This is a genomic window from Adhaeretor mobilis (assembly GCF_007741515.1).
In the GTDB taxonomy this organism is placed as follows: Bacteria; Planctomycetota; Planctomycetia; order Pirellulales; family Lacipirellulaceae; genus Adhaeretor; species Adhaeretor mobilis.
Map to the genome: position 1 here is coordinate 2,681,884 of NZ_CP036263.1, position 922,746 is coordinate 3,604,629.

General features: G+C 54.0%; 702 protein-coding genes, 37 tRNA genes, 18 pseudogenes and 1 riboswitch (2 of these 758 cut by a window edge). Of the genes and pseudogenes, 411 read left to right on the forward strand and 346 right to left on the reverse strand.

From position 1 onward, the window contains the following. Window positions 1-1,748 carry the 3' portion of an ATP-binding protein gene (locus tag HG15A2_RS10575; RefSeq protein ID WP_145060213.1) on the forward strand. 1,735 nt of this gene lie to the left of the window's left edge, so only the last 1,748 of its 3,483 coding nucleotides appear in the window; the start codon falls outside the window, past its left edge; the stop codon is at window positions 1,746-1,748. 59 nt (window positions 1,749-1,807) lie between these two features. Here the strand turns inward: HG15A2_RS10575 and HG15A2_RS10580 are convergent, their stop codons facing one another. Beyond that, a complete protein-coding gene (locus HG15A2_RS10580; protein WP_218932480.1) occupies window positions 1,808-3,085 on the reverse strand; it encodes an AI-2E family transporter in 1,278 nt (425 codons plus the stop codon). A gap of 199 nt (window positions 3,086-3,284) precedes the next feature. Here HG15A2_RS10580 and HG15A2_RS10585 point away from each other — a divergent pair, with 199 nt between their 5' ends. Together HG15A2_RS10585 and HG15A2_RS10590 are read left to right on the forward strand one after the other, a co-directional pair. Beyond that, window positions 3,285-4,367 (forward strand): glycosyltransferase family 2 protein, encoded by a 1,083-nt coding sequence (locus HG15A2_RS10585; protein ID WP_246117935.1) that lies wholly within the window; start codon window positions 3,285-3,287, stop codon window positions 4,365-4,367. After that, the gene (locus HG15A2_RS10590) at window positions 4,364-5,896 is read left to right on the forward strand and encodes a hypothetical protein (RefSeq protein WP_145060217.1); all 1,533 of its coding nucleotides are present in this window, start codon (window positions 4,364-4,366) and stop codon (window positions 5,894-5,896) included. The genes HG15A2_RS10585 and HG15A2_RS10590 overlap by 4 nt, the downstream gene beginning before the upstream one ends. Window positions 5,897-5,904: 8 nt before the next feature. On the opposite strand, the gene HG15A2_RS10595 is transcribed toward HG15A2_RS10590, so the two are convergent. The 4 genes from HG15A2_RS10595 to HG15A2_RS10610 form a co-directional block, all read right to left on the reverse strand. Beyond that, a complete protein-coding gene (locus HG15A2_RS10595; protein ID WP_145060218.1) occupies window positions 5,905-6,630 on the reverse strand; it encodes an RluA family pseudouridine synthase in 726 nt (241 codons plus the stop codon). Next, window positions 6,627-7,469, reverse strand: a complete 843-nt coding sequence (locus HG15A2_RS10600; protein WP_145060220.1) for an SDR family oxidoreductase — start codon at window positions 7,467-7,469, stop codon at window positions 6,627-6,629. Before HG15A2_RS10600 ends, HG15A2_RS10595 begins: the two co-directional genes overlap by 4 nt. 9 nt (window positions 7,470-7,478) lie before the next feature. Continuing rightward, window positions 7,479-8,852, reverse strand: coding sequence for a GTPase HflX (gene hflX, locus HG15A2_RS10605; RefSeq protein WP_145060222.1), 1,374 nt, complete (start codon window positions 8,850-8,852; stop codon window positions 7,479-7,481). A 288-nt stretch (window positions 8,853-9,140) separates the two neighbouring features. Beyond that, entirely contained in the window at window positions 9,141-10,412 is a 1,272-nt protein-coding gene (locus tag HG15A2_RS10610; RefSeq protein WP_145060224.1) for a BBP7 family outer membrane beta-barrel protein, read from the reverse strand. Window positions 10,413-11,170: 758 nt separating this feature from the next. On the opposite strand from HG15A2_RS10610, the gene HG15A2_RS10615 reads away from it, so the two are divergent. Continuing rightward, window positions 11,171-15,919: a S8 family serine peptidase gene (locus HG15A2_RS10615; protein ID WP_145060225.1), complete on the forward strand. Its 4,749-nt coding sequence runs from the start codon at window positions 11,171-11,173 to the stop codon at window positions 15,917-15,919. Between the two features lie 281 nt (window positions 15,920-16,200). Next, window positions 16,201-17,580 (forward strand): dihydropyrimidinase, encoded by a 1,380-nt coding sequence (gene hydA / locus HG15A2_RS10620; RefSeq protein WP_145060226.1) that lies wholly within the window; start codon window positions 16,201-16,203, stop codon window positions 17,578-17,580. 96 nt (window positions 17,581-17,676) lie between these two features. On the opposite strand, the gene HG15A2_RS10625 is transcribed toward hydA, so the two are convergent. Both HG15A2_RS10625 and HG15A2_RS10630 read right to left on the reverse strand, forming a co-directional pair. Continuing rightward, window positions 17,677-19,215: an MFS transporter gene (locus HG15A2_RS10625; RefSeq protein ID WP_246117936.1), complete on the reverse strand. Its 1,539-nt coding sequence runs from the start codon at window positions 19,213-19,215 to the stop codon at window positions 17,677-17,679. A gap of 281 nt (window positions 19,216-19,496) precedes the next feature. Next, window positions 19,497-21,125, reverse strand: a complete 1,629-nt coding sequence (locus tag HG15A2_RS10630; protein ID WP_218932481.1) for an HD-GYP domain-containing protein — start codon at window positions 21,123-21,125, stop codon at window positions 19,497-19,499. A gap of 381 nt (window positions 21,126-21,506) precedes the next feature. Here HG15A2_RS10630 and HG15A2_RS24960 point away from each other — a divergent pair, with 381 nt between their 5' ends. The 12 genes from HG15A2_RS24960 (at window position 21,507) to HG15A2_RS23935 (ending at window position 32,439) form a co-directional block, all read left to right on the forward strand. Further along, the gene (locus HG15A2_RS24960; protein ID WP_218932482.1) at window positions 21,507-21,947 is read left to right on the forward strand and encodes a competence type IV pilus major pilin ComGC; all 441 of its coding nucleotides are present in this window, start codon (window positions 21,507-21,509) and stop codon (window positions 21,945-21,947) included. Window positions 21,948-21,982: 35 nt separating this feature from the next. Next, a complete protein-coding gene (locus HG15A2_RS10640; protein ID WP_145060230.1) occupies window positions 21,983-22,390 on the forward strand; it encodes a response regulator in 408 nt (135 codons plus the stop codon). Between the two features lie 56 nt (window positions 22,391-22,446). Then, a complete protein-coding gene (locus tag HG15A2_RS10645) occupies window positions 22,447-24,306 on the forward strand; it encodes a sensor histidine kinase (RefSeq protein WP_145060232.1) in 1,860 nt (619 codons plus the stop codon). Next, entirely contained in the window at window positions 24,293-24,628 is a 336-nt protein-coding gene (locus tag HG15A2_RS10650) for an STAS domain-containing protein (RefSeq protein ID WP_145060234.1), read from the forward strand. Before HG15A2_RS10645 ends, HG15A2_RS10650 begins: the two co-directional genes overlap by 14 nt. Further along, entirely contained in the window at window positions 24,625-26,394 is a 1,770-nt protein-coding gene (locus tag HG15A2_RS10655; RefSeq protein WP_145060236.1) for a GspE/PulE family protein, read from the forward strand. The genes HG15A2_RS10650 and HG15A2_RS10655 overlap by 4 nt, the downstream gene beginning before the upstream one ends. A gap of 26 nt (window positions 26,395-26,420) precedes the next feature. Continuing rightward, window positions 26,421-27,560, forward strand: a complete 1,140-nt coding sequence (locus tag HG15A2_RS10660; protein WP_145060238.1) for a type II secretion system F family protein — start codon at window positions 26,421-26,423, stop codon at window positions 27,558-27,560. 14 nt (window positions 27,561-27,574) lie between these two features. Beyond that, a complete protein-coding gene (locus tag HG15A2_RS10665; protein ID WP_145060240.1) occupies window positions 27,575-28,648 on the forward strand; it encodes a type IV pilus biogenesis protein PilM in 1,074 nt (357 codons plus the stop codon). Continuing rightward, a complete protein-coding gene (locus HG15A2_RS10670; RefSeq protein ID WP_145060241.1) occupies window positions 28,645-29,217 on the forward strand; it encodes a PilN domain-containing protein in 573 nt (190 codons plus the stop codon). Before HG15A2_RS10665 ends, HG15A2_RS10670 begins: the two co-directional genes overlap by 4 nt. Before the next feature lie 22 nt (window positions 29,218-29,239). Beyond that, complete coding sequence (gene pilO, locus HG15A2_RS10675; protein ID WP_145060242.1) at window positions 29,240-29,818, forward strand: type 4a pilus biogenesis protein PilO; 579 nt, start codon at window positions 29,240-29,242, stop codon at window positions 29,816-29,818. Beyond that, on the forward strand, window positions 29,815-30,342 hold the full coding sequence (locus HG15A2_RS10680; RefSeq protein ID WP_145060243.1) for a hypothetical protein: 528 nt from the start codon (window positions 29,815-29,817) through the stop codon (window positions 30,340-30,342). The genes pilO and HG15A2_RS10680 overlap by 4 nt, the downstream gene beginning before the upstream one ends. Before the next feature lie 61 nt (window positions 30,343-30,403). Beyond that, the gene (locus HG15A2_RS10685; RefSeq protein ID WP_218932483.1) at window positions 30,404-32,257 is read left to right on the forward strand and encodes a type II secretion system protein GspD; all 1,854 of its coding nucleotides are present in this window, start codon (window positions 30,404-30,406) and stop codon (window positions 32,255-32,257) included. Between the two features lie 32 nt (window positions 32,258-32,289). Then, the gene (locus HG15A2_RS23935; RefSeq protein ID WP_218932484.1) at window positions 32,290-32,439 is read left to right on the forward strand and encodes a hypothetical protein; all 150 of its coding nucleotides are present in this window, start codon (window positions 32,290-32,292) and stop codon (window positions 32,437-32,439) included. A gap of 40 nt (window positions 32,440-32,479) precedes the next feature. Here the strand turns inward: HG15A2_RS23935 and HG15A2_RS10690 are convergent, their stop codons facing one another. Next, complete coding sequence (locus tag HG15A2_RS10690) at window positions 32,480-33,406, reverse strand: hypothetical protein (protein ID WP_145060245.1); 927 nt, start codon at window positions 33,404-33,406, stop codon at window positions 32,480-32,482. Between the two features lie 349 nt (window positions 33,407-33,755). Here HG15A2_RS10690 and HG15A2_RS10695 point away from each other — a divergent pair, with 349 nt between their 5' ends. From HG15A2_RS10695 to HG15A2_RS10705, 3 genes are all read left to right on the forward strand, one after another. Beyond that, complete coding sequence (locus HG15A2_RS10695) at window positions 33,756-34,154, forward strand: GxxExxY protein (protein WP_218932485.1); 399 nt, start codon at window positions 33,756-33,758, stop codon at window positions 34,152-34,154. A 137-nt stretch (window positions 34,155-34,291) separates the two neighbouring features. Beyond that, complete coding sequence (locus HG15A2_RS10700) at window positions 34,292-35,830, forward strand: YifB family Mg chelatase-like AAA ATPase (protein WP_145060246.1); 1,539 nt, start codon at window positions 34,292-34,294, stop codon at window positions 35,828-35,830. 59 nt (window positions 35,831-35,889) lie between these two features. Next, entirely contained in the window at window positions 35,890-36,261 is a 372-nt protein-coding gene (locus tag HG15A2_RS10705) for a GxxExxY protein (protein WP_218932486.1), read from the forward strand. Between the two features lie 43 nt (window positions 36,262-36,304). Here HG15A2_RS10705 and HG15A2_RS10710 read toward each other — a convergent pair whose 3' ends face one another. After that, entirely contained in the window at window positions 36,305-38,329 is a 2,025-nt protein-coding gene (locus HG15A2_RS10710; RefSeq protein WP_218932487.1) for an ATP-dependent helicase, read from the reverse strand. A 311-nt stretch (window positions 38,330-38,640) separates the two neighbouring features. Between HG15A2_RS10710 and HG15A2_RS10715 the strand changes: the two genes are divergently transcribed. The 3 genes from HG15A2_RS10715 (at window position 38,641) to mscL (ending at window position 41,154) form a co-directional block, all read left to right on the forward strand. After that, window positions 38,641-39,588, forward strand: coding sequence for a hypothetical protein (locus tag HG15A2_RS10715; protein ID WP_145060249.1), 948 nt, complete (start codon window positions 38,641-38,643; stop codon window positions 39,586-39,588). Beyond that, a complete protein-coding gene (locus HG15A2_RS10720) occupies window positions 39,585-40,637 on the forward strand; it encodes an RluA family pseudouridine synthase (protein ID WP_145060250.1) in 1,053 nt (350 codons plus the stop codon). Before HG15A2_RS10715 ends, HG15A2_RS10720 begins: the two co-directional genes overlap by 4 nt. Window positions 40,638-40,755: 118 nt before the next feature. Next, window positions 40,756-41,154 carry a large conductance mechanosensitive channel protein MscL gene (gene mscL, locus HG15A2_RS10725; protein WP_145060251.1) on the forward strand — a complete coding sequence of 133 codons (399 nt, stop codon included), beginning with the start codon at window positions 40,756-40,758 and terminating at the stop codon, window positions 41,152-41,154. An 82-nt stretch (window positions 41,155-41,236) separates the two neighbouring features. Here mscL and HG15A2_RS10730 read toward each other — a convergent pair whose 3' ends face one another. The 4 genes from HG15A2_RS10730 to HG15A2_RS10745 form a co-directional block, all read right to left on the reverse strand. Next, complete coding sequence (locus tag HG15A2_RS10730; protein WP_145060252.1) at window positions 41,237-42,004, reverse strand: PIG-L family deacetylase; 768 nt, start codon at window positions 42,002-42,004, stop codon at window positions 41,237-41,239. Between the two features lie 4 nt (window positions 42,005-42,008). Further along, window positions 42,009-42,650, reverse strand: coding sequence for a phosphoribosylglycinamide formyltransferase (purN, locus tag HG15A2_RS10735; RefSeq protein ID WP_145060253.1), 642 nt, complete (start codon window positions 42,648-42,650; stop codon window positions 42,009-42,011). 72 nt (window positions 42,651-42,722) lie between these two features. Further along, on the reverse strand, window positions 42,723-46,157 hold the full coding sequence (ileS, locus tag HG15A2_RS10740; RefSeq protein ID WP_145060254.1) for an isoleucine--tRNA ligase: 3,435 nt from the start codon (window positions 46,155-46,157) through the stop codon (window positions 42,723-42,725). 179 nt (window positions 46,158-46,336) lie between these two features. Continuing rightward, complete coding sequence (locus tag HG15A2_RS10745) at window positions 46,337-47,407, reverse strand: lysylphosphatidylglycerol synthase transmembrane domain-containing protein (RefSeq protein WP_145060255.1); 1,071 nt, start codon at window positions 47,405-47,407, stop codon at window positions 46,337-46,339. A 164-nt stretch (window positions 47,408-47,571) separates the two neighbouring features. On the opposite strand from HG15A2_RS10745, the gene HG15A2_RS10750 reads away from it, so the two are divergent. The 3 genes from HG15A2_RS10750 (at window position 47,572) to HG15A2_RS10760 (ending at window position 50,340) form a co-directional block, all read left to right on the forward strand. Beyond that, window positions 47,572-47,644, forward strand: a tRNA-Ala gene (locus HG15A2_RS10750). A gap of 217 nt (window positions 47,645-47,861) precedes the next feature. Next, window positions 47,862-49,205, forward strand: coding sequence for an MFS transporter (locus tag HG15A2_RS10755; protein WP_145060256.1), 1,344 nt, complete (start codon window positions 47,862-47,864; stop codon window positions 49,203-49,205). A gap of 379 nt (window positions 49,206-49,584) precedes the next feature. Further along, window positions 49,585-50,340 (forward strand): PEP-CTERM sorting domain-containing protein, encoded by a 756-nt coding sequence (locus HG15A2_RS10760; RefSeq protein ID WP_218932488.1) that lies wholly within the window; start codon window positions 49,585-49,587, stop codon window positions 50,338-50,340. Window positions 50,341-50,452: 112 nt separating this feature from the next. Here the strand turns inward: HG15A2_RS10760 and HG15A2_RS10765 are convergent, their stop codons facing one another. Next, complete coding sequence (locus tag HG15A2_RS10765) at window positions 50,453-51,469, reverse strand: DUF362 domain-containing protein (RefSeq protein ID WP_145060258.1); 1,017 nt, start codon at window positions 51,467-51,469, stop codon at window positions 50,453-50,455. Beyond that, window positions 51,466-52,374, reverse strand: coding sequence for a hypothetical protein (locus HG15A2_RS10770; protein WP_145060259.1), 909 nt, complete (start codon window positions 52,372-52,374; stop codon window positions 51,466-51,468). Before HG15A2_RS10770 ends, HG15A2_RS10765 begins: the two co-directional genes overlap by 4 nt. Window positions 52,375-52,776: 402 nt before the next feature. Next, window positions 52,777-52,890, forward strand: a riboswitch (cyclic di-GMP riboswitch). Between the two features lie 226 nt (window positions 52,891-53,116). Between HG15A2_RS10770 and HG15A2_RS10775 the strand changes: the two genes are divergently transcribed. The 5 genes from HG15A2_RS10775 (at window position 53,117) to HG15A2_RS10795 (ending at window position 59,198) form a co-directional block, all read left to right on the forward strand. Then, complete coding sequence (locus HG15A2_RS10775) at window positions 53,117-53,305, forward strand: Flp family type IVb pilin (RefSeq protein ID WP_145060260.1); 189 nt, start codon at window positions 53,117-53,119, stop codon at window positions 53,303-53,305. A 475-nt stretch (window positions 53,306-53,780) separates the two neighbouring features. Continuing rightward, entirely contained in the window at window positions 53,781-54,356 is a 576-nt protein-coding gene (locus HG15A2_RS10780) for an A24 family peptidase (protein ID WP_145060261.1), read from the forward strand. Between the two features lie 320 nt (window positions 54,357-54,676). Beyond that, window positions 54,677-55,675, forward strand: a complete 999-nt coding sequence (cpaB, locus tag HG15A2_RS10785) for a Flp pilus assembly protein CpaB (RefSeq protein ID WP_145060262.1) — start codon at window positions 54,677-54,679, stop codon at window positions 55,673-55,675. Between the two features lie 125 nt (window positions 55,676-55,800). Continuing rightward, window positions 55,801-57,816 (forward strand): pilus assembly protein N-terminal domain-containing protein, encoded by a 2,016-nt coding sequence (locus HG15A2_RS10790; protein ID WP_145060263.1) that lies wholly within the window; start codon window positions 55,801-55,803, stop codon window positions 57,814-57,816. Window positions 57,817-57,995: 179 nt separating this feature from the next. Further along, a complete protein-coding gene (locus tag HG15A2_RS10795; protein ID WP_145060264.1) occupies window positions 57,996-59,198 on the forward strand; it encodes an AAA family ATPase in 1,203 nt (400 codons plus the stop codon). 23 nt (window positions 59,199-59,221) lie between these two features. On the opposite strand, the gene HG15A2_RS23940 is transcribed toward HG15A2_RS10795, so the two are convergent. Further along, on the reverse strand, window positions 59,222-59,377 hold the full coding sequence (locus HG15A2_RS23940) for a hypothetical protein (RefSeq protein WP_218932489.1): 156 nt from the start codon (window positions 59,375-59,377) through the stop codon (window positions 59,222-59,224). A 522-nt stretch (window positions 59,378-59,899) separates the two neighbouring features. Here HG15A2_RS23940 and HG15A2_RS10800 point away from each other — a divergent pair. The 5 genes from HG15A2_RS10800 to HG15A2_RS10820 all read left to right on the forward strand — a co-directional run bounded on the left by HG15A2_RS10800 (window position 59,900) and on the right by HG15A2_RS10820 (window position 65,498). Continuing rightward, on the forward strand, window positions 59,900-61,222 hold the full coding sequence (locus HG15A2_RS10800; protein WP_145060265.1) for a CpaF family protein: 1,323 nt from the start codon (window positions 59,900-59,902) through the stop codon (window positions 61,220-61,222). Between the two features lie 202 nt (window positions 61,223-61,424). Further along, window positions 61,425-62,396, forward strand: a complete 972-nt coding sequence (locus tag HG15A2_RS10805; RefSeq protein WP_246117937.1) for a type II secretion system F family protein — start codon at window positions 61,425-61,427, stop codon at window positions 62,394-62,396. Between the two features lies 1 nt (window position 62,397). Then, window positions 62,398-63,375 carry a type II secretion system F family protein gene (locus HG15A2_RS10810; RefSeq protein WP_145060266.1) on the forward strand — a complete coding sequence of 326 codons (978 nt, stop codon included), beginning with the start codon at window positions 62,398-62,400 and terminating at the stop codon, window positions 63,373-63,375. A 455-nt stretch (window positions 63,376-63,830) separates the two neighbouring features. Next, the gene (locus HG15A2_RS10815) at window positions 63,831-64,268 is read left to right on the forward strand and encodes a hypothetical protein (RefSeq protein WP_218932490.1); all 438 of its coding nucleotides are present in this window, start codon (window positions 63,831-63,833) and stop codon (window positions 64,266-64,268) included. A gap of 132 nt (window positions 64,269-64,400) precedes the next feature. Then, the gene (locus HG15A2_RS10820) at window positions 64,401-65,498 is read left to right on the forward strand and encodes a tetratricopeptide repeat protein (protein ID WP_218932491.1); all 1,098 of its coding nucleotides are present in this window, start codon (window positions 64,401-64,403) and stop codon (window positions 65,496-65,498) included. A gap of 55 nt (window positions 65,499-65,553) precedes the next feature. Here the strand turns inward: HG15A2_RS10820 and HG15A2_RS10825 are convergent, their stop codons facing one another. From HG15A2_RS10825 to HG15A2_RS10835, 3 genes are all read right to left on the reverse strand, one after another. Continuing rightward, window positions 65,554-65,868 (reverse strand): hypothetical protein, encoded by a 315-nt coding sequence (locus tag HG15A2_RS10825; RefSeq protein ID WP_145060269.1) that lies wholly within the window; start codon window positions 65,866-65,868, stop codon window positions 65,554-65,556. Window positions 65,869-65,879: 11 nt separating this feature from the next. Continuing rightward, window positions 65,880-66,761, reverse strand: a complete 882-nt coding sequence (gene rsmH, locus HG15A2_RS10830) for a 16S rRNA (cytosine(1402)-N(4))-methyltransferase RsmH (RefSeq protein WP_218932492.1) — start codon at window positions 66,759-66,761, stop codon at window positions 65,880-65,882. Between the two features lie 272 nt (window positions 66,762-67,033). Then, on the reverse strand, window positions 67,034-67,582 hold the full coding sequence (locus HG15A2_RS10835; RefSeq protein WP_145060271.1) for a division/cell wall cluster transcriptional repressor MraZ: 549 nt from the start codon (window positions 67,580-67,582) through the stop codon (window positions 67,034-67,036). A 228-nt stretch (window positions 67,583-67,810) separates the two neighbouring features. Here HG15A2_RS10835 and queA point away from each other — a divergent pair, with 228 nt between their 5' ends. Continuing rightward, the gene (gene queA / locus HG15A2_RS10840) at window positions 67,811-68,872 is read left to right on the forward strand and encodes a tRNA preQ1(34) S-adenosylmethionine ribosyltransferase-isomerase QueA (protein ID WP_145060272.1); all 1,062 of its coding nucleotides are present in this window, start codon (window positions 67,811-67,813) and stop codon (window positions 68,870-68,872) included. A gap of 48 nt (window positions 68,873-68,920) precedes the next feature. Here queA and HG15A2_RS10845 read toward each other — a convergent pair whose 3' ends face one another. The 5 genes from HG15A2_RS10845 to HG15A2_RS10865 all read right to left on the reverse strand — a co-directional run bounded on the left by HG15A2_RS10845 (window position 68,921) and on the right by HG15A2_RS10865 (window position 78,154). Next, window positions 68,921-69,100, reverse strand: a complete 180-nt coding sequence (locus HG15A2_RS10845) for a Flp family type IVb pilin (protein WP_145060273.1) — start codon at window positions 69,098-69,100, stop codon at window positions 68,921-68,923. A 282-nt stretch (window positions 69,101-69,382) separates the two neighbouring features. Further along, window positions 69,383-69,721, reverse strand: coding sequence for a HesB/IscA family protein (locus tag HG15A2_RS10850; protein ID WP_145060274.1), 339 nt, complete (start codon window positions 69,719-69,721; stop codon window positions 69,383-69,385). Window positions 69,722-69,860: 139 nt separating this feature from the next. Then, window positions 69,861-71,075: a cysteine desulfurase family protein gene (locus HG15A2_RS10855; protein ID WP_145060275.1), complete on the reverse strand. Its 1,215-nt coding sequence runs from the start codon at window positions 71,073-71,075 to the stop codon at window positions 69,861-69,863. Between the two features lie 80 nt (window positions 71,076-71,155). Continuing rightward, entirely contained in the window at window positions 71,156-71,776 is a 621-nt protein-coding gene (locus tag HG15A2_RS10860) for a phosphoesterase (RefSeq protein WP_145060276.1), read from the reverse strand. Between the two features lie 132 nt (window positions 71,777-71,908). Next, on the reverse strand, window positions 71,909-78,154 hold the full coding sequence (locus HG15A2_RS10865) for an alpha-2-macroglobulin family protein (protein ID WP_145060277.1): 6,246 nt from the start codon (window positions 78,152-78,154) through the stop codon (window positions 71,909-71,911). Window positions 78,155-78,577: 423 nt separating this feature from the next. Between HG15A2_RS10865 and HG15A2_RS10870 the strand changes: the two genes are divergently transcribed. Continuing rightward, window positions 78,578-79,990 (forward strand): undecaprenyl-phosphate glucose phosphotransferase, encoded by a 1,413-nt coding sequence (locus HG15A2_RS10870; protein WP_246117938.1) that lies wholly within the window; start codon window positions 78,578-78,580, stop codon window positions 79,988-79,990. A 28-nt stretch (window positions 79,991-80,018) separates the two neighbouring features. Continuing rightward, window positions 80,019-80,177: a hypothetical protein gene (locus tag HG15A2_RS23945; protein WP_218932494.1), complete on the forward strand. Its 159-nt coding sequence runs from the start codon at window positions 80,019-80,021 to the stop codon at window positions 80,175-80,177. Window positions 80,178-80,199: 22 nt separating this feature from the next. On the opposite strand, the gene HG15A2_RS10875 is transcribed toward HG15A2_RS23945, so the two are convergent. Continuing rightward, a complete protein-coding gene (locus HG15A2_RS10875) occupies window positions 80,200-81,114 on the reverse strand; it encodes a GGDEF domain-containing protein (RefSeq protein WP_145060279.1) in 915 nt (304 codons plus the stop codon). Window positions 81,115-81,765: 651 nt separating this feature from the next. Here HG15A2_RS10875 and HG15A2_RS10880 point away from each other — a divergent pair. The 18 genes from HG15A2_RS10880 (at window position 81,766) to HG15A2_RS10965 (ending at window position 103,257) form a co-directional block, all read left to right on the forward strand. Then, complete coding sequence (locus tag HG15A2_RS10880) at window positions 81,766-82,857, forward strand: sugar transferase (RefSeq protein ID WP_145060280.1); 1,092 nt, start codon at window positions 81,766-81,768, stop codon at window positions 82,855-82,857. A gap of 69 nt (window positions 82,858-82,926) precedes the next feature. Continuing rightward, a complete protein-coding gene (locus HG15A2_RS10885; RefSeq protein WP_145060281.1) occupies window positions 82,927-84,303 on the forward strand; it encodes a glycosyltransferase family 4 protein in 1,377 nt (458 codons plus the stop codon). A gap of 95 nt (window positions 84,304-84,398) precedes the next feature. Then, window positions 84,399-85,982 (forward strand): GumC family protein, encoded by a 1,584-nt coding sequence (locus HG15A2_RS10890; protein WP_145060282.1) that lies wholly within the window; start codon window positions 84,399-84,401, stop codon window positions 85,980-85,982. Window positions 85,983-86,047: 65 nt separating this feature from the next. Beyond that, entirely contained in the window at window positions 86,048-86,788 is a 741-nt protein-coding gene (locus HG15A2_RS10895; RefSeq protein ID WP_145060283.1) for a P-loop NTPase family protein, read from the forward strand. A gap of 93 nt (window positions 86,789-86,881) precedes the next feature. Next, complete coding sequence (locus HG15A2_RS10900; protein WP_145060284.1) at window positions 86,882-88,330, forward strand: lipopolysaccharide biosynthesis protein; 1,449 nt, start codon at window positions 86,882-86,884, stop codon at window positions 88,328-88,330. Then, the gene (locus HG15A2_RS10905) at window positions 88,327-89,745 is read left to right on the forward strand and encodes an O-antigen ligase family protein (protein ID WP_145060285.1); all 1,419 of its coding nucleotides are present in this window, start codon (window positions 88,327-88,329) and stop codon (window positions 89,743-89,745) included. The genes HG15A2_RS10900 and HG15A2_RS10905 overlap by 4 nt, the downstream gene beginning before the upstream one ends. A 73-nt stretch (window positions 89,746-89,818) precedes the next feature. After that, window positions 89,819-90,877 carry a glycosyltransferase family 2 protein gene (locus HG15A2_RS10910; protein WP_145060286.1) on the forward strand — a complete coding sequence of 353 codons (1,059 nt, stop codon included), beginning with the start codon at window positions 89,819-89,821 and terminating at the stop codon, window positions 90,875-90,877. Beyond that, window positions 90,874-92,160: a glycosyltransferase family 4 protein gene (locus HG15A2_RS10915; protein ID WP_145060287.1), complete on the forward strand. Its 1,287-nt coding sequence runs from the start codon at window positions 90,874-90,876 to the stop codon at window positions 92,158-92,160. The genes HG15A2_RS10910 and HG15A2_RS10915 overlap by 4 nt, the downstream gene beginning before the upstream one ends. A 139-nt stretch (window positions 92,161-92,299) precedes the next feature. Continuing rightward, a complete protein-coding gene (locus HG15A2_RS10920) occupies window positions 92,300-93,379 on the forward strand; it encodes an NAD-dependent epimerase/dehydratase family protein (RefSeq protein ID WP_145060288.1) in 1,080 nt (359 codons plus the stop codon). Continuing rightward, a complete protein-coding gene (locus HG15A2_RS10925) occupies window positions 93,376-94,182 on the forward strand; it encodes a WecB/TagA/CpsF family glycosyltransferase (protein WP_145060289.1) in 807 nt (268 codons plus the stop codon). The genes HG15A2_RS10920 and HG15A2_RS10925 overlap by 4 nt, the downstream gene beginning before the upstream one ends. A gap of 45 nt (window positions 94,183-94,227) precedes the next feature. Beyond that, entirely contained in the window at window positions 94,228-95,016 is a 789-nt protein-coding gene (locus HG15A2_RS10930; RefSeq protein ID WP_145060290.1) for a glycosyltransferase, read from the forward strand. A 92-nt stretch (window positions 95,017-95,108) separates the two neighbouring features. After that, complete coding sequence (locus HG15A2_RS10935) at window positions 95,109-96,341, forward strand: DegT/DnrJ/EryC1/StrS family aminotransferase (RefSeq protein ID WP_246117939.1); 1,233 nt, start codon at window positions 95,109-95,111, stop codon at window positions 96,339-96,341. A 43-nt stretch (window positions 96,342-96,384) separates the two neighbouring features. Next, window positions 96,385-97,407 carry a Gfo/Idh/MocA family protein gene (locus HG15A2_RS10940; RefSeq protein ID WP_145060291.1) on the forward strand — a complete coding sequence of 341 codons (1,023 nt, stop codon included), beginning with the start codon at window positions 96,385-96,387 and terminating at the stop codon, window positions 97,405-97,407. Between the two features lie 17 nt (window positions 97,408-97,424). Continuing rightward, window positions 97,425-98,087 carry an acyltransferase gene (locus HG15A2_RS10945; protein ID WP_145060292.1) on the forward strand — a complete coding sequence of 221 codons (663 nt, stop codon included), beginning with the start codon at window positions 97,425-97,427 and terminating at the stop codon, window positions 98,085-98,087. Beyond that, on the forward strand, window positions 98,087-99,520 hold the full coding sequence (locus HG15A2_RS10950; RefSeq protein WP_145060293.1) for an NAD(P)/FAD-dependent oxidoreductase: 1,434 nt from the start codon (window positions 98,087-98,089) through the stop codon (window positions 99,518-99,520). The genes HG15A2_RS10945 and HG15A2_RS10950 overlap by 1 nt, the downstream gene beginning before the upstream one ends. A 43-nt stretch (window positions 99,521-99,563) precedes the next feature. Next, the gene (locus HG15A2_RS10955) at window positions 99,564-100,559 is read left to right on the forward strand and encodes a polysaccharide deacetylase family protein (RefSeq protein WP_145060294.1); all 996 of its coding nucleotides are present in this window, start codon (window positions 99,564-99,566) and stop codon (window positions 100,557-100,559) included. Next, complete coding sequence (locus HG15A2_RS10960) at window positions 100,556-101,695, forward strand: sulfotransferase (RefSeq protein ID WP_145060295.1); 1,140 nt, start codon at window positions 100,556-100,558, stop codon at window positions 101,693-101,695. Before HG15A2_RS10955 ends, HG15A2_RS10960 begins: the two co-directional genes overlap by 4 nt. Then, complete coding sequence (locus tag HG15A2_RS10965; protein WP_145060296.1) at window positions 101,692-103,257, forward strand: glycosyltransferase family 39 protein; 1,566 nt, start codon at window positions 101,692-101,694, stop codon at window positions 103,255-103,257. Before HG15A2_RS10960 ends, HG15A2_RS10965 begins: the two co-directional genes overlap by 4 nt. 5 nt (window positions 103,258-103,262) lie before the next feature. On the opposite strand, the gene nqrM is transcribed toward HG15A2_RS10965, so the two are convergent. The 8 genes from nqrM to HG15A2_RS11005 form a co-directional block, all read right to left on the reverse strand. Further along, entirely contained in the window at window positions 103,263-103,478 is a 216-nt protein-coding gene (nqrM, locus tag HG15A2_RS10970; RefSeq protein ID WP_145060297.1) for a (Na+)-NQR maturation NqrM, read from the reverse strand. Between the two features lie 7 nt (window positions 103,479-103,485). Continuing rightward, window positions 103,486-104,451 (reverse strand): FAD:protein FMN transferase, encoded by a 966-nt coding sequence (locus tag HG15A2_RS10975; protein ID WP_145060298.1) that lies wholly within the window; start codon window positions 104,449-104,451, stop codon window positions 103,486-103,488. A 135-nt stretch (window positions 104,452-104,586) separates the two neighbouring features. Continuing rightward, window positions 104,587-105,810 (reverse strand): NADH:ubiquinone reductase (Na(+)-transporting) subunit F, encoded by a 1,224-nt coding sequence (gene nqrF, locus HG15A2_RS10980; RefSeq protein ID WP_145060299.1) that lies wholly within the window; start codon window positions 105,808-105,810, stop codon window positions 104,587-104,589. An 85-nt stretch (window positions 105,811-105,895) separates the two neighbouring features. Next, a complete protein-coding gene (nqrE, locus tag HG15A2_RS10985; RefSeq protein ID WP_145060300.1) occupies window positions 105,896-106,504 on the reverse strand; it encodes an NADH:ubiquinone reductase (Na(+)-transporting) subunit E in 609 nt (202 codons plus the stop codon). 65 nt (window positions 106,505-106,569) lie between these two features. After that, window positions 106,570-107,199 (reverse strand): NADH:ubiquinone reductase (Na(+)-transporting) subunit D, encoded by a 630-nt coding sequence (locus HG15A2_RS10990; protein WP_145060301.1) that lies wholly within the window; start codon window positions 107,197-107,199, stop codon window positions 106,570-106,572. Next, the gene (locus HG15A2_RS10995) at window positions 107,192-108,100 is read right to left on the reverse strand and encodes a Na(+)-translocating NADH-quinone reductase subunit C (RefSeq protein ID WP_145060302.1); all 909 of its coding nucleotides are present in this window, start codon (window positions 108,098-108,100) and stop codon (window positions 107,192-107,194) included. Before HG15A2_RS10995 ends, HG15A2_RS10990 begins: the two co-directional genes overlap by 8 nt. After that, a complete protein-coding gene (locus HG15A2_RS11000; protein WP_145060303.1) occupies window positions 108,090-109,373 on the reverse strand; it encodes an NADH:ubiquinone reductase (Na(+)-transporting) subunit B in 1,284 nt (427 codons plus the stop codon). Before HG15A2_RS11000 ends, HG15A2_RS10995 begins: the two co-directional genes overlap by 11 nt. Further along, window positions 109,374-110,756 carry a Na(+)-translocating NADH-quinone reductase subunit A gene (locus HG15A2_RS11005; RefSeq protein WP_145060304.1) on the reverse strand — a complete coding sequence of 461 codons (1,383 nt, stop codon included), beginning with the start codon at window positions 110,754-110,756 and terminating at the stop codon, window positions 109,374-109,376. Window positions 110,757-111,241: 485 nt separating this feature from the next. On the opposite strand from HG15A2_RS11005, the gene sucC reads away from it, so the two are divergent. Beyond that, entirely contained in the window at window positions 111,242-112,432 is a 1,191-nt protein-coding gene (gene sucC, locus HG15A2_RS11010) for an ADP-forming succinate--CoA ligase subunit beta (protein WP_145060305.1), read from the forward strand. A 134-nt stretch (window positions 112,433-112,566) separates the two neighbouring features. After that, the gene (gene sucD / locus HG15A2_RS11015; protein WP_145060306.1) at window positions 112,567-113,451 is read left to right on the forward strand and encodes a succinate--CoA ligase subunit alpha; all 885 of its coding nucleotides are present in this window, start codon (window positions 112,567-112,569) and stop codon (window positions 113,449-113,451) included. A 181-nt stretch (window positions 113,452-113,632) separates the two neighbouring features. Here the strand turns inward: sucD and HG15A2_RS11020 are convergent, their stop codons facing one another. The 8 genes from HG15A2_RS11020 to HG15A2_RS11050 form a co-directional block, all read right to left on the reverse strand. Then, a complete protein-coding gene (locus HG15A2_RS11020) occupies window positions 113,633-114,019 on the reverse strand; it encodes a hypothetical protein (RefSeq protein ID WP_145060307.1) in 387 nt (128 codons plus the stop codon). Window positions 114,020-114,154: 135 nt separating this feature from the next. Then, window positions 114,155-115,432 carry a DUF6268 family outer membrane beta-barrel protein gene (locus HG15A2_RS11025; RefSeq protein WP_145060308.1) on the reverse strand — a complete coding sequence of 426 codons (1,278 nt, stop codon included), beginning with the start codon at window positions 115,430-115,432 and terminating at the stop codon, window positions 114,155-114,157. A gap of 56 nt (window positions 115,433-115,488) precedes the next feature. Then, window positions 115,489-116,670 (reverse strand): hypothetical protein, encoded by a 1,182-nt coding sequence (locus HG15A2_RS11030; RefSeq protein ID WP_145060309.1) that lies wholly within the window; start codon window positions 116,668-116,670, stop codon window positions 115,489-115,491. 473 nt (window positions 116,671-117,143) lie between these two features. Continuing rightward, entirely contained in the window at window positions 117,144-117,638 is a 495-nt protein-coding gene (locus HG15A2_RS11035; RefSeq protein WP_145060310.1) for a DUF420 domain-containing protein, read from the reverse strand. A 429-nt stretch (window positions 117,639-118,067) separates the two neighbouring features. Continuing rightward, window positions 118,068-118,421: a hypothetical protein gene (locus HG15A2_RS11040; protein WP_145060311.1), complete on the reverse strand. Its 354-nt coding sequence runs from the start codon at window positions 118,419-118,421 to the stop codon at window positions 118,068-118,070. A gap of 62 nt (window positions 118,422-118,483) precedes the next feature. Further along, window positions 118,484-118,660, reverse strand: coding sequence for a hypothetical protein (locus tag HG15A2_RS23950; RefSeq protein ID WP_218932495.1), 177 nt, complete (start codon window positions 118,658-118,660; stop codon window positions 118,484-118,486). 155 nt (window positions 118,661-118,815) lie between these two features. After that, entirely contained in the window at window positions 118,816-120,003 is a 1,188-nt protein-coding gene (locus tag HG15A2_RS11045) for an SAM-dependent methyltransferase (protein WP_145060312.1), read from the reverse strand. Between the two features lie 203 nt (window positions 120,004-120,206). Continuing rightward, window positions 120,207-122,522 (reverse strand): ATP-dependent helicase, encoded by a 2,316-nt coding sequence (locus HG15A2_RS11050; RefSeq protein ID WP_145060313.1) that lies wholly within the window; start codon window positions 122,520-122,522, stop codon window positions 120,207-120,209. A 273-nt stretch (window positions 122,523-122,795) separates the two neighbouring features. Here HG15A2_RS11050 and HG15A2_RS11055 point away from each other — a divergent pair, with 273 nt between their 5' ends. From HG15A2_RS11055 to polX, 3 genes are all read left to right on the forward strand, one after another. Beyond that, complete coding sequence (locus tag HG15A2_RS11055) at window positions 122,796-123,068, forward strand: DNA-directed RNA polymerase subunit alpha C-terminal domain-containing protein (RefSeq protein ID WP_145060314.1); 273 nt, start codon at window positions 122,796-122,798, stop codon at window positions 123,066-123,068. 679 nt (window positions 123,069-123,747) lie between these two features. Next, window positions 123,748-124,869 (forward strand): hypothetical protein, encoded by a 1,122-nt coding sequence (locus tag HG15A2_RS11060; protein WP_145060315.1) that lies wholly within the window; start codon window positions 123,748-123,750, stop codon window positions 124,867-124,869. Between the two features lie 106 nt (window positions 124,870-124,975). Continuing rightward, on the forward strand, window positions 124,976-126,700 hold the full coding sequence (polX, locus tag HG15A2_RS11065) for a DNA polymerase/3'-5' exonuclease PolX (protein WP_145060316.1): 1,725 nt from the start codon (window positions 124,976-124,978) through the stop codon (window positions 126,698-126,700). A 54-nt stretch (window positions 126,701-126,754) separates the two neighbouring features. Here polX and HG15A2_RS11070 read toward each other — a convergent pair whose 3' ends face one another. From HG15A2_RS11070 to HG15A2_RS11085, 4 genes are all read right to left on the reverse strand, one after another. Then, a complete protein-coding gene (locus HG15A2_RS11070; protein ID WP_218932496.1) occupies window positions 126,755-130,003 on the reverse strand; it encodes an efflux RND transporter permease subunit in 3,249 nt (1,082 codons plus the stop codon). A 54-nt stretch (window positions 130,004-130,057) separates the two neighbouring features. Next, window positions 130,058-131,362 (reverse strand): efflux RND transporter periplasmic adaptor subunit, encoded by a 1,305-nt coding sequence (locus tag HG15A2_RS11075; protein WP_145060318.1) that lies wholly within the window; start codon window positions 131,360-131,362, stop codon window positions 130,058-130,060. 136 nt (window positions 131,363-131,498) lie between these two features. Further along, a complete protein-coding gene (locus HG15A2_RS11080; RefSeq protein ID WP_145060319.1) occupies window positions 131,499-132,200 on the reverse strand; it encodes a YggS family pyridoxal phosphate-dependent enzyme in 702 nt (233 codons plus the stop codon). A gap of 35 nt (window positions 132,201-132,235) precedes the next feature. Beyond that, the gene (locus HG15A2_RS11085; protein WP_145060320.1) at window positions 132,236-134,131 is read right to left on the reverse strand and encodes a hypothetical protein; all 1,896 of its coding nucleotides are present in this window, start codon (window positions 134,129-134,131) and stop codon (window positions 132,236-132,238) included. A gap of 219 nt (window positions 134,132-134,350) precedes the next feature. Between HG15A2_RS11085 and HG15A2_RS11090 the strand changes: the two genes are divergently transcribed. Then, on the forward strand, window positions 134,351-135,232 hold the full coding sequence (locus tag HG15A2_RS11090; protein ID WP_145060321.1) for a YdjY domain-containing protein: 882 nt from the start codon (window positions 134,351-134,353) through the stop codon (window positions 135,230-135,232). Between the two features lie 69 nt (window positions 135,233-135,301). Here HG15A2_RS11090 and HG15A2_RS11095 read toward each other — a convergent pair whose 3' ends face one another. The 3 genes from HG15A2_RS11095 to HG15A2_RS11105 form a co-directional block, all read right to left on the reverse strand. Next, on the reverse strand, window positions 135,302-136,576 hold the full coding sequence (locus tag HG15A2_RS11095; protein ID WP_145060322.1) for a PQQ-binding-like beta-propeller repeat protein: 1,275 nt from the start codon (window positions 136,574-136,576) through the stop codon (window positions 135,302-135,304). Between the two features lie 128 nt (window positions 136,577-136,704). After that, window positions 136,705-137,589 (reverse strand): hypothetical protein, encoded by an 885-nt coding sequence (locus HG15A2_RS11100; RefSeq protein WP_145060323.1) that lies wholly within the window; start codon window positions 137,587-137,589, stop codon window positions 136,705-136,707. A gap of 5 nt (window positions 137,590-137,594) precedes the next feature. Then, entirely contained in the window at window positions 137,595-138,329 is a 735-nt protein-coding gene (locus HG15A2_RS11105; protein WP_145060324.1) for an RNA polymerase sigma factor, read from the reverse strand. Window positions 138,330-139,495: 1,166 nt separating this feature from the next. On the opposite strand from HG15A2_RS11105, the gene HG15A2_RS11110 reads away from it, so the two are divergent. The 6 genes from HG15A2_RS11110 (at window position 139,496) to HG15A2_RS11135 (ending at window position 144,453) form a co-directional block, all read left to right on the forward strand. Next, window positions 139,496-140,002 carry a hypothetical protein gene (locus tag HG15A2_RS11110; RefSeq protein WP_145060325.1) on the forward strand — a complete coding sequence of 169 codons (507 nt, stop codon included), beginning with the start codon at window positions 139,496-139,498 and terminating at the stop codon, window positions 140,000-140,002. Between the two features lie 135 nt (window positions 140,003-140,137). Further along, window positions 140,138-140,446, forward strand: coding sequence for a restriction system modified-DNA reader domain-containing protein (locus HG15A2_RS11115; protein ID WP_218932556.1), 309 nt, complete (start codon window positions 140,138-140,140; stop codon window positions 140,444-140,446). A 519-nt stretch (window positions 140,447-140,965) separates the two neighbouring features. Next, entirely contained in the window at window positions 140,966-141,193 is a 228-nt protein-coding gene (locus HG15A2_RS11120) for a FeoA family protein (RefSeq protein ID WP_218932497.1), read from the forward strand. Between the two features lie 94 nt (window positions 141,194-141,287). Next, complete coding sequence (gene feoB / locus HG15A2_RS11125; protein ID WP_246117941.1) at window positions 141,288-143,348, forward strand: ferrous iron transporter B; 2,061 nt, start codon at window positions 141,288-141,290, stop codon at window positions 143,346-143,348. 126 nt (window positions 143,349-143,474) lie between these two features. Then, entirely contained in the window at window positions 143,475-144,143 is a 669-nt protein-coding gene (locus HG15A2_RS11130) for a YMGG-like glycine zipper-containing protein (protein ID WP_218932498.1), read from the forward strand. A 236-nt stretch (window positions 144,144-144,379) separates the two neighbouring features. Further along, window positions 144,380-144,453 (forward strand) — tRNA-Arg (locus HG15A2_RS11135). On the opposite strand, the gene HG15A2_RS25105 is transcribed toward HG15A2_RS11135, so the two are convergent. Next, on the reverse strand, window positions 144,412-144,879 hold the full coding sequence (locus tag HG15A2_RS25105; protein ID WP_145064022.1) for a tyrosine-type recombinase/integrase: 468 nt from the start codon (window positions 144,877-144,879) through the stop codon (window positions 144,412-144,414). The two genes, HG15A2_RS11135 and HG15A2_RS25105, sit on opposite strands and share 42 nt — an antisense overlap. On the opposite strand from HG15A2_RS25105, the gene HG15A2_RS11145 reads away from it, so the two are divergent. Both HG15A2_RS11145 and HG15A2_RS11150 read left to right on the forward strand, forming a co-directional pair. Beyond that, window positions 144,870-145,250 carry a COG3415 family protein gene (locus HG15A2_RS11145; protein WP_145060329.1) on the forward strand — a complete coding sequence of 127 codons (381 nt, stop codon included), beginning with the start codon at window positions 144,870-144,872 and terminating at the stop codon, window positions 145,248-145,250. The genes HG15A2_RS25105 and HG15A2_RS11145 overlap by 10 nt on opposite strands. Then, entirely contained in the window at window positions 145,196-145,807 is a 612-nt protein-coding gene (locus tag HG15A2_RS11150; protein WP_246117958.1) for an IS630 family transposase, read from the forward strand. The genes HG15A2_RS11145 and HG15A2_RS11150 overlap by 55 nt, the downstream gene beginning before the upstream one ends. Here the strand turns inward: HG15A2_RS11150 and HG15A2_RS11155 are convergent. From HG15A2_RS11155 to HG15A2_RS25115, 8 genes and pseudogenes are all read right to left on the reverse strand, one after another. After that, entirely contained in the window at window positions 145,800-146,699 is a 900-nt protein-coding gene (locus tag HG15A2_RS11155) for a hypothetical protein (protein WP_145060331.1), read from the reverse strand. The genes HG15A2_RS11150 and HG15A2_RS11155 overlap by 8 nt on opposite strands. Window positions 146,700-146,868: 169 nt before the next feature. Then, window positions 146,869-147,075: a hypothetical protein gene (locus tag HG15A2_RS11160; RefSeq protein WP_145060332.1), complete on the reverse strand. Its 207-nt coding sequence runs from the start codon at window positions 147,073-147,075 to the stop codon at window positions 146,869-146,871. Window positions 147,076-147,268: 193 nt separating this feature from the next. After that, window positions 147,269-147,598: pseudogene (locus HG15A2_RS25110) on the reverse strand (hypothetical protein); the annotation flags it as partial. Next, entirely contained in the window at window positions 147,553-150,069 is a 2,517-nt protein-coding gene (locus HG15A2_RS11170; protein ID WP_145060334.1) for a DUF5906 domain-containing protein, read from the reverse strand. The gene HG15A2_RS11170 and the pseudogene HG15A2_RS25110, both read right to left, overlap by 46 nt. Before the next feature lie 919 nt (window positions 150,070-150,988). After that, on the reverse strand, window positions 150,989-151,669 hold the full coding sequence (locus tag HG15A2_RS11175; protein ID WP_145060335.1) for an HNH endonuclease signature motif containing protein: 681 nt from the start codon (window positions 151,667-151,669) through the stop codon (window positions 150,989-150,991). A gap of 41 nt (window positions 151,670-151,710) precedes the next feature. Further along, window positions 151,711-153,945 carry an AAA family ATPase gene (locus HG15A2_RS11180; protein WP_315851226.1) on the reverse strand — a complete coding sequence of 745 codons (2,235 nt, stop codon included), beginning with the start codon at window positions 153,943-153,945 and terminating at the stop codon, window positions 151,711-151,713. A gap of 543 nt (window positions 153,946-154,488) precedes the next feature. Continuing rightward, the gene (locus HG15A2_RS11185) at window positions 154,489-155,517 is read right to left on the reverse strand and encodes a thermonuclease family protein (protein ID WP_246117959.1); all 1,029 of its coding nucleotides are present in this window, start codon (window positions 155,515-155,517) and stop codon (window positions 154,489-154,491) included. A 40-nt stretch (window positions 155,518-155,557) separates the two neighbouring features. Further along, a complete protein-coding gene (locus HG15A2_RS25115) occupies window positions 155,558-155,707 on the reverse strand; it encodes a DUF4236 domain-containing protein (RefSeq protein WP_218932501.1) in 150 nt (49 codons plus the stop codon). Window positions 155,708-156,015: 308 nt separating this feature from the next. Between HG15A2_RS25115 and HG15A2_RS11195 the strand changes: the two genes are divergently transcribed. The 4 genes from HG15A2_RS11195 to HG15A2_RS11210 are packed head-to-tail and all read left to right on the forward strand — an operon-like array spanning window position 156,016 to window position 159,881. Further along, window positions 156,016-156,435 (forward strand): hypothetical protein, encoded by a 420-nt coding sequence (locus HG15A2_RS11195; RefSeq protein ID WP_145060338.1) that lies wholly within the window; start codon window positions 156,016-156,018, stop codon window positions 156,433-156,435. A 20-nt stretch (window positions 156,436-156,455) separates the two neighbouring features. Further along, complete coding sequence (locus tag HG15A2_RS11200; RefSeq protein WP_218932502.1) at window positions 156,456-157,166, forward strand: vWA domain-containing protein; 711 nt, start codon at window positions 156,456-156,458, stop codon at window positions 157,164-157,166. Next, window positions 157,163-157,942 (forward strand): PP2C family serine/threonine-protein phosphatase, encoded by a 780-nt coding sequence (locus tag HG15A2_RS11205; RefSeq protein ID WP_246117960.1) that lies wholly within the window; start codon window positions 157,163-157,165, stop codon window positions 157,940-157,942. Before HG15A2_RS11200 ends, HG15A2_RS11205 begins: the two co-directional genes overlap by 4 nt. Further along, window positions 157,923-159,881: a helix-hairpin-helix domain-containing protein gene (locus HG15A2_RS11210; protein WP_145060340.1), complete on the forward strand. Its 1,959-nt coding sequence runs from the start codon at window positions 157,923-157,925 to the stop codon at window positions 159,879-159,881. The genes HG15A2_RS11205 and HG15A2_RS11210 overlap by 20 nt, the downstream gene beginning before the upstream one ends. 296 nt (window positions 159,882-160,177) lie before the next feature. Here the strand turns inward: HG15A2_RS11210 and HG15A2_RS11215 are convergent, their stop codons facing one another. Further along, the gene (locus HG15A2_RS11215; protein WP_145060341.1) at window positions 160,178-161,077 is read right to left on the reverse strand and encodes a zf-TFIIB domain-containing protein; all 900 of its coding nucleotides are present in this window, start codon (window positions 161,075-161,077) and stop codon (window positions 160,178-160,180) included. A gap of 197 nt (window positions 161,078-161,274) precedes the next feature. Here HG15A2_RS11215 and HG15A2_RS24805 point away from each other — a divergent pair, with 197 nt between their 5' ends. Both HG15A2_RS24805 and HG15A2_RS11220 read left to right on the forward strand, forming a co-directional pair. Then, window positions 161,275-161,406 carry a hypothetical protein gene (locus HG15A2_RS24805; RefSeq protein WP_261342162.1) on the forward strand — a complete coding sequence of 44 codons (132 nt, stop codon included), beginning with the start codon at window positions 161,275-161,277 and terminating at the stop codon, window positions 161,404-161,406. A 68-nt stretch (window positions 161,407-161,474) separates the two neighbouring features. Further along, on the forward strand, window positions 161,475-161,729 hold the full coding sequence (locus HG15A2_RS11220) for a hypothetical protein (protein ID WP_145060342.1): 255 nt from the start codon (window positions 161,475-161,477) through the stop codon (window positions 161,727-161,729). A 275-nt stretch (window positions 161,730-162,004) separates the two neighbouring features. Here the strand turns inward: HG15A2_RS11220 and HG15A2_RS11225 are convergent, their stop codons facing one another. The 4 genes from HG15A2_RS11225 to HG15A2_RS11240 all read right to left on the reverse strand — a co-directional run bounded on the left by HG15A2_RS11225 (window position 162,005) and on the right by HG15A2_RS11240 (window position 165,993). Continuing rightward, entirely contained in the window at window positions 162,005-162,532 is a 528-nt protein-coding gene (locus HG15A2_RS11225) for a hypothetical protein (RefSeq protein WP_218932504.1), read from the reverse strand. Window positions 162,533-162,956: 424 nt separating this feature from the next. Further along, window positions 162,957-164,021, reverse strand: coding sequence for an ISAs1 family transposase (locus HG15A2_RS11230; RefSeq protein ID WP_145060344.1), 1,065 nt, complete (start codon window positions 164,019-164,021; stop codon window positions 162,957-162,959). A 275-nt stretch (window positions 164,022-164,296) separates the two neighbouring features. Then, window positions 164,297-165,223 carry an N-acetylglucosamine-6-phosphate deacetylase gene (locus tag HG15A2_RS11235; RefSeq protein ID WP_145060345.1) on the reverse strand — a complete coding sequence of 309 codons (927 nt, stop codon included), beginning with the start codon at window positions 165,221-165,223 and terminating at the stop codon, window positions 164,297-164,299. A 14-nt stretch (window positions 165,224-165,237) separates the two neighbouring features. Next, window positions 165,238-165,993: a glucosamine-6-phosphate deaminase gene (locus tag HG15A2_RS11240; protein WP_145060346.1), complete on the reverse strand. Its 756-nt coding sequence runs from the start codon at window positions 165,991-165,993 to the stop codon at window positions 165,238-165,240. 535 nt (window positions 165,994-166,528) lie between these two features. Between HG15A2_RS11240 and HG15A2_RS23955 the strand changes: the two genes are divergently transcribed. Continuing rightward, on the forward strand, window positions 166,529-166,699 hold the full coding sequence (locus HG15A2_RS23955) for a hypothetical protein (RefSeq protein ID WP_218932505.1): 171 nt from the start codon (window positions 166,529-166,531) through the stop codon (window positions 166,697-166,699). A 123-nt stretch (window positions 166,700-166,822) separates the two neighbouring features. Beyond that, window positions 166,823-166,977, forward strand: a pseudogene (locus HG15A2_RS25120) (IS5/IS1182 family transposase); the annotation flags it as partial. 178 nt (window positions 166,978-167,155) lie between these two features. Here HG15A2_RS25120 and HG15A2_RS11245 read toward each other — a convergent pair. After that, entirely contained in the window at window positions 167,156-167,887 is a 732-nt protein-coding gene (locus HG15A2_RS11245) for a GntR family transcriptional regulator (protein ID WP_218932506.1), read from the reverse strand. A gap of 299 nt (window positions 167,888-168,186) precedes the next feature. On the opposite strand from HG15A2_RS11245, the gene HG15A2_RS11250 reads away from it, so the two are divergent. From HG15A2_RS11250 to HG15A2_RS11270, 5 genes are all read left to right on the forward strand, one after another. Beyond that, the gene (locus HG15A2_RS11250) at window positions 168,187-169,815 is read left to right on the forward strand and encodes an FAD-dependent oxidoreductase (RefSeq protein ID WP_145060348.1); all 1,629 of its coding nucleotides are present in this window, start codon (window positions 168,187-168,189) and stop codon (window positions 169,813-169,815) included. Window positions 169,816-170,140: 325 nt separating this feature from the next. Beyond that, on the forward strand, window positions 170,141-172,393 hold the full coding sequence (locus tag HG15A2_RS11255) for a sodium:solute symporter (protein WP_218932507.1): 2,253 nt from the start codon (window positions 170,141-170,143) through the stop codon (window positions 172,391-172,393). A gap of 46 nt (window positions 172,394-172,439) precedes the next feature. Further along, a complete protein-coding gene (locus tag HG15A2_RS11260) occupies window positions 172,440-173,681 on the forward strand; it encodes an AGE family epimerase/isomerase (RefSeq protein WP_315851222.1) in 1,242 nt (413 codons plus the stop codon). Window positions 173,682-173,824: 143 nt separating this feature from the next. Next, window positions 173,825-175,183 carry a carbon-nitrogen hydrolase family protein gene (locus tag HG15A2_RS11265; RefSeq protein WP_145060350.1) on the forward strand — a complete coding sequence of 453 codons (1,359 nt, stop codon included), beginning with the start codon at window positions 173,825-173,827 and terminating at the stop codon, window positions 175,181-175,183. Window positions 175,184-175,201: 18 nt separating this feature from the next. Then, the gene (locus tag HG15A2_RS11270) at window positions 175,202-176,743 is read left to right on the forward strand and encodes a sialate O-acetylesterase (protein WP_145060351.1); all 1,542 of its coding nucleotides are present in this window, start codon (window positions 175,202-175,204) and stop codon (window positions 176,741-176,743) included. Window positions 176,744-176,848: 105 nt separating this feature from the next. Here the strand turns inward: HG15A2_RS11270 and HG15A2_RS11275 are convergent, their stop codons facing one another. The 5 genes from HG15A2_RS11275 to HG15A2_RS11295 form a co-directional block, all read right to left on the reverse strand. Further along, window positions 176,849-179,188 (reverse strand): CRTAC1 family protein, encoded by a 2,340-nt coding sequence (locus HG15A2_RS11275; protein WP_218932508.1) that lies wholly within the window; start codon window positions 179,186-179,188, stop codon window positions 176,849-176,851. A gap of 771 nt (window positions 179,189-179,959) precedes the next feature. Further along, window positions 179,960-180,952, reverse strand: coding sequence for a DUF1559 domain-containing protein (locus HG15A2_RS11280; RefSeq protein ID WP_218932557.1), 993 nt, complete (start codon window positions 180,950-180,952; stop codon window positions 179,960-179,962). Window positions 180,953-181,058: 106 nt separating this feature from the next. Beyond that, window positions 181,059-182,075, reverse strand: a complete 1,017-nt coding sequence (locus HG15A2_RS11285; protein ID WP_145060354.1) for a hypothetical protein — start codon at window positions 182,073-182,075, stop codon at window positions 181,059-181,061. Next, entirely contained in the window at window positions 182,062-184,323 is a 2,262-nt protein-coding gene (locus tag HG15A2_RS11290; protein WP_145064028.1) for a LamG domain-containing protein, read from the reverse strand. The genes HG15A2_RS11285 and HG15A2_RS11290 overlap by 14 nt, the downstream gene beginning before the upstream one ends. A gap of 38 nt (window positions 184,324-184,361) precedes the next feature. Next, window positions 184,362-185,384, reverse strand: a complete 1,023-nt coding sequence (locus HG15A2_RS11295; RefSeq protein WP_218932509.1) for a dihydrodipicolinate synthase family protein — start codon at window positions 185,382-185,384, stop codon at window positions 184,362-184,364. A gap of 292 nt (window positions 185,385-185,676) precedes the next feature. Here HG15A2_RS11295 and HG15A2_RS11300 point away from each other — a divergent pair, with 292 nt between their 5' ends. The 6 genes from HG15A2_RS11300 to HG15A2_RS11325 all read left to right on the forward strand — a co-directional run bounded on the left by HG15A2_RS11300 (window position 185,677) and on the right by HG15A2_RS11325 (window position 197,928). Beyond that, window positions 185,677-186,510 carry a hypothetical protein gene (locus HG15A2_RS11300; protein WP_145060356.1) on the forward strand — a complete coding sequence of 278 codons (834 nt, stop codon included), beginning with the start codon at window positions 185,677-185,679 and terminating at the stop codon, window positions 186,508-186,510. A gap of 200 nt (window positions 186,511-186,710) precedes the next feature. Beyond that, a complete protein-coding gene (locus HG15A2_RS11305; protein WP_218932510.1) occupies window positions 186,711-187,781 on the forward strand; it encodes a GntR family transcriptional regulator in 1,071 nt (356 codons plus the stop codon). Window positions 187,782-188,050: 269 nt separating this feature from the next. Beyond that, the gene (locus tag HG15A2_RS11310; protein WP_145060358.1) at window positions 188,051-189,049 is read left to right on the forward strand and encodes a sialidase family protein; all 999 of its coding nucleotides are present in this window, start codon (window positions 188,051-188,053) and stop codon (window positions 189,047-189,049) included. A 107-nt stretch (window positions 189,050-189,156) separates the two neighbouring features. Beyond that, the gene (locus HG15A2_RS11315) at window positions 189,157-190,398 is read left to right on the forward strand and encodes a sialidase family protein (protein WP_145060359.1); all 1,242 of its coding nucleotides are present in this window, start codon (window positions 189,157-189,159) and stop codon (window positions 190,396-190,398) included. A 24-nt stretch (window positions 190,399-190,422) separates the two neighbouring features. Further along, complete coding sequence (locus HG15A2_RS11320) at window positions 190,423-195,624, forward strand: PVC-type heme-binding CxxCH protein (protein WP_145060360.1); 5,202 nt, start codon at window positions 190,423-190,425, stop codon at window positions 195,622-195,624. Between the two features lie 159 nt (window positions 195,625-195,783). Next, a complete protein-coding gene (locus tag HG15A2_RS11325) occupies window positions 195,784-197,928 on the forward strand; it encodes a DUF4838 domain-containing protein (protein WP_145060361.1) in 2,145 nt (714 codons plus the stop codon). A 205-nt stretch (window positions 197,929-198,133) separates the two neighbouring features. On the opposite strand, the gene HG15A2_RS11330 is transcribed toward HG15A2_RS11325, so the two are convergent. Beyond that, window positions 198,134-198,406, reverse strand: a complete 273-nt coding sequence (locus HG15A2_RS11330) for an integrase core domain-containing protein (RefSeq protein WP_145060362.1) — start codon at window positions 198,404-198,406, stop codon at window positions 198,134-198,136. A 32-nt stretch (window positions 198,407-198,438) separates the two neighbouring features. Here HG15A2_RS11330 and HG15A2_RS11335 point away from each other — a divergent pair, with 32 nt between their 5' ends. Next, entirely contained in the window at window positions 198,439-198,666 is a 228-nt protein-coding gene (locus tag HG15A2_RS11335; RefSeq protein WP_218932511.1) for a DUF5372 family protein, read from the forward strand. A 306-nt stretch (window positions 198,667-198,972) separates the two neighbouring features. Here HG15A2_RS11335 and HG15A2_RS11340 read toward each other — a convergent pair whose 3' ends face one another. The 10 genes and pseudogenes from HG15A2_RS11340 to HG15A2_RS11390 form a co-directional block, all read right to left on the reverse strand. Continuing rightward, window positions 198,973-199,821 carry an IS3 family transposase gene (locus tag HG15A2_RS11340; protein WP_246117942.1) on the reverse strand — a complete coding sequence of 283 codons (849 nt, stop codon included), beginning with the start codon at window positions 199,819-199,821 and terminating at the stop codon, window positions 198,973-198,975. 14 nt (window positions 199,822-199,835) lie between these two features. Next, window positions 199,836-200,135: a transposase gene (locus tag HG15A2_RS11345; RefSeq protein WP_145060365.1), complete on the reverse strand. Its 300-nt coding sequence runs from the start codon at window positions 200,133-200,135 to the stop codon at window positions 199,836-199,838. 198 nt (window positions 200,136-200,333) lie between these two features. Further along, a complete protein-coding gene (locus tag HG15A2_RS11350) occupies window positions 200,334-201,293 on the reverse strand; it encodes a hypothetical protein (RefSeq protein WP_145060366.1) in 960 nt (319 codons plus the stop codon). Between the two features lie 277 nt (window positions 201,294-201,570). Further along, window positions 201,571-202,265 (reverse strand): annotated as a pseudogene (locus HG15A2_RS25265) (IS256 family transposase); the annotation flags it as partial. A 186-nt stretch (window positions 202,266-202,451) separates the two neighbouring features. Then, entirely contained in the window at window positions 202,452-202,712 is a 261-nt protein-coding gene (locus HG15A2_RS25125; protein ID WP_145060369.1) for a transposase, read from the reverse strand. Window positions 202,713-202,778: 66 nt separating this feature from the next. Then, entirely contained in the window at window positions 202,779-203,684 is a 906-nt protein-coding gene (locus HG15A2_RS11370; protein WP_145060370.1) for a 2-keto-4-pentenoate hydratase, read from the reverse strand. A gap of 574 nt (window positions 203,685-204,258) precedes the next feature. After that, window positions 204,259-205,038, reverse strand: a complete 780-nt coding sequence (locus HG15A2_RS11375) for an SGNH/GDSL hydrolase family protein (protein WP_145060371.1) — start codon at window positions 205,036-205,038, stop codon at window positions 204,259-204,261. Between the two features lie 910 nt (window positions 205,039-205,948). Further along, complete coding sequence (locus HG15A2_RS11380) at window positions 205,949-207,190, reverse strand: sialidase family protein (protein ID WP_145060372.1); 1,242 nt, start codon at window positions 207,188-207,190, stop codon at window positions 205,949-205,951. Between the two features lie 833 nt (window positions 207,191-208,023). Continuing rightward, window positions 208,024-209,094, reverse strand: a complete 1,071-nt coding sequence (locus HG15A2_RS11385; RefSeq protein ID WP_145060373.1) for a GntR family transcriptional regulator — start codon at window positions 209,092-209,094, stop codon at window positions 208,024-208,026. Between the two features lie 296 nt (window positions 209,095-209,390). Then, window positions 209,391-210,221 carry a hypothetical protein gene (locus HG15A2_RS11390; protein ID WP_145060374.1) on the reverse strand — a complete coding sequence of 277 codons (831 nt, stop codon included), beginning with the start codon at window positions 210,219-210,221 and terminating at the stop codon, window positions 209,391-209,393. A 260-nt stretch (window positions 210,222-210,481) separates the two neighbouring features. Here HG15A2_RS11390 and HG15A2_RS11395 point away from each other — a divergent pair, with 260 nt between their 5' ends. The 14 genes and pseudogenes from HG15A2_RS11395 to HG15A2_RS24555 all read left to right on the forward strand — a co-directional run bounded on the left by HG15A2_RS11395 (window position 210,482) and on the right by HG15A2_RS24555 (window position 229,316). Continuing rightward, on the forward strand, window positions 210,482-211,546 hold the full coding sequence (locus tag HG15A2_RS11395) for a dihydrodipicolinate synthase family protein (RefSeq protein WP_218932514.1): 1,065 nt from the start codon (window positions 210,482-210,484) through the stop codon (window positions 211,544-211,546). Beyond that, the gene (locus HG15A2_RS11400) at window positions 211,543-213,789 is read left to right on the forward strand and encodes a LamG domain-containing protein (RefSeq protein WP_145060376.1); all 2,247 of its coding nucleotides are present in this window, start codon (window positions 211,543-211,545) and stop codon (window positions 213,787-213,789) included. The genes HG15A2_RS11395 and HG15A2_RS11400 overlap by 4 nt, the downstream gene beginning before the upstream one ends. Before the next feature lie 26 nt (window positions 213,790-213,815). Next, window positions 213,816-214,877: a DUF1559 domain-containing protein gene (locus HG15A2_RS11405; RefSeq protein WP_145060377.1), complete on the forward strand. Its 1,062-nt coding sequence runs from the start codon at window positions 213,816-213,818 to the stop codon at window positions 214,875-214,877. 78 nt (window positions 214,878-214,955) lie between these two features. Continuing rightward, complete coding sequence (locus tag HG15A2_RS11410) at window positions 214,956-215,393, forward strand: hypothetical protein (RefSeq protein ID WP_145060378.1); 438 nt, start codon at window positions 214,956-214,958, stop codon at window positions 215,391-215,393. A gap of 102 nt (window positions 215,394-215,495) precedes the next feature. Continuing rightward, complete coding sequence (locus tag HG15A2_RS11415) at window positions 215,496-218,081, forward strand: sodium:solute symporter (protein WP_145060379.1); 2,586 nt, start codon at window positions 215,496-215,498, stop codon at window positions 218,079-218,081. Window positions 218,082-218,969: 888 nt separating this feature from the next. Continuing rightward, window positions 218,970-220,358 (forward strand): Gfo/Idh/MocA family protein, encoded by a 1,389-nt coding sequence (locus HG15A2_RS11425; RefSeq protein WP_145060380.1) that lies wholly within the window; start codon window positions 218,970-218,972, stop codon window positions 220,356-220,358. Between the two features lie 156 nt (window positions 220,359-220,514). Then, window positions 220,515-221,975, forward strand: coding sequence for an enolase C-terminal domain-like protein (locus HG15A2_RS11430; RefSeq protein WP_145060381.1), 1,461 nt, complete (start codon window positions 220,515-220,517; stop codon window positions 221,973-221,975). Between the two features lie 68 nt (window positions 221,976-222,043). Further along, window positions 222,044-223,060, forward strand: coding sequence for a Gfo/Idh/MocA family protein (locus HG15A2_RS11435; RefSeq protein WP_246117943.1), 1,017 nt, complete (start codon window positions 222,044-222,046; stop codon window positions 223,058-223,060). After that, complete coding sequence (locus HG15A2_RS11440) at window positions 223,057-224,385, forward strand: Nramp family divalent metal transporter (RefSeq protein WP_145060383.1); 1,329 nt, start codon at window positions 223,057-223,059, stop codon at window positions 224,383-224,385. Before HG15A2_RS11435 ends, HG15A2_RS11440 begins: the two co-directional genes overlap by 4 nt. Window positions 224,386-224,592: 207 nt before the next feature. Continuing rightward, window positions 224,593-225,804, forward strand: coding sequence for a Gfo/Idh/MocA family protein (locus HG15A2_RS11445; RefSeq protein WP_246117961.1), 1,212 nt, complete (start codon window positions 224,593-224,595; stop codon window positions 225,802-225,804). Window positions 225,805-226,543: 739 nt separating this feature from the next. Then, window positions 226,544-226,861: a hypothetical protein gene (locus HG15A2_RS11450; RefSeq protein WP_145060385.1), complete on the forward strand. Its 318-nt coding sequence runs from the start codon at window positions 226,544-226,546 to the stop codon at window positions 226,859-226,861. 279 nt (window positions 226,862-227,140) lie between these two features. Beyond that, window positions 227,141-228,355, forward strand: coding sequence for an IS256 family transposase (locus tag HG15A2_RS11455; RefSeq protein WP_145060386.1), 1,215 nt, complete (start codon window positions 227,141-227,143; stop codon window positions 228,353-228,355). Window positions 228,356-228,473: 118 nt separating this feature from the next. Then, window positions 228,474-228,956: pseudogene (locus HG15A2_RS11460) on the forward strand (reverse transcriptase domain-containing protein); the annotation flags it as partial. A 69-nt stretch (window positions 228,957-229,025) separates the two neighbouring features. Beyond that, complete coding sequence (locus tag HG15A2_RS24555; protein WP_246117962.1) at window positions 229,026-229,316, forward strand: group II intron maturase-specific domain-containing protein; 291 nt, start codon at window positions 229,026-229,028, stop codon at window positions 229,314-229,316. An 87-nt stretch (window positions 229,317-229,403) separates the two neighbouring features. Here HG15A2_RS24555 and HG15A2_RS23960 read toward each other — a convergent pair whose 3' ends face one another. The 7 genes and pseudogenes from HG15A2_RS23960 to HG15A2_RS11500 form a co-directional block, all read right to left on the reverse strand. Beyond that, on the reverse strand, window positions 229,404-229,844 hold the full coding sequence (locus tag HG15A2_RS23960) for an integrase core domain-containing protein (protein WP_218932516.1): 441 nt from the start codon (window positions 229,842-229,844) through the stop codon (window positions 229,404-229,406). Window positions 229,845-230,618: 774 nt separating this feature from the next. Then, window positions 230,619-231,712: pseudogene (locus tag HG15A2_RS11475) on the reverse strand (IS3 family transposase); the annotation flags it as partial. 594 nt (window positions 231,713-232,306) lie between these two features. Then, window positions 232,307-235,045 (reverse strand): sulfatase-like hydrolase/transferase, encoded by a 2,739-nt coding sequence (locus HG15A2_RS11480; protein WP_145060389.1) that lies wholly within the window; start codon window positions 235,043-235,045, stop codon window positions 232,307-232,309. Between the two features lie 175 nt (window positions 235,046-235,220). Continuing rightward, window positions 235,221-236,666 (reverse strand): Gfo/Idh/MocA family protein, encoded by a 1,446-nt coding sequence (locus HG15A2_RS11485; RefSeq protein WP_145060390.1) that lies wholly within the window; start codon window positions 236,664-236,666, stop codon window positions 235,221-235,223. A 326-nt stretch (window positions 236,667-236,992) separates the two neighbouring features. Next, window positions 236,993-237,979 carry a S8 family serine peptidase gene (locus tag HG15A2_RS11490; RefSeq protein WP_145060391.1) on the reverse strand — a complete coding sequence of 329 codons (987 nt, stop codon included), beginning with the start codon at window positions 237,977-237,979 and terminating at the stop codon, window positions 236,993-236,995. Then, complete coding sequence (locus HG15A2_RS11495) at window positions 237,976-238,773, reverse strand: beta/alpha barrel domain-containing protein (RefSeq protein ID WP_145060392.1); 798 nt, start codon at window positions 238,771-238,773, stop codon at window positions 237,976-237,978. The genes HG15A2_RS11490 and HG15A2_RS11495 overlap by 4 nt, the downstream gene beginning before the upstream one ends. Beyond that, window positions 238,691-239,764: a 2-hydroxyacid dehydrogenase gene (locus HG15A2_RS11500; RefSeq protein ID WP_145060393.1), complete on the reverse strand. Its 1,074-nt coding sequence runs from the start codon at window positions 239,762-239,764 to the stop codon at window positions 238,691-238,693. The genes HG15A2_RS11495 and HG15A2_RS11500 overlap by 83 nt, the downstream gene beginning before the upstream one ends. Window positions 239,765-240,181: 417 nt before the next feature. Here HG15A2_RS11500 and HG15A2_RS11505 point away from each other — a divergent pair, with 417 nt between their 5' ends. From HG15A2_RS11505 to HG15A2_RS11600, 20 genes are all read left to right on the forward strand, one after another. Continuing rightward, the gene (locus HG15A2_RS11505) at window positions 240,182-241,255 is read left to right on the forward strand and encodes a LamG domain-containing protein (protein ID WP_145060394.1); all 1,074 of its coding nucleotides are present in this window, start codon (window positions 240,182-240,184) and stop codon (window positions 241,253-241,255) included. A 184-nt stretch (window positions 241,256-241,439) separates the two neighbouring features. After that, on the forward strand, window positions 241,440-242,414 hold the full coding sequence (locus HG15A2_RS11510) for a DUF1559 family PulG-like putative transporter (protein WP_145064029.1): 975 nt from the start codon (window positions 241,440-241,442) through the stop codon (window positions 242,412-242,414). 43 nt (window positions 242,415-242,457) lie between these two features. Beyond that, window positions 242,458-242,850: a hypothetical protein gene (locus tag HG15A2_RS11515; protein WP_145060395.1), complete on the forward strand. Its 393-nt coding sequence runs from the start codon at window positions 242,458-242,460 to the stop codon at window positions 242,848-242,850. Window positions 242,851-242,912: 62 nt separating this feature from the next. Continuing rightward, window positions 242,913-243,899: a sialidase family protein gene (locus HG15A2_RS11520; protein WP_145060396.1), complete on the forward strand. Its 987-nt coding sequence runs from the start codon at window positions 242,913-242,915 to the stop codon at window positions 243,897-243,899. Window positions 243,900-243,957: 58 nt separating this feature from the next. Beyond that, window positions 243,958-244,938, forward strand: coding sequence for a sialidase family protein (locus HG15A2_RS11525; RefSeq protein WP_145060397.1), 981 nt, complete (start codon window positions 243,958-243,960; stop codon window positions 244,936-244,938). Window positions 244,939-244,952: 14 nt separating this feature from the next. Continuing rightward, complete coding sequence (locus HG15A2_RS11530; RefSeq protein ID WP_218932517.1) at window positions 244,953-246,479, forward strand: sodium:solute symporter family transporter; 1,527 nt, start codon at window positions 244,953-244,955, stop codon at window positions 246,477-246,479. Between the two features lie 30 nt (window positions 246,480-246,509). Continuing rightward, window positions 246,510-247,721, forward strand: a complete 1,212-nt coding sequence (locus HG15A2_RS11535) for an AGE family epimerase/isomerase (protein ID WP_145060399.1) — start codon at window positions 246,510-246,512, stop codon at window positions 247,719-247,721. 241 nt (window positions 247,722-247,962) lie between these two features. Further along, a complete protein-coding gene (locus tag HG15A2_RS11540) occupies window positions 247,963-249,045 on the forward strand; it encodes a LacI family DNA-binding transcriptional regulator (protein WP_218932518.1) in 1,083 nt (360 codons plus the stop codon). 135 nt (window positions 249,046-249,180) lie between these two features. Next, window positions 249,181-250,086 carry a LamG-like jellyroll fold domain-containing protein gene (locus tag HG15A2_RS11545; RefSeq protein ID WP_145060401.1) on the forward strand — a complete coding sequence of 302 codons (906 nt, stop codon included), beginning with the start codon at window positions 249,181-249,183 and terminating at the stop codon, window positions 250,084-250,086. Window positions 250,087-250,249: 163 nt separating this feature from the next. Continuing rightward, on the forward strand, window positions 250,250-252,004 hold the full coding sequence (locus HG15A2_RS11550) for a LamG-like jellyroll fold domain-containing protein (protein WP_145060402.1): 1,755 nt from the start codon (window positions 250,250-250,252) through the stop codon (window positions 252,002-252,004). A 99-nt stretch (window positions 252,005-252,103) separates the two neighbouring features. Beyond that, entirely contained in the window at window positions 252,104-252,796 is a 693-nt protein-coding gene (locus HG15A2_RS11555) for a 3-keto-disaccharide hydrolase (RefSeq protein WP_145060403.1), read from the forward strand. A 394-nt stretch (window positions 252,797-253,190) separates the two neighbouring features. After that, window positions 253,191-255,410 (forward strand): DNRLRE domain-containing protein, encoded by a 2,220-nt coding sequence (locus HG15A2_RS11560; RefSeq protein ID WP_218932519.1) that lies wholly within the window; start codon window positions 253,191-253,193, stop codon window positions 255,408-255,410. Window positions 255,411-255,638: 228 nt separating this feature from the next. Next, window positions 255,639-257,003, forward strand: coding sequence for an Nramp family divalent metal transporter (locus tag HG15A2_RS11565; RefSeq protein ID WP_145060405.1), 1,365 nt, complete (start codon window positions 255,639-255,641; stop codon window positions 257,001-257,003). 291 nt (window positions 257,004-257,294) lie between these two features. Then, window positions 257,295-258,050 carry a glucosamine-6-phosphate deaminase gene (locus HG15A2_RS11570; protein ID WP_145060346.1) on the forward strand — a complete coding sequence of 252 codons (756 nt, stop codon included), beginning with the start codon at window positions 257,295-257,297 and terminating at the stop codon, window positions 258,048-258,050. Between the two features lie 14 nt (window positions 258,051-258,064). Next, window positions 258,065-258,991, forward strand: a complete 927-nt coding sequence (locus HG15A2_RS11575) for an N-acetylglucosamine-6-phosphate deacetylase (protein ID WP_145060345.1) — start codon at window positions 258,065-258,067, stop codon at window positions 258,989-258,991. Between the two features lie 113 nt (window positions 258,992-259,104). Then, complete coding sequence (locus HG15A2_RS11580) at window positions 259,105-259,893, forward strand: PIG-L deacetylase family protein (RefSeq protein WP_145060406.1); 789 nt, start codon at window positions 259,105-259,107, stop codon at window positions 259,891-259,893. Beyond that, entirely contained in the window at window positions 259,878-260,804 is a 927-nt protein-coding gene (locus HG15A2_RS11585) for a sugar phosphate isomerase family (RefSeq protein ID WP_145060407.1), read from the forward strand. Before HG15A2_RS11580 ends, HG15A2_RS11585 begins: the two co-directional genes overlap by 16 nt. 77 nt (window positions 260,805-260,881) lie before the next feature. Beyond that, window positions 260,882-263,173: a carbohydrate kinase family protein gene (locus tag HG15A2_RS23965; protein ID WP_218932520.1), complete on the forward strand. Its 2,292-nt coding sequence runs from the start codon at window positions 260,882-260,884 to the stop codon at window positions 263,171-263,173. Window positions 263,174-263,289: 116 nt separating this feature from the next. Further along, window positions 263,290-264,591 (forward strand): hypothetical protein, encoded by a 1,302-nt coding sequence (locus HG15A2_RS11595; protein WP_145060408.1) that lies wholly within the window; start codon window positions 263,290-263,292, stop codon window positions 264,589-264,591. Window positions 264,592-265,318: 727 nt separating this feature from the next. Then, window positions 265,319-268,369, forward strand: coding sequence for a PVC-type heme-binding CxxCH protein (locus tag HG15A2_RS11600; protein ID WP_261342163.1), 3,051 nt, complete (start codon window positions 265,319-265,321; stop codon window positions 268,367-268,369). A gap of 58 nt (window positions 268,370-268,427) precedes the next feature. On the opposite strand, the gene HG15A2_RS11605 is transcribed toward HG15A2_RS11600, so the two are convergent. After that, window positions 268,428-269,557, reverse strand: a protein-coding gene (locus tag HG15A2_RS11605; RefSeq protein WP_145060410.1) for an IS3 family transposase whose coding sequence is annotated in 2 segments (ribosomal slippage) — window positions 268,428-269,284 and window positions 269,284-269,557 — 1,131 coding nt in all. Because the reading frame shifts where the segments join, the coding sequence is not laid out codon by codon here. 1,371 nt (window positions 269,558-270,928) lie between these two features. On the opposite strand from HG15A2_RS11605, the gene HG15A2_RS11615 reads away from it, so the two are divergent. From HG15A2_RS11615 to HG15A2_RS11625, 3 genes are read left to right on the forward strand one after another with little or no spacing between them, the layout of a single operon-like run. Beyond that, entirely contained in the window at window positions 270,929-271,360 is a 432-nt protein-coding gene (locus tag HG15A2_RS11615; protein WP_145060411.1) for a MarR family winged helix-turn-helix transcriptional regulator, read from the forward strand. After that, entirely contained in the window at window positions 271,344-272,654 is a 1,311-nt protein-coding gene (locus HG15A2_RS11620; protein ID WP_218932522.1) for an efflux RND transporter periplasmic adaptor subunit, read from the forward strand. Before HG15A2_RS11615 ends, HG15A2_RS11620 begins: the two co-directional genes overlap by 17 nt. A gap of 18 nt (window positions 272,655-272,672) precedes the next feature. Continuing rightward, window positions 272,673-276,278 carry an efflux RND transporter permease subunit gene (locus tag HG15A2_RS11625; RefSeq protein ID WP_145060412.1) on the forward strand — a complete coding sequence of 1,202 codons (3,606 nt, stop codon included), beginning with the start codon at window positions 272,673-272,675 and terminating at the stop codon, window positions 276,276-276,278. Between the two features lie 64 nt (window positions 276,279-276,342). Here HG15A2_RS11625 and HG15A2_RS11630 read toward each other — a convergent pair whose 3' ends face one another. Continuing rightward, on the reverse strand, window positions 276,343-277,431 hold the full coding sequence (locus tag HG15A2_RS11630; RefSeq protein WP_145060413.1) for a sugar kinase: 1,089 nt from the start codon (window positions 277,429-277,431) through the stop codon (window positions 276,343-276,345). 798 nt (window positions 277,432-278,229) lie between these two features. Here HG15A2_RS11630 and HG15A2_RS11635 point away from each other — a divergent pair. The 3 genes from HG15A2_RS11635 to HG15A2_RS11645 all read left to right on the forward strand — a co-directional run bounded on the left by HG15A2_RS11635 (window position 278,230) and on the right by HG15A2_RS11645 (window position 280,861). After that, window positions 278,230-278,913: an anthranilate synthase component II gene (locus HG15A2_RS11635; protein ID WP_145060414.1), complete on the forward strand. Its 684-nt coding sequence runs from the start codon at window positions 278,230-278,232 to the stop codon at window positions 278,911-278,913. A 56-nt stretch (window positions 278,914-278,969) separates the two neighbouring features. Beyond that, on the forward strand, window positions 278,970-279,605 hold the full coding sequence (locus HG15A2_RS11640; RefSeq protein WP_145060415.1) for a DUF447 domain-containing protein: 636 nt from the start codon (window positions 278,970-278,972) through the stop codon (window positions 279,603-279,605). Window positions 279,606-279,916: 311 nt separating this feature from the next. Beyond that, the gene (locus tag HG15A2_RS11645; protein ID WP_218932523.1) at window positions 279,917-280,861 is read left to right on the forward strand and encodes a GHMP family kinase ATP-binding protein; all 945 of its coding nucleotides are present in this window, start codon (window positions 279,917-279,919) and stop codon (window positions 280,859-280,861) included. A gap of 14 nt (window positions 280,862-280,875) precedes the next feature. Here HG15A2_RS11645 and dapA read toward each other — a convergent pair whose 3' ends face one another. Beyond that, complete coding sequence (gene dapA / locus HG15A2_RS11650; protein WP_145060417.1) at window positions 280,876-281,763, reverse strand: 4-hydroxy-tetrahydrodipicolinate synthase; 888 nt, start codon at window positions 281,761-281,763, stop codon at window positions 280,876-280,878. Window positions 281,764-281,873: 110 nt separating this feature from the next. Beyond that, a complete protein-coding gene (locus HG15A2_RS11655; protein ID WP_145060418.1) occupies window positions 281,874-282,587 on the reverse strand; it encodes a pyridoxine 5'-phosphate synthase in 714 nt (237 codons plus the stop codon). A gap of 408 nt (window positions 282,588-282,995) precedes the next feature. Between HG15A2_RS11655 and HG15A2_RS11660 the strand changes: the two genes are divergently transcribed. Beyond that, entirely contained in the window at window positions 282,996-283,331 is a 336-nt protein-coding gene (locus HG15A2_RS11660; RefSeq protein ID WP_218932524.1) for a hypothetical protein, read from the forward strand. A gap of 16 nt (window positions 283,332-283,347) precedes the next feature. Here HG15A2_RS11660 and mgtE read toward each other — a convergent pair whose 3' ends face one another. Continuing rightward, on the reverse strand, window positions 283,348-284,730 hold the full coding sequence (gene mgtE, locus HG15A2_RS11665) for a magnesium transporter (RefSeq protein WP_145060419.1): 1,383 nt from the start codon (window positions 284,728-284,730) through the stop codon (window positions 283,348-283,350). Window positions 284,731-285,031: 301 nt separating this feature from the next. Between mgtE and rnc the strand changes: the two genes are divergently transcribed. The 3 genes from rnc (at window position 285,032) to HG15A2_RS11680 (ending at window position 287,897) form a co-directional block, all read left to right on the forward strand. After that, entirely contained in the window at window positions 285,032-285,820 is a 789-nt protein-coding gene (gene rnc, locus HG15A2_RS11670; protein WP_145060420.1) for a ribonuclease III, read from the forward strand. A 104-nt stretch (window positions 285,821-285,924) separates the two neighbouring features. Continuing rightward, on the forward strand, window positions 285,925-286,173 hold the full coding sequence (locus HG15A2_RS11675) for a DUF485 domain-containing protein (protein WP_145060421.1): 249 nt from the start codon (window positions 285,925-285,927) through the stop codon (window positions 286,171-286,173). Continuing rightward, the gene (locus tag HG15A2_RS11680) at window positions 286,170-287,897 is read left to right on the forward strand and encodes a sodium/solute symporter (RefSeq protein ID WP_145060422.1); all 1,728 of its coding nucleotides are present in this window, start codon (window positions 286,170-286,172) and stop codon (window positions 287,895-287,897) included. Before HG15A2_RS11675 ends, HG15A2_RS11680 begins: the two co-directional genes overlap by 4 nt. Before the next feature lie 190 nt (window positions 287,898-288,087). Here HG15A2_RS11680 and HG15A2_RS11685 read toward each other — a convergent pair whose 3' ends face one another. Further along, on the reverse strand, window positions 288,088-290,079 hold the full coding sequence (locus HG15A2_RS11685) for a SpoIIE family protein phosphatase (RefSeq protein WP_145060423.1): 1,992 nt from the start codon (window positions 290,077-290,079) through the stop codon (window positions 288,088-288,090). Window positions 290,080-290,415: 336 nt separating this feature from the next. On the opposite strand from HG15A2_RS11685, the gene HG15A2_RS11690 reads away from it, so the two are divergent. Further along, on the forward strand, window positions 290,416-291,750 hold the full coding sequence (locus HG15A2_RS11690; RefSeq protein WP_145060424.1) for a hypothetical protein: 1,335 nt from the start codon (window positions 290,416-290,418) through the stop codon (window positions 291,748-291,750). A gap of 155 nt (window positions 291,751-291,905) precedes the next feature. Here HG15A2_RS11690 and HG15A2_RS11695 read toward each other — a convergent pair whose 3' ends face one another. Continuing rightward, complete coding sequence (locus HG15A2_RS11695) at window positions 291,906-292,787, reverse strand: transporter (RefSeq protein ID WP_145060425.1); 882 nt, start codon at window positions 292,785-292,787, stop codon at window positions 291,906-291,908. A 47-nt stretch (window positions 292,788-292,834) separates the two neighbouring features. Between HG15A2_RS11695 and HG15A2_RS11700 the strand changes: the two genes are divergently transcribed. Then, window positions 292,835-293,074 carry a hypothetical protein gene (locus tag HG15A2_RS11700; RefSeq protein ID WP_145060426.1) on the forward strand — a complete coding sequence of 80 codons (240 nt, stop codon included), beginning with the start codon at window positions 292,835-292,837 and terminating at the stop codon, window positions 293,072-293,074. Between the two features lie 79 nt (window positions 293,075-293,153). Here HG15A2_RS11700 and HG15A2_RS11705 read toward each other — a convergent pair whose 3' ends face one another. Further along, window positions 293,154-293,669: a transposase family protein gene (locus tag HG15A2_RS11705; protein WP_218932525.1), complete on the reverse strand. Its 516-nt coding sequence runs from the start codon at window positions 293,667-293,669 to the stop codon at window positions 293,154-293,156. Between the two features lie 194 nt (window positions 293,670-293,863). Here HG15A2_RS11705 and HG15A2_RS11710 point away from each other — a divergent pair, with 194 nt between their 5' ends. Next, entirely contained in the window at window positions 293,864-294,460 is a 597-nt protein-coding gene (locus HG15A2_RS11710) for an HdeD family acid-resistance protein (protein ID WP_145060428.1), read from the forward strand. On the opposite strand, the pseudogene HG15A2_RS24560 reads toward HG15A2_RS11710, so the two are convergent. Next, window positions 294,444-294,773, reverse strand: a pseudogene (locus HG15A2_RS24560) (integrase core domain-containing protein); the annotation flags it as partial. The gene HG15A2_RS11710 and the pseudogene HG15A2_RS24560 sit on opposite strands and share 17 nt — an antisense overlap. Window positions 294,774-295,107: 334 nt before the next feature. Here HG15A2_RS24560 and HG15A2_RS11725 point away from each other — a divergent pair. The 4 genes from HG15A2_RS11725 (at window position 295,108) to tnpA (HG15A2_RS11740) (ending at window position 300,021) form a co-directional block, all read left to right on the forward strand. Further along, the gene (locus HG15A2_RS11725) at window positions 295,108-296,268 is read left to right on the forward strand and encodes a formylglycine-generating enzyme family protein (RefSeq protein WP_145060430.1); all 1,161 of its coding nucleotides are present in this window, start codon (window positions 295,108-295,110) and stop codon (window positions 296,266-296,268) included. Between the two features lie 206 nt (window positions 296,269-296,474). Next, window positions 296,475-297,551 carry a 3-keto-disaccharide hydrolase gene (locus tag HG15A2_RS11730; protein WP_145060431.1) on the forward strand — a complete coding sequence of 359 codons (1,077 nt, stop codon included), beginning with the start codon at window positions 296,475-296,477 and terminating at the stop codon, window positions 297,549-297,551. Between the two features lie 225 nt (window positions 297,552-297,776). After that, window positions 297,777-299,246: a sulfatase gene (locus HG15A2_RS11735; protein WP_145060432.1), complete on the forward strand. Its 1,470-nt coding sequence runs from the start codon at window positions 297,777-297,779 to the stop codon at window positions 299,244-299,246. 340 nt (window positions 299,247-299,586) lie between these two features. Continuing rightward, window positions 299,587-300,021: an IS200/IS605 family transposase gene (tnpA, locus tag HG15A2_RS11740; RefSeq protein ID WP_145060433.1), complete on the forward strand. Its 435-nt coding sequence runs from the start codon at window positions 299,587-299,589 to the stop codon at window positions 300,019-300,021. A 40-nt stretch (window positions 300,022-300,061) separates the two neighbouring features. Here the strand turns inward: tnpA (HG15A2_RS11740) and HG15A2_RS23970 are convergent, their stop codons facing one another. The 6 genes from HG15A2_RS23970 to HG15A2_RS11765 all read right to left on the reverse strand — a co-directional run bounded on the left by HG15A2_RS23970 (window position 300,062) and on the right by HG15A2_RS11765 (window position 305,670). Then, window positions 300,062-300,202, reverse strand: coding sequence for a hypothetical protein (locus HG15A2_RS23970; RefSeq protein ID WP_218932527.1), 141 nt, complete (start codon window positions 300,200-300,202; stop codon window positions 300,062-300,064). Window positions 300,203-300,211: 9 nt separating this feature from the next. Continuing rightward, window positions 300,212-300,430, reverse strand: coding sequence for a hypothetical protein (locus HG15A2_RS11745; protein ID WP_145060434.1), 219 nt, complete (start codon window positions 300,428-300,430; stop codon window positions 300,212-300,214). 19 nt (window positions 300,431-300,449) lie between these two features. Next, window positions 300,450-300,710 (reverse strand): helix-turn-helix domain-containing protein, encoded by a 261-nt coding sequence (locus HG15A2_RS11750; RefSeq protein ID WP_145060435.1) that lies wholly within the window; start codon window positions 300,708-300,710, stop codon window positions 300,450-300,452. Window positions 300,711-301,044: 334 nt separating this feature from the next. Next, window positions 301,045-302,550 (reverse strand): DUF1254 domain-containing protein, encoded by a 1,506-nt coding sequence (locus tag HG15A2_RS11755; RefSeq protein WP_145060436.1) that lies wholly within the window; start codon window positions 302,548-302,550, stop codon window positions 301,045-301,047. Between the two features lie 39 nt (window positions 302,551-302,589). After that, entirely contained in the window at window positions 302,590-304,122 is a 1,533-nt protein-coding gene (locus HG15A2_RS11760; RefSeq protein WP_145060437.1) for a DUF1254 domain-containing protein, read from the reverse strand. Window positions 304,123-304,227: 105 nt separating this feature from the next. After that, window positions 304,228-305,670 (reverse strand): DUF1254 domain-containing protein, encoded by a 1,443-nt coding sequence (locus HG15A2_RS11765; protein WP_145060438.1) that lies wholly within the window; start codon window positions 305,668-305,670, stop codon window positions 304,228-304,230. Between the two features lie 983 nt (window positions 305,671-306,653). Here HG15A2_RS11765 and HG15A2_RS11770 point away from each other — a divergent pair. The 3 genes from HG15A2_RS11770 to HG15A2_RS11780 all read left to right on the forward strand — a co-directional run bounded on the left by HG15A2_RS11770 (window position 306,654) and on the right by HG15A2_RS11780 (window position 309,428). Next, window positions 306,654-307,940, forward strand: a complete 1,287-nt coding sequence (locus tag HG15A2_RS11770; RefSeq protein ID WP_145060439.1) for a PEP-CTERM sorting domain-containing protein — start codon at window positions 306,654-306,656, stop codon at window positions 307,938-307,940. A gap of 507 nt (window positions 307,941-308,447) precedes the next feature. Next, the gene (locus HG15A2_RS11775) at window positions 308,448-308,915 is read left to right on the forward strand and encodes a hypothetical protein (RefSeq protein WP_145060440.1); all 468 of its coding nucleotides are present in this window, start codon (window positions 308,448-308,450) and stop codon (window positions 308,913-308,915) included. An 18-nt stretch (window positions 308,916-308,933) separates the two neighbouring features. After that, a complete protein-coding gene (locus tag HG15A2_RS11780) occupies window positions 308,934-309,428 on the forward strand; it encodes an integrase core domain-containing protein (protein ID WP_145060441.1) in 495 nt (164 codons plus the stop codon). A 298-nt stretch (window positions 309,429-309,726) separates the two neighbouring features. Here the strand turns inward: HG15A2_RS11780 and HG15A2_RS11785 are convergent, their stop codons facing one another. From HG15A2_RS11785 to HG15A2_RS11795, 3 genes are all read right to left on the reverse strand, one after another. Then, entirely contained in the window at window positions 309,727-312,714 is a 2,988-nt protein-coding gene (locus HG15A2_RS11785; protein ID WP_145060442.1) for a cellulase family glycosylhydrolase, read from the reverse strand. A gap of 31 nt (window positions 312,715-312,745) precedes the next feature. Continuing rightward, window positions 312,746-314,602, reverse strand: coding sequence for a sodium:solute symporter family protein (locus HG15A2_RS11790; protein ID WP_145060443.1), 1,857 nt, complete (start codon window positions 314,600-314,602; stop codon window positions 312,746-312,748). Between the two features lie 128 nt (window positions 314,603-314,730). Beyond that, window positions 314,731-315,825 carry a glycoside hydrolase family 130 protein gene (locus HG15A2_RS11795; protein WP_145060444.1) on the reverse strand — a complete coding sequence of 365 codons (1,095 nt, stop codon included), beginning with the start codon at window positions 315,823-315,825 and terminating at the stop codon, window positions 314,731-314,733. A 322-nt stretch (window positions 315,826-316,147) separates the two neighbouring features. On the opposite strand from HG15A2_RS11795, the gene HG15A2_RS11800 reads away from it, so the two are divergent. Further along, the gene (locus HG15A2_RS11800) at window positions 316,148-317,206 is read left to right on the forward strand and encodes a LacI family DNA-binding transcriptional regulator (RefSeq protein ID WP_218932528.1); all 1,059 of its coding nucleotides are present in this window, start codon (window positions 316,148-316,150) and stop codon (window positions 317,204-317,206) included. A gap of 30 nt (window positions 317,207-317,236) precedes the next feature. Here the strand turns inward: HG15A2_RS11800 and HG15A2_RS11805 are convergent, their stop codons facing one another. Next, entirely contained in the window at window positions 317,237-318,673 is a 1,437-nt protein-coding gene (locus HG15A2_RS11805; RefSeq protein ID WP_218931904.1) for a PEP-CTERM sorting domain-containing protein, read from the reverse strand. 557 nt (window positions 318,674-319,230) lie between these two features. On the opposite strand from HG15A2_RS11805, the gene HG15A2_RS11810 reads away from it, so the two are divergent. The 5 genes from HG15A2_RS11810 to HG15A2_RS11830 all read left to right on the forward strand — a co-directional run bounded on the left by HG15A2_RS11810 (window position 319,231) and on the right by HG15A2_RS11830 (window position 324,707). Beyond that, window positions 319,231-319,914, forward strand: a complete 684-nt coding sequence (locus tag HG15A2_RS11810) for a PEP-CTERM sorting domain-containing protein (RefSeq protein ID WP_145060447.1) — start codon at window positions 319,231-319,233, stop codon at window positions 319,912-319,914. 200 nt (window positions 319,915-320,114) lie between these two features. After that, window positions 320,115-321,242 carry a DUF1559 domain-containing protein gene (locus tag HG15A2_RS11815; protein ID WP_145060448.1) on the forward strand — a complete coding sequence of 376 codons (1,128 nt, stop codon included), beginning with the start codon at window positions 320,115-320,117 and terminating at the stop codon, window positions 321,240-321,242. A 40-nt stretch (window positions 321,243-321,282) separates the two neighbouring features. Further along, entirely contained in the window at window positions 321,283-321,702 is a 420-nt protein-coding gene (locus tag HG15A2_RS11820) for a hypothetical protein (RefSeq protein WP_145060449.1), read from the forward strand. 21 nt (window positions 321,703-321,723) lie between these two features. After that, window positions 321,724-323,697: a glycoside hydrolase family 113 gene (locus tag HG15A2_RS11825; RefSeq protein WP_145060450.1), complete on the forward strand. Its 1,974-nt coding sequence runs from the start codon at window positions 321,724-321,726 to the stop codon at window positions 323,695-323,697. A 98-nt stretch (window positions 323,698-323,795) separates the two neighbouring features. Then, window positions 323,796-324,707: a sugar phosphate isomerase/epimerase family protein gene (locus HG15A2_RS11830; RefSeq protein WP_145060451.1), complete on the forward strand. Its 912-nt coding sequence runs from the start codon at window positions 323,796-323,798 to the stop codon at window positions 324,705-324,707. Window positions 324,708-324,723: 16 nt separating this feature from the next. On the opposite strand, the gene HG15A2_RS11835 is transcribed toward HG15A2_RS11830, so the two are convergent. The 7 genes from HG15A2_RS11835 to HG15A2_RS11865 form a co-directional block, all read right to left on the reverse strand. Continuing rightward, on the reverse strand, window positions 324,724-326,016 hold the full coding sequence (locus tag HG15A2_RS11835; RefSeq protein ID WP_218931905.1) for an ADP-ribosylglycohydrolase family protein: 1,293 nt from the start codon (window positions 326,014-326,016) through the stop codon (window positions 324,724-324,726). 1,414 nt (window positions 326,017-327,430) lie between these two features. After that, window positions 327,431-328,570, reverse strand: a complete 1,140-nt coding sequence (locus HG15A2_RS11840; protein ID WP_145060453.1) for an alkaline phosphatase family protein — start codon at window positions 328,568-328,570, stop codon at window positions 327,431-327,433. Between the two features lie 246 nt (window positions 328,571-328,816). Continuing rightward, window positions 328,817-329,230 (reverse strand): sulfatase-like hydrolase/transferase, encoded by a 414-nt coding sequence (locus tag HG15A2_RS11845; protein ID WP_246117713.1) that lies wholly within the window; start codon window positions 329,228-329,230, stop codon window positions 328,817-328,819. Between the two features lie 282 nt (window positions 329,231-329,512). Then, on the reverse strand, window positions 329,513-330,211 hold the full coding sequence (locus HG15A2_RS11850) for a PEP-CTERM sorting domain-containing protein (protein WP_145060454.1): 699 nt from the start codon (window positions 330,209-330,211) through the stop codon (window positions 329,513-329,515). 374 nt (window positions 330,212-330,585) lie between these two features. Beyond that, window positions 330,586-331,077: a hypothetical protein gene (locus HG15A2_RS11855; protein ID WP_145060455.1), complete on the reverse strand. Its 492-nt coding sequence runs from the start codon at window positions 331,075-331,077 to the stop codon at window positions 330,586-330,588. A gap of 52 nt (window positions 331,078-331,129) precedes the next feature. Further along, a complete protein-coding gene (locus HG15A2_RS11860; protein WP_145060456.1) occupies window positions 331,130-332,137 on the reverse strand; it encodes a DUF1559 domain-containing protein in 1,008 nt (335 codons plus the stop codon). Window positions 332,138-332,271: 134 nt separating this feature from the next. Beyond that, the gene (locus HG15A2_RS11865) at window positions 332,272-334,746 is read right to left on the reverse strand and encodes a hypothetical protein (RefSeq protein ID WP_145060457.1); all 2,475 of its coding nucleotides are present in this window, start codon (window positions 334,744-334,746) and stop codon (window positions 332,272-332,274) included. Window positions 334,747-335,331: 585 nt separating this feature from the next. Here HG15A2_RS11865 and HG15A2_RS11870 point away from each other — a divergent pair. The 3 genes from HG15A2_RS11870 (at window position 335,332) to HG15A2_RS11880 (ending at window position 338,635) form a co-directional block, all read left to right on the forward strand. Then, a complete protein-coding gene (locus tag HG15A2_RS11870) occupies window positions 335,332-335,907 on the forward strand; it encodes a sigma-70 family RNA polymerase sigma factor (protein ID WP_145060458.1) in 576 nt (191 codons plus the stop codon). Next, window positions 335,904-337,415, forward strand: a complete 1,512-nt coding sequence (locus HG15A2_RS11875; protein WP_145060459.1) for a FecR domain-containing protein — start codon at window positions 335,904-335,906, stop codon at window positions 337,413-337,415. The genes HG15A2_RS11870 and HG15A2_RS11875 overlap by 4 nt, the downstream gene beginning before the upstream one ends. 110 nt (window positions 337,416-337,525) lie before the next feature. Further along, the gene (locus HG15A2_RS11880; RefSeq protein WP_145060460.1) at window positions 337,526-338,635 is read left to right on the forward strand and encodes an NHL repeat-containing protein; all 1,110 of its coding nucleotides are present in this window, start codon (window positions 337,526-337,528) and stop codon (window positions 338,633-338,635) included. A gap of 231 nt (window positions 338,636-338,866) precedes the next feature. Here HG15A2_RS11880 and HG15A2_RS11885 read toward each other — a convergent pair whose 3' ends face one another. Further along, entirely contained in the window at window positions 338,867-341,182 is a 2,316-nt protein-coding gene (locus HG15A2_RS11885; RefSeq protein WP_145060461.1) for a hypothetical protein, read from the reverse strand. Window positions 341,183-342,221: 1,039 nt separating this feature from the next. Between HG15A2_RS11885 and HG15A2_RS11890 the strand changes: the two genes are divergently transcribed. From HG15A2_RS11890 to HG15A2_RS11910, 5 genes and pseudogenes are all read left to right on the forward strand, one after another. After that, window positions 342,222-343,307, forward strand: coding sequence for a peptidylprolyl isomerase (locus HG15A2_RS11890; protein ID WP_145060462.1), 1,086 nt, complete (start codon window positions 342,222-342,224; stop codon window positions 343,305-343,307). Between the two features lie 99 nt (window positions 343,308-343,406). Further along, complete coding sequence (locus HG15A2_RS11895; RefSeq protein WP_145060463.1) at window positions 343,407-344,951, forward strand: right-handed parallel beta-helix repeat-containing protein; 1,545 nt, start codon at window positions 343,407-343,409, stop codon at window positions 344,949-344,951. 780 nt (window positions 344,952-345,731) lie between these two features. After that, window positions 345,732-345,962 (forward strand): annotated as a pseudogene (locus HG15A2_RS11900) (transposase); the annotation flags it as partial. A 352-nt stretch (window positions 345,963-346,314) separates the two neighbouring features. Continuing rightward, window positions 346,315-346,899 (forward strand): hypothetical protein, encoded by a 585-nt coding sequence (locus HG15A2_RS11905; RefSeq protein ID WP_145060465.1) that lies wholly within the window; start codon window positions 346,315-346,317, stop codon window positions 346,897-346,899. A 51-nt stretch (window positions 346,900-346,950) separates the two neighbouring features. Continuing rightward, window positions 346,951-347,379 carry an integrase core domain-containing protein gene (locus HG15A2_RS11910; protein ID WP_145060466.1) on the forward strand — a complete coding sequence of 143 codons (429 nt, stop codon included), beginning with the start codon at window positions 346,951-346,953 and terminating at the stop codon, window positions 347,377-347,379. 122 nt (window positions 347,380-347,501) lie between these two features. Here HG15A2_RS11910 and HG15A2_RS11915 read toward each other — a convergent pair whose 3' ends face one another. The 7 genes from HG15A2_RS11915 to HG15A2_RS11945 form a co-directional block, all read right to left on the reverse strand. Continuing rightward, entirely contained in the window at window positions 347,502-348,701 is a 1,200-nt protein-coding gene (locus HG15A2_RS11915; protein WP_145060467.1) for a VWA domain-containing protein, read from the reverse strand. 38 nt (window positions 348,702-348,739) lie between these two features. After that, a complete protein-coding gene (locus HG15A2_RS11920; protein WP_246117714.1) occupies window positions 348,740-351,121 on the reverse strand; it encodes a DUF5682 family protein in 2,382 nt (793 codons plus the stop codon). Further along, entirely contained in the window at window positions 351,114-352,235 is a 1,122-nt protein-coding gene (locus tag HG15A2_RS11925; protein WP_246117715.1) for an ATP-binding protein, read from the reverse strand. The genes HG15A2_RS11920 and HG15A2_RS11925 overlap by 8 nt, the downstream gene beginning before the upstream one ends. Before the next feature lie 7 nt (window positions 352,236-352,242). After that, complete coding sequence (locus HG15A2_RS11930; protein WP_145060468.1) at window positions 352,243-354,054, reverse strand: hypothetical protein; 1,812 nt, start codon at window positions 354,052-354,054, stop codon at window positions 352,243-352,245. 57 nt (window positions 354,055-354,111) lie between these two features. Next, the gene (locus tag HG15A2_RS11935) at window positions 354,112-355,566 is read right to left on the reverse strand and encodes an SWIM zinc finger family protein (RefSeq protein WP_246117716.1); all 1,455 of its coding nucleotides are present in this window, start codon (window positions 355,564-355,566) and stop codon (window positions 354,112-354,114) included. A gap of 230 nt (window positions 355,567-355,796) precedes the next feature. After that, a complete protein-coding gene (locus HG15A2_RS11940; protein ID WP_145060469.1) occupies window positions 355,797-356,930 on the reverse strand; it encodes an RtcB family protein in 1,134 nt (377 codons plus the stop codon). Next, complete coding sequence (locus HG15A2_RS11945; protein WP_145060470.1) at window positions 356,927-357,376, reverse strand: ribosome-binding factor A; 450 nt, start codon at window positions 357,374-357,376, stop codon at window positions 356,927-356,929. Before HG15A2_RS11945 ends, HG15A2_RS11940 begins: the two co-directional genes overlap by 4 nt. A 394-nt stretch (window positions 357,377-357,770) precedes the next feature. On the opposite strand from HG15A2_RS11945, the gene HG15A2_RS11950 reads away from it, so the two are divergent. From HG15A2_RS11950 to HG15A2_RS12005, 12 genes are all read left to right on the forward strand, one after another. Next, window positions 357,771-359,249: a nicotinate phosphoribosyltransferase gene (locus tag HG15A2_RS11950; protein ID WP_145060471.1), complete on the forward strand. Its 1,479-nt coding sequence runs from the start codon at window positions 357,771-357,773 to the stop codon at window positions 359,247-359,249. Next, window positions 359,246-361,222, forward strand: coding sequence for an NAD(+) synthase (gene nadE / locus HG15A2_RS11955; RefSeq protein ID WP_145060472.1), 1,977 nt, complete (start codon window positions 359,246-359,248; stop codon window positions 361,220-361,222). The genes HG15A2_RS11950 and nadE overlap by 4 nt, the downstream gene beginning before the upstream one ends. Before the next feature lie 127 nt (window positions 361,223-361,349). Beyond that, window positions 361,350-362,039: an NUDIX hydrolase gene (locus tag HG15A2_RS11960; RefSeq protein WP_145060473.1), complete on the forward strand. Its 690-nt coding sequence runs from the start codon at window positions 361,350-361,352 to the stop codon at window positions 362,037-362,039. A 15-nt stretch (window positions 362,040-362,054) separates the two neighbouring features. Then, window positions 362,055-363,107: an ADP-ribosylglycohydrolase family protein gene (locus HG15A2_RS11965; RefSeq protein ID WP_145060474.1), complete on the forward strand. Its 1,053-nt coding sequence runs from the start codon at window positions 362,055-362,057 to the stop codon at window positions 363,105-363,107. A gap of 10 nt (window positions 363,108-363,117) precedes the next feature. Continuing rightward, window positions 363,118-363,579: a nucleoside 2-deoxyribosyltransferase domain-containing protein gene (locus HG15A2_RS11970; RefSeq protein WP_145060475.1), complete on the forward strand. Its 462-nt coding sequence runs from the start codon at window positions 363,118-363,120 to the stop codon at window positions 363,577-363,579. Beyond that, complete coding sequence (gene pncA / locus HG15A2_RS11975) at window positions 363,576-364,172, forward strand: bifunctional nicotinamidase/pyrazinamidase (RefSeq protein WP_145060476.1); 597 nt, start codon at window positions 363,576-363,578, stop codon at window positions 364,170-364,172. Before HG15A2_RS11970 ends, pncA begins: the two co-directional genes overlap by 4 nt. Before the next feature lie 12 nt (window positions 364,173-364,184). After that, on the forward strand, window positions 364,185-365,036 hold the full coding sequence (locus HG15A2_RS11980) for a TIGR02452 family protein (protein WP_145060477.1): 852 nt from the start codon (window positions 364,185-364,187) through the stop codon (window positions 365,034-365,036). Next, on the forward strand, window positions 365,033-366,010 hold the full coding sequence (locus HG15A2_RS11985) for an ADP-ribosylglycohydrolase family protein (RefSeq protein ID WP_145060478.1): 978 nt from the start codon (window positions 365,033-365,035) through the stop codon (window positions 366,008-366,010). The genes HG15A2_RS11980 and HG15A2_RS11985 overlap by 4 nt, the downstream gene beginning before the upstream one ends. After that, window positions 366,007-367,479: a hypothetical protein gene (locus tag HG15A2_RS11990; RefSeq protein WP_145060479.1), complete on the forward strand. Its 1,473-nt coding sequence runs from the start codon at window positions 366,007-366,009 to the stop codon at window positions 367,477-367,479. Before HG15A2_RS11985 ends, HG15A2_RS11990 begins: the two co-directional genes overlap by 4 nt. Window positions 367,480-367,491: 12 nt before the next feature. Continuing rightward, window positions 367,492-368,037 (forward strand): NUDIX hydrolase, encoded by a 546-nt coding sequence (locus tag HG15A2_RS11995; RefSeq protein WP_145060480.1) that lies wholly within the window; start codon window positions 367,492-367,494, stop codon window positions 368,035-368,037. Beyond that, window positions 368,038-368,661, forward strand: coding sequence for a macro domain-containing protein (locus HG15A2_RS12000; protein WP_145060481.1), 624 nt, complete (start codon window positions 368,038-368,040; stop codon window positions 368,659-368,661). A gap of 8 nt (window positions 368,662-368,669) precedes the next feature. Continuing rightward, on the forward strand, window positions 368,670-369,218 hold the full coding sequence (locus HG15A2_RS12005) for an RNA 2'-phosphotransferase (protein WP_145060482.1): 549 nt from the start codon (window positions 368,670-368,672) through the stop codon (window positions 369,216-369,218). A 25-nt stretch (window positions 369,219-369,243) separates the two neighbouring features. Here the strand turns inward: HG15A2_RS12005 and HG15A2_RS12010 are convergent, their stop codons facing one another. The 16 genes from HG15A2_RS12010 to HG15A2_RS24005 all read right to left on the reverse strand — a co-directional run bounded on the left by HG15A2_RS12010 (window position 369,244) and on the right by HG15A2_RS24005 (window position 375,699). Beyond that, the gene (locus tag HG15A2_RS12010) at window positions 369,244-370,065 is read right to left on the reverse strand and encodes a hypothetical protein (protein WP_145060483.1); all 822 of its coding nucleotides are present in this window, start codon (window positions 370,063-370,065) and stop codon (window positions 369,244-369,246) included. A gap of 98 nt (window positions 370,066-370,163) precedes the next feature. Next, a complete protein-coding gene (locus tag HG15A2_RS12015; RefSeq protein WP_145060484.1) occupies window positions 370,164-370,928 on the reverse strand; it encodes a nucleotidyltransferase domain-containing protein in 765 nt (254 codons plus the stop codon). Continuing rightward, complete coding sequence (locus HG15A2_RS12020) at window positions 370,925-371,707, reverse strand: DUF1559 family PulG-like putative transporter (RefSeq protein WP_145060485.1); 783 nt, start codon at window positions 371,705-371,707, stop codon at window positions 370,925-370,927. Before HG15A2_RS12020 ends, HG15A2_RS12015 begins: the two co-directional genes overlap by 4 nt. Further along, window positions 371,704-372,654, reverse strand: a complete 951-nt coding sequence (locus tag HG15A2_RS12025) for a nucleotidyltransferase domain-containing protein (protein ID WP_145060486.1) — start codon at window positions 372,652-372,654, stop codon at window positions 371,704-371,706. Before HG15A2_RS12025 ends, HG15A2_RS12020 begins: the two co-directional genes overlap by 4 nt. An 88-nt stretch (window positions 372,655-372,742) precedes the next feature. Then, window positions 372,743-373,846, reverse strand: coding sequence for a slipin family protein (locus HG15A2_RS12030; RefSeq protein WP_145060487.1), 1,104 nt, complete (start codon window positions 373,844-373,846; stop codon window positions 372,743-372,745). Between the two features lie 680 nt (window positions 373,847-374,526). Next, window positions 374,527-374,597: transfer RNA gene (locus HG15A2_RS23975), tRNA-Cys, on the reverse strand. Window positions 374,598-374,683: 86 nt separating this feature from the next. Beyond that, window positions 374,684-374,755: transfer RNA gene (locus HG15A2_RS23980), tRNA-Arg, on the reverse strand. Window positions 374,756-374,836: 81 nt separating this feature from the next. Next, a tRNA-Ser gene (locus HG15A2_RS23985) sits at window positions 374,837-374,927 on the reverse strand. Between the two features lie 4 nt (window positions 374,928-374,931). Further along, window positions 374,932-375,001, reverse strand: a tRNA-Trp gene (locus HG15A2_RS23990). Window positions 375,002-375,007: 6 nt separating this feature from the next. Beyond that, window positions 375,008-375,080 (reverse strand) — tRNA-His (locus HG15A2_RS12040). 10 nt (window positions 375,081-375,090) lie between these two features. Next, window positions 375,091-375,162 (reverse strand) — tRNA-Arg (locus tag HG15A2_RS12045). A gap of 22 nt (window positions 375,163-375,184) precedes the next feature. Then, a tRNA-Ser gene (locus tag HG15A2_RS23995) sits at window positions 375,185-375,273 on the reverse strand. A gap of 11 nt (window positions 375,274-375,284) precedes the next feature. Then, window positions 375,285-375,371: transfer RNA gene (locus HG15A2_RS24000), tRNA-Ala, on the reverse strand. 5 nt (window positions 375,372-375,376) lie between these two features. Then, window positions 375,377-375,447, reverse strand: a tRNA-Ala gene (locus tag HG15A2_RS12050). A gap of 97 nt (window positions 375,448-375,544) precedes the next feature. Then, a tRNA-Val gene (locus tag HG15A2_RS12055) sits at window positions 375,545-375,617 on the reverse strand. 6 nt (window positions 375,618-375,623) lie between these two features. After that, window positions 375,624-375,699, reverse strand: a tRNA-Leu gene (locus HG15A2_RS24005). Between the two features lie 23 nt (window positions 375,700-375,722). Here HG15A2_RS24005 and HG15A2_RS24010 point away from each other — a divergent pair. Next, entirely contained in the window at window positions 375,723-376,220 is a 498-nt protein-coding gene (locus HG15A2_RS24010) for a hypothetical protein (RefSeq protein WP_218931907.1), read from the forward strand. 108 nt (window positions 376,221-376,328) lie between these two features. Here HG15A2_RS24010 and HG15A2_RS12060 read toward each other — a convergent pair. The 24 genes from HG15A2_RS12060 to HG15A2_RS12140 all read right to left on the reverse strand — a co-directional run bounded on the left by HG15A2_RS12060 (window position 376,329) and on the right by HG15A2_RS12140 (window position 384,568). Continuing rightward, window positions 376,329-376,399: transfer RNA gene (locus HG15A2_RS12060), tRNA-Glu, on the reverse strand. Window positions 376,400-376,412: 13 nt separating this feature from the next. Next, window positions 376,413-376,494 (reverse strand) — tRNA-Tyr (locus HG15A2_RS24015). A 15-nt stretch (window positions 376,495-376,509) separates the two neighbouring features. Next, window positions 376,510-376,587: transfer RNA gene (locus HG15A2_RS12065), tRNA-Leu, on the reverse strand. 8 nt (window positions 376,588-376,595) lie between these two features. Continuing rightward, a tRNA-Asp gene (locus HG15A2_RS12070) sits at window positions 376,596-376,670 on the reverse strand. Window positions 376,671-376,686: 16 nt separating this feature from the next. Then, window positions 376,687-376,760: transfer RNA gene (locus HG15A2_RS12075), tRNA-Leu, on the reverse strand. 16 nt (window positions 376,761-376,776) lie between these two features. Further along, a tRNA-Val gene (locus HG15A2_RS12080) sits at window positions 376,777-376,849 on the reverse strand. Between the two features lie 6 nt (window positions 376,850-376,855). After that, window positions 376,856-376,940 (reverse strand) — tRNA-Ser (locus HG15A2_RS24020). Window positions 376,941-376,945: 5 nt separating this feature from the next. Then, window positions 376,946-377,016: transfer RNA gene (locus tag HG15A2_RS12085), tRNA-Gln, on the reverse strand. A gap of 16 nt (window positions 377,017-377,032) precedes the next feature. Further along, a tRNA-Gln gene (locus HG15A2_RS12090) sits at window positions 377,033-377,107 on the reverse strand. 22 nt (window positions 377,108-377,129) lie between these two features. Next, window positions 377,130-377,201, reverse strand: a tRNA-Gly gene (locus HG15A2_RS12095). Window positions 377,202-377,207: 6 nt separating this feature from the next. Continuing rightward, window positions 377,208-377,282: transfer RNA gene (locus tag HG15A2_RS24025), tRNA-Asn, on the reverse strand. Window positions 377,283-377,290: 8 nt separating this feature from the next. Then, a tRNA-OTHER gene (locus HG15A2_RS24030) sits at window positions 377,291-377,383 on the reverse strand. 5 nt (window positions 377,384-377,388) lie between these two features. Continuing rightward, window positions 377,389-377,459, reverse strand: a tRNA-Gly gene (locus HG15A2_RS12100). 52 nt (window positions 377,460-377,511) lie between these two features. After that, window positions 377,512-377,584 (reverse strand) — tRNA-Thr (locus tag HG15A2_RS24035). 283 nt (window positions 377,585-377,867) lie between these two features. Further along, window positions 377,868-377,956 (reverse strand) — tRNA-OTHER (locus tag HG15A2_RS24040). A 17-nt stretch (window positions 377,957-377,973) separates the two neighbouring features. After that, a tRNA-Ile gene (locus HG15A2_RS12105) sits at window positions 377,974-378,046 on the reverse strand. A gap of 4 nt (window positions 378,047-378,050) precedes the next feature. Next, window positions 378,051-378,122, reverse strand: a tRNA-Lys gene (locus HG15A2_RS12110). A gap of 174 nt (window positions 378,123-378,296) precedes the next feature. Continuing rightward, window positions 378,297-378,370, reverse strand: a tRNA-Pro gene (locus HG15A2_RS12115). 7 nt (window positions 378,371-378,377) lie between these two features. Beyond that, a tRNA-Glu gene (locus HG15A2_RS12120) sits at window positions 378,378-378,449 on the reverse strand. 85 nt (window positions 378,450-378,534) lie between these two features. After that, window positions 378,535-378,624, reverse strand: a tRNA-Phe gene (locus HG15A2_RS24045). 455 nt (window positions 378,625-379,079) lie between these two features. Continuing rightward, window positions 379,080-380,126, reverse strand: coding sequence for an RNA 3'-terminal phosphate cyclase (gene rtcA / locus HG15A2_RS12125; RefSeq protein ID WP_246117717.1), 1,047 nt, complete (start codon window positions 380,124-380,126; stop codon window positions 379,080-379,082). Between the two features lie 19 nt (window positions 380,127-380,145). Then, complete coding sequence (locus HG15A2_RS12130; RefSeq protein ID WP_145060488.1) at window positions 380,146-380,844, reverse strand: hypothetical protein; 699 nt, start codon at window positions 380,842-380,844, stop codon at window positions 380,146-380,148. Next, window positions 380,837-382,339, reverse strand: a complete 1,503-nt coding sequence (locus HG15A2_RS12135; protein ID WP_145060489.1) for an RtcB family protein — start codon at window positions 382,337-382,339, stop codon at window positions 380,837-380,839. The genes HG15A2_RS12130 and HG15A2_RS12135 overlap by 8 nt, the downstream gene beginning before the upstream one ends. Window positions 382,340-382,990: 651 nt before the next feature. Continuing rightward, window positions 382,991-384,568 (reverse strand): TROVE domain-containing protein, encoded by a 1,578-nt coding sequence (locus HG15A2_RS12140; RefSeq protein ID WP_145060490.1) that lies wholly within the window; start codon window positions 384,566-384,568, stop codon window positions 382,991-382,993. Between the two features lie 251 nt (window positions 384,569-384,819). On the opposite strand from HG15A2_RS12140, the gene rtcR reads away from it, so the two are divergent. Continuing rightward, window positions 384,820-386,403 (forward strand): RNA repair transcriptional activator RtcR, encoded by a 1,584-nt coding sequence (gene rtcR, locus HG15A2_RS12145; protein ID WP_218931908.1) that lies wholly within the window; start codon window positions 384,820-384,822, stop codon window positions 386,401-386,403. Between the two features lie 53 nt (window positions 386,404-386,456). On the opposite strand, the gene HG15A2_RS24050 is transcribed toward rtcR, so the two are convergent. Together HG15A2_RS24050 and HG15A2_RS12150 are read right to left on the reverse strand one after the other, a co-directional pair. Next, entirely contained in the window at window positions 386,457-386,627 is a 171-nt protein-coding gene (locus HG15A2_RS24050) for a hypothetical protein (RefSeq protein WP_218931909.1), read from the reverse strand. Window positions 386,628-387,385: 758 nt separating this feature from the next. After that, the gene (locus HG15A2_RS12150; protein WP_145060492.1) at window positions 387,386-387,631 is read right to left on the reverse strand and encodes a hypothetical protein; all 246 of its coding nucleotides are present in this window, start codon (window positions 387,629-387,631) and stop codon (window positions 387,386-387,388) included. Here HG15A2_RS12150 and HG15A2_RS12155 point away from each other — a divergent pair. The 3 genes from HG15A2_RS12155 (at window position 387,608) to HG15A2_RS12165 (ending at window position 388,885) form a co-directional block, all read left to right on the forward strand. Further along, the gene (locus HG15A2_RS12155) at window positions 387,608-388,144 is read left to right on the forward strand and encodes a hypothetical protein (protein WP_145060493.1); all 537 of its coding nucleotides are present in this window, start codon (window positions 387,608-387,610) and stop codon (window positions 388,142-388,144) included. The genes HG15A2_RS12150 and HG15A2_RS12155 overlap by 24 nt on opposite strands. Window positions 388,145-388,146: 2 nt before the next feature. Continuing rightward, on the forward strand, window positions 388,147-388,548 hold the full coding sequence (locus HG15A2_RS12160; RefSeq protein WP_145060494.1) for a hypothetical protein: 402 nt from the start codon (window positions 388,147-388,149) through the stop codon (window positions 388,546-388,548). 61 nt (window positions 388,549-388,609) lie between these two features. Continuing rightward, window positions 388,610-388,885 carry a DUF1580 domain-containing protein gene (locus HG15A2_RS12165; RefSeq protein ID WP_145060495.1) on the forward strand — a complete coding sequence of 92 codons (276 nt, stop codon included), beginning with the start codon at window positions 388,610-388,612 and terminating at the stop codon, window positions 388,883-388,885. Window positions 388,886-388,975: 90 nt separating this feature from the next. Here the strand turns inward: HG15A2_RS12165 and HG15A2_RS12170 are convergent, their stop codons facing one another. Continuing rightward, window positions 388,976-389,248 (reverse strand): hypothetical protein, encoded by a 273-nt coding sequence (locus tag HG15A2_RS12170; protein WP_145060496.1) that lies wholly within the window; start codon window positions 389,246-389,248, stop codon window positions 388,976-388,978. A 1,431-nt stretch (window positions 389,249-390,679) separates the two neighbouring features. Between HG15A2_RS12170 and HG15A2_RS12175 the strand changes: the two genes are divergently transcribed. The 5 genes from HG15A2_RS12175 to HG15A2_RS12195 all read left to right on the forward strand — a co-directional run bounded on the left by HG15A2_RS12175 (window position 390,680) and on the right by HG15A2_RS12195 (window position 397,056). After that, the gene (locus tag HG15A2_RS12175; protein WP_145060497.1) at window positions 390,680-393,028 is read left to right on the forward strand and encodes a heavy metal translocating P-type ATPase; all 2,349 of its coding nucleotides are present in this window, start codon (window positions 390,680-390,682) and stop codon (window positions 393,026-393,028) included. A gap of 169 nt (window positions 393,029-393,197) precedes the next feature. Beyond that, complete coding sequence (locus HG15A2_RS12180) at window positions 393,198-394,628, forward strand: TolC family protein (RefSeq protein WP_218931910.1); 1,431 nt, start codon at window positions 393,198-393,200, stop codon at window positions 394,626-394,628. A gap of 56 nt (window positions 394,629-394,684) precedes the next feature. After that, window positions 394,685-396,241 carry a multicopper oxidase domain-containing protein gene (locus HG15A2_RS12185; RefSeq protein ID WP_145060498.1) on the forward strand — a complete coding sequence of 519 codons (1,557 nt, stop codon included), beginning with the start codon at window positions 394,685-394,687 and terminating at the stop codon, window positions 396,239-396,241. A gap of 251 nt (window positions 396,242-396,492) precedes the next feature. After that, on the forward strand, window positions 396,493-396,654 hold the full coding sequence (locus HG15A2_RS25130; RefSeq protein WP_391483924.1) for a four-helix bundle copper-binding protein: 162 nt from the start codon (window positions 396,493-396,495) through the stop codon (window positions 396,652-396,654). Window positions 396,655-396,771: 117 nt separating this feature from the next. Then, window positions 396,772-397,056: a metal-sensitive transcriptional regulator gene (locus tag HG15A2_RS12195; protein WP_145060500.1), complete on the forward strand. Its 285-nt coding sequence runs from the start codon at window positions 396,772-396,774 to the stop codon at window positions 397,054-397,056. A 47-nt stretch (window positions 397,057-397,103) separates the two neighbouring features. Here HG15A2_RS12195 and HG15A2_RS12200 read toward each other — a convergent pair whose 3' ends face one another. From HG15A2_RS12200 to HG15A2_RS12220, 5 genes and pseudogenes are all read right to left on the reverse strand, one after another. After that, window positions 397,104-398,174, reverse strand: coding sequence for a sulfotransferase family protein (locus HG15A2_RS12200; protein WP_145060501.1), 1,071 nt, complete (start codon window positions 398,172-398,174; stop codon window positions 397,104-397,106). A 131-nt stretch (window positions 398,175-398,305) separates the two neighbouring features. Beyond that, window positions 398,306-398,938, reverse strand: a complete 633-nt coding sequence (locus HG15A2_RS25135) for a GNAT family N-acetyltransferase (protein WP_145060502.1) — start codon at window positions 398,936-398,938, stop codon at window positions 398,306-398,308. A 100-nt stretch (window positions 398,939-399,038) separates the two neighbouring features. Continuing rightward, window positions 399,039-400,220 carry a hypothetical protein gene (locus HG15A2_RS24565; RefSeq protein ID WP_246117718.1) on the reverse strand — a complete coding sequence of 394 codons (1,182 nt, stop codon included), beginning with the start codon at window positions 400,218-400,220 and terminating at the stop codon, window positions 399,039-399,041. A gap of 50 nt (window positions 400,221-400,270) precedes the next feature. Then, window positions 400,271-403,786, reverse strand: coding sequence for an efflux RND transporter permease subunit (locus tag HG15A2_RS12215; protein ID WP_145060503.1), 3,516 nt, complete (start codon window positions 403,784-403,786; stop codon window positions 400,271-400,273). Window positions 403,787-403,817: 31 nt separating this feature from the next. After that, window positions 403,818-405,221: pseudogene (locus HG15A2_RS12220) on the reverse strand (efflux RND transporter periplasmic adaptor subunit); the annotation flags it as partial. A gap of 1,128 nt (window positions 405,222-406,349) precedes the next feature. On the opposite strand from HG15A2_RS12220, the gene HG15A2_RS12225 reads away from it, so the two are divergent. From HG15A2_RS12225 to HG15A2_RS12270, 11 genes are all read left to right on the forward strand, one after another. Then, on the forward strand, window positions 406,350-407,879 hold the full coding sequence (locus HG15A2_RS12225) for a TolC family protein (protein WP_218931912.1): 1,530 nt from the start codon (window positions 406,350-406,352) through the stop codon (window positions 407,877-407,879). Window positions 407,880-408,083: 204 nt separating this feature from the next. Continuing rightward, window positions 408,084-409,610, forward strand: a complete 1,527-nt coding sequence (locus tag HG15A2_RS12230) for a TolC family protein (protein ID WP_145060506.1) — start codon at window positions 408,084-408,086, stop codon at window positions 409,608-409,610. Window positions 409,611-409,833: 223 nt separating this feature from the next. Beyond that, window positions 409,834-409,977: a hypothetical protein gene (locus HG15A2_RS24055; RefSeq protein WP_218931913.1), complete on the forward strand. Its 144-nt coding sequence runs from the start codon at window positions 409,834-409,836 to the stop codon at window positions 409,975-409,977. Between the two features lie 381 nt (window positions 409,978-410,358). Further along, complete coding sequence (locus HG15A2_RS12235; protein ID WP_145060507.1) at window positions 410,359-411,771, forward strand: efflux RND transporter periplasmic adaptor subunit; 1,413 nt, start codon at window positions 410,359-410,361, stop codon at window positions 411,769-411,771. A gap of 10 nt (window positions 411,772-411,781) precedes the next feature. Further along, a complete protein-coding gene (locus HG15A2_RS12240; protein WP_145060508.1) occupies window positions 411,782-415,234 on the forward strand; it encodes an efflux RND transporter permease subunit in 3,453 nt (1,150 codons plus the stop codon). A gap of 59 nt (window positions 415,235-415,293) precedes the next feature. After that, entirely contained in the window at window positions 415,294-415,800 is a 507-nt protein-coding gene (locus tag HG15A2_RS12245) for a hypothetical protein (RefSeq protein ID WP_145060509.1), read from the forward strand. A gap of 311 nt (window positions 415,801-416,111) precedes the next feature. Then, entirely contained in the window at window positions 416,112-416,555 is a 444-nt protein-coding gene (locus HG15A2_RS12250; protein WP_218931914.1) for a thioredoxin family protein, read from the forward strand. A gap of 343 nt (window positions 416,556-416,898) precedes the next feature. Then, complete coding sequence (locus HG15A2_RS12255) at window positions 416,899-417,123, forward strand: hypothetical protein (RefSeq protein WP_145060511.1); 225 nt, start codon at window positions 416,899-416,901, stop codon at window positions 417,121-417,123. Between the two features lie 8 nt (window positions 417,124-417,131). After that, window positions 417,132-417,758, forward strand: coding sequence for a cation diffusion facilitator family transporter (locus HG15A2_RS12260; RefSeq protein ID WP_145060512.1), 627 nt, complete (start codon window positions 417,132-417,134; stop codon window positions 417,756-417,758). Continuing rightward, window positions 417,739-420,213 carry a heavy metal translocating P-type ATPase gene (locus HG15A2_RS12265; protein WP_391483897.1) on the forward strand — a complete coding sequence of 825 codons (2,475 nt, stop codon included), beginning with the start codon at window positions 417,739-417,741 and terminating at the stop codon, window positions 420,211-420,213. The genes HG15A2_RS12260 and HG15A2_RS12265 overlap by 20 nt, the downstream gene beginning before the upstream one ends. A 67-nt stretch (window positions 420,214-420,280) precedes the next feature. After that, entirely contained in the window at window positions 420,281-420,844 is a 564-nt protein-coding gene (locus HG15A2_RS12270; RefSeq protein WP_246117719.1) for a methyltransferase family protein, read from the forward strand. A 678-nt stretch (window positions 420,845-421,522) separates the two neighbouring features. On the opposite strand, the gene HG15A2_RS12275 is transcribed toward HG15A2_RS12270, so the two are convergent. Continuing rightward, window positions 421,523-422,761, reverse strand: a complete 1,239-nt coding sequence (locus tag HG15A2_RS12275) for a tyrosine-type recombinase/integrase (protein ID WP_145060514.1) — start codon at window positions 422,759-422,761, stop codon at window positions 421,523-421,525. Window positions 422,762-423,217: 456 nt separating this feature from the next. Here HG15A2_RS12275 and HG15A2_RS24570 point away from each other — a divergent pair. Then, window positions 423,218-423,400, forward strand: a pseudogene (locus tag HG15A2_RS24570) (integrase core domain-containing protein); the annotation flags it as partial. 93 nt (window positions 423,401-423,493) lie between these two features. Here HG15A2_RS24570 and HG15A2_RS12285 read toward each other — a convergent pair. The 3 genes from HG15A2_RS12285 to HG15A2_RS12295 form a co-directional block, all read right to left on the reverse strand. Further along, entirely contained in the window at window positions 423,494-424,771 is a 1,278-nt protein-coding gene (locus HG15A2_RS12285) for a TlpA family protein disulfide reductase (protein ID WP_145060515.1), read from the reverse strand. Between the two features lie 142 nt (window positions 424,772-424,913). Further along, window positions 424,914-427,310, reverse strand: a complete 2,397-nt coding sequence (locus tag HG15A2_RS12290; protein ID WP_145060516.1) for an aminotransferase class V-fold PLP-dependent enzyme — start codon at window positions 427,308-427,310, stop codon at window positions 424,914-424,916. 25 nt (window positions 427,311-427,335) lie between these two features. Further along, on the reverse strand, window positions 427,336-428,157 hold the full coding sequence (locus tag HG15A2_RS12295; protein ID WP_145060517.1) for a sulfite exporter TauE/SafE family protein: 822 nt from the start codon (window positions 428,155-428,157) through the stop codon (window positions 427,336-427,338). Window positions 428,158-428,392: 235 nt separating this feature from the next. Between HG15A2_RS12295 and HG15A2_RS25140 the strand changes: the two are divergent. Both HG15A2_RS25140 and HG15A2_RS12300 read left to right on the forward strand, forming a co-directional pair. Then, window positions 428,393-428,527 (forward strand): annotated as a pseudogene (locus tag HG15A2_RS25140) (Lrp/AsnC family transcriptional regulator); the annotation flags it as partial. 6 nt (window positions 428,528-428,533) lie between these two features. Continuing rightward, entirely contained in the window at window positions 428,534-428,899 is a 366-nt protein-coding gene (locus HG15A2_RS12300; protein WP_246117720.1) for an Lrp/AsnC family transcriptional regulator, read from the forward strand. 325 nt (window positions 428,900-429,224) lie between these two features. Here the strand turns inward: HG15A2_RS12300 and HG15A2_RS12305 are convergent, their stop codons facing one another. Next, window positions 429,225-430,391 carry a redoxin domain-containing protein gene (locus HG15A2_RS12305; protein ID WP_218931915.1) on the reverse strand — a complete coding sequence of 389 codons (1,167 nt, stop codon included), beginning with the start codon at window positions 430,389-430,391 and terminating at the stop codon, window positions 429,225-429,227. A 404-nt stretch (window positions 430,392-430,795) separates the two neighbouring features. Then, entirely contained in the window at window positions 430,796-431,485 is a 690-nt protein-coding gene (locus HG15A2_RS12310) for a 3-deoxy-7-phosphoheptulonate synthase (RefSeq protein ID WP_218931916.1), read from the reverse strand. Window positions 431,486-431,952: 467 nt separating this feature from the next. Between HG15A2_RS12310 and HG15A2_RS12315 the strand changes: the two genes are divergently transcribed. Next, window positions 431,953-432,915: a S1 family peptidase gene (locus HG15A2_RS12315; protein ID WP_145060520.1), complete on the forward strand. Its 963-nt coding sequence runs from the start codon at window positions 431,953-431,955 to the stop codon at window positions 432,913-432,915. Between the two features lie 569 nt (window positions 432,916-433,484). On the opposite strand, the gene HG15A2_RS12320 is transcribed toward HG15A2_RS12315, so the two are convergent. From HG15A2_RS12320 to HG15A2_RS12335, 4 genes are all read right to left on the reverse strand, one after another. Continuing rightward, window positions 433,485-434,486: a DUF1559 domain-containing protein gene (locus tag HG15A2_RS12320; protein ID WP_218931917.1), complete on the reverse strand. Its 1,002-nt coding sequence runs from the start codon at window positions 434,484-434,486 to the stop codon at window positions 433,485-433,487. A gap of 175 nt (window positions 434,487-434,661) precedes the next feature. Further along, the gene (locus HG15A2_RS12325; protein WP_218931918.1) at window positions 434,662-435,582 is read right to left on the reverse strand and encodes a PEP-CTERM sorting domain-containing protein; all 921 of its coding nucleotides are present in this window, start codon (window positions 435,580-435,582) and stop codon (window positions 434,662-434,664) included. Window positions 435,583-435,943: 361 nt separating this feature from the next. Continuing rightward, the gene (locus HG15A2_RS12330) at window positions 435,944-437,212 is read right to left on the reverse strand and encodes a PEP-CTERM sorting domain-containing protein (RefSeq protein WP_218931919.1); all 1,269 of its coding nucleotides are present in this window, start codon (window positions 437,210-437,212) and stop codon (window positions 435,944-435,946) included. A 299-nt stretch (window positions 437,213-437,511) separates the two neighbouring features. After that, the gene (locus HG15A2_RS12335; protein WP_145060524.1) at window positions 437,512-438,144 is read right to left on the reverse strand and encodes a PEP-CTERM sorting domain-containing protein; all 633 of its coding nucleotides are present in this window, start codon (window positions 438,142-438,144) and stop codon (window positions 437,512-437,514) included. 805 nt (window positions 438,145-438,949) lie between these two features. Here HG15A2_RS12335 and HG15A2_RS12340 point away from each other — a divergent pair. Both HG15A2_RS12340 and HG15A2_RS12345 read left to right on the forward strand, forming a co-directional pair. Further along, entirely contained in the window at window positions 438,950-440,074 is a 1,125-nt protein-coding gene (locus HG15A2_RS12340) for an ISAs1 family transposase (RefSeq protein ID WP_145057260.1), read from the forward strand. A 452-nt stretch (window positions 440,075-440,526) separates the two neighbouring features. Beyond that, complete coding sequence (locus tag HG15A2_RS12345; RefSeq protein ID WP_145060525.1) at window positions 440,527-440,811, forward strand: DUF1580 domain-containing protein; 285 nt, start codon at window positions 440,527-440,529, stop codon at window positions 440,809-440,811. On the opposite strand, the gene HG15A2_RS12350 is transcribed toward HG15A2_RS12345, so the two are convergent. Next, the gene (locus HG15A2_RS12350; protein ID WP_145060526.1) at window positions 440,808-442,079 is read right to left on the reverse strand and encodes a tyrosine-type recombinase/integrase; all 1,272 of its coding nucleotides are present in this window, start codon (window positions 442,077-442,079) and stop codon (window positions 440,808-440,810) included. The genes HG15A2_RS12345 and HG15A2_RS12350 overlap by 4 nt on opposite strands. 426 nt (window positions 442,080-442,505) lie before the next feature. Between HG15A2_RS12350 and HG15A2_RS12355 the strand changes: the two genes are divergently transcribed. Further along, a complete protein-coding gene (locus tag HG15A2_RS12355) occupies window positions 442,506-443,573 on the forward strand; it encodes an integrase core domain-containing protein (RefSeq protein ID WP_145060527.1) in 1,068 nt (355 codons plus the stop codon). A gap of 47 nt (window positions 443,574-443,620) precedes the next feature. Here HG15A2_RS12355 and HG15A2_RS12360 read toward each other — a convergent pair whose 3' ends face one another. From HG15A2_RS12360 to HG15A2_RS12380, 5 genes are all read right to left on the reverse strand, one after another. Next, window positions 443,621-444,160, reverse strand: a complete 540-nt coding sequence (locus tag HG15A2_RS12360) for a hypothetical protein (RefSeq protein ID WP_145060528.1) — start codon at window positions 444,158-444,160, stop codon at window positions 443,621-443,623. 650 nt (window positions 444,161-444,810) lie between these two features. Further along, a complete protein-coding gene (locus HG15A2_RS12365) occupies window positions 444,811-445,032 on the reverse strand; it encodes a hypothetical protein (RefSeq protein WP_145060529.1) in 222 nt (73 codons plus the stop codon). Between the two features lie 70 nt (window positions 445,033-445,102). Further along, on the reverse strand, window positions 445,103-445,492 hold the full coding sequence (locus HG15A2_RS12370) for a hypothetical protein (protein ID WP_218932592.1): 390 nt from the start codon (window positions 445,490-445,492) through the stop codon (window positions 445,103-445,105). Continuing rightward, entirely contained in the window at window positions 445,425-445,616 is a 192-nt protein-coding gene (locus tag HG15A2_RS25145) for a hypothetical protein (protein WP_391483898.1), read from the reverse strand. Before HG15A2_RS25145 ends, HG15A2_RS12370 begins: the two co-directional genes overlap by 68 nt. A gap of 505 nt (window positions 445,617-446,121) precedes the next feature. Beyond that, the gene (locus HG15A2_RS12380) at window positions 446,122-446,877 is read right to left on the reverse strand and encodes a PEP-CTERM sorting domain-containing protein (protein WP_145060532.1); all 756 of its coding nucleotides are present in this window, start codon (window positions 446,875-446,877) and stop codon (window positions 446,122-446,124) included. Window positions 446,878-447,130: 253 nt separating this feature from the next. On the opposite strand from HG15A2_RS12380, the gene HG15A2_RS12385 reads away from it, so the two are divergent. The 11 genes from HG15A2_RS12385 (at window position 447,131) to HG15A2_RS12435 (ending at window position 466,329) form a co-directional block, all read left to right on the forward strand. Continuing rightward, complete coding sequence (locus tag HG15A2_RS12385; protein ID WP_145060533.1) at window positions 447,131-448,327, forward strand: AraC family transcriptional regulator; 1,197 nt, start codon at window positions 447,131-447,133, stop codon at window positions 448,325-448,327. 335 nt (window positions 448,328-448,662) lie between these two features. Further along, window positions 448,663-450,912, forward strand: a complete 2,250-nt coding sequence (locus tag HG15A2_RS12390; protein WP_218931920.1) for a hypothetical protein — start codon at window positions 448,663-448,665, stop codon at window positions 450,910-450,912. Window positions 450,913-451,019: 107 nt separating this feature from the next. Beyond that, window positions 451,020-451,451 (forward strand): hypothetical protein, encoded by a 432-nt coding sequence (locus HG15A2_RS12395; protein WP_145060535.1) that lies wholly within the window; start codon window positions 451,020-451,022, stop codon window positions 451,449-451,451. Between the two features lie 5 nt (window positions 451,452-451,456). Then, window positions 451,457-452,479 carry a hypothetical protein gene (locus tag HG15A2_RS12400; protein WP_145060536.1) on the forward strand — a complete coding sequence of 341 codons (1,023 nt, stop codon included), beginning with the start codon at window positions 451,457-451,459 and terminating at the stop codon, window positions 452,477-452,479. Next, complete coding sequence (locus HG15A2_RS12405) at window positions 452,476-454,665, forward strand: chitobiase/beta-hexosaminidase C-terminal domain-containing protein (RefSeq protein ID WP_145060537.1); 2,190 nt, start codon at window positions 452,476-452,478, stop codon at window positions 454,663-454,665. Before HG15A2_RS12400 ends, HG15A2_RS12405 begins: the two co-directional genes overlap by 4 nt. An 80-nt stretch (window positions 454,666-454,745) precedes the next feature. Next, window positions 454,746-456,278, forward strand: a complete 1,533-nt coding sequence (locus tag HG15A2_RS12410) for a sodium:solute symporter family transporter (RefSeq protein ID WP_145060538.1) — start codon at window positions 454,746-454,748, stop codon at window positions 456,276-456,278. Between the two features lie 495 nt (window positions 456,279-456,773). After that, window positions 456,774-460,121, forward strand: a complete 3,348-nt coding sequence (locus HG15A2_RS12415; RefSeq protein ID WP_145060539.1) for a PEP-CTERM sorting domain-containing protein — start codon at window positions 456,774-456,776, stop codon at window positions 460,119-460,121. 107 nt (window positions 460,122-460,228) lie between these two features. Then, complete coding sequence (locus tag HG15A2_RS12420) at window positions 460,229-461,185, forward strand: DUF1559 domain-containing protein (RefSeq protein ID WP_449187085.1); 957 nt, start codon at window positions 460,229-460,231, stop codon at window positions 461,183-461,185. Between the two features lie 75 nt (window positions 461,186-461,260). Beyond that, a complete protein-coding gene (locus tag HG15A2_RS12425) occupies window positions 461,261-464,245 on the forward strand; it encodes a dockerin type I domain-containing protein (protein WP_145060541.1) in 2,985 nt (994 codons plus the stop codon). 102 nt (window positions 464,246-464,347) lie between these two features. Beyond that, window positions 464,348-465,418 carry a sialidase family protein gene (locus tag HG15A2_RS12430; protein WP_145060542.1) on the forward strand — a complete coding sequence of 357 codons (1,071 nt, stop codon included), beginning with the start codon at window positions 464,348-464,350 and terminating at the stop codon, window positions 465,416-465,418. An 8-nt stretch (window positions 465,419-465,426) separates the two neighbouring features. After that, window positions 465,427-466,329: a dihydrodipicolinate synthase family protein gene (locus HG15A2_RS12435; protein ID WP_145060543.1), complete on the forward strand. Its 903-nt coding sequence runs from the start codon at window positions 465,427-465,429 to the stop codon at window positions 466,327-466,329. Between the two features lie 187 nt (window positions 466,330-466,516). Here HG15A2_RS12435 and HG15A2_RS12440 read toward each other — a convergent pair whose 3' ends face one another. Then, on the reverse strand, window positions 466,517-466,711 hold the full coding sequence (locus HG15A2_RS12440; RefSeq protein WP_145064044.1) for an ATP-binding protein: 195 nt from the start codon (window positions 466,709-466,711) through the stop codon (window positions 466,517-466,519). A gap of 217 nt (window positions 466,712-466,928) precedes the next feature. Between HG15A2_RS12440 and HG15A2_RS12445 the strand changes: the two genes are divergently transcribed. The 12 genes from HG15A2_RS12445 to HG15A2_RS12500 all read left to right on the forward strand — a co-directional run bounded on the left by HG15A2_RS12445 (window position 466,929) and on the right by HG15A2_RS12500 (window position 482,022). Further along, window positions 466,929-468,143, forward strand: coding sequence for an IS256 family transposase (locus tag HG15A2_RS12445; protein ID WP_145060386.1), 1,215 nt, complete (start codon window positions 466,929-466,931; stop codon window positions 468,141-468,143). A gap of 241 nt (window positions 468,144-468,384) precedes the next feature. After that, window positions 468,385-469,326, forward strand: a complete 942-nt coding sequence (locus tag HG15A2_RS12450; RefSeq protein ID WP_145060544.1) for an integrase core domain-containing protein — start codon at window positions 468,385-468,387, stop codon at window positions 469,324-469,326. Window positions 469,327-469,488: 162 nt separating this feature from the next. Next, window positions 469,489-469,926, forward strand: coding sequence for an HD domain-containing protein (locus tag HG15A2_RS12455; protein ID WP_145060545.1), 438 nt, complete (start codon window positions 469,489-469,491; stop codon window positions 469,924-469,926). A 434-nt stretch (window positions 469,927-470,360) separates the two neighbouring features. Continuing rightward, the gene (locus HG15A2_RS12460; protein ID WP_261342130.1) at window positions 470,361-471,317 is read left to right on the forward strand and encodes an ArdC family protein; all 957 of its coding nucleotides are present in this window, start codon (window positions 470,361-470,363) and stop codon (window positions 471,315-471,317) included. Window positions 471,318-471,467: 150 nt separating this feature from the next. Continuing rightward, on the forward strand, window positions 471,468-473,486 hold the full coding sequence (locus HG15A2_RS12465) for a type I restriction-modification system subunit M (protein WP_145060546.1): 2,019 nt from the start codon (window positions 471,468-471,470) through the stop codon (window positions 473,484-473,486). Further along, on the forward strand, window positions 473,483-474,841 hold the full coding sequence (locus HG15A2_RS12470; RefSeq protein WP_145060547.1) for a restriction endonuclease subunit S: 1,359 nt from the start codon (window positions 473,483-473,485) through the stop codon (window positions 474,839-474,841). The genes HG15A2_RS12465 and HG15A2_RS12470 overlap by 4 nt, the downstream gene beginning before the upstream one ends. After that, a complete protein-coding gene (locus tag HG15A2_RS12475; RefSeq protein ID WP_145060548.1) occupies window positions 474,838-476,100 on the forward strand; it encodes an AAA family ATPase in 1,263 nt (420 codons plus the stop codon). The genes HG15A2_RS12470 and HG15A2_RS12475 overlap by 4 nt, the downstream gene beginning before the upstream one ends. Continuing rightward, a complete protein-coding gene (locus HG15A2_RS12480) occupies window positions 476,097-476,738 on the forward strand; it encodes a retron system putative HNH endonuclease (RefSeq protein ID WP_145060549.1) in 642 nt (213 codons plus the stop codon). The genes HG15A2_RS12475 and HG15A2_RS12480 overlap by 4 nt, the downstream gene beginning before the upstream one ends. Then, a complete protein-coding gene (locus HG15A2_RS12485; RefSeq protein WP_145060550.1) occupies window positions 476,735-479,776 on the forward strand; it encodes a type I restriction endonuclease subunit R in 3,042 nt (1,013 codons plus the stop codon). Before HG15A2_RS12480 ends, HG15A2_RS12485 begins: the two co-directional genes overlap by 4 nt. A gap of 113 nt (window positions 479,777-479,889) precedes the next feature. Further along, window positions 479,890-480,666 carry an N-6 DNA methylase gene (locus HG15A2_RS12490; RefSeq protein WP_145060551.1) on the forward strand — a complete coding sequence of 259 codons (777 nt, stop codon included), beginning with the start codon at window positions 479,890-479,892 and terminating at the stop codon, window positions 480,664-480,666. 368 nt (window positions 480,667-481,034) lie between these two features. Beyond that, complete coding sequence (locus tag HG15A2_RS12495; RefSeq protein WP_145060552.1) at window positions 481,035-481,400, forward strand: hypothetical protein; 366 nt, start codon at window positions 481,035-481,037, stop codon at window positions 481,398-481,400. A gap of 355 nt (window positions 481,401-481,755) precedes the next feature. Continuing rightward, window positions 481,756-482,022: a hypothetical protein gene (locus HG15A2_RS12500; RefSeq protein ID WP_145060553.1), complete on the forward strand. Its 267-nt coding sequence runs from the start codon at window positions 481,756-481,758 to the stop codon at window positions 482,020-482,022. A 259-nt stretch (window positions 482,023-482,281) separates the two neighbouring features. Here the strand turns inward: HG15A2_RS12500 and HG15A2_RS12505 are convergent, their stop codons facing one another. Both HG15A2_RS12505 and HG15A2_RS12510 read right to left on the reverse strand, forming a co-directional pair. Further along, complete coding sequence (locus HG15A2_RS12505) at window positions 482,282-483,301, reverse strand: toprim domain-containing protein (RefSeq protein ID WP_218931923.1); 1,020 nt, start codon at window positions 483,299-483,301, stop codon at window positions 482,282-482,284. Window positions 483,302-483,314: 13 nt separating this feature from the next. Beyond that, window positions 483,315-483,920: a coiled-coil domain-containing protein gene (locus tag HG15A2_RS12510; RefSeq protein ID WP_145060555.1), complete on the reverse strand. Its 606-nt coding sequence runs from the start codon at window positions 483,918-483,920 to the stop codon at window positions 483,315-483,317. Window positions 483,921-484,481: 561 nt separating this feature from the next. Here HG15A2_RS12510 and repC point away from each other — a divergent pair. Then, window positions 484,482-485,717, forward strand: coding sequence for a plasmid replication protein RepC (gene repC / locus HG15A2_RS12515; protein ID WP_145060556.1), 1,236 nt, complete (start codon window positions 484,482-484,484; stop codon window positions 485,715-485,717). On the opposite strand, the gene HG15A2_RS12520 is transcribed toward repC, so the two are convergent. Continuing rightward, the gene (locus tag HG15A2_RS12520) at window positions 485,705-488,605 is read right to left on the reverse strand and encodes a serine/threonine-protein kinase (RefSeq protein WP_145060557.1); all 2,901 of its coding nucleotides are present in this window, start codon (window positions 488,603-488,605) and stop codon (window positions 485,705-485,707) included. The genes repC and HG15A2_RS12520 overlap by 13 nt on opposite strands. Continuing rightward, window positions 488,602-489,216, reverse strand: a complete 615-nt coding sequence (locus tag HG15A2_RS12525; RefSeq protein WP_145060558.1) for an ECF-type sigma factor — start codon at window positions 489,214-489,216, stop codon at window positions 488,602-488,604. The genes HG15A2_RS12520 and HG15A2_RS12525 overlap by 4 nt, the downstream gene beginning before the upstream one ends. A gap of 193 nt (window positions 489,217-489,409) precedes the next feature. Here HG15A2_RS12525 and HG15A2_RS12530 point away from each other — a divergent pair, with 193 nt between their 5' ends. The 8 genes from HG15A2_RS12530 (at window position 489,410) to HG15A2_RS12565 (ending at window position 497,588) form a co-directional block, all read left to right on the forward strand. Next, window positions 489,410-490,018, forward strand: coding sequence for a hypothetical protein (locus tag HG15A2_RS12530; RefSeq protein ID WP_218931924.1), 609 nt, complete (start codon window positions 489,410-489,412; stop codon window positions 490,016-490,018). Window positions 490,019-490,390: 372 nt separating this feature from the next. Next, window positions 490,391-492,286, forward strand: a complete 1,896-nt coding sequence (locus tag HG15A2_RS12535; protein ID WP_145060560.1) for a type IV secretory system conjugative DNA transfer family protein — start codon at window positions 490,391-490,393, stop codon at window positions 492,284-492,286. A 36-nt stretch (window positions 492,287-492,322) separates the two neighbouring features. Then, window positions 492,323-492,790 carry a hypothetical protein gene (locus HG15A2_RS12540; protein WP_145060561.1) on the forward strand — a complete coding sequence of 156 codons (468 nt, stop codon included), beginning with the start codon at window positions 492,323-492,325 and terminating at the stop codon, window positions 492,788-492,790. Window positions 492,791-492,835: 45 nt separating this feature from the next. Continuing rightward, window positions 492,836-493,186, forward strand: coding sequence for a hypothetical protein (locus tag HG15A2_RS12545; RefSeq protein ID WP_145060562.1), 351 nt, complete (start codon window positions 492,836-492,838; stop codon window positions 493,184-493,186). 50 nt (window positions 493,187-493,236) lie between these two features. After that, window positions 493,237-493,734, forward strand: coding sequence for a hypothetical protein (locus HG15A2_RS12550; protein WP_145060563.1), 498 nt, complete (start codon window positions 493,237-493,239; stop codon window positions 493,732-493,734). Window positions 493,735-493,954: 220 nt separating this feature from the next. After that, window positions 493,955-496,849: a MobF family relaxase gene (mobF, locus tag HG15A2_RS12555; RefSeq protein ID WP_145060564.1), complete on the forward strand. Its 2,895-nt coding sequence runs from the start codon at window positions 493,955-493,957 to the stop codon at window positions 496,847-496,849. Between the two features lie 3 nt (window positions 496,850-496,852). Beyond that, window positions 496,853-497,251: a hypothetical protein gene (locus tag HG15A2_RS12560; RefSeq protein ID WP_145060565.1), complete on the forward strand. Its 399-nt coding sequence runs from the start codon at window positions 496,853-496,855 to the stop codon at window positions 497,249-497,251. Between the two features lie 61 nt (window positions 497,252-497,312). After that, window positions 497,313-497,588 carry a DUF1580 domain-containing protein gene (locus tag HG15A2_RS12565; RefSeq protein WP_145060566.1) on the forward strand — a complete coding sequence of 92 codons (276 nt, stop codon included), beginning with the start codon at window positions 497,313-497,315 and terminating at the stop codon, window positions 497,586-497,588. 92 nt (window positions 497,589-497,680) lie between these two features. Here HG15A2_RS12565 and HG15A2_RS12570 read toward each other — a convergent pair whose 3' ends face one another. The 4 genes from HG15A2_RS12570 to HG15A2_RS12585 all read right to left on the reverse strand — a co-directional run bounded on the left by HG15A2_RS12570 (window position 497,681) and on the right by HG15A2_RS12585 (window position 502,254). Continuing rightward, entirely contained in the window at window positions 497,681-497,953 is a 273-nt protein-coding gene (locus HG15A2_RS12570) for a hypothetical protein (RefSeq protein ID WP_145060567.1), read from the reverse strand. A 931-nt stretch (window positions 497,954-498,884) separates the two neighbouring features. Beyond that, window positions 498,885-500,609: a DUF7453 family protein gene (locus HG15A2_RS12575; RefSeq protein WP_145060568.1), complete on the reverse strand. Its 1,725-nt coding sequence runs from the start codon at window positions 500,607-500,609 to the stop codon at window positions 498,885-498,887. 204 nt (window positions 500,610-500,813) lie between these two features. Further along, a complete protein-coding gene (locus HG15A2_RS12580) occupies window positions 500,814-502,037 on the reverse strand; it encodes a tyrosine-type recombinase/integrase (RefSeq protein WP_145060569.1) in 1,224 nt (407 codons plus the stop codon). A gap of 143 nt (window positions 502,038-502,180) precedes the next feature. Then, a tRNA-Met gene (locus HG15A2_RS12585) sits at window positions 502,181-502,254 on the reverse strand. 354 nt (window positions 502,255-502,608) lie between these two features. Between HG15A2_RS12585 and HG15A2_RS12590 the strand changes: the two genes are divergently transcribed. Beyond that, on the forward strand, window positions 502,609-504,204 hold the full coding sequence (locus HG15A2_RS12590) for a prenyltransferase/squalene oxidase repeat-containing protein (RefSeq protein WP_145060570.1): 1,596 nt from the start codon (window positions 502,609-502,611) through the stop codon (window positions 504,202-504,204). A gap of 9 nt (window positions 504,205-504,213) precedes the next feature. Here HG15A2_RS12590 and HG15A2_RS12595 read toward each other — a convergent pair whose 3' ends face one another. The 3 genes from HG15A2_RS12595 to HG15A2_RS12605 all read right to left on the reverse strand — a co-directional run bounded on the left by HG15A2_RS12595 (window position 504,214) and on the right by HG15A2_RS12605 (window position 508,039). Then, a complete protein-coding gene (locus HG15A2_RS12595) occupies window positions 504,214-505,662 on the reverse strand; it encodes an anthranilate synthase component I family protein (RefSeq protein ID WP_246117721.1) in 1,449 nt (482 codons plus the stop codon). Further along, window positions 505,659-507,092 carry a DUF6513 domain-containing protein gene (locus HG15A2_RS12600; RefSeq protein ID WP_246117722.1) on the reverse strand — a complete coding sequence of 478 codons (1,434 nt, stop codon included), beginning with the start codon at window positions 507,090-507,092 and terminating at the stop codon, window positions 505,659-505,661. Before HG15A2_RS12600 ends, HG15A2_RS12595 begins: the two co-directional genes overlap by 4 nt. A 158-nt stretch (window positions 507,093-507,250) precedes the next feature. After that, entirely contained in the window at window positions 507,251-508,039 is a 789-nt protein-coding gene (locus HG15A2_RS12605; protein WP_145060572.1) for an SDR family NAD(P)-dependent oxidoreductase, read from the reverse strand. A 208-nt stretch (window positions 508,040-508,247) separates the two neighbouring features. Between HG15A2_RS12605 and HG15A2_RS12610 the strand changes: the two genes are divergently transcribed. Further along, entirely contained in the window at window positions 508,248-509,900 is a 1,653-nt protein-coding gene (locus tag HG15A2_RS12610; RefSeq protein ID WP_145060573.1) for a PQQ-binding-like beta-propeller repeat protein, read from the forward strand. Here HG15A2_RS12610 and HG15A2_RS12615 read toward each other — a convergent pair. Beyond that, window positions 509,895-511,049 (reverse strand): ACP S-malonyltransferase, encoded by a 1,155-nt coding sequence (locus tag HG15A2_RS12615; protein WP_145060574.1) that lies wholly within the window; start codon window positions 511,047-511,049, stop codon window positions 509,895-509,897. The two genes, HG15A2_RS12610 and HG15A2_RS12615, sit on opposite strands and share 6 nt — an antisense overlap. A gap of 308 nt (window positions 511,050-511,357) precedes the next feature. Between HG15A2_RS12615 and HG15A2_RS12620 the strand changes: the two genes are divergently transcribed. From HG15A2_RS12620 to HG15A2_RS12635, 4 genes are read left to right on the forward strand one after another with little or no spacing between them, the layout of a single operon-like run. Beyond that, complete coding sequence (locus tag HG15A2_RS12620; protein ID WP_218931925.1) at window positions 511,358-511,753, forward strand: CBS domain-containing protein; 396 nt, start codon at window positions 511,358-511,360, stop codon at window positions 511,751-511,753. Window positions 511,754-511,792: 39 nt separating this feature from the next. Next, window positions 511,793-513,289, forward strand: coding sequence for a diguanylate cyclase (locus HG15A2_RS12625; protein WP_145060576.1), 1,497 nt, complete (start codon window positions 511,793-511,795; stop codon window positions 513,287-513,289). A 6-nt stretch (window positions 513,290-513,295) separates the two neighbouring features. Further along, window positions 513,296-517,915: a LamG-like jellyroll fold domain-containing protein gene (locus HG15A2_RS12630; protein ID WP_145060577.1), complete on the forward strand. Its 4,620-nt coding sequence runs from the start codon at window positions 513,296-513,298 to the stop codon at window positions 517,913-517,915. A gap of 4 nt (window positions 517,916-517,919) precedes the next feature. Next, window positions 517,920-522,716 (forward strand): LamG-like jellyroll fold domain-containing protein, encoded by a 4,797-nt coding sequence (locus HG15A2_RS12635; RefSeq protein ID WP_218931926.1) that lies wholly within the window; start codon window positions 517,920-517,922, stop codon window positions 522,714-522,716. Between the two features lie 6 nt (window positions 522,717-522,722). Here HG15A2_RS12635 and HG15A2_RS12640 read toward each other — a convergent pair whose 3' ends face one another. Continuing rightward, a complete protein-coding gene (locus HG15A2_RS12640) occupies window positions 522,723-525,071 on the reverse strand; it encodes a DUF3987 domain-containing protein (RefSeq protein WP_145060579.1) in 2,349 nt (782 codons plus the stop codon). Between the two features lie 419 nt (window positions 525,072-525,490). Between HG15A2_RS12640 and HG15A2_RS12645 the strand changes: the two genes are divergently transcribed. Next, a complete protein-coding gene (locus HG15A2_RS12645) occupies window positions 525,491-526,912 on the forward strand; it encodes an IS4 family transposase (RefSeq protein WP_145060580.1) in 1,422 nt (473 codons plus the stop codon). 174 nt (window positions 526,913-527,086) lie between these two features. On the opposite strand, the gene HG15A2_RS12650 is transcribed toward HG15A2_RS12645, so the two are convergent. Further along, window positions 527,087-527,635 carry a hypothetical protein gene (locus HG15A2_RS12650; protein WP_145060581.1) on the reverse strand — a complete coding sequence of 183 codons (549 nt, stop codon included), beginning with the start codon at window positions 527,633-527,635 and terminating at the stop codon, window positions 527,087-527,089. 209 nt (window positions 527,636-527,844) lie between these two features. On the opposite strand from HG15A2_RS12650, the gene HG15A2_RS24820 reads away from it, so the two are divergent. Both HG15A2_RS24820 and HG15A2_RS24825 read left to right on the forward strand, forming a co-directional pair. Further along, a complete protein-coding gene (locus tag HG15A2_RS24820) occupies window positions 527,845-528,516 on the forward strand; it encodes an ISAs1 family transposase (protein ID WP_218931927.1) in 672 nt (223 codons plus the stop codon). Next, window positions 528,476-528,988: an ISAs1 family transposase gene (locus tag HG15A2_RS24825; RefSeq protein ID WP_145057890.1), complete on the forward strand. Its 513-nt coding sequence runs from the start codon at window positions 528,476-528,478 to the stop codon at window positions 528,986-528,988. The genes HG15A2_RS24820 and HG15A2_RS24825 overlap by 41 nt, the downstream gene beginning before the upstream one ends. A gap of 344 nt (window positions 528,989-529,332) precedes the next feature. Here HG15A2_RS24825 and HG15A2_RS12665 read toward each other — a convergent pair whose 3' ends face one another. Further along, window positions 529,333-529,674 carry a competence type IV pilus major pilin ComGC gene (locus tag HG15A2_RS12665; RefSeq protein WP_218931928.1) on the reverse strand — a complete coding sequence of 114 codons (342 nt, stop codon included), beginning with the start codon at window positions 529,672-529,674 and terminating at the stop codon, window positions 529,333-529,335. 49 nt (window positions 529,675-529,723) lie between these two features. Here HG15A2_RS12665 and HG15A2_RS24060 point away from each other — a divergent pair, with 49 nt between their 5' ends. The 14 genes from HG15A2_RS24060 to HG15A2_RS12725 all read left to right on the forward strand — a co-directional run bounded on the left by HG15A2_RS24060 (window position 529,724) and on the right by HG15A2_RS12725 (window position 541,513). Next, window positions 529,724-529,873 (forward strand): hypothetical protein, encoded by a 150-nt coding sequence (locus tag HG15A2_RS24060; RefSeq protein ID WP_218931929.1) that lies wholly within the window; start codon window positions 529,724-529,726, stop codon window positions 529,871-529,873. A gap of 160 nt (window positions 529,874-530,033) precedes the next feature. Further along, window positions 530,034-530,429 carry a response regulator gene (locus HG15A2_RS12670; protein WP_145060584.1) on the forward strand — a complete coding sequence of 132 codons (396 nt, stop codon included), beginning with the start codon at window positions 530,034-530,036 and terminating at the stop codon, window positions 530,427-530,429. Between the two features lie 50 nt (window positions 530,430-530,479). Next, window positions 530,480-532,165 (forward strand): GspE/PulE family protein, encoded by a 1,686-nt coding sequence (locus tag HG15A2_RS12675; protein ID WP_145060585.1) that lies wholly within the window; start codon window positions 530,480-530,482, stop codon window positions 532,163-532,165. 53 nt (window positions 532,166-532,218) lie between these two features. Further along, window positions 532,219-533,388 carry a type II secretion system F family protein gene (locus HG15A2_RS12680; protein WP_145060586.1) on the forward strand — a complete coding sequence of 390 codons (1,170 nt, stop codon included), beginning with the start codon at window positions 532,219-532,221 and terminating at the stop codon, window positions 533,386-533,388. A 42-nt stretch (window positions 533,389-533,430) separates the two neighbouring features. Next, window positions 533,431-533,760 (forward strand): competence type IV pilus major pilin ComGC, encoded by a 330-nt coding sequence (locus HG15A2_RS12685; RefSeq protein ID WP_145060587.1) that lies wholly within the window; start codon window positions 533,431-533,433, stop codon window positions 533,758-533,760. 228 nt (window positions 533,761-533,988) lie between these two features. Continuing rightward, window positions 533,989-534,309 carry a type II secretion system protein gene (locus HG15A2_RS12690; RefSeq protein WP_145060588.1) on the forward strand — a complete coding sequence of 107 codons (321 nt, stop codon included), beginning with the start codon at window positions 533,989-533,991 and terminating at the stop codon, window positions 534,307-534,309. A 37-nt stretch (window positions 534,310-534,346) separates the two neighbouring features. Then, window positions 534,347-534,844 carry a pilus assembly FimT family protein gene (locus tag HG15A2_RS12695; RefSeq protein ID WP_145060589.1) on the forward strand — a complete coding sequence of 166 codons (498 nt, stop codon included), beginning with the start codon at window positions 534,347-534,349 and terminating at the stop codon, window positions 534,842-534,844. Between the two features lie 184 nt (window positions 534,845-535,028). Continuing rightward, window positions 535,029-535,487, forward strand: a complete 459-nt coding sequence (locus HG15A2_RS24065; protein WP_218931930.1) for a type IV pilus modification PilV family protein — start codon at window positions 535,029-535,031, stop codon at window positions 535,485-535,487. Continuing rightward, on the forward strand, window positions 535,474-535,998 hold the full coding sequence (locus HG15A2_RS12700) for a PulJ/GspJ family protein (RefSeq protein ID WP_218931931.1): 525 nt from the start codon (window positions 535,474-535,476) through the stop codon (window positions 535,996-535,998). Before HG15A2_RS24065 ends, HG15A2_RS12700 begins: the two co-directional genes overlap by 14 nt. A 35-nt stretch (window positions 535,999-536,033) precedes the next feature. Further along, on the forward strand, window positions 536,034-536,438 hold the full coding sequence (locus HG15A2_RS12705; RefSeq protein ID WP_145060591.1) for a hypothetical protein: 405 nt from the start codon (window positions 536,034-536,036) through the stop codon (window positions 536,436-536,438). A gap of 64 nt (window positions 536,439-536,502) precedes the next feature. Further along, window positions 536,503-538,083 (forward strand): PilN domain-containing protein, encoded by a 1,581-nt coding sequence (locus HG15A2_RS12710; protein WP_145060592.1) that lies wholly within the window; start codon window positions 536,503-536,505, stop codon window positions 538,081-538,083. Next, a complete protein-coding gene (locus tag HG15A2_RS12715; RefSeq protein ID WP_145060593.1) occupies window positions 538,076-538,699 on the forward strand; it encodes a hypothetical protein in 624 nt (207 codons plus the stop codon). The genes HG15A2_RS12710 and HG15A2_RS12715 overlap by 8 nt, the downstream gene beginning before the upstream one ends. A gap of 127 nt (window positions 538,700-538,826) precedes the next feature. After that, window positions 538,827-540,863, forward strand: coding sequence for a type II secretion system protein GspD (locus HG15A2_RS12720; RefSeq protein WP_145060594.1), 2,037 nt, complete (start codon window positions 538,827-538,829; stop codon window positions 540,861-540,863). 173 nt (window positions 540,864-541,036) lie between these two features. Then, entirely contained in the window at window positions 541,037-541,513 is a 477-nt protein-coding gene (locus HG15A2_RS12725) for a hypothetical protein (RefSeq protein WP_145060595.1), read from the forward strand. A gap of 19 nt (window positions 541,514-541,532) precedes the next feature. On the opposite strand, the gene sthA is transcribed toward HG15A2_RS12725, so the two are convergent. Continuing rightward, a complete protein-coding gene (gene sthA / locus HG15A2_RS12730; RefSeq protein WP_145060596.1) occupies window positions 541,533-542,945 on the reverse strand; it encodes a Si-specific NAD(P)(+) transhydrogenase in 1,413 nt (470 codons plus the stop codon). Window positions 542,946-543,159: 214 nt separating this feature from the next. Between sthA and HG15A2_RS12735 the strand changes: the two genes are divergently transcribed. The 3 genes from HG15A2_RS12735 (at window position 543,160) to HG15A2_RS12745 (ending at window position 546,112) form a co-directional block, all read left to right on the forward strand. Then, window positions 543,160-544,494, forward strand: a complete 1,335-nt coding sequence (locus tag HG15A2_RS12735; RefSeq protein ID WP_145060597.1) for a replication-associated recombination protein A — start codon at window positions 543,160-543,162, stop codon at window positions 544,492-544,494. A gap of 6 nt (window positions 544,495-544,500) precedes the next feature. Then, entirely contained in the window at window positions 544,501-544,971 is a 471-nt protein-coding gene (locus tag HG15A2_RS12740) for a CbiX/SirB N-terminal domain-containing protein (RefSeq protein WP_145060598.1), read from the forward strand. Window positions 544,972-545,083: 112 nt separating this feature from the next. Continuing rightward, complete coding sequence (locus HG15A2_RS12745) at window positions 545,084-546,112, forward strand: hypothetical protein (protein WP_145060599.1); 1,029 nt, start codon at window positions 545,084-545,086, stop codon at window positions 546,110-546,112. Between the two features lie 39 nt (window positions 546,113-546,151). Here HG15A2_RS12745 and HG15A2_RS12750 read toward each other — a convergent pair whose 3' ends face one another. Next, window positions 546,152-546,625: a hypothetical protein gene (locus HG15A2_RS12750; protein WP_145060600.1), complete on the reverse strand. Its 474-nt coding sequence runs from the start codon at window positions 546,623-546,625 to the stop codon at window positions 546,152-546,154. 101 nt (window positions 546,626-546,726) lie between these two features. After that, entirely contained in the window at window positions 546,727-547,950 is a 1,224-nt protein-coding gene (locus HG15A2_RS12755; RefSeq protein ID WP_145060601.1) for a DNA polymerase Y family protein, read from the reverse strand. 88 nt (window positions 547,951-548,038) lie between these two features. Between HG15A2_RS12755 and HG15A2_RS12760 the strand changes: the two genes are divergently transcribed. The 3 genes from HG15A2_RS12760 to lipA all read left to right on the forward strand — a co-directional run bounded on the left by HG15A2_RS12760 (window position 548,039) and on the right by lipA (window position 554,118). Continuing rightward, complete coding sequence (locus HG15A2_RS12760) at window positions 548,039-551,920, forward strand: hydantoinase B/oxoprolinase family protein (protein ID WP_145060602.1); 3,882 nt, start codon at window positions 548,039-548,041, stop codon at window positions 551,918-551,920. A 133-nt stretch (window positions 551,921-552,053) separates the two neighbouring features. Beyond that, complete coding sequence (gene cysK, locus HG15A2_RS12765; protein WP_145060603.1) at window positions 552,054-552,995, forward strand: cysteine synthase A; 942 nt, start codon at window positions 552,054-552,056, stop codon at window positions 552,993-552,995. A 181-nt stretch (window positions 552,996-553,176) separates the two neighbouring features. Further along, window positions 553,177-554,118: a lipoyl synthase gene (gene lipA / locus HG15A2_RS12770; RefSeq protein WP_218931932.1), complete on the forward strand. Its 942-nt coding sequence runs from the start codon at window positions 553,177-553,179 to the stop codon at window positions 554,116-554,118. On the opposite strand, the gene HG15A2_RS12775 is transcribed toward lipA, so the two are convergent. From HG15A2_RS12775 to HG15A2_RS24070, 3 genes are read right to left on the reverse strand one after another with little or no spacing between them, the layout of a single operon-like run. Next, the gene (locus HG15A2_RS12775) at window positions 554,111-554,923 is read right to left on the reverse strand and encodes a hypothetical protein (protein WP_145060605.1); all 813 of its coding nucleotides are present in this window, start codon (window positions 554,921-554,923) and stop codon (window positions 554,111-554,113) included. The two genes, lipA and HG15A2_RS12775, sit on opposite strands and share 8 nt — an antisense overlap. A gap of 12 nt (window positions 554,924-554,935) precedes the next feature. Continuing rightward, window positions 554,936-555,490: a DUF309 domain-containing protein gene (locus tag HG15A2_RS12780; protein WP_218931933.1), complete on the reverse strand. Its 555-nt coding sequence runs from the start codon at window positions 555,488-555,490 to the stop codon at window positions 554,936-554,938. A gap of 2 nt (window positions 555,491-555,492) precedes the next feature. Then, window positions 555,493-558,282, reverse strand: coding sequence for a hypothetical protein (locus tag HG15A2_RS24070; RefSeq protein ID WP_218931934.1), 2,790 nt, complete (start codon window positions 558,280-558,282; stop codon window positions 555,493-555,495). Between the two features lie 271 nt (window positions 558,283-558,553). On the opposite strand from HG15A2_RS24070, the gene HG15A2_RS12790 reads away from it, so the two are divergent. The 5 genes from HG15A2_RS12790 to HG15A2_RS12810 all read left to right on the forward strand — a co-directional run bounded on the left by HG15A2_RS12790 (window position 558,554) and on the right by HG15A2_RS12810 (window position 564,224). After that, window positions 558,554-558,877, forward strand: coding sequence for a hypothetical protein (locus tag HG15A2_RS12790; protein ID WP_145060606.1), 324 nt, complete (start codon window positions 558,554-558,556; stop codon window positions 558,875-558,877). 155 nt (window positions 558,878-559,032) lie between these two features. Continuing rightward, on the forward strand, window positions 559,033-561,180 hold the full coding sequence (locus HG15A2_RS12795; RefSeq protein WP_145060607.1) for a hypothetical protein: 2,148 nt from the start codon (window positions 559,033-559,035) through the stop codon (window positions 561,178-561,180). Window positions 561,181-561,260: 80 nt separating this feature from the next. Next, entirely contained in the window at window positions 561,261-562,130 is an 870-nt protein-coding gene (locus HG15A2_RS12800) for an ABC transporter ATP-binding protein (RefSeq protein WP_145064050.1), read from the forward strand. Further along, entirely contained in the window at window positions 562,127-563,800 is a 1,674-nt protein-coding gene (locus HG15A2_RS12805; RefSeq protein ID WP_145060608.1) for an ABC transporter permease, read from the forward strand. Before HG15A2_RS12800 ends, HG15A2_RS12805 begins: the two co-directional genes overlap by 4 nt. Before the next feature lie 4 nt (window positions 563,801-563,804). Next, on the forward strand, window positions 563,805-564,224 hold the full coding sequence (locus HG15A2_RS12810) for a gamma-glutamylcyclotransferase family protein (RefSeq protein WP_218931935.1): 420 nt from the start codon (window positions 563,805-563,807) through the stop codon (window positions 564,222-564,224). Window positions 564,225-564,239: 15 nt separating this feature from the next. On the opposite strand, the gene HG15A2_RS12815 is transcribed toward HG15A2_RS12810, so the two are convergent. The 6 genes from HG15A2_RS12815 to HG15A2_RS12840 all read right to left on the reverse strand — a co-directional run bounded on the left by HG15A2_RS12815 (window position 564,240) and on the right by HG15A2_RS12840 (window position 571,134). Further along, window positions 564,240-565,457 (reverse strand): response regulator, encoded by a 1,218-nt coding sequence (locus HG15A2_RS12815; RefSeq protein ID WP_218931936.1) that lies wholly within the window; start codon window positions 565,455-565,457, stop codon window positions 564,240-564,242. Between the two features lie 329 nt (window positions 565,458-565,786). Beyond that, window positions 565,787-567,022, reverse strand: coding sequence for a M16 family metallopeptidase (locus HG15A2_RS12820; protein ID WP_145060611.1), 1,236 nt, complete (start codon window positions 567,020-567,022; stop codon window positions 565,787-565,789). A 154-nt stretch (window positions 567,023-567,176) separates the two neighbouring features. Further along, window positions 567,177-568,442 carry a M16 family metallopeptidase gene (locus tag HG15A2_RS12825; RefSeq protein ID WP_145060612.1) on the reverse strand — a complete coding sequence of 422 codons (1,266 nt, stop codon included), beginning with the start codon at window positions 568,440-568,442 and terminating at the stop codon, window positions 567,177-567,179. A gap of 73 nt (window positions 568,443-568,515) precedes the next feature. After that, window positions 568,516-569,094 (reverse strand): GNAT family N-acetyltransferase, encoded by a 579-nt coding sequence (locus tag HG15A2_RS12830; RefSeq protein WP_145060613.1) that lies wholly within the window; start codon window positions 569,092-569,094, stop codon window positions 568,516-568,518. Between the two features lie 187 nt (window positions 569,095-569,281). Continuing rightward, complete coding sequence (locus tag HG15A2_RS12835; protein ID WP_145060614.1) at window positions 569,282-569,668, reverse strand: DUF4345 family protein; 387 nt, start codon at window positions 569,666-569,668, stop codon at window positions 569,282-569,284. Window positions 569,669-569,724: 56 nt separating this feature from the next. Further along, window positions 569,725-571,134 (reverse strand): DUF2254 domain-containing protein, encoded by a 1,410-nt coding sequence (locus HG15A2_RS12840; protein ID WP_145060615.1) that lies wholly within the window; start codon window positions 571,132-571,134, stop codon window positions 569,725-569,727. A 160-nt stretch (window positions 571,135-571,294) separates the two neighbouring features. Here HG15A2_RS12840 and HG15A2_RS12845 point away from each other — a divergent pair, with 160 nt between their 5' ends. The 4 genes from HG15A2_RS12845 (at window position 571,295) to HG15A2_RS12860 (ending at window position 575,764) form a co-directional block, all read left to right on the forward strand. Continuing rightward, a complete protein-coding gene (locus tag HG15A2_RS12845) occupies window positions 571,295-572,317 on the forward strand; it encodes a metal ABC transporter solute-binding protein, Zn/Mn family (protein WP_218931937.1) in 1,023 nt (340 codons plus the stop codon). A 74-nt stretch (window positions 572,318-572,391) separates the two neighbouring features. Beyond that, window positions 572,392-573,159, forward strand: coding sequence for a metal ABC transporter ATP-binding protein (locus HG15A2_RS12850; protein ID WP_145060617.1), 768 nt, complete (start codon window positions 572,392-572,394; stop codon window positions 573,157-573,159). After that, window positions 573,156-574,469: a metal ABC transporter permease gene (locus HG15A2_RS12855; protein WP_145060618.1), complete on the forward strand. Its 1,314-nt coding sequence runs from the start codon at window positions 573,156-573,158 to the stop codon at window positions 574,467-574,469. The genes HG15A2_RS12850 and HG15A2_RS12855 overlap by 4 nt, the downstream gene beginning before the upstream one ends. Then, window positions 574,466-575,764, forward strand: a complete 1,299-nt coding sequence (locus HG15A2_RS12860; RefSeq protein ID WP_145060619.1) for a metal ABC transporter permease — start codon at window positions 574,466-574,468, stop codon at window positions 575,762-575,764. The genes HG15A2_RS12855 and HG15A2_RS12860 overlap by 4 nt, the downstream gene beginning before the upstream one ends. Before the next feature lie 418 nt (window positions 575,765-576,182). Here HG15A2_RS12860 and HG15A2_RS12865 read toward each other — a convergent pair whose 3' ends face one another. Further along, window positions 576,183-576,632 carry an SRPBCC family protein gene (locus HG15A2_RS12865; RefSeq protein WP_145060620.1) on the reverse strand — a complete coding sequence of 150 codons (450 nt, stop codon included), beginning with the start codon at window positions 576,630-576,632 and terminating at the stop codon, window positions 576,183-576,185. A 123-nt stretch (window positions 576,633-576,755) separates the two neighbouring features. Continuing rightward, the gene (locus HG15A2_RS12870; RefSeq protein ID WP_145060621.1) at window positions 576,756-577,613 is read right to left on the reverse strand and encodes a deoxyribonuclease IV; all 858 of its coding nucleotides are present in this window, start codon (window positions 577,611-577,613) and stop codon (window positions 576,756-576,758) included. Between the two features lie 180 nt (window positions 577,614-577,793). Between HG15A2_RS12870 and ndk the strand changes: the two genes are divergently transcribed. Further along, window positions 577,794-578,252, forward strand: a complete 459-nt coding sequence (gene ndk / locus HG15A2_RS12875) for a nucleoside-diphosphate kinase (protein WP_145060622.1) — start codon at window positions 577,794-577,796, stop codon at window positions 578,250-578,252. 138 nt (window positions 578,253-578,390) lie between these two features. Here the strand turns inward: ndk and HG15A2_RS12880 are convergent, their stop codons facing one another. Continuing rightward, window positions 578,391-580,430 carry a sigma 54-interacting transcriptional regulator gene (locus HG15A2_RS12880; RefSeq protein WP_145060623.1) on the reverse strand — a complete coding sequence of 680 codons (2,040 nt, stop codon included), beginning with the start codon at window positions 580,428-580,430 and terminating at the stop codon, window positions 578,391-578,393. 476 nt (window positions 580,431-580,906) lie between these two features. Between HG15A2_RS12880 and HG15A2_RS12885 the strand changes: the two genes are divergently transcribed. Beyond that, complete coding sequence (locus HG15A2_RS12885) at window positions 580,907-582,247, forward strand: DUF1598 domain-containing protein (protein ID WP_145060624.1); 1,341 nt, start codon at window positions 580,907-580,909, stop codon at window positions 582,245-582,247. Window positions 582,248-582,411: 164 nt separating this feature from the next. Next, a complete protein-coding gene (locus tag HG15A2_RS12890) occupies window positions 582,412-582,609 on the forward strand; it encodes a cold-shock protein (RefSeq protein ID WP_145060625.1) in 198 nt (65 codons plus the stop codon). 98 nt (window positions 582,610-582,707) lie between these two features. Here the strand turns inward: HG15A2_RS12890 and HG15A2_RS12895 are convergent, their stop codons facing one another. Continuing rightward, a complete protein-coding gene (locus HG15A2_RS12895; protein WP_145060626.1) occupies window positions 582,708-583,727 on the reverse strand; it encodes an acyl-CoA desaturase in 1,020 nt (339 codons plus the stop codon). Between the two features lie 218 nt (window positions 583,728-583,945). Between HG15A2_RS12895 and HG15A2_RS12900 the strand changes: the two genes are divergently transcribed. The 3 genes from HG15A2_RS12900 (at window position 583,946) to HG15A2_RS12910 (ending at window position 589,198) form a co-directional block, all read left to right on the forward strand. Continuing rightward, the gene (locus HG15A2_RS12900) at window positions 583,946-586,375 is read left to right on the forward strand and encodes an efflux RND transporter permease subunit (protein WP_218931938.1); all 2,430 of its coding nucleotides are present in this window, start codon (window positions 583,946-583,948) and stop codon (window positions 586,373-586,375) included. Continuing rightward, window positions 586,372-587,604, forward strand: a complete 1,233-nt coding sequence (locus HG15A2_RS12905) for an NTP/NDP exchange transporter (protein ID WP_145060628.1) — start codon at window positions 586,372-586,374, stop codon at window positions 587,602-587,604. Before HG15A2_RS12900 ends, HG15A2_RS12905 begins: the two co-directional genes overlap by 4 nt. 370 nt (window positions 587,605-587,974) lie before the next feature. Then, complete coding sequence (locus HG15A2_RS12910) at window positions 587,975-589,198, forward strand: leucine-rich repeat domain-containing protein (protein ID WP_218931939.1); 1,224 nt, start codon at window positions 587,975-587,977, stop codon at window positions 589,196-589,198. 38 nt (window positions 589,199-589,236) lie between these two features. On the opposite strand, the gene HG15A2_RS12915 is transcribed toward HG15A2_RS12910, so the two are convergent. From HG15A2_RS12915 to HG15A2_RS12960, 9 genes are all read right to left on the reverse strand, one after another. After that, entirely contained in the window at window positions 589,237-590,244 is a 1,008-nt protein-coding gene (locus tag HG15A2_RS12915; protein ID WP_145060630.1) for a hydantoinase/oxoprolinase family protein, read from the reverse strand. Window positions 590,245-590,355: 111 nt separating this feature from the next. Further along, window positions 590,356-591,372 carry an ATP-grasp domain-containing protein gene (locus HG15A2_RS12920; protein WP_145060631.1) on the reverse strand — a complete coding sequence of 339 codons (1,017 nt, stop codon included), beginning with the start codon at window positions 591,370-591,372 and terminating at the stop codon, window positions 590,356-590,358. Window positions 591,373-591,427: 55 nt separating this feature from the next. Continuing rightward, on the reverse strand, window positions 591,428-591,745 hold the full coding sequence (locus HG15A2_RS12925; RefSeq protein ID WP_145060632.1) for a metal-sulfur cluster assembly factor: 318 nt from the start codon (window positions 591,743-591,745) through the stop codon (window positions 591,428-591,430). A gap of 62 nt (window positions 591,746-591,807) precedes the next feature. Continuing rightward, the gene (locus HG15A2_RS12930) at window positions 591,808-592,131 is read right to left on the reverse strand and encodes a Rieske (2Fe-2S) protein (RefSeq protein ID WP_145060633.1); all 324 of its coding nucleotides are present in this window, start codon (window positions 592,129-592,131) and stop codon (window positions 591,808-591,810) included. Window positions 592,132-592,259: 128 nt separating this feature from the next. After that, window positions 592,260-593,570 carry a Fe-S cluster assembly protein SufD gene (sufD, locus tag HG15A2_RS12935; RefSeq protein WP_145060634.1) on the reverse strand — a complete coding sequence of 437 codons (1,311 nt, stop codon included), beginning with the start codon at window positions 593,568-593,570 and terminating at the stop codon, window positions 592,260-592,262. Window positions 593,571-593,733: 163 nt separating this feature from the next. After that, entirely contained in the window at window positions 593,734-595,140 is a 1,407-nt protein-coding gene (gene sufB, locus HG15A2_RS12945; protein WP_145060635.1) for a Fe-S cluster assembly protein SufB, read from the reverse strand. An 88-nt stretch (window positions 595,141-595,228) separates the two neighbouring features. After that, window positions 595,229-596,059, reverse strand: a complete 831-nt coding sequence (gene sufC / locus HG15A2_RS12950; RefSeq protein WP_145060636.1) for a Fe-S cluster assembly ATPase SufC — start codon at window positions 596,057-596,059, stop codon at window positions 595,229-595,231. A gap of 75 nt (window positions 596,060-596,134) precedes the next feature. Then, window positions 596,135-596,755 (reverse strand): NADH-quinone oxidoreductase subunit B, encoded by a 621-nt coding sequence (locus HG15A2_RS12955; protein ID WP_145060637.1) that lies wholly within the window; start codon window positions 596,753-596,755, stop codon window positions 596,135-596,137. Between the two features lie 214 nt (window positions 596,756-596,969). Then, complete coding sequence (locus tag HG15A2_RS12960; protein WP_145060638.1) at window positions 596,970-597,614, reverse strand: helix-turn-helix transcriptional regulator; 645 nt, start codon at window positions 597,612-597,614, stop codon at window positions 596,970-596,972. A gap of 293 nt (window positions 597,615-597,907) precedes the next feature. On the opposite strand from HG15A2_RS12960, the gene HG15A2_RS12965 reads away from it, so the two are divergent. Then, window positions 597,908-599,635: an alanine/glycine:cation symporter family protein gene (locus tag HG15A2_RS12965; RefSeq protein WP_145060639.1), complete on the forward strand. Its 1,728-nt coding sequence runs from the start codon at window positions 597,908-597,910 to the stop codon at window positions 599,633-599,635. A gap of 144 nt (window positions 599,636-599,779) precedes the next feature. After that, complete coding sequence (locus HG15A2_RS12970) at window positions 599,780-601,036, forward strand: MFS transporter (RefSeq protein ID WP_145060640.1); 1,257 nt, start codon at window positions 599,780-599,782, stop codon at window positions 601,034-601,036. 175 nt (window positions 601,037-601,211) lie between these two features. Here the strand turns inward: HG15A2_RS12970 and HG15A2_RS12975 are convergent, their stop codons facing one another. The 6 genes from HG15A2_RS12975 to HG15A2_RS13000 all read right to left on the reverse strand — a co-directional run bounded on the left by HG15A2_RS12975 (window position 601,212) and on the right by HG15A2_RS13000 (window position 607,684). Then, window positions 601,212-601,862 carry a hypothetical protein gene (locus tag HG15A2_RS12975; RefSeq protein WP_145060641.1) on the reverse strand — a complete coding sequence of 217 codons (651 nt, stop codon included), beginning with the start codon at window positions 601,860-601,862 and terminating at the stop codon, window positions 601,212-601,214. 273 nt (window positions 601,863-602,135) lie between these two features. Further along, the gene (locus HG15A2_RS12980) at window positions 602,136-603,080 is read right to left on the reverse strand and encodes a tRNA dihydrouridine synthase (RefSeq protein ID WP_246117964.1); all 945 of its coding nucleotides are present in this window, start codon (window positions 603,078-603,080) and stop codon (window positions 602,136-602,138) included. 110 nt (window positions 603,081-603,190) lie between these two features. Then, complete coding sequence (locus tag HG15A2_RS12985) at window positions 603,191-604,612, reverse strand: hypothetical protein (protein WP_145060643.1); 1,422 nt, start codon at window positions 604,610-604,612, stop codon at window positions 603,191-603,193. A gap of 73 nt (window positions 604,613-604,685) precedes the next feature. Beyond that, the gene (locus tag HG15A2_RS12990; protein ID WP_145060644.1) at window positions 604,686-605,384 is read right to left on the reverse strand and encodes a phytanoyl-CoA dioxygenase family protein; all 699 of its coding nucleotides are present in this window, start codon (window positions 605,382-605,384) and stop codon (window positions 604,686-604,688) included. Between the two features lie 23 nt (window positions 605,385-605,407). Further along, window positions 605,408-606,514 carry a serine/threonine-protein kinase gene (locus HG15A2_RS12995; protein ID WP_145060645.1) on the reverse strand — a complete coding sequence of 369 codons (1,107 nt, stop codon included), beginning with the start codon at window positions 606,512-606,514 and terminating at the stop codon, window positions 605,408-605,410. Between the two features lie 180 nt (window positions 606,515-606,694). Beyond that, window positions 606,695-607,684, reverse strand: coding sequence for a D-2-hydroxyacid dehydrogenase (locus HG15A2_RS13000; protein WP_145060646.1), 990 nt, complete (start codon window positions 607,682-607,684; stop codon window positions 606,695-606,697). Window positions 607,685-607,971: 287 nt separating this feature from the next. Between HG15A2_RS13000 and HG15A2_RS13005 the strand changes: the two genes are divergently transcribed. Both HG15A2_RS13005 and HG15A2_RS13010 read left to right on the forward strand, forming a co-directional pair. Beyond that, a complete protein-coding gene (locus tag HG15A2_RS13005) occupies window positions 607,972-609,084 on the forward strand; it encodes a DoxX family protein (RefSeq protein ID WP_218931940.1) in 1,113 nt (370 codons plus the stop codon). 67 nt (window positions 609,085-609,151) lie between these two features. Next, a complete protein-coding gene (locus tag HG15A2_RS13010; RefSeq protein WP_145060648.1) occupies window positions 609,152-610,978 on the forward strand; it encodes a Gfo/Idh/MocA family protein in 1,827 nt (608 codons plus the stop codon). Between the two features lie 13 nt (window positions 610,979-610,991). On the opposite strand, the gene HG15A2_RS13015 is transcribed toward HG15A2_RS13010, so the two are convergent. The 13 genes from HG15A2_RS13015 to HG15A2_RS13075 all read right to left on the reverse strand — a co-directional run bounded on the left by HG15A2_RS13015 (window position 610,992) and on the right by HG15A2_RS13075 (window position 634,951). Further along, on the reverse strand, window positions 610,992-613,001 hold the full coding sequence (locus tag HG15A2_RS13015; RefSeq protein ID WP_145060649.1) for a PDZ domain-containing protein: 2,010 nt from the start codon (window positions 612,999-613,001) through the stop codon (window positions 610,992-610,994). Window positions 613,002-613,139: 138 nt separating this feature from the next. Then, complete coding sequence (locus HG15A2_RS13020; protein ID WP_145060650.1) at window positions 613,140-614,255, reverse strand: S1C family serine protease; 1,116 nt, start codon at window positions 614,253-614,255, stop codon at window positions 613,140-613,142. Between the two features lie 2 nt (window positions 614,256-614,257). Continuing rightward, window positions 614,258-616,051 carry a S1C family serine protease gene (locus HG15A2_RS13025; protein ID WP_145060651.1) on the reverse strand — a complete coding sequence of 598 codons (1,794 nt, stop codon included), beginning with the start codon at window positions 616,049-616,051 and terminating at the stop codon, window positions 614,258-614,260. Beyond that, window positions 616,048-617,328 carry an NPCBM/NEW2 domain-containing protein gene (locus tag HG15A2_RS13030; protein WP_145060652.1) on the reverse strand — a complete coding sequence of 427 codons (1,281 nt, stop codon included), beginning with the start codon at window positions 617,326-617,328 and terminating at the stop codon, window positions 616,048-616,050. Before HG15A2_RS13030 ends, HG15A2_RS13025 begins: the two co-directional genes overlap by 4 nt. Window positions 617,329-617,364: 36 nt before the next feature. Continuing rightward, a complete protein-coding gene (locus tag HG15A2_RS13035; RefSeq protein ID WP_145060653.1) occupies window positions 617,365-618,438 on the reverse strand; it encodes a hypothetical protein in 1,074 nt (357 codons plus the stop codon). Next, window positions 618,435-620,237, reverse strand: coding sequence for a hypothetical protein (locus tag HG15A2_RS13040; RefSeq protein WP_145060654.1), 1,803 nt, complete (start codon window positions 620,235-620,237; stop codon window positions 618,435-618,437). Before HG15A2_RS13040 ends, HG15A2_RS13035 begins: the two co-directional genes overlap by 4 nt. Window positions 620,238-620,255: 18 nt before the next feature. After that, a complete protein-coding gene (locus HG15A2_RS13045; protein WP_145060655.1) occupies window positions 620,256-622,523 on the reverse strand; it encodes a hypothetical protein in 2,268 nt (755 codons plus the stop codon). Between the two features lie 7 nt (window positions 622,524-622,530). Continuing rightward, window positions 622,531-625,005, reverse strand: a complete 2,475-nt coding sequence (locus tag HG15A2_RS13050) for a hypothetical protein (protein ID WP_145060656.1) — start codon at window positions 625,003-625,005, stop codon at window positions 622,531-622,533. Beyond that, window positions 625,002-627,236, reverse strand: coding sequence for a BatA domain-containing protein (locus HG15A2_RS13055; RefSeq protein WP_145060657.1), 2,235 nt, complete (start codon window positions 627,234-627,236; stop codon window positions 625,002-625,004). The genes HG15A2_RS13050 and HG15A2_RS13055 overlap by 4 nt, the downstream gene beginning before the upstream one ends. Then, the gene (locus HG15A2_RS13060; RefSeq protein WP_145060658.1) at window positions 627,233-628,138 is read right to left on the reverse strand and encodes a DUF58 domain-containing protein; all 906 of its coding nucleotides are present in this window, start codon (window positions 628,136-628,138) and stop codon (window positions 627,233-627,235) included. Before HG15A2_RS13060 ends, HG15A2_RS13055 begins: the two co-directional genes overlap by 4 nt. After that, window positions 628,104-629,159 (reverse strand): AAA family ATPase, encoded by a 1,056-nt coding sequence (locus tag HG15A2_RS13065; protein ID WP_145060659.1) that lies wholly within the window; start codon window positions 629,157-629,159, stop codon window positions 628,104-628,106. The genes HG15A2_RS13060 and HG15A2_RS13065 overlap by 35 nt, the downstream gene beginning before the upstream one ends. Window positions 629,160-629,223: 64 nt before the next feature. Beyond that, window positions 629,224-630,264, reverse strand: a complete 1,041-nt coding sequence (locus tag HG15A2_RS13070) for a prenyltransferase/squalene oxidase repeat-containing protein (RefSeq protein ID WP_145060660.1) — start codon at window positions 630,262-630,264, stop codon at window positions 629,224-629,226. Between the two features lie 52 nt (window positions 630,265-630,316). Beyond that, on the reverse strand, window positions 630,317-634,951 hold the full coding sequence (locus tag HG15A2_RS13075) for an outer membrane protein assembly factor BamB family protein (protein WP_145060661.1): 4,635 nt from the start codon (window positions 634,949-634,951) through the stop codon (window positions 630,317-630,319). A gap of 446 nt (window positions 634,952-635,397) precedes the next feature. On the opposite strand from HG15A2_RS13075, the gene HG15A2_RS13080 reads away from it, so the two are divergent. Next, window positions 635,398-635,718, forward strand: a complete 321-nt coding sequence (locus HG15A2_RS13080; RefSeq protein WP_145060662.1) for an HU family DNA-binding protein — start codon at window positions 635,398-635,400, stop codon at window positions 635,716-635,718. Window positions 635,719-636,007: 289 nt separating this feature from the next. Here HG15A2_RS13080 and HG15A2_RS13085 read toward each other — a convergent pair whose 3' ends face one another. Further along, window positions 636,008-636,883: a lamin tail domain-containing protein gene (locus tag HG15A2_RS13085; RefSeq protein ID WP_145060663.1), complete on the reverse strand. Its 876-nt coding sequence runs from the start codon at window positions 636,881-636,883 to the stop codon at window positions 636,008-636,010. Window positions 636,884-637,173: 290 nt separating this feature from the next. On the opposite strand from HG15A2_RS13085, the gene HG15A2_RS13090 reads away from it, so the two are divergent. Continuing rightward, window positions 637,174-639,387: a serine/threonine-protein kinase gene (locus HG15A2_RS13090; RefSeq protein ID WP_145060664.1), complete on the forward strand. Its 2,214-nt coding sequence runs from the start codon at window positions 637,174-637,176 to the stop codon at window positions 639,385-639,387. A gap of 33 nt (window positions 639,388-639,420) precedes the next feature. On the opposite strand, the gene HG15A2_RS13095 is transcribed toward HG15A2_RS13090, so the two are convergent. Beyond that, the gene (locus HG15A2_RS13095) at window positions 639,421-642,465 is read right to left on the reverse strand and encodes a DUF1559 domain-containing protein (RefSeq protein WP_218931941.1); all 3,045 of its coding nucleotides are present in this window, start codon (window positions 642,463-642,465) and stop codon (window positions 639,421-639,423) included. A gap of 199 nt (window positions 642,466-642,664) precedes the next feature. After that, window positions 642,665-643,297: an ECF-type sigma factor gene (locus tag HG15A2_RS13100; protein ID WP_145060666.1), complete on the reverse strand. Its 633-nt coding sequence runs from the start codon at window positions 643,295-643,297 to the stop codon at window positions 642,665-642,667. A 91-nt stretch (window positions 643,298-643,388) separates the two neighbouring features. Here HG15A2_RS13100 and HG15A2_RS13105 point away from each other — a divergent pair, with 91 nt between their 5' ends. The 7 genes from HG15A2_RS13105 (at window position 643,389) to HG15A2_RS13135 (ending at window position 650,476) form a co-directional block, all read left to right on the forward strand. Further along, window positions 643,389-644,390: a hypothetical protein gene (locus tag HG15A2_RS13105; RefSeq protein WP_145060667.1), complete on the forward strand. Its 1,002-nt coding sequence runs from the start codon at window positions 643,389-643,391 to the stop codon at window positions 644,388-644,390. Between the two features lie 562 nt (window positions 644,391-644,952). Next, window positions 644,953-645,201, forward strand: a complete 249-nt coding sequence (locus tag HG15A2_RS13110) for a hypothetical protein (protein ID WP_145060668.1) — start codon at window positions 644,953-644,955, stop codon at window positions 645,199-645,201. An 8-nt stretch (window positions 645,202-645,209) separates the two neighbouring features. Further along, window positions 645,210-645,797: a YrhB domain-containing protein gene (locus tag HG15A2_RS13115; RefSeq protein WP_145060669.1), complete on the forward strand. Its 588-nt coding sequence runs from the start codon at window positions 645,210-645,212 to the stop codon at window positions 645,795-645,797. Window positions 645,798-645,827: 30 nt separating this feature from the next. Next, complete coding sequence (locus tag HG15A2_RS13120) at window positions 645,828-646,076, forward strand: hypothetical protein (protein ID WP_145060670.1); 249 nt, start codon at window positions 645,828-645,830, stop codon at window positions 646,074-646,076. Window positions 646,077-646,547: 471 nt separating this feature from the next. Further along, window positions 646,548-648,125, forward strand: coding sequence for a PEP-CTERM sorting domain-containing protein (locus tag HG15A2_RS13125; protein WP_145060671.1), 1,578 nt, complete (start codon window positions 646,548-646,550; stop codon window positions 648,123-648,125). Between the two features lie 604 nt (window positions 648,126-648,729). Continuing rightward, window positions 648,730-650,109, forward strand: a complete 1,380-nt coding sequence (locus HG15A2_RS13130) for an outer membrane protein assembly factor BamB family protein (RefSeq protein ID WP_145060672.1) — start codon at window positions 648,730-648,732, stop codon at window positions 650,107-650,109. 28 nt (window positions 650,110-650,137) lie between these two features. Beyond that, on the forward strand, window positions 650,138-650,476 hold the full coding sequence (locus HG15A2_RS13135) for a glycoside hydrolase N-terminal domain-containing protein (protein WP_246117723.1): 339 nt from the start codon (window positions 650,138-650,140) through the stop codon (window positions 650,474-650,476). 15 nt (window positions 650,477-650,491) lie between these two features. Here the strand turns inward: HG15A2_RS13135 and HG15A2_RS13140 are convergent, their stop codons facing one another. After that, a complete protein-coding gene (locus HG15A2_RS13140) occupies window positions 650,492-650,713 on the reverse strand; it encodes an integrase core domain-containing protein (protein WP_391483899.1) in 222 nt (73 codons plus the stop codon). Window positions 650,714-650,780: 67 nt separating this feature from the next. On the opposite strand from HG15A2_RS13140, the gene HG15A2_RS13145 reads away from it, so the two are divergent. The 6 genes from HG15A2_RS13145 to HG15A2_RS13175 all read left to right on the forward strand — a co-directional run bounded on the left by HG15A2_RS13145 (window position 650,781) and on the right by HG15A2_RS13175 (window position 658,011). Then, on the forward strand, window positions 650,781-651,380 hold the full coding sequence (locus HG15A2_RS13145) for a glycoside hydrolase family 95-like protein (RefSeq protein ID WP_145060673.1): 600 nt from the start codon (window positions 650,781-650,783) through the stop codon (window positions 651,378-651,380). 105 nt (window positions 651,381-651,485) lie between these two features. Next, window positions 651,486-652,286 carry a DUF2817 domain-containing protein gene (locus HG15A2_RS13150; RefSeq protein WP_145060674.1) on the forward strand — a complete coding sequence of 267 codons (801 nt, stop codon included), beginning with the start codon at window positions 651,486-651,488 and terminating at the stop codon, window positions 652,284-652,286. A gap of 284 nt (window positions 652,287-652,570) precedes the next feature. After that, a complete protein-coding gene (locus HG15A2_RS13155; RefSeq protein WP_145060675.1) occupies window positions 652,571-653,992 on the forward strand; it encodes an IS4 family transposase in 1,422 nt (473 codons plus the stop codon). A 182-nt stretch (window positions 653,993-654,174) separates the two neighbouring features. Next, complete coding sequence (locus HG15A2_RS13160) at window positions 654,175-655,596, forward strand: IS4 family transposase (protein WP_145060580.1); 1,422 nt, start codon at window positions 654,175-654,177, stop codon at window positions 655,594-655,596. Window positions 655,597-656,652: 1,056 nt separating this feature from the next. Next, complete coding sequence (locus tag HG15A2_RS13170; RefSeq protein ID WP_218931942.1) at window positions 656,653-657,081, forward strand: IS110 family transposase; 429 nt, start codon at window positions 656,653-656,655, stop codon at window positions 657,079-657,081. 186 nt (window positions 657,082-657,267) lie between these two features. Next, window positions 657,268-658,011: a hypothetical protein gene (locus HG15A2_RS13175; protein ID WP_145060678.1), complete on the forward strand. Its 744-nt coding sequence runs from the start codon at window positions 657,268-657,270 to the stop codon at window positions 658,009-658,011. Window positions 658,012-658,086: 75 nt separating this feature from the next. Here HG15A2_RS13175 and HG15A2_RS13180 read toward each other — a convergent pair whose 3' ends face one another. The 6 genes from HG15A2_RS13180 to sbnA all read right to left on the reverse strand — a co-directional run bounded on the left by HG15A2_RS13180 (window position 658,087) and on the right by sbnA (window position 665,037). Continuing rightward, window positions 658,087-659,502 (reverse strand): IS4 family transposase, encoded by a 1,416-nt coding sequence (locus tag HG15A2_RS13180; RefSeq protein ID WP_145060679.1) that lies wholly within the window; start codon window positions 659,500-659,502, stop codon window positions 658,087-658,089. An 88-nt stretch (window positions 659,503-659,590) separates the two neighbouring features. Further along, window positions 659,591-660,127, reverse strand: coding sequence for a DUF421 domain-containing protein (locus HG15A2_RS13185; protein ID WP_145060680.1), 537 nt, complete (start codon window positions 660,125-660,127; stop codon window positions 659,591-659,593). Window positions 660,128-660,189: 62 nt separating this feature from the next. Continuing rightward, complete coding sequence (locus tag HG15A2_RS24580; RefSeq protein ID WP_261342169.1) at window positions 660,190-660,768, reverse strand: SDR family oxidoreductase; 579 nt, start codon at window positions 660,766-660,768, stop codon at window positions 660,190-660,192. Window positions 660,769-660,800: 32 nt separating this feature from the next. Further along, window positions 660,801-662,312 (reverse strand): type III PLP-dependent enzyme domain-containing protein, encoded by a 1,512-nt coding sequence (locus HG15A2_RS13195; RefSeq protein ID WP_246117726.1) that lies wholly within the window; start codon window positions 662,310-662,312, stop codon window positions 660,801-660,803. After that, complete coding sequence (locus HG15A2_RS13200) at window positions 662,309-664,006, reverse strand: FAD/NAD(P)-binding protein (RefSeq protein ID WP_145060681.1); 1,698 nt, start codon at window positions 664,004-664,006, stop codon at window positions 662,309-662,311. Before HG15A2_RS13200 ends, HG15A2_RS13195 begins: the two co-directional genes overlap by 4 nt. Further along, the gene (sbnA, locus tag HG15A2_RS13205; protein ID WP_246117727.1) at window positions 663,997-665,037 is read right to left on the reverse strand and encodes a 2,3-diaminopropionate biosynthesis protein SbnA; all 1,041 of its coding nucleotides are present in this window, start codon (window positions 665,035-665,037) and stop codon (window positions 663,997-663,999) included. The genes HG15A2_RS13200 and sbnA overlap by 10 nt, the downstream gene beginning before the upstream one ends. Before the next feature lie 481 nt (window positions 665,038-665,518). Between sbnA and HG15A2_RS24075 the strand changes: the two genes are divergently transcribed. Beyond that, window positions 665,519-665,695 (forward strand): hypothetical protein, encoded by a 177-nt coding sequence (locus tag HG15A2_RS24075; RefSeq protein ID WP_218931943.1) that lies wholly within the window; start codon window positions 665,519-665,521, stop codon window positions 665,693-665,695. A gap of 522 nt (window positions 665,696-666,217) precedes the next feature. Further along, window positions 666,218-667,699, forward strand: a complete 1,482-nt coding sequence (locus HG15A2_RS13215; protein WP_145060683.1) for a sigma-54-dependent transcriptional regulator — start codon at window positions 666,218-666,220, stop codon at window positions 667,697-667,699. Window positions 667,700-667,727: 28 nt separating this feature from the next. Here the strand turns inward: HG15A2_RS13215 and HG15A2_RS13220 are convergent, their stop codons facing one another. Both HG15A2_RS13220 and HG15A2_RS13225 read right to left on the reverse strand, forming a co-directional pair. Next, window positions 667,728-668,105 carry an Hpt domain-containing protein gene (locus HG15A2_RS13220; RefSeq protein ID WP_145060684.1) on the reverse strand — a complete coding sequence of 126 codons (378 nt, stop codon included), beginning with the start codon at window positions 668,103-668,105 and terminating at the stop codon, window positions 667,728-667,730. 356 nt (window positions 668,106-668,461) lie between these two features. Next, window positions 668,462-668,869, reverse strand: a complete 408-nt coding sequence (locus HG15A2_RS13225) for an AI-2E family transporter (protein WP_261342131.1) — start codon at window positions 668,867-668,869, stop codon at window positions 668,462-668,464. A 673-nt stretch (window positions 668,870-669,542) separates the two neighbouring features. On the opposite strand from HG15A2_RS13225, the gene HG15A2_RS13230 reads away from it, so the two are divergent. The 5 genes from HG15A2_RS13230 (at window position 669,543) to HG15A2_RS13245 (ending at window position 671,786) form a co-directional block, all read left to right on the forward strand. Then, a complete protein-coding gene (locus HG15A2_RS13230) occupies window positions 669,543-669,962 on the forward strand; it encodes a CsbD family protein (RefSeq protein ID WP_246117728.1) in 420 nt (139 codons plus the stop codon). A 69-nt stretch (window positions 669,963-670,031) separates the two neighbouring features. Further along, the gene (locus tag HG15A2_RS13235) at window positions 670,032-670,346 is read left to right on the forward strand and encodes a hypothetical protein (protein ID WP_145060687.1); all 315 of its coding nucleotides are present in this window, start codon (window positions 670,032-670,034) and stop codon (window positions 670,344-670,346) included. 52 nt (window positions 670,347-670,398) lie between these two features. Further along, entirely contained in the window at window positions 670,399-670,554 is a 156-nt protein-coding gene (locus HG15A2_RS24080; protein ID WP_218931944.1) for a hypothetical protein, read from the forward strand. 500 nt (window positions 670,555-671,054) lie between these two features. Further along, window positions 671,055-671,549, forward strand: coding sequence for a phage holin family protein (locus HG15A2_RS13240; protein ID WP_145060688.1), 495 nt, complete (start codon window positions 671,055-671,057; stop codon window positions 671,547-671,549). Window positions 671,550-671,579: 30 nt separating this feature from the next. Further along, window positions 671,580-671,786 (forward strand): hypothetical protein, encoded by a 207-nt coding sequence (locus HG15A2_RS13245; protein WP_145060689.1) that lies wholly within the window; start codon window positions 671,580-671,582, stop codon window positions 671,784-671,786. 547 nt (window positions 671,787-672,333) lie between these two features. On the opposite strand, the gene HG15A2_RS24085 is transcribed toward HG15A2_RS13245, so the two are convergent. Further along, the gene (locus HG15A2_RS24085) at window positions 672,334-672,507 is read right to left on the reverse strand and encodes a hypothetical protein (RefSeq protein WP_218931945.1); all 174 of its coding nucleotides are present in this window, start codon (window positions 672,505-672,507) and stop codon (window positions 672,334-672,336) included. A gap of 23 nt (window positions 672,508-672,530) precedes the next feature. Then, window positions 672,531-672,911, reverse strand: a complete 381-nt coding sequence (locus HG15A2_RS13250) for an N-formylglutamate amidohydrolase (RefSeq protein ID WP_246117729.1) — start codon at window positions 672,909-672,911, stop codon at window positions 672,531-672,533. 337 nt (window positions 672,912-673,248) lie between these two features. Between HG15A2_RS13250 and HG15A2_RS13255 the strand changes: the two genes are divergently transcribed. The 18 genes from HG15A2_RS13255 to HG15A2_RS13340 all read left to right on the forward strand — a co-directional run bounded on the left by HG15A2_RS13255 (window position 673,249) and on the right by HG15A2_RS13340 (window position 690,006). Further along, window positions 673,249-673,404 (forward strand): DUF3309 family protein, encoded by a 156-nt coding sequence (locus HG15A2_RS13255; RefSeq protein WP_145060690.1) that lies wholly within the window; start codon window positions 673,249-673,251, stop codon window positions 673,402-673,404. A gap of 56 nt (window positions 673,405-673,460) precedes the next feature. Continuing rightward, the gene (locus tag HG15A2_RS13260) at window positions 673,461-673,745 is read left to right on the forward strand and encodes a hypothetical protein (protein WP_145060691.1); all 285 of its coding nucleotides are present in this window, start codon (window positions 673,461-673,463) and stop codon (window positions 673,743-673,745) included. Between the two features lie 250 nt (window positions 673,746-673,995). Further along, window positions 673,996-674,490, forward strand: coding sequence for a YciE/YciF ferroxidase family protein (locus tag HG15A2_RS13265; protein ID WP_145060692.1), 495 nt, complete (start codon window positions 673,996-673,998; stop codon window positions 674,488-674,490). A 107-nt stretch (window positions 674,491-674,597) separates the two neighbouring features. After that, window positions 674,598-674,801 (forward strand): CsbD family protein, encoded by a 204-nt coding sequence (locus tag HG15A2_RS13270; protein WP_145060693.1) that lies wholly within the window; start codon window positions 674,598-674,600, stop codon window positions 674,799-674,801. An 80-nt stretch (window positions 674,802-674,881) separates the two neighbouring features. Beyond that, the gene (locus HG15A2_RS13275; protein WP_218931946.1) at window positions 674,882-675,508 is read left to right on the forward strand and encodes a PRC-barrel domain-containing protein; all 627 of its coding nucleotides are present in this window, start codon (window positions 674,882-674,884) and stop codon (window positions 675,506-675,508) included. Window positions 675,509-675,599: 91 nt separating this feature from the next. Beyond that, window positions 675,600-676,733, forward strand: coding sequence for an AI-2E family transporter (locus HG15A2_RS13280; protein ID WP_145060694.1), 1,134 nt, complete (start codon window positions 675,600-675,602; stop codon window positions 676,731-676,733). Window positions 676,734-677,382: 649 nt separating this feature from the next. Further along, entirely contained in the window at window positions 677,383-677,703 is a 321-nt protein-coding gene (locus tag HG15A2_RS13285) for a hypothetical protein (protein ID WP_145060695.1), read from the forward strand. Window positions 677,704-678,160: 457 nt separating this feature from the next. Next, a complete protein-coding gene (locus HG15A2_RS13290) occupies window positions 678,161-678,340 on the forward strand; it encodes a hypothetical protein (protein WP_145060696.1) in 180 nt (59 codons plus the stop codon). Window positions 678,341-678,447: 107 nt separating this feature from the next. Continuing rightward, window positions 678,448-679,017: a type 1 glutamine amidotransferase domain-containing protein gene (locus HG15A2_RS13295; RefSeq protein ID WP_145060697.1), complete on the forward strand. Its 570-nt coding sequence runs from the start codon at window positions 678,448-678,450 to the stop codon at window positions 679,015-679,017. A gap of 8 nt (window positions 679,018-679,025) precedes the next feature. Continuing rightward, on the forward strand, window positions 679,026-679,499 hold the full coding sequence (locus HG15A2_RS13300; RefSeq protein ID WP_145060698.1) for an MgtC/SapB family protein: 474 nt from the start codon (window positions 679,026-679,028) through the stop codon (window positions 679,497-679,499). A 284-nt stretch (window positions 679,500-679,783) separates the two neighbouring features. Continuing rightward, complete coding sequence (locus tag HG15A2_RS13305) at window positions 679,784-679,972, forward strand: YqaE/Pmp3 family membrane protein (protein WP_145060699.1); 189 nt, start codon at window positions 679,784-679,786, stop codon at window positions 679,970-679,972. 56 nt (window positions 679,973-680,028) lie between these two features. Continuing rightward, a complete protein-coding gene (locus HG15A2_RS13310; protein ID WP_145060700.1) occupies window positions 680,029-681,441 on the forward strand; it encodes an MBL fold metallo-hydrolase in 1,413 nt (470 codons plus the stop codon). Beyond that, window positions 681,438-681,998 (forward strand): YeeE/YedE thiosulfate transporter family protein, encoded by a 561-nt coding sequence (locus HG15A2_RS13315; RefSeq protein WP_145060701.1) that lies wholly within the window; start codon window positions 681,438-681,440, stop codon window positions 681,996-681,998. Before HG15A2_RS13310 ends, HG15A2_RS13315 begins: the two co-directional genes overlap by 4 nt. Before the next feature lie 28 nt (window positions 681,999-682,026). After that, window positions 682,027-682,629, forward strand: a complete 603-nt coding sequence (locus HG15A2_RS13320; RefSeq protein ID WP_246117730.1) for a YeeE/YedE family protein — start codon at window positions 682,027-682,029, stop codon at window positions 682,627-682,629. 11 nt (window positions 682,630-682,640) lie between these two features. After that, on the forward strand, window positions 682,641-683,081 hold the full coding sequence (locus HG15A2_RS13325; RefSeq protein ID WP_218931947.1) for a DUF4112 domain-containing protein: 441 nt from the start codon (window positions 682,641-682,643) through the stop codon (window positions 683,079-683,081). After that, window positions 683,069-689,227, forward strand: a complete 6,159-nt coding sequence (locus HG15A2_RS13330; protein ID WP_145060703.1) for a PAS domain S-box protein — start codon at window positions 683,069-683,071, stop codon at window positions 689,225-689,227. Before HG15A2_RS13325 ends, HG15A2_RS13330 begins: the two co-directional genes overlap by 13 nt. 291 nt (window positions 689,228-689,518) lie before the next feature. Next, window positions 689,519-689,770 (forward strand): hypothetical protein, encoded by a 252-nt coding sequence (locus HG15A2_RS13335; protein WP_145060704.1) that lies wholly within the window; start codon window positions 689,519-689,521, stop codon window positions 689,768-689,770. Further along, window positions 689,767-690,006 carry a hypothetical protein gene (locus HG15A2_RS13340; RefSeq protein ID WP_145060705.1) on the forward strand — a complete coding sequence of 80 codons (240 nt, stop codon included), beginning with the start codon at window positions 689,767-689,769 and terminating at the stop codon, window positions 690,004-690,006. Before HG15A2_RS13335 ends, HG15A2_RS13340 begins: the two co-directional genes overlap by 4 nt. A gap of 57 nt (window positions 690,007-690,063) precedes the next feature. Here HG15A2_RS13340 and HG15A2_RS13345 read toward each other — a convergent pair whose 3' ends face one another. The 4 genes and pseudogenes from HG15A2_RS13345 to HG15A2_RS13360 form a co-directional block, all read right to left on the reverse strand. Then, window positions 690,064-690,381, reverse strand: coding sequence for a transposase domain-containing protein (locus HG15A2_RS13345; RefSeq protein WP_145060706.1), 318 nt, complete (start codon window positions 690,379-690,381; stop codon window positions 690,064-690,066). Further along, window positions 690,312-690,491: pseudogene (locus HG15A2_RS25150) on the reverse strand (IS66 family transposase); the annotation flags it as partial. The pseudogene HG15A2_RS25150 and the gene HG15A2_RS13345, both read right to left, overlap by 70 nt. A gap of 160 nt (window positions 690,492-690,651) precedes the next feature. Then, window positions 690,652-691,119 (reverse strand): IS66 family transposase, encoded by a 468-nt coding sequence (locus HG15A2_RS24830; RefSeq protein WP_145060707.1) that lies wholly within the window; start codon window positions 691,117-691,119, stop codon window positions 690,652-690,654. A gap of 335 nt (window positions 691,120-691,454) precedes the next feature. Further along, window positions 691,455-691,527, reverse strand: a tRNA-Phe gene (locus tag HG15A2_RS13360). Window positions 691,528-691,939: 412 nt separating this feature from the next. Between HG15A2_RS13360 and HG15A2_RS13365 the strand changes: the two genes are divergently transcribed. The 8 genes from HG15A2_RS13365 to HG15A2_RS13400 all read left to right on the forward strand — a co-directional run bounded on the left by HG15A2_RS13365 (window position 691,940) and on the right by HG15A2_RS13400 (window position 703,898). Beyond that, on the forward strand, window positions 691,940-693,607 hold the full coding sequence (locus HG15A2_RS13365; RefSeq protein WP_145060708.1) for a hypothetical protein: 1,668 nt from the start codon (window positions 691,940-691,942) through the stop codon (window positions 693,605-693,607). Between the two features lie 100 nt (window positions 693,608-693,707). Continuing rightward, entirely contained in the window at window positions 693,708-694,583 is an 876-nt protein-coding gene (locus tag HG15A2_RS13370; RefSeq protein WP_145060709.1) for a hypothetical protein, read from the forward strand. A 157-nt stretch (window positions 694,584-694,740) separates the two neighbouring features. Then, entirely contained in the window at window positions 694,741-695,373 is a 633-nt protein-coding gene (locus HG15A2_RS13375; protein ID WP_145060710.1) for a MotA/TolQ/ExbB proton channel family protein, read from the forward strand. A 67-nt stretch (window positions 695,374-695,440) separates the two neighbouring features. Beyond that, the gene (locus HG15A2_RS13380) at window positions 695,441-695,926 is read left to right on the forward strand and encodes an ExbD/TolR family protein (protein ID WP_145060711.1); all 486 of its coding nucleotides are present in this window, start codon (window positions 695,441-695,443) and stop codon (window positions 695,924-695,926) included. Further along, window positions 695,927-696,421, forward strand: a complete 495-nt coding sequence (locus HG15A2_RS13385; protein WP_145060712.1) for an ExbD/TolR family protein — start codon at window positions 695,927-695,929, stop codon at window positions 696,419-696,421. It begins immediately after the preceding gene. A 122-nt stretch (window positions 696,422-696,543) separates the two neighbouring features. Beyond that, window positions 696,544-699,960, forward strand: a complete 3,417-nt coding sequence (locus HG15A2_RS13390; protein WP_145060713.1) for an outer membrane protein assembly factor BamB family protein — start codon at window positions 696,544-696,546, stop codon at window positions 699,958-699,960. Between the two features lie 51 nt (window positions 699,961-700,011). Beyond that, window positions 700,012-702,420, forward strand: coding sequence for an ABC transporter substrate-binding protein (locus tag HG15A2_RS13395; RefSeq protein WP_145060714.1), 2,409 nt, complete (start codon window positions 700,012-700,014; stop codon window positions 702,418-702,420). 92 nt (window positions 702,421-702,512) lie between these two features. After that, the gene (locus HG15A2_RS13400) at window positions 702,513-703,898 is read left to right on the forward strand and encodes a hypothetical protein (protein WP_145060715.1); all 1,386 of its coding nucleotides are present in this window, start codon (window positions 702,513-702,515) and stop codon (window positions 703,896-703,898) included. 28 nt (window positions 703,899-703,926) lie between these two features. On the opposite strand, the gene HG15A2_RS13405 is transcribed toward HG15A2_RS13400, so the two are convergent. The 3 genes from HG15A2_RS13405 to HG15A2_RS13415 form a co-directional block, all read right to left on the reverse strand. Next, window positions 703,927-705,330, reverse strand: a complete 1,404-nt coding sequence (locus tag HG15A2_RS13405; protein ID WP_145060716.1) for a serine/threonine-protein kinase — start codon at window positions 705,328-705,330, stop codon at window positions 703,927-703,929. 173 nt (window positions 705,331-705,503) lie between these two features. After that, on the reverse strand, window positions 705,504-706,748 hold the full coding sequence (locus tag HG15A2_RS13410) for an FAD-dependent oxidoreductase (RefSeq protein ID WP_145060717.1): 1,245 nt from the start codon (window positions 706,746-706,748) through the stop codon (window positions 705,504-705,506). A 147-nt stretch (window positions 706,749-706,895) separates the two neighbouring features. Continuing rightward, entirely contained in the window at window positions 706,896-707,618 is a 723-nt protein-coding gene (locus HG15A2_RS13415) for an RluA family pseudouridine synthase (protein WP_145060718.1), read from the reverse strand. Window positions 707,619-707,801: 183 nt separating this feature from the next. Here HG15A2_RS13415 and HG15A2_RS13420 point away from each other — a divergent pair, with 183 nt between their 5' ends. The 5 genes from HG15A2_RS13420 (at window position 707,802) to HG15A2_RS13440 (ending at window position 714,607) form a co-directional block, all read left to right on the forward strand. Continuing rightward, window positions 707,802-708,413: a Maf family protein gene (locus HG15A2_RS13420; protein WP_145060719.1), complete on the forward strand. Its 612-nt coding sequence runs from the start codon at window positions 707,802-707,804 to the stop codon at window positions 708,411-708,413. An 89-nt stretch (window positions 708,414-708,502) separates the two neighbouring features. Next, complete coding sequence (locus tag HG15A2_RS13425; protein WP_145060720.1) at window positions 708,503-709,519, forward strand: Gfo/Idh/MocA family protein; 1,017 nt, start codon at window positions 708,503-708,505, stop codon at window positions 709,517-709,519. Between the two features lie 395 nt (window positions 709,520-709,914). Continuing rightward, window positions 709,915-711,972, forward strand: a complete 2,058-nt coding sequence (gene tkt, locus HG15A2_RS13430; protein ID WP_145060721.1) for a transketolase — start codon at window positions 709,915-709,917, stop codon at window positions 711,970-711,972. Window positions 711,973-712,066: 94 nt separating this feature from the next. Further along, window positions 712,067-712,738, forward strand: a complete 672-nt coding sequence (trhA, locus tag HG15A2_RS13435; protein ID WP_145060722.1) for a PAQR family membrane homeostasis protein TrhA — start codon at window positions 712,067-712,069, stop codon at window positions 712,736-712,738. A gap of 108 nt (window positions 712,739-712,846) precedes the next feature. Then, a complete protein-coding gene (locus tag HG15A2_RS13440) occupies window positions 712,847-714,607 on the forward strand; it encodes a hypothetical protein (protein ID WP_145060723.1) in 1,761 nt (586 codons plus the stop codon). On the opposite strand, the gene HG15A2_RS13445 is transcribed toward HG15A2_RS13440, so the two are convergent. From HG15A2_RS13445 to HG15A2_RS13485, 9 genes are all read right to left on the reverse strand, one after another. Next, window positions 714,600-715,835 (reverse strand): amidohydrolase family protein, encoded by a 1,236-nt coding sequence (locus HG15A2_RS13445; RefSeq protein ID WP_145060724.1) that lies wholly within the window; start codon window positions 715,833-715,835, stop codon window positions 714,600-714,602. The two genes, HG15A2_RS13440 and HG15A2_RS13445, sit on opposite strands and share 8 nt — an antisense overlap. A gap of 49 nt (window positions 715,836-715,884) precedes the next feature. Further along, the gene (locus tag HG15A2_RS13450) at window positions 715,885-718,185 is read right to left on the reverse strand and encodes an ABC transporter permease subunit/CPBP intramembrane protease (RefSeq protein ID WP_145060725.1); all 2,301 of its coding nucleotides are present in this window, start codon (window positions 718,183-718,185) and stop codon (window positions 715,885-715,887) included. A 56-nt stretch (window positions 718,186-718,241) separates the two neighbouring features. Continuing rightward, window positions 718,242-718,994: an ABC transporter ATP-binding protein gene (locus HG15A2_RS13455; protein WP_145060726.1), complete on the reverse strand. Its 753-nt coding sequence runs from the start codon at window positions 718,992-718,994 to the stop codon at window positions 718,242-718,244. Window positions 718,995-719,164: 170 nt separating this feature from the next. Next, a complete protein-coding gene (gene mqnC / locus HG15A2_RS13460) occupies window positions 719,165-720,304 on the reverse strand; it encodes a cyclic dehypoxanthinyl futalosine synthase (protein WP_145060727.1) in 1,140 nt (379 codons plus the stop codon). Beyond that, complete coding sequence (locus HG15A2_RS13465; protein ID WP_246117731.1) at window positions 720,301-721,191, reverse strand: menaquinone biosynthetic enzyme MqnA/MqnD family protein; 891 nt, start codon at window positions 721,189-721,191, stop codon at window positions 720,301-720,303. The genes mqnC and HG15A2_RS13465 overlap by 4 nt, the downstream gene beginning before the upstream one ends. A gap of 83 nt (window positions 721,192-721,274) precedes the next feature. Beyond that, window positions 721,275-723,092: a putative ABC transporter permease subunit gene (locus HG15A2_RS13470; RefSeq protein WP_218931948.1), complete on the reverse strand. Its 1,818-nt coding sequence runs from the start codon at window positions 723,090-723,092 to the stop codon at window positions 721,275-721,277. A gap of 2 nt (window positions 723,093-723,094) precedes the next feature. Beyond that, window positions 723,095-723,940: an ABC transporter ATP-binding protein gene (locus HG15A2_RS13475; protein WP_218931949.1), complete on the reverse strand. Its 846-nt coding sequence runs from the start codon at window positions 723,938-723,940 to the stop codon at window positions 723,095-723,097. 61 nt (window positions 723,941-724,001) lie between these two features. Further along, a complete protein-coding gene (locus tag HG15A2_RS13480) occupies window positions 724,002-724,931 on the reverse strand; it encodes a hypothetical protein (protein ID WP_145060729.1) in 930 nt (309 codons plus the stop codon). Window positions 724,932-725,222: 291 nt separating this feature from the next. Continuing rightward, window positions 725,223-725,759 (reverse strand): hypothetical protein, encoded by a 537-nt coding sequence (locus tag HG15A2_RS13485; RefSeq protein ID WP_145060730.1) that lies wholly within the window; start codon window positions 725,757-725,759, stop codon window positions 725,223-725,225. 309 nt (window positions 725,760-726,068) lie between these two features. On the opposite strand from HG15A2_RS13485, the gene HG15A2_RS13490 reads away from it, so the two are divergent. Next, window positions 726,069-726,314, forward strand: a complete 246-nt coding sequence (locus HG15A2_RS13490; protein ID WP_145060731.1) for a response regulator — start codon at window positions 726,069-726,071, stop codon at window positions 726,312-726,314. Window positions 726,315-726,382: 68 nt separating this feature from the next. Here the strand turns inward: HG15A2_RS13490 and aroA are convergent, their stop codons facing one another. Genes aroA through HG15A2_RS13505 form a run of 3 tightly spaced genes read right to left on the reverse strand, consistent with a single transcriptional unit; the run spans window position 726,383 to window position 730,158 of the window. Further along, window positions 726,383-727,663 carry a 3-phosphoshikimate 1-carboxyvinyltransferase gene (gene aroA, locus HG15A2_RS13495; protein ID WP_218931950.1) on the reverse strand — a complete coding sequence of 427 codons (1,281 nt, stop codon included), beginning with the start codon at window positions 727,661-727,663 and terminating at the stop codon, window positions 726,383-726,385. A gap of 7 nt (window positions 727,664-727,670) precedes the next feature. Next, on the reverse strand, window positions 727,671-728,957 hold the full coding sequence (locus tag HG15A2_RS13500) for an outer membrane protein assembly factor BamB family protein (RefSeq protein ID WP_145060732.1): 1,287 nt from the start codon (window positions 728,955-728,957) through the stop codon (window positions 727,671-727,673). 52 nt (window positions 728,958-729,009) lie between these two features. After that, window positions 729,010-730,158 carry a hypothetical protein gene (locus tag HG15A2_RS13505; RefSeq protein WP_145060733.1) on the reverse strand — a complete coding sequence of 383 codons (1,149 nt, stop codon included), beginning with the start codon at window positions 730,156-730,158 and terminating at the stop codon, window positions 729,010-729,012. 196 nt (window positions 730,159-730,354) lie between these two features. Between HG15A2_RS13505 and HG15A2_RS13510 the strand changes: the two genes are divergently transcribed. Then, window positions 730,355-732,559 carry an FdhF/YdeP family oxidoreductase gene (locus HG15A2_RS13510; RefSeq protein WP_145060734.1) on the forward strand — a complete coding sequence of 735 codons (2,205 nt, stop codon included), beginning with the start codon at window positions 730,355-730,357 and terminating at the stop codon, window positions 732,557-732,559. Between the two features lie 27 nt (window positions 732,560-732,586). Here the strand turns inward: HG15A2_RS13510 and HG15A2_RS13515 are convergent, their stop codons facing one another. The 3 genes from HG15A2_RS13515 to HG15A2_RS13525 all read right to left on the reverse strand — a co-directional run bounded on the left by HG15A2_RS13515 (window position 732,587) and on the right by HG15A2_RS13525 (window position 736,487). Beyond that, entirely contained in the window at window positions 732,587-734,527 is a 1,941-nt protein-coding gene (locus HG15A2_RS13515; protein WP_246117732.1) for a preprotein translocase subunit SecA, read from the reverse strand. Between the two features lie 125 nt (window positions 734,528-734,652). After that, window positions 734,653-735,795, reverse strand: a complete 1,143-nt coding sequence (locus HG15A2_RS13520) for a hypothetical protein (RefSeq protein WP_145060736.1) — start codon at window positions 735,793-735,795, stop codon at window positions 734,653-734,655. Window positions 735,796-736,025: 230 nt separating this feature from the next. Then, entirely contained in the window at window positions 736,026-736,487 is a 462-nt protein-coding gene (locus HG15A2_RS13525; protein ID WP_145060737.1) for a hypothetical protein, read from the reverse strand. Between the two features lie 171 nt (window positions 736,488-736,658). Here HG15A2_RS13525 and queG point away from each other — a divergent pair, with 171 nt between their 5' ends. Beyond that, entirely contained in the window at window positions 736,659-737,774 is a 1,116-nt protein-coding gene (queG, locus tag HG15A2_RS13530; protein ID WP_145060738.1) for a tRNA epoxyqueuosine(34) reductase QueG, read from the forward strand. Window positions 737,775-737,835: 61 nt separating this feature from the next. Continuing rightward, entirely contained in the window at window positions 737,836-738,903 is a 1,068-nt protein-coding gene (locus tag HG15A2_RS13535; RefSeq protein WP_145060739.1) for a tRNA dihydrouridine synthase, read from the forward strand. A gap of 10 nt (window positions 738,904-738,913) precedes the next feature. On the opposite strand, the gene HG15A2_RS13540 is transcribed toward HG15A2_RS13535, so the two are convergent. The 4 genes from HG15A2_RS13540 to HG15A2_RS13555 all read right to left on the reverse strand — a co-directional run bounded on the left by HG15A2_RS13540 (window position 738,914) and on the right by HG15A2_RS13555 (window position 748,621). Beyond that, entirely contained in the window at window positions 738,914-742,738 is a 3,825-nt protein-coding gene (locus tag HG15A2_RS13540; protein WP_218931951.1) for a hypothetical protein, read from the reverse strand. A 329-nt stretch (window positions 742,739-743,067) separates the two neighbouring features. Then, complete coding sequence (locus HG15A2_RS13545) at window positions 743,068-744,330, reverse strand: sulfatase-like hydrolase/transferase (protein ID WP_145060741.1); 1,263 nt, start codon at window positions 744,328-744,330, stop codon at window positions 743,068-743,070. Between the two features lie 82 nt (window positions 744,331-744,412). Further along, window positions 744,413-746,671, reverse strand: coding sequence for a WecB/TagA/CpsF family glycosyltransferase (locus HG15A2_RS13550; RefSeq protein ID WP_145060742.1), 2,259 nt, complete (start codon window positions 746,669-746,671; stop codon window positions 744,413-744,415). A gap of 39 nt (window positions 746,672-746,710) precedes the next feature. After that, window positions 746,711-748,621 (reverse strand): GumC domain-containing protein, encoded by a 1,911-nt coding sequence (locus HG15A2_RS13555; protein WP_145060743.1) that lies wholly within the window; start codon window positions 748,619-748,621, stop codon window positions 746,711-746,713. Between the two features lie 304 nt (window positions 748,622-748,925). On the opposite strand from HG15A2_RS13555, the gene HG15A2_RS13560 reads away from it, so the two are divergent. The 6 genes from HG15A2_RS13560 to HG15A2_RS13585 all read left to right on the forward strand — a co-directional run bounded on the left by HG15A2_RS13560 (window position 748,926) and on the right by HG15A2_RS13585 (window position 755,436). After that, entirely contained in the window at window positions 748,926-750,053 is a 1,128-nt protein-coding gene (locus HG15A2_RS13560; protein ID WP_145060744.1) for a GNAT family N-acetyltransferase, read from the forward strand. Between the two features lie 44 nt (window positions 750,054-750,097). Next, a complete protein-coding gene (locus HG15A2_RS13565; protein ID WP_145060745.1) occupies window positions 750,098-750,952 on the forward strand; it encodes a polysaccharide deacetylase family protein in 855 nt (284 codons plus the stop codon). A gap of 71 nt (window positions 750,953-751,023) precedes the next feature. Then, window positions 751,024-752,565, forward strand: coding sequence for a lipopolysaccharide biosynthesis protein (locus HG15A2_RS13570; protein ID WP_145060746.1), 1,542 nt, complete (start codon window positions 751,024-751,026; stop codon window positions 752,563-752,565). 10 nt (window positions 752,566-752,575) lie between these two features. Beyond that, window positions 752,576-753,766 (forward strand): glycosyltransferase, encoded by a 1,191-nt coding sequence (locus tag HG15A2_RS13575; RefSeq protein ID WP_145060747.1) that lies wholly within the window; start codon window positions 752,576-752,578, stop codon window positions 753,764-753,766. A gap of 82 nt (window positions 753,767-753,848) precedes the next feature. After that, complete coding sequence (locus tag HG15A2_RS13580; protein WP_145060748.1) at window positions 753,849-754,451, forward strand: lysophospholipid acyltransferase family protein; 603 nt, start codon at window positions 753,849-753,851, stop codon at window positions 754,449-754,451. Between the two features lie 25 nt (window positions 754,452-754,476). Continuing rightward, the gene (locus HG15A2_RS13585) at window positions 754,477-755,436 is read left to right on the forward strand and encodes a phosphatidate cytidylyltransferase (RefSeq protein ID WP_145060749.1); all 960 of its coding nucleotides are present in this window, start codon (window positions 754,477-754,479) and stop codon (window positions 755,434-755,436) included. A 53-nt stretch (window positions 755,437-755,489) separates the two neighbouring features. Here the strand turns inward: HG15A2_RS13585 and HG15A2_RS13590 are convergent, their stop codons facing one another. Then, window positions 755,490-756,545: a hypothetical protein gene (locus HG15A2_RS13590; protein ID WP_145060750.1), complete on the reverse strand. Its 1,056-nt coding sequence runs from the start codon at window positions 756,543-756,545 to the stop codon at window positions 755,490-755,492. A gap of 347 nt (window positions 756,546-756,892) precedes the next feature. Between HG15A2_RS13590 and HG15A2_RS13595 the strand changes: the two genes are divergently transcribed. Then, window positions 756,893-757,600, forward strand: coding sequence for a spermidine synthase (locus HG15A2_RS13595; protein WP_145060751.1), 708 nt, complete (start codon window positions 756,893-756,895; stop codon window positions 757,598-757,600). Between the two features lie 23 nt (window positions 757,601-757,623). Here HG15A2_RS13595 and HG15A2_RS13600 read toward each other — a convergent pair whose 3' ends face one another. Then, on the reverse strand, window positions 757,624-758,451 hold the full coding sequence (locus HG15A2_RS13600; RefSeq protein WP_145060752.1) for an enoyl-ACP reductase FabI: 828 nt from the start codon (window positions 758,449-758,451) through the stop codon (window positions 757,624-757,626). Between the two features lie 301 nt (window positions 758,452-758,752). On the opposite strand from HG15A2_RS13600, the gene HG15A2_RS13605 reads away from it, so the two are divergent. From HG15A2_RS13605 to HG15A2_RS13615, 3 genes are all read left to right on the forward strand, one after another. Continuing rightward, a complete protein-coding gene (locus HG15A2_RS13605; protein ID WP_145060753.1) occupies window positions 758,753-760,633 on the forward strand; it encodes a sigma-54-dependent Fis family transcriptional regulator in 1,881 nt (626 codons plus the stop codon). A gap of 289 nt (window positions 760,634-760,922) precedes the next feature. Then, entirely contained in the window at window positions 760,923-762,569 is a 1,647-nt protein-coding gene (locus HG15A2_RS13610) for a cation:proton antiporter (RefSeq protein WP_145060754.1), read from the forward strand. A gap of 192 nt (window positions 762,570-762,761) precedes the next feature. Next, window positions 762,762-762,965, forward strand: a complete 204-nt coding sequence (locus HG15A2_RS13615) for a hypothetical protein (RefSeq protein WP_145060755.1) — start codon at window positions 762,762-762,764, stop codon at window positions 762,963-762,965. A 79-nt stretch (window positions 762,966-763,044) separates the two neighbouring features. On the opposite strand, the gene HG15A2_RS13620 is transcribed toward HG15A2_RS13615, so the two are convergent. From HG15A2_RS13620 to HG15A2_RS13635, 5 genes are all read right to left on the reverse strand, one after another. Further along, a complete protein-coding gene (locus HG15A2_RS13620) occupies window positions 763,045-763,581 on the reverse strand; it encodes a DUF2179 domain-containing protein (RefSeq protein ID WP_145060756.1) in 537 nt (178 codons plus the stop codon). Between the two features lie 233 nt (window positions 763,582-763,814). Further along, entirely contained in the window at window positions 763,815-763,961 is a 147-nt protein-coding gene (locus HG15A2_RS24090) for a hypothetical protein (RefSeq protein ID WP_218931952.1), read from the reverse strand. A 643-nt stretch (window positions 763,962-764,604) separates the two neighbouring features. Continuing rightward, window positions 764,605-764,976, reverse strand: a complete 372-nt coding sequence (locus HG15A2_RS13625; RefSeq protein ID WP_145060757.1) for an HPF/RaiA family ribosome-associated protein — start codon at window positions 764,974-764,976, stop codon at window positions 764,605-764,607. A 90-nt stretch (window positions 764,977-765,066) separates the two neighbouring features. Beyond that, a complete protein-coding gene (gene rnk, locus HG15A2_RS13630; protein WP_145060758.1) occupies window positions 765,067-765,483 on the reverse strand; it encodes a nucleoside diphosphate kinase regulator in 417 nt (138 codons plus the stop codon). Window positions 765,484-765,854: 371 nt separating this feature from the next. Next, the gene (locus HG15A2_RS13635) at window positions 765,855-766,394 is read right to left on the reverse strand and encodes a universal stress protein (protein WP_145060759.1); all 540 of its coding nucleotides are present in this window, start codon (window positions 766,392-766,394) and stop codon (window positions 765,855-765,857) included. A 416-nt stretch (window positions 766,395-766,810) separates the two neighbouring features. On the opposite strand from HG15A2_RS13635, the gene HG15A2_RS13640 reads away from it, so the two are divergent. From HG15A2_RS13640 to HG15A2_RS13655, 4 genes are read left to right on the forward strand one after another with little or no spacing between them, the layout of a single operon-like run. Beyond that, window positions 766,811-767,026 carry a hypothetical protein gene (locus HG15A2_RS13640; RefSeq protein ID WP_145060760.1) on the forward strand — a complete coding sequence of 72 codons (216 nt, stop codon included), beginning with the start codon at window positions 766,811-766,813 and terminating at the stop codon, window positions 767,024-767,026. A gap of 54 nt (window positions 767,027-767,080) precedes the next feature. Then, window positions 767,081-767,494 carry a GreA/GreB family elongation factor gene (locus HG15A2_RS13645; RefSeq protein WP_145060761.1) on the forward strand — a complete coding sequence of 138 codons (414 nt, stop codon included), beginning with the start codon at window positions 767,081-767,083 and terminating at the stop codon, window positions 767,492-767,494. Between the two features lie 48 nt (window positions 767,495-767,542). Beyond that, window positions 767,543-768,775 (forward strand): sensor histidine kinase, encoded by a 1,233-nt coding sequence (locus HG15A2_RS13650; RefSeq protein ID WP_246117733.1) that lies wholly within the window; start codon window positions 767,543-767,545, stop codon window positions 768,773-768,775. Continuing rightward, the gene (locus HG15A2_RS13655; protein ID WP_145060762.1) at window positions 768,768-770,165 is read left to right on the forward strand and encodes a sigma-54-dependent transcriptional regulator; all 1,398 of its coding nucleotides are present in this window, start codon (window positions 768,768-768,770) and stop codon (window positions 770,163-770,165) included. The genes HG15A2_RS13650 and HG15A2_RS13655 overlap by 8 nt, the downstream gene beginning before the upstream one ends. Before the next feature lie 31 nt (window positions 770,166-770,196). Here HG15A2_RS13655 and tnpA (HG15A2_RS13660) read toward each other — a convergent pair. The 4 genes and pseudogenes from tnpA (HG15A2_RS13660) to HG15A2_RS13675 form a co-directional block, all read right to left on the reverse strand. Continuing rightward, window positions 770,197-770,672: pseudogene (tnpA, locus tag HG15A2_RS13660) on the reverse strand (IS200/IS605 family transposase). A gap of 136 nt (window positions 770,673-770,808) precedes the next feature. Next, on the reverse strand, window positions 770,809-772,080 hold the full coding sequence (glcF, locus tag HG15A2_RS13665) for a glycolate oxidase subunit GlcF (protein WP_145060763.1): 1,272 nt from the start codon (window positions 772,078-772,080) through the stop codon (window positions 770,809-770,811). A gap of 12 nt (window positions 772,081-772,092) precedes the next feature. Further along, window positions 772,093-773,163, reverse strand: coding sequence for an FAD-binding protein (locus HG15A2_RS13670; RefSeq protein WP_145060764.1), 1,071 nt, complete (start codon window positions 773,161-773,163; stop codon window positions 772,093-772,095). A 20-nt stretch (window positions 773,164-773,183) separates the two neighbouring features. Further along, window positions 773,184-774,575 (reverse strand): FAD-binding oxidoreductase, encoded by a 1,392-nt coding sequence (locus HG15A2_RS13675; RefSeq protein ID WP_218931953.1) that lies wholly within the window; start codon window positions 774,573-774,575, stop codon window positions 773,184-773,186. A 369-nt stretch (window positions 774,576-774,944) separates the two neighbouring features. On the opposite strand from HG15A2_RS13675, the gene HG15A2_RS13680 reads away from it, so the two are divergent. The 4 genes and pseudogenes from HG15A2_RS13680 to HG15A2_RS24600 all read left to right on the forward strand — a co-directional run. After that, a complete protein-coding gene (locus HG15A2_RS13680; protein ID WP_145060765.1) occupies window positions 774,945-775,337 on the forward strand; it encodes a hypothetical protein in 393 nt (130 codons plus the stop codon). A 241-nt stretch (window positions 775,338-775,578) separates the two neighbouring features. Further along, the gene (locus tag HG15A2_RS24590) at window positions 775,579-775,722 is read left to right on the forward strand and encodes a hypothetical protein (protein WP_246117998.1); all 144 of its coding nucleotides are present in this window, start codon (window positions 775,579-775,581) and stop codon (window positions 775,720-775,722) included. Continuing rightward, window positions 775,694-775,822: pseudogene (locus tag HG15A2_RS25270) on the forward strand (transposase); the annotation flags it as partial. The gene HG15A2_RS24590 and the pseudogene HG15A2_RS25270, both read left to right, overlap by 29 nt. After that, window positions 775,806-776,270: pseudogene (locus tag HG15A2_RS24600) on the forward strand (integrase core domain-containing protein); the annotation flags it as partial. The pseudogenes HG15A2_RS25270 and HG15A2_RS24600, both read left to right, overlap by 17 nt. 88 nt (window positions 776,271-776,358) lie before the next feature. Here the strand turns inward: HG15A2_RS24600 and ltrA are convergent. The 15 genes and pseudogenes from ltrA to HG15A2_RS13760 all read right to left on the reverse strand — a co-directional run bounded on the left by ltrA (window position 776,359) and on the right by HG15A2_RS13760 (window position 797,263). Then, the gene (gene ltrA / locus HG15A2_RS13690) at window positions 776,359-777,837 is read right to left on the reverse strand and encodes a group II intron reverse transcriptase/maturase (RefSeq protein ID WP_145060766.1); all 1,479 of its coding nucleotides are present in this window, start codon (window positions 777,835-777,837) and stop codon (window positions 776,359-776,361) included. Window positions 777,838-778,390: 553 nt separating this feature from the next. Then, window positions 778,391-779,035: a TlpA family protein disulfide reductase gene (locus HG15A2_RS13695; protein ID WP_218931954.1), complete on the reverse strand. Its 645-nt coding sequence runs from the start codon at window positions 779,033-779,035 to the stop codon at window positions 778,391-778,393. After that, entirely contained in the window at window positions 779,028-779,918 is an 891-nt protein-coding gene (locus HG15A2_RS13700; RefSeq protein WP_145060768.1) for a thioredoxin family protein, read from the reverse strand. The genes HG15A2_RS13695 and HG15A2_RS13700 overlap by 8 nt, the downstream gene beginning before the upstream one ends. Window positions 779,919-780,238: 320 nt before the next feature. Next, window positions 780,239-780,826: an integrase core domain-containing protein gene (locus HG15A2_RS13705; protein ID WP_145060769.1), complete on the reverse strand. Its 588-nt coding sequence runs from the start codon at window positions 780,824-780,826 to the stop codon at window positions 780,239-780,241. A 238-nt stretch (window positions 780,827-781,064) separates the two neighbouring features. Continuing rightward, on the reverse strand, window positions 781,065-781,379 hold the full coding sequence (locus HG15A2_RS13710) for a hypothetical protein (protein WP_145060770.1): 315 nt from the start codon (window positions 781,377-781,379) through the stop codon (window positions 781,065-781,067). 490 nt (window positions 781,380-781,869) lie between these two features. Next, a pseudogene (locus tag HG15A2_RS24605) lies at window positions 781,870-782,028 on the reverse strand (IS5/IS1182 family transposase); the annotation flags it as partial. 29 nt (window positions 782,029-782,057) lie between these two features. Further along, window positions 782,058-783,116 (reverse strand): PEP-CTERM sorting domain-containing protein, encoded by a 1,059-nt coding sequence (locus tag HG15A2_RS13720; protein WP_145060772.1) that lies wholly within the window; start codon window positions 783,114-783,116, stop codon window positions 782,058-782,060. Between the two features lie 43 nt (window positions 783,117-783,159). Beyond that, on the reverse strand, window positions 783,160-785,667 hold the full coding sequence (locus HG15A2_RS13725) for a PQQ-dependent sugar dehydrogenase (protein ID WP_218931956.1): 2,508 nt from the start codon (window positions 785,665-785,667) through the stop codon (window positions 783,160-783,162). A gap of 68 nt (window positions 785,668-785,735) precedes the next feature. Then, entirely contained in the window at window positions 785,736-788,228 is a 2,493-nt protein-coding gene (locus HG15A2_RS13730) for a PQQ-dependent sugar dehydrogenase (RefSeq protein WP_218931957.1), read from the reverse strand. 92 nt (window positions 788,229-788,320) lie between these two features. Further along, window positions 788,321-791,644 carry a beta strand repeat-containing protein gene (locus tag HG15A2_RS13735; RefSeq protein ID WP_218931958.1) on the reverse strand — a complete coding sequence of 1,108 codons (3,324 nt, stop codon included), beginning with the start codon at window positions 791,642-791,644 and terminating at the stop codon, window positions 788,321-788,323. Window positions 791,645-791,891: 247 nt separating this feature from the next. After that, entirely contained in the window at window positions 791,892-792,641 is a 750-nt protein-coding gene (locus HG15A2_RS13740) for a PEP-CTERM sorting domain-containing protein (protein ID WP_145060775.1), read from the reverse strand. Window positions 792,642-792,807: 166 nt separating this feature from the next. Beyond that, entirely contained in the window at window positions 792,808-794,577 is a 1,770-nt protein-coding gene (locus HG15A2_RS13745; protein ID WP_145060776.1) for a PEP-CTERM sorting domain-containing protein, read from the reverse strand. 115 nt (window positions 794,578-794,692) lie between these two features. Further along, the gene (locus HG15A2_RS13750) at window positions 794,693-795,631 is read right to left on the reverse strand and encodes a hypothetical protein (protein ID WP_145060777.1); all 939 of its coding nucleotides are present in this window, start codon (window positions 795,629-795,631) and stop codon (window positions 794,693-794,695) included. Window positions 795,632-795,706: 75 nt separating this feature from the next. After that, on the reverse strand, window positions 795,707-796,699 hold the full coding sequence (locus HG15A2_RS13755) for a DUF1559 domain-containing protein (RefSeq protein ID WP_218931959.1): 993 nt from the start codon (window positions 796,697-796,699) through the stop codon (window positions 795,707-795,709). Between the two features lie 30 nt (window positions 796,700-796,729). Next, entirely contained in the window at window positions 796,730-797,263 is a 534-nt protein-coding gene (locus HG15A2_RS13760) for a carboxypeptidase-like regulatory domain-containing protein (protein WP_145060779.1), read from the reverse strand. Window positions 797,264-797,948: 685 nt separating this feature from the next. Here HG15A2_RS13760 and HG15A2_RS13765 point away from each other — a divergent pair. Next, a pseudogene (locus HG15A2_RS13765) lies at window positions 797,949-798,200 on the forward strand (sulfatase-like hydrolase/transferase); the annotation flags it as partial. 237 nt (window positions 798,201-798,437) lie between these two features. Here HG15A2_RS13765 and HG15A2_RS13770 read toward each other — a convergent pair. Then, complete coding sequence (locus HG15A2_RS13770) at window positions 798,438-799,475, reverse strand: substrate-binding domain-containing protein (protein WP_145060781.1); 1,038 nt, start codon at window positions 799,473-799,475, stop codon at window positions 798,438-798,440. Window positions 799,476-800,166: 691 nt separating this feature from the next. Between HG15A2_RS13770 and HG15A2_RS13775 the strand changes: the two genes are divergently transcribed. Then, a complete protein-coding gene (locus tag HG15A2_RS13775) occupies window positions 800,167-801,291 on the forward strand; it encodes an ISAs1 family transposase (protein ID WP_145060782.1) in 1,125 nt (374 codons plus the stop codon). Here HG15A2_RS13775 and HG15A2_RS24100 read toward each other — a convergent pair whose 3' ends face one another. Both HG15A2_RS24100 and HG15A2_RS13780 read right to left on the reverse strand, forming a co-directional pair. Beyond that, complete coding sequence (locus tag HG15A2_RS24100) at window positions 801,292-801,438, reverse strand: hypothetical protein (protein ID WP_218931960.1); 147 nt, start codon at window positions 801,436-801,438, stop codon at window positions 801,292-801,294. A 163-nt stretch (window positions 801,439-801,601) separates the two neighbouring features. Further along, a tRNA-Arg gene (locus tag HG15A2_RS13780) sits at window positions 801,602-801,675 on the reverse strand. Between the two features lie 1,221 nt (window positions 801,676-802,896). Between HG15A2_RS13780 and HG15A2_RS13785 the strand changes: the two genes are divergently transcribed. Continuing rightward, window positions 802,897-803,412, forward strand: coding sequence for a hypothetical protein (locus tag HG15A2_RS13785; RefSeq protein WP_145060783.1), 516 nt, complete (start codon window positions 802,897-802,899; stop codon window positions 803,410-803,412). A 28-nt stretch (window positions 803,413-803,440) separates the two neighbouring features. Here HG15A2_RS13785 and HG15A2_RS13790 read toward each other — a convergent pair whose 3' ends face one another. Next, entirely contained in the window at window positions 803,441-803,827 is a 387-nt protein-coding gene (locus HG15A2_RS13790) for a hypothetical protein (RefSeq protein WP_145060784.1), read from the reverse strand. Between HG15A2_RS13790 and HG15A2_RS13795 the strand changes: the two genes are divergently transcribed. From HG15A2_RS13795 to HG15A2_RS13825, 7 genes are all read left to right on the forward strand, one after another. Further along, window positions 803,811-803,996 carry a carbon storage regulator gene (locus HG15A2_RS13795; RefSeq protein WP_315851200.1) on the forward strand — a complete coding sequence of 62 codons (186 nt, stop codon included), beginning with the start codon at window positions 803,811-803,813 and terminating at the stop codon, window positions 803,994-803,996. The two genes, HG15A2_RS13790 and HG15A2_RS13795, sit on opposite strands and share 17 nt — an antisense overlap. Then, window positions 803,987-804,394: a hypothetical protein gene (locus HG15A2_RS13800; RefSeq protein ID WP_145060785.1), complete on the forward strand. Its 408-nt coding sequence runs from the start codon at window positions 803,987-803,989 to the stop codon at window positions 804,392-804,394. The genes HG15A2_RS13795 and HG15A2_RS13800 overlap by 10 nt, the downstream gene beginning before the upstream one ends. A 65-nt stretch (window positions 804,395-804,459) precedes the next feature. Further along, entirely contained in the window at window positions 804,460-804,669 is a 210-nt protein-coding gene (locus tag HG15A2_RS13805) for a CsbD family protein (RefSeq protein ID WP_218931961.1), read from the forward strand. Window positions 804,670-804,801: 132 nt separating this feature from the next. Beyond that, window positions 804,802-806,556 (forward strand): phosphoenolpyruvate--protein phosphotransferase, encoded by a 1,755-nt coding sequence (gene ptsP, locus HG15A2_RS13810; RefSeq protein WP_145060786.1) that lies wholly within the window; start codon window positions 804,802-804,804, stop codon window positions 806,554-806,556. 288 nt (window positions 806,557-806,844) lie between these two features. Continuing rightward, window positions 806,845-809,178 carry a glycosyltransferase family 4 protein gene (locus tag HG15A2_RS13815; RefSeq protein WP_145060787.1) on the forward strand — a complete coding sequence of 778 codons (2,334 nt, stop codon included), beginning with the start codon at window positions 806,845-806,847 and terminating at the stop codon, window positions 809,176-809,178. Between the two features lie 7 nt (window positions 809,179-809,185). Next, entirely contained in the window at window positions 809,186-810,655 is a 1,470-nt protein-coding gene (locus tag HG15A2_RS13820) for a glycoside hydrolase family 130 protein (RefSeq protein WP_246117735.1), read from the forward strand. 17 nt (window positions 810,656-810,672) lie between these two features. Beyond that, entirely contained in the window at window positions 810,673-811,713 is a 1,041-nt protein-coding gene (locus HG15A2_RS13825) for a glycosyltransferase family 4 protein (protein ID WP_145060788.1), read from the forward strand. Between the two features lie 241 nt (window positions 811,714-811,954). Here the strand turns inward: HG15A2_RS13825 and HG15A2_RS13830 are convergent, their stop codons facing one another. Then, complete coding sequence (locus HG15A2_RS13830; protein ID WP_145060789.1) at window positions 811,955-812,242, reverse strand: hypothetical protein; 288 nt, start codon at window positions 812,240-812,242, stop codon at window positions 811,955-811,957. After that, on the reverse strand, window positions 812,230-813,060 hold the full coding sequence (locus HG15A2_RS13835) for an IS5 family transposase (protein ID WP_145060790.1): 831 nt from the start codon (window positions 813,058-813,060) through the stop codon (window positions 812,230-812,232). The genes HG15A2_RS13830 and HG15A2_RS13835 overlap by 13 nt, the downstream gene beginning before the upstream one ends. Window positions 813,061-813,247: 187 nt before the next feature. On the opposite strand from HG15A2_RS13835, the gene HG15A2_RS24105 reads away from it, so the two are divergent. Further along, window positions 813,248-813,772 (forward strand): RNA polymerase sigma factor, encoded by a 525-nt coding sequence (locus tag HG15A2_RS24105; RefSeq protein WP_218931962.1) that lies wholly within the window; start codon window positions 813,248-813,250, stop codon window positions 813,770-813,772. Between the two features lie 2 nt (window positions 813,773-813,774). Beyond that, a complete protein-coding gene (locus tag HG15A2_RS13840) occupies window positions 813,775-815,553 on the forward strand; it encodes a hypothetical protein (protein ID WP_218931963.1) in 1,779 nt (592 codons plus the stop codon). 10 nt (window positions 815,554-815,563) lie between these two features. On the opposite strand, the gene HG15A2_RS13845 is transcribed toward HG15A2_RS13840, so the two are convergent. Then, complete coding sequence (locus tag HG15A2_RS13845; protein ID WP_145060791.1) at window positions 815,564-816,136, reverse strand: IS66 family transposase; 573 nt, start codon at window positions 816,134-816,136, stop codon at window positions 815,564-815,566. Window positions 816,137-816,565: 429 nt separating this feature from the next. Here HG15A2_RS13845 and HG15A2_RS13850 point away from each other — a divergent pair, with 429 nt between their 5' ends. The 5 genes from HG15A2_RS13850 to HG15A2_RS13870 all read left to right on the forward strand — a co-directional run bounded on the left by HG15A2_RS13850 (window position 816,566) and on the right by HG15A2_RS13870 (window position 821,290). Beyond that, complete coding sequence (locus tag HG15A2_RS13850; RefSeq protein ID WP_145060792.1) at window positions 816,566-817,690, forward strand: ISAs1 family transposase; 1,125 nt, start codon at window positions 816,566-816,568, stop codon at window positions 817,688-817,690. A gap of 673 nt (window positions 817,691-818,363) precedes the next feature. Then, the gene (locus tag HG15A2_RS13855; protein ID WP_145060793.1) at window positions 818,364-818,945 is read left to right on the forward strand and encodes a TetR/AcrR family transcriptional regulator; all 582 of its coding nucleotides are present in this window, start codon (window positions 818,364-818,366) and stop codon (window positions 818,943-818,945) included. 141 nt (window positions 818,946-819,086) lie between these two features. After that, a complete protein-coding gene (locus HG15A2_RS13860) occupies window positions 819,087-819,524 on the forward strand; it encodes a hypothetical protein (protein WP_145060794.1) in 438 nt (145 codons plus the stop codon). Between the two features lie 120 nt (window positions 819,525-819,644). Next, on the forward strand, window positions 819,645-820,421 hold the full coding sequence (locus tag HG15A2_RS13865; protein WP_145060795.1) for a peroxiredoxin-like family protein: 777 nt from the start codon (window positions 819,645-819,647) through the stop codon (window positions 820,419-820,421). Window positions 820,422-820,555: 134 nt separating this feature from the next. Next, complete coding sequence (locus HG15A2_RS13870; protein WP_145060796.1) at window positions 820,556-821,290, forward strand: SDR family oxidoreductase; 735 nt, start codon at window positions 820,556-820,558, stop codon at window positions 821,288-821,290. A 796-nt stretch (window positions 821,291-822,086) separates the two neighbouring features. Here the strand turns inward: HG15A2_RS13870 and HG15A2_RS24110 are convergent. Together HG15A2_RS24110 and tnpA (HG15A2_RS13885) are read right to left on the reverse strand one after the other, a co-directional pair. Next, window positions 822,087-824,957: a DUF1254 domain-containing protein gene (locus HG15A2_RS24110; RefSeq protein WP_218931964.1), complete on the reverse strand. Its 2,871-nt coding sequence runs from the start codon at window positions 824,955-824,957 to the stop codon at window positions 822,087-822,089. A gap of 115 nt (window positions 824,958-825,072) precedes the next feature. After that, window positions 825,073-825,506 (reverse strand): annotated as a pseudogene (gene tnpA, locus HG15A2_RS13885) (IS200/IS605 family transposase). Window positions 825,507-826,156: 650 nt separating this feature from the next. Between tnpA (HG15A2_RS13885) and HG15A2_RS13890 the strand changes: the two are divergent. The 3 genes from HG15A2_RS13890 (at window position 826,157) to HG15A2_RS13900 (ending at window position 832,242) form a co-directional block, all read left to right on the forward strand. Further along, window positions 826,157-827,503: an ATP-binding protein gene (locus HG15A2_RS13890; RefSeq protein ID WP_145060798.1), complete on the forward strand. Its 1,347-nt coding sequence runs from the start codon at window positions 826,157-826,159 to the stop codon at window positions 827,501-827,503. Window positions 827,504-827,545: 42 nt separating this feature from the next. After that, complete coding sequence (locus HG15A2_RS13895; protein WP_145060799.1) at window positions 827,546-831,073, forward strand: tubulin-like doman-containing protein; 3,528 nt, start codon at window positions 827,546-827,548, stop codon at window positions 831,071-831,073. Between the two features lie 68 nt (window positions 831,074-831,141). After that, complete coding sequence (locus tag HG15A2_RS13900; protein WP_145060800.1) at window positions 831,142-832,242, forward strand: EAL domain-containing protein; 1,101 nt, start codon at window positions 831,142-831,144, stop codon at window positions 832,240-832,242. Here HG15A2_RS13900 and HG15A2_RS13905 read toward each other — a convergent pair. Genes HG15A2_RS13905 through HG15A2_RS13915 form a run of 3 tightly spaced genes read right to left on the reverse strand, consistent with a single transcriptional unit; the run spans window position 832,239 to window position 836,982 of the window. After that, a complete protein-coding gene (locus HG15A2_RS13905; RefSeq protein WP_145060801.1) occupies window positions 832,239-833,405 on the reverse strand; it encodes a hypothetical protein in 1,167 nt (388 codons plus the stop codon). The two genes, HG15A2_RS13900 and HG15A2_RS13905, sit on opposite strands and share 4 nt — an antisense overlap. Then, window positions 833,402-836,338 (reverse strand): protein kinase domain-containing protein, encoded by a 2,937-nt coding sequence (locus tag HG15A2_RS13910; RefSeq protein WP_145060802.1) that lies wholly within the window; start codon window positions 836,336-836,338, stop codon window positions 833,402-833,404. Before HG15A2_RS13910 ends, HG15A2_RS13905 begins: the two co-directional genes overlap by 4 nt. Then, complete coding sequence (locus HG15A2_RS13915; protein ID WP_145060803.1) at window positions 836,335-836,982, reverse strand: sigma-70 family RNA polymerase sigma factor; 648 nt, start codon at window positions 836,980-836,982, stop codon at window positions 836,335-836,337. The genes HG15A2_RS13910 and HG15A2_RS13915 overlap by 4 nt, the downstream gene beginning before the upstream one ends. A gap of 276 nt (window positions 836,983-837,258) precedes the next feature. On the opposite strand from HG15A2_RS13915, the gene HG15A2_RS13920 reads away from it, so the two are divergent. From HG15A2_RS13920 to HG15A2_RS13965, 10 genes are all read left to right on the forward strand, one after another. Further along, window positions 837,259-839,529, forward strand: coding sequence for a bifunctional SulP family inorganic anion transporter/carbonic anhydrase (locus HG15A2_RS13920; protein WP_145060804.1), 2,271 nt, complete (start codon window positions 837,259-837,261; stop codon window positions 839,527-839,529). Between the two features lie 336 nt (window positions 839,530-839,865). Continuing rightward, entirely contained in the window at window positions 839,866-840,930 is a 1,065-nt protein-coding gene (locus HG15A2_RS13925; protein ID WP_145060805.1) for an AAA family ATPase, read from the forward strand. 407 nt (window positions 840,931-841,337) lie between these two features. Then, a complete protein-coding gene (locus HG15A2_RS13930; protein ID WP_145060806.1) occupies window positions 841,338-842,261 on the forward strand; it encodes a DUF58 domain-containing protein in 924 nt (307 codons plus the stop codon). Beyond that, window positions 842,258-844,363: a BatA domain-containing protein gene (locus HG15A2_RS13935; protein WP_145060807.1), complete on the forward strand. Its 2,106-nt coding sequence runs from the start codon at window positions 842,258-842,260 to the stop codon at window positions 844,361-844,363. Before HG15A2_RS13930 ends, HG15A2_RS13935 begins: the two co-directional genes overlap by 4 nt. Beyond that, the gene (locus HG15A2_RS13940; protein ID WP_145060808.1) at window positions 844,360-846,630 is read left to right on the forward strand and encodes a hypothetical protein; all 2,271 of its coding nucleotides are present in this window, start codon (window positions 844,360-844,362) and stop codon (window positions 846,628-846,630) included. The genes HG15A2_RS13935 and HG15A2_RS13940 overlap by 4 nt, the downstream gene beginning before the upstream one ends. A gap of 128 nt (window positions 846,631-846,758) precedes the next feature. Continuing rightward, entirely contained in the window at window positions 846,759-850,025 is a 3,267-nt protein-coding gene (locus tag HG15A2_RS13945; RefSeq protein WP_145060809.1) for a hypothetical protein, read from the forward strand. Beyond that, window positions 850,025-851,029 (forward strand): hypothetical protein, encoded by a 1,005-nt coding sequence (locus tag HG15A2_RS13950; protein ID WP_218931965.1) that lies wholly within the window; start codon window positions 850,025-850,027, stop codon window positions 851,027-851,029. The genes HG15A2_RS13945 and HG15A2_RS13950 overlap by 1 nt, the downstream gene beginning before the upstream one ends. Next, window positions 851,029-852,006 carry a hypothetical protein gene (locus tag HG15A2_RS13955; protein WP_145060811.1) on the forward strand — a complete coding sequence of 326 codons (978 nt, stop codon included), beginning with the start codon at window positions 851,029-851,031 and terminating at the stop codon, window positions 852,004-852,006. Before HG15A2_RS13950 ends, HG15A2_RS13955 begins: the two co-directional genes overlap by 1 nt. 47 nt (window positions 852,007-852,053) lie before the next feature. Further along, the gene (locus HG15A2_RS13960) at window positions 852,054-853,118 is read left to right on the forward strand and encodes a prenyltransferase/squalene oxidase repeat-containing protein (RefSeq protein WP_246117736.1); all 1,065 of its coding nucleotides are present in this window, start codon (window positions 852,054-852,056) and stop codon (window positions 853,116-853,118) included. Between the two features lie 5 nt (window positions 853,119-853,123). Next, window positions 853,124-856,006, forward strand: coding sequence for a TlpA family protein disulfide reductase (locus tag HG15A2_RS13965; RefSeq protein ID WP_145060812.1), 2,883 nt, complete (start codon window positions 853,124-853,126; stop codon window positions 856,004-856,006). A 143-nt stretch (window positions 856,007-856,149) separates the two neighbouring features. Here the strand turns inward: HG15A2_RS13965 and HG15A2_RS13970 are convergent, their stop codons facing one another. Together HG15A2_RS13970 and HG15A2_RS13975 are read right to left on the reverse strand one after the other, a co-directional pair. Next, window positions 856,150-856,488 carry a histidine triad nucleotide-binding protein gene (locus HG15A2_RS13970; protein WP_145060813.1) on the reverse strand — a complete coding sequence of 113 codons (339 nt, stop codon included), beginning with the start codon at window positions 856,486-856,488 and terminating at the stop codon, window positions 856,150-856,152. A gap of 53 nt (window positions 856,489-856,541) precedes the next feature. After that, window positions 856,542-856,799, reverse strand: coding sequence for a Trm112 family protein (locus tag HG15A2_RS13975; RefSeq protein ID WP_145060814.1), 258 nt, complete (start codon window positions 856,797-856,799; stop codon window positions 856,542-856,544). 425 nt (window positions 856,800-857,224) lie between these two features. Here HG15A2_RS13975 and HG15A2_RS13980 point away from each other — a divergent pair, with 425 nt between their 5' ends. Further along, entirely contained in the window at window positions 857,225-857,893 is a 669-nt protein-coding gene (locus HG15A2_RS13980; RefSeq protein ID WP_145060815.1) for a hypothetical protein, read from the forward strand. Between the two features lie 135 nt (window positions 857,894-858,028). On the opposite strand, the gene HG15A2_RS13985 is transcribed toward HG15A2_RS13980, so the two are convergent. Continuing rightward, window positions 858,029-858,343 carry a hypothetical protein gene (locus HG15A2_RS13985; RefSeq protein WP_145060816.1) on the reverse strand — a complete coding sequence of 105 codons (315 nt, stop codon included), beginning with the start codon at window positions 858,341-858,343 and terminating at the stop codon, window positions 858,029-858,031. A 361-nt stretch (window positions 858,344-858,704) separates the two neighbouring features. Between HG15A2_RS13985 and HG15A2_RS13990 the strand changes: the two genes are divergently transcribed. Further along, window positions 858,705-858,786: transfer RNA gene (locus tag HG15A2_RS13990), tRNA-Ser, on the forward strand. 488 nt (window positions 858,787-859,274) lie between these two features. Here the strand turns inward: HG15A2_RS13990 and HG15A2_RS13995 are convergent. From HG15A2_RS13995 to HG15A2_RS14025, 6 genes are all read right to left on the reverse strand, one after another. Further along, the gene (locus HG15A2_RS13995; protein ID WP_145060817.1) at window positions 859,275-860,231 is read right to left on the reverse strand and encodes an IS5 family transposase; all 957 of its coding nucleotides are present in this window, start codon (window positions 860,229-860,231) and stop codon (window positions 859,275-859,277) included. Between the two features lie 767 nt (window positions 860,232-860,998). Then, entirely contained in the window at window positions 860,999-861,940 is a 942-nt protein-coding gene (locus tag HG15A2_RS14005) for a trypsin-like serine protease (RefSeq protein WP_145064071.1), read from the reverse strand. 698 nt (window positions 861,941-862,638) lie between these two features. Further along, window positions 862,639-863,673, reverse strand: coding sequence for a matrixin family metalloprotease (locus HG15A2_RS14010; RefSeq protein ID WP_145060819.1), 1,035 nt, complete (start codon window positions 863,671-863,673; stop codon window positions 862,639-862,641). A gap of 226 nt (window positions 863,674-863,899) precedes the next feature. Continuing rightward, window positions 863,900-866,074, reverse strand: a complete 2,175-nt coding sequence (locus HG15A2_RS14015; RefSeq protein ID WP_246117737.1) for a peroxidase family protein — start codon at window positions 866,072-866,074, stop codon at window positions 863,900-863,902. 2,962 nt (window positions 866,075-869,036) lie between these two features. Beyond that, window positions 869,037-871,208 carry a ChaN family lipoprotein gene (locus HG15A2_RS14020; protein WP_145060821.1) on the reverse strand — a complete coding sequence of 724 codons (2,172 nt, stop codon included), beginning with the start codon at window positions 871,206-871,208 and terminating at the stop codon, window positions 869,037-869,039. Window positions 871,209-871,236: 28 nt separating this feature from the next. Continuing rightward, window positions 871,237-871,704, reverse strand: coding sequence for a DUF1559 family PulG-like putative transporter (locus HG15A2_RS14025; RefSeq protein WP_145060822.1), 468 nt, complete (start codon window positions 871,702-871,704; stop codon window positions 871,237-871,239). Between the two features lie 531 nt (window positions 871,705-872,235). Here HG15A2_RS14025 and HG15A2_RS14030 point away from each other — a divergent pair. Continuing rightward, a complete protein-coding gene (locus tag HG15A2_RS14030; RefSeq protein WP_246117738.1) occupies window positions 872,236-873,663 on the forward strand; it encodes a sulfatase family protein in 1,428 nt (475 codons plus the stop codon). Window positions 873,664-874,812: 1,149 nt separating this feature from the next. Next, the gene (locus HG15A2_RS14035; protein WP_145060823.1) at window positions 874,813-875,361 is read left to right on the forward strand and encodes a gamma carbonic anhydrase family protein; all 549 of its coding nucleotides are present in this window, start codon (window positions 874,813-874,815) and stop codon (window positions 875,359-875,361) included. An 11-nt stretch (window positions 875,362-875,372) separates the two neighbouring features. Here the strand turns inward: HG15A2_RS14035 and HG15A2_RS14040 are convergent, their stop codons facing one another. The 3 genes and pseudogenes from HG15A2_RS14040 to HG15A2_RS24615 form a co-directional block, all read right to left on the reverse strand. Continuing rightward, entirely contained in the window at window positions 875,373-876,500 is a 1,128-nt protein-coding gene (locus HG15A2_RS14040) for an aminotransferase class V-fold PLP-dependent enzyme (protein WP_145060824.1), read from the reverse strand. A gap of 156 nt (window positions 876,501-876,656) precedes the next feature. Further along, on the reverse strand, window positions 876,657-877,742 hold the full coding sequence (locus tag HG15A2_RS24835) for a polymorphic toxin-type HINT domain-containing protein (RefSeq protein ID WP_261342170.1): 1,086 nt from the start codon (window positions 877,740-877,742) through the stop codon (window positions 876,657-876,659). A gap of 9 nt (window positions 877,743-877,751) precedes the next feature. Then, window positions 877,752-878,864: pseudogene (locus HG15A2_RS24615) on the reverse strand (serpin family protein); the annotation flags it as partial. A gap of 206 nt (window positions 878,865-879,070) precedes the next feature. Here HG15A2_RS24615 and HG15A2_RS14055 point away from each other — a divergent pair. Then, on the forward strand, window positions 879,071-880,273 hold the full coding sequence (locus HG15A2_RS14055) for a peroxidase family protein (protein ID WP_145060827.1): 1,203 nt from the start codon (window positions 879,071-879,073) through the stop codon (window positions 880,271-880,273). A 336-nt stretch (window positions 880,274-880,609) separates the two neighbouring features. Here HG15A2_RS14055 and HG15A2_RS14060 read toward each other — a convergent pair whose 3' ends face one another. Continuing rightward, a complete protein-coding gene (locus HG15A2_RS14060) occupies window positions 880,610-881,395 on the reverse strand; it encodes a carboxylesterase family protein (protein ID WP_145060828.1) in 786 nt (261 codons plus the stop codon). 545 nt (window positions 881,396-881,940) lie between these two features. On the opposite strand from HG15A2_RS14060, the gene HG15A2_RS14065 reads away from it, so the two are divergent. Then, window positions 881,941-883,329, forward strand: coding sequence for a M48 family metallopeptidase (locus HG15A2_RS14065; RefSeq protein ID WP_218931966.1), 1,389 nt, complete (start codon window positions 881,941-881,943; stop codon window positions 883,327-883,329). Window positions 883,330-883,331: 2 nt separating this feature from the next. Here HG15A2_RS14065 and HG15A2_RS14070 read toward each other — a convergent pair whose 3' ends face one another. The 3 genes from HG15A2_RS14070 to HG15A2_RS14080 form a co-directional block, all read right to left on the reverse strand. Further along, window positions 883,332-884,747, reverse strand: coding sequence for a DnaA ATPase domain-containing protein (locus HG15A2_RS14070; protein WP_218931967.1), 1,416 nt, complete (start codon window positions 884,745-884,747; stop codon window positions 883,332-883,334). A 491-nt stretch (window positions 884,748-885,238) separates the two neighbouring features. Next, window positions 885,239-886,207: a GNAT family N-acetyltransferase gene (locus HG15A2_RS14075; protein ID WP_145060831.1), complete on the reverse strand. Its 969-nt coding sequence runs from the start codon at window positions 886,205-886,207 to the stop codon at window positions 885,239-885,241. A gap of 55 nt (window positions 886,208-886,262) precedes the next feature. Next, on the reverse strand, window positions 886,263-887,168 hold the full coding sequence (locus HG15A2_RS14080) for a DUF6690 family protein (RefSeq protein ID WP_218931968.1): 906 nt from the start codon (window positions 887,166-887,168) through the stop codon (window positions 886,263-886,265). A gap of 233 nt (window positions 887,169-887,401) precedes the next feature. Here HG15A2_RS14080 and HG15A2_RS14085 point away from each other — a divergent pair, with 233 nt between their 5' ends. From HG15A2_RS14085 to HG15A2_RS14105, 5 genes are all read left to right on the forward strand, one after another. Next, a complete protein-coding gene (locus HG15A2_RS14085) occupies window positions 887,402-888,610 on the forward strand; it encodes a THUMP-like domain-containing protein (RefSeq protein WP_145060833.1) in 1,209 nt (402 codons plus the stop codon). A 95-nt stretch (window positions 888,611-888,705) separates the two neighbouring features. After that, window positions 888,706-889,590, forward strand: coding sequence for a sugar phosphate isomerase/epimerase family protein (locus HG15A2_RS14090; RefSeq protein WP_145060834.1), 885 nt, complete (start codon window positions 888,706-888,708; stop codon window positions 889,588-889,590). Further along, a complete protein-coding gene (locus HG15A2_RS14095) occupies window positions 889,587-890,501 on the forward strand; it encodes a UbiA family prenyltransferase (protein ID WP_145060835.1) in 915 nt (304 codons plus the stop codon). The genes HG15A2_RS14090 and HG15A2_RS14095 overlap by 4 nt, the downstream gene beginning before the upstream one ends. A gap of 20 nt (window positions 890,502-890,521) precedes the next feature. Further along, window positions 890,522-891,364, forward strand: a complete 843-nt coding sequence (locus HG15A2_RS14100; protein WP_145060836.1) for a sugar phosphate isomerase/epimerase family protein — start codon at window positions 890,522-890,524, stop codon at window positions 891,362-891,364. Between the two features lie 38 nt (window positions 891,365-891,402). Further along, window positions 891,403-892,737, forward strand: coding sequence for an alkaline phosphatase family protein (locus HG15A2_RS14105; protein WP_145060837.1), 1,335 nt, complete (start codon window positions 891,403-891,405; stop codon window positions 892,735-892,737). A gap of 17 nt (window positions 892,738-892,754) precedes the next feature. Here HG15A2_RS14105 and HG15A2_RS14110 read toward each other — a convergent pair whose 3' ends face one another. The 3 genes from HG15A2_RS14110 to HG15A2_RS14120 form a co-directional block, all read right to left on the reverse strand. Then, window positions 892,755-893,351, reverse strand: a complete 597-nt coding sequence (locus HG15A2_RS14110; RefSeq protein WP_145060838.1) for a hypothetical protein — start codon at window positions 893,349-893,351, stop codon at window positions 892,755-892,757. Window positions 893,352-893,453: 102 nt separating this feature from the next. Further along, on the reverse strand, window positions 893,454-894,266 hold the full coding sequence (locus HG15A2_RS14115) for a TatD family hydrolase (protein WP_145060839.1): 813 nt from the start codon (window positions 894,264-894,266) through the stop codon (window positions 893,454-893,456). Between the two features lie 50 nt (window positions 894,267-894,316). Further along, the gene (locus HG15A2_RS14120; RefSeq protein WP_145060840.1) at window positions 894,317-894,559 is read right to left on the reverse strand and encodes a hypothetical protein; all 243 of its coding nucleotides are present in this window, start codon (window positions 894,557-894,559) and stop codon (window positions 894,317-894,319) included. A gap of 290 nt (window positions 894,560-894,849) precedes the next feature. On the opposite strand from HG15A2_RS14120, the gene HG15A2_RS14125 reads away from it, so the two are divergent. Further along, window positions 894,850-896,454: a HEAT repeat domain-containing protein gene (locus HG15A2_RS14125; RefSeq protein WP_145060841.1), complete on the forward strand. Its 1,605-nt coding sequence runs from the start codon at window positions 894,850-894,852 to the stop codon at window positions 896,452-896,454. Continuing rightward, complete coding sequence (locus HG15A2_RS14130) at window positions 896,451-896,858, forward strand: hypothetical protein (RefSeq protein WP_145060842.1); 408 nt, start codon at window positions 896,451-896,453, stop codon at window positions 896,856-896,858. Before HG15A2_RS14125 ends, HG15A2_RS14130 begins: the two co-directional genes overlap by 4 nt. A 4-nt stretch (window positions 896,859-896,862) precedes the next feature. On the opposite strand, the gene ccsA is transcribed toward HG15A2_RS14130, so the two are convergent. From ccsA to HG15A2_RS14150, 4 genes are all read right to left on the reverse strand, one after another. Further along, the gene (gene ccsA / locus HG15A2_RS14135; RefSeq protein WP_145060843.1) at window positions 896,863-900,567 is read right to left on the reverse strand and encodes a cytochrome c biogenesis protein; all 3,705 of its coding nucleotides are present in this window, start codon (window positions 900,565-900,567) and stop codon (window positions 896,863-896,865) included. Between the two features lie 94 nt (window positions 900,568-900,661). Further along, on the reverse strand, window positions 900,662-901,909 hold the full coding sequence (locus HG15A2_RS14140; RefSeq protein WP_145060844.1) for a hypothetical protein: 1,248 nt from the start codon (window positions 901,907-901,909) through the stop codon (window positions 900,662-900,664). Between the two features lie 219 nt (window positions 901,910-902,128). Continuing rightward, the gene (locus HG15A2_RS14145; RefSeq protein WP_145060845.1) at window positions 902,129-903,841 is read right to left on the reverse strand and encodes a helix-turn-helix domain-containing protein; all 1,713 of its coding nucleotides are present in this window, start codon (window positions 903,839-903,841) and stop codon (window positions 902,129-902,131) included. Between the two features lie 137 nt (window positions 903,842-903,978). Next, window positions 903,979-904,329 (reverse strand): hypothetical protein, encoded by a 351-nt coding sequence (locus tag HG15A2_RS14150; RefSeq protein WP_145060846.1) that lies wholly within the window; start codon window positions 904,327-904,329, stop codon window positions 903,979-903,981. 153 nt (window positions 904,330-904,482) lie between these two features. On the opposite strand from HG15A2_RS14150, the gene hisN reads away from it, so the two are divergent. The 7 genes from hisN to bioA all read left to right on the forward strand — a co-directional run bounded on the left by hisN (window position 904,483) and on the right by bioA (window position 911,483). Further along, window positions 904,483-905,427: a histidinol-phosphatase gene (gene hisN / locus HG15A2_RS14155; protein WP_246117739.1), complete on the forward strand. Its 945-nt coding sequence runs from the start codon at window positions 904,483-904,485 to the stop codon at window positions 905,425-905,427. 311 nt (window positions 905,428-905,738) lie between these two features. Continuing rightward, complete coding sequence (gene rpmB / locus HG15A2_RS14160) at window positions 905,739-906,014, forward strand: 50S ribosomal protein L28 (protein WP_145060847.1); 276 nt, start codon at window positions 905,739-905,741, stop codon at window positions 906,012-906,014. Window positions 906,015-906,172: 158 nt separating this feature from the next. Beyond that, entirely contained in the window at window positions 906,173-906,463 is a 291-nt protein-coding gene (gene gatC, locus HG15A2_RS14165; RefSeq protein ID WP_145060848.1) for an Asp-tRNA(Asn)/Glu-tRNA(Gln) amidotransferase subunit GatC, read from the forward strand. Window positions 906,464-906,525: 62 nt separating this feature from the next. Further along, complete coding sequence (gene gatA / locus HG15A2_RS14170; protein WP_145060849.1) at window positions 906,526-908,067, forward strand: Asp-tRNA(Asn)/Glu-tRNA(Gln) amidotransferase subunit GatA; 1,542 nt, start codon at window positions 906,526-906,528, stop codon at window positions 908,065-908,067. Between the two features lie 195 nt (window positions 908,068-908,262). Next, window positions 908,263-909,735, forward strand: a complete 1,473-nt coding sequence (gatB, locus tag HG15A2_RS14175) for an Asp-tRNA(Asn)/Glu-tRNA(Gln) amidotransferase subunit GatB (RefSeq protein WP_145060850.1) — start codon at window positions 908,263-908,265, stop codon at window positions 909,733-909,735. An 80-nt stretch (window positions 909,736-909,815) separates the two neighbouring features. Further along, window positions 909,816-910,118, forward strand: a complete 303-nt coding sequence (locus HG15A2_RS14180; protein WP_246117740.1) for an SAM hydroxide adenosyltransferase — start codon at window positions 909,816-909,818, stop codon at window positions 910,116-910,118. A gap of 3 nt (window positions 910,119-910,121) precedes the next feature. Then, a complete protein-coding gene (bioA, locus tag HG15A2_RS14185; RefSeq protein WP_145060851.1) occupies window positions 910,122-911,483 on the forward strand; it encodes an adenosylmethionine--8-amino-7-oxononanoate transaminase in 1,362 nt (453 codons plus the stop codon). Window positions 911,484-911,563: 80 nt separating this feature from the next. Here bioA and HG15A2_RS14190 read toward each other — a convergent pair whose 3' ends face one another. Next, window positions 911,564-912,991 carry a hypothetical protein gene (locus HG15A2_RS14190; protein ID WP_145060852.1) on the reverse strand — a complete coding sequence of 476 codons (1,428 nt, stop codon included), beginning with the start codon at window positions 912,989-912,991 and terminating at the stop codon, window positions 911,564-911,566. A 443-nt stretch (window positions 912,992-913,434) separates the two neighbouring features. Here HG15A2_RS14190 and polA point away from each other — a divergent pair, with 443 nt between their 5' ends. The 7 genes from polA to HG15A2_RS14225 all read left to right on the forward strand — a co-directional run. Next, complete coding sequence (polA, locus tag HG15A2_RS14195) at window positions 913,435-916,341, forward strand: DNA polymerase I (protein ID WP_246117741.1); 2,907 nt, start codon at window positions 913,435-913,437, stop codon at window positions 916,339-916,341. A gap of 114 nt (window positions 916,342-916,455) precedes the next feature. Beyond that, window positions 916,456-917,061 (forward strand): dephospho-CoA kinase, encoded by a 606-nt coding sequence (gene coaE, locus HG15A2_RS14200; protein ID WP_218931969.1) that lies wholly within the window; start codon window positions 916,456-916,458, stop codon window positions 917,059-917,061. A gap of 434 nt (window positions 917,062-917,495) precedes the next feature. Then, window positions 917,496-918,974 carry a transcription termination factor Rho gene (gene rho / locus HG15A2_RS14205; RefSeq protein ID WP_145060854.1) on the forward strand — a complete coding sequence of 493 codons (1,479 nt, stop codon included), beginning with the start codon at window positions 917,496-917,498 and terminating at the stop codon, window positions 918,972-918,974. A gap of 60 nt (window positions 918,975-919,034) precedes the next feature. Beyond that, window positions 919,035-919,508 (forward strand): 6,7-dimethyl-8-ribityllumazine synthase, encoded by a 474-nt coding sequence (gene ribH, locus HG15A2_RS14210; protein WP_246117742.1) that lies wholly within the window; start codon window positions 919,035-919,037, stop codon window positions 919,506-919,508. Between the two features lie 82 nt (window positions 919,509-919,590). Beyond that, window positions 919,591-920,001, forward strand: a complete 411-nt coding sequence (gene nusB, locus HG15A2_RS14215) for a transcription antitermination factor NusB (RefSeq protein WP_145060856.1) — start codon at window positions 919,591-919,593, stop codon at window positions 919,999-920,001. Between the two features lie 111 nt (window positions 920,002-920,112). Next, complete coding sequence (ftsY, locus tag HG15A2_RS14220; protein ID WP_145060857.1) at window positions 920,113-921,051, forward strand: signal recognition particle-docking protein FtsY; 939 nt, start codon at window positions 920,113-920,115, stop codon at window positions 921,049-921,051. 494 nt (window positions 921,052-921,545) lie between these two features. Continuing rightward, window positions 921,546-922,746, forward strand: the 5' portion of a protein-coding gene (locus HG15A2_RS14225; RefSeq protein WP_246117743.1) for an ammonium transporter. It continues 212 nt past the right edge of the window; 1,201 of the gene's 1,413 nt are visible here — the first part of the coding sequence; the start codon lies at window positions 921,546-921,548; the stop codon falls past the right edge of the window.

A 922,746-nucleotide genomic window follows, 5' to 3' on the forward strand; every position in this document is an offset into this window, starting at 1 on the left:
TGCGTATGCAAGCCGCCGAACGCCACTTGGAAGAACTCGAAAGCGTGTTGCCCGTGGAGGCTCAACGCAAAGTTGCCGGCAACGAAGCGGCCGAAGCGGAAACGCGAGTTCGCCAAACCAAACGCGAGCTCGACGGCGTGCTTGCTAACTGGAAAAGTACGGTCACTGCGATGGGCTTGCCAGAGTCGCTCGATCCGCAGCAATTGATGAAAGTGACTGATCGCTACAGCCAGCTCAGCGAGCTGGAATCGCGAGCCAGATACCGTCGCGAGGACGCAGCCGCACGCGCTCGGGAACATGCATCGCTGTTGCGACGTATCGACGAAATTTCTGAAGAGGTTGGCCTCGAAGTCCTTTCCGAGGATGTCGATTCGCTCAGTCGGCTTGATTCGCTGATGGGTGCCCGTCGCAAACAGTTGGCTGCTGTTGAGCAACGCGAACAACTGCGTGAGCGTGCCAAAGAACTCAAGGCAGAGGAGGGCAAGCATCGTCGCACAATTGTTGGCTTGAAGCGACGCAAGACAGCACTCTTCCAAAGTGCTGACTGTGCTGACGAACAAGAGTTTCGTCGTCTGGCCGCAGAGCAGGAAAAAGCGGCCGAGTTGAAGCGAAAGAGAGATGCCATCTCCCGCGAGATCACTGCCGCCATCGGACGGCACGATACGGAAGACAGCTTCGCCACGATGCTAGCTCCGGACTCGATCGGACGGTTGGATCAATCATGGGAAGAAATGACTGCCGAGTTAGACACCTTGCAGGAAGAGCTTACGGAACTATCCGAGCAGCGAGGTGCCCTCAAACGCGAGCAAGACGAATTGGCAAAGGACCAATCACTGGCCGAGTGCCAGCTCGATCTCAGCCTTGTGGAACACAAGCTTGCAGCTGCCCGCCAAAGCTGGCGTGAGCATGCCGCCGTGAACCGCATCCTCGAACGCATCCGCGCCCAATACGAAACGGAGCACCAGCCGGAAACCCTCGCCGAAGCGAGCAAGTACATGAGCGAGCTCACCGGCGGGCAGTACAATCGGATTTGGACGCCACTGGCGAACGATATCTTGCTCGTAGAAACCAATGAGGGGGAATCGCTGCCCGTGGATGTTCTGAGCCGTGGCACGCGAGAGCAATTGTTCCTAAGCGTTCGAATGGCACTTGTGGCCAACTTTGCTCGGCGAGGTGTGAATTTGCCTATGGTGCTTGACGATGTACTGGTGAATTTCGACGCCATTCGCGCCAAACGAGCCGCGGAAGTGCTTTGCGAGTTCGCCGCGGGCGGTCACCAGCTGCTGATTTTTACGTGCCACGAGCACATGTGGGAAATGTTCAAGAGCCTCGACGCCGATTGTCGTCGTTTGCCAACGCGTCGTGGGCAACCGGAAGTGATTGCACCTGTCATTGAAGAGGTTGAGGTCATTGAAGCACCTAAGCCAAAACGCAAAAAACGTCGCAAGCCAAAGACTGAACCTGTTGTCGAAGAAGTAGTAGTCGAAGTTGAGGAACCGGTCTATGAAGAGGCCGAAGCTGAAGAGCCCGACAACCTCTACGAGTATCCCTTTGTTGAACGCTTGGTCGAAGAACGTGTAGAGGTTACCCGTGAGGACTATGAAACCGAAGTGCTTCCCAGAACTTCAGAATTCCATGAGTACACCTTCGATATCGAGCCTGTTGAGGAGCCTCGCGAGCAAGACAACGCGCTGGCATATATAATCAACGATGAACGAAGTAGTGATCGGCGATACCGGCAGGCGTAGTAGTTCAGGCCTCCTGGCCTAAGTTGATTAACAACGCTACCCAGGCCAGGAGGCCTGAGCTACTTCTTGCCCCGTCGCTTCTTCTTCCCCTTGGGAACCTGCTTTGCAGGTGGCTGCTGAGTTCCCGTTGCTTGATCCGGCTCTTTCTTCGTTTCGTGTTTATTCCTACCGAGCGAACCGAGCAGGGCATCGGCCTCAAAAGCGGCAGCCTCGGCTTGGACGGCCACGGCAGGGTTAGCCGCGAGATATTCAGACTCTTGCTTGTTCGGTTCGTTGCTCATGAGCCGCAGCTCTTTGTTGAGCATGTTTAAGAGTGCTTGGATGAAGGCGACTAGCATGGGACCGACGAGGATGCCGATCGGCCCTAGGACTTGCACGCCGCCCAGCACGCTCAACAGGGCCAGCAGCGGGTGGAGATTCGACTGTCCGTGCAGCACGTAAGGCTTCACGAGGTTGTCGGCACTGGAGACAATTGCCGCCCCATAAATGCCCAAACCGACGGCTGCGCCAAGGCGTTCGTCTATGAAGTAGAGCCATAGACAAGTCGGCAGCCATACGGCGGCGGCACCCACAAAAGGAACGATTGCCAACGCCATCGTGGCAGCCGTAAGCAAAAATACGGGGGCGTCTGTGTCGAGTACAAAGTAGTAGCCGATACCGGCTAGAATGCCTTGAGCGACTGCCGACAGTAGGGAAGCCAAAACAACGGCACGACTTACATTGGCGAACTTATCGAGCAGTTCTCGCTCGTAGTCGTCGTCCAATGGAGAGAGACGCATTAGCGTTTCGATCATGGCGTCGCCATCCACGAGGAAGTAGTAGAGGGCGAGAACCATGATCGCCACTCCGAATAGCAAGCTGATCACCAGATGGAGGCCACTAGTGATGGTTCCCAAACCCCAGAAACTCACCTGCGGGAGTAGTTTCTTCGTGTCGAGTGGTTGCCCAAGGGTTTCTTTGTACCAGTCTAAGAGGTGCCCGCCACGTTCTTCGAGCATAGCAATCAGTTCATTGCGCTGCTTTGTCGCCTCAGGAGCCTCATGATCACGTTCGATCAAGAAGCCCCACTGGTCGTTGAATTCCCGATAGCTGTTCATTCCCAGCCAGGTTGCCGGGCCGAGCACCGAAACGAGGATCACTGCAGTTGTTGCGAGCGCAGCAACCTTGGGTTTGCCCGGAAGACGCTTCTGAATCCATTCATGGAGCGGCTTAAACACCACCACTAAAACGGAAGCTAAGAACAACGGCACTACGAATTGCAGCATGACACGAAAGAACATCGAGCCGATTAAGAGCAGGATGGCGACCAACACAATGAAAGACACGACTCTGGGCACGGCAATAGTCCTGGTGGGGGAATCTGGCGTTGTTTGAACGGGATGCGACGGGTTTGCGGGCATTGTAAGCGGCTGGGAAGCTCCTCCGAAGTCGTATTTCTGGTTTCGGCGCTAACCTCTGCCAACTTCGTTCTGATATAATGGGATCAGACGCCCCACCAATAGCTCCTATTATTCTCCCCACCTTGGAGCCGGTCACTTGAATCAACCAGACAAGCCTATGTCCCCAGTGCTGCCGCCCCCAGTTTCGCCACTGCTTAGTATCGTGATCCCGGTGCTCAATGAAGCACCGACTCTCAAGCAATTGCATCAAGAAATCGATGCCGTAGCTGGGCAGAACGGCTACTTGCTGCAAGTCATTTACATCGACGACGGCTCGACCGATAGTTCCTGGAAAGAAATCGAGGAAATCGCCACACAGGATCGTCGCGTGTTGGGTATTCGGTTTCGACGCAACTTCGGCAAAGCGGCTGCACTGAGTGCAGGCTTCGATGCGGCTGAGGGCGAAATCATCGTCATGATGGATGCCGACCTACAGGACAAACCAGCCGAAATTCCGCGGCTGCTCGCCAAGCTCGATGGTGAAGAAGCTTTCGACGTGATCAGCGGCTGGAAGGCCGAGCGGCACGATCCTTGGCACAAGCGTTGGCCTTCGCGGGTGTTTAACTCACTGGTGGGCTGGCTTACGGGCGTAAAGTTGCACGACCACAATTGTGGCTTCAAGGCCTTCCGGCGCGATTTGATCCACGAGATCCGCTTGTACGGTGAGCTGCACCGCTTCATTCCTGTGCTGGCCGCTGCCCGCGGTTTCAAAGTGGGAGAGACGCCCGTGGAACATCGCCCGCGCACTCATGGCGTTTCTAAGTACGGTATCGAGCGCATTCCCAAAGGCCTGCTCGACTTGATGACCGTACAATTCATTACCCGATTTGGCCAACGTCCCCAGCACTGGCTTGGTTCACTGGGGCTGCTGGCCCTGATGATTGGTGGATTGGGTATGACTTACTTAGCGATTGCTTGGTGTGTGTCGCGACTGCCCGGATACGAGCCGATTCATTTGCACGAGACAGCAGCATTGTACTATTCGCTGGTGGGAGTCTTGCTTGGTACGCAACTACTGGCGATTGGCTTCGTGGCGGAAATGATCGCGTCGCTCGTTTCACGCGAGCGCGACGCTTTCTCGATCTCGCAGCACACGGCCCCGCAGCGCAATATTCGTGCACGGCCGGCGCCGGAAGTAGTTGGCGACGAAGGAACTCCTAGTGAAGGCAGCAACGAATGAGTGGCAGCCAACTTGCCGTGGGCGACGATCCCACGCAAAAGCTCCGCTGGGGAGTGTACTTCATTCTCATTGCGTTGGCCGTTGGCAGCATGACAGGCCGGCTGTTAGCGGTTAATTCCGAAAACCGTGCAGATAGCGAGCACAAGTTCATCCAGCTTCGCATGCGATCACTCGAAGAACGACTCCGTGCGCAAGGCCTTGTCGAAGATGCTGTGCAAGAACGCCTGAGCGCTGAGCGTCCCCAGATCGAGGCAGAAGAGGCTAGGCAGTTTCCTTTCTTGAGCAGCAACGATCGAAGCCGTTGGCTAGCGATCCGTGCGTTGGTAGACCACGGCACGTACGAGATCGACGAGATTGTCGACCGCAAGCGTTGGAACTCGATCGACATGGTCCAGCACCGCGGTAGCGACGGTGAACTGCATCTCTATTCGAGCAAACCGCCGCTGCTCTACACGATAATTGCAGGCGAATACTGGTTATTGCAAAAGCTCACTGGCTGGACGCTCGAAGAGAAACCTTACCACGTGGGTCGGGCTATTCTCCTCACAGTGAATATTCTACCTTTCGCACTGATGATGTATCTGCTGGCCAAACTCGTCGATCGATTCGGCCAAACTGATTGGGGTCGCATCTTCGTTATGGCGTGCGCGTGTCTTGGCACGATGCTCACGACGTTTGCTGTTGTGATGAATAACCACACGATCGGGGCCGTTAGCACAGCGATAGCTTTGTATGCCTTTGTTCAAATCTGGTTCGCCGAGAATGAGAATGAGGGCAATCATCGCATCCGTTGGTATGCCCTATGCGGACTAGCAGCGGCATTCACTGCTACCAATGAATTGCCCGCCCTCTCGTTCTTCGCGCTCGCAGGCTTGGCGTTGTTCTTCAAAGATCGACTGGCCTGGTTCAAAGGTTTCCTGCCAGCCGCAGTCGTAGTGGTCGTTGCCTTCTTCGCAACGAATTACGTCGCGCACAATAGCTTGCGACCTCCCTACATGCATCGCAGCGACACCGACCCGGAAGACAACTGGTACGCTTACACGTACACGGTCGAGGGGAAGCAAATAGAAAGCTATTGGCAGAACCCTAAGGGCGTCGATATCGGCGAACCGTCTAAAGCCACTTATGCTTTTCACGCGCTCGTGGGGCATCACGGCATCTTTTCGCTTACGCCAGTTTGGCTGATGACGCTTACTGGCCTAGCGATTTGGCTCACTGGGGGCACTCTTCAGCAAAAGCAAATGGCCGCCGGCATTGCAGCACTCTCGCTCATCTGTCTGGTGTTCTACTTGGGCTTGCGCCCGCAAGAAGATCGCAATTATGGTGGCATGACTAGTGGTTTCCGCTGGATGTTTTGGTTTGCCCCGCTGTGGTTGGTGGCGATGGTACCCGCGGCCGACCGTCTATCGGTTTCACGATGGGGCAGGGCACTGGCATGCCTACTGCTGGCTCTCTCGGTACTCTCGGCCAGCTACCCGACGTGGAACCCCTGGTCGCGGCCTTGGATCGAAGTCTGGCTCAACTCGTGATATCCGCGTCACTTGTGGCTAATGTTTTGATCGAACTCCGAGAATTGAAACTGCCCCCAAGTCACCGGCAGCGGGGCCGTAAAGTGCAGCGGATCGTCATTCATCGGATGCGTGAACCCAAGCTCCCGTGCGTGTAGAGCTATCGGGCGATCTCGCATTTCTAGCTCAGGCGGTCCAAAGGGTTGCTCGCTGCCGTATTGAGAATCCCCCACCACTGCGTGACCACGCGAAGCGGCTTGAATGCGGATCTGGTGGGTGCGGCCTGTTTCGAGTTCGATCTCTAGCCATGTCCAGTCCGTACCGCGATGCCTCACGCGATAGTGCAGCACGGCATGCTTAGCCGCGGGGTGATCTTCAGTGACGACTTCCGCCTGGGCCATACCGTGCCGTTTGTGAAGGTAATCGGTCCAGGTACCTTCGTCGTCAGCGACTGTTCCGGCGACGCAGGCCCAGTAGGTTTTGCTGACGGTGCGCTCTTGAAACTGCTTGGCCAACTTCCGAGCGGCTCGGACGTGGCGTGTGAATGCGATAGCGCCAGACACGGGGCGATCGAGCCGGTGTACAAGTCCTACATAGATTTTCTCTTCTGCTGTTTTTTTATCACGCCGACGATAGTGGTCGGCAATCAGCAGTTCCAGGCTATCGATTCCACGGGGCGCTTGAGTCAGCAAGCCGCTGGGCTTGTTCACAATCAAACAGGGGCCATCTTCGTAGAGTATTTCTAGAGTGCTCACCGGGCCGTGTCCTCGGTGCCCGCTTCTATGGCATTAGATCCTGCGGCTGCACGACCGTATTTCTTCATGATTCGATCCACAAGCCCCGGTGCCAGACGATTGGCCGTAACGAGTAGTCGCCCTCGCCAGTTTGGGAATATCTCACGCCTGCGCCTTCGCAACGCAGTTACGATTTGCGCTGCAACCGCCTCAGGCGGTATTCCCTTCGAACTACCCCAGGGTAGTTTGGCTTGTTTCTCAAGCAGATGGTCAAAAAATGGCGTATCGGTTGTACCTGGACTCACGAGCATCACGTCGATTCCATCGCTGGCGAGTTCTGCCCGCAGTGCTTCGCTCCAGCCGCGGAGGGCGAATTTACTAGCGGAGTACTCGCTGTTGAGCGGCGCCCCGCGATGCCCGAGGATCGAACTGACATTAACGATCGCAGGAGTGCGCCCTATGCGTAGTAGCGGCACGGCCAATCGAGTGAGTTCTGCCGCGGCGAACAGATTGACCTCCATGATCTGGCGGAAAGTCTCGCTGGCATTATCTTCAAACTTACCGTGGGCGCTTACGCCTGCGTTGTTGATCAACAGATCGAGGCCACCCCAGCGTGCTTGGGCGGTAGCAATGGCTCGCTCTCGGAGCTTGGGGTCGGTCACATCGCCGACCACTAAATCAATGCTAGTCGTTGAATCGGCTTCACATTCCTCGGCTAGCTGTTCTAGCCGGTCGTGGCGGCGAGCAACCAGAATCAGGCGGGCTCGCTCTTTGGCAAGTGCGCGGGCGAGCGCGGCGCCTATTCCGCTAGACGCGCCCGTGAGAATAACCCGGCTATCAGCAATCAATCGCTGCAGCATAGCGGCCGGCTAGGCGACCTCCCCAATGGCGTCACCACCGGCCGCTTGCGGCTTAGCAGCCGTACCAGCAACGTCCGAGTTCTCCTTACCCACGCACTCATTACGCTGGCGAATCTCAATGCCCGGTGTATCCTCAAGCTGGCCCAGGTACTTCCGATCAAGGCGGCAATGTACCGTGGTGTTTTCTTCGGAATACGTTTGGCTTTTCACATCGCCAAACTTGGCGAGAAACGCCGTTGTACGGCCATCACTAACCGGTAGTACGATCTCTAGATCCAGGAAGTCGGAACTAATAGCTTCACTGACTGCTTGAGCCATCTCGGTGAGCCCCGTGCCGCCGCGCGCGCTGATTGCGACCGCATTGGGGTAGCGATTGCGAATCGCTTCCAGTGCCATTGGGCTGGCTACTTGATCGACCTTGTTGAGAACCAGTAGTGTGTCTTTCTCTTCGATCTGCAGTTCTTTCAGCACACCGTAGACGGCTGAAATTTGCTCGCTCACGGCTGGGTTGCTGGCATCGGCTACATGTATTAGCAGATCCGCCTGACGTGCCTCTTCGAGCGTGGCCTTAAAGCTGGCGATCAACCTATGAGGAAGGTTCTTGATGAACCCAACCGTGTCGCTCAGGAGCACGGGTCCCCAGCCAGGTAGTCGCCACCGACGGGTGCGCGTGTCGAGCGTGGCAAAGAGCTTGTCTTCAGCCAGCACGGTGCTGTCCGTCAGGGCGTTCATCAAGGTGCTCTTGCCGGCGTTCGTGTAACCAACCAGCGAGACGGTCATGCGGTCTTTACGAGCGCCGACTTCACGTTCTTTACGTTTGAGAATTTGGTCGAGATCGCGTTTGAGATCGCTGATGCGTTTTTCGACCAAGCGGCGGTCTGTTTCTAATTGTTTTTCACCAGGACCACGCATGCCTACGCCCATTTTCATGCGCGATAGGTGAGTCCACATGCGCTTCAAGCGTGGCAGCGAGTATTCCAATTGGGCTAGCTCGACAGCGAGGCGGGCTTCGTGCGTCTGCGCGCGGCTGGAAAAGATATCGAGGATCACCTCGGTGCGATCCAGTACCTTCACTCCAAGAGCTTCTTCCAAGTTGCGCACTTGGGCTGGCGACAGGTCGTTGTCGAATATCACCACATCGGCGTCGGTCGCCTTGACGATCAGCCCGAGGTCCTCGACCTTGCCACTCCCGAGATAAGTGGTCTTGTCAGGCGCCTGGCGATTCTGTGTGAGCCGCCCGACGATTTCCGCCCCGGCGGTTTCCACAAGCCCGCCTAGCTCCTCAAGAGGATCTTCAGTAGGCGGGTGCTCGGGCAGAAGGACGCCCACGAGAATGGCCGATTCACTTTCGACGCTTTGGTTGCGATCAATCGTAGTAGACACGAGGGTTGAGTTGCTCTCCTATCGCGAATGAAACGAACCGCCGGCAGTGTGCCGGGGCAGGTCGTTGGCAAAAGCCCTATTATAGACATACCCAGGCCGTAGAACCTAGCGGTTTGACGGATTCGGCACAGGATGCCCATGAGAGGCGCCGCAAGAGCCTGGGGTGCTAGGCTCTTATTACGCGTCACTAGGTAGGCTTCCCAACAGGACAGACAGTTCCTGTGTAGGGTTCGCGATCCTCCCTTTTGGGGTCTAGCTTCTTGGGCCTTCGCGTTCGCTATTCGGAGCTCACCAAACGTATTCGATTCCAGCGTTGAAGCCGTGGTACAGCGCGTCGCCTTGCGTATTGACGCTGTTGGTGATCAAGTCCACCGAGTCGATGTTATTCGCCACGTTCACCAGGCTGCTCATATACAGCACTTGGTAACCGGTCTTTAGCGAAACGCTTGGCCAAATATCAGCTACTAGTTGGGCACTCAGGTCGCCCACGAAGGCAACTTGGTTTCCTTCAGAGGTAGTCGAACCACCTCCAAAGTTAGTCGCGTTATTAAACTTGTAGCGGTTATTATAGATGCCTGCTTTGGAGTCGATTCCAAATCTTAGTCCCTGGCGAAGTCCAATCCACATATCTCCACCGGCTTGGGCTCCAACGAGGTCATTCTCGCTTTCCCAAGTGACTTGCCCACCGGCCGTGGTGCCAGAAGCAGTGAAAGCCAGATCTTCAGTCGTGCGAACGTAGCGGAAACCAAGCAAGTAGGTGCCGCTGAATCGTGGACGGTACCCGACCCAGTAGCGACGATAACTTAGCTCGGTGCTATGGAGTTCCGACTGGTAGTCGACCGTATGCACTTCTGCCGCGTCGAGTTCTGGAATCAGAACGGCGCTGGCGTCTGCCGAAGCGGGCGTGAACAAGAAGTCTGGGGTGGATACTCCCAGCAAAGCTAGGGTGATATCGGTGGAGACCAGCCGGTTACTTACTGCGATATCTTCCAACCCCATGTAAGTCGCTTCGAAGACCGACAGAGGGCCGAGGTCCAGTCGTCCGGCCACACGGAATCCGGGCTCGTAGTCGGTGGACATCTGGTTGAGGCTATTTAACCGAGGTGAAGCAGGTCCAATGCCCACTGCTGTGAGAGCCGGTGCATTGTTGAATCTTTCTTCGGGAAGAAGGAAAATCGCATCAACGCTGAAGTCGAAGTAGTGAGGCCCGATTTGGTCTTCACCGTATCCGCCGAAGTCGGCGTACACACCGTCTCCCATTCCTGGGCCGCAAGGCGCGCCATCTCCATAGCCACCCCCTCCGCCGTAACAGTCACCGCCCTGGCAATAGTTGGTTTGGAGAATGATCGGCTTGCCATGGGCGTCTACGAACTGGCTGCCCACTGCGGCATTCGGTCCACCCGCCAGTGGCGAGGCGGCCATCATCGGGACCTGCGGTCCCTGGCCTGGGCCGTAGCCCATGGTGCTCGGCTGTCCCGGACGTTGCCCGTGAGCCACGGTCGTGGTAGAGAAAACCAATAATGCTGCTCCAGTGAGCAGCAGCGTGCTTCGCTTCATCATCGAACCGTCCCCCGGCACTAGATTGTTGCAACGTAGGGCTCAAATAGAGCCGTACGAGGATTACTAAGTCGTTTCTTTAGCTCCCGCCTCAGCGGAGTGCCCGCTGAAGGGCAACTCTCACCACCTAGCGACTTCCTGGACCAGGGGTTCCTAGTACAGGGCAATTGCCGCCGGGAGGCAAAAAGATTGAGCTTCGGTGGATTTATCGGACCGAACCAGGGCAGAGAACCAGTATTTCCGTCATAACAATCAGTTTTCGCCGAATCCGCACCCCTTAACAGGAGTCACAAGTCAACACGCGTGACAAGTCGGCTACTGTCCGGCCCAGCGCCATGTAGGATCCCATGTAGGATCTCCGGCGACTGGGATCGGTTAGCGAATTGACACAATATTTGACGGATTTGCTACTCGTGACTAATATCGATGGTGATAATGGGCTCTTGTGCAAGCGTTGGGGCAATGAGTTATTAGATTGAGCAGCACAAGGCTCCTTTTGACAAAAATCCACAACGAAAATGCTGCCTTTCCGACTGTGGCTTCGGTTCACGAAGTTCACCCAGAGGAGCCGCAGCGTTCTCAGAATGGGCATCGTGGTGGAATGATGCTAGTTGAGGGGTGAGGTAGGTGGAGGGGAGCTCAGGCAGATAAGCCTATGTATCCTCATCCGCCGCTTTTGATTTCCCCAGAGCTTTGCTAGGCCGAAGTTCTGGTTGGGGAATCCTACTACGGAACATATTCATTTTCTTTAAGAGGTAAGTGTGTACGGTCACAATCCAAATTCGCATCGTGGGCAGTCCCCTTCCCGTCGCAACGGCAAGCGACGCCCCACCGGCGTGAGTCGCAAGCAAAAGCAGCGCCGCCTGGGCTTCGAGACACTCGAAGAACGCCGAGTCCTCTCAGCTGCTTCGGCGGTTGATGTGCAAGATCAGCTTGCCGCTGATGTGATTTCGAAGATCAACGCTGAGGTGGCCAGTTCTTTCCAAGCAGCAGCTGATCTGGATCAATACGCACAGGGTCAACTGAGCGAGGCAGAGAACTGGGTAGTACTTGCAATTGCAGGAACCACCGCTGGGCAGTTGGAAGCGGAGACAGGACTGACGGTCGTCACCGATGCGGTTGGCGTTGATGGTGGTTTCCTTGTAACGCGTGGCGATGCGGATGCATCGGGCGTGGTTGATACCCTGAGTGATTCCTCATCGGTCCGCTACTTCTATCCCGATATTGCTAAAGGCGGTCAGCAGCGAGCGCTGCCGAACGATCCCTATCTTGAGAAGCAATGGCACTTGATAAATTTTGGTCAACAGATCGGCAATCCCGACTTCCAATTTATCTACGCCACTCCCGACATAGATATCAATATCGAGGAAGCTTGGGAGTCAGGTATCACTGGTGATGGTGTCGTCATTGGAATTGTGGACGACGGGCTTCAAATCTTGCACCCCGATCTCGCTGCCAATATCGCCCCCGGACTAAGCTTCGACTTCGTTCAAAACGATACCAACCCCTCGCCCGCGCTCGTGCCGAATGGCGATGGACACGGGACCGCCGTGGGAGGTCTTGCTGCGGGGGTCGGCGACAATGGTATTGGTATCACCGGCGTGGCCTACGAAGCGAGTTTGGCCGGTTTGCGTCTCTTGGGCGGCAATCAATCGGACTTTACACAGGGGCAAGCATTATATCACTTGCCACAAGAAATCGATATTTACAACAACAGTTGGGGCCCAAGCGATGCGACTCGCCTGACGGAAGGTCCAGGACCACTGGCAACTGCGGCGTTGCGGAATTCGGTCTTCTTTGGTCGAGGCGGACTCGGCACAATTCACGTGTGGGCGTCTGGCAACGGTGGCCCTAGTAGGGACTCTTCCAACTACGACGGGTACGCCAACTCGCGGTATACGATTAGCGTGGGCGGTATTGACCACGATGGCACCGAGGCCAATCTCGACGGCACATCAACAAACTACCCGGAAATAGGACCTTCGGTTCTCGTAGTGGCACCCACAGGTTCCAACCCGCAAAACATTTTGCGCGATCGGGACGACGGCGTTGGTGGCCTGTTGGGTGCTGGCCTTACGACAACGGACCTGACTGGAGAAGCGGGTTACAACACAGTACCGGGCGCGATCATCGACGACCTGGAGACCGATAACGATTTCTTCGAGGATCTGGATTACACGACTGGTTTTAACGGCACATCAGCCTCTGCCCCAATCGTTTCGGGCGTCATTGCTCTTATGTTGGAAGCAAATCCTAATCTTTCTTACCGTGACGTGCAGCACATTCTCATCAGAAGTGCCTCGGAAGTAAATCGGACGGACGGCAGTTGGAAAGTGAACGAAATTGAAGTGTTTCGTGACCCCGAAGACACCGATGATTTTCCACTTCAGGTCACGTCGACTCCTAAGCCAGATAATCTGTTTGCGACAGGTGCCGGTTACACCGTAAGTCACGATCGAAATGCATTCGCTGAGAGTGGTTATGCCCACGGTCTGGTCAATGCATCTTTGGCAGTTGAACTGGCAAGTAATTGGCGAACTGTTGGTAACCAAGTTAGCGAACGAACTTACACAGGGGGAGGTTCCTTCCCGGTACAAGCAGGCGTAACCCTCGGCAACGATACCGGCAATATCTTCATTCCCGGTGGAGCAAACAGCCAAGAAATTGTTCCCGAGTGGTATTTAGGAACCTTTCAGCTCGGAACCGATCCGCCGGACCCCGGTGCCGACGACTTCCCCGCATCGTCACAGCGGGGCCCTTCAGCGAACCCAATCTTTGTGCCCGACACCAACTTGATGTCCGTGGAATGGGTGGAGGTATCGGTCACCTCAAGCATCGACCCCAATCTGCTACGCATCGCTTTGGTTTCACCTGATGGTACGCATTCTGAATTGAATGATTTCAGTACGCTAGGGGGGAGCAGGTCGCATCCCAATGATATGGGTACTACCCCGTTGATCCCTCCTGGTACCTCACCTGGCAATTTCAATAGCTGGACTCTCAGCACTAATCGTCACTGGGGCGAACGTTCTGATCAGATCATAGACCCGGACACCGGTGATGCTAAGTCTTGGCAGTTAGTTGTCGAGAATTACAGCGAAGCTGCGGGCGATTTTAGTTATAGCTACGCGTTTCACGGTTCGTCGATTTTAGAATCAGGCCGGATATCGGGTGCCGTTGGATTGGATGAGAATCGCGATGGCACGTTCGATAATTTCGACCGTCGGATTGAGGCTACGGACCCGTTCACCGACGAAATGATATTTGCCACCAATCCCGATCAAGAACTCTTCGCTGAAGGAGTGATCGTTTACGCAGAATTGGTCGGTGGTCTTGGCGACAACGACATTCGTGACATCTACGAACCGTTTTTCCAGACGGGTTACGACGGCAACTTCTACTTCGACCTCGCACCAGGCGAATACGAGCTGAGGATCGATACCAGTTCGCTTGATGCTGGTGTCACGATCATGGATTCGCCGCTGGGCACCTTCACTATTGACGCTGTCGGCGATCGATTAGGAGAAGGATACTTTACGCTTGATCCGGGCGTCGATTTGCCAGCTCCCGGTTTTTCGGTAAGCGGTAACGTGTTCCTAGATTCCGATGCGAATGGAACAAAAGACGGCGCCGATGTAGGTCTGGCCGACCAAATCGTCTACTTCGATGCAAATCAAAATGACGTGTATGACGCAGGACTTGATCCGGTCGATTTCACCGATGCGAATGGCGATTATTCGTTCATGCTTTCTGACTTGGTTGATGGCTTCTACGATGTTGGATTGATCATCGATGGACCTTGGGAGCATTTTGCACCGGTCAGCGGCGAGCAGTCTCTTTTCCTCACGCAATCAGATGTTGAAATCGGAGTGAACTTTGCCGTCGTAACACCGGGTACACCTGGCGGTGGCGGTGGCGGTGGTGATGGTGGCGGTGATGGTGGTGGTGATGGTGGCGGTGATGGTGGCGGTGGTGACCCCGACCCCAATGCTCCTGGTGCGATCTCTGGCATCGTGTTTGAAGACTTTAACGGCAACGGCGTTCAAGACACCACCGAAGGTGGTGTTGCGTCAGTCGTCGTTTACGTTGATGCTGATAATAGCAATACGCTTACTGCGGGAGACTCTCAGGTGACGACGGGCCTTGGCGGCGGGTTCCTTTTCCCAAGCTTGGAACCCGGCACTCACGCGATTCGTCTTGTGACTCCAGGTGGCTTTGATATTACCACGCCAACGTCCGACGAACATCTCGTGACGCTTACCGCAGGCACTGTTGACGCCGGCAATAAGTTTGGCGTTCGCAACCAGGCGTACCTTGATTGGGGCGATTTGCCTAGCGAGTTTTACCCGACCTTGAGTTCTCAGGATGGCCCGCGACACGTACTCAGCTCTACGTTTTATCTAGGTGCCCAGCGCGATGGCGAACTCGACGGCAACCCAACACTTGGAGCCGACGGGGACGATCTCACCACAACCGACGACGAGGACGGAATTGTCTTCGGCACCATCATCGCAGGCCAGACTTCGACCGTAACTGCCACAGCCAGCTTCAATGGTGGCTACTTGCAGGGCTGGATCGACTTCAATGGCGATCGCGACTTCGACGACATCGTCGATGGTGTTAGCGAGCGTGTATTTACGAACCGTCCGTTAGTTGCCGGTGCCAATATTCTGGGTGTCGAAATCCCAGATAGCGCAGTGGAACTGCTCTATGCACGATTCCGCTATGGCGAATTTGGCATCAACAGCGTGACCGGTTTTGCCGCGACAGGCGAGGTTGAGGACTACGCTCTGATGCGTGCTCCTGCGGCATTGCCACTGTCGACCGAAATGAGTTCCGACTTTGAAGAAGACGGCGATGTCGATGGGTTCGACTTCCTCATGTGGCAAGTTGGCAACACGGCAACTCCAGCACAGCATACCGATGGCGATGCTGATGGCGATGCCGATGTCGATCAAATCGATTTGGCGCTGTGGCACCAGGACTACGGGCAATCGAACCAAGGTTCCGCGTCCGTGGCAGCAGCAACGGCTCCGCTGAGTAGCGGGCCATTCCAGCCACTCGAAACATCCGTCTCAAGTAGCAGCGTGGGTGGAGGCAGCCAGTCCGTCGGCGCTCAGGGATTGGGTGCCCGCAGTATGGGTGCGAGCAGCCCTGCTGAGCAGGCACCAGCCGCGGAAGATTCTCTTGACGAGGTAACGCCCCAGCAATCTCAGGGCCGCAACTTCACATCGCTTGCTAGACGTGTTGCCGCAGAGGGTGGCCGATTCGCTCGAAAGCTGTCTGAGGAGATTCGCTCGCACGCTTCGGTTGACACGACCGTGAGCCACTCGATCGACATTGATGACCTCGGTTCAGAGCGTCGTGATGCGATCTTCGAGCGACTTGAACGCCGCACCCGTCGCCTGGCTGATCGCGAATTGATGGAAGTCGATGGGCGTGAAGAGGAATCGACACGTGAATCGCTTTTTGCCGCCCTGGCTGATGGGTTTAATTGGCGTCAGATATAGTCTAGCTGAAGAGAATGCCCTCAGTGGTATTCCGATTCTTGGTTCTAAAAACCGGGCCGCGTGACGCATCAAATCGTCACGCGGTCTTTTTTTTTGTGGACTGGATCATTCTCACGAGCGCGCCGAAGTGATTTAATTGCTTTAAGGCGTTCTGAGCCTGCTGTAGCGATCCTTTGCTGAAATAGCCCGCGAGCTACGGCTCGCCCGGTTTGTCGAGCTGCTACCGCGAGTTGGGATTTGTTCTAGCCTCAGCCATCCGTCTATAAACCTTAGGGCACGCAATGAACTATTTGATCACTGGCGGTCGTATCATCACTGCGACAGACGATTTTTTTGGCGATGTCTTAGTCGAGGGCGAAACGATCACCGCAGTCGGTCCCGCACTAGAGGCTCCTGATGGGGTCGAGCGCATTGACGCAACGGGCAAGTATGTGTTCCCAGGATTCATCGACCCGCATGTGCATGTGTACTTGCCATTCATGGGCACGCAGGCAGCCGATACGCACGAAACGGCTAGTCGCGCGGCGCTAGTGGGCGGCACGACGACATTCATAGAAATGTGCTGCCCAGCCAACAACGAGCAGCCGCTGGAAGCCTTCGAGCTGTGGCTGGAGAAAGCCCAGACGTCGTCCTGTGACTACACCTTTCACATGGGGGTGTCGCGCTTCGACCAGGAAACTCGCAAGCAGTTCGAAGAGATCGTCAAGCGGGGCGTCGCGTCGCTGAAAGTTTTTCTAGCTTATAAGGGGGCCTTCTCGCTCTCGGAAGAAGAACTGTACGAAACGCTCACGTTCGCCAAGCAGTACGGCCTAATCGTGACTGCCCACTGCGAGAATGCAGAACTGATAGCCAAGCGTCAAGCGGAACTCATCGGCCAGGGGAAAACGGGCCCCGAGTGGCATGAACCCTCGCGGCCCACTTACATCGAAGCGGAAGGCGTCGGCCGACTGATGACGTATGCCGAGACTACCGGTGCCCACGTGTATTGCGTTCACACTTCTTGCAGCGACGCACTCGAAGCCGTGCAGACCGCGCAGCTTCGCGATGTAAACGTGTGGGTGGAAGTGGTTCTACCGCATTTGGTATTCGACAGAAGTTACGCGGAACTCCCAGGCTTTGAAGGTGCGAAGTTCGTAATGTCTCCACCACTGCGCGAGGCTCGCCACCAAGAGGCGATGTGGAATGCGCTGCGTTCGCGACTCGTAAGCACCGTAGGAACCGATCACGCGCCGTTCAACTTCCAAGGCCAAAAGGAGATGGGCCGCGACGACTTCACGAAGATCCCCAACGGAATTCCTTCGATCGAGAACCGCGTTGAGGTGTTGTACTCCGAGGGAGTTGGCAAAGGGCGAATTGATCTCAATACGTTCGTCGATTCCGCCAGCACCCAGGCTGCCAAGCTATTTGGGCTCTATCCGCGTAAGGGGACAATCGCGGTGGGCAGCGATGCGGACGTTGTGATCTTTGATCCCAACGCACAGCGAGAGATCTCTCAGGCGACTCACCAAATGGCGGTCGATTACAGCGCCTTCGAAGGTTGGCAGCAGCAGGGGGGTGTGGAGCACGTGCTACTCCGCGGCACGGTAAAAGTGCGGGACGGAAAATTTGTCGGCGAGCCAGGAACCGGCGAGTTCCTGACTCGTGAGCCGACTCACTTCTAGGTTTATCGGAAAGTTCAGCTGGGCTACTGGGGGCATCGGAACAGAAACCTGTAGGGAATGTCCTCCGTGACATTCCGATGTTCTATGTTCGATGCCCTACTGAGGTGTCGCTTCCGGCTCGCCCTCTTCCGCGTGACGATAACCGCCCTTGGCCCTAAAGCCGAGGATCATCAGCAGATAACACACGGCCATAGTCGCGGGAATGAGTGCCGTGAGGCGGATGGCCATGCGACTACCATGGAGGCCAGCGGTATCAACATGTTCCGCATCTTCAGCGGCAAATTGCTGATTTGCCTGCCACCAGTCGTCTAGCTCTCGCTTTTGCTTGAAGGTGTCGGTCTCCCAAACCTCGGCTTGCTGGGCGATTTCTTTATCACGGGCTAGAGCGACTCCGCGCTGGCCCGCTTCGCTCTTGTCGAGTACTACCCCCACCTTCTGCCCATCAAGGCCTCGAATTGGCTTGAAAATCAGGAAACCATTTTCTTCGTCGGCTTGGTACCTCTGGAAAGTAGGTTCCGAAATCTCTTGTAGCTTCTCGGAGGCATAGCGATCTTGCTTATAGCCGATGCCAGGTCCGCCGAGGGCACCGGCGGAAGTCATCCCAGCAAAACCTAGCAATGCCATCGCGACAGTTGCACTTCGAGGGTACTGCTCGCCAACAACACCAAGCATCGTGGGCCACAGGAAAGTCTTACCAAGTGCATAGACGGTGACGGCCAGGAGCATGTAGCCCAAGCCTTGTGCATTGCTGATCAAGTAAAGGCCCAGAGCGCCTAAACAGGCACTTAGAAGCAGCAAACCGAGGGATGAAATTCGGTGTACGATGGGGCCAGCAAAAAATCTCAATACGAACATTAGCATGGAAGTGTAGATGAACAACATGCCCCCATACTTGGCATTGGCCAAAATGCTGCCGGTAATTTTCGAGATCCAGCTATCGGTGCCCAACTCCACGTAGCCGACCATGGCTTGTACGAGTAGCAAGAAGATAAAGAAGGGAGTGACGCAATTGACGAACATATCGCCGTAAGAGATCGTTCCCTTTTGAGCTTCCGTTTCTGGGAACTGCTCTGTTAGTGTGATGTAGCCATAGAGCAACGAAGGAATCAAGAACGTCGCCATAAGTAGTTCCCACTGGATGCTTCCCGCTAGTAAAGCGACAAGCCCACCAAGCACTAGCCCGCCGGGCCAGCCTGCGTGCAAGATGTTCAAGTAGTGCGTCTTTTCTTTGGGGTAAAGCGTCGCGACGAGTGGGTTGATGACCGCTTCGCAAATGCCGTTGCCCACTGCGAAGATGAACATCGAGCAGTACAGAATGTAGTAGGTTGCATCGCGACCAGCTGAATTGAAAATCGGTGTTGCGAAGAACAGCATCACCGCAGAAACCACGTGGCAGAACAGGGCGATGATCAGTAGCTTTTTATAGCCCAGCGCATCAATCAGAAATCCGGCGATAAGAATGATTAAACCGAAACCGAGGAGTCCGCCGCCGGTGATTGCCCCGAGTTCGGTGAAAGTAAACCCGTAGGTTTTCGACCAAACCGCGAGCAGACCGGTCCGCACGCCAAACCCAAGTCCTGCTGCGATGAGTGTAAGAAACCCAGCAATTAGTAATTTCTTGCGATTTTCGATCATGTTGTCTCCAGAAGAGGCATCGGTAGAGAATGTAGCCGACAGGGTTCTCCCACCTCAAAGCCTATGATGAGAGGCTTCAAGCACCGTGGCAGAGTTGCACCAGCGAAATGAGCAATGCTAGCTAAGCACAGTTATAACCAGTGAGCTAGACAAGCGAAACACTTAGCTAGGCCTCAAGCGATCGCTTGAGGCTTTAGAAACACTCACCCAACCTGCTTCCTGTGGCGAGCAGTGCCGATTGCATGGTCTTTGAGGGGAAAACCTCGTTTTCCCTGAGCGACCTAATCCTGGTAAACAATCGCGCTGCCGGTCCGCACACGCCGTTGATGTGGTTGGTATTGCTGACGGATTTTCACGAAATCGTTGACGATCTCCAAGAAAGAAGACACGATCTCCGGATCCCACTGGGTTCCAGCACCATCGGTAAGGATTCCTACTGCCTTTTCGTGAGGCATGCCGGCGCGATACGCGCGATCGCTGGTCATGGCGTCATAGGCATCTGCGACAGCCATGATGCGAGCGTCCAACGGAATGTCGTGGCCGCTGAGTCCGTCGGGGTAGCCAGCGCCGTCGAACCGCTCATGGTGATGCAACACTCCCGGCAACACGTAAGCCAACTGGCGAAGTTCGCACAGGATTGACCAACCATAATCGGGGTGCTCTTGGATTTCTCCAAATTCTTCGCGTGTTAGGGAACCTGCCTTGTTAAGCGTAGCATCGCTAACGCCGATTTTGCCGACATCGTGGAGCAGACCGGTGAGGTATATGCGCTCGGTGGATTCCTCATCATAACTGAGGTGCTGAGCAAGTCGCTTGGTGTAGAGAGCGACCCGTTCACTATGGCCGCAAGTGTAAGCGTCTTTGGCTTCGACCGCGGAGACTAGCGAGCGAACCACACTGACCAACAGTTGCCCTTTCTCTCGCAAGTGTTCGAGATTGGAAGCGTGTGAGGCAATCACCGAGGCAGCAGTGCTCAGCAGCGAGGCTTCCCACGTGCCAAATTCGTGCAGGCTGGCGCACAATAAGGGGGCTTTGCCATGCTGCGTGAAACCAGGGCCGCGGTTGATTGCCATGAACCAGCCAAATTGTCTGACGCTAGTTTGCACAGGGACGATCAGCAATTGTTGGGAAGTGCCCTGGGCTTCTTCTTCAGTCTGGTGGATGAGATCGTTCCGTACGAGAGGTCCGGAAGTGACCTGTGAACAGAATCTTTGCGCAAGCACATCACAAGCGTCTTGGCTGACTTGAGCATGCTCGGTATCGTCTGTCTGGCGGATGCTTGATTTGGGTTGACCGGCCTCGTCCAATTCTACAAAGCACAGGATCTCAGCACCGAGAATGCCATGCAACATTTCGAAGGACCGCGTGACCACCTCTTTAATCCCTAATGAGGTGTCACCCACAGCTAGACTATCGGCCATCGTGCGTAGAAAAGTCATTTCTTCAAAATCGTCGCCTACTTGTTGGGCGAACTGAGCGTTCTCTGATTCTAATTGCTCGGCTCTCAGTTTCTCGCGTTGGTAGTTGAGCGATAACGAGGCTAACTTGGTTATCGATTCTCTTTGGTCGCCCGAAACAGTTGTTATGGCAACCGAATGTAAATTACCGTAGGGACCTAGCAACGGCGACACGACCCACCATTGGTTAGGGTCCGACTGTTCACTCTGGATAGACTGTTCTCCAAAAGCTTTCTCAAACAGGTCGAAGCATGTCGGATGAAAAGCCATCCGAGCCGAGTGGGCTTCGTCCAGTTCACAATCGTCGGAGCTATTTGATTCAACCCATTTGCTAGCAGCAATGCGAGTCCACAGATTCCATGCGACTCCGGTAGCTGATTGCAGCTCGTGGAGCGCAACAATCGCTGGGCTGTCTTTAGAGTTAGTGGTTTCTGGCGGGGATGACAAATTCATGGGGAAATCTCTGTTCAGGAGTCGGTGTGCTAGCGTCAACTCTCCTGTGGAGTTGATCACCCAGTTAAAAGTTAGCTCGAAAAACAGCGTCAGGAACTCATGCAAGGGCAACCTGAACTTTCGACGAGGGGGTAGCCAGAGCGGCCCCTTGTGCAGGTTATAGCGATCCTTTGTCTTGTGATGAGCAACCCCTTCGATCTGATTGGGCAATAGAAGCATTTTTCGGCAAATGGTAGGCGCTTGGGGCCTTCGCTCCGCATTGTTTGAGCTACAGTTTCATGAACAGTCTCGGCTAGTCCCGAGGTAGAAATTCATTTACCCGTGGGGGATGCCTTCGCAGGCTGCTCCCAGAGTCGCGTATTAAGAACATTGGAGACAGTTGTGAACAATCGACGCGGATTTACGCTAATTGAACTCGTAGTGGTTATCCTTATCCTTGGCATTCTGGCAGGCGTAGCAGCTCCCAAGATGTTTAGCGCTTCAGCCGAAGCCACGGACAACGGATTGAGACATACCCTGAGCGTCGTTCGCGACGCCATTGAGCTCTACAGTGCCAAGAACGGCGGGGCCTCACCTCGTTTCGACACAGTCCCCAATTTCAAGGAAGACCTCAAACCTTATTTGCGTGGCAACTTCCCAACTTGCCCGGTCGGTCCTACAGCAGCTCAAGATGCGGACGTCGCATTCGCCACCGGCACGACCACTACGGGCGATGCAGCACCTACCGTCGGCTGGAAGTACAACTCCGACACGCGTGAATTTATCTGCAACAACAGCAACGCCACCGCCAGCGTCTCTACCGTTACCTACGATCAGCTGTAGAACACTGCACGAATGGAAAAAAGGACACCGTTGAGATGAGCACGGAAGAGAGCACCTTCGATACCTCCAGACGACGCTTGCTGATTGTTGACGACAACGTAGCGCTGGTTCGGGTAACTCAGTTTGCCTTCGATAGGGCTGGCTTTGCTACGCAAACCGCGGTTAACGGTGCGGATGCATTGGAGTTGGCACGTCAGGAAGTTTTCGATCTCGTCATTACCGATCAGCAGATGCCGGTCATGTCGGGAACGGAACTTTGCGCGAATCTTCGCTTGCTCGACAACTATCGCGACACGCCGATCGTCATGCTAACGGCAAAAGGATTGGAAATGGAAATTGAACGGCTGAGGGAAGAGTTCGCTGTCCAAGCGCTCTTCCCAAAGCCATTCAGTCCTTCCGCAGTTGTCAGTGCGGTCGAGAAAATGCTTGCCGTTGCTGTCTAGCCGAGGCGTTTTCTGCCTATTCATTATCCATTTTGCTTGCCAACCGAGGGAGTGCTGTGATCAGTCAACGACAACATCTCGGTCTACCCCGGCAAGTGGTGGCCTGGTACCTGTTCTTCTGCCTTGCGGCAGTTTGTTGGTTGGCGACCGGACTGCTTGATGCAGCGCACGGCGTCGTTACCAAACGCAACGCTACGGTAGCCATTGCACGATTGCATCGTTCCGTCGCTGCTATCGAAACAGCGCATCGCGCGAACGAACAGCAGCCAGACCCCTGGTCGGGTATGCAAGGCTACTTAGCTCAGTTGCGTGGCGAAGGAAGATTCGTCTATTGCTCGTTGCTAGATCTCGAAGGCAAATCGATTGCTGATACCCGCGAAGATCGTATTGGGCAGTTTGCAGTCGAGCTCGCAGGCACCCCGGTTGAAGAGGCAGGCGTTTGGGGCGTGCATGCGTTGCAGCCGTCTGGCGTCGATTTGACCGAATATCGGATTCCGCTGAATCACGGTGGCGAGCAATTCGCAACGCTTTCGGCAGCTGTTCAGTCAGACAGCTCGTTGGCATCCATAGTAGAAACCATCAGTGCGGCCCCTAGCGCGGTTGTGCTGCCTTTGCTTCTGATCGTCGTCGGGGGTGTCCTGTTGGGTCGCCTCACTCGATCCGCTGCGACAGTCGAGACTCAACTTAGCGAGATTGCCCAACTTCCGGCTGGGGAGCCTCCGGAAATGTTCACCGTACCACCGGGGGACCTTGCTGCCCTCGGTTGGAATCGCGTGGTCGGGCACTTAGACAGCGTTCTGCAACAGCGAAAGACCGGTACTCTCGATGAGCGGATTGCTGCCTTGGCATCCGGCAATTCGAACGACCAACTGGCAGAAGCACTCGGTTCACTAAGTGAAGGAATCGCGTTGACCGATATGGAGGGTCGACTGAGATTTGCTAATGCAGCCCTTGCGGCACTGCTCGACACCGATGAAAAGGCCGCGAAAGACATTGAATTTGAAAAACACTTGCTGAACTGTGTTGATCAGCTATCCGACACAGAAGTTTTCTCTGAGGAGAATGACCGTCGTCTCGTCACTACGGAAGCGACACGCGAGGTGAACGGCAAAACGCATATCCTGCGTGTGGTTCGTCAGCCTAATAGAAGCGGGCAGGAGAGCGGGCATGTGTGGACACTTCGTGATATCACCCAACAGAAGCTTGCAGAGCAGACGCGAGACCGTTTTCTCGACGCTGCCACTCATGAGCTTCGCACTCCGCTGTCCAACATCAAAGCGTACGCAGAGACTCTCGCTAGTGAAGATGAGCTAGAAGTTGAGAAACAAAAGGAGTTTTGCAACGTCATCAACAGCGAAGTCACACGGCTTTCCCGCTTCGTTGACGACTTGCTAAGCATCAGCAGCATGGAAGTCGGTTCGTTGAGTGTTGATTTACGACCCACGGAAATGGAACGCTTGTTTGAAGAAGTGTTAGACAAGGTGCGCCCGTTACTCGGTCAGAAAGGGCACACGCTTAATGTGCAACTGCCTGAGAAGCTGGGGGAAATGAAAATAGATAAAGACAAAGTGGTGGCCGTGCTTGTAAACCTACTCGGCAATGCCGCCAAGTACACGCCCCGTGGCGGACACATCGGGTTCAAGGTCAAGCGGGAAGAAGATGGGCTTCGCATCGCCGTGGAGGATACCGGTGTGGGGATTTCGGAGGCAGAAGCCAGTCAAGTGTTTGACAAATTCTTCCGCAGCGATGACCCGCGCGTCCAGGCTGAAACTGGTTCGGGCCTAGGTCTTTCACTGGCCCAAGAAGTCGCCCACATGCACGGTGGCGAGGTTACCTGTGAAAGCGTGTTGAACGAAGGAACTACCTTTACACTGCACTTGCCGGAGGGAAAGGAGGCCGCAAATGCTCGCCGTTGAGGTCCAAGGTGCCATCGATGTTATTGGTGTCGATGTTCCATTTGACAGCCATCTTGCAGAAGAATTCTCTGCGACGGTCGCTGATTGTTGCGCTGCTGGACAACCTTCGATCGTACTCGATCTACAAAAAACTCCCCTCATCGACAGTGCAGGGCTTGAAGCTTTAATCGATGCGAAGAGAAAGGCCACTGCCCGCGGTGGCGTACTGAAGTTGAGCGGCCCCAACTCACTGTGTGCAGATATTCTTCATGTTAGTGGTGTAGGCGAGCAGTTCGAGATCTTTGAAACAGTAAAGAGTTCCGTCGGGAGTTTTGCCGGATGAGCATTGCACTCCCCCCAGAGCCAGTCTCCCGCGATCTCGAAGACCTTGTGGTCTTGAGCCGGCAGGACCAAGAGCCCGTCGTGCGCGGTCCGTTAGGACAGCGCCTTATTTTGGCAAATTTGCTCGGGCACGACGAACTCGAAACCGCACTCAGTCACCAAGCCGAAAGCGGCAAGAAACTCGGCGAGACCCTGCTGGAGCTAGGGTTTGTCTCTGACGAAGAACTACTCCCATTCATCGAAGCTCAACTCGGAGTTCCCGCCGTGCGGCTTCGTGACGGCTTGCTCGATCCGGTGGCGGTACACATTCTGCCACGTTACTTGGCAGAACAGCTCAATGCGCTGGCATTGTTTCGTGTCCACGATGAGTTGATCCTGGCCACAGACGATCCACAGGATCTACACGCAATCGATCAAGTGGAAGAGGCGACCGGGCTCACGGTTCGTCCCGTGTTTGCCTTTGGTCCTTCGATTACACGCTTCATCGGCCGTGCATATGAGGAAGACTTTCAGGTTGATGCAGTCACGGCCGACCTGGACGATGCTGCGCTAGAACTGCGCAGCGACGCTTCGGACGTCGACATCGCCTCAGTGAACGAGTTGGTCGATGGCAGCCCAATCATCAACCTCGTGAACTACTTGATGCTGCAGGCCGTTCGCAAAGGGGCCAGCGATATTCACATCGAACCGGGCAGTAAGTCTGCGACAGTTCGTTTTCGCATCGATGGCCAACTGGTGGAGATGCTGCGTCCTCGCCGTGATATCTATCCGGCGATCGTTTCGCGTATCAAAGTAATGGCTAGGCTGGACATTGCCGAGCATCGCCAACCGCAAGATGGCCGGTGTCAGGTAGTGGCCGAAGGAAAAGAAGTCGATCTGCGTATTTCAACGCTGCCAACGGTCATGGGTGAAAAGGTTGTGATGCGTGTGCTCGACAAAGGGCGCCTCACCTTCGATCTCGACAAACTGGGCATCGGCTCAGGTTCGCTTAAAACTCTCAAAGGCTTGCTGAAAAAACCACATGGTCTGATGCTCGTCACGGGCCCTACTGGCAGCGGTAAAACCACAACGCTCTACTCCGCACTGGAACTAATTAAGTCAGTTCACATCAACGCAGTCACGGTAGAAGATCCGGTTGAGTACCAAGTTGAGCAAGTCAATCAAGTGCAAGTCGATACAGCCCGGGGAGTAAGTTTCGCAGCTGCCCTGCGGTCGATCCTTCGCCAAGACCCAGATGTGATCATGGTCGGCGAAATCCGCGATGCCGAGACAGCGCAGGTTGCCGTACAAGCCGCTCTCACGGGGCATTTGGTTCTCAGCACTCTGCACACGAATGATAGCGCCGGTGCGATCACACGCATGCTTGATATGGGTGTAGAGAGTTACAAGCTTGCCGCCTCGCTGGTTGGTGTAATGGCCCAGCGTCTCGTGCGTACCATTTGTCCGCAATGTCGAAGTTCGCACTACGCATCAGCAGAGTACCTAGCGTCACTGAACTACACAGGCGACACGCGTCGGAGCTTTGCCAAAGGTGAAGGTTGCCGCGAATGCTTTGATACCGGCTACCAAGGTCGAACGGGAATCTACGAAGTGCTGCCCGTCACGAGCGAATTCCGCCGCATGGTTGCCAACGATGAGAGTGTGGATGTGATTCGCAAATGGCGTGACGACCAAGGATTCGACTCCCTGTTAGACGGTGGTCTCCGTTTGGCAGGCCTTGAACAAACCAGTCTCGAAGAAGTCGCTCGTGTGGCGTTCTTTGATTAAATCAAACCTCTTGAACTACCAATACTATGTCCTCAACTGCCGCAAGCACGCCGGATTGGATGACGAGCGAGTTCGCTCGCCCGACGCAGGCTGCGCGTAGCAAATCTACGCGCTGGGGTAAGCCTCGCGTAGCGAAGGCCGATTTAGCGGATTTTCTCGACCAATTGTCAATCATGTCTCGCTCGGGCATCGACCTCGCAACGGCCTTGGAGTCACTCACGAGTCAGTGTCAGAAACCGCAATTGGCTGAAGTGCTGGAGCGTGTCAGCCAAGCAATAGTTAGCGGCACCACTCTTTCGGATGCCTTAAAACAACACCCTAGTATATTTGACAGTGCATTCGTTGCCACGGTATCTGCCGGTGAAGCCAGCGGTCGGATGTCGGAAGTGCTTACTCACCTAGCGGTCGTCTATCGCAGTGAAGTCCGTTTGCTGCGAACTATGAAATCGCTCATGACTTACCCGGTGCTGCTGTCAGCAGTTTCTTGTGGGGTCGTGGTTGCACTGGTGTTGTTCGTCTTGCCGCGTTTCGCCGGCATCTTCGAGCAGTACGACATGGTTTTGCCCGTGTTGACGCAAATGCTCATCAGCCTCGCTGACGGCCTACGAAGTCAATGGTGGCTATGGTTGCCGTTACTGGCACTGTCCGTCGGCGGAGTATATGCATGGCTATCTACCGAGGTCGGCGCCCACTGGTGGAATCGTGTTTGCGTGAAGGTTCCCATCCTCTCAGGAATTACCCAGCCGTTTTGTACCGGTCGCATCTGTCAGATGATCTCGCTGATGCTCACCAGCGGTGTGCCACTGGTTGAAGGTTTGCGGCTTACGGAGCAATCGATCAACAATCGAGAATACAAAGGCGTCTTGCGAGACATGACCGACGCGGTTGTAAATGGTCGCTCGTTGTCGAGCGTGCTCTCTGAGGCAGATATCTTCCCGCAATCGGCGCGTGATATGATTACTACCGCAGAAGGTTCTGGCAAGCTGGAGGAAGTCGCTTCGCTCTTGGGCTCTTACTACGAAGAAGAAGCAGAAGCCAAGATGCGCCAAGCGCTGCGTATTTTCGAACCGGCAATCACTGTCGTCATGGGAGCTGTCATAGCCTGCATTGTGCTGGCTGTGATGCTGCCCGTGTTTGATCTCTCCAGCATCCGAAATCACCACTAATCAGAAGAACCCCCATGTGGCTTCGACAAAAAACAGGATGGATTGGCGTTGATCTAGGCGGATCGAGTGTCAAGCTTGCGCAGCTGGTGTGGCGCGAGGGACGGCTAGTTATTGGCAGTTCAGCTATGGCCTCGCGCACCAAAGCATGGCTGCCCGAAGGAGGAGCTCGCCAAGTAAGCTTGGCCCCTGCTTCTTCCCATGCAGAATTACAAGAAGCAGCTCTACTTGGGCAGTCGTGGCAGGGCAAGTCTGCCGCCGCAGCCGTGTCGATGGCGGTCTGCGATAGCTATCAATCTCCCTTTCCTACAGAGGTTACCGATCACACCTTGCCCGATCAGGAATTTCAGAAATCGGCACTCTATCCTTTGCAACTCCGTCAAGTTGGTTGGTGGCCGGTCTCCGTACACACCAAAATGCCGCCTCATGCTTTGGTCGTGACGCTACCGAAATCATGGTCGGAGCGAATTAGTACCGACCTGGGACAGCAGCGGTGGAGTTGTCGTGCCATCGATGTTCTACCATGGTGTTTCTCACGAGCCGTGGGCCTCATGCAAGCCGATGGAAAGCCAGCCCTAGCCCCACAAGGCTTACAGGCCGTTATCGATTGGGGTTATTGCAAGGCAACCTGTGTGCTGCTCCGAGACGGAATCCCGATTATGGTCCGTACGCTCAAAGATGCGGGGTATTCTAACCTGTTCGATGCAGTGAGTTCTGAACTTGGGACAACGCCGTTAGAAACCCGACAGCTTCTGCACTCCTCCACTGTGGCTAGCGGAAACTCAACGAACTCGCCTGCAGAACAGGTTGTTAGGAGAATAGTCGATCCGCTCTTGAAGCGATTCGACAGAGAATTACTGCGAACCTTCGAGTATTGGAGTTCGCAAACACGTGGAGAAGTCATAGAACGCACCACCCTGTTCGGCGGTGGTTGCGCATTAGGTGGAATTGCTGGAAGAATCGCCCAACTCACAAACGTACCGGCCGAGGAATGGACTTTCCCACGAGCTAAGGATAACGGCGCTGGTATTCCGGCGTTCATGTTCGGGGCAGCCCTAGGCATGTCGGCGCTTGCCTGGGAGCAGTCATGAACAGATCTGTGAATCTCATGACCGATGCAGCGCTTCGCGACGTAACCATCCGCCGACACCGGCGGGTCTGGTTAGTTGTTCTGCCACTGCTCGTGGCAATCGTCGCAGTGCCTGTGGGGATGCGATGGAAAGAAGTCCGCCCCTTAGCCAATCAACGAGTAGCGCTTGAGCAACAGTATGAGCCAGCTCGACAAACGATTGTGGAGAACAAAAAGCTGAGTTCTCAGGTCAATCACTTGCTTACTGACGAGCGACTATCGATCTTGCTCTCAGAACAACGCCCCATATCCGCTCTATTAGGAGTCGTAAGCCATGCCGCGAGTGGCGAAGGAATGCAGGTGCGAGTTGAGCAATTTGATCTGCAAGAGCGCACCCCAGACGATACACTGCAAACCGGCCGCCGTGGCACCCTCCAACTACGTGGCTTGGCGGCTAGGGGTGAGGATGTGAGCCGCTTTGTCCAAGCCTTGCGTCAACCGCCATTTCAGTCGATACAGCTCGAAACCACCGAGAAAGTAAAGCTGCCTTCGTTCGATCTCGAATCCTTTTCCATTCGCTGTGAATACTAGAACGGTCACCTCGGATCAACTTATGCGACGTCAACTAAGATCACTCATCTGGACGGTTCACCTGATCGGTAGCCTCATTGCTGCCGTGACTTTGGTAGGGGTTTGGTATGGCGTGTATCAGCCTCTGAACGACCAAGCAGCGAGCGACGAAGTTCGCATCGCACAGCTCGAATCGCTGCTTGCACAGCCCAAAACATGGCAAGGCGAGAATAGTGAGCTACGACGGCAACATGTCAAATTGACCGGTGCCGTGGAACTTGCCAGTGAAAAGAGTGCGGGAGGAGCCCAAGACGATCTTTTCATCCGTGAAGCAGGCCAGCTAGCAGAGTCCCATCACCTAGAAGTACTCGACTGGAAACTTGGTGCAGATCGCCAAGTGGAACGGTTCACCGAAAGTTCCGTGCAGGGACACTTCCGCGGTAGCTTTGATAGCGTGTGCCGGTTCCTTGCCGCGATCAACCAAATGCCCCGAATTGCCAAAATGACCAAGCTCGCCCTGCACTCAGACGGTAAATCTGGCGACTATCCGGTTTACGCAACATTTGCGTTGTACTCGTCCACCCAACGCAACGATACAAGAGAGAAGGGAGGCGCTCTGTGAGGCATGCTCACCGCAAGAAATCCAATCCAAGTAAAATCGGTGCCACCCCAGGCAAGCTAGCAGTCGTTGGTTTGCTGAGTATTGTGCTAATTTTTGTCGTATTCCGAGGGGCAGGCAAGAATTCCGCCGTTCGACCCAGAGCAGCCTTGGCAGCTTCAAGCCTGAGCGAAGTGGTCGTGAATCCTCAAGGATCGAAGCCTAGTGAAGAGAGGAAAGCGGACGTCGCACTATTTAAGGGAGACTGGCCTCAGATTGCGATCGACAACGTTGTTGCGTTCGATCCATTGGGAACCGTGCTTCCTGGAGACGACGAGCGTGCTGCACTGGCAGGTGGCCAGCAGGAAGACACCGAAGGAGATGCTACGTTAGCGGGAATCAAGGAATCAGGCAGTGCAATTGTACTTCTTTCTGGCGGTGAAAAAATCGCCCGCTATGGAACGCTAGAATTGCGAATCGGAGACAAAGTTGGTGATTATCGCGTTCGCGATATTTCATCCGAGGGAGTTGTTCTGTCAGAGCACTAAGCAGCCGTGGTGGCTGTGGACTGACTTTGGCAGTTTGGATTCGACTGAACAAGGATGGTTCATGGGACGCAACGTGTCACATGCTTTGCTGCAACAATCGCACTATCGAGGACGGCGATCCGTGATTGCCACCACGGTTCTATGCTGCTTGCTGGCGTTGCAGATCGTCGTGGCGAATCCTCTGGCCGCACAGGAATCCCTTGAGAAGCCCCTCTCGCTGCAAGAACTACAGCACCAAGCAGCTGATTCGCTTCGGCACATTCAAAGCGAAGCCCTCAGAGACAGCACTGCTCCAACCCGTAGGTCTCTTCCGCCACAGTCCGCCAGCGCTAGGCAGAGTATCGGCCAGGGTTCCCTTCCGCAGAGGGCCAATCCACTGAAAGCCAATCCACTTACCACTGAACCGCTACCCCAAGCTGTCGTTGTTCCGCTGCAGCCCGCACCGGCTGCTGACAAGATCGCTATCCACGAAGCCGAGGGCAACATCTCGCTCATGGTGCGCGACGGATCTCTGCGTCAAGTCGTCTCGATGATTGCCGAGACCCAGCGATTGAATCTCGTGTTCGCTGGCTCGGTAGATGTGCAAATCACGGCCACGTTTGATCGCGTTCCTTGGCAGCAGGTTATGGATGCCATTCTGAATGCTTCGGGGCACACCAGCACATTTGCGAACAACGTGATCTTTGTTTCTTCAGTCGATTCGGCTGATTTTATTCCTCCAGGAGCTGGCGGGCGCGTTGTGCATGTATTCGAACTCGACTTTGCAGCCGCTGTGGACATCGACCAAGGCGTAGCAGGGCTGCTTTCTCAGGCCGGCAAGTCGTGGGTGTTAGAGAGCAGCTCGGTCGATAACCGCCGGACACGCGAAGCCGTGGTCGTCGTTGACTACCCGGCCTACCTGGAACGCATCCAGGATTTCATTTGCCAAAGCGATCAGCCGCCACGTCAGGTCATGATCGAAACGCACATTTTGCAGGTCGAGCTTTCCGACACATGCCGCAATGGTGTGAATTTCGAAGACCTCATTGGCTTGGGCTCAGGTAACCTGTCACTTCGCTCTACGGGTTTTGCCAATGCAGCCGCTTCGCCCTCGTTTTTTATCGAGTCCACAGGCAAAGCGCTCACCGGTTTAGTCGAGCTTTTGAAAACAACGACTGATGCTAAAACTCTCGCGTCGCCACGCATTAATGCGATCAACGGGCAAGAATCTCGCATCCAAATCGGCGAGCAATTGGGCTTCAAGGTTACGACCACTACACAAACCAGCACTCTGGAAAGCATCCAGTTCCTCGACGTAGGTGTCGTGTTGAGAGTAACGCCGCGAATCACCCGCGACGGCCGTGTACTCATGCGGATCAAGCCGGAAGTCTCCACCGGCAATGTCGACCCTGTCTCGGGCCTACCGTCGGAAGAAACCACCGAGGTCGAAACGGATGTGATGCTAGCCGACGGGCAAGGCCTTGTCATTGGCGGCCTGATTCAGGAGAAGGACTCGAACATTCAGAACAAGGTTCCACTGCTGGGCGATATTCCTTATCTAGGCGTGCTCTTTCAACGACGTGTAGTCGAGCGCTCTCGCTCTGAGATCATTGTGACGTTGGTGCCAAGAATCTTGCCATACGATGCGATTCGCCAAGAACGCAACGACTTCGACTTGCAGCGCACCCTCGATCCGCTCACCCAAGGAGCAATCTACTCGGCCCCGCGACCTTACGAACCAAAGATGGGCGACCCGCTCAGCAACCCGTATCGGCCCTTTCTCGCAAGGCGTTGCAGTGCTGAACAATGTGTCACGCATGGTACAGAGGAATTGCAGCCTCTTCCTGCTGTAGAAAGGGCCTATGAGACGCTGCCTCCAGAGATTGAGCTCGCCTATCCCACAGACCACATTCCGCTAAATTTACCTCAAGAGTAACTTCGTTGAGTTCGCGAAAGATTGGAGAGACGATGCCTAACCGAATCGAAGTCCCGGACGAACTGCAATCTCTTATTGAAAAGCGAGAGGGAGATGAGCGTCGCAACGAGACTGAACAAACCTCCAACGCACCGAAAGAAGATCGCCGCGAGGGCAAAGATCGCCGCAGTGAGAGTGAATAATCTCATGCCGAGAATTCTGCACGCTAGGAAATGCGGTATCCTATGGCCAAGCCTGCCACAGGCCATCGGTGCGTGACGTATTCTTCCTGCCAATAACTCCGGGTAGTTCCCTGGGCAGGTAGCGATCGCCGACGGCATGCTGCCTATGATCGCGATATCGGTCGTACGGCCGCACGCAAACGGGCGTGCTCATGGCAAAGTTGCCTGCGCCAAATGCAGTTAGTCGTATCGTCAGTTCGGCATCCGGTAGTAGGTCGAATTCTTCCTGCGGTTCCAAATGACGAAACTTCAGCTGCACCGTCATTACGCCGTCGACAAACTCATGAGGCCGTACGGCCTGAGTCCAGGTCTCGTCACGCCGAAACCGCTCACGCTCCGTCAGGCGTGCTTCATTCCACGGCCGATGCTCTGTCCAAAGCTGGGCATACAAGCTCCCACGTACTGCTACTGGTTGCCCATACTGATCCAGCAGGGCGAGACTCAGTAGGAATCCATCCGGGGCCGCGTCGCGATCTAGATTCGCCAATTGCACATCGATTATCTGTAGTGATGTTGCCCTAGCGCGTCCTGAATTTTCACCTAGTAGCCGCGAGCCAACGGCTCGCCGGTACCTCTGAGAAATCGCGTCGGCACCCACTGAATCGACGCTCGCTGAACTGACGCCAGGAGAAAAGTCGAACTTTGCTGCCGTCACGTACGCATCATGTTGTTCGCGTAGGGTTACAAGATCAACAGCCTGTCCTTCGCTTTCGACCGTAACAACTGCATCCCAAGAGACCGCCGAAGTCAATGCGATCCCCGCAGCTTCGCTGCGCACCCAAGCCGTCTGGTCATCGGTACGTTCGTCAAGTTGGCCGACCAATTCTCGCCCATCAAGAGTCGAGAGGATCAGCTCTGCCGCGCTGCAGTCAGCGTGGGCAAACAGAAGATGGGCACAGCACAGTAGAGTTAGTAATCCAATACGCATAATTGCCAATTTGGAGAAGTCGAGAAGTTCCGCGGCTATAACTATCCGCTCTCTCCATCCTGATTGGCTAAGTGATACATTTCTAGCAATTGGGCCCGCTGGCGGCAGGTTAGTGCAACTAGAGACCGCACATCTGCTATAAGCCGACTCCCAGTGGGTCATCTTGCGGCCGCCACTTGGTCGGGAGCCGAATATCCCGCGGACTCACGCCTTGCACTCGCGCTAATTTGCGTAAGTCAGGCCAGCGAAGCCACTTAGGTCCCACCAATTGCAATCTTCCTCGCGGCCTGCATAATGGTGTACAGGCGTATCGTAACGGCAGGCCGTTTTGTGAGATTTGAGGTATTCGATGTCAAACACCAAAGCTGCAATGCTTGCCATCCTCTTCAAGCAGGAAAGCTACCAACTCATCGGAGCCTGCTTCGAGGTCTACAACCAAATGGGCCACGGCTTCCTAGAGCCCGTCTATCAAGAATGTCTGGAGTTGGAGTTCGGACTGCAAAAGGTTTCATTTGCTGCGCAACCAAAATTGAAACTTGAATACAAAGACAACGAACTAGAGGCAATCTGCAAGCCAGACTTTGTCTGCTACGAAAAGATCATCATTGAGATTAAGGCGATAAGCGAATTTCATGATGTGCATCGAGCTCAGGTTCACAATTACCTCAAAGCAACCGGCTATCGGCTTGGGTTGTTGGTGAATTTTGGCTCCGCGTCGAAACTGAAATATGAACGCATAGTCAAATAAATATTACATTCCACGAATCCAACGAATATCACGAATATAAAGCGAGAGGTTTAAACCAGTAGCGATGCAACAAACATTCGTGAGATTCGTACAATTCGTGGTTCAAAATAAGACCCTTTAAGCAGGTCGAATTTCCCATGTTAGCCAAACTACAAACCTACTCGCTCCTTGGCATCGACGCATTGCCCGTGGAGGCAGAAGTCGATGTATCGCCTGCTGCCATACCGAAGACGGTACTTGTCGGATTGCCTGAGGCGGCCGTGCGGGAGAGTGTGCATCGTATTGAACGGGCACTGGTGAACAGTGGTTTCGTGCGACCTGATAACCGCGTGGTTATTAACCTTGCCCCGGCAGAACTTCCCAAGCAGGCCGCTTCGTTTGATTTACCTGTGGCGTTGGGCATGCTTGCGGCCAGCGGTCAGTTCGAATCGGATTTATTGAGCCGCTATGCCGTGGTGGGGGAACTTGCACTCGATGGTAGCACACGAACGGTTAAAGGGGCGCTCTCGATGGCAATGGCGGCAGTGAAACAGGAAGGGATCGAGACGCTAATCGTCCCTCACGAGAATGCCGCTGAAGCAGCTGTGGTCGAGGGTCTACAGGTGATTGCCGTAGAAAGTCTCACCCAGGCAGCTACTTTCCTCTCTGGAAGGCTAGCGATTGAGCCCACGCCTTCGCGCGTCGAGAAGATGTTTGAGGAACTCGACTGGTACGAAGAAAACTTCGCCGACGTGCGAGGACAAGAGCTTGCTAAACGCGCCGTCATGCTGGCCGCGGCCGGTTCGCACAATTTACTGATGGTAGGACCGCCCGGCGCGGGCAAGACGATGCTTGCCAAACGCGTGCCTACGATTATGCCGCGACTCACGGCAGAGGAATCGATCGAAACCACGCGAATCTACAGCGCCATGGGCAAGTTGCCAGCCAGTCGACCGCTAATGGTGCGACGACCGTATCGCGCACCACATCACACGATTAGCAATGCGGGACTAGTGGGTGGCGGATCGATTCCTTCGCCCGGGGAAATTAGCCTCGCCCACAACGGTGTGCTGTTTCTCGATGAACTGCCGGAGTTCAATCGGCAAACGCTGGAAGTCCTGCGGCAACCGCTCGAAGACGGGCAAGTATCGATCAGTCGAGCGTTACGCTCTACCGACTTTCCTGCGGACTTCATGCTGCTTGCTTCGCTTAATCCGTGCCCTTGCGGCTATCGCAATGATCCGCGCCGTGATTGCCATTGCAGCGGTCCGCAAGTCGAACGTTACATGAGCAAGATCAGCGGTCCGTTGCTCGATCGCATCGACTTGCACCTGGAAGTAGCCGCCGTACCCTTCAGCGAGCTTGCTAACGGCCGGCCCGGCACAACGAGCGAGCAAATGCGCGAGCAAGTGGAGGCGGCCCGAGAAACACAAGCTACCAGATTCAACGGCACAAACATCCGCAGCAACGGTCAGATCAGCAGCCGACAATTACGCGAACTGTGTCCACTCGACCAACCAGGCAAGCAACTCTTAGAAACAAGCGTAAACGAGATGGGCCTATCTGCTCGAGCTCACGACAAAGTGCTGAGAGTCGCCAGAACGATCGCCGACGTCGAAGCAAGCCAGGACATCAAGGCCGAGCACATCGCTGAGGCAGTAAACTACCGAATGCTCGACCGGCAGTTTTGGACGTGAATGGCGAAAGCTGCGAAACAATTTGGCCACGGATGGCACGGATAACACGGAAATTGACCGTGGGAAAGCTACTGTTCGAAGAAATCACCGGAGCGATCATTGGTTCTGCATTTGAAGTACATAAGCACTTGGGATATGGATTCCTCGAGAGTGTGTACAAGAGAGCGATGCAAGTCGAGCTACTTGAGCGAAGACACAAGTGTGTCACCGAACACCAAATGATCGTGAGGTTTAAGAACACAGTGGTTGGTAACTTCTCTGCGGACCTGCTTGTCGATGAGCTGGTCCTCGTTGAGTTGAAAGTTGCAAAACAACTGAACCCACTGGAGGAGCCTCAATTGCTCAACGAGCTGGTGGCAACAGGCAAGAAAGTTGGCTTGCCTATCAACTTTGGAAAAGAGCGGGTCGAATTCAAACGCATGGTCAACTAAGCCGAAAATCGATCCGTGCTATCAGTGACATCCGTGGCTAAGCCTAAGGTTTGGCCCGCTTTCCAGTTTTTCGCTGCTTGCTCGTAGATTTGCTTGATTTCTTCGCATTCTCCGCCTGGCCGGTCATTTCGTACAGGAACCGGCTAGGCGTAGTTTCGCGTGGCTTTCCCCACTTGCGTCGGGTGAGGGCGAAACTAAGTGTCAGCTTTTCCTGTGCGCGGGTAACGCCCACGTAACACAGTCGGCGTTCCTCATCGATGGCTGAGGCTTCTACCGCTTCGAGTGATCGACGATGCGGAAGAATGCCTTCCTCCATACCAACCATATAGACGTAAGGGTACTCAAGCCCCTTCGCAGAGTGCATGGTGAGCAGCGCAACCGCGTTGCGAGCCAGTTCCTTTTCCTTGTCATCCCCCAGGTCGTCGCCTCCCACAGCCACGTCGTCGAGGAATTCTCGGAGTGTCGCTTCGTCGTTGCCGTCGGAATAGTTGGTGGCTGCGTTGATCAGCTCTTCCACCGAGGCGCGGCGTGCTTCGCGATCATTGGGATCGGGATAGATGCGATCGAGCTCTCGGTGATAGTTGGAACGATCAACCACTGCGTCCGCCAGCTTGCCAGGAGGCAAACGCTCCGCAAGCTCTTGCAGATCTTGGATGAGCTTCTGGAACTTCTGTACGGAGCCAGCTGCTGCGGCGGGGAGCCCGCCTGTGGAGAGCACCTCAGGAATCGCTTCCCAGAGTGGCTTGCCGCGTTCAACCGCCGCGGCCATGAGTGACTTGACGGTCGAGGCGCCGATTCCTCGGGGGGGCGTATTGATGATCCTCAGCATCGAAGATTCATCAGTCGGATTGCTGACGACTTTGAGATAAGCAACCAAATCCCGGACCTCCTTGCGATCGAAGAAGCTCATGCCGCCCAGCAACACGTAGGGCAGTTTCGCCTTGCGAAGCTCGGTTTCAAAGATGCGTGGCTGCTCATTGGTGCGACATAGGATGGCAAAGTCACCCGCTTTGATGCCAGGTTGTTGCAAGGCAAGCTGAATGCCAGTAATCACGGTCTCCGCTTCCTGAGTCTCGTCCTGAAGCTGAAGAATCTGAGGCCGCTGGCCGGCACCGCGCGCGGGGCGGAGAATCTTGTCGTGGCGTTGACTGTTGAAAGCGATGAGCGTGTTGGCATAGTCGAGAATCGCGCCGGTCGAACGGTAATTCTCCTCTAGCCGCACGACCTTGGCCTCTGGCCAATCCTTAGTGAACCGAAGGATGTGTTGTACCTCCGCACCGCGCCAGCCGTAGATTGATTGATCGTCGTCCCCCACGACACACAAATTACGATGTCCCATCGCCAGCGCCTTCACAATGCGATACTGGCTGCCGTTGGTGTCTTGATATTCGTCCACAAGAATCTGGTCGAACAGTCCCGCTTCTTCACGGCGAATCGCCGGATGCTTGGTCATAAGCTGTTCGGTGAGCAGCAAGAGATCGTCGAAATCGGTCGTCCCGCGAAGCTTGAGCTTGCTCTGGTAGCGTCGGTAGGCAGCAGCAGCCAAGTGTTCGCGATCACTTTCCGCTACTGAGGCCGCTTCCTTTGGCTCGATCGACTGGTTCTTCCAATTGCTGATGATTGCTAAAAGATCGCCCGGACGGAGTGTTTCATCGGGGACGCGGATTTCACGAAGCGCGGTGCGGGCGATGGATTCCTGGTCGCCACGGTCGCAGATCGTAAATTTCTCTGGATAGCCTAGCTGATGAATATGCCGACGCAGGATTTTCACGCACAGACTGTGGAACGTAGAAATTAGCGGGCGAGGTTCCTTCTTCTTGCCACGCTTCCTTGAGGCGCCCTTTTTACCTCGCGAGAGCAGCACCGCGGCTCGCTCTTGCATTTCGCCTGCTGCTTTTCGCGTAAAAGTCACCGCAAGAATGCGCTCCGCAGGAGTGCCACGGCGGATCAGCTCGGCAATTCGGGTCGTCACCACACGCGTCTTGCCGGTTCCAGCCCCCGCCAGTACCAACATGGGGCCCGTAAGGGTCTGCACGGCATCTCGTTGTGCGGGATTCAGGCCGGCCATGCTGAGATAAGGGATTCGCGTTGACTAGGTTTCGGGGGAGCAGCGCTACTGAGAGTAGTGCTGCCATGCGGTGTTGTCGTTCGGTGCTGCCATGAAAGGGGCAATCGGGGTGATTGGCAGTGTAACCAGGATTGTTGGCTTCACGTAAGGCGTCCCAGTACAGGAATCGCTACGAGCTCCCGCAGATCGTCTCCGCTTGACGCAAGTCCTTGCCTAGCCTTACACTTCGGTCTTAACTGGTGCTCTTTTGCCATGAGTTTGGTCCGCACCGACAACTTCAATACCTTATGGCCCGCACAGGGCGATTCACTATGAAGACTGAACATCGTCACGAACTGGAAACCAACGATCTGGCCAAGCGAATGGCTGTCTGGATCGAGGCCGTAAAGCCCTACAGCAAGTGGATCCTAGCCAGTTTGGGACTGCTGCTGGGCATGTATCTTGCCACGAGCTACTGGGGTGCTCAGCGAGCTCAAGAAGAACGCGATTTCTGGGAAGCGTACCAGCCTGCCGTCTTCGAGGGGACCACTTCGCTAGATTATGATGCGGTGCGCCTCGTTGCTGAGAGTGAGGACTTTTCCGTAAACGGGCAGGAATGGGCCTATTTGACTTGGGCAGATCGTCAGCTATTTCTCGCTTCCAGGGCCTACCTGATGAATCGTGATGTAGCCTTAGAAGAAGTGAACTCGATCTTGGGGATCTACGAACAACTTTCCACATCGGCCAGCAGTGCCGATGCACGTAATCGTGCTCAGTTCGGGCTCGCCCGCTGTCTAGAACTACAAAACAAACCCGATCAAGCGGCCGATGCGTACTCGAAAGTTCGCGGAGCATTCCAAGCCGTTGCGCAAAAGCGGCTGCAAGCTTTGGATTCCAAAGACCGACAGGCGGCCATCGAATGGCTTGCTACTGCGGAATTGCCATCGGCGAATTCGCTGGGTGGCGGAATGCCGGGCGTTCGTCCCGGCTTTGCTGCTGACTTACCTCAGGCCGACCCTGCCGAAGAGGATCGCGTATCCTCAGGTTCCATCGAGGAGTTATTGGGGAAAATCGAAGGAGATGAAGAGGGCGACGTGAAGGATCGTTATGAAGAGGATCCCAAGGAAGAGGCGGCAGTAGGAACTGAGGCCGAGAAGACTAAGGCCGAGAAAACTGAGCCCGTCGCCACAGAAGAAGTGCCGAGCAATGAGGGGTCTGATGAAGTTGAGACTGAGACTGAGGAAGAGGACGAGCCCGCGGCTGCGACCGAAGAGAAATGACCGCCGCCAGTCGATCTGACGATGGCGAATATTCCAGTGGCCAGCCTGCCGGCGAGGGGCACTCGATCAAAGTGCCTACGGAGTGTGCTGGGCAGCGACTGGATGCGTTTCTGGCCTCCGAACTCTCTCACTTAAGCCGCGTGCAGATTCGTCGCGGAATCGACGCAGGCGAGTGCTTAGTAGACGGACGAGTACGCAAACCGTCTTTCAAGCTCTCTGGCGAAGAGTCCCTTGATCTGCAATTGTCTGCACCTGCTCCAACCGGGCCGGAGCCGGAGCCGATCGACTTGGACATCCTCTACGAGGATGATCATCTTGCTGTGGTTAACAAGCCGGCTGGGATGGTCGTGCATCCTGCAAAGGGCCACTGGGCCGGTACCTTGGCCAGCGCGTTAGCGTTTCGCTTTCAGAATCTCAGCAGTGTTGGTGGCGAGACTCGCCCGGGGATTGTGCATCGGCTTGATCGCGACACTTCGGGCGTGATCGTAGTGGCAAAAACGGATGTCGCGCATCGTCATTTGGCGAAGCAATTTCAAGATCGCACAGTGAAGAAGGAATATCTGGCGATTGTCTCCGGCCGCCCTGATCGCGATCGCGACCAGGTAGACTTCCCGATTGGCCCCCACCCATCGAAGCGGGAGAAGATGGCGCTCAATGCCGATCACCCCGATAGCCGACAGGCTCAGACGTTCTATGAAGTCTTGGAACGCTACCCTGGTTTCTCGACGGTTCGCGCTGAGCCCAAGACGGGCCGAACGCATCAAATCCGCCTGCACATGCTGCACGCGGGGCACGCAATCTTGTGCGACAAGCTGTACGGTGGACGATCGCAATTGACGATGGGCGATCTCCGATCGATCGTTCGCGTGAAGCATTTGCAAGACAAGACGGCTGACGAAGTAGTTCTTCTCGACCGGCAAGCCCTGCATGCTCATCGCATTACTATCACCCATCCAGATTCGGGGGAAATCCAGACCTTCGAAGCTCCCATTGCCCCTGATATCGCAGCAATGCAATCCCTGTTGCGAGAAATCGCCAAAGCGCGGTAAAACGCTCGCCATTGCTGGCACCTATCGGGGGAACAGCGATTCATGAGGCAAGAGGCTCACCGGTGCTGCGCCATCTCGGCGGCGTTACCGATTTACTCAATTTGGAGAGGGCATTGCGATGGGAATGATCAAGGAATTCAAAGAGTTTGCTATGAAGGGCAACGTCGTTGACATGGCTGTTGGCATTGTGATTGGTGGTGCCTTCGGTGGCATCATCAAAGCACTCGTGGATAAAATCATGATGCCGATCACTGGCGCTTTGACCGGTGGAGTTGATTTTTCTGATCGAGCATACACGCTTAGTGTGCCCGGCTTGGCAGAAGGCACTGCCGCCCCTGAGATTGGTTGGGGAGCGTTCCTGCAGGCGTTGATTAACTTTTTGATAATCGCCTTTTGCTTGTTTATGGTAATTAAGGGAATGAACTCTTTGAAGAAGACAGAAGAAGCTGCTCCAGCTGAGCCACCTGAAGAGATCAAGCTCCTTCGCGAGATTCGCGATAGCTTAGTAAAAGCCTAGGAACGATAAGAATCGCATGGTAGTTGGCTGTGCCCCTGCCGTGGGATTTTTCGTGCGCTGCTGATTGGCTACTACAAATCGGTTAGAGCGTCGTGTCCGAGGGTGGCGAGACAACTACGTCACCAAACACCGCCCCCATGAGATCACGCGTGCCGAGCGTGCGCGGGCTCACGAACATTTCCCCAGCTTCGAAGCCAGCAGTTTGGCCGAGCATCTTCGCCCAAGATTCTACACGGGGGAAGATACTCTGCTTCTCGGGGGGGAACTGGGTTGCGTAGCAGCGAACAGCATCAAGTTTTGTGTTTAGAGTGTCGCTAATATCACACACGATCTGTCCAGGCCCGTCCATGGGTGTTGCGCTGTAAAAGGCGAGCGTGTAGTAGAGTTGTGCATCGATTTTGTGAGTTGGCAAACCGTCAAAGTGCTCGTCCCATTTAGTGAGTCGCGAATAAAAGATTGCCGCGTCGGTGATCTGCATCGCCTGCCAGTGGTCGGGCGAAGCGAGCGGCGTTTTCTCGCCGAATCCGAGGACCAATCGTGGGCGATACTTGCGGAATTCAATAGCCAGTTGAACGCGGGCCTCAAATGAATCAAACAGCCGACGATTTGGCAAATCGAGTGTGATTCGCTCGTGAACGCCTAGCATTTCAGCGGCTCGTCGCGCTTCCTCAAGCCGCACTTCAGGCCCAGGAGAACCGGGGGTAGGCTCGCCGTCAGTGAGATCCACAATGCCAACCCGGTAACCTTGCCCAACGAGTCTGGCTAAGGTACCCCCGCAGGCGATTTCCACATCGTCAGGGTGCGCTCCGACGGCCATCACATCCAGCGGTTGGAAGTCGTCGATGTTCATCGCGTTACCGTTTCCCCTTGGTTATCGTAACTCGGCGATCTTGTAGTTTTACTTTGCCCGCGGCCAATAACTTTAATACATGAGGGTAGGCATCCTTTTCGGTTTCGAAAACTCGAGCCGCCAAAGTCTCGGCGGTGTCGTCTTCAAACACGGGAACAGGCTGCTGCCAGATGATCGGTCCGTGATCGTATTGGTTATCGACAAAGTGTACCGTGACGCCTGTTACCTTTGCCCCGTAATCGATGACTGCCTGATGCACACGCTGGCCATACATGCCTTGGCCGCAGAAGGCCGGGATGAGCGAGGGGTGAATGTTTACCACACGGCCAGCAAAATCATCCGGCACAGGAGCGAGCTTGAGGAACCCGGCCATTGCCACGTAATGGACTTCCGCCTGCCGGCAAGCGTCGAAAACTGCCTGGCCATAGTCCTGATCGCTCGAATAGCTTTTCCTGTCGATTACCGCGGTCGGTATTCCCGCCTGTTCTGCAATTTTCAGCCCACCAGCCTTTGGATTGCTAGAAACAACTAGCTTAACCTCCACCGGGAGGTTTCCCTCTGCAGCCAGTTGGAGCATGTTCTCCAAAGACCGACCCCCACCGGAAATCAATACAGCAAGGCTAATTTGTGACGGAAGTGATGACATAGTAGTTGGCTGCAGAACGAGTGGTGCCTAAGTGCGACCCGGGAAAACTCTAATCTCTCCGTTTCCTCCGGATCAATGAGAATGGCGACTGACTACCTTCACGAATAGCTTGGTGGCATGTTCTCCAATCTTGATGTCGGTCGCTTCTACATCAGGCAAGGCCGTTGTTAGGATTGAATTGCTCAAGGTCTCGCCAGCTAGGTAGTCTTGAAATTCACTCAGAGCCTGTTGCAGCGGCTTCGATTCTGTGACGGCGCCTACTTCGATGCGATCAGTAAACTCGCAACCCAATTCTTTGCGTCGATCTTGAATGACACGCACCAGGTCGCGGGCTAGTCCCTCAGCAACAAGTTCGTCGGTAAGCTCCGTCGCGAGCACGACGACCACTCCGCGATCGTTGGCGGCTGCCCAGCCTTCCTTGGCGGAGAGGCGCACCTCGATCTCATCGTCGGTAAGCTCGACCGATTCGCCTTCGACTTCCAGCGTGACTTTGCCATCGCTCTTCATCAAGGTAAGTAACTCCGCTCCATCGGATTTCCCCAGGGCCTGCTTCACCTTCGGCATGAGCTTGCCGAGCTTCTTACCGAGCAGTTTGAAGTTGGGCAACACTTGATAGTCGACATACTTCTCCGGCTGGTCGCTGAATTCGACTGCTTTCACGTTCAGCTCTTCCGCAATGACATTGGCGTGCTCCGCCAGCCATGCTTGGTGTGTGGGATCCGCAAGAATGACTTCAACTTTGGCGAGCGGCTGGCGCACTTTGAGCTCAGCACTCGTGCGAGCGTTGCGACCGAGTGAAGAGATCAGCCGTACTAAGTCCATACGCTCTGAGAGCTGAGCATCGACTACCGTTGTGTCGCTCTCAGGATACTCGCAAAGGTGGACACTTTCCGGAACAGCTGAGCCGGCAAGTGGCTGTGCGGAAAGTTGTTGCCAAAGATTCTCGGCCAGGAATGGCGTAAAAGGCGCGATCATCTTCGTGGTAGTGATCAAGCACTCGTACAGCGTCCAGTAGGCATCGAGCTTGCCGCGATCTTGTTTGTCCTTCGCCCAGAACCGATCGCGACTTCGCCGCACGTACCAGTTGGAGAGCGCATCAACAAAAGCGATGATCCCCTGACAGGCGTTGTAGTTGTCGTACTCATCCATCCGCTCGACAACAATCGCTAACGTACGATGCAACTCGCTAAGGATCCAGCGATCCAGCTCGCCACGTTCCGCAGCCGGTCGAAATGTTTCGTCGCTTGGAGTCTTCACTCCAAAGCTGGCCGACTGGGGCTCAAATCCATCGATATTCGCATAGATCGTAAAGAAACTATAGACATTCCACAGCCGCAAGAGGAACTCCGGCACGCTGTCCTTGATGGCCTGCTCGCTGTATCGGATGGAAGTCCACGGCGGTTGGTTCGCGAAGAAGTACCAGCGTAGGGCATCCGCGCCGTAGAGATCGAAGATCTCACTCGGCGCACGGTAGTTCCGCTTGCTCTTGCTCATCTTCTGCCCGTCTTCACCCAGCATCAGTCCGAGCACGATACAATTCTTGAAAGGATGGGGTGCCGGCTGATTGTCTCCAAACAGCATGGTTGAAATAGCAACCTGCGAGTAGAACCAACCTCGCGTTTGATCGAGGGCTTCGCTGATAAAGTCAGCGGGAAACTGGCTCTCGAAGCGTTCTCGTTCGGGGCCGTCCTCTTGGCCACGGTAGCCCCATTGGGCGAAGGGCATCGCGCCGCTGTCGTACCAGCAATCGATCACCTCAGTGACGCGCTGCATGGTGGCGCCACATTCGCAGCTAAAAGTAACCGCGTCGATGTAAGGTTTGTGAACACGCAGGTCGTCCGGCAATTCGGGATTCTTTGCCTTGGCCTCGTCCCAAACCTCGAACCCCGCCGCTTGCGGCTTAGCCAAAATCTCCTCAAAATCCCCCACCGCTTCCTTCCGCCCACAGGCCTCGCAAACCCATACGGGTAACGGCGTGCCCCAAAATCGTTCGCGACTGAGCGCCCAATCGACGTTCGACTCCAGGAATTTTCCGAATCGCCCGCCTTTGATGTGCTCGGGCAGCCAATTGATCTCCGCATTGTTGGCGAGCATCGCGTCCTTGAACTCAGTGGTTTTGATAAACCAACTCTCGCGCGGGTACTGGATGAGCGGATCTTCTTCGGCACGCCAGCAGAACGGATAATCATGCAAATACTGCTCTTGATGGAACATCAACCCGCGCTCTTTCAAGTCGCGATTGATGTCCTTATCGCAATCCTTTACCCAGCGCCCACGAACAAATTCTGGCGCCTCGTCTGTGAATTTGCCGTCGGGGGCAACGCAGTTAACGAGTGTTGGACCTTCACCCGTGGCAAATCGAGCTTGCTCAGCAACAAGCACATCGTAATCGACTTCACCGAAAGCGGGGGCCTGATGCACAATACCAGAACCACTCTCAGTAGTCACAAAATCCGCAGCCACAACGCGCCAAGCGAGCCAATCTTCCGTTTCGCTGGCCTCAGGGTTGTCGGCAAGTTTGCCGCGCTGGGCGCCACCCAGTTTGTAAGGAACATCTCCTGCTTGATCACGTAAAGATTGCCGATGCTGAGCACCCGCCAAAGTGTAGTAGGTGTCGAAGGGTGGCACGTAACGTCGACCAATCAACTCTTTGCCAAGGCACGTTGAAACGACTTTGAGATCGCGCTTGATCTTGGTGGCCAGCGTCTCGACGAGATCGCTTGCGAGCACGAGCCCCTCGCCGGTTTCCGCGTCCTCAACCGTAGAGTACTCGATCTCTGGATGAACGGCTGCAAACTGATTTGAGGGCAACGTCCAAGGAGTTGTCGTCCACACGACGAGCGAGGTCTTCGTGACTTGCCCATCTTCCAGGAGCGGGAACTTTACAAACACGCTCGGGTCGGCCACTTCGCGATAGCCTTGACCCACTTCGCCGGCAGAGAGCGCCGTGCCGCCTTGGGCCCACCACCACACGATCTTGTGGCCTTGGTAAAGCAGCCCGCGATCGAACAATTGTTTGAGGCTCCACCACACGCTCTCCACGTAGCTTTGATGGTAGGTGACGTAGGCCTCTTCGAGATTGACCCAGAAGCCGAGACGTTCGGTCAGGCGTTCCCATTCCTGCATGTAACGCCAGACGCTTTTCTGGCAGAGCTGGATGAATGGCTCGATGCCGTAGTTCTCGATGTCCTCTTTGCTATGGATGCCTAGTTCTTTACAGACTTCCACTTCAACCGGCAAGCCGTGCGTGTCCCAGCCGGCTTTGCGTTCGCAGCGGTAGCCGCGCATCGTCTTGTAGCGAGGGAATAAGTCTTTGATCGAGCGTGTGAGGCAATGCCCTGGGTGCGGCATGCCATTAGCCGTGGGCGGGCCTTCGTAGAACACAAACGGCGGAGCTTCCGCGCGCGCGGCGAGGGTTTTCTCGTAAATGCCGTTCTCTTTCCAGAAATCGAGAATGGCCTCTTCACGCTGAGGAAACGACTTTTCTTTATCGACAGGGGGGAACATAGCTAACTGGGAAAGTGGAAAGGGTGTAGGCAACAACCGCTTGTGGCTAAGTGGCAGTAACGAATCTGATAGCTTACCGAGAAACGAGACCATTCCCCAGGGGCATCGGTTCACGAGACTCGGTATACGCCTAAAGTTGCCGGCTAAGCCGCAAGCGGCGTGGTTTAGAATGGCGTGGCCTAGAGCAACTCTCCGCTCACCACATCCGTGGCATCGAGCTTGCCGCTCTCTGCACCAAGGCCTTCTTCCACGTCGTGCAAGGTTTGATCGATGCTGCGCCTGGCGCTGAGGTAATAGATCGCTCCGATGGACGCCACGACGTAGGTCATCGCCCGATAGGTCAGGGCCACGAGCGTGCCATCGCCTTTGGCGCAGCCCACCGTTTTATAGAGGATTTCCATCGTGGCCTCGAACGTGCCCAGGCCGCTGGGGGTCAAGGGCAGGGCACCGGCGAACAGGCTGAGTGGGCCGATCAGTAGCATGCTGGCGAAGCTGGGAGCCTCTAGCGGCAGCCCAGAACCGATCGCCCACAGCCCAGTCGCAAGGAGCAGGTGGGTGCCAATGCCGAGCAGGATCGTTGTGAGTACGACGCCGCGTTGGTCGCGGTACTCACGCGCAGCATCTACTAATTGGGCCAACGTCGACCCGATTCCCGGCACAACGGAAGCTTGGTTTCTGATCGCATCGCTGGTCATTGCAGGGATAAACAGGGCAATCAGCGCTCCGGTGCCAATCACCGCCGCCGCCGCGACAATCTGGGCCATCGTGCGTAGGCCCTCGGAGGATTCGCTCAGCCCGCCGGCGATCAACAAGCCAATGCTTGCCACCAAGATCATGGCGTAGAGGCCCACAATACGATCGATCACGACCGTGGCCACCGCGTGAGTTTGGTGCTCTGGCTGCTCGCGGGCAATGACGAGCGCCTTGAATAAGTCGCCGCCAATGCTGCCAAGCGATACTTGGCTGAGTAAAAATCCCAGTGATCCAAGTCGGAACGCGTCTTTCAATGAAAAGCTGATTCCCAGTGCCTTCACGAGCAGATACCAGCGGATGCAGCTAAGCGAGAAGGCTGACAGTATTGCTACTTGAGCTAGCAGCAGACGAGACCACTCTTTAGGCTCGCTGATGAGGCGCGTGAATACATCATCCCCACGTAGTCTGTAAAGCAAGAAGCCGAGAATACCTACTGCCAGCAGCACCTTGGCAGTGGCGATGAGTCGATGTCGGCGTTTTGCGGCAGAGTCTGGCATGCGATAGGGACTATGGGATTTGGGGGCTAAGTGAGCCCTTTGCGTTGACAATCCTCAGTCTCAGTGATAGTTTCACTTTTCGACTCAACGGTGTCTGCCCCGCGAGCCGAATTATCCCAAGTGCTACGTTTTTAGGAATGCCTAGGCAAAGCACGAGGTCCTACGGGGGATTAGCTCAGTTGGGAGAGCGTTTGGCTGGCAGCCAAAAGGTCACCGGTTCGAGCCCGGTATCCTCCACTTTGATCGCGTCACAGGCAACCGTGCTGTTGCTGACGGCGCTGTCGTTAGGCAGACTAGCGGGCCTGAGTCGGCGACTACCCAACTGCCAATCCCGAATTGGCGTTGTCGTCCGCAGAAGCCTGTCTTTCCACATCTAGCTGGCTGCGAGATCAACAGGCAACCCTGTGGACTTGTCCACTAGGCTACTTCCTAAGGCCAGAATTGACTCTCAGTTATGGCCTCATCAGTGTTAGAAGGGGTCGAGCCCGCTGGGGGGGCAGCCCAGCCCAACCCGCCCGGTTCTAGCTGGTTTAGCCTTCGCCGCAAGTTGGCTGTGGGAATGTTTCTCCAGCACTACAGCTTGGGCCTGTGGTTCGTTACGCTTGGCAGCTTCATCGCGGCCAATACTGGTGATCTCGGGCTGGGGATCTTTACCGCTGGTTTTGCAGGCTTTGCAGTCGGGGCAGCCTCGATTGGCGCGATCGCTTCGCCGTTTCTAACCGGCTTGCTAGCTGATCGCTACATCCCCGCAGATAGGTTGCTCTTAGTGCTGCACCTATTGGCGGCAAGCATGCTAACGGTAGCGGTGAATGCAGCCTCTCAAGCAACATTTCACACGGCGCTCGTTGGGTTCTTTATCTGCTACATTCCCACAAATTCGCTGACAAACGCTCTCGTATTCCATCATTTGCCCGATAACACCCGAGAATTTCCCATCGTACGAGCTTGGGGAACCATCGGCTGGGTTTTGGCGGGCGTGACGGTCGGCTGGTTGTGGCCGAGTTTCACCGGGCATTCGATCGAGAGGGCGATTACCCCGATGAAACTGGGTATTGCGGCGGAAATCCTCTCCGCCGTGTATTGCCTTTGCCTGCCCCACACGCCACCTGCGAAATTAGGCCAAATCCGACGTAAATCGACTTTAGCGCGTCGGCTATTGAGTGGGGAAACGCTTGAATTATTGAGTGCACCGACCATGGCGCTTTCGCTAGTAGTGGCATTCCTGGCGGCCCTGCCAACGCAATTTTACTACGGCTACGGCAATCTGTACTTCAACCACCTAGAACTCGGCCATGCCGCTGCCAAGATGACTCTCGGGCAGATCGTCGAAGTGGGCTGTATGCTCCTGCTACCCCTTCTCTTAGTTCGCGTTGGCTTGAAAGCGGTGCTGCTTGCCGGCGTAGGATGTTGGGCTCTGCGGTACGGTTTCTTGGCGATTGTTGCCGGGAGTTCGACCGAGACTGTAAGGGTGGTCCTCATGTACGCTGCAATTCTATTGCATGGGGCAGCCTATACCTTCGTGAGCATTACTCTGCAGGTACACGTGAATCAGGTGTCCGGCAGTCGGTTTCGCGCGACCGCTCAAGGCTTGTTAGTAATTTGCTCTTCGGGATTGGGGCACTTAACGAGTTCTGTTCTAGCTGGGATATCTGAACGAACGCTGCTCACCAGCACAGTTGGAGCCGTCGATCCAGAACGCTGGCTCCAATTCTGGCTCGTTCCCGCCGCGATCTCAGCAAGCTGTTGGATTCTGATCGCAGTGGGATTCACTCCCGGCAAAAGAAGGCAGATTTCATGAGCAAACACTTCAGAAGTTCGCGTAGCAACTACAGAAATCTGACTGATTCCGGCTGCCAGGTGAAAGTAACGCTGCAGAATAGTTGTTCTGAACCCTCCCGTGGCGGGGTGAATTCCAATTGCTCTGAGCCGTATCTATGTTGTCAGCGATGTTAAAAACTGCCGATATTACCCAATCTTCGTTTTTTTGTGTGCCGATTAGTTGCATTTCATCGTTTGCTTGCTTAAAATGCTTGGGAGTGGGAGGTCTTTATAGGTTCGTCTGGGCAGACGGTTCCTCCCTCTATGCTTGTGAAGCCTTGGGTTTTCCATGCTTCCCGAGTGGGCCAGTTTTTTTCACAAAGACTTATCTCAACTTACAACTGGAACTGGGTAGCCTAATGACTTCGAATAGATTGTTCTCCAAGGCCTTTGCGGCCTGCGGTCTTGCGATCGCTGTGATCTGCGCGCACAGTGCGGATGCGGCATCTATCTCTTACCCGGACGTTTCTGTCCCTTCAGCTGGAGTCAAGTTCACTGATATCAGTGAAGACTCAGCTACCGATCCAACGCCTCTTTACGGTGCTCCCGATGGTTTCATAGTCGGTCTGGATTTCGACCCATCAGGATTTGCCGCCTTCAGCGCGGGCGGTGGTGGCGACATTACTGACGGCCAACTCAACTTCAACGTAGAGACTCTTCCGGAAGTCGGTCTAACCTCCATTACCGTAAAAGAGAATGGACTAACCGTCCTCACTGGCACCGGCACAGCTGCCACAAATGTATCGGCCGTGGCCTACATTGAAGTGAGTATTACGGCTCTCGATGGAATTGACCTAGGTGCACCAATCAACCTACCTGCCGAGATTGTGAGCTACTCAGCGGACTTGCTAACTGATCCAGGCGGGTCGGCCTGGGATCTAGACGCTACTGTCGGATTGACGGGCCACGGAGGTTTGGTTACGAAGGTTGAAGTCGTAATCAACAACAATCTGACTGCAATCAGTGAAGCCGCGTCGAGTGCCTTCATTGAAAAGAAAGAATTTCAAATCGTCATCATTCCTGAGAATGATCGGAACGAAGTCCCTGAACCAGCCTCGATTGCATTGCTTGGACTGGCCCTTTGTGGTGCCGGCCTCGCTGGTCGCAGACGCTAGACTTCACCCTGGGGCGGCAACGCCCGAGCGAGGAGCTTTCGACTAAGAGAGAGAGAGCCCTGCCGACTTCGGTGGGGCTCTTTTTCGTAGCGGACTCTTTTTTTTAATACGCCTACGTGAATTCAGAACCGACAGGGCGAAGCTGACGCAAATGGGGCTCGTCAAGTATCGCAAAGCGACTGCTCACGGTCTCGATCCGCTCGCCTTGCTGGCGGATCATGCTTTCTTCGGTTGGGCCGAGACGGTTGGGGGCGATACGTAGATAACTCACAGCTTGGGGATCGAGTTGCATGATTCGAGCTGCAGTGGCATCGACCGAAGGTAACGACTGCCCAACTAATACCAGACCCATATGTTTCACGCTGCCCATAATGGGGCCGTCTCCCTCCATGCAGTCGATGCCGTCTACGATCGCCAGTGTGTCGGGCAGCGTACAATTGATATCGATCACGGTTTGAGGAATGCCATTGTGATGGAGCACATTCTTGGGCCAGCCGTACTTGATTCCCGGCAAGACGCCGTAGAAGTTCTTCATGGCACATGTGAGTCCGACCCAATGATGGGTTTTCATCTTGGGCATGGATACGACTAGGTCGGCTGTTAGAACGCTCTGCGGGAAGTAGATTTCTCGCAAAGGACTCAGCCCACCTTTGTTTCGCTTTGCCTTTGCCGCCTCGTAGTTCAAGTCGGCAAAATCGAGGCCCCCATCGCGAAGTGCTTCTCCTACGCCCGATTCGACTAGTGCCATTTCCGTGTCTCGCACATGGCCCGGGGCTTCTCCCACGGTTACAGTCGCACCCCAACGACGAAAGACTTCCGCTGCTGCGACCACCATAGAAGGGTGAGTCGTCATGTGAGGAATTTCCCTCGACGGTTCCACGAGATTGGGTTTTAGTAAGATGCGTTTGCCGCGATAGCGCTTACCGTCAAATCCGCAAGCAGCGAGTCCGTCCTCAATGGTCTTCACAAGCCCGCCGTCATACGACTGGCCGCGCGCTATGAACACGTCTGCTGTGCGAGAGGGCAGGGCAGGCAAAAACTTTGCTGCTGCTACGCTGGCAACGCTTGCTGCGCCTACCGAGAGTACGGTTCGTCGGCTTGGTCTCCATTTGGGGAATTCATCGTTCATCCGGCACTCACGGTCTGTTCGTCTAGGTTTGCAGCCACATTCCTCTTCGGAACAAACGGCTGTTCGTGGGCGGCCAGCAGCAATAGCGACAAGGGATAGGTTGCTTTCGACCCAATCTCATCGAGATGTTTGAGCTTCCGCAGCACGAGCTCATTCGCCTTGCTGGGACGCTGGTCATGGGCAGTGAGCCCTAAGAGGGCAAAGGAAAGCGAAGCGGCTGAGGAATCCGCTTCGATCTTTCTCAGGAGATAATCCAAGGAAGCAGTCACTCGAGGGTCGTCGGTTGGATGATCGGCCAATGCCCACATGGCAATGCCTGTGGGCTGAACATGGGGGAGCAATTCCTGACCCAGTACAAATGTGTTGCCGTAGTTGCATCCGCCGGCAGGTAGCAAGCGATCGACGATCATGCGAACGCCAGTCTGGACGCGTGGGTGTTTTGCTAAGCCCAACTGTGTCAGAGCTTTTACGAAGAAGCAGGTCGGCTCCATCCAGGAGTGTGTGTCAGCTGCCCACGACCAACCAGCCAGTGTTGTATCGTGACCAGCCTGGCGACTTACCGGGCCGGCGCGTCCGTGGTCCTGGAGAGTCCATTCGGTAGCTTTCTTCAGGGGCAACTCGAAATTGTCGGCTTCGTTCCATTGATCGGCAAAGTACCATGCGAGCATCGCCAGGCTGGTCGGCCAGCGTGGTGTTTGTAGTTTCCGGCTGACTCCAACTGCACCGTTAGCTTGTTGCTGTTCGGCCAGCCAGCGAGCGGGTCGTAAAGCTGCTAGACGGTCTCCATGGCTACCTAGCGCCAAACTTGCCCAGGCAGCCGGCTCGGTAGCCGGTTCGAGCGTATTTCCCTGGTAGCACCAGATGGTTGCCTCATGCAGTCGTCGGAGGTGTCGGGAAAGTTCCATGAACTCAAACCATGAAATCAAACTTGGTTGTTGGGGATGACGCCCATCTCGTAGCAGTTACTACGGGACGACTTCTCCTTAAACTTAGGTTGCAAAAACGCAACACAGGGGCCAGTTCACGTTGCATCAGCAGAACAAAATGTGTTCAAGGGGCAAGGGTTTCCGTTTGTAAGGACTGGGCACCTGGAGAATCCCGCAGGATTCTCCAGTCTTGCTTTGACACCTGTGGTAGCTGACATAGGTTTCAAGTGGAGTCGACGACCTTCACTGGCGTCAGCTTCGGTGGTGAACGCTGCAGGCGTTTACCTGCGAGTTTGTTCTTCTCCTGGTCTCGTCCGCGATTCTCTCACGGAAGTTAAAAGCGAAGAGCATTGCTCGCAAATGAGCCTGCTGTGTACTCATCCTCGACAAAGGCAACCTGACCGAAAGGCTGGGACGCAAAGCTAGAGACGGAGTCTTCATGACAGGATCCTCAGGGATCCTATTCGTGAAGAATACGAAAGCTCGGCTGCCGAAAGGATGCTTCGTTACGGCGACGCAGCACTGCGGCGAGAGTGGATGAAACGCATTAATTTGAATTTACCTGGCCCTGTCGCTCGAGGAGTGCAGGCTCGCGATGCCCGGAGTCTTTAAAAGCTTGGGGAATCGTCGCGGGTGATGGAGTCGAAAACCGAGAGCATTCCTCTCGACAACCATGTAGGGTGTCCAGTCTTGTGCTGGTCATCGAAAACCGGAGATTATCATGAAGAAATTTGCTCAGAAGGTACAGAATTTTTTGGCGTCGGAAGACGGTCCAACCGCTGTTGAGTACGCTGTGATGCTCGCTCTGATCATCATCGTTTGCTTGACCGCTATCCGTTCAATTGGTACTAACGCCAGCGCTACTTTCAACGCTGTCGCGACTCAATTGAGCACCACGACTGGTAGCTGATCTGTGAACGACGCCCTACATGGATTGATCTAGGGATTTACGATTACGACCCCCGGAGATGCAATAGGCGTCTCCGGGGGTTTTTTCTGCTAAGAGTGCGGGAAAGATCGAATTGTCGCGGTGAGGCAATAGTCACCAACACCTGCCGATAAGGTTTTCCCGAAAAACAGACCATTCTGTCTGCGTAATTTATGCCGGAACCGAAATCGTAGGCTATTTTTGCTTGGCCGCTTTGTTGAATGAGATTTATGGAGCAGCCATTAACAAGTGATGAAACCCCGTAATTCCTGGAGTGCCGACCATGATTAGTCTCATGCCGGAAGAGCTCATCAAGATTGCATGCCATCTGGTTTGCTACGGATTTGCCTCTGTATCAGCCGTGTTTGCCGTCCTGTTCATGCCTCGTTGGTAGGCCAGCGCTACAGCGAAAACGACCAAAACTACTATCCCCAAACGCTTTTTTGGAAGCTCCCTCATGTTCGATTTCCAAGCATTCTTTGCCGGTCTCGGCGAATCCTGGCCCGTGTGGGTCGTCACGATCACCTTGGTGGTTGCCGCCGTGATAGACGGTATCAAGCTGAAAGTTCCCAACGCGATCACCTTTCCGATGATTATCAGCGGTTGGGTTTACAGCGCCACGCTGACCGGATATCCCCCCATTGAGGGACTTTGGTGGAGCATAGTTGGGACGGCAATAGGCCTTGGCCTGTTGTTGCCTCTGTACGCCATTGGTGGAATGGGTGCTGGCGACGTGAAATTGTTGGCTGGAGTGGGTGCTTGGATGTGGAGCGAAACCACTTTTTACGCCTTCGCTTGGACTGCCATCGTGGGCGGTGTCATTGCCTTCGGCATGATCCTCTACAAGCGTTCCTGGAACAAACACAAAGACCAGTTCTGGGGAATCCTGAACGAGATCGCCACGGTCAAAGACCCGGAAAAGTTGGCTGAGATTGCTGCCGAACGTAAGCAACGCATGTTCCTGCTCCCCTACGGAATCCCCATGGCAATCGGCACGATTGGCTACTTTGCCTGGGAGGGCATGCTTGTCTGAGTGATTGCACTTGAGTAAGAGGGCATTTCTGGTCCTTTTGATTGGACCGGTTATGCCGGGCGTGCCGAAGATAGCGACTAGGCCCCGAAGCCCGTAACCAACCGGGCTGCCAAAGGCCCAACAAGCGAAGCAAGCAGAATCAAAACTAAGTTACCAGATCGCCGCTGGCAAGATGGCCCGCACCTTCGAGTGCAGGCGGCACGAGAGGCCAACCTTTTGGCCCTTCACCAACCATAAGACAAGTTGAGAGAAACTAGCCAAGCCGGTTCAAGAAGAACCGACCCAAACTGAGAGCTCTCGCTTTACCCCGGGGGGGTGTGATGCGTCCCAAATCACTCGTACTACTAGCTCTTGCGCTCGGCTGCGGCCTGGTCGCTTCGATTGGCATTAGCCAAGTTCTCGATAGCAATGGCAAGCCAGCTCAGGTTGAAACTGTGCCGATCTACGTCGCAGTTCAAACCGTGAATCTAGGCGACCCGATTGACGAGACACTCGTCACGCTCGAAGAATGGCCCAAAGAGAAGGTGCCCGTCGGAGCAATCGCAGCCTGGGAAGACTTAGAAGATCGTCGCCCTCGTGCCACGATTTTGCAAGGTGCACCGATTCTCGATAGTCATCTGCTCGCCAAGGGGCAGCACATCGATACCCTCGGTGCCATTCCGGCTGACATGCGTATCAAGACCATCTCGGTCGATGCCCGTCGCAGTGCCGCCGGCTTGATCCTGCCTGGCAACCGAGTTGATCTTCAAATTTTTATCTCGCGCAACGAACGAGAAGGAATCTTCACACCTCGCACGAAAGTGTTCCTGCAAAACATTCGAGTTTTTGCAGTCGACCAAAAGGTCGAGCGTTCGGCTGATGGCGAAGAGTCACGCACGATAGCGAAAACCGTTTCGCTCGTTGTAACTCCTAAACAAGCCAACACGATTACCCTTGCTGAGAACCTTGGCGACGTGAGCCTCATCCCGCGTAACGCCGACGATGAGGCAATCATCAGCGATAACGAAGTGGACATCGACTCGCTCCTAGGTCGCAGCACTAGTAACAATCGCGAAATGGAACGTAGTACTGTTGAAGCGATTGTTCCTAGCATTGAGGACATGCAGAGCAGTATGGCCCCAGTGAAGCCACCGTTCTCCATGACGATCATTTACCCAGACGAAGTCTCGAAGATAGAGTTCACCGCGGCAGGTGATCCGATCCTATCGGGTAACAACTCTGCTTTGTTGCCCCCACCCATCGGGGCACCGATTGAAGATTCAGAGCCGATTGAGAACGATGCCGATGCCGATTTTCCGATTGATCTTCGGATCAAGTAGACGCTAGCAAGACCAGTAACCTTTTCAATTTCCCGCAATGGTGGTCAGGCAAGGATGCCCTGGCTTGTTTTCGGCTGGCTGAACCCGCTCAGTCGTCGGACTTGACCCAACAAGGAAGTACACGGATGTACCACTCTAAATCGCTTTTCGCCAGGCTTCTACAACGTACGCTCTCGCTAGGCGTTGTCGGGCTTCTCACTTCCATTGCCGTGGTTACGCAGGCACAAGAAGTCTCCTCTGTCATACGTGAGATTTCTCAGGCAAACGATCGCCTGGAAATGACGGTCAATACGAGTCGCATTCTCACTCTTGAAACGCGTATTCCGCGTTTAGTGGTAACCAATCCGGAACTCGTTACGGCTACGCCGATCAGCGAGAACCAGGTGCAAATAGCAGCTCGCAAACCAGGCGTCACTCAAATCAACTTGTGGGATGAGAACGGCAAGGTTTACACCGTGGATCTCATGATCTTTGGAGACGTCCGCGAACTCGACCTAACGCTCAAACGCATGTTCCCCGAATCGACTCTCAAAGTAGTTAAGCTCTCACAGAGTTTGGTACTCGAAGGTCAAGTAGATCGTCCAGAAATTGTCAGCACGATCCGTACATTGGCAGAAGATTACGCACCCAAAGTAATCAATAACATCAGCGTTGGTGGCGTTCAGCAGGTGTTGCTGAAAGTGAAGGTCATGGAAGTCTCGCGGACAAAGCTACGCTCACTCGGCTTCGACTTCGCTCAGTTCAGTGGTGCCAACGGCATTGCCTCGGGTGCCGCTGGGCTCATTCAAGCAGGTTCAGCTGTGGTCGACGGGACCACCACGCTCACCGGGGGTGAAACTCTTGCCTTCAGTGTTATCAATGGGAACGATTCCTTCTTCGGATTCTTGGAGGCACTCCAGGAGAACGAGCTCGCGAAGACATTGGCAGAGCCGACGGTTGTTGCTGTGAGCGGTCGTCCTGCAAAGTTCCATGTAGGTGGTGAGGTGTTCTTCGCCCTGAGCAATGGCGTCGCTGGTAACTCCGTCGAGTCTGAAGAGTTCGGTACCACGGTTGACTTTGTACCCATCGTCTTAGGGAACGGACGCATTCGGTTGGAAGTACGGCCTGAGATCAGTGAAATCGATTTGAGCGGCCAGGTACCTGGCTCGCTATTCACCACCAAGACCAGTCTCGTTGACACCGGCGTAGAAATGAACGCTGGTCAAACGCTTGCTCTTGCCGGTTTGATCCAAACCCGCGTCATTGCTCGCCAACGCGGCTTGCCGTTCTTGGCCGACCTGCCGTACGTCGGGGCCGCCTTCCGCAGAGTTGAAGAGCGCGTTGAAGAGATCGAATTGCTAATTATGGTCACTCCAGAGTTCGCTGATGGACTTGATCCTCACGAAGTTCCTCAATGTGGTCCAGGCATGGAAACGGTTTCACCTTCGTGCTGCGAACTCTATGGCAAGGGCTACTTGGAAGTCCCTGCCTGTAACGGGTGCGGGGCAATGGGGGCCGGTTGCTCAAGCGATTGCGGTGTCGGTGGTTGCAATGCAGGCGGCTGTGTTGCTCCTAGTGGTACCAGCAGCGGTTGTGCAACAGGTGACTGTGCAGTTGGGGAACAACCTCCTGTAGGCTACGAAGCGACCGATGGTTACGCCGGAGCACCTGCTCCGGGAGATGGACCTTTCTACGGATACGTCCAAGAAGGCGATCAACCGATGGAAACTCCGCAGCAGCCACAAATGACCCCACAAATGAACGTGGAGCCCTCCTACGAACCGGCTCCCGTGGAACCAACCAGCAGTACCGAACCTGCCCAGGAGAGTTACCCGCAACAGCAGTATTCGAATGAGCTGCAGCTGAACGACCAGCCGGCCAATCAAGATCAGGGGCAAGAGCAGTTGCCTGATCCTTCCGTGCAACGGTTCCGTTCACAATGGGCTCAGCCCCAGGCTTCAGCTGCCGGGCCTCAGCAACCTGGCCCTGAACAGGCCGCCACCCAACAACAAGGCGGTCAGGTGGAGAGCAGTCAGGAGAGTACGGTACAGTCGGGTATTCGGAATAATCCTTACTATCGTACCGCTCGCCAGCCAAAGCCGCAGCGCAGCACGAGTACACCCGGATTGATTGGACCGATTGGTTACGACGTTCAGAAGTAAGTAGCTTCTTCGTGAGCTACGCTTGCACACCGGGCCTATTCTCATAGGCTTGGCCCAACCTGCCGCCTAGGCCAAGGTTGGGAGCCCAATCAAAATTAAGCATGAGTCTCGGCACGATTCGCGCGACCTAGCGTGCAACCCGGTTGTTACCCAGTTTCGCGACCTGATACGAACATCACATGGCCAACGCACTACGCATCGCTGTTGTCGATCCCAACGACTCTTCACGGGAAGCTATTAAGAACACACTTCTTGAGCTAGATACTATCTGGCTAGAAGCAGAGTGCTCTCGATACGACTTCTTCGTAGATGTTGTCGAGCAAACTTCGCCAGACATCGCACTTGTCGCTATGGATAGCGATCCAGAGCGAGCCACCGAACTTATCGGTGAAGTAATCGCCAAGTCGCCCGATTGCTCGGTCCTTGTGGCGAGCAGTTCTGCCGATGGTCAACTCATTCTCAAGTCGATGCGTGCTGGTGCAAAAGAATTTCTCACGCAGCCATTGGGTTCAGAGGAACTCACTAGCGCACTAATGCGCGTCAAAAACCATATTGGGGGACAAGCCCCTGGCACCAAGGGCGAGGGTTGCAAGATTTTCACCATCGCTGGTTCGACCGGAGGTGTTGGATCGACCAGCATTGCCGTGAACCTAGCTTGCACTCTTGCTGCGGAACCTGAGAATCTTGTGGTACTACTAGATCTCGATCTGGCCCTCGGCGATGCGGATGTGTTCTTGGACGCCATCCCTGAGTACACCCTGGCCGATGTGGCCATGAACGTCGCCCGCTTGGACCTTACTCTACTGAAGAAGTCGCTTACCAAGCACTCTTCGGGCGTTCACTTGCTGCCGCGGCCGATTCAGTTAGAAGATGTGCGCTCGATCACTCCCGACGACCTGTCGCGAGTCATCGGACTCTTGAAAACCACTTTCACGCACATCGTCATTGATACCTCCAAGGGCTATGGCGATCTCGACATGCTCGCCCTACGACAAGCGGACGAGGTCCTGATGCTCACGCAGCTTGACTTGCCCTGCTTGCGTAACGTCGTGCGATTGATGATGTCTTTCGATGCCGAGGGCGATCTGCGCGACAAAGTACGCATCGTGGTAAATCGTGTCGGACAAGAGAGCGGTCAGATTAGCTTGAAGAAGGCCCAGGAAACCCTCGGGCGTGACATCTTCTGGCAGATACCGAACGACTATCGCATCATGGTCGAGGTGCGTAACAACGGCGTACCACTCATCGAGCACGCCCCCAAGGCTAGCATCACCCGCGCCATCGGCGACCTGGGCGATGCCCTCTGTGGAAAAGAGCACGTAGAAGACGAAGCCGGCGAAAGCCGCGGCCGCGGCTGGTTGAACTTCTTGCCGAAGCGGTAGCAGTTCGACGCTATTTGTCCTTTCTATCCCACGGCGTAGCCGCGGGTGAAATCAAGATTGGGACCACCGCCGCTATTGGCTTGGAAGATGAAGAAATCAGTGCCAACCACGAAGCCGCCCTCCGTTGCCAACAGCGCCCGTTCCGGTGGCCAGATCCTACGTGCCAAGATGACGGGCAAGGTATTCTAGACCGATGACGTACCTCCTGGCGCTGAACCTGGGTGAACTAGCGATATGAACGCCGGCTCGGCTGAGAATGTCCGTGCCGCTGGTTCTAGCCTGATTGGGATTGGTTCGCCAGCACTTAGTCGCTCGAAGTGTCAGTGCAGGGGAGAGTGCCCACGCCCCATGGCTCAGCCAGGTTGGCCGAGCTACTAGGATGCGCCACTGGCTTTTACTCCAGCGGTTGGCTCCCTTCTTGCCGGTGCATTCCGCACATTCGGCACTTCTTATCGGTCAGGTGGCTCCTCCCTAGGGAAGCTCCGTGAACGTTGCGAAATGTGAGCTATGTTTGCATGACGCAACATACCGCGATTACGGTCGCAATGCTGTTTGCGTCTGAAATATGACGTAGAACTGTAGCCGATTCAAGGCCTGGCGAGGCGTATCTTGTCGGCTAGCGAGTCGATGCTACAGCGACCATTAAGATAAGTAACGCGTAAAGCAAGCAAAGAGCCACTTCCCCGCAGCGAGCCCCATCCATGTCCTCTGTATCTACCCAGTTGCCCAAGCCGGGCGAAGACCGTGCCGCTGAATTCGACAAGCTCAAGCAACGAATCCACTCGAAGCTGGTGGACAAGCTTGATATGTCTCACGTGAATGATCTCGAGGGCGACGTGCTGCGTCGAGAGATTCGCCTTGTGGTTGAGCATCTTTGCGATAGCGAAGACACGTTCCTGAATCGCAACGAACGCGACAAGCTCATCGACGAAGTCCTGGACGAGACTTTCGGCCTTGGCCCACTGGAAATGCTGTTGAAAGAGCCCTCGATCAGCGAAATCATGATCAACGGCCCGAAGAACGTGTTCGTGGAAAATGGCGGCCGCCTAGAGAAGGCGGATTGTAAGTTTCGCGACAATAAACACCTCATGCAAATTATCGACCGCATTGTGTCGAAGGTCGGACGTCGCGTTGATGAAGTCTGTCCGATGGTGGATGCCCGCCTGCCGGATGGTTCGCGTGTGAATGCGATCATCCCGCCGCTTGCCCTCGACGGCCCGAGCGTGACGATTCGTCGCTTTGGTTCGAACCCGCTCAAGCTCGAAGACCTACTCAACTACAAGAGTTTGACGCCCGAGATGGTCATGCTTCTCGAAGGTGCCATGAAGAGCAAGCTGAACGTTATCATCTCTGGTGGTACAGGTTCTGGTAAGACGACACTTCTCAACACACTTTCAAGCTTCATCTCGAACGACGACCGTATCGTCACGATCGAGGATGCTGCTGAATTGCAGCTTCAACAAGACCACATCGTCCGTCTGGAAACTCGCCCGCCGAATATTGAAGGCAAGGGGAAAATTTCAGCGACGGATCTCGTACGAAACTCGCTGCGTATGCGTCCTGATCGGATCATCATCGGCGAATGCCGTGGTCCAGAAACGCTCGATATGTTGCAAGCGATGAACACGGGGCACGATGGCTCGCTCACTACTTGCCATGCGAATACACCTCGCGATGCGATTGCTCGCTTGGAAACCATGATTATGATGGCCGGCTTTGAAATGCCTCTACGTGCCATGCGAGCTCAGATTTCCAGTGCCGTAGACATGATCGTGCAGGTAAACCGCCTTTCCGGCGGACCGCGCAAGGTAACTGCGATCACTGAAGTGATGGGCATGGAACAAGACACCATCGTCATGCAGGATATTTTTAAATACATCCAGGAGGGTGTGGATGAGAACGGCCGATCGGTTGGGGACTTTATTTCCACCGGAATCCGCCCGTCGTTTATCCCACGGATGGAAGCCAACGGTGTTCGCCTACCATCGAGTGCTTTCCGCGAACGCGTCATGCTTCGCGACTAGACGACAGACAAAGAGACCTATTTCCATTCAATAGAAGTGGCCTGTCGGGGAATCTGGAGGGGGAACCCCGGCAGGTGCTTTTACTACGAGAGAAGTTTATTGCGATCCAGCAGTGTTACAAATTAATCAGTACGGATGGGATTGAAACGAAGCAAAGTTCGTTCACCGATCCGCTAGCGAAATCCTGACCCTTGAGTCAATCATGCTACCCACTTATCTCATCATCGCCCTTGTGTTTGCGTTTGTTACGCTAATCTTCGTTGCCGTTGCAATGATGATGCGTGACCACAGTGTTTCGCAAATGGAAGACCGCCTGAATTCGCTTACGAGTGCTAGTGGCAAGGGCGATCCCGGTAGTTTATCGGAAGTTGCCAAGATCATTGCGGAGCAACGTGGTCAGGGAAAAGGCTTCGTTGAAGAAGTGTTCTCTCGCACGTTCAACTTGCCACGCCTATTCGAACAAGCCGACGTGACGATGAGCGTTACGGCGTTCCTAGGTGTGTCGGCTGCCGTGGGTATTGGTGCTGCTCTCTTGGTCGGCTTTGCTGGCTTAAATCTGGGTCTCGCCCCGATCGTTGGAGTGTGCTTCGCGGCCTTGCCGTTATTTTGGCTCACGTTCCGCCGCAAACGCCGCCTCAGGAAGTTTGCTGCCCAATTGCCAGACGCCTTGGAACTCGTTGCCCGCGCCCTGCGTGCCGGCCATAGCCTCGCGGCTGGTTTCCGACTCGTATCGTCCGAAGGTTCCGATCCGATTGCCGCCGAATTTGGTCGCGTGTTCGAAGAGCAAAACCTGGGTATTCCATTCGAGGAAGCCTTGAATAGCCTGTGCGAACGCGTCCCCAACCTCGACCTGAAATTCTTTGTTACTGCTGTTGTACTGCAACGCCAGACCGGTGGTGACTTGGCCGAGATCCTCGACAAGATTGGCCACCTAATTCGCGAACGCTTCAAAATCTGGGGCCAAGTCCAAGCTCTCACGGGCGAAGGTCGCCTCTCTGGCATCGTCCTATTAGCGTTGCCACCGATGCTTTTTGTGGCTGTATACCGTTTGAATCCTGAATACCTCATGGTGCTATTCACTGACGAATTGGGCAAGAAAATGCTCATTGGTGGTGTGTTGATGCAGCTCTTTGGGGCTCTCGTAATTCGTAAGATTGTTAACATCCGAGTTTGACATGACTATTCTCCTTGCGGGAATCCTAAGTTCCAAAACCGTCACCTTCTTTGCGATCTTCGGCTCAGCTGCCGCCGGCGCTTGGTGCCTGCTAGATTTCTTCGCTGCTAAAAAGCCTAGAGCGGAAGAGCGTCTGGACGAATATCGCGAGCCCAACGGTCGCCGCGGCGATCCGCTCAAGGGCGCAAAGTCTAAAAGTGGCGCTATGAGCCGCGCCATCGACAGCGTTGCGCCCGCGCTAGCCAAGCCTTTGCAACCCAAGACGGAAGAAGAAGTTAGCAAGGCTCGTGAGAAACTAAACACAGCCGGATTCCGTAGCGAGAACGCCCCGCAGGTGTTCTGGTCGCTCAAGATATGTGGCTTGATGGCCGGCTTTGTGATCGGCGGGGGGGCGGTTGGATTTTCCAAGGGTTTCACTATCGATACGCTTACTTATGCGGGTATGATCTCCGGCGTCTGTTTCTATTTGCCAGAGATGATACTGTTCTTCGTTCGCAAGAGTCGGCAAGACAATATATTCTACGGCCTGCCCGACGCGCTCGACCTGTTGGTCGTGTGCGTGGAAGCTGGCCTAGGTCTCGATCAGGCAATGCGAAAAGTCTCTGAGGAGATGGCGAACAGTTATAAAGTGATCTCCGACGAGTTCTCCCTAAGCAACTTTCAACTGCAAATGGGACGCGCTCGCAACGACGTACTTCACGAACTAGGTTCGCGCACTGGCGTTGAGGATCTGAAGTCGCTCGCAGCCATTCTCATCCAGGCAGACAAGTTTGGCTCCAGCGTTGCTCAGGCACTGCGTGTGCAGAGCGACTCGATGCGAACGAAGCGTAGCCAAATGGCGGAAGAAAAAGCCGCCAAGACGGCGGTGAAACTAATCTTCCCGCTGGTGATCTTCATTTTCCCAGCGATCTTCGTGGTCCTTGTAGGCCCTGCAGCGATCACCATGGTCAATGAGCTGTTCCCGTCGATGAATCCTTAAGCTTCTCGGATTCAGTTCTATCTGAGCAAGGATTCTGCCAGCGTTCATCTCGCCACGGTTCTTACGCTGAGGCCGTTATTCGCTCTCCCAATGGGCGATGGAAGATAGCCTAGCACTTCCCCTTAGCGGCTTAGCGGAACGCTTACACGAACTGCTAGCTTAAAATGGGGTGTCTAGGCGGGATGTTCCGGTACTTTAAAAAGTAGCGCAGCGGCCCGCGCGGTCGTGTCGATGCTAACGAAGGTAGGGCCAAGTACACAGCTGCGGCAATTGTTTCCGCTTCCGACTTTGGCCTCCCGCAGTTCCTGAAGATCCGCCGCAAGCCTCGTTAGGACGTTGTTGCTATGAAGACGCCAGCCATTGCTGCTATTACTTTGTTCGCATCTCTGATGGCCTCTGCAGCTAGTGCTCAGTGCCAAGATGCCACGGCGGGTTACACTTACAAACAGTCATACATGGCTAATTCTATGTGGCCGTCGCAGTATATCCCTGCAGCCCGCTCAGGGATTAACAGTGCGTTCTGCGGCATGGTCAACAACGGTTGGCGTCGTCAGAATTTGATGGGGGATTACCACTTCAAGAACGATTCGCAAGAACTCACTGAGTCGGGCCGCCTGAAGGCCGAATGGGTGCTTTCGCAGGCTCCAATGCAGCGTCGCAACTTGTTCGTGCAACGAACCGGCGAAGAAGAGCAAACCGCACAACGCGTCCAATCGGTGCAAGAGTTTGCTGCAAATATCACGACCGACGGCAACCCAGCTGTGATTAACGAGACCGAGGTTCGCGAAGTCGGAAGTCCCGCGGCCTTGGTGGACAAGACTTTCGTCGGATTCAGCGAAAATCGTCCTCTGCCCGTGCTACCAGCACACACCGGCGGACTTAGCGGCAATTAGAGTTCAATTCGCGACTGAGACTAGATAACAAGTGAGATAGAGGTTTGGGCAATGCTCCGTTGTGAGCATCGCCAAAGACAGCGTCGCCGGGAGGGGCGACGCTGTAGCTTTTCTTCTGAGGGGGAGACTCAAGTGCGTAAGATTTCATACACCATGCTCGCATTGGCGGGTATGTCGGTCGGTTGTACGGCTACAGGACCTAAAACTGCCGAGCTAGCTCCCACGAGCGGCTTCGGGCTTAACAAGCAAGAGCCGACGGCCCTTGCCAAAGCACTAGGCCCTGATCATGCCGGGGCAGTTCAGCAGGTGAGCTTTACGGAGAAGGTCACTACCGCGCTAACGACCAATCCTTTCGCGTCGAAGTCCCAAGCACCGGAGGCTACCGAGCCTCTCGTGCAAGCCGCCTTTAAAGACCCTGTGGAGCCTACGCCCGAGTTGTTCGTCTCGATGGCCGAAATGGCAGACCGTGGCGGCAGCCCTGAGCAAGGACGTCAGCTCTATGGTCGTGCTCTGGCGATCCAGAGAAACCATCTAGGAGCTCTGCTGGGACTCGCACATCTTGAGGACCGCGAGGGGAATCTCGACGAGGCACTGCGGATCTACCACCAAGCTGCCGGCGCTCACCCAAATAGTCCCACTGCGTTGAACGACCTTGGCCTGTGCTTTGCACGTCGGGGCGATCTGCAAACTTCGCTGCGGGTGCTCGACCAATGCGTACGGCTTGAACCCGGAAAAGCCCTGTATCGCAACAATGTTGCGAAGGTGCTGATCGAAATGAACATGATCGAGCCGGCGATTGCTCACATGGCTGCCGTCAACCCACCTGCAGTTGCTCAGTACAACGTTGGAGTGCTGCTGAAAGAACGTGGCCGCACTGCTGAAGCAATCCAACACCTGTCGATCGCAGCCAACATGGACCCACAACTGCAGCAGGCTCGTCACTTGCTCGCGGAAATTCAAGGTCGCCCGCAAACGGCGGCCCCTGCAAACGGGCCAGCGCAGCAGGTCGCTCAGCGTGGCGCCGTCCCACAGGTGGCCCGCTTCACACCGCGAGCCCAAGCTCAGCCAACATACCAACAGCCTGGCTACATTCAACAGAGCCCTGCCCAGCAGAGTTACCCAGCGATGGCGAATCCGACGGCACCGTACCCGCACCAGCAGCAACGCCCAGCGGTTGCCGTACCAGGTCAGCAAAGCCCAACACCTATGGGACAGACGACCGTTCGCTAGAGCAAATTTCGGGGCGCCGCGGTCGTGGAGAACCGGGCGAGGCGTCGCCCTCTGACTACTGTTGAGTGCTGTCTAAGAAGTTTGCCGGAGCCACTTCGCTGTCCTGCTGGAAGAGTGTTTCTACATCGACTTTGCCAGCGGGATTAACCGAAGAATGTTCACCCGAGGTTGCTAGCGATTCTTCGCTCACCTCGGGCGATAGCACCACGGTTGGAGTCGGCAAAGTTTGCGGTCCCGTTGAAGGACCAGCCAAGCGATAGACTAGGCTGCCGCATAGAGTCACGGCTAGCAAGCCTAGCACACTCAGTCCGATCGCAGCATCGCTGCGTGGGATGGGGCGGTCGTCAGGAAGTTTCAACGGCTCAGTCATTCTGCTCTAGTTTACTCTGTGCGTTCCGCTATGCGAAGTTTGGCGCTTCTTGCCCGCGGATTGGCGGCTAGTTCTTGGTCAGTGGCTTCGAGGGGGCGGCGCGTGATAACGTGCAGTCGCTCGTCGTCTCGAAAGGCCCACTTAACCATACGATCTTCCAGGGAGTGAAAGCTAATAATTACCATCCGTCCGCCCTTATTTAGGCAATCCGGCAGGTCGCGGAGGGCGATTCTCAAGGCTTCGAGCTCCTGATTGACTGCGATCCGCAACGCCTGAAACGTACGGGTGGCCGGATCGATTCGACTTTTCACTTTCCCCGGGATGCACCGACGTACTAGGTCCGCTAGCTCTCCTGTGGTGCGAATTGGGCTCTCTTCGCGACGCTGGACAATTTGCTTCGCGATTCGACGGCTGAAACGTTCCTCGCCGTACTCATAAATGAGATTGGCGAGCGGTTCCTCCTTCAGTCTGGCTAGCAACTTCCACGCAGGCTCACCCTCTTCGGTGTTGAACCTGAGGTCGAGCGGTCCGTCGCTTTGAAAACTAAAGCCGCGCTGGCTGTCGGCCAGCTGGTCACCTGAAAGTCCGAGGTCGAGGAGAATGCCGTCGACGCCGGTGATCTGCTTTTGGTGCAGGTAATCGGGCAGGTCGCAGTAATTGCCAACGGCAAAGTCGACAGGGAGCGAAGCGAGCTCTTCCGGCTTACGCGTGAAGACCTCGGGGTCGCGATCGAGTGCAATGATCCGACCGCCGGGCATCACCGCTTTGGCTAACAACAGCGTATGTCCACCACCGCCGAAGGTGCCGTCGATGAAAAACTTGCCAGGCTCGGGGGCAAGTCCTTCGAGAACTTCTTGAGTAAGAACAGGGATGTGGCATGTCTCGTTGGTCATCCACTTCAGCATAGTCGCTGAGGTGGGTCTCCCGCGAGAGGCCCACGCCCCAAACCAGAGAAGTCAATCCATGACTTCCTGGCGATGGGGTCGGCTGGCCTGCGGACGTTGCCGGAGCAAAGTCGCACAAGAGCAAGGGCAACTCTCTGAATATCCATAAGCGAGTTGCCCCGTTGGGTTCTACTCAACGCGGCGCCAACCTGTGGCCGTGCTGGCGCTGGTAGAGCAGAACGCGGGCTTCGATGAGACTTCTCAAACTCCTTCAGGCAGGTTTACTTCGGCTGCGGCTTTAAGGGTGCTTCCAGCGTTGCCGCCGTATCGGCTGCTATTTTTGTTGGATCAATGGCAGGTTGGGGAGCAAATGCCGTTACGGCCAAGTCTTCGTACTGCTGATCTCGGCTGGCTACAAATTCCTCCCACCGCTCTCCCGACCAGATCTCAAGGTGGTCGCGAACGCCCACGACGACGGCTTCAACGGAAACATCTGCCCAGTCTAGTAGGGATTGCGGAATACGAATTCGACTTTGTCGATCAATCTCCACACACGAGGCTTGTGAGTAGAAAAGACGGCTGTATTCACGAACTTCCTTTGCTGCCGGAGATCCGATTGCCAACCTTTCAGCCAGTGCGGCAAAGGCCTGTTCAGGGTACACTGCTATGCACCCATCAAGTCCAGGTGTTACATACATCGGTTCAGATTCTAACACCTTGCTGCGTAAGGGTTTAGGCAGTGCTAAACGCTGTTTGTCATCCAGCGATCGTCGGTAAAGCCCAGTAAGAACCATTTTTCTCCAAAACTCCCCATTTCCTCCCACAGGCATGTAACATAGTCGTGACTACCGATCGGTCAACATGACGTTTTAGGCCGATACCGACCGTCGAAGTTTTATGTTTCTGGCCCATAACGACTTCGAGCGATTAGCAACTTTCAAAAATTTTTTTGGCTTCAGATTTGCTGAGGCCAGATCTTGCCCGAACCCATCGCGTAATTTAGCTCGGCAAGAACCCTCACCAGTGTGAAAAAGTGAAGAGGACGACTTCGAATTCCAATGGAAAAAGCATGGATTGATTACGAGCTACCTCAGGAGCTAATCGCTCAGGAGCCGGCACAAAAACGCGTTGACGCTCGTCTCATGGTCATAGATCGCCAGCGGGAAAGCATCGAGCATTTCTACGTGCGCGATCTACCGGAATTGCTTAGTACAGGCGATCGACTGGTGTTCAATGACACTAAGGTCATTCCAGCGCAGCTGCGTGGTATAAGAGTAGGCACAGGAGGACGCTGGCAGGGGCTGTTTCTGGGGGAAACCGCAGAGGGCGATTGGCGACTTGTTTGCAAGACGCGAGGGCGACTTAACGAACCTGAACCGGTCATGCTGTTGGATCGCGATGGACGCGAGACGGCCAAGCTCTGGCTAGTCGAGAGAACCGGGAACGGCCAGTGGCTAGCCCGACCGGATGAGAAAGTGCCCACTGAGGAGTTGCTCGCTAAGGTCGGGCAAGTTCCGTTGCCGCCGTACATTCGTGGTGGCAGGATGGTGGACGACGATGTGCTCCGCTACCAGACGGTCTTTGCAAGGCATCCTGGGGCCGTTGCGGCACCGACCGCGGGACTCCATTTCACAACGGACCTACTGAAAGCCCTCGCCCAAACGGGCGTCCGTACCTCAGCCGTGACACTGCACGTCGGTATGGGCACGTTTCGTCCGATAGCTGTGGACGACCCCGCGGAGCATGACATGCATTCGGAATGGGGCGACTTGAGTCAGCCAGCTGCTGAAGAGCTTAACATTACGCGAGCAGAAGGGGGCCGCATTATTTCCGTGGGCACCACCAGCACACGTGTCTTAGAGAGTGCCGCGATCGCTCAAGACATCACTGCAGGTCAGTCGATCGAGTCCTGGCAGGGCGAAACGAGCCTCTATATCCGTCCGCCTTACGAGTATCGCTTAGTAGATGCCTTGTTGACAAACTTCCATTTCCCAAGGACCACACTCCTCCTGCTAGTTCAAGCCTTTGGTGGAACCGGGCTGATTCGCGAAGCGTACGAACGGGCAATCGTCGAGGAGTATCGCTTCTATAGCTATGGCGACGCAATGCTCATCGTGTGAGCCACAATTGCCGATTTGGCAGGTCAGAGTTGGCTTTAAGCGACAGCCCTAGGAACCAAAAACTCCGGTTAGTTGGGCAGCAGATTCGTCGTAGCTGTCGGCCGTGCTCTGTGCGAGTGTTTTCACTGCACCAATGCACGCGATCACGATAAGTGCGAGAAGGACAGCGTATTCGACGGCCGTAGGGCCATCTTCATCGAGCAAGAGTCGGCGAATGAAGGTCGGCATGGTGATGGACAATTCAGGTGTAAGAGACTGGTGGCTGGTCAGGAAGCTGGGGCGGGCAATTAACAAATGGGCTATTGAAAATTTAGGCCTGAATCGCCTAGCTGAACGGCGCTATTTCCGTTGCTAGACACAATGCGATTGAAGTTGCAGCAAGCTGAATGCATTAATTAGGTCGTGCCGGTTATTCCGGGTACTACAAAAAGCAACACGAGCCGCTCCACCTAAAGTAGACCGACTCGTGCTTTGACTTGTTTGAGCTTTCCTAGTGTTAACTCGACTCAACTAGGCTTGGAACGAGCTGCCGCAGCCGCAGCTCTTCACGGCATTGGGGTTCTCGAATGTGAAGCCGCGTTTGTCGATGCCTTCGTAGAAATCGACTGTGGTGCCATCGAGGTACAGGGCGCTCTTCTTGTCGACCACCACAGGCACGCCGTGGAATTCGTGTTTAGCGTCCGCTTGGGCGTCGTAGTTTTCGCCCTTGTCAAAGCCCAGGGCGTAGCTGAACCCGCTGCAGCCGCCACCGGTGACGCCGACACGCAGGAAGGCACCTTCGCCGAGCTTCTGGTCTTCCATAATTCGCTTCACTTCCGAAGCTGCTTTTTCAGTGATGAGAACGCTCATTTCGGGTACCTCTTCAGTCAAGAATCGTTGGTAACTTATGGCCTAGTTGAGACCCAACAGTGGATCAATTTGGTCGATTGGGCTGCATTGCAGCTACCACTAAGGATATACCATCGGGCCGTCTAGGGAAAGTCGGAAATCAGCTTCCAGTGCTGCTCTGTAGCTGTTTGAGCCTCGCTACAGCGGCCGCAACCTGCTCAGCAGCAAAGTCGATTTCCTCCTCTGAATTGAATCTTCCTATTCCAAAACGCAGCGTGCTGCGGGCCGCATCTTCCTTCATACCGAGGGCCATCAGTACGTGGCTAGGCGAGGCATCTGCCGATGAACAGGCCGCTCCGGAACTAAGTGCTAGATTGGGCATTTCCAGTAGCAGGGCTTCGCCATCGATTCCAGGGAAGGCGAGGTTGAGGTTACCAGGCAGGCGTTGTTTTAGCTCGTTTTTCGTCCGATATTCCGGCCCGCAGAGCATGACGCCTTCAGTCCCGAGGCGTTCGACAAGATTTTCATGAAGCCGCAGACGCAGTTGAGTCAGCCGTGTAGATTCCTCCTCCATTTGTTCAATAGACAGCTCCAATGCACGAGCAAAGCCCACAATCCCAGGCACATTGAGCGTGCCACTTCGGCGGCCCGACTGTTGACCACCGCCAACAATTTGTGGGCTCATTCGCAGGGCAGGGCGTTTGCGGCGCACGTAGAGGGCACCGATCCCTTTGGGCCCGTACATTTTGTGCGCAGTGAAACTCATCAGGTCGATGCCCAGTTCATTCACATCAACGGGGATCTTCCCGACCGCTTGCGTTGCGTCGCAATGCAACGGGATGCCCCGTTTGCCACATAGCTCGGCAATTTCGGCCAGCGGCTGGATTACGCCGATCTCGTTATTCGCCAGCATGATACTCACGAGCGTAGTATCGTCTCGCAGCGATGACTCCAAATCGGCTAAGTCGATGCGGCCCGCTTCTGAGGTGCCGTGCTGAGCGACGCCCAGCAGCGAGACTTCAAACCCCTTTCCTTGCAACTTCTCTAGCGGCTGGAGCACTGCGGAGTGCTCCGTACGCACACTCACAAGGGGGTCGCCGCGCCGGCGCGGGTGCTCGGCGATACCGCGGATTGCAAGGTTGTTACTCTCGGTCGCACCGCTCGTGAACACGATTTCCTCAGGCATTGCCCCGATGCTCGCGGCTATCGCCTCGCGTGCCACATCGACAGCCTGAGCTGCTTCCTGCCCAAAAGCATGTCTGCTATTGGCATTTCCATATTGCTGCGTGAAATACGGCAGCATGGACTCGATAACCCTCGGATCAACACGAGTCGTGGCGTGGTTGTCGAGGTAGATAGGCAGATCTACGGGCATAGCTGCATTATACGAAGAAGTTTGCCCGACGGCTTCGATAACTAGAGGAATCGTGTCGCTTGCGGCTTAGCAGCGTAACCCTAACCGTACATCGCTCGTAGTACGATCTGTGACCAGCTCTCGAAACCGTCGATGTCAGCGAGAAGTTCTTCGACCGGTTTGAACCCTGCGTCAGTGATGTCGTCCTCGCGTTGGGCAACACCCGGCGACTCGACTACACAAAGGTGGACGACCCCTAAATGTACTTTACCCACCTCGGTTTCATCGTCATTAAGGAGTCCTACGCAGTGTTCTTGGTAGGGGGTGTTGATGGCGATCTCTTCTTCGATCTCCCGTCGCATGCCTTCGCGATACACGTCGTCGGCAGTGCCCGCGCCGGCGTCGTCCGAGGAAATATGCCCCCCTACGCCGACGCTGCGCTTCGCATGGAGACGTTTCTCTCCCCCGCCACCGCCGCGAGCGTACTGAAATACGTGTTTCACGTCCGTCGAATCTGTGAATTGGAACAACACATAAGGAATGAGTTGCTTGAAGCTGGGATCTTCTTCCATCTCCCCACGTGGCCGATACGCCAGATCGTCTCCTTCGAGCAGCGCCGGCAGGTAGCGATCCACCTCGCTCGAGAACCCCTGGAAGTGTCCCAGCTTGTGGAACTTTGAGGTGGGTACAACAAGAACCTGTTCTTCGGCAACTACTGGCATGGCGTGAATCCTTTCAAGGGTCGAGGCTCTAGCGATTCCCCGCAATATAATCCCTCTAGCTGCGACTTAACAAGTCGCTGGAGATTTGTCGCACGGCACCGGTAACTCGTGGGACGCGGCTAGTGAGATAATTCAGTCCTTAATCCGCAGCTTAAACTCATCGCTATTGGCCTTCAATTCCGGAGCGTACATAGCGGACACCTCGGTCGGCAGTGCGCTGAATTTTCCGGGGATCTCCGCCCGCAGTCGGTAGCTCACGCTGTGCTTGCCGCGGGCCAGTCGCCGGACGAACAGGTTGACGCGCTCGTCGCGGTACTCCACGTAGGCCCCCAATGCGTTGCCGTTGTATCCGCTGCGGACTTCCACCGCCTCGCAACCAGCCGGTTTGCGATCTTCGAGCAGGATGTACTCGTAATCGTTCTTGCTATCGACAATCAGCTCGACCTCCACAAGATCGCCACTGGTGAGCTCCTGGAGGTTCACGATTGGCTCGCGCTCGTACTTCTCAACCCGCTGGCTGACGGCTTGCCCGCGATTGCCAGCCACGTCGATTTCCTTTTCTACGGGTACAAGCTTGAAGTAGTTACGCTGGACCTTCACTTCGAGTCCAGCCGCTGCAATCGGGTCTTCCAGGGTGAAGTTGGTAAGGTAGCCGTTGAAGTAAATCGGCCCCTCGCCCTGCTTGCGAAGCTCGACGGTATGCTTGCCCGTTTCGAGTTCTGCACCTTCAAGGACCAGCTTGTTGTCAAACGTGAACAGATTGTCCGAGTTGATCGTGACGGTTTTCTTCTGCTCGCCATCGAACCAGACCTCTAGCTCAATCTCGCTGCGGCCCTCACCTGTTGCCGCCAAATAATCGGCAAACGCTTCGACAACCAGCGCTGTGTCGCGCGTGCTATTCCAGTAGGTCGCGTGTTTGCGATTATTGAGCAGGTACTTTACGAGGCGCGGAGTAACCTCACTCTTAGGATTCTCAGCGACCAGTAGCTTCAAGTAGTACGCCTGGGCCTCGTACTCGCTGCCGTACCAGTACCACCAGTAGCCGCCGGAAATGTCTAGCCAAGCGGTTTGGTTCTCATCATCCTGCTTCACGTACTGGCTCAGGTTTCGCATCACCATGGCGAGCTTTTCGTCTTCGTCTTGCATCTCCAGGGCCAAGCCGTAGGTAGCCAGCGAATAGACGGCCAGATCAGTGCGGTCGGTGTAGAGATAGTCCCGCATCTTGTTGCTCTTGGTGGCCTTTTCATTGCGATCCGCTTCGGCGAGCACCAGATACACCAGCGCATCCAAGTTATCGGCACGTCGCTTCGCTGCCTTACTCTTGTCACGCTTGGCATCCTTCTCGCGATCCCAATTGTCGAGCTGTTCAAGCTCGTTTTTCTGATAACGCAAGAGCCAATCGACGCCGCGGTCGATCACGCCGGGTACGATTGCTACGTCGTTCTTCTGAGCAACCAGTAACCCGCGCACGACCGTAGCCGTTGTATGGGGGCTGCTGTGTTCGCCCCACCCGCTGAACCAGCCCCAGCCGCCGTCGGAAAGCTGCATCGCGGTGAGCTTGTTCACGCCCGCCTTGACCATCTTGGTTAGCTCTGCATCGTCGAAAACCGGATTGCGATCAAGGTGCTTCCAATCCTGCGCACGTTCCACGTCATCGCCAATCTCTTGGGCGTTGAGATTCGTGCGCTTCTTCTCGATATCTGCCAGATCGACACCCATGCGAATGAGTGTTTGCTGCGTGAGTACCGTCGGTAGGAAGCGATTGAGCGTTTGCTCCGTGCAGCCGTGCGGGTAATCAGCCAAGTAGGGTAGGGCGTCAATCATCGCACCGGCGAGCGTGGGCGTGTAACGCAGCTCGAAGCGGGTTTGCTCGGGACGGCGCTCCGCGGGCACGGTGAACGTGAACTGGCCCTTGTTCTCGTTCGGCTTGATCACATTGGTGAAGGCTACCATCTTCAGCATCCCGTGCACATAGGCCGGGAAGCTCATTTGCATGGCGTCGGATTCCTCATCCGTGAGCGCACTCATGCGCACGACGGCGGTGCCTTCGCCGGTGACTTTCACACGCCAATCGACGCGCTGCTCGCCATCGGCGGGCACTTCAATCGTGGTTTCCAGTTGCTCGGGACCTTCTAGCACGTTGCCTTCCAGTTCCAACTTCACGCGAACCTGCTTCGACGTTTTCAGATAGTTATGCACGTTGGCAGACAATACGACTTCGTCCTTCTCGACGAAGAATCGCGGGGCTTGCAAACGGATAATGAGATTCTTCCGCGTCACGACATCGGTAGAAGCTTGCCCAACACGTGTGCCATGCCCCATACCCCACACCGCGATCTTCCAAGCGGTGAGGTTTTCCGGCATATCGAATTCGACTTCCGCAAGACCGTCGGAGTTGGTCTCCAATGCGCCGCTCCAGAAGGCTGTGTCGGCGAAGTTTTCTCGTACGGTTGGCTCAACGTACTCGGGCGCTCCTGATCCCGAATCATCACGCTTATCCCCGAATTGACCAGGGCTAGATTCTTCCTGCGCCCCTTCCATCATGGGCATGGCAGCAGACATGGGCATGGCATTATCGGCGATGCCAGAAGACCTCGAGCGAGACGACATGCTTTTGCTGAGCCTTCTAGGTCCGTACTCCCCGCCCCCGAAGCCACCACCACCCCGACCCTCACCTTGAGCGGTCGAAGTGACGAGGTCTATAACACTCTCGCCAAACACGCCCAAATTGTTCATGTGGATTTCGTTGTGTTTCACCAGCGGCGCTTCATGACGGGCGAGATTGGTCTCGCTACGTGGGTTGTGATTGCGCCGCCACTTCCAGAAGAATTCCTTTATCTCTGGCACGTTGCTACCGCCGGAGATGTACTCCAGCGACTTGTCGTACACCGTCAGCACCGTGCTACCGATGAAGGCATTTCCATCAGTGTCAGTAAGCTTCAGCTGCACGGTCGCTTTTTGTCCAGGAAGATAGCTAGTAGCCGAGGGGACGACCTCGACCTTGAGTATACGGTCTGCCGGCGGCACGTAGATTTCGCGCACTGTTTCGTGCATGCGTCCGTGATGAACCGTGACTGCCTCGACAAAGAAGTTGGGCATGTCCTTGGCAGATACTGGGAAGGTTACGACCGTGCTCTTGCCTTTCAGTTTCACGAGCTTCGGTGGCAGGTAAACGCCATTCGAGGGGCGTAAGAAGAGTAGCACGGCAGCACCGCTCTGGTTGGTGCTGATCTGCAACTCGACCTTGTCGCCAGGGGCGTACTTCTTCTGGTTTGCGACGATTTCGATATCGTTGAACTGGAAGTCACCGCCGTCGAAATTGTCGCCGCGAATGGTGAGCACCTGCGCGCCCTCGATCGAACTGCCTTCGGCATCGGTGAGCTGGTAAGCCAATCGATACTGCCCGGGCTCGGCCGCTGTGATTTGTAGATTGGCAAGGCCCTGCTCGTTGGCAGCCAAGTCCCAGGTGGCGACTTCGTTTTCAACCGGTTTGCCATCTTCGTAGGCGATTTTCAGCAAGCGCAGCTTCCCCTCGCCGGGAACTGGCTTACCGTCGAGCGTGCGGGCGGCGGCGCTCACTTCGATAGTATCACCACTACGATAGAACCCACGATGGGCCCACAGGAATACCTGGAACGGTTTGCGGGCAACCAGCACTTTTCCTGTGGCGACGACCGTGCGGCGGGATTGGTCGACCACCTCTGCGGTGATCTCGTAGCGGTGGTCCGTGTCGGAGTGGAACTCCTTGGCGAGTGCCGTATCGATCTCCACTTCGATGGTGCCGTCTTCGCCGATCTCGGCTTCACGCTCTAGCACCACTTCCGGCGGTGTTGGCTGTCGCCAAACCCACCAGGGCCAAGGTCGGCCACAACCCCAACGCGACCACCCAGGATACCAGTGGTAATCGGGAGTGAACCACCAGTAGCCGCTGCCGTAGAGCCAATCCCAGGGAGATGGTGGGTACCACTGCTGGTTGTAATCGCTACGCGTGACCTTCAGCTTGACGTTCGCTTCCGTGACGGGCGAGCCGAAGTAGTACTTTGCACTGACAGTCGCAGTGACTTTGTCTCCCAGAGAGATCGGCTCATCTGGCGCGTCGATTGTGACTTGGTACTCAGGCTTCTTGTACTCCTCAACACGGAAGTTTCCTCCGCCATGGTGAACGACCATCAGGTTGTATCGGCCGAGCGTGGCGTCGTCGGGCAGGGTCCACTCACCTGTGAGGCCTCCGTAGGCATCAGCGGTGACCGTGGTGGTGTGAACTTTCTCACCCTTGGGATTGCGAATCTCAATCTGAAAGCTTTGGTTCGCGAAGCGCGAGGGTTCTGCGACACCATTTGCTTTACCACCTTCACTCTGTTTATCAAAATTGGCCTTATCGTACTGAGCATTTCGCACCCAGAACTTGTACTGCACCTTGTGGCCAGGACGGTACACTGGGCGATCAGTGACTGATAAAACTTTGACCTGCTTGTACTGCTGGTCATGGTAATTGGCCGACCAAACTCCGCTATAGCCCAAGAAAGCAAACCTCCCTGCTTGGTCTGTGGCTGTCGCGATCCACTGATATTGGTTGCTTTCCTCTTGTACAGGTAGCTCAACAAAGCCATTATCGTCGGTGAATTCGGCAAATTGTTTCGTAAGCACTTCATGGCGATTGTTCTCGATGTGCTTGTTCCAGTAGCCAAAGAACTCGACGTTGCACTTGGGTAACGGTTTGCCGGTGACTGAATCCGCAACGTAGTATAGTGCCTTGCCCTCAAGTGGCTTCTTCACAATCGCCGTGTCTGTGAGCCACACGATTACGCGGTGCTCGTTGCCGTCTTTCAACTTAGCGGTAATGAAGTACGCGCCGGCTTTCTGCAGCGGCGTGGAGATTTTTTCTAGACGATCGAAATGGTTGTCGCGCGGCTCAAGATCTACCGACCAACGGGCCACTTCCTCGCCGAGATACTTCTCTTGGCCTTTCTCAACAATGCGGTAGCCAAGATTGGCAATCTGAACTTGCTGCCAGTCGAGTTTGTTCGGATTGCTCTTGAGGTGCGCTTTGACATCGGCGAGCAGTTCTTGCACCTTGACCTTCCGCGCAGTGAATTCCACCTGTTCCCCATTGCGAAAGCGGTACTGCAAAGTCGCGCCACGCCCAGCCGGCTGGGTGACGGTGTAACCAAGCCGGCCCCATGGTTTGACGATTTGCTCGTATTGTTGACGGTAATGATTGTTAGGCTGCGGCTTGGCTTGGTCAGCGAGCACTTTGAGAAATTCGGCAGCTGTCGGGAACTGGCGACGGTTGGAAAAGACGCTAGCGAGCTGAGCTGCAGCAGACTGATAGTTACCCGCACGGTGCTCTTCGTCAAGCTTCATAACTTGGCGAAACAGGACGATGTGGTTGTGCTCGTCGGGCAACTCAAATCGTTTCACTCCGGTTGCGAGTTGAGCAATCGTCTCGTTCTCTTTGAGTGTGTGCAGTGCGTAGGTTCCTTTCATAGCGTCGGCATCTTGCTGGCGGCCGAACCACGAGTAACTCGCCATCGTTTGCACGCCGAACTGCGATTGCAGGAATCGCGCTCGCTCCAACAGCACACTGGGTGCCGTGCTAGGCATCCAGCGGACGCGCTCAGCGAGGAGCCACCGCCAGCGCTCACCGTCGTTAGCGGATGCGTCCCAGTTGGCAGGCTCTTGGTAGTAGATGGGGTTGCCATTGGCAACAACTGGGGCGCCAGAATTGTTGCCATGGCTGGAGTTGCTCTTGTCGTAATCCGGCAACTCACTGAGATCGGTCAGCAGTTGCATCCGCCAGCCTCTTCCTTGCTGCATAGCGTTGGCGTAGTGCTGTAGGAAATTTGCTACGTCTTGCAGGCTTTCTTTGTCTTCAGGTTTGTCGCCGGAGCGGAGCAAGTTCAGCGTTTCGCCATAGAGTTGCAGTTGCCTCACCCGATCGCGTTCGGTCGCGTTGCTCCATTGCCCGCCCCCGCGATGGTGGCCACGTCGGAACTCGCCGGCGATCAGGTAGCCGTAGTGCTCGACGTTGCGGTAGCTCTCGGCCACCGCGGCAAGCACTCGCCAATCTTCATCGTGCTGTTTGGCTACCGCCTCTCGGTAGCTATCAATTTTGTGAACTTCGTTGAGCTGGTGATAGCACTGGACGGCGCCGCTGAAGGCTTCGATCAGCTGTTTGGAATCAGTGCCTTCATTGAGCGTACTCGCGCGGAACGCGGCGAGCGCTTCCTTGTAATTTCCATCCTGCATCAGCTTCTTCGCCTCCGGCACGCTCTTTTGATCTTCAGCCACAAGGTGCGAAATCGTAGCGGTAGTGATGGCGAGTACTGCCACAGCACAGGTCAGCTTCTTAGAAACTGCGGTTCGTATAATTCTCATTCCAAGACGCCTTTTCTCTCTAACTGGGTCGTGAGCCTGCGTGTCTGTTCTACGCGGTAGGGCTAGCAACGGTCTAGGCGAGCCTCAAAATCGCCTAAAATAGTAGACGCAAGCGCATGCAAATTGGTTCCAGAGCTTTCCAAAAAGCTGTGCGGCAATCTGTTTGTAATTCCGCCTCTAGACGGCCTGAACGCTCGTTCAAGTCGCTGATGGTTCAAGGCGGAACTACGAACCTAGGTCAGTAGGTCTATCCCACTGGTCCCGCCAATTGGTCCGACTGTGTGGATTGTAGCTTCTCTAGCGGAGCAGAAAGGGCAGTCTCTGGTGCTAACGGAAAGCCGTGCTAGAAGGAGAATCCTAGACTTTTCAGGTGGATACTCCCCACGAAAACAAAAACCGTTCTGAATCGGAATCCCCTCGGCCGTGTTTAGCTCCAGCCAATTTCAAGTTCGCCAGCATCGCTCGCTCGTTGATGTCACGTATCGCCTGCTCGATGCGGCAGCGATTCTCGCCTCGACTATTGCTGCGACACGATATTCTGAACTGGCTCATGTCGAGGCGCTCATCGTAGTGGGGGCCACGACATGGCTGCTGCACATGGTGGCGGTGGAAATCAGTGGGCTCTACCGAAGTTGGCGCGGGGCACGCCTCTCCAACGAGCTGTGGTGCGTGCTCGTCAACTGGCTCTATTTGGCACCTGCCGTATTGGGCGTGGGTTTGCTGACACGCTACAACGTCGATTTCAGCTATCAAACCAAAGTCGTTTGGCTAACCCTCACTCCAATCGCCATGGCCAGTGGCCGTGTGCTACTGCGGTTTGTACTCCGGAGTCTGCGTCGGCGAGGACTAAATACCCGTCAGTTTGCCATCTGTGGCGTAAACAAACTGGGCGTGCAACTTGCCCGCAATGTGAGCAACTCGCCCGAACTCGGTTTGGGTTTCGCCGGATACTACGACGACCGACCCGAGGCGCGCACTGCCGAGCAACTCGACGAAGCTCGCGAGCATCGCGGTGACCTAGCCGAATTGGTCCACGCAGCGCGAGAGGGAAAAATCGATATCATTTTTATTACTTTCCCGATGCGGGCTGAAGACCGAATCCGTGACTACCTCAACAAGCTGGGCGATACTACAGCCAGCGTGTACATCGTGCCCGACTTTTTCGTCTTCCAGATGCTGCACGCCCGTTGGAGTCAAATCGACGGGCTGCCGGTAGTTAGCGTCTTTGAAACTCCCATCAGCGGAATCGATGGGGTGATCAAGCGGGGATTCGATCTCGTGGCAGCGAGCGCCCTATTGGTGCTCTTAACGCTTCCAATGCTCGCGGTCGCGGCGATGGTGAAGTTCACTTCACCAGGACCTATCTTCTTCCGGCAAAAGCGTTACGGGCTTAGTGGCGAGGAGATCCACGTCTGGAAATTCCGCAGCATGCGCGTCCATGAAGAGAGCAATACGGTTCGACAGGCAACCAAAGGGGACGACCGCATCACGTCGGTCGGAGAAGTGATTCGTCAGACTTCGCTCGATGAGTTGCCCCAATTATTTAACGTACTCGAAGGTAGTATGTCGTTGGTTGGACCTCGGCCGCATGCCACGGCTCACAACGAGCAATACCGCACGCTCATCAATGGCTATATGCTTCGCCACAAAGTGAAGCCCGGCATCACTGGGCTTGCTCAGGTAAACGGCTGGCGGGGCGAGACGGAAACGCTAGAGAAGATGCAAATGCGTGTGGAATTTGACCACCGTTATATCCGCGAGTGGTCGCTGTGGATGGACCTGAAGATCCTCTTTAAGACTGTCCTGGTTGTTCTCAAACAGGAGAACGCCTACTAGGCTCGTGCCAGTTAGGCTCCCTCTTCTCATGCTAGAATCCAGCGAACTAGCTTCGGCCGAATCGTCCTGCGAGGGAGAAATACCCCTGCGCTGGCAGGCGTTCCTGGTTGTCGCCTGCTTCTGCCACGCCGCATCGACTCTACTGGCGAGCGATCTGATTCACCAGTCGGGCGGAAACTGGTGGTAGCGTCTAGCCGCAGCGACGTGAGCTAGCGAGAGCTCGCATTGAGAGTACCCGGCTTATTGGCGTACATGGCGCGGTCTGCCTTGTGGACCAGTTCGGCCATTGAGGAACTCTCGCCGTTTCCAATCGCGACGCCAATCGCGACGCCGACAGAGAGTTTCAGATCGCCCACTCTGATGGGCTCGTTAAGGGCGCGCTGAAGTCTCTCTACGATGGGTAGCGTAGCGGTCAAGCTTTCGAGTCGTGGCAGCACGAACACGAACTCGTCGCCTCCATAACGCACGAGCAAGTCGTCGTCGCGTATAGCTTCCTGCCAACGGCGGGCAATCTCCTGCAACACCACGTCTCCGGCTGCATGACCGTGCTGATCGTTCACTAATTTGAAGTCATTGAGATCGGCGAAAAGCACAGCGTATGGTTGTGCTTCTTTGAGTACTTGTGCAGAATCCAAGGCCGTCCTGTCGAGCAGGCCCGTAAGTGCATCGCGGTGAGTTGATTTTTCGACAGGACCTTTAATCTTGATCGTAGCCAGGACGAACTTTCGATCCGGTTCGATCTGCAAGTGGCCCTGCGAGAGCCCCTGACCCAGCGGTGCTCCCACCGCAGGGAGTCCCCTGAGTTGTACAAAGTCGATTTGTAAAATTGGAACTAAGTCACCCATGTTTAAGTGAGTACTGAGTTCAAGAGGGCAAGGATTAGACCTAGTGCCGGGGCTCAAAAGTGCGTTCGCATAAGCATTTTGAACCTCCTCAGCAGGGAGCAGGCCGTCGAGTGTAGCCCCGGCTAAATTGTAATCAGGCGTCCCCAGCCACGCTGCCGCCAGCTCATCGATTGCTACTAGTTGTCCGTTTTTGGCGTCAAATAAGCAGTGGGCCTCGCTCGCCGACGTGGCAGCTGGGGGTGTCGCTTCCATTACTTGGTCTGACTTGCTAGGAGTCATAAAGGTCGGTTCTGTAGTCAGTTAGGTCAGATTACTGGAGTTCGATAGACGGGGGCAGCCAGTCCAGTCTTGGGGTCTGCCCCTTCTAGGATATCCACGGGAACGGGCGGTAGCGAACTAGCTCCCATAAGTCATTGATACAACCCGCAATTCCGATATTTCTGGTAAAAACACCTCGATTGTGATAGTACGCAGATTATAATCGCTCCGTGCCCAAGTGCGGACGAATACCCTATCAGTATCATACGACTCCCCCCGAAGTGCCCCGTCTCCATGCGAAGCGATGGCGCAGCTGCAGCGCGAAATGAATGGACTCATCCGGCTTTGTCGTCTGGATAGAGAAGGCGTCTCACCTATTGTGCAGTCCCTCTAGTTTACCCATTGTTCGTTTTAGTTCACGCTTTCCTACGATCCGCAGTCGCTACCGACGGTGTAGCTTTCCTTAGGCGCTCGCTACCCTCGGCGCGCTTTTTCTAGAGGAAGCTCACTCGTTGCGTCTTGTCCGGTCCTCGTTAAGCAGGCAGCACGATCACCACACACTTTGTCCATGATCGTTTTTCAGTTTCGTTGTAGATGTAGCGGGCCCCGACAAGATGTTGTTGCCCTTTGATCAGACAGAAAGACTCTCCCTCCCTTGAACATTACATCATCATGAAGACGCCAGGTCAGGCACAGAAGTTCCATACACGTATCCTACGAAGACGCAAACGTAAGTCAGATAATTTCCTGCTCAACGAAACCGACTTTCGCTTCGCCGCTGACTGCGAGCGCATGCGTGTCGATCGTAATCGGTCGGTTCTTTCGCTGCTATTGATTCGACTTCCAGAGACGCACTCCGCTGAAAAGGATGTTGCATTTTTGTCTCGAGTACTGGAGGGTCGCCTCCGTATCACGGACACACCTGGTTTGTACGAGAAGGATTGCGTTGGCGTACTATTGCCCGACACCCCTGCCGAGGGTGCTTGGAAGGTGGCCGAGGATGTGAGCGAAGTCTACCCTCCAGGGCCAGATCGTCCACAATGTCAGGTACTCATCTACCCGGACCAGCACTTACCTCGAAAGCACGAAGAAGAAGGCGCCACGGTGGGAGCACGAGATTCCAGCGAAGTCGATAAAGACTCGAGTGACTGGTTTTTCTCCGCGCCCGTTCCCGCTTGGAAACGGCTCGTAGACCTAGGTGGGGCTTCGGTGGGACTACTACTCGCTTCGCCACTAATTCTTGCAGCTGCCGCGGCGATTAAGGCGAGTTCCCCCGGTCCCGTGTTCTTTTTCCAGGAGCGAGAGGGTCGGGGCGGCAGGCGATTCAAGATTGTCAAAATGCGCACCATGCGTACCGACGCGGAGAAACGAAAAGCTGACCTGAGACCCCTAAGTCATCAGGACGGCCCCGCTTTCAAATTGCCTCGCGACCCCCGCACGACCACGATCGGTCGCTTCCTCCGTTGGACGAGCATGGACGAGCTCCCCCAGTTTTGGAACGTCCTTCGCGGCGAGATGTCCCTTGTGGGACCTCGACCTTTGCCCGTTGATGAATCCCAGGCCTGCCTAGGCTGGCAGCGCCGTCGCCTAGCGGTCACGCCGGGAATGACTTGTACTTGGCAGGTCAGCGCTCGTGGCAATGTGTTGTTTGACGATTGGGTTCGCATGGATCTTGCCTATGCAGACCAACAATCGCCCGTACAGGACGCCAAGCTAATCGCCATCACCCTTCCTTCACTTCTGCTCAACAGGGGCATGCGGTAATCAGCTTTGCCAGGCGTTAAGCTGCAATTGCGTAGATAATTTTAGAATGCACCAATTTACCTGAAATCCATGACTCAACGGACGCCATCATCGAAACGCACGCGACCGCGCGTCTTGCTACTCACGTATCACTACGATCGTGCAGCATCGATGGAATCGCGCCTGAGCTGGCGACGTGCACAGCATGCGGCTGAAGATTACGACACCACGGTCATCTGTGCTGAAGGCGAGCAGAGCGACCGCCTTGATAGTATCCAAATCTCAGGCGAGCCTCCCATTGAGGTGATACCCATCCCGCTCAACAAACTCGAACGTTTTGTCATGCGGCTTCCATGGGGGTTTTATTTGGCCTACCGACTGTGGCATCGACGGGTGCTCAAGCGAATCAGTCGTGTGCACAGCCAGCAGCCCTTCTCCTTGGTCCATCATGTGAGCTTCTGCGGCTATCGCGAACCGAGCGATGGCTGGCGCCTCGGTGTACCATTTATTTGGGGACCGATCGGAGGGACGCACAATTTTCCAGGTCGTTTCCTCAGCCAAGTTCACTTCATGGGCGGAGCGCGAGAAATAGCTCGCAACGCACTGAATTCCTGGCAATTACGCCATAGCCGTTTGGTCAAGAAGGCATTGAACTCGGCAGACATGGTTGCCGTAGCCAGTGAAAGTGCCAGAACAGCACTCTCCGGCTTGGCCGACCACACGCCTCAAGTATTGCTGGAAACCGGCGTTGATCCAGTTTCCGTACGGCGGACTCCTCGCGACACGGCGAAGCCACTGAAAATCCTTTGGTCTGGTCGGCTGCAATGCTGGAAGGCTTTGCCATTGCTGTTACGCGCCATGGCAGAATTGCCACTGGACTGCTGCGTGCAAGTCCGTGTGATGGGAGAGGGCCCCCGATTAGCGGCGTGGCAGAAGCTTGCCGAGCAACTCACAGTTGCCGACCGAATTCAATGGATCGGCTGGCCCAACTATCAGTGGCAATTGCCCCAGTACCAGTGGGCAGATGTGTTTGCATTCACGAGTCTCCGCGACACCTCAGGAACGGGGCTTCTCGAAGCGCTCGCTGCTGGAACGCCCATTATTGGGCTCGATCACCAGGGCGCTGCAGACATCATGAACTTAGAGTGTGCTGTTCCTGTACCAGTCACAAATCCCAAACGAACAATCACAGCAATCCGCGACGCCATCGTTGATCTCTCGACCGATCCCAGCAAACTGGCAGAGCTTAGTCGCGGGGCGGTTGTGCGAGCAAAGAAATACACATGGGAAGGCCAACGAGTAGCCATGAAGGCAATCTATGCGACAGCATTGCAAGCCGCAGGGAGTACGGGACAGGCCCCGGCAGAAGATGAGCAAGAGGCTCAAGAACTCAGCTCCCGCGAGGTTCCTTCGGTAAACGAATCACACGAAGGAAAGCCCGCTCGCGGGGTGCTGGTCGGTCGTTAAGTACCGGTGGGTCAAGAGGAAGTTGTTAACAGGGATGACGGATTAGGAAGGTAGTAGGAAACTTATTTTCACAGGAATGTCACTTCGAGGTTGTTATGGGTATTTCAAGGGGAGCCGGCGGTATCCGGCAGGTCATCGAGGCGCTTTTTCGTCACAAGAAGAAGGCGATCACGCTAGCCATGGTTGCGTTGGCCGTAGGTACGCTCGCGGTGTTCTTTTATCCGCGGAAATATCGCTCTGAAGCGAAGATGTTTCTGCAGGTAGGGCGGCAAACCGTAGGCATAGATCCTACGGCAACAACGGACCAGACCATTTCGCTCATGCACAACGGTCGCGAAGAAGAAGTGAACAACGCAAAAGACCTGATTCGTAGTCGCGGGCTTGCTAAAAAAGTCGTTGAACGCGTCAGTTCGGATGTCATCATGGGGAGAGCCCCGTTGGGTGATATCGAAGAAAAATCGAATCCCATGTCAGACTGGTTCCGAGGAATCCTTGGCTCTGCCTTAGCCGCTGCTCAATCGATCGACCCGGTGGAGGATGAGGAGCGGGCGGTTATTCAGTTCGAGGGAAATCTCGACGTGGACGCTCAGCGAAACTCGACAGTACTCGTGCTGACCTACGACGCGAAATCACCTGAAGTCGCTCAAGCAGTTCTCGCCGCAGTCGTTGAAGTCTACCAGTCAGAACATCTACGTATCCACCGCAATCAAAAGTCGAGCGACTTCTTCGGTGGTCAAAACGATATCCTTCGTATCCGGCTGAAAGCAGCAGAAGAGAAGCTTCGCGATGCTAAAAGCGAGCTCGGCCTCGCTTCAGTGGAAGTCCGGGCCGCAACGCTGGAGGGCCATTTGCGTAGCATCGACGATGATCGTAACTCGACTGAGCAAGAGCTAGCAACCTCACGGGCTCGCATGACCGAGCTTCTCGAGCAGCTGTCTGACACGCCCGCTCGCCTGATATCTTCCCAAACGAGTGTGCCCAACCAGGGTGCCGACTTGCTCCGCGACCAGCTCTACGAGTTACAAGTTAAGAAGATAGACCTTGAAGCACGGTACAGCGAGTCGCACCCCCTGGTGAAATCTATCAATGACCAAGTGAACCAGGCGGAAGCGATTGTCAACAAACAGAAGTCAAATCGTCAAGAAACTACTGACGACGTGAATCCGGTTCACCGGCAGCTTTCGCTAGACTTCAAGACGCAACAAGCCACGGTTGCCGGTTACGAGGCGCGGCTCAAGAAACTGGTCTCACAGCGTGAGCAGGTACGCAAACAACTCGTGAAACTCAATAGCGACGAAATCCGCCTGGCAGAGCTAAGCCGCGATGTAACTCTCGCCAGCAACAAGGTGTTTCAATACGAAGAGAAATTTGAGCAAGCTCGCTTCGACCAGGAATTGGAGAGTGAAGAGGTTTCCAACGTCAGCATCATCCAAGATGCCACGCTCGCGCGTAAGCCTGTCAGCCCTTCAAAAGTATTCATTGGTTTGTCCACAATTCTCTTTTGTACCGCTGCTCCACTAGCCTTGGCGTTAGGACTGGAACGATCCGATGATCGCCTTCGACGCGAGTCTGATGTCGAAGAAGTACTCGACTTGCCCGTACTTGCCTCGGTACCAGAGTCTTCGTTGCATAGTCGACTACTACCAACAACGGGAATCGTAAGCGGCACTGATTACTAGCGATCCTTCCCATTGTAGACAGGCAAACTGATAGTCACTAAACCACGTTTCGAACGATTTCAATTATGGCAGAACAAGTCTACGGTACCCAGCAAGCTTTAGAAAACGCCAACCCCTTCATGGCCAACGGCGATTCGGCGTTACGCTCACAGCTTTCGGCAGATGTACCGCATCGCCGCGGCTCGGAAGTCTATGACGCCGCGCTGATGCGTCTGCGCGTACGCATGGATTCTACGCACGGCATGGGCTACACAGTCGGTATCACGAGCTGCGAACGCGGCTCCGGCGTGAGCACGTTAGCCGCCAACATGGCGATTCGGGCCGCTGATTTGCAGTTTGGGCCTGTACTGCTGGTCGACGCCCACCCAGGCAAGAGCAGCGTAGCTACCGCTTTTGGTGTGGAAGCCGGGCCAGGCTTGGGGGAAGTCCTCTCGGGTCGAGTTCCACTGGAGGACGGTATTCAGCAAGCGGCCGTCAACGGCCTCGACCTGATGACGCTAGGTGGTAATGGTTTGTTGGAACGTGCGAGCGTCGAGACGGAGCGAATCGAGAATCTCCTCAAGCAGCTCCGTGCCGAGTACCCAATCGTGTTTTTCGATTTTCCCGATGCAGAACACATGATGCACACGTTGGCACTTGGACAACTTATGGATGGCGTCCTATTGGTTGTACGCTCCGAAAGAGTACGCAGTCGTCGAGCAGCCGAATCGCTCCGCCAGCTTCGTTCGGATGGCATGAATGTAGTTGGCTCCGTGATGACTCGTCGTCGTAACTATTTACCAGCTTGGGTTGATCGGAAACTGTAAGAAGTCGGCAAGATGGACGTTTGGGACCGTAAGCGTACGGCATAGTAGGGTACTTTTTAAACTGCGTAGTTGAAGTTTTGGTAAGGCAACCAAGTGTCGTTAACGGTAAAATCACAGCCGACTGTTTATCCCACTTCAGGGAGTGCTGCGCCCCCTGCGTTGGACACCACGGCATCCGAAGACTTAACAACCAGTAAAGCTGAGAAGTCTCCTGAGCAAGTATCAAGCGAGAATTCTCGTCTGTGGCGACGCCTTGCGATTGGAGCCTCGGCACTACCGGTGCTCGCGATATTCGACCAGGGTATAGTGAGCGGGGGGAACTTCCTCACGACTGTCATTCTTGGCAATTTCTGCACTGAGGCCGATCTCGGCGTGTATGGGAAGGGCATGACCATCGTTGTTATGCTCGTGAGCCTGCCGATGGCTCTCATCTGGACGCCGTATAACGTGTACAGCTCCGACATGTCTGCTCGACGGCATTCGGCATACAAGGCGAACTCACTGCTTCATTTGCTAGTGATTATCGCGGTCGCAGCCGTTTCACTTAGCATGGCTGCATTATTCTCAGCCTCCCAAATCGTCGGATTGTTGTTTGCACTGTCTGCGGCAGCTGGCTTTCTCTTAATTAGAGAACACGCAAGACGGCTCAGCTTTGCTCGGATGGATATGGCCTCAGCCATCAAGCTCGATGTGCTTGTCACAGGGCTGCATCTCACTCTGCTTGGGACGGCTGCATGGCTAGGCTGGCTCTCGGGGGCCCGTGCATTCCTGATCCTCGGGTTGGCATGTCTGTTAGGTATCGCTTTGATGACACATCAATGGGTGCCCAAGACATTTCCACGTCGTCGCGGAGTGAAGCTCGATTTCTTTCGCAACTGGAAAATGTCGAAGTATGTCTTCGCCGGGACGATTCTTTTCACGTGCAGCAATGGAGCCTACCCGTGGTTGTTGGGGTATTTTTACGGAGATGCCGCTGTGGGGAGGCTCACGGCAGCAGGAGGAGCAATCTTTCTGGCAAATCCGTTGCTTATCGCCGCGACCAACTACTTCGGACCCGCAATGGTGCGAAACAATCGCGAGTCTGGGGCCGCGGGGGTCTACCGGACGGCGGTCGCTTGCGTCTTAGGCATCGCTGCGTTGATGCTGCTCTTCTGCGGCGTGATGTACTTCTTCGGCGGGTGGTTCGTCGAAACCGTGTTTAGCAACAGCTACGCGGGCCTCGACGCTCTAGTGATGTCTCTTGCATTCGCACAGTTAGTCAATGCAATGCTGATACCGTTGCGCTCGGGACTGTTCGCTCTCGATCAAGGTCGGCTGATGATTCATGGCGGCGTGGTTCGAATGATTTGCTTAGCGACAATCGGTATCTACGCCGTGAGAGTCTGGGGCCCGGTAGGCGTGGGGATCGGTATGCTTAGCGGCGATCTTGCTGCGGTGATGATTAAGACTTACTACCTGCGAAAATTAGCTTTGCAGTCCGGCCATGCACAATCAAGCGAGCTCTCCCCTGAGCGAGTGAACGCGGGAGGCTCGGATAGATGACACAACAGCGCTACTACAGCATACCCCCAAGTGAAGAAGATGTTGCCCCTGCGAGGCGGCCTTGGGCGCTCATGGCGTTGCTGGCGGTGCTGTTTTTTATCTCAACTCCGCATAGGCTGGATGAGAGTTTGCGATTCAATGAGGCCGCCCGAGCAGGCGACGGTAGCGAGGAGGAACTCGCAGCCAGCGTCAATGCCGAAGCGGTCTCCTCGGGGAGTCAAGCACGACGATATTGCCTGTTCTTGCTTGGCATGGCGGGGGCGGCAACCCTCGTGAATTTCCGTGGGCCAGAGTTGCGTTTGAACGGTTGGCTAGGAGCCTTGAGTGTCGCCTTCTTGCTCATGATGTTTGTCAGCATTGCTTGGTCGGGGCAAAGTTCACTCGCCTTGCGGCGCGTTGTGGCAGTTGGTTTGCTACTCTTCGGAGCCGTTACCATGGCGCGACGATTTAGCATGCAGGATTTGCTGCTGTTCGTGGTTCTCACTACAGCGGCCTACTTATTCATTGGCGTGCTAGCGGAAATTCGCTTCGGCAACTTCAGGCCCTGGGCTGGAGGATATCGTTTCTCAGGAACGTTACACCCCAACCAGCAAGGTATGAATTGCACGCTCCTACTGCTCTCAGCGTTTGCCCTTGCCGCATATGCCAAGCGAGGTCGAGCTCTTTTGTGGTCGATTGCCGGTGCAGCACTACTTTTCCTGATTTTAACCGGTTCTAGAACTTCGCTGGCTAGTGCCCTCTTCGGCTTGGGGGTTTTCGGCGTCCTGCGTTTTCCTATTGCTGAATCGTTACGATACGGTGCGCTACTCATTACCGGCGTAGCAATGTTGCTTGCGATCGGGGCGATGGTCACAGGGGAACGCCTTGATGAACAGATGCAATCAGCCCTGCAACTAGGGCGTGAAACTGAAGCAACTGAATTAGGTTCGCTCAACGGACGCGTTCCTTTGTGGCGCGAGTTGAGCGGCTACATGTCAGAACGCCCCTGGCTGGGTTATGGCTACAAGAGTTTCTGGACGCCGCGACGGATCGTCAAAATCTCTCACAACCAGGGCTGGTGGATGATGCAAGCGCACAATGGCTACCTGGAAATGGCGCTCAGTCTTGGTTTGATTGGTGCTAGCCTGTTTATCGGGATCCTGAGTTTGTCGATTAAACGGGCGCTAGAAATTTTCACCGAAACCAAGGCAGCCAGTGCTGCATTCGCCGTCGCACTGCTGAGCTGGGTGGCGGTCAACACCCTATTAGAAGCTTGGATTGATGAGCCGGTGCTCCCTTCCTTCATCGCACTAACGATCATCGCTTCCTTAGCGGCCTTAGAGACGCCACTCTGGCAGCGCACTCAACCCGAGCCAGAGATAGCACAATCTGTACAGCCACTCCGGCGATATCCGGCGACGGCGTTGGTAACGTGAGACTAAAGAGCTGATATAGAACTACGAGAACTTGAACACTTAGAACAGATCCCCAGCAACTGATTACCAAACTATGTCTTTACCCCTCATCAGCATCCTGATTCCTACATACAACCGCGCCGATTGGTTGGCCACAGCGTTGCAGTCGGCAGTTGAGCAAGAGACAGCGGGGCGATTTACGTTGGAAGTGATCGTAAGCGATAACGATTCGTCCGATCACACGCGCGAGACGGTCCACGAATTTGCTGCGACGACAGAAGTGCCGGTTAAATATGTGCACGCCACTCGCTCCGGTGATGCTCAAGCACGCAACGCAGGCTTACCGCATTGCGAAGGAGATTGGATCGCATTCATGGACGACGATGAATTGGCGAAAGCCGATTGGCTGCAGAAGTTGCTTGAAGTTGCTTTGCAGGATCACGCGCAGCTGGTTGGTGGCGCCGTGCATCTCGATTTGCCACCGGAAGAGGTCAACCAATTGTCCCTCGATGTCAGGCGCTCTTTGCGCGAGCGCAGCCCAGATACTTGCCAGGGTGGCACCCGCCCGTTTACCGAGCGAGAGGTCCCCGGCATGGGCAATCTGCTCATTGCTCGTGAGGTGCTCAATCACTTGGTGGAGTTCGATGAAACAGTTGTTAGCTCCGACTACGATTTCTTTGTGCGGGCGAGGCGAGCCGGTTTTGCCAGTTGGTTTGCACCGGAAGCAATTATTTATCACCGTACACCAGAAACGCGACTTTCTCAGGAATTTATCGATTGGGATTCTTACCGTTCCGGCGCAATGTTGGCGATCTTTGATGAAAAGTATGGCGGCAGACGGAAGTTGTTGAAGTGGATGCTACTGAGGGCAGGGCAGGGGGCGCTGGTTACGTTTCCGAAATGGTTGCGTGCGAAAATTACCGGAAATACCCAACTTGCTGTCGATGTGCGGATTCGCGGGCAACGGTTGGCTGGCTATACTCGTGGTTTTTTTACGCTCATTGCTCCTCGCTGGTTTTCCCAACACTCGCTTGACGAGCGAATTGACTTTCTCAAAGGCCGGCTGATTGGGAAGAATACGCCTGCACCACCTGAAGCGGTCGCTAAAGCATTTCAAGAGCCTGCGGTCCAGGCTCAAGAGGTGGGCGTATGAAAGTTCTACAACTCTATAACCAGTATCGCAGCCTGCACGGCGGTGAAGAGACCGTTGTTCTGATGACCGACGCGCTGCTCAAGAGGCGCGGCCACGAGACGCAGCTACTCATGCGTTCCAGTCGTGGGCTAGATGCTTCGCTCCTCGGCAAGATGAAGGCCTTCAAGAGCGCGTTCTACAATCGCGATGCCTACGCAGAAGTCGCGGCGTCCTTGCAGGCAGATCGGCCCGATGTTGTCCACGTACATAATCTCTACCCGCTGTTCTCACCCTCGGTGCTCGATGCCTGCACGCATGCCGGAGTGCCCGTGGTGATGACCAACCACAACTACTTACTCACTTGCCCCACCACGCATCACCTGCGCAATGGCAAGGTGTGCGAGAAGTGCATCGGTGGGAAGGAAATCCATTGTGCACTCAACAACTGCCGGGGCAGTTGGGCGGAGAGTGTCGCGTATGCAGCCCGCAGTGCGTACGCACGTCGCAAACGTTCGTTTTCGAAGAACGTATCGCAGTTCATTGTGCTCACGGATTTTGCAAAGCGCCAGCTACTCCGCGGCGATTACGACCCTCACGACATTAATGAGCAAAACGTCCACGTCCTCCCGAACATGGTGGAACTTGATGACACGGCAGTCGATCCGTCGCAAAACAATTACTTCGCTTACTCGGGCCGTATGAGCTACGAGAAGGGTGTCGACGTGCTCTTGGAGGCAATGCGAAGCTTACCGGACGTAACGCTCAAGCTCGCCGGTCAGGGCCCGCTGCTTGACGAACTTCGGGAATCTGCGTCTGAGAACTGCGAATTCCTTGGGCAGCTTAACTCGGAAGAGATGCGAGAACACTATCGCGGCGCCCGCGGAGTCATCATCCCAAGTCGCAACTTCGAGGGCTGCCCACTGGTGGTATCGGAAGCGATGAACCACGGCATACCACTGGTCGTTTCGGAAATCGGTGGGCTGCCAGACCTCGTCGGTAGCAAGTTGCCTGAGGGACAGCAATGCGGCCGGTCGTTCCCTACGGACGATTCAGCAAAGCTTGCCGCCGAGTTGCGTGACCTCTGGGACCATCCGGAGAAGAGTCGCCAACTAGGCGAGTCGGGCCGCAAGCGAGCGTTGTGCCACTTCAGCGAAGGCGCGTATTATCAAGGTCTCATGAAAGTGTATGCAGCAGCAACTGGTCGCTCGGTGAATGCCCTTTCGCCTCCCAACGCCACGAAAAATGTAGGTCACATTGCCGCTGAGTCACTGAAAGTGCAGGAGCTAGCTGTTGGTAATCTATAGATCCATCAACGAATAAAACGCCTCACTCCCCATTAAGAATCATTTATCAACACCAACCCATTTGATAGAGAGCGATAGGAGCTCAAGCATTTGCAAGACGCAGCATCATTGGAATTATCATCAATAGAGAAAGCACAATATGAGTGTAGCCATAGTCACCGGCTCGGCCGGTTTGATTGGCTCGGAAGCCTCGAGATACTTTGCAGATAAGGGTATGGACATCGTCGGAATCGATAATGACATGCGTCGGCGCTTCTTTGGAGACGAAGCTTCGACCTGTTGGAATCGCGATCGTTTGACGGGTGATCTGGGAGATCGCTACACGCACGAGTCGATAGACATTCGTGACGATTCGGCAGTCGAATCCCTGTTCGCTAGGTACGGTTCCGATATTGACCTAGTCATCCACGCTGCGGCACAACCCTCACACGATTGGGCCGCCCGCGAGCCTAAGACGGATTTCACGGTCAATGCCACCGGCACCTTGAATATGCTTGAAGCCACGCGCCAGTTTGCTCCAGAGGCGGTGTTCATCTTCACCTCGACAAACAAAGTCTACGGGGATACGCCCAACAAGCTGCCTCTTTTCGAGCAGAAGACTCGCTGGGAAATCGACCCCGACCACCAATACGCTGGTGGTATCCCGGAGACAATGTCGATCGATCACACGATGCATAGCCTGTTTGGCGCTTCCAAAGTTGCTGCCGACGTACTCGTACAAGAGTATGGCCGTTACTTTGATATGCGAACGGCCTGCTTCCGCGGGGGGTGCCTCACCGGTCCCAGCCATTCTGGAACGAAGCTGCATGGCTTCCTGGCGTACCTGATGAAATGTGCCGTCACAGGAGATGCCTACACGGTGTTTGGATACAAGGGCAAGCAAGTCCGTGACAACATCCACAGTCACGACCTCATTCGCGCGTTTGATGCGTTCTACAAGAAGCCCAGTTCTGCAGCTGTTTATAACCTAGGTGGCGGACGTCACAGCAACTGCTCGATGCTCGAAGCAATCGGCCTTTGCGAACACATTGCGGGTCGCGATATGGCGTGGACCTACGCAGAGGAAAACCGCGCTGGTGACCACATGTGGTGGGTCAGCGATCTCACCCGCTTCCAAACGGACTACCCAGATTTCGAGCTCGAATTCGACGTGCCCGAAATTCTACAACAGATCTACGATGCGAATGTCGAGCGCTGGATGGAGATTGCAGTCGCATGATCGATCAAGGAAAACACAACATACTGGGGGTCGATGTCAGCGTCGTGGATTACGCGGGCGCCGTGAATCGCATTGTCGAAGCCGCCTACAAGCGTCAACCGTTGGCCGTGTCGGCACTGGCGGTGCATGGCGTTATGACGGGCGTGGCCGATCCAGAGCATCGTTATCGCCTCAATCAATTCGACCTAGTCTGCCCCGATGGCCAACCAGTGCGCTGGGCCTTGAAGGGTTTGCATGGCGTTGGACTAGCCGATCGCGTCTACGGACCGCAGCTTATGCTCGAAACTTGCGAGGCCGCAGCCGAGAAGGGCTTGCCGATCTTTCTATTCGGCGGAAGCGACAAGTTGCTCGATAAGTTGCAGTCGAATCTGTTGACCAAGTTCCCCGAGCTAAGAATCGCCGGGCGGCGTGCCTCAAAATTCCGAAAGCTCAACTCCCAGGAGTGGGACGAGTTAGTTGACGAAGTTCGGGAGAGCGAAGCCACAATACTTTTCGTTGGTCTTGGCTGTCCTCGCCAAGAAGTGTTCACCTACGAAATCCGCGATGCCGTTTCCATTCCCACGCTTGCCGTAGGAGCTGCGTTCAACTTCCACGCCGGAGATCTACCGCAGGCTCCGCCGAAGATGCAAAGGCTAGGTCTGGAATGGCTCTACCGTTTGATTCAAGAGCCGAAGCGCCTCTGGCGTCGCTACTTACTGTTGAATCCTGCTTACGTTTCACTGCTAGCGTTGCAGAAGCTACGGCTTTACCGAGTACGTCGCGACGACCTTCAACCTCCTGAGAGCCAGATCCTGTACGGATAGTCGCTGTTACAAATCACAAGAAGAACTCCCTCCTACTGCGTACCTATGCCTTCAACTTTTACCACTGCCGACGAGCCTCTCGATGTTGGGATCGACGATGTGCCTCGCTGCGCGAAGTATGCAGTGAGTGTCGTCGTGCCGATGTTCAACGAGCGGGAATGCCTCGACAGCATGCTCGAATTGCTCATCGATTTATCATCGCAACTCGACGGCGAGTACGAACTAGACTTCTTACTCGTTGACGACGGGAGTAGCGATGGCACCGGTGAGATGCTTAGAGAACGCGTTGAGCAGCGTCCCGATTTTCGCGTGATCCACCACGAAGAGAACCGTGGTATTGCCGCGGCAATCCAAACAGGCATCCAGAATGCCACACATGAGATTGTCGCTTCGATTGACGCCGACGGCTCGTACGATCCGGCCCTCATCGCGGAGATGACGCCGTTGTTGGTAGAAGGAGTCGATGTGGTTACCGCTTCTCCCTATCACCCCAAAGGAGCCGTAGAAGGCGTCGCCGCTTGGCGAATTATACTTTCCAAGGCTGCTTCTAAGCTCTATCGCGTGGCAACCGGCAATAAGTTGTTTTGTGCCACGAGCTGCTTCCGTATTTACCGTCGTGATGCCGTTCTCGAAAACACCCCAGAGAACCTGGGGTATGTCGGTGTTGCCGAGTTGCTCTGGAACGTTCGAAACGCAGGGGGTGTGATTATTGAACATCCGGCTACTTTGCGCGTACGCACAGCAGGACAATCAAAAATGAAAATCGCTAGCGCCGCTCGCGACCACTTGCGTTTGATGAGCCGCATCGTAGCTCAACGCGTTCTGAAGCGATGAAGATCTATTCCACTTATTGATGCCAACCAGCGAATAACCTTTATTTAGAAACACTATTAACTCATTCAGGTACTGAAAGAAAAGGCAATCCTATGGCAACTGATTTAAAGAAACCTGTCAAGAAGATGGAACTCCCTTCGGACCAAGATTCCACGGGCCGTGATATGGGTGATGATGAGATGCTTCTACTGGGGGAAGCTATCGCCAGTGGTACGCTCACCAGTACGAAGGGAAAGTTCGTCAAACAACTTGAAGAACAATTCGCACAGTATCTCGGCGTTGATCACTCGCATGCGGTTAATTCCGGGACAGGTGCTCTGCACACAGCGGTCGCCGCGATTGATCCTGAGCCGGGCGACGAGATCATTACCACCTCAATCACCGACATGGGTGCCCTCACACCCATTATCTACCAGTCGGCAATCCCCGTATTCGCCGACGTGTGCCCTAGCACCTACAACGTGACGCCTGAGTCCATCGAAGCGGTGATCAGCGAGAAGACCAAAGCAATCATGGTCACCCACTTGTTCGGCAATCCCTGTCGCATGAATGAGATCATGGAAATCGCCCGTGCTCGGAGCATCCCGGTGATCGAAGACTGCGCCCAATCCTTCGGGGCAACGATTGATGGGCGGTATGTCGGCACCTTTGGCGACATTGGTTGCTTCAGCCTGCAACAGGGCAAGCACATTACCACGGGCGAAGGTGGCCTTGTAACATCCAGCGACGAGGCGCTCGCCCGCCGTATGTACTTGTTCATCAACAAGGCATGGGGCTACGGCGATGCTAAGCCAGATCACTACTTTTTGGCTTTGAACTATCGAATGAATGAACTCACTGGTGCAGTCGCTGTTGCTCAGTTGGCGAAACTGGCGGAGTTTGTTTCCCGTCGCACAGAAATCGCTGCCGCTATGACCGCGGGCCTCTCCGACTTACCGGGAATTCACACTCCCGCTATCGCCGAGGGCATGAAGCACACTTTTTGGAAGTATTGTCTCCGCGTCGAAAGCGACAAGCTGAAAGGCGGGCTTGATGAACTAGCAAAGCGATTGAAAGAACGCGGCATTTTTTGCGGACCTCGTTACATTCAAAAGCCTGCTTTTGAGTGTGAAGTGATCCGCGATCAACGCACGTTTGGTGATAGCCGTTTCCCCTTCAATTTGGCCCGTCCTGAAGCTGTCGACTACAGCCGCGATAAATTCCCCGGCACATACGAAGCCTTGGCTAGCGTGCTTGTGCTACCACTCAACGAAAAGTACGAGTCGCAACACGTCGATTACGTCGTGCAAAATATCCGCGAAGTTGCCCACAAATTGGCCAAATAGTCTTCACGAAACCATCAACCTCTTCCCGGTAAGGAATTTAACTGTGAGTGAAACACTAACTCCCGTCCGCTTCGGCCTCGTCGGAGCCGGAGCCATCGCGCAGGCGTACGCGCAAGCCTTTGCCAGTTCCGAACAAGTTCAACTTGCCGCTGTAGCCGATTGTCGTATCGAAGCCGCCGAAGCTCTCGCTGAAACTGCGAGTGCAGCTTCGTTTAGTAGTGTCGAATCGATGGTCGAGGAAATGGATCTCGAGGCCGTGATCGTCTGTACGCCACCCGTCACGCATGACGAAGTGTGCGATGTGCTATTCGCCCGCGGCATCAACGTTCTCTGCGAGAAACCACTAGCAGTTGACTCAGAAACGGCCGCCCGCATGGCCGCGTCTGCGAAAGAGGCTGACGTCATCTTCACGATGGCCTCGAAGTTCCGTTACGTAGCCGATGTGGCGCAGGCCAAGTCGATTATCGCTTCCGGCGTGCTTGGCGAAGTGGTTCTGTTCGAGAACATTTTCACTGGCCGCGTCGACATGACACAACGCTGGAACTCCGACCCTTCCGTCTCTGGCGGCGGAGTTCTGATCGACAACGGCACGCACTCGGTGGACATCACCCGCTACTTCCTAGGCGAGCTTGTCGATATACAAGCGATGGAAGGGCACCGCATCCAGGAGCTTCCGGTCGAAGATACCGCCAAGATGTTTGTACGTAGCCGTAGCGGCGTCTTGGCGAGCATTGACCTCTCTTGGAGTGTGAGCAAAGAATTGCCGTACTTTATCGCTGTGTACGGTAGCGCTGGGACATTACTGGTAGGTTGGCAAGAGTCGAAGTACCGTCGCAGCGGTGATAGCGATTGGACCGTGTTCGGTAGCGGCTACCAAAAAGTAGCTGCTTTTCAGCGACAACTGGAGAACTTCGCCGGTGCCGTACGCGGTACGGAATCGTTGCTCGTTGAACCGGCCGATGCGTTGGCGTCTGTGAGCGTGATCGAAGCAGCCTATCGATCTTTGGCCAAGGGAGATTGGGAACCCATTGTCGAGGTTTCCGCCAAGAAGGCTTCAGCCATCTAATGACGTTGGAATCATCAATGAGCGAGTGCTCGACACAGCTGATCCATGAAACGGCCCGCGTTCACGAAACGGCGATGGTCGAGGGAGGGGTGCAACTCGGGCGTGACACTTCCGTGTGGGATAACGCACACATTCGCAAAGATTCAGTTCTCGGCGACGAGTGCATCGTGGGAGGGAAGTCTTACATCGCCTACGAGGTACAAATCGGTCACCGCGTGAAGATCAACGCGATGGTCTACATCTGTTACGGCGTCACGATCGAAGACGGCGTCATGATCTCTGCCGGCACCATTTTTACCAACGATGTATTCCCGCGTTCCACGACGCCCGACTTATTGGAATTGCGTTCGTCCGATCCCGATGAGGAGACGCGGCGTACGGTCGTTGCGGAGGGAGCAACGATCGGCGCGGGATGCATCATTGGTAGTGACTTGAAGATCGGTCGATTTGCTATGGTCGGCATGGGTAGTGTGGTTACACGGGACGTGAGTGACTTTCACTTGGTGGTGGGCAATCCGGCCAAGTCCGTCGGCTGTGTTTGCCGTTGCGGCAAGCCTCTTTTAAAGTGGCCAGAAGGCGCCCCCTCAGGTAGCAGGGTGGTCGGCTGTCAGAACTGCCAGCGCAGCTACAAGATCACAGATGGCCAAGTCAGCGAGCAACTCGCAAGCGAGGGCAGCTGATGTCTTCCGACTCATTGCAAGCTGGAAACGACCTATCGCAAAAGCATTGGGCTATCATTGGTGGTGGCATGCTGGGGCTCACGCTCGCGCACAATCTGGCGAAGGCCGGCCAGCAAGTCACCCTCTACGAAGCAGCGTCGGAGATTGGCGGTCTTGCCGGATCTTGGCACGTAGGGGAAATTCAATGGGACAAGCACTATCACGTTACGCTTCTGTCCGACCTGCGGAATCGAGCCTTGCTCACTGAGCTAGGGTTGGAAAAAGACATGCGTTGGGTAGAAACCAAAACAGGGTTCTTCACCGAGGGCAAGCTCTACTCGATGTCGAGTACGCCGGAGTTTCTGCGATTCCCACCGCTACGAATGATCGACAAAATACGATTGGGCGGTACGATCTTTATGGCGTCGAAACGACGCGACTGGCAAGCACTTGAGCGAATCCCAGTGGCCGACTGGCTCAGTAAATGGTCAGGTCGACGCACGTTCGAGAAAATCTGGTTGCCACTGCTTAAAGCCAAATTAGGCGACACCTACAAGCGTTGTTCCGCAACTTTCATCTGGGCAACCATTGCTCGCATGTATAAAGCTCGGCAGAGCGGCTTAAAGAAGGAAATGTTCGGCTACGTCCCAGGAGGCTACGCCAAGATTCTAGAGCATTTCGCTGCTTCGCTTGCGACGCGAGGTGTCGAGATTTGCACTGGAGAACCCATCAAGCAGATCGTATCTGACCAAGAAGGCCTCGTGTCAGTTCAGACCGACCAGGGCGCACAGCATTTCGATCGCGTGGTGATGACTACACCGTCGTCCCTACTGACGAACTTTTGCCCGCAACTCTCAGACCACCAACGCCAACAGCACGAACAAGTCGAGTATCTGGGTATTCTGTGTGCCTCAGTCGTGCTGAAGAAGCCTCTGGCCAACTACTACGTGACGAACATAACTGACTCCGGAGTACCTTTCACGGCTGTCATCGAGATGACCACTCTAGTTGACCCCAAAGAACTTGGTGGCAACACGCTAGTGTACTTGCCGCGTTATGCGGCTCATGATGACAAGGCTTGGGAGTGGTCGGACGCGCAAATCGAAGAGCTCTTCATTGGTGCGCTCGTTGATATGTATCCAGATTTTTCACGAGATGACGTACTCGCCTTCAAGGTTTCGCGAGCCCGCCACGTAATGGCGCTACCGACGCTAGAGTATTCAACGAAACTGCCACCGATGGAAACCAATATTCCCAACGTGTTCGCCGTGAATTCGGCTCACATCGTCAAGGGGACGCTCAATGTGAACGAAGTGGTCGAGCTGGCGGAAACTGCGCTCAGTGAAACCCTTTTACCCAGTTTGCAGAATGCATACCAATCGAGTTCCGCCTTGCCCGAATTACCCACGACAGACTCCCTCTTAGAACCAACCACTCAGCCGGTAAGTGCTTAACGCACTCCAATGAACCAAGAATAAGCAACGAATAGCCGTATCCATGCCCAAAGCACTCGCCAGCCTGTCACTCGACCTCGATAACAAGTGGTCTTACATGAAGACTCATGGCGACGAGGGCTGGGAGGCCTTCCCCAGTTATTTGGACACCGTGGTGCCGCGTGTTCTTGACTTCTTGAAGCGTCGCGATTTGACGATCACATTCTTCGTCGTCGGGCAAGATGCCGTTTTGCCAGAGAACGGTGCAGCCTTAAAATCGCTTGCAGACGCGGGTCACGAGATCGGCAATCATTCGTTTCACCACGAGCCCTGGCTGCATCTCTACAAACCCGAGCAAATCGAGGTAGAGCTCGCCCGCGCCGAAGAGGCAATTCTCTCCGCAACCGGCAAACGTCCCACCGGATTTCGCGGACCGGGGTTTAGTTTCTCGCCGCAGCTATTGAAAACGCTCGCCGCGCGCGGATATGAGTACGACGCATCGACCTTCCCGACATTTCTTGGTCCGTTGGCACGGCTCTACTACTTTTTCACGAGTGACCTCACACCGGAAGAGAAGGCGGACCGCAAGCAGCTGTTCGGAAAACTGAGCGAAGGCTTCCGTCCGCTGCGGCCTTACGTTTGGCCGGATGTGGAGCCGCCTCTACTGGAAATTCCTGTCACGACAATGCCACTCTTCAAAGTGCCGATTCATGTGAGCTACCTGCTTTACCTGGGGCAGTTTTCGCAACTTCTAGCGATGACTTATTTTCGGATGGCGTTGCGCTTGTGCCAGTTAATGAGGGTAGAGCCATCGTTGCTACTGCACCCCTTGGACTTTATGGGCGGCGACGACGATGCCGACTTGGCGTTCTTCCCCGCAATGGGACAGACGGCTGAGAAGAAGATCGATTTGGTTGGCAAGGCAGTTGACCTGATGGCCTCTCGGTACGACGTAGTGCCCATGCACAAGCATGCGGCTAAGTTCATTGGTGAACTTCCGGCAGGAAGCAGTCGAGAGTCAACATCGAAAGTTCAGCAGCGCGAGGCGGCTTCCGTATGAGTCGTGAACCGGAATCCATCGGATCTAAAACATCGAGGCGTATAAGTTACGGCAATTTTGCAGATCCGTTTGGGCTAATATGGCGAATGCTAAGTGAGGGAGGGCGCATCGGCCTTTCGACACTCACGATCGAGGCGATCTCCAAGATCGTGAAACCTCTCGATTGGGCGCTGCAAGGCCGGGAACAAAGATTGCGTGAGAGTGCTCCCAAATCTGAGCAGCCGATTGTGCTCATCGTGGGACCGCCCCGCAGTGGCACCACGCTAATCTACCAGGTGCTCGCGAAACATTGGGATGTTAGCTATTTCACCAACCGCAACGCGATGTTCCCCCGCAGTCCGGTCTCCGCCGCCAAGTTGTTCGAAAAGAGCTTCGTACCTCCCGACGGCAACTACAATAGCTTGTATGGCAACACGTCGGGACTCGCTGGCCCGAATGACGGGTTTCATATTTGGAACGAGTTTTTCGGAGAAGATCGCTACGAAATCCCCGACCAATTGCCGGAGTCACTACAGATTTCCATGCAACAACTCTTCAACGCTTGGGCGAAGATCACGCAAAAGCCGATGCTCAACAAGAACAACAGAAATACAGTCTGCATGGCCGCCCTGGCTGATTGTTTGCCCATGGCGAAGTTTATCATCATCGAGCGCCACCCTTGGTTTGTAGCGCAATCGCTCATCCAGGCTCGCAAGTGGGTACAAGGAAGTAAGAAGCTTGGCTGGGGCTTAGGCGCCGAAACCGTGCAGGGGAAAGTCGATTCGTTAGACTACGTTGATTCCGTTTGTCACCAAGTCTCCAAGTATCACTTGCAGTTGCAAAATCAAATAGCACGCATTGATCCTCAGCGAGTATTTCAAACTTCTTACGAGGCTTTCTGCGAGCGACCAGCACAGTTTGTCCAAGAGGCCAGTGCTTGGTTGCCAGCGATACCCAAGCGTGATGGGGAATCCTCGGAGTCTCTCCGGCCATTCCGCGTTTCTGATAGCTGGAAGCTCGCTGAGGAGATTGTCGAGAGGATCCAGCTTCGTTTGCCAGAGCCCAGTGTGTCGAACACGGCGTCCTCGAGTCCCTTGAGTGGACCGAATTTTGGGCGATCGTCCCACGCGGATAGTCAGAAGCGAGCTTCACTGTGAGTGAAATCTCCCACATTGAGGATTCTTCACGATCGGGGCGTATCGGAACGCTGCTCACGCTTGGGGCTGTGATCGTCACTGCTCTCGTGCTTCGCGGCTATCACCTAAACGCGCAGAGCTACAGCATGGATGAGGTGATCGAGTTGTCGATCACGTGTTCGAGCGCGTCAGAGATCATCCTCGAGCCGGATGGTTTTCCGCCCCTCTATCACTTAATACTTAAGGCATGGAATGCCTGTACGGGTGACATTCTCTATAGCCGTTGGCTATCGGTCCTTGCTGGGCTAGCTGCTGTTCTGTTTACAGGAATGCTGGGTAAAGCCGTTGGTGGAACTCGGGTTGGGCTTGCCGCAGCCGGCTTGCTTGCCGTGTCCCCGCTGCACATCTTCTTCTCGCAAGAAACTCGTGCCTACTCGCTTTACGTCGCTCTTGTTACTTTAGCCTTGTGGCTCTTCTTTGAGGCTTGGAAGACTGACGCCAAACGCTATTGGGCAGGATTTGCCGTGGCCATCGTTGCGGCCTGCTTCACACACTATTACTCAGGACTGCTTGCAGCCTTTCTGGGAGTGTTCTTTCTGGCGTGCAGAGGCAGTTGGAGTGAGAAGCGGCGCGGCCTCATCGCATTTCTGGTGGCAGCGATTGCCTGCTTCCCTGCAGTTTGGCTCTTACGCATCGATCATTCGTTTCAGTCCATCGGCTGTATGTACACGCCCTTCGATTGGCGTGCATGGGGTTATTCGGTGTATGCATCGCTCGCAGGGTTTTCGCTGGGGGCGTCTCTTAGCGAAATGCATGCCTTGGCACCCATCGAGATAATGCGGCAAGCCATTCCGTGGATTGTTTCAATTGCATGCTCAGCTGGCTGGCTGGGGTACGCTGGCTGGAAGGAACTTGCCGGCGCGCGATCTCGGTTGGCGATCTTGCTACTTGCGCTGGCCGCAATCCCGGTGATTGGTTTCCTAGGCGAACTTGCGAGTGTCGGTTACAAGGTACGCTACGTCAGCTGGACCATCGTACCCCTTTGTGTGCTCCTCGGGGCAGGCATTGCTTCAGAAAAAAAGGCTGCAAGAACTTTGACCGTTGTGGCAACCTTGGTTCTAGTTAGCTTGCAATTGCTCTCGACGTATCAGCGTGCCCACAATCCGCGCTACGCGAATGAAGAGATCTCCGCGGTGGCCGACCACATGAACTTACAAGGTTCACAACGAAATAACGTTTTTGTGCTGTCCGACTACATGTACGGACCAGTGAAATTCTACCTGAATAACAAGCTTATTCGTGATCCTCAAGAGGCAAGCGATTGGCCAATCTACGAGCTGCCGCAATCGAGTGAAGGCCGCGCCTCCCTCGACAAGAGAGAGCCAATCGACAAGGCAATTGCGGACATGAAACAGATCGCTTCGGCAGGGCCTTTCTGGCTGGTCTACACAAGAAGCTTCCATGGCGATCCCCAGGGCAAGTTCCTTGCGGCACTACAGGCAGAAGTTGAGCTCGAGGAAACGCAGTTCACCGGTGCCGTGCTGTACCAGGGTAGATTCGCTCCTTCGAGTGAGCAGCAATAAGCTTTCTACGACCCCTCCGCTTCACTCTCCAGAGGTTCGCCAGCGCATTCGGGGCTAGGGTCTGTGCAAGCGTCGCAAATGGTACGTCCTTCGGAGTCCTTCATGTTGGCAAGCCCGCCACAGCTTCCTTGTATGCGACGATTGCTCACGATGACGCCGACCGCCATAGCTGCAACGGCAACGACGAACACGATCACAGTGATTAGAAGGGTCCAGAGCATCTAGTTGTCATTCTAACCTAGCAGGTTTGCCTGTGGGCGCGAGCTTGTCAAATGCTGATGTCGCATACGCCTTCGATGGACCGTCACTAGTGCGGTGTTGGAAGAGTGCAGCCACGCCATGTTCCTCACACCAGGGGGCCCCCTTTTCTTGCCCCATGACCACCAGGGCTGTGGCTAAGGCATCGGCCTCCAAGCATGTTTTAGCAAGCACCGTCACAGAGACTCCACGATACGCCAGTGGTCGCCCAGTTCTTGGGTCGAGAATGTGTGTGTAAGCAGCAGGGCCTTTGCCTCGGAAGTTACGGTAATCGCCAGAAGTAGCCATCGCGTAGTTTGCCAACGGAATGACTCTCGTTAAGTCACGCTGCCCAACTTGCGGGCTCTCTACGCCAATCCGCCAGGCTTTTCCATCTTCTCGGACTCCACTGGCACGCACTTCGCCACCAATTTCAACCATGAAATTCACAATGCCCAAACCGTTAAGCACTTCGCACACACGATCTACCCCGAAACCTTTGGCGATGGCCGAGAGGTCGATTTCGAGCCTGGGGTTGCTCTTACTCAACATGGGAGGGCTCGTTTGGACCGCCAACTTGTCGATTCCGGTGCGCTCACGCGCTTGTTCAATCTGGTCGTCCGTAGGTTCGATCGGTGATGATTTCGGATCGTTGAGCTTCCAAAGTTTTACGAGAGGACCGACCGTGACGTCGAATGCTCCGTCGGTCTGCTGGTGGATCTCAACTGCTTCCCCAACAACGTAAGCCGTGGCGGGCGAAACACTTTGGCCGTTGGTCGAGTCGCTGGAATTGAACTGCGAAAGCTCTGACTCTGGCAAATATGTGGACATCTGCTGATTGACTTCGGAGAGCGCTGCGTCGATTTGCTCGTGCACCTTCTCACTAGAGATGACGCCATCCCCGTGGTACTTAACGCTGTAAGTGGTGCCCATCGTGCGGCCACTGAGCTTACCCATCGAGGATGCGACTGGGGGGGGAGCGCAGGATGAAGCTGTGACCAGTAAGCTAATACACAGATACGAACAGAACCGTTGCACAGATTTATCAGCGGCCTGTTGGGCCGCGGCTAGGGGAAGTGCGTCGCTCGTTGCTTAACCACCAAAGTCATCGTAGGCGATGCTCTCTTTTTCCACGCCCAGGTCATCGAGCATCTTGAACACTGCCGCATTCATCATCGGCGGGCCGCAAATGTAGTACTCGATGTCCTCAGGTGCCGGGTGGTTCTTGAGATACTCGTCGTGCAGCACTTGATGGATAAAGCCGGTGTAGCCGTCCCAGTTGTCTTCGGGCTGTGGCTCGGAAAGGGCGATGTTAAACTTGAAGTTCGGGAAGTCCTTCTCGATCTGCCGGAATTCATCCACGTAGAACAGTTCCCGCAAACTTCGACCGCCATACCAAAAGGAGACTTTTCGCTTGGTCTTGCGTTCCTTGAATAGCTCAAAAATGTGGCTGCGAAGCGGGGCCATGCCGGCTCCACCGCCGATGTACACCATTTCGGCGTCGGTGTCCTTGATGAAGAACTCGCCGTAGGGACCGGAGATCGTGACCTCGTCGCCCGGCTTCAAGCTAAAGATGTAGGAAGACATCTTTCCAGGTGGCGTTCCTTCAGGGGCGCGTGGCGGCGGGCTCGCTACGCGAATGTTCAACATGATGATGCCTTCCTCGCCCGGGTAATTGGCCATGGAGTAGGCGCGAATGACTTCCGCATCGACCTTTGATACGTACTGCCAAATGTTGTACTTGTCCCAGTCCGGGTGATACTCCTCCTCAATCTCAAAATCTTTGTAAGCGACTTCGTGGGGAGGAGCTTCAATCTGGATATAACCACCTGGCTTGAAGTTAACTGCCTCGCCAGCGGGTAGTTCGAGAACGAATTCCTTGATAAACGTCGCCACGTTGCGGTTGGACTTGACCTTGCACTTCCACTTTTTGGTCTCAAATGCTTCGGGCGGAACCTCGACCTTCATGTCTTGTTTCACGGCTACCTGACAGGAAAGCCGGCAACCCTCGCGGGCTTCTTTGTTATTAATGTGTGCTTTCTCGGTAGGCAGAATATCGCCGCCACCTTCGGTGACTTTCACCTCACATTGGGCACATGTACCGCCACCACCGCAGGCAGAGGAAACGAAGATTCCCGCATCAGATAATGCCCCCAGTAGCTTCCCGCCAGCGGGTACTTGAATTGTCTTCTGTCCATTGATTTCGATTGAAACATCGCCACTGGCCACCAACTGTGACTTAGCCGCCAAGATAACGCCCACCAAAGCGAGCACCACCAGGGTGAACATTCCTACGCCTAGGAGAACTTCAATCATTTTTAGCTCTTAGCTGAATTCGAAATATTGAACAGGAGGGAACGGAGGGAATAAAGATTCGTATCTGATGTACCTTGCCGTCAATCTACATTCCGCCGAATGACATGAAGGCTAATGACATCAGCCCCACGGTCATGAAAGTGATTCCAAGTCCCCTCAGGCCATCGGGCACGTCACTGTATTTTAATTTCTCACGGATTCCTGCCAGGGCCACGATGGCCAGCGCCCAGCCGAAACCGCTACCAAAACCAAACACGCAGCTTTCGGCAAAGTCGTAATCACGTTCCTTCATGAACAACGATCCACCCAAGATTGCACAGTTTACGGTAATCAATGGCAGGAAAATGCCCAGCTCGTTGTAAAGCGCTGGAGAAAACCGATCGAGCGCCATTTCGAGGATCTGCACCATTGCGGCAATGGTTCCGATAAAGCTAATGAGCGATAGGAACTCAAGATCGACCGTGGCAAAGCTTGAGTTGACCCAAGTGAGCGCACCTTTCTTCAGGAGGTGCTGGTAGATCAAGTTATTCAAGGGAATGGTGACGAACATCACCAGTACCACTGCATAGCCGAGGCCCAACGCTGTCTTTACTGATTTTGAGACAGCCAGAAACGTACACATGCCAAGAAAGTACGCGAGGGCCATGTTCTCTACGAACACAGACTTCAGGAAGATGTCGAGGTAATGATCCATGGCGGAAAAAGTGGACAGTGGGCAGTGGGCAGGTTTTTGCTTATGCGACTCTTGGTGTGGAACCGTTAGTGGGCCTCTTCGACCTGATCGGGTTTAAAGGTGCGGAGCACCCAAATGAACGTACCAATGATAAAGAACGCACTCGGCGGCAGGAGCATCAAGCCGTTAGGAACATACCAACCACCTTCGGCAACTGGCTCGAGTACGGTAAAGCCCCAGAGTGTTCCTGAGCCAAGCAACTCACGGAAGAAGCCGACGACAACAAGGATCAAACTGTAGCCTAGCGCGTTACCAATTCCATCGAGAGCAGAAATCCACGGCTCGTTCTTCATCGCAAACGCCTCTGCACGTCCCATGACAATACAGTTGGTGATAATGAGCCCCACGAATAGCGAGATCTCTTTCGCTATGTCGAAGGCGTAAGCCTTGAGGAACGTGTCAACAACAATCACCAGCGATGCGATGATCGTCATCTGTACGATGATGCGGATGCTGCTGGGGATGTAAGCCCTGATGAGACTCACCGCGGCGTTCGAAAAACCAAGTACAACCGTTACCGAAAGCGCCATCGCGACCGAAGTAGACAACTTATTGGTCACTGCCAGTGCAGAGCAAATCCCCAGAACTTGTAACGCAATGGGGTTGTTATTGAAAATTGGGTCGAACAACGCATCTCTAGGGCTCTTATCAGCCATTTGTTCCTCCGGATGCCGGAACTCTTAATACCGCAGCCTTCTGTGAGTCACTATTAGAGCTATTCAAATTGGAGCGGAGTGTATCAAGGTAAGGTCCAAAAGCATTGGGTCCCAGCCAATAGTGAATCATGTTGGTAACGCCGTTCGAGGTGATCGTCGCCCCAGAGAGGCCATCAACTTGGTAAGCCGCTTGATCGCTGGTCGAATCGACGGCGCCCTTGATGACAGAGAGTTCGACCTGGCCATCATCATAGACAGACTTGTCAACCCATTTCGCCTGCCAATCGGGATTCTGGATCTCTGCACCAAGACCGGGTGTTTCGCCATGGTCGTAATAGGTAATGCCGTCGACTGTGTTGATGTTTTTTTCGAGTGCGATGAACCCGTACAACGTCGACCATAGCCCCTTGCCGTAGATGGGGATGACAATTTGATTCAGCTCGCCGGATTTTCCGACCACTTTGTAAACGTAGGCGTATTTTTCGCGGCGTTTGATGCCCGCATCATCTGCATCTGCAGGAATCTTCACACTGAACTTGGGGTTCTTGGCAGCTTCGCGAGGGTCGTAGGTATTCAGATCGATCTTAACTTCATCGAGGTCGACTGGCTTGCCTGTCTCCAGGTCAATGAGCTCCTTGCGGATCGTTCCACCTTCGGCAAACAGTTCGTTCACCCTCTTGGCAGTCAGTTCATCTTTCTTCAGCAGGCCCGCCGCCATCACTACGTTCTTCTGGCGATCAAGGGTTTTGTTTGCTTCAATTGTACTCTTCAATCCCACCGCGGCGCCAGCAACTACTAGCGAGCAGGTCACGCACAATACGGTGGCCACGAGGATGGTACCGGGTACGGTGTTGACCTTTTCGCGGAGCGATTTCTCACTAGTCTTGTTGTCAGGCGGCATAGCGAGCCATCCTTCGTTTGATGTTCGCTTGGATCACGAAATAATCGATCAGCGGTGCCATGACGTTTCCGAATAGAATGGCCAGCATGACGCCTTCGGCAAAGGCTGGGTTGATCGAGCGAATCAAAATGGTCATGACACCGACAAGCCCACCGTACCACCAGCGGCCGGTTTCGGTCATCGAAGCGGAGACTGGGTCAGTCGCCATAAATACTGTGCCAAAGGCAAAGCTACCAATCACCCAGTGCCAGTGCGGCCCGAGGTTGGTGATCGCATATTCAGGGTTGCTGGAGAACATCACAAGGAGTGAAGACATCGCCGTGGCACCCAGAAAACAGCCAGCCATGATTTTCCAAGAGCCGATCCCCATGCCAATGAGTATGGCAGCCCCGATCAAGCAAGCAATCACTGATGTTTCACCCATCGAACCGGGTATGTATCCCACAAAGCAGTCCCACCAGGAGAAATCGGTGAGCGTTTGGACCGAAGGCAGAAACCCTTCGGTCGCGTCTTGAACTTTGAAAGTGCCCATCGCTCCCAGCGGTGTTGCGCCAGAAACTCCGTCAGCGGCCGTCCACACACCAACGCCTAGCTCCTCCGTGCCCGGTGTGGGAACGCGCTTCACGCCTGACATGTACGTGGGAAATGCGAAGTACAGAAACGCCCGCCCCGTGAGTGCCGGGTTGAGGAAATTCTTTCCTGTTCCGCCGAAGATTTCTTTACCGATCACGACGCCAAACGCAATTCCCAAGCCGGCTTGCCATAGGGGCGTGCTAGGTGGGAGCGTGAGCGGGAACAATGCACTTGTAACCAGGAAACCTTCATTGATCTCATGCCCGCGGACGATGCTGAAGATCGCCTCCAGTGTGCCACCTACTGCTAACGTCACCAAGTAGATCGGCATCCAAAACAGGAATCCGTAGAGGAAGTTGCTGAGGAAGCTCTCAGGGTCGTGTTCCAATCCTAGCGACGACATGACCGGCTCACGCCACGTTTCAATCGGCTGAGCATCGGCGGCAATGGCTAGGTTGGCTTGATAGCCCGTATTGTGACATGCCATGAAGAAGCAGGGGAGCAGTGCGATCACTACGATCGACATCATTCGCTTCAGGTCCATCCCGTCGCGCACATGAGCAGCCGTATTGGTGACGTCACTGGGCGTGTAGAGGAACGTATCGATCGCCTCATACGCAGGATAGAGCCGTTCGAGCTTGCCGCCCTCGCTGAACGTTGGATGCAGTCGGTCGAGTAATTTGCGAAGCACGGTGAGCATTTATCCTTCGTGTTCAATCCGAGTGAGGTTTTCACGCAGGATCGGGCCATACTCGTATTTGCCCGGGCAAACGAAAGTGCAGAGTCCAAGGTCTTCTTCCGCCAACTCGAGGGCACCAAGCTGTTGAGCATTTTCGGTGTCCTCAACAATGAGCGACTTTAACAGTGGCGTTGCGATCAGATCGAGCGGCATAACTTGTTCGTACATGCCGATGGGCACTATCGCCCGTTGGCTGCCGCCGGTGTTCGTCGTAAAGCGGAAGCGTTTTCCTTCACCGCCAGTCCAAGCAGAGGAAAATATCCGGCGGATGGAAAACTTTTCTTCGCCCGGCAACATCCATCCGACGAACTCGCGCTGGTTGCCTTCGGCTAACAACGCTACCTGGTTCGCAAAGCGACCGAGATAGTTGGCTGGCGACGTGGCCGTCCGACCTGAAAGCACGGAACCGGAGATCACCCGAACTTGCTGATCCCCAGGCAACTCGACTTCGCCTGCGGTGAGTTCTGCGAGTGAGGCCCCCAGACGCGTTCGTACTAGGCGTGGGTTCTTCGCTACAGGGCCGGCGATTGCGATTGTTCGTTCCGTGAAAATCTTGCCGTGCAGGAACAAATGTCCGGCGGCCACCACGTCTTGATAGCCGATATGCCACACGACTTTGTTGCGATCTACCGGATCGAGCAGATGGATGTGAGTTCCTGCGAGGCCCGCGGGGTGGGGGCCGTCGAAGGCGTGGAATTCCGCGGCAACTTTGCTTTCGCCGGGGATTTCGGAACCCGCACGTCGGCACACGTAAGTCTTGCCATCGGTCAAAGCACTCAACGCTTCGATGCCTGCGATGAACTCAGCCGGGTACTTGGCGAGCATCACCGCCGGGTCAGCAGCCAGCGGGTTAGTGTCCATGGCTGTGATAAACAGCGAGTGGGGAATGCCATCGATGGCCGGCGTCTTGTTGTAGGGACGCGTTCGCAGGGCGGTCCACAACCCGGCTGCGACCAGCTGATCGCGGACCTTGTCTCGCTCCAGGCGAGCAAGATTATGATCGGGAAAGGTCGGGAAAGTGACTTGGCTCGTTTCAGAGGCCCCGTCTCCGTCGACCTCAATCACCAGGGACTCGAATTTGCGTTTTGCCCCTCGATTGATTGCCACCACCTTGCCCGCGGCAGGAGCGGTGAACTTCACGCCGGGCTGCTTCTTGTCCTCAAAAACGATCTGACCTAGTTTGACGCGATCGCCCTCAGCCACAGCCATGGTGGGTTTCATGCCCACATAGTCGTCGCCAAGCAGAGCCACCTGCGTGATGGTGGGCCCATCGGAAATCGTCTGCTCAGGCTCGCCAGCAATGGGCAGATCGAGGCCTTTTTCAATACGCGTGACGGTCGTCATGACGAGGGCGGGGGGAAAGAACGGCTAGTGTTATGGGGTTTTGGCGGTTAAATAGCCGCCAAATGCCCTAGTTTTCGACTGCGGGCTGACCTTGTGAATTTTTTCACAATCCGTCACGCAAGTCAATAACCTTTTGCCAAGTAAGGATTTCGGGAGAGTGCTTAGGGCTGGCTGGTCTAGAGCTGGGGTAGAGAACCGCTCAGGACACGAAAAGGACAAAGTTGTGTTTCCAATACGCTAGCCAAATGCAATCCGGCAAAGGACCGAAGAAACTCACACCTTGGTTTTGTCGAGTTTGGATTTGCCGAACGGTTGGCCTTGGCCGAGCCGCTATCTGCAATGGATAAATCCACATGGGATGCGTTTCATTCCGACTTCTTTATTTCTTAGCGTTCTTTGCGCACTTAGCGGTTCAAAAAACAGTGCGACTGGCGCTATACTCCACCAAATCACCAGCCGGTTTGTTTATCACGAGTGCAAACACGATGAAGATTCATGAATATCAGGCCAAAGAGCTTTTCCGTAATGCAGGCATAGCCGTTCCGGAAGGCCACGTGGCGACAACTCCCGAAGAGGCAGCCGCTGCCTACAAGCAGCTCGGTGGCGAAATCGCTGTCGTGAAGGCACAGATTCATGCCGGAGGTCGCGGCAAGGGTACGATCAAAACTAATCGCGACCAGCGCGGCGTACAGCTAGTGCGTAGTGCAGAAGAGGCCTCTTCTGTAGCCGAAGCCTTGCTCGGCAAAGAGCTGGAGACCATTCAAACCGGTCCGGCCGGCAAAAAAGTCAAGCAAGTATTCGTGGAAGCGGGTTGCGATATTGATCGCGAACTGTATCTCGGCATCGTCGTCGATCGCGCATCTGGCTTGCCTGTTCTCATGACTTCAGAAGAAGGCGGCGTGAACATTGAGGAAGTCGCCGAAAAAACGCCCGAGCTGATCTTCAAGGAGGCGTTCCATCCGGACCAAGGTTTACAGAAGGAGCAAGTTGAAAGCCTCTGCAAGAAGCTGAACATCACTGGCGACAGTGTTGCCAGTGCGAATGACCTGATGACAAAGCTCTGCAAGCTGTTCGTGGAACTCGATTGCAGCATCGCGGAGATCAACCCGCTAGTCGTGACGAAATCGGGCCAAGTGATGGCGCTCGACGCGAAGGTCAACTTCGACGACAACGCCTTGTTCCGTCACAAGGAACTGCTCGAGTTGCGAGACCTCGACGAGGAAGACCCCGCCGAAGTACGCGCTGGCAAGGCGGGACTCAGCTACGTGCAGCTGGAGGGCAACATCGGCTGCCTCGTCAACGGAGCGGGCCTTGCCATGAGCACGATGGACCTTATCAAGCTGCATGGTGGCGAGCCGGCCAACTTCTTGGATGTAGGTGGCGGAGCGCAGACCGAGCAAGTCACCGAAGCGTTTCGTATCTTGTTGGGCGACAAGAATGTGAAAGCCGTGCTAGTGAACATTTTCGGCGGTATTATGCAATGCACCACGATCGCCAATGCCGTGCTGGAAGCGTACAAGCAAGTTGGTTTCAACGTGCCGTTAGTAGTCCGATTGGAAGGCACGGAAGTCGAAGAAGGTCGCAAGATCCTTGCCGAAAGCGATGTAGATATCATCACCGCTGAAGGCCTGACTGACGCCGCTGAGAAAGTCGTCGCTGCCGCGAATGCTGCCTAGCGCGTTGGCGAAGACAAGAATAGTAACTCAAAAAACCACGGAGGCACGGAGGACACCGAGATCGTATTCGGTTGGGAGTCAAACCCTCCGTGCTCTCCGTGCCTCCGTGGTTCAAAAATAACAAGAGCGAGCAAATGTCGATTTTAATCAATAAAGATACCAAACTAATTTGCCAAGGCATCACCGGCCGTGCGGGCGAGTTTCACTCCAAGAACTGCCTCGAATACGGCACCAAGCTTGTCGGCGGTGTCACACCGGGTAAGGGCGGCCAAGAAGTGCTCGGCCTGCCGGTTTACGACACCGTGAAAGAAGCCGTCGAGAAGGACGGCGCTGATGCGAGCATGATCTTCGTGCCGCCTGCTTTCACGGCCAATGCGATACTGGAAGCTGTCGACGCGGGCATCAAAGTGATTGCCGCAATTACCGAGGGCGTTCCGGTGCTCGACATGGTGCGCGTCTACGACAATATTAAGGATCGCGACGACGTCCACCTCATCGGCCCCAACTGCCCCGGCGTTATCACTGCCGACGAGTGCAAAATGGGCATCATGCCGGGCTACATTCACAAGAAGGGTATCGTGGGCGTGATGAGTCGCAGCGGTACGCTCACTTACGAAGCCGTTTGGCAACTCACGAACCTGGGCCTCGGTCAAACCACCTGCGTTGGGCTCGGTGGCGACCCAATTGTCGGCACGTCGTTTATCGATCTGCTGAAGATGTTCCAAGAAGATGACGAGACTGAAGCGATCATGATGATGGGCGAAATCGGCGGCACTGCAGAAGAAGAAGCCGCCGCATTCGTGAAAGAACACATCACCAAGCCAGTCGCCGCCTTCATAGCGGGCCGCACGGCACCCCCCGGCAAACGCATGGGCCACGCCGGCGCAATCATCTCCGGCGGCAAAGGCACCGCAGAGGAAAAAATTGCCGCGTTAGAAGACGCCGGTATCGAAGTCGCCCAAAGCCCTGCCGACATGGGCACGGCGACAGAGCGGGCGATCAAACGGTCGAAGGGTTGATCGCAGGCAGGATCGGCTGTTGGTAGGCGGCACGTATCTACTCTGAAAGGTACCGTTTGCCGGGCCTTCCCGAGGGAAAACACACCATCGCTGTGGTGCTTCATGGGAACGTGCATGAAATGCTGACAGTCGATGGCAAATCAATCGAGCCGGTGACCGAGGTCACGCAGAATCAAATCGCTTACTTCCTTTGCTTCATCAATTGTTGGATCAGCTCTTTCACGTCCGGCTGGACTAGTTTCACGCCGCCGCTGATGGTCGCCTTCGCGATCGAGCCGGCAATCAAGTACAAGAAGCACAGGCAACCGTAAGCGCCTACGCGAAACAGGTGGGGAGACATCTCTGCTCTGTTGCCGTCGATTTCCACTTCAAACGGCTCTCCGTCTGCAGGGGCAATTCTCTCGATAAGGGCTGGTGCCTCTTCGGCAGAGATGACGCCGGCAATGGAGATCAGCACCCACAGGGCCACGCAAACTCCAACGAACAACAGCGTCATGCTGGCGAGCAGGCGGAAGAGAGTCACCGCGTTGAGGTCGCTCGAAGTCGAATTGTGCTCGTTCTCTCGCATCGATCTCAATGCCTCGCTGTTGGTGTTTTCTATAGTCCCTTTCAATTATAGCACGAGAATGAGTGCTCTTAGGAACAGCGAAGGCGGGCCATTCGTGCGGAGATTGCACGGTTTTTTTGTAGGGCGAGAGTCTAATCAGTACGATATGCCTGCACGCACAAACACCGTGTCGTCGAGCTGGGTTTCAATCGCTGGCCGTTCGAATTCGAGCTTGCGGTAGAACACGTACCCGAATTCCAGGTGGTGGGACAAGCCACCGATGACCTTGCGCTCGATTCCCGTGATCAACCGTAAGTCACTGTAGTTAGCCGTGTCGAGCATACCGGTCGAAGGCCGCGTAATCGACCAGACGCCGCCACCGAATTCCCCGCCAACGTAGAACCATCGCTGGTCATTGGGCTGGCTGCCGGCAAGTTGCCAGGCGGCACGCGGACGGGGGAAAATCAGCTCGTACTTGGTGGCATCGTCGGGCGTGTAGATCAAACCGGCAGCCGGTAGCAGGTTTGTGCCGGCCCGATTGAGGTACACAGCACCAAAAATCCACTTGGCAGCCGGTGACGACTCGTAAACGCCGAGCAATCGTCCGTTTACGCGAATGGCATCGCCGGAGTCCTGATCGAAGTCGCTGTAGTAGCCCACGGAAACGGCCGCATCCATCGCCCAAGGGCCAGCGCCAAAGCGTCGCAAGTGTCGGAACTCGGTAGACACATCATAGACGCGGCTTGGAAGGTCGTTGCTCGCTGCGTTATCAAAAAAGTGAATGCCGAATCGTGGCGTCACCAGCAATGGAGTATCGATTCTCAGAAACGGAAATCCCAGCACGACACTCGTGTCGAGGTCCGTTACGCCGAGGGCGTCTGGATCGTCTGTCAATGTCGGTGCCCAGGTGCCCGACATTCGAATCTTCTGGAACACCCCATTGCGAGTGCCTGGTGGCAACTGTGAGCCCGGAGTTTGGGTCGCTTGCGGATCGACTAGCTCAGTACCGTTAGGAATCGTCTGCGTATTGAGTGAAGCCGTTCGAATGGGCGTAGTGTCTAGGGGAACCAACTCATCGAGCATGATGATCTCGCTCGTCGAGGTCACCCCAGTTGGTGCGGTGCGAGTCGGCAGTACGGATTGTCCAACCGATTTGTAGCCCGATGCGCTCGTAGCACGAACGGCCGAAGTCCCCACCACCGGATTGCTTTGCAAGAGCGTGCCATGCGTAGCGCCCGGAATGACCTTGGGCAGGTAGCTCCCATCCCAACTCACGTTGGAGTCGTCCTCTTGAGCAATGCAGCTTCCCGCTAAGCCATTTGCAGTGGCTAGCGCAATCCACAAGACGAATCGTAGGAGGCGTAGGTGAGACTGTTTGGTAGGCAAGTCGATATCACAAAGTAGGGTACTGCCGAGCGGAGCGAGGCATACCATGAACGAAGGGCGTGGTATGCCTCGCGGAGCTCGGCAATACCCGACAAACACTTATCTTAAAAATCGACCCCTGCACGGACCATGATCGTATCGTCCAAACCATAACGGGCAGGCGCCATCGTTTGTGCGTAGAGAATCTCGCGATCAAACACATAGCCTACTTCTATGTGTCCGCGGGCTTGCGTCTGGGTTTCCCATTCGAAGCCGAAGATCACGCGGATGTCGTTGATGTCGATGTCGTCCGGCGAACCGTCGGCTCGTTGGATTGTCCAACGTCCTCCGCCGTACTGGCCGGCGAAGTAATACCACCACTGGCTGGAGCCAACGTTCACGAACCGCTTGCGAATCTTCGGGTTGGGAAACACGAGGTACGCGTCCCACTCAGAATTGGGCCGCCAGTGGACACCACCGGCAGGCAAGAGCTTGATGTCGTTCCGATCGATGTACCAAACGCCGGCCAGCAGCTCGAACTGCGGTGAGAACGAGAGAACGCCCAGGCCGCGACCCAGGTAGCGAACTGACTCGCTATTCACCTCTTCAAAATCAGTCCACACGCCGGTACGAAAACCCAGATCGAGCGACAGCCAGTCGGTCAAGCGGGGAAGCCAGGCGGTATCGAGGTAAGCATCATAAATCCGCGGAGGCAAGTCGGCAGAAGGGGTGTTCGCGTCGACGGGCCCTTCCAACCAATTGAAGGCAAAGCCGGGAGTCACCAGCAGTGGCGTGTCAGGATTGTAGAAAATGGGAATGCCGAAAGTCGCGGAAAGCTCCGTGCGATTGATTTCGAGTTCCTGCGCTGCGTGCTCGCCGACGAGCCAAGTGTGTTCGAAGCTAATCTGCTGCAAGAATCGCTGCAAGCGTGCAACACTACCGTCGGAATTTTGATACTCGTAAGATCCCGATTGCCAAGCCACTGGCGGGTTGTTGCCGAAGGCCGAGCCTGTAGCCTGGGGCTGTCCGTAAGGGGTCGGTTGCCCGTAGGGTGCGGATGGTTGCCCATAGGGAGCCGCGTTGCCGTAGCTGTAAGGAACATCAGCAGGAGGCGGACCTAGTGAGGAATTATTGTACGGATCGAAGCCCTGCAACGCAGGCTGAGGCGTAGGCGGATTGTAGGTACCTACCGACGAGGGGAACTGTACGCGCTGCGCAACCGACAACCCAGCCAGTGGCATCATCACAAAGATGGCCGTAAGCAGCGCGATCAATAGCAGCGGTATTCTTCTCTGAAACCGACTCACAGATTGCCTCATGCAGCGAAGTCTGACAACAGGGCCCGACGAAAACATTCCCACCGCAGGCACGCGCTTCCGCCTGCCTGCGGAGCAAGTGAGTACCAAACGGGCGAGCTGCCGGTCAAGGTTAATCCGGTTTTTTCGAGACTAGGAGAACGCTGGGGATAGTAGGACGAGGAGGTGCTAGCTACTGCATCTGGGGTTTGGATAGTCAAGCTTTCGCGGAGTGCAAGCTCATACGATCAGCGAATCTGGAATCCTCCTGATGTCATACTGCTTTAGGCTTGGCTTATTTGTCAAGTTTGACAGCAATGTCTAAATCGAAGTTTCTTCCTCGGTCATGCGGCTTGGTAGCAAACCTGCGGGGTAGTTCGAGATAGGCTTGTATCAAAGATTGCGAGGTTACCCATTAAACTCGGTGATAGCCCAGAGCTACAAAAGGGTTAACGGCGTAGGGTGGCACCTGGCGAAAGCAGGTATCACAGGAATGCCAAGAGATAAAATACCCAGCCGGTGACTGCTGTGAGGAGCATGTCTATAGCAGCAAGCCTTGCCCAGAAAACATGGCTTCGGCTATGGGTGCTAGGTGCTGGTTTATCGGGAAATCGTCGCAATGCGCGGTAGGTCACAACCGGCCACAAACATGCGCTGGAAATCGCGAATATCAAGTGCGCGTAAAGCGCTTTCCACACTGTCGGGGTGGCTGATCCGCCAATACTTCCGGCTGAACGGTCTTCCCAGCCATAAAGTCGAATATCAATTTCAAAAGCAGTCACCGTAATAAGCAAGATAGCTGCCAAAGTAAGTTGTATCCGCTTGTGGAGCGTGTAGCGTTTACGGTACCGAACCTCGTAGATGCTCCAGCACAGCGCTGCAACAACGAAGAGCATCGCCACGACAACCACATCGAGCATGAAGGAAGCTCGCGAGCCAAGAAAGCCATCGTAGCCTGGGAAGTCCATTGGGTGCTGCATCAAAGGTTTATTATTGGAGGCATCGTAGTGGCTTCCAGCATTCTAGCATCAGCGTAGAGCTCTTGAGTATGCCTCGCTCCAGATTCGCCAAAGCAGATAACTGAATTTGGCGTTGCCAACTTCGGCAGGCACCGCCGAATTGATTTTCCGAACTGCCGTTTGTGAGCAAGATCATGGACACCGCAGGCACGAACGGAGGTGCACTGAGCGACCTAAGTGGGTCATTCCTGGGTTAGATAGATTGGTGCCCAATCTGACGACGGTTTGGACAACCTCTGTCACTTGGCGGGTGATTTCTAATGTCGCCAAACTGCCTCGGCGTTTCACGCCGAACGCAGTTTCGAGCCCCAGGACGACGCCACCTGTGCAGGTTAGTGGTACGCGTTAGCGAATTCGCTAACGCGACTTTTTCGGTGGCATTTTGCCGCACTACGACTTCTCAAGGGATTCTCCAGTAGGGCTAGTTTTCTCAATGCGAATCGTGCCATCGCCCAGATTCAAGTGGCTGACTTCTCTTTCGGTATAGATCTTCAACCTTTTCTCAGTCTTGTCGCCCCACTTGGCAAGAACTGTAATCAGTTCGTCGCGATGCAAATCCGGCATCTCTGTTTCGTAGAGCCATACACCGACGAACGGACCTTTTATGGGTAAATCCTCGCAATGTAGCTCATAGGTCTTCTTGCCTTTGCTGGCTACCAGACGATGGCAGTACATATGGATGTTGGCCCAGAACTGAATGGACCATTTGCCAATCGAGTATTCCTGATTTCGAGGTTTGCTCATCTGATAGCCTGTCCAATGAGTTCCACGGCCAAGCGTCAGATTCGACGCTCGCAGCGGGTCTCTCAGCATACCGCCAACTGCGAAAGGTGTGACCCTCCTGAGCGTCGAAAAGCATCTTCCCAGCCAGCGTCAGCTTCATCGGCCGACGCGTCGAAACTGGCTGCGATTTGGGCAGATTTACTCCCGGCGGTGTCGATGACCTCTGTCTCGAATGGCATCACAAAATCGGCCAAATTCATCACGCAAGGTCCAAATCTGGCCACTCGCTAAACGACACATGTGGCATCGACATGTGCTAGAAACCGTAAATTTTTAGGTGGTTGAAGTGAGAATGACCTCGGGCTCGAGCATCAAGATACCCAAATGCTATTTGGCGTTGGATGCCAAGCTTAGCTCAAGACTCCTGCCCATGCGGCCCGGGTACAGAAGAGTGCGGCGCATCCACGCGGTGGCGTTTACTAGTTGCACGCCCCCGGCGTTGCAACCTGCGTTGAGAACGGTTGCGCAGCGCTACGAGGCAGATCTCCTTGCCATTAAACGCGAGCTGCCGCAGGCGAACATCTTGGTAGCCCCACGACTTCACGCGCTCGGTGAGGGCTGGCAACTCCTCGGCGAGGTCCCAGTTGGTGAGCTTGAGCGTGAGGATCATGCCTCGTATCGTGCTGCTGGAATGGGTGACGATGTCTTCGACGGCATCGAGCGTGTAGGTCGGAGTGGCATTCACATCGGCGAACAACCAGTGGGAGTCGCTGAAGGTCTTCCGGCGCACGTCGCCAGCCCGTTTGCGAATGTGTGTAAAGGAAGGATGCGCTAGGACGCTATCGTCCATTGCTGCTGGGTCGACGCCGAGCACTTCCAGGCCAGCTTCGAGCAAGCGTTGCGATGCGCCGCCCGGAGAGCTACCGATCTCCACGCAGCGGTCGTCACGCGCGATTGGTAGTGCCGACCACTGGAGCGCTTCGGACAATTTCATGTAGGCACGGCTCACGGGGTCCTCGGGGGATTGCAGGTCCGGCACGCCCCCCGGCCAGCACGCGGTGCGGTGTTCCGTGCGATGGCAGCCGATCCACCACTCGCCCGGTTCAACTAGTACGACATCCAGCACCCATTGGTTGCGTGGTGCAGGACCGACGGGCTCAGCAGTGCGCTGGGTTATCGCTTCACAAGTCGATGCTTTGCCAAGTTGCTCTCGCACTTCCGTGGCCAGCGCCGTCGTGCCGGGCTCGAAACCTCGCTTACCCGGCGTGGCGGCATCGCGTTGCCAAACATGCAAGTCGACTGGCGAATTGGTCTCCAAGAAGGCGACCACCTCGGGCAGTTGCCACACAGCAGCCGCCATTTCCGTCGCCTGTGCGCCTTGGACTTTGCCAAGTGAAAAGCCGGAAGCTCTCGTGAATGGCGAGCGGGGCAGGGCGGTTTGCCACTCAGTCGACTCCTCCGGCAGTTTGAAGGTGATGAACCCAGGCCGGGAAAACGCCAGGCGCAGCTCCGGCTGACGACGCGCCATCTCGCTTTTTACCACGACTTCAGCGCCATATTGGCAGGAAGCAAAGACAAATTTTGGGCGCCAAGAGTTTTCCATGGTCCCACTATAGCAGAAGCGGGAGTTGGTGCTTGGGGTCGAGAACCCCTCCCCGGCCGTGCAACGTCCGACCCTCCCAAGGGGAGGGTAATAGACGACCTAAAAGTTATCGCGAGAAATCACCCTCCCCTTGGGAGGGTCGGCCTCTCAGGGCCGGGGAGCGATGCTCAAGCTCAGTGCAGAGGTTTTCTCTGCTTGGCGTGCTACTTCCCAGCCACACGCAACGGCGTGTAGGCCAGCACGTAGCGTTTTTCACCGGCGGTAGCGAAGCGAATCGTCGCGCGGCGATTGTCCCCGACCCCACTAAGCGCCACGATTTTGCCCGGCCCGTGCTCGGGATGCACCACGGTCATACCTTGCCGGAATGAATCGGGGTCAATGGTCGGAGCGACTTGCTCCTTTTTACCCGAGAGCTTGGATGCGGTAGTGATTTGCGCCGCAGCGACCCTCAAGCTCGGACGCGACTCATCTAATTCCACCGTAGCTTCCACAGGCGTTGCGGTTTGATCGTACTCATCGAAACTGTTCGACTCGTCCCTCTCAGAGCCGCCTTCGCCAAAGTTATCCCAGTCCATCGGGTAGCCGAGGGAGTCGTTGTTTGGCTCAATCAGTTCCATTTCTTCACGCGGCAATTCGAGCAGGAAGGGACTTGGCACCGTGCGCCGGCGCTGGCCGCGAAAGTCGCGGTGGACGGCATAGCTGAGTTGCAGTTCTTGCTCGGCCCGCGTGATGCCCACGAACGCTAGGCGACGTTCTTCTTCCATTTGATCTTCGTCGTTGATGCTACGTTCGTGCGGCAAGAGACCTTGCTCGACGGCAACGAGGTAGACGACCGGGAACTCTAGCCCCTTGGCGGCGTGCAGCGTCATCATCGTGACTTTGTCGGTATCGTCCTGCCAGTCGTCGGTTTCGTTCACCAGCCAGGCGTTCTCAAGATAAGTCTCCAAATGGCCACCGCCAGGGTTTTTCTCATCAAACTGCCGGGCGTCGGTCAGCAATTCTTCGATGTTTGCCAGTCGATTGAGGTCTTCCTCAGATTCGCTCTCGGCGAGTGTCTTGCGATAGCCGGTTTCTTCGAGGATCGTGCCGAGGATTTCTTCCATCTCTCCAGCCGCCAGTTTACTGAGCTTGTCGACAAGCTGAACGTAGCCGAGCGCCTTTTTTGCCGAGCGCGCCGCCAAGCCCTGTACTTGAACCGCTTCACGCGCTGCGTCTAGTAGCGGCAAGCCGTGGATGTAGGCGTATTCCGAAATGAGATCGACTGTCTTGCGACCAATCCCACGGGTGGGCGTGTTGATCGTGCGGAGTACGGCTTGATCGTCGCGTGGGTTGTTGATGAGCTGGCAATAGCCGAGTACGTCTTTGATTTCCTTACGCTGATAGAACTCCTGCCCACGAATCATCTGGTATGGCACGCCGGCCTCGCGCAGACCGCGTTCCAAGGATCGAGAGAGCGCGTTCACACGATAGAAGATCGCAAAGTCGCTGGCGGTACGCTTGCCAGAGGCAATTTGCTGAGCGATCGACAGGCCAATCTGTTTCGCTTCGTCGTCTTGGTTGGTGTATTGAGCGAGTCGCACAGCAGCGCCTTCGGCTTGCTCGGTGAAGAGCGATTTTTTCTTGCGGCGCAGGTTGCATCGAATCAGTTGGTCTGCCACACGCAGCACATTGGGCGTGCTACGATAGTTTTGTTCCAAACGCACGACATTTACTGTGGGGAAGTCGCTTTCGAATTGCAAGATGTTGTTGATGTCTGCCCCGCGCCACCCGTAGATACTTTGGTCGGGATCACCGGTGGCAGCGAGATTGGGATAGTCGACCGACAATGCCCGCAGCATGACGTACTGAGCATGATTGGTGTCTTGATACTCATCGACCATGACGTAGCGATAGCGTGAGTCGAGAGTCGCGCGTACTTCGGCGTTCGTGTAGAGCAAATTCGCCACGTGCAGCAGGAGGTCGTCAAAATCGACCGCTGAGCTCGCCAATAGTCGTTTCTGATAAGCTGGATAGACTTCGGCAACGATGTGGCTCAGCGGGCTGCCGGTACGGGGTTCGTAGCGATCAGCCGTTACAAGCTTGTTCTTCGCGCTGGAGATTGCCGCACCGATGCGTTCTGGCGAGTAATGCATCGTGCGGAATTTGCCTGCTTCGATCACACGTTTGAGCGTTTGCTTTGCATCGCTGGAATCGTAAATCGTGAAGTTAGGTGTGAGCCCCACGTACTCTGCATGTTCGCGTAGGAGTCGTGCACCAAAGCGGTGAAACGTGCTCACCCAGGTACGACCGCCAGGGGTGAGCTCTTCCACTCGCTTCTTCATTTCCTCTGCGGCTTTGTTGGTAAAGGTGAGCGCGAGAATATGGGAGGCAGGCACGCCTTCGCGGATGAGGTGCGCGATGCGGTGCGTGACCACACGCGTTTTACCGCTACCCGGGCCTGCCAGCACGAGCATCGGCCCTTCGACATGCTGGACCGCATCTCGTTGTGCCTGATTGAGGTGTTCCAGCAATCGATCCACAGTATGCCCTTCTTTGACTATCTAGCTTGCTTGCCTAGCTTGCGTGGTTTCCAAGGGAACTTGGAGTATTTTCTCCAAGCTTGTCTCTCTTGCCCCCATCGTAGGCTCTCGATCAATAGTTCGGCAATGCTAGCAGTGGTGGAGTGGGCTGAGAAAATCACACTCTGCTTTCACTTTTTGTAGGCAGTACCAACATTCTTTTTGTTATACTTCCGGAAACGGGCGAACTATTCGCCTGCCGACTAACTGTCTTATCTGAGGAAAGGAATCCCCATGACACGCATCCCTCTTAATCAGGCTGAACTCGCCAACCAAGGAATGAAAGACCGGTTGGAGATGAGCACCGCCGAAATCGGCCTAGCCGTTCGCACGACCAATTGCCTGGAAGAAAAGGGCATCTTCACGGTTAGCGATCTTCTGCAAACCAGGCGTGAAGAACTGCTCAGCATATCGAACTTTGGCGAGAAGACTCTCGACGAGGTTTACAAATCGCTTGAGCGAATCGGCTTTCAACGCCCACAGCCCGCGAAGCGTTATCCTCGCTAGTTGCGAGTATCGAGTCGCTGTTAGCTTGTAGCCCTGAACACCGGGCAAGGTGTAGCTCTCCGGCTACTTATCAGCGGAGAATCTCGCTACCAAAATCGATAAGACTTTAGCCCACGCGCACAACGTTTCTGTTAGTTGGCTCGTCCACTTTTTGAACCAAGTGTCGCGCTGCGCGCAGACATTCTTTCTCAGTGGAGTGAACGATCTGCGCGTTCAGATCGTAATGAATCCGCCAGCAATACTGCGCGGCTTGCTGTCAAACGGCAACACGCAGTCAGTGGCGTGTTTCGTTTTGGCAACATGTGTGGTTGCACTTCTCGAAACTCTAGAAAAACAGGCAGTCCGCCCATTTTCGCAGGCTACACTGGTAAGAAGCTTCCACTGACACAAAGTCGAAAACGGCCCGTTCGGTCGAGCTGAGTAGATGGTGTGATAGCTTCGCTTGTCCCTTAACTTTTCCTAAACGTCAGAGACTCTCTAAGCTGTATTTGCCAACTTTCGACCTCTTCACAGAAGAAAATGATTGCCAAGAGGGGGCCCGGGAGAGTAAACCTGAAGATAGGTGGGCGCGGTGCGCTTGCTACCCGTTGGGGGTCATAAGCCGTCGGGGCCAGAAGTAAAGCACGGCGACCAGAAGAGACCTACGTTTTTCGAGTTCAACTCTTAAGCGAGAAATTAGATGATTAAACAACTCAAGATTAGCCAAGGTCGAATTACACTTTGTAGTTTGGCACTGTGCTTAGCCGCCTGCGGCCAAGCACAGCTGGCTGTTGCCCAGTGTGATACTTGCGCGACGCCGACGGTTGCCTACCAGCCAGTTCAACCCGTTGCAGTTGTTGCAACGCAGCAGCGCACAGGTTGGTATCCTGGCCGCTTGCTCGACCGGCTGCGCATGCGAACCTGGGGAGCCCAACCTGTTGCAGCTCCAACGTACGCTGCCCCAACTTACACAGCGGCCTACGCTCCAACGACTTACTCTGCCGGGTACAGTCCTTACACCGCCGGCTACGCACCTTACACGGCAAGTTCTACGCCCTATGTAACCGCCTACGCACCGCTGCAGCGCACCACAGTGCTGTATCGCTCGGTTGCTTTGCGTCCAGTCATTGCCGATGCAGGCTGTTCTACTTGTAACTACACACCGGCGACGCCTTGCAGTGATTGTGGCGTATCGCAAGCGGCTTACAGCGCACCCACTGGCGGCTGCTCGAATTGCGAAGCTTCCAGCGGCACACCCAGTTACGCCTACGAGGATGGCGGCAGCTGGCGTAGCAGCGAAGACTACGGCAGTGGGGCATCACCCGATCCAGCAACACCACAACCGGCTCTTGAGCCGGAGCCAGCATCCGAGCGTTCGTACTACCGTGGAGAGTCGCTCGCCAGTGCCAGAGAATTGGCTGCCCTTCGTGATCGCATCGATCAACTCGAACGCGAGCGTGAGGCGTACACTTCCCGCTACCGTGAGGAGAGCCCGCAACGTGAGCCTGAGGAATCGATCCTTCGCAAAGCACCAGCCGAAGAGGATGACTTCGACAGCGGCTTCCCAGGGAAGTTCGATCCCGACCAGTACAATCCCGATTCGGACGAAGGCGACTCCGACGCCAGCTACAACACGCCGAGCTGGAAGCTTCCAGAGAGTAACCAAACCGCTCGTGGCCCAAGCGTCAATGTGTGGAACGCGGTCTATAAGCGTTCGGCCCCTCACTCGCAACAGGTGAGCACTCGCCGCAGCGTGAGTAAGCCTCTTACTCAGGCTGAGATCGACGCCCAAGGTTGGAGTGCGGTTCATCGTAACCGATAGACTGAAATAGATTCAGGAGTTGTAGCAATAGTGAGACCCAGACGCCCGGTTGTGCCTAGCACGCGGGGCGTTTTCTTTTGGTGCAGTCGGTTCTAAACTAGCGCTTATGACGAACCGTGACATTGCAGCCATATTTGATCGTATCGCCGATCTCTTGGAGTTCCAAAGCGCCAATCCATTTCGCGTGCGTGCCTATCGCAATGGCGCTCGCAAGATTGGCGATTTAAACGAACCACTCAGCGCTACGGCCGAGTCAGACGGCGGGCTCACCTCGATTGATGGCATCGGAAAGGACCTCGCCGAGAAGATCGCCACGCTACTGAAAACCGGCAGTCTGCCGATGCTCGACGATCTATTAGCTGACATTCCCGCCACCGTTCTCGCTATTCTGCGTGTGCCTGGACTTGGGCCGAAACGCGCGGCGATCATCCACAATGAACTGGGGGTGAATTCGTTGGAAGAGCTTCGCAAGGCGTGCGAGTCCCAGCAAGTGCGAGACCTAAAGGGCTTCGGTACAAAGACTGAACAGACAATCCTCAAGGGCATCGACATCGCCGCACAAGCCGATGTGCGAACCAAATGGGCGAAGGCGGATGTCGTCGCTCAGGAATTACTTAAGCACATGCAAGGCATCGCAGGCGTGCGACGCATGCAGATGGCCGGCAGCTACCGGCGCGGGAGAGAGACTGTCGGCGATCTTGATCTCTTGATTGACGCTGACGATGGAGGAGCGGCTATGACTCGCTTTGGCGAGTTCCCTAGCGTGAAGGAAGTAATCGTGCGCGGCGGAACAAAAATGTCTGTGCGCTTGGATAGCGGTCTCCAAGTCGATTTGCGTGTCGTGCCGGAACGTTCTTTCGGCGCGGCATTGCAGTACTTCACGGGATCCAAAGATCACAACGTTGAGATCCGTAGTCGAGCGAAGCAGCGCGGCATGAAGGTGAACGAGTGGGGTGTGTTCAAGGTTGAAGGCGAAGAGGAAACGTACTTGGCTGGCGCCACCGAGGAAGAGATATACGCCACATTGGATCTTCCTTGGTTCCCGCCAGAGATTCGTGAAGCACGACGAGAGTTCGAACTCGCCGAAGCGGGACCCTTGCCGAAGTTGATCAAACTGGAAGACATTCGTGGCGATCTCCACATGCACACCAATGCGTCCGACGGTAAAGCCACGCTCGAAGAAATGGCCGAGGCGGCCATTGATCGCGGGTTGGAGTACATCGCCATTACCGATCACTCCCAGCGAGTCAGCATGGCTAACGGTTTGGACGGCAAGCGATTGCTCAATCAATGGAAAGCGGTCGATAAACTGAACGACCAGCTCGCAGAGATAACTTTGCTGAAAGGCATCGAGTGCGATATTCTCGAAGCGGGTGGCATGGATCTGCCTGATGAGGTGCTTGCCCAAGCCGACTGGGTGATTGCGAGCGTCCATTACGGTCAAAACCAACCACGGGAGAAAATTACGGAACGCATCCTCGGCGCGCTGGAGAATCCGTACGTTGACATTGTTGCCCATCCCACAGGGCGGCTCATTAATCGTCGCGAACGTTACGAAGTGGATATCGAAGCCGTTTTTGCCGCTGCTGCCAAGCACAAGAAGATGCTTGAGCTGAACGCCAACCCGGCACGCTTGGACCTAGACGATGTTCATTGCGCCGCTGCCAAGCGGCACGGCGTGCCTATCGTCATCAGCACCGATGCGCATCACACAGGCGGCCTCGATGTAATGCGCTACGGCATTCTCCAAGCTCGCCGCGCAGGGCTCACGGCCAACGATGTCGCGAACACACGAACGTTTGCAAAGTTTAAGAAGCTGCTCGGCGAGTGAACCGCAAAGAGATCGTAGGTCGTAACCAGTAACTCGCACCTACGACCGGCATCGCTACTTGACTTTAGAGGCAACCTGTCGCCGATGCAGTAGTTGTCCAGCTTTGTCACGGGCGGCCGCCAACTCGTCGAAGAAGGTATACGCGACGCTGTAGCACACGGGAATCACTAGTAGCGTGAGCACGGACGCAAACGCCAGGCCGAACACTACCGCCGCCGTCAGGGGCTGCCAGAATTCTGCTCCGCCGGAGATATTCAATAACAGAGGCAGCAGTCCGCCAATTGTCGTGACCGTGGTCAGTAGCACGGGCCGCAGGCGGTTTACTCCAGCTTCGATCAGAGAATCGTACACGTTCAAACCGCGTGCGCGGGCTTGGTTGGTGAAGTCGACCATCACGATGGCATCGTTCACAACGATGCCGGTGAGGCTCACTAACCCGATGAAGGACGCCAGACTAAAGGGAAAGCCGCAAGCCCACATGCCGAGCACCACGCCGATGAAGCTCAAAGGCACGGTAATCATAACGATCACGCCCTGCCGGAAGCTATTGAACTGCCACACGAGAATTCCGTAAATCAAGACCACGCCAATAATCATGCTGTAAAGCAAGTAGCGGAAGTTCTTGTCGCGTTCCTCATTCTCTCCAGTGAACTTGGCTTTCACGCCTTCTGAGGGAGTGGTCGGGGTACCGAGGAACACGACCGAGTCTTTGCTGCTCGTCTCAAAGCCCAACTCGGGCAGAACTTCTTCGCGAAGAATCTTAAAGACGTCATCTGGCGTCGTGGAGTCAATCACGTCGCACTTTGCCACGACCGCTCGATCACGTTCGTAGCGATTGATGCTGAATAGGCTCGTGCCGTGCTTTACTTCGGCAAGACTAGCGAGCGAGGTCATCTGGCCCGAAGGCGTGGAGATCATCACCCGTTCGAGCGTGTTCGAGTACTGCTGGAATTCGGGGGCCAACTGTACGCGTAGCGTAATGTCCTCGTCATCGAGCGTGAGCTGAATCTGCTGATCGCCCGCAATAGCCAATTGCACGGCCCGGGCGATCATTGCATCGGTGAGACCTTCATACAAACCGACCACGCCCGGTTTTGGTTCAATCAGCAATTCCGGATTGTCGGGTCGATAGTCCGTGCTGGCATCGACCGTGCCTCGAACTTTGGCTAGTCGCTGAGAAATTAGCTGCCCAAGTTCTCCTAACCGCTCTAGGTTTTTCCCCGTCAATCGTACCGCGACATCGGCGCCACCGGGTGGGCCGTCTTCGACTTCCTGGATGGAAATCTTCATGCCTGGTAACGGGCGAATATTGCGGCGCAAGTCAGCAATCACTTCTTGCTCGTGGACGTCGCGGTCTAACGGAGAGAGCATCTCGACCATGATCTCTGCGAATTCCGGACCACTGGCCGCATCGTCGTCCACACGTACTGCCATGCCGCCGGAGGAGCCTACTGCCGATACGTAATGCTTGACGACGCCACGTTCCTGCCACTTACGTAGCGGCCTGATGACTACTTCCGACGCGGCCAGAGTCTCTTCAATGCTATAGCCCAGGGGCAGTTCGTATTTGATGGTGAACATCCCGCGGTCGCTGGTCGGGAAGAAGATAAATCCCAACGAGCCAATCAGCTTGCCGGCACCAGCAATTGCTAGGAAACAGCACAGCAAGACTGCCGCGCGGTTGGCCAATGACATTCGCAGCAATCTTAGGTAGATGCGGGTGCCTGGACCCAACTTGGGGCGGATCTTCAGCTTGTCGGTGGCCAAGTCGCCCCTCTTCTCGGCAACTTTGGGGTCTGTAGCTATCGGCTCGGGAGCTTCGGGCTCGTGCTTGCGATACCAGCGGGCGGCCAGCGTGGGGATGATGAAGTGATCCACCATCACTGAACCCAGCAATGCAACACTAACCACTTTCGGCATGACGCCCATGAAGTCGCCCATGATGCCGGGCACTAATAACATGGGGCCGAACGCCGCTATTGTCGTGAGATCCGCCGCTATGACCGGCAGGCCTACTTCTTCAATGCCCACCTTCGCGGCGTCGATCGGCTGCTCGCCACGCTCGATGTGGCGATGAATATTCTCCGCCACGATAATTGCGCCATCGACTACCATTCCCAGTACGAGAATGAAGCTGAAGACCACCATGCCTGAGACCGGGATGCCGCTGGCGTAGAGAAACACCAGAGCCACAGCCGTGCTGAAGGGAATGGCCAACAATACGAGAATCGAAATCCGCAGGCCCATCGACCACGCAAGAATCACCAGCACGAGCATGGCACCAAAGATAGCGCTAGAGCCCAACACACGGAACATCACCCAAATCTCTTTGGATGAGTCGCGGCTGGTGGCGAAATCGATATCAGGGTACTGTTTGCGCAAATCGTCGACGACCGAGTTAATCCCGCGAGCTGCCCCAAGCGTGTTGATGTCCGATTCTTTGTAGATGATGATTGTGGCACATTCACGCCCATCGATTTGTGAGAAGCTCTTGATACGCCGATTTGTGTCGATCACCTCGGCCACATCATCGACCTTAATGGCACGCCCGCCAACGTTGCTAACGATTGCTTCACGAATATCCTTCACACCACGAAACTTCGCTTCGACGCGGACCGTACGGTCGAACTGTGCCGAATCAAGAGCACCGGCAGGAATCTTTGCATTAAAAGCCCGCAGCGATTGCCAGAGCTGCTCGAGACTCAAACCGTATTCGGCCAGCAGGTCGGGGTTTGCGTTCACGTGAATCTCACGCTCTCTGCCGCCGAATATCTGCGTATTAGCAATCCCTTCGACGTCTGCCTTAAATCGCTCTTCGACATCCTCAGCAATTTGCTTGAGAGCCCGATCGTCGAACCCCTCAGGTCCGGTGAGCGTCACAAGCATCAGCGGTATGTTTTCGAAGTCGATCTTGCTCACGACCGGTTGAACTTCGCGCCCTAGAGGCAATTCGTTACGAATGCGATCGACGAGGTCCTTCACCTCGCGACGCGCATCGTCAGGGTCCACACCATCGAGAAAAATGACCTGCGTGATGCATGCCCCGCGCATGCTGGTCGAAGCGATGAAGTCGACGCTTTGCAACTCGCCAAGCACATCTTCCACCTTGCGGGCGATCTCGTTCTCCGATTCGCTGGGCAGGGCGTCGGGGTAGGGGATTGCGACAAGTACGACTGCCTTAGTAATCGCCGGATTATTCTGGACGGGTGTGAAAGTCGCAGAGTAGAACGCCAGCAGCATGGTGAGCAGTGTCAGGACGAGCACGACTCGTGGATGATCGATGGCTTGTGAGCTGAGCTTCACGTTGTATCCAGTTCTCAGAATGCCACAGTGGACATTCCCTACAGTTGGTCGAGGTTACGGCTGAGCAGTCGCATGGGCAGTCGATACACCAGAATTCGTCTGGGGTATTGTGAGACCACCAGTGATACGCACGAGCTGTCCCGTCGAGAGGCGATGCTGGCCACGCGTAATGACTGCCGAAAGCGGGCGATCGATCGCTTCAGCGGGGACGACCACGTACTCGCCTTGATCGACCCAGCTGGGGATATTTACTTTCAAAGCGCGATAAGCATCTACCTCACCCATCGACCAATAAAGCATTTCCAGCTCGGTCGGTTCTTGCTGAACGGTAAACAAGTAAGCACGATCCTGACGAAAGATGACCGCCGCGGCCGGAATGCGATAGCCCTCTACACGATCCACCACGAGCTTTGCCGTAGCAACCATGCCGGGGCGGAGAAGTCCTTCTGGATTGGGAATACGCACCTCCACATCGAATAGGCTCGTGCGTGGGTCGGCAACTTCGGCAATGTGGTACACTTCGCCATCGACTCTCGGCCAGGGGTGGCCAAACGTGTCGCTCCCCTCCAATTCCACATGGACGCGGAATGTGCGATCTTCTTCGCTGGCAGATTCGCTTGCGCTACGACTTTCGATTGCCCTTTGCCGAGCTTCCAACTCGCGGATACGCGACTCGGGAACACTCAGCACTAGCAGCACATCGTCGTTCTCAACCAACTCGAAGGCCATCTGCTGCATCGTTACCGTTTCGCCCGCATTCACCATGCGTTTGGAAATGGTGGCATCGACCGGCGATTTGAGTGTCGCGTCTTCGAGTGCCTTACTTGCGACTTCTAGTTGCGAGCGAGCCATCGCTTGATCCGTCACTAGACGCTGCAGTTGAGATTCTGTCATCGCCATGGGGCTAGAATTGCGGATCCGCTGAGCACGCTTCAAATCGGAAGCTGCCTGTTCCACGCGCGCCACTGCCTCGCCACGCTGAGCGCGAAATACGCGATCGTCGAGCACCGCCAGCACTTGGCCCGCGGAGACACGATCACCTTCGTCCAACGATTCACCGGTCGTGTTCTCACCCAAACTGATCACCCGACCGGGCGACTCGAAGCCGATGGAATAGGTTTCCCACGGGCGAATTTTACCAGCGTAGGTCGCGGTGACCTCGCAGAGTTCGTTCTCAATGGTCTGGATCGAAACGGGGGCCTTTGGCGCGTTGGCCGTGGGCAACGCCCTGACTTGTGGCGGCTTCTCTTGCGGACCAAAGCTGCCGCGGCTGCTCATCCGCACCATGACCCATCCCGCGCAGATCGTGAGGACAATCAGCACCGCGTAATGCAGAAGTTTTTCAGTGAGGCGTTTCATAACAGGCGGAGTTGAAGATTGGCGGGGCTGTTTGGCGGGGCTAATCGCGGTCCGGTCAGAGTGGGCGTGCGGGAGGCGATTAATCAATCATAAATGGCGGCACCCGCATCGACAATGCAAATAGCAAACCCATCGTTCAAAGCTCTAGCCCCTCAAACAAAGCTGAGCCAATTCGCACCAATGTTGCTCCCTCAGCAATGCCCGCCTCAAAGTCACCCGTCATTCCCATGGAAAGTTCACTCAAAGGCAGTTCTTCACTGGCTAGGGAGTCACGCAATTCCCGTAGGACAGCAAAGTTCTTGCGTGCCTGGGATTGACCCCCAGAGCGAGAAGCCATGGTCATCAAGCCTCGGACCTCAGCCTGAGGGTAGTCGTTTAGTTGATCCAACAAGCTACTCAGCGCATCCGGAGTGAGCCCGTGCTTCTCCGCCTCGCCAGACGTGTTCACTTCGAGCAGCACGTGGCAGTTTTTTCCAGTTTGCTCCGCGGCACTGTTGATAGCTTTGAGTAATCGCGGACTGTCCACGCTATGGATCAACTCCGCACATTCGACCGTTCGAGCGACTTTGTTACGCTGCAAATGGCCAATCAAGTGCCAGCGAGCATCTGTTAGCTGCTCTGCCTCGCACTTTTCCCATAACTGCTGAGGACGACTCTCGCCAAGTAGCGTTGCACCTGCGGCAAGCAGTGCAGCAGATTCAGGCACACCGACATACTTCGTAACGGCAACGATGGAGACCTCGTTGGGATCTCGCCCAGCACTCTGAACGGCGGCGGCTACGCGTTCGACGATTCGTCGCCAGTTATCAGCAATCAGTTGCCCTGTGGCTTCTTCCATAGTATTGCCAGCGGCCTATCATTCGCGGCCTGCCCTTAGCGTCCTTCAATTTCAATGAGCTCTTCGGTTTCACCTTCAGGCGAGAGGAACCGTGCCACGAAGAATTCCGAAGAAACATTTTGGCCCAGGAACGTGCGGTTTGCCGGATTAGTGAGCGAGCGGTATGCAACCCATTGGTCCTTGCCGCATTGAACTCGAAAGGCGGCCGCGGTGTCGTGATTGACAATCTCTAGTGACTGGGCAACGGTAAGTTGTCGCCATGTGCATGGTTTCTTCACGCGGCGAGGACTCAGGTCGATGAACATCGGCACACAGACGGCGTTGCCCAGTTGTTGGTGGCGTAGTGTGAGCCGGTTGTCTTGATCGCCTTCTCCCTCGACCGTGAGCGTGCCGACTCGCGGATCAACGCGCCATTCTGGCAACGATGCGGGTATGATCCTCGCCAATAGCTTCTTCTCATCGACGAGGAGTCCTTCACGCGTTTCGTTCTCGGCGCGGAATGCTATGCCTTTCGCCAGCGGTAAGCTCCAGGTGTGCGTGAGTTGCTCCGCACGCGGCCGAATCAAATTATCCGTCAACAGGAGGAAGCCATCGTTGCGAGCCAGCAGGATTTGCCGTTCGAGCGTACCCCCGCCGGCAAGCTCGCAGGAGAGCTCCAGGTAATCGCACTCATCGTCGCTGAACCAGCAGGCTTCTTCCCAGGAACCTTCGATCCGTAGGGCGGTACCGTCCGCTTCCGCGGCAAGATCCCAGTTGCCTGAGAACAACTGGCGACCGCCTGCATTGACCTCCAAGCGGATCGCGTCGGAAGAGAAATCGACGCCCACGCGGGCCGACTTGCGAGACCAATCGCATCGCAAGATCGCCAGTCCGGCCCATTCACAGTGGTCTGCCGACTCAGGTTGTGCGGGGTTGGCAACGCTTTTCTTTCGCGAGTAGAGTTTATTGCTTAGCGATTCGGCAGCCGCAGCACGATCGGCCGCGTCACCAGCAAGATCGAGCATCGCCGCTACGAAATCGCTATCCCAAGCAGCATCGCCCGGTCCGCCGAACACTTGGGTACCGTCAGCTCTCGTCCAACGGAGAGCCTGTGTGACACCCCACGCATATTGAGCAGCCGCTTCAGCAGACCAAGCACTTTTCTTGAACTTCTCACCCATGATCGCGCAGCGAGTCCAGCTTGCAAGCAGCGGTCGCCACACGCTGAGCACGGTACCGTGGCACTGTCCCTCGCCGTTGAGCAAGTCATCGAGGCAGGCCGTCAGTCGCGTTCTTGCTTCGTTGCGTAACGCGTGCAGCGGCTTCATTTCAGGGAACAGCAAGGCCAAGGTCAACGGCAGTTCGCCGGAGATTAGTTGTTGAGCGAGTGTCGTCTCCGGAGGCAGGTCGAGATCAATCTGCCAATTGGCTGCGGCCTGGGCTGTTTCGTACAGAGCGTCGAGCGCTCGCCACCACATGATTCCATCAAGCATCGAAGCGAGATGTGGTAGCAGCTGAGCAACCGCCAAAACCGACAGTGCCGAATCGCGATTTTGCGGAAGCTCATGAAAACCAGCGAGCCATTTTTCAACGAGTCCTGCGACACTTCGCAGCCTCTTCTCTTTCGAATTGCCTTTACCAACAGCTAACACGTGATCGGCAGCAGCGAGCAACTCTTGGCAAGGTTTGCTCAGTTGTGTCCGCTTGATGCCCCAGCCGAGTGCGCTCTGAGTTAACGGGACCCGCGCCAGCTTATGAGCGCTGACGGCCTTTCGAGACGCCAAGTATTTCAGCCAGGTCGAGCCCGCAGCCTCTAGCGATTTGTTCGCCGACTTGGGTGCGCTGGATCGCCAAAAATTGGCTTTGCCGGCACTGGCTAACAGCCCTGGCCTGTCTTGGGGCTCTGAGGCATCAAACATCGAGTTGTTGGGTGGTAGGAGGGTTTGCGACATGTGTTTCTGGTCGAAGCTTAGGAATCAATAAGGTGGCGTCGTTAAGGAAACGGGCAGTCCCTCACTATCTGGGCCAGTAGTCTAGGGCCCAGAATTCTAGAATGAAACGGGACCCAATTCTACAGGGGCAAAACTGGCAAGACTTCCGCTATAATAACCTTCCGCAATAGGCCACTGGAAGCCATTGCTTGAGCTGAAAAACTTTGAGCAGGTAACCTCATGATACCAAAACGGATTCTAGAAGTACTTACAGTTATTGGAGTTTCTGCTCAGGCGATTAGTTTCAGCCCTCCCGCTCTGCTGCTGGCAGCAGAGCAGGAGGGCCCCTTTGGAGTCCAGTTCGACGAGCGTGGTCCCAAGGACCCTCTGCTGGATGCGCTCGACAACATGCCTGCGGAGCGACCTCATTTGCCGCCCCCCGAAGGTGCCATCCGTTTAACGCCACCGACTGCCGCAGATCGAATTTGGATCGACAAGGCAAAGCAGCAGCTGATCGTGGATGGCTATGTCACGCTCCAGGAGGGCTATCTGGAGATGTTCGCCTGTCCTGTTGGCACCAAGGAGCACGAATCAGTCGTGGCAGTCGAGTCGCGGGCGTTCATCATTCACACGGGCCTGTTAGCCTTGGGGGCAAAGCCCGGCAACACGGCTATCTTCATGCCGCAACTGCGGCCCGTGTTGGCTTACGATTTCTTTTTCTCAGACCTCGTAACTCGATTTACCACACCGGACTTCTTTCCACCAACAGGAACGGAAATCGAGGTCAGCGTCCAATGGCGAGATCAGCAAGGTCAATGGCAGCACGCTCGGGCACAAGATTGGGTCCTCGACGGCACTACCGAGAAACCCATGACACAGCCCTGGGTATTTGCAGGTAGCGGCTTCTGGCTCGATGAAAGAACCGGTAAGGAGCATTACCTGGCTGAATCGGGTGATCTGATTTGCGTTAGCAACTTCAGCACAGCCATGCTGGACATTCCCATCGAAAGCAGCAACACCAACGACGGGCTTATCTTCCAGGCTAATAAGGCTTTGATCCCACCAATCGGTACGCCGGTTCAGGTTGTTCTCAGGCCGTTAGTGAAAAAGGCAGCCGAGTAGAACGAGGACTAGGTATTCTATTGGGCGCCTAGGAGGAAGGAGATCCAGACGAACAGTGTTGAGTTCGCTCTAATTTCGGACTAAATCTGCACCCTGTGTGGATACGTCGAACGAATAGAGCAGATCTTGATCGCGTAGGTACATCCGTCCGTTGCTCACGACCGGTTGAGTCCAGATGCGGCCCTTTTTCTTGCGAAGCTCGCTCAAGGGAGCGAGCGTGAATCGACCGTGCTCTTTCCAACCTTCTGGTGAAGGTTCAACGAGCGCGGCAATTCCCTCGTCCTTGGTAATGCAGTAAAGTCTGCCATCCGCGTAAGTGACGGAGCCCTTGCCGAGTGCCTCGCGTTCCCTCCAGGCGGCCTTACCGCTGGAGAACTCTTGGCAAACCCAGCCTACCTTGTCTGAATGACCGTAGAGGTGATCCCTGACGAGCACCACGCTGCCGTGATGGTTTTTCATGACCTTGTTGTCGTAGACAACTTCTACGTTGTACTGGTCGTCGATCGAAACGAGCTTGCTACCCACTCCGTAGCCGCTGCTGAAGTACACATAGTCGTCTTTGATAATGGGCGTCGGAATCACGGCTACGCGCCCGGGCCAGGGCGTTTTCCACAGTAATTGACCGGTTGCTGCATCCACTCCAACGCCCTTGTCGACGAGCAACTGAACGAGTTCCGACTTGCCATTGCGCTCGGTAGCCATTACTGAAGCGTAGTGCGCGCCACTGGTTAGCTCTTTACTCTGCCAAACTAGATCGCCGTTGGTGCGGTTGATCGCCACAATCGCACCTTGCTTGCCCCCCGGAGTTACGATTACGTGGTCGCCGTGAATCAGTGGCGATTCGCTGTAACCCCAAGTCGGCGTCTTGCCGCCAAGCTCCTGCATTGATTTCCGCCAGGCGATCTTACCCGTCTTAGCATCCGCGCAAATCAAAGTCCCTTGGCCGCCCATCGCATAGACTTGCCCCTCGTGAACTGTGGGCGTGCCGCGCGGACCGTTGCCCCAATCATTCTCGTACTCGTCGCCGATATCGGCAAACCAGCGTTCCTCACCAGTCTTCGCGTCCAGTGCTAGTAGCTTCTCCGTCCCCTCGCGAGAGCCCAAGAGGTAAATCCAGTCGCCCACGACGGCAGGCCCGGAGTAACCGATACCGCAGTTCTTTGAGACCCATACCTGAGGTGGACCGTCAGCGGGCCATTCTTGTAGAAGCCCCGTCTCCCGAGACAGCCCATCGCGACTAGGCCCGCGCCATTGCGGCCAATCCTCTGCTTGAAGATTTGCCGCCGAAACCAACAAGTAAACAACGCAAGGCACCAAGGCCTTGCCTAAATGGGATAACGACATGGATACCCGACTCCTGTGATCCGATGTTTTCTCCTCAGCCGTGAAGAGATTTCACGCACTCGGAGAGATCACAGATTAGCACGATTCCATCACTGGCCGCAACGCTAGCAGCCTGTAGGTAGTCTAGATTACTCTTCGTCCTGAACTGTCGCGTCCTCAGGAACTCCCAGGAAGTAGATCGTTTGCGGCCCCGTTTGCGGGTAGGAGAATTTTACGGAGCGACTCGCTTTGTCGGAAGCAATCTCACAGGACAAAGGTAAATGGTTTGACGGATTGAGTAGCAGCTTGATTTGGCAAGTGTCGTGAGGTGGGCTGAGTTGCTGGATCTTCACATTCAATTCCAGGCGACGCCTGCCTTGCCTGTCTTTGAGTTCTCTTGAGGTTTCGGAAATGACGACGACGTCGCCCGACAGCGATTCAGCAGGAAGGATCGCCGAGAGCAGCTGGGCCTGGATATTCCAGTCCTTCACAGTAGAAAGCTTATTGATCGTGACTTTCTTACTTCGTGGAGAGTAATTGCTCAAGCGGCCTAAGGAGAATTCGCGATAGAGCGTTCCCCGCACGCTTTGCTCAGCAGAAATGCGTTGCTGGTTGGATATCCAAAATCGCGATGCGCCTTTTTCGTTTGACTGCGCTTCGACCCACTGCTGGTCCTCAACCGCTTCTAGCATCGCCATCCACTGCTGCGGCTCTTTGTTCTTCGGGAGGAAGATGAACGCCGCCACCAAAATGGAAGCAGCGAGTCCTGCTACTAGGGAGAGTCCTTTCCGCAGTGAGGTTCTCGGACCCGTTGAAGTCCTCGCTCTTGGGGTTTTCGCAGCAGTAACAGAACTAAGGGAGCGCGATTCCCTGAGGGTACGGTCTTCGAAAGCGCGGCCGAGTCTCGTGCCGAGCGAATTCACAAACTCTTCACGCAAGGGCGGCGCGTCATGTACCTCTTGCAAGTCACGCTGCAAGGCCATCTCTTGAAAGCCGTTCAGATCGTCTGTGCCAGTGGAGTGTTTGTTGGTCATGATTCTCAACCGGCGGGCCGGTCTCGCAGTTCTGCGCTGGCGGCGATCGTGGTGAATCCTTCGGTAATCCTTCCGCCAATATCGGGGGCACTGATGTCGGAGTCGTAGCTATCTGTGCGGGGAGCTTTCACACTGTTCTCCAGACCGGCGCTTTTCAGCTCCGATTGCTTCTCAATGCTGTCGAACAAACGGCGGAACTCACGCCGCGCTCGATATAACGTTGCTTCAACCGCCTTCTCAGTTTCTTCTAGTCGCGTGGCGATTTCCTTAACACTCATGTTTTCTACATATTTCAATTCCAACGCCACGCGCTGCCGATCGGGAAGCTCTTCAAGAATCGCCACCACGGCTGCTTGCCGCTCGGCTGTTTCCAAGGGGACGCTAGGTCCATCGGCTGGGGGCGACTGCTTCGCGCGAAGTTCCACCTGATGATACGCGTTGCGTTTACGTTTCGCCTTACGGAAGTAGTCCGCCGACTTATTTCGCACCACGGCCCGCAGCCAAGCAGCAATGGGCGTTTGCTTCAGGTCGACTGCGTTGCCGCTGTTTTCATCTAGGGCGCGTAGCAGGGCGAACATGGTCTCAGCGACCACATCCTCAGCCTCGTGAGCATTGTGCAGCAGCGCATACGCGTAGCGCCAGGCCGTAGGCACATGCCGCGCATACAGCATCTGCCACGCGTCAGCGCAATGCTGCCGTGCCCGTCGCACTAATTCGGCGTCGCTCAGTTCGCATTCCAAGAGTTGTTATTGTCCAAGTCGTGCCCCAGCCGCTCGCGGCTTAGCAGCACCGCCATTGGCCGTTCCAATTGGGGCAATTTCTCCGCTATCTGCCATGCCAACCGTTAAATCGCCGCAGCCAGGAGTATCACGCAACAAAAGACTTGAAAATCGAAGAAAAACTCGCAGCTCCCTACTTATTCTTCTTAGCGTTCTTAAGCGCCCGCTTTTCCTTGGGCGTCTTCTGAGCCTTCTTCTGTTGTTCTTTTTTGCCTTTGTCTCTACTACCTTTGTCACCCATGAGAGTTACTCCGCGTAAAAGGGGGGCGTCGATGCGTTTGGCGACAACCAAACGACTGTGGTCAATTGAGCATGTTTGGTGGCAGGATGCTAGAACATGCCTGCCCTTGCCCTGCCGTAAGCAAAGAAACTGGGCGGTTCTAGCCCACGCATCAGATGCGTGCAGCAATCATAACCCGAAGCGTAAGCGAGGAAGAAGCAGCGTTCGGTATTCTGCCTCGCTTACGCTTCGGGTTGCGATTAATTCTTGAGGGCCAAACTGCCCACTGCCCCTGCAAAGTTGGAAGAGCCGAAAAAAAGGATGGACGTCCATCATTCGAGCCAGTCAGGGCGATCCCTCGAACCTGGCCGTTCGTCGGCCCTGGAGAACCGCGTTCGCGATCACTGCTACTTTGTGCTTGCACGGCAACTCCCGGGGAACGATGTCGATACCAACGGACGAGCTGTTCAAGTTGCCTTGCGAACACGTTTCGCAGCCCGCCGCAGTCTTCCTAAGAGCCGCCGTCGAACTTGTGCCATTGTACGCATATTGGAACTGCGCTCAGCAACGATTTTTGGCCACCTGTCATTATGGTGTGGGGATTTCGTCTAGGAATGCCCCACGCAGAGACGCGGAGGGCGCAGAGTTTTGGGGGGGGCAGAATTGACGATGGAGGGTCGTCTCCTAACGCGTGTCGGTGTCGGCACGACAAGAGGTAAGTTCGGGGTGGGCACCAAACTTCGCGTACTCCACGGCGCTCTCAGGAAAACTCTGCTGGGCAAGTCAGCGAGGGCACCCGGCGTATTATGCCAAATCCCAGCGCCGCTTTGCGGCGCAAAAGATCGATTGGTATGATTGGGTTCCACCAATGTAAATTCCGTCCATGTCTAGTTGTCCGTGTTAATTCATGTTGATTATCAACGATCGTAAATTTGTTCTTGCTAAATTTGATACTGAAGACGAGCTTGAGCGTGTCGTCGTTGCCAACGCAGAGTACATTTTTGGGCCGTCGTCCATCTATCTTCCAAAATCATTAATACGCACCCCTGACGGTACGGGAACGATACCCGACGGATACGCAATCGATCTTGATGGACTTAGTTGGTATATCGTTGAGGCAGAAGCGAGTCAGCACAGCGTATGGAGCCACATCGCCCCACAAGTTGCTAAGCAAATCATTGCTGCTAACAACCCTGCCACGAAACAAAAACTGATCAGGACCGTGATAGACCGTGTTCGCGACGACGAATCATTGCAGGATAAATTCGCCGAACAGAACATAGAGCCAATCGATTACCATCAGGTGCTTGCTCAAATATTTGCAGCGGATCCAATCATTGGAATGCCCATCGACGCCGTGAAGAACGACCTTCGAGAATGGGCGGCAACGCTCAAAGTCGACGTACGGCTTTGAGTCGTCCAGAAGTATGTTAAATTCAATAATCCGCAGAACGTTGTATACGAAACTCCCGAGGAATTTCGTCCTGTTTTTGACGCATCACCCTATGAGTCGAGAACAACTGCACAGGTCGCCTGATACGACGTTTCAATTTCTGACCTCATCGAGGCGAACTTAATTTCCGTTGGCCAACGTCTAGTCATGCCCTGCAAACCGAGGAACAGAGAGCAAAAGGTGTACGAAGCTTTCATTCTAGATGATGGCTTACTACAAGTCTTGGGACGGTCTTTCTCCGCGCCAAGCTACGCCGCATTGTTTGGTATTCAAGACGCTGGTAGTTCACGATCGACCGTCAACGGCTGGACGGCTTGGAGACTCGGCGACGGTTGCACCTTGGCAGACATTCGGGATCAGTGGTTGTCTGATGGCGACGGTCACGTAGACGCTAACTTAAGCTAAGACTTCAATGCACTCGAGCACGCCAAGTGCCTACGCCTTCTCCGTTACCTCAACGCACGGGTGTCACAGCTGGCTGGCACAGTAGTGCGTTAAAGCGTGTAGTTGGTAGCTGAGAGCGGCCTCGATTACGACCCGCGAGTGACTTTCCCCAGCCTCATCGAAGTCGTGTGAAGCACTAGGATGAGCGAGGCGAAATCCACGAGATGAGGTTCTCTTGCTACCGTCGGCTTGGTCTTTTGGAAGAGGTCAACGCGTAGGGAACACCAAAGACCTCTTGTGCTTCGCACACCGACACTTGTCCGAACCATCCGAGTGAAGTGTCAACACCGCAGGCGGACGAAGTGTCGGTGCTATCCGCTGGGAGTGCTGTGTTTGGCTTTTCCTGGGCAGCACCTATTGGTCTTTTCCTCCGAGTCGAGTAGGATTTACTGTCAGTTTGAGATCCAATCTCAATAGCCGCCGCCTGTTTTTGAAGCTAAGGTTTCCCGCCAAGTGACTCCCCGCCTGAAGAGTGGTTCCGTGGTTGATCCCGCACCGCTTTCCGAAGCCCCGCCTGATTGCTTGCTTCGCGTCGTCCGCGTCGAGGTTGATCCCGCTGACATGGGACGCGTGAAAGCCCTCGGCATTTGCGTAGGTCGTCAGGTGACGGTCGTGCAGCGTGGGGACCCGCTTGTGATTCGCATCGTCGGTACCCGCCTTGGGATTTCATCGCACTTAGCATCCGCCGTGTTCGTCAAATCAGCATAGCGAAGTTTTCAGTACTGATATCTACTCACCAGTAGTCCCGGCTGGTGATTCAAGTTCCACAAATTTCCTTACGCACAAGTCTTCGATCTGTCAAATGTCCACCGCCGATATTTATCTTCCTGTGATTGATGCCGACGACATGGGGCCTGGCAACGCATCGAGGGCAGACGATCCACTCTCGGCGGAAGTCACCAAACCGGTGGTCGCGTTGGTGGGAAATCCGAATTCAGGAAAAACCTCGCTCTTCAATCGACTCACGGGCTTGCGCGCTCATACAGCCAACTTCGCTGGAACTACCGTCGAACATCGTCGCGGAACGGTGACCTTCGGCGAGCAGGCGGTCGAACTGGTTGATCTTCCAGGGCTCTACAATCTCGATGCGGACACGCCCGACGAGCGGGTGGCCTGCGAGGTGATCCGCGGTGTGGATCGCTCAGGCAAGAGTCAACCAGCGCCTGACTTGTTGATTCTTGTGATTGACTCGACCAACCTCCAGCGCAATCTGTTCCTTGCGAGTCAATTGATAGAAGTCGCCAAGGAAACTGGCAGCCCCGTAGTGGCAGCGCTCAATATGAGCGACCTTGCCAAGAGACACGGGCTGCAGATTGATGCGGAACAACTTTCCACCGACTTAGGATGCCCGGTCATTCCACTTTCAGCCCGTACCGGAGCTGGACTTGAGCAGTTGAGTACGGCCGTCGTTGAGTCGCTGCACGCTCCGGTGGCCCCCAGCGTGAACACACAATGTTCGTGTTCGGGTTGTCATGGGTGCGGCTTCGCTCAACGTTACGATTGGGCTGAAGGCGTTTCCCAGAAAGTGGTCAAAGAGGGTAGCGACTCCCTGGGACGCAATACCCAACGGATCGACCGCTTCCTAACGCATCGGTTGATTGGCTTGGCTGGGTTTGCCGTGGTGATGTTCTTCACTTTCTGGCTCATCTACAGTTTGGCCGCCTATCCGATGGACTGGATTGAGTCGCTCATGGCGGGAGCGGGCAATCAACTGTCGCGGTGGTTACCTGCGGGTGACATGCTGAGCTTGTTGGCTGACGGAATCATCGGTGGCGTGGGGGGCGTACTCGTTTTTCTGCCACAGATATGCTTGCTGTTTTTTATGTTGGCTCTGTTAGAAGACTCGGGTTATTTGTCACGAGCTGCGCTGGTGATGGATCGGCTCATGAAACGTGTTGGTTTGCCCGGCAAGGCATTCGTGCCGATGCTCTCTGCCCATGCGTGCGCGATTCCGGCGATCATGGCGACTCGCGTAATTGAAGATCGCCGCGATCGGCTGGCGACAATTCTAGTGCTGCCACTGATGACTTGTTCCGCACGCGTCCCGGTTTACGCCATGCTGATCGCCCTGTTGTTTTCCAACCAACCGCTACTAGCTGCCGCTGTATTTACAGGGGCTTACGCCTTGGGAATTGTCGCGGCACTGGCGATGGCCTGGGTTTTCAAGCGTACAATTCTCCCCGGCAACGCTCGACCGCTGTTGATCGAGCTGCCCGATTACAAATGGCCGTCACTTCGCAATGCGCTGTTGCAAACCTACGATCGCTCGATGGTCTTCGTGAAGAATGCGGGTGGGGCAATTCTGGTGATATCCATCGTGATGTGGGCCCTGGCGACCTATCCCAAGACAACGCTGGAGGATTTGTCGCCAAGTGCGAGGAGTGAAATCACCGTACTCCAAGACAATGGCGATACCGAAGCTGCGGAGAACTTGCTCGCAGAGCGTCAACTAGAACACTCGTTCGCTGGTCGAATTGGGCAAGGAGTGCAGCCGCTACTTGCTCCGCTGGGGTTCGATTGGAAAATGAGCGTCGGAGTGGTCAGTTCGTTCGCCGCACGTGAAGTCATCGTCTCCACACTATCGATTCTCTACGGGCTGGGAGATGAAGGGGACGAAGCAGCGCTGACCGGTCGACTCCGAGCCTCGACGGATAGCCAGGGCGAACCTTCCTTCACGACCCCGGTCTGTCTGAGTCTGCTCGTGTTTTACGTGCTAGCAATGCAGTGCCTGCCTACGCAAGTCATCACCAAACGCGAGACGGGCAGTTGGGGCTGGGCCTCCTTCCAATTCGGCTACATGACCGCGCTGGCTTACGTGGCAGCACTGATTACCTTCCAAACTGCTTCAGTCATTGTCGGTTAGGTGATTGAGGAACGCCTTGGACTCTCAGTATTCCTCTTGCCGATAGATACAGATGTCGATAATTACGTTGTTCTAGTGCGACAATTACCTCGACTACCCCGTACCGTCACCTGCATGAGTTCCGCTATGGCCAGTGCTAGCAACCGCTCGCTTCTCACTTTAGTTACATTCAGCATGCTTACTGCGAGCGTGTTCACGACACCGGCAACCGCGCAGCAATACTACTACCAGCCCAACCAAAGCTACTATCGCAACGACACCCGCGAAGGCACGGTTGTGGGTGGTGGCATTGGGGCGTTGACCGGCGCGCTGATCGGCGGCAGCAAGAACTGGGAAGGCGGAGCGCTTATCGGTGCGGGTGTCGGTGCACTCACAGGACGAGCACTCGGCAGCGCACAGGATAAGGCAGACTACCAGCAGACTGCGGTGGGAAATTCCATTGCCAACCAGGCGAACGCCCAGGCCGCCGCCCAAGCGGTCACGAACTACGACCTGACCCAAATGACCGCCGCCGGATTGAGCGACGACCTGATCATCAGCACGATACAAAGCCGCGGCGGGCGCTTCGACATGAGCCCTGATGGTTTGATCGCCCTGAAGCAAGCCGGCGTGAGCGATCGCGTCGTACTGTCCGCCCAGCGAGCGAGCGGCCGTGCCGTGCCCACGCCCGTCAACCCCAGGCCAGTCGTGCAAGTGGACCGACCGGCACCGGTGTATCTGAAACCGGCTCCTGTGATCCACTATTACCACGGCCCGCGGCACCATTATCATCATCGATACCATGGGCGCTGGTAGTGAGTCGAACTTCAAGCGACGCGAGGTTATCCGGAACAATAGTTCTGAGGTGCGGCCAAGAACCATAGGCCGGGGTGCTTGAGCACGACCGTCCGGTAGAAGCGGATGCAACACGGGGAATTCTCGAGAGAAAGTGCAAATCGACGACCTAGTCAGCCGGTCGAAATTTGGTAAAATGCCGTTTCGTGTTTCGCACGGGCTTAATTCTAGCCTTTGCCAATCAAGAGATTTTTCACGCACCCCTAGCTCAACTGGATAGAGCATCGGACTACGAATCCGAAGGTTGGAGGTTCGAATCCTCCGGGGTGTACTCGACTTGCGTCGATTCTTCGTTCTCGGTGTACCTAGGTACGGTCGAGAGCTTTTCTCGAATGACGCCAGCAGAGCGTTGGACTTTCGAGGGGGCGTAATGTCGCCGTGTTGTCTCGACGCTAGCGTGACGCATCACAGCGGCGACTTCACGCTCAGGCACACCCGAGCTTATTAGCCTGTCTGCGCAGCTACGTCTCAAGTCATGAGCGCTGGCGAACTTTGCCGCCTTAGCTCCACTTGCCGGCTGAACGACGACGCCAGCTCGTTTTCCGATTTCGCTAATCACCTTGCCAACCCATTCGGGACTGAGCCGAGCAGAAGACTTATTCCTGCTGTGCTTGCTTCTAGAGCAACTTACCTTTATTCGTATCGACAAATCTGGTAGAAATCCGAGCAATCCAAGGAGGGATTGCCATGCAAGCATTATCACTAGATTTACGAACGCGGATAGTCACAGCTTACGAAGCCGATGAAGGGAGTTATGAAGTGATCGGAGAACGGTTCTCGGTCAGCCCTTCTGTCGTCGGTAAGCTGGTGCGCCAGAAGCGAGACTTAAACACGTTAGCACCGCAGGTTCACTTGCGCGGTCGCAAACCGGCAGTTTCTGGAAAGCTGGAGACGAAGTTGCGTGCTCATTTGAAAAAGCATCCCGATGCTACCGTCCTGGAACGTCGCGATGCTCTGGGGCTGAAGTGTTCCGAAAAGACACTTTGGCAGACGCTGCGTAAGATGGGCTGGCGATACAAAAAAAATCCTCGCGTGCCGCAGAGCAGGACCGCAGCGATGTCGTCGTAGCGCGTCAAGACTGGCACGCGACTCAAGAAACGGTTGATGCGGAGCGTCTTGTCTTTCTGGACGAAACCTGCTTGAAGACCGATCTGACTCGAATCCGTGGTTGGGCCGAAGGGGAAGATCGACTGCTCGAAGCGATTCCCAGCGGTAAGTGGAAAACCAATACCTTGGTGCAGGCGGTGGCGTTGGATGGCACGCGTGCCGCGATGGTGCTGGATGGCCCGATGAACGGAATCTGTTTCACGGGCTTCTGTCAGTGGTTATTAGCTCCCGCCTTGCATGCGGGCGACTTGGTGGTGATGGATAACCTTTCCAGCCACAAATCGGATTTGGCTGTAGCGTCGATTGAAGCGGTGGGTGCGGAGGTGGTTTACTTGACTCCCTACTCACCGGACCTGAATCCGATCGAGAATGTCTTCTCGAAGGTCAAGCAATTGATACGCGGCTTGCGACCACGCAGTCTCAAGAAAATTGTCGAGGCGGTGCAGCAAGTACTTCCACAAATTACCCTCGACAATCTAGAAGCCACCTTCAGGCACTGCGGATATACCGTTACGTAAAAAAGTAAGTTGCTCTAGGGTTGAATGCCCAGCCATCCCGAGCATCTTCTGGTGTCTCCAGAAGAACCTGCTCGAATCGAGGTAACATCGGTATCTCTTCCTCCGTGTCGTTCTTTTGCATTGGGGCGGGTACCGATAGGACGGGATAGGGGCCGAAACCCCAGGCAGGTACGATATATTGCTTGTCAGTCCAATGAACGTTCAAAAGCTCGCCTAGCCTGAGACCCGATTCCCAGAGTCCCCAAAGGACTCGTTTCCATGAGTCGGAGGCTGCCTCTCCAACAACGCATTCGGTTGCTGCCACCATCCGATCAAACTCTTCGCCAGTGATTGGTCGGCCCTTCATGTGTCGCAGCTTGCTCGTCTTAATGGGTATTACTTTGGGGACAACCTCAAGCCATCCCATTATCGCCGCAAAATTTAGGCAAGCACTTACATTTGCCATGTACGTCTTTACCGTATGACTTGAACGCGGGAGCCCAGTTCTACTTTCCTCACCGGAATGGAGTCGATTCTTCAAGTCCTGTAGTGCTTCACTGCTTGCCAGATCCGACAGAGTTTTGGGTTTTAGAATGCGCTCCACAACATCCAGCCGCGATTCAGCATCTCGTCGAGAACTATTCCGAAGTTCCACTAGCTTCAAGTCGGAGTAGCGATCTCGGAATTCCTGCCAGGGCATGTTCGGACCGGCTGCACTTCGCTTGCGCGGCTTGGCATCCTGCCCGAGAAGCAATTTGGCTTCTAGCTCTTTCTTTTGACCTTCAGCCTGCGATTCGTCATGGGTACCAGTCGAAATACGAATCTCTCGGTTTTCGACAGGGCAAGTGTAGCGAAGTTGGATTGGGCGGCCCTTAGGTTTGGCCATGCGAACTTTCGGTGGTTGCTTCTTCATTAGGATTCTCCGAAGTGTGGAAAGGGAGTAGAAAGCCCATTGCCATAGAACCCCTTAAGTTCTCAGGGTCTAGGGCGTTGGACAATCAGAAAACTGGACTGCGCGTGCTTGAACGCTGGGGCTGGCGATCACCATGCTATAGCTTCTGCCGGTCTCTACAGCGAAACGCCTATTTCCGCTCGACGGGATGACCGCGCAGCCATTCTAGCGCGTCGGCTCCCAATACATAGCCTCTCCCTCCCACTCGACGTACCTTGAGCCCTTTCCGGCGTGCAGTCCGCCACGCGTGCCTTCCTAGACTCAGGCGAGCTTGAAACTCGTCTAGGGTGTACGCACAATTCGCATCCAAGAGCCCTTCTTTGTTAGTTGCTTCCATATTCTGTTCTCCTTTGAAATAGGTAATTAAGGGTTCATTATGGGGTTCAGGTTGCGTCAATGACTCGCTGAGACATTCAGCGACCCGCGTTCGCCACCGTACACTGCTAGTTCATACTTGGCGAAGGAATCAAAGAATTTTCGTCGATCCATGTGTCAAGTTCCTGGGGGCAATATCGGATTGATCTTCCAATTTGAGCGAACGGGATATTATCTCGCTTGCGCAGAGTAAAAAGGGTCCTTTCTGGCAGGCCTAAGACCTTCGCTGCCACTGGCCCGTTTATCAAAAGCTTACCGCTAAAGTCGGTGTTTGCAATTTTCATTTCGATTTCTCCTATGAAGTAACGGTTAAATTTGGTGTGGCAATCCGGGGCAGCATATCCCGATGGAATGCCGACGAAAACTGAGGCTAACGGACGCGATGATTGCAGTTGTTTAGAGCACATTTCAACTCGCAATCGCCTGCGACGTTCTGCCACTACAGATTTGCTTGGGACTTGTAAGAAATGCCAGTGTAGTGCCATGATCTGCCTTTGCCTTTGCGAAACTGTTTCCTTGAAACTTTCAAATTACACTTTTCCTTCAGTGTTTTCAAAAACGCAGATCGAGGAACGACTGGGAAATTATTGCTAAGGCAATAGTCGCCGTACCTCACAAGGGTCTCTTTGACTGGTATGTGCTTCGCAGTCGCCTTCTCTAAACAGTCTTTCGCAAAAGCTTTCAAACCTTCCTCCGCTGGCGTGGCAAAGTTGGCGTACTCGCCGGCCAAGACCTGCTCCTTTAATGCCGTTTGCACGACTGGTAGATAGAGCCTGCCGCATGACTCAGGTAAAGGCATGTCAATTAACTTCCTTAGTATTGAGGGTACTTCTTCCTCGATACCTGCCTCAAACGCCATTGGCTCAATCGGAACTAAAATTTGTGGCACGTCGATCATGACAATCCTCACATCCTCACTTTCGCACGGTACAAATCTTGCGTCATTTGTAGTGTGAATGAAACGAGCATAGTTTGTCGCCGTATAGGTGTTAGTCCGCATCTTTCTGATCTGAAGCGAGTGACTGGTTACCATTCGTTTAATATTCGAATAGGCCTTGTTGTCCTTCCCCCTCAAATCGAGTTCTTCAACTAATGCACAGACAGTACCCTCTAGCTCACTCGTATACTTGTCAGTGATTGCTTCTGCGCTGATTTCCACAACTCCAGGACTAATCATCTTAGAAATAGCAAACCCAAAGCTAGATTTCCCCGTGACATTCTCACGAGAAGTTAGAAGCAAGTAGGGCAGGCTTTGGGACGGCTTTTCGAAGAGCAATTTGACCCAAAGCTTTAAGTAATGAGCACCGTCAAGAATTCCAGCACCCGTGCATTCGGGGCACTCGGAAACAGCCTCATCAAGCCCACTCCCGATGTGTTGAAATATCGCGTCCCAAGTTGGGGTGGGGCCCGCCTCATCCGCAGGTTGCTGAGCAAGCTGAGCGGCGTTAAGATTCCACCGTTTTCCGGGCATGTATTCTGCCTGGAACGGCTCAGATACGATGTGGTAGGGATCAAGTCGCATCTCCCCCATCGTCTTTTTCGCAGCCATGCCAAGCGATGTGAGTACCCTGTCAACCTCTGACGAGGTGGTTTGAATCCATTCGCCGGAGGTATTGAGATACCAGAGATCAGACATCGATTTGCTTGCCGCAGCTCGAACCTTTTCAAATGCGAAAATGAGTTCGGCTTCTCGCCTAGCTCCAGAGTTATTTGGAGCTTTAAAAGAGGCCTGCCAAGTATTATTGACCCTCGTCCAACCATCGATGATGTGGTCTTCATCCTTACGATCCACTGTTAATTTCGCAACGCCTTCCTTGAGTCTCACAAAGACTTGCCTGTCACTCAACTCTTCTGGATAGACAAACTCAAAGCCTGTCGCCGCGAGAAACTCTTTCAATCCAGTGCTTGTAAAAGCAAGACCCTTCGTAGTCGAATTCAAAGAGAAATGTTGTAACGCTTTCTCAAATGGCATGAATGCGTTGAGAAAAGTGCACTGACCGCTTGGACCATCTAGCCAGCTCGAATCTTCTTTGGCGTTGCCCCATCTCTTCACGAGGAAGGCACCGTTGTTCAAAGGAATCATGAACGCATTCGGTTTTCCCAGATCACTTCCACTCGACAGGGTCTTAAAGAGGCCCTTGTAGCCGTGTTTCTCAGCTGCCATCTGTAAACCAGCCGTATGCACGTGGTAGCTGCCGAAGTCTGAATTGTAGTAGATTGAAGCGCCTGTCTCAGCGATTTGCTTCTCGATCTGAATATGGGTCTCATCAAGTTCTATTTCAGAAGATGCAAACCCCACTTTCTGTTGCGAAAGCCTTTTCGACTCACGCCATCCGGCTGGCAAGTCGCTTTCTGAGAGTGTCTCTGTGGCTGGCTTCAGTATTTCGTATGCGTTATCGGGCGCATCACTCTTGTATATCCACAAATTCGAGCCTACACAGTCACGGGCTGCCGCGAAGTCGTACCCCGTTTCTCGACACATTCGCTCGACTACCCCTTTGCCTAGAGCTGTCGCATCTTTTCGTTTTTTGATGGAGACTCCCTCTGCGAACTTGCCGAATAAATGAACTCCCTTTCCACCCGATGAGCGACGGATTTCAATCCACTTGAGCTTCATTGCTGAATCTAGTGCGTTCTTAAGTTCCTCATCTTCGATACCAACTCCCGCGGCGTGGCCTTGCACTGAATCTACATCTATCCCAATCTCTTTGTGAATCTTATTTCGCCAATCCCAGAACGCCGTGCCAAGAGCTACTAGGACAGTTCCTTCAGGGACCTCATGCCCTTTGTCGATTAGTTTACCATCCTCCTCTTTTGGATTTCGCAAAGTAGCGTTTCTGCCATCCGGGTACTTGACCATCGCTGTGTAATCACAGTTAACAGGGTCAAAAGTCTGAAAACGCTCATCTCCAGCTTTCGCCTTTTGGTACTCACCAATAAGTTCAATTAGTTTCATCTTCTACTCTTTCAAGAAAGTGTTGTGCAAGTGACTGCGAACCCCGACCGCCGGGCTCCACTTGCCTCAGGATTTGTCTCGGTCGAAATAGCTATTGACCCAGGCGGTGTGCCTTATCCGACACACCGCCTGGGAATTGATCGAATTAAGAAAATTGTCACCTGTCACCTCGATTTTTGCTCCTTAAGCAACTGCTAATTTAAGAGGGAATAATTATCTTCATTTTTTGAAATCGAATAATCTCAATTACCAAAGGTGACAAGGTGACAAAAGGACTTCAGATTCGTAGTCAGACTGCTACGTGATCGAGGACAGCAGAGGTGCATGCCACTTGGCATTCACTAGCTGGCTACTGACTAGAGAGAGTTCCTCTTCCCTTCAACAGTAATAGGGAAGGATTTCCGCGTTTTTAGAATGGATTCTAGAAAAATGTCCGAAATAGTCCAAACTTCTCTGCCCACGACCTACGGCTACCGAGGTCGGAACTAGCGAGCAATTGCCTCGGGAATTCAAACAGCGCCGTTAGTCCCGGTAGCTTTGAAATGCTCCATCACTCCTCTAGGCACATCGCAAACTACTAGGAACCAACAACGAATAAGCCGTTGGAGGTGCCTCAGCTTCTAGTCGCATTGCGAATTTTGAAGCAATCTTTCCCTCTAACTGTAATAGGGAAGGATTTACGCGATTTTAGAATGGATTCTTGAAATATTTTGATATTGGTCAGCCTCGTAGAGCAGCCAGCTGACGGACTATCCGGGTTGTAACGAATATGTTGATTTTGCATGAACCCGCCCCTACTCCAATAACGCGAAAAAATCTGCACGCCCAGGGGTCCGGTCTGGAAGAAGCGACCGCGCAGAATTTAGCCCCCCTACCCCTTTTGTCGAGAGTAGAGGGAGGTGGCAGTCCTTCAAGAACGCTAAGCGTCCCCATGTCCAAGAAATCCGAGTAGCAACGTGAGGGCACTCTCAACAGGGTCAGCAAGGGCAGGAGCAAGTGTTTTTAGCTCTCCACCGATCGCTCCTGCGAGTGCGTCTTTTTCGGACTGCCCTAGGTAAGCTTGCATTAACAGCTTTACCTTACCTATCTCAGCATAGGTGCTCAGCAGCGATTTCCTAAGATCATCATCGAGGACTGAGATGGCACCTGACTCAATCGCTCGCTGAAACTGAGTGTTTGAGAGAGCGGCTGAACAGCGGTTCTCAGGCCCGATGAACTTCTGTTCTATCCCAGCAATCACTGCGGAGTTGAATTGCAACTCGTCGATGAGCGACTGCAATGGGCCAACAGCAATGTCTCTGGGCGTGTCGATTAATGCAGCCGGGTTCTTTGCACAGATTTCTAGCCAATTTTCTTTATGTTGTTTGAGTTCCTTTGGCCTAAACTTTCTTCCCCTGGGGTGCTTATCGTTATAGCTGTGGATTTCAGCGTGACACTCAAAGCAAAGGGGAATCGCGTTAGCAATTTCATCAGCCCCTCCCTCCCCCTTCGGCTGCATGTGGTCCAGCTCGATCTTTACTCCGCAGAAGCGGTGACACACGCAGCACCGACGATGGCAACAAGCGAGCAGATTATTGACTTCCGATTGTTTGAACGCCATAGAAACACACCCATGCCTTCAGCGAAACAGATTCTAACGGATTACAAAGCCTCTACAGCAGTTGGGTAGGAATCCTCGCTTGACTCTTGAAGCGTAACTAAGTCGTCGAATATTCCGGAGAAGATAAGCTCCAACTCTGTTCGCTCACCATTGTCACCATCCTTCATAGGGTCCGAGCATCCGAGAGCTGTATCCCGATCAGCAGCAAGTTTGCAAGCGTGTATAGCTTTGCTTGGCTTGTCTTTGCCTGCCGCAGAGGCAGGGTAGTACTCTTCAACTGCTCCCCTAGAAAGAACATAGATCCTTTCTGCTAGGAGAGTGGAGAGAAGGGCCAGTTTCTGCTCCTCCACTTGGGTGGCCTCCGCTAACATGTTCCGACGAGCATAATCCACCTCTCGACCGAATATTGCGTCAACACTTGGCAAGTCTTCTAGTTCAACTCTTTGGCATTCATGAATGGCTTGCACTGCTTGCCGGAGTTGACCATACTTTTCTTGAAATGTGTAAGAACGAACGATCTCCTTCTTTTGATCCTTCGTAAGATCAATTTCCTGGTGGCCTCGCAGTTGATCCACTGCCTGAAGCAAAGCACTATGTTGTTCAACCGCTGCTGGCGATGCCTGAAGCTTTGAGAATTGGTCCGCGATTGCATCGAGATCGGCGACAATCCTCACTTCTACACCGCATAATTCAAAGAACTCTCTGAAACGTGCGAAATTACCTTTGCCGCGAACTTGCACCAAGCTTACGTTTCTACGTTGGAAATCCCAGCTTGGGTCCAATGCTTTTGCTGCGTGTTGCAGGTAGATGATGTCGCAATCTCCCTCTACGAGGACCACTCTGTCGCAGAAGAAAGCTGCACTGTTGTTCTCGTAGCAGAGCAATTGGTAAAGGTCTTTTACGGAAAGTTTTTCGCAAAGTTGAATGGGCAGCACTTCCGTTATCGGAGCTTTGCCTTCGACTACTTCGCGGGTGGACTTTCGAATTCTCAAGAAAGTGCCAGCGTCGTCTGGCGAGAAAAAATAGGGAGAGTGAGTGCAGACGCAAACCTGATGGCCAGAAGAAATCTGTGTCAACGCGTCGAACAAAATCCGCTGTGCGTTTGGATGCAAATAGAGTTCTGGTTCTTCAAAGAGAAACAGAAAGTGTCCGTGGGTTGACGATGTCTTGTCACCATCTGCCTCTTGCTCTTTCTGTTGTTTGGACAGATCAACGAAGGTCCTTAATAACGCGAATGTGACCGCTCTCTTTATTCCGTCCCCTTTGGTATCAACGTCTCCCGGAACACCGTCATCCAATATGATTCTGGCATTCCGAAAAACGTCTCTGACTGACGGTGGTGGTATCTCTATTGAGACGGTGACATCACGGAATTGCTCACCGACGTATTGACCCACAATTGATTCCATTGACTTCACTTCGTCGAGTCGATTATCTGTGCTAGTTCCGCTATCACCTTCCTGTCGATTTATCATATTATTCAATTTTGCAAATGACTCCTCGATTGCTTGGAAGCCATCGCTCTCTTGAATCATTGACATCAGAATACTGATTATCTTACCGAAGCTTGCACTTTCAGTTGTCTTGAGTTCGTCTCTCACATCCTTGACTGCCGGGATAAAGACTACCTCTGGCAATAGGTCGGTGATGCTCTGTTCGATTCCAGTAGGCAAAGAAGCTTCGACGAGTATCAGGTCGGACTCACCTAGAGCCCCGATGTACTCAGCGACAACTTCCTTGCAACGTTTCTGGGTTAGCTTGCCCTCCCCGACTTCTCCAATGAGTTCTGGGTACTTGCTCTCAAACGAATGTCTCAGTGCGGCCCCTGTCCCTTGGATTGCATCGGCAATTCCGGCTTCAGAAAACCTTTCGTCCCTAGCCGTCTTCTTGTAGCATCGAAGAACTGACTTACCTCCTCCGCTTGGGTACCGCCTCACAAGCGTTACTCGTTCGTCATACACAACCGTGGCTATTTTCTCTCGATGCGACTCACTAAGCACTTGCAGTGCTTGTTGTGAAACGCCCTCCAGTGTAGCTGTAACCACGACATCCTCATCGCGGTCATAAAAGTCACTTGGTTTTAGCGCGCTCCCAGACTTCACAAGAGTCATCGCCATGAGCAAGGAAGACTTACCCGCATTATTGTGACCAACTGCGCAGGCGAATCGTGACAAAGTCACGTCTGCTTCGCTGATGCTTCGAAAATGGGTATCTTTAGCCGTGAATAGTACATCATTTAACCCTTTAGCGAAGATACATTGGCGAAGACTCCACAGGCATTGTCGGCATCATAACTTCACTCACACCCGAAACACTTTCATCACTTCATCCCCCAAATGATTGATCACTTTCACGGCAATACGCCCTGAGGTTGGGTTGTCGAAGGCTCTATCGTGCCTCGTTCTGGTTCGTCCTCGTCGGGAGACAACCCGTGTTGCAGCCCACCACTCTTCAATTCTGGTTCCTCGCCAGAATCTGTGGGTGAAAATATGCAACATCATGACAGTGGGACCTCCGCTCAGGCTCGACAGAGGGGGTCCGCCCCTCGCGCCGTCCCCCTCGCATCAACCCTCAGACGGCGGGGCGCAGTGCTGATGCGAGGGGGACGGCGGAGGGGCTAGCCAACTCTCCTGGTGTATACATTTGTCAGTTCAAACCACACATTTTGAACACCTAAGTTATCTGATGGTCAGTTTGAAAACCCCTTAAAAACACTGAAAAAACTTTATGTTAGCTTCAAATCTCCTGTTTGCCCGAAATCTACCCACAGATTCTGGTGAGGAGGCTCAATTCTATTGTTATCCACTTGAGATAGCCAATTAGCCACCGCAGATACCGCACGCCTTTCCTTCGCTGCCAGTACTCATCCGGCCTTCTTTCGTATTGTTGAAGTGCTTGCGGGTTGAGTTGTGTCGAGCATTGGTAGAAGTATTCAACCAGTACCGCATCACGGGTGCCCGATAGGTCGTGCTGTTGGTTGTTTCGCGTCGGGTCGCTTCAATTCGCCGTTGTGCCTGTAAGTGTTTCTGGCGTGCCCTGTGATCCCAAGGGGAAACAGGCTTGTTAGGATCAGCCCACAAGCCACGCTTTGCTTCTCTAGCGTCGCGTTCAGCCTGTACTAAGTCCAAGTCGTCTGAATATTCGGTATAGTGCCAAGCCCAACCGTCACGGATCATCGCTAGGTTGACCCAAGCATCCTCCGTAAAGATGTTGCCGAGAATACGCCCGTAGTTGTCTTTCTTGACCCACCGAACTCGCACATTCTGGCGGAGTAACATTTTCTTTAGGGCTTTACTGGCTTGAGTCGCGTAGTCTTGCCCCTTTTCCGGCGTATCAATCCCTTGCAGGCGTATCTTATGGATCGTCCGATCCTCTTGATACAATGTCACCGTGTCGCCATCGGCGAAACCAATGACCTTACCTTCCACGACTTCCTGAGTGTTCGCTTTCAGATAATTCGCGTCTGCTTCGCTCAGATAGCTGAGCGGGATCGTGAGCAGCTTCTGTGGCTCATGTTTCAATAGGAGGGCTGATTCATCGTTAAAGTCGAGGAGGCGGGCAAGCGTCGTGAACTTGCCGTTGCGGCTGCTCCACGTTCGATAGGACGGGTCCGGCTCTGGGACAGTCTCGATAACGACGTTATTCGTAGTCGTGCTCGTCGTTGTTTTGATCGTTACCGGGGGGAGCTTGATTGTCGGCTTCTCTACAACCTTTGGGCTCGGATCGGCGACTTGCTCTGGAACAGGTTGATGCGTGGAAACTTGCTGCTGCGTCGGTTGGGAGTTGGAAGGGTCCTTTTTGCCGGTTAGCACACTCAGCAGAAAGACAACCACCACGAAGATGAGCATCAAGGTGAGAATGCTTGAGAAACACCCGCCGGAGGATGCGTCACTGCCGGATTTTGCTTTTCGTTTTCCAGCCCCCCCCCATGAACTTATAGCGAAAACCACCTACTCCGACACTTCCCGTCAAGCCTTTCTTGCTAAGGGTGAAGTTGAACGGGCCAGCCTTCTTGCTCTTTCTGAAACGAAACGACACGGTTGTAATCCTTGGGGTAAAGGTCAGCCTTTATTAGACCCGCCGGATGCTCCCATTTCAAATACTCCTTTTTTGGCCTCTAGGGGCGAGAGGAAGCAGAAGTCTGTAAGGGGTGAATACCTGCCTTGCCTTCCTGAGGGGTGCTCTCTGTGAGTTGGTACTTGGGCCGGAAGAGGACCAGTTCGGGGGAGTTCCTACCAGTTCCTGACACACTGTCATCCAATAGGGAGAGTTTTGACTAACGTCGACGAATTTACTATGCTGACAGCCATGATCGAGAGGAGCCACTGTCTTGGCAGACGATTTCAGTGGTCAGTATTCCAGCACCCAAGCACGAAGTAATCTCCTTGGTAGAAGACGTACCAACTCAACGCATCGAAGCGGTAGCCAAATGTTGGTGCAGCAAGACACGAGCAAAGTTTGGGGTTGTCGTTACTTCCGATACGGGCGAGACCTGGACCGTGCAGCATTCCTTTCTTTGCTCACCGGAGCATGTTGATGCCGCGAGTGATCGAAACAAAAAGATCGGGCAGATTGAGATATCCGATAATTTCAACGGATGCAAGCATTGCAACAACGACACGCTCATCCAGTGCAGCGAGTGCAAAGAATATAGCTGCCACAACACGAAGCGATTTGCGATTTTGAAATCCGTAACGTGCGGAAATTGTGGCCTCAGAGGTGTCGTGTCAGGGATGGCGAAATCGATGAAAACTACAGGCGATTAACTACTACATGGAGAACAGTTGTGGAACAACGACCTTTCGGTGAAGGCATAGTCGATGACCAGCCGGCCTTCGGCACCAATAGTTTTGCGGAGAATCCAGAGCCGCGAGTCCCTTGCGTGCTCATCCTGGACGTATCGAGTTCGATGGCAGGCGATCCGATCAAGCAATTGAACGATGGCCTGATTTGTTACAAGGACGAACTGACCGCAGATTCACTCGCTTCCAAGCGAGTTGAAGTTTCTGTCGTGACGTTCGGTAGCGAAGTGAACACCGTTGTTGACTACACCACTTCGGAGGGTTTTTTCCCACCGAAGTTGGAAGCGAACGGTTTGACCTACATGGGTCAGGCGGTCAATCAAGCCATCGATTCACTTGAAGCCCGCAAGCAGGAATACAAGAACGCGGGCATCTCCTACTACCGACCTTGGATCTTCCTGATCACCGATGGGGCACCTAACGATTCCAATTGGGAGCAAGCAGCTCAGCGTGCTGTCGAAGGAGATAAGGCAAAGTCTTTTTCGATGTATTGTGTAGGAGTTGAAGGGGCCGACTTCGAGACATTAGCGAAATTCTGTGTCCTCGAACCCCTGAAGCTGCAGGGACTACGCTTCCGCGACCTGTTTCTATGGCTTTCTAGCTCCCAGCAGTCGGTCTCTCGCTCGACGCCCGGTGACGAAGTACCGTTGGAAAATCCTACAGTCGGGGACGGATGGGCCACGGCAAGCGTATGAGTGAATGGCGGCTAGTCTATGATTCTGTGAGAGGCACCTCGCACGAGGTTGACGATCTGCCATGTCAAGATAGCTCTCGCGTCCTCACGCATTACACTAACAGCACCAGCATGCTGATCTCGGTGTGTGCCGATGGTGCTGGCAGTGCGAGTTTCTCAGATCAAGGTTCACAAATCGCATGTGAAAAGTTCGCTGAGCACTGCCAGAGCTATTTTGTGGATGACGATGCAATCCGAGGTGTCACCCAAGAGGTGGTTGCCGATTGGCTGGTAGATATCCGCAGTGCAATCAACGATCGTGCGGAGGAATTAGAAACCGACACTCGACAACTCGCGACAACACTCTTGGGCTGCGTGATCGGTGAGCAAGCTTCCTTTTTTCTGCAAATTGGTGACGGAGCAATGGTCTACCGTTCCGAGGACTCGTTTCAATTTGCTTTCTGGCCTCATACTGGCGAATTTGCCAACATGACCAACTTCTTGACCTCGGATAACTTCGAGTCACAGGTGGAGTGGAAGATCGTTGAAGAACAATTGAACGATCTGGCCGCTTTCACCGATGGGCTAGAGCGTTTGGTACTGAAGTTTGAAGACCAAACGATCCATGAACCCGCCATCACACCCATGCTGGAGGCCATCAGAGATAGTCAACCCGAGGAAGACTTTTCTGAGCCACTGCGAGGTTTCTTGACTTCCGAGGGTGTTAACGAACGGACCGATGATGACAAAACTCTCATACTCGCAACTCGGTTGAATTATGGCGAGTCAGATAGTTGATCAATATGGTGCCCCGGTAGCCCTTGGCAGCGAGCTTGGCAGAGGCGGCGAAGGTGCTGTCTATGAAATCTGTGGAAAGAGTGATCAAGTAGCGAAGATCTATCTCAAGCCCGCGGATCACGAGAAGACGCAAAAGATCTCTTTGATGCTCAACTTGGGTGGCGATTCCATTAAGGAGTTTGCTGCGTGGCCTATTGCCTCACTGCATCGACATCCCGGCGGCCCAACTGCAGGGATCGTAATGCCAAAAGTCTCTCAGCCTACCGAGATACACGAACTCTATAGTCCAGCTCATCGGAAGGTGACATTTCCCAAAGCGGACTGGCGTTTTCTTGTTCGCACCGCCTTGAACTGTGCCGCCGCTTTTCAATCTTTGCATACCAATCGCATCGTTGTGGGCGACGTTAATCAAGGAAACGTGCTTGTCTCAGAGCAGGCAACGGTCAACCTGATTGACTGCGACTCTTTCCAAATCAGTGGGAACGCGAAGACCTACCTCTGCAAAGTGGGGGTTGCTCACTACACACCGCCTGAGTTGGACTCCTACAAAGATATGCGGACGGAAAACCACGATAATTTTGGATTGGCGGTCCTGATTTTCCATCTCTTGTTCATGGGGCGTCACCCATATTCAGGAAGGTACAGCGGAGCAGGGGATATGCCTTTGGAAAGGGCTATCAAGGAACAACGATTTGCCTACGGAAGAAATGCTCAGCAGCTGCAAATGGCACCACCACCGCAGTGCTTGTCACTAGGGGAACTCACACCGGTCTTAGGAAATCTTTTTGAGCGAGCCTTCGCTGATCCGCGAGCTGGCAAGCCCCGTCCTACGGCAACACATTGGTGCAATGCTCTCCTAGAGCTGGAAGCGAAGATGCGAAAATGCTCACGCGATCCAGGCCACTTCCATTGCGAAGGGAGTCCCTGTCCTTGGTGCCGGATTGTTCAACAAGGCGGCCCGAATTTCTTTATCTCGGTTTCCTTGAAAACGGCTGCTGCGAGAAGTGCGAACATCAATCTCCACCGCATTTTCTTCGAGATCAATTCCGTTAAACCGCCAGCAAGCTCGCTGAAACGAGCACTGCGAAAGCCAACTCAATCTCTGGCCCCACGACCGTTTGAAGCCGGACCCGACTCCAATAAGATACCTCGCATGCTAGTTGCGGGGATTACTTGTGGTGGAGCAGTCCTCACCTTAATGGGCATCTTCTATTCAGTAGTCGCCTATTTTTCAGTTCCGATTACGCTAGTCTTTTCTCTCTGGTGGCTCATTCTGTGGCTAGCGAGGCCCCTCAAGAAAGAGATACGCCAAAGAAAAGCTACGCTAAAAAATTGCCGAGAAGGATTGCACAAGGCCAAGCAAAATCTCTCGTTTGTCTTGCAGCATCATATCGAACTGTTTGAAAACAAAATCAACAAGCTTGAGGAGGCGAAGTCACGATACGAGAGTCTCGGAGCAAGGCGTGATAGAGATTTTGCCCAGTTACAGGCTTCGGCCAGAGAACGCCAGCTAGAAGATTACCTAGAACGTTGCTTCATTAGTAGCTACAAGATCAGTGGTATCGGTCCCACAAGGGTAGTGACTCTTGAATCTTACGGCATTGAGACCGCAGCGGATGTCTCTTACAAAAGAGTAGAGTCGGTCCCCGGTTTTGGGCCGAAGCTGGCACGTACCTTGGTAAACTGGAGAGCTAATCAAGAGTCGAGATTCACATTCAATGCCTCGCAAGGTGCCCCAGCTTCTGCTGTTCAGAATTTGGACATGAAGTACCTACAAGAGAAATCGCAGATCCAAACCATGCTAGCTGGGGGTCCAATCAGTCTAAGGGCGATCACTAATGGGGCCAATGCTGAGCTTGGTCGCCTCGATGAGAACTTGGCTGAGTTGGAGTTAGCTCTGGCACAGGCTAAGTTAGACGCAACTTTGGATGAGGGTTAGCTTGCTCCTCAATTAGCAAAGTAATTGAGATGCAGGTTTCCGACCATTGGGCAGTGAGCTGTGAGACTTAGATTGACAAGGTCCTCCGATTAATTCTTGGCAGATCGGCTATAGGATAAATGGGGCGTTGAGTCGGCTCAAAGTTGTAGTATTAGGGAAACCAAGCTAGGTTGACGGCTTAGTTCTATCCACCCCCAATATTGTGGTAGTCTTGGCATGCATATGACCACATGTAAGCTTCGGAAGTCTTTGAGTCGATGGACGAGAACCGATTCGCGAGTAACCAGGGTAAGTTTCTAGTTCTCAGCCATCCGAAGCTCGACCTCGTGGATTAGCTGATCGCATCCCAACTGGATTTGGTCGTACAGTTCCTTCCGGGCCTCAAGCGGCTCTAGGGCATTCTCGAAATTCTCCGCATGAGAAGCCCGTGAGACTTCAACTCCGATATTAACCAAGCCTGCGACTAGTCCCTTGCTTCGCGATTTGTGCATTCGAGGCTTCGAATCACGGAAGTGAGCTTTCGTTTCACGGATCTCGTTGGCGTTCTCCTTCTTAGTCATGTTGACCCGCTTCTTAAAGAGTCGAATCGATTTAATGATGAACTTGCCGTCGGAGCAATCAATATCGGGATTAACTCTTAGCTCTGTTTGCATCACTTCAAAGTATTGATCCCTATACTCGATCATACCGTTGCTCGTGACAGTGTAGTCGATCGGATAGTCAAAGGGATGAGCAGCAATCTCCTTCTGAATACGCTGCTCTTCGCGTCTTCTCGCTTCCTCCTGCTTGCGTTTTACGTCGGCGACTTCTTCCTTTTGCCGTTGTTCGAGTTCAAGCTTTTCTTGGGCTTCAGCATCTTCACGCTTCTTTTGCGATTCGATTGCAGAGAGCTGCTCTTTGCCCGGAACTACAAAGGCAGTGCTGCAACTCGGACAGGATATCTGGCAACCAATTTCATCTGGGCCACTTATTAACTTTTCTTCACACGAAGGACATGCGTAACGGGATTGATATTTACCGAACCAGTTCTTCTTGATCTCGGATGGAATATTCTGTTCGGACGGTTGACGCGCTGTAGAGGAGGTAAGTGATGAAACAATAAACACTCCTTTGCAGTTCGGACACTGCCCTTGTTTTCCTGCGTGGGAGTCAGGTGCTTTGAGTGATTTCTTGCAGTGGGGGCATTTAACGTTCATAGAGCCACTTCATATCGAAGGCGATTGAAATATTGCGGGAGTCGCAGATCTACAATTCTGGGGTCGGATGTCAGAACGTCCACTACTTGCAATCGCTTTTTATGTCAACATTTGCGGCCTAAGTCCAGCGGGCATTTGGGATTTCGTAATGGTCTATCGCATGGCGCAAGGCAAAGGAAACCAATGAAGGTTACGCAATGCTAGCTGCACGGCGTAATGACGAGCAGATCGAGTCGCCTACTATACCGCTAGCGGGGGAGTTTTTGAATTGGGGAGTTTTCCCCTACCGAGAGGCTCACCGCTGGCTGACAACCGAATCCAACGGCTAGGTAAGAGTTGCCGGAAGGCATCGCTGCCCTCTGCTCTTAGAATTGGAAAACGACCAAGGAACTAGGCAATGCTAAAAGTGAGCGAAGAAGAACTCGATGCTTTCGAGCAAGACTACCAAGGCGTCAAAAAAATGATTCTGGGGTTCGAGTCGGCCAGCCTTCCCAGCTGTGCGAATTGCGGATCAGAGGATACAGCGTCGGTTCAGGTGGGAATCATCGGGCGGACGACACGAATCGCTGCTGCAACGACCAAAGTTCATTTGCGGTCCAATGGTCGCCCAGGTGACTTCTTCTGTAATAGTTGTCGTGAGTACTTTGGTTAGGACAAGACTAGCTCCGCTACAACTCCCCTGACGATTTCCGGCGTGGCCAAGCATCTGCGAAACCATTCGGACAATTCCTAGGGATGGATGATCGCCACACAGACCGGAGCAGGAAACTCATGTTTGAGTGCCGTATCCCGTTGACAACTTGTCCCACAATAAACGGCGGGGGTCCCACCGTGGCCTTTGTCGCCTATAACTTCCTTCGAAGGAGTCGAGGCGACGTGTTGTGGTGCCATTAGTTGAGGTCGTGACTCACGAACACGCAATCGCCCTTAGCTTAGACGCTCGGTTACCATCTCCACAGCTTGATCCAACCCCTTAACGTTTGACCAATTTGTTTCCGTACGGAAGCTGTCATCGTTCGGAAATCCTTCATAAGTTAGCTTGCAGCCGTTCGCCGTACATCTTGCTGGCAGCAGGCCGTGAATGAAATTGTTGTCAACTTTGCCAACAAACGGCTCAACTTCAATTCCTTCAACCTTGCCATTCACCTGCCCCAAAGTCAGATCAATCAACAGATGGTCATCGTCGTTATATTCTGGGACGACCACTACTAGGTGCCCGGGCCACATGCCAGGCATAGGTTCCGTTCCCTTTCCTAGCATTATTCCAGTATCAGTATGAGATACGTTTACGATTTTTACCCCAACAGTTAGCGGATACGCCTCTGGAAAGTCGTTCTCTTGCAGCACTTTGTGCAAAATTGCTGAGCCCGAAATGCAATGGTCTATACACTGCACTTCAATAAGAACCAACGTGGTAGCCATGATTAGTTCCTGAAGGTCATGCTCTAGTTTCATGTCTTGGTCTCTCGGTTTTCACAATTCTTACCACGGGAATTTCGTTTGATAAATGGCAGAGACTGACACGCTGGCCAAGGCCTTGCCCAGCGATTCGCTTCATTATTGCAAGAATCGATCGGGAAGCTCATTGTAGCCCGATTCACGGAGGTGGTGGCAAAGGCCACTTTTTTTCAATAGCCCAGCCAAGGAGCCTCAGCTCATATTCTGCGTCAATGCTGTACTTCTTATCGAGTTTCTGTTTGTGGGGTCGCTGTGCTGACTTATTGCCAGGAAATCGATCTTCGATTCTCACAAACTCTTGAAAGAGTTTGATCTGAGTCGCTTCAGGTATACCCTTAGTGCCCAGGGCAATCGCATCTAATTACGCTTGAATACTCGTGAGAATGGCTTGCAGTGTTTGGTTATTCCAACCTGCGCGGAGTCATTTACCGCGCAGGCTTTCTTTGAGCGTAGTGTCTCGCTTGAGAATGGAGAGCGCCAAGCGACGCATTCCGGCAGCGATTTCTTGGCCGTTGCCTTTCCGAAGACGGCTTTGATCTTCTGAAAAAGTTACATCCAGCGACCAATGCAGTGAGTTCTCCACACTCCAATGGTTACGAACATGTCCTGCTAGGGACCTGACCTTGGGGGGCAGGCTGCTGATGAAAAAGGAAGTCTCTTCGCTCAGCTTCTCTCCCGATTTACGATAGCGAAAAACCATGCCAACCGAGCGAAGGTCACGCCACTGCTCAGACAGTTTTGGGGGCGCGGGAGCGACGTAATACTCGCGACGCTCATCGCGGCCGTGATTCTTCTCCACCGTGACATGCCGACGCACGCCACGATAATCCTGATCGCCGTAGTCAATGAACAACTGGAGCAGTTGCTCATGCATCTTTTTTTGATTGCCTTTCACTTGCAAAACGTAATCAGCACCCGCTAGGCGAATCTTCTCAGCAGTTTGCTTCTGGCAATGCATCGCGTCGAGCGTGACGACTGCCCCTTCGATGGCCAGTATCTCCAAAAGCCGTGGTACGGCAGTGATTTCATTGGACTTTTGCTCCGTCGCGAGTTGTCCGAGCGAGAGATGAAGATCACTGGCCCACGCGTTGACCAGGTGCAAGGCTCCTGTGCCGGACGCTTGGTCGAAAGACCGGCGAAGTGTCTTGCCGTCGATAGCCACGGTCTGGCCTTGCAGATCGAGTTGCAGGCTGGCAACCCAGTTCGCTAGGCAGTGGTAGAATTCTTTGGTGTCCAGCAGCGAGAATACACGACCCAACGTGTCGTGCGAGGGAATGCCATGCTCCAGAGGCAACCAGGTGCGGAACCAGTCGATCTTCTCGTTGCCAAATCGCTCGACATCGGCCCACGAGTCGGCTCCACAGATTGCGCCGCACAAGGCGATAGCCACGATGTCGCTGAGCCGATGTCGCTTGGTCCGTTCCATGCGAGGATCGGTAAGTTCCTCGAAGTGTGTAAGAATGACAGGGGATTTTGTAATCGCCATACGTCGACCTCCGTGCTAGAAATGCTATCGGCGGTTAGATTCCGACCCAACCGCTGAAATGACTTCTACGCAGAGATCGATGTATTCGGTCATTTAGATGCGATTGCCCTGTGCTAGGAAGGCTAATGCGACACGTCGGGTTGTCAGGGTGGAACTGGCCATAGAATCCATGACTCAAATCTTTTGGTAGGTAGGTGGTATCACTCTGAGCTAATTCACTGGAAGCCACCTTTGTCGTGGCCTGCGCACTTGAGAAGCAAGTGCACGAGTCTCGCCTAGGTTAGTGAAAGAGCCTTTTGGGGATTGAGAGAGGTAAGCATGCATATCGAATCTTCATCGAGATGTAGGTGATTGCGAAGGTTATCAGCACTCGTAGTCATGGTTGCAACCGAACCTGCCAAATGAGATTTGTCACCAGCAATCGATGTCACTCCATACTCGTCAACATCGACCTGTTGCCCTCCGATGGTGTACTGCCCTGGCCCCAGGCCGGCGGCGGAGATCGCATCTGTCACAACAATCGATCGATCAACGCCTGCGACTTGGAGGTAGTTGCCAAGTGCATAGAACGGAATGTGTACTCCATCGGCGATAAAACAGCACCAGAGGTGATCTGCAAAACTGAGTACTCGCTGAATGACATTGTCGTGGCGGTCAATCTCCTTGGGACATCCATTGCCTACATGAGTGAACATGGACAGTCCTGAATCGACTGCTGCTCGCAAGACATCAAGCGGTGCTTCGCAATGTCCGGCTGAGACGATTACTCCCTCCTGAGAAAGTCGTTGAGTTACCTTTAGTCCGCCGTCACGCTCAGGTGCCAGTGTCACTATGCGGGTTAGTCCTTCTGCCGCCTCCAGCAGTTGGAGCATCACCTCGGTATCCGCAGGCCGAACAGAATTTGCCGGATGGGCACCAACATACCCTGTTCGTTCGTTGATGAAAGGTCCCTCAATGTGAATGCCTTGTATGACCTTACGTACGATCTCATCTTCGTCGCGAGCCCGAACAATTCGCCGGAGTCGCGAAACCATGGCATCGATATCATCCGTAATGACCGTAGCCAGGATCCCTTCCACGCCATCGTTCGCTAAGCGTGTACACGCGCGGTGATAGTCTCTACCACTAGCATCGTCGGAATTGAAATCAACGCCGTCGTAGCCGTTGACTTGCAGGTCAAAGTATTGGGGGCCGTTAATCATGGATTCCTTGCTTCCTAGCGGGTGGCAGACATGGATTCTGACAGTTTGCTTGCGGCGGGTGGATCCAGGAAGATGGTCGTTGCCAGGTGCGATTGCAAGATAGATGCAGGAACATCCTGGGTAATCGGCCCTTCAATGACCTTCGCCGTTGCATCTGCCTTCCGTTCGTCGGGAACGCTACAGACAATGGCGTTTGACTTGAGGATTTGCCGAACAGACATGCTAATTGCCTGAGTTGGGATCTCTTCAAACGTCGAAAACCAGCCTTCGCCAAGTTGTTGGCGACGACATGCCTCGTCCAGCGAAACCACCAAGTAAGGTACTTCCGTATCAAAATCGGCAGGAGGATCGTTGAAGGCAAGATGGCCGTTTTCGCCTATGCCTATCAGGGCAACATCAATCGGATGAGCTGTTATCAGATCGGATAGGCGAGAACATTCATCGGCAACTTGCTTAGCCATTCCATCGATAAAATGGAAAGCTTTCAACGGCACCTTGGAAACAAAGCGTTCGCTAAGGTACTTGCAAAACGAGGCCGGGTGATCTGTGGAAATCCCAATATATTCATCCAGGTGAAATCCCGTAACTTGCTCCCAAGGAATATCCTTCTGCACTATCAATGCAGCCAACGTTTCAAATTGGGAGGCTCCCGTGGCAACGACAATATTGGCAGAGCCTCGTTCGGCAACGGCCTGCTTAATCAACTCACCAGCTTTGGAAGCAGCCAGTTCTCCCATTTCTCTTGTGTCTTTTGAAATAACAACGTTCATCTTTCTCGTCCTTTCGCGGTTAAGTGTCGTGGGTCAATACGTGACATATAAGGGCAAATTTGACTTGGTGCCTATCGCATAACTGAACTGACTTTGATGTGGGATTGTACAGAGAGTGGTTGATCACTTACCTGCCAGCACGGAGGTGCTTTCGATGGCAAAGAAGGGAAAATATGTTTACGTTGGGCGGCTCCTGGGCAAGCTTATTGGCAACGAATGCAGCCCATGCTGCCTCGCTATCAGAGAAGTCTAGAAGGTGCGCGGTAGCGAGCGGACTTGAAAGTCGTCGCCAAACGTGACTTATAGGTCCCCAGAACAGGCGTTTAATGGAAAGCAGTCTCACGCGAGTCCTACTCAGGAAGCGCCTTGCATCGTTACTTCCAAAAATAGATCGAAGCAGGCATTTTATGCAAATTGCACAAAGCTTCCCTGCTGGAGCATGACTAACTGAAAGGCATTCAGTGGAATTAGTAAAGCGTTGACGGAGCGATGCCAAAATCGTCTCTGGGTGGGGTGGAGTACCGGAACTAATGCGATGGATCGTGCTAAGCTGGGTGCCAAGCGGTCGATTCCCACAGGCGCTCGCGGCGTTCAACTGGGAGTGAAAGTGAGTGGCGCCAACACCTACGATACCAAGCTTCTGAAGGCGACTCTCGGTAGGCCTCCCATTCACAGCCCTCAGCCTACTGCCCGGCGACATCAGTAAACGCGTCTCGACATCCGATATCAATCGAAGGAAGTTTGCCGATTTTTTCAGCACCGCTACTACCGACCGCAAGTTCAATCGCGTGGGCAGGAGGAATCGCAGCGGTAGAAGCATCCGCAATTCAAGGTGCGACGATGGGTGGTGGAACGCACACATTCTTGGGTCAATCGTTCTTACAAGCTTCTCATTCGTTGGAAAAGAAGTTCAACAACTACTTGGCACTGCTGCCATTCTTATTCACATGGACTCCGCTTAGGATGGCTCGGGTGCTGAGATAGGCTCCTAGTTGCATGCGAGCGATTCAGTCGGATGTTTAGACGACGTAACGCTACCGAGGTCGAAATAGGCAGCGGATGATTTCGGTCTCGGCAGTTTTCCATCGGTTCGCTGTCCGTATTGCTCCACTGATTGTTCGGTTTTCTTCAAACCCATCGGGCTTAGCCGGTGGTAGTCGAGTCAGTTTGCATCTGTATTCACACTGACTTTTCTGACTGAAACATTCAACTTGCCTTGCTTTCGGTAGTGAGCTTCAATCAGTAGTCGGCAGGCCGATCGGATGTGCTCCATCATTGCCAGTCTCGCCCCTTCGGCGTCCTTATTTCGAATTCTCTCTAGAATCGTTTCATGTAGCCCACAAGTGTGACGTAATGAATCGATTGATTCGTGATGAATTTGCAAACCATAGATCCGTGTTCGAACTCGCAAGTGCAAGACTGTCTCTAGAGATCGTCGATTTCCTGCTGCACGCATGATAGTGTCGTGGAATTCGGCGTCTACTCGTGACCATTGGGCAAGAATCGATGTTCTATTTTTGGAGGTTTGGTTTTCAATTAAGGCGTCGAGCAAAGCGGTAAGCTCCGTGCCGCATTTATCGAGAGCCTCCAAGACTTGTGCTTCAGGCGATTCTGCGATGCGCATAACAGCATGGCACTCTAGTGCTTCACGCTGATCGTAGATGTCCATTAGGTCTTCGTAGCTAGGCTCGGGCACGAAAGTACCACCACCATGTCGAGTTTCAAAGAAGCCTTCAGTGTTCAATTGACCAATGGCATCACGCACAGGGATAGGGCTAACACCAATCTCTTTAGCAACAGATCGACCAGAAAGCCGGTCTCCTGGGCGCAATTCTCCATTGCACAGTTTCTGGAATAAATAGGAGTAGGCTCGCTGCTTTAGAGTTTCACTCACTGAATCCTCGAGTCGCATTGCCAAGTTTGAAATTATCTTTGATAGTTGCAGAAACCCATAGACTCCGCCACTATTGATATATCATAATTAATGGCGTCCGAACCGTTTCTCCATGCTGCCGGATCTAGAATGATGCAGTTTAGGCTAATATTGAGATCAGCTCAAGGAGAATTTCCTCTAGGCATGCCAAGCCAGAATGCTGAAGCAACTGGATGGTATATCACCAAAACCAGTCTTCCTCGTCTATGTCAGAGACATCAGAACAGACTGATGAGTTATAGGGCCGAAGGAACAATAGTATGACAGGAGAACAATCCACAGACGTGTTGATAGTCGGTGGTGGGCTTGGCGGATGTGCGGCGGCATTGGCTATTGCGAAAGCCGGATATCGCGTAGTCATGACAGAGCAAACGGACTGGATCGGCGGACAGCTAACGTCTCAAGCCGTCCCTCCTGACGAGCATGGTTGGATAGAGAGGTTTGGTTGCACGGCAAGCTACCGAAAACTCCGCAACTATATTCGCGACTTCTATCGTAATAATTACCCACTTACGGCTAGCGCTCGTAAGCGGGAGTTTCTTAATCCTGGAAACGGCTGGGTCTCTCCCTTGTGCCATGAGCCGATCGTGGCGCTGGAAGTGCTGAGAGCGATGCTGGCCCCCTATGTTTCTAGGAAGCTTTTAACGATTGCTTTGCGACATCAACCTGTTGCAGTTGAACTAGGGGCTGGTGATCGAATATCAGCGGTAACTTTCCGCAATGAAGCCATAGGAACTGACCAAACCATCGCGGCCAAATATGTGCTGGATGCCACCGAACTAGGCGATCTACTGTCATTGGGTGATATTGAATTCTCAGTTGGCCGTGAGTCTCACACTCAGACGGATGAGCCGGATGCTGCTACGGAATCTGATGCGACGGATGTTCAGTCCATGTCGGTTTGCTTCGCCATCGATCATATTGAAGGAGAAGACCACACGTCCGAGAAACCTAGCAGGTATGATTTTTGGCGCGAGTATGTCCCTCCGTTGAAGCCCTCGTGGCCGGGCAAACTGCTGGACTGGAAGGCTTGCCATCCGCGCACAATGGAAACTGTGGAGTATCAGTTCAATCCTCACCACGAAAGTTCACGGGCATTTTCCGGCCTCTGGTCGTACCGCCGCATTCTCGCTCGCGATAATTTTCAACCCGGCACATTCGCCAGCGATATTTGTGCGATCAATTGGCCAATGATCGACTACCTACCTGGTCATCTGCTGAATGATTCGGCTGAAGAAAACAATCGACATTTGGCAGATGCCAAACAATTAAGCTTATCGTTACTCTACTGGCTCCAGACTGAAGCCCCGAGGACGGATGGTGGCCTAGGCTACCCAGGTCTGAGACTGCGAAAGGATGTAGTGGGTACGGACGATGGTCTGGCTAAGTATCCGTATATTCGGGAGTCACGTCGAATCAAGGCGGAGTTTACAGTTTGCCAACAGCACGTCTCCGCGAAGTTGAGGCCCAATGGCAACCGGGCCCAACAGTTTGAAGACTCTGTAGGCATCGGAAGTTATCGGATAGATTTGCATCCCACAACTGGCGGTAAGAACTATCTCGACGTCGAGGCTCTACCATTCCAAATTCCGTTGGGAGCACTCATCCCAGTTCGAATAGAAAATCTCCTGCCAGCGGCAAAGAATCTGGGAGTTACGCACATCACAGGGGGCTGCTATCGCTTGCATCCCGTCGAATGGAATGTCGGTGAAGTCGCGGGCCTGCTGGCGTGCTACTGCTTGAAGAAATCGCAGTCACCGCGCGGCGTATATCGAACAGCAAAGCTCCGCCGGGAATTTCAGAGTTTCCTCGAACAACAAGGCGTCCAATTGGAGTGGCCCTCGGACATCGTTTTAAAGGAAGGGGATCCCCATGGGCACGCACTCTAATATTCTGGTTTGGACTCTATTGTTCGTCTTGGGGATAACCAACCCGATAGTCCATGCGGGAGCGGAGGACTCACAACTTTTGGAATGGAGTAACTTACCCTCACTGCCTGCAGGAGTCGAAGGAGCCTTTATTGGCGAGTTGGGCGGTTTCTTAGTCGTTGCGGGAGGACGTACTGTTGATCTCGAACAGGACTCAGCGAATGAACACTTCAGGGATGAGATTTTGGTGCTAGAGCCAAACGCCGAACAGTGGAAGCTTGCCGGCCATCTTCACGAAGCGCTTGCTGATGGTGCAGCTGTCACAACAGAGCACGGATTGCTCTGCATGGGAGGTCGCGACAACGAAGGGAACAAGGCCGGTGTCTACTTGTTGACCTGGAATTCAGTGTCAGAACAGATAGATGTGGATCAGCTGGGCGATATGCCCAAACCGCTTGCCATGTGCTCAGCGGCACGTTTAGGAGACCAGGTGTTCCTGGCTGGCTGTTGGATTAAGGATGCGGAGCAGAACGAAACAAAAAAACAGTTCTTGTCGCTCAAGGTTTTTTCGTTTGCTGACCTTGAAGCAAGCCAATGGCAGCATATCAAACCATGGCCGGGCCAAGGCTATTTTTTCTCTGCGTTAACAGCCCAGAATGGCAAACTCTTCTTATTGAACGGCTCTTCCACCCCAATCAGTAGCAATGCAAGTCAATCTATCAACTCCGCAGGTGGCAGCTATTGTTTTTCAAGTGCATCCCAAAGCTGGAGTCGACTCACTGATCCACCTATTGCGCTCGCTGCCTCATCGGCGATCGCTTACGGCCCTAGCACCATTCTCTATATCGGGGGGATCGGTAATGACGCTCATTTGGGCGGGGAGTCGGCTGCTTCAGAATCGATCATAAGTTCAAAGATTTTTGCTCACGAGACGATCACCGACTCGTGGAGCTACCAAGGAAAGCTTACTTCGCCAATTGCCATGGCTACGGCAGTCGAATGGCAGGGGCGAATCGTAGTTGCAGGAGGGCATACAACCGACAATTTGCCTACTTCAAGCGTCGCTGAAGCGACCGTCAAGCCATGGCAAAGTGCTTTCCATTTTGTCGATTACACCATGCTAGCGCTCTACCTGCTGGTGCTCATGTATATCGGCTGGCATTTTTCTGAGAAAGGCAGTTCCTCTAGCGACTATATGCTGGGTGGGCAAACGGTCCCCTGGTGGGCCGTCGGGCTAAGCATTATGGCTACGCAGGTCAGTTCAATCGGGTTCATGGCCATACCTGCCAAGGCATTTGCCACGGACTGGGTCTATTTCACAGGTATCTTAACGTGGTTCATCGTGGTGCCGATTGTCGTACGGTATTACATTCCATTTTTCTATCGCCCTAATGTGACCACTGCCTATGAATATCTAGAACACCGTTTTAATCTAGCTGTACGACTCTACGGTAGTCTTTCGTTCATACTTCTTCAGTTAGGACGGATGGCGGTTGTGCTCTATTTGCCAGCTCTTGCGCTCTCGGTAGTTACCGGGATGAATGTCTATGCGAGCATCCTCATCATGGGCATTTTAAGTACCGCCTACACCGTGATGGGGGGGATCAACGCTGTGATCTGGACCGATGTCTTACAAGCAGGTGTCTTGATGGGCGGCGCTTTGCTCGGCATGATTATTGCCGTCATGGGCCTGGAAGACGGTATTGAGGGGTTCCTGAATATTGCCGAAGCCAATAATAAGTTTCGCCTGATCAACTGGGACACTAATATCACTACGACTGCAATCTGGGTCGTTCTTGTTGGCAATGTTTTTCAGCGGACGTCTGACCTGACCGCCGACCAAACAGTCGTTCAGCGTTATCTCTCCACGAAGAATATCCAACAAGCCTCGAGAGCTTTATGGGCCAATGTTGCAGCGTCGATCCCTTGGGCTTTGATCGTATTCTTGTTCGGTACAGCCCTATTCGCATTCTTCAAAACGCATCCTGAAAAATTAAACCCTGCGATGCAAACGGATGCAATTGTACCCTGGTTTGTAGTGGAATATATGCCGGTCGGGATTTCTGGGCTGGTACTAGCAGCTCTATTCGCCGCCGCCATGTCGAGTCTCGACAGCAGCATTCACAGTGTGGCTACTACCATTTCCATCGACTTCTACAAGCGGTTTCGCTCCGATTGTTCCGATCGAGACTTACTACGACTTGCCCGCCGGTTAACGGGAGTACTCGGCATGCTGGGAACCGGCGCGGCATTACTTGCAGCCACCTATGAAATCGATTCGTTATGGGATCTCTTCTTGGAATTTGCTGGATTGGCAATCGGGGGGCTGGCGGGCATCTTCATGTTGGGAATCTTTACCAAGCGTGGCAACAGCCTTGGTGCCATTTCAGGCGCAATTGTCGGAGCAGTTGTCTTGTACTCAGTCAAAACATACACACATATCCATTTCTTCCTCTATCCTGCTCTTGGTGTCGGCTCAAGCTTCCTTATTGGCTACGCGGTTAGCATTCTGTATCCATCCGAAAACCAATCGCTTGCAGGACTTACAATTCACACGAATGATGCCGCTCACGACAGTCCATTCAGCAAGCTTGAATGACGAGATTGCGGCTCGCACTCTGTAATCTCGACCACCGGGAAACAACATGTCTGAACGGCTTGATGATAATGCTACCTCACTGAGTCGACATCGAATCGAAGAGTTGATTCGCGTTTATCGCGACGGACTGCTAGAGGATGTCATTCCATTTTGGATAAACCATTGCGTAGATAGTAAGCATGGTGGTTTCACCATGAGTCTAGGACAAGATGGCACAGTTATTGATGATGACAAAGGCGTATGGCAACAAGGGCGCTTCACCTGGCTGCTTGGGAAATTGCACAACCAAGTTGAGTCACGAGACGATTGGTTAGTACTCGCTAGGCATGGCATAGACTTCATTGATCGATATTGCTTTGATAAGAGTGACGGTCGGATGTGGTTTCTGCTGACGCGTGACGGGAACCCGTTGCGAAAACGCCGCTATGCATTTTCAGAGAGCTTTGCGGCAATTGCCTACGGAGAATTCGCAAAAGCGACCGGCAGCGACGAGTACGCTGAGAAGGCTCGCAAGGCATTCCAGGAATTCATTGATCATAGTTTCAACGGCAAAGGGAGTCTGGCCAAGTTTACTGACACCCGGCCGATGACGGCCATCGGCTTTCCGATGATCGCGATTAATGTGGCGCAAGAACTACGAGAATCTATTGGCCTTGAAGAGGCCGATAGATGGATTGATCGCTGGATTGAAAGAATCCAGACACTTCATGTGAAGGAAGATATCCAATGTGTTATGGAAACGGTCGGTGCAAATGGTGAACTTCTCGACCACTTTGATGGACGCACTCTTAACCCTGGCCATGCTATTGAAGGAGCATGGTTCATCATGCGGGAAGGTAAGCTCCGGAATGACCAAGGTCTTATCCGTCTAGGTTGTCAAATGCTTGACTGGATGTGGGAGCGCGGCTGGGATCGTGATTATGGCGGGATGCTCTACTTTGTCGACGCAAAGGGACTTCCCGTTCAAGAATATTGGCACGACATGAAATTCTGGTGGCCGCAGAATGAAGTCATTATCGCTACGCTACTGGCTTACCAGTTGACCGGAGAAGTTAAGTACGCTCGTTGGCACACTTTAGCACATGACTGGGCTTTTGAGCATTTCCCCGATGCAGAGCATGGGGAATGGTTCGGCTATTTGCACCGCGATGGTCGCCGCAGTGTGTCGCTAAAAGGAAATCACTGGAAAGGCCCATTTCATTTGCCAAGAATGCAACTGAATTGCTGGAAGATCATGGAAGAAATCCAGGAATCACTGCCTGGGATAAAACAATCGGACAATCATTGACATCATCAATAGTTAGAATTGGTTCTTGGCAACCTGGATAGTGAAGACTTTTTTGGGTTCACACGTTCCCCGCTATCTCTTCTATGCATCCACCGTTGAGGTCTAGCTCACAGAGTGTAGCAAACCATAGAAAGAGGAGACAAATGTATCATTCGAAGTCTGGTTCTATCATCTGTTGCATCATCTTGATCTTCGGCATGTACGCCCATGCCGAAGATACTGCGGCCCCTCTAGGTTGGAAAACTAAATCGCCACGAAGAGAGATACGCCCAACGTTTTCTTATGATCCCACGAGTGGACCCTCAGGCAATGGGGTTCTTGCAATTTCAGCGAACGAGAAAGCAGGCCTTGTCGGTTGGTGGGAAAAGGAGTTCGATGTTGAAGGTGGGACATATGTTGAGTTCACGGCACTCTACCGAACCGACAATATCGAGGCACCGCGCCGGGCAGCAGTCGCTCGAATCTTGTGGCGGGACGATTCGGGGAATTACGTCACGCATGATGAAATCTCAGGGGCTTCTTACAACCCCGATTCACGCCCGAAGGCAGAACCTGAGTTTCCAGCCGGGCGAGGAGCTGATGCGAACGGATGGAGTATAGTTTCATCCGTTTATCGGGTTCCGAAATCGGCTACTAAAGCAGTTGTTGAGCTCTCTTATCGCTGGGCTCCGGAAGGGCGCGTCGAGTGGTCAGATATTCAACTGATCCCCACTCTCGCCGCGAAACCTCGCAAGGTGCGTTTAGCGACAGTCCACTATCGTCCTCAGGAGGGGAAAACTTCGCTGGACCAATGCAGGCAATTTCTACCCTTTATTGAAGATGCCGCGAGTAGGGATGCTGAGCTTGTCGTTCTGCCTGAGACACTTAATTACTATTCCACGGGCCGTACCTTTTCCGAAAGTGGTGAACCTGTTCCCGGACCATCCACCGAATTCTTCGGACAACTGGCTGAAAAACACGACATGTACATCGTTGCCGGGTTGGTTGAACGCGAGAGGCATCTCGTTTACAACGTAGCCGTGTTGATCGGCCCCGATGGCAAGGTAGTTGGGAAATATCGAAAAACGACCTTGCCTCGAGGTGAAATTGAAAATGGCGTCACACCTGGCGATGACTTCCCCGTTTTCGAGACACGGTTCGGTAAGATCGGCATGATGGTTTGCTATGATGGATTCTTTCCAGAAGTAGCCCGGGAACTAAGCAATCGAGGCGCTGAGGTAATTGCCTGGCCAGTCGATGGATGTAATCCGTTGCTGGCTGCCGCCCGCGCGTGTGAGAATCACGTCTATCTTGTAAGCAGTACTTACACAGATGTCTCCGCGAATTGGACAATCTCAGCAATTTACGACCAAGATGGCCGAGTAATATCGCAGGCTAAAGATTGGGGCACAGTAGCAATCGCAGAGGTTGATCTAGACCATCGTCTGTATTGGCATAGCCTAGGAGACTTCAAAGCACAGATCCCACGGCATCGACCGTTCGTGAAGCAGGCCTCTCCATAGTTTTTCTATTGATTATCATTGTCAGAACACTGTTGCATTCGCCAAACGTCTGAGAAAAAGGCAATTACAACTGAAATGGTATTTCTCCGAGCAATAGCATTCATCGTTATCTTGGCTGGTGCCAGTCTATCTCAGGCCAAGTGCTTTGATATTTACATTCTCACAGGACAAAGCAATTCACTGGGCACTACAGAGCTTGAAGGTACAGCCAGTGCCCCGGGTACACACCCTGCGGATGTCCATACAGCTTTCTATTGGTCCAACGTTGCGCCCTCTTCTTCTGATCCGAACAACATCACCTTGTACGGTGATTCAGCCGGCTCACTCACCAAATTGATCATGCAACAAGGAGACGGAGTCAATCCGAATTTCTGGGGACCTGAATTTGGATTTTCCCGCAAACTTTTTGAGGCGGGGCGTTCGAATGTTTTGGTCATTAAAGTGAGTCGTGGAGGAGGGGGCAATAGGCATTGGCTACCGACTACTGGTCACATGACCAATCACCTCTTGAAGCAAATCGATATTGCTCTGGCTAGTATTCGAAACTCTGGAGACACATTCAAGATCAAAGGGCTAATGTACTTGCAAGGTGAAAGCAATAACGACGACGAGGCGGCCCTAGCTGATACGCGTTTGCAGACCCTGGTCGATTGCGTGCAGTCCCACATCAACGCAGATTATCCTGGTACCGCGACAAGTATGTACACCGTGGTTGGCGAATTAGCATCAAGCAAAGCTGGTGCTACTAGAGTGAAGACCACAGCTCTGCAGAATTCACTTGCCAGGGGGAAGAGCAAAGTCGGTTTTTGCGAAACAAACGACCTGCCTCTTAAAAGCGATGCAATACACTTCGGAAGAGATGCCAAGCTGGAAATTGGTCGACGTTTTGCCGACGCATTCATCAGCCGAGAATGGGTTGAAAATCCACTCCTGATTGCAGGCTATTCTGCCAATCAAGGAGTTGCATCCCCTCACCCAGTTGCTCAGGGATTTTCTCAGAAAGGCAATGTAACGGGCGTAGTGATGGAGGGTATTGCCGACTCAGGCACTTTAGCTTGGAGGATCCGCAGCGATAATCAGAGGGGCAACACCGAATATCGTAGGACACTAACACCTATAGAATTCCAACGGATGCTCGCCCGAGGCTGGAAGTTCAAGGTGAGGACCAAGGTGCTCTCTGGAAGTGGATCTGTTTGTTGGTCAATTACTAAGTCCAGCGATCCCGGTTGGTCGATTGCCAACTCAGGTATTGAAATCGGGTTTCATTTCACACGCATCAACGACGCTGAACTCGAAGTGCGCATCGGGGGGAACAAGCCAGCAATTAATCTCGTTGTAGGTTCAGCCGACCAATACCACAGCTTTGAATTACGGGGAAAGCGTTTATCGAATCAAATTGACCTCTATATCGACGGTCAATTGAGGAGGGACGAAATCAATCTTCAGAAAATATCCGAAGTATCGAGTTCTGCCGATGCTCTGGTCTTCAGTTGTGGTTCGAAAGATGACGTAGCTTCGGAAGTCTACTGGAATGAAGTTTCAATATTCGTTTTGGATTAATTCATCCAAATACAGCATATCTACCTGTGATATTTAGAACCTGCGGCGTGGTCTTGATATGGCGGACGCTACCAATGGATGTGACCTAGCTTGTGCAGAGCGGGATCAGCGTTGCCGTTTAAACCGTCGGGCACCTACACTCATCGTAAACAGCCCGAATGCCAATATCAGGCCGCCGGAGGGTTCGGGAACATGGGTTGCTGTTGCATCGAGTGACTGGTTTCCAATATTTGCCTGCCAATCGGCCAAGCGACCCACATTTGGATCACGTTGCCATTTAGTAAAGTCTGATCCGTCGACGAATCCGTCTCTGTTGAAGTCTCCGGCCACTCCATAGTAGAGTTCCAATGTTTGATCGAGCGAAAAACCGCTCAGATGGTCTATGTCACCATTGGGCCAAAATATCATGAGGTCTACCAAACCCTCGTAATCACTAAGGCCAAAATGTAGCGTCATATCGTTTTGGTTGCCCTGACCGGTACTGGTTTCTACTTGTCGCATAACAACATCTTCACCTTCCCGGTAAACAAATACTTGAGCTCCAATCGCATCTCGATTGATTGTGGAACCATCCCCAAACAGCTTAACCTTCATCCAGTGATTCGAATTGCCTTGATTGACATAGATCCTGCCTCCAGACACTAGGTCCAGGAATCCGTCGTCATTGATGTCGGCCCATGCAGCCTGGTAATTGATAACGCTATCGAGAGCATCTACACGTAAACCAACATGCGAAGTCACATCGCTAAAGGTCCAGTCACCGTTGTTGCTATACAGCACGGAGTGACCGCCCGTGTAAACGGTTGTAAAGAACAGGTCGAGGTCGCCATCATTGTCGTAGTCTCCAAGAGTCGGCGTGGCGAAAGACTCCTGCCAATCTAGCCCAGCTGAGGCACTCATGTCTTCAAACTCGAATCCACCTTCGGGCCCCTTATTCCGGTAAAATTTGGAGCGGTCTTGATAGGCAGCGGGATGACTGAAGTTTCCTACAAATAGGTCAAGATAACCGTCATTGTCCAAGTCACCCCAGGCCGAACCTATGGTGTGGCCGTAAGAAATGTTTGAGCTGTTGAAGTGCCCTTCCACCCCTCTCGCAGCTGCTTTATTCTCGAAATTGCCATTCCCATCATTGACCATTAGTAGGTTAGCTTCTAAGCGGTAGTTGGAGACGTAAACATCCACGTCGCCGTCCCGATCGAAATCGGCGGCCGTCACGCCACGAGCCGGGTCAATATCTCCAGTCTGCTGCCAATTGATGCTGAAAGATGTACCGCCGTTATTTTTTAGTACGGCGTCGGGTTGATAAGTGTTGGTCGTACTTTCAAAACCGCCGACGTACAGGTCAACGAAGGTGTCGTTGTCAAAGTCTGCCCAGACAGCACCTATAGTGCTCGACATTGGCATTGTCGGTAAGCTTGCATCCACACGTGTGAATCCAGTACCTCCGTCGTTGTGAAAGAGCCCAAACTCTCCGCTCTTAAACCCGAGGGCATCCTGAAATCCGTCATTATTGTAGTCAGCTAATACGATTCTTCCATCATAACCCAGTTGGCTAAGCCCAAAGCTAGTTCCGCCGAGGTTTGTCCAGACCTGGCCGTTGGCAAACAGGTCCGGTCGGCCGTCATTATTTGTGTCGCCTATTGCTGCGAAGTTTTTCCCAAGGGCGTTTGGTAAGAAAGAGGCCGTCTGATCGACGAACGACACTCCGCCAACAGAATTATCTATTAGTCGAATTTCAATATTAGGCGTTCCCCCTACGCCAGTCGTATTGCTCGCTGAGCGAAGAATAAGATCGACCTGAGCGACACTATCCCCGGCAGGAACCGTTGGTAACTCAAACTGGATGAGCGGGTTCCGCCACGTGGATGAATGAGTTCGAAGCTTGAGAGTGTTGCTGCTTGCGAAGTTAGTATCAAATTCTGAAATATCACTGGAAATATACGTATCTTCCAGGAGCAAGGCGTTCAAAATCAATGAGTTTCCAGTCGTGATTCGCAAAACTGGGGCATTGCCAGAACTTTCCCGAGAATAGATGGACCAGCCGAGGCTGCTCGTGCCACTATTGCCCTCACGGGTTGTAAAGCCTAACCCAATGGTAATTTCAGACATTGTCGAGTCGGAAATATTCTCTTCAATTAGTTCGCGTAGGCCGCCTGTGAAGGCGGAGTCACTATAAGTGACTACTTCATCAACACTATAGTCCGCACCAGGAATCAGATTTACGGAAGAATCCCACAAATCAGTCCAAAGCAATCGTGACGTTCCGTCTTCACCGCCAAAGTGAAATGTGGGACTTGCACTGTTGTAGGTAATAGTTGTCAGGTCCGGGATGAGGGACGCCCAAATGCAGGGCGAGCCAATCGTGCAACATGCGGCGGAAAGTAGAAACCGAAAACTTGCACCATTCAATAGAGACAGATAGTTGTTTCGCTTAGCGTTGACCATGAGTAGCTCTGAACTGATCCTGGTAAAAGAAGTCACAACACGACCTTGGTTACACTTGCCATCGTGGCAGTCTCCTTCGCTTGGGGTGGAAAAGTTCGTCAAGACAATCCCTACCAAGCAGGGGCTGCCCATTTAGGTGCGCAACGATTAGGTCGTTACCAAGGATTCAAGAAAACGCATCTTAGTGGCTTACACTACTGCGTCTTCCCTACTTCGAAATCCATCTCAGTGGAATTCGTTGGGAGATCCACTTGGGTCTGGTATCCATCAAAGAGAGGGGATCCCATTGGCATTTCTGGAGCAGTATTCCCATCAAACCCACGGATTTCGACAATTTGTTGCCCGCCGATTGTCCCTCGTTTAGTCAGAGCAGTATCGTATTGCCCTTGCTGAATGAGTGCGTATCCAGAGGGAGCATCTCTGCCCGATTTGCTTTCTGGGCGGAAACGGACAGTGCCTGCAGGGACGGGCGCTCCCTTAAAAGTTACAGTTCCTCGAATGTTGTAGCGAGGAATGCCCTCCTCGCCAACGCACCCAACCAGGGCGAAGACCAGAACTGCTGAGACAAGTCCCTTTCGTAGAGTCAAATAAAATAGATCAACTAGCATCGATCGCGATCCTAAGTTTCTTGCCGTGTTTGACTTCGAGAAGTCTAGATTGCCAGCTTCCAGCTGCTGCAAACTCGGTGTTTTGGGTGACCTCGAAAAGACAATCAGGCAGAGGTTGTACCCGCATATATTGTTGCTTTGCCCGGTGCTAGTAGTTCCAATCTTACTCGAGTGCGGCTACTTCTGAGCCATTCATGCTTGCTAGAGCCTTCAGGACGGATAATTCCGTAGCTTCACTAATGAATCTGGATGAGCCATCGCATATTGCGAAGTGGGTTCCGCCCGGGTGTTCACTGCCAAACCCTCCATCATTGAAGCCGCCCGCAACGAGCCAGTTGCCCGCACTGTCTTGCTCAGCGGGTTCATTGATCACAGTGTAAAGGTTTTTGGAAGAACCCATGTATGCACCCACGCTGGATCCTGACCCCAGCGTGGCACCACGCATCCAAGAGCGATAGCGTGTCCATTCGCTCCACGAGATCTCACCTACAGCAAAGGTATTGGACGTGCCGTCTGTAATCTTCGATAACTTGACGTACCGATCCTTGCCCAGGACTCCTTGAGTTGCGGCGCCACCGTCAGCACCCCAAAAACTCCCCTCATACTCATAGTTCAGGAACTCAGTTGCAAAGTCATTCCTGCCTTTCGGACCCATCACACCAATGTAGTGAGTGGTGTAGGGATCTTCGCCATTGACCACTTCTGTCTGACTGCCTCCTAGCGAGATCTGCGACAAGATCGACCGTGAGATTGGTTGACTTGGGCACAAGAACACGTCGAGTCGATTGATCGCTAACGCATTCTTGCCGCTGCCAGTATAGCTCCCTGCACTAGCGCTGTAATCAAAGCCTTCGTGCAATACTCCTTGTTCAAAGTAAGGAGTAACAAAGACGGTCCAAGCAAGTCCGTTTTCGCTCGTTCCGCCAGCGGGAAGAGTCGTTTGAGCCGACTCGTAGTTGAGGAGTGCGAGGTCGATTTGCCTAAGGTTGTTCTGACACTGCGAACGACGAGCGGCTTCACGTGCGGCCTGTACTGCTGGCAAAAGCAGACCGACCAAGACGCCGATGATCGCAATGACGACTAATAACTCCACTAATGTAAAGCCAGTCGAGCGAGTCCTGCCTCTGGGAGATTGGCGACAGTCAGTGGTTATCATGGATTCTAGCGCCGAAGCAAACCTCGCATGATCTTGCCGGGATTCGATGCAACTGGAACGTCCCATAGCACAATTCCTTTTCTTGTCAAATAATGATTGGAAGCATCTAGTTTGTCTTAATACGAACTGCTGAGAGAGCCATGAGCCCTAATGCTAAAAGCAATCCACCGATCGGCTCCGGAATTGCAAATGCAACCGACTGACTAGGGACCGTCTCAGTAGTGAGACGCAGGATTGGTGCAGTTCCAGAGCCATCGCTTGAGTGGATTGTCCAACCGACGGAAGAGGTTCCATCGTTGCCCTCGCGTAGAACGAATCCCAAACCAAAGTTCACCGTTACCGTTCCAGAACCGCTGATGTGATCTTGAACGAACTTGAGCATCCCCGCTGCACCATCTGTATCGGCATACGTAACGACTTGACCTGTAGTGAAGTCTTCACCCGGGATAACGCTTTCGGTCGAAAAGTCACTCCAAACCCTGGGCGAGTTTGGGGAAGCATAGTTAGCTTCCCAATCGGATAGGTTGCCTATAGTCGCGTTCCGTTGCCAAAGCAGAAAGTCGGCTCCCTCAACTACGCCGTTAGAATCGAAGTCTCCCACAAGTCCTGTCCACAGCAGCGCTGAGGTAAAGTCTTCACCACCCGTTTGCAGCGATGGAGTAGAGTTGACATAGGTGACAGTGGCCATGTCGATGGCCGTCGTTGTAGCGAGCACTTCAATATCGGGAGTACCGCCAATCCCAGTCGTATCTTGCGCCGAGGTGATAATCAGTTCGGCCTGAACAATCTGTTCGCCTGCAGGCAGTACGGGTAAATCAAACTGAATTAAGGGATTGCGCCAAGTAGAGCTGTGGGTCCTAAATTTTAGCACCGCGCTGTCGGAAAAATTTGTCGTGTTCTCAGTAGCATCTGAAGAGATGAAAGTGTCTCCAACCAGTGTGGCATCAAAGACGGCACCACTTACCCTGGGCAACCCGATCAAAACAGCTATCAGTGCCGCGACTAGAAAAGTGGAGGACAGCCGCGGCAGCACCTTGCTCGGATTTGCCCAGGCGATCCCGTTATAATGTCGGTCGAATTTACCGATTCTGTTTTTCGGTATGACTAGCTCATGTCGTTTCATTAGACTGTCTCCCATATAGATTGGTCCTATTGCGAACGCTCGATAGAGCCATGATTCCTAGCATAAAGAGCAGTCCAGCTGTTGGCTCCGGCACTACAGTGGCTGCCGACGTAAGTGAAGCTGTCGAACTTGATGTGCCGTAATTCGATTGCCAGTCAGACAGATTTCCGATACTTGGGTCTGATTGCCACAACAGGAAGTCATTCCCGTCGACGTCACCATCCAAGTCAAAGTCTCCCGACAAGAACAGCCCCGCAAAATTGCTGTTGTTGATCTTGAAGAGATCACCAGTGCCTCCTGGGAGACTAAACGTGAAGGCATTACTGGTTAGAGAGATCTCTTCAACCAGTCCTGTCAAACGGTTCAGTCGCCAAATCGTATCGATAGAGCTATCGAACTCAACTGTGAAGTCCGCAATCAGATCGTCTGGATCAAGGCCAACTCCATGCCACATATTCACGAGCATGAAGTACTCTTCGCCAAGATCGTCCTCAAAATAACCGACCATTGCATCCTTCAGATCGGCAGCAGGACCATCGATCGAAATACTATCAATTTGACCTTGGCCAGCGTTAAGATCCCATGATGGAATAGTGTTAGGCGTAAAGCTGGTGACCCCCCCCCACACATTTCTCCAATCAGTACTTTCTAAGTATCGCAAGGATTCACCGAGTGCGAGTACTTCGGCATTGGCTTGTTGAGCATGTGGGTAAAGTTCGCTGGGAATCCCGTTTTCGTCTAGTAGAGCGTTCTCAAATCGCGGTGATTGATTCTCTAGATCGAATAGATAGTAAGAAACTCCCTTAAAACCTGCCGCGAGCTTAGTAAATAATTCCGTCCTTAATTCCGAACCGCTTGGCAATCGATTGTTGTCATTCGGGTTTTGCTCGGGATTGTTCAGGTCATCAAAGGACTGAATAAAGGAGAAGACCGGAATGTCGTACTCGAGCGACTTTTGTCGCGCCGTCTGCATGTTGTCCAGGTGCGCACGGAGCTTGTCGGTCGTGTTAGTTGCACCCTCCCATGGATAGAATCCGTACATGAATGCATCGGGCTGGATTGTCGTAATGACATCATCCACATAGGTCGGGTTGATACCGGCAAGGCTAACATAGATCAATGAATCGGGATCCACTAATCGGACGTATTCGGCGGCATCGGCAACACCCGCAATTTTATCTTGCGGCACCTCATCCCGCAGGAGCCAACCCGTAACTCCGGCATTGATCCCCCACTGCACGCTGGTGCGGACCTCGTCGGACAGCTCATTGAAGGAACCAAGGAAGTGGCCGGCAATGCCTGGCAGTGCCTCGCTGCTCAGGGCAGTTTGGAAATTCGCGTCCTTATAAAGTTGCTGATCAGCAGGTTTACTCCAGGCACTGATCATAAAAGGATTATTGCGAACCCAGTTCTTTCCAAAGTTAGGGTCTCGGGGCTGAGCAACCGGGCCCTCAGATAAGCTGGCGTTCCAGGCCAGTTCTCCGACTCCGCTGCCGGTTCCGGGTTGCAGTGCTACATCACTGATGCGCAGATCGTCCATCAAGAACTTGCCTGAAAACGTGTCACTAGGATTCTCTGCACCGAGTCTTAACGTATGAGAAGTCGATGCATACGGACCAAAGTTGATCGATGAAGTTTCGAGAACTCCGTTACGGTACATTTTCATGAAGCCGGTAGCGTTGTCGAAAGTAAAAGCCATATGGCTCCACTCTGGATTAGCGTCGTCTAGGAATTGGTTCTCAGTCTTTTTCCGGTCCACAACGCCATTAGAATCTTTTGTGAATATGTCGATCCCCTGTTTTCCACCAACTAGAGGAGTGGCCTGAGAGATAGACCAAGTATCTGGTCCATTCGTCGTCGAAAGAATGAAACGAAGTGTGTCGGTAAGGAGTGGCTTGTACCAAAACTCAACCGTTAACTGGCCTGTTGTACCGATCGTAAACAGATCCGTTGAGGGCGTTTCTAATCCTCGCTGGAAATTGTAGTCGAGCGATAGTGAATCTTGAGGAGCGACACTCGGTACGTCCGAACTTAGGCCGACCGTACCAAGGTTAACGGTCACATCAAAATGCAGATCATTCCCAGAATCATCAAAGAATCGCTCAGGTCCATTCTCGATGCTCCAATTCCTGGCCATCGTGTCGAACGTATACAAGCCTGTTGTCTCTGCATTGGAAATTCGCGGCGCCCACACTGCTAAGAGAAGCGTAGCCAGCGTTAACGGATTAAATGCCGTCTTGCAATACATCAGGGTTGACCTCCACTAAAGTAATTGTGAGCCTACTCTTAAACTCTCCTGGATAATACATTTCCAGCAGTAGGCGTTTTTTCGTGGACATGGAATCTCCGAGAACCTGTTCCGGTTTCTGCCATGTCGATTTTATTGTTCTGAGGCACGCGACGCTCCGACTCCAGGAATTTCAGCACTATCGGTTCCGCAAGCAACTCGCGGCATTGAGTAGTCGTGAGCTGGCGAAATGGACGCGGCGCAAATTGACCAGAGATGCCTACCGAGTTCATCAATACGGTCAAAGCCGAGATCCCACCATGGTCCCGCATTGTTTCAAGCAATAGAGACAGGTCGCTCTGCAAGCGGCAAGCGGCGTCATCGCGACCATTCTTCGTGTGCTCAACGATACCGACGGCCCATTGCGGAGCGAGTGAGTAGATGCCGTCCAAGTGCCTCGTAACACCTACCTTAACTAAGTCATGCAATCTGCTGGGTTGCGCGACAATCACGTGGAACTTCACGTCCGCTTCCGAAACTAAACCGATCAGTTCCCGAGCTTGGTCAAGATCCCCTGAGCACTTAATGCCCGCGATGTTAGGATGTTCCGCAAGCGTTAAAGCGGTGGTTGCTTCGATCTCCACATACGTGCGCTGAGGGAGGTCATAAAGGTAGAGTGGCGACCGCGACGCATCGGCTAACGAGCTGTAATAAGCGATCAATTCTTCCTGGCTGAATCGCAAAAAGTAGGGAGGGAGAACAACGACTCCGCCTATCTCGTACCGATTGAGCAGTTTGATGCGATCCATAGTCCTGGCAAAACTCAGGTCACTTGCCCCGATCATCAGGTTTCCCTTGCCTCGGGTGATATCTACCGCTTGCTCAACTAATTGGTGGTAGGTGGCATCGGCCAAGAGTGGTCCAACACCCATAGTACCAGCGACAAAGACGCCATGCACTCCGCTTGACCACACCCGGTCAAGTTGTGCCGTAAAAGCAGCGGCCTCCAGGCTCTCGTCTACTGCCAGAGGCGTTCCAACGGCTGCAATCAACTGACACTCTGGTGAGATACGGTCCTTCAAAGCTCTTCCTCCAATAGGGTCGGACTAGATAGCCCTGATTATCAAGTTCTTCAAGAGAAGGAACGCAACTTTTTGCTATTATTAAATCTGATTGTTCCTGCCTGTTTCCCCTATGCTAATAGCAACATTTCATTTGTGCAAGCTGACGGCACGCAGAAAGGCACGCATTGTTTGAAAGATATTGAAGTATTGATTGACATTAGTATCACAAGTTGTCATGATAGCTCGTAGCAAGTAGCAAATACTGGATTTGCTATCTCCTCCAGGGTTTCTTAAGAGGGAGATTGGTCTGATGAGAACAATTCACGCTATGACTTTGACTGAGGGAGGGTTGCACCCGCCTAGATTGGGTAAACATCTACTAGGAATCCCGATAGTCCCTTTGCTGACTGCGCTAGTGGTAAGCGTGTCCATGCCAGGTCTGGCTGAAGCTGTTATTGTGGATGCGACGACTATCGAAGACACCTACCTTACGTCTGGCAGCAATACGAATTACTCGGGCGAGTCTACTCTACAGTTCAGGACTTTCTCCTCCGTGTGGCGTAATCCCCTTATTCAATTCGATCTGCCAGTATTGCCTGCTGGAGAGCAGGTAGTGCAGGCCGACCTAATTCTTACTTCGTCGAAAGACCCGACCGGTTCGGGTGGTACACCAGACATTGAAGTGCTCGCTACAACGACGGCCATCGACATGACTACTGTCACCTCTGTCAACTCTGATCCATCGCTGCAAACGGGTGGTGAAGCCTTTACCTCAGCGCTGCTGTGGACAGGTGTTTGGGATGATTTCTCTACCGAGAGTGTCATTCCTGGCGCAGATTTCAGCGTAGGTCAGACTGTCACCTATTCTGATACCGATTCCGCGGCTGGAATGCTAAAGTTTGTTAAGGACAACATTAGTGAATCTACTGCAGTAACGGTAAATTTTGGCTTAGGATTTACTATCCGTGAGGGAAACAGTGGTACGACTAGCGCTGGGTGGGAAATCTACTCGAGCAATGCAACCAATGGTTTCGCTCCTATCCTCAGAATCACGACCGCGAGTGTCCCTGAACCGTCCAGCTTCGTGGTTTTTTCAATGGTCGGCTTAGTAATGTTTGGCTTACGTCGTCAAAATCGCTTCTGAGGCGAGCAATGATGTTTCTGGGGTAGCTTGCACTTGACGTGGCCCAAACATATTTGGGCCACGTCATTGCTAGAATCATTGGCGCTACGGGCTCCGCCAATGTCAGTTTAGAAGCATCCCGTCCCGGGGATTTCGTATTGAACTACCCATTTGCCTAGAAGCCCTTTTATTGTTTCCTACCTAGTTTTTAGATGTCTGCAATGAGCATAGTTGCTACTGAGAATACAAACATTAAACGCCTTGCGTTCGCACTCGAGGATGACATACGTCGTCGAGGTTTGCGGCCTGGAGACCGCTACTTGACTGCTGTGGAGGCTGGTAAGCAGTTTAAGGCTAGCAAAATGTCGGTTCATCGCGCAATGCAATACTTGGCGGAAGAAGACTTTTTAGTGCGTCAGCGGGGGGCGGGCACGTTCGTAGGTTCCAAGTTTGAAGTTACGCCAGAGAGATGGTGCCCCTTGGAAATTGTCCATGTTGTGATGTCGATGGATTATCAACGCATTGCAACGTTTCCTGCTGAGCTATTGGTAGAGCACTTGGGCATCACCATGCCCCAGGCCGTTATCGAGGTAAACTATGTGTCTTCTTTCGAATCACAACGCCACCTTGATCGACTTGTAGGCCGGATAGCGGAGGAAAACAAATCTAAGGAAGGCCTGATTCTTATCCGCAGTACACGTCCTATGCAGCAGTTAATTGAAGAGTCAGGTCTGCCTGCCGTGGTCTTTGGTAGTGTTTATTCGGATGTCACAAAACTATCCTCGGTTGATGTAGACCAATTTGAGATCGGTAGGCTGATGGCCCGCCATGCTCTAGATGAGCGATGCGAACGTCTGGTATTGCTCATGCGAGACGACTGGCGACATGGTGACAACGCTATGCTTGCCGGCATTACTCAGGAACTCTGTGCTGGAGGACTCGGCTTCGATGCGCTGACTATCTGCTGTCTCTCTCCCGAGCGTGATCACATCGTCGAAGAAGTTCGACGCATTAAGTCGGAGCACGAAGAGACTGATGCTTTTTTATGTCGGAATCACGTTTACGCCGATGCTGCAGACGAAGCATTGCAGGCACTAGCAAAACGTGATTCTGTGCAGATTATTTCTGGCGGCGGGAGAAAACCAATTAAGGCCCGCTATCCCTATGTCGCACCTGATGTCGATGAGGATGGACAGATCCAATTGCTCGGTAACATGCTAGTGGATCAAGCTACCCAGGAGAAAACTCAGGTTGAGAACCAAGTGATTCCAGTTCATCTTTGTAAGCCGTAGTTTCGGTTTCTCTTGATAATTAAATACAGCAACGAGTGCGTGACTTTCGGCAATATACTCCCGCCTTAGTGGATTCAATTGTGACTCACCAGGATTCGAGACAAGCAAGCACAGGCAGTGCAGCTAGGCTTTCTGGATTAACAATTCTAGAAACGGGCTTAGCCTATCGAAACTTATCGCCGCATCTGCAATCGATCCAAGCATATTATCCTTCGGCAGTCTTGCTGCAAAACAATCGACTCCTTATGAGTTTTGTTTTGGGATCTGCAATGGAATCTACAGATAGCCAAGTCTATCTGTGTCATTCGGATGATGATGGCAAATCGTGGTCTACACCTACCACTCTTCACGACAAGTTGCCAGCTTACACGGAGACTTGTCGCATCTCCTGCATGAAAGATGGAGAGGTCGTTCTATTGTTGAGTGAATCAGAACGGCTTGATCCCCGTGTAGGCGCAACGAACCCAAAAAACCTTGGTCACGTCCCGACCAAATTGTCTTTGTTCCGATCCAATGACGCTGGCATTATCTGGGACGGACCGGAGATTATCGAGCCGCCACTAGTTGGGCCTACTTTCGAGTTATGTTCTCCAATTGTTGAATTGTCCGACGGACGTTGGTTATTGCCCACTTCGACTTGGCGTGGTTGGGATGGAGAAGAACCCAATGGAATGAAGGCAGTGGCGTTTGTGTCAGAAGACCGCGGGCGAAGCTGGTCGCGGTTTGTCGACGTAATGAATCGCGTGGACGAACGAATCTTGTTCTGGGAGCAGAAAATATGCGAGATCGATCAAGGTCGATTGCTCGCCGCGGCCTGGACTCATGTTGAGACCACAAGGAGCGATCTAACTAACCACTTTGCGGTTGCAAAGCGCGATTCGCTGCAATTTTCAGAACCGGAGCCCACAGCGCTGTGTGGCCAGACCCCAGAGCTTCTTCATCTGGAAGAGAATAGAGTCTTGTGTGTCTATCGGCGCACCGATGAGCCAGGACTATGGGCATGCATTGTTGAAATAGACAGCAAAAATAGGTGGCAAACGGTGTATCAGCAATGCTTGTGGCAGCCGGCACTTCTTGCTGCTCGAAAGGTTGGCCATAGTCTCGTCGAGGAATTTCGTGCATTGAAATTCGGTGCTCCCAGCCTTGTACGACTGGATGACCAGTCGATCTTTCTGTCGTTTTGGTGCGTGGAGGACTGTGTCTCAAATATTAGATGGATCAGATTGCGCTATGATCGCAATGGGTCAGATGATGGCGATCTAAACTGAAGATCATCAATGACTCATTTAAGCCGAAGCTCTTGGGAATAATCTCTGAGATAACTGGTGATGATTTTCGTTTTGACAAGAACTCCACTTTGAAAGTTGTAAAACCTATGTTAACTAGAATCACGTTTTCCATTTTACTTGTCCTCATTGTCTCGATTTCTATACGTTCGGCTCTTGCCGCAACCTCGCCAGAGGAGCGTTTTGACCGGGATGCTTTAGAGTCTCGCTTTTCATCAGATGTCTTTGGATACACCCATCGTGACGGGTTCCAGAGTCGTTACGGGTATCGCATACCGGTTGCGTTAGCAACCAACAATGATACCGTTCTGGCCTTTATCGAACGCCGAAATGGTCTCGGCGATCATGCGCATAACGATATCGTATTGCGTCGCAGTGAGGATGGGGGAAGATCTTGGGGAGATGTCATTGTTATTGCGGATGAAGGAGATCGCTGCCTTTGTAATCCCTGCGCCGTTCTGATTCCCGAGAGTGGACGAGTCTTGATGATGTACCAAGACTACGCCCCAGATCGCCACTCGGTAGACATTCCTCACCAACGAGTTAAGAAAGTCGAACCTGGTTTCGAAGGTGACGATATTGTAAGGACCTATCTGTCCCACAGCGACGACGATGGGAAAACGTGGTCGGTGCCTCGGGATGTTACATCAGGCACGAAACGAGAGAACATTGGTGCCATCGGCAGTGGTCCCGGTATTGGGATTGTCTTATCTACCGGCAAGCATCAAGGAAGAATTGTCATGCCATACAATGAATCTTGGTACGACGAGAATGACCTTAGGCACTACAACGTCTACGCTGCTTTCAGCGACGATGGCGGTGAAACATGGCAGGTCGGCGAACCTGCTCCTTTTGACAAGCGATACAAAGGATCTGGCGGTGAGGTTCAGATGGTCGAATTATCTGATGGCAGCATAATGCTTAATAGTCGGTCGTCACTTGGGAATTTCTACCGTAAGACGAGTGTCAGTGTCGACGGAGGCGTGACTTGGTCGCCCGTAATAGATGAAGAACAGCTACCGGAACCAGTCTGTATGGGCAGCATTCTTCGTGCGAAGTTACCAGGCGAGGAGGACAAGCATTGCTTATTGTTTAGTTGTCCTGCGAGCAAGGAAGCACGGAAGCAGGGTACACTCTACGCGAGTTACGACGATGGCAAAACTTGGTCGGAGTCGTGGGTACTCGAACCCAATGAATTTGCTTATAGCAGCTTGGTCCAGTTCTCGGATGGTTCAATTGGCTGTTTCTATGAAAGCAAAGATTATCGACGCATGATCTTTACTCGTTTCCCTATCGAACATTTTTTCAGAAACGCAGTGGAAAGCGAATGATAGTAAAAGGGCAAAGGCCGTCAGATGTACCAAAAGTACTACCATACTGCGAGCAATAGCATTCAGTCTCACTGGCTTGCCACGTCAACCTTAGCCTTCATGCTGGGCTTGACCGTATCACTTACTGCTGTTGCCAAGGAATTTGAAGAAGTACCTCCAGTATCGCCAACCGACGGTGTTATCCGGCTTTTCAACGGTAAAGACCTTGCAGGCCTGTACACCTGGCTGCGAGATGCTCAATATGAAGATCCACGTCAGGTCTTCACCGTTGACAATGGTCTGCTTCGTATTTCGGGAGACGGTTGGGGCGGGATCTGCACGAAGCAGGCATTCCGGGATTACCATCTAATCTGTGAATTCAAATGGGGATTGCGAACCTGGGCTGAACGAAAGGATCTCGCCCGAGACTCCGGAATTCTAATCCACTGCCATGGGCCCGACGGAGCTTACGACGATACCTGGATGGCTTCGATTGAAGCACAGATCATCGAAGGGGGTGTCGGTGATTTTATCGTCGTTCCAGGACTTCATGACGACGGAAGCCCGGTTGAGCCGCTGTCGCTGACCGCTGAAGTGACTAAAGATCACGATGGTGAGACGGTTTGGAAGCAAGGAGGTGAGCGCAGAACGTTCACTAGCGGACGCATTAACTGGTACGGCCGCGACCCGGATTGGAAAGACGAACTTGGTTTTCGAGGCGCAGAGGATATTGAGAGTCACGAGGGCACGTGGACACGTATGGAGGTGATCTGCGACGGGGGACATATTGTCATTAAGGTCAATGGCACAATCGTTAATGAAGGATTCGACGCTGAACCGACAGCAGGAAAGATTACGATTCAGTCGGAATTGGCAGAGATACTGATCCGTCGCTGGGAACTATGGCCGCTGGGGAAGGCACCTGTGTTGGAGCGTCAGGAGCCCGAGGATAAGACGGGTGTGACATCTCCAAGTTGTTTCCAGGCAGGCGCGTTTGCCATTGACGTCTCGCCTACCGTGTTTCCGGTAGTCGTAAATGGCGGCATGAATGAGAATTCGGCGCAGACTCTCCTAGATTCTTTGCACGCCCGCTGCCTAGTTCTTGATGACGATAAAGAACAAGTAGCCATAGTCGTGGTCGACAGTTGCATGATGCCTCGTGTTTTACTCGACGAGGCGAAGAGACTGGCGCAGCTAGCAACTGGCATTCCTCCTGAGCGAATACTCATTTCCGCCACCCACACGCATTCTGCCCCCTCAGTAATGCCGGTGCTTGGTAGTCGACGAGACGAAACCTATAGCCGTTTCCTGCCAGGGCAAATCGCTAAAGGAGTCAAGCTGGCTCAAGAAAACTTGGTTCCTGCACGAATCGGTTGGGCAATGGGGAGGGATGAAAAGAACGTTGCTAGTCGTCGTTGGTTGATGAAGCCGGGGACCGCCCGAGTCAATCCGTTTGGGGCGACCGATGAACGCGCCCAGATGCATCCTGGGTATGGGAATTCCCACGCGATACGTCCTACTGGTCCAGTTGATCCGGATGTGGGCGTCCTGGCGGTGCAAACCCGCGATGGCCGACCGCTGGCTTTGCTGGCGAATTATTCGATGCACTATGTTGGTGGCCCAGCAGTCTCGGCTGATTATTTTGGTGCGTTCTGCAACGAAATGGTGAAGCTAATCGGCACAGAGCAACCGTCACAACCGTTCGTGGCGATGCTTTCTAATGGCACTAGCGGAGATGCTTGGTGCCTTGACCAGAGTAAGCCACCTCGGAGGTTCAGTCGAAAGAGTGTAGCGGAAGACGTGGCACGAGCGGCATACGAAGCTTACCGATCAATCCAATACTACGATTGGGTTCCACTAGTTATGGAGGAGCAGTTGTTGCAATTGGACGTCCGCACGCCCAACGCCGAGGAAGTGGGTAAGGCCAAGGCAATTCTTGAGGACGCCGCTAGACAGGAGAACAACTGTGCTCCATCTCTTGCCGAGGTGTATGCCGGAGAGACAATTGCCCTAAACCAGTTGCCACCAACACGGGAGCTGAAGCTACAGGCCATTCGAATAGGTGACCTAGGTATTACGGCTATTCCTAACGAAGTATTTGGCAGCACCGGGCTTGAACTTAAGAAGCTGAGCCCTCTATCGACGACTTTTAATGTAACCCTGGCAAATGGCGCTGAAGGTTATATCCCTCCTCCCGATCAACACGCACTGGGGGGGTACACGACCTGGCGGGCCCGCTCAAGTTGCTTGGAGGTGGAAGCAGAGCCAAAGATAAAAGAGGCTGTTCTGAAGTTGCTCCATACCGTAGCGAAACGTAGTCAAAACGAGGAGCCTAAGTTATCACAGGCATCGCATCTGGGGCCTGCCAACACAAGTGCGGATGTACCTGAAACAGTGACTGGCCCACTCACTGCCAGCGAATCACTCGAATATTTTCATTTGCATGAAGGATTCCGAATCGAACTAGTTGCTTCGGAACCACTCATTGTTGATCCGGTGGCCTATGATTGGGGCCCTGACGGAAAACTTTGGGTGGTCGAAATGGGAGACTACCCGCTTGGATTAGATGGAAAGGGCAAGCCGGGGGGGAGAGTCAAGTTTTTGGAAGACACTACCGGCGATGGCAAATTCGACAAGTCGATAATATTCGCCAGTGATATTCCATTTCCCAATGGCATATCGGTCTGGCGGGATGGGGTGATTGTCACTTCCGCACCCGAGATTCTGTACCTGGAGGATACCAACGGAGATGGTCATGCCGATCTGCGGAGGCCACTCTACGTGGGCCTTACGGAAGGGAACCCTCAGTTGCGAGCCAACGGCCTCCGCTGGGGTCTTGATGGATGGCTCTATTGTGCAAATGGCTTGAGTAGCGTTGGGGAAGTTCAATCAGTTCAGACTGGAGAAAAACTTAGCATTCGTGGCCGCGACTTTCGAATTCGACCAGATGAAGGGGCAATCGACCCGCAGTTGGGTAGTACTCAGTTCGGCCGTAATCGGGACGATTGGGGCAACTGGTTCGGCGTTTCCAACGGGAATCCCATGTGGCATTTCGTGTTGGCGGATCAGTACCTTCGACGCAACCCGCACATGGCGACACCCAACTGTCTCCGTGACGTATCCATCACTCCTGGAAAGTCGAACGTTTTTTCTCGTAGTAGTAAGGGAGTCTTTTTCCATGCTTCGGAAGTCGGTCGGATTACGTCAGCCAACAGCACGATCGTATTCCGTGACCAGTCGTTCGGACCAAATTATTATCAAAACTCTTTCGTTAGTGAGCCAGCGCATAATCTGATCCATCGCGAGGTAGTACAACCTGACAGCGTTACTTTTTCTAGCCAAAGGGCACCAGAAGAGCTAGATTCTGAATTTCTGGCTTCTTCCGATACCTGGTTCCGTCCAAATACGATTCGCACTGGGCCAGATGGTGCGCTTTGGATCTCCGATATGTATCGAGAGATCATTGATCATCCCGCCTACATTCCGTCAGAGCAGCATGCGGAACTAGATTTTCGCCAGGGCGAAAATATGGGACGCATTTACCGCGTGTTTCCAGTGAAACAAGAATCTCGCCCGATTCCAAGGTTAGACGAGATGAATGATCTGGAATTAGTATCCCTGTTAGAACAACCCAACGGCACGCTTCGGGATATGGCTCAAAAATATATCGTCTGGAAGAATCGACTAAGTCTCGTACCACTGCTCGAAGAGAAGGCTGCCAGTAGCGATATCGCAGCCTGTCGACTGCAGGTTATGTGGACCCTGGAATGTCTGGGAGCACTTCGCTCCCAGGTGGTCCTTCAAGCACTTGATGATTCCAGCACTGGTGTGCGACGTGGAGCGGTGCGGTTAGCAGAGAAGAAGTTTGAGCAAGCGCCACATCTGGGGTTGAAGTTGACTGAAATGGTTCGAGACGGTGATCCACATGTCCAACTGCAATTAGCTTGCACATTGGGTGAATGGCACGATCCCCGTGCTGCAGAGGCACTCATTCAAATCGGTCTGCAAAATGCTTCTGAACCGCTCATCTTAACTGCCATTATCAGTTCAGCTCGGTCTGACAATGTAGGAGCGATGCTAGATTCCATACTGTCAACTAATGGCGATTTGCCAGAGAGTTTACTTGGGGGACTCCTCGAGGCAGCTATTGGTTACGAGCAGTTAGCCGTGACAGCCAATAGCTTCAGAAAGATTGCCACGCCAGGTGCCAAAGGGTACGCGAGTTGGCAGTTGGGAGCTTTAGTCACGTTGAGCGATAAGTTATGGTCCCGTCAAGAATCGCTCGGAGATCTTATTTCTACAGACGAATCCAACAACAACCAAAGTGTAGAATGCCTCGAACTCTTATACGCAAACGTGCGTCGGATGGCCGCCGATCCAAATGAGTCTACTAGTGGTCGCATTCACGCACTGCAGTTGTTGGGGCATCAGGGCAAGAATATCAAAGAAGATCGTGAGTTGCTAGCCGAGATCTTGGCCCCTCAAGTGCCCGTTGCAATCCAGGCCGCTGCGCTCGATGCATTGTCTCAATTAGGTGGCAGTCATGTTGGAAAGCAGGTCTTAAACAAATGGGAAATCTTCTCGCCTCAACTGCGCAGTCAAGTCCTTGACATATTATTGAGTCGCCCTGATTGGACGGGGCTCCTGCTAGACCGGATCGAGGCAGGAGGCATCTCTGTCAGTGAATTGGATGCCAATCACCGTGGCAGGATTGCTTCCCAATCTGGTCATCAGCTGCAAGAAAGACTGGACCAGATCCTTGCCGACTCTTCGAACACGGATCGCCAAGAGATTATTCGCCAATGGGAACCAGTGCTTGAGCTCCAAGGTAACGCAAATTTGGGGGCTGCCGTTTTCAAGAAACATTGCGCTGTATGCCATCAACCAGACAACCGGGGTCATTCAGTAGGGCCTGATTTATCGGCACTCACCAATAAGTCACCAGAAGCGATTTTAGAGTCGATTCTCGATCCAAACCGAGCCATCGACGCAAGATATATGAACTATCAAGCGTTTACTTCGGATGGACGCAGCTATTCCGGCGTTCTTGTACGGGAATCGAGTTCCAGCGTCACGCTCCTGTCCCAGGACAGCAAGGCATATGTCCTCATGCGGAATAGTCTCGAAGAAATTCAAAGTACTGGTCGATCAATGATGCCCGAAGGAATAGAGAAAGATATGATCCCTCAAGAGATGGCAGACTTGCTTACTTACGTATCAGAAATGGGCGAAATAGGTGCAGAATGATTCTAGTAGTGTCGCGAATAGAAGGATCATCAGGTAGTGAGTGAGTTTGCTCACTGGAGAACTTGGAAATGAGAATGGACATTTCCTCCGACTAACTCGATAGGTCCTGTGTTGTGTACTTCTTGCAGCAGTCCGGGGCTAGGCGCCCTGGAAAGTTCGATGAGCAAGACCACGATCATCTATCAGGCCTACTACTATCAACGCCCCCTTAGAGATTCTCAAAGTGCATTCATGGAATTGACAACGCCAGCATGGCGGTGGGACCGCGCTCGACTTAGAGACTTCATTGCGAAAGCGCTGCCCAGGCGTACCGAATCGCGTCTCTGCCGTGTCGCAATCATTCTAGTACTCGTTACGGATGTTCCGATTCGAGCTGATGGCAAAGGAATACCTATTGTCCTAGATCATCTAGCACAAGGAGTGATCGTAGTTCCGGATGACGCTTCGATCCAGAACCGAAAAACTGCGGCATTGCTGTCAGAATATATCGCAGAATCTACAGCGGCTACGTTGGAAGTAGTACAAGAATCAAAGATTCCCTTGCAGGGCTCTCGCATTTATGTGGGGAGAACGCGATTCGCGGAGCAGTTCAGTTTGCGATTGAGTGAGCTAGACGCCGATGGGTTTGTGATTCATCCAGTGGACGAACAGAACCTTGTAATTGCTGGGGCAACAGATTGGGGAACGGAATTCGGGGTATGCGAGTTTCTTGAAGAACTTGTTGGAGTTAGGTGGTTGCTACCAGGAGAGGATGGTACCCATGTTCCTGAACAATCAGAAATCTTGGGACCAGAGGAAAGCATACGGCAAGAACCGGCTAGTATTTCCCGGTTTATGAGCGGGTTCCCCAATGTAGTTCAGAACGAGTGGGCAAGACGCAACCGCATGCGAAGTCGAATTGGCTTTCACCACAATTTGCTGCATCTTTTTCCAGCTGAGAAATACGTTAAGACTCATCCGCACTTCTTTCCGATTCAGAATGGCAAACGGTATCTGCCTGGCCAAGGAGTACTTGGCGGTTGGCAGCCTTGCCTTACAGCAGAAGGTATTACGGAGGAAGCCATAAAGAACATTAATGAATTCTTCTGTGCACATCCAGATGCGACGTCCTTCTCACTGGCAGTGAATGACAGCGGCGGGGATTGTGAGTGCGCAACCTGTCAATCAAGAGATACGGGAGAAAATAATCACTTAGGTGTCCGTGACGTTTCCGATCGCTACTTCGAGTGGTGTAATCAAGTCGTAACAGAGGTACTCAAGTCGCATCCGGACAAGTACTTTGGGTGTCTGGCATACTATCAAGTAGGGATGCCGCCGACTGAGGTGGAATTGCATGAACGGCTTGTCCCATGCCTCACGCAAGACCGGATGAGATGGTTTGATCAGAGTCTTAAAAAACGTGGTCATGAGCTAACTGAATCTTGGGCAAAAGCCAGCCCAACGTTAGGATTTTACGAATATCTTTATGGCACTCCTTACATGCTCCCACGCATATATTTTCGGCAAATGGCCGAGAACTATCGATATGCAAATCAACAAGGGGTCCGCGTTCATTATGCAGAAGTCTATCCGAACTGGGGTGAAGGGCCAAAGTTGTATCTAGCGCTTAAATTGCAATGGAACCCCGACGAAGATATCGACAAGCTACTTGATGATTGGTACACGGCTTGTGTCGGCAAGGAAGCCGCCCCACTTCTCGCTGAATATTACGAACTTTGGGAAGAGTTTTGGACAAGTTCCGAGCTTGCGAATGGAGAATGGTTTACCTCCTCGAATCGCGAGTATTTGAATTTCTATTCACCTGAGTACATGGAGTTGGTATCCGAAGATATTATTCAACGGAGCAGGGAACTGCTTGAGTTGACAGTTGGCAAAACAAAGACTTCTAAGCAGAAGAAACGAGCCGAACTAATGCTCGAAGCCTTTGAATATTACGAAGCATCGGCGTATTCTTATCTTGCAAGCCAAAAGCATTTGAAGACGATCTCCAATGAAGAGGAGGCGTTAGAGTTTATCGCGATTACCTTGAAAGGGGGAGCAATGGCTGAGCAACGCCAAACGCTGCTTGCAAAGTTTGGTGATCACCCGGTACTGGTTCATCCTCGCCCCATCTCAATAAAACAGCATGAGAGACTGCGATGCGAGGCATGGGGGGTTGGTTCATTGTGGCCCGTCTATCCATGGTTGGATAAGTCAGACCATGTTCGCAATAAGTTAAATGAAGTCTCTGCAACTGGCTGGAATGTGCGTGCCGCACAGGCTAAGAATATTCTCACAAAATGGAGCGCACAACAAGAGCAGTAGTACAAACGACATGTTATTCCAGGTGTCCCTACCGAATAATCCATCCGCCTGGAAACAGTCAAGTTGCAGAGCGCAATTCAGCTCAGTGCGAGCCACTACTCATCAACGCATGGACCAGAAAGTAGACGAGCAACAAGCCAAAATCTCCCGATTTTACACTCCGCGCAGACCGCTAGACAGAACGCACGCTCAGAAGAATGGGCGCTCAAGCAGCCTCGCGTGCGTACCGATGGTGCAGCCCGCCCAAGAAAGGCGTGGCGACGGTTGCGCTTATCTCAGGCGGCTCCCGCGAGCGCCCGTGTGGCGCATCGCCATCAATGCCCTGATGCGGGCGATGCTGATGGAAGCATTCAAAGTACTCGGCTAGCAATCGCTTGAGATGGGCTTCGTTTAGCACAATCACTTGGTTGAGACACTCCCGTCGCACCGAGCCTATCAGCCGTTCGACATAGGCATTGGACAAAGCAGTCGATTGCACCCGATTTGTCTGATGAAGAGCGAACCTTCGCGGTGACGCATCCGTTTCATCCGCTCCAGGGGCGTGAGTATTCCTTGGTCACGTACCGCCACAACTGGGGCGAAGATCGAGTCTACTTCCACGACGACAAGGGCGACTTGTCTGCAATACCTGCGAGCTGGACAAGTGTTGCGCCGAAGGATCCATTTCGCGAAGTCGCCGCAGGCAGATGTTTGTTGCGCTTTGTCGATCTGCAAGGGCTTATCGCGTTGGCACACTAGATTGCTGCCCGAGAAGATTGCTCGGGCGAGGAGGCGTCTGGTTTGTGAATAGCGTTTGAAAAGTGCGTCGCTTGGCGGTCGAATATTGCAGCGCTAGGTAGGTGCGGAGATTGTAACAGACCCTCCCGCTTAGGTCACGATGGCTCCTTGGTCTTCTTTCGACACCTTCTCTGGGCTTACTTGGCGACGGTACTCGACTTGTTTAGCCGCAAGATAGTCGGTTGGGCCATGAGCGATTCCTTAGCGACGCCGTTGGTGAGTGAGGCGTTGCGTGAGGTGGCCCAGACTTGACGGGCGCGTCATCCCTTAAGTCTGGCAGGTTGTCTCGAATCGGTTGGGTGACAGGTAATCTATCGAGGAATGTCGTCTCAGTGCGTTGTAGTAGTTGATGTATTCTTGGATTTCTCTGCGTGCTTCTTCATAGCTCTGGTAAGTTGCCATTTCTAATTCGGTCTTGAGGGTGCCAAAGCAAGATTCCATGAAGGCGTTGTCGTAGCAGTCTCCAGCCCGGCTCATGCTTTGCCGCATTTGAGCGCGGGATAGAATGGCTCGATATTCCTTGGCTGCGTACTGGCCGCCAGGGTCCGAATGGTGAATGAGCCCTGTTGCCGGTTGCCGATTCCCAATGGCATCTTTTAAGGACTTGATCACCAGCGAGGCTTCCATGTTCTCGTCGAACGACCAGCCGACGATCTTTCTCGAGTAAAGGTCCATCAGCAGCGCCAAGTAAGCGAACCGGCTCTGTAACGCCACGTAGGTGATGTCACCTACCCAGACCTGGTTCAATCGATCCATCTCAATGCCTTCGAGTAGCAAGTTGGAATTGTAGCCCAATCGGTGATTGCTCTGGGTCGTACGTGGCTTGAAAGACTTGGGCTGGATCGCAAGGAGGTTCATTGGGTCCATAATTTTACGCACTTTGCTGCGACTACACCGCTCGCCTCGCTCCTGAAGTTCACAAGCGATTCTGCGGGCACCGTAACGCCTGCGATGTTGATGAAATACGTCTTTGATCATCGGCCCGAGTCGCTGGTCTAGTTGCTCGTAGAGGTTGGGCGATGCGGTCTTCCAGCCATAGTAGGCGCTACGCGATACCTCGAGAGCCCCGCACAGATGGTTCACCTCAAAGTCCTCTTCGGACAGCACACCAATCACTGGATAAATCTCGGCTACTCTTGCTGGCTTAAAATGCCCAACGCTTTTTTTAGGATGTCTCGTTCGCGTTGGGTGCGTCGCAATTGTTCGCGAAGCTGGCTCACTTCTTTGTCGAGCGTCTCGGTCACGGGGCCGCTTTCGCTGACCAACTCTGCTTTCCAGCGATAGAGCAAGTCCGTATTGCCAATGCCCAGATTGTCAGAAACCGAGCTGGCCGAGTAACCATCGACCATCATCTGGACGGCTTGCTGTTTGAACTCACGGGTAAACGTGCGACGGGTCCGCATCTCGGCTGAGCGTTTCTTCTTGGCCATCGTGGCCCCCCTAAAATGGGGCTTCAAGGCCTACCATCTTAGAGGTTCACGCGCCCGTCAAGTCTGGGCCACCTCATGTGACCGAACATTCGCAGGGAACTATCGAGCCAAACCTCGCATGATCTTGCCGGGATTCGATGCAGCTGGAACGTCCCATTGCACAATTCCTTTCCTTGTTTAGCACTGATTGAAGTGCATCTAGTTTGTCTTAAAGCGAACTGCCGAAAGAGCCATAAGCCCAAATGCCAAAAGCAATCCACCTATTGGCTCCGGAATTGCAGATGCAGGGACCACCTCAGTAGTGAGACGTAGGATGGGCGCGTTGCCAGCGCCTTCACTGGAGTGAATATTCCACCCTACGGAGGTTGTCCCGTCCTCACCCTCGCGGCTGACAAATCCAAGGCCAAAATTAACGATTACCGCAGTGGAACCACTAATATTATCTTGGACAAACTTGAGCATTCCATCCGCTCCATCGTTATCCGCATAATTAACAACTTGACCCGTAGTAAAGTCTTCGCCTGCGATAACGCTTTCAGTCGAAAAGTCGCTCCAAACCCTGGGCGGGTTCGGGGAAGCATAGTTGGCTTCCCAATCGGAGAGGCTGCCTCTCGCGTTGCGTTGCCAAAGCAGAAAGTCTGTTCCCTCAACTATGCCGTCAGAATTGAAGTCTCCTACAAGTCCTGTCCAGAGCAACCGCGACACAAATGGCTGGCCTCCGGTGTGCAGAGTAGGATTCGAATTTTCATGCGTAACAGTGGCCATGTCGATGGGCGTAGCGGTTGCGAGTACTTCAATGTCTGGAGTGCCACCCTCGCCTTTAGTGTCTTGTGCTGAAGTAAGGATCAGCTCCGCCCCAACCACTTGCTGTCCAGTAGGTAACACGGGTAGTTCAAATTGAATCAAAGGATTCCGCCACACGGAGCGGAACGTCCTGAATTTCAAGACCTCTTCCGACGAATAATTGACATCCTGTGGAGCCTCTAGATACGTGTCTTCGATAAGCGTGGCATCTATGATGGCTGCGCGAGCTACTTGAGGTTCATTCACACTTACGAGCAACACAGCTAACAGACTAACGCCACCGACCACCTTGCATACATTCTTGGGCCAGTTCTTTCCGAACCCTCTAGTCATGGATCCAAAATTGATTGACATAACACTCTCCCATATCTGAAAAAAGAAATGTTGAGCCTAGGTTGTGCCTAGAGAGATAAGGTATCCAGTGCCCAGTATGATGACATAACTTGACACTATTGTCAATCGAAAGTTGCACCAACCAGTTGCATGAATTGATTATTAGTTGCATTATCGCTTTAAGCAGGGAGTTTCCATCTAAAATCAAAGTAACGCAAACTGCCAGGCTGGATGGAACTAAGGCCTTCCTGAAAATAGATAGGGTTTGCAAGAATGTCCTCTAACTGCCGCAGTCGGACACACATCGAGGCCAGCGTCGGATCTCACGCATGATCCGCTCCAGAGGATTGTTCGTCCGAATCCGTATCCAATGTTCGCGTGGGTAAGCCATGTAGCTGAGCGTCTCGCTCGCTTCTTCCTCGACGCAGCGGGCCGCCTTGGCCAGCCTCATCCCCTTCAGCTTCGCAACGACGTCAGTAGCCTTCTTCTCCGCCGCCTCGCGGTCTTCTTGGGCATGGATCGCTTTGAGCATCGCCATCACTTACTTCACCTTCGTTGTCGGAACCGAGATGACGCCACATTGCGATACCAATGCACCATGCAGCGTTGCCAAGCCGCTTCTGGGTAAAATTCAGCCAGTGAATCCACCAGCCCTAAACACTTGTCGCTGGTTACCAGCTGCACGCCTTTTATTCCGCGCTCCTTCAAGTGCCTGAGGAAGTTCTTCCAGCTCTCAGCGTCTTCCTTCGTTCCCTCGCAGACACCCAATACTTGGAGATAGCCTTCCTGGTCCACGCCAATCGCTAACAACACGGCCACGTTCTTGACTTCGCCGCCCCAAAAACGTTTCAGCCAGATGCCACCCAATGCGACATGGGCGTACTCGCCCTCGATCGGGCGATGACGCCACTGCTCAATCCTCTCGTACAGATTCTGATTCAGATCGCTCACCGCACTCGGGGACATCCGAGTCCCCCACAGGGCTTCGGTAACACAACCATCGCATCTAAAACCCTAACCAAATAGGACGTATTGAAGAAACGCTGTACTCCACGCGGCCTTTTTCCTTCTGCCCTTCAAACTTCCTTTGGAAGTGTCTCGTTTGAAGCGCCCATCACTGGCCCTGTTTGAAGCGCCCAATGACAGCCGTTTCGCGGGCGGCTCAGAAAGAAGATGCAATTAGCGGAACGGACACTGACTTGGCCCTCGGCTACCAGTTCTGCCTTTCCAGCGGTACAAGAGATTCGTGTTATCAGTGCCTAAGTTCTTCGACACCGAGCTGGCAGTGTGGCCGTCAAGCAACATCTGCACGACTTCTTGCTTGAATTCCTTCGTGAAAGTTCTACGGGACCGCTTGGTCGATTTGCTCTTCCGCTTCGCCATCGTGGCTCTCCTGGGATACGCTTCCAAGACACCAATATAAGGTGTCGGCGCGCCCATGAACTCTGGGCCACCTCAGAGGCTCATTGACGCAATCAAGAGCTAGAAACACTCGTTGCCGATTAGCTATTCTCTTTCCGGCAGGTCAGCAGATGCATTGTGCTCAATGAAGCTGACATTGAGCGGATCGAATGTCGAGAATAGAATCTCCGCTCGATCGCCCGCTTTCGCAGGCGGCGAAGCCAGCATCGACCCTATGATTACGACCTGTCCCTTTCGGAGGTGGCGACCGTACTTGGGCAACGAGTTGGCAAGTGCCATGACTGCAGCAAGGGGATCTCCGTTCATCATATCCTTAGCGTGCCCCTTGGCGATTTCTTTATTGTTGATCTTTACTCTACTGGATTCCTTTAGAAGATTTGTTTGGCTCAGAGACGCCCATTTTTGTGGCAATATAATGCCACCGTGGGCTACGCCATCGGTAATTGCCAACTCCGTACTTGCCTTGCGACTTCCATCAGCCGCACGCACTCTGACCGAGATCAATTCACTCGTCCCGCCTACGCCAGCGATCGCGGATTCTAATTCTTTGCGATTGACCTTAGGGCCTGGCAGGTCATTGCCGATCCAAAAACCAATTTCAGCCTCAACGTGCGTCGTATTCATGGCGAGACGGCTCACTGGAACAGTACTCCCCGACCGATATTCGTCGGAAGCAAGCACAAATCCAAAGATGGGATCGGGCGTGTCTTCCGGCGTTGTAGTTAGGGTGCCTCCCATCTTCCATCCGATTAGTTTTTCGCCATCAGACAACAATTTATCTAGCAATGCCATTTGGATCATGTAGGCGCGTTCTCGGCTAAGATCACGCAGTTGCAGCGCCAATCCACGCGTAACTCCTGCGTTTCTCCTCGCTTGCAGCAGATGCTCCACTATGGCATCTAAATTGGCGTCAGAGGGGAGCAGTTCAGTGATGTCTCGAATTGGCTCTTCGGCATCTACATAAGCATCACTGGAGGCAATGGATGTCACAGCTATTGCTAAAGTTATTATGAAGAGGCGGCATATATTGTCCGAGGAAGAAACAAGGCGCATGAGATGAAACCAATCATTGTGAGATTTGGAAGCCGAAAATTCGTTGACTATAGTGGGCCAATCGTAGAATGTTTGGTGACAATTGCTAGGATCAAGTTGAGAAGATCAATATGAGCGTTTCTTTTCGATCTGTTGCACCAAGAGATTTGCCATCGCCTCATTGAATCTTTGGAATTCAGAAAGGTAGTGTCCGTCAAAGATGCGCATATTCATTTCGCGATAGCCCACGACTTGCGGACAGCGGGGGCCAGATGTTCTATTATGCCGCTGATGCGGGGTACATTCGGCTTCGAATGCTTCTGGGGTCTTGTAGCCGAGCGTCTGATGCAGACGCTGACGACTGCAAAAAGACAACAGTCTATTTCAACACGTTGGGTCGCTTATTCTCGATGCTGGACACCAAAGAATTCTATCACTGCCTAGCGAACTGGGTTGCCAGCCTGTAACTCGCTAACAATGAACGGATGGGATCCCAGTTCACGGTGAACCAAGACACAACAATGTTGCGGCTTTATCGCACGGGTACTAGCAGTATGTCCTTCAATGCATCAGCTGTCATGCGATGTCCTAGTGCTCCAGGGTGCTGTGCATCAATCAGCAAATCGTCGAGGTTTTGGCCTGGCTGCGCATCGTAATCCAGAAATAACTGCCACACATCGACAAGCATAACTTTCTCGTTTCTTGCAACCTTACGCGCAGCTTCAGCGTATAGCCTTTCTCGATCGAGTCTCCACTTTGGGTTCCTGGTGTACGAAACCGGGCTGGGCGTCATAATAAGTACCTTAGCTCCGTCTGCTTTTAGCGACTGTACGATATCAGTCAGATTGTTTAGATAATTACCTCTCGAGGCATTTGGATGATCAACTTGATCGCCCGCGTCCAATGGCACTCTCGACGGACCTGTTGGAATGCCATCATCGACCCAGCAGTCGTTGATTCCGTATTGAATAATCACAACATCAGGATCTTTAGCTCGCACATCCTTGTTTAGACGCAATCGCGCTTGATCTGTTCGGTTGCCACCGATCCCCTCGTTACTTATTGAGTTCAGGTTGTAGTCGTATCGCGGAAGCTCATCGCGTAGAATGTCGCTGTAGACATAAAGCATCTTGGAGGTGCTGTCGACTGTAGAAACCAAATTGTGAGAAACAGTTGTTGAGCTATTCGTGTTAGCTCCTTGAGTTGAGAAGCCTTGTGGTCGACCAGTTTGCTTAGCTCCAACTTTGCGCGGAGCAGTAGTTGAATCACCTAAAGCAACGATTGTTTGGGAAGCAGCCACAGGAGTAGACATAGTTGCGTGTAGTAAGGTAACTGCTACAGAAAGGCACTGAGCTAAGTTGGCTTGGCTTGCAGAATATTTCACGAAACTTGCACTGCATTTTGGTTGATAGATGTCAGTCTACGCGGGAAGGCCACAACGCCTTCACGCCCGGAATTCATCTCGCATCCCCTCATGTTCCCGAACGAATTCCGACCAGGGCGATAACCCCATACAGGATGCATCCATTGTCAAGTAAGAGTACAGCTTCTACTCTTCAACATTATTGCTCCCTGCATACCCAATTTGATCAAGCTCGAAGCACCATGTTTATTAAGAATGCTTTTGCTACTCATCGGGGTGCAACAGCCAACATCTCGTAGTAGAGGGATCAACCATAAGGTTCACTCGTTTCTCTTGGTCATGCATCTTCGTTTTTCATAAATAGTAGAGTTTAGCAGTTCCAGGCAACTCTTTGTTTCCATCTCTAAAGCAATCAGGTGAAGGGAAGCTTAGGTGACCTGCAAGTGACAAACGGAGCTGTCTTAAAGTGGTTCACTCAGGAATCCGCAACCTTCTTCCTCCACTTGAAACACCCCTCAATTAACGAATCAACTTCCACTCAATTTAGGTTTTGTGCAACTTGGTCAACAATGATTCCCAGTGATCTCGCTCGGGGTTTCCGTACAGCGCATAATCACTTTTCTTGGACGCGATCCGCTCCAACTTCCATACTCGATGTAGAAGGTTTGACAGACTGCCGCTCTTGTCGACTTTCAAAACAAATGTACTCTGACTAATATCATTTTCACTTCGATGGTTAGTAGCAATTCTTTGATATAACTATGTGCAATTCAAACACCGCATTCATGACCAAACTCTCCATGGTGCTCAAAGTTGTGGCAGGCGAACACCTCCACAAGCCTTCTTCTAAATCTGCACACTACTTATTTTTGACAGCGTTCCTAAAAAAGTCTTCCAGGGAAAAGCGAGTAAAAATAATTCGTTTGTATCCCTTGCCTTCGTAGAGACAGCCGATCGACCCATCCGAGAATTGAGTCAGGCAGCTGTATGCGAACTCATGTGGTTGGATGAGCCATGACTCTGGCCAAGTCTTGCCATCATCGTAGCTGGCGTAAATCGTTCCCTGTTTACGTGCTTCCTTGCTAGCGGGATTGCTGAACAATAAAAACTCCTCAGAATCGCCGGGATGCTTTACTCGCAATATACTGCCCATGCAAACTGGTTCCGGCAGCTGCTCCTGATCCACAACGGGAGACCATGTCTTGCCTCCGTCGTCACTGATGCTCGTCTTGCGATAATTCTTTCCCAGGTAAGATCTGCTATTCAGCATGACCCGACCGCCTGATAGTTCGACCATTTGTACTTCACCCCCACTTCCTTGGTAGTTTTCTTCATCGAATGGAGCAGGTTCTCCAATCTGCCAAGTATCTCCTTCGTCATCGCTATACGAAGCATAGACGCGGTATTGCCGGATGTCGTTTTCAACATGAAGTGTCTCGTTAAACGGGATAATAATGCGCCCTGCATGTTTACCCTTACTGAGAACTATCCCAATGCCTGGCCCGCACCCTACGGGACCAATTCCGTCACGTTTTGTGCCTCTTGATATGTCGCGAGGTTCGGACCAAGTCTCTCCCTTGTCGTCGCTGTGGGAGACAAATGTTCTAACGACGTTGTTACCTTCATAGCCAGGCTCTACTTGCTTGACGTGTTTGTGTGGAATATCAACTGAATGCCGATCGGAGGCATAGTCCTGATACATGACTAACACACGCCCAGTTTTGGGGATTAAAACGGCACAAGGATTAACCAAACAGTGGTCGCCACGATCGTCGATAACAATCACTTCGCCCCAGGTCATTCCTCCATCTTCACTACGGCGTAAAACGATGTCGTTTTCACTATGATCCCCCAAGCCGTGGCGTCGTTCGATAATCGCCAGGACAACATCATCTCCAGTCACAATAACTGACGGAATGCGATAACCATACTGACTTTTAAAGCCCTCACGATGCGTATAGCCAAACACTTCGGACGAGAAGCGTGACTCTAGTGCATCGGGATCAAATCGTCTCCCGTCATCAGCGCACGCGTTGTTAGTAAACGACGCAAGAAAGTTAAGCACAGTTGCGGCAATCAGAATGCCATACCTAAATGTCACGATAGACTCCTGTCGAAAAAAGAGAATAAATAAAAAACCAAATTAAGCAAATTTCAACAAAACATAGCCTTAGAGATCGCCATGGAAGTTCTGCGGGTATCATACATTAACGGCCTTGTCTTTGTCGGGGATGTCAAGGCATAGGGAACCAATCCAGAGTTCGTCCGCCTCCTGAGCACAACACACAACACTTTGGCCATTTCGGTACTCTGATGCATTAAGCTTTCACCTTTGCAATGGCATGCTGACGCACTGCTTCGTAGAACAATTCGAAATTGGCTCAAGAGCCTAGTCAGGACGACTGTGACGCCAATCCATTAGATACAGGTTTATAAAATCGCAATGTCCAAAGCCTAAAGATCGGTGACATCTTTTACGCCCGCACCAGTCAGGATGGTCGCCCTCAGAACCAGCTATCAGGTACAAATTGCCATTGCGTTTACAACTATCAGAAGGGTGTAGGTCGGGCATTTGTTTCGCGAGTCAGCGTGTGGAGCACTGCAATGTCGAGAGATTTTCTCTTGAAAATCATGATCGCTGCCCAGGTTCCCTAGGCACGCTGCGAAGGAATCGCACAAATATGACAGTCCATTAATAGCGACGCCGCACCTATAATTAATCGCATCAAGCTCTTGCCATCGCTGAAACAAGCCACCAATGTATTTCGGATGTGTCTTGAGTGGATGTGCAGGTTCGGATTGAGGTAGTAAAGGCCGAGTCTAGCATCAAAATTGTTCTGACTTTCTCTAACAAGATTCGGCTCACATATATCTTATATCTTAAACTAGGACTCAAGTCCTACCTAACCGTGGAGACTTTCGTGTCGCACTCCCTTAAGGGCAAACAAATTGTGCAGGAACTATTTGATTCTTCACCCCTGACTCTGCCTGCGAGGCATGCCCCATAAGCATGCGACCTAAAATCTGAACCTGATCTTCTATACATATTTCAGGTGTGACATACGGATAGCGAGTGCCAATGAGCCTGCGTCCTCCACCTGAAATCAGAAGAACCGAGTCTTTCTTTTTCATTTCATAGATGACTTTCTCTGCAGCATCAGCGTACGTGTGAGTTCGGCAAATCAGTGCAAAAGGCTCACACTCACGCGACAGCACCATCCGGACCTTCTCAGCTATGTAATCGCTTTCGGGCGGGATGCAATACAAATTAAATGCATCAGGTCCAATTCCATCGGCAGCAAGTTCTTGCATCACGCCAGAAAATACTGCATTATCTCCCTCTCGCCAGTCGTCACGCATGAAGAGAATCAATCGCGTGCGACCTGCGTCCAGGGCATGGCGAGCCATGAGTCTGCCGACTTCGAACTGGTTCATGTCAATTGAGGAAAGCTTGGTCACGCCAGGATGAATGCTGCCAAATACCACGGCAGGGAGTCCCGACTCCTCGATCAACAATTGCATTGAACGTGAACTTCGGATAAGGATTACTCCTTCCTTGGGCCTATTTGCCTCAGGTATACCGCTGACAATCCGCTCCAAATGACGCAGGGAATCGTATTCTGGTATATAGTGGATGTCGACAGACACATCTGGCATGGCTAAGCCTAGCTGCTGGACTAACAATTCGGCAGAAAGTGTCGCAATTCGCTGGCAATCCATCGACATAACTACGTGAACAATCTTTAGGGGACATGATTGATCAACGGGGACTTCATATTTGGCTCCCACAAATGTCCCGGCCCCTCGCTGGCGAACTAGATAGCCCTCTTCCGCAAGTAGTTGCATCGCACGATGAACAGACATCTCACTAGCATTGAACTGCTTGCAAGCTTCTGACGCCGTCAAATATCGGTCGCCCGCCCGCAGGCCACGTCGGCGGATGTCATGCTCCAGCGCCGTCGCAAGCTGTTTCAAATTGGAATTCTCGATACCCGCCGAAATCATAAGTTATTCCTTGCTCATATAACTGGTAGCGCAGTAATTCGCGCTAGTGGGCCGATGAATTAGCATGCAATAGGGATTGGATCGATCTCTTTCAAGTGACAGCGATGAAGTTCTGTGCCACAGCAATTAGCTTAGGCTATTGAGTAAAGCAAATCACAGTTCTGCATAGACATGGCAGCTTTATCTCGCCCCCCCCCCTTTTTGTCATCATTATACCATATAGGCTGACCGGGGTGGCCTCCCTCAAGGAAGGCCACCCCAGCCGAAGATGGCCGAATCTGGTATAGAGTACGTTGCTAACTATACGTACTACGAAGCTGACGACTCCTCGGCAGCAGTAGCCCCGCGAACAACGCAAGGCTTATACCAGAAGGCTCTGGGATGGCTTCAGTAGTGATTCGTAGGATAGGTGCATTGCCCGCACTCTCACCTGAGTGAATATCCCATCCTGCGGAAGTCGTTCCGCCTTCGCCTTCACGGCTAACAAATCCGAGGCCGAAATTAACGGTAACTGGATTGGTTCCACTAATGCTATCTCGAACAAACTTGAGCATACCATCTGCTCCATCGTTATCCGCATAAACAACAATTTGACCTGAAGAAAAATCTGCACCAGGGATCACGCTTTCTGTGGAGAAATCGCTCCAAGCATTTGTCCAGAGTAAAGCCGACACCCCTGGCTCGCCTCCTGTGTGAAGAGCGGGATCCGTAGTTACATACGTAGCACTGCTCAAGTCAATCGGTGTAGTGGTTGCGAGTACTTCAATGTCTGGCGTACCACCCACGCCGCTGACAGCCTGCGCAGAAGTAAGAATCAGCTCTGCCCCAACCACTCGCTGTCCCGAAGGTAACGCAGGTAGATCAAATTGAATCAAAGGATTCCGCCACACGGAGCGGAACGTCCGGAATTTTAAGACCGCTTCCGACGAGTAATTGACATCCTGTGGACTCTGCAGGTATGTATCTTCGATAAGCGTGGCATCCATCGTGGCTGCGGCGGCTGACTGAAGCCCCCCCGCACATATGAGCAACATGGCGAGTAGGCCAGCAAGACCAGTCGGCTTACAGGACCCTCCGGATACGCTCTTCTCAAAGCCTCTGGCAAAGCACCCAAAAAAGCTAGACATGACATTTTCCCTAACTTGAAAAGAAGGACAGCTGCAATCGGGGAAAGGAAAGCCCTCCCGACCTTCATCACTGTGACAGTATTCGCTTTAATTGTCAATTTATTATTGCAACATATTTCAACATTTCTGTTGCGTGCCTCGCATGCACCCTATAGACTGCATTAAAAGGTGATAATTTACCAAGTTGCCAATATCTCATTACTTATTTATTACGTTTAATCGCGAGAGGGCCGCTGGCTCCTCTTGTAAGGGGATTTGCTTTGGAAGAATGCTATCTTACTGCTGCAGTTGGCACCCCGCTTACTTCTAGGGAGCGGATTGACCACTCGGGTTTGTCCCTGCAATTCGATCGCCTCTGGTCGGGGGGCGTCGACTGCGCATTCATTGCCGGCACTATGGGGTGCGGGCAACTGCTAGCCGATGAAACATACGATGAACTTGTCGAGCAGTCTGTGCAAATTTCTTGCGGCAAGGGGGCATTGATAGTCGGGGCCAATGATATGAGCCTCTTGCGGACGCAGCATCGGATCGATCGCCTTAACCGCTTTAGTCTTGGAGGTGTAGTTGTCTTGCCGCCGTTTTTTATGCAGTTCAGCCAAGGAGAATTGATCGATTACTATCAGGCTTTGGCGAACGAGTCGCGATCGCCCATTTTCCTTTACGATATCCCGCAACGCACGCATGTGAGAATTGAAGCGTGTACAGTCATCGCTCTCGCTGAACATCCCAATATTGCTGGAATCAAATGTTCGGGCGACCTGCAGGAAGCCCTGCAGCTCCATCACCGACTTGCTTTGGCAGGAATTGACTTTCCTGTGATTATGGCGCAGGCCGATAGCTTGTATGAGCTTTCTGCATCGGGAATAACACAACACTTGGATGGCATATACGCTCTTGCGCCGGCCTGGGCACGGCAGATTGTTCAAAATGCTGGAACCGGTCACCACGAAGAGGCGAAGCGATTGCAAGGCGAGCTTACTGCACTGTTAAAAGCAATGCGAATGCATGGGGGCTTGTCTGCTTTGACGGTGCTGATGAACGCAATAGGAGTCCGGGGTACTTTTGCTCCGCGGCCATTCCGCCAGCTCTCTACCACACAGCAAAAAGATTTGCTTGATGAACCGGTTGTTCAGAGATTCCTGTCATCAGAAACAACGTCAAAACGAAATGGCAGGTCAGATGCTGTTAAGTCCCACGTTCTTGACAATGGCCATTGCTCTCAGCGACATGGTAAGCCCTCTCGCGCGGTGACGCATGAAGGGGAGGCGTTACGAGGGCCATCATTGAATCCAATTAATAGCGAAAGTTCCGGAGGTATGAAATGAAAAACTTTTACACATTATTTGCGTCATTGCTTTTGTTTGCTTCGGGTCTCTTGTCGGAGGCATTGCTATTCCAGCAAGTGTCAGCAGCCACGGTGGGCCTATATGAATTTGACACTCTATCGCGAGACTGGACTCAGGCAAATGGTCCAGAGCGGTTCTTCGATAGTTCCGGCAACGACCTTCATTTCGATGTAAAGGTAAATGAGGGGACTGTAGGTTTGAGCTCGGATGTGCCCAGTGTAGCGCCCGCAAACTCATTTTCACTAAACTTCAACAGGCAACAAAGTCTTGAGACTCCTTTAACTGATCTGTTTACTATTGGAACTACCGGCGAGTTAACCGTCGAGTTTTGGTATAAGCCATTATTAACAGACACGCTTCGTTTCATCCTTTCCACCACCAATGGGCCTGATACTTGGTCCATCACTCAAGCAACACCAGTAGTTAGTGGGACGCAAGGCATCGATATCTTTACAAAGGATCAAGATGGAAACGTCAATAGGAAGAAGACAGAAAACCAATTCCTAGATGACTCAAACCCTGAGTGGAGTCATATGGCATTTACTTTCGACAACGCGAGCGGTGATGTAAAGATGTACCGTGATGGCGCACTTGAAACATCGTCGATCAATTTTGGTCCCTATGCGTCCACCTCCCACACTTTAAGGATTGGAGCAAATAATCCCACTAATACATTTGTCGGCAAGTTCTTGATGGACGACTTGCGAATCAGCAATGAGGTCTTGCTTCCTGGTAGCGGTACAGGCGTCGATGAACTGGCATGGAATGCCAGTCTTTCAGAAGGGCCAACCTTGCAGCCTCGTGCTCCCGACTTTGGAAAGCAGTGGGTGCGAAACAACCCGTTCATGATTAGTTCTTGGAGTAGACCTAACTATTTGGACCTTCACCATGACGCTAACTTCAACACTGCGTTAAGTAGTGAGGCTTTACCAGGGACCGCAGGTCACTTCCGAGGCAATTTTAGCGAACTTAACGACGAAGCTCGCACGCACGTGCAGTGGGGAATCAACGCCGGCGTATCTGCCTGGTTGCTTCGCGATGAATTACCGCCAGACGAAATCGCAGGGATTGCAGATGTAGCTGATTATATCCGCCTCGTAGATCCAGATTCGCTCATATATGTGAGTTTGGGAGGTGTCACTCCGAGCTATGTGGACAACGTGCTGTCCACAATTCAGCCTGATGCATTCATCTATAACTTTTATCCGTGGAAGGGAGCGACGAATTCATCAGACTTATTGCGAGCTCATCTCGACAACATGCAGGTTGCACGTCAAAAGTCCCTCGAATACGACATTCCAGCATTTAATTTTATTCAATCATTTGACGACTTAAATAACCCAGTGCTTCCTCCAGACGAGAGGTATAGACTTCCCAGCGGCTCTGAACTGAGGACAGAGTTGTTCCTCAAGCTTGCGGGTGGATTCAAGGGATTCACCTATTTCTTGTTCGATTTAGACAAACAGTCGGAGCGATTTGAGAAAGCTCTTGTTGATAGAAACGGAGCCCCAAGCGAACTCTACCCTCATGCCCAACAAGCTAACGCAGAGATTCAAGTACTGGGGCAAAGCCTGAGATTCCTCGAGAGTACCGATTGGCGACATATATGGGGGGGAGTCACTGGTTTTACTCCTAACACTGTTCCGCAATGGGATCCGACCGCAGGGCAAGGTCAGATTGTAGACATCGAAATCAACGGTACTGCAGCCGACCTTAAAGATGCAATGGTTGGGTACTTCGAAGATGATCTCGGAGAAGAGTACTTCATGCTAGTCAATATGTGGCATGGGATGGGGCTTGATCCAGATGATTTGATTTCTGAATTTACGGTGACCTTGGACAACTCGATCGACACGATCTGGAGGCTGAACCGCCTGACAGGTCTCGTGGAAGAAATTCCACTAGTCTCAAATGAATTCACCTTCAGCCTTCCTGGCGGAACCGGTGATCTCTTTAAGCTTACTGATGGGGACTTTGCCGGCCTGTTCTTGCCTGGAGATTTCGACATGAGTGGTGACGTCGACGGCCACGACTTCCTGCTCTGGCAGCGTGACCAAAGTATTGGGGTACTGGCTGACTGGCAAGCAAACTATGGCATGTCCAGTAGCTTCCAGTCCGCCTCCAGTAAAGCAGCAACAGTCCCTGAGCCCACCACCGGGCTGCTTCTAGTGTTCGGCACCTGTGTCTTCTGCAGTTTGCTGCCCCGCAATCGCATTGTTTAGTTCTCCCGTTTTGGTCTCTAAATAAGGTGTCTCCTGAAATGCTTTTCTTGAATTACATACCGATCGTCGTGAGCGAAAACAGGTCGCCTGAAGCAGAAAGGGATGCCATTAGCTATTGGAAGCAATTTCGACCAGGAAAGAAGCCTTTGCTAGGCTTTACTTTAGTGGAACTCTTGGTCGTCATTGCAATTATAGGAGTTCTAGTTGGCTTATTGCTTCCGGCAGTCCAAGCGGCCCGAGAAGCCGCTCGCCGTTCGCAATGTCAGAATAATCTTAAGCAAATTGGTTTGGGGCTTCTAAATTATGAATCGTCTATTGGGACTTTTCCAGCTGGAGGAGACAGTGAGACTAGTCTTGCTTGGACTGTCTTCATCACTCCTTATTTCGAGCAAAGTGTTCTGCATGACGGATTCGACTACGGCACGGGAAGCTATACGAGTAGCGGTAAGAACGAGCTAGCGAGCAATCGATTAGACGTCTTGCTATGCCCGAGTCAACCTGTTGTTACATCGATCCTGTCTCAGCTCAATTTGGGAGGTACTTCGGCAGAAATGGTAAATGGCGCAGATCCGTTTACTACACACTACTTAGGTGTGATGGGACCTAAAGGCAACAATGACTATATGAGCGATTGGATCCTCTATGAGGTTGAAGGGAACGCTTGGAGTTCTCACGGGGGACTAGCAGTTCAAGGGGTCCTGGGTAAGGATCGGTCGGTAGAGATATCGCAAATCACTGATGGGACTTCGAATACGTTCGCAGTAGGAGAGCTCTCGTGGGACGAATGGACACGCTACCGATCTTGGATGCGGGGTTCCACTCTTGGTTCTGGAGCATCTAAAGGTTTCTATATGGGAAGTGCAAAAAATCTATTTACCGTTATCAATGAACCAGCCGAGCAGGATGATGCTGGGAATTGGATCGTATCAGGCGGATTTAATGACGCTGGGTTTGGCAGTGAGCATCCTGGGGGAACACATTTTGCAATCTGTGACGGTTCAGCTCGGTTCGTGGGAGAAAATACAGAGCTTGCAGTGTTGAAGGCACTTGCAAGCATGAACGGTTCAGAAATAGTGGGTTTAGAGTAAGTGCGGACGATCAGAATACCGTCAAGTATTCAAAGGCTCGTAGTATAGTCAGTGCTTGGCAAGGCCTGGGGAAATCAAATGAAGAAGCTAGCTTCGTTCTCCGTATTCAACAACTTGGTTAACAGGCCATTACAAAATGGCCTGTTGAGTATCCTTTTAGCATCCTTCGTGACTGGCTGTGCTGATGAGGAGGGCGTTCCACGATATCACATTCGTGGTGAAATAACCTTCAAGGGGGAGCCGGTACCCAAAGGCAGTGTCCGATTTCGTCCGGACAAGTCACGGGGTAACAATGGTCCTTCAGGATATGCCCTTATAGAGGAAGGGCAATACGATACTGCCAAGTCCAATAGAGGAGCAATCGCCGGTCCACACATTGTTGAAATCATGGGCTACGATGGTAAATCAGCTCCCGAAATGGAACTAGGAGCACCACTTTTCAGGGGCTATCAAGCGGAAATTGAACTTCCAGAGGAATCATCCGAGAAAGATTTTGAAGTGCCGACCGGCCGATAATGAATTCGCGTTTCAGCTTTTGGAGCGTTCATTTGCACAATTACTTTTTTTGTGTCTGAGCTTTGTAGATGGATAGCCCTTTTTACCCCCAGCCCCCAGTTCATGCCCGCTAGATTACCAGTCAACCTGATACTTGGTCTCTCCTTCCTGGTTTCTCAAACAGCCGGATCAGACGCACAAGAGAAGTCGTTATTAGCATGGCAAGAATTGCCTGAACTGCCCGTTTCTATCGAAGGGGCATTCGTCGGATCTTCTGAAGGGGTACTCATCGTCGCAGGTGGACAAACTACGACTCAGAAGAACGCGACCGAGAATGGACTTAGCGATGCAGTCTTTGTCCTTCAACCAGACACCCGAAAATGGTTGGAGGCCACTAACCTTTCGAAGCCTCTAGCCTATGGAGCGGCGGTAGAGACAGAAGATGGGTTGTTCTGTTTCGGAGGAACCACCGGATCTGGAGGATCAGATAAAGCGTTCATTCTTCGATGGGATATCAAAACAAATCAGCTCAAGCTCTCCTCTCTACCGAATCTTCCTGAACCGCTATCAATATGCGCTGCGACGCGTCTAGGAGACGAAATCTATGTGGCTGGTTCTCGCTTGTTTGATCTGAAAGCACCGAAAAGAAAAAAGTGCTTCTGGTCTATCAAAGTTTCTGACGAAGGACCGAGATGGAGATCGCATCCTGTTTGGCCGGGAGAGGGATGGTTCTCTCCCGCCGTAGTGGCTCAAAGTGGCGAATTATTCTTGTTAGGGGGTGCAGCTTCTTCTTTGTTAAACCAAGAACCGCAATCCCTCGAATTGGTTCGAGAGGCTTACAGGTATTCGCCCAGTTCAGCCAAGTGGCAAGCTATCGCAGATGCTCCAATTCCAATGGCGGCTACTCCGGCAATTGCCTTCGGCCCTAGTACAATCCTCTGCATCGGGGGATTGACGATTAACGAAGCGAATGAACACCAAGTCAAATCCTCTAGTCGTCAGGTCAGAAATACCCTGTTGGCTTATGAAACGACGACAGACACCTGGTGTGAACGTGGGGAGTATGTGGTTCCAGTGGCATTGACAACAGCCGTTAAGTGGCAGAATCAGATTGTGCTTGTTGGTGGGCGAACAGCAAATAATTCACTTATCGCAAAAGTCATCGGTGGGAGCAATGCTCTTCGAGAGAGTGCCTTTCACCTGGTCGATTACATAGTACTCTCATTCTACTTCATCTTACTTCTTAGCATCGGCTGGTACTTCTCCGCATCCGAGAATACGTCAAACGACTACCTGCTTGGCGATCGGAAGATCCCCTGGTGGGCAGTTGGACTAAGTATAATGGCTACTCAAGTGAGTTCGATTGGATTCATGGCACTTCCCGCGAAGTCTTTTTCAACTGATTGGGTCTATTTCACGGGTGTGTTGACTTGGTTTCTTGTTGTGCCCCTAGTTGTACGCTTCTACCTTCCTTTCTTGTTCTTTCGACCTAATGCGGTGACAGCCTATGAGTATTTGGAGTGTCGCTTTAATCTACTTGCGAGACTATACGGAAGTAGTTCTTTTGTGATGTTGCAGTTGGGTAGAATGGCAATTGTCTTGTATTTGCCTGCAATTGCCCTTTCAGTCGTCACGGGAATGAATGTCTATGTCAGCATTCTTGTTATGGGCACTCTGAGCACTGGATATACCGTCCTAGGGGGGATCAATGCAGTGATCTGGACGGATGTATTACAGGCGATAGTCCTGGTAGGAGGCGCTTTATTAGGGGTAGGGATCGCCATCTTAGAAGTCGACGGCGGTTTCAACGGATTCATATCGATCGCTCATTCGCATGAGAAGTTCCGATTGGTTAATTGGGATACAAGCATCACCACGACCGCACTTTGGATTATCCTAATTGGAAACGTCTTCAAGAGAACTTCAGACCTGACGGCAGACCAGGCCGTAGTGCAGAGGTATTTGACAACCGGAGATCTCCGCAAGGCATCCAACGCCCTATGGTGTTCTGCGATTGCCTCTATTCCTTGGGCAATCTTAGTGTTTCTGTTCGGCACAGCACTATTTGCCTTCTATAAGACACATCCAGAAAACATGAGCCCCTCTCTGCAGCCGGATGCCATCGTACCGTGGTTTGTGGTAGAAAGCCTACCAGTAGGAATCTCCGGTGTGGTGATCGCAGCGCTGTTGGCTGCTGCAATGTCAAGCCTCGATAGTAGCATCCACAGTGTTGCCACAACGATCTCAATAGATTTTTATAAACGTCTTCGACCGGAGTGTACCGATCAAAGTCTATTGAGACTAGCTCGCTGGTTGACAGGGATCCTGGGAGTTCTCGGCACTGCCATGGCACTGCTTATAGCAACCTATGCAATAGAGTCTCTCTGGGACTTGTTCTTGACGTTTGCCGGGCTCGCCATAGGAGGACTAGCTGGACTGTTTGCCTTAGGAATCTTCACGACTCGTGGCAATAGTATCGGTGCCGTGGCAGGTGCAGTGGTGGGAGGAGTGATCTTGTATTTTGTACAGTCGCTGACACCCATTCACTTCTTTTTATACCCGGTCATAGGTGTAGGATCCTGCTTTTCGATTGGTTACTTGGTGAGCTTGCTATTCCCACTCCAACAATGCTCTCTTGAAGGCCTTACTATTTATACATACAGTCAATCCGATTCACCCTTAACAACAACGCCGATCTCATCAGGATAAGTTCCTGCAAATGCCAACTTACTGCAGGGTCATCGCCTAGTGAGGCATCTAGTAGCTAGTAGTGTGCGTGCGAGGGGGCAGAAAGATACTCTTTGGAATATATAAAGATGTCGTGGAATGCTACAGAATGCCAATCACAAAGGCAATTACTTACGGAGAATGGTTTGGTTATTTACACCGTGACGGACGAATCAGCGTTCCATTGAAAGGGAATTATTGGAAAGGCCCGTTTCACCTCCCCGGAATGCAACTCGTCTGCTGGAAGATCATTGCTGAAATCCTTCAATCGTAATTTGAGGCGCATGGCAAAGATGCATAGCTGAAGCACAAGCAACTCATGGAACTGAAATCTCCAAATTATTGCGAGCAGTCGTTAGTAGACGAGGAAATGAGCCCGTCACTCTATCCCTGGGGGGAAAGTGGATTTGTGAGTCTGTGGCCCTCCGCCTATTAATTCTCAAGCCAAGCAGATTACTCGAGGATGTCGATTTACAAAACATTGAAGAACTCTCCATGGTTAAACCTAAACAAGACGCAATACTAGAGAACAGGAAGTAATCGACCGAAAATCAAAGCTGGGTAACCATTGCCCTTTTCTTCAAAAAGAGACGGAGTTTGCCAGAATGACTTTATCTTAAGGGTTCGGTAGTATTGTTGTTCACCTAACCAAGACATGCCACTAAGAACTAGTTTTCAAGATGAGGACATCGCCAGTGAGTGTTGATGAGAAACTGGTAAATGATATTGTCTAAATTAATCCTATCTATATTAAGCAACTAAGCGGCCAGCCTGTGACTTCAAGGTGTTTTTCGCCAAAAATCATTTGGACGCTCCTTTAGCAATTAACGTCCTAGTCCGAGTTATTTAGAAAGTGAAAGAAGAATTTAGATGCCTACCAAAATGGATCGTCGTTGTTTCCTAGGAGCTACTTGTTCTACGGCTCTCGGTGCGGGTGCTCCGTGGGTGCTACCTAGTACAGTCTTTGGCCAATCATCGCCTAGCAACCGAATCAACATCGGAGTAATCGGCCTGGGCACGCGCGGCATACCTGACATGAAGGTGTTCATGCAGAATGAAGACGTGCAGATTCGCGCCATCTGCGATGTCAATAAGGCTAGTGGAGGATATAGGGATGAATCAACAGTCATGGGACTAGAACCTGCCCTAAGAATCGCAAATCAATACTATGCAGAAAAACAGAAGAGTGGAACTTACAATGGAGTATTCACGACCAGCGATTTTCGAGACATACTCGAACGCGATGATATCGATGCAGTAGCCTTAGTGGTACCTGATCACTGGCATGCGACGATGACGAGGATGGCAGCCGAGGCAGGAAAGGACGTGTTCTGTCAAAAACCCCTCACATTGACCCTGGGAGAAGGCCAGGAGATGATCAAAACTGTGCGAAAGCATGGGCGCGTTTTGCAAACGGCAAGCCAGTACCGATCTAACTGTAGAGCTCGGCATGCCTGTGAACTGGTTCTCAACGGACGAATTGGCAAACTTAAGTCGATGCGAGTTCGCATCGGATACAACAACAAGATCGGCCCCGGTCCTGGCTGGGAACCAATGCCTGTTCCCAATGATTTCGATTATGATATGTGGTTGGGCCCTGCACCACGGGCTGCATACCATGAGAAACGATGTCTCTACAAGTTTCGTTTCAATCTTGACTACTCAGGTGGACAAATCACCAACCTAGGTGCCCACGCGATTGACATTGCCCAGTGGGGCAACGGTTCTAGCCTGACCGGTCCGGTCGAAGTTGAGGGAATAGGTGCTAAGTGGCTTCCCGATGGAAGCCTGTTCAACACGGCACTAGAATCAACATTCCGCGCGAGATATGCCAATGGGGTAGAGCTGATTTGCGAAAGCTCCGGCGAAGCCATGGGCGTTCGCTTCGAAGGAACCGAAGGGTGGATCGAGTTCGTTCTCGTGGGAGGCAAGTTTAGGGCTTCTTCGAAGTCCCTTGAGAACGAGATAATCGGATTAGACGAGATACATCTTCCAGTCTCGAATCTTGAACGAACATTTGACAATCCAGGCAATTTCTATGCCGATCATGTCCGCAATTTTCTCGACTGCGTGATCACTCGCGAAGACCCACTCGAACCGGTTGAGGTGGGGCATCGTACTGCCAGTGTTTGCCATCTGTGGAACATTGCCATTAAGAATATTGGCAAGAAGTTGAACTGGGATCCGGATAAAGAGAAATTTACGAATGACGATAGTGCAAACAGCATGTGCACCCGTCCGACACACGATTGGTCCTGAAAGAGCTTGCAGTTTTGAGCTAACTAATTTTGCTCGAAGATCTACATGGTCTTTCCTAGAAGGGCTGTAGGGGAGGTTTGTAGATGACCAAGATACTCAACTAGGAAAAGCCACATGCCTAAAAAGTATTTTTCGAATCCGAAAAAGCTTTCGTCAATGGAAAGCTCTGCTCGATCAAGCAAGGAGTTACCGACGATTCTTCGAGAAGGAACGACAAGTGAGAAGCCTACGGATATTCGCGTCATAGCGTCCAAGGCGTTTCTTTTACCGGTTGCTACACGTGTTCCACTTAAATTTGGCGACCAAATTCTCGAAAGTATCAACTGCCTTCGAGTTCGTATGTCAGTCTGCGACAATAGCGGCCGTACAGCGGAGGGCTGGGGAGAAACGCCACTATCAGTTCAATGGGCTTGGCCCAGCGAGATTACTTATCAGAATCGGCTTGATTCTCTGGTCGAGTTCTGCCAAAAGCTAAAGCAATCTTGGCCAGAACACCGGGGTAGTGGGCATCCTCTCGAACTTGGACATGACTTCCTTCGCAACGTGCTTCCAGCTTTGCAAAGAAATCACAATGCAGGTGCTAGGTCCGGCGAAGAGCTGCCTTACTTGGCTGCGCTCGTTGCCAATAGCGCCTTCGACATCGCCCTGCATGATGCCTATGGGAATCTGCATCAGGTAGATATCTACGATACTTACAATGCGAACTATATGAATCGAGATTTGGCTGCCTTCCTACAACCTGCTGAGAGTCAATCGACAACGATTTCATTCTCAGGTGCCTACCCCGAGGACTTTCTTGTCTTTCCTCCCCCCCAGCAATTATCTGCCTGGCATCTAGTTGGAGGTCTTGACCCTCTATCCTCCAGCGAACTGGGGGACAATCCACCCGATGATGGCTATCCATTGCTGCTAAGAGAATGGATCGAAACAGATGGGCTGAAGTGCTTGAAAATCAAGCTGCGAGGCAACGACATGGAGTGGGACTACGATCGCCTTGTGCAAGTCGGTAAGGTTTCACTTGAGACAGGAGTCGAGGCCTTATCTGCCGATTTTAACTGCTGTGTCCAAGAAACCTCCTACGTCAACGTAGTACTAGACCGGCTCCGCAATGAAGAGCCCGCTATTTTCGAGCGACTTGTCTATGTGGAACAACCTTTTGAGTACGATCTCGAGCAGCGCCGCCTAGACGTCCATCAAGTTGCCAGACGTAAGCCGCTATTCCTAGACGAGAGTGCCCACGACTGGCAACACGTCCGCTTGGGCTATGAACTCGGCTGGACGGGTGTTGCACTGAAAACTTGTAAGACACAAACAGGCGCACTGTTGAGTCTCTGCTGGGCCAAGGCACACGGCATGCAGCTGATGGTACAGGACCTTACGAACCCGATGCTTGCGCAGATTCCACACGTTCGGCTAGCAGCACACGCAGGAACAATAGGTGGAGTCGAAACAAACGCAATGCAGTTTTATCCAGAAGCATCAGCCCGTGAAGCACAGATTCATCCTGGCCTCTACCGCAGACGTAAGGGGCAGGTAGATCTCTCGACTCTATCTGGCTCTGGATTCGGATATCGAATCGATGAAATGAATCCCTCTCACCAGCATCACGAAGTATGAGTTGCAATTAAATGAATAGCGGGAAAACAATTAACGGGCTCTTGCACAGTCTACTTCCTATTGCAATTGTGCGTCGATTTGCAGCGTTGGGTGGTTGTTTCGCTTTGCTGCTAGTAGTCGGGGTTGCGTCATCCCCACTTACTGCTGCTGACGACACAATACGTGCTGGCATTATCGGCTGCGACACTTCGCACGTCATTGCATTTACCGATCTATTCAATGCACCAGACGCAGATGAATCGCTGGCGAACGTAAAAGTCGTGGCAGCATTTCCGGGAGGGAGCCACGATATTGCATCGAGCCGTGATCGAGTTGGTAAATTTACGGAAAAACTTCGCGACAAGGGGATCCAGATTGTTGATTCGGTTGACACGCTCGTGGATCTGGTCGATGTCGTCTTGCTGGAGAGCGTCGATGGCAGAAAACATCTTGAACAAGTTCGCCCGGTATTTGCCTCTGGCAAGAGAGTCTTTATAGATAAACCGATTGCAGCCTCGCTTGCCGATACGATCGAAATAGCAGACCTGTCGAAAGAGTCGGGAGTGCCGTTTTTCTCTTGTTCAGCAATTCGATTCACGCCTGGAATATCAAGTGCCCGCACCGATCCGAAGTTAGGCCAAATCACAGGGTGTGCAACTTACAGTCCATGTCCCGTTGAACCGACCCACCCAGATCTTTACTGGTATGGCGTTCATGGAGTTGAAGCGTTGTTCACTATCATGGGACCGGACTGTGAACGTGTAACGCGAACGCAAACGGAGGATACCGAATTGGTGGTGGGAGTTTGGGGGGATGGGCTCGTTGGAACATTTCGAGGAATTCGCAAAGGGCGTCGTGACTACGGAGCCCTCTTGTTTCGAGAAAAATCAAATGTCTTCATCGAAGGATTTGGGGGATATGAACCGCTGGTAAAACAAATCGCCCAGTTCTTCAAGACAGGTGTTCCGCCGGTGAGTGCTGAGGAGACAATTGCAATCATTGCCTTTATGGAAGCAGCCGACGAAAGCAAGCGCCAAGGCGGCATGCCTGTCACGATCGAGAGTGTGATGGCTAGAGCGAAAGCAGAAGTGGCTGACCGAAAATGAATTCCTCCCACCCCAATCGTCTTTTAGTTTGGTTTCGAAGTATCGGCCCGGCCATTATTGTCGCATCGGTTGTGCTCGGTCCCGGTAGCATACTTACCTCAAGCAAGGTCGGCTGTCAGTACGGCTACTCGATGCTTTGGGTGCTGGTGGTGGCGGTTGTTTTAATGATCGGCATGACGGCCCTGGCAGCAAGACTTGGTGTGGGTGCAGAGAAAACACTTTGCGGCGAGTTGGCGGATCGAATCGGCAGACCTTTTTCAGCGATGGTGGGCATTGTCTTATTCTTAGTGGTTGCCAGTTTTCAGTCTAGTAACAACATGGCGGTGGTTACCTCAATCGAATCAGTCCTAGCCTCTGGCCCTACCACAGACACCTCGGGCTCGACCAAGACGATACTCATCGTCCTCTTAGTTCTCTTCAATATCGCACTCATAGGCACGATGTTTGTCTTGAAGTCTCTCTACAAACCGTTGGAACGGTTAATGAAGTTCTTGCTGGGAGTCATGATACTCGGCTTTGGCGCAAACCTTTGTCTGGCCGGTCCATCGCTAGGAGAAGTTTTCTCAGGCCTAGTGCCAAGTATTCCCTCGGAGCTAGCGGGTGGATTCTGGCCACGGCTAAATACTTCTGGCCACATTGTTGATCCGCTGTGGGCAATTCAGGGGTTGGTGGCAACGACGTTTTCCGTTGCCGGGGCGTTTTACCAAAGCTATCTGGCCCGCGAAAAAGGCTGGACGAGCAGTCAATTGAAACAAGGCTTGGTTGATTCAATCGTGGGAATCTCAGTGCTTGGAGCTTGTAGTGCAATGATCATGATTACGTCAGCCACCATGCTGCATGGAAAAATGTCACCTGATGAGCTGAGGAGTGCGGCTGATGTAGCTGGACAATTGGAACCTCTCTTCGGCCCGGCAGCAACGATTCTTTTCTCCTGCGGCATTTTCGCAGCCTGCTTCAGTCCATTTTTGATCAACGCGATGATCGGTGGTTTGCTGCTGTCCGATGGACTTGGTCTCGGTAGCTCGATTGATTCTCCTTGGTCGAAGAGGCTGACTGTCGTTGCGATGCTGTTAGGTATGTCGATAGCGATCTGGGCCACAATTGCTGGGAACAATCCGGTAGGTGTGATTATTTTTGCACAAGCTCTGACGGTTCTTGGATCGCCGCTCTTAGCGCTTTCGCTGTTGTATATGGCAACACGCAGTGATGTGCGCGAGCGAGTGTCATGCCCCACCTGGATGATTGGGGTATGTAGTCTAGGGTGCATCGTCACTATTGTCTTGGCAGCTCGTACAGCGTGGAAACTGTGGCTGCAAGCTACCTGAGGGTTCTGAGAATCACATTTGGGGAGTCATCTAACAAATCTGTCAACGAATAATCTTACTTGCTTTCGTTTTTTTAAATTAGAAGTCGGTAGCGTCCTCGATTAAATATAAAAAACAAGGAAATTTGACATGATTGAATCTAAAACAAGTTCCATCAAGACGTCCCGCCGCGCATTCCTGGAATCCACAGGCATAGCGACAGTGGCCATGCAATGGACGGCCAAGAGTTATGGCAACATTATTGGTGCCAATGATCGGTTGGGGATCGGCTATATTGGCGCAGGTGGCATGGCTGCTAATCACATGCGGGCATTCAACGACCTAAAGAAATCAAACAACCTACTGTCCTTAGCCGTTGCAGATTGCTGGAAGACTCGGGCCGTTGAAGGGGCCAGCAAAACGGGTGCTTCGATTGCAACCCAAGACTATCGCGAGGTACTTGATAATAAACAAGTCGACTATGTGGTTATTGCAACTCCTGAACATCAACATGCGCGAATGACTCTTGATGCGTTCGATGCAGGAAAGGCGGTCTACTGTGAAAAACCGATGACGCACACGATTCCTGAAGCATTTGCAGTATTGAAAAGGCAAGTCGAGACTAATCTTCCTCTCCAAATTGGAGTACAAGGGATGTCCGATGACAGCTATTCGTCCGCCAATGTAGCGATTCGTGGCGGCGTTATTGGCCAAGTAGTCCAAGCTCAAATCGAGTATGTTCGGCGGTACGGTGAACAGGGACTCTTTTGCGTTCCGGATCTAAAAGAGGACAGGCCAAAACCAGCAGATCTGGACTGGAAAGCTTGGCTTGGGCCGGCACCTGATACAGCATGGAACCCTCACCATTATTTTGAATGGCGAAACTTTTCGATGTACTCTGGAGGAATCGCCAGTGACTTGTTGGTACATCGCATTACGCGAATGATCCGAGCGCTCGACTTGCACATGCCTCGTCGGGTAGTAGGAATGGGAGGCATCTGGCAGTGGCCGGAGAATCGTGACTTACCTGATAACTTTGAAATGATCTGCGAGTATCCCGAGGGGCTGACTGTTTATGCGCTTGGTACGCAGAGCAATCGCGTTGGTTTCGACCATCTCATTCGGGGTTACCGAGGGACGCTTTATTTCACGAATGATGGGTGGGTAGCAAAGGATAAAGACGGCAAAATCCTTGCTGAGCATAAGAAGTCAGGGGATGAAGATGTGAATCTACATCATACGAATCTTCACAATCATATGCGAAATGGGGAACCGTTGAATTGTCCCGTACGTCTCGGATTGGCAGGGATTGCTGCGGCAGCGATGGCCAATGAGTCTTGGCGGAATGGACAAATGATGGGGTGGGACAAAGAAAAGCAAGAAATGGTTCCAAGTCATAGGCTGCAGCACAATCCGCATCCTACCGAGCCACCTTCTTAAAAAGCTCTCACAGATAGGCGAGAAGATTCACAGATACCAGAAACTTCCGTTTTCCGAACTTTGAAACTACAGCCGCGGGGCAATTCAATGGCACGGGGCTAGGCGGAAAGTAACACCGGGTTGGAACAGGAGCGTCTGGGGCTGTTGCGCACTCGCTACCGTCTGATAGGGCTACCGATTCAGCGCCGTCCAAGCATTCTAACCAAACAACTGTTTAGACGTTGACCTTGTATCTTTCAATATCAAGGGAATATTAGTGCATTAGAGACTAAGGCTGTTCCGCGAAGTGAGCGTAGCGAACGAAGGTGCGCTGGGCATGGTCGAGCGATTGGGGGTGAAAGTCCTCTGTGGATCCTAACGGAGGTAACCACGAGGTGAAAGCAACTGCACGAGACCGCGTTTGGACAATGGACAATCGAAGTCTTTCCCGTGAGGGCGTGTGGGATGGAAGCCGGAGCCGAACCGCAGCACTGAACGCAAGTGAACCCTTAGGCAGGCTCCTCGGACCTGGGCAAGCGTGCTCGCCTACGCGACGCCCGATATCCGATCGTGGCCGTGGAGTATTGAGGGCAGCGGCGGCGGGACATTGCTTCACCTTACCCCAAGAGATCTCTCTTAGTCCGCCCTGCGGTAGAAGGGAAGAAGGTGACGACGACCCGTCGATGCTGGGAGAGAAGTCGGATCGCCCCATAGTAGTGCCGAAGCCGAGTAATGTCGGTGGAGCGAAGGGGGCGACAAGTTGTTAAGTGCCGATTCCCGCCAACTGACGTTTGTGTTTGCCGACAACTCGCAAGAGAGCAAGGGCGACAACCCAGCGGACGAATCCGCAGGCAAGGCGTTCCTGCTGCACCAAGCAAGCGTCAAGGAGCCGAACGAATCGGTCACCCGAGCAGAAGACGATACAGGTCGACTGCTAGAACGAGCAGCCTCGGTGTTCAATTTGGCCCGAGCACTGCTCAACGTGGCACGCAATAAGGGTGCTGCCGGTACTGATGGACTCAGCGTAAAAGAAGTTGTGGAGGATGCTCCACGGCTACTACCCCAAGCTGCGACGTGAGTTGCTATCAGGAGCCTATCGTCCTGGAGACATTCGCCGGGTTTGGATTTCCAAGCCGGGTGGAGGTCAGCGGGGACTAGGTATCCCGAACGTTGTGGATCGCGTGGTCCAGCAAGCGTTGCTCCAAGTCCTGGAGCCGCAGTTGAACCGACGTTTCATGACAGCAGCCACGGCTTTCGATAACGTCCTAATAGTTGCGCACTTAAACGGGCAGCCCCTGCTTGGTAGGAATTGTTTTTGAACGATTCCAATACCAACCAAGCGAAGGAGACTGCCACGATGGCAAGTGTAACCGGAGACGTAATTTCAGTCGATGAGTCAAAGATTCGCGGTCATGTCGATGAGGTGGTTCGCACGAGCGTCGAAGAGACTCTCAACGGGCTGCTCGACGCAGAAGCGGACCAGCTTTGCGGAGCGAAGCGTTACGAGCGGTCTGCCGACCGTGTCGACACGCGAGCTGGCTCGTACGACCGAAAGCTGCAAACGAAGGCAGGAGAAGTGAATTTGAAGGTCCCTCGCTTACGCTCGTTACCTTTTGAGACGCAGATTATTGAGCGTTACAGACGGCGAGAATCGAGTGTCGAAGAAGCGCTGATGGAGATGTACCTCGCAGGCGTAAGCGTGCGACGGGTGGAGGATATTACCGAAGCCTTGTGGGGAACGCGAGTTTCCCCCAGCGCTGTGAGCGACTTGAACCAGAAGTTGTACGAGCGAATCGAGCAGTGGCGTAACCGGCCCATTGAGGGCGAGTACGCTTACATTGCCTTGGACGGCATTTGGCTGAAACGCTCGTGGGGCGGTGAAGTGAAGAACGTGGCCGTTCTGGTAGCAATTGGCGTGGACCAGAAAGGCTATCGCCAGGTGCTGGGTGTCTGCGAGGGAACGAAGGAGGATATCGAGAGTTGGAAGAGCTTTTTAAGGCATCTCAAAGAGCGTGGATTGAAAGGCGTGCAGTTGGTGACCAGCGACAAGTGTCTCGGTTTAGTGGATTCGCTGGCCGAGTTTTACCCAGAATCTGCTTGGCAGCGTTGCATGGTGCATTGGTATCGCAATGTGGCGTCATCGGTACCTACGTCGAAGATGAAGGAAGTGATGGCGATGCTCAAGGCGATCCATGCCCAAGAAGACCGCGAGGCGGCGGAGAAGAAGGCTACTGATGTCGTAGCGAAGCTCCAGGTAATGAAGTTGGCCAAGGCGTCCCGCTGCGTCGAGGAAGGGGCGAGCGAGACGCTCAGCTACATGGCTTTCCCTCGCGAGCATTGGACACGGATTCGGACGAACAACCCGCTGGAGCGGATTATGCGAGAGATCCGTCGCAGGACTCGAGTTGTGGGAGCGTTCCCAGACGGCAACAGTGCATTGATGCTGGTCGCCGCTAGGCTGCGTCACATCGCGGGCACGAAGTGGGGCACTCGGAAGTACCTGGACATGAGTCGGCTTGCCGATCAGCAGAAGGAGAGCGAGCAACAGGAAGGGACTGAGGCGGTCGCGTAGGCCGCGCCCGGCCCCAACTCCTCCGCAGCTACGCTGCTACGGAGTTGGGGCCGGACCTACCAGCAAGGGCAAACCCTAAAAACTAATGTGCGCATATTGACGGACACTACCCGGCTTTCGTCCTCACCGGGGTGCACCTACCGCCATCGCCGAAGCAAAGAAGTATCCGGCAGAGGGCTATGTCTGGACGGTCGATATCGACCTATCCAAATTCTTTGATCGGGTCCATCATCAGCGTCTGCTGAACCGCATGGCCCAGCAAGTCGAAGATGGTCGTGTCCTTAAGCTGGTGCATCGCTTGCTGACAGCGAAGGTGGTTCTTCCCGATGGTACGCGAACCGCTGCCGACGAGGGAACGCCGCAAGGCGGTCCTCTCTCTCCCCTGCTGTCGCACATCGTCCTAGACGAGTTGGACTGGGAGTTGGAGCGTCGAGGGTTGTGATTCGTACGCTATGCCGATGACTTTAACGTGTTCGTCAAGAGCGAACGGGCTAATCGTCGGGTGATGAACTCGGTTCGTCAGTTTATCGAGAGGCGCTTGCGTCTCAAGGTGAATGAGGAGAAGAGTTCGGTTTCGGGGCCGGTGAACCTGACCTTCTTAGGCTTTCATCTGAGCAAGAGCGAAGATGGAAGCGTGGCGGTGGCCATCTCTGAACGCACGAAAACGCGGATGGACGTCAGGATTCGTGAGCTCACGCCGCGGAACTGGGGTCGCTCGCTGAAGACGTGCTTTGGAGGTCTGAACCGCTACTTACGCGGATGGATTGGGTACTTCCGGTTGTGTACGGAAGATCAGCTGAGGCCGCTCCACAAATTCGACACCCATATTCGGCGTCGAATTCGGGCGATTATTATTCGCCAGAAGAAGCGTCCCCGGCATCTTTACCGTCACTTGATTGCGTGTGGTGTCTCTCCTCAGTCGGCGGCTCATACCGCCTTTCAGCGTACCGGCGTCTGGTGACGCAGCGTCAGTTCCGGCATCCAAAAGGCGTATCCTAACGCCTGGTTCGCCGCGCAACTGATGGTGCTTACCGACCAGTGGCGTGCGCTAAATCCTGAGGAGCGGGTCTCCATCAAGCAGCAATGCCTGTTTGACGTTTGAGATGACAGCTTGAAGAGCCGGATGTGTGGTCCACAAGTCCGGTTCTGTGAGAGGCCTGGGGGAGCAATCCCCTGGGCCTACTCGACACTCCGGAGCGGAAGCAGGGCGGGCCGCGAACTCCGCCGGGGCAACGTACCCCAGCGAACTGTGCGGACGACGGTGGTTGTAATTCTCTTTCCAAGCAGCAGCCAGCTTGCGTGCTACCCCGAGGTTCTCAAACTCTTCAATCGCAAAAAACTCATCGCGCACGCGACTGTGAAAGCTCTCCGCATAACCATTCTGCCATGGGCTCCCAGGAGCCACGTACAGCGTCTCAATCTCTAACTGCTTCAGCCAACGCTGCACGGCATTAGCAATGAACTCGTGACCTGCCCGTAACCATGCCACTCTGAAAGAACTGGGCTCCATCTGGCTTCACTACCACAGACCAATCAGTCCCAACAGTTGCTTCGAACCCGTTCTGGGAATCGACATACCCTGAGGCGCGGTACTCATTGCCTCCCAGGGAGGCAATGAGTATCCGTACTTAGGAGAGCCTTAGTAGAACAGCTGCTATTCAGAGTGATGCCGGCTTGTGAAGTTGGGGGCGGACTGGTATCGCGGTAAGTGGGTACACACTGAAATGTGTACCCAATTTGGACCTTTAATCGACTCTGGTAGCATATTTGCCGAAACTGAGATTCGGCTGTATCCGCCATTTAAACCCTATTCGGACGCCAATCCGCCTACTCCAGAAAACTACGAATCCGAAGGTTGGAGGTTCGAATCCTCCGGGGTGTACTTAAAAACAAGCGGTTTGCGACGCTTGTCACTCTTTAGAATTCTGGGTGTCACCTGAAATGTCACCTAGAGCCGACCATAGCTCTCTAGCTGTTGTCGCTGCATTCTGGCCGACATAGTAGGTCATGCTCGTTTCTACTGAGGCGTGACGCATTAGCTCTTCCAGTACTGGCGGCGTGACGCGACGTGACCAGCGATAGCCGAACGCTCGTCGCAGATCATGAGCCGAGATGAATTTGCCTCGTGACCTGCCCCCAAAACCTGTACCACAGGTTTTGAGAGTACGGGTTGGGGGATCTCTCCGCCCTGCTGGAGCGGAGGAGTTGGCTGAGGCGTAGCCGAAGCCAACTCCGGAGCGGAAGCAGGGCGGGCCGCGAACTCCGCCGGGGCAACGTACCCTAGCGAACTGTGCGGACGACGGTGGTTGTAATTCTCTTTCCAAGCGGCAGCTAGTTTGCGTGCTACCCCGAGGTTCTCAAACTCCTCAATCGCAAAGAACTCGTCACGCACGCGGCTGTGAAAGCTCTCCGCATAACCATTCTGCCATGGGCTCCCAGGAGCCACGTACAGCGTCTCAATCTCTAACTGCTTAAGCCAACGCTGCACGGCATTCGCAATGAACTCGGGCCCATTGTCGCTGCGAATGTGCCGAGGCACACCACGCATGGCAAACAACTCCGCCAGTGTATCGAGCACATCCTCACTGGTGATGCTGCGATCGATCTTCAATGCTAAACATTCTCGCGTATATTCATCGACGATCGATAAGCACTTCAGCGTGCTACCGCTGGTCGTTCGATCAAAGATAAAGTCCCAGGCCCAGACGTGATTCTTGTGCTCAGCACGACGGTGATAACAGCCATTCTCTTTCACGCCCAATCGTCTCCGCTTCCGCTTCTTTTGAGGCACTTTCAGTCCTTCCTGACGCCACAGGCGATAGACACGCTTGAGGTTCACCTGCCAGCCTTCTTGACGCAACAAAGCGGCAATCCGGCGATAGCCGTAACGGCAGTTCTCACGTACTAATTCGAGCATGCGTATCACCAGCTTCTGTTCATCTTCACGCGACTGTGCCGCGTAACGCTGCCTGCTACGCGGCTGATCGACCGTTGAACAAGCCCTGCGTTGGGAGGCCTCGAACTTCTCTTGAAGCTCTGAGGCGGCCGCACGCTTCCGAGAAGGGCTTACCAGTTTCCCTCTTGAAGATGCTTCAGCATCTTAATGTCGAGTTGCTGATCGGCCACGATCTCTTTCAATCGCTTGTTCTCGTCTTCGAGTTGCTTCAGACGCTTCGCTTCTTCGGCCTTCATCCCGCCATATTGATTGCGCCAGCGGTGGTAGGTCGCTTCGCTGATCTCCATCGACTGCAACACGGCAGCCACGTCTTTGCCCGCATTGAGCATCGCATCCGCATCACGCAGCTTCTTCACGATCTGTTCGGGCGAATGACGCTTCTTTCTTCCAGGTTTCGACATCATGAGTCTCCTTGCCATCATCGGCGGGTGAGACTCTCATAACATATGGATCAGCTTTTGGGGAGCAGGCCATTCGAGTAATCGCTCCAGCGCACGCCGTAGTCTCTGCGCGCGTAAAAACGTGACGGCGAGCGCTATCAGAGCGAGCGCAAGGGCCAGCGCAATCAGTTCCGCCATGGCGGTCTCCGGGGATTGGAATTGCTAAGAAAGTGGCCAAAGAGGGACCACGAGAAAGCTAAGGGGCTTCCTCAACTAGTTATGCCCCGAATACGCACTAGATTTAGCCATTGAATGCTATAGGAATGCACCTTGCGATACTGTCTACCTTCGTTGAGCAAGGGGCTGCAAGTAGATCTTCATGAAACGACATTGGAGTAAGGACCAGCTTATGTTTCATGGCAATACTCATTCAATGGAAGCTTGGAGATTGCATAATCTTGAACATGATCGGAGTTCGGTCTGACGGTAGCTCACGAGGCTAATAACCTCGAGGTTGTCGGCATGTTGCAAAACATTCACGCACGGAGCTGGTCGTGATGCAGTCAGTATTGGCCGTCCGCATTGCGATCTACCTCACTAGGATCGCTCACGCACTCATTCGGCCGTGCCGTGCGGTCGGATCTCTGCTCCAACTCGGTTGGTGAGTTTGTCACCGAGTGCAGCGCGGGCGGATTCCGCTTCTCTTGTGAACCTCGCAACAATCTTTGGGTGCAGATTTGCAACATTCTTTGATTCGCCAATATCACTTTTCAAGTCGTATAATTCCACGCCCGTCCTGAGGCGGCTGTACGCCGTAGGTATTCCGTCAATTCCGCCTGGTTTGCCTTCCAAACTTCGATATGGATGTGGGAAGTGCAGCTTCCATCGACGATTGCGAACCGCGTGCAGTTCGCCACCATAGTAACAGTAGAATATCTCATGAGGACTCTCGGCATTTGGCCTGCCCGACATTAGGGGCCAAATATCTTCTCCATCGATGGTCCGTTCAGGTGGCAACTCGGCTCCGATGAGTTTTGCCACGGTAGGGAGCAGGTCAATCGTGGAAGCCAACTCGTCACATTGTGTACCGGCAGGAATCTTCCCAGGCCAACGCATGATGCACGGCTCTCGATAGCCTCCCTCAAACATCGTACCTTTTCCCTCGCGGAGCGGCTTTGCAGACCCGGCATGGTTGCCGAAATTCAACCAAGGTCCATTATCCGATGTGAAAATCACGAGCGTATTCTCTTCAATTTCGTTTTGATGAATGGCGTCGAGGATTTGTCCCACGGACCAGTCGATTTCCATAACCACATCGCCGAAGAGCCCTGCACCGCTCTTGCCTTGAAACTTGCTCGAGACGAAAAGCGGCACATGCACCATGGTGTGGGGAACATAGAGAAAAAACGGTCGATTAGCGTTGCGATTGATAAAATCGACGGACCGCTCCGTATACATAGTGGTTAATTGCGCCTGATCTTCAGCCGTAACCTCCTCCTTAACAACGCGATTGCCCTCAAACAGGGGAAGGTTCGGAAACCTCTTCTTACGTGCTCCGCCTTCTGCAGGAAGTGCCAGCTCTCCAGGGCGCAGTGGCCACATGTCATTGGAGTATGGCAAGCCAAAATACTCGTCGAAACCATGCTGCAGTGGAAGAAATGGCGTCAGGTGCCCCAAGTGCCATTTGCCAAAGATTGCCGTGGCATATCCCTGTTGTTTGCATAGCTCAGCCAAGGTCAACTCTTTGGAATTGAGACCAATCTTTGCATTGGGATACAATGCTCCCAGGATGCTTACCCGTTCGGGATAACATCCAGTGAGCAATGCTGCCCGCGAGGCAGAACAGACCGCCGTCGCCGATACAAAATCAGTAAACACGCGGCCCTCACCGGCCATGCGGTCCAAGTGAGGCGTGGGGTATGCCACCGCCCCATACGGGCCAATGTCGGCATATCCCAGGTCGTCTACAAATATGACTACTATATTTGGAAGTGCGGGTGCTTGATCGTCAGACGTCGGCGATCCCTGAGATTCTTTACAGGATGACAACGCATCGTAAGATGCCGTTTGGGATTCCTCGCGTTCCGCAACTCGATCGGTGTCACTAATTGCGTGCGTTTCAATTGGTTTCGAGGTACTTGATACCTCAATCTCTTTTTCTGCAGCAATTTGAGTGAATAGAAAAGTCCCCTTTTTGTTGCCGACAACGATATCGAGCAGTCTATCGCCAGTGAGGTCATCGACGACTACCTGTGTGCCAACGCCAGAGTTGCTATCGACCCTGTGGGGGAGAAAGCTGACATCCCGACCGTTGCGTACCGTCTCAAACCAATACAGCACTGCAGGCTCCCGTGAACCAGGGTCTTTTCCCTTATGGGCCCAGAAGCGTTTCCCCGTAATGATGTCATCAATGCCATCGCCGTTCACATCAGCCAATTCAACTGCATGGAGCTGCGAGAATGCGACGCCATGTTTCTTCTCTTCAGCATGCTCCCCCATGATCGAGTGTTCACAAAAGGTAACTTCGCCTTCATTGTCCTTACCCGTGTTTTCAAACCATGCCAAGCCGTAGGCATGGGCTGCCTTAGAGGTTACGACGTCGTTGTCACCGTCGTCGTCAAGATCGTAGGCAAACATTTGGGCGCCACCCAGCTCGGAAAATTTCACTTTGTGGAAGGTCCATGGCTCGCCTTCGGGCACCTCATTCGTAGGCTGTTCCCACCACCCATCTTTTTCTAGCAGATCCATCCGACCATCGCCGTTGATGTCGCCCACCCCCAGACCATGGGTAAATCGTTGAAAGTCTCTCTTCGGAGAAACAGCGTGAAATTGCCAGGGATGAGTCGGAGTGTCCGGTGAGATTACAGCATACCCAATTCGCCCACCACTCATGCAGACCAACTCTGGGACACCGTCACCTGTGACGTCGGTAAGAGTCGGGGACTCATTGTCGGTTACAGCCAATGCCAGGTGACGTTCCCATGGGCCTGACTTGCCTTGCGGATTTTGGTACCAGAATGATTCGGTTCCTGGGTAGCCAACAACCAAAATGTCGTCCCAACCATCGCCACTGAAATCGTAGGCAAAGGTTAAGAAATTATCGGAGTAGTTGACGATATCGAATGGCTGAGGGGAATATAACTCAGTACGTTCGATGAACTCTGGGCCAGCGTACCAGTAAGGGCCAGCGACGATGTCTGCGGAGCCGTCGCGATCTACGTCAGTAAAGGTCGCCCCCTCGCAGAAAAACTGATCGGAGAGCTGAATCTTCTTGAACGTCGCAGCGAGTCCGATGTTTTGGGCGAGCCCCACAACGAGCAAAAGGAAACAAGAGAGGCGAAGGCATGCTTTCATGGTGCTTCCGAGGATTTCTATTGGGCCACTGCGTGATACAATAGGAGCTGGCCTGTACAGCCGGTGTCAAGAACGGAGATGACTAATGAGCCCCCGTAGCACAAGGTAGAGAGCGATGCTTTCCTATGAGTCAACCCTCTTAGCTTGCAGTACAGAAGTCTAATGCCAATCACTACTACGAAAGATCGGGAATAATGAACGGGGACCGTCCCTCACGTCGCAGCAGCCGATTTGCATCGTCATTGTTCGTGAATTGTTCTTTCTGTGGTTCCATTTCCAGCCAAGCCCCCAGTGTTATCGCATCGCTCTGGATGTCGATTTCATTTGCTTCCAGGTGATGAGCCATACGTGTAAAGGAGTCGTTCAATCGTTCCTTTGATTGCAGTTCTTGAGCGATCTCTTGAGCAGGATATCTCGCTCCCAGCCGATGAGAGATATTGCCAGTGTGGCACAAGCTACTTGAGATGTGACCCTCAAGGATATCGGCCTTCAAATCAGTTGCTTTCCGGGATCGGACTGCGCCCAAGAAGTTCTCAAAATGATTGCCCGCTCCAGACCATTCCTCAATCAATTCACCGTCGTTGTCGTACGCTAACGTCCGCGTATAGTTGGGCACAAGAACATACCCTTGCTCACACTGAATGATCACACCGATCCGAGTGCCTCGGTATTTATCCATACTGGCTCCCCACTTTTTTCGGTCTGCTTTCGAGCGAGGAAGTCCGCGTGTTTCAAAGATCAGTGGAGCTTTCTGGTAATTGTGGTAGACGATCTGTGTATTTGGTGTGTCACCCGCATCGTCGTAGCCATATCGACCGCCTATACTCATCACACTCGGCGCTAGGGCCATCTCTCCTAGGAACCAGCGAGCAATATCCATCTGATGGATACCTTGATTTCCCATGTCACCACTGCCCGTGTTAAAATCCCAATGCCAGTCGTAATGCAACTGAGGTCGGTAGAGATCAACCTTTGCCGCCGGACCACACCACAGGTCGTAGTCGATATGGTCAGGTATTGCCAAGGGTGAGTCGAGCTTGCCAATGCTCTTACGAGGCTTGAAGCATGTACCAACCGCGTATTGAATTTTGCCAAGCTTTCCGCTCTGGACGAATTTCACCCCTTCGGCAATGCCAATGCTTGACCGTGCTTGTGTACCACACTGTACAATTCGATTGTATTTACGCGCGGCATTGACCATTTGACGGCCTTCCCACACATTGTGCGAAACAGGCTTTTCGGTATAGACATCCTTTCCCGCTTGCATTGCCTCAATGGCAATTAGAGCATGCGTGTGGTTCGGCGTAGCGATCGACACTGCGTCTATGTTCTTTGTATCCAGCATCCGGCGGTAGTCGGTAAACGTAGCCACCTCGCGGTTGTGTTCTTGCTTGAACTCGTCGGCTCGTTGGTCGAGCACTTGTTGGTCGACGTCGCAAAGCGCCACGACATTTTCGCCAAGGTTTTTAATATGATCCCTGCCACGGCCGCGGATTCCCACGACCGCGGTACCTATACGATCGTTTGCACCTGTTTTTCCCATCACGCTACGCACCGGCATCATCACAGCGGCGGTCGTAAACGCGGAGTTTCTCAGGAAAGTTCGACGTGATACAGTCATTTGATATTCCTCAATCGTGATTTGCAGGACAGGAACTCTTGAACGCTAATGATTCCAGAATAGCGACGCTTAGTGATTCCGCTGCAATTCTCTTGGGCAGTAGGCGATTCCACGACGTGCTAAATGCTATGTGCTGAAAGCAGGGGGTAGGTTATTCAATTTGCATCTTATGTTGCGGTCCATTTGTCGGCATCTCTCACCTTTGTTTGCTCGGTCCTGGCCTGGATTAGCTTCGCGTTAGGATTGTAATTAAACCTCACGGCATAGAAAGGCTTCCAGAACAATACAGAATGATTCCTCACATGGATTTCGTTCACCGCATGTGCCTACCTAGTCAATACACTTTCAACTGCTGCCTGCAGATCCAAGCGTTTGAAATCGATTTTAGTGGCCGAATCATGCACATCGACACCTGTTCTCTTGAAGATGCTCATCATCGCGTCGGGTAACGTATCGCCATCTTTACTCCACTCGTAACCATTTTTCAAAATTGCCTCTCGCAGAACCATCGAACCGCCGGCAATGATTGCATTCGATGAAGAAGTCGCTCTAGCTGGAACCAGTATGTCGGTGTTTTGAAAACGGTCCAGATAGGCAATGTCTGTGCCGGGCTTAGTGGCCCCGATGGCAAAACAATAGGGCTGGCATGCGGGCCACGAAACGCCCTTCTTGTGATTGTTATTACCACAAGGTGCACTGACCCAAACGTTCAACTCCCGCAGACGCTTTAGTTTCTCATCCACTATCGTTGGGTTCGGCTTGGCATGCGCCTCATCGTCTAGAGCCGAGAGATTGACTGCTGTAATATTGTACTTTTCGTAATGATCGATAATCCATTGTAGGCCCGCGGCCATTGAGCGTGTTTCATCCTTGCGAAGATGGACGACAGTAACTCCTCGCACATGGACAACCGAGTTGTTGTAGGCAACTCCACGTTTTCCTTCAAAGTACATCGATGAAGGAAAGCCAACCGATGTGCCATGATAACCGGGTGGCACGGGTGTGGGATCACTATCTAGATCAATACTGTCATACCCACCAACGACCTTGGGCCCCCAAGGCATCTTGGCTTTCCATTCTGGTGCCTCTAAGTTGCATCCGTCATCCAGAATGGCAAGGCACTGCCCCTTACCCCATGTAAGATTGCCGTCGTATTTTTCCCATAGATTTATCAGGCCGATCTGCTTGAATTCGACCGGACGTACGGGATCACCAACAGTAGTACTATGCGACTGGCCAATTGCTAGACTCGCTAGTTGGCTGTGCACGATTGCAAGCACCATGCATGAATAGAGTGGGATTCTTTCAATCATAGTTGCAACTCTTCAAATGGGTGGTAATGCGGGATGGCCTGAAGGTACTCGTCAAGGCTTCCGTCTAGTGGCATTGGTTGATGTTTGGCACGAGCAGCTGACATTTCGTCGAGAGTCAATCGCATCTCCTTTGCGATCTTCGGTATGTCCGGCCGCTCTTCGAGCTCATCATGGCTATCCCCGAGGATGAATTTCCATCCTGACCCCAAGATGGCGGCTCCAGCTTTGACGTAAGCCTCAATTTTGTCCCGACTTATTCCTGCCGTGATCATTAGAGGCATGAGTCGGTGTAACGCAGGTCCCGTCAAAAGTTCCACACGAAGATGCTCTCCCAGGGGGATAGTATTATAGAGTTTGGCAAAGTGCGCGCCGGATTCGAGCACACGAACCATCTCTGTAGGAGTTTCCACGCCGGGTATAAATAGGTGTGTTTGCGAAACCCGCGCAAGTGTTGCCGATGAAATGGGCATTGCGCTTACAAACCCATGGGCGCCCAGGTCAATCAGCTCGTCGATCGAAGGCATCGAAGGGCGTCGTCGTTTGAGAGAATCCATCAAGGGGCCCTCATCAACAACGCTTCCCACCATCACGAGCAGCTCGGGTAGTTCCTTGCGGATTTGAAAAAGCTCCTCACGAATCCTCGCCCGACGGCAAGTCAATTCGACCACTTTGGCTCCTGCCTGAGCTGCAGCCTCCGCCAATACCATCGCATCAAACCGGTCCTCGACGAAGATGGGAAGGAACCCTTGTTGATGAAGGACTCGGTACTGCTGGGCGAGTGTTGCCGTGGACATGGTGTTTCATTTCCCTTTTGCTGGATTTAGTATTACTGGAGTCAAATTCGTGATCAAAGTAGCTAACTAACTTCTTGGCGGTATGGAGGTACGCGGATGTAAGAGAGTCGGTCGTGACACCTCCAATGTGGGGTGTAATAATCAAATTGTCGTGAGCTCTCGCATACCGGATCATGGGATGTTCCCGCATGTTGTCAGACCATTCGTTGGTCACGACGTCCACTCCTGCCGCATGAAGCGGGCCGTGCTGCAGTGCCTCAATCAACGCCACTTCATCTACAATGGCTCCCCGGCTCGTGTTGACCAGTATTGAACCCGGCTTCATTCGAGACAAAGCGTCGTGGTCTATTAGTCCGTGGTTTTCTTCCGTGAGATGTATGTGAATGCTCAGAACGTCGGAGCGATGCAACAATTCGTCAAATGAGACTATCTCGATTCCTTCATGACTGCTCAAATTCTTATCGCAACCGATGACGTTCATCCGAAATGCCCGGCCGTAGTCTGCCATGATTGTTCCTAGACGTCCGCAACCGAGGATGCCGAGCGTTTTGTACGCGAGTTGGCGGCCAACAAACCGATCACGCTGCCACTGGCCTTCGCGAACTTCAGAAAAAGCCTTAGGCAGACTTCTGGCGCTTGCGAGCATTAGTGCCCAGGCCAACTCGGCAGTTGCCGTGATGCTATCGAGGAACTCCCGATCTTCCTTCAAAGACAGAATGGGAATGCCTTGCGCGGCAGCAGCCTCAAGATCTAGGTGGTCCAAGCCCGTGCTTGATGAGGCTATCACCTTTAAAGACGCTGCAGATTGAAGCAATTCCCGAGTCAATGGCACGTTCAATGTTGCCAGGTACGCATCCGCTTCACGCAGCGACTTCCGAAGCATTGCTTCGGAAGGTTCGATGTAGCGAACCTCGAAAGCCGATTCAAGGTGCTCCCTAACTGCGGGGAAATCGCCTATCGGCGCCGCGCAGACAAGTATGGGGCGCTCCATTTTGCACTTTCCTCATGAAGTGAGACGCAACAGAATATGCACATGCATACACTGCCCTAGGCCCCGAAAAACCAATTAAATTATTTAATGCATTTTTGAATTACAAACATTGACATAAACCAGTTGTAGTTTAGCATGACGTGCATGTCCACCGTCTTCAATTAAAATTGGCGGCGGCCGATCCGGTGCCAACCACCTGCAACCCAAATCGAGGTCACAACGTTCTCTGTAGCAACAAGGAAGTGTGGTCTTTCTCTTGGTGCTGATCGCGCCAGCTAAGAAGTGAAACAATAATAGGAAATTGAGGATCGCGTTTGTGAGTCGTTAACACAATTACCCGTAACCTCCTGAGCGCAATTGCTTCAGAGCGTTTCTGAAGCGTTCAACGGTTGCGACCTTTTCTAGGGAGAGTCAGTGATGATTGACAAGAAGAAGTTTTCTTGGGTGTTTTCTGCGATGATCGTGGGACTATTCTCATCGAGTGCTGCAGCCGAAACGGTCGGACTGTGGACCTTCAACGAGGAGTCCGTGGGCCAAGTCGTCCTTGAGGGAGATCCCATCTTAGACACCAGCGGAAGTGCCAATACACACGATGGCGCAATCTATGCTGACTTCGACGATGATGTGCCCTACGTGGCGGGCAATCCTGGTTCTATGGATGGTGCCGCTCTGCAATTCGAGAGAGGTATAGGAGGGGGGTTTACTGAAGGCATTAACGATTCAGTGGAAGTTCCTGGGCACGCCGATTTTCAATTCAATGCGACCCAATCCATGACCTACGAAACAATGATCCGTACCAGCCAGGTCACTGGCGGACTACCTGATACTGACACGCAGGGTACCGCCCCCCTCATTCAGAATGGGTTTGGGAGCTTTTGGTTAGACGATGACCAACCCGGCAAGGTCATGTTCTCAACCGGCTTCGGGGCTAAACGCGATGCAGAATTCGGCATGGTGGACACCCGAGGCAAGACGTGGAGCACCACGGCCGTCAACGATGACCAGTGGCACCATATTGCGGGCGTTTTCGACGCGACCAGTGAAACAATGCGATTGTACATCGACGGGGTGGAGGAAGCCACGACAGATGTTTCGGCTTGGATCAATGGCACGAGTTGGAGCGAAACCATGGGAGTCGGCGAGGAGGAGTACCTGATCTTCGGCAGCAATGGTACGGGCCGTGCGATTCGAGAGTATGAAGGCGAGATGGACTTTGTGCGCATCACGCGCGACGCCCTCGTTCCTAGCGAATTCTATGGCCTACCCGAGTCCCAGCCTCTCCCTGGTGATTTCGATGGAAACGAAACCGTGGATGGCAATGATTTCCTCGTCTGGCAACAGGATCCTCTGGTAGGCGACTTGACTGACTGGCAAGACAACTACGGGGGAAGTAGTAACCTCACAGCTTCCGTCGGAGCCATTCCTGAGCCGCACTGTTTCGTTCTTGCAGGCATGGCTCTGTTGTCGCTAGCTGGTCGAAGAAAACAATAGCATGCCTGGTGAAGTATTAGAGAACCACCTGACCTCCGGTTCTCGATCGTGGGTTGCGGCAGGAAAGCAGGCCTGCATTGCATTGGGGCAGCATGCCTGCCCCTGCCGTGACCTGTGTTTTAAGCTGAATGAGAATAGGAGCCTTGGCTATTTCTCTCGTGCGATCTAATCATAGGTAGAAAAGATGTCTCTCTTCCTCAGAAGTAAGAAATGCGGTTTCACCCTTGTTGAACTCTTGGTTGTAATCGCAATTATTGGGACGCTTGTGGGCTTACTACTTCCCGCGGTCCAGGCCGCTCGCGAGTCCGCGCGGCGTATTAACTGTGCCAACCGTTTCAAGCAAGCTGGATTGGCCATGCAAAACTACCATGCGGCACTCGGGGAGTTTCCACCTGGGACCCAGTACTATCGAGATGACCAATCAAGAAATTGCGGCGAATGGCCAGCCGAATCCCAAACGCGAGGTTGGAGCTGGAGCGGGTTTATCCTGCCCTATCTTGAGCTTGGCACTTTGTCTGAAAGCATCGACTGGAAACTCCTGGAAGAAGGCTCTGAGAAGAAGTGGGGATTCCTTCATAAGCTGAATTACCCAATCGTTAGCCTGCCAATCGAAGCCTATATTTGCCCCAGCGATCCTCAGGGTGGGGAATTCATCAACGCAACTAGTAACCTGCCGCCCGCAGGGGCAGGCGGCGAGTTCGACGATTGCCGTATGTCGAACATGGCCGGAGTGGCCGATTCCCACCAATGGTTCTGCCGGCGTCAATCCAACTATTGGTATCGTCATAAAGATTTAGTCAATGGTGTGATGGGTAGCGCAGAGGGATGTAGGATCGCAGAGATTAGCGACGGAACTAGCAACACGGTGATGATTGCAGAAATCACCGGACAAGGGCCTGGGACCTACGTAGGCCACTATTGGCCGTCCAAGAATATTATTGACACCGACGACGGAATCAATGGCCCCTACTCTGTGCCGGGGTCGGGTAACCCAGATTCCTTCCAGTTGAATCTAACAGGCCCTTCCAGCTATCACCCTGGTGGATGCCATTTTGCATTTGCTGACGGGAGTATTCGTTTTCTGAATGAAGACATTGCACAAATCACTTTAGATCGATTGGCCAATCGCCTTGACGGAGAGGTAGCATATGCACCTTGAACCCCTGAGGTTAAGGAGTCTATTTATCCTCTCCTTAATACCCTTGATTCTGGGATGTGGTAAAGGAGATGACTTCGCACGTGTCGTTGTCAAAGGCGCGATCACTTTCGAAGAAGTCCCTATTGAGAATGGCATGATCCGATTCGTGCCACTCGCCGGTACCTCAGCACCCGTTTCTGGCTCGGCAATCGTAAACGGCAAGTATCTTGTTGACGCGAAAGGCGGTGTGCCGATCGGGCAATACAAAGTAGAAATCCGCCGGTCTGAAACGCTCAACAAACAGGCAGCTCAGTCAGCTGAAGACAACGACTCGCCTAGCACACCTGTGTCAACTCAGGAAATGCTTCCAGTAAAGTACAACACGAAATCACAATTGGAAATCAGCATTGCGCCTGAGAGCGGTGCGCTCGTCAAGGATTTTCACTTGACTCGATAGAGCTGGTTAAATCGATACCAATTGCTCTGTCTCACTCCAAAGCACTCCCAGAGAAAACACCAATGGTTGTCCTGCACAAGCTCCCGGCCTTGTTAACATTAGTCCTAATCGGCCTGCTCCTCGAAGTTGGCCATGCCAACGAACTGCCAGCAAAACCAACTTCGGTCGAGAAAATTTTCGCCGATGGCAAACACAATGCTTTCACCGCCTTCAGGCGATGGAACAATGAGTATTGGCTCGCATTTCGGAGGGGCGGTAGTCACCACGCGTTCAATGGTGAAATTGTCCTCTTGCGCTCCTCGGATGCTGTGAAGTGGGAGGAAGCCTCACGTTTCAACTTCATCACTGACGATCGCGATCCACAGCTAGTTGCCACGCCCGAACGACTGTTTCTTTACAGTCCCGGCAAAGACAAGTCCGACCGGATGTGGAGTTTTGTGACGTACACCGACGATGGCCAAAACTGGAGTAAGCCACAGAAGGTTTACAAGGACCAATATATTTTCTGGAAACCGATCGTGAAGAATGGTCGTTTCTATGCAACAGCCCACAAACGAGCTGCCCCCAAAGAGCGTGAAGTGCATTTGATAACTTCCACCGATGGCATCAATTGGGAGAAGATTTCAACCATCAGTGCCGGCAACTCGGAAAGTGAGACTACTCTCTGGTTTGCTCCTGACGATACCCTCACGGCATTTCGCCGCACGAAGCACAGCATGACCGGTCATATTCTTGAAGCTTCTCCGCCTTATAAGAATTGGAGCAAAGAGATACGTCCAGCTGGCGTCCACTTGGCGGGCCATTGTATTCATACTATTGCCGGCACGAATTATCTGATCTCGCGAACTGATGAAGAACGCACGATGATTTACACCTATGAGAATGGTGCTCTAACGCCTTATGCCGCATTGCCGTCGGGGGGAGACTGCTCCTATGCCGAAGTAGTCCAAGCGGGTGACGACATGCTCGTCAGCTACTATTCCACTCACGAAGGCGACACCAATATTTATCTTGCACGTGTGCCGCTTAAGTCCCGGGTGTCACCGTAGACCAACTGTTAATTGGTTAAGACCAACTCTGCCCTCCACTCCCGGAAAACCCCTCATTATGACGTACAAGTTCCCAGCTTTGTTATTGCTGGCGTTTGGTGGTTTGTTCCTCGAAGGCAGTCATGCCAATGATCTACCAGCAAAACCAACTTCGGTTGAGAAAATTTTCGCCGATGGCAAACACAATGCTTTCACCGCCTTCAGGCGATGGAACAATGAGTATTGGCTCGCATTTCGGAGGGGCGGTAGTCACCACACGTACGATGGGGATATTGTCCTTTTGCGCTCCTCAGATGCTGTGAATTGGGAAGAGGCCTCACGATTCAACATTACCGCTGATGACCGTGATCCGCAGCTAATTGCCACGCCCGAACGACTATTCCTTTACAGCCACAGCAAAGACAAGTCCAACCGGATATGGAGTTTTGTGACGTACACTGACGATGGGCAAAACTGGAGTAAGCCACAGAAGGTTTATCAGGACCAATATCTTTTCTGGAAACCGATCACAGAAAACGGTCGCCATTACGCCACCGCCCACAAGAAAACAGTCCCCAAAGAGCGTGAAGTGCATTTGATAACTTCCACCGATGGCATCAATTGGGAGAAGATTTCAACCATCAGTGCCGGCAACTCGGAAAGTGAGACCACTCTCTGGTTTGCTCCTGACGATACCCTCACGGCATTTCGCCGTACCAAGCACAGCATGACCGGCCATATTCTTGAAGCTTCTCCGCCTTATAAGAATTGGGGCAAAGAGATACGTCCAGCTGGCGTCCACTTGGCGGGCCATTGTATTCATACTATTGCCGGCACGAATTATCTGATCTCGCGGACTGATGAAGAACGCACGATGATTTACACCTATGAGAATGGTGCTCTAACGCCTTATGCCGCATTGCCGTCGGGGGGAGACTGCTCCTATGCCGAAGTAGTCCAAGCGGGTGACGACATGCTCGTCAGCTACTATTCTTCCCACGAAGGCGACACCAATATCTATCTTGCACGTGTGCCGCTTAAGACACAAATTGAACCGTAACCCAAAGGTAGTTCGTGCCAGTTGACAAGACTATCTCTACGCTACAATGGCCTGACTGGCTTGTTATAGCGGCCTACGTATTCACGGTATTGGCGGTTGGTTGGTATTTCTCGAGGAGATCGACCTCTTCCGACGACTACCTGCTCGGTGGCCGGCAAATGAAGTGGTATAACCTGGGCATTTCGCTCTTCGCGACGATGCTCAGCGCCGTTACCTACTTGGCGCTGCCCGGCGAGATGATTCTCTACGGTCCTATTTTCGTTCTAGGCAAAGTGGCGGCTTATCCCCTCGTTGCAATCATCGTTGGTTGGTGGATCATCCCGCGAATCATGGAATTGGAGGTGACTAGTGCGTACGAAATACTTGAGATGCGCCTCGGCTTGAGCGTGCGAATGCTAGGTTCCATCTTCTTTCTGTCGTTGCGGCTAATGTGGATGGCACTCGTTGTCTATGCAACCGCGTCGATTGTATTGGTTCCCCTATTGGGTGTGGAAGAATCGGCCACACCTTTCTTGTGTGTCGTTCTTGGCGCAATAACGATCGCTTACACATCACTAGGTGGTCTAAGAGCGGTGGTGGCGACAGATGTCTTGCAAAGCGTGATTCTCTTTGGCGGAGCATTGCTTTCGTTGGGAGTAATCACCTACCACTTTGGAGGGATTGGCGCCTGGTGGCCAGAACAGTGGCCCACCCAGTGGCCGGATCCTAGCTGGGGATACGATCCCGATCCCAAGGCACGGACCTTTAGCGGCGCACTGATCGCCACACTTGTTTGGTATGTCTGTACGCAAGGTTCCGATCAAATGGTTCTCCAGAGATTTCTTGCCAACCGTGATGTGAAGACGGCAAGACGAACCCTTTTTACAGCACTCGTGGCTAGTGCCGTAACGTGCGGTCTACTTTCCATTGTAGGGCTAGCCGTCTGGTCCTATTTCCAGGCTAACGCAACTTCTGTCGCAGCTTCTGAGTCGCTCTTGGAACGGGCCGACCAACTCTTTCCTCAGTTTGTGATGACCGCCTTGCCGACTGGCCTGCGCGGATTAGTGATTGCCGGGCTCCTGGCAGTGGCTATGTCGAGCCTCTCCTCTGGAGTGAACTCTTCCTGTTCGGTAATCAAGGTCGACTTCATAGATCGCCTAAGGCTCTCGCGCAGGGGCTCCGCACGGCATGAGATTAATCAGATGAGGTGGATTTCAATAGCAGTCGGTGCGATCGTAGTTTTGCTTAGTTCAGGCGTCGGTATTGTTAAAGGGAATTTGTTGGCTGTTGCGTTTAAGGTTTGCAACTTATTAACTGCTCCGCTTTTCGGGCTCTTCTTTATGGCGATATTCGTCCGGGGAGCCACCGTAACAGGAACTCACCTGGGAACAGCTTGCGGCTTAGCAGTGATCGTAGCAGTGAATTTCAGTGAGGAGATCACGGGCCATCCAGGCATCAATTTCCTTTGGGCGATGCCGTTGGGCTTGGTCGTACAAATCACCGTGGGAATCGTCGTTTCTCGGTGTTTTCCAAAAACCTCCTCTCCACAATCAAACGAATAGTCTGCTGAGAAACCCACTCCGAAATAATCAATGCTCCCAAATCACCCCAGCAACGACCTGCCCCAATTACGAGACTTCCTAGGCAAGCACCTGCTCGACTCGGTTATTCCGTTTTGGTTTCAACATGCCGTCGACGATGCTGGTGGCCTGAATACCTGCATTCGTGACGATGGCTCGCTCATTAATCGTGACAAATATCTCTGGAGCCAGTGGCGTGCAGTCTGGGTCTACAGCAAGCTCTATAACCAAATCGAGAAAAAACAACAGTGGCTCGATTTGGCCGAACACATCTACGATTTTGCTTCGAGTTATGGCTGGGACGAGGACTTCGGTGGTTGGCGGCTCCAGCTTGCCTATGATGGCAGCGTTCTGCAGGGCTGCGACAGCTGTTATGTCGATGCCTTTGCCATCTATGGTTTGACCGAATTCGCCAAAGCAAGCGGACGTGAGGAACCACTCGCATTGGCGCGCAAGACGGCAGATAACGCCCTGCGGCGATTGGCACTCCCCCATGACAAAATCCCACATGCTCCCTATCCAATACCGCCCAATGCCCGAGTCCATGGGGTGCCGATGATCTTTGGGCTGATTATCTGGGAGTTGGGCTGCCTGCTCGAAGAACCGCGCTATAAGGATGCTGCTCTGGCGATGTCAGACGACATCTTCAATAATTTCGTCCGTCCAGAGCGGAACCTGCTTCTGGAGCGCATAGGCGCTGACAACAGCGAGTATCCAGCGCCACTGGGTACGGCGGTCGTGCCCGGTCACGTCATAGAAGACATGTGGTTCCAGATCCACATCGCGGGAAGTGTCGGCGATTCGGAGAGAGTACAAGAGGCCTGTCAATTACTGAAACGCCATGTCGAAATTGGCTGGGATAAAAAGCACGGCGGTTTGCTTCTGGCTGTTGACGCAAACGGAGCAAACGAAGTTGGCTGGGAGTTTCATAGTACGAAACTATGGTGGCCGCATACTGAGGCCCTCTATGGTCTGCTGTTGGCCTATGAACAAACACGTGATCGCGAATACCTGGATTGGTACGATCAGATCCACCAGTACAGTTTCGATCACTTCCCTGATCCCAAGCATGGCGAGTGGATTCAAAAACTCGATCGTGCCGGCAAACCTATCACAGACGTGGTCTGCTTGCCGGTGAAGGACCCGTTTCATCTTCCCCGCGCATTGATTTTGAGCCTCGAAGTTCTCGACCGGCTGAATGCTGTGCCGCTTACCAATAAATGAGCAACAATCCGATGAGCACGACTGCACTTCTCGCTGCTTTTGAGTCAGGGGCGAAAGAGGCACGTCTAAATCATGGGTTGGGGGTAGCTTATAAAATCACTCCCAAAGTACCACGATCGACACTCCAGAGACGTATATGCATGCACCTCCTGGGGTGTTACCGTTGAATTACTTGAACTAATTCCGATGCTTTTGAATTACAAACGTTGACAAGCTCTCATTGCAGTTTAGGATGGCACGTATGCCCACGGTCTCTAAAAAAAATGGTCCCGAAGAACTGGCCGAGCAGCTTATTCAAGACATTCGGCGTCGCAGGCTAGGGGTCGATGACCCTTATTATACCGATGCTGAAGCTAGTCGCATGCTCGGTGTCAGCACCACGATGGCGCACCGGGCCATGCGAGTCTTAGCAGACCAGCAAGTGATTAAACGGCGAGGCCGCGCAGGAACCTTCATTTCGGCAGATTTCGGAGGTAAGACACGTTCAAGAATACGCACCGCCTACGTGCTCATGCGAGCGGAATGGGAGGAGATGGGCTATCAGGCCTATGCTTCAATCATCTCAGGTATCCGCAGTTCACTGCCAGAGACGAATGTGCAGTTCAGCTTTGTCCCCGTGGTGGATCCTGGAAGATACACACGGGAGTTAATAGCATCGGCAAAGGCTCAAGGCGAGGCAGTTGGGTTTGTGGCCATGAGTTGCCGCCGAGCTGTCTATCTTGAGTTGGCCGAGTCAGGCATGCCGACCATCGTTTCAGGAATGCTTTATCCTGGCGTTCCGACGCTGCCTTCTTTGGATAATGATCCGAAAACCGCCGGTCATTTGCTTGCAAGGCATTTGTTAGACCGGGGACATCGGCAACTGCTGTTGGTTTATTCCATGGAGATGCGACCGGGAAACAATGCCTTATTCGATGGCATCAGCGAGGAATTAACCAAAGCCAAGCTGCCACACAACAGTTTGCTGCTTCGTTGTGTCCCTAACGATTCTCGAGGTTTCACGGCAACAGTTGCGGAGGCGCTGGCGCGTGATGTTCATCCGACTGGAGTGATCTGCCCGGGCCTATTCGCCGCCGACATGGTAACGGAAGCGATTGCCGGCCTGAATTCCAAGGCGGTAAACAAAATCGAAGTCGCAGCAGTCGCTGCCAGCGTAGATGATCTGGAGAAGCCAAGGCCTTACTGGTACGCCCGTATCAAAGCGGATAAGGAAGAGCGAGCAGGTCTACTGGGGCAAATGTTAGCTCGCGTTGCTCAAGGCGAAATCTTGGAGCCTCATGAACAGAGGATCACTATGCCCCTGATGCTCGTTGAACCGGCATGAGATGCCATAGCAATCGGAACCTGAGGAGAGCGTTTGTAAATCACAGAACATTTTCCGCAACCTATCGAAGGTAATTGTTTCAGAGCGTTTCTGGATATCGGAATGGTTGCGATCTTTTCAAGGGAGGACTGACTAATGAGAAGTAATAAGAGGGTTTTATGGGTGCTGACTGCGATGATCGCAGGGTTACTTTCGTCGAATGCTGTTGCTGCGACGGTTGGGCTGTGGACTTTCAATGAGAAGGCCGTGGGCCAAGTAGGCAGTGACGGAGATTCCGTCCTGGACACCAGTGGAAGTGCCAACGTACACAACGGCACGATTTTCACCGATGCCGGTGATAACGTTCCCTATGTAGCTGGCAGCCCCACTGCTACAGATGGGCCCGCCTTGCAACTAGAGAGAGGCACCGGCACAACCGGCTCCGGCATCTCTGATCGAGTCGAGCTTGCAGGGCATGCCGATTTCACCTACTCGAACTCCGATAGCTTTACGATGGAGATACTGTTTGCAAGCGACCAGGTTGTTGGAGGGGCTGGGGGCAATGGAACAGGCCCGCTAGTAACCGGGATTGGCACTTTTTGGCTTGATGACGACACGGAAGGTAAAATCATGTTTTCAAGCGGCTTTGGAACCAAGGTCGATGGCGATTCAGGCGGCACAGACACCCGTGGCAAAACTTGGAGTACCACATTCGTCAATGACGGCGAGTGGCATCATGTAGCGGCTGTCTTTGACGGTACAGCTCAAGAGTCGCGGGTCTACGTAGATGGGATCCTTGAAGGTACGACGGACTGGTCGGCCTGGGCAGGGAATGCTTCCTATAGTGGGACTCAGGGGACTGGCAATGGTGGCACGCTCTACTTCGGCGCAACCTCGCAAGATCTCGCTATCCGTGAGCTCGATGCAAGCGTCGACTTTGTACGTTTCAGCAATGAGGCTCTCTCGCCAGAGAACTTTTACAACCCTGTCCCCGAGCCTAGTACGTTGATTTTGTGCCTAGTCTTGGGCGTGGCAGGGAATGTCGTCCGTAAACGCGGATAGTTAGATTTGTCCGATCCAGCATATTTCAGCGAGGGGCCGCCCGCCCTAGAGTGTAGGGCGGCGGCTTCTCTCAAGTGGTGCACGATCAGTGTCTTCATCAACGTGTTAAAGAAATACTGTGCCGACTCTCGTCGGATTGCGGCCAACAGGGAGAAGCCTTCTAGTGAAACTACGTAAAATACATTTCAACTTGCTTGTCATACCATTGGTACTGTTCTCCGCTACGAGTACGCATGCCCAAGAGGACTGGTGGGGCCCCTATGCGCCAGCTTCCATTGATCCCGAACTTCCCAATGTGCTCATCATTGGCGACTCGATTTCAGGCGGTGCTCAAGGGTACTTGTATGAAGTACGCAATAACTTGGCCCGTCGGGCCAATGTCTTCCAAAGCAACATCACCAGGCGTACGTCTTATGCCCTCGACGAATGGCCAAATGTTCTGAATGACCATACCGATTGGGACGTGATCCACTTCAATTGGGGGTTGCATGATCTCGAATACGAAGCCGGTTCTTACCATGTTCCGATTGCTGACTACACCGATAATCTCGATGGCGTTGGCAACATCATAGATCGTTTCGAAGGCATCGTTAATGCGAATGGCGAGAGCCCTGTCTTGCTTTGGGCGTCTACCACTCCAGTCCCTTCCGGAGTGTCAGTAACCCAGGGGACAGAAGGACGAAGCAATGACGATGTCATCGCCTACAACACGGCCGCGGCAACGATTATGAACAGCCGAGGGATTTCAATTACAGATTTGTACGCAGGAGTTGATACGCACAGTAATCCGGAGCTTCTTTTTAGAAGCTATCCCGACAACGTGCACTTTACGAATTCTGGCGCTAACTTTGGAAATACATTTCTCGGGGGCTTGGTAACTACAGCCATTGATCCTTACGTGCCCGAAGCTCCTATGCTTATGGAGGGCGTGGTTGGGCTCTGGACATTTAACGAGAAGTCAGTAGGCCAAGTTGGCAGCGACGGCGATCCCGTCCTGGATACTAGTGGAAACACCTACGTACACAACGGCACGATCATCGCCGATATCAGCGATGACATCCCCTACGTTGCAGGGAACCCGGCTGCTATGGATGGGGCCGCCTTGCGGTTCGAGAGAGGGCTAGGCGGCGGTTCCACAGAAGGGATTAACGATTCAGTGGAAGTCCCTGGAGATGTAGACTTTCAGTTCAATGCCAACCAATCCTTTACTTACGAAACGATGATCCGTACCACCCAAGTAACCGGCGGTCCGGCCGGTAGCGATACTCAAGGCGCAGCCCCCTTGGTCCAGGCCGCAACGGGAAACTTCTGGATCGACGATGACCAACCGGGCAAGGTAATGTTCTCACCTGGATTCGGGACCAAGAATGATGCCGAATTCAGTGGGGCGGATACGAGAGCCAAGACGTGGAGCACGACAGCAGTCAATGATGATGAGTGGCACCATATTGCAGGTGTCTTCGACGCGGCTACTGAAATGGTGCGATTGTATATCGACGGTGTAGAGGAAGGCGCTACAGACGTTTCGGCTTGGATTAATGGCGCGAGTTGGAGCGGCACTGTAGGAGCCGGCGCGGACGAGTACCTAACTTTTGGTAGTACTGGTCAGGGCACTGCTATTCGAGAGTTTGAAGGCGATATGGATTTCGTTCGCATCTCTCGCGGTGCACTTCTACCCACCGAGTTCTACGGCCTGTCCCAGCCTGTCCTTGGTGATTTCGATGGAAACGAAATCGTAGATGGCAATGATTTCCTTGTCTGGCAGCGAGATCCGCTGACGGGCAACTTAGGAGATTGGCAAGATCACTACGGGGAGAGCAGTAGCATCACCGTTTCCTCTGGGGCCGTCCCTGAGCCGAGCTGTTTCATCCTCACGGGGATGGCTCTGTTGTCTCTGGGGTTTTCGAGAAAACGCTAGTCTTGCCTGCTGAATACTTTAGGGGTGATGCCGAGTTCTGCTATCTTACCCGATGCCGGTGTCCGCAGGTTTCTGAAAAATAGAAAGCGAAGGTAACTAATGTTGAGAACGAGCTTGCAACTGGCGCTGGTGGTTGGAATCATGAGCGGTCTTGCAGACTGCTCAGTTGCAGCCGAACAGCTTAAGACCAATACACCTCCTGAGGGCTTTCGAGCGCTCTTTAACGGGAAAGACTTGGATGGCTGGAAAGGATTGGTAGGGTCACCCAAGTCGCGTCCAAAAATGAGTGCAGACGAACTCGCTAAGGCTCAAGTCAAGGCCGATGCAAAAATGCGTAAGCACTGGACAGTAGTTGATGGAATATTGGTTTTTGATGGGAAAGGTGACAGCTTATGTACGGTGAAGGACTACCGCGATTTCGAACTCTTCGTAGATTTCAAGCTCCTTACCATGGGAGACAGTGGGATCTATCTCCGCGGTACTCCTCAAGTTCAAATCTGGGATCCTAAAAAGCGGAACTGCGGTTCCGGAGGACTACATAACAATCAGAAACATCCCAACAAGCCTTTGGTCAGGGCAGACAAACCGATTGGCGAGTGGAATACTCTCCGCATTCTTATGGTCGGGGAGTTAGTAACCGTGTGGCTCAACGGAGAGCTGGTTGTTGACAAGACCGTTATGGAAAATTTTTGGGAGCGGGACAAGCCAATCTATCCGACCGGTCAGATTGAATTGCAGAACCACGGCAACGACCTGTACTTCCGCAATATCTATATCAAAGAGCTTGAGTAAAACGGCATCCGAACATACTTAACTGCCTCGCCACGCCGGTAGTTCTCAACTTCATGGCAACTTTCACGAAAATGTAATTGAAGTTGTCAGAGCGGAATTTGAGACAATCAAGATTGTGGCAAAGGGTCGGATGCAGGGCTGCCCGTGAAGCAGCAATCGCTAACTCACGCATCCGATTGCGCGCAAATTGTAAGATTCGAACTGCATGCAAGACGACTGCAGAGTCTTTGCATGGCCATAAAAGCAATTGATAAGTTAGAACGTGACACGTCATCAGGATGCCCTGTTGCAGTTGAACTAAGTTTGCAACGTGAACGCTGTTAGGCACACGGGAGGATGTAAGTTGAGATCAAGAATGAGGGCGAATTATTTGGCGATCTGGCTGGCCTCATGGATGATTGCTGCACTAGCCAGCCCGGCTCCGGCCACGATAGCGATGTTTCGACAGGGAGAGAATGGTTACTCACGTGGCCTCGACACGTTCGTTCGCCGTGACTACAGCCGGCAAGAGTACAACTACGGCGGCGGTGTGGATCTTTCTATACAATCTTCCGGCGGTCCGGTGCCTGTAAGACAGGCCTTGGTTAATTTTCAAGATGTTTTTGGCATAGGGCCTGGCCAGGTGGCCGCGGGAAAGAAACTCACCGGTGCCACTTTGCGAATGAAACTGCGTACCGATTTGATTCCTGGCAGTGCCGCCAAGACGCTATTCGTTTCCCCTACGCTGATCGAAATACCGAATTACGGTTCCAGCTATCGACTTGCCAGCCACGGGGAGGTCACTTGGAAACAACGTGAGCATCTGAGAGCCGGCTGGGGGATTGCCGGGACGGAGTTGGTCAACGGTCCGGTGATCGAAGAAGACTACGATAGCAATCGGACCGTGAGCCAGAGCTATTATAACAGCGATTTGGGCACCTTCATTGACATTGATGTGACAGATATTGTGATGGAATGTTACAACGGGACGCTTAGTAATCTGGGTTTCACCATTCGGCCTGATTCCGGCGGATATGCTGCCGGCTCCTTTCATTCCAATGAGTTTGAGACGGTAGCAGATCGCCCACAACTGGAGGTCTCCTACCTAGATCCAGTCGCCTCGGTTGCGCGTCCTGGTTTCGGGAAGCAGTGGGTGCGTAGGAATCCGTTCACATTGGGAGCATTAACCCAGACGCCCACATTAGTGGATGGTCCCACTTATCGTGGTGCGGGGCTGAACACATTCTTGGCTTGGAAGCGTCCGGACGAACTACTGCCGATTGCCGTCGGTGAGGGGCTGCCATGGCAATTTCATGTCAGTGAAGCAAGCCTTACTGCCGATGTGATTAATGAGATTTCAGAGTCAATAACGAACTTCGCAGGTAACAACGGTTGGCTGGTCAATGACGAACCATCATTCCTCCAAATGGCAGGCACCGCAGACATCGTCAACTACCTAAAGCACAATAGTCCCAAGGCGCTCGTCTATACCAACGCCTTTCCCATTGGCGGAGATTCAGCGACTTATTACGGCAACAATTCAAACCCCGGATATAAGTACTCGGACTACCTTAATGACATCATGACGCGTGTACAGCCCGACGTCCTTATGTTTGACCTGTATCCGTTTAATGCAGCAAAAGTACATGCTGACCTCTACTACAACAATTTGCTGACCATTTGTCACGTAGCACAAACGTACGATGTGCCCTATTGGGCGTTCATTCAAGCCTATGAAAAAATCGATGCACCCAACCTGCGGCGACTATCGAGTGAATCGGACCTGCGATTTCAGATGTTCACCATGCTGACTGCTGGGTTTAAGGGCTTCCACTACTTTGGATATGACCTGGGAGGGTGGCGTGCACTAATCGATTCGTCGGATGGAAGTACGACGTCACTTTACGATGCGGCAGCCCCTGCAAACGCCGAAGTCCAAATGCTAGGGGCTGCGTTACGTTTTCTGGAAAGTACCGATGTACGGTACATCCCGAATAGTGGCCAAACTCCACAAGGAGGTATGCCATCCTGGTCGTTCGGTGCCGGTGACGATCTCCTGATCACAGACGTAGACATCGATGGAGCACCTGTCGAAAAATGGAAAGATGGGGTGATCGGTTTCTTCACGGATGATGACGGCGAGAAGTATTTTATGATTACGAATGCCTTTCACGGCGCTGACATGAGCGCAGCTGATGCGCTGTTGGATTTTAGAATAGAATTTGATCCCGGCGTTACTGAAGTCCTCAGCCTGAATCGTATCACGGGCGAACAGGAGGTCTTGCCACTAGGTGCAGACAATATACTTCGCCTTGCTTTGCCAGGGGGTACGGGAATGCTCTTCAAGTACAACACGGGCAAAGGTTTTCAGCTCAATGTAGCTGACTTTACCAGTGACGGCGTCGTCGATGGAGCGGACCTTGTAGATTGGCAACGCGGCTATGGCTTCAACGGTGATTCGGATGCCAATGGGGATGGAATCTCAGGCGGTGCCGACTTTCTAATTTGGCAACGCAATCTTACCGATGTATCACCGCTAAGCCAGCACGCAACTGTGCCAGAACCTTCCTTGTTGTTGTTCGTTGGATGGTTGGGCTTGGCTATCAGCGACAACCGCCGCAAGTTGACGATCTAACACAACCTCGCAATTTGTCGGCTGCAATAACGGCTTACGAAATGAAATCAATCATTGGGGTATGGGGTATGGGCCTTTGAGAAAACAATTCGCTCAGTTCTTCAAGACGGGTGTTTCAGCAGCGAGTGCAGAGAAAGCGCTCTCTCGTGCAATCTCTATGGAATCCGATGATGTAGGCAAACGGCAAAGTGACATAGCAAAAACGAAAGCAGAAGTGGCTGCCCGGAAATGAATCCTTCCAATCCCAATTGTTTTCTCAAATGGTTTCGAACCATCGGTCCGGGAATTATTGTCGCATCGGTCGTGCTCGGGCCAGGAAGCATTCTTACCTCCAGCAAAGTCGGCTGTCAGTACGGCTACTCGATGCTTTGGGTGCTGGTCGCAGCAGTAGTCCTGATGATCGGCATGACGGCGCTGGCAGCGAGGCTCGGAGTGAGCACTGAAAAAACACTTTGCAGCGAGTTGGCGGACCGAATCGGGAGGCCTTTTGCCTCGATGGTGGGCATTGTCCTGTTCCTGGTGGTCGCAAGCTTTCAGTCAAGCAACAACATGGCAGTGGTCACCTCAATCGAATCAGTCCTACCCTCTGACTCTGCCGCTAGTCCCACCAACGCCACGAAGACGACACTCATCGTACTGCTTGTTCTTTTCAATACTGTAATCATCGCCACGCTGTTCGGCTTAAAGTCGCTCTACAAGCCATTGGAACGGTTAATGAAGGTACTTCTGGGGGTCATGATAGTTGGCTTTGGTGCAAACCTCTTCTTGGCAGGTCCCTCGCTAAGCCAAGTACTATCAGGCTTAGTGCCACGTATCCCCTCGGAACTGGCTGGTGGATTCTGGCCGAGACTTGATGGGACTGGCCAAATCGTCGATCCGTTGTGGGCAATTCAAGGGTTGGTGGCAACTACGTTTTCTGTTGCCGGGGCGTTTTATCAAAGTTATTTGGCCCGAGAGAAAGGCTGGACTAGCACTCAGCTGAAACAAGGCCTAGTCGATTCGATTGTGGGTATCTCGGTGCTCGGGGCCTGTAGTTCCATGATTATGATAACGTCGGCCACCATATTGCATGGAACAATGTCACCCCATGAGCTGAGGAGTGCAGCTGATGTAGCTAGACAGTTGGAACCCCTGTTCGGCCCGGCCGCAACAATTTTGTTCTCATGTGGGATCTTCGCAGCTTGCTTTAGTCCATTCTTGATCAATGCGATGATAGGCGGGTTATTGCTAGCCGATGGTCTTGGACTGGGTAATTCGATGGATTCCCCTTGGTCAAAAACGCTGACCGTGGCAGCTATGCTCTTTGGAATGGCCGTCGCGATTTGGGCCACTATTGCAGGAGAGAACCCGGTGGGCGTAATCATATTTGCGCAAGCACTGACCGTTCTTGGATCACCACTCTTAGCGCTGTCGCTGTTGTACCTGGCAACACGCCGAGATGTGCGTGATCGCGTTTCCTGCCCAGCTTGGCTGATTGGAGTATGCAGTTTGGGGTGTGTCGTCACGCTTGTCTTGGCTACACGTACCGCATGTAAACTCTGGTTGCAAACGGCGCAAGTGCCTGCGGGAATTCACATTGGAGCCAATGTCTAACAAATCTGCCATTACGTCATTAGTACTTGCGGTGACTACTTGTCATCGAATACACCGAAGGTCACACTTGCTGCGCCCTACCATGACGAGCAACTGCGAAATCCCGTCAGTGACAAGAACATTGCGGCACCTTACTGGCCCTTGGATGGCAATCAGCATTCGAAAACCAAGCAATGCAAGATGTGAGCAGCTGGGAACCGTGTTGCGAGTATAAAACCAATTCACACGCAACAACCTGCACAACAAGTCAAGGTTTGACCTACTAAACTTAACCGCGAAAGGACGAGAAAGATGAACGTTGTTATTTCAAAAGACACAAGAGAAATGGGAGAACTGGCTGCTTCCAAAGCTGGTGAGTTGATTAAGCAGGCCGTTGCCGAACGAGGCTCTGCCAATATTGTCGTTGCCACGGGAGCCTCCCAATTTGAAACGTTGGCTGCATTGATAGTGCAGAAGGATATTCCTTGGGAGCAAGTTACGGGATTTCACCTGGATGAATATATTGGGATTTCCACAGATCACCCGGCCTCGTTTTGCAAGTACCTTAGCGAACGCTTTGTTTCCAAGGTGCCGTTGAAAGCTTTCCATTTTATCGATGGAATGGCTAAGCAAGTTGCCGATGAATGTTCTCGCCTATCCGATCTGATAACAGCTCATCCGATTGATGTTGCCCTGATAGGCATAGGCGAAAACGGCCATCTTGCCTTCAACGATCCTCCTGCCGATTTTGATACGGAAGTACCTTACTTGGTGGTTTCGCTGGACGAGGCATGTCGTCGCCAACAACTTGGCGAAGGCTGGTTTTCGACGTTTGAAGAGATCCCAACTCAGGCAATTAGCATGTCTGTTCGGCAAATCCTCAAGTCAAACGCCATTGTCTGTAGCGTTCCCGACGAACGGAAGGCAGATGCAACGGCGAAGGTCATTGAAGGGCCGATTACCCAGGATGTTCCTGCATCTATCTTGCAATCGCACCTGGCAACGACCATCTTCCTGGATCCACCCGCCGCAAGCAAACTGTCAGAATCCATGTCTGCCACCCGCTAGGAAGCAAGGAATCCATGATTAACGGCCCCCAATACTTTGACCTGCAAGTCAACGGCTACGACGGCGTTGATTTCAATTCCGACGATGCTAGTGGTAGAGACTATCACCGCGCGTGTACACGCTTAGCGAACGATGGCGTGGAAGGGATCCTGGCTACGGTCATTACGGATGATATCGATGCCATGGTTTCGCGACTCCGGCGAATTGTTCGGGCTCGCGACGAAGATGAGATCGTACGTAAGGTCATACAAGGCATTCACATTGAGGGACCTTTCATCAACGAACGAACAGGGTATGTTGGTGCCCATCCGGCAAATTCTGTTCGGCCTGCGGATACCGAGGTGATGCTCCAACTGCTGGAGGCGGCAGAAGGACTAACCCGCATAGTGACACTGGCACCTGAGCGTGACGGCGGACTAAAGGTAACTCAACGACTTTCTCAGGAGGGAGTAATCGTCTCAGCCGGACATTGCGAAGCACCGCTTGATGTCTTGCGAGCAGCAGTCGATTCAGGACTGTCCATGTTCACTCATGTAGGCAATGGATGTCCCAAGGAGATTGACCGCCACGACAATGTCATTCAGCGAGTACTCAGTTTTGCAGATCACCTCTGGTGCTGTTTTATCGCCGATGGAGTACACATTCCGTTCTATGCACTTGGCAACTACCTCCAAGTCGCAGGCGTTGATCGATCGATTGTTGTGACAGATGCGATCTCCGCCGCCGGCCTGGGGCCAGGGCAGTACACCATCGGAGGGCAACAGGTCGATGTTGACGAGTATGGAGTGACATCGATTGCTGGTGACAAATCTCATTTGGCAGGTTCGGTTGCAACCATGACTACGAGTGCTGATAACCTTCGCAATCACCTACATCTCGATGAAGATTCGATATGCATGCTTACCTCTCTCAATCCCCAAAAGGCTCTTTCACTAACCTAGGCGAGACTCGTGCACTTGCTTCTCAAGTGCGCAGGCCACGACAAAGGTGGCTTCCAGTGAATTAGCTCAGAGTGATACCACCTACCTACCAAAAGATTTGAGTCATGGATTCTATGGCCAGTTCCACCCTGACAACCCGACGTGTCGCATTAGCCTTCCTAGCACATCCCGACGACGCGGAGATTCTCTGTGCTGGCACCCTGCTACGTCTTGCCAAGCTGGGCTGGGAAACGCACATTGCGACCGCGACTCCCGGTGATTGCGGGTCAGCCTCCTTGCCTCCAGAAGAAATAGCAAAGATACGTCGCGCCGAAGGGGTCGCTGCCGCTCGGGTACTCGGCGCCACTTATCACTGCCTGGAGGAACGCGATGTCAATGTCGTGTTTGAGAAAGAGACGAATCGAAAGGCAATTGACTTGTTCCGTCGAGTAGCCCCCTCCCTGGTCTTCACGCATCCGCGTCACGACTACATGCTCGACCACGAGCAAGTGCATCAACTGGCTCGCAGTGCCGCTTTTGGTTTCCCGATACCCAATGCGTCACCATTGCCTCTTCTGGCAGGCTCGACTATCCCTTGGCTCTACTATTGCGATCCGATCGAGGGGAGCGACCCCTACTCTGGAGAGCTGGTGAAGCCGTCTGTTCGAATCGATATTTCAGAACAGATTGACCGGAAGAGCGAGATGCTCGCCTGTCACGCTTCGCAGCGTGAGTGGCTACGCTCCCACCACGGCATGGATGAATACATTGAGTCGATGAAACGGCACAGTAAGCAGCGAGGCACCGAACTTGGCACCGAGTATGCCGAAGCCTTCATCCAACACCGGGGACATCCGTTTCCTCAAACCGACATTCTGCACGAACTATTAGGAGGCAAGTTAGAACGATGGGACGTCCAATAAGCAAAGTGGCACCTGGCTGGTGGGACTATACGACACTCGACTCGGAGATTCTCAAAGATGCGGCTCGACTAACGGCTGACGATCTGACGGGGCTATCGCGAGACGGATTCGTCGTGACCCTCTACGACACCCTGGAGGAATTCTTCTGCGCCGAAGCACTCGAATACATTCAGGTTTGGCGGCAAGCGACCCCCGACAATCCTGTAGGGATTTGCGGTCCGATTGGTCCGACGGAACAATTGCCTCTCGTGGCACGGATGGTTAACGCGCTCGACCTCAAACTCCATGACGCTCACTTTTGGGGGATGGATGAATGGATCGAAGATGGTAAGCCGGTCGCCACCGATCATCCTCTCTCGTTTGCCAAAGCCGACATGGAACTTTGCTTTAACCGCATTCGACCTGAACTCTTGATGCCCACAGAAAACATACACTTCCCGACGGACTTGGAGGCCTACTCCAAGAGCTACGATGAAGTGCGATGCGCACTGATGCAAGGTGGACAAGGCGAAGTCAAGCATTGGGCATTTAACGATCCGCCTAAGCGAGAAGGCGATTATCAGGATGCACCACCAACACCTGAAGAGTATCGCCAGTTAGGAACCCGCATCACCGACTTGCATCCCATGACGGTCATCCAGAATGCGCGTACCTCAGGAGGGGGCTACGTTCCCCAAGTGCCCATTCGCGCCGCAACGGTCGGCCCCGTAGAGACTTGGAAGGCCGATTGTGTGTCGATTTGGCATCCGGGTCACCACGACAACCCGTTTGGCATGCGATTGAGTGCCTTGATGATTGCGAAACAGATCCCCGATAGTTCTGTACCGATGTCGCTGCTGGCCGATCATCCCCAAGTCCGTTTCAACTTCTATCGTGGTGGAATCGGCAGCGTCGAAACAGAGATGCATTGAAGCAATGGTGACGTAATCAGCACGGTAATAGCACTCCTGTTAGCTTAGCTTTCTGAAAGAACTGTACAGTCAACGATATGCCAGACCATGCCAATAAGACGTTGGATGAGAAGCTAACTCGCATTCTCGACGATCCTTCCTGCGATGAGTTCCTTCTTGCCGACGCTAAGGATGCGGACATGGCCTTCGGGATTGCTGCTCCCGGCAAGAACTTAGAATCGAAACAATTCCGATCGTTGCAAGAGTATCGCGACATCATTCGCCAAAACACTCAGCAAGGTCTCATCGACATCATGCTGATGAGTGCGAGTACCAACGAAGTGCTCACCCTCAACGAGCGTCTGTTTGACCAAAGTCGTGTCACCCCTGCAATTCGTGCTAATGACACGACCGATATCTGGCTGGCACGGGGAGGCATCTACTCGGAGCAACCGTCACGTCCATTTCGTTCTGCCTCGATCGACCATGCCATGTGCGGTAAGGCGGACTGCCAGCGGGAAGAACGTCAGCTTGGAGCAGACCTGGGTCTCTATTCGATCACCTTCAATAACGACACCGTGCTCGATGCACAAGCTCTTTCAGCTTATCGCGAATTCTGTCTGGAAGCCGAACGCAAAGGATTTCGCCACTTTCTGGAAATCTTTGATCCGAACTGCCCCGTCAATCCTATCGCAGACGTAGGTTCGTTTGTTAACGACCATATCGTGAGAGCACTGGCTGGCGTTACGGAGCGAGGTCGTCCACTGTTTCTGAAGATGGTTTATCACGGCGCCGCATCGCTAGAGGAGCTGGTCAGTTACGATTCTTCGCTCGTGGTGGGGATTCTCGGCGGTTCATCCGGCACAACCTATGACGCCTTCCAGCAGTTGTGGGAAGCCAAAAAATATGGTGCTCGTGTGGCCCTTTATGGTCGAATGATCAACAATTCCGAGCATCAACTCACCTTTATCAAGCATCTCCGCTACTTGGCTGATGGCCAGTTTACCGATGCGGCAGAAGCAGTTCGCTCTTACCACAACGACCTAGCAGGTCTTGGCATAAGGCCGTTTCGCACCTTAGAAGAAGACCTACATGCGACCAATCGCTACTTCGACTATTCCAGCAAGACGACCTCAGCCGTTTCGGGGCGAGAGAGTCAGGAAAAAGGGCCCGAGAGGCCGAGGCCTGAAGTCGTTGTCGCCGGCCACATCTGCTTGGACATTATTCCAGAGTTCCCTCAAGAGACCGTTTCAGCGAACACCCTTATTGAACCGGGCAAGTTAAAAGTAATTGGCCCGGCAGCTCACGTTACCGGAGGTTGTGTTGCCAATGTAGGTCTGACACTACATCAGCTTGGCGTGCGAACATCCCTGATGGGAAAAATCGGCGATGACTCTTTTGGAAATGAGATACTCAACATTCTACAGAACACCAGCAGTGACCTTGCAGACGGGATGATTGTTGCTCCAGGTGAGCATGCCAGTTATTCGATCGTGATTATGCCATCGGGTGTTGATCGTTCCTTCCTGCATTTTCCAGCGGCGAATGATACTTTCTCGGCAGAAGACATTCAGCTTGAGCTGCTCAAAGGCGCAAAGCTATTTCACTTTGGGTATCCACCGCTCATGCAGCGATTCTGGGAGGATGGCGGAACAGCAATGGCAAGGCTCTTTCGAAGTGTCAAAGAGCAGGGCCCCATGACATCGCTCGACATGGCGATGCCCGACCCGACTGCTCCGGCTGGAGAAATTAACTGGAGCGCATGGCTAGAACGCGTGTTGCCCCATGTAGCTCTATTTATGCCGAGCCTCGAAGAGGTCCTCTTCATGCTTGATCCCACACGTCATCACGAGCTGGCAGAAGCGGGGCAAGTTGATACCTTCGATCATGACCTGTTGAGTCAAACTGCGGATCGCTTGATTTCGTTGGGAGCAGGTATTGTCGTATTGAAACTTGGTTCGCACGGCCTCTATTTGAAAAGCTCCTCGGACGCAGAGAGGATTACTCACGGATTCTATGATGGGAAACGAGACCTAGCAGAGTGGGTGGCCCGCGAGCTGTATGCTCCGTGCTTCGAGGTGGAAGTTGCCTCCACCAATGGGGCCGGCGATCGAACGATCGCAGGATTTCTTGCCGCGATATCCCGGGATGCAAACCCTGGTGAGGCCCTCGAAAAGGCTGTCGCAGTTGGTGCTATGAGTGTCGAGGCGTCGGATCCGGTTGTTGAAGCTATTTCGCTAGAAGCAATCGACAAGAGAATCTCCAGGGGGTGGAAGCGTCGGCAGATTGAAAGCCATCTTACCGAGAAGTTCACACGAGGAGAGTCAGGATGCTGGAGGGGCAAGCAGGATCAAGTTGCTGAAACGGAAATGCCATCTGCCACGGTTTAACCTCACATGTGCGAAGTATTACTTGGCGTAAACCGTGCAACTCCCGAATGTCCAATAGAAATAGAAGTACGTCACGGTGACTCAGGGATTTTAGTTTTCCGAGAATAGGTAAATTCATGAAACGCATCATCTACGGATCAACAATATGGTTGTTGCTGTTGACCACACCATCACTTCACGCTCAGAAAGTATTAACCGTCGGTCTAGGTGACGCATTCAAGTATAGTAGCCACCGGAACAGTTTGAGAGAAATAGAAGACTTCTATGCATCCATGAAGCAAACCCCCATCAATATAGCTTGGTCAGGACCTTCAATCTGGGAGAATGGAATACTAGGGAATTCCGAAGCGTTGAAATTCTACATAAGCGTGGCCGAAATTATACACAAGAATGGTATCGGCGTTGCCTTAGGAGTAAAACCGAAGACTCTGTATTCGAAGTCTGATGGAGAAACATGGAATGCCTTTCAACTCGATCCGAAAACTGGGCTGAGAAAGATTTCCAAAGGAAGCTGGGATTTATGCAATCCTGAATCCTATAGCGAGCTTTATGACCGCTATGAGAGAATCATGAATTTACTTAAACCGCGAGAGTTGTACTACATTGACGAAACTATTCTTGGAGACCCCGGAGAAAAAGCACACTTCCAGCGAATAAGTACGTACTGGACTAGTCCAACATATTCGGTGGCTGCCCTGGAGTCTTTTCGCGAGTTTCTTAAGAATCGCAGCTATCCAGATGCGGATAACGCCAAGTTTCCAGTAACCACGAAAGTTGTTGCTCCAAACTCAAAAGCCAATATGGGGTTACCTGCAATACCACTTACGAAGCACAATTCTGATTGGTTAGTGCCCGACAATAATTGGCCAGACAGTAGTTTGTGGATGCATTGGTATGATTGGCGTGAAGGACTTCTGGTGAAACTCTATAGTTCACAAATTGAGTTGGCAGAGAAAGTGTTCTCAGACAATCCAAACTGGAAAGGCTCAATGGTCAGTGCGCCAACTTTTTGGTTTTGTCGCGAAACCGGCGCGGACCCAGACAAAATAGCTGGCATACCGAAACTCGATTATTTGGTTGCAGGATATATGACTGGTCACAACCTAATGAAATTAAAGCCAAGTACTAACAAACACGGGAGCAAGCTAGGCGGGATGATAGAACTGACCCGATATGGCAGCCTAAAATCTCAAGATCCTAAAGCGACCCTAAAGCGGTTTAAAGTGCAAGTAGATAACGGAGCCGAATTGATTTTGATCTTCCCACTCGCAAATATGAACAAACACCGCAACTCAAGAGAGCTGGATGAAATAGGCATGAATTACAGGCCTGCTTGCATAGAACTGTGGCGAGAATGTGTTGGTTATTTAGCAGAGAAAGACCTACAGATAAGTCTCGAACCGATGATTAGTAATTAGAGACCGTGAGCAGCTAGGTTGGAATGACTGGTTCAGCAGCTGGGGATGGCCATCTTTCCCAGTGATCCACATTGCATGAGATTCAAGCTGTCAATGGTGGTCTAAAGGAGACTCTCGATGCTGAAACGTGAACGGCTTAGTGCCGAGCATGCGGTGAGGCTTTGAAGTGGGCAAAGAAGGATTCATGCGCCACAGCAGGCCGTCAATCGGAGTGCCAGTACTGGCACTTTGTCGAAGCATTGCGAGTGACGATCATGTGAGCTTGGCAAAGCTCTCGCCTACAGCCCCGAACTCAACTCTGTGATGAAACTGTGGTGATACCTGAGAAGCCACTTCTGCACTAATCTGTCCACAACGATCTCCAAAACCTCAATCAACAGGCCATACCGTCCAAAAACAATCTGCCTAAACCGCGCCTATGTCAAATCCGTACGTGACACTACCCTTTAATCGCGCTGATTCAGATGAGAATGCGTTTAAAAGTTAGCCTTCTTTTGAATGGCATTCTTCATACACTCAGTTTGTCGTGTGAACTACGTCAGGCATTTCTCACACTATTAAACCCATCCTACCCTACAGCAAAGAGTCCATTGTGAAACGCAACCTAGCAGCTCAACGTTGCATATCAAAGAATATTGAGATTGGTGTCGCACTAAGCGACTCTCACTGCAATATTATGATTGGCCTAGCGACGGCGAAGACTACGCGCTACTTTGGACGACGAGCAATGGTGAATTCTTCGCTCCCTCGAATAGCTCTACTACTCGTTACCTGCTGGTCTGCATGGCTATGCGAAAGTAAGCTCGTGCGCGCCGATGGCCCCCGAACAGCGGAGCAAACCGTTGCTTCATTCAAGGTCTTAGATAAGCTTGAGGTTCAAGTATTTGCATCTGAGCCGATGATTGCTAATCCGACGAATATCACTGTCGATGACCTCGGACGCGTGTGGGTATGCGATGTAGTTAACTATCGCAAGAACCAAGGGAAACGAGTTGCTGGTGATCGCATTCTGATTCTAGAAGATAAGGACGGTGATGGGCTGGCGGACATCTCAACTGTATTCTACCAAGGTCACGACGTCAATTCGGCAATGGGGATTTGTGTGCTGGGCAACAAAGTCATCGTCAGCTGTTCTCCTAACATATTTATGTTTACCGACGAAGATGGTGATGGTCGAGCCGATAAGAAGTCCTTACTCTTCACTAACACGGGAGTCTTGCAACACGATCACTCAGCGCATGCGTTTGTTTTTGGTCCGGACGGATGCCTCTATTGGAATATAGGGAACGAGCACCACGGCGTTTTCAAGCCAGATGGAAAAGCCGTAGTGGACATCTTCGGTCGCACCGTGCAAAAGAATGGTAATCCGTATAGACAAGGCATGGCTTTTCGGCAAGACCTATCTGGCAAAGAGTTTGAAGTCTTGGCCCACAATATCCGCAACAGTTATGAGCTGACCGTCGATGCTTTTGGACGTGTATGGTTTACCGATAACGATGACGATGGTAATCGCGGAACACGATTCTGCTACACTCTCAACGGTGGCAATTACGGTTATACAGACGAGGTAAGCGGGAAGAGTTGGCGCACAAACAGCCGAATGGGAATGAGCTTGGAAATCCCAGAACGTCATTGGCATCAAAATGATCCTGGCTCGATTCCTAACGTACTCAACAACGGCAGTGGTTCGCCAGCAGGAGTTGAGGTCTATGAGGCTGACTTGTTACCGAATCGCATTAGAGGGGGAGTTGTTCACTGTGATCCAGGGCACAACGTAGTGCGTGTTTACTTACCTGTTAAGCAGGATTCTGGCTATACAGCAGAAACGATTGAGCTGATCGATGGTCGTAACGATCCATGGTTTCGTCCCGTTGATAGTTCGACCGCACCGGATGGCTCATTATTGATTGCTGACTGGTATGATCCAGGATTAGGAGGGCACCGTCAGGCAGACATCGATCGTGGACGGATCTATCGCATAGCGCCTAGAGGATCCAAATACCACTGCAGTAAGGTAGATTATGAAAACCCAGACAGTGCCTGCCTTGCTTTGTGTAGCGGTAACAGTTCCGCTCGCTTCTCAGCTTGGTCTGCGTTGGCTGCAAAGGGAGTTGGGGCGGAGAAAGCACTATTGAAGCTCTCTCACAATGCTGATGCGCGAGCGCGTGCACGTGCCTATTGGCTGTTAACCCTTCTGCCGGAGAGTGGTGCAAGTCATCTGAAGCAAGCAGCCAAAGATCCGGATGAGCGTGTGCGTGCAGCAGCAACTCGCATGACGACGAATTTGGATATCGTGACTGCTCAGTCATTGCTGGATGAATTAGTCGATGACCCTTCCACACTAGTGCAGCGGGCAGCAGCAATCGCGCTACGACGCTATTACCAGCACAGTTTTTCCTGTGAACTGTGGGCACGGCTTGCTGAACAGTTTGACGGGACCGACCGTTGGTATCTGGAAGCACTAGGCTTATCAGCTGAGATGCAGTGGGATCGTTGTCTAGATAAGTGGCTTAATCGTGTTGGCAGCGAGGCTTGGCGAACACCTGCCGGGCGTAAATTGATTTGGCGATCACGAGGCACGAGAACCTTAGAGATGCTAACAGCTTTGTTGGCTGATCCTGCAACTCCCAGTGAGGAGTTGCCAATGCTTCTTCGTGCTATCGACTTCAATGAGGCAAAGAATCGCAACACACTGTTGTTGGACCTGATAGAAAATAGCCGGGATTTACCTCCTCAGAGGTGGGAGTTGATTGCCAGTGAAGCACTAAAACGGTTATCTCCTGAAACCTTAGGTCCCCGATTTCATCAAGTTCTCTCTCAAGTGCTAGAGAATATCACCCACGACGACACACGCAATTTCCTGGTAATGCAGTATCAGGTTGAGAGTCGCTACATTGATCTGTATACGCAATCTTTGGGCAAGTTTGCTGATACAGGCAAGGGAGTAGAGCTATTGCGTTTCCTAGTGCAGCAAAGTTTTACCGAGCCACTTGAGTCACAACTCAGCTCAGGGGGCATCTCTGGCACGCAGTTAGCTCGAATGCTTGCATTGACGATGGAGCCTAAAGCTCTGAAGCTATTAGAGCCCTTAGTCAATGACTCGAATGTTGATCCTGATTTACGCCGTGAGGCAATTCGGTCAATCGCAACTAGCAAGTCAGGAGCTGAGCAACTTGTGAAGCTCGCTGAGAAAGACCAGCTAGATCAGTCAATGCGAAGAACACTTCATTTTGCATTGAAAACTAGCCCGTGGACAGAGCTTAGTCAGCGCGTAGTTTTGCTACAATCGGAAGGCGATCAGACTGAATCGGAACAATTGCCAATAGCTGAGTGGATGAGATTGCCAGGGGCCCCTGATCGCGGCAAGCAGCTTTTTTTGGGCAAAGCCAATTGCGCGTCGTGTCACAAATTCGGTAATGAAGGCAACGAGATTGGGCCATCACTAGCTGAAATCGGCAACAAGCTCAGTCGCACAGGCATGTACGAGTCAATCCTCTTCCCCAGTGCTGCAATTAGCCATAATTACGAATCCTATATAGCGGTTACCGATGGGGGGTTAGCGATTACTGGCATTCTAATTAGTGAGTCAGAAGAGACGATCACGCTCAAGACTGACAAGGCCTTGGTGCGAGAGCTTCGGCGGGATGAACTAGAAGAATTTGAGAAACTCGATGTCTCTCTAATGCCTAGTGGTCTGCACAGACTGATTTCACCGCTTGAATTGGCCGATCTGGTAGCCTATTTAAGTACGCTTAAGGCAAAGCCTGCCGAAGACTAACAAACTTACTGCTCTCAAGGATCTAGCACTGACCAGTGACCTGCCCTCAAAACCTGTACTACAGCTTATGAGAGTAGGGACTGGGGGATCTCTCTGCCGGGGCGACGTACCCCAGCGAACTGTGCGGACGACGGTGGTTGTAATTCTCTTTCCAAGCGGCAGCTAGTTTGCGTGCTTCCCCGAGGTTCTCAAACTCCTCAATCGCAAAGAACTCGTCACGCACGCGGCTGTGAAAGCTCTCCGCATAACCATTCTGCCACGGGCTCCCAGGAGCCACGTACAGCGTCTCAATCTCTAACTGCTTAAGCCAACGCTGCACGGCATTCGCAATGAACTCGGGCCCATTGTCGCTGCGAATGTGCCGAGGCACACCACGCATGGCAAACAACTCCGCCAGTGTATCGAGCACATCCTCACTGGTGATGCTGCGATCGATCTTCAATGCTAAACATTCTCGCGTATATTCATCGACGATCGATAAGCACTTCAGCGTGCTACCGCTGGTGGTCCGATCAAAGATAAAGTCCCAGGCCAAGACATGATTCTTGTGCTCAGCACGACGGTGATAACAGCCATTCTCTTTCACGCCCAATCGTCTCCGCTTCCGCTTCTTTTGAGGCACTTTCAGTCCTTCCTGACGCCACAGGCGATAGACACGCTTGATGTTCACCTGCCAGCCTTCTTGACGCAACAAAGCGGCAATCCGGCGATAGCCGTAACGGCAGTTCTCACGTACTAATTCGAGCATGCGTTTCACCAGCTTCTGTTCATCTTCACGCGGCTTCGCCGCGTAACGCTGGCTGCTACGCGGCTGATCGACCATTGAACAAGCCCTGCGTTGGGAGACCTCGAACTTCTCTTGAAGTTCTGAGGCGGCCGCACGCTTCCGAGCAGGGCTTACCAGTTTCCCTCTGTCAGGTGCTTCAGCATCTTTATGTCGAGTTGCTGGTCAGCCACGATCTCTTTCAGACGCTTGTTCTCGTCTTCAAGCTCTTTCAGTCGCTTCGCTTCTTCGGCCTTCACACCGCCGTACTGCGCACGCCAGCGGTGGTAGGTCGCTTCGCTAATCTCCATCGACTGCAACACGGCAGCCACGTCTTTGCCCGTGTTGAGCATCACGTCGGCGTCGCGTAGCTTCTTGACAATCTGCTCCGGCGAATGCCGCTTCTTTCTTCCAGGTTTCGACATCATGAGTCTCCTTGCCATCATCGGCGGGTGAGACTCTCATAACATATGGATCAGCTTTTGGGGAACAGGCCAACTTCAGCAACAGAGAGTGACTGACGGACGTTCTAACACCGGTGACTAATCGCCTTTGAATGGCTTCGCTAGTGCGAGAACTAGAGCGTCAGTATCAAGAGCAGCAACAGCGGCTGCGATGCGAGGGCTGCGGTGAGTGACTTTCCTATCTACGCAGAACTTCGTCACTTTGAAGAAACTGGGCCCCGTCTGGCTTCACCACTAGTCTGAGACTCGATACACGTTGCCTCCCAGGGAGGCAACTGAGTATTCGTACTTAGGAGAGCCTTAGGTAGAACAGCTGCTATTCAGAGCGATGCCGGCTTGTGAAGTTGGGGGCGGACTGGTATCGCGGTAGGTGGGTACCCACTGAAATGTGTACCCACTTTGGACCTTTAATCGACTCTGGTAGCATATTTGCCGAAACTGAGATTCGGCTGTATCCGCCATTTAAACCCTATTCGGACGCCGACCCGCCTACTTCAGAAAACTACGAATCCGAAGGTTGGAGGTTCGAATCCTCCGGGGTGTACTTTCTCTAAGGGCTTTCTAGCAAAGAGTTTCAGTTACCTGTCGACGTTCGACAGTGCGGCCCTGTAGCGGTTCTAATATTAGGCCGAACGCCAGGAACGGTAATTTCTGCCCTGAGAAGGATTTCTACAGAGCAGTTGGTGGTCATTATTCGACCAGCAGCTCTCACCGTGGGGTCCGCTAGCCCCTGTGACAGGGCAGGCATAGCGCGTTGGAGCCCCTAACCGGCTCCTGCATGCGACGGTAATCGAGATCCGCAGAGAGTTCGGCTTAGAGGCAGTGCAGATCATCCTTGGTCACAGCGCTGCAGATGTTACCCAAGTCTATGCCGAGCGCGACATTGCCAAAGGATTGGAATTAGCCAAGCAGATCGGATCGGCGTCCGAGGTTGGGAGTCAGGGAAGGCTCCGCAATTCTACGGACGGATACTACTGACGGACGGATGCATCTCATCGCCTCGCCGGTCGCTACCATCAGACGCGTAGCAGAAACGCACCTTGGCAACCCACCTTACGGTTGCTGGGAAAAACCTTGCCGGCGCCCCAACGCCTCTCGGGGATGGACTTCACTGCCTCGTTTCTCAGAAATTGAGTCTGAATCGGAGTTCAAGCTGCCATTCTTGATAGAATGGCTCGGTCACCCTTCGCTAGGTTCGAGCCGAGCTTCTCGGTCATAATGACGTGGTTTCGGCCTCTGGGATCCTTCTAGCACGGACTTCACTGTGAATTGCCATAAGTATTCCCTGAGGCTAAGATAGTTAACGCGTTAACTATCTCTCCGGCAGGGCCCATGAAGTACGATTTTGAGGAGAGTGTCGGAGTCTGGCTGACGCTGGCTCACCAGAGCTATAGCCGCGCAATCGCCGAGCGTCTCTTGCCGCATGGGATCACGTTTCGTCAGGCTCAGGTCTTGGGTTTTCTGGAGTTAGATGGTCCGCAGACACAATCTGAGTTGGCGGGGAAGATGATGATCGAGCCACCCAGCTTGGTGGGGGTTCTTAATCGCATGGAACGCAGCGGGTTGGTCGAGCGGCAGTGTTGCCCCGACGATCGGCGTTGCAATTCAATACATTTGCTCCCCTCGGCCGAGGCACTTTGGCAACAGGTGGCCGAGTGTGCACGGCAGGTTCGCACAGCAGCGGTACGTGGCATGAGTGGCGCGGAGATTGCACAATTGAAACGACTCTTAACCAAAGTGAATGAGAATGTTAGCGATTTCTGAATTCTTCCAACGTCCTCCCATGCTGAAACCAGCGCTGCTGTGCCTAGCAACTCTGAACGTAGCAATCTCAGGCAAAGTGCGTGCGCAGCCTGAGCGGCCCCCTGCGCCGGTGGTTGTTGCCAGGGTCGCCCAGCGAAACGTGACCGCTGCGCAGGGCTTTGTTGGCACTGTGATGCCTAGCAGACACGCCATCATTGGCAGCGCAGTCGATGGGCGCGTCGTCGAGTTTCCGGTCGAAGAAGGAGACCGCGTCGAACCGAAGCAAAAATTAGCGCAGCTACTGACGGAAACCATCAAGCTGGAGTTAGCTTCGGCTGAGGCAGAATTGCAACTTCGACAGCAGCAATTATTAGAGCTAGAGAACGGCACGCGCCCAGAAGAAATAGAGCAAGCCCGTTCGCGCATGGCCGCAGCCGATGCGCGACAACGCTTTCAGCAGGCTCGTGTGGAGCGGTTGGAAACCGCAGCAGAGACTCGGGGAGCCGTTACTGAGGACGTGCTAGCGGAAGCCCGAGCAGTGTTGATTGAGCGGCAGGAGCTCTATCTAGACATGAAGGCGGCTCACGCACTGGCAGTCGCAGGCCCGCGGCCCGAGGTGATCTACCAAGGGAAGGCACAAGTCGCCTTCCAGCAGGCAGTGGTCGAGAAGCTCTCCGATCAAATCAAGAAGCACACGATTATTTCTCGCTTCGCAGGTTATGTTGTGAAAGAACACACCGAAGCAGGTCAATGGGTCAACCGGGGCGATCCGGTGGCCGAGGTGGCCGCGTTAGATGAGGTGGATGTCGTGGTGCAGGTCGTTGAACAAAGCGTGCCGTTTATTCGACTTGGCACTGATGTACGCGTGGAAATCCCTGCCTTGCCAGACCGCGTATTCATCGGCAAAGTAGAAGCGGTCGTGCCGCAGGCGGATGAACGTTCTCGCACCTTCCCGGTGAAAATCCGAGTTATAAACGAAGTCACTTCCTCTGGCCCTTTGGTCCAAGCCGGGATGGTCGCTCGCGCAGCGCTGCCGGTGGGAAAACCACAACAGGCGCTGCTGGTCCCCAAAGACGCTATTGTGCTTGGCGGACCGCGTCCGATGGTGTTCACGGTCGCCGATGCTACCAAGGAAGGCGATTTGGGGAAGGTGCAATCCGTCGTAATTGAACTGGGTGTGGCTCATGGGGACTGGATTCAGATCTTCGGTGCCATCGAGCCTGACGCATTTGTCGTAGTCCAGGGCAACGAGCGATTGATCCCCCAGTCGCAAGTAAGACTGCTGAATATTATTGCCGATCTTCCCACCCAATGACCCCCGCACAAGTTTCGCATGAATCTCATAGACGCCTTTGTCCACAATCCAATTAAGGTAGCAGTCGGTGTATTGCTGTTGACGCTATTCGGCACGATTGCGCTGTTTGAAATGCCGATGCAGTTGACGCCTGAGGTGGAGATACCCACCATTACAGTCACCACACGTTGGCCCGGGGCTAGCCCGCAGGAGGTGGAACGCGAAATTGTGGTCGAGCAAGAAGAGCAGCTCAAGAGTGTGGAAGGCTTGCAAAAGCTCTCCTCGGCCAGTTCCGACTCACAAGGTGTCATCACGTTGGAATTTGCCGTGGGGGCGGACATCGATACCCTGCGCTCGAAGGTCGACGGCCGGTTGAATCAGGTGCCCGTTTACCCGGAAGACGCTGACGAGCCGGTTATTGCGACGAGCGATCCCAACGCTAACGCGATTGCCTGGTTCATCTTGAGCGCTCTCCCGCCGAGCGAAGAGCGGATCGACCAATTGGTTGCCGAGCATCCCGATCTCAAGTCGCAACTCGATAAGGCCCGGAATGCAGATAACTCTGGTCTGTTGATGTTGCGACTTAGAAAGTTGGCCATAGAACACCCAGAGGTAGCCACGCTGTTGCCCCCGCCTGAGTTGGAGATTCCTAAACTAAAGCGATTTGTCGAAGATGAGATCGAAGCCCGGTTCGAACGTGTCGATGGCGTTTCGTTGTCGAACGTGATCGGCGGTCTCGAAGATGAAATGCAGGTCATTGTCGACCCAGAAAAGCTCGCCTCACGCAGCGTCACGCTCGGGCAAGTCCGTGATGTGCTCCGTGGACAGAACAAAGACACCTCTGCTGGATACTTTGAGGAAGGCAAACGGCGGTACGTGGTGCGGGCGCTCGGCGAGTTCAACTCGCCTGAACACGTAGAGAACCAGCTCCTAGCCGTGCGAGATGGCGCGCCCGTTTTTGTGCGCGACGTGGCCGAGGTGCGCCGGAGCTACAAGAAGCCGGACGGACTGGTGCGCCGATTTGGCGAATCGAGCATCGCCATCAACTGCATCCGCGAGACCGGCGCCAATGTGCTAGATGTGATGGTGGGCCTGCGCAAAGTTAACGAGGAACTCAACCGCACGCTGCTCGAACCTCGCGGATTGCAGCTCTCGCAGGTCTACGACGAGACGGATTACATTAATTCGTCAGTCAACCTCGTACAACAGAATATTTTCGTCGGCGGTGCTCTGACGATGGTCGTGTTGATGGCGTTTCTGCACCTGGGCGTGCGCACGCTCATCGCGATTCCTCTGCTGCTGGCCACGGCGTTGGCGGCTGCCTACTTGTCGCCTTGGTGGTTCGTGGTCACGCTCGCCGTGATGCTGAGTGCAGGGTTTTGGTTTGCTCGTGGCGCGATGGTCGTAGGATTGGCAATCCCGATCAGCATCATCGGCACCTTCCTGGTGCTAAACTCGCTTGGGCGTTCGCTCAATGTCATCAGCCTGGCCGGCTTGGCGTTTGCCGTGGGTATGTTGGTCGACAACGCGGTAGTGGTACTCGAGAACATCTACCGCCGTTTCGCGGAACTAGAGGAACCACCGTTCACAGCTGCGGTACGCGGTACGCAAGAAGTCTCCGGCGCTGTGCTTTCCTCCACTTTGACGACTATCGCCGTATTTTTGCCTGTGGTTTTTGTGCAACAAGAAGCAGGGCAGTTGTTCCGAGATATTGCCCTAGCAATTAGCGCAGCCGTAGGACTCTCGTTGATCGTTTCAGTCACGGTGATTCCAACCGCCTCGGCGCGGCTCTTCAAGTCCGGCCGTCGCTCGAAAGAGGAGGGCAACGAAGACGAGAGTGACAAAGCAAAGAGCGCCACTGAGGACATAGCAAATAGCGACTCGCCACAAGATTCAACTTCCAAGGTCCTGCGCGGAGTCCAAACGCTCGGAAGTCGGCTGACGGGCTTTGTGGTTGGCATCAACGACTGGGCACAGCGTAGTGCACTCCGCCGCACTTTGACCATCGTCACTTTGGTCAGCCTGTCGCTCGGACTCAGCTGGCTACTGTGGCCGCGTGTAGAATACTTGCCGACGGGCAATCGCAACCTAGTCATCGGGTTTGTGATCCCGCCGCCCGGCTACAATACCGACCAGTTGATGAGCCTGGGCACCGTGGTCGAAGATGAGTTGCGCCCCTATTGGGACGTTGATGCCACGACGCCGGACAGCGATCTGGATGCTCCCGCGATTGAGGACTTTTTCTTCGTGGTCCGCGGCCGCAGCGTATTTCTCGGGGTGCGGGCACGCGATCCGCTTCGCTCTGCCGAACTGGTGCCGCTAGTGTTTCGTGTTGGGGGTAAGCTGCCCGGTTCGATTGCTTTTGCCCAGCAGACGAGCCTGTTTGAACGGGGATTAGGTGCCGGGCGATCGATCGATGTCGAAATCTCGGGTCCTGACGTAGAGAAGCTGGTTGGACTCGGGCAGCAGGTCTTTGGTCAAGTGATGCAAGTCGTGCCCGGCGCACAAGCGCGACCCACTCCCAGTCTCGATCTCTCTAGTCCTGAAGTTCATGTGCTGCCCAAGTTGTTGCAAGCCGCCGAAATGGGAATTAACTCGGCAGAACTGGGGTTTGCCGTCGATTGCTTAGTCGATGGGGCTTACGTGGGAGACTATTTCTACGAGGGCAAGAAGATTGATCTCACGCTGATTGGCGAGACGCGATTCGCCAACCAAACGCACTTGATTGGTGCTGCCCCCGTGGCCACCCCGATAGGGCAGCTCGTGCCACTCAATGCGCTGGCCGATGTCGAGCTCTCCAGCGGTCCCGAGCAAATTAACCACCGCGAACGCGTGCGTTCGATCGCCATCAATGTCTCGCCACCCCCGGATGTGGCGCTCGAAGATGCCATGAACAATATTGAAAAAGAAATCGTCGCTCCCCTCCGTGAGAGTGGCGCTTTGGGCGAGAACTACGGTATCACTCTAGCAGGCACGGCCGACAAGCTTCGGCAAACTTGGGAATCGCTACGTTTCAACGTGTTGATGGCTCTGCTGATTACTTACCTACTCATGGCGGCGCTGTTTGAAAGCTGGCTTTATCCACTGGTCGTGATTCTGAGTGTGCCCTTGGGAGCCGTCGGCGGCTTGCTTGGCCTGCGCATGCTCAACTTGTTTGTGCTTCAACCGTTGGACGTGTTAACCATGCTGGGCTTTGTGGTGCTGATCGGAACCGTGGTGAACAACCCAATTCTGATTGTCCACCAAGCGCTTAATCATCTGCGTGAAGACAATATGCAACCGCGCGAAGCGATTCTAGAGAGCGTTCGCACACGAATTCGCCCCATTTTCATGACCACCATCACCACCGTCCTTGGTCTGTTGCCATTGGTGGTCTTCCCCGGAGCGGGTAGCGAACTTTATCGCGGGCTGGGTAGCGTAGTGCTGGGCGGCCTGTTGGTCTCCACGTTTTTTACGCTCATCCTCGTGCCTACGTTGCTCGCCGTGGCCCTTGATGCGAAAGCTCTGCTGGCTGGGAGCGAAGTCTCACGAAGCGCGAGCGATCACAAATCGCCCGCTCCAAGGTCAATCGAAAGCAATCATGAGGGGGGAACTGCGGTAAATCAATCCGAGGTTCTCCCCACGACAGCGGTTTCCCGACCTTAGGGCTGCTGAAGGGTGACCTTTCTTGGGATCGCCCAGCTATCCTGCTAACAAGCGATTTTATTTATTAACGAACCACGCGACCCGACGCGCTGCCCTTCATGAGGGCTTCCACTTCCGCTCGGGTTGAGTAATTGAAATCGCCCTTGATGGAGTGCTTCAAGCAGGAAGCAGCTACAGCATAGTTCAGTGCGGTTTGGGGCTCGCTGAGCTCTGGAGTATTCAGTGCAAAGATCAGTCCGGCGGCAAAAGAGTCGCCTCCGCCCACACGATCGACGATGTTTTTTATCTGGTAGGAACAGTAATTTCCTTCCGTATCCAACGGGGCAAAACTAGCCTTGTCACTCGCTACATCAAAGAGCATCGCGCCCCAGTTGTTGTGCGATGCTGAAAGACTTTCGCGGAGTGTGATGGCTATTCTGCTAAGATTCGGGAACTGTTCACCTGCTTGACGAGCTACGTCTGGATAGCGCGAAGTGTCGAGTTCGCCTTCATGGACGTTCGTATCACCTGCTTGAATGCACAGCACGTCTTGGAAATCCTCTTCGTTGGCGATCACGACATCGACGTGCGGCAGGATGGTTCGCATCGTCTCTTGTGCCAGATCACGAGGGGCCATGGGCTCATTCCACTTCCAAAGTTTGCCTCGGTAGTTTAGGTCAATCGATACTTGCGCACCGGCCGCCTTGGCTTTCTGTGCTGCTACGAGGGTGGCATCGGCGGCGATCTTCGAGAGTGCTGGTGTAATCCCACTGAGATGTAGCCAGCCTGCACCGTCGAATATGCCGTCCCAGTCGTACTGGTCAGCTGGAGTGATCGACACGGCCGAATCAGCCCGGTCGTAAACCACGTTGCTGGGCCGTTGGTTGGCACCAGTTTCTAAGAAGTAGAGACCAAGTCGACCTTCGTCGGTACGCAAGATGTACTGGGTGTCAACGCCAATAGCACGAATCGAATCCATTGTTGCTTCGGCCAAAGCATGCTTTGGGAGGGCCGTTACGTAACGAGCCTGCGCACCAAAATTGCTGATCGAGGCAGCGACGCTCGCTTCTGCGCCGGCGTAGGTGACCTCGAACTCACGCGTTTGTCGCAATCGCAGATTTGCTGGCGAGGCCATACGTCCCATGATTTCGCCAAAAGTTACAACACACTCCATTTCAAACTCCGATTAACGCAATTGCAAAGAGATATTCAGATCTGTTTGCTAGACTTAAGAATATTATTGCCTTTGCCAAGTTGAGCTGCCGTCGATGAAGGGGCATGCCTCCGCGGCGCAGGCAACGATACCGTCCCTGGCTTCTCTTTCGACCAAGCTGTGCTTAGCGATCCAGGACCTACGTATAACTGGCAGAATGGGTTCGTTCAAGTACTGGACCAATTCGTTGGCATGCAATCCGCCCAACATGGGGAGGAACGAAGTTCCATCGATTTCCGTTCTGAGAAGTACGGCAGATAGTTTGCCACTGAGATCTCAATGTCAATCGCATCGCTTTGGGATCACAAGACCGTATCTAAAAATGTACTTGAGTAAGGAGCTACTGCCGCCGCCATGGCAAGGCAAAAGGGCTAACGCCGATGGGTGGCGTAGCAATAACGCGCGTGCCGTACAGCAGGCCCAGATCGAGATGCTTTCATTTGGCGCGGCGGTCGTATTTTTCGTGCGGAGTCACCACCCCCTCTACCTGCCACAAAAAGTCATAGCAGAACGTATTTGAGCCGCGATAAAACGTATGTGCGCCTTGGGATATAGGGTCCCCAAGTGCTTCCAGCTTTGGTATTCAGTGGAGAGATTGTTCGTTATCAGGAGAGTCATGAGTTGCATCACCGTACTTGTCCTCGTAGAGTATCAGGGAGCAACCGGGGTCGATGCATTATCGACGCGGTCTTGTCACCTCTGCAAATTCTCCGACACTAAATCTCTGCCCGCTCCTTAGCTGTCACAACGAGGCTTGCGATGGTTTTGCTAGTCGACAACTATGATAGTTTTGTTCACAACCTCGCCCGTTATTTCGAACTACTCGGACAAGAGACTCACGTTGTTCGCAATGACAAGGTCAATGCTGCGAGTGTTCGCAGCCTGAAGGCCCAGGCGATTGTGCTTTCGCCCGGGCCTTGCGCGCCGAGTGAAGCAGGCTACTCGCTGGAATTGGTGCGCGAATTTCATCAAGAAGTGCCCTTGCTTGGCATTTGCCTGGGACACCAAACCCTTGGGGCTGCTATGGGTGCGAAAGTGGTTCGAGCGAGCGAGCCGCGACATGGGCGTACTTCGGAGATCGAGCATGCAGGGCAGGGCGTTTTTCAGGGAGTTCCCTCTCCGCTGACGGTTTGTCGGTATCACTCGCTGATCGTGGATGAGGATTCTCTGCCTGAGGAGTTGGAGATAATCGCGCGAAGCACCGGCGATGGGACGATCATGGGGCTTGCTCATCGTGATTTTCCGACCATCGGCTTGCAGTTTCATCCGGAAGCGATTCTCACTGGCCACGGTTTTCAGCTGCTAGCGAACTTCTTAGAACTGGCGGATATCAAAGTAACTGCGGACCCAACAGCGCTCGCAGCTAGGGAAGATCGCAGTCCGCCGCCTCGTGCAGAAACGGTAGGACTCAGCTCGGCACCTACGGGGCCCATTACTTTTTGAGCCTGTTATTCCTAAGCCCGATTCTTCTTGATTGTGTGGGCTGGTATACTCACGGTATGACCGACCTACCCGTTGAACCTCCTGCTGAGTTACCGAAGCTTGGCGATAGTGGCCGCATTCTTGAGAGTCTCGTAACGACGATTAATGATGACGGCACGACTAACCTCTCGCCCATGGGGCCGATTGTTGACCGGCAGTTCGGTGTAGGGGACGCGCGGCTGATCCATTTTCGTCCTTACAACACCTCAACGACCTTCGAGAACCTTCGCCGCACGAGGCGAGGGGTGCTCCACGTGACCGACGATGCCGGTCTGATTGCTATGGCGGCAATTGGGAAGCTCAAGAAATTGCCGAACTTTCGCAAGGCATCCGGATTCGAGGGGATGATTCTAACCACGGCCTGTCGTTGGTTTGCATTTGAGGTCGTGGGGCTTGATGAGCGCAAAGAACTCACGAACGTCTACGCGCAAATAGTCGAAAAGGGAACGCTACGGGACCATTTCGGATTCAATCGTGCGTCGCACGCGGTACTCGAACTGGCGATCCTAGCGACGAGAATCGAGTACCTTCCCACCGAAGAGATTAGAGTCGCAGCAGAGCGACTTGCTCCTCTTGTCGAGAAAACAGGCGATAAGAAGGACGTAAAGGCATTTCAGCAACTGCAGGGATACCTTGAACAAGAGCTGCCGTGAGTATGCGGCTTCGGGCCAGGAAGCAGTAGCCTAAAGAAGCTATGGAAATAACCTATGCCTGACAAACATCATGAGACTGCGAGACTGCTGAAGCGAAAATGGGTGGCAATTATAGTTGTTTTTTTGATCGTGGCCACGCTGACAATCTTCGACCCAGGCCCAGTGAAGCTCCTAATTGCAACGTGTAGTTTCATTCTATTGTTCTCATTGTCTCGGCAAACTATGTAGATTTGATAGAACACCACAGTCGTCAGGCAGTACTCAGAGTAATGGAAAACATGAATGAGAAATCGTCGTTGAGGAGTGTTAGAGTGCTAGCGCCCTGTCGACTGCATTTTGGACTGATGCGATTCGGAGTAAGCGGTGGACAGCAGCGAAGCTATGGTGGTTTGGGGCTGATGGTTAAGCAGCAGCGGGTCGTAATCGAAGTTGCAAGGGCCAAACAGTGGTCCACTTCCGGACCTCATGGAGAGCGAGTGATTGGTTATGCCCAGCGGGTTACGAAGAGAATCGGCGAGGGTACCAACCCGTTGCAGATCGCTGTCTCAGAAGCCCCACGCGAGCACATCGGGCTGGGAGTTGGAACTCAGTTGGCACTCTCCACGGCTGCGGGGGTGCTTCAGTTGTTCGGGCACGAGGTTCCTCCTGTTGCAGAGCTTGCCCAACTCGTAGGCCGTGGCAATCGCAGTGCAGTTGGCGCACACGGGTTTGAACAAGGCGGGTTGATCCTGGAGAATGGGTTCACGCAACCTGACTCCCTGGGAGAACTTACCAAACGAGTTGGCGTACCGAGAGAGTGGCGGTTCGTCCTAGCAACGATTCCGACAAACAAGGCTATTCATGGCTTAGCCGAACAAACCGCGTTCGATGAAGTTCCTGCGATTCCCGAGACAACGACCGCGACTCTTTTGAGGCTAGCTATCGAGGAGATCCTTCCGGCAGCGGAGCGGAACGATTGTGAACGCTTTGGAGCAGCGCTGTACGAGTACGGCTACAGGGCAGGGGAGTGCTTCAAGAGCGTGCAAGGCGGCGCTTATGCCACTAAAGAGTTAGCAGTAGCTGTGGCTAGACTTCGCGAGCTAGGAGTGCAAGGAGTGGGGCAATCGTCTTGGGGACCAACTCTCTATGCGGTTGTTGAGAACTCAGAACTCGCCGAAGAACTATTGGCCGAGATCGGTCCGATGGCAGAATTCAAAGGTGCCGTGCTTCAAATCATCGAACCTAATAATCGAGGCGCTTCCTTCACACGTAACTAATTGTGGCTGGCAATTCAAAGCAACCCGTAGGCGGTCAACGTTTTCTTAAGCGACCCACGTTGATCGTCTGTTAGCTGAGTCATAGGCAAACGAAGCTCGCCCGTATCGCGACCCAGCATAGCCATGGCGGCTTTCACAGGGATGGGATTGGTCGAAAGACTGAGCATGTCGCGGCAGAGGGGGAATAGCTTTGCATGCCACTCGCGTGCGGTAGTGTAGTCGCCTTCAGTGGCTGCTTTGACAAGGGCGATCATATCCTGCGGAATGATATTGCCCACGACCGAGACCACGCCTTCCGCTCCGACGGACATCAAGGGAAGCGTCAAGCTATCGTCGCCGCTTAGTACCGTCAGGTTCGAGGAAGCCAGTATGGCAGAGGCTTGATCGAGCGAACCGGTCGCCTCCTTGACCATCGTGATGTTTTCTAGCTCGCCGAGACGGGCGATGGTCTCAGGCTCGATGTTTTTGCCGGTGCGGCCCGGAATGTTGTAGACGCAAAGCTGAATGCCGACTTCCTCGGCTAGGCACTTATAATGTTGGTAAAAGCCTTCCTGAGTGGGCTTGTTGTAGTAGGGAGCAACTTGTAACGCGGCATCGGCACCTACGCTTTCCGCGAACTTGGTAAGCCGAAGAGCTTCAGCCGTGCTATTGGAACCTGTGCCGGGCATGACCTTGATGCGGCCTGCGGCATATTCGCACACGAAGCCGATGACCTGCTCGTGTTCTTCGTGCGTGAGCGTAGGAGACTCGCCCGTGGTGCCAACCGGGCAGAGGCAATTTGTGCCAGCCTCGACCTGGAAGTCGATTTGCTGCTTGAATAGCTCGTAGTCAACTTCGCCGTTCTTCAGGGGGGTTGTCAGCGCGACGGACAAACCGGCAAAGCTTGCTCCTTTAGTGGCCATATCATTTAAATCCTAGAATAATCAGCGGCTTTGGGTGACATCCAACAGACTGGGCATGATAAGGCGATCGCGAGCTGCACGCAATTGGCAGCTAAGCCGCAAGCGGCTGGTTAGCGGATGAGCTGTTTCATGTCGCGGACTGCCTTCTCGAGCCCTACCATGATGGCCCGGGCGATGATGCTGTGACCGATGTTGAGCTCGCACATCGAATCGATTGCAGCCACGGGCTGGACATTGCGATAGGTGAGCCCATGACCTGCGTGCAGAGTAAGCCCGGCATCGACAATCTGTTTGCCGGCTGTTCGAAGGGTCTCTAATTCCGCCTCTCCAGCAAAGGTGGCTGTCGCCTCTGCATAGGCACCTGTATGGAGTTCAACGGCATCTGCCCCAAGTTCTTTCGCGGCGTCGATCTGAGCTGGGTCGGGGTCGAGAAACAGGCTGACGACGATACCCGCATCTTTGAGTCGCTTGATGGATTCTGCCACGCGGTCCTTCTGGCCAACGACTTCCAGCCCTCCCTCAGTGGTGACTTCCTCCCGTCGCTCGGGTACTAGCGTCGCTTGGTAAGGCCGGGACTGACAGGCGATTTCGAGGACTTCCATGTCGCAGGCGAGTTCGAGGTTGAGCTTCACGGCTACGGTCTGTCGCAGGAGGTGTAGGTCGCGTTCTTGGATATGCCGACGATCTTCTCGCAAGTGCAAGGTGATGCCGTCGGCACCGCCCAGTTCTGCCAGCGACGCGGCCCAAATAGGATCGGGTTCGTTGGTTTTGCGAGCTTCGCGTACGGTGGCTACGTGATCGATATTGACACCGAGAGAGGGCATGACTGGTTCGTGTGGTGGTTTGAGTGAACGTACGGTTTCCAACCAGACACTCAGCCTACTAAGAATGTTCGCGAGGGCATAGGTGGTCCCTTAGCAACATAGGGATTGGCAGGTGTTGTGGGAAATCAACAACTTACGGGCGTAGAGAATCCCCTGCTGATACAGCCGTCAAGATCGGCAGGAAAATCATTTCTCTAAATGGGTTAAGGATCCAGCTTGCGCACCACCGTGGGCTAGAATTCAGGAGTAAGGCGTGTTTCATCCCAGTCACTTCCCAGACACGCTAGTTCCTTATCTACATAGGCACCGCAAGATAGGCACCGCAAGTCAGCCCACGGAGGTTGATGACCGGTGTCACCTTTTCAAAACATTTCTATTCTGAAGACACATTTGAGGGAAGAACTGACCATGGATTGCCAAACATTAGCTCGCCGCATACAAGACCTTCAACCGGAAGCCACACCACAAGATGTGGCTCGGCTCTGTTTGCTGCTCAGCAATAGCCGTACAGACTTGGGAGTCCTGGATGCTCCCGAGTCTCTCACCGACGCATGGAACGAAACGGGCCTAAAATTGCAGGCGTCAACCGACCAACATGCGGCGATGACTCAAGAGTTGGAAGACCTTGCCAATTCCGATCCGGAGCAATTTTCCCAAGATCAAATTTGGGTACTTATTCGCGCGATCAAAGTGCAGAGCCAAGTCCTGCAAATGTACATTGGTCAGCAAGCTTTGGACGTTTAAGTTTGCCGCTTGCGGCTTAGCCAGCACCGACACCGCCCCCGAGTTCCTCCAGCATGAATATCGCCACGCTCATGTAGATGACGATTCCGGCGATATCGATGATTCCCGTGAGAAAGGGACTGCTCATCAGCGCTTCATCGAGTCCGAGCCGTCGGAAGAGCAACGGTAGCAGTGAACCGACAATCGTGCCACAGATGACGACCGAAAGCAGCGTGATCGGCACCACGAGTGCTTGTTGCGTCGTCAGCTCTGACTGGACGATGCGTACTACAAAGAAGCCCAGCATCGCCAGGAAGCTTCCTAGGCAGAGGCCGGTGATAATCTCACGGCGGACGACTTTGAGCCAATCGCCGGGCACGAGGTCTTTGTTGGTGAGGCCACGTATGACGAGCGTCGTCGACTGCGTACCGCTGTTGCCGCCGCTGGAAATCACCAGAGGTATGAACAGCACCAGCCAAGTGACTTTAGCGAGCGTGTCCTCATAGCCCTTCAGGGCTGCGGCGGTAAGCATCGCGGCCACGAACAACACGGTCAGCCACACGCCCCGCTTCCAGGCGAGCGTGTACCACGGAGTTTCCATGTACGTTTCGTCAAGCGGTTCGACGGCACCTGCGAGATAGGCGTCTTCTTCCGCTTCTTCGCGGAGCACGTCAATCACGTCGTCGTGCGTGATAATGCCGACCAGATGCTGTTCGCTATCCACGACGGGGATGGCGAGAAAGTCGTACTCGGCAACCTTTGAGGCCACGGTCTCTTGATCGTCCGTGTCAGTAACCGTAAGCAGATCACGCTCCATCAGATCGCTGATCAATTTGTTTGGGCGGCCCAGGTTGGTGACCAACTGCCGCGCCGAAACCAAGCCTCGCAGATGGTTCTCCTCGTCAACAATATAGATGTAGTAAATTGTTTCGTGATCTGCGGATTGACGAGCAACTTCCTCCAGTGCTTCACGCACTGTCAGAGTTTCTGGCAATCGCGCCATATCGCTTGTCATTACAGCACCAGCAGTGCCTTCAGGATGCTGGCTGAGACGCTGGATATCGCGGCGTTCTTCCGTGGGGAGCAGCGGCAGGATGCTATCTACCGAGACATCCTCTACCTCCTTGAGCAGGTCCACACGGTCGTCGTGCGGCATATTTGCGATCAGGTCGCTGGCTTCCTGGGGGTCGGCCGATTCAAGAATATCAACTTGTTGCTGCTCAGGTAGATAGGTGAACACATCCACTCGTGTGGTGGCATCCGTTGCCAGCAGTACCTGCCAGGCTTCGGCAGAGCTTAGCCCCTCCATGAATTCAGCGGTTCGCGCAGCGTGCAACGCGGTGCAGAACTCGTTTAAGCCCTGCTCGTCGTCTGAGGCGAGCATCTCGCGAATTTCAGGGAGATAGAGCGTATTAATCATTGCGTATGGAAGTTGACTTCTTACCGACTGACGTGGGGTGACTATTCCCTCAGTGAGCCTAGTAGTTGACATATTCTTGCCAGCAAACTAGCCTACCTTTAGGCCCTTAGGGAAGGGAGTTAACGGGAAGGGAGTTCGGCGGCATCGCACGCCAGCACTGTCCCGTATCGCGTTTTCCCTGCTGGCCTTGACCTACTGATCTGCACACCCCTTGATTTGCGAAGGCTCTGCCGCGGCAGCGACCCCATGTGTTTTCACCTGGGAACATTCTGCCCCAGCATGGCTTCCGCTCCCAACAACCATGAGCACTCGCTCTACGCCTGAGCTTGAAGAAGCTGTTTCTACCAGTCCCTCGCCATCTACGGAGGACTGTTCTCGTCGAGCCGATCTGGACGGCTGCCAGGCTGCCCTAGGCTATTCTTTCAACGATCTTGATCTGCTGGAAGCAGCTCTAACGCATGCCTCCGGAGTCGTACATCGCCTTTCGTCCAACGAGCGTATGGAGTTTCTTGGCGACGCAATCTTAGGGGCAGTGGTTTGCGAGCGGCTGTTCCATCTCTATCCAGAGTACTCCGAAGGCGAGCTAACGAAAGTCAAATCGGTTGTCGTGAGTAGAGAAACTTGTGCTTTGTTGAGCGAAGAGATGGGGTTGGACCAGTTTTTGATTCTTGGCAAAGGAATGGCGTCCGACCCGCAGATCCCCAAGTCCGTCTTGGCAGCGGTGCTTGAATCGTTGATTGCTGCGATCTATCTCGATGGTGGGGGAGAACCCGCGAAGGACTTTATTCTTCGTTGTGTTGACGACAAGATCGAAGCCACTGTGAACTCGGAGTTTGGAGGGAACTTCAAGTCGTTGCTCCAGCAGCATGCCCAACGCGAGCACGGCGTAACGCCCGTTTACGAACTTCTTGACGAGAAGGGCCCCGATCACGCCAAGTGCTTCCAGATTGCTGCTCATGTGAGTAAGCAGCAATACGTCCCGGCTTGGGGGAAAAGCAAGAAGGAGGCAGAGCAACGGGCAGCCCAGAATGCCATTTGTGACCTTCGTGGCGAGGAAGTACCTCACACGAGCGAAGCCTCGCTCGATTAGCGACTGCATTACCGTTGGGAATCAGGTACCATAGTCGCTGCATTCGTTCTGTCAGGTCTGGCTCTCAGGTACTGAAGAGCCATTTCATCCAAGAGGTAGCGTTCATGAATCGTAGCAACACCCGGCTGGGGCTAATACTCTTTGCCGTTTATTTAGTTCTGTACGGTGGCTTTGTGTTGCTGAACGCCTTCTCGCCCGAGACAATGGAATCCACACCGATTGCTGGGATCAACTTGGCGATACTCTCTGGATTCGGGCTCATCATCGGCGCGTTTGTGCTCGCACTGATCTATGGTGTGATGTGCGGGCCGGACGATGAAGTACCCAGCCAAGAAAGGGAGGAGCAACAGTGATCTACCACCCCTCCACCCTGGCCGTCGCTATTTTCTTAATGTTTGTCGGTGTCGTTCTCGGGCTGAGCTTTTATCTCGGGCGTAAGGCGAAATCCTCGGAAGGCTACTTTGCGGCACACGGACAGATTCCGTGGTTTGTGAATGGAGTAGCCTTTGCTGGGGACTACCTTTCCGCGGCTTCTTTCCTTGGTATCTGTGGCATGATTGCCTTCTACGGATACGACGGGTTTCTGTATTCGATTGGGTTCCTCGGCGGTTGGGTGGTCGCACTGTTTGTCGTTGCTGAGCCCATGAAGCGGCTTGGAAAGTTCACGTTTGCTGATGCGCTCAATTCGAAATTCAATTCGAAGGGTATTCAGTTTGTCGCTGGCGTTAGCACCTTGGTGGTGAGCGTTTTCTACCTCATCCCGCAAATGGTGGGTGCGGGTGTTCTCGTGCAACCTCTATTAGGGCTGCCGCACTGGGCGGGTGTGTTGATCGTCGGCGCAGTCGTTATTTTTATAGTGGTAACCGCGGGTATGGTTTCGACGACATGGGTGCAATTTCTTAAGGGCTCGCTGCTGGTGGCATTTAGTGCTGTGCTAACCGTGATGATCTTGCAGCGGGGGTTCGAAGTGCAATCTGAGCCTCCGCAGCCTCAAACGCTAACTGAGCTTGCCGATGGTAGCGAGATCGTAAATGGGCTCCCCAAGGGCGAGGGGGAAGGTGAAGCTACCCTCGCATCAGTTGGCACCATCTCCAAGTTGCCGGATGGCAAGGCAAAGACGGGGCCGTTAGGGCCACTGGAGTTCTTTAGCACGTTGCAAGAGAGCGAAGTGGTGCTGTGGTCCAAAGAGACCGCCACAGACACAGATGGATCGACAACAACCACCTACACCCCGAAACCTACACCTGGAAGCCAAATTCTGCGTCCTGGTGAGAATCCCAAGTTCAAAGGGATCCGAAGCGACAAGTATAGTGACAAGCTCAACTTCCTCTCGCTGATGCTGGCGCTGTTTTGCGGAACCGCATCGCTGCCACATATCCTCATCCGTTACTACACAGTGAAAGACGGGGCGGCCGCTCGTAAGAGTACCATCGTTGGCATCGGGTGCATCGGGTTTTTCTATGTGCTTACGCTTTATCTGGGGCTAGGAGCGATGACCAGCGGTGCGATGGATGTATCGAGCAGTAATATGGCTGCCCCCCTATTAGCACGGAGCATGAGCGAATTACTATTCGCCATCATCTCGGCGATTGCATTTACGACGGTCCTTGGCACGGTGAGTGGTTTGATTCTCGCTTCTGCGGGTGCGGTGGCTCACGATCTTTATGGTTGCCTTTCCAGTCGAGAACTCACTGGCACCGAGCAAGTGCGCATTGCCAAGATTGCCTCAGTTGCGGTCGGCATTGTGGCGATAATCCTGGGAATGAAGTTCCAGAAGCTGAACGTTGGCTACTTAGTTGGCTGGGCATTTAGCGTGGCCGCGTCCGCAAATTTGCCTTCACTCGTGATGCTGCTCTTCTGGAAAGGTACAACCAAGCAGGGCATCATTGCTGCAGTCACGGTTGGTATGACCAGCTCGCTCGCTTGGATATTGCTGAGCGCAGATACCTATTCGGCTGTTTACGGTTGGGACGGCAAGGATGCACTCACGCCTTTCAGTCAGCCTGGCATCGTGACGATTCCCTTGGGCTTCTTGACGTTAGTTGTCGTTTCGCTACTGACGAAGAAACGGGCCTAACGTGAGAGGGCTCGAACTACCCGGCGGCTTACGTCCGTCGCCAAGCGTTGGATGGCCGCAGCCCGCTGAACTCTCATGCCACATCAATTACATAGAGGGGAGCACGCCAACCCGTTGATTCTAACTTTGCTGGATCTGAGGCTGATTCGATAGTATTTTCAACGCCGCTACTACAGGCTTTCAGGTCAGGTTACTCTATTTTTACAATTACAAAAGTCACATCATCGTCCGGACTTAGGGGGCCGCGAAACTCGGCGAGTTCTTTGCGTATATGCTGACTGATTTCCTCTGCTGAACTCTCAGCATGCCTACGTAGCAGATCGTTCACTCGATCTTTGCCGTAAAACTCGCCATGCTCACCTTGAGTTTCCCAAAGACCGTCGGTGGCGACAATGAGGATTTGTCCGCTGCGAACGTCTTTCACAGTATACTCTTCGTAGTCATCCTGCTCAAAAAGTCCCAATGGCAGACTGCCCTCAAACTCGTACTCGACAAATGTGGAAGTTTCTTTGTCAAAGACAATCGGTGCATCATGGCCAGCGGAAGTCCAGCGTATTTCGTGTTGTTCCAAATCTATAGTCAGCAACAGCATGGTCATGAAACGCTCACCACCGGTATCTTCGACAAGCATGCGATTCATGTGATTCAGAAGATCGCTCAGAGATCCCGGTTCTTGACATCGGCTTCGTAGCACTCCACGAGCAGTAGCCATAAGCATGGCAGCCGCCACGCCATGTCCCATGACGTCTCCCAACGCGATCGCAGCCGACTTTTCTGATAGTCCAGCTACTTCCAGAAAGTCGTAATAGTCGCCGCCAGTCTCGTCGCAATAGGTGCTGTGTCCCGCTACATCTAGTCCTTCAAGCTTTGGAGTATCTGATGGTAGTAAACTCTGCTGTACTTCCATTGCAACGGCCAGTGACCGGCGCATACGCATGCGATCACGGAGGTCCTCCGTCATGGTATTGATCTCGTTGGAGAGTTGAACAAACTCCGGTCCATAGTTGAGATGAAGCTGTTCTGTGAGATTGCCCTCTCCGATTTTGCGGACGTGTGACACTAATCTGAAAATGGGACGTACGAACACCGAGGCCATCCCGACGCCTAGCAATAAAGTGACCAATACAGCTACTAAGCCTGAATAAAAACTACGGCGTCTTAATTTATAGACGGCATCCAAGAAGTCATGCTCTGGAACAACAGTCACAGTTAGCCAATTTATGCCAGCATGTCCGCTCAGCGGAGAGACAATCATCAATTGAGGTTGGTCGTCAATTTTGACTAACTTGTGGTAAGTACCTTCAAAGTCGCTCAACGAAGCAAAGTCATTGTTCAACACGGTCGCAGTGGCCGAGATCGAACCGTGTTGAGAAGTATGCGCGGGAATTCTCTTAAGGTCACTGTCGTGGACAGCTGCGTCTACGGAGCTGGCAAGGAGATCGCCCTCGCGATCGATGATGTAGGCCATTCCAGTTCGACCAATTTCTAGTGAGCCAAGAAACCTCGATACATCGTGCAGGCTAATCTCTGCGTCGAGCACACCAAGTAGCTCACCCTCTTGGTTGTAATAGGGTTGAGGGTAAGCCAACCCATAAGTGACTTCTCCCCCATCTTGATTGACCCAGGCATATTCCGTCCAGGCAGCTTCACCGGCACGAATAGCATTCGTGTACCAGGGACGCTTGCGGGGATCGTATTCGTAGTGACCCACCGGATCGGCACTCATTTGGTTCTTGGCATCCATGCGGTATTCGAAAACTTCTTCGCCGGTGTCATCGTCCTTGATTCCAAACTCATACCCCTCTTTTCCAGGGTAGCGAAACATCCATACGGCTTCACCTTCTGCAGAACCCCAGAGTATGCCGCTGAGCATTTCAAAAGCCATTGCTTGCTCATAAAGGAAGGCACGCCAGCTACGTAAGTCGCCTAAGTCCAAGCGATCTTCGTCAAGCATCTGCGCGTTGATACGATTTATCCGAGCAGGCATACTCAGCAAATCGCCAAGTTGTTGGTCGATCCGTTTATGGATCTCTACGATCTGGTCGTTAGCCATTTTGTTCGCTGCTGACCTGGCTTGCCAGAAGGCAATCAGCGATAGTACGGCAACAGCTATCAGCACTGGTAGTGAAAGCACAATCGGCGCACTGATGCGGAGTGGCAACTTGGAGAAAATCGATGGCATGTTAAGTGATCTGCACGTGAAAGTATTGAGTTCGCTGCGGGCCCTAACTATACCAAATCGCCCAAAATATCCCACTGCCCATTATTCTACTGGCCACCGCATTCAAGATTGCATCGGGTCCATGATTTTCTCGACTTCAACGCTGGCAAGTGTGATTGGCCGGTCGGCATCCTTCTCGCCTTGCTGTCATTGAGCTGGCCAAGTACAGTCCCGCACTCTCTCTTGAAAGGTTCTGGGTGATGCTGCGCGTCTCAATGGGCGGCGTGTTGAAGACTGAAATAAAAACGGGGATAGATAGCTGGGGAAGAACATTCTACTGAACGCTTCATGTCTTAGATGGTATCAAAAAACGAACAGCAATCGACCGGCTTCCAGTTTGCGCTGGGTCTGCGCGTCGGTGGTTTTTCGTCGCTGCAATTTGCCAAGGCGAGATGGGGATTGGTTAGCAAGGTTGTGGTGACGACACTCATGTTTTGTGCGGTCGCGCATGGGAGCGACTTTGAGCAGGAGAAACAAGATGTTGGAGATTTGGCAGAACGGGTTTTGGCTCTAGAGCAGCAGCAAGAATTACTGCTGCCGCTTGAGAATCAGCCTGTAGCGATGCCACCTCCTCAGGTACCCGAGTCCTCATTATCTATTGGCGGGGCAATCCGGCTGAACTATGGCTGGCGAGATTATAGTGAACAAGACTCAGACAAAGTGGGCGATTTCGGTTTCGAGTTATTCCGCTTAGATGCGGATGCCGAGTACGGGGATCTTGGCATGTCAGTCCAGTATCGATGGTATGGTCCTTTCGAGGCCGTCCATCATGCCTACTTTAGCTATGAACTTTCACCCGAGTGGGAAGCTCAGTTTGGGATCCACCAAGTCCCCTTTGGTATCCTGCCCTATGCCTCCCACAGCTTCTGGTTCAACGCAACTTACTACTTGGGTTTCGAAGATGATTATGACACCGGCTTGAAATTCTTGTATGACAGTGGGCCTTGGGATATGCAGTTGGCCTTTTACAAAAACCCCGAGTACATCGATTCAAGTCGAGCAGGACGTTACTCTTTTGATCTCGTGACAAGTGACCAGCAGGCAAACGAAGAGACTAATCAGTTTAATGCCCGGTTGGCTTACGACTGGGAATTAGGTTGTGGCGTAACAAACAATCTTGGCGTTTCTGTTGAAGGAGGTCAGATTTACAACACGATCACTGAAAAAATGGGAGATCGATTTGCCTACGCACTTCATGACAATCTCACCTATGGCGACTGGAACTTTCAGCTGCAGTGGATCAACTATCAATATCACCCCGAAAATCCCCCGGGTGTTGACACGGATACCATTCAGGTGGCGGCATTTCAGTTCCCCTTCCTAATCGCGACTGACGCCGACGTGGCAACCATCAACCTTGCTCGGACCTTCTCCGTCGATTTTCGTCTCATTGACACAATCACTTGCTACTCGGACTTCAGCAAAGTGTATCCCAGCACACCAGACTCTCACAGTTCGACACAACTTGTCCTCGGTTGCCTACTGGCCGCCCAGGAGCGACTCTTTGTCTATGTAGATTGGATTGCTGGACAAAACATGTGGTTTGCGGGCGGACCTGGTGTCGGTTTAAATCGACCTGAATCAGGCGAATGGCAATCGCGCTTGAACATCAACTTCGGCTTGTATTTCTGACACACGTGTATCTCAAGGGGTAAGATACTAAAGTACCTCACACTTCGCTTGGTTCAAGAAACAGAGGTGAAGGTCACTGGGCCGCTGGATAGAAGATTCTTTTTTGCAGACATGGAAAAGACGGTCAACACGCGTGAGCCAAGGTGTTTTGCCGGTCAGAACCTATACCCTCCGCCAACTCCGGTGAAGAAGTCGTCTGAATCTCCCGAGAGTCCGACGCCTGCGCGAAAATCGATGACGAAGTCATCAGTCACGTAGTGGTCGATACCGATGTTAAAGATGGACACGACGATCTCGTCTTCTAGTCCATCTGAGTAGAGTCCGTACCACTCTATGTACATAGAGTTAGTTGCAGAGAGTTCCATTCCGAGTACTGCTGACTGGCTCAAGACATTAAAGTTTTCCTGCGTCGGCAGATCTGGGATGAGCCCAAAGTCGCCATTGCCGTTTTGTGCATAGCCGGTTGATCCGGCGAACGTGACTCCCTCGGTAAGCTCCCATTGGTAGATGTAATCAAGGCCAAACTCAACTCCTCCAGTCGAATAGGCCTCACCTCCAGTGGGAGCCGTACCACGTACTTCTAGAGCGCTAGTTGGTAGTAGGCTTTCTTCGAGTTGTCGCGTCATTTGCAACTTGATCGAGTAGCGAAGATCCTCTGAGCCACTTTCATCGGGACTAACATCGATGAATTGCCAAACGTAGTTCCAACGGAGTCGCACCTCGATATCTTCGCTGATGCCGTAACGCAGTAGCATCTCCGGGCCGGTGTGCGAATCTTCGATCTCCCCTTCGGCATCGTTGTAGAAGTAGGAATAGCCACTTTCAATCTGGAAGATGCCACGCCCAACCGTCACAGCCGACTGCGTAAAATCGTGGCGTTCAGTCTCAATTCGCTCATCCCAAGGGTTACGTTGGCAACGGTCGCACTTTGAGAAATCATCACTGAACTCGAACCATTGACCGTGTGATGTTGCCGAACACAGAAACACGAGTCCCAGGAATATGAAATGCTGACTGATGCCGTTTCGATTCCGCATATTGATCTCATAAATGCGTGGAATGTTTGTAACGCCGCAACAGGAGAATGGAACGTCACATTCATCCAGTTGAATCGGACGCTATTAAGCCCCAGAAGGAGTATTTCTGGCTCAACTCGGTCATTCCGAACAACCGGCAGGGGTTTCCAGCGATGTACGATCGCCAATTGCTCGAAGAAGGACTACCGTATCATCCGATTGAAGAGCAGAGTTGGGGCAACAAGATCGCAAACACAGCGCTTGCCGATGACTTCGATGGCTACATTCGACGCGAGCTGACAGCCTAACACCGGAAATAGGAAGCTGACATCCTGGCGGCCAATGATTCGAGAGCGATCACCAGTAATTGAAGCAGGCGATAAGACATCAGTTGTTCAAGATACCCACGTCTCTGAGTAATAGGTCGACTCGGTAAGCATACTTCTTGGTGTTGGCTGGAACGGCCATCTGGCTGAGCACGTAACCGCTGGATTGGTCGAACAGGCTCAGCGGTTGGAGACTGCGACCATGCTCGTCTAGTGTGCTGCAGAGCGTCTTGCCATCGATGGCTAAAGGGGCGATCTCGTTTGCTTCCATCGGTGTGTGTTGCGTAACCCAGCCTCGCAAAATCTCTTCGAGCAGCTCGGGGTTGATCTTGATCATCAGATCACGAAATGCGCCGCATGTGGCCGGTGTTCGGTGGTAGCCCAGCAAGTACCAGACCTCGCGTACTTGGACGTGAATCCACCCGGAAATGTCTTTGTAACCTCGTGTGCCGCACAATACGGCACAGACAACAGTGGCCAGCACGGCCTCAAGAGAGTGGCGCCTTCTATTGGCCCCATGCGGGTCGGGAAACTGCTGCAATTGGTCGGGCAAACTCCCCGTGTGAGCGGTATTCAAGGTGAAACCTCCGTGAGAGCATGAACTTAGGGTGATCCTCTCTAGAGCTCTTCCGCACCAGAGAAGGCCTGGGTTCAATAACTGGCCGGCTCTGACTAAGAAACGGCATTTCTTGACTTTGGATTTTGTGTCAATGAGAATGGGGGGGGCCTTCATCCGTTAGTCTTGCCACATGAAACTTGGAGCATAACCTCATGCCAGCATCACCAATTACATCAGACTTATCCACTTTGCGCGATTCTTGGGGATGGATTCTAGTCATGGGGATTCTCATGATCTTGGGAGGCCTCGCAGCAATCGCAACACCGTTTTTTGCCACGGTTGGGGTTGTCACGTTTCTGGGAATCATGATTCTAGCAGCGGGTGTCGCGCAGATAGTAAGTGCCTTTCAATGCAAAGCGTGGAAGGGTGTGCTACTTAGTACTTTGGTAGGAATCTTGTATCTCGTAACCGGATTTCTAATCCTGGAGAATCCCATTAAGGGTGCTGCAGGCCTAACCCTACTGCTGGCTTTGTTCTTCCTGACAAGTGGCATTTTTCGGATTGTCATATCATTGCAAGAGCGATTCCCCGGATGGGGATGGACTTTGTTGAGTGGTTCGGTAACAGTCCTGCTTGGTTTGATTGTTTGGCGTCAATTCCCGGAGGTGGCGTTGTGGATAGTGGGGCTTTTGCTCGGCATCGAATTCGTTTTCAATGGATGGATGTGGGTAATGTTGGCCTTCGCATTTAAGCAAATCCCCGAGGAAACGTCAGGCAGCGATAGTACGCAAGCTAGCCTGACCAGCTGACCTTCACCCCAACTTGAGTCCAGTTGGATTGTGAATCTGCGAATCCCTGCGGCGTCTGGCCACCCAGGCTGCTGTGCGGCCGGGCTTGTTTGTAGTCGATTCTCTGAGCTTCTACCTTGTCGGATGCGTCTAGCAAGTTCAAAAACCAATGCTGGTTCTAGCACTTTTGTCGAACGCGACCGTTGAACGATTCAACAAACGCGTTGTCTGTAGGCTTTCCCGGTCGACTGAAGTCCAGGGTTGCCTTGTTGAAGTAGGCCCACTAGTCGAGCGACTTCGAGCTGAACTCCGGTCCATTGTCGATACGAATTGACAACTACGCAGATTGGCAGCCACTTGTTTGGTGATGAGCATAATTGGTAAATTGAGCTTGCACAGAGACAATGCAGCTTCAAGGGAACGGGAGAGTTATCTTGCGTTTTTGTGCAACTGGAATTATTCTCGAAATGCGTTAGCATCAATTCCGGCTAACCGTTTCCAAATCCCGTAGTACAAGCCTCTTAACACAGGCTTGTCAGTTGCCATGAGCAGGCCGACGTAGTGCAGTGGCCTCTCCATGCCTTGTTACCACAGCAACGGCCCAATTTCACGGATCGCTCCGGCAATTCATTCCAGCCCAGCTCCCCTTTAGCAAACAGCGAGTTCTCGTGTCCGTTCAGCTTTTGAGAAAACTATCTTGGATATTGCCTCTGGCTTGTGCGTGCGTGTGCTGCGTTGCTAAGGAACCGACGCCTAGTGACGTCAATGCGACTGAAGCGTACTCAACAATCATCCCTGGCTCTGCAGTCTCATTCGAGATGGTGCCCATTGCCGGTGGTGAGTTTCAGATCGGAAGTCCTGCGAGCGAGCCGGGGCATCAGGACGATGAAAGTCCGCAAGTCACAATTCGTGTAAAACCGTTTTGGATGGGTAAGCATGAAGTCACTTGGGCGGAATATCACCTGTTCATGGAGCTGTGCAATATCTTCGAACGGTTTAATGACGCAGGGATTCGCCAAGTCACTTCGGACAACCAGATCGATGCGGTCACCGCACCTTCGAAGCTCTATGAACCGAGCTTCACTTACGATAGTGGCGACGATCCACAGCAGCCAGCCGTATCGATGACTCAGTATGCGGCCAAACAGTACACGAAGTGGTTGAGTTTGCTGACGGGCACTTTCTACCGACTTCCCACCGAAGCAGAGTGGGAATACGCTTGCCGCGCGGGAACGGCCAGCGCCTTTTCATTTGGAGATGACCCCAACTTGCTCACAGAATATGCTTGGTACTACGAGAATGCCGAAGACGACTACGCGACCTCGCGAGTGGGACTGCACGAGCCCAACTCTTGGGGTCTCTATAACATGCACGGAAATGTTTCCGAGTGGGTTCTCGATCAATACGACCCGGAGCACTACGCCAAATTTGCTGGACGGACGGTCGATGCCGGCGATTTCATCAACTGGCCGACCAAGCTTTTTCCGCTCGTACTCCGTGGGGGATCTTGGTCCACGGAATCCGCGGCTGAGTGTCGGTCTGCTGCACGCCGCCAATCTGGCGATGAAGAAGAGTGGAAGAGCAACGACCCCAATACTCCGAAGAGCCCCTGGTGGTTTGCCAGTGACTATGGCCAGACGGTTGGGTTTCGCATTGTTCGGCCAGTAGTACCACCCCCACGTGCGGAGTGGGAAAAGTACTGGGAGGCAGACCTAGAACAAATCGTCAAACACGTCGACCGACGCATCGACAAAGAGGGACGTGGCGAGCGTGGGCTCGTTGATCCCCAGCTGCCGGAGGCCATCAAGCAGCAAGAGCAGGCTCGGTGACTCCCCAGGGCAACCTGCATTGGTTAGACTAGAGCCGCAGTGCTGATCGCTGAGGAATACCTTTACGAGTGATTGCCCGATTGCGTTTCTCGGACGATTTTGGACGAACCAACTGCCCAGCAACGAACGCGTCGTTAGCCTTGTTGAGTCGAGCTAACAAATCACGAGACCATTGAAGACATTTTGAAAATTGGAAGGCGATACTTATGAGACACGCACAGAGTTTGCAGACTTGGGAAAACGGTTGCTCTCGACGTCGAGCGAGGTTGCTGTTGATTGCCATGATTGGGACGTTGATGTGGCACCCGGAGCCCGCGTGCGCTGTCATTCAGTTTCAAAAAGTGTTTTTGAGCGAATACATCGAAGAACATCCCGACGAAGAGTTTGCCAAGTTCGCCAAGCGAAAAGCCCGTTGCTACGTGTGTCATCAGGGCAAAGGGAACAAACATAACAACGTCTACGGCGAGCAGCTGGCAAGGCTGTTGGACCACAAAGAGGACAAGAAGAACGACGCGAAAATCACCGCAGCGCTTCGCAAGGTAGGCGAGCTTCCTTTAGATCCGTCCGACCCAAAAAGCGAAACGTTTGCCCAGCGAATAGCCGCCAGCAAATTGCCCGCTGGTGAATTGGAAGACCTTAAAAAGCCATGGGGCGTCCCCCTCTTCGATGGCAAGTCGCTAGCTGGCTGGATGGGCGCTACTGACGCCTATGAAGTTCGCGAGGGAGTTCTAACCAGTGTGCCAGGCCAGTCGGGGAACCTCTACACAGAATCCGAGCATGCCGATTTTGTTCTGCTTTTCGAGTTTCGGCTTACTCCGGGCGCTAACAATGGCATCGGAATCCGCACACCATCCAAAGGGGATGCAGCTTACATGGGGATCGAGTTGCAAGTGCTGGACAATACTGCTGAGAAGTACGCCGATCTCAAGCCGTATCAGTTCCACGGCTCAGCCTATGGGATTGCACCGGCCGAACGAGGGCATCTCAAACCGGTGGGTGAGTGGAACTCCCAGGAAATCCGTTGCGAAGGGAGCAAGATTGAGGTCGTACTCAATAAGCATGTGATTCTGGACATCGATCTCGACGAGGTCGCACCCAATGGTAAAGCGATTGACGGTAAGGAGCATGCTGGTCTGAGTCGAAAAACCGGTCACATCGGCTTGCTTGGCCACGGTGACGTGGTGGAGTATCGCAAATTTGAAATTCAGGATCTCTCCCCTGAAAAGAAGCTTGGGTCCAGTATGGCCGAAGAGAAAAAGTTCAAGGGCGAACGGACTGAATGATGGCATTCGTCGTTAATCAAGGTGGTGTGCGTCAACCTCCGCACATTCATTTTTAGGGTATGCCTCTGCTGGTAGTCGACCTTCACTCCAGCTGGACTTAAGTAGGGATGAAGGTCAAATCCCCAGATACTCTCACAAAGACTGGTGCATAGGTTCGGGAAAGGCCAATCGAACTGACGAACGGCGAAGGATATCCATAAGATGTCCTGACAAGAAGGGCACAACATGTTTTCTAGAAGCCGGTTTGTTCTTAAAAAGATCATGGCATTGATTCGCACTGTATCGATTGTTCTGATCGCTTTTGTCGTCTTGAGTACGGCAAAAACGTTTGCCCGACCAAATGTGTTATTTATCTCGGTCGATGACATGAACGACTGGGTAGGTTTCCTAGAAGGCCACCCCCAGGTCAAGACTCCTAACATGGACCGATTGGCCAAGCGGGGAGTTGTCTTTTCCAACGCTCACTGTGCCGCGCCACTCTGCGGCCCTTCGCGGGCGGCTGTTTTTAGCGGAAGGCAACCGTTTAACACTGGCGTGGTCAACAACCAGCAGCAGATTCGCAAGCTACATCCGAGTCTTGTGCTGCTGCCACTACACTTTCATGCGCAGGGGTACCGCACCTTAGGCGGTGGAAAGTTGATGCATCGCAAGTTTGCCGATATGTATGACGAGGTATTTTTTACCGAGCAGCGTTGGAGTCCGTACGCCAGTAAGAAGCCACAATCTCTTCAGCAAAATTCGCGCCTAGTGATGCGTCCGCTGAACGGCATGCCCAATGACCGGCAACGGGTCCAACCAGGGAAATTCAGCTCGTTCGATTGGGGAGCCGTCCCAGTGCAAGATGATGAGACGGGCGACGGTAAAGTAACCAACTGGGCCGCGGAGTATTTGCGCAACGAAGCTAACCCGAAGAAGCCTTTTTTTCTGGCGACTGGATTCTATCGACCACACATTCCACTTTACGCACCGCGAAAATACTTCGAACTCTATCCCGTCGACTCCACGATCGTTCCGAAAGTTCCGTCCAGCGATTTGGACGACGTTGGCAGCGAAGCCATAGCCTTGGCCCATTCCATCCAAACCGGAGGTTTGCATGAGAGCGTTCTCCAGCATGGGCAATGGAAGGACGCCGTGGTGGCCTACTTGGCTTGCATTTCGTTTGTCGATACGCAGATTGGTAAATTACTTGACGCTCTAGACAGTGGGCCTTGCGCAGAAAACACCATCGTGATTCTGTGGAGCGATCATGGTTGGCATCTCGGGGAAAAGGAACATTGGGGCAAGACCACTGGGTGGGAACGATCCACTCGGGTGCCGCTGGTGATTGTGCCCGCCAAGGCGGACTCTGCCAGTTACAAGATCGGTAGCCATTGTGAAGAGGCAGTCGGGCTAATCGATCTGTACCCGACATTGATCGAAATGTGTGCCTTGTCGTCGAAGGCAGGACTGGACGGCGTTTCGCTAGTCTCCCAATTGTCCGATCCGGAGACCAAAACGACTCGCGTTGTCGTTACGACTGTCGACGAAGGTATCTTTTCAGTGCGTGATAAACGCTGGCGGCTGATTCATTACGCCGACGGTTCTGAAGAGTTATACGACGAACATAAGGACCCCCAGGAATGGAAGAACTTGGCAGGGGATGAGCGTTTTGCCGCTGTCAGAGAGCGGCTTGGCAACTCGCTACCTATCGAATGAACTAAACGGTTTAGAGTTTGAGTCGCTACAGAACTCAACGTCATAGTTTGACATGACAGGATCAGCAACGAATGTACCGTAGCTAGCCATGCGGTGTTGTACTAGAAAGAACTTGTGGCGTAATATTGCCGCAAACGATTCCAGCTTGCAGAAGGCTAGAAGATCGCCGTGAGTTGAGTTCATCGGCTTCTTCCTGTTGTAAGCTTGAGAGCTGCAGGATGCCTAATTCATTCCCGTAAACCACCAGCTTTGCCGGTGCGTATCCAATGGGCTCCGCCCTTCCCGGAGTATAAAAACGGATCCTTCCGAGTAAGGCCCCTGGGGGGCAGAAGGATCCGTAATAAAGGGCTGGCGCAGCCAATCCCATGTAAAGTGGGACTGCAAGTATCATATTGTGATTGTACCAAAGTATAGGAGACGCAAGTTTTACGGTAGTTTGCGGGTGGAGATTGGGAAGATTCTCCGCCAGGTTTGTCAGCAGAAGGAAGTGGAACTGGTCGAGGCCAAAGCGATGCCTGACCATGTCCATCTTCTGTTGAGCATTCCACCGATGGTTAGCATTGCCAATACGGTGGTGTTTTTGAAGGGCAAGAGTGCGATTCGGATCAATCGTGACCTTGAGAAAGTGAAAGGCAGCTTGTACGGACGTTCGTTTTGGTCACGCGGTTACTGCGTGAGCACGGTGGGGCTGGATGAAGTGATGATCAAGGAGTACATCCAGAACCAGGAGAAACACGAGCGTGACGGCGAGCGTGGATTGTTTGACCTCGAATAATCCCTAACCAACAGGGCCCCTTTTAGGGGCCTTCCTCATACTACCGGCTCTGCCGGTAGTTACTGATTGAATCAGTGAGAAGGTTCATTGCTTGACCGACGTAAGCCTCAACATCCTCAGGGCTGGCCGTCGGTTCGGCAAACCCGGCCTCGGCCGGCCGCCCATCGAGTTGCGGCGCCATCTCGCTATATCAGATTGCCCGCTTGTTCTTGAGGTAGCGCTGCGTGGCCGCCGCCTTGTCAATCTTCCGCGTGAGCTGATGCTCCAGCTCGGCCCCCAAACTGTCTGGATCGGTAGGAGGCGGGAGCTCTCCCTCACGCGTCTGCCGGCGGCAGGTCCTCAGCGTGCTCATCGCCGTGTCATCGGCGCTGACAGTCCCTTTGCGCATCCCCAGGAGTCGGACCAGCATCGATTCGCTGCTTTAACTGTTATTGTTCGACAGAGCTAAGTAGAGCCGGCTTACCACGACCGGGCTTGTCCCTGAGGTTTGCGATTCCCTCGGCGTTATATCGCTGCACCCAATGGTGACAAACGCGGCGAGAACTAGTCAACGACCGGGCAATCACTGGAGCCGTATAACCTTCCAAGGCCAAAACCACCATCTGCAGCCGCTTTGACCGTTTTACATCGGACTCGAAGCGAGCCAATCGCTTCAGTTCCGCCAAACTCAAATGAGGTTCTACTTCCATGCCAAGCTCCTGGTCCAAGTATGTCAGCAGCCAGTATGAGACGCAAAATCGGATCGCGCAATAGCACGGGGGGAATGCGCGCTGAGATTATTTGAGATGCGTATGAGACCACCGTAGGGTGATGATCGCCAAAACGAAACTCGCTGAGGTGTTTCCCTGACGCGAACACTTCATGCGATTGGGCGGACTCGTTCGCTGCTGAAAATGATGCAACCGACCGCAGATTCAGCGCCGCCATAACGCATTTTTCATGTAAGAGCTACCCACAGGGGGGCGCTTGGTTATACTCTCGGAATCCGTCTTCCGGCCTTGATCCTAGTGGATCGAGTCGCCGTCAATCTACCAACTCAATCTCGCCTGGTCGCCAGGTCTTGTTGATCCATGGCTCCAGCGGACCGTACATCCGCAAGATCGTAAACCAGCTCTTGCCCGGAATCGTTTCTAGCCAATTGCTTTCCTTTCCGTCGGGAGCTTTCGGGCCAAAATAGACGTCGTAGGAGCCGTCCTCGTTCTTCTGGAAGCCCTCACTCTGACTGCCGACGGTGGGAAATGTCTGACTGGTTTGAAGCAGTGAGCGCGTCTGCGTGTCGTAGATGGTGACTGCCCAGAAGTTGTTGATGGGAACGTTGGGCGGTAGATGGAGCTTGTAGGTCTTCGAGCCATCGAAGGCGTTCTTGTTGGCATCCAGATAGGCCAGCGCGTAGTCGGACCCGGCTCCGGGGTGGGTCGTTGCCATGGCGGGCGTGACGCCGGTCGCATTGAAATAAAACAGGACCCGTGCATCCAGGTTCATGGTGCCGTCCGCTTCGAACGAAGTGTTCTTATTGGCGTAGGCTGTCGTCCAAGAGCTATCGGTGTCGGGGTAGATGAAGACGCCGCCGATGCGCGGTTGATAGGTAATGGCGCGGGCGGTAGCGTTGCCAAGATTCGCGGCTTCGTTGAGCAGCTTCTTCATGCGGGCATCTGGGCTAAACGGCTTGCCCTTGACGATGCCGATGGCCGCCAGCTGACCTCGCATCTCTGGGCCGATCGCATCGATGGGTTCGACCTGCACAAGATCGTTAAGATCTTCGAAAAAGCTGAAGTCTCGGGCGACGATGGTACTGTAGCTCTTGCCCGAAAAGTTGATGAACTCGGTCGCCGGAGGATTGTTTGCTTTAGCGAGCGGGTAGATATTCAACTTCGACTTGATATTCGCCACGGCTGGGTCCAGCCCCTTCGCGATCGAGCCACGCAGGAACATCAGATTGTTGTACGTGGGTAGCTTGACTATGAAATACCCTTCGGGTTCGTCTCCGGTGTAGCCCGGAGGAAGCAGCAAATACTTGCCACCCTTGCCTTTGTCCGGGCCGATCACGCCAAGATTGCTGACAAAACGGAACCAGGCATCGTCGAGGAATCCGAGCATGCCCGGCGGGAGTTCGACAACCAAAGGTCCGTCGGTCTTCAAGTCGAGGTAGTTCACGGCATACAGAGTCGACGTGTTTCCGGTTAGGTAGAGCGACTCCGATTTGAGCAGCTGCTCGCTGATCGGGACGATGTTGGATGCGGTTGCCCCGATGCTAGCGTTGCCCTTGCGCATGGCATTGAGTGAACCCGCGCCGGAATGGTTCAGGTAGACTTCAACGCCCCGTATTCGATCAAGGTTGTCGTAAAGCTTGTCGATGGTGGCATCGTTCGGCACGCCGTCGAAGAACTCCAGTTCGCCGATCGCCGTCTCGACCTTGTCGGGGATGGCGATGGCATTCATGGCTTCCTTTGGAAGCTGGGCGAATACGGACCCGCTGCCGATCACGGCGAGTGCGCCGATGAGGGCTAGAGTAACGATGTTCGGTTTCATAATTTCCTGTGAAGGGTGTTTGGTTCTTTGTTCTTCAGGTCATTTCACGAGTTCGATGTCTCCGGGTCTCCAGGTCTTGTCGAACCATGGTTCGAGTGGGCCGTAGAGACGGAAGCAAGCGAACCAGCCCTTGCCGGGCACAGTGGCGACCCAGTTGGCTTCCTTGCCGTCGGGAGCTTTGGGGCCAAAGTAGAGATCGACCGAGCCATCGGCGTTTTCGACAAGTTCGTCACCCGTGTTGTTCTTGCTGGGGAAGGGCTGGCTGGTCTGGAGTTCGGAGCGTGTCTGCGGATCGTAAACGACGATCGACCAGAAATTCTTGGCCGGGGCGTTCGCCGGAATGTGAAGCTTGTAGTTCTTCGAGCCGTCAAACGATTCCCCATCCTTGTCGACAAACACGAGCGCGTACTGCGAGCCCTTGCCGACCATCTTCATGGCCATCGCCGGTGTATTCACCGTGGCGAGGTAGAAGAAAAAGGTGCGGGCATCGAGATCACGGCCTGCAAGACCGTCGCCCCCGAGCCAGCGATAGTCGCCGCCGATAAAGCCGCTCGTCCATTGGCGGTCTTTGAAGATTTTCGAGCGTGGATCGCGGTTGCGGAAAGCGATCGCGCGGGCGGTGCCGTTGGCAATCGCAACTCCGTCGGTAAGGATTTTCTTCATCCGCTCGTCTGGGGCGAATTCCTTGCCTTTGACGATGCCGATGGAGGCGGCGATGCCGCGAAGTTCCGGGTCAATGAAGTCGATGGGTTCCCGCTGGATGACGTGGTTCAGTTCTTCGTAGAACTCGTAGGTGTTGGCGTGGATCGTGTTAAAGACTTCTTTCGAGCAGCTGATGAACTCCATGGCCGGAGGATTGTCGGCCTTGCTCAGAGGGTAGATTTTCACCCCGTCCTTGAACATTTTCACCGCGGCGTCTGGTTTCCCGTCGACGAGGAACCCGCGAAGAGGCATCCAGTTCGCATAGCTCCGTGAGTGAGCGACGTAGTAATCGCCTCCGTCTTTTTTGTCCTTGGGCACTTCACCCTCATAGCCGGGAGGCACGATGAGATACTTGCCGCCTTCGCCCCGATCGGGACCAGGCAATCCCATATCGATGACGAAGCGGAAGAAGGCATCATCACAGGTGCCCGGTCCGCAACCGGGCGGGATTTCGACCACTGTTGGCCCATCTTTTTCCAGATCGAGCATGCCGAAGCAATAGACGGTATCTGTGTTGCCGGTGAGGAACAGCGGATTGGAATCCATCAATTCCTTGAAAATGAGCACCTGGTTGCATTCGGTGGCGCCCTGAGAGATATGACCCTGGCGAATCCCTTCGAGGGATGTAGCTGGAACAAAATTGAGGAAGGCCTCGAACGCGCGTAGCGTGTCGAGGTGGTCGTAGAGCTTCTGCGTGGTTTCGGCATCGGGGATGCCATCGGCGAAGTTGAGCGTTCCGATGCTGGTCTCGACCTTGTCGGGCGTCATGATTTCGGCAGGGATCTTTTCGTTGAAGCCCGGTGTGTTCTGCGCGAAGGCAGTACCGCATGTCAGGGCGAGGGCGGCCGCTATTGTGGTTGCAGCTTTCATGGGGTGGGTTCTGGTTTCGTTCTAAATTAGGTGGTTGAAATTCGTTGCTGTATGCGTGGGCCGATTCGAGTAATCCGGCACGCGTGGTTCAGAAATGAGGGGAGATTATTTTACCTTCACGATTCCCGGTGGCTTCCAACTGCCCATACCCGGAGGTAGCACGGAGGGGGCTTCGGTCTTCGGCCAATAGAGGCGCATCACCAGATAGACGGTGTCGTCAGGTGCTGGGAGCCAGTTGGCTTCCAGGTCGCCGCCAGGATTGTCTTTCTGGATGTAAAGGGTGAGAGATCCGTCCTCTCCCTTCTTCATGTTCGGAATCATCGGTGAGTTGATGAGGTAGCGGTCGATCGGGTTTTCGATCAGATACTGGGTCTTGCCATCATACATGGTGACCGACCAGAAAGCGTTCACCGGCGGGTATTGGCCCGCAGGGAAGGTGATGGTGTAGTTGTTCTTGCTGCAATCGAGGGTCTCGTCCTTGTCGTCCACGCGGGTCAGCGGGTAGACGGCCTCGACGGCGCTGTTGCCATAGAGACCTGCTTTGGCGGTGCCGGAGCGCATGAGCCAGTTGCCGTTGTAGTGCGCTTCGTCTCCCGGAAGGGATCCAACCTGCCAGCCATTGATGTCGGTCATGCCCGAGGCCAAGTAGGTGCTGATTTTTTCGTCACCGGCTTTCATTCCTTCGACGATGGCTTTTTGGTGATCCGGCGAAAGATCCTTGATATCGAAGGTCTTGCCGGGGCCAATGCCGATGGTTGCGAGCTTGGCGCGGATGTCCTTATCCCTGTCAGTTTCCGGAACATATTCCAGCGCGGCGTCGAGGTAGCTCCAGAAATTCTCCTTGATGCCGGCGGTGGTAGCCGGACTGAAGTCGATCACCGGGGCGGCGGCAGGCGCAGGTTGCTTGAGGAAGTCCGAAAGCGGCTCCACCTGGTAGCCGCCCTGGACCTTGATCACATTCGGCATGTCTTCGGGGGCGAAGAGCTGGGTGCGGTAAGCGACAAGGGAGAAGGGCGTGGTGGAAGTGAAAACTTTCTTAATGCCTTCGGGCTTCTCGCCGTTCCAATCGGGGCCGACCACCATGTAGCTGCCGGGATCGTTGCCGGTGGCACGGCTGCCAATGTAGCCGTAGTTGTAAGTATTGCCGTCGCACATCATGACAGCGTAGTAGCGTTCCTTTTCGACCGCAGGCACGGTCAGGACGACCGGTTCGGCGCGCAGGTCGAGCCAGGTGAATGAATAGGGAGTGTCGCTATTTGGTGTGATGACAGCGGTGTCCTTGTAAGTGTACACCCGCGGCTCATTCTTGAGCTGGTTGAAGGGTGCCTTGAACTGGCTGCCGCCCTTGTCGATGGCATATTCGTACATCACCGCGTAGTTCATCACGATCGGCAGGCCGTAGATGAAGCCTTCTTCGGCGAGGATTTTGATTTCCTCCGGGGAGAGAGCCGTCGATATTTCGGCGGTCTTAGCGCTCACTTGGCTACACGCGGTGAACGTGAGCGCGACGGCTGCGAGAGCAGCGTAGGCGATGGTGTATGGTTTCATGCTAGGCTCGAGAGGATGATGGACAGTTAGCTGATTCAAGTTCACTCGTTTGGTTTCACCAGTCGATCTATGGCGGCTTCCGGCAGTCAACTTAAGGTTCATGATGAGTACGAGATCGCCTGCAGGCAATATGTTCTGGGGGATAGGGAACCGCCGGCGCAGGGATATAGAGTATAGCTCCCTTTTCTCGCTACAGACATTACCGCCTCCCCACCAGAATCTGTGGGCAGATTCCAACGGATTCAGAGGTTTCGGACTGTGTATGCTGGGATTCCAGTGGTTTTTCGTCGTTTCCAATCTGAGGCGCAGATCTCGAACGAGGTCAAAGCACGCGAAATAGATAGTCATTGGTAAACGGTGCGCGAGGGGCGGACCCCTTCTGTCGAGCCTAAGCTGAGGCCGGAATATCAAAATGATGTCACTCCATACCCACAGATTTTGGTGAGGAACCAGAAACGGAGGGTAGCTATCGTCGTGATCTCGCTACCGCGGCTGGTTGACGGTCTCCCGAAAGACGTATCCCGAACGGCGCAGTCATCATGATCTTGAGTCCTGAACCTAGTGCCATTCGTTGGTCCAACTTCGGCAGCTTAGAGGAGCCGAATTCTGCTGAGGTGACGGGTACCGCCTCGAGGCTTAGATGGCACCATTCGGCTTGTTCGGCAGTGGTTGCTGCCTACGCTCTTCGCACTGCAGGCGAGCCAGCAACGGCACCGGGTGCCGTTGCTGGCTCGAGTACTGAAACTGCTTGCAGGAAGATTCTCATCTTAAATCGACAGTTACTGGCAACCGACACTCAGGCAATGCAGTATGCTGCGGATTCTCCCTGCGGGCTGTTCGGGATAATTGACAGTGCTTACCCAGTAGTTTAGGTAATAGGTTGGCATCGTCTGTATGGAGCCAAGAGTTCTGCCCAAATCAAGGCGATGATGCTTAGACAGTCCAGTCGTCCTCGTTTTTCATCTTTGAAGGGTTCGTGTCTCATGAAACAACACTACCTAGCACTTGTCGTCGTTACGACAATGGCTTCAACCGCCTATTCTCAAGTCAACGTCTGGCTCGATTTCAATACAGACTGGGTCACCGAGATCAACAAGGCGACCTCGGATGCAGGTCAACCGAATTTTGGTGCGATCGAGCGAAATACGATCCAGAACAATATCTTGTCGCAAGTGCAGTCTATCTACAGCGGCTACAACATTAGCTTCTCGCTAACTGACCCAGGTGGAGTGCGGGACCGTGTGAATTTCGGTACCCCTGTCTCTGGCCCTGGGGCTGGTGTGGGTGTCTTAGGTTTCGCACCGTTACAGGTTGGCAATTTCAGCACAGGTGATGAGATCAACATGGTTCCTCAAAACTTTGCGTTCTTTATTGATCCCAGTGACGGCGACCCCAACGACGTGGGCATCACCCGCCCCGAGCAGATCGCGCAGATCAGCCGCGGCTTCTCGGGAACCGTCGGCCACGAACTGGGCCACTCCCTGGGCCTCAACCACCACCAGGCCTACGGCGACCCCGGCATCATCCCCGCCAACTACCTCAATACCGGCGGGCTGCAGAACCAGCACATCATCGCCACCGGCGACACCGGGCTCGATGAGAACGAAGATCTCGGCCGTGAATCTGTTCGTGGCTTCAACCGCTGGGAGCGCGCCACGCTCGATATCACCGGCGGATTCACCAGCACGCCCGGCCTCGCTGGCCTGTCCCTGGTCAACAGCCCCATCGCCGAAGTCGCTGAGGCAGGCGACGCTGGCGACACCTTTGCCGGTGCCACCCCGATCACCTTCGCCACCGGTGAAAGCTCGGGCATGGAACTCTCCCTCCGGACCGGTGACCTCGACGACGTCACGAACGACATCGACTTCTACTCGTTCACCGTCGGTTCCGCCGGATCGTTGATGGCTGAAGTCTTCAGCGTGAACCTCGAAGCCGACCAGTGGAACTCGTTCGACTCCCTACTCACGCTGTACGATACGGACGGGACCACCGTGCTGGCGACCAGCGACGACCTGTTCTATCAAAACAACAACTTCCTCAGTGGATCGACAACAGCCCTGTCTTTCGATCCCTTCTTGGTCAATATCCCCCTCAGCACGGCGGGGACCTACTATCTCGGCCTCAACGGGGTCGCGGATAACCAAGTGGGCGACCAATACGCCCTGCTGACTGGTTTCGTGGCGATTCCCGAGCCGACTTCGTTGCTCCTGATCGCAGTGGGTGCCACTGCGATGCTGGCACGGAGCCGACGATTTGGAAGCTATGCTTGAGTTTCCAATACCTACCGAGGACACCAATATTGAATTGTGGTGTAGAGAGCCACCCGCTTTCGGGTGGCTCTTTTTTGTACATTTAAGGGCTAGATACGGTCCTCACTATACCGACGCCCTCAAGGTTATGAGGCGCTACTTTTGCCAGCGGGAAACCCTCGAAAACACGGGAATAACAGCACTTTAGCAACAAATCCAACTATTGCAAACTATTGTATTGTGTCGCAAAGAATGTCTTTCTATGGCTGTACGTACAGGATTTAGGAATTCAAAAACCTGTAAGGTACAGGGTCGCCATTCCAGACAGCTAAAGCTTGACCCTTGTAGAAGATCATCGAGAATCAGCAGACACCAGGGGTTCAGAAAGTTTGTCACCCCTGCACTCAATCTCTTAGATAGGGATCCAACTCCGATGCGTGACTGTTTTCATCGCTTTTCTTTCTGTTTGCCCGTGCAGATGAGCAGCTTCTGAGACGCCAGATTCTGTTTTTGAAAGCAGAGCTAGAAATGACCCGCAAGCGGGTCGATAAGCAGCGTATCTTCCTAACCAATGAAGAACGGCAAAGGCTGCTCGAGCTGGGTGACGGCATCGGCTCAGACGTGTTGAAGTTGATCTCTATCGTTCACCCAAGAACCTACCGCAGATGGCTGGAGAGGAGAAGTCAGGGGAAGAAGCCCACGAGGAAGATGGGCAGAAAAGGCACGTCCGAGACTATTCGCCAGATCGTGGTTCGCTTAGCAAGAGAAAATCAGTGGGGGTACGGTCGAATTGTCGGCGAAGTAGGCAAATTGCGAATTCGCTGCTGTGGTCGCACCACCGTACGGACCATCCTCAAAGAAGAAGGGCTCCATCCAGGCCCAAAACGTGGCCCTGGAACGTGGGACGAGTTCCTCAAGATTCATGCTGATACGCTCTGGCAATGTGATTTCTTCTCGAAGATGGTGATGACCGGCACCGGACTTAGGCAGGCCTAGGTCCTAGCCTTCTTGCACGTGAAATCCCGCCGAGTTATCTGCTCACCAGCAACAATCAAGCCTGACGACAAATGGGTAACCGCTCAAGCCGAATCGATGCTGGAGCAAGCTCGTGGAATGGAGCTACCGGTACGTTACCTGGTTCGGGATCTCGACTTCAAATACTCCAAGCGATTCGATCAACTATTCACAGACAACGGGGTCTCGATTGAGCCAACAGCACCCAGGGCACCCAGGGCACCCAATCAAAATGCTTTCGTCGAACGGAGGGTTGGGTCGATCAAGAGTGAGTGTCTCAACCGATTCATCGTCTTTGGACTGGGGCACCTCGACCACATCGTTTCCTCTTATCTGGATTACGATCACCAAGTACGTCCGCATCAGCGGAAGGAGAACAAGCCGCTTCTCGGCATCTGGCCAGAGGTCGATGATCCGCCGAACAATAACGAAGAGATTGTCTGCCACGAGTGGCTTGGCGGCGTGCTGAAACACTACGAACGCAAAGCTGCATGACGAACAATTGTGGACCGAGGCTGTCGCATCGAGATGGGCTGCGGTGTGTTTCCGCGCGCTAGTGACAGATCAATCGTGATTCTTGACAATCCTGTACGCTATGTTGAGTGCCCGGAAATCAACATCGACCGCGAATTGGTGGTTGATATCGTGTGACAAACTTGTTGAACAGGACGCATTTGGACGAGTTGATTCAGCACAGCTCAAGGAGCATAGAGATACTAACAGAGGGAGTGTCACAAAGTTCAAGCACCCACAAACGAATCTCAGGTGGCTTCGCAATACTGGCCTGCCGGATCTAGTCATTCGTGAGCGCATTGTTGTGTTGCTGGATTAGTTCGATGATTTGTTGGTCCGCAAAACCCTTGTCCGTAATATCCATAGGGTCCCAAGATCCTTCGCTCCATAGAAATGCTTCAGTGATGGGATTGGTCGCAGTCGGGTGGGCTAGGAACTCTAGCAATGCTTGATGAAACTCGACTCTGAATCGGCTCATGGCCTCGGAGGCCCAAGGATTCTTCTGCGGTTCGTCGCTGCCGTGCCAGGGCGTTCTTGCGGCTTCTGCGGACGTGCTTGCTAGTCCACCCTCGGTTCCCCCGCCGATCCCCACTTCAGAAAAATGAAGCGGCGTCGTGAGTGGTACCTTCGCGCCATTGTCACTCATCTCTGCCAAGAAGGTCTTAACTGCTCGGGCAAAGTCGCTCGGCTGGATAGGCAAATCGAACCAACGGTAGTTCGACATTCCCACAAAGTCGCAGTCGTTGACGAGCAGCTGTGCCTCTTCGCGCTGTTTGGAGGTCAACTCTTGCTTGTTGGCGGCATTATTGAAATTAAAGCTGACACCAACCTTCAAGTCCTGCAGGCGAGTATCGCTGCGGAGATGCTGCATCATCTTTCGATAGGAAGCGGGATGCGCGAACACGCTTTGTCCCATTTCACCGGCAAGGGCTAAGTCGATCTGCATACCTGGTTTGACTGTCTTCTCTAGAGCGTCTGCGATTGAGCCTATCACCGCGTCCTGATAAGAGAATCCCTCATACTCAGTGAGTGGATCGAACTCGAATCGATTACGCCAATCGTAGATTTCCCCACCCGCATTCAAATGAGCCAGAACCGATACATCCATGTCGAGCGCAGCGGCTTCGGCAAACACTCCCTGCAGCGAGAAGCGAAACGCAGCTAGCGACTCTTGCGTAAGGCGACTGTACTCTCTCTTGCGGTTGACAGTCCCAAAGCTGATTACCTCGCGTTGCTCATTGATGTCGCAAAACAGCGTGACCACTAGATTGACATGCTTGCACCCCAGCTCTGCCGCTCTTCGTACATACTTCATCCCCTCGAAATGGTGAGGCTTATGAAACATGAGAATCGAAGGGTTGAGCTGGGCACCATGGCGGACCTTTTTGCTGGGACCAGCAAGAGATTTCCGACCCTCAGAGTATTGGATCTCAACTCGAGAGAGCTGGATCGAGGAGAGGTCTTCTTCCGGCTGACCCGACCCAGCAGATCTGCTGAATCTTAGAAATCGCGGCCTCGCTCCGTCAAACTTCCCAGACAGCAGCAGTGGTTTGAGGTATCCGTAGTCGCCACCCTCAACAGCCCTTGTTCGCCGCCGCACTTTGCATGGTGAAAATTGCTTTCCCTCTGCAGAGCATGCGACTTCCAGATCAATGCTCTCTCCACTGTGATAGAGCATCAACTGCCACCGGTCGATTGGGCCCTCACAGTGATATTCAATCGAGCTGCCAGGTGAAAGTGTCAGGCGGTGGGCGTCCTCTTGAGTTTTACGAGCGTCAGTACTCAATTGTTTCAACTCTCCTTGCGGATTGCTTAGCTGATTCAAGTCCTGATATTCATCGATCAGCGTTTGACGAAGCACGCTAACCGGACCAATCGCATCACACGGTGGCGAACTGCCAGCTTCGTTTCGAGCAACTACGCGGTAGAAATAAGCCTCACCGACTTTGGCAGTTCGATCGTTGAACAGAGGGCGATACTGAACCGCCGCATCAGAGATGCCCTGACCTACAACTTTCCAGGGACCTTCCCCGGAAACCGCTCTGTGAATGTTATAGCTCGACGCGCCGGCAGAGCCTTGCCAGGTAATTTTACTCACGTCACTCGTCGGCAAAAGTTTTGGTGCATCCGGCTTGCTGAATTCAGGAACTGGCAGGCCGCGTATTTCGAACGCCTTGTTTCGCGTGAGTTGGAGAAGTTCACGTTCTTGGTACCGCTCTCCCGAACTGAAACCGGGCCAGTGATATGCTTTGTAATGATCACCGCCAGAGGGCTCAGAGTGCCAGTAGAAGCCGCCGTCACGGTTGTGAAACCGCAAACTCCAATGCAGTCCGCCAGAGATGCCCCGCTCGACGATCGTGTTCATGACTCTTCTCAACTCTTTCGTGGGAGCAAAGCCAAATTCGCCCACAAAGTAGGGCTTGCGGCCGGCAATCTTCTCATGCGCCACAACGATCGCTTTGACGTAGTCTTTGTCGGTGTTTGGATAATGGTGCGTGGTGATGACGTCGATATTGGGATCGTCGAGCGATTCTTGCCGCACGCCGTGCAACGCGTAGCCATCTATGAGCAAGTGCTTCGAGTCGATGCTCTTGATAAACGCGCTGATACGACGTGTCCACGCAGGTGGGCTATCAAGTTCATTGCCGGTTTCCCAGGCAAAGATCGCAGGGTCGTCCTTGTAGGCCACGCCAGTAAGCGTGTTTACGCGGTTGAGCGTAAAGCGGATTGTCTCCTCAAAGTCAGCAATAACTTGTTCATCGGTCCAGAAGTCGTCGGGCTCTTTGCCACGGAATCCTGCGTACTCAGCGCGTCCTCCCCACCAGTGCCAATTATCCACCAGCGGGAGAATGACTCGCACGCCCTTTTCATTGGCAATCTGCAGCACCTTATCGAGGGTTCGAAAGGCCTCCTCATTGAACTGCCCGGGTCCCTCGACGAAAACGTGCTCACCTTGGTCAGAACCTTCGCGTCTGACGCTAAGCACATACATGCGTGTGACTTGCCCCCCCATTTGCCGGATGGACTCAAGTGCGTCAGCGATCTCAAACTCGTTGGGCCAACGCCACGGATTGGGGTCAGCAAACGAGAAGTTGTCTTCAACTAGATGGAGATTGGGGATGTTGAACGACATAAATCGAAACTGTTGATCTCCTTCGTACAGCTGATCACCCTTAGCTGTAATGAAGTGCTTCAGCTGAGATTCGACTGCCCAACACGAACTTATGGCAAGTAGCACTGTGAATAGCAGTGTCGATAGAATTCTCATGAAATAGAACCTCTTTTTGCGTATGCCAGAGTTACTTCGAGGCCGCGGATTCTTGCCCTTCTGCGACTAAGTCAGCAGGGTAGTCCTCCAATTTGTCGTACCAATTGAACTTGAGTACGGTGGATGTCATTGCAATGACACACAGCGTCACTAGCAGTGAGTCATAGTCTTGCAGAACCAGATAGATGCCTGCTGCGGTAAGCGCCGTATGCCAGACCATGCCAATCACGACGTTCGTTGCGTCGCGTGAGAACGAATCATTCGCAGTGACTGCGGGATTGTCTTGAACGACGAGGTTATGGACAGGTTTCCAGAAGCCCCAAGGGCGGACCTTCAAGTAGAAATTCTTGAGGATAGCCATGTCGTCAGGGGGAGTTAACAAGCTTCCCGCCACGCATCCAACAACTGAGAGGGTGAGAATCCATGGGAAACTATAGAGTGCTGTGAGGTCTGGCATGAGACGTGGAACAATAATTGCGGCCACGATGCCTGCCACCATTCCCCAAAAGTAGCCGTAGCTGTTGAATCGCCACCAATACCATTTTAAGAAGTTTGCCGCTGTGTAGCCGCCATAGAGTGCTGCTACGATCCATTGCACGATATCATTGAGCGACTTAGTGTAAAAGCCGATTGCCGTCCCAATCAATACTACTGCGATCGAGACGATATAGCTCATCCAGACGTACTGTTTGTCGGTTGCATCCGGATTGATGTATCGCTTGTAGATATCGTTGACAACGTACGCAGGCGCTGCGTTGACAGTGGCAGCATAAGTTGACATGAAAGCTGCCAGTAGGGCAGAGATCAGCAGTCCCAGAAGTCCAGTTGGAATGAATTCCTTCATTGCCAGCGGCAGCACGAGTTCAAAATCGACATCGCTCCCCATGGCAGAGAGTTCGTCGGAAAAATGAGCGATGGCAAGAATCGTGAGTCCTGTGATCAGCATGTACCGCGGAATGAGCAGGACTAGGTTGACTAACCCGCTCATGAGGGCCGCCTCGCGAGGGGTCTTCGCGGAAAGCACGCGCTGCATGTCGTAGTTAGGGGCGGGACCTGCCATGCTTTGCAGAGTGCCCTTGAAGAGCATGAGCATGAAAAAGAGGGTGAAGAGTTCCCAACCATCATCAGAGATCTTCGCTTGCGCTTCTTGCATGAGCCCCGACCAATCAAGTTCGAGCTTCCAGCCGAAGAAGATATTCCCCCACCCCTCGGGGACCATGGTTTTCAGTAGTTCAGGAGAAACCTCCTGCATGGCTATTATGCCCACCCAGACACAAGCGGCTGTCATGATGAAGAACTGGAGAACTTCAGTAAACACAACGCTAAACATGCCGCCTTTGACAACGTAAATAGTCGTTAAGGCGGTGATAATCAGGCCGTAGAGATTGGCATTCGCGGCTTGGTCCTCAGTCAAATTCGGAAGGAATTCCCCAGCGAATTTGCCGATGCCGACAAACCCATAAGCAAGAAAGCCAATCACATTGATGAGTGCAAAAACGACGACGATAAGGTGGGCCAACTGAGCCCCGCGTCCGTCGCCGAAACGAAGACGGATCCAGGCGGCTCCTGTCATGACACCTGATCGCCTCAACCAGATCGAGAGGAACACCATCATGAAGACCTGGTTAAACGATGGCCACAACCAGGGGATCCAGACGCTCTTCAGACCGTAAATAAACAGTAGGTAAACCATCCACATGGTTCCGCTGATATCGAACATCCCCGATGCGTTGGAGAGCCCAAGCATGTACCAAGGAATCGAGTTGCCACCCAAGAAGTAGCTGTCGATACTCTTCGAAGCCCGCTTCGAAATCCAGAAACCAATGCCGATTGTGGCTGCGAGATAGGAGACAATGATCGCTATGTCGATCGGGGCGAGCTTAAGCATTGTTCACCAGAGAGATCACTTTGCCATGCGTCTGGATAGAGAAGTTGAAGCGACCAAATTTTTGTGGCGACTGCAGGATTGATAAAGCTGCGAGTGTTTCAAGTCGACCTGCATGCAACGATTGTTGACTAGAAAACGACGGAGTTCTCTTTCGTATAGTTGACAAGTTCGCTTAGATGGGCGTAAGCGAGACAGGTTGAGGTGTCGGCTGCGCCGTAGTAGACCGCTAGTTGGTCTTTTTCCTGATCGCACAAGGCTGCGACTGGGAAAACGACATTCGGCACGTGGCCGTAGACTTCATAGTCTGCCTCAGGAGCAAGCAATATCTGAGAACAGCGTGCGATCACCTTCCAAGGTTGTTCGAGGTCCAGAAGTGCGGAGCCCATGTGGTAGACAAACCCGTTGCAGGTGTCCATTACTCCGTGGAAGATCATGAGCCAACCTTCGTCGGTTTCGATAGGAATGGGACCAGCACCAATTTTTGTTCGCTGCCACCAAATGCCCTGTTCGTCTCCACCTCGCCGCATGACTTCCCGATGCTTGCCCCAGTGACACATGTCGGGGCTTTGGCTGAGGAAGATGTCACCGAAGGGCGTGTGGCCGTCATCACTCGGACGGCTGAGCATCATGTACTTGCCGTCGATCTTACGTGGAAAGAGCACGCCATTACGATTGAATGGTAGAAAGGCGTTCTCAAGTCGCGTAAAAGTCTCGAAGTCTGTCGTGGTGGCAATGCTGATAGTCGGACCGTTGTGACCACCGCACCAAGTGACATAGTAGCGGTCATCAATCCAACACACGCGGGGGTCGTAAGCGTAGTCGGCAACGGCGGCTGGTTTGGAGTCTAACGTTTCATCAGCATTTGTTTCAAATACAACCGGCTTGGGTTCGATGTGCCAATCGACTCCGTTCTCGCTCCAGCCGGTATGTAAGCGGGGAAACCTTGTGCGATCTTCCAGGCGGAACACACCCGCGAAGCCGTCTCCATAAGGCACCACAGCGCTGTTGTAGATACCCAGCACATTGGGAATGGGCTGCCGGCCGATGACAGGATTGGTTGTATGCCGCCATACGATATCGCTGGAACCGGCTGGGCGTTGCTGCCAGGGAATCTGCACGCCGCTCACCTGCCCAGGGGCTGAGCTTTTCGTCTTCAAGTCTCCGCTAGGAGTGATAAACGAAGCTCCGTTTGGGGACTCGTCGGTAGGTGTTGAATTTGGCATGTCTTAACTCTCCACGAAGCGGCGATAAAACGGTAAGCCACTCATGCAATAGTTGTTTATAGAGTCAGTCTCAACGAGCCGGGCAGACTGGTCCGCTTCATAGGTCGTTGGAGAACAAGTAGATCACTGGCCCGGCGATCCTCTCTGTTTTTTGACTAGCGATATTTGCATTGTATCATGCATAAAGACCGTGCTCAAGTATTTGACCAACTTCTTTGGTTGTATGTTCGGCTCTAGCACACAATTGTCATCTGGGAGTTTCTGCCTGATGATTGTGGTATGGATTTCAAGTGAGTTTGCCCCACGCCCGAAGGTTATCAATATGTCAGGCTCTTCCGCTCCCAGATTGAAAGATGTTGCCGCTGCGGCCAACGTGTCGCTTAGCGCCGCGTCTAGAATACTACGGGGGGAGCGTGGCCGTTTTGGTGAAGAAACCTGCCAAAGGGTTCTAGAGGCTGCTCAGCAGTTGGGCTGGCGACGCAATCTACTCGTCAATGGCATGCAAACGGGGCGAACCAAGACTATCGGTGTCATGATCCCGCCCTATGATTCGTTCTGGGTCGATGTCCTAGCGGGTATCCATATGGTGCTCGCCTCTGCCGACTACCTGCCGATTACCGTTTGGGTGGGCGACTGCCAGGAGATGCCTCACTTCGAGAAGGACGAAGCTCAGGGCATGAAGCAAATCAACCGCTTGCTCGATCGACGAGTCGACGGACTAATACTCTGGCCATCATTTGCGGTTGCCTATTATCATCACTTCAAGGAATTAATCGAGAGCCGAGTGCCTGTGGTGGTTATTGATCACGAGTTCTCTGATGAGCAAATCGCCGACTCGATTGAAACCGACGAGTTGCGAAGTGCTCGTGCTGTAGCGGAGCATCTGATTTCGCTTGGCCATGAGAATATTGCCTGCTTCTCATCTCGCGAAACGGATTGGCAAGCCTGGGCTATCAGGCGTCGAGTTTCCTTTGAAACGGCAGTTGCTGACCTCAAAGGTGCCGAGGTAAAGAGCTGGCGACTCAATCAATGGGGCACCAATGGCCCGGAAGTGGCAGAAGAGATACTCAGTCAAGAGCCACGACCTACAGCCGTATTCACAGTGACCGATCACGAGGCTCTGTTTGTTTATGAAGCCGCAGCAAAGCTGGGTCTCCGTATCCCCGAGGATCTTTCAGTGGTCGGATTTGCCGACCTCGATTTCTCAGCCACGCTGCAGCCTCCCTTATCAACTGTGAGGCAACGTCCCAAAGAAATCGGTCGCCGTGCAGGCCAGTTGATATTAGATCGGCTCGACGGCGATTTTAGCGAGAGCTCTCCGACAACTATTCGAGTCAGCGCGGAACTCATCGTGCGTGGCTCGACGGCATCTCGCGGCTGACTTTGGCTTGGAAAATTCGCCGCCACCAGCCTATCGATTGCGACGACGTAGGAGCACCATTCCAAGCGATAGCAGCAACAGCGAAGAAGGCTCTGGCACGGCACTGGAAGTCGCGCCGCTCGAGGGACCATTCATCCCGTAATTAGTTTGCCAGTCTGCTAGGCTTCCAACGCCATTGTCGGTCTGCCACAGCAGAAAGTCCGCACCGTCGACTGTTCCACTGCCATCGAAGTCTCCGGCAAGTCCCGTGCTTTCAAAGCTAAGAATACGGAAATTGTCGATGAAGAAGTCGACTGCATCATCTGCATTGGTCGCCAAGGCAAAGCGGAAGTAGTTGCCCGCTGCCAGGCCAGTATCCGCCAGGGTCATGCCTCCGGCTGTGAACTCATTCATGCCGATTTCAATCGTGATCGTGTTCTCAGCATTCGCTAACGGATCACCGGCTTGTTTCGGAGGGGACTGGAAGAAGTTGCCTGACTCATCTGAAATGTTCACAAACAAGCTAAGAAAGCTGGGGCTCGCCAAGTTCATCTGGTCTTCTGGAAAAGTCACGTCAAAGGCAAGCTTTTCAGCTCCGTTGATGTCAGAAATAAGCTCGTTGATGCGAGCCTGGTTCGCCGGATCACCCTCTGTTGGATCGCTATTTAGTTCGAATTGGCTGCCCCAAGTAAAACCACTTGAGGGGCTCACAACGGTAAGCGACGAGGAGCCATCGGTTGCACCAAGCGTGCCAATAGAACGGGTGTGCTGATGCGGCTGATCAGTGAAGCCGTCAGCCCATCCTTCTAATTGCTCGTTGACACCCGGAGTTCCCAGGTCGTCGGGGGTTTCCCAAGAGAAGAGCGTTTTCTCGACAAAGGTTGGTATCTCTGAGAAGCGGATATTGTCGACGTAATAGCTAAAGTTGCCGGTGCCAAAGATATCGCTGTTAGTGCTAATGCCGAAATTATAAAAGGTGGATGCTTGGGCAATGGGAAGTTGGCTCATCGGTACGGTTACGTTCACGGTACCATTGGTTACGCCCGGAGTAGCATTGCCGGCACCAAAAACTTCTTGGAAACCATCGTCACTATTTGCGAACACACCTAGCTGCATGAAGTTGCCGCCACTTCCAAAATTGGTCCAACTATTCGCATCGAAAGTAACATCAAAGTCCAATGAGTAGATTGAAGGATCTCCGGCAACTTGATTGAAAGCGTCGTAGAGTGCGCCCGAACCAGGCAAGTCGACTTGTACGTCGCGACCAAAGCCTGGCCCGGTAACCACCTGCATTGAATTCGAACCATCGGTGGCATTTCCCAAGAATTGTGCGTGGGAAATGTAGTCTGAATCGGCGCCCCCTTGAGGGAGCCAGCCTTCGAGTCCAGTCTCAAAGGAATAGAGCGGAATCGTCGCTTGGGCAGAGCTGTAAGGACTTGCGGAAACTACAGATAGGCAAACGCAAAGAGCACTGATTGAGTGTCGCATGGAGTTCTCCCTCATAGGAATACCGAGGAGTAGCCTAGATGTGTTGGGAAATAGCTTCAAGAGAAGTAGAAAAACACATAGTTCGGCTTGGTAAAGTAGTTGCACTATAGTTGTGAATGTCTGACAAGTCCAGCGTTTAGTCGATTTTATTCGCTTCTGATTTCAAATCTGAATTCGCCCGACTTCCAAATTGTATTCGCTTGCTGAAGTCACGGGGGTTCTTGTTGGAAACGCTACCAGCCGAATTATCCACGGCAATATCAAGGGCATTTCTAGCGTCGAGGTCGCTACAGGATTGCGAGAGTGTTCGCGAGATTCGGGGCACTCTGTGTACTATCCGCGCACCGTGATTGCTATTTACTAGTTTCTCCGAATCTTCGCTAGAATTAGTTGACGGAAGGACTGTGGTCATTACAATACGAGGAGTGCTCAAGTATTTGAGCACATACTTTTCAAAGGTTATTGTGGGCCACCTTGGTACTAATGCCTGTCTCGGTGATCAAAACCATTCGTGCTTCAGAAGCTTTTCCTGTTTCCTGTTTTCGGAGGGAGTTCTCATGAGTTTGTTTAAGAGTTTCAAGCGATTCTCGGTTCTGCAGCGGGTCGCTACCTTGGGTGTGCTGACTGCTAGTCTTGCCATAGGACCTTTTGTCTCGGCTGCCGTCATCAACGACTTCGACAGCGATCTCGAATCGTGGAGATTCGACTTCGGTGGAACCGCACCCCCTAGTGGAATCGTTCATGATCCTGCAGAAGGGTCGCCCGGAAACGCGCCTGGGGCAGCTCGTTTGACTTTCGGATTCCCCGGCGGTGGCATCGCATTTACAGGCGATGTGTTTGGTTCAGAAACTGATCTCACTGGCAGCACTGCGATTGCCTTTGATGTAAAAATTGCTGGCGCCTCTTCGCAGGACGCTTTCGGCAACTATGGCTTCGCACAGTTCGTGTCGCGCGAAACAGATGGCTACAACTGGGGCAGCCAGTCAGGTTTTAATCTCTCAGGCCCTACTGATGAGTGGCAAACGATCACAATCCCAACCACCGCAAATGGTGGTATGGATATGACGGCAACTCGTGCCTTTACCCTGCAGATTTATGGTGGACCAAGCCAGAACATCCCCGGCCCGGTTGCGATCTGGCTAGACAACGTTCGCACAGTTCCGATTCCAGAGCCAACCGCTATAGTACTACTTGGGTTGGCTGGAGTTGGTATTGCCTTGCAACGGCGACGCGATAGCTAACCTTTAGGGCGAGACGATGTGCTGAGAAACCCCTGCTGCTAACCTGAACGCAAGCCTGTTGCTTCAGGTTAGCAGCACTTGGGATTGATTTTGAATTCTGCTGATGATTTCAGCACGACTGCGATGGGGCAGACCGCAGCGTGCCGTCCATTATCTCAGCGCAGACCGAGTATTAGAGAAACCTACAAGGAGAGGACCAGATGAGAATTATTCCATTGCTGAAATCTCCGCGCCCAAGCAACAAACGGCATTGGCAGCCATCTGGGAAATCGCGAGCTTTCACACTTGTTGAACTGCTCGTTGTTATCGCCATCATAGGCGTCTTGGTTGGACTATTACTGCCAGCCGTGCAAGCCGCTAGGGAAGCAGCTCGTCGGATTTCGTGCACAAACAATCTCCGCAATGTGGCCCTCGGTGTTCTGAATTACCACGATAGTTTTGAACGCTTTCCAGTGCCCGCATCAGTACGACCTAACAGCAACGATTCGGTACTTACCGATAAACGACTGTTCAAGAACTGGGCCATTGAGATACTGCCTTATCTGGAGCAGCAGTCTCTGTTTGATCGCTTCCAGATCGATGACACAACTCGCGTCTCAGATGCTATCAATGAAGAAGCTCGTGGCACCGAACTTAGCTTGATGCTTTGCCCCAGTGACCAAGGCCAGGGAAATCTATTTCAAGGTACTTCTGGGAATTGGGCGCGGGGCAATTACGCCATGAACGCGTATCAGTTCTGGGGCAATAGTTTCATTTCTAAAGCGGCTCGTGGTGAGCAAGATCATCCGGTCACAGAATTCCTAGATCAGAACCTTGGTATGGGTGGGGTGGGTGGACCTGACATGAGCATCGCCAAGATTCAGGATGGCACTACTAACACGATCATGCTATCGGAGTTGCGAGTCGGCTTAGGGCAGTCAGATCGACGTGGTGTATGGGCGATGGGCATGTGCGGGTCAAACTATCACTGCCGCCATGCCTCGTTACCAATAAATAGTTGTGGCGGTTTCGACGACGATGTTTACGAATTCAGTGAAGTGATTGCAGAAGTAGGAGCGGAAACACTTGCGGCACAGTGCATGAGCGCTGACCCAGGGGTAAACGCTAGCGGGCAATCCGTTGTGCGAAGTCAGCACCCCGGCGGTGCGCATGCGGCTCTAGTGGACGGTAGCGTCCGATTCCTTAGCGATTTTATCGAGACTGGCGAACTCTCAATCGCCGGTTTTATAGGCGAAGGTGCCAACGACCTCGATCCAGAAGTATTCGGCGTATGGCCCCGGCTTAATGTCTCATCCGACGGGTTTCTCATAGATTCGGGTGCTCTATAGGCCATGTCCACAAATTCAAGCCTGCAAGAAAACGGAACACATGTCTGTACGATTGAGCCTCCTTGCCACTTTCCTGCTCACTATTGCGTGTATTGGATGTGGCTCTGACTCTCCCTTTGACTATGTCGATGCGAAAGGGGCAGTTACTTACGAAGACGGCTCCAAGATACCAGTCGGGGGAATCGAGCTTCGTTTCTACGCTATGAACCCTCCAGAAGCCGGTGGCGCAAAACCGCGACCAGCTATTGCGCATACGGATGCCGAAGGGAAGTTTGACCTTGTAACGAGCTATAAGTATGGCGATGGCTTGATTCCTGGGAAGCATCGCGTGGCTATAATGGAAGCCGTAGGCGAGGACAAGAAACCTCTCATCCCGAAAGACTACTCCAACCCACGCCAGACACCTCTGGTGGTTGATACGGCTGAGCTTCCTTTCCAGATAAAAGTTCCTAAGCCTTGACCAACCTAGTGGTAAGACCAAATGTCGCCTAACTGTCATAGATTGTCGATATCTCGACTGCTGCTAGCGCTGTGTACTTTGCATTTGGGGCAACTAGCTTCCGCTGGCGACCCTGCAGTGTACGAGCCTGGTGTCGATCCGGGCGTCGGATTCAATCTTGTTTCCTGGGGAAATTTTGGCAACGGCACACAAGTCTGGGAAAACGCGGTTCAGTCGGCCTACGATGCGGGCTTCGATGAAGTGTCGCTTAGCCCGATTCGCTTCTACACACCCGGTTCCGGCTCGATCGCCACTACCTCCAGTAGTGGGCCAGAACTTAGTCACGTTGCTGCCGGAGTGGTACGGGCCAAGTCGCTCGGCATGCGCGTAACAGTCAACCCGTTTGTTGAGCCCGTCGGCTTTAGCGGTTGGAGAGGACTCTACAACCCGACTCCAGGCAGTGCCGAGTCGAACACTTTTTGGAATGACTACCAGCAATACATTACCGACGTGGCTACCATGGCGCAAACCAATGGTGCGGACTCGCTCACTGTAGGCACCGAACTACGAGGACTCACTCGCAATTCAGGTAACAATGCGAATTGGACCTCTGTCATCAACTCAGCCAATACGGCATTCAGTGGGTCGATCGGATACGCCGCTAACTGGGACAACTACCACCACCCCAATGTAGCGAGCACCATTTGGGATCACTCAGCAATAGACTACGTGGGCATTGACTCTTACTTCACGAACCTCCTTACCAACTCTCAAGCCGACGCTTCCGGGAGCTATCCCGACGCAGGCTTTATTTCTACCGTTGAGAGTGCCTGGAACAACAAGCTCGACAACGAAATATTGCCTTTTGCTTCGTCGCTTCAGTCAGGTTCTGGATTACCCGTAGAGTTCACAGAGGTGGGCTACCTGCCCCGCAACCGTACCACTGTGAATCCTCAGAACGGTAGCGGAGCATTGAACCAAGACGAACAGAACATGGCGTTTGAGGGTCTTATGCGAGCCCTTGATGGGCGATTGGCAAGCGGCGAATTCCTGGCGACACACATCTGGCAATGGGACATGCAAGGGTCCGGGGGAAGCAGCTGGAATATGAATCCCAACGGTGGGAATCAACCCACGAACCAACAGACCGCTCAGTGGCTATCCGACTTTGTTGGTGGCACCCTCACCGACCATGGCGATCCTCCAGACCATGCTACCCAAGTTCTCTATAGCTTCGAGAATGGTGTGGATGGTTTCTACTATCCGAACTTCGAAACGCAGCCTGCGAGTACTCTCTTGCAAGCAACTTCAACGGGCGCTACTCACGAATCTCACAGCTTGGCAATCACGAAGCCCACAGCACCTTGGACCTGGGATGCTCGGGTCGAAATGGGCGGAGAGCAACTGCAAACCCTGCAGGATGCGCTCAATGACGACATTGATAAATACGTTTTGGAAATGGATGTAACTTATGTGGCCAGCGACCTTCCCGTTGGGTTGGCAGACCTGAACTTGCACGTCTCTTTAGAGACAGACCTCGACGATTGGAATCAGGCCTTCCCCTACGCTGATATTGATAGCCCAGTGGACCAACTCTTCGAAGTCGAAATTCCGCTGAGTGATTTTAACCTGAGTGCCGGCATAGCGTGGGCGAATCTTCATCTTGGATTTGCTGGTGTCTTTTCGGGCGATGCCACTTTCTACATTGATCGCATTGCCCTTACCGACACTACTTTCGTTGCAGAGGATGCAGATTTTAATGAAGATGGCGAAGTCGACGGAGAAGATTTTCTTTTATGGCAGCGTGGTTCAGGAACGGAATCTGGTGCTGCACTGGCTCAAGGTGATGCCAATGGCGATGGCACTGTCGATGCTCTCGATCTCGCGGTCTGGCAAAGCCAATACGGTCAGGCTTCCTCATCTGTAAGCTCTCTATTGAGTGTGCCCGAACCGACCTCGTATTGGCTACTTTTCTGTGCTTGCTCAGTTCTGTGCAGGGTCAGAAAGTCCAGCTAGCGCCCCCCTGCTTTTGGTCTCCCTGGCTTTCGAAAGGTTCAATAATCGCCTTGCCTTTCTTCCGACCAGTCGCACTATCAATGCTGTATTCTCCCAGCATGCCGACTCGATTACTAACAATCGTACTGCTGTTGGCCTCTTGCCCGTTTGTGTTTTTCCAGATGGCGTATGCCGAACCTAACGTTGAGCGTGATGTCAACCTCTACGCTAAAGACAACTTAGTCGCTTGGTGCATCGTGCCCTACGACAACCAAGATCGCACTCCTGCAGAACGGACTCAAATGCTGCAAGAACTGGGCTTCCGTTCGCTGGCGTGGGACTGGCGGCATGAGCATCTCAGCTTGCTCGACAGTGAGATATTGCTGCTTCGAAAAGCACGCATCAAGCTGAAAGCGGTCTGGTGCTGGATCGATGGTAGGTCAAAGAGTGGGCTTGGCGAAGCGAACGAGCAAGTGCTCGCGAGTTTGGAAAGAACAGGGACGAAAACAGAAATTTGGGTGAGCTTCGCCGCTCCTTTCTTCGCAGGTTTGAGCGACGAAGAGAAAGTCGCGAAAGGAGCCGAAATGGTTGCGGCCTTACGAAAGAAAACAAAAGCTATCGGGTGCCGTGTGTCTCTCTACAATCACGGCGACTGGTTCGGCGAACCACGTAACATGGTCAAGGTTCTTCGATATCTGAAAGTGGGCGATGTCGGGCTGGTGTACAACTTTCATCACGCACATTCGCAATTGAAGGATTACCAATCTAACCTAGCCCTTATGATGCCCTACCTTCGCACGGTGAATCTCAACGGAATGCGGTCTGAGGGCCCCAAGATAATCCGGTTAGGCTCAGGCGATCTTGAAGGGACGATGATGAGACAACTCAAAGAAGCGGGTTTCAAAGGTCATATTGGCATATTGGGACACGTCGAAGAGGCCGACGTGAAAGATGTTCTTACCGAGAATCTCTCGGGGATGAAGAAGCTGCTCCGGCGAATGGGAGAAGCTGAGGCATTATCGACTTACTAGTGCCTCTAACTGATAATTATTCGAAACTCACAACTTGGGGATATTTCTCGCGATCACTGAGAAGCAGCAAGAGCTCAACCCAGTCGTCTAGAGACACATCATAATCTTCGGCGAGCTGTTTGCTGACGGGTTGTTGCAAGTGATTAGGAAATAGCTGAACCCCATGTAGGGCACCTACGAACGCGCCTAGCAATTGCGCTGCCGAATCGGTGTCATGGCCGAAATCGAGCACGAGAGCCATCGCTGCTAGTGGATCGTAGTCGCAGAATTCTATCGCCGAGAATACTAGTGCAAGGACAAAATGAGCTTCCCAATAGTATTTCGCCTGGCCTTCATTCTCTAAAATTTCGAATAGGCTATTCGGCTTTCCTTTGGCTCGAACAAACGCATTGTGCGAGAAATCAAGCCAAAGAGTGATTGGACGGGAAGCGTAGGGTACGTCAATGTACCGGTAGGGGTCGGTAGCCTTCATGGAATTGGTAATGGCTTGCCAAGCAGTTTTTCTACTTTGTAAGTCCGTTGGCGTATTTTGCTGCAGCGCGACAGCTAACCCAGCCACGATGGCTGAGTTAATGTCTTTGGCTGTCCCCGTGTCAAAGAAACTCAAGGCATAGCAGGCACGATAGGCCTCTTCAGGCTTTCCGGCATAGAGGGCAGCCACAGGCAACATGGTCATTTGCCCACAACATGTAGGAATGCCAGCCCAAATGCGATCTGTAGGTGCCGCAATTCTGAGGTCGCGACTCCCTAGAACCCAATGGGCTGATTTCCAATATTCCCGCAACGATTCTTCGCAGAGATCGCGATAGTTGGCTCGTTTCGTGATCGCCTCAGTGTCAATAAATTCCAGATATGCCCGGGCCAAATCTTTTTCGGCAACTGGTAATCGATTCTCTTGCATCGCCTTTTGCAAAGCATTCATCAAAACCATTTTTTGGCGAGTATCATCGGTAATCGTGCCCGAGGCAGCTGACGATTGCCATTGGCCATATGCTTCTGGTTCGGGGCGCAATTTTTGATAACTCTGCAATTGAAGTGATTTGCTCATTCGAGACAGATCATCGACAGACAAAGCCCGATCCGCCGACCAGGAGCGATAGCCAGGCATCATAGCTGCAACAGCTTCAGATTTCTGAAACTCGATGGGACCACCAAGAGCATCGCCTATCGCTGAACCGAGAAGCAGCCCTTTTACCTTATCGCCATTTATCCGGCTAGTTGTAGAGACGAGCCTCGGGGTTTCACCACCCATGACATGCTTATCGGACGACCATGTCTGATCAATACCAATCAGCATTGAAGCTATCATAAATTGCCGCCTAGATGTTCTCGATTGCAACATTCGCTCCCAGTTAATTCCAGGTAGTAGCTCACACTTTTTCGCGAATGAACCGGTGTGATCCGATTCTATAAATGCCAACCGACATTGTAACGTTTCATTGTCTTCGTAGTAGCTCTCCGATAACGAGGACTTGCTGCTCGAATCACCTTCACCGCAATTGTCTATTAAATTCATTATCGATTTTCTCCACGGGGGAAACTGGCAAACGTCTCTACCCAAAAGGTCACGTGAGGCTTTTCCAGTACCGCGCTATCTAGGGATCAAAAGGGGGAAATACATGGCCAGTTGCAAGTGCAAGGAACCCATCTAATCAGTTCGTCAGATGAAGTCATTCAGTTGACAGGTGCTGCCACGCATGGGCTGTGGCCTGCTCCCCAAAACCTAGTCCAGAGAATTTTTTGAAAATGGCGATACCGTCGAGTCAGCAGCCAGAGGCTGGAACGCTCAGGTCATTCGGTTGACCGTTAATGCCTCGAGGAAGCCTATCTTAACAGTCCCGAACTGAAGCCCGATGACTTTGACGAGATGATTTTTGCGATAGCCGACAGTTGCGTTGCCAATGGGTTGTACTGCATCGCTTTGATAAAGTTCGTAGACGCTGGACAACGAACCATGAGTTTACTCTCCTCACTCAACAAGCAGAGCCAATCTGGGGCATTCGAGCTGCTGTCCGACTTGCCGAAGCCGTATTTCCAAATCGCACCCTCACGGGGGAGCGCGGATAGAAACCATTTGGTGTAGACCAGCGTTTTGCCAGTTGCTTATCGCTCCCTCATCTGGAACGCGGTTGGAAAAGCATTAACTGGCGCAAGCTGCGAAGGCCGATGCATCGCCTCCTTGTAGGAGGCGGGGATGGACTTGCCTGTCACAGGATAGCATAGGGTTGGGGCGATTGCCCCACGACGGCAAGCTCGGGGCCATTCCATGAAACTCGAATTCGAACCGGGTGCCTCGAGGTTATGAGGCACTTCAAAAAACGTTCAAAAAACCTTGTATTTCTCGACGTTTATAGTGATTCTACCCCCAGGATACACTATTGCAAGTGATTGCATCCGTGATCAGAACAACTCTTGTATTTCAGTCTTTTCGTAAATCGCTACAGTTTTATTTCTGTCAGTGACAGAAACAGAAGTTTTGCTAAAGGCGAAGCAAAGTGGTGATTGACGACAAACTTATTGAACACGAGGGCTGCCTGACGAGTACATCTAGATCTACTTTTGGCTAGTTTGTGAGTTCTCACAACGCATCGTAATGCGCCAGTGACAAATCAGCCACGATTTGTGACTAGCGATTGCGCGGAATCAACGAGTTTGCGAGCACGTCGACCGAGAATTTTCGGTCGACTTTGAGTGACAAATTTGTTGAACAGGACAGAGAGAACTCAATACTCGGCTTCCAACCGTTGCTGGAGGCGTATGAACCCTGGGAAATCCGTGCCCGCCTCGGTAGTATGCCATTGGCCGATTTCGTCAATTGTGAGGAACCCTTCGCGCTTGAGAACGTCGAGTTGGTCGGGAGATCTATTCTGCGCAGCACGTAGTAGCTTATTGAAAAGGAATACGTTCTGTGGCACTTGCCGAGGCCGCTGGTCGGAGTCGAATGCTTCACGCAGAACTCGCCCGATAGCAAGTGCCGGTGCCGCCCGACCAGTAATTTGTGCGATCGTGGGGCTGAGATCGAAGATTTCACAGTACTCGAACCTACTGCCGGGAACTACTCCTGCTCCTGCGATGACAAGTGTCGTCACGCTTGAAGATGCACTGTACGGTTCGTGCCAGCCCTCGTCAGCTTGACCGTGGTCTCCACAGACGAGTATGACTGTACCCTGCCACAGGTCCTCCTTCTTGAGCCAAGCTACAAATTCGCCAAGGAGATGGTCCGCGTGCAGGCATGCTTTTCTATACGGCGAGGTGGAGTGCCAGATATTATGGTACCAAGGTTTGTCAGCGTACTTCTCTTTGCTACACTTCTCTCCTTCTATGCCAGGTCGCTGTAGATGCACACGCATGAATATCGGTTTTGATTCAGTCAGGAGTCGCTTCGTCTCAGCAATGACGATATCGTCTTCGCGGTGAGGGTGAGAGATGTAAGAGCCAAATCCATTACTTACGTCATTGTACGAGTATGCGTTTACGACAAAAGCAGCCTCTTCGGGCTCGAACTGGTGCTGAATCATCGAACTGCGAATCCCCTTAGCCCCGATGAACGGTGTACCTGCCATCAGCATCGGATTAGGCATAGAACATGACCATGGATAACTGGGATCGTCTTTAGGATGCCCGGGCAGCGGCAGGTGCATAACGCTGTACCGGCAGCCCTGTTCAGCAAGCTTTTGTAACTCGGGCATGGGAAGCCGTTCAGGGGCATCCTTAGCCAGTCCATCGATAATAAACAGGATCACTCGCTCCGCACGAGCCGTCGGAGAGGCTACGGTCTCTTGCCCCTTACATGACAAGGGAGTCGTAGGAATCAACAGCGGAATCAGGGCGATCCGGCAAAGCCATGTCTTAACTTCAGACATCAATTTAACCTCTTCGTTTGAGCCATTCGGGAGATCCACCAGCTTCAGACCATAACTCAATTGTTTGATAGTAGGAATCGCCGTTCCAGCGGTTCTCCCCGAAGGAATCGCGTTCGTCTTAGGCAGCCAACGGCGGAGCACCGCCACGACTGCACGATATTACGGGTCACCAGCCAAATTGCTGAGCTCACCGGGATCGCTCCGATGGTCTTATGATTTCTTCGTACCGTCGCGATAGCCGATGTATTACCAGTACTGACCGCAGATCGAATGATTGTTGTTGTACCAGCCGGTCGTCGACGGACGTAACCCGCTCAACATCGAGTTTCGTGAGGCAGCGCACACAGGCGCGTTGCAGTGAGCGTTGGAACAATAGACGCTCTCAGATAACAGCCGATCAAGGTTGGGTGTGATAGCCTGTCGGTGACCACCAAGTGCTCCTATCCAATCGTTTAGATCATCAACGACAATAAACAAGACATTGGGTCGCGAGGTGTTGGCCCGTGGCGAGACTTCTGCCGCTTGCGCGAAGTTCAGTGCCGCAACTCCAGTCATTGCCAATACCAACAGAGGAAGGGTCGCTACGACCCAACAGTGCCAGGCATGCCGAAGCTTCCCTCGACAGTCGATTGCCGCCGGCCGGGCATGTTTCAGAATCATGCTCGACGTTTCCTCTGAAGTGTGTTGCAGTGGACTTGCCGCCGGCGAGCGACAAGGTTGCGCGATAGCGATCCCCAGCGGTAACGCCTGTGGGGGTAGAACACGGATTCTACTATGCCGCGACGACGACAGAATGCGTGTAAAAGCAGGGCAGCATCTCGATGCGCACCGGCACGATCCCCGGGAATCCAATTCCCGGGGGCAAGCGACTTTTCGAAACGCCAAGGTGACTCCTTCACCTAGTTGCGTACCTTAGGATCTATCAAGCCGTATGCTAGGCAATCAACGTTTTCTCCGTAGCCCCCCGGCAAGCATTGCCAATGTGGCTAATACCAATCCGGACGGTTCTGGGACCGACGACGACAAGGCGAAGGAGAAATCTACCGTATGACCTCCACTTATCTTTGCAGCTGCCTCCTCATAGGCTACACCGCCAGGAAAAGCGTTTCCACCAGAAGAGCCGTCGCGTTCCCATTCCCAACCGGGATCTCCTCCGCCCGAGAAACTGAGAATGTATCCTTCTGTTCCCGCAGCGGCAGCGATCGCAAGGGGACTGTCCAGATCAATCCTTGCAACGGTTTCAGTATTCCCGACGTAGGGAAACAGGATGTCTTCGGAAAATACAATGTCGCCCGCGAGAGGCGGTTCGGCATGCGTGGTCGCGTTCACATCGGCAACGGTGAAAATCGTCATCGTGACGGTCTTGTCGCCTGGGGCATTTGTATCGTTCTCATAATACACCCAGATATGATTGAGCGAAAACGCGGTATCTGTCTGAAAACTTTGCCCGAGGACACTCGGCCCGCCGGACCCCGCATCTTGACCAAATGTGGTATCTTCTGGCGGGGTTCCAAGAATCTCAGGGCTCGCAGGGAAGTTTCCCCCGGTGAAGATTGTCGCCGCGTCAACTACAGTGGCGGATGCTACGAATAGCATGCCAAGAAAAACTCTACCAATCCAATCACATCGTTGCCGATACATTAGAACTCCTCCCAAAAAAAGATGCATGAAATCTGTTAAACAACACTCCAGTTTACCGGTGGCGAAAACTCACAATACTTAGGAGCACGCTGACGGCGACCTTTTCACAAATGAAATAACTAGGTGCGGTTATTTTGCACCGCTATTATTCATCGTAATCGCAACAACCGATCCGTCTACCTATTTAGTAATGAGTCTGTAACGTTATTAAATTGTAGTGTCCGTCACAGTAGACTGTCACAAGCCCGTTACCTTGCGCTGGGTGAAACACCCAACACCGGCAGATACGCTACTACTAGTCCAAAGTTGACCCGACTAAGTTTTCTCAAAAATCGGTTTTCTCAAAAATCGCGGACAACGGTTTCTATTAATACTTACTCATTACTCGTAAGAGCCCACTCAACCTTATTGTTTTCCCCTGCCTGTACGTCGACCGTTAGTCCCGACGATTTCCCCTGAGAGTACTTCCTTGGAATAGCGACCCTCTCTCGCTGCCTGTCCCCTTCGTCCCGGGGTACCGGATTTATAGTCACTGAATGGGTGCCCACCTGCACACCATCCGCACTATCATAGGTGCCAAGAACGAAAGTTCCGTCCGGCTGAATAGCGCCTTTCGCCCCCCGCCCTTTACTCGGAGTCACGAACACGTATCCACTCGTTAGCAACTCGCCATCCAGGGTCACGCGCCCGCTGACAGGTGCGGTTTCCAACTCGTGGCTAGAACTGCCGCACCCGAGTGTTGCGATCACAACACCAATCAGCCCTACCCGTTGCGAGACTAATCGAGCAAGCCTGGGCAAGGATTCAATGAAGTACGTTACTGAGGACCGGTCAACGGTAGAATTCTTGTCGGTTACTCTTGTCACGGCACATTTCTCCTGCCACTTTTCATGATCGAGGCCTTGCAATCTTGTTAACCTAGTAGCTTGCCCCATCGCCTACCTGCTCCCCTGCTTGGCGACTGGCAAACGAAAAAAGCACCCTGAGTTCGACGTTCTCGTTGAAGAACTGCACCGACCCGTCTGCCATCGCAAAGTGGCAGCCGCCCGGATGATCTGAGCCAAACCCTTGGTCGTTACGGTTCGCTCCCGGCCAAGTTCCAGTGTTGATAGACCAACCGACATTTTTCGACGTGTAAGAAAAATTAAAGTGTGAGCCTACCCACCAAGGGCGTGTTTTTTGATCGTCCGGACTGCCAAAGGCAGCCTCTCCTGTAATGAAGGTGTTGGTGGTTCCGTCGGAGATACTGGAGAACTTGACATCTTCTTGGCGGATAATAATGCCATTGTTTGCCAGGGGTCCGCCATCCTCCTCCACACACTCAACCACTTGACGGCGAGACCCTCCAGTCACTGTAGACTCCATCGTGTACGGGCTACTCTGATCGTCGCAAAAATATGCCAGGGTTGGGTCCCTTTGGGTATTTGCTCCCATCACGCCCCAATAGTGGCTCGCACTGGGAGAATCTTCGTATTCGACGGTGCCCCCCTCAGCGAGGTTGACCGGCTGCGTTGTGGAATAACTTGGACACTTGAAACCAGCAATCGGAATCTGTCGCAATAGGCTGAGATTCGGCTCAACGTGCCATTCGTAATTGGTATCCAGGGAGTCGCGCACATTACCCTGCTCTATATACGGAAGCAGGAATGCCAGATATCCCCAGCGAGGAACTTGTCCGAGCTCTTCTTGTTTTTTGTCAAGATGCCCGTTAGCTGGAGGGAAATGGCCTTGAGCACCGGCGTAATTTTGACAGGCCAAACCTATTTGCCGAAGATTGTTCTGGCAACTCATTCGCCGAGCTGCTTCGCGCGCAGCCTGTACGGCGGGGAGCAATAGTCCCACGAGGACGCCGATGATAGCGATCACGACCAACAATTCGACTAGGGTAAAACCCTCACTCCGACGATTTCGCATTGTTACAGCCATTGGGTTTAGCTTCCTTTCACCTTATGCGATGACCTAGCCAAGTTAGACTACCATTCTATTCTTTGCTGATTTTACCATTGTCCTGACGAGCAACTCCACCGCCGGAGGTCTCATCAGTTCTCGCCTAATCAAAATCATCTGACCATTGTTCGCGGCCTGCCCCACCCACGAGCGCCACCCCCGATGATGAGAGCGATTCCAGCAAGCAAACAGGCCGATGGCTCCGGAACAGCCGTCTGTGCGGGGATAGCGTTGACGGTCAGGATGACGGAAGTTGCGGTGACTGAATGAGTGACATTGAAACCAGCCAGCGTATTCAACGGGTCAACAATCACTATCGAGTCGAAGTCTCCAGTGATCGAGCCGGTAAGCGCGCCACTGGCCCCAAAGTCCCGTTGGATGGCCAGTAAATCAGCGCCGTCGGTATCCCCGTCACCATCGACGTCGGCTGTCACGTCAAAGTCCTGGTTATCCCCGGCCGCGAGCGTTTGCCCATACTGGCTATCCCATATCGCTATGTCTTCACTACCAACCGTTCCGTTGCCATCTAGGTCAGCTGGCAATGTCTCGGCAACAATGGAGATTATTTCGAACATGTCGCCATCGACAGGAGTATATGCGCAGTCGACGTTGGGATCGCAGGAAACGGTTTGTGAAGGAACACTTGGATTGATCAACAATTCCAAGGTCCCACCTAAGGTCACCGTGCCTTCCGCGGCAATAGTGTCGAACTGGTTAGCGCCGTTGGCGGAGATCTGCATAATCGTCTCGGAGCCCGAGGCCAATGTCAGATCTCCAGACTGTCCCCGCTGAGTCGTCAATTGCAGTTGATAGGGGGCGTGGGTATCGTCCTCTTCGTATCCCACTTCCAAGCTGCCACCGCTGTTTACCGTGACGTCACCGACTCGGGTAGTAAACAAGCTTTCCACGTCTCGGTGTCCGAATTCCAGTCGGGCATTTTGATTTACGACCACAGTGGCCGAGGGAACGTGGTCCCGAATCTCAGCATTCACAAAATTGTTGAGCGTCAGCGTTCCAGAGAAATTGTCGGTTTCAAAATGTGTGGCAGTGGTACCATCCTGGCCCGAGAGACCTATCTCAAACTCGTTGAGCGTTATTGAGCCTGACGTGGGATCGGTGGGAGTACCGGTGACGGTAACGTTGGCAGCGCCATGCAACCCATTATTGAAGAACATTCGCCGCTCATTCCCAGGGAACGTTTGCGTCATATCTACCGAGACATCTGCATTTGCAATGAGCCTGGAGGGTTGTTGAAAACGGCTGTTTACCGCTGCATGAACGATTTCCCCTGGCTGGTTGAAAACGATCGTCTCAAGCAGATTCCCTGGACTGGCATTGAGAGGGTTCAACGAGAGTTTGTTGATACCGGTGGAATTCATTTCCAGAGTCATACCACTGCCAGGCGCCAGATCGTAAAGCACTTCGTCGCCGCTACCGTTGAACTGCAAGGTGCCGCTGAAGTTTTCCCACGATGTGGCGGAGTCAAGATAAAATGTGCCACCTGCTGAGAGGTTTACCGTAGCAGTGCCAGTGCCCGACATGTTCATATCGATGGCCGCATCAGCACCGCCTTCAGCGGTGATAGACAGTTGGCCGTTCAATTCCATATTACCCAACTCGGGTGCGCTGATATTGCCTAGGAAGAACGCCCCGGAATGAGTTTCGGTAACGGTCGATCCGGCACCCACGGTAACGCTCGAAAGTTGTACCTGGCTGGCTGTGTAGGTCAACGATCCGTCGACAATGTTCACCCCCGCCCCGGTGTAGGGCGCAGAGCCGTTGGCAGTGATGGCGTGGCCGCTGACGACGTTGTGAATAACGTTGGGATTTGGCGGAGTGCCAACCGGCGCGAGGCCGTTAACCCAGGTAGTTCCCGCCAGCAAATCGCCATTCATGAAGGAATCGGTAGTAACAGGCAGTTCGGGCTCGGGAAGTGCCACCGAAGAGAGTGCGAAAACGTAATCTACTGAATGCCCTCCGCTCAACTTTTGAGCCGCGTCTTCATAGGCTTGACCGCCGCCATAGGCGCTCCCACCGCTTGAGCCATCTCGCTCCCATTCCCAACCAGGATCTCCTCCGCCCGAGAAACTGAGCATGTAGCCTGCGGATCCCGTATTGGCAGCGAGCGCAAGGGGACTGTCCAGCTGAATCCCCGCGATGGTTTCAGTATTCCCCACGTAGGGAAAAATAATGCTTTCGCTAAACAAAATGTCGCCAACCATGGGTGGTTCGTCATGCGTAAGAGCAAACACATCCAAAACGGAAAAAATTGTCATCGTGACGGACTTATCGTTTGGGGCGTCTGCTGCACCCGTATCGTTCTCATACTCAACAAATATTGATTCCAGTGATAACGGGGCACCTAACTGAAAGCTTTGTCCGAGAGAAGTCGGCGCATCTTGACCGAAAACAGAGGCTGCCGGCAGAGCCCCCACTACCTCAGCACCAGCCGGGAAGAAAAGGGGGTCCTCATCAGTTACGACGAAGGTAACGCCGTACAGTGAAGGCGCGATGGCTAGCGTGATGAGCCATGTTAAGCCAGTGAGAGTCAGCGAGAAAACACGATTTTGTGCTGCCAAGTCAATCATTCTAAGTTACTCCAAGGATTAGACAAGCAGTGTCTCAATACTTGTCGAATAATAGCTACCAGTTGCTATTTAGGGGCAAGGTGCGCTGGTCATCGGGTCGCCAAAACAGCCCTGCAAGGAGCGTGATGGAACCGATAACGGGTGATGTTGATAAGGCCACTGCGCTCACACCGGTAGTGCTCTGCGGGTACCCCGCAAAGGCCAAGCAGGCTTGTTCCCCTACTACTGGCGCGCACTGTGGATTATAGATGGATATGGCGGGATAATCTAACATTGGACGGAAAAACCTTCGAGAACTGTAAAATTGTGTCATATCGAGGCTCACGGAAGATTCTCTTTCTTAATGTGGTTGGGCAGGGCTAGGGAGTTTCTCAACCAGTCCCGCTACGATCGGTAGTAGAGCAAACGGACGAATTCCACGAATCGCCTCAAATGTTGTCCACATAAGCTGTCCTGCGCCATATTCTAAGTAAGGGTGGCAGCTGAGCCCGATTGGATCGTGAGCAGTAGGCATCCTGACTTCAGCTAGTTCAAAAGGAATTTCCGAACACCGTAGCGACACGCTAGAAACCGTATCAGTCGACTATGCCACGAGACCAAGAACGAAGCACATCGCACTACCCCGCGGAAAGAATCGAGTCTGACGAGAAGCAGGAACTGTTTGTCAGACTGTTGATGCAGCACGAACGTCGGGTTTATGGGTACATTCTCAGTCTGGTTCCCAATTGGCATGACGCCGACGAGATTTCCCAGAACACGCACGTATGGTTGTGGAAAGAGTTCGACAGTTTTGAGCCTGGGACCAACTTCGCTGCTTGGGCGATACGGGTCGCCCATTTTCACGTGCTTACCTGGAGAAAGCAGGTGTCGCGAAGCAAGTTGGTTTTTAACCAGGAGTTTATCGATCTCGTTGGCGAGGAGCAGGTGCGCGGCGGTTCGAGGTTGGATGACACACATCGGGCGCTCGGCGATTGCATTAATGAGTTGAGTTGCCGCAACCGAGACTTGCTGGCGCAGTGTTACGCTGAGGGGGCAGTAATCAAGGAAGTTGCAAAGTCTCAGAACCGCACGATTGGATCAGTCTACAAGACTCTGCAACGCGTTCGACTTGCGCTACACAAATGCATCAACAGGCATCTTGCTATTGAGGAAGCGACGTGAGCAAGGCAATCGACAACACCTATGAGGCACTCTACTGTCGGATCCACGATTGCGTGGTAGCCGAATTAGAAGGGACGGCCTCGCCCGAGCAGTCTCGCGAACTGGCGAAACTCGTAAGCAGTGACGAAACAGCGCGTCAGATCTATGTTGCCTACATGCAGGAACTTGCCAGCTTGCGGCAGTCCTATGCCAATCAGCCAATGAACCTGAGCGATCAGGAAACGCACAAGGTGCTAGCTTCGCTAAGCCGAGCTACCGACGATCGACGCTTCGGTCAAAAGTTCCCATTGCATTGGGCAACATTGCTAGCCGCTTCGCTGCTCACGGCCGTAGTCGCGAACTGGCTGATTGTTGGTCGTGGTCAGCAAGCCGTGAAGAATGCAACCTCCGCCGAGGTTGAACCGGTGGATCACTCGGAACGCCCCATCTCTGAGCCTCTGGCCGGGACCGCAGTCGCAACCATCACCCGTGCAGTCGACGCCACATGGGAAGCGGGAACTTTTGCTCCCTCGGACCTTTCTCGTCTGCGTATTGGGCAAACGTTGGAGCTGGAAGAAGGGCAGGTTGAGCTTTTATTTGATACGGGCGTCGAGGTCATCCTTGAGGGGCCAACCCACTTCGAAATCCGTTCTGCAGACAGTGCTTATAGCAGATTGGGTTCTATCTCAGCACGCGTCGGAGAAGAAGCGAGCGGATTCACCATCGAGACGCCGAGTGCACGGGTGATCGACTTGGGAACGGAGTTCGGTGCCTCGATTTCTGAAACCGGCGAAACGGAAGTGGCTGTCTTTAAAGGTATCGTTGACCTAGCCGTCGATCCTTTGACGAAAAACTCGACAGGGATCGCTTTGAAGCGGTTGAATCAAGGTGAAGCGCTGCGCGTGGGTCGGAGCGGAGATTTTCATCGCGTGTTCTCCATCTCCAGCGACCGATTCCCAATGGCAGCAGTGAATCGCCGACTCTACCCTAATCGAAAGCTACTGGTCGCTGACGTGCGAGACAATATCCGCGATCCAGAGAGCCAGAAGTTCTACAAAATCGTCCGCAGCGGACTTCAGGAAGATGCTCCTGCATTTGTCGATCGCACTCACCAGTGGAATGGCATCGACGAGAGTGGGGGAATACCGCCCCATCTGTTAGGCGCCGAGTACGTCATGCCCTTCAACGATGACAAACAATACCGTAGTAGCTTGGAAGTGACGCTGTTTGTAGCCCATCCCGCAACCCTGTACGTGTTTTTCAGCGACGATGTTGATGTACCCGATTGGTTGAAGTCCGGTTTTGTGGATTCGGGCGAGAACATCGGACTGGATGAGGGTCCCTCCCGCTTCAAGAAGAGGCGAAGTGTCAATGACGGAACTGGACAAAGCATCGACACAATCTTCTCGATCTGGAAGCGAGAGATTTCAGCCCCGTCGCAGGTCACCCTCGGCGGTATCGCTCTGCCTAACCGCAAGTCAAAGTCAGGCTACAACATGTACGGCATTGCCGCTGTGCCACTTGACTGAGTCTAATCAAGTGGCACATTGTTAGTCGTCTTCTCTAGAAGAGCTTCACCACAGAGGGTTGGCCGCGCATTGGAGCAATGGCTACTTTCACAGGCAAGTAAGGAGTAGTAATGTTGCGTATCCATTTCTTTCTGGTACCGCTTTCTTTCGCACTGTTGGCGGTAGGCCCCGTCTTGGCTGAGGAAAGAGAGAGGACCGACTCTGACCAGCTCGTGTTGACAGAACTCGCGACGGAAAAACCTCGCTCATCAATCGTCATTGGCCAGTCGCTTGCGGAAGCCAAAAACCCAAAACCTGGAAAACTCCATTCACCATTCGGCGTTGATTTTGATGGGGCGGGCAACATGTTTGTCGTTGAATTGTCAGGGGGACGTGTTCACAAACTGGATTCCAGCGGGAACTTGACGACAATTGCGGGCGACGGCAGCAAAGGCTACTCGGGAGACGGCGGTCCGGCCAGCGAGGCGACCTTTAATGGCATGCACAATGTCGCAGTAACCCCCTCAGGCGACGTTTATATTTCCGACAGCTGGAATCACTGCATTCGAAAGATCGACAGCAAGAGCGGAATAATCACGACTTTTGCTGGCACAGGACAAGCAGGATTCAGCGGTGATGGCGGCCAAGCTTCTCAAGCGACGTTCAATTTTCTGATGTGTGTTTCATTGAATCCGACCCACAACAAGATCTACGCGGTCGATTCGAAGAATCTGAGAATTCGCGTCATCGACCTCGAAACGGGTATCGTCAACACAGTGGCTGGCAATGGTGAGAAAGGGATTCCGAAGGATGGCGCCCTGGCGACCAAGAGCCCGCTAGTAGATCCGCGGGCTGTTGCTCTCGATTCGAGAGGCAACGTCTACATACTCGAACGAAGTGGCCACGCCCTGCGTGTCGTGACACTGGACGGAAAGATTCGCACCGTTGCAGGGAACGGAAAACAAGGCAGAGCAGATGGGTCGGCACTCAAGGCTGCGTTAAATTCGCCGAAACATATCGCCATCGATCATGCGGACAATGTCATTATTGCCGACGACAAGAACAAGCGGATCTGCAAATATGACACGCGACAAGGGGCATTGATCAGCATTCTAGGCAGCGGTGTACACGTTCCCAAGAGAGGCCTGCTTCGACCACACGGGATCTGCGTCCATGACGACGGCTCGATCTATGTGGTCGACTCCGGGCACAACCGCATTATCCGTTTACAGTTGCCCTGAAGGGGAACCACTGCCGCCACGTCAACTCGCATCACTTGTCTCAGAAGAGTTTGAAGATGCAACACTGGACGGAAGGTTCTTGCATGTGGTGTTCACGTCCTACAACGATTTCGAATCGAAGAATCTCAATAGGCTTTGCAACCCGCGACACGACTTAGCCGGTAGGAATCAATTGGAAGTACATTCTCTACAACGTCCGTGTTGTTCTTTAATAGTACAAAGTCACCAAATTCATTGGCGAAACCGTCTACTGCTGATCGCTGCGATACTGCACAAGCCGGCAAGTATGGCAGTCGACGGTTCTGGAACCGGGGTTGCACTTGATATCAGCGTCTGGTTGCCATATTGATCCGTCCACACGGTAAGATCATCTGCATCCACGTCATGGTCATTGTCTGCGTCCCCGTCAGTAATTTGCGCGCCGGAGGTTATGCCAAGCCCACTCTGCCAGACGAGGAAGTCTCGACCATCCACATCGCCATCTCCGTTAAAGTCTGCACTGTCAACTAAGCTCACATCCACGTCGGAAAGCGCCATGACAAAGTCCCGTTCGCCACCACTCTTCTCAATTCCATCCTCGTAAGCCTGACCAAAGTCATACACGGAGCCGGGAGTGCTCACAGTACGAAGCCATTCGAACCCCGGACTTCCTCCGTTTGTCAGTCGCAAGGCATAACCAGCAGTCCCAGTAGTAGCTGGCAGTGAAAATGGAGAATCAAGCACGATCGCTGCTTCTTCATTTGCTGAAAGCTCGGGCATACTCAGAGCCGTCAATACTAAACGTGACGTACCAGGAATTATCGTGCTCGCTCCAACGTCTGCAATCTCAAAGAGTTCCATGTTTATGAGAATATCACTAGGATCAGAGTTGGAATCATATTCGTAATCGAGAAATATCGTTTTCAAATCAAAAGTAGAATCGACTTGGAACGTTTGAGTCAATGAGTTGCTGGAATCATCTCCGAATTTATTATTAGGACCATCAGGCATAGCGGCAATTACTTGCGCGCCCCCTGGCTCGGGAAAGAGGTTTCCAGTTAATACTGTCGCCGCAGGTCCCGCTACAGCTCCGCTGAATTCGCCTGCACCAATATCGGCAGAGCCGTTGGGCACAACTCTGCCCCAAAAATCAAGGCCACCGTTGTCGGCAATCGTGAGCCCGCCATCAATGTATGGGGAATCCGCCGAGAGCATATATCCAGCAAGTGCATCTCTGCCAAATTCCATATCAATGTTGTATGGCTCAGCTCCTGGTGAAACCAACCGAGGATCCGACAACAGCGCGTTAGTTTCTGACGTCGGTGGCGTGATATTGTGATAGACATTGGTGTCATACGCGACATTCGTGCCGTTATCAGCATTGGCACCCGCAGTCCCCGAGCTGTCGCTGTGAAAAACATTGTTATTGAAAGTTGTTTCCAGCGGCGTTCTACCAAGGCTTGGCCCAATGAGCTCGGGGGAGAGGCTGCTCTTGAAGTAATGGGTGTTGTTATAAACTCTCGTGTCCGTCATATCTGAATCGTTCTCGAATCCGTAGTGATAGGCACCGTACAAGTCATTGACACTAAGATTGTATCGGAAGATGGTGTCTGTCATCGGCTTCTTCATGATGCTCCCTAGCCAATGGTTGCCGTGACTGTAATTGTATTGGATGACTGTGCCCTTTGAATAATAGTCGGCATCAAAGCCTCCTCGATCATGGTCTCCCGGGTCGCCAACGTTGCCGTAGGCTTCGTTGTACTGAAATACGGTACCTATTGTCTTGAAATTATAAAAACTATTCCCTGTGCTATGGCGACTACTGTTTGCTGACGTGTTGTATTCGACGACAGCATAGTCGGTGTCGCGCGCGATCATGGAGTTCCTGCCAGTATTCCCAATCCAATTGTGGGCAACATAGAGATTCTTAATTGCATTTTCCCGATGCGTGCCCGTAAAAGTGTGCGCATGCTCGATGTCGGCATTGGAGATGTCGGTGCCAATGCCGACACCACCGATTTGGTCAATCACGTTATTGACTATCCGCACATCGTTATAGGTCGTCGCGTTTGAAGAGGTCGGCGACTTTCCATGAACATGGATTCCGCCTCTCATGTTTTTCTCGACCGCACCATTGACGTGGTGAATATAGTTGTCTTGAAGATAAATATGGTTGAGGGCTTTGCCTTGGTCTTCTCCGAGTACGTAAATCCCCATTAAATCGTCGTCATCCTGATCTCCACCGTTGTTATTGGTGATTTCAAGATTGCTTACTTCCACATATTCCGAGTTGTAAAGAAGTAGCCCAGCTGACACCGGGTCGCCACTGGTGGGGCGACTGGGGTGATTGTGAATGACGCCATTGTTGTTAATGATCGGCTTGTTCCCTGTGCCATAGGCGGAAATAGTAATCACATTCCCAGGCGTACCTACGGCTCTTGGGGCGAACATGCCAGTGAACACTTTGTCTCGCTCAAGGAGGATGTTGTCACCCGGGGAAAAAGTCGCTTGGCGGTAGGTGTCGAAGTCCGCCTGTGTAGAGATATGATAATCTGCGCTAATAGCCACGGAGCCATAGCACCCTATCGACAGTATGCCGCAGAGAAGCGATTGAGTGAATCGTTTGTTCAGTGTGCAACTGCTTTGCATAAGTTTGTCTCGATTCGAAACGATGAAATCTCAACGGAGTCATCGGCGATGAGGGTAAAAAACCGCAGGTCGTGCCAGCAACAACCTGCGTGGCCTGCATGAGTAGCTTAGATTCGCAGATCCATTGCCTGCTTGAAGATTGGGTGTGCTTTCAAATGCGCTCGAATAAGTAGTTCGTGATTTCTCGTTCGTCCAACCGGGTGGCACTTCGTCAAACACCCTTTGATCCATAGGCCACAATACAAATCTCGGTGCGGCTGAACCGATAGCCGTGCCTCTGATCATGCTACGCTATTGTAATAGGAAATGGCTAAGTTAGCTAAATGTGGACAGAATAAATCCACCTGAAGAACTCTTTTCTAGCGAAACGAGAGCCGAAGGCCGAGGTGAAAGTCGTTTAGTGATGGGCTCGGCTGAAGGGGGACAGGTCATGACTTCTGCTGAGGCGTCGGCTGCTGAATTCAGTGTGGCAGGCTGCGTCGAAACAACGCGCACCACGCGAATCGGTTTTTGGCGTCTGTCACGGTCACTAACAGCCAATTTAGTATTCTCTGACTACTCATAATGACCAATCTCAGCTCGCTCTCGGTCGCCATCAGTGAGATGCGTAGCCCAGTCAAGACTCTGGAGAGCAGTCGCAGGGCAAGTCATTCTAGCAATTTTATCGAATCGCTTGTTTGGTTGTCCACAATCGTGGGCTCTATGCCATATACTTTTACAGAGTGAACTGACCGCCATGGAATAGTCAAGCAACTGCTACACGACAGAAATCCAGAATGTGCGCTACTCGAGTTTTTTAGTGTTCGGATCCGTCGGCACCTCGATGTTGGCGCAAGTGAGTCTTCCCCTCTCACCGAATTTCCCTTTGCCATCGTAGAACGCGACAGGATCAATATACGGTAGACCTTTGAAGTTGCTCCCGTGTGGAAGGTACACGTCAGATTGAACGGACTATTTCTTGCAGCAGGCGTCCCTGCCGTCGCGCCCCTTTTCATGTGAAAACAAGAGACCATCGGCGATGGATAGAACCTTCACAAGCAGAATGTGCGTCATAGCCGTATTGGCAGCCTGTGGCCTGCCGATCTTCCCATGTACTGTCGCCAAGGCAGTAGAAGACGTTGTCGCTACGGTAAACGGGCACGACATCACACTTCCCGAATTCCGTCGCAGCCTTTTGGATCACCGGGCCGCGGTGTTCGACTATTTCAGCCGCCAATACGGGGCTGATGAAGTTCAGGGGAAGTTCTGGACGAGTTCTTTCGATGGTGAAGTGCCCCTTAAGAAGCTTCGCAAGTTGGCGCTCGACTCCTCGGTGCGGATTAAGTTGCAACAGCAGCTTGCACTCGAGAAAGGACTGGTACGAGACATCAGTTATGCCGCTTTTCTCAGACGCCTAGCAGAAGAAAACCGGAATAGAAAAAGAGCAGTCGAAAACCATGAACCGATCTATGGACCGGTCGAATACAGCGAGAGCACAGGGTATACCCACAATTTTAGCTTGCTTGTTGTGAGGCTAAAACAAAGTCTGGCTGACGACGATTGCGAGATCACCGTAGCGGAGCTGCGTGACTTTTATGAAGCAAACAAGGAGCAATTCAAGAGGCCGGATCCAGTGACTTTTCGGGGGCTGCGCGCCAGTGATACCGATGCCAAGGAAATTCTTCGCCAACTCGCCAGTCAGCTTCGGGAAGGCGGCGAGATAAAGGACTCGATGCAAAGTAAGCGTGCCGGTTTAGTCTATTTCGAACAAACCATACGTGACACGGCAAGGCGTGGTGAGCTGTCCGGCAGCGTTGACTTTTCCCCAGAGGTGCGCGAGCTACCAATGGGTGCAATCAAGCTTTTCGATCAAGCGAGCGAATTATTCCTGATTCAAGTAGTCGCACGCCGCGACATGGGGTATTACCTCTTCAACGACAAGCTGAAGCGTGTACTTCAAAGGCGCTACATTGACCATGCCTACGAGAGCTCCATTGCACAGCGAGTGAATGAGGCTGAGGTCGTCGTTGACGAACTAGTGTACGGCCGGGTCATGGCGCATTAACGATGGATGACTGTTTGGACAGTGGCAATGTTCTAAATCCCATTAAGATGCGCGAAATCCGTTTTTCGCGAACATGAAATCAAGTCAGGAGAATCAATTGTGAAATCAACACGAGATTCTATTGGTAAGAGTTTGCTCCCGTTATTTCTAGCTGTTCTCTTGCCGCTAGAACTTGCGGCAGAGACTTACCATATCGACTCTGCTGCTGGCGACGACCTTGCCGCAGGGAACTCGATTGACACGGCGTGGCGCACCTTGAAAAAAGTCAATGCAACTACCTTTATGCCGGGTGATCGCATTCTCTTTAAGGCCGGCGGCGCGTGGAGTGGGCAACTCCACCCAAAGGGGTCGGGCAACCTGGACAAACCAATCATGATCGACCGGTACGGGGAAGGACCTCGACCCATCATTGCCGGCCAAGGCGCCACAGAGCTGCCCGGGAGAGCTGCAGTCTATCTCTATAACCAGGAGTATTTCGAGATTGCCAACTTGGAGATTACCAATTATCTGGAAGGAGACAGCGGGGCCAAATGCGGCATCTACGTTCTCGCTGAGGACTTTGGCGCGGTCCATCATATCCATCTTCGCAATCTTTTCGTACACGATGTGAACGGCAATCTGAAAACGAAGTACAACGGAGGAGTCTTCTTGGAAGTCGTTGGCAGCAAGAAGAAGACGTGGTTTGACGATCTGCTCATCGAGGGTTGCCATATTCGCGATGTCGACAGAACCGGCATCTCCAATCAGTCTGAGTGGCGTTTTCGCAGCTTGGAGGATGACGGCAATTGGGTTCCCAACAAGCATGTTGTCATTCGGAACAACATCGTCGAAAGGGCGGGACAGAACGGATTGATAGTTCGCTGTACCGATTCGCCTCTGATCGAGCACAACTTGTTCAAGGATAATGGTGGCAAAGGCACTGGCAACGCAATGTTCACGTACAACTGCGACAATGCCCTCGTGCAATTCAACGAATCCTACGGCACCAAGTTCGCCCCTGGTCAGATCGATGGAGCCGGTTTCGATAGCGACTACCAGTGCAAGAACTCTGTTTTTCAATACAATTACAGTCACGACAACGACCACGGATTTATCCTGGTCTGCTGCCAGGGGCGTACGACTGATTTCAACGACGGCACCGTGGTCCGCTATAACATCAGCCAGAACGACGGGGGGAATGTATTTCGTATCTCTGGCAAGGTCACTAACACGTCCATTTACAATAACGTGCTCTATCAAGGGCCGAAAAGGGAAACACGGGTGATTTGGCACAAAGAATGGGACGACGCTTGGCCCGATGGAACCGCCTATTTCAACAACATCTTCTACAATCTGGGAAGCGGCGGCTATGATTTCGGCATTAGCAAGGACAACCGGTTCGAGAGCAACATCTTCTATGGGAATCACCCTGACTCTGAACCCGAGGATCCACATAAGTTGACTAGCGATCCCTTACTTGTCGCCCCTGGAGAGGGAAAAGTGGGACGGGATTCGCTTGCGGGATATCAACTAAAAAAAGGGTCGCCAGCCATCGACTCCGGCCAGAAGATTTCGGACATGCCACCCGTGGACTTCTGGGGCAACCCGCTTCATCGCAGTCGTGTCCCCGACCGTGGTGCCTTTGAATATGAAGTGGAGCAGTAGATTCATGAGAAATCCGAATGCTTTGCCGTCGGCTTTTTGATAAATCTAGTCCGTCTAAAACCGCACGCACAAACCGGGAGGAGTGAGATTGTCGTCTCGCCAGTTACCGTCGACCCGGAGATTATGCGGCTGCCCTAATGCAATCGAGCTAAGACACTCACCGACGACCTCGAGGTTATGAGAGAGGCCCGGTCGTCCTGAAAAAACCACTGCGTTTACAGTGGTTTTCTGATCTTACTACGGGCTCAAGTCGCTTGAAAGGACATCAAGTATTATCATCGATTAGCAAGCGTTAGCGCTTTTTTGACGCAGCGTGCGTAGTCACTTTGCGAGCGCTACCCGTGAAGAAAATCGGGCGCGTGTTTTGCGAAATCTTGTCTCCACTCAACTACAAGTCGAGTGCCTGATGAAAAGCTACGAGTCGCGGTAATCGCATCGCATCGGATTTCCCGCAGTAGTTATTCCATCCAAGGTGTCAGCTCACTAGGGCAGGCAATCCCCAAATAGCTAAGAGCTTCGCGATAAGAATCGCTCACCCCAAGTGCCATTTTCAAAGCTGCGATCTATCTGCCGCTAGAATAGTAGCCAGTCATTTACCGATCGGCGTCCGCTGATCGCTCTCGTTATCCCCCTCCTCCCAGGCTCTGAAAAGAAATGGAAGGCAAGCTGTTCAGCTTGAGAAACACAGGAGCAAACTTTCTCGGGCTTTCCCGAATCAACGCGAGTCTCTTGGCCTGCCCCCAAAACCTAGTCCATGTGTTATGAGAGTCTAACCCGCCAATTTTGGCCAGGAGCGACGTGATGCTCAACACGGGCAAAGACGTGGCAGCGGTGCTGCAAGCCTTGGAGATTAGCGAAGCGACCTACCACCGCTGGCGTGCGAAGTACGGCGGTATGAAGGCCGAAGAAGCGAAGCGACTGAAACAGCTTGAAGACGAGAACCAGCGTCTGAAAGAGATCGTGGCTGACCAGCAACTCGACATCAAGATGCTGAAGCACCTGGCAGAGGGAAGCTGGTAAGCCCTGCTCGGAAGCGTGCGGACACACAGAACTTCAAGAGCGACGACCTCGAGGTTATGAGGCCCACAAGCCTGAATTGCTGAAACTACAACACTGACAGAGACTCACGCAATTCATATCCCCGCTTGCAAGCTTGCAACCATTAGCAAGGGACCTCAATTTTTAGCAACGATTAGCAAAAAATCGTAGCGCAAGCGGGGATGCCAATAGCCGGTCTAAGGGCCCTCGATTGAGGTCGCAACTTGCGAGATTTCGCCGATCAGCGAGAATCAAAACCAACCCCAGGTGTTCAGCTAGATTGTCACAATGGAATCCTCGGTCTTTTCGCACGAAAGTCTCATGTATGAACAGCTGGTTCTCGCCGTTGCTGTACCTATCGGCAAGCTCATCAGAGGGTGATTTGCGTCGCCACATCGAGTTCTTGAAGGCAGAGAATGAGATGCTTCGACGGCGCGTGCCCAAGCAACGGATTTTCCTGGATAAGGGAGAGCGAGAGCGACTGATGAAGCTGGGGAAAGCCATTGGCCCTGGAGTCCTGAAACTAATTAAGATTGTCCATCCCCGAACCCACCAGCGATTGTACCAATGGCAAAGGGATGTGAAACCAGCCAAGCGAATGGGCCGAACAAAGACTGTAGAGTCGGTTCGACAGCTGGTTATCAGAATCGCCAGAGAAACTGGCTGGGGCTACGGCCGCATCGTGGGAGAATTACGAAAACTAAGAATACATTGTGTTGGTCGCACAACGGTGAGAACAATACTGAAAGAGGAGGGCGTCAATCCTAGCCCCAAACGGGGCAAGGGCACCTGGGACGAGTTTGTGAAGATCCACGCGGACACTCTGTGGCAAGTCGATTTCTTCAGCAAGAAGGTCGTCACCAAGACGGGCTTGAAGCAAGCGTTCGTGTTGGCGTTCCTGCACGTGTAGTCACGGCGGGTAATCTGCTCTCCTGCGACATTTAACCCAATATCCGAATGGATGGTTTCCCAAGCAGAGGCACTGATTCAGCAGGCAGATGCTGCTAGCCTGCCGATCCGATACTTGATTCGAGATCGTGATGGGTGTTACTCACGTGAGTTCGACGAGGTGTTTGAAAAAGCAGACGTCTTAGTCGAGCCCACCGCACCCCGAGCACCCAATCAGAATGCCTACATCGAACGTTGGATTGGTTCGTTAAAGTATGAATGCCTGAATCGGTTTATTACCTTCGGGCTTAGGCACCTCGACTACATCGTGGGCGAATACGCATCCTTCTACAACGAACTCAGGCCACATCAGCGGAAAGATAACCGCCCACTCACTGGCTCTTGGCTAGCAGTTGATGAACCGCTCATTCAAGAAAGCGATATCGTCTGCGAAACACGCCTAGGCGGTGTGCTCAAGAATTACGAACGGATGGCTGCTTAAAAACACATAATACTGACTGATTCTTTGCCAGAGCAATTCGACTATTTGACTGTGTAAGTCGGCAACGACCCGAACTTATTTGATAGGGATTTACAGGTAACAAATGTTATGAATAAAAAGCATCAAGTTAGCGTAGCCGTCTTGATGCGTGTCGCCAGCGACTGCAAGTCAGTCCCCCTAAGCGCGCCTTCCACCAGCTCAGGCAATTTCTGCGGCGTGCAGCCAAAGCAGGGAATTCCCAGACTAGCTAGCTTTTTAGCTAGCCCTTCGTCGTAACTGGGAATGCCACTATCAGACAGGGCGAGAAGGCACAGCACACGAACTCCGGATTCGACCATCTCACTCAGCCGACGCACTAACTGCGCTTCGTTGCCACCCTCGTATAGGTCGGTTAGAAGGATAAAGAGCGTCTCGCCTGGTTCGGTGATGAATTGCTGGCAATAGGCCACTGACTGATTGATATCCGTACCGCCTCCCAGTTGAACTCCGAACAACATATCGACCGGGTCATCGCCACATTGTTCGGTTAAATCGACTACCTCAGTATCGAACGCCACGACATGCGTCTTAAGCGCTGGCAGGCTGGCGAAGATTGAGCCAACCACCGCGCCGTAGACAACCGATTCAGCCATTGAACCACTTTGATCCATGTCGACAATGACCGTCCAATTGTTCGTGCGCTGGGCTCTTGAATAGAAATAGACGCGTTCGGGAATCAAAAGCCCGAGTTCGGCGTTGTAATTCTTGAGATTGCGCCCGATTGTCCATTTCCAGTCGATGCTATTCACATGGGGAATTGGCGAGTGTTCGTTGCGGTTGAGTGCGCCAAGTACCGCCTGTCGTATTTTCTGTTCGAGCGAAAGCTTGATCTTGTCGACTACGGCCCGCACAACCATCCGAGCCGTCTCTTTTGTGCGTTCCGGGATTTGACCTTTTAGCGCCATCAGTGTGCCCACTAACTGGACATTCGGTTGGACATTCTTGAGCATCTCGGGCTCAAATAACAACTGCGTCATTCCTTTACGCTCAATCGCGTCTTGTTGGATAACGGTGACGACATCTTCTGTGAAATATGTGCGGACGTCCCCTAGCCATTTTGCCAACCTAGGGGCCGACTTCTCGAGACCGGCGCCCCGAGACGAAGATTGTTCCGCATCCGTTTCATCGTAAATCGCCGCAAGCGCTTCATCCATTAGCAGTTGATCGGCACTGAGTGCCAGCCCTCCCGAGCTGTAGTCGGAGAGTTGATCTTGAGAGTCCTTGCCTAGAATCAAACGCCAACGGCGAAGTTGAGCGTCATCGATCGCTTTTTCATTCGTCATAACAATCGCCTGATTATTGATTTGCCGATGGTTAGAACTCAGAGATCATCAAAATCAAACTCGTTCAAATCGTCGATGGCCTGTTCCTCATCCTCCAAAAGGGGTTGCGATAGCACTTCGCTGGTCAGGTCTCCACCGACTCCCCAACATTCGCCAAGATTCTCGGAGATCGATCGTTTCTCCTGCGGGCTGAAGCTGCCAAACGCTCTGCGCAGAAAAACCAACGCCCGTGAAAACTGTTCGTCGTCCAACGACTTGACGTAGTCAGCCAGTTGTTCCCATAAAACTTGGCGTGCCAGCAGAGCATAGCGATTCCTGCCGGAAAGGCCTTCAAACCATCCGGCTCCCAAGTCGGCTTCGATTCCAGGAGATAAACGACGCGAAACTTCGCGACCGAGTTGCTCGTTAGTGATCTCGTTGCGTTCCAGCAATATTGCACAAGCGTAACCCGAAAGCAGCGGGTTGTGATCGTCAGCGTCTGAAAGGTTGTGTAATTGCGCGATCCAAGCAGGTTCGTCAACTTGGTCGTGGTACTCCAAGGCGACTTTATTCAAAGCGTCCATGCCACTTGCGATTGGCTTTGCTGCGTCGTTGCCACAATTCGTCGCGTGGAACAGTCCCAGCGTGCCTTGTACGAATAGTGCTTCGATCAAGGGCACCAGAGGCTTCGGATCGAACTGACGCACATCCCCATAGCGGACCACGACTGAAAGCTCCTGAGCCGCCTGCGCAATCGACGGAAACGCCGAAGTATCTGCTGACAGTCTTTGCAAAACGCCGCGTGCTTGGTCCATCGCACGCATCATCCCGCATTCGCACGCTAAGCGGACCATTGAACCAGCGGCACCGATAGTCGTGCATTTTTCCAATTCTGTTTTGAACTTAAAAGCTGCTGCCAATTCGACGGTTTCTCCCAATAGAACGGCTTCGACAAGGCCGATTTCTGCTCCGGGCGTCCAGTGCAAGTGCCAACGTTCGCGCCAGGTGGTTGATTCTTGCTTGTCTGGCTGAGGCGCGGCAAACGAAACCTCCAGCAAGGACAGACGATTAAGGAACGAAGATCGGCTCAAGTCCAGAAACGCGGCCGCTTCGGTTTTCGCCCGTCGGTTCTCGCGTAGATCGAGTGCCAGCTCTTGTTTCACGCCTTCGCGATATTTCGTTAGTTTCAGCCTCTCTAGTTCTCGGTCAAAATCTTCTTGTATTGAGGTCTGACTGACCCCCTTGGGTAATCGTCCGATGGCGGTACCGACTTCCACGCGTGCTAGCGACTCTTGCACGACCGAGCGTTCACCGTGTCCTATCAGTGTGATCGCCGCGTCCTGTAAGTCTCGCAAAGTGGGAGCTAATCCCTCCTTAAGGGCCGAAAGTGTTTTGGCTAAGCGCACGCCCTCGATGACTTCCGCTGTCGAACGGGACGTTCCGGCCTTGCGGAGGTGTCGTGTAACCAACGAGAGGTAACGCGCCGGCAATTGTGACAATTCGTCGGCCTCAATGGCCTCCCACAGCAACTCGAAGTAGGCGGGAGCGCGATTGCCAGCGCCGTAGCCCGACTGCGAGGAAAGCTTGAAATACGAGTAGGGCATCAACGTGAGCTTGCTCGCCAAAGAGCTGAGCGATTCCAGCTCGCTGTCTGTCATGGCAGGCTCGCCATCGTTTAGTACCGGCGCATGAAATGCGCCTACGATCGCCACGACTTTCTCGGCAGGGCAACCGCTGGCAAGGACATGCTGAATCCGTCGCCGCATGTACGCTTCGCGAACAAGATTTTCCGCATGAAAAAAAGGTTCTCGACTGTCGCACTCACGGAGTCCCCGGCCGAATTCAAAGGAGGATTGACGATAGGCATCGGCAGCTCCGTTGTGCTCGAAATTCCGCTCCCAATAGCTTTCGTAGTCGTGTTCGCCGACTAGTTCCGCCATTCGTGCATACATCGCCCACGACGCCTCGGGAGCGCTGTTGTCGCCAAGCGTCTCGCCATTTGCATCTTCAACAGGAGGTTCGTCAGGCCTTCTTTCTCCTTCTTCCTCTTCGGCAGCTATCTCGGCCTGTAACTCTGCCAGCCGCCTTTCCTCCTCGTTTGCTTGCAACGCTAAGAATTTGTCGGATGGCAAGTCAAAGAATTCGACACGTGCCTTGTTTTCCTTAGACCAGGCAATTGCCTGATACTCGGGACTATACTTTGCCAACGGATAAACGAGCGTACGAACCGGCACTTCTTGGGTATATGCAAGAATTGCAATTGGCGGCTGCGTTCCCTTGCGAACGATGTCCGAGATCAAGTAGGTCGCATCCTCCAAGCCTTCCACCAACACGACCCGAGGTTGCACTTCGTCCAAGAACCGGCGCAGCTGCCAAGCTCCCATCGGTGACAGATGGCGAACTCCAAACGTTGGCACCATGGTTTCTGTCGTTTTAGGCATTCTGGTCCGAACAGGCGTTGAACAGTGGCCGCCAGCTCGCCCCTCGTTTTTTCATGACGTTTTTCAGATACTCAGACCAAACGACATGATCTTTTTCTTCGTCTTTTACAACTGAGCCCTGTAATGCAGCCGCGATATCTTCGTCGGTGATGGTCCCTGAGCCGAAGTTGCCGGCGAGCGCCATGCTGTTGGCTAGAAGCGAAATGGCTTCTGCTGTCGATAGTACACCGGATGGCGATTTCACTTTATTTTTGCCATCAAGGGTCTGCCCCGATCGCAACTCGCGGAAGATGGTCACAACCTTTTCTACCGCATCCTCAGTGGGCACTTCAGCCTGGAGGTCAAGATTCGATGCTAGTTGCTCAACGCGGCTAGTCACAATTTGAATTTCTGTTTCGATGCTGGCCGGAGACGGAAGCACGACAAGATTGAAACGTCGCTTGAGCGCTGCCGACATGTCGTTGACTCCCCGATCGCGGGTGTTAGCCGTTGCGATGACCGAAAAACCTTTTTGGGCGGGGATTTCTTTTTCGAGTTCGGGAAGCGAAAGTCGTTTCTCGGAAAGCAGCGAAATCATCGCGTCCTGTACTTCCGAAGCACAACGCGTGATCTCTTCAAAACGAGCGAGTGATCCTTCTTCCATGGCGCGATAAACCGGACTTTTGATCAATGCCTGATCGCTGGGACCGCTGGCAATGAGCATCGCGTAGTTCCAGGTATATCGAATCTGCTCTTCGGTTGTGCCGGCCGTGCCCTGCACCACTTTTGTTGAGTCGCCGTTGATGGCAGCTGCCAGGTGCTCTGACAGCCAGGACTTGGCGGTCCCTGGCTCGCCAATCAAAAGCAATGCGCGATCGGTGATCAAGGTAGAAATTGCGATCTCGACCAAACGCTGATTGCCGACGTACTTGGGAGTAATCGCCAACTTGCCCGAATTGCCACCGCAGATGTAAGTCAATACCGCCCGAGGCGACATACGCCAACCCGTGGGCTTTTCGTGCATATCGTTCTTGATTAGCTCGTCGATTTCTTCTGCGAAAAGGATCTCAGCAGGTTGCCGAAGCATTTTGCCATTGGATTCTTGAGTCATCTTCGGAGCCTGTTTTTTTGCCATGGTACAGTTACCTTGTTTTCTGCTTCAGTGTGACCAGATGCGGCGTGATTTGGTCGATATACGATTCAGACAATCCCTCAAGAGCAGATTCTACCTTCTTGGTTGCTGATTTAGGGAGTTTAGAGATTAGCGGGAACAACCAATAAGAGATTCCGTAGTGGTTGTTCTTCTTTTTAGACGCAGCGATGATCGTTGCCAGCAAAAGTTCGGGGGCTTGTTTGTGCTTCATCTCGATCAACTTTTCAAGGGCGTGCGTACTTTCCCAGCCATCGAGCTTATGGCCTCGGCTTTGCACCCAGCTGACCAGAAAGTCGCCCGCTGTTTTGTGCTTGGCATTGGCCAAACGGCAAACAACCTCCACGTCTTCTGTCTCGATGGCCAAATCAATCCAGCGTGGGTCCCACTTGGCCTTACTAAGCATTTCTTTGTTGACATCGCCGCCATGGCATTCCAGGAAATATCCATATGTGTGGTCACGCGAATCACTCCCCAACAGAGAAGCAACGATTTCTCGCTGACCTTTCTTTGATCTGCGGCTGCCTTTAGTGCCATCGTAGTACCCTCGCAACTCATCGAATGCCTGCTTCGGCGTACGCGTGACCAACACTGCGACCACCGACGATAGGAAAGCATTCGTAGCTTCGTCATCCAATGTTGAGTGGATGTCGGCAACCACCAGTAACAGCTTCTTGTCGCCAGTAGATACCATCACTGAACAGAGGCTTTCCAATAGGGTATCGCCACCGATAATTGCGGTGAGCTTTTCACGACCGTTGAACAGGCCTAGTAGCATGTCACTCGTCGATTTCTCATTTCGGCCATAAAAACAGCTTATTAGAACGTCTAATCGATTGACGAGGCTTTCACGTTTCTTTTTTTCTTTCGCCTTGAGCAGATCGTCGAAACAGGTCTTAGTTTGCTGCTGGGCGATCGCCAATATTCTGGTGTTGCGGGTTTCACGGATTGGTTTCACAACCAAATCAACATCCCCGCTGCAAATCGCCTGTTCAAATACGTTGTCGACCTCCTTGCCCTTGAAAAGCGACAGGCGATCCAAGACTACACGACGAACGTCCTTCGCTTTCGCTTTTATTTGATCAAGCAAATGCGGCAGATCTTTCTTCGAGTCACCCAAGCAACAGAGTGCTGCAATCTTCATTTCCTTCGAGCCCGAGTCGAAGGCTGCTTCGACAATTGGTCGCGCAGTCTCGGGATCGAGTTGATACAGTAACTTCAGACGCCTCACGTTACCCGCTCTGCCCTTGATGTCGATTCGATCTTTGATTTCGGGGAGAATTGCTGGCCCATACTTGGGCAGAACCTTCTCTGCGACAAAATCCGCAAGCTCGGGGTAAACGTCGTTCAAGGCGTTGATGGCTGGATTGATTAGCCTCAAGTCATTGAAAGCACCGCGATCAAACGCTTCTTGCACTGTTTCCAATCGACCAGAACCCGTGGTGCTTAGGGCTTCGAGCAGTGGTTTCAGTACGCGAGACGAAACCTGTGTTGTGCTGATTCCTACTTCCAGGGACTCGATCGCTTTGGTCGCTCCCTTCACACCCGTGGCGCCCTGCGTATACAAGATCGCCAGCAGGAGTGAGCTCAAATCTAATAATGCTTGAGGCGAATTCTTTTCATCGCCGTCAACCAGTTGCTCGATGCTGTCAGCGACTTTCGTGAACACCGGAGCCTTATTGCTCGACTTTCGCAAAGGTTCTACCAGCTTCTTCAGGCGAAAATCGCCAACCGCCAAATTGCTGCCGGCAATCGTGAGGCGTCGCGTTTCGTCGTAAACCTGATTCAGTACTGCAATGCTCATGGTTCTACTGTCTCTTATGGCCGTTCACCCATGCGGTGATATTCGTCACTGAAACTCTCACAATGTCAGTCGGTAAATCTGTGACTTGGTAATAATGCTCAGTGGTTTCACCTTGAGCGTGTGAGAATCGAGATCATGATGAAATCTGGCAATCAAGGTCTGGTCTTTGTGCATTTCTTTTGGCAACAACCATAATAAGTGACAACTGGGCGGCTCTTCGGACAACCCAGACTCGGTAAACGCAATTCGATCCCCTTGTGTATCTTCCACGACCAGCTTGTTACCAACAGTTGCTATTTGCGAATAACTCAGGGCCGCAATGGGGCGCTTGTTAGCCAGTGGCGACTTCAAATCACCTTTGATCTGTTTTACCAAAGCGGCAAAAGTCCTTTGGCCATGGCAGCGGATAGCCTGCAAGTCTTTGCCGTCAATTTGCCGTGTTGTTGCCGCATCCCAACGCACACGCGGATTCACTTTCCCTGGGTAGCGACACAGCTCTGGCACTTGTCTTACTTGGAAAAAGCTGTCCTCACTCTTGATATATTTTACCGCTTTATACGGGCGAAATGTCTGAGTTAACTGGATGACACCAGTTGCAAGATTCATCCAAACGCCCGTGTCAACGAACTCGCGCCGCGCCACGTCGTCGTATGAATTAAATGCTAACTGAATGAGCTCGACGTTTGATTCGACGAGGCCCGCCGTCTTCAATTCGCTCAACTGCCACGCATGCCCCAACCACTCCGCAATGGGCGTGTCTATTTCTGGAGCAAGTTCCGCGTCCGCCAGTCGCTCGGAGAGGTACTTGCGACCCTGTTTCACCAAGGCATTTAACTGAGTGAGTTGGGCCATCGCTTCGCTATAGACTCGCTCGCGATTCTTGGCGGATATTTCGGCATCGAAGTACCAGTCATCTTCGACAAACAACTTCGTGTAGTTGTGGAGTGCAGACTGTGCGCCGGGCAGGTATGCATTGCCGAGTTGCTTGGCTTGGTCTTCGATTTGCCGCGCGAGCTTGGCATTCATGTTGCCCATGCCGGCGCGGACTAGATCGTGCGTTAGCTGTTCGAGCAAATCAAGGCCTTTTAGCTTTGCGGCGATCTTCTTTTTGAGTGCCGCCTTGTTAATCTTCTTGGGCTTCGTAGCTTGCTCTTGTCGTTTCTGCACCCGCTGCTGCGCCTTGGCTCGTTTCTCTGCAATATCTTCGGGGATTCCTGCCGCTTTGAACTTTTTGCCGTCTGCATACGCGTACATCAAACCCAGACAGTGCTTGCAAGGAAATTGACGGCTCGGGCAGGAGCATCGGTAGACGGGCTTTGCAGGATCGAGGAAGTCACACGAACACACATAGTTGGATTGGCCACTCCCCGAGCACTCACCAAAGATTAGTGTGTCGTCTTTGCTTTTATGAAGTTCGACGAACTTGCCTTTTACCAACAATCCGCGGCCATTCTTAATAGCGTTGCTGTTGGGAGCTTCTCCGTCGATAAAATCTTCATTGATCTCAATCACAGTGCACCTAGACTATTCGCAAGACTACAACTCAAGCCCGAGCGGGAGGCAATAGCGTTAATAGATTGTATTGAGAAAACTAGCCTGGGCAAAGAGGAAAGACTCGCCCAGAGAGTGAGTAGAGAGTTGGCTGCTAGTTCAGTTTCTCGGAACTTGGCAGGAGCCGCCTCTGTAGAAACTACCGGCCGTGGTCATCATGTCGTAGAAACCAAAATAGCGTGGGCCACTAATCAAACACCCTTGTAAGTCAGCAATGGACTCAATTCTCGGATAACCCGAGTAAGGTCTCGCTGGGCTTTCATAACTTGCCTGATGTCCTTGTAAGCTGCCGGTGCCTCGTCACGCAGTTTCGTGGTCCGTCGATGGTCGTACCACAGTCCCCCAACCTGTCGAGCAAACTCTTTGCCACCAATTTTCTGTCGTGCCTCAGTGCGACTGAGCTGACGGCCTGCTCCATGCGAACAAGTCGTAAGGGCATCTCTGCAGCCCCTGCCCAGGGTATGGAAACTGGCTGCTCCCATTGAACCTGGAACAATCCCTGGTTCGTTTGCTATAGCAGACTGTGCTCCTTTCCGATGTATCCATCGCCATTCACCGTCGTGCACCTCGCGCTGCACATGATTGTGGTCGCAGTGAATTAGGGAATCCCAGTCTGCTTTGATACCAAATAGTGTGTCCAAGAGCTGAGTAACCGCTGCCATCATGGCAAGGCGATTCTCAGCAGCGTACTTACGAGCCCATTGGACATCAGATAGGTAGGCTTGACCTTGCCCCTCAGCCGTATCTAGCCATTTGAGGCCAGATTCTCCAGTGTTAGCGCTTCTCATGTGACGTTCCATGACCGCTTGCCCGATTGCGCGTGAGCCGCTGTGGATCATCACCCAAAGTTGGCCGCCCTGATCAGACTGGAGTTCCAGGAAATGATTTCCACGCCCTAACGTCCCTAGCTGCACGCGACCCTCCCTGTCAGCGATTCGCTGCAATCGCGCATCACTTAGCTGCAAGATCTCTAAACTTACTGGAAGTTCGCGCAGCTGTTGATGCTTATTAGCAGGTACACACTCGTAAAGTCCAGCTAGTATCTTTGCCGCCGAATGTTCGTTATCGATGGCAGTTGCCTCAACATCGAAAGAGACCGCGGCCATGCCACACCCAAAATCACCACCTACAGCAGACGGGTAAACGAGATCTTTCGTAGCAACTACGGCGCCGATGCAGACATCTCTGGATAGATGCACGTCAGGCATCAAGGCAACATGCTGAACATCGTCTGAACTGCGCAAGCGATCGACTGACCGTGACACCTCTCGTGAGAGAGGCTCCATTAGCCACGTTGTCAAAGGTGCTAAGTCAGCTTGTGTCATTGCTGCACCTCGTTCGATTTTTCATTGCTGGTGCAATCAGGCCCAATAACGTTAAACACTAATGTAGGTGTTTTCTTGCGAGTGATACTGGCCGCAATCTCATAACGCAGCTGCCCATGCCGAACTGCCAATTGCTGTTCGATTGTGTCGCGATCAAAACCCTCGGGATCACAGTCTGCATAGAGAGTCACTAGTAGCCGGGATGCGTCCGGTGCAGGCACAACGCCAGACACGCGGAGTCCTCGGAGAACGTCGTCACTAATCTCGCCCGACAATACTTGGTCGAGAGTTTCCGCCACCTGGCGGCAAAGTTGCTTAGTCTTACGATCATCTTTCTTGTGGATACGACTTGCTTTGAAGAACTCACGAGGGTCGGTACCATCGTCTTCGTGGATTTCACCACAATGCGCAAGCATCTGCTCACGCGTACGCTTATCAAGCGGCATGTTTGTCTCGCTGATTAGAAATGTGGCTGCGCAACGATTGCGCAGACAGACTGACAAAGAAGAATCAGTAGTGAGCGAGAGCCTGGCCTAGCTGGGACCAGTCGAGCGTCCGAGATGACGCGTAGAGGTCCTCAGCAAGAGCACAAGCTCTGAGGCACAGGGATAGGTAGTATCGATTGCACGGTAGAGTCTCCTATGTGACGACCGGTATGCGCTTGCCGTCGTGATAGTTGCAAGTCACCGGAACTCTGCTGGCAGTGACATGGGACGATTCATTAGACCCACTTGAAGGCTGAAGGTTCACCATCTCCTTAAATAGCGAGATTTTCGTAAAGAGCGATTGACGACCCACACGATAGTGTATAGGTTACACTAACGGAAGGGAGTAGCTGACATGCTTGATGAACTCTACCGACCGCCATTGGCCCTGTTAACCGATCTCTATCAGCTGACGATGGCCTATGGCTATTGGAAATTAGGCCGCGCCGAAGAGGAGGCTGTCTTTCACCTGTTTTTCCGTAAACCGCCGTTTGAGGGAGGTTATGCGGTAGCCGCTGGTCTAGGGCCAGCGCTGGAGTATTTGCAAGCCTATCGGTTTAGCGAGTCTGACATCGAGTATCTCGGTACGCTTACTGGTAACGATGGCGAGCCACTTTTTGAGCCTGAGTTTCTCGGCTACTTAGCAGATCTTCGGCTAACGGTAGACGTCGATGCTATGCCTGAGGGAACGGTAGCATTTGGGCAGGAGCCGCTGCTTCGTGTAAAGGGGCCAATCCTTCAGTGTCAGCTGCTAGAAACGCCGCTGCTGAATATCATCAATTTCCAAACGCTCATAGCGACGAAGGCTTCGCGAATCAGCACTGCGGCTGCTGGTGAACCGATCCTCGAATTCGGTTTGCGACGTGCCCAAGGCATCGATGGAGCGCTGGCAGCCAGCCGAGCGGCTTATGTCGGCGGATGTGCAGCAACATCAAACGTTCTCGCCGGGAAGTTGTACGGCATTCCAGTGAAGGGAACCCATGCCCACAGTTGGGTCATGTCGTTCGACACAGAAGTCGATAGCTTTGAGCGTTACGCTGAGGTAATGCCCAATAACTGCGTCTTCCTGGTCGATACGTACGACACCCTTGAGGGTGTTCAGCAGGCGGTCGAGGTGGGAAGAAAGTTACGCGAGCGTGGCCACGAAATGGTTGGAATTCGCCTAGATTCAGGAGATCTTGCCTACCTGAGTATAGAAGCTCGCAAGATTCTTGATGAAGCTGGTTTTCCGGAAGCAGCCATTGTTGCCTCGAATGATCTCGACGAGCATATCATCGAGAGCCTGAAGAATCAGAGAGCAAAGATCGCTGTCTGGGGAGTGGGCACGAAACTTGTTACGGCTTACGATCAACCCGCTTTGGGAGGTGTCTACAAGCTTGGAGCGTTACGAGATAACGACGGCAAATGGCATCCCAAGATAAAGCTTTCAGAGCAAGTGATTAAGACTTCGATCCCCGGTACTCTTCAGGTGAGGCGTTACGAAGATGCTAACGGCCTCATCGGTGATATGATTTTTGACGAGACAAATGGCATCGATGACCGTGGGATCATTGTTGACGCGAAAGACCCAACGCGTCGCAAAAAGATCGCAAGCAACGCGAATGCTGTCGACCTACTTCGGCCTGCATTCCGTGCAGGCAAAGTAGTGGCAGAGCCGGAGAGCTTGGAAGTTATTCGCCAGCGAATGCACGAGAACATCGAGCGACTCCATCCAACGGTCCGTCGTTTTATGCATCCTCACGAGTACCCAGTTGGGCTGGATGTTGGGCTGCACGAACTGCGAGATGAAATGATACTGCAAGCTAGGCAAGTTCGACTGGAGATGGCCCCATGAAGCTAATCCGCGTGGCTGCAGCCGCACTGAATCAAACGCCGCTTGATTGGGACAACAATACGTCGAACATCCGAGCTGTGATTCACACAGCCCGCTTGCGCGGAGTCAGTGTACTTTGTCTGCCAGAGCTAAGCATTACTGGCTATGGCTGTGAGGACGCTTTTTTCTCTCACGCCGTTCAGCAGTCAGCTCTAGATGTGCTGCAAGAGATTGCGCCACTTACGACGGGTTTGGCTGTCGCCGTTGGGCTGCCGCTGCTGCACGCCGGTGCTCTCTATAACACCTCTGCGCTCTTGGTCGATGGTCAGCTGAAGGGCTTCGCTGCGAAACAGCGACTTGCAGGCGATGGCTTGCATTACGAACCTCGTTGGTTCAAAGCGTGGCCGGCAGATACCGTTGCCTCGATTGCTATCGACGGTGAGAAGTATGCAATCGGTGACCTGCTCTTTGATGTAGGCGGAATCCGAATCGGCTTTGAGATTTGCGAGGACGCTTGGGTTGCTGAGCGCCCTGCCAAAGACCATGCCAAGCTGGCTGCGGACATCATTTTGAACCCTAGTGCTAGCCATTTTGCGTTCGACAAAGCGGCGGTTCGCCAGCGTCTAGTAATCGAAGCATCGCGTGCTTTCGGGGTCACTTATGTTTACAGCAATCTGATTGGCAACGAGGCGGGGCGCATCATTTACGACGGGCAGACGCTTATCGGTACCCATGGCGAATTAGTTGCTCGCGGTTCACGATTTAGCTTTCAGCCGGTGACCGTTTGCGACGCGGTTGTTGATATCGATGCCACGAGAATGCGTCGAGTTCAGTCTAGCAGCTATGAGCCGCAAATCGACGTTGATCAAAATCGCGTAGTTGACGTGAGCTATACGCTCGAAGCTGCAGACCCAGAGGCTGCCAACTTAGATTCAAACACTTGGGAACAAAGTAATTGCTTGCAAGAGGAAGAGTTCACGCGGGCGATCGCTCTAGGGCTCTACGATTATCTTCGCAAAAGCCACTCCAACGGTTTTGTGGTCTCGCTCAGTGGAGGCGCTGATTCAGCTGCTGTGACGTGCCTAGTGGCTCTTATGGTGAAGATTGGCTGCGAAGAAGTAGGGATAGGGGCCTTTGCAGGCAACACTGCATTGAGCAATCAGAATGCACCGACACAGGAAGCACTAGTCCATCAATGGCTCACCACAGTCTACCAGGCAACCAAGAACAGCTCTAAGACAACAAAGAATGCTGCACGCATTCTAGCTGAGGCGGTCTCCGCACACCACTACGAACTCGACGTTGAGGACATTACGGAGAGCTATACGAAGAAGATTGAAGAGGCCTTGAGCCGCGAGCTTACTTGGGAGCAAGACGACATCACACTGCAGAATATTCAAGCTCGGGTCCGTGGACCTGGTGCCTGGATGCTAGCCAACATCAACAATGCGTTGTTGCTCGCCACTAGCAATCGCTCGGAAGCTGCCGTTGGCTATGCGACAATGGACGGAGATACTTGTGGAGGCATTAGCCCGATAGCTGGGATTGATAAAGCTTTTCTGCGCAAGTGGCTGCAGTGGGTAGAACGTGAAGGACCTCAAGGCATTGGGCCCATCCCTGAACTAGCTGCAGTCAATCAGTTGCAACCGACTGCCGAGTTGCGGCCGCAGGAAGCGGGCCAGATAGATGAAGAGGATCTCATGCCTTACGAACTGCTGGATGCGATTGAGCATCAGGCAATTGGAGAGAAACGATCCCCACAGGAGGTCCTCACGGCAGTTTCTGCCGAGTTCGACCAATACACTAGTGAGCAACTGGTAGTTTGGGTTCGCAGGTTTTTCCAGCTCTGGAGTCGAAATCAATGGAAACGGGAGCGGTACGCCCCTTCGTTTCATGTCGACGACAAGAATCTGGATCCAAAGACATGGTGCCGGTTCCCTATTCTCTCGGGCGGTTTCCAACGCGAGCTAGCAAATCTGGAATCGCCCAAATAGCTCGATCCTGCTGTACTTTCCCAAATATTAGCGGAGTAATCGTCAAAGCCCTTGACTTAGTGTAACTATCACACCATAATAGTGTCGATAGGACACTAAGTGACATTGATGTTATCTGGAGCTCAATATGGCCCATGCCTACGAATTCGCCCGCCCTGCCTTGACGGTTGATATCGTCGTGTTCGCACTCGACGAGGAAGACCTGCAAGTCATGCTCATTGAGCGTGACCTAAAGCCCTTCGAGGGCCAATGGGCATTGCCGGGCGGCTTTGTGAGAGTTGACGAAACTTTGGAAGAGGCAGCGCGACGTGAACTGGAAGAAGAGACGGGCCTAAAGGACATCTATTTGGAGCAACTTTACACGTTCGGCGACATCAAGCGTGATCCGAGAGAACGTGTTGTCACCGTGACCTATTACGCCCTGGTCAACTTAGAGGGACATGACGTACAAGCCAGTACAGATGCTCGCAATGCAGCTTGGTTTTCTATGAATGATCTGCCCAAGCTGGCGTTTGATCATAAAACGATTCTTCGTGCGGCCCACGAGCGATTAAGGGGCAAGGTGAGATACCAGCCTATTGGATTCGAACTATTGCCAGAGAAGTTTACTCTCCGACAAATGCAGCATCTCTACGAGGTAATTCTCGATCGCGAATTGGACAAGCGGAACTTTCGCAAGAAGGTGCTCGGGATGGAGATTGTGAAAGAGACCAAAGAGATTGAGAAGGACGTCGCACACCGAGCAGCACGTCTCTACCGGTTCGATAAACGCAGATACGACAAACTTACCAAACAAGGTTTCAACTTCGAGATTTAGTCCCCTAGAAGAATCATGAACCGATATCCGCATATCCTTGGATGCCTACTCGGCACAGCCTTAGGCGACGCCGTTGGGCTTAGGCGTGAGGGTCTTTCTCGAAGGCGCGCGGAGAGGATGTACGGTGGTACCCCTCTGGGACCAGACTTTATTCTTGGTCTCGGCTTTTGCAGTGATGATGCCGAACATACGCAAATGGTTGGCCGAGCGCTCGTGTTGTCAGCTGGGCATGTAGCAAAATTCGAGAAGGAGCTTAGTCGTCAGCTGAAGCGTTGGCTAGTAGCACTTCCCGCTGGCATTGGTTTGGCAACGTTGAGAGCTTGTATCAAGTTGCTATTGGGTTTTGGTCCAAAGCGGAGTGGCGTATTCAGTGCGGGCAACGGTCCCGCAATGCGTACGGCTCTAATCGGCGTCTGGGCAGAGTCTGACGACCAGCTCAAGGAGTTGGTTCGAATCTGCACAAGGCTGACACACACCGACCCAAGAGCTGAAGAAGGTGCGTTACTTGTAGCCAAAGCAGCTCGACTGACAGCCAGCGGGCAATATGTCGAACCGACTGAGTTCCTCAGAGATGCAGTAGGCGAGGTCGAGGGCGAAGAACTTCGTGAAAGCTTACAGATGGCAATTAAGGCGTTGGCTGCTAACAAGGCCCCGAAAGAGTTTGCTGATTCGCTTGGGTGGTCAGAAGGCGTGACTGGATATGTCAATCATTCGGTACCTGCTGCTTTGTACTGTTGGGCAGACTCGCCGAACGACTTTCGACGCTGCGTGGAAAACGCCGTCCTCTTGGGCGGCGATACGGACAGTGTTGCAGCAATTGCTGGAGCCATTTGTGGAGCTAACGTTGGTAGCGAAAACTTGCCACCTGATTGGCTCATTAGCCTAGCTGAGTGGCCTCGCAGCAAAAGCTGGATGCGACAATTGGCTGAAGCGTTGAGCAATGAGGCCAAAGTATGCGAGCTACCAAAGCCACCTGGAATGCGCTGGTTGGCGACCGTCCCAAGAAACTTCGTTTTTGCTGCAATCGTGTTGGTCATCGGGTTTAGGCGATTACTTCCACCGTATTAGAGATTTGAGCATGAATTACCTTGAAGCCCCTACTGAATATGATGCCGATGGCCGTGCGGTGTTCTTGGCTGGTGGAATCACGGATGCAGAAAACTGGCAATCAGATCTTATTGAATCACTGCAAGGTGTTGATGCGACTGTCCTCAATCCGAGGCGTAAAGAATTTCCTATGAATGACGAATCTGCTGGATTGCAGCAGATCGAATGGGAGCATCGGCACCTAGCAAAAGCAGACTTGATTGCTTTTTGGTTCCCTCCGCAAACCTTGTGTCCGATAGCGTTGTTTGAGCTGGGAGCTTGCTGTGCATCAAGCGTCCCACTGGTTGTCGGGACTTCTCCGGAGTATGCGAGAAGATTCGATGTCGTCACGCAACTTCGATTACTACGACCAGAGGTGAATGTGCATGACAGCCTGGAAGAGCTGCAGCTTGCCATCATGGAGCACCCCTTGTTCGAGGAGTCTTTGCGATGAAAGCCTTGCTACTGATCGACATCCAAAATGATTTCCTGCCGGGTGGTGCGCTAGCAGTAGCCAATGGCAACGAAGTTGTGCCAATCGCAAATAGATTAATGGCCGATTACGACCTCGTCGTAGCGACGCAGGACTGGCATCCGGAAGGCCATGGCTCATTTGCAAGCCAGCACCCAGATCACGATGTTGGCGAGATTGTGACCCTAAATGGACTCGATCAAATCCTATGGCCCGATCACTGTGTCCAAGGAACTTCTGGAGCTGAATTTGCAAGAGAACTGAACACAGCAGGCATAGACCATGTCATTCAAAAAGGAACCGACAGAAACATCGATAGCTACAGCGGATTCTTCGATAACGCTCGTCGTAAGGCGACGGGTATGGAGACCTACCTACGTGAGCAGCAGGTTGATGAAGTCCATGTTGTGGGCCTCGCAACGGACTACTGCGTGAAGTTTACCGCACTGGATGCAGTCGACCTAGGATTCAAGACATCGATTCTGATGGATGGTGTACGAGGAGTAGATTTGAACGAAGGTGACTGTCAAAGAGCAATAGATGAAATGAAGGCGGCTGGAATAGCCGTCGCATGAAAGAGCAGAATGATGAATCGAAATAATCGAAAACAAATAGGCAGCCAGACTGTAGAGATCGTAGACCGAGGATGGTACGAGCTTGACAGTCATGGTCGTATTGATATTGCTGCACCGGTGAAAAACTGCCTGAGCGATACTCGGCTTTACACTCCACATGAATCGGACGACTTGCTGAATAATGAGTACTCCCGTGCATATGAAACCGTGATTGAAGTCGAGAATGAGACCACCCTGTCGGCTGCAACACGTCTCATCGTTGAGCAGAAACGTCCTAACACTTTGTGTTTGAACTTCGCCTCTGCAAAAAACCCAGGAGGTGGATTCTTGGGTGGGAGCCAGGCGCAAGAAGAGAGCCTTGCACGTTCGTCCGCACTCTACGCATCTTTGTTGACGCAAAATGTGTACTACGAGACCAATCGGGCTTGTCGTACCGCGTTATACACTGATCTCATGATCCTCAGCCCAGACGTTCCAGTATTTCGGGCTGATGAGGGCAGCTTATTGCCCGATCCCTATTTGTTGAGCATTTTGACTTCTCCAGCTGTGAATGCCGGAGCAGTGAAGAAGAATGAGCAGGACAAAGAACCGATGATCATTCCGACTATGACTCAACGTATCGCAAAGGTGCTCACGATAGCGGCTGAGCATGGCTACGAGCATCTCATTTTTGGGGCATGGGGATGTGGTGTATTTCGAAACGATCCAGGTGAGATCGCAAAGCTATTCGCGGAGGCGCTACTCGATGGTGGACAATTCTGCAATCGATTCGCCAGTGTGACCTTTGCCGTTTTGGACGGAACCGATGGTGAGCGAATTATCAGACCGTTCAGACAAGAGTTCGTGAAAGGAGCGTTGAATTGAATAACACAGCAGTTGATCAACCGTCGACTATTGTCACTGCGGGCATTGTCGGACAAGCCGTTGGTGATGCTCTCGGCGTTCCAGTTGAATTTCAATCCCGTGAAAGCCTCGATCGAAATCCAGTGATTGGAATGCGTTCAGGTGGTTCGCATGATCAGCCAGCCGCCACCTGGTCGGACGACTCATCGCTCGTATTCTGCCTTGCTGACAGTATTTGTGAGACAGGCGTTAACTATAAGGACCAGGCGGCTCGTTTTATTGGTTGGTTGCTCCGTGCTGAATGGACGCCGCACGGAGATATATTCGATGTTGGAAACGCGACACGTGAAGCCATCCTCCGACTTGATGCGGGCGTAGAACCAACTCAAGCTGGACCTACAGGCGAATTCAGTTGCGGTAATGGCTCACTAATGCGAATCCTCCCGATTGCCCTCTACCTCGCTTATGCCAATCGAAATGAGCGAATTGAAATAGCTATGAATTGCAGTCGGCTAACGCACGGTCACATCAGGTGCCAACTAGCTTGTGCACTGTTTGTAGAGATTGCAGCAGGCTTGGCGAGAGGAGGCAGTATCGCCACAAGTTTAGCAGTTGCGCAAGCAACACTTCAGCCGCTAGTTGACGCACAAGAGGAAGCAGAAGTACTGCACTTTTCTAGGTTGCTTTCCCCGGAGATCGGAGACCTCGACCGATCTGACATCTCTCGTAGCGGATACGTCATACATTGTTTGGAGTCCAGTTTATGGTGCAGCCTAAATGCTGGCAGTTATTCCGAAGGTGTCTTGGCCGCCGTAAATCTTGGTGAAGACACGGATACAACTGGCGCAGTAGCTGGTGCACTTCTTAGTCTCATTTACGGTGTTGATGGGATTCCAAACGATTGGAAGGAATCCCTAGCCCGCAAGAAGGATGTGTGTGAGCTGTCGCACCGCTTCGAAATTGCTTGTCGGAAACGATGGGAGTTAGACAAATGATCAATCTCAAAACAGTACGCCGAGGCGACCGCGTCGCCGTTTGGAATGCAAAAGGTGAAGTCCGCTTTGTCGACGGACCGAAACGCCTGTTGCTATTTCGCGAACGAATCGAATCCTTGCGACGCTACCGAGCCGAACCACATCAGTATCTCGTCGTTCAGTTCCTGGACGGTCGTACCGAGCACGTGCGAGGGCCAGCTGAACTTTGGTTAAGCCCCGTCGAGCACGATTCGATAGCCGTGCAAGAAGCAGAGGCGATTGACGCCAACCAGGCTGTGCTGGTTTACCAACGACAGGATGACGAAAGTGTAAGCCGTCGTGTGCTGTATGGGCCTGCCCAGTACATGCCGGAGTCCAATGAGTGGTTGCAGCGGTTAGATCCACTGCGCAGACACAACGCTGAGGCGCACCAGTATCTGGTAGTTCGGTTTCTCGATGGTCGTACCGAGCATCTGCGGGGCCCAGCCGATATTTGGTTTCATCCAGACGAGCATGAATCCATTGCCGTGGAAGATGCCACGCCAGTCGATGCGCATCAGGCACTGGTTATCTACCGTCGTGAGGCAGACGAACACATCAGCCGCCGAGTCCTTCATGGCCCTGCTCAGTACGTGCCAGAGGCAAATGAATGGCTTCACCAGTTTCGTTGGCATGGTGCTGACCCCAACGACCCTAAGCACAAAGTGCCCAGGGCGCTGCGGTTCACCAAACTGCGTGTGATCCCTGACCAAATGTACTTCGATGTGGAGGATGTACGGACAGCAGATGATGCATTGCTGGTCGTACAGCTCATGGTCTTCTTTGAGCTCGAAGACATTGAGAAAATGCTTGATCAGACACACGACCCGATTGCCGACTTCATCAATGCACTAGCTGCCGACGTCATTGATTTTGCCGCTAGTCGGTCATTTGAGGAATTTAAGGAAGCGACCAACAGCCTCAACGAACAGAACGAGTACACCAATCTAGTTAGTCGCGCTGAACGCATCGGGTACCGAGTTAATAAGGTCGTCTATCGAGGCTACGTTGCTTCCAGCAAATTGCAGTCGATGCACGACGATGCAATTGAGAAGCGAACAGCCTTAAAGCTCGAAGCCGAAACTGAGCGACAAGCACAGGAACTCGCTGATTTGAAGTTGGAGCGTGAGGCCGAGAGAGAAGAAACGCGACGTGGAATGCAACGTGAGCAAGCTGAGCATGAGCAACGATTGCTACAAGTCCAACATGATGGGGATAGCGGACGCTTGGATGCGGACCAAAAACAGGAGATTGCCCATAAGCGTGAAATGCAATTGGCGGATGTGGAGCACCTGCGTGGAGAAAACGAAGAACGCCTGAGGTTCCTACGTGAGATTCAGGGGCTACAAGTTGATCTTACCCGCTATTTAGTCGCTCAGTACCAGCACCCGGATCGGCTGATCCGAGTAGATGGCACCAACGGCAGTCAACTACACCTACACGACAATTGATGCGAGGTAGAGATGGATGAAAAAAGCGAACTAACGACCGTATACGAAGGTCGACATCTGTCGATGGTCCGGAGGGGGCATTGGGAATTCGCAACGCGTAATACCAAGAAGCCCGCTGTTGGAATTGTCGCCATCACAGACCAAATGAATGTTGTTTTGGTTGAACAGTTTCGTCCACCGGTTGGGCGTAAGGTGGTAGAACTCCCTGCCGGGCTGGCTGGTGACATTCCAGGCTCGGAGAATGAAGCCCTTGTCGAAGCAGCTAAACGGGAATTGCTGGAAGAGTCCGGATATACAGCAAGTGAATGGACGGACCTTGGAAGTGGTTACTCTTCCCCAGGGCTCACGGACGAGTCGATCGTGCTATTCCTGGCCAGGGGCTTAGAAAAGACTGGGCCAGGTGGCGGCGATGAGAGCGAAGACATTATTGTCCATGAAGTTCCATGGACGGGAGTGGTAGCGTGGCTGCAGCGGCGAGAAGCAAAGGCCGATCTAAAACTTCTTGCTGGATTATATGCCGCCTCGCATGCACTAGACAGCACGAAAGGAGCAAACTAAGTGCCACTACCTATAGAACTTTGGTTAATTCATCCTAAACGCGAAGCCACGCAAGCGTTTGCATGGCGTTTCGATGGTTTACCGTCTGTGCGCTGCGTCCAAACCAGTTATGAAAATTTGGAGCCGCACGACTGCTTCGTAACCGCAGCTAATTGCTACGGGATTATGAATGCCGGTATTGACGCTGCCGTAATCGGAGTCCATGGCGTTGAGCTATGCACTAGAATTCAGAACCGCATTCTTGATGAGTACCTTGGTGAACAGCCGGTCGGGACTGCGATCATCGAGCCAACGCGAAGTGCTCGCAACCCCTATGTGTGCCATGCTCCAACAATGAGGATCCCTGGGTCGATATGCGGCACGGACAACGTCTACCGCGCGACGTTCGCCGCCCTGACTTCGATATATCGATACAACGTCTCGCACGATCACCCAATCCATTCGGTTGCTCTACCTGCAATGGGGTGTGGCTTCGGCGGAATGGACTTCTCTGAGTCTGCGAGACAAATGGCAACTGCGTATACACACTACTTGAGTCCTCCCCATCACCTTGACTGGGACAATGTGGTGGGCCGTGAGAAAGCGATTTGCTACGACGGTGATACGAGAATTATTCAGACCTAATGATAACTATGAACGAACAGAAATTGAAAAAAATAAGTAAGAGCCTTAGCTATGTGCTACGGCACCGGCCCGACAGCGTAGGGCTAGAATTGGGCGACGGCGGCTGGGTAGCCGTGGAAGATCTATTGGCCGCTTTCCAGCGATCTGGCAAGACGCTGTCACGAGAGTTGCTCGATGTGGTAGTTGCTGAGAACGACAAACAACGATTCGAGTTTTCAGAGGACAACACCCAAATTCGAGCACGGCAAGGACATTCGGCTGAGGTTGATCTCGGCTATGAGCCGGCCACCCCACCAGATGTGCTGTACCATGGCACGGCTACAAAAAACTTAGAATCGATTCGTCAGAAGGGGCTGATCAAAGCCAATCGACATCATGTGCACATGTCTACGAACAAGGAGACAATGCTCGATGTTGCGAAGAGGCATGGGAAACCTATTTTATTGGCAGTCGATGCCAAGCAAATGCTCGCCGATGGGCATGAGTTCTTCGTCACTGGAAACAGTGTCTGGCTGACAGATCATGTACCGCCGGAGTACCTCTCGCAGGAGGACTGATCAGCGCGATTCATCACGATAGTGGTTACGGCTGTTTACGGCACCTACGAGCAGAGCGTCGACGGGTGAGAATTCCATCTCTCCGCGCAGCCACTACTGCATAGAGCGAATCAGGATCTGAAAAACTGTGTTTTTCGGCCAATACCTGTCTTCTCGCTTCAGACGCCGCTAATCGCCGCTCTTTGTAGTCGCTGAATATCTGCACTTCTCCGTCGGGCCAGCGATAGCAGTTTCTGTCGGCCATGTAATAGTAGACCATGCCGTAGCTAGCTGGGTCCATCTGAGCAATGGTCTGAGCTCTGAGTCTAAGGATCTCAGGAGGGGCAGAGTAGCAGACAAAACCGCCGCATCGGCACATATTTTCTTCAAGCCATAACCGCTTGTTCTCTTGATAATGTACCCAGTCCTGTTCAGTGTTCTCTATGGCCGAATTATATGGGCCGCTTTCCCGTTCTCGCTCTAGCGCCGCATCCAAGCCAAATGTGTGCCATCGCAGGGTGCATTGAGAAGGCCCCAGATACTTCAGTTGGCCGCGTAAGGTCGTGAGGCTTTTTGCGTCAATCTTTGTCAGGTTGCTGTTTGTGATGAGAATCGGATCAGACGGCTCAGCACCAAACGGAGTAGGCTTAATGTGTTCGCCATGAATAAGAATGGCCGTTCCTGAAATCCGCTGAAAGGATAGCCCCCACAAGAGTCGAGCAAGGAGTTTTGCTCCGTACTGGTCACTTACTATGTGCCAAGTGTCGTGGAAGTAATTCGTGCTGTAGGCGACTTCGCTATGTGGGCGTAGCGTGACCAATCGATAGGAAGTTCCGCGCAGCTTTAGCACTCGCAGATGAAGCTTCATGCGATCGCATGCGCTTCTGCGTTTGCCGTATCGTTGGGTTTTGCGGTTTGCTGACATGGGCGCTATGACACCCGAGACCGCGAGATGGTTCGGCCATTTCAGTTGCCAACTCGCAGCTTTACCAGCAATTCATTCAACTTAGCCTTCCCGGTTGCCTGTTCCGGAAGAGTTGATTTCTCCATCGCCACTTCTAGATCGGCAACTAGCCGCTCGTACTCTTGCTCGTGGAACTCTAGGTCAGCTGCATCGAGACGGCCTTTCTCTGGCCCAGCCAGTTTGCGTTCAACTAACTCACCGATGTAAGGCAACTTCGCAGTTTCGTTGAGGGTCAGCAAATTTGCTTCGACTTCACCGGTTTGCATCAGGTGGATACCCGTCAACAGCACGCGGTAGACGTACAGCAGCGGCTTCACCTTGGGCGGATCTTCCTTGCGGAATAGCTTCCACTGCGTTGCGGCAAAGCCCAAATAATGGTGAGCGTGGAATTTGGTGATGCAGTCCTTGGCAATTGCCTTCAGTTCCTCGTGCTCAGGTGTTGTCTGCACAACGAGCGGCGAGAGCAATTGCTCCAACACGTACCCGTTCTTCTTCAGCATCAGGCCAAAGAATTTCTTGGCATCGTGGGTAACCAAGTCCATCTCCAACCCATCGTGGATGCATTCCTTCTCAACGGTCTCTTCGCCAGGGTCGAGACCGACCACTTGCTCCAGCGGCAACAGGTGCACGCCTCGCAGATCGAAGTCGGAATCTGCGGACGGAAAGCCATACAGGTGGGCACCGCTAATCGTCGCGAAGACGAGTGGGTACGGATGGGCGTCCACGTGCTTTTGCAGTTTTGCGTAGTCAATGGTTTGTGCGTTCACTGAAATTCCTCCGTATCCTCTGCAGTTTGGCCATTGATGCTCGCAAGCCGTCTGACTTCCTCTAGATTCGTTCCAGCAGGCAACACGCCTAGCTTTCCACTTAGCGTGATGAAGCGAATACTACCTGCATGAGGTCGAGTCAGCTCTAAGAAGTTGACACCACTTGTCGACTTGAGTTCGTGAATCGAAAGGTCTCTTGGCTCTGCCCATTCAATATCTGAGTTTGTTATTTCTAAGACCAAGATAGGGTCAGACGTGTCTGGTATGACGGATACAGAGATTGTTTGATCGCCAGGAAACAATGTGTCTTCACCGACCAGGACTACATAGCTCGTGAGTGTAGTTCCGTCCTCCAAGCCACAGGGGCACGCAAATCTGCTCTCAGATACCGGCTGGAACAGCCGTTGATTTCTTGAACCATTCCATGGATCTGTCATGTCATATGCCTCGTAGATGCCATCCCCGTCAATTCCCAAGGAATCCAAGTGCGGAAGAATTAGAACCCGCCAACTATGAGCAGCATTGCCATCTGGCCCCTGGAGGAACGGAGGGGGCAATGAGCCGTAAACCGAGTCGTACTCCAGCAGTGCATGACGTAGCTTAAACAAACTCGCATGACACAGCGTTTCATGGACAGCATGTCGTGCGTTTGAGACTAGGAAGGCCAAGACTCCACAAATAATCACTACGATCCCACCTGCCGAAATCAACGTCGACTTGGAAAATCGCTCCTCCTCAGGAACGGGACTGTCTAAAGGTTCGGTTTTCTCATCGTTCACGGCAGCTCCTCCGCAATCGCCGCTCGACGTGCTCGCACCAAGAACTCGTTCGCTCGCTCGTAATCTGGTCGCTCCGGCAAATCAGTCTCTTCCAACGCTTTGTCGAACTCCTTGTGCAGCTCCTTCCGCCACGCCTCGATGTCGCCCCAAGGTATCTTTTCGTTCTTGATAGCAAACAGCCGCTCGCGGTGCTGGCCAACATCGACTGGCACAAACCCCTCGCGGAGCACGTGGATGCCTGACAGCAACAGTCGAATGAGGTGCATCACGTGTTTGGGTTTGATCTTGCCCTGGTTACGAAGGTCGGCCTGCATCCGCTTGAACTGCGACATCACGTAGCCATTGTACGTCTGGTAGACCAGCCGCGAGAGGAATGCATCCCGCATGTCGAGCAGCTCCTGGGCGAGCGGCGAAGCGAACTCGACCAGTGGCGTGTAGAGGCACTCCAGGATGTTCGGGTTCCCCTTCAAAGCCATAATGAGGAACTTTTGCAGCTCCCAGCACGCTTCCTCAGTCTCGTCGTTCTCCAATTGCTCGGGCACACCGTAGAGCGACCAATGCAGGTCTGCGGGTGGCAGATAAATGCCACGTCGGTCAGTGTCCGACTCCTCGGTATCGAGGCCAAACGCCCGCGAGCCGACGACGCACCGATAGATCACGCGGTCGAACAGTCCATGTGTAGAAAGCGTCTTGTTCGCGTCGTTGATAGCACCTTGCTTGTACTCGGCCAGCAACATGAGATTGTTATGGTGCAGTGCCGACTCGAACCCGTCGGGGAAACGGACGCGGTACGAATGCTGCCGATCACGTGGCGAACGGACCACCACCCCCACGGCACCCGCTGGGTGCACAGCCTCCCCGTTGGACCCTTGCACCTGCTTGAGCGCAACGACCTGCGTTCCCACCGAGTAGATGAGGTTCGGACTGTTGTGGACGCGTGATTTCATATTCGTTGATAGCTTGATTCTGCAGGAGATTATACTGCAAATTGAAAAACCGGAGGCCAAGATCACTCCCGGCCTCCGGCGTTCACTACTACAACAGGTTGACGACCCGATCGGCCAGGCCCTTTTCGCCTAGCACGACGTTGAGGTTACCAGTTGTGGCAACCCGCTCCAAAACTTCCAGTTCTCGGAGTCGCATGAGGGTCGGGTTGTCGGCCAGTAGCTTGGCAGTGTTTGCCTGGCTACGCATAGCCGCCGTCTCCTCACGTCGGAAAATCAGGTTCGCCTCAGCCGCCTTCTTGGCTTCGGTGACCTTGTTCATCAGGTCCTTCATGTCGCCCGGCAGGATGACATCTCGGACACCTACCGAAACAACTTCCAGACCCAATTCACCCGCACGCTGGCGGACCTGCTCCTCGAATTCGTTAGTAACGGCATCCTTATCCGTCAGGAACGAATCCAAATCACGAGTACCAACCACGGCACGCAAAGCCAACTGTGCCTCACGGTAAAGCGACTGCTTTGCGCCGTCGGTAACGGTTACGGCCTTACGCGCATCGATGATGCGGTAAGTGACCAGCGCGTTCATACGCAGGGTGACCTTGTCGGCGGTCATGATTTCCTGACCCGCCACATCCAAAGCCTGCTCACGCATGTCGACTTCGACAACCTTCGAATCAGCCACGTTCTTCCAAAACGCGTACTGACCTGGGGCCAATGTCTCTACGTAGTCGCCGTCCTGGAACGACACACCGACGTGGTTTCGCTCAACCGAGCAGATGTCTAGCATCTGTTCAGCATAAGGTGACCGGACAATCGTCTTCAGATCACCATGCTGCAAACGAACTTCGCGGGCGTCGATCACTTCAATACGTACGTCCTTAAAGCCCGTCCAGTAGGCGCATAGCCCTGGTGGCAACACGTGTGTGAAACGACCTTCAATCCAGACTAGTGCGCGCTCGTAGTCCTTCAGGTCAACGACCTCAGCAACATCCGTGAGTGCACCACTCTTGACGATCACATCGAGCTTGTCGTGCGTGATCAATGGTTCTCGCTGTGAGACCACGTCGACGCGGACCTTCCACAGCGGATCGAACAACCTGTACCGACCCTTGGTCAGCAATCGCTGGAATTCACCGTCGCGGAAGTACAAACCGACTCCATAGCTGCGAATCTTTACTCTCTTAAACAACATGAGGTTGCACCTCCTTTCTTGCCGAATTGCTACATTGTTGGAAGTGGGGTGTTCGGCTCGCCACGCACTTCTTAGTAAATCTATGTACAGGGAGTTGAAGACTATTGATTTATGTTCTTGGTTCGCAATAGCGTGAAATAAAAACACCCTCGGGCAGCGGAACGAATCACTTAGTCACACATCCGCACGCGGAGTGCAATTTGAGCGGTCATGTTCGCAGCATCTTTCAGTTGCTTTCACCAGTGAGGCCGTTACGAGCATTGCTCGTTAGGCGACACGTAGCTTCCGCAACCTTCGGACACAGCGTGCGTGAAAGCGGTATCCACACACTGCATAGCGCCGGTCTGTGCTGTCGCTACGCTATCGTCTTACCGAAGTAAGTACGACAACGCGCGGCTGACCAAACAACCGTTCGCTACCCTCGGGCTTCATGGTGACGCTTTCGCGCCGGTTCCCTTGCATAGGGGAGCAGGTTTACAGCCTGCGGCTTGGTACGGGAATCGAACCCGCGACTTCCAGAGTCATGGTCTGGTGCTCTACCCACTGAGCTAACCAATGGTGGTCTTGCCTCGCCTTCGTAATAATCCAATCACGGAACACATCACACCGACCACTAACGTAGGGTGCAATGCGCCGCTGGCCCAGCGACGACAAATCCTTGCTTAAAAGTTCTTGCTAAGAGACGCCGGTGGGAGTCGAACCCACTTCAACCGGGTTGCAGCCGGTGGCCTAGCCGTCTGGCTCCAGCGTCTTTCTTAAGTAGCCCATCCAGGAGTTGAACCTGGCCCTCGACCTTCGCAGGGTCGCGTGCAATCCACCACACTCACAGGCTATAAGTACCGTGTCAGGGAATCGAACCCCGTCCCGCAGTTTCGAAGACTGCGATGCTATCCAGCACACCCACACGGCATGTTTAGTATCTCGACCTGGAATCGAACCAAAACTTGGACTTTAGGAGAGTCCTGTGCGATCCGTTACACCATCGAGATATGGGGCCGACGACTGGATTCGCACCAGCATCAACCGCCGCTCTTTCAATGAACGGGGCAAAACCGGTGCCTAGCTATTCGGCCACGTCGGCAAAGCACGAGTGCAAGGATTCGAACCCTGTCCGTCAGTTTTGGAGGCTGACTGCTCTCCCAGGAGCACACTCGTATTGAGGGTATCCAATGGGAGTCGAACCCATACTTCCTGCTTCACAGGCAGGCGTGCGTACCACGTACACTACAGACACCATATATAAGTAGCTCGACCAGGATTCGAACCTGGAACCTCTCGTTAGAAGCGAGACATGATGTCCGTTTCACCATCGAGCCATTTCATAGAATCAACTTCCAGCGGAAGGCATGGGATTTGAACCCACATGACCTTTGTAAAGTCGCACGGTTTAGCAAACCGGCCCGGCGAGCCGTATAGGGCTACCTTCCATCTTTTTCAGTGGACCCACTGGGAATCGAACCCAGCCAGGTCCCTAGAGAATTGGCCAGCCTGCCGAGCTGGTGTCTTCCCTTTTGACCATGAGCCCTAAAGTGGAGCGTCGGGGAATCGAACCCCGATTGCCTGGGTGCAAGCCAAGCGTCTTCCCGTTGGACCAACGCCCCATTAGTTTTCCTAAATAGGTCCGTCCGGGAATTGAACCCGGTCCTCGTCCTTACCACAGACGTGTGCCGCCGAAACACTTACAGACCAATCATCAAGTGATCCCGGATGGAGTCGAACCATCGCTTTCCTGGTTGTCATCCAGGCGTCTTAGCCGTTGGACCACGGGATCATTAAGTGACTAGGGTGGGAGTCGAACCCACAAAATCATCAGACTCTCGACCTGATCGCTTTGCCAGTTTGCGTACCCAGTCATTTTTTTTGTTGTTCTCCCTTAATGAACGAAAACAAAATCGCATTGACCCAGGCGGATCTTATCCCGCTTGAAGACTTCGAATTGTGCTGGCGGTGGAGAGACCCGCAATACATACTCCTTGCGGACGAAGAACTATCCGAAATCACTCCTCTATGTCCAACTGCGGCGCAAAAGGTCTACTCTGTTGCGAGATCGTTTACCCTCGACTCTTCCTTTCGTTTGTCGTCGTCTCTCTTTCGAGAATGTGTTGATTGCGACACTTCTGGCGAGCCCAGCGACGGGCGAAAGTGGCTCGAAAGAGTCACACGATCATTTGATCCTTCACTGGACATTGTTGTAACGTGGAGCGAGGAACTTGCTGTCGCAACGAAGTTGTGGCTGTTCGTGAAATACTGGGACGACTTTTGCTACCCGATGTCGGATGACACTACGGTGTTTCCAAGTGAATTAAAGTGGGCAATTCAGTATTGGCACGAAGAACATCTTTACTTTGGCAAATACGTTCGACAGTCAGATTGATCGCAATCTAACTCATTCATATAAAGTTGCGGCATCGGGGGTCGCACCCGACGATCCAGGCTTATGAGGCCCGGTTGAGCACTGGCTCACCCGCGCTAGTTTTCTTAGTAGCCCGTACGGGATTCGAACCCGTGCCGCGAGATTGAGGGTCTCGCATCCTGCCGCTAGACCAACGGGCCATGTTGCTTTCAGTGCGCCGGGCAGGAGTTGAACCTGCAAAGCTCGAAAGCGGGTGGGTTACAGCCACTTGGGCTCGCCAATGCCCAGCCGACGCATGTCTTTCATCAAGTAGCACGGGTGGGAGTCGAACCCACAAACAGTCACGAAGGTTTGAGCTTCGTCGCTTTGCCAGTTTGCGTACCGCGCCTTAGTAAGCGTCCCCGATGGGATTTGAACCCACGACCTCCTGCGTGACAGGCAGGCGAGCACTCCAAGCTGCTCCACGAGGACAGAGTTTTTGTTGCAGTAGCCCAGGTGGGACTCGAACCCACAGCATCCCTGGTTCTAAGCCAAGGTGGTCTGCCAATTGCCTACCGGGCCATTCTTATTTATGAAGTAGTCCTGGGTGGACTCGAACCACCGATTGCCTTCTTGTAAGGAAGATGCCTTAGCCGCTAGACCACAGGACCATGTAGCGGAAGTCGAGGGACTCGAACCCCCAAGTCGCCGGGGCGACCAACTGTTTTCAAGACAGTCTCCTCATCCGGCCGGATGACTTCCGTTAGCTGCGGGAGTTGGACTCGAACCAACATCAGAGCGTTCAGAGCGCCCCGTCCTACCGTTGAACGACCCCGCATAATTTGTGTTGCTAGTTCCGGGGGTAGGAATCGAACCTACGGACTCCTGCTTCAAAGGCAGGCATCACTACCAGCAGCGACGACCCCGGAATGAATTCGTTCACTTCGAAAGAGTGCCCTGTGGGAGTCGAACCCACCTCGCCAGCTTGGAAGGCTGGAACCTTTACCGCTCGGCCAAGGGCACGCATAGCTGCGGAGGCAGGGATCGAACCTGCGTCTAAGCGATTAACAGTCGCCCTCCCGTACCAGCACAGGACCCACCGCATCAACTAGTCAGGACGGCTGGATTCGAACCAGCGATCCCCTGCTTCCAAAGCAGGCCCAGCGTTTCCTTGTGAAATTGGGACCAAGCTATCCCACGTCCTGAAAAATGCGCCCAGCCGGAATCGAACCGACACATCCTGCATGGCAAGCAGGAAGGCTGCCACTACATCATGGGCGCAAGCTATTGCTAACCAAATTGTCAAAGATCGGGAACGCATCGACGTTCCATGAGCACCGGGTCGGACTCTCTCGCGACGTCGCCGCTGTACGAGAGCGGAGTCTTGGCCGCTAGACGACCAGTGCTTTACTATCAACATGTTTTGCTGAGTATGCTCAATTCACGTATACTTCGAGTTATGTGGAAAATTGGTCTAATTGCATTTCTCACCCTCAGCTTTATTGCCATCGCAGGTACCGAATTCCTTCGCTCCCACGTTCGCCGTATTCGAGAGCGAGATCACCCAGTTACAGGAACTCAAGGTATTGCCATGTGGGGATCTCTAATCACGGGGATATGCCTCTTAGGAACTTTCGTTTGTGGCATCATGGCTTGGTTATCAAGCTAAGTAGCCAAAATAGTAATCAGTGGGACCAGAGGGACTCGAACCCTCACCCCGCCGGTTAAGAGCCGCCCCGACTCCTGGGTAAATGGGCTGCCGCTAACACCTCAGTCCCAAGTTTTCATTCATCAATTGGCGTGGAAGGAATTGAACCTTCGGCCCGCGACTTATAAGGTCGCCGCTCTCACCACTGAGCTACACGCCAGTAGTCGGGCCGGAGGGATTCGAACCCACACCCACCTGATTAAAAGTCAGGGATGCTTCCGTTACACCACAACCCGATAGTTGGTTGGGCATATCTGTTTACATCGCAGGACAGTTGACATCGTGTTTCTCCTTTCGATTCGTAGAACGTTGAAAGTGGTAGCCCTGGGAATTGAACTCAGCGCAACTCGGTTATCAGCCGCCTATAACAATTGATGCTGGGGGCAATAAGCCCTCGACTACCGTGTAAGTCAGAACGGTCGGACTCGAACCGACGATCTCTTGGTCCCAAACCAAGCGCGATGCCAAACTTCGCTACGTTCTGTTTTTATTACCCCGTGAGGGAATCGAACCCTCATCTGCAGATTGAAAGCCTGCAATCCTTACCAATAGACCAACGGGGCAAACAACTTAGCACACATGCCACGAAAGCATGTGAGCGCAAGGCGTTAGTAATCAAATCTCTATCTGCGTACCGGTAGCGCAAAGTGGGCTGGGAGGCGCTCGAATTCTCGTATGCGGTTCTTCAAACCGCCGCCCAGCTTTTGCAGGGAGACGGGGCATCTCAGCTACCAGCCCAAATTTGTTTTGGGGACCGCCTCTTTGATCGAGAGGAGCCAACAAAAAAAGCCCGGCGTCGCTATGACACCGGGCCTTGTGGCTCATCAAAGAGTAGGCCAAGTGTCATAATCGCCGCCCCATTGATTCAAAAGGGCCGCTGGCGAGCGCATATATGGGCTGTTCATTCACCGGTTGGGCAAATGATTTATCAGCCGGCAAACATGCCGCCAGAGATCGGGCTATGAAACTTGGTCTTAAATGAATCATTTTGGTTACCTCTATCTAAACCCAACTCTTAGGTCATTGGCCCATCAATGGAGCAATGTTTCGTTGGTCTCTCTATAAGAGTGTCAAATCGGCATTTGGTTCGTGCAAAATTCTCAAATTCTTCAAATCAACTTTGTGAAAGCATTCACGAGAGCTACTACATTTCACTACTGCCTTGCGCTCACTTGCCGTTTGGGCAAGTGTGCTCAGTTGCTTCCAATGATTACGGTACAAACTCCTCCTTCTTTCTCTACGCTGATCGGGATACCCAGCAACTGCTGCAAGATACGAATGTGAGTTATTGAGTGCCGGGATAGCGGTAGTGTGCGAAATTGACTTCTCTGCTTGTCTTTCCAGGCAGCAATCCCTAACGGCAGCAGTAGCTGGTCCGCCAAGTAAGGGCCAACTGGAGCATCTGTAGCCAAGTAGTCGCGAACTTGCTTCACCGCATTATTCGCAACATGCTCAGCTTTTACACCAGGTCGTCCAAAGCCCGTGAAGACTTCTCGAACGTTTTCCGAGTGCAGTTCAATCATGACAATGTTGCCCGGTCCAGCTGAGTTATTGACTTCCTGGACATGTAAACAGTTGGGCGCCCAATTTAGTTTGTCTGCTGCCGTATCGATCTCACGTTGGGCAATTCTGCGAGAAAGATTAGCCACAAGAGCTGTTGCAGATCGTTGCAAAATTTCGCCCCGTTTTTCTAATTGGAGCCCCCGGAGTTCAGCAGCGGGTGTAATAGCCACACTGAATCGCCCACCACCTGCGGGATAAAATCCATATTGCTCTAAACCGGCCGTAACGTTTGCTCCCATCTTCCTCAGTAGTGGAAAATAAGCATGCTCCAAAAAATCGTAAGGTGGTGACCACGGATTGTGTGTGCCACCCTCGAGTATTAGCTCTGAAGGCTGCTCCGCAATCATTAGTGCTGGCAACACCGTCTGCAGCACCAACGTGGCACTGCCGGCAGTTCCCACTGAAAACTTGTAGTCTCCTGGCTTGATGGCCTGGGGTTGAAACCGGATCGATTGTGAGCCGATTTCATCGCCGTCCACTTCTGCCTGACCGATTTCCACTGCAGCACGCACAGCCGTCAGATGCTGACGCATCAAACCTGGCTTGTCCCGCCCAGCTCGAATCCCCTCGATCTGCACCGATTGACCTGTCACTAGCGCGAGCGCCAGCGATGAGCGGAGGATCTGTCCTCCGCCCTCGCCTTGAGATCCATTGATCAATATTGCATTGGTAGGCACGAATTCCTTGTCCTCAAACTCAGGTTTTGTATTTGCGATAATGTTTTCTTGCAAGTGTAAATCGCCCGATCCATTTGGATGCAGTTCTCTTGGCTATTGGCATCGGCTCTAGAGCTGTAATTTCTATAAGACTAGGCAAAACTTCTAGAGCCTTATAGGCGTGAAGCTTGTGGTGTCCATCGACAACATGTTGTAGGTAAGCGTCTCCAGTAGTCGCCACTATGGCGATTGGTCGACGACCTCCTTGAATCGATCTCTTGTGTTTTTCGATCGTTTGAGCATTCAGCGAAGTCAAGAAACGTGTTTCTAGCAGAAAGTTATCCGGATAAGGGTAGGCTTCCTGAACTTGGCCACCAGCTGGCATAAGCGACCATTCTTCTGGTGTGAAAAATCGGCAACGATACGGTCCATCTCGGAATAGTTTTATTAAAGGATCAAGCTGCTCGGCTAATGACACGTCCTCGCTCATAAACCCGGAGAGGATCGTACGAATCGCGGCAAGCCTTTCTGCAGCCTCGATTTGGTTATCGCAATTAAGCATGTACTGGCCGACGCTTCCATGGCAATCACACCAATTCATAGAAACGGGCTTCTCATTAAATAACAGAGCAGTATCAAAATCGTCGCCCTGCAGTTCGAGGATACCGTTACCACCAGTAATCTCGAACTCTTCGACCCGTTCGCTACTGGGTAGCTGATTGCGTGGTTGTTCAGTCATCTGCTTTATCTCCATCTTTAATCACAAACCGTGCTTTCAACCTTGCAACTTCGCTAGCTAGCCCAGCCGACTTCACTGAGTGCAGTACCTCATCAAAATCTTTGTAAGCAGCTGGTGCTTCATCGATTGGGTAGCTGCGGCAGTTCGTCAAAATGTCAGTCTCGTCAAACGAACGATCGACTTCAGCTTGATCCAGCGCTCGTTTGGCCGCTTTACGACCCAGTTGCCGACCTGCACCGTGGTTGACGCTGTAGCAGCTTAACGCGGCACCTTCATCGGCAACCATCACTGCGGAACCAGCCTGTGGATTGCCTGGCAGCAGGATTGGATGACCAGTTTTGGCAAACGGCGTTCCCTTCAAAGCGTGATGTCCGCCTGGGAACGCACGAGTCGCCCCTTTGCGATGCACCCACGCTGGGCGGTTATCGACAATTTCCTTTCTCGCAATGTTGTGGCTAATAAAATACACCAACTGACCGGTCGTGCCAGGAATCACTTCCTGAAACGCTTCGAGCACCAGAGCGTTGATCAACATATGGTTGACTGTGGCAAAGTTTGCACCGAGCGCCATGTCGTCGAGGTACGCATTTGCTTCAGCCGTGCCAAGCGGTGCGTAAACCAACTGTTTGTCTTGGCCTGGCAACGGAATATCCCACTGCTCAAACTTGTTTTGCAGAGCCTTGAACTGTCCTGTGGCCAATTGATGGCCAATGCCGCGTGAACCGCAGTGCGACAAGAATGCCACACCACCGTCTACTAAGCCAAATACTTCAGCCGCTTCACGAGAGCGTTTGTCCTCACCCACCTGAACGACTTCGCATTCTCCAAAATGGTTGCCGCCTCCGTAGGAGCCAAGCTGCGACATTTTGTCGGCAAACTTATACATGTTTGGCAGCAGCTTCTCTAGGCGGAGCGCGAGCGAACCGGTCGAGTCATTGTGGCCTACGTGGCTGGCGTCTTCACAGTGGTTGGCCCATTCAGCAGGAATCCCCAATTCCTCGCAAACGCCTCTCGAAGCGCCTTCAACAAGCACTCGCTTGCCCAGAGCTTCGTCAACGTGTCGAGATTTAGGCACATTTCGCTGACCGCGACCTGCACCCGTTGGAGTTCGATCGCAAATCGCTTTAATCAATGCGCGACGCACCTTCTTGTCATCTACCGCGTCGGCTGGCAGGCTGGTCTGCAACAGGCTCATTGAACACTTGATGTCAACGCCTACTGGGCCTGGGTAAACATGAGATGGTGACACCATCACGCAACCTACTGGCGCTCCGTAACCGCAATGCGCGTCTGGGTTGAGAACCAAGTCCGTCACACCCGGTGCTTGTCGCGAGTTAATTGCTTGCTGCAAGCACAGGTCATCGAAGGTGTTACGTATTGCTTCGGTACCGATGACGGTAATTGGCTTCTGCTTTCCGCCTGTTGGCATAATCGCAGTCGCTTCGCCATTGGCGATGATTTCGTGTTTTTGTTCAGTTGCCTGTGTCATTGTCATTTGTACCTACCTACTGTCCCTAAAAGCACGGCGACAAGGGTTTGAAGAAACATTGCTGATGCTCTACCGCTGAGCTACAGCCAACTTTGCAGTTGGCTGACGGGATTCGAACCCGCGACCGTCAGATCGATGTAGTTCCTTCGGCATTCGCCGCAAATGTCATTTCCTTAAAAAACGTGACGACAAGTATTGATGAAACGTTCTACGCGCTCTACCAAACTGAGCTACGGCCCCTTTCTATCAGGTCATTATCCTCGCGAGCAAGATCTTGGCCACGCCAAGTCAAGCCGCCTGATAACAAGTGGAGCCGGTGGGATTCGAACCCACGACCTCGGGATCTAAACCATGTAGTTCCATCCGCATTCGTCACGTTTTTCCTTCTATTATCAAAATCAACGACAAGGGGAAGCGAGACGTCCGGCAATCTGTATTTCAAGAAAACCAGGGAGGGATCGAACCTCCTAAACCAATGTAGTCACGCCAGCATTCGTTGATATTTCCTACTTCGTGATTCAAACGGCCGACAAGGCTGAGACACGTGACATTGGGTAAATGTAGTCCCGACAGCATTCGGCCAAAGTTTCTCTGTGTACTCTCCGTCAGGGGAAGGCGGGCCGACACAGAAATCCCACCTTCCCCAAGTATCCGACTTTATAAACGTTCGCTCTCAATCTCGCGGACCCAGTGGTCGACCGAGTGCTTACCTGCTGCCACGTCGGCAAGCAGCTTGAACACTTGATCACTGAATCCTCCCACGTTAACAATGTCCTCGCGTTCCTTCGCTTGGGTCGTTGTGTGTGGCTGGATGTCAATACAAACCATTCGGGCGTGTGGGTTACGAGCCTTGAACTTAGACCACTGGTTCATGGTCTCGGTTCGGCCACCACCGCACCAACCGTAGTTTGGTGAATCTACCCACGACTCGTTATCCGAGACGAAAATCACCAAGTCTCCTTTAGCACGGCGTCGGTTCAGCTCTGCCAGTGGAGCACTACAATTCGTGCCACCTGGCGAAACGCGGGAGATCCGTTCGGCATTCGTCAAAACCGTGTCACGAGCATTTAGGCGAATGTTCACCACTTGCTCCTTAAACGGAATGACTTCAGCTGATGGATTCTTCCGCAATATCGTCGCGGCAACCAGTGCAGCAACATCCAAGCAACGTACAGCAGACGTCGAACCTTGACGAAAGCCTGTCACTGCCGAATGCATCGATCCTGATACATCCGGGCATACGTAAACCTTGCAATCCACACGTGGCACGTTCTTGATCGCCAGCTCCATTGCGTCCTGCAAGGCGTCTCGCACTTCGTGCGGTACGGCTTGATTGGCATTGGTATAGGCGACCAGCAATTGGTACGGAAAGACTCGCGCCTTTTCGACCAATCGCGGGTTACGCAAGCGGTTCGCAACCAGATTCGCAACCTCGCTACTCTCGAACACCCCATGACGCAGAAACGTATTCAGGTTCATTCGCGTCATTTGCCATGAGGCAGTCCGTGCGATCTGTCGCCAGTCCTTCTCAGTCAGTGGCAGTGAGGTCAACATCTGGAACGGTACATCGGGTACTGCGACTTTCCCTGGGTTAGTGTTGCGTTTGAACTTTTCGTATTGCTGCATCAACTCTGGCAATGCATCGTTGTTGTGCTCGCGACCGATCAAGTAACCGTAGAGTGCCTCACGTGACTTTGTCGTTGGCTTAGGGTGAACCATTCGCAGCACATCTGCCAAGGATGGATCATTGCCCACAGAGCCTATAAACAACTGCGTGTCACTACGTGACTCAAGCCACTGCAGGATCAATCGCTTTGGCAAGGAGCCGAGGCTTTTGCGACCAACTACTCCCGAGCGCATGATCTGCACAAAGTTGCGGAGCATCTTCGGTGAATCAATCACACGGTCGAATACTTCGGCCAACAAGCCAGGCGACTTGACTGACAGTACAGCACACAACAGTGCTGGCATGTCCTTCATGTGCCCTTTACCGCGGGCATAAAGTGCCAAGCGGGCGATGAACTCTGGTTCAACTTTCTCGCAGTGCTCAAGCACTGTGTCGAGTTGCTGGTCAGCAGTGATGTAAAAAGTTGAGCCCAAGCAGCCGGTCGCCGCGAGCTGAGCCAACGCTTGCTTGCTGGTACGAGCGTAGGCCAGTCCGCCAGCCTCGTTGAAGCTATCGGCCGAAGGCGTCAGTCGGCCGCGGATCGAGCTGAAGAGTGTTTTGTTTGCCATGGTTATGTCTCCGTAAGAAGGCCAAGTTTTGAGCATGCCTGTTTTCGATGGGAGGCACTATTGCAGCAGGCGTGCCAATTAAGAAAATAGCTACCAAGAGAGGGACGTAAATCCTTTCCCGCAAGTGGTTTAAGTCATTTCTAGTGCGGCTGGTTTGTGTTTTGCGATGACTGGCTGAGTCATAAATTACGATCCGTTCCGATAAGATGTTATAATTCTATATACGCACTGGATCTCGGACGGGAATTGCTATGAAACAAGTTGTCTTTGGCCTATTGGGCACTCGCCTCGACCGAGGGAGCGCCAAGACCGATCGCTGGCAATCATGGCGGCCTACGGTTGCGCTGTGTCAGCACGAAGATCTGCTCATTGACCGCTTCGAGCTCCTGTATGAGCCCAAGATTGCGGATCTGTCCAATACTGTCGCAGAAGACATTCGCTCGATTTCTCCTGAAACCGATGTGCGATTGCACGAAGTCCATTTCCGCGATCCCTGGGACCTGGAGGAAGTCTACTCAAAGCTGCACGAGTTTATGGGTAACTACTCGTTTCGCCCTGAACAAGAAAAGTACCTGGCCAATATCACCACTGGCACACATGTTCAGCAGATCTGTATGTTCCTCTTAGCCGAATCCAGGCATCTTCCAGGCCAGCTGCTCCAAGCGTCGCCACCCAAACGCAAACAGCCAGGGGAAGGCACCTACAAGGTCATCGATCTCGACCTGTCACGTTACGACCAACTTGCTGCTCGCTTCGCCTTAGAGCAACAAGAAAGTTTGTCCTTTCTTAAATCTGGTATCGAAACGAAGAATACCGCATTCAACCAACTGATCGAACGCATCGAAAAAGTAGCCATCCATAGTCAAGCTCCGATGCTGATCACTGGACCCACCGGCGCCGGCAAGAGCCAGCTGGCGCGCCGTGTCTATGAATTAAAACAGCAGCGTCGACAACTCGATGGAAAGTTCGTCGAAGTGAACTGCGCCACGCTACGGGGCGACCAGGCAACGTCGGCGCTGTTCGGCCACGTCAAAGGTGCTTTCACCGGAGCGACTGGTGCTCGCGAAGGGCTGCTCCGCGCGGCCGAAGGCGGCATGCTCTTCCTCGACGAGATTGGCGAGCTGGGCCTAGATGAGCAGGCGATGCTCCTGCGAGCGATTGAAGAAAAGCGGTTTCTACCAGTTGGCGGCGATAGTGAAACTGGTAGCGACTTTCAGTTGATCGCTGGGACCAATCGCGACTTGCAGTCAGACGTCCAGGAAGGGCGTTTTCGAGAAGACTTGCTGTCGAGAATCAACTTGTGGACTTTTCGACTACCTGGTCTAGCTGAGCGCCGTGAGGACATCTCACCCAACCTTGACTATGAGCTAACCCAGTTCTCCGCAACGACAGGAAGCGTTGTGCGCCTGAACAAGGAGGCCCGTACGCGTTTCCTTCGTTTCGCTGAGTCCGAACAAGCAACCTGGCAGGCGAATTTTCGGGATCTCAACGCCGCCATTACGCGCATGGCAACGCTGGCGGCGGGTGGTCGAATCAGCGTCGAACTCGTTGATGAAGAAATCGAACGCTTGAGCCAGCAATGGAAAAGTAATGATAATAGTAATTCAAGTAGCCTTCGAGAGCTGCAGGGCGTCGTCGACGCCCAAGAGCTTGACCGTTTTGATCAAGTTGCTTTGTCAGAAGTCATACGAGTGTGCAAAGCATCGAGCACGCTTTCTCAGGCAGGCCGAAAACTGTTTGCTATATCGCGGCTCTCAAAGGCAAAACCAAACGATGCTGACCGGTTGCGAAAGTATTTGGCTCGATTTAGTTTGAGCTGGGATCAACTGCAGTAGCCTTCTTCCTTGCAACGGTAACTCAAGCCTTTTAACCTTCTCAACCTGGGCTTTCATTCGCCATACAGGAATCGCTTGATCGCATCAGACTGGAGCTGGTCTGCTTGAATGGTTGTGGTTTCCAAGAAGCGGTTGAGCATGGTCGCGTGATGCACCTTTTTGCCATTGCGTTCTGGCAGTATGCCTGGCACGTCGGTGAGAGCGACGCATCGAGTCAAAGCCATCGCTCAGGAATAGTTTGAAGAGCAACTATTCTTCATCGAACAGATTTCCCCCGCAGACTTCAACGAGTCTCTCAACCGGACGAGGATTATTCAATCCGCGATTTATGAAAAACAATGCCTGCGCTTTATCAGATCGGAGGCATAACAGCTGGTAAGTTTGCCGAACAAAATCGGCATTGATATTGTACTTGCTGCGAACCATAGAGCTTAAGCCTGAGCAGCTCGAAAGGCTTGTACTAGGCGAACTGGGTGGAACTAAGGAAGCCGCAAAAATCTTAAAACTGAGTGTCCGCCGCGTTCATAAATTGGCTTAAGACGGGCGAATTGAAATGAGCGTTGAAGGTCGCTACATTTTTACTCGGACGGAACTCGAGCAGTTTAAGAACATTGAACGTCCGCCTGGGCCACCACGAACAGAATCCTAATCTCATCATTAGGTCAGGGATTGGTCCGACTTGCTTGTGAGCTGATTGGAGTGAATGAAGCGTCCAGGATGTTTCAGTTTAGTGTTTGGCATGTCTACAACCTCGCCAAAGAAGGAGTCAACGTGCTTCCTTAGCTGGAGCTTGAGCAATTCATAAACTCGAACGAAGAGCAGCGAAACATAAAAAAGCAAACAAGCAGTTTCCTAGGTGAACGCTGACGCATTAATCTTCCGTAGCTTGATAGGGCAGGATGGTTCACCTTGGCTGATTGTAGCTTTTTAGCTTTGAACGGGCAAAAGCAGCCCTGTTTCATCAAGAGCTTGGACGCGTCGGTTAGCGCCGATCAAAGGGGGACCCAAGAAGCCGGTCCCGGTCGAAACGCCTAATCGCTTTGAAGTTTATCGAGAAGAGAAACTCGGCATCGCCGTCGGTGACAAGGTCCGCTTTAGCCTCGGAGGCACGGGAGTCGATAACAAACGTCGCATTAGTAATGGGCGGATCGACGAAGTCGCCGGCTTTGATAAAAAGGGCAACCTCAAGCTGAAGAGCGGTTTGGTGGTCGCCAAGGACTACGGCCATCTCGACCACGGCTTCGTGATCACGAGCCAAGCCGCGCAAGGGAAAGATGCCAAAAAAGCGATCGCTGCGATGGGTTCGCAGTCACTCCCCGCCATCAACGCCAAGCAGCTCTATGTGACTGCCTCCCGCGGCAAGGAAGACGTCACGCTTTACGTCGATGACAAGCAGGCGGTACGCCGAGCGATCCAAGGCGCGGGGCAGCAGCTCTCGGCCACCGAGATGGTCAAAGACCAACCGCATGTGCGAAAACCGGCCCAACGAGTTGCCAACCCGATTCAAGAGAAACAGCCACGGCCCAACGTGAAGCAGCAGCCTTCCACAACGCCGAGCCGCGTCCAGTCGACTGTCACTCCACAGACTCGCCACGCTCGTCTTCGTCAATCGGTGATGGAACGGGCCCACGCCTGGTGGGCGAAGCGCAGGGCAACTCGTGGACCGAAGCCCTTGAAGCAGTTCCGTGCTACCGCGCACGTTCCCCGTCCACAACACAAACCCCAGCCCGGAAGGAGTTGATGATGGCCAGTAACTTACCTTTTCCCTCCAACGAAAACCGCCAGCACACGGCGGCCGCACTCGCCAGTACCACGCAGGCCCCCTGGAAACGAACCTCGCCGACTGAGCCTGCGCCGCTCATGTTTCAAGTCTGCTTCTGCCACGGTGCGGCAACCAGTTATGCCTATTGCGACTTACGCGAGATTCGCCTCCGCGATGCGGGCTTCTTGCAACTGGGACTGCTAGGCATGGAGAAGCTGTTGATCTCGATTGTCGGTCGCAACCTGTCCGAACTGGCCGACTTGATCGCCACCGGCAAATTGAAATCGTTCACCGAACTGGGCCCACGCACATTCGACCGCCCCGAAACGAGCCCTTCGATCGACAAGGTCACCATCGAAACGCTCACCGGCCACGACTATTGACTCAGCCACGCATACCACCTGTTGCCAGTTCCCTCACCCCCAACGATAAGGAGCGTTACCGATGAGCTTCCTGCCCAACCCAAAACCCAATAAGCACGTCGCTTTGACGGATGTCCCCGCCCTGTTGCCTAAGCGACGCGGCAAAAAGGTTCACCATTCCACCGTGTATCGTTGGGCAACTAAAGGCGTACGTGGCCGCGTACTGGAGAGCGTCAAGGTGGGTAATGTGCGTTTCACCACGGTCTCTGCCCTGAACCGTTTCTTCGAACCAAAGACATCTCGTGACGGAGACGAACGTCGCACGGCGATCAAACGCGCGCTGTATGGCGATCAATAATATGCCAGTGATGATTGCTCGGAACGGATATCGCCCACAAAGAAAGAGCCGCCCGTTTCCGGGCGGCTCCTGTGGGGTGAGGAGCAGGGCTTACGCCTTGCTCGCCTGGTAGTCAGCTTCTTCTAACTCGCGGACCCGGTCGTAGACTAGGCCGTAGAGTCTTGCCGCTTGGATCAGCTGGGTTCCACTCAGAGACGTGGTCTCGTGGTAGTTTCCAGCATCGTCCTTGTAGCTCCGCTGCACAGCCGAGGTCGTGTAGAAGGGGCGACCCTTCTCGCTCTCGTTCTTCCAGATAGCGATCTGCAAGAGGCCGTCCTTGATACGGGCGACAGGTTCGTTAGAGTTTTTAGTTTGGTTTGTCATGGTCTTTCTCCTTTTCTAGTTAGTTGACTTACGCAGCCGACCAGTCAACCGCCAAGCAGGCGTGTCCAATGTTTGCCCGCAGGGACCACAAAAGAATTTCAAGCGCAGCGCCTTGTGAAATTGTTTTTGGCATTTGATTCGACTGCTGCGGGTGACAGGATAGCGCTACTCAATCTGACTTGGAAAGCAGAAAGTTCTGTAGAACGAAATTCAATCACGAACGGATTCTTCGTACGGAGCAAAGTCGCACCTACGGAAGCCGTTCTCTGAGAAGGGCGTGATCGAGCGGTCGTCTCAAAGACTCGGTCCTTGGCCGCGGTGCTGCCAGGGGCAAGGCGGGAGCGACTGCGCGACCACAGAGGCGTGGTGGTGTCCCGGTTGTTCCAAGTGGCGTGGATCTCGCCGGCTGAAGAACGTGAACGTGAGGTGAGAGGAGGCGTCGGGCAAGAGAGGGAGGTGTAGCTCTTGATGCTTACCCCACAGGGGCTGTCTGGATAGGGACGAAATCTTCTGGCGAATTTACCATGGAACATCAAACTCTCAGATCCCCAAACTGCTGGCTCTCAGGTAAGCCTAGCAGTCATGGAACACAACTCACACCACTGAGAGACCGGCGAAGTGGGCGTAGCATGGTGCCCTTGGATTAAGACTGGACAATCTCCTAGAGCCAAAGGATAGAATGGCTGTCCTATTCGATTGCGCAATAACTGGGATATAGGCTACCTGAGAACACACCCCCATGCTTGGTCGATTAAGGCCTCTCAGGCATCTAAAAGGGTAATCGGGTAACTCCACATTGGGCTGCGGTGAAATCAACCGAAGTCAGTTCGCAGAATTAGCTTCATTCAATGTGACTATTCGAGACCTCCACGAGGAGGGGGCATCCTGAAGCACGAACGGAAAGTACGAACTCGCAGAGGTGCGAATCACCTCACGCATTTTGGTCACTTGCTTCTAGCGGGCGGCTGATGCAACCTCGCTCAGTTCGCAGTCTGTGAAACTCGCAGCGGTCTAGTTGCCTATCGCAGATATTGAGTTGCACCAGGCCATCCAGGCATTTTCTCCTTGGCGCAAGCTGGTCTTGTCGACATGCATGGCAACTTCGTTTGCCACTCCAGTATTCAACGTCGATCAGTGCTACTGCTTGGTTGCCAACGATACGTTTCAACTAGGTTAATTCGCCTGCCATTGGTGGCAAAATCTGCACAGTAGCCAAACGTTGAGCCTTCAGCTTTCACTCTCGTGACAGCCGGTCCGGTAACAACTAAGTAAGTCACTACCCGAGGAGTATTCAATTTGAGCAGAGGCTGATTGGATTTGAGTAGGCCGGTGTTTCCATTTTCCAAATGGTAAGTGAAAGTACGCCATGGCCGCATACCCCTAGTAGGTATATCATGGGGGCTGTAAATGTCACTCCATGCGAGACAACTAATGTCAAAGACAATAGACCCGATTTGCGGAATGACGGTCGATGCCAACTCAGCTCTCGTGCTAGAAATTGAAGGCAAGTCGCACTACTTCTGTAGCTCTAGTTGTCGTGATCGCTTCGCAGCCCAACAAGGTGTCTCCGTAACAGCAGAGACTTCATCCGACCCTGGCGATGCTGCCTGCTGCCAAAGTGACTATGATGGCAAAAGTAAGATGAAGCTGCCAACTGACGCCGAGAGCGGTCAAATCTTCACTTGTCCAATGCACCCCGAAGTTGAGCAGGTCGGTCCCGGAAGCTGCCCAAAGTGCGGCATGGACTTGGAACCGAAGACAATTTCTCTTGAAGAGGAAGACGATGGCTCAGAGTCAGCAATGACGCAGCGGTTCTGGGCAGGCGTCGTACTGAGCCTACCTCTGCTGGTGCTAACAATGGGACCGATGGTCGGTTTACCAATTCGTGAGTGGCTATCGCCTAAGATTGAGGGCTGGCTGCAACTGTTTCTGGCAACGCCCGTTGTATTGTGGAGCGGTTGGCCGCTGCTGGCTCGCGGCTGGCAGTCGATTGTCCACCGCAGCCCGAATATGTTTACGCTCATCGCGATTGGCACGCTGACGGCGTTCTTTTTCAGCCTCGCAGCCGTACTGTTTCCTGGAGTCATCCCTCAAGCGTTTTACGAAGCGGGTCGGCCTCCGCTCTACTTTGAAGCTGCGGCGGTAATCATCACACTGGTTCTACTCGGGCAAGTCTTGGAATTACGGGCACGCAAACGGACGAGCGGCGCGATTCGCGAGCTGCTAGAGCTTGCCCCCGAGACGGCCCTGCGAGTCACAGAAGATGGCGAGCAAGAAATACCACTTGAGCAGGTGAAAGCAGGCGACCGTCTACGAGTTCGCCCTGGTGAGAAAACGCCCGTCGATGGAGTCGTTCGAGAAGGCTCAAGTTCCGTCGATGAATCAATGCTCACTGGCGAACCGATTCCGGTTCAGAAATCCGCGGGCGACAAGATCATAGCCGGTACGCTCAACCAAACCGGAGCGCTACTGATCGAGGCCCAGCAGGTGGGTTCGGATACGGTGTTGAGCCGTATTGTGGACATGGTCGCCGCTGCCCAACGCAGCCGAGCGCCGATTCAGAAGTTAGTGGACACGGTAGCGGCGTGGTTCGTCCCTTGTGTCCTGGTGGCGGCACTGATCGCATTTGCGGTCTGGGCTGTCGTTGGACCTCAGCCCCGTTTAGCGCATGCCCTCCTAGCAGCGATCTCGGTGCTGATCATTGCTTGTCCGTGCGCTTTGGGATTGGCGACACCGATGTCCATCATGGTGGGTGTCGGTCGTGGCGCTCGCGAAGGAGTTTTGATCAAGGACGCCCAGGTGCTAGAGACGATGGAACGGGTCGACACCATCGTGGTTGATAAGACGGGGACTCTAACTGAGGGACGCCCGCGCGTCACGGAAGTGATTGCCACAGGCGAGCTGTCAAACGATGAACTCCTTTTGCTGGCCGCCGCTGTTGAACGTTTGAGCGAACACCCGCTTGCCAGAGCGATTGTCGAAGCTGCCGGGGAGAAAGAATTGGAGATTCTCAATGCCGTAGAGTTTGGCAGCACCACCGGCGGAGGAGTTGAAGCTCAGGTTGAGGGGCAACGTATATGCATTGGCAAGCCCGGTTTCTTGGAGGAGCAAGGTGTCTCCGTTGCCGAGCAGTCGATTTCTAAAGCCGAAGCCCTGCAAAGCGAAGGTCAGACTGTTGTGTTTGTTGCAAACGAGAATTCGTTACTGGGCATGATCGGAATCGCTGATCCGATTAAAGAAACGACGCCTGCCGTCATCAAGCAAATTCATGACCTCGGCTTAAAGCTGGTCATGCTCACCGGCGATGCCCAGGCGACGGCCCAAGCCGTTGCCACCAAGCTCAGTATTGACGAGTTACAGGCGGGCGTCTCCCCCGAGCAGAAGCACGACTATGTTCGTAAGCTGCACGATGAGGGACGCGTCGTGGCGATGGCGGGTGACGGCATCAATGATGCGCCCGCCCTAGCGGCTGCCGACGTAGGAATCGCAATGGGCACCGGTAGCGATGTGGCCATCGAGTCGGCAGGAGTGACGCTTGTTGGTGGCGACCTGCGCGGCGTCGTCAAAGCGGCTGCTCTGAGTCGGGCGACGATGCGCAACATCCGGCAGAATTTGGTTTTTGCCTTTGGATACAACGCACTCGGCATCCCTATTGCGGCGGGAGTCCTCTACCCGATCTTCGGTTGGCTGCTGAGCCCCATGATCGCCGCTGCGGCGATGAGCTTGAGCAGTGTGTCGGTGATCGCAAATGCACTCCGGCTACGCAGTGTGAAGCTTTAAGCATTAGCCCGAGTATGTGGCCCGCAAAGTCAACCTGACTGCCGCCAAGTAGACTTCGCCAAGCTATAATCGGTATTTTCCGCATGCAAGGATGTACCCCCCAGGGGTAATTGGACGATGGAAGCACTAGGAATTGCTCTCAGGTTACATCGGCAAGGCAGCCCAAAGCATGAGTTGGCGTCAGGCATCTATCATAGCTGTGGTTTGCATTGTCGGTCTCACCGATACACGCGCTAAATCTCAGGAACTGCTAACCTCGCCAAAAGTAACGATTTTTAACGCCACCGGTCATTCTTACACAAAGCCTCCCGCAATCCCTTCGTCACCCGACGAGGTAGCGTCAATTGACTCGGCGATGAATGAGGCAGCGTCGACATACGGGTTGGATGAACTACTATCGCTAGCATCGGACAATAACCCAACACTCCGCCAGTCACGGCTGCATATCTCAGCCGAATTGGGTAAGGCACTACAGGCCGGACTCTATCCCAATCCGACTCTTTCCTACTCGGGCGAGCAAATCTTTCTGGACGTCGAGGGAGATAAGGATTCACCGGGTGAGTTTCAAGGCGGCGTGCTTGAGCAACGTTTTGTAACTGCGGGAAAGTTGCGTTTGAGCCGTCAAAAGTACATGCGGCGAGCCCATGTTGCTGAGCATCAAGCGATGGTGCAGCGATTCCGCGTTTGCAACGATGTGCGGATTCACTTCTATCGCACACTCGCTGCCAGCCAGTCGCTCGCCATCCAACGAGAGTTGGTCAAGACGGCTGAGGATTCTGCTGTCACCGCACAAGAATCGTACAATATGGGGCAAGCTCGTCGCCCCGAAGTCCGCCGCGCGAACATCACTTTGCAAAGGGCTCGACTGGCGGTGATGAAAGCAGAGAACGCTCATCGCGAGGCGTTCCGCAGCTTGACCGCCCTTGTTGGAATTCCGCTGACCGAAGGCATGGTCGTGGGCGAGCTTTTGACGCAATGCGATCCACTGTCATTCGACGAAGCGCTCGGTCGTCTATTGGCCGAAAGCCCAGAGATTGCAGCAGCACGTGCGAAGTTGTCGGTTGACAACGCAACCATCCAACGAGAGAGCGTTGAATGGGTCCCCGATGTCGTCGTAAGTGGTGGAACGGGCTACAACTTCGATGCCAAAGAAACAACAGCAGTCGCGGGGATTTCGCTTGAAATTCCTTTCTATGATCGCAATCAAGGAACGATGCGGCAAGCACGGGCCGACTACGCTCGGCAACGGCAAGAAATACAGCGAGTTGAACTCCAGCTCCGCAATCGCTTAGCGACTGTCTATCAGCAGTACGTCACGGCACTACAGCATGTGTATGAGTATGAACGAGTAATTCTCCCTGAGTCGAAAGCTGCATACGCAGAACTGCTGGGTAGCTACAAGGAGAATCGAGTTGATTGGCCTGACGTGTTAATGGCTCAACACGATTATTTTGACGCACGATTGTTGCAAGTCGATAATCTCTTGATGGCTCGTGAGCATGAAGTGCTGATTCACGGCTATTTGCTTTACGATGGCTTAATGGCGGCAGAGGGCGTTGGGCCTCCGGGACATATCGACGCCGTACCAAAGCCTCGGTAAGTCAGCCGACACCGAATAGGCAGTAGCAGTAAGCGTTTCCAAGCGAGATCAATACCATGCAAGAACCGCAAGCAACCCCACCTCGTCGCGACTTCCTAAAAAAATCGGCACTGGCTGCCGGTGGCGCGCTGGCTGGAAACCTGCTCGCCACTCCCGCACAAGCACAGGAAGGCCCAGCGATGCAGGGCATGAATATGCAAGGCTCGGGCAGTCGTCACGACATGCACGGCAGCGGCACTAAGCTACCGTCGCCTATCGGTGACGAAAATGCAGGTGTGCCATCTGGTGTCCAGGATGAGTACGACGGTTTCCGCCGCTTTACCCCGAGTCGCGGAAATAGTCCCGACTCCGACTACTATCTCGGTAAGTTAGTTCCGGGAATGCGCTCTGCCAGTGATGGACCCGCACCATTCGAGACGCCCGACATTCCGAAGCTGCCATTCAAGATGGTAGATGGCGTGAAAGAATTTCATTTAGTGGCAACCCCGGTCGAAGCGGAATTTCTTCCCGGCTACAAAATGAATGTCTACGGATACAACGGCAGTATGCCGGGGCCGACAATTGAAGTCACGCAGGGGGATCGAGTTCGCATTGTCGTCACCAACGAGTTGCCCGAAAATACCTACATGCATTGGCACGGCTTTGAGTGCCGCGTGCAATACGATGGGGCTGCCGAACTAATCCAAGGTCCAATCAAGCCAGGTAAGAGTTTTAACTACGAGTTTACTTTCCACGAAGAAGGGACGTTCTTCTACCATTCCCATGTCGCCATGCAAGAAGCCTTCGGGATGGTAGGCTGGTTTATCGTGCATCCCAAGCGAGTCTTCGACCCGCCCGTCGATAGAGACTTCGGCTTGCTCTTTCAAAACTTCGCCATCGAACCGAGCCAAACCATCGCCGATAGTTGGTCGATGGATTGGAACTGGCATACGATCAACGGACGCAGCGGGCCGTTCAACTCCCCGCTGGTTTGCAAGCATGGCGAGCGGGTGCGGATTCGTATTCTTAATTTCGCTCCTATTCAGCATCATCCGATTCACTTGCACGGCCACACTTTCTGGATCACCGGCCACGAAGGGGCGCGCATTCCAAAAAGTGCCTGGATACCTCGCAACACCGAATTGATTGGTGTCGCGCAAGCAACTGATTTCGAGTTTATCGCCAACAATCCGGGCGACTGGATGATGCACTGCCACATGGTGCATCACATGATGAATCACATGACCCGGCAAGTTGGCCCGAGGGTTCGTCCGAATCAATCGGTGGATGCCTATCTGGCGAATTTGGATCGGGTTCCTGATGTGAATCTGAATAATCCTGACCCAGGGTTCCATACTCCCGGCTATCCCCAAGACATGAAGGGGATGAATATGGCCGCGATGATGGACAAGCGAATCACCGGGCGACGCGAAACGCTGGGGATGCGGCAAGGTTGGCAGATGGCCATCATGGGCCTGATGCTCGCTGTCCGCGTTCTGCCGGAAGATCTGTACCACTTGGTCATGGAAACCGACGAACCTATACAGCCGGGTGCTGTTCTTGCTGAAATCGTGCGGCGATTCGGTGATCCTTCTGATTATCAAGCAGCACCAATGAAGCACGGAATGATGTAGCATCGACGACAGGATACCCCTGGTGGGTATGGGATTTGCTCAGTAACTTACTACTGACAATTCCGTAACCTAAACCCAGGAGTCATTCGATGGTCCAAAACACGTCGTATCAAAATTGTATCGAGGCTTGTCAGGAGTGTGCGGCCGAATGTTTGTCGAATGTCGTGTCTATGCTCGGCAAGAAAAGCGACAACGCCTGCCCTAAGTGCTGCCTAGAATGTGCTGCGATTTGCAGGCTCTGCGTGGAAATGATGGCGATTGACGCCAAATTCGCGTCAGAAGCCTGCCGCTTGTGCGTGAAGGTTTGTGAGTGGTGTGCCGAGCAGTGTGCAGCGCACGACCACGATCACTGCCAGCAGTGTGCCGAGAGTTGCCGCCGCTGCGTCGAGGCTTGCCAATCGGTCGCCAAATAACCAGCTTGGTCTCGCATCGGCTAGCAGGCCCGTTCAATAGGGTCGCACGCCATCAATCGGCACGCTATTATAGATGACCTAGATAGTCCATCTTGTTACACCGATTGATGGCAGCCGATGCTCTCTGACGACGAAAAAACGAAGCTCGCAAACCGCTTGCGCCGAATTTCGGGGCAAGTCTCTGCTGTGCAGAGGATGATTGATGAAGACGAATACTGCGTTGACATTTTGATGCAGATTGCTGCCGCTAGTGGCGCCTTAGGGAAAGTCGGCCAACTGATTTTTGAAAGCCACGTTCACTCGTGCGTGAAAAACGCGATGGTCGATGGCAACACCAAAGAGCGAGACGAGAAACTTGCAGAGCTAGTTGAGCTTTTCCGCAAGTACGCTCGAATTGACTAGGCCAGTACATTTTTCATAGAAGCCAAGAACTTGCTACAAGCATGTTTCTAGTTAACTGGTACTTCCTCGCAGGCTGCCAATAGTCGACGTATCCGATCGACTTCATCGTCTGTGAGTCGATCCTGATTGGTATTGGCAAAAGGCTGCACGCTAGCAATTCGCTCAGGCGAACGAAGCTTGATACTTGGATGTCGCTCACATATCTCGCGAATGATTGTTTGTGGATTCTCGCAGAATGACTCATATGACACATCTGTCCAACGTTCACTGCTAATCTGTTCTCTTTGACGTTTGAGCAGCCTCTCATTGGCAGCAACTTGACGACAAACTGCTTCGACATCATCCATTGGATTTCCAGTAGCTGAGGAATCAACGCTACTTAGCCCCCAGCCTACCTTGCGATTTCCTTGCACCCACTCCCGAGCTTTGAGAAGTGATTGTGCGACGTAAACGGGCTCACGGTGAACGGCAATGAAATGTGCGTTGGGCAGCAGTTCAGAGAGCAAAGTGGTGCAGGCCAGATTGCGGTTATTTTTATTGAGCAGCGGCTTGGACGTAATGTGTGTCCATACGTGAAAGAACTGGCGCATTTTTCGGGCGGTTGATGAGTCCAAGGCAGACATTGCGTCATATCGCTCAATCCCCAAGTAGCGATTCCAAACGTGAAAAGCGTCGTTCACGCCCCTGAATCCACTCGTATTGCCGTATAAGTTTTCTCCAGTTACTGGCCCTGGGTCTAATCGCTTCTGAAAATACTTTGCCGCTGAAAGCGGGGACTTTCTAAACATGGCATTGAAGTTCGTGAAATAACTTACATCCAAACAGGACGCTAAAACTTGGTGCAATAGGCTAGTGCCGCTTCTTGGTGGACCCACGATGAGCAGCAGAGGGAAATCCGTCTTAAAGTCTTGGGCAAGCAGTGAGCGTTCTGACACCTTGAGCCAGTTGTCCAGTGGCTTTACGAATTGAGTGAGTGCTTCTCGGACAACGAGATGCTTGCCTACCGTACCACCTCGACACAAGAGACGAGAGATAAGGCCAACCGGGTCTTTGAAATTACCATAGAACTTGCGATTTGGGCGTTCCGTTGGTTGTACACTCGAAGAAGAAGTTGGCATTGAAGGCTTTCAACGTTTCTTTGGATAAAGGGCGGGGGCGATGGGCAATACCAAACAGTGAGACGAGAAACTCGACGAGTTGATTGAAAACTTTCGGAAGTAAGGCGACGTGATGGATTGACCGCAAACGCCTAGACGCAGTCTCCAAATGCTAGAATCGGGCCTGTCGGTTTTGGGTACTTGCCCACGACCCATCTTCCGATTCCAAACCGCCAGTAGGTTGCCGCCTTGTTGAATCCAGCTCGATGGAAAGCCGACTGAGCAGAGTCGTTAACTATTTCCGTGGTTGCCACTAAGTATTTGATGCCATCGCTCTTTCTCAGAGAATCCGCTGCGCATCCCAGAACTTTCGACATCAGTCCTTTTCCACGAGCATCGGAAGACGTGTAAGCATGGAAAACGAACGTAGCATTGTCCTGTAACAGAATGGGAGTCGCTGTAGACGAGTCCCTGCCGTAGTTCATTCCCGCTTCCGCGGAGCCGAGGTGAAACCACGCAAACGATAGTAAATGGCCGCCTGACTCGACGCCAAAACACGATAGGTTGCGTTCTTCAATTCGTGCCACTAAAGTTTGGCAGTACGGTGCCTCACTGTTGAGTATGTGTTCCTGTAGCGATTCAAGACTTAGCATCCTAGCCTTCTTGTCACTCGCGGTGATTTTCGATACTTGTTCGACGTGCCCAACTAACACCGAGACACCTTCAAGCACAATAAGCCGTTGTAAGCAGCGGTATCCAAATCGAAAAATTCTTTGCAGCGTCATGCTAGAGTCCAGATTGCTATAAAAGGGCGGGGGCGACGGGGCGTTTCGGTACGGAGGACCGTTACCTCCACGCGTCGCCACCCCCGCGAAAGTTTCTTTGCTATTTCACAGCAGGCGGCGATATGCCCTGCTTCGCGAGCTTGGCGAGGTAGCCAGCCGGGTCAGCGTGCAGCTTCTTGGCACAACCGGGGCAGCAGAGGTAGACGACACGCCCTTCCACTACCGTTTTGTACGGACCGCCCATCGCATCCAGTGGCTCGTCCATAACTGGGCAGAGTTTCTGAGCCGAGACAAACTGAGCATCGGCTTTCGTCGCCTTTACGACCTGTGGCTTCTCTGCGTTGGGGAGTGGTGGTAGCTTGGCAAGGTACTTCTGCGGTTCTTTCTCCAGGAACTTTAGGCAACCTTTGCAGCAGAGGAATACATCGCGACCAAGTCCCGTCACTTTGAGCGGTGTGCCCATGCCGCCGAGTGGCTCGTCCATCACGGGGCAGAGCTGTTGCTGCTTGATTGCTTCGGCGTCAGCAGCCGTCGCTTCGGTGACAGTCAGCTTGGCTTGCTGCTGCGGAAAATACTTCGCGGAGTTCTCTTTCACCGCGTCGATGCAACCGGCACAGCAAACGTAGACAGTTTGATCACCAACGGTGACAGGAATTGGTTTGCCCATTCCACCTAATGGCTGACCACTCACCGGACATGTTTTTTGGGCAGCAATGGCAGCAGCCACCTGTTGGGCTTCGGTCATCGGTACCATGCCGTTTGCCGTAAATTGAAGCGGCTTGCGCTCGGCACCTGGGATACCGACCAACTGATAGGCAAGCTCGACTTTGCGGCCAGCAATCTTGGAAAGATCAACGGCAACGGCCAAAGATTTGGCCAGATTGTCTTGGCCTGCCTCGGGAAACAAGTCGTACCGGTATCGCTTCGCGTCGCCTTCGATTTGCAATGTGGCGAGGCCACGGGCACCTTTCAACTCGAGTGGTTGGCCTTGCTGGTCGTAGGTGAACAAACGGATGCCGCCGGGTTCTAGCATCGTTTCGATTTGGAACTGGCCTACTTGCTGGATGGTTCCTCCATGAGGACCAGCAGGTTTGGCCTCGGGAGGTTGCTCTGGCATGGCTTCCGGCATCGTGGCTTGTTGATGCTCAGAATGATCGTGTGCGGCGTGTTCATGCCCTGCATGTGCTGCATGTTTTTCCACTTCTTGGCCCGTTTGAGCCGGGGCAACCGATGCAATAAGCATCATCCCGGTCGCCATTGCTGACAAACTTAAACTTTTCATTCTCGCAGTCCTTTTCTAACAGGAACAAAAATAACACCGAACACGCATCCTTACGCAGTCGGCACGAAGTCACTTGCTTGGCCTGCGGATTCCACACCTTCCCAGTGGCGATCCGCAAAGCCCATCTTCATCTTGAATTCCTTGTAGCCACAAAATATGACTGGCACGACGAACAGCGTCACCAGCTCCACGATCATGCCGCCGAAGACCGGCAGCGCCATTGCCCGTGCAACGTCAGCCCCACGTCCCGTCGATAGGAGAACAGGAATCAAAGCCAGCACAGTGGTTGCGGTGGTCATTAAGCATGGCCGAATACGACGCATCCCGGCCTCAATCGTGGCAACGCGAATATCTTCGACGCTGGTCAACTTGAGCCGTGTAAAGACTTGATCAAGGTAAGTGGCGATCACCACGCCGTCATCGACCGCGATGCCGAAGAGTGCGATAAAGCCCACCCACACGGCGGTGTTCATTTGTGTGCCTGCGATTGCGAGGGCGATCATCCCACCAGCAAATGCCACGGGAATACCTGCGAATACAGCGAGCGTGATTGGCCAGTGCCGGAACTGGAGGTAAATAATTAGCAGGTTGATCAGGATGACTAGCGGCACGAGCCACAGCAGCCGCCTGTTGGCTTCGATCTGGTTGGTGAAAGAACCTACCGCTTCAAGCGAGTATCCGGCGGGTAGACTCAAGCGGTTGGGATCGCCCGCTGGCAATGCTTGTGCCTCACGCAGTGACTTCTCAATCGCAGTAACTGATTCTAAATCACCTATGCGACCGCTCGATGCAAACGCCACGTGGGCAACCAGCCTCGCGTTCTCGCTGTTGATCGCGCCGGGTCCCCAAGTTGTTTCGAGCGTCGCAAGCTCCTGTAACGGCACGACGGCACCGGAGTGAGTGACCACGGGGAGGGTGGCAAGTTGATCGATTCGCTCACGCAGGTCACGGCGGTAACGCAATCGGACCGGATAGCGCTCACGGCCTTCTACCGTTTTGATGAGGTTCATTCCCCCCAAAGCCGTCTCGACAACTTCGTTGACCATCCTGACCGTCATACCATAGCGAGCAGCAGCTTCACGGCTGACGGTGAATTCGACATACGGCTTGCCTAGCACAATGTCAGGATTGACCGTGCCGGCGTTGACGTAAGGCGATTCCTTCAAATGTGCAGCAACGGAAAGAGCTGCATCGGCCAGTTCGCTGAGCGTGTCGCCATAGATGCGGATTGCCATGGGTGCTTTGATGCCGCTTTGCAGCATCACGACGCGGCCTTCAATCGGTTGGAGCGGACTCGCTGGTGTGACTCCCGGCAGAGTTGCAGCAGCATTGATTTCGTCCCACACGTCGCGTGATGTGACACCCTCTCGCCACTGGTCACGCGGTTTGAGCATCACATAAGTTTCCACCATTGACGCAGGGGCCGGGTCGAGAGCCGATTCGACGCGGCCAATCTTGCCCAATACGTCTTTGACTTCGGGAATCTGCTTGATCAGTACGTCTTGCGATTGCAAAACTTGCATTGCCTGGCTAAAGCTGGCCGCCGGGTAGAGCGTTGGCATGTAGAACCAGCTTCCCTCGTCCAGCGCAATCCAGTCGTCGCTTTCCAAGCCAGTAAAGCTGTGCTTGAGATCGACATAGCCCGGCAATTCGTTTGGCTCAACGCCTAGCCAGCCGACGACTTTTTCGGCAGGCTTTAGAACGGTCGGCAAACCAATCCAGCCTCCCAGGCCGACCATCATGATCAGCAGCGGGACGGTCAGGAACGCAGCTTTGAATCGGAGGAATAATTGCAGCGTGGGCACATAGGCTCGTACAATTAGCTTGCTCACAAGCCCTTCTTCAAGAGGCTTCACCCGCTCGCGGGTTACTAGCCAACCTGCTCCGGCACCTAGCAGAGTGGCGAAAATGGTGGAGACAGCGGGTGGAATTCCATAGCTACTCTCGATGGCATCCGCCCACAGGAAGAATACGAGCAGTCCAGCCAACGCGGCCCCGGTAATTGCCGCAGCGATGCTCGCCACTTTTGGCCAGCGTGCGCTGCGAAGCATCAACCGGCAGAGCGCTGGCACTAAAGTAATCGCCACAATCAGAGCCGACGTAATCGCAAAAGTCTTGGTCCAAGCCAACGGACTGAATAGCTTGTAGTCGCGGCCCGTTAAGAAGAACACCGGCAAGAAGCTGACAATCGTCGTCGTGACGGCTGTCACCACGGCAGGGGCGACTTCGGTGGCAGCGTCGGCAATCACCTTCGCACGATTCTTGCTTCCTCCGGTTGAGCAATTCTTCTCCCATTCCGCCAAATGCTGGTAGATGTTTTCTGAAACAATAATCCCCATATCGACCATCGTGCCGATGGCGATCGCAATCCCGGCGAGCGACATGATGTTGGCATCCACACCGAACGTCCTCATGGCAACAAACGACAGCAGCACAGCGACTGGTAGCGTCGAAGCGACAATGAGACTGCTGCGGATATGCAACAAGAAGAGCAAAATCACGATGCCGGTAATAATAATTTCTTCGCGCAGGGCGGTTGTGAGCGTGCCGACCGTTTCGTCGATGAGCCCCGTCCGATCATAAACCGCTTTGATCGTGACACCGTCCAGCGAGGGTATGAGCTGCTCAATGCGAGTTTTCACGCGATCAATGACCGCACGGGGATTTTCGCCATGACGCATGACAACCACACCACCGACCGCCTCGCCACCGTTGTAGTCGAGCGCGCCGCGGCGAAAGTCTGGGCCGAGCTGCACACGGGCTACATCTTGGATGCGCAATGGCACGCCGTCTCGCTGCTCGATGACGGTTTGCTCAATGTCGCGAATAGCTTTGGAGACATCTCCTCCAGTCCCCAAAAATCCTTTGCCTCGGACGATGAACTCCATGCCAGAGGCTTCTATGGTCTTGGCGCCCACATCGACGTTAGAACTCTTAATCGCCATCATCAGGCGGTCTAGCGTCACCTTGTGAAACCGTAACTTGTCAGGATCGACTTCAATCTGATATTGACGAACGTAGCCTCCAATCGAAGCGACTTCGCTAACTCCCTCGACGGCTTGTAACTCGTACTTCACAACAAAGTCTTGCAGCGAACGCAGCTCCGCTAAGCTCTTTCCTTCTTTGGGAGGCATCAAGACGTAGTAGAAAACTTGACCTAAGCCGGTGGCATCAGGGCCTAGTTGAGGAACCACACCATCTGGCAGCTGAGGAGCCGCCGAACCAAGCTGCTCCGACACTCGGCTCCGCGCCCAATAGAAATCAATGCTGTCCTTAAAAGTCACCTGCACAAACGAGTAACCGAACATGCTCTTGCCACGCACGCTATCGGCACCCGGCACCGCGAGCAGCGAAACGCTGAGCGGGTAGGTGACTTGATCTTCAATATCTTTCGGCGACCGCCCCGGCCAAGGCGTTAGCACAATGACTTGGTTTTCACCGATGTTGGGAATCGCGTCGATCGGTATGGTCTGGTAGCTGTACCAGCCGTAAACGACCAATCCGATCGTTAGCAGTAACACCAATGGTGCTTCTTTGACACAAAATCTGACAAGGCTAGTGAGCATGGACGGCCCCCTGCGGCACGGCCGCTTCTTCTCCCGATGCTTTGCCTTCACCTCGCGTTGGGTCCATCAGAGAGGGTTTTCCGCCAAGTTGCATCTGCGAGTCGATGAGGAAATTACCATCGGTCGCAACCGTTTCATTCGCGGAAATGCCATCCAGAATCACCGCCGAGTCATCCGTCATTGCCCCAAGGATTACCTGCCTTAACTCAAACAGCCCCGGCTCGCTTTCGACGTACACGACCGAGTTGTCGCCAGCCATGAGAACGGCACTGCGCGGCACACTGACAACGCCTTGGTCAGGCAAAGGCTCATCAACGTAGCCGAGTTCTCTGGTGGGGACGAGGTCCATGCCGCAGATAGGGCAGTCGCCCGACTGGTTGCGAATAATCTGCGGGTGCATCGGACTAATCCACTTGCCCGCAAGAGCCGGATCGTAGACTTGGTTTCGCTTCACAGCAGGTACGCGAATCGTTGCTTTCGCGTAGTCGCCCGGCTTGAGTCGCCCGTCAAAATTAGTCATCTCGACACGCACGGCAACGGTCCGTGTTTTCTCGCTGACCATCGGGTCAATGAACGCCACGCGGCCCGTGTAGACTTCTCCGGGGAGCGATTGTATTTCGGCTTCAACCTGCTGTCCAAAACGCACTGCCGCTGCGTCGCTGGGATAGAGTTCGATCATGAGCCAGACAATCGACAAATCGACAACGCGATAGATCGGTTCGCCAGTTTTCACATAGTCGCCTTCGACCTTGTGCTTCGCGATTACCGTTCCGCCGATCGGGGATGCGATACGAAGGCGTTTCTCGGCTTTACCGCTTCGACGCAGCTCGGCAATTTGAGCTTCGCTCATGCCGAGTTCTTTCAGGTTATCCAGAGCGATTTCACTTAGTCTCGCACCGCCACCGAGCGCATTGAGTGCAGGTGTGTCGCGACTCGACAAGTACTGGGTCTGTGCCGAGTAGAGTTGCGGGCTGTAGAGGACGGCCAAATCGTCGCCCTTGACAACTTTGACACCGACGTACTCGGCAAAAAGTTCTTCAAGTCGACCATCAATGTAGGCTGCAATCGTAGCAACTTGCTCCTCGTCATAATTGATTGCTCCAATCGTGCGAATCGTGCGATAGACTTCGCCTGACTTGGCATCGGCAGTGCGGATACCCAAGATACGACGTGCGTGAGAGTCGATTGAAACCGAACGCTCCCCGCCACCGGCACTGCTAGTCGCTTTCACCAAGTCCATAGCGCAAACGGGGCATTTCCCTGGTTCGCTGGAGGGATCGGTACACATCATGGGACAGATGTATCGTTCCTCGGTGGCCTGTGCATCGGCTTGCTGGGGCGGAGCCTTCACAGGTGCAGCACCCGGCGTAGGAACAAGTGTCATTCCGCAGATCGGACATTTACCGGGAGCGTCTTGCCTGATCTCTGGATGCATCGGGCAGGTGTATTCGGTGGCGACACTGGCATCGGTGGTTGTCTTACTATTGTCACTTGCCGTGGCGTTCAACCAGCCAACGCGTTGCGCAACACCAACAAGCGCGATGCCGATAATAAGAGTCGCCAGCAGCGCCAGGCATTGCAGCCCAACGCGAAGCAGCCATTGGCGGCTTCCGCTTGTGGATCGTGATGACTTGGCTGCTGCGGAAGATTTCGCGGCAAACGCTGGTTCTGGAGTGGTAGGCATAGGTGCAGTCGCGACAAAGAGTGCGAGTGGGTCAGACCTCGAAAGTTTCGAGGGCGTCACAAGAAACGGCACGCGCAGTACCAAGCGGCTAGCTAGACCGCATCAATAAGATGCGGAGTGGGCGCGTACCTTGGGCGCTAGAGATTCAAATGCGCCAGACGCAAAGCCGTCGCTGAGAGTCACGCGGCTCGAATTCAGGTGAGTTAGAAAGCCGCCCAATCGAGAGGCGAGGCGGTGCAGAATCGATCTCTTCAAAGCTCGTCACGTCCAAGTGCAGCAACTTCACTAGTCGCTCAGTTGTCGAACGATTCGTGCTAGTGGGGATGGCGGGCTGTGACGGACCCGCGCACAAGCAGACGCCATCATACTCGTTGGACGTGTCTCTCTTTGGCAAGTCACTCTTGGGAGATTTGTCGAGCTGGGCTGCGGTAGTCCGTTGCGAAATGCTCGGCGAGCGGTGGCAACATCCTGTCTTTGAAGGCTCAGTCGTTTCCTCATGAACAGGTTCTTGATGCTTTCGCTTGCAGCACCCGCAACGTTCTCCAGATTTGCTGACTTGGCAGTGCCCACAACCCGAACAAGCGGCTTCGTTGCTAGCAGAAGTTTCGCAGTTCGCAGCACCAGCTACCGAAATTCGACCGCTGGGCATCAGTATCGCACCGATCACGCAGAGATTAACGGCAAATCGGATTGATCGGGATTTTAGCACGGATGCTAGCCGATGGGTGATAATGAGGATACCTGCTAGGGGTATTATCAACGCTGGTGTCGCTCAGTACAAGGCTGATGTAAAAGGTTAGCTTACTCCTTGCCCAGACGCAGGGATAAGGTAGCAGGGAGAGCTTGGAAGCCGTGAACCCACGAAAAATGCCTCAAAAAATGCTCGTTCTATTCGTGGGACTCTCCTATCTCGGGGCCGTTGTTGGCTGCCGACAAACGCCCAAGAACTACGCTACGGTGACAGGGACAGTCGTTCAGCCCTTGGCGGAAGAATCGACTTCACTGGTAGTCCGCTCGGGATCGGCAGATAAAAGTGGCGATTCGGTTTTACAAGTCAATTACCAAGAACAGAATGAAGACCAGCAGATTCCTCTGCGACTTCCTGAAACGCTTGCCGCTCCAAAAACAAGCAAACCAGAAGCCGTACCAGCGGAGAAGAACGACGCATCAGCGGAGAATCCAATTGAATCGGTTACTTCGGTCGGCCAATCGGTTGGGTACTTCCTAGGCATCGCAACGGCGAGTCATCCGCGGGTTCGAGCAGCCAGAGCCAGAGTGGCGGCCGCATCGCAGCGGGCGCCTCAGGCGCAAGCGTTGGACGATCCCACGCTCACTAACAGCTTCTATCCTATTTCAGATCAGGCGTTGCAAACGGCTGCTGGACGTGCTGGCAACACGATGTCGATTGCACAGAAGTATCCTTGGCCAGAAAAACGTTGGACCAAGGCGGCAATTGCAGACCGCGAGACGCAGATCGCTGCCGCGAAACTGGCACAAGTGGAACTCGAAGTCGAAGAAACGGTTCGGCTCGCCTACTATGAGCTGTGGTTCGCCGATCGCGCGATAACGATAACCGACGAGAATCGCCAAATCGCCGCCGAGCTGGTGAAACTTGCCGAGGCCCGCTACGGAGCGGGCGGCAGACAGCAAGACGTTCTCCGAGCGCAGTTGCAGCTCGACACCTTGGAAGAACGTCTGATTGGACTGCGACGGCAGAAGTCATTGGCCCAAGCCGACTTGGCAGCGCTCGTCCAGCAACCCGCTATGACAGGCATTGAACCGACGGGCGAGCTTCCGATTGCTCAAGTTCCGCAGCAGCTTGATGCACTGTTTGCCGCAGCCGGAGAATGCAGCCCGCGTTTGCGGGAACGCCAATGGGCCGTGTCGCGTGATCGTCAGAAGCAGCAGCTCGCTTGCCTAAGTAAGTACCCTGACTTTACACTGGGAGCAGGCTGGCAAACAATCACCGAAAGCGACGCCGTCTCACCTGTCGCCAATGGCCATGACAATGTGAACTTTGTGGTCGTCGTGACGCTTCCTATCTGGCGAGACAAGATCAACGCTTCAATTCGCGAAGCATCCGCCGAAGTCGCTGCCTCGTCCCGCGAGTTCAACGACGCCAGAGACGATACGTTTCGCCAAATCCGCCGACTCAGCGAACAAGCCTACGCTGCCGACGAGCAGTTGCGACTCTACAACGAGCGAATTCTGCCACGAGCCAAGCGAACTCTGCAATTAGCCTCTGCTGACTACCGGGGAAAGCTCGTTGACTTTGGCGAAGTGACCGACGGATTTACGGAAGTCTTGATGTTTGAGCTACAAGTCGCGAGAACAAAGGCGACAATTGCTGGAGCTATCGCTCAACTTCATCGAGCAGTAGGTTGTGAAGTTGCTGTTGACGCTGAGTAAGCTCGGTTAGCGTAACCCCTCGGAGATTCCAAGCAATTCCTTGCTTCGGGTTAAGATATTCCAATTATCCCAGTCCTGACGTGTTGATCATGCCGAATTTGCGTAGCGATAGGGTATTTTGGGATGTGAGGACCAGCTTGCTGCCGATGCTCTGTTTGGGAACCGTGCCGTTTGAATCTTCACCGAGCCATCGGAAGGCATGGAATGTCGGCATCAATATTAACTGTCTATCTTCGTGTAGTGCTATCTCTGTTAGCATTACCGATCCTCTCTGTCGGCTGTGCGACACCCCGCCACCCGATGACCAGTAGCGGCTCTACATCGGTGATGGATTATCACTCCAGCGAAGCGATTGCCGCTGGCAGCGATTCGCATGTGTTCAGCGCCAAAAGCCCGCCTCCCGTGCGTATAGTAGCACATCAGTCCGATGAGAACGCAGGAACTGACGAAGCGGTTCAGTTAGCCATGCCGCTCGCGTTGGAACCACTTCCGATTCCAATTGAGACTGAATATGCGGATGGACTATCGCTAGAAGCCATTGAACAAATGGCTTTGGCGAATAATCCAGCGATCAAGCAGGCATCGGCAGCTTCCGCCAGAGCGGGTGGTATTCGGACGCAGGTCGGACTCAAGTCGAATCCGACTTTTGGGTACAACGGCGTTCAATTAGCTGATGCTGGAACGGACCAGCATTCTCTCTTCATTGAACAAACTTTTGTGCGCGGCGATAAGCTGGCGTGGAACAGGCGGGTCATCGGTCATGACGTCAACGCCATGAACTGGCTTGTCGAGACTCAGCGAGAACGACTTCGCACTGATGTTCGCTTGGCTTTCTATGAGGCTCTCGCGGCACAGAAACGTCTCGAATTGTCCCGTGAATTTCGTACTGTCGCTGCAAAGGGCGTAACCGTATCGGAACAGCGCGTGCAAGGTGATGTCGGCACAAGGCCAGACGTATTGCAGTCAGAAATTCAACTGAATGAAGTTGAGCTGGCGATTCAGCAAGCAGAGTTTGAGTATACAGCCGCTTGGAATGAGCTGGCGGCACTTACTGGTGTTCCTGACCTCGGTCAGTCCACACTCATTGGCGACCTAGATTCCACGGAAACTGCTCGAAACGCTGAGAGTGAGTTCGCTCAGATTGTTGCCACAAGCCCTTTACTGGCTGCGGCTCAAGCTCGCGTCTGCCGGGCAAGAGCGAACCTTGAGCGGCAACGTGTTCAGCCGGTTTCTAACTTTACTGGCCAACTTGGAGCTGGTCACGACAACGGAACTGGGCAAGGGTTCGTGAATGTCCAGTTGAGCGTGCCTGTGCCAGTTTACAACAAGAATCAAGGTAACATTCGGGCTGCCTATGCCGAGTATTGTGCGGCAACGCAAAACGTTGACCGAATTCGCGTGAGCATTCGACGTGATTTGGCCCGCGTCATGCGTGAATACCAAGTGGCCAAAGCAACTGTCCAGCAGTACGAACAGATGATATTGCCCAAGGCGAAGGAGGCACTCGAATTGATGCAAGAAGGTCGGAAGGCAGGAGAATTCGACTTCCTGCGTGTTCTGACATCCAGACGCTCCTACTTCGACGCCAACATCAACTATGTTGTCGCGCTAGGACAATTGGCTCAGGCCAACGCTAAAATAGACGGGCTGCTGCTGAGCGGCGGGCTCTCAAATGTCGTGTCTTACGAAGGTGACGACAGTCTGCGTGGTCAGGCTCTCGGCGGACAGTAAAATCGCTGGGGACTCCTCTGCAAAGCGTATTGGGGCTCATTTCCAGATCGAAACTGGAGTTGACCGGACGCCGAACCGAATCTAGCATTGCTAATTGATTTGCTCCCTCGCGCAACTTATGCGTAATAAATGAACCAAACAGTCTCCACAATCCTGATACCCTTTTTGCTGGTGAGCCAGAGTCTATTCTCTGTGCCTCATTCGCACGCGGGGACGTCAGTGAATGAGCCGGATGGTCATGCTGCAAAAGCTCATGTCCATTGGAGTTGGGGCAATCACGACGCTGACGGCGAGTCTTCGCCTGCGTCAGATGACGAGCATGAGCATGATTCAGATGCTGTTTATGCTGGGGACACGCAGTTTCTGAACGATGCCAGGACTGGGAAAGTAAGTCAGCCTGAGTTGTCTATTGACTGCTTTGTATTCGACTCAGCCTGCATTGTAGAAGCTACCACAGCCAGCTCGATTCTTCGCAGTCGGCAGCCCGCACCAGAAACTTTGCGCCCAAAATGCGCGCGCTATTTGCAGCTACTTTCGATTCGCTGCTAACGCCTCCGCAGCTATGTCTCCGAGTTACTCGTGATGACGTGGCTGTCTTCTATCAGGCGTTCTTCATAGGCCCTCACGCAACTCTTAAGATGACGTTGCGCTACTGAGCCTCTTGAAGTCTCTCGCTCGACGTAATACACGACCCACCATTGCTGTGGGCGTGATTGCGATCCGATGTCAGCGTTTCCAAGGTTCCATCATGATGCGTAATTCAGGTTTTCTACGTTCACTTGGTGGCGTAGCTATCGTGGCGATACTTATTGCTGCGGCATTTTTTACAAGCGACCGGTGGATGACGATGTTCTCGTCACCCGAATCGGAATCGCAAGCAGCAGACACTGCACCGCAGGTCGAGGAGCCGAAAGTTCTCAAACTCTCCCCGCAGGCTCGCAAGAATCTCGGACTCGTAGCCAAGCCAGCAAGAACGCAGACCTACTGGCGAACGATCCAGGTTCCCGGTGAGATTGTTGATCGCCCAGGACGCTCTGATCGAGGCGTCACGTCACCAGCGGTAGGAGTCGTTTCAGAAGTGCATGCATTCCCCGGCGACACGGTCCGTCCGGGCGAACGACTCTTCACTCTCAAGTTGTTCAGCGAGTACCTGCAGAACACGCAGAAGGAGCTATTCAGTTCGACCAAGGAAACGCAGCTAGTGAGAGAACAGCTTGAACGACTACGCCCGCTAGCTGACAAACGAGCCATACCAAGAACACAGATCATCGAATTGGAGAATCAGCTCCGTCGACTAGCAGCGGTCATTCAGTCCCATCGACAAGATTTGCTGACGCGGGGATTGAATCCGCAGCAGATAGACAGTGTCTCCAACGGACAGTTCGTGTCGACAGTTGAAGTGGTCGCTCCGCCAAGAGTCAAGGTCAGCGAAAAGCTCGTCTCGATACAGCAGGCATCGTTCCTAGATGGCAACGACAGCGACGAAGGCTTTGCCTTTGAAGTTCAAGAACTCAATGCCGAACTCGGGCAGCAGGTCCAGGCCGGACAGCTACTCATCACTCTGGCGAATCATAGTTCTCTCTACTTGGAGGGTCACGCCTTCAAGCGGGAAGCACCGTATCTGGAGAGAGCGGCTCAAAATAGTTGGAATATTGCCGTTGAGTTCGCTGAAGACGATCCGCAAGGCTGGCCACAATTAGAGCAGTCATTTGAGATTCGATATCTATCGAATTCCATTGATGAAGCGAGTCGCACCTTTGATTTCTTTGTTCCGCTCGCGAACCAGTCGCGTTCCTACGAGAAGAACGGCGAGACTTTTGTTGTCTGGCGGTTTCGACCGGGACAGCGTGTACGACTGCATGTTCCTGTTGAAGTACTCAGTGATGTGCTTGTCCTACCAAGTGCAGCAATCGTTCGTGAGGGACCAGAGGCGTACGTGTTTCAGCAAAATGGCGACTTGTTCAATCGGATTCCTGTGCAGGTTCTCCATGAGGATCGTGTGAACATTGTCCTCGCCAATGACGGCAGCGTTACCCCCGGTCTCTATCTCGCTCAAGGTGCAGCGGCGTCGCTCAACCGAGTCCTCAAAGCACAGGCGGCAAGCGGCATGCGTGCCGACGTACACGTTCACGCGGACGGTACTGTCCACGCATCCCACTAAGGAAAGCACCATGCTAAACGCCATCATCAGACTTTCACTACGTTACCGCATGCTCGTACTCGTTGTCAGCATGGTAATGCTTGTGTACGGGTCCTACCTCGCAACACAAATGCCAATCGATGTCTTTCCTGACCTCGACCGCCCTCGCGTGATTATTATCACTGAATGTCCCGGCCTCGCGACCGAAGAAGTTGAGACGCTAGTGACGCAACCGATTGAGATCGCACTACTAGGAGCCAGTGGTGTGCAGGCGGTTCGCAGTCAATCGACTGCGGGACTCAACGTCATTTATATCGAGTTTGATTGGAACACGGAGATTCGCGCCGCACGGCAGACCGTTCAGGAACGCCTGACAACACTGGGGGGAATTCTGCCGGAGGGAATTCTCCCACAAATGACGCCACCCGCTTCAATCATGGGCCAGATAGTCGTTGCGGGTATTTATCGGCAGCAAGGGCCGGATGATGGCGAGTTGTATCCCATCGGAAAAACAGGCTTGATTGCCGAATTAGTTCCCAGTGGTGAGTCACGACCGACGATTCAAGTCTGGCGACCTATCGAACGAAACCGTGTGGAGACTTGGGAAGCCTTGCAGATCGGGAACATCCAGTGGCAGGAATCGACTCCCAGTGATGAACTGTTTCAAATCAAAGAGTGGCCGCAAGCGACAATCACCATAGACGGCAAACGACATGAGGTGGAGTTTCCCTCGGAAGCGTCTCGTCGACTGTCCCTGCGAACGACAGCGGATTGGATTATTCGTCCGCGAATCCTCAAGGTGACGGGCGTGGCCGAAGCCTTCATTCTAGGCGGTGACCGCAAGCAGTATCAGGTGCGAATCGACCCGACGGCACTACTGGAGTACGAAGTCACCTTGCAGGAGGTCGAACAGGCTCTCAAAGAAAGCAACATCAACACCAGCGGCGGGTTCGCGGTGAAAGGCGAAACGGAGCGGCCCATCCGAGTGCTGGGACGACTCGGACCGGAACCGAGTCGGGTGCTGCACGACTTGCGTCAGATTCCGGTGAAAGCCAACGAGAAACGGTCTGTTCTCTTAGGGCAGGTGGCCAATGTGGTCGAAGGTGCTGAATTCAAACGCGGGGACGGAAGTGTAAGCGGTCGTCCTGGCGTGGTGTTCACTATCGTCAAGCAGCCGCACGTTGATACGCGCGGGCTGACTGAGCGACTGGAAACCGCTTTCGCAGAAGCAGAAGAGTCGCTGACGGCAGACATCGTGATCAATCCAGAGTTATTCCAACTCCGAAACTTTATCGACCGTGGCATCTTCAACGTTGCTGAAGCACTCGTGATTGGTGCTGTGCTGGTCATCATCATCCTGTTCCTATTTCTGCTGAATTTTCGCACGACTTTTATCACCCTGACTGCGATCCCGCTGTCGCTAGTCATCACGACACTCGTGTTTCGATTGATTGGCTTTCTTTCTGGCACGGAACTCTCTATCAACGTGATGACGCTGGGCGGACTGGCCGTAGCGATGGGAGAGTTGGTCGATGATGCGATCGTAGACGTAGAGAACATCTTTCGACGATTGAAGGAGAACAACGCCCTTGAAACGCCCCGCCCGGCGATCCAGGTTGTCTACGAAGCGAGCAAAGAGATACGCAGTGCAATTGTGTTTGGCACCGCCGTCGTAATTCTCGTCTTCCTGCCGCTGTTTGCACTGTCCGGTGTCGAAGGCCGATTGTTCACACCGCTAGGCGTCGCTTACATCATTTCGATATTGGCTTCCTTGCTCGTTTCGCTGACCGTCACACCAGTGCTGTCGTTTTATCTTTTGCCACAATCGAAGGCGGCTCACGCGGAGAAAGACGGCATGTTGCTAAGGGCCATGAAATGGATGGTCAGCCCGCTGATTCGACTAAGTATGTCCCAACCAGCTTTGCTGCTGTTGCTAACTTGGGTGGCGGTTGGAATTGCAGGCTGGCAGATGGCTCAGCTCGGCAGAAATTTCTTGCCGGAATTTGACGAAGGTAGCGTGCAGATAAACCTCACACTGCCACCGGGATCGTCGCTGGATGCGTCGAATCAAACGTCGGGGCTAATCGACAAGAAGCTACGTGAGATGCAGAAGTCCGAAAAGAACCCTGATGGCGCCATCCTCCATTTTGTTCGACGCACTGGACGAGCCGAAATGGATGAACACGCATCACCTGTCAACGCGGGTGAGTACATCCTGAGCATGAATCCGAAAAGTCAACATCGTCGAGAAGATATCCTAAAAACACTTCTCGATGAACTGGGAGAAGAAGTCCCCGGCGTTGCCATCGAAGTAGAGCAACCGCTGGCTCACCTCATTAGTCACATGGTGTCCGGTGTGTACGCTCAGATTGCCATCAAGATTCATGGTGACGATCTCAATACACTCCAGCAGTTGTCGGAGCAAGTCAAAGCGACGGTGCAAAATATCGAGGGTATCACGCCGCCGGTGATTGAACCGATCAAGCATACCGAAGAACTGCACATCGAACTTCGTACCGACGATCTCTCTTTTCACGGTGTCACTCGGGCCTACGTTGCCAACATTGTGCAAACAGCACTTCAAGGGGAAGTTGTGTCGCAGGTTCTGGAAGGCCAACGCCGGTTCGATTTGCTGGTTCGGTTGGAAGAAGACTATCGCACCGACTACGCAAATCTCGGTCGACTGAGAATTGACCTTCCCAACAATCGAGGGCAGATTGAGCTTCGGGAACTGGCCGACATCGGTCCGGGAACCGGTCCCAATGCGGTCAACCGAGAAAATGCTCGGCGTCGGATGGTGATTCGCTGCAACACCCAAGACCGCGACCTCGCGAGTGCCGTGAAGGAAATCACTGAGCGTGTTGACACCCAAATTAACTTGCCGGAAGGCTACTTTATCGAGTATGGCGGTCAGTTTGAAAGTCAGCAGCGAGCGACCCGCACCATTATCGTGCTGGCTGGAGTATCCATCGTCGGCATGTTCATCGTGCTGATGTTGCTGTTTCCGTCAGTCCGAGTTGTCTTGCAGATTCTTAACGCACTTCCTACGGCATTCATCGGCGGCGTATTAGCATTGGTCATCACCAACCAATCGCTAACAGTCGCCAGCCTCGTCGGGTTTATCTCATTGGGCGGAATCGCAGTGCGAAATGGCATCTTGCTGGTAACGCATTATTTCCACCTGATGCAGGAAGAAGGCGAAGACTTTAGCCGACAAATGATTTTGCGTGGCAGCCTTGAACGTCTCGCCCCGGTACTCATGACCGCCCTAACCGCTGGATTCGGACTGTTGCCGCTGGTTCTCGGAGGGCAAGAGCCGGGGCGTGAAATCCTCTATCCCGTCGCTACGGTGATTCTCGGTGGACTCATTACCTCAACGTTTTGCGAGTTCTTGATTCACCCCGGAATCTTCTGGCGTTTTAGCGGCAAAGATGCCCAGCGACTCACGCAACTCGAAGAAGAAGGAGAACATATCGATCCGTAAGCACTCCAGCGTATTCGCAATCGAAACTCAATAATCTCCATTTCACATAGGACCTTTCAATGAAAAACTCTCTGTTTACGCTTTCGTCGGTCACTGCCCTGCTTTCAGTTTCACTCATGGCCGGGTGTGGCGACAAGGCGGCTCAGGAACCAACTACTCAACAGACTGGCACATCGTCGACCACTGAATCCGATCAAAGTCACAAAATTGAAGGCCATGCTCACGGGGCTGGCCCGCATGGCGGAACAATCGTCGACTGGGGCGGTGGCACATATCATGTTGAACTGACTGTCGACCATGATAAGCAAGAAGCTACAGCCTACGTACTTGGCAGCGATGAAAATACACCGGAACCTATCACCGCTGAGTCAATCCTGCTAACGATCAAGGAGCCACAAATGCAATTAGAGCTTATGCCAGCGCCGTCAAGTGGCGAAGCGGGCGGCAAGTCGTCTCGCTTTGTCGGCACAAATGACGGCCTTGCCACCGTCATGGAATACGAGGGCACGATGAGTGCTCTGGTCGATGGTACTCCGTACGCTGGGAACTTTAACGAGGGCGAGTGATAAGTTCCACGACTTGGAGATTGCAAAACATCCATATCGCAGGCTTAGTCCAACATGAATGTTTTTTGGAGTAACTGATATGTGGTGGAGAGCAATTATTGCAGGCATAGTCGTGGCAAGTGTGTCGGAGCTTGCCGACCGCTTCCCACGTCTCGGAGCTTTGTTGCTGACTCTTCCAATCGTCAGCATCGTGGCTTTCATTGCCGTGGGCAACAGAACCAGTCCGCTGAACCGACAGATTCGGCAAATGAAGTTGCAAAGCAGTTTGTCGCCCAATGCACACTCGAAACAACAGCCTGAAAGGAAATGTGATGAATACGCTTATACGAACCGCCCCGCTGATGGCTGCGTGGTGCGTTTTTCCGTTACTCGGTTGTTCTGATAAGCCTTCTTCCGTCACTTCGGCGGCCTCGGAAAACGATGCTCCTTTGTCATATCTGACGGCAAACGAGTTCACTCAAATACTACGCACGTCATCTCAACCCGTGCTGGTTGAATTCAGTGTGCCAGCCGGGTGCCACCGATGCGAGGAAATGCGACCTCAATTACAAACATTGGCTACACAGTTGTCCGGAAGAGCGGAAGTCTGTTCGGTTAACTTTAATAATGAGCGTCAGGTCGTGACTAAACTGGGCATTATCGTCTGTCCGACATACGTGGCGTTCGAGAATGGGAAAGAGCTATTCCGGATGAGCCATCCCACGTCGGGCGATTTACTGCTGGCTCGCTTGGAAGAATCTATGAACGACCAGTAGGCTTTGGATATGCAAGTCGATATCACGCACCATCGACGTTCATTTCAGTAAATAAGCAATCGTCGCTCTATGAGCGGCTGGCCGCGACAGCTTATGGCACGGTTCCCACTTTGTCTGCTGCTCGTGGTCAGTCCGCTCTTTTTTGCTAGGATTCCCACGAGGTAGCGATTCGATGATCATTGGCCGCAAGGGATGACCTCCATGATAGCTACAAATCACGGGACAACAGTTGCTGCAATAAATGAGAGATGCTGCCTCTAAGATGGTCACAAGCGGCTATCCAGCAAGGAGTTGAAGCGGCGACGACGCCGGGAAACTTGGCTATCCACGCACAACAAGTGGATTGCTTATCACCGAGGTTGTAATAGGCAGCCCAGCCTATAAAGAAGGTCAAGCGGCAGGAATGGTTTTGCTGATATTTGACAATCAAGCCGTTACTGAGTTGGAGAGCTTTAAAGCAGCAAGAAAAAAATGCACAGAAAATAAACCAGTGCTCATGCTTGTACTATCTGCTCGTGGTAAACACCTTGTTGTATTTGGGACGTATGATAAACGCTTGGGGAGTTAATAAGGGAAATGCCTGATTGCGGCTGTGATTTTGAGGCGACTAATGACGAGCAACGACAGACCTTGCGACTCGTCCTGGCTATCAATGCGGTCATGTTCGTCGCTGAACTCGTGGCTGGACTTCTGGCGGACTCTACTGGTCTGATTGCCGATTCACTCGATATGCTTGCTGATGCGAGCGTGTACGCGATCAGTCTGTTTGCCGTTGGTCGGGCAGCAAATGTACGCAGTACCGCAGCAACGATCAGCGGTGTGTTACAGATGACGCTTGGTGCCGTAGTGATGATAGAGGCAGTACGTCGATTCTACGGCGAAGCTGAACCGATTGGAGGGACGATGATCGGAATCGGCTTCGTTGCCTTGGTTGCGAACGCAGTGTGCCTTCGACTTCTTTGGAAGCATCGCGGGGGAGACGTCAATTTTCGTGCTTCGTTCATTTTTTCCACCAATGATGTGATTGCAAATATCGGAGTGATAGTCTCTGGAGCGCTCGTTCTTTGGACGGGATCGCAATTCCCTGATCTGGCGATTGGAATGTTGATTTCTTTGGTTGTCTTCAGGGGAGGTGTGAAAATTCTCGGTGAGGCCAGGAGAGAATCGAAAACTCAACCTGAAGATGGAGAGAAACGTGGATAAAGCGAAGATTGAACTGTCACTCCTATTGCCCAGCGTTCCTGACGCTCAGGATCAGTGCGTGCAGCGTGTTATTGAGCAGCTCAAGACGAGGGCCGGTATTAGCGATGCACATATCATTGAGCCAGATGAAAGTCGGCCCGACCAGTTGTGTATCCATTTCGATCCTGCTGCCATATCGCTCTCTGATGTTCGCGAAGTCGCTAGGAGAACGGGAGCAACGCTGGAAGACCGATACGGTCACATGGTGCGTCGAATAGAAGCTATGCACGCGGGCAAAGCGTCCGCCATCGAATCTCGACTTGGTCGCGTCGATGGAGTGCTCGAAGCAGTCGTCTCGCCAGACGGTACGTTACGTGTTGAATACGATCGCCAAATCATCAGGGAGAAAAGTATAGAGGACGCTCTTGGGGAGTGGTCGAAGCAGCCGGAGCGCAAACTCGATAATCATATTGGTCACAGGCACGACGATGAGGGCCACGAGGACGAACACGATCATTCCGGGCACGAACATGCCCACGGCGGGATTTTCGGCCCTCGCAGCGAACTCATCTTTGCAGTACTTTGCGGCGTCTTCCTGCTGGCTGGATGGCTGATGGAGACGTTCACGAAGGTCACTGAGTGGGTTCCGCTTGTCTGCTTCAGCGCTGCCTATCTATTCGGTGGCTACTACACAGTCACCGAAGCGATTGAGAAAATCCGTGCAGGCAAGTTCGAGATTGACTTTCTGATGATCGTGGCTGCTGCTGGTGCAGCCTCGCTTGGAGCATGGGCGGAAGGCGCACTTCTGCTGTTTCTGTTCAGCATCGGGCATGCCTTAGAGGGCTACGCGATGGGCCGCGCAAAACGGGCCATCGAGGCATTGTCTGAACTAGCACCAAGAACCGCTCGCGTCCGTCGTGACGGAACGGAAACGGAAGTTCCAGTGGAGGAATTAGTTGTCGGGGATGTCGTTGTCGTTAAACCCGATGAGCGAGTCCCAGCAGATGGATTCGTCATCCTTGGCGAATCGAGCATCAATCAGGCGCCCATCACGGGCGAGAGCGTTCCGGTCGATAAGCAGCCCGTCTATGACGCAGATGTAGCGGCTAACGATCCAGAATCGCTGCCGCCAGAACATCGAGTTTTCGCCGGAACCATCAACCAATCGGGCGCCCTAGAAATTCAAGTCACTAAGATTGCCGCCGAGAACACTTTGTCTCGCGTAGTCACGATGGTCAGTGAGGCGAAAACGCGGGTTTCGCCGACTCAAAAGTTCACAAAGCGATTTGAGAAATACTTCGTTCCATCCGTGATCGCTCTGGTTCTTCTACTGATGTTCGCACCGCTGGTGTTGGATGAGTCATTTAGCGAGTCGTTCTACCGAGCGATGGCGGTTCTGGTCGCGGCTAGCCCATGTGCATTGGCGATCGCTACGCCTAGTGCAGTTCTCAGCGGTGTGGCTCGCGCGGCTAGAGGCGGGATTCTGGTCAAAGGCGGTGGACCCTTGGAAAGCCTTGGCAGTCTCGACGCGGTTGCTTTTGATAAAACTGGCACGCTGACCGAGGGGGAGCCCAAGGTCACTGACATCCGTCCGGCTGATGGAGTCGAGCAATCGGAGTTGCTGCGAATAGCTGTCGCTGTGGAAGATTTGAGCAAGCATCCCCTGGCCAAAGCCGTTGTCCGTGATGGGAAAGAGAAGCTGGGCGATGTAGCAATTCCCGATGCGGGCGATCTAAAGAGTATCACCGGACGGGGAATTCAGGCGACAGTCGAAGGAGACGTCGTCCATATCGGCAAAGACGATCTGTTTTCCGAGGTCGATGGCCCCGCATTGCCCGAGAACGTTCGATCCATTGTCGAATCGCTAGAGGCGAATGGTCGTACGACAATGATCGTTCGCCGTGCCGATCGCTATCTGGGTGTTATTGGCCTGATGGATACACCTCGCGAAGCCGCCAAGCGAACAATCACCAGACTTCGCGAACTCGGTATTGAGCGGATGATCATGATTTCCGGTGACAATCAGCAAGTCGCCGATGCCGTCGCTAAAGAAGTAGGGCTCGATGAGGCTCGTGGCGATCTGATGCCGGACGATAAAGTAGCAGAGATCAAGAAGCTGCAAAGCGAAGGTGGCGTGGCGATGGTAGGGGACGGCGTGAACGACGCCCCGGCAATGGCGTCGGCGTCGGTTGGTATCGCAATGGGAGCGGCGGGCAGTGACGTGGCCTTAGAAACCGCTGACGTGGCATTGATGGCCGACAACCTCGATCATCTACCCTTGGCGATCGGCCTTAGCCGGTCAACTCGTAGCATCATCCGCCAGAACCTCTGGATGAGTCTCGGCATGGTGGCTTTTCTCGTTCCAGCCACCATCTTTGGACTCAACATCGGCCCCGCAGTCGCTTTGCATGAAGGCAGCACACTCGTTGTCGTTTTCAATGCCCTTCGTCTGCTCGCTTACAAACCAAAATTATAACAGGCGTAGCAGCACGGAGAAGAAGCGAAGCAAGTCTACAGAAGAGAGCAAGAAGAGGATTACAGCATTGAGAATAACATTTGCCAGCCTTACCGGTGCATTGCTGCTTCTAATTGTTGCGATGCTCGTATACTCGATCGTTCGACCATCTAAACGTATGTGGCCGCCGCCAGCGCAGCAAACTTGGCAGTACTATTTTGTCTGGTTGCTGACGCTACTTTCTTTTGGAGGCTTTATTGTGATCGGCTTGCTCGACTGGAATAGCCTCGGTTGGCCTGCCATCGTTCGTTGGCCGGTCGGCTTGGCGCTAATTTTTGGAGGAAACGTCCTTGCCTGGGCTGGAGTCCGGCAACTGAGTATGAAAACAACCTCGGGCAGCAAAGGACCGCTGGTTACGGACGGACTTTATCAATACAGTCGCAACCCGCAATACATTGGTGACATTGCGATCATCGGCGGGTGGGCGATTATGTCTGCATCGGTCTGGGCGATCCCGCTGTGTCTCGGCGGAATGCTTGCGTTCGTACTGACACCTTTCGCCGAAGAATCATGGCTGGAAGAACTTCATGGGGACGACTATCGGGAGTATCGCAGCCGAGTCGGTCGGTTCTTCGGACGCGGCTGCTTGTGATCAGCGGCAAACTCTCCTGCGGCAACGACAGCGGGGCGGCTAGCTTAAGTGGGATGGACCGATTGGTTCGCCGCGGAAGTGGAATCTACTTCGACTTTTTTGTAAGCATAGTATCTCGCGGAGATCACTACCAACGCTGGAATCGTCGACCATCTGATCGTGGCTCCAACGAGTGGTGTCAAAGTGACACTGCTTGGCGTTTCCGACCCAGAAGCCTAGTCGGAATGTGTCACCTGACCGACTGAGATTAAACCCCACTAAGCCGAGGGAAATATCCGCACAGCATCGGACCTGGACTCGAATGGGTTTCCCTATCCAGATTCGAACTCCACCTCGTCGGTTCGGGAACTCGACCTCCTGCAGTTCGAGTTTTTCCTTTGTGCGAGCGGTTGGACCAGCCGATGCGAGTTGATATCTGCACGAATTGCACGGGGTGCGGTTCACCTCTGCAGGATAAGCAGATTGCTTCGTGCTTGCGGTGTCGCCCTCCTCAGGGAGTTGCGGATAGATTCAAACATATCCATTGGTGCAAGATATGGTATCTGAATAGTCGGTCGCCACGAATCCTGCCGCGCATGAGGGCGTGCCATGAGTCATCTAGCCCGAACTCCTGTGTGATGAGTGGCATCGACTTGGGTATTCAGATAGCAGCTAGAGCAGTTATAGTTTGCGGTAAACTCATCCCATCTCTCTGGCCACCTTCTCAGCCAGCTGCTTGTCCCGCTCAGCATAGACTTGTGTGACATCGGCCTTCTCATGGCCGCAGATCACCTGAGCAGCTTCAAGACCGTATTTCTTGCGGATTACAGTGGCAGCCGTGTGACGCAGTTGATTCGGCGTCCAGACTGTGACGCCCGCCTTGTTGCAACCTCGCCGGACCGCTACCCGATAGCTAGAAACCTGGTACCGATTGGGCGCGGTCTTCTGTGTTGTCCCGTCAGGTTTCTTGCGGGTCCAAGGCTTTTCTTTTTCCAGCTGCTGACGCTGACGAGCTTTGGCGATCGACTCCTCGGGAGAAAAGCAGTAGCTCGCTTCGTCACGCTCCAAGTAAGGGGCGAGCACCTCTTGTGCTTGCGGACCAAGGTAAACCTCACGGGTCTTCTCGTGATGCTCCGTTTTGTGCTCGTTAGGCACATAGATCCAGACATCGCCACTGCTATTGATGTCGCAAGGTCGTAAAGCACACACTTCGCCCGGGCGAGCGCCAGTAAGTCGTTGAAATTTTACCATGTCCGCAACGATCGCCGGCAGACAAGGTAGCGTTTGCTCAATATGAGTATCCTCGACACCACGCACGCCAGCCGTTTCACGCGCATCGGTCCGACCTTTCTTGAGCCCCCCGAGCGCTGACAGTTGCAGCGGCACCTCAGCCGCACACATCTCTTTGCCGACCGCCCATTTGAACATCCGGATCAGTCGGCTGATCTGTTTGTTGATTACTTTCCGCGACCAGTCTCGCTCGACAATCAAGTCATCGCGAAAGTTGTCGAGCTGCACCGGGCCGAACTCATCGACTGGCTCGTCGCCATGCTTCTTGCCGAGCAGCGTGGTCAGTTCGACGATCAGCTCGGCTTCGCGGGTCACCTTGCCGTACTTTACGTAGTATGAGCTGGCATGCCGACGGTAGACAAAAATCAGCTCGTCGAGCGTGACAACACCCCCTTCACGACGCTTGCGGCGCAGGGCAGCTGGGTGGAGCGTCTTGGCGAGCGAATTTTCAGTAGCTTGAGCTACCTCAGAATTCTCGACTACGGCCTGCTGTGACCGCCATTCGGCAAGAAAATCGCGATAACGGTCGTGACTTTTGGGGGAGCCATACTTACCGAGATAGACCTCGGTTCCATTGACATATACACAAGCTTGACCGGAGGCTTTGTGACGCCCATATTTGGGCGGTTTTTTCAGAAGGCGGGGCATGGGCGGAATCCTCGTTTACGAAGTTAAACCCGTAGTCGCGAACCCTGTACGGGTTTGGACTACGGTTTTTCACTACAAACGAGCCGCTCTGCCAACCGCTGGCAGGTAACCTAAGCGTAGGTTTCAGCAATACTTACATCAAGTGGCGGGGGCCGGATTCGAACCGACGACCTCGAGGTTATGAGGCACTTCAAGAAACGTTCAAAAAACCCTGTATTTCTCGACGTTTAGCGTGATTCTACCCCCAGGATACACTATTGCAAGTGATTGCATACGTTATCATTTAAATGCTTATATTTCAGTCTTTTCCTAAATCCCTACCGTTTTATTTCTGTCAGTGACAGAAATAGAATTTTCGCTAGAGGCGAAGTGTAGTGGTGATTGGCGCCCACCAACCGATTCGATCAGGTCATTGCTGACAATGGCATCTCCGTTGAGCCGACGGCGCCATGAGCGCCCAATCAGAATGGTTACGTAGAGAGCTTCAATGGAAAGCTGCGTGATGAGCTTCTCAACGGCGAGTTGTTCTTGAGCTTGCCCGAGGCCCGCTGGATCATCGACCGTTGGCGGCTTGACTACAACCACCACAGACCCCATAGTTCGTTAGATTACCAAACCCCAGCGGCATTCGCCGCCAGCAGGCTTGGTCGAGTAGGCCCGGGGGTGTCCGACCACCCAGGCTACTGTGAGGCCGATGTTGATCGGCTGCATGACAGTTGGCGAAATGCTTTACTATTCCGCACTTTCACTTTCCTCAGCTGGTTCAGAGAGGTCGACGTCGTGGCCCATGACGGCCAGGAGCTTGACAATCGTCGCATCGGCTTTATCGCCACCTCGGCCCACATAGTGGATACGTCCCTCGGCATCCAAAATGAACGTCGTCGGCCAACTTTGAACTTGCCACTTATTCGAAATCTGGCCGCGCGTCGCTGCCTTGCCATTCCAAAAACTTCGCCACGTCAGGTTCTCTTCCTTTGCGGTTTTGCGAGCTTCTGCGACATCTTTATCACTGTTTACGCCAATCAACGCGAAAGGCTTGTCCGCCAGTTTCTCAACGAGATACCGCTCGTGTGGGAACATGGCACGGCAAGGCTTACACCAACTGCCCCAGAAAGCGATCATTACGACCTTTCCACGATAGTCGCTCAGTTTGAATTCATGCTCCTCAATATCTTCGGCCACGATATCTGGGGCTATGCGACCCACTGAGAGGTGCTGAATCTTGAACAACCCATCTTCCACAAACTTACTAATATTGACGTGTTGACCAGACTTGAGCACAACGTCTGAGTAATCCTCAGCAAGCGTCTTGTAGAGGGCTTCGATTTCAGAATCTTTCACTGCAAAATTACGGAAATAGTTGGATTCAGCTTCCGAGTACCTCTTGAGCGTATCCGGGGCGGTCTCAACATTCTCCCTTAGACTGCGAGCCCTGTCGTATGTCTTGAGCAAAGTGTAAATCGCGGCTGCTTTGACGCTTTGACTGGAAGAACGTTCAGCAAGAGACTTCAATTGAACCTCGTATGTTTTGGTGGGTACGCGATACGGAATCAAACGCACCATCACCTTGGCCAGTTCTTCTGAATCAGCATGATGGTCAACCAACGCCTGCATCGATGCTGCCTTGTCTACTTTGTCCGAAGTGTTATAGGCTATCCAGGCGTGTGCCGAAGCGGCGATCTCTGTTCCAGGATGCGCATCGGCAAGCTCCTTGAATTTGATGCTGTACTCACTGTAGGACGGGCGTTGCTTCATGATGGCAGCTTTATCTTCTTTCTTGGCATCGCGGTATTCGATCTGCCACGCGAGCGCCAATTTCAAGTGAGCGTCCGCAAGTTCGGCAGCAGGATTTTCAGTAGCCTTATCTGTAGTCGCCTTCTCATCAACCGCCTGGCCTTCACTGGTCTTGGGGCTTGCCGACGGTTGCTCGGCGGCAAAGGCAGCCCTCTTGTGTGCTTCGCAGACTGCCAGAACCAAGCAGAATAGATATACTAGCCATTGATTTCTCATAGTGTTTTGTCCTTGAAATTAGTTGATTTGTCCCATCAGGTTACAGCTAGAAACCAAGTCTGGCTCGAAGCGTCGATATTCTAGTGCCTAACACGCGCGAAATTTTTGCAGCCCCCTTGGGCGTCCCCTGGTGAAACCTGCGCTAGATTGCATATTCCATTTCCTCTGCTTCAACAACTTCGCGGCTCGGAGAGATCCCCAACGCAATGCCGCCGGCGATTTGCCAAGCACCAGACAGGCCGAGTCGCCGAGCGACTTGGGCTGCCTTGGAGCTACGATTGCCGCTACGGCAAATAAAGATCACCTCTTGCTTTTGCGGATTGCTACTAGCAAGAAACTTGGCCAGAAAATCACCAAGCCGAGTCAGTGGTACATTTTTTGGCGGAGAGTCAAGACCCAAAGATGTCCAGTTCTGTGCAAACGCAAATTCGTGAGCTTCACGGACATCGACAATCAAGGAGTCTTGATGCTGCCGAAAGAATTCTGAGAGCTGACTTGAATCAACATCAATGGAAGAGGCGGCTTGGTCTGCTGGGTAGTTCTCAATTCGGCCACATACCAATTCACAGTTTGTTTCGTCTGTGATCTCACTATCAACTTCCTTTTTCGTGGCCAGATAATCCTCAACCGATAACAAAGACACAGGATCTAATATCTGTGCTAACAGCTGGTTGTGCTGTCGCTCTGAACACAAGGTCGTGACAAACCCCATGTTGTAATCATGCGTAGGGCAGATGATGCTGTTATCTGCAATCACGCGAGGCAGATTTCGAAGTGAATCCAGCAACGACTCAGCTGCGCTTGTTGCGAAGTCAGTCCGACCAATCCCACCAATTAGTAAGGTATCACCTGTAAACGCAAACCGAACCTGATCCGATTCAAGCCGCCCGTCTACCGGCTTGCCCACCAAGTAAGCCTGCCCGTCCACGGTGTGCCCTGGCAATGGCGTTCTAGCAATGACTTTTGTCTTCGAGAGATGGATAGCCGCGGCATCGCTCTCATCACTAAGAACAACTTGCCCGTTGGGCTCACTCGGCCACCCCAAGATGTCCGTAGAAGCATGTTGGTCTAGCATGCGACTGCCGAGACGGCTCACTAACTGTTCACGAGGAGAATCATGATCCACATGCTGGTGCGTGTCGAGAACAGCAACCACTTGAAGTTCTTGGCAGTGAACGATGGTTTCAATTCGATCTAGCAGCTCCTCGAAAGGATCAACTATGATACATTTGCGAGTGGTTGCATCACTAAATATCCATGAGCACATAGACCCATTCTTGAGTTGTAGTAGACCCTCGGATACTTGGTCTGAATTCACATGGAGGTCACCGTTTCTTATGATGCATGCCTTGGCTAAGGCTGTCCCTGCCTCTGCAATCCTGGAGCATGCCGCCTCGACGTCTGCGGCTTGGGTTGCTGGCCCAAACGACAAGCGGATCGCACCGTCGCTCCTCCAGGCGGGCAGACCCATTGCCTCAAGTACGTAAGATCCTTGGACCGCTGAGCCGCAGGCCGACCCAGAGCTCACTCGAATCCCTGCCGCATCAAACAGATCTAGTAGTTCCTTGCCCGCTACCCCAGGTACCGAAAAGTTGATTGTTGTCGGCACCGTTTCTTCGCATGCAGCGTTGTACTGGATTTCCGGAAATGCCTTTTCTAAGCTGCCTCGTATGCGATCTCGGTATTTCTCTAGGGTAGCGGGACTGCTAAATACGCCTACGTCTTTGTCCCTGAAAGCTCGGAGTACAGATGCAATCGCAGCAACTCCGGGAAGGTTTTCCGTGCCTCCTCGCGCGCCTCTCTCCTGGCCCCCACCGGCTAGCAAAGGAGTAAATGGCGATCCTTCACGCACATACAAGATCCCGATCCCCTTGGGAGCATACAGCTTGTGTCCGCTTATTGTTGCATAGTCGATGACGGAGTCCGATAAGTTCAGCTCCCGCTTGCCCACCGCCTGCACACAATCCACCAACCAACAGACATGATGCTTGGCTTCGATCACTGCTGCTTCGATGGCCTTCAAATCATGCACGATTCCCGTTTCGTTGTTCACTGACATCGTGCACAGCAGATGCGCGTTGTTGATGTGATCGCGCAGGAAATCCATATCAAGCTGACCGTGACAATCCACAGGCACAGCTAGCACATGGCAATGCAGATCGAGTAACTCATTCCAATGGAGCAATGCTTGTGGAACTGCCTTATGCTCTGTGGCGCCATAGAGCAGCAAGCCTCGATTAAGATTCGATTCGGCCGCTGCAAGTTTCTGTTTCGCTTGGCAAAGGGCTGAGAAGATTCCTGTTTGAATCGCCTCGGTTGCGCCGCTAGTAAATACGATGCGGCCTTGGGAAGCCCCTAGAACATCTCGTGCAACTTCTCTAGCAGACTCCAAAATCTGCCGTGCCTGTAAACCTGAAATGTGCGAACTGCTCGGATTCCCATACAAGTCTTCCATCACTGCATATGCTTCTTTTGCAGCGAGCGGTAGAACACGTGTCGTCGCGTTATCGTCGAGATAGATTTCTTGTCGATCAACCATAGATAGTCACTTCTGCTGGGTTTCGTCAGAAAACCAGCTCCTTTGAAAGCATAAAAAAACCAAACAATAGAGCCAACCAACCAAAACCAACCTTCAGAGGTCGAGTTGAAACCTTACTCACCAACAAACTTCCAAGCAAAATTCCAACCACTGAGGCTAAGGTAAACCGGATTAGAAAATGCCAATTTGCATCAGCCCAAAACATTCTGTCTGCCAACAACCCGGCCAGAGATTTCCCGCAGATGATCGCCAGAGAGGTCCCAATCGCAATACGCATCGGAACCCCAAGCAAAAGAACTAGGACAGGCACGATAACAAAACCTCCTCCCGCACCCACGAGACCGGTCAATACCCCAACCATGAGCCCCTCCGCCACCAAAAACGCGATCTTTGATCGGTCAAGGTTTTTCAATTCCAGCTCTCGCTCTGACGATTCGGTCAAAACTTGTTTCTGAAGGATCATCGCCACTCCGGCAACGATCATCAGTACCGCGAAGAGAATTAATATCACGAGATCTCTAGTGAGCTGAATACTCCCCACCTGACAGATCTGCTCTGGGATACTCGGCAAGAGTACCCCTCTAGCAAGAGTGACCCCGAACAAGGAAGGAATACCAAACGCCAATGCAACTTGGTAAGACACTTGTTGTTTTTGCGCGTGTTTGACAGCTCCTACCAGAGCTGTCACACCAACAATCCATAGAGAATAGGACGATGCCAACACAGGTTTCGTATTACAAAGATAAACGAGGATTGGCAAAGTCAGGATAGAACCTCCGCCCCCAAGAAGGCCCAAAACAAATCCCATGAAAGTTGCTGCAAGATAACCAGCAATCGATTCGTTCATTAGAAAAACGGTGTCTCTCTTCCATGTTGCTGGAAAAGGAAAACTCACGAACAAGCCAAACCGTATAGGTAAGTAGCTGCCACTGAATTAAGATAGAAATGTCGACAATATTGAGATACAATAGTCGGAATAACCATCGACGTATTGTACAAGTAATAGACTTAGATGGCAATTCACGTACAATATTCCTGCACATCTTACACCCACCGAACAATGCGCGACTGACGGGTTTGCTATGGGCCTAGACCGAATAGACTTCGAGATACTTCGTGTACTTCAGGATAATGCTCGGATATCCAACAAAGAACTTGCCAACTTACATGGAATTTCTCCTTCCACCTGCCACGAAAGAGTGCGACGGCTCAAGGATGGAGGTGTGCTCACAGGCTATAACGCCGAAGTTGACCCCAGCGTTTTTGGCATTAGCTTACAGGCCATGATCTCCCTTCGGCTAAGACAACACGACGACATCTCCTTCTCAGCACTGTTCAAAGAACTTTCAGCTAGAGATGAAGTTATCAATGTGTATTTGCTAGCCGGATCGAACGACTTTTTGGTTCATGTAGCCGCAAGGGATGTAACGCATTTGCGCTCCCTTGTACTAGAAGCCTATTCTGCACGTTCAGAAATCGAGCAGATAGAAACTTCACTAGTCTTTGATTTTCATCACCGCACTCATCTTCCCAATTATAGGCTTCCGGAATCCATGGAAGAGAACTTCTCGGAAGGCGAATATATCTAGAATTTTTACGGACATCAAATTCTATTCCGACTGGCCTATCCATCTCAACCTGGGAGGATGTTAGCCAAGAGGGACGACGGACAGTCTGCCTTATCCCGGACGAAAAGCTGGGCTAAGCACGACGAGTCGCGTCGATTGCACAGCGCACCCATTGCACGGCGTACGAAGCCGCCCGTACAAGCAATGCGTCCAGGTTCGCAACTTTGCTGCATCACGTCAACGAAGATCGCCTCCCCCTAGCCTCCTTCTACTTGAAGAAGATGGTTTGGCGAAGAGCTGTCTTTCTTCCAACGTCCCAACGCCGAAAGAATATTTCTCGCATTGCCTACTCGGCAGTGACCGTCGCATCCTTACCCTTTTTTAACTGCTTGAGGTGATCGCCGATCGATTTGATGTACCTTCCTTTGGCAAGAGGCAGTGCTTCCTCTTGAAGCTCAATCGCTCGGTCAAGGTCGCCCCTCTGATGAACAAGGCGGGCAAGAGAATCTAGAACTTTTACCCTGACTAGGCCCTCGGGATTCTCTTCTCGCAGAACCCGTTCAAGCGAGGAGGTTGCTTTGGTGTGCATCGGCTCTTGCACGCCCTCGCCGCTTGCCAAGGTGTATCGCGAGACATAATTGCCAAGTGCCAAGTAGGAACTCGGCGCGCCCTCACGTGTCTTGATGATACTGTCATACTGGTCGAGCGCAGCCTTCTGGTCGTGCTTGAGCAAGCAGGCAAAGATGTAATACTCGATTTGACGTCGTAACATCTCGGTCCGCTGCTTCAGCTGCTTATTTGGGGCATTCTCGATGAGCGATTCGTACTTGGCCCGAGCCCCGTCTACGTCGCCCTCCTTGATGGAATCAAGCATCTCGCCCCTTAAACCTTCGTAGGCAAGTTCAAACTTTTGGATGACCCTCAACTCTTCGGCAAAGGCCTCGCGGTCCCACGTGTCGGAAACGACTTGCTCCAGCGCTTCGCCGAGCCCCAGATGCGGATTGCCAATCCATTCGATGTGGCCATCTTTGCCGACGATGAAGGCGCATGGGATACCTTTCTGTTTGGCAGCCACCATGTAGTCTTTGTTGACCGATCTGTCCGGATCGGCGGTCAGTGTGTACTTTTTCGTGAGTTCGCCGTACGTTACCGGCTCCTCATCGGTGCCTTCTCCCGGAACCTTTCGCTCTAGGAACTTCTCCACTGTCGTTAACGGGTCACTACTGACGCCGATGATCGTAACGTCACGATCGGCGTAGTGCTGTTGAAGCTCGGCCAAGTGAGGCATGCCACGGATACAGGGCGCACACCAAGTGGCCCAAAATTCAATGACATAGACATGGCCGTTGGTGAACTTATTGAAGGGCTTGACCTTTCCTTCGGCGGTGGGGAGCCAATGCTCAATGTCGATCTCGGGGGCGACGTCGCCGGCAGTCAGTAACTTGGAAGTCGTGCGGGCGGGCTGGGCTTGGCCTCTGGCCGGACTACAAGCAAACAAGATGGCGACGACCACCGTAGTTTGCGCAACGAATGAACTCGCAGCTAGACATTTAGCTGCTAAGTATCGGACTCCTGGCGATCGCCCTCGGCTCATGGGTAGCGCAGAGATCAATAGTGTTGCGAGAGGAAATGGGTGATGCATCAGTTCGTCGCTCCATAAACACGGAAGAACAGGAAGGGGATTTCTTCTCAGCCAGCTTAACTGCTGATGCAGTCAAAAGGAAGCAATAAAGGGGCATGCCACTGCTAAGTTGGAAATAGGCAGCTCGATTTTAATGACTAGTCTCCAGGCAATGTCGCCGGCAGCGCCTCGGCCCGAAACCGGTGGATCGCGAGGGTGCCGTTAGCAGACGGGTTGGAATTGTTACTGCTGTTGTTTTCGGACGCTGCCGCCGGTCGAGAAGACCTAGACGTGTTTCATGTCGACGCGTGATCCCTGAGGGTGGCGGCGACGAGGAAGGCAAGTTCGAGTGCCTGGTCCGCGTTGAGGCGTGGGTCGCAATGTGAGTCGTAGCGTTCGGTGAGGTGCGGGTCGTTGATGACGCCGACCATCCACTCGCCGACGTTGTGCAGATCGGCGAGGCCGCCCTGGGCAAGGGCGCGGACGATGTTGAGTGTGGCGGCCGACTGGTTGTGAGACTGGAGCATGCGTTGTGGATCGGGGGCACGGGCGGGTCCGTTGAACTCGATGGCGTTGACGATGTAGCCGCGGTAACTGTGAAGGGATTCGCCGTCTCGGGTCTCCTCTGGTTTTGATCTGGGCTTCACGAGCTGTCCGGCGACGCGACCAACTTTGGCGACGGGCCGACGGCCGGCGAAGGTGAGAACGGCAGCCATCTGGAGGATGACTTTGAAGAGATCACGAATGTTATCCGAGCTGAATTCGGCGAAGCTTTCGGCGCAGTCGCCACCCTGGAGGAGGAAGGCGTCGCTGTTGGAGACGGAGGCGAGTTGGCGTTTGAGGTCGGTGGTTTCACCCGCGAAGACGAGTGCGGGAAAGCGGTCGAGTTGGGCGGTGAGCGCGCGGAAGGCAGCCGGGTCCGGGATAGGAAGGTTGCTGGAGGACAGGTTTGTTGCGCCAAGAGTGGGGGGCCATGGGGATGACATTTTGAAATCTTGGGTATGGGAGGCTAAGGTCGAATGTTGAGATGGAGTAAGGGCGAGGCGTTACGGTTGCTTGAAGACTTCGAGGTGAGGAGTGAATTTTCCCATGGTGGCGGCGGTCCAGAGTTTTGGTCAGTAGCTTCATGGAAATCCTCCCATGCCTTTCTGTGCGTCAGTTTTTCCTTGGTCGACAACCACCCTCGTGATACGATGTTAGAGGTCGCAAAATTAATCAAGTCTAATGTCAGTAAGTGTTGGACAATCTTTAGCCGATCTGAGAAATCGGGTACGCGTTAACGTTTCGTATTGGGCTTAGCGGCTGGACAGTCGATCCGCGCCGCGCTTGCTTCAAGTTCTTCGACGTTGCCAAAAGGTTTGATGGATGGCCTGAACGCCGCTAATATGCTCGCCTGCTGGCATACTCGATGAACGGTGGCGACCGAAACAACCGAATCTAAAGGAAAACGTTGATGCGTCATTCAATTAGTACTCTTGCAGCGCTGGCTATTTGTGCGGCGATGTGTGCATTGATCTTGCCTGCGCCCGATTGCCAAGCCAAGGAGGATGCGGGGGATCCTGCGAAATTTCTTCCTGACGATGGAGTTGGGTTCATCAACGACACCGCTGTCGGACGGCATGTCGGACAGCAGATCAATCGGCTGGTCAAGGGCGACGGACTGACCAAGTGCAGCGACTTGTTCGCTCAACTTGATAGAACGGCCTGCACGGTTTCATTATCACCCGTCAAGAAAGGACCCCGCCCGCTGCCAGAGCTCTATGTGGAAGCGTGCAAATCTACTGTGGCTATATTGATTTCGCAAAAACACAACGGTCGCTGGCACATCACTTTTTGTGCAACGGGCTTCGTCGTTTCCGCCGACGGAGTCATTGCAACTAACTATCACGTTATTCCGGACAGTGACAACTACCTGTTCGCCATGACTTCCGATGGCCAGGTTCATCCGATCCAAGAAGTATTGGCTGGCAATAAATCGAACGACGTCGTCCTTTGCCGGATATCCTCCGACGCATTACAGGCATTCCCACTGCGTGAAGCGGCGCCGGTTGGATCAGCGATCCGAGTCATATCCAACCCCAAAGGACGGGTCAATTCGCTCAGTGAAGGCATCATATCACGGCGATACGCAAGACCGCGCGGAAAGCAACCTCCCCAGGTCGATGAAGGCGACGAGAAAAAGGCCCCGGTCGAAATCCGTGCCGCAACGCGTTGGGTTACTGTCACCGCAGATTTTGGTCGCGGATCGAGCGGCGCGCCGGTGTTGGATCGATCCGGAAACGTCGTCGCTATGGCGAGATCGACCGACGCCGTCGAAGTAGGAGTCGATCCGCGAAAAAGCGTCCAAATGGTTTTCCGCGATTGCGTTCCCGCCGAGGTTATCTTGGAGTTGATCGAGAAGCCGGGGAAGCCTTGACTTCGTTGTCTCACTGACCAGCATCAAATTCTTGCACCACCTCTCCTGAAGGTTTGGGGCAGGGAACACTTGCCATCGAGGCAGTCTCCTTCGCTTGGGGTGGAAAAGTTCGTCAAAACAATTCCTACCAAGCAGGGGCTGCCCATTTAAGTGCGCAACTATTAGGACGTTATCTCAGGCTCCCCTTTTTGCCTCCCTCGCGGACATCAATCAAAACCTTAATCTCTTGCTGTCCCCAGTTCATCTGTTTCCAGTTTATTTGACCGCCGTTTATTTGACCCCAGTTCGTGTACTGTCACTTCTCCGGTGTTAAAATTCTCTCGACTAGGTACCACGACTTCCTGAGATCCAGTACACCCAATTGATAGTGAAGCTAGTGTCAGCAATGGCAATATGATTCTCCTCATCTCATTCATCCTAAAATTTGAGATTGCTCAAAAGCAGTGCAATCATTACTGAAAAGTTACTGGTAGCGGGGAATACGAAAACCGGTGAGAAGAGGGTGCAATGACTCCAGGCAACAACTAAGTAGGAAGGCTAAACAACACGGCTATTTTTTGCAGGCTCGTCTAATCCAAGGAAGCAGAGGTACCATCACCCATGCCTGACAAATTACGCATCGTAGTCGTATCCGCGTCTTCGGGTACAGTACCAGCCGAGCCATCGGCGCGGGCGAAGATTACGGCACCGGGGTGATTTGAATTAAATGAACGAAGTTCTATAGTAGAACTTCCTTCACTTCCCCAATACCACATAGGTAAGTTCACTGTCCCAATCCATGAATAAACTACCCCGTTTCCTCCAGCACCCAACCACCCAGAATTCTGCCCCACAATCTCTCCAAAAAGAAGCGTGTTGCTTGCTCCATCAGAGATGTTCGCAAATTTGGTCTTAGTCCGATTTCCTAATATTCCTTCGTGACTACTCCACACATTTTTGCTGCCTTGAATATCTCCCACCACACCTGCAACACCCGAGTAGTTTTTCACTCCGAAACTGACACCAAACTCATCATTATCAAAAAATCTTATGTTCACCCACTGGGTCGAAGAGGACGTGCTGTTCGGTCCCTTCCCAGCCATCCCTACGAGAGCTACGACCCCTTCGATGGTATCCGATGGACATTCGAAGGCAGGAATTTTGAACTGCGAAACAAAGCGCGTATTAAATTCGCTATTCCCCAAGGGGTCGTACTCCCACCATTCGCCTTCACCATGGTTATCATCCCCTAGTTGGTCAGGGCTCAAACTTGGCTCGACGAGGTCGGCGACATTGCTCATTTCGATGAAAGGAAGAAGATGACAAAGTACTCCCAATCTCTGTGGCTCGACACCTGGTTCGTTGTTGATTCCATTTTCAAGCATTCCTGGTGGAAAATTGCCGTGCGTGGACTCATAGGTTAAAGCTGCCAACGCGATCTGCTTGATGTTGTTTATGCACTGCGTACGACGTGCGGCTTCACGAGCCGCCTGCACAGCCGGCAACAGCAGGCCAACCAGGACGCCAATGATGGCAATCACGACAAGTAACTCAACGAGCGTGAAAGCAGCCCGTTTTGGTAAGTGTTTCATAACTAAAGGGACATCCATTGAAAGCTAGCAGAACTATTGGTAAACGTTTCCGTCGGCAAAGCAATCGCAAGTCGTAGGCGAGTAAGCTTGAGCGGCTTCGCGTGCAGTACGCATGCCCTCGATTCCAGCGAAGGCTCAATAATTCGGCTCCTGAAGTTCCAAAAAAGGGGGGGGGCTAGGACACGTCCTTGTCCCGGCGGAAGAGTAGGCTCACCGTCCCAAGCATCAGCAGGATCCCTGTCGTCGGCTCAGGAACCGCGGTCGCGGTAGCTGATGAAGCGGCAGAGCCGTAGTTCGTTTGCCAATCTGCAAGAGAGCCGACACCTGGATCACGCTGCCAGACGAGAAAGTCGGCACCGTCGACATCCCCATCTTCGTCGAAGTCGCCGGCAAAGCCAGACCCAGACAATGAATAACTGATACCGCTGTAGGCGGTGGGTGTGCTGAACAAAGCGGTAAAAACGTTTTCCACATACACTTCAAGATCATCGCCTGCGGCTAGTGTGACACTGCCAAGGGGCATCTGCCAGGCTCCGACCCCATTTAATCGTACCGATTCAAACTCATCCAACGGGCCGTTTGCAAACACTGGGTGATCTTGAACGGCGGTGTTGTTATCCGGAATCGGAATCATACTGGTCGACGAAAGCCCCGCAGCCAAATTTTGACCGCGATGATGCCCATATGCTGTGAAGATGAAGTTGACATCGTAGGTCCCTGCGGCCAAGCCCGGGACTGTGGTAACAATCTGAGGATCTTCAATCTGGCCAGAGCCTATCTGAGGTTCAGGAAGTGGACCAAATGTCGCATCAGCCCTAAATCCTCCACCATTAGGAACAGGGTTCCCACCTGGGGTGGTTCGCAGCGAGTATGTACCGTCTCCGGTTTCGTTTGATCCGTCAAACCAAAGCCCAATTATTGATCCATTGCCATTGCTATCAGCAGTGTCGCCGGTCCACGGGTCGCCGCTTCCGTCCGACAAAGCTGTATTGGCTAGAGTGGCACCGACAAAGGTACCCTGAATGGTATCCGCATTTGCTGTGGCGACTAACAGCGTACAAGCGGCAATAAACACGAACAATTTGGAAAATTCCATTTCACTGTTCCCATGAACTAAGTGGTTAAAAAAACATAAAAACGGCTTCGTCAGTAGGTAAAAATCCTCAATAGTTCCTGAATTCTCCCCCTCTTGGAAGTATGCAAGAACAAATATTTGTCGAGCTATAACAAAAGCAACCTCAGCAGTACGACCTCCACAATCACCTGAACATGGAATTCTCCACGACATGCCCAATTCTCACCACGGGCAGTATCCTGCTGAACTCAAGCAAGCCACGCTAAAATATGCGGGGGTCAGAGGAAACCAGGTGACCATGCGTTGCTTGGTCCTCTGCGAAATTCATGATTCAGTCTGATTTATCCTCCATACGAGGCGAAGGCTGTCGGCCCTGCTGTGATTAGCGACGACGGACTACGGCCAGGGCGAGACCACTCAGGCCGAGCAGTGCCAGTGATCCAGGCTCGGGGACAATGGTTACGGTTAAGCCCCCGGAGAAAAAGTCTCTGGTATCTCTCTCATCGACTTGGATACCTGTCGCAAACAGATCGACATCAATTGATGAGCCGTCTTGCAAGATCCCAGTTAGCTTAGCGCCACCGCGGTCGGTGATGGGCTGCAAACCAGAGCCAGCGATCGGGACGCCGTCGATGAAGAACGCGGTTCCTGTGAAGTTGGTGTCACCCGAGCTTCTAAAAATGTGGGAGGCGTCGAAAGTACCCCCGCTGATGCTGGTGGTGCCATCGTTGGTGAAGAAATCATCGAATTCGCCGCCGGTGATGGTGACCACACTGCCGGCGTTGGGATTGAAGCCATTGCCGAACGAGCCTCCATTGACAACAACTTCGCTGCCGCTTTCGGCGGAGAAATTAGCACCGAAGTCTCCCCCACCAATGTTAACGACGCTGCCATTTTTGGCCAAAACTTGGCTGAAGTCGCCGCCCGCAATAGCAAGATCGTTGCTAGTCACAATAAGGTTGGTCCCGAATGATCCCCCGCTTATGTTTACGCTGGCAGTACCCGAAATCTTGCCGTTTAACGAAAACATTCCGCCGCTGACGGTGACATTGCTGCCAGATTCGAACTCCCAGAGAGTGCCAAACATGGTCGACGCTCCGCTGATATTGACAACACTGCCTGCTTTGGCATCAAAATTACTGCCCAGATCGCCACCCGTAATAGTAAAAACACTACCGTCTTCCGCATCCATGTGCTGAGAGACAACGCCGGCGCTAATGTGGGCCGTACCAAACACATTAGATGAGGTGCCAATAAAGCCGCCACTCATATTGAGGGTGCTGTTGGCATCGATATCGACAGTTCCCAGTATCGTGCCGGAGATGAGATTGACTTCGGAGTTAAAAAAATCTTGGCCGTAGTTGAGCTCGCTGCCAGCATACAAGTTGGCTTCGACGTAGTTGTAGTCGCGGCCATTTCCGCCGATTGCAGAACCGGCGTTGAAATTGATCTGGGTGAGTGTCGCACCCGTGACGTCGCCAAAGTGCCCGGTAGGGTCCGCATCGGCGGGGAAGTTGTATACGGTGCCAAATAACCCCGGGTCCGAAGGTACGCCGTCATTCAGCTGAGCTTGCACGTCAGTGATGGGGGCTATCGATATAAGGGCACTAGCGATAGCGGCAATTAGCAAGGAATACGTAGGTTTATTCATGAGTTCTCTCTTCGCTCGATTGTTATCTACAGTGGCGCTGCCTATTTGTGTTCCGATCGTCATCTTCCGACGCAAGCGAACGCAATAAACTTCCAACAATTTTTCATCTCAAAGAATCTCGTACAGAATCTCGTTGGCAATACTCTGTCTCATCAGACGCTGCGTGCAAAAAACGAATTTAGTCGGGAGCGTTTCTAAGCCGAAACGCTCCCGGACCATGGAAGAATCAAAAAATAGCGAGTTGAGTCTGGATGACTCAACTCGCTAGTCAAGTCTATCGTAGCCTGAACAGGTATTGTCTAGCGACGGCGACGGCTCAAAATGCTACCCATCGCAGCCAAGCCGAGCAGTGACAATGAACTCGGCTCTGGAACTGCTAGAAGCGTAACAGCGTGGTACCCGAACCATTGACTGAACTGCCCATTTTCAACTCCTTCGGCAACAAAGACACTAATTTCCCCGTTTGAGTCCACTGTTACTTCACCCAAGTTAAAATCATATAAGCTACGAGGGCTTATCCCCCCAGGTCCATCTGTAATTGCACCGTCCACAACACCAGCATTAGAGACTGGAACATCCGTCAACGAGCCCGCACTAAGTCCCACACTAAAATTGGTGTTGAAAAAGCTAAAATTCGAGTAGAGCACGGCCACTTCATATTTGTCTCCAGCGGTCAGGCTCCCGATCGTGGTGACAAGCGTATCAGTGGGAAAATTAGGATTTGCGGGGTGGTTATATCCACCGGGGGTACCGGCCAACGTGTCCGCAGAGGCAGACCAACCACCAACTGCGGGGGTGTCGCCTCCTAAAGTCGCTGAGTTGCCGTTAGCGGCGTAAATGGTGCCCTGAATAGTATCCGCCGTTGCAGTTCCGGCAGTCATGAGTCCCACGCACGCAAGTGCAACAGCATTCAAAAAGTTCTTACAGCTCATTAGTCATCTCCAGTCATGTAAACAAAAAACAAGAAAACAAAAAAAGGTACACCGCGCCTGCAATCACTAAATCTGTTCGATCATCTGGCATCGCGAGAACCGCCTGCGAGTGACGTGCCTTAGAGAGAACGCCAATACTGTTGTACACCAGCGTTAACGCAACAATTTGCCTTCCCCTTTTTTCTCGCTGAACTAAGACTCCACCTCTACCAGACGCCGATTGTCATACTTAACAGAACTGTCGAGCTTAACAAGACGGTGGTAGCAGAGCAAGAAAAACGACCTGTTTTCCGTCTATTTTAGTGCTCGTTGATGGTCATATTGGTGCAAGAGCGATCAGAAGATTCTTAGATATCGTCGCATCTACCGAATCATATGCGACAGGCGGGCCTACAATGAGTCTAGGCCGAACAGACTTCGGGATGCCCGCTGTGCTTCGGAATAATGCTCGGATACGCGGGTGAATGCCTAGGCAGCGGTAACCCACGGAAATTTCCCCAATCTCAGTACCCGCTACTCGAAGCCCTTCTTGGGCAGTCGCGGCAACTGCCAGGTGCGAAGACGCCCCGGAGGTTACAGCTGCCGATCGAGACCGCCGACCACTAGCAGGCACTTGGTCAGTATCGATGAGCCACTCGGCGACGGGACGCTCACAGACAAACGGAAAACCAATTATTTACTGGTGTTTGGCCGGCAGGGCAATCGCATCTAAATGACCGAATACATCGATCTCTGCGTAGAAGTCATTTCAGCGGTTGGGTCGGAATCTAACCGCCGATAGCATTTCTAGCACGGAGGTCGACGTATGGCGATTACAAAATCCCCTGTCATTCTTACACACTTCGAGGAACTTACCGATCCTCGCATGGAACGGACCAAGCGACATCGGCTCAGCGACATCGTGGCTATCGCCTTGTGCGGCGCAATCTGTGGAGCCGACTCGTGGGCCGATGTCGAGCGATTTGGCAACGAGAAGATCGACTGGTTCCGCACCTGGTTGCCTCTGGAGCATGGCATTCCCTCGCACGACACGTTGGGTCGCGTATTCTCGCTGCTGGACACCAAAGAATTCTACCACTGCCTAGCGAACTGGGTTGCCAGCCTGCAACTCGATCTGCAAGGCCAGACCGTGGCTATCGACGGCAAGACACTTCGCCGGTCTTTCGACCAAGCGTCCGGCACAGGAGCCTTGCACCTGGTCAACGCGTGGGCCAGTGATCTTCATCTCTCGCTCGGACAACTCGCGACGGAGCAAAAGTCCAATGAAATCACTGCCGTACCACGGCTTTTGGAGATACTGGCCATCGAAGGGGCAGTCGTCACGCTCGACGCGATGCATTGCCAGAAGCAAACTGCTGAGAAGATTCGCCTAGCGGGTGCTGATTACGTTTTGCAAGTGAAAGGCAATCAAAAAAAGATGCATGAGCAACTGCTCCAGTTGTTCATTGACTACGGCGATCAGGATTATCGTGGCGTGCGTCGGCATGTCACGGTGGAGAAGAATCACGGCCGCGATGAGCGTCGCGAGTATTACGTCGCTCCCGCGCCCCCAAAACTGTCTGAGCAGTGGCGTGACCTTCGCTCGGTTGGCATGGTTTTTCGCTATCGTAAATCGGGAGAGAAGCTGAGCGAAGAGACTTCCTTTTTCATCAGCAGCCTGCCCCCCAAGGTCAGGTCCCTAGCAGGACATGTTCGTAACCATTGGAGTGTGGAGAACTCACTGCATTGGTCGCTGGATGTAACTTTTTCAGAAGATCAAAGCCGTCTTCGGAAAGGCAACGGCCAAGAAATCGCTGCCGGAATGCGTCGCTTGGCGCTCTCCATTCTCAAGCGAGACACTACGCTCAAAGAAAGCCTGCGCGGTAAACGACTCCGCGCAGGTTGGAATAACCAAACACTGCAAGCCATTCTCACGAGTATTCAAGCGTAATTAGATGCGATTGCCCTGCCAATTGCCCGAGGCGGATCTCGGTACAGAGAAGAGGAGCCAGTCCTCCAGCAGGCTGGCAACCAATTCTTGTCGATAACTTTTTCATTGCTTCACTACCCAGACAAAGAATTGCGAAGCTATTTTCTCTTGCGAATCGCCGACGATACGCGTTTGGTGGCGGCCAAACTATCGCCACGTGCCAAACGCCCCAAACAGCGCGGCAGGACTTTTTCTGCATTTATGTCAATACCCGAGTTGAGTCTTTGGCGTTCGATGCGATCCTTTAGGGTAGTTCACGAGCACACAATGATGGTTGCGACGGACGCAGTATCAGCGGTTCACTCACTTGCAGGAATCGCTCTTGGTAGTGGCGAACATTCAAAGTTGAACTGTTCATCTGGCAGCATTTAAAGAGTATTCAGTTGCGACAGCATCACTCGGAAGGGCAGACAATGAGTCGTCAATTTTCCCACGCAGAACCGCTCTTCCCCCTGAAGAATGCAGCCGACTACTTGCCACGGCGTGGGGGCAAGAAGACGCACTATTCAACGCTCTATCGCTGGGCAACCAAGGGGACCCGTGGCCGCATTCTTGAGTCGACAATGGTGGGGGGCGTACGGTACACCTCCATCGCAGCGCTAGAACGATTCATGGCAGCACGCACCCAGAGTCCAAGACCGGCTGAAGACGCCCTCGTCGACGCCGTGCAGCGTGCGCTCGACGACGCGGGTCTCTAGCCAACCTGTCGCATCACTTCGACCGCTTTCTGCAAATCCAGTTCAGCATAGATTTCCGTCGTGCTCGTCGAACCGTGCCCATCTACCGCACGCGCCGCGTCGATGCCAAATCGCTTTCGAATTTCGGTGGATGCCGTATGTCGGATCCGATTCGGCGACCATTTCTCGACGCCTGCTTTGTCACACGCTCGATGAACCGCCCGCCGATAACTGGCGGTCGAGTAGCAATCCTTGGCCGTACGTCGGGGAGTACTAACACGATTGGAGCCGCGGCGGTTACCACAGGAAAGAGGCGTCGTTCGGGCGATTGCTGCTCGTTCCCGACGACGGCGTTCCGACTCGGCAGGCGAGAAACAGAACGACTCGGCTCCGCGAGCTTGGAGGTAGGGCTTGAGAATCTGTTGCGCTTGAGGCCCAATTGCCACAATGCGGTCTTTCTCAAAATGCTCTGTCTTATGCTCGGCCGGTTTGTAAACCCAAACATCGCCTGAAGTATCAATGTCCCCAGGAGACATGCTGCAAATCTCTCCAGGTCGAGCACTGGTGAGTCGCTGGACACGTACCATGTCGGCAACTATTTCAGGCATGAATTCAAGCGTTGCCTTGATATCCGCATCGCTGACGGAGCTAACCTTGACAATCTCACGAGCTCGCGTGCGACCTTTCTTGAGCCCAGGTAACTCACGGAGTGCCGTTGAAAGGGAAGCGTCGATAATCTCTTTCGCCGACGCCCACTTGAACATCCCGCGGAGGCGATTGACTTGTTTGTTGATGTACTTCCGCGACCAATCGAGCTCGTCAATCATCGCCTCGCGAAGCTCGTCCAATGCCAGCGGACCAAAATCGGCTGCATAGGTCATGGCATGATGCTTACGCAGGAGACGCAAGACTTCATCGATAGTCCCCGCCTCTCGGGTGACTTTGCCATGCTTACGGTAGTAGCTCTTGGTGTGGCGCCGATAGACAAGGATTAGCTCACTGATTGTTACCGGTGAGCCAGCCAGACGCTTCTCGCGGAGGGTACTAGCGGTGATGCTGGCGACCGCCTTCTGCACTGCGGTCCGATCGTCTTCGGCCCCAGCACATTGCTCAGATTGCTGCTGATGGCGGGCCGTCTCCCACTTCTTGAGCAGTTCCTGATACCGCCGGTGGCTCTGTTGAGACCCATAGGGTCCAAGATAGATATGCTTCCCGAAGAAGGAGACGACCGCTTGCTTGGTCGACTTATGGAAACGGTACTTCGGTGGCCTGTGAAAAAGTCTTGGCATGGGGTGCTCTTTGCGGCTGTGAGAAGGCGCAAAGAGGGAAGTCTTGGAGACATCCCTCTTTGCATTCCCTCTTTGGCTTCGGCAAAGAGCCGCACCGACCCACAGGGTCGGGTAACCTAAGTCCAGGTTTGGCTTGGGTTTAGAAAAAGTGGCGGGGGCCGGATTCGAACCGACGACCTCGAGGTTATGAGAGACCAGCCCGCGCACGCTGAAACACTGCGTTCGTAGTGATAAACCGATCCTACTACGGTTCAAATTCGCTTGCAAGTCTTAGCAACGATTGTCATCTAATAGCAAGTATTAGCATCGATTGCATTTAAAAACCGTAGTCGCTTGCCAGCTCTTTTTCGGCGCAGAGAATAGAAGCAACACGAGGGGTTCACAAAGGTTGTCACCCCGTGTTTCTTGCTCTGAAAGGCGCTGTCAATGTCGAGCTGGATCTCTCCGCTACTGTTCTTGCTAGCCGGTTCTACTGAAGACCAGCTGCGTAAACAGATCGACTTTCTGAAAGCGGAGAACGAGATGCTGCGCAAACGCATTCCCAAGAAACGCATCTTCCTTGAGGACGAAGAACGAGAGCGGCTACTAAAGCTGGGAGAGGCCATCGGAAGAGGGGTTCTTCAGGTGATTACCATCGTTAGCTCCCGAACTTACCAAAGGTGGCAGAGAGAAGTAAGGTGCGGCAAGAAGCCGACCAAGAAGATGGGCCGTAAAGGAACTCCAGAGTCAATCCGTGAAATCGTCGTCCGCCTCGCCAAAGAAACCGGCTGGGGCTACGGAAGAATTGTTGGAGAGCTGAAGAAGCTGCGCATTCAGTGCGTTGGTAGAACCACGGTAAGAACGATCCTCAAAGAAGAGGGCATCCACCCCGGGCCAAAGCGAGGCCCCGGCACTTGGCACGAGTTTGTCAAGACACACGCCGAGTCGCTCTGGCAAATTGACTTCTTCAGCAAGCCGGTCGTCACCAAGACGGGAATCAAGCAGGCCTTCGTGCTCGCTTTTCTGCACGTGAACTCGCGTCGGGTGATCTGCTCGCCCGCCACATTCCATCCGAACGAGAATTGGGTCGTCAATCAAGCCGAGGCTTTTCTACAGCAAGCTGAAGAAGCCAATCTGCCGGTCCGTTACCTGGTTCGAGATAAGGACTACAAGTTCAGCCGTCGCTTCGACGAGGTTTTCGAGCAAGCCGATGTCGCTGTGGAGCCGACCTCTCCACGATCTCCCAACCAGAACGCATACGTTGAAAGATGGATCGGCTCGATCAAGGGCGAATGCCTCAACCGGTTTTTTGCCTTTGGTTTGAAGCACCTCGACTACCTCATCGAGGAATACGTTCGCTACTACAATGATTTACGCCCGCATCAACGGAAAGAAAACAAGCCGCTACTCGGGGTTTGGCCAGAGGGCCATGAGCCGCCCGATGATAATGAGCAGATTGTCTGTCAAAGCCGGCTTGGTGGTGTGCTGAAGCACTACGAGCGGATAGCTGCTTGATTTTTTTGAACAGGGACTCTGCTGATTGTTGCTGCGCACCTTACGCCCTAGATGTCGTAAGGTGAGTGCCATGAGTTGTGCTGAATCTTCACCCAAATTACCAGCGCACTGCAACGGCGCTCCAGAGCAGCATCGGACGGATCATCGCGGAAGTTGTCGAGTTCGACTGGCCCAAAATCATCGGCCATCTCCAGCCCGTGCTTTTTTCCGAGCAGAGTGACCATTTGGTGGATCAGCTCGCCCTCACGGGTCATCTTGCCGTTCTTCTGGTAGTACTCCCTGGCATGCAGCTTGTAGACGTGCGCCAACTCATCAATGCTCACCTTCAGGCCTTGTCGCCATTTCAGGCGGAGCATGACTGGAGTCACTTGTTCGGCCAGTTTTTCGTCGAGCGATTTCTTCTGTGTGGGCGACGCCTGTAGGTGGCGGAGGGCATTCCACTGGCCCAAGATTTCTTGATACTTTTGGTGGCTTTTCTCGGAGCCATAGGCTCCCAAGTAGGTGGCGACGCCATTTAGGTAGACAATGGCCTGATTACTGCCTTTGTGAAGGCTGTATTTGGGGGGCCGATGAAAGAGACGGGGCATGTGCGAACTCCAGTTTGGAACTCCAAACCAGTAGTTTTCCCAGGCACTACTGCCTAGTACTACTGGTTTGCGCTACAAACGAGCCGCTCTACCAACCGCTGGCAGGTAACCTAAAGCTAGGTTTCAGCAATACTTACATCAAGTGGCGGGGGCCGGATTCGAACCGACGACCTCGAGGTTATGAGCCACTTCCAGAACCGTTCAAAAAACCCTGTATTTCTCGACGTTTAGCACGATTCTACACCCTAAAACGGCTATTGCAAGACATTGCATTGGCTATCAATAGTACGCTTGTATTTCAGTCTTTGCGTGAACAGTGGATTGTCTATTTCTGTCACTGCGAGAGATAGAATTTGCCGCATTTACAGGGACAGCAAGGCGTCCGTGAATGGTGGCTGACTCGGAGATAAGTTAGTCGCCGTGATTCCTCGCACCGACTTGGTGGTGAACTGAAGCACTACGAACGGCTGGCTCCTTGAGGATTCTTGAAGAGAGACTTTCTTGGTCGCTGCTGCGCTGATTGGAAAATCGATATCGCAAATCTACGGCCACGAGCCAAGTCAACTCTTTACCATGACAATTGCCGTGGTAAAACCACGCTGCAGAGCACCTGTATAGACCCAATCAGAAGAGCCTTTTTTCATGACAAGCTATTCGAACACGACGGTGTCGGGCATGTAGACGCCTACATAGACGGCGTAAGTCCCGTCTACTTGCAGAGGGATTTCTATGTCCTCTGCAGTAGTATCGACCGTCGTTTCAATGCGCCATCTGCTGGGAGAGTTTGCGTCATCAACTTTCCACCAAGTGCTGTAATCGACCAACGCACCCCGCACGCCGAATTCGACACCTTGACCGACAGAGCCATGCATTAAGCCGATTTCTTCTCCGGCTAGGCTGGATCCATAGGGGTCAGCGAGTTGCAAACGTGCAATAGGTGAATCAGTGAGGATGGCATTGGAATACTTGTCGGTCTAGCGTATCGCCCTGATTGGCCTCGATCTGCAGCAGATAGTCGCGTCCTTGTCCGCAGATGAGTTCGGCTAACGGGCGTTGGGCAAACATGGCGTCGCCAGTGATCAGTCGCAGCATCGGATAGGTTTCCAGCAAGGCGACCAGGTGCCGGCACAGCAGGGTCGGTTCATTGGTCTTCTCCGCTCCAGTAGACCATTGCCCCACGACGGCTTGGACATCGTGAACAAACGCATTGAGCATGTGCAGCGGACGACCATTGTCGTCGATTCCCTGCTTGGCGGTCTTGCCGTCAACGGCAAGCACGCCGGAAGTCGGCCACGGAACACTTGGCAAGCGTGCGACTAATGGTAGTGGCACAGGGAGGCAGGTCCCGGTCAAAACCAAGCGGTTCTTTGAGTTGATCCCAGTTAACCGTAGCCCACCTGACCAGCACTTCCATCTCACGGATCCGCGCCAGCATGCCCAGGAGCATCAAAACCACGATCCCCGAGAATGGGTGACGAACACCGCGTCGGCACCGGGGGTCGTCCAATTGTCAAACGCATCAAGAAGAGTCACTGCATGCATCTGTCGGCTCCTTCCAAAATGAAAAGAGCCACCCTGTTGCACCCTCTACGAGCCTAGGCCCTCGGTGGTTCGCGGAAATCGACTTTGCAGTTCTCCTGCTTCAAGACGACCACTACGGCACGCGACACGGACCCGTAATCTGTTTGCCAATAGAAGTTTAGAGTCGTTCGTCCTAGTTGCAAGAGCCGGCGAGGAGTGGTTATCAAATGCGATGATTGTCCGTATTTGGAGCTACTGGTCAGTAGTTGTCCGTAGCTGATCGAGCAATCAAATTTCTAGCGAATGTGGTACAGGCTGGAGCGACCTTTGCTGAACCACTACCAAGTGCGATTGAGGCAGTCCAGTGAAAAGGGCCAGCCTGTCGCGGATGGACAGGCTGACCTTGCAAGAGACTAACGGATTTCTAATCACGCAGCCATCTATCGTCGTCGCAAACGTGAGAGGGAGAGCGCGCCGATTAGCAATAGGCTTGCCGTCGCCGGTTCGGGGATGGGTGAAAAACCGCCTGCGGTGAAACGAACATAGTCCATTTCGTAAGTTCCCATCGTGCTACCGCTACCATCGCTCCACCAATGATTTCCTCCTGTTCCCAGCCCCGAGTCGGCAGCGTCGTATTCGCCGACAAGAACTCCATCGATCCAAGCATTGTACCCAATACTATTCTCTGCTTGGGCTATGCGATAAACATGCTGCGCGTCTGTCGTACTGGGTAGTGTCGCTAGCAGGCCAGCTATGCGGCTGAAGACTCTCCCGTCATCTAAGATATCAATGATGTCGTGAGGGTCGTTTTCGTCGCCAATCCGTGTCGTGTAGCGCCCGGAATTTAGCTTAACACTGGCTTCCCAGGTCCAGCCGTCGGCATGGGTTGCATCGGAGACCCAATTGGGGCTTTGGAGGAACACGACCAAGCCAGGGGTGGCGTGAGCCGTGTCGAATGCGACATCCAGAATTCCCGGGCTGGGAGAGTCGCCCGTCAAGGTATACCCGGTCATGCTACCTGAATATCCTGTGGTTCCGAAGGTAGCTAGAGAGGCGGCATCACCCTCATACTTGTACGGGAATGTGGATGAGTCGGCCGGATTGATGATAGCCGCCCAGGCGGGAGCTCCGCACAGAAGCAGTCCGATCATAAAACTGCAAATCCCCTTAACTTTATGCACTCTTGAGCAATTCATTAGACGTATCCTCCCAAGACTTTGACTAGATCGGAGTCAACCCCGCGTGGGGGAAGAACAACTCCGAAAGCGAACTGGAAACTCGAGACAAGAAACAGAGGCCGCAGCATCGGAAAATGCTTTCCACCTCCAAACGCCATAATAGCTGACTAACTCCCCATACCTGTTGCCAGTTCGTGTAGATTGGATGTGCGCATTGGGAAAAGTTGCTTTTCAAGCAACGTAGTGCTGCTAGTTTAGATCGGAAGTGAATGTGAACAATAAAACTCGTCGCTCTATCGGATTGCTCGTCGCTCCCTCTTCGGAAAATAACCGTGGAATCATCCAGGGTGTTCTCAACTACATTCGGGAGAATCCCGATTTGAAGGTCGATCAGCGAAAGGCATTGCCAAACCTTGCCTGGAAGGAGTTGCCCGAATGGACCGGAGATGGCCTCATCGCTATGGCGCATACACGCCAGTATGTTCGAATGCTACGACGGAAAGGCTTGCCAGCCGTTAATGTCTCCTCTCAGGTCAATGACTCGCGAATCCCGAGAGTACACGCTGACGACCATGCAATGGGCAGGCTTGCGGCAGAAGAGTTTCTCGCTGCCGGCTTGCGTCATTTTGGTTTCGTAGGGCACATGAAGTGGCCGAATCATGAGAACCGTCGTGTAGGATTCAGTGAGACGCTTGCTGCAAACGACTTTGAATGCGCAACGATCAACATTCGTATGGTGGAGTGGATATTTGAAGGCACGGAACAAATAGAAGTGGATATTCCTAAGCTGGCCAAAAGACTGGCAAAACTGAAAACACCCGTGGGCATGGCCGCTGGTAACGACCTGTTCGCGTACGCCATCTCCGAAGCCTGCAAACTCAACAAAGCGCAAGTCCCGTTTGATGTGGCGATCATTGGCAATGGAAATCTACGACTCGTGTGCGACTCTACCGATCCGCCGCTTTCCAGCGTTGCTCACGGTGCAGAGCGGATAGGCTTTGAAGCGGCCGCGCTGTTGGACAAGATGATGCAAGGGCAAGGGAATGCGGAACAAGATCTGGTATTGCCTCCTAAGGGCATTGTGCAACGCAGATCCACCGATTTTTTTGCTGTCGAAGATCAACTGGTCTTGAAAGCGCTAAGATTGATCAGAAGTCACATCGGGGAGCCGTTTACAACGATCGAACTGGCCCATGATTTGGCCATTTCGCGCCGTATGCTAACGACTCGATTTCGGAAAGCACTAGGGCACTCGCCTGGTGAAGAGATTCGACGAGCAAAATTGCGTAAAGCCAAGGATTTGCTCACCAGCGGAAACCAATCCGTAGAAGCAGTTGGACATGCTTGTGGGTTCGAAAACTCAAGTGGCTTTGTTCGTTTCTTTCGCAGCGTCATGGGAGTCCCTCCCGGACAGTATAGGCGCAATTACCTAGCAAGCCGCGATAACTCTGCCATAGACAAGAAATAAGAGGCCCTCAATTGTTTTCTGCACTTCTTTACAGTTGCTTCTCTGACTTGTCTGTCGATCGTTCTTATCGACCAAGATTCCGCAGGCGCTCTGATGATCTTGGCGATTGTGGTCGGAAAACTACTAGAACGATACGACTGGGCGCTCGTGGCGGGTGCCAATTGGCCTGGCTTTTACTACTCGCTGGCCTCTGTCTGCCAGTGCGACCTGCCTACTCCGCTAATGCCCCAGACTTAGCTACACAGGCCTCTTCAGAATTCGAGTACTCTTACGAAGGAGACAGTCCACGCATCCGGTTCCGAAATCGCACGAACCTTGGCGCAGGCTATTTCAGTGTGGTCACTCCTCCGGATGGCACTTCACTGCTTAGTGATGGTGAGCATTTGGAATTGCTTACCCCCATCAAGGGAGGATTGGTCCTTTACAACCCGCTTTGGGAAACCGATGCCGAGGATGCAGGAGGTTGGACCTGGGAGGCGCGACTAAAGATTCCACATTCCAGCAATTCGACGGGCCTACATCTACGCATTGGCGATGCGCAGATCGGAGACAACCGACCTCATCTGGGCCTCAAGCTGTTGCCAAATCGGCTTTTGGGTTTCAAGGGAACGGAACTCATTAAAGCCGATTTCACCAGCGAGTTTGTGACTCTCAGAATCGCTCAGCAACCCTCCGAAGATCGATTCCTCATCTGGCGGGACGGGAACCCTCTAGAGGTCGAATTGTCTGACGAACTGCTCACTGATGAAGGTCGGTCCTGGATTGGCGAGGGAAGCTCTGGCACCGCGGGCGCAGCTGTCATCGATTATATTCGCTGGACAGGTTCAGGGGCTTTTGCACCTTCCGCTCACGAACCTGGAGCTGGATTGCGTGATAGTGTCGCCCCCACAAGATCCATAAACCGTGGTTCTAGCGACGCCACTTCCGTTGAATCCCAACCTTCCGATTACCGATCCACGCCACGCGAAATCCCTGATTTCGGGTTGATGCTTAACGACGATGCCGACGTATCGTTCCCTTCTTCTGATCCCGAGTTAGCCAAGCGATACCGCCAGGCCATGATTGATGTATTGGCTGGCACTCCCGTAAAGACACTCATGTATTCGCTGGGAATGGGTTCGGATACGCTCTATTACTCTACTTCTGCTGGCAGCGAACTGGGCTGGAGGAAAACGAAATACGACAAGCACACAGACTCCCCCAAGAATGAAGAACAGATGTGGGCACAGCGAATGCAGAACATTGCCAACGGCATTCGCGCCGGCGTCGATCCGGTTCGTGTTAGTGGCGAGAAAGCCAAGCAATTGGGAATGTACTTTGTGCCGTCGTACCGCATGAACGACGATCACTTCATGTTCGACCCACTGCAGTACCCAATGACAGGAGAATTCTGGCTAAAGAACCACCAGCGGCTGAAGCTACGCGATTCACCTGTACTGAGTGATCCTAGTTATGGCCAACTGCTGGACTACTCGCACGCGGAAGTTCGCGACTATCGCTTGGGAATCATCTATGAAGCGATTGAACGCTACCAAGACATCATGGACGGCTTCGAATTGGATTTCAATCGTGTACAAGTCTTTTTTCCCTATCAAAAGGCAGAAGAACGCGCGCATTTGATGACCGATGTGGTCGCAAAGGTGCGCAAACGGTTGGATGAACTGGGCAAGCGAAAGCAGCGAGACTACTGGCTCTTTGTGCGAGTTCCGCCCACCTTGGAGAATTCCCGCTGGTCAGGTTTAGATTTGGCGACTTGGCTGGAGCGAAATCTGGTCGATGTCGTTATCCCAGCTCAGCTCATGACGCTGGCTCATGACATGCCCGTAAAGGAATTTGTCGAGTTGGCAGAGCCGCACGGCGCAAAAGTCTTCCCGTCCATCTATCCACGGACCGCGTTTACCTGGCCAATCCCTACGAGTGCGACCTCCTCTTCCTACAAGGCGGCTAGTTCACGATTCGCCACGCAGGAACTTTTTCGTGGCGCAGCCGCGAATTACTGGAACGACGGGGCAAGCGGTTTTCAGCTCTTTAACTTTCGAACTGTCGAAATACCTTTCAGCGATGTCCATTATCGGATTATCAGAGACTTAGCCGTACCTGAGGCACTTAGGCTCGCCAACAAGACGTTTGCAATCACTCCCTCTTACTACTTTGATTACGAGGGCACCTATCAATACCGAAAGCAGCTTCCTCTTGATCTTGAAGTGGGAGCGACCCACGAACTGCAACTGATGGTCGGTGAAGATCTACAGCAAGTGCCGAAACCAGATCACATTATTCTTCGCTTCGGCCTGCGCAACACGCCCAAGTCTGCTCACATGCAATTGCATATTAACGGCAGTGAGGTGCACTCGGGAGAGCTGGGCGATTTGTTGATCTCTGTGGTCAAGCCGCATGCTTCAACCGCTTCCCACTTTGTACATTTCCCGATTCAGAATGATCACAAAATAAAGGTAGGGCAGAATAAGATCTCCGTAAGAATCCAGGCGTCGAACGAATCACCCGCTGGTGCGTCTATGCGACTCATGGAGTGCCAATTGGGCACATTCTACGAACCACGACCCCATGCGATTTTTGAACCTTAGTAGCCTTTTCGTCTTATCCTTCCGCGAGTTAACTCCCAATCATGATTGCAAAATGCTCCGCCCGAAGAATCCCTTCCAGCGTCGATGTTGCTCACAGGAGACTCGCCGTGTCAGCCCCTGATTTCTACTTTGCTGTAAATGCCACGGCTCGCCACATCAATGATGCGTATGGGATGGAGAGCCTGATCGACTATTGGAGATCGCTCGGAGAGGAATTTTATCAAAAGCGCTGCGAAAAGTGGCGAACAGGAGGTTTGGCGGAGATAGCGGAAGACTGGCGGCAGTATTTCCTCCAAGAGCCAGGAGCAGTTGTAGAAACCTCGGTCGATGAGTCGGCAGCAAGGCTCGACATACGTGTTTGTCCCGCAATAAAGCACTTGCGTGATAGTGGTCGGGAAATTGTGCCTTACTACTGCGAGCATTGCGACCACACCTGCGGGAGTATGGCAGAGACAGCAGGCTATCGGTTCTCTCGAACCGGCGGCATGGGTGCTTGTCAGCAAGTGTTTACTAAAGCTGAAGATTCCGAGGGTAATTGATCGTCATGCTCGGTTGTCAAGATTTCTGTGGCTACTACGACTGGACGTTTCGCTACCTTCGCAGGAAGTTTGGCGAGCAGGCGCTGAAAAAGTACTGGGCTGAGGCAATAGCTTCAGACTCGCAAGCCCACTACCTTGCTTCGGGTGAACAAGCCGGGCTCCGCGGGCTCTACAGCTCCTGGAGCAAGTCGGGAGAGGATGAACACTGCGACTGGTCAGTCACGCTAGACGAGGAGAAGAATGTCCTTCGTTTAGATATGCATGAGTGCCCCAGCAAGGGCTTCTTGCTGCAAAACGACCTTAATTCTGACGAAGATTATTGCGACCATTGTATCGGCTGGATCGGCCCCGCGCTGACTCAGATTGGTGTAGAAGTAAGTGGCCATGAACACAACCACTGCGGCCAATGCTGGTGGGAAATGCGAATGGTAGACACGGACTCCCAGCCAATCGCGATTGAGAAGGACATCCGCAGTGATTCTCGTTGGAAACACGGCTATTTGCACAGTTATGTCAACCACACGAAGCAACCCTTAGTGGAGGGTTTATCCACGACAGATTCTTGCGAGCTGCTGCAGAACTGGTTCCATAAAGCTGAGCGAATAGTTGTCCTGGGCTCAGATAGTGCAGTAGGCAAAAACGAGTTGGTTTTGCGTCCCGACGATGCTGTCATTGCGACAGGCAAACATTACGCTCTTGGTGCCACGTCTGGATTCGATTGCCGGGCTGTCATCCTGGAGCACGAACCCGATTCGCTCTATGAGGTAGCGAACCGGTACAACAATGAGTCGGGCGAACGCCCGCTGCTGCTGTACTCCTATTTACCCCAAAAGTTGAGGCAAGCTTTTCTCGATAACGACTTGCCACGCCCGCTACCGATCTTGCCAATGCTGATTCGCGAGGGCCAGTATGTCCATCAGCCCGAGAAGACTGCCCCTACAACAGTGGACTTCGCCAAGCTGCTGGCCCATGCACTAGGCAAGCCCGTCGTCGCCTCTGCTAGGAATCTGAAGGAACCTCAATCATGATCCAACACCACATCAAATTGCTCTTGCTCCGAGAGCCACTACCACCGGCGCCAATCGGTTTCCGTACCGTCTGCAAGAAATTCTCACGTTCGCTTGGCAGGATTGCAGCTTTTGGTTGCTTTGTCTTCCTGCAGGCAAACGCCAGAGGTGAAAATCCAACCATCACGAATCAAAATCAGCAGTCAGAAATCCTGCAAGAACGTCTCAAGATCGTCCCGCTGGCACCTGCGTGTGCAGGCGACGAACTGACTGCGATCGTTCACCTTTACAATCCCACTGAGCATCCCGCTGAAACGGACATTGAGATCACCGTGGATGGGAAAGAGTACGCGCGGCAGCACGTTATCGTTCAGCCCTTAGCCAGGGAGCCTGTTCGCATTCGTCTCTACCTAGACAAGCCAGGCGATTACCAAGTCAGCACGGGCAAACTCGAAACGCAGCTTCATCTCTACGCAAAGTCTTTGGACTGGAAAGAAAAGCTTGAGGTCGCTCGACGACGAAAGCGCCGAGCTATTTACAACAACGACGGGGGCGATGCGCTTTACCATAAGAACGTGCACACGGTATTAGATGTCTCGACATCGGGTTTGGCCGGCTCACATGTCGATACCATCTGCTACAGCACTGTGGGAGGCCTTACTTTCTGGCACAACTCCCAAGTAGGCCAAGTTGTCGGTCGAGGCGTTTACGACGCAATGCAGAAGACACTAGGCATTGATCCTTTGGAACTTCAAAGCGAGTTTGCACGGCAACACGGGATGGAGATCTTCTGGTCGATGCGTATGAATGACACGCACGATAAGGTCGAAGTGTGGGACTGGCTGATGCCGCAGTGGAAACGCGATCACCCGGAATACTTGGTTGGTCAAAGCGACAAGAAGTACGACTGGGGGGCGGGGAACTGGACGGCACTGGACTACAATCACCGCCCTGTACGCGACTACATCTTCGACATCATCGAAGACGTCGCCGAGCGATACGACCTTGATGGAATCGAGCTGGATTTCTATCGCGGCGAGCCTTATTTCAAGGAGCAGCTACTGGGGCAGCCGGTTACCGACGCCCAACGCGAACGGATGACGCAACTTATGCGCCGTCTTAAAGACACTGCGGAGAAGGTCAGCAGAACTCGTGGGCGACCTCTCTTACTATCTATCCGTGTTCCCGACAGCCTCGCCTATTGCCAAGATATTGGCTTGGACGTGCAACACTGGCTCGAGGAAGGCATGGCCGATCTCTTGATCGTTGGCGGAGATCATCGCTACGAGCCTTGGGAGAATATGGTTCGATTAGGCCACCAACATCGCCGACCTGTGTACGCTTGCCTTGCCGGCGATTATCTCTCCCAAGAAGAGAGCGATTGGGACGATCACTGGCGTGGTCACGCACTGAATGCGTGGCAAAGCGGTGTGGATGGCATCTACACCTTCAATTTCCTACAGCATCGGCATGAGCTACTAAGACAAATCGGAGAGCCAGACGTACTGAAGGAGACGGACGCCGTCTATCATTTTACGCCCGGAACCCATTGGGGGTTTTTGAAGAATGAGAAAGACTACGTATCTGCCGTGCAAGCCAATCCGCCAAGCGGGCCCATTACCTCTCACCAGCGAGTTGTACTCGATCTACCGTCGCAGTTCGATCACGACATTCGATATACAACGGATGGGTCGCCCCCAACACAAGCAAGCTTGCCTTACAAGGAGCCCATAGCGGTCGACCGGGATGTGATTGTGAAATCCCGTTCGTTCGACAGCGATGGCATTGCAACTCCGATCATGGAAAAGACTTATCGATATTGCCAGAAAAGATACCTAGCAGCAGATGCACCTCTACCGCTCGATTTCTTTGGCCTGCCGAACGGGGCGGAACTCTCTGCGATATTTGAGCTACCTGAATTCGAGGATGAGGCAGAACCGCTGTTGTTTCTTTCGATGATGGACGTAGACGCGCTACAAGAAGCCTTGATCTATATCAACGGGAAAGGGCCGCTTCTTCCTCCCCGAGAGGTGCTAAGCGGCTTGATGACCCGGGACGGTTACCTCCCTCTTCCTCGCAAAATGCTCAAGCAGGGCAAGAACTCCATTACTTTCAAATTCGATAACCTCAACGAGGGAACCTCGGGCTTCCGAGTCTACCGTGCCGAAGTCGTTGTCCCGTTCGCCAATGGGAAGAAGCCAGAGTGAGCCAAGGGAAAACGGCTGTCTCCGCTGGACCCAGGTAACTGAATCAAGAGGATTCTACGCTAGCAAACAAAGAGAGATTCATGCACTTAGAAATTCTTGATTTCGTTGTTGTTGCCATTTATTTTACAAGCCTATTGGCGCTGGGCGTGTATTCTTCCCGGCAGCAGGCTTCGCAAGAAGACTATTTCATGGCGGGGAGAAACGTCCACTGGTTACTGGCGGGAGTCAGTGTCGTTGCAACACTGCTGTCTACGGTTTCTTTTGTCGCCTTGCCAGGGGAAGTGATTCGTAACGGCATTGGCTACTTTGGAAGCATGTTTGCGTTCATTTTGATTATCCCGGTAGTGAATCGCATCGTTATTCCTTCACTGATGAGCATGCCGGTAACCAGCATCTATGATTACCTTGAGTATCGTTTCGGGAAATCGGTACGTACCGTCGGGGCAATTGTCTTTGTTCTGATTCGCCTGATTTGGATCTCCCTGATCCTCTATACAGCCGCGAGAGCTGTCTCGCCAATGACAGGTTGGCCCATCCCAGTTCTGGTTGTCATCATGGGGCTCGTGACCGTCTTTTACACGACTCTGGGCGGAATGAAGGCCGTGCTGTGGTCGGACTTTGCGCAATTTGTCATTCTCCTGGGCGGAGCCATCTGGATCCCCTGCCAAATAGCTCTCAGCACAGGCTCTGGCCCTTGGACCTGGTGGTCCACATTTGCTGAGAGCAGCCGTGCTCAAACTCCGGCTTTTAGCTTCGACCCGACGGAAAGAACGACCTTAGTGGGAATGATTCTCGTTACGTTCATGTGGAATATTTGTACGCACAGCTCCGATCAAGTGGCCGCGCAACGCTATTTGTGCACCGGATCGGCAAAGGAAGCGAGACGCTCCTTCTGGGCGTTCTCGATTGGAAACATCGGAGTCATTATCCTGTTGATGTTCTGCGGGATGGCGTTGTTCCACTTTCGGTATCTTGCTGACAATTTACCGATGGCTGAATTTCAGGTGCAAATTGCCTCGCAAGCCGACAATGCCATGCCCGAATTCATCGCAAAGCATTTGCCCGCAGGCGTTACGGGGCTAATTCTTGCTGCACTATTAGCAGCGGCAATGTCGAGCGTAAGTTCAGGTATCAACTCGATTTCGGCAGTTGTGGTCACCGATCTAATGAATGCCCCGCGTGACGTTCCCAGCCAGCCCTCTTCACTCAAGTTTGCTCGCAGCCTAGCGCTGGGAACTGGCGTCATTGCCATGCTCGGAGCGGTGGCCGTGGAATACTTGATGAGTGCTGTTGATTGGAACCTCATCGACCTGATCGAGCGGATTAACCATTTGTTTGTCGCACCACTTGGTGCCGTTTTCTTTGCCGGTATCTGGTTCCGTCATGTCGGGCGAGTAGCTGTACTCCTGGGATTCGGCGCTGGAGTTTTCACGAGTGCTGCCGTTTCGTTCAGCAAATGGTTGTTTCAGTACGATGTGTCGTTCATGTGGATTTTACCATGCTCGTTCGCGGTTAGCCTGCTAGTAGCTTACGCGGCTGGATTTTGCTTTGACGCACCGAGTAGTGCACAGCTCAAGGTCCTCTACCAACCAAAGTCAGGACGCCAAGAATAGCGGAGCAACTTCCAAATTCCGCGATAGCCCAACTTTTTCGGCCAGTGGCTGGCTGTATCTCGCAATTCGCCCGGAAATCCGCAAGGCGTCAACCGGGTAATTTCCGCTCTCTACCTGAAATTACCTCCGATCTGATCACTCATCGAGGGCAGGCGTCCTCTCCGACTTCCCAATGCGCACATAGATACTATGCTGAAAGGCTAGGGGCTCGCCAACCGCCGATTTAGAATAGGCGAATGGCAATTGGTTGCTGGGTAGTGCCGAGCAAGGGGAAGCACTCACTCGAAGAATGTCGCAATAAGCACGATGAGTGGAGTCTCTGGCGTGCCTACACAGCTGCTGAACTGCTGAACTGCTGAACCGTCGCAAGTGCAAAGGACGGCGACACCTAAAGTATACTATACTCTCCTCTCGCTTTCAGGAATTCCAGCAAAGAGCTTGCTCATTCTTGTAGAGTTCAGCTACCCCGGAATCTGGTAGGAAAAGGAACTTATCATGTCTTCAAAACAAATCGTCAACTCCGGCTTGTCTCTGGTTGCCCTCTCAGCGACCCTCTTGTGGTCCGTCCCGGCAACCGCCTCTATCAACAACCCGGCAGATTCTTCCACGTTCGTCTTCAAATACGAGGGCGACGCGGCCACTCTATCGACAATCGGCACAACGGGTTACACGGGCAGTGTGACAGGCTACATACCGACTGGGGACTCACCATCGCCAGGCATCATGGATCTATCCGTTGACAATGGAGCCAGCTCGGGGCTCGTTTTCTTTCTCTCTAGCCCCGACTGGGCTGCGAACGCTACGGAAGCCAACGGTTGGACCTGGGAGTCAAGCTTTCGCATGAAAAACGGGCAGTACAGCCTGAGGATTGGCGACGAGAACGATCCCCATGACATCTTAGCGTTTCACGACGATGGGCGAGTTGTGAGTCGAATCAGTGGCCTACTCACCACGTTGCCCAGCACGACGGACGCTCAGCATGTGTATCGTGTTGCCCAAGCACCGAATAGCAATGAGTACAACCTGTGGATCGATGAAACGTTAGTCAGCACCTACTTGGGTGCCGATACCGGTATCGGTACGGGCGGAAATCACTGGTGGAGCGATGGTAGCGGAAGCACCATAAGTGAATATGAATTGGACTACATTCGCTTTTCTGGCGGTGGTTTTTCTCCTCCTGGCTTTACCCCTCCCGACCCTAATCGGTTCGTTTGGAGCGTCGATACGCTGGCTCGCTGGGACGATAGCGATAGCTGGGATCAGCCGGGGCCGCCTAGCGCAAATACCATCACTGCCGTATTTGGTGACGCCACCACAGCGCCGCGGGCAGCCGTTGTGGATGGCGAATTCACCGTCAAGGGACTGGAATTCGACAGCTCCAATGCCTATGCCCTGGCCGGGTTGGGCAGGATAACGCTCCAAGCCGACTCGGGTGACGCCAGCATCGACGTGCTCGATTCCCCTGGAACCGGACATCAAATCCAAGTCGAGATCAGCCTCGACTCGGACACAGTTGCGACAACAGCACCGGGAACTCAGCTGGACATCAACAGCACTCTGATTCTCAACGGTAATACGTTTACCATTAGTGGCGGCAGTAACGTTAATTTAAACAACGGCACAGTGGATAGCCTCGGCGGGTCCGTCTCGAACTTTGGTGCGCTAAGTGCTCTAGGATCGCTTGAGGGCGACCTCTCCAACGAAGCGGAAGGGGCCTTGGCGGTCACAATTGGCGGCTCCGATCCATCCGACGTCCAAGGATTCGAGATCATCGGCTCTGCCAGTCTTGCGGGTACGATTGACGTCTCCCTGGACTTCTACAGTCCCACGGCTGGGGAAGCGTTTACCGTGCTTTCTGCAGATGGCGGAATTATCGACAATGGTCTTGGCCTCTCTGGAGCGCCAGGTTTTACGTATGCCGTAGAAGGCAACAATCTGGTGCTGACCTACCTAGCGAGCGTGCCAGAGCCGGCATCGGCCGCGTTGCTTCTGCTGGGCGGAAGCTTCTTTCTGAGTTGTCGCCGCCGGTATCCTAGCATTAAAACTTCCAAGGCTGTGCTTTTCGCAGCCGTGGCGATCTTGCCTCTGGCCACGTCCACCCCTGCCTGGGCTGTCATCAACAATCCTGCGGACTCGTCAACCTTTAGCTTTAAGTACGAGGGAGATGCCGCATCGTTGGCCACGTATGGAAACACCGGCTACGCGGGTGGCACAGACGGTTACACGCTGACGGGCGACTCGCCTAGCCCGGGAATTTTAGATGTGTCGATCGATTCAGGCTCTGCCTCCCCGGGACTCATCGTTTTCCTGGAGAGCCCAACTTGGACTTCCAATGCTACAGAAGCTGCCGGTTGGACCTGGGAAACTAGCTTCCGAATGAAAAGTGGCGTTTATGATGTCCGAATTGGTGACGAGTCTGACTCCCATACGATTCTACGCATTAGCGATGATGGCACGATTAGCAACTTCTTTACCGGTACGCTCCTTACGCTGCCAAGTACCACCGATGCACAGCATGTGTATCGAATCGCCCAAGCGCCCAACAGCAGTCAATACGACCTCTGGATCGACAACACCTATGCAACCAGCTTCGTCGGCAACTCTGCCTTGGGTAGCGGAGGATCGCACTTTTTGAGCGATGGAAGTGGCACGACTTCGGGTGAATATGAAATGGACTATGTTCGCTTCGATTCCGGCGGCTTCTCTCCGGTTGGCTCTTCGGCTGACCCCAACCGCCGTGTGTGGCTCGAAAGTTCTTTGGCTCGCTGGGATTATGCTGGCAACTGGAACAACAGCAACAGCTCTCCCGGCGTGCCCAACGATAATATGACCACAGCAGTTTTCGGTGGGTCGGGCACACTGGCGCGTACGGTCGCCATGGATGGAGACTTTGTTGCCAAGGCGATCGAGTTCGACGCTTCGAATTCCAATCAGTACGGAATCGTCGGGCTAGGGAGTTTGACACTTGATGCCAATTCAGGAAACTCCAGCATCACAGTATTAAGCTCGCCCGCCGAAGGGCATGAAATTCAAGTGGAGCTTAATCTCTCCTCAAACACCGACCTCAGTACGGCTCCCGGATCAAGGCTGGATGTGAATAATCTATTCAACTTGGGCGGGAACAATTTGAATGTCGCTGCAGGCAGCACCCTGAATGTGAATAACAACCTCGACTCCGGTACAAGTGGCAACCTTAACAATGCTGGCACGCTTGGCGGGAACGGTCGAGTCAATGGGAATCTCGCGAACAATGGTGGCACAGTCTCTCCAGGTACGACTTCTGGCACATTGACGGTCGATGGCAATTATTCACAGAACGCTTCTTCGAGCTTAGACATCGAACTGGCCAGCGCGACCAGCTTCGACTTACTAGATATCACCGGCTCGGCCGTACTGGATGGTACGCTCGATATTTCTCTCTTAGACTTCGCGCCCTCTGCTTCAGACACCTTCACTATACTTTCTGCAGCAGGCGGCATTACTGACAACGGCCTGACACTGCTGGGCGAACCCGGTTTCTCCTACAGCATCGTCAACAACGACCTAATCCTCGAGTTTTCAGGGGGAGATGCAGACTTCAATGGAGACAGTAACGTGGACGGCCTCGACTTTCTAGCTTGGCAGCAAGGCTTCGGGTTGAACGGACAAGCAGACAATAGCAATGGAGATGCGAACGGAGACGGCACAGTCAATGCCGCCGATCTATCTGTCTGGGAAAGTCAATACGGGCAAACTTCCTCTGGGGGTTCTGCCACAGCCGCCCCGGAACCAACAAGCGGAATATTGCTTGGCATTGGGCTCGTCGCAGTAGCCTATCGAAGAAAGCGTGCTGGTAGCTTCTAGCAACAAGGAATCTAGTTGGGCGGCCCACGTTGCTCGCAGAGAAGTTTCTCTATTTTGCTCGTTAGGACAGTAGCAGGATGATAATTGACAGCATGAGCCAAATTCAAATCCATGAGGCTGTTACCAGGAGTCCGAAACTCAGGGGGCGATCTGTTTCCCGGGGATTCACCTTGGTAGAGCTGCTTGTGGTGATCGCAATCATCGGCGTCTTGGTGGGGCTGCTCTTGCCTGCAGTCCAGGCAGCTCGAGAAGCTGCGCGCCGCGCGCAGTGTATGAATAACTATAAGCAAGTCGGTCTCGCCATGCAGAATTATCATGGCGCGCACGGCAAGTTTCCCAGTGGGATCAACATGTGGTCGGGGTTTGGTTGCTCGTCCCCCGCTACAGGTCCCATCAAAGACCATCATGGCTGGGGGTGGGGCACCTTCCTCCTGCCCTATTTAGAGAAGGAAGCCGTTTACGACCAATTCAATTTTGATGCGGCAGGGGGATATGGAGATCTCGATAACCTATTGGCAGGCCAAGACTTCGTGCCCGCCTATCTTTGCCCCTCGAACGACCAAGGGGCAGAATTGATGCATTGCTGCAGCGTACTAGATGGCCCCGACTTGGCCGGAACGCACATGGCGGGAGTCGCTGACAGCCAAGATTGGTCGTGTGACGGGACATGGCCTAGGCCTGACCCGTCGAAGCTGGCAGACGAACGTGGCGCCAACGGCATCTTGTTCCAGAGGTCGGGTATTGCCATCAGGAATATCCTTGATGGCACGAACCACACCCTGTTGGTGGGGGAAATTATTGGTAGTGGTGCCGGGACGAACCGAGGGACGTTTTGGGTTACCTGGGACATACAGCACACCGGCAACGGGATTAATCTGCCGCTACGAATCGATCCGAAACCAAGTCCCTGGAGTGTCGATGAGAACGGGTTTGCGAGTCACCATCCTGGTGGATGTCATTTCGTTATGGCGTCCGGGTCAGCGGTCTTCTTCAGCGAGTCAATCGACCAAAACACGCTAGAAGGACTGGCAACTCGAGCAGATGAAGAAATTCTAGACTACTGAGAAAACCTGTAGCTAACACCACCCTCGCTGGGAAGCCTTAGGAATACCACTCGTTGAGCAGATTGCGGTAAAGACATGGAAAAACTTCTGGGAAGCACTGTTGGCCGATTCGCTTGCTTGCTACTACTGGCATCTTGCATTCTCGGCGATGACGTGTGCGCTCAGGGACTGCCCGATTTTGGCGTCATGTACAACAACGATGGCGATATCTCCTATCCCTCGCCAGACCCCGCTGTGGCAACCCAATTTCTTGAGTCGAAGTTCGGCGCTTTCGCAAACACGCCAGTCCAAACAGTGATGTACAGCATCGGCTCTGGCTCAGATGTCCTGCACTACCCGACTCAGGTGGCGAACAATTTTGGTTGGCGCATTACGTCGGTAGACAACGACCCGGGTTGGGTAGACCGCGTCAACAACGGTAAAATCTACGCACAAATCGACTTCGATCCCATTCGCGTCGTTGGGGAAAAGGTCAAGGCGATGGGCAAATACTTTGTCCCCTCCTACCGAATGAACGACAGTCACTTTGTTGTAGATCCGTTGGATTATCCACTTACGGGTGAGTTTTGGATCAACAATCAGGACAAGACGATCGGTTCCTCTCCTGTGGCTGGCTACGATTACAGCAACTTGCTCGACTACAGCCACCAGGAAGTACGCGATTATCGGATGGCTGTGATCAATGAATCGATTGATCGCTATAGCGACATCATGGATGGCTACGAGCTGGATTTTAATCGCTTTCAAATTTTGTTTTCGCCGGGCACAGCGCAAACGAATGCTCCTTTGATCACGCACATGGTCGCTCAGGTGCGGCAGCGGCTGGATCAAGTGGAAACGCAAACCGGTCGAGCGCAGCATCTCTTCGTCCGCGTTCCTCCAGCGTTGGACAATAACGGCTGGTCCGGCTTAGAGGTCGAATCCTGGATGCAAACCGGGCTCGTCGATGTGGTCATCCCTTCGGTCTTGCAGACTCTCTCTCACGACGTCCCCGTCGGGGAGTTCTTGCCCACGGCACAAGCCAACGGCGTGCAAGTAGTACCAAGCATTTACCCGCGGACCAATTTCGGCTGGGATTTCGAGCCCAACCCGGACGCTACAGCGTACACGGGGCCGTCGAATGCACGCGTTGCCGAACCTGCCCTGACACGCGGTGCCATAGGTGGCTACCGCCATTTGGGTGCCGATGGTTTTCAGATGTACAACTACGGACTGCGCGAACCGCCCTCATACCAGGAAGTGTGGGATGCTGCCGCCGAGGCGATGGCAAGTGAGCACCCGACTCTCGGCAAAGATCGCATCTACGCTGTGACGCCTGGATACTTTAACGACCATGAGGACACTTACGAGTATGCCAAGCAGCTTCCTCTCTCTGTGCTCTCACAAGCGAGCCATCAGTTTTTGCTGGTCGTCGGAGATGCAATCAATACCGTGGTAGCTGAGAATCCTCGCTCTGTTGAACTACGGCTCGGACTCACCAACACGACTTCCACGACTCCTATCACAATCAAGGTTAATGGCCAGCAAATTCACTCAGGCTCGATGGCTGACGGCTACTTCTCGCTCGATGCGCCCGTGACACAAGATGGCCCTCAGGCGTATTTTCAAATTCCGGTCGAGGATCTAAGCATCTTGAATCAGGGGACGAACACGATTGAAGTCTTCAATTCGGCCGTCCCCAATGCTGTCCGCGTCACCGACATTCAACTCGGCATATTCGCCGCGCTCGGCATTATCAATCCAGGAGACTCCTCAACATTTCCCTTCCGCTACGAGGGGGACATGCCCACCTTAGCCGGGACGACGGCGAGTGGCTTCGGCACCACTAACTACAGTGGAAACACCAGCGGCTATCAGCTCAGCTCCGACGGAGATGTCCTTTCCGTAACAGAGAATGGCGGCCCAGGATCGGTGGTCTTTCTCCAAAGTCCCGACTGGACTTCCAGTGCGACGGACGCCAATGGCTGGACCTGGGAAGTGCGTTTCAAGCTGGAATCAGGGCAGTTCACTATGCGTATCGGTGACGATACCGATGCTCACGATATCTTGAATATCTTCGACGACGGACGCGTAGTGAGTCGAATCGATGGTTTACTTACTACTCTCAGCAGCACCACGGACGAGATGCACACCTATCGAATTGCCCAAGCTCCAGGCAGTGACGAGTACAATGTTTGGGTCGATGGTGAACTAATAGGGCTTTACGATGCTGCCGATTCGGGAATTGGGGTCGGCGGCCCCCACTGGTGGAGCGACGGAGGCAGCACGACGGGCGATTACCAGTTGGATTATATTCGGTTCTCCGATGGCGGTTTCTCTCCCTACACGCTTCCTGATCCATCGGCCGATTTTAATGAAGACGGAATCGTCGACGGAATGGATTTCCTGATACTTCAACAAGGTCTTGGCAGCAGCGGATTTCCCAGCACCTTGTTTGCTCGGGGCGATGCCGATGGAAACGGTGAGATCGACGAGAAGGATCTCCAGATCTTTCAATCGCAGTACGGGACGTCGTCCTCGGAAGCTGCAACCGCACGAGTACCAGAACCAACGCGCTTGGTCCTGCTGTTCTTGGGTATGCTGGGCACGGCGACAAGCAGAAGGTCTCGCAAACTCGTCTCGTCGCCAAGAGCTGTCTTATTCTCAAAGCTCCGTAGCTGCTCGATGCTGCTGCTCACTCTTAGCTTGGTGGGCTGCGGAAGGAGCGATGGTATTGATCGGGTGTTGGTTGCCGGAAACGTCACTTTCACGGGCGAACCAGTGGAAGCTGGGCAGATTCGGTTTCGGCCAGCCAAGGGAACGCGCGCGCCGATCACCATTACTGCGATCAAGAGTGGCCAGTTCGATACCGCTCAGATGGGTGGCATACCCGTCGGTACCCACTTAGTGCAAATAACTTCTTACGATCCCCAAGAGTACGAGGCAAAGCGCAACCGCGGCCCAGGCGTAGCTCCCCCAACGCAGCTCTTGCCTCCCAAGTATAACAACAAGACAGAACTCACACTTGAGCTCAACTCGGGCTCAGGCCAAATCACTCAGGATTACAATTTAGTTCAGTAGGCTGGAATGCCTGCCAATTCGCAACAAGATCAAACGCAGTCCACCAGTAGCCAATCGATGCAAATCAAAATTCACGGAACAGGTATTGTCTACAAGAATTCGATGCCACATCTCCGAAGTCGCCACGCCTACTTCCCTACGATCGTAGAAGCAGAAAACGGCGATTTAGTTGTGGCTATGGACATCGGGACTGCCTTCGAGGCGATTGACGTTCGATCTTACGTCTGTCGCAGCTCGGATTCGGGAAAAAGCTGGACTGAACCTATGCAACTCTTCGAGCCCAACCAATCAAGCCATCCTGTATCGACGAGTTGTCGAATGGGAAAGCTCGACGATGGCACGCTGCTAGGTTGGGCTGGTCTCTTTAACCGAACACGTGAGCATGAGGGCCTTGCCAATCCTAGCACAGAAGGCTTTTGTTCTGTCGATTACGCGACGATCCAATCTCTCGACGGTGGCAATTCGTGGTCGGAATTGCGATCCGTCGAGTTACCTCATGCGTGGGACTGCTTTGAAGTTTGCGCCCCGCCGTTTCAGGTATCGGAGAATCGCCTCTTGGTCGTCACGCATCCCTTCCTCGATTGGAATGGTTGGCCGAGTCCCTGGGGCCGAAACGGCCTCGCTCTAGAATCCACAGACAATGGGTCTACCTGGGCAAACATCAAGCCTACTTTCTCTGACCCCAATGCAGAGTTGGCGTTCTATGAATCTGCTTTAACCCGACTGTCCGACGGACGCATTCTTGCCATGTGTTGGACAATGGATGCCAACCAGGGGAAGAGCCTCAATAATCATTTAGCCATTTCCTCAGACGACGGCAGAAATTTCGAGATTCAGCAGAGCACTCTCCTAAAGGGAGAAACGTGCCGCCCGATAGGTATCGAGAATAATCATGTACTGGTCGTTTATCGCCGTGTTGATAAGCAAGGGCTGTGGGCTCGGTTAGCCTCTGTCGGGGATCCGAATCTCAAATCGATCGATGAGAAGTTGCTCTGGGGAGGCAATGTCGAGAGCCATCGCACTGATTTAGATAGCCACTTGGCTCAACTCAGCACACTTAAGTTCGGATGTCCGGCGGTCGTCAAACTGCAAGATGGCGATATTTTTATCGTCTTTTGGGCAGTTGAAGACTGCTGTTCGGTTATACGTTGGTTTCGCATTAGCATCGATTGATATTCATTATGGTTAAACCTCACTTAGTTTCGGCAATTTGTACTCCTCTCACTGAGGACGAGGACCTTCATTACGAGGGTCTGGCGATCCACCTCGAACATCAGTTAGAAGGGCAGATCGATGGAGTCCTCGTAGCGGGAACAATGGGCCTGTTGCAATTGCTGAAAGACTCGACTTATGAACAACTGGTTAAGGCGAGTGCTGAATATTACCGAGGACAAGGCGAACTACTTATCGGCGTTGGCGATACTAGCTACGAACGGACTAAGGAGCGGATCCAACTGGTTAACCACGAAAAAGTGGACGGCACGGTAGTTCTGGCACCATACTTTATCAAGCTATCCCAACGAGAGCTTTGCGACTATTTCGTTGCGTTAGCAAATATTTCTCGGGCTCCGCTTTTTCTCTATGATCTACCTCAACGCACCGGAACTCAAATTACTTTTGAAACCGTCGCCGAACTCTCCCGCCATCCTAATATCGCCGGCATTAAGTGTTCTGGCGAGTTGGTGCATGCGCGTCGAGTGCACGATGCGTTTCAAAGCAGCAGTTTCCGCGTTCTGATCGCTCAACCCATGTGCCTAGACATGCTGGTAGGCTGTGGGCTGTGGCAACATCTCGACGGCATCTTTTCGATCAGCCCTCAGTGGGCTCGGGACACGGCCGATGCCTCTATGTTAGGTGACAAGGAAAAGGGAGCCGCAGGGGTGCAACAAATTAATGAGCTGATCAATTTGCTCGTCAAGTATGACGTATTTCCCACTGCGTCATTCTTGCTTGGCAAGTTAGGAGTACCTGGTAATTTCCTACCGCGACCACTGGCGGGCCTTACCATCGATCAGGAAGAGAAGGTCATGCAAGAAGCGATTGTCCAAGAACTTCTAAGCCCGACCCCAGAGTCGATTGTCTAGACAAGCATGAGCTAAGTACGGTGGCCAGAAGGATACTGATGCAGCTTGCAGCTCGGTGGCTACGAACAAGCCGGGAGCTCATTATCGTAGTGTGAATGGCAGTTGAAAAGTGCAGCGCTTGGCGGTCGAAAAGTACAGCGCTAGGTAGGTGCGGGGATTGTAACAGACCCTCCCGCTTAGGTCACGATTACTCTTTGGTTCTCTTTCGGCGTCTGCGTTGTGCGTCCTTGAGTCGATAGCTTTCGCCGGTCGTTTCGATGATCTGACAACGATGGGTAAGCCGATCAAGGGCTGCCCCAGTCAACCGTTCACTGCCCAGCACTTCGGTCCAATTCTCAAAGGGCAAGTTCGTTGTGACAATGAGCGACGACCTCGAGGTTATGAGAGACCAGCCCGCGCACGCTGAAACACTGCGTTAGTAGTGATAAACCGATCCTACTACGGTTCAAATTCGCTTGCAAGTCTTAGCAACGATTGTCATCTAATAGCAAGTTGTTGGATAACGTCCTAATAGTTGCGCACTTAAACGGGCAGCCCCTGCTTGGTAGGAATTGTTTTTGAACGATTCCAATACCAACCAAGCGAAGGAGACTGCCACGATGGCAAGTGTAACCGGAGACGTAATTTCAGTCGATGAGTCAAAGATTCGCGGTCATGTCGATGAGGTGGTTCGCACGAGCGTCGAAGAGACTCTCAACGGGCTGCTCGACGCAGAAGCGGACCAGCTTTGCGGAGCGAAGCGTTACGAGCGGTCTGCCGACCGTGTCGACACGCGAGCTGGCTCGTACGACCGAAAGCTGCAAACGAAGGCAGGAGAAGTGAATTTGAAGGTCCCTCGCTTACGCTCGTTACCTTTTGAGACGCAGATTATTGAGCGTTACAGACGGCGAGAATCGAGTGTCGAAGAAGCGCTGATGGAGATGTACCTCGCAGGCGTAAGCGTGCGACGGGTGGAGGATATTACCGAAGCCTTGTGGGGAACGCGAGTTTCCCCCAGCGCTGTGAGCGACTTGAACCAGAAGTTGTACGAGCGAATCGAGCAGTGGCGTAACCGGCCCATTGAGGGCGAGTACGCTTACATTGCCTTGGACGGCATTTGGCTGAAACGCTCGTGGGGCGGTGAAGTGAAGAACGTGGCCGTTCTGGTAGCAATTGGCGTGGACCAGAAAGGCTATCGCCAGGTGCTGGGTGTCTGCGAGGGAACGAAGGAGGATATCGAGAGTTGGAAGAGCTTTTTAAGGCATCTCAAAGAGCGTGGATTGAAAGGCGTGCAGTTGGTGACCAGCGACAAGTGTCTCGGTTTAGTGGATTCGCTGGCCGAGTTTTACCCAGAATCTGCTTGGCAGCGTTGCATGGTGCATTGGTATCGCAATGTGGCGTCATCGGTACCTACGTCGAAGATGAAGGAAGTGATGGCGATGCTCAAGGCGATCCATGCCCAAGAAGACCGCGAGGCGGCGGAGAAGAAGGCTACTGATGTCGTAGCGAAGCTCCAGGTAATGAAGTTGGCCAAGGCGTCCCGCTGCGTCGAGGAAGGGGCGAGCGAGACGCTCAGCTACATGGCTTTCCCTCGCGAGCATTGGACACGGATTCGGACGAACAACCCGCTGGAGCGGATTATGCGAGAGATCCGTCGCAGGACTCGAGTTGTGGGAGCGTTCCCAGACGGCAACAGTGCATTGATGCTGGTCGCCGCTAGGCTGCGTCACATCGCGGGCACGAAGTGGGGCACTCGGAAGTACCTGGACATGAGTCGGCTTGCCGATCAGCAGAAGGAGAGCGAGCAACAGGAAGGGACTGAGGCGGTCGCGTAGGCCGCGCCCGGCCCCAACTCCTCCGCAGCTACGCTGCTACGGAGTTGGGGCCGGACCTACCAGCAAGGGCAAACCCTAAAAACTAATGTGCGCATATTGACGGACACTACCTGTTGTTGCATCGATTGCATTTAAAAACCGTAGTCACTTGCAAGCCATTTTTTGGCGCGGAGAATAGAAGCAACAACAGGGGTGCACAAAGGTTGTCATCCCACGTTTCTCGCTCTGGAAGGCGTTGTCTATGTCGAGCTGGTTCTCTCCGCTACTCTTCTTGCTAGCCGGTTCTAATGAAGACCAGCTGCGTAAACAGATCGACTTTCTGAAAGCGGAGAACGAGATGCTGCGCAAACGCATTCCCAAGAAACGCATCTTCCTTGAGAACGAAGAACGAGAGCGGCTACTGAAGCTGGGAGAGGCCATCGGAAGAGGGGTTCTTCAGGTGATTACCATCGTTAGCTCCCGAACTTACCAAAGGTGGCAGAGAGAAGTAAGGTGCGGCAAGAAGCCGACCAAGAAGATGGGCCGTAAAGGAACTCCAGAGTCAATCCGTGAAATCGTCGTCCGCCTCGCCAAAGAAACCGGCTGGGGCTACGGCAGAATTGTTGGAGAGCTGAAGAAGCTGCGCATTCAGTGCGTTGGTAGAACCACGGTAAGAACGATCCTCAAAGAAGAGGGCATCCACCCCGGGCCAAAGCGAGGACCCGGCACTTGGCACGAGTTTGTCAAGTCACACGCCGAGACGCTCTGGCAAATTGACTTCTTCAGTAAGCCGGTCGTCACCAAGACGGGAATCAAGCAGGCCTTCGTGCTCGCTTTTCTGCACGTGAACTCGCGTCGGGTGATCTGCTCGCCCGCCACATTCCATCCGAACGAGAATTGGGTCGTCAATCAAGCCGAAGGTTTTCTAAAGCAAGCTGAAGAAGCCAGCCTGCCGGTCCGATACTTGGTTCGCGATAAGGACTACAAGTTCAGCCGTCGCTTCGACGAGGTTTTCGAGCAAGCCGACGTCGCTGTGGAGCCGACCTCTCCACGATCTCCCAACCAGAACGCCTTCGTCGAACGGTGGATCGGCTCGATCAAGGGCGAATGCCTTAACCGGTTTTTCGCTTTTGGCTTGAAGCATCTCGACTACCTCGTCGAGGAATACGTTCGCTACTACAATGATCTACGCCCGCATCAATGAAAAGAAAACAAGCCGCTACTCGGGATTTGGCCAGAGGACCATGAGCCGCCCGATGATAATGAGCAGATTGTCTGCCAAAGCCGGCTCGGCGGGGTGCTGAACCATCATGAACGCACAGCCGCCTGATGCCAGTCTGCGTCATTTTACGAAAGACCCTTCAAAATGTCGGCGAGCAATGAACAAGCGTATCCACCTAACCTAGCTGATCTAGCACGGTCGATCGCCACCGATGCGCACGACGGGCAGTATCGCCGAGACGGCGTTACTCCGTACATCGAGCACCCCGCCGCAGTCGCTTCGCGATCACCAAAGTCGTTGGGCTCGCAAGCCACAGCTTGGCTGCATGACGTGCTCGAAGATACCGATCTGACGTGCGAGGACCTGCTTCATCAGGGCATACCTGAGAACGTTGTCGCTGCCGTCGAAGCGCTCACCAAGCAAGAAGGTTTGTCGTACGAAGAGAACCTGCTGCGCGTCGCGGCGAACGAGTTAGCGAAGGACATCAAGATTGCTGACATGCTGAGCAATCTGGCGGACAACCCGACAAAGAATCAAATCCGCAAGTACGCTCGCGGCCTTCTGATACTCATGAGTGAGTAGGGTGAGTTGCGGTGATACTTCAAGGTCAGCCTGCCCCGCAATAATCTGATCTCGCCGCTCCACGGCTTTTTGTTGCTGAGAAGCGTCTTCGCTTCTCTTTTACGGCATTGATCGATGCATGCACTTGAAGCGAGCCGGCCTCGCGTCGGTGTCCAGGGTTTGCCGGAGGCACGCTGAAGATGCGCCTTCGCGTCTGCAGGCGTCCCTTGACGTCCGGCCGAGCCGCTCGCTTACCGTCAGGCACGAGTTCCATCCAACCGTATCGCTACACAACGACGAAAGGGGGCACGTACTTCCTCCATGAAAAACCGCTTGACTCACTCGTCAGTCTTGTGGCAACCAGAAAGGGTATGACAACTGAGTAGCAAGGAGCGTAACGATGCGAACAATCATAAGCACCGCCACCAATGACGCCGTCCTGCGGGTAGGTCGGCGTGGCTCGGGGCGATAGGAACAATAGGGCACATAAACCGAGGCGAGACATTTACCAGGAGGTCACAAGTCGGATCCTGGAATTGCTCGACGCGGGCGTGGCTCCCTGGCGTCGGCCGATTAAACGGTCGGCTCACGGCGATGGTATGCCAAAGAGCTTTTCTACCGGCAAGAACTACCGTGGGATCAATGTTTTTCTGCTGGCCATGACCAGTTGGGCTCACGGGTACGAGTCCGACTATTGGGCAACGTTCAATCAAGTCAAGAAGAACCAAGGTGCAGTGAAGAAGGGAGAGAAGTCAACGCTTGTGGTCTTTTGGAAACAAGCAACCACTAAAGATAAGGAGAGCGGCGAAGAGATTACTATCCCAGTCCTGCGCCACTACAACGTCTTCAATGCCGAGCAGTGCGAAGGTGTCAATGCTCCCGACCAAGTTGATGAGGAAGTCCAGGCTGAACCGTTTATTCCGATCGAAGAGGCTGATAGCATAGTCACCAACTACGCGAACGGTCCACTCGTAGTGCACATAGGATCAGCCGCGATGTATCTACCCAGCACTGACACAGTACGAATTGCGTCCCCGGATCGCTTTGAAGCCAGGGAGTCGTATTACGCGACGCTCTTTCATGAGCTTGTTCACTCAACCGGCCACAAGTCACGGCTCAACCGTGGCCTCAACGAAGCGCCCGCTCCATTCGGATCACTTGATTATTCGAAGGAAGAACTCGTAGCCGAGATGGGTGCGGCATTCCTATGTGCAACAGCCGGAATCAGCCCGCCCACGATTGAGCAATCAGCTGCTTACATCGACGGCTGGAGAAAGAAGCTGAAAGACGACAAGAAGCTGGTCGTGCAGGCAGCAGGGCAAGGACAGCGAGCGGCGGACCATATCCAAGGGCACGAATGGTCCAACCGGACACAGATGCCAAATCGCCCGCCGTCTTACATTCAAAGCTAGATATCGGCTGATTCTACGGCCTGACCAAGTGCTAGCTGTCGCGTCGGCAACTGGCATGGTAAAGTCTTCCTCGTTTTGCTATTCCCCCATCTTTGTCGATGGATCGCAAAGCCTACCTAAAAGCCTAATCGCACGGATGCGGCAACGTCTATGCCTGCACATCATGAACTTGCTCAACATATCTGGCAAATAGCCGACCTCTTGCGTGGGCCATACCGGCCACCGCAGTACGAGCGAGTTATGCTGCCGCTCACGGTGCTGCGCCGATTCGATTGCGTTCTCGCCGAGAAGAAAGACAAGGTTGTCGCCTCATACGAGCGGAACAAGGGCAAGCACGAAGGAGCTGCCCTCGACGCAATTCTAAACCGTGTCTCGGGTCAGAAGTTCCATAACAAGTCGCCGCTCGACTTCGCCAAGCTCAAGGGCGACCCGGACAACATCGATCAGAACCTTATCCGGTATATCGAGAGCTTCTCCGAGAACGTCCGCCGCATCTTCGAGTATTTCGAGTTCACCGCCGAAATCGAGAAGATGCGGGAGTCGAACATCCTCTATTTGGTCATTTCCAAGTTTGCAGACATTGACCTAGCTCCGCCTCCGCAGGGCAAGGTCGAGAACAAAGACATGGGACTCGCATTCGAGAACCTCATCCGTCGTTTCAATGAGCTAGCCAATGAGACTGCGGGGGACCACTTCACCCCGCGAGAGGTGATCCATTTGATGGTCCACCTTCTCTTCTCTCCGGACGATGACCTACTGACTAAGAGTTCAGCGACCAAGATGCTTGACCCGGCATGCGGGACCGGTGGGATGTTAGCAGAAGCTCAAAAGTACATGAATGAGCATAACCCCGATGCTTTCCTCTACACCTACGGGCAGGACTACAACAAGCGAGCGTTCGCGACCGCAGCGTCCGACATGCTCATCAAAGAGGTTGCCCACAACGGTGCCGGCGAGAATATCCAATACGGTGACTCGCTGATCGATGATCAGTTCGAGGGTCACAACTTCGACTACCTAATTGCCAACCCGCCGTTCGGCGTCGACTGGAAAAAGCAGCAGAAAGAAATCAAGCGGGAACATGAGAAGCTTGGCTTTGCTGGTCGCTTTGGGGCGGGGACACCCCGTGTGAATGACGGCTCGCTGCTTTTCTTGCAGCATATGATCTCTAAGTTTGAACCGAACGACCCCAAACGTCAGAAAAACGGATCGCGGCTGGCGATTGTGTTCAGCGGATCGCCTCTGTTCACCGGCGGGGCTGGCTCGGGTGAGAGCAACATCCGCAAGTGGATCATCGAAAACGATTGGCTCGAAGGCATCGTTGCGCTTCCGGAGCAGATGTTCTACAACACGGGAATTGGCACCTACGTATGGCTTGTCACCAATCGCAAAGAGAAGAAGCGGAAGGGCAAGGTCTTGCTGTACGACGCCCGCGAGCTGTTCATCCCCATGAAGCGGAGCCTCGGCGACAAGCGTCGCAAGATCGGCGAGGGGCCCGACGCAGACGGTGGGCCGGAGCCTGATCAGATCAGCGAGATCGTCAAAGGCTACGGCAATGCTAGAGCGAACGGGCGGGCTAAAATTTTCAAGAACGAAGAGTTCGGCTATACCCGCGTGACGGTCGAGCGGCCTCTCCGACTGCGGTATCGGATGACCGTCGAAGACAAGGCCCGCTTTCTCGACGCGGTGCCTCACTTGCTCGACGATGTACAGGCGATTGACAAGCAACTGGGCCGCAAGCCACTCGAAGATTGGAACGCGGTCGATCGCAAGGTCCGCAAGCTCATCAAAGCGAACGACTCGAAGTGGAAGGCAAGCGAGTACAAGCTGTTCCGCGATGTCTTCACGACCAAGGAGCCCGAGGCTGAGCCGGTCAAGGCGAGTGGCAAGAAGAAATCACCCTACTCGGACTACGAGCCTGACACGTCACTTCGCGACTTCGAGAACGTGCCGCTCACTGACGACATCGAGGACTACTTCGAGCGTGAAGTCCGGCCCTATGTCGCCGACGCTTGGATGGAACGGGAGAAAGACACGGTTGGCTACGAAATCAACTTCAACCGCTACTTCTACGAGTACCTGCCGCCCCGTCCGCTCGCGGAGATCGACGCCGAGTTGAAGCAGGCCGAGGAAGAGATTCTTCGGCTGCTGAAGGAGGTGACGACGTGAGAAACGAAGCCTTAGAGCAAGGAGACATCGCTGAACTCTGGGAAACCTCCCGTTCACAAAGCTGGCCTAAGCTCCGCATCAAGACATCACTCCGAAGTGTGGTCGGTGGGGTGTGGGGAGCCGAGCCGGAAGACGACACCGGAATAGTCTGCGTGCGGGTTGCCGATTTTGATAGAGTGCGGCTATGCGTAGACGACAGCCCGCCAACTAAGCGAAGCTACTCTGAGAGCGAGCTAAACGGCAGACAGCTCGTTAAGAATGACTTACTCATTGAGAAGTCCGGGGGAGGCAGCAACCAACCTGTGGGATGCGTTGTTCGCTTTGATGGCGATTACGAAGCGGTCTGCTCTAACTTCATTGCAAGGTTAGAGCTAAGAAGTGAACACGATGCACGATTCTGGGCGTACCTGCACGCTGCCATCTATTCAGCACGTCTTAACACCCTTGCGATCAAGCAGACCACTGGCATACAGAATTTAGACCTTGATCAATACCTTGGATTCCGCGTTGTCGCACCTCCCTATGAGTTGCAGTTGGCAATCGCCGACTACCTCGACCGTGAGACAGCGAAGATCGACACGATGATCGCGGCTAAAGAGCGGCTGTTGAAGCTGCTGGCGGAGAAACGCCGGGCCCTCATCACCGACGCCGTCACCCGCGGCCTCAACCCCGACGCCCCGATGCGTGACTCGGGCGTTGAGTGGCTGGGGGAGATTCCGGAGCATTGGTCAGTCGATCGGTTCAAGTTCCACATGCTCGGCATTGAGCAGGGATGGTCGCCACAGTGCCTAAATGTCCCGGCTGAGCTGGACGAATGGGGGGTGCTCAAGGCCGGATGCGTCAACGGCCCGGAGTTTGACACAAGCCAGAATAAGACTTTGCCGCCATCACTCGATCCAATAGTCGAACTCGAAGTGAAACCCGGCGACTTGTTGATGAGCCGCTCCAACACGACCAAGCTGCTAGGAAGCACAGCCCTTGTTCGCGAAGTCAGACCGAAGCTCCTAATATGCGATAAGCTCTATCGCATCGAAGTCAACGAGGAAACGGCACACAAGCCCTTCTTGGTCTATCTGTTGCGTTCGGCCCCGGGCAGACACGAGTTCGAGCGGGATGCAACAGGCGCAAGCAACTCGATGCAAAACATCGGACAGGATTCGGTCAAGAACGTTTGGCTGGTGTTTCCTCCTTTTGATGAGCAGGTTGCTATATGCAGATACCTCGACCAAACCCTGCAACGCATTGATGCACTTAGATCGAACAATCTGCAGACGGTCACGCTGCTGAAAGAACGACGGGCGGCGCTGATAGCAGCTGCTGTCTCAGGCGCACAGAAAGTGGAGGCAGCCACATGAGAGTTGAACGACTCCAACTTGCAAACCTTCGGGCGATTGAGGCCGCTGAGTTCAAGTTTCAGCCAGGCTTCAACTTGATCGTCGGCGTCAACGGCGTCGGAAAGACGACTGCCCTGCAAGCGTTAGCGGAGTGCCTTGCCCAGGTACTCTCCGAGCGGCACAAGGTCCGTAAGCCCGCGGATCAGTTCGAGCTAGATGATATCCGTGAAGGGGCGAATGCCTTCACCATCGAGTGCGACCTGTGGATTGAAGGCGAGACCTACCAGAGGGTCTACCACCGCCAACGGTCACGCTATAGCGAGAAGGAAAGCGGAGCTGGCAATCCTCGCGATACCGTCCACGAGACGCCCGACCGAGAGGAATACATCGGCCCGGCACCGCCCGTCGTTCCGTCGAATGCGTCTGTGAATCGTGGGCTAGGCGTGTATTTCTCGACGCGGCGGGCACTACCCTCCGAGGCACAGCCGCGGACTGGCAAGTCTTCCGGTAGCCAGAGCTACACTACGGCGTACAGCGATGCATTCGCGAATAGAGAACTTCGGCTTTCGGAGTTCGCGAGCTGGATGAAGACTCGCCAAGCGTTGGCGCAGGAGCGGCCGTCTGACGCCAAAGTGCTGGATGACCTTGCCCAGGCGGTGACGCGTTTCCTGCCCGGGTACGCCAATCTGAGGCCAAGTGACGACGAAAAGCTTTCGTTGCTTGTCGATCGCGATGGCACGCCGCTCGTAGTGCAGAAACTCTCTGACGGAGAGCGAGGCACACTCGCTCTGGTGCTCGACCTGACTCGTCGTCTGGCTCAGGCAAGCGCTGCCGCCGACGATCCAGCAAAGGAAGCAGAAGCGGTAGTCTTGATCGACGAGATCGAGTTGCACTTGCACCCCAGGTGGCAACGGCGAGTTATTAGGAATCTGACAGAGGCATTTCCCAAATGCCAGTTCATCGCGACAACCCACTCGCCGCAGGTGATCGGCGAAGTGCAGAACGATCATATCCAGATCATCGGCGATGACGGCGTCTACACCCCTGGCCATTCCTACGGGATGCGTTCAGGGCGTGTACTTGAGGAGATCATGGGAACGCCGGCTCAGACAGCGAAGATTGCTGACAAGATCAGTGAAGCTTCGGAAGCAGCAGCGAACGAAGACTACGCAACCGCTAAGAAACTGCTTGCCGAACTTGAGAGAGAACCCGGTGAGAGCGATCCCGATGTCACCCGCATCCGCTCGCTTATTAGCTTCATGGAGGGTGACGACGAATGAGGTCCATCAAGAAATGCAATGAGCCGGCGAGCTTAACAGAGCATCGCGCAAAAACACACACCAGCTATGCCAATTTGTCGTCCGACGCAAAGCAAGAACTTCGCAAATCATTGGTGAGCGAGCAGCAAGGCTTGTGCTGTTACTGCACGACTCGTATACGCGCAAATGCGGACGAGATGAAGATCGAGCACTGGAAGTGCCAGTCTGGGAACCAAGACTCGGAATTGACCTATGGCAATCTGCTCGCAGCTTGCCAAGGCGGGGTGGGGCAGCAGTATCAGGACCAGCACTGCGACACCCGCAAAGGAGATCAAGACTTGTCATTCAATCCAGCCGATCCCGCGCATGTGATTGAGAGACGAATCAAGTTTTATTTCGCGGATGGTCGGATTGGCTCCGACGATGAGCAGTTTGCCCGCGAGTTAGAAGACTTCTTGAACTTGAACCATTCTCGTTTGAAGGCGAATCGCAAGGGCAAGCTAGATGCTTTTTTTCAGTGGTACGAGCAAGCTCGTAAACCACGGAAACCGCGGCTTGAGAAACTTCTCGGTGAGATAACGAGCGAAGATGGCGAACTAGAGCCATTCAGTCCAATCGTCGTCGCTCTCGTGCGTAAGAAGCTGAGGATCACCGCATGAGTAACACTGCCACCAAAGAAGCCGCCTTCGAGACCGTGATCGACACCCATCTCGTCGATCATGGCTACGTCTCGGTGCCAAGCCCTGCGTTTGACTGCGAGCTAGCGATCTTCCCCGAGGTCGTGCTCGGTTTTATCCGGGAGACCCAGCCTAAGGAATGGTCTCGCCTGCATAAGTTGCACGGCGAGCGGACCGGCGATCAAATTATCGCTGACCTGTGCAAGTGGATGGACTCGCACGGCTCGCTCGCCACGCTACGGCACGGCTTCAAGTGTTACGGACGGACACTACGCGTGGCCTTTTTCAAGCCGGCCCACGGCATGAACCCCGACCTCGCGGCCAAGTACGCCGCCAACCGGGTCGGCGTCACCCGGCAGCTCTACTACAAGTCAGACTCGAAGAAGTCGATTGATGTCGTGCTGAGCGTCAATGGGATTCCGCTCGTCACGATCGAGCTCAAGAACCCGATGACCGGTCAGACGGTCGATAACGCAAAGCGGCAGTACCAGAACGACCGCGACCCGAACGACCCAATCTTCCTGTTTAAGCGGCGAACCTTAGTTCACTTCGCCGCCGATCCTGATCTCGTTTTCATGACAACCCGCTTAGCGGGTACGGCAACCTACTTCTTGCCATTTAACCGGGGCAATAAAGGCGGGGCCGGCAATCCAGCCGACCCAGCAGGCCGCTCCTACAAGACGGCTTACCTCTGGGAGCAAGTCTTTGAACGGGATAGCTTCCTCGACCTACTCGCCCGATTTCTGCATTTACAGATTGAGGATAAGCGGACCGAAGACGGCACCAAAGTTCGCCGGGAAACTATGATCTTCCCGCGTTACCACCAGCTCGACGCCGTTCGCAAGCTCGTCGCAGCGACCGAGAAGAAGGGGCCGGGCACGAACTACCTGGTCGAGCACTCAGCCGGCAGCGGCAAGAGCAACACCATCGCGTGGCTTGCTCATCGCCTGTCATCGCTGCACAACACGAAGGACGAGCGGATTTTTGACTCGGTCATCGTCGTGACCGATCGCGTCGTGCTCGATCAACAACTTCAAGACACTGTTTACCAGTTCGAGCACCGCATGGGGGTGGTCCAAAAGATCGACGACGACTCGCGGCAGCTCGCCGAGGCCCTAGAGAACTCTGTTCCGCTCATCATCACAACGCTCCAGAAGTTTCCGTTTGTCTCTCGCCAACTTCTCAAAATGGCGGAGGAACGCGGCGAGGAAGCGAGCGGGCTGCTTCCTACTCGCAAATGCGCTGTTGTCATTGATGAAGCCCACAGTTCGCAGTCGGGTGAGACCTCGACTGAATTGAAGGCGGTCCTCGGCGGTGAAGACCTTGCCGACCGAGCGAAGAAGGCTGCCGAAGAAGACGGGGAATCGAAGCTAGAGGAACTCTACCGTTCGATGGCCAAGCGGAGTCGTCAAGCGAACCTTAGTTTCTTCGCGTTCACGGCAACGCCGAAGCACAAGACACTCAAGGTGTTCGGCTCAGACCGAGAGCCACACCGATACACGATGCGGCAGGCGATCGAAGAAGGCTTCATTCTCGACGTACTCCGCAACTACGTTACTTATGCGACCTACTTTCACTTACTGCGGGCTAGCGACGATGATCCGAACGTCGAGCGGAAGAAAGCGGCTAGGGCACTTGCCAGGTACCTGAAACTTCATCCGCATAACGTTGCCCAGAAGACGCAGATTATGGTTGAGCACTTCCATGCGGTGACTCGACATAAAATCGGCGGTCGTGCGAAGGCGATGGTCGTGACTGGTTCGCGTTTAGAGGCAGTACGCTACAAGCAAGCGTTCGATAAGTATATCCGTGAGCGAAAGTATCCAATCAAGACGCTCGTCGCTTTTTCAGGCACCGTGACCGACGACAAGCTCAAAGATGTGAGCTATACCGAAGTAGAGATGAACGACGGCGTGAAAGAGAAAGAGTTGCCTGAAGCTTTCGGAACGCCCGACTATCAGGTGCTTCTCGTCGCGGAGAAGTACCAAACTGGCTTCGATCAGCCGCTGCTTCATACGATGTTTATTGACAAGCGGCTTTCGGGCATTCAAGCGGTGCAAACGCTCTCGCGGTTGAACCGCACTCACCCACTCAAGGAGGACACTTTTGTTTTAGACTTTGTCAAAGACAACCGCGACGAGGTACAGACGGCATTCAAGACCTACTTCGACGGTGCAGAACTTGGTGAGGACGTAGACCCGGCAAAGATGTACGAGGTGAAGGCCGAACTCGACGCGTCAGGAGTCTACTTGGCCGAAGAAGTCGAGCGGTTCGCTGCGATCTACTACAAGCCGCGACGCAAGCAAAGCCCGGCTGACCACCAGGCGATGAACGCGACGCTCGATCCGGCAGTGTCCCGATTCAAGGTCAAGCAATCGGACGACAATGACGAGGCAGAGCTTTGGCGCGGCAAACTAGCAGCTTACCGCAACCTATATGCCTTCCTTAGCCAAGTTATCCCCTATCAAGACTCCGATCTTGAGAAGCTCTACACCTACCTTCGACACCTAGCTCCCAAACTTCCTAAAAGGCAGACAGGGCCGACCTACGAGTTCGACGACGAAGTACGGCTGGACTACTACCGACTTCAAAAAATCAGTGAAGGCTCGATCAGCCTTGCCGATGCCGAGCTACGCCAACTAGACGGCCCTGTCGAGGTCGGAACCGGGATCGTCCGTGAAGAAGAGGTGCCGCTTTCACGCCTGATTGACGTGGTCAATGATCGTTTCGGAACTGATTTCACAGATGCTGACCAGTTGTTCTTCGATCAGCTTGTTGAAGAGGCGATGCGTGATGAAGGGTTAAAGCGAGCTGCCGAGGTCAACCCTGCGGACAAGTTCGAGTTGGTCTTCAAGAACCTACTCGAAGCACTTTTTATTGAACGAATTGACCAAAACCAGGATATTTTCGCCCGCTTCATGAATGATGACCTGTTCCAGAAGCTTATCACGGCCGGACTCAGCGAAGAGACCTATCGTAGGCTACGAGGCATGCCGAATACAGACACGCCAAAGAAGTAGTCGGCGCGACAACGGTACACAACGAAGCGACTCCGGTTGCCCTTCCTATAAAGCTAGCGTTCAGCGAATCGCAGTTCTTGCAGTCGGCGTCCTTTCCGTGCTACTGCTGGCGGATGAAGGAGCAATTCGCACTCGCAGCCAGCAAAGACGTGCTGGATCACCTAGATGCGGCTGCCGCTCAAGCGGGCCTCAGCCGTGGCCAAGCGTTCGAAGACTTCCTGACGTTTGTGCGGTGCAGCTTGTCAGGGCAGACGATGGAAGAAGAGTATCTGCAAACCGTCGCCAAGGGATACGCCAAAGGGAAAGAAGGCGAGCGTGGCATTGATTTGGTGGGCAAAGCGTTTGGCTCACTCGTCATGGCGATGGAAGAGACCGGCCAGGATGTGCTTGGCGATATCTTTACCGGTGGCATCACTTATGGCGAACGCGGCCAGTTCTTCACACCTGACGCCATATGCGAGCTGATGGTCGAGATGACGACCGGCCACGATGGCGAAGAGCCACGCTCCGTGAATGATCCCGCCTGCGGGTCAGGCCGCTTTCTGCTGTCGGTCGGCAAGAAGCATCCCAACTGGGAGTTTGTCGGTCAGGACGTAGACCACCGCTGTGCCCAAATGACCGCGATCAACCTGGGGCTCAACGGCCTCAAAGGCTGGGCCGTCTGGCAAAACACCCTCACCTTTGAATGCCATCGTACTTACCGTATCGGTTTCAACCTGAGCGGCGGTGTCATTCGCGAAGTCCCGGTGGAGGACTCGCCATTCGGTAAGGCTTCGTCGAAGTCAGACATCAACTTTATTGGGGAGGATATTGCAGCTCCGGCAGTATTGGAGTTGCTAAAGCCGCCGAAGCCTGATGCAGAGACAGGGACGCAACTTGACATGTTTTAGGGCTGCTTTTCATCGTGCGACTTGATCGCTCTGCCAATGTGATAATAAAGATTAGGGAAAATCATGTGCCGCGATTGGACTTCGAGTGGATCGCCTGCCAGGGATGCTCCCATCGAACGGCAGCTGTAACTCCGGGCTTTAGAAAATCGTAGCACTCTCCGCAACGCACCGTACGGCAAGTGATTTCCGCTGTGATATGAGGACCCTCACTCAACGATTGACACAACGGGCAGAGAATCGTTAGCTGGGAATAATTTTCGCTCATCATCGTTCAACAATAAATCGAAGTGCAGGAAAATTGCAACCGGTACCTGCCGTTGACTTTTTTTTTCTTGCGCTCGTGTACCGCATACTTTACTATCGATCGTATGAGAGATTGGGGATACAAACCACTGGAGAACGATGGAGCGTTAAATGAACTAGGCCGGCTCTTCGAAGAGAGTCGGCTAGCCGACAAAGTAATTGAATCGTTCGAGCAAGACGTTCACGACAACTCGGCTGAAATCAGAGCAACGGCTTACTTGGTTTACATCCTAGCAAATCACGGTTTGTGGCAAGACGGTCGACTAGCTGAAGTCACATCTCTCGCCATTTCTCGGTTGCAAACCATTCTAGATGAAGAAGTCGAAGAAAACGTCAATCTTCATGGTGAAACGATTCATCTCTTGAACCAGTTGCGCCAAGTAGAGCCCAAGCCCGGACAGAATGTTAGCTACCCTCCTTGCGAACCTTGAATATTCAATTTCGAAGCGCAAAATTGAGCCCCAACCTATAGTTAGTTGCGACTACCGATTCCGCAAGCGGCTAGATCCACAGCTATTGGCTTGATTGCAATCGGCTGGAACGGGTTTCGCATGACTCAATGGACTTTAGAAATTGCGTCTCCGCCAAAGACCGAGTGTGAACCGGATCCTTCAACCTCTTGTGAAGATAGCAGACTCGAACAGAGTTGGTTGAGATGGCCAGAACTTTCATCCCCCGGCCTGGGACTGAAGGATGGCTGACCGATAAAAAGTTGACTCCTTTACGAATCAAGCGTAGCGTCGTCCTTGACACTGATGTCGAGTAACTTATTAAAGGAGTGACACTATGAGCAACACCTCAGGAGGTCCAATCGCGACCCTCAAAGACCATTATATCAAAGCAGCAATCTGGAAAAACGAATCCGACAAAGGAGCCTTCTATTCCGCCACCATTGAACGCACCTACAAGCAGGGTGACGAGTACAAGTCTTCCCAATCATTCAGCGGACGTGATGTTTTGGCAGCAGGGCAGCTTCTGCTGCGAGCCTATGAGCAGATCCTGGAGCAAGAGCAGGCTGACTTCGCAGCAAGTCAACCTAAGCCAGAATGCTAGGCAATTCCCTATTTGCTGGTGAAAACCCCGAGGTTAGGTAGCATAGCTACCGCTTTGGTCGTGGCGTTCGCCGGGGCTGCAGCCTGGGTTTGCGTCGGGGCTTCCGGCGCTTCTTCAGCTGAGGAGTCAGACGACGTTTATTTGTCCGTTTGGGCGAAAGGCCTGCCACCCTCTTAAATTTCGCCGCCAGCAGTCGCTTGATCACGAGCGTTTTCTTTAAGCTGGGCGAGGCGGGTTTGGCCATCGGTCTCCCCTCCTCCTATTGTCCGATACTTGGCGCATTGAACGAGGCGGCAACGGAACTTCGTGACCGCATCAGAACCTGGTTCCAATCTTCGCCAAGCTCGGCGGGGCGGTCGTCGCGATAACCAAGATCGACCCGGCCTGATTGCTTCACAAGTTCAGCAAGGTGAGCAGTCAGTGCGTCGCCCGCCTCGTCGTTGTCGAACGCAGCGACGATCTGAGCCCCCTCCTCCATGCGTCGGATCGCTGAGAGCACTAGTGCCGGTTGTTGCGGGTTCATCCGCCCGCTGAGCGAAGCCACGCGAAGGCCCTCTAATCCACGAACAGCAAGGTAAGAAAGGGCATCAAGGCCACTCTCCGCAAAAGCAAGCACGCGGTCACCAGTAAATCCGGCAGACATCCAAAGCCCCTTACGGCCCCCTTTGCTGAACATATTTACGTCAGCCCCTTTGATCTCGTAGCCGACCAACTGGCGATGGTCGTCCCCTCCTCCCGCGGACGCTCCCCAGTGCGGAAACACCACCGAACCACGTCGCGGGCAATAGCGTACGCGTCCCCGCAGTCGTTCACTTTGCAGCATATTAAATGGAATCCCACGCGTCTCGCAAAGATAAGCATGAGGCTGGGCAATAGGGTCGAAAGTGGAGTACCGAGCCGCGACGCCTAGTAGGTCGGGTTCGCTCGGCCGGATCGTTTCGGCATACCGCGTGGCGTATTGCTCGCGTACGTTGGTAACGTAGCCCGAGTTCAGGAAAGGCCGTAACAATTGACGGACTCGACCCAACGAGCATCCCGGCTCGATCACTCGTTGAGCGAAATCAATGGCCGTTCCGCTTGAACTCGGATCGAAGACACTGCAGTAGACAAAGTGCGAGCCGTTCTGGGCGACGATGATCTTGTCTCTCCCACTCTGCATGAGGACTGAATGCCGTGTCGATTTGCGACGGTTTATTTCATAGCCGTGGGCGCTAGCGATAAGACTCAGGTTGAGCTTTTTGAAGGCCTCCACCTCCGACGCACGATCCAAGTAGTTCATGTTAGTAGCCCCCTCACCCGAATAGCTTCTGCCAGAGCGACTTGTTCCGCTCTGCATGCAACGCTCGCTTATAACGCTCTAGCTTCCGCTCGGCCTCCTCACTCAACTGGCGTTCCCGGCGGGCTTGTTCTTCCTGATTGGCGATCCGCTTCTCTAGGGATTTAATCGATTTTCCCCAGTCCCCTACTCGGTCGGTAGTGTCTTGCGACTGGTCGGTAATTAGCAGCAAGGCCTTACTGTGCTGATCCTGCGACTTGGCAAGGTTCTCACGCAAATTGGCGATCTCATCTTCCAGCTGTCGCCGTTCGCGCGTCCGTTCCGAGAGCAGGTTTTCTTGCGTTGATTCACTAGCAGCGAGCTTCTCGGTCAATCGGACAATCTCTGCCCTGACGTCCAAATCGGACGAGTCCTGACGATCTCTGACAGCATTGGACGGCGCATTGATCTGGTCAATCGTCTTCACCAGCGGATAGACCCGCTCCAGTTCTGAAACGTCGATGACCTTCTTGTTCTTGCCATCCCGCGAACTCGAGAGCTTACCCGACTTGGTGGCGGCATTGATTGTTTCGCGACTCTTGCCGGTTAAAAGGGCGGCTTCCCTGACACTCACTTTGGACATGTTGGACAACTCCTGACAGCAACTTCAGTGAAGAGCGTGCCATAAGTGGAACCGAAAGGCGAGCAAAACTTTCTGTCAGATCAGCCTGACAATCGGACCGGTGGACGATCAGACCTGACGTCAGGTATCTAACTAGGTTGTCAGGACGCTGCGTATCGCATTGAACGGCAACACCTTTTTCAGTCAGGTGTATTGTCAGACGCTGTCAACTTGATTGACGCTCTGACAATGTGTTACTGTCAGGCAGTCGATTCCTTTTCTTGGGGATTCTTTCGAGAGGAACTGAGGGCGGAATTGATCCCCTACTCCATTCGCGAGCAGGGTCTTTTCTTTCAACCCACGACCAAGGAGGGCGTCACCCGAAAGAAGTCACGAGACCATAGAAAAAACCGCCGTTGGCGCGGTGGTTTGTAGACAAAGAGCGTCTTTGCGTTGATCTGATAACTTACCCTAGCGCTCTTTAATGAAAGATGCAAACCTTTTCTGGTTCGGCAGCGTTTATTTGCGGCCTGACTATCGCATCTTGTGGACTCGCACGGATGAGGGAACGCTAATGCATGAATGCAAGAGACAACAGTCAATCAGTATCCTCAAGGAGGGGGCCGCGTAGCCTCCGACCAGTACCGGCACTCTCAAGAGCAGTGCCTCGACTTCACGGGCCTCGATCAAACCGTTGACCGCTACCAGCTGCTCTTGCTAGTAAAGCGAGTCGGCAAGCTGGCCGGTTTCACGCCGCGGATGATTCAGCTTTTGGATTACTACATGGCATACACAACACAAGCTGACTGGGAGGAGGGGAGTCGTCCGATCGTGTTTCAATCGTTGTCGCGCACAGCGATGGATCTGGGCGTCGGCGAGCGGCAAATCCAGAAACTAGAAAAGCAGCTTTTTGAACTAGGTGCCATCTCCTGGAACGATAGCGGCAACCACAAACGGTTCGGCCACCGCGACCCGAAGACGGGCCGGCTGCTATTCGCCTATGGCGTCGACCTAGCGCCACTGGCTTATCTCAAGGAGGAGCTGGAAGCCAAGCTGCAAGAAAAACAACTTTACGCCGAGGCCTGGCGGGCGACAAAACGGGAGATTTCCGAATGCCGTCGTCAGGTTCGCTCACTGCTACTGGAGTGGAGAGAAGAGGGGGCTGATCCCGCCCAGCTGGAAGGCTACGAGTCGGCCTACCGCGAAATCGCCTTCGAGCTGCGCAGCCACATCGACCTATCGCGACTGCGTACACTCTCCAAACGCCACACAGCCCTCACCAAGGCGATCCGTGAATCGATGGGAGTAGGAGCCACTCCTCAGAAAGAGCAACCAACAACTTCTTTTCCTATTGCCCCCACCACGCCGAAAAGACCATGCAGACACGCACAAAAGGTCGCGCACTCAGAACACACCAATCCAGTTAAAAAAAGAAGAGAAAGGGAACCATTCTTCCACCCCGAAAGCTCGTGCCAGAGTCCGAGGTCTGAGGCCAGTTTGGCGATAGGGACGATAACGATCCACCAGCTTGTGCGGAGCGCTAGCGAACGCTTCCGGGAACACCTGCCGTATAGCTCGAAGCGACTTGCCTGGAGCGACGTCATTGAGGCCGCTTATCGCCGACGAGCCGAATTGCATATCAGTAAACAAAGCTGGGCTGAGGCTTGTGGAGCTCTAGGACGAGTAGGAGCCGCGGTTGGATTGGTGCTAACCGACCGCGCCGCATGCCGTGTCAACAATCCAGTGAAGCACGCGACTGCCTACTTTCGCAGGGTCTGCAACGGCATGGACCAGAGCTGCACTCGTCACTCACCCTGAGAGCCTCTTGTCTTGCTCTGGAATGCAGATATACCTGGCAGGTGAAAATGGCCAAGCCCATGCTCGACCCACTCCTCGAACAGGGAGGGGCTTATCCGGTAGGTCGTGTCCCCCAAGACGTCTCCCGCCCGGTTCGTGTACTGGACATAAACCATGCCCGGGGAAGTCGCTGACAGTGGGTGCTCAAACTCCCGGTCCGTATAGAAGTCGGCTCGCCAAGCGCCAGGAGGCAGCATGGCTTTGAGCTTCAGACGGGTGGCGAGGCAGTCCCGGGCAGCCTTTGCCGGCAGTTGGCCAGCGTCGGGCAGGTGCCTCAGAATACTGAGGTCCTTGACCGGGAGCTGGTCATGGGCAACGAACAGGTACGCCTCGACTGCGCAAGACTCGGATGAGGAAGCGACCGGTTTGAGGGCGACACCACAGCTCACCCCATGGTTACGTATGTTCAGCCCGGGGGTCGTTTTGCCATTGCCGAGCCGACCACGGATCGTGACGCTCGACCAAATAGGCGGCAGACGGAAGGTTGTCTTGCCGTTGAGCTTCGAGACATCGAACGTCATTGGGCTCGATTGCCTCCAGGGTGCCGACGGATCGTTCGACGTAAGCGTTCCTTCGCTCTTGCTCGTTCCACCGTGGTACTCTCCAACGATCACCAAGTGGGTGAGGCGTGGCAGAGCATTCTGGATGCCGTTCAGAGAGAGTTGTCCAGCGCGGAAGACAGCCGCTTCGTCCTCCGGACCCAGCCACTCAAACCACGCGGTCGCTTGTTCCTCGTACTTGCGGACGGCCACTTTAGCGCGGGTGTAGAGAGTTGGCTCAGTGGTTTTGTCGTTCCTCAGTTCAAGCTTCACCCAGAGGTTGGGGGAAGACCGGACGTCGCTGCTGACCAACGCAAACGCCTGCTTGAGCGTGTAAGACGGTCGGCTGCCGTCTTTAGGGCCTCTCGCCCCAATAAGCACAGCAATCTGGCGAGCGACCGACCGCATCGGCTTGGATTCATCATTGGTGTACAAGAGGTCGCGTACAGCGGTCGAGTACCGCTCGGAATACTCCGCGTCGATGACCCATCCCGCCCCCGTATGATCCATGCAGCGCCCAGTCGCTGCGTTTCGAAATAGCCCTTCGACGAAGCGGTCGTTCTCTTTCTTGATATCGCGTGCGACGTTGTACGAGTAGGAAAGCGGTCCACTCACGCCGGCGACCGGTTGCCCCGTGTCATCAACGAATCGAAGGAAGATTGGTCCGCGTTTGGAAGCCTCGTCCGCGTTCAGGAAGGCGCGGAAGCCCACGCGATCATCGCCCCGCCGCAGGGTTTTCCAGGGCAGATCATCGACCCGATACTCGATCCTGCCGGGGAGCTGGGTTTTGTCGTCGCGTAGCTGGACCAGCAGGACGCCCTGATCTTTGCCACTGCTTGAGCGGCTCCCAAATGGCTCTTGGTATCGCAGGGCGCTCTTCAACTTGACGCTAAATAGACTTTCATCGGGAGGCGATGCAGGCGAATGGCCCGGGTCGTCGTCTGGCCCTGGGGTTGCGGGCCTTGGCGTCTCGGGCTTCCGCTCGGGTACCGGCGGCTCGGCGATCTCCTCTCTATCCGACGAACCCCGCTCATCCGCCTCGGGCGTGAGGTCGGGGACACCCGGATCGCTCGCCGCCTCGCCTCGTTTGATATCCGCAGCTTGATCGGTATCGGGTGGCGATTCACCAATCGGTTCACTGAATTGCCACAAACCAACGGCCAAGGCGACCCCCAGGGCAGCCATCGTCATTTGCGAGGTCTTGGATCGCCGCTTCGCTTGTAATGAGTTGGCTAGTTCGCCCACCGAAGCGAATCGTTCTTGGGGAGATGCCTCCAGAGCGCGAAGGCAAGTCTTCTTGAGCGCCTTCGGGTAGCTCGAGAGCCTCAGAACCCCTCGACGATCGATCAACCCAGACTGGGAACGCTCCAAAGAGGATTGCTGGGTCTCGGCTGCGCAGGGCGGGCGCCCCGTCATCATCCAATAGAGCACGGCCCCAATCGAGAATAAGTCGCTAAGCTCACCGTCTTGCTTGCCATCGGCCGTTGCTTGCTCCGGGGACATGAAAGCCGGCGTGCCGTGGAACTCAGTAATCGCCGCTCGCGACGAGCCCCAACTCGACCGGTCGATCGCCATCCCCAGATCGATCAGCTTCACCGCTCCCGAGTCATCGAGCCAGACGTTCTGCGGCTTGATGTCCCGGTGCAGGATGCCGCGGCCGTGCAAGTGATCGACTACGCCGCACAGCTCGGTGGCGACACGCACCGCTTCCTCGGCCGTGGGGCGATGCGTGGCGTACTTGTCGGCAAGCGTCATGCCGCGCAAGAAGGGCATCACGAAGAAGGCTCGATCTTCATCAACGCCCGAGGCGATGACGTCGGGGATGCCCGGGTGCTGGCACTGACCGAGCAGCTCCCGCTCGCGGAGCAGCAGTTCGTTGTGCTTGGGCGACGCGCTGAGCTTGATCGCCACGGCGCTGTGCATGTCGTCTTGGGCCCGCAGCACGATGGCCTGGCCCCCTTCGCCTACGACCCGCAAGACGCGATAGCCCCGCAGCTCGACCGGCAACCGGTAGCCCGCGGCAAGCAACGGATAGGCGTCGCTTAAGACCTGGGCCAGATCGGGAAAACGTGAACGCAGCTCGTGGAGTGTTGGCGTGCGGCCTTGCCGTTTGCGGTCGTGATCGATCAGCTGAGGAAGCAACTGAGAAATGAGAACCGACCGCAATTCTTCGGGCGCCGCCTTGACCGCCTTCTTCAGCGCAGCGGCGCCCTCGTACTCGTAGCTCTGATCGAACGTGTCGATCCAAACACTCACCGCCGCCTGCTCTTCAGCAGAAAGGGCGGAGTAGGTACGGGGGTGGTCGCTCAAGCGTCTCCCCCTGGTGGATCGCCCTCACGTGCTGGCTCAAGCAGGCCACGGATCTGCGCGAGGCGGCGACGGACTTGATGCTCAGAGAGACGAAGGCGTTGCGCAATGTCCGCCGTTGTGTGGCATTCCAGTTTGAAGCGGGCGATCTGCAGTAGCTCCTCGTCAGCAATCGAATCGGATAGTAGCTGCAGCGCCTGGGCAACATAAGCTTCCACATCTTCGGGGCTCGCCGCGGCGTCCGTGAAACTTCCTTCAGCCGCTCGGCCATCATGCTGTGGCGCCAGTTCACTGTACCGTACCGCCCGTTTGTTCTTCTGGTAGCGCTGAGTAGCTGCTGCTTTATCGATTTTTCGTGTGAGCTGTCGCTCAAGCTCAGGCCAGAGGCTGTCGGGGTCGGTGGAAGGAGGGAGCTCCCCTTCGTTGGTCTGTCGCAAGTAGGTCCGCAGCGTGCTCATGACTGTGTCCTCGGTGCTGACAGTTCCTTTGCGCATCCACCAGAGTGATCGCTCAGCTTGGGTGGTGAGTCGGTGCATGAGCGCCGACCACTCCGCCGGTGAAATCTCACGCGGAGTGTTGTGAGAGGGATCGTGATCTGGATTGGATTCATTCATAGGGCAATAGCTCACAAGGCGACGAGAGCCCCATTCTAGCGGAAAAAGGCTCCCAGGTCATTCAGCAGCCTGCAGAGCCTACTGGCAAAAAGTTTTTTCGTTTTCCGCGCGCATCTTGGGCTGCTCCCATCCCTGTATGGGTGTCAGCCTTGTCACCGGCTTATCCAGAACCGCCATGCGAAAGGAAATTGAGATGATTACTGAAGCGAACGTGGAGAACACAGTGCCCGATCCGAACCTAGTCACCTTGGACGCTACCCGCATTCCAGAAACAAGTTTCGACGGAGACCCCAATCCCTACCTTTGTGCCTCAGAGGCATTCTGGGATTGGCAACTTGATGTGGACGAGCGGCGCGAGCCTTGGACACCTGAAAATCAAGAGGTGATTCACGCGGCAAGTAGCTTTCATTACACACTCACGATGGCGCGTTCCTGGGTCACCGAGAAGACGTCGCGCAAGGAGCTTTGGCGGTCGCTGATGGGCTGGGGATGGTTGACCTATGAGAACCCAGAGTACGAAGAGGGTGATCCGATATTGAGCTGGCAATTCGACCCTTACTCCCAGTTCCGACACAAGCCGGAAATGTTGTTGACCGCGCCAGTTGAGAGTGAGCTTGTTCGTGTTGTACTCGAAGAGTCGCGAACGATCAGGTTCACACTCAAGCCATCCAATCAAGGCGAGACCCGATTTATCCTTGCTGCAGTCGCCAATCGGTACGGCAGCCTTTCCAAGGCTAAGCAAGGCTACCGGGACCATCTGATACATAAGGCGCGGAGTCAAAACGCCAGCAAGTTCAATTAGCTCACGTAGTCATTACTTACCAACACCGAAAGGTCTGCTTCGGCAGAGACAACCATGTTTCTATTCCTATTCCGCAGAGTCATTTGGCGTGGCTTCCTTTGGTCGGCCAAACATGCCTGCCGCCTGTTCTACCGCAACGCCAACCTCCAAGCATTGATCCTAACACCTCTGGTCATGTTGCTACTGATCCTACCGGCAACTTTTAACCGCTCTGACCACAAACGTTCAGAGCCGAGCCGACCAGCCGCGTCAAACGTCAGTTATTCGGCTGATTTCTACGAACGGTCACCCTCGTTTCAATCCGAGCGGTGAGAGCACTTCACAATCGTCTAACCCAACTCCACGAACTCAACATCAACCAAGGTTCATTCCATGAATAACTACGGACCCCGTATCCTGATAAACATTTTCACAGGGGGCACCCTGGCAGCCCTCTGGCTCTGCATGGTATCGCCTCTAGTAGGCTCGCAGCACGTATCCGACACCACCCAGTTTTGGGGCAAAACGGCGTGGGCCATCGCGATTATTTACCTTCTCTCTTATGGCTTTCCCATGCTCCGTCGACGGCTCCGCTTACCGATCACCCTCTCGATCGCTACGGCCGCTGTCGGATTCGGATTCTTTTCAGTCGGCGCAGAGGCAGGACGAGAGCAAGCCTTCTGGCTTTCGTGCTGTGCTCTTGTGCCGGTATCGCTTCTTGTCGGTCCACTGGCGATTAGCAGCCTGACGAATACCCTCAGCCGTAACCGCTGGTTCCGCGAGACTTTCCGTCTTGGCAATGGCGACAGCGCTACCTGGGCAAACCGCGACGAGTACCACGCCCGTGTGATGCAGATCCCCCGCACCAAAGAAGGAAAACTCGGTTGGACCGACCACATCTTGTTAGGCGCTACCACTTTCCGGCATGACATCATGCCCCGACTGGTGGGCATCAAGACCGGAGTGCACCTCTGCACGGTCGGCATGACCAGTTCCGGAAAATCGGCCACCTCTCAATGGCCCAACTACGTGATGTATGGCGGCGCAGGCTTGATCGTCGACATGAAGGGGGAGCACGCTCAAGTGACTAGCAAGCGGCGTAGCGAAATTGGGCCAGTCAGTGTGTTTGATCCCCTGAACATAACCGATCTGCCCTCGGCGACTTGTAACGTCCTCGTCGGTATTGACGAGACAACCGACGACGGCTTGCAACAGATCGCTGCAATCCGCGAGGCGCTGATCTTACCGGAAAAGAAAGCGTCCTCCGGTCCACACTTCGCTGACAACGCGGGAACCCTGCTTGAAGGAGTGATTACTTTGGTCTGCCATACGCACCCCCCCGAGCTGCGAAACCTGGCGACGGTCGCCCGGATCATCGAATCCCGTAACCTAGAGACCGGAGTCTACGACGAGCAGGTTTGGTCGGGCGCGGTCTACGAAATGGCCAACTGCCCGCTCGGCCAATGTGTATCGGCAGCAAAGCTCATGATCGATGCGGCGGACGAAGAAGGAGGATCATTCAAAACGACGCTTTCCAAGAACCTTAGGTGGATCGCAGGCGAGGGGATGAAGAACTTTCTCTCGGGCACTGAGAACCCGCTCTTGGAACTCCCCACTCTGGGAGAGAAGAAACCAACGATCTATGTCGTCGTAGGACTTGGGAACGAGAACAACTTCAAACACTATATCCGGCTGATGGCGGCGATGGGCGTCTATTATCTCCGCCGCGACTTTCGCAATACCCTTCAGAAGCCGTCACCAAGCGTGCTTGTCGGCCTGGATGAGTACCCGCTCTACGCGGAGGGCCTCGACTCGATCAGTAACGGATTCGGCAACCTTCGCGAAGCGGGCTGCATGCTCTGGGTTGGCACCCAGAAGATCTCTCAGATTAAAGAGGCGATCGGGGAAGAACATTGCACGCTCCTGCTGCAAAGCTCCACGGTACAAATCTCTGGCGTAAGCAACGACAACACGGATGTCGCCAAGTGGGTATCGGATCAACTCGGCAAGCGAACGCTGAAGAAAAAGCAGGGCCGCGGACTCATGGCTAAAGAGGTCAGAGAGAAGATCGTTCCTTTAATGACCCCTCGCGAAGTCGAAGACACACTCCGACAGCACGCAGCCAACCAGATTATTTTCCCGGCCGATGGCGGCTCACCAATGTGGCTCCATCGCCGTGCCTATAAGGATTTTCGCATCGATGGCCGGCGATGCTTCAAGCCGCTACCTCTGGGCGATGTCTTCGAAGAGCGAAGATCCCCCCAGTCCCCATCCACCAGTCGTTCGTAACCTCAACTACTAACCCAAGATCAGGAGTGAGCCATCATGGCCAAACAACCCAGCAACAGCGCCGCCTCTCTCAGCGGTCGTCCCAAAGCGTTCTCGCACGTGAAAAGCGTTCGTCCCGGCTTTCAACAAGCGGCAGCTGGCAAGCAACAGAAAGCAAAGCTGCGAACAAAAGTCCCGCAAGTGAAGAAGCAGTTTTCCAAGGCCCATGAAGGGCCCCGCGAAAAACTCGCCAAGCCAAAGAAGCAGCTCGTCCCAACACCCAAGGGGAACGAGGTCAAAGAAGTCCACACGCAGGTCGAGCGTGAGAAGCAGGCCCGCAACCTTCGCCGTGACCAGAAGATGAAGAAATGGCGAGAGCGACGCGTGGAACCTTCGCACGGCGCCCGCCCCAAGCATGAGCTGAAGAAGCAGACGCCCGATGTGCAGATGAAGGCCGAAAAGAAACGTCAATTCCATCAGATGCTGCAAGCCAAGCGGGCGATGCGGCGCGGTCGCAGTCGCTAGAAAACGACCCTTGCGCACCCTCCCTTAAACATGAAAGGTTTCACCATGCACCAACTTTCTGAACAACTAACCGAAGCCCTGCTGGAGAACGACTCCCGCAATCTGGCTTTCCCCAACGGGGAAGCCGACGAGATCACAGCCACCTGGCATCATTGGCTCGCTTACGACGAGTTACAAGACGCTTACGGCTGGACCGAATCGGAATTGCTAGGCCTTATCGCCCTCGAACGCGAAGCGACCGGCCATGAGCTGGAGATCTGCTTCCAAATCGTTGTCGCCTACGTCTACGCCGATTGCCGACACGAGGTGACGGAGCTCGTCGGTGCCGATACTTGGCTCCCTTTGCTACCAAGCGGCTACCACCCCCGTAGCAGCGACACTCCCAACGCAGCCTAGCTCCAATCGTTCTTTCCTCTCTCCCCAACCTCAAACAAGGAACCCAAGCCATGAACCCCATCGAAGCGGGTAAAGAAGCCCTCGAAGCGATTGTCCTGCCACTCCGCGAAGAAAAGCAGCAGCTCACTAAGCGGATCACGGAAATCGATATCACCCTGAAGCCATTGGAAGCAGCGATCAACCCACTCGACGGCCGCGGACGAGGTGGCCGCAAGGCGAAGCCCAAACCGACCAAGCGAACCGCCAACCAAGAGGACGTCCGGCAGGTGCTTGTGAAGCTGGCCACCGACCATCCGGGTGTCAAGCAAGAGAGACTCCTAGAAAAGGCAAAGCAAATGCTCAAAGAACAGCACGGGCTGGATCTTAAAGGCTTCGCCAACCGCTGCCGTGAAGTGTTGGGCAGTGAGCCGTTTGAAATCGATGAAGCGGGCAGCGTCCGACTCGCAGCCGCCCCCAAAGCGAGCAGCGAACCGCTTGAAGCGATATTGCTCGCGAGTGAACCAAAAACGGCTGTGGACAATTTTGCCTCGGGCGTACTCGGAGGTTGAACCATGCGGTCGAATCACAGCAGGCTGAAGCTACCTAGGGCACCGCCTAGGAGACATGCCTATTCCAAAAAATACAAAACCCCTTAACCAACCACCCAAACCTAAACAAACAAGCAAACCACCCCCCTAACACCAAAGCCTTCCCAACAAAACCACGCCCCCTAACCAATCCTCCTACCAAGCTTTCACCTCCAATCACAGTAACCACTAAGTAGCTACCATGCTGATCGCCACTCAAGCCAAGAGCATCGCCGGAACCCAGAAGTACTTCGACAAAGTGCTTACACAGGGCGACTACTACCTCGGTCAAGAGGTGAACGGCCAGTGGCACGGCAAAGGAGCGGAGCTACTCGGCCTCGAAGAAGGAGCCATGGTTACCAAGGAGCAGTTCTGCAGTCTTCTAGCCGGGCTTCACCCACTCACCGAAGCGAAACTCGCTCAGCGTACCCGTAAAGACCGCCGCCCTGGCGTAGATTTTACCTATTCGGTGCCGAAGAGCGTTTCGATCGCCTGGGCCTTAAAGAAGGACGATCGCATACTCGAAGCGATGCGTGAAGCGGTTCATGAAACGATGGCCCGCGATGTCGAGCCCCTGATGTGCCGCCGAGTGAGAGACGGGGCCAAAGCGGCTACGAAAGATCGCAAAAGAACGGGCAAGCTCATCTATGCAGATTTTTTACATAAGACCTCCCGCCCGGTCGAAGGGAAGACCGACCCGCACCTTCACGTTCACGCCTTTTGCCTGAACTGGACGCACGACGAGGGAAAGCATTACGCGGCCGAGATGGAAGAGATCGTCCGTAGCCGTCCCTACCTTCAAGCCGCCTTCGAAGCCCGGCTCGCCGGCAAGCTCCGCCGCTTTGGCTACCAAGTCGAAGCGACGGAGTACACCCAAGGTGGCAAACGAAAAAAGGGCTGGGAGATCGTTGGTATTGATCGCTCGACCATCGAGAAGTTTTCTCAACGGACGCAGCAAGTAGAAGCCTTCGCCGAAGAACATGGCGTTACCGACGAAGTAAAAAAAGCCAAACTCGGCCTGAAGACCCGCGAGAAGAAAGACCAAGGGGCGACGGTCGAAACACTTCGTAAAGAATGGGAGAACCGGCTAACGCCCCACGAACGTGAGCAGCTGGAAATGCTTGGCCAGGGGGCGATAGGGAAAGAGACCGAAACGGTCCGTATCGAAAAAACCCGCCAGGCACTTCAGTACGCCCTCGAGCATCACCTCTACCGGCAATCGACCGTGGAAAAACAAGCGGTTATCGCCACCGCTTTAGAAAAAGGATTAACGCTTACCCCTGAAGAAGTCGCCACCGAGCTCGACCGGCAGGAGGTGATCCAGGCAGAACGCGACGTTCGTGGTGCCAAGCGACAGTACGTCACCACACCGGAGGTGCTTGAAGCAGAAGAGCGGATGATCGCCTACGCTCGCGATGGACGTGGTACGCGTCTGCCCATCGCTCGCCAAGAGCATCACTTCAAGCGGGAATGGCTCAACGATCAGCAGAAAGAGGCGGTACGACACGTATTGAATTCGCGTGACACGGTCACCGGCGTGATGGGGGGAGCCGGAACCGGCAAGAGTTCGCTCATGCAAGAAGCGGCCGAGGCGATTGAGGCAAGTGACAAGAAACTGTTCGTTTTTGCTCCTAGTACAGGAGCCAAAGAAGTTCTCGAAGAGAAAGGGTTTGCAAAAGCCCAAACGGTCGAGCACCTGCTGCGTAATGAAAAACTGCACCCCGAACTTCAAGACCAGGTCCTCTGGGTCGACGAAGCGGGGCTCCTCGACACTCGCTCGATGCTCGGCATCTTCGACATCGCCAAAGCACAGAACGCTCGTGTGGTGCTCTCGGGAGATACCCGTCAGCATTCCAGCCCTCGTCGGGGCGAAGCGGCACGCATCCTGGAGCAAGAAGCGGGCCTAAGTATCGCCCGTGTCGAAAAAATTCAACGACAAAGGGGCCGCTACAAAGAAGCGATTGAGTTGATCGGCCGCGGCAATGAAATCGTTGACAGGAAGCAGAACCTGACGGGGCTCGCCGCCGGTTTTGAGTTATTGGACAAGCTTGGCAAGGTAAAGGAAGTCTCGACCGACGATCGGCACGCCCTGTTAGCCGAAGAGTACCTAAAAGCCAAAGGGAAAGAGACGCCGCTCGTGGTGTCGCCCACGCATGCTGAGGGGCGAGCAGTCACCCAGCATATTCGCAACGGGCTACGGGAGCAGGGGGCGATAGGGAAAGAAGATCGCGAATTGGTGCAACTCAAGTCACTGAACTTGACTGAAGCCGAGCGGAAAACACCCGAATGCTATCGACAACCGGGCCTGGTCGTGCAGTTCCATCAGAATGTGAAGGGTGGCTACGTCCGGGGTGAGCGATACCGCGTCGAAGTCGACCAGCAAGGGGAGGTGGCGTTGTTGCCCATAGCGGGTGGCGCGAAAAAGCCGGTTCCAATCGAGACGCCTGGCCGCTTCGAGGTCTACCGCGAAGAGAAGCTCGGTCTAGCAGTTGGCGACAAGGTCCGTTTCAGTCTTGGTGGCACAGCAACCGATCGTAAACGCCGCATCAGCAACGGCCGGATCGACGAGGTCGCCGGTTTTGACAAGCGGGGCAACCTGAAACTCAAGAGCGGCATGACAGTCTCTAAGGACTACGGTCACCTCGATCATGGGTTCGTCATCACCAGCCAAACGGCCCAAGGCAAAGATGCCAAGAAAGCGATTGCCGCGATGGGCTCGCAGTCATTGCCCGCCATCAACGCCAAGCAGCTCTACGTTACTGCGTCTCGCGGCAAAGAGGACGTCACGCTTTACGTCGATGACAAAGCGGCCATCCGGCGGGCAATTCAAGGATCAGGCCAGCAGCTTTCGGCCACCGAATTGGTCAAAGACCAAAAACAAACCTCACAGCAAACCCAGCAACGCAGGCCATCCCAGCAAGTCGTTAGTCACGTTAAGCGACGGCAGTCGGTAATCGAGCGAGCCCGCGAGTGGTGGCAGCGACGTGGCGCGGGAAAAAGTTCCGTGCGAGGTGCAGGACGGGCCCTCGTTAAGCAGCCAGGATTTACCAACACGCACACCCGCCATCAAAACCGACCACAGCCAAGGAGGAGTTAACCAATGGGCAGCTTACCTTTTCCGTCGAACGAAAACCAAAAACTGACAGACGCCGCCATCCAGTCGACAAGCAAGGCGCCGTGGAAACGCATTTCGCCAACCGAGCCATCGCCGCTAATGTTCCAAGTCCGGTTCTGCCACGGAGCAGAGACTAGTTACGCCTACTGCGACTTACGAGAAATCCGACTGCGAGACGCAGGGTTCCTTCAGCTAGGCCTCTTGGGCATGGAGAAGATGCTCATCTCCATCACAGGCCGCAACCTGAGCGAACTCGCTGAACTAATCGCCTCCGGCAAGCTAAAGTCACTCACCGAACTTGGCCCCCGCACGTTCGACCGCCCCGAAACAAGCCCATCGATCGACAAGATCACGGTCGAAACGCTGACCGGCCACGAGCACTAACTACTCCTAAATCTTCAGTCTCCTTCCCAATAACTCACCTTACATAAATGGAGCGTCTCCGATGAGCTTTTTTCATGATCCGAAACCGAACACTCCGATTGCCCTCACCGACGTAACCAAGCTGCTGCCAAAAAGGCGTGGTAAGAAGGTCCACCATTCAACAATCTACCGCTGGGTCACCAAGGGCGTCCGGGGACGAGTCTTGGAGTCCCACAAGATCGGCAATGTCCGGTTCACCACCATCTCGGCGCTTAATCGTTTTTTTGAACCGACGGCAGGTCGTGAACACGACGAACGACGCACAGCAATCAAGCGGGTGCTTTACGGCGACAAATAGGCGGCGCGCTTGAAACTCATCATCAACTTGGTGATTGAGCAAAAAGAAAGAGCCGCCCGTTGCCAGGCGGCTCTCGTGGGGAGCGGGCGAGGCTAAGCCTTGCTCGCTTGGTAGTCAGCTTCTTCCATTTCACGGATCCGGTCGTACGCCAGAGCGTAGAGCCTCCCCGCTTGGAGCAACTGGGTACCACTGAGACTGTTTGTCACGTGGTACTTTTCTTGGTCGTCCTTGTAGCTCCGCTCCACAGCCGAGGTCGAGTAGAAGGGGCGACCCTTCTCGGTCTCGTTCTTCCAGATCGCGATCTGGAGTAGGCCGTCCTTGATACGGGCGACAGGTTCGTTTGAGTTTGTAGTTTGGTTTGTCATGGTCTTTCTCCTTTTCTAGTTAGTTGACTTACGCATCCGACCAGTCAACCGCCAAGCAGGCGTGTCCAAATGTTTGCCCGCAGGGACCAGGAAAGAATTTCAAGCGCAGCGTCCCGTGAAATTTTTTTTGGCATTTGACTCGACTGATGCGGGAGACAGGATAGCGCTAGTCAATCTGACTTGAAAGCGAAAAGAACGACGAAGCCAACTAGAGCTCCTAACAACCCGGCGAGTATCACAAGGGCTAATCAAGAAAACCGCTGACGAAGAATGAGAGTAGGGTAGACAACTTTTACCGTGCCAAGACCAAGGAGCTACAAGGAGTACAAGGGAAAATAGCAAGTACGGCCAACAGCAAAGGTGTGCCCCAGCCTATCCAAGATGGAGAGAGCATCTGGCACCAACACCCTGAAATGGTAGAAACGAACTACCAGGGGAGACAGATTGGAACGAACGTGCACGAATCGCCCGCAACGGTCGCCACTAAATGAGCGAGATCAGCCAATGCAATTCGAACTGGCAGATATTCCGGAGCGTTATAACTCTGTGGATTACGAAGGCATTCTGTGCTGCTAATCAGATTCCATGGCGCGCAAAGTTGTTTATCGCCGGACGCTTGCGTTCGGCTAGGAGTGGCCGATTTTGTGGTACGCTCTCGCGCCCTTGAGAGAGAAAGAGCGAGGGAGCCTTCCGCCGGTTCACCACATCCACGTTAGATGCGTGCCACGGAAGAACGATACACCTTCAGGGCTATTGTCCTTTGGCTTGCACCCTCTTTCTCTCAAGAGAATGCCGCGATAGCAGCACAAAATCGGCCCCCGGTCAACTGCTTGCCAGTTGACCGGCTTCGAACAATCTCTTTGAAATAGCGGGTGACAAAAATAAATGCGGGAAATTGTATTTTTGCAAATTTCCAGAGTGACAACGGTCACTAAGTTCGCCAATAAATAGCTGCGAAAAAGCAGCCTAGCAGGATCACGACATGCGACGAAGGCTCAGGGACTGTTGTAGACACCGCCGAGAGCAGTGTCGAAGAGCCGTAGCTATTTTCCCATATAACAAGGTCACTTATGCTAAGTGGAATTGGAGATTCACCACGTTGCCATGCGAGAAAGTCAGCGCCGTCAACCATGCCGCTGTTGTTGAAGTCCCCATTCACGGCCGCTTCACTGGAGACAAAAATCCCAGAAGTTGAGTCTGTGAACATAGCTCGAAATGCCAACTGGCCGAGGTCGTTTAAGCCGCTTGGCCTGCCGTCTCCATTTCCACTATTCATTACGAGACTATTGGAAATAAAGTCCAGGTGGGCAATTGTACGTAAATCTGGATTCCCTCCATTTCCAACGTCAATCGTGTCACCTTCGAGAGCAATCAGACTAAGCACTCCGGAAGAATCTTGCGCCCAAATGCCATCAGCGCCGCCTGCTCTAGCAGTAAATGCGACTTGGCCTAATGCGTTGATCACTGGATTGTTTTCGTTGGTAAAATAAGAAAAGGGGGCGTTTGTGCCTGGCGCAATGTCACCTGCGCGGGCAACCAAGGCTAGAGAGCCGTCTCTTTCTGCCCAGATTCCGGATGAGTTATTTTGATCAACACCTGGTCCGAAGAGTGCGCCTTGAAAAGCTGTTTCGCCTGTATTGCTGAGCACTGGAAGATGAAGAGTGCTAAAGCTAGCGGTTGTGCCTGGGGCCTCGTCTCCAGTGCGAGCAACTAGATCAAGATTGCCACTTCCCTCCGACCACACTCCCCAGCCTGCGTTTCCGTTGAGGTGCCCCCTGAAGGCGGTTCGCCCTAAGTCATTGATGACTGGATTATCGAAACCCAAGACGGTATGAGTGGTCCCAGGTATTGATACTCCTGTACGAGCCACTTCAGTAAGAATGCCGTCTGCCTCCAACCAGACTGCAGTACCAAAATTTCCACCCACCTCTGGCGGGCCAGTGAGGCCCCCGAGGAATGCTAAGTGACCCTCACTGTTGATTACCGGATTACTGAAGGGATTTGCAAAGAACTCCCCAGGCGAATTGGTAGGAGCAGCATCTCCGGCAAGAGCGACTAAAGCAAGTGTTCCGCTCTTCGTAGCCCATATCCCTTGCTGGTTATCTGGTATACCGGGAGTAATCACTGTCCCAATAATCGTTGTTTGCCCTGTGTCGTTGAAGACGGGAATAGGAAAACCGTTGGCTACACTCCAGAAAACACCGCTTGTGTTTGGTGCAGCATGTCCTTCAATCGCTACTAGGCTGAGCGGACCATTCCCCTCAGACCAAATGCCGATGCCGTCAGCGGTGGATCCGCAAAAGTGCGTCTGACCAGCATCATTCAGAGCAAGGCGTTGGAAGCTAAGGAAATTCTGCGTAGTGCCTGGAGCCAAGCTGCCCGCCTCTGCGACCAAGGCCATCGATCCATTCCCTTCTGACCAAATACCATTGAAGGTGCCAAAGCCATTGACGATACGTGTGCCAACGAAAGCTACCTGACCGGCGTCGTTAAGTACTGGAACTCCAAAGCCCGCAAAAACTCCAGAGTTACCTGGAACTAGCTCGCCGGAAAGGGCTACCTTGCGTAACTCAGCAGCACTACATAGTGAGCAAAACGCAGTCGCAAAGAACAGCATAACTAGGCCTATGCAACAGCTTTGATCTTGAAATCTCATTGGAGACCGACTTCTCTGAATGACCGCGACTTATCGTCAACTCACTTATTGGGATTGCATCCGGCTTTAAGACAGTTGCTCAAACAGAAAACAAGAGCAATTCTTACCCTATCTCGTCTGAAGATGCGGAAACTGGATTATAGCAGCAATAACACAGAATGTGGTTCCTTTCGGTGTTATTGCCGCTCAAGAGGAGTCAGAAAACTAACCAACTTCCTTTGCAACCTTCTCCGCCAACTGTCGATCCCGCTCCGCGTACACCTGCGTAACGTCTGCCTTTTCGTGACCACAAATCACCTGGGCTGCTTCAAGCCCGAACTTCTTGCGGATCTCGGTCGCTCCGGTGTGACGCAGCTGGTTCGGCGTCCAAACTTCCACACCCGCTTTCTTGCAGGCACGACGGATAGCAACCCGGTAGCTGGCCACTTGGTACCGCTCGGCCGGTGGTCGCAACGCCGTTCGCTTCCATGGCTTGTCGTGTAGCTTCTGCTGACGCTGGCGAGCTCTAGCAATAGACTCCTCGGGTGAGAAGCAGAACTTCTTTTCATCCCGAACGAGGTACGAAGCAAGCATCTGCTGAGCCTGCGGTCCGATATAGACCGATCGCGACTTCTCGTGATGCTCCGTCTTGTGCGCGTCGGGCGTGTAGACCCAAACCTCGCCGCTGCGATCGATGTCGCACGGCCGCAGAGCACAGACCTCCCCAGGCCGCGCACTGGTCAGCCGCTGGAACCGGACCATGTCTGAAATAATTTCCGGCAGGTAAGGTAACGTCTGCTCAATAAGAGTATCATCGACACTACTCACTCCAGACGTTTCCCGCGCATCCGTCCGACCTTTCTTGAGCCCCCCGAGCGCTGACAGTTGCAGCGGCACCTCCGCCGCACACATCTCTTTGCCGACCGCCCATTTGAACATCCGGATCAGTCGGCTGATCTGCTTGTTGATTACTTTCCGCGACCAGTCTCGCTCGACAATCAAGTCATCGCGAAAGTTGTCGAGCTGCACAGGACCGAACTCATCGACTGGCTCGTCGCCATGCTTCTTGCCGAGCAGCGTGGTCAGTTCCACGATCAGCTCGGCTTCGCGGGTCACCTTGCCGTACTTCACGTAGTAAGAGCTGGCATGCCGACGGTAGACAAAAATCAGCTCGTCGAGAGTAACAACACCCCCTTCGCGACGCTTGCGACGCAAGGCAGCCGGGTGGAGCGTCTTGGCGAGCGAGTCTTCAGTAGCTTGAGCTATCTCAGAATTCTCGACTACGGCCTGCTGTGACCGCCATTCGGCAAGAAAATCGCGATAACGGTCGTGACTTTTGGGGGAGCCATACTTACCGAGATAGACTTCGGTTCCATTGACATAGACACAGGCTTGACCGGAGGCTTTGTGACGCCCATATTTGGGCGGTTTTTTCAGAAGGCGGGGCACGGGCGGAATCCTCGTTTAGGAAGTTAAACCCGTAGTCGCCAACCCTGTACGGGTTTGGACTACGGTTTTTCACTACAAACGAGCCGCTCTGCCAACCGCTGGCAGGTAACCTAAGCGTAGGTTTCAGCAACACTTACATCAAGTGGCGGGGGCCGGATTCGAACCGACGACCTCGAGGTTATGAGCCTCGCGAGCTACCGGGCTGCTCCACCCCGCGTCATGTACTTAATAGTATCGACTGACGGGGAAGTTGACAAGGCATGAAAATCCCTCATGCAGAGCCATTTTTTCTCTGCTGGGACAGTCCCATAGATCGATTTGGCCTTACTCTCCTCATAAACGACAAGGTCTGACAGGAATGTTCGCTAGTGGCCCAGGTGATGTACACGCTTGCAGATTACGCAGGCTCGCGGGGCGTTTTCTCGACGATAGGAATGAGGAGGAAGTGACATCTCGGCAGGCACCCATGACGATTTGCCGCAATTCGTTCTGCCTTCTACACTAGAGAGAGTCGCTTGTTGGCACAGCGGTCGACTCTACTAATCTCTTTGGAACAGAGATCAACAGTACTATGGCGCAAACGGACACCTCGTTTGTGAGTCCCCATACCGGGGTCGGCTCATTGCCGATCGCCGAGCCGGTGAGTATTGCGCTGCGCGAGAGTAGTACTCCCAGTCCTAGCGCGGCGTCGGCCTCCGATACATTAGATTTCAGTGGGAACAAAGTTCCTACTGACCAACTTCCGGCTGAGAGTAGCGATCTTCACGAACGCTTGCCGGCATTGGCAACCCTCAACGATTTTATTGGGGAAGCGCCTGCTTGGCTTATCAGTGCAGCTCTGCACATGATCGTACTCATAGTATTTGGGCTACTACTTATTACCACGCGAGAGCCGGTTGGTATCTTACTGCAACTCCAACCCAGCGATACAACTGGCGAAGATTTGGAGGCTGGCGACCTGGACATGCCTTTGGATTTCGACGACCCGCTATTGGACGAAATTGCGTCGGCAGAGCCGCAGGCTTTGGCGGAGTTTGCTGAGACCGAGACAATACCAATAGAATCCATTCCTACTCTGGCAACCGGTCTTGAACCTTCGAGCGAGCCCATTCGCATGTCGCTTTCCGGGCGCGAGGCGGGCATGAAGGCCTCGCTCTTGGCGGCCTACGGCGGCACGGCGGCTACGCAAGATGCAGTCGCCGAGGGTTTGGAATGGCTCAAGCGCAATCAAGGCGGAGACGGATTATGGAATCTGAAGGGTAAGTTTGCGGACGGGGTCAACTCCAATAACCCAGAAGCGGCAACTGGAATGGCGCTGATTGCTTTTCAAGGAGCAGGTTACACCCCGTTGAGCGATCCCAAGGACCCGCATACGCGCGTTGTCACCAAAGCATGGTACGCGCTGCTCAAGCGACAGGACCAAGACGGCAATTTCTTTAGCACCGGTCGAAGTACAGGCAGGCTCTATACGCAAGCAATTTGCACGATCGCACTCTGCGAGCTCTATGGCATGACTCGCGACGAGGAATATCGAGCGCCGGCCCAGTTGGCAGTCGATTACTGCGCGAGCGTTCAGGGGCCTGAAGGTGGATGGCAGTACTACCCCAATGTGGGAGGGGATCTCTCGGTAACGGGATGGTTTGTCATGGCGCTGCAAAGCGCTCGCATGGCAGGGCTTGATGTCCCTAGTGAAACCTTGGAGCGGATAGGCGGTTTCCTTGACCTCGTTACGCTCGACGGAGGAAGCCAATACAGTTATCGACCCGGTCAGGGAAAGAGGATGAGCATGACTGCCGAAGGCTTACTCTGTCGGCAGTATCTAGGCTGGTCCCACGACGACCGCCGACTGACACGCGGTGCCGATCTACTCAACAAGAACTTGCCCAGCTGGAAAGGAACACGCGACTCCTACTACTGGTACTACGCCTCGCAAGTATGTCACCATATGGAAGGCAAGCACTGGCGGACTTGGAACGATCGCATGAAAGTCGTGCTTCCGGCGCATCAAGTAGCGAAGGGTCGTGAACGCGGCAGTTGGGACCCTACTGGCGATAAGGGTAAAGCGTATGGAGGGCGGTTGTACGTGACTTGTCTCTCAATCTACATGCTCGAGGTGTATTACCGGCACTTGCCGATATACAAGACGGAGTTGCTGTCGGGGCAGTGAATTTGCAGTTCAACGCAACGCCTCGAGTAGTCCCCGCGCTTTGTGCCACGTTTCACGGTACTCGTCCGAAGGACTACTTTGCGAAACGATTCCTCCGCCCACTGGCAGTTGCCACCAGCCCCCGGTTGCGGTGACGGTGCGGATCAAAATGCTCGAGTCCAGTTGTCCGTCGAAACCAAGGTAAAAGAGCGAACCACAGTAGGCTCCGCGTGCTGTGGGTTCGAGTTCGGCAATGATCTCCATGGCGCGCACTTTGGGTGCACCGGTGATCGACCCCCCCGGGAAGCTGGCTCTTAGTAGGTCGATCGGAGTTACGCCCTCGGCCAACTCTCCGCGAACGACTGAAGTAAGGTGCTTCACAAAGGCGTAAGTTTCCAAGCTGCACAATTGCGCTACATGCACACTTTCGGGGCGGCAAACGCGAGATAGGTCGTTACGCAGCAGGTCGACTATCATCACGTTTTCTGCGCGGTCCTTCTCGCTTCCGCGAAGATCGTCGCCAGTAAAAAGGTCAGCTACCGCATTGGGGGAGCGTCGCCGCGTGCCTTTTATGGGGCGAGTTTCTACCTGCCCTCCTCGGCAAGTTAGAAAGCACTCGGGCGAAGCACTACAAATCTGCGTCTCACCCAGATCCAGAAAGCCAGCGTAAGGTGCTGCGTTCCGCTCACGCAGCCTGAGGTAAAGCTCGCTTGCTAAGGCAGTCGCCGGGTAGAGCAGTCGTTGAGCAAGGTTAACTTGGAAAGCATCTCCAGCGTAGATGTAGTCGATCCCGCGTTGCACAGTATTTCCGTACGATTCAGCCGTGAAGTTGCTGGTCACGACTTCGCCTTCAATGGGGTGTTGAGCCGCTTGCAACTCGACTTGCACGCTACCGCCTTGTTCTTGACGGCTTTGCTCACTGGGAGGAGGCTCTTCCAACCACTGCAAGATCTGAGCAGTACGCGCCTCGGCGCGATCCAGCCGAGCGTGATGGTTGAGCTCGGGAAACCCTTGCGAGACAATCCAGGATTCCCCAGTAGAGTGATCGAACGACAATACGACGTCGTAGAGTCCCACTGCCATGGCAGGTACGGGAAGATCGTCGATCTTCGGCGGGTCAATCTTTTCTAGGCTGCGAGCCAGATCGTAGCTCAATAGCCCGGCAGCTCCTCCTTGGAATGGTGGTAGGTCATCACGTGTGGGCGTCGAAAAGGGCTGCCAAACGCGAGCGAGTTCGCCCAGAGCATCCGAACCATTTGCCTCGACGGTGAGCCAATGGAATGGATCGACAGCAACAAAAGAGTAACGCCCCGTCTCATCATTGGGTAATGCGCTGTCGAAGAACACCACATGATCGCGGCCTAATAGTCTACGGTAGGCTTCTACAGCGGTGAGACTCTTGGGCAAGGGCTGCGCGAGTGGCAACATCTGTGATCCAGAGGTCGATGGGTAATCAGCGGATTGCTTGGCTTCACTCAATGGGAGTCTCCCTCCGATTCGGAAGTCGAATTCCGAGCGGGACGCAGATAGTGGCGATTTTCACTTCGCGTAGCAAACCCCCAGTCGAGTGGCTCGTCCTGTCGGTAGGTTTTACCAAGCGTCAAAGCAGTAAGTGCCTTGCACATTTCGTAGCCAAGATAGAAGGCGTGTCCGGCGGTGATCTTATTTGATTCCTTGTTCTTCGATTGAGTTTGCCGCAGTTGTTCCATGACCATAAACGGATCGGCATCGTGCAAGTGAATCCCATTGCCGACTAGGTGGACTTCACCCTCGCTGGCGAAAACACGATAGTTATTGTCCCGAATGGAAGCGGCTAGCTCCTCAAGCTCTTGTGGGGACGATTCAACGATTTCCGAGTCTCTGAGCATCACCAATCGCGAATCGACATGCTTGGGAAGGACTCGTTGCGAAACGGCATGATGCGTGAGCCGACGAGCCAAGTCGCATTCCCGCACGCTACTACGAGCCCAGTTGATTACTTCAGTCGTGAGTATGCTGTGAATATTTTGTTCCTGACAGAAGCCCAGGAGCAGAGTATTCACACCAGCGGAGTCCACTTCGGTAAGCTCCGTGAGATTGCCCACGCCCATCATCAGCTCTGCATCCGGATAGCGATGACGAACTCCTAGATAACGGCCCAGGCTGTTAGCAAAGCCGAAAGCGATCGGTTCCAGGATGGGATCAATTCGCAATCGGGTACCGTGTTTGGCGAGAAAGTCGATTGTGTCGTCGAGTCCTTCTAAGTTGGCAGGCACATCAGGTGTGGCAATTACCTCGACACCCCAATCGATGGCTGCTTCGCGATTGGTGCTATTTACGCTTAGCACTAACTCCGCCCCCGAAGCAACGGCGAGAGCGATTTCTATTGGGTTGAGGCTATCAATCGACACTCGATGCCCCTCATCTCGCAAGGCGCGGACTACTTCTCCTACGTCCATCCAAGGATCGCCTGGCTCGCAGCCAACGTCGATGACATTGGCGCCACTGCCGGCATAGTCGGCCGCTATGGATAGAATCTCTTGCAGCGGGATGCGAGGGCAGTTGTTGATCTCCGCGATGATCTCGATGTCATATTCACCGTAATTAGTGGGGGGGGCGGGACGTTGAAAGAACGCTGGCAACTGGCGGAGGTCCCGCGGGCCAACCAGGACAGGGCAGGGCGATGCCGATTCAAGCGAAGACAGATCGCCCTCGCAGTATCCTGGAATCATGACCTGAGTCGTATGCTGCGGGACTTCAAGTCGTTTTGCAATCCAAGGGGGCGACATGAGTGCCGCAACTGTGATCGGTAGGACTTGCACGGAGTAATCGAAGTCGACTTCACCGGCGAGCGGAGCGACAATTGATTTGAGAGCGTGCTCAGCGAGACGCCCGGTGACGAAGTGGTAGTGTTCGCGTTGAGAAGGCACAGTAGCTCTGACCACCTGGGGGGAGTTGAGAAGTTAGCGAGATCGGTTAGCCTCCGACTAAGGTCGGCGTGGTGGTGGTAGTCCAACCGAGGGTCGAGCAAGGTCGGCGGCTAACATTCCTTGAGTAGGGTTTGCGTTGATGAAGTTGAAATCTGTCTCTATTCAACCTGGAAGCCCGAGCAACTTCCGGCTAAGCCACCGTTTACTGGAAGGATATGGCCTGTAATGAACGAGGCTTGCGGCGACGCTAGAAATGCGACGGCGCTAGCGACATCTTCTGGGGTTCCCCAGCGTCCGAGCAAAGCTTCGTTGGTCGCCCGCTGCTGCCAGTATTCTGATGCTTCGTCTCCCCAAGCGGTGCGAATCCAACCGGGGGCTACGCAATTCACTCGCACATCGGGCGCTAGGGACTTCGCTAGACTTTTCGTAAAAGCCATGATCGCGCCTTTACTGGTGGCGAACATCTCGCCACTGTCACCTTCCATCCCTGTTGTGGCTTGATCCCAGCCGATGTTGATCAAGCTTCCGGAACTTCTTTCCTTCATTCTCTTGCCAACTTCTCTTGAAAGCTCAATCGTAGCGAGCACGTCGGTCCTCCAGACCAACTCTAGCTTCTCTTGAAACGACCAGTCGGCGGCCTCTCCAGTGAGCACATCCGCACCCGCATTATTGACCCAAATGTCTAGCTGCTGTTCGCTCCAGAGGTGATCCACAAGCCGCGAGAGATTCTCAGTGGCAGATAGATCTTTAAGCAGAACTTTAGCCTCTCGCCCAAGCTGCTTGATTTCCGCCTGCACCTTTTTCGCAGCCTCGGTGCTGCGATATCCATGAACAATCACGTTGGCACCAGCTTTCGCCAGTTCTAGCGCAATTGCACGGCCTATGCCCCGTGTGCTACCGGTGACAACAGCCCATTGATCAAGCAGTGGTTCAGATGATTGCGTCAAGACGAAGGCCACACCGTTTCAGTATTGGAAGAACGAATCTACCTGGGCGACGATGGCTCCAGGAGTCCGCTGGTTTCAGGTTAGTCGACGGACAAGCTCCTGTCATGGGAGCAACAGCGAGAAGGTCGCGGTTGTCAGCTTTTTCTCGTCGCCCTACGATTAGCGGGAGAGCGTCTTTCCGCCGCAATGATCGAGGGAGAATTTAATCGTGTCGAGTGAAGCAAGCAATGGACCCCGACGGGTTTGGATGCCTGTCGTGTGGGTCGGGGGAATCGCCCTGCTATGCGGTGGGTACCTAATGACAGACGCCCCAGAGGATGTGAAGAATTCAGTCCTTTGGGTCGCCACAGGTATTGCGTTGGCGGGGCTGGTCGTTTGGGTTTGGCGAAATAGCGGGCTCTCCGGAGTCGGTCGATGGACTGCTGTGTTGGCTCTCATACTTCCCGTGATTCTCTTTTGCACACAGGCACTTCCGATCGAGGTGATTCACAATGGCGACGTCGGCATCATTGGCTGGCGGTGGCGGAATTCCGAGGCAGATCGCCAATTAGCTCCGGCTGCGGTTACTGCCCAAATAAGCAATACTGCGCCGGATGTTTGGGAACCTGCCGATACGGATTACCCGCGGTTCTTAGGCAATGGCTATTGGGCAGAGGCAAAGGGGGTAAAGCTAGACACGGACAAACTGGCTGCGAATCCGCCAGTGGAAAAGTGGCGGAACAAAATCGGTGCTGGTTGGTCGGGCTTTGCGGTGATCGGCCGTCGCGCCATCACCCAGGAGCAACGTGGTGAGGAGGAACTGGTCACTTGTTACGATATTGATACGGGCGCGTTGGTTTGGTTTCACGCCGATGCAGTACGCTGGGATCCTCGCGGCGGCGGCGCCATGGGGTACGAGGGTCCTCGGGCAACTCCAACCATCCATCAAGATCGCGTCTATAGCCTAGGTGCAACCGGAATTCTCAATTGCTTAGACTTAAAGTCGGGGGAACAGATCTGGTCGCATGACGTGCTTAAAGAGAATGGAGCGCAGAATGTCATGTGGGGCAAGAGTAGCTCCCCGTTGGCTTTCGATGGCATGATCGTGGTGAGTGTTGGCGGATCGAATGGGCATTCGCTGGTTTCCTACGATGCTGGAACAGGGGAGCCACTATGGGCTACCGGTGACGCAAGGTCTTCCTACGCTTCCCCCGTGTTAACAACGCTGGGCGGTGTGCGGCAAATCTTAAGCCTCGATGAAGGGATCGTGAAATCGGTTGACGCAGAAAACGGAACGGAGCTTTGGCGGACCGACTGGCCCAGCAACAGCGACACCGATGCAGCGGTATCTCAGCCCGTGCCTGTTGGAGACGATCGGGTGTTTCTCTCGATGGGCTATGGGCGCGGCGCGACGCTTCTTAAGGTTTCGCAAATCGATGCCGGTTGGACAACCGAACCTCTATGGAAGGGCGGCAAGAGGGGCGTTCTGCCCGTCATGAAAACCAAGATGGGGAACGTGGTTGTTCACAAGGGCTATGTCTATGGACTCGACGAGGCGATATTGGAATGCATCGACTTGAATACCGGACGCAAGCGATGGAAGAAACGCCGTTCGCCAAAATTAGGGCACGGTCAGATAGTCTTGGTCGGAAACGTCCTACTCGTGCTGAGCGAGTATGGAGAGGTGGTCGTTGTTCAGGCTTCGCCAGAGAAATACCGCGAACTGGCCAGCTTCGAAGCGATTGAGGGCATCACCTGGAACAATCCGACGCTGGTTGGCAATCTTTTGTTGGTACGTAACGCACAGGAGGCAGCGTGTTTTGAATTGCCTGTGCTGCCAACGTCTGATGAAACTGAATTGGACGGCGATGCCGCCTTATGACGGCGCATTTTGGATGAGCCAATCCTCCAGAATGACATGCTTCACAAAAGGGGCACGAAGTAGCGAGGCTTTCGAGGGAAGCATCGCAGAAAGCCAGGACCTGCGAGCCAATCCGGCGACAGCTCTCAGGCGGAAGCTTTCCAGAGTGTTGCTGCTCGTTTGTTCTTCAACATTCTCAGCCAAACGTCGAAAAGTGGCCGGAATAACATTGGGTTCTGGGCCAACATGGATCACTGTTTCGACGCCTGCGGATAGGGTCTCACAGATTGCATCCCAGAGACGCTGGGGATGATCAACCCAGTGTCTGAGTACTTCACGTCCCGAGTGATCGTCGTAGCTGCGCCGCCCAGTAACTAATGAAACCACAGGAGGGGCAGGGGGCGTCAATCCGCCGGGCAAGGTTTGCATGAGCACGGCTGCACGGTCAGGAATAGCAAGCTGGCGGACAATGGGCGTGTGCAGCGGCGGCCATCGCTCGGAGTTCATCCTCAGGTGGGCTTTGTGAGGTAGTAATTCGTGCATCTGCTTCTTGAAGCGGGCCACCGTCTCGTTCTGGCCGATCAATAAATAGGTGTTCGGCGATAGAATCGCTGAGATACCGATCGTACCCTTTCCTTCGGAGGTAATCGTGACGCACAGGCGATCGACGTCCGCCTCGGGAATTGCCGGCCCACGTGAAAAGAGCACGCCCATACGTGTGTTCTCTGAAAGCTTCACACAGTCGGCCGCCATCGCAAGTGGAATCCGCACGACATCTTCTGCGGCAAACACCCCACCGCAGCACACAGCAGTGAGCTCACCGAGGCTGTAGCCGAAGGAGTGTTTCACGCGACTGTAGTCCAGCTCGTGGATTTCTTTCAAGAGGCGAAGGTGCGCGACCTCAGTAGCCACTACAAGAGCAATCGCCTCGCTGTAGTGTTCCAGAGTTGGCTCCACACCTTTGCGAACAAGCTCGGATAGATTGACTGTGCGTCCTGACTCTTGTTCGCAAACTTTGCCGAATCTCGCAAGTTCTTCCTCGATGATACTGCGGTAGCTCTCTACGTTGAGCAGTTCGACAGTGCGACCGAGGTTAGTCACGTTGTACCCACGAAACGCCAAGGCCGCGTCTGCAATTCGATCTTGTGTGATTTTGTGTATTTGACTCATGATTTTGAGTGCTCAGGCGGAAGGAGTTCGACATGAACTCCATACCAACTATTATACCCCGCCGTGTGGGCATAGGGCCCTAGGGGGCTGCGAGGATTGTAACGCTTGATTCAGTTGTTCAAGTCGTTCGCTGTCATCTGTGACCAGGGCAAGCCCTAAGTGGAACTTCACGTGGTGAATTTTAGGTTCACACCTCAATCCTAACCTACAGTTTTTCATAGGACCGCAATAGCTGACGCATGTCGCTCTTGGGCCAGTCAGCAGCTGTGCTGAAATCACAAATAATAGAGAAAATACGGAGAGCCAACATGCTCAAAGCTAACGAAATTATGTCCACCAATCTGACGACCATCGACCAGAATTGCTCGGTAAGAGAAGCGATTGATACGCTTCTGGAAAAGAATATTAGCGGCTTGCCCGTAGTAGACCACTACGGACATCTCGTGGGAATCGTCACCGAGTTTGCCCTCCTAGCAATCACATACGACGCCAAAGTAACTGCCGAAACAGTTGCCGACCACATGACCACCGACGTGCTTTCAATCGATGCCGACGAACCAGTCAACAAGGCAGCCGATTTGTGCATTGTGCATCGTGTTCGCCGTGTGCCCGTCATGAGTAACGGGAAATTGGTTGGGATGATTTCTCGCCGCGATGTCTTGAAAGCCATCTACGAAGAGCGCAACTCAGCGGTTGCCCGATAGAGTAAACGCAACAGTCGAAAAGAATTGGGCGAAAGCGCCGTGTTTAAGTTCTCCACTGATCTACCGACCCACGAGCGCCTGATTGAGGCTTTGCTCACTGCTACAGTGCTCGCAATCTTCGCGTTGATGTGGTTCTACTATGTTGATACGCCCTGGCTACTCCACCTGTACTATCTACCGGTGGTTCTCATAGGGTTTTTCCTGGGGAAGTCCCGCGCCCGTTTGTTAGCCATGCTGAGCGTTTTGACGGCGACAATCATTTTTGTTCCGAACTTGAGCGCTGGAGCTTCTTCAGGTATCCCCCTGGCCACGATTCTGGCTTTTTGCTTGTGGATAGTCACACTTATCACGACTGCAATCCTTGTCGGATCGATGAGCGATCGCTGGCGTGTTGCCATGCACGAGCTACGTGAGTCACACAAGAAAGATGTGCTTGTTGATCCGCTTACGAAGATCGCCAATCGACGTGCCTTCGAGTTCGAGCTTGCGCGTCGGCTCGCAGAGTACACCCGTCACGGCGTACCAGCGGCTCTGCTGAGCTTTGATATCGATTACTTCAAGAGCTTCAACGACCGTTACGGCCACCAGGCGGGCGATGCCGTATTACGTGATGTAGCCCAGTCGCTGGTGGAAAGCGTTCGGGATACCGATTTGGTAGCGCGCTGTGGTGGTGAAGAGTTCAGCATTATCCTGCCAGGAGCCGACTCAGCGCATGCCAAGGAAATCGCCGAACGTGCGCGCAACTTGGTAGAAGCAACCCGATTTGTCTACAACGGTCTTACGCTGAGACTGACCGTTAGCGTTGGTGTCGCCTGCATTACTGATGACGATGATGCGGAGCAAATCACCAGTCGCTCGGACGCCGCTCTTTATCAATCCAAAGAATCGGGCCGAAATTGCTCGCACATTCACGATGGCATTCGTTGTAGAAAGTTTGGCAACGGTGTTGCCAAAGAGACTTCTGAGTCACTCAAGTCAACAGAAGTCGCCGGTGTGAAAGGCGAGCTCTACACCGATCCCACCACGGGCATGCCCGCTGTGAAGGTATTTCTTGAAGAGCTACGTCGTCGTACGGCCGAAGCGCATCGATATGGTGGGAAGTTCTGCGTAGCGATTGTAAAGATCAACGAATACCTTTCGGTTGATGACAAGGATGCGCGGGCTCAAAAGAGCCTTATTGCCACGGTCGCTCAACTTACCACTTCCGTGCTTCGCGAACCGGACTTAGTTGTGCGATACGACAAAGACCTGCTTGCGATCATGATGCCAGCAACCACGCTAGAGCGATCGCTCATTCCGCTCCAACGCCTCCGCAAGAAGGCTGACGAGTATCGCGAGAAACAGTATCCCTCACTCAGCTATGGAGTCACGATCGGCGTTGTGCAACTCGAAGAAGAAGATTCCGCCGGCTCGCTTCTCCAACGAGCCGAATCGGCCTACCAACACGCCGCTGAGTCCCATCATGAAGGTGTCGGCGTCTCTACGCAAGGCACTCTAAAAGTTGTGTGTGGAGAGCAACTCACAGCCAGCACTTAAGGCGCCATGATGTTGCAACGCAAACACATTCTTACCTTATCGCTGCTCATAGCAGCGATAGCATTGCACGGCTTAGATGCTCAAGCAGCGACGTACTACGTACGCACTGATGGCAACGACTCTAACAGCGGGTCGGGTCCCGCGGCTGCTGCCGCCTGGGCGACGGTCGACTACGCCTCAAAGAATGCCACCTCACCGGGCGATATCGTCTACGTAAAGGCAGGGACCTACGCCGAACAAATTTACCCGACCGTTGACGGCACAGCAGGTTCACCTATTCGATTCATTGCCGACCGCTTTGGCACCGTCGCTAGCTGGGATGCGGGCAATATCGTCATCCAGGCGCCTGCTGGTGTTCGATCACTGTACGTGAACAACGCGGACTATTTGGAGTTTCATGGATTTCACTTCGCGGGCAGCACCACTCAAGCAGTATTACTCTATCCCAGTGCAGGGATCATCCTTCAGGACTGCGACGTTACTTCCGGCCATACTGGAGTCTATTGCTATAACAGCAACGCAACGATCATTAACCTCTACTGCCATGACTCTCTGTCCTATGGCTTGTACGTCTACGGAAATTCGATTGTCGATGCTTGGAATTGCACCGTTGTCAGAAATGGATCTTACGGAGTATTTACCAACAACACAGCCGTACTCACCCTCACCAACTCGATCGTGGCAAACAATGGCGCGCAGGGTCTACGGCATGCGTCTTCTGGTACGTTCAACCACACCTATAATCTTGTCTTCGGCAATGGCAATAGCGACTACTTAGGGACTTCAGCCGGGACTGGAGAGATCAACAGCGAACCGTACTTCGTCACCAGCAACGACTACCGCCTGCAAGCCATTTCGCCGGCCATCGACTCAGGTACCAATGCCGCGGGCCTCGTTGATACGGATCTCGACGGCGTAGCGCGACCTTTCAACAGTAGCTGGGATATGGGCTGCTCCGAATACAATGGCGGCAACACCTACTACGTGCGACCGGATGGGGATGATGCGAATGACGGGGAAGGTTCAACGGCTTCCGGTGCCTGGGCAACAGTGGCATATGCAGCAACCCAGTCACTTTCGCCAGGCGACGTCGTGTATGTGCACTCCGGAACTTACACGGGAGAAGTTCAACCTAGTGTCGATGGCACTGCGGGAAATCCGGTTCAATTTATTGCTGACCGATATGGCATCGTCACGGGCTGGACAGTCGGGGATGTTGTGTTGCAAGCCGGAGCAGCCGAAAAATGTCTCGATCTGGACGATGACGATTACCTGGAGTTCCAGGGTTTCACGCTCAGCGGCGACCCAGGAAATGACAGCGTCGATATCGACTATGGTCAAGGTGTAGTGCTTCGACAGTGCGAGATCTATGGCGGTGATCGTGGCATAGAAGTCGACAGCGGTGCTTCGGTATCCATCATCAACTGTTTAATACACGACAACGCTCGGGGCCTTGAGGTCATCAATGGAAACGCAAGCATTTTGAATTGTACAGTTGTCAACAATACAAGTGATGGAATCGAAGTAGATGCGGGTGTGACCACCGTCACTAACTGCCTCATTCACGGCAATGGTGACGCAGGGATTGACCACAATGGCGGCACGTTCAGCCACACGTACAACCTTGTCTATGCGAACAGTGGCGGCAACTTTGAAGGAACCAGCGTCAGCACTGGCGAGCTCTCTGTCGATCCAGGTTTTACCGGCGCGGGCTCATATCGCCTCGGCAGCGGCTCACCGGCCATCGACGTCGGGACCAGTCTGGCAGGCAGTGTCGATGACGACTTCGATGGACAGTCCCGACCGCGCAACGGCAACTGGGATATCGGCTGCTACGAAGCGGGTAGCTTTTACTACGTGCGCACCGATGGGAGCGACGGCAACTCGGGAACGGGACCCGATAGCGGTGACGCTTGGGCAACCATCAACCACGCGGCGACTTCCTCACTGCAGCCGGGCGACATCGTTTACGTCCAGGCGGGGACCTACACCGAATACGTTTCGCCCAGCGTGGATGGCGAGATTGGGGTTCCGATCCGTTTTATTGGTGACTATCAAGGAGACGTTTCTGACTGGAGTGCAGGGGATGTTAGCATCGTCGCCCCGTCAGGGCAGCGTTCGCTGTACGTCGACGACAACTACTTGGAATTCACCGGATTCCACATCGTGGGCAACACCATACAGCCTCTTTACATTTACAACGCGAGCGGCATCCGGGTGAATGATTGTGATGTCAGCTGCGCAAGCCAACACGGCATCTATTGTTACAATTCTACCGCGACGTTCGTCAATCTGCTGATTCACGATTGTAATAACTACGGTGTGTACGTATTTGGCAGTGCTGAGCTTCACATGTGGAACTGCACCATAGTCGGTAATGGTAGTACGGGCGTAGTGAATGCCAACACCTCGACTATTTTCGTCACCAACTCGATCTTTGCCAACAATGGCTTGTATGGTCTCCGCGAACTTGGCGGCCCGATCAACCAGAGCTACAACCTCTACCATGGCAACACCAACGGCAACTACACCGGCACGACAGTTGGCGCTGGTGTGATCGATGGCGACCCGCGTTTCGTTGGCGGTGGTTACGAATTGGATCTCGACTCAACAGCGATCAACGCCGGGCTTGATGCCAGCGGTATTGTCAATCAGGACTTAACCGGCCGTGCACGACCCGTGGGGCCTGCCTGGGATATGGGCTGTTACGAAGCGACCGGGTCGCGTTGGATACTTGACGAAACCAGCGGCACGACGGCAGCAGACTCAGGACCCAACGCCAACGATGGCACCTATACCAACGGGGTCATGCTCAACGTCCCCGGGCCCTATCCTAAAGAAGGTGCCATTGCTGCGGAGTTCGACGGTAGCGACGACGTCGTCGTCGTCCCTGATGACGATGTCTACAGCGCTCATATCGATACGGGCCTTACCGTTTCTGCGTGGGTCAAGGTGCTTGCCTTTAATACTGACGGCCATGGCCAAACGCGCCAGCCTATTATTTCCAAGGGGAATGCCGGACAATACGAGTGGGCGCTTTATGTCTACGATTATGGTGGGGCCGGTTTCAGCGTCTGGAGCCTCAGCGGAAGTACCCACAATGAGATCAATGGGGGAAACGTCCCTATTGGTAGCTGGGCACATGTGGCGGCTACCTATGAGCCTGGTGTTGCTAATCGAGTCTACATTAACGGCGAACTGGTCGCCCAGGAGACGAGTTTCCTCACAACACCTGGCAACGGCACCAGTCCCGTGCGGATTGGATCACGTGGCGATGGTCAGTATCTCAACGCACAAATCAACCAAGTCCAGTTCGTTAACCGCGTACTGTCAGCTCAGGAAATCGCCGAGCTCTACGGTTTGACCGGCCAGTGGAAATTCGACGAAGGCTTCGGCAGTGTCGCGGCGGATAGTTCGCCGTTTGCTAATGATGCCAACTTAGCAGGTGCCACTTGGACCAATAGTTGCGAAGGAGGCAACGCCATTGCCTTTGATGGCGTAGGTGGAATCGCCGCCACCAGTACCGACTTTAGCCCTCCTGACATCGGGACGGTCTCGTTCTGGTTGCGTGGATCGGGAACGCCCGATGCACGTGGACGGGTAATGGGTATCAATGGCGACTGGGAGATTCGCCAAGAAACCACGGGTAAGCTCTCATTCGACCTCGGTGCGAGCCCTTTCGTTGGAAATGAACCATTTGCAACCGAAGAAGTCGACGAGCCTGATCGTTGGCGACATATCATCGCCATGTACGACACGGCTGATAATACCTACGAAGTCTATGTGAACGGTGAGTTGCAAACCTCAGGAGTAAGCCCGGTCGACTTGGTAAGCCAAGCTCCAGGAGTCCTCTCCTTCGGTACTCGAACCGGCAGTGCTGAATACTGGGAGGGTGGCCTACGTGACTTCCGCATTTACAACCGTTGGCTAAGCCTCGAACAAGTCTCCCAACTCTACGGCAGTCTCGGTCACTGGAAATTGGATGAAAGCAGCGGGACCCTTGCCGTGGATTCCAGCGGAGCCGGCAACGACGGCACCTATGTGAACGCTCCCACATTGGGTGCCAGCAGTCGCAACACTGCTGAGCTAGGCACCGCGGTAACATTCGACGGCACCAACCGTGTGGAAATCCCCGGTCTGCTGGGACAGCCTGAAAACGTGACGATCTCCGCCTGGGCGAAGCTTGATTCGCCCGACCTCTACGGTGCTGAGCTCATCAGCCTAGGGCAATCATTCGCGATCCGGCTGGACGACGGAGGCAACCTAGTCTCGTTTATCTGGAACGGGACCGACTTTACCGCTAATCTACTCCACCCAGTCCCCTTTAAGGGAGCCGGCTGGCACCACTTTGCTGCGGTGTTCAGCGACGACAACGACCTCTTCGAATTGTATGTCGATGGAATCCTTGTTGATTCGACCAGCACGACCGACTCAATCGTCTACAACCTTGAGACGAATACTTTCATCGGTGCCCATACCAATGGTCCGTCTGACTTTGACTTCAGCGGCAGCATCGACGACGTTCGCGTATTCGGTCGCGCCTTATGTCCCGACGACGTGTTTAACCTATTCCGCGATTTTAGGCCTAATGGCGTGCGGATCAAGCAGTGGGTGGAAACGCGATAGTAGCATGACTAACCATACTTTCAATTTACACTGTCAGACTCACACACGCATTGCGGCAATAGCTGCCTGCCTGTGGCTCTCTGCGTCGTTAGCTACCGCTCAGGACATCACGAGCAACCTCGTCGGGCATTGGAAGCTTGACGAAACAAGCGGTACATCGGCTGCTGATTCTTCGGGCAGTGGTCGAACTGGCAGCCTCACAGGGAGTCCGTCCTGGACTTCAGCCGGACAGATCGATGGCGGGTTAGATTTCGAGACCACCGATGGTGTGGATCGCGTGGACATTCCAGCTTTCGATGTTTCGGGGAGCAATCTAACCCTCTCCGCATGGGTCAAGATTGAGACACCGCTAAATGACAGCCGCGTTATTACAAAGTCTGAAGGTACAGCTGCATCGCAACAAACCTGGTGCATGAGCGTAGACGAAACGGGAGAATTCGACTTTCGAGTTACGGCCGGCGGTGTATGGCGCCGCTTACAGGTCCCAGGTGTTGTAGCTACCAATCAATGGTATCACCTCGCCGCAACCTACGATGGTACAACGATGCGTGTTTACGTCGATGGTGCGCAAGTCGGCTCACAAACACATTCCCCGGGAGGTGCTATCGATGCCGCTCCCACCCGTGCGATTGCCTTGGGTGATTCTCCTGCTGGTGCAAGGCCATTGGACGGCGTGCTGGATGACGTGCGAGTTTATGAACGAACGCTTTCGGGAGCTGACATTGCGGCGCTTGCATCTCCCAGTGCAACGACTTACTACGTCCGCACCGATGGCAGCAACAGTAACTCAGGTACCGGCATGGCAGCAGGTGAAGCCTGGGCTACCGTAGCCTATGCGGCCACTCAATCCTTGCCTGCAGGCTCAACGGTGTACGTTCAAGCGGGAACCTATGCAGGTACCGTAGTGGTCAACGTGGATGGTGCCGCAGGCAGTCCTATTAAGTTCATTGCCGACACGACAGGGTTAGTCTCGGGTTGGTCGGGAGGTCCTGTTGTCCTGCAAGCGTCTGCCAGTGGTAAGGCGCTTGATATAGATAGCGACGACTATGTAGAGTTCCATGGCTTTACGCTGGAAGGCGATGCGGGAAATGATGTCGTTGATATTGATTACGGTACTGGAGTTGTCATCGAGCGATGCGAAATATACGGCGGCATCAAAGGAGTAGAAATCGACAACGGTGCCTCAGCGACAGTCGTTAATTGTTTGATCTACGGAAATGCTGGTACCGGGATTGGTGTAGAAGACGGAACCTGCGCAATATGGAACTCAACAATTGTTGACAACGGGAACGATGGAGTGAAACTCGACACTGGTTCTGCCACAGTAACCAACTCGATAATCTGCAATAATGCCGCTGATGGACTCGACGACAATCCCGGTACGATGGTACACACCTATAACGTCGTATTCGGGAACGGAGACCTCGACTATGAAGGCACGGGTGCTTCCACGGGTGAAATCAACTCCGACCCGCTACTGAGCGGAGGTAGTAGCTATCGGCTAACTGGCAGCTCACCAGCGATTGACGCTGGAACTAGCGCCGCTGGAATTGCAGTTGACGATCTAGACGGCAATTTGCGTCCCAAAGGCGGCGCGTGGGACATGGGCTGCTATGAGGGGGCCAGCCTAGTTGGCCATTGGAAGCTTAATGAGACCAGCGGCACGACTGCAGTCGATTCCTCAGGCAATGGCAACGACGGCGCACGCCATGGGAGCGGCAGTTGGGTGTCTGCAGTCCGTGGAAATGGCTTTGGAGTCGACTACTCCGATGGCGAGGACTACATCGAAATTCCCAACTCACCAGAGTTGCAAGACGTTGAGAAAGGCGATTGGACCGCAGCTGCCTGGTTCAAGCCCAACTCAGCTCCTCCCGGTACAGGTTCAGACAACGATGCTGAGTATGCGATCTTAACTAAAGAAGGCTGGCACATAGGCTTAACCTATACGGCCGAAAAAAGATTCTCGATTTCGCACTATCTCGATGGTCATGTTTGGTCTGGCACAGGAACCTGGGATACAACATACGAACCAGGACAGTTTTACCACGTTGTTGGGGTAATTAGTAAGTCGAATGGCACAGCCAAGATTTATGTCAACGGAGAACACACTTACACGAGCAACTTCACTCCAGGCAGTACCGCACAGGACAATGGGACCTCGCCATGGAGAATTGGCGTAGCAAGCCCAGGAGCATCCAGCTGGAGTTGGGCTGCCGACGGCGTCATCGACGATGCACGGCTCTATGGCTACGCGCTATCCGATTCAGAGGTTGCGGAGCTTTACGGCTTGATTGGCCATTGGAAACTCGACGAGACAAGCGGCACAACGGCCAACGATTCCTCAGGTGTCGATAATCATGGCACACACACCGGCGGCGTAGCTGTCAATAGCAGCGGCCCCTATCCGGGGGAAGGTGAGGTAGCTGCCGATTTCGATGGCGCCAACGATCACGTCAATCTTCCAAACATGGAAGTTGATTTCTCAGATGGTTTCGCAGCCGCCTGTTGGGTTAAACCCGACAACACGCTCGCGTCAGGAACAACCGAAGCAGTATTAGGCCTGAGTAACGGAGCCAACGTCGATGAGATTTGGGTCGGCGGTGTTGGCATCGTAGGATTCCAGCTCTATATGACCGACACCGACGACGGGAGCTCTCTACGAACCATCGAAGACAATACCGACTTGGTAGCTGGCAAGTGGACTCACTATGTGGCGAGTGTCGATTCTACTGGTAACGCTACGCTCTACCGCGACGGCATCGCCGTGAAGAGCCAGAATACTAGTTTCCCCACAAGTGTTCTGCGAACCCAAACCTTCATTGGCACCTCACCAATCAACGACTACTTTCCAGGCGCTCTTCACGATGTGCGACTCTACAACCGCCCCTTGAGCAACGAAGAAGTCGCGGACATCTACGGGCTGGTGGGCCATTGGAAGTTGGACGAGGCTTCCGGTACCGTTGCTGCCGACTCGACCACCAACGGAAATGACGGGACCTACACCAATGGGCCGACGCTCTCGGAGGCAGGCATTCGCAAAACGGCTGTTGAGTTTGACGGAATCGACGACCAAGTGACGCTTCCGACGGTGAATCACGATTTCTCGGGTGGCTTGACGATCTCCGCTTGGGTCAAACCCTCCGCAACGCCTTCTCCTTATGCTGCGATTGCATCCTGGAGTAACGGGTCAACCGTAGACGACATCTGGCTAGGGTGGCAACCTGGCTATGGCCTTGAGCTATTCCTCACCGACACGGTGGGTGGTGCGTCAAACGCATTCGCGGCTGACTACACCGAGCTACAACCCGGCACCTGGGAGCACTGTATCGCCACGCTTGATAACGCGGGCAACGCAACCCTCTATCGAAACGGTGTAGTGACGGCAACCAAAGTCGTTGGCTTGCCCAAGAACGTATCACGCGTCAGTAATTCCATCGCCCATTCAGTCTTCAACGACGAGTTCCCTGGAGTGATTGACGAAGTCCGACTCTACAACCGTCCTATCTCTGCCACTGAGGCCGCCGAGCTCCACGGCTTACTTGGCCACTGGAAGTTCGACGAAGGCTCCGGCACTACTGCTGCGGATAGCTCGCCGTTGGGTAACGATGCCACGCTTTCCGGGGCCACATGGACCAACAGTTGCGAGGGGGGCGATGCCATTGCATTTAATGGTGTGGGTGGCATTGCCGCCACCAATTCCGACTTTAGCCCTCCTGCGAAGGGGAGTATCGCCTTCTGGTTGCGCGGAGCTGGCACGCCCGATGCACGTGGGCGGGTAATGGGTATCAACGCCGACTGGGAGATTCGCCAAGAAACCACGGGTAAGCTCTCATTCGACTTGGGTGCGAGTCCTTTTGTTGGAAATGAACCATTTGCAACCGAAGAAGTCGACGAGCCTGATCGTTGGCGACATATCATAGCCATGTACGACACGGCTGATAACACCTACGAAGTCTACGTGAACGGTGAGTTGCAAGCCTCTGGCGTAAGCCCGGTCAACTTGGTAAGCCAAGCACCAGGAGTCGTCTCCTTCGGTACGCGTACCGGAAGCACCGAGTACTGGGAGGGTGGCCTGCGTGACTTTCGCATTTACAACCGTTGGCTAAGCCCCGAACAAGTCTCCCAACTCTACGGCAGTCTCGGGCACTGGAAGTTGGATGAAACCAGCGGCACGGTTGCCGCGGATTCCAGCGGTGCGGACAACGATGGCACCTATGTGAACGCTCCCACATTGGGTGCCAGCAGTCGCTACACTGCTGAGCTAGGCACCGCGGTAACATTCGACGGCACCAACCGTGTGGAAATACCTGGCCTACTGGGCCAGCCTGAGAACGTGACGATCTCCGCCTGGGCGAAGCTCGACTCGCCGGATGTCTACGGCGCGGAATTGATCAGCATTGGCAACTCATTTGCCCTCCGACTGGACGATGGTGGGAACCTCGCGTCGTTCATCTGGAACGGTACGGACCACTCCACACGCACTGTCCATCCTGTGCCGTTCAAGGGAGCTGGCTGGCACCACTTCGCAGCGGTGTTCAACGACGATGATGATCTCTATGAGCTGTATGTCGATGGAACGCTCGTAGATGCAATCACCACCACAGACTCAATCGTCTATTCGCCGGGCAATAACACGTATATCGCAGCTCACACCAACGGCCCGTCGGACTTCGACTTCAGCGGCAGCATCGACGACGTGCGAGTCTTCGGCCGTCCGCTCTGTGCCGGAGACGTATTCAACCTATTCCGCGATTTTAGGCCTAATGGCGTGCGGATCAAGCAGTGGGTCGAGACGCGATAGCCGGACCTACGCTGCTTTCACTGCCGCAAGGTCCAGACAGAACACTCGCTTCGGTCGCCCTTTTTGTTCGGTCCGTACGACTTGCCACGAGCCAAGCCCGGCGTTGGCAAGGCGGCTGAGGGCCGACTCCGTTTCGGCAGCTTTTTTGAACTGCGGCAGCGAACGCATGATCTCACGCGTGGTGAGCATGCCACCACGGCGTTTGAGCGTTTCCAAGAGTTCGCGATCGTCGCGTTGTTCGTCGCCTTCCTCACGCTGCTCGTAAACACGCAGTGCTTCGCTGGCAAACCAACGCACTAGCTGAACTGCTCGCTGTACATTAGTGAGACTCACCTCCGTTGCGTCGACATCATCGATGAGTTGCAGCACGAGAGCTAACCGACCGGCATAGCTCAGCAGCTTGGGCCAGGCAGCTCGGGCGTGCGGGGGTAGCTCGTCGCGACTTGCGTGGTGACTGTCGAAGAATTCTCCAAAGCACTTGCTCGCCGCTCGAGTGAGGGGCAAAGCGGTCGTTTCCAATACCGGGATTTCCCCGGTCGGTCCGGTTGTTGGCTTGCACTCGTGTTCTCCTAACGCATGCAGACGCTCGAACAGTGTCTCCACGGCGGCGGCTTGTTCGGTAGGAACAGCAACGCGGCCCCACTGCTTGGGCACTGCTGGTGGCATTGCAAACAAGAACCGAGCGGGCAAACCGGCAGCCAAGTCGCCACGTGAGAGCACTTGATGCAGCAACTGTGGCTGGATACCGCCGTAGATCGAGAGATGGGGTGCTTGGAGCGTCAGACTTCTGCGGTCGCCCGTTTTGCGATCGACCTGTGCGTTCTCCGTGTTGAACATCGAAAGATAGCAAGAGCGCTCCGCTCCCCCTTTGCCTCCACTGTAACGATCGAACCCGCCTAACAGCCCGGTCAGTTCGTCTCGAATCATCAGCACTCCACGAGGTGAATCAACCAGAATTTCCGCCAATCGCTCGATGGTAACATCGCCCACAGTAACGCGCGGCAGAGTAGGGCGGGGCGGCTTGATTGGCGGAGCACTGGTCTTTCCGCGGGAGCGAAGTTTCTCCCACGCTTTTCGATCGATTTCGTATTCGCGGCAATGCTGTTCGTAGTCGTCCAATCGCTGCTCGTTCGCCTGTTGAACTTCTGCATCTCGCCGCCGAGAAGCCGCCAAGATGGTTTTGGCAGCAGGTGTTTTTCCCTCGCCGCTGGGTGCCACCAGAGCACCCCAGATGACGCACGGCTCTTGCCAGTCAGGAGCTAGCGTGATCGCACGAGCGGCACCAATCGCAGCAGCGGCAGCACAGAGTCCCGGCAACGCGATCATCACAGGGTCTACCTGCACGCTGCTCGCAGCACTTCGCACAAAACTTGCTAGCGGTTCGGGCAATGTCTCACACGGAAACGGCTCCCATTGAGGGAATCGCTGACACAATGGCTGCTTTTCCTCGGGATCAGAGATTTGTGTCAAAGGCTCATGCCGAAGATTATCGCAGATGACCTCGGGCGTCGCTGCATCGCCGTGGGCTTCGATCCAATCGTACACATCGCCCCCCTCAGGAAGCGGCTCTCCACTAACTAAGGTGGTAAGAGTGAGCAGCGAAGTAGTTGACGAAGGTTGCAATTCTCGAAGTAGCTGAGCCACCTCTTCCGCATACTTGTGACCAGGTAAATCGTTGTCCGCAATCAAAATGCACTCCCGGCCTGCCAGCGGCGACCAATCCGTTTGCTTGGCACCACTAGAACCGCCTGCGGAAGTCGTCGCCTGCAGGCCAATGCCTCGCAGCGCCTCGGCACACTTCTCTCCTTCGGTAATGTAGATCGGTTCTTCCTTGCGATACTCCGTGAGCAATTCGTAGAGGCGATACAACGGACGGGGCGTTGTCATTGCCTTGAGCGTCCAGAGGCCCGCTCCATTGCGACTGATCGGACGAATTGTTTTACCCTCAGAGGTCTCGAAGCGTACAATTCCGCCAACAAACGCACCCTCAGCATTGCGATAGTGCCACATGTCCGCGATGCTTCCCAGGCGCGATTCTAAGTGGGCCAGTGCGGACGTGGTGGTGGGAAAGCTAGGCCCGGAGGACTTGGGCTTGGGTGAGGTAGGAGCACTCGACAGAATTCCGCTCTTTCTGCGGTGAGCAGGATTTGTGTCAGAGTCAGGCGTGCGTAGGCGATGCAGCCAACCACCATTGCCACGCTGATTGCCGCTTTCGACGCGCATGCACACCACGACTTCGGGTGCACGTGTGGGTCCGCAGAGGGCACACCAATCGGGCTTCTCGCAAATGGGGCAGGGATCGCTCTTGGTGGCTTCGCGCCAGGGCGTGTCGCTGGAAGTGGCCTGTTGAGTCATCGGTTCGCTCCAAAGAATGAGTCAAGCGTGTTAACGCGACTCATTGGAACGAATGGGGTGGCCAATTTCGCCTGGCTTTTAATCACCACTTGACGAGGTGAAGCCAGCACCCACTTTAAGGGTACCGCCCACATTCGCGTGATGTTGCACGCTAAGCGACCTCATTCCGGAGCAGATTGCCCAAATCCGTGCGGTGCTTCGCTTCTTTCATAGCTTCACGTTAGCGAACCTGTGTCCGACGCGTCGGCGTTTCACGCGAATGGCACTTACTTTTCTTTAAGTCCTTTCACCCCAACTCCTAAGCATCGCTATCGCAGCAGTGCTTTCTTTAGTCCTTGCTGAACTGACGTCGTCAAAAAAAGCCTCGCTTGCTCAGATGGTTTTGTCAAAGAACCCATCACCAGCAAGGAGGCCTTACGATGTGTCTTTCTAATCCAGTACGCATTCGTCGACAAGTCCGATTTCTGCAGCGACAGTTTCTGCAAGAAGGCGGTTTACCTTTCACGAATATTTTGTCGATGGAGCACATTTCACAGGCACTGACAGACGCGGAAGTGACCTGGAAAGACCGCGTCTACCCGCCGCTGGTTACCCTCTGGGTCTTCCTGAGCCAAGTGCTCAGCCAAGACCATTCGTGCCGAGGGGCCGTTGCTCGACTCATCGCTCATCGACTTGCTCACGGAGAGAGCGAATGCTCGGCTCTTACCGGCAGCTACTGCCGAGCCCGAAGGCGTTTGCCTGAAAGGTTCTTCTCAGCGGTGGCTTGCCAGGTTGGCCGCGTATTAGATTCTCAGGTGGATCCGAAGTGGCTTTGGAAGGGACGCCGCGTTTATATGTTCGATGGGACGACGGTCACCATGGCAGATACGCCAGCGAACCAACAGGCCTATCCGCAAATTCCGACGCAGCGGCCAGGGTTAGGATCTCCGATCGCCCGGGTCGGAGCGATCCTTTCTCTTTCTTGTGGGTCGATTGTTGGTCTGGGGGTATGCCGTTACGCCGGCAAGGGACAGGGCGAGGTCAGTTTACTCCGCAAACTCTGGGATATCCTGTCGCCCGGAGACATTCTGCTAGGTGATCGGCTGATGGCCAATTGGGCCAACATCGCGATGCTCCAACAACGTGGTCTCGATCTCGTTAGCCGGCTCAACAAAGCCAACCGTAAAGCCGACTTTCGCAAAGGAAAACGACTGGGCAAAGACGATCATATCGTTCGCTGGAAAAAGCCTTCTTCCATTCGAGCGGTGGATCGGGCGACCTATCAGTCGCTTCCTGACTTCATCACCGTGCGAGAGACGCGCATTCACGTTCTAACACGAGGCTTTAGGACGAAGAGTATTATCGTCGTCACAACTTTACTTGACCCCGAGCAAACCACCAAAGCAGATCTGGCTTTTATCTACCGGCAGAGGTGGAATAATGAGCTCGATCTAAGGTCCATCAAATCGACGATGCAAATGCACGACTTGCGTTGCAAAACTCCGGAACTCGTTCGTAAAGAGATCTGGACGCATGTGCTGGCCTACAATCTCATCCGGACAGTCATGGCTCAAGCGGCAAGTGAGCACGACATTCAGCCACGCACGATCAGTTTCAAAGGAGCCATGCAGACTCTGGAGGCGTTTCAACCGGTCATTGAATTCATGGTTGGACGCAATGCAGAATTGCGCCAGGAACTCTACGACCAGCTACTGAAGTGCATTGCCAGCCATCGAGTTGCTGATCGACCCGACCGATTCGAACCCCGAAAAAGAAAACGGCGATTCAAGCTCTACGACTTCCTCGACAAACCAAGGAACGAGGCCAAACTCGATATGCTCAAAGGAGTTAAAGAAAAGTAAGTGCCATTCGCGTTTCACGCCGAACGCACGAAGGAAATTCTGCAAAGTGCATCGGCCAACTGACCGACGCAACTTCGGGAGTTGGCGTTATGAGCGAGGTCGAAGGGACTTCATGCAATACGAAATATCGAACAGCCCATTAAGGGCGGTCAGGTTGCGGCGATGTCTAGAGGGTCAAAGTTTTCCGAAGTCAGTCGGCTCAGAGGTCTGCCCGCAACCGGCACATGTGCAGTGACAAAGAAAAACGCTGAACAAATCTTCCCACGCTTCGTCAAATTCGTCGGCCAACTCGTCTGGATACCAGAACACAAAGCCCGCCACTACTGAGAACACATCGCTACCGCAATCCGAACAACGAAATACTTGACGTGACCCCTCGCCTATAAGCTTAGAGGAGCCGTGCTCGTCACCCTCAAGCCGGGCAACTTCGGCGTGGTAACCATGAAGGTCTGTGTTGAGAAGTTCTGTGACCGTGCTGCAGGTGTTGCACTCAAATGCCAGTGGACTTAAGAAACACTCTGGACCATCGTACTCCGCGTTGTAGTCCTTGAGCGGGTAGCCGAGGAAATGACCTTGTTCGCCACCGCATTTACAAGCGATTCGCCAGACTGAGCATGGATTTTCATCAAATGGCTTAGGCAGTTCAGCTGGGGTGGTCTTGAATTGTTTCAAGCAGGACGGGACAGCCGTCTGCAGCCGCTTTACCAACTGTGCTTCGTCCATTCTGCTTCCTCCCATTCACCTATTGCATTTGCACTTATCAGCTCGCACCCGACGTGGCGTTCTGCCCAAAGTATAAACGCGGCGTAGTGTAACCTCAAATTGCATCAGGAGGACCACAGGACTACGCAAAGAATGAACCTGTGCAGATCAGGTTGCGTACGTGTTTTAGAGCAACTAACGTTTCGTCCTTAATTTCAGGAGGTTTTACTGTGAATGCCGCTCACGCGGAGAGTCTGCTAGCTCACTTGCAGCAGATTCCCGACCCGCGTGGGGCTAAAGGAAGGCGCCACTCATTGCAGGCCATGCTGGCCACCGTTGCCTGTGCCGTATTGTGCGGTGCGCGAGGCTATGAAGCCATTGCCCAGTGGATTCACGCTCAAGAGAAGAGCGTTTGGTATCTGCTGGGGTACTTTCGCACGCCGCCCAAAGAAGGCGCGTTTCGTTACTTACTGAACATGATGGACCCGGAGCAACTCGAACAAGCCTTGCGTGCTTGGATCACTCCTCACGCAGAAGTCGACCCCCAAGCAATGGCCTGCCTAGCCATTGATGGAAAGACGCTTTGTAAGACCCTGGATCGGTACGGCAAGTCGGTCCATCTCTTGAGCCTGTTTGATCAGCAGACCGGCTGCGTACTCAGCCAAATGCCTGTCTCGGGAAAGACGAACGAGATTAAGACCGCCCCCGAAATTCTCCAGACGCTTGTCTTGGAAGGACGTGTGGTGACCGGAGACGCGATGTTCGCACAGACCGAGATTTGTAGGACCATTACCGATTCGGGCGGTGACTTCCTGATTGTCGTAAAAGGCAATCAGGGAAACTTAGAAGAAGACATCGCCGGTGATTTCTTACCGGCCTTTTCCCCCCGCCAGTCAGCATAAAAAAGAGGCGTTCCAAACCGAGGTCCGGACGCACACCAAAGAGCATGGTCGCGTTATCACGCGGCATCTTCAGGCCAGCACGCGGATCGTTCCGCACCTCTCTCGCTGGCCCGGACTTCGGCAGGTGATTCGCTTAGAGCGTACGAGTCGTCGCAACAACGAGACGATCACCGAGGTCCAGTATGCCATCACCAGTCTCTCTCCGCAGCGTGCCGATGCGGAGAAGCTGCTTGAGATCTGGCGTAGCCATTGGGGCATTGAAAACCGTTTGCACTGGGTTCGTGATGTCCTCTGGCAAGAAGACCGTTGTGGGGTCCGTCATCACCGTGGAAGCCAAAACTTAGCCTGCTTCCGCAATGCGGCTATCAATCTGCTCCGTTTAGCCAAAGTCCCCAGCCTCATCGGTGCTATCAGAGAAAACGCTTACCGAGTCGATAAGCTATTCGCCAAGCTGGGTATCATGAAACTTTGAATCGCCCTGAGGAGGACCACATTTCACCCTGGAATGGGACTCCCGAATGTGCACAGGACAAATACCCCGATGCAGATTGGGTGATTTGCTAAATCCCCTCGGCTTCATCGTCCGACGCACTTTAGCAGATGTCCGTTCGACGCGTCGGCGTCCGACGCTTCGTAGCAAGTCCCAAAAACGTCCGTTTTTGGGACTACACGAGTCAGGGCCAGGCGTAAGCACTTACGTCGAAACCAGTGCCCCAAGACTGGTCCCACATTCAGAATCCTCTAACGCTGGTCAGTCTCTAGCTATTGGGACTTCCTTAGCGTGCAAAATAGCATGCATGGGGGCGGTACCCCACTTTAAGGATGCGTTTCACCGACATGGCTATCGATGCGCTCTCCCGCGACGTCCAATTGATAGGCGTTGCCGGATACGGGACATGTGGGGATGCCGCTGGGGAAGTGTGTTGGTTCCAGGGTAGCAAGATCGGCAGGGAAGCTGCCGTTTTCTAGATTGTATAGCTCCAAGGCGGAATTCAATTGTGCGCGATTGTGACTGCACGTCTTCACCGCGGCGTTGTGGCTCGATACCGAAGCGCGCGGAACAATAATGCCCGCTAGAATTCCGATAATCGTTACGACTGCTAACAGTTCCAGCAAGGAGAATGCTCGGCGTGGACTTGCGGGGGAGGTCTTCATCATTTGGTCTCTTCGAATCCGTTTTTGTCCTGGCAGTTGAGTGCGGTGCTCAATGAGCCTCATTGAGTGGTATGAAAGCATAGCACCCGACAGCAGTTGCGTGCCGGATGTGACCCTGTTCATGGACCTCACCAATGCTCTTGCCGTCGTCGCCTTGACGGTTAGCCGGATTGTACCGCTCGATGCGGCAAGGTTCGCTTAGAGAAACCGCTCCGGTGAGTAAGACTTTGACTCCCCACTTCTGCGAGCTATTTTTGCTAGGCGTGTTGTCAGAGGACAACCTGCCTTCTCGGGAAATGATTCCGGGAGTCACCAGCTACGCCGGGTTGAGGACGACCCTGCTCATCCCCCCTAAATAAAATATGTCATCGCCCCGTTCCATCGTCTTGTTGATTGAAGAAGAGCCTGTACTCCGCGAGATTACTGCGTTTCGTTTGGAGTTGCTCGGATTCGAAGTAGTGGAAAAAGACAACGCCGCGAAGGCCTCGTTATGGATCAGTTCCAAGCTGCCCAATTTGGTTGCCATAGGACACATATCCGATGTCGACTCAATCGAATTCATCAATCGGCTTAGCGACGACCAACGTAGCAATCACATCCCCGTTGTGTATCTCTCAGCCAATTCCGACCTGGAAGAAGTGCAACGGGCGTTTAACGCAGGTGCAGACGAGTACCTCGTCACCCCGTACGATCCGGTCGTGTTGGAAAAGAAGGTTGTGAACTTGATTGCCGCTGCCGCAGAACACACCCCAGAGTAAGTCCCCCCCTCCCCGGTTAGACTCCCCCTCCCCAAGATTGCGATATTTCTATGGCCCGTTTAGGCGACATCCTTGTTCGACAAGGCTGCATCACTGAAGCTCAGTTGCAAAGTGCGCTGATCGCTCAGGGTTCGGAGCGTGGTCTACTAGGTACGATCCTCATTCGGCGAAGTTTGATTTCGCCGGAGCAGTTGGGCAATGCTCTTAGCGAGCAGTACGGTGTGGAGTTTGTGGAGGTGATTGCCGAAAGCATCAACCCGCAAGTTGTTCGCCTGCTTCCTGAAGAGCTCGCCCGCGAACGACGTGTGGCACCCATAGCAGTGGAAGGAACCGCCTTGCAGCTTGCCATGATCGCTCCTGACGACATGGATACGATCTGCGAAGCGGAGCTTATTACCGGCTACCACGTCGAACCGGTGGTTGCCTTGCCAAACAGCATCAGCGCTGCGCTGGATCGTGGATTTGACGATCGTGTTGTCGCTCGCCAGACGGTAGTCGACATGAAGATGGCCGACTTAGAAGCGGCTGAGGACATGATCGAGGAGGAGCTTGCCACTGACACGCTTGAAGAAGATCAAGCTCCCGTCGTGCGGTTGGTGCGGGCCATCCTGATGGGTGCCATCAATGCAGGGAGCAGCGATATCCACCTCGAGCCCCATCAGCCAGAGATGCGAGTGCGTTACCGCGTAGACGGAACCTTGCAAGCGGTGATGACCATCCCGAGACATATTGAAGAAGCAGTCGTGGCGCGTATCAAAGTGATGGCCGACATGGACACCACCGAAAGCCGCCGTCCGCAGGATGGCCAGCTGACCATTCACGAATCGGGCTCGCGAGTGAACTTTCGTGTTAGCACAATCCCCACTGTGGGCGGCGAAAAAGTCGTGATGCGGCTCTTGGACGAGGGTAGCCGCTCGTTTCAGCTAGAGCACCTTGGCCTGTGCCAACGCGATCTGAACAAGATTCAAACACTGATCGACAAGCCTCACGGCATGATCGTGGTGACCGGCCCGACGGGCTCGGGTAAGAGTACGACCATGTACTCCGTACTCTCCAAGCTCAACGCTGTGAGCCGCAACATCGTTACCGTGGAAGACCCGGTTGAGTATCGCCTCCCGGGCATCAATCAGGTTGCCTCCGATAGCGAGCACGGCCTGGGCTTTGCGAATGCCCTGAAATACATCATGCGTCAAGATCCTGACGTAATCATGCTGGGTGAAATCCGCGATCACGAAACCGCCAAAACTGCTGTGCAGGCAGCCCTCACTGGTCACTTGCTCATTAGCACATTGCACACCAACGACGCCGTGGGTGCTGTGAACCGGCTTAATGACCTGGGCATCGATAACTTCAAGACCGGTGGAGCGTTGCTCGGGGCGATAGCCCAGCGTCTGTTACGCTCTATCTGCGAGCATTGTAAAGAACCGGCTGAGTCAAATGATCATTACTTGAACGCTCTCAACCACGGCATTGATATCCCACCAGACACAATCTTCTACCGTGGCCGCGGCTGCAAGAAGTGCCTGGGAACAGGGTACTCTGGTCGTGTCCCTATTTACGAGATCATGGTCGTTACGCCGCGACTCTCCGAAGCTATCGAGAAGGGCTTGCCCACAACAAAAATTCGTGAGATTGCCGTTGAAGAAGGCATGGTGGAGCTTGCCGGTGCCGGTATCGAGCAAGTGATCGCCGGCAAAACGACTCTCGAAGAAGTCTTCTACAAGGTCTCTGGCTAAATAGCCTGTAGGGAACGCCCTTAGTGGCATTTCGCGGAATAGGAACATCAACCATGTCAAGACGCAAACGCTACGCAACAGCCACTGCCGGAGTCGGAACCTATGATTCCGGCGGTACAGTTACCAAGGCGGACGAACCGTTCGACCTTTGGGTAGCGCTCACCAAGCCGCGAAATGGCCAACACAAGATGAAGCCTGCGGAGATGACCTTCATCCTCCGTAATCTTTCCACTTTGGTGAGCAACGGTGTTCCGCTGCCCAAAGCGCTAAGCACGCTAGCCAAGGAAGACTCGTTGTCGAAGCATCAAGAGGTGTTGGACGCGCTGCGTCGCAAAGTGGAAGGCGGTTCCACGTTCAGCAGTGCTTTGAGTGCCTACCCCCACATGGCAGACAAAATCACGCTCGCGCAGATCCGATTGGGTGAGCGTTCAGGTACGTTGGTGGATACACTTACCCATCTGGCTGAGCATCGCAACAAGTCGCGTGAGCTCCGCGAACAGGTCATAAGGAAGCTCGCATATCCAGTAATGCTAGTCGTTCTCGGTGGCGGGCTGATCACCTTCCTGCTCTTGTACGTAGTGCCCGTATTTCAAACCACCTACGAAGACGCCAAGGTTGCGCTGCCCTTTGTCACCCAGGTGCTCATTACCTTTGGTGAACTTTGTAAGAGATACTTACCCTGGATCGTTGGTGGCGGAATACTAACGATTGCTGCCCTCAAGCAACTACGGAAGAAGGACGATTTTGCTTCCAAAATGGATCGCGCTGTGCTTCGACTCCCCATGTTTGGCAATCTGTTGAGGGACATGTCGGTTCTGCAGGTTATGGAAGTACTAAATAACCTAATGAGTGCCGGTTTTAACCTGGCAGATGCACTCGCGGATACTGCGGATTCCGTTAGCAATCGAGCGGTACGCAAGGCCGTGACAGACTTGCGGATCGCAGTACAACGCGGCGAGCGATTCAGCCGTGAACTTGAAAAGCACGAAGACCTCTTTCCACCAATCGTAAATCAACTGGTTATCGTCGGCGAAAGCACAGGCAAGCTCACGAACGCTACATTCGACATTTGCAATCACATACGTGCTGAAATCGAGCGAAAGACCACCATGATGGTGGGTGCCTTGGAACCGATTCTTACGATCGGCCTCGCTTCGGCCATTGCCGTGATCCTGTTGGCGATTTACTTGCCGATGTTCGACATGGTCAATACGATCTCGTAAAACAATCAATTGCCCTCATTTCAACTTGCCTGGTGAATTATCGTGATAGGACAAAGCAGAACACGCCACGGCTTTTCCATGATGGAGATGATGGCAGTGATCGCACTGCTCGGAATAATCGCTGCTGTGATGGTCCCCCGCCTTGCCGGCAACGACGTTAAAGCAAACAGGGCTGCCTGTCACACAAACATCGGTAATATAGAAATTCAAGCGGAGCTTTGGCACCATAATACTGGTGGCTGGCCTGCCACGAATCTGTCTGACATCGGTGCGGATCTTGATTACTTCACTGACGGCATCGCTACGTGCCCTGTGGATGGCGCGCCGTATGCCATTGATGCCGCAGGGCGTGTTGTTGGACACACCCACTAGCGGGTTCTCGTTAGTGGAAAGCTTGCAATGGCACCGAATGTGACGGTTAATCACCCTGTCAACTCCACGGAGTTGGCAAAGATCGTAGAAACCACAAACACGATGTAATTCGTGACCTACTTTTAAGTAAACCGTAGGAGCTAACACCACAAGTTCCCAGTTTATTAGTAATGGGTCGTTTGACCGGCCCCCTCGACCTTTCGGTCCTGCCCATAGGAGTTCCCTGAAATGAAGAAGTCTGGAAAACGCAGCGGTTTCTCGTTGCTCGAATTGCTTGCCGTTGTAACAATTCTCGGCATTATCGCCTCGATCATCGTGCCTCGTGTAACGGTTTCGAGCGATACCGCGAAACAGAAGGTTCGTGCTCACCACATTGGTACACTCAATGCATCTGTCGAACGCTTTTACATCGACAACGGCACATGGCCAGACGATGCTGCACCGTTTAGTGCTGGTAACCTGGACAGCGTTTACCTGCCAGATGGAGCACCAACCGACCCGACAGGCGTAGGCTACACCTACAACGCCACTAAAGAACGTTTTGAATAAATCGCCAAGTTGAATTACCCACAGGGCGATCACTTTTATGCGAACACAATCGCAAAATCAGCTCAGAGCTCGCCGTCCCTTGGGATGGCGGGCTTTTAGCTTGTTGGAAGTCACAGCCGTAGTCGCGGTCATTGGCATCGTCAGCTTGGCGGCGATCTCGCGCCTTGGCAACGATTCGCTGACAAACCTCAGTGCCGAGGGCTACGCTCGCACATTGCAATCTGATCTGCAGCAAGTCCGCCAACGCACAGCTGCTACCGGCGACAACCATTTCCTGCGTGTAACCTATGATGGCTCGAGTATATCGAGCTACGTGATGTGGCGCAGAGCAAGTGGCGGCGATGTCATCGTCGACTCAGCTCGCACTACGCCGGTTGGCCTAGTAGTGACCTCTACGCACGCCGACTTGGAATTTGATTTCGACGGTTCATCGTTGGCTCTCTATACCGTGACTATCGTTGGTCCCAGTCGCTCGTGGCAAGTTACCACGGTACCCGCTACGGGGCTCTGCCAAGTTTTCGACATCACACCGTAAACCTCGCTAGTTCGGGGTTTACATTCTTGGGTGTGTTGTATGGCGATTGCCTACTGTGAGGGTCCACACGGTTGTTTCGATTTTGTTCGGGAACACCCGAGAACCCAGTAATCACGTATTCTGTGACCTATGCTCTTGATGAGACGTTGAGTTCTGTCAACGTCGTAATCAATGTTTTTGCAACATGAATACACGACGCCCTCACCAACGACGAAGTACAAGGCGCTGCGGCTTCTCTCTACTAGAGATGGTCGCCGCGACGGCTCTGGTCACCGGTACGTTAGTACCTGCCTTGGCTTTCATGCGAGATGCAATGTCGGTGAGTAGAGAAGCGCACATGCGAAGTTTGCTTTCCAACTTCGCTGTCATGAAGCTCGAAGAGCAAACCTCAGTTGCGATGCGCAATTGGACAAACCTTACCGACAACGGCAACCTGGGTGCCTACGGGCATAGTGAGCTTGGATATGAACTAACTCAATCAGACGCCCCAGCAGATGGTGGCATCGCTGGACAACTCATGTCGATTTCGGTCACCATTTTCGACGATTCCGACGCTAGTGGAACTCCCGGAGCCACCGAAATTCAGATCACTTTCCGAACTAAGATTTCCAAACTGCTTTCCTACGAAAATGAAGAGCTCTAGCAGCAAACCGAAACGAGGCTTCTCGTTGCTCGAATTGAGCATCGCGATGGCTATGATGGCTGCACTTTCAACAGCTAGCATGGTTGTGCTGCGCACTTCGCAAACCTCCTGGAATCGACACCGTGAGGACCATCAGCGTACTCAAGGGGCAGCAGCTATTGTAAGACATATTGTCAGAAACGTTAGACAGGCAACTGCGGTGACAGCAATATCCGCTCCTGCGGACACCTCGGGTACCTTGTCCCTGTTGCAATTGGATGGGTCCGTATTGGTATGGGACCACGACAATATCAACGATCAAGTGAATTTCGGTGAGACTACCGCGGGCAACCTATTCGCCAACCATGTGACTCAGCTGAAATTTGTTGGCTATAAGGTCGATGGCACCACCCCAACAGAAGAGACCGATCTCATTCACATTATCGAGTGTTCCGTAACTTACGAACTTAATCGCCCAGCAGGTACTACGACCCAAGTGCTCACTTCGAGAGCCTGGGTCCGATCCTGGTGAACCATGACAAGCAGACAATCAAGCCCCACAGATCCATGATCAGTCAACACGCAAGACAACGCCATCAACGCAGAGCCTATGGCTCGCCTGCAATCGCGCGCCGCGGTGCCGCTATGATGCTTTGCCTATTTGTTGTGTTCATGACCACGATGTTACTCGTTCAGATCCTAAATACGCTGACGAGCGACTTGGTTGTAATTCGTAGCACGATCGACCATGAACGTGCGCTCTACTTGGCGAACGCTGGCGTTCACGAGGCAGCAGCTCTGCTCGAGGCAGACAACACGTGGCGGGGGGTAGCCTCAGAAGGAACCTTCCCGAATCACGACACCTACACGGCAACGGCTGTCGATGGAGCGGATCCGTTCTCCGTGATCGTCGTCTCCTCTGGAGCCTCTGGCGAGGTGACCAGAAGCGTGACAGCCATGCTGGAATATTGAACCTTCTCAATAAACTATCAACTACGTACTTCCAACTACTAACTCTTAACTCCCATATAAGATCATGAGCGATCGTAGAGAAACTCAAGAGCGGCGCGACAAAAACGAACGACGCCGTCACGCACGACGTCTAGCTAACGACGACCAAGGACTGGTCCTTGAACTTAACGGTTCTGAACTTTCGGCCGTCGAGTTGCAACGCGTTGGGGCAGGCAGCCCCGAAACTGTTTCCGCCATCAAGATGACTTGGCGCAAGGAAGCAACTACTTTGAACAGTGAAACAGGGATGCAGGAGCTTACCGAAGCGATACAGGTCGTTGCGAAGCACTTTAATCTGCAAACACCAGTAGTGCATCTTGTACTCAGCGGAGAGTTTTGTGTCACTAGAGCGATTCGCGGTACGAATGAGGAGGTTCGTGCAGAACTTCAACGCCTAAGCCAACGCAGCCGGCTCTACTTATCGCTGGGTCCTGGCGAAAAGGTGATCGTCTCGAAAACACGGACGCTTGATGCTCGCCATCAGTATGCTCTGGCAGCCGTCTGTAATTCGAAAACGCTCAGCACCATCCAGCTCGCAGCGGAAAGCACTGGCCTACACATCGCCTCGATCGAACCTGCGTTATCCGCAGCCAATCGTGCAATTTGTCGAATTTCTGATGTGCCTGAGACACCCTACCTGCTGATTCATCTCGATGAATCTACGCCTGATATTGGCGTCTGTCATGGAGGCCAGTTGTTGCTTGACTATCGCCCTGGCGGGCGTGCCAATCCCGCGGAGCTCCCGGCTTTACTTTCAGAACATTTGAATCGACTCCAACGGCATACCGGGCGCCAACTACATGCGCCGCCTCCTGAACTCAGAAAAGTTTATCTGTGTGGCCAGGAAAACTCTGTAGAAGCTGCTTTGGAGTCTTTCGCCAAGCAGGGACAATTCGAGGTTTCGCGGGCGACTGTTGAGCAAGTCGATGCTACCTGGACCCTCGGAGAGAGTGCTAGCAGACAAGCGGGAATTCCTGCCCTGGGAGCCTTGCTGTCGAATTTTTTTATGGGAGATAGCGAGCCTGATGGACCCAACTTGATGGAACACATCATTGCAAGCACGCGAGAGCCGTTGAAGCCGACGCTCATTCGTAGCGCAATACCCATCGCTGCTACCTTACTTGTTGCCGCAGTCATTGGCATGTTAAATCAACATATGCAGAGCGATATTGACGCTTTGCAAGCAAATCTCGACGAGCTAGCCCCAGCTCAGGCCCGTGCTACCGAGCTGCGACTTCAGTTGATGAGTTCCCAGGCGAAACTCACAGAGATAAAGACGGTAGCTGAGCAGCTTGGCAAGCCACTTGGGAGTCACCTGATTGAGCAGCTAGGCAATTGTATGCCCGGCGATGTTTGGCTAAGTCATCTGAACGTTACCAATGGAACCGCGGTTCAGATCCAAGGGAGCAGCTTCCTCGAAGCGGGTGTCTACGATTTCGTGCACTGGCTGGAGCAGTCCCCAGCATTTGCCGAAGTGGCCCTAAAGAGTACTAGTGCAGGCTCATCGAAGTCAGGCCCCATCACTGGATTCAATCTAGAGCTCGACGTGGCAAAATTTAACGATCAGACAGACCTTCCCGTTGAAAAGGTGGCTCACAATGAATGATTCCCTAATCCGCAAATTCTGCGAAACCGGTTATCGTTGGCCAATCGTTGCAACAGCCACGCTGCTCATAGGCCTCGTGACCTTGTTGCCGCTTGCCGATGACTATTCTGAGAGAAGTGAGGCTTGTAGCGTTCTTACCGAGGAGTTGGATCGTGCCCGTCAGAAGGTAGAAGCACTTCCAAAGTTCGAGGAACGAGTCGCTGCCCTCTCAACGGAACTGACCGCCTTGGAAAGCCGAGCGGTTACGGCGGAACGTGTCGGGGACTTTCGCAGTAGGATTATTGAGCTCGCACGAGAGAGTAACTGTCAGCTTCGTAGGATCGACATCGGAACACCAAATTCGAGAATTTGGACCAAAGAGGGCGACGTACTCTCCACCCAGTCTGTACCTAAGAGTGCAAAAAACAAGACGCCATTCCAGATTGTTCGACGGTCGATGGTTTTAGCAGTAGATGGCGAGATAGCCGACTTAAAAAACTTGATAGCAAAGTTTCAGGAAGAGAATACGCTTGCCCACCCGGCACGTTTAAGCATGAGCAGTTCTGGTCGCGCTAGCGATCGGATTGCTATGGAAGTGGAACTTTGGGTCTACGACCTCACGAGGAAGAAATCGTAGTAGGAGAGTGTTGAGGAAAGCCGCTTATCTCAAGGAAGAGTGACCGGCGGATTTAGAGCAAGAAATACCGGCTGAGGCCATCGCAAAGTTGGTCGATAGCAACCTGGGGCAGTGTCAAGGAGGACACATGCTCGACACCAATGACATAATCAATCTGCCCTACGCACTTCGGGTCAAGCCCGTGCTGCGAATTGCGCTCACCTTGGCCCTCGTTCTGGCTGCAAGTGGAAACTCGGTGCGCGTCTACGCACAGGGCGAGCAGGCCCCGACTCGCCGTGGTCCCGCCCTTCGGGTGCCTGCCCCGCTAGGAGTTTCTCCGGCATCTACTCAGCGTGAGCAACCTCGTCTCTCACAAAGTGACTCGACTGAGACACTACGCGCCGAAGAGGTGCAACCGAAACTCACTCTCGAAGAGTCCCTTGATCGAAAAGGAGACCTAATTCTACGTGGCACGAACTCAAGTATTGAAAATGCACTGTTTGCGATCAGCGAAATCTGGAAAGTAAACATCGTCGTTGGCAAGGATGTGAGAGGCACTGTTTCTGGGACCTTTACGCAAGCCCCGCTCCGAGAGATCCTTGATTCCATTCTCTCGGTGAACGGCTACTCTTACCGTGCAATAGGTGACAGTATCACCGTACTGCCTGAGAATGCGGTCGGAAGTGCCAATCCGCTATACCGCGAGCTATCGATCCCGATTTACTACGGCGACCTCAACGAGCTCGCAGATGCAGCCAAACTGCTCACGAGTGCCCAGGGGCAAGTTCGTCCGCTGAAGTCTGCTCGAAGCCTACTCGTTATCGACTACGCAGATCGTGTGGAAACGATCCGAAACTTCATCAGTCGCATGGAGAATGCGGCATCAAAGCTCGACACTTCCCCTCAAGCAGTGGGCGTGCCACAGTTGGAAGTGGCGTATTTCCACACACAGTACGTCCCAGCGGACAACGTGAAATCCTCTTTGAGTACAGTGATGAGCCCCGAGGGGCGCATTGAGGTTATGAGCCTCGAGAATCGGGTTGTCATCGTCGATTACCGCAAGAATATCGATATGGTTCGCAAGGTTCTGTCTCGCATCGACCGTCCTCGACCGCAAGTTCGCATTACTGCGCTCATCTACGACCTCAGTCTGGAGGATGTAGAAAAGCTAGGCGTTAACTGGAACAGTGGAGCCAAAGGCAACTCACTGGGGGCCGATGGCAGTCCTAATCAGTTGTTGGAGCTAGATACCACAACGCTGGTACCACTTACTGGTGCTGGGAGCGCTCTGACAGTTCAAAGCCTAACGCGCAACTTCGACATTACTGCAGTGATGGTCGCATTGCAAAACGCGAATGATGCTCGTCTGCTGGCCGATCCTAATGTTACTGTCATGGACAATGAAGTGGCAGTATGGAAAAGTGTGTCGGAGATTCCCTACCAACAAATAACTCAGAGCGAGTTTGGTGGCAACATTGGCACCACAGCCTTCAAAGAGGCGGGAATCACGCTGAAAGTTCAGCCCACCATTGCCGCCGACGGTACCGTGGAGATGCTTATCGAGCCTGAGTTCAGCCGTCTGGCAGGATTCACGCCACAAGAAAATCAGCCAATTATCGATACACGCAAGACCAGCACCACAGTGCGTGTGGCCAATCGTCAAACTCTCGTTCTCAGTGGTCTACGGCAACGCAGTGATACAGGCGAATTCAACGGTATTCCTTTTCTTAAGGACATACGTGGCATTGGGCCATTGTTTCGCTCTCGGGATACCAACGTCCGGGAAAGCGAATTGATTGTCTTCATCATGCCAGAGATCGTCGGTTACGAAGACCCCCTCGACGCCCGACAATACCAAGCGGCCGAAACGGTGAATTGCCGGCTGGACAAGATTCCCCAGGCAGAAGGGTGCCCAGCTGATTGCCAAGGATGCTCAGAAGGCATTGGAGCTTGCGAAGAAGATCGCTTGATTCAATTGCCACCTGTCGGAACGGAAGTCGAGCCGGAAATTATCGAAAAGGGCGGCACGACCTCGGCAGCCGTCCCAATGCGTCCCCAGTACGAGGCGCGGTTCCGGGCCAATGTGCCTAATTCTGAAAATGGACGTCGCCTGACCGATGGGCCTGCGGCTCCCTCCAAGGTGGAAGCAAGACGCTCCTTTTGGCAACGCATGAAGGGTTCGTAACGATTGCTCGGGCAATTCGCTTAGGAAGCCCTAGTAAAGACCTCCCGTTTGCCGCGTTCTACTTATCGAAACTGCGTGTTTTCCCCGTATGAGCTACCTTTGAGAAGCTGAACTATTGTCGCGAGTGTTTCACCACGAGGCACCCAAAGCGTTCACTTCCAAGGACTCCCATCATGAATCGTTCCCCACTCTCCTACTTGTCAACTTCCCTAGTCGCGTTGTCCCTTATGGGTTGTGGCGAGCCCGTTGTGCAAGAAACTCCCGCTCCGTCAGAATCTACCCCCACAGATGGACCCGTTTTAGGCTCACCTCAGCCTGAAGCAGTTCCTGCAAAAGCAGAGAGCGATGCGCCAGAAGTAGAACAAACCGTTGAGGAAGCATACGTAGCCCCTTTTCCAGAGCGCGTAGATATCTTTGCAGCGCCAAGTCGCAAGGGCGTGACGAAGAGTAACGGTGAGCAAGGCGAAGCGGTAGAGCTCTTGGGCTTCTCAAACGTGCACCAACCTCAGGCACTGCTGCTTGTGAATGGCGAAGTTTCGCCTCTCGCAGCTGGCGATAGCTTTTACGGAATCAAGGTGCTATCCATTCAGCCGCCGGTAGTTAACCTGGAGCAGGGCAAGCAGCGTACCCAGCTTTCTCTTGCCAACTAAGGACCTTGGTGGCATTCGATTACACGTGGTTCAACTTATTGAGACCGTTGTACGCAGCCACCTTGTAGCACTCTGCAAGCGTCGGGAAGTTGAACACGTTGTTGATAAAGAATTGTGCCTTTCCGCCTAATGCCATGACGGCTTGCCCGATATGGATTAGCTCCGTGGCACCGGTTCCAATAGTATGAACGCCAAGAATCTCGTGCGTGTCTTGGTGAATAAGCAACTTGAGCATTCCTAGCTCGTCTCCAATCAGTTGCCCGCGAGCGATTTCTCGATAGTGTGCGATGCCAGCTTCGAAGGGGATACCTTCCTCAGTAAGCTGTTCTTCAGTTTTGCCGACCATCGAGATCTCTGGCACAGCATAAATTCCATATGGGAACAGCGACGTATTGTAGTTCCCTACGTCACACTGCCCGAACGCATGGCAAATTGCGCGACGGCCTTGCTCCATCGATGTCGACGCAAGGGCAGGGAAGCCGATCACGTCGCCGGCAGCATAGACGTGTTCAACATTGGTTTGATAGTCGTCATTCACGTGCAATCGTTCGCGGTCATCGAATTCGATGCCTACCTTGTCGAGCCCCAACGCTCCACAAACGCCTTGCCGCCCCACGGCATAGAGTAGCGTCTCTGCGCGGAGTGTTTTACCGGACTCAAGCTGAGCTTGCACGAGGGTATGCGGGGTGCCATTCTGAACTTCCACTTCCTTGATCTCTTCCACCTTCTCGCCTAGTCGCAGGGTCACGCTCTTTTGACGTAAGAAGTATTGGAAAGCGTCGCAGATTTCGCGATCGAGGAACCCAAGTAAGCGATCGCGTCCCTCCACTAAGGTAACTCGCACCCCGAGAGTTGACATGATGCAGGCGTACTCGGTTCCAATTACTCCGCCGCCGACCACGATCATTGTGCGTGGTAAGCGATCTAGCTTCAAGATTTCGTCACTAGTGAAGATTGAGCCCTCGTTGAACGGGATATTCTCCGGTCGAGCAGGACGTGTACCTACGGCTATCAGGAACTGATCCGCGGTAATGACTTCTGAACTATCCGGCCCATGGACAATCACTTCATTGGGCGATTGAAACTCGGCGCGTCCCCACAGCAACTCCACATGATTTCGGTCGAACTGACTACGGATGACGTCCCACTCTTGACGAATCACTTGCTGCGAAACCGAGGCTAAATCTGCCACTGTGATGTCGCTTTTCACGCAGGTGGTATTGCCAAAAAGACCTCGGCGGTTGACTCCCGTTAGATGCAGTGCTGCTTCGCGAAGGGCCTTCGAGGGGATCGTGCCGGTATTGATTTGCGCTCCGCCTAGTACGGAGTTTTTCTCGATCACAGCGACTCGCTTACCCAACTTGGCGGCTTGGATCGCCCCTTTTTGACCTGCGGGTCCGGTGCCGATAATAATGCAGTCGTAATGTTTCATGAAGTCTTGCTCGTGAGCAAAGGCGTTTAGTGGCAAAGGGAGGGCGTTATGGGTAGAAGAATCGACTCGCGTCCTGGCCTGGCTGAAATAAGTAAATCTTTGCCGTTAATACCCGTAGGGTAGCCGGGCGAACGCCGACGGCGTACAACGCCTATATCGGTTGTATGCCGTGTCTATGCTTCACCATCCTAATCCTAAAGCAGTGATTGAACCCATGTCGCTCTTCGCCGCAGAGGAACAAGAAAATCGACAGCAGGCGATGCCGCTGGCAGCTCGCATGCGTCCGCGCACGCTTGAAGAATTCGCTGGGCAACAGCAATTCCTTGGCGAGGGGAAACTGCTGCGCCGCCTCATCAAGGCAGATCGCCTGACCGCGGTCCTCTTCTTCGGCCCACCAGGCACGGGGAAGACTACACTTGCCCACCTGCTGGCCAATTCCACCGATCGACGTTTCCGCCAGCTCAATGCCGTAACCAGTGGTGTGAAGGAATTACGGGAAGTCCTCGAAGAGAGTCGCAATTCGGTAGCATCGGGCGGGCCGCGCACTCTGTTGTTCATTGATGAGATCCATCGCTTTAACCGTTCTCAGCAGGATGCACTGCTCCCAGATGTCGAGGATGGCAACGTGGTGCTCGTCGGAGCAACCACATCGAACCCTTTTTTTGCCGTCAATGATGCACTTGTAAGCCGCAGTCGTGTTTTCGAGTTCGAGCCCCTCTCTGAAGAGGATGTTGTTGGCCTGCTTCGTGAAGCACTCGCTGATAGTGAACGCGGTCTTGGTGACACTCCCGTCGAAGTCGAGCCCCAAGCTCTTGAGTTCCTGGCAACTACCTGTGACGGCGATGCCCGCCGAGCGCTGAGCGCCCTAGAAATTGCCGTGCTCTCTAGCGATGAACGCCCTGTACAGTTCACTCTGGAATTAGCTGCAGAGTCGGTTCAGCGGAAAGCCATCCGCTACGATGCCAGCGGCGATAGTCACTACGACGCGATTAGCGCTCTGATTAAGAGCATCCGAGGTAGTGATCCTGACGCGGGTCTCTACTGGTTGGCTCGCATGATCGAAGGGGGCGAAGACATCCGCTTCCTGTGTCGCCGCCTTGTAATCCTCGCGAGCGAGGACGTCGGCAATGCAGACCCGCAAGCACTGATGCTTGCCGTGGCGACCATGCAAGCGTGTGAGTTTGTCGGGCTGCCGGAGTGTCAGTTGAGTCTCTCTCAATGTGTTACATATCTCGCCTGTGCTCCCAAATCAAATGCCGCTACAGTCGCGATTGGTGAGGCGCGGGCTGACGTTCGGGAAGGAAGGCTGATTCCGGTACCCATGCATCTGCGCGATGGGCACTACGCAGGCTCGAAACGCCTTGGGCACGGGCAAGGTTATGAGTATGCTCACAACTCCGAAGATGGCATCGCCTCGCAAGATTATCTTGGGGTTGAAAAGGATTACTATCGACCAGTGGATCGTGGGTTTGAGGTGGAACTCGCAGAACGACTTGATACTATTCGTGAGAAGCTTGCGACGGCGAAACCGACAAGCGAGGGGCCGTGATAGAGCATGAGTGAGCACGACTTTACCAATACTGAGCACACCGGCGTGATCCTGGTCGACCACGGTTCGCGCCGTGAGGAAAGTAACCAGTTACTGCTCGAAGTCGTGGCGGCGTACGATCAGTCTTCCTCGTGGGAAATCGTTGAGCCGGCTCACATGGAACTGGCTGAACCTTCAATCGCTGTCGCATTCGCTCGCTGCATTGAGCGGGGGGCAAAGCGAGTCATCGTTTTCCCTTACTTCCTCTCGCCAGGCCGGCATTGGCACAGCGACATCCCCCGGTTGGCTGCCGCGGCTGCGGCTGAGCATGGCGATATTCCCTTCGTCGTGACGGCACCTCTCGGTTTACATCCGTTGATGATGGAAGTCATCAGCCAACGGATCGGGCACTGCTTGCAGCACGCAGGCGGGACTGCTGATTCTTGCGAGATGTGCACTGATAGCACCGGCTGCGCGGCATCAGACCAGGGCCAGTAGGTCACGTTGCTAGCAGGTTAAGTCTTGCCGATTAGGAAAACCTTAACTCCTGCGTCTAGAAATCCGATAGCTAACCGTAGACCACCATAATTGTGTCTATGGAGCCTTGGCGATGGATCGCACTTTCAGACTCACACTACTTTGTAATGTTTTGGCTATTGTTGTTCTGCCGTTCTCAGGCACTTCTGACAGCTGCCTTGCCGCAAATGCCTTCGTACCCGGCACGGGAGAAAAAGTCGATCGGCTAGGCGATGACTTTGAGGCGGAGGACTGGGCCTACACCATGAATGGTGCCAAAGCCAGTCACGAGCAAGATGAAAAGCAACGGGCACCCGGCGGCTTCGCGCACAATAAGCGCTGGTACGAAAGCGCCAAACGTGGGCAGCCCGACGTGGTACAGCGTATTATTACTCCTCCCGGTGGACTGCCCGGCAGTAACGGTTCGCTACTCATGGCGACTCGCCTCTCTGGAATTCCTGGTAAGCTGGCCCAAGAGCAAATGCAAGACGACCTGATCATGGGCGTGCGAACGCGTCTTAATCGTCCGATTCATGTTTCCTGGCGGCCAAGCATCACGGTGCGTGTTTACCTGCCTGAGTTTCATCGCTGGGAAAATCGTACGGGCGCTTCATTCGGCTTCCGTGGCGATGTGCGGGGTACTAACTCCGATGGTGACATGGAACCCTACTGGCCCGGCTTCTTCATACTCTTCCGCAGCGAAACCGATCGCCGCTTCAAAGAAGACTTTGCTCAGATCAGCGTCCGTGCTCGCCAGAACGGCCGCGACGTACCGGGACCGAAGATTCACCAGCATGGCTGGTGGACGCTCGGCATGTCCTACACGTCTGACGGGCAGGTTCACTACTACGCACGTGAAGGCACCGGCGACCTGACAGATGAAGATCATCTCTACAGCAGCTTTCCCTACAGCTCGAAGGCTCAGTATCTCGACAGCGTGTTCTTCAACGTAGCGAACTGGGAAAACGGCAAGAACTGGTCGACCCCGTGGGTAATCGACGATCCGCAAGTGTTTGTCATCCCGCCCAAGGGGCAAACGCTGGCCGACTTGCAACGCCGGCGTCCCAACACGGCCAGTCGCAAGCGGAGCGGCCTGCAGTCGTTGTTTGATAAGTTTCGATAGTGACTTGGTGGTGTGAATCGAATGTGGTAGCCGCTAGGCTCAGATCACCTGCCCAACGAGCACAGGCATTCTTTCGTGACGTGTCATGTTTTCGTAGTACACGCTCGCTGCTTGGGTGAGCATGTAGACATGAGGCTTGTCCTGTTCGTCACGCACGACGACGCCTTCCAGGCCCTCGTCGATGTGGAACCACACGCCTTTCTCTAGGCCGAAGTTTGCCGGGATGATGCACGGCTCTGGCTTCAGCCAACGCCACTTCCCTGCGTCCAGGCTTTCCTTGCGGCACCAACCGGTGCGTGGCAGCTTACTTTCCTTGTTGCCGCGATTGCCCCACTCCATGATCAGCGTTTGCCCGTCCCACTCCACGGGTAGCTCCACAACAGGGTCTGGGTACATGAAATGCAACTCGGGCTGTTCTGACTCGGCACGCGCCACGATTCGCTTTTCGAGTTCATACTCATCAAACAGCTCTTGCTTGAGCCGAGCCTTGAGGATGGAAATGCCTTTACACATGAAACAAGTTCCCAGTTTTTAGTGTTCAGTTTTCAGTGCCTAACAATGAACCACATGAGCACGTCTGGCAAAACCACACAGCCGACTGCCCCCCTCACTCTTTAAAAACAGCTCTTCCCGTAGATGTCACAAATATCATACTCGTTAGCTGGATCGGCGTGTACGTCTGCCAGAGGAGTGGTCATGCCGCTACGGAGGGCGAATCGCCCGACCGACGCATTCACCTGCTGGGTAACGGTTTCCAGGGCGGCAGTGCGAGTGTCTTGCTGTGGATCGCGTAGCGCTGGCTGGTCGAATAGGCTTGGCTGGCTTTGCCAACGGGGCCAGAGTCGGCCGGCAATCACGTGCATGTAATGAACTGCCGCGCGGGGAGGTTGCCACACCTGCGGCAAGAGCCACAACGCTGCTTGGCGGAGTGGTTCTACGCCAGAGGTACTGCCGAGCAGGCTTACTCGCTGACCCCGCTCAGGCGCATCGCGAAACAACAACGAAAGGGTTAGCTGATCGCATACCAGCTTGTAGTGATCGAGCGCTTCGACCAACCGTTCCACATTTCGCACCACGTACGCTGCCACGCGCTGGCGATCACTGGACGCTCTTCCGATGGAACCCCCACGGCTTACGAACTTATGCACAGGTCGCGCGACGTTGATCGGCAGCACCGACGTGCCGTTGAGTTCCCACCACAGGTCCTCGCCCCGTTTGGTAAGCAGCCAGCGTACGAACGCACGATCAGCCGCGGCCAGTTGATCGCATGTGGTAATTCCGTGGCTGGCGAGCTTCACTGCCGAGCGCTTCGCAATGCCGGTGATCTCGGTGACAGGCAAGCCTTCGAGCAATTCACGGCGCGCACTCTCTGTGAGCGCCACGCCGTATCCAAACGGTTTTACGCTATCGCTAATCAGCTTTGCGAGCGTTTTGGTCGGTGCGATGCCTACGCTTACCGGCACACCGACTTCCCGTATGAGTTCCCGCTGCAAGCCACTCGCATCTTTGGCCGTCCAACTTCTGGCCTGGAAGAAGGACTCATCGACTGAGTAAAACTCTACTCGCGGGCTATGTCGTTTCACGACGTCGAGCATTTTCCGGGAGAGCACTTCGTACCAGCGAAAGTCGCGTTTCACATAGATGCCTTCGGGGCAAATCTTCGCCGCCTCCCAAATGGGCACGCCCGTGCCCACGCCGCTAGCCTTCATTTCGTAGCTTTTGGCGATGATACACGCACCGTGATTACCCAGCACGCCGACCGGTAGCCCCAGCAAATGCCGATGCCGCACTCGCTCGGCGGAAACGTAAAAACAGTCTGCATCGACATGACCAATCATGCGGGGCAGTATACTGTACGCATGTATATTATCAAGCGGCTGTTTCAAAGGGCTGCTACCCAGGCTCACTTGGGCTATCATCACTCACATGGCACAATTACCGTGGCAATTTTGGATCGACGTTGGCGGCACTTTCACCGACTGCATGGCAAAGAAGCCCAATGGCGAGCTACTGCGCCACAAACTGCTCAGCTCGGGGGCCACGAAAGGGCAGCTCGGCATGGGTTGTACGCAGGAGCGACTTGTCGATTCCCAGCGGCAGAACGATCCACCGCAGTTCTGGGACAACGCCACGCTGGCTCTCTTGAATGATGAAGGGGATGTAAACCAAGAGACCACCGTCGATCGCTTCGACAATTCTACTGGTAGCTTTGCGATTGTCGATTCTCTATCAACTCCTCCTCAGCCGGGCACTCGCTACGAGTTGCGCCACGCCTACGATGCACCGGTACTGGCAATTCGGTATTTGCTCGGATTAGCCACACACGAAACCCCGCCGCCTGTTTTACTACGGCTAGGAACAACACGTGGCACCAACGCGCTACTCACGCGTACTGGTGCTAACACGGCACTGGTGGTGACGCATGGCTTTGGCGACGTGCTACGCATCGGCTACCAAGATCGACCACGGCTGTTCGACTTAGCGATCAAGAAGCGTGTACCGCTCACCGATAACGTTATTGAGATCGCAGAACGTATCGCATCAGCCGGTGAGATTCTGATTCCTCTAGATGAGTCGAAGGTGAAGCAGCAACTCGTGGAGTTGAAAGAGCAGGGCATCGGATCACTGGCGATTTGCCTCATGCATGCGGACTTGAATCCAGAACACGAGCTCGTTATTGAACATCTCGCCCGTGAAGTAGGCTTTGCCGAAATCAGCCGTTCGAGCGAAGTTTCGCCGCTGGTGAAAATGGTCGCCCGCGGGGAAACCACACTTGTGGATGCCTATTTGAATCCCGTCCTGCGAAGCTACTTTACGAAGCTGCAAGAACAGCTACCCGGCAGCACGCTAAGGCTGATGACTTCCTCCGGCGGATTGACGAGCGCAGCTAGCTTTCGCGGTTGCCAAAGCGTGTTGTCCGGTCCCGCGGGCGGAGTCGTAGGATATACGAGAGCGGCCGAGTTGGTTGGCTACAGCAAAGCCATCGGCTTTGATATGGGCGGCACGAGTACCGATGTGTCGCGCTATGCGGGCTCGCTAGAGCTCGACTTCGAGAGCGAAAAGGCCGGCGTGCGATTGATGACACCCACGCTTGCCATTGAGACGATCGCAGCGGGCGGCGGGTCGATTTGCTGGTTCGATGGCGTAAAGTTGCAAGTCGGTCCCGACAGCGCAGGGGCAGATCCAGGCCCCGCCTGCTACGGACGTGGGGGGCCACTTACGGTTACGGATGTGAATCTGCTGCTCGGTCGTGTCATCCCGGATCACTTTCCATTTCAATTGGACATCGAAGCCGCTCGCTCAAGAATCGAATCCATCGCGGCTCAAGTATTCGTGAATCGGGCAGAGCGTCTCACTCCGGTGGAGCTTGCCGAGGGCTTCCTGAAAATTGCCAACACAAACATGGCGGGAGCGATTCGAAACGTAACGATTGCCAAAGGCGTTCAGCCGGAGGGGCATTTGCTTGTCGCTTTCGGTGGAGCCGCAGCACAACATGCATGCGCCGTCGCAGATGAGTTGGATATTACCGAAATTCTCCATCACCCGGACGCAGGCATACTCAGCGCCTACGGTATCGGAATGGCGGAGGAAGTGCGTGGAGCGACCCAGGGCGTGTACCAGTCGTTAGCAACGCTCGAAGAATCACATCTTACTGAATTCTTCAACCGACTTGCCAAAGTGCCTATCGGTGAGTTCGCTGCGGAAGGCGTCCTTCCTGAGGACTTGCAGTTGGGGCGTAGTCTGGAAGTTCACTACACAGGCTCCGACACGAAGTTACTTGTCCCGTACAGTTCGGTCGAACAAGTCCGTCAAGACTTCGAGGTACTGCATAAGACACGCTTCGGGTACACCAAGCCCGACCGAGAAATTCAAGTGGCAAGTGCTCGCCTCAATCTGCGCTTGCCGGTATCGCCGTCACCCACTCAAGTGGTCAACAGCAGCAAGGGGGCTCCAGAACCAGCTCAGCACGAAGCGGTGTTCGCTGGTGAGCGTCTTTCGGTAGATTCTTTTCAACGCGATCATCTGCCGCAAGGATTTCTCATTGCCGGACCGGCGCTTATCACGCAAACACATACCGTGGTTGTGATCGAGCACGGCTGGGAGGCAGAAATGCTAGAAGGTAGAGAATTGCTACTGAGGAAGCTCGCGGAAACTACGCCAGGGCAAAGCTTGCTGGCGGAAACTGCTAAACCTCAAGCGGCGGTCGAACTGGAGATTTTCAACAACTTGCTCGTTGGCGTAGCGGAACGCATGGGCCACGTCCTACGACGCACTGCCGTGAGCGTGAACGTGAAGGAGCGGCTTGATTTCAGCTGCGCGGTGTTCACGGCAGAGGGAAAGCTTGTTGCCAATGCGCCGCATGTGCCCGTACACCTGGGAGCGATGGGTGTCACCGTGCGATGCTTGTTGGCTGAGAACCCCGATCACCAGCTAGGCGATGTCTTCATCTCGAACGATCCCTACCGTGGCGGTTCGCACTTTCCAGACATCACGATGGTGCTACCCGTGCACGACGAGCAAACGGGTGAATTGCTATTTTGCACAGCTTGCCGAGCCCATCATGCGGAAATCGGCGGGGTGCGGCCCGGCTCGATGCCACCAAACTCTACGTCCTTGTCTCAAGAAGGCGTACTGATCTCCAACTTTCTGTATCGACGTGATGGCAAAGTATTTGAGGAAGAGTTGCAGGAACTGCTGACTTCGGGTGATTATCCTTCGAGAAGCGCTGCAGAAAATATTGCCGACCTTGCCGCGCAAGCAGCGGCGGTGGAACGGGGTGCGAGAGGGTTGAAGAAACTCGTAAGAACTCATGGGCGTGCGAAGCTGCTCTTACAGATGAAAGCGGTGCAGGCAGCGGCGGAATTGAAGGTTCGCCAAGTCCTAGCAGGTTTTCCTGTTGATCGCTACTCCTTCACGGACTACCTGGAAACCGCTAGCGGTGTAAGCGTGCCGATTTGCGTCGCGATTTCTATAAACTCAGGCAAAGATGCAAGCCAGCCGGCAGCCATTTTTGATTTCACCGGTACGGGACCTGTGGTGAGTGGGAATCTAAATGCCAATCCCGCGATTGTCACATCCGCAGTACTCTACTCATTGCGATTGCTGGTCGATGAGGATATTCCACTTAACGAAGGCGTACTGGATGCAGTTGAGATTATTTTGCCACAGTGTTTGCTCAATCCAGCACCAGGAAAGACGGTAAGCGATTCACCCGCGGTTGCAGCCGGCAATGTGGAGACTTCGCAACGAGTTGTCGATGTATTGCTCGGAGCATTCGGAGTAGCGGCCGCGAGCCAAGGAACGATGAATAATGTGCTCTTCGGCGATGATAACTTCGGTTATTACGAAACTCTCGGCGGTGGTAGCGGGGCTACGCTAGACCACGGTGGTGCCGATGCCGTGCAAGTACATATGACCAACACCCGTAGTACGGACCCGGAGGTACTCGAGCGCCGCCTGCCGGTGCGACTGTGGGAAATGGGTATCCGTAAGAATAGCGGAGGCACGGGTAAGCACTCCGGCGGTAATGGCATGCGGCGGAAGCTGGAATTCCTGAGGCCACTGAAGCTCTCGCTCATCACCAGCCGCCGGGGCCCGCATCCACCATTTGGGCTCGAAGGAGGCGGAGCCGGGGAGTGCGGGCGAAACCGGCTCATCCGGGCCGACGGCTCAATCGAGGAACTTCCCGGCATCTGCGAACGTGAGGTCGAAGCGGGAGATATGTTGGAAATCCAAACGCCTGGAGGAGGTGGTTTTGGAGTTGTTCCAACCGACTGGCAGAAAGTAAATATCGACTCTCTAGACTAGCGATACTTCTGGATTTAACGCGGCTCGCTTGTTGCAGCTCACGGGGTTGTCGTTCTGGCAAATTATGTCGATAATTGTTGCTTCAGTAAGAAGCCAACCAAATGACTCTACTCTAAGACAAGAGGTCCCCGCCATGCCCCGCAATCGCACTTACGACAACGCTGCTGAGGCCGTCGGCGACACACCGATGATTCGTATCAACCGCTTGGTCCCGGAAGATCATGCCACGGTTTTCGCCAAGTGCGAGTTCTTTCAGCCGCTTAATAGCGTGAAAGATCGCATCGGCGCTGCGATGATCGCAGCAGGCGAGAAGGACGGCAAGATCACTGCCGATACGCATGTCATTGAGCCTACCAGCGGCAACACGGGCATCGCCTTGGCGTTTGTCTGCGCGGCTAAAGGGTATCGGCTGACACTGACCATGCCAGAGTCCATGTCGGTTGAGCGACGCACTTTGCTTAAAGCGATGGGAGCCGAGCTTGTGCTCACTCCGGCAGCCGGTGGCATGAAAGCAGCCATTGCCAAGGCGGAAGAGTTGACCGCGAACGGTAATAACACATTCATGCCGCAGCAGTTTGAGAACCCCGCAAACCCAGCGATTCATGAAGCAACAACTGGCCCTGAGATCTGGGCCGACTCGGGCGAGAACATTGATGTGCTCGTAGCCGGCGTTGGTACGGGCGGAACGATCACTGGGGCAACGCGTTTCCTCAAAAGCAAGAACTCCAACTTCCTCTCCATTGCCGTAGAACCTGATGGGTCGGCTGTCATTTCTGGCGGCGAACCGGGCCCTCACAAGATTCAGGGTATCGGTGCTGGCTTTATTCCAGGCAACTTGGATGTATCACTCTTGGACGAGACCATTCAAGTGAGCAATGAGGAAGCGTTTCAATGGTCCCGCCGGCTCGCAAAAGAGGAAGGTATTATGGCCGGCATCTCCAGTGGCGCAAACATGTGTGCCGCTGCGAAGGTAGCTGCTCGCCCAGACATGAAGGGCAAGCGTATCGTCACCATCATGTGCAGTCTAGGCGAGCGTTACTTGAGTACGCCACTGTTTGAAGGGCTGACGGCGTAGTATTCTTAAGCAGAGTGCCTGACGCAACAACGTCTCGTTAGCCGCCGACCTTGTTCGGCGTGTGGTTTGGCTTGGGTACCAGCGTGGAACAAGCTCGGCGGCGAAATAACCCTTCAAGCGTGATGTCCGATTTACCAGCGTTGCACTCGATTTCGTAGTGCAGGCGAGTTCGAAGGTCGAATTGACAAACAGTCTCCCCATCGTCGAAAAACCAGCGCGGCAACGCCTCCCGGAGTGGCTGCGCGTCAACCTTCCTGCCGGCGGAGGTCAGCAGACGTTCAACGGTACCGACGCTGCCGTACATGGCAACTCTCTAAACACCGTGTGCGAGGAAGCCCGCTGCCCGAACATTCACGACTGCTGGGCACGTGGCACGGCAACGTTCATGATCGCCGGCGATAGTTGCACGCGGGGGTGTCGGTTCTGCTCCGTAGAAACACTTAAGGCCCCGCCGCTACCCGAGGCAGAAGAACCTGAAAGACTTGCTGATGCGGTCGAGCGGCTACAGCTTAAGCATGTAGTGATTACGGTAGTCAATCGCGACGATCTTTGCGACGGCGGGGCAGGGCACTATCGCAAATGTGTCGAAGCTGTCCACCAACGCTTGCCAAACACAACTATTGAACTTCTCTCCAGTGATCTCGATGGCAATTGGAAGGCGCTCGCGAGCCTGTTGCACGAATCTCCGCTTGCCGTCTTCGCGCACAACGTCGAGTGCGTTCCTAGGCTGGACGAACTCGTTCGCGACCCGCGTGCTTCGTTCGTACAGAGCTTGGATGCACTCAAGCATGCGAAGCAGATTGCGCCGGAAATCGTCACCAAGAGTAGCCTGATGGTTGGCTTAGGCGAAACCGATGAGGAAATCACAAGTGCCATGCAGCAGCTTCGCGACAACGGAGTGCAATTGATTACGCTGGGCCAATACTTAGCCCCTGGCCGACCGGGCACGCGATTTCTGCCGGTTGATCGCTACGTTCACCCTGATCAATTCGCAGAATTCGAGCGACAAGCCCACCAGATGGGCTTTCAGGGCGTTGCTTCGGGACCACTTGTGAGAAGCTCTTACCGTGCAGGGGAGTTGTTGGCGAAAGCCCGTAGTCGCGATGCTTGCATCCCTACTTAGGTAGTTTCCCTTTCTTTGCTTCGTCGATCGCTTGATGGAACTTCTGATCATCCCAGAACTTTTTTGCCTCCTCGGCAAGCTTCTCAGCAAGCTCAGGCTCCTTATTTAGCGCTAGCATTGCAACGAGTGTTGAGCAGTCGCGGCTAAGCGTTTCTTGAGCGTAGTCAAGGTGCCGATCGCCCAGTTGCTGCTCTTCCGCAAATTTCTGATTAAGATCATACATCTGTTTGATATGAGCCAGATCCTTCTCAGGCTCAATATACTTGCGGCACAACTTATACTGTTTCGACTTCAGAAGTGCTGGTTGCGCTACGGAGAAAATTCTCGCAGCCAGTTTTTGCTCTTGCTTGTCCTTGTCAATCGCTTGAAAGAGCAAGACCGTTTCTTTGGATTCGTTCAGTTTCTCGTTGATAGATTCAAAATCGTGGAAATAGTGGAAACGCGTATTGACTGTTTTGTCTTTCGTGAGGACTAGCTTCCTCGCCTTGTCCCGCGTCTCACGTAGCGCTACCAATGCCGGCTCGTACTTATCTGCCAGCTCTCGCCAATCCGAAAGCGCGAAAGAAAGCCGCACTCCGTAGAGCGACTGCTGGAAATCTAAAGCGTTTTCATGAAACCACTTATGCTTGGCAAGCGCCTCTGCATAGCGTCTCGCCCGTACGTCCTCTCTCGCTTCATTCAGGATTGCATGGGGATCGGGGTTTTTCGGCGGCGACCAGATCAAAGCATGCGCTTCTGCGAGCCCCAGAGCAGCGATAGCAACAAGCAAACAGGGAGATTGCGTGAGCAAAGACGACCGAGTCATGGATTCGAACTCCTAGTTAATTTCAAGCCAACCGCGAAGAACGAGAGTTGGGTTGGCTTCAGTATAGTGAGTGGCAGCCTCAGAGACCAATCCCCGTGCGATTGCTTCCACGCGAGCTAGACTCAAACCGCAGTAGTGGCCGCCTGTTCCCGGTAGCTGGGCGGTTACTATGTCCAGCAGTTCTAGTGTTCGGCGCGCGTGGCGCTCGACACCGCGCGGGTTCCCTTCGCGTGCCTTTACCAGTGCAGCTGCCAGCTTGATGAGCGCTTTCAACCAATCGGCTGTCACACCAGTTCTACCGGCGGCATGCCAGAGCGACTCCCAAGCTTCATGCGCTTCCCAGTAGTAACCGTGATTGAAGAGATCGATGCCGTAGAGATAAGCTTTAGAACGATAAGGCTCTTGCGGATCCAGCGGCGGCGTAATTGGCTCCTCACGCCCAAACCAATGCCCAGCCGGGTCGCTTACCGGATGGGGCGCATGCTTAGGGACGTAGGAGTACGGCGGCAACTCCGTATCGCTGTAACGGAGACGATCAACCGCGGGAATCGCTGCTGGTGTACTCACGGCTACTCCTGCAGTTGAGGCTGTGGCTCCAAGTCGGGGCTTTCTTCCATAGCCGGAGGTGGCGGCGCGTCTTGTTTGGGTTGACTCTCATCCGCCGCTTGCGGCTTAGCTGCTGGTTCGCTCAAAGGTTGCATCATGGGTTTTTCTCGTGGCAATTCCATGTCCAACGGCTCACGCATCAGCAGTTCCAAATGCGCAGTGATCGACTCCTCGGTGAGGCAAGCATCCCCACTAGCTCCACCGAACCAGGACAAGAATGGCAACTCGAAGTCATCAGGGAGCGATGTCAGCAAGAATCGATTCTCTTTAGGCAGCGCATTCGACGACCATACGGGTATGCCACTCGCTGGTTGAAAGAGTTGGTACTCGCCACCCAAGGCACACACAAATCCGCCGTCCATAAGTTGGCCGGCCAATTCTTGGCATTGGTCACGTGGAATGTTTAGTTGATTGCCCAGCGTATTCATTAGTCGGCTAGCGGCAGCACTTGTCTCGCGCGCTCGTCCGTAGCCAAAGCTGCTAATCAGCTCCGCAAGACCGGTGCCTGAGAGGTCAGAGACCGTAAATCGCAGTTGTGCGGGTCGTTCAGCCGGAACGCGAGCCAGTTGGGGAATGACTTCATTGACAATTTCTGGCTTGAAAGACAGTAGTAGAAAATCATCTCGTCCGCCTAGCCACATGGCATTTTCTAGCTCCTCCGCCGGCTCGCGAACGCGGGGTTGCGCCCCCGTGAACAATTGCAGCAAACCCGGCTTGGGCCAGGCACCGAGGTAGCCGCGGATCATTTCGGATGTGCTTCCAATCGGTGCCGCAGTGCCTTTTCTGACCACCAGGGGCGATCGAAAGTCTCGCACACCGCCGAAAAGATGATGCAACTCCGGATCGCCACCCAATAGGGGTAGCGCGGCTTCCAATACGATTTCCATGTTCGCTAGGTCATCATGAGCAGGCAATATGGCCTCCTCGCTCGGCGGGCCGAGCCAGTCTTCCAGTTTTCCTAACTTCATGCCATCGCGGGGTTCGATCAGGACTTCGGCAATGAGATGCTCGGCGACGAGTACCTCGCGTGGAATTTTAGTTTTGTCCGTTTCTTCCACCTTCTTTGTAATGGGAACTCGCTGGAGCGCGATGCTAACTGGTCGCATGACGCCAACTTCTTGGATGAAACGTTCCGAGAAGCGACGATACATGCGTGCTTCTTCGGTAGTGACCGGTTCGATTTCTGTATCTGGAATTGGGAGAAATAAGCCGGGCCGACCGCGCCGCGTGTCGATGCCACCGAGTGCATCACAGATGAGTTCCCCTCCGCCTGCACACCGGTCAAAACCGGCAGGCAAGTAGCCTTCGGCAATAAGTTCAGCAAGGCTCGATGCGGCTGAACCTTCCGCGGTGGCCATGAGTTTCGCCAAGGTGACGAGCTTGAGCCGCCGTGAGGAGCTTAGCCGGCGTTGACTCTCGATCCACGTTCTTGGCGAGCAAAGTGTCCGAAAGAACTGGTTGCTAAGGTGGATGAACACACAATCTTCGCGATCCACGGGTTGCTGCGAACGAGCGAGCAGAAACGCTGGGTCTTCAGCCAGGGGAGTTTTTCCTGCTCCGGCCGCGAAGAATCGCCCTGCGAGAGTGCGAGAGTTCGTCACAAGGTGGAAGTCGCCGTCTTGGGCGTAGTACGTGCGGACCTCTCCCGACGGACTCGCGATGAGCGATGCCTGCTTGCCGTCGGGGAAGTCAATCGTCGTTTCGCTCGCATCGTCGAATGTATCTAGCGCCCGGCGACGTTGAGTTGTCAGATCGCGTGCAAGCAGGAAGTTATTCCTCGCTTGGAAGAGAATCCCGACAGCGGCCCCGTCTGTGGTATACGGATCAAGCCCGATGAGCGCCACATCATCGATCACCTGTGGTCCGACGATCTTTGCCAGTGCCGACTCACTCAACGAGAGCTGTTGCTCTATCCGTAACCCAGCTTTGCGATCGATGCCGCGTCGCAAAATCATGTTCTTGAGATCGCCTTCCCACTTGCGATTTAGATCGCGAAACCAGAGGTAGTTCTTGAAATTGCCGAAGCGAATATAGAAGCTCTCTGCGGGCACATGGCCGGCAATCGGTTCCGTGACGACCTCACCCTGTAAAGTTATTTGTGGCTCGGGCCACGGCATAGATGGGGGGAGCGGCACCATTTCCGGCTGCTGCTGGATGTCTCCATCGGTGGCGAGTAGTTCTTGGTCGAGTTCCAATCGGTAGGCTTCGGTGGCGAGCAGTTCGTCCCAGATAGTCTGCTTGTTTTGTTCCCAAGGCAACCAACGTCGGCGAGGCGTGGGCAGTTCCTGATTGAGCCTACGCGCCAAAGTGGGAGCGACGAAGTTCTCCACCACGGGGGGGAACTCGGGGTCCTGCCGCAGATCACGCCAACGATTGGAGTATTCCTCCCACCACTCTGCAAGCAGTCTCTCCTGTTGTCGGGCATCGCGTCGGGGGGTAACAGTGATCGTCTGCTGCGTAGGGGAATAGAGGTCAAGCCGCAGGGGCTCATCGCCTACGAACAAGAAGTACATAGTCACAGCAGCAGGCGTATCAATCTCAAGTATCCTACGCAGCAAACGTCGCACAGGGGCGATCTTGAGAGCCGGATAAAGGACGCGACCCCCAGCACTCTCCACGGTAAATCGCTCGTCGCTGATCGGCAGCGAAGGCTCACCGCGATCCACGGGAACGGTCACGCGACCTACGCCAAAGCCGGCACCAGAGTAGGCTTCCACTCGGGGAGCCGCAGTACAAATAGTACTAAGACTCATTGTTGCCAATAGCGAAGCTACAAGTAACGCAAAGAGATTAGGTATCCGGTGGAAGTTCATATAAGAGCTGCAAGTCGGCTGGGGTCTCAAGATCAAGGAGGATAGTCGCCTTCCATCCTAGCGGTTCTTCTGCGGGGCAAATAGATATTCAGGCACAAGATATTCTCCCAAGATTCTTGGCCCAGGTGCGAAATGCTTAAAATGAGTCTATCTCGAGGCGTTGGCGCTTAACTGCTTGCGGGTACAGGGCAGTATCTGCCAGAATCTATCTATGCTACTCCCCCAGTTTTCGCTCCGGACAGTTATGGCGGCCGTGCCGGCCGCTGCGATCGTTGCCCTCGTGGCTGGTCGTGCCTCCTTCGGTAGCGAGTGGGCCATTGCCGTGTGTTACGGCTTGGCAAGCGTTGTCATGGCGGGCATCGTGTATGCGTTTTTTTTCGGGTTATGTACTGGCTTGGCTGTTCTCGTGGGGAGGGAAGACATCGTCGCTAGGACGAGTCGCGGTGCCGTCCGTCGTGAGTCGGATCAAAGCCCTTCAGAGGACGAACTACAACCCTCTGTAGAATACCTACCTAACCCCAGTGGGGGCAGCTGATGTCACCATGTTGGCGATCAGCCCTGACTCAGTGCCTCCCCGGGGTCGTGTTGCGTACTTTGTTTCTGCTGGTTCTCCCGGGGACCTTGTTGCCTGCGAATCACGTGAATGCGCAAGTAGCTTCGCGGATGGAAGGAAAATCCTTCCAGTTTACGATGCCGTCGCCTATTCAAAGCACTAAGACCCAAGCAGTTGTTCCTCCTGAGACGATCACACTCGGTACCGACTTTAAGTCGCAGTACGGATATTGCCCGATTGATGTCACTTACAATTCCGTGGCTCGAACAACCACTGAACAAGAAATCACCATACGTTTTGGATTCGGCGGTCGATGGCAACCGAGGGGTGACAACACGATAGAAGCCGAGAAGACTTTCTTTGTTCCCTCGGGTGTCCGGACAGGAAGAACTACGCTACTCATCCCCAGGTATAGCGATTGGAGTTCGATGAATTGGGAGGTTTGGATCGATGGTCGCTATCGTCGAAACCTGAGTTCGACTCCCAATACGCTCCCTTTCAACTACGCATCACGAAACAACAATGAAGCTCCGTGCTTGCTGTTTGTCTCGGACACGAGAGGCAGAGCCCAAAAAAGCGTTCGCCGTCTGTCCAATCAGTGGAGACAGTCGAACGTCACCGTCCGATCCCTGGCTGAACTCTCCAGCCAGTGGCTGGATTACACAGGCTACGGTGCGATTGCGCTTTCTGCGGACGATTTCCTATCGCTTAAGTTGAATCATCAGGAGAGCTTCGCAGCAGTTCTTGCTTGGGTACGAGCGGGCGGAAATCTTTGGATTGTTGATGTGGAGGAAGGCTGGGCCGGTTGGGACTTTGCATCCTTTACCAACATGTCGCTATCCGCTGAGGCTACTAAAACGGAAAAAACACCTGCTGATTATGGTTGGCGTAGGGTGCGGACCGGTGGGCGAGAGAAAACGAAGGAGGATGAATTACAAGGATTAATTGAGCTTTCGGAAGCCCCACGCCGCTTTGCGTTACCGAAGCTCGACTCGTTGAAAGAAAAGATGCGAGAATTCGTGGATCCTCGTTCAGGAGAGAGGCGATTGTCACCGCGTGGAGTAGATAGGGAAAACAACTTGAAAATCTTAGCACGCTCGTTTGGGCTTGGCGCAGTCGCCGCATTTACTCCTGGGAAGAGCGACCCACCCTACAATATGCCAATCTGGGGCACTCTACTGGGTCCTCGCATGGATTGGTCAGCACGCCACGGCATTCATCCCGCCTTGCCGAATCATGACTTTAACAACTTCTTGATTCCGGGCGTGGGATTAGCACCCGTAACCGAATTCCAAGTTCTCATAACGTTGTTCGTACTTTGCATCGGACCGCTGAACTATTGGCTACTTCGACGAGCGAAGCGGCTTCCTTGGCTGCTAGCGACCACTCCTATCGCGGCCGCGCTGGTGACACTTTTTCTGTTCGTCTACGGTTTAATTTCAGACGGCACAGACGTGCGCGTGCGTGCCCGGAGCGTTACCCAACTCGATCAGCTGGCAGGTGAAGCAGCTAGCTGGGCGCGACTCTCCTACTACGCGGGCATTGCGCCCCGTGGGGGTCTAGTACTGCCAGCGGACACAGCGATCTATCCGGTGCTGCCGTTCGCTCAAGCTTCGCGGAGCCGATACACGCAACGCTCCCTCGGTCGACGAGAACTGGTCTGGGATCTGGATGATAAGGGAAACGGCACTCAACGCTTGACCGAGGGTTGGTTGGCGTCGCGCACCCCAACGCAGTATCTAGGTATTACCTCACGCTCGACCCAGCAGCGGCTTGATTTCAAGGAAGGCACCACGGGTTTGAGCGTCTCGAATCAACTGGGTGTCCGAATCCTGTACTTGGCCGTAGAAGATCCCCAAGGACAAACTTATTGGTGCGAAAATCTGGCAGACGGCAAGTCGCTAGTCATGGACAAACTTCCTACCAAGGATATCTCGACGAAACTCCGTAAATTGATTTCCGACGCCGAACCGTTTTTCCCCCCTGGGGGCGAGATCGACTATCGATTCATGAACGACAGTGTGGGGCATTTCTCAGAGAGCTTGTTGGAGGCGGAAATCGCGGCGATTGTCTCTCCGCTGCTCAATGGTTTCGGGCGCGGACGTTACATTGCGATTACCGAACAGGGCATGATTGTGGAACTCGGTGCAAGCGACGCGCGCGAGGAGTCGAGCTTTCATGTTGTGAAGGGCCGTTACGCCAAGGCTGACCCACCGGAGGATGCCGTAGAGGAAACGGCAAGGAATACAGATTCTGAAACGCCAGCAGAGGAGGACGAGCCGTGACAAGTAATCCTCCGAATCGGCCTTTGATCGAAGTTCGCGGCCTGCATCGTTACTTTGGTAAAACCAAGGCGGTGCAGGATATGTCGTTTAAAGTTTTCCCAGGCGAAGTGTTCGGCTACATCGGCCCGAATGGTGCCGGCAAGACGACGAGCATGCGAATCCTCGCAACGCTTGACGAACCTACCTACGGCAATGCGTTTGTCGATGGGTTCTCCGTGGTGGACGATCCCGACCGCGTGCGCCGCAGGCTAGGTTTTATGCCCGACTACTTTGGCGCCTATCAGAATGTCAACGTCTACGAGTATCTCGACTTCTTCGCACGTTCGTACGGCTTGCGAGGAGCGCAACGAACCGGCGCCATCCACTACGTGATGGACTTCACACAGCTCGACAAGCTGGCAGACAAGCCGATCGATGGGCTATCCAAAGGAATGAAGCAGCGCCTTTGCTTGGGCCGCACAATGATTCACGATCCCGCGGTACTCATTCTAGACGAACCGGCTGCTGGGCTCGATCCGCGGGCTCGCATTGAGCTGCGCGAGATGATCGCTCTCTTGGCTAAGAATGGTAAGGCGGTACTGATTAGCTCGCACATTCTTACCGAGTTGGCCGAGATTTGCGATCGCGTGGGAATTATCGAACAGGGTAAGCTGCTTGCCGTCGGCTCTGTGGACGAAATTAGCGGTCGGGCGGAAACCATCAGCAAAGTTCAGGTGCGAGTGTTGGATGGTACAGAACGTTTGATCACGTGGCTCACCGCTCGCGATGACATCGCAGACATTGTGCAAAAAGATCGTGGAGTTGCCTTCACCCACGAAGGCGGACCCCCAAAGCAAGCCGAACTCCTGAAGCAACTGGTGCAGGCGGAATTTGCCGTGGTCGATTTTGCATCCAAGACCAAGAGCCTGGAAGACGTGTTCCTTCACGTGACGGAGGGACGTGTACAATGAGTACAGCCGATGCGAATACTACCGAAGCAGAGAGACCAACCCAGGCAACCAGCAACTGGCGTAATTGGCTCGAAGTACTGGAACACCGCGTCGTGGGCTTGTTGGAATGGGCTAATCCCATTCTTGTAAAAGAGACCCGTCAAGCTCTCAAGAGCAAGCAATTCCTCCTCACCTTCGCGATCGTATTGGTTGCCTGTTGGATTGTCAGCTTCGCGGGGCGAGCAATTATCGGGCCGCAAATCTTTTACATTGCTTCTGGGCAGGACATGCTGGTCGCGTACTACGCGATCCTTGCTTTCCCGCTGGCAGTCATCGTCCCTTTCTCAGCGTTTCGTTCTCTCTCAGCGGAGAAGGAAGACAATACTTACGATCTGCTGTCCATTACAACGCTTTCCTCGCAGCAAGTAATTACTGGTAAACTGGGCAGCGCGATTCTGCAAATCCTGATCTACTTCTCTGTGGTAAGTCCGTGTATCGCATTTACTTTCTTGCTGCGAGGCGTGGATGCTGTTTCAGTTGCTTTGTTACTTGGCGTTACGCTCCTAGCCTCGATCGGGATGTCGTTGATCGGATTGCTTGCTGGGACGATGGCATCGGTACGCTATACGCAAATGTTACTCTCAGTAGGTTTGGTGCTGGGAATGGCGTTTGCCTTCTTCGGTGCCGTCGGCGTTACTCCCGAACTGCTGCGTGAGAGCCATAAGATGATCCAAGATCGCGACTTTTGGATTGGTCTTGGCGGAGTGCTGACACTTTATCTAACCACCTTCGGATTGTTACATACGGCAGCTGCCGCTCAAATTTCTTTTCCTAGCGAAAATCGCTCGACCAGAATTCGGTACTGGATGCTGCTCCAACAAGCTTGCTTCGTGGCCTGGATGACCGTTCCCCCACTCCTGTATCCCGACGAGCCCGAAGCCGTCCCTGTTCTGGCATGTGCTGCCGTTGGGATTGGTTTGATTTATTGGTATGTCATGGGATCGATCATGACGGGCGAATGGCCGCACCTTTCCCGTAGAGTCCAGCGTTCTCTGCCTAGCAGTCTCGTAGGCCGGTCGCTATTCAGTTGGCTCAACCCGGGCCCCGCCTCCGGCTACGTATTTGCCGTAGCAAATTCCGGAGCCTTGGTGGCGCTGGGGCTCATCACTCTTTGGGCTAACGCCCCTTTCCCACCTTTTGGTCTCAGCGCCACTCAAATTTCGCAGTTCATGCTACTCGGTTGGTGTTACTTAATCATTTTTTTGGGTCTTGGCCGCTTGCTAGTGAGTGTGCTGCGTCGTGTTGCCTTCGTCCCCTTGGCGGCGGCGTTTCTCGTGCATTTGATTCTCATGATGGCTGCGATTGGTGTGCCCGCAGTCATCTATTCCATGAGTAGCCAGTTTCGTAGTAGCGGGTATTCGCTACTGCTAGCCACAAACCCTTTCTGGACTCTATCGGAAGTCTTAGAGAGCGGCCTCGTCTCAGGTCGAGAGATGTTGGTCTACCTCCTGCCCGCAGCGGCAATTGTGACATTTCTATTGAATCTACGCGCGATCGGTGCGGAACTCTCGCGACATCGCATTGCAGCACCTGCGCGGGTCTATGAAGAGGAAGAGGAGCTGCACCCGCACCCTGAACCTTCCCCTACCAGTCCGTGGGAAGAAGACCCGCGTGAGCCAGCGAAAGTCTAGCGCGATGCATCTATTCGCCTACGGCACCTTAGTTTTTGAAGATATCTGGCAGCTTATCGTCGGACGAGTCGTACAGAGCCGAGCCGCTACTCTTCGTGGCTACGAAGTGCGTCGCGCGGAGGGCGACCTCTACCCGGTCATGTTTGAGTCGGAAGTCTCGGATGAATCGTCCGCCATAGAGAATGTGCCGGGGTTTGTGTACTATGATCTGACCGAGTCAGAATTCCAGCGTCTGGACGACTATGAATCTGGGCTCTACTATCGTCGAACCGTGCTACCTCTACTGGAAGATGGAACTGTGATAAGGTGCGATAGCTATGTTCTGCCCCAGAGGAATCTACAGTACGCGTCTGAATTACCCTGGACGCAACAATGGTTTGCGCAACACGCAAAACAACGATACATGCAGCGACTATTGCACTAGACCCTCAATTTGACGCTAGCAGGCGGCCCGCTTCTGCAAGGCAATTTCGCGCCAGAGATCGACACTCTGCGTGCAGTTAAGCCGCGCAAGATAGGAATGGTCGAGCCGATCTCGCGTCGGTCGCTGCAATTCTGACTCGCTCTCCAAGAGCTCAGCCTCATTCACTAACGCGTTGGCTGCATGAACTGCTGTGACCCCTGAGAATTTCTTGCCTGGGTGACCGCTAGGATCGTGGTGATATGCGATTGCTTCGAGGATGTCTTGAGGAAGTCCCCAGATGGCGGCCAAGTAACCGCCAACTTCCGCGTGTGAGGTGTCGAACTGGTCATGCTCTGCTTGTTCCAAGGGCAAGTTCGTAATTTCCGCAGCAGTAGTCACTATCGAATAATCTCGCCCTATGTTCTCGGCTAGCACCAACTTGCCGATGTCGTGCAAAATGCCGGCAAGCAAGGCGTTGTCGCTATCATCGCGGTTCATGCCTTCGATCTCGGCAAGGCGTTTTGCTAGACAACCGACTGCCATGCTGTGTTTCATGACTTTCTCAAGCAGCGCCGCAGGGATTCGCGACTTCTCGAGTTGGCGGAATACACCTGCGGTAAGCACGAGAGGTCGCAGGGTATTAAGCCCCAGAAGTGCAGCAGCGTGGGCGGCGTCTTTCACGTGGACAGGTAAGCCAAAGAAGGAGCTATTCACTAGCTGCAGCACTTTGGCGGTCATTCCTAAGTCTTTGGATATCAAGTCGCCGATACGATCGACTGAAGCATCCTCACGGCGTAACTCATCGACCAATCTGAGATAAACAGCAGGTAGAGAAGGCAGTGCGTCGACTTTAGAGACCACCGCACGGAGTCCTGTCTGCGCAAGTCGTTCATTGAGCAAGCATGTTCGGTTAACTACGTCATACAGCAGTTCAGGATCACAGGGCTTGGTGAGATACTGCTGTGCGGGGCCTACCGAGTTAAACAGCTCACTGTACTCGGCTTGACTGCAAAGCAATAGCCTCACGGTATCAGGGTAAAGCTCACGGACGTAGCGCAGCAACTCCGCTCCGCTCATGCCGGTCATCTTGAGTTCGGTAACGACGACATCGAACTTGTTTTCCGCCATCTGCTGAATGGCTTCCGGACCACTCTGGCAAAAAGTCATTTGCCAATTTCGCCGGTACGCGCGAAGCAGTGTTTGGAGTGCGGCCAGTTCTGTCGGATCGTCGTCAACGAAGAGAATCTTGTGCATGGTGAACCAGTCGGGAAACTGCGGGGAACTCATGTTTTAGGATGCAGAATCATCTCTGCCTTCTCCCCAGCCGCCTGCACCCACACAGGGTTAATCCGGGTCTTAGTCTTAAAACCTAGGTCACTTCTGTCGCCAATCGATGGGATTCTGCTGGATTTGTAGCAGTATGTGTGAAGATAGGATCACTTGATGCAAATCCGCAACTTGCCTTGAATGGCAGCGTGCCTGAAAACTAATTTCCCATCTCATAACCGTTAAAATAGGAGCCACCTCCTGCAGAGAAGCACACCAGGCAAGGTGAACTGCGGGGCGATCAAGAAGGCTTAAGATCAGGCCACCGATGAAGCATCCAGTGGCCCAACTGACACAGTTGTCGCGCGTGTAAGTGGGTACTTCTCCAGCACGCGATGCAAATCGTCAAGAGTTAGTGCATCGACGGCGGCCAGATCGTCCTCGACGCTGCGGTACTCTTGTCTCAGCATCCAGTTGCCTCCGACATTGAATAGCCGACTCCGGGGGCGCTCGCTGCCGAGTACCACGCGAGCCTTCACTTTGCTTTGTGCTTGGTGAAGTTCTTCTGCCGTAAAACCTTCTGATTGAGCCTTTTCTTGAATCTCTTTGATGAGCTCACAGTTTGTCTCTGCATCAGCCGGATTGCAACTCATCCAAGTGAAGAGCATGCCGGCACCTTGGTACTCGTAGTGTCCCAGGCTGGCACTCTCTGCGTTGCCGTTATCGACCATATCCCAGTACATGCGACTCCCTGAATCGTCACCCACGATGGTGGCCAAAATCTTCGCGGCGTAGCGATCTTCGTCCTCAGCGGCTGGGCCGTCAGCCAGTTGCAGTACATACTGCTGCGTTGCCGCTTCGTGGTTGACGCGTTCCTGCTTAACCTCGGTGGCTGGCCTCGGCAGGTCCCGTGCGGCATCGGCCGGCTGCCAATGACCACAACGCTCATCCACCTGACGCACGAGTTGGTCGAAATCGACCCGGCCCGCCGCCGCCACGAAGAGATTTCCCGGGCTATAACGGCTCTCAAAATACTTTTGCATTTGTTCAACACTCAGATCGCCAACCGTATCAACCGTTCCGAGTACACTGCGGGCAAGCGGGTGATCGCCGTAGTGCAGCTGCTTGATGTAGTCGTCCATGCCGTAGGGCGGCTGATCGGCATACATTTGGATCTCTTCGAGGATGACTTTCTTTTCCATGTCAAAGTCTTCGACGCGCAGGCTAGGCCGCATAATATCGGCCAGTAAGTCGATACTTTGCTCTTGGTACTCAGGCAGTACCGAGGCGTAGTAAACCGTGCTCTCTTCACTAGTGTACGCATTGTTTTGAGCGCCAATTTCATCAAACTCGCGGTTCACGTCGTCGGCCGAGCGGCGCGGGGTGCCTTTAAAAGCCATGTGCTCAAGAAAATGGCTCACACCGGCAACTTCATCGGTCTCGTCGCGAGAGCCCGTACGCACAAAGAACCCCATGCCCAACGAGTGCGCGGCCGGATTGCACTCGGCGATGATTTGCAAACCGTTATCAAGAGTGTGACTTTGAAACTTCACCGATGCGTACTCCAGTATAGTTGGTACAAAAGAACAGACTTCAGCAAGCGAGTATCAGCCGTCCCGGCATGCCGAGATTAGTGTTCGGTTTCCGCAACTCAGAACAGGGTGCTAGCGCACGGCAGCTGATAATAAAACGAGCCTTAAGGCTGTACTAAGGAATGGGCGATGGAATCGTCAGTTCTTTAGGGCCCAGCGTGGCAAAAGTGAAATCGCTGGGAGGATTGGTGGTTAGGTACTCGTTGATTGAATCTGCGGTCAGCTCGTCTACAAGTTGACCAAGCTCTTCCATCGAACGAATCCGTCCAAGATGAAACCAATCACGGGCAATCGAGCCACTACGTGCAGAAGTTGATTCTTGCTGCATGATGAGCCCGCTCTTGATCCGTGCCTGCAAACGATCGAGCTCACCCTGGTGAATCCCCTGGCCGAGTCGCAAAAGCTCAGCGTAAGTTACATCGAGGGTTTCTTGAGCACGCTCTGCGGTAGTTCCGGCATAGCAAAGTACGCGAGCCCGATCGAGCTGAGTTTGCAGCGACGCGCTCACGGTGTAGCAAAGCCCGCGTTTCTCTCGTACTTCAGTGAACAGTCGCGAGCTCATGCCGCTAGAAAGCGCACCCACTGCGGCCCATGCACGCAGGTAGTCCGGGTCGCGATAGGGGACACTCGGATAAGCAATGCCGATATGACACTGGTTTGAGTCATAGTGGATGTGCGGGGTAGTCTCTTTGAGAGCCTTCTCGAGATGCGGCTCAATATCGACGGTCTGCCAGTCGCCGAACAAGTCCTCGACTTGATCGACGAGACGATCCCAATCGACATTCCCCGCAACTGCAAGAATCGCGTTATTTGGCCGATAGGACCGTTGCCAATGCTGCCTCACGTCCTCATGAGTTGCAGCTAACACATCTTCTTTGGTGCCGTAACTAGCCCTTCCCCACGGATCGGGGTAGGTCCGTTTCCGGAGCTCGTTCATCAGCAATTGCCCCGGGTCGTCCTCGACCCCACGGATTTCTTGCAAACAAACCTGCTTGCCTTGTTCGAGTTGATCTTCCGGCAAGTGGGGACGGCGCACGATGTCCGCATAGATGGCGAGCGCTTCATTAAGACTAGTCGCAAGCGTAGCCCCGCTAAAGCTGGATTGCGAAACGCCCACATTCTCGCTACGCTCGACGCCCAGGACTTCCAAATCATTGACGAGTTCGCGCCCGTCACGAGGTCCCGCACCGCGGAGCACCATATCGCACAGCAGTTCCGACAGTCCCCGGCGTTCAATCGGATCGGTACTGTAGCCTGCTGGTACGAGCATCGTGAACGCAGCCGACTGCACCGAATTGATAGGCTCAGCTAGCAACACTAACCCATTGCTCAGGGTATGGATAAAGGCGGAGCGTTCTTCAACAGCAGAAGTTGCGGGCATAGCGAGGGGGAAGTTCTTGCTTGGCTGATCGAAGCGGGGCTAGTGGCGGCATGACTGATGGGAAAATCCGGAATCAGGACGCCTCACTGTAGTTGCGCTCAGCCGCTTTGTACAGCGTACGCGTCTTGCGAAAACCGACGCGTTGGTACAGGTTTACCGCTGATTTATTGCGTGCCGTAACTTCCAAATAGACTCTTGTCACGCCAACCTGCTGCATGCCTGTAAGCGATGCGTTTACCAACGCGAGCCCCAAACCGCGATAACGATGAAGCGGCGTGACGCCAACATTTTGTATGTTCGCCCGATTCCGCGAAATACGGATCGCCTGAACGGTGCCACTACTCTCCAGATAACGCTGCCCGGCAGCCGCATATTGGGCAAGCCAGGTCGCCTCAGGCACAAATCCTTTTTTGGAGCGAATCTGCCCCATGAGGCGCTCACAGCTTTTGAGATTACCCAAACTGGGGAAAATTTCGCCGTCGAGTTCGTCGCGGAAGCTGTAGTACTTTGCTTCCGCATGGGCAGCGAGCAGTGATTCCGACCAACTCACTAGGCGGTAATCAGGATGCAGCGCCGCGGCCAAAGGCTGCCAGCGGCGAAGATCCGCTTCCATCCGGTAACGCTTGTGATATTGCAGATTGAAGATTCGCATGACACACGCTGCAGGCAAACGAGACAAAACGATCCCGCGGATCGCTGGTTCCAAGGATACCACATATAAGGATACCACAGCCCGCAGACGAAAAAAGCGATCTGGACGCTACCTTCGGCAGATTCGTTTGGAGAGATAGATTGCGCCCCAGTAAAAACCGCATAATTGCCACTCGACGCTGTGCGAACTAGGTAGAAAGCTCGACCGGCGTGCCCTTGATCGCGAAATACTGCCAGGAAAGCCACGCTGCTGTGATGATTTCTGCAATCACGAATAGGTAAATCTTGGTTGGCACTTCATAGCGAAAGAGCGTCGGCACCCGAAATACAACCAATGCCACCGACACAATCGCCGCAAATGCGAGACCGCCGATGCGTAGTTGCGGACTCATCCCGGTAAGGATCATCGCCGCCCCCAGGCCAACCTCCAAACCGCCATACACCGTAACAAATTCGCTACGTCCCTGGCCATCCATGAGCTGAAAGCCCACGTTGGCACTCGTGCCCGCAGGGTCAAGAGTGCACCAGATTCCCAGCGCAAGATAAACTGCGCCCACAACAAACATTGCCCACATGGAGATGCCTCAAAATCAGAAGGAAAGATACTAACTGGTTTTCAACCGCAGAATAGTCAAGCGCGTCCACCGAGCCACCCTAGATTGTCCCTCACTTGCTCTTTCAACTCGGGGTCCACAAGCAAGCGATGGAACATATCGACCTGCTGCTTCAGTTGTTCACGGTCTCGTTCGAGAGGCAACAACTCGTCTGTAGCTTTGGCCAGAGCGTCTGCGTATTTGGCGAGTGTCTCCCGGCGGTCGCCTTCCGGCAGGTCAATTGCGATTTCGGCAATCATCTGAATCGCTTCCAGTGCCACATTCCGGTCGGCGGCCACGTACTGCAAGGTTTGATCAAAGACGGCCGAGCAAAAACTGTTGAACGACGCTGCGTGCGCTACTACCCGTAATTGCTCTTCATCATCGTAACGATACGGATCAGGTTCCACGCGATGCGCTAATGTCGTAAGGGAACGTCGCAACCATTTCAAGCAACTAATCGCCGTAAATGGATCGTTCACGCCAGGTGACAGCGCCCGCCCGATGATCTCAACAAGTTGATCAACCAGAAAAGTAGCATTTTGAGTCGGGGTGCGCTCTTGTCCCCATGCAAATAGCGATTTTAATTCGCTCGCTACCTCATCGTTAACTTTCTCCGCAGGATAGGCTTCCAAGAGTGTCTTCTCTTCGGTAGCAAAATCGCCCGGCCGGTATTGAAGTCGAAGAATGAGATCATGCCGCTTTGCTACTTCGATGAGTCCTGACTCATCGACCGCTTGGACATAACCGCTTGCACCGGTTTTTACGGACACGGACTCCTCCTGCCAATTGTCGGGCAGTTCAGCTAATCGGTCTTCTTCGCTTTGGTCAGCGGGCTGACCAATTTGGTCTGGAAACAAGCTGTCGATTGCTTCCTCTAGCTCAGTGCCCACTTGAGCGGTAATGTTTGAGACATCAATCGTTTCGGGAATATGATGAATAAAGAAGATCAGCACACCTACACTGGTCAGCGCAAACGCGATGGCAATGAGCATAGATACCTGCGGGACGAAGACCTCCAAATTATTCCCATCGCCAAGCTGAAAGACGTCCCCGGCTCCGCGAATAGTACGCAAGATCATCAAGCAATAAACGAAGGTGGCTATGAAAGTCCCGAGGGTGAGCTGATTGCCACGGTCCCGCATGAAGTTACCAATTAAGCGGGGCCCAAATTGAGAAGAGGCGAAGGAAACGGAGACCATGGTCATTGAAAATGTGACTCCAGCAACAGTGATCATCGACCCGGCAATGGTCGAAAGAACGCTGCGTGCTCCGTCGGGCTTACTCGCCATCGCCCAGCCCAGGTTCGAAAACCATTCGGCTCCATAGCGGGCGTCTAGCTGTGTTGTCAGGATTGAGAGAGCAACCGCCCCGAGAGCCATCAACGACGGTATGAACCAATAGCTCGCACGGATTTCGTAAAGTAACTGGATGAACTTTGCGCGCATTACTGTTTTCACTTTTAACGAATCAGCCTCGGGGCCGAGGCCCTAGGCACGGTAGAGTACACGAACTAGCTTTGATTGAGACGCAGTCTCAAACGGATCTTCTCGCAACTGCGATACTTCGCAAATCACTGGATCACCCAACAGTATGATAGCGCCCACCATGTACAGCAACTCACTAAGTTGGATTGTCACTCTAACTCTGCTTTTAACCGCCAGCGCTGGGTGCGGAGGTGCAAAGGATGCAACCGACACCAAATCAGATGCACACGATCACTCCTCCCCGGCCGTTGCTCACACTTATCAGGGTGAGTACCCCATCAAGGCACTCAGCACCATTGGCCAAGTCGCTGAGATGGTCCGCCGCGTGGGGGGCGAGCATGTCGAAGTGACTCAACTCATGGGGCCGGGCATCGACCCGCATTTGTTCAAACCGGTCGCTGAAGACACAAGGGCATTGCGCAACGCCGAAGCCATTTTCTATAGCGGGTTACATCTTGAAGGTCGCATGACCGACCTGTTTGAGCAAATGGCTCGTCGCAAGCTTACCTACGCAGTCACTAGTGGCCTCTCAACGCGGAAAGATCCGCGGCTTCGGAAGCCTCCTGAGTTCGAGGGAGTGTACGATCCTCACGTGTGGCACGATGTGTCTCTGTGGTCGCAATGCGTAGAAGATATTGCCGAAGAATTAGCCATCTACGATCCTTCTCACGCTGAGGAATATAAGAAAAACGCAAAGACCTATCGCAATGAACTTTCCGAGCTCGATGCCTGGGTGAAGTCTGAGGTTGAAAAGCTCCCAACGGATCAGCGTGTCTTAGTGACCGCCCACGACGCATTTGAGTACTTTGGTGCTGCGTACGGTTTTGAAGTATTCGGACTCAAAGGAATCAGTTCCGAGTTGGAAAAAGACTTGCACCACCAGGAAGTGATTCAGGCGATGATCATCAAGCGGAACGTGCCAGCCGTTTTTGTCGAGTCGGCCATTGCCCCCCGTACGGTACGAGCCCTGGTCGAGCCATGCCGTGCAGCCGGACACGATTTGCAGGTCCCTGATGCAACGCTCTATGCCGACGTTCTCGGCAAGCCTAGCACCGACGCAGAGACCTACGCGGGCATGATTCGCCACAACGTCACGACCATCATCACGGCATTGTTCAGGGAGCCCGCACTGTCGGAGAAGTGAAGTTTAGATTAGGCTAAAGCTTGCGTCCCAGCTCCCAATGACACTGGCCCCCTTGCAAGCCGCTTTGAAAGCCTATGAGCGTTCCCGCCGTTGAAATCCACGACATGACGGTCGCCTACCAGCGCCGTCCTGTGCTGTGGGATATTGATCTGCAAGTTCCCGAAGGCAAGCTCGTGGGCATCGTCGGCCCCAACGGCGCAGGCAAGACTACGCTCATCAAGGCCGCGCTCGGCCTCACGCCGTTGGCCAGCGGCAAGGTGGAAATCTACGGCAAACCTTACAACGAGCAACGACACCTCGTGGGTTACGTGCCGCAGCGTGAATCGGTCGATTGGGATTTCCCCGTCTCGGTACGCGATGTAGTGCTCATGGGTACTTACGGAAAACTCGGCTGGTTCCGTCGACCTGGCAAATCTGAACGCGAGACCGCTGATCGTTGTCTGGAGCAAGTCGGTATGTTGCCACTCGCCAAGCGGCAAATCCGCCAACTGTCCGGTGGGCAGCAACAACGTGTCTTTCTTGCGAGAGCACTGGCTGAGGATGCACAGGTTTATTTCCTCGACGAGCCGTTTGCCGGTGTCGATGCAGCCACCGAGTCCGCCATTGTCGAGCTGATGCAAACTTTGCGCTCAGACGGCAAGACCGTGTTCGTAGTCCATCATGACTTGCAAACCGTGCGGGATTACTTTGATCACGTGATTCTGCTGAACATGCGGCTCATCGCCTGCGGACCTGTAGAAACGACCTTTACGAACGACAACTTGCAGAAAACCTACGGCGGACGGCTCACGATTCTCGACGAAGCAGCCGAGGCCATGCGGCAGGGCGACTCCATACGATGATCGGCCTCTCGCTCTACTACAAAGTGATGCTTGGCACCGCTCTGCTCGGCGGAATGGCGGGTGTGGCCGGCACCTTTGCCGTGTTGCGCAAGCGTTCTCTAGTGGGCGACATGCTCGCCCATACCGCACTACCGGGCGTGTGCGTAGCGTTCATGGTGCTTGGCACGCGCAGCATGATTGGCCTCTCGGTCGGTGCATTGATTAGTGGCCTCATCGCGATCGCGATGATGACGGTCGTCGTTCGCTGGACACGAACCAAAGAGGATGCAGCGATTGGGATTATGCTCAGCACGTTCTTTGGATTGGGCATCGTGCTGCTCACCGACATTCAGCACAGTGAACACACGGGCAACCAATCGGGCCTTGATTCTTACATCTTTGGCGAGCCGGGTAACATGCTCACGAGCGACCTGATCACACTCGCAGCAATTGCCGTGGTCGTTTTGCTGCTAGTGTTCGCCTTGTTCAAAGAATTCAAACTTGTCTCCTTCGATTCAGACTTCGCCCTCTCGCAAGGTTGGCCAATTGCCTGGCTCGATTACGTCATGATGGCAGCGGTGGCTGTGGTAACCATCGTGGGGCTGCCGATTGTTGGCGTCATTCTTATGGCCGCCATGATTATCCTCCCCGCAGCGACGGCTCGCCTCTGGACCAATCGGCTGCACACGATGGTGCTGCTGGCCAGTATGTTTGGCGTTGCAGCTGGAGTACTTGGAACCTGGCTGGGACGTGGCTTGCCAGCCGGGCCTGCTATTGTGTTGGTGGCGGCGAGTATCTTTTACCTATCGCTGCTCTTCGCACCGCAACGCGGCATCGTGTCGCGCTTGTGGGGAGAGAGCCAACTTCGCATCCGTATCGCCCGTGAACACATGCTGCGTTCGCTCTACGAGATCGTCGAGACGCAACTGCCGGAAATTCCGCCCGTGAAACTAGCAACCCTCCAACAATATCGTCACTGGCGGCCGTGGCTGCTCAAATGGCTGTTGGATCGGTGCGAAGCAAACGAGTTGCTCTACGAAACCGACGACGCCATTACACTCACGCCGCTGGGCGTGCGCCGCGCGGCAGAAGTTACTAAGACACATCGCATGTGGGAGCTCTACATGCTGGAATACGCCGGCGTAGCGCCGCGTCAGGCAGATAAAGCAGCCGACCATGTCGAGCATATGCTACCCGAGTCTCTACTCTTAGAATTAGAAACAAAGCTGAAGGAGCAGGGGCGATTGCCAACAGGCTTGGATGCACTCCCAGAATCTCCACACGCATTGGCCGGAGACGGCGAGCATGGTTCGTCAGGAGGCCCGCGATGAGTACGCTTCTCATGGCTAGCGAACTCTGGCACGCCGACGGGCTGTGGATCATTGCAATCGGCGCCCTCACCAACACGGCGTGCGCACTGGTGGGCTGCTTTCTGGTCCTGCGCCGCATGAGCATGATGGGCGATGCGCTGAGTCATTCAGTATTGGCTGGGCTGGCCGTGGCGTTTGCCATGACGCAGTCGTACAGCATCGTTCCATTATTTATTGGGGCTATAGCCGCGGGACTGCTCACTACGTTCCTCACGCAAACGCTCCACCAGTATGCACGCGTACCCAGCGACGCCAGCATGGGAGTCGTGTTTACTTCCATGTTTGCCCTTGGCGTAATCATCATCAAGAAATTTGTCACCGGTGTCCATTTCGACATCGCCTGCGTGTACGAAGGGGCCCTCGGGCTTACGCCGTTTTTCACGAGAGAGATCGCCGGCCGAGAAATCCCACTGGCCGTGCTCACCATTGCCCCAGTGCTGCTTCTGAACATAGGCGTTCTCTCACTACTCTGGAAAGAATGGAAAGTCAGCTCATTCGACCCGGCGCTCGCGACCACGATGGGCTTCTCGGCAACGTTGTTGCATTACGTGCTCATGGCCCTGGTTGCCCTGACGACGGTGGCCTCGTTCGAAGCGGTGGGTTCAATCCTCGTGGTTGCCATGTTGATCGTGCCCGCAGCTACGGCACATCAACTGTCCGATCGGCTAGCTCCAATGGTCATTGTTGCAGCAGCCGTTGCGGTGCTTTCATCCTTCTTGGGTTATGTGATCGCCGAATACCGCAACACGAACTACGCGGCCATGATGACTGTGGTGGCAGGCGCTCTTTACGCCTTGGCCGTTGTGTTCTCACCGCGTCACGGTTTACTCACTACACTGTGGAAGAATATCCAACTCTCGCTGCGAGTGGTGAAAGAAGATCTACTCGCCATGCTGTATCGTGTAGAGGAACTTGAAGCAGCCCAGCCCCTCACGCCCGCTGCCGCCCGCGAAGCCCTCGGCGGTGGCTGGTTGCCGCTAGTTGCCGCAAAAATGCTGCAGCGACGCGGCAGGATCCGTTTAGAGAACAACGCCGTGCAACTCACCAAGAAGGGCAGAACTGCCGCTCGTAAGCTGGTGCGCTCCCACCGGCTGTGGGAAACGTACCTAGTGGAGTATCTGGGGCTACCACTCGACCACATTCACGAACCGGCTCACCGTGTGGAACACTTCATCGACGAACGCATCCGCGGCAAGCTGGAAGAAGAACTCGACGCGTCAGCGGGTGATCCCCACGGGCGGGAGATACCGGAGTGATAGGACGTGGACAAGTTGGCACCAACAAAGTGGAAACGCCTAAGACTCTGTACGAGGAAACTTCTTCTTGCCATACGCATCGACGGGGTTTAAGCCCATAACAGCATCATTGCAGGTTGCGCAAACAAAGCCAGATTCACGCCCGTTTTTAGGATCGTCATTCACGCGATGCCTTACACAAGGAGCAAGGTCAAAGGATTCACGAATCACCGAGCTATCCAGCAGGCAGTCAAAGTACACCCATTCTCGGCAATTCTTTGACCATGCCTTTCCACGAAAGGTCTCCGTAAATCCAGCGTCAATGATTGCCACCTCAAGGTGTTTTAAGTGCTTGCAAACCATCAGTTCAGCGTAGCCTCAGGCGATGTAGATTCCGAGTTTAGCGGATAGTGTGAGCTAGGCCGTCTCTTGCGCCGCCTCAGCTCGCTCCTTCAGCTCGCTCCTTCAACTCCTCCAAATCAGTATCCAACAACGAGCGAATCTTCCCCTCCATAAGCTTGCCAAGCGGCGAGAACAGCTTCGCAAAGAACGTCTTCGGCTGCATGTGGAACTCCATCTTTACTAGTGTGCCGGCTTTCTCGGGAGTCAACTCGTGGAGCACCGTGTAGTGGCAGCCGCAGGAATCGCTTTCCAGAGTGAATCGCTTCGGCGTTTGGAAACCGGTGACTTCCATTTCCTCGGTGGTTTCTTTGCCGAACATGATGCGCGTTTCGCGGAAGCGCGTGCCCACTCCCACCGGGCCGTCGGTGAGCATTTCGATACGCTCGATGGCGCTGATGTTTTCTGCGTGGTGGGGAATGTCCGTCATGAGGTCGAACACCACCTCCGGCGGCGCGTTGATGTGCTTGGTAACGGTGAGGGTGCTCATGCTTGGCCCTAATTACACGAGGATGGAATCGCAAACATCGGCCGCAACGCGCCGGCGTCAGGTCTTGTATCGGATTACAGAAGCAACCGCGGGCTAATAATATCCTGGGCTGATTCCGTTCTACTACTTCTTGATGAGGCTTCGCAGCTTCTTCAAGTTAATCACATCCAGATCCCGCCCCTTCTCCTCACCTTTGGGCGTTTCCAGGTACATCGGTATCTTACGGAATCGGCGGTCGTTTAGCAAAAAACGAAACGGTTCTAAGCCCATTTCGCCACGCCCAATGCCAGCATGGCGGTCGACGCGAGACCCAAAGGGCTTGAGGCTATCGTTGAAGTGAAACGCTCTGATCTGTTTCACGCCAACTAGCTTGTTGAAATCCCGCATCGTCGCCTTGTATTCTTTCTCCGTACTGCTCGCATACCCGGCAGCAAACACGTGGCACGTATCCCAGCACACTCCCAGCCGATCAGGGTGTTTCACGTTGTCGAGAATACTCGCCAAATGCTCGAACTGGCAGCCCAAGTTGGTTCCCTGGCCGGCTGTTGTTTCCAGCAGAATCTTCGTAACCGCCTTGGGCGTTTGCTTGTGGACTTCGTTGAGTCCCCGCACGATGCGTTTGAGCCCCTTTGCCTCCGTACTGGTCGTAAACGACCCCGGATGAGCCACCACATGCGGAATGCCCAGCATGTCAGCCCGCTGCACTTCGATCACCATTGAGTCAATCGACTTCTTCCACAGTTCATCCTTGGGACTGCCCAGATTGATGAGATAGGAATTGTGAGCAATCGGATGCGTAATGCCGTGAACGCTAAGGGCGTCTTGAAAGCGGGTGACGTCCTCCTCGCTGATAGGCTTCGCCCGCCACTGATTGTTGTTCTTGGTGAATAACTGCACGCAGTCGCAGCCGGCCTTCTTGGCAGCATCGACGGCTTTGTAGTAGCCACCAGCGATAGACATGTGGGCGCCGAGAATTGCCATGGGAATCGCACCTAAGATGAGTCACGAGAATATTGGAAACCGAATGATACACGAATGCGGATGAGGGAGGGAGGAAGGCGGAATTTATCGCACCTCCGCCTTCCCCCATCCGCCTTCTCCCTTTAGAATTTCCGCTTTGTTTCCCGCCCTATCAAGTCAACCTAGCTATAAGACCCCCCCATGGAACGCACCTTTATCCTCCTGAAGCCCGACTGTGTCCAACGCCGCCTTGCTGGCCGCGTGCTAGCCCGTTTTGAAGATAAGGGGCTCAACGTGATCGCCATGAAGATGCTTCGCATTACGCCCGACTTGGCAAAGCAGCACTATGCGGAACACGTCGAGAAAGGTTGGTACCCGACTCTGGAGGAGTTTGTCACTGGCGGCCCCGTCGTCGCCGCCGTGCTGGAAGGCTTGGACGCCATTGGCGTGGTTCGCGAAATGCTTGGCGCAACCAACGGCCTGCAAGCGGCACCTGGTACGATTCGTGGCGACTTCAGCTCGAGCCGCCAGATGAACTTGGTCCACGGGTCGGACGGCAGCGAATCGGCCACTCGCGAGATTGCCCTTTACTTCGCGGAAGACGAGATTTGTGCATACGAGCCAACAATCACGCCGTGGCAACGTGCCGCTGACGAGTAGGGCAACAAACGCTGAGCCACCATAAACTTCACTAGCCCCCGGCGCGAGCCGTGGAGTTTAGTATTTCTCTCACGCTTCCAGTCCCACGGCTTGTGCAGGGCTAGGGCTGAAGACCTCGCTCTAGGTGACCTCAGCCCCTTACATCTGAGGCCGTTCCTTAGTGAGTTCGTAACGTTTGATCTTCCGGTCAAGTGTCGATCGCTCGATTCCCAAAATGCTTGCCGCCTTGCTCTTGTTCCAATTGGTCGCTTTGAGCGTGCGGCGGATGTGGTTCTTCTCGATATCGGCGAGCGACGCCGGCTCGTAGCCCACGTGTCGTTGCTCAGGGCTACCAACCTCGGTATCGCCGACGGTCTTTAGATGCGATAGAACTAAGTCTTCATGATCAACATACTCGCCAGGGGCGAGCACTACGGCACGTTCGATCACGTTCTTCAGCTCCCGCACATTGCCCGGCCAGCGATAGCGGAGCAGTTCCTCCATGGCTCGCGGCGTAAAGCCTTGTAGCTTGCGGCCGGTCTCCTCATTGAATTTCCGCAGAAAGAATTCTGCCAACTCGGGAATGTCCTCTGGGCGTTTCCGCAAGCCAGGCACGATAATTTCCAGAACATGTAAACGGAAATAGAGGTCCCGTCGAAAACCGCCTTCCGAAACTTCTTTTTCAAGGTCGCGATTAGTAGCTGCGATGACGCGAACATCAACGTTAATCGCCTCCGTACCGCCGACCCGCTCAAACGGATGACCTTCGAGCACTCGCAAAAACTTTGCTTGAATCGAAGGGCTCATTTCGCCAATTTCGTCCAGCATGAGTGTGCCCTTATCGGACTGCTCAAACTTGCCGAACTTCCGATCGGTCGCTCCGGTGAAGGCTCCCCGCTCGTGTCCAAAAAGTTCGCTCTCGAGCAGCGATTCCGACAATGCCGCGCAGTTGAGACAAACAAAGGGGCCCTTGGCACGCGGACTAGAAAAATGCACGGCCCGTGCCACCAATTCCTTACCGACGCCGCTCTCACCGCGAATAAGCACCGTTGCCCGACTGGGTGCTGCTCGACCAATCTGCTGTGCCACACGTTTCATCACATCACTGGAGCCTACAATCTCGCTTTCCACGCCCAGTTGTTCGCGGAGCTGAACATTCTCCGTTTGGATTTGGTTGAGATTCTCAGCCAGTAGTTGTCTCTTGTTGAGGTTCTCCAGCGCAACTCCCACGGTATCTGCAACCGCAAGTGTGAATTCAAGATCATCCGGATCCGTCGAGTTTTCTGTGCTCGTGGTGTAGAGATGCACCATTCCTAGCACGGCTTCTTCCATACGAATCGGTGCACAGATGACACTAGTCGCAAGGATCTCCCCGCGGCTATCTCTATTACCTAGTTGGCTATCGTCCATGACGTTGCGTGCCATCACAGCTTGGCCCTCGCGCATCACCGTGGACGCGAGGAACGGCGATAGCCGGTGGTAGGAATGATCGCTATCGCTGCGAGAGGCAACCACTTCGATTTCCTCGCTCTGTCGCAATCCCGAAGCGTCGCGTTGACGGAGTAGTATTGCTCCCGCATCAACTTGGGTTCCTTCAAATAGTCCTTCCAAAGAATGGTTGGCAAGCGAGACCACATCGGTACTTTTTGCCAAGTCAAAAGCCAATCGGCAAAGCTTAGCGGCCGCACGTCCCAGCTTACCGCTGGACTCGTCTCCTTCTGCTTGCTCAGGTGCATCGAGCAAGCTGCTCTGAACTTTGCGATGTGTGATTGTTGCGGGCTCAAACGGATCGAAGACGCTTTCGTCATCGGGCCCTGGGATGATCGACTGGCCATTGCCATCAGGAGCAACGGATTTTGAGGACCTGAGTATGGTGCTCGTTTCAGGAAACGCCTGCGATAGATCGTGTACAAACGCCATCTGCGAATTGCCGATCTGTATCAACTCGCCCGGATCAAGCTTTCGATCGCCTGAAACACGCTCTCCGGCAACCGTCGTGCCGTTCCGACTCTCGAGATCCCGCAGCTGCCAGTCTCCGCCTGCGAGGAATATTTCGGCGTGATTGCGGCTACAGCGTTCGTCTTTCACGACGACTGTGTTCGTAGGAGCCCGCCCGATAGTGAGTGACTCCCCGGGGACCAGACGGATTACGTCTGCCCATTCGGAGCCTTCGCGGAGGATTATGTAGGCGGTGGACATGAATTTCGAGTGATTACAGTGCCTTGTCAGTGCCCTAAACAGGCGGAGATGACTCATGTGTGAGCGAAAGACGGAAATGAGTGTATCAATATAATACACTCCCGCGGGCTTGTTTTCGCCTTTGTTCTGCCGATTTGTAGCACAGTTTCCGCCAGAAGGCCCTGCGGCTGGCAAATACTGAGCACCTACCCTGCTCAACCTGACAGGGATGGGTTACCCGGATTGCGCAGGTGACACACTCCTTATCTCATTGAGGGCCCAGGAAGTCGCCAAAAGTGTTGAATCCCAAGTACTTAGCAACTATTCTCGGGATAGGGGTTTTTTCAGAACAGAGCGTCCTCCTGGACATCCTGAGGCATCGCTTTTGCGAGCTCGTTCTGTCCAATCTCTCATACACGGAACATTTTTTGACAATCGCTGCCGACACTCGGTTAGCAGAAGATTGCTGAGTTTTTGAACTGGAGAAGTACCGAACCATGCGTAGTCTGTATCGCAAATATGCCCTCGTCGTGGCTGGCCTACTGGTCGCAAACTTTTGCCACCCGTGTTCTGCCCAGTTCGGCTTCCAACAGCGCTCAGTAGGTGGCGTAGCTATTGACGTGGACGGTGTCCTATCGGCTCCCACAGTTCAGGATGAGCAAGATCTATCCGCAATTCGTAAACAAGCGCGCGTGGCCGTGCCTGCTGAACTAGAGCAATTCACTGAACTACGAGCTGTCTCACTTCGCCAACTTGAGGCGGAAATCGCCAAAGCCCAGGCTGACAAAACTCCACTTGCGGAATCGGTTCTATTCTTGGCCGGTTTGCAGCGTGTGGAATACGTCATCGTGTACCCGGAGCGCAATGATATAGTGCTCGCAGGTCCTGCTGAGGGTTGGAAAATCGACAAGCTGGGAAACCTAGTGGGTTCCACGACGAATCGCCCCGTGTTGTTGTTGGACGATCTTCTAATCGCTTTGCGAAGTGGCCCCGCTTCACGTGTCGAGTCAATCACCTGCTCAATTGATCCAACACCTGAGGGTCTGCAACGCTGGCAAGCCATGGCGCGAAGTATGCGGAACATCGGTGATCCTGAACAAACCATGCGACGCATCGAAGAAGCCCTCGGGCCACAGACAATCAGCGTGACAGGCATCTCTTCAAACACACACTTCGCTCGAGCGATGGTCGCCGCCGACTTTCGGATGAAACGGCTCGCCATGAACTTCGAGCCTGCCCCTGTTGGCGGTATGCCGAGTTTCCTAGAAATGCTTAAAGCGGGATCCGCCGGAGCAAGCAGCATGATGCCACGTTGGTGGCTTGCTCCCAACTATCAGCCACTTGGTCAGACTGCTGACGGCCTCACATGGCAATTGCGTGGACCGGGCGTACAATGCATGACGGAACAGGACTTCATTGACGCTTCAGGCAAGAAGCTGCACAGTGGCAAAGCTCATCCGATTGCTCAAAAGTGGGCGGACTCGATGACGGCTAAGTTCGGGGAATTGGCCACCCATGATTCAGCTTTTGGCCAGCTCCGCAACGTCATGGATCTTGCGGTCATCGGTGCCCTCATAGAAAAGCATCAACTCTTCGAGCAGGCAGGTCTTGAGACGCCCTACCTAATGGCAAATCTCGAGCCAGCCCACTTCCCAACCCCTCGCCAGACTTCCAGCAAAGCCAGCTTTGTGAAAAAGGGTAAAAAGTGGCTAATCAGCGCTTCTGGCGGCGTGGAAATCCTGCCTTGGGAGATTGCCGACGTCTCAGAAACCGTCGAATCGATTGGCAAAGTTCGAGATTCCCTTGCCACGACAACTGGCCAACTTTCCTGGGAATAGTCGCTTTTCTTGCCAAACCAGAGCCTCGCAGCCTTTGCAAATAGGGAGCTGCTACGCTTGGGATGCTGCTGTTGTAGTGCTTTTGTAAAACTGCTGGACATTTCTGCTCGTTCTCCGATAGACTGCAGGTAGTAGTTCCATCCCGCAAAACGAGGACCGGCAAAATGCCACAAGGTACAATCAAGAAGCTCACAGACAAAGGTTTTGGATTCATCGAAGGCGAAGGCGGAGACATTTTCTTCCACCATTCCCAGCTCGAAGGCGCATCGTACGACAGCCTCACCGAAGGGCAATTGGTCGAATACAATGAAGGTACGGGGCCCAAAGGTCCATGTGCAGAAAATGTAACAGTCGTTTCCTAACCAGCCCAACGGCTGGTAGTCCGCTCAGTTGTGACCGCTAAGCCGCAAGAGGATCAACCGACCGCCGTTGCGTTCATTCGCGACGGCGGTTTTTCTTATTAACTGGTTTGGGTTGACGATTTATTCGGTGCCCAGATTCGCGGCCGGACGACGTTCTTAACGAGGCCGAACTTCTCTAGCGTTTTGATGGTGATCCAAGTCACATCAAATTCCCACCACTTGTGGCCGTGAGCTGCTGCACGTTGGTCGGCGTGGTGGTTGTTGTGCCAGCCTTCGCCGTTGCTCCAGAGACCTACCAATATGTTGTTGCGGCTATTGTCGTCCGTATCATAGTTGCGATAGCCCCATACGTGAGTCACTGAGTTTACCGACCAAGTGATGTGCCACGTGAGAACCGTCCGCACAAACACTCCCCACACTGCCAAGCTTGCACCGAACTGCACACCCGCCATAGCGGAACCGCCCGTCGGCCAACCGATGGCAAAACCGGCGAGGAAGAAGGCAGCGATCGAAGCCAGATAGACCAACAACCAATTCTCGTTGCGTTCCAGCTTCAGATAGAACGGGTCGCGCAGCAAGTCGCGGGCGTAGCGTTCGTACTTAGTTAGATTTTTGAACTCTCGGTTGGTGAACATCAGCCAACCGCAGTGTCCCCAGAGAAAATTCACTAGCGGACTATGCGGATCGGGCTGTTCGTCGGAATGCTTGTGATGAATGCGATGCATGGCCACCCAGCAGGCAGGCGTGTCCTGCAAAGTGCAGACGCCGAGGATTGCCAGCGAATGTTCAAACCATTTGGGTACTACTAGTCCCTGATGCGTAAGCAAGCGATGATAACAGAGGTTGATGCCGAGAGTACCGAATACGTAGAGCCCAAGTACCGCCAGCACAACACCTGTCCAGCTAAACAGCCAAGGCACAAACGCTAGGCAGGCAAGGACGTGGACCAGCGGAATGCCAATCGCATAGCGCCAGCGCACTTGGATTGGATTCTTGGTAGTTTCGGGCCATTCCAAGTGGCGCTCGGCAGCGGAGGACGCACCTGCTGTAGCGGAATCTGTAGCAGAAGCAGCATCTACCAGTTGCTCGGAATCTTCGGGGAGAGTGTCGGTTGCCATATTTCTGTCGCTTTGGTTATTGCCGCAAATATGCCAGTTGATGCTGCAAAGTGTTGCCTGTTTCCGTCTAACGAGCTGGCCGAAGGCGGAGTATCATTGGTGCAACCATTATACTGGGCCGTGGCGGCTTGCCAAAGTGGCACACCACCTGGACCTTCCCAAACCTACCGATAGGCACTCGCTCGCTGGGTATGACCGCCCGGTTTTGCTGGATTTTTATGAACCAAGGCAGGGACGAGCCGCCGAAAACAGGGACGAAAACGCGGAACTGGGCGTATTGGTTGGTTGCTCATCGCAAGGGCGTTCTTGCCGCCGTTCTGGCAATAACGGCTGTCTCTGCCGTCATTGCCGTGCGAATCGACTACGATTTCACGCCTCAGGCGATCTTCTCTGGGGAAAACGAGCTGGTCGCCTACAGCGAGCAGGTAAAGGCAACTTTTGGCCACGCTGAGAACATTATCATTGTGGTTCTGCAAGCCACCAGCAAGGAGGACTGCTTGACGCCTGCAGCCCTGAAGTGGCAATTGCAGTTCGCAGATGACGCCGTAGGGCTTCCTGAAGTCGACCGTGTTGACTCCCTCGCCACGACGCGGCTGCCGAGACCTCGATTGTTCGGAGGCACAGGGTTGATGTTCGTTCCGGTGATTCGTGAAGGGACCATCAACCATGAGGAAGCGCAGCTCGTGCGCGAGAAAGTCAATGATCAGCCATTGCTGGAAGGAACGCTGATTAGCCCAGACCGACGCTTCACGGCCTTGGTCTTGCATCTCGATCCCAGACGCAAGGATATCGATCACGTCACAGCTGTGGTCTCCAAAGTAGAGCAGCTCACCGTGCAATCGAAGGTGCCAGCCGGCTTTCGCGCGTTCCTGGGCGGATTGCCAACCATGCGCGCAGCCATCGTCCAGGGATTGCAGCGCGACCAGATAACCATCATTCCGCTAGCGGCGTTGGTCTTTGCGTTAGTTCAAATTGTGCTGTTCCGAAGTTGGACTGGAGTCGTAGTGTCTGCGGCGGCAGTAGCAACTGGGCTCGCCTGGACCATGGCCGCTCTGGTTTTACTCGGGCAATCGCTAACAATTATTTCCAACGTTCTACCAATTCTGCTGATGATCGTCGGCGTGAGCAGTTGCGTTCACTTTCTCAACGAATACGCAGAGCAGCTCCAGCGAGGCTCTGTTACCTCAAAGACTTTTGCGACCGACGCCGCTGCACGCACAACGCAACGCATTACGTTGGCTTGCTTGCTAACGAGCCTCACAACCGCATTGGGGTTCCTGAGCTTACTTGCCGCCCGTAGTCAGCTGCTGGGAGCACTGGGTTGGCAGGCAGCCATGGGGATTGGGCTATTCTTCATCGCCACGGTACTGGTGTGTTCCGGTCTGATGCCTATCTATCGACCGACAAGGCAAGTCGCCCCAAGCGGCGGTCCGCCGAATTCCGCACATTCTCCTCTAGCGAGAGGGGCTTGGGCATTCGGCCGCTGGGCGATTGCTTGGCCGCGTCTTACGGTTAGTTGCGGTGTGGCGCTGTTGTTTATTGCTGGGCTCATTGGCCGGAATACGGAAATTAATTCCAACTTGCTGGAAACGTTCGACAAAAATCATCCCCAGACACAACAGATGCACTTGCTTGAAGAGCAACTCGGCGGCTTTGTGCCCATGGAGATCATTCTCTCAAGCGACACTCAAAAGTGGTTTCTGACGGCTGACCATTGGCTTCGCCTCTGTGAACTTGAGATAAGAATCTCAACGCAGTCTGGGGTAATTAACCTGCGTTCGCTGGTTGGCGTCATGCGGGAGGTCGATCGCCAACTGCCTGGTGGACGTCAATTGCCGAACCTCGTGGATGATCCGTCGAAACTTGAGAGACGGCTTGAGGAGTGCTATCAAGCACTCAAACAATCCTCGAAACATAATGCCACGCGATACTTCGTGACTGAGGACGATCGGCAACTCCGTATTCTCATGAACCTACGCGACTTAGGGACGCAAGGCACGCTGGACTTGGCAGATTGGCTTGCAGTACTGCTTGAAGCAAAATTCCCGCCAACTGCAGCGTCTCGCATCGAAACTCGCATCACGGGTGAATCCTACGTGGCTGCAGTAGCTCTCACTCAGTTCATTCGCGATTTACTCTTCTCCTTGCTTGGCGTTTCCGGGTTGATCTTTATTGTGATTGGCTTAGTGCTGCGCTCACCACGTCTAGGACTCATTTCCATCCTACCTAATATCGCCCCGCTGGTGGTGACCCTCGGCTATCTGGGCATTCGAGGTTACACGATTAGCATGAGTAACGTGATCGTATTTGCGATTAGCCTGGGAGTTGCCGTTGACGATACTATTCATTTCCTTGCCCGCTTTCGTCACGAAATACAAGGCAAAGCCGATCTGACCGAATCGGATATCATTGCCGCCATCCGACGGACCTGCCTGGGCACTGGCCGAGCGGTGCTCATGACAACGATCCTCATTGTTTGCGGCATGGCCATCCTGCTACTTTCTACCTTCGTTCCAACTCGTCGATTTGCTGAGTTGGCTGCCGTGACGATGCTCTCAGCTTTGCTGGGCGATCTGTTGCTGTTGCCGGCAATGCTAAAACTTTTCTGGCCAACCGGCAAAAGTGACCGAGCGAAGGCTGCCGCGTGAAACTCTTCGACATCCATCGCGACGAAACGGCTCCGGTTGCTTGGAGTGCACTGTGGTTTTCTCTAGTGCTCGCGTCCTACTACGTGATTCGCCCGGTGCGCGAGACGTTTGCAGCGAATCTCACGGGTGCTGAGAAGGCCACGCTCTTCACCGCTACCCTGGTGGTCATGCTACTGGTGACTCCACTGTATGGACTGATTGTCTCGCGCACTTCGCGGCGTTGGTTAGTTCCGTTGGTGTACGGGTTTTTCACGGCGAACCTATTGCTGTTTGCCGCGCTGAGCCGTAGTCCGACCCCGCCGTCAGAGATGCAGTGGCTTGGCAAGGTGTTCTTCGTCTGGGTGAGTGTGTTCAATCTATTTGTGGTAACACTTTTTTGGGGAAGCGTGGTTGATTTGTTCACTGCCGAACAAGGCAAGCGTTTGTTTGGAATCATTGCTGCCGCAGGAACGATCGGACAGATCGCGAGTTCTTGGTTCGTGAAGCTGGCTGTCGAACAACTCGGGACGGGTGGCCTGCTCATCGCTTCTGCTTTGATCCTAGTTACTGCAATTATTTGCTCGTTTCAATTACGGCGATTTCAGTCCCACTCGAATTCGGTTCCATCCTCTGAGCAGTTTCGCTGGTCTGCCGCTTGGGAGGGAGCGCTGGCAGTGGTTCGGACTCCTTTACTGTTGGGCGTTGCCCTGTTCATTATCGGTTCAAGCATCTGCGCAACGCTTGCCTACTTCCAGATGACGGAAATGGTGGGCCGCCAAATTGCCGACGAACAGGATCGCTCTGCTTGGTTCGCCCAACTCAACGAGTGGACTGGCTACGTGACACTACTGTTACAGTCAGCCGTTGTCTCATGGCTGTTGCGCCGGCTAGGCGTCGCGACGACACTTTCACTCGCCCCGCTGGTGCTGCTGATTGGGTTCACGACGCTCTATTTCTTGCCAACGCTAGCCGTCGTGTTCTACTTCCAAGTTGCCCTGCGCGGTTCGGCTTTCGGGTTTGCGAATCCATCATTGGAAACCCTCTACACTCGCGTTACTCCCGAGGAAAAGTATCGAGCAAAAGCCTTCATCGACACAGTCGGCAAACGTACCGGAGATGTCGCGGGCGGGCAGTTATTTCAAGTGCTAACGGTCCTGGGGCTCTCAGCAACTTTGATCTCTCTTGCTGCGCTGCCGTTAGCGTTTGGGGCGTTGGTGGTGGCGATCTTTCTCGGTGCCCGTAAGCGGTAAGCAATTGTCGCTGAATCAGTTGACGATGCGGCTAAGCCAGCAAGCGGCGGGGCTGATTGTCCCTTATGCTCTTGTTGAAATACGCGTTTCTACGAGCAAAAGTCAATGGCTCTGGTGAATACTCAGTCTGCTAACTCCTGATTGCAGAAAGAGTTGCGCAAACGCTAGTGCAGCATCGCGTGCGACTTTTGGCTAGCATGAGTAGTCGACAAGCAGCAATCTGCAGGGTCGGCTACCAGCGACTCGATCTGGACATTGTTGCAATGACATTCTACTTGTCTCTAGATTGGCTAACAGCAGCGATTCTTGGCCACGCTTGGTTGTCGTTTAGAACTGCTGGGAATTTGAATATCGGAGTACAATCCAACGCATGACTGTGAGTTCCAATAATCCACCCGCGGATTCTCGACCCCGCCGTCGATGGTTTCGCTTCTCGTTGCGTAGTTTGCTGATTGCAACCGTGGTAGTTTCGCTGTTCTTCGGTTTGATAGTCCGGCCCGCACTAGAGGAACGCGACGCCACCGAGGCGATTATTAGCAAGTGGGGAACCGTAGTCTATGATTGGCAAGTCCGAGCACGCGGGAGTGATTCGCATGCCAAACCTGAGCGACCTGGACCTGAGTGGCTACGCCGGTGGTTGGGCGCACACTGGTTCGAGCAAGTGGTCGAGGTACGGCTTAGCGGCGCCTCGTACAGTGATGACAAAGACCGATTTAAAGCCGGTTCTCACCTCAAGAAGCTCCCAGCACTCCGGTCACTGTCCGTCAATAGCTTTGACCTGACGGTTGAAGACTATCGCTTGCTCGGCAATTTCACTCGAATCGATGAATTGTGGCTGAACACGAATTATGAGACTCGTGTGCAGGATGCTGCTGAACTCGCGCGTAATACGGGGCTTCGCAAGCTCCACATTCTCCGTGCAAAGGTTTCTCGAGAGGCACTGCTGGAGCTGACGAAACTGCCGAATCTAGAACGCCTGTCGATCTCCTGTAGTTCATACGATCCGCAAACCGGTGATATCCTGAAAGAGTTCCAACTTCAAGATGATGTCACCGAGGCACTCGTCCGCTTTTTCAGATTGAAATCGCTCAGCCTCTTTGGAACACAGATCACCAACGATGGGATGGCAGAGTTAAGCCGATTGACACAATTGGAGCATTTGACCGTCAGTAGCCCAGAAATCACAGGCGAATCATTCGAATACGTCGTCAAGCTCAAGAATTTGGAAAGTCTTGGAACATGGGCATGGGACCTCAAAAATGCTGATTTCAAGAAACTTCAAGCCTTGCCCAATCTCACTAGCCTTGATTTGCAAACCGAGATTTCCGCGGAGCAAGTCCCCGGGATCACTGATTTGAAAAGATTGGAAAAGCTGACACTCCGGGGGGATGAAATCAACGACGAGTCGTTGCAGCACTTTTACAAGCTGCGTGGTTTGACTTGGCTCAATCTCAGTGATACTCGCGTAAAGAAGTACGGGGCAGCAGCGAAGGCACTGAAGAAAGCTTTTCCTAACTGCACCATTCGCCTACCCAAGACGAAAGAAGAAGAGGAAAGGAAACGCGCCTTTCGGAACTTGAAGTATGGCGGTTGAGGCAATATCTCGCCTGTCGAATGACCGCGTCCTTAGGCTTAGTCATTCACGCATGCAAGCAGCGCCAAGGCATACGCCGTCGCACAGCGGCTGACTTCGGGCCCCAGCATATTGCTCAGCGAAACGGTTTCCAAATCCCAGGGCAACGCTTCTATCACTTGCTCTAGGAGAAACTCGCCACTTCCGCTTAGCACGACCTGCGCTGGCTGCTGGCCACTATGCCCCGTGACCTGTTTTACTGCCTTAACGATGCTTTTCACCTGAGCGTCGCGGACCAACTCAGCTGCTGCGAGCGCTTCACCGTAGCTCATGAGGCTGGTATCCGCACATACACTGCGGGCGACTCGTGCGTGGGCGTAGGATTTCGTTCGCGGGCGGCCATCCGCGGTATCGCAGTTCTGTAGATCCTCCGGCAATTGGTCGAGCAGTAGATACGCATCGGCAGTCGTGGCGAAGAATTCGGGCGCCAGTGGGGTGGGGCGACCGTTGAGTTGAAACGCCTCAACGACTGCAAACAGTGGCGTGCGTTCAACGCCTGAGTAAACAAGTTCCCCGCTGGCAAGACGTTCAGGATCGGTCCTGCCTTGTGTTGCCGGTTTGCTGTTCGCAGTCGGAATGATGTCGCACGTGGTGGTGCCCAGGTCGATGAGTAAACCGCGCGGCGCGGACAAGTAACGTGCAGCCAACGCGGCTAACGCATGCCAGTTGCTGGCTGCCGCGAGCAAGGGTTGCTCGATGGCAATAGGAGGTTCCACGACCCGGCCGTCAGTCAAATAGACGAGTACCTCCCGATGTGCTGCGGCTTCACGGATTGAGCCGACAATAGATTTCACGCCCTCGGCCTTCGTTTGGTAGCAATCGGCGAGTTCGCCGGTCATGGTGATTACAATTTGCTCCGCTGGCGGTGCTAATCCAATCATATTCGCCAACGCACCGGCAAGCTGCTCTGGCTGTTTCCAAAGCGGGAACGCGCGATGCTCAACATAGCCGTTGCCGTCGGCAGCCTTCAAGTTTGCACCACCGATATCGAATGCTAAGAGTGTCATATCTCGTGCTTGGAAGATTTGATTCCACGCAGAGGCGCGGAGGACGCTGAGTTAAAAACTGTATACTCTGCGATCTCCGCGCCTCTGCGTGGGGCTCACTCACGTCGCCAGCTATGGTAACGTAATTTGCCCGTCAGCAGTAAATTCTAAAGGTATGCCTCGCGAAGTAGGCGTGATCGGACTACCGGTGGCGGCAGCGATCGCCATTCCGGCAAGATTCTCTTTAACCACAGCCCTGAGTCCGGCGTAGGAAGTTGTGACTCGAGGATTGACTTCGATGACGAAGTCCTCCGATCCATTAGTTGCTTCGCCGAGGATGAGATCGACTCCAATAAACCCACTAACAGGTGCTAGGGCAGAGAGGGCGCGGCTTGCAAGGTCGGTGGCCCGTTGCGCAAGTGCCTTAACAAGAATAAGTGAGCCGCCTAGATACTGAAACCGCCCGTCCGTCGAGAGTCGCTGCCAGCAGGGAGGTAGAGGAGTCTCCCCGCTCGGACCGCAGATGAAGAGTACACTTGCCGGGCGACCTAGTATGTACTGTTCTAAGCGGCGTGGCCAAGGGTGTGGGTCTGGCTGATCTAGCGCCCCTTCGACGCGAAGTGTGTGCTGTGAGCCGGCCCCGTCTACTGGTTTGAGAACTGCGGGGTATGGAAAGTCGTCGGGTAGGCGTTCTTCATCCCCCCGAACGAGTGTTGCCTGTGGTACGGGAACGGCATGGATCGCTAGTCGCTCTGCTGTTGCCCGTTTATCGGCGGTAAGATTAATGAACTCGAGCCCGGCGTTGAGCGAAATTGAACTGCCGCTTTGCAGGTGGGCAACAGTATTGTGTAGGTGACGATCAAATTCTGGCGCTATCGCCAATGTGTAGTCAGCCTTCTCCGCACAAGCCGCCAGTAGTTCGAACTGTTGGGCGCTAGAATGCACCTCAATGATCTCACAACCTGTGTAAGCTGGCTCGTCGAGCCGCAGATCACGCAGCACGGTGACGCGAGAGTCAGTGAGTTGCAGAAAGTCGGCAGCCAAAGCCGATGCCATAGCGGCACCTTCGGCGAGGAGGGAACTTGGTAGCCGCCCCGATTCCTCAACCAGCCCGCCGCCGGTGACCCATTCGTAGAGGAAAACATGCATGAGTTGGCTGTGCTACCAAGTGTAAAACGCCACGGAGGACGTTCCCCTACAAAATTTAGAAGATTCCTAATTGGTCTTTAGCATCTTCGGTCATGCGGTCGGGCGTCCAGGGTGGGTCCATGACAAGTTTGACATCGACCTCACTGACCTCTTCCAGCTTGCCAACGAATTCCTTCGACTGGCCGAGCAGCTGCGGGCCGGCTGGGCAGGCGGGGCTAGTCATGGTCATTTCGACCTGCACGTCAGACTTGCCGTCGTCCTTCTCGTCAATTTTCACCTCGTAAATGAGACCCAGATCGACAATATTCACGAACAACTCGGGGTCGATCACTTGCTTGAGCGCTTCGTAGACTTTTTCTTCAGCAACAGGCATGGGTAGACTCTCAATCCAGGGTTCCGGAACTCCACGGAGGGCGTTCCTAGCAGTTTCAGGACTCACTCTTCAGCCAATTTCACAAACACTTGCTCGCCTTCGACTTTCACTTCGTGGGAAACAGTCGCCTTTGTGGCAGGCATCGTCATGCCCGCGCCAGTCTCGACGTTGAACTTCGCGCCATGGCGGGGGCAGGCAATCGATTTGTCTTCCGGATCGACTGGGCCATCGGAGAGCGGGCCACCGTCGTGCGTGCATACATCGTCGAGGGCGTACCAGTGATCGGCGGCGTGGATAAGCACCACGAGAGTATCCTCAACCTCCACGAGCATGGAGCCCGGGTCGGCGACTTCGGAGGTTTTTGCTACAGCCACATAATCGGGCATGGATAGTTTCTAAGAAAGATTGTTAACCGCCAATCTAGGTCGGCGGGTGGTTTGATGGCGAGCCGAGCATCGATCAAGGCCGGCGGCTAACGGTACTCTTGTGAGTCTTGCCTATTAGAACGAACGAACTATAGGTCGCGAACTCTTTGTCCAATTGCTTCACCCAGGGCTTCGCGAACGCTTTCGATGGTGATGCGATCGAAGACTTGTTGGAAGAAGCCCTCAACGATCATGCGAACTGCTTCCTGACGGGTGTAGCCACGTGTCATGGCATAAAAGACTTGCGTTTCATCGACACGACCCGAGGTGCTGCCGTGCGTGCAACGAACATCGTCCGCTTCGATTTCCAATCCAGGGATAGAATCGGCCCGTGCGGTGGTGGCGAGCATCAAGTTATCGTTCCGCTGATAGGCATCAGTGCGCTGTGCCGGCTCATCGACCTTAATCATGCCACGCCATACGGTGCGTGAATGATCTTGCAGGGCGGCTTTGTAGAGCAAGTCGCTGCGACAAAAGGGCGCTTTATGGTGCTGGTGGGTACTGTAGCACAAGTGCTGCTTGCCTTGCGTGAACATCACCCCGTTGACCTGGGCCTCTGCATCCTGGCCCGTGAGCGCTACGTGCTGATTCACCTTGGCAAGGCGACTTCCCAGGGCGCCGATCGTCCACTGCAAGTTGGCATTTGCGGCAACATCACCCATCTGATGAGCAAAGTGCCAAACGCGATCTCCCCAGTTTTGCAAGTTCACGTAACGAAGGCGAGCTCGCTCTCCGACAATGAGTTCGATCGTTCCGCAATGCATGCCACCATGAGATTGGTCGGAACTTGCGGACTCGGAAAGCAGTGTAGCTTCAGCGTCCTCTCCGAGGATCACTAAGGTACGACTGAGATCGACTCCTCCGTCGGTAATCGTGGAGAGTGCGTGGAGCGGCTGTTGAACTTTTACTCCCTTGGGCACATAGAGGAGCGTTCCGCCTGACCAGCAGGCTGCGTTGAGTGCAGCGAACTTGTCGTAGCTTGGGTCAACGAGACGGCGCTCGAAGAAAGGCTTTAGTAGGTCGCCATGCTCAGCAGTCAAGCGGCCTAGACTTCCGTAGAGGATGCCCTGTTTAGCAAGTTCGGACGAAAGATCGCTATCGACGGTACGACTATCGACGGCTCGTGTGTGGCCGCCAAGTTCAACACCTTCTGCGAGCAGCGCGGTGGGCGTTGCCGCTTCGGTATCACGCTCACCAGGAAGTCCGTAGCGATCGAGCTTGAAGAGGCGGATATCGGTCCGCATCCACTCCTCATCACTGCCCGAAGGCATGGGCAATTCGCCGAATTGCTTCCAAGCGGCACGGCGCATGTCGACAAGCCAGTTTGGCTCGTCACGTGCGTCGAGGAAATCGTCGAAGGCTTGTTGTGTGAAGCCGGTGTGTTCTAACGTTGCGGTCATCGGTTACGTTTCAATTCTGTTGTGCTTAGTTACTCAAATAGCTGGCTATTCAAACAGTTGGTCGACAGGCATCGCCCAGTCTGGGACGGCTGGTTCCGCCTCAGCTCGCTCGCCACGCTTGTAAATTGTTGGCTCGGCAGACCGTCTGCTTGAGGCTACGACACTAGCCTACGCTGCCTTCCATCTGCAGCTCAATCAGACGGTTCATCTCGACGGCGTACTCCATCGGCAACTCTTTGATAAGCGGTTCAATGAAGCCGCTGACGATCATCGAACTGGCTTCCGCTTCGCTGAGGCCGCGGCTCATGAGGTAGAAGAGTTGCTCTTCGCCGATGCGCGAGACGCTTGCTTCGTGCTCGATTTGCACGTCTTGCTCTTCGACTTCGATGTAGGGATAGGTGTCGCTACGGCTATCGGAGTCGAGAATCAAGGCGTCGCAGACGACGTTACTCTTGCAATCGGTGGCACCGTCTTCCACCTTGCAAAGACCGCGATAGCTACTGCGACCGCCGTTCTTGCTAATGCTCTTGGAGATGATCCGGCTCTTCGTATTCGGAGCACAATGGACCACCTTTGCACCGGCATCTTGATGCTGTCCCTTTGAGGAGAAAGCAATCGAGAGAATTTCGCCACGGGCACCGGGTTCCATCATGTAGACGGCCGGATACTTCATGGTAAGCCGGCTTCCTAGGTTGCCATCGACCCATTCCATCAGGGCGTTCTCGTAAGCCATCGCCCGTTTGGTGACGAGGTTGTAGATATTATTCGCCCAGTTCTGAATCGTCGTATAACGGCAACGGCCATTCTTCTTGACGATGACTTCCACAACAGCCGAATGCAGGCTCTCGGTTGTGTACATCGGAGCGGTGCAGCCCTCGACGTAGTGTACCTCGGCACCTTCGTCTACGATGATCAGAGTGCGCTCGAATTGCCCCATTTGCTCCGCGTTGATGCGGAAGTAAGCCTGTAGCGGGAAGTCGATCTTTACGCCCGGAGGCACATAGATGAACGAACCACCCGACCATACGGCAGAATTTAACGCGGCAAACTTGTTGTCTTCCGGCGGGATGATCTTGCCGAAGTACTCACGAAGGAGTTCGGGGTGCTCTTTGATCGCTGTGTCGGTATCAGTGAACAGGACCCCCTTGTCGCCCAGTTCCTTCTGGAGCGAACCGTACACTACTTCGCTCTCGAACTGAGCTTTCACGCCGGCGAGATATTTTTTCTCAGCTTCCGGGATACCAAGCTTGTCAAAGGTATCTTTGATTTCCTCGGGTACATCATCCCAGGTCTTGCCTTGCTGGTCGGCCGGTTTAAGGTAGTAGTAGATGTCCTGGAAATTGATCGCGATATCGCCGCCCCACTCGGGCATGGGCTTCGACTCGAAAATCTCATAAGACTTCAGGCGGAAGTCGCGCATCCAGCCTGGCTCCCCCTTCATTTCGGAGATCTGCGCAACGATCTCTCTATCCAGGCCCTTGCGAGCCTTGAACACGTCGTGCGACGGGGTGATGAAATCATACTTGTTGATTTCGTCGGCGGTTACATCTGGTAGTGTGTCAGTTGCCATGATGGCTTTCCTATTAAATTGAACGCTCAGCAAGGCTTGGCTGAGAGCATTCGATGTTAACTCCAAATCGATTCAAGCAGCGATTCAGCTAAACTCCTGCTGGGGCTTCTTTCATTTCTTCTCCCACGGCGGCAGCGTCCGGGTAAGCAGCGCGGATGCGGTCGTAGCCGTCGGTGTACAGTTCCTTGGCGAGTTCGACACCGCCAGTTTCGACGATACGTCCACCAAGCATTACGTGGGTGAAGTCGGGTGTGTTGTGATCAAGCAGCTTGTCGTGGTGAGTGATGATCAGGATGCCCATTTCCGCACCACCTGCCTCGACATTAATAATGTCCGCGATGCTTTCGCTGGCAAGTTTAACGGCATCGACATCGAGGCCGCTGTCGGTCTCGTCGAGGATGGCGAACTTTGGACGGAGCATGGCGAGTTGCAGAATCTCCGCTCGCTTCATCTCTCCACCCGAGAAGCCATCGTTCACGTAACGACGGGCAAACTCGGTGTCCATTTTGAGTTGCCCCATCTTCTCGGTGAGTTCCTTGCGGAACTGACGCATGGGGATCAGGTCTTCGCCCTCTTTACGCTCGGGGTTGCGAACATTCGTGGTCGCATGCCGAAGAAACTCAGCCATTTTCACACCGGGAATAGCCATCGGGCGCTGGAAGGCCATAAAGATACCGGCACGGGCACGTTCGGAGGCATCCATTTCAAGGACATCTTGCCCAGACAACTCGATTTGGCCGCCAGTTACTTCATAGCCAGGGTGACCCATGATGGCGTTACCAAGGGTACTCTTGCCTGAGCCATTGGGGCCCATGAGTGCGTGCGTTTCACCACGGTTGATCGTGAGATTCACGCCGCGGAGAATTGGTTTGCCTTCTACGGCAACTTGGAGGTCGGTGATCTTCAGTGTTTCTGACATGGGAAATCGTTCTCAGGTTATTTGGAATGCCACGGGGGGCGTTCCCTACAGTTCGGGTGAATGATTTTGGGGAGACTAACTTGTGATCTTTTGATGATCGAATACGGGATCGCCTTCGACTGGCTCAGCAACGTAGCCACTGTGATGCGGTACAGGTAGTTCGTCTTCGACCTTTTGCCCAAGCTGGCCAAAGCCAGTAGGGCCGTTACGTTTGGCGATCTTGTGGCCCTTGATCTTGTCTTGGATTCGCATGAGGCCTTCTAGCAATGCTTCAGGGCGAGGTGGACAGCCAGGCACGTAAACATCGACGGGAACGACTAAGTCAACGCCCTTGACGACGTGGTAACCGTACTTGAAGTAAGGTCCACCACCGACGGTGCAGGCACCCATGGCGATGACGAACTTGGGATCGGGCATCATGTTGTAGAGCCGCCTCACACGACTAGCCATTTTGTAGGTCACTGTGCCGGCAACGATCATGAGGTCTGCCTGACGGGGCGTAGCACGGAAGGCACCCGCGCCGAATCGATCGAGATCGTAACGGCTGGCACCTGCGGCCATCATTTCAATGGCACAACAAGCGAGACCAAAGGTGAGCGGCCAAATGCTGGACTGGCGAGCCCAATTGATCGCATTTTCTACGGTCGTCGTGATGACATTTTCTTCGAATCGGCCTTCAATCCATGGCTGAGACATCGCTCGCCCTTTCAAAATCAAATATGGTCTTGCTGTCAGGAGTAATTGGCTAGCTCGAAAGTTCCCTGGCTCAGGAGGGCCCCGGTGGGGAATTCAAGCAACGCTCAATCTATCTAAGCTACCCGCACAAGTGGCTGTCTACTAGGTGCTGCCTGTCTGTTGACGCTCTGTTTCTCGCTATTTCTGACATGTCTGGTTTCTGGTTCGACTTGGTTTAGGTCGCGACCGGTTCGAACTTGCAACAAGTCTCACCGTCAAGACGGCACTCACTTAGACGTACGTCTTCGCCTAGCACTTCGGTGAACAGCATTTTCTCAAGGGCACAAATGCCTCGATCTTGTTCGGCAAGGTCAGGGTAAGGGCAGGCGAGGGCGGTTAGCACGGGCAGGCCACCCTCGTCGTTGACTTCAAAGGCGATATCACGGCCGCCAAGCTCTGCGGCTAGGGAACTCATCCGTTCCGTCAGGTTCTCGCCAGAAATTCGAGTGCGATACTTCTCAGCCATGCTCACGGCTAGGCGGCTCAGCAAACCCTGCTGAACAGCCTTGTCCTTGATGCCTCTAATCTCTTTCCACAGTACATCCACCAGCTCGCTATAGTTGTTGCCACCGGTTCGCTGGCCTGCTTGGGTAAGGCCGTACTGGTGCGTAGGGCGGCCCCGTCCAGCGGGAGTTGAAGTTCGCTCAACCAGGCCTGCGTCTGTCAAGCGGGCGAGGCGTTGCCGAACAGCGGTGGCCGTTACACCCAGCGCATCGCTGAGTTCAGCAATAGTTGCTTGCCCCGAACGTCTGAGGCGATCAACCACCTTGTAGTCGCCCGAAGACACTCGAGGCACTGCTGTTGATTGAGGGTGGGACATGGTTCGCAAAGGCTCTGTCGTTTTAGGCCTAGGTTTCAGGGGCTAGCAGACTAGGCTTTAGCTATCATCTTACGCGATTCCTGATTTTACACAACCAGTGGTTTGAAAAATACCCACGTGTGATTACTCAACTGACGTAAACACTTGACCTGAAACAAGTTATTGTCTAGAAGAACTCGCTAACGGCATCCATGCCGTAAGTGACTAGTCACAAATCCTGAATATCCACGCTCAACAAAGCGGTTGGCGGGAGCTACCTACAGTTCCCGGATGCTACCGCGGAGGTTTACCTAATGGTGTGCCGAAAGTCGTTTTTTTTCTTCCTGCTCGGGACACTCCTGGTACTGCCCGTGTGCGAGGCCTTCGCTCAGCCTGATCCTGAGCAAGTTGTTTCGGAACCGGACTTAAGCTTTCCGGAAGATACCTCCGCCGAAGAGGCTACAAATTCTGCAGAGTCGCCCGAGGATACGGAGCTCTCGTTCGGTGACGCCTGGCGAGCCAATTGGGACGATGCTGAGAAATCGCGCTCCCTGAAGGTGCAAGACAGCATTAATCAGATCTTCGACGAAGCGAATGACGCGGTTGGCGCGGTATTGCTTTACGAGCTACCTATCGTGCCCGCGTACGAAGACGGCAAACCACGAGGCGTGTCCGTAATTCTCCTTACGCTCATCTCGGGTGGCTTGTTTTTCACCCTAAGATACAAGTTTATCAATGTACGACTCCTCGGCCACTGTTTCAGCGTGATCCGCGGCCATTTTGACGACGAGAAGGACGAGGGTGAGGTCTCGCACTTTCAGGCGCTCACATCGGCGCTGTCGGCGACCGTTGGGTTGGGCAATATTGCAGGTGTTGCAGTTGCAATCACCATGGGCGGTTCGGGGGCCGTCTTTTGGATGTGGGTAATTGCCTTTTTAGGAATGAGCCTCAAATTCACCAGTTGCTCACTCGCACAGTATTATCGTCGCGTTAAGCCCGATGGTACGGTGCTCGGTGGACCGATGGTATTCCTCGAGGATGGATTTCGCGATCGCCTGCCGAAGCTGGCGTTGCTGGGCAAAGTACTTGCGGTAACTTTTGCCGTGCTTACTATTCTCGCTGCCTTTGGCGGGGGGAACATGTTCCAGGGCAACCAAGCTTTTAGCTTGCTCAACCAACAGTTCCCCAAAGTCGCAGCGAGTCATCACGCCTGGATATTTGGTCTGCTGCTCGCGTTTCTGGTCGGGATCGTTATTATTGGCGGGATTCGGCGAATTGGAGAAGTCACGAGCAAGCTCGTGCCATTTATGTGCGCGTTCTTTTGTCTCGTTTGCCTCGTCATTATTATCAAGAATTACGAGGAAGTACCTGCCATGTTTGGCCGGATCTTTAGCGAGGCGTTTGCCGTCAAGAGTGTCTATGGAGGCATTTTCGGTGCCCTGCTCACCGGAGCGCAACGGGCCGCATTTTCCAACGAGGCGGGCGTTGGCTCGGCCGCGATCGTTCACGCCGCGGCGAAGACCGATGAACCGATTCGTGAGGGGGTTGTGGCCATGATCGCTCCTGCGATTGACACAATCGCCGTTTGCACGATGACCGCTCTAGCAATTCTCATTTCGAGTGCCCATCTCGATCCAGTAACGGGCCTCGTCTACGGGAAAAGCGATCTCGCTCCTGAAGGAATCGTCGTTACAGCACGCGCTTTTGCTAGCCTGGGAGCGGCGATGCCCTATTTGTTGTGTATCGCGGTCTGCTGCTTCGCGTACTCCACACTCATTTCCTGGAGCTACTATGGCGAACGAGCGACGGAATACCTAATCGGCCCCGGTGGGATTCTCCCCTACCGTATCGTTTACCTGATCTTTGTGGCACTTGGCCCCATCCTCTCACTGCAATCGGTCATTGATTTTTCGGACATGATGATCCTCAGCATGGCGTTTCCGAACATCGTCGGTATGGTGTTGCTCTCGGGGCTGATTAGTAGGAAGGCAAGCGATTACACCCAACGTTTGAAGTCCGGTGAAATGCAGCCTGACCGGTGATAGCTTAGAGCGGTACCGCAGAGGCATCGCATGCGACACAGGCTAGCCTTGTTGAGTGAACCTCAATAGGTTTGCGTCGGTCTGGTTGCAACAGCAGTAGTTTTTCCGCTTCTTGTCCCCGCATACCCCCGCCGAGCTAGTGCGATGCTGCAATCCGTGTACGCACGATATCGCGAAGCCTACTCCGGCTTGCCGCGGGAAGTCTGGCTGATGGCCTTTGCGCTGTTTATCAATCGTTGTGGGACGATGGTGATGCCGTTCCTGACGCTGTTTCTTCGGCAAGAGCGGGGGATGAGTGAATCGTCTGCTGGCATGATGCTTTCAGCGTTTGGTTTAGGGGCGATCGTCGGGGCTTACATCGGGGGACGCTTGGTACCACTCGTTGGTGCGGTGCGAGTCCAGATTAGCGCTTTGCTGCTGGTATCGCCCTGTTTTCTGCTGATCCCGCTTGCTGAAAGCTGGCAAGGGATTGCTGCTGCCATGTTCGCCTTGGGCGTGACGGGAGAGGCAGTCTTCCCAGCGAATAACGCCGCCATCGCTCTGCTGACCACTCGCGAGAACCGGGTGCGTGGATTCGCTTTGCAGCGATTGGCAGCCAACCTTGGCTTTTCGTTCGGCCCGGCCATCGGCGGTGTGTTGGCAGAGATCGACTTCCGCCTGCTGTTTGCTGTCGATGGCGCGACCACGGCTCTTGGTGCCCTGTTATTGCTTTACTTTTTTGGCTTTCGACGGCTCGCCAACACCAACGAGACAGCCGCAGAAAAGCCAACGGTGGTTGCTGCGCCGCTGAAGGATCGTACATTCGTAGTCTTTCTCGTGCTGGTCTTTCTTGCTGCCTTGCCGTTCTTTCAGTTTTGGTCGACCTATCCGCTCTATCTGAAAGATCAGTACGGCTTCAGCAAGCCGATGATCGGTGCGATGTTTGCCTTCAATACCACGATCATCGTGCTCACGGAAATGATCCTGGTTGATGCTGCGAAGAAGTGGTCGCAGCTGAGGACCATCGGCTGGGGCTGCTTCCTTGCCTGCTTTGGCTTTGGGATCTTGCCGTACGGCGTATCGATTGCTTTTGCTGCGCTTTCGATGTTCATCATCACTGTGGGCGAGATGTTGTCTCACCCGTTGGCATCCGGCTTTGTCGCTGATCGGAGTCCCGAGGGAGGCGAGGGTCCTTACATGGGCTGGTTCTCGATGGTGTTCTCGGTGTGCTTTATCGTTGGTCCCGCCTCGGGGGCGGCTCTCTATGAGCAAGACCCAAGGCTCGTGTGGGCATGCAGCATGGTGTTTGCCTTTGTGGTGTTGCTCGGGTTTCTCGTGCTGGCGAGAGTATCCGAGACGGAGTTAGCCACGGATGACACGGATGAGAACCGGCAAGGGGAGCCGTGTTTGATTGAGGCTTAGCGTAGGCGGACGTAGGTGCCACTGCTGGTTTATCGCCGTTTACTGAACGAGTTAGCCTGATTGTTGGTTGCGGCGTAGTGCCCGCCACCACGTCGCCCTTAGCCAGCAGTGTGTAGCGTTGGTGAGAACTAGACCTTCGCCAACTACCTACGGCTTCACAGACTGCTGGCCAAGATCAAATCGCTTTTCTTAGCATCAGCGCCTCTTCGAGTAGAAGCTCCATATCCTGAGGCGACGAACGATGCGGGAAGCCTATGCAAATAAAATATCTTTCCGTTTGCTGAACTTCGCTTATTTCTTTCGATGACGAAAGTTTTTCTAGGAATTCATTCGAACGGACTTCTTGCCGTCCCTCGATTGCATCAACTACGAACCAATTGCTTATTCGATGACCATCAATGTCCACAAGGGACTTCGAATCTTCAGCCCATGTGTGTTTGTCTAGTCTTCCAAGTGATCTTCTATAGCGAAAAGCATCTATCAACTCTGCAGTATTGCGACCAACATAGCAAGCAGCAAACTCTGTTCTGTTATCTGGCCGACTTCGACCGTTACAAACAAATAGCCACTCTTCTGACTTTCTCGTAACAATCGGAAGCAATTGGGTGCCACCAATCAGCCCGGAAAGCAGTTCGGGATAGAACTCGATTTGTGATAGATTAATCCCCTCAGGAATAAGTTCCCAACCCGAGCTGCAAAGCGTATCTTTCAAATAGCCTTCTACTTCGATGTGACCTTTCTTGGCACCACGAGTCTCCAATAACCACATAAATAGCAAAAAGCCAAAAACGAATACTGCTGCAATAACAGTTTCTGTATGTATCATTCCATCGCAATACTAAAGAAAAACGTTGGGTAATGACTCATGCGTTCTGGCAAGATACCACCGCTGGTTTATCGCCGTCTAATGAAAAGGGTAACACCGACAGTCGACCGCGAAAAGCGTGGCCACTTCGTTGACTATGCTCGGTCGATTGTCGGTGTGCGCAGCACAGGAGGCTGACCCGCTCGACCTCTTGGGCTTTGCCCACCGACAATCGGTCGAACTGCGCGATCGAGATGGCAATGTTTATTGCGACCGACTGTCGGTGCCACCCGTTTAGCTAGAGCGTGGGAAATACCGCTCCACAATCTCGTGAAAATCCTCCACCGATTCAATCACCGCCACGTGCTTGCGAAACTCTCGTGCGCCAGGTCGGCCCTGGGCATAGCAGCAGGCGTACTTGCGCATGAGCACGGCCGCTTTCTTGGTGCCGAACCGTTCACAGACGAGCTTGAAGTGGTAGAGCAGCAATTCGCGTTCTTCCTCAAGCGTCGGATCGGGCGGAACGGGCAGTCCACGCACGGCGGCGGCGGCTTGAGCGAACAACCAGGGTTTGTTTAAGCAGGCGCGGGCGATCATCACTCCATCGACAGGATAACGGCGGAACGCGTCGAGGACTTTCTCCGCGGAGTCGAGATCGCCGTTGCCGATGAGCGGGATGCGCTTGAGGTACGGTTTGATCTCCGCGATGCGGTCCCAATCGGCACTGCCGCGGAACATGTCGGCGGCGGTGCGGCCATGCACGGTTAGCGCGGCCGCTCCAGAACCTTCGACGACTTGGGCGATGTCGATCGCGTTGATTTGGTCCCGAGTGCAACCGAGGCGGATCTTGGCGGTCACGGGTGTTGGAGCACACGCGGCGACCACCTGCTCGATGATCGCGCCCATTCGCCCTGGCTGACTGAGTAAGTAACTGCCGCTGTGCGCTTTTTGAGTCACCTGGCGCACCGGGCAGCCGAAGTTGATATCCACGACGCTCACGCCGTATTCTTCGACCAAGCGGCGTCCCACTTTGGCAAGCGTGGGCGGATCGTTATCCCAGATTTGCACAGCCAGCGGGCGAGGCTCGTCGGCGACGCCCCACAGGCGGTCGGGGTGTTCCGCTTCGTTTTCGTCCAGCCAGACGAAGCCGCGGGCGTTGACCATCTCGGTGGCTAGCAGCCCCGCACCGCCGAATTCGCGCACGATTTGGCGAAAAGCATAATTCGTGAAGCCCGCCATCGGTGCTTGGAGAATGGGCGGATCGACTTTCAACGGGCCGATGAAGAGCGGCTGGGCAATTGGCTCGCTCGGGGCTTGATCGGCCGTTGGTGTTGATAGCGTAGCGGGGGTCATTCTGCACCGAACAAGTCTTGAACCGATATCTCTTCCTCGTCGTTGGCTTCCGTGTCTTCAGACACTGCAGCTTCAGGTTCCGCATTCCCAAGCTCTGATTTCTCAGCTTCAACGGTTTCGGTGGACGGTTTGCTGGTTTCCGCTGGTGCAGCGCCAGCCTCTTCTAGGGGCTCCTTGGGATTAGCTATTTCTGCAGGAACTTGCTCGGGCAAGGACTCTTCAGCGTTCCCCTCCTCTTCGGGAGCTTCATCGCCAATCGGCCGACGCGACTCTCTCCTCTGAAAGGTGCGTCCCCGTGGGATCGGTTCCTCAGCAGTCGCAGGAATTACACTCGTATCTGCACCGGAGAAAGCCTCCCCCGCCGTGCCAATGTGCATGGCCACGAGCCGTTGGGTTTCAAGTCTTTGTGGTCGGGCCAACTGCGAATACTGGGCAATGTCCTGGTTGTAGTCATAAACAGTATTTAGGAAGGACCTGCGACCGAGTGAAAAAACTCGATGAGCCTGCCAAAGGGACTCCGCAGAACTGGCGGCAGGTCCTTGTTTGCTTAGCTCCGCCAACTGTTGGTAGCTTTCTCCGACAGACTCCGCTTCGGAGACAAGCTGTTGGTATCGCACAGGGATCAGATCATTGAGGTACTTTGCGGCCGGCGAGATCTGCTGACCGAACAGTTGGTCGTAATTTGTCTCATACGAACTGCAGAGTGGTGGATCGACTGGGATCGGCAAGTGGGCGTTGTTTCCCATTAGTTTCTGCAATCGCGTTTGGGCGGCGAGCATGGCACGCTCAGTGGCGGCGAGTCGTATCTCCAGGTCTTGCTCATTCTGTTTCATCGAAAGGGTAGGAGTGGCAACGTTACGCATGACACCACGCAATTCATCGGCCTCGCGAGTGGCTAGATGGTAGCTATTGATCGAGAAAGAGAGATCCCAATACGCGGCTATCCGCTGGGTCTGTGCTTCGCGTGTTAATGCATCACGCACGGCGTCGGCCAGCGAAAGCGACACGCCCTGCAAATTCGGAGCAACAGAAGTGTCCGAAAGCTGCTGGATGAGCATCTCGGCAATACGCGCTTCGTTCCGCGGGCGATCGCCGGAAGGTTGACGAGTAGCGGGCTCAACAGTGTGAGTAGGTAGATCACGGCGTGGGAGAGGCGCGGCAGGCCTTTCACCAGGGCGGGTGTCGAATGCTCGGCGCGCTGCATCCCCAAGCTCACTCGAAGCGTCTTCGCTTGAAGTACCTTCTCCCGAGAGGAGGGGCCGAGGCGTCCCTGGCCTGTCTGAAGACGTATTGCCAAGGTCTGCTGCCCTTGCACCAGAGTCTTCTCCAGCTGATGGGGCGTAGCGATCTTGGGCCTCCGCAAATGCACATGTGAAAAGAGCGAGCCCGAAAACAGTAGCTAGATTTACGAATCGCATGGTATCTGCCTTGCTGTAGGTAGTTCTCAATAGAGAAAGCGCTGCTACCAGCCTGCTTGCCGGAACGCAGGTGTCAATTCCGGCCGTGTTGCAACGGCAACTCCGTATGCCATTGTAGTGGGGTAGGAAGTGATTCTGCAGCATATTCTAGGTGGAGAACACGCCGGGGGTTAGTAGAATTTACTTTTCGTGAAGCATGAAGCAACAGGGGCCGCATTAGGAGGACGTCACCCGGTTGGGCAATGCACGGCACAGACTTCGTATTCTGCGCAAGTTCCGCGATTTCAATTTCGGTGAGAATACCGCCCATGTGAGACCCTGGGAGCACCTCAAGAACGCCATTTTCTTGGTTCGCGGAATCGAGGTGGATCCGTAACGTGAGCATTCGCTCCAATAGTTCCGATGGCGGGTTAACGTGCGGGATTCCTTGCTTGACAGACCATGCTTGGTAGCCGCCAACTTCCGATTTTTTCTTGACGGCAATCGTACGATCTTGGTGCCAAGCTACCTGCCAGTTGAGATTCGCATTCTTCTGGAACACCAACCCACGAACACACCGTGCTTGAGAGCCAAGTACAGGGCCAACGAGATCACTCACGACCTGAGAACAGGCGAAGTTGCAGATCACTTCACGCAGTTGAAACAGGTCGCGTCTTCCCGGTGATTTCTCAAATCGGTCGTCCTGCAATACGTCGATAAGCTCTGCAAGCTGACAGGGAGAAATCGCCGCCCTAGCCAAACAAAAGCCGTCCTCATCAAAACGACCAGTCATAGCAACTGTCGGCCAGGCAGCGCTCAATCGAGTTCTTCCAGCCACACGCGGAGCTCGTTGTCGTACTCGCTAGCGAGGTCGCCGATAATGAGTGAGCGTTGGAATTCCGCGAGACCTTCTGGCCCCGTGTTGGCGTCGTCGGCACTCTTGTATCGCAATAGCGGATCGGGATTGGTCAGCCTCCGACAGACGGACATGAGCAACTCACTATCGGCCACTTCGTCCGGCAATATATCTTCCAGACGTTTCGGCAGCGTCCATTTGGCCTCGAGCAATTCGGCTAGACTTTTCAGTCCCGCGAACAAGGGTCGCCCTGCGAGAATTTCGATAAGCACATAGCCCACGCTGGCGAGATCGGACTGCTTAGTAAACTCATTACGTTCTAGCATCTCTGGCGCGGCGTATTGCGGCGTGCAGGTACGATGCTCCGGCATGTCTTCGAGATGCAGGGCAGAACCGATGTCCACGATCTTAGCTGCTCCCGTGCGTTTCACCATCACGTTAGCCGGTTTGATGTCGCCATGAATTATATCTTCACGGTGCAGTGCAGCGAGTGCACCTAAGCATTGGCGAACGATGGCCACCGCAATACCTGGTTTCAACCGCGGGCGAATTGGACCGGAAGTGACCACCACATTGTTAATGTAGTGCCAGCGACGCTTAGCAACACGCTGCTCCACACGAGACAGCATGGCCGGAGTGAGTAGACGTTCGAGGTCGTACCCGTCGACCCATTCCATCTCCATCATTCGAATGCCGGAGCGCTCGATAAAGTTTTGTACATCGAGCAAACTATCGTGTTGAATCTGTGCGACACGGCAAGAAACGTCCCCCATTCGCCCCATCGCTTCGTCGTATGTTTGTTGGCTCACGAAACGCTCCGGCGAAAACAGCTTCAGTGCGACGGGCAATGTGAAACCGTCGCAGCCGCGGCGATCGCTCAGATAGACCACCCCCTGGCCGCCGGTACCGAGCAAGCGACGGAAGCGCAGATGCTCCGTCCAGCCAATGTGTTGGCTGTCGAGCAGCTTTTCGTAACGCTCCAATAAATCGGAGGGGCAACGATTGGACTCGTCGCCTCCGTAGGTGATGGTCCGCGTTCCTTGCAGAATCGTAGTTGAGGGGTCCATTGTTGTTCCGTATCGTAATGTTGCCAACAGCTGGCTCAGGTGGCTCGCACGTTCCTTCTGCCAGCGCTTGGGTGGGCATGCGCCGGTTGCCACAGCCTTTATCCTAGTCACAAACTCGCAAAAAGGGCTAGTTCGACTACCCGCACATCAGCAGATTTCAAGCTTTTCCCAGCGGACACTCTAGGAGACACCCTGCCGGGGGTCGAAGCTCACGCCGGGAGCGGGAAAACCCAGCCGCTTGTCCACAAGATTGATGAGCGGTTTCCCCGCCCTAAAGCGGGTGATGTTCTCACAGAAAAGACGAGTCATGTCGTCAATTCGACTTACCCGCTGTCCACCTACATGGGGCGTGATGATGAGATTCTTGAGGCCCCACAGGCGACTCTCCTCGGGCAAGGGCTCAATTTCGGTGACATCGATGCCAGCTCCCCAGAGGTGCTCAGATTGCAACGCGTCGGCCAAGTGTTCTTCAACCACTAGCGGTCCACGAGCCACATTCACCAACACAGCATTTTCAGGCAACAGGGCTAACTGGCGGGCGCCTATCATGCCCCGGGTCTCATCGGTGAGCGGAGCCGCCAGGATGAGAATGTCTACCTGGGGGAGCATCTCGTCGAGCTGGTCGGCCGGGAGAATCTCATCGACGAACTCACAAGGATTGTCGGGAAACCAGTCGGTCGCCAGGATCTTGGTGTCGAACGCCTTGAGCACGCGGGCTAGCAGGCGGCCGTTACCTCCAAGCCCCACGATACCCACCGTAGCACCGAAAAGGTCGCGAGTCGGGCGGCGGATAAACTCCTTTTTCTCCTTGGCACGGAAAAACGTGGGTAAATCCCGCAGCATACCAGCGAGCAGGGCCATCGTGTGATCGGCCACTTGCTTGGCAAGCACGCCTGAGGCACTGCTCACAGGTATATCCGAGGCCACAACTTCCGGCGTGAGGCAGTGATCGAGGCCGGCGGCTGAGGACTGGATCCATTGCAAACGCCCATTGGAAACCGTTTCGCTCCAGGGAACCGGTACTTTAGCGTGTCCGCAATAGATATCGGCATTGGGAAGCTCTGCGGCAATTCGCTCCTGCCCAGCATCGACTACTTCCGCTTCGGGCCAGGCAGCTTGGATTAGTCGGATATGGCGTTCTTCAACGGGATAACACAAGACGATCTGCATTGTTTAGAACTCCGGACGACAAAAACAGCAAACTTATAATAAATGTGCTTAATCGGAATAGTTCCTAGCGCCTTCCTAGGAAGGCGTGACTGGTCAATAACCTAGCACTGGAGTCTAAGCACCAAACTGCCTAGAATATCTTACTTCAACGCAAAGCGTCAGGGCCGATGGCGGTATGTGACCCTTTGCTAGGCAAAGCCCTGCTAGCCCCTGACCTCACACACCGTATCACGGCTGCCTCACGATGGGGCGCTCGCGTTCGGCTCCAAGTCGCGGAGATAAATCTTTTGAGTACGACAGACGAAGCTTCGCCAGCCTGTGTTCCAGCGAAGTGGCCACTATGTGTTATGGTGGCTCTTGTGCTGCTGAGACTTGCCACAGGTTGGCATTTCTTCAGTGAGGGCACGAAGAAGATCGTGACCAACCCCGCTACTGGCCAGTGGCGAGTGGAAGTCCCCACGGAAATGCTCTTCAGCCGAGCCGTCGGCCCGTTAGAAGATTTCTTCCAGAGCAAGCTGCCGAGCACTCACAATTCGCAACAATTGCTCGCACAGCCACACGAGTTCAAACCACCAACGGACGAAGAGCTTGAAGAGGCGGCTGCTTGGGAACGTGAATACGAAGAGAAGCAAAAAATCGCCGTAAAAAAGAAGGAGCCCATCGAGATAGAGTTTCCGCCGAATGCACCCTACCGGGCATGGGCTGTGCAAATCGTTGACGACTGGCGTGAGGTCCAAGGCAAGGTCGTGGCGGTCAGCGGGCTATCCGAGGAAGCTCAGAAGGAAGCTGCCGCAAGGTTTCAACATCGGCACCAACAACTCGCCGATTACTTAGCAAGCGAGTCAGACGCGATCAGCGAATGGCGGCATGAACTTTGGCGGCTAGAGAATTGGAAGGATTCTCCTGGTGCAAACGAGATTCCGTTTGTCGAAAAGCAGATCGACGAGAAACAGGCCGAGACAACTTCTGCCAGCCGTCCCTGGATTGCACAAGTAGAAAGCATCCAAGACGATCTCTACGACGACTGGCGGGCGCTACCTCCTCCAGAAGACCGCGTGGAGAAGCCCGAGTTGTTTGATGAGATCGAATCAGCAGTCGCTGATAGCAAGACGACCTCGCTGGACCGCATGAATCTCGCAGTGACGTGCTTAATCATTGGCGTGGGCGTGTTACTCATGCTGGGATTGTTCACGCGAGTCGCCGCCATCGGCGGTTGCATCTTCCTGCTGATGGTTATGTCCACCCAGCCACCTTGGGTAGCGGAGGCCAGCAAACAGTTCTTCTACTACCAGTTAGTAGAAATGGCGGCTCTGGGGGTGTTGTTTGCGACCTGTGCTGGACGATTCGCCGGACTGGATTTCTTCCTGAGCCGCTGTTGTGGGAAGAAATCAAAAGCTTAATTCAATTTAATTACTATGTCTCGCGCGGTATCGCTGAGACGTTCACCTAAGTTTCTTGGATAGAACCATGCATCTCACACCCGAACAGCGTGCCACTGGCAAGGCGAATTTCAACGAAGCGGTTGGCACCACCCGCCGTCAATTTCTTGAGGGCACCATTGCCGCGGGTGCAGTGACCAGCGGTGCCTTGGGGGCAATGTACTTTGGCTACGATCCCAACGTACAAGATCCTGTGCGTGTGGGCATCATCGGTACCGGAGACGAAGGCAGCGTGCTCATCGGTGCTCTCAATCCCGATTTTGTTGACGTCGTGGCGATCGCCGACATCCGCCCGTACAACGTGCATCGCGCGTTCCACGGCGATCAGGGCAATTTGGGCGCACGCCCCGGCTTGATGAGCAAATACGGGTGGAAAACCGAAGAGGCAGCCCATAAACACGTAGATATTTACGATGGTACCGAAGGTGGCCCCAACCAAAGCAAGGGCGACTGGCGCGCTATGCTTGAGGACCCTGAAATCGAAGGGGTGATTATTGCGCTGCCGTTGTGGTTGCATCACCCGGTAGCGATCGAAGCGATGCGAGCTGGCAAGCACGTGCTCACCGAGAAGCTCATGGGCCAGACCGTTGCGCAATGCAAGGAAATGTCTCGCGTTTCCGAGGCCGAGGGAATGCTGCTCGCTACGGGGCATCAACGGCATTACAGCATTCTCTACGCGAATGCCGTCGATCAAATCAAACGAGGCATCTTAGGCGACTTGCACTACATTCGCGCCCAGTGGCATCGGGGCAACTTGCCGGGTAGCGACAGTTGGTCGCCCCCACTGCCCAACAAAGAGATGCTGGAGATCTTCGACGATAACAATGCCTACCTCGACCTGCGACGTGCGGCTCGTAAGGAGGGCGGCGTCCCTGCGGAAGATGCGTTTCGTGCTCAATGGGACATCATGGACAAGCTTGTCGATCAGCGAAGTAAACTGGCAAAAGAGAAGTCCGTTGAGGTCGCCGAGAAGCGAGCAGCAATCGTCAAAGAACTAGAAGCACGGATTCGCGATGTGCAAGTCGATGCGGCTCAGTACGGCTACCAAGGGAAAACCCTCCCCGGTGGCTACGAGTGCAGTGCCTTGGAAGAGTTGATCCGCTGGCGATTGTGGGATCGCACGGGTGCGGGGCTGATGGCAGAGCTTGGCAGCCATCAATTAGACGCGGCGAGCATCTTTGTGAGTTCACAACGCGATGACGGCGAAAAGGTGTACCCGTTGGCCGTGCAAGGCTACGGTTTCCGTTCGCTGTTCCCCAATGACCGCGAGGTTGATGATCACGTGCATTGCAACTTCGAGTTCCCCATGAAGGGCTACTACAAAGATTTCAAATCGCAAGAGATTGCCGATACTTCACGAAAACTTGCCGTGACGTACTCTTCGATCAATGGCAATGGCTTTGGCGGTTACGGCGAAGTAGTCATGGGCACCAAAGGTACACTGATTCTGGATAAGGAGAAGGACGCGTTGCTGTTCAAGGGCTCGAACCCCAATGCGAAGATCGAGGTGAAGGAATCTAAGGGCAGCGCCGTTATGGATAGCTACGAGACGGGCGGTGGCGCAGCGGTGGCGGAAGTGGCCACGCCTAAGAACATCAGCCGTGGCTACAAGGAAGAGATTGAGCATTGGGCGTGGTGTATTCGCAACCCAGACTCTGAGAATCAGCCCAAGTGCAAGCCGAAGGTGGCCATGGCGGACGCGATTATTGCGCTCACCTCGAACATTGCCATGAGTAAAGGCCAGCGAATCGAGTTTAAGAACGATTGGTTCAAGATTGATTCCGACGAAACGCCAGAGGCGGATCACATCGATGGACCGAAGCCTAGGCAGGCGAAAGACGTGAAGACTGCGTAGACAACAGCTCAGGTTACATGCGATTGAGCGTATCGATCCACAGTGCGAGTTTCTCACGGTCACCTGCGCTCATTACGCTGGTTTGACCTGAATCCGCATCCGATTCGATCAATCCAGCAGGGTAGCCTGCCTCACGAAGCGTTTTTATGTCGCGCGTGATGAGTGCTGAAAAAGGCGAGTCCGGCTGATTGATAGCCAGCACGGCCAGTCGCTCGCCATCCTGGTTGGCTGGTGTTTCGAAGGTGCGGGGTAGGGGAGCGGCTACTGCTGCTACTCCAGAGATCATCCCTTTGTTGGCAAAGGCAAATCGCAAGGCCATTTGCCCTGATTTACCGTTACCGGCGACGACCATTCGCTGTGGGGCAGGTTTTAGCAGCCGACGCAACTCGCCAGTGACGCGTTTCACATACGCTAGGTCTTCAATGTTCCAGCCGTTGTCACTCGCTGGTCGCACAATAGCCAAGGCCAGTCCGTCGCGCAGACAGATTGTCCGCCACTTTTGGGCTACTGTCTCATTCTTACGCTCAAGTGAACCTTCCAACCACACCAGTAGCCCACGACTCTGCCGCGTGTCTTGTGGCAAATAGTAACTGGTTTCCTGGGGAAACTCCGCGAGCTTAATAGTGTCCTGCTCCCAGTCGGCAGCCGGTTCCAGGGTTGCATTGTTCGGCAAGTCAACAGACTTGAGTAACTCTACGGGGAGTTTGCCAAGTGTTACCTCAGTCGTTCTCTCCTTGTCATCACTCCGGTACGTGACATTCAAGCTGTCGCCCGGATGATGCGAGGAAAGCTGTCGGAGGGCGTCGCTCGCATTGCGGATGGCTAGGTCACCTAGCTTGGTAATTTGGTCTCCTGGAATAAGTCCCGCATCTTGTGCGGGGCTGCCTGGCCAAACGGCGCGGACAGCTAAGCCGCGAGCGGCTTTCTCATCCTCACTCTTCTCGACGGAGGGCTCTGGTTCGGGTATCCCTGGAAGAATTCCTAGGAACGCGTGCTCTAACGCTGCGAGTTCCGCAGTCAGGGTAACTTCAGTCTCTATGGTCTCCCCAGCTCGATCGAGCAAGACTTTCAGCGTGTCGCCGGCGTAACGGGGCGTTATTTGGAAACGAAGCTGAGTTTGGGATCCGACACTATTGCCATCGACCTCAATGATAGTGTCGCCTGCCTTCCACCCCGCATCCTTGGCGGGGGAGGTGGGCCACACATTCGTGATGGTCGCAGGAGTCGCAAAGGCGCTCCCCTTCTTCATGCCAATACCCAACAGACCACGATGCAAATCACCTGCTTCCTTCCAACGTGGCAAGCTGGCGATAATGTCCTCTAGTGGCACCGCAAAGCCAATGCCAGAGTCGTAATACTCAACTCCCGCCAATTCGTTCACATCGGCACTGGCCGGTTGCGGTGCCATGGGTACAAGTACGCCAAAAACTCGGCCACGAATATCGACCAACGGGCCTCCATAGTTGGCAGTGGACACGCTTGCGTCAGTTTGCAGGACCCGACCGTGCATGCGATTTCGTGCGCTAATCACACCGACCGACACGTTCACCTTCTCCGCATCGAATACTCGGCCGACAGCGACTGCCCACTGGCCAGGCAGTGTCTCTTGTTTGGGAACTGACTGTGGTACGGGGAGTTGGTTGGTAGTCTCTATCTTGAGCAGCGCGAGCATCCGATTGTTGTCTCGTCCGACGAGTTCCGCGGGAAATTGCTCTCCCTCGCTGGTGCGCACGAGGATGGAAGTCGGCTGGCCGGCGAAATTTGCGACGCTGGAAACGACGTAACCGTCATCAGAGACAATAAGGCCTGTGGTAGGTCCGCGATTGAGTAACTGCCGACCGATTTGATCCGCACCGCCCACCGTGCGAATCTGGACTACTGAGCCAGCGACTTCCTCCACGGCCCGGTTGAGTGCTTGCTGTTCTACCTGCACGAGATCAGGCGAGTCGTCTGCGAACAGGTTGGCTTGTGCCGACCATAAACTGACGAGGGCCAAGACGGTGATCGAAATGCAGGTTTTCAAAACTTACTGTCTCCCAAAGTTATCTGATAAAGCTTAAACGAATATAGAGAACCGAACACACCAACAACTGAGCCGAACTCGCTAGCGTCGAGTGAATAACTGTTGGGTGCTCGAAGCTCTAACATCCGAGGCTGTCGTCTACGGCTCAGATTCAGCCTCGCTGGAGTCCGCAGGCTCTGACTCAGTGATCTCCGGCTTTAGGATCTTTAAAGTCGAGCGTGGCTCTTCGGGAGCTAGCTGTTCTGCTGGCCTTTCGCTGGCCAGTTCTAACTCAATCAGTTGACCATCGCGAAGGACTGAGAGTGCTACCGTTTCTGTGGCTTCCAGATTAGAAAGCATCTTGTTGACCGAAGCGCACGAAGCAGTCGGTTCCAATCCAACGAAGACGATCAGGTCGTCAGGACGGAGGCCGGCTCTGTGAGCTGGCGTGCCTGCAATAACGGAATCAATATAGGGCGGCGTGCGGGGGAGGACTTCGGGAATGAGCGTCACGCCCAGCAAAGCTGCGGAGAGCGGTGACTCTGGCTCTGCGAGTTGCAGTCGCGTATTGTCGAGCTTGCGACCCGCTTGCATGTCTTGTGTCGTCGTATGAAAGGCTTCGACCGGCAATGCATAGTGGAGCCAGCCGCCGGTGACTTCGCTACGAAGTTCTTTCCCTAACATGCCTAGTAGCTGGCCCTGCCAGTCGACCAGCGCTCCGCCGGCTGCGCCAGGATTGTTGGCCTGCGCGTCGACCATGTAAACCGGGCCCGCGAAGTTCGATTGAAACCGCCCACGTCGTGCCTGTAACGGCGCTACCGCCGTAACAACGCCGTGGAGCACACTCACTGGCTCGTTCCCGGCTGCGATCCCGTAGAGATTACTAAGTGCCAAAACGCGATCTCCGACGGCAGCTTTCGTGTGCTTGTCGAGATCAAAATGAGGAACCGAGCTTTCGGCAGGCAATTTCAGCAGCGCCAGCTCGAGCACCGGGTCGCTTGCCAAGAGTTCCGCCTCGAACAATTGGCCATCATCCAGAACGACCGCTAAGTCGTCGGTATCGAGCACGTAGCTCAACACCGTGAGAACGTGCCCCTCAGCGGAAATGAGTATCCCAGACTGATAGGCCTCCATTTGCCGTAGGCCACCTGCACCGTAGATTTTCACCACCTTTTTCTGCGTCTCGCGCAGCACTGAACGCAGAGTCTTCCCAGAACACGGCTGGCAAGCCGCAGCGATCAGCAGTAGGGACATGAAGATGCGGACGGGATACACGGTTAGCCTTGAGGTTCTGCTTGTTTGGGAGTGTCAGAAGTTTGCGTCGACTCGCCAGATTTCAACCAGTTCTCAATGGTCAAATCCGCGAATGGTTCGTCTCCGTAAATGATGGTCCATCGAGTCGGCAAGCGGCGACCCTGCATCTCTTCGTACTCGCCAAACCGCCACTCGCAGGGGTCGCTCTCATCGTTGGGCCATAGTTCAAGTGTTATGAGGTCGCCGGTTTTTGTGTCAAAGAATAATCGCAACTCCATCCCTTGAGAGAGCCCAACAAGACAATCCGCCACTTCCTGGTTTTCTCCCGTTGGCAGCCGACCCAGGTAATACACTTCGCCAAATTGCCGAAGCCCTTTCTCAGCAAATCGCTGTAGCAGATGCATACCGACAAGCATCCCGCCACTGTTGGGTGGGCTCAACTGGGTAGAGAGATCACCCACGAAGGAGGCTGAAAATTTACCCCAAGGTAATCGGATGTCTGAGAATCGCTGCTCACTCTCCAACTTGAATGGCTTACCCGACTCTAACTTTCCGGTCGCATTCCAGTGGTAGCCTAATGCGGCAAAGTCTGTCCGCTGGGTGAAATGCTCCCAGAGCTGCTCTTGCTCCTGCAGGTTGTACCAATAGTTTGCATATCCGCGGCGCTCTTGGTATCGTTTGGCCACTTCTTCTGGTGGCCCTGGCTTCTTACCAAGAAGTCGGTCAAGGCCAGGAACTTTAGGGAGTTGAGGCTTGTCTTCGTCTTGTGATTCCTTCGGTCGCGGTGGGATTTCTGGTGTGGCTTTCTGTTCGCGTTGAACCAAATCAATCAGTTCCGATTCGCCGTGCTTGCCCATCAACCGCACGGTCACTTCGTTGGTAATCCCATCTCGGCGGTAAGCAATCGGCACGGTCCAGCCACGCGGGTAAACGCCGAGCACATTCTGCAAGGCGTTTGCTGAGGAGACGCTGCGATTGCCGAAACGTACAATGACATCGTCGTAGCGAAGGCCTCGTCGGTAGGCGTCGCTCGATTCGAGAATGTCGTCAATGCGAACTTCCCTCCCTTCCCCAGTGCTAACTGTTGCACCGAGTGAAGCATGATCGAGAATCCGGCCGCTCTTCAGGTGCCCCAAGAATCGCATGACTTGATTGATAGAAATGGCGTAGCCCACGCCGACGTTCACGCGGCCTCGCTTCTCAAATGAGCCGCGCCCATTAATGCCAATCAGCCGCCCTTGCGCATCGAATAGCGGCCCACCTGAGTTACCCGGGTTGATGGCTGCGTCGGTTTGTAGACAGTCTGTATATTCCAGCAGTGTGCCCGCCGGAAACTGGTACCGATGAACGCCGGAAATCATGCCGTAGGTAATAGTGGGCGTGAAATCGTCGGCCAGCAAGAAAGGATTGCCTGCTGCGAAGGCCCAATCGCCGACCTCCACCTTGTTGCTGTCGGCGATCTCAGCCACAGGAAAATCTTCTCGCCCGAGTAGCTGAATAAGTGCGACGTCGCCCACTGGATCGATACTCACCAGAACCGCGTCGTACAAATTGCCGTCAGACAAGCCGCACTTCATGGCCACTCCGCAGGGCTGCACAACATGAAAATTGGTAATCGCGAAACCATCCGGCGAAATGATGACACCCGAGCCTCCGCCAGCACCTTCGCTATCGAAAACAGCAACAGTTGGTAGCGACGCTTTGGCGATCGCTGCGATGCGCTTCGATTCAGCGTCCAAAACCGCTACCACCGGTTCCACAGCATTAGCTTGCGAGCAGGTAAGCCCAAGAAGCAAAGTCAGTGCGAGCTTGTTCATTTGCTAACCCGCGGGTTGATGAGGTGGAGTTGGTCGCCGCAGTCGAGATTCTCTCCATAGTCGACAAAAATCCGCAAACGGCGAACCCCATCGAGTGGGAAGGTAATGGCCATGGGAGCGTCCTGGCCGTCGATTTCACCCTCCCACAGCCGTCGACCGCGGGAACTGAATTCGAGCAGGACGTTCCCCTGGCTGGACATCTCGGGATTGATGCCAGCGAGCGTTTCAAAGCGTTGCATCCCTGTGGGAATCTCAAAAATCATTTCAGTTCGACTGCGAATCGCAATTCCTCGCTGGTAGGCTTTCGTACTCTTCCTCCCCGACTCGAAGTCTGCCAACTGCAAACTCGATCCCGTAAACGCCTGATTGAACCGCGGCTCGCCCTGGCGTCGCAGTGTTTCACTTTGCTTGGGGAACCCGATCAACGGCGTCCATTTGAGTGCCAAGGGACGTAAATCGCTAAGGTAGGCGAGTTTGCCGCTGGAGAAATCTAGCGAGAGAACCTCACGCAGCGGAATGTTGAGCGACAGTCCGATTGGCGTTTCAAGCGTGAGCTGCGAGTCGTCAGAGGAGGCTTGTAAACGTCGGCAGGCGATCTGGGAGCCGTCTCGTAGGTGGGCTACGCAGAGTGCGACAGGAGTTTTCGCTAGCTTAGAATGAAAGTAGACAATCGCGGCCACCTTACTACGCTTTACTGGCACGACTTCTCCGTCCCAATTGAATTCAACTCTTTCTTGACTCACTTGTTGGACAATACCGCTGATCGAGTCCCAATTGGGGGCTTCTGAAGAGTCTGATTTCTTTCGCACTACGAGCAGATCACCGTGCGATTGATCGGCAAGTAGTTCACTCCAATATGGCTCGACTGCTACCGTCAGTGGGACGAGCCGTGCATACCGAATGTGTTCGGTTGGTACTTCAAGCGTTTCGTTGGAGAAGGGAGAACGAATCAATGCAGTCCGTTGAGCAGCTTCAAAGTGCTGAATCGAGAGTAGGGTTCCGTCAATCGTAGCCAGTGCCATATCGGGAGACGTGCCGGAAGATGCGCGGCCTGTGCTACTGCTCTCATTAATGGCGACCGATAACAAATCGGCTGCAGCGATCCGTTTGCTACCGTCTGTAGTGAGAGTTTCGAGACCAATCTCGTCAATCTGAAACGTCTGAATGCTCTCTTGCTGACCATCGATGGTCGTGACGCTTGCGGCAAGACATGTCCTGACCGGCTCTGTGAAGCCGCCTAAAAGCACGATAATAAGCAGGGATAAAGAAGGACGCATAGGTGACTATTCTTAACTGAGTTCGATTTTCGTCTCTTATCGCTGAGACGCAGGCTTTTGGTTGGATTCCGTCGCAAGTTCGCGAAAGTACTCTTCGATGACCTCCCGATAGTGGGCTGGAAAATCGCGGCCAATTTGCTGCAAGGCCTGTTCACGCTCTCTAGGTGGAAGATCCCCCCACCCCGCCTGGCGCCCAATATCCTTAGCATCGACACGGCCTGGTGCTTTGAGTTCTGCGGGGCGGCTATCTTCCATGGGTTTCGAGCTTTGCTGAGATTGGCTCGAAGAGGATTGTTGTTGCTGCTTCTGCTGTTCTTCGGCTTGCCTGATCAGTCTATCGAGAGCGCCAAGCACGCCGTCTTCAATCATTTGTACCTGCTTGCCAGCCCGCCCTAGACTCAATCTGCGGCCGACGTCATCCATTCGCTTGGCGATATGGTTTAGCGACTGATCGTCGAGATTTGCCAAATCGCGTTCCAGAAGTCTCGCCACTTGCTGGTAGCGACGTGGGATGTCGTCCTCACGTTCTAATAATCGAACGAGTTCAGCACGTGCCATATCTGGCTTCACGATTTGCTGATAGGCAACCGCACGATAGAAAAGCAATGCGGCTGGATCGACAACATCCTCAACTCGCAAAGGCTTCAATACCGCAATTGTTTCATCGTACAAACGATGTTGAGCCAACCATCTCGCGTAGTAGAGGCTTATGTTGACAGTGAGGAAACCACGTCGATCCTTGCTGTTGAGCCAATCTATATCCGGCAACTTCGGCCCCGAGTAGGGACGGCTACATGTTTCCATCAATTTCGCAACTTGCAGATCGGCTATCGCGCAGCTCGCCACCGTTCGGGTGAGTAAGTCGTCCGAAGCCTCCCCCTCGGACCAGAGCGAATCGAGCTGTTCCTGCTGCTCCTTGCTAAGGTCTTGCTCGGCCGCCCATCTCTCTAGTTCTTGCGACACGTCCTCGGCGCTAGGCACCTGCCAAGTGGGCTCGAATGACAACTCCGCATCAGCACTCTGGAATGGAAACACAAGCATTGCAGCAAGGACCATTGCTTTCGAGATTGCCACTGTGTAGTGCGCCAAAGGAATCACGGGACTTATCATCGATTCCGTCCTGTATGTAGGTCGTGAGTGGCTTGGAAGATGCGTTCCTGGCGCTCTGCAAGGTTTTGCAACGCCTCGATCAATTCTGCCTCGAACGCTTGCTCACCCTCAATGATCTGATCGTAACTCTTGGTGCGTTTATTGACGCGTGATTGCAGTGCGCGAATCATTCGTAGTTCGGCAAGCTGATTGACCAGCGGCTGCTCGCCGGGCTCGCCAGTTTGTTGCTGCTGCTGTTGTTGATTGGCTTGCTGCTCTCGAAGTTCCTCCAACGCCTTCTGAATAGCTGCGAGCGCATCTTCGAGCGCTGCGATGACATCTTCCTCCAAGGCTTGCGTGAGGACGCTCGTCTTTAAGTCGGAAAGGCGTAGGGAAATCGACTGCATGTCTTCCCTTGCTTGCTCGAGCGCTTCTGGGAAGGCGACTGATGTGCCATCTTCGCGGAGCAAGGTCAACGCGCGATCTGCCTCTCGCACTACTTGGTCTTGCCGCCGACTCAATCGTCCGGCGGCAATCTCGACCTCGTGACGGGGAGCCTTGTCGACGGAGTTGTCGAGCCGCACCGTTTCGTCATAGACTTCGATCTCGGCTTCGAGCATCTTGCGAAATCTTGCTTCCAGCAGAACGAGGGTCCTTTGCAGCTCTTCTTCGCGTAACTGCCGGAGTATTTTCTCTAGTTCTGCTTTGGCCGTCTCAAGTTCTCGCTGAGCTTGCCGTTGATCCTCAAGGGCTCCTTCTCGCTTCGCATCTTTGAGTTTCTTCTCCGCCTGCTGTTGACGTTGCTGGGCTTTTTGAATGTTGTCCGCAGCACGCTGTGCTGGCGACTTTTGGGGCTGTTGTTCTTGTTGCGGTTGCTCACCGGGGGGACTCTCACCCGAGCCTTGTTGTGACTGCCCCTCGCTTGGTTCACTTTCGCTTGGTTTACCTTCTTGGGATTGTCCGCCTGAGGGCTCACCTTCGCTAGGTTGACTCTCAGATGGTTCGCCGTCGCTGGGCTGGCCTTCGCTAGGCTCACCTTCTTTGGGCTGGCCTTCTTTGGCCTGGGCCGCTTGTGAAGGATTGCCGTTGTCTGACGACTTGTCTCCACCTTTGTCAGTCGACTTTTGGTCGCCCTTGCTCGAAGATTTCTCCCCATTATCACCTGGCATGTTGCCCGGTTGTTGTGGGGAACCAGACTCACCTGGCTGAGCCTGAGTGTCTTCGTTGCTGCCCTCTGACTTGGCGATCTCTTTACCCAGCTCGCCGGTCTGCTCGCTCAGTTGCTTTTGGTCCTCTGCCAAGTCTTCTGCGGAATCGCCCCCCTCGTTGCGAGCTGCAATGCTACGTTGTTGGCGGATCAATTTTTTGACGCCCTTCAAGTAGCGAGCGATACGTTTTCGCTCGGACTCGATCTGCCGGTCACGATCCTCTTGGAGCATCAGATCGAGGAGCTGCTTGAGCTGCTTGTGGAGTTCCTCCTGACTACCGAGAGCTGTGGAGAAGCGTTCTTGCTCAAGCAACTGGACGACCTTGGCGAAGTTCCCGGGGAGGTCGTCCTGCCGACTGCGAGTGACTACTTCGCGAAGCAGCTTTGCCCGTTGGGGCTGCGTGCCACGGGAGAGTTCGGCAAGTCGTCCGGCGAGCAGTTCCAAACGCTCGTACCGTCGAGCCAGTTGCTGCTGCTTCGCTGCTAAGTCTCGCTCTCCAGCGGCAGCGTTGTCTTGAGCGTCGGCCGAACAAGCAGCCGCAAAGACTACACCAAGGGCGCAGCACAAGAGCAGGACTGTCGAGGCATGGCGAGTTGGAGCTAAGGTGGTCATAATACCGTCGCGAAAAAGCTAGTCTTCTAACAAGTTTCTTAACTTATTCTTCTGTTGTTGTCGTGTGTCTTGTCGCAGTTCGTCCTGCTCTTTGACGATTCCCCGGAGTAATTCCACCAGTTCATTGTAACTCTCCAGCTCCAGCATGCGATCCAAAACCGCCTTCATGCCAGCCACGACTTCATCGGCCCGTGCCTGAGCAAGCTTCAACGGGGGGCCTGCTTCTTCTGGGGATTTATCAAAAACCGTACGTAGATCGCCGAGCGCGATTTCCAATTGCGGCATGAGCTGGTTGGCGACCTCTCCTAAAGGCTCAGAAATATCGCTCTCCAGGCGGTTCTTAAGTTCCTCGGTATCGATTCGGTTATTCACCAGTTCCACGACAATTTCATCGAAGCCTTCCGCGACACCGAGCGTTTCGTAGGCGAGTTGCGTCGTGTTCTGACGGGCGCCTGTGATTCTCAGACGGCTCCTTTCATGACGGCGACGATCGGTTATATTTTCACCCGCCAGGCCATTTCCTTCCTGAGCCTCGTCGTCTGGAGCTTGGTCACTAGTTTGTTGGGTTGAGGAGTCATCTTCAATACGGCTGAGCAATTCCCGCGTTCCGACCATCTTCTCGTAGATAGCTTCAAATCTTTGACGCAAGCCAAGCTCGCGGCGTTCGAGCAGGGCTCGCAGTTCCGATGGTGTGACCACATCGAAAGCAATTCGTGGACTGGAAGCGATGCGCGAACCCTCACCAAGATTATAGGCATCGTCGGCGGAAACTGTGATCGCTAACTTCTGCCCAGGGACTAGCCGCAACTTGCGTACGCCCGTTTCCGCGTCGCCTGCCGCTAAATCTAATGCTGTCAGTCGAGTGATCTTCCGAACCCCCACAGGTCGGTCACTTACTGGGTACCGAATTGGCGGTTGCTGGTTGATTTGCAACTCGCACCACGCAGCGTTGATTCCGTAATCATCGCTAACGAAACCTACCAAAGGGACCATTGCTTCGGGAGTGACTGCCGTACTCACGCCGCGAACCGAAACGGACACTTCGGGCAGCGCGTCGGTGATCATCGCCACGTTCAGACGGTATGGTTCGCGATTGGTAACGCCGTCAGTGTCCGTAAGTTCGATTTGAACTAGCCGATCAGTCGTAATGCTTCCCAAGTCAAACTGACAACTTTGCCGGCTATCGCCTACGAGTGTTGTTGGTAGGACCTGCTGCTCTGAGGCATCGAATGCGCGGACTCGCGCAAGCGGCTTGGTTGTCTGCAAGATGCAAACAGCGTGCGTCCCTTCGGGAATCTCTTGCCTTACCCTTGATGCAAACGACGTGGGGGCGAGCCCTAAATAGTCAGGATACTCGCAGGCAATGGAAACGCTCGCCACGGCCGGTCGCGAGACTGTCCGCAGTTTTAGGTCCCTCAGACGAGCATCGCCGCCAATGACATCAAACTCCAAGTCTCGTGTAACTTCTTCAAACTGGTAGCGGTATTTCTGATACTTATCCCGTCCCGGCAACGCCCTGCCGACTTGCACCATGCGATCGCGTCCGCGCTCGCCGCTGGCGAGACGATAACGAATTTCGACGTAGTCAGGCGCTTCCTGTGGTGCGACTATCGATGCGAGCACCTCTAGCTCAAAGGAATCGTTGCGTGCAATGCTGCGGATTGGCGAGTCGACAAATGCCGGGGCGGTGAGTTGCACCGTGCGCGGCCAGGGAGCCGTGGATAGGTTCATGCGCTGCAGCCAGAAACCAAAAGCCTGCTGGTTGAGCATGGCAAAGCTACCGATCGACGTGAGCAGCAACCCCGCGACCAGGGCTTTTCCAACAAGCGGGCGAGGCTTGAATACGCTCCATAACGATGCGCCACGAACTGCCTCACTCACCCGCTCACCCGTGGTCTCTACTAGCTTACGCTCGAATGCATCTGTGGGCGGTTGCCGGCCGGCCTGCACCGAAGTCACTAGGCCATCGCCCAGTTCAGGATGCTGTCGTTCGATCAACAGGGCAAGACTCTCCGCGGGAAGCGCGCGCCCAAGGCGGCTGAAGAGATACTTCCATAATCCCCAGCCAGCTACCAACGCGACCAGCACCCAAACAGCAATCCGAATCGCAGGGCGCGGCTCGAAGGACCAATCCAGTGCGAGGGCAAGCCAGAATGATAGCCCAAGAATCAAGGCAACTACAGCGATACTCTCCAGAACTACATATCCGCGCACTAACCAACGTAACCGGCTCACCTTGCGAGCGACGGGGCGGGGCATTCGGTAATTGGAAGCGATAGTAGACATGAAGTGGTTAGGCTAGTTTCATGAGCCGTCGCAATAGCCACTCGAGGCTCAATGCTCCGGCTATGACGCCGAGGAGTGTGAGATGAATTCGCTCGCTGTATTTTTTGCTTACTTTTCCTCGCATGATCTTGGTTTCCGCTCGACTCTCGATAGCGTCTCCCAACGGGCGGAGATCATCTACCCCTTCGGCAGCAACGCGCAGGCTACTGTAATAGCGTCCGCCGGTTGATTCGGCCAGTTTTGCTAATAAGTCTACGTTGCGCCGCGTCTGTTCGAATTCTAGATCGGGCAGAGAAACGCCTAAGCGACGGGTGATTAGTTCGTCCACCGAATCGGGCGCAGGCAATTCAAGGCGATAGTCGCCCTGAAGGTTGACGCTCAATTGGCCTAGGAAGTTCCCAGGGCGATTCTCGTCAGCCATCAAACCCATGGTTTGCGATTTCCCTTGGGGGTCGGTAACTCGCAGAGCGACTTGCTTTGCCAAGTAAGGTTCCTGGGAAGCCGTTCGCAGTTGAGCACGCAGGGGGACCTCTTCTCCGACGGTATACTCATCGCGAGCGATGAGCAGCATGCCTCGCGAGGAACCGCGGTGGAGCCGCCCTTGGGTCGTGTGACGGATGAGCTGCGTGTAGAATCGTTCCAACAAGCCGGGGTCCACTGCACGCAACCGCCACATTTCGCCGCTGCCAAGATAAAACACGCGGCCTGAACCGTAGAATTGCTCTGCCATATAGACCGGTCGCTCGACACTAATACCTGCATCAGGGTCACTATATCTGCCGTAGACTTGTGCCCCCGGTTTGGCGCCCTTCACGGCATAGCATCCGTACACGCCGGGAAACTCTGCCCAGAGAGCGCGGCTCTCCTCGGAACTGTCTGCGAGCGAGAGAAACCCCGCCTCTTCGCCGGCGCGGCTGAATTCGATCGGCCAAGGCGTTGTTGAGCCATAGATGCCATCATCCAATAGGGTGAGCCGTCGCTGGAATTCAATCGGATAGAGCCCCCGAATCGGAGCGTGCTCGGGACTCTGTACCCATGCGGCTGTGTGAATGGGGCCGGCAATAAGAATCAGAGCACCAGCCTGTTCAGAGACCCAATTCTCTAACAGCTGTACTTGCTGCGCATCGAGTAGCGTCCAATCCGGATCGAACGCGACGATGCAATCGTACTCGAATAGGTCTGCCTTCTCGCTGGGGAAATCCGTAAGTACTTCGTCAGCGTCTTGCGAGATGCCAAGAGTCGAAAGCTGAAGCAATACGTCAACCGTGGTATGGCGATCTCGTTGCAGTTGGTTTCTCAAGAAACGATATTCACGAGTCGCGCCACTGGCGACGAGCAACACACGGGTAGCCGTCTCGATGACATCGATTTCAGCTCGCTTGCTATTGTCGCCTGCGTATTGATCGTCCGTGGGAGCGTTGATGCGTGCTTCTAATTCGATACGCCCTACTTCAGTTGGCTGGATCTCGAATTCGAGCGACTCAGTTTGGGCGTCGCTAAGAATGTCGAGAGTCTGTTTGCCAACGAGCGTCGCTGGGCTGCCTTCCCCCTGTTTGGCAAACAGTTCGACAGTAAAGGAGCGATTGCGAAAGCCCTCAGCGTGGACAATCGCTCGCACTTTGGTTTTGTCGTCTGGATAGGCTCGTGGCGGGGCAGCCAGTTCTTGGAGCCGGAGGTTGGTCCGAGGTCGTGTGGAACCAAGTCCCACCGTGTAGATCGGCACCTCGTTGGCTTGGGCCATTTCGGTGAGGTCCGCCGGTGCGACACCCGAATTATTAACCCCATCTGAGATAACAACGACACCAACCAACGGCTTGCGTGAGGCATCCTCCAGGGCATCTGCCAGGACATCGCCGAGATTGGTCGTCGGGCCCAGCGGCTTCAATTCAGTTTTCCAGTCGAGAGAGGACGAAGGTTGCTCGGTAAAATCGGGGGCCTCCTCCTTGCTTCTTGCGTCTCCATCTGATTGTTTTTCCGCAGTAAATTCGCCCCGCTTCCACTGAGCTATTCGACGCGTCAATCCTCCGAACACGCGGACGCTGACATCGTGCTGGTCTGAGAGGCCTTTGAGCAATTGCGAATCGGTGAGCAGGTCGGCAACCGCTTCAGATCGAGTCAGTCCTTTGCCATCTCCGTAGGTCTCATCCTCGACGGCCATACTTTGGCTCACATCGACGAGCACCGTGACTTGAGAGTCCTCGATGATCATTTGGTCGGTGCGTTTAGTGGGCTTCAGGAAGAAAACGACAGCTCCGGCAATGGCGACAATCCGCAAGAACCCAAGCAGCACTGCCACCGAGCGCGGCAAGCTGGATGACTCTCTTCCGTACTGCCAAATAACAAAAAGCAAGCCGAGTACCAATCCAATGACCAGCAGAGCGAGAAACGAGCGAGGGTCGTCAGCTTCAACGAGCCGTTCCAACTGATAAGTGGTCAGGTCGCTCGTGGCAGCAATGAGCTGGTAGGAGGTCGTGCTGATCATGCGATCGCTCTCCGCGTTGCGACTCGCCCGTGATAACTGGCAGCTACGGCCACAAGTTGCTCGATAGCAAGCGTGGCTAGCAATCCCCAAAACAGTAAATCGCGCAGTGGGTACCCCGCTAGCTTTTGATTTCCTTCAGCAACACTGGAAGCGAGCAGGAATTCGTAGTCGATGCCATCAAGCAACTCCGCCAGATCGCCGCGTTGGAGAGTGTGGAGGTCCCCCTCACCGCGAGGGACATTCACAGCGATGACGCGTGTAGGCGTAGCAGCAACATCTTCTCGATTTTCTATTGGCTGGAGATCGAATCGCCAGACGCCACTCGTGGTCGGCTTAGTGGACTTGAAGGTCAAGTTTTGCTCATTCGCCTCGCCTATGATTACCGTCGGCTTCACTGCCGAATCAGGAGCGATGATTTCTGCCTCTCCTTGGTAGTCTGATTCGGGTACGACGACTTCGAGCACATCGCCGGAGGTTAGCAGATGGTACTGTCGCTTTGCTGCGGTCAGGTAGCCGGCCAATTCGTTGGCGTAGATCGGGAACATAGGGTTCAGCCCCCAATTACTCCACACGCCTAGGTCGGTGGACTTCGGCGAGAGTTTACAAAGCTGCATCACGACGCGTCCCTCGCCAAAACCCTTCTCCATAATGAGAGGCGCACCATTGCGGAGTTTAGCCAATGGTTGCGCGGCTTCTGGTTGCCATTCTGGCAAGAGTGCGAAGTAGAACTCCACTCGCACTAATTTCAAGAAGCTATTGCGCTGCCCGCTGAAGATGCTGAACAGAGGGTGATCGCTGACCTCGACATCGGCTGTGGCAGAATCGGAGTCTCGGAGTAACTGTGTGGGAATATCCAACGGAGCGGGCAGTAGGCCTTCCCCGTCGCGATAGAGACTTTCGTTGTAAAACTGCCGTCGCGTTTGTTCACCGAGAAAGATTCCAAGCCCGCCACCTCGCTCCACATACGCCTCCAACACGTCGACTTCCGTCTGGTCGAGCTTCGGCACATCGAGCAAGAAAATGGCGGCGAATTGGTCTAGTTGGTCGTGTTGTCGCAAGAATGAGGCACGCTCGATTTGAGGGCTCCAACCGGCAAGATTTTTTTCGCCTGGGCTCAGCGCGGTCTCCAGAAAGTAGCCGTCGTCCCCTCGAGGTGAACTATCAATCAGGAGTAGTGGAATTGTCTTGGGGACTTGCGCGGCAAAATAACGGACGTTGTCGAGTGCGACAGCATCTGGCTCCAAACTAGCAGTCAGTTGGTGAGGCCCTGCCGTTTCATACGTGACTCGGAATCGCTGGGAAGCGTCTTCACCCGCTTCAATGGTGCCAAGTTGAATTGCAGGTAGTTTGTCGCGATCGGCTTGTACGGTCACGGTCACTTCGTTGGCGGGTGTGTCGCCATAGTTGGCTACCTCGACCACGTACCACGTCTCGACTCCAGTGGCGCGAATGCCTGACTCTGGTTCCAGACGTGTGACAGCCAAATTGTCACGTGTTTCGCCTACGCACTGGATCAAACGCAAATGAGATACCTGAGCACGATAACGCTGAACAAGTTGCGAGAGTTGCGTCTCTTCTTGCCACTGCTGTTTTCGAAAATCGGAAACGAGGTAAGCTATCCGCGTTTCGTCCGCTGCTGTCTCAGGCATGCGCAGCGCTGCTTCGAGGGCATCTACTGGCCCTGCGTTGGACTCGTTTGGATGCGACACGGCAAAGTCTTCTTGCAGCGATTCGAGAAGCTTCGCGTTGAGTTTTTGCTGATATATTTCGGGAGTGGAACCGACTGAGAGCCGCTCGGCCTCAGAGAATCGTAGGATCGTAACCACTTGTTCCGAGTCGGCGGCGTTGGACTGGGAAAGTAGCCGCTCAATGGCCTTTTTCGCTTCTTCAAATGCTGAGGTTTCTCCCCATTGGTCGGTCATGGAATAGCTATCATCCAGCAGCAGCACGTGGTGTTTCATGCCGGCTCCGAAAATCTTCGCCCAAGCAGGGCGAATTACTGGACTGGCGAGCATACCCACGACCAGAGCAATCGCGGCAGTACGCAGCAGCAGTAGCAAGAGCTGCCGCAGCACGACCCACTTCTTGTTGCGTTTTTGACTTTCCAGTAGAAAGTCCATGGCAGCCCATTCCACGCGTTGCCTGCGGCGCAGGTTGATCAAATGGATCAACACGGGCAGGGCTAGCAGCGGTAAGCCAAAGGTCAGCAGTGTTGGGAAGAGGTACGTCAATTCTTTCGTCCGGCAGCCATGCGGCGGGTGAGGAATTTTGCTAGCGCTGCATCGAGAGGATCGCTCGTGCGTACGAGCAAATAGTCCACGGCATCCCGAGCACAGCCGTGTCGGAGTGTGGAGAGGAACTGCTCGAGCGATTCCAGATACCCGTCTCGCAGTGCCCTAGGGTTACAGTTGAAGTGGCGAGGCAACTCCAGGCCTTCAAATCGCGTAGGACCGTCGAAAGGGAAATCGAGTTCGTCGTCATCCATAATGTGCAATAAAAGCACGTCGTGCCCACGCTGCCGCAAGAGTCGCAATCCCCGCAGCGTCGATTCGACATCGCCAAGCAAGTCCGACACGATGACCATCATGCCGCGCTGGGGGCTTTGCTCCGCAAGTTCGCGAAAAATGCCTCCTGGGTCGGTCTTGTTTTCGGGAGTTGAGGCGTCCAAGGCCTGGACGATAGCGCGCAGATGATTGTTGCTGCTGCGAAGCGGCGTGCGTGCCCGAATCGTCTCGTCAAAGGCTAAACACTGGACCGCGTCGTGCTGTTTCAGCAAGAGATACGCGAGACTCACGGCTACCGTGGCAGCGTATTCATATTTATTTAGCGGCCCCGAGCCGTACTGCATACTCTTGGAAACGTCTACCAGCAGCGTTGTACGCATGTTGGCGTCTTCTTCGAATTGTTTAACGTACAGCTTGTCTTGTTTGGCCCAGACCTTCCAATCGACATGACGTAGATCGTCGCCGGGAGAGTACTGGCGATGTTGGAGGAACTCAATCGACTGGCCGAAGTAGGGACTACGGTGCATACCGCTCATAAAGCCCTCGACGATATGTCGCGCGCGTATCTCCAGTCGACCGATCCGACGGATCGCCTCAGGATGCAAAAATCGCTTTGAATCGGGCGTCATTGGCCAATTCATCCTCTCGCGCGGGCGTCGACTCAAGTAACTGCTCGATGACTTGGTCGGAGTTCACGCCGTCACTCTCTGCGGCGAAGTTCACAACGACACGATGCCGAAGTACCGGTTTCGCCAGTGCCTGGACATCTTCGACCGATACGTTGGTGCGACGGTTCATTAATGCGCGAGCTTTCGCCCCAAGGATCAAGAACTGTACCGCTCGCGGTCCGGCCCCCCATGCCAGTTGATCGGCCGCAAACTCTGGCACGTGGGATTCGCCGACGCGAGTTTGTCTAACGAGCGACAGTGCATATTTAATGACGTGGTCAGACACGGGCACTAAGCGGACCATGTTTTGTAAGGAGAGAATTTCCTCCGGCGAGACTACCGGTTTCACCATGTCCGCGGGTGTCCCGGTGGTACGGCGCACAACCTCGAACTCCTCATCGAAGCTGGGGTAAGTGACTAGCACCTTAAACATGAACCGATCTTGCTGAGCTTCAGGCAGCGGGTACGTGCCTTCTTGCTCAATCGGGTTTTGAGTGGCGAGTACGAAGAATGGGTCCGCCAGTTGATGACGCACGCGGCCGACCGTCACCTGGCGCTCCTGCATGGCTTCAAGCAGTGCGGCTTGCGTCTTGGGCGGTGTGCGATTGATTTCGTCGGCAAGAATGATATTGGAGAAGAGTGGCCCCTCAAGAAACCGCATCTCTCGTTGCCCCGTAGAGCGATTCTCCTCAATGATATCTGTGCCGGTGATATCGGCAGGCATTAAGTCGGGCGTGAACTGGATACGGTTAAAGGAAAGGTTGAGCGTGCGTGCAAGCGTGCTGATGAGTAGCGTTTTCGCCAGCCCAGGGACGCCCTCCAACATGCAGTGCCCCCGGCTGAAGAGGCTGATAAGCAGTTGATCGATCACGGCATCCTGACCGACGATCACGTGGGCGAGTTGCTCACGGATGCGATCGACGGCTGAGGCGAGTTGTTCGATTAGTTGGCCGTCGGCCATATCATCCGAGGAGTTTGTCATTGAGCTTTTCAGTTTTCTAATTCTCGAAACCCCATCCCACGACCAGGTTTTCAGGGATAGGATCTTAGCGTTGATAAATGGGCAGCGAAGCTTTCTCAAGTTGAAGCATAATGAGGTTGAGCGAAGTCGTGTAGACCGGGCCAATATAACCTTGCTGCCAGGAAGCGGCCTTATTGTCGCCAATGCTGACGGTCATCGCTTCATTAAGCAAGCGTTTCTCGATGGCCTCGCGGTATTCTTTCCATGGTTTGCCGCCCTCTCGGTAACGTACCTGAGCGTAATAGAAATGTGCGTAATGCCAATGGCCAAAACTGTCTCGATTGTCCGGCCTCAGGTGGTCTCGGCAATATTTGACCATCCGAGGAACGTACTCGTCGTCGTACTCACCCGCATTGTACAGGCAGGCGACAGCGGCGGCAGTGATTGCAGGACGACCGCCCCCCCCTTTGGAACTGTATTGCACAGCGCCATCTTTGAGCGTGCAACGGTGGATATATTTTACCGCTTTGTCGATAATTTCCTTTGGCACGGCGATTCCCGCATTGCGACACCCGCGCAGGCCTTGTACTTGAGTGATGGTGGTTGAGCCCTCGTCGAAGCCGCTACCATCCTTCGCGCTCACGTACCCCCAACCGCCGGCCTTGGTTTGAGCCCGACCGGTGAACTCAACCGCTTTAGTGAGTACTTCAATGAGTTCGGTGCGGCGTTCCAGGTCTTCTTCCTCTCCAAGCACTTGGGAGAGAAACAACATGGCAAAGCCATGCCCGTAAGTATAGCGATCGTCGTCGGAGTCACCGATCAGACCATTCTGCCGGGTTCGCCTCACTAGATAATCGACGGCACGGCGTAGGTTCTCTGCGTACTTTCCTTGCGTGGTGGTCGAGCCCTCACATAGTATCGCTACCCCTGCTAGCGAAGTCATTGCCGTAGGGTAACGCTGTTGAGCCTTCCAGCATCCCGACGCCTGCTGCTGAAATGCGAGCCAATCGAGCCCCTGAGAGATCGTCGTACGCAACTTCGGGTTGTCTATCGACGCATGGCATTGGCCAACGAAGAGTACAGCGATTACGGTTACCAGAACTATCTGACAGCGAACGGATTGCATGATGGGGGTCTCTGGCGATTTGAGAATCGGGGGCAGACGATTTGCGGGTTTCTTACTTATCGTTGCCCAGTTTCTGTAGAATCCGTTGGAGTCCGCCCGCCGTGGGGACGTTACTAGACTCCACTTCTGCCATAGCAGGAGGCATCGGGGGGCGTGGTTTATCTGTAAATCGCAACTGCACCAATCTACTGGACATCTCCGCCTGCACCACGTGTTGCGATTCGTCCGAAACTTGGAGTTGGAAGTGCCCGCTACTCGAACCGGGTAAGGCATCCGTGCGGTACAAACTCGCACCGGTGCGCCGATCTAGGGCAAGCAAGGTTATACCTTGCCGGCTTCCTTGGGCATCATGCCGTGAAAGACTTGCAACGAACATTAGGACGGGTAAGTCGGAAGGTTGGGTAACCGACCAGCCTTGGTGATCGAGCTCAGCAGGCCGAGCCCAGAGGCTCTCGCCTGTATTGCGATCAAAGGCGTCAACCCGACCATTGATGATGGCGTAGTCAGTCGTATTGATTGGTCGGGTGCGTCGATTGTTGGGGCTATTGTTGGGGCTATTTTCAACTCTGTTGGTGAGCAAAAGCATACTTGCCGAGCCCACAGACAGGTGAATTTCCTTGAGACGTTCAGCCACCCCGAACGAGGATTCGACTAGGACATCTCCTTGCAAGCCGTCAATGATTCTCGCTTCGCCGGTGGGCGTGACGGTTGCAATAAACCGCCCACGATCAATATCTACCCGCGTGCTGTCAGGAAATAGATAGCTCCACTGAGTCTCACCAGTACTTGCATCGATCGAAGCAATCTCCCAGCGTTGGTCCTCCGGCCGACCTCGATCTTGGCTCCAAGAAATAACATTCCGCCCGAGGGTTGTCAGGTGCTCGTGCCAGGGTGGTACTTCGACCTCGTCGATTTCACGCCCATCGATCATGCTGTAAACGGTCGCTCTGGCACTACCCTCTGGCGTGACGAACAACAGATCGCTATCGCCAAACAAGTCGCAACCAGCCGGCACATCGCCGCGCGACCACAACACGCGACCGTCCAATGGGTCGACACAAACCAGCCGTGACTGATCTTGGTAGACACAACCGTGTGCGGTGACGGGGCCAATGACGCCTATCCAGTTGCCGTCCCAAGTCGAGCGGCTAGCGCGGTAGGAGCCTGTCTTTCGAGTGACATGTTTGCCGGCAGCCGCGTGGTACGAGCCAGACCCAAGTTCGCTAGACAGATTCTTCTGCCACAGAATAGCTGGCTGATTGTTGCCTTTGCCTGCCAATGTGTTGAAAGCAGCAATCTGGCGGCCAAATGAAACGACGACAACGTTGCCATGCGAAGCTGCATGCATATTGCCAATCTGGCGGTAATTTACCTGTTGTCGCTGTTGCAATTCGATCATTGTGCGGAAGAACTCTTTACCCAGACTGTCCCTGATCGTTAACTCGCCGACACGCGAAAAAGAAATCTGGCAACCGCCGAGAACTTCGTCAGTTTGTTCCATGCGAATCCCATACTGCGGGCTTCGACTGGTACGACGCGAGGTGCTACTCGTGAGCGAAATCGCCTCCACTCTGCCAGTAGGCCAATCAACTTCAGGCAGAGCGGCTACTGAGAAGCCGGCAACGATCTGTGCGCCAGTCTTTCCATCGAGGCAGACGGTATTTGCGAGTGGTCCAGCCAGGAGTTGATCGTATTCGTACGCTTGGCGGTGCTGACCGACGCTATGCAACAGTGCAGCAGCGCGAGCAATCGCTTCATCGCGCACTTCCGGCTGCGAGGATTGCATCAACTCTTGCAATCTCATTTGAGCACCGAGCAGTTCTCCCTCCTCGAGCTTCACCTTAGTCAACTTGAGTTTGGTCGTATCATCCAGCATGCTGCCGAAAAAGGCGAGTTTTTCGTCGGCACCTTGCGATTCGAGGACTGACTCGGAGCGAATCACATTTGCGAATTTGGCTGCTAGTTTCTCACGAATTTGGGGATCTGCCTGTGACCATATGTTTGCCATCTGCCCCGAAATCCAGCGCGGAACAGCAACCTTACGATGCTTTTCAACATCGTACAGTTTCTCCGTTGAAACACCCAGATTGTATATTTCGAGGCACGAATCGGCAGCAGCCAGCAATTCGCCCGACTCAGTGAGTCCGGACGCTTTGATGCGTTGCAAACGAGCCCGTGAATCGGGGCTGCCATCCTGCAACTTCTCCAACATGGGTATGCGATTGCGGTAGGTGACAAAATCTTCTTCTAGGGCGGTCACCAGCGCTTGCACAAGAATTTCTCTCGTTGAGTACGAATCCTCGTCCCCCCGGAATGCCCGCTCAAGAAGCGAAACCGCTTCGCTAAGCCGCCCCTCGTTGTACGCGACCTCGCCAAGAGTCCTCAGCGCCTCGACATCTTGTGGCGACTTCGCGAGCAAAGCGTTTGCCTGCTTGCGTAGTACTTCAATCTGATCGAAACGCTGCAAGAACTGTCCGTCATACGAGAGAACAGCCCCCTGGTGACATACCAAATTACCAAGCACGTTGCCATCGCGGGAGGTCGAGCGGGCCACGATCTCACCGCGAGTGACATCGATCGCAATCACCTCGGCCGAACTCAACGGGAGATAATACTTACCATCGCTGAGAAAACCGCTGCCACTAGGGGAAGTGCCCGCTGGAAACTTGATCGTCTCGCCCAGTTGCTTGCCGTTTTCGACGGAAAGTAGCTTTACATCGCTAGGGCCCACGAGGAGCACACGCTCAGAATCAACGCAGGCTAGACGGATCGAGGAGCCTTTGGGCTTCTTCCAAATCCGCTTTCCTGATTGCAGATCAATGCAGTGGATCGAGGAAGAGTCAGGAGGGGTGATCAGGACTCGGCCTGCTGCAAGAATTGTAGCAGCGTCGGTCCAGGTGCTTTGAGGGTTAGCATCCTGGCGAATCTCTTGCCTACGGTAGCGCGGCGAGGCAAGCTCATCAACCTCGTAGCGATAAGCCCATCCAAGTGAGTGTTTGGTCAAATCAACGCCGATTACAATACCGGCACCGATAGGACTGACAAGCATTCCCGATGCGTAGGAGGGACTCGAGCTCAGTAGTCGACGACGGGAATCCAAGCCGATACCCCGGTCGAGGTTCACCAGTTGCTGCTGCCCATGGACTTCGCCCGTAGAAGCCTTGACCGCGTAAAGATGGACCGAGTTTCTGAGCTCGATCAGCCCGTAGAGATCGTCCCCTAAGGATAAAGGACTACCCAAGAAGAACCCACCAACCAGCGGTCCGTTGCCAACAGCGCAATCAATTTCCCAGAGCAGTTTCCCCTGGGTTTGCAAATCGTAAGCACAAAGCCGGTTTGTAACATCCCCACTTACTTGATGGCCCCGACCAAACGCTGGGGCGAATGGGTCTTCATCGTCTTGGGAAAGCGGCGTAAGATCACGGATCACGAACACGCGTCGGCCATCGCTATTGATCGTACCGTAAAGGTGATCACGCCAGAGGCTTCGGCCGAAGACACGTGCCGGCTCTGGGTCGAGTTGTTTGTCTCCTGTTGAATTCGATTCGGCGATCAGTTCCTCGATCTCGGTGGTGCCCTGAGGTTCCGCCTGCCAGACTCGCTTGCCTGTCTTGAAGTTGACAGCGACGAGTGAGTGGGGCGAACGCACGAGGACGGTATTCCCAACTGCCAAGGGCGAACCGGCTACCGGAGTGAGCTCTTGCTTCCGCATCTTTTCCGCGAAAAGGTTCCCGAAGATTTGCTCTAATCTGGGGTGCGAGAGCAACCGCACGCTCCAGCGGATACGCATGTGAGGCAAGCCACCTTGGCTTTCTGCATTTCGGGACGGACTACCCCGCAGCATGGCCCAGTCTTCGAGGCCGATTGTAACATCAGGTCTTGGTGTGCCCAGAACCCGCTTCACCCAAGCTACGGTGGTACGATCGTCGGTCAACTTGGTCGGCGAACCGCCTATTTCAATACGACGACCAACCATTTGCCTGAGCGGCTCAAGCGCTGCCCGGGCGGCCGTTTCATCGCCAAGCGAAATAAAACAAATGGCTGCGCGCAAGTGCAGGGGAGCGCCCAGGTGGAGAACAGCGGCAGGCGTGTTCAGCAGCCGTTGATAAGCTAGTGCGGCCAGTAGAGTTCGGCCTTCATCGGTGTCGCGTTGGGCTAGCAACAGCGCCGCCTCGTACCCTGATGGTGTGTGGTAGTAGCGTTGCACGATTTCGGCGAAGTCCTCACGCTCGCCCGACTCAATGGCTGCTCGCAGTCGCCTTTCTGCCGTCGGTGCGTAGGTTGCCAAATATGCTTCACGCCCGTCTGCAGGCAGCGAGCTCAGTAGTTGATCTGCGTGGTCCTTCAGTCCTACGATCTCTTTACTGTCCTGAGATTCGATAAAATAATCTGATGAGCCTGCTAAAACCGCATCGAGAAAGCGAAGCGATTGTGTGTACTCTTCCTTCGCAAGGCTCTCTTTTGCTTTGCGAATACCGCGAGTTAAGTTGCGATCTTGCGGCAACTCAACACCCGCGTTATTGAAGTCCTCCAGTTGAATTTGCCCCGGTTGGGCCGACAACTCAGCACTCAGCACGGCCATAGCCAGCAGGAACAAGGCACACAGGTCCTGCCGCACGAGCGTCGACTTGGCGATGCAACGGGGCGGCTGTTGTCGCTGAAGCTGTTGGTGGTGAAATCGCATCATGCGGGGGCAAATCGGGCTGTGAAATAACGTTGAGGCCAATAAACAGCAACAAAACGGGATTTTTTCAATTCTGAGGGGCTTTGCCTATCCATTGTAGGCGTGGCAAGCAGAATAAGCCTCAAAAACGACGAGAAAGTAAGGAATTAACCATGTGGAAAAGCACTCTAAAGTGCTTGTAGTACATAGTTTACGACCTAGCGTTAGTAGGTTCAATTGCTTGGCCCCTCGGCTGCCCATGGACAGGGTATTGATGCTGAAGTGCTGGGCGATCCAAGAGAAGACAGAGAAAGGCCCTGTTTTTCTAGTGTTTTTTAATGGGATGCGCCTTGAATTAGGGTGCCAGCACCACTTAAAGTCAAACACGTCGCGAGAAGTACATGAGCGGCTTCGCCGCATACTTGAACCATCCATTACCGAACTAGAACTTACTTAGGAGGTTTCCCACAATGGCTAAGGCCGCAGCAGCAAAACCGCCCACCAAAACCGAAATTTTCAACAACATTTCTGAGAGCACAGGCGTCTCGAAGAAAGAAGTTGCCGCCGTGTTCGATGCACTTAGCGATGAAATTGCAAAATCGCTCGGCAAGAAGGGTCCTGAGTCGTTCACGCTTCCAGGCCTCTGCAAAATTGTTGTTCAAAAGAAACCGGCCGTTCCTGCACGCAAGGGTATTAACCCCTTCACCAAGGAAGAGCAGATGTTCAAAGCCAAACCGGCTCGCAACGTCATCAAGATTCGCCCCTTGAAGAAGCTCAAGGATATGGTGTGAGACAAGTAGTAGACTGTTGTAAAACAGAAAAGCCCGCCGCATCTGGCTGATGCGGCGGGTTTTTTCTTTTTCGGGCGGGTGTTTCTAACCAACTCTAGTGGACAGCGACGGGCTCGCACCGCCGACACCGGCCTTTTCAGCTCGTTCTACCAACGCGACCTAATCCGATAAATCACGTTGTTTCAAAGTGATCTATCGTCACCCTGAACCGTGACGATCCTTCGCAAGAAATTGCATTGTTTCTCGAAGTTTAGCGGTACTCATTCTGAGGTGCAGCCATGCGCTAGATTTAGCTAAAGACTTCTTCGAGCAACTCCTCAGTCAGCCATTGCTGTTCGGCAGGTGCAGCGTCAGATTCTTTGGGAGTAGAGGCAACTTCCTTGATCAAAGGAGCCGATGTTTGCGGGTGCTGTTCCGGGGTGGCGAGGTTGGCTGTCTCAGGTGTCGAGAAGGGCTCTAGCGGAAATAACGCGCCTTCACTGGTTTTACTGACTGCCTGCATGGAGATTACCAAATCGACAAGCTCCGCTTTGCTGGCCTGGCCGGCTTGCAGAGACGCTTGCAGCGGTTCGGCACCCGTTTCATCGACGTACCCTGTCGAAACAAAAGCACCTATCGAGCTGCTAGTCACAAATTCACTTTGCCAGGCTAGAAAATCCGCTCCCTCAACATCGCCATCCCCGTTGGCGTCGCCGTCAGTAAGACTTGCATTGGCCGTCCCAAGTCCGGCCTGCCAAGCCGCCAGATCGCCACTATCAACGGAACCACTATTGTCGAAGTCAGCCACAACGTTGGCACTGCTCAGCAAGTTGCTACCAAGTGATGTTAAAGGACCGCTGCCGTTTGGTAGTCTACCGAGCGATTCTCCCGTGAGCGTCTCGCCGAAATCGACCATGTCTTCGAGTCCCTTCATCACTCCAGCAGTTGCCCAAGTCAAGTAAACCTGATCTCCTTCGTTACTCAAGGCAAAATCTTTGAGTCCGGGAGCAGAGGGATTGGGATTGAAGTCCGACTCATCAAAAACGAGGTAGGCTTCGGCTGCAATCACGGTCCCGTTCGGGATTTGGAACTTAAGCAGGTCACTGCTTGCGTCGCTGAGGTACCAACCACCAACGTCGACTGCTGCGGAAGTTGGGTTAAACAAAAGGCTTAGGCGGTAGAACATTTACCCTAGCTCGTTACGCTGGATTTTGACACGGAAAGTTTTGGGTATCGACGCCGTTTTTTCTATCGCAGAAGCAAGAGTTGGAAAATGGCAACACCGCGACGAGCTCGATGTTATGAGGCTCACGAGCCAAGTCGAGAGAAGCTACTAAAAGGATGCGATCCTCTTCTGATGATTGGATCGGTTTGAATGGGGAGGCCAGAATCACGTACGCTCTACCAACATGTGCGGCTGGGGCGTAAACTGAACGCTTAGCAATCCGACAGCACCCGTAGGCTTTTCGCGATCTGATGATTCCGCCAGAACTCGAAGCGGAGATAGACGACTGCTGCGACCGGTACGAAGCAATCTGGGTTGCAGGCGATCGGCCGAGCTTGACGGAATTTCTTGCTGATGCCTCAGAGGGCGCACGCGCCTACCTGCTGGGGGAACTCGTCGCGCTCGAGAGGTACTACCGGCGAGACAACACCGGTGAGTCGATATCCGTAGGTAAGCTGGCGAGTATCTACCCTACGCTTGCAGAGGAATTGGATGAACTGCAACCCCTGCTAGGTTCAGCGATTACGCCGGACCGTCGCACTGATAACAATGCTGCCCTCAGCGATGTCGCCCTAGCAGGCGACACAACTGCTGGCGAATCCTATGCTTCTCACGGACTGCATGTGCGCTGCCCGCACTGCAGCAATCCGATGGAGATCGTGGCCGACGCGCCGTTAGAAGATGTTACTTGCCACACGTGCGGCAGCACCTTTAACTTGGTCGATAGGGAAGGTCCCACCGAAGCCGCAACAACGCTACGCCAACTCGGCCGCTTCAACCTTATCTCACGACTTGGCGTAGGTGGATTCGGTACGGTTTGGAAAGCGCGCGACTCGGAACTCGACCGATTTGTGGCGATCAAGATTCCTCGCAAAGGTCAACTCACACCGGACGATGTCGAGCAATTTTTTCGCGAAGCACGAGCGGCCGCTCAACTCTATCATCCCAACATTGTCTCCGTCTACGAAGTCGGGCGAGAAGAAGACACGGTATTTATTGTAGGCGACTACGTCCGTGGCGTGGCTTTGTCAGACTTTCTCACCGGTCAAAAGCCAAGTAGTAGAGAAATTGCTGAGATGGCAATTGCGATCGCCGGGGCGCTCCAACACGCACACGATCAGGGTGTCATCCATCGCGACCTCAAACCATCGAACATTATGATCGACGAAAACGGAACACCGTTGATCATGGATTTCGGCCTCGCCAAGCGCGATGTGGGCGAAATTACGATGACGGTCGATGGGCAAATCATGGGCACACCAGGCTATATGTCACCCGAGCAGGCGCGTGGCCAAAGCCATTGGACCGATCGGCGAAGCGACATTTACTCCTTAGGCACCGTCTTGTTTCGGATGATGACCGGCGAACTACCCTTTCGTGGCAATGCTCGGATGCAGTTGCACCATAAGCTGACAAACGATCCGCCAGACCCGCGAAAACTCGACGCGACCATTCCGCGTGATCTTGCAACCATCTGCCTGAAGTGCATCCAGAGAGATCCGAACCATCGCTATCCCAACGCTCGTGATGTCGCGCAGGAACTCCAGCGATTTCTCAACAACGAACCGATCGTCGCCCGACCCCTCTCGGCGATTGCTCGTCTGTGGCGTTGGTCTTGCCGCAAACCGGCTTTGGCCACGGCTTGTCTACTTGGGTTTCTGACAGCGATTGGCGGTCCGATCGTGGCTTGGCAACAGCACCTGCTTGTGCGACAAGAACGCGTGTTGCGACAGACAGAGGAGAAACGATTTGCCGAGCGCGAAGAATTGTTACGTAGCCAACAGGACGAAACCGATAGAAAAGCGTCTGAGCTTGCTGCTCTCGAGAAGGAGTTGAATGCGCTAAGTGGCGGCAGTTCGGGGATTGCCAAGCAATTGCCGGGCTGGAGAGTAAGCCTGATCAAGGACCTCGTCGCAGCCCGTCAAGGTGAGATGACGGCTGAACTCGCCGAAGAGCAGCCTGTTACACGCGCAGCAATTCGAGCCGGGCTTGGGCTTGGGATACTACTCTCAGAATTAGGACGCCGCGACGAAGCCCTCAAAGTCTTCGAAACAACTCAAAAACGAATCGAGAAGCTCTCCCAATCACCCGAGGAAGAGTCACTCGGCAAAGATGACGAACTCATTGACGCCCATGCAGACTGCTGGCAACGAATCGCTCAACTTCAGCATCTCCAAGACAACGACTCAGCAGCACGCGACTCACTCGATCAAGCGATCGTCTTGCGACAGCAATTATCGAATCGCAAAGAATCGAACGTCGGGCAACAAGTCCGCTTGCTGGAGACAACGATGCAGAAAACCGCTGCCAGCAGTATCGCAACCACGGAGCAGCACGCTGCGATGCAAAAGGTGCCGCCAGTGGTTGACCGAATCAATCGGGAATGGCCAACTTCGCCAGAGGAATTTTATCGCCTAGCGTGCCAGTTAACGAAAAACGATGTCCTGCTTGACGAAGAGGAATAGTTCGACCAGCAGTTCTCTTGTCGAATAGGCGGCCTACGGGCCAGCTTCTCCACAATTTCGGGTCGCCATGTTTCGCAGAACCGTAAAATCGGTATCCTCAGCAAAGAATTGTGCCCGACCATCGGCCAGCGCGAAGTGAGCGCCGCCCGGGTGGTGACTACCGAAGAGGAGATCATTGCCGTTGAGTTTGCGTTTATCCGTCGGGACCGTTTGATCGCGCACCCAGTAACCCACCCGTTCTAGATTGGCATTAACGGGATAGCGAAGATTCTTGATCGAAGCGGCGCATATCAGATTCGCCGAGCTGCCACCCCAGAAAGCACCGTGGGTCCAAACTTCGACTTGGTAGATTCGCTCGCCGAAGGTGAGCGTGTGACTGGTACCGTCGGTAATGTCAGAGACAGTCGTGGCACTATCATAGACTAGCACTCCGTCGATAAACAGATCACCGCAGTCTTTATCCTCTAGGTCGAGAACTCCGTCTCCGCTTCCGCCACCAGCGACACCGACATAGTTCGTGCCGTTACGAGTTCTTCCGTCGGTGTTTGGAGCTTCGGAAGATGGACAATGAAACATGTCGACTACGTGAATTGCCTGGTTATGCCCATCGATGCCTACCCCCCCGTCAGAGTCGGGATTGATGCGATCATAGAGTTCGCCTTGTTCGATGAAAGGCAGGAGCAAAACTTGCCAGCTCACGCTATTCACGAATGGTTGTCTATGGGAACGCGCACCGGCTGGGAATGCGCCGTGCTGACTCTCGTAACTGTGCAACGCAGTCTCGAGCTGATGGCAATTGTTTAAACAAGTGGTACGCCTAGCTGCTTCGCGGGCGGCTTGAACTGCTGGGAGTAGTAGTCCAATCAGGACGCTGATGATCGCAATGACCACCAAGAGCTCGATAAGCGTGAATCCGGCCCGCTGAGTACGTGCTTGCGAAGTTCGCCGACGCTTCAAAAGTAGCGTGCAACCAGCAGTTAGGAGTAAACAACAGGTCGAAGGTTCCGGTACGGCGAAGCTGGCAAGGATAATTTCAGCAACTTCTGCAGATGACAACGGGCTGTTTTGTCCGACTTCGTCAGAGAAATCGGAGATGTCGCCGAAGTCGACGCGGCCATTACCATCCATATCGGCAACAATGTGATATGTGGCATAGAGAGCGGCGTTGTACCCTTCGTTGTCGCGCAGTGCGAAAGCGAATTGAGTGATGTCGTCCGTGTCGACCGTGCCACTTAGGTCCATGTCGCCAACAAGCGCGCCGATGACTGTCATCGCGGTTGTGCTGTACTCGGGCCAGAGGATGATATCGCCCATCCGTGCTGCTTCGACATTCGCAAAGACCGTATTGTCCAAATCTCCACTCATCAGGACCGTAAATTGATCGCCTGCAGATGGTGTATATCCGTCAATGGCAGCTATCTGCAGCGTACCGTCAAGCGCCGCGTCGCCAGAGACCACAATCATGTCATGTGGATTGCCGGCGACACCTGAAATTTCGATGACGGTCTCGGCGTCAGACTGCAACTCCAGGTCGCCATCGATCTCGATCAGACCAGGGGAAAACCCAGGACTCAGCACTGCCGGATTCGCACTTGGGAACCCATCGCCAACGACAACGTTGCCGGTGATCAGTCCGTTACCCGTTAGCTGACCTCCTGCGTTCACTGACAGCTGCGGTGTCTCGACGCGCCCAAGATTGAGTTGCAGATTTCCACCCGCTGCAACGTTCGTAGAATCAGCGGCCATGATTTTGGCTTCGAAGCCTACTTCGAGCGTGCCGTCTTGGACATCGACCGTGGAGAACTCGCTTTGATTCAAGAAGGTGACTCTCGCAGCTCCATTCTTAACCAACGGCGCATTGCCGCGAATCGCACCGGGCCCAGACAGCTGATAATCTTGCACGTGGTTATTAAAGTTCACACTACCTGGCCTCACGTCTTGAGTGACATTCACTTCGAAGTTGGTTGCTGAATCGTCAAAATGCACGCAATCGAGATCGAAGAAGAGGTCATCTTCGCCCTGCCAATTGGCAGTCTCGCCGATGTCCCAAGCAGTATTGGTGTTTCCTTCCCAGGTCAGATTGGCCTTCAAGCCGCTCACTCCTAGCAAGATCTCTCCCGGAGCGGTCGTGTCGATAGTCATGTTAAGCCGTGTTGAATGCACAGGCAGTAGACTGCCAGCTTGGCTATTGAGTACTCCGGAATAGGAAATCAGAGGATAAAATCCAGCTGCCATCTGATTGTCGATAGGCGTGACCAGCACGTGGTGATTCCCTGCTATTTCTACGTCCCCATCGACTTGAATGAAATCGTTGCCGCTAAACCCCGCTGCGGGATCTGCGGACAAATCAAACTGAAGTCCCCCGGTCGGCGCTTGCTGAGCCCCGTCGAGCTTGAGCGATCCCTCGATCGCCAAGGTTCCGACTCCATCGCCTGGGCGCACGAGGCTGGTGTTCGGCACACGCAGCTCGTTGGCACGAACAACACCGCCACCAACCAGCGTCTGCCCTGCTGCTAAAGGATAGCTGGCTTGGCTCGCGACTTCCCAACTTGCGCCCTCACGTACAATCACGGGACCATTGCTAATTGCCGTTGTCGGCCCCAGGGCGAGGTTACCTGCCGTGATTATCGTAGGGCCGAAATAGTTAACGTTTCCATCCAAGAAGAGTGTTCCCTCACCCACTTTTTCGAGTCCATCGTTTCCCACGAGGCCCGTCTGAATGGAAGCAAACGGAGCTGAACCATCAACGAAGACCGTCGGAGGTATGCCAAACATGCCTGTGTCGAGGTTCAGGTCCTGTAAACCTTGGATCGTAACCGAGCCAGGGCCTAGGAATTGGATTTCGCCCACGGTGATCGGCGCTTCAATGATCGCCACATTGAGCGAGGGACCTGCCTGCGCGCCAAACTGTGCAATGTCCCCGCTGCCGTCAGGTACGCCCGCAGACCAATTACTCGAATCGCTCCACACACCTGGCGATGGGGAAATCCACTCACTTTGCGCGGCGCACCGCTCAATCCCGAGAACACCATTGACTCCCATAGCAGTCAAAACAATGAGGTGATGGATTCGTAACATTGAGGACGCTGTCCAGTACTCGGAAATAACCATTGATGTCAAATTGACTGACCTAGCCAGTCGCATGTTGCTTCATGTACGTAGCGTTGGCTGCAGGAAGCTACGCAACAATTGACATCTCACCGTTGGGACGCATTGCCCGACAGTAATTCTAACAATTTTTTGGGTGATGTATGAAATCCGCTTCAAGCTGCTGCTATTACTCGACTTCGGTATCCCTGCCGGGTCCGATCTTGCTCAGCCACAGGTTACGAATTCGGTTCAATTTTCTTTCGACGGTCCGTTCGGTCACCCCCAGTTCGTCCGCTATCTCGGCATTTTGAAACCCTTCGAGTTTCTTTCTCGCAACGGATCGCAAGACATCGTCCGGCAAAGCATCAAATAGTCGTAATCGCTCCTCTTCGAGTGTTGCCAAGTAGGCCGGCGTCAGGTCATCGGCCATCACCTCCGCTAGTCCTAGCATCGATGCGTCTTCGGCATTCAAAAATACCGACTCACCTCGCACTCGCCCGCCGCCACGTTTTTGACGAAGTTCGTGCCGGCGTTGGTTGATTGCCTTGCGTGACGTAATTTTTGCTAAAAGAGGCCAAAGGTTGGTTCGATCACGCAGCTCAGGGAAGCGCCCCTCACTTACCCCTGCAAAAAAACAGTGCAGCACGCTCAACGCCACGTCCTCTTCGTCCGCTGAACGACGTGGCGCATTGCCCAACTTGAAGCGAGCCAAGCCAACGAGACGCTGGAAATATCGTTCCCAAATCTCGCGTTGCGCTTGGTCGTCGTCCTGTAGTTTGAGGTTGGCAATCCAGAGAGTGATAGAATGATCGCTACTCATTGCGAAAAAGATGCTCAACGATGGAATCAACGGCCAGAGTTAGTACAATTAGAGCAGATCAACCCTATCGATTCAGAAAATTTTTAGGCTGATGATGAAATCAACAGCACGCCCCCCTAAGGCGATCATGGCTTCGTCCATGACTTTGCCGGCCGTAGCGAAGTCTGGATTGTTAGCGTGCATTCTGCTAGCGCCAGGCTTAAGTCGTGCAGCCACACTTGTTTACCTCTCTGCAGACGGTGCTGGTCAAAGCGCCGCTCCCGTCTCGCCGCAGGAAACATTGGAGTTTCTACCTGCTGGTGGGTCGTTTCATATTTGGGTTGAGCCAGATGCGCTACTGACCGGCATTAGTCTCGATGTTGATAAGAGTGGCTCGGCGATCCGCTTTACAGGTTCAACCATCTACAACCCCTCGGTAGGAGCCGACACGCGTTGGCTACCGGGATTGATTCGTGATGGATCTGTAACCGATGCAGAAGTCAGTCGCATCGAAGGTGGAGCACTCGCTCCTCTCGTAGGATTCGGTACAGGCATCGGCCCCACCACCAGCAGTAGCGATCCATTTTACGAATCGACTGGCGGCTTCCTTTTCGCGACCATTGACTTCACCGTGATCGACCCCGATGAAACATCGACAGCTTCCTTGTCGATCGGACATAACTTGATGAGCGACTCGTCGGGTCTCGCATCAGAATCAATCTACCTGGGCCCCTCTGATGGTCCTGTAACCAACTCCGTAGGAGCCACGGGGACCGTGGTCGATTTGAATTTCGTTGCCAGGGCGCTACACCCGTCTGATTTCGACACGGATGGAGATGTCGATGGCATCGATTTTCTGATTTGGCAGCTCGGTTTTGGAATCACCAGTGGTGCCACTCGCAGCCAAGGCGACGCGGACGATGACGGAAAAGTCGATTCCACAGATCTTGGGCTCTGGCAAACGCAGTTCGGCACCGTGCCAACCCCAGCGATCGCTAGTTCTGTTGCCGTTCCCGAAGCAACGACTCTCTACCTGGCGATAGCCGGATTGAGCGTCCTCCTGGCGACGCTTGGGCGATGTCGCTCTCAACGCTGCTCTCGACATCGTTGTTAGCGGGTACCACCGACAGTCCTTCGCGTTGTACTCTGCACTTCTGACGCAAACCACGAAGGATTGTCGGTGTGCGCAGCACGGGAGGTTCATTCGGTTGGTAACTTGTCAGACCTCCTGTCGCAGGCGTCACCGACAACTATGCGAATGACGTTGACCAAGTGGCAGCGCTCACCGCGCATGGCTGTCGGTGCTACCCTGCTTTGGGTTAGCCATGCGAGCTGGTGGCTTCATCGACCGACAGATCGGAAAGCCGGTCCCAAGTGCATTCGGACGATAAAGTTGAGGGAGTTTCGAGATTTCCGCAAAATGCACAGGACTGGTACGCCGACGCACTTACGGGACATTCTCAAAGCTGCCTCTGCCAATGAATCTGAGGCAGTTTCGGGTGAAATGCTTAGATGCTAAGGTGGGTCACTCATTTGTACTTAGCGGACCTCTGCTAGAATGCGTTAAACGGTGAATCCGACACTAGGTTTGGCAGGCTTGAAGAGTCACTGTTCAACGACGCCTAGAAGATTAAGAAGGCCTGCAACAAAGGCGGCCCAAACCCAATCGTGCCCGTATGACCAGCTCGCTCAAAACCGTCATCATTCCTGCGATTCCTGATGCGTCTTTTGAACTCGCGACAGAACTTAAAACTCGACTTGGGTGGCTAGACGATGCCGAAGAAGTGCAAGCGATTCTCGGTCGCGGTTCGCACACAAAGGTGATAGAGCATCTCCGCCCAGAATACCTGGCCGAAGTGACTGCGGTCTTGGAGTCGCTCGAACTTGAGTATCGAGTCTACAATGACAGCGAAGCTCCGTCATAGATGACCGGATGACGATGAGAACTGGCGGTGGCGACATGAAACTCCACGAAGCACGCAGAGCGGTAGAGGCCTATCTCGAAAGTCTCGGGTCTGTCGAGATATCCGGTGAGTTGGCCATCCTCGACGAGCACACACTGGAAGTGGCTTGCGGTTGGGTATTCTTCTACCAGTCGAAGCGATTCTTGCAAACGAATGAAATCGGAGACGCTTTGGCCGGCAATGCTCCGATTTTGGTCGATTCCCGCGATGACTCTATGCACATCACGGGAACAGCACGGCGGGTCGACTACTACGTACAGAACTACCTAGACACCGGAGACACCCACGTTGAAGCAGTGCCGGTCTTAGTGCTGTCGGGTTGGAGAGTGGGAGCTAAGAAGGTCTCTGCGACACGGCTGTTGAATCGTGAGACCAACCTAGGCTTGAAGCGGTCAAAGCAGTGCATTGACCACGCGTTGGAAGGTGTAGCGACTAGGTTGCAGCTCTCAGATTTTGGCGAGGCGGAGAGAATACGAGCATCACTCGATGAGCTTGGATGGGATGTCTCGGTCGAGCGGGATGCACCAAACGGCGAGAGCATCGACGCGTCGGCATGAAACTTTGGACGTAGAGCAACGGGCAAAACAATGGCAATGCTACTGCTGGGGCGGTCGAAGTGCTCTATCTGCGGCTCTGTGTTGGCCGAGGGCGACGATATTGTTGCAACCACGCACTTCATTGCAGACGAGAACGACCCGCTATGGCAGTATTCAGATTCCGGCATGCATCGGCATTGTTACGAAGAATGGGAACACAGAGACGAGTTCACTGCCCGCTATCGCACTACGATGGGACCGATGTATCCAGGGTCTCACTATGAAATGTGGCCCGATTAGGCCACCGCTAACCTGCTCAGGAGGCGTCGTCCTAAGTGCTGAATTGCCCGGTGCATCCTGCCTCCGCGTGAAACGCCGAGGGCAGTTACGGACTGAAGCTAACCCGCGTCGGCGTACCAGTCCTGTGCACTTTAGGGATGTGCCTTCGTGCGTTCGGCGTGAAACGCCGACGCCCGGTGCCCTCGTCTCGGCCAGCGCCAGAAATGCACAGATCTTGCCAGTGAGAAGCACTGGCACGGCCCGGGCTGCGCAGCCCCTCTCGACATCCAAAGTCGAAACCGCAAACGCCGCTCAAACGTGAACTCTCAAACGGCGATTAGGGCACCCCGGTGTGCGACTTGAGCATTTCCAAGACTTTTCCAGTTTTGCTGTCGGGCTCCATGGCGGCCTGTTGAGGTACGTAGTAGCAGGGCAGCTTTCGCCTTGCACCGCACTGTAGTTTTTAGGGCCTCAACCACAGGAGAAAGAGTCATGGACATCAAGAATCGAGTCAAGTCGTTGATGTGTGCCTATGGGGCACTGGCGATGCTGGCAGGCAATGCTTGGGCAACCCCCCCTACCTTTTCGGTCGATTTTCAGGGGCCGACAGCAGTCCCTCCGGGTGGCTCAGGACCGTACTCCGCAGCTGATATTTTGACGCCTGGTCTGGGCCCCGTGCCGGGTCTTGCGATACCCGCCGGGTTTGGGCCTGGCACGCTTGCCATCGCTGGTTTTGGTGTGAACTCACAAGACGAAGTCCGGGAGCTGGACGCATTATCCTACGGCCATGATGGTCATTTCTTTCCTGAAGACTTCTTCTCCCAGCCGCTGCATCCTGACCCTACTCATTTCCGACATTCGTGGTCGTTTTCTGTCGACGAGTTCGCTATAGGCAACGGTATGGGTGTCGGTCCTTCGGTCACGACTGAAGGTGCGTTCGGCGCAATGGAGGCTTCAGCCGATGTCTATCGCTCGCATACCATGCCGGGCGGCTTCGGACCCCTTGCTCCTGGGACAAACCTCGGCATCTATGACGGCAACGGTGCGCCTCCCTTTGGTGGTCCCACGCTCAATCTGGTTGAACCGAATCCGCCGTCGGTAGGTATTTTGCCTGACCATGGCGACAACTTGGACGCCTGGGATGGAGATACACCGATTTTCCAGAATGAATTTCCGCGTAACGTTTACTTCTCCCTGGATGCTGCATTTCCCGAACCGTTCGAGCCCGGACCACCGGTCAATACCGGCACAGCGATCGCGAATGGTTTTGTTGGTGGCGATGTGCTGGTCAGTGATTTGAGCGGTGCAGCACCCGGCCTGTTTGCTGATTCGCGCTTCTTAGGTCTCAACGGCGGTATGCCACACCAAGGCCCAAACGACTTTGATGCGGACGATCTGGACGCTCTAGTGCTTTGGAACAACGACAATCCCGAATACGATCCAGTCACCGGGCCCTATAGTTGGTTGGGTGGACCTGACGGAACGCAGCAGACCGACATGTTGCTGTTCTCGCTACGACGCAACTCAGCATTGTTAACAACACCGACGCTCGATGCACTCGGCTCCGGCATGGAAATCACCGAAGGCGACATTCTTGTGCCGGTTCTCGTCGGACCCGGCACATGGGCACCGGGGATTTTCATCAATGCTGAGGCGCTCGGCATCGATACGGTTCGCTCAGGTGGCGGAGCTTCGTGGGGCGTGCCGAACCCCCGCTACGAAGGCAAAGATATCTGGGACGACGAGCTGGATGCACTCGACGTGAACATGACCATGATCGACGTCCCGGTTCTCGACGCCAACTTCGACGACGATAGTGATGTGGACGGCACCGACTTCCTGACCTGGCAAACGAACTTTCCGACCCCGTTCGGAGCCACGAACGCCACCGGCGACGCCGACGGTGACAGCGATGTCGACCTAGCCGATCTTGGCATTTGGCATGCCCAGTACGGTATCACCCCAGCTCCGCTCCTCGCGGTTTCGTCAGCAGTTCCCGAGCCGAGTAGCCTGCTCATCGGTCTCTTTGGGATCGCGATGTTGACAGTGAGTCATCGAGGTCGCGAATAATCTTGGGAAATACTTCAACGAGAGAAAGCCTCGTACGCCTCGCGCGTGCGGGGCTCTTTCTATGAAATTGTTTCCGAAGGAATGACTGGGCGAATGAAGCACCTAATTAATTCCACTTTTGTGGCAAAGGGTCTCGTGGGGCGTGAGACGTAGAGAGGCGAAAGAACTCTGAGCTTGTGACACACTCGGAGTGGAGTTGGACTGCACGCCAGTGCGCACACTCTTGACTCTTTCTGCTGTTTGCAATCAACCGGCGAGGTAGCCTCTACCCGGATCGCGCTGCCACTCCAGGTAATCTGCCCCGTCAACTGTTGGTTGTGCGAGGGATCGCTGTCAGACTGGAGCCAGCGTGTCATTCAATCTGATAGTTCGATTCTCAACTCGTTCTTGCTTCCCGTTCCCAGCGTGAGGGCAAGTTCCGATGTGGTAGGATTGTTGCAACGTTCAGGTTTTCTGAGGGCACCAGTTCCATGCCCGCAGGTTCTCGAACAAAGGACTAATATACTGAATTGGTGAATTCCGTAAGCAACAGCCGTCTCGCCAATGAGGTCTCGCTGAAGTCTTCCGTGCAAGACTGCTCTCAACTAGACACAGGATTGTCAAAATGCATTTCCGTTTAAGGTGCCGTTTCTACGTGTACGTGCTGGCTTGTTGCTTGCTAACTGGCCCTGTGCTTCGCGCAGAGAATGGCGCTACACGCGACACGGTTTCCTCTACCGCGAGCGAACCTGGCGACTGGCCCCGTTGGCGTGGTCCCCGCTTCGATGGTATCTCTACGGAGACTGATTGGTCACACGATTGGCCCGAATCGGGCCCTCCCCAATTGTGGACGGCAGAAGTCGGCATTGGATTTAGCAGCTTTTCCGTGGCCGATGGCAAGCTCTACACAATGGGCTCCGTCGAAATTGAATCCTTCGAAGTTGAAGAAGCTGCTGCTGCGTCCGATAGTGCCGAGTCTGATCCTGATAATGTAAAGGGCAAGAAGCGGAAGCGATCGCCTCCGCGAGAGGACATCATTTGGCAACTCGACGCGACCAAGGGTGATGTGCTGTGGAAGCACACCTACCCAGCCAAACTAATAAACCGATTGCACGAAGGGGGACCTGCCGCAACACCAACCATTCATGACGGCCTCGGCTACACGGTTAGCAAAGAGGGCCACTTTGTTTGCTTCGACATAGAGAATGGCGAGCCGCAATGGACAAAAGACCTTGCCGTGGAATTGGGCGTCAAGATGCCAAACTGGGGCTTCTCTGGTTCTGCATTGATTGTCGAAGAGCTCGTGATCGTTGAAGCGGGCAGAACTGCTGCGTTTGATCGAACCACTGGAGCCCCAGTTTGGCAAACCGACGCATTTCGCCCCGGTTACAGCTCACCCGTCAAATTTACGCACCCTGAGTCTGGCAAAACGCTGGTAGCCTCGCTGAACAACGATTTTCTATTGATCGTCAACGCCCACAATGGCCATGAAGTTGCCAGGGCACCGTTTAAGACCTCGCATCCAACCAATTCCTGCACGCCAATAATCACCGGCGACACCCTATTTCTATCAAGCGGATACAATCGCGGCTGTACGCTCCTTCAACTCAAAGACGGCGAGTTAGCACGCATCTACGACAATCGCAACATGCGCAACCACATGAATAGTTGTGTGCTACATGAAGGCTCGTTGTTCGGATTCGATGGAAATACTCACAGTCGGCGGAATGGGACGATTCGCTGTATCGATCACGCAACCGGCGAACTGCGATGGAAAGAGCGTGGCTACGGCATAGGGTCGTTGCTGCTGGCGGGCGAGCGTATCATCGCACTCAGTGACGAGGGAGAGCTACTTGTCCTTAAGCCAACGCCTGAAAAGTTTGAATTGCTGGCTAGCTGTCAGGTCATCCAAGGAAAGTGCTGGACGCCGCCTGTTTTGTGTGAGGGCCTGCTGTACGTGCGAAATGCGACAGGCAAGTTGATTTGCATTGACTTGCGAAAATGACCGAACGATTCCACACGGAAGAGGGCCAATGACATCGCATCTGAGTAAACACTTTGGAGAGAAATTGCGAGTGAGCAAAGTAGTGACTGCATCCTTCATTCTACTCGCACCCCTCTGGGTGGGATGCCAGCACGATCTGGCGGTTGCGCAACAGAACAATGGATTGATCGCAGACGGACCGGGCAAGACTCTGAGGCTTTGGTACGACGAGCCTGCCCCGGACAGCGATGCCGGCTGGGTCAAGCGTTCCATCCCAATGGGCAATGGTTATATGGGGATCAACGTGTTCGGTGGCACGGCCAGCGAACGAATTCAGATCACCGAAAACAGCTTGTACTCCGGAGGGCGTGAGGTGGCCCAGACTTGACGGGCGCGTCATCCCTTAAGTCTGGCAGGTTGTCTCGAATCGGTTGGGTGACAGGTAATCTATCGAGGAATGTCGTCTCAGTGCGTTATAGTAGTTGATGGTTTCTTGGATTTCTCTGCGTGCTTCTTCATAGCTCTGGTAAGTTGCCATTTCTAATTCGGTCTTGAGGGTGCCAAAGCAAGATTCCATGAAGGCGTTGTCGTAGCAGTCTCCAGCCCGGCTCATGCTTTGCCGCATTTGAGCGCGGGATAGAATGGCTCGATATTCCTTGGCTGCGTACTGGCCGCCACGGTCCGAATGGTGAATGAGCCCGGTTGCCGGCTACCGAAGTGTCATAGCGAGAGGAAATTTTGAAGTCTCTGCACAGTGGGCCGGTGGCCAAGCCAGTCGCCTGGAGGTGCTGTCCAAAGTGGGTGCGCCCTTGACATTGAGATATCCCAATGTCGCCCAGGCCGTGATTCAGACGACAGCGGGTCAGCCCGTCAATTTCGTTGACCAAGGCCGTGACGAGGCCCGCATTCAGACGCTCGAGGGCCAGACTTATGTGGTCATCGACATCCCAGCCTACTGCCCTGTTGCCGCTCCCTCAAACCTCAAGATCAAGCGGAACGGACAGAGCGATCAGATCGATCTCTCCTGGTCAGGGAACGCCGATGCGGCGTCGTACAACCTGTACCGCGCGGTAGGCAACGCACCGAACTGTGAGTTGATCGCTTCAGGAATCAAAGACAGCAATTTCGTCTTCAACGCCTCCGACCTGAATCAGATCCAGCAGATGACATCAAAAAGTTACCGCAGTGCGGGCCGATGGGCGAGAGAGCAACGAAGGGGCTACGGTGATTTGGCTGCTGCCCTGACAAGGAGATGCGCCGCGAATCAGGAATATCAGAAGCAGAAGCGATGAAGAAACTGGTAAAGCAAGAATACGATCAATCAATGGACTCTGACTTGCCAGGGCCTTCAGTATCTCTATAACAGTAACTCACCAGCAACACCTCCAGGTTTGATCATGCAGTTTGAGATTCCATCGCTTCGCCGTAATAATTTACGTACGTTCATTGCGCCACTTTGGCTATCGATAGTGGTGGCCAACATTGGCTCGGGTTTCGCCGCCGGAGAACCTTCTGCTGTAGCTGAGCCGAATATCATAGAAGTCGGCAAGTCGTTCGAAGGTCGTCCAATCGAGTGCATCGTCTATGGGAAGGGGTCGGACGTGTTGCTAGTGATCGCCACAATCCACGGCGACGAAGATGCTGGCACGCCACTGATGAAACCATTCCAAGAGTGGCTAATAGCCAATCCGCAGGAACTTACCGGTAAGCAAGTGGTAATTGTCCCGGTGGCGAATCCAGACGGCTTTGCGGCGCAGAAGCGATTCAATGTTCGTGGCGTGGACTTGAACCGCAACTTCCCGGCAGGTAACTGGGAGCTGAAGAAGGTCAACCTGCACGGCGACACGCCGCTCTCCGAACCCGAGTCACGTGTGTTGATGCGGGTGGTCTGTCGATACTTTCCAAGTCGTGTGATTAGCATTCACCAACCGATCAACTGCATCGACTACGACGGCCCCGGCGAGGAACTGGCCAAGGTAATGGCAGAAAAATGCCCGCTGAAGGTCAAGAAACTGGGTGGCCGCCCCGGCTCTTTCGGCTCTTTCGTCGGCGAGTCACTAGGCAAACCGATTATCACGCTGGAAATGCCAAAGGACGAAACCGAAGACCCCGACGAGCTGTGGCAACGATACGGCGAAGCGCTGATTGCCGCGCTGCGCTGGGAACCGAAAGAAGAACTTACGCCTGAGCAACCGTGAGCAGCCGTGAGCAGCGAGCCCGAGCAAAGACCGACGACCCGAAGAGTTACCTACCAACTTCAAATGTAGGTATGTCCTTACTACTTTAGCGGCACCCCAAATCTGCGTCGGCGTACCAGTCGAATGGCTCTTATCTTTTCTTTAAGTCCTTTCACCCCAACTCCTAAGCATCGCTATCGCAGCAGTGCTTTCTTTAGTCCTTGCTGAACTGACGTCGTCAAAAAAAGCCTCGCTTGCTCAGATGGTTTTGTCAAAGAACCCATCACCAGCAAGGAGGCCTTACGATGTGTCTTTCTAATCCAGTACGCATTCGTCGACAAGTCCGATTTCTGCAGCGACAGTTTCTGCAAGAGGGCGGTTTACCTTTCACGAATATTTTGTCGATGGAGCACATTTCACAGGCACTGACAGACGCGGAAGTGACCTGGAAAGACCGCGTCTACCCGCCGCTGGTTACCCTCTGGGTCTTCCTGAGCCAAGTGCTCAGCCAAGACCATTCGTGCCGAGGGGCCGTTGCTCGACTCATCGCTCATCGACTTGCTCACGGAGAGAGCGAATGCTCGGCTCTTACCGGCAGCTACTGCCGAGCCCGAAGGCGTTTGCCTGAAAGGTTCTTCTCAGCGGTGGCTTGCCAGGTTGGCCGCGTATTAGATTCTCAGGTGGATCCGAAGTGGCTTTGGAAGGGACGCCGCGTTTATATGTTCGATGGGACGACGGTCACCATGGCAGATACGCCAGCGAACCAACAGGCCTATCCGCAAATTCCGACGCAGCGGCCAGGGTTAGGATCTCCAATCGCCCGGGTCGGAGCAATCCTTTCTCTTTCTTGTGGGTCAATTGTTGGTCTGGGGGTATGCCGTTACGCCGGCAAGGGACAGGGCGAAGTCAGTTTACTCCGCAAGCTCTGGGATATCCTGTCGCCCGGAGACATTCTGCTAGGTGATCGGCTGATGGCCAATTGGGCCAACATCGCGATGCTCCAACAACGTGGTCTCGATCTCGTTAGCCGGCTCAACAAAGCCAACCGTAAAGCCGACTTTCGCAAAGGAGAACGACTGGGCAAAGACGATCATATCGTTCGCTGGAAAAAGCCTCCTTCCATTCGAGCGGTGGATCGGGCGACCTATCAGTCGCTTCCTGACTTCATCACCGTGCGAGAGACGCGCATTCACGTTCTAACACGAGGCTTTAGGACGAAGAGCATTATCGTCGTCACAACTTTACTTGACCCCGAGCAAACCACCAAAGAAGATCTGGCATTCATTTATCGCCAGAGATGGAATAATGAACTCGATCTGAGGTCTATCAAATCGACGATGCAAATGCACGACTTGCGTTGCAGAACTCCGGAACTTGTTCGTAAAGAGATCTGGACGCATGTGCTGGCCTACAATCTCATCCGGACAGTCATGGCTCAAGCGGCAAGTGAGCACGACATTCAGCCGAGAACAATCAGCTTCAAAGGAGCCATGCAGACTCTGGAGGCGTTTCAACCGGTCATTGAATTTATGGTTGGACGCAATGCAGAATTGCGCCAGGAACTCTACGAGCAGCTACTGAAGTGCATTGCCAGCCATCGTGTCGCGAATCGACCCGACCGATTCGAACCCCGAAAAAGAAAACGACGATTCAAGCTCTACGACTTCCTCGACAAACCAAGGAACGAGGCCAAACTCGATATGCTCAAAGGAGTTAAAGAAAAGTAAGTGCCATTCGAGTTTCACTCGAATGGCACTTACTTTTCTTTAAGTCCTTTCACCCCAACTCCTAAGCATCGCTATCGCAGCAGTGCTTTCTTTAGTCCTTGCTGAACTGACGTCGTCAAAAAAAGCCTCGCTTGCTCAGATGGTTTTGTCAAAGAACCCATCACCAGCAAGGAGGCCTTACGATGTGTCTTTCTAATCCAGTACGCATTCGTCGACAAGTCCGATTTCTGCAGCGACAGTTTCTGCAAGAAGGCGGTTTACCTTTCACGAATATTTTGTCGATGGAGCACATTTCACAGGCACTGACAGACGCGGAAGTGACCTGGAAAGACCGCGTCTACCCGCCGCTGGTTACCCTCTGGGTCTTCCTGAGCCAAGTGCTCAGCCAAGACCATTCGTGCCGAGGGGCCGTTGCTCGACTCATCGCTCATCGACTTGCTCACGGAGAGAGCGAATGCTCGGCTCTTACCGGCAGCTACTGCCGAGCCCGAAGGCGTTTGCCTGAAAGGTTCTTCTCAGCGGTGGCTTGCCAGGTTGGCCGCGTATTAGATTCTCAGGTGGATCCGAAGTGGCTTTGGAAGGGACGCCGCGTTTATATGTTCGATGGGACGACGGTCACCATGGCAGATACGCCAGCGAACCAACAGGCCTATCCGCAAATTCCGACGCAGCGGCCAGGGTTAGGATCTCCGATCGCCCGGGTCGGAGCGATCCTTTCTCTTTCTTGTGGGTCGATTGTTGGTCTGGGGGTATGCCGTTACGCCGGCAAGGGACAGGGCGAGGTCAGTTTACTCCGCAAACTCTGGGATATCCTGTCGCCCGGAGACATTCTGCTAGGTGATCGGCTGATGGCCAATTGGGCCAACATCGCGATGCTCCAACAACGTGGTCTCGATCTCGTTAGCCGGCTCAACAAAGCCAACCGTAAAGCCGACTTTCGCAAAGGAAAACGACTGGGCAAAGACGATCATATCGTTCGCTGGAAAAAGCCTTCTTCCATTCGAGCGGTGGATCGGGCGACCTATCAGTCGCTTCCTGACTTCATCACCGTGCGAGAGACGCGCATTCACGTTCTAACACGAGGCTTTAGGACGAAGAGTATTATCGTCGTCACAACTTTACTTGACCCCGAGCAAACCACCAAAGCAGATCTGGCTTTTATCTACCGGCAGAGGTGGAATAATGAGCTCGATCTAAGGTCCATCAAATCGACGATGCAAATGCACGACTTGCGTTGCAAAACTCCGGAACTCGTTCGTAAAGAGATCTGGACGCATGTGCTGGCCTACAATCTCATCCGGACAGTCATGGCTCAAGCGGCAAGTGAGCACGACATTCAGCCACGCACGATCAGTTTCAAAGGAGCCATGCAGACTCTGGAGGCGTTTCAACCGGTCATTGAATTCATGGTTGGACGCAATGCAGAATTGCGCCAGGAACTCTACGACCAGCTACTGAAGTGCATTGCCAGCCATCGAGTTGCTGATCGACCCGACCGATTCGAACCCCGAAAAAGAAAACGGCGATTCAAGCTCTACGACTTCCTCGACAAACCAAGGAACGAGGCCAAACTCGATATGCTCAAAGGAGTTAAAGAAAAGTAAGTGCCATTCGAGTTTCACTCCGACGCTAGTTATTGTGTCGAATTTTGGCAGAGCCAAAGACGGAATCAGAAATCGGCTGAGCGTCGTCTGTGGCTCAATAATGCGGTGCTTAATGCGATAGAAAGCAACACGTGTGATGCCGGTTCGGGCACGTTTACATTGTTGAGTTCGAACCACATTCCACCACCGGAGCCAACTTGCCAAGGTCCTGACTCAACACTATCGAACGTGCTAGCGAGATTGGCATCATATGAATAATTACCTCGTGCCCATCCCCAGAAGTGTTCATCCCCCGCATCATTTGAGATGGACAGCCAATATACTGCAGATGTACTAAGTGCAATTCCCTCCCCTAGGTCCAACCAGTATTCAATGGGATTGTAAATGCCATTGAGCAACGGACCACTTCTCGGAGTTCGTACAACAACTTCTGGGGATGAAAAATCGCCATTCACAACTGGGACACCAGGACCTCCTCCAGCATCCTCGAAGAATATGACCCTAAAGTCATCATTGGGCAGGGAGTCTAGAGGTGGCGTGAGTGGTGGCGGCATTGTTAAGCCGTATCCACCAACAAACCGCAACGAACGAACCACGTTTTGACTTGACCCAGTAAGCACGAAGTTGTCCGCCACTATTTGGCTAGTTCCGGAGCTAAAAGACCTCCGTGGCTCGTCAGGATTTGTCTGACTGTAGACTGTGGCAGCTTGGGAAATGTTCTGAGAAGTTAAGTCAAAACACAGTGCGACGAAAAATGGCGAGACGACTACGATTGTTAGGAGCGACGCTATCGAGCCAGATGCGGGGTGCTTATTCATGCATTTTCCTTCTCTACGAAGGCAATTGCCGACTTCCATCATCCCTGGTAGCTAGTGTAACAGATTCGCCTGTTAATTCACAGACAATTAGGGGTGCCAGGACACGGCCAGAAACAGAGCTGCCAAACTAGCGTTGATATCTATGAAAGAGTCTTGAAGGCTTGAAAAGAAGAAGCGGTTCTCCTATCGCTTAGGGATGCTGTTCAACACTTCCCTTTACCACAGGAGAACCACGACGATGTTATACCTTGGAATCGACCAGCACGCACGCCAACTTACGATTTCACTCCGCAATGAAGAGGGCGATGTAGTGCTCGCTCGACAGGTTTCGACGCAGCCGGAGAAGATCAACGAATTCCTTGAACGGCTCACCCGCGAGCGACTGGGTGCCGACGAATCGTTCGTCGCTACTTTGGAAGTGTGCGGCTTCAACGACTGGTTGATCAAGATGCTCCACGACTATCGCTGCCACAAGGTGATTCTGATCCAACCGGAAGAACGAAAAAAGCTGAAGACGGACCGGCGAGACGCCGCAGCTCTGAGCGAAATGCTCTGGGTCAACCGCGATCGCCTGCTGGCAGGCAAGCCGGTCCGTGGCCTTCGGCAGGTCGATATCTCCTCCACAAGCGATCAAGAAAACCGACGAGCCAGAATTGGGTCCAGGTAAAATCAAATGGGAAATCGCGTGAAGAAATCTTTTTCACCAAAACTTGCTTGAAGCTCAATGTTTCGGCTAACATACTTATACTAGCGGAGTTTCGTTCCAGCCGCAGCCACTTGCTGCCGCTTCTTCCCGGTTGGAAGAATTGATGTTGTTTCCACTTGTTTGGCAGCTTTGTGAGAGAAATGGCTGATGAGACTTCGAGCATTGTTATTGTGCCTTGTGTTGAGCTTCGCACTGGTAAGTCCGTCACGTGCCTCTCTCCTTGATGATCAGATTCTTGGGCACGTTGGTGCATATGGTGGCATTACCAATATTTTCGACCCTCCGGTTGCGGTGGTGGGTGGCGGCGTCGAATTCTCAAACTTCCTGAATTCCGGTGGGGGGCCAGCGTCTCTTTGGGAGGCAGACTTTACCGCAGGGACACTGACGGTCCGATTGACGAATGTTAAGCAAACTCCATCCTCGGTTCAGAATTTAATCTGGGATTTCAGAGACTTGGACTATCTGAATGCCCCCCAGCAGATTGTCGGCATGTCGACGCTGGTCGATACATTCCCCGGTGGGAGCGTGGCGTCATTCGACAACGCTGCTCCGTCTTCTCCAGGTAAGAACCATATTCGGATCTTACAAACAAACATTAATGGAACTCTCATCACACCAGGCGAGTTCTATGAAGCAACCTTCTCCATTCAAACCACTGGCGTGTTCGATACAGAACCAGGTGATTTCGATGAGGATGGGGACGTCGATGGAGCTGACTTCCTCGAATGGCAACGCAATCCGAGCGTTGGCAACCTCTTTGGGTGGCAAAATAATTATGGCATGACAGCCCCCCTCTCCGCCGCCTCGACGGCCGTGCCTGAGCCCTCAACGCTGTTGCTGGCGATGCTCATGGGCACCCTATTGTTGAGCAGGCAATCGATAGCCCTCTAAGTACCGAGGATTTATCGACCGCCGCTAGAAACAGGACCGAATCTACGACGCGTCAGCGTGAAACTCGAATGGCACTTACTTTTCTTTAACTCCTTTGAGCATATCGAGTTTGGCCTCGTTCCTTGGTTTGTCGAGGAAGTCGTAGAGCTTGAATCGCCGTTTTCTTTTTCGTGGTTCGAATCGGTCGGGTCGATTCGCAACTCGATGGCTGGCAATGCACTTCAGTAGCTGGTTATAGAGTTCCTGGCGGAATTCTGAATTGCGTTCACCGCTGAATTCGACGACTGGTTGAAATGCCTCCAGAGTCTGCATGGCTCCTTTGAAGCTGATTGTTCTCGGCTGAATGTCGTGCTCACTTGCCGCTTGAGCCATGACTGTCCGGATGAGATTGTAGGCCAACACGTGCGTCCAGATTTCCTTGCGGACGAGTTCCGGAGTTTTGCAACGCAAGTCGTGCATTTGCATCGTCGATTTGATGGACCTTAGATCGAGTTCCACATTCCAGCGTGCTCGATAAAGCTCCCCAATATCCTCTTTGGTAAACTTCTCGACATCCAGTAGCGTTGTCACAACCACGATTGCTTGACTGCGAAAGCCGGCTTGCTTGATATGAATACGACATTCACGGACCGTGAGAAACTCGGGTAGCAGTTTCTGAGCTTGCCAACTGAGCGAGCGTATCTGCGGTCTGGGCCACTGAACAAGGTGATCTTCCTTACCCAGTCGCTTTCCTTTTCGGAAGTCGGCCTTCCGCATCGCCTGCAGCCCAGAGACCGAATCGACGCCTCGCTGCTTGAGCGTGCATAGCTCTCGCCACGTGCAATAGAGGCGATCGGTCAGCACCACGTCGCCAGGGCGAAAGAAGTGCCAGAGCGTGCGAAACACGCTCAACTCGCCTTGCCCCTTACCTGCATAACGACAAATCCCCAGGTCAATAATCGCGCCACAGGAAAGCGAAAAGATGGCGGCGACGCGTGCCAGCGGAAAGCCGAGACCCGGTTTCTGCAAATCATGTTGGGGGTAAGCATTCTGATTCTCAGGCGTATCGGGCATCGTTACCGTGGAGCCATCGAACAAATACACACGACGGTTTTTCCAAAGCCAGTCCGATTGAACACTCTTATCAAGGGCTTGTCCTGTCTCTTGTGCGACATCGGAGAAAAACTCCTCCGGCAAACGTTTTCTCGCTTGGCAGTACGCGCCAGTTTCTGGCGAGCATTCACTTTGGCCTTGGGATAGGCGATGCGTAAGTAAGCGCGCGACGGCTGCCCGACAGGAATGATCGGCACTCAAAACTTGGCTCAAAAAAACCCACAGCGTTACTAGTGGTGGGTAGATGCTATCGTTCCAAACGACCTTGGACGCTGTCAGTGCTTGCGAAACAATCTGTTCCGAGAGGACGTTCGTAAAAGGCAAGTCGCCGTCTTGAAGAAACTGGCGTCGCAGAAAACTGACCTGTTGTCGAAAACGATCTTGGTTAAAATTGCCCATCAGAAGGCCTCCTTGCTAGCGATGGTTGTGTTAGACAACACCATCTGTGCAAGTGAGGCCTTTTTTGCCTAGAGCCATTACTCGTTTTTTAGGTATCGTCCCCCTTAACGTCCCGCAGGAAGTCGGGCTCTAGGCTCACTTCTGCATCGGTGGAATGAAGAACAGAAATGTCTCCCGTTATTTCGAAGACCACCGCCAGAACTTGATCGTAGTTCAGTGCGTTGGCTTCCCGCAGCTTGCCGAAGAGATCGTCTCTGCTAACGTTCGCTCGTGCGAGATGTTTGTCCAGAATTGTCGACCCACGCATCAGATGCAGTGGCTTATTATCGACAAGCCGGGATACTGTTGGTGAGCATCGCCTGGCCCACGCGACGATCCATTGCCCGGAGAACAACAAAGCGATGCATAAGATGCCTGCCATTAATGATTGTTTCCCGGTCGCAATTGTCGATGCAAATAGGGAGCCCACCGCCACGGTCATTGCGAAGTCGGCAGCCGACATTTTCGAGAAGCTCCGCAGGCCGCACACCCGCGTAAAGGCCAGGATTGCACCGCAGGTCGCCGCGACCGCTAGAACGATTCGCAGTCCTTCGGGAGCGGTAAGGGCTAGCAGCAGTGTATTCATCAGTTATCTCCAGCGCATGTTCTCGATCAGACGGAGGTCTGCCCTCCGGTCGCTCCGAAGACCTACCCTGTGACATAACTCGCCGAGGGGGACGCGAGCCAGACATAGGGCGGAGCCAACTCCGGGGGTTGCGGTGCACGACCGAGCAGAGTGTTAGAACTACACTCCCGTTCGTTCTCTTTCTCAACCGATCTGGAAATCAGGGGCATCCAGGCCGGTCCCGGCGCCACAGCGTTGACGCGCACCCCGCGGTTGATCGCCAGCTTCGCCAGGCCCCACGTAACCTGACAGGCGGCGTTGTTGACGAGGATATCGATTATTCCGAAGCGGCGCACGGCATCGCCGATCAGCTTCTCGCAGGCCGATTCGAGTAGGCTAATCCAGCTGTGCTTGCGGTAGGAGTCCTCCAAGCAGTCTCGAACTTTTTTGCGCCGCTGTTCAGCTGACGTCTCTACCTCGGTGAAGTCCTGAGGTCCGCCGGCCTGAGTCGTGTAGTGACGGTCTCCGGACTGAAATGCAACCTGCCCATCATCGTGCGTTGCGATCGCAGTGATTGTCTCGAACCAGTACGGACAGCGTCGCTCGTCGGCAAACTCGCTTGCAAGCATTGCCGCCAGCGTTCCGTGAGCTGGCTGGAGAATTACATTTCATCCCTCATCGCATGGTTTGACGATCATAGCGCACTCTCGCTTCCTGACTCGTCAATCTCATCGAGATGAGGCACTTCGGGGGATGCGGGATCGTAGACCAGATTCTTTGCCAGCGAGAACTGGTGCGAGCGGCTCTCAAGGAAATGCATGAAGTAACCAGCGGTGTTCGGTAACACAATCAAGTCGCCGACGCCTATTCCCTTGGGGAATTCCAGTCTTCGCTTAATAATCAGGTCCGATTCGGTGCAGTAGGCCCCAAACAGATAGCCGGTCTCTTCGCCAGGCGGAGAAAACGGTAGATCCGTGTCTCTACGTTCGACCAGCAACGGATCGATGCAGAAGTCGACGCTCGATGTGCGGCACTGCGTGCCATTCATGGCCAGCTGCACCGCAATGTCATCGCCCCCCAGTGGCTTGACGCCTTCGACACGAGCAACGGTAAGCCCCGCGTCATCCAGCAGACTGCGTCCCGGCTGGCACTGCATTTTAAGGCCGCGCGACGACACTTGCCGAGCGATGCATGTGCCATCGATCTCGGTATCAAGAATTGCGGCGAACCAATCCTCTCGCGTGAGCTGCTGGTAGAACGGGTAGACACGCGGCTCACCCATTACTTCCTCGCCGTGGACGAAGCGGCCCAAAGGATCGTTACGAAAAGTGATCTCCCCGCGTTTCCCCGTGAGCGCTCGTTCATGCTCAAGCCAGAAGCTTACCCAGTCGGCCTCGTTGGCGAGATAGCAGACAGGAAGTCCGCCGCCGATGTCGAGGAATGAGACAGATTCGCCGGCTCGTCGCAACACATCGACAAGCGGGAGCAACTGCTGGATAGCCGACACGCGTTGCGAAGCACAATAACCATCCAAATGGAAATGCAGCCCGGCGATGCTTCGCCAGCTCGACGGATGCTCTCGCAGGAAACTCAGCAACTCATCGAACTGATCGATGTCAAAGCCGAACCGCGAATGTAGCTTATCCCCACGGTGGATAAACCCGCTCATGCGCAGCGCCAGCTCAACCGATGCGTTCTCTTCCCAAAGCAGCGAGTCGACCGCGGTCAGCTCCTGGAAGTTGTCGATGGCGATCGTTACGCCCGCTGCAATGCAGAGCTTAAGCAGATTGGCGTCTTTTACCGCGGCCGTGCAAATGATATCGTCCGGACTCACTCCGCGCGCTAGCGACTGCTGAATCTCTTGGCTGCTCGCACAGTCGATTCCCAGCCGAGCATCGGCGGCAGCATCCACGAATGCGAGGCACTTGTTGGCCTTTCTTGCAAAGAAAGGACGAAACGACAACCCTCGCTCGCTGGCGACTTGCGAAAGCGCCGCGGCATGGGTAAGGAATGGCTCTGGGTTAACGATGTTCAGCGGCGAACCGTAGTGATCTACCCACTGGTGCAGGCGTTCTTTACACAGAAGGGGAGGCATCCAATCGGCCAGTCGTCCCGGGAGCGGCACGACGCCACGGCACCCCTCGCGTAACTTATCCGTGTTGAGGCCAGGAGCATTTTCGTTCGATACCGCGATCTGTGCTTTCATAGCGTACTCCTCTCAATCCGTTGCAACTGCTCGAAGATGTTTTTCGCCCAGAGGCTCGGTCCATGGTGCAAACCGGGATTCAAAGTGTCGTTGCCTAAGACCGCGCCTTCCGTAGGTCGACCGACAAGCGTCACGCCGCACAAGGATTGTCCGTCGGCGGCAATGGGGCAGCCAAAGCGATCGATCTGGTAACCGCATCCGCTGTCGTGGTGCACAAGTTTGCCACGTTGCGCAAGCGAACTTAGTGGTCCCCTCGGATTCGACGCCAAGGGACTGGGAAGTACCGCGTTCACATGGCAATCGATTCTCGCATTTCGGCGTCCGCGAACGGTCCGAAGTTCTCTGCATCCCGACTCGCAGGCCGCCACGGTCCCTTGCAATAAGGTCAAACAAACCAACCCGCAATCGATAAGCGCGAGAAACTTGAGGCAGTTCTCGACCGGCGGACCGAACGCGACACGCTCCATCTCTGCCGCCAAGGCGCGAAAGTGAGGCCACGAGTCTTTCGTCATGCCGTCATGGCTGACCAAATCGACCAGGGTCGGGTACAGCTGACGCCAGGCCTCGCCCATTGCCCACGCAGCGTCGGGCACTACTCTTCCCATAGCGACCTCAACCGATGCCGAGAGTTGATTTCGGAACTCGTCGCCATTGGGACAGCAGTGCAGCCATGACTCGAACCACTCCAGAGCGCCCGAGCCGCCGACGGCGCATAGCGCGGCCTTGGCAGCCGATTCGACCGTCGGCCAGATCTCGTCCTTAAAGTGAAGTGGACGGTCACGAGTGGCGAGCGTGGCAAGACCGCCCGCATAATGCTCCCACAGCCCTTCCAGGTCAGGAATGGACATCTGATGCGTGTTTGGCTTCGCGAGCATTGGTCGTCCGCTCCGTGAGTACGGATAAACCGTCGCTGGCTCATCTCCCAAGGGCTCGTAGACCAACGCGTGGTTGGTCTGCCGGAACTTACCGCCCCGGCCCTCGGTGAGAGCAAGGATCGCGTCGATGGCGGTTAGGCCGATGCCGCGAATCGCGATGTGGCTCTGTGCCGGTGCCATCGCCGGAGAAAGCTGAATATTGGTCGGGTAGACGTGGGGAATGTCGAATACGCCAATCTCCCGCCCGGCGACTGCCGAACTACGCCATCCCTCGTGTCCTACCGTGAGTAAGACTTCATCGAATTCGCGTACACCTTGGCGGCTACCGGTCACGACTCGCCAGCCTGTAGCAGTGTCTACCAGGTCGACAACCTGCTCCTTGATCCTGGCTAGATGAGCACGCTTTTCAAGACGTTCTACGATGGCCAGATAGCAGTCGTGCAGGTACTTGCCCACCAACGCACGCGGGACAAAGAGGCCGGTCGCGGCAAACTCGGGATAACTCCGTCGCAACCAGTTGAGCAGACTGGGTCCGTCCTCCTCGCATTGCCATACGTTGATGTGTTCCGCTGCAAAATTCATCCGCAGGTAGTGCGGCTGGCGCGGTTCGTAGACGAGTCCCGCGCCAGGAAACTCGGCGGGCTCGAAGATCGTGACGCTTAGCGGTCTTCCGGTATCGCCGCTCTCTAACTGTTTTGTCAGTTGTTGGATGCTGAGAAGCCCCTTCGGCCCACAGCCAATTACTGCGACGCGAAGCGGACGATTTGGTGCCTCTCGAACGCGATCGATGGCGTTTGCGCGAATGTCGACTAGGGGCATGTTCGCCTTGCTTTCATCGAAACCGACTTTTCGTTGTGAACGAGCGAGGCCAGTTCTTCGGCAGTCAGACCCAAGTTTGTTTCGACCCACTCGTCATCAAAGACAGTATCCAGGTATCGAGTCCCGGAGTCGTGCAACACTGCGACGACGGTCTTACCGGCCAATTGATTCCTCATCGCGCAAATTGCTGAGAGCACGCCGCCTCCCGAACCGCCTACCAAAATCGCTTCACGGTAGGCAAGGCGTCTGCATTCGACCACGCAGTCGATATCGGAGACGCGGAGCACGTCGGAATGCACCCCACCCCGAGCCAAGGGCGGGACCCGACCCGCTCCAAGCCCTGGAATCAGCCGGCGCCCCGGAGTACCGCCGAATAGAACGCTGCCCACTGCGTCGATCGCAACCAGCTTGGCTCGACGCCCGCGAGACTGTAAAAACTGCTGACATCCCTGCAGCGTGCCCGTGCTGCTAACCGCAACAAAGACGTAGTCATAGTCGCCCTGCAGTTGCCGGTCGATCTCGGCAATCGTCCCTGTGCGGTGGGCGCGGGGGTTCTCGGGGTTGGCGTACTGATTCGGCCAGAAACTGTTGGTAGTTGTTTCAAGGAGGTGGCATACACGTGCCAGACGGGCGCGGAGGTAGTCACCGCGAAGGGGCGTGGACACGACATCAACCTGGGCCCCGTAGGCCTTCATGATCGCCAAGTTCTGCGGCTGAGTGCGAGGGTCGACGACGCAGATCAAAGGCAGGTCATAGTAGCGGCAAACTTGTGCGAGCCCAATTCCCATATTTCCGGAGGTCGACTCTATAATCGTCGTCCCCCGCCGCACAAGACCTTTTGCGATGCCGGATTCGATCATCGCTCTGGCCGGGCGATCCTTGGCGCTGCCCCCTGGATTAAAGGCTTCTAGCTTGGCGTATAGGCGACCACCAGCGAGGTCGATATGGCGATCCAACTCGATCAAGGGCGTCTGACCGATGACTGATAGGATGCCCCGATCAACTTTTCGAAGACACTTTTCCGAGGACATTGTTAACATTCAGCGAGAGTGGGAGGACGCTTTTGCCAGTCCGACCAACTCGGCAAACGGCGTGCCACATGCCTTCGTCGCAACGCGAAGGGAAAGTAGTTCGGTCGAAGCATCGTCAGGCCTTGTCCGCGTAATTTGGTACGAAACGGCTTAAAAACCGAAGACGCGAAAATAGCTCAACGCCTGGGAATCAACTTGCTGAATGCCGGTGCACTGTATGTCTGAGATTCAGAGTCGTACTCCTTTGGCGGACGCGGGCCTGCTTAGAGATGTGAACGTCGAGCGAAATTGCGTGCCTAGCACGCATTGTCCCGCCCATGCCTGTCCGTGGATCTGGCTTGGTATCACGTTTCCTAGTTGCCAAGGCTCTTCGTACTCGAACCGAGATGCTAGATTCAATAAAGGATCATCAAGTTGTCTAAACTGGCTATACTAACCCGCCCACAAAACGAACCACTTCAGTGAGACGGTTCGCGAAGGCATGGGCGCAATCCTTCATGGTCCCGGCGTTGCATTCCGCGTCTGGGCGCCGCACGCTGATTTCGTTAGCGTCGTCGGCTCGCTCAATGGCTGCGACGCGGAGGCGGTGATGGCTTGTGAGGAGAATGGTACTTGGTACGTTAATGTTCCCGACGCCAAGTCCGCAGAGTGCCGCTAGAAATCACAACCCTTAAAGAACAACAATATAAGAATGATGGGGATAGGAAGGCCTATCAGCCAGCCAAAAAGGGCATACTTAATCTTTCCTTCATGGGGCTCTTGATTGTGTTTGAGCATGGTAATTTCCACTTTGTGTTGGAGCTACCGCTGGGCCTAGGGATTACGAGTTCGTGTTACCTTGGGACCTATCGCGGATGGAGTTAATACGGCACTTCGAGCCTGCTGTCACCAATCTGCAAAAGCTATACCATGCTGGGACGCATTCATTTTGGTTGTAGGGCCTATGTTCGCCGGTATCCATGTGGTCAGCGAACGATCAGGTTGGTCCCGATGAAATCGGTTTTCCGGCCACTTGGGGGCCATAGAGCATATGGGCGGAGAGTTTAGGGCTAAGAGGGCAAAAAACCACATTTTAACGGACTGTCTAGATGTTCGGTCGCTTGTTTCTCAGGTGAGCGTTTGTCGCTATGATGGGGCGATTCCGTATTTCTGCCCGCATTAAAATTGACCATACATCGCGATGCCAACCATACTCACTGTCGACGACGACCGGTCGGTCCATCACCTCATTTCCCGCGCACTAGAGGGTCGGGAGTTCGAGGTCATCTCGGCGAGTTCTGGTGAAGACGCGATCAGTCAGATCAAGGCCAATTCACCAGACGTTGTGCTACTGGATGTCGTATTGCCGGACGGATCAGGCCTCGACCTGGTAGGAAAGCTCAATCAGCTTGATCCGCGACTGCCGGTGATCATCGTGACTGCACTGGATACTAGCGAAACTGCCATTGAAGCAATGAAGCTGGGAGCCTTTGACTATCTTCCCAAGCCGATCGATGTCGAGCGATTGGAATGCATGGTCGAACAGGCTCTCGAATCTCGGCGGATGATGACTGTGCCTGTCGCTATGGATACATTGCTTTCACCGGAGGAACACGACGCGTTTGTGGGCAGTTGTGATGCAATGCAACAGGCTTTCAAAGCCATCGGTCGAGTAGCAGCACAGAATGTTACCGTACTAATTCGAGGCGAAAGTGGCACTGGCAAGGAACTTGTCGCCCGGGCAATCTACCAGCACAGCGAACGCTCTGAGGGGCCTTTTCTCGCGGTCAACTGTGCCGCTCTCTCTGAGACTCTGCTCGAAAGTGAGCTGTTCGGGCACGAAAAGGGATCGTTCACCGGGGCAGACAGGCAACGAATTGGAAAGTTTGAACAGTGCAGCGGCGGAACGATCTTCTTGGACGAAATTGGCGATATGTCACCGACTGTTCAAGGAAAGGTCCTGCGGTTGCTTCAAGAGCAAAAGTTTGAGCGAGTCGGAGGCAACGAGACCATCGAAACGGACGTTCGAATTATCTCTGCCACTAATCGCGACCTGGAGGAAATGTGCCGAGAAAATGAGTTTCGTGAGGACCTCTACTATCGGCTCAATGGCTATACGATTGAATTGCCTCCGCTCCGCGACCGCAAAAACGATCGCATCTTGCTGATCGAACATTTACTCGCTCGACTTGCCAAGGAACTAGGAAAGGAGGTAAGCGGCATTGCCCCTGAGACGCAGGTCGCGCTCTTGGAATATCATTGGCCGGGGAATGTTCGCGAGCTAGAGAGCGTATTGCGTAGGGCTTTGCTCTACTGTTCGGGTACTGTCTTGCTGGAGTCCTCACTTCCAAAAGAAGTCAAAGAATCATTGGGGCTTTCCGGAGAGAAGGTGGGCAATGCAAGCTCGATGCAAGAAGAAGGCTTGACTCAATTTATTTTGGATCGGTTAAAAGCTAAGTCCAGCGACCTCTATGCAGACACATTGGCGGAGATGGAATTACAACTTCTGACCTTAGTTTTGAGGGAGGCTGACGGCAATCAATCAGAAGCCGCACGAATCTTAGGCATAACTCGGGGCAGTCTGCGCAATAAGATTCGCACGCTCGGTATTTCAATCGAACAAGTTATCACTCTAGGAGAAGAGAGAAAGCCACCAAATCAGGATCCGACAGATCCATGCTAGCCGAGCACATCAGCTCGAAACAGACGAATCAGCCGGAACTCTCTTTGTCATTACGATTGGCCTGTAGTTGCTCGGCGAGCTGGTTCGCGGCTTTTGATAATCCCTTAATTTCATCCCAGGGGGCTCGACCAAACCCGTCCTGGCTGGCTTGTATTACGGTATTGGCTGACTCGACGACTTCCACCCCGTCAAAATTGGCAGCGAGACCTTTCAAGCTGTGGGCTCCACGTTTTAACGCAATAGGATCGCCAGCTTCAGCTGCAGCATCAATACGCTGCAATAATGTCTCATAGTCTTCCAGGTAGAAATCGATCATTTCATAGAGTAGTTCGCGATTGCCACCGAGGCGAGCTAGAGCACTGCTCAAGTTATAAGCTGGTTGATCAGATGTCGGTGGCTCATTCATTGTGTTTGTCCCAAACTAGGTTTTATCTGCCGGGCGGAGAAAGTGCCCGGGCGAAGTCGTCATCCAGCAGTTCGCTGCGGTTTCAGCCTCTCGCTCTTTGTTGTCGAATTCGCTTCGTGCAATTCTCCGCGGAGAATTTTAATATGACTTGGAGCGCTGATGCCAATTGCTACTCATCCCCCTCGGATCCTCAATACCTGACTTTCGATTTCTAGCTCCGGTAAGACAACACTCTCTTCGTTTCCTCTGGATGGTACAATCATTATGGGTCCTCCTTAACCAAGGGTCAAAACGGTTTCCGAAATTTAGGTACATGATATTTCTGACATTCTTTTTTGGATGCGAGCTTCGTTGCTCTAGCGTTCCATGAATACTCCAACGGGATCCAACGTGCGCGAGTGGTCAAAGCATATTTTGAGTACGGCCAACAGCGGAAGCGACAGCAACACACCGCCGATTCCCCAGAGCCAGCCCCAAGACACGGTGGCTTGCAGGATCATCACTGGGTTCAGGCTGATAGAATTGCCAAGCATGGCATGCGTAATGCAGTTTGCTTCCAACGCATTCAAGCCGATGTAAATTGCTGGAGCCAATGCGGCGTGAGCCAGGCCATTGAAAGCGCCCAGCCCCTCTACGAAAACCATAATGGCCCCAATAGCGGGTCCAGCGAATTGAAAGTAGTTGAGTAGCGCTGCACCAACTCCTCTTAATATTGGGTTGGGCAGACCGATTAGCCACATTCCGACGCCTAGAACAACCGGCAATAGGAACCTGGAAGTGGCCTAGCCGCAGCACAATAGGCTTTAATTTTAGATTTAGCCGCACCGCGAGCGTATCGGGAAATAGGATTGCGCGTGCAAAGTAGGCCGTGTAAAAGGAAGCATACACCACTGCCGTAGGTATGAGCGCATCACGCAGGGTCCAGGCTTTAGACTCTAGTGCGAGTGCACAGTTTCGCTGACCTCCAGGACTCTGGACGTTTTCTGATTCTGTGTTGGAGTTTCCAATTTCATCAGTACCTGCCTTCGGCGATAGCTCGCCGCGCGTAATCTTAGTTATGGATACATTCATAGGCGATGCATGTCTCATTGAAGCCCAGTAGCAAAACCCATGAAGGTTGGATAGTCGCCTGGACGCCATTCTTACGTTATACGTGCAAAGCACAGGCCAAAGTTCGTGGACAAGATGTAAGTGCTTTTTCCCGGTTGTTGCCGACACCGCACGGGAAGGTGGTCGGAGTTCATCCAACATGGCTGGTCCCAAACCAACCAAGACGCCAGAGATCATGCATTCTTCCGTGGATTTTGGGACTGAATGGCAGTTTCAGTTCGGCGCAAAACGTGCATTTATTTCTCTCGAGGCCTGCTGGCGATACTACGAGGTGTCCTCAGTTCTGGGCTGGAAAACGCCAACAACTCACCACGAAGGAGCTCGACTGTGGCTACTCAACAAGAAATCGCTGGCAATTGGAATCAACTGAAGGGAATGCTCCGTGAGAAATGGGGACAGCTGACCGACGACGAACTACAGGAAGCCCAAGGTGACTACGATCAGCTTGTTGGACTCATCCAACAAAAAACCGGTCAAGGCAAGGCCAAAGTTGAGAAGATCGTCAACGAGTTGAGCGATCAGTGCTCAGGCGTGCTTGAGAACGCCAAGGTAATGGCCCATGAATACCTGGGGCAAGCTGGCGAATCTGTCAATGAAGTGGCAGGGCAGGTTCGAGAGCGTATGGGTGACGGGTACGCTGAAGCAGAAAATCTCGTGAAACGCCGGCCCGTCGAATCGGTTGCGGTCGCATTTGGCACCGGGCTGATAGCCGGCGTCATCGTTGGATTGGTTTTTCGGTCTCGTTAAGCGGAATGACCGCGACCGAACTACCACATACTCCCTTTCTCACCAACACGAAGGAGATGGAGAGAAATCATGTCCAGTCAAACAAAACAAGCTCAGAATCAATCTCGTGACGCATACATTCCTGACACTGACGACTGGCAACAGTTCGCTGAACGTGGTGTGGATCAGATGCGTGAAATGGTCGGCGACAATGCCGGTAGGTCGATGTTGATCGCCCTGGGTGCAGGACTCGGGGTCGGATTTATGATTGGCACTGCGTTAGGCGGTTCCAGTCGATCATCACGCGAGTGGGGACGTTTCACTGCGGAAGGTCTGGGACGCACCTTTCGCGACAGAATCGAAACCCTCGTGCCAGACGTTATCAATGACCGTTTCAAAGGATAGCCGATTCAGAGGGTAGCCATCTCAAAGGATACACCGAAGAAAGGTGAGAATCGTGCCGTCTGAGAAAACACCAGAAGACATTCGACGACACATGGATGCCTTACGCAGCACGCTTGATAACGATGTGCAGGAAGTCCCGTGGAGTGTGCGTGCGAAATCCAACTGGCGATACTATGTCAAGAGTTATCCCTGCCTAACACTGGGGTAGCGACTTCTGTTGGCTATGTGCTCATGCCTCGTCGAGTGCAACCCGTTGAGCGCGTCGTTCCTAATCCAAAAGCATTGGCCCGGTTAGCGAAGGAAGAGAAATTGGTCATGGCACCAGAATCTGAAGTTAGAGTAAAAAGTGACAGCATAGCAAACAAACTTAGCAGCGCTTTCGACGTGAACACTGAAGACAGCCAAGAGGCTTCAGTTGACTACGCCTAATTACATCCAAAATGACAAGGCCACACAGCGTGGTCGCGATAACAGCAATCAAAACCCAAATGATTCCAAAACTGTCATGCCAGTAAACCGAATTCAACAGTATTGGTCAGCACCGGCAAATGAATTCTCGAGGAATCGTTGGATAGATGACTCACCCAAATTATCGCTGCAACGCAATTGGTTTGATCGTATCGAACAGTGTATCTACGACCATCCTGGAACTACTGTCGTCACTGCTTTGACCGTTGGGGTGTTGCTGGGTTGGTGGGGGAAACGCAAATGAGTGCGTCAAATGGCTACCATGCGAAATCTCGCCCCCAGCCACATGTGCGAAAGAGCCTCGGCAATTTGGCTCATGACGCAGTTGAACTCGGTGAGATGCAGGTGCAACTCCTCAAGTTGGATACTTGCGAAGCCGGTCGAAAAACTCGTAGTTCGATAGTACTGGCTCTGATCGGGTTAACATTATCACTGGCAAGTCTTCCGGTGGCTCAATTCGCCATTGCCGAAGCCCTCATTGAATCCGGAGATTGGTCACGGTCGGGTGCCTTGGGAGCGGCCGCGATAGGCACCTTGGCCATTAGCCTTGTGTTTGCAGCAATCACCTGGTGGAAGCTTCGCCAGGGATTAGGATCTTGGCAGCGCTCCAACGAAGAATTCAGCCGCAATATTGCGTGGTTTAAGTCGGCGCTGCGAACCAATGCGGAATCGAATCCACAAGGTGCGGAGCTGACTGCTAAACGACACGAGACAGAAACATTAACTAGCTTTTAACTTTCCATCACACTTATGGAGGCATACGCGATGTCTGAAACGTCTACCCGCACGAAACCTGCCATTACAAAACATGATAGTTATCGATCCAACAATGCTCACCAGGCTGACGAATTGCAACCAACGGCCGATTTGGTTGACTACGCGAAGTCTTATGCCCGCGAAAAACCAGAAGTCGCTGCGCTGTGGTGCCTGGGTGTTGGCTTCATTCTGGGTTGGAAGCTTAAGCCCTGGTAGGATCGGCACCCTTGCTACTTTATCAGGCAGTCGGACAACCGTCCGGATGATGGTCTGCGACGAGATTGAGCTTAATTCAATGCTCCAGATTGCATGTTCCAGGAATGCCTTCGCCCCAGCGAGTACGAATGATGAACCACTGAATTGGTCTGCAACTTGTGCAACGAAGGTATCTCCATTGCCAGTGAATCCCGTGACGTTGATTTCCACGAAGGTGCTATTCTCGCCTTTCGACAAAAACAGCCATTCTACGGTGGAGGATCCCCATCGCACTGCCAATCGAATACCACGCGACTGCTAAGTTCCACTGTTTTCATATTTACCGTATCGGTCAGATCGTACATCTTTCAAACCCATGGCAGTTGATTGCCTGCTTCGATCTTGCCGCTACTCTGGGTGAACCAGAAGGTGCTGGTAGTTACTAGGTCAACAAGTGCTTAGAAACCATGGGCAACGGGCTTTCGAATTGGCAATCCTGTGCGTGCCACTGGAGTTCCTGCTAGATGTAACGTACTTATCAGCAGTTCTCTAGGTCCGCACGTGGTTGTTAGCCCTCAAGCAAAGATAGTGGCTCAGCTCCAGCGTCACGAATCAGTTGTCTAGCTTTCTTCAGGCGAGACTTGTCATGGTCTGTCGGCTCGATGGAGATCATGTTTTTTCCGTCGGACACAGCTTGGTCGAACAAGTCTGACGCTTCTTCCTCAAATCCGCGTTCTGTCATCACGCCTGACAAACTGCCAACTCTCAGAGCAAGGTCTCGACGGACTCGACAGCCTCGACAGACTCGTAAAAGTCGTCGTACTCACGTAGTGAAGTCTCGATCATCTGCTCATCAGGCGGCGTGTCCCAGACTCCTAAGCCCCAGGCATCCTCAGGCGTTTGGTAGACCGCTTCGTAACGAGGTCGATTCAGATCAACCTCGAAGCGGGAACGCAGACCGACAATCTGCGTCTTCACGATTTGCGTCCATTCACCTGTGTAGGGGTCTTCCTCTCGAAGCCTCTCCTGCTCGTCAAGTGCAAGTCGTTTCTCGACGCGAGCACGCATATCGTGAGCATCATGGATAGCCGCCCCAATAATTGGACCGCTACCGCGCCGAAAGATACACAGTGGGGATAGGCTCACTGAAGGGTTCCGCGTGGTGATTGGGCGCAAAACAACAAGTCAGGTCTCTATTTGGGAATAGTGTGCCGGGCGTTCGACTCTAGTTCTTCGAGAGCCAAGGTATTGTGGATCGCAAACCTAGTCTTTTGTGTTTCCGATACGGGCAACCTGGTTCTTAGCCGGCCAGTTGAAACATTCGTGCTACCAAACTTTGGAGCTGACGGCTCAAAAAGCAGTGGCACAGCTTTTGCGATGCTTAGGTGCAAGAAGAATCGTCTACCCGATGCTAGTCCATAAAACACTGGTCTGGTAGCGAACAAACAGCTGACTCATATCTCGGCATCCTGGAGAAACAATTATGCTCGGCACAATCTTGCTCATCGTTTTAGTTCTGATGCTTTTGGGTGCAGTTCCCAACTGGGGCTACAGTCGCAATTGGGGCTACGGCCCATCAGGTGGACTTGGGCTGTTGCTGGTCATTGTGCTGGTTTTGGTACTCATGGGACGCATTTAGAGCCAGTAAGTACCCAACCCCTTTTGAGTCCGACAATACTTTATTAGGAGACACACATGTCCAAATTCTACCTGTTGAGCACGCGAATTGGTGCCGCTGTGCTACTGATGGCCGCGCTCGGCACGTTAAGCGGTTGCGACAACAAGGAAAAGGTTATCGATATCGAGACGCCCGCTGGTGATGTCGAAGTGGAACGCGACAAAGATACTGGCGATGTGGGCGTCGATGTCAAAAAGAAAGAAGACAAAGTCGTCGATATCGAAACTCCCGCAGGTGGAGTCGAGGTTGATCGCGATAAGGATACCGGCGACGTAGACGTTGATGTAGACGATAACGAATAGGGCTGTTCCGCAAGGCGACGAATGTTGTCTCCGCTATTACAACGAAACAGTTCTTGGCGAGTCCTTTTTGGACTCGCCATTTTTATTCGCCTACTGATTGGATTCCTAACTGCCACATTGGTTTCTAGTCGTACGGCAGTTCAGCAAAGAACGGTATAGAGGGCGCCGCTTTGCCCTGACATTGGATTGGCATGCGAGATGCAGTGGGTTAATTACAGTTGCAATCAAAACCTACGCAGGAGAATTCATCATGAAACTCGATTCCTTACAAAAACTATTCGTTCACGAACTCAAAGACCTCTACAGCGCGGAAACCCAAATTTTGGAGGCCTTACCCAAGATGGAAACGGCAGCTACCGACTCGGGTCTCAAGCAAGCATTTCGAGATCACCTGGTGGAGACTAAGTCGCACGTGAATCGCTTGGAGGGCATTTTCAAATCCTTGGATTTCGAGCCAGGCGGTCACAAATGCACGGCAATGGAGGGGCTAATAAAAGAAGGCGAAGAACTGATCAAGAGCGACGCTTCTCCCAAGGTACTCGATGCCGCGCTGGTCGCTGCCGCCCAGCGAGTCGAACACTACGAAATGGCCGGCTACGGCACCGCTCGCGCTTACGCCGAGAAGCTCTGCGAACACAGAGCAGCCGACGAGCTGCAGAAGACCCTCAATGAAGAAGGGCACGCAAACCAAAAGTTAACACGATTGGCCGAGCGGAGCATCAACTTCCTTGCCATGACGAAATAGCAGCAAGACAAGTGCTCCGATTGCGTAGCCGGAGCAAACCGTGGAGTGCCGCACTTCTTAGACCACTAAGTTCCTGCGGCTTAACTAATGATTGAAAGGAGCAAGACATGAACTGGGACCAAATCGAAGGCAAATGGAAGCAAGCCAAAGGGCAAGTCCATCAGAAATGGGGCAAGCTCACAGACGACGAGCTGGATGTCATAGATGGTAAGCGACAGCAGCTCGCCGGCAAGATCCAGGAAAAGTATGGCTGCACCAAAGAAGATGCTGAGAAGCAGATTGAAGAGTTTCAGGAGAGTTGTAATTGTTAACGCTGTCTAGCAGAGCCTCGCGAACGTGAGGTTCGTGGTTTTGCTACAGGTTCAGAGCACCCAATTTCAAGGAGATAACGATGAAGAGTTACTATACTTTGACAGCCACGATGGCGATCCTCGCAGCTGTTGCATTTACATACACCGCGACAGCTCAGAATGCCACAACCAACACACGAAACCATAATGCCCAGCAGCGCGACATGAAGCAGATGCGCAAAGGGAACTTTGGAAAAATCGACAGCGTGATGAAGGGTTCGCATTTCCGAGCTAGCCAAGTTATTGGTGCGAACATCTACAATATGAAGGAAGAAAGTGTTGGAGAAATATCAGATGTTGTTCTCGATGCCAGCACTGGAAGAATCGCCTATGCTGCTGTAACTTATGGTGGATTCTTGGGCATAGGTGACAAGATGTTCGCCGTTCCCTGGGAGGCTTTTCGGGTGAAGGCAGAAAAAGATGATGCGGATGATTACCACCTTTGTCTCGACGTTTCGCAAGAGCGTCTTGATGGTGCCGAGGGCTTCGATCAAGACCATTGGCCAAACTTCGGTGACCGCAACTGGAAAATGCAATTGGACAAGCGGTACGGTGTCGATCGCCGGATGGACAATCGCGACGGTCGTCGAAATCGCGTTCGAGACGGCAATGTAGATGTCGATGTCAATCGCAATGGCGTTGATGTAGATGTGGATCGCGACAACTAGATCAGCTCGCATCCCGAATCATCTTCAATACCACCGCCGCGGAGCGTAAATTTGCGTTCCGCGGCGTTTTCTTGTTTCTATAGGTCACTTGATGAATAGCGATGACAAATTTCTCCCTCATGCGGCAAAGTTAGTTGGTCTTTCGCTGATTGCTTTGGTGTGTGTGGTCGTGATTGGAGCGGCACTAGTAAGAGCCAGCGACATCTTTCTAATTCTCTTTCTGGGTGTGCTGTTTGGCATCTTACTTGTCCGGACTAGTCGTACCTTGGCCTCTTACACGCCGCTGCCCTACTTTTGGAGTCTTGGGATCGTAACTGCCACACTGGTTCTTGCGGCGACTGGGGGCATCGCCATGTTTGGCGTGCAAGTCGATGATCAAATCGACAAGGCTCGGGAACGTGCCGATAAAGGTGTCGAACAAATCCAAGCTTGGGCCGAGAAGTATCCCAGCGTGGAGTCCTTGTTGCTATCGACGCCCTTCCTGCGGCAACTCGTTGACAAGCGACCATCTGCATCGCAAGAGGATTCTAATTCAGACAAAGAGCAATCTTCTCAAGCAAAGGCAGCTGAGCAAAATGCGTTGCGAACTACAGCCCGAAAAGGTGCCACTGCCATTGCTGGCATTTTCAAGACCACCTTTGGGCTGGTTGTGAATAGCGTTCTGATTTTCTTCGTAGGACTGTTTATTGCCGTAGAGCCGGGCGAGTACCGAGATGGTGTGGTGAGCTTATTTCCGACAGACCGACGAGAACGCGCTCGCGAAGTCTTGAACCTGATGGGCGATGCGCTATGGCATTGGCTCCTAGGTCGTTTTGGCACGATGCTGATCACCGGTTTGGGTGCTGGCCTCTTGCTGTTTCTGCTCGGCGTGCCGATGGCGTTCACTTTGGGTGTCGTGACTGCATTGTTGACCTTTATTCCGAACATCGGTGGATTCGTGTCGCTTTTACTAGCGATCTTATTTGCGCTGCCTCAAGGGGGTTCAATAGTCCTCCTTGTTATTGTCGGGTATGTAGGACTACAGTTAGTCGAGAGCTATGTACTCACGCCTGTGATTCAGAAAAAGCAGGTTTCTCTTCCACCGGCGTTACTGATTGCGTTTCAGGCGGTCATGGGTGTGCTATTTGGCTTCTTAGGTGCGGCAGTAGCCTCGCCTGCGCTGGCCGCAGCAAAAGTCGGCATTGAGGAGGCTTACATCAAAGACGTGTTAGAAGCCAGTCGATGACATGATAAAATGAGGTCGTATAAAGAATAAAGGAAGTGTTGCTGATAATCATCGACGCGCTGGCGACCCGAGCCTTTGAACCCGCAATCCAAGCAGGGACACTGCCGCTTTACTCGAATCTGATCGACAGAGGCGAGATGCACGCTGAGTGCATCTCCATTTCCCCCTCGATCACCCCCGGCGGCGAATTGCACACTGGTCACCGGTGATCATTCCCAGAGCGATAACAACTCTGCAACGGAGGCCGCCGTGTATCTCGACCAAGTATTGTCTGAGCATCAGGTGGTGAAGGCGGGCAGCGCGTGATAAAGCGGCGATGAAGTGATGGTTTGTCCCAATATTCGTGCGGCCCAGATTTATCTCCGAGAAGATTCTTGGAAGAATCGCAACGCCGTTATTGGTTCACTGCTCGAATCCGACGGTGTGGACCAGGTAATATGGTGCGCCGCCGACAACGGGCTCAACGAATCGTAATCCGTACCGTATAGCATCGCCACCGCGTATCGTGGTCGTCTGAGTTTGCACTTGCTGGAGAATCCGAACCGCTGGGAATCGACAACTACGAAGCTGGGTGAAGGTGGTCGGGAGAACTCCTGCGGTAGTTGCTCAAGTGGACTCCGAAGGCGACTTCACTTTCGCGATAATCCGAATGCCTTTGAGCGAATTGAAGGGGCGTTCTTTTCGACAGAGCGGAGATATTTGTGTGACGGTCAAGCTGGGACGCGCGTTTTGTTTGCCAGAAACCACGTGTCACGAGGGCGTATCGCACGGATTGTTGGATGCGTTAGATTCCATCTCGCCGCTTGTCGTTACGGGCTTGCCTGCCGATGTTCACGGTCCCGAACGAATCCGCACCGTTGATGTCGTGCCAATCTGTCTGCAATCGCTGCGTCTAGCTTCAGATGGCATGCCCGGGAAAAGCCACGTTTCCGAGGGCGCCTATCATCGAGCCTTCATTGTCGCTCGTTAGTCTCCATGCGAAATCTATAAACTGATCGCACAACTTCCAGATTGGTTTATGAGTGACCACTGAAGACGGCTTCGGGGCCGCTCGCGTTCAATATGACTCCTATTCTGGGTGAAGTTATACTCCAAAACGGCACACGGCTTGCACGTGACCTCTCTCAGTCTCGACGAAAGATCCGTCGTTTTGATAGAGAACTAACAAGCCAATCGCAGGAGGATGTGAAAATGCCAACGTCGACCAAGCCCCTACAAGGCGAGACTTACCGCTGCAAGGAATGTGGAATGGAACTGAAAGTAACCGTTGATTGCAACTGCAAGGAAGGTTGCCCGGAAATTTCTTGCTGTGGTGTGCCGCTGGAAAAAGTCTAACGGAAAATATCGACTGCGTAGGGCCAAGTTCGGAACGGTTATTACTTGTGGCCGCTACACCGCCAATATTACCCAGCAGGCGAGAATCTTCGATGACACCTAGCCAAGACAATAAACTAAGCGTGGAGGCGTTAACGAACGATCCAGGACCGGGCTTGGTTGATCCGCGCAGTCCTGAGATTCCTAAACCGCCTGCCTCCAACTTGCCCAGCCCCGAAGATGTTCCCGCTCCCTCACCGAAAGATGCCCCGGGCCCCATCGCCACTAGATGACCCTGCGCCAGAACCCCAGGACGTGCCACCAGCAGAGCCAAAGCCACTCTAGCCTCAGCAGAGGTTTGCTAGATTCAAATTCTGGAAACTAGAAAGGAAACAATACCGTGTCCAGCAAACAAACCTTAAAAGGGAAGACGATCGCCATCCTCGCAACCGACGGTGTCGAACAGATTGAGCTGACTGATCCTCAGGAAGCCCTCGAAAAAGCGGGAGCGGAGGTTCACTTGATTTCTCTTGAAATGGGCGAAATCCAAGGTATGCGCCACGATTCAATCGGCGACAAACTTACCGTAAACAAGCCTATTCACAACGCCAGGGCTGAGAACTACGACGGACTCGTGCTACCGGGAGGGGTTGCCAATCCGGACACAATGCGTACCAACGCTGCATGCGTCGATTTTGTGCGGGATTTTTTCAAGCAGGGCAAGCCCGTTGCCGCAATTTGCCACGGCCCGTGGATGTTAGTCGAAGCGGACGTTGTACAGGACCGAAAGGTCACTTCTTGGCCAAGTCTAAGAACGGACCTCAAAAACGCCGGAGCCAATTGGGTTGACGAAGCCTGCGTCTGCGACGGAGGCCTCGTCACCAGCCGCAACCCTGACGACCTGGAAATCTTCTGCAAAAAAGCAGTCGAGGAATTTGCGGAAGGGATTCACGCAGCCCAGACTGCTTAATTAATCTCATGTCTGATATTGACTTTACTGCTATCTCAATGCGAATCGTATGCGCCGCTGCTTGCGGCGGGGTACTGGGATGGGAACGTGAAGCGAGAGACAAATCGGCAGGACTACGCACAAACATGCTAGTCGCAATTGGAGCCGCGACAGCAACAATTGCGGCGTTGGATCTCTACGCCTCGCTACCAGGTGAAGCCCCAGGTGGAATATCCTCGGATCCAATTCGTATCATATCAGGGGTTATTGGCGGGTTAGGGTTCCTTGGAGCCGGAGCCATCATGCAATCGCGCGGTCGCGTCGAAGGGATGACCACTGCCGCCACCATTTGGGTCGTAGGCGGAATCGGAGTTGCCTGCGGACTAGGGAATTATGCTTTGGCTTTGCCGGTGGTGATTATCGCGTTAGTCGTATTGTTCGCTATCGGGAAATTCGCGCATAGTCAACTCGCTCCCGAAAGTTTGCAGAAAGACGATACATAATAGAATGCTACGGATGACGTCGAAGTTCTGCGAGACTGAATCACCAAAGTCCTAGCTATTGTGCCGTCGTGGTGCTGTAAGACCTTGTTCTGGCCTAGTGCGGAGATCACACACCCCTTTTCAATGTAGGTTCTCCATCGACCCGATTGATCGCTTGAAGACCAGCCTGCCGATCTTAGCGCTATTGTGATGCAACACGACAGTCTCCTTCCTTAAGGCACAGCAATTGCACTCTTCCATGGCAAAGTCAGCCATCGACAATCTTCAAAAGGAGCCAACCGACCATGAGTCAGCTTGCCCAAACTCAGCACAAACGTGACGTGTTTCGTATCCTGCTTGCAATTTTTCTTCCGCCACTCGGAGTGTTCTTGCAAGTTGGGTTAGGGCTGCACTTTTGGCTGAACCTGTTGCTCACTCTGCTTGGCTATGTACCGGGGATCATTCACGCCGTCTGGATAATTCTCAAACGCTAATTCATGATTCAGGACATTGAGCGAATACGGAGAAACTGCAATTAGGGAGGACCTCCATGTTTATTCTTGAGACTATCCTTACGGACGGGATCGCACAGCTATCCTATCTAGTAGGGGACGCTGATGCCGGGATTGCCGCCGTAATTGACCCGCGAACTGATGTCGACATTTACGCGCAACTCGCGAGAAAGCATGGCCTGTCGGTTTCGCATATTTTTGAGACACACATCCACGCAGATTTCGTTTCGGGCAGCCGGTCATTGACCGACCGGTTAGGAACGGCTGAGCTCTGGGTTAGTGGTGAGCAAGCGGCCTATCGGTTTGATGCTAAGCAAGTTCGGAATGGCCAGGAATTCGACTTTGGTTCCTTTCAGATCACAGCACGACACACACCGGGTCATACTCCCGAACACATGTCCTACGAAATCTGCGAATCCAAACACTCAGAGATGCCATGGGCAATCTTCACCGGTGACTCGCTCTTTGTTGGATCAGCGGGGCGCCCCGACTTGCTTGGCGACGAACAGGCAAACGCGCTCAGTGGGGAGCTTTACAATACGCTCTACGACTACTTTCTGAAACTCGACGACTTCGTCACTATTCTTCCTGGGCATGGCGCGGGCTCGGCCTGTGGAGCAGACATTGGCGATCGCCTCTACAGCACGATAGGATACGAAAGGAGGACTAATCCTTTTCTGAAATATCCTGACAAGGAGTCATTTCGTGATTTTGTCATTGGGGATGCACCGCCTGTTCCTTGGCACTATCCAGAGCTCAAGAAAGTCAATGCCACAGGTCCTGAGATTATGGATAGGATGCCAACGATCGCCGCGTTGCCGCCCAAGGATTTCCGTAGCGTGTCGCGTGAGCCTGGGGTGACGATTATCGATACGCGCTCGATGCTTGCCTTCGGCGGGGGACATATTCCCGGAGCTATTAATATCGGCGATCGCCCAGAATTGTCCGCGTGGGTCGGGCAACTTTTCGATCTCGATCAACGAATGCTGCTTATTGTAGATAGTGACGAAGATGTTCGGCGGATCCAGCGTTTGATTGTCCGTACCGGCCATGCGAACTTTGCAGGCTATCTCGCCGGGGGGATGAAAGCCTGGGAAGTCAGTGGACTGCCGCTGGAAACGATCGAGCAAGTTACCGTTGAGCAACTGCGTGAAATGTCGTTCCATGAGCGTGATCTGACAATTCTTGACGTTCGTTCACCAGGAGAATGGGAAGCAGGGCATATTCCAGGCGCAAAACATTGCTGCATCGCTAAGATGCGCGATCGAATCAGTGGGTTAGACAAAGCTACCCGCTATGCAACGTATTGCGCCAGCGGATATCGCGCAAGCATTGCGTCGAGTCTTATGAAAGCACGCGGCTTCCATGACGTAGCGAATGTGCCCGGCAGCTGGAGTGCTTGGACAGCCTCAGGGTACGACGTAGACAAACCAGAAGGAGTGGAGGCATGAACTTCAATGACCACTATTCTGTGTTGTTGGCTGTGGTCGATCCACTTCAGTATGCCGGTCCGGCCTGGTCACCTTATCTTGTTGGCGCTCTCATTGGAGTGCTTTCCATGTTCACGTTTTACTTTTCCAACAAGCCCCTGGGCGCATCAACAGCCTATGCACGCCTAGCGGGAATGTTGGGCAAGCTCGTTGCGCCGTCGCACACGAAATCATTGAAGTACTTCCATGACAATCCACCGAAAATCGGCTGGGAAGTAATGCTTGTGGGTGGAGTCGTTATCGGGGCACTGATCGCTGCTTGGAGCGGCGGGGAAATAACCGGGCGCTTATTACCAGCCATGTGGCAGGAACGGTTCGGGGCGCATAGTAACCTCTTGCGCGCGATTGTGGCTTTTGTTGGCGGCGGGTTTATGGCTTTCGGAGCCCGAATGGCAGGGGGGTGCACAAGCGGACATGGTATTAGCGGAACACTTCAACTTGCAGTCGGCTCGTGGATTGCTGTGATCTGTATCTTTATTGGCGGGACTATTGTCGCGATGCTGATGTTTGCGGTTTAGCCTGAACTACCTTGCCATGGAATTCACAATGTCAATCACAATTGAAGAATCAACCAGCACCAGCAGACACGAGAAATCAGTTCAAGTTACCACCGTAGCGTCGCGCTCCTTGCTGCTAGGGCTAGTCTTCGGAGCCGCATTTGGCTTTCTACTGCAGAAGGGTGGCGTGGCAAAGTATCACGTCCTAATTGGGCAGCTGCTGCTCGCGGACTTCACAGTGGTTAAAGTCATGCTGTCTGCTGTTGTTGTCGGGATGCTGGGGATCCATCTCCTTCATCATTTTGAACTCGTCGAATTGCATATTAAACCAACGCGAATCGCTTCGAACATATTTGGGGGACTCCTCTTTGGTGCCGGTTTCGCCCTCTCAGCGTACTGTCCCGGCACGGGCGCTGCGGCGTTAGGACAGGGCAACCTAGACTCGCTGGCGATGATCGGCGGCATGATTGCCGGGTCCTTTGTCTTCGCCGAAGCTTCGGGGTGGATCAGTCATAGAGTGGATTCGATCGGCGACAAAGGAAAGCTCACACTCCATGATGTGCTTCCACTTAGTCGCACACTTGTCGTCCTAGGAAGCGCGGCCTTGTTGTCCTTGGTCCTGATAGTGCTAGAACTAACAACAGTTAGGTGACCCGGTGTCGCATGAGCAGTGCAACTATCGAACAAATGCCGGCAGAATCTCCGCTCGCACTCACTGCGAGCGACCACCGAGCGCGTCTCAAGCGGATTCAACGTGTCGCACACGCAATGGACTCCGTTTTCCGAATTCCCGGATCGCAACGACACATCGGAATCGACAGCTTGGTCGGACTCGTTCCGGGTGTGGGAGATATCGCAACGGCTGCGGCCTCTGCCTACCTGGTCTGGGAAGCAAAGAAGCTGGGTGTCCCCAAACGAACGATGCTGCGGATGGTTTGGAATATCGCCGTCGACTCTGCGATTGGCGTCGTTCCCCTGTTGGGCGATCTCTTCGACATGGCCTACAAAGCAAACTTGCACAATGCAGCTCTAATTCAGAAGCACGTGAGCGGCAGCGATCAAGCCCCCGATGACTCGCAGGCCCATATTGAATGCTTGCCGTAGCGGCATTCATTGGCGACAATAGCCGGTCTAAGCTGCGCCGTGATCGGCGAGATGATGCGTCACTCTCTTATGCTTTGGAATCCGAGATGCCCGATAACGAGGGGAGAATCGACAATGGGAAACTCGCCACTCCGCGAGCGATCGTCGCAATCGGTTCTGCGACGGGAGGGCTGGAATCGCTTGAACTCTTCTTGGAAAAGTTGCCCGTCGATCTTGGCGTCGCGCTAGTGATTGTCCAGCATCTGAATACAGACGGCAGCGATGTCATTTGTGAAGTCGTAAGTCGTATCTCGCCATTGCCAGTGGTAGCGCTTGGCGAATCACCTACGGTTGTGGAAGCCAACCATGCCTATGTTTCGCCGCAGCGATGCGAAGTTGAGCTACGCCAGGGCAGGTTGATCGCCACCGAAATCGAAGACGATAGCCGTCGAGCGGAAGTCATCGACACGCTCTTTCGTTCTCTAGCCGGTGGTTCAGATCTGCCCTTAGTGGGCGTGGTTCTCTCGGGTGATGGCACAGACGGCAGCCAAGGACTCGATACCATCCAGAAAGTGGGGGGACTGACGATCTCCCAAGATGCCGAATCAGCAGCACAGCAGGAGATGCCCCAGAATGCCTCGCAATTTTCTGACCACATTCTGTCGCCGCAGAAAATTCCAACCCGACTAAAGGAATTCTTAGGTAATTGCAGTGGTGCGACAAAACCGTCCTCGGCTCAAGACCTACCTTCAATTGCGTCGCGCGACTATGCCTCTAGCGACAAGGTTTCCAGTGACTCCCAAGGGCCGAGTCAAGAATCCCGGCCGTCGAGCGGCCTATCCAAGACACAGTTGCGCGAGGCCAATGTCGCACTTCAATCCTCAAAAGATGAGATTGAGGCCGGCATGGAGGCACTTTCTCGTGCGTATAGGGACGTCGATCAGCTACTCGATGGCATGCAGATTGCGTCGATTTTCCTCGACAATCGAGGAAACATTAATCGCTTCACGCCGTCTGCGGCTCAAATCTATGACTTACAAGATGACGACGTTGGTCGACCCTTAAGCGTGATTGCTCATCGTGTGGTCGAAATGCCACCATTGCCTAACTCGTCGGAAATCGCAACATCGGAAATACCGATCGAACACGAATTGCTCACCAACGATAATCATTGGTTCGTTCGTCGTACCATCCTCTACCGGCAGGACGATCAATTCGAAGGGCTTATTCTCACGTTTGTTGATGTCACTGAGCAGAAACGTGATGCCTTGAGGCTAGCAGTCGCACACGATGTCATTCAGATTCTCGCAGCTGCGGACTCGTTCGATAGAGTCTCGCCACAGATACTTGAGGCCGTGCGTAGTAATCTCAACGCCGACCTCTGCTCGCTGTGGTTGCTCGATTCTCGAGACAACAAGCTTTATTGCGACGAAACGGTGATCTCTCCCACTAAGTCGCATCTGCAACAGTTCGTGGAAGCAGGTAGTCAACTGCGTTTGGGCCGCGGTGAGGGTCTGGCTGGTACGGTGTGGCAAAGTGAGGAGCCCCAGTGGATTGAGAATGTGACGGACGACACCCAGTTTGTCCGAAGGCAGCTCGCGATTGACTCTGGATTAATTGGCGGTGCGGCAATGCCAATCAATACAGGCATGCGTTTTTATGGTGCCATCGAAATCTATGCTGATCACATACTGCGGCACGAGCAGTCGCTGCTCGACATGCTGCAAGGCGTGGGGCACGAGATCGGACAGTTCATTCGCCGCAAACGACTCGATGAGAAACTTCTCGACGAACAAACTCGCAAAACCGCAGTCCTCGAATCGGCCTTAGACTGCATCGTCACAATGGATATCCGGGGAAACATTATCGATTTCAATCCGGCTGCCGAGCGAGCGTTCGCCATTCCATCCAAGACAGCGATTGGACAGCCGCTTGCAGACTTGATTATCCCTGAAAAGTTCCGCGATGCCCACCGCAAGGGATTGAAGCGATTTTTGGAAACTGGCGAGTCCGAATTTCTCGGTAAGCGAATTGAGCTTACCGCACAACGCGCCGATGGCACGGAGTTTCCCATTGAGTTGGCTATCAACGCTTCCCAAAGACGCAACGGGACGCCCTTCTTCACCGCCTACCTACGCGACATCACCGAACGCAGGCAATGGGAGCAAGAGATATCCAATCGCGAACGTCGTCTCAACTTGGCATTTGATGCTGGACACATAGGATCGTGGGAATGGGACGTTGTTGAGGATCGTATTACTTGGTCGCACCAATTGTACAAACTATTTGGATACACGAATGAGCAGTTCAATCATACCCGGGAGGGATTTCTCGATATCATCCATCCGGACGATAGAGAGCGAGTGCGAGAGAGACTCGAGGCGCTGTTCACGGAAGCGTGCCATGAGTACGAGATGGAGTTCAGAATCATGCGAGGCGATAACCAAGATATTATCTGGACGTATGGACGTGGCGCTATACTGCGTGATGAACAACACCGACCTCTATCGATCACCGCTGTCGCTAGCGACATCACCAGCCGCAAGAAACTTGAGTTGCAACTTACTGACCGAGAGGCCCATCTTCGCCGTGTAATCGACAACATGATTGGTTTTGTCGGCGTACTGGATGAGACAGGAAGATTGCTAGAAGCTAATGAAACCGCGCTCCAGTCGGGGGGAGTCTCGCGCGATGAAGTCATCGGCAAAAAGTTTTGGGACTGCTATTGGTGGAACTACGATCCCGTAGTTGCGGCTCTACTCAAAGAAGCTATTCAGCATGCTGCGGCAGGTGAAATTATTCGCTACGACGCAACGGTGCGAATGGCTAATGACTCGCGCCTGATCATCGACTTTATGCTAGTTCCGGTGACGAACGAAGACGGCAAGGTGACCCACTTAATTCCCTCGGGGGTAGACATCCAGGACCGTAAGGAAGCAGAAAGCAACTTAGCAGACGCGAAGGAGCGGTTGGACTTGGCCATGCAAGTCAGCCAGGTCGCAGCCTGGAGTTGGCATATGGAAACCAACGAAGTCGTTGCAGATGATAACCTAAAGCGGCTCTTCGGATTCAATATAGATGACAATCCAAAATTGAGCACCTTCCTGTCACGCATTGACGAAGGAGATCGAGCGCGAGTTGCGGAATCTATCGAACGCTCTGTGCAGGACGGCGAGTATTTCAAAGAAGAATATCAAATCAACAAACCCTCAGGCGAACGCCGCTGGATGCGTGCCCGGGGTTCCGCCAGACAAGGCAGGGATGGCTCTGTGGATGACTTCTACGGAGTGATCGCCGATATCACCGATCAAAAGCATTTCGAACTTGAGTTGGCGGACCGCGAGGCGCACCTCCGCCGCGTAATCAATCATCAACTCGGATTAGTCGGCGTGATAGGCAAAGATGGTCTGCTGCTGGAGGTCGATGATCGGTCTTTGGCAATCGCGCGCTTGGACCGCGAAGACGCGGTCGGCAAGCACTTTGCGGATTTGCCCTGGTGGAACTACGACGACGCGGTCTCGCAGCGCATCCGCGACGCCATGGACCGTGCATTGGCTGGCGAAATCGTACGCTTCGATGTTCCACTCTTTTCGGCGGGTGCAGCAGGATTGATGATCGACTTTATGATTGCTCCGGTATACGGAAGTGATGGCCAGGTCGAGTATCTGATCCCATCAGGAGTCGACATTTCGGAGCGGAAATCGTTAGAACAACGACTGTCGATGGCACTCCAGTCAGGCGGAATGGCAGCGTGGGAATGGACACCCGAACAGAGTGTATGGAGCGAAGCACTTTATGATTTACTAGGACTCCCCTCCAGTACGACGGCTGACCCCGAAACTTTTTTCGAGCAAGTCCACGAGCAAGATATTGAGGGCCTGCAATTGGCATGGGATAAAGCGACAAGAGGGGAACAACCTTATGCTCACGAGTTTCGAATTCGGCGGCCAGACGGCGAAATACGGTGGGTCGCTGGTGCCGGAGAGTTCGAGCGCGACGCTACTGGCGAGGTCAACCGCATCTACGGTTTGAATTGGGATATCACCGTTAGAAAACTAGAGGAGCAACGCCTCAAGCGAATCGCTGAACATGAGCACTTCCTCGTGGAAGCAAATAAAATGCTAGCGGCGAGTCTGGATTATCAACAGACGCTTGCCAATCTAACTAATCTATGCGTTCCTGTCCTCGCCGATTGGGCATTCATCGACTTATTGGGTGAGGATGGCAATACCCATCGTGTACATGTTGCCCATGCTGAACCCACAGACAGTGATCTTGCAGCGGAAGTTGCCAAGTTTCCCGCCAAGCCGAGTACCCCGGACCAGCCATCTGCTCGCGGCTTGTTCGAGGTCAAAGCCATGCTGATCCCAGATTTTACGGATGAGATTTTGGTCAAAGCAGCACAAAATAAAGAGCATGAAACTGTTATCCGCGCTGTTGGCCCAAGATCACTTATCGTGGTTCCACTAATCGCACGGAAGAGTTCCTTGGGGGCACTTACACTCATCACATCGCAATCAGGACGCAACTACGACAAGTACGATCTCAAGGTTGCCAAGGAATTAGCCCGACACGCTGCGATGGCAGTCGAGAATGCACGACTCTACCAAGCAGGACAACAAGCGAACATTGCTAAGAGTGACTTTCTGGCCAATATGAGTCACGAAATTCGTACACCAATGACTGCAGTACTCGGATATACTGATCTGCTTATCGGACAGGAATCAAATCCTGAGAAGTCTGAGCATCTGCTTACGATCAAACGCAACGGGCAGTATTTGCTCGACATTATCAACGATATCCTCGATCTCTCCAAAATCGAGGCTGGCAAACTTGAGATCACTCCAGAGCGTTTCCCCCTGCACCGACTCGTTGCCGACGTACAGTCCAGTATGTACGTCCGTGCGAGAGAAAAGCAGTTGGATTTTCGTGTCCAGTACGATGGACGAATACCCAAAGTGATCGAAAGCGACCCGAAACGCCTTCGGCAGATTTTGGTGAACTTGGTTGGCAACGCATTGAAGTTCACTGAGGAAGGGAGTGTCCGGCTGATCGTGCGCTTTCTTGACTCAGAATCTACCCCACGCGTTCAAATTGATGTTGTCGACACAGGAATAGGCATCACCAAAGAACAGCGGACACGCCTTTTTCAGGACTTTTCTCAGGCAGATTCGTCAGTAAGCCGCAAATTTGGCGGAACGGGATTAGGTCTAGCTATTAGCCAGCGACTAGCGCGGTTATTGGACGGTGAGATCACTGTGGACAGTGTACCGGGCCAAGGAAGTACTTTTTCATGCGTCATCTCTGCCGGTGATGTAAGTGATGTGCAATTAATCAAACCCGCTCTTGATACTCAGGAGCAGCCAAGCGTATCACGACCAACCGAGCATCGACTCAATTGCCGCGTGTTAGTCGTCGACGACCGCCGCGACGTTCGCTTCTTGACGATGCGAATTCTAAGCTCCGCAGGGGTCGAAGTTTCTCTAGCTGAAGACGGTATCGAAGCCTTGCAGATGGTGAAAGAACTCGCGGCAAGAGGTGAGACTTGGGATCTCATCCTGCTCGATATGCAAATGCCCAGACTTGATGGCTATCAGACTGCAGCACGACTCCGTGAAATGCAATTCACGCAACCAATCATTGCCCTCACCGCTGATGCAATGCACGGCGACATGAACCACTGTCTACGGAGCGGCTGCAACGCGTACTTGAGCAAGCCAATCGATGCACAGAAACTCATTGAAATGGTGGCAGAGTACACAGGGCAAACAGAACACGGCTCGAATAACTCCCGAGTTCAACACAATTCAGTTAGCGTCTTGATCGTCGAGGACTCAATCGACGCATGTACGGCACTGCAAAGGCTCTTGGAAATAGAGGGTTTCAAGGCGCACACCGCCTTCGACGGAAAATCCGCCATTGAAGCTGCTCAGACCATCGAACCTGCCGTAGTGCTGTTGGACATCGGCCTGCCCGACATGAGTGGGTACGACGTACTGAAGCAGATGAAAGCGTTGCCCGCACTATGCGGTACGAAGTTTATTGCCCTTACCGGTGATAGCCATGCTGAAGACTCGGCAAAATGGCAAGAAGCTGGATTCCATCATCACCTTGCCAAGCCGACCGATTTACTTCTTTTGGTGTCGTTGCTGAATAGTGAAGTATGAAGTTAAATTTCGTTGCTCGCACGTTCCAACTTCGTAATTTCCACGTCAGGGGATACGACTGCTCAACTTGAAAGCAGTATTATGTTGTATTAGGAGCGAGATGGAACTTTGCCACGTTTTACGTAGTAGACCTTGGCATGCTTCCAATAGGCTGTGCACAGCTCGGCGACGGTGAAATTCTGGTCCGTCTCGGTTGAGAGGAACCTGCCGCAGGCACGATTACGAGCGAAGGCGGCAAGCTGGTTGCTTTTCGCCAGCAGCAAGGGCAGTATTACTACCGCGTGATCTCGGGTGATAGCACTGTGGCTGGCTGACGGCCACACCACCGAGAAGTTCGGCTTTGCACTTGAAGCACTCTCGTCGCCACCAGGCAACAATGCAGATTTTATTCAGCGTGTGTTAGTGCCCGCCGAAGGTCAACTGCAACGTTCGCGTGCCCTGCCGGTGCCACGATGGGGGCGTGTACGCGGAGGTGGTGAGCAGTTCCATCTGCTCGAACAGATACCTACCAAGAATTTCGGCCCAAGGCTGCCGCTGCCATGAAATACAAAGATGTAGATCCGATCTTTTACGCTTGGACTGAACGTCACGGGCTGCAAGTCTATACAGACTGCAAGGATGAAGAAGTGCGCATGATTCGTTTACATGGCGAAGGCAAAGAGTTCGCAGACATCGGTGTTGGGTTCGCCATCTTCGACGAAGGTGGCCGTTCGCACATAGTTGACGATGACCGAGTGTGGGTGGACGTTGGAATTGCGAGGCGTCCCTCGCGGAATTAGCCAATTTGACCAACTTGAGGCCAGAATAGAGAATTTAGATGTTGTTCTGGAGCAGGCCTACGACAAGGCCATGTCTTGGCTAGGTGGTTCCTCCTGATCTTCCCGCTTCCACACGTCCGGCAGGAACTGCTCAAGCTCATCGCGTGGAGTGGCACCGATCTTGGCCAATACGCTTGTGAGGTAGCGCTGCGGGTCAACCTTGTGCCGTTCACAACTGGCGATGAGCGACCAGAACCGCGCGTGATTCTCGGCTGCCGCGCCGTTACCAGCGAATAACCAATTTTTCCTGCCTATCGCCACCCGCTTCAGCGCTCGCTGGCGTTGTTGTCGATATTGCGGTATCCCTGCGTCGGGTAAGTGGTGAGCGCCTGCCACTGGTTCTGCGCGTAGGTGATCGCTTTGGCCATTGGGCTACGGGGCAAGACTAATTCCCGCTCGGTGTCGGGCCATGTCTTGATGCGTTCGAGAATCGGGAAGCTACGCCCTTGGCGTAGTGCAACCTGCCCAAAATGATCAACTTCTTTAGCTTGACGTTCGAGGAATAAAGCTCGACGACGAGCGCAAGCATCTGCGTGGCCCGCTCTTCGTCAGCGTCTTGCGCATCTTAGAACTTCCGCCGCGCATGCGATCAGCAGGCGAATTCCTTCACATTCTGCGAATAAAAATGCCGTCGTAACCACCGTAGGCGTCAGTTTGCAGGCAGCCTTCGTATCCTGTGAGGTACTTAGCCGGGCCATCACGGCATCGACTGGGTGTATAGTCGTACACGGTGTATGGGTTGGCATCGTCGCCCAAGTAGCACCAGATGCGGCCTTTGCGTAGCCCAGCCACCATCATCAGAGCTTGCGGAACACTAGCAGGAATCAATTCCTCTTCAGCCGCCCAGCGAAACATTCTACGGATCAACTGCACATGCTTATTGATCGTTTTGCGGACCAAGTCTGCATCCAGCATCGACTGCCGTACCGACTTCAACGCTAAAGGGCCAAACTCAACAGCCCGGGACCGACAGTAGAGTTGATTCACCTGTCGAGCAACTTTTAGGACTTTCTGAAATTCGCGGGTTGGCTTGCCGTTCTTGCAGTAGTAGCCGCGGGCAAATTTCGCATACACCGGGACTTCTACGACAGTAATCTCCTGCCGGTGAGCGGTTCGGGGCAGGCCGCAATTTTGAGACCTTTCGGCTACCAGTCGTCGGTACTGCTCTTTGCTGCCTGCTGAATTGTACTTGCCAAGAGAGAAATCTTGGTCTTGGATCGTCCCACGGCTTGACCGCTGGCCCTATGACGCCGGTACTTAGGTATCCGTAAAGAACTGATACTTGACCTGTGCTAAGCTCCTTTCGACCACGAATCCGGTAGACTACCGAATAATTCGTGACTTACAGGCCGCACTGTCGAACGTCGACAGGTCACCTAACTCCAGGTATCGGCAATAGTTACATCAAGTGGACAGAGGCGGGCTCGAACCGCCGACACCGGCCTTTTCAGGGCCGTGCTCTACCAACTGAGCTATCTGTCCTCGTAGGGAGACCATGCTTCGGACATCCAAGTCGCAAGCCAGTCCTCGTCCCACAAAGTTAAGTCCGTATCCCTAGGGTGTCAATCGCTTCTCGGCCTCTTGAGTCACGAACCTCAGCCACTCCAGGGTTGCAACCAGTACGAGCTGAACAATGTTGCCCACGCCGACCCTACAGATTCACAAGTATCGAGGACGTGGCACTCTCGAACCGTCTCGTGCCGCTCCAGCTGGTTGACACTATGAAAAACGGCAAGGTACGATAGCTTTCTGCCTGCAGTAGGAAAGCTAGGTATAAGTAACCTAGGTAATGGTCCTTTGATTGAGACATTAAAAGTCTTTCTCAGGATCGCGTGGTTTACCTGTCTGCAGCTCACGGAACATCTCTATTATTCTCAACTTTAGCGTGCCACTGATGCCCGTTTCTCAATCGCTGCTCGGCTTCCGACTGCGTCTATGCAAGCTTTTGGCCGGCTTATTGCGGGTTTGCTCGCTAACGGCGGCAGCATGGCTGCTGAGTACAGGTGTCTCCAACGCGGTCACTCCCGAAAGTCCCGAGGTGCGCGAGCTCATCGAAAAGGGGCTCGGATATCTTGAAAGTCATTCCGACGACCGCCTAGGCGGCAAGTGCATCATTGCACTGGCTTTCCACAAGGGAGATCGCCCAGACACCCATTCCGCAATCGCGAGCGCCGTGTCGGCCTGTGAAGATGAAGTGGCTTCCCAGAAATCTGCCAACTACATCTATAGCAAAGCGCTGGCTGTGATCTTGCTCGCTGAACTAGATTACGCAAAGCACAGCGGACTCATCGGCAAGTACGTAGCCATGATGGCCGACCACCAGAAAGCGCACGGCGGCTTCAGCTACCAAGGGTTGAAGCGAGGTGACACTTCGCAAACACAATACGCCGCTCTGGCCTACTGGGAGATCCTTCGCAACGGCAAGCGTCCCACTGTGAGTTCAGTCGAACAGTGCGCCAATTGGTGCATGCGAACCCAAGACCCTTCCGGGGCTTGGGCTTATCAAGGGAACGATCCGGGAAGCTTTGATTTGCAAGAACAACGGAACGTGACACCATGCATGTTGGCGGCCGGGTTGAGCAGCGTGATGATTTGCGGCAACATGCTGGGCGATTTGAAACCGGGTGAAGCGGGTGCTGTCGAGTCGATCCAAGAGGAACTACCACCCGAATTGCGACCAGTGAAAGACCCGAATGAAAAGACCATTCCTACACTCCAAGGTAGTGGGGCGGTGGATCGCTCTCGCTTGCTGGCCTCCATGGCACTGGGACGCAAATGGATGGACAAGAATTTCTCCATCGACAACGGTGGCGGGAACAGCCTGTACTACCTCTATTCGTTAGAACGCTACAAGAGCTTTGACGAGTACCTCCTCGGTGACACTCCGCCCGAACCGGAATGGTACAACAAAGGGTACGAATTTCTCAAAGAGACACAAAACGAGGATGGCAGCTGGGAGTCGGAAGGGCACTCGAATCCTCCCTGCTCGACGGCCTTTGCAGTACTCTTTCTGCTCCGATCCACCCAACGCAGCTTGCACAAGATGGGGGAGGGAACGCTGATCGGTGGGCGCGGGCTGCCGACGGATCTCTCGAAAGCTTCTTTTAGCAAGTCAGGCAAACTGGTCGTCAAGCAAAAGCCCACTGCCGTGGACGATTTGCTTGGCATGCTCAACAATGACGAGGACGGCTCGGCCCTGGATGCATTGATTGATAACCCAGCAGCACTGGTCGTCACAGATATCAGCCCCAAGGAGTCACGCCGCCTGGAGCAGGTCATCCACAGTGGCCCGCCACCAGCTCGTCTGCTCGCAGTGCGGGCACTCTCACGGCTGCGTTCGCTCGACTACGCACCCACGCTGATCTATGCCCTCACGGACCCCGACCCGCGCATAGCGCGCGAGGCACGGACCGGTCTGCGCTCCGTGAGCCGAAAATTCGAGGGTTTTGGCATGCCAGATAATTTCACTGAAAAAGATGATCAGGCGAAGAAATTCGAGGCCATCGACAAATGGAAAAACTGGTACACCACAGTTCGCCCAGACGCTCCCCCGTTACCTTAGACAACGGAATTGACTTTCGAGCGTGAGCGAGTCATGCATGCTACACTGATTACATCTCGCCACAAATATCCCGCGACCATCGTCACCCGCATCGCAACCTATGGCCACAGCAACGACAACCAGCGATCGTGCCGAGTATCGCCTGCAGGTGAACTCCTACGATCGCACAGCAACGCTATTGATAGCGATGCTGGTCATGGTGGGGCTCACAGTTCTCGGGCTTGCCGTGGTCTTTTTTGCCAACAAATTTAGCACGCCGGTGCGTAAGCTCGAACCGGTGATGATGGAAGCCAGTAGCCCGAACGCGAACATGGGAATCTCCGACGAGCCCGAGCCCCCGGGCGTGCAAGATGCGCCCGAACTGGCAGAACCTCAGTTGCAGGACACGCTTGACGCACTCACGGCGACGATCTCCACCAACGCGGCCATTCTCAGCGATCAGGCAATTGATGCCGCTGATCAGGCAGGCAAGGGCGATGGGTTGGGCGACTCTCGGCAGCTGGGTACCGGCGGCGATGGCGTAGTGGAACGTGTCCCCCGCTGGGAACGTTGGAAGATACGTTTCGAGCCCGAGTCAGTAGGTGCTTTTACCGCTTGGCTCGATCAATACGGGATTCGCGTCGGCGTGCTCGGTCGCGATAACCAAGTGCATGTGGCTTACGACTTCAACAAAGGTCGCAAGGTCGAATCCGCACCGGTGAAAGAATACAACCCCTGGGGCCGCACCGTCCCAAGCGATGGCCCCATGCCTGCGCTCACAAAGCAATTGGCATCGAAAGCGGGCATCGCTAGCCGAGGTCGATACATTCTGCTGTTTTTTCCGTTTAGCGTAGAAGAACTACTATGGAATATTGAGAAGGAATATCGCGTTAGCAAAGGCCACGACGATGTGAACGATGTCCGAGAAACGGTATTCACTGTGCTTCCCAAAGGCGGCGGCTACGACTTTGAAGTGATCGATCAGAAGTATTTTTAGCCGGCTAGTTACCCATGTTCAGTTTTCAGTGTTCAGTCGCGTTGGTGCGCTGAGCTGTGGGGGCAGGACGCGAGGGAATAACATCGAGCATTTGATAGGCTCTTTAGAGCAATTTGTGAACTGAAAACTGAACTCTGCAAACTGAAAACTTGATTCAATGACACTACTCCTTCTGTACATCGGCTACTTTGTTTACATCGTGCTCTCAATTATCGCCCTGTGGGGCGGCTATTGCGTGATTATGGTCTGGCGACGTGTTTCGCAGACTCGCTTTGTGGACGAAGAGGATCAAGACGAATTCCTGGGCGAGCTAGAACAAACGCTGGCTACCAAGAACTACGACGCGGCAATCGAGCTCTGCGATGGCGACCGCAGAGCACTACCCCAATTGGCACTGTTTGCTGTCGAAAAACGCGACCTGGGATTCGCGAAGCTCCGCAGACGGGTGGCAGAGCGTTTCCAGCAAGATGTCATGGCAGATATCGAGCATCGCCTTAGCTGGGTAGGCACGGTCATTAAGAGCGCACCGATGATCGGGCTACTAGGTACCGTCATGGGCATGATGGGTGCCTTCGCCAAGCTCGGCGGCAGCGAGCAAGTCGATGCCACCGAAATGGCCAAGGACATTCAGTTTGCCCTCATCACCACGGCCTGTGGCTTGGCAATTGCCGTACCTTTGGTGCTGGCAACGGCAAGTATCAACGTGCGCATCCGCAAGATGGAAGATCTCGTCGGCATTGGGCTCGGGCGCTTGTTCGAATCGCTCAAGTCGATTCTGCCCGGCAGTTAGGCAACGTCAATCATTGTTTTTTGAGTCCCCATAGCAAGTGAAAAGCAGTAGCTAAGAAGAACGTCTTATGTCTACCTCTACCGCCGACTGGCAAGACGAACTCGACGAGGCACCCGACCTCCGTGGAGGCAGGGCACTAGAGGATCCAGATATGGACATCACGCCCATGATCGACGTGACGTTCCTGCTGCTGATTTTCTTTATCGTGTGTTCGAATATCGATTCGCAATCCCCAATCGAATTAGCCAAAGCACGCAACGGCGTGGGCGTGGGTGAACGCGAATCGATAGTAATCGAAGTGCTCGCCGGAGGAGTTGATTCGGCCCCTGTGATGCTTGAGGACGGCACGCAACTCTCAGAAGACCCCGACGAGATGAAGGAAGAGCTTCGCCTCGCCATCGAGAAGGTCCGAGAGACCGACCCCAGCAAGATTCATGCGATGATCAAAGCGGATGGTAATGTGTCCTGCCGCGATGTTAGGAATGTCGCTGCCGGGGCTTCTAAAGTCGAGGGGATGAACATCCATTTTGCCGTGAGAGAATCAGATAAATAGATGGCCATCGACAATTACTTAACGACTGACGAGCTCGACGCTGCCCGGCCTCAGGGGAGTGAAGAAGACGAGATGGATTTGACTCCCATGGTGGATGTCACCTTCCTGCTGCTCATCTTCTTTATGATTACAGCCGCCTTTGCCGTTCAGAAGGCAATCAGCGTTCCTCCGGTAGATGACGACGAGGCAGCCCCCACGGAAGTCGTGGAAGACCCTGAGGAAGACTCCATCGTGATTCGCGTCGACGAGGACAACGTGTTTTGGATTGGGGCACCCAAATGGGAGGACGAGCAACGTGCGCTCAGCCCTGCCGAAATGCGTGCCAAAGTCACCGAAGCTAAGGGCACCGGCAAGGACGGCCCAACAAAGCTCCTTGTGCAAGCCCATGGCGATGCAAGGCATGATAGTATGGTTGCCGCACTCGACTCGGGACCCACGATCGGCATCGATGAAATTGGGCTTATGTTCTACGAGGACGGAGACCTCGATTTATAGTTGCCAAACGTCCTATCCGCCACGCCGTTCACATCAACGGGCCTTTCCAGAACCTAACCGACATCACTACCTCGTCCTACTAGCTCGCACCGAAGCAGCGACGTGAAGTACAGCAGAACACCATGAAGACCCAAGACTTTCTCAATATTCTTGAAGACCGGCAATTGGTGCCGAAGACGATCGTCGATAAGCTTCGCGCGAAGTTGAATCAAGGCGACAGTCGGATTACCTCCAAGTCGGTATTGAAGTACTTAGTCAAAAAAGAGCTAATCACACGTCGACAAGCGAAAGATTTACTCACCACGACACTGACGGTCACAGACAAGGCGGAGTCCAGCATCCTGGGAATTGTTCCTTTGCCAGAACAACCCAGCGAGAAGCACCCACCCGAACCGAAACCGATGATCGCCGATGAGCCGGCAGAACCTGCGGCCAAAGCCCCAAAAACGAAGCCCGCAGCACCAGAGCCCGTGGTTGAGAGCGCCCCGCTGGACGATCCTCTTTCCGCCTTTTCCTCGGACGGTGAGTCGTCCGCTGGTGGGGGCATGCTCAACGACCCTCTCTTAGCAGAGTCCACTGGGCAAGATCCTCTACTGGACGATGCCGAAGGCCCTGCTAAAACCAAAGGAAAGAGGAAAGGTAAGCGAGGAAAAAAACGCGATCGCAAGCGCGGGAAACAGAACGAATGGGACTCGCCCTTACTGCTGCTCGGCGGTGGTGGACTGGTTGCGTTGCTACTGGCCGGGGGACTCATCTACTGGCTGCTCACACGCGAGAATGCAGACCACGTACTCAACGAAGCCACAACTGCTTTCGAGAGCCAGAACTACGGACAATCCATTGAGGCTTACGAGCGATTCGCGGAGGGCTTTCAAGGGCATCCCGAGTACGGCAATGCCATAGTTCGACTAGGGATGGCTAAGATTTGGAAGGCAACGCAGAATACGAAGAAGTTCGATAAAGCTCTGGAAGTTGCCCAGGCCGAGTTGGACGAGATTGAGGAGGAGGAAAGCTTCGCAGCGGATACGGAATCAAAACGGGAGCTCTCCTCACTGCTCACCGAGATCGCCGAGGGGCTTTCTGAGCAAGCAGAGAACGAAGAGGACTCAGCAACCATCGACCAGCGCATCAAGCAAACCGAGGAGGCTCTCGCGCTGACAGCCAATACGAAATACGTGCCCTCTTCCTATCGCCAAGACGATCGGCTCTCGATTGTCGAAGAGACACTCACTCGTGTGCGCAAGCAACAGACTCGCGATACAGAACTCGCCGAGGCATTCACACAAATCGATAATGCCGTGGCGGATGGCGACCCGGCCCAGGCATTTTCCACGTACAAGACGTTGCTTTCGAAGTACCCAGGACTACGTAGCAATGAACCGCTTTCTAAGAAAGTACTTGATATCGCCGCGGCTGAGCAAGCGCTAGTCCGTTTCGAAAAGAGCTCACAGGCAGCAACGAAGGAGCCACGCAAACAGGCCGTACTCGGTGAGGTTGCTTTAGCGCGTCGCACTGGCGGTGCGGCCCAGGGTGTATCAGGGCAAGCTATCTTCTCTTTGGATGGCGGTCTTTATGGGGTACGTGCTGCCGACGGCGACTTGCTGTGGCGACGTTCCATAGGCCAGACCATCGACAGCCAACCATTAATCGCTGGGGGGCAAGTCTATTGCTGGGAGCCCACTACCGGCGATTTGATCTGCCTGGAGACCCGCTCAGGCAAGTTGCTCTGGAGGCAGCCCCTCGCAGACCGACTAGCTACCCCCGTTCTCTCAGGCGATCAGTTGCTAGTTGCTGGGCACTCGGGCAAGCTTTACGTGCTCTCGGCGAAGAGTGGGGACCTTAAAGGCTATGTGCAATTTAGCCAGCCACTTAACACGCCACCGGCGCTGAATTCCCGCGGCGATCGCCTCTACCTCGCCGGTGAGCACTCAAACATCTACACGCTCTCTAATGATGATCTCTCCTGCCTCGGTGTGTATTACCTTGGGCACGCGGAGGACAGCGTACGTGTCTCGCCGCTGTCAGTCCTCAATAAGTTGCTTGTCGCTGAGAATACGGGCACAGAGACAAGCACGCTCCACGTACTCTCGCTGAACGATCAAGGAGCTGCTGCATCTGAAACGGCTTCTGAAAGACTCAAAGGCTTGGTCACGACTCCCTTACTCCTCGATGGTCGTCGCCTTGCGGCGGTCACTACCTTGGGCAAGGCAACGGTCTATGAGATCGGAGCGGGCGACGGAAAAGATGCAATTGTTGAATTGGCCGGTCGCGATGCAGATCGCGGTCCCCAAGTGGCGCGTCACGGGCTAATGGTTGATCGCCATTTGTGGATAGCTGGTAGTGAATTACTGAAGCTAGCAGTCCAACCAACAGGTAATAGTTTGCCGGTCCGCAGTATCGACCGCGACTACCAAGGCGAAATTTTCGACGCTCCGCTGCAAAGCATCGAAGGATTAGTGCTTCACGCCCGCCGAGAGCCCGGCCAGGCGGGAGTCAAAGTATCCGCAATGAATGCGGAAGAGGGGAAGAGCCTCTGGGAAACCACCGTCGCTACGCCGAATGCTGGTCCCGCGATTGCTACGGGAGATACACTCAGCGTAATTTCCGCCTCAGGCGACAAGTATGAACTGACCCAAGAAGACTTTCGGCGCGGCGTTGCCACAACGTCGGCCCATCCCGCAAGTTTGCCAAAGCAGCCACTGACGTTCAATCTGTTGGCAGAAGGCGGGACCTTGTTTGGTGGGAGTGTTGGCTCGAAGCAGCTCTTGCTCGCTGGTGCAGAAAACAAGCCAAAGTTACTCACATTGGCCGCCCCGCTAGCGAGTAAGCCAATTGCTTGGCAAAAAGGGGTGATCGCACCCACGCAAGTTGGCCAAGTGTTTCTCTTGAATGCCTCTGACGGGCGTGAGCTCGCGACAGCATTTCAACCCGAGTTGAGCCCCGGCAAGGACTACCAGTGGCTGGCACCGGCAGCCACTGGCGGCGATACCTCTCTCGTGGCATTGAGTGATGGAGTCGAGAAAATTTACGCTTTGAAATTGGAGAGCAACCCCCAACCCCATCTTGCCGCGGTCGCTGCCGCCGACATTGGCCCCTCCCCCCTGGTAACTCAACTGGCGACGGTGGGTGAGCGTGTGTTTGCAGGAACGAAGGCGGGGAAACTCGTTTCGTTCCTACTCCCGAATCTAGAGCCCGGCGGCGAGGTTGATCTCGGAGGTCAGATTATTTGGGGGCCTTATCCTGCTGGCCATGGCATGCTCGTGATGCTCGATACGAAAGAGATTGTATTCGTCCGAGATGATCAAGCCTCATGGCGGCAACCGTTCACTGATGACACACCAGCAGGTGGGCCCTTAGTTTCCGAGGAGGGCATCACCCTCGCACGGCGTGATGGGCACCTCGTCACGCTAAGCCTCGCCGATGGCACGGAGGTATCCGCCGTCGAAACAGGTCGCGCCATTGCCGCGGGCCCCACTGCATTCGGCTCCCGAGTGGTTGTCACTTCAGCCGACGGAGCAGTGATGATCGTCGATCAATAATCGAGCCCCACCGCACGCAAGCTGCCAATCACCAATAACCAACTTCCAAACATGCCTCACGCTGCTGTCCCCACCCACCACGCTCATCGTCAGTTGCTAGCCGCACTATCGGTTGCCCTGTGCGCGATTGCCGGGCTGACAGCTAGTACTGCGGGGGCGGCTGATGAGGTCGTCGAGCGATTGATCGATCGCCCGGCGTTCGATCTTATAACGCTAAGTTCAGGCAATACAAAGCTCGAGACCGTGCTATTGGATTTTCCTAATCGCACGGTGCCCAATCCGCTTCCCAAGAGCGGCACGCTCAAACTCTATCAGTTGAGCCAGCCATCTAAGGAATACATCCTCGACTGGAAGTCGATCGCTAAGGTCGAGCTTTACGAACAGCTCGTACTTACCAAAGCTATCCGATTGACATCGCAAAAAGAGTTCGTAGAGGCATTCGAGCATTTCGCGTTCCTGCATAAAAACTACGCCGACCTGCCAGGCCTAGAGCAGGCCTCCCAAAACTACCTTATCCAAGATGCTGCGGCAGCCTACGAGCGTGGGGCCTCCGACGAGGCGCTCACCATCTTGGCGGCTCTCTATGAACGCAATCCTCAGCACAAGGGGCTGCAGCGTGCGGCCCCACTAGTCAGCAACAAGCTCATCGAAGATCACTTGAGTTCAGACAACTACTCGGCGGCGAGAACCGCGCTTGCCTCTGTTCGCAAGACGTTCCCTAAACTCCAGCTAAAGAATCTCGACGGCTGGCAACAGAAATTCGAGCAGGCGGCCAGGACCAAGCTCGCCGTGGGAGAGGCAGCATTTCAAGCCAAGGATTTTGCCAAGGCACGCGCTGCTGTCCAGGCCGCCTACGATATTCTGCCGGGCATGAAAGAGTCCGCCGACTTGTTAGAGAAAATCCAGCAGGCCGCCCCGGAAGTTCGCGTGGGTGTCTCCAACTGGGGGGCGACCACCGAATTTGGCCGCGGTTTGACATTTGCTGAACAGCGCGTCGACAGTCTGGTGAGGCCGGAACTCGTGCAGATGATTGGCTTCGGAGCCGAAGGGGGCGACTACAGTTGTCCCTGGGGAGAACTCAAGACCAACGATGCAGGGCTTGTCACTACGCTTAAGCTCTCGCCGAAGGCCCGCGATTACAGCGTCACAGCCGACGCGCTTGCTCGGACAGTCTTGGCCATGAGCAACCCCGAGCGGGCATCCTACTCAGCGGTCGTAGCAGAGCTGCTCGAAGGCGTTTCGCTCATCGACGGCTCAATCATAAGAATCGCCTGGAAACGCCCGCACATTCGCCCTCAGGCACTCCTGCAGACTTCCACAGGGCACCTCGGACAACAAGCTGAGGAGTCTCCTTGGTTCCGCATGAGCCCTTTAGATAGCTCGAAAGAGAGCTCCAGTGTGCGGTACGAGCGTGATTCCCCAGTTGATGACGGGCCTCAGAATATCGTCGAAATGCTCTATCCCAGTGACGAGGCCGCATTAAACGCTTTGGTGCGGGGTGAAGTTGACGCGCTGGATCGCGTTCCCGTTTGGCAACTCGATCGCTTAGAACGCACCACCGGCGTGCGAGTCGGCACCTATCGTATGCCGACCGTGCACGTACTGGCGATCAATTTCGATAATCCCCTCCTGGCAACGCGTGAATTCCGCAGAGCTCTATGTTATGCCATCGATCGCGAGACGATCGTGAGTGAGATCCTACTTGGTGGGAGACGTCAAGCAGGGTTTCTCACACTCAGCGGACCATTTCCCGCCGGCTCTTCCTTGAACGACCCGGTTTCCTACGCTTACAAAAAAGAACTTCAGCCCAGACCCTACGAGCCACGACTTGCTTCGGTCCTCTCGGCTGTAGCCAGAGCAAACCTAGCCAAGCTCGCAGAGGCCAAAAGAAAGGCTGAAAGTGCGTCGGCCGAGAAGAAGCAAGACACTGAAAAAGAAGCCTCTGAAAGTGAGGAGGGCGACGAAAAACCCAAGCCGCCACCGAAGCCGCTGATCTTGGCTTACCAAAACGACCCGATTGCCCAGCTGGCATGTCAGACACTCAAGTTGCAACTCGATGGCGTGGGAATTCCTATCCAACTCAAGGAGCTGCCCCCTTTGTACTCGCGAAGTGAGCTGGAATCGATCGGATACGATCTCCTCTACACCGAGTTGGCCATGCAAGAACCGGTCGTTGATGCTCGACGGCTTCTTGGTCCTGAAGGCCTCGCGGGGCATTCGACGGCCTACATGAATCTGGCTCTCGATAAACTTGACCAAGCGAGCAATTGGAGCGAAGCGAGTGCCCAGCTGAAAGAAATCCACGAAATTGCCCACTACGATTTACCGGTGATACCACTTTGGCAAACGGTTAATAACTTTGCGTATCGTGACGTGCTCGAAGGGGTTGGTACGAAGCCGGTTGAGCTCTATCAGAATGTCAACAATTGGCAAAAGCGAATCGGCGGGGCGAGTCTGTAATGCGCACGAGCTCTTCCCAACAACCGAATCAATTAGCTCAACAGCGAAACCGCGGCGCTGCGATTCCACGCTGCCTCCTTCCTGCGATTGCTATGGTGATCGCCCTATTCAGCTCAAGGCCGCTTCAAGCAGCTGAGGATAAGTTTTGGGCACTCTCTGCTTATAAGATTCACGTCACCCTTTCGGTAGATGCCAGCGCTCGACCTGAAACGAACCTTACGAGGGAGGTCCAATCAACGATTGAAAGACGCGTCCAGGCAACGCTCACTCCGCTGTGGAAGCTCACCATCGAACCTGCCAGTCTGTCCCAGCGGGAACTTTTTAAAAGACAGCTTCCCAACTTTACTTGGGAAGATTTGTCGGATGAGCTCAAGGCTTTCGACAAGTTACAAACCCTCAGCATCGTAGCCACTAACGACGGTTATCTCCTGCGTTGTCGGGAATACGATGTCTACGCACGCCGCTGGGGCATGCCCGTCGAGCGCCGGGTCTATCAGCGAAGCATGCTGGCAGAAGAGGCATTCCAGCTCCTCACCGAGGCGTTCTCTCCACTCGCGACCATCGAGCCTGTGGACGATGACGACACGCGCGTCGAGCTTGTGTTTCGCGGTAGCCGGCTTCCGCGCCGTTCAGGGGACATCAATGCGGTGCCCCTAATAGCAAAAGACCAAGTCTTTTTACCCGTACTGCGTCGCACCAATCGGGCTGGCGAGTTGCTTGCCAATGGCATTGTGCCCATCCCATGGACCTATCTTGTTACCGACGCACCGGAAGGCGAAAGCTGCTCTGCGACGGTCTTCACAGGTGCCCGTCGCCCGTTCGGATCGCGGCGGAGGGGTTCAGTTCAGAAATTGGCGATCGGCCTTCGCCAGCCGGATGCCAGCACCGACGTACGCTTCTATGCACGTCACTCCAAAGAACAGCCTCTCCCAGGTTATGAGGTGTTCCTGCGCGACGCTGTGAAGGAAACGTCGCACCCATTGGGCGTTACCGACGCACACGGCACAGTGACAGTGCCGCCGGGCGAAAAACCAGTGTCGATGCTTTTCCTGCGCAGCGATGGCCAGCTTCTAGCGAAAATTCCAGTCGCACCGGGCGTCACGCCTCTGCTGGAAGCACCCATTGCGGACGACCCCGTGCGATTACGTGCGACAGCCGAGATCACTGAAATCCGAGAACAACTCATCGATCTGGTCGCTCGTCGGGCGATCTACATGGCAAGGATTCGCGCCCGAATCAAGGAAGACCGCATCAAGGATGCCGAAGACATCATGGCCCAGTTGAACGACTTACCTAGCCGCGCATTCTTCGACCGTGCCATCAAAGCCGCGCAGCGAGGTAGCTCGTCTGAGGATGCCCAAATCCAGCAACGCATAGACAAGCTCTTTTCTGATACGCAAACGCTGCTGGTAAAATTTCTCGATTCGCGCCCCCTCACTGAACTGCAAAGCGAACTCACCGCAGCGAAGCGGGGCTAGCTAAGGCTTTCCACTCTCAAACCTTCTCTCAAAAGCTATTCCATATCGCCGTGATGATCGCCGCCAGGGCTGCGATCACTGCGAGGGCGATCAAAGCTGCCAAGCTGCGGCCTAGCCCGAAGAACTCTTCGGAAGGGAAAGACTCCGCTGGTGCTGAAGAGGATGCCCCATCGGTTACCACGATCACGGGCAGATCTGGACGCGCCTGATCCAGCCTGGAATCGCTCGCAACCAATGCCGCAGCGAATGGTTCTGCGTCGGTTTTCAAGCCGGCCGCGCCATGCGTGATTTCGCTCGATTCCACGGGAGTCGTTTCATGAAGCGAACTATCGTCTTCATCGCAGGCGCTTGCGGTTAGTACATACTCGCCAAGATCGTCCCATGTGGACTCATCGATCTGCGAGATCCAAGGTTGCAGTCTTTCGATGACATCCGCGGCACTACCGATTCGCTGCTTTGGGTTTTTTCGCATCATGTCGGCGATCAGGTCGATGATCGCCGGTTCGACCTCCGTTGCGAGTCGTTGGGGGGTAAGCGGCAATTCTTCTAACTGTCGGCGAAGTTTTTCTTTCGTGGTCCCCCCCGGAAAAGGCACCTTGCCGGTCACTGCATAGTAAAAGGTGCAACCCAGGGCATAGATATCGCTGGAAGGGGAAATCTTATCGGGACTGGTGATCGCCTCGGGCGCAAGAAAATCGGGAGTGCCCACGATGCTCCGATTCGGTAGATGTGGGTCGCCAGCCATATCTTTAGAAAAGACCGCTAACCCAAGGTCGGCCAGCTTCGTCTTGCCATCAGGCGTCACGAGCACATTGCCTGGTTTCACATCGCGATGCACAAGGCCATTTTTGTGAGCGTACTCGAGCGCAGTAGCGGCCTGAGAAATCACAAGCGCCGCTTGTAGAGTCGTCAGCGGGCCATGGTTGTGGATCAATCTTCTCAGATCCGACCCCGGCACGTACTCCGTAATTAAGTAGTAGATATCTCCGTCTCGATCAGCGAACGCCAGGCGCACGAGGTTGGGATGATCGAGTTGTGCTTGAGCGCGTATTTCGCGTCGGAAACTTGCGACTGACTCCGGTGCCATGTGCGTTTTGGGCAACACCTTCACCGCCTCGATGCGCCCCAGTAGTTCGTGTTCGCACTTGAACACGTACCCCATGCCGCCCTTGCCGATGGTATCGAGCACGCGGTAGGGTCCGAGCGTGAACTTGGTTCGCCCCTCCTGTAGCTGGACTGCTTGCCAGCGATTCAGGATCTCTTGCTCGACAAGACAATCCGCGAGAACTTGATCGGACGTTTCTTCGAGCGAGCGATCGGCGTCTGCAGCCAGCGTGGCTATCGCGTGCCAAGCAGCATCGATCTGGTCCTGCGTCAGCAAGCCGCTAGCGAGTCCCGCTTGTTCAAAAATGGAGTGGGGCTTGTCCGACAAATCATCCGTCCCGTTGCGCGGCACTGTTGCAGTCAATCCAGTGAAGTCAGTCCAATGAAGTTGCGTTAGTGTACTTTAACAATTGCAGAGTTACCATTCGGATGTTTTCATGTGCTCAAGGCTATTGCTGCTCGTGACCTGTCAAGCAAAGTCGCGGGATGCTGCTGTTGCACTTATTTCGACTTGTATTGGGCTTCCGTTTCGATGTGCTCGGGCTGAAATCCGATCCCGATCATTTTGCCCGCGACTCTTCGCAAGATTGGCGCGAACAGCCAGACTAGTATACGCAGTGACCAAGAGAGGGAAATCGGCTGGCCGGGCGAACGTTTCCCGCCAAACAACTGGGAATGCACGATCGACTGCAAACGTTGCGTTCTCCGGGCAGCCGGTTCGCGTCGTTTCTGGACGGCAGCCAGATCGGATTCAGTCAACGCACCTAACTTCAGCGGCGCGACCAGTCGATTTGCTGTCGCCACAGCATCTTGAATCGCCAAGTTGATCCCTACACCACCGACCGGCGACATTGCGTGCGCGGCGTCGCCTATAAAGAGCAGCCCCGGCTCGTGCCATTGTGTTAGCCGATTAATTTGCACAGTCAACAGTTTCACGTCGTCCCAGTCGGCAAGTCCGTGCGACGCTTTCTCCAGGGGTGGGCAGATGCGACCGACCATCGAAGCGAAGTGTCGAATTCCCTTCGATCTTATCTCATCGATCGCTCCTTTCCGAATGATGCGGGCTACTTGATAGTGGTCGCGCCGAGGGATAGTCACCAGCATCCTCCCGTCATTGAGCCACCCCAAGGTGTGACCATCGTCGCCAGCCGGCCGGTCAAGACGAAACCAGAGGACATCGATCGGGATGCCTTGCTCCACGACCTGATGGTTAGTCGCCGTTCGGAGAGTCGAGCTTCTACCATCCGCAGCGACAACGAGGTCCGCGCGAATTTCGTATTCTTGATCGCCCGCCATGCATTTCACGCCTACAACTCGACCGTTCTCACGCACAACATCAATTGCCTTGGTGTTCATTCGTAAGTCGAAGCCGGGGAAGTCTTTCGCTCGCTCGCTCAACAGATTCAGAAAGTCCCACTGCGGCGTAAAGGCAATGAACTTGCATTTCGTCTTGAGGTGGGAAAGCGTTGGTCCCATGAACTCATCGCCCTCCAAGTTAACGCGTAGCGCTTCAGCACGAAAATCGGCCAACGGCAGAAAATCGTCGAGAAGTTCCAACTCGTCCAGCAACTCCAGCGTGGAGGGATGTATCGTGTCTCCGCGAAAGTCGCGTAGGAAGTCGCCATGCTTTTCCAGGACGACCACGTTTACACCGGAGCGGGCCAGTAGATAGCCGAGAAAAATCCCCGCCGGTCCGCCACCGGCAATACAGCAGGTGGTCGTGTTGCCGTTGGGAGAAGTCGTCATTGCGATCCTAAATCACCGAGCCTGATTCGTGGCCACCGGGTGCCGCTGCCCAGCAAGAGAGCCACGGCACCCAGTGTTAGTTTACTTCAACCACCGCAGCGTTACCATTCGGCTGATCGCTACGGATGTTCTCTGCTGCTCAAGGTTCTACTCAAATCCTGCCAAACAGCACCGTGTACGAGAGTCGCTTCTCCAGTACTTCGGAAGGTTCGCCTTGATCTCAAGCGGCTCGCGGCGCACGGGGTGTTCCAGTTGTAGCTCTGAAGCATGCAAGGCGATCCCCTCGGGGAAACTCGACTCGCTACCGTACTTCTTATCGCCCAGAATGGGATGACCGATCTTTGCCAGCTGCACCCTAATCTGGTGCTTGCGACCCGTACCCAACGCGACCTTTAGTAGCGAGGTTGGCAATGGCGAGGATTGCGAATTGCTACTTAGGCATTCGTACGATAGCTGGGCAATCTTCGCATCCGGTGCATCCGCATGGGTTGTGTGCATGCGTTGATTGCGTTCATCCTTGCGCACGTAATGCTCCAAAGTTCCCTGGGCAGCGTCAGGCACACCTTCCACGGCAGCTAGGTAGGTCTTCTCGACGCTACGAGTTCGGAATGCCTCACTCAACCGACTTGCGGCTTTTGAAGTGCGCGCGAAGAGGACGATGCCGCTCACCGGCGCATCAAGCCGGCTGACAACTCCTAGGTAGACATTGCCTGGCTTGTTGTACTTGAGTGCCAAGTACTGCTTCGCCACCGTTAGCAAGCTTGTTTCGCCAGCCGGGACGCCCATCGTCGCCAGACCTGCCGGCTTGTTCAGCACGAGAAGATGGTTGTCCTCGAATAGCACCTCCGGCGATTTACTGTGATTTGGCATCGGACGAAGCGTTAGTTCTCAATGCCAAAAAGCATAGGAAAAGGAATAAAGTAGGCCAACCGTCGGGGCTCAAGTTAGCAGGCAGCGAGTTGTCGAAGCCGGCAATCTGAGTTAGTCTCGACATTCAACATAGCCGCTGTCGGTGCGGCGAGACAGTCGCAACCCTTTCCGTGTCACTAGTTCATGAGCGCAGTTCCCCTGATTCTCGCAAGTTCCTCGCCACAGCGACAGCGCCTGCTCCGAGAGGCGGGCCACGACTTCCAGATCGTCCCGCCCAACGAAGGAGCAGAGTGCGGCATTTGCTCACAGTGTGGCCCTGCCGAACTGGTCACGGATTTGGCACTTCGTAAGGCTGAGGACGTGTCGCAGCAGCTCGCATCGGGAGACACCAAAATACCCGCCGGCTGCCTACTCATTGCGTGTGATACCGTGGCCGAGTGCGGCGGGCTGATTCTGGGAAAACCAGCGAGCGAAGACCACGCGGGAGAAATGCTCCATCGACTGAGCGGAACGGTCCACCGGGTATACAGTGGCTTGGCTGTCGCTCGTTGTGACGCTTCTGGGGAATTATCTGAAGTGGATATGCAAATCGCAATTTCAGAATTAGAAATGGATACGCTGGCTGACACACAGATCGACCACTACCTCGCGAGCGGACTCTGGGAAGGCAAGGCAGGAGCTATCGGTTATCAAGATCGCGTCGGCTGGCTCCACCTGATCGAAGGCAGTGAATCCAACGTGGTCGGCCTGCCGATGGAGTTACTAGCTAGAATGATTGCTAGCAAGGAAAAATGACGGACGGGCTGCTAGCGGCTATAATTCTATCTCTAGATTCGTCTAGCTCTACTTGCCCTTAAGTTACTCTCAACGACTGTGCTCTCCCAATGAAACTTCGCGTCGGCGTCATCGGAATTGGAGCGGCTTGGCAATCGCGGCATCTGCCGGCGCTCCGTGCGTTGGGCGATCGCTATCAAGTTGTCGCGGTTTGCGATCCGGTACAACATCGCGCAGCTACGGTTGCACGGGAAGTGAATGCCAACGTGTGCGATGGCTTTCGCGCGTTGACGCAACGCAGCGATATCGATGCCGTGCTCTTGTTGTCAGCTAAATGGTTTGGTTCCCTGCCAATCAATGCCGCCTGCGACGCGGGCAAGGCAGTTTATTGCAGCGCCGCACTCGAACTCGAGGACGCCCAAGCTGCCCAATTGCGAGATCGACTACAACAGGCCGGTGTCGCTTTTATGGCGGAATTTCCTTGCCGCCTTTCCCCTGCTACGCTTCGGCTGAAGGAACTGATCGCCACACGACTTGGCAAACCGAGATTGCTCTTCTGCAATCGCCGCCGAATCACCTCACCAACCGGTGTAGGTAAATCTCGCTGCAAGAGTGATCTCGTAGAGTTGATCGATTGGTGTCGCTATCTTGTAGAAGATGAACCAACCTCGCTGACTTCGACACGTTTCGCACCGCCACAACAAACGCTTCACAACGCTCAGAACGATCTTCCCGGGGCGGAATACTTCTCGGTATGCCTCGACTTTTCGCCCGCTGATCAACCGGGAGCGGGGCCTTTGGCGACCATCAGTTGCGGGGACTATATTCCTCGCACTTGGAGCGAGTCGCTCGCCTATCGTCGGCCGGCCGACTTAAAAATTGTCTGTGAGCGTGGTATCGCATTCATCGATCTCCCCAACACGCTTTCCTGGTTTGACGATGCCGGGCATCACCTCGAGTCCCTCGAACACGAGCGACCCGTCGGAGAGCAACTCCTGATGCACTTTCATCGTGCTGTCGAGAGTCTCATTCTTAAGAGTTCCAGCCTCGACGACGCTCATCGGGCTATCTGCTTGGCAAATCGCGCCCTCGAGCACGCAAACAACGGGCAACGTGTGCTCTGCTGAGTCCCCCAGATGCCGCTAGCCCCGAGCCACTATCTGCTAGAATCTACTGGAATGAGCTACTTGAATTGAGGTGTTTAATCTAGCTAAAAGCTCAACAGAGGTTGATTGGGCCATAGATTTGCAGCACATCTTCACAGCCCACAATTCTTGGCTTCTTTTAGGGCTTCAGAGTGAATTGTTTAGTTCTTTGTGTGCTTTGTGCTCTTGGTGGCTCATCATAAGAATTATGCCCCCCCAGTGCCATCCGCCGTTTGACACTGGGGGAAACTAACCCCTATATTAACGGCGAAACTCGCCCCTCGTGGAGGTCCATCATGTGCCCTCATCTCGAGCACAGTACCCGATATTCTCGTCCTAACAATTCACCATCGTAACTACGAATAAAGCCCCCGCCTATGTCGACTGTCGCTAGCGATACAACCGAACTCACCATCAACGCAATTCGCACCCTGTCCATGGATGGCGTGCAAGCCGCCAACAGTGGTCACCCAGGCACACCAATGGCCTTGGCTCCGGTTGCCTACCAGCTATGGTCCTCGGTGCTCCGCTACGATCCACAGGCACCTCATTGGGCCAATCGCGACCGCTACATCCTCTCGTGCGGTCATGCCTCGATGTTGCTGTATTCGCTACTTCACCTAGCAGAGGTGAAACAAGTGGACGACTCAGGCAAGGTGACACCCAAGCCTTCCGTGTCGCTGGACGCTTTGAAGGATTTCCGCCAGTGGGGTAGTGTCACACCAGGGCATCCCGAATTCCGCCACACCACGGGCGTTGAAACCACCACAGGACCGCTCGGCCAAGGGTGCGGCAACAGTGTCGGCATGGCCATTGCCAGCAAGTGGATGGGGGCTCGCTACAACCGGCCCGGTTATGAACTTTTCGATTACAACGTCTACGCCCAGTGCAGCGATGGAGATCTCATGGAAGGCGTTGCTTGCGAGGCGGCTTCGCTGGCTGGCCATTTGAAGCTTTCCAACTTGTGCTGGATTTACGACGACAACAACATCACCATTGAGGGAGATACCGACCTCGCGTTTAGCGAGGATGTCGGCACGCGATTTAAAGGTCTGGGTTGGAACGTCGAAACGGTTGACGATGCTAACGACCTGGACGCACTCGGCAAAGCTTATGACCAGTTCGCCAAGTGCAACGATGCTCCGACGTTGATCATCGTAAAGAGCATTATCGCTTGGGGCTCGCCCAACATGGCCGACACTTCTGGCGCCCACGGCTCGCCACTGGGCGACGAAGAGATTCGTCTTACTAAAGAGGCCTACAACTGGCCCGCAGATAAGAAGTTCTACGTACCTGACGAAGCCTATGAGAGTTTCCGCAGCACACTCGGCGAGCGAGGCAAGCAATCGCGCGAGGACTGGGAGGAGTTGTTCTCGAAGTACTCAGGTGAATTCCCGGAACTTGCTGCGGAAGTCAAATCGATCAACAAGGGCGAGCTGCCCGAGGGCTGGGATGCCGATCTACCCGAATTCCCCGCCGACGCAAAAGGCATGGCCTCACGTGCTTCTGGCGGCAAAGTGCTCAACGCATTCGCCAACAATATCCCCTGGATGCTCGGCGGCTCGGCTGACTTGGCTCCTTCGACCAAAACGCTGATCGACGCCCCCGAAGCTGGCGACTTTCAAGCGGAGAACTACGGTGGTCGCAATTTCCACTTTGGAATCCGCGAACATGGCATGGCTGCGGCGGTGAACGGCATGACCCTGTGCGGCCTGCGAGCCTACGGAGCTACCTTCTTCGTATTTAGCGATTACTTGCGTCCCTCCATGCGTCTGAGCGCCATCATGGGCGTGCCTGCCGTGCAAGTCTTTACACACGATTCCATCGGCGTTGGGGAAGATGGCCCGACTCACCAGCCCGTCGAGCAAATGGCGGCCGCCCGGGCGATTCCTGGTCTTGTTGTGATTCGACCTGGCGATGCGAACGAGGTGGTCTACGCTTGGCATGCGGCCCTTAGCCAGAAGAGTCGGCCATCGGCGCTGGTCCTGACCAGGCAAAACTTGCCGACGCTTGATCGCACCAAGTACGCTCCGGCTTCAGGTGCTAAGCAAGGCGGGTACATCCTTGCCGACGCTGATGGCGGCAAGCCGGACGTCATCCTCATGGCAACGGGCAGCGAGTTGTCGCTCGCGGTCGAAGCCTACGAAGCACTGACCGCCGATGGAGTGAAAGCCCGTGTTGTGAGCATGCCTTCGTTCGAGTTATTTGAAGATCAACCGGAAGAATACCGCGAGCAAGTCTTGCCCAGTTCAGTAACCGCACGTGTCGGTGTCGAAGCAGGAGTCCGCCAGGGTTGGGATCGGTACTTGGGTAACCAGGGGGGATTCGTGGGCATGGACAGCTTCGGAGCTTCTGCACCGGCTGAACTCGTGTTTAAGGAAATGGGAATCACCACGGATCACGTTGTCGCCGAAGCAAAGCGAGTGATGGGCTAACTGAAATTTAGGCTCTGCGATTCGAATAATTCGCAACACATGACTCGTCAGCAAGATCGGGCGGCAAACACTTTTGTTGGCGACTTTAGTTCCCATGCCTGGTTTCTCAGAACCATTCAGTAGCCTTTCGCACCTTGCGGGAGCTGTCCTGTTCGCGGCGCTGGCCGTGCCTCTCTGGAAACGGGCAAACGGGAACTTGCTGTATCGCAGAAGTCTCATGGTGTTTTCGCTGGGCAGTGTTTTTCTGCTCTCGATAAGCGGAGTCTATCATCTGCTCACCCCCGGCACCGCTGGCAGGGCGGTCCTACAGCGATTGGACCACGCAGCCATTTTCGTGCTGATTGCCAGCTCCTTTACGCCAATGCATGTGATCCTCTTTCGCGGCAGGGCTCGCTGGGGCGTATTGGCATTGATATGGGGGCTGGCCCTCACGGCGATCGTCGTTAAGACCGTCTACTTTAGTCAGTTGCCGCAGGTGCTGGGGCTAGCCATGTACCTCGGGCTTGGCTGGGTAGGGCTGGGCACTGGAATCGCGCTGTGGCGAAAGCGTGGCTTTCAATTCGTGATGCCTATACTCTGGGGCGGGCTTGCCTATTCGATTGGTGCCGTGCTGGAGTTTACGAATTGGCCCGTGCTTGTCCCTGGCGTAGTACAGTGGCACGAGGTGTTTCACATCGCCGTCTTGATTGGGCTCGCTTTCCACTGGTCCTTCATTTACTCGATTGCTGATGGCAAGCAGTCCCCGCTCGCAGACGAATTGTTCTAAAGGTAACATAAACTCATTCTTGCCCCGAGTCGCTCAGTTGTTGATAATGCAGCACTACGCAGTTTCCTGAACCACAATCTCCCCATAGCCATTCTCTGGCATCTCAATATGATCGCTCGAAAAACTCAAGCTGCATTGCTAGTCAGTGTTCTCGTTCAACTCGCTTGTGCATCCGCTCGGGCAGAAAACGTCATCGAACACTTGCCCCCCAATGCGTTGGGATTGCTAGTGGCTCAAGATTTGGAACAGGTAGACGCGAAGGTCCAGCAGTTCTGTCAGATGTTTTCCATCGAAGGGGTTCCCTCACCCTTAATTTTCTTAAACTTCGCCACCGGCTTGAAGGAAGGGCTGGATGGCAATGGCGACGTGATGCTTGCACTGCTCCCTAGTGAAGATTTGACATCAGATCCAATTCCCTTGCTCCTTTTGCCAGTGACAGACTACGCAAAATTCGTGGCCCCGATTGAGGGAGACGCCAGCGGAGAGATTTGCCGAATCACAATCGCCGGCGAAGAAGTCTTAGTCGCACGTCTGGGAAAGTTCGCATTGCTGATGAACCTTGAGCATCGCGAGAACATGCAACAGGTACTCGCCGACGAGCCCGGGCCGGTCGCTGCATTGAAACCCTTAGCAAGCTGGATCGACGGGACTGACCTGCTAGCCATCATCATGCCCGAAGGCGTCAAACAACTAACCGCGCTCGGTCGTCAGGCCATGGCGGCGGAGATTGAACAGCTTCAAGCTGGTGCCGATAATGACGAACTCGATGAGTTTACGAAGCCGGCTGCGCAAATCATGGATATGTACGACGGCATTCTTAAAGCCTGCGGCAGTGAAGTGGAGTTGGCTGGGTTGGGCGTCTCATTCGATAAGGAAAAGGGAATGCGCGTCACCCAACGAGTTCTGCTCTCCGAGCAGAGCGAACTGGCCCGTCTGCCAGCAGTCGCTGCGCCTGAGAGGTCGCCACTAGCTGACTACCAGGACCAGTCGATAGTCGCCGGAGGAGGAGGTCCGTTGCCGGCTGAGTGGGCTAGTCAGGCGAGCGCGTTCGTCTATCAATTCATGAAAGAGAACCCAGGAATTTATGGCCTTGAGGGCCTCGACGAGCAACAGTGGAAAAAGGCCCAAGAAAGTTGGCAGGGCACGATCGACGGCCTGCGGAGCGTATCTTGGGTGGTGCTGCCTGGCACTGACGACGAACCAGTCTACAGCAACTTCTACAGTGTCATGAAGGTGGAGAACTCCCAGGAGTACTTAGAAACTTACAAGCAAGCCGTGGAGAGCTGGAACGAAGTGATGGCCCAGTCCACGAGCGACATGCAGTTCCACTACGATTTGGAAGAGACCACCGTTGGCGACGCTCAAGGGCTGCTCTTGTCGATGGACCTGCTGAAAATGATGGGCCCCCAAGAGCATGCTATGGTGCAACAAATGATGAAGGCGATGTTCGGCGGAGACGGAAAGATGCGGGTCTACCTCCTGAAGATCGATGAAGATCGCATTCTCGCTGGCGTGGCGTCTGAAGTGGCAATGGCCAAGGTACTGAAGTTCATTGAAGGCAAGGAAAGCCGACTCACTCAGAACTCGCATATCCAAACAACACTCGGCCAGCTCGACCAGGAGGCCCAATGGATGGGCGTCGTAAGGCCGCAAGGCGTCATGCAATGGTTCGAACGCATGATGAATATCGCCATGCAACAATTTGGCGGTGGCATGGGCATGCCCCAATTTGCCGAATATCCCGACGCGCCACCTGCCGGTTTTTCTCTGAAGCTAGAGGAGGCGCTAATCTCAGGTGATGTCGTTTGGCCCACCGAGGGGCTCAACGAATTAGCCAAGTTCATCAAAGCCATGGAAGATGCTAACTAACGGCCAGCTCGCCGTGTAGCCACACACGCGCTGGCCGCGACTCGCTGTGCAGCAACTCTTCAACGGGCTCTGACGGGGCTGCACAGGGCAGGGCAACCAAATCGGCATACTTGCCCGGCGTGATGCTGCCAGCGCGGTCCTGCCAGCCCAGGGCCATCGCAGCTTCTAAGGTACCCATTGCGAGCAACCGGCTCACGGCAACGCTTGGATAGTTTTGAGCCATAGCGCGTAACTCGGCAAGGATCGAGAGATCGGGATTCGAGGCTCGGCTATCCGTGCCTGCCACCACACGCACCCCTGCGGCGAGCATTTCTTCCAGCGGATACTTTGTGTGATTAAAATAACGGTGCGTTCGCGGACAGAACACCACGGACATGGTGCCTCGATGCTCTGAGAGATAATCAAGCTCAGAGGCATTCAAATAGTTTCCGTGAACAACGAGCGAATGCCCTGCTGCCGACAATCGCTTCAGAAAGTCCAATGGCGTTGCATTGGCAGGAATTGCACCCGCGTCCCACATGCTTTTCTCCTCAAGCAGTTCGCGAAAGGGGCCGTTTCCTTCTCGCAGCAGTTGCAATTCCTCCTGCGACTCAGCCAAATGCATTGCGATCGGTAGCTTCTCTTGGGCCGCAAGAGAAACAAGTTTCTCAACCAGAGCTAGACTGACCGTATAGGGTGCATGGGGGCTGATGCCATAGGCCATTCCTGGATCTTCGGACCTTTCTCCGTGAGTTGCGCAAACTTCTAAGCGATTTGTGATGTCGTTGAAAACTGAATTGGTACGTGCCGTGGAAAACCCAATGGCTTCTTGAAGCAGTATTAAGTTGGGGCAGGGTGCCACACCGTAGTAATACTGAGAGGGCGATGTCGCGATGTCTGCAATCGTTGTGACACCGTGCGTGAGTGACTCCGCAAGGCCAGCAATGATGGCAGCGCTGGCGTCGCGAGTGGAGCGTTGGCGGTCCGCAATAACGCTGCGGATCCAAGCGGGCAGACCCTGATCGGCGGGACCTAGAGGCGTCTGGTGGTCGCTGAATTCTAGATGCGTGTGGGTGTTCACAAACCCGGGAAGTAGCGCGACATCGCCTAGGTCTTCGACGGGACCATCATGCGAGCTCGCCTTTCCTACAGTCAGAATCAAACCGTCCGCGATGGTCACGACGCCGTCTTCAATCGGTGGCTGATCGACCGGCAACACCCAACGGGCACGCAATGAGAAGGGCGTCATGGGCCTAGCATCGTGTGGCTAACGGGGGGAGATACGGGCAGGGCAGCGTTTATACGCTCACGAGTGGCGTATTCCCGCGATCGCGAGCTTCTTGTAGTTTCTCTTCTTTCGTTCGATCGTAGGAGGCCTTTTGCAGACTCAAGATTAGCAACGTAGCGGCAATGCCGCACAACAGCAGTACAGCCGGCTGATATAATGCCGGATCTTTTCCACCGAGTAACTGATAGGCGAACGAGTTCGGGTTAGCCTCCGCATATTCTGCGGCGCGATACACACCGACTTGGAGTCCGTTGTGAAAAGCGTGAAACAACGTGCAAGGTAGCAGGCTACCGGTTTGCACAGCGAGATAGCCGATGAGCAAACCCAAAGAGGCAGCACTAAGCTTTTGCTGCATAACCGGATGCACCGCGCCAAAAGCAACCGCGGTAATGCAAATCGCCCACCACTTGTGACCCAGGTGCCGCAATCCCGACAGGATAAATCCACGGAAGGCAATCTCTTCACAAACCGCTGGCAGGACGGCAATCAGTAGCAGCGTTGCCCACCAGTAGGGAGAACCAAACAGCACTTCTTGGAATTGCTGCAACGAGCCCTGCATCTCGGGAGAGATGGGATAGACCTCTTGGATTGCAGAACTGAGACGCACCGAAAGTGGATGCACTAAGAGGGCAAGTACTCCGGCGACTCCCAAATGCTTCCACTGAGGCCAGCGGTCTAGTAGTAGTGACTTGGCGGGCTTGCTGGTGAGGAAGATCGTCATGAGAGCAGCCGGTGCGAGTACACAGCCCAGCTGCATGACGAGCGTCGAAATAACGATGAAGCTGTAGCTTGTTTCTTCCGCACTCCGCGCCGTGAAGGCGACCGACACAAAGAACTGAACAATCATAATCAACGCGATGCACAACACTCCTTGTGGCAAGGTAGGCGTCGGACAACGATCGCGGACCAGACTCTTCAGCCAGCGGCCCAATTCCAGGCGTTCGCTTTCACGAAACAGGACAGATTCGCTAGCAAACTGTTCTTCAGCCCAACGAATCGCTAGCAGGCAACACATGGAAGTGACACCCAGCACTGGCACAACGAACGGCAATGCTTGTAGATACTGCCCCTCGATGGCGCTTCGCAGCAATAAAATCAAACCGGTAAGCGGCACGAGGCTGGTGCCGAGATCGAGTTCCACCCCAGGTGACATCGGTAGCAACATCAGCGGCATCGTCACGAGCATCAACGGCATCAAGTAATATTGGCCCTCTTTGGTGCTGCGAGCGAACGCCGCACATGCGAGGCACAGCGCGCCAAACAGGGCGGAGATGGGTACGAGGGAAAGTACCAGCAGCGCCATGGCACTAGCCGAAGGCATGGTCAGCGAGCCGAGCGAACCAAACGCAGGATTGGCCGCCAATTGAGAAGTCACAAATTTGCTGGTCAGCCCAAGCGTCGCCAAGTTCAAAAGCGCGGTAGCCGAGCTAAAGAGCATTACCGTAAGCAGCTTGCCCCACACGATCTCTCGTCGCATGGCAGGGCTAGTGAGCAGCGTTTCCAGCGTGCCGCGTTCCTTCTCACCCGCACACAGATCAACCGCCGGGTAAAACGCGCCTGTAAGTGCCCAAATGATTAGCACGAAGGGCAATATTTTTGAAAGGACAACAACCTGTTTTTGCTCGACAGGTGCAGTATCTACGGGCTGAAAGTCAAAGGGCTGAGTCGCCTGGATGGGCACATGGCTGTCAGTCAAGTTGTGTGCCGTGATCTTCTGCCGCCAGAGCCGCAGGACACGTTCGAGACGTATCTGAGCGGACTGAGACTTCTCGTTGGCCGCGTTGTAAGTGGGCGAAAGTTCTAAAGCATTCGTCTGCCCCGCGGGCTGGCGATCGATGACGGTCTCCCGAACTTGCAGCAGACCCTTTCCAAAGCCTGCGGGGAACTCCAGCACCGCCTGTACATGACCTGCTTTGAGTAACCGTGACGCATGCTGCTCTGGAGTCTCTCCTTCGATTTTCAACAAGGGGATATCTGCAGGATCCTCGGGGTCGAGTGACTCCGCTCGTACGACTTGTAGGCTATCTCGCTGGGTCTTTCCCGGGATCAATTCTGGTGAGAAGAAATCACCCTCTAGAAGCGGCGGCAGCCATTCGGCGTCCTGCAACTCGGGCGACTCCAACTCTTGAGCATTCACGATCAGTATTTTTGCCGTATTGCTTTGCATGAACTGCATCATTTGCATGAAACTCATACCCAGCAGTGGGTAGAGCAACAGCGGCAGAATAGCGATCAGAAACAATGTTCGACGATCGCGCAGCTGGTCCCGCATCTCGCGGAGGAAGATTAGTTTAACGTTTTTCCATTGCATGGCGGATGATCGTTTGAGCAGCTATTGTTGCGTTCAGGCTTTGGGACGAATTGAAGTTAGGCTGTGACAACAGCTTCTTGTTGATGAATAAGTTCGAAGAAGAGTTCTTCGAGATCGGGTTGATCGTGCTGCTCGCGTAGAGCGTCGAGGTTTCCTTCAGCTAGGAGTCGGCCACGGTGCATGATTGCCACACGATCGCAGAGTCGCTCTGCCTCTCGCATGATATGCGTGGAAAACACAATGCATTTGCCTTGATCTCGCAACTCGGCTACAGCATCGAGCATGGCTCTCGCAACAAGCACATCAAGCCCACTAGTCGCTTCATCAAAAATGAGAATCGGTGGATCGTGAACAATTGCCCGCGCGATCGAAACCTTTTGCTTCATGCCGGTCGACATTTTAGCTCCCAGCAAGTCGCGAATCTCTTGCATTTGAAGCCGCTCAAAGAGGTCTTCCATGCGCTCGCGGAGTGGCTCGTCCTCAATGCCATAGAGCCTGCCAAAGTACTCCACCATTTCCCATGCGGTCATGCGATCGTAGACGGCCGTGTTGGCACTCATGAACCCGATCTGTCGACGCACTTGGGACGGCTGGGTCACAACATCGTAGCCATTGACTATTGCCGAGCCACCGGTGGGTTGCAGCACCGTGCTGAGGATTCGCAAGGCGGTTGTCTTGCCCGCCCCGTTGGGTCCAAGGATTCCGTAGACTTCTCCCCTATTTGCCTGAAAACTAAGGCCGTCCAGAGCGACAAACTCTCCGCGATGCAGATCCACGTATGCCTTGGATAGTTCGTGAGCCTGGATCATAGCGAGATATTGTCGTTCGTTGCGGAAAAGCTACGGCAAGCGTAGTTAGGAGCGGCGGGGTACTTGAGCCTTGGGAACCCGAGTCTCCTGGACCTGACGACGGCCAAGAATCCCCTTCAACTAGGATACCAGCCTGGTAGCGGTCAGAGGAAGTAAGTTCCGGCGAGAGTTCAGCTGACGATAGGCAGAAGAGGCAGGTTTTGCCGACTTTGCGGAACAACCGACTTCACTTCGTCGTCGATCAGCTCGTAGAAGACATTTCGCTGCCGGGGGGTATAGCCGAGATTGGAGATCGCATCGCGGATTTGCTCCAGCGATAGGTGATGTACCGTACCCGCTTCAGCGACCACATTCTCTTCGATCATCAGACTGCCCATGTCGTTAGCCCCGTAGAGTAGGGCCATCTGGCCGATCTTTAATCCTTGTGTGACCCAACTCGACTGCAGATTGTCGAAATTGTCCAGATACAACCTCGCCACCGCGTTGGTTTTCAAATACTCGAACGCGCCTGCTGGGGGGATTTCAGCCATGTCGGTGTGGTCAGGCTGGAAGCTCCAACAGATGAACGCAGTGAAACCAGCCGTTTCATCCTGCAACTGCCGCAATCTTTCTAAATGTTCAATTCGCTCGGCTAGCGTTTCCACATGGCCGTACATCATGGTAGCCGTACTGCGTCCTCCCAATTGGTGCCACACACGATGGACGTTTAGCCAGTCGTCGGTCATCACCTTGCCACGCGTGATTTCACTGCGCACACGATCAACCAGAATCTCAGCACCGCCGCCCGGTAGGCTGCCCAGCCCGGCTGCTTTCAAGCGAGTGAGAACTTGCTCAAGCGGTAGCTTTGAAATCTTGGTGAAGTGGTAAATCTCCGGCGGGCTAAAACCGTGGATGTTTACGCTAGGAAAACGCTGCTTCATCTCTTGCAGCATTTCCTCGTACCACTCCAAAGGAAAATCGGGATGCAAACCGCCCTGCAACAGTATCTGATCTCCTCCCAGCTCGACCGTCTCTTCGATCTTCTTGAGCATCACCTGTCTATCGAGCACGTATCCTTCGGGCGACTTGGGACTGCGATAGAACGCGCAAAAATCACATACTGCGGTGCAAACATTCGTATAGTTAATGTTGCGATCGATGTTGTAAGTGCGATAGTCTTCGGGGTGTTTGCGGCGCGTGATCTCGTCCGCAGCGCGGCCCAGTGCCGCCAAGTCGTGCGACTCAAGTAGCTGCAGACCTTCCTCGGGCGACAGCCGCACTCCGGCGACGGCTTTCTCGAGAATATCCGAATTGGTTAGCTGGGCGATCATAAAGGAGTGAACTCGGTATCAAAAGTGAACTCGGGTGCGTGATCGATTAGTTGAAGATGCCGCGCCCGGCGAAAAAACTCTGCCAAGGCGCGTTGCTCAGGGGCTCCGAACTGGAAATTGAGATTGTCACGAAGGTACGACAGCACGAGCTGCTCGGAAAGCCCCAATTCGCGGGCGTGTTCTGCCGCAATGGCTGGTAGGTGCCGACTTCCACGATCGCGGGCCGTGTTGAGGGCCCGCTCGACCTCCGAAGTATCGATGCCCGGCCGCGCCACCCACAGGGCAAAAACAAAGGGCAAACCGGTAAGATCTCGCCAGCGCTGGCCCAGATCCCAACGCTCGACAAGCTGGTCTGAAGAAAGGTTGATCGCACGGTCGCCGATCACGAGAATCGCATCGGCAACGACGTCCTCAGGCGCAGCGTCGATGGACAGCGGTAGCAACTCAGGGCAAACTCCGCAGTGCTCTTGAAGGAGCAGCTGTGCAAGAATGACGCTCGTACGCGACCCCTCGTCTAGGGCAAGGGTACGTACCTCGTTGGGTGGGCAACGAAACAAAAGCTGAACGCTCAGCACAGGGCCCAGGCAGCCAATGCAGGCTGAGGAAATGATCGACCACTCTGGATGCTTCGACAATTCAACGCACGGAGCAAGCGCTACGTCGAGCTCGCCTGCTGCCAATCGATCGGCAAGCTGACTGGGCAATTCGAAACTCAACTCGTGGCCCGGAAGTTCGCCGGCCAAGCCATAAACTAGCGGCTTTGTATTTAGGTAGTTCACCGCGCCAATCCTCAGCGGAGTCGATTTGGCTGGCAGATGCGTCATGAAGCTGTGCGTCAATATCTGAAAAAATGCGTTGCCGATTGCGGCACTGAAGGGAACACTCATTGTAAGGGGACTGGCTCTTCCCTACGAGTCCAACCGCTGGCTACCAGCCACTTTAACCAAGGATCGCCGTACGTAAGCTTCACTCATACTTCCAAATTGCGGAAAGCTTTCAGTCCCTTGCGGAGTGGGACAATTGTGACGACGGCCGCAAGTGCCGTGGAGGCGAGGATCCCGGTGAGCAGCCAAAAACGCAGATAGCCCACTTGCAAGAACTTGGGTGGCATCTCAGCTCGGCCGGCAAGAAGGTAAAAGTGACAGGGGAGGGCGGTTAGTAACACGACCACCAAAATGTACAGCGCACTGAGAACCAAGTTCAACGTTCCACCGAAGCCGGCTGCAATCTTCGATGGCGACTGTTCCCGAAAGTTGGGCATCATGGCTCCTAGACCAACCGCCATGCCGGAGAGTCCCACGCATAGTAGCAGGCAAATGAGTTGATGTACGCCGACCACCATCCAGCTCACGTCGAGCGTCAAATCGCTCAGGAGCACGAGTGCAGAACAAGGTAGCCAAGAACCTCCGGCAGCAAACCAGAATTTCCCCCAAATGATCGTCTCTCGTTCGACAGGGAGTAGGCTGAGAATCCAAAACCGCCGCCCCTCGAGACTCAGCAGTGGATAGATGAAACGCGTAGTAAATGTCGAGAGGATTAGTCCCACCACGGCAAGATTCAAAAAGCTCACGACATTAACCCAGGTCAGTACGCTGAGGTCGGTCTTATGTTGTCGAAAGCGATCGACATTGGCAAAGTAGAGAGTGAGCAGCCCGAAGAAAATCAAGAATTGCGACCACTGCACGGGATCGCGTCTAAAGAGTCGCAAGTCTTTGCTGATCAGCAGTCGTGTCTGTTTCGGAAATGCAAACATGAGCTTTTCGGCGATGAGATCGATCCAAGCCAGGTCCACCCGTCCCTTCTTAGCAGGCCGCGTCGCTAGCCCCCAATAGCTTTCACGAAACACACGTTTGCCAATCCACTTCACAATCAAGTGAAGCATAAGGGCATTCGACACGATCAAGACGAGATACTTGCCGCTCTCTAGCCAGGGCAAGTCGTCCGGATTCAAGTCCCAACGTCGTGCTGCATCGATCAGAGCGTGACTAAGCCATGTGCTCGGCAGCCATTCGCCTCGTGTGAAACTGAAACGCAAGTAGGTCTTCTTAAACCAAGCAGCCCCGAGTAGATCCGCGTCGGCAATGGCCAGCGTTCTCCAGATTGATTGGTAGGCAATCACGATGACCACCACCGATGCCAGGCCGATCGCCACGCGACGCATCCTAGGGAGATGCCGCATGAGCAACAAGCAGCCGATTGCCCCGATGGATGAAGGGATATAGGCAAATGCGATGAGCAAGAACGGCAGATAGGCAAAGTAGTACCAGGGCGATTGTACCACCCAACCATAGGCGACTAACATGGGGCTGGCCAGCAAGATGAAGCCCCAACTGCTGAAGAAGATCGCCTCCTGAAAACGAAAGAACACGATACGCTCATCGCGCACCGGTAGCGTCATCAGAAATTTTGTCTCGCGAGATGCGTACAGGCTGCCATATAGGATAATGCCCGCTGAAAAGATAAGCATAACCTGCAGCGAAGAGAAGAAGAGGGAGAAGACGAAGAGGATGGTCTTGGCATGCAACGAAGCGCCCGATTGCCCGACATGCGAGACGACGAACTTGAAGCCTTCGTAGAACAGCACAAACAGCCCGATCCAAAACAGGACGCTCAAGCCAACGACCAGTGTGGTGCGCAACTTGGCATGCGCGGCGAGGCCGCGCAAGTTCGACCAGCCGATTGCCGACCTAAGCCTCAGAAAAACCTGCCCTTCTCGCTCGTGGGAAGGGAGCGAGCCTACGAGTACGGCAAGCTCTGTTTCAGACGGTTGAGGGAGGCTAGGCTTCACGGTTAGAGCGATTGCTCCGATGTCGGGACAGGATCGATTTCCTTCGCCACGGGCATTTCCCCAGTTGGGTTAGCTCCTGCACCCTCCATCAGCGCTAGATAGAGATTCTCAAGTGATTCGCTAGAATCCGGCATACGACTCTTCAGTTCATCCACAGGTCCGTCGAAAAGTTTGTGTCCCGCTTTCATCACACCAATTCGATCTGCGATTTCCTCAGCTACATTGAGCGTATGGGTCGACATGAAAACGGTCTTGCCGGCATCGACGTAGTTGCGGAGCAGGTCTTTAACGAGCCGGATGCTGTGCGGGTCTAAGCCCACCATGGGCTCATCAACCACCAGCACCTGTGGCTCGTGAATCATGGCTGCAGCAAACACGGTGCGTTGTCGCATGCCGTGGGAATAGCTCTCGGTGAGGCGATCTAGGAAATCTACAAGCTGAAAACGTTCCGCCTCTCGTTCCAACGCTGTTTTGGCGGCCGCATCGCTCAAACCATACATGCTGGCTACGAAATGCAGAAATTCTCGTCCAGAGAGCTTGTCGTAAAGAAACGGTTGGTCAGGCACATAGCCAACCAGTCGGCTGGCTTCCCGAGATTGCTCGGTAACATTGTACGGTCCTACGGTGACTGTCCCTGAGGTAGGTCGCAGCAGCCCCACCAAGGTTTTGATCGTGGTGGTCTTACCCGCGCCGTTATGCCCCAGCAATGCAAACAGTTCACCCGCTTGGATATCGAGGCAAAGTCGATCAACGGCGACGCGATCTCCATAGGTCCGCGTTACCTGATCGAACTTGAGCATGAGAAACTGTGGCGAGAGGGAAGCAAAGGTTGTGAAGGCTGTAGACACGCACTTGTTCGCAAAGCGTCGCGCACACTTCCATGACTACTAATTATGATCGCCAGCCCCCTTATGGCAAAGCGGCCTTCTTCCCACCAGAGAGTTCTTTTCTAAGGCGAATTTCATTCATGAGTATGGGGAAAAAATCGTTGACTAAGTCATGCACCTCGTCGTCAGCTAGTCGCGTAAAGCAAAGCTGCGCATTGGAGAGATAGACCACTTGCTTCAGTACGAGACCGTCCGGCTCGACCCACGTCTTGGCACGTAGCCGTGCCCGATCGGACACTCCAGCGGAAGAACTCGTGTGGTAGTCGACACGCATTACGCGTTTTCGCTCTCCTGCGTGCTCTAAGAACTCGGCCGCCATCACTTCAGCATCGACACGGTCGATGGGCTCTTTCGGGTTACCGAAGGGGTTGTAAACGTCTTCTTGCCAATGGCGTCCTACGTACATGTAGGGCAGTCTGGCGTCGGGAAATAATGATTCGTTGAGAGCTGCTTGGTCAGGGATTTGGATCTCGTCGGTATAGGGGAAATCGCCTGCTTGAATCTTCAATTGCATTTTCGACTCTTTCATTCGACCGCTGATCTTCACGATGCCAGTGACATCGTTGATCGCCACTGAGCTTTCGAATGCTGTAAAGTTATCTAGAGAGTCGAATTCCAGTCGTGTCTTCGCAGAGAACTTCAAACTACCTAGCTCGCGCACTGCGCTCTGCATCCAGGCCGGAGCCAGTTCCAGCATCGGCACATTGTCAAGAATAATGCGGTTATGCACTTCAGTCGTTCCTTGCACACCCTCTCGCATGAGACTCACCGCATGCCCAACGCGGCGTCCCGACCATTGCACTTCCCAAGCTACGGGCAGATCTGGGGAAAGCCCCGCCGCCATGGGGAGATCACTCTCGTAGAACGAGGGGAGAATCTTATCGACGACCAGCCAGGACATGCTTCCCAGCCAAAGGACGACGGTCGACGAGATGAATACTCGATTCAACATTCCACGGAAATCCTAATGATGGTGCTTCCGGAACCTGCTACGCGATCTAAGTTGATGCAATCCAAGGTGACCGCCTATGCCAAGCCTTGCTCAACACGTCTCCCACCACAGCGACGATGACACAGTGCCGGTGACTCTAACTGACTGCCCAACATGCGTTGGACTAATTGGCACCTTGGGTGGTTCATTCTAGCCGGTAAAGTCAGCCGAAGCGACTGATTTCCACGTTAACGTGAGCAAAGACCTTAGTATTTCTCTACCTTGCTGTCGCCTATTGCAGTGATAAATGCCTCATCTCGGGAGGTCGCCTGTCACCAATTCGCCCACTAATTCGCGAGTGGTATATATCTTGGTCTGCGAGCTAGCAGGAGGGGGCCGGGATTCGAGCGATTCGATCGTGCGGAGCAGTTCCACAACGGATCCCGAGTCAATTGCGACTTGAAGTGCTTTGCGTCCTGAGCCTCGTGAGGCCAATCGGTCAAGCGGAGCGTAAGAGCCTAAGGCTTCCGCCACGGACCTCAGCGCATCACCTCCGTCCCGGTAATACAGCCTGGAGAGGGGGGATCTATCAGCAAGAATTCGATTGACTAGCAATGGCGAACTGAATGCCATGTGGTGATGTGTTACTCTCAAGAAGTCCTGCAAATCTCGCACATCGGACTGCACAATCAGATCGTCGGGCTGGATATCTGCGTTTGCAGCCATGAACCGATAAACAGTCTCAGTAAGCACCCGCTGCTCGTTTTCCCGCTGCTGGGTCTCGTTACCTGCTAGTTGCACGTTGACCCCCACAGTAAAGGCTAGTGCAGTTATCCAAAGAGAATTCATGGGCTGAAACTTGTTTCAGGGTTTAGCGACGTTCGTCTCCGCATGGCTCTAAGTGAACCTTCCGAGAACTCATTTGTCCTTGATCTCAGTCAAGCATAGGCCACAATGCTTAGACTGACAATTCCTCACAAAAAGCCGTAAACTGTTTATCCGTTTGCACTTAATGCAATTCCTGATCATTCTTACGTGATCTATAATGGTGGATATGCGAAAAAAAATTTGCAATTTCATGTCAATAGCCGTAATATGCCAACTCGGCAGTGAAGCCACTATCTCCGACATCTTTGTCCCAACGCAATAGGTTCAACCATGGCTGGTACTCCCTACTTCGTACAAGAGTGCCCCACTTGCGGGAGAAATCTGCAAGTGCGGGTATCGTATCTGGGCAAGAACGTCACCTGCCGCCATTGCAGCGCTGAGTTCGCCACCCGTGACCCGGAATCGACTGATCCGCTTCCTGCGGAATCAGGGATTGGTCTATTGGCCCGCGCTGACGAGCTTCTCTTACAGGCAGCTGCTAAACATGGCGGACTAGACTCGGCATCGCGCTGCTAGGGCTCTGTTGCCTTGTTCCATGGTTCGCTTAGGCACAATTTGACCTGACCGGCGGACCAGCGTGTGATTCAACCGCGTCCAAGCGCCGCGAAATCTGCAAAGAACTGTGGATACGTCTTGTTCACACATTCGGGATCAAGAATTACAACGCTAGGTTGACGCAAACCGGCAACCGCAAAACTCATCGCCATCCGATGATCGTTGTAGGTGGCAATTTCCGCCGGAGTGAACTCGCCTGGGGTGATCTCTAGACCGTCTTCAAATTCATTTACGCTCGCCCCCAGCTTCCGTAGTTCAGCGGCCACGGCGGCAATGCGGTCGGTTTCCTTATGTCGCACATGGGCGACATTGCGAATGCGAGTCGTACCCTCAGCAAACAGGGCAACGACTGCCAAGGTTTGCATGGTGTCACTAATGGCATTCATGTCGAGATCAACCCCACGGAGCGAACTTCCCTGGACTACTGTGCAGTCGCTACCGTAGTTGACTTGGCAACCCATTTGAGCCAGGCAATCGCAGAATTTGACGTCGCCTTGTAAAGAGTTCTCGTGAAGCCCTTGAACTTCCACCTTACCACCTGTCACCGCGGCGGCTGCGAAAAAGTAGCTCGCGGCGGAGGCGTCGGGTTCGATTCCATACTCCGTAGCTTGATAGGGATTATTTGATTCGATCACGATTTGCTCGTAGCCTGACGTCGCCCGCAACTTCGCACTGAACGATTCCATGACCGCCTTGGTCATTTCAACATAAGGCACCGAGACCAACGTGCCCTTAACATCAATTGTGACACTCTCGTCAGCATACGGAGCGGCCATCATCAGCCCGCTCAAGAATTGGCTGGAGATATCCCCCCGAATCTGTGCCACACCGCCCTCAAGCCCCTTTGCAGTCACCACCACGGGCGGACAACCCGTTTCGCTGAGCGAAATCTCCGCCCCAAGCTGCTGCAACGCATCTCGCAGGTCGGCAATGGGCCGCTCGTGCATTCTGGCGATGCCATCCAGGGTGTATTTGCCATTGCCCAACGTAGCCAGTGCGGTGAGAAAGCGCATGGAGGTTCCGCTGTTCTCGACATACAGCTCAGCTCGATCCCGTGGCAGTTTTCCATCACAGCCCTGAACGCTCAAGCATTTTCCGCCCTCGCTCGATTCAATCTCGATCCCCAAGGCCCTGAGGCTGGCGATCATGACCTGCGTGTCTTCGCTGTCGAGTGCACCCGTCAGGATCGATTGCCCAGAGGCTAGAGCAGCACAGATGAGCGCCCGATTGGTGAGACTCTTCGAGCCAGGCGGACGAATCGTTGCGTCGAGCGGGCCAGCGAGCGGCATGATTTCGATTTTTCTGCTCATAGTCAGGTTACTTCTCGGAGATTTTCCAGAGGTGCTTGTGACTGCGAACGAACATCGCATCATCGGCGACTGCTGGCGAACCCAATACGGCTTCGCCAAAGTCGGGTTTGGAAATGATCTTACCCTTCTTCGAGCTTCCCTTGCTACCCAACGAAACAACGAATGCCAGTCCATCAGAATTAATGCAGTAGATAGCCTCAGAAGTGAGCACGGGCGTGGCCCAGAACCGACCCTTGAGTCGCAAGTCCCAGGGCTTGACACCTTTTGCCTTATCGGTCGCACCGCACTTGAGCACGCCTGACCGATTAATCACAAACGCACGGTTGCCATCGATCACAGGACTAGGCGAGCCCATCTGCAAGCGGTTCTCCTGCCACTGGGGCTTCACGGTCTCCTCCGATTCAAGTTCAACGTGGTATGACTTAATCCCCTTGGAGGGAACGTACAACAGGTCGCCGGAGACGCACGAAGCGATCGTTTCGCACTCGATCTCTTGACTCCACAGTGACTCTCCCGTCTGAGCAGCATACACATCTAAACGAGTTCGCGATTGCACGGCCACGGCATCGATGAACTGCCTCCCCTTCTCAACTTTCAGTGCGACAGGCGATGACCATGTCGCCTCCAACGGGCGATTGAGGTCCCATAACATTTCTCCCGTTCGGCAGTCGAAGGCCGCAACGAACGAAGCGCCCAGGGCTTCACTTTGCACAACGACCGAGCCTCCTGACACGACGGGAGAACTCGACATCCCGACATCGTTGCCAGCCTGGGGAAAATTCAACTGAAGTCCGCGTACCCATTGAACATTGCCATCGAGATCGAGCGCAACCAAGTCATTTGAGGAGAAGAAAGCATAAATTCTCTCGCCATCAGAGACAGGAGTATTGGCGGCCACGGCGGATGTCGCGTTACACAGCGTTCGCCCAGTTGCCCAGAAATTGCGTTTCCAAAGCTGCTTTCCTGAGACTTGATCGAAAGCTATGACGTGCAAGCGATCTTCACGTGGTCCACTGGAACAGGTCACGACAACCCGCCCATCGACCACAATGGGCGAGGAGACGCCACGCCCCGGCAGATCAACTTCCCAGGCAATATTCTCACACGTATCGACAGACCAGTCTGTAGGGAGTTGAGCCGTCTCGGAAATGCTGCGACTATCACCACGAAAACCTAACCAATCTTCTGCGATCACCCGCTTAGAACTCGCACCACAAAGCAGCAACGCGACGGCAAAGGCCAGTGGACTGACAGAAGCCCTGCGATAGTTCACTGTCCGGAAATATTGTCTCATATCGTTTGCTCATAAGGTGGTGACTAATCATTGATGACGACTTTCAACATGGCTACTTTTGCTGCACCGCTACTTCTGCTGCACCGCCCAGTGCATCGGTGATGCGCAACCGAAACTCCCATTCTTTTTCCCATCCCATTTTCTTCGCGTTCTGACAGACCTTCAGTAGTACTTGATTCGCTCCCACTTTTAGTTGTGCATCAGCGACATGCTGATCAACGGCAAATCCCGAGTGATAGACATTGTGCTCCGTCAACTGCTTGCCGTTGACCCAAAGTTTGATCGCATTGTTCGAGGCAACACGAAATTGCACCGGCTGGGTCTGCTCGCTCATGACCGTTGCCTTCGCGTAGGCGACCACTTCCTTCTCGTCTCCAATCGCCTCGTTCAAATCAACGATTCCCTTCTCGTCCTCCGAGTGATATGACGACCAACTAACGTTGCTCGCCTTGCCACGGTAGGTTGCCGCTGTGTTGTTGTTCGCTTCGGGCCCAAATGCCGTGGCAAAGCCTGCTAAGTCGGTATTGTCGAACGGCCCCACGAGTTGCCAGTCAACCACGTAGCCCATTTGCTGGACCAGATCGGCGGGCTTGCCAAGCTCGGTCAGTTTCTTGGCAATCGACTCGATTTGCTCGACGTCACGAGCGCTAGCAAATGCTTTTTGGTAAAGCTGCGTCTTCTTGTCGTCGGCAGTTTCCAGGTCTACCTTATCGAGAAGCTGCGCAACCGCCTCGTAGCGAAGCTCTAGACTCGAATCGTCCAGCATTGCTGGGAGCAGCCGTTCCTTTGCCGACGGATCCACTCGCTCCAGCCATTGAAACGCAATCCTGCGACCTCGTGGAGAATGAGCGACGTTGGTTGCGAAGCTTTCGAGCATCTTCTGTGGAAGAGTTCCAGAAGCATTGAACTCTCGCTCCGCCACAGCATCTGCCGCCATACACAACCAATTAGCCGCCAAGGGCGAAGTGTCTTTCATGGCAGCTAGGATTGTCGGCAAATGCTCAATCTTTGCTGTGCTCACCTGCTTCCAAGCACGCTGTTGGTCGAGTTGGCCTTCTGGACCGAAGGTCGCATTGCGCAGAATCTCCAATGGCTCGGCCAGGTTGCCGTTCTGGGCGTTGGCATCCTGCGTAACAGTCGAAACGATCGCTGCAACCGCCCACAACAGGCTTAGGTGAATAAATTGGGATAGTTTCTTCACGGGAAGCTCGTTGCAAAGGTTTTCAAGAGCAGCGACCAGACCTTCGAATCCGGGCCCTGCTACAGTTGTCAGTACGTTGTTATTCTCAGGGTGGCAATCGCCGACTATGCTGGAAGCATCCTCAGCTAAAAACCTTATCGCGAAGCCCAGATGATCGCTAGTCGCTCAGGCCAGTAGCGATGGGAGAAAAACCAAAATGAAGAAAGTGACAACTGGAGGTGGCTGGCCCGCGGTGGCTTATACCTTCCGCAAGGCCAAAGAGGCAGGCGGAATTTGGAAGCTGTGGAAGGCTATGCGCAGTAAGAATGCTTGCAAGACCTGCGCACTGGGTATGGGCGGCCAACGGGGCGGCATGGTCAACGAGAGCGGGCATTTCCCCGAGGTGTGCAAAAAGTCTTTGCAGGCGATGGTAGCCGACATGCAGGGCGCCATCACCACCGACTTCTGGAAAAAGTGCACGCCCGAAATGCTGCGGTCCCTCTCCCCCAAGGAACTGGAAGACTGCGGCCGCCTCACGCAACCGGTGCTCTACACGCCTGAGCTCAAGCGATTTCAGCCGATCTCTTGGGGCGATGCGTATGACCGCATCGCCAAACAGCTGAAAGCCCTCTCGCCGGAAGAAACCTTTTGGTACTTTAGCGGCAGAAGCAGCAACGAAGCTGGCTTTCTATTACAATTGTTCGCCCGACTCTACGGCACCAATAACGTCAACAACTGTAGCTACTATTGCCACCAGGCGAGTGGCGTGGGACTGACTAGTGTGACGGGGAGCGGCACAGCAACAATCCAGCTCGAAGATTTAGACGAGGCCGACTTGGTCTTCGTCATAGGTGGCAATCCGGCAAGCAATCACCCGCGACTCTTGCGAACGCTCATGCAAGTTCGCCGACGCGGCGGCGAGGTCGTGGTCATTAATCCGATTGTCGAAACGGGCATGGTCAACTTCAGCGTTCCCAGCGATGCGCGAAGCCTGCTGTTCGGCTCGAAGATCGCTAGCCTGTATGTACAACCTCACATCGGCGGCGATCTTGCTTTGCTGGCTGGAATTGCGAAACAGATCATCGAACTCAACCAGCACGACCAAGAGTTCCTCGATGCTCATTGCAGTGGCTGGGCGGAGCTAGCGGCCAGCTACCATGACATGAGTTGGGAAGAAATCATTCGCAAGAGTGGCATATCGCGCGAAGAGATCGACAAAATTGCCGACCGCTATGCGAAAGCGGAGAATGTCGTCTTCAGTTGGACGATGGGCATCACGCATCATGAAAATGGCGTAGAGAATGTGCAGGCCATAGCAAATCTGGCACTCATGCGGGGTATGGTAGGTCGACCGGGCGCAGGACTAATGCCCATTCGCGGCCACTCCAATGTGCAAGGCATTGGCTCAGTAGGTGTGACTCCTAAGCTTAAGGATGCAATATTCGAGTCTCTGGAGAAACATTACGATGTCAAACTGCCCACCGTCCAAGGCCGCGACACAATGGACTGCATGGAAGGAGCTGGCACGGGAGAACTGAAGTTCGGTTTCTGCCTCGGTGGCAACTTGTACGGCTCGAATCCAGATGCCCACTTTGCTGAGAAATCACTACGCAATTTGGAAACACTCGTGTACCTGAGCACCACGCTCAACACGGGGCACGCCTATGGCTTGGCAAAAGAGACGATCATTCTGCCGGTACTTGCTCGCGATGAAGAACCGCAGCCCACCACTCAAGAGTCGATGTTCAACTACGTGCGTCTCAGCGATGGCGGCCCCACGCGGCACGAGGGCCCCCGCAGCGAGATCGAAGTCATCGCTGATATGGCGCAGCGTGTACTTGGCCCGAAGAGTTCCGGTGTAGATTGGTCGCTCATGCGTGACTCGGGACGCATTCGCGAAGCCATTGCGGCCGTGGTGCCCGGCTTCGAGAAGATTGCAAGCATTGCCGAAACGAAAAAAGAATTTCAGATCGGCGGGCGTACGTTCCGCGACCCTCAGTTTGCCACTCACGATGGCAAAGCGCAATTGCATTCGCACGAGTTGCCAAACCTGAAAGGAAACGGTAGTCAAATCCGCTTGATGACCATTCGTAGCGAAGGCCAATTTAATACGGTCGTCTACGAAGAGCACGATTTTTATCGCGGAGTGCCTCGGCGAGATGTGATTCTCCTGCACCCGGAAGACATTACACGCCTGGGCCTCGACCCTTCCATAACAATCAGCGTCCACGGTCCCGCGGGCAGCATGCGTGGGATTCACGTCCATCCGTTTGAGGAAATCCGTCCGGGGAACGCTGCGATGTATTACCCGGAAGCCAACGTGCTGGTCAGCCGGCATCTCGATCCCAAGAGCAAGACTCCAGCGTTCAAATGCGTGCTGGTGACTTTGGAATCTGAGTCACTAGCTGTGGTCGGCGCCTAAAAGTCAAAAACCTTATTGGGACCGCTGCTAACCAGGGGTGTCCAGATACGGATCTTGCCCCATTTGCTTTTGAACCTTTTGGCGTTCCTTCTCGTGATAGAGCAGCACCTTGCGTTCACGAAACTGGCGACGTTCGACTTTGCGTTGTGCTTTGCGGAAGAGTGATTCCATATTCCTTAGCCGTTTCGACTGCTTCAGACCGTGAGCTTCGAGCCGATTGGCCTTCTTAGGTCCGAGGCCGAGCAACAGGATTTCGTCATCGAGTGCTAAGTACTGACGGTACGTGCCCGGATCGCCTTGCCGACCGCACCGACCGATGAGCTGCCGATCGACGCGCTGCGATTCGTGAAGTTCTGTGCAAATCACGTGCAGCCCGCCCAACTCCTCGACTCCGTCGCCCAGCTTAATATCCGTACCACGGCCGGCCATATTCGTAGCGACCGTGACTTTGCCTTGCTCGCCGGCTGCGGCAACAATCTCTGCTTCCTGTGCTACGTGGCGGGCGTTAAGAACGGTGAACTCGATCCCTCGCTCCTCAAGGAGCTTTCCGAGGTGTTCACTCTTGTCGATGGTCCGCGTCCCGATCAGTACAGGTCGTCCTTTTTGGTGCTCTACTAAAGCATCTTCCACAACCGCCGCCCACTTTTGATCGGCAGTGCCGAAGATGTACGTAGGGAGCTGTTTACGCACGGGCGGGCGATTCGTGGGAATCGGCTCCACCTTCACCTTGTAAATCTTTGAAAGCTCACGACGGCTCGAGGATGCCGTACCCGTCATGCCGCACAGACGCTCGTAACGCAGGAACAAGTCCTGAATCGTAATTCGCGCTGCTTGATTTGTCGCGAACGTGATTTCAACTCCCTCTTGCGCTTCAACGGCCTGATGGATTCCGGAACGCCATTTGCGGCCCTCGGCCATGCGCCCAGTAAATTCATCAACGATCACGATTTCTCCGTCGCGGACCACGTAGTGCCGATCGAGAAACATCTCTCGCTTTACCTTCGCCGCGCGCTGGATATACTCGTAAATCGTTGAGAGCGGCAAGCGGTCCATCGCTTCAGGTTTTTGGAGAGAACGAACCAGCTGCCGGCCTTCGAGAGTGAGCTCGACCGTGCGATCGTCGTGGTCGTACTCGTAGTGCTCATCCTCGATAAAGTCGGGCGCCGTCTTCGATGCCCAGTTGTAAGCCTCTGCCGCAATTTTTTCGTCTTCGCCGGGTAGCGCGCTGATAATCAGCGGCGTGCGTGCCTCGTCAATGAGAATGCTATCCGCTTCGTCTACAAGCATGAAATGCAGACCTCGTTGGACGGGATTGTCTTGCGTGCCGGACTTCACACCAAGCATCTGGCCGAACAGGTCTTGCTGGCCCTCACCCTGACCGCGTAGTAGAAGTCGATCTCGTAGGAAATCAAAGCCCATCTCGTTCGCAGTGCCATAAGTCACATCGCACTGGTACGCTTGACGCCGCTCGTCTTGCGGTTGCTGCCCCTGAATGATGCCGACCGTCATTCCCAAGGCTTTGTAAAGTGGTTTCATCCATTCAGCGTCGCGCTTGGCGAGATAATCGTTGACTGTTGAAAGGTGCGCCCCTTTGCCTTCGAGTGCCGCCAGATACATCGGCAGGGTAGCGGTAAGTGTTTTACCTTCGCCCGTTTGCATCTCGACGATCGAACGATTGTGCATGGCAGCGCCACCCAGCAGCTGCACTTCGAAGTGACGCATGCCTAGCATGCGCCGACCGGCTTCTCTCACAAGAGCGAACGCTTCAATTAAAAGCTTGTCGAGCGTTTCCCCACTGCGAGCCCGATATCGCAGCCCTAGGCTAGCTTTCCGAAGCTGCGGGTCTGCCAGATCCTTCATTGCTGGCTCAAGAGCATCGATTTGCGGAATCAAACCCGCGTAACGTGCGATGCGATTGCCTGAGGCAGCGCGGACGGTTCGGTTGATTCCTGACGGGACACGCGACACGAGTTGGTAACGAACTGCTAAGACCAGGGAAAGAAGAAATCACTTGCCGCGTGCAGGCGGCGACTCCCCTACAGCCTAGCCTAGCGGTTACCAGCTTACTACTCCAGACGCATACCCGCGATACGCTACTGTCGCTGGCGTTGTACGCCGGAAAGTTGGTAAACTGGAGCGAATGCATTTTGGTCGTTTTGAAGATTGTAGAGTTGCCCGCGGACCATCACAAATTCGCCCGACTGTAGCTGCCCCAGCAACTCAGGGTTCGCAACGGCAACGTTGCCTCCCAGTTGGTCGGGATTTGAGCCGTTGGGCATGTAAACAATCCGCCACTGTCCGGTTTCAGGTGAGTAGACCAATTGCCCCCGCAGCCACTCATAAGTGGGGCCCATTCCAAAACGCGTTGCTGTATCGTTAGCCGCGGCTTGAGCCGCATCGTGGGCTGCAAACAGATTGGACCCACTAGCGGCGATATCTACCGGAGGTTGAGACACTTGCCCCAAAGAACTGCCTCGCGGACGGAAGCCATCGCTGCCCGCGAACAAGTCGGAATTGGTTTTAACGGATGAGGGATAAGCCGTCTGGGAGACAGGTCGCAAGTTGGCTGGGCCATAACTTTGCAGATAGCTCACGCCACCCGTGGGCTGATTGACTCCCGCAAGTGTGGGCTGGGGAATTTGTGGCGTAGGCAGAATCGAATCTTGCGGTACTACATAACTTGCTTGGGCTGCTTGATTTTGTGCCAAAGTGTTTTGTGTAGGCTCTGCGAAAGTGGTCCGCTCAAAGCGCAATCGCGATTGATCCTCCGGAATGCTAATCGAATCAAGACCAGCGGAGACCATCTGCCCGCCATAGTTTTGCGAAGCGTTGGCAGTCGGACCAAGGGGAATCTCTGCACTGGACGGTTGCACGCCATAGCCGGGGGAATAGGGTGTTTGTTGAGGAACCGACTGGGAAGAACCATTCCAGCCGCCCGGCGGAGTCGCCCCTGGAGTACCGTAGCCGGGTGTCGATTGGTAGGGAGAACCCTGGTAGTTAGGAGCAGGCGTGTAAGCAGGTGGCTGAGAAGCAGCCGGCACACCTGGCACAGGATCGCCTGGGTAATAGGGTTGCGCTGCGCCAGGCGTCAATGCGCGTGTAGACGGCGGTGGTACGCGATCAGGCGTAAGGAACGGATTAGTCAGTGCGCTTTGCGAATTCTGACAACCGGTAACGATGAAGGCTGTAAGAATAAGAGCGGTGTGAATCGCTTGAGCACATCGTGTGCGAGGCATCGGCAGCATCCTTTCCTGCCGTGTGAAGCAGGGGTGAGGGACGTTCTACGGACCTACGGCCACCTCCGCCCCCCGGCAGCCTTAACTGCGGATGATAGCGGATGCCCTAGCTGCGTCCAGGCCGATTGCCGCTCGCGGCTTAGCTTTCCCTTAAATTGAGCCACTCCATACAAAAAGCGGCCACCTGCTAGCAGGTGGCCGCTTGTATCCTCAAAGCTTACCGTGCCAATTTACTGAAGCAGGCTCACCTGTAACATGGGTCCAGCAGATTCCTTGAAGAAGGGGTTCACGATTGCCAGTGGCGGCGTTTGCGCCTTCACGCTGGTCGTCTGATCGGGCGAAGGTTCCTCCTTGGACTGGCTCTCTGTCGAAGTAAGCGAGTTCTTCACAAATGGATTGTCGATCGCCAACGGTGCCGGAGCTGCGTAGGCCGGGGTTACGTGCGACGGCAGATAAGCAAACGGGCTGTGACCGTAGGTGCGAGGCACGGGGTTACTGTAGTACACGGGTGGGAAAGCGGCAAAGTGGGGCACTTCTCTATCCAAAAGGTTGTAGAGCCTGCCCACATCGGCGTAGGCTCCTAAGCCCAATCCGCCACAGTACCCGCCACCACATTGGGCGCTTGCTGTCTCAGCGGAAGCGAGTGGACAAGCTGCTAGGGTAGCAATGAGTAGATATTTGCGTAGATTCATTGGTGGTACCTCTTGCTAGAAAACTTTGATTGAGAGTGCGTCAAGAACAATTCGCGCACAGTAATGGCGATCGAATTAACCTATTTTCACAATAATCAGGATCCGGCCCGATCGCAAGAAAACTCGCTCTAACTAGCCAGGAAATTCCAGTTTTGCAGCTAGAATTTAGGGATGACGCCCGAACAACTCTCCACTGAAATTAAGAAACTCAGCAGTCAGCTGGGCTTTGCGCTGTGCGGAGTCACCCCGGCTGTTGAGCCCCCTGGGGCGACGCGTCTTGGTGAGTGGCTCGCCCGAGACTACGCAGGCGACATGCACTATTTGGAGGAGCGACAGGAAGCCTATCGCCATCCCAAACATGTACTCGATGGCGCCCGTAGCCTAGTGATGCTGGGCATGCACTATCGAACGGCGCAACCCATCGAGCCCGCAGCGGGGCAGGGCAGGGTGTCCTGTTACGCATGGGGAACGGGCGACTATCATGATCTCATCCGCAAGCGTCTGCATGAATTGTCTGATCAAATGAGAGATTGGTCGCCCGAATCGCAGACTCGTGGCGTCGTAGATACCGCACCACTCTTGGAAAGAGAGTTCGCGCAACTCGCTGGCCTCGGCTGGGTCGGTAAGCACACACTGCTAATCAATCGCGCCCAAGGCAGCTACTTTTTCTTAGCGGCCGTTCTAACCGATGCCGTGCTTGCTTACGACTCAGCTTTCGAGACCGATCATTGCGGCAGTTGCACGGCTTGCCTCGACGCTTGCCCGACAGGCGCTTTTCCGCAGCCGTATGTGCTCGATGCTTCGCGTTGCATTAGCTATCTCACAATTGAGCACCGCTCCGCAATGCCGAGGGAATTGCGAGCCGGCATAGGCGACTGGCTGTTTGGCTGTGACGTTTGCCAGGACGTGTGTCCCTGGAATCGTCGCTCGCCAATCACCGAGGAGCCAGCATTCCAACCCCTAGAAGCAATGAATCCAATTGAGCTGGCCGAGCTCTTCGATCTCGACGAAGCCTCGTTCCGGCAGCGATTCCGCAAAACACCGCTCTGGCGACCTCATCGGCGGGGGCTACTACGCAACGCGGCAATGGTCTTGGGAAATCAAAAACGCAAATCGACCGTTCCAGCTCTCATCAAAGGCCTTTCTGATGAGGAATCATTGGTTCGAGGTGCCTGTGCGTGGGCTCTGGGCCAGATATCCAGCCAGTCTGCCCAGCAAGCCTTGAATGGCCAACTAGCAATCGAAACCGAAGAAACCGTCATTCAAGAAATTCGTTCTGCCCTTTAGTTGCTTAACTAAACAATGCCCGCTCTGTTGACGCACAGGCCTGAACAGCGAAAATACGACCATGCCTCACCCACTTCCTACACTTCGCATTGGCGATATCGAGCTCGACTTCCCGGTCGTGCAGGCGGCGCTTTCAGGCTATAGCGATACGGCTATGCGTGTCATCGCCCGTCGACTGGGAGCACCCTATACAATTTGTGAGGTAATGCTCGATTACTTTGTGCTGCAGGTGAAAGAGCGACGCAAGACAAGCCACCTCATGCATGTCGCTGAGGAAGAGCACCCGGTGGCAGGCCAGCTCATGGGTGCCGATCCCGAGCAATTTGGTCCCGCGGCATTGAAGTTGGTTGAACGCGGGTTCGATGTCATCGACATCAACTTCGGCTGCCCAGTAAAAAAGGTCCTTGGTCGCTGTCGCGGCGGGTTCCACTTAAGTCAGCCTAAGGTCGCACTGCAAATTATTTCGCGCGTACGCGACGCCGTGCCAAAGCATATTCCCGTTACCGTTAAAATGCGTCGCGGCATCGATGACAAGGAAGAAAGCCGTGAGCAATTCTTCCAGATCTTCGATGGCGCCTACGAGCGCGGGGCGGCGGCAATTACCGTCCATGGACGCACCGTCAAACAGCGCTACGACGGCCCCTCACGCTGGGATTTTCTTCGCGAGCTCAAACAGCATGCCGGCAACCGCGTACTATTGGGGAGCGGCGACCTGTTCAACGCGCAGGCCTGTCTCGACATGATCGAGTACACCGGCGTTGATGGCGTTACCGTCGCTAGGGGTGCAATCGGCAACCCGTGGGTGTTCCAACAAGCTCGCGCATTAGCGGCGGGCGAGCCTCTGCCGGCACCTCCCACGATGCAGGAGCAACGCGACGTGATTGCACAGCACTATACGATTGCCGAAGAGCTTTACGGAGCGGAGAAATGCGTTCCTACCATGCGTAAGTTTGGCATCAAGTACTCGCAGTTGCATCCCGAGCACACCCTGGTACGAGCGGACTTTTGCTCTGTCAAAAAGGCCGGTGGCTGGCGCGATGTTCTTGATAAGTGGTACGGCGAAAATGGCCCAGGCGTGCACCCAAAGATCGAAGAGCCGGCACCAATTCGTGAACCAGTCGAAGTCTAGATAGCCCGCGCTAACGCCACAGTCGGGGCGTCCACTTCTTGAATCGGTCAGTCAGACGAGGAGTTTTCGTCGGTGCAGTAGGACTCATCGGCGTGGGAGTCGTCTCCGCCAATCCCGACGGCGTAATATCGCCTGGAGCATCCGGTACGTTTGCCAACAAGTAACGCGGAAGATAGCCATCGACCAAACGCAAACAATCGGTTACCTGACCTTGCTGCAATGCGGTCTTCGCGGAGAAGACTCGCTTGGCAAGCTCGATGCGTGTATTCCGGTCGAACTGAAGATCGTAAAGCTCCAGGTCATCGACCAGTGCTTCGCCTTGCCCGGTGAGATGAATTTGAACACGGACCCTGGCATTCTCTGTGCCGTTGATTTCTTCCACTACTAACTCGCATTCGTTCCAGTCCTCGCCCGTAGGGCCGAGTGTCTGATGCATGCGGCGCACACCTCTGGGTACGTCGTACTCGATGGCCAGATGAAGTCGCGCTGTGGGATCGGTTGTCGCGAGCCGATACCAGCCGCCTACGGCTAAGCGGCCCGTGTTGGGAATGCTAAACGAATTGCTTTCCGCTGCCACCCCTACCGCATCTTCACTCACCAGTCGCAAAGCACGTTTGCCAGTACGTTGCTCGCCTCTGAAGTCGACACTCCCCCGTTGTCCTAACCGCACCTGCCAAGCTTCTCCATTTGAATTCTGCTCAGCCGCTTCGAAACCGGGGCTCATGAGTCCCGGATAGGGGCGTCGAATGTCTAATCTGCCCAAGCGTTCTTCAAGACGGGTAATACGGTCCTGCAATTGCTGCGATGCCTCTTCAGGCAGCTTGATCTCAGGAGAATCTAACCGGACTCGTTTCGTGTCGAACCGCCAAGCCGATACGTCGTAGGGGCGAAGTTGAAACGACCAAGTTGCATTTCCTTCAACAAGTTTACCGCGAGCATAGTCAGCTGTTTTCGCTGGTATGCCCAGTTTCTCATAGCTAGTGGACTCCTCTGAGGTAAGTGGAAGCGCGATGTCAACTGGCCAAGGCGAATCGTTTACGATGCAAACCGTTGTAGATTCAAACTCACGAAACACACGCATAGTAATTGGCTGGCGTTGCTCTCTGCGTGCTTCATACTTAGGCGCTGGCAATTTCCCTAGAGTGGCAACCAAGTGCTCGATATTCGCATTGTCCCCCAGAGAAGCGAACGGAGAGTCCGTCAGCAATACCTCGGGATCGTCACCGGCGATTGCTTCGACCAATGCCTGCCGGGCCGTGTCGTCGGTTGGAAGTGTGGCGCTAGAAAGGCTCAATTGAGTCGTGCCCGGAAATGGACTTTGGAGATCGAAACTGGGCAGTCGCAGGTCCTGACGATCGTGAAACAACTGCGTGCCGGAGAGCAACGAGTTTTCCGAGATGCTCAACATTTCTCGTGTGGTATTTAAGTAACGTGCTACCGCACGCTGCTGAACCGATTGCCCCGCATTCAACTTCCGTGGTCGCAGCAATGCTACTGACTTAGTGGAGGCGAGGCGGGTTAAGTCAATCCCTACCAAAGCCAATTCGGCTTCTAGCGTAGTATTTCCAACCGCAGCCTGCTGCAAGCCTTCTTCCAACTGCGGTCCCGAAAAAAGTCGGTCCGTGCAAAGCACAAGATTCCAGTCAGCACGCTGCTTTTTTAAGGAAGTGGCTAGATGCGAATAGTAGTCGGTGATCATGGTTTGCCGCCACGCTGTCCACTCCGCTCGCTGCGTAGTGGCAAATAGCTGAGCACGCTGATCGAAACGGTGCGGCCCGCGAGCTGGAATCGTCAGACCTGTGTCACGCGCAAACCGTGCGCAAGTCGTGTCGTCCATGCCCCAAGCTAAGCCGGGCAGCGTGCCGTAACCATCCCCGGCAATTTGAATGCCAATGCCAGCCAAGCACTGGTGACCGCTATAACGATCGGTCAATCCCAGCAAGACTTCTTCCAGGCGCGATTGTATCTCAGGGCTCAGCAAGTTGTAGCGTGGACCTTCTGCACGACTGACCGCGGTTTCCTCTCGATAACTTCGGCCTGTGCGACCGACGACAAGCAGGTCATGCCGCGCGGGTTCTTCCGCACGCAATTGCTCGAGGGCCGGCAGGGCATGGCTAAGCTGAACGGAGGGAATGAGCCTCAGCCCCTCTCGCTGGAAGATTCGTAGAAGGAGTTCCAAAACATCCCGTGGAATGCAATCCACTTCCGTGAGCTTGGCCGAATTGCAACGGGCCGAGGTCCCCAGGCCTGCTACAGGTGCCAGCGAACTTCCCTCTGCCGCAACCGTGATGACCGCCGCGTTGTATCCCCCCGAGTGGAGTTGTTGTGCCAGTCGCTGGGCAGCTACGAGATGTGTGTGCCAAGAATCGACACTCAATCCGGTTGATTTGTCAAACCGCTGTGGCGCTCCGGTGATTCGAACGAGATTTGGGAGGTCGAGGTACGCAGCCACGAGCCTCTGGTCGCTACTAGTAAGTGAGTGTTTCTCGTCGGCCGGTTTCTGTATTATTTGAGAAAGCGTCAACCGTCCGAACTCTGCACTCTCTGCACTGGATCGATTCGCAACAAGCAATACAGGCGTTGCTGTTCTTGGCCAGAAGGTAATTCGGCGAGTTGCCGAACCCTCTGGACTGGCCAATGCCGACTTTGCAGTGAAAATGGTTCCGGTATCTCTGCCAAATTCTTGAACACGACCTGCGGCATTGGGCTCGATGACGCTGATCGCAAGATGCTGATCGCGTCCTGCAGGCAGTGCGATCTCAACTACGTGAGGCTGATCCACACTGCGAACAGGTAAGGTGAAAGCTTGCCAGTACGGCTCCGCCTCATTGCGGCAAGCGGGCAGCGAGACCATTCCCGGCTGCGAGCCTCCTACCAACCGAGTGTTGCCCAGCGGAGCGGGTTGAGAAACTCCAGGCAGTGGCGTGCGACGTGCCCACTTAGGCAATCGCTGCCACCATGTAGGATTTGCCGGATCGATGGTGAGCACTTCCTCTAGCTCAGAGGTCAGCCGATTCAACGAAGCCTCAGGATCAACAACCACTAGCTCGATCGTCCGAGCCAGAAGCGGCGTACCTTGTGAGACACCAATCCAACGCGTCGCGAACCCGTTCTCTCCGCGCAGGGAGAACTCAATCTTGTACGCTCCTTCTTCTCTTGGGGCCTTGAACGTAAGAGCCAACGAATCGCTAGTCGATCGATCCCATTCCAGCGATTGTTGATCGACCACTCTCTCAGTAGACAGCTCTTTCGTGACGGCTTGTAGCTGAACTTTCTCTTCCGTGAGATCCTCATGAGAACCGACAGTGAGTGTTGCGAGAAAATCTTCGGTTGGAGAAAACACCATCGACTTGCGATCGACCGCGACTCTTAGCTGATCGCCTGGGGCTCGATCTATGACCAAGTACCCCCGTCCGCCGCTCAGAGAATATCGCCCCGGCTTGTCGATTAGTGCACCGAGCGTGGCAGAAATTTCTTCCTTTTGCTTAGCTCCGCCTTGCTCTTCCTCCCCGGTGAGTTCGAGATGAACAACGCTCTCTCGCGTCCCTTTCACAGTGAGATCGCAGCCATCGTAGGGCCTATCTTGTCGCGGAGTAATTAGAAGCTCACCTTCGACAAGTCGCAGGGCTTCCGCTTCATCGGTATAAGTTCCTAGAGGCTGCAAGTTGGCAAGCGATCCACTTTCTACAAGAATTCGTCCGCTCCACTTTGCGACTTGCTTGGTGCCTTGAGTCGCACCACGCCCCCAAATGAATCGAAATCGCACTTCACGAACAGAAAAGTCCTCGGCCAGAGTTTCACTGGCTATCGAAGCGACGAGTACCCACGTCACCATGGCACACAGAGTGAGCCAGAGCTGGTGCTTTGAACTTCGAATTGTCGTACAGACAACTCCGCTCATAGGTTCTCGCAGTCGGTCGGAAATGATCGAGACATCAATCCAGGTTCACCGATGCAATTCACGGCGCAGTCGCTCCGCGAAAGACATTCGTCGGTTCAGGGCACATTCAAATTGGTTCTATTTCTAGATAGATTTCTCTCAAATGAGGCGGCGGAGTGTAGAAGTTGGTGGGCAATGCCGCCAGATCAGTCGGGCGCAAGTTACCGCTGGCTAGCGGTTTGCGCGCCTTAGGGACCGCCCTAAAAGATGGCTAGCGAGGAGTGCTAGCGATGAGGTTTGACTAGGTTCTCGGCCAAAGTCTCAGCAGGAAGCGGTTGTCCGCTAGCAAACGCGGGGAGAACTTCCTCTTGCAATGCCTGCAATTGCTGAAATGCATCTGGGCAAAGGCCAGATATTTCGTTGCACTCCCAGCGGTCATCAGGCTTTACATACAGCTCTTGCGAAGCTGCGGACTCAATCCCACTCGTTCGCATCATCCAAGCAACCGTGCGTAGAGTCACTTCGTCACCTCGTTTCGCTAGCACAAATTGCCGCCAATCGACGGGCTCTTCGCAAAACAGCGTCAAGAGGTTGCGACCCTCGGTAGTGTCCTGCCCCAGCAGCCACTCGCTGAGCGTAGCCCCCAGATCCGCAGGTTGGCACAGCCCACCAAACCGAGGAATTGGCGTCGTAGTTTCAGGCACCGAAATCAAACACGGCACATGCAGCAATTCTCCATAAAGAGGCTTAGCCTGAGTGCCTAATTCGCCATGCTCTCCCAATGCAAAACCGCGTGAGCCGGTTAGACAAACCAACGTTGGCTGTGATTGCAAATATTGGTGAGATGCTGCAAGGAAGTCGCCCAAGCATTCTTCAAGCACCATCACTTGTGCATCGTAGGCAGCACGATAAGCAAGCAGTTCGTCCGGATCGTCCGTTGCGATGTACCTAGGGGGCGATACTCCTTCCAGCGGGGGTGGATCCTCATCGGTAAGCAATCCGGAACGGTACTCAGTTGGGGCATCCCACGGACCGTGAAAACCGCTTAGATGTATCCAGGTCACTTGCGAGCCATCCTCACTGCCAGCGTTTCGCTGGGAGCTCAGCTCCGCTAGGTGCTCGCCCGCAATCGCGAAGAGTTGTCCCATAGCTGTCTCTTGTGAGGTCTGTGCGGGCTGGTCGACTTCCAAGTTCAGATGAGTCAAGCTCGCCAGCGGTAGCTGATCAGCGAACTCACCCAGCCAAGAATCATCGGTAAGGAGCGAAGTTTTGCTGCCGGCTTTTGATAGCTCTTTCAACAAAGAGTAGCCGACTTGTTTCAAACTGTTCAACCGCAGCGAATGCTCGGCGTTGAATAGCGAGCGATAGTATTGGGGCAACTCGACCGAGTCGCATAACAGGAAATCGAGCAGCAGCGACTGGCTGGCGATCTTGTCTAACGTTGGCGTTGGGAGTCCACTGTTCCCGTACGCGCCAAGACTCGACGCGCGCCAGCCATCTACAACGATGACCAGAGCGTGACGGTTAGTGGGTGAGGAATCAGGCACGCGGCTAAGTATAACCCCAGTCTACAACCTCAGCGAAGGGTGTTCTGGGGTCGCTTCCTCTGCTCAGATCTTCCGTCGTTGCTCAGCACTCAAGTTTGCACCACTCCCGCCAAACTAGTTTTGGGAATTCAATCCCGTCGCGCAAATAGCGTTTTGCGAGCCGCTTCGGCTCGGTAGCTAAGCGATGTAACCATTCGAGGCCCGATTTCCGCATCCAGAGCGGAGCTCGCTGTTTCTCGGCAGCGAGGAAATCGATCGTGGCTCCAATGCATAGGGCTACCTTGGCTTCTAGCTTGTCGGCATGCTGATGGATCCACAACTCTTGCTTGGGAGCCCCTAGGCCTATGAGGACAAGATCGGGCTGGGCCTCGGAAACTGCTGCATAGATCTTTTGGTTCTCTGCAACGTCATGCTCGAATCCCTGCGGTGGCGAGTACACGCCCACGACATCGACGCCCTGCCAACGAGCGATGATATTCGATTTCGCTCGCTCGCCAACTCCCGGGGCTGCCCCTAACAGGAAAACGCGCAGGAGTCGCGACGGTCGTTTGCTCTCAGCGGTGGTCTGCGACACTCGTTTGAACAAGGCGGGTGCAAGGTCGCTACCAGCAACTCGCTCGGGGAGCGTTTTTTGCAAGACTCGAGAAGCAAGCACAACCGGTGCTCCATCGGCTATCACCAACGAGGCTTCTTCGTAGGCAGCTTGCAAGGGCTCGTTGTCTTGGATCATGATCGCGTGGTCCACATTTGGCGTCACTACGTAACGGCAGCTATTCCCCCGGGGGGCGGCGCACCAACCAAGAACGGTTTCTACCGTTTGCTGCATATTTACCGGATCGATCTCCATGCCCAGCAACTTAATGCGTTCTGACGGTTGATCAGGTCTTGGTTGAGCACAAACAACAGGTGAGAGGTTCGACATAGAGACAGGATTCGATAGAGTTTGATAGAGAATGTGTGGATTTTTCGTGGGTGCGATTTCGGCCGGTTGATTGGCCAATGCCGCTTTACGTTCGCGCACAAGGCTCACGGTTACGCCACTCACCAAGAACAGCATCCAGTGCTCTGTGGGAGAGAGCGTCAGATCGTGGAATAGCGCCGTTGCGAGGTACGCGACAAGACACCCTATGGCCAGGAGAGCTTGCGAGCGCTGCCAGACTTGGGCACTGGTGTCTTTCCAAAGTCGCCAAGCAGCCATCGTCCAAGCGCCCAACAGGGCTAGAAACAGGCTGAAACCAATCAATCCCGTTTCCACTAAGACGCTCAGTAGTGTGTTGTGATGGTCAAGTCCCCGGATGGATTCCAGCTCGATCTGCTGACGACGATCTGACAGGTAGGGAAGCTTAAGATCGTAAAATCGACTAAACCCGTGCCCAAGAACTGGTGCATCTTTGAACATTTGATAAGACACATAGGCAAAGGAAGCTCGCTGATAGACCGAGTGCTCGGCCGAGCCATCGGTATCTTTTCGCCCGAGGTTCTTGATGTCGCCGCCAATGAGCGTCAAACCTGATACGACAAAGCATATTCCGGCACCTGCAATCGCAAACCGTGCCCGGCGGGGCATCTGCAACATGGGGATGATGGCCAAGCCTCCCGCAAGTCCTAACCATGTCGATCGGGTATAAGTGTAGTAAACACCCCCTGCCATAACGGTCAATAGGCCTAGCAAAACAACGCGTTGCCAGCGACCCACTTCACGCCAGAGCAACCAAGCTGCCCAAAAACAAATGGTCAGATAGACGCCCAAACTGGCTGACATCAGCGCCGGGCCACGTGCACGACCGAAGTGCGTACCGAGAGTGGGATCCGCGATGTAACTTGGGAAAACGGCCCACCATTGCAGCTTCACTTCAGCGAACGCTGTCAGTGCGAGGTAAGTTCCCAAGCAGGTCAAGCAAACAAGTAAGCACGTCCAGTTCTTGCGATTGATCTTTGCGACTCGAACGGCAAGGTAGAGTACCGCCGGCATCCAGAAGCTAGCGACCAATCGCCACCAGGGCCCAACGTTTGATCGCACGAGTTCAGCCGGCGGCGTGAAGTAGCACCGCAAAGTAAGATACCCAAGCAGCAGAGCAAGCAACCAATCACAGGTGTGCCAGCCGCGCAAGTTGAGCCGCCCCTGGCGGAACTGCACTACCAGCGTGGCAAGGATGCCGGCCATGAGCAGACGATCGACCGTTAGCGTCACGGGGCCGACGTCGACATGCCAAAAATGATGCTCTAGCACATAACCAAATACCACAAAGCCGCCGCAAGCCAACAGTAGCGATCCGCGACGTGCGTACGCAGCCCCCCAAGAAAGTGCTGCGACGGCGATGATGGCGAATACTAGACTCATGAAAGCTCAATTGAGAAAACTGCAAGATGGCTCAATCACTTATCGAGACTCTGCGGCAGCATTCATCGCTTCTTCCAGCGACATGCCTATGAATTCGCCGTCAGTAGAGTCCAATGTGCCGTCTGCTGTGGGAAGTACTCCAGGATTGAGCAACAAGGTTTTCACAGGCGTAGAGATCGTCTCGTTTGAAGGAGCAGGCTCAACGACCTCTTGTCGTCTTTCAGGCTCCTGCATGGGTTGAGCTTCAACTGCAGGTGCCACAGGCGGTTCGGCTTCGGCAGTCGGTTGCTCAATAACCGGTGGTGATACAGTTTCGGCTACAGACCCAACTTCAACGGAAGGAGGTTCAACCGTTTCATCAACTTCGCTCTGCTTTTCCTCAGACGGATTGATGACAACCCCTTCCACTGTCTTGATCTTCTGGAGCCTCGCTTCGCTCTCAGTCGCCGCTTCGGCAAACGCTCGCTCCTCTTCTTTACCTGCTGCTAGAGCTTCTGCAGCAGCGGCATTTGTTTCGGCTGTTTCCCACCACTCGCGTGCCGTAGTGTTCACGACCTCACGAGCTTGGTTTTCTTGTGACCGATTGGCACCAACGACTCCTGGTGCAGCCAACGAAGGACTACCACCAAGCAGTACCAACCCTACACCCAGCGACAATCCGCCAAGCAGGCCTGCTAACGAGGTCGTCGCTAGCCCGAGACCCTCGCGCCCGGGCCCAGTCTCCGGCTCATCTAGCGGAGTGAGCACGCTTGCGTTCTCACCCGCTGAAAGACTTGCTTGAGACGAGTTGAGCTGTTGTTTCACACGATCAAGCGTTTGACGACTTGTTTCCAATGCCGCAACACGATTGGAATACTCAGCTCGTTTCTCGGCTAACTCCGCTAGACGTTGTTCTACCGCGGCAAGTTGAGTCTTTGCATGGGTGTGCCGTGTCTTGTTCAGTTCGAGTTCAGCTTGAGCGGTTTCAATCGAGGATTGCAGTTCGTTATACAAGTCGCGTCGAATTCCCTCTTCAGCTTCTTTGGCAGACAACACGCGCGGGTGTTCTGCAGAGCGGGTACCTTGCAAGCGAGCGGATGCTAGCTGGGCATCAATGAGCCCATCCTTAAGGCGTCGCAACGCTGGCTGACTGGCAAGCAGACTGTTAGGCGTAGCTACAATCTTCAGAGGGTCGTTCTGCGCGGCTTGCAATAGTTCGAGCAATTCTTGCGAGTCTCGCATTTCCGTTTGAAAACGACGAGCATCTGTCTCCAGGCCAACGAACTGCTGCCGCAAGTCACTCTGCCCACTAAAGGAAGAATGCAGCATCCGTAATTCCCCTAGTTCCGAGCCGACTTCGGCCTCGAACTCAGAGAGTCGCTCAGTCTCTTTTGTGTTAAGGTCTTCAGCAAGTTGTACTTGCTGCGCTAATTCTCTTACCAACCCTAGCCCCTGCTCGTTCCTTAGAGCCTGCAGTCGTGCGTCAAGTTGACGCGTCACTTCGCTCACGAGATTTAGGGCTTGTTGGCGGTTGTTGTTTTTCACTCTCAGGTAAAACACTTCGGTTTTACCGAATTCTGCTCCGCTAGGTGGAAGCATCATGAATTGCTTGCGGAACTTTTCAATGTCCTTATCTGAAGGTTCACTCGCTTGCAAACCGCTCTCAGCAGCTTCCACGGCCATGAGTGTGGCAGCGATCACCTGGCGACTCTTTGCCAGTTCAAGAATGGTTTCCTGAAGCGTGCGCATCTCGTAGAGATCGGCAAAATGTCCAGGGCGGTCGGCCGAAATGTTCGTTTCCTGTCTGACGACTACAGCTTGAGAAGCCTCCCAGGGTCTGGAAGTCGTCATGGCAAATATAAATGCCAAACCGCAACAAATGATTGCGGAAAGGATCCACACAGCGGCATTGTCTGTGAGGCGACGCACCGTCTGGCGGGCGTTGTACGAGAGCGATTCAACATTACTCATAGGGATCTTCCTGCTACCTTGGCGCAAAATCGGCCGCGGCAGCCTGCTATAGATTCTCAAAGGGGCCTAGTTTTTCCTACCAGAACGTAGCTCATTATTAGGCCCTGCTACGGCAGATTGACGAATGTGCCGATCTTGCTGGTCAGAAGGCTTTTTCAGCCTGCTTACTTGGATTCCTGCTTCTACCAATACGGTGCTTTCAAGCTGGCCGTCCTATGTTTTAGTGCGGCAAGAAGCCTAGCCTCTTGCGACTGCTCTCCACACACTCGTATCGCACCTCAGAAGCGCAATCGTTCCACCTATCATGCACGTTGCTTGCCTCGAATCTTTGGATAACCTGGTTTCGCTCAAGACATCATGGGATGCGTTGAGTGGCAACAATCCGTTTCGTGGCTCGTTGTGGCAACACACCTGGGCGCAGCACTTTTGCGGCTCACACGATCCGACACGAAGTCTGCGCGTGCTCCTCGTTTCCAGCGAGAAACAACAGCCGACCAGCGATATTTCAGAGGTCGTAGCGATCCTCCCTTGCTACGAGCACCGCACATTCGCACGGGGACGCGTCTTACGACTTATCGGCGATGGTGAGGTTTGTAGCGATCACCTTGGTCTGCTGTGCAAAGAACACCAATCGGAAGAAGCAAGCGATGCGATTGTCGAGTACCTGATGTCGCGAGAAGACTGGGACTGCCTAGACTTCACTTACTTTGACGAAAACGACGAAGCTTCGCGGAATCTGACCAACGCCCTTGCCGACCACGGTTGTTTCCTCGAGCGTTCGCCTGGACCCAATTGCTGGTCGATTGAATTGCCGGCGACCTGGGACGAATTCCTCGCCATGCAATCTAAGTCCCATCGCAAGCACATCCGACGACTCGAACGCAGCGCAGCGAAACTGGGTAGCGTGGAGTGGTGCCTCTGTGAAGGAGCCGACACTTTCGAACAGGCTTGGCAGCAACTCGTCGACTTACACCAGCAACGCCGTCTGAGCCTCGGCGAACCGGGCTGCTTTGCCTCTGAAAGTTGGGCCCGATTTCACCAAGAGATTGCCCAACAGATGCTGGCTGCCGGTCAGTTGCAGCTTTCCCACCTCAAACTCCAAGGCAAGCCGGCGGCTGCGGAGTACCAGTTCACAAGTTCAACCGCTACCTACGCCTACCAGGGTGGAATCGATCCAAACCGCCTTGACGAGCAGCCTGGGCGATTGTCGCTTAGCCGCACGATTCAGTATGCCATCGGTCAAGGGCACTCTCGCTATGACCTCATGCGAGGCGACGAACCCTACAAACCCCACTGGCGAGCCGAACCAAACGCCACAGTTCGTATCCAAGCAACCCCACCACGTACCGTTGCCCGCTGGCGTTATGCCGCGTTTGATGGCATGCGACGTGCTGGCAGGATTGTGAAAAAGGCGACCGGACTGTTGGGCTAACAAGACTAACTTCACACACCAATCTTTGAACCGAAATAATAGCCATGCTACCTGAAGCCTGCAGAGAGCCACTGCTCGGGATGTACTACCTAGCCACCTTGCCCGGGCGCAGACAGGCTGCGGCGCGCCGCGCCATCGAAGGTTCTGCGCCCATCCGGACGTTGTTCTATCACCGAGTCGCCGACGACCATCCTAACGGCTGGACGATCAGCACGGAGCGTTTCAAGGACCAGATTGAGTGGATCCAGGAACGCTACGAGATTATTACTCTGATCGAGGCACAACGCCGAATTGGTTCCGATCAAAACTCAACAGCTGCCGTTTGCCTGACTTTTGACGATGGCTACGCCGACAACTGCCGAGAGGCATTACCTTGGCTGCTCGACAAGCAGATTCCGTTCACTTATTTTGTTTCCACAAATCGCGTGAACACCGGCGAACCTTTTGATCACGATGTAGAAGCAGGCCAGCCGCTAGCTCCCAATAGCATCGAAGAGATCCGAGTCCTCGCTGAAGCGGGGGTCGAAATAGGCGCACACACGCGTTCACATGCTGACTGCGGAAAGATCGATAATGAGGACGAACTCTACGACGAGATCGTAGGTTCCAAACGCGATCTTGAAGCCATGATCCATCGGCCTGTTCGCTACTTTGCCTTTCCTTTCGGCCTAGAAGAGAACTTGTCCCGGGCCGCATTTCGCACGGCGTTTCGTGCCGGCTTTTGGGGCGTATGCTCTGCCTATGGTGGATACAACTTGCCGGGAGAAGACCCATTTCACATCCAGCGAATTCACGGCGACTCTAGCTGGGCCCGCTTCTGCAATTGGCTCACGGTCGATCCCAGAAAACTGCGTAACGTGCAGCGTTTCAACGCAGGTGATTATCGACTTTGCTTCTAAACTCGAACAACTGAATCCATTCCCTATACGTATCCCTCGGGACACCGACCATTAGTCACGCTGACAACAACGTGAAGAGTTCAAACGAAACCGCTGCGAAGGCATCCGGCAAGAATCGCTTGCGCACAGACACCTTCGCTACCAGCGTGTTTATCCTACTGGCCGTCACCCTCGTACAACGCACAGTTGGGTTTGGTCGCGGGATTCTACTCGGCAGGTGGCTTTCGCCTGAAGAACTCGGGCAGTGGGACCTAACTTATAGCTTTCTACTGCTCGCGGCACCGTTGGCAGTCCTCGGCGTACCTGGTTCGTTCGGTCGGTATGCGGAACAATTTCGACAGAGGGGCCAACTTCGTACATTCCTTAAGCGAAGCATGCTTTGGACCAGCATCTGCTGTGTGGCGGCAACACTGCTGATCGCTTGGGGAGCAGCATTCTTCTCCGATATTATTTTCAATAGCCAGCAGCACGTGAACCTAACGGTAGGAATCGCTTACTGCTTAGCGGCAATCATCCTGCATCACACATTGACTGCGTTGCTCACCGCGATGCGACTCTATCGTGTCGTGTCGGCCATGACCTTTGCCCAGAGTATGCTCTTCGCGATCGTTGCGCTCACACTTGTTTGGAGAAGCCCAACCACGGCGAGCGTACTCATCGGATATGGACTCGCCTGCTTGATTTCGTCCCTAGGTGCCCTAGTTTGGGCTTGGCCAGGGCTGCGAGAAATCGACCAGCCCCAGGAGTCGGTCGCCCATAACGAATTTTGGCCGAAGCTATTACGCTTTGCATTCTTTGTTTGGGTTTCCAATCTGCTCTCGCATCTGTTCGCAATTATCGATCGCAGCATGCTGGTGCACTACTCAGGCATGTCTCCCGCAGAGGCATGGGACCAAATCGGTCAATATCACACGAGCCGTATCGTACCAATGTTATTGGTTTCCTTTGCCGATTTGCTCGGCGGTTTACTCCTGCCGCACTTGAGCGCCGACTGGGAAACAGGCAAGAAGGAAGAAGTTTCAAAGCGACTAAATCTAACGCTCAAGCTCACCAGCCTCGGCATGTTGTGTTTTGGAGCAGCCGTTCTGGTGACTCGCCCGTTTCTATTCGGCGTGCTACTGGAAGGCAAGTACGCCCTTGGCGCGACGGTCTTGCCGTGGACCCTCGCCGGTTGTGTGTGGTTCGGGCTGTACTCGATCTCGCAAAACTATATGTGGTGTGCAGAGAAAACCCGCCTCGCCACGGTTCCGCTTATGTGGGGTGTTGGGGCAAACGTAACCTTGAATCTGATTCTCTTGCCGCAGTTCGGTTTATATGGTGCCGTTCTCGCGACTGCCTCAGCTACGTTTGTCTGCTTCGTGGCAAGCCTGCGACTCAACGGTCAACACGGTATGCAAGTCGATGCCGGCACTTGGCTCATGATCGGTGTGCCAGCTGTTCTCGGTCTGGGAATTATTCCGACCGCACTGGCGCTCTTGGGGCTCACCTTTGCTCTGCTCGCAACCAACTTAGTTCTCACCGAAACTGACCGGCGCGATCTGGCTAAGGTCGTTGCCGCGGCACTAGCCAAGTTCATGCCTTCCCGCCGCGCAACTTCCGCGGCTACCTCCTAGTCGATCTGCCATGGCCTCCACAACTGCGAATCCTCTGACCGTTCAGTTCATCGCCACGAGTCTGCCGGTAGGTGGAGCAGAAACGCTGCTCCTCAACCTAGTACGGCGACTCGATCGAGAGCGATTCTCGCCAGAAATTGTGTGCTTGAAAGAACCAGGACCACTGGGCGAATTGCTGGCCCAAGAGATGCCCGTCCACAGCCAGCTTATTGGCAGTAAGTTTGATGTGCGCGTTCTCTGGCGACTTTGGCGGCTCATGCGAAATCGCAAGGTCGATGCTGTGGTCACAGTTGCTGCTGGTGACAATATGTTTTGGGGCCGTTTAGCGGCCAAGCTTGCCGGTGTGCCTGTTGTCGCGTCGGCGCTTCACAGTACCGGTTGGCCCGATGGTGTCGGCAAATTAAACCGTGCACTCACGCCATTTACCGACGCGTTTATAGCGGTGGCTGATGGGCATGCAGAATTTCTGGCGGATTTCGAAGGATTTCCGCAAGAGAAGGTCACTACAATCTACAACGGAGTGGATACGGATCGATTCGCTCCACGCTCCGCCACCAAGACACGCAAGCAACTCGGCATCGACAAGAATGCTGCTGTCGTGGGCATCTTAGCCGCCCTCCGTCCCGAGAAGAATCACGAACTCTTCCTGCACGGTGCTGGGGCTATTCTGCGAGAAGTACCCGACACGCATTTTCTCATCATTGGCGACGGTCCACGACGGCGCGATTTGGAGCAACTCAGCTTCGACCTGGGAATTTCGAAATCGGTACACTTTCTTGGCTCGCGCGATGACGTGCCAGAATTGCTCAACGCCTGCGATATGGTGTCACTCACCTCGCACAACGAGGCGAGCCCCGTTTCCATCCTCGAAGCACTCAGTAGCGGCAAACCGGTTGTAGCTGCTGAAGTCGGCTCCGTCCGTGAAACCGTGGTGCCCGACAAGACGGGAAATCTCTTCCCTGCGGGCGATTGCCAAGCATACTCCGCTGCCGTGATTGAGCTACTTCAGGACGAAACTCGTAGACTAGAAATGGGCCAGCGTGGCCGAAGACGTGTCGTCAAGAATTGGTCTCTCGATGGCATGACACGCGGGTATGAGAAGCTCATTGAACGTATTTACACCGCGAAACGTGGCAGGCAACTGAGTACCATGACTATAAAGAAATCTCGAAAGGCCGACCTGACTACGGCTAGTAGCTAGCCGAAAGGTGCCAAGCCGCGCATTCCGCTGGGCTCTGCCGCGAGTTAAAATGCGGGATTCCCCTTAGCTCCACAGCCTTTGCATGATCACAGAAACCCTGCTCACCTGGATTGCTCGCTTCATCAGTGGGGTAAGCGTGCGCTGGGTCGATTCGCAGCCCGACACGTGCCAACGGGTGTACTTCGCCAATCATACGAGCCACTTAGATGTAGTCCTCGTGTGGTCGGCCCTTCCACCGCATATACGGAAACTGACACGCCCCATTGCCGCTAAAGACTATTGGGACGGCGGATGGGTGCGGCGAAAGTTGGCAAAGACCTTCAATGCCATGCTCATCGATCGCACCGAAATCAAAGTTCACCAAAGCCCGATCGACCTCATGCTGCGTGAGATTGGCAAAACACAGTCCCTCATCATTTTCCCCGAAGGTGGCCGCACTCCCGGCGGAGAAGTGGGGGAATTCAAGAGCGGGCTGTACTACTTGAGTAAGAAGCGGCCCGAATTAGAGTTGATACCAGTTCACATCAATAACATGAATCGGATCTTACCACGCGGTGAGGTTTTACCCGTGCCGCTTTTATCCTCAGTAACTTTTGGGCCACCCATGTGGCTGGAAGCGGGCGAGGCAAAGATGAATTTTCTTACGCGTGCACGCGAAGCTGTATTGAATCTTAAAGACAGCTAGGCATTTACTGAAACACGACGGTTCCATGATTGAAAACTGGATGATCCTGGCCATCGCCTCGGTGATGCTCGTCATTGCGACCGGTATTGGCCGCTGGCTACGCAATCAGGAGTCGCTTAGTCTCGATCTGCGCACGGTCGAAGCCTATAACGCACGTGTCCAAGCTTGGTGGGCTTTCGCAGTACTGTTGGCAATTTCCTTTTTCTATCCGAAGCTCACAGTCGCACTGTTCGGGGCCATTTCGTTTTGGGCACTGCGAGAGTTCGTATCGCTTACACCCACCAGTACAGGCGACCATCGTGCGCTCTTCTGGGTGTTCGCCTTTTTCACCCCCATGCAGTTCATCCTGGTCGCCTACAATAACTACGGGCTCTACAACGTCCTGATCCCGGTATACGCATTCCTCTTTATCGCAGCGAGAGTAGCCTTCAGCGGAGATTTTTCGCAATTCTTGGAACGAGTAGCGAAAGTACAGAGCGGACTCATGCTTTGCGTGTATTGCCTAAGCTTTGCGCCAGCACTACTCTTCTTACGATTCCCAACCTCAACAACCGAAGCGCCGCTGCGCGAAGATGCCAATGCCGAGTTACTGTTCTTCTTTATTACGATAGCTCTGATCGCCGACCTAATGCAATTCCTCTGGAATCGCCTGTATGGCAAGCACATTATTGCTGAAAAAGTCGATCCCGTGAGAACCTGGGAAGGCCTTATCGGTGGGGCAATCACTACCGCAATTATAAGTACAGCACTGGCCTGGGCCGCTCCGTTTCCGCATTGGTATCAAGCGCCAGCCATGTCGCTAGTCATCGCACTGATGGCTTCTGCCGGTACAATGACGATGAGCGCCCTGAAACGCGACCGAGGCGAGCTTGCTACCGGAACCTTCGTCGAAGGACACGGTGGAGTGCTCAATCGAATCGACTCGATCTGCTTTGCAGCACCGGTGTTTTTCCACCTCACTCGGTATTTCTTTGCCGCCACCTGAGCGATCGAAAATTGCCATCAGGCAATTGTCACATGGCTCAGTACGATACTCTGCTACCGACGAACCGTACCGCGAAGCGAAGCGTCCTGAGCGCGGGCGTAAGGAGAGATCGCTTTCCCAGAGCGACCAGGAGTTGGCGTCACGGGCCAGTCGGTCGAGTTGTCTCGCGGGCCAGTTGCTGCAAGTGCAGCAATTGGCGGCTCGTTTGAACTGCGCCTCGTGCGAGGTTTCGGCGTCGAATCCGGGTCTTGCCCGCGAACGATTGGCTGCTCGCTGGCAGCGAGAATGACGTCTCGCTGCGTGCGGTCGTTACTCGCGACAATGTCTGGGCGGCCTTTACGGACCCAGTCTAGCCAGGAATTTTGTAGAGCCAATAGATGGGGGTACGAGTAATTGTCTTCGATAGCGCGAGGCCAGTCCTCGTCCGTGAGCCCGTCGGCAACGAACGCCATGAAAGCGCGCTTGCCTTTCTGAGCAATCAAATACTTCGCAAGCGAGTGCCCTTGGGCGTATAGCGGCAGCACATCGCGAGGGTACTCTTTCATTGCGAACATATCGCTGAAAGGAATTCCACGGTGGGTTTTCAAGAACTCGATAAGCATTCGCTCTTGCTTACCAATTTCGCTATGGTGTTCAACTGTGGTGCAGGCCCCCTCATCTGCCCAGCGGGGCAGGGGACGGCGGAAGTGACTCGCGAAGATCGTGTGTGTGACCTCGTGCGGCACAACCGAATCGAGCACGCGTTCGGCTGAACCTTGGATATCCATGCGCCAACCAAAAACCTTCCCCCGATCAAAGACAAAACTAGTTGCGCCTCCAGCACCCAAATTCGGTGCCACGCGGGCCTTGATCGGACAAGGCTTCGGCCAATTGGGCAACGGCTTGCCAAGCCATTCGATTGCCAATTCTTTGCGGCAACTTTCGGCCGTATCGCCAATGGCCTTGGCCAGTTGAGGCGTCGGAGCAGCCACCGTAAAGTTCGCCGTGCGATACGCAGCAGCATGAAGTTGGGCGACGGAAGAAGCAGCAATGACGAGAGTCAATGCGGCACAAGTCAGACGTGCATAGCTTGCGCTGGCAACGTAGAGTCGCTTCATTTGAGCTTCCATGCTCAGTACCTCTTAGGGTCAAAGGACGAATCCATGTCCAGTTAATCTGCCGGCGAGCCATGCGTCTCCTGACGCCTCGCCCATCTTGTTGGAGTAACAGGCTTGCAAACGGTGGTCCAAACTCAGAGCCACTAGCTGCCGCTACTACGACCAACGCCTCAAATGGTTCGCGGGAGAACCAAAATTGGTCTACTTTTCTTAGCAACAAGCAAACCGCTTGCCGTCAAGGTTTGCAGAAGTTACCAAGACTACCCAGGAATGACCTAGAGCAGTCTTGTATATTTGCAGCCCACCACTGCTAGCACTTGCTCTAATGGCGACATCGCCCAATTCAGGAGATCAGACTAATGCCACCTCACTTTGAAATTCTCGCTTACGAACAAACCCCACTGGGAGTACTTTGTCTCAGGCGGCGGGAATTAGCTAGTCAGCCCGATACACTTGTTACTGAGGTCACACTCGATGGCGAGTTCCTCATGAGTAGCTTCCTGACAGATTCGGAGAAAGCCCTGGCCACAATCGGCCTTTCGATGCATTCCCGTACCACTGCTCGAGAATTAGATGTTCTCATCGGCGGACTTGGCTTGGGCTATACGGCTGAAGCTGCATTGGACTGGGGAATCGCCCGCAGCGTAGAGGTCGTTGAGTACCTGCCCCAAGTCATTGATTGGCTAAGATCAGGTCAAGTTCCACTGAGCCAAAAACTTAATGAGAATCCCAACCTCACAATCACGCAGGGCGACGTTTACGCATTGCTAACGGGCCCAGCAAATCGAAAATTCGATGCCATTCTGATCGACGTCGATCACTCGCCCGAAGACAATCTCCACGAAGCCAATCGCGGCTTTTACAGTGAAGCCGGCATTCGTAAGGCATCACAGCACCTGCGCCCTGACGGCGTTTTAGGAGTTTGGTCCTACGCGGAAAGCTCACCATTGGCTGACACGATGCAGGCAGTGTTCGGTGACGTTCGGATTGAACCGGTCACGGTTTGGAACCCGCTCATCGATGTCGAGCAAACCGACTGGTTGTTCTTTGCTACCTTGACAGAGTAACTGCTGCTCAAGTGAGCCTTCTCTCAGCCTCGAGCCGCCTTGATCTGCTCCAGCATCCGCCCCGGCGAGCCCATCGCATTGTAACCGCCGTCGAGATGGAGAATTTCTCCGCTGATGCCGCTGGACATGTCCGAGAGCAGGAAGGTGCCACTCTTGCCCGCTTCCTCATGCGTTATGTTGCGCCCCAGAGGAGCCATCGCTTCGTAGAGGCCAAGCATCTCGTCTACGCCTGCGCCTCGGCCTGAGATGGTTTGTAACGGACCGGCACTCAGCGCGTTCACGCGAATGCCACGCGGGCCGAGGTCATACGCCAAGTACTTGACGATGGAATCCAGCGCCGCTTTGCACACACCCATGACGTTATAGCCTGGTACGCATTTCTCGCCACCGTAGTACGTAAGCGTCAGAACACTAGCTCCATCAGTCAGGATATCCTTCGCGTGATTCGTGAGTGCCATGAGACTATAGGCACTGATCTCCATGGCCAGCTTGAAACCCTCACGACTTGTTTCGACCGTGTCCTTCTTGAGGTCTTCTGGGGGGGCAAAGGCGATCGAATGCAGCATGAAATCAACTTGGCCAAGCTCGGCTTTAGTCTTCTCCATGACTGCAGCAATTTGGTCGTCCTTCGTCACATCCATGGGATGAACAAACTTCGCTTGGGGGTTGCCGTCGGTTAGCTTGCTGATTCGACCTAGGTTCTTCTTCCGCTCGTCATCAGGTTTGTCCGGCATATAGGAAAACCCGCACTCGGCGCCTTCATCCATTGCCCGCTCAGCGATAGCCCAGGCGATAGACTGCTTGTTGAATACGCCCGTTATTAGGCCCTTTTTCCCATCGAACATGCCCATCAATCGCTCCGTCTATTCAGTAGTTTGAGTTGTATGTGGCCATTGCAAGTATTGAATGGCGGTCTCTGGTGGCAAGATAGCAGGTGATTTGGTGGGTGAGAACGGGCGGAAAGCCTTGGATATTAGACTCTAACGGCAGGATCCCTCATACGTCTCGCATATCACGGCATCGACCGATGCACCCGAAGCGATGTCGCGTAATTGACACTCGCCGTGACGTGACGTATACTTTCTTGGACACTTTCCGTGCGTGGGTTATATCCAATTCGCATACAGATGCGAAACATGAACGAGAAATGGCATGACAAAGCAGCATACTGACGACGAATTGACTCGATATATACTAGACAAGTCGAGTCAGGCGAGTCAAATCGACGACTTCCTCGCTCTAGCGCTAACGGAAGCCCGCGCCGGCTTGCCTGCTGGTGCGCTGGCTGTTGTGCTCGCAAATCCACCGCAATGGCAGATTCTCGCAGTTAGCGGAGTGCCTGAGCACGAGGTACCAACCGACGTTGCTGCCGACGCTTTGGACAAGGATAACATTGCAAAGTGGAACGAGTGGCAGGCGGCCCCGTTGGGTAATGGGTATGCCCTGGTGGTCCGAGATGTGACCGATACCAGCTCATTGATGAAGTTCGCTAGCTCACTGGCGGCAGGGATGAATACTGTTCGCCAAACACAAACGCGCGATCGTCGCATCCGCCGGCTCGAACGCATTCTTGAAGTGACCCACGGCTGGGGCCAAACGAACAACATGGAGACACTGCTGCACGCCATGGCAGAAGCAGCGACCGACCTACTCGAAGCCGACCGGGCGAGCATTTTTCTCTGGGATCGCGCGAATAAACAATTGGTTGGGCGTCCGGCCTTAGGCGTTGAGGACGGTGAACTGCGAATCCCCGACGATGCAGGTATCGTCGGGCAAGTAATTCATTCGGGCGAAACGCGCCGTGTGGGTGGAGGCTTGGGTGACGAGGAGATTAACCGCTCGGTCGACGAAACCACCGGCTACAAAACCAGCACCGTTCTGTGCGTGCCTCTGACTTCGCCTGATGGCAAACTGCTAGGCGCGTTCGAGGTACTCAACAAAAAGAAGGGGCATTTCTCTGGAGAGGACGAGCGTGGACTCACCGAACTTGCCGCGCATGCGGCCGTCGCGCTGGAGAACACACAGCAGCTCGAAGAACTGCTCACCAAACACCAGCAACTCGTGGAGCAAGCCGCCGAAGGCGTGCAGATGATTGGCAATAGTCCAGCCATTGAGGCGGTACGATCCACAACGCGGAGGATTGCCGACACCGATCTGGCAATCCTCATTCTGGGTGAAAACGGCACTGGTAAAGAGGTGGTGGCTCAGTCGATGCATTACATTAGCAGCCGCCGCGATCAGCCCTTTATCGCGGTGAACTGCGCAGCCCTTACCGAAACACTTTTGGAAAGCGAACTATTCGGCCACGAGAAAGGCGCATTTACCGACGCCAACGAAGCCCGAGCCGGTAAGTTTGAACTCGCCAGCGGCGGCACGCTGTTTCTGGACGAGATTGGCGATATGAGCCTTAGTGGACAAGCGAAACTGCTCCGCGTGCTTGAGGACAAAACGGTTGTTCGTGTAGGCGGATCAACGCCAATTCACACGGAAGTTCGCATCCTTGCCGCCACGAACCAAGATCTAGCCGCCATGGTCCGCGAGAAGAAGTTCCGCGAAGACTTGTTCTTCCGTTTGAATGTCGTGAGTCTTGAGCTACCTCCGCTGCGAAATCGTGGCGACGATGTCATGTTGCTCGCTAAGCACTTCCTAGGAACATTCTGTCGCACGATGGGCCGAAAGACTCCGCCCTTTTCAGCCGCGGCAGAAAAGCGGTTACTCGCCCATCGTTGGCCTGGTAATGTTCGAGAGCTTCGCAACTTAATGGAACGCATCGCGTACCTCTCAACTGGCGAAAGCGTGGAGGTCGACGATTTGGCTTTCATCGAGAGCGCCACAGGCGACATGACCGAAACTGTCGATATGAACGCCATGCTCAGCGACGCCACCAAGCAGTTCCAACAGCAATATATCCGCCATACAATCGACCTGACCAAAGGTAACATGAGCAAAGCGGCCAAACGCTTGGGCCTGCATAGGTCAAACCTCTACCGCAAAATGCGGCAGCTCGACATGGGGGGCGACGAGGAGGAATGAGCGAGGCTGCAGACAAGATTGGTCTAACGCGGTATCTTATGCGCGAGAGATTAGTAGTTGCGAGTTATAAACAAGACTCAAGGTAACACATACCAAATCAAGAATTTGTAGAGGTCCCTTCTGCACCGCTGCTCTTGCGGGCAACCACTGGCTGATCGGCGAATACTATAAATCCTAGCTTCTCCCTTTCAGCGTCTCCGAACAGAGGGCCGCGGGGTTGCCAATGCGGACGAGCAACAAAGGAAGTTGTGACGCATTGTCTGTTGTTAATTGAAGGAAGTATGCCCTGATGGAACTCTGGGAATTATTAGCCAACATCGTTTTTCTGCTTACCGCCTGCTTGGTCGGAGGCGGGTTGGCCTCGCGGCTGGGACAAAGCCCGCTAGTCGGATACCTGCTGGCTGGAATGCTGGTCGGTGGCGCAGGCAGTCTGGGAATCGTTGCCTACCAGCATGAGATTGAATCCATCGCAGAACTGGGCGTCGCCTTGCTGCTGTTCAGCCTCGGATTGGAATTTTCGCTTGAACGACTCAAGAGTCTCGGCAGCAGGCCATTGATTGGCGGTGCTATTCAAGTTATCGCCACCATCGCGGCCGGCACAGCTTCTGCGTATCTGTTCGGCTTGGGAGCAAAGCCGGCAATTGCGTTTGGAACCATGATCGCCCTTAGCAGCACAGCAGTAGTGCTACGCATCTTGATGGAACGCGGCGAGATCGAAATGCCGCATGGCCGCAACAGTCTTGGGGTGCTCTTGACTCAGGACATTGCGGTGGTGCCGCTGGCCGTGCTGATGACGGTGCTAGGCAGTGGTGGGACGGTCACAGAAGTCTCGATTGACGTTGGAAAACTCATCCTAATGGCCGCCGGTTTAGCAGCCGTGTTGTACGTTCTGACGAGGCTTGCGGTCTTGACACTTGGCACTTTGACCTTGCAGCGTAATCGTGAGTTAACAGTGGTCTTCGCGAGTGCCATCGGACTCGGTTCGGCATGGGCGGCCCATTGGGCTGGTATCTCGCCGGCACTGGGCGCGTTCATCGCCGGCATGCTGTTGGGAAGTTCCGCGTTTGCAACCCAGGTTCGCGCCGATGTATCGACCTTAAGAATCTTACTATTGACGCTCTTTTTTGGTTCAGCCGGTATGGTGGCTGATCCGCTGTGGATCATTTCTCATGCACACTGGGTCGCTGGTGCAGCGATCGCTCTCACCGTCGGTAAATTCCTTATCATTGCGGCGATCTTTCTTGCGTTTAGACAGTCGCTGCGGGTTGCAGCGGCAACCGGGCTGGCGCTTGCCCAGGTCGGCGAGTTTGCCTTCGTACTCGGGGCCATTGGCCGTTCTTCAGGGGTGGTTTCCGATGATACTTACGCATTGGTGGTCTCGGTGACGATCGTGTCATTCATTATTAGCGCCTTTGCTGTTCCGATGGCACCACGGTTCGGAGACATCGTAGCCCGATGGTTCGGCAAGTCGACTACCGGCGAAAACGACTTGGAGGGTTCCTCACATCGCGCCGATGTTGTCATTATCGGCTTCGGCCCGACGGGAGAACTTGCCTCCGTTCCGCTCATGGGATCAGATTTGCGAACCACGGTCATCGACCTAAATCACGAGAGTGTCCGGAAAGCTCAGCAGTATGGATTCGCAGGACATATCGGCGATGCGTCCTCACCGGATGTACTGGAACATGCGTCGATCGGAGAGGTACATTTGGCCATCATTACCTTGCCTCATTTTCGCTCGGCACTTTCCGTTGTTGAGCTTATCCGATCGATGAATCCGACAGCGACGATCCTTGTTCGTTCGCGCTATCACATTCACCGCATTGCATTGACCGCAGCGGGTGGCACCGTTGACGGCGACGAAGAATGTGTCGGCGGCGCGATAGCGGAGCGTGTTGTCAGTTGGCTAGCAGACCATGCCGCCACGCTGGAGTGAGTGCGGTGGCGTTTTCTTTTCAATACTGCCTGCGGCCTGATTGGCTGGCTAAAAGGCCCCGCAGCTCGCTGTGCCGTACGGCATTCCTGTATAATGGACAAATATCAAAGCCCCGAGGACGACGTCAAAGTTGAGCAGCGAATCTGTTCAGAAGTTTGAGCCATGCAACTCTACTCCCTACCTGCCTGACGCATGAACTGTGATCTTCACAACAGCATCCCTGATTGGATCATCGAATACCCGGAAACCACGGCCGTTTTCGCCGAACTGCGACTGGATACGAACTGCGGAGGCAAGTCGCTGGAATACGTTTGCCTGCAGAAGGAACTGAGCGTGCGGGACGTGATGAAGAAACTCCAGAACACAATCTCTTCTGTGCAGGATGGGACTGAGTAGAGCATTCTTTATGGATTCAGGAGCGGGTGCTCCGAAGTCCGCTCGAGGTTTTCCCTCCAATTCGTAGCGAAGCAAGACATTACTTACGAACGCTCACGGCGGGCATGGTTGCCAGCCGAAAGGGCGTTGTCTCCTCATAGGTAATGAAGGCTTCGGGATTGGCGTTGCGTGCCATTGTCATCAGCCGCGGGGCCGCTCGACGGGGAACGACGCTAAGGCTGACCTGGACGTCTCCATCTCGGCCTTTGGCATCGACAGTCGTCATGTAGTAACCGGCATCTCGCATCAGACTCGTCAACTCTGGCGATCCGCTCGGTGTAACGATTCGCACCAATGCATCTCCGATTGCTAGCCATTTCTCCATTGTGCTGCCGAGCATAGTTCCCGCGGCATAACCGCATGCGTAGGCAACGAATTGGATTGGACTGCTGAGATTTCCCAGCACCAACGCGGCGGCAATCAACCATACCAGCGACTCAAAGAATCCAAATAGACCTGCCAAACCACGCCGCCCTCGAAAGAGCATCGAGATTCGCAAGGCCCCCAGCGAGACGTCAACAACCCGCAATGCAAAGATTAGTACTGCACTCGATATCAGCATGCCCCAACCGTCCATCCATTGTCTCCATCTATAAAATTGCGTTCCAAGAAAGTGCCACAGAAGCCGCCATCATTATCAGAGGTGCGATCCCTAGCGTCACGGGCCACATCCATACGAGGGTTCTCCTTAAAGTGTGCGAGCGAACTTGACCAATAAAGCAGGCCTCCAGCTATCGTTCGCAAACAAAGCAGCTCAACCGTCTGGGTGAACTGCGCTGGGGGTTGGCTTGGCAAACATATTCAAAGGCGTCATGCCCCCTGTAAATGTGATTCAATGAACCACAGGCTCTTGTCCACCTCACGCGAAACTTCGGTCAACGGGTCAATCATTGCTTCGCGCGTCGAAAGGGGAATATCGTTGCGTGTCTCGAAGTTCGCGGCGAGGGTCGTATTCATGGCTCAGCAACCTTTCGTAAAAAGATGCAGGGGGAAACTCCGTCTGCGTCGTATTCTGCAAATCCTAACCGGTAGAGTTGCCACATTTGCGCAGTCGCCAGCTCCCCCTCGGTAAGACGTGACTAACAATGGTTTTTTTCCATTTCGGATATCTCCGCTAATTTCTGATTCAGCACGGACAGGGTTGCAGCAACTTCCTCCCTCGTTCTCCCACCGATCCAGATCAGTCGTTTTCTCGCGTCTCATCGTGCTCCTCCTCCAAAGTTGCGATCCGAATGGCTACTCGCAAGTGACTCGGTTGAAGTCAGTGTCCAATTCCTAGATGTCAACGTATCCCTCGGCAGGTTGTGACGTACATTGGCCTTATGATGCTACACGGGTGGTGCGATATTGCTCCGTTGCCTTGAAATAGAAGTGATGAACTCCGGCGGCTTTACTACTTACACAGAACAAAGAATCTGCGGCGACAATCGTTCGGCAGTGTTTCCGGTGAAGAAGCCTGCGAAGCCCGTTCGCGATATCGTGTCCATGACGAGAAGGTCGACCCCAACCAAGATTCTCTTAAACTTTCTGATGCCTCACTCCGCGAGCGAGAAGGATTGAAGTAGTCGCCCGGGTTGATCGTGGAAAGGAAGCTGTCCGATCACTCAGCCGCCTCCTCATTCTGCGAGCGCTCTTCGACCGGTTCATTCTGATGCCCCCGCGTGCGGAGCGTTATCGGTCGTTTCAACTTTGTCACAACGATACGGCGGGCGCGCCGGACTGCACGGTCAATGGCCTTCCAGGGATTTTCGTCCTTCGCCGATGTCGCGAGCTCACCGTTGCCGGGCATGATCACGCTCAGTCGGCACCGCTTATCGACACCACCACGTGGACCGTTCTCATCAGTCAGTGTGACATCGACACGAGTAATTCGATCAGAGAACCTAGCTAGCGTTTTCATAAGTCGATTAGCCACGGAATCTCGAAATCCGGTTGTTCTGTTTTCGGAGGGAGCTGTAATGGAGATATTCATGATGATGACCCGTTGGTTGAAATGGATTGGGACGTTGGGCGGAGACAACGCGTAGTACGTCTTAGGCAAGGAGCCTGGTTTACTGGTCCCCTAGGCAACGACACCATCGCGTTCTGGCTGAAACACCAACTCTTCGATCACAAACTCCGCAGTTCCATCCGGCACCTGCCAGCGAACCTTGTCACCAACCCGGTAGCCAAGGATGGCGGTTCCGATGGGGGCTAGAATGGAGAGTTTGCCTTCGGCAATGTTGGCATCTACGGGGTAGACAAGCGTGAAAGTCCCCACTTCATTGCTGCCTGTTTCTTGAAGACGCACGACCGAATTCATGGTAACAACATCGTGAGGAACTTCCGCCATCTCGACGATCGTGGCCGCGTCAAGTTCCCCTCGCAGTGAGTGTAGGTAGTGCTTGTCGCTAAAGGCTTGAGCGAATTCACTGTGGAACAAATTTTCTAGCCGCTCGTAGTCGTCTCTTGCAATGACGATTTTACGTTTGGGTTTCATTTTGCAACTCCGGCTTGGTAGGGGGAATTTTTGGGTGCTAGAACTAGTCTTGCCAAACAAGATATACGAAGTGTAGGAGAACCAATGGAGAAAGCGCGATGATGGTCCAAACAATCGCGACGTTCCTTATGAACACAATCTCTGCGTCTTCAGCTCCGTCTGTTGTCGGCGGTATCGAAGACTTTCGGTTTCGTGAATGATTCGGGACAATATCTTTCTGGACATCTCTAACTCTTGTTTGACTCGGATGAATTGAGGTGGAAATCTCTATCAATGAAGCAGGCATATTTCAACCTCCGTAGGTGAAGTGGCAGACCCTAGATACCCGTCCATTCATCCATGCTGATTGGTGCCTCAGACGCAATAGCTTTCTAGCACAGGCTAAGCTTCATCCGACGTGGTCCTTGCAGGTTCCTTTCAAAATCGGAGGCAGAGGAGTTCGTGGTCGGTTTCCCTTTCGAATCCTGATCGATAGCCTTGGATTCTTTGATGGTGAGAACTGGACAGTTCGAGCGTCGCAGCACACCTTCTGCAATGCTGCCTAGCAACGCTCGCGACCAACCTGTTCGACCATTAGTCCCCATTACGATCAGGTCAATTTCCTCTTTCTCTGCGAAGTCGATAAGCTCATCCACTGCAGATCCGGTTAGATAATGACGTCGCACACTTATACCCGTCTCCGATGGCTCTATTTCATTAAGTCGTGCTTCAATCTTCTTCTTGAGCTGGTTTGGAGAATCTGCTTCGTACTGGTAACCGCCATAGCCGACAAGGTAGGCAGGTGTGTCGTCCGCGACGTGGACGATGTGCAGCATGGCGCCTGTTTGCGACGCAAGCGAAGAGGCGTACTCCAAGGCTGCGGATGACGACTCGGAAAAGTCGGTTGGAAACAAGATTGCGTTGATGTTCATTGTCTGACCCTTTCATACGTAGTTTCGATAGACGTGAACCCGACCTGCAACACGCCGAACGATTGACTCTTGTTGCAATCTCTGTGCCATTGGTGCGATGCAATCTCTAGAGAGTCTTACGAAGAGGAACGCCGCGAAGAGCGTTCCCTAGAGATTGAGGTTCTGGGATCGACTGCGAATGCTTATTCGATCGGACACTCGCTCCGCGCACTGACTTTAATATGTGGTTCAAATGCTCTAGGGATGTCAGAGTCAGTTGACACTGTCGCCGCGTGTTGACACTTTCAACGCGGTTTCCCCATGCTTCCTCGACTGACGCAATGGGCACGAAGTTTGCTCGTTAGACAAGAGAAACAGCGAGAACGTTTCGCTTCTCAAGAAGAAGCTAACCACGAAGAATCCGTTAGGAGGTCATCATGACATTCACAGCTCCAATGATTCAGTCAGATTGTGAGCAAACAGAAATGCTGCAAGAGAGTCACGTAGGCCTCTTGCGCGGCCAGCTTACCCTTATTACAGTTATCGCATTGGCAATTCTCTTGCGATCGCTAACACTTAACGGCTTACCAGGTTTTGTTGACAGCGATTTTGGCGAAGAGACCGTTCCGGTACAGGTAGAGACCATGCCATAGCGAAATGGATTCTGAGATTCCTGAGGGCAAATTACGAACAAAGGAGAAGGAACGATGAGACAATCACTCGTTTTTACAGACACCGATCGTCGACGCCTCGGAAGCCTTCTCCAATTGAAAGAGACCCAAGCATCAGTTCCTTGGGAACGACTAGACGAGTTGGAATGGCAACTCGAATCTTCCGAGGTAACGGATTCCGAGTCGATCTCAGACGATGTGGTTACCATGCACTCCACGGTGAGCCTCGTTAGCGAGTCTTCGGGTGAAATGATGACTCGTACGGTCGTCTACCCGGAGGATGTCGAGCTGTTTGATAACGCGATTTCGGTACTCGATACACTAGGGAGCAACCTTATTGGCTGTGAAGTGAGCGATACGGTAGAATGTGAGCAGGGAGGTTTGATTGATCGTTGGCGGATTGTAAACATTTCTTACCAACCCGAACGAGAGGGAGACTTTTATCGGTAGTTCGCCAAGCCCTAGGAGTTTCCCCATTGTTACGTTGGAACACACGCTGTGAAATCAGAATCCGGCGCAGCAGGCCGAAAAGACATTGCTACTATTTCTGCCTTTGACGGAGATGGTATAAATAACGCATTCTTTCGTGCCGTTGCTGATTGTACTTACGACTGGGAAAGCTGGCACGCTCCCGACGGTCGCCTCATTTGGGTGAACTCAGCAGTGGAACGGCACACGGGGTATACACCCAACGAATGCATCGAGATGAGCGACTATCCGCTCCGCATGGTCGCCGAACACGACCAAGGGCGGATTGCGAAGTCAATGGAGGATGCCAAGCAAGGAATTTCTCGCAACGATGTGGAATTCCAGTCGATTCGTCGCGATGGCCAGCAGCGTTGGATGGCGGTTTCCTGGCGACCCATGTATGACGAATTGGGCACACACCTCGGTTTCCGCACCAGTGTTCGGGATGTTACGCAACGGCACCAACTGCGTGAGCAACTTCGACTTCATGCCGAACATCTGGAGCAGCTCGTACAGGAACGGACCGCTCGTATCTCACAACTAGAACGCCATCGTCGCCAAATGGAGAAACTTGCCGCCCTGGGTCAACTGGCAGCGGGGGTCGCGCATGAAGTCAATAACCCGCTGGCCGGTATCCGCAATGCCTTTGCACTGATCAAAGCCGACCTGACACCCGAAGATGAGCACTTTGAGTTGTTGGAGCTTATCGATGGCGAGATCGAACGGATCAGTTCGATCACGCATCAAATGTACCAACTCTATCGGCGTAACCCACAACCGGCCAATGAATTTAAGATCGAGCGGACCGTCGCCGATATAGCAACCTTGCTAGACGGAGTCGTGAACAAGCGAAAGGTGGAGTTACGGGCGGAATCGGCTGTCGAAACGATCCCCGTTTTTCTTCCCGAAGGCGAGGTCAAGCAGATTCTCTACAATCTGATTCGCAACGCTGTCCAAGCTTCGCCCGCAAACGAAGTGGTGACTATTCGCATCGAAAGAACCAAGGACGACGTTCGGGTTGTCGTCGCTGATCGCGGTGATGGCATCGCTGATGACGTTATGCCCCATATTTTCGATCCTTTCTTTTCTACCAAGAGCGCAGAACCTAAGTCAGGAATGGGATTGGGGCTCTCCGTTTCGCGGAGCTTGATCGAGGCGATGGGTGGCTCCATCGAAGTCGAATCGCACCGAAAGCGCGGCACCCAATTTACTGCAGTATTCCCCGCTCGCTTCGAGACAAAGACCGAGGGCTCTCATGGCTAAAGTGCCCCACGCCAAAATCTTAATAGCCGATGACGAACCTCTCTACTTGAGGACAACCGGGGATCTACTACGCAAGGCCGGCTACGAGTGCATATGTGTGGCCGATGCACATGCGGCGGTGGAGGCACTCTCGCGTGAATCTTTCGATTTAGTGCTTTCCGATCTGAACATGCCAGGCAATGCGAAGCTCGAACTGCTGCACCAAGGGCGAGAGCAATGGCCAAACATTCCGCTGATTGTAATTACCGGTGTGCCATCCCTACCCACGGCCATCGAGAGTGTCCGCTTGGGAATTGCCGACTACCTGTTAAAACCCGTCAAGTACGACGATCTCCTGTCGAGTGTCCGCCGTGCTCTAGCTCGGCCGGCGTCGAACCAGCCCGCCGCCGAGCGTAACGATGACGAAAGACGCGCACTGGCAGCAAGGTTCCCAGAGATCATTGGTGATAGTCCGCCCATGCTGGAACTATTCGATGTGATTGATCGCGTGGCAAAGACGGATGCCAATATCCTCATCACCGGCGAAAGCGGCACGGGCAAAGAGGTTACCGCTCGCGCTATTCATCGACATAGTTCCAGGACAGAGCACAAATTTCAGGTGATCGACTGCACGGCAGTACCGGAGACGCTCTTCGAGTCGGTGCTGTTCGGGCACGTAAAGGGCTCCTTCACAGGAGCGGTCAGCGACCAAGACGGATTATTACGTGAGTGCAACCACGGCACGGCATTCTTCGACGAAATCGGTGAGTTACCCTTCCCCCTCCAAGCCAAGCTGCTCAGGGTTATCCAAGAGCAAACATTCACGCCCGTTGGAAAGAACACCTTTGTCCAAGTCGATACGCGGTTCCTCTGTGCGACGAACCGTAATTTGGAAATGGAGATGAATGCCGGTCGGTTTCGTCGTGATCTATTCTATCGTCTTGGCGTGATTCATCTCGAATTGCCTCCACTGCGAGATCGCAGTGGTGATGTTGTCTTGCTGGCTCAGCGATTTCTCCAAGCCTTGCGACCACGAGACTCTCAGGTCCAAGGCTTCTCTGACGAAGTGCTCTCCAGGTTTCAAGAATACGATTGGCCGGGAAACATACGCGAACTGCGGAACGTCGTTGAGCGAGCCGTCGCGTTAGAGCCGACTGAGTGGATTCAAATCTCAGCACTGCCACCCGCGTTGAATCCAAGTAGAAAGATCGACTCAGTAAGCAGTAACAGTTTCGACAACAAGAGTCGCGTACAGGCTATGGACCAGGCTGAACACGACTATTTAACTGCATTGCTAGAGCAGCATGAAGGCAACGTCTCTCAAGCTGCAGAGCAAGCAGGAATGTCGCGGCAAGGGATGCACAAACTGCTCAAGAAGCATGAGATTTCAGCATCCCAGTTCCGCGACTGAGCTCATCAAGTGACATCCTGCGTTCGCGGTGTCAATGTACGGCGGCATAGCTTAAGCGACGCGAGTGCAAATGGAAATTTGCATCCGCCTTCTCACGCTCGCCGTCACGCTCGTGTTTCTCCTGGTTCTGGATGTACTCCTTGGTCATCACTTCATCCAGCCCCACCGTGCTCACACAGTAACCGCGTGACCAAAACGAACGTCCGTACAAGCTGCCTTTCACTTTCTCAAGGTCACGATTGATCCGGATCGCACTCTTGCCCTTCTAAAATCCCACCGTATTGGCAATGCTAAACTTCGGTGGCACGCTCAGCAGAAGGTGGACATGGTCAGCATCGCTTTGCCCTCCACCAGTTCCACTTCCTTCTGCCGACAAAGCTGACGGAGAATCTTCCCAATCTCCACCCGCAAACTACCGTAAAACTTGCGTCTCCTATACTTTGGTACAATCACAATATGATACGTGCAGTCCCACTTTACATGGGGTTGACTACGCCAGTCCTTCATTGCGGATCCTCCTGACCCCTCGGGGCCTTCCTCGGGAGTATCCGTTTTTATACTCCGGGAACGGCGGAGCCTATTGGGTACGCACCAGCAATGCTGGTGGTTTACGGAAATGAATTTGTCAGGACGACCTAGGAAATCACTCACTTCCATGTCCATCCAAACAAGAGTCGGCCAGCCACTCAATGGTGTGCTTCACCGGTAGGCACCTTCCAGCATCGGCCAAATGATTCTCGATCTGAACCATGCAACCAATGTTGCCCGTGGCTACTGCCTGCGCTTCGGTAGATACGATGGCCGCTGCTTTCCTTTCTCCGAGTTCAGTGGCCACCTCAGGCTGTTCCAAGTTGTAAGTGCCCGCTGATCCGCAGCAGAACTCCCTATCGGGGACTTCTACCAGTTCCAAATTACCGATCATCTGCAAGAGCTGACGTGGTTGCTCCCTCACTCCCTGTCCGTGTGCCAAATGGCAAGCATCGTGATAGGCAACGCGGAGAGGATCTGCCAGCGGAGCAAAACCCACCGGCCCAAGTTCCGCCAGGAAAACGCACACGTCTTTTGTCATGCTCGCCAACGCGTGGGCCTGAGCCTCTTCTTGAGTCCCCTTGAGCCACAATGGATATTCATGCATACCTGATCCACAACCGGCGGCGGTAGTGACGACAGCATTGATGTCGCCAGGAAAGGCTCGCAGATTCTTCCTCGCAGCCTCCATGGCTAACCGGTCAGCACCGGTGTGGGCCGCCAGCGCACCGCAACAGCCTTGTGCTTGAGGAACGACTACTTCCACACCATTGCGAGACAGTAACTCTATGGCAGCTCGATTGATCTGAGGAGCGAGCACCTGCTGCGCACAACCCGCGAGCAAAGCGACTCGCGCACGCCTCGGGCCAATTGCGGGCGTGACTTCGGGGAGCTGCTCGCTCGGTGGTAACTGTGCTGGCAGCATCGCAAGCATATTACTCAGTCGATGAGGCAACAGAGGACTGGTGAAAGAGGCAAGCTTGCCTAGCCTCGCCGCCCAGCGAAACCTCGCTGTGTAGGGTAAGGTTTGCAGTACGACTTGACGCATCAATCGATCGAAGAAGGTTCGGGAGCGTTTCCGTTCTGAATGTGCGCGAAACGAAGTAATCAAGTCTCCGTACTGTACGCCAGAAGGGCAAGCCGGCTCACAGCCCAGACATCCCAAGCAGCGATCAACGTAAGGCAGCGCTTGTTCCAACGGCAGACGATCTTCAAGTACATCTTTCATGAGAAAAATGCGACCCCGTGGAGAGTCCATCTCTTCGCCCAGAACCTGATACGTCGGGCAAGCCGGCAAACAGAATCCACAGTGGACACAAGAGCTCACCGCGTCGGCCATCGCTTGGCCACGGGGGCCCAATTCAGCGGAAGGTATGGAGTGTTGCAACGGAGGAGGCTCTCAGACTACTGGCTGTGGGTTTGTGAATTTGCTCTCCGGGTCGAGTGCCAGCGTCAATCGCCTAGCAAAAGCTGATCCCTGATGTTCTCCTATAAGTGGACTGTGCCAATCACCCGTAATCGCGAGCCCCGGACAGCAATGCTGTGCTAAGACGCGGTCGAGCTCTTCGCCTGGCCGCTCCTGCGGCCAGGCAATCCACCCGAGATGACCTCCGGCACAAATTCGCAATGCGCCCGGCGTTAGGTCGGAAATTAACGGAGGGATTTGTTCGGGAGCCAGGGCGACTTTAACCAATCGATACCCAGCTGGTACCCACTGGAATTCGCCAACCGCTTGCCACAAGGCAAGTTCCTCTTCTCCCTCGATCACTTTGTTGGCAATGTTACTAAACTGCTGAAGACGAGCGACTCGATCCAAGAGTGCCGAGTCGGAGCCTGCGACACGTGCCCGAATACGATTCGTATCGTCAAGATCAAGGCAGGTCAGATCAAGTTGCGAAGCCGCAAGTTGAAGCATCGTCTCCAATGCGTCGGATTGATTGTCGTTCTCAAGGACTACTGTTCTGGTAGCTTCGGGAGCAGGAAATACTTTGAGGGTCAACTCTGTCATGATGCCAAATCGACCTAAACCGCCCACCATGAGTTTAGGGAAATCAAACCCAGCGGCATTCTTCACGACTTTACTGCCTAATTGCACGAGCTGTCCTTCGCCCGTGACAAAGCGTACGCCCAGTAGAAAATCCCGCACTCCTCCGTAGCGAAAGCGGCCAGAACCAGAAAGCCCCGTCGCGACGGTGCCTCCGATTGTGGCGCCAGCTCGCGCTAGTGGCGGATCGAACGGCAAGTACTGCCGTTGTTCCGCTAGGAGGTTTTCGATTTCAGCCAGAGGCGTGCCTGCACGAACGGTGATTGTAAACTCACTTGATTCATACTCGATGACGCCCGACAAGTTGACGAGAGAAACATTGGCATTACCACTCGTGGCTGGCTTAGTCCCGCCGGCCCTTACGCGAACCTGCGCTTGGTTGCGAACGAAATGGGTCAATTGCTCGGTTGTTTCAATGGTTTCCATAGTTGGCTGAGTATCGTGCTTTACGCTCGGCTGATGACGCCTGCTGATTCCAGTGGATGAGGCGCATGGGATTGCTTGCCTACGTCTGACGCAGAAAGCAGCAATTTCCCTCGATTCGCCAGCTCCTGCGGATCGATCGTTTGGCGCACCCTATTCATGAGTTCCATTTCCGCCTCGCCATACATTTCTGGGAGGAATTCCAGCTTCTCTACGCCAACACCGTGTTCGCCTGTAATCGAACCACCCAGACGTATGCACATTCGCAAGATTTCACCTGCCAGCAACTCTGCCTGGTGTAGCTGTCCTTCAATTCGGCCATCATAAAGAATGAGTGGATGCAAGTTTCCGTCGCCGGCGTGAAATACGTTAGCAACCCGCAGTCCATATCGGGCACTCAATCGCTGGACTTCTGCGAGTGCTTCGCCGAGGCGACTTCGCGGGACAACACCATCCTGAACGATATAGTCGGGGCTGAGGCGACCGACGGCGCTAAATGCCCCCTTACGCCCCTTCCAGATGTTCATTCGATCAGCGGCACTCTTGGCAACTCGCAATTCATAGGCACCTGAAGCTTGCATGATCGCGTCGAGTCTTGGGATTTCCGCAGCCACCTCTTCCTCGGGGCCTTCGAGTTCGACGATCAAAGCCGCCGCTGCCCCGGTGGGATAGCCCGCATGGACTGCTTGTTCTGAAGCTTCGATAGCCAGCTTGTCCATGATTTCCATGGCTCCTGGCAACAAGCCAGAGGCGACCACACTTGCCACCGCATCACCGGCTTTCTCCAAGCTGTCGTAGGCGGCTAGCACCGTATGGAATCGCTCGGGTAGAGGCAATAAACGAAGCACAATTTCCAGTGCGATACCGAACAGTCCCTCGCTTCCAACGAACATACCAGCGAGGTCGGCACCGGCCGTTTCATGGCTGCGCCCGCCGAGTTCGACGAGTTCGCCATCGGGAAAAACCGCCTTAATACCAAGTACATGATTGGCGGTCATGCCGTACTTCAAGCAATGCGCCCCCCCCGAGTTGAACGCCACATTCCCACCAATCGTACAGACCGGTCCGCTTGAGGGGTCTGGTGCGTAGTAAAGTCCATCTTGGGCTACGTGTCGCGAAACTTGCTGGTTCACGACCCCAGGTTCAACCACGATGGTCTGAGAGCGTGGCTGGTAGTCGAGAACTCGATTCATGCGATTCAAAGCAATAACCAGTCCACCGGCGACTGGTAGCGAACCGCCACTAAGGCTCGTTCCGCTACCACGCGCCACAAAGGGTACGCCATGCTCGTGGCACAGGCGAACTACGGTGACAACTTCACTTGCATCTTGGACGAGTACGACCCCACCCGGATGCACTCGAAAAGCCGTCAAGCCGTCCGATTCGTAGGGGGCTAATTGTGCGGGCTGTGTCAATAGTCGATCGGTGGGGAAACGCTGTCGAAGTTGATCAACCAGAGGCGCTAATCTTGAGAGGTCAGAAGGGGTCGAAGCTGAAGCGGCAGGAATCTCCACGGCATCCACCCAAAAGTGAGAAGGCGGTTCGAAGGTGTGAAGGCCAGACGGGCGGGGGGTTCTCGAACCAAGCTTGCAAACCGATACTATACTCGTTTTGCTGACCTCGTGCAAAACTTCAACTCATGTGAGATCGAAAGAGGGAGACTTGAAACACGCTGGCTGAAGTTTAGAGATGCGATGCCACGAATTTCAGGCAACGAAACCAACAGCTATTGTATATTGATGTCTCCTCAACGGTTGGTCAGTGGAGACTTTAGGAATGCCGTCATGAAAGCAATTTGCTATTTGCGGGAGCACTTGAGTTCGCCAAATAAACAAGTCCGCCTGAAGGCCCTGAAGCTCGTCCTCTCTCACCCCGATGCTACCCCACTCGACTTGGTTATGGGTATCTGCTCTGCAGACAATCGTAATTTCGAGTTTCTTGAGACTTTCGACCTCGGCCCTGCGATGCGTCAGGCGTGGCCGCGACTTCTAGGTGTTGATGACGATAACGTTTACAAGTATCTAGAGAACTCGTACTCGGAGAACCCCTCTCGCAATGTTAGTTACGTTCGCCACGTTCTTAAGCTAATAGGCACCGATAGGGCAACCGGGATGTTGAGTGATGCAATCTCTCGCAGCGGTAATTCTGCGCAAGCTGGCATCGACCTTCGAGCCTAAGGCGGGTCCCTCCTTTGCACTTAGGGGCATTCCGGAAACTCCCCAGAACGTTGAAGCGAATGGCACTTTCGTTATCCCAAATCAGTTCTACCTGAGAACACATAATCAGTGTGCTCATCGTCACCCATGACAACTCCAGTGGATTCTATGACGCAAACCTGACGTGGCCCCTTCAACCGAGCCCACATACTGAGCGATATTCACCTCAGTTGCCGGCTCCCATTTTGAAGGAGGACATCGCATGCCACGAGGCAATAAACACACGGCAGAGCAGATCATTGGCAAGCTCCGCGAAGCGAAGATTGCCCTTTCCGAAGGCCGCACGCAACAAGAGGCTGCTAAACAGATCGGGGGTCACCTACCAGACGTATGGCCGCTGGCGTAAAGAGTATGGTGGTCTCAGAGTCGATCAGGCGAAACGGCTGAAAGAGCTGGAGAAGCAGAATGCTCAGCTCAGGCGTTTGCTGGCCGATGCCGAGCTGGAGCATGGACTTCATGTCGGATCAGCTCTTCGACGGCCGGAGATTCCGTCTGTTGACGTTAGTCGATAACTTTACCCGTGAGAGTCTGGCAATCCGAGTTGGCCAACGGCTAACTGGCGACGACGTGGTCGCTGTGCTCGAAGCGGTTCGGAAACGACGGGGCGCTGTCCCAGAATCAATTCGTGTGGACAATGGACCGGAGTTCATCTCGAAGTCGCTCGACTGGTGGGCGTACTTCAACAAGGTGACCTTGGACTTCAGTCGTCCAGGAAAGCCTACAGACAATGCGTTTATTGAATCGTTCAACGGTCGCGTGCGGCAAGAGTGCTTGAATCAGCACTGGTTCTTGAACTTGGCAGATGCGATCAAGAAGGTAGAGGCTTGGAGAATCGATTACAATCAAGTCCGGCCTCACAGTAGCCTGGGTGGTCGGACACTTCAGGAGTTCGCAGGTCGAGTAGGCCCGGGGGGATCGCTCCCCCAAGCCTCTCACAGAACCGGACTTGCGGGTCACGCATCCGGCTCTTCAAGTTGCTGTCTTAGGTTTCAAACAGTCGTTGCTGCTTGATTAAGACCTGCGGGGAAGGGTTCAAGGCATGCCAACGGCCGGTGAGCGGCATCAGGCGTTCGGCGAACCAAGCGTTAGAGTACGCCTGATGGATGCCATAGCTGACACTGCGTCTCCAGACACCAGCACGAGTGAAGGCGGTCTTAGCCGCCGACTTCCGAGAAACGCCTCGTGTTTGCAGGTGTCGAAACAGATACCGATCCCGCTTCTTCTGACGAATGATAATCGCCCGAATACGACGCCGAATGTGGGCGTCGAACTTGTGAAGCGGTCGTAGGGAATCTTCGGTACACAACCGAAAATATCCAATCCATCCTCGCAGGTAGCGTTCGGCTCTCTCGAAGCACGTCGATAGCGATTGACCCCAGACTCGCGGCGTTAGCTCACGAATACGGGCATCCATTCGCTCCTTGGTGCGACGAGAGATTGCCACCGTGACTTGGCCCTCGGCATTCTTGCCGAGTTGAAAGCCGAGGAAGGTTAGATCATTCGGACCCGTGACGGAACTCTTGTCTTCATTGACCATCAGACGCAAACGTCTGTCAATGAATTTACTGACCGAGTCCATCACCCGGCGACCGGCACGTTCGCTCTTCACGAATACGCTAAAGTCGTCGGCGTAACGCACGAACCGAAGTCCACGACGTGCCAGTTCCCAATCGAGTTCATCAAGAACGACATTGGAAAGTAGCGGAGAAAGCGGACCACCTTGTGGTGCGCCTTCGGTCGTGGCGGTGCGTGTGCCATCGGGCAACACAACCTTCGCCTTGAGCATGCCATGCACTAGCTTGAGAAGACGCCCATCCTTGACGTGGCTCGCCAAGCGATTCAATAACCGCTGGTGGTGAACACGATCGAAGAATTTGGACAAGTCAATATCGACCGTCCAGGCATAGTCTTCTGCAAAATATTGCTTGGCCGCAGCGATGGCCGTTGGTGCACCACGTTTCGGACGGAATCCGTGACTACTGTCGTGAAACGTCGGCTCGAAGATCGGCTCCATGACTTGGAGTACAGCCTGTTGAACCCAGCGGTCCACGACATTCGGAATACCTAAGCCCCGTTGTCCACCACCGGACTTGGGAATCCAGACCCGGCGAATGTCGCCCGGTTGGTAGGCGCCCGAAAGCAATTCACGGCGTAGCTGAGCAAGCAGTTGGGGCGAAGCCTCAACCACTTCCCGTACACCACGTCCGTCCACACCTGCCGCGCCTTGATTACGCGCGACGTTAAGCAACGCTCGGGCCAAGTTAGACACCGAGGCTACTTGTTCCAGTAGCCGACTTGTGTCATCGGCTACCCAGGTGGCTGGATGATCTGCCTCCTTGGCATTCGCTCTGAGCAGCAGGTACGACTTCCCCTTAGATTCGTCCGAGGTTCTCTCGTCCTTGCCCCCATGCGGGCTGTCGGCAAACGCGAAAGCCAGTTGGCATGTTCCAGCACTTAACAACTTGTCGCCCCCTTCGCTCCACCGGCATTACCCGGCTTCATCACTACTATGGGGCGATCCGACTTCTCTGCGGGCATCAACCGGTCGTCGTTACCTTCTTCCGGTCTACCGATAGGCGGACCCGCAGAGATCTCCTGGGGTAAGATCGAGCAATGTCCTGCCGCCTCCGCCCTCACTACTCCTCGGCCACCAACGGATATCGGGCGTTGCGTTGGAAGGCACGCTTGCCCAGGTCCGAGGAGCCTGCCTAAGGGTTCACTTGCGTTCAGTGCTGCGGTTCGGCTCCGGCTTCCATCCCACACGCCCTCACGGGAAAGACTTCGATTGTCCATAGTCCAAACTCCGTCTCATGCAGTTGCCTTCACCTCGCGGTTGCCTCCGATAGGCCCCGCAGGGGACTTCCACCCCCAATCACTTCACCATGCCCAACGCACTGGCTTCGGCTACGCCTCAGCCAACTCCTCCGCTCCAGCAGGGCGGAGAGACACCCCAACCCGTACTCTCATAACCTGTGGTACAGGTTTTGGGGGCAGGCCAACTTCTCGCCGACCTCCTACTCTTCCGCAAGCAATTCGCGGACGGCTTCCGCGATATCTTCCTCTTCAAATGGTTCGGGTGGCATATGGCCCGCAGAAAATACTCTCCGGAGCTTGCCCTTTCGATCATAGAGCTTCATGCTCGGAAGCGCTCCCCCTTCAATCTCGAAAGCCTCAGCTGATTTGGCACCAGTACCATAAACGCTAATGTAGCTGTCGAAATCCACCCCTTTCCTTGCCAAGAGATCCGCTGCCGCCTCCCGACTATCTTCTGGCGAATCAAGGCTGAGAAGGATCACGTGCAGGCCTAGATCGCCAAAGTTCTTCTGCAACTCGACCGTGTGCGGCATCAGCTCAAGACAACGAAAGCACCAAGTTGCCCAGCAGTCGACTAAGACGACCTCGCCGTGGTGTGCTTTGAGAATCTCTGCGAACTGATTCTCATCAACCACATGCAACGTAGGCCTGTCTTGCGCATTGCCTTCTGTCGTAGCTTCCTGTGCCGCAGACGAAGTCGCCGTCACTCCCGAGGACCCGCTCGCAATCGACGATCCAGGCTCCGGATCGGTCACCTCTTGGGCGCACCCGCTGATCGCCAATGCAAGCGATACAAAGGCAGCCATGCGACCCACCGAGTAATCTCTAAGGGATAACTCACTCATATCGAATTCCACACCCCATGGCTTGGACTTCAGACTTGGCAGGCTTTTTACCTGCGAGGACCGCATCGATCGAATTGCGAAGATGGTGTACGTCTACTTTTGTTGCATCCATACTGTCATCGATCGCACCGTGATAGGCTAGCTTGCGGTCCTGATCGAGCAGATAGACTTCGGGCGTCTTCCTGGCTCCGTAATCGCGTCCAATCTTCTGGGTGGAGTCGTAGAGATAGGGGAAATTGAAGCCTTTCTCCTTCGCCCGCTCCTTCATCTTGTCTAATCGGTCTGCCGGCAAGTTGCTCACATTGACAGCCACTACCTGGACGTCCTTCTTCTCGTAAGCTTTCTGCAAGTCCACGAGTCGATCCTCGTAGGCCTTCGCTACGGGACAGTGGTTGCACGTGAACACGAGCGCGATTGCCTTGGCATTTGAGTAGTCAGCCAGGCCATGCTTTGCATCATCGACACCCACAACTCCCGACCAATCGGGGGCTTTTTCACCAATCTTCACTGTCTCGGCGGAGTTACTCCCGGCAGCTGACCTCATGTTTCGCCCTGCTGAGCCAGAGCGACGACGTCGATCTCCGGGACGACGCGCAGCGAGCTCCTCAATGAATTTTGCAAGTTCAGCACGGTTCAGCATGCCATCACCATCGGCATCGAAGGTCATGGCGCGTTCAAGGAGTGAATCAGCAGTCGGTGGTTCTTGAGCGATTGCCTCGGGCATAACCGCTGATACGATCACTGCGATTCCGAGGATAGTAAGCGACATTTTCATCAGTAGTTCCTTGTGGATGGGAGGTTGGCCGTTGTTCTGGAACTCGCCAAGAGTTTCGACTCGTGAAGGGGGGGAAGTATCGTACGGCTGCCACGGGGCTTTGTTCATAGAAAGCAATGCGCCGTTGCCCTCTCTGTCGGCCCCGAAATCTCGCAAAAACAGAAAGATTCCACGCGGCGCATGCTATGAACCCCGCAAACGTCGCGAAGTTTCGGATTACTTTCCATTGATAGCGGATTACCGTCGTGTTCAAATAGCTTGTAATGAAGAAAGGCTCTTCTGACTGGGTCTGAACACGTGCTCTGCAGCGTGGTTTTACCACGGCAATTGTGATGGTAAAGAGGTGACTTGGCTCGTGGCCGTAGATTTGTGATTTCGATTTTCCAATCAGCGCAGCAGCGACCAAGAAAAACACAGTTCAAAATCCCTCAAGCGGCCTGTCTTCCGTAGTGTTTGAGCACGCCACCCAGGCGAGTCTGACAGACGACCTGCTCTTCCCTGCCGAGTAGCTCATCGACGATCGACCAATCGCCAGTGAGCGGACGATTGCACTTCCCTTGATGCGGTCGACTTTCGCTATAGAAAATAGCATACTCAGAAACGATGTGGTCGAGGTACTCCAGCCCAAAGGTAATGAATCGATTAAAGCATTCGTAGCACAGCGAGCCACTCCACCTTTTCACAAAAGCATTTTGATTGGGCGCTCGTGGTGCCGTTGGCTTCACGCGAACATCAGCCTGTTCGAAGACCGCCTCGAAGTCGAGAACATAGCAATTGTCGTTGTCGCGAATCAGGTAGCTGACCGGCAGGTCAGCTTCTCGAGCCTGCACGAGCATTGACTCTGCTTGCGTGAGCATCCACTTTTTATCGGGCTTGAATGTCGCCGGTGAGCAGATCACTCGCCGAGACCCGACATGCAAGAATGCCAGCACAAACGCCTGCTTCAGCCCAGTTTTCGTGACCGTCATCTTGCAGAAGAAGTCGACTTGCCACAAAGTATCCGCATGGATCTTCACTAACTCATCCCAGGTAGGCGCTATCCCACTCACTTGTTGGAAACCCTATAGCGTGTAGAGGTGGTCCGGCGCGAGACCGGAATTTGGCGGCTTATCTTCTCATGAGGGAAGCCTCTTTGGAGTGTAGTTGCCAAACCTGTACCGTACAGTTATTGAATTCCTTAAAACTTTTGAGTACCGCTATAACCCGCGAGATAACACACTGATTTGCAATGGTTTGCAATTACTGCGAATGACGCTAAATTTGGTGTTGTTCCCCGTGTTTTCGAGGGTTTTCCGCTGGCAAAAGTAGCGTCTCATAACCTCGAGGGCGTCGCGGTGTGACGTTGCTTATTCGGGCCTTCTTATCGGCTTCCAAAATCTCGTGGAGGATGGGTAGAAACGGTCCGAGGATCGGCTTGCCTCGTGGCTTGCGCTGGCGATAGCCGGGCGGCTCGTTAGACGTGAGCATCTTCGCTAGCGTATGCCAGCTGATGTCATATTCGCGGCAAGCAGCGTGTTTCGATAGTTCGCCGGTTAGAACCCGGCGACGAACTTCAGTCCATTGTTCCATCTCAGCGTACAATCCTGCGCTGCAACTTTCAGTTGCCAAATCTCCCCGCCAAGCGCCGCACTTTTCGAACGCTATTCACAGTCGGGAGGTGATGTTTTTCTCTTGCACCGTCGTATCGACGTTCACACGGGCCAGGTCTTGCTCGGTGACTTGGTTTTCTCGTAATGCCAAGGCGAGCGTTTCTCTAACCAGCTCAGCGAGTTTCTCAGCACCGACCCGCTGTCGCCACTTTGTTAGCGAGGTGGGCCGCTCACCCGGCGAATGCCTCTCGGTAGCGGAATTGGCAGCGGTGGGGTACGGCTTTCAGACCACGCACCAGCCAAGAAATCAGCGCACAGGCAATGCCGCGTAGTAGTCTGAGCATGTTTGCCCCGGAGCGGCCAAGATCACGTTTATCCCGTCGCCAGCAAGGCCTTTCAGAAAGCAGCGGCCGAGACGATGGTCGCTCTTGAGATGGCCAATCTTCGGCTCGACCGCGCTGCGTCGTTTGCGACTCGTTGAAGCTGTGCCAACTGAGTCGATCCACGAAAGAAAAACCGCCGACCACGCTAAGCGACAACTTTACACCGAACTCAGTGTCGAGTCCTGCCTTGCCCTGTTTGAGCGCACGCACATGCGTCTGCGTGATGCTCACGATCCGGTCGTCGACGCATTGCCATCGCCCGTGCTACTTGAGAATTACCGGCGTCGGCAGGCTAGCCCGAACGCCCCGAAGAGGAGGAGAATCGCTGTGGATGGCTCAGGCACACCTGTTGCCGCCGCCACAACGGCGGGGAACAGATCTTTAAACTGCCCAAAGTCATCTAGGTCGACATCGCCATCGAAGTCGATGTCGCCCTGCGGATAGCCAACGGACCCGTCAAGTTCGCCAGCCAGATTGTCAGCTAGGATCTGAAAGTCCGCTACATCGACACCGTTTATGCCATTGAAGTCGCCCAGGATACCGATATCCGTTTCAATGACGACTTCGCCAACTGTAATGTCGAGGCCCGGATTTTCAGTCTGCCCAGCCCAGGAGGCAAATCCAGTCGTCATGCCGTGCGTGAAATTGCCACTCAGACTTCCTGTGATGTTTGAAATCGTGTCTCCTCCGATGGTCACATCGTAAGTGTCTGCCGTAAGTTCAAAGACAAAGGAAAGCGGATTAGGATTCGTGACGGAGACAGCATCGAGAGTGAAGTCCATGCTATCGAATGTAAAACTCGCAAGTTGATTCCTAGCCCCAGCGCTATTTTGATAAAAGAGAGATGATATTCCGTTGGAGAAATCACCGTTACCGGTTCCAGTAACTAAACTATCCGACTCTATCTGGATCCAGAAACCCTCCTGAGGGTTTCCCACGTCGGCGGCACTGCTGTTGGCTCTCACGCCGAAGTAGAGGCGGTCTGTATTGCCAGTTCCGGTATTTGCAACGTTAATGGGCAAGTTCACTTCGTTGATTTCGAACGTGGAAACAACGGTTGAATTAACACTCGCACCATCCTTCGTCGTAAAATTGGCTCTACGCCCTCCATTGGTGGGCAATGTCATATTTGCGCTACCACCTGATTCATCGATAGCTGACCCACCGCCAGCAACGAATGTATTTAAGCCATCGCCAGTCCCCGTCGCATTGGTGCCAAGGTCGCCGTCGTCGAAGGTGTCGTTAACGATCACAAGTTGAGCTTGCGCTTGTTGCCCCACAAGGCAGAACGCTGTAATTGCCGCACCTAGCAGTAGCGTGAATTTCATAGTCATCAGTGGTTCTCCAAGAAAAGAGGTTGCAGTTGTGAAATATAACCTACCGACGCCGGCAGGCAAACCCGACCGTCCCCAGGAGGAGGAGGACCGAGGCGGATGGTTCGGGCACAGCCGTATTAGCTGCGGCCTGACTGGCAGATTGTCCGTAATTGCTCTGCCAATCGCTGAGTTCGCTAGCCGAGAGGCCATTTCTTTGCCAAACTAAAAAGTCAGCGCTGTCGACAGCGCCGTCGCCATTGAAATCTCCCGGGGTTAGGCTGAACGCACCATACTGCACGATTCCGGCTATCGTATCGCCGCCAGCGAGATGGAACTCAAGTTCAAGGTCCTGCACGATTCCGTCGAAGTCGAAGATTGACCCTAACGACATCGCAAGGCCTTCAGCCTCCAAGTCGAAGGAACCATCGAAAATCAATTCGCCAATGTGCTTGTCACCTGGATTCGATTCAGTCCAACCATTCCCTACGTTGTCCTCAAGACTATCCCAAGAACTCGGGTCGAGCGAACCTGATTCCGAGGTGATCAAGTAGCCGTCGATCTCAAGGTCAAACAGCGATTGGTTTTGCAGTGCCACTTCGCCCGTATCCGGGTCGACCAGTAGAACGACGTTGTTCAGCGGCCCAACGAATTGGACCTGACCAAAGCGAGTTTCGCCCTCGCCACTAAGGCCATCGGGGACGTGGTATTCAAAAATAACTCCGGGCCCTTCTTCGGCAAATGCCGTGGGAGTGAAGTCGTAGATCGCACCCAGGTCGATGCTCGCATCAACGGCTAACGTGCTGGACCCGTCCAGGTTGAGCTCGCCAAGCGAATTGGCTCCAGGGTTCGCTTCGGTCCAGCCGGGCTCACTCGCATCGGTCAAGCTGGTCCACGCTGCAGGATCAAGTGTGTTGTCGGCCGAAGTTATAAGATAGCCGTCCAGTTCGACGCTTTCGCCGGTCGCTGGATTTATGATCGAAGTGGCACCTGTTCGGCGGTTAACTTGCAGAGCGAGGTTTACTTCCGCAGGGGGAAGTGAATCAGGGCTCTCCGCGTTGGTCACTAGGTAGACTTCGCCCGTCTGTTTGCTCGTCATGAAAAGTTCGCCACGCGGCCCCAGGCCAAAGCGGACATCGGTGCGTCCATTGCCCGGTAAACGACCAGCGAAGATGTCCTGCAGGCTGCCGCCGGATACGTCAACGTCACCATCTCCATCTTCATCCAAAGTGAGCTCCAAGCGCGAAATCATAGCCTGCGTAAGTTCGGAGGGGGCGTCACCGTCTTCGAGCTGGGTCTTCGCGTTGAGCATGTCCACGAAACCGGTGTGGTAGACGTATCCGTTGGAGGTGCTGAAGTCGGCAAAGACGTATTGGCCGTCCAACGCGACCTCACCAACATCCACAGCACCGATATCGACGACGAACCCACCAGCCACGGCATCGCCGCTTCCGGTGTCCTCAAAAAGGTGGTCGTACTGAGCCGCCGGATAGACATAGTCGTTCAATGCCGCGTCGTTGCTTGGCAGTGGCGAAACGCTACGGTCAGAATTGCTGACGAAGGTCCCTTCTCGGTCGTTCCATCCGTAATCGCCACCGGGCTGGAGTAAGTTGATCTCTTCGATCCTCTCGAAGCTAATTTCACCCACGATGATGCGCGACTCGCCTTGGGCGTCCTGAGCAAACGAGAAAGTGTGCGGGTTGCGATGCCCGCTCGTCCAGATCTCGCCAAGCGCGTTGGGGGTGCCCACGAACGGATTGGTGGCGGGCACCGAGTAGGGCGTGTTGTTTACGGTGTCCTCAAGCGGGTTGATGCGAAGGGACTTGCCCAGCGCGTTCTCGAGGTCCTGCGCTCTGCCGTCGGTGACGCCTCCTTGGTTTTGACTATCGCCGTCGCCGTGAGTGATGAACAACAGCCCGTAGTTCTCATCACCCGGCTGAGCGAAGGGGTCGAATTGAGGCAACTTCAGCGGGTGGTCATTCTCGGGCAGTTGGGTGCGGAACAACTCTCGGTAGCTGCTTGGATCGACCTCGCCCGATGCGCTGCTGTAGGTCCACTCGGCAACGACACCATCAGGATTTGTGTTGTTAAAGTTGGTTCCAAGGTAATTGAACCCGCCTACGTTGCTCGAGTTACTGACCATCGTGGAGGTGTAGAACTTTCCGTTGATGGCGAATTCGGGGTGGAACGCAATCCCCTGCAGGCCGTTTTGTCCCCCCGAACCCGACCGCTCGTAGCCGTTCGTGTTGCCGACCGCTTGGGCAATCGCATCGTCGTAGTCAAACCACACGGTCGAAGTCCCCTGGCCTGAGCCGTTGTCGGCGATCTCGTAGACGTGGCCTTCCTGGGTCACAAGAAACGCGTTGTTGTTGCCAGTGTTTGTCGGTTGCGACGCCATCGAGTTCAACCGAGTGTCACTGCCAGGGTCGGCGTACATCTTGAGGTGGAGCGTCCCGCCAGAGTAGTCCCGAGCGTCATGGGGCGGTGGCAGCGGATCGGTTTGCCCAAATGCTGATTGCGAAGCCGCAACCAAGGCGGCAACGAGGGTCAAGCAGTGGATAGAATATTTCATGTTCATAAAATGTGATCTCTTCAATTAGATTGCCTCTTTCGGCCGCCCCCTTCGTCATCGACGCGACACTACGGTCGCAAGATCCCTTTCCTGCGCTGCGAGCAAGCCAGTGAAGTCAATGCCACTAGCAACAGACCGAGTGACGTTGGCTCAGGCACCGCCGTACCAGCTGCGGCCTGACTGGCAGATTGTCCGTAGTTGCTCTGCCAATCGCTGAGTTCGCTCGCCGACAGGTTGTCTCTTTGCCAAGTTAGGAAGTCAACGCCGTCGACATCGCCATCGCCATTGAAATCTCCCGAGGTGAGGCTCAACGCTCCGTACTGCACGATTCCGGTAATCGTATCGCCACCAGCGAGATGGAACTCAAATTCAAGGTCCTGATCGACGCCGATCCCATCGAAGTCAAATAGTGCACCCAGCGAGATCAGTTCGCTTCCACCCAATAGCGCCAGCGTGTCCGCCAGATTCAATTCGCCAATGTGGGTGGCTGCCGGGTTGGATTCGGTCCACCCATTCCCTTCACTGGTCTCAAGGCTTTCCCAGCCTGTTGGGTCGAGTGCGGACGAATCCGATGTGACCAAGTAGCCGTCAATTTCAATGTCAAAGATCGATTGATTCTGGATGGCTGCTTCGCCCGTTTCAGGATCGACCAGCAATACGACGTTATTACGACGTCCAACGAATTCGACCAGACCTGTGCGGGTACCGGCGCCAGGTACATTGTATTCAAAAACTAGGGTTGGCTCAGCTTGGCCTATCTCCGTGGGATTGAATTCGTAGATCGCTCCCAAGTCGACGCTTGAATCACCAGCTATTGTACTATCTCCTACGAGGTTCAGCTCACCCAGCGAATTGGGACCGGGGTTGGATAGCGTCCAGTCGGGGCCAAACGTACTACCAAAGCTGTTCAAATTGCCCGGAACGAGCGAGTCCGAGGCCGACGTAATAAGATACCCGTCCAGTTGCGTGTCTTCTCCAGCAGCGCGATTCTCGATCGACGTCGCACCAGTTACGCCGTTGACGGACAACACGAGCAAGGGCGCCTCGGGGATAGTCGTCGTGTTTGTTACGAGGTAGACGTTTCCGGTCCGCTTGCTAGAAACGTAGACTTCGCCATTGACTCCCATGCCAAAACGGACATCGGTTCGGGGTTCGCCGAAGAGGGACTTGAAGTTATCCGCAGTTGCATCAATGTCACCATCGCCATCATCATCAAGGGTTAGCATCAGTCGCGAGACGAAGGCCTGCGTAAGTAGGCTGGGGGATTCCCCATTGGCTAACGTGGTCTTCGCATTTATTAGGTCATCGAAGCTGACCTGATAGGCGTGCCCAGACGCGGTGCTGAAGTCAGCAAAGATGTACTCTCCCTGCAGGGCGGGGTCGCTGCCGTTGTCGATGACGACGCCCCCGGCAATCGCCTGACCGCCAACGCCCATTCCGACATGGTCGTACTGGGCCGAGGGGAAGGTATAGCCGTTCTGCCATTCGTCGCTCGGCAGTAGTTCGATGTCGTTGCCGATGCCGTAACCACCGCTGTTGTTTTGTTGTTTATGGACAAAAGTGCCCTCACGCGGCCCCCAACCATAATTTCCACCGGCCTGTAGGACGTTGACCTCTTCGATGTTATTCCGCCCGATCTCGCCAACGATGATTTGAGAGTCGCCATTGGCGTCCTGAGCAAAAGAGTACGTGTGCGGATTGCGATGGCCGAGGGTGTAAATCTCGTCGAGCGTGTTGGGGTCATTCACGAAGGGGTTGGTTCCAGGCACCGAGTAGGGATTGCTGTTCGCGGTGTCTTCCAGCGGGTTGATGCGAAGGAACTTTCCTAGCGCGCCCATTGTATCCTGAGCATTGTTGAGGCCGTTCTGGTTATTCGCATCGCCGTGAGCGACGAACAGCAGGCCGTAATTCTCATCCCCTGACTCGGCATAGGGGTCAAAAGCGGGCAGCTTGAGCGGGTGATCATTGACTGGCGCCTGCACGCGGAACAGTTCGCGATAGCTGTTGGGGTCCACTTGCCCGCTGCCGCTGTTGTACGTCCACTCGGCGACAACACCTTCCCAATTAACACCGGACCCTCTGATCGAATTGCCCAAGTAGTTGAATCCGGCGTTACTACTGGGGGCGTTCACCATCGCCGTCGAGTAGAACTTGCCGTTCGTGGCGAATTCCGGATGGAAAGCAATTCCCTGCAGGCCGTTCTGTCCACTTGAACCTGAAAGTTTGTACGCGTCGTTCGAACCGGGCACCGCTACGTCGATCGCATCGTCGTAATCGAACCACTCGGTGGAATTCCCTTGGCCCGCGCCGTTGTCGTTGATCTCGTGCACATGACCTTCTTGAGTGACAAGAAAGAGGTTTTGATTGCCCGTGTTGGTCGGCTGAGTCGTGAAGGAGTTCAACCGACCGTCACTTCCAGGATCCGCGTACAGCTTCAGGTGCAGCGACGCGCCGGAAAACGGGAGGGTGTCGCCGAGGACGTCTTGCCCCAGGGCTAATTGCGGAGCCGCAACCAAGACGGCAACGAGGGTCAAACAGTGGAGCAAGTATTTCGTGTTCATCAGATGTGATCTCTCTAAAAAATTGCCTTCTTCGGCGTGCCTCCTCGTCATCGACGGGACAATGCTTTCGCCTTCAATCGTCAAAAGCGACGCTACGGTCGCGAGATCCCTTTCCTGCGCTGCGAGCAAGCCAGTGACGTCAATGCCACCAGCAACAGCCCGACCGACGTTGGCTCAGGCACAGCCGTACTAGCTGCGGCCTGACTGGCAGACTGTCCGTAGTTGCTCTGCCAATCGCTGAGTTCGCTCGCCGAGAGGTCGTTTCTTTGCCAAGTTAGGAAGTCAACGCCGTCGACATTGCCATCACCATCGAAATCTCCCGGGGTGAGGCTCAACGCTCCGTACTGCACGATGCCGGTCATTGTCATGCCACCGGCCAGATGGAACTGGAATTCAAGATCCTCCTCGATGCCAAGCCCGTCGAAATCGAAGAGCGACCCCAGCGAGATCGGACCGCTTCCGCCCGCGAGGGCCAGCGAGTCACTCAGATTCAGTTCTCCGATGTGGTTCGCAGCCTCATTGGATTTCGTCCATCCGTTGCCCTGACTTGTTTCCAGACTTTCCCACCCTGTCGGGTCGAGTGCGGACGAATCCGATGTGACCAAGTAGCCGTCAATCGCTACGTTAAAGATCGATTGATTTTGAATGGCTGCGTCGCCTGTTGCCGGATCGACCAGCAGGACGATGTTATTGTGAGGTCCTTCAAATTCCACGAGCCCCACACGGGTGCCGCCGTCAGGCGTGTGGTATTCGAACTCGAGGTCCGGCCCCACCTCGCCGAAAGTCGTCGGGGTGTGGTTGTAGATCGCTCCCAGGCTGAAACTTGTATTACTCGCTATGGTGGTGGAACCAGTCAGGTTAAGTTCGCCCAGATGGTTGCTGGTAGGGTTCGATTCGGTCCAGTTGGAGTCCGAATCGCTGAAGCTAGTCCATCCAGCGGGATCAAGCACGCCCTCGACCGAAGTAATCTGGTACCCGTCTAGTTGCTCCTCGACTCCAGCTAATCGATTCTTGATCGACGCTGTACCTGCTTGGGCGTTGACCGCGAGCACGAGCTGTACGTCGGCGGTCAAGGCGATCTGCCCCAGCTGGCCGTTGGTGCTGCCGGAATCCGCTTGGGTCTGAAAAAACAGGCCCATGCCGGTCGGAAGGTTGCCGATCACATTCACATTGTTGAAGCCACCGGAGATTGCGTTGGCGTCGATCAGATCCCACGTGTCGCCAGTCGAAGGGGTTAGCCCGCTGCTCAAATCGACATTCAACGTCCCGCCCAACGTGGCGTTGCCGGCAACACTAATAACGGTGTGGTCGGTGAGATGACTAATGTGGGCTGTCAGCGTTCCGGTGGACGCGAAATTGCCGCCGACCGAGAAGGTCGCGCCAGGGCCGTTGATATCCAACGTGCCGTCGATCTGGACGTCGCCTAAGGTGCTGTAATCGCTTCCACTGACCACTTCGAGCGAAGCGCCGCTGGCGACCGCCAGGTTCTGGTTGACCAAGCCCGACTGCGCCATCAAGGTTCCTTCCGCGACGGTCAGGTCTCCAGCCAGGGTGCTGGAATTCCCGATGTCCAGTTTGCCCGTGCCGCGCTTGGTCAGGTTGCCCGTGCCCTGGATGGCACCCACTAGCAAACCGTTGCCCGCACTGCCAACGCCGATCGATGCGTCACCGTTGAGATAGACGCCACCCTGACCCACGAAACTGGTCCCACCGTCTGCGTACAACGCCCCATTGCCGTCGTCACCATGGCCAGTGATGGTCAGCTTCTCATTGCTGATCTGGACGCCATTGGAAAGCTCGAGCGTGCCACCCGATGCAACAATGGTGCCGTTGTCGTCAAGCGTCTGGGCGGTGACGGCTCCTGTGTAGGTCGTGTTACCGATAGCGAATGTCGCGAAGGTCTCGACGCCGCTGTTGCCGAGGCCTTTTGCATGCGTCACAACGGTCCGCGTTCCGGCCTGTACCAGTGTCACACCGTCGTAGTGGTTTTCCTTGCCGTTGCTGATCACCCCGCCTTGCGAGCGACCGTTATTGCCCACTGCATTGTCACCAATGACGAGGATCTGGTTCGTGTCGTTGACGAAATTCTCATCGTTAAACGCCCGAGGAAGACCTCCACCGGGGGCAATATCGGGGTCCGCTGTATTGAAATCGGAGTCCCGCCAGTTTTCAAAATACCTTTGCCCCAGACGAACATACGACTCTTCGGGCAGGTCGCCGGCGGCCAGGTTGCTGTGGATTGCAATGTCGGCATTCCCATTGAAGTAAGCCGCTGACCAGTTGACGCCAATCGGGGTCCCTGCCGTCAATTCGAGATCGATATCGGTATTATTTCCGCTCCCATAAAACGTCAGCAGCGGGCCGTTAACAATGTTACCGCCGCCAGTGATCGAGGTGTTGTCGCCCACATCAAAGCCAGACGTTGTGTTGTACGCGTAGGAGTTGGTGATATTGACTTGCCCCTGCGTGGCAACGGTCGCGAAGCCGGTCCGCATGCCGTCGACGACTACGTTATCCACCGTGAAGTTATTGCCGCCGTAGGTGCGTACGCCCCCTTCCGAGCCGGACAGCATGATGTTGTCCTGGATGGGGTATTGCCACCAAGTGTGCCCATGCTCCTGATACTCGGGCCGGTCGATGACGTTTTGCGACGGGAACAATTCGCCGGTAATGGTGCTGTTGGACAGTGTCGTGTTTTCGAGATTTGTGCCAGTGAAAAACCCGTGGCCGAACGTTTTCATGGTCAGGTTCAGGTTGTTGACCACGTTGTTGGATGAGAGGTCGGTGTCTGTGCCGTCAACATTGACCCCCGCTGCCTTGCGGTGACCCAGGTAGGGCTGCTGGCCTTGCGAGGCCCCTTTGCCGAACGCGTCGCTCAGACCGTAGTATTCAGTATGCGAGCCGCGGACAACCACCGTCGCACTTTCCAAGGTGAGGTCGTCCCCGATCAACTTGACGTACTGGGTTCCCCAATCGGCGTAGCGTTGCGCAGGGGTATTCAGGTCGAGGTCTTCGCCGATCAGTGTGAGGCCATTCAGTTGGTTGTTATTGCCGCTGAGTTGCACCAAGTGAACGCCACTACCATGTCCTAGCGCTCGCCCATAGCCAGCCAAATCGCGTGTGTCGACCTTGATGGTCGCTCCCGACAGGTCGTAGGTGTTGCCGGAACCCCCGAGGTTCATGAAGATCGGCTCAATGGGGTTGTTTGGGTCGAAGTTGAGATGGTCGCCGTCTAGCCAGTACTCGCCTGGCGTGACAATGCCAGTCACTGGGTGGGGATCGCCACCGGTAGCGCTGAGGGTGATGGTGGTGTTATTCGAGAATGACCCAAGAGCCCGGAGCTGCGCTAGGCTGCCTGCCGGGATCGCCAGAGCGCGTTCGCTGATGAACACTGCGCTGATGAGCGCTACGCTCATGGCTAAGCATGCAAATAGGACGAATTTTATAGCGTGCCATCTTCTCATGTCTTGGGAAACTCCTCTTACGTGTTCCGAACCATTTGCCAACTGCCCTGCCAAGGCAAATGACCTTCACCTCGCCCATTTATGTATCCGCCGAATAGGTTGCTATTTATTGAAGAATTGGGCAATCTCTGGAAAAAACCGGCCATACTCAATACGAACATGGCCGGTTTCGTTCTTTACAGCAAGCTTTCACCATCGACTAGGAAATGCGTCGGCGAATGCACAGGCATCCGAAAGCACCTAGACCGAATAACGCCAGCGAAGCCGGCTCAGGAATCACGCCAAACGAGAAGTTGTCGAACATCCCTTGTTCTGAACGATTGCTACCACCGCGCCATCCGTTGGTCATCCAAACAGTGTAGTCTCCCGCAGGTAACGCATCGTAGGTTCGCGTCCAATTGACATAAGTCCCTCTAGGGGCGTCAAAGTCTGGCGATGCAGCCGTAGTCGAAGCGAAGATGGTTCCAGTAAAGGCAGGTACTGGGTCGGACTGGCCGGTGACACCTTCATTTGGCGATGTGTATGTACCTGAGAGCAGCTCCAATTGCACTGGGATAGTGTCGACGTGGGTGTCACCCATGCCAGGCATGTGGTGGTTACCATTATCTCGGTTAGCGATCCACCCACTCAGAGTGTAGTCCAAGCCACCCACCGGAACGGTCACCGTCTGGTAGAGCTCTGAGCGATTGTTTTGGAGCTGCATCTGCCAGTCGCCGTCTTGGGGGTTGATGTCCAAATCGAACTGCTTGATTCTATCCTGACCGGCTAATTTCCAACTGGCCGGAGCTTGCACACCTCCGGGAGCGACCCCATCGGCTTCAAAGCTCCCGTTTACGAGAATGCTCGCGTTGGCGGACGAGCCAGCAAACGCCAGGAGTGACAGAGCAAGCACCGATGCCAACAAGGCACGGGGCGAAAGCTCTTTATTAAGAGTAAAATTCATAGACATCACTAGACCCTCCAAAAAAGAAAAAGCAGAAACAGAAAAGTATCACAAACTACGGATGAGCAGCGCGACTTTCGAGCAACTCTTATTCAACCTAGGAAAACCAGTACTTACCGATTTCCCGCGGAGATCTTCTCTCATCTCCAATCGTCACAACGCAATCCTCAGGTTATGAGGTCCCCTTCCTCCGCTGCGAGCAGACCAACGAGGTGAACGCTACCAGCAACAGCCCAATGGTAGATGGTTCGGGCACTGCTGAAACTGCAGCCACTGAAGTGCCGGGCGCCGAGCCATATTGGGTTCGCCATACTGTGAGATCGTCGCCGTCAATGGCAAGGTCGCCATTTGCGTCACCAAACAGGTTGAGGGAGACATCTGGAATATTATTGGGGTTGCCAACATTGCTTTGCCAGGTGAGGAAGTCGGCACCCTCCACGAGATTATTCTCGTTGAAGTCGGCGTTGCCCCCCAGTAGGCTGAACTCGCCGTAGCGCACGATGCCGGTCATCGTATTGCCGTCAGCAAGATGGAACTGAAAATCAAGGTCCTGCTCCCCGCCGACATCGAATAGCGACCCCAACGACTTCGGAGCGCTTCCACCAGACAGAGCCAGCGAGCCGTTGAGATTCAACTCGCCGATGTGGTTGGCGGCCTGATTGGATTCCGTCCATCCGCTTCCCAGACTGTCATTGTTTGCTGGGTCGAGTGCAGATGAGGCCGAAGTGACTAAGTAGCCGTCAATAGCAACGTTAAACGTTGACTGGTTCTGGATGGCTGCATCGCCAGTAGCCGGATCGACCAACAATACGAGGTTATTGCGAGGTCCATCGAATTCGACAAGACCCGTGCGAGTGCCGCCGCCAGGGACGTGGTATTCAAAAGTTGGGGTTGGCTCCGCTTGGCCAAACGTCGTGGGATTGAAGCTGTAGATATTCCCCAGGCTCTTGCTGCCAGCACCCGCCACAGTACCAGTACTCGCGAGGTTGAGCTCACCGATCGAATTGGGGCCCGCGTTCGATTCGGTCCAGTTGGTGTCGCCCGCATCGCGAAAGCTGGTCCATGGACCCGTAACGAGCGAACCTGCTGCCGACTTAATAAGATACCCGTCGATTTGCTCGTTCTCTCCAGCAACAAGATTCTCGATCGACGTCGCACCAGAGCGTGGGTTAATCGATAGCTTGAGCTGCACGTCGGCGGTCACCTGACCAAGCGTGCCGTTCGAGCCGCCTGTCTGGGTCTGATAAAACAAGGCCGTGCCAGTAGGCAGGCCGCTGGGCACGTTCGCAGTGCCATACCCACCGGAGATCGCAGTCGCGTCGAACAGATTCCACGTATCGCCAACCGAAGGGCTCACGCCGCTGAAATTGACATTCAACGTACCACCCAACGAGGCTACGCCGGCCACGCTGATAACGCTGTGGCTGGAAGCGTTAGTGATGTTGGCCGCCACCGTGCCGCCGGTCGATGAAAAATTGCCGCTGACTGAGAAGGAGGCCCCGGGGCCGGTCAGTTGCACGGTGCCGCCATTGCTGAGGTTGCCACCGACAGTCAGTTGGCCACTGCCGCTAAGGTTGACCGCACCAGCGCCGCCAACAGTCAACGATCCGGTTGCTCCTGAGGTCATATCCCCAACAGTGTCCAGCTGACCGCCTGTTTGGATGTCGATGGCGCCGTTAAGCACCTCGATTCCGGCCACGCGCGGCACATCGACGCTGACAACGGCGGTACCGCCATTGTTGATACGGGCAGACTCGCCGGGAAATGCGTCGGTATCGGGGATGGCACTCCCTAAGGTCTGCAGCCAGTTTGGGTCACTATTCCAAGTCTGGGCGTCAGTGGGTTGCCATTCATAGAAGGTGATTGTCTGAGCGAAGCTCGGGCTGGCAACCGCCAACACCAACCCCGTCAGGACAAGCCTTATGGTGTGATGAGAACTCATATCGATTTATTCCTCTGGCTGAGCCAAAATAGGTTGGTTTAGGTAAAACACGGTGGGTGAAACTCTTTGAGCGAATAAACAACGTGCAGATTCAAGGAGCACACCCATCGACGGATTAACTACGGGAGTGACGCGTTCGGACCGAGGTTAATAGTCCGCACGCCAGGGCCAGCAGCCCCAATGTGTGGGGCTCAGGCACGCCGGTCGCCGCCGCCACAACGGCGGGGAACAGATCTTTAAACTGCCCAAAGTCATCTAGATCGACGTCGCCATCGAAGTCGATGTCGCCGTCAGCGTAAACGACGGGCCCGTCAAGTTCGCCAGCCAGATTGTTACTCAGGATCGTAAAGTCAGCGACGTTGACAAAAGTGTCCTCATTGAAGTCGCCAATATCAAAATTGAGAGGTTCCGCGGTCAATGTGTGAGCACCATTAACAACACCACTGAAAGTAAACGTTTGCGCAAAGTTACCTGAGTTGCCTCCCTCAAACAGGATAACCCCTGCATCATAAAGATACGAATAGAGGGTGAGAGCGTTGGCGCCGCCACCGTTATTTGCAGCTGTACCGTTGCCTGACCAACCACTGCCTCCATTGGATCGCGGACCGAAACCGGCACCATCAAAAGAAAGGACGCCACCTTCCTGGAAATCGATGACGACACCAGGAATTGCTGGATCGACTGCGTTACCGGGCCAGCCAGCGGCAATCCAAGCCGACGTCCAGTTGACCTCGCCGGTCGCTCCAATGTTCAACGTGACATCTTGGCTTGCGTTGCCACCATTGATGCCACCGAGTTGGGTTTCAAAACCACCTGAGTTCCAGGTGCCGTTGATGTTCAGCACAGCCAGAGCGTCATCCGCGATCGCGGCAGTAGCCGTGTTCGTTGTCGTTTCCCCAGCGTTGAGCGTAAATGTGCCGCCAGCAGAAAGGTCGGGAAAGGTGACCTGAGCCGTAGCAGACGAGGCTGCAAACGCGCCGAGCAACACAGCAAACCCAGAAGCCAACAAGGCACGGGACGAGCGCTCTTTGAGAAGATTGAAATTCATAGTCATCAGTGGTTCTCCGAAAAAATGCCAAAAGTTAAAAGTTCAAGGGAATCTGTAAATCAGCAACAGTACTTTTTCACCTCAACTGCCGCTAAGGCCATCCTCCTTCGCGCGTGTGGAATATGCTTTGTAGAGATCGATATCAATATCGTCGGTAATGAATTCCACATGGCCGTCCGCGTAGACAAAGTAACAGCCCCCGGGGTGTTCGCTACCAAAAGGAATTGCATTTTGTTCGAGCTGCGGCAAGCAATCGGTTCCCGAGTTAACCGGCTGCCACGCTCCACGAAGCGTGCGATCGTAGCCGCAATCCTTCGTGCTTCCGCAGTTACCCGGTCGGTACCACGGAGGTTGATGGAGCAGCCAGCCATCACCGGTAGCGCCGGCAGGGCATGCCACTCTGCCGGGATTATCAGCCCACCCGCCAAGCACGCTTTCTCCCATGAGGAAGGTGCTGGAGGAGCCATCGGTGATCTGCCCAAATCTGATCCGGCTGTTGATATAGAGCATGCCGTCATCAATCATGACGCCGTTGTTGACCATCAGCGGCGTGTCGATGGCCGGGGAGAACCTGGATCCGGTTGCCTCGCTGTGCCCGCGTCCCCCATAGCACCCGAAGTAGTCTCTCCGGTACCCATCGGCGGTGCTTTCCTCCCACTTCGAGACGCTTGGGCAAAGCAGGCCTGGTATCTTTGTTTGGACAAAAAAATCCCTGTTTCGGCTGAAGAACGCATTTGCACTTTCAGCAGGATCAATATCGACCAAATTATCCAGCGCCGCTTCTTCCATGAATGCCAGCACGTGGTGGATATTGCTCACGCCCCAGCCCGCGCCCGGAAACTCCATAGTGAGTCCGTCGGGGAAATGCCCCCTCGACGACTCGTAGTTGAGGTGGGCTAGCCCTTGCTGCTTGAGGTTGTTCGTGCATTGCGAGCGGCGGGCTGCTTCCCTAGCGGCTTGTACAGCCGGAAGTAGTAGGCCAACCAAGACACCGATAATCGCAATGACGACTAGCAACTCGACCAAGGTAAAGCCTGCCGCGCATAACCTATCGTTTCGACTGCCGTGTTTCATAATTCTCATCCTGTTCCTTGATGCTGGTTGCTAAGGCTTGGAGACCAATTCGAAATCGATTTCTCCGCCATCCTGCTTCACTTCAGCGGTTAGCCCAGAGGCCCTTCGGTGCGAGTACCTCTCCGGGACGTGCCACTTGATCCTAAACGGTTCATACTTCTCCTTTGAGCGGGCGGAGCCCGCTTGCTCGCCCTCTTCACCTAGAACTTCTGGCGGAGGTGGCGGGCCACCTGAGGCCGTGCGCGAGGTAACCGTCACTACGTATTTCCCGGGACTAACTCCCTCCTCCGATTTGTGGGCGACCAACGTGTACCGGCCCTCCTCGTCAAGTTCACCCGCTGCGGGGCGCCCGCTTGTAGGAAAAAACTCGATTCGACCGGTCGTGACCGGAGCTCCATCAAGGGTGACTTGCCCGGTTACCGGGATGAGCTCCGAGGAGTTGCACCCGATGAAAGTCAACAATGCCAGGCTCAGCATCCACCGAATGCCTATGGGCGATGCCGATAGCTTGGCCAGCGGAATCGAACAACATGTCCGGACGATTTTGGAGTACAGGTTAATCATGACACCTTTGATCAGACACGGGTCTGATCAGGCACGGGATTTGGGATAAGGAAAACAAGAAAAGCGAAGCTGGACTCTGTATCGCGTTTGACTGCGAAAAAAGGCTGAGATCCCACCATCGGGAGATCTCAAGTCTCATAGAGGCACTCAGCAAGACCCATGCGGTCTGATTCTGACTGCCTGCTGCCCCATGGTACTTCGTGACGCGGCCCCTAAAAGAGGCCACTAAAATAAAACTAGTGTGCTGTGCATAGCGTGTTAACTATGCCTGTGTACTGTTAGATGTCCGTGCAGCTAGATGTTTTTTATCTCAAAAAATGTGGGATTTCTCAAGTTTTCATCATTCATTGAGTTCAAAGAGCTTCTGGACAATGATGCAAATGCATTTACAGTAGTCATTTAAGTCGATTGGCGGCTTGGCCTGCTGTGACATTCTATCCAGACGACTGTCAGGGCTTGCTCTCCTACAATCCCCGCACGAGCCTAGCGCTGCACTTTTCGAACGCTATTCACAGAAGACGCAGCCCAAGGACAACCGGGAAAAGAAAGCAATCGAAAACTGAATTTTATCATCATCTTCGTTGATGATATTAACTACTCCGATATCGGACCCTTTAGTGCGGAAAGAAGATGGACGCCGAATCTGAACAAGATGGCGAATGAAGGTATTTAGTTCACCAACTTCTATGCAGCCTACTGTGCGTGCACCGCCTCCCGGGCTTCGCTCGTGACTGGCTGCTACCCTGACCGAATCAGCATGACGAAGAATTTCAAGCCCAATTCAAAGACGGGATTGAATCCTGACGAAGACACGATCGCCGACGTTCTCAAGGAGCAGGCGTACGCCTCAGCTGCCTTTGGTAAATGGCACTTGGGAGATTTGCCAAAGTTCATGCCGCTCGATCTAGGTTTTGATGAGTTCTACGGGTTTCCCTAGCCGTGCCCAGAAACAGGTTTTCCAGCCTGTGGATCTATGTCCTCGGTGACTCGCCGCGAGCGTTGCCAGAGAAAGAGCCTACCGGGATTGTCCACCAATTCAGTACCGCAAGTAGTACTGCAGATAAGTTGGTCAGACGCTGCATTGAAGGTTGAAGCTCGAAACTAGATGAAGCTGGCAGCCTCGCAGACAGCAAGGAACGTCAAAGTGATGAAGCTGGCTTTACTCACCCTGGGCTTAGAGGCTCTCTTCCTCCGACTCAGGCGGGAGGCTTTTGCCTAGTCGTTTCTTGAACTCTTCAACGCTCGCCTGGTTAACCACTTCGCAATTGACGTTGATTTCACCACGTTGGGCCGTCAGAAGTTCTGCGGCCCTATTGTTGTGCAGTGAGGCAAGCACCCGCACAGCCTCATACCCATAGTTGAACGGATCCTGCGCAATCGTCGCGTGGACACTTCCATCGACAATTCCTTGGAGCGTTTCTGGATCTTCATCAAAAGCAACAATTCTGACTTTATTGAGAAGGCCTTTATCGGCGAGTACTTTCAGCATGGCTGGGCCCTGCCAACCGTTGAGGCCAACGAAACAGCCGATATCCTCGTTCATCTGCAGCGCTTGTATGACATTTTGCTCCGCCTTCGCTGGATCGCCGTCATCTGTCAAAATCGCGACGGTCTCCCAACTTGGATCCGATTCCTTCGCATCCTCTTGAGCAATCTGCATGCTCTTCTCATACCCTTCAACTCTTTCCTGCAGGTTCCCTTTGCTGAGGGTGGCAATCAAAACACACACTTTGCCACCTTCAGGGAGAGCTTCTCGTACCATATTGCCCACAAACTTTCCTGCATTGTAGTTCCTAGTGCCGATGTAATATTGCCGATCCGACTCTGGTGCGTCGGAATCGAAGGTCACTAGGTGCATGTCTTTCGCAAGGCTATTCAGGAGGGGAGTCTCTTTCTTGGCATCCAGGGGGCTAACGGCACATCCGTCGAATGCGTTACGGTCGATCTTCTCCAGCAGCTTAAGTTGCTCATCGGCCTGTTCGGCAGCTGTAAGCATTTCTACCTGAAGATCTACGTTGTGCGCCTTGGCAGCCACCTCCGCTCCTAAGGCTGTCAGCTTCCAAAAATTAGAAGAGCCCCCGGTGATAAACACGACACGAGTCAGCTGTTTTTTCGTCGACTCCGTTACGGTGGGAACGGTACTCCGATACCAGAAAGCTCCGACTACAGTAACCAACAGCAATAGCCACAGCCACGATCGATTTTGAGACATCCGGCACTCCTAAAACGAAATCTTGAGAAAAGGCAGACAATTCCTGCAGGCAACTTTTCATGTCGGGAAATGCTTTTTCCCTCAAAAGCTTGCCGAGCACGCACAGTGATTTGCGTTCTCGAACAGTCAGTTGCCTTCACAATTGAGGCTGAATTGAACGGTTGCATATCAGCGACGGACTCAAGCGACCTGACGCGTCTCCTTGGTCAATTGTCAGATCAAGGTGCTAGGTGACCAATCCGCTGCCACAATAGACGCTCCCCTAGCATATTGAAGCGTCCGGCACGTGGCCATCGGCAGACAAATTGAATCGGTCCCACACGGTACTGACTGGAATTGTAGCGTTGCCGACGTCCACATAGTCACTTATTTCGCACAGGTCGTCAACGCCCGCAGTATAGCAGCCTCATTCATAGTCGAATTCCCTCACGCGAAGAGCCAGCCTCGTCAGGCCTGGAAGAACAAGGCTGTGGCCGTGTGACGCTGCTTCTTCGGGGTCTGCTTATCGGATCGTAGAGTCTCGTGGATGATCGGCAGAAACGGTTCGAGTACGGGCTTCAGACAGTTTCAGTTTCCTACCAGGGCAATCGCATCTAAAGAGAACGCCTCGACGGTTCGGTTCGTCGTGTTGGAGAGAGTGGGGTCGTTGGAAACGCCCCTCTGACAGCAGTTTCAGCACGGAGGACCCATCATGCCAGTTACAAAAAAGCCTGTCATGCTTACACACTTTGACGATCTCACCGATCCGCGTGTCGAGCGGACCAAGCAACATCGCTTGGGTGACCTTATCGCAATTGCCCTCTGCGGAGCGATTTGTGGCGCTAACTCTTGGACCGATGTCGAACGTTTCGGCAAGGAGAAGAGCGACTGGTTCCGCACGTTTCTCTCGTTGAAAAACGGCATCCCCTCGCACGATACCTTTGGCCGAGTGTTTGCAGCCCTCGATACGGAGGAGTTTTACACGGCCCTCGCCAGTTGGATCGCCAGTCTGCAACTCGACCTGCAAGGGAAGGCTGTGGCGATCGACGGCAAGACGCTCCGTCGATCGTTTGACAAGGCCTCGGGGAAAGGCGCTTTGCATATCGTGAATGCCTGGGTGGGCGAACTGAGCTTGTCTTTGGGGCAATTGGCGACCGACCGGAAGTCGAATGAAATTACTGCGGTGCCACGGTTATTAGAGATGTTGGTGATCGAGGGTGCGGTAGTCACGCTTGATGCCATGCATTGTCAAAAGAAGACGGCAGCCAAGATTCGCGATTGCGGAGCCGACTACGTGCTGCAAGTCAAAGCGAACCAGAAGAAACTGCACGATCAGTTACAAGAGTTGTTCATCGACTACGGTGATCGGGATTACCAAGGCGTGCGTCGCCATGCGACGGTAGAGCAGCAGCACGGACGCGAAGAACGTCGTGAGTACTATGTGGCTGCTGCGCCGCAAGGAATGTTGGAAAAGTGGAGTGACGTCCGCTCGATCGGCATGGTTTTTCGGTATCGTCAGGTGGGTGACAAGCTGAGCGAGGAAACGTCGTTCTTCCTCAGTAGCTTGCCACCCAAGGTGAGAGCTTTAGCGAAGCATGTGCGTGGTCACTGGGGCGTGGAGAATTCCTTGCACTGGTCATTGGATGTAACTTTTTCAGAAGATCAGAGCCGGATTCGGAAAGGAAACGGTCAAGAAATCGCGGCCGGCTTCCGCCGCTTGGCGTTATCAATCCTCGAACAAGACACCACGCTCAAGGAGCCCCTCCGCGGCAAACGACTCCGAGCCGGGTGGAATAACGACACACTTCAAGCAATTCTCACCGGAATCGCAGCGTGATTAGATACGATTGCCCTGGATGAGGTTGTGATACTGCTCGAAGGCAGCGTCACGATCTGGGACGAGCTTGAATTGACGATTGTCGAGCGTGACATACCAGACGCCCCGTGAGGCGCGATACCACGGTTTCGGAAACTTAGCAGACATTTTCGGAACCTTTCAACTTGGCAGTTAGATACACCAAGGCGAGCTGAAAGGTTCGCTGGGCCCTCGGGTAGTTGGAGCTACTCGGGGGCCTCCTTATTGCTCTATTTTACGCACTATCTGTGACAGGAACTGTGACAGAGCAATTTCATTCGACGTAAGTCAGTACCCCCGACAGGGTTCGAACCTGTAACCTTCGGCTTCGGAGGCCGACACTCTATCCAGTTGAGCTACGGGGGCGTGTCGCGTTTGGAGCTTCAATAATAGCGTGTTTGCGGTTCTTCGGTAATGGCCAAGAGAGACAGAGTGTCGGCTCGGAGCCGACACTCTGTCCGTATAACACCTCTAGAGATCGGGTTATAGTCGATTTTGGCTGAATCTCGCACTACATTTCTACCGCACCTTTCACTACATATCCGAAAGCGATTAGGGCAGGGAGATTTCCAGCCTACGGGAAGCGGCCATCAGTAATGCCTATTTATTGAAGAGATGTAACAGAAAGTTGTTGATGGCAGTAGAAATCGCGACTAAGCCGGGCACTGGGCTCCTGTCCACTTCGAGACGGCAGTCGTTAGCTCGTTGACGGTCACTCTCTGCGGGAGCATTATTGCCAGTGTGGCTAGAACACGAACGCTGGAATCGGCTCCTCGGCGAGTTCAAAAGATGTCGAATTGCGATAGGTGTGTTGGCGATGCGAGATTATGTCGGTTGCTACGTTCTCAGACGAAGTTTAACCCAGATGGTTATCGCAGCTTGATTCTTTACCACGAGCACTGTTCCTTGGCTTTTTTTACCAATTCATGCAATTTGAAGACACGGTCTTAGTTGGAGTGAGTGAGCGACGTAACTCGAAACAGTTCGACAGGTTCTCAACCGGTGCAAGTCGATCGTTGGCTTTTCCGGTGTCACTAAACTTGCAATATGCACTCGTGCTCGATTTGGGGAGCAGGAGCATGGCATCGAATTGACGGCAAACGCCCCTTCGGCTGGCCGTCTATCAACCGGTGGACGTCGACAAGATAATTGTCCGCCGTTCGCTATCCAGCATCGAAGAAATCATCCGAGGCTTGTTTGTAGAATCAGCTGCATTCAATTCGACAATACACGAAATGGCAGCGGCGGGGACATCCTGCTGTACGAACGGAAAACACAACTTCGCGCGGATGAGCTTCATCGCAGCGAGTTGAGCCAGTCAGGAAACGCCCTCTATTGCGGCAGCCGTTCGCCAGATTGATTCTTCCTATGGAGCGGCCAGGGCTTCTCATAAATCTGAGATCTGCTCCCGTTCGAATGGAATTAAATGGTGCCCTCAAGTCAAAATCGAGCTTAATTTCTGGGGAGTTGAAACCTTCCCTTCTAGTCAAATTGAGGGAGAAGGGATTGCAGGGTTCGAGCTTGCAGCTACAATATTTGTAGCTGCATAATCATACCCTGCACCGTCGCCCCGCTGAAATCTTTACCATGTCGAAAGCCACCATTACTGGAGAAGAGTTCCTTGAAGACCGGCAGGGTAGGACTTTTACGGATGTTTTGAATGACCCTGAGCAGCCTTTTGAGGAGGTGCTCGCGTTTTTCAGTGATGAGAACAGGCAACGACGCATGGAGGAGTCTGAGTTGCATCACGATCGTGCGGCTATGGCAGGTGTGGTGCGAGAACTTGAGTCAGTTCCAGCCATTGATCAATTCCTTTCAGGCATTCATGCGCAACAAACTCAGCGATTTCGACAAGCGATCGGCGTCCTCGTCCGGATTATAATGCAACGCCGTGGATGGAAGAAAACAGGCAGAAAGGGGTCACTGGGCGTTCGTGCGGCAGCATCGAAGCGATCGCCTTCCCACAATACAGGCGGATTGTCCTTCTGGTTTGTCCGTGCGGAAAGGTACACACTTGATCAAGGCATGCCGTTCCAATCGGTCACGCAGCGATCACGAGAAATGCAACCTGCTCGCAAGCTCGAACCGAGCAAAGAAGAGTAATCCAAAAGGATAACCACTTACGTCACACCTAGCCCAATCCGCTGTATTCATCAGAGACGAAGGTTTCTCTTGCCGCATTTGTGTCGAAGTCGTTGAAATCGCTGGGCACATTCTTAGAGTCCTCAGCAACGCGTTTGTTTTCAAGACAAGCGAGCTGATGGAGGAAAGTTGGCATCCGCCTCGGTGCATATTTCGAGTGGCGTACGGCTCGCAACTCTCTTTTCGAAAGTTGACTAGCCTGTTGGCGGCGATTCCAGGAGTTGGCCTCCGCGTCGAGCCAAGTTGCGAGGGTAGTGATTTGAAAGAAATCAAGGATGAGTAGCTTCGCCTCTGTCATGAAATAAGCTCCCAAGGAGGGAAAGATATTGGTGCTGAGCCGAAAACGACTGGAAAGCATAATGATTAGCGACAACATCGTCGTGACAGTTTTGAAGATACAGCGCAACAAAGTGCGTATTGGTATCGATGCTCCAAAGAAAATCCCTGTTCTACACAGTGAGCTACAGAATCAGATCCTTAAATCACCAAGGGTAACTCCCGACGCAAGAGCCGAATTGAAGAATGGAGTGCAATCATGCACTTGATTGAAATGATGGCCTGTACCCCCAGATATGTCTTGATGGACGGAAATAGCCGAATCGGTCCCAAAGTGGCGCTATTAAATTCTGACTGCAGCTGCATCTCAATTTACGGATTCTCGGCTAAAAGTTTCTATGACAAGTTTTCTTTGCAGAGCGACCTGTCCTTAACACCCTATCCACTAGTCAAGGGCTATTTGCAGAACCAAGTTGATTCAGCAGGCGATAGCCTTATGCTCGTGGTCGTAGATGCAGCAGGGGTAGATGAGCCATTTCTAGACGCAGCAACAATGGAGGCTGTGTTGGAGGCGCAAGAAAACAAAGCGAGTCACGTAGCTGTGAATTATCGGCTGGCATTCGATCAGAAAACGAACGATTACACAGTGACAAAGTCGGTTCTGTGATTCGATAGACATATTAAATGACGAGAGTATGGATTTCGTAGCAATGCAATCTTAGGAGAGGGATCATGAGCATGAATTGGAATGGGATCAAAAATAACTGGAACGCTGTGAGTGACAAGATCAGGTGTACATGGGGCAAGCTTAGCGATGATGATCTGAGATCCATCGCTGGTCGACGTGATCAGCTTGCGATCATGCTCCAAAGACGCTATGGGTACGTAACAGCAGTTGCAGAGAACAAGGTCGACCAGTTCGTGCAGGAGTTAAACCGTTAGTTTGAAGCTTCACGTTTTGCTTGGCGACAGCGCAGGAATTTTGAGACGCTGCCTGAACTGCTAATCGTGTCCTCTACGCATAGAGTACTTCCCTTTGCCTGTAACGCTGATCTTAACTGATAAGGAGTTCGCATGTTACGCTTGGAAGGGATTTCCATTTCGCCTGGTTTCGCAAGTGGGACTGCCGTTGTCTATGACTATGAAGTTGGGCGACGGATTGAAGTGTTGCACTCCAATGTTTCGCCTGTGGATGTTGAATCTGAATGGAAACGACTCGATGATGCGTTGGAACGATCGCGGCAAGACTTGCAGCTGCTCGAGCAGACATCCTCAAAGCAGCCGAATCTAAGCAAATCGGTGGCGCTATTATCGGCCCATTCGGCGATGACGCACGAAATTGCCGAGCTGGTCAAGCAACACGTTGGCCGAGAGCTGGTCAATGCGGAAGAAGCGCTTGATTCGGTGATCTGCCATTGGGTGGAACGATTGCAACGGCTCGACAACGACTATCTGCGGCAGAGGGAGCAAGACGTCCGGGATGTGGGAAGAAGAATGACAAGGAATCTAGCAGGGACTCTGCCGTGGAGCAGAGGCCCCTTGCCACCCGGATCGATCATTGTCGCTCGAGAGCTTTTGCCGTCGGAAGCCATAGAGCTTGCGAATTGTGGCGTGGCGGCGATTATCACTGAACAGGGTGGGAGATACAGCCATACCGCCATCCTCGCTAGGTCATTAGATATTCCCGCTGTAACAAGCATTCTCCACGCGACTTCTGAAATTCATCCTGGAATGAAATTGCTCGTAGATGGCCAGAGTGGAAATGTAACGCTATCGCCATCCGAGTCCGACGAAGAATCTTTTGCAGAGCGAAAACAATACTACGAAATGCTGGTCGCGTCGCTGGTCGCCAAAGAGGATACGCCGTGTACAACTCAGGACGGCATAGAACTCTCGCTACTGGCCAACATCGGAGTCCCCGAGGAGGTTGAAGCCGTGGCGAAACACGGTTTTGCTGGGGTCGGGCTATTTCGAACAGAGTTTCTCTTTCTCGAATCACTTGAGCGACCTAGCGTACAAACACAGGTCGAAATGTTTGAGAAGATGGCGAAGGGTCTCGATGGTCAACCATTGGTAATTCGCACTTTCGATCTCGGTGGTGACAAACTGCCGCCGTTTCTTCTGAAGGAGGAGTCGGAGACGCATCGGAAGCTTCATTTGCGGGGCTTGCGCTTCTCACTTGCCGAGCGAGTCCTCCTGGAAGAGCAACTACACGCCATTTTACAGGTCGCTCAAACGTCGGACGTACACGTCTTGTTTCCCATGGTGATCGGCGGCGATGACTTGTCGCAAGCCATTGCCGTAGTCGACCGTGTCATCAAGAAGTTTGGCTTCCTGCGTACTCCTCCGATCGGGGCAATGATTGAAACGCCGGCGGCACTCTATGCCCTAGACGAGATTCTCGATCTTGCGGACTTTGTAGCCCTCGGCACGAATGATCTCACCCAATACATGCTAGCCACGGATCGGGAATTGGAAGCAGGCAAGAACGATTGCACTGCTATGCACCCGGCTGTCCTTAGAGCAATCAAGCAGGTCGTCTTGGCAGCAGAAAAGCATCAGTGTCCCATCTGCGTATGCGGTGAAGAGGCGGGAGACGCTGACTTCGCGTGCTTGCTTGTAGGACTGGGCATCCGCGAACTAAGTCTCAGCCTAGGACGAGGTGTCGTTATCCGTAAAGCTCTGCACGGGATCAATTCGCAGGAAGCGAGAGAGACCGCAGACCAGGCTCTTCGCTGCCAAAACCCGATAGAAGTACGCAAACTGCTTGCGGTTCTGGGTACCAGTGTGGCTGAGTCGACTCCCTCTTTCCTGGCCCCCCCCTACTAATCAAGATGCACAATAACAAGAAACCCGAACCACTGAATCCTTGTCCGAGGCCAGGAAAGTGTCCTATCTGTGGATTTTCGACGTATTCATTGTCCGGTATTCATCCACAGTGTGCCGTCTCACAGGCGGATGAACCGCGACGCCTACGATTGGTTGCTGAAAGAAAGGCGAGAATCGATCTGGTAAAGAGGGACGTCGGGAGGACGGAAATCACAACAGGCACTCAACCCGAATGATTGGACGATGTAGCGATGTTACTCTTCCCGTTCCCTCGTAAGAAATCCACAAATGGCCTATTCCAACCTACGTAAAATCGCTTTTGTTGGTGACTACCCTCCCCGCAAATGCGGCATCGCCACGTTTACCCACGATCTTCGCAGCGCGGTGGCACAATATGCCCCGTCCGAATGTATCGTCGTTCCTGTTGATGACTTGGCTGAGAGCTACGATTACCCGTCCGAGGTGCGTTTCCAGATCGCTGAACAAGACCTGGACTCCTACCGACGTGCGGCTGACTTCATCAATTGCAGCGATGTCGACGTGGTTTCATTGCAACATGAGTTCGGCATCTACGGGGGACCCGCCGGAGGCCACATTCTGACGTTCTTACGTGACTTGCGATGTCCGGTAGTAACAACTCTTCACACCGTATTACCCGAACCGAGCGTTGATCAGCGACGTGTGATGGACCAACTGGTGGAGCTTTCAACTCGGCTGGTCGTGATGACCCAACGCAGCAAGTCCATGCTTGAAGAAGTCTACAAAGTTCCGGAACACAAGATCGATCACATTGTGCATGGCATTCCAGATCGTCCCTTCGCTGATCCCAATTACTATAAAGACCAGTTTGGTGTCGAAGGTAAGTACGTGGGGCTAACTTTTGGTTTACTCTCGCCCAATAAGGGCATCGAAACCGTCCTGCAGGCTTTGCCTGAGGTCGTTAAGGAAGTGCCGAATTTTGTGTATCTCATCCTGGGAGCAACCCATCCTAGCTTGGTGCGGTCTGAAGGTGAAACTTATCGCATCCGTCTAGAGCGGATGGCCAAAGAGTTGGGAATTCAGAAGCACGTCAGCTTCTACAACCGCTTTGTGGAATTACGCGAGTTGACCGACTTCATTGGTGCTGCCGACTTGTACATCACACCCTACTTGAACGCCGCCCAGGCTGTCTCTGGGACACTGGCCTACTCCTTTGGTTGCGGGCAAGCAGTGATATCAACGCCCTATTGGCACGCCGAGGAATTGCTGGCCGACGACCGTGGCGTCCTTGTTCCATTTGCTGATTCCCCGGCGCTCGCTCGGGAGATGGTTGCACTGCTGGGTGACGATCAGCGCCGTCACGCCATGCGAAAGCGAGCCTATCTCCTCGGGCGAGAGATGGTCTGGAGTCATGTTGCCGGTTTGTACCTCAAATCCTTCGAGGCCGCGCGGCGCAATCGCAGCCACTTACCAAAACCGCTGGCAGTTCGAACTTTGGAAGAGCAGCAGCTGATCATGCCGCGTTTGAATCTCGACCACCTGATGCGAATGACCGATTCGACGGGCATCCAGCAACATGCTTGTTATTCGATTCCAAACCATCAAGAAGGCTACTGTACCGATGACAATGCCAGGGCATTAATACTGACAGTGCTGCTAGAAGAACTGGGGAAGGATTCACGAGAAGTACATCATGCCGCGTCGACGTACGCTGCCTTCCTCAACTATGGGTTTGATCCAGAGACTGGACGTTTTCGCAACTTCATGAGTTACGACCGGCAATGGTTGGAACGGGACGGTTCGGACGATTCGCAAGGTCGGTCGATCTGGGCTCTGGGTACCTGCATCGGTCGATCACATCGGCGTAGTCTTCAGTCCTGGGCGGTTCAATTGTTCGAAAAGGCGTTGCCTACCTGCGCTGAGACAACTTCCCCGCGCACTTGGGCCTATATACTGATTGGTATCCACGAATACTTACGTCGATTTAACGGCGACCGACTCGTCAATCAAGTACGTGAGGTGCTGACTGACAAACTGATTGCATTGTATGAAAACACGGCAACGGAGGATTGGCCCTGGTTCGAGGACGTAGCATCTTACAACAATGCCAGGATTTCGCAGGCTTTGATTCTCAGCGGACGTTGGAGTTGCAACGAGCGAGCCACTCAAATCGGGCTTCGATCATTGCGGTGGTTGGCAGAACAGCAATTGTCACCGTCGGGTCGATTTCGCCCAATCGGGTGCAATGGCTTTTCCCGCCGAGGTGAGCTGGCTGCCGAGTATGACCAACAGCCTATCGAAGCGCATGCAATGGTGTCTGCTGCGATTGAAGCGTTCGCGGCTACCGATGATCCTTTTTGGTGCGAACAGGCGCATCTTGCATTCGACTGGTTCCTTGGTCGCAACGATCTTGGGCAATCCTTATACGACACCGGCACCGGCGGCTGCCACGATGGTCTGCAAGAGAATCGCGTCAACGAGAACCAAGGTGCCGAATCAACCTTAGCGTTCTTGCTTTCCTTGGCGGAGATGGAACTACTTGAGAGCTCCTTCGCTGCATTCAAGTCGAAGCCTACTGTGGCAAGAATTGCCCACGCGAAGCCGGAGACCCCGAGACTTACGCATGCAGATGGAACTTACTAAGGCCAAAATGTCAAACAACGTCATCAATCTCAAACGAACCGGCACGGTACTCAAACCGGACCAGTCACGCGTTCTATTACGACCGTTTAGTCCTGGAGATTCACAGCGAACCAATAGGATCATCACCCGGATAATGGCTCTCCCCGAAGAACAGGTTGGCCATCTACTGGATGAAGTTACCGCCGAATTCTCTCAGCGACACCGGGAAATCCGCCGCATGTTTCTGGAGCGTTTCGAACAGGTCCGGCAAGAGCATGATCCGAAAGGAGGCCTATCCGAAGAAAGAAGACTTTTGATCGGCTCCTACTTCCTCGCCGAATATACTCTCGAATCTGCCGCGCTTTTTAATCCCTCGATCGTGATGCACCCGGACCAAGCCGGTTTGCCGCCAGGAGCCCTGCGGTTCACACTCAGCCTGCGTGCAACGGGAGAAGGCCATATCTCTTCGATCACCTTTCGCACCGGCATCATACACTCAAATAATCAGATCGAAGTACTGGACGCTGCTGGCTACCTCTCGGAGCCGCGTCAAATACCTAACCCCGCCTATGAAAAGGGCTTGTTCACACGGAAACTTCGAGAGCTTGGATTCAAGAGTGAATTCACAGGCCGGGTCATCGATAAACTGGGTGATTCGTTCGACATGCAAGAACTTCGAGCCGCCCTCGATGCAGAATTGGATCAAGAACGTCATTCGCAAGGCGTTTTGCAAGAGGACCAGAACACTGCGCACGGGATCTGGATGCTGGCTCAGTCCAACTACGAAGTCCAATTTCAGCCCGAACAACAGCTTTCCGAGCGCATCCTGTTTCCGGCAACTCCCTCGCAGAGCAACGGCATCGAAGATGCAAGGTTTGTCCGCTTTCAGAATGATGACGGCAGCTACATCTACTACGCCACTTTCACGGCCTTCGATGGCAATGTAGTCATGCCCGAGTTGGTGGAAACCGTTGATTTCCTTCGTTTTCGCTTCACTACTCTAAACGGACCCGCTGCGCAAAACAAAGGCATGGCCATGTTTCCCCGAAAAATTGACGGGCACTATGCGATGCTTGCGCGGCAGGACAACGAGAGCATCTATCTCAGCTACTCCGATAACGTCCATTTCTGGAATGAACGACAAGTGCTGCTGAGGCCGACCTTCTCTTGGGAGCTGATTCAAATCGGGAACTGTGGGTCACCCATTGAAACCGATGCTGGCTGGCTGGTGCTAAGTCACGGTGTCGGCCCACTACGCAAATACTGCATCGGTGCGTTCCTGTTGGACCGCGACGATCCGAGCAAGGTTATTGGACGCCTGCGCGCACCCCTAATTCAGCCCAACGAGAACGAGCGAGAAGGCTACGTACCGAACGTTGTCTACACGTGCGGAGCACTGCTACACAAAAGCGAACTCATCATCCCGTATGGATTGGCTGACCATGCCACAGGTTTTGCAACAGTTCCCGTTGAGGACGTTTTGGCAGCGATGGAGTGAGCGAAGGTTTGCGCACCATGACGAAAAAGAAAAAACGAATCGCAGTACTCTCACCAGTAGCTTGGCGGACTCCTCCGCGCCGATACGGTGCTTGGGAGACCGTCGCCAGCAATATCACAGAAGGCCTCGTCGCCCGTGGTTGGGATGTGACGCTTTTCGCAACAGGGGATTCCCTAACTAGCGCTAACCTGCATGCAGTTGTGGACAGGGGATACGAAGAGGATTCGACGGTCGACCCTAAGGTGGCCGAATACCTTCACATCTCCGAAGTATTTGAACGAGCTGCTGATTTTGACCTAATCCATAGTCACTACGACTTTATGGCATTGACCTATACGCGACTGATCAGCACGCCTGTGCTGACCACGATCCACGGGTTTTCCTCTCCTCAAATCATGCAGGTGTATCAGAAATATCGCGACGGTTACTTTGTTTCCATCAGCGACTCGGATCGAGCGCCAGGGCTGAATTACCTGGCAACTGTCTACAATGGTATTGATCTCACGCTGTACCCGCTGCAGTCAGCGTACGGCGACGACTTAATTTTTCTTGGCCGGATTCACCCCGACAAAGGTGTTCATCAGGCGATCGAGGTTGCTCGTCAAAGCGGTTTACCGCTTCTAATTGCGGGCATTATTCAGGATAAGACCTACTTCAGAAAGCAGGTGGAACCGTATCTTGATGGTCGGCAAATCCGTTACATCGGACCGGTGGACGTATCAGGCAAAAATAAATTGTTTGCCAGTGCGCGAGCACTGCTACATTTGAACACGATCCCAGAACGATTTGGGCTTGTTCTGGCAGAGGCGAATGCCGCTGGCGTCCCCGTGGTCGCGATGGACCTGGGCTCCTGCCGTGAAGTGATCGAAGACGGGCGGACTGGCTTTCTGGTAAACAACGTGAATGAAGCCGTGCAGGCCCTGCAAAAGCTTTCCGAAATAGACCGCGTTGACTGCCGCAAGCACGTCCAACGACGGTTCTCTCTCGACACGATGGTCGATGCGTATGAACGAGTCTATGGCAAGATCTTTGACCACGAAAGGAAGAAGCGATCATGAGATGCAAAATCGTCAAGCGATATTTAAAGAACCCAATCCGCACTAAATCTGCTATCCCCAAACCCAGTGAAAACAGTTCACTACACGGCAAAACGTTTTCTATTGCTCTGTAGAATACTTACCTCAGATAATCATGATGTTGTGTGTGATCGAACGCAGCCTTATCTTTTGATTTTGGAGTTTCGTTCCACGGGTTCACAGTGCTGATCCGAGCAGTCGTTAGATCATACTGTTCACTGTTTCAACTTGCCAACGTTGTCCATACTTCTTGTCGTCGAAGAGGACAGCCATTAGCTTTCGCCACATTGTCCGTGGTAGCTTCTTGGTACGCCTGCCACGCTTGGGAGGAATGACCTTCTTCATGCCGAGCTTCTCTCGAAGGCCTTGTCGCCTGATTCCACTGAACGAGCGGCATTCCGAGTTGTGTGAATCGGTTGAGGATTTGGCAGCGTAGCCTTGCTTCGATTTGCTGATGGCACAACTTGCGACTGGTGAGCTTACCGCCGAAGATCGCTTTCAAGCGATACATGGTCGTCTCGACCAAGCTCCGCGTGTGTTAACCGGCCTGCACCTTCCAAGACCGGCGACTCGTCCGCTTGATCTCCCGAGTCGCTTCATCACGTGCAAACGAGGCTCCGAAGAATTTCCGTGCTGTTTAATCACGGCATTCTTCTGCGGAGGAATTACCGGCTCGGTTGCTTCCCACTCCAAACGGTCATAGACCTTCGGTTGATCGTAGGCCCCATCGCCGTAGAAATTGACGATCGGCTCTTCCACTTGAGCAAGTAAGCCGTCGACTTGGTCGCCATCGTGCTGGTCGTTCTCGGTGAGAAGTTCCGCAAGGATCTCTCCCGTTTCAGGATCGATCCCCACGTGCAGCTTGCGCCACGTGCGACGCTTGCTCACGCCATGCTTGCGTGCTTTCCACTCTCCCTCTCCGTAGACTTTCAGACCTGTGCTATCGACCACGATGTCCCGTGGACCTTTCGTAGGCTTCACCGACAGAGAAATCTCCATCTTGGCGGCCCGCTTTTGCAGGCTCGTGTAGTCAGGGATCTTTACCTGAGCGTCCATCAACTTCACCAGTGAACGACCGAAGCCTTCGGTCTGACGGTAGGTCAGCCCAAAGACTTCTCGCAACGAGAGTAGGCAGCGAATTGCTGCGTCGCTGTAGATGTAGGGTTGGCCGACTTTGGTTTCGAGATTCTCGTGTTCCCAGCCGATGAGCACATCTTCTTCCAGCCAGAGCGTCACGTCGCCTCGCCTGACGAGCGCTTCGTTATACTCGTTCCAGTTCTTGACTTCGTAAGCTTTGCCCTCAGTCCTGGATTTCGCACGTTTGGCCATCGATCGCTCCGCGATTGAGAGAAGAAAGTCCGTTCAACACACTTCTACGCTGCGAAGGGAAGAATCGTTAGACAAGGCCGGTATCTGCGGTAAAAAACACCAAAGTCATGAATTCTTGCTGCCCTCTCGAATTATCTTGAGGGATTAGTTCTTCAAGTGGACACTTACCCAGTAAGGAGCGTGTAATTTGGAACTCGACGAAGCTATTGTGCGATTTCGGGGCCCGTTGGTCGGGCTTGTTGCTTCGTGGGGTGTCCCATTTCATGATGCCGTAGAAATTGCTGAAGACAGCTTTGCAGACGCACATATTAACCGTGACGCTTGTCGGGGCGATCTCAAGGAACCATCGGTTTATGGCCGATGGCTACGGGGTGTTGCTCGAAACCATTTTCGGAACTGGTTGCGGAGTCATAAGCGGAGGGATCGACGTGTTGTTTACGTCGAACCATCAACGCTGGAAGACGTTGAAGCACCCCTTGGTACTGAAGACGATATTCGGGTTGGGCGACTCCGTGAGGCGATTGATCACCTACCTGAAAAACAGCGATGTGTCGTACTCATGCACTATCTGGAAGAAACAAGTGTGAGAGATGTGGCAATGTTGCTGTCGGTTACGCCCAAGGCGGTCGAAGGTCGATTGTACCAAGCCCGCAAATCGCTTGCTCGAATGCTCTCGGTTGTCTCCCAAGATTCCGATCAGGAGGCTTCTTAGTCATGAGCTCTACCGATCCCAACAGACTAGTCTCGGAATCTGAAATTCAGAACGCATTACGAATCCATCGTCCAGATGGAACAGAGTTCAAGATTGCAGTGCATCAACGCCTTGAGGACTTGTGTGAGGAAGCAATCACGAAGAGAGATCCCAGACTACAACAGAAATCGCTCGACTGGCTTAGCACTGCAGCCGCATTCATCCCGTTTCCATTGTTAGCCAAGGGAGCGGGTGGTGTATTGGGTAAGGGAGTCGGAGCAAACGGGCCTTGGGCAGCGAAGTTCATTGGCTGGCTAGCATCTGGACCGCTGATACTCTTTTTGTCGGCAGGTGGTTTCGTGCTGGGATTTCAACGGATCCGTTCCGCTCAGCGGCGTTCATCAACAGCCGAGCCTAGTGATCCAGCTACCCTTCGTCATTCAATGTCCGTGTGGTGGAACGCCTATGGAGCAATTCACATCGCGATCTGCGTTGCTGCAACCGTACTGATGTGGCTGGGTTACACAATTCCTCTGCTTATTGTGTTTATTTTCTACGGTGCGGCTATTGTTGTATTGGTGACCAAACTTGGAAAAGAAGGATTTATCGACCGTGCGACCCTTGCCGCAGGAATAGCCTCGGCGTTAATGCTATTTGGACAGCTAGTCTCAGTAATCGCTCAACTCAGCCGCGGGACGTTCTTGCTGGATCAGTCGCTTGCTTCCGCAATCATGTGCCTTGGAGCATGCATTATTGCATTATGCGGCGTCTTGGTAGTCAGGCATCCTCTTCAACGAATCACGGCTGTCTTCTCTGCGATTCCACTGCTTTTACTTGCCGCATTGTATGGGTCGTCGACTTTGTTTCCGATCACGCCGCGAGACGTTCAGGAGTATGTCGAGTCAACTGAAGTCGATCGCTTTGGGTCGGCGACTTGGCAACAATGGGCGATCGCTGCGGGATGGCTGCGAGACACAAAGCAACCTTTTGATCCAACCAGGCCCCTAGAGTTGTTTGAGAAAGAGTTGATAGGTAAGCAGAATCCCTACGTGATGACTTCAGCATTTCGAGGTGGGTTGGTCGACCTTGCAGCCGCCAAGAAACTCGTCCCGCATGAGAAACCTCGTGAATCGTTAGTGCACCCCCGTTTGCGTGGTACGAGGCTGCTCAGCATTAAGCAGAAAGCGGCTGAAGTCTTAGCTTTGGAGCAACTTGGCCACCTTACTTTAGAAGATCGTGTTGTTCTAGCCGACCGACTGATCACTACGATCAATCATGCCGTTGAGGATGATCACGGAAACCTCGTTGATGTGCTGATCGCAACGCAGTTACTCAGTGCAATCGGACACTTAGACGCCACATTTCAGGTTCGCAAATCCGTCAGAGGAATGATTGTTAAGTTCCAGCGTCTTGACCGACAAAAGCTAAGTTTGCGAGCTGGTGGATTCAGCAGATACCGTACTACCGACTTTGGTGATGAATTTGCGACTGCAGTTGCTGTGGAGCTGATGCAAACCTATGGGGTGCCTGACGAGGTCGATGCCCTTGCTTTACGCAGCTTCCTAAGGCCAAAAGCGACTGATTGGCTCAATCGACACGGAGCAATTCTCCGTGTAGTTGCCTTTTGGCGATTTGATAGCTTGCCTGATACTCCAAGACTCACTTTGTGGGATTATCTGCAATGCGAGCACGTGATTGGCATGGCTTTCCTTGCCGTCTTATTGTCTTTCACGGCAGTTCTCGGCTTCCAATCTCAACAAACTTTGGCCGGGGCATCAGAGGTCGAGCTAAAGGGTATGTAGAAAGAAGCGATCAGATCGGGCTAGCGTGCAAAATTACACGAATGTGGGCGGCACCCTCACTAGCGTTGTTGTCGATGTTGAGGTAGCCCTGCGTGGTGAAGGTGTTGAGCGCCTGCCACTGGTTCTGGGCGTAGGTGATCGCCTTGGCCATTGGGCCGCGGGGCAGCACTACGTCTTGCTCGGCATCAAGCCATGACTTGATGCGATCGAGAACCGGCACGCTCCGCTCTTGACGAAGCTGTCGTCGTGCAGCATCATCGGCATCCTTCGCTTCGCGTTCGACGGCGTACAACTGGCCAGCGAGCGCCAGCATCTGCGTGGCTCGCTCTTCATCTGAGTCTTGAGCATCGTAAAACTTTCGCCGCGCATGCGCCCAGCAAGCGACTTCCGTCACGTTCTGCGAATGAAAACTTCCGTCGTAACCGCCGTAGGCGTCCGCTTGCAAGTAACCTTCGTAATCGGCAAGCCACTTGGCGGGGCCATCGCGGGATCTGCTGGGCGTGTAGTCGTAAACAGTGTACGGGTTGGCTTCGTCACCCAAAGATGTGATCGTCTCGGTCGGGGGTGCGACAATTAAATCCATTGCCGAGTTCCGAGACGCTATGGCAGATCAGGATTTGAAAAAAGGAATCCGTTTGCAGGTCTCACGCAACGGTTTCAGAAGATTCGTGTTTATCCGAGATGATTAGCGACAGATCGATATGCCAATCCCTGAAATAGCGTCGCCTGGCTGAGGTCCCGCAGCAGTGTCTCCATCAACAATTCTCACCACACTGTTGCGGCCCGCCAGGAATCATGCACGGCGCGAGACTGGTATAGTCCAGCGCAGTGCTTCATCATTTTTAGATTTTTCGCATTCCGCCGGTTCCTCAGACATCCTCTTCAAGCGGAACGTCAAGAGCAGGGCAATCGCATCTAAATGACCGAATACATCGATCTCTGCGTAGAAGTCATTTCAGCGGTTGGGTCGGAATCTAACCGCCGATAGCATTTCTAGCACGGAGGTCGACGTATGGCGATTACAAAATCCCCTGTCATTCTTACACACTTCGAGGAACTTACCGATCCTCGCATGGAACGGACCAAGCGACATCGGCTCAGCGACATCGTGGCTATCGCCTTGTGCGGCGCAATCTGTGGAGCCGACTCGTGGGCCGATGTCGAGCGATTTGGCAATGAGAAGATCGACTGGTTCCGCACCTGGTTGCCTCTGGAGCATGGCATTCCCTCGCACGACACGTTGGGTCGCGTATTCTCGCTGCTGGACACCAAAGAATTCTACCACTGCCTAGCGAACTGGGTTGCCAGCCTGCAACTCGATCTGCAAGGCCAGACCGTGGCTATCGACGGCAAGACACTTCGCCGGTCTTTCGACCAAGCGTCCGGCACAGGAGCCTTGCACCTGGTCAACGCGTGGGCCAGTGATCTTCATCTCTCGCTCGGACAACTCGCGACGGAGCAAAAGTCCAACGAAATCACTGCCGTACCACGGCTTTTGGAGATACTGGCCATCGAAGGAGCAGTCATCACGCTCGACGCGATGCATTGCCAGAAGCAAACTGCTGAGAAGATTCGCCTAGCGGGTGCTGATTACGTTTTGCAAGTGAAAGGCAATCAAAAAAAGATGCATGAGCAACTGCTCCAGTTGTTCATTGACTACGGCGATCAGGATTATCGTGGCGTGCGTCGGCATGTCACGGTGGAGAAGAATCACGGCCGCGATGAGCGTCGCGAGTATTACGTCGCTCCCGCGCCCCCAAAACTGTCTGAGCAGTGGCGTGACCTTCGCTCGGTTGGCATGGTTTTTCGCTATCGTAAATCGGGAGAGAAGCTGAGTGAAGAGACTTCCTTTTTCATCAGCAGCCTGCCCCCCAAGGTCAGGTCCCTAGCAGGACATGTTCGTAACCATTGGAGCGTGGAGAACTCACTGCATTGGTCGCTGGATGTAACTTTCCCAGAAGATCAAAGCCGTCTTCGGAAAGGCAACGGCCAAGAAATCGCTGCCGGAATGCGTCGCTTGGCGCTCTCCATTCTCAAGCGAGACACTACGCTCAAAGAAAGCCTGCGCGGTAAACGACTCCGCGCAGGTTGGAATAACCAAACACTGCAAGCCATTCTCACGAGTATTCAAGCGTAATTAGATGCGATTGCCCTGACGTCAAGAGTGCTGCCATTGGTGAGACCTTTTCACTGCGTAGCGTACTGAGCACTGCAAAGATTGCCGATCAAGCTCAAGCAGCTTCTCGATCGAGATGGCAACTCTGTCAGCCTAGCGAAACGAATAGCCGCACAGCGTGGTGCAGCCATTGCCTTATAGATAGCCGCATATTTGGAGCAGTCTTGTCGCACCTTCGCAATCTGCCGCCCCTATGTCCTGTAGCAAACGTCCAGGCAAGAAAACCTTGCACTACATTTCCGGTCGATCAGGAAGCAGTCATGGTCAAGGGTTTTTGGTTTGACTGCGAGTCTAGTTATCCGAAACTGCGGTGGATGGCATTCACTGCAGCCATGTATGCGAAGACTGTTCTTATGGAGCATTCGATCTGACCAATACGGTGGTTTACACCTACCTAGCTGCACAACACGTATGTTACTGTGAATCAAAGGCTTGTGGGAAATCCAAGCCGGTTTGGGTCACACAACTAATCAACGACCGGACCCCAAGCTACGTTGGCTCAATACTTCGTTCAGATCGCCTGAACGGCAACCAATGAACTAGCTAACCTTTTACTTTTTTTCACCGTATTGACCGATCGGTCTAAACACCGTATACTTCATGGAAGAAGACACAAGCAGTGCGAGAAACACCTATGCCGTGGGAAAAATCATTTAAAGAGTCAGTCGTGATTGAACAGGCAATGGAAGTCTTTTGGGAGAAGGGATACGCTGCGACATCGATCTCTGACATAACGGACGCGACAGGAATCAAGCGTGGCAGCCTTTACAACGCTTTTGAGGGAAAGCACGATCTTTTCGTGCGCGGGCTGCTGAAATACGGCTATGATCGAAGGACGAGTAATTTACGAATGCTGGAAACAGTGGATGATCCGCGCGAAGCGATCACGATGTTCTTCAACTCGCTCGTAAAGGCCACGCTGGACGATCCCGACAAGAAGGGGTGCTTGCTGTTCAATACCGCGCTCGAGTATTCATCACATGATGACGACGTCAAACAACTCGTAACAGATGGGATCAAAGAGATCGTCACCTTTTTTGAAGGACGAATCCGTTGCGGCAAGGAGCTTGGCGTCATTCCCGACTCGGTTGACACTCGCCCCACAGCAAAGGCTCTCGTGGCCCTCGTAGTTGGAATTCGTGTGCTGGGTCGCGGAGCGTTCGGAAGAACCGCGTTGCGACAAGTCGCACAGCAGGCAATTGATATGATTTCTTAGGCTATCGAGGGGATCGAAGAGGAATTTGAAATTCTCGGTAAGGATTTCCGTAAAGCAACGTCAGAGTCCAGAGGAGCGCAGCTCCTTGTTTTTTGCCCAATATTGACCGATTAGTCAAAACAAAGGAAAAGGAAATCGATTATGAAACCGCTGTTGATCGTACTGAATTCGATTTCAGGTCTCGTCCTCCTCAGGTTCACCGTTTCAAAGTTTGCAGCATGGCCAGTCTCCGTCGCAGCTTTTGTTGATATGGCAAAACCACTTGGTATAGATCCAACATTTTTCAGAATCAGTACAGGCTTCGTTATCGGTTACGCCGCCATATCTTTCTTTGTGAACGCACTAATCCTGCTTATGAAGAAAGAGGGAAGCGAAAAATTCAACCTTCTGTTCACTTTCAATAGCCTCTACGCGACTGGCGCGATGACTGGTGCGATTTTCTCGGAGTTTTTTCTGCGATCGAACCCTAAGTGGCAACTGGTCTACATCGCGATCACAATCGTGGTGATTGCGGCAGTCAACCTTCTATCCCGCTACAGCAAGATTTCACAAGTTCTAAAAGTACGGGCCGTGATGTGAGCTTGATGGTTTGAAACTCTGCTTAACACCAATGCGTCAATGAATGAAGATCATCGAAAATGCCGTCGCTCTGTGCACCCTCAATGTGAAACAGAACACTACACCCCACAAGGACAACAAATGAGCACCAGGAAAATTTCACTCGACATTACTATTCTCGCTGGCGCGGTCAGTGTATTCATCGGATGCACAGGCCCTCCGAATAATCAAGACGAACGTTCCGACTCAAGACAATCAAGAGAAGTACCTATACTTGCCAAACAGCTCGAAGAAAAAGCGGCCACAAGTGCAGCGCGAATACCGGAAGATGTTCGTCAGACGTACGCGCAGGGAATTGAGACGGTCCGAGCGACAGGCATAGAAAAATCAGCTAAGCAGGTTGGCGATGCGGCAATTGATGCCGAACTGCTTGGCTGGGACGGGAAGCGAGTCAAACTCAGTGAACTTTGGCAGGAGGGACCGATTGTTCTAATGTGGTATCGAGGAGGTTGGTGTCCCTATTGCAACATTCAACTTCGTGCTATGCAGCAGAGCATGGACAAGCTCGAACATGCCGGAGCAAGGTTGGTTGTGCTAACTCCAGAGTTGCCCGAGAAGGCCAAGGAAACGGCCGAGGCAAATGATCTGGATATCGTGGCATTGCACGACAAAGACAACACAGTTGCGCAAAAGTATGGGCTCGTATTTAAACTTCCTGAAGCGATCATTCCAGCATACCGCGATAGACTTAAACTGCCTGAATACAATGGCAACGATGTAATGGAATTACCACTTGCAGCAACATACGTCATTGATAAGTCGGGCAAGATTATCTACGCGTTCCTCGATGCGGACTACAAGAAACGAGCCGAGCCGATCGACGTCATCAAAGCAGTCGAAGCGAGTGCGCAAGAGTAGTCATGGGCAGCGCTACTTGTGATCTTTGCACTGGTTCACAAACGTTCTATCAATTCCTTATTCCTGAGCACTCAAGAATGGCTGAGGAGTAACCATCTGAGACTATCTTCAGAATGAATCTGGAAGGACAAGTTATGCCCAATCACCGAACAGCAATTGTCACTGGTGGATCGGGAGGAATCGGCAGCGAGATTTGCAAGCGATTGGCTCGTGACCGATATCGGGTGGTCGTTCACTACTTGAACGACCATGAGGCCGCAGAAACCGTTGTCCGAGAAATTACTGATTGCGGTGGCGTTGCGTCGGCGCGTTGTGCAGACATTACTGAGGAAGATGCTATTAAACACATGTTTGACTCCGTGTTATCCGATTTCGGCAGCTTGGATGTCCTCGTGGCAAACGCAGGCATCGGCGGCAGCTGTCCGATTGAGCAAGTCGATTTAAGCGATTTCAAAAGACTAGTCTCCGTCAATTTAGTCGGCACATTCCTGACCCTTCGCGGAGCGGCACGACGACTGAGCGACTGTGGACGGCTGATCTTTATCTCATCGCAGCTGGCCGAACGCCCTCGTATGGGAACTGGCACCTATTCGGCGACGAAGGCGGGAATCGACGCAATGCTTGTTTCGATGTCGCACGAACTAGGGGCAAGAGGAATCACCGTTAACAGTGTCCGCCCCGGAGCCACCGAGCCTGGCATGTTCGCCGGGAGTACTGAAGAACGGAAGGAGTTGTTTCGCAACCTTTCTCCGTTCAAGCGTCTCGGACATCCCAATGATATAGCCGCGGTCGTTTCGTTTCTGGCCAGCGATGACGCGGCCTGGGTTACCGGACAACACATTCGTGCGGATGGTGGTGCGTCGAATTGATCTGTACTGTGACACAGTGCCGATCCTGAAGTACACCACCTATGCCGATACTCTCGGTATTCTTTCACGCCGCTTTTTCGATGCTGTTTCTACTAGGTGTGGATTGACTTCTGCTAATAATTAGTCCCTCTATTCAAGAGAGACTCTGGCTTCATTTGCCGTTAACCGTTTTCAGGTCTTTGGCAAGCGTCAAATTTTCATTCGGCAATGTGTCCTGCCAGAAAACCTTGCATTACATTTCTGGTCGATCAGGGATGACGTAGGTCGATGCATCGACCCAAACATAAATTCAGAAAAGTAGATTTCAGTGTATAGAACTAGTTATGCATTGCTCTTTTACAAGTCGCTCCAGTCGTCACGAAGACGCTTCAGTGGCCGACACTCTATTCATCGAAGCCCTCTGTAGCTCAGGTTTCATTCGACTTCTGCTGATTCTCGTACTGCATTTCCACAATATCTTGCACGACTAATCTGGAAGCGCGTGGGGCGGGGGGATTCCCAGTTGACGGGAAACGGCTGGGGGTATGTGCTACAGGGTTGACTGCGCGTCTCGCTATCCGAAACTGCGTAGGTGAAATTCAGCGCAGCCCCGAACGACAATTTCCTCGTGCGTAGGTTGATGCCACTTCGCCCAGTTGTCTGGTCCCTGACTAGAACCAAGCGTGTCCCACCCAGGCAGTTTGTGAATTGCCGTGCGAGCCGTCAGTCATCGACACCGCAGGCTCGAAAGCGCCTCGACTTGAAAGTGGCTATTGAGTTAATTTCTCACTAACAGGTGAGGCCGCCGTACGTGCCTTTACTTCACTTCCTCAAGCTTGGGTTGCTTCCAAGAGCCATCAAGCGCGGTTTGTTTTGGCCAGTACAGGCGCATGTACGCGGCAAACGGTCCCTTTGGCGCAGGCAACCAGTTCGATTCCTTGTCCTTGCCGGGCGATTCGTTCTGGATGTAGATGGTGAGGCCGCCATCCGCGTCCTTGTTCATCTGCGGCAGCATTGGTGAGTTGATGAGGTAGCGGTTGATCGGGTTAGCCACCAACAAGCTCTGCGGCAAGTCATACATCGTCAGCGACCAGAACGCATTCACTGGCGGGTATTCGCCTGCTGCAAAGTGCAACGTATATTTGTTGGCACCGCTTAGTGGATTGCCTGCACTGTCCAAGCGATAGACAGGATACATCGCCTCCTCTTTGGCGTTGCCGTAGATGCCGATGGTCCCGATCCAGCGGTTCAAATAGTTGTCCTTCAGGAACTCGCGAGAGCCGAAGACATCACCGGAGGTGATCTTTCCCTCGTCCAACTCCTCTACACCACCGGCAAATGCCTGCCAGGCGTCGGCGCGACCCTGCTCGATGGCGGTCTTCATTTCCGGCGAGAGCTTGGTGGGGTCGAAGGTCTTGCCACCCTCGATGCCGATCTTGGCAAAGCGTTCCCGCAGGTCAACCTCGCTTGGCACCGTCGGGCTGTAGGTCAGCACGAAGTTCATGATGTTGAAGAACTCCAGTGAAGTCTTCTGTTCTTCCTTGGCCAGTGGCTTGATGAAATCCACGGCCGGTGCGGCTGGTGGCGGGGTTGTTCCCAGGAACTCGGACAGCGGCTGCATCTTGTATTGTGCCTGAATCTTCTTGACGCTGTCGATGTCGGCCGGGTTGAACAACTGCGTGCGAATCACGACAACGCCGAAGTCCGTATCGGAGACGTAGACCTTCTTGATGCCCTTGGGTGTCACGCCCTTCCAGCCCGGCCCGACCAGCATGAAACTGCCAGCATCGTTGCCAGTCGTTCTCGACCCTGCGTAGCCAACAATAAATGTATAGGCATCCCAAATCTCAACGTCGTAGTACCTCTCCTTCTCGATCGCCGGCACGGAAATCACGATCGGCTCGGCACGCAGGTCCAGCCCCGCCCAGGAATACGGCGTGTCCGAGTTGGGCGTCTGTACCGAAGTATCGGCCGGCGTGAACACACTGTGAATATTTTTGAGATGGTTCCACGGCGCCTTGAAATTGGGATTCTTCTCGTCCACGTAGTAGGCGTACTGGACACGGTAGTTGTCCACTAATGGGTAGCCGTAGATGTACGCTTCCTTAGCGATGGCGCGCATCTCGGCGAGCGTGGGCGCATCCTGTTCGGCATGGGCAGTGGTCTCGTATCCAGTGAGCAGGGTGACGGCACCGCTAAGTGCAAGCGTTGCGTTGAGTAATTTTCGTTTCATTGTTGTACCTTTCTTATGTGTAGTTATTTCACCAGTTCGAACTCGCCCGGCTTCCAGGACTTGTCGAACCAGCTCTTCTCGGGTCCATACAAGCGCAACAGCACACCCCAGCCCCCGCCGGGAACAGTCTGGACCCAAATTATTTTCATGTCCTTTGGGCACCGTCGGGCCGAACCACACATCCACAGAGCCGTCGGCATTGATGACGATGTCTTTGTCTTTGCTGCCTAGGCTTGGGAACTGCTGGTCGGTCTGTAGCATCGAGCGGGTCTGGTTATCATACACGACGAAGGACCAGAAATCCTTGGCCGGGATGTTCGGTGGCAGTTCGATCTTGTAGGTCTTGGCACCTTCCAGTGGCCTGCCTTCGGAGTCGGTGCTTGCGAATACGTACTTCGAGCCGATGCCCACCATTTCGAACGCCATCGCCGAGGTGATGCCGGTATAGTTGTAATGGAACAGGTCGCGTGCCGCGAGGTTGCGCACGCCCGGATGCGAGAGAAACTGGTAGCTGCCGCCGACAAAAGTGAAGAACCAAGCGCTGCCCGGATGAAGATATGCGTCCCTAATCCAGGGCTTGAACGCGATAGTGCGCGCGGTGGCATTGCCCACAGCCACGGCTTCGGAGAGTGTCTGCTTGAGTTTTTCATCGGGGTTGAAGGGTTTGCCCTTCTCGATGCCGATGGCGGCAAGCATGCCGAGGATTTCCGGGCTATAGGCGTCGTTCGGTTCCGACTGGACGATCTCCTTGATGTCCTCGAAGAAGCTGAAGTCGTTGCCGCCAATGGTATTGAAATACTTGCCGGAGACATCTATGTACTTCATCGGCGGCGGGGTCTTGGCGTCCGCCAGCGGGTAGACCTTGGCGAACTTTTTGGTGTTTTCGACCGCGGTCGCGGTGCTGCCGTCCTTGATGAAGCCACGCCAGAAATACAGATTTTGGTACGTGGCGGAGCGCAGCACGAAGTAACCCGCCGGCACCTCGTCCTTGTAGCCGGGCGGCAGCAGCAGGTATTTACCGCCCTTGCCTTGGTCTGGTCCCGCGTTGCCGATATCCCCGACGTAACGGAACCAGTGGTCGTTGACGATGCCCAGGATATTGGGTGGCGACTCAATCACCAGTGGGCCTTCCTTCAGGTCCAGCCACATCATGCTGTAGATGCTTTCGGTGCTGGCCGTGAGGAACAGTGACCTGGAGTCCATCAGTTGCTCTATGATCAATACCGTCTGGTTGTCTCCACCCTGGCTCTTGATGCCTCTGCCAGCCGCGTGGACCGACGCACCCGGCAAGGCGTAGAGGAAGGCCTCTACGCCGTGCATGAAATCCAGATGCTCATAGACCTTCTCGGCGGTGCGGTCGGTCGGATTGCCCTGGGGAAACTCGAGGGTGCCAAGCCGGGTTTCGATCTTGGCGGGCGTCGTGATCGACTCCGGGATCGGGGTCCTCATTTTCATTGTAGGCGAATCTTGGGCAGAGGTCGCCGAGCAGTTGCCAAGGCTAATCAGTAACTACCGGTAGAGCCGGTAGTATGAGGAAGGCCCCTAAGAGGGGGGCCCTGTTAGTTAGGGATTAATCGAGGTCAAACAATCCACGCTCGCCGTCACGCTCGTGTTTCTCCTGGTTCTGGATGTACTCCTTGATCATCACTTCATCCAGCCCCTCCGTGCTCACGCAGTAACCGCGTGACCAAAACGAACGTCCGTACAAGCTGTCTTTCACTTTCTCAAGGTCACGATTGATCCGAATCGCACTCTTGCCCTTCAAGAATCCCACTGTATTGGAAATGCGAAACTTCGGTGGAACGCTCAGCAGAAGGTGGACATGGTCAGGCATCGCTTTGCCCTCCACCAGTTCCACTTCCTTCTGCTGACAAAGCTGGCGGAGAATCTTCCCAATCTCTACCCGCAAAGTACCGTAAGCTTGCGTCTCCTATACTTTGGTACAATCCCAAGATGATACGTGCAGTCCCACTCTACATGGGATTGGCTGCGCCAGCCCTTTATTACGGATCCTTCTGCCCCCCCAGGGGCCTTACTCGGAAGGATCCGTTTTTATACTCCGGGAAGGGTGGAGCCTATTGGATACGCACCAGCAATGCTGGTGGTTTACGGAAATGAATTACTGTCCTATTAATTTTCCGGTCGAAGTAGGACGACCTAGGTCGATCTATCTACCCAAACGCAACAGAAGAGAATTGCGTATCACTCTGCAAGACAAGTCGTCTTTTTGCGATTCGGCAAGTTACTTAAGTTGTCGCCTAACAGCTTCGGAGGCCGACACTCTATCCAATCGAGCTATAGGGGCCCGGGCTGCATCTGTTTCTAGCCGAATTCTATTCGTGGTGTTTTAGGACTCCAGAGGGGAAGGTGACTGACGAAAGGCCAATGCCCATTGCGACTGTTCTACCAAGCGACTTCCAGCCCACTAGCTATGCCTCGTCCAGTTTATCGTTCTTGTCCCATCCCTTCCGAGTCCTTTTCTGAGGGTTATTTCAGCTATGAGGCCAACTGGTCGACTTCGTGCAGACGTTTCGGCTTCATCGTTGCCGATTGTCAACGGCAACCTAGGTTTGTAGTAGTTTTGCCGCACTCTATTAGTGCCGGTTCGCGCCCGTTATGACCTGATACAAGTTCTGAGGGATGGATTCAACTTCATGAGTATCACCGCCAATCCGCCGGCCCACCCAATATCTGGGAATGATCAAGGAAGCTTACTTGCGAACTTGCTTACTGAGGATGCCTATCGTCCTGCCGTACCACGTTCGTTGGAAGAGACCGGCGTAAGCCCCGTGGTTATTGAAACGCTGATTGTCAAGTTTATTCTACAGGTTGGCTCTGCCTCGGGCCGCGACGTGGCGAAGCAAATTTGTTTGCCTTTCAATTTGTTGGAAGACGTGCTGTTAGCCATGCGTTCGCGGCAGATTCTTTGTCACAGCGGGCAGGCAACTCTCGGTGACTACTTCTATACACTCACTGAGCAAGGGGGCGAGCGGGCACGCATGGCTATGAAAGCCTGTGCCTATGTAGGCCCCGCACCTGTGCCATTGGAAGACTACTTACTGTCTGTGGATGCACAAACCATTCGAGCCGAAGCCGCTAAGAGGCATCAGCTGGAGGAAGCGTTCAGCGACATCTCTGTCGAACAAGAGATGTTGGAACTGCTAGGCCCCGCAATTAACTCTGGTGCAGGCCTATTCCTCTATGGTGCGCCGGGCAACGGCAAGACGACCGTAGCTAAACGGATCACTAAGTGCTTTGGTCAGCATATCTGGATTCCTCGCACAATCACTGAGGATGGTCAATTCATCAAGTACTACGATGCTTCCTTCCACGAAGCGATTAGTGGTGACGAGGCGAGCATCCTGAAAACTTCCAACGTGGACAACCGTTGGATCAAAATTCGTCGGCCGACGGTTGTTGTCGGCGGTGAATTGACGATGGACGCTCTGGAAATTCGCCATGATCCGAATACCAATGTGAGCGAAGCTTCGTTGCAATTAAAAAGCAATTGCGGTTGCCTGTTGATCGACGACTTTGGTCGCCAACGCGTGAACCCAACTGAACTACTCAATCGCTGGATTGTGCCCTTAGAGAATCGCCACGATTTCCTCACGCTTGCTACCGGCAAGAAGATTCAAGTGCCCTTCGAGCAGTTGATCATCTTCTCGACCAACCTTGAGCCCCAGGACTTAGCGGACGACGCCTTCCTTCGGCGGATTCCCTACAAGATTGAAGTGGGGGATCCCTCACTCGAGGAATTCCGCAAGCTGTTCGAATTGTTCTGCAAGAAACTACAGTGCGAGTACCACCCCGAGGCAGTCGACTACTTAGTACAAACCCATTACCGGCCACACAACCGGCCGCTACGGCGTTGCCAGCCACGGGACTTACTCATGCAGATTCGCAACTACTGCGTTTACAACGACAATCCCATGCAACTGCGGCCCGAAGTAATCGATCGCGTCGTGCGTAGTTACTTTACCGCTGTTGTAGGCGGCTGATGATGTCTGCACTCAAAAGCAAAAAAACAGAGTAGACCTCTTATGAACGATAAACCGGATTCCCATCAACGCCCCAACGTGAATATACCGGGCTACACGCTGCTCGACCGCCTAGGGGTCGGAGGCTATGGTGAGGTATGGCGGGCGAGTGCGCCGGGTGGTTTGACCAAGGCCGTGAAGTTCGTCTTCGGTCAGTACAACGAGAAACGCGCGTCAAACGAATTGAAGGCACTTGATAAGGTACTTGAAGCGCGTCACCCCTTCTTGCTATCGCTCGAACGCATTGAAGTGCTTGAAGACCGTTTGGTGATCATCACCGAGGTGGCCGACGAGAGCCTGAAAGACCGCTTCGATGAGTGCATCAATCGAGGTGAGAACGGGATTCCGAGAGAGGAAATTCTGGGCTACCTGCGCGATGCAGCAGATGCATTGGACTTTCTGAGCCAGCAGCACTCACTACAACATCTGGATATCAAACCCGAGAACCTCTTGTTGCTAGCCGGCCACGTCAAAGTAGCTGACTACGGGCTCGTAAAAGACCTCCAGAATACGCAAGTATCACTGGTTGGTGGGCTCACGCCACTCTACGCGGCACCGGAGGTCTTTCAGGGTCAGCCCTCCAAACATAGCGATCAATATAGTCTCGCTGTGTTGTACCAAGAAATGCTCACGGGACAGTTGCCGTTTCGTGGGACGACCGCAGCAGAACTCACACTTCAGCATCTAAATGAAGCCCCCGATTTGTCGTCGCTTCCCGAGGGAGATCGCTATCTCGTCGCTCGCGCGTTGGCAAAGAATACCGACCGACGATTCGCAACGTGTAGTGAATTCGTGAAGGCCCTCTCCGGACAAGCCAGCACTTGGGCTAGTCAGAGTCAGCCAATTGCTTCGCAAGCACGAGAGAACATGAGCAACGCCTCGGCCGAGGCCAAGACGGGATCGGCTCTGCGTCCCGGCTTGGTGACGCAGGTGTTCGATAGCTCGCCGGATGCGGCAAGTATCGAACCAGTCATGTCGAAATCGATGCTACTGAGCACTCCGACGCCAGAGAATAGCGAAGTCGAGACGCTGCCCGCCTTGCCAATTGATCTAACAAACACTGCCACCCGACCAACGCTTATCCTCGGCATCGGAGGGGTTGGTTGCGAAGTACTCTCCCGGCTAAAACAGCAAGTCGTGCAACGCTGCAAAGGGGAGACTCCCTCTGTACAAATGCTCTTGATTGACACAGACGGAAGTGCACTTGCAAGTGCTTGCCGCGCGAACAGAGCAGGGTCGCTAACCAATGAAGAGAAGCTAGAACTGCCGCTACGTCGGCCACAGGAATACCGTGATCGAGCAGAGAAAATCCAACGCTGGTTGAGCCGTCGTTGGCTCTACAATATCCCGCGTTCGCTAGAAACTGAAGGGTTACGTCCATTGGGACGCCTAGCACTCGTCGATCATGCTCAGCGAACTCTACAACGCATTCGCCTGTCATTGACTGCAGCAACCGATCCGGCTTCCGCTGAACAAACGGCAGAGATGCTGGGTGGGCCCGTCGATCCGTCGAGCGTGCGCGTTTTCGTAGTTTCCTCGATCTCCGGCGGCACCGGCAGCGGAATGTCGATTGATCTCGGCTACGCCGTGCGTCACACTTTGGAGCGAATGGGGCTAACAGGATCTGAAGTCACGGGTCTGTTCACACATTCCTTAGGCAGCGAAACGCGGCAGAGCGAACTCGCGAAGGTCAACGCCTATTCCTGGCTCACCGAGTTCCGTCACTTTAGTCAGCCCGAAGTCGCTTACCCTGGAGACGAGGGAGCAGGTCTACCGGGCTTTCCAGCCGGAGTTGCGCCGTTCGACAACACGTACCTATTGCGTTGGGACGATCGCATGGGCCAGGAGGAATTTGGACGTTCGAGCGAGGCGTTGGCAGAATACTTGTACTTGAACGCGTTCACTCCGGCAGAGCAATTCTTCCATGGTTGCCGTCAATCGGGGAGCGCTACTTCTTCCGAGACCACTTTACGCACGTTTAACCTCGAGCGCCTTTCTGCTGCTGAAGAAACCAAAACGGAACGCCTCACGGCGGCCGTCTCGCGACAAGTGGTTTTGAACTGGTCAGGCGGCATCGCAGGATGTGGCTCGCAGCGAGCATGGAAACCAAGTGCGCTGGCGGAACAAACACCCGTGGAAACTCAACAAGATCCTCAGCCTACAGACACGAACCAACTGGTGCATGGGGCAGCACAGCTTATCGCCCAATCGCAACTGAATCTCGACGGTCTCGGTTCTGCAACCCGCGAAGTCATGAAGGCTCGATTCGACGGTAAGGTCGACCGCTTCTTCATAAAGACTCTTTCAGCAGTGGAAGCGGCAGGTAAACTGCTCGATCTTTCAACAGCGAAACGCATTGCCGATGAATTATTTTCAGACTTACATGTGGAGAATTTTGAGAAGGGAGTACGCATCATGGGCGACCCCGTAGAACGTGTTGTCGGCCCACTGGGCTTGAAGCTTGCCGGCGACCTACGACGATGGTTGCTTGAAAAGCTCGACGATCGCCAAGAACGCCTGCCCGGCGCCAAGCGAGCGGTCGCCTGGTTGCAAGATCACTTTGAAACAGTTGTCCGTGATGCTCAAAAGCTCGTTGATCGTCTGGGGACCCAGGCGGCCAGCACAACCCAAGAGATTCTGCAGGCAAGCAGCACAAAGGGCAACGCAAACGAGGTAGTCACGCCTGAACAGCTAGAGGCCCTGCTTTCCTATGTGCGTTTGCGGCTAGACCATGCGTCGGCGCTTGCCGCCCGCGTCTTAGCGGCAACTTTGGTTTCTGAACTGAGATCACTTAGTGAAACCCTCGTGGAATTCGGTCGTCATTTGAACCATGTTGCTGAGGCTATCCAACGGTCAGACGATTCGACTGACGACGACTCGTCACTCCTGCGACCACTCGACGAATGGCTGGATCCGGCCATGAAAGCCTGCCTGCCCAAATTGGCTTCTGAAGTTGATGAAACAGTGCACGTCGGGTTCCTCGCCGAGAATGGCGGACTGTTGGAAACAGTCATGAGCAATTCCCGCGTGCGAGCCGGGTTGCTGACGACGATTCGTGATCTCTCCCGCGAAGCAGTACAACGACAGATGCAACAGCAGAATCTAAACGACCGAATCGCGCGTGAAACTATTGACGGGGACCAAGCTAACCAAGCAGCTCACCCGGAGCTACTCGAATACGGGGGCAAGCTGCGATACTTGGCTGTACTTCCTAAACCTGCTCATCCTACAAGCGACGCATCTGACCGAGGGTTGGTGACTGATACCATGTTCGCAGAGGAAACAGCATTGGTCACCGACCCAAGAGCAGAATTTAGTCTTTGCTGCGAGGCCGCCGAACTGCCCTTGGTGCCCTTGGCTGTTGATATCATCAACTCGCGCCGCGACTATGCCGAGTACGCCGCCCGCGTTCACTCTCGCAAAGACATCGACTGGCTTCCGCTCATAACACCAGTAGCTCCGCCGAGCGTACCCGTTTGGGAATCGCTTTGCTACAACGCAGACGTTCCCTCTCTGCCGCAAATGTCATGACCATTAGCTAACCACACAACAAATCCTACAAATATCACAAGTTTCGACTGAGTTGAGGACACAACACTATGTTCGTGCAAGCTGAAGAACAAGCCATTGCCACCGTGAATTGGCAGCTTTGTGGCCAAATGCATGAAGACGAAACCGTCCGCCAAGTGCGCATCGATGCCACTCCATTTACGGTAGGGCGTCGGCAAGACTGCTCGCTAGTTATTCCCGTTGCCACCGTCTCCGGCCAGCATGCAGAGCTGAACCTCAATAACGAAGGTCTCTATGTGCGCGACCTGCAAAGCAGCAACGGCACCTTCGTCAACGGCATTCGTATTGAAGATTCATTCAAACTTGCCAATGGCGACCTTGTGCAGTTCGCCCACATGGTGTTCCGCGTCAAGAATACCTCACCAATTCGCAATTCACAGACCCTGCACGACGACGCAGCTGACCGAGCTTTGGCTCTTATTCAGTTTGACAAGCTCGTCACCGAACGCGCCGTCATACCACACTTTCAGCCAATTGTTAACGTCAGCTCGAGAGAAGTCATTGGCTACGAGATTCTCGGTCGAAGCCGGCTCTTCGGGCTCACCTCGCCGCACGCTATGTTCTCAGCCGCAGCGGTACTAGGACTGGAAGCCGAACTAAGTCGTATCATGCGAAACGAAGGCGTGAGGTATTCCAAGGACCTTCCAAAACGCCCACTCTTGTTCGCCAACACACACCCGGCCGAGATGGAAGACTCCGCACTACTGGAATTCTCCCTTCGAGAACTGCTAGAGCTCTGCGACGGAGATCGCCTCGTCTTGGAAATCCACGAGGCCTCGGTTACGCAAGTCGGTCAAATGCGCGAACTTCGTGCCGCTCTCAACGATATGGGCATCGGCCTTGCCTACGACGACTTTGGCGCGGGCCAGGCTCGCATGCTAGAACTGGTGGAGGTGCCGCCAGACTATTTAAAGTTCGATATTAGCTTGATTCGCGGCATCAACGAGGCAAGTGAAGGCCGCCAGCGTATGTTGAGCAGTCTGGTGAGCATGGTACGCGACATGGGCGTTGCAGCGCTGGCCGAAGGAGTCGAAACTGCCGGCGAGCTAGAAACATGCGAGCAACTCGGCTTCGACCACATCCAAGGTTACTACTTTGGCAAGCCGGCGTTGGCGAAGTCGTTCGATTAACGAGAAACACTGCCGCGAGTTTTGCGACGCTTAGAAAATCCCTCAACTCCCGAGTCAGACTCCTGCCGGCCCTGACGCCGCTGGAGGTGATCGACCGAAAGCAGTGCCACGAGCGCCATGCCTACGATGTGCGACGTATCGTGGGTAATCCAGGCGGACTGAGAATCTTGTCTGGCATTTTTGCCTGCTTCGCTTGCGATGATGCCCTTCGTACCTAGCTCGGTGAACACTGCGCTAATTGCAGAGTCCCGAGTGGTCTCGTCTGATGACCTAGTGACGGAATCGCGGCTCTGCGAGGGGAATTCGTCAGTTGGCGATATTGGATGTGAGTTGGTTTCCAATTGTAGATTGTTGGGCTCAGCATCAGCTGTCTTAAAACTTACAGAGCGAAACACAAGGCGAGTTTGATCGTCGCGCCCAGCTGCGTTCTTACTTATTCTAGTACTCGTCGGTTGCGATTCCTGTTGGTCACTGGGCTGTTGGTCACCGTGCTGGGAACTAGCTACTGAATCTTCACTCCACGCTGCACGATCTGGCTTTGCATGACTCCCTTGTTTCTCCGCGGCAGCGACTTCAAACCAGGAGGCACGCACCCGTACGTTTTCTAAGGCAGGCCTGGTTACTTCTGCCACTCTACTTGCCGCAGACTCATGCTCGCTCTGCGCCTCCTCCGTTGGGTACTCCTCGATGGGCGATACACCGGGGGGCTGCACTGGCTTCGTCACTACGATCTCTCCCCCTTCACCCACGGGCAACTGCGTAGGAAATGGCACTAGACCAGAGCTAAGTCCCAAGTCTTCCCCATGATTTAAGGACGGAGAAAAACCCACCCCGTCTGATACGGCGCGGTCCACGATGAACTCGTCGATTCCATCCCCTGACAAGACAGCATCACTATCGCCGTCGAATACATTTCCTATTGTGCCTAAGCCAGCGGTTTGGCTTGTGCTCGCAGCTCCGAAGCTGAAGTAGATAGATCCTCCTTCGCTAAGCGAGACTCCTTCTCCGGTCAGTGCAATCAATGCAGAGGGAGACTGGAGGAAATTATCGCCGCCCGATATCTCAAAGCCTGGAACTTCCATCACCGTAGACAGCACCAGCCGCTGCTCGAGATGTTCGAGGCGCAATCGGCGACGTTCAATATCTCTGACTACTGGATTCATGGCGACTCGCTCTCCAACAGTTCTGCAGGAGGTATCTTTGATTCTGCTTGTGCGACTAAGGCCTGCAAGGTAGCTTCGCCCCGCTTAGCGAGAGCATCCTCGCCTAGCGGGCTACCAGTATAACCTGCTGCAAGGGATTCTTGCCATGTTTCTATGGCAGCAAGTCGCGCAGTTTCCGCGCTTGGCTTGAGGATATCAACATCAGCCGTAACCTTTTCTACATTCACGAGTTCCGCCGCTTGTGCCAGCTCGATCGCTACTTGGTAGAGGTGCTCGCCATGCTTCGGCCACAAGGCTTTGCGTTGCAGGGCCACTTCGATCGCAGTGGCCGGATCACCCGATTCTCGAAGGGACCGACCGTAATTGAAGTAGTGCCGACTCAGTTGGTCACGAGCCTCGACCGTGGGTCGAGTTTCGAAAACCTTGCGCTGCACCACGATTGCCTCTTGATACACACCGGACGCTTCTTCCCACTGGAGCAGCCGTTCGTACTGCATTCCCTGATTGTTGAGGATGCCTGCCTGCAAGCTGGCGAACTCCGGTTCCTGCGGGTAATCCTCGGCCAGTTGCGAAACAACTTCCAGCGCATCTTCGAAATACTGCAAGGCCTCATCGCGCTGAGCATTGCCTGCGAACTGCGCAAAGTTGTTCAAACTCACAGCCAGATTCCTACGATACCCTGGCATTCCTGGAGCTTGACGAATGAGCCGACGCTGCAGCTTGATCGCCGCGAGGCAAGCATCACGAGCCGCAGAAGTGTTACCGGAACTAGAATGCAGGGCCGCTTCGTTGCTCAGACATTGGGCTAGGTCGCTGCGGTACTCGCGCTCATGTGGATTGTTGGTAGTCAGCGATTCAAGAATCACCTTTGCCCATTCGCAAGCCTGCAATGATCCTGTCGGCTCTGTCTGACGGAGCACATAGCTCAGATTGTTCAGTGCGATGGCCAAATCATGTCGACTTCGATCCGAGTCTTCCTCAGCGGCATGGCCTTCGAGTAAGTCGATAGCCTGCATCAAGAGCGACTCTGCTACTTCGTGCCGCGAGGCTTGCGCTTCCAATAGTCCCAAATTGCTCATCGTCTCGGCAAGGGTCACGGTGTACTCACCGCTTGCGGAGTGCTTCTCTGAGAGTTGTCGCAGTCTTGCAATCGAGGCTTCATAAGCCTTTCGAGCCAACGCCAGTTCGCCAGCATGAGACAACAACTCAGCCCGGTTATTGTCGCACTTCGCTAAACTGGAAAGGAGTTGAACGTCCTCAGGATTGAATTCAAGCAAGGCAAGCCAATGCTTGCGTGCTTGCTCGTAAAGCTGCCCGGACTGGGGCCGATCTCCCAACTGCTGAGCAATGACTGCCGCTCGAAAAGCCGTCTCTGCGACATCGGCGGACACGGCACCGGATATTTGTTCACCGGCCTTTGCTTGCTTGAGGAACTCGCGATAGTAGGCCAGCGTATCGATAAGCAGCTTGCGACGTATGGACTCACTGCCAGGCAGGGCCGCCAACTCCCCAGCCAATTGTCCGCCGAAGCGATCGACCACCTGTCGCGCTTGAGCGAGGTGCCGCTCGGCACTCTGCAAGCTCTGCTGCGATTGTTGCAAGGCAGCCTTTGTGAGTTCTTGCTCGCCAGAAATTCGCCAAACACTGAATGTGGAAAGACCTGCAAGCACAGCAAGTACAACGGCCGATGCCGTAGCTACATGACGATGTCTGACAGCCCATTTCACGCTGCGATCCACCAGGCTCGGGCGTTTTGCTTGGGTCGGTTTGCCTGTCAGAAATCGCTGCAAATCATCAGCGAACTCTCCTGCCGTTGAGTAGCGACTAGCGATGTCTTTTGAGAGCGCCTTGAGTACGACGGTCTCTAGGTCGAAGGGGATTGCTGGGTTTAGCTTACGCAGCGACGTCGGCGCGCGCATAGCGATATCTGTTAGCAGCTGTTGGCGATCGTCACCCGGGTGAACGGGCTGCAGCGTGAGCAGTTCGTAGAGCGTTGCGCCCAGGCTGTACACGTCGCTACGTGCATCGACCAGTGCGTTCTTACCGGCCGCTTGCTCGGGGCTCATATAGCGCAATGTTCCCAGCACGTCGCCAGTGGCAGTGACCCCAACGCCAGCTTGCATTCTTGCCAGACCGAAGTCAGTGACCCAAAGTTTGCCTTGAGCATCGATCAAGAGATTGGAAGGTTTTATGTCACGATGAACAACACCGTTTTCATGAGCGTGATGCAAGGCCTTGGCCGCTTCAGCGGCCAAGCGCGCCACCGAGTTGATATGCAAGCGCGAGGTAATCGCGACTTGCGTGGAGAACTCCTGATCGGAAATGCCACCTTCCGGGTTACTGGAGCGGCCTGGACCTGGAGATCGGCCGTCCGAACAGTCTCGTAATTCCGAGATCGCCGCTTCTAGCGATTGCCCCTCGACAAATTGCATGGCAAAAAAATGAACACCACGCTCCTGTCCGACGCCAAACACTGGAACGATATGCGGATGGTGCAATTGAGCCGCCGCTTGGGCTTCGGTACGAAAGCGAGCAATCTGCTGCGGGTCGAGTACCGCCGCAAAGGGAAGGACTTTGACTGCTACGGTGCGATCTAGCGAAAGTTGCCGCGCCTCGTAGACGACGCCCATCGCTCCGCGGCCGATTTCCTTCAGGAGCTGGAAATCACCTAACTGCTTCGTCTCGCTCACTGGCAGCGCACTCGTGGGCTTGTCACTCTGATGGCAATCCTCAGCCAAGCCGTGCAGCAGGTGGAGACTCTCTGCGTACGAGCGGATTTCCTGGTCCAAATCTGAATAATTCGTAATGATGCGATCAAGATCGGGTGGAGCACCGTCCGATTCAAGTTCGCGCAAATAGAGATCAAGGGCTTCGGCCAGCCGTGGGTCGAGATCACTTTCAGTAGTGGTGTCGGAAATTCGGTACTCGCTCACGTGTTCACTCCCGACGAATCATCGTCCGTCGCCATTCGTTCTCGCAACAGTTTGATCGCGCGGAGCCAGAGCATGCGGACCGCGCCGGCAGTGCGATCCATGCGCCGGCCAATTTCCTCAAAAGGTAATCCTTCCAGATGACGCATCACGATTGCATCCCGGTAATCTTCGGGCAGGGCGGCTAGCTCGTTGGCAAGCCGGACTTGCATTTCTCGTTGTTGTAAATGCATGCTCGGCGACTCGCCTGGGTCCGGGAGAAATGCATCAAGTCGTAGGGTCGATTTCTCTAAATCGGCACCAAGCTTCTCTGCGCTGACTTCGCGGCGCACATCTCGCTTACCAGCCAGCACGTGCTTCTCAACTACGGTATGTAGGTTATTGACAAGAATCTTGCGCAACCAGGCAAGAAATTCGGGCGTGGTTTTGCCACGGAATTGTTGAAAGTCTCGATGCGCCTCGAAGAAAGTCTCCTGCACTACATCTGAAGGACTCACTCGCTGTCTCAACTTGCCATCCAACTGCGACACCACAAGAATTCGCAAATAGTTGGTATAGAGCTGCAGCAGTTGCCCCAAGCTTTCGCCCGAACCCTGTTGGGCTCGCGCGAGCAGGAAATCGGCAGACTTATTTACTGTGCTCATCATGGGAAGACTTATTTTAATACGCTCATTCTGGCGAATTTCATATCAGTTGGGACACATCTCGGAACTGTCCATTGTACAAGGCAGAATCGGGAGAATTTTGTCACACGAAGAATTCCAATTTTGTTTGCAATTCTTTAACCCCACTGGAACGAATCGGCTTCTCTACGATCTGATTGATTGCTAAACTGCTCGCCCTACCTCGCTTATGCAACGTAAGCACTTACGCTACTTAAGTCGCCATTTTTTACTTTTATGACCCTATGGTCAGAGCCTGAGATGACGAACACAAGCCTGCTATCTCCCAAGACCGTCCCCAAGGACCTTCTGTCCTCGCTCGTTGTTTTCTTAGTTGCCTTACCGCTATGCCTGGGTGTGGCAGTGGCTTCGGGCGCCGACCCAATCGCCGGAGTTCTGTCCGGGATTATCGGTGGCGTCTTGGTGGGCTTTCTTAGCGGATCGCAAACCAGCGTGAGCGGACCGGCTGCTGGTTTGATTGCGATTGTCGCTTCGCAAATCGACACGCTCGGCTTCCGGGGGTTCTTGCTGGCCGTCACTGCCGCCGGGGTTCTTCAAATAGCTATGGGCTTGGCCGGCGCAGGAAACTTGGCAAAGTTCTTCCCAACGAGTGTCATTAAAGGACTGTTGGCAGCAATTGGTGTGCTGCTGATCCTTAAGCAGATACCCCACGTCTTTGGACACGACGCCGATCCTGAAGGGGAAATGTCGTTTTTCCAACCGGACGACCAAAATACCTTCTCCGAGTTGTTTGCGATCGTCGGCGATTTGCATTGGGGAGCCATGGCGATTGGGCTAGGTTCGATCGCGTTTTTGTTTGCTTGGGGTCGCTCCAAATTCCTGAAAAACTCTGGCGTCCCAGCACCACTGGTGGTGGTCGTGCTAGGCGTTATCGTCAACCGGCTCTTTGGTGGCCTGGACGAGCAGTGGGTCATCGGCGGAAAGCACTTGGTGGAAGTTCCCGTGGCGGAAACCGTGGCGGGCTTCACACAGTTTTTGAAAACGCCCGACTTTGCCCAATGGCTCAACCCTGCCATCTACATGGGCGCGATTACGATTGCATTAGTCGCCTCGCTGGAAACGCTCCTCAATCTGGAGGCGGTAGACAATCTCGATCCCAAGAAACGCAACTCCCCGCCAAGTCGTGAATTGGTTGCCCAAGGTTTTGGTAATGTAGCAGCTGGCTTCCTTGGCGCTTTGCCAGTGACATCAGTCATCATTCGCAGCTCGGTCAACATCAATGCCGGCGGCCAGACAAAATTGGCGGCAATCTTCCATGGGATCTTGCTACTGCTCTGCGTGCTGTTTCTGCCGACTTGGCTGAATATGATCCCCATCGCTTCGCTAGCTGCCATCCTGCTGGTCACAGGGTTCAAGCTAGCAAGTCCGACGCTAGTGAAGCAAATGGTCGCTGGTGGACGTTATCAATGGTTCCCGTTCTTCGTAACAGTTTTTGCAATTGTCTTTACGGATTTACTTGTCGGGGTATTGATCGGTTTGGTCGTCGCCATCAGCTTCATCCTCAACAGCAACCTGCGGCGACCAATTCGCCAGTTCGTCGAAAAGCATGTCGGCGGCGACATCACACGTATCGAATTGGCTGAACAGGTGAGCTTCTTTAAGCGGGCGGCCCTCTCTGAGGTATTCGACAAGACTCCCAAAGGAGGGCATCTGCTGATCGACGCTTCCAAGACGGACTACATCGACCCCGATGTCTTGGACTTGATTCGTGATTTTAAACAAAAAGTTGGGCCAGCTCGCGGTGTGCAGGTCAGCTTGCAAGGCTTCCGTAATAAATACGAGTTGGCAGACCATATCCAATTCGTTGACTATGCCACGCGGGAATTGCAAGAGGCAATCACTCCAGCCCAAGTGCTGGAGATCCTTCGCGAAGGGCACCGCCGGTTCCTCGGCGGAGAACGCATCAATCGAAGTCTCTCTCGACAGGTCGATGGTACCGCCGAAGCCCAGCACCCACTGGCCGTGGTGCTGAGTTGCATCGACTCGCGAGCTCCCGTGGAACTGATCTTCGATGCTGGCGTCGGAGACCTGTTCACGGTGCGCGTGGCAGGCAACGTCACCAGTCGCAAAGTCGTGGGCAGTATCGAGTACGGCTGCGCAATTGCCGGTGCCAAGTTGATTCTCGTGATGGGTCACACCCGTTGCGGTGCCGTCACTTCTGCAGTCGGCGCCGTTGAAGCAGGCGAGAGGCACCGCACGCCGGACGGGTGCGATCACATCGACCGAATTCTGCAAGAGATATCCCAGTCAATCGACCACAGTGCGTGCAGGCGTCTTAATCAGCTCGAGCCCGACGAACGAGAGGATTTCATAGACAACGTGGCTCGCGAGAATGTCCAACGGACGGTGGATCACATCATTCAAGAAAGCCCAGCGATTGCCCGGATGGTCAAATCGGGCGACGTGGCCATCATGGGGTCCATGTACGACGTGGCGACGGGTGAGTTAGAGCTGTTTAAAGAGATGAAAGTCAATGAAGCAGAACGCGTCGGCCACGTATTGAAATCCTAGCCGCTCAGCGAGCTGGGAGCGTCATTAACCGGAGAGATAGCCAGCCATTTCTTTTGCTGGCTTACGGCCTGAGACTCGCTACATAAGAGGCAATGTTCGCGGCACAAGAACCGTTCACGCAATTTTTTTGCGGAATTATTGCTACTTTCTTCGCACGTTTTTCCAAGGAATTCCGTAGAAAAGCGAATGGCTCTAGTGGAATCTTTGCGTCAAGTGCTGGATAATTGAAACTTAGGGCCTGCCTGCGTCGTCGAAGCCTGCGTGCCGTTCCGCTCAATTACCCTTGCATGCCCCGCCTCCTTTCTCCGCGACCAATTCAGCAGAGGACCGCTGCCTATGTCTCAGACGTCTGTCCCCCAATCCTCAGTACCACAGTCCCTTTCACTTTCTGGCTCTGAGCCCGAGAAGCTATCCGACGACGATGTCGCCGCGATTGATGAGTTGCGCGGGGCCTATACGAAGCTACGCGATGAATTGGGCAAAGTGATCATCGGGCAAGAAGGTGTAGTCGAGCTCCTTGCAGTCTGCCTATTTGCGCGGGGCCATGCTTTGCTGATGGGCGTGCCCGGCTTGGCGAAGACCTTGCTCGTGAGCAAGCTGGCCGAGACCATGTCGCTGGACTTTAGCCGCATTCAGTTCACGCCCGACTTGATGCCCATGGACATCACCGGCACGGATATCTTGCAAGAGACGCCCGAAGGGAAGCGTGTATTTGAATTCGTACACGGCCCTGTTTTTGCAAATGTCGTCTTGGCCGACGAAATCAATCGTGCCCCGCCAAAAACTCAAGCGGCCATGCTTGAAGCGATGCAAGAAGGCAAAGTCACCGCGGTCGGCAAACCGTTCGACCTGCCGCCGCCGTTTTTGGTGCTCGCTACGCAAAACCCGGTTGAGCAGGAAGGCACGTATCCGCTGCCCGAGGCGCAGCTCGATCGGTTCATGTTCCTCATTGAACTGGACTATCCATCTGAAGTCGAAGAAATCGAAATTGCCCGCACCACTACTGGCGGTGCTCTGCCAACTCTCGACCGACTGATGGACAGCCAAGAGATCATTCGCCACCAAGAACTAGTTCGCCGCGTGCCCGTGCCAGACCATATCTATACGTATGCCGCGCGGCTCGTTCGTAAGACTCGCCCGAACAGTAAAGACGCCCCCGAATGGCTCCGCCCGCTAGTTTCCTGGGGAGCCGGCCCGCGTGCCGTGCAAAACCTGATCCTCGGTGCAAAAGCGCGCGCAGCCTTGATGGGCAGCTACATGGTTCGCCTGGAAGATGTTCAGGAAGTAGCTGCACCGGTACTTACGCATCGCGTCATTACTACCTTTGCCGCCCAGGCCGAGGGGATCGATGCCCGTGAAATTGTAAAGCGGCTGATTGAGGAGACGAATACAGAGGAATAGGCTTCCTGGCTTGGCAATCCACATTGTTTTGAACCACAGAGAGCACAGAGGGCACGGAGTTGAGTAATCAAACAACTAATCGTGTCCTCGGTCCCTTCTCAGAAATGTGGCACCTTAAGGATAGTCCTTATAAGCCACTATTCATAATGCAAGGAGTCTGTTTGTCTCTCCTTGTTGTTGCATTGATGTTCGACCATTCCTTCGGAGAACCATCGATCGAAAAGCAGTTAGAGCAGCTACAAGAAAAACTAACGGTGCTTGAAAGCAGAGTAGCAGAATGCCAAGGGAAGCAAAATGACAACGTGATTGAAACGAGCAAGGATTGAATCGTCACGAAGCTCTCAAAGTTTCCTCTGTAATCTCTGTGATCTCTGTGGTTCAAAACTAAACGTCACCAACCCAAACAAATGCTGACCGACGGCCAATCTCGCGAGTTTCTTGAACCAACTGTGCTGGCGCGGTTGGCGAGTGTGCCGATGTTTGCGCGGCGGGCCATGCAGGGGAGCGTGTCAGGGCGGCACCCTAGCCCCCATCGTGGAGCGAGTGTCGAATTTGCTGAGTATCGCAAGTATGTGCCTGGCGACGACCTGCGTCGACTGCACTGGCGCGCGCTGGGTCGCACTGGGCGATACTACGTGAAAGAGTTCGAGGCCGACACGAACTTGCGGCTTTGCCTGGTACTCGACACAAGCGGCTCGATGGCATTCGGCTCAGCAAGTGGTGCCGAGGGCATGACCAAGATCGATTACGCACGTCGCTTGGCCGGTTCGCTCGGCTACCTGGCCGTGCAACAGGGCGATGCCGTGGGGCTCACTTGTGTCGCTGGGGGCATCGTGAAAGACATTCCTCCGCGGCGCAACCCAGCCCACCTCATGCACGTGTTTGATACGCTCGAAGAAACCGTGCCCGAAGGCGACACACAACTCGTGCCCGTCTTGCACGAGCTAGCAGAAACGATTCGCCAACGCGCGTTGATCGTCGTCATTTCGGACCTGTTTGTTGAACCTTCAGAACTTCGTGAATGCTTCGAGCACCTGCGATTCCGCCGCCACGACTTAGCTGCGTTCCATTTGCTCGATCCACAAGAATTGAGTTTCCAGTTCCGCCGCCCGGTACGCTTCCAAGACATGGAAGGAGGCACGAGCATCTTCGCAGAGCCTACAGAGATCGCAGATCGATACCACAAGGCGCTCAGGCAGTATCAAGACGACTTGCGGCAGATCGTGCTTGAAACGGGTGTCGATTATCACGAAGTACGCATTGACGAAGACTACGAACAAGTGCTGATGCGATTTCTCATTCGCCGTACGCAAATGCGAGGCAAGCGATGACTTTCATCCAGCCTTGGCTGCTCGCTGCTTTGCCGCTGATCGCGCTGCCGGTGATCATTCACTTGATCAATCAGCGACGTTACCAGACGGTCGATTGGGGGGCGATGAAGTTCCTGCTCGCTGCCAATCGTATGTCGCGCGGCTACGCTCGCCTGCGGCGGTGGCTCATCATGGCGATGCGTGTACTGGCGGTGGCAGGGTTAATCTTTGCCGTCAGCCGCCCCTTGGCCAGCGGTTGGTTGGGCGTGGCCGCAGGCGGCAAGGCGGACACGACAATCATCCTGCTAGATCGCTCACCCAGCATGCAACACCAAGCCGCCGGTGGGATTTCGAAGCTAGACACTGCACGGCGAGAGTTGGTCGACACCTTGGAAACGCTCGGCTCCACTCGCTGGGTTTTGATCGATAGTGCGACGGTGCAACCCCAGGAGATTGCTTCACCGGCAGCGCTCATTGACGCACCGCACACGACCGGCGCCAGCGCTTCAGCTGATTTGCCGGAAATGATGCAAGCGGCCCACGACTACATTAAGGCTAACAATCCGGGGCACACTGAAATCTGGATTGCATCCGACTTGCGAGAGCACGATTGGCGAGCGACTAGCGGAAGGTGGGCTTCGCTGCGTGAGGCATTTATTAAGTTCCCCCAGGAAGTACGCTTCCACTTGCTAGCCTATGCGACGCCCAAGGGTGCCACAGGAATGCGAAATGCCGCGATCCGAGTAACCGATGCTCGTCGCGAGACGGTAGGCAACCAAGCACAACTGGTCGTGTCGCTAGTGATTACTCGCGACTTGGCTGGCGAAAGTTCTTCAACCGAGAAACAAACACTTCCTCTGCGTTTTGAAATCGACGGTGCTCGTTCCGAAATGACTGTGGAGATAGCCAGCTCACAATACGAACTCAAGGACCATCGTATTCCCCTCAACGGCGAGAGCACACAAGGCTGGGGCCGCGTATCGTTGCCGGCCGATAGTAATCCTGCCGACGACCAAGCATTTTTTGTTTTCGACGAACCTCCCGTTCGACGCACTGCCGTAGTGGCGGAAGAGCCTGAACGAGTTCGCGCGATGCGACTAGCCGCGTCGATCGCCCCTTCGCCGGGCATGACCAACGAAGCGGAGATCGTCACGGCCGATTCACTCCAAACGCTCGCTTGGGAAGAATTAGCACTCGTGCTGTGGCAAGCCCCGCTGCCCACGGGAAAAGCAGCAGAACTAGTGAACACCTTTGTGCAAAGGGGAGGGCAGGTGGTGTTTTTCCCACCGCGCGATCCTACCAGTCGCCAAGCATACGGCATGGAATGGCAACACTGGGTGGAGAACAAGAAGGCGCTCGCGACCGACACCTGGCGAGGCGACCAAGGCTTGCTAGCAAACACACAGAGCGGCGGCTCGCTGCCGGTGGGCAAATGGAAGGTGAAACGCCACTGCATGCTTGCAGGTGAGGCGACGACATTGGCTTCCTTGCCGGGCGGCATACCATTGCTCTCCCGAGTCACTACTGATCGCGGAGGCGTGTATTTCTGCAGTACTACGGCCGACCCGCGAGATTCGTCGCTCGCTGCTGATGGAGTGGTCCTCTATGCGACCGTGCAGCGTATGATCGACGATGGGGCTAAGTCCCTCGGTGCAACACGTCTCCAAAATGCCGGCCAGGCGTTCCCCCCTTCCGCCGAACCCTGGAGGCAAACGGCTGACGGCGTTGGCAGTCCCGGAGAGGCAGTCCTCTCGACGGACTACCAATACCATCGCGGCGTCTATGCGAGTGACGACAAGCTACTGGCCGTGAATCGCCCCCTTAAGGAAGACCTCACCAGCACCGTAGCCGAGACTCGCGTCTACCGCCTGTTTGAAGGCTTAGACTTCGACCGTGTAGATCGCACCGCTGGCACTGGCGGTGGAATCGTGCAAGAAATCTGGCGGCTGTTCCTGGGTGCAATGTTGTTGGCACTCGTTGTAGAAGCGGCTCTTTGCCTACCGAAGATCACCCAACCCGCAGCCGTCGTTCCCTCCGCCGCTCGACCTTCAATCCCCACCAAACGCACCGAAGAGGCCAATCGCTCAGAGGAAGCTCAACTCACCGGAGGGGGCGCGGCATGAGAAGCACGCAGTCACTCCTGTTCCAATGGACCCCTTGGACGCTCATCTTCTCGGTGCTTGCAGTCATTGCGGTAGCCGTGTTCTCAGCCATCGCTTGGCGGCGCAGCGATTATCGACGTAGCACGGGGTTGCTGGAAATGCTCCGGCTCACTGTGGCCATCATGGCGGCTGTGCTATTCAACCAGCCCGAATGGATCGAGGAGTTCCGTCCCGACCAGCGCCCCACCGTGGTCGTGCTGTGGGATGATTCTCCCAGCATGAAAACACGTGACGTAGTAGCGCCCGACAAACCGGGCGAAGCAGTCGCCCGAGACGAAACAATCAAGCAGCTCACCAACAAAGCGTTTTGGCAAAAGCTCGACGAGCGGATCAACGTGGTGATCGAACCGTTCTCTGGTGCCAGTGATGCGATTGGTGCTCAAGGAGGTACTCCGAAGGAAAACAGTGAGGATGAGCTTCGTGCCGGTGAACCGGCTACGGCCGGTAGTCGAACGAACTTGTTCGATCCATTAACCGGAGCCGCCGACAAGCACGATCACTTGCTGGCGGTCGTCATGGCGTCAGACGGCGATTGGAATGCCGGAAAGCCACCCGTAGAGGCGGCCACACGATTGCGACTTCGCGAAACTCCCGTGTTTACGATTCCAGTTGGCAGCCCAACGCGACTTCCCGATGTGGACTTAGTGAGTCTCGATGCACCGACTTTTGGAATTGCTGGCAAGCAGGTACGGATCCCCTTCACGATTGATAGTTCACTGCCCCGCGACTACGTAGCGACCGTTGAGTTAAAAACCTCTGGAGGTGAGTCGCTCACCAAAGAGGTGCGCGTAGCCGCGATGAGCCGCTCGACCGATGCCATTCTCTGGAAGCCATCCGAAACGGGCGATTTTACCGTGAAGCTCACCGTGCCACCGCATGGCGACGAACGTCTCGCCCTCAACAATGAACTGAGCGCACCGATCGCTGTCCGCGAAGAAAAGCTGCGTGTCCTTGTGGTGGAGTCGTACCCCCGTTGGGAGTATCGCTATCTGCGCAATGCACTTTCGCGCGACCCTGGCATTGAGGTCTCCTGCCTGCTCTTCCATCCCAAGCTCACCAAACAGGGTGGCGGCAATCAAGACTACATCAAAGCGTTTCCTGAAGGACTTGATGAACTAGCAAAGTTCGACGTGGTGTTTCTCGGCGATGTGGGCTGCGAAGAAAACCAGCTCACTGAAGAACAGTGCCGGCTACTCAAGGGACTCGTCGAGCATCAAGCCAGCGGACTCGTCTTCATGCCAGGAATGCAGGGCCGACAGTTCAGTTTACTCGACACCGAGCTCGAACCGCTGTACCCCGTGATGCTTGATCTCGCGCAGACTGACGGCTGGGGCTCACGCACGCCTAATCACTTTGAACTCACGGAGATGGGCCGCCGCAGCTTGCTCACCAAGCTAGCCGACACGCGCGACGACAATATCGAAGTCTGGGAAGGCTTGCCAGGATTCCAGTGGTACGCACCGGTGCTCCGTGCCAAAGCCGGCAGCGAAGTGTTATGCGTACACGAATCGGCCACCAACGAGTATGGCCGCTTACCACTGCTGGCTACGCGCACCTTTGGCGCGGGTAAGGTGTTGTTCATGGGCACCGATGGTGCGTGGCGTTGGCGCAAGGGCGTGGAAGACAAGTATCACTATCGTTTCTGGGGGCAAGTCGTGCGTTGGATGGCCTACCAAAGGAACATGGCCAAGGGCGAAACAATGCGGCTTTACTATTCGCCTGATCAACCGCTGATCCGTCAGACGCTCACTCTGAATGCCAACGTCATGGAACTCTCCGGCGAGCCGCTCTCCAAGGGCGATGTCGCTGCGCGAATTGTGGCGCCTTCGGGCAAAGCGAAGACTGTGCGATTCCGTTCTGTGGGAGACGAGTGGGGCGCGTTCACCGGGCAGTTCACGGCGGTCGAGCCCGGTAAGCACGAAGTGTCCCTAAGTGCGAAGCAAACTGGCGGTGTGCTAGAAACCAGCTTTTACGTCCAGGGCGACGCCGCAGAAAGTGTCGGCAAACCAGCGCGGCCCGAGGTACTAGCGGAAATTGCCCGCGTGACTCGAGGGCAAATGATCGATATTACCAAGGCAAATGAGGTAGTTCGGCGACTTGCCGACCTACCGGAACCTCCCGCTGAGATGCGTCGTCTACAACTTTGGAGCCACCCCGTAGCCGCCGCTGTACTGATTATTTTGCTAGGATTGTTCTGGTCGCTTAGAAAAGTAGCAGGACTGATATAGGGCGTCAAAAGCTCAAAGCAGGTAGTTGCAACGCTGCTTGTAGAATGTAAGCGTGAGAAAGTAGCCCTCGGCGCAAGCCGCGGGGTGAAGAGGAATAACCAATTCGTCAATGGAATCGAGCGCATGCCATGAATGATATCAAAGGCAACACGGACCTCCATGTTCCCGAATCGCTAGAGGATCAACTTCACGGGTATCGCCGTGCAGTTTGGTTTCTCAAACTCACAGAAGCAGTAGCGATCGCCGTGTTCAGCCTAGTCATGGCCTACTTGGCTGTGTTCGCACTCGATCGACTAGGCAACACACCGGCTCTTGTGCGCACGGCTGTTTTCTTTACCGCACTAGTGGGCTGCGCAGTAGTGCCTTGGTACTTACATCATTGGGTCTGGAAGCGCCGCAAGCTGAAACAGTTGGCCCGCCTGTTGAGCAAGAAGATGCCGCGGATCGGCGATCAGCTTCTCGGTGTTATCGAACTGGCTGAGGATCGCAGCGAACAAGCTCGCTCGAAGACGCTCGTTGCGGCAGCCATCAATCAAGTCGCCACGGACGCGCAAAAACGCGACTTCACCACCGCTACGCCACCTTCGCGCCGACGCCTCTGGTCAACAGCTGCTGCTACTGGGATTGCCGGAGTAGTAGCGATTGCGGCATTGTTCCCCGACGCCGCAGCCAATGCTTGGGCACGACTAACACAACCCTGGAGTGAAACGCCGCGATACACGTTCGCTGCGCTAGAGCCGCTCCCCGAAAACATGATTGTGGCTCACGGCGAACCCTTCGAGATGGACCTCAAGTTAAAACAGAAATCACGCTGGCAGCCCGACGCAGCCGAAGCCCGTATCGGGAATCAACGGCCTGTTACTGCACAGCGTTCTCAGCAACTCTACCGCTTAGAAATGCCCGCCCAAATTGGAGAGGGCAATATGAACATCTTCGTCGGAGATGCTAAACATAGCGTGAAAATCGAGCCCACGTTGCGGCCAGAGCTTACCATGCTCACGGCTACCATTCACTTGCCTGAGTATCTTGGCAGAAGCGATCCTCTCGAAAAGGACGTACGTGGCGGCGCGTTGTCTGTCGTCTACGGAAGTCGCGTCGCATTGATAGCAACGGCAAGCCGCGATTTGGCCAATGCCGCAATCGATGACAAGAGTTACACTCCCCAGGGTGCGACCATTCGCAGCGAAGAAGAGTTGGTCGAGGAGTCGGCAAAGCATGAAATCTCTTGGACCGATCACCACGGCCTGAGCGGCGTTGAGCCTTTCAAGGTCTCGCTTTCAGCAATCGACGACGAAGCACCCACGCTCGTTATTGAGAACCTGCCACGACAGAAGGTAGTTCTGGAAACCGAGCTCTTGAAATTCCAAGTCCGAGCTCGCGACGACTACGGCGTGCAACGCGTTGGTTTCCAGTGGACCGGTTTTGCCCAAGCCGTGGAAAATCCCGTCAAAGGGGAACGCATGCTTGCCGCAGGCGACCACCAGGCAGAGAGACTATCCGCCCAAGGCGTGTTCTCCGCCAAGTCGCTGGGCATCGATCCTCAGCCGGTTGAGCTGCGAGTGTTCGCGGAAGACTATTTTCCCGATCGCGGACGCGTCTACTCCCCGCCGCATTTGCTCTATGTACTCACACCCGATCAGCACGCCATCTGGATGACAGAGCAACTCAACAAATGGCATCGACAAGCGCTCGAAGTGCGCGACCGAGAATTGCAACTCTACGAAACCAATCGCGAACTACGAGATATGACAGCAGCCGAATTGGACCAAGCCGACACGCGCCGTCAGGTAGAGAAACAAGCCGCCGCCGAACGCACCAACGGGCGTCGTCTGCGGCGTCTCACCGCTGCCGGCGAAGAACTAGTACGTGAAGCCTCGCGCAATTCAGAGATCGGCGTGGGGCACTTAGAGCGCTGGGCGGAAATGTTGGGCGTGTTGGGTGAAATCTCTGAGAACCGCATGCCTTCGGTCGCCGATCTGCTACAAAAGTCTTCCGAGGCGCCCAAGCTGGCCGGCAAACCGAACCAAGGAAAAACAGCGCCTTCAGCCGGCATGATCCGCGACACATCGAGCGGCGGCAAGGCAACAAAGATGGACCCCAACGACAAACCCAAACCGCAGGTTCCCTCGATCGCTGATCGCGAGTCGAGTCATTCCGCACCAGAAACCGACTTAGAACCAGACGATCTACTGAAGAAAAGCAGCAAGGGTAAGCTCACGCTGCCCACGACCACTGTGATGGGCAAGGCACCGAAGAAACCCAAGGCCGAACAAACGCCCGCTGAGGAAAAACTCGACGAGGCAATCACTGAGCAGGAAGACTTGCTTGCTGAGTTTGAGAAAATCGCAGACGAGCTCAATGAAATTCTCGCCAACCTCGAGGGCAGCACGCTCGTCAAACGACTCAAAGCCGCGTCGCGTCACCAATACAAAATTGGCGGCCGCGTAGGCGATCAGCTAACTGATGCCTTCGGCATGTCGGCCGATGCCCTGGGTGGCAATCGCCAGTCGGAGCTCAAGGAGCTAACCAAGGAAGAGGAGAAGGGCACGCTTGATGTCTCGTTCATCATGGACGATCTCGATGCCTACTATCAGCGCCGCCGCATGACCCGTTTCAAATCGGTTCTCGATGAAATGCGAGAAGACGATGTCATTGGTGGACTCCGCAGGTTGGGCGAAGACATTCAGAAGAAGCAGGGTCTCGCCATTGCCCAAACCGAGTTCTGGAGCGATTCGATGGACCGTTGGGCAGACGACTTGATCGATCCTGCATGTTCTGGTCAGTGTCCTGGTGGAGCCTCGCCAGACAGTCTGCCACCATCGTTGGTACTCGAAGCCATGAAGATTCTCGAAGCAGAGATCAATCTCCGCGAAGAAACTCGCGTTGCCGAGCAGGCCAAGGCAGCCGTCGAGGAACTTGTCCACGCGGAGGAAGCCCGCCGTCTTTCCGAATCGCAAGACGATTTAAACTTACGCGTCATCGACCTTGGTGATCGGATTCGCGAGTTGAAAGATGCCGAGAAGCACTTCGGCAAGGAGCTGCAGATTCTCACCGCTGTATCACAGGTCATGGACGAAGCCGTCGATATCCTCTCTCTCCCCGAAACAGGTCCACCGGCCATTGCCGCCGAGACTGAAGTGATCGAGTTGGTTCTGCGTTCCAAGAAGATGTCACCCGGTGGTGGCGGAGGTGGTTCAAGCCCTGGTGGCGGTGGTGGCGGCGATACCGATACACCGGCCATCGCGCTCTTGGGTCGCGGCCAAAACAATAAGGAAGTCCGCGAAGAACGAGATGTCTCCCACGCCACAGGCGAATCGGGAGAATCGCTGCCCGCAGAATTCCGTTCCGGTCTCGACGAGTACTTCAGTCGCCTCGAAAAAGCGGAGGCCGAGTAATGCGGTTTACAACTTGCTTAGCACTAATAGCCATATTCGGTAGTTCGAGCCGGACGAGCGCGCTCGATATACTTTTCGATCAAGCCCAATTCGCTCCCGTGGTCCTTGCGGCACCCGCCCAGGAATCTAGCCATTCAGAAGCCGCTTATGTGGCAACAATCACTAGCTTGCCGCTCGTCGGGCTTAGCGATTTCGCCACCCAAAGCGCCCTGGTGAACCGGGCCAAAGAGAACGACTGGAAAGGCTTTCCGCTAGCAGTCGTCGACCCAGCAATCTTGCAGATGGAGCAACAGTTCCTCAATCAATACAAGCCGCAGCTCAACGCCAAGCTGCACCATCTACGAAGCGTGTGCCGGCCCTCGCTGGAGCAGCAAAAGGCGATTCTTGAAGACTGCAAACAAGCGATGACACAATCGGTACGAGCTTTCGCCGTGCAGCAATTTAAGCAAAACCAGGGGGGAGGCGGAATGGGCCTCGCGGTACCCGCTGTACACGTTCGCAACGGCAGACAAGTGAGTTCCAACCCGCAAACGGCAATCGAGCAAGCCCTGAAGCAAGCTGCTCACGACCATCTCAACGAGCAGCAGCAAAAGCTCTACTCAGCGGACAAGCGAGAGCGCGCCGCATTCAAGAAACAGGTTGGCGTTCGCAACCTGACAGCGATGCTTGATAGGCGATTGATTCTCACAACCGAACAACGCATCGACCTGATGACCATGCTAGAAAAGAGTTGGAAAGTCAACTGGATGAATAGCGTCGAGAACCTTGTGCATGGCAACGAAACGATACCGCAACTGCCGGACAAACTCATGAAGCCTTTGCTTAATAAGCGTCAGCAAGAAATCTGGAAGGACATGCAAAAGAATAATCGGCAGCACTTCTTCGGCGGTATGCATTTCATGCACAATGGTGCCCAAGTGGAGCCCTTTGTCCCGGAGGAACTCTCCGAGCCACAGGCTGCGAACCCTCCGAAGCAGCCCGTCAAGCAAGGAAGCCCCTCGTGATGCATCGCAAATCCTGCAAACTCTGCGAATTCCTTCGGAGGCTGACCCTACTCGCCTTCTTGATAACTCCGCTGCACGCCGAAGACGATGGCTGGCTGGAGTTCGAGGACCAAGCCGCCGCCGTCCAGAATCAATTCGAGGTCTCACCCGAGCAGTTCGAGCAGTGGGTTTTTCAACACCAGGGTTCAGCCGATGCTGCCTTAAAGAAATTGGAGAGGCAGCTAACCCTTACAGTCGAAGAGATGAGCCGAGCATGCGAACTCAACAAGTCTCAAGAGATGAAGCTCCGCCTAGCAGGGCAGTACGATATTCGGCAATTCTTCAATGAGTACGCGAAAGTGCGGAACAAATTCATGGAGGTTCGTCACGACCAGAATGAGTTCAACAAAATCTGGAACGACATCCAGCCCTTACAGCAAAAGCTGGGTGCTGGGCTCTTCAATGCAGACTCGATATACAAGAAGGTGGCCGACGGCACGCTCAACAAACAGCAGGGACTGGAACGTCGTAAGGCTGAACGCGAGCGCCGGCAATTTCGTTACCAAGCACTCATAGAATTGCACATCTTGCAGCTGGAAAAAGCGATTCCACTGCATGCGAAACAGCGGGAGCGTTTGGTCCAACTCATTCTTGCTGAAACGCAGCCGCCTTCGATCTTCGGTCAGAACGATCAAATCTACCTGAGTTATCACTTGAGCCAAGTTGCCAAGAAAAAGATCACTAAGGCTGTGGATGGCGCTCAAGGGCGAGCTTTGGTAAAGATGTATCAGAAGGGCCGCGGTTACAAGCACCACCTAGAAAGCCAGGGCGTGGTGCCGTTTGAAGAAGAAGACGAAGTCCCCGCCGTCAAGCAGGCAACACGCGAAGCCCAGATTGACCGCGCGGTCGAGGAGTTTGTAGGCAGAAATGCAAACGGAGAGATTCAGGGCGAAGTCATTGATGCGCCTGTTGATGCCCCTGTTCGCATAGACCGCTAGGAAGTGAGCCGACGACTTTGCTCGGCGGCCAACATGAGAAAACAACCATGAAGAATTTCTTTATGCTTCTGCGATACTCCCTGGCGATCACTGCCATTGTGACCGCTTGGAGCGGCCTTTGTAGTCATGTCGACGCCCAACTCCCCAATGTGCGCTATGGCGAAGTCGTGCCTCGCGATGTGCGCGAAATGTATGATCGCGGCTTGCAATACTTAGCCACGAAGCAAACTGCCGAAGGCAAATGGACCGGCGGCTACAGCGGACCAGGGACCACAGGAATGGGAGTCATGGTGTTTCTCGCCTCTGGGGAAGACCCCAACTTTGGCGTCTACAGTACAAATCTCCGCAAAGCACTCCGCAGCATCATCAATTCGCAAAATGCCCAGACCGGCTACTTCGGCAATTCCATGTATCATCACGGCTTTGCCATGTTGGGTCTTGCCGAAGCTTACGGGGCTGTCGATGAACGCAATCTGTGGCCAGCTGGTGCGCAGAACAAGCGTACGATTGGGCAGGCGTTGGAGCTGGCGGTGCGCTCGGCAATTACTTCGCAGAAGAATAATCCGACCGGCGCGTGGCGATATTCCCCTCAGGCGAACGACGCGGATACTTCGGTCAGTGGTGCGGTGCTCGTCGGTCTGCTGGCAGCGCGAAATGCAGGCATTGAGGTCCCTGACGAATCGATTGACAAAGCGATCAACTACTACACGAACATGACCTCCGACACAGGCCAAGTCGGTTACTCCGGAGGCTTCGGTGGCGGTTTTGATGAATCGATTGCCAGGATATCCATTGCGTCGCTCGTCTACTCCGTCGCCCGACGCAAAGACTTGCCCGAGTTCAAAGCAACGCTTGGCTATCTCACAGCAAGACTCGAGCAAACCGGCAGCAACCACTACCAAGAGTACGCTGACTACTACGAAGCCCAAGCGTTATTCCAGGGAGATATTGAAGCATGGGAGAAGTGGAATAAGCTACTCGTGCGTCGTTTGAAGGCTAAGCAAAAGAAAGACGGCAGCTTCACGGGGCAGTTTGGCCCTGAGGTTAGCACCAAGATGTCGCTCCTCGCGCTTGCCCTGAATTACCGATTCCTACCCATCTACGAGCGGTGAACGCAGTGCTTGCAATACGAACTATCCTCGCGTTAGTATGCATCGCTTCGCTGCCGAACTTGCATTCTAGCGCAGCCGTGCAGGCCAAGAATTCGCAAGAAGCCGTTTTACATTTGGCAACAGGCGACTTCCTTGCCGGTCGGCCGCTACCCACAAGTGATTCGCAAAGCATCAGCTGGGCGCCCTCCTTCGCACAAGGAACATTCAAGTACCCCTGGGCAGCAGTCACCTCGGTCCAATTCTCGCGCCCAGACCAGCAGGTTCAACCCCAGGGCGAATGGTGTTTTGAATTGCATGGTGGCGATTTGGTTTTCGGCGACCTGCTAAGCCTCGACGAAACCTGGCTCACGATTCGCACAGACCAGCAGGAAGAGTTTAAGTTACGTAAAGCAAGCATTCGACGAGTTTCCTCTTGGAACAATGGTGCCGACCTCCTGTATCTCGGCCCTGATGATCTCACTGGCTGGACTTCCTCAAAAAAGAAAGGGTGGCGACAAGTTTCGGGCGCACTCAAATCGAGAGAGAAGCAAGTCTCTTTGTTTCGCAATCTCAAACTGCCCGAAAAGTCGTGTATTGAGCTGGAGCTCTCTTGGGACCGCAAGCCAGATTTCTCCGTCGGCCTGGGCGTCGATGGGACGGATGCCGTCTTCAAGCAGGCATTCATGCTTGATGTGCTTTCCAGTTCGTTGGTTGCTGTTCGTGAGACTCAGAAAGAGGCTGATCTCTCGCTAGTTAAGGATCTTGATAAGGGCCACGGTCGCGTGAATTTATTGCTTTACCTCGATCAAGCAGCTGGACGTATGATTGTCGCCTCGCCTTCGGGGCGAATCGAGTCGGACCTCCGAGTCGTGGCTTCAACGGATCCGCCCAAGCAGCAAGGGCAAGTCGAGAAACTCGTTGGTGTGTTGCTACCCAATCGCAAGAAGGGGCAAAAACAATACGGCGGCATCCAATTTGTAAACCGCGACGGCGACCTCACGATAGAGCGACTCCGAGTCAGCCGCTGGAACGGCCAATCGGCCGAGTCTGTGGAAGCTGGCCAAGCACGCGTGCAACTTCGCAGCGGTGAAACCCTGGCCGGCGAATTGACCAGCTACGACTCACAGCGTCAGGAGTACCAGTTCTCAGGCGCTGCAATCACCAGCGAAGAGACGAACGAAACGACTGAAAGGAAAATCGTCGCTGCGGAGATTCTCGACTTCTCCTTTGCTGGCGAGCCCCAGACAGCACAAGGGAGCGTGCGTGTTTCACTTCATGAGGGGATGCGATTGCATGGCACGCTAACCAAGATAGGCGAAGACTCTTTGGAACTGACCAGTAGTGCACTTCAAGGGAACCTGACACTACCGCTTGAGGCTGTGCGAGCCATCGTTGGCATTCCCGACGGGGGCGAAGCACAGGCGCTCAAATTAGCACGCAAGGTGCCCAATGGCCAGCTGGCGCGACTGGAGCTGGCAACTTCCTCAGTGAAGGGAATACTCGTCCCGGGCAGATCGGACGACCAAGCATCCTGCCTTCACTGGCAACCGCGGGGTGCAGACACCGCTCTACCGCTAAGCAACGAGATCACCGGGAGACTTGTCTATCGCGATCCCCCCCCCAAGCCAAAAGCACATTCGAATCAGCGTGTTCAACCCAACCGTGTGCAACGTCCCCAATTCATGGGCGGGCTACTCAACGCCTTCACCGGTGGTAGTAGTTCGACCCTAGGTGAAGGAAGTCCGGCTATCTATCTGAAAGCGGGTGACAAACTGCCGTGCCGAATCGAGTCGATCGATGATCGCGGCGTGACTTTCAAGTCTCCGATGACGGAAGCAACCTTTGTGCCCCACAGTGAAATCAAAGCGGCGGAGCTGATCGTTAAAGGTGTGGACGGGCGCGTCACCAGCGATCGCCGCGAACAGTTACTAACCCTTCCGCGACTGCAACGCGACAATCCGCCTACGCACCTCTTGGTCTCTATTTTCGGAGACTATCTGCGTTGCCGAGTTGTCAGCCTTGATGACAAAAGGGCTATCATAGAGGTTCGTCTGGAGAAACGTGAGATCGAGCGTCGGCGCATCGCTCGCATCATTTGGCTAGGCGATCCACCACCAATTGAGAAAACTGAAACCGCCTCACTCGACGAAGTGCCCGCACACGAGCAAGATGCAACACCCGATGATAGCGACCCAAACTTCTCCGGCCTACGCGTTCAGGCCGTGCGATCTGACGGCGTGCGACTCACATTTATGCCTGAAGAGTTCGACGGCAAAAGCCTTCTGGGTACGAGTCGCGTCCTTGCAAAGTGCAGTGTCGATCTTGGACAAGTCGATCAACTGTTGCTTGGGGAACAAATCGAGCAGGTGGCCGCTGAGCTAGCCTACCAGCGTTGGAAAATGCATCACGCGGTCGAACCCCGCGAGGGGGACGAGGAAGGAAGTGCTGGGGCCGAGTCACCGTTGGTCGGGCAGCCAGCTCCCGACATGAGCCTGCCCTTTGTCATCGATGGCAAGCTCGACAAGAAAACCTTTAAGGTGAGTGACTACCGGGGCAAGGTCTTAGTGCTCGACTTCTGGGCCAGTTGGTGCGGCCCTTGTACACAAGCGATGCCCATGATCGAACAGCTCAGCGAGGAGTTCGCAAACCGCAATGTAGAAATCGTGGCGGTAAACCTCCAAGAGTCGCCCCCGAAAATCGCACGCGCGCTAGAACGCATGAAGGTTGCCCCCACTGTGGCCCTCGACCGCGATGGCGTTGCCACGGAGCGTTATCAGGTGAGTGGTATTCCCCAGACTGTGGTGATCGATCGCGAAGGGACAGTGGCTCGCGTGTTCATTGGCGCAGGACCGAATTTCCAGGAGCAGCTCCGTGCGATCCTTGAGGAAGTTAGCTTTCCTGCCAAGTGACTCGAGCGATGTTGGTCGTGATTCGCTCCGCGAATCTTGTCTCAAGCAAACTAGCACTTGATGAGCAAAGGTTCGTTAACTGACGTTTGCTGATTCACAATCACGACTGCGAACACGATTCGTGGAGCGAATCGCGATTTTCCTTACCCGGGCGGCCATTCGAGCTTCCGCCCTGCTAGCAAGTGAAAGTGCAGGTGCCCAACTTCTTGCCCGCCGTCGCGACCGCAATTGACGACCACGCGATAACCATCCTCTGCAACACCTAGTTCGCGGGCCACGTTGCGAATCACTAGCCACAAGTGTCCCAGCAGAGGGGCATCCTCTTCGGCCAGTTGCTCAATCGAAACAATTTCCTTCTTCGGAATCACCAACACGTGTGTGGGCGCCTGCGGCGACACATCGCGAAAAGCCAAGCATTGTTCATCTTCGTAAACAATGTCCGCAGGGATCTCGCCGTCGATGATTTTCTTGAAGATGGTCATTGGCCAAGGAGAACGAGGGAGTGAGAAAGTCAGAGATAGGAAAGTGGAGGAATTCAGTTAGTAGAGGTAAGGTCGATCGCTTCATCGGGTAGCATCACAGCGATCTGTTCGATCACAGGGTAGAGCAGGTCGCCCGACTCGCGAATTAGTCCGCCATCGAGCTGCTTCTTTACGCGTTCCCCCCCCACATTGGTGAGTTCTTGTGATTTGATCCGTTCATTAATTCGTTGAATCTGATCCGCGTCCGCGTGATGCAAAGCCGAGCGATCCTGCGGGCAGCGGAGGATTTCCAGTAGTTGGTCACTTATCACGTTCTAATCCTTGCAGAAGACCCTCTGCACTTGTGGTGGCGATGCTTAATACCAGCGACGATTATCACCGATTCGCTAGCACGGGTCCAGCAGGTCGATGCCAAACATTCCCGACCCGATATGGATGGGATGGCCGATCCAAATTGCGTCGATTCCTGTAGTCGCGAGTTGACCTAGCCACAGTAGATTCGCTGTAAAAATGGGCGATCTGCATGCGGATCGCCGTGGCTATTCCGCCTCTGTTAATGCAGCCCTCGGCATCTTGCCGATAGTCACCTAGAAGTGCCGATTGTAGTTACGCTGCTCTTGATCTCTCTTCTCACGGCTTTATCTATTTTTTCGAGTGGTCTAGCTCCGAGTTGCCTTCGCGGCAGCTTGGAAGCGGGCCGTTGCAAACTCGCCGCTCACCGACGAGGACTATTTCCATGACGAAGAAAGCCCCAAGACACGATTTTCTCGCCATCACGGCCACGGCTGCGCTCTTGCTAGCACCTCAACCTGCCTCAGCAAAAGTGACCCAAGAGGTTCGCGATGGCTACCAAATCACTCGCCGCGTGTCGCAACGCCAAGTACCCGTCACAGAGATGCGTGACCAAACGCAAACGACTTACAAGCAACAGATCACGACCGACAACTACCAATCCCAGCAACTCTACAGTGTGCCGGTCACACAGTATCAAATGGTCTCGAAACTCAAGGGACGTTGGAACCCACTGGTAACACCTTACTGGACGCATGAAATGAGGCCCGTGACCACGTGGCAGCAACAAGTTGGCACAGTGAGTGTGCCGGTCACGCGTAGTGCTTGGGTACCTGAAACGCGCACCGTACAGGTACCAGTAACAACCTATCGCACTGCGGAAGAAGTGACCGAAACTCGCGTCGCGCTGAGCCCAACCGCCGGGCGGTCTAGTAACACTGCCTTGGCCGATACACGCGGCCCATCGGCTACCCTGGCAGCACGTCCTAGTACATCGCTGCCCAGTTCCAACAGAACTGCCATCGCCGCGAAACCGCTCGGAGGCGTCGCCCTCGAGAACGATCCTCCCCGCCAAGCCACTGGCTGGCGACCACCGACGGGTGGAAGGTACTAGAATAGTTTCGAGTGGGCAGGGGGCAGAATTGCTCCCGTCTCCTCAGTCATAGAAATGCGAAAGAGCCGCTTACTTCAATCTCTTCGAGACTGAGAGCAAGCGGCTCCTATTTTCTGTCGGCATCAGGATCAATTGCTATTTCGCACTTGCCGTCCTGGTTCTTGTCGACTTACTTCTTGAACGTCGCTTGGGCGTAACGGCACCCCACTCTTTGGTAAGGCTTTCGAATACTTCGGGCGTTTCGTAGCGAACGATATCTTTGCTCTCGGGCATCGGCCCAATGAGGCCGCGAAAAACAGGCAGCCCACGCAAGCTCAAATCGGTGCTGCAATCGTCCACGCCAATTTGGGTGTGCATCTTCATCAGATCGTCTTCGTGGGAGTAGTCGCGAGTGCGTAGCTCGCCAGTCTTGCCGCGGGTCACGACACGGATCGTTTTTTCTTTAGGCATACGGAGGTTCCAGGTGGGAGGGGGAGGGCGGGACTTCTGGAGACTCACAAGGAGGCTCGATTCAGGATCGGGATACCCATTACATCGACCAGCGCTCTGGCAAGGAGCGAGGGATTCACTTTCCCGGCTTACACGGCTCACATGGCATGAAACCGGCAAAAGCGGAGCGGGCCGTTGCGTCGTTAAAACATGCACCCACTGGGTCCGTTGGTAGGGCTTTTGCCGCGCGGACATTGCGACCGGCGGGGTACTTTGCGGTTTAGGTAATCCCATGGACAAGCCCACCACTTACTGCAAACCGCGCTTGCCCAACCGTCGTCAGCGGTATAAATTAGTTGTCACAGCGGGAGGCTCCCGTTCCGGAGGGTAAGCGAATGGCTAGCAGACTGATTCGAAATCAGTTGCCCCGCAAGGGGTTGAGGGTTCGAGTCCCTTGCCCTCCGCTTGAGAAACACAACGGCTCGCAGACCACTGGTTTTCCAGAGTCTGCGGGCCGTCGGTCGTTTTAGGGAACCCGCTTGTCCCGGTTTTGTCCCTGTTGGCGACCTCCTCCGTTAGGGCTGTAACGCGAGAGGCCTCGCCAACGACCGCTTCTTATGAAATGGCTGCTGCAGTCACCTTAGGTTGGCTGCCAACTACCGTGATCATCACGGTCGATGCGATCACCGTCCAAGCCGTTTTGGTCTTAAAGTTCTCACTAATCATGCTACTGTCCTCCTTGAAGGTTTAAGGTTGCCAGTCTCAGCCACTGGCTCGGCTTTCCCAAATGGGACTTTCTTAATGTGTCTGGCTATCTTCGTCGAAAGCGTGGGAGTACGGCTCATAGCAGGCCCCCTTCCTGACACTAGTACTACAGTTGCGTTTTCCTATTTGAGCGGGTCTCCACGACCTCTACTGATAGAACATCTATATATTGGAATGGCCTTGTCGCCTAATTCCACTGAACGAGTGGCATTCCGAGTTGGGTGAACTGGTTGAGGATTTGGCAGCGTAGCCTTGCTTCGGTCCGCTGATTGCACAACTTGCGACTGGTGAGCTTACCGCCGAAGATCGCTTTCAAGCGATACATGGTCGTCTCGACCAAGATCCGCGTGTGGTAACCGGCCTGCACCTTCCAAGAACGGCGACCCGTGCGACGAATCTCACGCAAGGCCTCATCACGTGGCAAACGAGGCTGGCTAGAATTGCCATGCTGCCAGAGCATCGCGTTCTTTCGCGGAGGAATGATAGGCTCGGTTGCTTCCCACTCCAAACGGTCATAGACCTTCGGTTGATCGTAGGCCCCATCGCCGTAGAAATTGACGATCGGCTCTTCCACTTGAGCAAGTATGCCGTCGACTTGGTCGCCATCGTGCTGGTCGTTCTCGGTGAGAAGTTCCGCAATGATCTCTCCCGTTTCAGGATCGATCCCCACGTGCAGCTTGCGCCACGTGCGACGCTTGCTCACGCCATGCTTGCGTGCTTTCCATTCGCCCTCACCATAGACTTTCAGACCTGTGCTATCGACCACGATGTCCCGTGGACCTTTCGTAGGCTTCACCGACAGAGAAATCTCTATCTTGGCGGCCCGTTTTTGCAGGCTCGTGTAGTCTGGAATCTTCACTTCAGCGCCCATCAGCTTCACAAGTGAACGACCGAAGCCTTCGGTCTGACGGTAGGTCAGCCCAAAGACTTCTCGCAGCGAGAGTAGGCAGCGAATTGCTGTGTCGCTGTAGGTGTAGGGTTGGCCGACCTTGGTTTCGAGATTCTCGTGTTCCCAGCCGATGAGCACATCTTCTTCCAGCCAGAGCGTCACATCGCCTCGCCTGACGAGCGATTCATTATACTCGTTCCAGTTCTTGACTTCGTAAGCTTTGCCTTCGGTCCTGGTTTTCGCACGTTTGGCCATCGATCGCTCAGCGATTGAGAGCAGAAAGTCCGTTCAACACACTTCTACGCTGCGAAGGCAAGAATCGTTAGACAAGGCAATTCGCGACTATACTTCTCCATCGCGTGACCCTCCGTGTGTTGTTGTTATTTGATTACAACGTCACACTAGATCAGTCAAACACCGACAAACTGTCGTTTCGGATGGAACCCATTCCACAACTACACTTCGTGCCACAGAGACACCTGTGCACATCGACGATGGAAAGCTAACTACCCGATATACCAACGCGATTGGAGGACCGCTGTAAGTGCTGATTGAATTGGCGTGGCTCATATTCACGCGGCAGTACCGCTGACTTGTTGAGAACGATTAGTCAGGTAGGTCGATCTAAATATCAGGGTGTGGAAGCTATGAGCTTCAACGGTTTTAGATTTTAGTTTTTAGGTGAGCGAGATGGCTAGAAGAATCTTTCAGCTGCTTTCATTTACTGCGCTTGCCAGTGACGAGCGCGGGGCTAGTATGGTGGAGTATGCTCTTCTCACCAGTTTGATAGCTGTTGCGGCGGTTTCGTCAGAGTGGACGCTTGGCGATAATACTGCAAGGACGTTTGATTTGGTCGCTGGAGCGGCTGGAGTCAATCCTGCCGACAGTGTCGGTCTAACAAGATAAGACGTCGATAAACTTGCAATCAAAAATGAGACGAGAATTAGAACCTTGCTACGTCCAACGTCCGTTTGGCAATTTTTATTTTGCCCAACAGGATCGCTGGATGAAGCAGGCAAGACTTAACAAGTAGCAGACTTTGATGCTTCCCGCCGTCGCCGTTTCAAACCACCAAAAGTCGCAAACATTCCCAACAGAACCAGACTAGATGGTTCAGGAACGCTAGCACCGGTAGTTTGGTCGATCCAACCCAAATTCGGATGAATAAGAGTGTAATTACCAAACGTGTTGTATGCCTCAAACGGAGTCGCAGTCGATGTTATCGCGGCTACCTCGGTCAAACCAAGATATGTGGGACTACCCGAAGCTGATTCCGTTGGACGGATCCCTAAAGGCATAAAATTCGATTGACCCGGAGCGCCGAAGTCTGAAGTCGTGTAACCGATAGGTGTTGTCGCGATGTTTCGGGTCGTGATAGTTCCTGCCCGTCGCTTTCCATCCGCGGGCAAAAGTCCGGTTTGCGGCGTCGCCGGTCGTCCATAGCTTGCCAAATTTAGCTCAGTTCCGAGCGCTACCTCTTGCCGGTGCAGTGTCGCCGGAGCTACCGATTGAAATCCACTCTTGAAATATAGCAACGCGAGATCAGGTCCGCTACTAATGTCATTATAGTCGGGGTGGATGAAGAACGCGTCAGCAAATAGGCTCTCTCCAGGATTGTTTAACACATCGTTACCAAGCCCAAACTCGAAACCGTTGTACGCACTATTGACGTCCGAGTCGATCGCCAATAGCCCATGTGCCGAAGTAAGGACCCAATGTTCGTCAATTAACACACCAGAGGTGAACGAAGCGTCAACCTCGTCTTGTTGCGCAAAAAGCCAACCGGCCGATGGAAACAAATTAGCATACTCCAAATACGCTGATTCGGGCGTAGTGGAAAAATTGTGCATCAGACCAGCATGTGCCGATTGAATTGGCGTAAACACCGTCATCGCGATAGCGACCAATGTCGCCACGAGGGCGGCTCTGTTTATGCGCTGATAATAGGTAGTTGTAGTATTCATGAGCGTCTCGTTGCAGTGTCGTAGCACTATGGTGGAGGGTGAGCGGGTATCTCAACTCAGCAGCCCGCATTAGAAATATTCTACCACCTGTCCTGCTACGATGCACGAATAGCGGCCGCCTGTTGGCCGATCTTCTTTCTCCTCCGCGAAAACAGTCTGAAACTCGCGGTTTCGAGTGGTCTCCGCGACTCGGAAGTTCACTCTCATTCTTCGGTCAGGCTGCACGCTACGCTCAGCCGGGGCGTAGTCCCGGCAATGCTCTCTTTGAAGCCGAGGATGATTGGCATTAGTAGTTTCTCGATGAGGAAACGAAAAAATAAGCCCGGAGATTTTGGGTGGTTCACTAATTCAGATTTGTGAATACAATCTTAGTGACCAGCTTCTAGCTTGGTCACCGCGTCATCGGGAATAACCAAGCATGGAATCGCAGCGGCCCGCTGATGGAAGCGGCCCGTAGACCGCCCTCCTCTCGGCCAGGAAGGTAGAGAGAGCTTCGCCAAATAGACCCGGCTGGGATGCCGGACGGAATCAGCGAACGCGGGCTGCTTTTTTTGTTGCTTTCATCCTGGTTTTCGCACGTTTGGCCATCGATCGCTCCGCGATTGAGAGAAGAAAGTCCGTTCAACACACTTCTACGCTGCGAAGGGAAGAATCGTTCGACAAGGCCATTCGGTTGATCCTGCGGGGTTGTCGTTTGCCTACTCAAGCAGGGTCGTGCCATCAACGTCGAACACAGCCAGCGACAGGTCATTTCTGGCATTCGCGTCGAAGGTAGCCTGCGCACCGCCGTCGAGCCCTTGGTTGAAGACGCCGCCCAGTGGAGTCAGGATGGCCTCCAGCGTTGAAGGGATGTCGACTGTGAACGAGAAGAAATCCACATCGTCAGCGTTGGCTATGCTCACAAAGTCGGTTTCGGTTGTCGCGACAAATTGGCTGCCTGTCGCGTCGCCACCGATGGAAAGGAAGCTGCCCGCAGAAATCGTGCCCAGGTCCGTGCCTGTTGAGGTGGAATTGTTTCCCAGTCCGTCGATTGATTTTTCAAACGTATCGCCATACAGGCCCTGAATGCCGCGAATATCATCAAGTTGTGGCCCATCGAAAGCCGTGCTGATGAACGGTTCCAACAAGAGTGAAGAGTTGGAGGACTCAACATGTTGCAGTCCGATAGCGTGGCCAATTTCATGCATTAGCGTGTTGCGAAGCTGGAGATAACTGTTTGACGAGTTAGAGTAGAAATTTGTTTCGCCCGTGTCGAACACGATGTCGCCGCTGTTGGGTAGCGTCGCATAGGCTAATGTACTGCCGGCGCCATCGACAAAGGTCCCGCCGAGTCGTATGTCGCCCAGTGTGCCTAGTACGCCGCTTGAATTCTGCAACTGCGATCCGTTGTCGTTCGGCTCGTAAACGAACGTGATACAGCCAAGTTCACTCCAACGATCAAACGACGGTTCAAACAGTGCAAACCAGGGACGCGTCGTTAAATTGGCGTTGTTGGAATTGACGTTGAACAGATCGTCAAAATAGCTGACGAGGTTACTACCGCCTTCGCCGGGAATGTTCGCCCCGTCTGGAGAAATGCTCCAGGTGAGTGTGACGGGCGTCCCCGGTGAGGCGACGACTCCGGAAGCAGTGACCGACCGCGGGTCGTCGGGGACATAGGCAACTGCGTTTGTCGCCAGCCCTACGGAAGACGCACTCACGACACAGACATAGAACAGTTTGGGATTGATCATGGTCCAGAACCTTTAAATGAGTGGTACTGCGGAAGAGCTGCCTAGTTGGAGTTGACTATGTCCACGAATACGGCTGCGCTTCGCTACTTGCCCATCGACATCGCCGTCCACATCGCCCCACGAGTATCGAACTTTGAATCCGTAAGCTTCGCAACCGATCAAAGAGTCGTCGTGAACACGAGCCAGCGGACCCCAGAAGCGCCCGCTGGCTCGCACCACTTTGCCCCTACCTGCGGCCGCGTTGCGATCGGTTCGACGCTAACTGTTTGGCGATGCTGTCCCAGTGGTCGTTGTGCGTACCTCTGCCGAAAGCTTCGTCAACGGCTGCGAACCGTGAGTGGTTGCTGCGATGCCGCTGATCCCTGTCGTCTCTGTGGTCTTTGCGATCATGGGAATTGTCGCGATCATGCCGATCTTCGACCACGGTTCCGAAATTCACGTCGCTGACAACCTGACCACCCACGGAGATCAACACGTCAGCCGTTTCGGCAACCGTACCGTCGGCAGTGGACCGAAGCACGCTCACTTGATAGTCGCCCGTTTCTCGGAACGTGTCGAAAGCGTAGAACCCACTAGAATCCGTCGTGGTCGTGTCCACCACTTCGCCCTCGTCGTTGAGCAGTTCCACAGTCACGCCCGCCGCGCCCTGTGTGCCGCCGCGATCGTGTTTGCCGTTAGCACTGCTCTCCTCAACTACGGTACCGGAGACGGTCGCCGACATGAAGAACACATTGTCCTGCAAATTAGTGACGGACGAATTGCGTTGAATGATGTCCGACAGCGACGACTCCTCAATTTGCTGGACATCCTCCTCAGAGAAATAATTCTCGTACCAGAACCGATCTCCATCACGTAGACGCGTGAACTGATCGACGATAATCGTTTGATTCAGCTCACCCAAGCTGCTGCCAGCCACCGGATCTTCTGCCAAGACTCCAACCCACAAATCGATGTCATCGACCGAATCGTACAGGCTCGCCAAATTCGCTTGCAGCTCGACATCCGACGTAATGTCCGCGAAACTCTCCACGCGTTCCAGTCCGTACGCCTCGCGAGTCGAATTGTAGTCGGCCAGCCCATGATCCCTGCCACGCTGGATATTGAGCGACGCAAGATCGAAGCCACCTTGCCCGGGGCCAAGGAACAGAAAGTTGCGGATGCTGTCGACAACTTGCGTGTCTATTTCCTGTGATTGCGACGAAGCAGAGTATTTCAGCAGCGAATCGATTCCCGTTTCTTTGAGCAAATCGGGATTGAAGAACGCCTCGGAAAGCGCAACCTCGTCGAACACTGCCCGGCCATCGTCGCCGAAGAATTCGACATCGTCATTCAACAAACTATGGCCCAGCCGATACGCTGCCGTAGAGAACTCGTTGGCGATGCTTGGATCGACCGTCGGATCGTAGCCTTCGTACTCTGAGAGCGACTCTTCGCCCAACAGCGCTGGCAGAAACTCGTTGTAGGTAATGGACTGAATTTCAGCGATGACGATCACCCGAGCTTGCTGGTAGATTTCCTCGTCCGTAAGATCGGCATTCTGTGCCGCAATCTCTTCGGCCAGCCGGTTGTGTTCTCGCACGAACAGTGTCTGCAGGGACGTCAGCTCGATGTTCTCATTGGCGCGGATGTCGCCGGCGAGAAAGCTGCCATTTTCATCGACGGGAAGCAGATCCCCTTCGCTTGTCAGCAGCTTGCCCCCCTCAAAAGTGCGCAAGCTGTCGGCAACTTCCTGGCTGGAGCCGTAGACCTGCGAGCCATCGACAAACGCGGTAATCTCGTTAATTTGCTCACGAGGGTTATCGACGCTATCTCCGGTGGTAACGTCGAAGACCGACCGGGTGAAGTTCATCACTTGTTCGCCCGTCCCATCCGGGTCGAAGTACGCATCGCCGGTGGGGATTTCGATATTGGCCGATTCCGTTCCGCTGGACTCAGTCAGATCGATATCGTGATCGAGAAACTGCCCCCACACATACACGAAAGCGGACAACTCCCGCTCGTTGCCGGTCGCTTCCGGGTCTTGGGCGGCGATCACATTGCTGACCTCACGGGCACTTGGCCGATCCTCGCCTGCCAGTTCGGAGATGCCATCGGCATAGTCGGACTCAGCGGTCCGCAGTAGTTGGGTGCCAGCGCTACCGAGTTCCGGGTTTTCCAGGTTGTTGCCCGTGCCGTCGATCGATCGCACTTCGGTGGTTGTGGTCGTCGGTATGGCCGCAATCGTCTCACTGCTGGTAAGGTTTGCGAGCGATTCTGCCTGCGTGGTTGAGATTTCGGCAGAGACAGCCACCGTCTCTAGCTCTTCGCTCACCAAATCAGGCGTTAGCGAGGTTCCGACATCGGCCGCTAGGAGATTTCGAGTTTCCAGGCGTTCTACGCTACGGTTCTTTTGGGGTTTCATAGCAACTCTCCTCAGGTTCCGGGGTTGAAAAGAATAGTCTTGGTCGCCTGAAGTACCTGTTGCCCCACGGTCACGGCGCCTCAACCGTGACATTGCCAGGAGGACACGGGCCTCAGAGCTAGCTCCAAAGCCCGTGGTCCAATACTTATGGCTCTACTACAGATAAACGCACAGCGAAGTCAGATTTCTACAAGCAGCCCAAAATAAAAGTGCTTTGTCGAACTACCATGGAAGCAGACACTGACTCGGTAGCGATCAGAGGTATAATGACAGTCAGACAAAAGCCTTGTAGAAAAGTTGCCATCGTTGCCGTTATCTCTTTAGTCAGGACTCTCACATGCCAAAAGAAGTCGTAGCGACGGAGCCAATTCGTGAAAGGTTGCTTGCCGGTGATCGCGGGGCGTTGGCGGAATTGTTTGATTAGCACCGCGAGCGTCTGTGGCGTATTGTCTACTTCCGCCTCGACACACGCATTTCGGGACGTGTTGATCCTGACGAGGTTTTACAGGATGCCGAGGAACAGTCAGCTCTAACAGGCAAGATCGTTCCAGCTCTCGCCCAACGACTACAATCGGAACTGCCTCCGCTACCCGATCACCAGCAATATCTTGAAGACTTGCTGGCTGCCGAGTATCGCCGCCAAAGTCGCAGCCTAGGCTAGGCGTAATCTGAGCTAGCCGACTGAGAAACTCGGTCCCAACTCAGATTTTGTCCGCCATTTTCAGGCTGCGGCAGCCCAATACTTACGGACAAGGGCTGGAGTCAGAATTCATATCCCCACTGCTGAACGCTGATAAATTGTAGTATCTTGATACCAGGACGCCTGAAGACTAACTTCTTTTGGCGGACAAGTCGTCGATCTACTCTAGCACCACCTGATTTCTACAACTCCCTCATTCGCTCGCCATAACTCTAGCTGACTCATTCCATGAAACCCATAATAAAGCTGCTTGTTGCCAATCGCTGGTTTCCTGAGTGAGAAAACCAGCAGCTTGACCCGAGCGCGCGCGAACTAGAAGATGTGTTTCGCGGAACGCACACCTTGTCCCGGTTTTTTTCTTGTTGCTGTTCCATTCAGTTTTTTTGAGTTTGAAGTGGTGTCTCTTCTGAGGTTGTGTCGTGAGCGCTCGGAAGGGTTTGGCACGAGCCTGTCGGTCGTCCGCTTCGGTAGCGACTCTTACGACACGCTTTTCAGTTTCGCAGTCAGTCAGCAAGAGCGTCAGTCCCGTCGCTAGGAGGCATGGACTGACACTGTGAGGATGGTTTCGGTTCATTAGGCCTCCTTTGTCGTAGGATGAGTTCGAGTAATCGTTCCAGCACACGCCATAGACTCTGCTCACGTGTAAGCGTGAGAGCGATCGCAATCAGGGCCAGCGCAATCAGCTCCGCCACGGCGGTCTCCAGGGGACTTGGGATTGCTACGATAGTGACCGTCGAGGGACCACGAGAAAGCTAACCAGCTTCCTCAACTGTTTATGCCCCGATTGGGGCGTGGATTTAGCGACTCGTCCAGCGCCATTTGGCTAGCCTAGCTGCACGCTTGGCCAGAGTCCGAGCGACTCAGTTTTCCTCTTCTGGTTGCCACAGGCAGGCAGTTGAGTCAAGCAAAACCTGGGAGGGTGTCGGTCGAGCATTCTACTTTGCCATTGATCTGTTACTTAGAAGGCAAGAACGATTTCCTACGATAGGCAAGTGCTGAGGCCGAGCGTCAAGGGACACCTGCAGAAGCGAAGACGCATCTTCGGCGTGCCACTGGCAGACCCTGGACGCCGACACTCGCCTAACTCGCTTAAGGTGCAGGCATGGTTCAATGCCGAGAAGCAGAAGCAAAGCTTCTATTCGCGTTCGGTGAGCTCGGGCTCATCCAACAGATAAATCGGAGGTTATAGAACGTGTTGAAGCGGCCTAGCACCACGCTGTAGCACGCTGCACGCTGCCTCATCATTCACACAGATTTCTACTACCTTTTTTGCATTCGCAAACGTGCCAGTAGTTACATTGAATCACTTGCATTTACGAGTGTTTGCAAAGAAAAATAGAGGGGTGTAGAATGCGACTAAACACATTCATGCAAGGCCGTTTGGGCTTAGCCGGTGGCTGTCTCATGACCTCGAGGTCGTCGGGAATAGTTGTTTTCATCGACAGACAACTAATCACATGCCTATATCTACCCATATTACTTATGAGGCCGGGGGTGAGCTTCCATGCTGAAACGGAAACGAAAGGCGAACGAATTGCCGGCGCACCTGTTAACGCCTTTGCTACTTCTGAACAGGTCGTCGATGTGACGGTACTGGATAAGTTTGCGCGAGAGCGTTCCACTCTGAGTAATTTGGAGACTTGCAGTCTGACTCGGTTTGGGCAGTGGATAGAAACTTCTCACACGTTCCGCACTATGCCGCTTCCGTGGCCTGTAATGCCGCGATCACGCGGCGGTGGGCGTTCGAAACTTCAGTGGAGGCTTCACGCACGCGGTCAAGATCGTTCGATTCCAACAGGTCTTTTAAGCGTTCTAGGCGTCCTCAAAGTACGTTGGCTTTTGACTGTTGAAACTCACTGATATTCCAGTTGCGGAGTTAGTATCCTACTTGCAGTTTCCTCGTCAGTGGGCTCGGGCTGCAAGGAGTTTGTATCGGGCTCCATTCGGGCCCCCGCTTCAACGCGTGATCGACAATTTATAAGAGGTCGCCTATCGACCGCTACTACGGAACTCGTGCACTTACATTCAGCTAGCAAATCGAAGTTTTGAAATACGCTCTAGACCGGCTCAATAGCAACGCTTTCCCTTGTTGAAACTTAGCTGATTGCAACATGACAACGGTTGAACGAAGTATAAGAGCAACCTGCGAGGGGCGACGATGGAGTGGATTGGAAGAACGCCGTATCCGACCTCTACGACGTGTTAGACATTCGACCGTTGGCGATGCGAGATCCTTTGCTTTCCAGCCCTAGGATTGTAACCCTATCGCCCAAGAAGGTTCGGTCGTCCGCCTAGCCCAGGCATCCAGTGGAGTGTCATTTGATCCTCAAATTCCTTCGTGCTCTCCTTTAAGGTTCGAAGCCAAGGCAGGTCGGCGAAGAACACGGCAGGAACAATGAGTATGTTCTTTCGATTCTGATCACGCAGTTTTTCGAGGACGTTGGATACAGCAAACTCCCCCGTAGTAGTGGCGATTCGGACTCGATGGAATCGGCTCGAGGCTGTGAGCGGGTCATTGGCTTCAACCTCTGACCATTTTTCAATATCACCAGCAGAAATCTCCTCAGGTAGCACCAGTATTGTCGTGCCTCCGAATGGCCCTGGGCACTTCGGGATAATTCCATCGCTCATGACCGCCGTAGATGAAATCTTAACCGACACCTTGGAGGCGTTCGTGCTATCCGGGATCGAACTGGCTGCAATAACGGCTGATTCGCCCTGTTTGGAAAGCGAATAGGCTTGCAACCTACCCCAGTGACGTGCTCGAGCAGAATCGCTTTCCACCAAGATATATTTTGTGGAATCACTTACAGTTGCCGTCTCGGTAGCCAATCCCAGGGCATCTCTGACGCCATTCAACTCTTGTAGCTCACACTGCCAAGGATCATTGGAGGCGACTTGGAAGTGGCATGGAATTTCCACTGCGTTGTACTGCACCAGCTCGTTCTCCCACCATGGTTGCTGGGCAGGATCGGCTATTATCAATAGCGACCTCTTCGGTGGAGGTGAATCGCCAAAAAACTCAGGCAGCGGCAATGGGAGGTCTTTGACTTTTGAGTATTGCCGTGGATTGATGGCGACTACTGAGAGTTTCATGCGATCGGAATGTACAGCAATGACAGTAGCGACCGTTGCCCCGGCTCCTTCCCCTGCTACGCAGATGTGATCAGCATCAATTGGGAAGTGCCTTAGCAAGTAGGCTCCAATCCGCTCGACGCCACTAACCAAGGTGCTCGTGTCTTCCGCAAAAGTATCCGGCCAGTACCATCGCCCCCCTGGTGCGTAGTCTTCTCCAATGGCTCTGAAGGGAGCTTCGACGACAGCAATCGCTGCTGAACTACCAAACCGCTGCTTGCAAAAGGCCATACCCTCCTTGGCAGTAAGCCCGTCTTCAGTAAGCCAAATCAAGAGAGGTACTTCGGCCCCTTCCTCGATCTCAGTAGGTTGATGAAAGCGATACTTCAACTCTCTTCCTATCTGAACACTTCTCTCCCCACTGTGAATATTAGAAGCTCTTGCCTCGACATAAACAACATAATCTGCAACGGACCTGCCCTGCATCCTCGACGTAGCTGGATTGAGAGCAGGCACAATCGAGACCGTTTTAATATTGGCAGAGGGCTTCCGCTTGAGCAGTTGATGCACGGTTCCATCCCGGTAGGCAGAATGAAAACCACCGTTGATATGGAGGACGCAGTGGTCAGGGTACTTATCGAGAGCATCCGCGCATGCCTCACCCATTGCATTGTCCCAAAGCGATTGCGTTGAATAGAGCCGTTCTTCTTCAGAGCTTGCAGGCATCATCCCCTGATGCCCTCTCGTTGCGTTATCCGTCCGCCTCCAATACTCGTTAGAGTTAGGGAAGTACTGCTTTGGCGTTTGTTTTTTCTCTTTGTCGGAGAGCGACGCCATTGATGGTGTACTTTCCATTGCCAATCGACGGCGAATGGGCTGTGGGAAGTTTGACGCGATTGCCGGGGTGCCCGTAGCTTTCGCTTGTTCGATGAGTGGTCGATAGGCTTCGTGGTAGTTTATCCACGGTCGGGCATCTGCGAGGAAGGTGGCTTCATCTATTTCGCTACTCAGGTACTCGTTGAGCTGTCCCTGAACATCGCGTTCAAACATTTCCAACGCTAGAACAACTTTCTTTTGCTTGAGATCGAGCAATCCTTGGTAGACGGCCAATTGAAACCGATGTGTCGTTTCATCCGTGTGAGATTCTCCCAGGAAAACGACATCCGCTTTACTCAGCTCGACCAAGAATTCATCGAGTGATAGTCGTTTCTCGGAATGCCCATCGCGAATGGAGATGGCTTGTTCGATAGGCGGGGCGGCCCAACGAGGTGATTCCGCGAACGCTGTTCTAGCCTGCAAGCCAGAGCAGGTAATCAGCGCGAACAGGGTTAAGCTACTCTTTGCGACAAGCCATCGCATTGGGAAACAGCCAAGCAGGGAATGTAATTTAGTAAGAATGGTCAATTTCCTCGCCACTGCGGGTTACCAAAGCGTTACGAACTTGACGATCGGTTGCGTCTAGAACAAACCGAACGGAGCTGTCCAGCATAACAAATTGCACGCCGCCGGGGTGGTCGCTTCGGAACACAATATTGTTGATCGGGGCAACTAGCTTGTCAGAGTTAAAGACATCCACAGGCGACTTGGCAGCCATGTGGCCCCATGCCAGCAACTGATAGCTTTGCGCCCATTTGAATTCGCCACCCTTGTGCCCTGTGCAGTCACCGCTCCAGTCCCAATCATGAAATCCATAGTCGATTTCGCCGATCAGAAACGTACAGGAAGTGCCGTCGCTCACTCTGCTCAAGGGCAAATTGTATCGATTGCCGGGCGTCGGTGGATAGTCGAAAGCACCGTTAACCGTACCTGGCCCATAGCGATCTTCACGCTTGGCATTCTTGGGTTGGATAGTCATTACAGAGATGATGTAGCTACCTGGACCTAGCGTTTCCCCACAATCGCGTGCTGGGACTGGACGGGGGAATGACTAATGCTGAGATCGCTCGTCGCTATCACGTCAACTGACGTTGATTTTACTACCTGCAGAAGCAGCGTGATCAGACCGGTGACAACTGGAATGGCCCAAGTCGTTGGCGGGGAACCGCTTGCCTACGATCTTGAACGTAGTACCGCGTCTAGCCATTGCGTGACAGGCAGCGGGTGCAAGCCTCCTACTCCAAAGTGGTTGCTTCGATTCGAGGTTCTTCAGCGGCGACTGCTTAACGGCTACTACTCAAGCAGCTTCGCCACCCGCTAGCAATGATGGGCACAGGTCCGAACCAGATTTAATGCTGCCATTGAGTGCAACAGTGGATGGCGACCAGTTGGGGATGAGCCGACGCTTGCTTGGTTGGTGCTTGGAGGGCGGTCAGTGGATTGGAATAACGACGCCGCTCGCATATATTAGCTAGCCTAGCCATGTTACGCATTACACAAGGAAAACAACGTGAAATACAACAATCTGCTGACAATCGCCCTGTGGATGATTGCAAGTATTTTCAGCGTTGCAAAACTTGACGCTGCGGACAGGCCCAATATTCTGGTTGTCTTATGTGATGACCTGGGGTACGGGGATATCGAGTGCTATGGACATCCTCATATCAAGACACCACACGTCAACAACTTGGCGACCGAGGGGATTCGCTTTACCAACTTCTATTCGGCCGCACCGGTCTGTTCTCCTTCGCGTGTTGGGTTGTTGACCGGACGTAGTCCGAATCGTGCCGGCGTCTACGACTTTATCCCCGGAGGGCGCGACATTTACATGCGATCCTCGGAAGTCACTATCCCGCAACTTCTGAAACAGGCAGGTTATGCGACCTGCATGTCTGGCAAATGGCACTGCAACGGCAAGTTTAACTCAGCTCAGCAACCCCAGCCGGACAGTGCTGGTTTCGATCATTGGTTTGGCACGCAGAACAACGCTAGTCCCTCGCATGAGAATCCAAGTAATTTCGTTCGCAATGGAGAGGCCGTCGGAGAGCTTGAAGGATTCAGCTGTCAGTTAGTGGTGGATGAGGCGATTACCTGGCTTAAGGGGCAGCAGGCAAACGACCCTAAACAACCTTTCTTTATGTATGTTGCCTTTCATGAGCCTCACGAACCCATTGCATCGCCACCAAAACTGGTAGAGCATTACGGCGACATGGCCAAGAATGTGAATGAGGCCCAGTACTTTGCCAATGTGGCCAACGTGGACGTGGCTGTCGGTCGATTGATGGCTGCTTTGAAGGATTTGAAAGTCGATTCGAACACCCTGGTTATCTTTACCTCCGACAATGGTCCAGAGACTCTGAATCGTTATCGCAGAGCAAAGAATTCCTTCGGTAGAGCGACGCCGCTACGCGGCATGAAACTGTGGACCACCGATGCAGGCTTTCGGGTGGCCGGAATCATGCGTTGGCCGGAAAGAATTAAGGCCGATCAGGTTGTAGACCATCCGGTTTCTTCGCTGGACTTTCTACCCACTTTTTGCGAGCTAGCCGGAGTCAAGCCACCGGCGGACCTGAAACTGGACGGGACCAATTTCCTGCCTGCACTCGACAACAAAAACCCTGTCCGTGCGAAGCCCTTGCTGTGGATTTTTTACAATGCCCTCAACGAGCGCCAGGTGGCCATGCGAGACGGCGACTGGAAGGTTCTAGCCAAGCTGAACATCGACAACTGCGTCAATGTGACCGCGGACAATGAAGCGGAAGTCAAGGCTGCAGAGTTCACCGATATTCAGATATTCAGAATCACCGACGATATTGGCGAGAGCAAGGACCTCTCCTCTTCGATGCCGGAAAAGCTGACTGAGCTAACGCAACGACTTAAGACGCACTACCAAGAGTTCCTTGACGGTTCGCACATATGGGATGGAAGAAAAACATAGCCCTCACCCATTGAAATCCAGAGAGTCATGACCGTACTGGGCAAAAGGATTGTCACTTGAAAGTGACTTGCACTACCGTTTGGAGGCAATGCCAATTACAGATATAGCGGATTGATTGACGTACTCAGTCTTCGTTAGCAATTGCAAACCACCCGCTAGCGGCATCTTGCAGTAGAAACAGAAACTACGTCTACTCTTCCTCCGACGCTGGGAGGCGAACCGGAGAACCTTACTCTTGGCGACGCCCGGTAGGGCTCGATTCCCTTGCCCACCGCTTGAGACAATCGAAACTCCCTAGCCCCGAACGCGAACACTGAGGTTCAAACCCCGGAGCATGCGCTCGGCGCTAAGGAAGTAATTGAATTTGAGTACAAAGGCGTATGCCTCGTTTATGGCAACACGGCTTGTCCTTACCGTCTGTAAATCGCGCCGTCTAGAAACAAAAAGATGGACGTCCATCGCTCGAAGGAAGCGAACAATCCATTGCATTCGCTCTTGCGTCGGCTTCGTAAACCGCGTTTGCGAGCACCGCTACTCAGTTAAGCCACGCAGCTCCCGGGAAGCACCAGGCGATCGATCGCTAGGTGCCTTGTTCAAGCTGAATGCCTCCACGTTTCGCAGTCCGCCGCTGTCGCTTACTAAGCCGCCGTCGAACGTGTGCCATTATAGAGAAATCGCAGAGGCGTTCAGCAACGATTTTTGGCCACCAAGTGTGGCACGATTCTCCGAATCGTATTTGGACAGAACAAGATTCTCCGAATCGCATTCCTCCAAGAAACGACACGGAGTGTCGTGCTACAATGCCCCTACGCTAGCTCGTCGTAGAGGACGAGTATGTGCTCTGCCGTGCTAGGTTTCGAGATTCTACCCAATAGGCGTGACTCTATCTTGTGACTTAAGGAGTCGCCGAGGTTCTTGGGGGGAAGTCTGTTGGCGAGCCAGAAGTTGCTCCCTGGGGCCCCGGCGGTATCTTGGACCGCGGCTATTGGGGGCGAAGGGGACTATGAGGAGGGCTTCGTGGGTGCGGGCCGTCTCGATATACTGAGACTCCTCTAGATTCTCGAAGAGAAGCACAAGCAAGGGCGACCGTTGCAGACCAAGCCTTTGAGTTCAACTGCGCCGCCCCTTTGTACGCTGAAAACGGTTCTCATGTCGCCCTTACGAACTTATAACGGCATTGCCCCTCAACTTAGTGCGCGAGTTTACGTCGATCCGGCAGCGGTGGTCATTGGCAACGTTGTCTTGGGTGACGATGTGTCCGTGTGGCCAGGGGCGATGGTGCGGGGGGATATGCACTCGATCGTGGTGGGCAATCGGACGAATATTCAGGACAACGCCGTACTACATATAACACACGCCAGCGATTACAACCCGGTTGGCTGGCCGCTCACCATTGGCGACGACGTGGTCGTTGGGCACAGTGCGGTATTGCATGGCTGCACGGTGGGCAATCGTGTGCTGGTGGGCATCGGGGCGATTGTCAATGACGGAGCTGTTGTCGAAGACGAGCTCATCATCGGAGCTGGCTGCCTCGTACCTCCGGGCAAGACTCTGGAGAGTGGTTTCGTGTACGTGGGGAATCCGTGCCGTGTGCTGCGAGCGCTCACGGAAGAGGAAAAGAGATTCTTCACGTACTCAGCAGCCAACTATGTGAAGCTAAAAGACGAGTATCTGGCTGAGCAGAGACCACCTGAGTAGAGTGAAGCACCTCAAACGATCTGATTGAGTGCTTTCTCAAATTTCGCCGCCGTTTCATCCACATTCTTAAGCTTGTCCAAGCCGAACAAACCAAGGCGGAACGTTTGAAAGCCTTCCGGCTCGTCGCACTTGAGAGGCACCCCGGCAGCAATCTGTAGGCCCTGTTCCTTGAATTTCTTGCCGTTGTGAATATCTTTGTCGTCGGTGTAGCTCACCACAACACCAGGTGCTTTAAAGCCGTCGGCCGATACGCTCTTGAAGCCTTTGCTTTCCAACAACGCGCGAACCTTATCGCCCAGTTCCTGCTGCGCGGCGCGGGCTTTGTCGAATCCGAAGCTCTTGGTTTCGTTCATCACTCGGCAGAATGAAGTGAGCCCGTCAGTCGGCATGGTGGCGTGGTAGGCATGGCCGCCATTCTCGTAGGCTTGCATGATTTGATGCCACTTGCCAAGATCGCAGGCGAAGCTGGTACTTGTGGTCGAGGCGAGTTGCTCCAGGCCCAGGGCGCTCAACATAACCAAGCCCGCACAGGGAGTGCCGCTCCAGCCTTTCTGCGGGGCGCTAATCAGCACATCAACGCCGCTCTTTTCCATGTCCACCCATATCGTGCCAGACGCAATGCAGTCCAGCACAAACATGCCGCCGACTGAGTGAACGGCATCTGCAACGGCAGAAATGTACTCGTCCGGCAAGATCATGCCCGAGGAAGTTTCTACGTGGGGAGCAAACACCACGTCGGGCTTCTCCGCCTTGATCGCGGCAACCACTTCATCAATGGGTGCGGGAGCGAAAGGTGATTGGGGGCCCTCGTCGACTTGTTTCGCCTTGAGAACGGTCGCAGACGCGGGGATGCTGCACGTGTCAAAAATTTGTGTCCAACGAAAGCTGAACCAGCCGTTGCGAATTACGAGGCACTTCTTGCCCGTGGCAAATTGTCGAGCGACCGCCTCCATGCCAAACGTACCACTGCCGGGAACCACGACGACAGCTTTGGCCTTGTAGACTTCTTTGAGCGTCGCAGAGATGTCGTTCATGACGCTCTGGAAAGACTGCGACATATGATTGAGCGCGCGATCGGTGTAGACGACCGAGTATTCGAGCAGACCATCGGGGTCGATATTGGGAAGTAGGCCGGACATGGGGGATCTCCGTTGTTGGACTGGGTTTGCTTGTTTCTGGCGCTAACTAGATCTGCAGGGCTAAGCTCAGTTATAGGCGATCGCCTACGGGATCGACAGTGGCGCAGCATCTACCGCTAGACATCCGCAGAGAGAATTTCCAGGCACCTGGTGAGATTACACCAAACTGTTCTGCGGGCCGCCAAACAGAGAATCGAGAAGGTCGTCTGTCAGCCAGGCTGCTGACTGGCTTTCATCGACCTCGCTGGATGAGCGTGCCAAGCCATTCTCTCCGGCTGCGTCAGCGGCTAGCGGTACGGCGACAAACTGAGGGTCGGTGGCGAAGAGCGCTTCGACAACCGCTTCGGGCACAACGAAACCTTCCGAACGCTCGTTGGTTGCGTCTAACCATTGTGTGGCGAGCGCCGCATCAAGGTAGCTTGCTCTGCTAGAGGGCACCGCCTGTTGACTGGCCTCCTCCTGTACCCCGCCAGCCGCAGCCGCGGCTACCTGTTGGGCCGTTTGCCCGTATTGGGTTTCCCAGGTGTTCATGTCGATGGCATCTACAGCGCCATCGGCATTGCTGTCCCCATCGACGAGCGCTGCCCCCGTGGCTATCCCATAACCTCTTTGCAATGCCAGGAAGTCGAGCCCATCGACATCCTGATTCGAATCGAAATCAGCATTAGTATCGACTACCGTGGGAGTGAGACTGTTTTGCAACTGAGTTGGATCGTCAATGCGGCCCATGAAGGTGATCGCCGAAGTCGCGTTGTCGCGGATGATCATGTGAAAAGGACGATTCGCATTGAATTCTAGTTCGTCACCACACCAATTGTGCGCCCAGACAGCGAAACCCCAAGACTCAGCTCCAACAAAATAGGTGTGATGGTCAGTGACAGTCAGGTTGTAAACACGCTCTTCTTCGCCGGTGCTGACCACTCTTTCCACCTTTGCCCAATCGCGTTGATTGGTAGAGAGCAGGTCCTTTTCCTGTAGCTCGCTTGCTGAGATCCAGCCTTTGCCTTTGGCAAAGAATCGGTGAGGGCCAGTGGTGCGAATTACCTGCCCATCGACATGCAACTCGACAATTTCAGCAGTGCTCCGAAAAGTCTTCTCGACGACTTTAGGTTCTGCTACGCCTTCGACATTGAGCTCGTCCCGCGCGAGAACTCGGTCGCCCACTTGGAGCTCTTCAATCGGCTTTTCGCCATCAGGAGTGAGCACCGGGGTTCCGGCAGCAAAGCAGATTCCAAAATCAATTTCCGTAGCCGCAGCTGCTTCAGTACCTTGTTCGTTGACTTCGAGTGTTGCCTTGTGGAACACCTTCTCAATGAAGACATCGACACTAGTCATATTAGAGAAATCCGCAGTTCCAAGATCAAAGGCAGTCGGCATACCTAGGCCGATTAAGAGCTGATTGAGCGAGGTAGCAACAGTTGTTTGAAACTTTGGGAGAGTGATAATCGTATTGGTGAAGCCTGGATCGCGCGGACTAGCAAATCAGTCGTCGATGCCCGTAATGACTTCACTGGTTAGCTGTGCAGAAGCATCGCTAGTAGGTGGGAGAACCAAGACCATCGAGGCATTCTCTTCGACAAAAGGCAAGTCGAGGATTTGAAAGCCATCTATTTCGGTGCGATTGACGAGTAATTCCGTGTACAGGGTCGGCGTCGAAACCGTCGGACCATCGGCGGTTGTGAATTGCCCCGTGTACGTGTATTGCGGGTCGAACGGACTTTGCCACTGCCCTTTGAAGTAGATCGCATTGGTAAGCACCATCTTAGTAGCAGAGCTGAGATCGCTCACTAAATCTTGAATCCTGCCTTGTGTCTGTTGTGAAACCCAATTGTTAATCGTATGTTCCGCCTGTTGCGGGTTGGAGTAGTCAAGGTTTTGCGCATAGCCATCGTAGCTGGTCGTGATGGTGTCTACGAAGCTGCTTTCCAGAGGCAGGCCCACTTGCGGCCACATGGCATTGGCAAGAGCCGTGTACAACTGTATCTCCGGCGGCTCCCAAGGGAACATGGGCGAAGAGACGACCGTTTGCGATTCTAGCGTCGCAATCAAATTCTGAAACGAATCATGAATACCCGGTGCCGACCCGAGGTGTAACACTTGCTCCATCTCGGCAGCCGTTTGGCCAGCAGCACCCTCGTAGGCCATCGTGAGGCCCGTCGCGATGCTCAAGGGCGAAAAAAACAGGTTGCCCTGCTCGTTCTGCAAATGCTCGTACACATCGAGCCCGAATTGATTCACGGCATTAACGGCCCGTGCGGAGAGCACGAGGCGATCTTCGAGCGGTTCCAGGCGAAGCTGGCGAGAACGTGCCGGATCGTTCTTGCAGGAAGCGCCTGTTGAGCGAGAGTCATGTAACACACTCATCACTGTCCCCTCGAATGGCTTCTAGCGGGTGTCGAGATTTAGGTATTCACCATGCACCTTGCCTATTTAAGAGTTTAAGCGGGTACGTGAAAACAAGCAAGTAATCAGGGGGCTCCGGAGATGCTGCTCGCCTGGACAACCTATGGGCCCGCGCTTCATACTAATCGAGCATTGCGGTTTCTTCCATTCATCTGCGAGTTACTCTCATGGCCAACCCTACAGTCGATATCGAAGTCCTCAAGAGCGAAGTCCGGGCGGCTTTGATCAATCAGAAAGCGTTTGCCTGTCCGATTGCGATGCGAGTGGCATGGCATTCCGCAGGCACGTTTGATGAAAGTGACGGCACGGGTGGAACGCAAGGCGCGACAATGAGATTCGAGCCGCAAAGCGCCGACGATGCCAATGCGGGACTGCATATCGTGCGCGACATGTTGCACCTCGTGAAAAAGAAGTACCCGCAAGTTTCCATGGCCGATCTCTGGGCGTTTGCCGGGTGCGCCGCGATTGAATTCATGGGCGGGCCCATGCCGCCGTTCAAATTTGGACGGACTGATGAAGCGGACGGCAGCAAATGTCCACCCAACGGACGACTGCCCGACGCCTCGCAAGGTGCCGATCACCTGCGTGAAGTCTTCGGGCGCATGGGATTCAATGACCAAGAGATCGTTGTCCTTTCAGGAGGTCACACGGTCGGGCGTTGTCATGAAGTTCGCAGCGGTTACGACGGAGCGTGGACCAAGAACCCGCTGAAATTTGATAACGAGTACTTTCGTAATTTGCTGGAAATTAAGTGGACTCCCAAAAAGTGGGACGGCAAGGATCAGTTTACCGACCCTACCGATACGCTGGTTATGCTACCAACAGACATTGCGCTGATTGAGGACCCCGAGTTTCGCAAGCATGTCGAGCGTTACGCGGCCGACGAGCAACTATTCTTCGACGAATTCTCCCAAGCCTACGGCAAATTGATGATACTGGGCTGCCCAGGTGAAGTGAGCCCGTTTAGCGAAGAGGAACCTGCCAGCGAAGAAGATCAAGCGAGTGCCGACTTTCGAGAATCAGCCATGCACGGCAGCCTGGGCATCATGCGTCGCTTAGCCCCAAGTGCCGACGTGCATCAGGCGGAGCAAAGCTCGGGGCGCACCGCGTTACACAAGGCAGCCTTCTGGGGGCACGTTGAGGCAACACGGTATTTGGTCGACGAATTAAACCTTGATATCAACGCGCAAGACCAAATGGGCGATACTCCGCTGCACGATGCAGCGAGGTTCGGTAATTTGGAAGTCGCGGAGATTCTCTTAGCTGCCAAGCCAAATCTCAAGCTTGAGAACGCAGCTGGCATGACATCGCTGGTGCTGGCGGTGGAATACGACAAAGAGAAAGTCGCCACTGCGATTCGCGGAGCATGAACGCTACTGTGCCCGATCAGCTACACGGATAGAGGCCAATCGCGGCAATGAGAGCGGTTGCCAAGAGTGATAACCAAGTGATTTTGGACATGAGCGCCTCTCGATTAGAAGTCTGAGAACTGCCGTGTAAAGTGGCTTGAAAAGCATAGCTCATAAAATGGCCGAGTGCTCGACTAGCCCTTTTGGCCTTCTATGCCAGCCCGCCCACTGCTGGGGGGGTGTGGTCGTTGGCATCGGTAATCCTGGGGTCTGCGCCGGCGGCGAGCAGCCCTGCGCAGTTCGATTCAATTGGAAGCCATCGCTTGCTTTCGAGTAGAGACCTTGCACTCGTTCACTTCACTGACGCTTTTGCGCGAACAGCCAATCATACAATTCGGGCGTCTCGTACGCTTTCACCCACGAGTCGTGGCCTACTTCAGGATAGATGGTCACCCTGATGTCGATGCCTACTTCCTTGAGAGCGGCTTGCATCTCGTGAAGTTCACTCACAGGCACGACAGAGTCTTTCTCGCCATGAAAGGCCCAGATGGGGGCAGAGATCTTTTTGGCATAGCGTACGAACCGTGCGTTTCCACCACCGCAAATGGGCACGATCGCCGCAAAGCGGTCCGGCTCGCGCTGGGCCAATGCCCAAGAACCGTAGCCGCCCATGCTGAGTCCCGTGAGATAGATGCGTTTCTTATCAACGCGATAGTTCGCTTCGATGTGATCGAGCAGGGCACTCAACTCATTCGCATCCCACCATCGATCAGCTGCGCATTGGGGCGACACAACAATGCATGCGAAACGTTTGCCTTGTTCAATCTGCATCGGTGGGCCGTGAACTTTCACACGCTCCAGTTCGCCGTCTCCGCGCTCGCCCGCACCGTGTAGGAACAGCATCAGCGGGTAGGTTTGCTTGCTCTCTTCGTAGCCCTCTGGTAGCGAAAGCAAAAAGGGTTGTTTGAATTCGAACTTAAGGGTTGTCGACACCTCTTGTTGCGGGGATTTCTTGGCGGCCACAGGCTGGCTTTTTACTTCGGGGTATTGGGCAAATGTTTGCGGGCACGCAGAACAACTGAATGCGACTGCCAATGACCAGCGTACTAAAAGTCTAAAGTCGGCAGCTCGTCTGTTATTCATCGATTTCTCTCCAATTACGTGGGAAGTCACAGTTGATCGCCGATCAGCATAGAAGTGTGCAATGCCGACGCTCAGCACAGCGTATTCTAGCCGAGGCAACGTCCATGTCACCATGAAGAAAATAGGTCGATACCACTGCTTCACCGCAAAACAGGAATTCTGTGGCGACCGAAAAGTGATCACGAGTTGACGGATCTATGCCGACGAAACGAGTTGCTCTGTTCCCGGTGGGAACAATTGCCACTTAACGTGACTCCAATTGCTTCTGGAACTGCCGGATTGCCGTGGTTATCATCAAGTATCCTGGCTCAATACAGACTCCTCCAAGCCACGGATCGCCAGCCAAACGGACGACTAGCTATCAGGAGACGCCGACCATGCCACTGACAACTGTCTGTTCACATTGCGAGGCAAAGTACTCTATTCCAGACAGCGCCCTCGGCAAGAGAGCTACCTGTGCGAAATGCAAAACGAAATTTGTCGTAACCGCAGGTGCCCACAAGTTGGCAAATGACACGAAAGCTACGGAACGTTCCTCGGCCACTATGCCAAAAGCCGCGGAGAGTAGCGCTGCCACACCAATTGCTAAGGAAACAGCTAAGAAAATCGCTAACCCCCAAGGCTCGAAACCCAAGGCTTCTCGTAGTCCCCTTACTGAGGAGATTCTGGCGGAAGCCTTTGCCAAGCCGATGAAGCGATCGCGGACGCCGATGACTTATCGAATCGGAATCCTGCTTGCTGCGATCGTGATGGTTGCCTTAGTAGCCATCTACCTGTCTTTGATTGCACTTTCGTGCTACGGGGTATACTACCACTTCGCAAATCACGCTGGCATTCTAGAGATGCGGGTCGGCGGAAGGATCAAGGTCCTGCTTTTTCTCGTCTATGCTTCGCCTATAGTCATCGGGCCAATCATTATTTTCTTCCTGATCAAGCCACTCCTTGCTCGGCCAGCAAAGTTGGAACGAACTCGTTCGCTAACGCGAAAGGGCGAACCGCTCCTCTTCTCATTCGTCGACAGCGTGTGCAAGTCGGTCGGCGCCCCACGGCCAAAGCGAATAGATATCGATTGCGATGTGAACGCATCGGCTGGGTTTCGCCGTGGTTTGGTGAGCTTTCTCGGAAAGGACCTCGTGCTAACGATCGGGCTACCTCTGGTAGCTGGTCTCTCATTGCGTGAGTTCGGCGGAGTACTCGCACATGAGTTCGGGCACTTCGCACAGGGAGCAGGAATGCGGCTCTCGTACCTTGTCCGTGCAATTTCTCATTGGTTCTTGCGCGTCGTGTACGAGCGAGATCAATGGGACGAATCGCTTGAGGCAGCAACGGAAGATCTCGACATCCGCTTAGTCTGGATCGTCTGGCTTGCCCAGCTGGGTGTTACCCTCAGCCGCGGTATTCTCTGGGTACTAATGCAGATTGGAATGCTGGTGAGCGGCCTTTTGCTACGCCAAATGGAATTTGACGCAGACCGATATGAGACGAAGTTTGCGGGGCACAAGGCATTTGCGTCTACGTCTCGCAAAATGCGGCTCCTGGGCCTCTCGTCACAACTTGCCGACGCACAAATTATGGAGCATCTTGGTGACCGTCGCCTTGTCGAAGACCTTCCGGGGCTAATCCTTGTAAATGCCAAAACAATCACGCCGGAGATGTCTGCAAACATACAAAGGCAATCGGACGACGAGCAAACTGGTTGGTTCGACTCCCACCCTAGTGATAAAGATAGGATTGCTGCCTCAAAACGACTTGGAGACGAAGGTATCTTTCAGCTTGAGAGGCCAGCGAAGGAGCTGCTCACCGACTTTAAAGGTCAGTCGATAGCAACAACATGGAATCTCTACATGGGCACGTTCGGTCCAGGCGTGCCGAAAGAGGCTCTAGTTTCTGCTGCCGCTTTCGCTCGTGCAAGCAAGTCTCAATGGAATAGCTAACGCTAAGCCTGCCGTAGCACGGCTTCAACCCGACGCATCGCTTCTTCAACCTGGCACGCACCTTCGGCCACGATCACTTCTGCGTTCTTGCCGATCATCGTGTCGAGCCGCTTCTGAGCAGTCAGTACGGCCGTGTGGCTGCGGCGATTGTAGAAGCTGCTGATCTCTGCCAATCCAGATCTTGTGTAGCGGCGACTGAGGCACAGGGCAAGCATCCTGGGGTCGGTTACGACTCGTGACTTTTTGGGCGACTTGAGTGTGGAGGACTCGACGCCAAACACTTCGCAGACGGCTTTCTCGATGTCCGTCAACTTTACTTGCGGGGTATTTTGTTGGCAAAACTCGGCTAGCACCATGTCCGCAATGATCGGCGTGATCGGGCGGCGCTCAGCCATGCTGGTGACTACCAGACGATTGATCGCTCCGGCGAGCAATCTGGCGCTGCCGACCACCTGCTGGGCGATCATCTCGATGACTGCCTCAGGGAGAGTCGTTTTTGCCCGAACTGCCATCGCGCGAACAATCCCCAGTCGTGTGTCGTAGTCTGGCAAATCAATAGCCGCAGCCAAGCCGCCAAACACTCGGGCTGCGATTCCGGGATGAATCGCGTTCAACTCGCTAGGGCTGGCAACGCTGGTGAGAATCACCTGCCCGCCGCGGCTAGTGATGGAATCGATAGTATGGAGGAACTCTTCGATTGTCGCCTGCTTCGTTCCAAAGAACGACACATTGTCGAACAGCAGCGCATCGACGCCGCGGAACTTGTGACGAAAGGATGCTTGCGAGCGAGTTCGCAACGCTTCCATGAACTCCGCGGTAAATTGCTCAGCAGTCAGACTGAGCACTTGGGGGCGAGCAGGGTGGCGACGTAGTTCCGCGGCGGCAGCGTCCAGGAGATGCGACTTCCCTGTTCCGTGCGAACCGAATAACAAGAGAGGACTGAACCGGCCCGGCGATTCGAGCGCTGTTCGTACCGCAGTAAGCGCCAATCGATTGGAATTCCCTTCCACAAAATTATCCAACGTGTATCGCAGACGTTGGCGTGCCTGTGGCCTTGCCGACGGCTTATTCGTCGTGCGACTCTTGGGAGGTTCGCTCTGTTTGACATCTAACGCAGGTAGTGCCGATTGCGATGCTTTCGAGGGCAGCGTCTTTTCAACGGCTTCATCGATCGACTCTTGAACGGAATACTTGAGTCCAAAGTCTTTCCCCAGAGCAGTATGAACGCACTCTAGCAAAGCACCACCGTATTTCCGTCGCAGCAGGTCGACTTCCGTCTTAGAGTGGCATAAGACCTCCAACTGGTCGCCTGACGGTCGAAGCGCGACGTGTTCGCCCATCCACAGTTGGTAGCGGTTTTCGCCCAACCGATCGCGTAGCGTTTCTCTGAGCTTGGCTTCCCGCAACTTGGACTTCATGCCCGGTTCATCCATGGTCTCATCCTGAAATATCAGCTGCGAATTCTCGACGTACGCTCTCCGTAGTTGCGCATTGATCCCTTGTTAGGAATCGCTGCGATGCCCTGCGGTTAAGAACGTGAATGCCCGAAAAGAAATTCGCCCGTCGCCATCAATGCGTCGGTCGCTTTTGCCCGTGTTGTCACCTTGAGGAGACGATTCTACAGTGCTAGCACTCCCAAGAAAGGGCTTGACTTGCAAGCGAATCGAATCGAATTCTCAAACGTTGATTTGAGGGCCTGAACCTGCGGATTCTAGTCACTTACAACTCGAAAAAACTTTACGAATTCTCGGCAGCGACAGGTGGAAAAAACGTCGAGGAGTTTGCATCCGAAAAGAAACCCAAAAGTGTTCCGTCTGTGTGCTAACAATCGCAACAATAGTGAACGTCTCGCAACAAGACCTGTACGCAATACCAGTAGCGCGCCCACAAAGAGCGATCAACTAAGCAGTTAGGTCAGTTCCGCTAAACGCGCGTATACTATGCGTTGTTGCCACGACTGAAAACCGGCGCGCAGGTAAGCGTTCTTCGCGGGCGCGTTTTGTGAGTCTACTGCCAAGACCAGTCGCGCAGCACCGGCTTCTGCTGCTTGCTGAAGCGCATGACGGATGATCGCACCTGAGTAGCCATGCCCACGGAACTCGGGCACAACCCCCATGTAAACGAGTTCCCACGTTCCGTCAGCAGTTTGGCCTTCTTGTGGGTGACCTCCCGTATGATCGGCAAGGATTAGCACCCCGATGGGCTTTTCTTCCTTCTCGACGACATACCACTGCTCGGGCATAAACGTTCCCTGCTCGCGGTAGCCGGCGATCACGTCGCCTAGGTCACGCACGTTGTTGAGTCGCGGGCAATCTAGCGTTTTCTCGTAGGTATTGGCGATGAGTTCAGCCAATAACTCGGGGTGACCGTTGGCGTTTGGCCGGAAGGTGAGGTTCTCTTCCGAACGGTTCGTGACTGGGTCGATAGAGTTAGATTTCTGAGTGGCTGGATCGGCCCACAAATAATCGAGATCGGCGAGGTGGCTGATGCCGACTTCAGCAAGAATTGCCTCATCGGCTTGCTCTCCCTCAATCAATAACATCTGCACCAGTTGCAATTCTTGTTCTGTGGCAAACTGCACAGCCGCAAAGAGGAGTTCCCTAGTATGCGGATGAGCGAAATCAGGCGGCCAGAGGACGCCTGTCTTGCCGGGCAGTTCTTGCAACCACACTGCTGCTGGCTTTGCCGCGCTCAAGTGGAGATGAAAAAGCCCGGCGAAGGCCCGATCTCCCTTGGCTTGTTCGCTGCGGAGCGAATCGACCAGCACTTGCTGCTGGGAGGGCGGCAACCCGGCATTGAGAATACGAAGCGCCTCGGGGCGCTGCAAGACTGCACAACGAACGACTTGCGGGTCAGAATCTATGGGGCTGCCAGACATGTCTAGCAACTTACCCCATCCGCTATGCAATCCACTAGGTCAGCTACACTGGCGATCACCATAATTGATTGCGGCTGTCAAGATTGTCAGCTTGATCCTTTGGTATGCGGCTGCGAGGGAAGAAAGCTTTCCAACCGTCGCGCTGTTTTTCTGCCTTTTCCTTGGACGAAAGGTTCTGTGAGGCCCCCTGTTTTGCCTCTGCAGCCTTTCTCTCAGCGGCTGCCTTCGCTTCCGCTGCTCGAATGTCTGCATCGTTCACTTTGGGCAAAGGAGGCAATGCTCGTACAAGCGGCTGGGCGACATCGGGGCGCTGAAGAGTCAACTCCACGTCATAGCTCTGATGCGGCGTGCTTGCCCACAGCACCGGGGCTGGGCGCGTGCGCAACTCACTGATGATATCGTTTCCATTTTTCAACTGATAAAGCTCCTCACCGGCGATTGCCGTAGGCTGGCGCACAAGCCCGTATCGCTGAGCAACGAGGTTCACCAATAGGGAAGTATCTCCAGTACGCCCCCTAAAATTGAGCCGATGCACGTGCCCGTTCGCACCAAACAAATACGTGAGCGATCCGGCAACGTCGTGCAGCTGCGTTCCTGTAACTAGGGGTACACGAACGCCGAATAGATTCAGCTGAGAAGTGGTCGTACTCTTGCGAGCCCAACGTTGATATACCCACTCCTTGTTCACGTCCATTCGCAACACTTCCTCCACAGAAATGGCCGGAATGAGTTCCCGTGCAGTGTCCGTTGGGGAGATCAAGGCCCCGGGACCTTGCTTTGAATCGGAAAAATTGCGACGTCGGGCGTCAGGTAGCGTGGAAAAATCAGCAGCGCCAACAGAATGTTCCTGGCTGCTGCTTTTCCAGGGCACGGGTAGCCCATCGGTACCATTGGTAGCAACGTAGGGAACAGCCACAGAGGCAGCCAATAGCGTAGGCAATGCGAGAGTGCGAACGAGCATGAAGCCGATCTTTATGGAGAGGGTGACTTTTGGGGCAAAGTAGTATGCGGGCAACGTAGAGGGCAGGGCGTTCTGGTATCCTTAATTTCGACACAACAGGGCCACGACTCCGCTGTAAGCCTCTGTGCCGCTTGAGACTCTGTGACACGAACCAACGGGAACTTTGTGCAGTCTCGTTCATTCCTCGCAACCCTCCCACTGAACCCCGCAGTACCGATACAGGCCGACCGTAAATGAGCGAGTTAAACGAACTTGACGATTACTCGTGGCTTACCGGCTACGAGGCAGAGAGGCTGCTGACAGACTTTGCCGGTGATACCCGACCTCTTCACAATCGCATCACGGCCCTGCGAAAAGTACTATCCCCCGAGCGAGCGAGACTAGTTAGCGAGCAAATCGACCTGCGAGAACGAGCCCAAATGAAGTTTGGCGAGTTTGCCAACAGGATGTTCTTCACCTCGGTTCAACTACAGCAAGCGACGGATCTGTGGGTGGCCCGCTACAAAGCGCAGAGATTCGACACGACCCCCAGCACGAACTCAATGGCAGACTACTGTTGCGGCATCGGAGGAGACCTAGTGGCCTTCGCCCAGCGCGGTTCCACGGTTGGTTGGGAGCGCGACCCGGGCGTGGCCCTACTCGCAGAGGCGAACCTTCGCGTCTTTGGAAAGGACTCAGAATCAACCATCAAGATTGGCGACGTCGAGCAAGTTGATTCGCCCAGCGGAGCTTGGCACGTTGATCCGGATCGACGCCAGAACGAGCGTCGCTCCGTCCAGGTCGAATTCCACGCGCCAAGTCGTGTGACGCTAGATCGCTGGATAGACGCGTACCCGAGTGGAGCAGTGAAACTCGCACCGGCTGCATCTCCTCCCTTAGAGTGGCAAGAGAAAAGTGAGCAAGAATGGATCAGCCGCGGGCGAGAGTGCAAGCAACTCCTGCTGTGGTTCGGATCGCTGAGTAAGCATCCTGGAAAACGGCGAGCGACACGCATTCAGAAAGGTGCAAAGGGGGAATTCGACGTGTCGACTTTCGCCGGGAATCCCGAGCTCGCCAATTCGGCTGTGGAGCAGCCGGCTCGCTTTGTCTTTGATCCCGATCCCGCGTTGATTGCTGCCGACTTGACCGGCGCCTGGGCAAATCGGCTGATTCTGGCAACGCTCGGTCCTGGTGCCGTCTATTTGACGGGCGACACGTTGCCAGAAACTGAGCTACTCACTCCTTTCGAGGTGTTAGAAGTCTTCCCTTTGAAGCCGAAAGCGATTCGTGAGCACTTGAAACAGCACAAAGTCGGACGCGTAGAGATCAAAGTACGCGGGGTCGATGTGCGACCCGAAACGTTCCGGCAGTCGCTCGCATTGAAGGGCAATGGGCAGCGGACACTCATTCTTACAAGAATCGGACCTCGCGAGGTAGCAATCGTCGCAACGCGCATTGAGTGAGGTTCGCGAAGCAAGATCCCCCACTAACCAAATTGCAAGAGGGCAGTTAGAATGGGGCTTCCGCACCAGTCGACGAATACCGTTGAGAGAAACCCATGAAACTCGCCTTTAGTTCCAACGCCTACATGAACTTCTCCATTGAGGAGACCATCCGGCGTGTTGCGGAGATTGGGTACCGCGGTATTGAGCTGTTGGCCGACGTGCCACATGCTTGGCCGGCCGGTCTCTTGCCAGAACGCAAAGAGTCCATCCGCAAGGCCTTGGACGATGCGGGGCTTACCATCTCGAACATCAACGCCTTCATGATGAATGCCGTGGCCGATCCCAGACAGCCGTACTGGCACCCAGGCTGGACTGATCCCGATCCGCATTATCGAGCGATCCGCCGCGAGCATACCAAGCGGGCTTTGCATCTGGCAGCCGAACTGGGCGCCCCGCACATCACAACCGAGCCTGGCGGTGAACTTCAGCCGGGACAGTCTCGCGAGCAAGCCTCGGATATCTTCTATGAAGAATTGATGCCTTGCCTGGAAGTCGCCGAGCAACTTGGGATCGGACTACTGATTGAACCTGAGCCCGACCTGTTGATTGAGAAGTTCGGTGAGTACCTCGAGTTTGTCGATCGCCTGGACTCCTCTCGCGTGGGTCTGAATTTTGATGTCGGACATGCTTACTGCGTAAACGAAGACCCGCAGGATTGGGTTGCGAAGATGGCTGAACATACCGTCCACTACCATTTAGAAGATATCGCGGACACGCGGGTGCATGCTCACCTCGTCCCTGGAGAGGGAGCAATTGATTTCGCAGCTACACTCTCTGCCATTCAGACGACAGGCTACCAGGGCTGGTTAACGGTCGAACTGTACCCCTATGTGGACGAGCCGGATAAAGCCGCACGCGAGGCACGCGACTTTCTGCAAGAGAAGCTTCAACAAATTGGGCCTGAGAAAACAGCCGACGGGGAAACCGCCAGCGAATGAGTGAGCCCTCCAGCCAATTTGCGGCCTGGCGTCAGTTGTTTCGCATCGCGAATGTATTTACCGCTGTATCGAACGTATTGGCTGGGGCGATGCTTTCCGATGGCGATTGGCTGCCGGCGGCTCCCTTGTTATTGCTTATTGGTTCGTCCGCTTTGCTCTACACGGCGGGGATGGTGCTGAACGATGTGTTCGATTCGGACCTGGATGCAGAGGAAAGGCCCGAGCGGCCGATTCCTTCCGGCCGGATTGATCGACAACTGGCGGCATTTGTCGGCTGGGCACTGCTTGCCGGCGGGATCTTGTGTTCCGCATGGGCCAGCTATGAACTGGGAAGCATCGCAGCGGTGACAATCGCAGCGAGCCTCGCCGTGACGATCGTCATGTACAACGGTGGGCTGAAAGCCATTTGGGCGGGACCTTTGGCAATGGGTTGGTGTCGAGCCTTGAATGTGCTGCTAGGTGCAAGCCTCGCCGGGAACGAGATATCTGCCGCCGCATGGCTGTTCGCGGGAGCAATTGGCGTTTACACGATTGGTCTCACGGTGCTTGCTCGCAATGAAGTTGGAGACACTGAGAGATTGCAAGTTCGCACATCGGGACTACTGTTGCTAGCAGCCTTCGTGTTGCTGTTTCTAGTGTCATTTTTGAGGAGTCCCGGTGATCACGATATCGGCTGGTATTGGATCCTTGCTTGGGGATCGGTACTCGAATTGGCCGGGATAGCGTACTTTGCCGCCGTTAGATCCGACACACCGCAAGGCGTGCAACTTGGAGTGAAAAGGCTTATCCTGTTATTCATCGTGATCGATGCGCTCATTTGCCTACTAGCCGGAGGATGGGCGCCGGCGGGAATCGTGCTCCTGCTGTTAGTGCCCACGTTGCTACTCTCAAGAACTCATGCGATGACCTAGTTCGCGCTGAAGGCTGACGAATGCTACTTGGCTACAACACCAATGGACTCGCCCACCATAGCCTGCCTGCAGCGATTGAGCTGCTCGCAGGGCTGGGCTACCGGAGTGTGGCGATCACACTCGATCATGGGTGTTTGAATCCCTATTCACCCTACCATGAGAAAGAGCTTCAAGAGGCTTCCGGACTGCTGAAGCAGTACGGCCTCAGTAGCGTCATTGAAACGGGGGCACGATTCTTGCTCAACCCGAGTAAGAAGCACCAGCCGACGTTGCTCTCTCCACGTGCCGCAGGACGACCACGACGAATTGAATTCTTGCGGCACGCAATCGATACCGCGGCAGCGTTGGGTAGCGATTGTGTCTCGCTGTGGTCGGGCGCACTTCCCAAGGGAGACTCGCGCGAGAATGGCATGAGACGACTCGTTGAGAGCCTGAAAGCTGTTCTCGACTATGCCGAGCGTCGCGATGTGACTCTGGGCTTCGAGCCTGAGCCGGGGATGTTGATCGACACCATGGATGCGTACGGCGAGCTTATTGAAAAAGTGGAATGCCCCCGCTTGCAACTCACGCTCGACATTGGTCATCTGCACTGTCAGGGAGAAACGCCAATAGCGGAGGTTATCGAGCGCTGGCACGAGCGGCTTGTGAATGTGCATATTGAAGATATGAATGCTGGCACGCACGAGCATCTGATGTTCGGCGCAGGAGAAATCGATTTCCCAGATATTGTCGAAGCACTCGAGAGAATCGATTATCAAGGTGGCGTGCATGTGGAGCTGAGTCGCCACAGCCATGTCGGGCCTACCGCTGCCATGCAGGCGATCACGTTTCTTAAATCACTCCTAAAGACAAACCCGAAGTAGTTCAACAGAAGTTTACAAAGAGAAGTTGGAAATCCACTGTGTCTGAATATGTCGTCTTACTGTCTGTGCCCGGTTTACGAGATCAGGATCTTGCTCACATGCCGCTGCTTAGCAAGCTGGTCGATGGCGGAGACCGTGCAACACTAGCGGCCAGTCTTCCGGCGGTTACTTGTCCCGTGCAAGCGAACATGACCACCGGCACCCCACCCAGCGAGCACGGCGTAGTCGCCAATGGATTCTACTGGCGCGAATCAGACTCGCCTAAGCGTGGCACCGTTGAGATGTGGACCGCTGCGAACGACTGTATCGAGAGGCCCCAGCTCTGGGACGTACTTCATGAGCAGGACTCCCAATTGACCTCGGCCGTCTGGTTCCCGTTGCACAGCAAACAGTGCGGCGCAGACTACGTTTGCACGCCCGCACCAATTCACAATCCCGATGGCAGTGAGTCGCTCTGGTGCTATACGAAGCCGGAGGCACTTTATGGCGAGCTGCGCGACGAGTTTGGGCATTTCCCGCTACACCACTTTTGGGGACCGACTGCGGGAATTGCCTCGACCGCTTGGATCGTATCTTCGGCCATCCATGCTGCTAAGCAATACAAACCGAACTTGTTTTACGTCTACGTGCCCCATCTCGACTACGCCGCACAAAAGCACGGCCCTGACAGCGAGCAAGCGATCGCCGCGTTAGGCGAACTTGATAACGAGATCGGCCGCCTCGTTGAGGGCTTCGCAGATGCTTATTCACACGAGAACCCACTGTGGCTAGTGGCCAGCGAGTACGTCATCACACCAGTAAATAACGTGAGCTATCCCAATCGTGCACTACGCGAAGCAGGGCTACTAAAGGTATGTGATTCTGAGCATGGCGGCGTGATCGACTATGCCGCCAGTGATGCCTGGGCGCTGGTCGATCATCAGTTTTCCCACGTGTTCTTGAGCGAGTCAGCTGACCAAGATCACATAGCGGAACTACTTCGCAGTCTATCTGGCGTCGCGGATGTATTCGCGCCTGCAGAACGTGCTGAATATGATCTGAACCACCAGCGAAGTGGCGATCTTGTCGTGGTGAGCCACCCCGACAGTTGGCAGGCATACTACTGGTGGGACGATGACGAGAAGGCGCCAACTTTTGCCCGGACAGTCGACATCCATCGCAAGCCGGGCTACGACCCGGTGGAGTTGTTCTTTGACGCGGAGAAAAAGTGTATTCCGCTAGATGCCACATTGGTGAAGGGCTCCCATGGCGCACCGGCCATGGAGGATGCTCAGCGGGGCGTGTTGCTATGCAGTCAAAAGGGGGTGTTTGTGGAGCGCCCGTTGGCCGATATCGACGTAGCGGATATCGTGCTGCGTCAATTTGGCATTTGACTGGCACGCCCCTACACTCAAGCCGCACTTCGATAAGCTTCCTCGCTTGTATCGCTAGTTGCCATTGGTAGATCGCTAAAGAACGTCTTGCCCTGCAATGCGGCGAGCTCAATCCGTACGCGTGGCTTGTCAGTCAAGGCTTTCATTGCTGATTCTTGCCTGCCTTGAAATCCACCGTCGAAATCCCCGCGGATTTTTAGGGAAAGCGTGAGTTGCATTCCAGCGGTCGTCAATGGCGAGAGATTGAGCGGCAACTGCAACGAAGTCTCAGGATCTTGCCATGTACGTACGAAACACTCTTGCCAATGATCGTCCGCCAATTGCAGCCACGCACGGACTTTCAGCAACGCATTCGGCAATGAACTGTTGTTGACTGTCGCAACGGCAACTCCATATTTTGCTACGACCTCGCCTTCACCGGGGCGGCAGCGTTGATAAGCCTCGGGGTCCTCCTGTGGCAAAGGAACATTCCCCCAGTGCTCGCCCACGAGATGAACTTGCAACTGGGCACGCTCTCGATTGGAACGTACGAGCCAAAAGTAGGCTGTCGAACTGAGTGCCAGGAGGGAACCGCCTAGGCTAAGCGCTTCTTTGGTCGATTCGATGTCAAACATTCATTTCCTCGCATGTTTGGATAGCAACAGGCGAATCGTAAGAGCACCTAGAAGAACCGTCAACGCGGAGCAGGCTCGCAACCGCATTTGCTAGCAGTGGGTTTACTCCGGAACTTGGAAGTTGAATCCACGGCTTTGGCTAAAAAACTCGATCGGGTTGTCGTAGACGACGCGGCGAATGAGCGACTCCGCATGTCCCCGGCGGCGCATTTCCAGGAGGAAGTCAGGCACGGCGGTTGGCTTCGAGGGGCCCCAGTCGCCGGCTGAATTCACCAGCAGGTGATCAGGCCCGTGCATTTCCACCATATCGGCGGCTCGCTCGGGGGTGCATTTGCTCACTGGATAGAGCGTCATGCCGGCCCAGAAACCTGCGTCAAGCACGGGGCGAATCGTGTGTTCTTCCACGTGATCGACCAGCACCCGGTTGCGATTGATTCGCTGGTCTCCTGTGAGCATATCAAGAATCATGCGCGTACCCTGGTGTTTGTCTTCCAGGTGGGGCGTGTGAATGAGTATCTGCTCGTTGGTCTCCATGGCGAGGTCGAGGTGCTCTAGAAAAATGGTCGCCTCGTTCCGCGTGTTCTTGTTCAACCCGATCTCGCCGATACCCAGCACCCCTGGGCGATTGAGGAACTCAGGGATCATGGCGATGACTTCGCGAGAAAGCTCTACATTCTCGGCTTCTTTGGCGTTGATGCAGAGCCACGTATAGTGCTGGATGCCGTATTGGGCGGCACGGCTAGGCTCGAAGCTGGTGAGCTGCTCGAAGTAGTCGCGGAAACCATCGACGCTGCCCCGGTCATAACCGGCCCAAAAAGCGGGTTCACTGACGGCCACACAACCCATCTTTGAGAGGGTTTCGTAGTCGTCGGTCGTGCGAGAGACCATGTGAATGTGTGGATCGAAGTAATACATCAAATTATCTTAAAGGGAGGTTGGGGAAAGAAGAACCTGTTGTGATACTCCTAGAGCTGAAACTCACTCCGCCACTGATCGGAATACTCACGGCTGAAGAGCAACTGGATCTGTTCAGCGCGATTGCCAGTCTTGCCCAGCAAGTGACCAATAGCCTCGCTCAATAGCTCTCGCTGATGATTTTGCGGCAAGTCACCTTCCGCCCGATCGATTCGATCTAAGCAAGCGGCAATCTCTAGAACCTTGGCCCGTACGAGTAGAAACTCGCGTTGCAGAACTTCTTGCTTGTTCATGGAGGTCTCCAGGAAAGCTGTTTCTTGAGTGAGCGGCCAACGGTTCCCTAGTCCCCGGTGGGAAGCGAGTTTTGGATGATCCCCTGGGAGGGGGTCGAACCGTTCTACCGAATCTATCAATTGTGCCGACTTTGCTGGCCTGTGCAAACGAGTTCCGCTATCGAGAGCCGGTATGTGGTGATTTTGCAACCTACATTTGAGCTAGGAATTGCATCGAATTAGCCCAACTGGGGCTTCGTGGGCAGTCCGACAGTCCAGTCCAGCAGTCCAGTTTAAGAGAAGTGGCCAACGTGTCAGAAGCTCTCAATCTCACGATCGAAACGTTCGCTAAGAGCCGCAATCAGGCGGCTACGGATGCGATGATTGCTGCACTGGACACCGGCGATGTCGATTCCTTTAACGCGATCATTGCCGGCCTCGCGAAACGACGCAGTAAAGCAGGGCACACGGCGCTGTTGCAAATTTGGCATACCCTTTCCGACGATCAGAAAGCGGTTGTCGAAGAAGGGCGTGGACACATGGGAGGCGCCTTACGCGATGCCTTGCTCGCTGATAAACGACTCTTTGAGAACGCCTGCGTAGTGGCACTGCGATTTGGTGAATTTGACCTGACGCCCACCCTCATTACCATTGGCGAGCATCCCAGCAACCCAAGGGCGATTGAAGCCGTCCAAGTTGCGGTAAACTTAATCGCAAATCTCAACGTCATGCTGCACAGCCCACGTAGCGAAGACGACCATTGCGATCCCGAGGCAATGCGTCGTTACGTCCTCGAATCCCTAGATCGCTCGCTCAACCGCTTTCGCAAGCATAAACGGGCAGCACTTGTCGAGGCCTTCGTTTCCCTCTCCGGTGCCACCAGCAACACACTCAATACGATCCTCGACGATCCACGTCACAGCTGTTTTCAAACCGTAGTGAACACGCTTGGCAAGAGCATCAGTCCAGGGGTGATTCACCTGATATTTGAGTTTCTTAAATGCGAGAACGCACACGTTGTTGTGAGGAACATTGTGAGCAAACGATCGGATGCCGCATTCGTCGCCGCTCTGACCTCATTTGTGTCGACCACTCAGAACAAACACGTCACAGAGAATCTAAAGCACATCCACAATTACCACTGGCTTGAACCATTGAATACGCTTGCTGATCGTTTTGGTGAAGAGCGACTCGTAGCCATTGCCAGATTAGTAGAGCGCTCAGGCCTCAAAGAACCCGAGGCGCTTTCTTTCGTGGAAGCCATGTTGAAAACGGAATGCCAACCCGCGAAATCAATTGCCTGTGAGATGCTGGGGCGGTTCCGAAGTCAGCGGGCGAATCATGTGATTGTGCAAGCGATGGACAATCCAGAGCCAAAGGTCAGAGCAACTGCCATCCGGCAATTGTTAGATCGCAGCATTCCCGATCTCCTGACGAAACTCATGAAGCTAATCGAAGACCCCTGCGAAATAGTCCAAGAGGCTGCTCGGGAAGCATTGACGGAATTCAGCTTCGAGAGCTTCCTATCTCGCTACGATACGTTGGACGAATTGACTCGCCGAAACACAGGTAGTCTCGTGAGTCGTGTCGACAACGAAGTCGTGCCCAAATTGCGGGCTGAAATGGAAAGCCAAAGTCGTAAACAACGCTCACGTGCCATCGAGATGGCCGATAGTCTTGGCTTATTGGCTAAGGTGTCTGACGCACTGATTGATAGGCTTGAGGATGAAGACCATCTCATTCGAGTTGCTGCGGCCGATGCGCTGCAATTCTGCACAGGGACTGACGTTCGGGATGCGTTGATGGCGGCTCTCAAGGATCGCAGCACTGCGGTGCAAGCGTCTGCCCGTGCGAGCCTCATCTACCAAGGCGTTCCGGTAGCACCGGCCGCTCCAGTGCAAGGAGGTGTCTCATGAGCTATTCCCTTTTTGGCTATCTGATTCTCGCTCAGGGCAATCGACTGGAACAAATGGGTCGTGGCATGCGCGCCGCGCGCGAACGAGTTCAGCTGGTCGATCTGTGGCCGATGGCGTTGGCCTTGCTGGTCATCATTGTAGGTGTCACAGCGTACAAGGCCTGGAAGAAGCGAAACGACTTCCGTGAGAAATGTAACAACCCGAAAAAGCTGTTTCGCGAACTATGCGCGATTCACGAGCTCAATGTGAGCCAGCGCCTTCTATTGAGTTCACTTGCCGAAGCTTGCGAATTCGACCAGCCAGCGCAAGTATTCTTAGTGCCCTCGGTATTTGAATACAACGTACCAGCGAAATTATCCAGCAAGGCCGACCAGCTGCGCGCGTTACGGACGCAACTCTTCTAAAACGCTATACCGCTGCCGACTCGACGACTGGAGGGTCTTCTCGTGGGGGCAGCCAAGCAAGCTGCATGAGCATTAGCTGGCTGAGGGCGAATAGGCTGAAGTACAGACTACCGTTCTCTGTGAAGCCGTAGCTGTGCAGGCCTACGCTCAGCAGGTTCACTCCGAACCAGGACCAAGCGACTACGATATTGCCGAACACGGTTAGTGCGGCAAGCCCTCGCTCTCCAATCATCTTCCCCCAACGGGCGTGCAGCACAATGGCGTTCCAAATGACGATCATCATGGCGCCATTCTCTTTGGGATCCCAGCCCCAGAACCTCCCCCAAGAATCATCCGCCCACAATCCGCCCAACACGGTCCCAACGAAACTGAAAAGGATCGAAAAGCAAATGGCTCCGTAGGTCATGCGCGTGATCTGCTTGCGTTCGGCAGCGTTGAATCTCCCGAAGAGATTGCCGACCAGAAATATCAAGCCGAAGGCACCCGCCACAAAAGTAGTGGAGTAACCGAGAGTGATCGTAACCACATGGGTCGCGAGCCAAAACTGCGTATCGAGAACCGCCTGCATCACTTCAAACGTGTCATTCCCGTCTTCCGCCAAGTAGTAAGCAATTAGCAGCGAGGGGAAAGCAATGATCCCCGCCAGCAGATTGCCGATACCCATGCGGTAGAGTTTTTCGAAAATGAGCGCGAACAATATCCCGGCCCACCCGATAAACACGGCCGACGAGTAAAGATTTGTGACCGGAGGCCGGCCCGAGATGTAAATCCGGCAGAGCAGGGCGATCGTGTGCAAGCCGAACGTGAACCACAGCAGCCAGTTTGCAGAGCGATTGAAACCTTCCGACCAACCGAGGAGTGCCAAGCCGGCAAGCACGAAGGCAGCAACATAAAGCACATTGCAGTAGTAAAACGGACTGAGGTGATTGAAGTACGACTCGAACTTCAAACGTGCCAGCGAGAGTCGCTCAGCCGGCTTGCGGCCGACTTCGTCTGAGTTGGCACGCTCCGCTTCAAATTCTGCCTCGGCAGTTGCTCGAGCGGCGATAAGTTCTTGGTAGTCTTTCAAAGCCGCATTGAATCCAGGAGCATCATCCTCACTATAGGCGGCAAGAATCTCTTGGAATTGTTCGAAAGCAGGATTCTCCTTCTCCGGAAGCTTCAAGAGCTGGTTGATGCAATAGTCGCGCGCCGCCACGCATATGAGCTCCCACTGACCATCGGGCTTGGCGGGAGGAATTGGTCGCGGCGGGGAAGTCGACTTGCCACTAAGGCGGGCAATCCGCTCGGTTACCCCGTAGATTTGCAGCGTTCTCTCTACCAATTCCACGGGCGACTTGATTTGCGGCATCAGCTCACGGGCTTGCTGCAGAACCTTCTCGTCGATTATTGGCGCGGAAAACGAATCGATTAGTACCATGAGTCGTTCAACCTTCGAACCCAGCTCCATGAGCTTCTTTTGCGTTGGCTCCAACGGTTTGCCTTCCTCTTGCGCTTCTCGGGCCGCTTCTTGTGCTTCTCGCACTAGGCGATCGAGTTCCTTGCCCTCACCCGCTTCTTTCTCAAAGACCTCGCTAATGCTGTAGCGAAAGCCTTTCCTGGGCTCTAGACCCAAGGCGCTGATGATGTCGAGACTTTCAATCCTCAGACAGCGGTGATCTTTGAATTGCTCGTTTCGAGAGATGGCGTCGAGCAACCACTTAATGGCAGGCTCTTTCTTCTTCGTGCCGAAAAGGCGACCCGAGAAGGATTCTTTCGTTTCCGCCAGCTTAAGTTCCTCGCTCAGTGAAATTGCCCGCAGAGTATTTCTGGCAAGCGTATCGATCGGCTGCACGCGGCCGCCATATGCCACCGGTAATTGTCCGAATTCGTGAATCTGCATCTGTAACGGCGTGGTCTTCACCGGCCGTGCTTTGCCAACGATGTAGAATGCGAAGAATGCTACGATCAGTGCAGGCCCCCACATGCGCGGGGAAGACCAACTTTCAGATCCTCCTGTTTCGTAAGAACCGTCCAGTATTTCGTTTGTGGGAACTGCTCGCTGTTCTTTGTCGCGACGGCGAATGAAACGTAGCACGGCTCCGCCAAAGTGAACTAGCATGCCGGTCGCCACGATCATGCAGGCCACATAGGGAATCATCCAACCCGAGTTACTCACTGCCTGGAGGTCTGTGTAGGCTTCATTGTTAGGATCGAAGCTGGACTGATAGATCGTATCGCCACGATAGCGTAAGGGGTTATTCATCCAAATGGAGACTTCGCGCTCCACGCCCAACTCGGTATCGCTGAGCAGCACCTTGGACTTAAAACTCTTAGGCTTCTCCGTTCCAACGTATGTCTCACGCTCGAAGTCGAGCAGTTTCAGAGAGTAGGGTTTGTCGTACGGCTTTGGGCGGAAGCTGATGCTGTATTCTTGTTCCCCAAGCGAGACCAAACTTGGCCGCAGGCTTGGGTAGAGTGTGTACTTACCCAGCGAATTCCCAGAATTCTTCTCAAGCAGCTCAACCACAACCCCAGGGATGTCGAATGCCTGATTGGTATCGACGCCCGTGGAAGCGTTGACCTCTGAAAGCTTGTAAGCTTGACCGTTGCCTGCTGTGGCTGCGACTTGCTCGCCCGGCTGCGCGAGACGTAGCGTTGAGTTGGAGTAGTAGTTGAGCACCTTCACATCAAAGGGCAGGGCGTCGTCCTGAATGGTTTTCTCTTTGGCATCCGCTCGCTCATCGCCGCGAAGCAAAGCTTCCGGGGCGACGATTTCACGGTTTTGCTTGCCGGGCTTATTTTCTACAACCGCCAGCTCGAACGTGCGGAGGTCTTCCGCGTAGGAGACCGTCTCTCCCTCAACCATCCGGATGTGCGTTTCCACAGCAGTCAGCCCTGTGTGTAGCTCGCTGAACATCATGAGCCCAACCCCTGCGTGGAGCAGCACTACACCAGCACGCTTGGCGAATAGCAGCCAGCAGCCGGCCCACAGAATGAGACTCGCAGCGGTGGCCTGAATGAGCTGCCAGAGTATTCGTAAGCCCGACGGGTTAAGCTGCGCATCGGGGTTCATGAAAAGCCAAATCGTTCCCAACGTTAGAATGGCAGTGGCCGCTGCCCCCAGCCACCACATGGCGCTCGAGGCACTGCGATCTTTACTTGGATAGTTAATCGTGAGCAAGTAAATGGCAACAAGAGTGCCACCTCCCAGAGCAGCTTTCAACGCGGCCCATAGCTTATGGCAGAACTCTGCGGAGAGTTCGCTGCGAATCGTATCGTCCAGCCCGTTTCTAATAACCGCAAAAGTCACGAGACAGCCTACGAGAGTCAGCACTAGCCCACCAAGCAATCGGTTGCCCTTGGCTTGTACTTTGAAACGCAATCCATGCGCGGCGAGGAGATTGACCGTGAGCAGCGCACCTATCATCCATCCACCCGGGTAGGGAAAAGAGAAAATTGGGTCGAGATCACCGGGGAGGAAATCCCGCAGGTCAGGGTAAGCAATCCAGGTGCGAAAGTAGTACTTCACCACATGCCAGATATCGTAGTGACGTTGGGCGGTGGTGCCGGCGAGGATTAATACGAGCGACGCGGCGAACAGCGCGACCGTCAGCTTTAACGAGGACAACGGGAGTAGCGCCGTACGTACGGCTGCCCAGGTGGACTCTTCGCTGCGGTCCTTCACGACCGATCCGTTGGGTAAGCTACTAATATCCGTGGTTGCCATGATTGCTATTGAGTGTTTGGAATTTGATGGCGAATGATCAACCTATTGGCATGATACCGCAGCGAGCCTCGGTGAATAACATCGCCAAGGGGACCTATGGCGAAGTGGGAAACTGAAAGGAATCGAGGAATTCATTGAAATCTTGCTCGCTGTCTGCGACCGTGGATTTCTCGCCAAATAGTTTGAAGAACCACATGGTCCCTTCTCGCTCTGTCATGGCAGCGATGACCGCACCTTTTGCCTGGCTGTCCTCGTCGGCAATCAGGCGGATAAGCTTGCTTTTAACCCCACCGATTTCGCGATCCTCATACATTTCCAAGAGCTCGTCGCCTTCGCCTGTGACGCCCGTCCCACCGGCCCAACGCTGGGCATTGCCAAGCGGGTCTCTCATGCCCTCGGTAGCGGGGAACGTGGTCACCGTGATCTCTGCCTGTGTGGCATCGTCGCCGTTGCCTTCGCTTTTCTTCACGAGGGCAGCCTTACGCATAGAGTTCATTCGCCCCGGCTCCCAGCCTGCCGGCGTATCGTAGGAAAGATCGCTTGAATTGGGGGGCGATGACCCGGGAGACGATGACTTAGCAGGAGCAGTGGTCTTGCGTGCCGCAGCGACGCCCAACTCGCGCCAAGGTGGGGTGCTCTTGAAGTAACCAACCAATTCCACAAAGGTTGCCTCGCCGTCCTTGGTTGGCTTTGTGAGGGTGAGGGACTCAACCGTCGGTTGATCCACTGCCGCTTGCCCGAGCTGCCCCAGCCAACGGTTCACATTACTTGCCACGTATTTCGAGTCATTCTTACTGGTGACGGGAAGTCGCGTGATAGTCAAACTGAGAGGCACGGGTTCAGCAGGAATGCGAACCTCGGCATATTGCCCCGCTTCGCCGCGTGAATCAAACCAACCGGGCGGATTCTCCCAGTGGGGTGCGAGGGAATCTTGCTTCTCGTCTCGCGTGAATTCCAGGCTTGCTAACCACTGATTGAATGGCTCGCGAAGCCGTGTCGCATCAGCAGCCGGTGCGCTAAGCTTGAAGAACCAAGCAAAGCGCTGGACGGGCTCACTGCCCGCTTGCGGCTTCGCCACTTTGCCATTCGACTCGTCATTATCTGACGCGTTACTACTTGCTTCCTCGCGAATCACCACCGCAGCCAGAATGTGCTCTAACCCCGACTGATACGTCTGTAAATCAAAAGGCTTGGCCGGCGTTTCAGTGCGTGGTCGAGTTTGCACGAAAACAGTGGGTTCCTCCTGGCAGCCAGTGCTAACGAGCGCCATGAGCACAAGTAACATGCAAGCCTCGCCTACGAGGTTGCGTACGCGTGCCTGAGAGAACCAGAGATTGGGCATAGAACCAGTGATCGCGATCTTAAAAGATCATCGATCTCGAAGCGGCCTGGGGCAGCCAAAGGTGGGCGGGGGCTACTGCAGTCGTCGCAGTGCAATTGCGCCATTATATGCGGTCCGCGCCGCAAGCCTAGGCCATCACCGCTTGCGACTTAGCTGAGGTTGGCGATGGTTCGTGATGAAAAAGCACTTGCCAGGAGACAGTTGCTAAGCCGCGAGCGGCTATTTCAGGCCAAACATTCCTAATAAACCATCAAGCAAGGAGCTATTTAACGACGTCGTTTCATCCCAGCTCCAGATGTTACGAATCATGTCGGTTAGCAACATGATCGATAGCATCGAAAGCATCGCACAGCCGGCCAGTGACAGGATATTCCAAATACTGTAATCGCTATCGGAGCGGACGGCAGCAGCTCCGCCTCCGGCGTACACTCCCGCCCCCAGTTCGTCCATCGGTACAGCATCATCTTCGGTGAGCAGCACAGCATCGCCAGTATCTTCGGCGAAGGCATCCCCGCCGAGAATACCTGCATCGCTCGCACCGAAATCGTCTTCGACGGCATCAAGAGCGATGACTTGGGAGCTGCTATCGGGATCCTCATCGATCGCACCCTCGGAAAGCGGCGTGAGTTGGAAATCCTCATCTTCCTGTACAGCAGCCTTTTGACTGCCCCCAGCGGCAGGAATATCGTCGGCAACCAGCGAGAAATCAGGATCGGAATCGGTGCCGCCGAGGGACAGGGAACTAAGGATTGCCGAGCCACCCATTTCCAATGGGATGTCGTCGAGTGCTAAGCCGCTGTCAGAGGGCGATACCAAGTTGATGCCGCTATCGCCGCTGTTGAGTGTGACGTCGCTGCCGCTGCCGTCGGCGAGTACAAAATCGCTGCCGCTGCCTCCAAGGTCGATATCGGAATCTCCGACGGCCGAGTCACTCGGGGCAAGTTCTAACTCAAGTTCTTCCTCGACATTGGGGTCTGTCCCGTCGTCAGCAATTTCTAGCTCTAGATCGGACGGCACGGGGTCGGTGCCATCATCGGCTGCAATTTCTAAGTCAGAGGGCACGGGATCGGTTCCGTCGTCGTCCAGGGTCAGATCGCTATCAAGTTCTGCGCTCGGTTTTGGCGCTGCTGCTGCCGCTGCTTTCACCTTTGCAGCTTCCTCGGGAGAGAGAATACGGCTCGACTCTGCCTCGAGGTCGATTTCCAGCTCGTCCAGGTCTTCGAAGGCGCTCATGCCGCCCGATTCGTCGGTCAGCTCGTCCAACACGCCCGAGCCGGCGATCCCCGAGGAGAGTACGTCCGAGGCGCCCGGATCGGAAGCTAGTTCCAGTTCGCTGCCATCGGTGTCGTCCTCACTGGCTAGTTCAAGATCTGCATCTTCGAGCCCCAGTTCTTCCTTCCCGATAATCGTGCTCGCAGGTGCGGCAACCGACTCACCAAGCTCTTCTTCGCTCAGCAGAATAGAATCTGCGGGGTCGGTGGCATCCGGGTCGTCGATGATGACATCGCTCGCCTCGGCCAGTTCGATATCTTCCAGCTCGCCAAGTTCGAGAGAGCTTTCTTCAGCCTTAGAAGGAACAGGCTTCGACGCTTCTTTTGATCCCATATCGAGGTCGAGGCCGCTGCTTTCTAGGCTCAACTCTTCTGTATCAAGTGCCAGATCGTCGTCATCGGCAAGTTTCAGGTCATCGTCGTCTTCTACTTCGATGGGTGCGGAGGCTTCCAGCTCGTCATCAGGCACTAAGCCGATGTCACTGGGCGGCGCAGGCTCGGGGACGCCGTCGGCGGACATTTTCTCAATTTCGTCGCCACGGAACTTCCAGCTGCCGCCATCGCGATAGGCACGCAACTCGCCCGACTCGCGGAGCTGATTGAGTCGCTCCGAGGTGATGCCAAGCTTTTCCAGTGCATCTTCAAATTTCAGGAAGTCCATTGAAACCTCGGGCCTTTTTGCATGAACGGCTCCGCTACGAAGCGAAGTCGATCGATTAGGCTCGCGGCGCCAACTTCCGTGCGATGCACACTGGCGAGCTGATTAGTCTTTTCTCTGTCGATCGCGAACGGTCGCGATTATCTCGAACGGTCTTGAGCGTTGCGAATCTCTTGGGGCAACGGTTCGCCGGTGTTGAAGCTGGTCATCTCCATATCGTAGCGCAACGGGCGAACACTCTTCAGTTGAATCTTACCTTTTTCCTCGCCCTGAGCGCTAATGTAATAGACGCTCATGACTCGGGTTTGCGGATCGACCAGAATCGCCTGAGTCGAGCCACCTTCGATTTCTTGAAAATATGTGATGAGATTGCCCTGTGAGCTCAACGTGCCTGGTTGACCGCTGTAGCTCGGTTGGGCAGCCCCTAACCACCCGACGATGGCCACGGCCAAGCTAAACATCCCCACACTCATCCAGTGTGTGTCACGCATTTTGTGCTCCTTCTTGGGCAACAAGTATCATTGCCCCGGCTGAGGGAAGCCAGCTTTCATCCACTTCTATTCTAAAAGCGGCTCCCCGAGTTTCAAGAAAAAATCGCCCCATCCTCTTGCGACTACTTAACTTACCCCCACCGTACAACCGCTATGAGCCGCCCCAAAGGGGGCCCGAGTGAGGCATTTTCGAAACGTGAGTCTAAAACGAGGCTCAAACGGCCACAATGGGAACTGCAAGTGGCGGAGCTATTTCCAGCCAATCGTGGCTTTGGTAGCCTGCAAAGTATGACTAGCACCCCAGAACAAGCCGCCCAGGACCGCCTTGAATTAGCCATCGAGATCGCCCGCAAGGCCGGGGGGGAGACCCTCAAGTGGTTCCGGAATTCGTCCCTAGAGGTTGAGCGCAAGGGGGACGGTTCACCCGTTACCGCAGCGGATCAGGCAGCCGAGCGGCTGCTTCGCGATGAGATAGCTGAGCGATTTCCCGATGACGGGATCGTCGGCGAAGAATACGGGGAAACGCTTGGAACCAGTGCCTATCGGTGGGTTCTCGACCCGATCGATGGGACCAAATCGTTCATCAGCGGAGTGCCGCTCTACACTACGCTCGTCGCGGTCATGGAAGAAAATGAACCCCTGATCGGGGTTATCTACGCCCCCGCAACAGAGGAAATGCTCTTCGCCCGCACAGGTGGCAAAGCAGTTTACGCGGTGGGCAAAGCCCCTGCTCAGCAAGTTCGTGTGTCCGAAGTCTCGTCTCTCTCAGAGGCAACCTTTCTGACCACCAGCGTTCCGGCTTTCGATAAAGATCGCGATCCGGCCGACCGAGCTGCCTACCAGCGATTGGAATCTGCTTGCCGGCTGAGTCGCACTTGGGGTGATGCCTACGGGTATTTGCTCGTGGCGACAGGCCGGGCGGAGATCATGGTCGATCCGGCCCTTAATCTGTGGGATGCCGCCTGTTTACAGCCCATCATCGAAGCCGCCGGTGGCGTTTACACAGGCTGGAATGGCGAGCCCTCAGTCCACTGCGGTGACGCCATCGCTACGAATGCAGTGTTGGCCGAAGCCGCCAGAGCACTGCTGGTGGAGTGAATCGGACTGCAATTCAGGTCAATTTCACGGGGAAACGAGCAGATGGACTACAAAGTCCACACCTCGTGTCATTCCGACAGCCGTCTCAGCGGCGGAGGAATCCGGTCAACCCAGCGTTCAAACTGGATTCCTCAGTCGTTCGACTCGTTTCGGAATGACATAGGCTTGACTTTGCATTTCTGCGGTCAATCAGACTCCCCGGCGTTGCGTAAAGCCCGTGGAGCCGTATACTTAGCGGTTTGCCAGAACCAAAATATCGCGGACAGTCTGCGATTCAATTAGCCAAGAGACACGAGAAACGAGTAACCATCATGGCCCGTCAATGTGAAGTCTGTGGCAAAGGTGCCCAGCTTGGAAATCAAGTTACTACCCGAGGTAAGAAGAAATACCTGGGTGGTGTGGGTACGAAAATCACGGGCATTACGCGCCGCAAGTTCAAGCCAAATCTGCAACGCGTCCACGTGAGCTTGCCTAACGGTACCCGCAAGGCGATGCAAGTTTGCACGCAGTGCATTCGCTCTGGAGCCGTAAAGAAGGTCGTCCGCAAGGCCCCCTTCAAGGTGCCCCAGGATACTGCGAAGAAGTAAAGTAGTTCCTGATTGGTGCTCCAACTGACCTAATGCTTGGGTATTATTTGGCAACCCTAACCCGAAGCGTAAGCGAGGGAGCATTATTTCACGGGCTTTTTCCTCGCTCACGCTTCGGGTTACGAGACGATTCGCAACATCCTGAGCTTTTTTTAACTATGGCGATCACCCGCGAAACCGTTGAGAAGGTCGCTTTGCTGGCGCGACTCAAGCTCTCAGAAACTGAGCTTGAGAAGATGACCGAGCAAATGGGGCAAATCGTCGGCTATGTGGATCAGCTCTCTGAGGTCGATACCGAGGGCGTCGAGCCAATGGCCCATGCCGTCGAGGTAACCAATGTTTTTGCTGAGGATGTGGTAGCCGAAAGCTTGCCCCGCGAGCAGGCGCTCTCCAATGCTCCAAGTAGCAATGAGCGGGGCTATCTTGTACCTGCTGTGCTTGGCGACTGACAATTTCCCGTTCGCTGCTTCCCTATTAAATTCTCGATCTAGCCATCGAACTGCACTCTGCAATGTCGCTCCTCGATCGCTCCGCCTGCCAGCTTTTAGCCGACCTCAAGGCAGGCGAAATCAGTTCGGTCGAACTGACTCAAGCCTCGCTAGATCGTATCGAAGCCGCCGATGAGAAGGTCGGAGCGTTCCTCCAGCAATCTGGCCGGGCCGCTTTGGCGGCCGCGGAGCAAATCGACGTGCGCCGCGCCGCGGGCGAACAGCTAGGCATTCTTGCTGGGCTTCCGGTAGCGGTAAAAGATGTACTTTGCGACAGCACTACGACAACAACTTGCGCGTCGAAGATGCTTGCAAACTTCCGCCCGCCATACGATTCTACCGTCGTTGCCAAGCTAAGATCCGCCGATGCCGTGCTGGTGGGTCGCACGAACATGGACGAGTTCGCGATGGGCGGCTCCACCGAAAACTCAGCGGTACAGCTCACTCGCAATCCTTGGGATTTGCAGCGCGCCCCTGGTGGATCCAGCGGCGGTGCGGCCGCTTGTGTGGCTGCCGGCATGGTTCCACTTTCAATTGGCACCGATACGGGCGGCTCCATCCGCCAGCCCGCGGGGCTTTGCGGCGTTGTTGGGATGAAGCCAACTTATGGCCGAGTGAGCCGTTACGGCCTCGTGGCATTTGCCAGCAGCCTTGATCAAGTCGGTCCCTTGGCGCGTACCGCAGAAGATGTGGCGTTGCTGCTGGAAGCAATCGCTGGCCATGACCCGCGTGACTCGACTTCCCTCGAAGAAGCTACCCCCGCGTATAGCCAATCGGTATCGAAACCGCTGGAAAACATGCGAATTGGCGTTGTGAAGGAACAGTTCGCGACAGGACTGAACAGCGAAGTTGAAACGGCTGTCCGAGACGCGATCGCTGTGTACGAATCACTCGGCGCAACCGTAAAAGAAGTTGAACTGCCGCACAGCAAGTACGGCGTTGCCGCTTACTACGTAATCGCCCCCAGCGAAGCATCCAGCAACTTGGCACGCTACGACGGGGCCCACTACGGCCATCGCACCGATCAGGCTGAAATGATGGCCGAACTGGAAGCCGAGCGAAAGCAGCTTTCTGAGTCTGGCGACCAGCGTGGGTTAGATAACCTCGATACGCCACTCATTCGCATGTATCGCCGTAGTCGGGCAGAAGGATTTGGTCCCGAAGTAAAGCGCCGTATCATGCTCGGCACCTATGCCCTGAGCGCAGGCTACTACGATGCGTACTACTTGAAAGCTCTCAAAGTACGGCGACTCATTCGCCAGGATTACGATAAGGCTTTTGAAGACGTCGATCTTATCGCTGGCCCCGTAACCGCTTCGCCCGCCTTCAAGCTCGGCGAAATGGTTGATGATCCGCTGGCGATGTACTTGGTCGATCTCTATACCGTCAGCGCAAACCTAGCCGGCCTTCCCGGCTTAAGCATGCCCTGCGGATTCAGCGAAGCGGGCCTTCCGATCGGTCTCCAGTTGCAGGCCCCTCCGCTGAAAGAGCAGCGCCTGCTCAAAGCAGCCCACATGTACCAACAAACCACCGATTGGCATACTCGCCGGCCCCCTGAAACTTAGACCACAATATTTTTGAACCACAGAGGACACGGAGGCACACAGAGAACTAAGAGGTGCGTTTCGCTAATGCTCACGGCACCCTACTGTAAAACTTTATCAGTGGTATTAGTGCCATCCGTAGCGAACTACTTGACCCCATGACCAACCACCGTGAACCTGGACCGCTTAGCAACACTGCTTCGTGGTTCCAATAGCATGCCCGAACAACCCTACACTACTGTCATTGGCCTGGAAGTCCATGTGCAGCTTGCTACCCAAAGCAAGCTGTTTTGTCGTTGTTCTACGCAGTTTGGGGCAGAGCCAAACACGCAAACTTGCCCCGTGTGCACGGGTTTGCCAGGCACACTACCGGTGATGAATGCTCATGCGTTTGAGCTTTCCCTGCAAACGGCCATTGCATTGAATTGTGATATCCCTGGATTCACCAAGTGGGATCGCAAACAGTATTACTACCCGGATTTGCCCAAAGGCTATCAGATCAGCCAGTTTGATTTGCCCATGTCGGACGACGGGTACTTGGAGATTGCCGATCCGAAGGATCGCTTCGAGCCAAAACGGGTTCGCATCCTGCGAGCGCATTTGGAAGAGGATGCCGGCAAGAGCGTTCACGATGAGGCGGCTGGAAAGGCCGATTCTGAGATCGATCTCAATCGCACGGGCACGCCGTTGCTGGAGATTGTTTCCGAGCCAGACATGCGTTCCTCGCTGGAAGCCCGGGCATTCTTACAGGAGTTAAAGCTGCTGCTCACGTACATCGGCGTTTCTGATTGCAACATGCAAGAAGGTAGTCTACGAGTGGATGCGAACGTGAACTTACACCTCGAAAAAGATAGCGAAAAGGTCGCCACCCCCATCGTGGAGATCAAGAACATGAACAGCTTTCGTGCGGTCGAGCGTGCTATCGACTACGAAGCGAAGCGGCAATATGACGAATGGCAGGAAACGGGTCGACGCCTGGGTGAATCGCCCAAACAAACACGTGGCTGGGACGATGCGGCTGGCGTGACGCGTGGCCAGCGATCCAAGGAGGAATCGAGCGACTACCGCTACTTCCCGGATCCCGACCTCATGCCGGTGACGACCACCGCCGAGCAGGTTGAAGCGGTACGTGCCGCATTGCCAGAGCTACCAGCCGGCCTACGGCAGCGGCTCGGCGACGATTACTCCCTCGGGCACTACGATGCCGATGTGCTCGTGAACCAGGGCAGACCGGTTGTCGACTACTATCTCACAGCTGCCGACGCCTCTGGCGATCCAAAGCTCACTTGTAACTGGGTGACCCAGGAGGTCCTCAGGGAGCTCAAGGACAAGGAAATCACGATCGAGCAGTTCGGCGTCTCTGCCGAAAGGCTCGCCGGTCTCGTGAAGGGGATCGACAGCGGTGCGATTCCCGGACCGCGGGGGCGGGAGGTGTTCACCACGATGCTCGCTGACGACTGCGATGCCCAAGAGGCCACTTCCAAGCTAGGAATCGAGCAAGTCGACGAGTCAGAACTTGTCGCACTCTGCCAAAAACTGGTCGACGCCAACCCTAAGATCGTTGCTGATGTGAAAGCGGGTAAGCAACAAGCCGTCGGAGCACTCATCGGCCAAGCGAAAGCGCAAAACCCAAATGTCGACCCGGGCCGCGTCCGTGAGATCTGCTTAGAGCTTGCTCAACAGAGCTAACTACAGAAGGTTGGAGAATTCCTCTCCACCGCATAGAATAAGCGGTGCTATCACCCGAGCAAAACACTCTGAGTAAAGCGATGGGAGCGACGACTGTGGCGAATAAGATCACCGGAAGTATTCAAAGCATCGACGCGCAAGGTAACCTTGTCACCAACATTTCGAGCGAGCAGCTCGAAGGGGTACCTCGGGACGACTCGGTGGGGGTTTTCTGCGATGGACACGAAACTCGGGGCATTTTCCCCGCCAATCATGATCAACCTCCTATGACGCTCATCGCAGTGATCGGTAGTAGTTCCTGTATCGAATTGGCCATCGTTGAAGACAGTGCGAGAATCATGCTCGGCGTCAGCCCCGGCGAGGCCGTGGAAGTAAAATGGTAACCTATGGCAACCAGTGAAGAGCTCAATGAGTGGGATCGCCACTATCTATGGCATGCTTTTACCCAGATGGCGGAACACGAACCGCTGATCGTCGAGCGAGGCGAGGGCTGCTTCCTTTGGGATACCGACGGCAAGCGATATCTCGACGGTGTGAGCAGCCTGTGGTGCAACTTACATGGGCACAATCATCCTCAGCTGAACGCAGCCATCAGCGGGCAGCTTGCTAAGTTGGCTCACGCCACCACGTTGGGAATGAGCAATCCGCCAGCGATTGAGCTGGCCCGCCGACTTGCTCAGATTACGCCTGGTGATCTTGAGCATGTGTTTTACTCGTGCGACGGTTCCTCCGCGGTGGAAGTTGCTCTGAAGGTGTGTTTCCAATACTGGCAGCAATGCGACGCTCCTAAGCCCAAGAAGAAAAAATACCTAGCATTCGGCAACGCCTATCATGGCGACACCCTTGGTAGTACCGCAGTGGGTGGCATCCAGCATTTTCACGAAATATTCGGCCCGCTGCTGTGCGAAGTGGTGCGCGTGCCCTCACCCGATCGTCGTTTCGGAACGACCGAAGAGCATTTGGGCAAGCTCGGAGCCGTACTTGCCGAGCAACACGAGACAATCGCTGCGCTGGTGATCGAGCCCCTCGTGCAAGGCGCAGCGGGCCTGCTTATGCAGGGAGAAGGGTATCTTCGGGGCGTTCGAGAGTTATGTACTCGCTACGAGGTGCTCATGATTGCCGACGAAATCGTTACGGGATTCGGTCGCACGGGCAAACTGTTCGCTTGCGAGCACGAGAATGTTGTGCCCGACTTGATGTGCCTAGGCAAAAGCCTCACAGCCGGGTATCTGCCGATGGCGGCGACAATGGTCACGAGCAAGGTTTACGAGGCTTTTCTCGGGGAATACCACGAACAGCGCACCTTCTATCACGGTCATACTTTTGGTGGCAATCCGCTGGCGGCTGCTGTGGCGTTGGCTTCGATCGACCTGGTGGAAGCTTCGAAAATGCTCTCCGAAGTGCTTCCTCCAAGGATTGAGCAGTTCTGCCTGCGGCTTCAGCGACTCGAACAGCACCCAGAGATAGGCCGCCACCTTGGCGATGTTCGCCAGCTCGGGTTGATGGCGGGAGTTGACCTTGTTGCAGACCGGGAAAACAATATTCCCTACGAGGCACATCAGCGAGTTGGCTATCAAGTTTGCAAGGCGACCACGGAAGCAGGGGTGTGGTTGCGGCCGCTCGGCGACGTGGTCGTGCTGATTCCGCCACCGGTCATCAGTGAGGAAGAGCTTGACCTGCTATTCGATGCGTTGACTCAGAGTCTCTTGAAGATTTGCGTCGAGATCGCAGTGCAACCTCAAGCCTGATCCGCTACGACTTAGCCCGCAAGCAACGTCTTGTCAGGGTTTCGTCAGGATTGTCCACATTCCAATCCTGCACCCGCGAATCAAAAAGGCGTCGGAGGCAATCGCTTGCGGAAAGTGCCGGTAGGCTGCGTTCGTTTCCGGGGCAATTCTTGCGTGTGGGGTTTTGCGGGGAAGGCGTCTGGGCGTGCCGTTGGGCCAAGCGTTACCGCCCGATTATCAGAGCGCCAGCCCATAAGCGTGATGAATTCGTCGAGTGCGATGGTTTCCACACCCAAACTGTCAGCATCCTCGTTCATTTGATCCCAAGCCTTACTCAGGTGTTCGCTTTCCGCTTGATTTCCCTCGCGCGAGCGATCTCCAAGTATCAGGTAGCGGGTGGCCACGTCCATTTCGCCGTCAACAATATCTCCAGACTCGTTACCGTATGGCGCTGGGGCAGCGTCTACCTCTCCGTTACTTGCCTGAATGATTCGTTTTAACAGAGCAGAATCGTTCTTGTTGTCGCCGTCGATGTCGATGAAACCTGTGAATGCAAATCCAAGCTGACGACCGCGATTCCAAACCTGGCTGTAGATTTGATCTCCCGGCATGACCGGGTCCTGATTGCTGTCGTCGGTGATACGGACTTCCGCGAGGTGAGGCTCCATGACACGCAGGACCTCAATCGAGCCTTTTTTCACCGCTTTTGAAGCGTCAGCCTCGTTTGGCGAGTAAACGCTAAAGGTCACTTGAGGACGCAATCCATCGGCCGTGCCAAGATTGATCCAGGCTTTCGAGTAGCGTTGGTTCACCCAGGTGATTTTCCCATCGGCCGGTTCGGCGAATGGATCAGGGCTTTGTCGTTCTGCGAGGAGCCTGTCGTTCGCCCGATCGAGCTTGGCAATCTTCCCATCGAGCTCGCTGATTTGACTGCGAAGGCTGGCGATTTGCTGGTCGTGCTCGGTGCGTTGTGCGGCAAGCTGTGCGGCGATCTCTTCTTTCTCTTTCTTAATTTGATTGTCTTGTTCGGCAAATTTCACACGTTCGCTTGCAGCGTCTGACTTTGCCTCCTCCAATTGCTTCACGTACTCTTCAATCTGGGCATTTGCTGCCGCTTGAACTGCCCGCAATTGCTGCTTCAGATCTTTCACCTGATCTTTGGCGTTCGACTCGTCCGAGGCCATCTTGTTGTAATCGTTCTCAATTTGCTCAAGGATCCGCCGGTAATTGCGTTCTTCTTCTGCAAAGTTCTCACCATAGCGTGCCATGTCGGCCGTGTAGGGCTCACGGAGCGTGTCGATAGAATCTTCAGGGGAAAAGCCCATCCAGGTCTTGTAGTTGTTGGCTTCCTCTTGCAATTGGCTTTGGGCACGCTGACTTTCCGTGTTGCGAGTTTGCAAATCGTCTGCTTGAGCACGCGCAGTTTTCTTGGCATTGTTGACCAAGAACACCGACACGAGCAAGCCGAGGACCAGCAGTGTGAGAACGATAATGATTGCCTGCAGGCCTTGGTTTTCTTTCGCGGCCATAAGTTACCTCGACGTGTGTCGGTGAGATCGACTTTGAGAATTCGCTGATCACGAAGCCTCAGTAATTGAGTTTTTGTTCCTGAGCAAATGTGCCGCCCGATGAGGAGACCGCGACCAGCGGAGTCCCCCCTATGGACCCTCGTAACAAAGCGACAAATTGGGCAAATTTGCTGTAAGTCGAGCTTAGTTGGGGGATTAGGGAGTGTCAACGAAATCAGGCCTGCCTTTGCAGTGGTAAGAGCCGGTTTCCGAACAGGCCGGCGTTTCTGTCGAACGTGTCGATTCCGCGGGCGACCTAGGTCGGGATATTCGGATTATATCGTCTTCGTCTGACCGCGACCAATTCGCGCTCCAGTAGCCCCGACGCTAAGCTATCAGGTGGAATTTCGCTACTAGCATCACGAAACTGACGCCGCATCCCGGCCCCAAATAGAGCCTAACCTATGCCCAAAAGCCCCCGCCAAGCGAGCCTGCCAGGCATGGACGATGAGTCCCGTGTAGCAGCGTCGGTCGAGCCGTCACGAGAAAGCGGCAAGCTCGCTGCCCAACAACAGGCTATATCAGCAGATCGAGCTGAAAACAATGCCAGTCCATTCGGTCCCGAATGGACAGTCTACGCAATCGACTCGCACTCGCTGATCTTCCAAGTCTTCCATGCAATGCACGGATCGGATCTCACCAGCCCACAAGGCGAACCGGTGGGCGCGGTCTACGGGTTTGCTCGCGATATGTTGCAACTCCTTGAACGCAAGTCTCCCACGGCGCTAGTCTGTGCGTTCGATCTGCCGGGCCCCACCTTTCGCCACGACATGTACGACAAGTACAAGGCGGATCGTAGCGAGATGCCAGACGAGCTGCGCTCGCAGATCCCAAAGATCCGCGAGTTGGTCAATGCGATGGGAATCCCAGTACTCGATTCCGCGGGGTTTGAAGCAGACGACGTACTCGCCACGCTCGCTCGATTGTGCGACGAGGCGGGGGCGAAGTGCTCGATCGTCACCGGCGATAAAGACTGCCGTCAGCTCATCACCGACAACGTATCGGTCTACAACATTCGCAAGGACCAAGACTATACCGCAGTCGAGTTGTTCGGCGATTGGGGCATCCGGCCGGACCAAGTGGTCGACTTCCAGGCTTTGGTTGGCGACAAAGTGGACAACGTACCGGGCGTACCGCTCATCGGTCCGAAAATCGCCATGGAATTGCTAGAGCGATTTGGCACGGTTGAAGAGGTACTCGATCATGCCAGCGAAGTCTCCGGAAAGAAGCGCAGTCAGAACTTGATTGACTTCCGAGAAGACGCGCTCATCTCACGCAAACTCGTAGAACTCGACGTCAATGTGCCCATCACGCCCGACTGGCAGGCATGCCGCGTCGGCGGATTCGATCTAGAGAAACTCGATTCACTGTTCCGCGAGCACGGCTTCCGCGGTCTGGGCGACCGAATCAAGATGCTCGGCAATCAATTCCAGAGCGTGGGGAGCACCACTGCTGCGCCGCCGGCCTCCGCCTGGGAAGCTGATTACCACTTGGTCGATACCCTAGAGGGTTTGCAGCAACTCGTTGAGCAACTTTCTCAGCAAACGACAATCTCCGTGGATACTGAAACTACCAGTGTTCAACCACGCGAGGCGGAAATCGTGGGGTACTCGTTCGCGTGGCAATCGGGCGTGGCGTACTACGTGGCAGTGCGTGGCCCCGAAGGTTCCCAAGTCATCGATCCTGCGAAGGCGGCCGAGCTGCTCAAACCGGTGCTGGAAAATCCAACGATTGGCAAGATTGGTCAGAACCTGAAGTACGACATCGTTGTGCTTAAGAATGCTGGGATCCAGCTGGCCGGCGTGGAGTTCGACACCATGGTGGCCAGTTACCTGCTGGAAGCTGGCGAACGGGGCTATAACCTCGATCTTCTAGCTCAGCGTTATCTCGGACACGCGACGAGCAAGATCGAAGACCTCATCGGCAAAGGAAAGAATCAACGGCGTATGGACGAGGCACCCGTCGCCGAAGTGAGCGACTATGCCGCGGAAGATGCTGACGTGCCTCTGAGATTGCTGCCGATCCTGCAGGCACGCCTGGAAGAGGACAACCTCGTCGAGCTGAACGAAACGCTCGAAACTCCACTGATCGAAGTGCTCGCGCAGATTGAGTTTGAAGGCGTATGCGTGGATGTAGAACGTTTGGCCGAGCTGAGTAAGACGTATACGGCAAGGCTCGAACGGCTTGCGCTAGAAATCGAAGAGATGGCCGGTCATCCACTGAACATTGCCTCGCCCAAGCAGCTTTCTGAGGTGCTGTTCACTGAGCTTGGCCTGCCCGTCATCAAGAAAACAAAAACCGGTGCAAGTACCGACGCCAGCGTGCTGGAAGAGCTGGCTTCGCAACATCCGCTGCCGGCCAAAATCGTTGAATATCGTCAATACTCTAAATTGCTTGGCACTTACATCGACGCCCTGCCGAAGTTGGTGCACCCCACCACAGGCCGCGTGCATGCTTCGCTCAACCAAGTTGTGGCCGCTACGGGAAGGCTCAGCAGTAGCAACCCGAACTTGCAAAACATTCCTATTCGCACGGCCGAGGGACGAGAAATCCGCTCAGCGTTTCGCGCTGGCCAGCCAGGTTGGCAATTGCTGGCTGCCGACTACTCACAGATCGAGCTGCGCGTGCTCGCACACTTCTGCAGCGATCTTACCTTAAGCGACGCCTTCGCCGCGGATGAAGATATTCACCGCCTTGTCGCCAGCCAAGTGAACGGCGTGACGCTTGACGAGGTCACGACCGACATGCGTCGTGCTGCCAAAGCAGTGAACTTTGGCATCATCTATGGGCAAAGCCCATTCGGCTTAGCGAAAGCACTGGACATCTCAAAGGAAGCAGCTGCCGACTTCATCGAAACCTATTTCGCCTCCTACCCCGGCGTACTCGACTTCTTCGTAGATACGCTCACCGAGTGCCGTAACAAAGGATATGTGACGACCTTGCTCGGCCGCCGTCGAGCTGTGTCGGGAATTCGCCCCGTGCCTGAGGGTCTGCGGGAACCCAAGAACGGCCAGCTTCGACAATTGAACCTGCCGGAACGAACCGCTGTGAACACGGTGATTCAGGGCTCCGCCGCCGACCTTATCAAGTTGGCCATGCTTGCTGTGCACCGTCGTTTGAAAGAAGAACCTCTGGAAGCAAGAATGATCCTGCAGATTCACGATGAGCTGCTGTTTGAAGTCGCTCCTGACTCGATCGAGCCACTCGTCAAACTCGTTGACGAAGAGATGACCAATGTCATGGCACTGGACGTACCTTTGAAAGTCGATGTGAAAGTCGGGCCGAACTGGGCTGAATGCGAGGGAGTTTAGATCACAGGGCGAGCCGAAGACGTAAGCGCTAAAAGTGTTGTGGCCTCAGGGAGTCGGTTAGAAACTCCAGCCGCTTGCGTTCGCGGCTCGCTTAGCAGAAATATGAATCCCACCATGAAAATTATCGGACTTGTCGGCGGAGTTGCCAGTGGAAAGTCGGCCGTGGCGGCGACTTTCGCTGAGCTTGGCGCTGCCGTGCTGGATGCCGACAGGCTCGCCCACGCTACACTTGCTGTGCCAGAGGTCCGTGACATTCTCGTCTCGCGGTGGGGGAATGCAGTCCTAGACTCCCATGGAGAGGTTTCGCGGCCTGCAGTGGCAAATCGGGTATTTGGCGATACGGCGGCGGCTGCGGTGGAACGCGATTTTTTGGAAAAGGCTCTGCACCCACGCATCCGCCAGCGGGTTGAAGCGGACCTAGACCGACTAGCAAAATCAGACACAAAAGCTGCTGTGATCGACGCACCGCTCTTGCTGGAAGCTGGCTGGGGCGAGCTTTGCGATGAGGTGATTTTCGTCGATACTCCCCGAAAAACGCGCGAAAGCAGAGCCAAACGTCGCAACTGGACGCTCCAAGAATTCACTCGACGCGAGGGGGCTCAGATGCCGATAACCGAAAAAAGAGCCGCAGCCAGCCATGTTGTTTCCAACGATGGCACGCTCAAAGAGCTAAATGCCGAAGTGTCTCGGCTTTGGCATGAACTGCTCGGCTCTGCGTGATAGCGGGAACGATATACATGTCTCGGGATAGTTCGAGAGCCAATTGGCCGTTCGGCTGAGCCGAGTAATTCCCCCGAATTCGCGGTTTGCGCTTTCCACTTGTCGCTTGGGCCGTAATACTGGTCGTATACGATAATTAATATTCAACGAGCATGGTCCTGCCTTACCTGCCTTGCTCGCCCTCAGAAGTCATCCGCGGGTAACTCAGCTCGCGGCTAATATTCCTGCCACGAATCATTTCCTACCGTCTTCGATAGGCGTGCTATGTGCACAGTCTGTTGTCGTCGTTAGTCGCCCTTCGAGCCGATTGTCGGCTCAGACGGGCGCGATCCTTCCTTTTTCCCCTCTCAAGTAACTTTTTTCACATCTTCCTTCCGCAGGCACCTTCCGTGTGTCCGCACCCCGAGCTTTTCGCAAGCAGGAGCAGTAGAACCATGTCTGAAACTCACAACCGCCCACCACGATCCAATCGCCCCCGACCCTATGGCCGAGCACGCAACGGCGGCGATGTTCCCAGCAATATCGATACCGATTTGCTTGCCGACCTAGAGCGTGAAGAGCCACTCTCAATCGCCGAAGAGCTCGACAAGGCCGCTGAGCGTGTCCGTCGAGTGGGCAAGAAGATCGAACAAGCGGACAAGCCCGACCAGAACGTCCATATCGCGGCCCTGCAGAAGATGAGCATGACGGAGCTCATGGAGGTGGCCGAAGAGGAACAAATTGAAGAAGCGAGCGGCCTGCGCAAGCAGGACCTCATCTTCCGGATTCTCAAGTCACGCGTGAAGCTGGAAGGCATGATGTCCGGCGAAGGGACGCTGGAAATCTTGCCCGATGGGTTCGGCTTCCTGCGGTCGCCCGACTATCACTACCTTTCGTGTCCAGACGACATTTACGTATCGCCTAGCCAAATTCGCCGCTTCGGCTTGCAGACTGGGGCCACGGTATCCGGCACCATTCGTCCGCCCAAGGAAAACGAGCGATACTTCGCATTGCTGCGTGTCGAAGCGATCAACGGGCTAGACCCCGACATGGTGAACAAGAAAGTCTTGTTTGACAATCTGACACCCAACCATCCGGACGAGCGCATCCGCATGGAGACCACCGCCGAGGAAATCGCCATGCGGGTGGTCGACATGGTCGTGCCCATCGGCTTCGGTCAGCGCGGTCTGATTGTTAGCCCTCCGCGCGCTGGCAAGACGATTCTCATGCAAAAGATGGCCCAAAGTGTCCTCACCAACTACCCAGAGGCGTACGTCATCATGCTGTTGATCGACGAACGTCCTGAAGAAGTGACGGACATGGAACGCAACGTGAAGGGCCCCAACTGCGAGGTCATTAGTAGCACGTTCGACGAAACCTCAGCCCGCCACGTGCAAGTGGCGGATATGGTGGTCGAAAAGGCAAAGCGCATGGTCGAGTACGGCCGTGATGTGGTGATTTTCCTCGACTCGATCACCCGCCTCGCGCGCGCCTGGAACAGCGAGTGCCCCAGCAGCGGCAAAGTGCTTTCCGGCGGTATCGATGCCAATGCCATGCAGCGCCCCAAGCGTTTCTTTGGTTCGGCCCGTAAAGTCGAGGAGGGCGGATCGCTCACGATTATCGCGACCGCACTCGTCGATACCGGCAGCCGTATGGACGAGGTGATCTTCGAGGAATTCAAAGGCACCGGCAATCAAGAAATTGTGCTGGATCGCAAATTGGTCGATAAACGCATTTGGCCGGCGATCGATATCAACAGTAGCGGCACGCGCCGCGAGGAGATGCTGATGGACCCTGAGGAATACAAGCGTGTGTGCATGTTGCGCCGCGTCCTCGGCGACATGAGTGCCGCCGAGTCGATGGACTTGCTCACCACGCGACTTGCAAAAACAAAAACAAATGCTGAATTTCTCATGAGCATTAAAGAGGATTGATCGTCCGCTGGTTCTCGTTGGCTCATTTCGCCACCCAACTTTTTTTTGATGCTTGTTGTCGTGCCCACTGAATTTAAACCTGCCGAGCCCAACTCCAAAGATCGTTACGCGATTGTCGTGGCCCAATGGAACCAGCTCGTTACCGACAAACTCCTCGATGGTGCCATCACAACGCTGCTAGGAGCCGGCATCTCCGAGGGCCTGATCAACGTCGCTCGGGTACCTGGCTCGTGGGAATTGCCTCTGGCTGCTCAGCAACTTGCTCGTAGCGGACGGTATGCTGCGGTTATCTGCCTGGGTGTCGTAATTCGTGGCGAGACAACCCACGACGAGCACATCAATCGCGGCGTCAGCCTTGCGTTGGGTCAAATCTCCTTGGAATGCGAACTACCGCTGCCGCTAGGGCTGCTGACAGTAAATTCACTGGAGCAAGCTCTCGCACGTGCTGGCGGCGACGTCGGCAACAAAGGCAGCGAGTGCGCCGAAGCAGCCCTGCACATGGTCGGATTGCTCAAGACCATGCCCGAAGCGTAGAATGAGTCCCCCGGTTCCCAGTATCCCTACCTAGTCCCACCCAGCCTCAAGGGCAGCAAGCTGCCCATGCCACCCGGTGCTTATGTCCCGCCGTACTCGTTCCCGTGAAGTCGCGTTGCAGGTTCTCTTTCAAGAAGACCTTAACCCCCGGGCAGACTCTGGAGAATTGGTTCCCGAAAAACTGGGCACCTTCATCGCTGCGCGACTACGCGATGATGACCTCCGCGAATTCGCCAAGCAGTTAGTTCTCGGCGTAAAACGCAACCAGGAAGAGCTCGATGAGCTGCTGGAAAAGCACGCAGAGAACTGGAGCCTCCGTCGCATGGCCGCTACTGATCGCAACTTAATGCGTTTGGGAGCCTTCGAAATCCGCTTCACCGACACCCCGCCTAACGTGGCCATCGACGAAGCTGTCGAGCTAGCCAAACGCTTCGGTGCAAAGCAAAGCTCCCAATTCGTGAACGGCATCCTCGATAAGCTGATACAGAAATAATCACGAAATCGTTCAGCCCGAATCCGCAGGCGATGGCAGAGCAGAGCGCACCATCGCCTGCGGCTTCGGGCTAACCATCCACTCTTATGAAACCGGAAATCGTTACCGATCATGGGCATCTTCGATAAATTCAAACGCGGCTTGGCAAAAACCAAGAGCGTACTTAAAACCGACGTTCGCGACCTTTTCAAGAGCGAGGGACGCCTGATTGACGACGGGTTTCTCGATGAGATGCGCGCCCTGTTATTTAAGACTGACATGGGCTACGACTCGGTCGAAGAAATCGTCGCTGAAGTGGCCAAAAACTTCCGGGGCCGTGTCGTCACTCTCGAAGATGTGGTCGCCACCTGGAAAGATAAGCTGTCTGAGCTTATGGCCCAAGACGCCTCGCCTATTTCCTTCGCCCAGAACGGTCCAACCGTCATCATGGTCGCGGGCGTGAATGGTGCAGGGAAGACGACCTCGATCGCCAAACTCTCGAAGATGTTTGTCGATGAAGGGCGAAAAGTAGTTTTGGGGGCCGGCGATACCTTTCGTGCGGCGGCTGTCGAACAGCTAACCATTTGGTCGGACCGCCTCGGCGTGGATATCGTCAAAGAACCTCAGGGCACGCACCCAGCAACGGTCGCGTACAAGGCGGTTGAGCGGGCCGTTGAGACGTCCGCCGATGTATGCATCGTGGATACCGCTGGTCGCCTGCAAACACAGAAGAACCTCATGGCGGAACTGACCAAGATTCAACAGTCCATCCGCAAGCTCATTCCCGCAGCCCCACACGAAGTGCTGTTGGTGCTAGACGCCACGACAGGCCAAAACGGCATCAGCCAGGCTGGCAAGTTCACTGAAGCGGTCGATTGCACGGGCATTGTGTTGGCAAAGCTCGACGGCACGGCCAAGGGCGGAGTGGTCGTGGCCATCCGCCAACAAGTCGGTCTGCCTGTGAAGTACATCGGTGTGGGTGAGCAGCCCGAGGACTTGGCGCTGTTTAAGCCGGCAGAATTCGTGGATGCTCTGTTCGCCGAAGTGGGTGTCGAGCCTGCCGCAGAATAGCTATTCATGTTGCCCTGCGAAACCTGATCGCCATCTGAAGAAAGTATAGCCGCGAGATAATAACTCGCCGGAACGCTGCTAAGTTGCTGACCAGCACTAGCAATTCTCGGCGAGATGTTGTCTCGCGGCTATTTTTTGGGGTTCAGTGCTGTGCCCAGCTGCGCGTCAGCGTTTGACTCATCTGTAGGCAGCTCCGCGTTCAACGCGATCTAGCGATCCTTTTCTTGGTAGATTTCCTGTCCGTTTCTTACTGTATTTGCAGCGATTTCTGTCGTTCTGCCACCCGGCCTCGTCGTTTCTGGCACGCAGGTTGCTTACCTGCTCCGCTGCAATTGCAGACGCACGTTTCGCAGGGAACGCGAAGCACGCGTCAAGAGAGTGTTTAAGTGTTGACGCGGTTGGCATGTTGCTGCCGCAGGTCGCCAAGGCGGTTTCTTGAAGATTCCATTGCGGCCAGATGTCCTTCTGCAAACTACAACGAAAAGGTACTGAAGATGTATTCTTTAATCGCGGAGCGTCGCTGGACGACGCTGCTGTTGGCGGCTGTGATGTCGCTGTCATTTTTGAGCCTTGGCTCCCCTTCCTATGCACAAGAAGGGGGCGAAACGGCTACGGTTTCGGAAACCGATGTCCTGGTAGAGGAGGTAGCTGAAGAAGATCTGGGCGTTGGTTATGCCCTGGACAACGCAGTGCTGATGTTCTGCGCTGTGCTGGTATTCTTGATGCAAGCCGGCTTCGCCATGGTCGAGGCGGGCTTCAATTCATCGAAGAACGCCGTCAATATCCTGTTTAAGAACTCGATGGACATCTGTGTCGGGGTCGTGCTGTTCTTTGCTTTCGGGTTCGGAATCATGTATCCCGGTGCTTACGGTGTCGACGTCGAAGAGAAACCGTACTTTGCCTTCGGTGGCTTTGGGCTCGATGGCTACGAAGCCACAATAGACCGTACCTTTAGCCCAGAGGTTGATTGGCTATTCCAAGCGATGTTTGCCGCTACTGCTGCTACCATCGTCTCGGGTGCTGTGGCCGGTCGTATGAAAGTTGGCGCTTACTTGATCTACAGTGCGATTCTGACTGGGCTGATTTATCCGATCAGTGGTATGTGGAAATGGGGCGGCGGTTTCTTAGCTCAAGAGGGTTTCCAAGATTTTGCTGGCTCCGCGGTGGTACATGGCCTTGGTGGTTTTGCCGGCCTTGCCGGTGCTATTGTCCTTGGTCCCAGATTGGGCCGATACGTCAACGGTAAGAGTATTCCTATGCTCGGACATAGCGTTCCTATCGCCGCTCTTGGCGTGTTTATCCTGTGGTTCGGCTGGTTCGGCTTTAACCCGGGCAGTCAACTCGCATTTCACGGCCTAACTGATAGCGGTGAACAGAATATCGATGTGGTCATGCACTGTGCGATGACAACCACCCTCGCTGCCGGTGCAGGCGGTTTAGTTGCCACGCTCCTGAGCTGGGGGCTATTCGGCAAGCCGGATCTCTCGATGGGCCTCAACGGCATCTTGGGTGGATTGGTCGGAATCACAGCATGTTGTGATTGCATGAGCAACCTACAGGCTGTCGCTATCATCGGCCCTGTTGCTGGTGCTTTAGTTGTTGCAGGCGTTTTGATGCTCGACAAGCTACACATCGACGATCCCGTGGGAGCCTTCCCAGTACACGGTTTATGCGGTGTTTGGGGTTGCTTGGCAA

Excerpts from the sequence above, each read along its gene's own strand:
- HG15A2_RS10590 (WP_145060217.1), top strand. The coding sequence starts at position 4,364 with ATGAGTGGCAGCCAACTTGCCGTGGGCGACGATCCCACGCAAAAGCTC.
- HG15A2_RS10600 (WP_145060220.1), bottom strand. The coding sequence starts at position 7,469 with ATGCTGCAGCGATTGATTGCTGATAGCCGGGTTATTCTCACGGGCGCG.
- HG15A2_RS10610 (WP_145060224.1), bottom strand. The coding sequence starts at position 10,412 with ATGATGAAGCGAAGCACGCTGCTGCTCACTGGAGCAGCATTATTGGTT.
- hydA (WP_145060226.1), top strand. The coding sequence starts at position 16,201 with ATGAACTATTTGATCACTGGCGGTCGTATCATCACTGCGACAGACGAT.
- HG15A2_RS10625 (WP_246117936.1), bottom strand. The coding sequence starts at position 19,215 with ATGATCGAAAATCGCAAGAAATTACTAATTGCTGGGTTTCTTACACTC.
- HG15A2_RS10630 (WP_218932481.1), bottom strand. The coding sequence starts at position 21,125 with ATGAATTTGTCATCCCCGCCAGAAACCACTAACTCTAAAGACAGCCCA.
- HG15A2_RS10640 (WP_145060230.1), top strand. The coding sequence starts at position 21,983 with ATGAGCACGGAAGAGAGCACCTTCGATACCTCCAGACGACGCTTGCTG.
- HG15A2_RS10650 (WP_145060234.1), top strand. The coding sequence starts at position 24,293 with ATGCTCGCCGTTGAGGTCCAAGGTGCCATCGATGTTATTGGTGTCGAT.
- HG15A2_RS10655 (WP_145060236.1), top strand. The coding sequence starts at position 24,625 with ATGAGCATTGCACTCCCCCCAGAGCCAGTCTCCCGCGATCTCGAAGAC.
- HG15A2_RS10660 (WP_145060238.1), top strand. The coding sequence starts at position 26,421 with ATGTCCTCAACTGCCGCAAGCACGCCGGATTGGATGACGAGCGAGTTC.
- HG15A2_RS10665 (WP_145060240.1), top strand. The coding sequence starts at position 27,575 with ATGTGGCTTCGACAAAAAACAGGATGGATTGGCGTTGATCTAGGCGGA.
- HG15A2_RS10670 (WP_145060241.1), top strand. The coding sequence starts at position 28,645 with ATGAACAGATCTGTGAATCTCATGACCGATGCAGCGCTTCGCGACGTA.
- pilO (WP_145060242.1), top strand. The coding sequence starts at position 29,240 with ATGCGACGTCAACTAAGATCACTCATCTGGACGGTTCACCTGATCGGT.
- HG15A2_RS10685 (WP_218932483.1), top strand. The coding sequence starts at position 30,404 with ATGGGACGCAACGTGTCACATGCTTTGCTGCAACAATCGCACTATCGA.
- HG15A2_RS23935 (WP_218932484.1), top strand. The coding sequence starts at position 32,290 with ATGCCTAACCGAATCGAAGTCCCGGACGAACTGCAATCTCTTATTGAA.
- HG15A2_RS10690 (WP_145060245.1), bottom strand. The coding sequence starts at position 33,406 with ATGCGTATTGGATTACTAACTCTACTGTGCTGTGCCCATCTTCTGTTT.
- HG15A2_RS10695 (WP_218932485.1), top strand. The coding sequence starts at position 33,756 with ATGTCAAACACCAAAGCTGCAATGCTTGCCATCCTCTTCAAGCAGGAA.
- HG15A2_RS10700 (WP_145060246.1), top strand. The coding sequence starts at position 34,292 with ATGTTAGCCAAACTACAAACCTACTCGCTCCTTGGCATCGACGCATTG.
- HG15A2_RS10710 (WP_218932487.1), bottom strand. The coding sequence starts at position 38,329 with ATGGCCGGCCTGAATCCCGCACAACGAGATGCCGTGCAGACCCTTACG.
- HG15A2_RS10715 (WP_145060249.1), top strand. The coding sequence starts at position 38,641 with ATGAAGACTGAACATCGTCACGAACTGGAAACCAACGATCTGGCCAAG.
- HG15A2_RS10720 (WP_145060250.1), top strand. The coding sequence starts at position 39,585 with ATGACCGCCGCCAGTCGATCTGACGATGGCGAATATTCCAGTGGCCAG.
- mscL (WP_145060251.1), top strand. The coding sequence starts at position 40,756 with ATGGGAATGATCAAGGAATTCAAAGAGTTTGCTATGAAGGGCAACGTC.
- HG15A2_RS10730 (WP_145060252.1), bottom strand. The coding sequence starts at position 42,004 with ATGAACATCGACGACTTCCAACCGCTGGATGTGATGGCCGTCGGAGCG.
- purN (WP_145060253.1), bottom strand. The coding sequence starts at position 42,650 with ATGTCATCACTTCCGTCACAAATTAGCCTTGCTGTATTGATTTCCGGT.
- ileS (WP_145060254.1), bottom strand. The coding sequence starts at position 46,157 with ATGTTCCCCCCTGTCGATAAAGAAAAGTCGTTTCCTCAGCGTGAAGAG.
- HG15A2_RS10745 (WP_145060255.1), bottom strand. The coding sequence starts at position 47,407 with ATGCCAGACTCTGCCGCAAAACGCCGACATCGACTCATCGCCACTGCC.
- HG15A2_RS10755 (WP_145060256.1), top strand. The coding sequence starts at position 47,862 with ATGGCCTCATCAGTGTTAGAAGGGGTCGAGCCCGCTGGGGGGGCAGCC.
- HG15A2_RS10760 (WP_218932488.1), top strand. The coding sequence starts at position 49,585 with ATGACTTCGAATAGATTGTTCTCCAAGGCCTTTGCGGCCTGCGGTCTT.
- HG15A2_RS10765 (WP_145060258.1), bottom strand. The coding sequence starts at position 51,469 with ATGAACGATGAATTCCCCAAATGGAGACCAAGCCGACGAACCGTACTC.
- HG15A2_RS10770 (WP_145060259.1), bottom strand. The coding sequence starts at position 52,374 with ATGGAACTTTCCCGACACCTCCGACGACTGCATGAGGCAACCATCTGG.
- HG15A2_RS10775 (WP_145060260.1), top strand. The coding sequence starts at position 53,117 with ATGAAGAAATTTGCTCAGAAGGTACAGAATTTTTTGGCGTCGGAAGAC.
- HG15A2_RS10780 (WP_145060261.1), top strand. The coding sequence starts at position 53,781 with ATGTTCGATTTCCAAGCATTCTTTGCCGGTCTCGGCGAATCCTGGCCC.
- cpaB (WP_145060262.1), top strand. The coding sequence starts at position 54,677 with ATGCGTCCCAAATCACTCGTACTACTAGCTCTTGCGCTCGGCTGCGGC.
- HG15A2_RS10790 (WP_145060263.1), top strand. The coding sequence starts at position 55,801 with ATGTACCACTCTAAATCGCTTTTCGCCAGGCTTCTACAACGTACGCTC.
- HG15A2_RS10795 (WP_145060264.1), top strand. The coding sequence starts at position 57,996 with ATGGCCAACGCACTACGCATCGCTGTTGTCGATCCCAACGACTCTTCA.
- HG15A2_RS10800 (WP_145060265.1), top strand. The coding sequence starts at position 59,900 with ATGTCCTCTGTATCTACCCAGTTGCCCAAGCCGGGCGAAGACCGTGCC.
- HG15A2_RS10805 (WP_246117937.1), top strand. The coding sequence starts at position 61,425 with ATGCTACCCACTTATCTCATCATCGCCCTTGTGTTTGCGTTTGTTACG.
- HG15A2_RS10810 (WP_145060266.1), top strand. The coding sequence starts at position 62,398 with ATGACTATTCTCCTTGCGGGAATCCTAAGTTCCAAAACCGTCACCTTC.
- HG15A2_RS10815 (WP_218932490.1), top strand. The coding sequence starts at position 63,831 with ATGGCTAATTCTATGTGGCCGTCGCAGTATATCCCTGCAGCCCGCTCA.
- HG15A2_RS10825 (WP_145060269.1), bottom strand. The coding sequence starts at position 65,868 with ATGACTGAGCCGTTGAAACTTCCTGACGACCGCCCCATCCCACGCAGC.
- rsmH (WP_218932492.1), bottom strand. The coding sequence starts at position 66,761 with ATGACCAACGAGACATGCCACATCCCTGTTCTTACTCAAGAAGTTCTC.
- HG15A2_RS10835 (WP_145060271.1), bottom strand. The coding sequence starts at position 67,582 with ATGCCTGTGGGAGGAAATGGGGAGTTTTGGAGAAAAATGGTTCTTACT.
- queA (WP_145060272.1), top strand. The coding sequence starts at position 67,811 with ATGGAAAAAGCATGGATTGATTACGAGCTACCTCAGGAGCTAATCGCT.
- HG15A2_RS10845 (WP_145060273.1), bottom strand. The coding sequence starts at position 69,100 with ATGCCGACCTTCATTCGCCGACTCTTGCTCGATGAAGATGGCCCTACG.
- HG15A2_RS10850 (WP_145060274.1), bottom strand. The coding sequence starts at position 69,721 with ATGAGCGTTCTCATCACTGAAAAAGCAGCTTCGGAAGTGAAGCGAATT.
- HG15A2_RS10855 (WP_145060275.1), bottom strand. The coding sequence starts at position 71,075 with ATGCCCGTAGATCTGCCTATCTACCTCGACAACCACGCCACGACTCGT.
- HG15A2_RS10860 (WP_145060276.1), bottom strand. The coding sequence starts at position 71,776 with ATGCCAGTAGTTGCCGAAGAACAGGTTCTTGTTGTACCCACCTCAAAG.
- HG15A2_RS10865 (WP_145060277.1), bottom strand. The coding sequence starts at position 78,154 with ATGAGAATTATACGAACCGCAGTTTCTAAGAAGCTGACCTGTGCTGTG.
- HG15A2_RS23945 (WP_218932494.1), top strand. The coding sequence starts at position 80,019 with ATGCTAGAATCCAGCGAACTAGCTTCGGCCGAATCGTCCTGCGAGGGA.
- HG15A2_RS10875 (WP_145060279.1), bottom strand. The coding sequence starts at position 81,114 with ATGACTCCTAGCAAGTCAGACCAAGTAATGGAAGCGACACCCCCAGCT.
- HG15A2_RS10880 (WP_145060280.1), top strand. The coding sequence starts at position 81,766 with ATGAAGACGCCAGGTCAGGCACAGAAGTTCCATACACGTATCCTACGA.
- HG15A2_RS10885 (WP_145060281.1), top strand. The coding sequence starts at position 82,927 with ATGACTCAACGGACGCCATCATCGAAACGCACGCGACCGCGCGTCTTG.
- HG15A2_RS10890 (WP_145060282.1), top strand. The coding sequence starts at position 84,399 with ATGGGTATTTCAAGGGGAGCCGGCGGTATCCGGCAGGTCATCGAGGCG.
- HG15A2_RS10895 (WP_145060283.1), top strand. The coding sequence starts at position 86,048 with ATGGCAGAACAAGTCTACGGTACCCAGCAAGCTTTAGAAAACGCCAAC.
- HG15A2_RS10905 (WP_145060285.1), top strand. The coding sequence starts at position 88,327 with ATGACACAACAGCGCTACTACAGCATACCCCCAAGTGAAGAAGATGTT.
- HG15A2_RS10910 (WP_145060286.1), top strand. The coding sequence starts at position 89,819 with ATGTCTTTACCCCTCATCAGCATCCTGATTCCTACATACAACCGCGCC.
- HG15A2_RS10915 (WP_145060287.1), top strand. The coding sequence starts at position 90,874 with ATGAAAGTTCTACAACTCTATAACCAGTATCGCAGCCTGCACGGCGGT.
- HG15A2_RS10920 (WP_145060288.1), top strand. The coding sequence starts at position 92,300 with ATGAGTGTAGCCATAGTCACCGGCTCGGCCGGTTTGATTGGCTCGGAA.
- HG15A2_RS10925 (WP_145060289.1), top strand. The coding sequence starts at position 93,376 with ATGATCGATCAAGGAAAACACAACATACTGGGGGTCGATGTCAGCGTC.
- HG15A2_RS10930 (WP_145060290.1), top strand. The coding sequence starts at position 94,228 with ATGCCTTCAACTTTTACCACTGCCGACGAGCCTCTCGATGTTGGGATC.
- HG15A2_RS10935 (WP_246117939.1), top strand. The coding sequence starts at position 95,109 with ATGGCAACTGATTTAAAGAAACCTGTCAAGAAGATGGAACTCCCTTCG.
- HG15A2_RS10945 (WP_145060292.1), top strand. The coding sequence starts at position 97,425 with ATGAGCGAGTGCTCGACACAGCTGATCCATGAAACGGCCCGCGTTCAC.
- HG15A2_RS10950 (WP_145060293.1), top strand. The coding sequence starts at position 98,087 with ATGTCTTCCGACTCATTGCAAGCTGGAAACGACCTATCGCAAAAGCAT.
- HG15A2_RS10955 (WP_145060294.1), top strand. The coding sequence starts at position 99,564 with ATGCCCAAAGCACTCGCCAGCCTGTCACTCGACCTCGATAACAAGTGG.
- HG15A2_RS10960 (WP_145060295.1), top strand. The coding sequence starts at position 100,556 with ATGAGTCGTGAACCGGAATCCATCGGATCTAAAACATCGAGGCGTATA.
- nqrM (WP_145060297.1), bottom strand. The coding sequence starts at position 103,478 with ATGCTCTGGACCCTTCTAATCACTGTGATCGTGTTCGTCGTTGCCGTT.
- HG15A2_RS10975 (WP_145060298.1), bottom strand. The coding sequence starts at position 104,451 with ATGGGTAAGCTCAGTGGCCGCACGATGGGCACCACTTACAGCGTTAAG.
- nqrF (WP_145060299.1), bottom strand. The coding sequence starts at position 105,810 with ATGATTGAAGTTCTCCTAGGCGTAGGAATGTTCACCCTGGTGGTGCTC.
- nqrE (WP_145060300.1), bottom strand. The coding sequence starts at position 106,504 with ATGGATCATTACCTCGACATCTTCCTGAAGTCTGTGTTCGTAGAGAAC.
- HG15A2_RS10990 (WP_145060301.1), bottom strand. The coding sequence starts at position 107,199 with ATGGCTGATAAGAGCCCTAGAGATGCGTTGTTCGACCCAATTTTCAAT.
- HG15A2_RS10995 (WP_145060302.1), bottom strand. The coding sequence starts at position 108,100 with ATGCCGCCTGACAACAAGACTAGTGAGAAATCGCTCCGCGAAAAGGTC.
- HG15A2_RS11000 (WP_145060303.1), bottom strand. The coding sequence starts at position 109,373 with ATGCTCACCGTGCTTCGCAAATTACTCGACCGACTGCATCCAACGTTC.
- HG15A2_RS11005 (WP_145060304.1), bottom strand. The coding sequence starts at position 110,756 with ATGACGACCGTCACGCGTATTGAAAAAGGCCTCGATCTGCCCATTGCT.
- sucC (WP_145060305.1), top strand. The coding sequence starts at position 111,242 with ATGAAGATTCATGAATATCAGGCCAAAGAGCTTTTCCGTAATGCAGGC.
- sucD (WP_145060306.1), top strand. The coding sequence starts at position 112,567 with ATGTCGATTTTAATCAATAAAGATACCAAACTAATTTGCCAAGGCATC.
- HG15A2_RS11020 (WP_145060307.1), bottom strand. The coding sequence starts at position 114,019 with ATGCGAGAGAACGAGCACAATTCGACTTCGAGCGACCTCAACGCGGTG.
- HG15A2_RS11025 (WP_145060308.1), bottom strand. The coding sequence starts at position 115,432 with ATGGTATGCCTCGCTCCGCTCGGCAGTACCCTACTTTGTGATATCGAC.
- HG15A2_RS11035 (WP_145060310.1), bottom strand. The coding sequence starts at position 117,638 with ATGCAGCACCCAATGGACTTCCCAGGCTACGATGGCTTTCTTGGCTCG.
- HG15A2_RS11040 (WP_145060311.1), bottom strand. The coding sequence starts at position 118,421 with ATGAGCAAACCTCGAAATCAGGAATACTCGATTGGCAAATGGTCCATT.
- HG15A2_RS23950 (WP_218932495.1), bottom strand. The coding sequence starts at position 118,660 with ATGAATTTGGCCGATTTTGTGATGCCATTCGAGACAGAGGTCATCGAC.
- HG15A2_RS11045 (WP_145060312.1), bottom strand. The coding sequence starts at position 120,003 with ATGGAAAACTCTTGGCGCCCAAAATTTGTCTTTGCTTCCTGCCAATAT.
- HG15A2_RS11055 (WP_145060314.1), top strand. The coding sequence starts at position 122,796 with ATGACACGCATCCCTCTTAATCAGGCTGAACTCGCCAACCAAGGAATG.
- HG15A2_RS11060 (WP_145060315.1), top strand. The coding sequence starts at position 123,748 with ATGATTAAACAACTCAAGATTAGCCAAGGTCGAATTACACTTTGTAGT.
- polX (WP_145060316.1), top strand. The coding sequence starts at position 124,976 with ATGACGAACCGTGACATTGCAGCCATATTTGATCGTATCGCCGATCTC.
- HG15A2_RS11075 (WP_145060318.1), bottom strand. The coding sequence starts at position 131,362 with ATGAAACGCCTCACTGAAAAACTTCTGCATTACGCGGTGCTGATTGTC.
- HG15A2_RS11080 (WP_145060319.1), bottom strand. The coding sequence starts at position 132,200 with ATGGAAGAAGCCACAGGGCAACTGATTGCTGATAACTGGCGACGAATC.
- HG15A2_RS11085 (WP_145060320.1), bottom strand. The coding sequence starts at position 134,131 with ATGTCGCAAACCCTCCTACCACCCAACAACTCGATGTTTGATGCCTCA.
- HG15A2_RS11090 (WP_145060321.1), top strand. The coding sequence starts at position 134,351 with ATGATACCAAAACGGATTCTAGAAGTACTTACAGTTATTGGAGTTTCT.
- HG15A2_RS11095 (WP_145060322.1), bottom strand. The coding sequence starts at position 136,576 with ATGTCGTTATCCCATTTAGGCAAGGCCTTGGTGCCTTGCGTTGTTTAC.
- HG15A2_RS11100 (WP_145060323.1), bottom strand. The coding sequence starts at position 137,589 with ATGACCAACAAACACTCCACTGGCACAGACGATCTGAACGGCTTTCAA.
- HG15A2_RS11110 (WP_145060325.1), top strand. The coding sequence starts at position 139,496 with ATGTTGATTATCAACGATCGTAAATTTGTTCTTGCTAAATTTGATACT.
- feoB (WP_246117941.1), top strand. The coding sequence starts at position 141,288 with ATGTCCACCGCCGATATTTATCTTCCTGTGATTGATGCCGACGACATG.
- HG15A2_RS11130 (WP_218932498.1), top strand. The coding sequence starts at position 143,475 with ATGGCCAGTGCTAGCAACCGCTCGCTTCTCACTTTAGTTACATTCAGC.
- HG15A2_RS11145 (WP_145060329.1), top strand. The coding sequence starts at position 144,870 with ATGCAAGCATTATCACTAGATTTACGAACGCGGATAGTCACAGCTTAC.
- HG15A2_RS25105 (WP_145064022.1), bottom strand. The coding sequence starts at position 144,879 with ATGCTTGCATGGCAATCCCTCCTTGGATTGCTCGGATTTCTACCAGAT.
- HG15A2_RS11155 (WP_145060331.1), bottom strand. The coding sequence starts at position 146,699 with ATGAAGAAGCAACCACCGAAAGTTCGCATGGCCAAACCTAAGGGCCGC.
- HG15A2_RS11160 (WP_145060332.1), bottom strand. The coding sequence starts at position 147,075 with ATGGAAGCAACTAACAAAGAAGGGCTCTTGGATGCGAATTGTGCGTAC.
- HG15A2_RS11170 (WP_145060334.1), bottom strand. The coding sequence starts at position 150,069 with ATGAAACTAATTGAACTTATTGGTGAGTACCAAAAGGCGAAAGCTGGA.
- HG15A2_RS11175 (WP_145060335.1), bottom strand. The coding sequence starts at position 151,669 with ATGGCGTTCAAACAATCGGAAGTCAATAATCTGCTCGCTTGTTGCCAT.
- HG15A2_RS11185 (WP_246117959.1), bottom strand. The coding sequence starts at position 155,517 with ATGCTCATCTTCGTGGTGGTTGTCTTTCTGCTGAGTGTGCTAACCGGC.
- HG15A2_RS11205 (WP_246117960.1), top strand. The coding sequence starts at position 157,163 with ATGAGTGAATGGCGGCTAGTCTATGATTCTGTGAGAGGCACCTCGCAC.
- HG15A2_RS11210 (WP_145060340.1), top strand. The coding sequence starts at position 157,923 with ATGGCGAGTCAGATAGTTGATCAATATGGTGCCCCGGTAGCCCTTGGC.
- HG15A2_RS11215 (WP_145060341.1), bottom strand. The coding sequence starts at position 161,077 with ATGAACGTTAAATGCCCCCACTGCAAGAAATCACTCAAAGCACCTGAC.
- HG15A2_RS24805 (WP_261342162.1), top strand. The coding sequence starts at position 161,275 with ATGCTAGCTGCACGGCGTAATGACGAGCAGATCGAGTCGCCTACTATA.
- HG15A2_RS11220 (WP_145060342.1), top strand. The coding sequence starts at position 161,475 with ATGCTAAAAGTGAGCGAAGAAGAACTCGATGCTTTCGAGCAAGACTAC.
- HG15A2_RS11225 (WP_218932504.1), bottom strand. The coding sequence starts at position 162,532 with ATGAAACTAGAGCATGACCTTCAGGAACTAATCATGGCTACCACGTTG.
- HG15A2_RS11230 (WP_145060344.1), bottom strand. The coding sequence starts at position 164,021 with ATGGCGATTACAAAATCCCCTGTCATTCTTACACACTTCGAGGAACTT.
- HG15A2_RS11235 (WP_145060345.1), bottom strand. The coding sequence starts at position 165,223 with ATGATTAACGGCCCCCAATACTTTGACCTGCAAGTCAACGGCTACGAC.
- HG15A2_RS11240 (WP_145060346.1), bottom strand. The coding sequence starts at position 165,993 with ATGAACGTTGTTATTTCAAAAGACACAAGAGAAATGGGAGAACTGGCT.
- HG15A2_RS23955 (WP_218932505.1), top strand. The coding sequence starts at position 166,529 with ATGGATCGTGCTAAGCTGGGTGCCAAGCGGTCGATTCCCACAGGCGCT.
- HG15A2_RS11250 (WP_145060348.1), top strand. The coding sequence starts at position 168,187 with ATGACAGGAGAACAATCCACAGACGTGTTGATAGTCGGTGGTGGGCTT.
- HG15A2_RS11255 (WP_218932507.1), top strand. The coding sequence starts at position 170,141 with ATGGGAGGTCGCGACAACGAAGGGAACAAGGCCGGTGTCTACTTGTTG.
- HG15A2_RS11260 (WP_315851222.1), top strand. The coding sequence starts at position 172,440 with ATGTCTGAACGGCTTGATGATAATGCTACCTCACTGAGTCGACATCGA.
- HG15A2_RS11265 (WP_145060350.1), top strand. The coding sequence starts at position 173,825 with ATGTATCATTCGAAGTCTGGTTCTATCATCTGTTGCATCATCTTGATC.
- HG15A2_RS11275 (WP_218932508.1), bottom strand. The coding sequence starts at position 179,188 with ATGGTCAACGCTAAGCGAAACAACTATCTGTCTCTATTGAATGGTGCA.
- HG15A2_RS11280 (WP_218932557.1), bottom strand. The coding sequence starts at position 180,952 with ATGATAACCACTGACTGTCGCCAATCTCCCAGAGGCAGGACTCGCTCG.
- HG15A2_RS11285 (WP_145060354.1), bottom strand. The coding sequence starts at position 182,075 with ATGAAACGACATGAGCTAGTCATACCGAAAAACAGAATCGGTAAATTC.
- HG15A2_RS11290 (WP_145064028.1), bottom strand. The coding sequence starts at position 184,323 with ATGTATTGCAAGACGGCATTTAATCCGTTAACGCTGGCTACGCTTCTC.
- HG15A2_RS11300 (WP_145060356.1), top strand. The coding sequence starts at position 185,677 with ATGAGAACAATTCACGCTATGACTTTGACTGAGGGAGGGTTGCACCCG.
- HG15A2_RS11305 (WP_218932510.1), top strand. The coding sequence starts at position 186,711 with ATGAGCATAGTTGCTACTGAGAATACAAACATTAAACGCCTTGCGTTC.
- HG15A2_RS11310 (WP_145060358.1), top strand. The coding sequence starts at position 188,051 with ATGGAATCTACAGATAGCCAAGTCTATCTGTGTCATTCGGATGATGAT.
- HG15A2_RS11315 (WP_145060359.1), top strand. The coding sequence starts at position 189,157 with ATGTTAACTAGAATCACGTTTTCCATTTTACTTGTCCTCATTGTCTCG.
- HG15A2_RS11320 (WP_145060360.1), top strand. The coding sequence starts at position 190,423 with ATGTACCAAAAGTACTACCATACTGCGAGCAATAGCATTCAGTCTCAC.
- HG15A2_RS11325 (WP_145060361.1), top strand. The coding sequence starts at position 195,784 with ATGAGCAAGACCACGATCATCTATCAGGCCTACTACTATCAACGCCCC.
- HG15A2_RS11345 (WP_145060365.1), bottom strand. The coding sequence starts at position 200,135 with ATGGCCAAGAAGAAACGCTCAGCCGAGATGCGGACCCGTCGCACGTTT.
- HG15A2_RS11350 (WP_145060366.1), bottom strand. The coding sequence starts at position 201,293 with ATGTCAATCAATTTTGGATCCATGACTAGAGGGTTCGGAAAGAACTGG.
- HG15A2_RS25125 (WP_145060369.1), bottom strand. The coding sequence starts at position 202,712 with ATGGGCGCGCCGACACCTTATATTGGTGTCTTGGAAGCGTATCCCAGG.
- HG15A2_RS11375 (WP_145060371.1), bottom strand. The coding sequence starts at position 205,038 with ATGTCTACTCCTGTGGCTGCTTCCCAAACAATCGTTGCTTTAGGTGAT.
- HG15A2_RS11385 (WP_145060373.1), bottom strand. The coding sequence starts at position 209,094 with ATGATTTCGGCGGGTATCGAGAATTCCAATTTGAAACAGCTTGCGACG.
- HG15A2_RS11390 (WP_145060374.1), bottom strand. The coding sequence starts at position 210,221 with ATGTCTAGCTTTTTTGGGTGCTTTGCCAGAGGCTTTGAGAAGAGCGTA.
- HG15A2_RS11400 (WP_145060376.1), top strand. The coding sequence starts at position 211,543 with ATGAAAAACTTTTACACATTATTTGCGTCATTGCTTTTGTTTGCTTCG.
- HG15A2_RS11410 (WP_145060378.1), top strand. The coding sequence starts at position 214,956 with ATGAAGAAGCTAGCTTCGTTCTCCGTATTCAACAACTTGGTTAACAGG.
- HG15A2_RS11415 (WP_145060379.1), top strand. The coding sequence starts at position 215,496 with ATGCCCGCTAGATTACCAGTCAACCTGATACTTGGTCTCTCCTTCCTG.
- HG15A2_RS11425 (WP_145060380.1), top strand. The coding sequence starts at position 218,970 with ATGCCTACCAAAATGGATCGTCGTTGTTTCCTAGGAGCTACTTGTTCT.
- HG15A2_RS11430 (WP_145060381.1), top strand. The coding sequence starts at position 220,515 with ATGGAAAGCTCTGCTCGATCAAGCAAGGAGTTACCGACGATTCTTCGA.
- HG15A2_RS11440 (WP_145060383.1), top strand. The coding sequence starts at position 223,057 with ATGAATTCCTCCCACCCCAATCGTCTTTTAGTTTGGTTTCGAAGTATC.
- HG15A2_RS11445 (WP_246117961.1), top strand. The coding sequence starts at position 224,593 with ATGCAATGGACGGCCAAGAGTTATGGCAACATTATTGGTGCCAATGAT.
- HG15A2_RS11455 (WP_145060386.1), top strand. The coding sequence starts at position 227,141 with ATGGCAAGTGTAACCGGAGACGTAATTTCAGTCGATGAGTCAAAGATT.
- HG15A2_RS24555 (WP_246117962.1), top strand. The coding sequence starts at position 229,026 with ATGGACGTCAGGATTCGTGAGCTCACGCCGCGGAACTGGGGTCGCTCG.
- HG15A2_RS11480 (WP_145060389.1), bottom strand. The coding sequence starts at position 235,045 with ATGAAAGCATGCCTTCGCCTCTCTTGTTTCCTTTTGCTCGTTGTGGGG.
- HG15A2_RS11485 (WP_145060390.1), bottom strand. The coding sequence starts at position 236,666 with ATGACTGTATCACGTCGAACTTTCCTGAGAAACTCCGCGTTTACGACC.
- HG15A2_RS11490 (WP_145060391.1), bottom strand. The coding sequence starts at position 237,979 with ATGATTGAAAGAATCCCACTCTATTCATGCATGGTGCTTGCAATCGTG.
- HG15A2_RS11495 (WP_145060392.1), bottom strand. The coding sequence starts at position 238,773 with ATGTCCACGGCAACACTCGCCCAGCAGTACCGAGTCCTTCATCAACAA.
- HG15A2_RS11500 (WP_145060393.1), bottom strand. The coding sequence starts at position 239,764 with ATGGAGCGCCCCATACTTGTCTGCGCGGCGCCGATAGGCGATTTCCCC.
- HG15A2_RS11505 (WP_145060394.1), top strand. The coding sequence starts at position 240,182 with ATGATTGACAAGAAGAAGTTTTCTTGGGTGTTTTCTGCGATGATCGTG.
- HG15A2_RS11510 (WP_145064029.1), top strand. The coding sequence starts at position 241,440 with ATGTCTCTCTTCCTCAGAAGTAAGAAATGCGGTTTCACCCTTGTTGAA.
- HG15A2_RS11520 (WP_145060396.1), top strand. The coding sequence starts at position 242,913 with ATGGTTGTCCTGCACAAGCTCCCGGCCTTGTTAACATTAGTCCTAATC.
- HG15A2_RS11525 (WP_145060397.1), top strand. The coding sequence starts at position 243,958 with ATGACGTACAAGTTCCCAGCTTTGTTATTGCTGGCGTTTGGTGGTTTG.
- HG15A2_RS11535 (WP_145060399.1), top strand. The coding sequence starts at position 246,510 with ATGCTCCCAAATCACCCCAGCAACGACCTGCCCCAATTACGAGACTTC.
- HG15A2_RS11540 (WP_218932518.1), top strand. The coding sequence starts at position 247,963 with ATGCCCACGGTCTCTAAAAAAAATGGTCCCGAAGAACTGGCCGAGCAG.
- HG15A2_RS11545 (WP_145060401.1), top strand. The coding sequence starts at position 249,181 with ATGAGAAGTAATAAGAGGGTTTTATGGGTGCTGACTGCGATGATCGCA.
- HG15A2_RS11555 (WP_145060403.1), top strand. The coding sequence starts at position 252,104 with ATGTTGAGAACGAGCTTGCAACTGGCGCTGGTGGTTGGAATCATGAGC.
- HG15A2_RS11560 (WP_218932519.1), top strand. The coding sequence starts at position 253,191 with ATGATTGCTGCACTAGCCAGCCCGGCTCCGGCCACGATAGCGATGTTT.
- HG15A2_RS11565 (WP_145060405.1), top strand. The coding sequence starts at position 255,639 with ATGAATCCTTCCAATCCCAATTGTTTTCTCAAATGGTTTCGAACCATC.
- HG15A2_RS11570 (WP_145060346.1), top strand. The coding sequence starts at position 257,295 with ATGAACGTTGTTATTTCAAAAGACACAAGAGAAATGGGAGAACTGGCT.
- HG15A2_RS11575 (WP_145060345.1), top strand. The coding sequence starts at position 258,065 with ATGATTAACGGCCCCCAATACTTTGACCTGCAAGTCAACGGCTACGAC.
- HG15A2_RS11580 (WP_145060406.1), top strand. The coding sequence starts at position 259,105 with ATGGCCAGTTCCACCCTGACAACCCGACGTGTCGCATTAGCCTTCCTA.
- HG15A2_RS11585 (WP_145060407.1), top strand. The coding sequence starts at position 259,878 with ATGGGACGTCCAATAAGCAAAGTGGCACCTGGCTGGTGGGACTATACG.
- HG15A2_RS23965 (WP_218932520.1), top strand. The coding sequence starts at position 260,882 with ATGCCAGACCATGCCAATAAGACGTTGGATGAGAAGCTAACTCGCATT.
- HG15A2_RS11595 (WP_145060408.1), top strand. The coding sequence starts at position 263,290 with ATGAAACGCATCATCTACGGATCAACAATATGGTTGTTGCTGTTGACC.
- HG15A2_RS11600 (WP_261342163.1), top strand. The coding sequence starts at position 265,319 with ATGGTGAATTCTTCGCTCCCTCGAATAGCTCTACTACTCGTTACCTGC.
- HG15A2_RS11615 (WP_145060411.1), top strand. The coding sequence starts at position 270,929 with ATGAAGTACGATTTTGAGGAGAGTGTCGGAGTCTGGCTGACGCTGGCT.
- HG15A2_RS11620 (WP_218932522.1), top strand. The coding sequence starts at position 271,344 with ATGTTAGCGATTTCTGAATTCTTCCAACGTCCTCCCATGCTGAAACCA.
- HG15A2_RS11625 (WP_145060412.1), top strand. The coding sequence starts at position 272,673 with ATGAATCTCATAGACGCCTTTGTCCACAATCCAATTAAGGTAGCAGTC.
- HG15A2_RS11630 (WP_145060413.1), bottom strand. The coding sequence starts at position 277,431 with ATGGAGTGTGTTGTAACTTTTGGCGAAATCATGGGACGTATGGCCTCG.
- HG15A2_RS11635 (WP_145060414.1), top strand. The coding sequence starts at position 278,230 with ATGGTTTTGCTAGTCGACAACTATGATAGTTTTGTTCACAACCTCGCC.
- HG15A2_RS11640 (WP_145060415.1), top strand. The coding sequence starts at position 278,970 with ATGACCGACCTACCCGTTGAACCTCCTGCTGAGTTACCGAAGCTTGGC.
- dapA (WP_145060417.1), bottom strand. The coding sequence starts at position 281,763 with ATGGCCACTAAAGGAGCAAGCTTTGCCGGTTTGTCCGTCGCGCTGACA.
- HG15A2_RS11655 (WP_145060418.1), bottom strand. The coding sequence starts at position 282,587 with ATGCCCTCTCTCGGTGTCAATATCGATCACGTAGCCACCGTACGCGAA.
- HG15A2_RS11660 (WP_218932524.1), top strand. The coding sequence starts at position 282,996 with ATGGATTGCCAAACATTAGCTCGCCGCATACAAGACCTTCAACCGGAA.
- mgtE (WP_145060419.1), bottom strand. The coding sequence starts at position 284,730 with ATGATTAATACGCTCTATCTCCCTGAAATTCGCGAGATGCTCGCCTCA.
- rnc (WP_145060420.1), top strand. The coding sequence starts at position 285,032 with ATGAGCACTCGCTCTACGCCTGAGCTTGAAGAAGCTGTTTCTACCAGT.
- HG15A2_RS11675 (WP_145060421.1), top strand. The coding sequence starts at position 285,925 with ATGAATCGTAGCAACACCCGGCTGGGGCTAATACTCTTTGCCGTTTAT.
- HG15A2_RS11685 (WP_145060423.1), bottom strand. The coding sequence starts at position 290,079 with ATGCCATCGATTTTCTCCAAGTTGCCACTCCGCATCAGTGCGCCGATT.
- HG15A2_RS11690 (WP_145060424.1), top strand. The coding sequence starts at position 290,416 with ATGGTATCAAAAAACGAACAGCAATCGACCGGCTTCCAGTTTGCGCTG.
- HG15A2_RS11695 (WP_145060425.1), bottom strand. The coding sequence starts at position 292,787 with ATGCGGAATCGAAACGGCATCAGTCAGCATTTCATATTCCTGGGACTC.
- HG15A2_RS11700 (WP_145060426.1), top strand. The coding sequence starts at position 292,835 with ATGGAACGTCACATTCATCCAGTTGAATCGGACGCTATTAAGCCCCAG.
- HG15A2_RS11710 (WP_145060428.1), top strand. The coding sequence starts at position 293,864 with ATGCCAGCATCACCAATTACATCAGACTTATCCACTTTGCGCGATTCT.
- HG15A2_RS11730 (WP_145060431.1), top strand. The coding sequence starts at position 296,475 with ATGAGACACGCACAGAGTTTGCAGACTTGGGAAAACGGTTGCTCTCGA.
- HG15A2_RS11735 (WP_145060432.1), top strand. The coding sequence starts at position 297,777 with ATGTTTTCTAGAAGCCGGTTTGTTCTTAAAAAGATCATGGCATTGATT.
- HG15A2_RS23970 (WP_218932527.1), bottom strand. The coding sequence starts at position 300,202 with ATGGCGCCGCAACTCGATGGGCGGCCGGCCGAGGCCGGGTTTGCCGAA.
- HG15A2_RS11745 (WP_145060434.1), bottom strand. The coding sequence starts at position 300,430 with ATGCTGGTCCGACTCCTGGGGATGCGCAAAGGGACTGTCAGCGCCGAT.
- HG15A2_RS11750 (WP_145060435.1), bottom strand. The coding sequence starts at position 300,710 with ATGGAAGTAGAACCTCATTTGAGTTTGGCGGAACTGAAGCGATTGGCT.
- HG15A2_RS11755 (WP_145060436.1), bottom strand. The coding sequence starts at position 302,550 with ATGAAACCGAACATCGTTACTCTAGCCCTCATCGGCGCACTCGCCGTG.
- HG15A2_RS11760 (WP_145060437.1), bottom strand. The coding sequence starts at position 304,122 with ATGAAAGCTGCAACCACAATAGCGGCCGCCCTCGCCCTGACATGCGGT.
- HG15A2_RS11765 (WP_145060438.1), bottom strand. The coding sequence starts at position 305,670 with ATGAAACCATACACCATCGCCTACGCTGCTCTCGCAGCCGTCGCGCTC.
- HG15A2_RS11770 (WP_145060439.1), top strand. The coding sequence starts at position 306,654 with ATGAAACAACACTACCTAGCACTTGTCGTCGTTACGACAATGGCTTCA.
- HG15A2_RS11775 (WP_145060440.1), top strand. The coding sequence starts at position 308,448 with ATGACCCGCAAGCGGGTCGATAAGCAGCGTATCTTCCTAACCAATGAA.
- HG15A2_RS11785 (WP_145060442.1), bottom strand. The coding sequence starts at position 312,714 with ATGAGAATTCTATCGACACTGCTATTCACAGTGCTACTTGCCATAAGT.
- HG15A2_RS11790 (WP_145060443.1), bottom strand. The coding sequence starts at position 314,602 with ATGCTTAAGCTCGCCCCGATCGACATAGCGATCATTGTCTCCTATCTC.
- HG15A2_RS11795 (WP_145060444.1), bottom strand. The coding sequence starts at position 315,825 with ATGCCAAATTCAACACCTACCGACGAGTCCCCAAACGGAGCTTCGTTT.
- HG15A2_RS11800 (WP_218932528.1), top strand. The coding sequence starts at position 316,148 with ATGTCAGGCTCTTCCGCTCCCAGATTGAAAGATGTTGCCGCTGCGGCC.
- HG15A2_RS11805 (WP_218931904.1), bottom strand. The coding sequence starts at position 318,673 with ATGCGACACTCAATCAGTGCTCTTTGCGTTTGCCTATCTGTAGTTTCC.
- HG15A2_RS11810 (WP_145060447.1), top strand. The coding sequence starts at position 319,231 with ATGAGTTTGTTTAAGAGTTTCAAGCGATTCTCGGTTCTGCAGCGGGTC.
- HG15A2_RS11815 (WP_145060448.1), top strand. The coding sequence starts at position 320,115 with ATGAGAATTATTCCATTGCTGAAATCTCCGCGCCCAAGCAACAAACGG.
- HG15A2_RS11820 (WP_145060449.1), top strand. The coding sequence starts at position 321,283 with ATGTCTGTACGATTGAGCCTCCTTGCCACTTTCCTGCTCACTATTGCG.
- HG15A2_RS11825 (WP_145060450.1), top strand. The coding sequence starts at position 321,724 with ATGTCGCCTAACTGTCATAGATTGTCGATATCTCGACTGCTGCTAGCG.
- HG15A2_RS11830 (WP_145060451.1), top strand. The coding sequence starts at position 323,796 with ATGCCGACTCGATTACTAACAATCGTACTGCTGTTGGCCTCTTGCCCG.
- HG15A2_RS11835 (WP_218931905.1), bottom strand. The coding sequence starts at position 326,016 with ATGATAGCTTCAATGCTGATTGGTATTGATCAGACATGGTCGTCCGAT.
- HG15A2_RS11840 (WP_145060453.1), bottom strand. The coding sequence starts at position 328,570 with ATGTCTGAAGTTAAGACATGGCTTTGCCGGATCGCCCTGATTCCGCTG.
- HG15A2_RS11845 (WP_246117713.1), bottom strand. The coding sequence starts at position 329,230 with ATGATTCTGAAACATGCCCGGCCGGCGGCAATCGACTGTCGAGGGAAG.
- HG15A2_RS11850 (WP_145060454.1), bottom strand. The coding sequence starts at position 330,211 with ATGTATCGGCAACGATGTGATTGGATTGGTAGAGTTTTTCTTGGCATG.
- HG15A2_RS11860 (WP_145060456.1), bottom strand. The coding sequence starts at position 332,137 with ATGGCTGTAACAATGCGAAATCGTCGGAGTGAGGGTTTTACCCTAGTC.
- HG15A2_RS11865 (WP_145060457.1), bottom strand. The coding sequence starts at position 334,746 with ATGATTGACTTGGCAGCACAAAATCGTGTTTTCTCGCTGACTCTCACT.
- HG15A2_RS11870 (WP_145060458.1), top strand. The coding sequence starts at position 335,332 with ATGCCACGAGACCAAGAACGAAGCACATCGCACTACCCCGCGGAAAGA.
- HG15A2_RS11880 (WP_145060460.1), top strand. The coding sequence starts at position 337,526 with ATGTTGCGTATCCATTTCTTTCTGGTACCGCTTTCTTTCGCACTGTTG.
- HG15A2_RS11905 (WP_145060465.1), top strand. The coding sequence starts at position 346,315 with ATGAACAGCTGGTTCTCGCCGTTGCTGTACCTATCGGCAAGCTCATCA.
- HG15A2_RS11910 (WP_145060466.1), top strand. The coding sequence starts at position 346,951 with ATGGTTTCCCAAGCAGAGGCACTGATTCAGCAGGCAGATGCTGCTAGC.
- HG15A2_RS11915 (WP_145060467.1), bottom strand. The coding sequence starts at position 348,701 with ATGACGAATGAAAAAGCGATCGATGACGCTCAACTTCGCCGTTGGCGT.
- HG15A2_RS11920 (WP_246117714.1), bottom strand. The coding sequence starts at position 351,121 with ATGCCTAAAACGACAGAAACCATGGTGCCAACGTTTGGAGTTCGCCAT.
- HG15A2_RS11925 (WP_246117715.1), bottom strand. The coding sequence starts at position 352,235 with ATGGCAAAAAAACAGGCTCCGAAGATGACTCAAGAATCCAATGGCAAA.
- HG15A2_RS11930 (WP_145060468.1), bottom strand. The coding sequence starts at position 354,054 with ATGAGCATTGCAGTACTGAATCAGGTTTACGACGAAACGCGACGCCTC.
- HG15A2_RS11940 (WP_145060469.1), bottom strand. The coding sequence starts at position 356,930 with ATGACACAAGCTGACTTAGCACCTTTGACAACGTGGCTAATGGAGCCT.
- HG15A2_RS11945 (WP_145060470.1), bottom strand. The coding sequence starts at position 357,376 with ATGCCGCTTGATAAGCGTACGCGTGAGCAGATGCTTGCGCATTGTGGT.
- HG15A2_RS11950 (WP_145060471.1), top strand. The coding sequence starts at position 357,771 with ATGCTTGATGAACTCTACCGACCGCCATTGGCCCTGTTAACCGATCTC.
- nadE (WP_145060472.1), top strand. The coding sequence starts at position 359,246 with ATGAAGCTAATCCGCGTGGCTGCAGCCGCACTGAATCAAACGCCGCTT.
- HG15A2_RS11960 (WP_145060473.1), top strand. The coding sequence starts at position 361,350 with ATGGCCCATGCCTACGAATTCGCCCGCCCTGCCTTGACGGTTGATATC.
- HG15A2_RS11965 (WP_145060474.1), top strand. The coding sequence starts at position 362,055 with ATGAACCGATATCCGCATATCCTTGGATGCCTACTCGGCACAGCCTTA.
- HG15A2_RS11970 (WP_145060475.1), top strand. The coding sequence starts at position 363,118 with ATGAATTACCTTGAAGCCCCTACTGAATATGATGCCGATGGCCGTGCG.
- pncA (WP_145060476.1), top strand. The coding sequence starts at position 363,576 with ATGAAAGCCTTGCTACTGATCGACATCCAAAATGATTTCCTGCCGGGT.
- HG15A2_RS11980 (WP_145060477.1), top strand. The coding sequence starts at position 364,185 with ATGAATCGAAATAATCGAAAACAAATAGGCAGCCAGACTGTAGAGATC.
- HG15A2_RS11990 (WP_145060479.1), top strand. The coding sequence starts at position 366,007 with ATGATCAATCTCAAAACAGTACGCCGAGGCGACCGCGTCGCCGTTTGG.
- HG15A2_RS11995 (WP_145060480.1), top strand. The coding sequence starts at position 367,492 with ATGGATGAAAAAAGCGAACTAACGACCGTATACGAAGGTCGACATCTG.
- HG15A2_RS12005 (WP_145060482.1), top strand. The coding sequence starts at position 368,670 with ATGAACGAACAGAAATTGAAAAAAATAAGTAAGAGCCTTAGCTATGTG.
- HG15A2_RS12010 (WP_145060483.1), bottom strand. The coding sequence starts at position 370,065 with ATGAAGCTTCATCTGCGAGTGCTAAAGCTGCGCGGAACTTCCTATCGA.
- HG15A2_RS12025 (WP_145060486.1), bottom strand. The coding sequence starts at position 372,654 with ATGAAATCACGCGTCCACAACAGTCCGAACCTCATCTACTCGGTGGGA.
- HG15A2_RS12030 (WP_145060487.1), bottom strand. The coding sequence starts at position 373,846 with ATGTTGTTTAAGAGAGTAAAGATTCGCAGCTATGGAGTCGGTTTGTAC.
- HG15A2_RS24010 (WP_218931907.1), top strand. The coding sequence starts at position 375,723 with ATGAACGAAAACAAAATCGCATTGACCCAGGCGGATCTTATCCCGCTT.
- HG15A2_RS12130 (WP_145060488.1), bottom strand. The coding sequence starts at position 380,844 with ATGACTGAACAACCACGCAATCAGCTACCCAGTAGCGAACGGGTCGAA.
- HG15A2_RS12135 (WP_145060489.1), bottom strand. The coding sequence starts at position 382,339 with ATGACAATGACACAGGCAACTGAACAAAAACACGAAATCATCGCCAAT.
- HG15A2_RS12140 (WP_145060490.1), bottom strand. The coding sequence starts at position 384,568 with ATGGCAAACAAAACACTCTTCAGCTCGATCCGCGGCCGACTGACGCCT.
- rtcR (WP_218931908.1), top strand. The coding sequence starts at position 384,820 with ATGAAACAAGTTGTCTTTGGCCTATTGGGCACTCGCCTCGACCGAGGG.
- HG15A2_RS24050 (WP_218931909.1), bottom strand. The coding sequence starts at position 386,627 with ATGGCTTTGACTCGATGCGTCGCTCTCACCGACGTGCCAGGCATACTG.
- HG15A2_RS12150 (WP_145060492.1), bottom strand. The coding sequence starts at position 387,631 with ATGGCCGTAGTCCTTGGCGACCACCAAACCGCTCTTCAGCTTGAGGTT.
- HG15A2_RS12160 (WP_145060494.1), top strand. The coding sequence starts at position 388,147 with ATGGCCAGTAACTTACCTTTTCCCTCCAACGAAAACCGCCAGCACACG.
- HG15A2_RS12165 (WP_145060495.1), top strand. The coding sequence starts at position 388,610 with ATGAGCTTCCTGCCCAACCCAAAACCCAATAAGCACGTCGCTTTGACG.
- HG15A2_RS12170 (WP_145060496.1), bottom strand. The coding sequence starts at position 389,248 with ATGACAAACCAAACTAAAAACTCTAACGAACCTGTCGCCCGTATCAAG.
- HG15A2_RS12175 (WP_145060497.1), top strand. The coding sequence starts at position 390,680 with ATGTCAAAGACAATAGACCCGATTTGCGGAATGACGGTCGATGCCAAC.
- HG15A2_RS12180 (WP_218931910.1), top strand. The coding sequence starts at position 393,198 with ATGAGTTGGCGTCAGGCATCTATCATAGCTGTGGTTTGCATTGTCGGT.
- HG15A2_RS12185 (WP_145060498.1), top strand. The coding sequence starts at position 394,685 with ATGCAAGAACCGCAAGCAACCCCACCTCGTCGCGACTTCCTAAAAAAA.
- HG15A2_RS25130 (WP_391483924.1), top strand. The coding sequence starts at position 396,493 with ATGGCGATTGACGCCAAATTCGCGTCAGAAGCCTGCCGCTTGTGCGTG.
- HG15A2_RS12195 (WP_145060500.1), top strand. The coding sequence starts at position 396,772 with ATGCTCTCTGACGACGAAAAAACGAAGCTCGCAAACCGCTTGCGCCGA.
- HG15A2_RS12200 (WP_145060501.1), bottom strand. The coding sequence starts at position 398,174 with ATGCCAACTTCTTCTTCGAGTGTACAACCAACGGAACGCCCAAATCGC.
- HG15A2_RS25135 (WP_145060502.1), bottom strand. The coding sequence starts at position 398,938 with ATGACGCTGCAAAGAATTTTTCGATTTGGATACCGCTGCTTACAACGG.
- HG15A2_RS24565 (WP_246117718.1), bottom strand. The coding sequence starts at position 400,220 with ATGAAAAGTTTAAGTTTGTCAGCAATGGCGACCGGGATGATGCTTATT.
- HG15A2_RS12215 (WP_145060503.1), bottom strand. The coding sequence starts at position 403,786 with ATGCTCACTAGCCTTGTCAGATTTTGTGTCAAAGAAGCACCATTGGTG.
- HG15A2_RS12225 (WP_218931912.1), top strand. The coding sequence starts at position 406,350 with ATGCTCGTTCTATTCGTGGGACTCTCCTATCTCGGGGCCGTTGTTGGC.
- HG15A2_RS12230 (WP_145060506.1), top strand. The coding sequence starts at position 408,084 with ATGTCGGCATCAATATTAACTGTCTATCTTCGTGTAGTGCTATCTCTG.
- HG15A2_RS24055 (WP_218931913.1), top strand. The coding sequence starts at position 409,834 with ATGAGCCGGATGGTCATGCTGCAAAAGCTCATGTCCATTGGAGTTGGG.
- HG15A2_RS12235 (WP_145060507.1), top strand. The coding sequence starts at position 410,359 with ATGATGCGTAATTCAGGTTTTCTACGTTCACTTGGTGGCGTAGCTATC.
- HG15A2_RS12240 (WP_145060508.1), top strand. The coding sequence starts at position 411,782 with ATGCTAAACGCCATCATCAGACTTTCACTACGTTACCGCATGCTCGTA.
- HG15A2_RS12245 (WP_145060509.1), top strand. The coding sequence starts at position 415,294 with ATGAAAAACTCTCTGTTTACGCTTTCGTCGGTCACTGCCCTGCTTTCA.
- HG15A2_RS12250 (WP_218931914.1), top strand. The coding sequence starts at position 416,112 with ATGAATACGCTTATACGAACCGCCCCGCTGATGGCTGCGTGGTGCGTT.
- HG15A2_RS12260 (WP_145060512.1), top strand. The coding sequence starts at position 417,132 with ATGCCTGATTGCGGCTGTGATTTTGAGGCGACTAATGACGAGCAACGA.
- HG15A2_RS12265 (WP_391483897.1), top strand. The coding sequence starts at position 417,739 with ATGGAGAGAAACGTGGATAAAGCGAAGATTGAACTGTCACTCCTATTG.
- HG15A2_RS12275 (WP_145060514.1), bottom strand. The coding sequence starts at position 422,761 with ATGCCCCGCCTTCTGAAAAAACCGCCCAAATATGGGCGTCACAAAGCC.
- HG15A2_RS12285 (WP_145060515.1), bottom strand. The coding sequence starts at position 424,771 with ATGAGAAATCAATGGCTAGTATATCTATTCTGCTTGGTTCTGGCAGTC.
- HG15A2_RS12290 (WP_145060516.1), bottom strand. The coding sequence starts at position 427,310 with ATGGTTGATCGACAAGAAATCTATCTCGACGATAACGCGACGACACGT.
- HG15A2_RS12295 (WP_145060517.1), bottom strand. The coding sequence starts at position 428,157 with ATGAACGAATCGATTGCTGGTTATCTTGCAGCAACTTTCATGGGATTT.
- HG15A2_RS12310 (WP_218931916.1), bottom strand. The coding sequence starts at position 431,485 with ATGTCATCCCCATGGCCCCCCACTCTTGGCGCAACAAACCTGTCCTCC.
- HG15A2_RS12315 (WP_145060520.1), top strand. The coding sequence starts at position 431,953 with ATGCGTCATTCAATTAGTACTCTTGCAGCGCTGGCTATTTGTGCGGCG.
- HG15A2_RS12320 (WP_218931917.1), bottom strand. The coding sequence starts at position 434,486 with ATGAAACACTTACCAAAACGGGCTGCTTTCACGCTCGTTGAGTTACTT.
- HG15A2_RS12325 (WP_218931918.1), bottom strand. The coding sequence starts at position 435,582 with ATGGAATTTTCCAAATTGTTCGTGTTTATTGCCGCTTGTACGCTGTTA.
- HG15A2_RS12330 (WP_218931919.1), bottom strand. The coding sequence starts at position 437,212 with ATGAATAAACCTACGTATTCCTTGCTAATTGCCGCTATCGCTAGTGCC.
- HG15A2_RS12335 (WP_145060524.1), bottom strand. The coding sequence starts at position 438,144 with ATGAGCTGTAAGAACTTTTTGAATGCTGTTGCACTTGCGTGCGTGGGA.
- HG15A2_RS12340 (WP_145057260.1), top strand. The coding sequence starts at position 438,950 with ATGGCGATTACAAAATCCCCTGTCATTCTTACACACTTCGAGGAACTT.
- HG15A2_RS12345 (WP_145060525.1), top strand. The coding sequence starts at position 440,527 with ATGAGTCGTCAATTTTCCCACGCAGAACCGCTCTTCCCCCTGAAGAAT.
- HG15A2_RS12350 (WP_145060526.1), bottom strand. The coding sequence starts at position 442,079 with ATGCCAAGACTTTTTCACAGGCCACCGAAGTACCGTTTCCATAAGTCG.
- HG15A2_RS12355 (WP_145060527.1), top strand. The coding sequence starts at position 442,506 with ATGTCGAGCTGGATCTCTCCGCTACTGTTCTTGCTAGCCGGTTCTACT.
- HG15A2_RS12360 (WP_145060528.1), bottom strand. The coding sequence starts at position 444,160 with ATGCCCCGTCTCTTTCATCGGCCCCCCAAATACAGCCTTCACAAAGGC.
- HG15A2_RS12365 (WP_145060529.1), bottom strand. The coding sequence starts at position 445,032 with ATGCATGGCTCTGTCGGTCAAGGTGTCGAATTCGGCGTGCGGGGTGCG.
- HG15A2_RS12380 (WP_145060532.1), bottom strand. The coding sequence starts at position 446,877 with ATGAATTGCTCAAGAGTGCATAAAGTTAAGGGGATTTGCAGTTTTATG.
- HG15A2_RS12400 (WP_145060536.1), top strand. The coding sequence starts at position 451,457 with ATGCTCGGTTGTCAAGATTTCTGTGGCTACTACGACTGGACGTTTCGC.
- HG15A2_RS12405 (WP_145060537.1), top strand. The coding sequence starts at position 452,476 with ATGATCCAACACCACATCAAATTGCTCTTGCTCCGAGAGCCACTACCA.
- HG15A2_RS12410 (WP_145060538.1), top strand. The coding sequence starts at position 454,746 with ATGCACTTAGAAATTCTTGATTTCGTTGTTGTTGCCATTTATTTTACA.
- HG15A2_RS12415 (WP_145060539.1), top strand. The coding sequence starts at position 456,774 with ATGTCTTCAAAACAAATCGTCAACTCCGGCTTGTCTCTGGTTGCCCTC.
- HG15A2_RS12425 (WP_145060541.1), top strand. The coding sequence starts at position 461,261 with ATGGAAAAACTTCTGGGAAGCACTGTTGGCCGATTCGCTTGCTTGCTA.
- HG15A2_RS12430 (WP_145060542.1), top strand. The coding sequence starts at position 464,348 with ATGCCACATCTCCGAAGTCGCCACGCCTACTTCCCTACGATCGTAGAA.
- HG15A2_RS12435 (WP_145060543.1), top strand. The coding sequence starts at position 465,427 with ATGGTTAAACCTCACTTAGTTTCGGCAATTTGTACTCCTCTCACTGAG.
- HG15A2_RS12445 (WP_145060386.1), top strand. The coding sequence starts at position 466,929 with ATGGCAAGTGTAACCGGAGACGTAATTTCAGTCGATGAGTCAAAGATT.
- HG15A2_RS12450 (WP_145060544.1), top strand. The coding sequence starts at position 468,385 with ATGTCGAGCTGGTTCTCTCCGCTACTCTTCTTGCTAGCCGGTTCTAAT.
- HG15A2_RS12455 (WP_145060545.1), top strand. The coding sequence starts at position 469,489 with ATGTCGGCGAGCAATGAACAAGCGTATCCACCTAACCTAGCTGATCTA.
- HG15A2_RS12465 (WP_145060546.1), top strand. The coding sequence starts at position 471,468 with ATGCCTGCACATCATGAACTTGCTCAACATATCTGGCAAATAGCCGAC.
- HG15A2_RS12475 (WP_145060548.1), top strand. The coding sequence starts at position 474,838 with ATGAGAGTTGAACGACTCCAACTTGCAAACCTTCGGGCGATTGAGGCC.
- HG15A2_RS12480 (WP_145060549.1), top strand. The coding sequence starts at position 476,097 with ATGAGGTCCATCAAGAAATGCAATGAGCCGGCGAGCTTAACAGAGCAT.
- HG15A2_RS12485 (WP_145060550.1), top strand. The coding sequence starts at position 476,735 with ATGAGTAACACTGCCACCAAAGAAGCCGCCTTCGAGACCGTGATCGAC.
- HG15A2_RS12490 (WP_145060551.1), top strand. The coding sequence starts at position 479,890 with ATGAAGGAGCAATTCGCACTCGCAGCCAGCAAAGACGTGCTGGATCAC.
- HG15A2_RS12495 (WP_145060552.1), top strand. The coding sequence starts at position 481,035 with ATGAGAGATTGGGGATACAAACCACTGGAGAACGATGGAGCGTTAAAT.
- HG15A2_RS12500 (WP_145060553.1), top strand. The coding sequence starts at position 481,756 with ATGAGCAACACCTCAGGAGGTCCAATCGCGACCCTCAAAGACCATTAT.
- HG15A2_RS12505 (WP_218931923.1), bottom strand. The coding sequence starts at position 483,301 with ATGAACTACTTGGATCGTGCGTCGGAGGTGGAGGCCTTCAAAAAGCTC.
- HG15A2_RS12510 (WP_145060555.1), bottom strand. The coding sequence starts at position 483,920 with ATGTCCAAAGTGAGTGTCAGGGAAGCCGCCCTTTTAACCGGCAAGAGT.
- repC (WP_145060556.1), top strand. The coding sequence starts at position 484,482 with ATGCAAGAGACAACAGTCAATCAGTATCCTCAAGGAGGGGGCCGCGTA.
- HG15A2_RS12525 (WP_145060558.1), bottom strand. The coding sequence starts at position 489,216 with ATGAATGAATCCAATCCAGATCACGATCCCTCTCACAACACTCCGCGT.
- HG15A2_RS12530 (WP_218931924.1), top strand. The coding sequence starts at position 489,410 with ATGATTACTGAAGCGAACGTGGAGAACACAGTGCCCGATCCGAACCTA.
- HG15A2_RS12535 (WP_145060560.1), top strand. The coding sequence starts at position 490,391 with ATGAATAACTACGGACCCCGTATCCTGATAAACATTTTCACAGGGGGC.
- HG15A2_RS12540 (WP_145060561.1), top strand. The coding sequence starts at position 492,323 with ATGGCCAAACAACCCAGCAACAGCGCCGCCTCTCTCAGCGGTCGTCCC.
- HG15A2_RS12545 (WP_145060562.1), top strand. The coding sequence starts at position 492,836 with ATGCACCAACTTTCTGAACAACTAACCGAAGCCCTGCTGGAGAACGAC.
- HG15A2_RS12550 (WP_145060563.1), top strand. The coding sequence starts at position 493,237 with ATGAACCCCATCGAAGCGGGTAAAGAAGCCCTCGAAGCGATTGTCCTG.
- mobF (WP_145060564.1), top strand. The coding sequence starts at position 493,955 with ATGCTGATCGCCACTCAAGCCAAGAGCATCGCCGGAACCCAGAAGTAC.
- HG15A2_RS12560 (WP_145060565.1), top strand. The coding sequence starts at position 496,853 with ATGGGCAGCTTACCTTTTCCGTCGAACGAAAACCAAAAACTGACAGAC.
- HG15A2_RS12565 (WP_145060566.1), top strand. The coding sequence starts at position 497,313 with ATGAGCTTTTTTCATGATCCGAAACCGAACACTCCGATTGCCCTCACC.
- HG15A2_RS12570 (WP_145060567.1), bottom strand. The coding sequence starts at position 497,953 with ATGACAAACCAAACTACAAACTCAAACGAACCTGTCGCCCGTATCAAG.
- HG15A2_RS12575 (WP_145060568.1), bottom strand. The coding sequence starts at position 500,609 with ATGAGATTTCAAGATCAAAGCTGTTGCATAGGCCTAGTTATGCTGTTC.
- HG15A2_RS12590 (WP_145060570.1), top strand. The coding sequence starts at position 502,609 with ATGGCGCAAACGGACACCTCGTTTGTGAGTCCCCATACCGGGGTCGGC.
- HG15A2_RS12615 (WP_145060574.1), bottom strand. The coding sequence starts at position 511,049 with ATGAGTCAAATACACAAAATCACACAAGATCGAATTGCAGACGCGGCC.
- HG15A2_RS12620 (WP_218931925.1), top strand. The coding sequence starts at position 511,358 with ATGCTCAAAGCTAACGAAATTATGTCCACCAATCTGACGACCATCGAC.
- HG15A2_RS12630 (WP_145060577.1), top strand. The coding sequence starts at position 513,296 with ATGATGTTGCAACGCAAACACATTCTTACCTTATCGCTGCTCATAGCA.
- HG15A2_RS12635 (WP_218931926.1), top strand. The coding sequence starts at position 517,920 with ATGACTAACCATACTTTCAATTTACACTGTCAGACTCACACACGCATT.
- HG15A2_RS12640 (WP_145060579.1), bottom strand. The coding sequence starts at position 525,071 with ATGACTCAACAGGCCACTTCCAGCGACACGCCCTGGCGCGAAGCCACC.
- HG15A2_RS12645 (WP_145060580.1), top strand. The coding sequence starts at position 525,491 with ATGTGTCTTTCTAATCCAGTACGCATTCGTCGACAAGTCCGATTTCTG.
- HG15A2_RS12650 (WP_145060581.1), bottom strand. The coding sequence starts at position 527,635 with ATGGACGAAGCACAGTTGGTAAAGCGGCTGCAGACGGCTGTCCCGTCC.
- HG15A2_RS12665 (WP_218931928.1), bottom strand. The coding sequence starts at position 529,674 with ATGATGAAGACCTCCCCCGCAAGTCCACGCCGAGCATTCTCCTTGCTG.
- HG15A2_RS24060 (WP_218931929.1), top strand. The coding sequence starts at position 529,724 with ATGAGCCTCATTGAGTGGTATGAAAGCATAGCACCCGACAGCAGTTGC.
- HG15A2_RS12670 (WP_145060584.1), top strand. The coding sequence starts at position 530,034 with ATGTCATCGCCCCGTTCCATCGTCTTGTTGATTGAAGAAGAGCCTGTA.
- HG15A2_RS12675 (WP_145060585.1), top strand. The coding sequence starts at position 530,480 with ATGGCCCGTTTAGGCGACATCCTTGTTCGACAAGGCTGCATCACTGAA.
- HG15A2_RS12680 (WP_145060586.1), top strand. The coding sequence starts at position 532,219 with ATGTCAAGACGCAAACGCTACGCAACAGCCACTGCCGGAGTCGGAACC.
- HG15A2_RS12690 (WP_145060588.1), top strand. The coding sequence starts at position 533,989 with ATGAAGAAGTCTGGAAAACGCAGCGGTTTCTCGTTGCTCGAATTGCTT.
- HG15A2_RS12695 (WP_145060589.1), top strand. The coding sequence starts at position 534,347 with ATGCGAACACAATCGCAAAATCAGCTCAGAGCTCGCCGTCCCTTGGGA.
- HG15A2_RS24065 (WP_218931930.1), top strand. The coding sequence starts at position 535,029 with ATGAATACACGACGCCCTCACCAACGACGAAGTACAAGGCGCTGCGGC.
- HG15A2_RS12700 (WP_218931931.1), top strand. The coding sequence starts at position 535,474 with ATGAAGAGCTCTAGCAGCAAACCGAAACGAGGCTTCTCGTTGCTCGAA.
- HG15A2_RS12705 (WP_145060591.1), top strand. The coding sequence starts at position 536,034 with ATGATCAGTCAACACGCAAGACAACGCCATCAACGCAGAGCCTATGGC.
- HG15A2_RS12710 (WP_145060592.1), top strand. The coding sequence starts at position 536,503 with ATGAGCGATCGTAGAGAAACTCAAGAGCGGCGCGACAAAAACGAACGA.
- HG15A2_RS12715 (WP_145060593.1), top strand. The coding sequence starts at position 538,076 with ATGAATGATTCCCTAATCCGCAAATTCTGCGAAACCGGTTATCGTTGG.
- HG15A2_RS12720 (WP_145060594.1), top strand. The coding sequence starts at position 538,827 with ATGCTCGACACCAATGACATAATCAATCTGCCCTACGCACTTCGGGTC.
- HG15A2_RS12725 (WP_145060595.1), top strand. The coding sequence starts at position 541,037 with ATGAATCGTTCCCCACTCTCCTACTTGTCAACTTCCCTAGTCGCGTTG.
- sthA (WP_145060596.1), bottom strand. The coding sequence starts at position 542,945 with ATGAAACATTACGACTGCATTATTATCGGCACCGGACCCGCAGGTCAA.
- HG15A2_RS12735 (WP_145060597.1), top strand. The coding sequence starts at position 543,160 with ATGTCGCTCTTCGCCGCAGAGGAACAAGAAAATCGACAGCAGGCGATG.
- HG15A2_RS12740 (WP_145060598.1), top strand. The coding sequence starts at position 544,501 with ATGAGTGAGCACGACTTTACCAATACTGAGCACACCGGCGTGATCCTG.
- HG15A2_RS12745 (WP_145060599.1), top strand. The coding sequence starts at position 545,084 with ATGGATCGCACTTTCAGACTCACACTACTTTGTAATGTTTTGGCTATT.
- HG15A2_RS12750 (WP_145060600.1), bottom strand. The coding sequence starts at position 546,625 with ATGTGTAAAGGCATTTCCATCCTCAAGGCTCGGCTCAAGCAAGAGCTG.
- HG15A2_RS12755 (WP_145060601.1), bottom strand. The coding sequence starts at position 547,950 with ATGATTGGTCATGTCGATGCAGACTGTTTTTACGTTTCCGCCGAGCGA.
- HG15A2_RS12760 (WP_145060602.1), top strand. The coding sequence starts at position 548,039 with ATGGCACAATTACCGTGGCAATTTTGGATCGACGTTGGCGGCACTTTC.
- cysK (WP_145060603.1), top strand. The coding sequence starts at position 552,054 with ATGCCCCGCAATCGCACTTACGACAACGCTGCTGAGGCCGTCGGCGAC.
- HG15A2_RS12775 (WP_145060605.1), bottom strand. The coding sequence starts at position 554,923 with ATGACTCGGTCGTCTTTGCTCACGCAATCTCCCTGTTTGCTTGTTGCT.
- HG15A2_RS24070 (WP_218931934.1), bottom strand. The coding sequence starts at position 558,282 with ATGAGTCTTAGTACTATTTGTACTGCGGCTCCCCGAGTGGAAGCCTAC.
- HG15A2_RS12790 (WP_145060606.1), top strand. The coding sequence starts at position 558,554 with ATGCTACTCCCCCAGTTTTCGCTCCGGACAGTTATGGCGGCCGTGCCG.
- HG15A2_RS12795 (WP_145060607.1), top strand. The coding sequence starts at position 559,033 with ATGCCGTCGCCTATTCAAAGCACTAAGACCCAAGCAGTTGTTCCTCCT.
- HG15A2_RS12800 (WP_145064050.1), top strand. The coding sequence starts at position 561,261 with ATGTCGTTTAAAGTTTTCCCAGGCGAAGTGTTCGGCTACATCGGCCCG.
- HG15A2_RS12805 (WP_145060608.1), top strand. The coding sequence starts at position 562,127 with ATGAGTACAGCCGATGCGAATACTACCGAAGCAGAGAGACCAACCCAG.
- HG15A2_RS12810 (WP_218931935.1), top strand. The coding sequence starts at position 563,805 with ATGCATCTATTCGCCTACGGCACCTTAGTTTTTGAAGATATCTGGCAG.
- HG15A2_RS12815 (WP_218931936.1), bottom strand. The coding sequence starts at position 565,457 with ATGCACAAGATTCTCTTCGTTGACGACGATCCGACAGAACTGGCCGCA.
- HG15A2_RS12825 (WP_145060612.1), bottom strand. The coding sequence starts at position 568,442 with ATGCCCGCAACTTCTGCTGTTGAAGAACGCTCCGCCTTTATCCATACC.
- HG15A2_RS12830 (WP_145060613.1), bottom strand. The coding sequence starts at position 569,094 with ATGCGAATCTTCAATCTGCAATATCACAAGCGTTACCGGATGGAAGCG.
- HG15A2_RS12835 (WP_145060614.1), bottom strand. The coding sequence starts at position 569,668 with ATGTGGGCAATGTTTGTTGTGGGCGCAGTTTATCTTGCGCTGGGAATC.
- HG15A2_RS12840 (WP_145060615.1), bottom strand. The coding sequence starts at position 571,134 with ATGCGCGCAAAGTTCATCCAGTTACTTTACGAAATCCGTGCGAGCTAT.
- HG15A2_RS12845 (WP_218931937.1), top strand. The coding sequence starts at position 571,295 with ATGTACAGCAACTCACTAAGTTGGATTGTCACTCTAACTCTGCTTTTA.
- HG15A2_RS12850 (WP_145060617.1), top strand. The coding sequence starts at position 572,392 with ATGAGCGTTCCCGCCGTTGAAATCCACGACATGACGGTCGCCTACCAG.
- HG15A2_RS12855 (WP_145060618.1), top strand. The coding sequence starts at position 573,156 with ATGATCGGCCTCTCGCTCTACTACAAAGTGATGCTTGGCACCGCTCTG.
- HG15A2_RS12860 (WP_145060619.1), top strand. The coding sequence starts at position 574,466 with ATGAGTACGCTTCTCATGGCTAGCGAACTCTGGCACGCCGACGGGCTG.
- HG15A2_RS12865 (WP_145060620.1), bottom strand. The coding sequence starts at position 576,632 with ATGAGCACCCTCACCGTTACCAAGCACATCAACGCGCCGCCGGAGGTG.
- HG15A2_RS12870 (WP_145060621.1), bottom strand. The coding sequence starts at position 577,613 with ATGGCAATTCTCGGCGCCCACATGTCTATCGCTGGTGGCTACTACAAA.
- ndk (WP_145060622.1), top strand. The coding sequence starts at position 577,794 with ATGGAACGCACCTTTATCCTCCTGAAGCCCGACTGTGTCCAACGCCGC.
- HG15A2_RS12880 (WP_145060623.1), bottom strand. The coding sequence starts at position 580,430 with ATGTCCACCGCCTACATAATCCTCCGCGAAGGCTCCGAATGGGCAGAC.
- HG15A2_RS12885 (WP_145060624.1), top strand. The coding sequence starts at position 580,907 with ATGCGTAGTCTGTATCGCAAATATGCCCTCGTCGTGGCTGGCCTACTG.
- HG15A2_RS12890 (WP_145060625.1), top strand. The coding sequence starts at position 582,412 with ATGCCACAAGGTACAATCAAGAAGCTCACAGACAAAGGTTTTGGATTC.
- HG15A2_RS12895 (WP_145060626.1), bottom strand. The coding sequence starts at position 583,727 with ATGGCAACCGACACTCTCCCCGAAGATTCCGAGCAACTGGTAGATGCT.
- HG15A2_RS12900 (WP_218931938.1), top strand. The coding sequence starts at position 583,946 with ATGAACCAAGGCAGGGACGAGCCGCCGAAAACAGGGACGAAAACGCGG.
- HG15A2_RS12910 (WP_218931939.1), top strand. The coding sequence starts at position 587,975 with ATGACTGTGAGTTCCAATAATCCACCCGCGGATTCTCGACCCCGCCGT.
- HG15A2_RS12915 (WP_145060630.1), bottom strand. The coding sequence starts at position 590,244 with ATGACACTCTTAGCATTCGATATCGGTGGTGCAAACTTGAAGGCTGCC.
- HG15A2_RS12920 (WP_145060631.1), bottom strand. The coding sequence starts at position 591,372 with ATGCATGTTTTCCTCTACGAATGGGTCACCGGCGGCGGGCTGGTTGAG.
- HG15A2_RS12925 (WP_145060632.1), bottom strand. The coding sequence starts at position 591,745 with ATGCCTGTTGCTGAAGAAAAAGTCTACGAAGCGCTCAAGCAAGTGATC.
- HG15A2_RS12930 (WP_145060633.1), bottom strand. The coding sequence starts at position 592,131 with ATGCCCGATTATGTGGCTGTAGCAAAAACCTCCGAAGTCGCCGACCCG.
- sufD (WP_145060634.1), bottom strand. The coding sequence starts at position 593,570 with ATGACCGCAACGTTAGAACACACCGGCTTCACACAACAAGCCTTCGAC.
- sufB (WP_145060635.1), bottom strand. The coding sequence starts at position 595,140 with ATGGCAACTGACACACTACCAGATGTAACCGCCGACGAAATCAACAAG.
- sufC (WP_145060636.1), bottom strand. The coding sequence starts at position 596,059 with ATGTCAGAAACACTGAAGATCACCGACCTCCAAGTTGCCGTAGAAGGC.
- HG15A2_RS12955 (WP_145060637.1), bottom strand. The coding sequence starts at position 596,755 with ATGTCTCAGCCATGGATTGAAGGCCGATTCGAAGAAAATGTCATCACG.
- HG15A2_RS12960 (WP_145060638.1), bottom strand. The coding sequence starts at position 597,614 with ATGTCCCACCCTCAATCAACAGCAGTGCCTCGAGTGTCTTCGGGCGAC.
- HG15A2_RS12965 (WP_145060639.1), top strand. The coding sequence starts at position 597,908 with ATGGTGTGCCGAAAGTCGTTTTTTTTCTTCCTGCTCGGGACACTCCTG.
- HG15A2_RS12970 (WP_145060640.1), top strand. The coding sequence starts at position 599,780 with ATGCTGCAATCCGTGTACGCACGATATCGCGAAGCCTACTCCGGCTTG.
- HG15A2_RS12975 (WP_145060641.1), bottom strand. The coding sequence starts at position 601,862 with ATGATACATACAGAAACTGTTATTGCAGCAGTATTCGTTTTTGGCTTT.
- HG15A2_RS12980 (WP_246117964.1), bottom strand. The coding sequence starts at position 603,080 with ATGGCGGGCTTCACGAATTATGCTTTTCGCCAAATCGTGCGCGAATTC.
- HG15A2_RS12985 (WP_145060643.1), bottom strand. The coding sequence starts at position 604,612 with ATGCGATTCGTAAATCTAGCTACTGTTTTCGGGCTCGCTCTTTTCACA.
- HG15A2_RS12990 (WP_145060644.1), bottom strand. The coding sequence starts at position 605,384 with ATGACTGGTCGTTTTGATGAGGACGGCTTTTGTTTGGCTAGGGCGGCG.
- HG15A2_RS12995 (WP_145060645.1), bottom strand. The coding sequence starts at position 606,514 with ATGGACCCCTCAACTACGATTCTGCAAGGAACGCGGACCATCACCTAC.
- HG15A2_RS13000 (WP_145060646.1), bottom strand. The coding sequence starts at position 607,684 with ATGCAGATCGTCTTGTGTTATCCCGTTGAAGAACGCCATATCCGACTA.
- HG15A2_RS13010 (WP_145060648.1), top strand. The coding sequence starts at position 609,152 with ATGCATCTCACACCCGAACAGCGTGCCACTGGCAAGGCGAATTTCAAC.
- HG15A2_RS13025 (WP_145060651.1), bottom strand. The coding sequence starts at position 616,051 with ATGAACAAGCTCGCACTGACTTTGCTTCTTGGGCTTACCTGCTCGCAA.
- HG15A2_RS13030 (WP_145060652.1), bottom strand. The coding sequence starts at position 617,328 with ATGCGTCCTTCTTTATCCCTGCTTATTATCGTGCTTTTAGGCGGCTTC.
- HG15A2_RS13035 (WP_145060653.1), bottom strand. The coding sequence starts at position 618,438 with ATGATAAGTCCCGTGATTCCTTTGGCGCACTACACAGTGGCAATCTCG.
- HG15A2_RS13040 (WP_145060654.1), bottom strand. The coding sequence starts at position 620,237 with ATGACCACCTTAGCTCCAACTCGCCATGCCTCGACAGTCCTGCTCTTG.
- HG15A2_RS13045 (WP_145060655.1), bottom strand. The coding sequence starts at position 622,523 with ATGTCTACTATCGCTTCCAATTACCGAATGCCCCGCCCCGTCGCTCGC.
- HG15A2_RS13050 (WP_145060656.1), bottom strand. The coding sequence starts at position 625,005 with ATGATCAGCACGACCTCCTACCAGCTCATTGCTGCCACGAGCGACCTG.
- HG15A2_RS13060 (WP_145060658.1), bottom strand. The coding sequence starts at position 628,138 with ATGACGCCCGATTCAAAGCGATTTTTGCATCCTGAGGCGATCCGTCGG.
- HG15A2_RS13065 (WP_145060659.1), bottom strand. The coding sequence starts at position 629,159 with ATGACAAACTCCTCGGATGATATGGCCGACGGCCAACTAATCGAACAA.
- HG15A2_RS13070 (WP_145060660.1), bottom strand. The coding sequence starts at position 630,264 with ATGCAATCCGTTCGCTGTCAGATAGTTCTGGTAACCGTAATCGCTGTA.
- HG15A2_RS13075 (WP_145060661.1), bottom strand. The coding sequence starts at position 634,951 with ATGATGCGATTTCACCACCAACAGCTTCAGCGACAACAGCCGCCCCGT.
- HG15A2_RS13080 (WP_145060662.1), top strand. The coding sequence starts at position 635,398 with ATGGCTAAGGCCGCAGCAGCAAAACCGCCCACCAAAACCGAAATTTTC.
- HG15A2_RS13085 (WP_145060663.1), bottom strand. The coding sequence starts at position 636,883 with ATGTTCTACCGCCTAAGCCTTTTGTTTAACCCAACTTCCGCAGCAGTC.
- HG15A2_RS13090 (WP_145060664.1), top strand. The coding sequence starts at position 637,174 with ATGATTCCGCCAGAACTCGAAGCGGAGATAGACGACTGCTGCGACCGG.
- HG15A2_RS13095 (WP_218931941.1), bottom strand. The coding sequence starts at position 642,465 with ATGTTACGAATCCATCACCTCATTGTTTTGACTGCTATGGGAGTCAAT.
- HG15A2_RS13100 (WP_145060666.1), bottom strand. The coding sequence starts at position 643,297 with ATGAGTAGCGATCATTCTATCACTCTCTGGATTGCCAACCTCAAACTA.
- HG15A2_RS13105 (WP_145060667.1), top strand. The coding sequence starts at position 643,389 with ATGATGAAATCAACAGCACGCCCCCCTAAGGCGATCATGGCTTCGTCC.
- HG15A2_RS13110 (WP_145060668.1), top strand. The coding sequence starts at position 644,953 with ATGACCAGCTCGCTCAAAACCGTCATCATTCCTGCGATTCCTGATGCG.
- HG15A2_RS13115 (WP_145060669.1), top strand. The coding sequence starts at position 645,210 with ATGACGATGAGAACTGGCGGTGGCGACATGAAACTCCACGAAGCACGC.
- HG15A2_RS13120 (WP_145060670.1), top strand. The coding sequence starts at position 645,828 with ATGGCAATGCTACTGCTGGGGCGGTCGAAGTGCTCTATCTGCGGCTCT.
- HG15A2_RS13125 (WP_145060671.1), top strand. The coding sequence starts at position 646,548 with ATGGACATCAAGAATCGAGTCAAGTCGTTGATGTGTGCCTATGGGGCA.
- HG15A2_RS13130 (WP_145060672.1), top strand. The coding sequence starts at position 648,730 with ATGCATTTCCGTTTAAGGTGCCGTTTCTACGTGTACGTGCTGGCTTGT.
- HG15A2_RS13135 (WP_246117723.1), top strand. The coding sequence starts at position 650,138 with ATGACATCGCATCTGAGTAAACACTTTGGAGAGAAATTGCGAGTGAGC.
- HG15A2_RS13140 (WP_391483899.1), bottom strand. The coding sequence starts at position 650,713 with ATGCGGCAAAGCATGAGCCGGGCTGGAGACTGCTACGACAACGCCTTC.
- HG15A2_RS13145 (WP_145060673.1), top strand. The coding sequence starts at position 650,781 with ATGAGCCCGGTTGCCGGCTACCGAAGTGTCATAGCGAGAGGAAATTTT.
- HG15A2_RS13150 (WP_145060674.1), top strand. The coding sequence starts at position 651,486 with ATGCAGTTTGAGATTCCATCGCTTCGCCGTAATAATTTACGTACGTTC.
- HG15A2_RS13155 (WP_145060675.1), top strand. The coding sequence starts at position 652,571 with ATGTGTCTTTCTAATCCAGTACGCATTCGTCGACAAGTCCGATTTCTG.
- HG15A2_RS13160 (WP_145060580.1), top strand. The coding sequence starts at position 654,175 with ATGTGTCTTTCTAATCCAGTACGCATTCGTCGACAAGTCCGATTTCTG.
- HG15A2_RS13170 (WP_218931942.1), top strand. The coding sequence starts at position 656,653 with ATGTTATACCTTGGAATCGACCAGCACGCACGCCAACTTACGATTTCA.
- HG15A2_RS13175 (WP_145060678.1), top strand. The coding sequence starts at position 657,268 with ATGAGACTTCGAGCATTGTTATTGTGCCTTGTGTTGAGCTTCGCACTG.
- HG15A2_RS13180 (WP_145060679.1), bottom strand. The coding sequence starts at position 659,502 with ATGGGCAATTTTAACCAAGATCGTTTTCGACAACAGGTCAGTTTTCTG.
- HG15A2_RS13185 (WP_145060680.1), bottom strand. The coding sequence starts at position 660,127 with ATGAATACACTGCTGCTAGCCCTTACCGCTCCCGAAGGACTGCGAATC.
- HG15A2_RS13195 (WP_246117726.1), bottom strand. The coding sequence starts at position 662,312 with ATGAAAGCACAGATCGCGGTATCGAACGAAAATGCTCCTGGCCTCAAC.
- HG15A2_RS13200 (WP_145060681.1), bottom strand. The coding sequence starts at position 664,006 with ATGCCCCTAGTCGACATTCGCGCAAACGCCATCGATCGCGTTCGAGAG.
- sbnA (WP_246117727.1), bottom strand. The coding sequence starts at position 665,037 with ATGTCCTCGGAAAAGTGTCTTCGAAAAGTTGATCGGGGCATCCTATCA.
- HG15A2_RS24075 (WP_218931943.1), top strand. The coding sequence starts at position 665,519 with ATGGGCGCAATCCTTCATGGTCCCGGCGTTGCATTCCGCGTCTGGGCG.
- HG15A2_RS13215 (WP_145060683.1), top strand. The coding sequence starts at position 666,218 with ATGCCAACCATACTCACTGTCGACGACGACCGGTCGGTCCATCACCTC.
- HG15A2_RS13220 (WP_145060684.1), bottom strand. The coding sequence starts at position 668,105 with ATGAATGAGCCACCGACATCTGATCAACCAGCTTATAACTTGAGCAGT.
- HG15A2_RS13235 (WP_145060687.1), top strand. The coding sequence starts at position 670,032 with ATGTCCAGTCAAACAAAACAAGCTCAGAATCAATCTCGTGACGCATAC.
- HG15A2_RS13240 (WP_145060688.1), top strand. The coding sequence starts at position 671,055 with ATGAGTGCGTCAAATGGCTACCATGCGAAATCTCGCCCCCAGCCACAT.
- HG15A2_RS13245 (WP_145060689.1), top strand. The coding sequence starts at position 671,580 with ATGTCTGAAACGTCTACCCGCACGAAACCTGCCATTACAAAACATGAT.
- HG15A2_RS24085 (WP_218931945.1), bottom strand. The coding sequence starts at position 672,507 with ATGACAGAACGCGGATTTGAGGAAGAAGCGTCAGACTTGTTCGACCAA.
- HG15A2_RS13255 (WP_145060690.1), top strand. The coding sequence starts at position 673,249 with ATGCTCGGCACAATCTTGCTCATCGTTTTAGTTCTGATGCTTTTGGGT.
- HG15A2_RS13260 (WP_145060691.1), top strand. The coding sequence starts at position 673,461 with ATGTCCAAATTCTACCTGTTGAGCACGCGAATTGGTGCCGCTGTGCTA.
- HG15A2_RS13265 (WP_145060692.1), top strand. The coding sequence starts at position 673,996 with ATGAAACTCGATTCCTTACAAAAACTATTCGTTCACGAACTCAAAGAC.
- HG15A2_RS13270 (WP_145060693.1), top strand. The coding sequence starts at position 674,598 with ATGAACTGGGACCAAATCGAAGGCAAATGGAAGCAAGCCAAAGGGCAA.
- HG15A2_RS13275 (WP_218931946.1), top strand. The coding sequence starts at position 674,882 with ATGAAGAGTTACTATACTTTGACAGCCACGATGGCGATCCTCGCAGCT.
- HG15A2_RS13280 (WP_145060694.1), top strand. The coding sequence starts at position 675,600 with ATGAATAGCGATGACAAATTTCTCCCTCATGCGGCAAAGTTAGTTGGT.
- HG15A2_RS13285 (WP_145060695.1), top strand. The coding sequence starts at position 677,383 with ATGCCTTTGAGCGAATTGAAGGGGCGTTCTTTTCGACAGAGCGGAGAT.
- HG15A2_RS13290 (WP_145060696.1), top strand. The coding sequence starts at position 678,161 with ATGACACCTAGCCAAGACAATAAACTAAGCGTGGAGGCGTTAACGAAC.
- HG15A2_RS13300 (WP_145060698.1), top strand. The coding sequence starts at position 679,026 with ATGTCTGATATTGACTTTACTGCTATCTCAATGCGAATCGTATGCGCC.
- HG15A2_RS13305 (WP_145060699.1), top strand. The coding sequence starts at position 679,784 with ATGAGTCAGCTTGCCCAAACTCAGCACAAACGTGACGTGTTTCGTATC.
- HG15A2_RS13310 (WP_145060700.1), top strand. The coding sequence starts at position 680,029 with ATGTTTATTCTTGAGACTATCCTTACGGACGGGATCGCACAGCTATCC.
- HG15A2_RS13315 (WP_145060701.1), top strand. The coding sequence starts at position 681,438 with ATGAACTTCAATGACCACTATTCTGTGTTGTTGGCTGTGGTCGATCCA.
- HG15A2_RS13320 (WP_246117730.1), top strand. The coding sequence starts at position 682,027 with ATGTCAATCACAATTGAAGAATCAACCAGCACCAGCAGACACGAGAAA.
- HG15A2_RS13325 (WP_218931947.1), top strand. The coding sequence starts at position 682,641 with ATGAGCAGTGCAACTATCGAACAAATGCCGGCAGAATCTCCGCTCGCA.
- HG15A2_RS13330 (WP_145060703.1), top strand. The coding sequence starts at position 683,069 with ATGCTTGCCGTAGCGGCATTCATTGGCGACAATAGCCGGTCTAAGCTG.
- HG15A2_RS13340 (WP_145060705.1), top strand. The coding sequence starts at position 689,767 with ATGAAATACAAAGATGTAGATCCGATCTTTTACGCTTGGACTGAACGT.
- HG15A2_RS13365 (WP_145060708.1), top strand. The coding sequence starts at position 691,940 with ATGCCCGTTTCTCAATCGCTGCTCGGCTTCCGACTGCGTCTATGCAAG.
- HG15A2_RS13370 (WP_145060709.1), top strand. The coding sequence starts at position 693,708 with ATGGCCACAGCAACGACAACCAGCGATCGTGCCGAGTATCGCCTGCAG.
- HG15A2_RS13375 (WP_145060710.1), top strand. The coding sequence starts at position 694,741 with ATGACACTACTCCTTCTGTACATCGGCTACTTTGTTTACATCGTGCTC.
- HG15A2_RS13380 (WP_145060711.1), top strand. The coding sequence starts at position 695,441 with ATGTCTACCTCTACCGCCGACTGGCAAGACGAACTCGACGAGGCACCC.
- HG15A2_RS13385 (WP_145060712.1), top strand. The coding sequence starts at position 695,927 with ATGGCCATCGACAATTACTTAACGACTGACGAGCTCGACGCTGCCCGG.
- HG15A2_RS13390 (WP_145060713.1), top strand. The coding sequence starts at position 696,544 with ATGAAGACCCAAGACTTTCTCAATATTCTTGAAGACCGGCAATTGGTG.
- HG15A2_RS13395 (WP_145060714.1), top strand. The coding sequence starts at position 700,012 with ATGCCTCACGCTGCTGTCCCCACCCACCACGCTCATCGTCAGTTGCTA.
- HG15A2_RS13400 (WP_145060715.1), top strand. The coding sequence starts at position 702,513 with ATGGTGATCGCCCTATTCAGCTCAAGGCCGCTTCAAGCAGCTGAGGAT.
- HG15A2_RS13410 (WP_145060717.1), bottom strand. The coding sequence starts at position 706,748 with ATGACGACTTCTCCCAACGGCAACACGACCACCTGCTGTATTGCCGGT.
- HG15A2_RS13415 (WP_145060718.1), bottom strand. The coding sequence starts at position 707,618 with ATGCCAAATCACAGTAAATCGCCGGAGGTGCTATTCGAGGACAACCAT.
- HG15A2_RS13420 (WP_145060719.1), top strand. The coding sequence starts at position 707,802 with ATGAGCGCAGTTCCCCTGATTCTCGCAAGTTCCTCGCCACAGCGACAG.
- HG15A2_RS13425 (WP_145060720.1), top strand. The coding sequence starts at position 708,503 with ATGAAACTTCGCGTCGGCGTCATCGGAATTGGAGCGGCTTGGCAATCG.
- tkt (WP_145060721.1), top strand. The coding sequence starts at position 709,915 with ATGTCGACTGTCGCTAGCGATACAACCGAACTCACCATCAACGCAATT.
- trhA (WP_145060722.1), top strand. The coding sequence starts at position 712,067 with ATGCCTGGTTTCTCAGAACCATTCAGTAGCCTTTCGCACCTTGCGGGA.
- HG15A2_RS13440 (WP_145060723.1), top strand. The coding sequence starts at position 712,847 with ATGATCGCTCGAAAAACTCAAGCTGCATTGCTAGTCAGTGTTCTCGTT.
- HG15A2_RS13445 (WP_145060724.1), bottom strand. The coding sequence starts at position 715,835 with ATGACGCCCTTCTCATTGCGTGCCCGTTGGGTGTTGCCGGTCGATCAG.
- HG15A2_RS13450 (WP_145060725.1), bottom strand. The coding sequence starts at position 718,185 with ATGCAATGGAAAAACGTTAAACTAATCTTCCTCCGCGAGATGCGGGAC.
- HG15A2_RS13455 (WP_145060726.1), bottom strand. The coding sequence starts at position 718,994 with ATGATCCAGGCTCACGAACTATCCAAGGCATACGTGGATCTGCATCGC.
- mqnC (WP_145060727.1), bottom strand. The coding sequence starts at position 720,304 with ATGATCGCCCAGCTAACCAATTCGGATATTCTCGAGAAAGCCGTCGCC.
- HG15A2_RS13465 (WP_246117731.1), bottom strand. The coding sequence starts at position 721,191 with ATGAGTGTTCCCTTCAGTGCCGCAATCGGCAACGCATTTTTTCAGATA.
- HG15A2_RS13480 (WP_145060729.1), bottom strand. The coding sequence starts at position 724,931 with ATGTTGAATCGAGTATTCATCTCGTCGACCGTCGTCCTTTGGCTGGGA.
- HG15A2_RS13485 (WP_145060730.1), bottom strand. The coding sequence starts at position 725,759 with ATGAATTCTCTTTGGATAACTGCACTAGCCTTTACTGTGGGGGTCAAC.
- HG15A2_RS13490 (WP_145060731.1), top strand. The coding sequence starts at position 726,069 with ATGGCTGGTACTCCCTACTTCGTACAAGAGTGCCCCACTTGCGGGAGA.
- aroA (WP_218931950.1), bottom strand. The coding sequence starts at position 727,663 with ATGAGCAGAAAAATCGAAATCATGCCGCTCGCTGGCCCGCTCGACGCA.
- HG15A2_RS13500 (WP_145060732.1), bottom strand. The coding sequence starts at position 728,957 with ATGAGACAATATTTCCGGACAGTGAACTATCGCAGGGCTTCTGTCAGT.
- HG15A2_RS13510 (WP_145060734.1), top strand. The coding sequence starts at position 730,355 with ATGAAGAAAGTGACAACTGGAGGTGGCTGGCCCGCGGTGGCTTATACC.
- HG15A2_RS13520 (WP_145060736.1), bottom strand. The coding sequence starts at position 735,795 with ATGCCTCGCACACGATGTGCTCAAGCGATTCACACCGCTCTTATTCTT.
- HG15A2_RS13525 (WP_145060737.1), bottom strand. The coding sequence starts at position 736,487 with ATGAATCTACGCAAATATCTACTCATTGCTACCCTAGCAGCTTGTCCA.
- queG (WP_145060738.1), top strand. The coding sequence starts at position 736,659 with ATGACGCCCGAACAACTCTCCACTGAAATTAAGAAACTCAGCAGTCAG.
- HG15A2_RS13535 (WP_145060739.1), top strand. The coding sequence starts at position 737,836 with ATGCCTCACCCACTTCCTACACTTCGCATTGGCGATATCGAGCTCGAC.
- HG15A2_RS13540 (WP_218931951.1), bottom strand. The coding sequence starts at position 742,738 with ATGGTGACGTGGGTACTCGTCGCTTCGATAGCCAGTGAAACTCTGGCC.
- HG15A2_RS13550 (WP_145060742.1), bottom strand. The coding sequence starts at position 746,671 with ATGAGTCTAGTATTCGCCATCATCGCCGTCGCAGCACTTTCTTGGGGG.
- HG15A2_RS13555 (WP_145060743.1), bottom strand. The coding sequence starts at position 748,621 with ATGAGTAATGTTGAATCGCTCTCGTACAACGCCCGCCAGACGGTGCGT.
- HG15A2_RS13560 (WP_145060744.1), top strand. The coding sequence starts at position 748,926 with ATGCACGTTGCTTGCCTCGAATCTTTGGATAACCTGGTTTCGCTCAAG.
- HG15A2_RS13565 (WP_145060745.1), top strand. The coding sequence starts at position 750,098 with ATGCTACCTGAAGCCTGCAGAGAGCCACTGCTCGGGATGTACTACCTA.
- HG15A2_RS13575 (WP_145060747.1), top strand. The coding sequence starts at position 752,576 with ATGGCCTCCACAACTGCGAATCCTCTGACCGTTCAGTTCATCGCCACG.
- HG15A2_RS13580 (WP_145060748.1), top strand. The coding sequence starts at position 753,849 with ATGATCACAGAAACCCTGCTCACCTGGATTGCTCGCTTCATCAGTGGG.
- HG15A2_RS13585 (WP_145060749.1), top strand. The coding sequence starts at position 754,477 with ATGATTGAAAACTGGATGATCCTGGCCATCGCCTCGGTGATGCTCGTC.
- HG15A2_RS13590 (WP_145060750.1), bottom strand. The coding sequence starts at position 756,545 with ATGGAAGCTCAAATGAAGCGACTCTACGTTGCCAGCGCAAGCTATGCA.
- HG15A2_RS13595 (WP_145060751.1), top strand. The coding sequence starts at position 756,893 with ATGCCACCTCACTTTGAAATTCTCGCTTACGAACAAACCCCACTGGGA.
- HG15A2_RS13600 (WP_145060752.1), bottom strand. The coding sequence starts at position 758,451 with ATGGGCATGTTCGATGGGAAAAAGGGCCTAATAACGGGCGTATTCAAC.
- HG15A2_RS13605 (WP_145060753.1), top strand. The coding sequence starts at position 758,753 with ATGACAAAGCAGCATACTGACGACGAATTGACTCGATATATACTAGAC.
- HG15A2_RS13610 (WP_145060754.1), top strand. The coding sequence starts at position 760,923 with ATGGAACTCTGGGAATTATTAGCCAACATCGTTTTTCTGCTTACCGCC.
- HG15A2_RS13615 (WP_145060755.1), top strand. The coding sequence starts at position 762,762 with ATGAACTGTGATCTTCACAACAGCATCCCTGATTGGATCATCGAATAC.
- HG15A2_RS13620 (WP_145060756.1), bottom strand. The coding sequence starts at position 763,581 with ATGGACGGTTGGGGCATGCTGATATCGAGTGCAGTACTAATCTTTGCA.
- HG15A2_RS24090 (WP_218931952.1), bottom strand. The coding sequence starts at position 763,961 with ATGAATACGACCCTCGCCGCGAACTTCGAGACACGCAACGATATTCCC.
- HG15A2_RS13625 (WP_145060757.1), bottom strand. The coding sequence starts at position 764,976 with ATGAATATCTCCATTACAGCTCCCTCCGAAAACAGAACAACCGGATTT.
- rnk (WP_145060758.1), bottom strand. The coding sequence starts at position 765,483 with ATGAAACCCAAACGTAAAATCGTCATTGCAAGAGACGACTACGAGCGG.
- HG15A2_RS13635 (WP_145060759.1), bottom strand. The coding sequence starts at position 766,394 with ATGAACATCAACGCAATCTTGTTTCCAACCGACTTTTCCGAGTCGTCA.
- HG15A2_RS13640 (WP_145060760.1), top strand. The coding sequence starts at position 766,811 with ATGACATTCACAGCTCCAATGATTCAGTCAGATTGTGAGCAAACAGAA.
- HG15A2_RS13645 (WP_145060761.1), top strand. The coding sequence starts at position 767,081 with ATGAGACAATCACTCGTTTTTACAGACACCGATCGTCGACGCCTCGGA.
- HG15A2_RS13655 (WP_145060762.1), top strand. The coding sequence starts at position 768,768 with ATGGCTAAAGTGCCCCACGCCAAAATCTTAATAGCCGATGACGAACCT.
- HG15A2_RS13670 (WP_145060764.1), bottom strand. The coding sequence starts at position 773,163 with ATGGAAACCATTGAAACAACCGAGCAATTGACCCATTTCGTTCGCAAC.
- HG15A2_RS13680 (WP_145060765.1), top strand. The coding sequence starts at position 774,945 with ATGAAAGCAATTTGCTATTTGCGGGAGCACTTGAGTTCGCCAAATAAA.
- HG15A2_RS24590 (WP_246117998.1), top strand. The coding sequence starts at position 775,579 with ATGCCACGAGGCAATAAACACACGGCAGAGCAGATCATTGGCAAGCTC.
- HG15A2_RS13695 (WP_218931954.1), bottom strand. The coding sequence starts at position 779,035 with ATGAGTGAGTTATCCCTTAGAGATTACTCGGTGGGTCGCATGGCTGCC.
- HG15A2_RS13700 (WP_145060768.1), bottom strand. The coding sequence starts at position 779,918 with ATGAACAAAGCCCCGTGGCAGCCGTACGATACTTCCCCCCCTTCACGA.
- HG15A2_RS13710 (WP_145060770.1), bottom strand. The coding sequence starts at position 781,379 with ATGGAACAATGGACTGAAGTTCGTCGCCGGGTTCTAACCGGCGAACTA.
- HG15A2_RS13720 (WP_145060772.1), bottom strand. The coding sequence starts at position 783,116 with ATGACTATGAAATTCACGCTACTGCTAGGTGCGGCAATTACAGCGTTC.
- HG15A2_RS13725 (WP_218931956.1), bottom strand. The coding sequence starts at position 785,667 with ATGAAATATTCTATCCACTGCTTGACCCTCGTTGCCGCCTTGGTTGCG.
- HG15A2_RS13730 (WP_218931957.1), bottom strand. The coding sequence starts at position 788,228 with ATGAACACGAAATACTTGCTCCACTGTTTGACCCTCGTTGCCGTCTTG.
- HG15A2_RS13735 (WP_218931958.1), bottom strand. The coding sequence starts at position 791,644 with ATGAGCGTAGCGCTCATCAGCGCAGTGTTCATCAGCGAACGCGCTCTG.
- HG15A2_RS13740 (WP_145060775.1), bottom strand. The coding sequence starts at position 792,641 with ATGTCTATGAATTTTACTCTTAATAAAGAGCTTTCGCCCCGTGCCTTG.
- HG15A2_RS13745 (WP_145060776.1), bottom strand. The coding sequence starts at position 794,577 with ATGAGTTCTCATCACACCATAAGGCTTGTCCTGACGGGGTTGGTGTTG.
- HG15A2_RS13750 (WP_145060777.1), bottom strand. The coding sequence starts at position 795,631 with ATGACTATGAATTTCAATCTTCTCAAAGAGCGCTCGTCCCGTGCCTTG.
- HG15A2_RS13755 (WP_218931959.1), bottom strand. The coding sequence starts at position 796,699 with ATGAAACACGGCAGTCGAAACGATAGGTTATGCGCGGCAGGCTTTACC.
- HG15A2_RS13760 (WP_145060779.1), bottom strand. The coding sequence starts at position 797,263 with ATGATTAACCTGTACTCCAAAATCGTCCGGACATGTTGTTCGATTCCG.
- HG15A2_RS13770 (WP_145060781.1), bottom strand. The coding sequence starts at position 799,475 with ATGTCTCAAAATCGATCGTGGCTGTGGCTATTGCTGTTGGTTACTGTA.
- HG15A2_RS13775 (WP_145060782.1), top strand. The coding sequence starts at position 800,167 with ATGCCAGTTACAAAAAAGCCTGTCATGCTTACACACTTTGACGATCTC.
- HG15A2_RS24100 (WP_218931960.1), bottom strand. The coding sequence starts at position 801,438 with ATGTCTGCTAAGTTTCCGAAACCGTGGTATCGCGCCTCACGGGGCGTC.
- HG15A2_RS13785 (WP_145060783.1), top strand. The coding sequence starts at position 802,897 with ATGTCGAAAGCCACCATTACTGGAGAAGAGTTCCTTGAAGACCGGCAG.
- HG15A2_RS13795 (WP_315851200.1), top strand. The coding sequence starts at position 803,811 with ATGATTAGCGACAACATCGTCGTGACAGTTTTGAAGATACAGCGCAAC.
- HG15A2_RS13790 (WP_145060784.1), bottom strand. The coding sequence starts at position 803,827 with ATGTTGTCGCTAATCATTATGCTTTCCAGTCGTTTTCGGCTCAGCACC.
- HG15A2_RS13800 (WP_145060785.1), top strand. The coding sequence starts at position 803,987 with ATGCACTTGATTGAAATGATGGCCTGTACCCCCAGATATGTCTTGATG.
- HG15A2_RS13805 (WP_218931961.1), top strand. The coding sequence starts at position 804,460 with ATGAGCATGAATTGGAATGGGATCAAAAATAACTGGAACGCTGTGAGT.
- ptsP (WP_145060786.1), top strand. The coding sequence starts at position 804,802 with ATGTTACGCTTGGAAGGGATTTCCATTTCGCCTGGTTTCGCAAGTGGG.
- HG15A2_RS13815 (WP_145060787.1), top strand. The coding sequence starts at position 806,845 with ATGGCCTATTCCAACCTACGTAAAATCGCTTTTGTTGGTGACTACCCT.
- HG15A2_RS13820 (WP_246117735.1), top strand. The coding sequence starts at position 809,186 with ATGTCAAACAACGTCATCAATCTCAAACGAACCGGCACGGTACTCAAA.
- HG15A2_RS13825 (WP_145060788.1), top strand. The coding sequence starts at position 810,673 with ATGACGAAAAAGAAAAAACGAATCGCAGTACTCTCACCAGTAGCTTGG.
- HG15A2_RS13830 (WP_145060789.1), bottom strand. The coding sequence starts at position 812,242 with ATGTATCGCTTGAAAGCGATCTTCGGCGGTAAGCTCACCAGTCGCAAG.
- HG15A2_RS13835 (WP_145060790.1), bottom strand. The coding sequence starts at position 813,060 with ATGGCCAAACGTGCGAAATCCAGGACTGAGGGCAAAGCTTACGAAGTC.
- HG15A2_RS13840 (WP_218931963.1), top strand. The coding sequence starts at position 813,775 with ATGAGCTCTACCGATCCCAACAGACTAGTCTCGGAATCTGAAATTCAG.
- HG15A2_RS13845 (WP_145060791.1), bottom strand. The coding sequence starts at position 816,136 with ATGGATTTAATTGTCGCACCCCCGACCGAGACGATCACATCTTTGGGT.
- HG15A2_RS13850 (WP_145060792.1), top strand. The coding sequence starts at position 816,566 with ATGGCGATTACAAAATCCCCTGTCATTCTTACACACTTCGAGGAACTT.
- HG15A2_RS13855 (WP_145060793.1), top strand. The coding sequence starts at position 818,364 with ATGCCGTGGGAAAAATCATTTAAAGAGTCAGTCGTGATTGAACAGGCA.
- HG15A2_RS13860 (WP_145060794.1), top strand. The coding sequence starts at position 819,087 with ATGAAACCGCTGTTGATCGTACTGAATTCGATTTCAGGTCTCGTCCTC.
- HG15A2_RS13865 (WP_145060795.1), top strand. The coding sequence starts at position 819,645 with ATGAGCACCAGGAAAATTTCACTCGACATTACTATTCTCGCTGGCGCG.
- HG15A2_RS13870 (WP_145060796.1), top strand. The coding sequence starts at position 820,556 with ATGCCCAATCACCGAACAGCAATTGTCACTGGTGGATCGGGAGGAATC.
- HG15A2_RS24110 (WP_218931964.1), bottom strand. The coding sequence starts at position 824,957 with ATGAAAATGAGGACCCCGATCCCGGAGTCGATCACGACGCCCGCCAAG.
- HG15A2_RS13890 (WP_145060798.1), top strand. The coding sequence starts at position 826,157 with ATGAGTATCACCGCCAATCCGCCGGCCCACCCAATATCTGGGAATGAT.
- HG15A2_RS13895 (WP_145060799.1), top strand. The coding sequence starts at position 827,546 with ATGAACGATAAACCGGATTCCCATCAACGCCCCAACGTGAATATACCG.
- HG15A2_RS13900 (WP_145060800.1), top strand. The coding sequence starts at position 831,142 with ATGTTCGTGCAAGCTGAAGAACAAGCCATTGCCACCGTGAATTGGCAG.
- HG15A2_RS13905 (WP_145060801.1), bottom strand. The coding sequence starts at position 833,405 with ATGAATCCAGTAGTCAGAGATATTGAACGTCGCCGATTGCGCCTCGAA.
- HG15A2_RS13915 (WP_145060803.1), bottom strand. The coding sequence starts at position 836,982 with ATGATGAGCACAGTAAATAAGTCTGCCGATTTCCTGCTCGCGCGAGCC.
- HG15A2_RS13920 (WP_145060804.1), top strand. The coding sequence starts at position 837,259 with ATGACGAACACAAGCCTGCTATCTCCCAAGACCGTCCCCAAGGACCTT.
- HG15A2_RS13925 (WP_145060805.1), top strand. The coding sequence starts at position 839,866 with ATGTCTCAGACGTCTGTCCCCCAATCCTCAGTACCACAGTCCCTTTCA.
- HG15A2_RS13930 (WP_145060806.1), top strand. The coding sequence starts at position 841,338 with ATGCTGACCGACGGCCAATCTCGCGAGTTTCTTGAACCAACTGTGCTG.
- HG15A2_RS13935 (WP_145060807.1), top strand. The coding sequence starts at position 842,258 with ATGACTTTCATCCAGCCTTGGCTGCTCGCTGCTTTGCCGCTGATCGCG.
- HG15A2_RS13940 (WP_145060808.1), top strand. The coding sequence starts at position 844,360 with ATGAGAAGCACGCAGTCACTCCTGTTCCAATGGACCCCTTGGACGCTC.
- HG15A2_RS13945 (WP_145060809.1), top strand. The coding sequence starts at position 846,759 with ATGAATGATATCAAAGGCAACACGGACCTCCATGTTCCCGAATCGCTA.
- HG15A2_RS13950 (WP_218931965.1), top strand. The coding sequence starts at position 850,025 with ATGCGGTTTACAACTTGCTTAGCACTAATAGCCATATTCGGTAGTTCG.
- HG15A2_RS13955 (WP_145060811.1), top strand. The coding sequence starts at position 851,029 with ATGCATCGCAAATCCTGCAAACTCTGCGAATTCCTTCGGAGGCTGACC.
- HG15A2_RS13960 (WP_246117736.1), top strand. The coding sequence starts at position 852,054 with ATGAAGAATTTCTTTATGCTTCTGCGATACTCCCTGGCGATCACTGCC.
- HG15A2_RS13970 (WP_145060813.1), bottom strand. The coding sequence starts at position 856,488 with ATGACCATCTTCAAGAAAATCATCGACGGCGAGATCCCTGCGGACATT.
- HG15A2_RS13980 (WP_145060815.1), top strand. The coding sequence starts at position 857,225 with ATGACGAAGAAAGCCCCAAGACACGATTTTCTCGCCATCACGGCCACG.
- HG15A2_RS13985 (WP_145060816.1), bottom strand. The coding sequence starts at position 858,343 with ATGCCTAAAGAAAAAACGATCCGTGTCGTGACCCGCGGCAAGACTGGC.
- HG15A2_RS13995 (WP_145060817.1), bottom strand. The coding sequence starts at position 860,231 with ATGGCCAAACGTGCGAAAACCAGGACCGAAGGCAAAGCTTACGAAGTC.
- HG15A2_RS14005 (WP_145064071.1), bottom strand. The coding sequence starts at position 861,940 with ATGAATACTACAACTACCTATTATCAGCGCATAAACAGAGCCGCCCTC.
- HG15A2_RS14010 (WP_145060819.1), bottom strand. The coding sequence starts at position 863,673 with ATGATCAATCCCAAACTGTTCTATGTCTGTGTCGTGAGTGCGTCTTCC.
- HG15A2_RS14015 (WP_246117737.1), bottom strand. The coding sequence starts at position 866,074 with ATGAAACCCCAAAAGAACCGTAGCGTAGAACGCCTGGAAACTCGAAAT.
- HG15A2_RS14020 (WP_145060821.1), bottom strand. The coding sequence starts at position 871,208 with ATGCGATGGCTTGTCGCAAAGAGTAGCTTAACCCTGTTCGCGCTGATT.
- HG15A2_RS14025 (WP_145060822.1), bottom strand. The coding sequence starts at position 871,704 with ATGACTATCCAACCCAAGAATGCCAAGCGTGAAGATCGCTATGGGCCA.
- HG15A2_RS14035 (WP_145060823.1), top strand. The coding sequence starts at position 874,813 with ATGTCGCCCTTACGAACTTATAACGGCATTGCCCCTCAACTTAGTGCG.
- HG15A2_RS14040 (WP_145060824.1), bottom strand. The coding sequence starts at position 876,500 with ATGTCCGGCCTACTTCCCAATATCGACCCCGATGGTCTGCTCGAATAC.
- HG15A2_RS14055 (WP_145060827.1), top strand. The coding sequence starts at position 879,071 with ATGGCCAACCCTACAGTCGATATCGAAGTCCTCAAGAGCGAAGTCCGG.
- HG15A2_RS14060 (WP_145060828.1), bottom strand. The coding sequence starts at position 881,395 with ATGAATAACAGACGAGCTGCCGACTTTAGACTTTTAGTACGCTGGTCA.
- HG15A2_RS14065 (WP_218931966.1), top strand. The coding sequence starts at position 881,941 with ATGCCAAAAGCCGCGGAGAGTAGCGCTGCCACACCAATTGCTAAGGAA.
- HG15A2_RS14070 (WP_218931967.1), bottom strand. The coding sequence starts at position 884,747 with ATGAAGTCCAAGTTGCGGGAAGCCAAGCTCAGAGAAACGCTACGCGAT.
- HG15A2_RS14075 (WP_145060831.1), bottom strand. The coding sequence starts at position 886,207 with ATGTCTGGCAGCCCCATAGATTCTGACCCGCAAGTCGTTCGTTGTGCA.
- HG15A2_RS14080 (WP_218931968.1), bottom strand. The coding sequence starts at position 887,168 with ATGCTCGTTCGCACTCTCGCATTGCCTACGCTATTGGCTGCCTCTGTG.
- HG15A2_RS14085 (WP_145060833.1), top strand. The coding sequence starts at position 887,402 with ATGAGCGAGTTAAACGAACTTGACGATTACTCGTGGCTTACCGGCTAC.
- HG15A2_RS14090 (WP_145060834.1), top strand. The coding sequence starts at position 888,706 with ATGAAACTCGCCTTTAGTTCCAACGCCTACATGAACTTCTCCATTGAG.
- HG15A2_RS14095 (WP_145060835.1), top strand. The coding sequence starts at position 889,587 with ATGAGTGAGCCCTCCAGCCAATTTGCGGCCTGGCGTCAGTTGTTTCGC.
- HG15A2_RS14100 (WP_145060836.1), top strand. The coding sequence starts at position 890,522 with ATGCTACTTGGCTACAACACCAATGGACTCGCCCACCATAGCCTGCCT.
- HG15A2_RS14110 (WP_145060838.1), bottom strand. The coding sequence starts at position 893,351 with ATGTTTGACATCGAATCGACCAAAGAAGCGCTTAGCCTAGGCGGTTCC.
- HG15A2_RS14115 (WP_145060839.1), bottom strand. The coding sequence starts at position 894,266 with ATGTATTACTTCGATCCACACATTCACATGGTCTCTCGCACGACCGAC.
- HG15A2_RS14120 (WP_145060840.1), bottom strand. The coding sequence starts at position 894,559 with ATGAACAAGCAAGAAGTTCTGCAACGCGAGTTTCTACTCGTACGGGCC.
- HG15A2_RS14130 (WP_145060842.1), top strand. The coding sequence starts at position 896,451 with ATGAGCTATTCCCTTTTTGGCTATCTGATTCTCGCTCAGGGCAATCGA.
- ccsA (WP_145060843.1), bottom strand. The coding sequence starts at position 900,567 with ATGGCAACCACGGATATTAGTAGCTTACCCAACGGATCGGTCGTGAAG.
- HG15A2_RS14140 (WP_145060844.1), bottom strand. The coding sequence starts at position 901,909 with ATGCCCAATCTCTGGTTCTCTCAGGCACGCGTACGCAACCTCGTAGGC.
- HG15A2_RS14145 (WP_145060845.1), bottom strand. The coding sequence starts at position 903,841 with ATGGACTTCCTGAAATTTGAAGATGCACTGGAAAAGCTTGGCATCACC.
- HG15A2_RS14150 (WP_145060846.1), bottom strand. The coding sequence starts at position 904,329 with ATGCGTGACACACACTGGATGAGTGTGGGGATGTTTAGCTTGGCCGTG.
- hisN (WP_246117739.1), top strand. The coding sequence starts at position 904,483 with ATGAGCCGCCCCAAAGGGGGCCCGAGTGAGGCATTTTCGAAACGTGAG.
- rpmB (WP_145060847.1), top strand. The coding sequence starts at position 905,739 with ATGGCCCGTCAATGTGAAGTCTGTGGCAAAGGTGCCCAGCTTGGAAAT.
- gatC (WP_145060848.1), top strand. The coding sequence starts at position 906,173 with ATGGCGATCACCCGCGAAACCGTTGAGAAGGTCGCTTTGCTGGCGCGA.
- gatA (WP_145060849.1), top strand. The coding sequence starts at position 906,526 with ATGTCGCTCCTCGATCGCTCCGCCTGCCAGCTTTTAGCCGACCTCAAG.
- gatB (WP_145060850.1), top strand. The coding sequence starts at position 908,263 with ATGCCCGAACAACCCTACACTACTGTCATTGGCCTGGAAGTCCATGTG.
- HG15A2_RS14180 (WP_246117740.1), top strand. The coding sequence starts at position 909,816 with ATGGGAGCGACGACTGTGGCGAATAAGATCACCGGAAGTATTCAAAGC.
- bioA (WP_145060851.1), top strand. The coding sequence starts at position 910,122 with ATGGCAACCAGTGAAGAGCTCAATGAGTGGGATCGCCACTATCTATGG.
- HG15A2_RS14190 (WP_145060852.1), bottom strand. The coding sequence starts at position 912,991 with ATGGCCGCGAAAGAAAACCAAGGCCTGCAGGCAATCATTATCGTTCTC.
- polA (WP_246117741.1), top strand. The coding sequence starts at position 913,435 with ATGCCCAAAAGCCCCCGCCAAGCGAGCCTGCCAGGCATGGACGATGAG.
- coaE (WP_218931969.1), top strand. The coding sequence starts at position 916,456 with ATGAAAATTATCGGACTTGTCGGCGGAGTTGCCAGTGGAAAGTCGGCC.
- rho (WP_145060854.1), top strand. The coding sequence starts at position 917,496 with ATGTCTGAAACTCACAACCGCCCACCACGATCCAATCGCCCCCGACCC.
- nusB (WP_145060856.1), top strand. The coding sequence starts at position 919,591 with ATGTCCCGCCGTACTCGTTCCCGTGAAGTCGCGTTGCAGGTTCTCTTT.
- ftsY (WP_145060857.1), top strand. The coding sequence starts at position 920,113 with ATGGGCATCTTCGATAAATTCAAACGCGGCTTGGCAAAAACCAAGAGC.